General features: G+C 65.5%; 797 protein-coding genes, 11 tRNA genes, 2 other RNA genes, 2 pseudogenes, 4 riboswitches and 1 other annotated feature (1 of these 817 only partly in view). Of the genes and pseudogenes, 431 read left to right on the top strand and 381 right to left on the bottom strand.

Annotation, left to right across the window (positions count from 1 at the left end):
• Positions 1-285 carry the start of a GTP 3',8-cyclase MoaA gene (gene moaA / locus O6W96_RS00295; protein WP_353467729.1) on the bottom strand. The gene continues 729 nt to the left of window position 1, outside the view, so 285 of the gene's 1,014 nt are visible here — the first part of the coding sequence; the start codon lies at positions 283-285; the stop codon falls past the left edge of the window.
• A 124-nt stretch (positions 286-409) separates the two neighbouring features.
• On the opposite strand from moaA, the gene O6W96_RS00300 reads away from it, so the two are divergent.
• The 6 genes from O6W96_RS00300 to O6W96_RS00325 all read left to right on the top strand — a co-directional run bounded on the left by O6W96_RS00300 (position 410) and on the right by O6W96_RS00325 (position 8,805).
• Entirely contained in the window at positions 410-2,083 is a 1,674-nt protein-coding gene (locus tag O6W96_RS00300; RefSeq protein ID WP_353467730.1) for a putative bifunctional diguanylate cyclase/phosphodiesterase, read from the top strand.
• On the top strand, positions 2,083-2,538 hold the full coding sequence (locus O6W96_RS00305) for a YybH family protein (RefSeq protein WP_353467731.1): 456 nt from the start codon (positions 2,083-2,085) through the stop codon (positions 2,536-2,538). The genes O6W96_RS00300 and O6W96_RS00305 overlap by 1 nt, the downstream gene beginning before the upstream one ends.
• Before the next feature lie 44 nt (positions 2,539-2,582).
• On the top strand, positions 2,583-3,569 hold the full coding sequence (locus tag O6W96_RS00310) for a DUF2891 domain-containing protein (protein ID WP_353467732.1): 987 nt from the start codon (positions 2,583-2,585) through the stop codon (positions 3,567-3,569).
• Between the two features lie 71 nt (positions 3,570-3,640).
• Positions 3,641-5,752: a prolyl oligopeptidase family serine peptidase gene (locus O6W96_RS00315; RefSeq protein ID WP_353467733.1), complete on the top strand. Its 2,112-nt coding sequence runs from the start codon at positions 3,641-3,643 to the stop codon at positions 5,750-5,752.
• Between the two features lie 17 nt (positions 5,753-5,769).
• On the top strand, positions 5,770-7,548 hold the full coding sequence (locus O6W96_RS00320; RefSeq protein ID WP_353467734.1) for a DUF885 domain-containing protein: 1,779 nt from the start codon (positions 5,770-5,772) through the stop codon (positions 7,546-7,548).
• A gap of 111 nt (positions 7,549-7,659) precedes the next feature.
• Entirely contained in the window at positions 7,660-8,805 is a 1,146-nt protein-coding gene (locus O6W96_RS00325; protein WP_353467735.1) for a CaiB/BaiF CoA transferase family protein, read from the top strand.
• Between the two features lie 13 nt (positions 8,806-8,818).
• Here the strand turns inward: O6W96_RS00325 and O6W96_RS00330 are convergent.
• The 3 genes from O6W96_RS00330 to O6W96_RS00340 form a co-directional block, all read right to left on the bottom strand.
• A tRNA-Ile gene (locus O6W96_RS00330) sits at positions 8,819-8,894 on the bottom strand.
• A gap of 120 nt (positions 8,895-9,014) precedes the next feature.
• A complete protein-coding gene (locus tag O6W96_RS00335; protein ID WP_031393308.1) occupies positions 9,015-9,281 on the bottom strand; it encodes a hypothetical protein in 267 nt (88 codons plus the stop codon).
• Positions 9,282-9,435: 154 nt separating this feature from the next.
• Positions 9,436-10,839, bottom strand: coding sequence for a M20/M25/M40 family metallo-hydrolase (locus tag O6W96_RS00340; RefSeq protein ID WP_435372159.1), 1,404 nt, complete (start codon positions 10,837-10,839; stop codon positions 9,436-9,438).
• A 104-nt stretch (positions 10,840-10,943) separates the two neighbouring features.
• On the opposite strand from O6W96_RS00340, the gene ettA reads away from it, so the two are divergent.
• Entirely contained in the window at positions 10,944-12,623 is a 1,680-nt protein-coding gene (gene ettA / locus O6W96_RS00345) for an energy-dependent translational throttle protein EttA (protein ID WP_093399227.1), read from the top strand.
• 5 nt (positions 12,624-12,628) lie between these two features.
• Entirely contained in the window at positions 12,629-13,822 is a 1,194-nt protein-coding gene (locus tag O6W96_RS00350) for a sensor histidine kinase (protein ID WP_353467736.1), read from the top strand.
• A gap of 111 nt (positions 13,823-13,933) precedes the next feature.
• On the opposite strand, the gene O6W96_RS00355 is transcribed toward O6W96_RS00350, so the two are convergent.
• From O6W96_RS00355 to O6W96_RS00370, 4 genes are read right to left on the bottom strand one after another with little or no spacing between them, the layout of a single operon-like run.
• Positions 13,934-14,707 (bottom strand): NTP transferase domain-containing protein, encoded by a 774-nt coding sequence (locus O6W96_RS00355; protein ID WP_353467737.1) that lies wholly within the window; start codon positions 14,705-14,707, stop codon positions 13,934-13,936.
• 1 nt (position 14,708) lies between these two features.
• Positions 14,709-15,800 (bottom strand): inositol-3-phosphate synthase, encoded by a 1,092-nt coding sequence (locus O6W96_RS00360; RefSeq protein WP_056050788.1) that lies wholly within the window; start codon positions 15,798-15,800, stop codon positions 14,709-14,711.
• A 15-nt stretch (positions 15,801-15,815) separates the two neighbouring features.
• Positions 15,816-16,676 carry a CDP-alcohol phosphatidyltransferase family protein gene (locus O6W96_RS00365; protein ID WP_353467738.1) on the bottom strand — a complete coding sequence of 287 codons (861 nt, stop codon included), beginning with the start codon at positions 16,674-16,676 and terminating at the stop codon, positions 15,816-15,818.
• A gap of 54 nt (positions 16,677-16,730) precedes the next feature.
• Positions 16,731-18,776, bottom strand: a complete 2,046-nt coding sequence (locus tag O6W96_RS00370; RefSeq protein ID WP_353467739.1) for an NAD(+) synthase — start codon at positions 18,774-18,776, stop codon at positions 16,731-16,733.
• 76 nt (positions 18,777-18,852) lie between these two features.
• Between O6W96_RS00370 and O6W96_RS00375 the strand changes: the two genes are divergently transcribed.
• Genes O6W96_RS00375 through O6W96_RS00385 form a run of 3 tightly spaced genes read left to right on the top strand, consistent with a single transcriptional unit; the run spans position 18,853 to position 19,930 of the window.
• Entirely contained in the window at positions 18,853-19,233 is a 381-nt protein-coding gene (locus O6W96_RS00375) for a hypothetical protein (RefSeq protein ID WP_353467740.1), read from the top strand.
• A gap of 47 nt (positions 19,234-19,280) precedes the next feature.
• A complete protein-coding gene (locus O6W96_RS00380) occupies positions 19,281-19,637 on the top strand; it encodes an ArsC family reductase (protein WP_353467741.1) in 357 nt (118 codons plus the stop codon).
• Positions 19,638-19,648: 11 nt separating this feature from the next.
• Positions 19,649-19,930: a DUF427 domain-containing protein gene (locus tag O6W96_RS00385; RefSeq protein ID WP_353467742.1), complete on the top strand. Its 282-nt coding sequence runs from the start codon at positions 19,649-19,651 to the stop codon at positions 19,928-19,930.
• A 154-nt stretch (positions 19,931-20,084) separates the two neighbouring features.
• Here O6W96_RS00385 and ypfJ read toward each other — a convergent pair whose 3' ends face one another.
• Positions 20,085-21,002, bottom strand: a complete 918-nt coding sequence (gene ypfJ, locus O6W96_RS00390) for a KPN_02809 family neutral zinc metallopeptidase (protein WP_353467743.1) — start codon at positions 21,000-21,002, stop codon at positions 20,085-20,087.
• Between the two features lie 100 nt (positions 21,003-21,102).
• Here ypfJ and O6W96_RS00395 point away from each other — a divergent pair, with 100 nt between their 5' ends.
• Both O6W96_RS00395 and O6W96_RS00400 read left to right on the top strand, forming a co-directional pair.
• Positions 21,103-21,888 carry a 3-hydroxybutyrate dehydrogenase gene (locus O6W96_RS00395; protein ID WP_353467744.1) on the top strand — a complete coding sequence of 262 codons (786 nt, stop codon included), beginning with the start codon at positions 21,103-21,105 and terminating at the stop codon, positions 21,886-21,888.
• Positions 21,889-21,974: 86 nt separating this feature from the next.
• Positions 21,975-22,610 carry a DUF4893 domain-containing protein gene (locus tag O6W96_RS00400; RefSeq protein ID WP_353467745.1) on the top strand — a complete coding sequence of 212 codons (636 nt, stop codon included), beginning with the start codon at positions 21,975-21,977 and terminating at the stop codon, positions 22,608-22,610.
• On the opposite strand, the gene O6W96_RS00405 is transcribed toward O6W96_RS00400, so the two are convergent.
• The 3 genes from O6W96_RS00405 to O6W96_RS00415 all read right to left on the bottom strand — a co-directional run bounded on the left by O6W96_RS00405 (position 22,556) and on the right by O6W96_RS00415 (position 24,748).
• Positions 22,556-23,239 carry a hypothetical protein gene (locus O6W96_RS00405; protein WP_353467746.1) on the bottom strand — a complete coding sequence of 228 codons (684 nt, stop codon included), beginning with the start codon at positions 23,237-23,239 and terminating at the stop codon, positions 22,556-22,558. The two genes, O6W96_RS00400 and O6W96_RS00405, sit on opposite strands and share 55 nt — an antisense overlap.
• A gap of 56 nt (positions 23,240-23,295) precedes the next feature.
• Positions 23,296-24,282: a cation diffusion facilitator family transporter gene (locus O6W96_RS00410; protein WP_353467747.1), complete on the bottom strand. Its 987-nt coding sequence runs from the start codon at positions 24,280-24,282 to the stop codon at positions 23,296-23,298.
• Between the two features lie 301 nt (positions 24,283-24,583).
• Positions 24,584-24,748, bottom strand: coding sequence for a hypothetical protein (locus O6W96_RS00415; protein WP_164913371.1), 165 nt, complete (start codon positions 24,746-24,748; stop codon positions 24,584-24,586).
• Between the two features lie 191 nt (positions 24,749-24,939).
• Between O6W96_RS00415 and O6W96_RS00420 the strand changes: the two genes are divergently transcribed.
• Positions 24,940-26,322 carry a helix-turn-helix domain-containing protein gene (locus O6W96_RS00420; protein WP_353467748.1) on the top strand — a complete coding sequence of 461 codons (1,383 nt, stop codon included), beginning with the start codon at positions 24,940-24,942 and terminating at the stop codon, positions 26,320-26,322.
• Between the two features lie 149 nt (positions 26,323-26,471).
• Here O6W96_RS00420 and O6W96_RS00425 read toward each other — a convergent pair whose 3' ends face one another.
• The 3 genes from O6W96_RS00425 to O6W96_RS00435 all read right to left on the bottom strand — a co-directional run bounded on the left by O6W96_RS00425 (position 26,472) and on the right by O6W96_RS00435 (position 28,102).
• Positions 26,472-27,419, bottom strand: coding sequence for an aldo/keto reductase (locus O6W96_RS00425; RefSeq protein WP_353467749.1), 948 nt, complete (start codon positions 27,417-27,419; stop codon positions 26,472-26,474).
• A complete protein-coding gene (locus O6W96_RS00430; protein WP_353467750.1) occupies positions 27,416-27,640 on the bottom strand; it encodes a hypothetical protein in 225 nt (74 codons plus the stop codon). Before O6W96_RS00430 ends, O6W96_RS00425 begins: the two co-directional genes overlap by 4 nt.
• Positions 27,641-27,730: 90 nt before the next feature.
• The gene (locus tag O6W96_RS00435) at positions 27,731-28,102 is read right to left on the bottom strand and encodes a hypothetical protein (protein ID WP_353467751.1); all 372 of its coding nucleotides are present in this window, start codon (positions 28,100-28,102) and stop codon (positions 27,731-27,733) included.
• A gap of 192 nt (positions 28,103-28,294) precedes the next feature.
• Between O6W96_RS00435 and O6W96_RS00440 the strand changes: the two genes are divergently transcribed.
• The 4 genes from O6W96_RS00440 (at position 28,295) to metH (ending at position 34,186) form a co-directional block, all read left to right on the top strand.
• On the top strand, positions 28,295-29,248 hold the full coding sequence (locus O6W96_RS00440) for an ArsR/SmtB family transcription factor (RefSeq protein WP_353467752.1): 954 nt from the start codon (positions 28,295-28,297) through the stop codon (positions 29,246-29,248).
• Positions 29,245-30,189, top strand: a complete 945-nt coding sequence (gene metF / locus O6W96_RS00445) for a methylenetetrahydrofolate reductase (protein WP_353467753.1) — start codon at positions 29,245-29,247, stop codon at positions 30,187-30,189. Before O6W96_RS00440 ends, metF begins: the two co-directional genes overlap by 4 nt.
• 129 nt (positions 30,190-30,318) lie before the next feature.
• On the top strand, positions 30,319-31,377 hold the full coding sequence (locus O6W96_RS00450) for a homocysteine S-methyltransferase family protein (protein ID WP_353467754.1): 1,059 nt from the start codon (positions 30,319-30,321) through the stop codon (positions 31,375-31,377).
• A gap of 127 nt (positions 31,378-31,504) precedes the next feature.
• Entirely contained in the window at positions 31,505-34,186 is a 2,682-nt protein-coding gene (metH, locus tag O6W96_RS00455) for a methionine synthase (RefSeq protein ID WP_353467755.1), read from the top strand.
• Positions 34,187-34,336: 150 nt separating this feature from the next.
• On the opposite strand, the gene O6W96_RS00460 is transcribed toward metH, so the two are convergent.
• Positions 34,337-35,797, bottom strand: coding sequence for an aldehyde dehydrogenase family protein (locus O6W96_RS00460; protein ID WP_353467756.1), 1,461 nt, complete (start codon positions 35,795-35,797; stop codon positions 34,337-34,339).
• 106 nt (positions 35,798-35,903) lie between these two features.
• Between O6W96_RS00460 and O6W96_RS00465 the strand changes: the two genes are divergently transcribed.
• From O6W96_RS00465 to O6W96_RS00475, 3 genes are all read left to right on the top strand, one after another.
• Positions 35,904-36,878: a quinone oxidoreductase family protein gene (locus O6W96_RS00465; protein ID WP_353467757.1), complete on the top strand. Its 975-nt coding sequence runs from the start codon at positions 35,904-35,906 to the stop codon at positions 36,876-36,878.
• Positions 36,879-37,001: 123 nt separating this feature from the next.
• The gene (locus O6W96_RS00470; RefSeq protein ID WP_353467758.1) at positions 37,002-37,682 is read left to right on the top strand and encodes a response regulator transcription factor; all 681 of its coding nucleotides are present in this window, start codon (positions 37,002-37,004) and stop codon (positions 37,680-37,682) included.
• Entirely contained in the window at positions 37,679-39,019 is a 1,341-nt protein-coding gene (locus O6W96_RS00475; RefSeq protein WP_353467759.1) for a sensor histidine kinase, read from the top strand. Before O6W96_RS00470 ends, O6W96_RS00475 begins: the two co-directional genes overlap by 4 nt.
• A gap of 63 nt (positions 39,020-39,082) precedes the next feature.
• Here the strand turns inward: O6W96_RS00475 and O6W96_RS00480 are convergent, their stop codons facing one another.
• A complete protein-coding gene (locus tag O6W96_RS00480; RefSeq protein WP_353467760.1) occupies positions 39,083-41,671 on the bottom strand; it encodes a TonB-dependent receptor in 2,589 nt (862 codons plus the stop codon).
• A 260-nt stretch (positions 41,672-41,931) separates the two neighbouring features.
• On the opposite strand from O6W96_RS00480, the gene O6W96_RS00485 reads away from it, so the two are divergent.
• Positions 41,932-45,000, top strand: a complete 3,069-nt coding sequence (locus O6W96_RS00485) for a TonB-dependent receptor (protein ID WP_353467761.1) — start codon at positions 41,932-41,934, stop codon at positions 44,998-45,000.
• Positions 45,000-46,022 (top strand): phytase, encoded by a 1,023-nt coding sequence (locus O6W96_RS00490; RefSeq protein WP_353467762.1) that lies wholly within the window; start codon positions 45,000-45,002, stop codon positions 46,020-46,022. The genes O6W96_RS00485 and O6W96_RS00490 overlap by 1 nt, the downstream gene beginning before the upstream one ends.
• Positions 46,023-46,025: 3 nt before the next feature.
• On the opposite strand, the gene O6W96_RS00495 is transcribed toward O6W96_RS00490, so the two are convergent.
• From O6W96_RS00495 to aroQ, 7 genes are all read right to left on the bottom strand, one after another.
• Complete coding sequence (locus O6W96_RS00495) at positions 46,026-47,363, bottom strand: ABC1 kinase family protein (protein WP_353467763.1); 1,338 nt, start codon at positions 47,361-47,363, stop codon at positions 46,026-46,028.
• A 505-nt stretch (positions 47,364-47,868) separates the two neighbouring features.
• The gene (gene glnA, locus O6W96_RS00500; protein WP_056490605.1) at positions 47,869-49,281 is read right to left on the bottom strand and encodes a type I glutamate--ammonia ligase; all 1,413 of its coding nucleotides are present in this window, start codon (positions 49,279-49,281) and stop codon (positions 47,869-47,871) included.
• A gap of 143 nt (positions 49,282-49,424) precedes the next feature.
• The gene (locus tag O6W96_RS00505; RefSeq protein WP_055875939.1) at positions 49,425-49,763 is read right to left on the bottom strand and encodes a P-II family nitrogen regulator; all 339 of its coding nucleotides are present in this window, start codon (positions 49,761-49,763) and stop codon (positions 49,425-49,427) included.
• A gap of 184 nt (positions 49,764-49,947) precedes the next feature.
• A complete protein-coding gene (locus tag O6W96_RS00510) occupies positions 49,948-50,283 on the bottom strand; it encodes an arsenate reductase family protein (protein WP_353467764.1) in 336 nt (111 codons plus the stop codon).
• Positions 50,284-50,415: 132 nt separating this feature from the next.
• Positions 50,416-51,768, bottom strand: a complete 1,353-nt coding sequence (gene accC / locus O6W96_RS00515) for an acetyl-CoA carboxylase biotin carboxylase subunit (RefSeq protein ID WP_056050740.1) — start codon at positions 51,766-51,768, stop codon at positions 50,416-50,418.
• On the bottom strand, positions 51,768-52,256 hold the full coding sequence (accB, locus tag O6W96_RS00520) for an acetyl-CoA carboxylase biotin carboxyl carrier protein (RefSeq protein ID WP_056050738.1): 489 nt from the start codon (positions 52,254-52,256) through the stop codon (positions 51,768-51,770). Before accB ends, accC begins: the two co-directional genes overlap by 1 nt.
• Positions 52,257-52,270: 14 nt before the next feature.
• On the bottom strand, positions 52,271-52,705 hold the full coding sequence (gene aroQ, locus O6W96_RS00525; protein ID WP_353467765.1) for a type II 3-dehydroquinate dehydratase: 435 nt from the start codon (positions 52,703-52,705) through the stop codon (positions 52,271-52,273).
• Positions 52,706-52,875: 170 nt separating this feature from the next.
• Between aroQ and thiS the strand changes: the two genes are divergently transcribed.
• The 3 genes from thiS (at position 52,876) to O6W96_RS00540 (ending at position 55,081) form a co-directional block, all read left to right on the top strand.
• The gene (gene thiS, locus O6W96_RS00530; protein ID WP_353467766.1) at positions 52,876-53,868 is read left to right on the top strand and encodes a sulfur carrier protein ThiS; all 993 of its coding nucleotides are present in this window, start codon (positions 52,876-52,878) and stop codon (positions 53,866-53,868) included.
• A 123-nt stretch (positions 53,869-53,991) separates the two neighbouring features.
• Positions 53,992-54,174 (top strand): CsbD family protein, encoded by a 183-nt coding sequence (locus O6W96_RS00535; RefSeq protein WP_056050734.1) that lies wholly within the window; start codon positions 53,992-53,994, stop codon positions 54,172-54,174.
• A gap of 244 nt (positions 54,175-54,418) precedes the next feature.
• On the top strand, positions 54,419-55,081 hold the full coding sequence (locus O6W96_RS00540; protein WP_353467767.1) for an HAD-IA family hydrolase: 663 nt from the start codon (positions 54,419-54,421) through the stop codon (positions 55,079-55,081).
• Positions 55,082-55,099: 18 nt separating this feature from the next.
• On the opposite strand, the gene O6W96_RS00545 is transcribed toward O6W96_RS00540, so the two are convergent.
• From O6W96_RS00545 to O6W96_RS00565, 5 genes are all read right to left on the bottom strand, one after another.
• The gene (locus tag O6W96_RS00545; protein WP_353467768.1) at positions 55,100-55,339 is read right to left on the bottom strand and encodes a hypothetical protein; all 240 of its coding nucleotides are present in this window, start codon (positions 55,337-55,339) and stop codon (positions 55,100-55,102) included.
• A 16-nt stretch (positions 55,340-55,355) separates the two neighbouring features.
• Positions 55,356-56,360 (bottom strand): alpha/beta hydrolase, encoded by a 1,005-nt coding sequence (locus O6W96_RS00550; RefSeq protein WP_353467769.1) that lies wholly within the window; start codon positions 56,358-56,360, stop codon positions 55,356-55,358.
• A 78-nt stretch (positions 56,361-56,438) separates the two neighbouring features.
• Complete coding sequence (locus tag O6W96_RS00555) at positions 56,439-56,864, bottom strand: MAPEG family protein (RefSeq protein WP_353467770.1); 426 nt, start codon at positions 56,862-56,864, stop codon at positions 56,439-56,441.
• Between the two features lie 201 nt (positions 56,865-57,065).
• Positions 57,066-58,127 (bottom strand): 1,9-bis(guanidino)-5-aza-nonane synthase, encoded by a 1,062-nt coding sequence (locus tag O6W96_RS00560; RefSeq protein WP_353467771.1) that lies wholly within the window; start codon positions 58,125-58,127, stop codon positions 57,066-57,068.
• 148 nt (positions 58,128-58,275) lie between these two features.
• Entirely contained in the window at positions 58,276-59,511 is a 1,236-nt protein-coding gene (locus tag O6W96_RS00565) for a type III PLP-dependent enzyme (protein WP_353467772.1), read from the bottom strand.
• A 137-nt stretch (positions 59,512-59,648) separates the two neighbouring features.
• Between O6W96_RS00565 and O6W96_RS00570 the strand changes: the two genes are divergently transcribed.
• Positions 59,649-60,611, top strand: a complete 963-nt coding sequence (locus tag O6W96_RS00570) for a threonine ammonia-lyase (protein ID WP_353467774.1) — start codon at positions 59,649-59,651, stop codon at positions 60,609-60,611.
• Positions 60,608-60,787, top strand: coding sequence for a hypothetical protein (locus tag O6W96_RS00575; protein WP_353467775.1), 180 nt, complete (start codon positions 60,608-60,610; stop codon positions 60,785-60,787). Before O6W96_RS00570 ends, O6W96_RS00575 begins: the two co-directional genes overlap by 4 nt.
• 143 nt (positions 60,788-60,930) lie before the next feature.
• Here O6W96_RS00575 and O6W96_RS00580 read toward each other — a convergent pair whose 3' ends face one another.
• Positions 60,931-61,587, bottom strand: coding sequence for an alpha/beta hydrolase (locus tag O6W96_RS00580; protein ID WP_056048342.1), 657 nt, complete (start codon positions 61,585-61,587; stop codon positions 60,931-60,933).
• 81 nt (positions 61,588-61,668) lie between these two features.
• Here O6W96_RS00580 and O6W96_RS00585 point away from each other — a divergent pair, with 81 nt between their 5' ends.
• From O6W96_RS00585 to O6W96_RS00625, 9 genes are all read left to right on the top strand, one after another.
• Positions 61,669-62,700, top strand: coding sequence for a cysteine desulfurase family protein (locus tag O6W96_RS00585; protein WP_353467776.1), 1,032 nt, complete (start codon positions 61,669-61,671; stop codon positions 62,698-62,700).
• Positions 62,697-63,959: a cysteine desulfurase family protein gene (locus tag O6W96_RS00590; RefSeq protein ID WP_353467777.1), complete on the top strand. Its 1,263-nt coding sequence runs from the start codon at positions 62,697-62,699 to the stop codon at positions 63,957-63,959. Before O6W96_RS00585 ends, O6W96_RS00590 begins: the two co-directional genes overlap by 4 nt.
• Positions 63,956-64,261, top strand: coding sequence for a 2Fe-2S iron-sulfur cluster-binding protein (locus O6W96_RS00595; protein ID WP_353467778.1), 306 nt, complete (start codon positions 63,956-63,958; stop codon positions 64,259-64,261). The genes O6W96_RS00590 and O6W96_RS00595 overlap by 4 nt, the downstream gene beginning before the upstream one ends.
• 113 nt (positions 64,262-64,374) lie before the next feature.
• Positions 64,375-64,716: a hypothetical protein gene (locus O6W96_RS00600; RefSeq protein WP_353466644.1), complete on the top strand. Its 342-nt coding sequence runs from the start codon at positions 64,375-64,377 to the stop codon at positions 64,714-64,716.
• 81 nt (positions 64,717-64,797) lie between these two features.
• Entirely contained in the window at positions 64,798-65,037 is a 240-nt protein-coding gene (locus O6W96_RS00605) for a hypothetical protein (RefSeq protein ID WP_107963614.1), read from the top strand.
• Positions 65,038-65,098: 61 nt separating this feature from the next.
• Positions 65,099-65,192: signal recognition particle sRNA small type (gene ffs / locus O6W96_RS00610), an RNA gene on the top strand.
• Positions 65,193-65,530: 338 nt separating this feature from the next.
• Positions 65,531-67,225 carry a DNA polymerase III subunit gamma/tau gene (locus O6W96_RS00615; RefSeq protein ID WP_353467779.1) on the top strand — a complete coding sequence of 565 codons (1,695 nt, stop codon included), beginning with the start codon at positions 65,531-65,533 and terminating at the stop codon, positions 67,223-67,225.
• Positions 67,222-67,545 (top strand): YbaB/EbfC family nucleoid-associated protein, encoded by a 324-nt coding sequence (locus O6W96_RS00620; protein WP_353467780.1) that lies wholly within the window; start codon positions 67,222-67,224, stop codon positions 67,543-67,545. The genes O6W96_RS00615 and O6W96_RS00620 overlap by 4 nt, the downstream gene beginning before the upstream one ends.
• An 83-nt stretch (positions 67,546-67,628) precedes the next feature.
• The gene (locus O6W96_RS00625) at positions 67,629-67,871 is read left to right on the top strand and encodes a hypothetical protein (RefSeq protein WP_353467781.1); all 243 of its coding nucleotides are present in this window, start codon (positions 67,629-67,631) and stop codon (positions 67,869-67,871) included.
• A 216-nt stretch (positions 67,872-68,087) separates the two neighbouring features.
• Here the strand turns inward: O6W96_RS00625 and mtgA are convergent, their stop codons facing one another.
• The 4 genes from mtgA to O6W96_RS00645 form a co-directional block, all read right to left on the bottom strand.
• Positions 68,088-68,759: a monofunctional biosynthetic peptidoglycan transglycosylase gene (mtgA, locus tag O6W96_RS00630; RefSeq protein ID WP_353467782.1), complete on the bottom strand. Its 672-nt coding sequence runs from the start codon at positions 68,757-68,759 to the stop codon at positions 68,088-68,090.
• A gap of 9 nt (positions 68,760-68,768) precedes the next feature.
• On the bottom strand, positions 68,769-70,040 hold the full coding sequence (locus O6W96_RS00635) for a flavin monoamine oxidase family protein (RefSeq protein ID WP_353467783.1): 1,272 nt from the start codon (positions 70,038-70,040) through the stop codon (positions 68,769-68,771).
• Position 70,041: 1 nt separating this feature from the next.
• Entirely contained in the window at positions 70,042-70,944 is a 903-nt protein-coding gene (gene rpoH / locus O6W96_RS00640; protein WP_056048373.1) for an RNA polymerase sigma factor RpoH, read from the bottom strand.
• 78 nt (positions 70,945-71,022) lie between these two features.
• The gene (locus O6W96_RS00645; protein ID WP_353467784.1) at positions 71,023-71,970 is read right to left on the bottom strand and encodes an RluA family pseudouridine synthase; all 948 of its coding nucleotides are present in this window, start codon (positions 71,968-71,970) and stop codon (positions 71,023-71,025) included.
• 17 nt (positions 71,971-71,987) lie between these two features.
• Between O6W96_RS00645 and O6W96_RS00650 the strand changes: the two genes are divergently transcribed.
• The 7 genes from O6W96_RS00650 to O6W96_RS00680 all read left to right on the top strand — a co-directional run bounded on the left by O6W96_RS00650 (position 71,988) and on the right by O6W96_RS00680 (position 78,551).
• Positions 71,988-72,392 carry a M67 family metallopeptidase gene (locus O6W96_RS00650; RefSeq protein WP_353467785.1) on the top strand — a complete coding sequence of 135 codons (405 nt, stop codon included), beginning with the start codon at positions 71,988-71,990 and terminating at the stop codon, positions 72,390-72,392.
• Between the two features lie 101 nt (positions 72,393-72,493).
• The gene (locus tag O6W96_RS00655; RefSeq protein WP_353467786.1) at positions 72,494-73,138 is read left to right on the top strand and encodes a histidine phosphotransferase family protein; all 645 of its coding nucleotides are present in this window, start codon (positions 72,494-72,496) and stop codon (positions 73,136-73,138) included.
• 204 nt (positions 73,139-73,342) lie between these two features.
• Positions 73,343-75,658: a chemotaxis protein CheA gene (locus O6W96_RS00660; protein WP_353467787.1), complete on the top strand. Its 2,316-nt coding sequence runs from the start codon at positions 73,343-73,345 to the stop codon at positions 75,656-75,658.
• On the top strand, positions 75,655-76,083 hold the full coding sequence (locus O6W96_RS00665; RefSeq protein ID WP_353467788.1) for a chemotaxis protein CheW: 429 nt from the start codon (positions 75,655-75,657) through the stop codon (positions 76,081-76,083). The genes O6W96_RS00660 and O6W96_RS00665 overlap by 4 nt, the downstream gene beginning before the upstream one ends.
• 86 nt (positions 76,084-76,169) lie before the next feature.
• The gene (locus tag O6W96_RS00670) at positions 76,170-76,535 is read left to right on the top strand and encodes a response regulator (protein WP_353467789.1); all 366 of its coding nucleotides are present in this window, start codon (positions 76,170-76,172) and stop codon (positions 76,533-76,535) included.
• A gap of 13 nt (positions 76,536-76,548) precedes the next feature.
• Positions 76,549-77,697, top strand: coding sequence for a chemotaxis protein CheB (locus tag O6W96_RS00675; RefSeq protein WP_353467790.1), 1,149 nt, complete (start codon positions 76,549-76,551; stop codon positions 77,695-77,697).
• Positions 77,694-78,551, top strand: a complete 858-nt coding sequence (locus O6W96_RS00680; RefSeq protein WP_353467791.1) for a CheR family methyltransferase — start codon at positions 77,694-77,696, stop codon at positions 78,549-78,551. The genes O6W96_RS00675 and O6W96_RS00680 overlap by 4 nt, the downstream gene beginning before the upstream one ends.
• 130 nt (positions 78,552-78,681) lie before the next feature.
• Here O6W96_RS00680 and O6W96_RS00685 read toward each other — a convergent pair whose 3' ends face one another.
• Genes O6W96_RS00685 through O6W96_RS00695 form a run of 3 tightly spaced genes read right to left on the bottom strand, consistent with a single transcriptional unit; the run spans position 78,682 to position 80,295 of the window.
• Positions 78,682-79,131 (bottom strand): cytidine deaminase, encoded by a 450-nt coding sequence (locus O6W96_RS00685; protein ID WP_353467792.1) that lies wholly within the window; start codon positions 79,129-79,131, stop codon positions 78,682-78,684.
• The gene (locus O6W96_RS00690; protein ID WP_060527030.1) at positions 79,128-79,805 is read right to left on the bottom strand and encodes a glycoside hydrolase family 25 protein; all 678 of its coding nucleotides are present in this window, start codon (positions 79,803-79,805) and stop codon (positions 79,128-79,130) included. The genes O6W96_RS00685 and O6W96_RS00690 overlap by 4 nt, the downstream gene beginning before the upstream one ends.
• Positions 79,806-79,812: 7 nt before the next feature.
• Positions 79,813-80,295, bottom strand: a complete 483-nt coding sequence (locus tag O6W96_RS00695) for a UPF0262 family protein (protein WP_353467793.1) — start codon at positions 80,293-80,295, stop codon at positions 79,813-79,815.
• Positions 80,296-80,394: 99 nt separating this feature from the next.
• On the opposite strand from O6W96_RS00695, the gene O6W96_RS00700 reads away from it, so the two are divergent.
• Positions 80,395-81,885, top strand: a complete 1,491-nt coding sequence (locus O6W96_RS00700) for a replicative DNA helicase (RefSeq protein ID WP_353467794.1) — start codon at positions 80,395-80,397, stop codon at positions 81,883-81,885.
• A gap of 166 nt (positions 81,886-82,051) precedes the next feature.
• On the opposite strand, the gene O6W96_RS00705 is transcribed toward O6W96_RS00700, so the two are convergent.
• From O6W96_RS00705 to O6W96_RS00735, 7 genes are all read right to left on the bottom strand, one after another.
• Positions 82,052-82,804, bottom strand: coding sequence for a phosphoadenylyl-sulfate reductase (locus O6W96_RS00705; protein WP_060527031.1), 753 nt, complete (start codon positions 82,802-82,804; stop codon positions 82,052-82,054).
• A complete protein-coding gene (locus O6W96_RS00710; RefSeq protein ID WP_056050673.1) occupies positions 82,797-83,237 on the bottom strand; it encodes a DUF934 domain-containing protein in 441 nt (146 codons plus the stop codon). Before O6W96_RS00710 ends, O6W96_RS00705 begins: the two co-directional genes overlap by 8 nt.
• Positions 83,230-84,861, bottom strand: a complete 1,632-nt coding sequence (locus O6W96_RS00715) for a nitrite/sulfite reductase (protein ID WP_353467795.1) — start codon at positions 84,859-84,861, stop codon at positions 83,230-83,232. The genes O6W96_RS00710 and O6W96_RS00715 overlap by 8 nt, the downstream gene beginning before the upstream one ends.
• 1 nt (position 84,862) lies before the next feature.
• The gene (locus O6W96_RS00720) at positions 84,863-85,159 is read right to left on the bottom strand and encodes a DUF2849 domain-containing protein (RefSeq protein WP_107955139.1); all 297 of its coding nucleotides are present in this window, start codon (positions 85,157-85,159) and stop codon (positions 84,863-84,865) included.
• The gene (gene cobA, locus O6W96_RS00725; protein WP_353467796.1) at positions 85,156-85,947 is read right to left on the bottom strand and encodes a uroporphyrinogen-III C-methyltransferase; all 792 of its coding nucleotides are present in this window, start codon (positions 85,945-85,947) and stop codon (positions 85,156-85,158) included. Before cobA (O6W96_RS00725) ends, O6W96_RS00720 begins: the two co-directional genes overlap by 4 nt.
• 84 nt (positions 85,948-86,031) lie before the next feature.
• Positions 86,032-87,444 (bottom strand): succinylglutamate-semialdehyde dehydrogenase, encoded by a 1,413-nt coding sequence (gene astD, locus O6W96_RS00730; RefSeq protein WP_353467797.1) that lies wholly within the window; start codon positions 87,442-87,444, stop codon positions 86,032-86,034.
• Positions 87,445-87,480: 36 nt separating this feature from the next.
• Positions 87,481-88,842, bottom strand: a complete 1,362-nt coding sequence (locus O6W96_RS00735; RefSeq protein WP_353467798.1) for a protein adenylyltransferase SelO family protein — start codon at positions 88,840-88,842, stop codon at positions 87,481-87,483.
• Positions 88,843-88,879: 37 nt separating this feature from the next.
• Between O6W96_RS00735 and O6W96_RS00740 the strand changes: the two genes are divergently transcribed.
• The 3 genes from O6W96_RS00740 (at position 88,880) to O6W96_RS00750 (ending at position 91,802) form a co-directional block, all read left to right on the top strand.
• On the top strand, positions 88,880-89,761 hold the full coding sequence (locus O6W96_RS00740; RefSeq protein WP_353467799.1) for an alpha/beta fold hydrolase: 882 nt from the start codon (positions 88,880-88,882) through the stop codon (positions 89,759-89,761).
• A gap of 55 nt (positions 89,762-89,816) precedes the next feature.
• Positions 89,817-90,575 carry an SDR family oxidoreductase gene (locus tag O6W96_RS00745; protein WP_353467800.1) on the top strand — a complete coding sequence of 253 codons (759 nt, stop codon included), beginning with the start codon at positions 89,817-89,819 and terminating at the stop codon, positions 90,573-90,575.
• A gap of 117 nt (positions 90,576-90,692) precedes the next feature.
• Complete coding sequence (locus O6W96_RS00750) at positions 90,693-91,802, top strand: glycosidase (protein ID WP_353467801.1); 1,110 nt, start codon at positions 90,693-90,695, stop codon at positions 91,800-91,802.
• Here O6W96_RS00750 and O6W96_RS00755 read toward each other — a convergent pair.
• On the bottom strand, positions 91,792-92,670 hold the full coding sequence (locus O6W96_RS00755; RefSeq protein WP_353467802.1) for an exonuclease domain-containing protein: 879 nt from the start codon (positions 92,668-92,670) through the stop codon (positions 91,792-91,794). The two genes, O6W96_RS00750 and O6W96_RS00755, sit on opposite strands and share 11 nt — an antisense overlap.
• Before the next feature lie 974 nt (positions 92,671-93,644).
• Between O6W96_RS00755 and O6W96_RS00760 the strand changes: the two genes are divergently transcribed.
• Positions 93,645-93,893 carry a hypothetical protein gene (locus O6W96_RS00760; RefSeq protein WP_353467803.1) on the top strand — a complete coding sequence of 83 codons (249 nt, stop codon included), beginning with the start codon at positions 93,645-93,647 and terminating at the stop codon, positions 93,891-93,893.
• 205 nt (positions 93,894-94,098) lie between these two features.
• Entirely contained in the window at positions 94,099-94,863 is a 765-nt protein-coding gene (locus tag O6W96_RS00765) for a class I SAM-dependent methyltransferase (protein WP_353467804.1), read from the top strand.
• A 1,060-nt stretch (positions 94,864-95,923) separates the two neighbouring features.
• On the opposite strand, the gene O6W96_RS00770 is transcribed toward O6W96_RS00765, so the two are convergent.
• The 3 genes from O6W96_RS00770 to O6W96_RS00780 form a co-directional block, all read right to left on the bottom strand.
• A tRNA-Arg gene (locus tag O6W96_RS00770) sits at positions 95,924-96,000 on the bottom strand.
• 198 nt (positions 96,001-96,198) lie between these two features.
• Positions 96,199-96,459, bottom strand: a complete 261-nt coding sequence (locus tag O6W96_RS00775; RefSeq protein WP_031394799.1) for an SWIB/MDM2 domain-containing protein — start codon at positions 96,457-96,459, stop codon at positions 96,199-96,201.
• Between the two features lie 47 nt (positions 96,460-96,506).
• Positions 96,507-96,710, bottom strand: a complete 204-nt coding sequence (locus tag O6W96_RS00780; protein ID WP_353467805.1) for a DUF2945 domain-containing protein — start codon at positions 96,708-96,710, stop codon at positions 96,507-96,509.
• A 119-nt stretch (positions 96,711-96,829) separates the two neighbouring features.
• On the opposite strand from O6W96_RS00780, the gene O6W96_RS00785 reads away from it, so the two are divergent.
• From O6W96_RS00785 to fghA, 3 genes are read left to right on the top strand one after another with little or no spacing between them, the layout of a single operon-like run.
• Positions 96,830-97,936, top strand: a complete 1,107-nt coding sequence (locus tag O6W96_RS00785) for an S-(hydroxymethyl)glutathione dehydrogenase/class III alcohol dehydrogenase (protein WP_353467806.1) — start codon at positions 96,830-96,832, stop codon at positions 97,934-97,936.
• Positions 97,937-97,947: 11 nt separating this feature from the next.
• Positions 97,948-98,331, top strand: coding sequence for a VOC family protein (locus O6W96_RS00790; RefSeq protein WP_353467807.1), 384 nt, complete (start codon positions 97,948-97,950; stop codon positions 98,329-98,331).
• Entirely contained in the window at positions 98,331-99,167 is an 837-nt protein-coding gene (gene fghA, locus O6W96_RS00795) for an S-formylglutathione hydrolase (RefSeq protein ID WP_353467808.1), read from the top strand. Before O6W96_RS00790 ends, fghA begins: the two co-directional genes overlap by 1 nt.
• 436 nt (positions 99,168-99,603) lie before the next feature.
• Here the strand turns inward: fghA and O6W96_RS00800 are convergent, their stop codons facing one another.
• Positions 99,604-102,573, bottom strand: coding sequence for a TonB-dependent receptor (locus O6W96_RS00800; protein ID WP_353467809.1), 2,970 nt, complete (start codon positions 102,571-102,573; stop codon positions 99,604-99,606).
• A gap of 203 nt (positions 102,574-102,776) precedes the next feature.
• On the opposite strand from O6W96_RS00800, the gene folE reads away from it, so the two are divergent.
• The 4 genes from folE to O6W96_RS00820 all read left to right on the top strand — a co-directional run bounded on the left by folE (position 102,777) and on the right by O6W96_RS00820 (position 105,306).
• Entirely contained in the window at positions 102,777-103,415 is a 639-nt protein-coding gene (gene folE, locus O6W96_RS00805; protein WP_353467810.1) for a GTP cyclohydrolase I FolE, read from the top strand.
• A complete protein-coding gene (locus tag O6W96_RS00810) occupies positions 103,415-104,173 on the top strand; it encodes an SDR family NAD(P)-dependent oxidoreductase (RefSeq protein ID WP_353467811.1) in 759 nt (252 codons plus the stop codon). The genes folE and O6W96_RS00810 overlap by 1 nt, the downstream gene beginning before the upstream one ends.
• Positions 104,166-104,534, top strand: a complete 369-nt coding sequence (locus tag O6W96_RS00815; RefSeq protein WP_353467812.1) for a dihydroneopterin aldolase — start codon at positions 104,166-104,168, stop codon at positions 104,532-104,534. The genes O6W96_RS00810 and O6W96_RS00815 overlap by 8 nt, the downstream gene beginning before the upstream one ends.
• 94 nt (positions 104,535-104,628) lie before the next feature.
• Complete coding sequence (locus O6W96_RS00820) at positions 104,629-105,306, top strand: type 1 glutamine amidotransferase domain-containing protein (protein ID WP_353467813.1); 678 nt, start codon at positions 104,629-104,631, stop codon at positions 105,304-105,306.
• Between the two features lie 44 nt (positions 105,307-105,350).
• On the opposite strand, the gene leuA is transcribed toward O6W96_RS00820, so the two are convergent.
• From leuA to miaA, 6 genes are all read right to left on the bottom strand, one after another.
• Positions 105,351-107,009, bottom strand: coding sequence for a 2-isopropylmalate synthase (gene leuA, locus O6W96_RS00825; protein ID WP_353467814.1), 1,659 nt, complete (start codon positions 107,007-107,009; stop codon positions 105,351-105,353).
• A 194-nt stretch (positions 107,010-107,203) separates the two neighbouring features.
• A complete protein-coding gene (locus tag O6W96_RS00830) occupies positions 107,204-107,809 on the bottom strand; it encodes a YceI family protein (protein WP_353467815.1) in 606 nt (201 codons plus the stop codon).
• Between the two features lie 448 nt (positions 107,810-108,257).
• The gene (gene ilvC / locus O6W96_RS00835; RefSeq protein WP_120299962.1) at positions 108,258-109,277 is read right to left on the bottom strand and encodes a ketol-acid reductoisomerase; all 1,020 of its coding nucleotides are present in this window, start codon (positions 109,275-109,277) and stop codon (positions 108,258-108,260) included.
• A 106-nt stretch (positions 109,278-109,383) separates the two neighbouring features.
• A complete protein-coding gene (ilvN, locus tag O6W96_RS00840) occupies positions 109,384-109,899 on the bottom strand; it encodes an acetolactate synthase small subunit (protein ID WP_056048113.1) in 516 nt (171 codons plus the stop codon).
• Position 109,900: 1 nt separating this feature from the next.
• Positions 109,901-111,649: an acetolactate synthase 3 large subunit gene (locus O6W96_RS00845; RefSeq protein ID WP_056048115.1), complete on the bottom strand. Its 1,749-nt coding sequence runs from the start codon at positions 111,647-111,649 to the stop codon at positions 109,901-109,903.
• An 82-nt stretch (positions 111,650-111,731) separates the two neighbouring features.
• A complete protein-coding gene (gene miaA / locus O6W96_RS00850; RefSeq protein WP_353467816.1) occupies positions 111,732-112,661 on the bottom strand; it encodes a tRNA (adenosine(37)-N6)-dimethylallyltransferase MiaA in 930 nt (309 codons plus the stop codon).
• On the opposite strand from miaA, the gene serB reads away from it, so the two are divergent.
• Positions 112,654-113,535 carry a phosphoserine phosphatase SerB gene (gene serB / locus O6W96_RS00855; RefSeq protein ID WP_353467817.1) on the top strand — a complete coding sequence of 294 codons (882 nt, stop codon included), beginning with the start codon at positions 112,654-112,656 and terminating at the stop codon, positions 113,533-113,535. The two genes, miaA and serB, sit on opposite strands and share 8 nt — an antisense overlap.
• A 127-nt stretch (positions 113,536-113,662) precedes the next feature.
• Here serB and O6W96_RS00860 read toward each other — a convergent pair whose 3' ends face one another.
• The 3 genes from O6W96_RS00860 to O6W96_RS00870 all read right to left on the bottom strand — a co-directional run bounded on the left by O6W96_RS00860 (position 113,663) and on the right by O6W96_RS00870 (position 115,482).
• A complete protein-coding gene (locus O6W96_RS00860) occupies positions 113,663-114,145 on the bottom strand; it encodes a hypothetical protein (RefSeq protein ID WP_353467818.1) in 483 nt (160 codons plus the stop codon).
• A gap of 99 nt (positions 114,146-114,244) precedes the next feature.
• On the bottom strand, positions 114,245-114,454 hold the full coding sequence (locus tag O6W96_RS00865; protein WP_353467819.1) for a hypothetical protein: 210 nt from the start codon (positions 114,452-114,454) through the stop codon (positions 114,245-114,247).
• A 41-nt stretch (positions 114,455-114,495) separates the two neighbouring features.
• Complete coding sequence (locus O6W96_RS00870) at positions 114,496-115,482, bottom strand: SPOR domain-containing protein (RefSeq protein WP_353467820.1); 987 nt, start codon at positions 115,480-115,482, stop codon at positions 114,496-114,498.
• Positions 115,483-115,657: 175 nt separating this feature from the next.
• Between O6W96_RS00870 and O6W96_RS00875 the strand changes: the two genes are divergently transcribed.
• The 3 genes from O6W96_RS00875 to O6W96_RS00885 are packed head-to-tail and all read left to right on the top strand — an operon-like array spanning position 115,658 to position 118,155.
• Positions 115,658-116,362, top strand: coding sequence for a ParA family protein (locus O6W96_RS00875; protein ID WP_353467821.1), 705 nt, complete (start codon positions 115,658-115,660; stop codon positions 116,360-116,362).
• A 1-nt stretch (position 116,363) separates the two neighbouring features.
• Positions 116,364-116,819, top strand: coding sequence for a hypothetical protein (locus O6W96_RS00880; RefSeq protein ID WP_353467822.1), 456 nt, complete (start codon positions 116,364-116,366; stop codon positions 116,817-116,819).
• A 16-nt stretch (positions 116,820-116,835) separates the two neighbouring features.
• A complete protein-coding gene (locus O6W96_RS00885; protein WP_353467823.1) occupies positions 116,836-118,155 on the top strand; it encodes an SPOR domain-containing protein in 1,320 nt (439 codons plus the stop codon).
• A 180-nt stretch (positions 118,156-118,335) separates the two neighbouring features.
• On the opposite strand, the gene O6W96_RS00890 is transcribed toward O6W96_RS00885, so the two are convergent.
• The 4 genes from O6W96_RS00890 to O6W96_RS00905 form a co-directional block, all read right to left on the bottom strand.
• On the bottom strand, positions 118,336-119,556 hold the full coding sequence (locus O6W96_RS00890; protein WP_353467824.1) for a dihydroorotase: 1,221 nt from the start codon (positions 119,554-119,556) through the stop codon (positions 118,336-118,338).
• Positions 119,553-120,539 carry an aspartate carbamoyltransferase catalytic subunit gene (locus tag O6W96_RS00895; RefSeq protein WP_353467825.1) on the bottom strand — a complete coding sequence of 329 codons (987 nt, stop codon included), beginning with the start codon at positions 120,537-120,539 and terminating at the stop codon, positions 119,553-119,555. Before O6W96_RS00895 ends, O6W96_RS00890 begins: the two co-directional genes overlap by 4 nt.
• A 161-nt stretch (positions 120,540-120,700) precedes the next feature.
• Positions 120,701-121,168: a Holliday junction resolvase RuvX gene (gene ruvX / locus O6W96_RS00900; protein ID WP_060524389.1), complete on the bottom strand. Its 468-nt coding sequence runs from the start codon at positions 121,166-121,168 to the stop codon at positions 120,701-120,703.
• On the bottom strand, positions 121,165-122,271 hold the full coding sequence (locus O6W96_RS00905; protein WP_353467826.1) for a DUF3089 domain-containing protein: 1,107 nt from the start codon (positions 122,269-122,271) through the stop codon (positions 121,165-121,167). The genes ruvX and O6W96_RS00905 overlap by 4 nt, the downstream gene beginning before the upstream one ends.
• Positions 122,272-122,523: 252 nt before the next feature.
• Here O6W96_RS00905 and gatC point away from each other — a divergent pair, with 252 nt between their 5' ends.
• The 3 genes from gatC to gatB all read left to right on the top strand — a co-directional run bounded on the left by gatC (position 122,524) and on the right by gatB (position 125,975).
• On the top strand, positions 122,524-122,826 hold the full coding sequence (gene gatC, locus O6W96_RS00910; RefSeq protein ID WP_056048145.1) for an Asp-tRNA(Asn)/Glu-tRNA(Gln) amidotransferase subunit GatC: 303 nt from the start codon (positions 122,524-122,526) through the stop codon (positions 122,824-122,826).
• Positions 122,826-124,310 carry an Asp-tRNA(Asn)/Glu-tRNA(Gln) amidotransferase subunit GatA gene (gene gatA / locus O6W96_RS00915; protein WP_353467827.1) on the top strand — a complete coding sequence of 495 codons (1,485 nt, stop codon included), beginning with the start codon at positions 122,826-122,828 and terminating at the stop codon, positions 124,308-124,310. The genes gatC and gatA overlap by 1 nt, the downstream gene beginning before the upstream one ends.
• A gap of 177 nt (positions 124,311-124,487) precedes the next feature.
• Positions 124,488-125,975: an Asp-tRNA(Asn)/Glu-tRNA(Gln) amidotransferase subunit GatB gene (gene gatB, locus O6W96_RS00920; RefSeq protein ID WP_353467828.1), complete on the top strand. Its 1,488-nt coding sequence runs from the start codon at positions 124,488-124,490 to the stop codon at positions 125,973-125,975.
• 296 nt (positions 125,976-126,271) lie between these two features.
• Here the strand turns inward: gatB and O6W96_RS00925 are convergent, their stop codons facing one another.
• The 3 genes from O6W96_RS00925 to O6W96_RS00935 all read right to left on the bottom strand — a co-directional run bounded on the left by O6W96_RS00925 (position 126,272) and on the right by O6W96_RS00935 (position 127,347).
• Positions 126,272-126,835: a retropepsin-like aspartic protease family protein gene (locus tag O6W96_RS00925; protein ID WP_353467829.1), complete on the bottom strand. Its 564-nt coding sequence runs from the start codon at positions 126,833-126,835 to the stop codon at positions 126,272-126,274.
• Between the two features lie 135 nt (positions 126,836-126,970).
• Positions 126,971-127,189: a hypothetical protein gene (locus tag O6W96_RS00930; RefSeq protein ID WP_353467830.1), complete on the bottom strand. Its 219-nt coding sequence runs from the start codon at positions 127,187-127,189 to the stop codon at positions 126,971-126,973.
• Between the two features lie 2 nt (positions 127,190-127,191).
• Positions 127,192-127,347: a hypothetical protein gene (locus O6W96_RS00935; protein WP_168371595.1), complete on the bottom strand. Its 156-nt coding sequence runs from the start codon at positions 127,345-127,347 to the stop codon at positions 127,192-127,194.
• 109 nt (positions 127,348-127,456) lie between these two features.
• Here O6W96_RS00935 and O6W96_RS00940 point away from each other — a divergent pair.
• The 5 genes from O6W96_RS00940 to clpX all read left to right on the top strand — a co-directional run bounded on the left by O6W96_RS00940 (position 127,457) and on the right by clpX (position 132,763).
• Positions 127,457-127,541, top strand: a tRNA-Leu gene (locus O6W96_RS00940).
• 68 nt (positions 127,542-127,609) lie between these two features.
• The gene (tig, locus tag O6W96_RS00945) at positions 127,610-129,265 is read left to right on the top strand and encodes a trigger factor (protein WP_353467831.1); all 1,656 of its coding nucleotides are present in this window, start codon (positions 127,610-127,612) and stop codon (positions 129,263-129,265) included.
• Between the two features lie 236 nt (positions 129,266-129,501).
• Positions 129,502-130,428 (top strand): glycosyltransferase family 2 protein, encoded by a 927-nt coding sequence (locus tag O6W96_RS00950; protein WP_353467832.1) that lies wholly within the window; start codon positions 129,502-129,504, stop codon positions 130,426-130,428.
• A gap of 234 nt (positions 130,429-130,662) precedes the next feature.
• A complete protein-coding gene (locus O6W96_RS00955; protein WP_056057974.1) occupies positions 130,663-131,352 on the top strand; it encodes an ATP-dependent Clp protease proteolytic subunit in 690 nt (229 codons plus the stop codon).
• 145 nt (positions 131,353-131,497) lie between these two features.
• Positions 131,498-132,763, top strand: a complete 1,266-nt coding sequence (gene clpX / locus O6W96_RS00960; protein ID WP_056048170.1) for an ATP-dependent Clp protease ATP-binding subunit ClpX — start codon at positions 131,498-131,500, stop codon at positions 132,761-132,763.
• A 385-nt stretch (positions 132,764-133,148) separates the two neighbouring features.
• On the opposite strand, the gene O6W96_RS00965 is transcribed toward clpX, so the two are convergent.
• Positions 133,149-133,607, bottom strand: a complete 459-nt coding sequence (locus O6W96_RS00965; protein ID WP_353467833.1) for a hypothetical protein — start codon at positions 133,605-133,607, stop codon at positions 133,149-133,151.
• A gap of 100 nt (positions 133,608-133,707) precedes the next feature.
• Between O6W96_RS00965 and O6W96_RS00970 the strand changes: the two genes are divergently transcribed.
• Positions 133,708-134,832 (top strand): calcium:proton antiporter, encoded by a 1,125-nt coding sequence (locus tag O6W96_RS00970; RefSeq protein WP_353467834.1) that lies wholly within the window; start codon positions 133,708-133,710, stop codon positions 134,830-134,832.
• Positions 134,833-134,834: 2 nt separating this feature from the next.
• Here the strand turns inward: O6W96_RS00970 and O6W96_RS00975 are convergent, their stop codons facing one another.
• The 4 genes from O6W96_RS00975 to O6W96_RS00990 form a co-directional block, all read right to left on the bottom strand.
• Entirely contained in the window at positions 134,835-134,957 is a 123-nt protein-coding gene (locus O6W96_RS00975; protein ID WP_353467835.1) for a c-type cytochrome, read from the bottom strand.
• A gap of 12 nt (positions 134,958-134,969) precedes the next feature.
• On the bottom strand, positions 134,970-135,221 hold the full coding sequence (locus O6W96_RS00980; protein ID WP_353467836.1) for a c-type cytochrome: 252 nt from the start codon (positions 135,219-135,221) through the stop codon (positions 134,970-134,972).
• Positions 135,218-135,415 (bottom strand): hypothetical protein, encoded by a 198-nt coding sequence (locus O6W96_RS00985; RefSeq protein WP_353467837.1) that lies wholly within the window; start codon positions 135,413-135,415, stop codon positions 135,218-135,220. Before O6W96_RS00985 ends, O6W96_RS00980 begins: the two co-directional genes overlap by 4 nt.
• 113 nt (positions 135,416-135,528) lie before the next feature.
• Positions 135,529-137,259: a M1 family metallopeptidase gene (locus O6W96_RS00990; protein WP_353467838.1), complete on the bottom strand. Its 1,731-nt coding sequence runs from the start codon at positions 137,257-137,259 to the stop codon at positions 135,529-135,531.
• A 268-nt stretch (positions 137,260-137,527) separates the two neighbouring features.
• On the opposite strand from O6W96_RS00990, the gene lon reads away from it, so the two are divergent.
• The 7 genes from lon (at position 137,528) to O6W96_RS01025 (ending at position 145,658) form a co-directional block, all read left to right on the top strand.
• Complete coding sequence (lon, locus tag O6W96_RS00995; RefSeq protein WP_353467839.1) at positions 137,528-139,921, top strand: endopeptidase La; 2,394 nt, start codon at positions 137,528-137,530, stop codon at positions 139,919-139,921.
• Between the two features lie 103 nt (positions 139,922-140,024).
• Positions 140,025-140,321 (top strand): HU family DNA-binding protein, encoded by a 297-nt coding sequence (locus tag O6W96_RS01000; RefSeq protein WP_268795398.1) that lies wholly within the window; start codon positions 140,025-140,027, stop codon positions 140,319-140,321.
• A 67-nt stretch (positions 140,322-140,388) separates the two neighbouring features.
• A tRNA-Val gene (locus tag O6W96_RS01005) sits at positions 140,389-140,463 on the top strand.
• A gap of 282 nt (positions 140,464-140,745) precedes the next feature.
• A complete protein-coding gene (locus tag O6W96_RS01010; RefSeq protein WP_353467840.1) occupies positions 140,746-141,384 on the top strand; it encodes a CerR family C-terminal domain-containing protein in 639 nt (212 codons plus the stop codon).
• The gene (locus tag O6W96_RS01015) at positions 141,381-142,562 is read left to right on the top strand and encodes an HlyD family secretion protein (protein ID WP_353467841.1); all 1,182 of its coding nucleotides are present in this window, start codon (positions 141,381-141,383) and stop codon (positions 142,560-142,562) included. Before O6W96_RS01010 ends, O6W96_RS01015 begins: the two co-directional genes overlap by 4 nt.
• A 1-nt stretch (position 142,563) precedes the next feature.
• Entirely contained in the window at positions 142,564-144,195 is a 1,632-nt protein-coding gene (locus O6W96_RS01020; protein ID WP_353467842.1) for a DHA2 family efflux MFS transporter permease subunit, read from the top strand.
• Entirely contained in the window at positions 144,195-145,658 is a 1,464-nt protein-coding gene (locus tag O6W96_RS01025; RefSeq protein WP_353467843.1) for an efflux transporter outer membrane subunit, read from the top strand. The genes O6W96_RS01020 and O6W96_RS01025 overlap by 1 nt, the downstream gene beginning before the upstream one ends.
• 304 nt (positions 145,659-145,962) lie before the next feature.
• On the opposite strand, the gene O6W96_RS01030 is transcribed toward O6W96_RS01025, so the two are convergent.
• Positions 145,963-146,298: a DUF6481 family protein gene (locus O6W96_RS01030; RefSeq protein ID WP_353467844.1), complete on the bottom strand. Its 336-nt coding sequence runs from the start codon at positions 146,296-146,298 to the stop codon at positions 145,963-145,965.
• A gap of 298 nt (positions 146,299-146,596) precedes the next feature.
• On the opposite strand from O6W96_RS01030, the gene O6W96_RS01035 reads away from it, so the two are divergent.
• Both O6W96_RS01035 and O6W96_RS01040 read left to right on the top strand, forming a co-directional pair.
• Complete coding sequence (locus O6W96_RS01035) at positions 146,597-148,207, top strand: hypothetical protein (RefSeq protein ID WP_353467845.1); 1,611 nt, start codon at positions 146,597-146,599, stop codon at positions 148,205-148,207.
• An 88-nt stretch (positions 148,208-148,295) separates the two neighbouring features.
• Positions 148,296-151,016 (top strand): TonB-dependent receptor domain-containing protein, encoded by a 2,721-nt coding sequence (locus O6W96_RS01040; RefSeq protein WP_353467846.1) that lies wholly within the window; start codon positions 148,296-148,298, stop codon positions 151,014-151,016.
• A 169-nt stretch (positions 151,017-151,185) separates the two neighbouring features.
• Here O6W96_RS01040 and O6W96_RS01045 read toward each other — a convergent pair whose 3' ends face one another.
• Positions 151,186-151,842 (bottom strand): prolyl hydroxylase family protein, encoded by a 657-nt coding sequence (locus O6W96_RS01045; RefSeq protein ID WP_353467847.1) that lies wholly within the window; start codon positions 151,840-151,842, stop codon positions 151,186-151,188.
• A 179-nt stretch (positions 151,843-152,021) separates the two neighbouring features.
• On the opposite strand from O6W96_RS01045, the gene O6W96_RS01050 reads away from it, so the two are divergent.
• From O6W96_RS01050 to O6W96_RS01145, 20 genes are all read left to right on the top strand, one after another.
• Positions 152,022-152,795: a type II secretion system protein N gene (locus O6W96_RS01050; RefSeq protein ID WP_353467848.1), complete on the top strand. Its 774-nt coding sequence runs from the start codon at positions 152,022-152,024 to the stop codon at positions 152,793-152,795.
• On the top strand, positions 152,792-155,008 hold the full coding sequence (gspD, locus tag O6W96_RS01055; protein WP_353467849.1) for a type II secretion system secretin GspD: 2,217 nt from the start codon (positions 152,792-152,794) through the stop codon (positions 155,006-155,008). The genes O6W96_RS01050 and gspD overlap by 4 nt, the downstream gene beginning before the upstream one ends.
• Before the next feature lie 173 nt (positions 155,009-155,181).
• Positions 155,182-156,702 (top strand): GspE/PulE family protein, encoded by a 1,521-nt coding sequence (locus tag O6W96_RS01060; protein ID WP_435372160.1) that lies wholly within the window; start codon positions 155,182-155,184, stop codon positions 156,700-156,702.
• A 122-nt stretch (positions 156,703-156,824) separates the two neighbouring features.
• The gene (gene gspF, locus O6W96_RS01065) at positions 156,825-158,051 is read left to right on the top strand and encodes a type II secretion system inner membrane protein GspF (protein ID WP_353467850.1); all 1,227 of its coding nucleotides are present in this window, start codon (positions 156,825-156,827) and stop codon (positions 158,049-158,051) included.
• Positions 158,052-158,059: 8 nt separating this feature from the next.
• Complete coding sequence (gene gspG / locus O6W96_RS01070) at positions 158,060-158,500, top strand: type II secretion system major pseudopilin GspG (protein WP_435372161.1); 441 nt, start codon at positions 158,060-158,062, stop codon at positions 158,498-158,500.
• A gap of 4 nt (positions 158,501-158,504) precedes the next feature.
• Positions 158,505-158,990 (top strand): GspH/FimT family pseudopilin, encoded by a 486-nt coding sequence (locus O6W96_RS01075; protein WP_353467851.1) that lies wholly within the window; start codon positions 158,505-158,507, stop codon positions 158,988-158,990.
• Positions 158,980-159,384: a type II secretion system minor pseudopilin GspI gene (gene gspI, locus O6W96_RS01080; protein WP_353467852.1), complete on the top strand. Its 405-nt coding sequence runs from the start codon at positions 158,980-158,982 to the stop codon at positions 159,382-159,384. The genes O6W96_RS01075 and gspI overlap by 11 nt, the downstream gene beginning before the upstream one ends.
• Complete coding sequence (gene gspJ / locus O6W96_RS01085) at positions 159,381-160,067, top strand: type II secretion system minor pseudopilin GspJ (protein WP_353467853.1); 687 nt, start codon at positions 159,381-159,383, stop codon at positions 160,065-160,067. The genes gspI and gspJ overlap by 4 nt, the downstream gene beginning before the upstream one ends.
• Positions 160,054-161,052: a type II secretion system minor pseudopilin GspK gene (gspK, locus tag O6W96_RS01090; RefSeq protein WP_353467854.1), complete on the top strand. Its 999-nt coding sequence runs from the start codon at positions 160,054-160,056 to the stop codon at positions 161,050-161,052. Before gspJ ends, gspK begins: the two co-directional genes overlap by 14 nt.
• Positions 161,049-162,134 (top strand): type II secretion system protein GspL, encoded by a 1,086-nt coding sequence (gene gspL, locus O6W96_RS01095; protein ID WP_353467855.1) that lies wholly within the window; start codon positions 161,049-161,051, stop codon positions 162,132-162,134. Before gspK ends, gspL begins: the two co-directional genes overlap by 4 nt.
• Entirely contained in the window at positions 162,131-162,607 is a 477-nt protein-coding gene (gene gspM / locus O6W96_RS01100) for a type II secretion system protein GspM (protein WP_192977052.1), read from the top strand. The genes gspL and gspM overlap by 4 nt, the downstream gene beginning before the upstream one ends.
• Positions 162,604-163,329, top strand: coding sequence for a type II secretion system protein N (gene gspN, locus O6W96_RS01105; protein ID WP_353467856.1), 726 nt, complete (start codon positions 162,604-162,606; stop codon positions 163,327-163,329). The genes gspM and gspN overlap by 4 nt, the downstream gene beginning before the upstream one ends.
• A gap of 66 nt (positions 163,330-163,395) precedes the next feature.
• Positions 163,396-163,472 (top strand) — tRNA-His (locus O6W96_RS01110).
• Positions 163,473-163,583: 111 nt separating this feature from the next.
• The gene (locus O6W96_RS01115; protein ID WP_353467857.1) at positions 163,584-164,633 is read left to right on the top strand and encodes a Leu/Phe/Val dehydrogenase; all 1,050 of its coding nucleotides are present in this window, start codon (positions 163,584-163,586) and stop codon (positions 164,631-164,633) included.
• Positions 164,634-164,856: 223 nt separating this feature from the next.
• On the top strand, positions 164,857-165,582 hold the full coding sequence (gene ccmC, locus O6W96_RS01120; RefSeq protein WP_353467858.1) for a heme ABC transporter permease CcmC: 726 nt from the start codon (positions 164,857-164,859) through the stop codon (positions 165,580-165,582).
• A 97-nt stretch (positions 165,583-165,679) separates the two neighbouring features.
• Positions 165,680-166,126 (top strand): cytochrome c maturation protein CcmE, encoded by a 447-nt coding sequence (ccmE, locus tag O6W96_RS01125; protein WP_133019459.1) that lies wholly within the window; start codon positions 165,680-165,682, stop codon positions 166,124-166,126.
• Complete coding sequence (locus O6W96_RS01130) at positions 166,123-168,036, top strand: heme lyase CcmF/NrfE family subunit (RefSeq protein WP_353467859.1); 1,914 nt, start codon at positions 166,123-166,125, stop codon at positions 168,034-168,036. The genes ccmE and O6W96_RS01130 overlap by 4 nt, the downstream gene beginning before the upstream one ends.
• A complete protein-coding gene (locus O6W96_RS01135; protein ID WP_353467860.1) occupies positions 168,033-168,560 on the top strand; it encodes a DsbE family thiol:disulfide interchange protein in 528 nt (175 codons plus the stop codon). The genes O6W96_RS01130 and O6W96_RS01135 overlap by 4 nt, the downstream gene beginning before the upstream one ends.
• Before the next feature lie 2 nt (positions 168,561-168,562).
• Positions 168,563-168,997: a cytochrome c-type biogenesis protein gene (locus O6W96_RS01140; protein WP_353467861.1), complete on the top strand. Its 435-nt coding sequence runs from the start codon at positions 168,563-168,565 to the stop codon at positions 168,995-168,997.
• On the top strand, positions 168,913-169,641 hold the full coding sequence (locus O6W96_RS01145) for a tetratricopeptide repeat protein (protein WP_353467862.1): 729 nt from the start codon (positions 168,913-168,915) through the stop codon (positions 169,639-169,641). The genes O6W96_RS01140 and O6W96_RS01145 overlap by 85 nt, the downstream gene beginning before the upstream one ends.
• Positions 169,642-169,751: 110 nt before the next feature.
• On the opposite strand, the gene O6W96_RS01150 is transcribed toward O6W96_RS01145, so the two are convergent.
• Positions 169,752-169,970 (bottom strand): DUF3072 domain-containing protein, encoded by a 219-nt coding sequence (locus O6W96_RS01150; RefSeq protein WP_056058060.1) that lies wholly within the window; start codon positions 169,968-169,970, stop codon positions 169,752-169,754.
• 51 nt (positions 169,971-170,021) lie between these two features.
• The gene (gene ald / locus O6W96_RS01155; RefSeq protein WP_060524450.1) at positions 170,022-171,128 is read right to left on the bottom strand and encodes an alanine dehydrogenase; all 1,107 of its coding nucleotides are present in this window, start codon (positions 171,126-171,128) and stop codon (positions 170,022-170,024) included.
• Positions 171,129-171,255: 127 nt separating this feature from the next.
• Between ald and O6W96_RS01160 the strand changes: the two genes are divergently transcribed.
• The 6 genes from O6W96_RS01160 to O6W96_RS01185 all read left to right on the top strand — a co-directional run bounded on the left by O6W96_RS01160 (position 171,256) and on the right by O6W96_RS01185 (position 178,120).
• Positions 171,256-171,696, top strand: coding sequence for an Lrp/AsnC family transcriptional regulator (locus tag O6W96_RS01160; protein ID WP_056058065.1), 441 nt, complete (start codon positions 171,256-171,258; stop codon positions 171,694-171,696).
• Between the two features lie 356 nt (positions 171,697-172,052).
• Positions 172,053-173,951, top strand: a complete 1,899-nt coding sequence (locus tag O6W96_RS01165; RefSeq protein WP_404969329.1) for a potassium transporter Kup — start codon at positions 172,053-172,055, stop codon at positions 173,949-173,951.
• Between the two features lie 166 nt (positions 173,952-174,117).
• Entirely contained in the window at positions 174,118-174,639 is a 522-nt protein-coding gene (locus O6W96_RS01170) for a 2'-5' RNA ligase family protein (RefSeq protein WP_353467863.1), read from the top strand.
• 66 nt (positions 174,640-174,705) lie between these two features.
• Positions 174,706-174,782: transfer RNA gene (locus O6W96_RS01175), tRNA-Met, on the top strand.
• Between the two features lie 180 nt (positions 174,783-174,962).
• Positions 174,963-177,335 carry an FdhF/YdeP family oxidoreductase gene (locus tag O6W96_RS01180; RefSeq protein WP_353467864.1) on the top strand — a complete coding sequence of 791 codons (2,373 nt, stop codon included), beginning with the start codon at positions 174,963-174,965 and terminating at the stop codon, positions 177,333-177,335.
• On the top strand, positions 177,332-178,120 hold the full coding sequence (locus tag O6W96_RS01185; protein WP_353467865.1) for a formate/nitrite transporter family protein: 789 nt from the start codon (positions 177,332-177,334) through the stop codon (positions 178,118-178,120). The genes O6W96_RS01180 and O6W96_RS01185 overlap by 4 nt, the downstream gene beginning before the upstream one ends.
• 31 nt (positions 178,121-178,151) lie before the next feature.
• Here O6W96_RS01185 and fdhD read toward each other — a convergent pair whose 3' ends face one another.
• From fdhD to O6W96_RS01200, 3 genes are read right to left on the bottom strand one after another with little or no spacing between them, the layout of a single operon-like run.
• Entirely contained in the window at positions 178,152-178,943 is a 792-nt protein-coding gene (fdhD, locus tag O6W96_RS01190) for a formate dehydrogenase accessory sulfurtransferase FdhD (protein ID WP_353467866.1), read from the bottom strand.
• Entirely contained in the window at positions 178,940-179,485 is a 546-nt protein-coding gene (gene mobA, locus O6W96_RS01195) for a molybdenum cofactor guanylyltransferase (RefSeq protein ID WP_435372176.1), read from the bottom strand. The genes fdhD and mobA overlap by 4 nt, the downstream gene beginning before the upstream one ends.
• Complete coding sequence (locus O6W96_RS01200; protein ID WP_353467868.1) at positions 179,452-181,740, bottom strand: FdhF/YdeP family oxidoreductase; 2,289 nt, start codon at positions 181,738-181,740, stop codon at positions 179,452-179,454. Before O6W96_RS01200 ends, mobA begins: the two co-directional genes overlap by 34 nt.
• A 126-nt stretch (positions 181,741-181,866) precedes the next feature.
• On the opposite strand from O6W96_RS01200, the gene trxB reads away from it, so the two are divergent.
• Positions 181,867-182,835, top strand: a complete 969-nt coding sequence (trxB, locus tag O6W96_RS01205; protein WP_353467869.1) for a thioredoxin-disulfide reductase — start codon at positions 181,867-181,869, stop codon at positions 182,833-182,835.
• A 115-nt stretch (positions 182,836-182,950) separates the two neighbouring features.
• Here trxB and O6W96_RS01210 read toward each other — a convergent pair whose 3' ends face one another.
• From O6W96_RS01210 to O6W96_RS01220, 3 genes are read right to left on the bottom strand one after another with little or no spacing between them, the layout of a single operon-like run.
• Positions 182,951-183,727, bottom strand: a complete 777-nt coding sequence (locus tag O6W96_RS01210; RefSeq protein ID WP_353467870.1) for a hydrolase 1, exosortase A system-associated — start codon at positions 183,725-183,727, stop codon at positions 182,951-182,953.
• A complete protein-coding gene (locus tag O6W96_RS01215; RefSeq protein WP_353467871.1) occupies positions 183,715-184,392 on the bottom strand; it encodes a hypothetical protein in 678 nt (225 codons plus the stop codon). The genes O6W96_RS01210 and O6W96_RS01215 overlap by 13 nt, the downstream gene beginning before the upstream one ends.
• A 29-nt stretch (positions 184,393-184,421) precedes the next feature.
• Positions 184,422-184,700 carry an acyl carrier protein gene (locus O6W96_RS01220; protein WP_093397165.1) on the bottom strand — a complete coding sequence of 93 codons (279 nt, stop codon included), beginning with the start codon at positions 184,698-184,700 and terminating at the stop codon, positions 184,422-184,424.
• Between the two features lie 93 nt (positions 184,701-184,793).
• On the opposite strand from O6W96_RS01220, the gene O6W96_RS01225 reads away from it, so the two are divergent.
• The 12 genes from O6W96_RS01225 (at position 184,794) to O6W96_RS01280 (ending at position 200,407) form a co-directional block, all read left to right on the top strand.
• On the top strand, positions 184,794-186,431 hold the full coding sequence (locus O6W96_RS01225) for an acyl-CoA ligase (AMP-forming), exosortase A system-associated (RefSeq protein WP_353467872.1): 1,638 nt from the start codon (positions 184,794-184,796) through the stop codon (positions 186,429-186,431).
• Entirely contained in the window at positions 186,428-187,654 is a 1,227-nt protein-coding gene (locus O6W96_RS01230) for a pyridoxal-dependent decarboxylase, exosortase A system-associated (protein WP_353467873.1), read from the top strand. The genes O6W96_RS01225 and O6W96_RS01230 overlap by 4 nt, the downstream gene beginning before the upstream one ends.
• Positions 187,655-187,815: 161 nt before the next feature.
• A complete protein-coding gene (locus O6W96_RS01235; protein ID WP_353467874.1) occupies positions 187,816-188,460 on the top strand; it encodes an XrtA/PEP-CTERM system exopolysaccharide export protein in 645 nt (214 codons plus the stop codon).
• Positions 188,461-188,470: 10 nt separating this feature from the next.
• A complete protein-coding gene (locus tag O6W96_RS01240; RefSeq protein WP_353467875.1) occupies positions 188,471-189,994 on the top strand; it encodes an XrtA system polysaccharide chain length determinant in 1,524 nt (507 codons plus the stop codon).
• 6 nt (positions 189,995-190,000) lie between these two features.
• The gene (locus O6W96_RS01245; protein WP_353467876.1) at positions 190,001-191,053 is read left to right on the top strand and encodes an AAA family ATPase; all 1,053 of its coding nucleotides are present in this window, start codon (positions 190,001-190,003) and stop codon (positions 191,051-191,053) included.
• Positions 191,053-192,774, top strand: coding sequence for a hypothetical protein (locus O6W96_RS01250; RefSeq protein ID WP_353467878.1), 1,722 nt, complete (start codon positions 191,053-191,055; stop codon positions 192,772-192,774). The genes O6W96_RS01245 and O6W96_RS01250 overlap by 1 nt, the downstream gene beginning before the upstream one ends.
• Before the next feature lie 12 nt (positions 192,775-192,786).
• Positions 192,787-193,857 (top strand): ExeA family protein, encoded by a 1,071-nt coding sequence (locus O6W96_RS01255; protein WP_353467879.1) that lies wholly within the window; start codon positions 192,787-192,789, stop codon positions 193,855-193,857.
• Between the two features lie 19 nt (positions 193,858-193,876).
• Positions 193,877-194,704: an XrtA system polysaccharide deacetylase gene (locus tag O6W96_RS01260; protein WP_353467880.1), complete on the top strand. Its 828-nt coding sequence runs from the start codon at positions 193,877-193,879 to the stop codon at positions 194,702-194,704.
• An 8-nt stretch (positions 194,705-194,712) separates the two neighbouring features.
• The gene (locus O6W96_RS01265; RefSeq protein WP_435372177.1) at positions 194,713-195,741 is read left to right on the top strand and encodes a FemAB family XrtA/PEP-CTERM system-associated protein; all 1,029 of its coding nucleotides are present in this window, start codon (positions 194,713-194,715) and stop codon (positions 195,739-195,741) included.
• A complete protein-coding gene (locus O6W96_RS01270; protein ID WP_353467882.1) occupies positions 195,738-197,033 on the top strand; it encodes a glycosyltransferase in 1,296 nt (431 codons plus the stop codon). Before O6W96_RS01265 ends, O6W96_RS01270 begins: the two co-directional genes overlap by 4 nt.
• On the top strand, positions 197,030-198,520 hold the full coding sequence (xrtA, locus tag O6W96_RS01275) for an exosortase A (RefSeq protein WP_353467883.1): 1,491 nt from the start codon (positions 197,030-197,032) through the stop codon (positions 198,518-198,520). Before O6W96_RS01270 ends, xrtA begins: the two co-directional genes overlap by 4 nt.
• Entirely contained in the window at positions 198,521-200,407 is a 1,887-nt protein-coding gene (locus O6W96_RS01280) for an XrtA/PEP-CTERM system amidotransferase (RefSeq protein WP_353467884.1), read from the top strand. It begins immediately after the preceding gene.
• Between the two features lie 135 nt (positions 200,408-200,542).
• Here O6W96_RS01280 and O6W96_RS01285 read toward each other — a convergent pair whose 3' ends face one another.
• The 4 genes from O6W96_RS01285 to O6W96_RS01300 all read right to left on the bottom strand — a co-directional run bounded on the left by O6W96_RS01285 (position 200,543) and on the right by O6W96_RS01300 (position 209,427).
• Entirely contained in the window at positions 200,543-202,213 is a 1,671-nt protein-coding gene (locus tag O6W96_RS01285; RefSeq protein WP_353467885.1) for a formate--tetrahydrofolate ligase, read from the bottom strand.
• A 341-nt stretch (positions 202,214-202,554) separates the two neighbouring features.
• Positions 202,555-204,150, bottom strand: coding sequence for an isocitrate lyase (locus O6W96_RS01290; RefSeq protein WP_353467886.1), 1,596 nt, complete (start codon positions 204,148-204,150; stop codon positions 202,555-202,557).
• A gap of 246 nt (positions 204,151-204,396) precedes the next feature.
• Positions 204,397-207,528: a PAS domain-containing protein gene (locus O6W96_RS01295; protein WP_353467887.1), complete on the bottom strand. Its 3,132-nt coding sequence runs from the start codon at positions 207,526-207,528 to the stop codon at positions 204,397-204,399.
• 345 nt (positions 207,529-207,873) lie between these two features.
• On the bottom strand, positions 207,874-209,427 hold the full coding sequence (locus O6W96_RS01300) for an aldehyde dehydrogenase (NADP(+)) (protein WP_353467888.1): 1,554 nt from the start codon (positions 209,425-209,427) through the stop codon (positions 207,874-207,876).
• A 176-nt stretch (positions 209,428-209,603) separates the two neighbouring features.
• Here O6W96_RS01300 and O6W96_RS01305 point away from each other — a divergent pair, with 176 nt between their 5' ends.
• Positions 209,604-210,695, top strand: coding sequence for a LacI family DNA-binding transcriptional regulator (locus O6W96_RS01305; protein WP_353467889.1), 1,092 nt, complete (start codon positions 209,604-209,606; stop codon positions 210,693-210,695).
• A gap of 40 nt (positions 210,696-210,735) precedes the next feature.
• The gene (locus O6W96_RS01310) at positions 210,736-212,538 is read left to right on the top strand and encodes an IlvD/Edd family dehydratase (protein ID WP_353467890.1); all 1,803 of its coding nucleotides are present in this window, start codon (positions 210,736-210,738) and stop codon (positions 212,536-212,538) included.
• 470 nt (positions 212,539-213,008) lie between these two features.
• On the opposite strand, the gene O6W96_RS01315 is transcribed toward O6W96_RS01310, so the two are convergent.
• The 6 genes from O6W96_RS01315 to O6W96_RS01340 form a co-directional block, all read right to left on the bottom strand.
• Positions 213,009-213,851, bottom strand: a complete 843-nt coding sequence (locus O6W96_RS01315; protein ID WP_353467891.1) for an aldose 1-epimerase — start codon at positions 213,849-213,851, stop codon at positions 213,009-213,011.
• Positions 213,851-215,266 (bottom strand): sugar porter family MFS transporter, encoded by a 1,416-nt coding sequence (locus O6W96_RS01320; protein WP_435372162.1) that lies wholly within the window; start codon positions 215,264-215,266, stop codon positions 213,851-213,853. Before O6W96_RS01320 ends, O6W96_RS01315 begins: the two co-directional genes overlap by 1 nt.
• A 46-nt stretch (positions 215,267-215,312) precedes the next feature.
• Complete coding sequence (locus O6W96_RS01325) at positions 215,313-216,209, bottom strand: SMP-30/gluconolactonase/LRE family protein (protein ID WP_353467892.1); 897 nt, start codon at positions 216,207-216,209, stop codon at positions 215,313-215,315.
• Positions 216,193-216,984: an SDR family NAD(P)-dependent oxidoreductase gene (locus tag O6W96_RS01330; protein ID WP_353467893.1), complete on the bottom strand. Its 792-nt coding sequence runs from the start codon at positions 216,982-216,984 to the stop codon at positions 216,193-216,195. Before O6W96_RS01330 ends, O6W96_RS01325 begins: the two co-directional genes overlap by 17 nt.
• Entirely contained in the window at positions 216,984-218,150 is a 1,167-nt protein-coding gene (locus O6W96_RS01335; protein WP_353467894.1) for a fumarylacetoacetate hydrolase family protein, read from the bottom strand. Before O6W96_RS01335 ends, O6W96_RS01330 begins: the two co-directional genes overlap by 1 nt.
• Positions 218,151-218,503: 353 nt before the next feature.
• Positions 218,504-219,979: a helix-turn-helix transcriptional regulator gene (locus O6W96_RS01340; RefSeq protein WP_353467895.1), complete on the bottom strand. Its 1,476-nt coding sequence runs from the start codon at positions 219,977-219,979 to the stop codon at positions 218,504-218,506.
• 171 nt (positions 219,980-220,150) lie between these two features.
• On the opposite strand from O6W96_RS01340, the gene O6W96_RS01345 reads away from it, so the two are divergent.
• The 4 genes from O6W96_RS01345 to O6W96_RS01360 all read left to right on the top strand — a co-directional run bounded on the left by O6W96_RS01345 (position 220,151) and on the right by O6W96_RS01360 (position 222,758).
• Positions 220,151-220,420, top strand: a complete 270-nt coding sequence (locus tag O6W96_RS01345; protein WP_093400148.1) for a GlsB/YeaQ/YmgE family stress response membrane protein — start codon at positions 220,151-220,153, stop codon at positions 220,418-220,420.
• A gap of 74 nt (positions 220,421-220,494) precedes the next feature.
• A complete protein-coding gene (locus tag O6W96_RS01350) occupies positions 220,495-220,806 on the top strand; it encodes a hypothetical protein (protein ID WP_353467896.1) in 312 nt (103 codons plus the stop codon).
• Positions 220,807-220,847: 41 nt separating this feature from the next.
• A complete protein-coding gene (locus O6W96_RS01355) occupies positions 220,848-221,489 on the top strand; it encodes a hypothetical protein (protein WP_353467897.1) in 642 nt (213 codons plus the stop codon).
• Positions 221,490-221,822: 333 nt separating this feature from the next.
• Positions 221,823-222,758 (top strand): crotonase/enoyl-CoA hydratase family protein, encoded by a 936-nt coding sequence (locus tag O6W96_RS01360; RefSeq protein ID WP_353467898.1) that lies wholly within the window; start codon positions 221,823-221,825, stop codon positions 222,756-222,758.
• Here the strand turns inward: O6W96_RS01360 and O6W96_RS01365 are convergent, their stop codons facing one another.
• From O6W96_RS01365 to O6W96_RS01385, 5 genes are all read right to left on the bottom strand, one after another.
• Complete coding sequence (locus O6W96_RS01365; protein WP_353467899.1) at positions 222,759-224,720, bottom strand: putative bifunctional diguanylate cyclase/phosphodiesterase; 1,962 nt, start codon at positions 224,718-224,720, stop codon at positions 222,759-222,761.
• A 178-nt stretch (positions 224,721-224,898) separates the two neighbouring features.
• On the bottom strand, positions 224,899-225,552 hold the full coding sequence (locus O6W96_RS01370) for an alpha/beta fold hydrolase (protein ID WP_353467900.1): 654 nt from the start codon (positions 225,550-225,552) through the stop codon (positions 224,899-224,901).
• Between the two features lie 40 nt (positions 225,553-225,592).
• Positions 225,593-226,894 (bottom strand): CitMHS family transporter, encoded by a 1,302-nt coding sequence (locus O6W96_RS01375; protein ID WP_056064457.1) that lies wholly within the window; start codon positions 226,892-226,894, stop codon positions 225,593-225,595.
• 216 nt (positions 226,895-227,110) lie between these two features.
• Entirely contained in the window at positions 227,111-228,592 is a 1,482-nt protein-coding gene (locus tag O6W96_RS01380; RefSeq protein WP_353467901.1) for an OprO/OprP family phosphate-selective porin, read from the bottom strand.
• Positions 228,589-229,671, bottom strand: coding sequence for an ABC transporter substrate-binding protein (locus tag O6W96_RS01385; protein ID WP_353467902.1), 1,083 nt, complete (start codon positions 229,669-229,671; stop codon positions 228,589-228,591). The genes O6W96_RS01380 and O6W96_RS01385 overlap by 4 nt, the downstream gene beginning before the upstream one ends.
• A gap of 109 nt (positions 229,672-229,780) precedes the next feature.
• Here O6W96_RS01385 and O6W96_RS01390 point away from each other — a divergent pair, with 109 nt between their 5' ends.
• The 3 genes from O6W96_RS01390 (at position 229,781) to O6W96_RS01400 (ending at position 232,663) form a co-directional block, all read left to right on the top strand.
• The gene (locus tag O6W96_RS01390; protein WP_353467903.1) at positions 229,781-230,446 is read left to right on the top strand and encodes a response regulator transcription factor; all 666 of its coding nucleotides are present in this window, start codon (positions 229,781-229,783) and stop codon (positions 230,444-230,446) included.
• Positions 230,436-231,827 carry a sensor histidine kinase gene (locus O6W96_RS01395; RefSeq protein WP_353467904.1) on the top strand — a complete coding sequence of 464 codons (1,392 nt, stop codon included), beginning with the start codon at positions 230,436-230,438 and terminating at the stop codon, positions 231,825-231,827. Before O6W96_RS01390 ends, O6W96_RS01395 begins: the two co-directional genes overlap by 11 nt.
• Before the next feature lie 158 nt (positions 231,828-231,985).
• Complete coding sequence (locus O6W96_RS01400; RefSeq protein WP_353467905.1) at positions 231,986-232,663, top strand: spermidine synthase; 678 nt, start codon at positions 231,986-231,988, stop codon at positions 232,661-232,663.
• A gap of 48 nt (positions 232,664-232,711) precedes the next feature.
• Here the strand turns inward: O6W96_RS01400 and O6W96_RS01405 are convergent, their stop codons facing one another.
• The 4 genes from O6W96_RS01405 to O6W96_RS01420 are packed head-to-tail and all read right to left on the bottom strand — an operon-like array spanning position 232,712 to position 239,922.
• Positions 232,712-234,022, bottom strand: coding sequence for an MFS transporter (locus tag O6W96_RS01405; RefSeq protein ID WP_353467906.1), 1,311 nt, complete (start codon positions 234,020-234,022; stop codon positions 232,712-232,714).
• Positions 234,000-236,243: a glycoside hydrolase domain-containing protein gene (locus tag O6W96_RS01410; protein WP_353467907.1), complete on the bottom strand. Its 2,244-nt coding sequence runs from the start codon at positions 236,241-236,243 to the stop codon at positions 234,000-234,002. Before O6W96_RS01410 ends, O6W96_RS01405 begins: the two co-directional genes overlap by 23 nt.
• Positions 236,240-237,391, bottom strand: coding sequence for a YdcF family protein (locus O6W96_RS01415; protein WP_353467908.1), 1,152 nt, complete (start codon positions 237,389-237,391; stop codon positions 236,240-236,242). Before O6W96_RS01415 ends, O6W96_RS01410 begins: the two co-directional genes overlap by 4 nt.
• A complete protein-coding gene (locus tag O6W96_RS01420; protein ID WP_353467909.1) occupies positions 237,388-239,922 on the bottom strand; it encodes a TonB-dependent receptor in 2,535 nt (844 codons plus the stop codon). Before O6W96_RS01420 ends, O6W96_RS01415 begins: the two co-directional genes overlap by 4 nt.
• 116 nt (positions 239,923-240,038) lie before the next feature.
• On the opposite strand from O6W96_RS01420, the gene O6W96_RS01425 reads away from it, so the two are divergent.
• A complete protein-coding gene (locus tag O6W96_RS01425) occupies positions 240,039-241,157 on the top strand; it encodes an ROK family transcriptional regulator (RefSeq protein WP_353467910.1) in 1,119 nt (372 codons plus the stop codon).
• A 57-nt stretch (positions 241,158-241,214) separates the two neighbouring features.
• Here O6W96_RS01425 and O6W96_RS01430 read toward each other — a convergent pair whose 3' ends face one another.
• Positions 241,215-241,658: a hypothetical protein gene (locus tag O6W96_RS01430; RefSeq protein ID WP_353467911.1), complete on the bottom strand. Its 444-nt coding sequence runs from the start codon at positions 241,656-241,658 to the stop codon at positions 241,215-241,217.
• Between the two features lie 69 nt (positions 241,659-241,727).
• A complete protein-coding gene (locus O6W96_RS01435) occupies positions 241,728-241,883 on the bottom strand; it encodes a hypothetical protein (protein ID WP_353467912.1) in 156 nt (51 codons plus the stop codon).
• A gap of 412 nt (positions 241,884-242,295) precedes the next feature.
• Here O6W96_RS01435 and O6W96_RS01440 point away from each other — a divergent pair, with 412 nt between their 5' ends.
• Complete coding sequence (locus O6W96_RS01440) at positions 242,296-242,988, top strand: prolyl hydroxylase family protein (protein WP_353467913.1); 693 nt, start codon at positions 242,296-242,298, stop codon at positions 242,986-242,988.
• 26 nt (positions 242,989-243,014) lie between these two features.
• On the opposite strand, the gene O6W96_RS01445 is transcribed toward O6W96_RS01440, so the two are convergent.
• The 3 genes from O6W96_RS01445 to O6W96_RS01455 are packed head-to-tail and all read right to left on the bottom strand — an operon-like array spanning position 243,015 to position 248,236.
• Positions 243,015-243,749 carry a L,D-transpeptidase gene (locus tag O6W96_RS01445; protein WP_353467914.1) on the bottom strand — a complete coding sequence of 245 codons (735 nt, stop codon included), beginning with the start codon at positions 243,747-243,749 and terminating at the stop codon, positions 243,015-243,017.
• Position 243,750: 1 nt separating this feature from the next.
• Entirely contained in the window at positions 243,751-246,498 is a 2,748-nt protein-coding gene (locus tag O6W96_RS01450) for a filamentous hemagglutinin N-terminal domain-containing protein (protein WP_353467915.1), read from the bottom strand.
• A 55-nt stretch (positions 246,499-246,553) separates the two neighbouring features.
• The gene (locus tag O6W96_RS01455; RefSeq protein ID WP_353467916.1) at positions 246,554-248,236 is read right to left on the bottom strand and encodes a ShlB/FhaC/HecB family hemolysin secretion/activation protein; all 1,683 of its coding nucleotides are present in this window, start codon (positions 248,234-248,236) and stop codon (positions 246,554-246,556) included.
• 565 nt (positions 248,237-248,801) lie between these two features.
• Here O6W96_RS01455 and O6W96_RS01460 point away from each other — a divergent pair.
• Complete coding sequence (locus O6W96_RS01460) at positions 248,802-249,527, top strand: Crp/Fnr family transcriptional regulator (protein ID WP_353467917.1); 726 nt, start codon at positions 248,802-248,804, stop codon at positions 249,525-249,527.
• On the opposite strand, the gene O6W96_RS01465 is transcribed toward O6W96_RS01460, so the two are convergent.
• Complete coding sequence (locus O6W96_RS01465) at positions 249,524-250,210, bottom strand: Crp/Fnr family transcriptional regulator (protein ID WP_353467918.1); 687 nt, start codon at positions 250,208-250,210, stop codon at positions 249,524-249,526. The two genes, O6W96_RS01460 and O6W96_RS01465, sit on opposite strands and share 4 nt — an antisense overlap.
• Positions 250,211-250,460: 250 nt before the next feature.
• Positions 250,461-251,447 (bottom strand): amidohydrolase family protein, encoded by a 987-nt coding sequence (locus O6W96_RS01470; RefSeq protein WP_353467919.1) that lies wholly within the window; start codon positions 251,445-251,447, stop codon positions 250,461-250,463.
• A 176-nt stretch (positions 251,448-251,623) separates the two neighbouring features.
• Here O6W96_RS01470 and O6W96_RS01475 point away from each other — a divergent pair, with 176 nt between their 5' ends.
• On the top strand, positions 251,624-254,425 hold the full coding sequence (locus O6W96_RS01475) for a PAS domain S-box protein (RefSeq protein WP_353467920.1): 2,802 nt from the start codon (positions 251,624-251,626) through the stop codon (positions 254,423-254,425).
• A gap of 38 nt (positions 254,426-254,463) precedes the next feature.
• Positions 254,464-255,573: an ABC transporter ATP-binding protein gene (locus O6W96_RS01480; RefSeq protein WP_353467921.1), complete on the top strand. Its 1,110-nt coding sequence runs from the start codon at positions 254,464-254,466 to the stop codon at positions 255,571-255,573.
• On the opposite strand, the gene O6W96_RS01485 is transcribed toward O6W96_RS01480, so the two are convergent.
• The 3 genes from O6W96_RS01485 to O6W96_RS01495 are packed head-to-tail and all read right to left on the bottom strand — an operon-like array spanning position 255,534 to position 258,528.
• Complete coding sequence (locus O6W96_RS01485; RefSeq protein ID WP_353467922.1) at positions 255,534-256,382, bottom strand: carbohydrate ABC transporter permease; 849 nt, start codon at positions 256,380-256,382, stop codon at positions 255,534-255,536. The genes O6W96_RS01480 and O6W96_RS01485 overlap by 40 nt on opposite strands.
• A complete protein-coding gene (locus tag O6W96_RS01490; protein WP_353467923.1) occupies positions 256,373-257,254 on the bottom strand; it encodes a carbohydrate ABC transporter permease in 882 nt (293 codons plus the stop codon). The genes O6W96_RS01485 and O6W96_RS01490 overlap by 10 nt, the downstream gene beginning before the upstream one ends.
• Complete coding sequence (locus tag O6W96_RS01495; RefSeq protein ID WP_353467924.1) at positions 257,251-258,528, bottom strand: extracellular solute-binding protein; 1,278 nt, start codon at positions 258,526-258,528, stop codon at positions 257,251-257,253. Before O6W96_RS01495 ends, O6W96_RS01490 begins: the two co-directional genes overlap by 4 nt.
• 169 nt (positions 258,529-258,697) lie before the next feature.
• On the opposite strand from O6W96_RS01495, the gene O6W96_RS01500 reads away from it, so the two are divergent.
• Positions 258,698-261,589: a TonB-dependent receptor plug domain-containing protein gene (locus O6W96_RS01500; protein ID WP_353467925.1), complete on the top strand. Its 2,892-nt coding sequence runs from the start codon at positions 258,698-258,700 to the stop codon at positions 261,587-261,589.
• Positions 261,590-261,661: 72 nt separating this feature from the next.
• On the top strand, positions 261,662-262,096 hold the full coding sequence (locus tag O6W96_RS01505; RefSeq protein ID WP_353467926.1) for an acyltransferase: 435 nt from the start codon (positions 261,662-261,664) through the stop codon (positions 262,094-262,096).
• A gap of 164 nt (positions 262,097-262,260) precedes the next feature.
• Here O6W96_RS01505 and O6W96_RS01510 read toward each other — a convergent pair.
• Positions 262,261-262,337: transfer RNA gene (locus tag O6W96_RS01510), tRNA-Arg, on the bottom strand.
• Positions 262,338-262,397: 60 nt separating this feature from the next.
• Here O6W96_RS01510 and O6W96_RS01515 point away from each other — a divergent pair.
• Positions 262,398-263,153: a queuosine precursor transporter gene (locus O6W96_RS01515; protein WP_353467927.1), complete on the top strand. Its 756-nt coding sequence runs from the start codon at positions 262,398-262,400 to the stop codon at positions 263,151-263,153.
• 96 nt (positions 263,154-263,249) lie between these two features.
• Here the strand turns inward: O6W96_RS01515 and purQ are convergent, their stop codons facing one another.
• From purQ to O6W96_RS01545, 6 genes are all read right to left on the bottom strand, one after another.
• Complete coding sequence (gene purQ, locus O6W96_RS01520) at positions 263,250-263,918, bottom strand: phosphoribosylformylglycinamidine synthase subunit PurQ (RefSeq protein WP_353467928.1); 669 nt, start codon at positions 263,916-263,918, stop codon at positions 263,250-263,252.
• The gene (gene purS, locus O6W96_RS01525; protein WP_353467929.1) at positions 263,915-264,145 is read right to left on the bottom strand and encodes a phosphoribosylformylglycinamidine synthase subunit PurS; all 231 of its coding nucleotides are present in this window, start codon (positions 264,143-264,145) and stop codon (positions 263,915-263,917) included. The genes purQ and purS overlap by 4 nt, the downstream gene beginning before the upstream one ends.
• A complete protein-coding gene (gene purC, locus O6W96_RS01530) occupies positions 264,146-264,925 on the bottom strand; it encodes a phosphoribosylaminoimidazolesuccinocarboxamide synthase (RefSeq protein ID WP_056050712.1) in 780 nt (259 codons plus the stop codon). It lies immediately after the preceding gene.
• 155 nt (positions 264,926-265,080) lie between these two features.
• Complete coding sequence (locus O6W96_RS01535; protein WP_353467930.1) at positions 265,081-265,938, bottom strand: hypothetical protein; 858 nt, start codon at positions 265,936-265,938, stop codon at positions 265,081-265,083.
• A gap of 62 nt (positions 265,939-266,000) precedes the next feature.
• Positions 266,001-267,215 carry a kynureninase gene (kynU, locus tag O6W96_RS01540; protein ID WP_353467931.1) on the bottom strand — a complete coding sequence of 405 codons (1,215 nt, stop codon included), beginning with the start codon at positions 267,213-267,215 and terminating at the stop codon, positions 266,001-266,003.
• Positions 267,212-268,126: an alpha/beta hydrolase family protein gene (locus tag O6W96_RS01545; RefSeq protein ID WP_353467932.1), complete on the bottom strand. Its 915-nt coding sequence runs from the start codon at positions 268,124-268,126 to the stop codon at positions 267,212-267,214. The genes kynU and O6W96_RS01545 overlap by 4 nt, the downstream gene beginning before the upstream one ends.
• 123 nt (positions 268,127-268,249) lie before the next feature.
• On the opposite strand from O6W96_RS01545, the gene parC reads away from it, so the two are divergent.
• On the top strand, positions 268,250-270,502 hold the full coding sequence (parC, locus tag O6W96_RS01550) for a DNA topoisomerase IV subunit A (protein WP_353467933.1): 2,253 nt from the start codon (positions 268,250-268,252) through the stop codon (positions 270,500-270,502).
• A 107-nt stretch (positions 270,503-270,609) separates the two neighbouring features.
• Complete coding sequence (locus O6W96_RS01555) at positions 270,610-272,280, top strand: putative bifunctional diguanylate cyclase/phosphodiesterase (protein ID WP_353467934.1); 1,671 nt, start codon at positions 270,610-270,612, stop codon at positions 272,278-272,280.
• A gap of 40 nt (positions 272,281-272,320) precedes the next feature.
• Here O6W96_RS01555 and O6W96_RS01560 read toward each other — a convergent pair whose 3' ends face one another.
• Genes O6W96_RS01560 through O6W96_RS01575 form a run of 4 tightly spaced genes read right to left on the bottom strand, consistent with a single transcriptional unit; the run spans position 272,321 to position 275,211 of the window.
• Complete coding sequence (locus tag O6W96_RS01560) at positions 272,321-273,502, bottom strand: CCA tRNA nucleotidyltransferase (RefSeq protein WP_353467935.1); 1,182 nt, start codon at positions 273,500-273,502, stop codon at positions 272,321-272,323.
• On the bottom strand, positions 273,493-274,089 hold the full coding sequence (locus tag O6W96_RS01565; protein ID WP_353467936.1) for a CoA pyrophosphatase: 597 nt from the start codon (positions 274,087-274,089) through the stop codon (positions 273,493-273,495). The genes O6W96_RS01560 and O6W96_RS01565 overlap by 10 nt, the downstream gene beginning before the upstream one ends.
• A complete protein-coding gene (locus O6W96_RS01570; protein WP_353467937.1) occupies positions 274,086-274,652 on the bottom strand; it encodes a DUF1285 domain-containing protein in 567 nt (188 codons plus the stop codon). Before O6W96_RS01570 ends, O6W96_RS01565 begins: the two co-directional genes overlap by 4 nt.
• Before the next feature lie 43 nt (positions 274,653-274,695).
• Positions 274,696-275,211 carry a GNAT family N-acetyltransferase gene (locus O6W96_RS01575; protein ID WP_353467938.1) on the bottom strand — a complete coding sequence of 172 codons (516 nt, stop codon included), beginning with the start codon at positions 275,209-275,211 and terminating at the stop codon, positions 274,696-274,698.
• 224 nt (positions 275,212-275,435) lie between these two features.
• Here O6W96_RS01575 and O6W96_RS01580 point away from each other — a divergent pair, with 224 nt between their 5' ends.
• Together O6W96_RS01580 and O6W96_RS01585 are read left to right on the top strand one after the other, a co-directional pair.
• Positions 275,436-275,807: a dihydroneopterin aldolase gene (locus tag O6W96_RS01580; protein ID WP_353467939.1), complete on the top strand. Its 372-nt coding sequence runs from the start codon at positions 275,436-275,438 to the stop codon at positions 275,805-275,807.
• A 4-nt stretch (positions 275,808-275,811) separates the two neighbouring features.
• Positions 275,812-276,099, top strand: a complete 288-nt coding sequence (locus O6W96_RS01585) for a Rossmann fold domain-containing protein (RefSeq protein ID WP_353467940.1) — start codon at positions 275,812-275,814, stop codon at positions 276,097-276,099.
• 116 nt (positions 276,100-276,215) lie between these two features.
• Here O6W96_RS01585 and O6W96_RS01590 read toward each other — a convergent pair whose 3' ends face one another.
• Positions 276,216-277,112, bottom strand: coding sequence for a hypothetical protein (locus tag O6W96_RS01590; RefSeq protein WP_353467941.1), 897 nt, complete (start codon positions 277,110-277,112; stop codon positions 276,216-276,218).
• A 245-nt stretch (positions 277,113-277,357) separates the two neighbouring features.
• Between O6W96_RS01590 and O6W96_RS01595 the strand changes: the two genes are divergently transcribed.
• The 5 genes from O6W96_RS01595 to O6W96_RS01615 all read left to right on the top strand — a co-directional run bounded on the left by O6W96_RS01595 (position 277,358) and on the right by O6W96_RS01615 (position 280,497).
• Positions 277,358-278,017 carry an energy transducer TonB gene (locus O6W96_RS01595; protein WP_435372163.1) on the top strand — a complete coding sequence of 220 codons (660 nt, stop codon included), beginning with the start codon at positions 277,358-277,360 and terminating at the stop codon, positions 278,015-278,017.
• A gap of 66 nt (positions 278,018-278,083) precedes the next feature.
• Positions 278,084-278,875 (top strand): MotA/TolQ/ExbB proton channel family protein, encoded by a 792-nt coding sequence (locus O6W96_RS01600; RefSeq protein ID WP_353467943.1) that lies wholly within the window; start codon positions 278,084-278,086, stop codon positions 278,873-278,875.
• A 93-nt stretch (positions 278,876-278,968) separates the two neighbouring features.
• Positions 278,969-279,445 (top strand): ExbD/TolR family protein, encoded by a 477-nt coding sequence (locus O6W96_RS01605; protein ID WP_353467944.1) that lies wholly within the window; start codon positions 278,969-278,971, stop codon positions 279,443-279,445.
• Between the two features lie 46 nt (positions 279,446-279,491).
• Entirely contained in the window at positions 279,492-279,920 is a 429-nt protein-coding gene (locus tag O6W96_RS01610; protein ID WP_254784237.1) for an ExbD/TolR family protein, read from the top strand.
• Positions 279,921-280,137: 217 nt separating this feature from the next.
• A complete protein-coding gene (locus O6W96_RS01615; RefSeq protein WP_353467945.1) occupies positions 280,138-280,497 on the top strand; it encodes a tetratricopeptide repeat protein in 360 nt (119 codons plus the stop codon).
• A 375-nt stretch (positions 280,498-280,872) separates the two neighbouring features.
• Here O6W96_RS01615 and dcd read toward each other — a convergent pair whose 3' ends face one another.
• A complete protein-coding gene (gene dcd, locus O6W96_RS01620; protein WP_353467946.1) occupies positions 280,873-281,427 on the bottom strand; it encodes a dCTP deaminase in 555 nt (184 codons plus the stop codon).
• Positions 281,428-281,706: 279 nt separating this feature from the next.
• Here dcd and O6W96_RS01625 point away from each other — a divergent pair, with 279 nt between their 5' ends.
• The 3 genes from O6W96_RS01625 to O6W96_RS01635 all read left to right on the top strand — a co-directional run bounded on the left by O6W96_RS01625 (position 281,707) and on the right by O6W96_RS01635 (position 284,935).
• Positions 281,707-282,339 (top strand): N-acetylmuramoyl-L-alanine amidase, encoded by a 633-nt coding sequence (locus O6W96_RS01625; protein WP_435372178.1) that lies wholly within the window; start codon positions 281,707-281,709, stop codon positions 282,337-282,339.
• A 180-nt stretch (positions 282,340-282,519) separates the two neighbouring features.
• Positions 282,520-282,904, top strand: an RNA gene (gene rnpB / locus O6W96_RS01630) — RNase P RNA component class A.
• A gap of 48 nt (positions 282,905-282,952) precedes the next feature.
• Positions 282,953-284,935 carry a hypothetical protein gene (locus O6W96_RS01635; protein ID WP_353467948.1) on the top strand — a complete coding sequence of 661 codons (1,983 nt, stop codon included), beginning with the start codon at positions 282,953-282,955 and terminating at the stop codon, positions 284,933-284,935.
• Between the two features lie 62 nt (positions 284,936-284,997).
• On the opposite strand, the gene O6W96_RS01640 is transcribed toward O6W96_RS01635, so the two are convergent.
• Both O6W96_RS01640 and O6W96_RS01645 read right to left on the bottom strand, forming a co-directional pair.
• On the bottom strand, positions 284,998-285,636 hold the full coding sequence (locus tag O6W96_RS01640) for a carbonic anhydrase (RefSeq protein WP_353467949.1): 639 nt from the start codon (positions 285,634-285,636) through the stop codon (positions 284,998-285,000).
• The gene (locus tag O6W96_RS01645) at positions 285,633-287,213 is read right to left on the bottom strand and encodes a SulP family inorganic anion transporter (RefSeq protein WP_353467950.1); all 1,581 of its coding nucleotides are present in this window, start codon (positions 287,211-287,213) and stop codon (positions 285,633-285,635) included. Before O6W96_RS01645 ends, O6W96_RS01640 begins: the two co-directional genes overlap by 4 nt.
• A gap of 215 nt (positions 287,214-287,428) precedes the next feature.
• Between O6W96_RS01645 and O6W96_RS01650 the strand changes: the two genes are divergently transcribed.
• Both O6W96_RS01650 and O6W96_RS01655 read left to right on the top strand, forming a co-directional pair.
• Entirely contained in the window at positions 287,429-287,968 is a 540-nt protein-coding gene (locus tag O6W96_RS01650) for a J domain-containing protein (RefSeq protein WP_353467951.1), read from the top strand.
• Entirely contained in the window at positions 287,965-288,267 is a 303-nt protein-coding gene (locus tag O6W96_RS01655) for a (2Fe-2S) ferredoxin domain-containing protein (protein ID WP_353467952.1), read from the top strand. The genes O6W96_RS01650 and O6W96_RS01655 overlap by 4 nt, the downstream gene beginning before the upstream one ends.
• A 135-nt stretch (positions 288,268-288,402) precedes the next feature.
• Here O6W96_RS01655 and O6W96_RS01660 read toward each other — a convergent pair whose 3' ends face one another.
• From O6W96_RS01660 to O6W96_RS01705, 10 genes are all read right to left on the bottom strand, one after another.
• Positions 288,403-288,810 carry a SufE family protein gene (locus O6W96_RS01660; RefSeq protein WP_353467954.1) on the bottom strand — a complete coding sequence of 136 codons (408 nt, stop codon included), beginning with the start codon at positions 288,808-288,810 and terminating at the stop codon, positions 288,403-288,405.
• Positions 288,811-289,008: 198 nt separating this feature from the next.
• A complete protein-coding gene (locus O6W96_RS01665; RefSeq protein WP_353467955.1) occupies positions 289,009-289,251 on the bottom strand; it encodes a hypothetical protein in 243 nt (80 codons plus the stop codon).
• Between the two features lie 9 nt (positions 289,252-289,260).
• Positions 289,261-289,509 (bottom strand): hypothetical protein, encoded by a 249-nt coding sequence (locus tag O6W96_RS01670; RefSeq protein ID WP_353467956.1) that lies wholly within the window; start codon positions 289,507-289,509, stop codon positions 289,261-289,263.
• Positions 289,506-289,808, bottom strand: a complete 303-nt coding sequence (locus O6W96_RS01675) for a hypothetical protein (protein ID WP_353467957.1) — start codon at positions 289,806-289,808, stop codon at positions 289,506-289,508. The genes O6W96_RS01670 and O6W96_RS01675 overlap by 4 nt, the downstream gene beginning before the upstream one ends.
• An 11-nt stretch (positions 289,809-289,819) precedes the next feature.
• Complete coding sequence (locus O6W96_RS01680; protein WP_353467958.1) at positions 289,820-290,131, bottom strand: hypothetical protein; 312 nt, start codon at positions 290,129-290,131, stop codon at positions 289,820-289,822.
• 12 nt (positions 290,132-290,143) lie between these two features.
• The gene (locus O6W96_RS01685; protein ID WP_353467959.1) at positions 290,144-290,419 is read right to left on the bottom strand and encodes a hypothetical protein; all 276 of its coding nucleotides are present in this window, start codon (positions 290,417-290,419) and stop codon (positions 290,144-290,146) included.
• A 32-nt stretch (positions 290,420-290,451) separates the two neighbouring features.
• Entirely contained in the window at positions 290,452-290,832 is a 381-nt protein-coding gene (pspC, locus tag O6W96_RS01690; RefSeq protein WP_353467960.1) for an envelope stress response membrane protein PspC, read from the bottom strand.
• A 1-nt stretch (position 290,833) separates the two neighbouring features.
• Positions 290,834-291,130 carry an envelope stress response membrane protein PspB gene (pspB, locus tag O6W96_RS01695; protein WP_353467961.1) on the bottom strand — a complete coding sequence of 99 codons (297 nt, stop codon included), beginning with the start codon at positions 291,128-291,130 and terminating at the stop codon, positions 290,834-290,836.
• Position 291,131: 1 nt separating this feature from the next.
• On the bottom strand, positions 291,132-291,797 hold the full coding sequence (gene pspA, locus O6W96_RS01700; protein ID WP_132896789.1) for a phage shock protein PspA: 666 nt from the start codon (positions 291,795-291,797) through the stop codon (positions 291,132-291,134).
• Between the two features lie 48 nt (positions 291,798-291,845).
• Positions 291,846-291,989 carry a hypothetical protein gene (locus O6W96_RS01705; RefSeq protein ID WP_353467962.1) on the bottom strand — a complete coding sequence of 48 codons (144 nt, stop codon included), beginning with the start codon at positions 291,987-291,989 and terminating at the stop codon, positions 291,846-291,848.
• 172 nt (positions 291,990-292,161) lie between these two features.
• Between O6W96_RS01705 and pspF the strand changes: the two genes are divergently transcribed.
• Positions 292,162-293,199, top strand: coding sequence for a phage shock protein operon transcriptional activator (gene pspF / locus O6W96_RS01710; protein WP_353467963.1), 1,038 nt, complete (start codon positions 292,162-292,164; stop codon positions 293,197-293,199).
• A 106-nt stretch (positions 293,200-293,305) separates the two neighbouring features.
• Here pspF and O6W96_RS01715 read toward each other — a convergent pair whose 3' ends face one another.
• Positions 293,306-294,514, bottom strand: a complete 1,209-nt coding sequence (locus O6W96_RS01715) for a cation:proton antiporter (protein ID WP_353467964.1) — start codon at positions 294,512-294,514, stop codon at positions 293,306-293,308.
• A gap of 250 nt (positions 294,515-294,764) precedes the next feature.
• Here O6W96_RS01715 and O6W96_RS01720 point away from each other — a divergent pair, with 250 nt between their 5' ends.
• Positions 294,765-295,685, top strand: a complete 921-nt coding sequence (locus tag O6W96_RS01720; protein WP_353467965.1) for a right-handed parallel beta-helix repeat-containing protein — start codon at positions 294,765-294,767, stop codon at positions 295,683-295,685.
• An 81-nt stretch (positions 295,686-295,766) separates the two neighbouring features.
• Here O6W96_RS01720 and O6W96_RS01725 read toward each other — a convergent pair whose 3' ends face one another.
• Positions 295,767-297,395, bottom strand: coding sequence for an alkaline phosphatase family protein (locus O6W96_RS01725; protein ID WP_353467966.1), 1,629 nt, complete (start codon positions 297,393-297,395; stop codon positions 295,767-295,769).
• Between the two features lie 108 nt (positions 297,396-297,503).
• On the opposite strand from O6W96_RS01725, the gene O6W96_RS01730 reads away from it, so the two are divergent.
• From O6W96_RS01730 to O6W96_RS01745, 4 genes are all read left to right on the top strand, one after another.
• Positions 297,504-299,552 carry a protein-disulfide reductase DsbD family protein gene (locus O6W96_RS01730; RefSeq protein ID WP_435372164.1) on the top strand — a complete coding sequence of 683 codons (2,049 nt, stop codon included), beginning with the start codon at positions 297,504-297,506 and terminating at the stop codon, positions 299,550-299,552.
• A gap of 203 nt (positions 299,553-299,755) precedes the next feature.
• Positions 299,756-301,291, top strand: a complete 1,536-nt coding sequence (locus tag O6W96_RS01735; RefSeq protein ID WP_353467968.1) for a circularly permuted type 2 ATP-grasp protein — start codon at positions 299,756-299,758, stop codon at positions 301,289-301,291.
• Entirely contained in the window at positions 301,291-302,226 is a 936-nt protein-coding gene (locus tag O6W96_RS01740) for an alpha-E domain-containing protein (RefSeq protein ID WP_056048449.1), read from the top strand. Before O6W96_RS01735 ends, O6W96_RS01740 begins: the two co-directional genes overlap by 1 nt.
• Complete coding sequence (locus tag O6W96_RS01745) at positions 302,226-303,035, top strand: transglutaminase family protein (protein WP_353467969.1); 810 nt, start codon at positions 302,226-302,228, stop codon at positions 303,033-303,035. The genes O6W96_RS01740 and O6W96_RS01745 overlap by 1 nt, the downstream gene beginning before the upstream one ends.
• A 232-nt stretch (positions 303,036-303,267) precedes the next feature.
• On the opposite strand, the gene O6W96_RS01750 is transcribed toward O6W96_RS01745, so the two are convergent.
• Both O6W96_RS01750 and O6W96_RS01755 read right to left on the bottom strand, forming a co-directional pair.
• Positions 303,268-304,044 (bottom strand): arginyltransferase, encoded by a 777-nt coding sequence (locus tag O6W96_RS01750; RefSeq protein ID WP_353467970.1) that lies wholly within the window; start codon positions 304,042-304,044, stop codon positions 303,268-303,270.
• 127 nt (positions 304,045-304,171) lie between these two features.
• On the bottom strand, positions 304,172-305,431 hold the full coding sequence (locus O6W96_RS01755) for a threonine ammonia-lyase (RefSeq protein ID WP_353467971.1): 1,260 nt from the start codon (positions 305,429-305,431) through the stop codon (positions 304,172-304,174).
• Positions 305,432-305,488: 57 nt separating this feature from the next.
• On the opposite strand from O6W96_RS01755, the gene O6W96_RS01760 reads away from it, so the two are divergent.
• Both O6W96_RS01760 and O6W96_RS01765 read left to right on the top strand, forming a co-directional pair.
• On the top strand, positions 305,489-306,343 hold the full coding sequence (locus O6W96_RS01760; protein WP_353467972.1) for an NAD(P)-dependent oxidoreductase: 855 nt from the start codon (positions 305,489-305,491) through the stop codon (positions 306,341-306,343).
• A complete protein-coding gene (locus O6W96_RS01765) occupies positions 306,343-308,025 on the top strand; it encodes an amidohydrolase (RefSeq protein WP_435372179.1) in 1,683 nt (560 codons plus the stop codon). The genes O6W96_RS01760 and O6W96_RS01765 overlap by 1 nt, the downstream gene beginning before the upstream one ends.
• Before the next feature lie 9 nt (positions 308,026-308,034).
• On the opposite strand, the gene O6W96_RS01770 is transcribed toward O6W96_RS01765, so the two are convergent.
• From O6W96_RS01770 to O6W96_RS01795, 6 genes are all read right to left on the bottom strand, one after another.
• A complete protein-coding gene (locus O6W96_RS01770) occupies positions 308,035-308,922 on the bottom strand; it encodes an acyl-CoA thioesterase (protein WP_353467974.1) in 888 nt (295 codons plus the stop codon).
• A 73-nt stretch (positions 308,923-308,995) separates the two neighbouring features.
• Positions 308,996-310,123, bottom strand: a complete 1,128-nt coding sequence (locus tag O6W96_RS01775) for an acyl-CoA dehydrogenase family protein (RefSeq protein ID WP_353467975.1) — start codon at positions 310,121-310,123, stop codon at positions 308,996-308,998.
• Between the two features lie 138 nt (positions 310,124-310,261).
• A complete protein-coding gene (locus O6W96_RS01780) occupies positions 310,262-311,443 on the bottom strand; it encodes an acyl-CoA dehydrogenase family protein (protein WP_353467976.1) in 1,182 nt (393 codons plus the stop codon).
• 4 nt (positions 311,444-311,447) lie between these two features.
• Positions 311,448-312,752, bottom strand: coding sequence for an amidase family protein (locus O6W96_RS01785; protein ID WP_353467977.1), 1,305 nt, complete (start codon positions 312,750-312,752; stop codon positions 311,448-311,450).
• A gap of 37 nt (positions 312,753-312,789) precedes the next feature.
• Entirely contained in the window at positions 312,790-314,820 is a 2,031-nt protein-coding gene (locus O6W96_RS01790) for a 3-hydroxyacyl-CoA dehydrogenase NAD-binding domain-containing protein (protein WP_353467978.1), read from the bottom strand.
• 115 nt (positions 314,821-314,935) lie between these two features.
• Positions 314,936-316,156, bottom strand: a complete 1,221-nt coding sequence (locus tag O6W96_RS01795) for a serine hydrolase domain-containing protein (protein WP_353467979.1) — start codon at positions 316,154-316,156, stop codon at positions 314,936-314,938.
• 193 nt (positions 316,157-316,349) lie between these two features.
• On the opposite strand from O6W96_RS01795, the gene O6W96_RS01800 reads away from it, so the two are divergent.
• From O6W96_RS01800 to O6W96_RS01815, 4 genes are all read left to right on the top strand, one after another.
• Entirely contained in the window at positions 316,350-318,056 is a 1,707-nt protein-coding gene (locus tag O6W96_RS01800) for a class I adenylate-forming enzyme family protein (RefSeq protein WP_353468495.1), read from the top strand.
• Positions 318,057-318,416: 360 nt separating this feature from the next.
• Positions 318,417-319,565: an AI-2E family transporter gene (locus O6W96_RS01805; protein WP_353468496.1), complete on the top strand. Its 1,149-nt coding sequence runs from the start codon at positions 318,417-318,419 to the stop codon at positions 319,563-319,565.
• 54 nt (positions 319,566-319,619) lie between these two features.
• Positions 319,620-319,696: transfer RNA gene (locus tag O6W96_RS01810), tRNA-Asp, on the top strand.
• A gap of 97 nt (positions 319,697-319,793) precedes the next feature.
• Positions 319,794-319,870, top strand: a tRNA-Asp gene (locus O6W96_RS01815).
• Positions 319,871-320,174: 304 nt separating this feature from the next.
• On the opposite strand, the gene O6W96_RS01820 is transcribed toward O6W96_RS01815, so the two are convergent.
• From O6W96_RS01820 to O6W96_RS01835, 4 genes are all read right to left on the bottom strand, one after another.
• Entirely contained in the window at positions 320,175-320,375 is a 201-nt protein-coding gene (locus tag O6W96_RS01820; RefSeq protein WP_056048481.1) for a DUF2842 domain-containing protein, read from the bottom strand.
• Entirely contained in the window at positions 320,372-320,905 is a 534-nt protein-coding gene (locus O6W96_RS01825; protein WP_353467980.1) for a 5-formyltetrahydrofolate cyclo-ligase, read from the bottom strand. Before O6W96_RS01825 ends, O6W96_RS01820 begins: the two co-directional genes overlap by 4 nt.
• 204 nt (positions 320,906-321,109) lie before the next feature.
• Positions 321,110-321,433, bottom strand: a complete 324-nt coding sequence (locus tag O6W96_RS01830; RefSeq protein WP_353467981.1) for a cell division protein ZapA — start codon at positions 321,431-321,433, stop codon at positions 321,110-321,112.
• Positions 321,433-321,627 carry a hypothetical protein gene (locus O6W96_RS01835; protein ID WP_353467982.1) on the bottom strand — a complete coding sequence of 65 codons (195 nt, stop codon included), beginning with the start codon at positions 321,625-321,627 and terminating at the stop codon, positions 321,433-321,435. Before O6W96_RS01835 ends, O6W96_RS01830 begins: the two co-directional genes overlap by 1 nt.
• 145 nt (positions 321,628-321,772) lie before the next feature.
• Between O6W96_RS01835 and gap the strand changes: the two genes are divergently transcribed.
• The 3 genes from gap to O6W96_RS01850 all read left to right on the top strand — a co-directional run bounded on the left by gap (position 321,773) and on the right by O6W96_RS01850 (position 324,565).
• Positions 321,773-322,783, top strand: a complete 1,011-nt coding sequence (gene gap / locus O6W96_RS01840) for a type I glyceraldehyde-3-phosphate dehydrogenase (protein WP_353467983.1) — start codon at positions 321,773-321,775, stop codon at positions 322,781-322,783.
• 184 nt (positions 322,784-322,967) lie between these two features.
• Positions 322,968-323,378 carry an MOSC domain-containing protein gene (locus O6W96_RS01845; protein WP_353468497.1) on the top strand — a complete coding sequence of 137 codons (411 nt, stop codon included), beginning with the start codon at positions 322,968-322,970 and terminating at the stop codon, positions 323,376-323,378.
• On the top strand, positions 323,375-324,565 hold the full coding sequence (locus O6W96_RS01850; RefSeq protein WP_353467984.1) for a phosphoglycerate kinase: 1,191 nt from the start codon (positions 323,375-323,377) through the stop codon (positions 324,563-324,565). Before O6W96_RS01845 ends, O6W96_RS01850 begins: the two co-directional genes overlap by 4 nt.
• On the opposite strand, the gene O6W96_RS01855 is transcribed toward O6W96_RS01850, so the two are convergent.
• Entirely contained in the window at positions 324,562-325,044 is a 483-nt protein-coding gene (locus O6W96_RS01855) for a TlpA family protein disulfide reductase (RefSeq protein WP_353468498.1), read from the bottom strand. The genes O6W96_RS01850 and O6W96_RS01855 overlap by 4 nt on opposite strands.
• A 152-nt stretch (positions 325,045-325,196) precedes the next feature.
• On the opposite strand from O6W96_RS01855, the gene relB reads away from it, so the two are divergent.
• The 28 genes from relB to O6W96_RS01995 all read left to right on the top strand — a co-directional run bounded on the left by relB (position 325,197) and on the right by O6W96_RS01995 (position 350,272).
• Entirely contained in the window at positions 325,197-325,463 is a 267-nt protein-coding gene (gene relB, locus O6W96_RS01860) for a type II toxin-antitoxin system RelB family antitoxin (protein WP_353467985.1), read from the top strand.
• Positions 325,460-325,792, top strand: a complete 333-nt coding sequence (locus O6W96_RS01865) for a type II toxin-antitoxin system PemK/MazF family toxin (RefSeq protein WP_121885203.1) — start codon at positions 325,460-325,462, stop codon at positions 325,790-325,792. The genes relB and O6W96_RS01865 overlap by 4 nt, the downstream gene beginning before the upstream one ends.
• Before the next feature lie 22 nt (positions 325,793-325,814).
• Positions 325,815-326,735, top strand: a complete 921-nt coding sequence (locus O6W96_RS01870) for a class I fructose-bisphosphate aldolase (protein ID WP_056048504.1) — start codon at positions 325,815-325,817, stop codon at positions 326,733-326,735.
• A gap of 75 nt (positions 326,736-326,810) precedes the next feature.
• Positions 326,811-327,500, top strand: a complete 690-nt coding sequence (gene thiE, locus O6W96_RS01875; protein WP_353467986.1) for a thiamine phosphate synthase — start codon at positions 326,811-326,813, stop codon at positions 327,498-327,500.
• 188 nt (positions 327,501-327,688) lie between these two features.
• The gene (locus O6W96_RS01880) at positions 327,689-328,702 is read left to right on the top strand and encodes a L,D-transpeptidase family protein (protein WP_353467987.1); all 1,014 of its coding nucleotides are present in this window, start codon (positions 327,689-327,691) and stop codon (positions 328,700-328,702) included.
• 4 nt (positions 328,703-328,706) lie between these two features.
• Entirely contained in the window at positions 328,707-329,312 is a 606-nt protein-coding gene (locus O6W96_RS01885) for a M23 family metallopeptidase (RefSeq protein WP_353467989.1), read from the top strand.
• An 86-nt stretch (positions 329,313-329,398) separates the two neighbouring features.
• Positions 329,399-329,962, top strand: coding sequence for an elongation factor P (gene efp / locus O6W96_RS01890; protein ID WP_093397280.1), 564 nt, complete (start codon positions 329,399-329,401; stop codon positions 329,960-329,962).
• A 163-nt stretch (positions 329,963-330,125) separates the two neighbouring features.
• Complete coding sequence (locus tag O6W96_RS01895) at positions 330,126-330,938, top strand: inositol monophosphatase family protein (RefSeq protein ID WP_353467990.1); 813 nt, start codon at positions 330,126-330,128, stop codon at positions 330,936-330,938.
• Between the two features lie 623 nt (positions 330,939-331,561).
• Entirely contained in the window at positions 331,562-331,936 is a 375-nt protein-coding gene (locus O6W96_RS01900; RefSeq protein WP_056048518.1) for an NADH-quinone oxidoreductase subunit A, read from the top strand.
• Positions 331,927-332,475: a NuoB/complex I 20 kDa subunit family protein gene (locus tag O6W96_RS01905; RefSeq protein ID WP_056058310.1), complete on the top strand. Its 549-nt coding sequence runs from the start codon at positions 331,927-331,929 to the stop codon at positions 332,473-332,475. The genes O6W96_RS01900 and O6W96_RS01905 overlap by 10 nt, the downstream gene beginning before the upstream one ends.
• Positions 332,472-333,332, top strand: a complete 861-nt coding sequence (locus O6W96_RS01910; RefSeq protein WP_353467991.1) for an NADH-quinone oxidoreductase subunit C — start codon at positions 332,472-332,474, stop codon at positions 333,330-333,332. The genes O6W96_RS01905 and O6W96_RS01910 overlap by 4 nt, the downstream gene beginning before the upstream one ends.
• A gap of 20 nt (positions 333,333-333,352) precedes the next feature.
• Positions 333,353-334,564: an NADH-quinone oxidoreductase subunit D gene (locus O6W96_RS01915; RefSeq protein ID WP_435372180.1), complete on the top strand. Its 1,212-nt coding sequence runs from the start codon at positions 333,353-333,355 to the stop codon at positions 334,562-334,564.
• Positions 334,561-334,803, top strand: coding sequence for a hypothetical protein (locus O6W96_RS01920; RefSeq protein WP_056482261.1), 243 nt, complete (start codon positions 334,561-334,563; stop codon positions 334,801-334,803). The genes O6W96_RS01915 and O6W96_RS01920 overlap by 4 nt, the downstream gene beginning before the upstream one ends.
• Positions 334,803-335,471: a complex I 24 kDa subunit family protein gene (locus O6W96_RS01925; protein WP_353467993.1), complete on the top strand. Its 669-nt coding sequence runs from the start codon at positions 334,803-334,805 to the stop codon at positions 335,469-335,471. The genes O6W96_RS01920 and O6W96_RS01925 overlap by 1 nt, the downstream gene beginning before the upstream one ends.
• On the top strand, positions 335,471-336,772 hold the full coding sequence (gene nuoF / locus O6W96_RS01930) for an NADH-quinone oxidoreductase subunit NuoF (RefSeq protein ID WP_353467994.1): 1,302 nt from the start codon (positions 335,471-335,473) through the stop codon (positions 336,770-336,772). Before O6W96_RS01925 ends, nuoF begins: the two co-directional genes overlap by 1 nt.
• Positions 336,772-338,766, top strand: a complete 1,995-nt coding sequence (gene nuoG, locus O6W96_RS01935; RefSeq protein WP_353467995.1) for an NADH-quinone oxidoreductase subunit NuoG — start codon at positions 336,772-336,774, stop codon at positions 338,764-338,766. The genes nuoF and nuoG overlap by 1 nt, the downstream gene beginning before the upstream one ends.
• Positions 338,763-339,809, top strand: coding sequence for an NADH-quinone oxidoreductase subunit NuoH (gene nuoH, locus O6W96_RS01940; protein ID WP_353467996.1), 1,047 nt, complete (start codon positions 338,763-338,765; stop codon positions 339,807-339,809). The genes nuoG and nuoH overlap by 4 nt, the downstream gene beginning before the upstream one ends.
• A 17-nt stretch (positions 339,810-339,826) precedes the next feature.
• A complete protein-coding gene (locus tag O6W96_RS01945; protein WP_353467997.1) occupies positions 339,827-340,231 on the top strand; it encodes a hypothetical protein in 405 nt (134 codons plus the stop codon).
• Positions 340,228-340,713 carry an NADH-quinone oxidoreductase subunit NuoI gene (nuoI, locus tag O6W96_RS01950; RefSeq protein WP_055877898.1) on the top strand — a complete coding sequence of 162 codons (486 nt, stop codon included), beginning with the start codon at positions 340,228-340,230 and terminating at the stop codon, positions 340,711-340,713. Before O6W96_RS01945 ends, nuoI begins: the two co-directional genes overlap by 4 nt.
• 43 nt (positions 340,714-340,756) lie before the next feature.
• Positions 340,757-341,368: an NADH-quinone oxidoreductase subunit J gene (locus O6W96_RS01955; protein WP_056048540.1), complete on the top strand. Its 612-nt coding sequence runs from the start codon at positions 340,757-340,759 to the stop codon at positions 341,366-341,368.
• Positions 341,365-341,673: an NADH-quinone oxidoreductase subunit NuoK gene (nuoK, locus tag O6W96_RS01960; RefSeq protein WP_082441002.1), complete on the top strand. Its 309-nt coding sequence runs from the start codon at positions 341,365-341,367 to the stop codon at positions 341,671-341,673. Before O6W96_RS01955 ends, nuoK begins: the two co-directional genes overlap by 4 nt.
• A gap of 5 nt (positions 341,674-341,678) precedes the next feature.
• A complete protein-coding gene (gene nuoL / locus O6W96_RS01965; RefSeq protein WP_353467998.1) occupies positions 341,679-343,784 on the top strand; it encodes an NADH-quinone oxidoreductase subunit L in 2,106 nt (701 codons plus the stop codon).
• Positions 343,784-345,319, top strand: a complete 1,536-nt coding sequence (locus O6W96_RS01970) for an NADH-quinone oxidoreductase subunit M (protein WP_353467999.1) — start codon at positions 343,784-343,786, stop codon at positions 345,317-345,319. The genes nuoL and O6W96_RS01970 overlap by 1 nt, the downstream gene beginning before the upstream one ends.
• Positions 345,319-346,764, top strand: a complete 1,446-nt coding sequence (gene nuoN / locus O6W96_RS01975) for an NADH-quinone oxidoreductase subunit NuoN (protein ID WP_353468000.1) — start codon at positions 345,319-345,321, stop codon at positions 346,762-346,764. The genes O6W96_RS01970 and nuoN overlap by 1 nt, the downstream gene beginning before the upstream one ends.
• A gap of 2 nt (positions 346,765-346,766) precedes the next feature.
• Entirely contained in the window at positions 346,767-347,498 is a 732-nt protein-coding gene (locus O6W96_RS01980) for a biotin--[acetyl-CoA-carboxylase] ligase (protein WP_353468499.1), read from the top strand.
• Between the two features lie 10 nt (positions 347,499-347,508).
• Positions 347,509-348,285: a type III pantothenate kinase gene (locus O6W96_RS01985; protein WP_353468001.1), complete on the top strand. Its 777-nt coding sequence runs from the start codon at positions 347,509-347,511 to the stop codon at positions 348,283-348,285.
• Between the two features lie 63 nt (positions 348,286-348,348).
• Positions 348,349-349,986, top strand: coding sequence for a ribonuclease J (locus tag O6W96_RS01990; protein WP_353468002.1), 1,638 nt, complete (start codon positions 348,349-348,351; stop codon positions 349,984-349,986).
• A 4-nt stretch (positions 349,987-349,990) separates the two neighbouring features.
• Positions 349,991-350,272 carry a DUF1467 family protein gene (locus O6W96_RS01995; protein ID WP_353468003.1) on the top strand — a complete coding sequence of 94 codons (282 nt, stop codon included), beginning with the start codon at positions 349,991-349,993 and terminating at the stop codon, positions 350,270-350,272.
• 140 nt (positions 350,273-350,412) lie between these two features.
• On the opposite strand, the gene O6W96_RS02000 is transcribed toward O6W96_RS01995, so the two are convergent.
• On the bottom strand, positions 350,413-351,192 hold the full coding sequence (locus O6W96_RS02000; protein ID WP_353468004.1) for an SDR family oxidoreductase: 780 nt from the start codon (positions 351,190-351,192) through the stop codon (positions 350,413-350,415).
• 95 nt (positions 351,193-351,287) lie between these two features.
• Positions 351,288-353,573, bottom strand: coding sequence for a hypothetical protein (locus tag O6W96_RS02005; RefSeq protein WP_353468005.1), 2,286 nt, complete (start codon positions 353,571-353,573; stop codon positions 351,288-351,290).
• Between the two features lie 276 nt (positions 353,574-353,849).
• On the opposite strand from O6W96_RS02005, the gene O6W96_RS02010 reads away from it, so the two are divergent.
• The 3 genes from O6W96_RS02010 to O6W96_RS02020 are packed head-to-tail and all read left to right on the top strand — an operon-like array spanning position 353,850 to position 357,534.
• Positions 353,850-355,031, top strand: a complete 1,182-nt coding sequence (locus O6W96_RS02010; protein WP_353468006.1) for a hypothetical protein — start codon at positions 353,850-353,852, stop codon at positions 355,029-355,031.
• A 35-nt stretch (positions 355,032-355,066) separates the two neighbouring features.
• Positions 355,067-356,158 (top strand): DUF2336 domain-containing protein, encoded by a 1,092-nt coding sequence (locus O6W96_RS02015; protein ID WP_353468007.1) that lies wholly within the window; start codon positions 355,067-355,069, stop codon positions 356,156-356,158.
• Complete coding sequence (locus tag O6W96_RS02020) at positions 356,155-357,534, top strand: sensor histidine kinase (protein WP_353468008.1); 1,380 nt, start codon at positions 356,155-356,157, stop codon at positions 357,532-357,534. Before O6W96_RS02015 ends, O6W96_RS02020 begins: the two co-directional genes overlap by 4 nt.
• Here the strand turns inward: O6W96_RS02020 and O6W96_RS02025 are convergent.
• The 3 genes from O6W96_RS02025 to gltX are packed head-to-tail and all read right to left on the bottom strand — an operon-like array spanning position 357,508 to position 360,450.
• Positions 357,508-357,711 carry a hypothetical protein gene (locus tag O6W96_RS02025; protein WP_056058354.1) on the bottom strand — a complete coding sequence of 68 codons (204 nt, stop codon included), beginning with the start codon at positions 357,709-357,711 and terminating at the stop codon, positions 357,508-357,510. The genes O6W96_RS02020 and O6W96_RS02025 overlap by 27 nt on opposite strands.
• Entirely contained in the window at positions 357,711-358,994 is a 1,284-nt protein-coding gene (locus tag O6W96_RS02030; RefSeq protein WP_353468009.1) for a citrate synthase, read from the bottom strand. Before O6W96_RS02030 ends, O6W96_RS02025 begins: the two co-directional genes overlap by 1 nt.
• A gap of 25 nt (positions 358,995-359,019) precedes the next feature.
• Positions 359,020-360,450: a glutamate--tRNA ligase gene (gltX, locus tag O6W96_RS02035; protein WP_435372165.1), complete on the bottom strand. Its 1,431-nt coding sequence runs from the start codon at positions 360,448-360,450 to the stop codon at positions 359,020-359,022.
• Positions 360,451-360,540: 90 nt separating this feature from the next.
• Between gltX and O6W96_RS02040 the strand changes: the two genes are divergently transcribed.
• Entirely contained in the window at positions 360,541-362,751 is a 2,211-nt protein-coding gene (locus tag O6W96_RS02040; RefSeq protein WP_353468500.1) for a ComEC/Rec2 family competence protein, read from the top strand.
• Between the two features lie 668 nt (positions 362,752-363,419).
• On the opposite strand, the gene lexA is transcribed toward O6W96_RS02040, so the two are convergent.
• Together lexA and O6W96_RS02050 are read right to left on the bottom strand one after the other, a co-directional pair.
• Complete coding sequence (lexA, locus tag O6W96_RS02045; protein ID WP_056048586.1) at positions 363,420-364,094, bottom strand: transcriptional repressor LexA; 675 nt, start codon at positions 364,092-364,094, stop codon at positions 363,420-363,422.
• 68 nt (positions 364,095-364,162) lie between these two features.
• Positions 364,163-365,344, bottom strand: a complete 1,182-nt coding sequence (locus O6W96_RS02050; RefSeq protein WP_353468011.1) for a molybdopterin molybdotransferase MoeA — start codon at positions 365,342-365,344, stop codon at positions 364,163-364,165.
• Positions 365,345-365,892: 548 nt separating this feature from the next.
• Between O6W96_RS02050 and O6W96_RS02055 the strand changes: the two genes are divergently transcribed.
• Positions 365,893-366,576, top strand: coding sequence for an energy transducer TonB (locus O6W96_RS02055; RefSeq protein WP_353468012.1), 684 nt, complete (start codon positions 365,893-365,895; stop codon positions 366,574-366,576).
• A gap of 87 nt (positions 366,577-366,663) precedes the next feature.
• Here the strand turns inward: O6W96_RS02055 and moaC are convergent, their stop codons facing one another.
• Genes moaC through O6W96_RS02075 form a run of 4 tightly spaced genes read right to left on the bottom strand, consistent with a single transcriptional unit; the run spans position 366,664 to position 369,491 of the window.
• The gene (gene moaC / locus O6W96_RS02060; RefSeq protein ID WP_056048595.1) at positions 366,664-367,131 is read right to left on the bottom strand and encodes a cyclic pyranopterin monophosphate synthase MoaC; all 468 of its coding nucleotides are present in this window, start codon (positions 367,129-367,131) and stop codon (positions 366,664-366,666) included.
• Complete coding sequence (trpC, locus tag O6W96_RS02065; RefSeq protein WP_353468013.1) at positions 367,128-367,904, bottom strand: indole-3-glycerol phosphate synthase TrpC; 777 nt, start codon at positions 367,902-367,904, stop codon at positions 367,128-367,130. The genes moaC and trpC overlap by 4 nt, the downstream gene beginning before the upstream one ends.
• A 1-nt stretch (position 367,905) precedes the next feature.
• Complete coding sequence (gene trpD, locus O6W96_RS02070) at positions 367,906-368,898, bottom strand: anthranilate phosphoribosyltransferase (protein WP_353468014.1); 993 nt, start codon at positions 368,896-368,898, stop codon at positions 367,906-367,908.
• The gene (locus O6W96_RS02075; protein ID WP_353468015.1) at positions 368,895-369,491 is read right to left on the bottom strand and encodes an anthranilate synthase component II; all 597 of its coding nucleotides are present in this window, start codon (positions 369,489-369,491) and stop codon (positions 368,895-368,897) included. Before O6W96_RS02075 ends, trpD begins: the two co-directional genes overlap by 4 nt.
• 187 nt (positions 369,492-369,678) lie before the next feature.
• On the opposite strand from O6W96_RS02075, the gene O6W96_RS02080 reads away from it, so the two are divergent.
• A complete protein-coding gene (locus tag O6W96_RS02080) occupies positions 369,679-370,083 on the top strand; it encodes a hypothetical protein (protein ID WP_353468016.1) in 405 nt (134 codons plus the stop codon).
• Positions 370,084-370,135: 52 nt separating this feature from the next.
• On the opposite strand, the gene O6W96_RS02085 is transcribed toward O6W96_RS02080, so the two are convergent.
• Positions 370,136-371,551, bottom strand: coding sequence for a dihydrolipoyl dehydrogenase (locus O6W96_RS02085; RefSeq protein ID WP_353468017.1), 1,416 nt, complete (start codon positions 371,549-371,551; stop codon positions 370,136-370,138).
• 102 nt (positions 371,552-371,653) lie between these two features.
• Here O6W96_RS02085 and O6W96_RS02090 point away from each other — a divergent pair, with 102 nt between their 5' ends.
• On the top strand, positions 371,654-372,280 hold the full coding sequence (locus O6W96_RS02090) for a glutathione S-transferase family protein (protein WP_353468018.1): 627 nt from the start codon (positions 371,654-371,656) through the stop codon (positions 372,278-372,280).
• A 27-nt stretch (positions 372,281-372,307) separates the two neighbouring features.
• On the opposite strand, the gene O6W96_RS02095 is transcribed toward O6W96_RS02090, so the two are convergent.
• From O6W96_RS02095 to O6W96_RS02105, 3 genes are read right to left on the bottom strand one after another with little or no spacing between them, the layout of a single operon-like run.
• Positions 372,308-372,877 carry a DUF1190 domain-containing protein gene (locus O6W96_RS02095; RefSeq protein ID WP_353468019.1) on the bottom strand — a complete coding sequence of 190 codons (570 nt, stop codon included), beginning with the start codon at positions 372,875-372,877 and terminating at the stop codon, positions 372,308-372,310.
• 11 nt (positions 372,878-372,888) lie between these two features.
• Positions 372,889-373,302, bottom strand: a complete 414-nt coding sequence (locus O6W96_RS02100; RefSeq protein ID WP_353435682.1) for a DUF350 domain-containing protein — start codon at positions 373,300-373,302, stop codon at positions 372,889-372,891.
• Positions 373,303-373,334: 32 nt separating this feature from the next.
• Positions 373,335-373,976 carry a DUF2491 family protein gene (locus tag O6W96_RS02105; protein ID WP_353468020.1) on the bottom strand — a complete coding sequence of 214 codons (642 nt, stop codon included), beginning with the start codon at positions 373,974-373,976 and terminating at the stop codon, positions 373,335-373,337.
• Between the two features lie 267 nt (positions 373,977-374,243).
• Here O6W96_RS02105 and O6W96_RS02110 point away from each other — a divergent pair, with 267 nt between their 5' ends.
• From O6W96_RS02110 to O6W96_RS02125, 4 genes are read left to right on the top strand one after another with little or no spacing between them, the layout of a single operon-like run.
• Complete coding sequence (locus tag O6W96_RS02110) at positions 374,244-374,678, top strand: YjfI family protein (protein WP_056049210.1); 435 nt, start codon at positions 374,244-374,246, stop codon at positions 374,676-374,678.
• 38 nt (positions 374,679-374,716) lie between these two features.
• Positions 374,717-375,466, top strand: coding sequence for a PspA/IM30 family protein (locus O6W96_RS02115; RefSeq protein WP_353468021.1), 750 nt, complete (start codon positions 374,717-374,719; stop codon positions 375,464-375,466).
• Positions 375,466-376,635 carry a glutathionylspermidine synthase family protein gene (locus O6W96_RS02120; protein WP_353468022.1) on the top strand — a complete coding sequence of 390 codons (1,170 nt, stop codon included), beginning with the start codon at positions 375,466-375,468 and terminating at the stop codon, positions 376,633-376,635. Before O6W96_RS02115 ends, O6W96_RS02120 begins: the two co-directional genes overlap by 1 nt.
• Positions 376,628-377,143, top strand: coding sequence for an ankyrin repeat domain-containing protein (locus tag O6W96_RS02125; protein WP_353468023.1), 516 nt, complete (start codon positions 376,628-376,630; stop codon positions 377,141-377,143). The genes O6W96_RS02120 and O6W96_RS02125 overlap by 8 nt, the downstream gene beginning before the upstream one ends.
• A gap of 96 nt (positions 377,144-377,239) precedes the next feature.
• On the opposite strand, the gene O6W96_RS02130 is transcribed toward O6W96_RS02125, so the two are convergent.
• From O6W96_RS02130 to hppD, 5 genes are all read right to left on the bottom strand, one after another.
• Complete coding sequence (locus tag O6W96_RS02130) at positions 377,240-378,229, bottom strand: rhodanese-related sulfurtransferase (protein ID WP_353468024.1); 990 nt, start codon at positions 378,227-378,229, stop codon at positions 377,240-377,242.
• A 55-nt stretch (positions 378,230-378,284) separates the two neighbouring features.
• Positions 378,285-378,650, bottom strand: coding sequence for a Rieske (2Fe-2S) protein (locus O6W96_RS02135; protein ID WP_353468025.1), 366 nt, complete (start codon positions 378,648-378,650; stop codon positions 378,285-378,287).
• Complete coding sequence (gene maiA / locus O6W96_RS02140) at positions 378,647-379,291, bottom strand: maleylacetoacetate isomerase (RefSeq protein ID WP_353468026.1); 645 nt, start codon at positions 379,289-379,291, stop codon at positions 378,647-378,649. Before maiA ends, O6W96_RS02135 begins: the two co-directional genes overlap by 4 nt.
• Positions 379,288-380,622, bottom strand: a complete 1,335-nt coding sequence (gene hmgA / locus O6W96_RS02145) for a homogentisate 1,2-dioxygenase (RefSeq protein WP_353468027.1) — start codon at positions 380,620-380,622, stop codon at positions 379,288-379,290. The genes maiA and hmgA overlap by 4 nt, the downstream gene beginning before the upstream one ends.
• A gap of 203 nt (positions 380,623-380,825) precedes the next feature.
• A complete protein-coding gene (gene hppD, locus O6W96_RS02150; RefSeq protein WP_353468028.1) occupies positions 380,826-381,896 on the bottom strand; it encodes a 4-hydroxyphenylpyruvate dioxygenase in 1,071 nt (356 codons plus the stop codon).
• A 79-nt stretch (positions 381,897-381,975) separates the two neighbouring features.
• Here hppD and O6W96_RS02155 point away from each other — a divergent pair, with 79 nt between their 5' ends.
• Positions 381,976-382,476, top strand: coding sequence for a MarR family winged helix-turn-helix transcriptional regulator (locus O6W96_RS02155; RefSeq protein ID WP_353468029.1), 501 nt, complete (start codon positions 381,976-381,978; stop codon positions 382,474-382,476).
• Here O6W96_RS02155 and O6W96_RS02160 read toward each other — a convergent pair.
• The gene (locus O6W96_RS02160) at positions 382,431-383,306 is read right to left on the bottom strand and encodes a LysR family transcriptional regulator (RefSeq protein ID WP_353468030.1); all 876 of its coding nucleotides are present in this window, start codon (positions 383,304-383,306) and stop codon (positions 382,431-382,433) included. The genes O6W96_RS02155 and O6W96_RS02160 overlap by 46 nt on opposite strands.
• Positions 383,307-383,408: 102 nt before the next feature.
• Here O6W96_RS02160 and O6W96_RS02165 point away from each other — a divergent pair, with 102 nt between their 5' ends.
• Both O6W96_RS02165 and O6W96_RS02170 read left to right on the top strand, forming a co-directional pair.
• Positions 383,409-385,508: a malate synthase G gene (locus tag O6W96_RS02165; RefSeq protein ID WP_353468501.1), complete on the top strand. Its 2,100-nt coding sequence runs from the start codon at positions 383,409-383,411 to the stop codon at positions 385,506-385,508.
• Positions 385,508-386,035 (top strand): gamma carbonic anhydrase family protein, encoded by a 528-nt coding sequence (locus tag O6W96_RS02170; RefSeq protein ID WP_353468031.1) that lies wholly within the window; start codon positions 385,508-385,510, stop codon positions 386,033-386,035. Before O6W96_RS02165 ends, O6W96_RS02170 begins: the two co-directional genes overlap by 1 nt.
• A gap of 42 nt (positions 386,036-386,077) precedes the next feature.
• Here the strand turns inward: O6W96_RS02170 and O6W96_RS02175 are convergent, their stop codons facing one another.
• The 4 genes from O6W96_RS02175 to O6W96_RS02190 all read right to left on the bottom strand — a co-directional run bounded on the left by O6W96_RS02175 (position 386,078) and on the right by O6W96_RS02190 (position 391,607).
• Positions 386,078-387,382, bottom strand: coding sequence for an OmpP1/FadL family transporter (locus tag O6W96_RS02175; protein WP_353468032.1), 1,305 nt, complete (start codon positions 387,380-387,382; stop codon positions 386,078-386,080).
• Positions 387,383-387,443: 61 nt separating this feature from the next.
• On the bottom strand, positions 387,444-387,854 hold the full coding sequence (locus O6W96_RS02180) for a DUF2147 domain-containing protein (protein ID WP_133031110.1): 411 nt from the start codon (positions 387,852-387,854) through the stop codon (positions 387,444-387,446).
• A gap of 289 nt (positions 387,855-388,143) precedes the next feature.
• Positions 388,144-390,471 (bottom strand): 3-hydroxyacyl-CoA dehydrogenase/enoyl-CoA hydratase family protein, encoded by a 2,328-nt coding sequence (locus tag O6W96_RS02185; RefSeq protein ID WP_353468502.1) that lies wholly within the window; start codon positions 390,469-390,471, stop codon positions 388,144-388,146.
• Positions 390,471-391,607 (bottom strand): thiolase family protein, encoded by a 1,137-nt coding sequence (locus O6W96_RS02190; protein WP_353468033.1) that lies wholly within the window; start codon positions 391,605-391,607, stop codon positions 390,471-390,473. The genes O6W96_RS02185 and O6W96_RS02190 overlap by 1 nt, the downstream gene beginning before the upstream one ends.
• Before the next feature lie 131 nt (positions 391,608-391,738).
• On the opposite strand from O6W96_RS02190, the gene O6W96_RS02195 reads away from it, so the two are divergent.
• Positions 391,739-393,424: a long-chain-fatty-acid--CoA ligase gene (locus O6W96_RS02195; protein ID WP_353468034.1), complete on the top strand. Its 1,686-nt coding sequence runs from the start codon at positions 391,739-391,741 to the stop codon at positions 393,422-393,424.
• Positions 393,421-393,813, top strand: a complete 393-nt coding sequence (locus O6W96_RS02200; protein ID WP_120300301.1) for a MerR family transcriptional regulator — start codon at positions 393,421-393,423, stop codon at positions 393,811-393,813. Before O6W96_RS02195 ends, O6W96_RS02200 begins: the two co-directional genes overlap by 4 nt.
• Positions 393,814-394,062: 249 nt before the next feature.
• Here the strand turns inward: O6W96_RS02200 and O6W96_RS02205 are convergent, their stop codons facing one another.
• Together O6W96_RS02205 and O6W96_RS02210 are read right to left on the bottom strand one after the other, a co-directional pair.
• On the bottom strand, positions 394,063-396,534 hold the full coding sequence (locus O6W96_RS02205) for a PhoX family protein (RefSeq protein ID WP_353468035.1): 2,472 nt from the start codon (positions 396,532-396,534) through the stop codon (positions 394,063-394,065).
• Positions 396,535-396,584: 50 nt separating this feature from the next.
• Positions 396,585-398,972 (bottom strand): TonB-dependent receptor, encoded by a 2,388-nt coding sequence (locus tag O6W96_RS02210; RefSeq protein WP_353468036.1) that lies wholly within the window; start codon positions 398,970-398,972, stop codon positions 396,585-396,587.
• Positions 398,973-399,124: 152 nt separating this feature from the next.
• Here O6W96_RS02210 and O6W96_RS02215 point away from each other — a divergent pair, with 152 nt between their 5' ends.
• Positions 399,125-400,822 carry an alkaline phosphatase D family protein gene (locus O6W96_RS02215; RefSeq protein WP_353468037.1) on the top strand — a complete coding sequence of 566 codons (1,698 nt, stop codon included), beginning with the start codon at positions 399,125-399,127 and terminating at the stop codon, positions 400,820-400,822.
• Between the two features lie 3 nt (positions 400,823-400,825).
• On the opposite strand, the gene O6W96_RS02220 is transcribed toward O6W96_RS02215, so the two are convergent.
• Together O6W96_RS02220 and O6W96_RS02225 are read right to left on the bottom strand one after the other, a co-directional pair.
• A complete protein-coding gene (locus tag O6W96_RS02220) occupies positions 400,826-401,458 on the bottom strand; it encodes a DedA family protein (RefSeq protein ID WP_353468038.1) in 633 nt (210 codons plus the stop codon).
• Positions 401,459-401,538: 80 nt separating this feature from the next.
• The gene (locus tag O6W96_RS02225) at positions 401,539-402,096 is read right to left on the bottom strand and encodes a DNA-deoxyinosine glycosylase (protein WP_353468039.1); all 558 of its coding nucleotides are present in this window, start codon (positions 402,094-402,096) and stop codon (positions 401,539-401,541) included.
• A gap of 129 nt (positions 402,097-402,225) precedes the next feature.
• Between O6W96_RS02225 and O6W96_RS02230 the strand changes: the two genes are divergently transcribed.
• Positions 402,226-403,746, top strand: a complete 1,521-nt coding sequence (locus O6W96_RS02230) for an ATPase domain-containing protein (RefSeq protein WP_353468040.1) — start codon at positions 402,226-402,228, stop codon at positions 403,744-403,746.
• Position 403,747: 1 nt separating this feature from the next.
• Positions 403,748-405,730 carry a PAS domain-containing hybrid sensor histidine kinase/response regulator gene (locus O6W96_RS02235; RefSeq protein WP_353468041.1) on the top strand — a complete coding sequence of 661 codons (1,983 nt, stop codon included), beginning with the start codon at positions 403,748-403,750 and terminating at the stop codon, positions 405,728-405,730.
• 45 nt (positions 405,731-405,775) lie between these two features.
• Here the strand turns inward: O6W96_RS02235 and O6W96_RS02240 are convergent, their stop codons facing one another.
• The 7 genes from O6W96_RS02240 to O6W96_RS02270 form a co-directional block, all read right to left on the bottom strand.
• Positions 405,776-408,184, bottom strand: a complete 2,409-nt coding sequence (locus O6W96_RS02240) for a TonB-dependent receptor (RefSeq protein WP_353468042.1) — start codon at positions 408,182-408,184, stop codon at positions 405,776-405,778.
• Positions 408,185-408,389: 205 nt separating this feature from the next.
• On the bottom strand, positions 408,390-409,799 hold the full coding sequence (locus tag O6W96_RS02245; protein WP_435372181.1) for a coniferyl aldehyde dehydrogenase: 1,410 nt from the start codon (positions 409,797-409,799) through the stop codon (positions 408,390-408,392).
• 127 nt (positions 409,800-409,926) lie between these two features.
• Positions 409,927-410,835 carry a hypothetical protein gene (locus tag O6W96_RS02250; protein WP_353468044.1) on the bottom strand — a complete coding sequence of 303 codons (909 nt, stop codon included), beginning with the start codon at positions 410,833-410,835 and terminating at the stop codon, positions 409,927-409,929.
• A gap of 23 nt (positions 410,836-410,858) precedes the next feature.
• Complete coding sequence (locus O6W96_RS02255; protein WP_353468045.1) at positions 410,859-412,064, bottom strand: acyl-CoA dehydrogenase family protein; 1,206 nt, start codon at positions 412,062-412,064, stop codon at positions 410,859-410,861.
• Between the two features lie 12 nt (positions 412,065-412,076).
• Entirely contained in the window at positions 412,077-413,174 is a 1,098-nt protein-coding gene (locus tag O6W96_RS02260) for an acyl-CoA dehydrogenase family protein (RefSeq protein WP_353468046.1), read from the bottom strand.
• A complete protein-coding gene (locus O6W96_RS02265; RefSeq protein WP_353468047.1) occupies positions 413,171-414,709 on the bottom strand; it encodes an acyl-CoA synthetase in 1,539 nt (512 codons plus the stop codon). The genes O6W96_RS02260 and O6W96_RS02265 overlap by 4 nt, the downstream gene beginning before the upstream one ends.
• Positions 414,709-415,962, bottom strand: coding sequence for an acetyl-CoA C-acetyltransferase (locus O6W96_RS02270; RefSeq protein ID WP_353468048.1), 1,254 nt, complete (start codon positions 415,960-415,962; stop codon positions 414,709-414,711). The genes O6W96_RS02265 and O6W96_RS02270 overlap by 1 nt, the downstream gene beginning before the upstream one ends.
• Positions 415,963-416,081: 119 nt before the next feature.
• Between O6W96_RS02270 and O6W96_RS02275 the strand changes: the two genes are divergently transcribed.
• Together O6W96_RS02275 and O6W96_RS02280 are read left to right on the top strand one after the other, a co-directional pair.
• Complete coding sequence (locus O6W96_RS02275; protein ID WP_353468049.1) at positions 416,082-416,636, top strand: TetR/AcrR family transcriptional regulator; 555 nt, start codon at positions 416,082-416,084, stop codon at positions 416,634-416,636.
• A gap of 56 nt (positions 416,637-416,692) precedes the next feature.
• Positions 416,693-418,312 carry a choline dehydrogenase gene (locus tag O6W96_RS02280; RefSeq protein ID WP_353468050.1) on the top strand — a complete coding sequence of 540 codons (1,620 nt, stop codon included), beginning with the start codon at positions 416,693-416,695 and terminating at the stop codon, positions 418,310-418,312.
• 186 nt (positions 418,313-418,498) lie between these two features.
• Here the strand turns inward: O6W96_RS02280 and O6W96_RS02285 are convergent, their stop codons facing one another.
• Complete coding sequence (locus O6W96_RS02285) at positions 418,499-419,278, bottom strand: SDR family NAD(P)-dependent oxidoreductase (RefSeq protein WP_353468051.1); 780 nt, start codon at positions 419,276-419,278, stop codon at positions 418,499-418,501.
• Positions 419,279-419,382: 104 nt separating this feature from the next.
• On the opposite strand from O6W96_RS02285, the gene O6W96_RS02290 reads away from it, so the two are divergent.
• The 10 genes from O6W96_RS02290 to cobJ all read left to right on the top strand — a co-directional run bounded on the left by O6W96_RS02290 (position 419,383) and on the right by cobJ (position 434,553).
• The gene (locus O6W96_RS02290; RefSeq protein WP_353468052.1) at positions 419,383-420,753 is read left to right on the top strand and encodes a cytochrome P450; all 1,371 of its coding nucleotides are present in this window, start codon (positions 419,383-419,385) and stop codon (positions 420,751-420,753) included.
• 42 nt (positions 420,754-420,795) lie between these two features.
• A complete protein-coding gene (locus tag O6W96_RS02295; protein ID WP_353468053.1) occupies positions 420,796-422,859 on the top strand; it encodes a S9 family peptidase in 2,064 nt (687 codons plus the stop codon).
• A complete protein-coding gene (locus O6W96_RS02300; RefSeq protein ID WP_353468054.1) occupies positions 422,856-424,964 on the top strand; it encodes a S9 family peptidase in 2,109 nt (702 codons plus the stop codon). Before O6W96_RS02295 ends, O6W96_RS02300 begins: the two co-directional genes overlap by 4 nt.
• Positions 424,965-425,025: 61 nt before the next feature.
• Positions 425,026-425,242: riboswitch (cobalamin riboswitch) on the top strand.
• 182 nt (positions 425,243-425,424) lie between these two features.
• Positions 425,425-426,474, top strand: coding sequence for a HoxN/HupN/NixA family nickel/cobalt transporter (locus O6W96_RS02305; protein ID WP_353468055.1), 1,050 nt, complete (start codon positions 425,425-425,427; stop codon positions 426,472-426,474).
• 228 nt (positions 426,475-426,702) lie between these two features.
• A riboswitch (cobalamin riboswitch) is annotated at positions 426,703-426,912 on the top strand.
• A gap of 100 nt (positions 426,913-427,012) precedes the next feature.
• Entirely contained in the window at positions 427,013-428,050 is a 1,038-nt protein-coding gene (cobW, locus tag O6W96_RS02310; protein WP_353468056.1) for a cobalamin biosynthesis protein CobW, read from the top strand.
• Positions 428,051-428,058: 8 nt separating this feature from the next.
• Positions 428,059-431,292: a cobaltochelatase subunit CobN gene (gene cobN / locus O6W96_RS02315; RefSeq protein WP_353468057.1), complete on the top strand. Its 3,234-nt coding sequence runs from the start codon at positions 428,059-428,061 to the stop codon at positions 431,290-431,292.
• On the top strand, positions 431,289-432,443 hold the full coding sequence (locus O6W96_RS02320; protein WP_353468058.1) for a cobalamin biosynthesis protein CobG: 1,155 nt from the start codon (positions 431,289-431,291) through the stop codon (positions 432,441-432,443). Before cobN ends, O6W96_RS02320 begins: the two co-directional genes overlap by 4 nt.
• Positions 432,444-433,073, top strand: a complete 630-nt coding sequence (locus tag O6W96_RS02325; protein ID WP_353468059.1) for a precorrin-8X methylmutase — start codon at positions 432,444-432,446, stop codon at positions 433,071-433,073. It begins immediately after the preceding gene.
• Positions 433,070-433,807 (top strand): precorrin-2 C(20)-methyltransferase, encoded by a 738-nt coding sequence (cobI, locus tag O6W96_RS02330; protein WP_353468060.1) that lies wholly within the window; start codon positions 433,070-433,072, stop codon positions 433,805-433,807. The genes O6W96_RS02325 and cobI overlap by 4 nt, the downstream gene beginning before the upstream one ends.
• Positions 433,804-434,553 carry a precorrin-3B C(17)-methyltransferase gene (gene cobJ, locus O6W96_RS02335; RefSeq protein WP_353468061.1) on the top strand — a complete coding sequence of 250 codons (750 nt, stop codon included), beginning with the start codon at positions 433,804-433,806 and terminating at the stop codon, positions 434,551-434,553. The genes cobI and cobJ overlap by 4 nt, the downstream gene beginning before the upstream one ends.
• On the opposite strand, the gene O6W96_RS02340 is transcribed toward cobJ, so the two are convergent.
• Positions 434,529-435,278, bottom strand: a complete 750-nt coding sequence (locus O6W96_RS02340; RefSeq protein ID WP_353468062.1) for a cobalt-precorrin-6A reductase — start codon at positions 435,276-435,278, stop codon at positions 434,529-434,531. The two genes, cobJ and O6W96_RS02340, sit on opposite strands and share 25 nt — an antisense overlap.
• Between O6W96_RS02340 and cbiE the strand changes: the two genes are divergently transcribed.
• The 7 genes from cbiE (at position 435,277) to O6W96_RS02375 (ending at position 440,644) form a co-directional block, all read left to right on the top strand.
• Complete coding sequence (gene cbiE, locus O6W96_RS02345; protein WP_353468063.1) at positions 435,277-436,476, top strand: precorrin-6y C5,15-methyltransferase (decarboxylating) subunit CbiE; 1,200 nt, start codon at positions 435,277-435,279, stop codon at positions 436,474-436,476. The genes O6W96_RS02340 and cbiE overlap by 2 nt on opposite strands.
• On the top strand, positions 436,473-436,850 hold the full coding sequence (locus tag O6W96_RS02350; RefSeq protein WP_353468064.1) for a cobalamin biosynthesis protein: 378 nt from the start codon (positions 436,473-436,475) through the stop codon (positions 436,848-436,850). The genes cbiE and O6W96_RS02350 overlap by 4 nt, the downstream gene beginning before the upstream one ends.
• Complete coding sequence (gene cobM / locus O6W96_RS02355; protein ID WP_353468065.1) at positions 436,847-437,632, top strand: precorrin-4 C(11)-methyltransferase; 786 nt, start codon at positions 436,847-436,849, stop codon at positions 437,630-437,632. The genes O6W96_RS02350 and cobM overlap by 4 nt, the downstream gene beginning before the upstream one ends.
• Positions 437,629-438,936: a cobyrinate a,c-diamide synthase gene (locus O6W96_RS02360; RefSeq protein ID WP_353468066.1), complete on the top strand. Its 1,308-nt coding sequence runs from the start codon at positions 437,629-437,631 to the stop codon at positions 438,934-438,936. The genes cobM and O6W96_RS02360 overlap by 4 nt, the downstream gene beginning before the upstream one ends.
• Complete coding sequence (gene cobA / locus O6W96_RS02365) at positions 438,933-439,661, top strand: uroporphyrinogen-III C-methyltransferase (protein ID WP_353468067.1); 729 nt, start codon at positions 438,933-438,935, stop codon at positions 439,659-439,661. The genes O6W96_RS02360 and cobA (O6W96_RS02365) overlap by 4 nt, the downstream gene beginning before the upstream one ends.
• Positions 439,658-440,419 carry a precorrin-6A synthase (deacetylating) gene (gene cobF, locus O6W96_RS02370; RefSeq protein ID WP_353468068.1) on the top strand — a complete coding sequence of 254 codons (762 nt, stop codon included), beginning with the start codon at positions 439,658-439,660 and terminating at the stop codon, positions 440,417-440,419. The genes cobA (O6W96_RS02365) and cobF overlap by 4 nt, the downstream gene beginning before the upstream one ends.
• Positions 440,420-440,521: 102 nt before the next feature.
• Positions 440,522-440,644: a hypothetical protein gene (locus O6W96_RS02375; RefSeq protein ID WP_353468069.1), complete on the top strand. Its 123-nt coding sequence runs from the start codon at positions 440,522-440,524 to the stop codon at positions 440,642-440,644.
• 82 nt (positions 440,645-440,726) lie between these two features.
• On the opposite strand, the gene O6W96_RS02380 is transcribed toward O6W96_RS02375, so the two are convergent.
• Positions 440,727-440,996 (bottom strand): DUF1488 family protein, encoded by a 270-nt coding sequence (locus O6W96_RS02380; RefSeq protein WP_093397532.1) that lies wholly within the window; start codon positions 440,994-440,996, stop codon positions 440,727-440,729.
• Positions 440,997-441,140: 144 nt separating this feature from the next.
• On the opposite strand from O6W96_RS02380, the gene O6W96_RS02385 reads away from it, so the two are divergent.
• Together O6W96_RS02385 and O6W96_RS02390 are read left to right on the top strand one after the other, a co-directional pair.
• Positions 441,141-443,276 carry a M3 family metallopeptidase gene (locus O6W96_RS02385; RefSeq protein WP_353468070.1) on the top strand — a complete coding sequence of 712 codons (2,136 nt, stop codon included), beginning with the start codon at positions 441,141-441,143 and terminating at the stop codon, positions 443,274-443,276.
• A 145-nt stretch (positions 443,277-443,421) separates the two neighbouring features.
• Complete coding sequence (locus tag O6W96_RS02390) at positions 443,422-445,836, top strand: TonB-dependent receptor (RefSeq protein ID WP_353468071.1); 2,415 nt, start codon at positions 443,422-443,424, stop codon at positions 445,834-445,836.
• 34 nt (positions 445,837-445,870) lie between these two features.
• Here the strand turns inward: O6W96_RS02390 and O6W96_RS02395 are convergent, their stop codons facing one another.
• Together O6W96_RS02395 and O6W96_RS02400 are read right to left on the bottom strand one after the other, a co-directional pair.
• Positions 445,871-446,497, bottom strand: coding sequence for a glutathione S-transferase N-terminal domain-containing protein (locus O6W96_RS02395; RefSeq protein ID WP_353468072.1), 627 nt, complete (start codon positions 446,495-446,497; stop codon positions 445,871-445,873).
• A gap of 110 nt (positions 446,498-446,607) precedes the next feature.
• Positions 446,608-448,761, bottom strand: a complete 2,154-nt coding sequence (locus O6W96_RS02400) for a TonB-dependent siderophore receptor (protein ID WP_353468073.1) — start codon at positions 448,759-448,761, stop codon at positions 446,608-446,610.
• Positions 448,762-448,923: 162 nt separating this feature from the next.
• Here O6W96_RS02400 and O6W96_RS02405 point away from each other — a divergent pair, with 162 nt between their 5' ends.
• Both O6W96_RS02405 and O6W96_RS02410 read left to right on the top strand, forming a co-directional pair.
• Positions 448,924-449,262: a hypothetical protein gene (locus tag O6W96_RS02405; protein WP_353468074.1), complete on the top strand. Its 339-nt coding sequence runs from the start codon at positions 448,924-448,926 to the stop codon at positions 449,260-449,262.
• Between the two features lie 553 nt (positions 449,263-449,815).
• The gene (locus tag O6W96_RS02410; protein WP_353468075.1) at positions 449,816-450,823 is read left to right on the top strand and encodes a sugar kinase; all 1,008 of its coding nucleotides are present in this window, start codon (positions 449,816-449,818) and stop codon (positions 450,821-450,823) included.
• 102 nt (positions 450,824-450,925) lie between these two features.
• Here the strand turns inward: O6W96_RS02410 and O6W96_RS02415 are convergent, their stop codons facing one another.
• Together O6W96_RS02415 and O6W96_RS02420 are read right to left on the bottom strand one after the other, a co-directional pair.
• Positions 450,926-452,215 (bottom strand): N-succinylarginine dihydrolase, encoded by a 1,290-nt coding sequence (locus O6W96_RS02415; RefSeq protein ID WP_353468076.1) that lies wholly within the window; start codon positions 452,213-452,215, stop codon positions 450,926-450,928.
• Between the two features lie 114 nt (positions 452,216-452,329).
• Positions 452,330-452,406 (bottom strand) — tRNA-Pro (locus O6W96_RS02420).
• Positions 452,407-452,693: 287 nt separating this feature from the next.
• Here O6W96_RS02420 and O6W96_RS02425 point away from each other — a divergent pair.
• The 4 genes from O6W96_RS02425 to lepA are packed head-to-tail and all read left to right on the top strand — an operon-like array spanning position 452,694 to position 456,758.
• Positions 452,694-452,978: a hypothetical protein gene (locus O6W96_RS02425; protein WP_353468077.1), complete on the top strand. Its 285-nt coding sequence runs from the start codon at positions 452,694-452,696 to the stop codon at positions 452,976-452,978.
• Positions 452,979-452,982: 4 nt separating this feature from the next.
• The gene (locus O6W96_RS02430; protein ID WP_353468078.1) at positions 452,983-454,128 is read left to right on the top strand and encodes an aminopeptidase; all 1,146 of its coding nucleotides are present in this window, start codon (positions 452,983-452,985) and stop codon (positions 454,126-454,128) included.
• The gene (locus O6W96_RS02435) at positions 454,125-454,892 is read left to right on the top strand and encodes a methyltransferase (RefSeq protein WP_353468079.1); all 768 of its coding nucleotides are present in this window, start codon (positions 454,125-454,127) and stop codon (positions 454,890-454,892) included. Before O6W96_RS02430 ends, O6W96_RS02435 begins: the two co-directional genes overlap by 4 nt.
• Before the next feature lie 45 nt (positions 454,893-454,937).
• Positions 454,938-456,758 carry a translation elongation factor 4 gene (gene lepA / locus O6W96_RS02440; protein ID WP_056049136.1) on the top strand — a complete coding sequence of 607 codons (1,821 nt, stop codon included), beginning with the start codon at positions 454,938-454,940 and terminating at the stop codon, positions 456,756-456,758.
• 329 nt (positions 456,759-457,087) lie between these two features.
• On the opposite strand, the gene O6W96_RS02445 is transcribed toward lepA, so the two are convergent.
• Positions 457,088-457,318, bottom strand: coding sequence for a hypothetical protein (locus O6W96_RS02445; protein WP_353468080.1), 231 nt, complete (start codon positions 457,316-457,318; stop codon positions 457,088-457,090).
• A gap of 291 nt (positions 457,319-457,609) precedes the next feature.
• Here O6W96_RS02445 and O6W96_RS02450 point away from each other — a divergent pair, with 291 nt between their 5' ends.
• From O6W96_RS02450 to O6W96_RS02470, 5 genes are all read left to right on the top strand, one after another.
• Positions 457,610-459,907, top strand: coding sequence for a TonB-dependent receptor (locus O6W96_RS02450; RefSeq protein WP_353468503.1), 2,298 nt, complete (start codon positions 457,610-457,612; stop codon positions 459,905-459,907).
• 251 nt (positions 459,908-460,158) lie between these two features.
• A complete protein-coding gene (locus tag O6W96_RS02455) occupies positions 460,159-463,527 on the top strand; it encodes a polysaccharide deacetylase family protein (protein ID WP_353468081.1) in 3,369 nt (1,122 codons plus the stop codon).
• A 271-nt stretch (positions 463,528-463,798) separates the two neighbouring features.
• Entirely contained in the window at positions 463,799-464,554 is a 756-nt protein-coding gene (gene modA / locus O6W96_RS02460) for a molybdate ABC transporter substrate-binding protein (protein WP_353468082.1), read from the top strand.
• The gene (gene modB / locus O6W96_RS02465) at positions 464,555-465,244 is read left to right on the top strand and encodes a molybdate ABC transporter permease subunit (protein ID WP_121885046.1); all 690 of its coding nucleotides are present in this window, start codon (positions 464,555-464,557) and stop codon (positions 465,242-465,244) included. It abuts the gene before it with no gap.
• Entirely contained in the window at positions 465,234-465,833 is a 600-nt protein-coding gene (locus tag O6W96_RS02470; protein ID WP_353468083.1) for an ATP-binding cassette domain-containing protein, read from the top strand. Before modB ends, O6W96_RS02470 begins: the two co-directional genes overlap by 11 nt.
• A 30-nt stretch (positions 465,834-465,863) precedes the next feature.
• Here the strand turns inward: O6W96_RS02470 and O6W96_RS02475 are convergent, their stop codons facing one another.
• Entirely contained in the window at positions 465,864-468,095 is a 2,232-nt protein-coding gene (locus tag O6W96_RS02475) for a glycoside hydrolase family 3 N-terminal domain-containing protein (RefSeq protein WP_353468084.1), read from the bottom strand.
• A gap of 79 nt (positions 468,096-468,174) precedes the next feature.
• A complete protein-coding gene (gene htpG / locus O6W96_RS02480) occupies positions 468,175-470,094 on the bottom strand; it encodes a molecular chaperone HtpG (protein ID WP_353468085.1) in 1,920 nt (639 codons plus the stop codon).
• 268 nt (positions 470,095-470,362) lie between these two features.
• On the opposite strand from htpG, the gene O6W96_RS02485 reads away from it, so the two are divergent.
• The 5 genes from O6W96_RS02485 (at position 470,363) to O6W96_RS02505 (ending at position 475,110) form a co-directional block, all read left to right on the top strand.
• Positions 470,363-470,842: a DUF4126 domain-containing protein gene (locus O6W96_RS02485; RefSeq protein ID WP_353468086.1), complete on the top strand. Its 480-nt coding sequence runs from the start codon at positions 470,363-470,365 to the stop codon at positions 470,840-470,842.
• Positions 470,839-472,221 (top strand): FAD-containing oxidoreductase, encoded by a 1,383-nt coding sequence (locus O6W96_RS02490; RefSeq protein ID WP_353468087.1) that lies wholly within the window; start codon positions 470,839-470,841, stop codon positions 472,219-472,221. The genes O6W96_RS02485 and O6W96_RS02490 overlap by 4 nt, the downstream gene beginning before the upstream one ends.
• Positions 472,218-473,882, top strand: a complete 1,665-nt coding sequence (locus O6W96_RS02495; RefSeq protein ID WP_353468088.1) for an FAD-dependent oxidoreductase — start codon at positions 472,218-472,220, stop codon at positions 473,880-473,882. The genes O6W96_RS02490 and O6W96_RS02495 overlap by 4 nt, the downstream gene beginning before the upstream one ends.
• Positions 473,879-474,184, top strand: coding sequence for a UBP-type zinc finger domain-containing protein (locus O6W96_RS02500; protein ID WP_353468089.1), 306 nt, complete (start codon positions 473,879-473,881; stop codon positions 474,182-474,184). The genes O6W96_RS02495 and O6W96_RS02500 overlap by 4 nt, the downstream gene beginning before the upstream one ends.
• A gap of 254 nt (positions 474,185-474,438) precedes the next feature.
• Entirely contained in the window at positions 474,439-475,110 is a 672-nt protein-coding gene (locus O6W96_RS02505; protein WP_353468090.1) for a peptidylprolyl isomerase, read from the top strand.
• Positions 475,111-475,371: 261 nt separating this feature from the next.
• On the opposite strand, the gene O6W96_RS02510 is transcribed toward O6W96_RS02505, so the two are convergent.
• The gene (locus O6W96_RS02510; protein ID WP_353468091.1) at positions 475,372-476,988 is read right to left on the bottom strand and encodes an NAD(P)/FAD-dependent oxidoreductase; all 1,617 of its coding nucleotides are present in this window, start codon (positions 476,986-476,988) and stop codon (positions 475,372-475,374) included.
• Positions 476,989-477,042: 54 nt separating this feature from the next.
• On the opposite strand from O6W96_RS02510, the gene cobO reads away from it, so the two are divergent.
• The 5 genes from cobO to cobS all read left to right on the top strand — a co-directional run bounded on the left by cobO (position 477,043) and on the right by cobS (position 480,912).
• A complete protein-coding gene (gene cobO / locus O6W96_RS02515; protein WP_353468092.1) occupies positions 477,043-477,648 on the top strand; it encodes a cob(I)yrinic acid a,c-diamide adenosyltransferase in 606 nt (201 codons plus the stop codon).
• Between the two features lie 205 nt (positions 477,649-477,853).
• Positions 477,854-478,047, top strand: a riboswitch (cobalamin riboswitch).
• A 171-nt stretch (positions 478,048-478,218) separates the two neighbouring features.
• Positions 478,219-478,626, top strand: coding sequence for a DUF1636 domain-containing protein (locus O6W96_RS02520; RefSeq protein ID WP_353468093.1), 408 nt, complete (start codon positions 478,219-478,221; stop codon positions 478,624-478,626).
• Entirely contained in the window at positions 478,623-479,636 is a 1,014-nt protein-coding gene (gene cobT / locus O6W96_RS02525; protein ID WP_353468094.1) for a nicotinate-nucleotide--dimethylbenzimidazole phosphoribosyltransferase, read from the top strand. The genes O6W96_RS02520 and cobT overlap by 4 nt, the downstream gene beginning before the upstream one ends.
• The gene (locus O6W96_RS02530; protein ID WP_353468095.1) at positions 479,633-480,202 is read left to right on the top strand and encodes a histidine phosphatase family protein; all 570 of its coding nucleotides are present in this window, start codon (positions 479,633-479,635) and stop codon (positions 480,200-480,202) included. Before cobT ends, O6W96_RS02530 begins: the two co-directional genes overlap by 4 nt.
• Positions 480,199-480,912: an adenosylcobinamide-GDP ribazoletransferase gene (cobS, locus tag O6W96_RS02535; protein ID WP_353468096.1), complete on the top strand. Its 714-nt coding sequence runs from the start codon at positions 480,199-480,201 to the stop codon at positions 480,910-480,912. Before O6W96_RS02530 ends, cobS begins: the two co-directional genes overlap by 4 nt.
• Here cobS and O6W96_RS02540 read toward each other — a convergent pair.
• Genes O6W96_RS02540 through O6W96_RS02550 form a run of 3 tightly spaced genes read right to left on the bottom strand, consistent with a single transcriptional unit; the run spans position 480,877 to position 484,239 of the window.
• Positions 480,877-482,346: a cobyric acid synthase gene (locus O6W96_RS02540; protein ID WP_353468097.1), complete on the bottom strand. Its 1,470-nt coding sequence runs from the start codon at positions 482,344-482,346 to the stop codon at positions 480,877-480,879. The genes cobS and O6W96_RS02540 overlap by 36 nt on opposite strands.
• A complete protein-coding gene (gene cbiB, locus O6W96_RS02545; protein WP_353468098.1) occupies positions 482,334-483,272 on the bottom strand; it encodes an adenosylcobinamide-phosphate synthase CbiB in 939 nt (312 codons plus the stop codon). Before cbiB ends, O6W96_RS02540 begins: the two co-directional genes overlap by 13 nt.
• Positions 483,265-484,239: a threonine-phosphate decarboxylase gene (locus tag O6W96_RS02550; RefSeq protein WP_353468099.1), complete on the bottom strand. Its 975-nt coding sequence runs from the start codon at positions 484,237-484,239 to the stop codon at positions 483,265-483,267. The genes cbiB and O6W96_RS02550 overlap by 8 nt, the downstream gene beginning before the upstream one ends.
• 86 nt (positions 484,240-484,325) lie before the next feature.
• Between O6W96_RS02550 and cobU the strand changes: the two genes are divergently transcribed.
• The 3 genes from cobU to O6W96_RS02565 all read left to right on the top strand — a co-directional run bounded on the left by cobU (position 484,326) and on the right by O6W96_RS02565 (position 486,183).
• A complete protein-coding gene (gene cobU / locus O6W96_RS02555; protein ID WP_353468100.1) occupies positions 484,326-484,886 on the top strand; it encodes a bifunctional adenosylcobinamide kinase/adenosylcobinamide-phosphate guanylyltransferase in 561 nt (186 codons plus the stop codon).
• Between the two features lie 94 nt (positions 484,887-484,980).
• Complete coding sequence (locus tag O6W96_RS02560; RefSeq protein WP_353468101.1) at positions 484,981-485,208, top strand: hypothetical protein; 228 nt, start codon at positions 484,981-484,983, stop codon at positions 485,206-485,208.
• A 237-nt stretch (positions 485,209-485,445) separates the two neighbouring features.
• Positions 485,446-486,183: a Crp/Fnr family transcriptional regulator gene (locus O6W96_RS02565; RefSeq protein WP_353468102.1), complete on the top strand. Its 738-nt coding sequence runs from the start codon at positions 485,446-485,448 to the stop codon at positions 486,181-486,183.
• 9 nt (positions 486,184-486,192) lie between these two features.
• Here the strand turns inward: O6W96_RS02565 and O6W96_RS02570 are convergent, their stop codons facing one another.
• The 5 genes from O6W96_RS02570 to O6W96_RS02590 form a co-directional block, all read right to left on the bottom strand.
• On the bottom strand, positions 486,193-486,411 hold the full coding sequence (locus O6W96_RS02570; RefSeq protein ID WP_353468504.1) for a hypothetical protein: 219 nt from the start codon (positions 486,409-486,411) through the stop codon (positions 486,193-486,195).
• A 110-nt stretch (positions 486,412-486,521) separates the two neighbouring features.
• Positions 486,522-487,538, bottom strand: coding sequence for an arginine N-succinyltransferase (locus O6W96_RS02575; RefSeq protein ID WP_353468103.1), 1,017 nt, complete (start codon positions 487,536-487,538; stop codon positions 486,522-486,524).
• A complete protein-coding gene (locus tag O6W96_RS02580) occupies positions 487,535-488,740 on the bottom strand; it encodes a hydrolase (protein ID WP_353468104.1) in 1,206 nt (401 codons plus the stop codon). The genes O6W96_RS02575 and O6W96_RS02580 overlap by 4 nt, the downstream gene beginning before the upstream one ends.
• A 40-nt stretch (positions 488,741-488,780) precedes the next feature.
• Positions 488,781-489,683, bottom strand: a complete 903-nt coding sequence (locus O6W96_RS02585) for a DUF481 domain-containing protein (RefSeq protein ID WP_353468105.1) — start codon at positions 489,681-489,683, stop codon at positions 488,781-488,783.
• A gap of 39 nt (positions 489,684-489,722) precedes the next feature.
• Positions 489,723-490,217 carry an RNA pyrophosphohydrolase gene (locus tag O6W96_RS02590; protein WP_353468106.1) on the bottom strand — a complete coding sequence of 165 codons (495 nt, stop codon included), beginning with the start codon at positions 490,215-490,217 and terminating at the stop codon, positions 489,723-489,725.
• Between the two features lie 74 nt (positions 490,218-490,291).
• Here O6W96_RS02590 and O6W96_RS02595 point away from each other — a divergent pair, with 74 nt between their 5' ends.
• The 3 genes from O6W96_RS02595 (at position 490,292) to O6W96_RS02605 (ending at position 494,029) form a co-directional block, all read left to right on the top strand.
• On the top strand, positions 490,292-491,194 hold the full coding sequence (locus O6W96_RS02595; protein ID WP_353468107.1) for a histone deacetylase family protein: 903 nt from the start codon (positions 490,292-490,294) through the stop codon (positions 491,192-491,194).
• A 33-nt stretch (positions 491,195-491,227) separates the two neighbouring features.
• A complete protein-coding gene (locus O6W96_RS02600) occupies positions 491,228-492,589 on the top strand; it encodes a cryptochrome/photolyase family protein (RefSeq protein WP_353468108.1) in 1,362 nt (453 codons plus the stop codon).
• 195 nt (positions 492,590-492,784) lie between these two features.
• Positions 492,785-494,029 carry a cyclopropane-fatty-acyl-phospholipid synthase family protein gene (locus tag O6W96_RS02605; RefSeq protein ID WP_353468109.1) on the top strand — a complete coding sequence of 415 codons (1,245 nt, stop codon included), beginning with the start codon at positions 492,785-492,787 and terminating at the stop codon, positions 494,027-494,029.
• Positions 494,030-494,109: 80 nt separating this feature from the next.
• Here the strand turns inward: O6W96_RS02605 and O6W96_RS02610 are convergent, their stop codons facing one another.
• On the bottom strand, positions 494,110-494,820 hold the full coding sequence (locus O6W96_RS02610; RefSeq protein ID WP_353468110.1) for an SDR family NAD(P)-dependent oxidoreductase: 711 nt from the start codon (positions 494,818-494,820) through the stop codon (positions 494,110-494,112).
• A 16-nt stretch (positions 494,821-494,836) separates the two neighbouring features.
• Positions 494,837-496,294 (bottom strand): amidophosphoribosyltransferase, encoded by a 1,458-nt coding sequence (purF, locus tag O6W96_RS02615; RefSeq protein WP_056058607.1) that lies wholly within the window; start codon positions 496,292-496,294, stop codon positions 494,837-494,839.
• A gap of 120 nt (positions 496,295-496,414) precedes the next feature.
• Here purF and hisI point away from each other — a divergent pair, with 120 nt between their 5' ends.
• The 4 genes from hisI to O6W96_RS02635 are packed head-to-tail and all read left to right on the top strand — an operon-like array spanning position 496,415 to position 499,550.
• On the top strand, positions 496,415-496,777 hold the full coding sequence (gene hisI, locus O6W96_RS02620; RefSeq protein ID WP_133019667.1) for a phosphoribosyl-AMP cyclohydrolase: 363 nt from the start codon (positions 496,415-496,417) through the stop codon (positions 496,775-496,777).
• Positions 496,774-497,259, top strand: coding sequence for a hypothetical protein (locus O6W96_RS02625; RefSeq protein ID WP_353468111.1), 486 nt, complete (start codon positions 496,774-496,776; stop codon positions 497,257-497,259). Before hisI ends, O6W96_RS02625 begins: the two co-directional genes overlap by 4 nt.
• A 32-nt stretch (positions 497,260-497,291) precedes the next feature.
• A complete protein-coding gene (locus tag O6W96_RS02630; protein ID WP_056049049.1) occupies positions 497,292-497,744 on the top strand; it encodes a MerR family transcriptional regulator in 453 nt (150 codons plus the stop codon).
• A 3-nt stretch (positions 497,745-497,747) separates the two neighbouring features.
• On the top strand, positions 497,748-499,550 hold the full coding sequence (locus O6W96_RS02635) for an acyl-CoA dehydrogenase C-terminal domain-containing protein (protein WP_353468112.1): 1,803 nt from the start codon (positions 497,748-497,750) through the stop codon (positions 499,548-499,550).
• Positions 499,551-499,601: 51 nt separating this feature from the next.
• Here O6W96_RS02635 and O6W96_RS02640 read toward each other — a convergent pair whose 3' ends face one another.
• The 3 genes from O6W96_RS02640 to O6W96_RS02650 are packed head-to-tail and all read right to left on the bottom strand — an operon-like array spanning position 499,602 to position 503,184.
• On the bottom strand, positions 499,602-500,918 hold the full coding sequence (locus O6W96_RS02640) for a cell wall hydrolase (RefSeq protein WP_353468113.1): 1,317 nt from the start codon (positions 500,916-500,918) through the stop codon (positions 499,602-499,604).
• Positions 500,915-501,835: a cysteine synthase A gene (cysK, locus tag O6W96_RS02645; RefSeq protein ID WP_056048760.1), complete on the bottom strand. Its 921-nt coding sequence runs from the start codon at positions 501,833-501,835 to the stop codon at positions 500,915-500,917. The genes O6W96_RS02640 and cysK overlap by 4 nt, the downstream gene beginning before the upstream one ends.
• Entirely contained in the window at positions 501,832-503,184 is a 1,353-nt protein-coding gene (locus tag O6W96_RS02650; RefSeq protein ID WP_353468114.1) for an MFS transporter, read from the bottom strand. Before O6W96_RS02650 ends, cysK begins: the two co-directional genes overlap by 4 nt.
• Before the next feature lie 336 nt (positions 503,185-503,520).
• Here O6W96_RS02650 and pdhA point away from each other — a divergent pair, with 336 nt between their 5' ends.
• Together pdhA and O6W96_RS02660 are read left to right on the top strand one after the other, a co-directional pair.
• Positions 503,521-504,570: a pyruvate dehydrogenase (acetyl-transferring) E1 component subunit alpha gene (gene pdhA / locus O6W96_RS02655; RefSeq protein WP_353468115.1), complete on the top strand. Its 1,050-nt coding sequence runs from the start codon at positions 503,521-503,523 to the stop codon at positions 504,568-504,570.
• Positions 504,570-505,997 (top strand): pyruvate dehydrogenase complex E1 component subunit beta, encoded by a 1,428-nt coding sequence (locus tag O6W96_RS02660; RefSeq protein ID WP_353468116.1) that lies wholly within the window; start codon positions 504,570-504,572, stop codon positions 505,995-505,997. The genes pdhA and O6W96_RS02660 overlap by 1 nt, the downstream gene beginning before the upstream one ends.
• Before the next feature lie 22 nt (positions 505,998-506,019).
• Here O6W96_RS02660 and O6W96_RS02665 read toward each other — a convergent pair whose 3' ends face one another.
• The 3 genes from O6W96_RS02665 to O6W96_RS02675 form a co-directional block, all read right to left on the bottom strand.
• On the bottom strand, positions 506,020-506,571 hold the full coding sequence (locus O6W96_RS02665) for a pilus assembly protein (RefSeq protein ID WP_353468117.1): 552 nt from the start codon (positions 506,569-506,571) through the stop codon (positions 506,020-506,022).
• A 95-nt stretch (positions 506,572-506,666) separates the two neighbouring features.
• The gene (locus O6W96_RS02670; RefSeq protein ID WP_353468118.1) at positions 506,667-507,239 is read right to left on the bottom strand and encodes a TadE family protein; all 573 of its coding nucleotides are present in this window, start codon (positions 507,237-507,239) and stop codon (positions 506,667-506,669) included.
• A 74-nt stretch (positions 507,240-507,313) separates the two neighbouring features.
• Entirely contained in the window at positions 507,314-509,266 is a 1,953-nt protein-coding gene (locus O6W96_RS02675; RefSeq protein WP_353468119.1) for a Tad domain-containing protein, read from the bottom strand.
• Between the two features lie 237 nt (positions 509,267-509,503).
• Here O6W96_RS02675 and O6W96_RS02680 point away from each other — a divergent pair, with 237 nt between their 5' ends.
• The gene (locus O6W96_RS02680; protein WP_435372166.1) at positions 509,504-510,127 is read left to right on the top strand and encodes a squalene/phytoene synthase family protein; all 624 of its coding nucleotides are present in this window, start codon (positions 509,504-509,506) and stop codon (positions 510,125-510,127) included.
• Between the two features lie 65 nt (positions 510,128-510,192).
• A complete protein-coding gene (locus tag O6W96_RS02685) occupies positions 510,193-510,663 on the top strand; it encodes an EF-hand domain-containing protein (protein ID WP_353468121.1) in 471 nt (156 codons plus the stop codon).
• On the opposite strand, the gene trmFO is transcribed toward O6W96_RS02685, so the two are convergent.
• On the bottom strand, positions 510,599-511,966 hold the full coding sequence (gene trmFO / locus O6W96_RS02690; RefSeq protein WP_353468122.1) for a methylenetetrahydrofolate--tRNA-(uracil(54)-C(5))-methyltransferase (FADH(2)-oxidizing) TrmFO: 1,368 nt from the start codon (positions 511,964-511,966) through the stop codon (positions 510,599-510,601). The genes O6W96_RS02685 and trmFO overlap by 65 nt on opposite strands.
• Positions 511,967-512,039: 73 nt before the next feature.
• Here trmFO and O6W96_RS02695 point away from each other — a divergent pair, with 73 nt between their 5' ends.
• The 5 genes from O6W96_RS02695 (at position 512,040) to O6W96_RS02715 (ending at position 517,892) form a co-directional block, all read left to right on the top strand.
• The gene (locus O6W96_RS02695; protein WP_353468123.1) at positions 512,040-512,483 is read left to right on the top strand and encodes a DUF488 domain-containing protein; all 444 of its coding nucleotides are present in this window, start codon (positions 512,040-512,042) and stop codon (positions 512,481-512,483) included.
• Between the two features lie 162 nt (positions 512,484-512,645).
• Positions 512,646-512,701: a sequence feature (sul1 is cis-regulatory element that is thought to sense ions involved in sulfur or methionine metabolism; They are found in Alphaproteobacteria), on the top strand.
• A 68-nt stretch (positions 512,702-512,769) separates the two neighbouring features.
• Positions 512,770-514,248 carry a SulP family inorganic anion transporter gene (locus O6W96_RS02700; protein ID WP_353468124.1) on the top strand — a complete coding sequence of 493 codons (1,479 nt, stop codon included), beginning with the start codon at positions 512,770-512,772 and terminating at the stop codon, positions 514,246-514,248.
• Positions 514,249-514,318: 70 nt separating this feature from the next.
• Positions 514,319-515,245: a sulfate adenylyltransferase subunit CysD gene (gene cysD, locus O6W96_RS02705; protein ID WP_353468125.1), complete on the top strand. Its 927-nt coding sequence runs from the start codon at positions 514,319-514,321 to the stop codon at positions 515,243-515,245.
• Positions 515,245-517,158: a sulfate adenylyltransferase subunit CysN gene (cysN, locus tag O6W96_RS02710; protein WP_353468126.1), complete on the top strand. Its 1,914-nt coding sequence runs from the start codon at positions 515,245-515,247 to the stop codon at positions 517,156-517,158. The genes cysD and cysN overlap by 1 nt, the downstream gene beginning before the upstream one ends.
• Positions 517,155-517,892 (top strand): 3'(2'),5'-bisphosphate nucleotidase CysQ, encoded by a 738-nt coding sequence (locus O6W96_RS02715; protein ID WP_353468127.1) that lies wholly within the window; start codon positions 517,155-517,157, stop codon positions 517,890-517,892. The genes cysN and O6W96_RS02715 overlap by 4 nt, the downstream gene beginning before the upstream one ends.
• 148 nt (positions 517,893-518,040) lie before the next feature.
• Here O6W96_RS02715 and O6W96_RS02720 read toward each other — a convergent pair whose 3' ends face one another.
• The 9 genes from O6W96_RS02720 to O6W96_RS02760 form a co-directional block, all read right to left on the bottom strand.
• Positions 518,041-518,373, bottom strand: coding sequence for a hypothetical protein (locus O6W96_RS02720; protein ID WP_353468128.1), 333 nt, complete (start codon positions 518,371-518,373; stop codon positions 518,041-518,043).
• Positions 518,374-518,383: 10 nt separating this feature from the next.
• Complete coding sequence (locus tag O6W96_RS02725) at positions 518,384-519,841, bottom strand: L,D-transpeptidase family protein (protein WP_435372182.1); 1,458 nt, start codon at positions 519,839-519,841, stop codon at positions 518,384-518,386.
• 41 nt (positions 519,842-519,882) lie between these two features.
• The gene (locus O6W96_RS02730) at positions 519,883-520,797 is read right to left on the bottom strand and encodes a TrmH family RNA methyltransferase (RefSeq protein WP_353468130.1); all 915 of its coding nucleotides are present in this window, start codon (positions 520,795-520,797) and stop codon (positions 519,883-519,885) included.
• A gap of 124 nt (positions 520,798-520,921) precedes the next feature.
• Positions 520,922-521,197 (bottom strand): HPr family phosphocarrier protein, encoded by a 276-nt coding sequence (locus tag O6W96_RS02735; RefSeq protein WP_353468131.1) that lies wholly within the window; start codon positions 521,195-521,197, stop codon positions 520,922-520,924.
• Positions 521,194-521,601: a PTS sugar transporter subunit IIA gene (locus O6W96_RS02740; protein WP_056058662.1), complete on the bottom strand. Its 408-nt coding sequence runs from the start codon at positions 521,599-521,601 to the stop codon at positions 521,194-521,196. Before O6W96_RS02740 ends, O6W96_RS02735 begins: the two co-directional genes overlap by 4 nt.
• Before the next feature lie 15 nt (positions 521,602-521,616).
• A complete protein-coding gene (rapZ, locus tag O6W96_RS02745) occupies positions 521,617-522,531 on the bottom strand; it encodes an RNase adapter RapZ (RefSeq protein WP_353468132.1) in 915 nt (304 codons plus the stop codon).
• A gap of 10 nt (positions 522,532-522,541) precedes the next feature.
• Positions 522,542-522,973, bottom strand: a complete 432-nt coding sequence (locus O6W96_RS02750) for an HPr kinase/phosphorylase (RefSeq protein WP_353468133.1) — start codon at positions 522,971-522,973, stop codon at positions 522,542-522,544.
• Between the two features lie 9 nt (positions 522,974-522,982).
• Positions 522,983-524,566, bottom strand: coding sequence for a sensor histidine kinase (locus O6W96_RS02755; protein WP_353468134.1), 1,584 nt, complete (start codon positions 524,564-524,566; stop codon positions 522,983-522,985).
• Entirely contained in the window at positions 524,535-525,242 is a 708-nt protein-coding gene (locus O6W96_RS02760; RefSeq protein WP_353468135.1) for a response regulator transcription factor, read from the bottom strand. Before O6W96_RS02760 ends, O6W96_RS02755 begins: the two co-directional genes overlap by 32 nt.
• A gap of 177 nt (positions 525,243-525,419) precedes the next feature.
• Here O6W96_RS02760 and O6W96_RS02765 point away from each other — a divergent pair, with 177 nt between their 5' ends.
• Complete coding sequence (locus O6W96_RS02765; RefSeq protein WP_435372167.1) at positions 525,420-527,030, top strand: phosphoenolpyruvate carboxykinase; 1,611 nt, start codon at positions 525,420-525,422, stop codon at positions 527,028-527,030.
• Between the two features lie 163 nt (positions 527,031-527,193).
• Here the strand turns inward: O6W96_RS02765 and O6W96_RS02770 are convergent, their stop codons facing one another.
• Both O6W96_RS02770 and O6W96_RS02775 read right to left on the bottom strand, forming a co-directional pair.
• Positions 527,194-527,643, bottom strand: a complete 450-nt coding sequence (locus O6W96_RS02770) for an NfeD family protein (protein ID WP_353468137.1) — start codon at positions 527,641-527,643, stop codon at positions 527,194-527,196.
• On the bottom strand, positions 527,643-528,629 hold the full coding sequence (locus tag O6W96_RS02775; RefSeq protein WP_353468138.1) for an SPFH domain-containing protein: 987 nt from the start codon (positions 528,627-528,629) through the stop codon (positions 527,643-527,645). Before O6W96_RS02775 ends, O6W96_RS02770 begins: the two co-directional genes overlap by 1 nt.
• Positions 528,630-528,747: 118 nt before the next feature.
• Here O6W96_RS02775 and guaB point away from each other — a divergent pair, with 118 nt between their 5' ends.
• The 3 genes from guaB (at position 528,748) to O6W96_RS02790 (ending at position 532,536) form a co-directional block, all read left to right on the top strand.
• On the top strand, positions 528,748-530,205 hold the full coding sequence (gene guaB / locus O6W96_RS02780) for an IMP dehydrogenase (protein ID WP_121885107.1): 1,458 nt from the start codon (positions 528,748-528,750) through the stop codon (positions 530,203-530,205).
• 586 nt (positions 530,206-530,791) lie between these two features.
• Positions 530,792-531,979: an RsmB/NOP family class I SAM-dependent RNA methyltransferase gene (locus O6W96_RS02785; protein ID WP_353468139.1), complete on the top strand. Its 1,188-nt coding sequence runs from the start codon at positions 530,792-530,794 to the stop codon at positions 531,977-531,979.
• Positions 531,980-532,035: 56 nt separating this feature from the next.
• On the top strand, positions 532,036-532,536 hold the full coding sequence (locus tag O6W96_RS02790; RefSeq protein ID WP_353468140.1) for a tetratricopeptide repeat protein: 501 nt from the start codon (positions 532,036-532,038) through the stop codon (positions 532,534-532,536).
• A 115-nt stretch (positions 532,537-532,651) separates the two neighbouring features.
• Here the strand turns inward: O6W96_RS02790 and rsmA are convergent, their stop codons facing one another.
• From rsmA to O6W96_RS02810, 4 genes are all read right to left on the bottom strand, one after another.
• The gene (gene rsmA, locus O6W96_RS02795; RefSeq protein WP_353468141.1) at positions 532,652-533,467 is read right to left on the bottom strand and encodes a 16S rRNA (adenine(1518)-N(6)/adenine(1519)-N(6))-dimethyltransferase RsmA; all 816 of its coding nucleotides are present in this window, start codon (positions 533,465-533,467) and stop codon (positions 532,652-532,654) included.
• Between the two features lie 11 nt (positions 533,468-533,478).
• The gene (pdxA, locus tag O6W96_RS02800) at positions 533,479-534,486 is read right to left on the bottom strand and encodes a 4-hydroxythreonine-4-phosphate dehydrogenase PdxA (protein WP_353468142.1); all 1,008 of its coding nucleotides are present in this window, start codon (positions 534,484-534,486) and stop codon (positions 533,479-533,481) included.
• Between the two features lie 7 nt (positions 534,487-534,493).
• Positions 534,494-535,981, bottom strand: a complete 1,488-nt coding sequence (locus tag O6W96_RS02805; protein WP_353468143.1) for a peptidylprolyl isomerase — start codon at positions 535,979-535,981, stop codon at positions 534,494-534,496.
• Positions 535,982-536,078: 97 nt separating this feature from the next.
• Positions 536,079-538,343 (bottom strand): LPS-assembly protein LptD, encoded by a 2,265-nt coding sequence (locus O6W96_RS02810; protein WP_435372168.1) that lies wholly within the window; start codon positions 538,341-538,343, stop codon positions 536,079-536,081.
• A gap of 215 nt (positions 538,344-538,558) precedes the next feature.
• Between O6W96_RS02810 and O6W96_RS02815 the strand changes: the two genes are divergently transcribed.
• The 4 genes from O6W96_RS02815 (at position 538,559) to O6W96_RS02830 (ending at position 541,634) form a co-directional block, all read left to right on the top strand.
• The gene (locus O6W96_RS02815; protein ID WP_353468145.1) at positions 538,559-540,034 is read left to right on the top strand and encodes a leucyl aminopeptidase; all 1,476 of its coding nucleotides are present in this window, start codon (positions 538,559-538,561) and stop codon (positions 540,032-540,034) included.
• A 140-nt stretch (positions 540,035-540,174) separates the two neighbouring features.
• Positions 540,175-540,621 (top strand): DNA polymerase III subunit chi, encoded by a 447-nt coding sequence (locus tag O6W96_RS02820; protein ID WP_353468146.1) that lies wholly within the window; start codon positions 540,175-540,177, stop codon positions 540,619-540,621.
• 72 nt (positions 540,622-540,693) lie between these two features.
• A complete protein-coding gene (gene ndk / locus O6W96_RS02825; protein ID WP_056058698.1) occupies positions 540,694-541,116 on the top strand; it encodes a nucleoside-diphosphate kinase in 423 nt (140 codons plus the stop codon).
• Entirely contained in the window at positions 541,116-541,634 is a 519-nt protein-coding gene (locus O6W96_RS02830) for a GNAT family N-acetyltransferase (protein WP_353468147.1), read from the top strand. Before ndk ends, O6W96_RS02830 begins: the two co-directional genes overlap by 1 nt.
• Positions 541,635-541,742: 108 nt before the next feature.
• Here O6W96_RS02830 and O6W96_RS02835 read toward each other — a convergent pair whose 3' ends face one another.
• The 4 genes from O6W96_RS02835 to purM are packed head-to-tail and all read right to left on the bottom strand — an operon-like array spanning position 541,743 to position 544,387.
• Positions 541,743-542,348, bottom strand: coding sequence for a hypothetical protein (locus tag O6W96_RS02835; RefSeq protein ID WP_353468148.1), 606 nt, complete (start codon positions 542,346-542,348; stop codon positions 541,743-541,745).
• A complete protein-coding gene (locus O6W96_RS02840; protein WP_353468149.1) occupies positions 542,345-542,710 on the bottom strand; it encodes an MmcQ/YjbR family DNA-binding protein in 366 nt (121 codons plus the stop codon). Before O6W96_RS02840 ends, O6W96_RS02835 begins: the two co-directional genes overlap by 4 nt.
• The gene (gene purN, locus O6W96_RS02845; RefSeq protein ID WP_353468150.1) at positions 542,707-543,279 is read right to left on the bottom strand and encodes a phosphoribosylglycinamide formyltransferase; all 573 of its coding nucleotides are present in this window, start codon (positions 543,277-543,279) and stop codon (positions 542,707-542,709) included. Before purN ends, O6W96_RS02840 begins: the two co-directional genes overlap by 4 nt.
• Positions 543,272-544,387, bottom strand: coding sequence for a phosphoribosylformylglycinamidine cyclo-ligase (gene purM / locus O6W96_RS02850; protein WP_353468151.1), 1,116 nt, complete (start codon positions 544,385-544,387; stop codon positions 543,272-543,274). The genes purN and purM overlap by 8 nt, the downstream gene beginning before the upstream one ends.
• 64 nt (positions 544,388-544,451) lie before the next feature.
• Here purM and O6W96_RS02855 point away from each other — a divergent pair, with 64 nt between their 5' ends.
• From O6W96_RS02855 to O6W96_RS02870, 4 genes are read left to right on the top strand one after another with little or no spacing between them, the layout of a single operon-like run.
• Entirely contained in the window at positions 544,452-545,696 is a 1,245-nt protein-coding gene (locus O6W96_RS02855; protein WP_353468152.1) for a heavy-metal-associated domain-containing protein, read from the top strand.
• 11 nt (positions 545,697-545,707) lie between these two features.
• On the top strand, positions 545,708-546,352 hold the full coding sequence (locus O6W96_RS02860; protein WP_056050416.1) for an HdaA/DnaA family protein: 645 nt from the start codon (positions 545,708-545,710) through the stop codon (positions 546,350-546,352).
• Positions 546,353-546,368: 16 nt separating this feature from the next.
• Entirely contained in the window at positions 546,369-548,534 is a 2,166-nt protein-coding gene (locus O6W96_RS02865; protein WP_353468153.1) for an RNA degradosome polyphosphate kinase, read from the top strand.
• Positions 548,531-550,042: a Ppx/GppA family phosphatase gene (locus tag O6W96_RS02870; protein ID WP_353468154.1), complete on the top strand. Its 1,512-nt coding sequence runs from the start codon at positions 548,531-548,533 to the stop codon at positions 550,040-550,042. The genes O6W96_RS02865 and O6W96_RS02870 overlap by 4 nt, the downstream gene beginning before the upstream one ends.
• 57 nt (positions 550,043-550,099) lie before the next feature.
• Here O6W96_RS02870 and O6W96_RS02875 read toward each other — a convergent pair whose 3' ends face one another.
• Together O6W96_RS02875 and rnd are read right to left on the bottom strand one after the other, a co-directional pair.
• The gene (locus O6W96_RS02875) at positions 550,100-550,396 is read right to left on the bottom strand and encodes an I78 family peptidase inhibitor (protein WP_353468155.1); all 297 of its coding nucleotides are present in this window, start codon (positions 550,394-550,396) and stop codon (positions 550,100-550,102) included.
• Positions 550,393-551,568: a ribonuclease D gene (gene rnd / locus O6W96_RS02880; RefSeq protein ID WP_353468156.1), complete on the bottom strand. Its 1,176-nt coding sequence runs from the start codon at positions 551,566-551,568 to the stop codon at positions 550,393-550,395. The genes O6W96_RS02875 and rnd overlap by 4 nt, the downstream gene beginning before the upstream one ends.
• A 91-nt stretch (positions 551,569-551,659) precedes the next feature.
• On the opposite strand from rnd, the gene aspS reads away from it, so the two are divergent.
• The 3 genes from aspS (at position 551,660) to O6W96_RS02895 (ending at position 555,873) form a co-directional block, all read left to right on the top strand.
• Entirely contained in the window at positions 551,660-553,483 is a 1,824-nt protein-coding gene (gene aspS / locus O6W96_RS02885) for an aspartate--tRNA ligase (protein WP_353468157.1), read from the top strand.
• Positions 553,484-553,699: 216 nt separating this feature from the next.
• Complete coding sequence (locus tag O6W96_RS02890) at positions 553,700-555,100, top strand: APC family permease (protein WP_353468158.1); 1,401 nt, start codon at positions 553,700-553,702, stop codon at positions 555,098-555,100.
• Positions 555,097-555,873 carry a polyphosphate kinase 2 family protein gene (locus tag O6W96_RS02895; RefSeq protein WP_353468159.1) on the top strand — a complete coding sequence of 259 codons (777 nt, stop codon included), beginning with the start codon at positions 555,097-555,099 and terminating at the stop codon, positions 555,871-555,873. Before O6W96_RS02890 ends, O6W96_RS02895 begins: the two co-directional genes overlap by 4 nt.
• Before the next feature lie 4 nt (positions 555,874-555,877).
• On the opposite strand, the gene O6W96_RS02900 is transcribed toward O6W96_RS02895, so the two are convergent.
• Positions 555,878-556,519: a carbonic anhydrase gene (locus O6W96_RS02900; protein WP_056058731.1), complete on the bottom strand. Its 642-nt coding sequence runs from the start codon at positions 556,517-556,519 to the stop codon at positions 555,878-555,880.
• Between the two features lie 174 nt (positions 556,520-556,693).
• Here O6W96_RS02900 and lipA point away from each other — a divergent pair, with 174 nt between their 5' ends.
• Both lipA and O6W96_RS02910 read left to right on the top strand, forming a co-directional pair.
• Complete coding sequence (gene lipA, locus O6W96_RS02905) at positions 556,694-557,620, top strand: lipoyl synthase (RefSeq protein WP_060525484.1); 927 nt, start codon at positions 556,694-556,696, stop codon at positions 557,618-557,620.
• Positions 557,620-558,093, top strand: a complete 474-nt coding sequence (locus tag O6W96_RS02910) for a type II toxin-antitoxin system RatA family toxin (protein WP_056058737.1) — start codon at positions 557,620-557,622, stop codon at positions 558,091-558,093. Before lipA ends, O6W96_RS02910 begins: the two co-directional genes overlap by 1 nt.
• Here the strand turns inward: O6W96_RS02910 and O6W96_RS02915 are convergent.
• The 3 genes from O6W96_RS02915 to O6W96_RS02925 are packed head-to-tail and all read right to left on the bottom strand — an operon-like array spanning position 558,039 to position 560,223.
• Positions 558,039-558,554: a CinA family protein gene (locus O6W96_RS02915; RefSeq protein WP_056048893.1), complete on the bottom strand. Its 516-nt coding sequence runs from the start codon at positions 558,552-558,554 to the stop codon at positions 558,039-558,041. The genes O6W96_RS02910 and O6W96_RS02915 overlap by 55 nt on opposite strands.
• The gene (locus O6W96_RS02920) at positions 558,554-559,078 is read right to left on the bottom strand and encodes a hypothetical protein (RefSeq protein WP_353468160.1); all 525 of its coding nucleotides are present in this window, start codon (positions 559,076-559,078) and stop codon (positions 558,554-558,556) included. The genes O6W96_RS02915 and O6W96_RS02920 overlap by 1 nt, the downstream gene beginning before the upstream one ends.
• Positions 559,075-560,223, bottom strand: coding sequence for a bifunctional 2-C-methyl-D-erythritol 4-phosphate cytidylyltransferase/2-C-methyl-D-erythritol 2,4-cyclodiphosphate synthase (locus O6W96_RS02925; protein WP_353468161.1), 1,149 nt, complete (start codon positions 560,221-560,223; stop codon positions 559,075-559,077). The genes O6W96_RS02920 and O6W96_RS02925 overlap by 4 nt, the downstream gene beginning before the upstream one ends.
• 91 nt (positions 560,224-560,314) lie before the next feature.
• On the opposite strand from O6W96_RS02925, the gene dusB reads away from it, so the two are divergent.
• The 7 genes from dusB to hflX all read left to right on the top strand — a co-directional run bounded on the left by dusB (position 560,315) and on the right by hflX (position 569,451).
• Positions 560,315-561,313, top strand: a complete 999-nt coding sequence (dusB, locus tag O6W96_RS02930) for a tRNA dihydrouridine synthase DusB (protein ID WP_353468162.1) — start codon at positions 560,315-560,317, stop codon at positions 561,311-561,313.
• Complete coding sequence (locus tag O6W96_RS02935; protein WP_353468163.1) at positions 561,300-562,364, top strand: two-component system sensor histidine kinase NtrB; 1,065 nt, start codon at positions 561,300-561,302, stop codon at positions 562,362-562,364. Before dusB ends, O6W96_RS02935 begins: the two co-directional genes overlap by 14 nt.
• A complete protein-coding gene (gene ntrC, locus O6W96_RS02940) occupies positions 562,361-563,812 on the top strand; it encodes a nitrogen regulation protein NR(I) (protein WP_353468164.1) in 1,452 nt (483 codons plus the stop codon). The genes O6W96_RS02935 and ntrC overlap by 4 nt, the downstream gene beginning before the upstream one ends.
• 52 nt (positions 563,813-563,864) lie before the next feature.
• Complete coding sequence (locus O6W96_RS02945; RefSeq protein WP_353468165.1) at positions 563,865-566,135, top strand: sensor histidine kinase; 2,271 nt, start codon at positions 563,865-563,867, stop codon at positions 566,133-566,135.
• A gap of 4 nt (positions 566,136-566,139) precedes the next feature.
• On the top strand, positions 566,140-567,516 hold the full coding sequence (locus O6W96_RS02950; protein WP_353468166.1) for a sigma-54-dependent transcriptional regulator: 1,377 nt from the start codon (positions 566,140-566,142) through the stop codon (positions 567,514-567,516).
• 88 nt (positions 567,517-567,604) lie between these two features.
• On the top strand, positions 567,605-568,162 hold the full coding sequence (gene hfq / locus O6W96_RS02955) for an RNA chaperone Hfq (RefSeq protein WP_435372183.1): 558 nt from the start codon (positions 567,605-567,607) through the stop codon (positions 568,160-568,162).
• Positions 568,159-569,451, top strand: a complete 1,293-nt coding sequence (gene hflX / locus O6W96_RS02960) for a GTPase HflX (RefSeq protein WP_353468168.1) — start codon at positions 568,159-568,161, stop codon at positions 569,449-569,451. Before hfq ends, hflX begins: the two co-directional genes overlap by 4 nt.
• On the opposite strand, the gene mazG is transcribed toward hflX, so the two are convergent.
• The 8 genes from mazG to O6W96_RS03000 all read right to left on the bottom strand — a co-directional run bounded on the left by mazG (position 569,432) and on the right by O6W96_RS03000 (position 577,247).
• The gene (gene mazG / locus O6W96_RS02965; RefSeq protein WP_353468170.1) at positions 569,432-570,166 is read right to left on the bottom strand and encodes a nucleoside triphosphate pyrophosphohydrolase; all 735 of its coding nucleotides are present in this window, start codon (positions 570,164-570,166) and stop codon (positions 569,432-569,434) included. The two genes, hflX and mazG, sit on opposite strands and share 20 nt — an antisense overlap.
• A gap of 69 nt (positions 570,167-570,235) precedes the next feature.
• Positions 570,236-570,823 carry a retropepsin-like aspartic protease family protein gene (locus O6W96_RS02970; protein WP_353468171.1) on the bottom strand — a complete coding sequence of 196 codons (588 nt, stop codon included), beginning with the start codon at positions 570,821-570,823 and terminating at the stop codon, positions 570,236-570,238.
• Positions 570,820-571,584, bottom strand: coding sequence for an MBL fold metallo-hydrolase (locus O6W96_RS02975; protein WP_353468172.1), 765 nt, complete (start codon positions 571,582-571,584; stop codon positions 570,820-570,822). The genes O6W96_RS02970 and O6W96_RS02975 overlap by 4 nt, the downstream gene beginning before the upstream one ends.
• A complete protein-coding gene (locus O6W96_RS02980; protein WP_353468173.1) occupies positions 571,581-572,357 on the bottom strand; it encodes a TatD family hydrolase in 777 nt (258 codons plus the stop codon). The genes O6W96_RS02975 and O6W96_RS02980 overlap by 4 nt, the downstream gene beginning before the upstream one ends.
• The gene (metG, locus tag O6W96_RS02985; RefSeq protein ID WP_121885076.1) at positions 572,357-573,904 is read right to left on the bottom strand and encodes a methionine--tRNA ligase; all 1,548 of its coding nucleotides are present in this window, start codon (positions 573,902-573,904) and stop codon (positions 572,357-572,359) included. Before metG ends, O6W96_RS02980 begins: the two co-directional genes overlap by 1 nt.
• A gap of 50 nt (positions 573,905-573,954) precedes the next feature.
• On the bottom strand, positions 573,955-574,932 hold the full coding sequence (locus O6W96_RS02990; RefSeq protein ID WP_353468174.1) for an AAA family ATPase: 978 nt from the start codon (positions 574,930-574,932) through the stop codon (positions 573,955-573,957).
• A gap of 28 nt (positions 574,933-574,960) precedes the next feature.
• Positions 574,961-576,124, bottom strand: a complete 1,164-nt coding sequence (locus tag O6W96_RS02995) for a D-alanyl-D-alanine carboxypeptidase family protein (protein ID WP_353468175.1) — start codon at positions 576,122-576,124, stop codon at positions 574,961-574,963.
• Between the two features lie 100 nt (positions 576,125-576,224).
• Entirely contained in the window at positions 576,225-577,247 is a 1,023-nt protein-coding gene (locus O6W96_RS03000) for a lytic murein transglycosylase (RefSeq protein WP_353468176.1), read from the bottom strand.
• A gap of 186 nt (positions 577,248-577,433) precedes the next feature.
• On the opposite strand from O6W96_RS03000, the gene O6W96_RS03005 reads away from it, so the two are divergent.
• Positions 577,434-577,510: transfer RNA gene (locus O6W96_RS03005), tRNA-Pro, on the top strand.
• Positions 577,511-577,815: 305 nt separating this feature from the next.
• On the opposite strand, the gene O6W96_RS03010 is transcribed toward O6W96_RS03005, so the two are convergent.
• Positions 577,816-578,793 carry a bifunctional methionine sulfoxide reductase B/A protein gene (locus O6W96_RS03010; protein ID WP_353468177.1) on the bottom strand — a complete coding sequence of 326 codons (978 nt, stop codon included), beginning with the start codon at positions 578,791-578,793 and terminating at the stop codon, positions 577,816-577,818.
• Positions 578,794-579,061: 268 nt separating this feature from the next.
• Between O6W96_RS03010 and O6W96_RS03015 the strand changes: the two genes are divergently transcribed.
• The gene (locus O6W96_RS03015) at positions 579,062-579,283 is read left to right on the top strand and encodes a hypothetical protein (protein WP_353468178.1); all 222 of its coding nucleotides are present in this window, start codon (positions 579,062-579,064) and stop codon (positions 579,281-579,283) included.
• Between the two features lie 75 nt (positions 579,284-579,358).
• Here O6W96_RS03015 and O6W96_RS03020 read toward each other — a convergent pair whose 3' ends face one another.
• The 4 genes from O6W96_RS03020 to O6W96_RS03035 are packed head-to-tail and all read right to left on the bottom strand — an operon-like array spanning position 579,359 to position 585,845.
• Positions 579,359-579,988, bottom strand: coding sequence for a hypothetical protein (locus O6W96_RS03020; RefSeq protein WP_353468179.1), 630 nt, complete (start codon positions 579,986-579,988; stop codon positions 579,359-579,361).
• A 3-nt stretch (positions 579,989-579,991) separates the two neighbouring features.
• Complete coding sequence (locus O6W96_RS03025; protein WP_353468180.1) at positions 579,992-581,413, bottom strand: efflux transporter outer membrane subunit; 1,422 nt, start codon at positions 581,411-581,413, stop codon at positions 579,992-579,994.
• A complete protein-coding gene (locus O6W96_RS03030) occupies positions 581,410-584,586 on the bottom strand; it encodes an efflux RND transporter permease subunit (RefSeq protein ID WP_353468181.1) in 3,177 nt (1,058 codons plus the stop codon). The genes O6W96_RS03025 and O6W96_RS03030 overlap by 4 nt, the downstream gene beginning before the upstream one ends.
• Positions 584,583-585,845, bottom strand: coding sequence for an efflux RND transporter periplasmic adaptor subunit (locus tag O6W96_RS03035; protein WP_353468182.1), 1,263 nt, complete (start codon positions 585,843-585,845; stop codon positions 584,583-584,585). Before O6W96_RS03035 ends, O6W96_RS03030 begins: the two co-directional genes overlap by 4 nt.
• A gap of 107 nt (positions 585,846-585,952) precedes the next feature.
• Here O6W96_RS03035 and O6W96_RS03040 point away from each other — a divergent pair, with 107 nt between their 5' ends.
• From O6W96_RS03040 to O6W96_RS03060, 5 genes are read left to right on the top strand one after another with little or no spacing between them, the layout of a single operon-like run.
• On the top strand, positions 585,953-586,627 hold the full coding sequence (locus O6W96_RS03040; protein ID WP_353468183.1) for a response regulator: 675 nt from the start codon (positions 585,953-585,955) through the stop codon (positions 586,625-586,627).
• Positions 586,624-587,955, top strand: coding sequence for a sensor histidine kinase (locus O6W96_RS03045; RefSeq protein ID WP_353468184.1), 1,332 nt, complete (start codon positions 586,624-586,626; stop codon positions 587,953-587,955). Before O6W96_RS03040 ends, O6W96_RS03045 begins: the two co-directional genes overlap by 4 nt.
• Before the next feature lie 33 nt (positions 587,956-587,988).
• Positions 587,989-592,014, top strand: coding sequence for a Pls/PosA family non-ribosomal peptide synthetase (locus O6W96_RS03050; protein ID WP_353468185.1), 4,026 nt, complete (start codon positions 587,989-587,991; stop codon positions 592,012-592,014).
• The gene (locus O6W96_RS03055; protein ID WP_353468186.1) at positions 592,011-592,610 is read left to right on the top strand and encodes a 4'-phosphopantetheinyl transferase family protein; all 600 of its coding nucleotides are present in this window, start codon (positions 592,011-592,013) and stop codon (positions 592,608-592,610) included. Before O6W96_RS03050 ends, O6W96_RS03055 begins: the two co-directional genes overlap by 4 nt.
• Positions 592,607-593,122, top strand: a complete 516-nt coding sequence (locus tag O6W96_RS03060) for a GNAT family N-acetyltransferase (protein ID WP_353468187.1) — start codon at positions 592,607-592,609, stop codon at positions 593,120-593,122. Before O6W96_RS03055 ends, O6W96_RS03060 begins: the two co-directional genes overlap by 4 nt.
• 9 nt (positions 593,123-593,131) lie before the next feature.
• Here O6W96_RS03060 and O6W96_RS03065 read toward each other — a convergent pair whose 3' ends face one another.
• From O6W96_RS03065 to O6W96_RS03075, 3 genes are all read right to left on the bottom strand, one after another.
• Positions 593,132-594,154 (bottom strand): sphingomyelin phosphodiesterase, encoded by a 1,023-nt coding sequence (locus O6W96_RS03065; protein ID WP_353468188.1) that lies wholly within the window; start codon positions 594,152-594,154, stop codon positions 593,132-593,134.
• Positions 594,155-594,232: 78 nt separating this feature from the next.
• Positions 594,233-594,748, bottom strand: a complete 516-nt coding sequence (locus O6W96_RS03070; protein ID WP_353468189.1) for a DUF2141 domain-containing protein — start codon at positions 594,746-594,748, stop codon at positions 594,233-594,235.
• Positions 594,745-595,665: a hypothetical protein gene (locus O6W96_RS03075; protein ID WP_353468190.1), complete on the bottom strand. Its 921-nt coding sequence runs from the start codon at positions 595,663-595,665 to the stop codon at positions 594,745-594,747. The genes O6W96_RS03070 and O6W96_RS03075 overlap by 4 nt, the downstream gene beginning before the upstream one ends.
• 225 nt (positions 595,666-595,890) lie before the next feature.
• Between O6W96_RS03075 and O6W96_RS03080 the strand changes: the two genes are divergently transcribed.
• From O6W96_RS03080 to O6W96_RS03100, 5 genes are all read left to right on the top strand, one after another.
• Positions 595,891-596,673: a polysaccharide deacetylase family protein gene (locus O6W96_RS03080; RefSeq protein WP_353468191.1), complete on the top strand. Its 783-nt coding sequence runs from the start codon at positions 595,891-595,893 to the stop codon at positions 596,671-596,673.
• Positions 596,670-597,860, top strand: a complete 1,191-nt coding sequence (locus O6W96_RS03085) for a glycosyltransferase (protein WP_353468192.1) — start codon at positions 596,670-596,672, stop codon at positions 597,858-597,860. The genes O6W96_RS03080 and O6W96_RS03085 overlap by 4 nt, the downstream gene beginning before the upstream one ends.
• Positions 597,861-598,064: 204 nt before the next feature.
• On the top strand, positions 598,065-598,610 hold the full coding sequence (locus O6W96_RS03090) for an RNA polymerase sigma factor (RefSeq protein ID WP_353468193.1): 546 nt from the start codon (positions 598,065-598,067) through the stop codon (positions 598,608-598,610).
• 96 nt (positions 598,611-598,706) lie between these two features.
• A complete protein-coding gene (locus O6W96_RS03095; RefSeq protein ID WP_353468194.1) occupies positions 598,707-599,681 on the top strand; it encodes a FecR family protein in 975 nt (324 codons plus the stop codon).
• Positions 599,578-601,926, top strand: coding sequence for a TonB-dependent receptor (locus O6W96_RS03100; RefSeq protein ID WP_353468195.1), 2,349 nt, complete (start codon positions 599,578-599,580; stop codon positions 601,924-601,926). The genes O6W96_RS03095 and O6W96_RS03100 overlap by 104 nt, the downstream gene beginning before the upstream one ends.
• Positions 601,927-601,943: 17 nt before the next feature.
• On the opposite strand, the gene O6W96_RS03105 is transcribed toward O6W96_RS03100, so the two are convergent.
• Genes O6W96_RS03105 through O6W96_RS03120 form a run of 4 tightly spaced genes read right to left on the bottom strand, consistent with a single transcriptional unit; the run spans position 601,944 to position 605,819 of the window.
• Positions 601,944-602,249: a cytochrome o ubiquinol oxidase subunit IV gene (locus O6W96_RS03105; protein WP_353468196.1), complete on the bottom strand. Its 306-nt coding sequence runs from the start codon at positions 602,247-602,249 to the stop codon at positions 601,944-601,946.
• A complete protein-coding gene (locus tag O6W96_RS03110; protein ID WP_353468197.1) occupies positions 602,246-602,872 on the bottom strand; it encodes a cytochrome c oxidase subunit 3 in 627 nt (208 codons plus the stop codon). Before O6W96_RS03110 ends, O6W96_RS03105 begins: the two co-directional genes overlap by 4 nt.
• Positions 602,869-604,968, bottom strand: a complete 2,100-nt coding sequence (locus O6W96_RS03115) for a cbb3-type cytochrome c oxidase subunit I (RefSeq protein ID WP_353468198.1) — start codon at positions 604,966-604,968, stop codon at positions 602,869-602,871. Before O6W96_RS03115 ends, O6W96_RS03110 begins: the two co-directional genes overlap by 4 nt.
• Positions 604,965-605,819: a ubiquinol oxidase subunit II gene (locus O6W96_RS03120; RefSeq protein ID WP_353468199.1), complete on the bottom strand. Its 855-nt coding sequence runs from the start codon at positions 605,817-605,819 to the stop codon at positions 604,965-604,967. The genes O6W96_RS03115 and O6W96_RS03120 overlap by 4 nt, the downstream gene beginning before the upstream one ends.
• A 380-nt stretch (positions 605,820-606,199) precedes the next feature.
• Between O6W96_RS03120 and O6W96_RS03125 the strand changes: the two genes are divergently transcribed.
• Positions 606,200-606,469 (top strand): SDR family NAD(P)-dependent oxidoreductase, encoded by a 270-nt coding sequence (locus O6W96_RS03125; RefSeq protein WP_435372169.1) that lies wholly within the window; start codon positions 606,200-606,202, stop codon positions 606,467-606,469.
• On the top strand, positions 606,466-607,152 hold the full coding sequence (locus O6W96_RS03130) for an SDR family NAD(P)-dependent oxidoreductase (protein ID WP_353468505.1): 687 nt from the start codon (positions 606,466-606,468) through the stop codon (positions 607,150-607,152). The genes O6W96_RS03125 and O6W96_RS03130 overlap by 4 nt, the downstream gene beginning before the upstream one ends.
• Before the next feature lie 98 nt (positions 607,153-607,250).
• Here O6W96_RS03130 and O6W96_RS03135 read toward each other — a convergent pair whose 3' ends face one another.
• Positions 607,251-607,508 carry a hypothetical protein gene (locus O6W96_RS03135; RefSeq protein WP_353468201.1) on the bottom strand — a complete coding sequence of 86 codons (258 nt, stop codon included), beginning with the start codon at positions 607,506-607,508 and terminating at the stop codon, positions 607,251-607,253.
• 274 nt (positions 607,509-607,782) lie between these two features.
• Between O6W96_RS03135 and rpsU the strand changes: the two genes are divergently transcribed.
• From rpsU to O6W96_RS03165, 6 genes are all read left to right on the top strand, one after another.
• The gene (rpsU, locus tag O6W96_RS03140) at positions 607,783-607,983 is read left to right on the top strand and encodes a 30S ribosomal protein S21 (RefSeq protein ID WP_056052371.1); all 201 of its coding nucleotides are present in this window, start codon (positions 607,783-607,785) and stop codon (positions 607,981-607,983) included.
• 11 nt (positions 607,984-607,994) lie between these two features.
• Positions 607,995-608,198: a DUF5818 domain-containing protein gene (locus O6W96_RS03145; protein WP_353468202.1), complete on the top strand. Its 204-nt coding sequence runs from the start codon at positions 607,995-607,997 to the stop codon at positions 608,196-608,198.
• 119 nt (positions 608,199-608,317) lie between these two features.
• Positions 608,318-608,551: a hypothetical protein gene (locus O6W96_RS03150; protein ID WP_353468203.1), complete on the top strand. Its 234-nt coding sequence runs from the start codon at positions 608,318-608,320 to the stop codon at positions 608,549-608,551.
• 63 nt (positions 608,552-608,614) lie between these two features.
• Complete coding sequence (locus O6W96_RS03155) at positions 608,615-611,143, top strand: glycoside hydrolase family 3 protein (RefSeq protein ID WP_353468204.1); 2,529 nt, start codon at positions 608,615-608,617, stop codon at positions 611,141-611,143.
• Positions 611,144-611,222: 79 nt separating this feature from the next.
• Positions 611,223-612,947 (top strand): DUF885 domain-containing protein, encoded by a 1,725-nt coding sequence (locus tag O6W96_RS03160; RefSeq protein ID WP_435372170.1) that lies wholly within the window; start codon positions 611,223-611,225, stop codon positions 612,945-612,947.
• A 188-nt stretch (positions 612,948-613,135) separates the two neighbouring features.
• On the top strand, positions 613,136-614,962 hold the full coding sequence (locus O6W96_RS03165; protein WP_353468205.1) for a DUF885 domain-containing protein: 1,827 nt from the start codon (positions 613,136-613,138) through the stop codon (positions 614,960-614,962).
• Between the two features lie 189 nt (positions 614,963-615,151).
• Here the strand turns inward: O6W96_RS03165 and poxB are convergent, their stop codons facing one another.
• On the bottom strand, positions 615,152-616,900 hold the full coding sequence (gene poxB / locus O6W96_RS03170) for a ubiquinone-dependent pyruvate dehydrogenase (protein ID WP_353468206.1): 1,749 nt from the start codon (positions 616,898-616,900) through the stop codon (positions 615,152-615,154).
• Positions 616,901-617,142: 242 nt separating this feature from the next.
• Between poxB and O6W96_RS03175 the strand changes: the two genes are divergently transcribed.
• The gene (locus O6W96_RS03175; protein WP_353468207.1) at positions 617,143-618,102 is read left to right on the top strand and encodes an NAD(P)H-dependent flavin oxidoreductase; all 960 of its coding nucleotides are present in this window, start codon (positions 617,143-617,145) and stop codon (positions 618,100-618,102) included.
• 49 nt (positions 618,103-618,151) lie between these two features.
• On the opposite strand, the gene O6W96_RS03180 is transcribed toward O6W96_RS03175, so the two are convergent.
• Together O6W96_RS03180 and O6W96_RS03185 are read right to left on the bottom strand one after the other, a co-directional pair.
• Positions 618,152-618,613: a DUF1465 family protein gene (locus O6W96_RS03180; protein ID WP_353468507.1), complete on the bottom strand. Its 462-nt coding sequence runs from the start codon at positions 618,611-618,613 to the stop codon at positions 618,152-618,154.
• Between the two features lie 109 nt (positions 618,614-618,722).
• Positions 618,723-618,920 carry a YdcH family protein gene (locus O6W96_RS03185; protein WP_353468208.1) on the bottom strand — a complete coding sequence of 66 codons (198 nt, stop codon included), beginning with the start codon at positions 618,918-618,920 and terminating at the stop codon, positions 618,723-618,725.
• A gap of 225 nt (positions 618,921-619,145) precedes the next feature.
• Between O6W96_RS03185 and O6W96_RS03190 the strand changes: the two genes are divergently transcribed.
• Positions 619,146-619,301, top strand: a complete 156-nt coding sequence (locus O6W96_RS03190) for a YdcH family protein (protein WP_353468209.1) — start codon at positions 619,146-619,148, stop codon at positions 619,299-619,301.
• A gap of 102 nt (positions 619,302-619,403) precedes the next feature.
• Here the strand turns inward: O6W96_RS03190 and O6W96_RS03195 are convergent, their stop codons facing one another.
• The 5 genes from O6W96_RS03195 to O6W96_RS03215 form a co-directional block, all read right to left on the bottom strand.
• On the bottom strand, positions 619,404-619,745 hold the full coding sequence (locus O6W96_RS03195) for a PilZ domain-containing protein (RefSeq protein WP_353468210.1): 342 nt from the start codon (positions 619,743-619,745) through the stop codon (positions 619,404-619,406).
• A gap of 165 nt (positions 619,746-619,910) precedes the next feature.
• On the bottom strand, positions 619,911-620,381 hold the full coding sequence (gene dksA / locus O6W96_RS03200) for an RNA polymerase-binding protein DksA (protein WP_353468211.1): 471 nt from the start codon (positions 620,379-620,381) through the stop codon (positions 619,911-619,913).
• A gap of 562 nt (positions 620,382-620,943) precedes the next feature.
• Positions 620,944-621,339: a hypothetical protein gene (locus O6W96_RS03205; protein ID WP_353468212.1), complete on the bottom strand. Its 396-nt coding sequence runs from the start codon at positions 621,337-621,339 to the stop codon at positions 620,944-620,946.
• Between the two features lie 102 nt (positions 621,340-621,441).
• The gene (locus O6W96_RS03210; protein ID WP_353468213.1) at positions 621,442-621,630 is read right to left on the bottom strand and encodes a hypothetical protein; all 189 of its coding nucleotides are present in this window, start codon (positions 621,628-621,630) and stop codon (positions 621,442-621,444) included.
• 189 nt (positions 621,631-621,819) lie between these two features.
• Positions 621,820-622,260, bottom strand: a complete 441-nt coding sequence (locus tag O6W96_RS03215; protein ID WP_353468214.1) for a host attachment family protein — start codon at positions 622,258-622,260, stop codon at positions 621,820-621,822.
• A 103-nt stretch (positions 622,261-622,363) separates the two neighbouring features.
• Here O6W96_RS03215 and serS point away from each other — a divergent pair, with 103 nt between their 5' ends.
• The 5 genes from serS to O6W96_RS03240 all read left to right on the top strand — a co-directional run bounded on the left by serS (position 622,364) and on the right by O6W96_RS03240 (position 627,300).
• Positions 622,364-623,641 (top strand): serine--tRNA ligase, encoded by a 1,278-nt coding sequence (serS, locus tag O6W96_RS03220; protein WP_353468215.1) that lies wholly within the window; start codon positions 622,364-622,366, stop codon positions 623,639-623,641.
• Positions 623,641-624,405 (top strand): 5'/3'-nucleotidase SurE, encoded by a 765-nt coding sequence (surE, locus tag O6W96_RS03225; protein ID WP_353468216.1) that lies wholly within the window; start codon positions 623,641-623,643, stop codon positions 624,403-624,405. Before serS ends, surE begins: the two co-directional genes overlap by 1 nt.
• Positions 624,405-625,550 (top strand): M23 family metallopeptidase, encoded by a 1,146-nt coding sequence (locus O6W96_RS03230; protein ID WP_353468217.1) that lies wholly within the window; start codon positions 624,405-624,407, stop codon positions 625,548-625,550. The genes surE and O6W96_RS03230 overlap by 1 nt, the downstream gene beginning before the upstream one ends.
• A gap of 100 nt (positions 625,551-625,650) precedes the next feature.
• Entirely contained in the window at positions 625,651-626,874 is a 1,224-nt protein-coding gene (gene tyrS, locus O6W96_RS03235; RefSeq protein ID WP_353468218.1) for a tyrosine--tRNA ligase, read from the top strand.
• 165 nt (positions 626,875-627,039) lie between these two features.
• A complete protein-coding gene (locus tag O6W96_RS03240; protein WP_353468219.1) occupies positions 627,040-627,300 on the top strand; it encodes a PilZ domain-containing protein in 261 nt (86 codons plus the stop codon).
• 4 nt (positions 627,301-627,304) lie between these two features.
• Here O6W96_RS03240 and O6W96_RS03245 read toward each other — a convergent pair whose 3' ends face one another.
• Complete coding sequence (locus O6W96_RS03245) at positions 627,305-627,745, bottom strand: DMT family transporter (RefSeq protein WP_353468220.1); 441 nt, start codon at positions 627,743-627,745, stop codon at positions 627,305-627,307.
• 31 nt (positions 627,746-627,776) lie between these two features.
• Positions 627,777-629,828 carry an ATP-dependent DNA helicase RecG gene (gene recG, locus O6W96_RS03250; protein ID WP_353468221.1) on the bottom strand — a complete coding sequence of 684 codons (2,052 nt, stop codon included), beginning with the start codon at positions 629,826-629,828 and terminating at the stop codon, positions 627,777-627,779.
• Positions 629,829-629,936: 108 nt separating this feature from the next.
• Between recG and O6W96_RS03255 the strand changes: the two genes are divergently transcribed.
• Positions 629,937-630,203 carry a succinate dehydrogenase assembly factor 2 gene (locus O6W96_RS03255; protein WP_353468222.1) on the top strand — a complete coding sequence of 89 codons (267 nt, stop codon included), beginning with the start codon at positions 629,937-629,939 and terminating at the stop codon, positions 630,201-630,203.
• A 120-nt stretch (positions 630,204-630,323) separates the two neighbouring features.
• On the top strand, positions 630,324-633,794 hold the full coding sequence (gene mfd / locus O6W96_RS03260; RefSeq protein ID WP_353468223.1) for a transcription-repair coupling factor: 3,471 nt from the start codon (positions 630,324-630,326) through the stop codon (positions 633,792-633,794).
• A gap of 173 nt (positions 633,795-633,967) precedes the next feature.
• On the opposite strand, the gene O6W96_RS03265 is transcribed toward mfd, so the two are convergent.
• The 5 genes from O6W96_RS03265 to O6W96_RS03285 form a co-directional block, all read right to left on the bottom strand.
• Positions 633,968-634,594, bottom strand: a complete 627-nt coding sequence (locus O6W96_RS03265) for a CC0125/CC1285 family lipoprotein (protein WP_353468224.1) — start codon at positions 634,592-634,594, stop codon at positions 633,968-633,970.
• Positions 634,595-634,717: 123 nt separating this feature from the next.
• The gene (locus O6W96_RS03270) at positions 634,718-635,134 is read right to left on the bottom strand and encodes a secondary thiamine-phosphate synthase enzyme YjbQ (protein ID WP_353468225.1); all 417 of its coding nucleotides are present in this window, start codon (positions 635,132-635,134) and stop codon (positions 634,718-634,720) included.
• Positions 635,135-635,434: 300 nt separating this feature from the next.
• The gene (gene secA, locus O6W96_RS03275; RefSeq protein ID WP_353468226.1) at positions 635,435-638,173 is read right to left on the bottom strand and encodes a preprotein translocase subunit SecA; all 2,739 of its coding nucleotides are present in this window, start codon (positions 638,171-638,173) and stop codon (positions 635,435-635,437) included.
• Between the two features lie 99 nt (positions 638,174-638,272).
• Positions 638,273-638,524: a hypothetical protein gene (locus tag O6W96_RS03280; protein ID WP_353468227.1), complete on the bottom strand. Its 252-nt coding sequence runs from the start codon at positions 638,522-638,524 to the stop codon at positions 638,273-638,275.
• A 53-nt stretch (positions 638,525-638,577) separates the two neighbouring features.
• Positions 638,578-639,429 carry an energy transducer TonB gene (locus O6W96_RS03285; protein ID WP_353468228.1) on the bottom strand — a complete coding sequence of 284 codons (852 nt, stop codon included), beginning with the start codon at positions 639,427-639,429 and terminating at the stop codon, positions 638,578-638,580.
• Between the two features lie 77 nt (positions 639,430-639,506).
• Here O6W96_RS03285 and argJ point away from each other — a divergent pair, with 77 nt between their 5' ends.
• The gene (argJ, locus tag O6W96_RS03290; RefSeq protein ID WP_353468229.1) at positions 639,507-640,733 is read left to right on the top strand and encodes a bifunctional glutamate N-acetyltransferase/amino-acid acetyltransferase ArgJ; all 1,227 of its coding nucleotides are present in this window, start codon (positions 639,507-639,509) and stop codon (positions 640,731-640,733) included.
• Between the two features lie 53 nt (positions 640,734-640,786).
• On the opposite strand, the gene trxA is transcribed toward argJ, so the two are convergent.
• The 7 genes from trxA to O6W96_RS03325 all read right to left on the bottom strand — a co-directional run bounded on the left by trxA (position 640,787) and on the right by O6W96_RS03325 (position 652,191).
• A complete protein-coding gene (trxA, locus tag O6W96_RS03295) occupies positions 640,787-641,110 on the bottom strand; it encodes a thioredoxin TrxA (protein ID WP_055877560.1) in 324 nt (107 codons plus the stop codon).
• A gap of 64 nt (positions 641,111-641,174) precedes the next feature.
• Positions 641,175-644,606 (bottom strand): double-strand break repair helicase AddA, encoded by a 3,432-nt coding sequence (gene addA / locus O6W96_RS03300; protein WP_435372171.1) that lies wholly within the window; start codon positions 644,604-644,606, stop codon positions 641,175-641,177.
• Positions 644,590-647,550: a double-strand break repair protein AddB gene (gene addB, locus O6W96_RS03305; RefSeq protein ID WP_353468231.1), complete on the bottom strand. Its 2,961-nt coding sequence runs from the start codon at positions 647,548-647,550 to the stop codon at positions 644,590-644,592. Before addB ends, addA begins: the two co-directional genes overlap by 17 nt.
• Positions 647,543-648,241 carry a nucleotidyltransferase family protein gene (locus O6W96_RS03310; RefSeq protein WP_435372184.1) on the bottom strand — a complete coding sequence of 233 codons (699 nt, stop codon included), beginning with the start codon at positions 648,239-648,241 and terminating at the stop codon, positions 647,543-647,545. The genes addB and O6W96_RS03310 overlap by 8 nt, the downstream gene beginning before the upstream one ends.
• 53 nt (positions 648,242-648,294) lie before the next feature.
• Complete coding sequence (locus tag O6W96_RS03315) at positions 648,295-649,263, bottom strand: aminoglycoside phosphotransferase family protein (RefSeq protein ID WP_353468508.1); 969 nt, start codon at positions 649,261-649,263, stop codon at positions 648,295-648,297.
• Positions 649,260-649,709, bottom strand: coding sequence for a tRNA (adenosine(37)-N6)-threonylcarbamoyltransferase complex ATPase subunit type 1 TsaE (tsaE, locus tag O6W96_RS03320; RefSeq protein WP_353468233.1), 450 nt, complete (start codon positions 649,707-649,709; stop codon positions 649,260-649,262). The genes O6W96_RS03315 and tsaE overlap by 4 nt, the downstream gene beginning before the upstream one ends.
• Before the next feature lie 118 nt (positions 649,710-649,827).
• Positions 649,828-652,191 (bottom strand): sensor histidine kinase, encoded by a 2,364-nt coding sequence (locus O6W96_RS03325; RefSeq protein ID WP_353468234.1) that lies wholly within the window; start codon positions 652,189-652,191, stop codon positions 649,828-649,830.
• A 309-nt stretch (positions 652,192-652,500) separates the two neighbouring features.
• On the opposite strand from O6W96_RS03325, the gene O6W96_RS03330 reads away from it, so the two are divergent.
• Together O6W96_RS03330 and O6W96_RS03335 are read left to right on the top strand one after the other, a co-directional pair.
• Positions 652,501-655,587 carry a TonB-dependent receptor domain-containing protein gene (locus O6W96_RS03330; protein ID WP_353468235.1) on the top strand — a complete coding sequence of 1,029 codons (3,087 nt, stop codon included), beginning with the start codon at positions 652,501-652,503 and terminating at the stop codon, positions 655,585-655,587.
• A gap of 206 nt (positions 655,588-655,793) precedes the next feature.
• On the top strand, positions 655,794-656,105 hold the full coding sequence (locus O6W96_RS03335; RefSeq protein WP_353468236.1) for a hypothetical protein: 312 nt from the start codon (positions 655,794-655,796) through the stop codon (positions 656,103-656,105).
• Between the two features lie 77 nt (positions 656,106-656,182).
• Here the strand turns inward: O6W96_RS03335 and ahcY are convergent, their stop codons facing one another.
• Entirely contained in the window at positions 656,183-657,643 is a 1,461-nt protein-coding gene (gene ahcY, locus O6W96_RS03340; protein ID WP_197978384.1) for an adenosylhomocysteinase, read from the bottom strand.
• A gap of 225 nt (positions 657,644-657,868) precedes the next feature.
• Positions 657,869-658,429, bottom strand: coding sequence for a YqgE/AlgH family protein (locus tag O6W96_RS03345; protein ID WP_353468237.1), 561 nt, complete (start codon positions 658,427-658,429; stop codon positions 657,869-657,871).
• Between the two features lie 109 nt (positions 658,430-658,538).
• Between O6W96_RS03345 and O6W96_RS03350 the strand changes: the two genes are divergently transcribed.
• The 3 genes from O6W96_RS03350 (at position 658,539) to O6W96_RS03360 (ending at position 661,234) form a co-directional block, all read left to right on the top strand.
• A complete protein-coding gene (locus O6W96_RS03350; RefSeq protein ID WP_353468238.1) occupies positions 658,539-659,018 on the top strand; it encodes a peroxiredoxin in 480 nt (159 codons plus the stop codon).
• 208 nt (positions 659,019-659,226) lie between these two features.
• A complete protein-coding gene (locus O6W96_RS03355; protein ID WP_353468239.1) occupies positions 659,227-660,663 on the top strand; it encodes an AMP nucleosidase in 1,437 nt (478 codons plus the stop codon).
• 64 nt (positions 660,664-660,727) lie between these two features.
• Complete coding sequence (locus tag O6W96_RS03360; protein WP_353468240.1) at positions 660,728-661,234, top strand: hypothetical protein; 507 nt, start codon at positions 660,728-660,730, stop codon at positions 661,232-661,234.
• Between the two features lie 287 nt (positions 661,235-661,521).
• On the opposite strand, the gene O6W96_RS03365 is transcribed toward O6W96_RS03360, so the two are convergent.
• The 6 genes from O6W96_RS03365 to O6W96_RS03390 all read right to left on the bottom strand — a co-directional run bounded on the left by O6W96_RS03365 (position 661,522) and on the right by O6W96_RS03390 (position 674,115).
• Entirely contained in the window at positions 661,522-663,354 is a 1,833-nt protein-coding gene (locus O6W96_RS03365) for a M2 family metallopeptidase (RefSeq protein ID WP_353468241.1), read from the bottom strand.
• Positions 663,355-663,567: 213 nt separating this feature from the next.
• Positions 663,568-664,329: an alpha/beta fold hydrolase gene (locus tag O6W96_RS03370; RefSeq protein WP_353468242.1), complete on the bottom strand. Its 762-nt coding sequence runs from the start codon at positions 664,327-664,329 to the stop codon at positions 663,568-663,570.
• Positions 664,330-664,451: 122 nt separating this feature from the next.
• Positions 664,452-669,230, bottom strand: a complete 4,779-nt coding sequence (locus tag O6W96_RS03375; RefSeq protein WP_353468243.1) for a YadA-like family protein — start codon at positions 669,228-669,230, stop codon at positions 664,452-664,454.
• A 463-nt stretch (positions 669,231-669,693) separates the two neighbouring features.
• Complete coding sequence (locus tag O6W96_RS03380; RefSeq protein ID WP_353468244.1) at positions 669,694-670,719, bottom strand: aspartate-semialdehyde dehydrogenase; 1,026 nt, start codon at positions 670,717-670,719, stop codon at positions 669,694-669,696.
• A gap of 360 nt (positions 670,720-671,079) precedes the next feature.
• A complete protein-coding gene (locus tag O6W96_RS03385; protein WP_353468245.1) occupies positions 671,080-671,796 on the bottom strand; it encodes an MgtC/SapB family protein in 717 nt (238 codons plus the stop codon).
• Between the two features lie 6 nt (positions 671,797-671,802).
• The gene (locus O6W96_RS03390) at positions 671,803-674,115 is read right to left on the bottom strand and encodes a S9 family peptidase (protein WP_353468246.1); all 2,313 of its coding nucleotides are present in this window, start codon (positions 674,113-674,115) and stop codon (positions 671,803-671,805) included.
• 253 nt (positions 674,116-674,368) lie between these two features.
• Here O6W96_RS03390 and O6W96_RS03395 point away from each other — a divergent pair, with 253 nt between their 5' ends.
• From O6W96_RS03395 to O6W96_RS03425, 7 genes are all read left to right on the top strand, one after another.
• On the top strand, positions 674,369-675,043 hold the full coding sequence (locus O6W96_RS03395; protein ID WP_353468247.1) for a DUF6975 family protein: 675 nt from the start codon (positions 674,369-674,371) through the stop codon (positions 675,041-675,043).
• Between the two features lie 67 nt (positions 675,044-675,110).
• Positions 675,111-675,965: an AAA family ATPase gene (locus O6W96_RS03400; RefSeq protein ID WP_121885167.1), complete on the top strand. Its 855-nt coding sequence runs from the start codon at positions 675,111-675,113 to the stop codon at positions 675,963-675,965.
• 223 nt (positions 675,966-676,188) lie between these two features.
• Positions 676,189-677,646 (top strand): hypothetical protein, encoded by a 1,458-nt coding sequence (locus O6W96_RS03405; RefSeq protein ID WP_353468248.1) that lies wholly within the window; start codon positions 676,189-676,191, stop codon positions 677,644-677,646.
• A 49-nt stretch (positions 677,647-677,695) separates the two neighbouring features.
• The gene (locus O6W96_RS03410) at positions 677,696-678,262 is read left to right on the top strand and encodes a CHAP domain-containing protein (protein ID WP_353468249.1); all 567 of its coding nucleotides are present in this window, start codon (positions 677,696-677,698) and stop codon (positions 678,260-678,262) included.
• A gap of 185 nt (positions 678,263-678,447) precedes the next feature.
• Complete coding sequence (locus O6W96_RS03415; RefSeq protein WP_353468250.1) at positions 678,448-680,361, top strand: CocE/NonD family hydrolase; 1,914 nt, start codon at positions 678,448-678,450, stop codon at positions 680,359-680,361.
• A 12-nt stretch (positions 680,362-680,373) separates the two neighbouring features.
• The gene (locus O6W96_RS03420; RefSeq protein WP_060525609.1) at positions 680,374-681,552 is read left to right on the top strand and encodes a vWA domain-containing protein; all 1,179 of its coding nucleotides are present in this window, start codon (positions 680,374-680,376) and stop codon (positions 681,550-681,552) included.
• 89 nt (positions 681,553-681,641) lie between these two features.
• Positions 681,642-681,968: a hypothetical protein gene (locus O6W96_RS03425; protein WP_353468251.1), complete on the top strand. Its 327-nt coding sequence runs from the start codon at positions 681,642-681,644 to the stop codon at positions 681,966-681,968.
• Positions 681,969-682,249: 281 nt separating this feature from the next.
• Here the strand turns inward: O6W96_RS03425 and O6W96_RS03430 are convergent, their stop codons facing one another.
• On the bottom strand, positions 682,250-683,392 hold the full coding sequence (locus O6W96_RS03430; protein WP_353468252.1) for an anhydro-N-acetylmuramic acid kinase: 1,143 nt from the start codon (positions 683,390-683,392) through the stop codon (positions 682,250-682,252).
• Between the two features lie 94 nt (positions 683,393-683,486).
• Between O6W96_RS03430 and rimO the strand changes: the two genes are divergently transcribed.
• The gene (gene rimO / locus O6W96_RS03435; protein WP_132739871.1) at positions 683,487-684,839 is read left to right on the top strand and encodes a 30S ribosomal protein S12 methylthiotransferase RimO; all 1,353 of its coding nucleotides are present in this window, start codon (positions 683,487-683,489) and stop codon (positions 684,837-684,839) included.
• A gap of 104 nt (positions 684,840-684,943) precedes the next feature.
• Here the strand turns inward: rimO and O6W96_RS03440 are convergent, their stop codons facing one another.
• Positions 684,944-685,090, bottom strand: coding sequence for a lmo0937 family membrane protein (locus tag O6W96_RS03440; RefSeq protein WP_107954842.1), 147 nt, complete (start codon positions 685,088-685,090; stop codon positions 684,944-684,946).
• A 166-nt stretch (positions 685,091-685,256) separates the two neighbouring features.
• Between O6W96_RS03440 and O6W96_RS03445 the strand changes: the two genes are divergently transcribed.
• Together O6W96_RS03445 and O6W96_RS03450 are read left to right on the top strand one after the other, a co-directional pair.
• Entirely contained in the window at positions 685,257-686,648 is a 1,392-nt protein-coding gene (locus tag O6W96_RS03445; protein ID WP_353468253.1) for a serine hydrolase domain-containing protein, read from the top strand.
• Positions 686,645-688,030 (top strand): leucyl aminopeptidase family protein, encoded by a 1,386-nt coding sequence (locus O6W96_RS03450; RefSeq protein ID WP_353468254.1) that lies wholly within the window; start codon positions 686,645-686,647, stop codon positions 688,028-688,030. The genes O6W96_RS03445 and O6W96_RS03450 overlap by 4 nt, the downstream gene beginning before the upstream one ends.
• Positions 688,031-688,168: 138 nt before the next feature.
• On the opposite strand, the gene O6W96_RS03455 is transcribed toward O6W96_RS03450, so the two are convergent.
• Positions 688,169-688,831: a hypothetical protein gene (locus O6W96_RS03455; RefSeq protein ID WP_353468255.1), complete on the bottom strand. Its 663-nt coding sequence runs from the start codon at positions 688,829-688,831 to the stop codon at positions 688,169-688,171.
• A 141-nt stretch (positions 688,832-688,972) separates the two neighbouring features.
• On the bottom strand, positions 688,973-689,716 hold the full coding sequence (tpiA, locus tag O6W96_RS03460) for a triose-phosphate isomerase (protein ID WP_435372172.1): 744 nt from the start codon (positions 689,714-689,716) through the stop codon (positions 688,973-688,975).
• A gap of 161 nt (positions 689,717-689,877) precedes the next feature.
• Here tpiA and O6W96_RS03465 point away from each other — a divergent pair, with 161 nt between their 5' ends.
• Both O6W96_RS03465 and trpE read left to right on the top strand, forming a co-directional pair.
• Positions 689,878-691,833 (top strand): peptidylprolyl isomerase, encoded by a 1,956-nt coding sequence (locus O6W96_RS03465; RefSeq protein WP_353468256.1) that lies wholly within the window; start codon positions 689,878-689,880, stop codon positions 691,831-691,833.
• A gap of 4 nt (positions 691,834-691,837) precedes the next feature.
• Positions 691,838-693,331, top strand: a complete 1,494-nt coding sequence (trpE, locus tag O6W96_RS03470) for an anthranilate synthase component I (protein WP_353468257.1) — start codon at positions 691,838-691,840, stop codon at positions 693,329-693,331.
• Positions 693,332-693,601: 270 nt separating this feature from the next.
• On the opposite strand, the gene O6W96_RS03475 is transcribed toward trpE, so the two are convergent.
• Positions 693,602-693,802, bottom strand: a complete 201-nt coding sequence (locus O6W96_RS03475; RefSeq protein ID WP_056481627.1) for a hypothetical protein — start codon at positions 693,800-693,802, stop codon at positions 693,602-693,604.
• Between the two features lie 110 nt (positions 693,803-693,912).
• Between O6W96_RS03475 and paoA the strand changes: the two genes are divergently transcribed.
• From paoA to paoC, 3 genes are read left to right on the top strand one after another with little or no spacing between them, the layout of a single operon-like run.
• Complete coding sequence (gene paoA, locus O6W96_RS03480; RefSeq protein ID WP_353468258.1) at positions 693,913-694,557, top strand: aldehyde dehydrogenase iron-sulfur subunit PaoA; 645 nt, start codon at positions 693,913-693,915, stop codon at positions 694,555-694,557.
• On the top strand, positions 694,554-695,504 hold the full coding sequence (locus tag O6W96_RS03485) for an FAD binding domain-containing protein (RefSeq protein ID WP_353468259.1): 951 nt from the start codon (positions 694,554-694,556) through the stop codon (positions 695,502-695,504). Before paoA ends, O6W96_RS03485 begins: the two co-directional genes overlap by 4 nt.
• Before the next feature lie 5 nt (positions 695,505-695,509).
• Positions 695,510-697,702: an aldehyde oxidoreductase molybdenum-binding subunit PaoC gene (gene paoC / locus O6W96_RS03490; protein ID WP_353468260.1), complete on the top strand. Its 2,193-nt coding sequence runs from the start codon at positions 695,510-695,512 to the stop codon at positions 697,700-697,702.
• A 50-nt stretch (positions 697,703-697,752) separates the two neighbouring features.
• Here paoC and O6W96_RS03495 read toward each other — a convergent pair whose 3' ends face one another.
• On the bottom strand, positions 697,753-698,418 hold the full coding sequence (locus O6W96_RS03495; protein WP_353468261.1) for a Crp/Fnr family transcriptional regulator: 666 nt from the start codon (positions 698,416-698,418) through the stop codon (positions 697,753-697,755).
• A gap of 97 nt (positions 698,419-698,515) precedes the next feature.
• On the opposite strand from O6W96_RS03495, the gene O6W96_RS03500 reads away from it, so the two are divergent.
• Positions 698,516-699,295, top strand: a complete 780-nt coding sequence (locus tag O6W96_RS03500; RefSeq protein WP_353468262.1) for a class II aldolase/adducin family protein — start codon at positions 698,516-698,518, stop codon at positions 699,293-699,295.
• A gap of 138 nt (positions 699,296-699,433) precedes the next feature.
• Here the strand turns inward: O6W96_RS03500 and O6W96_RS03505 are convergent, their stop codons facing one another.
• Entirely contained in the window at positions 699,434-701,101 is a 1,668-nt protein-coding gene (locus tag O6W96_RS03505; protein ID WP_353468263.1) for an MFS transporter, read from the bottom strand.
• A gap of 310 nt (positions 701,102-701,411) precedes the next feature.
• On the bottom strand, positions 701,412-702,863 hold the full coding sequence (locus O6W96_RS03510) for a DcaP family trimeric outer membrane transporter (protein WP_353468264.1): 1,452 nt from the start codon (positions 702,861-702,863) through the stop codon (positions 701,412-701,414).
• A gap of 155 nt (positions 702,864-703,018) precedes the next feature.
• Between O6W96_RS03510 and acs the strand changes: the two genes are divergently transcribed.
• Positions 703,019-704,974, top strand: coding sequence for an acetate--CoA ligase (acs, locus tag O6W96_RS03515; protein WP_353468265.1), 1,956 nt, complete (start codon positions 703,019-703,021; stop codon positions 704,972-704,974).
• On the top strand, positions 704,971-705,594 hold the full coding sequence (locus tag O6W96_RS03520; protein WP_353468266.1) for a response regulator transcription factor: 624 nt from the start codon (positions 704,971-704,973) through the stop codon (positions 705,592-705,594). Before acs ends, O6W96_RS03520 begins: the two co-directional genes overlap by 4 nt.
• Before the next feature lie 149 nt (positions 705,595-705,743).
• Here the strand turns inward: O6W96_RS03520 and O6W96_RS03525 are convergent, their stop codons facing one another.
• The 4 genes from O6W96_RS03525 to O6W96_RS03540 form a co-directional block, all read right to left on the bottom strand.
• Positions 705,744-709,016 carry a PAS domain-containing hybrid sensor histidine kinase/response regulator gene (locus O6W96_RS03525; RefSeq protein WP_353468267.1) on the bottom strand — a complete coding sequence of 1,091 codons (3,273 nt, stop codon included), beginning with the start codon at positions 709,014-709,016 and terminating at the stop codon, positions 705,744-705,746.
• A 146-nt stretch (positions 709,017-709,162) separates the two neighbouring features.
• Positions 709,163-709,723, bottom strand: a complete 561-nt coding sequence (gene pnuC / locus O6W96_RS03530) for a nicotinamide riboside transporter PnuC (RefSeq protein WP_353468268.1) — start codon at positions 709,721-709,723, stop codon at positions 709,163-709,165.
• Complete coding sequence (locus O6W96_RS03535) at positions 709,720-710,862, bottom strand: phosphotransferase enzyme family protein (RefSeq protein ID WP_353468269.1); 1,143 nt, start codon at positions 710,860-710,862, stop codon at positions 709,720-709,722. The genes pnuC and O6W96_RS03535 overlap by 4 nt, the downstream gene beginning before the upstream one ends.
• 1 nt (position 710,863) lies before the next feature.
• On the bottom strand, positions 710,864-713,137 hold the full coding sequence (locus O6W96_RS03540; protein WP_435372185.1) for a TonB-dependent receptor: 2,274 nt from the start codon (positions 713,135-713,137) through the stop codon (positions 710,864-710,866).
• An 81-nt stretch (positions 713,138-713,218) separates the two neighbouring features.
• Positions 713,219-713,328, bottom strand: a riboswitch (TPP riboswitch).
• Between the two features lie 149 nt (positions 713,329-713,477).
• On the opposite strand from O6W96_RS03540, the gene O6W96_RS03545 reads away from it, so the two are divergent.
• On the top strand, positions 713,478-714,203 hold the full coding sequence (locus tag O6W96_RS03545) for a DUF6629 family protein (protein ID WP_353468270.1): 726 nt from the start codon (positions 713,478-713,480) through the stop codon (positions 714,201-714,203).
• A gap of 4 nt (positions 714,204-714,207) precedes the next feature.
• Positions 714,208-714,518: pseudogene (locus O6W96_RS03550) on the top strand (penicillin acylase family protein); the annotation flags it as partial.
• Between the two features lie 6 nt (positions 714,519-714,524).
• On the opposite strand, the gene O6W96_RS03555 reads toward O6W96_RS03550, so the two are convergent.
• Positions 714,525-714,860 carry a hypothetical protein gene (locus O6W96_RS03555; protein WP_353468272.1) on the bottom strand — a complete coding sequence of 112 codons (336 nt, stop codon included), beginning with the start codon at positions 714,858-714,860 and terminating at the stop codon, positions 714,525-714,527.
• Between the two features lie 225 nt (positions 714,861-715,085).
• Here O6W96_RS03555 and O6W96_RS03560 point away from each other — a divergent pair, with 225 nt between their 5' ends.
• A complete protein-coding gene (locus tag O6W96_RS03560) occupies positions 715,086-715,541 on the top strand; it encodes a DUF3617 domain-containing protein (protein ID WP_353468273.1) in 456 nt (151 codons plus the stop codon).
• 59 nt (positions 715,542-715,600) lie between these two features.
• Here O6W96_RS03560 and O6W96_RS03565 read toward each other — a convergent pair whose 3' ends face one another.
• The 5 genes from O6W96_RS03565 to O6W96_RS03585 all read right to left on the bottom strand — a co-directional run bounded on the left by O6W96_RS03565 (position 715,601) and on the right by O6W96_RS03585 (position 723,082).
• Complete coding sequence (locus O6W96_RS03565) at positions 715,601-717,883, bottom strand: TonB-dependent receptor (protein ID WP_353468274.1); 2,283 nt, start codon at positions 717,881-717,883, stop codon at positions 715,601-715,603.
• Between the two features lie 175 nt (positions 717,884-718,058).
• Positions 718,059-719,183, bottom strand: a complete 1,125-nt coding sequence (locus O6W96_RS03570) for a nucleoside hydrolase (protein WP_353468275.1) — start codon at positions 719,181-719,183, stop codon at positions 718,059-718,061.
• A 76-nt stretch (positions 719,184-719,259) separates the two neighbouring features.
• Positions 719,260-721,596 carry a xanthine dehydrogenase family protein molybdopterin-binding subunit gene (locus O6W96_RS03575; protein ID WP_353468276.1) on the bottom strand — a complete coding sequence of 779 codons (2,337 nt, stop codon included), beginning with the start codon at positions 721,594-721,596 and terminating at the stop codon, positions 719,260-719,262.
• On the bottom strand, positions 721,593-722,579 hold the full coding sequence (locus O6W96_RS03580) for an FAD binding domain-containing protein (RefSeq protein WP_353468277.1): 987 nt from the start codon (positions 722,577-722,579) through the stop codon (positions 721,593-721,595). The genes O6W96_RS03575 and O6W96_RS03580 overlap by 4 nt, the downstream gene beginning before the upstream one ends.
• Positions 722,576-723,082 carry a 2Fe-2S iron-sulfur cluster-binding protein gene (locus O6W96_RS03585; RefSeq protein ID WP_353468278.1) on the bottom strand — a complete coding sequence of 169 codons (507 nt, stop codon included), beginning with the start codon at positions 723,080-723,082 and terminating at the stop codon, positions 722,576-722,578. Before O6W96_RS03585 ends, O6W96_RS03580 begins: the two co-directional genes overlap by 4 nt.
• Before the next feature lie 300 nt (positions 723,083-723,382).
• Here O6W96_RS03585 and O6W96_RS03590 point away from each other — a divergent pair, with 300 nt between their 5' ends.
• Positions 723,383-724,645, top strand: a complete 1,263-nt coding sequence (locus O6W96_RS03590) for an NAD(P)/FAD-dependent oxidoreductase (protein WP_353468279.1) — start codon at positions 723,383-723,385, stop codon at positions 724,643-724,645.
• Positions 724,646-724,765: 120 nt separating this feature from the next.
• Here the strand turns inward: O6W96_RS03590 and O6W96_RS03595 are convergent, their stop codons facing one another.
• Complete coding sequence (locus O6W96_RS03595; RefSeq protein ID WP_353468280.1) at positions 724,766-725,962, bottom strand: acyl-CoA dehydrogenase family protein; 1,197 nt, start codon at positions 725,960-725,962, stop codon at positions 724,766-724,768.
• A 448-nt stretch (positions 725,963-726,410) separates the two neighbouring features.
• Between O6W96_RS03595 and O6W96_RS03600 the strand changes: the two genes are divergently transcribed.
• A complete protein-coding gene (locus O6W96_RS03600) occupies positions 726,411-728,363 on the top strand; it encodes a sialate O-acetylesterase (protein ID WP_353468282.1) in 1,953 nt (650 codons plus the stop codon).
• A 16-nt stretch (positions 728,364-728,379) separates the two neighbouring features.
• On the opposite strand, the gene O6W96_RS03605 is transcribed toward O6W96_RS03600, so the two are convergent.
• The 4 genes from O6W96_RS03605 to O6W96_RS03620 are packed head-to-tail and all read right to left on the bottom strand — an operon-like array spanning position 728,380 to position 732,788.
• Positions 728,380-729,951: a glycoside hydrolase family 43 protein gene (locus O6W96_RS03605; protein ID WP_353468283.1), complete on the bottom strand. Its 1,572-nt coding sequence runs from the start codon at positions 729,949-729,951 to the stop codon at positions 728,380-728,382.
• Positions 729,948-730,145: a hypothetical protein gene (locus O6W96_RS03610; RefSeq protein WP_353468284.1), complete on the bottom strand. Its 198-nt coding sequence runs from the start codon at positions 730,143-730,145 to the stop codon at positions 729,948-729,950. The genes O6W96_RS03605 and O6W96_RS03610 overlap by 4 nt, the downstream gene beginning before the upstream one ends.
• A gap of 34 nt (positions 730,146-730,179) precedes the next feature.
• Positions 730,180-731,136 (bottom strand): alpha/beta hydrolase, encoded by a 957-nt coding sequence (locus O6W96_RS03615; RefSeq protein ID WP_353468285.1) that lies wholly within the window; start codon positions 731,134-731,136, stop codon positions 730,180-730,182.
• Positions 731,133-732,788, bottom strand: a complete 1,656-nt coding sequence (locus tag O6W96_RS03620) for a carboxylesterase/lipase family protein (protein WP_353468286.1) — start codon at positions 732,786-732,788, stop codon at positions 731,133-731,135. Before O6W96_RS03620 ends, O6W96_RS03615 begins: the two co-directional genes overlap by 4 nt.
• A gap of 218 nt (positions 732,789-733,006) precedes the next feature.
• Between O6W96_RS03620 and O6W96_RS03625 the strand changes: the two genes are divergently transcribed.
• The 3 genes from O6W96_RS03625 (at position 733,007) to O6W96_RS03635 (ending at position 738,024) form a co-directional block, all read left to right on the top strand.
• Complete coding sequence (locus O6W96_RS03625; RefSeq protein WP_353468287.1) at positions 733,007-735,568, top strand: glycoside hydrolase family 9 protein; 2,562 nt, start codon at positions 733,007-733,009, stop codon at positions 735,566-735,568.
• A gap of 8 nt (positions 735,569-735,576) precedes the next feature.
• The gene (locus O6W96_RS03630; RefSeq protein ID WP_353468288.1) at positions 735,577-737,217 is read left to right on the top strand and encodes a glycoside hydrolase family 43 protein; all 1,641 of its coding nucleotides are present in this window, start codon (positions 735,577-735,579) and stop codon (positions 737,215-737,217) included.
• A 153-nt stretch (positions 737,218-737,370) separates the two neighbouring features.
• Positions 737,371-738,024, top strand: a complete 654-nt coding sequence (locus tag O6W96_RS03635; RefSeq protein ID WP_353468289.1) for an outer membrane protein — start codon at positions 737,371-737,373, stop codon at positions 738,022-738,024.
• An 84-nt stretch (positions 738,025-738,108) separates the two neighbouring features.
• Here the strand turns inward: O6W96_RS03635 and uxuA (O6W96_RS03640) are convergent, their stop codons facing one another.
• The 7 genes from uxuA (O6W96_RS03640) to O6W96_RS03670 form a co-directional block, all read right to left on the bottom strand.
• Positions 738,109-739,281 carry a mannonate dehydratase gene (gene uxuA / locus O6W96_RS03640; RefSeq protein ID WP_353468290.1) on the bottom strand — a complete coding sequence of 391 codons (1,173 nt, stop codon included), beginning with the start codon at positions 739,279-739,281 and terminating at the stop codon, positions 738,109-738,111.
• 112 nt (positions 739,282-739,393) lie between these two features.
• Positions 739,394-740,110 carry a FadR/GntR family transcriptional regulator gene (locus tag O6W96_RS03645; RefSeq protein ID WP_353468291.1) on the bottom strand — a complete coding sequence of 239 codons (717 nt, stop codon included), beginning with the start codon at positions 740,108-740,110 and terminating at the stop codon, positions 739,394-739,396.
• A gap of 450 nt (positions 740,111-740,560) precedes the next feature.
• Positions 740,561-743,824, bottom strand: a complete 3,264-nt coding sequence (locus tag O6W96_RS03650) for a TonB-dependent receptor (RefSeq protein WP_353468292.1) — start codon at positions 743,822-743,824, stop codon at positions 740,561-740,563.
• 616 nt (positions 743,825-744,440) lie between these two features.
• Complete coding sequence (locus O6W96_RS03655; protein ID WP_353468293.1) at positions 744,441-745,355, bottom strand: hypothetical protein; 915 nt, start codon at positions 745,353-745,355, stop codon at positions 744,441-744,443.
• Between the two features lie 61 nt (positions 745,356-745,416).
• The gene (locus tag O6W96_RS03660; protein ID WP_353468294.1) at positions 745,417-746,409 is read right to left on the bottom strand and encodes an LLM class oxidoreductase; all 993 of its coding nucleotides are present in this window, start codon (positions 746,407-746,409) and stop codon (positions 745,417-745,419) included.
• A complete protein-coding gene (locus O6W96_RS03665; protein WP_353468295.1) occupies positions 746,406-746,618 on the bottom strand; it encodes a hypothetical protein in 213 nt (70 codons plus the stop codon). The genes O6W96_RS03660 and O6W96_RS03665 overlap by 4 nt, the downstream gene beginning before the upstream one ends.
• Before the next feature lie 12 nt (positions 746,619-746,630).
• A complete protein-coding gene (locus O6W96_RS03670) occupies positions 746,631-747,614 on the bottom strand; it encodes an MFS transporter (protein ID WP_353468296.1) in 984 nt (327 codons plus the stop codon).
• A 106-nt stretch (positions 747,615-747,720) separates the two neighbouring features.
• Here O6W96_RS03670 and O6W96_RS03675 point away from each other — a divergent pair, with 106 nt between their 5' ends.
• The gene (locus tag O6W96_RS03675) at positions 747,721-748,629 is read left to right on the top strand and encodes a LysR family transcriptional regulator (RefSeq protein ID WP_353468297.1); all 909 of its coding nucleotides are present in this window, start codon (positions 747,721-747,723) and stop codon (positions 748,627-748,629) included.
• 40 nt (positions 748,630-748,669) lie between these two features.
• On the opposite strand, the gene O6W96_RS03680 is transcribed toward O6W96_RS03675, so the two are convergent.
• The 3 genes from O6W96_RS03680 to O6W96_RS03690 form a co-directional block, all read right to left on the bottom strand.
• Positions 748,670-749,605 carry an NAD(P)/FAD-dependent oxidoreductase gene (locus O6W96_RS03680; protein ID WP_353468298.1) on the bottom strand — a complete coding sequence of 312 codons (936 nt, stop codon included), beginning with the start codon at positions 749,603-749,605 and terminating at the stop codon, positions 748,670-748,672.
• Positions 749,606-749,768: 163 nt separating this feature from the next.
• Complete coding sequence (locus O6W96_RS03685) at positions 749,769-750,839, bottom strand: LLM class flavin-dependent oxidoreductase (protein ID WP_353468299.1); 1,071 nt, start codon at positions 750,837-750,839, stop codon at positions 749,769-749,771.
• Complete coding sequence (locus tag O6W96_RS03690) at positions 750,836-751,666, bottom strand: aldo/keto reductase (RefSeq protein WP_353468300.1); 831 nt, start codon at positions 751,664-751,666, stop codon at positions 750,836-750,838. Before O6W96_RS03690 ends, O6W96_RS03685 begins: the two co-directional genes overlap by 4 nt.
• A gap of 104 nt (positions 751,667-751,770) precedes the next feature.
• On the opposite strand from O6W96_RS03690, the gene O6W96_RS03695 reads away from it, so the two are divergent.
• From O6W96_RS03695 to O6W96_RS03705, 3 genes are all read left to right on the top strand, one after another.
• The gene (locus O6W96_RS03695) at positions 751,771-752,859 is read left to right on the top strand and encodes a Gfo/Idh/MocA family protein (protein ID WP_353468301.1); all 1,089 of its coding nucleotides are present in this window, start codon (positions 751,771-751,773) and stop codon (positions 752,857-752,859) included.
• Positions 752,860-752,958: 99 nt separating this feature from the next.
• A complete protein-coding gene (locus O6W96_RS03700; RefSeq protein WP_353468302.1) occupies positions 752,959-755,274 on the top strand; it encodes a TonB-dependent receptor in 2,316 nt (771 codons plus the stop codon).
• An 89-nt stretch (positions 755,275-755,363) separates the two neighbouring features.
• Complete coding sequence (locus O6W96_RS03705; RefSeq protein WP_435372186.1) at positions 755,364-756,509, top strand: MFS transporter; 1,146 nt, start codon at positions 755,364-755,366, stop codon at positions 756,507-756,509.
• On the opposite strand, the gene O6W96_RS03710 is transcribed toward O6W96_RS03705, so the two are convergent.
• A complete protein-coding gene (locus O6W96_RS03710; RefSeq protein WP_353468304.1) occupies positions 756,481-757,488 on the bottom strand; it encodes a LacI family DNA-binding transcriptional regulator in 1,008 nt (335 codons plus the stop codon). The two genes, O6W96_RS03705 and O6W96_RS03710, sit on opposite strands and share 29 nt — an antisense overlap.
• On the opposite strand from O6W96_RS03710, the gene O6W96_RS03715 reads away from it, so the two are divergent.
• The 3 genes from O6W96_RS03715 (at position 757,479) to O6W96_RS03725 (ending at position 762,014) form a co-directional block, all read left to right on the top strand.
• Positions 757,479-759,410, top strand: coding sequence for a sensor domain-containing phosphodiesterase (locus tag O6W96_RS03715; protein ID WP_353468305.1), 1,932 nt, complete (start codon positions 757,479-757,481; stop codon positions 759,408-759,410). The two genes, O6W96_RS03710 and O6W96_RS03715, sit on opposite strands and share 10 nt — an antisense overlap.
• Positions 759,411-759,634: 224 nt before the next feature.
• On the top strand, positions 759,635-760,918 hold the full coding sequence (locus O6W96_RS03720; RefSeq protein ID WP_353468306.1) for a DEAD/DEAH box helicase: 1,284 nt from the start codon (positions 759,635-759,637) through the stop codon (positions 760,916-760,918).
• A 214-nt stretch (positions 760,919-761,132) separates the two neighbouring features.
• Positions 761,133-762,014, top strand: a complete 882-nt coding sequence (locus O6W96_RS03725) for a polysaccharide deacetylase family protein (RefSeq protein WP_353468307.1) — start codon at positions 761,133-761,135, stop codon at positions 762,012-762,014.
• A gap of 14 nt (positions 762,015-762,028) precedes the next feature.
• On the opposite strand, the gene O6W96_RS03730 is transcribed toward O6W96_RS03725, so the two are convergent.
• Positions 762,029-762,496: a nucleoside deaminase gene (locus O6W96_RS03730; RefSeq protein WP_353468308.1), complete on the bottom strand. Its 468-nt coding sequence runs from the start codon at positions 762,494-762,496 to the stop codon at positions 762,029-762,031.
• Positions 762,497-762,699: 203 nt separating this feature from the next.
• On the opposite strand from O6W96_RS03730, the gene O6W96_RS03735 reads away from it, so the two are divergent.
• The 10 genes from O6W96_RS03735 to O6W96_RS03780 all read left to right on the top strand — a co-directional run bounded on the left by O6W96_RS03735 (position 762,700) and on the right by O6W96_RS03780 (position 773,868).
• Positions 762,700-763,770: an FUSC family protein gene (locus O6W96_RS03735; protein WP_353468309.1), complete on the top strand. Its 1,071-nt coding sequence runs from the start codon at positions 762,700-762,702 to the stop codon at positions 763,768-763,770.
• Between the two features lie 43 nt (positions 763,771-763,813).
• Complete coding sequence (locus O6W96_RS03740) at positions 763,814-764,725, top strand: acyl-CoA thioesterase (RefSeq protein ID WP_353468310.1); 912 nt, start codon at positions 763,814-763,816, stop codon at positions 764,723-764,725.
• A 131-nt stretch (positions 764,726-764,856) separates the two neighbouring features.
• The gene (locus O6W96_RS03745; RefSeq protein ID WP_353468311.1) at positions 764,857-766,374 is read left to right on the top strand and encodes an OprO/OprP family phosphate-selective porin; all 1,518 of its coding nucleotides are present in this window, start codon (positions 764,857-764,859) and stop codon (positions 766,372-766,374) included.
• A 78-nt stretch (positions 766,375-766,452) separates the two neighbouring features.
• The gene (locus O6W96_RS03750; protein WP_353468312.1) at positions 766,453-766,962 is read left to right on the top strand and encodes a MaoC family dehydratase; all 510 of its coding nucleotides are present in this window, start codon (positions 766,453-766,455) and stop codon (positions 766,960-766,962) included.
• Positions 766,963-767,079: 117 nt separating this feature from the next.
• Entirely contained in the window at positions 767,080-768,453 is a 1,374-nt protein-coding gene (locus tag O6W96_RS03755) for an MFS transporter (RefSeq protein ID WP_353468313.1), read from the top strand.
• Positions 768,450-769,844 carry an MmgE/PrpD family protein gene (locus O6W96_RS03760; protein ID WP_353468314.1) on the top strand — a complete coding sequence of 465 codons (1,395 nt, stop codon included), beginning with the start codon at positions 768,450-768,452 and terminating at the stop codon, positions 769,842-769,844. The genes O6W96_RS03755 and O6W96_RS03760 overlap by 4 nt, the downstream gene beginning before the upstream one ends.
• Positions 769,841-771,019 (top strand): acyl-CoA dehydrogenase family protein, encoded by a 1,179-nt coding sequence (locus O6W96_RS03765; protein ID WP_353468316.1) that lies wholly within the window; start codon positions 769,841-769,843, stop codon positions 771,017-771,019. Before O6W96_RS03760 ends, O6W96_RS03765 begins: the two co-directional genes overlap by 4 nt.
• Positions 771,016-772,209 (top strand): CaiB/BaiF CoA transferase family protein, encoded by a 1,194-nt coding sequence (locus O6W96_RS03770; protein ID WP_353468317.1) that lies wholly within the window; start codon positions 771,016-771,018, stop codon positions 772,207-772,209. The genes O6W96_RS03765 and O6W96_RS03770 overlap by 4 nt, the downstream gene beginning before the upstream one ends.
• A gap of 83 nt (positions 772,210-772,292) precedes the next feature.
• Complete coding sequence (locus O6W96_RS03775; protein WP_353468318.1) at positions 772,293-773,036, top strand: GntR family transcriptional regulator; 744 nt, start codon at positions 772,293-772,295, stop codon at positions 773,034-773,036.
• A 10-nt stretch (positions 773,037-773,046) separates the two neighbouring features.
• Positions 773,047-773,868 carry an HpcH/HpaI aldolase/citrate lyase family protein gene (locus tag O6W96_RS03780; RefSeq protein ID WP_353468319.1) on the top strand — a complete coding sequence of 274 codons (822 nt, stop codon included), beginning with the start codon at positions 773,047-773,049 and terminating at the stop codon, positions 773,866-773,868.
• Positions 773,869-773,966: 98 nt separating this feature from the next.
• On the opposite strand, the gene O6W96_RS03785 is transcribed toward O6W96_RS03780, so the two are convergent.
• The 13 genes from O6W96_RS03785 to O6W96_RS03845 all read right to left on the bottom strand — a co-directional run bounded on the left by O6W96_RS03785 (position 773,967) and on the right by O6W96_RS03845 (position 794,187).
• Positions 773,967-775,778 (bottom strand): DUF885 domain-containing protein, encoded by a 1,812-nt coding sequence (locus tag O6W96_RS03785; protein WP_353468320.1) that lies wholly within the window; start codon positions 775,776-775,778, stop codon positions 773,967-773,969.
• A gap of 116 nt (positions 775,779-775,894) precedes the next feature.
• Positions 775,895-776,638, bottom strand: coding sequence for a dienelactone hydrolase family protein (locus O6W96_RS03790; RefSeq protein ID WP_353468321.1), 744 nt, complete (start codon positions 776,636-776,638; stop codon positions 775,895-775,897).
• Positions 776,639-776,758: 120 nt separating this feature from the next.
• On the bottom strand, positions 776,759-778,570 hold the full coding sequence (locus O6W96_RS03795) for a M14 family metallopeptidase (protein WP_353468322.1): 1,812 nt from the start codon (positions 778,568-778,570) through the stop codon (positions 776,759-776,761).
• 9 nt (positions 778,571-778,579) lie between these two features.
• Positions 778,580-780,724, bottom strand: a complete 2,145-nt coding sequence (locus O6W96_RS03800) for a TonB-dependent siderophore receptor (RefSeq protein ID WP_353468511.1) — start codon at positions 780,722-780,724, stop codon at positions 778,580-778,582.
• Between the two features lie 145 nt (positions 780,725-780,869).
• A complete protein-coding gene (locus tag O6W96_RS03805) occupies positions 780,870-782,027 on the bottom strand; it encodes an endonuclease/exonuclease/phosphatase family protein (protein ID WP_353468323.1) in 1,158 nt (385 codons plus the stop codon).
• A gap of 189 nt (positions 782,028-782,216) precedes the next feature.
• Entirely contained in the window at positions 782,217-782,537 is a 321-nt protein-coding gene (locus O6W96_RS03810; protein ID WP_353468324.1) for a hypothetical protein, read from the bottom strand.
• A 319-nt stretch (positions 782,538-782,856) separates the two neighbouring features.
• On the bottom strand, positions 782,857-785,118 hold the full coding sequence (locus tag O6W96_RS03815) for a glycoside hydrolase family 3 N-terminal domain-containing protein (protein ID WP_353468325.1): 2,262 nt from the start codon (positions 785,116-785,118) through the stop codon (positions 782,857-782,859).
• Positions 785,115-787,199, bottom strand: coding sequence for a hypothetical protein (locus O6W96_RS03820; RefSeq protein ID WP_353468326.1), 2,085 nt, complete (start codon positions 787,197-787,199; stop codon positions 785,115-785,117). Before O6W96_RS03820 ends, O6W96_RS03815 begins: the two co-directional genes overlap by 4 nt.
• Before the next feature lie 55 nt (positions 787,200-787,254).
• Positions 787,255-790,098, bottom strand: coding sequence for a TonB-dependent siderophore receptor (locus O6W96_RS03825; protein ID WP_353468327.1), 2,844 nt, complete (start codon positions 790,096-790,098; stop codon positions 787,255-787,257).
• 94 nt (positions 790,099-790,192) lie between these two features.
• Complete coding sequence (locus O6W96_RS03830) at positions 790,193-791,140, bottom strand: FecR family protein (protein ID WP_353468328.1); 948 nt, start codon at positions 791,138-791,140, stop codon at positions 790,193-790,195.
• Positions 791,130-791,699 carry an RNA polymerase sigma factor gene (locus tag O6W96_RS03835; RefSeq protein ID WP_353468329.1) on the bottom strand — a complete coding sequence of 190 codons (570 nt, stop codon included), beginning with the start codon at positions 791,697-791,699 and terminating at the stop codon, positions 791,130-791,132. Before O6W96_RS03835 ends, O6W96_RS03830 begins: the two co-directional genes overlap by 11 nt.
• A gap of 194 nt (positions 791,700-791,893) precedes the next feature.
• Complete coding sequence (locus tag O6W96_RS03840) at positions 791,894-792,751, bottom strand: serine hydrolase (protein ID WP_353468330.1); 858 nt, start codon at positions 792,749-792,751, stop codon at positions 791,894-791,896.
• A gap of 194 nt (positions 792,752-792,945) precedes the next feature.
• Entirely contained in the window at positions 792,946-794,187 is a 1,242-nt protein-coding gene (locus O6W96_RS03845; RefSeq protein WP_353468512.1) for a glycoside hydrolase family 130 protein, read from the bottom strand.
• A 283-nt stretch (positions 794,188-794,470) separates the two neighbouring features.
• Here O6W96_RS03845 and katG point away from each other — a divergent pair, with 283 nt between their 5' ends.
• From katG to O6W96_RS03860, 3 genes and pseudogenes are all read left to right on the top strand, one after another.
• On the top strand, positions 794,471-796,696 hold the full coding sequence (gene katG, locus O6W96_RS03850; RefSeq protein ID WP_435372173.1) for a catalase/peroxidase HPI: 2,226 nt from the start codon (positions 794,471-794,473) through the stop codon (positions 796,694-796,696).
• A 95-nt stretch (positions 796,697-796,791) separates the two neighbouring features.
• Positions 796,792-796,992 (top strand): annotated as a pseudogene (locus O6W96_RS03855) (hypothetical protein); the annotation flags it as partial.
• Positions 796,962-797,876 carry a PAS domain-containing protein gene (locus O6W96_RS03860; protein WP_353468331.1) on the top strand — a complete coding sequence of 305 codons (915 nt, stop codon included), beginning with the start codon at positions 796,962-796,964 and terminating at the stop codon, positions 797,874-797,876. The pseudogene O6W96_RS03855 and the gene O6W96_RS03860, both read left to right, overlap by 31 nt.
• 159 nt (positions 797,877-798,035) lie before the next feature.
• Here the strand turns inward: O6W96_RS03860 and O6W96_RS03865 are convergent, their stop codons facing one another.
• Together O6W96_RS03865 and O6W96_RS03870 are read right to left on the bottom strand one after the other, a co-directional pair.
• Positions 798,036-798,818: a fatty acid desaturase gene (locus tag O6W96_RS03865; protein ID WP_353468332.1), complete on the bottom strand. Its 783-nt coding sequence runs from the start codon at positions 798,816-798,818 to the stop codon at positions 798,036-798,038.
• Positions 798,815-799,306 (bottom strand): sterol desaturase family protein, encoded by a 492-nt coding sequence (locus O6W96_RS03870; RefSeq protein WP_435372187.1) that lies wholly within the window; start codon positions 799,304-799,306, stop codon positions 798,815-798,817. The genes O6W96_RS03865 and O6W96_RS03870 overlap by 4 nt, the downstream gene beginning before the upstream one ends.
• A gap of 340 nt (positions 799,307-799,646) precedes the next feature.
• Here O6W96_RS03870 and O6W96_RS03875 point away from each other — a divergent pair, with 340 nt between their 5' ends.
• Complete coding sequence (locus tag O6W96_RS03875) at positions 799,647-800,561, top strand: phosphatase PAP2 family protein (RefSeq protein ID WP_353468333.1); 915 nt, start codon at positions 799,647-799,649, stop codon at positions 800,559-800,561.
• Here O6W96_RS03875 and O6W96_RS03880 read toward each other — a convergent pair.
• Both O6W96_RS03880 and yghU read right to left on the bottom strand, forming a co-directional pair.
• Positions 800,509-801,816 (bottom strand): glycosyltransferase, encoded by a 1,308-nt coding sequence (locus tag O6W96_RS03880; RefSeq protein WP_353468334.1) that lies wholly within the window; start codon positions 801,814-801,816, stop codon positions 800,509-800,511. The genes O6W96_RS03875 and O6W96_RS03880 overlap by 53 nt on opposite strands.
• A gap of 245 nt (positions 801,817-802,061) precedes the next feature.
• Positions 802,062-802,955, bottom strand: coding sequence for a glutathione-dependent disulfide-bond oxidoreductase (gene yghU, locus O6W96_RS03885; protein WP_353468335.1), 894 nt, complete (start codon positions 802,953-802,955; stop codon positions 802,062-802,064).
• A gap of 165 nt (positions 802,956-803,120) precedes the next feature.
• Between yghU and O6W96_RS03890 the strand changes: the two genes are divergently transcribed.
• Positions 803,121-804,026: a Gfo/Idh/MocA family protein gene (locus tag O6W96_RS03890; protein WP_353468336.1), complete on the top strand. Its 906-nt coding sequence runs from the start codon at positions 803,121-803,123 to the stop codon at positions 804,024-804,026.
• 248 nt (positions 804,027-804,274) lie between these two features.
• Here the strand turns inward: O6W96_RS03890 and O6W96_RS03895 are convergent, their stop codons facing one another.
• Positions 804,275-804,937, bottom strand: coding sequence for a winged helix-turn-helix transcriptional regulator (locus tag O6W96_RS03895; protein ID WP_353468337.1), 663 nt, complete (start codon positions 804,935-804,937; stop codon positions 804,275-804,277).
• Positions 804,938-805,017: 80 nt separating this feature from the next.
• Here O6W96_RS03895 and O6W96_RS03900 point away from each other — a divergent pair, with 80 nt between their 5' ends.
• The gene (locus tag O6W96_RS03900) at positions 805,018-805,446 is read left to right on the top strand and encodes a VOC family protein (protein WP_353468338.1); all 429 of its coding nucleotides are present in this window, start codon (positions 805,018-805,020) and stop codon (positions 805,444-805,446) included.
• A gap of 255 nt (positions 805,447-805,701) precedes the next feature.
• Here the strand turns inward: O6W96_RS03900 and O6W96_RS03905 are convergent, their stop codons facing one another.
• Both O6W96_RS03905 and O6W96_RS03910 read right to left on the bottom strand, forming a co-directional pair.
• Positions 805,702-806,655 carry a GGDEF domain-containing protein gene (locus O6W96_RS03905; RefSeq protein WP_353468339.1) on the bottom strand — a complete coding sequence of 318 codons (954 nt, stop codon included), beginning with the start codon at positions 806,653-806,655 and terminating at the stop codon, positions 805,702-805,704.
• A gap of 66 nt (positions 806,656-806,721) precedes the next feature.
• Positions 806,722-807,471: a Crp/Fnr family transcriptional regulator gene (locus O6W96_RS03910; protein WP_353468340.1), complete on the bottom strand. Its 750-nt coding sequence runs from the start codon at positions 807,469-807,471 to the stop codon at positions 806,722-806,724.
• Positions 807,472-808,150: 679 nt separating this feature from the next.
• Between O6W96_RS03910 and O6W96_RS03915 the strand changes: the two genes are divergently transcribed.
• Both O6W96_RS03915 and O6W96_RS03920 read left to right on the top strand, forming a co-directional pair.
• Entirely contained in the window at positions 808,151-809,233 is a 1,083-nt protein-coding gene (locus O6W96_RS03915) for a glycosyltransferase (protein WP_353468341.1), read from the top strand.
• Positions 809,230-810,333, top strand: a complete 1,104-nt coding sequence (locus O6W96_RS03920) for a glycosyltransferase family 4 protein (protein WP_353468342.1) — start codon at positions 809,230-809,232, stop codon at positions 810,331-810,333. Before O6W96_RS03915 ends, O6W96_RS03920 begins: the two co-directional genes overlap by 4 nt.
• On the opposite strand, the gene O6W96_RS03925 is transcribed toward O6W96_RS03920, so the two are convergent.
• The gene (locus O6W96_RS03925) at positions 810,284-811,210 is read right to left on the bottom strand and encodes a glucosamine inositolphosphorylceramide transferase family protein (RefSeq protein WP_353468343.1); all 927 of its coding nucleotides are present in this window, start codon (positions 811,208-811,210) and stop codon (positions 810,284-810,286) included. The genes O6W96_RS03920 and O6W96_RS03925 overlap by 50 nt on opposite strands.
• A 64-nt stretch (positions 811,211-811,274) precedes the next feature.
• On the bottom strand, positions 811,275-812,498 hold the full coding sequence (locus tag O6W96_RS03930; RefSeq protein WP_353468344.1) for a hypothetical protein: 1,224 nt from the start codon (positions 812,496-812,498) through the stop codon (positions 811,275-811,277).
• A gap of 156 nt (positions 812,499-812,654) precedes the next feature.
• Between O6W96_RS03930 and O6W96_RS03935 the strand changes: the two genes are divergently transcribed.
• Genes O6W96_RS03935 through O6W96_RS03950 form a run of 4 tightly spaced genes read left to right on the top strand, consistent with a single transcriptional unit; the run spans position 812,655 to position 817,896 of the window.
• Complete coding sequence (locus O6W96_RS03935) at positions 812,655-813,974, top strand: lipopolysaccharide biosynthesis protein (RefSeq protein WP_353468345.1); 1,320 nt, start codon at positions 812,655-812,657, stop codon at positions 813,972-813,974.
• Complete coding sequence (locus O6W96_RS03940) at positions 813,971-814,528, top strand: RNA polymerase sigma factor (protein WP_353468346.1); 558 nt, start codon at positions 813,971-813,973, stop codon at positions 814,526-814,528. Before O6W96_RS03935 ends, O6W96_RS03940 begins: the two co-directional genes overlap by 4 nt.
• On the top strand, positions 814,500-815,501 hold the full coding sequence (locus O6W96_RS03945; protein WP_353468347.1) for a FecR family protein: 1,002 nt from the start codon (positions 814,500-814,502) through the stop codon (positions 815,499-815,501). Before O6W96_RS03940 ends, O6W96_RS03945 begins: the two co-directional genes overlap by 29 nt.
• On the top strand, positions 815,488-817,896 hold the full coding sequence (locus O6W96_RS03950) for a TonB-dependent receptor (RefSeq protein ID WP_353468348.1): 2,409 nt from the start codon (positions 815,488-815,490) through the stop codon (positions 817,894-817,896). The genes O6W96_RS03945 and O6W96_RS03950 overlap by 14 nt, the downstream gene beginning before the upstream one ends.
• A 136-nt stretch (positions 817,897-818,032) precedes the next feature.
• Here O6W96_RS03950 and O6W96_RS03955 read toward each other — a convergent pair whose 3' ends face one another.
• Positions 818,033-818,863, bottom strand: a complete 831-nt coding sequence (locus O6W96_RS03955) for a 23S rRNA (adenine(2030)-N(6))-methyltransferase RlmJ (RefSeq protein ID WP_353468349.1) — start codon at positions 818,861-818,863, stop codon at positions 818,033-818,035.
• Between the two features lie 471 nt (positions 818,864-819,334).
• Positions 819,335-820,237: an SDR family oxidoreductase gene (locus O6W96_RS03960; RefSeq protein ID WP_353468350.1), complete on the bottom strand. Its 903-nt coding sequence runs from the start codon at positions 820,235-820,237 to the stop codon at positions 819,335-819,337.
• A gap of 96 nt (positions 820,238-820,333) precedes the next feature.
• On the opposite strand from O6W96_RS03960, the gene O6W96_RS03965 reads away from it, so the two are divergent.
• Complete coding sequence (locus O6W96_RS03965; protein ID WP_353468351.1) at positions 820,334-821,170, top strand: helix-turn-helix transcriptional regulator; 837 nt, start codon at positions 820,334-820,336, stop codon at positions 821,168-821,170.
• A 68-nt stretch (positions 821,171-821,238) separates the two neighbouring features.
• On the opposite strand, the gene O6W96_RS03970 is transcribed toward O6W96_RS03965, so the two are convergent.
• Together O6W96_RS03970 and O6W96_RS03975 are read right to left on the bottom strand one after the other, a co-directional pair.
• Entirely contained in the window at positions 821,239-821,667 is a 429-nt protein-coding gene (locus O6W96_RS03970; RefSeq protein ID WP_353468352.1) for a DUF3291 domain-containing protein, read from the bottom strand.
• Complete coding sequence (locus O6W96_RS03975; RefSeq protein WP_353468353.1) at positions 821,664-822,782, bottom strand: zinc-binding alcohol dehydrogenase family protein; 1,119 nt, start codon at positions 822,780-822,782, stop codon at positions 821,664-821,666. Before O6W96_RS03975 ends, O6W96_RS03970 begins: the two co-directional genes overlap by 4 nt.
• Before the next feature lie 121 nt (positions 822,783-822,903).
• On the opposite strand from O6W96_RS03975, the gene O6W96_RS03980 reads away from it, so the two are divergent.
• Complete coding sequence (locus O6W96_RS03980) at positions 822,904-823,815, top strand: AraC family transcriptional regulator (RefSeq protein ID WP_353468354.1); 912 nt, start codon at positions 822,904-822,906, stop codon at positions 823,813-823,815.
• 446 nt (positions 823,816-824,261) lie between these two features.
• Here O6W96_RS03980 and O6W96_RS03985 read toward each other — a convergent pair whose 3' ends face one another.
• Positions 824,262-825,038: an SDR family NAD(P)-dependent oxidoreductase gene (locus O6W96_RS03985; protein ID WP_353468355.1), complete on the bottom strand. Its 777-nt coding sequence runs from the start codon at positions 825,036-825,038 to the stop codon at positions 824,262-824,264.
• 114 nt (positions 825,039-825,152) lie between these two features.
• On the opposite strand from O6W96_RS03985, the gene O6W96_RS03990 reads away from it, so the two are divergent.
• Positions 825,153-826,064 carry a LysR family transcriptional regulator gene (locus O6W96_RS03990; protein ID WP_353468356.1) on the top strand — a complete coding sequence of 304 codons (912 nt, stop codon included), beginning with the start codon at positions 825,153-825,155 and terminating at the stop codon, positions 826,062-826,064.
• 9 nt (positions 826,065-826,073) lie between these two features.
• Here O6W96_RS03990 and O6W96_RS03995 read toward each other — a convergent pair whose 3' ends face one another.
• Positions 826,074-826,670 (bottom strand): TMEM175 family protein, encoded by a 597-nt coding sequence (locus O6W96_RS03995; RefSeq protein WP_353468357.1) that lies wholly within the window; start codon positions 826,668-826,670, stop codon positions 826,074-826,076.
• Between the two features lie 185 nt (positions 826,671-826,855).
• Between O6W96_RS03995 and O6W96_RS04000 the strand changes: the two genes are divergently transcribed.
• Together O6W96_RS04000 and O6W96_RS04005 are read left to right on the top strand one after the other, a co-directional pair.
• Positions 826,856-827,641, top strand: coding sequence for an alpha/beta fold hydrolase (locus O6W96_RS04000; RefSeq protein ID WP_353468358.1), 786 nt, complete (start codon positions 826,856-826,858; stop codon positions 827,639-827,641).
• 166 nt (positions 827,642-827,807) lie between these two features.
• On the top strand, positions 827,808-828,650 hold the full coding sequence (locus O6W96_RS04005) for an alpha/beta fold hydrolase (protein ID WP_353468359.1): 843 nt from the start codon (positions 827,808-827,810) through the stop codon (positions 828,648-828,650).
• Between the two features lie 45 nt (positions 828,651-828,695).
• On the opposite strand, the gene O6W96_RS04010 is transcribed toward O6W96_RS04005, so the two are convergent.
• Positions 828,696-831,626: a sensor histidine kinase gene (locus O6W96_RS04010; RefSeq protein ID WP_353468515.1), complete on the bottom strand. Its 2,931-nt coding sequence runs from the start codon at positions 831,624-831,626 to the stop codon at positions 828,696-828,698.
• A 306-nt stretch (positions 831,627-831,932) separates the two neighbouring features.
• Between O6W96_RS04010 and O6W96_RS04015 the strand changes: the two genes are divergently transcribed.
• The 10 genes from O6W96_RS04015 to O6W96_RS04060 all read left to right on the top strand — a co-directional run bounded on the left by O6W96_RS04015 (position 831,933) and on the right by O6W96_RS04060 (position 840,180).
• On the top strand, positions 831,933-832,526 hold the full coding sequence (locus O6W96_RS04015; protein WP_353468360.1) for a M17 family peptidase N-terminal domain-containing protein: 594 nt from the start codon (positions 831,933-831,935) through the stop codon (positions 832,524-832,526).
• Between the two features lie 104 nt (positions 832,527-832,630).
• Positions 832,631-833,233, top strand: a complete 603-nt coding sequence (locus O6W96_RS04020) for a response regulator (RefSeq protein ID WP_107955930.1) — start codon at positions 832,631-832,633, stop codon at positions 833,231-833,233.
• Between the two features lie 116 nt (positions 833,234-833,349).
• Complete coding sequence (locus tag O6W96_RS04025) at positions 833,350-833,880, top strand: AraC family transcriptional regulator (RefSeq protein WP_353468361.1); 531 nt, start codon at positions 833,350-833,352, stop codon at positions 833,878-833,880.
• Positions 833,881-833,906: 26 nt separating this feature from the next.
• Positions 833,907-834,566 carry a hydrolase gene (locus O6W96_RS04030; RefSeq protein WP_353468362.1) on the top strand — a complete coding sequence of 220 codons (660 nt, stop codon included), beginning with the start codon at positions 833,907-833,909 and terminating at the stop codon, positions 834,564-834,566.
• 4 nt (positions 834,567-834,570) lie between these two features.
• Positions 834,571-834,822 carry a XapX domain-containing protein gene (locus O6W96_RS04035; RefSeq protein WP_107955928.1) on the top strand — a complete coding sequence of 84 codons (252 nt, stop codon included), beginning with the start codon at positions 834,571-834,573 and terminating at the stop codon, positions 834,820-834,822.
• Positions 834,823-834,913: 91 nt separating this feature from the next.
• Positions 834,914-836,758 (top strand): amidohydrolase, encoded by a 1,845-nt coding sequence (locus O6W96_RS04040; protein ID WP_353468516.1) that lies wholly within the window; start codon positions 834,914-834,916, stop codon positions 836,756-836,758.
• Positions 836,759-836,778: 20 nt separating this feature from the next.
• The gene (locus O6W96_RS04045) at positions 836,779-837,678 is read left to right on the top strand and encodes a glyoxalase (RefSeq protein WP_353468363.1); all 900 of its coding nucleotides are present in this window, start codon (positions 836,779-836,781) and stop codon (positions 837,676-837,678) included.
• A complete protein-coding gene (locus O6W96_RS04050) occupies positions 837,675-838,103 on the top strand; it encodes a DoxX family protein (protein ID WP_353468364.1) in 429 nt (142 codons plus the stop codon). The genes O6W96_RS04045 and O6W96_RS04050 overlap by 4 nt, the downstream gene beginning before the upstream one ends.
• The gene (locus tag O6W96_RS04055) at positions 838,096-839,442 is read left to right on the top strand and encodes an alginate export family protein (protein ID WP_353468365.1); all 1,347 of its coding nucleotides are present in this window, start codon (positions 838,096-838,098) and stop codon (positions 839,440-839,442) included. Before O6W96_RS04050 ends, O6W96_RS04055 begins: the two co-directional genes overlap by 8 nt.
• 45 nt (positions 839,443-839,487) lie before the next feature.
• On the top strand, positions 839,488-840,180 hold the full coding sequence (locus O6W96_RS04060) for a YoaK family protein (protein ID WP_353468366.1): 693 nt from the start codon (positions 839,488-839,490) through the stop codon (positions 840,178-840,180).
• Between the two features lie 99 nt (positions 840,181-840,279).
• Here the strand turns inward: O6W96_RS04060 and O6W96_RS04065 are convergent, their stop codons facing one another.
• The 4 genes from O6W96_RS04065 to O6W96_RS04080 form a co-directional block, all read right to left on the bottom strand.
• The gene (locus O6W96_RS04065) at positions 840,280-840,939 is read right to left on the bottom strand and encodes a hypothetical protein (protein WP_353468367.1); all 660 of its coding nucleotides are present in this window, start codon (positions 840,937-840,939) and stop codon (positions 840,280-840,282) included.
• A gap of 320 nt (positions 840,940-841,259) precedes the next feature.
• Complete coding sequence (locus O6W96_RS04070) at positions 841,260-842,069, bottom strand: hypothetical protein (protein WP_353468368.1); 810 nt, start codon at positions 842,067-842,069, stop codon at positions 841,260-841,262.
• A gap of 208 nt (positions 842,070-842,277) precedes the next feature.
• Positions 842,278-842,700: a lysozyme inhibitor LprI family protein gene (locus O6W96_RS04075; protein ID WP_353468369.1), complete on the bottom strand. Its 423-nt coding sequence runs from the start codon at positions 842,698-842,700 to the stop codon at positions 842,278-842,280.
• Positions 842,701-842,781: 81 nt separating this feature from the next.
• Positions 842,782-843,831 (bottom strand): hypothetical protein, encoded by a 1,050-nt coding sequence (locus O6W96_RS04080; protein ID WP_353468371.1) that lies wholly within the window; start codon positions 843,829-843,831, stop codon positions 842,782-842,784.
• A 1,168-nt stretch (positions 843,832-844,999) separates the two neighbouring features.
• On the opposite strand from O6W96_RS04080, the gene O6W96_RS04085 reads away from it, so the two are divergent.
• Positions 845,000-847,372: a GH92 family glycosyl hydrolase gene (locus O6W96_RS04085; protein ID WP_435372188.1), complete on the top strand. Its 2,373-nt coding sequence runs from the start codon at positions 845,000-845,002 to the stop codon at positions 847,370-847,372.
• Between the two features lie 120 nt (positions 847,373-847,492).
• Here O6W96_RS04085 and O6W96_RS04090 read toward each other — a convergent pair whose 3' ends face one another.
• From O6W96_RS04090 to O6W96_RS04110, 5 genes are all read right to left on the bottom strand, one after another.
• A complete protein-coding gene (locus O6W96_RS04090) occupies positions 847,493-849,823 on the bottom strand; it encodes a GH92 family glycosyl hydrolase (RefSeq protein ID WP_353468373.1) in 2,331 nt (776 codons plus the stop codon).
• A 25-nt stretch (positions 849,824-849,848) separates the two neighbouring features.
• Positions 849,849-851,285 carry a glycoside hydrolase family 125 protein gene (locus tag O6W96_RS04095; protein WP_435372174.1) on the bottom strand — a complete coding sequence of 479 codons (1,437 nt, stop codon included), beginning with the start codon at positions 851,283-851,285 and terminating at the stop codon, positions 849,849-849,851.
• 23 nt (positions 851,286-851,308) lie between these two features.
• A complete protein-coding gene (locus tag O6W96_RS04100) occupies positions 851,309-853,675 on the bottom strand; it encodes a GH92 family glycosyl hydrolase (RefSeq protein WP_353468375.1) in 2,367 nt (788 codons plus the stop codon).
• A 78-nt stretch (positions 853,676-853,753) separates the two neighbouring features.
• Entirely contained in the window at positions 853,754-854,803 is a 1,050-nt protein-coding gene (locus O6W96_RS04105) for a glycoside hydrolase family 43 protein (RefSeq protein ID WP_353468376.1), read from the bottom strand.
• An 87-nt stretch (positions 854,804-854,890) separates the two neighbouring features.
• On the bottom strand, positions 854,891-857,863 hold the full coding sequence (locus O6W96_RS04110) for a TonB-dependent receptor (protein ID WP_353468377.1): 2,973 nt from the start codon (positions 857,861-857,863) through the stop codon (positions 854,891-854,893).
• Positions 857,864-858,406: 543 nt separating this feature from the next.
• Here O6W96_RS04110 and O6W96_RS04115 point away from each other — a divergent pair.
• Positions 858,407-859,318 (top strand): ROK family protein, encoded by a 912-nt coding sequence (locus tag O6W96_RS04115; RefSeq protein ID WP_353468378.1) that lies wholly within the window; start codon positions 858,407-858,409, stop codon positions 859,316-859,318.
• A gap of 245 nt (positions 859,319-859,563) precedes the next feature.
• Positions 859,564-860,427: an endonuclease/exonuclease/phosphatase family protein gene (locus tag O6W96_RS04120; RefSeq protein ID WP_353468379.1), complete on the top strand. Its 864-nt coding sequence runs from the start codon at positions 859,564-859,566 to the stop codon at positions 860,425-860,427.
• Between the two features lie 43 nt (positions 860,428-860,470).
• Here the strand turns inward: O6W96_RS04120 and O6W96_RS04125 are convergent, their stop codons facing one another.
• The 7 genes from O6W96_RS04125 to O6W96_RS04155 form a co-directional block, all read right to left on the bottom strand.
• The gene (locus O6W96_RS04125) at positions 860,471-862,582 is read right to left on the bottom strand and encodes a glutaminase family protein (RefSeq protein WP_353468380.1); all 2,112 of its coding nucleotides are present in this window, start codon (positions 862,580-862,582) and stop codon (positions 860,471-860,473) included.
• A gap of 48 nt (positions 862,583-862,630) precedes the next feature.
• Positions 862,631-865,000 (bottom strand): GH92 family glycosyl hydrolase, encoded by a 2,370-nt coding sequence (locus O6W96_RS04130; protein WP_353468381.1) that lies wholly within the window; start codon positions 864,998-865,000, stop codon positions 862,631-862,633.
• 178 nt (positions 865,001-865,178) lie between these two features.
• Entirely contained in the window at positions 865,179-866,336 is a 1,158-nt protein-coding gene (locus O6W96_RS04135; protein WP_353468382.1) for a Gfo/Idh/MocA family protein, read from the bottom strand.
• A gap of 15 nt (positions 866,337-866,351) precedes the next feature.
• Complete coding sequence (locus O6W96_RS04140; RefSeq protein ID WP_353468383.1) at positions 866,352-867,623, bottom strand: Gfo/Idh/MocA family protein; 1,272 nt, start codon at positions 867,621-867,623, stop codon at positions 866,352-866,354.
• Positions 867,620-868,474, bottom strand: coding sequence for an FAD:protein FMN transferase (locus O6W96_RS04145; RefSeq protein WP_353468384.1), 855 nt, complete (start codon positions 868,472-868,474; stop codon positions 867,620-867,622). Before O6W96_RS04145 ends, O6W96_RS04140 begins: the two co-directional genes overlap by 4 nt.
• Position 868,475: 1 nt before the next feature.
• A complete protein-coding gene (locus O6W96_RS04150; RefSeq protein WP_353468385.1) occupies positions 868,476-869,798 on the bottom strand; it encodes a Gfo/Idh/MocA family protein in 1,323 nt (440 codons plus the stop codon).
• A 13-nt stretch (positions 869,799-869,811) separates the two neighbouring features.
• On the bottom strand, positions 869,812-871,221 hold the full coding sequence (locus tag O6W96_RS04155) for a 3-keto-disaccharide hydrolase (protein ID WP_353468386.1): 1,410 nt from the start codon (positions 871,219-871,221) through the stop codon (positions 869,812-869,814).
• Between the two features lie 279 nt (positions 871,222-871,500).
• Between O6W96_RS04155 and O6W96_RS04160 the strand changes: the two genes are divergently transcribed.
• The 11 genes from O6W96_RS04160 to O6W96_RS04210 all read left to right on the top strand — a co-directional run bounded on the left by O6W96_RS04160 (position 871,501) and on the right by O6W96_RS04210 (position 887,654).
• Complete coding sequence (locus tag O6W96_RS04160) at positions 871,501-872,247, top strand: FadR/GntR family transcriptional regulator (RefSeq protein ID WP_353468387.1); 747 nt, start codon at positions 871,501-871,503, stop codon at positions 872,245-872,247.
• 238 nt (positions 872,248-872,485) lie between these two features.
• Positions 872,486-875,521 carry a TonB-dependent receptor gene (locus O6W96_RS04165; protein WP_353468388.1) on the top strand — a complete coding sequence of 1,012 codons (3,036 nt, stop codon included), beginning with the start codon at positions 872,486-872,488 and terminating at the stop codon, positions 875,519-875,521.
• A gap of 245 nt (positions 875,522-875,766) precedes the next feature.
• Positions 875,767-876,933, top strand: a complete 1,167-nt coding sequence (gene uxuA, locus O6W96_RS04170; protein ID WP_353468389.1) for a mannonate dehydratase — start codon at positions 875,767-875,769, stop codon at positions 876,931-876,933.
• Complete coding sequence (gene uxaC / locus O6W96_RS04175) at positions 876,930-878,342, top strand: glucuronate isomerase (protein ID WP_353468390.1); 1,413 nt, start codon at positions 876,930-876,932, stop codon at positions 878,340-878,342. The genes uxuA (O6W96_RS04170) and uxaC overlap by 4 nt, the downstream gene beginning before the upstream one ends.
• Before the next feature lie 89 nt (positions 878,343-878,431).
• A complete protein-coding gene (locus O6W96_RS04180) occupies positions 878,432-879,724 on the top strand; it encodes an MFS transporter (RefSeq protein WP_353468391.1) in 1,293 nt (430 codons plus the stop codon).
• 73 nt (positions 879,725-879,797) lie between these two features.
• On the top strand, positions 879,798-880,292 hold the full coding sequence (locus tag O6W96_RS04185) for a VOC family protein (protein WP_353468392.1): 495 nt from the start codon (positions 879,798-879,800) through the stop codon (positions 880,290-880,292).
• A 535-nt stretch (positions 880,293-880,827) separates the two neighbouring features.
• Entirely contained in the window at positions 880,828-881,127 is a 300-nt protein-coding gene (locus O6W96_RS04190; protein WP_353468393.1) for a hypothetical protein, read from the top strand.
• 55 nt (positions 881,128-881,182) lie between these two features.
• Positions 881,183-882,445: a TolC family protein gene (locus O6W96_RS04195; RefSeq protein ID WP_353468394.1), complete on the top strand. Its 1,263-nt coding sequence runs from the start codon at positions 881,183-881,185 to the stop codon at positions 882,443-882,445.
• On the top strand, positions 882,442-883,596 hold the full coding sequence (locus tag O6W96_RS04200; RefSeq protein ID WP_353468395.1) for an efflux RND transporter periplasmic adaptor subunit: 1,155 nt from the start codon (positions 882,442-882,444) through the stop codon (positions 883,594-883,596). The genes O6W96_RS04195 and O6W96_RS04200 overlap by 4 nt, the downstream gene beginning before the upstream one ends.
• Positions 883,597-883,599: 3 nt before the next feature.
• A complete protein-coding gene (locus tag O6W96_RS04205) occupies positions 883,600-886,821 on the top strand; it encodes an efflux RND transporter permease subunit (RefSeq protein WP_353468396.1) in 3,222 nt (1,073 codons plus the stop codon).
• A gap of 197 nt (positions 886,822-887,018) precedes the next feature.
• Positions 887,019-887,654, top strand: a complete 636-nt coding sequence (locus O6W96_RS04210) for a glutathione S-transferase family protein (RefSeq protein ID WP_353468397.1) — start codon at positions 887,019-887,021, stop codon at positions 887,652-887,654.
• Positions 887,655-887,833: 179 nt separating this feature from the next.
• Here the strand turns inward: O6W96_RS04210 and O6W96_RS04215 are convergent, their stop codons facing one another.
• A complete protein-coding gene (locus tag O6W96_RS04215) occupies positions 887,834-888,280 on the bottom strand; it encodes a hypothetical protein (RefSeq protein ID WP_353468518.1) in 447 nt (148 codons plus the stop codon).
• Here O6W96_RS04215 and O6W96_RS04220 point away from each other — a divergent pair.
• Entirely contained in the window at positions 888,209-888,493 is a 285-nt protein-coding gene (locus O6W96_RS04220; RefSeq protein WP_353468398.1) for an HAD family hydrolase, read from the top strand. The two genes, O6W96_RS04215 and O6W96_RS04220, sit on opposite strands and share 72 nt — an antisense overlap.
• A gap of 142 nt (positions 888,494-888,635) precedes the next feature.
• Complete coding sequence (locus O6W96_RS04225; protein WP_353468399.1) at positions 888,636-889,037, top strand: hypothetical protein; 402 nt, start codon at positions 888,636-888,638, stop codon at positions 889,035-889,037.
• 86 nt (positions 889,038-889,123) lie between these two features.
• Here O6W96_RS04225 and O6W96_RS04230 read toward each other — a convergent pair whose 3' ends face one another.
• Positions 889,124-892,033 (bottom strand): TonB-dependent receptor domain-containing protein, encoded by a 2,910-nt coding sequence (locus O6W96_RS04230; protein ID WP_353468400.1) that lies wholly within the window; start codon positions 892,031-892,033, stop codon positions 889,124-889,126.
• A 367-nt stretch (positions 892,034-892,400) separates the two neighbouring features.
• Complete coding sequence (locus tag O6W96_RS04235; RefSeq protein ID WP_353468401.1) at positions 892,401-892,610, bottom strand: recombinase family protein; 210 nt, start codon at positions 892,608-892,610, stop codon at positions 892,401-892,403.
• A 360-nt stretch (positions 892,611-892,970) separates the two neighbouring features.
• Between O6W96_RS04235 and O6W96_RS04240 the strand changes: the two genes are divergently transcribed.
• Positions 892,971-895,061: an epoxide hydrolase family protein gene (locus tag O6W96_RS04240; RefSeq protein WP_353468402.1), complete on the top strand. Its 2,091-nt coding sequence runs from the start codon at positions 892,971-892,973 to the stop codon at positions 895,059-895,061.
• A gap of 52 nt (positions 895,062-895,113) precedes the next feature.
• On the opposite strand, the gene O6W96_RS04245 is transcribed toward O6W96_RS04240, so the two are convergent.
• From O6W96_RS04245 to O6W96_RS04280, 8 genes are all read right to left on the bottom strand, one after another.
• Positions 895,114-895,824, bottom strand: a complete 711-nt coding sequence (locus O6W96_RS04245; protein WP_353468403.1) for an SDR family NAD(P)-dependent oxidoreductase — start codon at positions 895,822-895,824, stop codon at positions 895,114-895,116.
• A gap of 96 nt (positions 895,825-895,920) precedes the next feature.
• On the bottom strand, positions 895,921-896,682 hold the full coding sequence (locus O6W96_RS04250) for an SDR family NAD(P)-dependent oxidoreductase (RefSeq protein WP_353468404.1): 762 nt from the start codon (positions 896,680-896,682) through the stop codon (positions 895,921-895,923).
• Positions 896,682-897,251: a type 1 glutamine amidotransferase domain-containing protein gene (locus O6W96_RS04255; RefSeq protein WP_353468405.1), complete on the bottom strand. Its 570-nt coding sequence runs from the start codon at positions 897,249-897,251 to the stop codon at positions 896,682-896,684. Before O6W96_RS04255 ends, O6W96_RS04250 begins: the two co-directional genes overlap by 1 nt.
• 37 nt (positions 897,252-897,288) lie before the next feature.
• Positions 897,289-898,374, bottom strand: a complete 1,086-nt coding sequence (locus O6W96_RS04260) for a catalase family protein (protein ID WP_353468406.1) — start codon at positions 898,372-898,374, stop codon at positions 897,289-897,291.
• A gap of 76 nt (positions 898,375-898,450) precedes the next feature.
• The gene (locus O6W96_RS04265; RefSeq protein ID WP_353468407.1) at positions 898,451-899,542 is read right to left on the bottom strand and encodes a catalase family protein; all 1,092 of its coding nucleotides are present in this window, start codon (positions 899,540-899,542) and stop codon (positions 898,451-898,453) included.
• A gap of 69 nt (positions 899,543-899,611) precedes the next feature.
• A complete protein-coding gene (locus O6W96_RS04270; protein WP_353468408.1) occupies positions 899,612-900,073 on the bottom strand; it encodes a hypothetical protein in 462 nt (153 codons plus the stop codon).
• Entirely contained in the window at positions 900,070-900,678 is a 609-nt protein-coding gene (locus O6W96_RS04275) for a carboxymuconolactone decarboxylase family protein (RefSeq protein WP_353468409.1), read from the bottom strand. Before O6W96_RS04275 ends, O6W96_RS04270 begins: the two co-directional genes overlap by 4 nt.
• 87 nt (positions 900,679-900,765) lie before the next feature.
• Positions 900,766-901,887, bottom strand: coding sequence for an alpha/beta hydrolase (locus O6W96_RS04280; protein ID WP_353468410.1), 1,122 nt, complete (start codon positions 901,885-901,887; stop codon positions 900,766-900,768).
• Positions 901,888-901,981: 94 nt separating this feature from the next.
• Here O6W96_RS04280 and O6W96_RS04285 point away from each other — a divergent pair, with 94 nt between their 5' ends.
• Together O6W96_RS04285 and O6W96_RS04290 are read left to right on the top strand one after the other, a co-directional pair.
• Entirely contained in the window at positions 901,982-902,800 is an 819-nt protein-coding gene (locus O6W96_RS04285; RefSeq protein WP_353468411.1) for a Crp/Fnr family transcriptional regulator, read from the top strand.
• A gap of 227 nt (positions 902,801-903,027) precedes the next feature.
• Positions 903,028-905,754 carry a TonB-dependent receptor plug domain-containing protein gene (locus O6W96_RS04290; protein ID WP_353468412.1) on the top strand — a complete coding sequence of 909 codons (2,727 nt, stop codon included), beginning with the start codon at positions 903,028-903,030 and terminating at the stop codon, positions 905,752-905,754.
• Between the two features lie 397 nt (positions 905,755-906,151).
• Here O6W96_RS04290 and O6W96_RS04295 read toward each other — a convergent pair whose 3' ends face one another.
• Positions 906,152-907,081, bottom strand: coding sequence for a LysR family transcriptional regulator (locus O6W96_RS04295; protein WP_353468413.1), 930 nt, complete (start codon positions 907,079-907,081; stop codon positions 906,152-906,154).
• A gap of 222 nt (positions 907,082-907,303) precedes the next feature.
• On the opposite strand from O6W96_RS04295, the gene O6W96_RS04300 reads away from it, so the two are divergent.
• From O6W96_RS04300 to O6W96_RS04350, 11 genes are all read left to right on the top strand, one after another.
• On the top strand, positions 907,304-908,167 hold the full coding sequence (locus O6W96_RS04300; RefSeq protein ID WP_353468414.1) for an alpha/beta fold hydrolase: 864 nt from the start codon (positions 907,304-907,306) through the stop codon (positions 908,165-908,167).
• A 289-nt stretch (positions 908,168-908,456) separates the two neighbouring features.
• Positions 908,457-909,314: an oxygenase MpaB family protein gene (locus tag O6W96_RS04305; protein WP_353468415.1), complete on the top strand. Its 858-nt coding sequence runs from the start codon at positions 908,457-908,459 to the stop codon at positions 909,312-909,314.
• A 238-nt stretch (positions 909,315-909,552) separates the two neighbouring features.
• On the top strand, positions 909,553-910,038 hold the full coding sequence (locus O6W96_RS04310) for a DUF4142 domain-containing protein (protein WP_353468416.1): 486 nt from the start codon (positions 909,553-909,555) through the stop codon (positions 910,036-910,038).
• 94 nt (positions 910,039-910,132) lie between these two features.
• On the top strand, positions 910,133-910,711 hold the full coding sequence (locus O6W96_RS04315; RefSeq protein ID WP_353468417.1) for an SRPBCC family protein: 579 nt from the start codon (positions 910,133-910,135) through the stop codon (positions 910,709-910,711).
• Positions 910,711-911,889 carry a zinc-dependent alcohol dehydrogenase gene (locus tag O6W96_RS04320; RefSeq protein ID WP_353468418.1) on the top strand — a complete coding sequence of 393 codons (1,179 nt, stop codon included), beginning with the start codon at positions 910,711-910,713 and terminating at the stop codon, positions 911,887-911,889. The genes O6W96_RS04315 and O6W96_RS04320 overlap by 1 nt, the downstream gene beginning before the upstream one ends.
• A 14-nt stretch (positions 911,890-911,903) precedes the next feature.
• Positions 911,904-912,689 carry an SDR family NAD(P)-dependent oxidoreductase gene (locus O6W96_RS04325; protein ID WP_353468419.1) on the top strand — a complete coding sequence of 262 codons (786 nt, stop codon included), beginning with the start codon at positions 911,904-911,906 and terminating at the stop codon, positions 912,687-912,689.
• 89 nt (positions 912,690-912,778) lie between these two features.
• On the top strand, positions 912,779-913,960 hold the full coding sequence (locus O6W96_RS04330; protein WP_353468420.1) for a glycosyltransferase family 4 protein: 1,182 nt from the start codon (positions 912,779-912,781) through the stop codon (positions 913,958-913,960).
• 3 nt (positions 913,961-913,963) lie between these two features.
• Complete coding sequence (glf, locus tag O6W96_RS04335) at positions 913,964-916,342, top strand: UDP-galactopyranose mutase (protein ID WP_353468421.1); 2,379 nt, start codon at positions 913,964-913,966, stop codon at positions 916,340-916,342.
• Positions 916,339-918,411: a glycosyltransferase gene (locus tag O6W96_RS04340; RefSeq protein WP_353468422.1), complete on the top strand. Its 2,073-nt coding sequence runs from the start codon at positions 916,339-916,341 to the stop codon at positions 918,409-918,411. Before glf ends, O6W96_RS04340 begins: the two co-directional genes overlap by 4 nt.
• Positions 918,404-919,504 (top strand): zinc-dependent alcohol dehydrogenase, encoded by a 1,101-nt coding sequence (locus tag O6W96_RS04345; protein WP_353468423.1) that lies wholly within the window; start codon positions 918,404-918,406, stop codon positions 919,502-919,504. Before O6W96_RS04340 ends, O6W96_RS04345 begins: the two co-directional genes overlap by 8 nt.
• The gene (locus O6W96_RS04350; protein ID WP_353468424.1) at positions 919,501-921,879 is read left to right on the top strand and encodes a glycosyltransferase family 4 protein; all 2,379 of its coding nucleotides are present in this window, start codon (positions 919,501-919,503) and stop codon (positions 921,877-921,879) included. Before O6W96_RS04345 ends, O6W96_RS04350 begins: the two co-directional genes overlap by 4 nt.
• Positions 921,880-922,746: the final 867 nt, after the last annotated feature.

A 922,746-nucleotide genomic window follows, 5' to 3' on the forward strand; every position in this document is an offset into this window, starting at 1 on the left:
GTTGTGGCCGAGACGCTGGACCAGTTCGGCGACGTCGCGGCGCACCAGCGGTTCGCCACCCGAAAGGCGAATCTTCGTCACGCCGCGAGCGATGAAGCGTTCGGCGATGATCGCGATCTCTTCGAGGCTTAAGAGCTTGGCGCGCGGCAGGAACGTCATCTGCTCGGCCATGCAATAGCGGCAGCGCAGATCGCACCGGTCGGTCACCGAAATGCGCAGATACTTGATCGTGCGACCATGCGTGTCGCGCAACGGCTTCTGCATCGGGGTTGGCGCGAGCGTCATCGCTCCAGAGCTAGGACCTGGCTGTCCCGGTAACAAGGCCGGATCGGCTGGTAATAGATTGGCGCGCGTCGATACGGCGGCTAGGCTCGCACCGATGGAGCGGGGTGCGACGGATATGGAAGACATGCAGACCGCAACGACGCTGTTCGCGGTATCGTTCCGTCAACGTGGTGAAATTGCAGCGATCTTGGCCGGCGCCGGCGCTGGTGCCGACTGGCATGCGGCGGTGTCGAGCGATGCCGTCGCGATCGAAAGCCGCTTCCTCGCGAGCGGTGCCGCGGTCGCCGTGATCGATGCGCGCGGGGCGCTTGACGAAGGGCTTGCCGCGACGCTGGCGCTGGGCGGACTGGTCGCGACCAATGGCGCTGCGCTGCTGGTGCTGGTGTCGCGCGGCGACGTCGAGGCGATCGGCGAGTTCTTCGATGCCGGCGCGACACAGTTCCTCGCAAGCCCCGCCAGCGACAGCGAACTCGTTCAGGCGTTGCGGTTCGCTGGACGTCATGCAGTGCGCGCGGCGGGCAGCGCGACTGACCGGCGCAAGATTCCCGGTGCCTCGCTCTACGACCGCGAAACTGGCGATGTTCGCCGCTGGATCATCGAGCGGATCGCTGGTGATTGCCCAGTCGCTGTGGTGCTGGTGTCGCTGTCGCGGCTCGACATCGTCAACGCGGCGCACGGCCGTCCAGCGGTCGACGCACTCATCGAGGCGGCGGTACGAAGAACCGAGATGATCGCGCACGCGTCGATCGGCGTCGATTCGATGGTAGCCAGACTTGGCGGGTCGGAATTCGCGCTGGTGCTCGAGGCGTCCGGCGCGGCGGTGACGGCGGCGATCACCGCGCTCGATGCCGCCCTCGCGCGGCCGTTCCGGGTGGCGGATACGCGCGCGGTCCTGGGCTGCCGGTTCGGCGTGGCGCAGCGCCAGCCGGAAGACGACGCCGCAGCGCTGCTGCGCCGGGCCAGCGAGGCGCTGGCGGAGGCGAAGGCGAGCGACGGGTCGGTGCTGCACGTGGCGTTGCCGGACGGCGTCGCGCCGATCGATGCGCTGGCGATCGACCTGCATCATGCGATCGAACGCGACGAGATCGATCTGCGCTGGCAGCCCCAGGTCGAGATTGCGGGTGGTCGGATCGCCGGGGTCGAAGCGCTGGCCCGCTGGAACCACCGTACCCTCGGACCGCTGGGAGCCGATACGCTGTTCGACGCCGCCGACCGTGCGGACCTGGGCATCGCGCTGTCGGATCATATCCAGCGGCTGGTGCTGGCGCGCGCGGTGGCGTGGCCGGACGCGCTCGGCGCGCTGCGCGTGTCGCTGAACCTGACTGCGGCGGATATCACCAGGCCGGGTTTTGCTGCGCTGTTCCTGGCGCGGGTCGACGAGAGCGGGTTTCCGCGCGGCCGCCTGACCGTCGAGATCACTGAGACCGGACTGATCGAGGATTTGGCGGCGGCATCGGCCTTGCTCGCGGAATTGCGCGGGGCAGGTTGTCGCGTGGCGATCGACGATTTTGGGACAGGCTATTCGAGCCTCGCCTATCTCAAGTCGCTGCCGCTCGATTACGTCAAGATCGACAAGTCGCTGGTGCGCGACATCGACGGCTCGGCACGCGACCGGGTGGTCGTGGCCGGTGCCATCACGATGGCGCGGTCGCTCGGCTTGGCGGTGATCGCCGAGGGCGTGGAAACACCGTCGCAGCTGGAACTGCTCGCGGCGGGCGGCTGCGGCCTGTATCAGGGCTTTCTGTTCTCGGAGCCGGTCACCGAAGCGGCGCTACTCGATTTGATGGGGAAAGAATGATGCGGGCTATCATGGTGCCGATCGCGATGATCGCCGCGACAACCGTCGGCCTGCCTCTGGCCGCAACGCCCGCTTCCGCGGCACCGGCGCAGGTTTCGGCCGAAACCGCGATCCGACAGGCGATGGAGACGAGCGCGGCCGGCTGGAATGCGGGCGATCTCGTCCGGTTCATGGCAGTCTATGCCGACGATGCCGTGTTCGTGACGCCGAAAGGGCTGTTGCGCGGAAGGGACGCGATCGCCGCCAAATACCGGCCGAGTTTCCGTGGCACGGGCAATGCTCGCGGTACGTTGTCGTTCGCGTTCCTGGAGATGCGCGGGATCGATCCGCGGCACGCGCTGCTGTTCGCGCGCTGGACGTTGACCGGGCCGTCGACCGTGGAAAGTGGGATGACGACGTTGGTGTTCGAGCGACGCGGGACGGTATGGCAGATCGTCGCCGACCACAGCAGTTGACGGACACGGCGCTATCACGAGGACGCTATCACGAGGACGATGCGATGACGGACAGGCTAGACGGCACGACCGCTGCGCGATTCGCCGGGCTGACGCTGGGGCATCTCACCCGCGAATGGCCGTACAAGCTCGATCAGGTGCTCGATGGGCCAAGCGACCTTGCGCTGCCGAAGACGTTGCATCCCGTATTCCATGGAAGTTTCGACTGGCATAGCTGCGTGCATGGCTGGTGGCAGGTGATGCGGCTCGCGCGACTGTATCCGGACATGCCAGAGGTCGCGGCGGTTGAAGCGCTGGCGGACCGGATGCTCGTTCCCGCGCTCATAGCCGGCGAGGTGGCCTATCTCGGTCGGCCAGGTACCGGCGGGTTCGAGCGGCCTTATGGCTGGGGTTGGCTGCTCGCGCTCCATAACGAACTGGCACGACGACCCGACCGGCCCTGGGCGGCGGCGGTCGAGCCGTTGGCGCGTGCGTTCGCAGCCCGGTTTGCGGCGTATCTGCCGAAACTGATCTACCCGGTGCGGAGCGGGAAGCATGACTGCACGGCATTCGCGCTTGTTCACGCGCTACGCTGGGCGCGGACGCATGAAGCGCCGCTAGCGACGCTGATCGAGGCGCGCGCGCGGGACTGGTATGGCGATGATCGCGATTACCGGCCGTTTGAGCCGAGCGGGGAGGATTTCCTGTCGGCGACGTTGTGCGAGGCGGCGTTGATGAAGGACGTGCTCGGGGCCGAGTTCGCGCCGTGGCTGGCGGCGTTCCTGCCCGATCCGTTCGGTGCCGCGACGGCATGCCTGCGCTCTCCCGCGATCGTCAGCGACCGGTCGGACGGCCGGCTCGCGCATCTCGACGGCGTGAACCTGTCGCGCGCGTGGTGCTGGCGGACGATCGCCGACGCGCTGCCCGATCCTGCCGCCGCGCGCGCGATCGCCGACGCGCACTTGGCCGACGCGCTGCCGCATCTCGCGGACGATTACATGGGCGAGCATTGGCTGGCGACGTTCGCGCTGCTCGCGCTCGAGGCTGAATGATCTGAAGAGAAGGGGCTGGCGTAGCGGACCACGCTGCCTAAGGTCGCATCATCGAACGAAAGAGAGTGATGATGCAAAGACGCCTGCCGTTCCTGGCCTTGCTGGCCCTTTCCACGACCGCGCTGGCCCAGACGTCGGCTCCGCCGCCCGCCGCCGACCCGAACGCGTATCTCGAGGACATCCACGGCACGCGTGCGCTTGATACGGTGAAGCGGTGGAACACGCAGTCGCTCGCCGCACTCGAAGCTAAGCCCGGCTATGTGCGCTACCGCCAGCGCGCACTCGACCTGTTGCAGGCGGACCGCCAGATCGCGACGCCCGACCAGATCCTCGGCGATCAGGTGCTGAACCTGTGGCAGGACAAGACCAACGTGCGCGGCCTGTGGCGGGTTGCGTCGCTCGCCTCGTTCACCAGCGGCAAGCCGGTATGGCGGACGCTGATCGACGTCGATGCGCTCGGCAAGGCCGAGGGCAAGAGCTGGGTGTGGAAGGGCGCGACGTGCCGCTCGCCGTCGTACGATCGCTGCATGGTCGCGCTGTCGAACGGCGGCGGCGACGCGGTGGTCGAGCGCGAGTTCGACATTCCGACGGGCAAGTTCGTTGCTGACGGCTTCGTCGTGCCGAACTTCAAGACCGGGCTGAACTGGGCTGGACCCGATATGCTATATGTCGCGACCGATTTCGGCACGGAGAGCCTCACCACCTCGGGTCTGCCACGCACCGTCAAGCTGTGGCGGCGCGGTACGCCGCTGACCGCCGCCACCGAAATCACGAGCGCGGCGAAGAGCGACGTCGGGATCGACACCAGCGTCTTCGCCGAGGGCGATCGGCGCTATGCGCTCGTGTCGCGACTGGTCGATTTCTTCCATGCCAAGCGGAGCCATGTCGGCGCGGACGGCCGGCTGGTTGCGTCGCCGCTACCCGACGATGCGGTGGTCAATGCCGTGCTGGATGGCCGACTGATCGCGACGCTCGCCTCCGACTGGCGTGGCATGCCGGCGGGGGCCATCGTCGCCTACAGCGTCGCCGACGTGCTGGCAGGCCGCTCGCCGTCGATCGAGCGCGTGCTGGTGCCGACCGCGACGCAGGCGGTGGAACAGGTCGATTCGAGCAAGTCGGTGCTGTGGGTAAAGATGCTCGACGACGTCTCGGGCCGGCTCGTGTCGCTGACGCGCGGCGCGGACGGCGTCTGGACGCAAAGCGTCGCGGCGCTGCCGACCGCGTCGACGATCCACCTCGATGCGACCGCGGGCAAGGACGACGTCGCGTTCGCGGTGGTCGAGAGCTTTCTCAGCCCGCCCGCGCTTTATGCCGTCCGCCCGAATGCCAAGCCGGTGACAGTCGACACGCTGCCCGCGCGGTTCGATGCCTCGACGATGCAGGTCGAACAGCGGTTCGCAACCTCGAAGGACGGCACGAAGATCCCGTATTTCCTGGTGCGGAAGAAAGGCACGACTGGCCCAGTGCCTGCGCTGGTCCACGCCTATGGTGGGTTCCGCAACGCGCAGACGCCGACCTACCTCGTCGACCAGCCCTATCGTTCGGGTCCGGCCGGGCTGTTCTGGGTCGAGGAGGGCAACGCGTTCGTGCTCGCCAACATCCGCGGCGGCGGCGAATACGGGCCGCGCTGGCACCAGATGCCGCTGCGCGAGAACCGGCAAAAGGCGTATGACGATCTCCACGCGGTCGGCGACGATCTGGTGCGGACCGGCGTCAGCGCCAAGCGCAAGATCGCCGTCTCGGGACGCTCGAACGGCGGCCTCCTGGTCGGCGTCGCGATGGAGCAGCGTCCTGACCTTTACGGCGCGATCGTGATGGGGTCGCCGCTGCTCGACATGCAGCGCTATTCGCATCTGTCGGCAGGGGCGTCGTGGATCGGCGAATATGGCGACCCGGACAAGCCCGCGGATTGGGCGTTCATCTCGAAATATTCGCCGTACCAGAATTTGAAGCGTGGCGTGCAATACACGACGCCGTTCATCTACACCTCGACCGAGGACGACCGCGTCCACCCCGGCCACGCACGCAAATTCGCCGCGCGGCTGGAGGCCTATGGCGATCCGTTCTTTTACTATGAGAACCCCGAAGGCGGCCACGCGGCGGGCGCCGACAAGATCGAGGATGCCAAGCGCGCCGCGCTCGTCACCGTCTATCTGAACGCACAACTCGCGCCACAGCGCTGATCGTCAGGAATTCCATGATGCGTAATTTCCGTCTGTTGCTCGGCGCCGCGATGCTCGCGCTGCCCGTTTCGTCGATCCCTGCGCCCGTGCTGGCCGCGCAAGCCGAGACGAGCGCGTTCGCGTCGCTGTCGAAGCGCTATGTCGATGGCCTCGCCCGCCTCAATCCATCGTCGGCGACATCGCTCGGCGATCACCGCTTCGACACGCAGATCACCGACATGTCCGCCGCAGGACGCGCCAGGCGAGAGGCGTTCTCGAAGGCCATGCTCGCCGACCTCCAGCGGATCGACCGCAAAGCCCTGTCGCGCGAGGAGCAGGTCGACGCGGCACTGCTCGACAATGCGCTCCGCTACGACATCTGGGATACCGAGACGCTCGGCGGGTGGGCGTGGGATCCGCAGGTCTATAACGACATCGCCGGCAGCTCGCTCTATTCGCTCGCCGCGCGGGACTTTGCGCCGTGGCCGCACCGGCTAAATGCGGCGACCGCGCGGATGGCGGCGCTCCCTGCATTGCTGGCCCAGGCGCGCGCCAACATCGTGGTCGCCCGCGTGCCGTCGATCTACGCGACGACCGTGGCGAAGCAGAACAGCGGTATCGTCGACATCGCCGAGAGCATGCTCGCGCCGCACAAGAGCGAATTGTCCGCAGCGGACGCCAAGCGGTTCGACGCCGCGCTCGTCAAACTGAAGGCGGCGGTCGCCGAGCACCAGGTCTGGCTCGACAAGACGCTCGTTCCCGGTGCGAAGGGCGACTTCCGCCTCGGGGCGGCGCTCTATGACAAGAAGCTCGGCTTCGCGCTGCAATCCGACCTCACCCGGACCGAGATCAAGCGCCGCGCGCAGGCTGCGATCGTTGACACGCGCGCGCAGATGTACGCGATCGCGCGCCAGATCTTCGGCGCCAAGAAGGGCGCGCTGCTGCTTCCCGACAAGCCGTCCGAAGCGCAGCAACAGGCCGCGATCCAGCTCGCACTCGAACTCACCTACGCCAAGCGTCCGGCACGCGACGGCATGATCGACGCCTCGACCAAGGCACTGGCGCAGGCGACCGCATTCGTCCGCGAGAAGGGGCTGGTCGGGATGCCCGACAGCCCGGTGAAGATCATCACCATGCCCAAGTTCCAGCAGGGCGTCGCGGTAGCCTACTGCGATTCGCCCGGCCCGTTGGAGAAGAACCTCGGCACGTTCTTCGCCGTGTCGCCGATCCCCGACGACTGGACCGAGGCGCAGGCGACCTCGTTCCTCAGCGAATATAACGACTACATGATCCACGACCTCGCGGTGCACGAGGCGATGCCGGGGCATTACCTCCAGCTCGCGCACGCCAATGCGACGCAGTCGACGCTGCGCGCGGTGCTCGGGTCGGGACCGTTCGTCGAGGGCTGGGCGGTCTATGCGGAGGGCATGATGGCGGACGAGGGCTATCTGAACGGTGATCCGCTGTTCAAGCTCACCGTGCTCAAGATGCGGCTGCGCTCGATCTCGAACTCGCTGCTCGACATCGGCATCCACACCGAAGGCATGACGCGCGACGAGGCAATGCAGCTGATGACGCACACCGCGTTCCAGCAGGAGCGCGAGGCGGCGGGCAAATGGGTCCGCGCCTCGCTCGGCTCGACCCAGTTGCTGAGCTATTTCACCGGCTATTCGGAGCACATGGCACTGAGGGAGGAGGCGAAAAAGCGGCAGGGCGCGGCGTTCGATCTCAAGCGCTACAACGACGCGCTGCTCGCGCATGGTTCGCCGCCGGTGCGCTACGTCCGCGAGCTGCTGCTCGACCTGCCGATCGGGTAAGCGCCGGTCGCTTGACCGGGTCTGCGAATGCTGTGACGCTGCTCCGATAAGAAGCCATCGGAGAGGCGTCATGGCAGGATATCGTCTTCGGCGCGGTATGGGGTCGCTGCGATGACCGGCCCGCTTGCCGGAATCCGGATCGTCGAGCTTGCCGGGATCGGTCCCGCGCCGTTCGCCTGCATGATGCTCGCCGATCACGGCGCGGAGGTGATCCGGATCGAACGACCGGGCGCTAAGAAGAGCGGGCCGGGCGGCGATCCCGCCAAGGATATCCTGCTCCGATCCCGCAAGACGATCGCCGTTGACCTCAAATCCGCCGAAGGGATTGGCATCGTTCGTGATCTGGTCGCATCGGCAGATGGTTTTGTCGAAGGTTTTCGGCCGGGTGTGACTGAACGACTGGGGCTCGGGCCGGAAGTGCTGATCGAGACGACCCCGCGGCTTGTTTATGGCCGGATGACCGGTTGGGGGCAGGACGGGCCGTACGCGCAGGCCGCGGGCCACGACATCAACTATATCGCACTTGCCGGCGCGCTGCACGCGTTCGGCAGCGCAGGAGAAAAGCCGACGCCGCCGATCAACATGGTCGGTGATTTCGGCGGTGGTGCGATGATGCTGGCATTCGGCATGGTCAGCGCCTTGCTCCACGCGCGGACCACCGGGCAGGGGCAGGTGATCGACTGCGCGATGACCGATGGTGCCGCGCTGCTGATGAGCATGATCTGGAGCTTCCACGGCCAAGGCCTGTGGCGCGACGAGCGCGGCGTGAACCTGCTCGATGGCGGTGCGCATTTCTACGACACCTATGCCTGCGCCGACGGAAAATACGTGTCGATCGGCGCGATCGAGCCGCAATTCTATGCAGTGCTGCGTCAGAAGGCGGGCCTTGCCGAGGATCCCGAATTCGATCGGCAGATGGATTCGCGGTGCTGGCCGGCGCTGTCGGAAAAGCTCGCGGCGCTGTTTGCGACCCGGCCGCGTGACGCATGGTGCGCGATTCTCGAACACACCGATGCGTGTTTCGCGCCGGTGCTGTCGCTGGCCGAGGCACCCGCGCATCCGCACAATGTCGCGCGCGGCACGTTTACGGAGGCGGGGGGCGTGATCCAGCCGATGCCCGCGCCGCGTTACTCCGCCACGCCAACCGTCGCACCACACATGGCCGACGGGCATACCGATACCGATACGCTGCTCGACGGACTTGGCTACACGGCGGACAAGATCACCGCGCTCAGGGCTGACGGGACCGTCGCGTGATCATGGGAGTGGTTGGTGGGCCCGGCAGGAATCGAACCCGCAACCTAGCCGTTATGAGCGGCCAGCTCTAACCGTTGAGCTACAGGCCCCACCGGCGCCTGCGTTAGCGCAAGCATCTGCAAAGCAAAAGACACAAAGAAAAAGGGCGCTCCCGAAGGAGCGCCCTTTCCGACACTAATACTCTATCAAGCGCGAACGCCCGACAGGGTTTAGTTCATGTTGTCGGTCTTCTCGTCGGCAGCGTCACGGACGTTGTCGGCAGCTGCGTTCATGTTGTCAGCAGCGTTCTCGAGCACGTCGGTAGCGACTGCGTTCGAGGTATTGTCCGCCATGGCGTCCATGTTGTCAGCCTGCATTTCCATGTTGTCAGCCAGCATGTCCGCGTTGTTCTCAACTGCGGCGGCTTCTGGCGACTTGCTGCAGGCTGCGACGGACATCAGGCCGGCGGCAGCAGCGATCAGAACGATCTTCTTCATTCGAATGCTCCCAAGCATAGTTTCACTCGCGGCCGACCCGATTGCCGTCGCGAAGTCACGTCAAATAGCGGCCCCCGGCGGGCGGTCAATCCGCTAAATTCATCTGTCCGCAAGGTTTGCGGCAGAACGATGACAAATTGGTTCATGCAATTCGTCACTTCTGAGGCACAATTGGCCCGATTTCCTCGGGTGCATTGGCCACCGTCGCGATCACCGTGGTCCAGGCCGCAACGTTCTGGCGGAGCTGTTCGGGGTCGATCAGATCCAGCGTGTCCTCGGGCGTATGGTGGTAGTCGAAGTAGCGCAGACCCGACTGGTTGAGATCGATTCCGGCGACGCCCGTGGCAATCACCGGGCCGACATCGGTGCCGCCGTGGGGGGTGTCGGCACCGCGGATGATCCCGAGCGGGGCGAGCGCCACGGTCAGGCGATCCTCGATGGGCTTGGCACCGGCGGGTAGGCTGCTTTCGAACCGCCAGACACGATCGGCACCGAAATCCGATTCGGCAGCGGTCGCATGGCGTTCGCCGGCGTGCGCCTTGGCGTAGGCGGCTCCGCCAAAGCCGCCGCTCTCCTCGTCGCCGAACCAGACGACGCGGATCGTGCGGCGTGGGCGCTGGCCGCTGTCCATGACGAGCTTGGCGGCAGCCGCGGTAATCGCGATGCCCGCGCCATCGTCGATCGCACCGGTACCGAGATCCCAGCTGTCGAGATGGCCGCCGATCAGCACGATTCCCGCCTTGGGGTCGGTGCCCGGAACCTCGGCGACGACGTTACCCGATTCCCGTATCCCGACCTGCTTGTCTTCCAGGACCAGCTTCAGCGTCACGGGCTTGCCGAGCTTCACCAGTCGCTCGACGTGCTCGGCGTCCGCGACCGACAGCGCGGCTGCGGGGATCGGCGTCACGCCCGCGTCGAAATTGGTGTTGCCCGCGTGCGGCCCGCGGCCGTGATCGGTGCCGATCGACCGGATCACGATCGCCGCCGCGCCCTTCTTGGCGGCGACGTTCGGTCCGACGAAGCGCGCGGTGCCCTGCGATCCATAGCTCGATCCATCCTGCGTCGGCTGCATCGCGTTCGACACGAAGGCGATCTTACCCTTCAGGCTGCCGTCAGGAGCGAGCGCCAGGTCGTTGTACGTCGGAAAATACACGATCGGCAGGGTCAGCCCGCCCGGCAGCGTCGCGCCCGAATTGCCCAGACCGACCAGATGCAGCGTCTGCGCATAGGGGGCGACCAGCTCCCCGCTCTCCGTGCCGCGCGACCAGACCGGCAGCTGGTATGGCTCGATCCGCACGTTCTTGAACCCGAGCGCCTTCAGCTTGGCGACCGACCAGGCGCGCGCCCGCGGTGCTGCCTCGGTGCCGGTCATCCGCGGGCCGACCTCGGTCGTGATCCCTTCGACGATCTTGTACGCGGTGTCGTCGGTCAGCGCCTTATCACGCAGTGCTGCGACCTTGGTGTCGACCGCGGTTGCCGGGGCGGCGGTACGCTGCGCCGCGAGAGGTGAGGTGAGGGCGGAGGCGGCCAGCGCCGCGAGCAGGGTGCGTTTCATCATGGACCGCAGCGTATGTCGGCGCTCCCCGTTTGCCAACGGCCCGCCGCATCGCTATCTGCGCACGTCAAATCCCGCCTTTATTCAGAACGGAGCTCGGCACCCACATGGCCGTCCAGTATACCTACGTCATGAAGGGTCTGTCGAAGACCTTCCCCGGTGCCAACAAGCCCGTTCTCAACAACATCCACCTCCAGTTCATCCCGTCGGCCAAGATCGCGATCATCGGCCCCAACGGCTCGGGCAAGTCGACCTTGATGAAGATCATGGCCGGCATGGACCCCGATTTCACCGGCGAAGCCTGGGCCGCAGAAGGCGTCAACGTCGGCTATCTGGCGCAGGAGCCGCAGCTCGATCCGACCAAGGACGTCATGGGCAACGTCAAGGACGGCGTCCGTCCGGTCGCGGATCTGGTCGACCGGTTCAACGCGATCTCGGCCGAAATGGGCGATCCGCAGGACGACACCGACTTCGACGCGCTGATGGAGGAGATGGGCGAGCTTCAGGCCAAGATCGACGCGGTCGACGGCTGGGCGCTCGACAGCCAGCTCGAACAGGCGATGGAAGCACTGCGCTGCCCGCCGGGCGACGCCGACGTCACCAACCTGTCGGGCGGCGAGAAGCGCCGTGTCGCGCTCTGCAAGCTGCTGCTGGAGAAGCCGCAGATCCTGCTGCTCGATGAGCCTACCAACCATCTCGACGCCGAAAGCGTGTCGTGGCTGGAGAATTACCTGAAGGAATATACCGGCAACGTCATCCTCGTGACGCATGACCGCTACTTCCTCGACAACGTCGTCAACTGGGTGCTCGAGCTCGATCGCGGGCGCTACTACACCTACGAGAGCAACTATTCGGGCTATCTGGAGAAGAAGGCACAGCGCCTCAGCCAGGAAGAGCGCGAAGAGGCCGGCAAGCAGAAGGCGATCGCCGACGAGCTGGCGTGGATGCGCCAGACCCCGAAGGCGCGCCAGACAAAGTCAAAGGCGCGTATCCGCGCGTTCGACGAGCTGATGGAGAAGCAGGAGAACCGCGTCGCCGGCAAGGCCGCGATCCTGATCCAGCTGCCAGCCCGTCTCGGCGGCAAGGTAATCGAGGCGAAGGGCCTGACCAAGTCGTACGGCGACAAGCTGCTGTTCGACGGCCTCGACTTCACGCTGCCCCCGGGCGGCATCGTCGGCGTGATCGGCCCGAACGGCGCGGGCAAGTCGACCTTGTTCAAGCTCATCACCGGCCAGGAAACGCCCGACGAAGGCACAATCGAGGTCGGCTCGACCGTCAAGCTCGGTTACGTCGACCAGAGCCGCGACGATCTCGATCCGAACAAGAACGTCTGGCAGGAAATCTCCGACGAGCTGGAGATCTTCCGCTTCGGCAAGCAGGAGATGGGGACGCGCGCTTACGTCGGCGCGTTCAACTTCCGCGGGCCGGACCAGCAGAAGAAGGTCGGCCAGCTGTCGGGCGGTGAGCGCAACCGCGTCCACATGGCCAAGATGCTCAAGGAGGGTGGCAACGTCCTCCTGCTCGATGAGCCGACCAACGATCTCGACGTCGAGACGCTGCGTGCGCTCGAGGAGGCGCTGGAGACGTTCGCAGGTTGCGCGGTGGTCATCAGCCATGACCGCTTCTTCCTCGATCGCCTCGCGACGCACATCCTCGCGTTCGAGGGCGACAGCCATGTCGAGTGGTTCGAGGGCAACTACGCGTCGTACGAGGAGGACAAGCGCCGCCGGATGGGTGACGCCGCCGATCGACCGACCCGTCTGGCGTACAAGAAGCTGACTCGCTGAGGACGATGCCTGTCGTAGAACACTCTCCCGGCGGTGATGCCGCGCCTGCTGCTGGCGAACTCGAATATCGTCTTCGCCAGCAGTCGATCCTCGCCGATTTCGGGATCGAGGCTTTGCGGGCGCGGGATCTGCAGCCGATGTTGCAGCGTGCGACCGAATTGTGCGGCGAGGGGATGCGGTCGAAATACTGCAAGTTTCTCGAATATCGCCCAGAGCAGGATACGCTGCTGGTGCGTGCCGGCATCGGCTGGGAGCCGGGGGTGGTCGGGTCGACCGAGATGCGGACCGATCTCGGGTCGCCGGCGGGGTTTGCGCTGGAGACAGGGCAGCCGGTCATCTCGAACCATCTCGAGAACGAACAGCGGTTCCGAACGCCCGAGTTCATGGCGCGGCACAATATCCGGCGCGCGATCAACGTGCTGGTCGAGACGTCGGGCAAGCGTTTCGGTGTGCTTGAGGTGGACAGCCCCGACGAGGGCAAGTTCGAGCCGGCCGACTTCGCGTTCATGCAGGGGTTTGCCAATCTCATCGGCGTCGCGATTGAGCGACAGCAGGCCGAGCAGCGTCTGAGCGAAGCGATGGCGCATCAAGAGTTGCTCACGCGGGAGGCCAGCCATCGGGTGAAGAACAGCCTGGCTTTGGTCTCGGCGATGCTCAATCTCCAGATGCAGGAGGATGACGATCCGCGGATCCGGCGAATGCTGGGCGATGCGCAGGCGCGGATCACCGCGATCGCGCAGACGCATGACCAGCTATGGCGTGGCGATCAGGTCGGCATCGTCGCGCTGAACGATCTGGTCTGCGGGATCGCTACGGGACTGGGCGAACAATCGCTCAATCACCGGATCGACTGCGATATCGAGGCGATCCTGATCAGCGCAGACGTGGCGATCCCCATGGGGTTGCTGGTTACCGAGCTTGTCACCAACGCGATCAAATATGCGTATGGCGACGACGGCGGCGTGATCCTGGTTACGGTGCGGAGCGCGGAGGGGCGGATCGTGCTGACGGTGTCCGACGAGGGCGGCGGGTTGCCGGCGGACTTCGACCTGAAGACGGCGTCGCGCAGAAGCCTCGGGATGCGAATGATCGGCAGCCTCGCGCGGCAGTTGCGCGGGACGGTGACGATCGAGAACGCTGCGGTAGGCACGTGCGCCACGCTCGACGTTCCCGATCCGCGGGGCGAGGAAGCGGAATAGGTTTTCCGATAGTGGGAATGCGATCCTCCCCCGTCAGGGGGAGGTGGCGCCGAAGGTGACGGAGGGGGAGGACACGCAACGTCCGTTGCACGTTCCTCCCCCTCCGTCTCGCTACGCGGCCACCTCCCCCTGGCGGGGGAGGATCGCGAAAAAGCTAGGCCGCGACCGCGCCGCCTTGGTCGCCATCCACGCTTCGGCCTTCGCCAGCGCAGGGGCGTCGTCGACGTCGATCCAGTCAATGTCGCTGCAATCCACGATCCGGGCGAGACCTTGCGCAGCCAGCAGGCGGACGCCCTCGGTCAGCGAGGGGCTCGCCAGAGTTGCGAGTGCGTCCGACAGCGCAGGGCCGATCGCGAAGACGCCGGTGTCGTAGCAGTCGTGCGGCTCGAGGCCCTTGCCGATCGCGACGATGCGGTCGCCTTCGGTGGCGACGCAGGTCACGTCCTCCGGGTCGACCCAGTCGTGGCCGAGCCGCCGGTCAATGCCGAGGCGGAGGCCACCTCCCGCGCCGGCGCGAGCCATGCGGGCGTAGAGTTCAGGGCTGACGAGGTGGTCGCACATCGCCAGTACCGCCTCGCTACCCGCCAGCGCATCCCGCGCAGCCAGCACCGAAACGCCGTTCGGTTCGCGGTGATCGGCGAGCACCGTCTCGACCGCCAGCGGCCAGCGTCGACTTCCGAGATACGCCTCGATCGCCTCGCGTCCGTAACTCACCGTCACGATCGCGCGCACAAAGCTGGCTTCCGCCAGCCCTTCGAGCGCGTGGGCGATCAACGGCCGCCCCGCCACCGCGCAGAGCGGCTTGTACGGGGCGGAGGTGCGAAGGCGGCTGCCTTCCCCGGCAGCGAGGATGATCGCCGTTTGAATCCGGGGCGTCTCGATCACGTCAGGCGGCCTTGATGAACCGCTCGACTTCGATCTGCGCGAGATCGTCGGTCATCTGCGTGCGCGGGTGCTTGCAGAAATAGGCCGATGCAGGGTCGATCACGCCGGCGATGCCGCGATCCTTGGCGATCTTGGCGCAACGGATCATGTCGATCGCGACGCCCGCCGAGTTGGGGCTGTCCTCGACCGAGAGACGCAGCTCGATGTTCATAGGCACGCCGCCGAACAGCTGGCCTTCCATGCGCAGGAAGCAGACCTTGTTGTCGTTCTGCCAGGGCACATAGTCCGACGGACCGATATGGACGTTGTCGTCGTCCATCCGCTCGGCCGCAACCGACTGCACCGCTTCGGTCTTCGAGATCTTCTTCGACTCGAGACGACGATGGTTCGACATGTTGAGGAAGTCGGTGTTGCCACCGGTGTTGAGCTGGTAGGTGCGATCCAGCTTCACGCCGCGCTTGGCGAACAGGTCGGTCAGCACGCGGTGGACGATCGTCGCGCCGAGCTGTGCCTTGATGTCGTCGCCGATGATCGCGACGCCGGCGTCTTCGAACTTCTTCGCCCAAACCGGGTTCGAGGCGATGAAGACGGGGATGTTGTTGACGAACGCCACGCCCGCTTCGATCGCGCACTCGGCGTAGAATTCGGTCGCTTCCTGCGAACCCACCGGCAGGTAGTTCATCAGCACGTCGGCGCCCGATGCCTTCAGCTCGGCGATGACCTCTTCACGCGTCGGCTCGGCGGCGTCCGAGACGAGGAACGTACGGTCGTCCTTGAAGTCGGCCATGTGGTCGGCGACGCCGTCCAGCTTCTTGCCCATCTTCACGATCGTGCCGGTGTTGCCGACATTGGGTGCGAACACCGCGGTGCAGTTTGGCTTGGCGAAGATCGCCTCGGCGACGTCCTTGCCGACCTTGCGGCGATCAACGTCCCAGGCCGCGACGACCTTGATGTCGCTCGGCTTGTAGCCGCCCATGTCGAAATGCATCAGGCCAACCTGGTCGTTTGCCCCCTCGCGATAATGCTCGAGGCCCTGGACGAGCGAGCTCGCGCAGTTGCCGATGCCGACCACGGCGATCCGAATGCTATTCATTACTGACCCTGTTCCTTACGAAAGATGCATGCGCGACGCGGTTTTTGGTCGCGTTGCGGAAGTATTACGAACGAAAGCCCGCTCGACACGACGGTGCCAGACGAGCCCGACGATGGCCACGAGCGTCAAAGGGACGATCTCGAACCACCAGAAGATGCGTGGGTTGCCCGCGAAGCAGGCGACGAAGATCGCCCATACCCGGACGTTCGCGGTAAGCAAGGCCATGAAACGCAACGGTGCGACGGCGCGGGCACCATACAGCGCACCGAGTACGACCGGATCCGCCGACTGACCGAGCGTGCGTTCGAACGGCATGGCGATGCGGTCGATGCTGCTCGCGACGCCGTCGTAGAAGCGTACGAGCGCGTTGCCGGTCGGCACGGGGACCGCCTGCAGGGCGACGCCCTTGATCCGGCGATGGTAGCGCGAGCGCTCGCCTTCATACATGTTCGACTGAACGGCATGCGCGCCACCAGCCGTGACGGCGAGGATCCAGGCTTCGGGCGTATCGATCGTCAGCGCGAGCGAGACGTAGATCAGCGCGAACACGCCGTGATCGCATAGCCCGTCGAGCATGCGACCGAGCGGGCTCGCCGTCTTGGTCGCACGCGCCACCATGCCGTCGAGCCCGTCGGCGATCAGCCACCCCATCGACAGCACCAGACCGACCAGCGCGAGCGCCCAATTGCCCCATTGGGTATAGGCGAGCGCGGCGGCGCCACCGAGGCAAAGCCCCGCCACCGACACCGAATTCGCGGAAATTCCACGTGCCAACGCAAGCGGCAAAAGCGCGCGGCCTGCCGGATGAATCAGCCAAAGATTAGATGGGATCTCGATCCGGCGATCGCGCGATCCATCCGGTGGAGCCAGTGTCATAGGATTTTCATAATGCGCCCGGCTCGCGGTTTATGCAAGATGGCGCAGCGAACCCTAGGGAACGCTTGACCGCAATTCTTCGATCCAAGCGGTTGCGATTCCGTCTGAAGGCGCACGCCAATCGCCACGTGGCGACAGCGCGCCACCCGCCGAGACCTTGGGGCCATTGGGCATCGCCGACCGCTTGAACTGGCTGGTCGTGAAGAAGCGGTAGAGGAATTTCTCCAGCCAATACCGGATCGTCGGCAGGTCGTACGCGACGCGCGCGTCCGCCGGCAGGTCCTCCGGCCATGCGCCGACGTTCGCATCACGCCACGCATGCCAGGCAAGAAACGCGATCTTCGAGGGCGCTAGGCCGTGGCGGATCACGTAATGCGCAAAGAAATCGTTCAGCGCATACGGCCCGATCATCGACTCGGTGCTCTGCAACGCGCCGTCCGCCCCCGCCGGAACGAGCTCGGGCGAAATTTCCTGCGCAAGGATCGTCGACAGGATTGCGTCGGTCGCCGCGTCATACTGGTCGGTGCGGATACACCAGCGGATCAGGAACTGGATCAGCGTCTTGGGCACACCGCTGTTCACCGCGTAATGGCTCATCTGATCGCCGACGCCGTAGGTGCACCAGCCGAGCGCCATCTCGCTGAGATCGCCGGTGCCGAGCACGATCCCACGGCGCTGGTTGGCGAGGCGGAACAGGTAATCGGTGCGAAGCCCTGCCTGCACGTTCTCGAACGTGATGTCGTAGACGGGTTCGCCTTCGCTGAAGGGGTGGCCGATGTCTTCGAGCATCCGGGTGGCGGCGGGGCGGATGTCGATCTCCTCAGCGGTGATGCCGAGCGCGCGCATCAGCGCCCAAGCGTTCGCTTTGGTGCCTTCGCCGGTCGCGAAGCCGGGCATGGTGAAGCCGAGAATGTTAGTCCGCAGGCGTCCAAGCCGGTCCATCGCCTTGGCCGCAACGATCAGCGCGTGCGTCGAGTCGAGCCCGCCCGATACGCCGATCACGATCGTCTCGGCGTGCGCGGAGACGAGGCGCTTCGACAGCGCCTCCACTTGGATATTGAACGCCTCGTAGCAATCGTCGTCGCGCCGCGCCGGATCGTTCGGGACGAACGGGAAGCGACGGATAGCGCGTTCGAGGCCGCTGTCGGCGAGCACCGGCGCGTGATCGAATGCGATCCGTCGGAAGCGCGTCTCCGGGTTGCCGGCGAATATTGCCGCATCGTTGAACGTGCCGGTCCTCAGGCGTTCCTGCATGATCCGCTCGCAGTCGACGTCGGCGACGACGAGTTCTGGCTCGGTCGCGAACCGCTCCGACTCTGCGATCTGTTCGCCGAGTTCGTGGATCAGCCCTTGGCCGTCCCACGCGACTTCGGTGGTACTCTCGCCGGGCCCTGCCGCGGAATAGACGTAGGCACATACCGCGCGTGCCGATTGCGCCGCGGCCAGCATCGCCCGGTCGCGCGCCTTGCCGATGACGATGTTCGACGCGGACAGGTTGCAGCAGATCAGCGCCCCGGCGAGCGCACCCGCGGTCGAGGGCGGGGTAGGGGCCCAGTAATCCTCGCAGATCTCGGCATGGAACACGAAGCCGGGCAGGTCGCGCGCGGCGAAGATCAGGTCGGTCCCGAACGGCACGTCCTCGCCGTTTAGGTCGATCGTCAGTCCGGTCATTCCCGCGCCACTCGCGAACCAGCGCTTTTCGTAGAACTCGCGGTAATTAGGCAGGAACGTCTTCGGCACCACGCCGAGCACGCGCCCGCGTGCGAACGCCAGCGCGCAGTTATACAGCCGCCCGTTCCGCACCAGCGCCGCGCCGACCAGCAGCACCGGCCGTAAAGTCGCACTCGCCTCGACCACCGTCGCGATCGCGGCCAGCGTCGCGCGCTGTTGAGCGGTCTGAAGATGCAGATCGTCGATCGCGTAGGAGGTAAGGTTCAGCTCCGGGAAGACGACGAGGTCGACGCCCTTCGCATCCGCCTCGCGCGCCAAGGCGATCGTAGCCTCGGCATTGGCCCCGGTATCCCCCACCGAAGCCCGCGGCGTCGCAGCGGCAACCCGGATCAGCCCGTGACTATGGATCGCGTAGAATGGATGCGTCATGGTGCACCGATAAACGCCCTCGCTGCGTCACGCTACCGGCTTGATCTCACCGGCGATCCTGTGAGAGGCCGCGAGCATGAAACTCCGCATGGTCCAGGTGTTCGTTCTCGCGGTCGTCAGCGTGCTGTACTGGCTGCTCGTAAGCCGTGTCTCCGGCGCGAAGGAGCCTTGGGATGCGGCTGGCTACTGGTTGATCTGGTACCCCGGTTCGCTGCTTCTGTCGGCCTTCGGCGGCTTTGCGTTTGGCGGGCGAGGGTGGTCGGCCGGAGCGATCGTCACGGTCGCGCAGCTGCCCGTGATGTTGGTAAATACGGGATTTGGCGGGCTACTGATCGTCGGCGTCGTGTTTCTTGCCGTCCTGGCCGTTCCTGCGGTCATGCTGTCCGCACTCCTCGGTCGCCTTCGGGCGACTTCGCGCCGCAATGTCGGTGGAAGGAAACAGAACGGCCCGATATGAGATCGAGCCGCCAGCGCGACTAGCCATCCAGCGTCAAGGAGACGATTTTGACGATCACGATGTTCGGCATCAAGAATTGCGACACGATCAAGAAGGCGCGGAATTGGCTCGATGCGCACGACGTCGCGTACGCGTTCCACGACTACAAGGCCGCGGGTATCGACGCTACGCACCTCGAAGACTGGATCGGTCGGGTCGGGTGGGAAGTATTGCTCAACCGCGCAGGCACCACGTTTCGGAAGCTTCCCGAAGAGGATCGCGCGGACCTAGATGCAGCGAAGGCCACCGCGCTGATGCTGACGCAACTGTCGATGATCAAGCGCCCGGTGCTCGATACCGGCGAGACGCTTCTGGTCGGGTTCAAACCCGAAGCGTATGAGGCGGCGGGGCTGGGGCGCGCCTGAAGGAGATCAGCATGCCGGTTGCAAGTTGGAATGGTCACGAGATCGCTCGATCGGACGATACCGTCGTCGTCGAGCGCAATCATTATTTTCCCGCCGACAGCGTCGATCCGGCGTTGCTGGAGGATAGCGCCACGCACTCGAGCTGCCCGTGGAAGGGTGAGGCGAGTTACAAGACCCTCGTCGTCGACGGGAAGCGGAACGTCGATGCGGTCTGGTATTATCCCGATCCCAAGTCGGCGGCGGCCGAGATCAAGGATCGCTATGCGTTCTGGAAGGGCGTCGTCGTCGCGTAAGGACGCGCTATTTTTGAAATCCTCCCCCGCCAGGGGGAGGTGTCGCCGAAGGTGACGGAGGGGGAGGACACGGAGCAGGTGTGAACCTTTCCTCCCCCTCCGTCTGGCAAGCGCCAGCAACCTCCCCCTTGCGGGAGAGGATGGGAGGCTCAGCTCAGATCGCGCCCGAGAACGTATCGCACTGCTGCGGATCGCCGCTGTCCAGCCCGCGCTTCAGCCACGACTGGCGCTGAGCCGACGTCCCATGCGTGAAGCTGTCCGGTACCACGCGACCCTGCGTCTCCTTCTGCAACGTGTCGTCGCCGATCGCCTGGGCGGCGGTCATGCCCTCCTGGATATCCCCGGCCTCGAGGCGCGTCTTGTTCGCCGCCGCCCAGACGCCCGCGTAGCAATCCGCCTGCAATTCTAGCCGCACCGACAGCGCGTTGCCCTCGGTTTCGCTCGCCTGACGCTGCGCCTGCTGGACCTGTGCATTGGTGCCGAGCAGCTTCTGGATGTGATGGCCGAACTCATGCGCGATCACATAGTCCTGCGCGAAGTCGCCCTCGGCCTTGAACCGCGTCGACAGCTCGTTGAAGAAGCTGGTGTCGAGATAGATGCCCTGATCGGTCGGGCAATAGAATGGCCCCATCGCCGACTGCGCCGCGCCGCAACCCGAGCGGCCATTGCCGGAGTAGAAGACCAGCTTCGGCGCTTCGAACCGCTGGCCGTTCTTCTGGAAGATCGCTTCCCAGGTGTTGTCAGCAGAGCTGAACGCGTTGCAGGCAGCCTTGCTTTCCGGGGTCAGGTTGCAGCTCGACGTTGTGTCGGTGCCGGCACGCGGCGATCCGCTCTGCGTCGTCGGTGCCGACGACTGCCCGCCACCGAGCAGCCCGCCGAGCCCCCCCATGCCGCCGAACACCGCCATCAGGATCAGCACGACGACGATCCCGCCACAGCCGAAGCGGCTGCCGATCATCGGCAACAACCCCATCAACAGACCGCCACCGCCGCCGCCAAAGCCGCCGCCCCCGCCGCCCGACCCGCGCTGGTCCTCGACGTTGATGTTCGGATCGTAATCGTCGAGCCGCATGATAAACCCCTTTTCGTTTCTGGTTGGGAACGAAATGCGCAAGGTGGCGGTAGAGTTGCAAAGCCGCGCTGCTTGCGGCGCGATAGCGTGAGGAGTGTGCATGTTCCTGAAGGGCAAGACCGCGGTCATCACCGGATCCACGTCGGGAATCGGACTCGCCTACGCAAAGGCATTCGCCGCCGAGGGCGCCGCGGTAATACTCAATGGCTTCGGCGACGCTGACGCGATCGAACGCGAGCGGGCGGCGTTGGCGGCAATAAGCGGTACGGTCGCACTCCACGACGCCGCCGACATGACCAAGCCAGACCAGATCGCCGCAATGGTCGCCCGCGCCGCGGCCGAGACCGGCAGCGTCGACATCGTCGTCAACAACGCCGGCATCCAGCATGTCGCCGGGATCGCCGACTTCCCGATCGACAAGTTCGACGCGATCATCGCGATCAACCTGTCCTCGGCCTGGCACATGATGCGCGCCGCGGTGCCGCACATGCGCGCCAAGGGCTGGGGGCGGATCATCTCGACCGCGTCCGCGCACTCGCTGGTCGCAAGCCCGAACAAGTCCGCCTACGTCATGGCCAAGCACGCGATCGCCGGGCTCACCAAGACGATCGCGCTGGAGACCGCGACCGACGGCATCACCGTCAATTGCATCTCTCCCGGCTATGTCTGGACGCCGCTGGTCGAGAACCAGATTCCCGACACGATGGCGGCGCGGGGGCTGACGCGCGATCAGGTGATGAACGATGTCCTGCTGGCCGCTCAGCCGACCAAGGAATTCGTCACGCCCGAGCAGGTCGCCGCCTTTGCGCTGTTCCTCTGCCGCGACGAATCCAAGGCGATCACCGGCGCCAACCTGTCGATGGATGGCGGCTGGACGGCGGCGTGAGCCATCGGGTCGCCTTCAACCCGAAAACCATTGCAGTTCAAGATGATACGGACGTAGCTTTGCGGAAGCCAACGGGACACGAGACGATGCGAACCTGGGTCGGCGCTGCCGCGTGCGTGATAACCATGGCCTGTGCATCGACCTTCGCCTGTGCCGGAGGTGCAGAGGCCGAGAGCGCGCAGTCCAGTCTGGACTGGCGCCGGGTGGCCACGCCTGCGGATCGCACACGGCTTCGCAACTGGCGCGGTGCCTGGATCGATGCCCTCGCGCAAGTCGATCCAAACGAGGTTGCGAGCGATCCGGTGCTGTTCAACCCCGACCTTTCGCTGATCGACCCGCTGCCGCCCGCGGGGCCGTATCGGTGCCGCACGTACAAGCTCGGCGCTCGCGCGGGCATCGGCCCCACCTTCACGATCTCGGGCTGGTTCGCGTGCCGGATCGGCACCCGGGAGGACGATGGCGAACGCGTGGTCAGCCTCGTCAAGCTCGACGGATCGCAGCGGCCGGTCGGCTCGGTCTTCGCCGACACCAACGCGCGGGCGGTCTTTCTCGGGACGATGGAGCTTGGCGACGAGACGCGACCGATGCGCTACGGGCGCGACGCCAATCGCGACATGGCCGGCTTGATCGAACGGATCGGCACGCAGCGCTGGCGAGTCGTGCTGCCCTATCCGCGGTTCGAGTCGGTGCTGGACGTGGTGGAGCTTGTACCCGCACCGTGAACCGCGGATGGCGGCGCATCGGTGCCGACCACCGTCGTCGAATGCGTGTCGGTGGCTTGCGCCGATGAGATCGGCGGCAGGCTGGCGAGATACTCCTTCCCGTGCAGCCCTATCGTCGTGACACGACCAGGATTCTCAGCCTGGATCGCCTTCAGGTAGGATCGCGGCTTCTTCATCAGCTTTGGCTGATCCAGTCCGATCAGTCCGACGATCCGGGCTGCTTCCTTCACGAACGTTACGCAATTGTGATCCGACAGGCGGTAGACGCTGTCTGGCTTACCCTCGCTCCAGGCTTCGACCAGCCGGAGTACGGCAACATATTGTGCATCGCTCATCATCACCGAGAATTGCGCATCGCTGCCCGCAACATAGCCCGGCCTGGCGATGTCCAGCTTGCCGGCGACCGGCCCCATCAGCAGCGCTGGGGAGACCGATTTCGCGGTGAAGCCGGCGTTGGTATCGACCGGTGCGCCGCCCGCATCGGATATCCCGCGCAACGTGAAGAACGCGTGTGGGAAGCTGTTCCCGAGTTCGTGGCTCCAGAAGGTGATGGTGACGGCAGCCTGGGCAGGGAGTGCGTATCCCAGGCACAGGCAGAGCAGGGCGATCAGCCGAAGTAGCGGTCTCATCCCTCGATATTATTTTGAAATATCAAGCCTTACCAGATAGATGAGACTGATTTTAATCAGTGTGACGTAGTAGATACACCATCAACGACCGGCGTTGCAGGGGCTTGAGCGAGCGTCGCGTTCTCGCGCTTTTCAGGCCGGATGTAGATCGAGGAGAGCGTCGGCACCGCCGCACGCAGCTCGGTTTCGATCGCCTCGATCAGCGTCTCGCCGTCGCCCATCGTCACCGAATCGTCGAAGTCGGCGCTGATGGCCGCGAAGATGCTCTCGGGCGCGGTGTGGATCGTGCGGACGTGGTTGACCGAGACGATCGCGGGATGCGCGGACACGATCTTGCGGATCGTCGCGATCACCGCCGGATCGGCACGCTCGCCGATCAGCAAGCCCTTCGATTCGCGCGCGAGCAACACCGCGACCAGCGCGAGGATCACGCCGATCGCGATCGAGGCGGCGCCGTCGATTCGCGGATCGTTGAACGCATGGCTCGCCCAGATGCCGATCCCGGCAATGACGAGACCCGCCAGCGCCGCGGAATCCTCGAACAGCACGATGAAACCGGCGGGGTCCTTCGACCGGTGGATCGCCTGCCACCAGCCCATGTCGCCCTTCGACTTCGAGAACTCCCGCACCGCGATCGTCCAGCTGCTGCCCTCGAGCGCGAACGAGATCGCGAGCACGACGTAGTTGATGGTCGGGCTGGTAAGCGGCTCGGGCTGCCGGATATGCCGCCAGCCTTCGAAGATCGATACGCCCGCGCCGATTGCGAAGATCAGGATCGCGACCACGAACGCCCAGAAATACAGCTCGCGACCATAGCCGAACGGGTGCGCCTCGTCGGCGGGGCGCTTGGCCTTTTTCTGGCCGTAGAGCAGCAGCACCTGGTTGCCGCTGTCGACCACCGAGTGGAAACCCTCGGTCAGCATCGACGACGATCCGGTCATCCCGGCCGCGACGAATTTCGCCACGCCGATCCCGAGATTGGCGGCGAGTGCGCCGTAGAGGACGATGTCGTCCTTGATGCGAGCGGTCAGTGTCTTGGCCATCCCGCCGTCCTACACGAGGGGGCGAGGTTGGAAAGGGCGGCCTTCGCAACGGGTTGAGGATGCTTAGTCCGGCGTGAGGTCGACGGTGCCCTGGTAGGCGGACGTACCCGGCACCCCCGCTCCGTCATCCTGACGAAAGTCAGGATCCAGAGCCACAAGCTCCAGCGCCCGTTACCCTGGATCCTGACGTTTGTCAGGATGACGAGCTTCGGAAGCACACCGTCCTTTTAAATAGGAATACCCGCCGATGGACGAGCCACCGGCGGGATCCTTTCCTCCCCAGGAAACTGTGTGAAGCGGTTTAGCCGAGCCGACCGAGGCGGTGATACAGCGCACTCATCCGCGTCAGCCGTTCGTCGTCGATCGAGGTCTTGCTGATCATCTCGCCGAGCACTTCCTTCATCAGCGCGAAATCGTTGGTCGAGAAGACGGCGCGGGCGCGGGGTTGTTCGGTGGTCGTCTGCATGGCTTGCCTCCTTCGATGATCGTCTTGTCTCTCTCTTTACACCGATCATGCGCCGAGAGAGGCGATGCACAGGCAATAGCGGTAGAGGCCGGCTAGTTGGAAGACGGTCCCGCGCCGCGGCAACGTCGCGGTGTCCGCCAAGCTTGTGCAGCTCGTGTCGTTCTGTAAATATCGTGACAGGAGGGTTTGCGATGGCGGAACGGAAATTGCTGGCTGGGCACGCGATCCGTCGCTTGCGGCGCGGGGCGGGGCTGACGCAGGCGGCGATGGCCGACATGCTCGCGATCAGCCCGAGCTATCTCAATCTTGTCGAGCGCAACCAGCGGCCGATCTCCGCGACGTTGCTGATCAAGCTCGCCGAGAGCTTCGACTTCGATCCGCGCTCGCTGGCGGCGGGCGAACCGGGCGGCGGCGCGGATGCGATCCGGCGACGGCTGGCCGACCCGATGTTCGCCGACCTCGAGATCGACCGCAACGAAGTCGAGGAGTGGCTCGCTAGCGCCCCCGGCGGTGCGGCGGCATTCGCACGCGTGTTCGATCGGATCGGCGGCGGCGCGGTGGCCGAAGCAGGTGACGATCCGGTCACGCTCGTCCGTCGCGAGATCGAGCGTTGGCGGAATCATTTCGCCGATCTCGATGCCGCGGCGGAAGCGTTGGCCGACGAATTGCGGCTCGGCGCAGGCGATCTCTACGGCGCGATCGCCGAGCGGCTGCGCGCGAAGCACGGCCTGACCATCCGCGTACTGCCCGCCGACGTGCTCCCAGACACGCTGCGCCGCCTCGACCTGCACGCGCGCCAGTTGCAGTTAAGCGAGATGCTCGACCCTGCCTCGCGCACGTTCGCGGTCGCGTTCCAGCTCGGCCAGATCGAGGCGAAGGCCGAGATCGATGCGCTGGCGAAAGGCGCCGGGTTCACCGATCGCGCCGCGGAACGCCTCTATCGCCGCCACCTTCTCGGCTATTTCGCCGCAGCGCTGATGATGCCCTATGCGCGATTCCTCCGTGGATGCGAGACGACGGGGTACGACATCGAACTGCTGCAACGCCGGTTCGGCGCGGGCTTCGAACAGGTCGCGCACCGGCTGACGACGTTGCAGCGCGTCGGCGCACGCGGCCTGCCGTTCTTCATGATCCGTATCGATCGGGCGGGGCAGGCGTCGAAGCGCTATCCCGGCGCCAGCGGTGCGGCGCTGGTGGAGGCGGACGGGCGCTGTCCGCTGTGGCGGCTACATCATGCGTTCGACCGACCGGGCAGCCTGATGGTGCAGCTGGTCGAACTGGAGGACGGCGCACGCTGGCTTACGATGGCGCGCACCGTGACGCCGCAGGGCAGCCGCTTTGGCGCAGTGCATGCCGAGTTCGCCATCGGTCTCGGCGTCGCGGCGGCGCAGGCGGGTGTGCTGGCGGCGGCGAGCGGCTTCGATCTGGCGGGGAGGGCAATGCCGATCGGGCTCGGCTGCCGCGCCTGTTTCCGCAACGATTGCCCGCAGCGTTCGGTCGCGCCGGCCGGCCGGGCGCTGCTGATCAACGAGCGGGAGCGAAAGACGTCCGCGCTGACGTTTGCGGGGGATTAAGGGGGGATCACCCTTTCAATCCTCCCCCGCCAGGGGGAGGTGTCGCCGAAGGTGACGGAGGGGGAGGCCACGGAACAGAGGTTGGCGCGTGCCGCCCCCTCCGTCTGGCAAGTGCCAGCCACCTCCCCCTGGCGGGGGAGGATTAAGGTTTAAGCGCCAGCGACCATCAGCGCGTCCAACTGGTCCTTCGACAGTTCCAGCGTGATCGCCGGCAGCAGGTCTTCGACCTGCTTCACGCTCGTGGCGCTCGCGATCGGTGCCGTAACGCCCGGCTGTGCGATCAGCCACGCCAGCGCAACCTGCGCGTGGGTCGCGCCAGTAGCTTCAACGACCGAGTCCATCGCATCGAGGACAGCCTTGCCGGTACCTTCGAGCAATTCTCCCATCCGACCGCCACGAACGCTCTGGCCCAGATCGTCCTTCGTCCGGTACTTGCCGGTGAGGAAACCCGAGGCGAGCCCGTAATAGGGCAGCACGCCGATGTTCTCGGTGACGCAGTAATCCTGCAATTCGCCTTCGAACTTGGTGCGGCTGACGAGATTATATTCGGGCTGGAGCACGTGATAGCGCGGCAGGTCCGAAGCCTTGGCAGCCTCGACCGCGGACTTCAGGCGCGCGGCGTGGAAGTTCGATGCACCGATCACGCGGACTTTGCCCGCGTCGACCAGCTTGCCGAACGCTTCGAGGACGGCTTCCTGCGTCAGCGAGTCGTCGTCCTGATGCGCGTAATACAGATCGATGCGATCGGTGCCGAGGCGCTTTAGCGAGGCTTCTGCAGCGGCTGTGATACGCGCGGGGGCAAGCTTCTCGCCGCCTTCGCCGGGAAGCATGCCGACCTTCGTCGCGATCAGCACGTCGTTGCGCTTGCCGCTGGCCTTCAGCCATTCGCCGATCATGCTCTCGGATTCGCCGCCCTGATGGCCATCGACCCACGCCGAATAGACGTCCGCGGTGTCGATCATCGTGCCACCGCCCGCGACGAACGCATCGAGCACGGCGAAGCTGGCGGCGCGGTCGGCAGTCCAGCCGAACACGTTGCCGCCGAGGACGAGCGGGGCGATCTTAAGATCGGTCGAGCCGAGGCGGCGGAGGGTCATCGGGTCTGATCGCTTTGATTCGAGGATTGGTCAGGGTCGTCAGGAGCGGCGGCGACCGCATTCAGGTCGACGCTGTTCGCATCGAGCATCGCGGCGGCTTCGTTCAACTGGTGCGCTTCGTCGGCGGTGATCGCGCCGGGTTCGCTCGCGGGCGAACACGCAGCGAGTACTGAGATAGCAAGCAACGCCCCCACCATCATGCCATCGTGCCAGCGAAGCATGGTGTTCTCCCGGAACGGTCGTCGTGATCCGAACCGGGAGTCCCCAGCGTTAGCTGGGGTGACGGAGAAGTGGGGGCGCCTTGGCAAGGCTTAGTCCTTGATCGCGTTGCCGGCGCGGGTCAGCGCGTTGCCGGTGGCGTCGGCGGCGCGGTCTGCACCGTTGCTGATTGCAGCACCCGTACGGTCTGCACCGGCTTCGATCCGGTCACCGGCGCGATCGGCCTTGGCGTCGAGATGATCGGTCGAGTTGTCGATGCGGGCACCGGCGTTGTCGAGCGAACGCTCGGCCGAACCCAGTGCGCGATCGCTGGCGGCGCTGACGTCGTCGACGGCATTGGCGGTCGTCGCGCTCGCATCGGCGGCGATCGCGTTGGCGGCCTGTGCGGTCTGGTCCTGCGCGTTGTTGCTGCAGGCTGCGAGGCCGGCGGTCAGGGCGAGGGCGGGGATCAGGAACTTCTTCATAGGTATCTACTCCCGTGGATGTCGTCTTGTGGACCGGGGAATGCCCAGCCCATAGCGCAATCGAACGCGGCCGAAGCGTTTCCGATCCGTCACGATCTCGCGCGATGCGATAAGTCGCGGGCGGATATGGTAATGTCGAAGAGCCGCACGCCTGCGTTGACCTCATATAAAGAATTCTTTATATGTCCTCGCATGACGATGGCGCTCGAAATCTTCCGTGCTTTGGCGGACGCGACCCGGTTGCGGATCCTCGCGCTGTTGCGGCGGATGGAGCTGTCGGTCGGCGAGCTCGCGCAGGTGCTCGGGCAGAGCCAGCCGCGCGTCTCGCGCCATGTGAAGATCCTGTGCGATGCCGGCCTTGCCGAGCGGCGCAAGGAAGGCAGCTGGGTGTTCGTCGCGCTCGGGTCTGCGGACGTGGTCGAGCCGGTCGCGGGCGCACTCGATGTCTGGGCGAAGGCCGAGCCGGATCACTGGGCGGTCGCGGATGCGGCGCGGCTTGCGGCGGTGCGCGCGGATCGGGCGGCGTCGGCAGCGGCATGGTTCGAGGGGCATGCCGACGAATGGGACGCGATCCGGTCGCTGCACGTCGCCGACAGCGAGGTCGAGGCGGCGATGGCAACCGTGCTCGGCGATGCGCTGGTCGGCACGCTGATCGATATCGGTACGGGCACCGGGCGGATGCTCGAACTGTTCGGCGGACGCGCGACGGTCGCGCTCGGGATCGATCGCAGTTCGGAGATGCTGCGTCTGGCGCGTGCCAAGCTGCACGACATGACGCACGCCGAACTGCGCCAGGCCGATCTGTACGCGTTGCCGATGGCAGATGCCGCAGCGGATGTCGCGATCCTGCATCATGTCCTGCATTTCGCGCAGCAACCCGGCGCGGCGGTGAGCGAGGCGGCGCGGGTGCTCGCGCCGGGCGGACGGTTGCTGATCGCCGACTTTGCGAGTCACGACCGCGAGGAACTGCGGTTGCGCGATGCGCACACGCGTCTCGGGTTCGCGGACGAGCAGATGGCCGCGTGGTTCGAGGCGGCGGGCTTGCAGACGGCGCGCGTGGAAACGCTCGAGGGCGGCGAGTTGACGGTAAAATTATGGCTCGGCCGGAAGATTGGCGCGAGTTTGCGTGAGGTGAAGGCGGCATGACGAACATTTCGATCCCCCAACTGGCCGAAGCGCGCCGCGCGCTCGAAGAACCGCTGTTCGCCGATCTTGCGGGTGATGTCGGTCTGAGCTTCGAATTCTTTCCGCCCAAGAGCGAGAAGATGGAGACGCAGCTCTGGGAGGCGATCCGCACGCTGGAGCCGCTCGGTCCCGATTTCGTCTCGGTGACGTATGGCGCGGGTGGCTCGACGCGCGAGCGGACGCATGCGACGGTGGCGCGGATCCAGCGCGAGACGTCGATGAACGCCGCTGCGCATCTGACCTGCGTCGAGGCGACCAAGGCCGAGATCGATCAGGTCGCCGAGGAATATTGGGCAGCGGGCGTGCGCCACATCGTCGCGCTCCGTGGCGACATGCCGACGCTGGGTCAGCCCTATCAGGCGCATCCGGGCGGATATGAGAATGCAGCGGCTCTGGTCGCTGGCTTGCGGAAACTGCACCCGTTTGAGATCTCGGTCGCGGCGTATCCCGAATGCCATCCGGAATCGGGCGGGCATGATGCGGATATCGACAATCTGAAGCGGAAGATCGATGCCGGTGCGACCCGCGCGATCACGCAGTTCTTCTTCTCGCCCGAGGCGTATTTCCGGTTTCGTGATCGCGTCGCAGCAGCCGGGATCACCGCGCAGATCTTGCCGGGGATCCTGCCGGTGTCGAACGTCGCGCAGACGCGGAAATTCGCGGGGCTCTGCGGCGCGGAGATTCCGGCGTGGATGGACCGGCTGTTCGAGGGGCTCGACGATCATCCCTCGGCGCGGCAACTCGTCGCGGCGACGATCGCGGCGGAGATGTGCCGGCGGCTGTATGCGGGCGGGGTGAAGGATTTCCACTTCTACACGCTCAACCGTGCGGAACTGGGCTACGCGATCTGCCACATGCTCGGTGTTCGCGCGAAGCCGGTCGACAAGGTCGCCGCGGCGTAACTTCTGCTCCCCTCCCGCTGGCGGGAGGGGCCGGGGGTGGGCTCGCGCTTGCCTCCAACGATATCGCCCGAGGATAGCGGGCGCCCACCCCCGACCCCTCCCGCTTGCGGGAGGGGAGGAGTTCAGTTGATGACACCACGTGAACGTTTCAACGCGGAAGCCGCCAAGCGCATCCTGATCACCGACGGCGCGTTCGGCACCGAGATCCAGAACTGGAAGCTCGACGAGGCCGCCTATGCAGGGTCGCTCGGCCTGTCGCACGACCAGAAGGGCAACAACGACATCCTGGCGATCACCAAGCCGGACGTGCCCGAGACGATCACGCGCGAATATCTCGAGGCGGGGTCGGACATCGTCTCGACCAACACCTTCAGCGCGAACGTCATCTCGCAGGCAGACTATGGCGCCGAACATCTGGTGCGCGAGATCAACGTCGAGTCCGCGCGGATCGCCCGCGCGCTCGCGACCGAATACGAGGCGAAGGACGGCCGTCCGCGCTTCGTCGCCGGCGCGATCGGGCCGACCAACAAGACGCTGTCGCTGTCGCCCGACGTCAACGATCCCGGCTATCGCGAGATCGACTTCGACTATCTCAAGGGCGTGTACCGCGAGCAGATCGACGCGTTGCTCGAAGGCGGCGAGGGGGTCGGGGTCGACTTCATCCTGATCGAGACGGTCTTCGATACGCTCAACGCCAAGGCGGGCATCATGGCGGCGATCGAGGCGGGCGACGCGCTCGGGCGCGACGTGCCGATCATGATGTCGATGACGCTGACCGATCTTTCGGGGCGCAACCTGTCGGGGCATACGGTCGAGGCGTTCTGGCATGCGGTGCGGCACGCCAAGCCGATCACGATCGGGCTGAACTGCTCGTTCGGTGCGGAGCAGCTGCGGCCGCATGTTAAGACGCTGTCGGCGATCGCCGATACGCTGATCATGGTCTACCCGAACGCGGGGCTTCCGAACGAACTCGGCGAGTATGACGAGCAGCCGGAGACGACGGCCGGGCTGGTCGGCGAGTGGGCGGTGGCCAAGCAGGTCAACGTGCTCGGCGGCTGCTGCGGCTCGACGCCGGCGCATATCAAGGCGATGGCGGATGGGGTGTGCGGGCTTGAGCCGCGGGTCGTGGCTCGGCCGGAAGTGCGGACCAAGCTCGCCGGTCTCGAACCATTCACGATGGCGGCTTAGGCCACCGCTCCCTCTCCCCGTCGGGGAGAGGGCCGGGGTGAGGGGCGCCACGAGCGCTACCGCCCGGAACTACCCCTCACCCCAACCCTCTCCCCGGAGGGGAGAGGGGGCTAGAAGAAGCGAACCGATGACCACCTCCTCCTCCACCTCCTTCGTCAACATCGGCGAGCGCACCAACGTCACCGGCTCGGCGCGCTTCAAGAAGCTGATCATGGCCGGCGACTATCCCGCCGCGGTCGAGGTCGCGCGCCAGCAGGTCGAGAGCGGCGCGCAGGTGCTCGACGTCAACATGGACGAGGGGCTGCTCGACGCGCATCACGCGATGACGACGTTCCTGAAGCTGATCGCCGCCGAGCCCGACATCGCGCGCATCCCGTTCATGGTCGACAGCTCGAAATGGAGCGTGATCGAGGCCGGGCTGAAGTGCGTCTCGGGCAAGCCGATCGTCAACTCGATCAGCATGAAGGAGGGCGAGGAGCAGTTCCTCGCCCAGGCGCGCAAGTGCATGGCGTACGGCGCGGCGGTCGTCGTGATGGCGTTCGACGAGGTCGGGCAGGCGGACACCAAGGATCGGAAAGTCGAGATCTGCGAGCGCGCGTACAAGCTGCTCGTCGGGATCGGCTTCCCGCCCGAGGACATCATCTTCGATCCCAATGTGTTCGCGGTCGCGACCGGGATCGAGGAGCACGACAATTACGGCGTCGACTTCATCGAGGCGTGTCGTGAGATCAAGGCGCGCTGCCCACACGTCCATATCTCGGGCGGGCTGTCGAACTTCAGCTTCTCGTTCCGCGGCAACGAACCCGTGCGCCGCGCGATGCACAGCGTGTTCCTGTACTATGCGATCCCCGCAGGCATGGACATGGCGATCGTCAACGCGGGTCAGCTCGACATCTACGACGACATCGATCCCGAACTGCGCCAGGCGGTCGAGGACGTCGTGCTCAACAAGGATCCCGAGGCCGGCGATCGCCTCGTCGCGCTCGCCGAACGTTACCGCGGCACCGACGTGGTGGCCGAGAAGGCGGCCGCGGAATGGCGCTCGCTGAGCGTCAACAAGCGGCTCGAATATGCGCTGGTCAAGGGCATCGATCTCCACGTCGTCGAGGATACCGAGGAAGCGCGGCTGATCATCGACGGCAACAACGGTCGCCCGATCGAGGTCATCGAAGGCCCGCTGATGGATGGCATGAACGTGGTCGGCGACCTGTTCGGATCGGGCAAGATGTTCCTGCCGCAGGTGGTCAAATCGGCGCGCGTGATGAAGAAGGCGGTCGCGCATCTGCTGCCGTATATCGAGGCGATGAAGGAGCCCGGCGCGCGCGGCAAGGGCAAGATCATCATGGCGACCGTCAAGGGCGACGTGCACGATATCGGCAAGAACATCGTCGGTGTGGTGCTCCAGTGCAACGGCTTCGACGTGGTCGATCTCGGTGTCATGGTGCCGTGGTCGAAGATTCTCGAATCCGCGAACGAGAATGATGCGGACATGATCGGGCTCAGCGGGCTGATCACGCCGTCGCTCGACGAGATGGTGACGGTTGCCGAGGAGATGAAGCGCGCCGGCATGACGATGCCGCTGTTGATCGGCGGCGCGACGACCTCGAAGGTGCACACCGCGCTCCGGATCGCGCCGGCCTATGATGGCCCGGTGGTGCATGTGCTCGATGCGAGTCGCGCGGTGGGTGTCGCGTCGACCTTGGTGTCGGACACGATCCGCGACGAATTCGTGACGAAGACTGCGGACGAATATGAGGCTGTACGGATCTCGCGCGCGAACAAGGGGCAGAGCGAGCTTTTGCCGCTGGAAACCGCCCGCGCGCGCGGGTTCGTGGCGGACTTTGCGATGAAGCCGCCTGCGCCGGTGAAGCCGGGCGTGCATGTGTTCGCGGACTGGGATCTGTCGGATCTGCGCGACTATATCGACTGGACGCCGTTCTTCCGCGCGTGGGAACTGGCGGGGAATTTTCCCGCGATCCTGACCGACGAGGTGGTCGGCGAGAGCGCGAGTTCGCTGTATGCGGATGCACAGGCGATGCTCGATACGATCGTCGCGGAGAAGTGGCTGACCCCGCGCGGGGTCGTGGGGCTGTGGCGGGCGCGCCGCGAGGGTGATGACGTGGTCGTCACAAACGTCCGTCATCCTGACGAAAGTCAGGACCCAGAGTTACGGGACGCGGCGTTTGGGGCTCTGGGTCCTGACTTTCGTCAGGATGACGTGCGGCTCCCCATGCTCCGCCAGCAGATCGCCAAGCGCGAGGGCCGCGCGAACATGTGCCTCGCGGACTTCGTCGACACCCAAGACGACTGGTTCGGCGGCTTCGCTGTCGGCATCCACGGCATTGACGACCACATCGCCCGCTTCAAGGCGGACAACGACGATTACAACGACATCCTTTTGAAGGCGCTCGCCGACCGCTTCGCCGAAGCGTTCGCCGAACGCCTCCATAAGCACGTCCGCACTGACCTGTGGGGCTATGCGCCCGACGAACAGCTCACCAACGAAGCGATGATCAAGGAGCAGTATCGCGGCATCCGCCCGGCGCCGGGGTATCCCGCGTGCCCGGACCACAGCCTCAAGCCGATTCTGTTCGACCTGCTCGACGCGCCGACCGCGACCGGCCTCGAACTGACCGAGAGCTTCGCGATGTTCCCGACCGCCGCGGTGTCGGGCTTCTATTTCGGCCACCCGCAGGCCGAGTATTTCGGCGTCGCCCGCGTTGGCCGAGACCAGCTGGAGGATTACGCCACGCGACGCGGCGCCGACCTGAAGACCGCCGAACGCTGGCTTCGTCCAAACCTCGACTAGGTTGGCTCACCCGTCACCCCGTCCGTAATCCTGATGAACGTCAGGATCCAGGGTTACGACAGGCACCCGTAGTGGCTCTGGGTCCTGACCTCCTCAGGATGACGGGGGGCGCGTGCCTGCCGAGCCCCCCACCAGAAGCTGGCGTAATCCTTAAGCGCCCGCTTCAGCAGGCTTTCCTTGGCGGGTGTCACCCGGAAGGCCGGTGATCGTCTTCACCTCCATGAAGTCGGTCAGCCCGTACCGTCCGTTCTCACGACCATTGCCCGACTGCTTGTACCCGCCGAACGGCGCACCGATGTCCGGGCTCCATGAGTTGATCGTCACCAGCCCCGCGCGCAACTTCGGTGCGACCTTCGCCGCCGCCGCCGGATCGCCCGAGATCGTTGCCGACAGCCCGTATTCGGTCGCGTTGGCGATGCGGATGCCCTCATCCTGATCGGCATACGACGTGATCGTCGCGACCGGGCCGAACGTCTCCTCCTGCGCGATCCGCATGTCCGGCCGCACGTCGGCGAACAACGTCGGCTGAATGTAATACCCCGCATTACGCCCGTCCGGCCGACCCACGCCGCCGGTCACCAAGGTTGCGCCTTCGTCTATCGCCGACTGGATGAGCCCCTGGATCTTGTCGAACTGCGCCTTGTTGACGACCGGGCCGATGTGCTGGCCCATCTCGGCAGGATCGCCGACCTTGGTTTGCTCCATCATCGACTTCACGATCGCGGTCGCTTCCGCGACCTGGCTCGCATGCACTAGTAGTCGGGTCGGCGCGATGCAGCTCTGCCCCGAATTGGCGAGTACGCCCGCCACTGTCGGCGGCAGGACGGTCGCCAGGTCGGAGCCTTCGAGCACGAGGTTCGCCGCCTTGCCGCCAAGCTCCTGATGCACCCGCTTCACGGTCGGCGCGGCCGCCAAAGCGACCGCGATGCCCGCCCGCGTCGAGCCGGTGAAGCTCACCATGTCGACGTCGCGGTGCGCGCACAGCGCCGCGCCGACGCCCGGACCGTCGCCGTTGACGAGGTTGAACACACCTGCCGGCACGCCAGCCGCGTCCATGATCTCCGCAAGGATCACCGCACAGGACGGCGCTTCCTCGGACGGCTTCAGGATCATCGTGTCGCCCGCGGCGAGGGCAGGGGCAACCTTCGCGCAGATCTGGTTCAGCGGCCAGTTCCACGGCGTGATCATCGCGACGACGCCGAGCGGCTCGTGCACGACGGTCGCCTTGCCGATGGTCTCGGAGAATTCGAACGCCGCCAGCGCCTTCGCGGTCGCCGAGAAATGCGCCAGCCCGGTGGGGGCTTGCGCCATCGAAGCGAGCGCCATCGGTGCGCCCATTTCCTGCGACATCGCCTTCGCCAGATCGGGCATCCGCGCCTTGTACTCGGTCATGATCCGGCCAAGCACGTCGAGGCGCTCCTGCACGCTCGTCTGGCTCCAGCTCTCGAACGCGGAACGGGCGGCCGCGACCGCCTTGTCGACGTCGGCGGCGGTGCCTAGCGTGATCTCCGTGCACGGCTGCTCGGTCGACGGGTCGATCACCTGATAGACGGTGCCGCCCTCGCTCTCGACCCAAGCGCCGTCAATATACTGCTTCAAATAGCTTTTCATCGTGCCTCTCCGCATCTTGTCTTGGCAAGGAATGGGCTCGCCGGAGATCGGTTGCAACCCGAAACGCATGCCGTAGGTTGACGACAAAACGCATCAGGAGGCCGGCATGGCGAGAGTGGCATTCATCGAGAAGACCGGCGGCCCCGAGGTCATCCAGTGGCGCGACGTCGAACTGCCGCCGCCGGGCAAGGGCGAGGTGTGGATGCGCAACACCGCGGTCGGGCTGAACTACATCGACACGTACCACCGCAGCGGCGTGTACCCGATCGACCTGCCCTCGGGCCTCGGCAGCGAGGCGGCGGGTGTTGTCATGGCGGTCGGCGAGGGCGTGACCGATTTCGCGCCCGGCGACCGCGTCGGCACCTTCGGCCCGTCCCGCGGTGCCTATGCTACCGAGCGCAACCTGCCTGCGAACCAGCTGTTCAAGCTCCCCGACACGCTCGACGACCGCACCGCCGCGGCGATCCTGCTCAAGGGCACCACCGCCGAGTTCCTGGTCGAGCGCTGTGCCAGTGTGCAGGCGGGGCAGACCGTCCTCGTCCACGCGGCCGCCGGCGGAGTCGGCCACATCCTCGTCGGCTGGCTGAAGGCGATCGGCGCGACCGTTATCGCCAGCGTCGGCAGCGAGGACAAAGCGGCGCGGACGCGGAAAGCCGGCGCCGATCACGTCATCCTCCACAAGTCGGAAGATATCGCCGCACGAGTTCGCGAGATCACCGACGGCAAGGGCGTGCCGATCGTTCTCGACGGCGTCGGCGGCGCGACCTGGGCGGCGTCGCTCGACAGCGCGGCGCGTCGCGGCCTGATCGTCAGCTACGGCAATGCCGGCGGCGTGGTCGACGGGGTCAACATCGGCGTCCTCGCGCGCAAGGGATCCCTGTTCGTCACCCGCCCGACGCTGTTCGATTACTACGTCACACCGGAGGAGCGGCAGGCGGGCATTGCTCGGCTGTTCGCGATGCTCGACAGCGGGGCGGTCTCGCCTGAGATCGGAAGGACTTTCCCGCTGGAGGAGGCCGCCGACGCGCATCGCGCGATCGAGGCGGGTAAGACGTCGGGGAGCACGATCCTGCTGCCCTAACGAGAGACGCATGCGGCGCTGATTCCAGAAAACGACGTGCGTTGGCGCGGCTGCCTTGGCGGCAAGGCGCTTGTACGCGCGACGATCCGCGATAGGACTGGTTCGTGCCCGAGTGAGACCGTGATGAGCCTGAATATACTGCTGGTCGAGGATGACGTCGTGGTCGCGCAGGCGATGGCCGAGGAACTGCGCGGGTTCGACCACGTCGTGACGGTCGCACCCGATGGCCGCGACGCGCTGGCCGCGGTCGACAGCCAGGCGTTCGATGCAGTGATCTTGGACCGTATGCTGCCCAAGATCGACGGCATCTGCGTGTTGGAACGGCTCCGGAGCGCGAACATCACGATGCCGGTGATCATGCTCAGCGCGCTGGGGCGCTCGGTCGAGAAGGTCGAAGGGCTCGAGGCCGGCGCCGACGACTATGTGGTCAAGCCGATCGCGGCGGTCGAGTTGAACGCGCGGCTGCTTGCCCTGTTGCGGGGGCGCGGCTGGACCGGCGCCGCCGGCGACACGATCCACGCGGGCGATATCGTTGTCAGTCCGACCAAGTTCCGCGCTTGGCGGAACGGGACCGCGATCGAACTCGGCAAGCTCGAGTTCAAGCTGCTCAGCGAGTTCGTCGCCAACGCCGATGCGGTGCTGACCCGGGCGATGCTGGTCGAGCGGGTCTGGGGGTACGACTTCGCGCCGACCACCAATATCGTCGACGTCTATGTCCGCCACCTGCGCGTGAAACTGACCGCGGCCGGCGGCGACGATCCCATCCGCACGGTGCGCGGCGTCGGGTATATGCTGCGCGGATGACGCGGTTGCGGTCGCTGCGTGCGCTGACGCTGGCGTTCCTGATCGCGTTTCTCGTTGCGACGCTCGGTACTGGTTTCGCGATCTATTCGGTGACGCTCAGGACGATCGAGCGGCTGGTCGACCGCCGCATTCTCATGGTGAACGACGAAATCGGTGGCCTGTCCGGCGATCGGCGACCTGCCGATATCGTTCGTCGGATCGACGCGGCCATGCGGCAACGCGACACCGGCGATATCGGCTTCCTGCTGCTCGACGCGGACGGCCACAGCCTTGCCGGCAACATCAGGCTGCCCCGCCGGCTGCAAATGGGCTTTTCCACGCTGCACGGGCGCGATCGGATCATCGGCCTGTCCGCCGGGCGCGCGCTGGTTCGCGACGTCGGTGGCGGCATGACGCTGACGACGGTCGCCGAGACCGAACCGTTCGACGATTACGGTACCGCGCGGATCGGCATCTACCTGATCGGGTTCGGGTCGATCCTGCTGATCGTCGTCTGCGGACTGTCGGTCTTCGTCGTCACCATCAGCCGGCGGATCGGTGAGACGCGGCGGACCGTCGATGCGATCATCGACGGCGACATGACGCGCCGCGTGCCGGTCGACCGATCGGGCGGCGAGTTCGCGCAACAGGCGATCGCGTTCAACCGCATGCTCGATCGAATATCCGATCTGATGGCGAGCATTAGCAACGTATCCAACGACATAGCGCATGATCTTCGCACGCCGCTGGCACGTCTGCGAAGCCAGCTTGCCTTGTCCCGGCGACGGGCGGAGAGCGAGACGCAACGCGACGACCTCGACGCGGCGATCGCGATGAGCGACGAACTGCTCGCGATGTTCGCGGCGATGCTGCGGATCGCCGAGGTCGAGGGGGGCGACCGTCGCGCGGCGTTCGCGCCGCTTGATCTGGCGGCGCTGGCCGACGAGATCGCGACGATGATGCAGCCGGTGGTCGCCGATAGTGGCCGGACGCTGGTGTTCGACGCCGCCGTCCCAGCCGAGATCGTGGGCGATCGGCACCTGCTCGGCCAGATGCTCGTGAACCTGATCGAGAACGGGATCCGCCACACGCCGGTCGGCACGCAGATCGCGATACAGGTCGGCGCGACCGCCGCCGTGGTGACGCTGGTCGTGACCGATGCCGGCCCCGGCATTCCGGCGGATCAGCGTACGCTGGCGTTGCGGCGTTTCGGACGGCTCGACGCCAGCCGCCACGATGAAGGGCACGGCCTCGGCCTGCCCCTGATCCAGGCGATCGTCCGGCTTCACCGCGGCACGATTGCACTGGAAGATGCTGCACCCGGGCTGCGCGTCGTCATCACCCTGCCTGTGCGCTGAAACGAACAAACCCGAACAGGCGTGTCGCCTGCTCGGGTTCGTCGTTGCCGATGGTCGGATCGATCAGAACTTGACCGACACGTCCATTCCGTAGGTGCGCGGCGCGTTGAAGTTGCCGTAATCGCCCAGCACGTTGCCGATCGGGCCCGCGGTCAGGCTGCTGGTGGGTGCACCCGGCAGGCTGTTCGAGGGATCGCGACGGAAGACATACTGCTTGTCGAACACGTTGCGCGCCCACACCGAGAAGGTCACGTTGGAGGCCGATCCGACCTGTACGTCCGCCAGCGCGATCCGGCCGTTGACCAGGAACGACGCGTCCGCCTTGGTGGCGAACTGGTCGAACGCCTGTGTCGCCTGCGAATAGTTGCCGTCGAGGTGGAACTTCACCTTGGTGTCGCCGCCGCCGACGGGGATTGCATAGTCGATCGATCCGCTGGCCGCGTTGCGCGGTGTGAACGGAATATAGAACTGCTGCAGCACCGTCGAGGTGTTGGCGCCCACCGTGAAGCTGACCGGAACCGGCGGTATCTTGGTGTAGGTATAGGCATAGGACGCGTTGAGCGTCAGGCCTTCGACCGGCGCGACCGTCAGGTCCGCCTCGATGCCGCGGATCTTGGTGATGCCCGGTGCATTGACGACGCGCAGGACGTTGACGTTGGCGCTGTTCGCAAAGGTGATGAAGCTGACGTCTTCCTGGCTGTTCTTCCGGTCCATGATGTAGCCGGCAAGGTTCAAGCGCGCCCGATGCTGCCAGAAATCCGCCTTCAGGCCGACTTCGTACGACTTCAGATCCTCGGGCTCGAACGCGAGATAGTTCGGCGTCCGCGAGCTGGCGCCACCGGCGCGATAGCCGGTCGAGTATTTCGCATAGACATGCGTGTCGTCGTTCAGGTCATAGGCCAGCGTGACCATCGGATTGAACCGGTTCCAGGTCTTGTCCAGCGGGGTGTAGCCGTTGGCCGCAAGCTGTGCCGGGGTGGCGGTGTCGTAGTTCAGGTTGTTGAAATAGTGCAGGACGCCGCGCTTCTTGTCCTTGGTATAGCGACCGCCGACGGTCAGGTGCAGCACGTCGGTCGCGTTCCACGTCGCCTGGGCGTAGGCGGCATAGCTCTTCGACCAGACTTCCGAGGCGCGATCGATCGAGCAGCCGTTGACTGCGTTGCCGGCGAAGGCAGGCGTGTTGCCGGTGCAGAACGGGATCGACACGATGTTCGCGCCGGTCACGACGCCGTTGGCCGTCGTCGCCACCGCGCCGAGCGAACTCGGCGTCGCGGCATCATCGCTGACATGCTCGTTGAAGTAATAGAGACCCGCGACGTAGTCGACGGAGTCGATCGTGCCGACCGCCTGGAATTCCTGGCTGAACTGGCGCTGGCGCAGGTCGGCGAGGCTGTAGCGGCTGAACGCGCACGGTGCGGCTGCGGTGCAGTTGGCGGTCAGGTTGACCAGCGGCGGGCGATGCGCACCGCCGCTATTGTCATACTGCTCCACGTCGACGCCGCGCCATGCGGTGATCGAACGCAGCTCGAGCTCGGAGCCGAGGTTCCACTTCAGCGAATTGGTGAAGCCGTGCGTCTTGTCGACGCTGACCTGCTGCGGCACGCCGATATCGGCAGTCTTCATGCGGCTGTCGCCGTTGACGACCACGCCCGGCAGCAGCGCCTTGACCGGACCGCCGGTCAGAGAGGTGTAGTTGACGCTCGGCAGCACGCAGGTGGTGGACGCAGTGACCGCGCCGTTCGCGCAGCCATTGGGATTGTAGTTCAGCAGCTGGCTGTAGAACGGGGTGTTCTTGTCCTTGGCGACATCGTACGCGAAGTCGTTGGTGATGGTGCTGGTCGGCTGCCAGCGCACCGCGGCGCGGCCGCCCTTTCGATCGAAATAGTTGAAGCCGGCCGCATCCGCGAACGGGTTCTTCGTCGTCGCGTCCTGATGCTGCAGCACGCCGTCCAGCTTGACGCTGAAGCCGGCGAACTTGGGCAGGTCTAGGTGGAAGTCGCCGTTATAGCCGCCGTAATTGGCGATGCCGCCCTCGGCGCGGCCTTCGAGCTTGCCGCTGGGGGCGCGGCTGACGAGGCTGAGCGCGCCGCCTTCGGTGTTGCGGCCGAACAGCGTTCCCTGCGGACCCTTGAGGACTTCGACCCGCTCGATGTCGAACAGCGCGGCGTTCAGGCCGTGCTGGCGACCAAGATAGACGCCGTCGATATAGATACCGACGCCCTGCTCGCGCGCGGGCTGGTTGGCGTCGAGCGGCACGATCCCGCGGATGCCGATGGTGAGCGCGGACTGACGTGCTTCGAACGTGGCGATGCGCAGGCTGGGCACCGTACCGTCGGCGAGATCGTACAGGCTCTGGACGTGGCGGTCGGTCAGCGCGGCGGCGGTCAGCACGCTGATCGCGATCGGCGTCTTCTGCAGATTGGTCTCGCGCTTGGTCGCCGTGACGACGATCTCACCAAGGCCGGTCTGGTCTGCGGGTTCGGCAGCCGCGGGGGCCGGATCGATCGCGGGGTCTGCAGCAGCGGCAGCGGCAGCGGGCGCCGCATCCTTGACGGCGGTCGGCGCGGGGGCGGCGAGCACTGGCGACGCGATCGCGACCGTCAGGGCGGCGCCGGCCAGCAGCCGCAAGCGCAGGCTTGCTGAATTCAACATCGAGAGTTTCCCTTTTTCGGCAGTCTTTGCCTTGAAGGGCGCGATAGGCGGCGGTCGTGGCACGCCCGTTACGAATATAAGAATCGCATGTCCGGCTATTTTAATGTTGGTTTAATGTGCGGTCGCTCGCGCGCGCGTAAGGAACTTTGCCGATCGCGCTGTCACGCGCCTGTCATGCAAAAGTAACGTCGGTGCCATGCACGGCGGCTACCGCGCCTCCCAAGCCGGCTGAAGAAGTCGGGACCACCCGGGGGAATACCATGAAATCGAACCTGTCGACCCGCGTCCGCGGTCGCGTCCTTGCGCATGCGCTGCTCGCCGGCTGCGCGCTGACCTCGCTGACCGCCACCAGCGCCTATGCGCGGCCAGACGCCGCTGCTCCGATGGGCGCGCCGCGTGCGCCCGGCGCGATCACTGGCACCGTCTCTCAGGCAGGTAGCGGGGACTATCTCGATGGCGCGTCGGTCTCGATCCCGGCACTCGAACTGTCGACCGTGGTCGATCGTACCGGACGGTTCTCGCTGGTCGGCGTTCCCGCCGGCACGCACGAACTCGTGATCCGCTATGTCGGCTTCCCCGATGCACGCCGGACCGTGACTGTCGCCGATGCCGCCGTGACGCTCGACGTCGCGATGACCACCGAGGTCGGTTCGAACGCCGGCGAGGGCGACGAGATCGTCGTCTCCGGTTCGCGACCGATCGCGGAATCCGAAGCCGCCGCGCTCCAGATCCAGCGGACCAGCCCCTCGCTCGTCTCGGTCATCGCCTCGGACTCGATCGGTCGCTTGCCCGATCAGAACGTCGCACAGGCGGTCAGTCGTCTCCCCGGCGTCGGCGTCCAGCGCGATCAGGGCCAGGCGCGCTACATCACGCTGCGCGGCGCGCCGATCAACTGGACCACGCTCTCGATCGACGGCATCAACGTCGTCAGCCCCGAAGGCCGCGACGCCCGCTTCGATTCGATCCCGTCGGCGATCGCGTCGCAGATCATCGTGCGCAAGGCCGTCACCCCCGACATGACCGGCGAGACGATCGCGGGCAACGTCGACATCATCACGCGATCCGCGTTCGATTATCCGGGCATGAAGGTGCAGGCCAAGGGCGGCGTCGGTCATGTCGAACTCGGCAAGAAGACCGAATATGAGGGCTCGCTCGTCATCTCCGACCGGATCGATACCGGCATCGGCGAGTTCGGTATCGTCTCGTCCGCCAGCCTGTATCGTCGCGGCATGGTCACCGACAATTTCGAGACCGATTTCGAAGCGGTCAAGGAAGACAAGCGCCCCGGATACCAGACGCGCAACTGGGCGCGCGAAACGGAGAACAAGCTCTATCGGCTGACGCGGAAGAATTATTCGCTGTCGACCCGGCTCGACTGGCGGCCGGCGCCCGGTCACAAGCTGTTCGCGGAGACGATCTACTCGGCGTTCCAGGACGACGAACAGCGCAACAACTACATCTTCGATCTCGACGACCAGCAGACGCGGCTGCCCTCGAGTGCCGCTGGCTGTACCGTCAACGCACGGCCCGCGTCGGGCACGACGGGTTATGCCGACATCTGCACCGGCAATACGCCCTTGCTCGGCACCGTCTACGGCGTCGATCTCAACGCGAATTTCACCGTGCGCAAATACAAGCAGTCGGTGTTCACCAACACGGTCGGCGGCGATCACGAACTCGGCGCGTGGAACGTCAAATGGCGCGGTAACTTCACGCGCTCGATCGACGACCGAACGCAGCCGGCGCAGCTGAACTACGAAAGCCCCAGCTTCGCGAATGCCACAAGCCGGCTGACCGTTGGCTATGACCTGACGGACCCGCAGCTTGCCAAGGTCCAGCTGTTCCGCACGATTCGCAACGCAGACGGCACCTTCTCGCGCGGTGCGCAGGTGACCGCGATCGAGGATTTCCCGACGTCGCTGACCCGTCTCCGCTCGCTGAAGGCGCAGGACGTGACCGAGGCGTACACGGCCAAGCTCGATGTCAGCCGCGAGGCGTCGCTGTTCGGCGCGCAGACGGTGTTCACCGCCGGCGTCCGCTATGACGATCGCACCAAGACCGCGAACGAGGACCTGCTCGACATCAACAGTGCGGCGCAGTTTGCCGCCGCGGGGATCTCGACCAACTACTCGGCCATCGCCAAGCCCGGCGGGTTCCAGGGCGAGATCCCGCTTGGCTACACCTTCCAGTATTTCGACCGCGACACGGTGCTCGGGTTGGTCGACCAGGCGAAGACCGTCGGCAGTTATCTGCCGGTCGACGCGAACTATTATAGGGTCGGGGAGAGGGTCTATTCGGCCTACGCGATGGCCACGGTGACGACCAACTGGGGCAGCATCATCGGTGGCGCCCGCGTCGAGCATATCCGCAACGACGCGCATGCTTTCTCGATCAACGCCGCTGACAATAAGGCGACGCCGGTCGAAGCGAAATCGAGCCAGACGCTGGTGTATCCCAGCCTCCACCTCAACTGGGACGTCAACGATCGGATGAAGGCGAGGTTGTCGTTCAATACCGGCGCCGCCCGCCCCGATTACGATCAGCTGCGCCCGAACCTGACCTATAACGATGCCAACCTGACCGTGTCCGGCGGCAACCCCGACGCGAAGCCCGAAAAGGCCAAGGGCGTCGACGCCTATGTTGAATATTACACGATGCCGCGCGGCTTCCTGTCGATCGGTGCCTATTACAAGGACGTCACCAACGTCCTGTTCGACTCGGTGCAGACCTTTGGCAGCACGATCCTCAACAGCGGCAATACCGATCGCTCGCAATATCAGTTCTCGACCGTCCTGAACGGCGGCAAGGGCTACATCATGGGCATCGAGGGCGCGATCCAGCAGCAGCTCGATCCGTTCACCGCCGATCTCGGTCTGCCGGACTGGATGGGCGGCTTCGGCATCCAGCTCAACGCTACGATCAACAAGAGCCGCGCCGACACGCCAGGCACGGATAATATCCCGTCGCGGAAGGTACGGCTGCCTGGCGCGTCGGACGCGATCTACAACCTGATCGCCTATTACGAGAAATACGGCTTCTCCGCCCGCGTTTCGTACCAGAACCGCTCGGCATGGCTCGATGCGATCGGATCGGTCGCTAAGGTCGGCGACACCGTCCGAGGCGTCGATGGCGGCGATTTCTACTGGGCCAAGGACAACGAGCTCGACGCTTCCGTCCGCTATGCCATCAACGGCAACATCGAGATCTACGGCGATTTCGCCAACCTGCTGAACGGGCCGGGCCGTCGCTATGTCGGATCGTCGGCCTACACGATCGAGCATGAGACGTTCGGCCGCCGCTACACCGGCGGCGTGCGGGTGACGTTCTGATGCGCGCGCTTCCCTTTGCCGCGTTGCTGCTCGCGGGATGTGCAACGACCTCGACCCCGGTGGCGGTCGAGGCGCCGACAGTCGCGGCGACCGCTGAGACCGACCCGGTCGACACCGCCGCCGATGCCGCGGACGATCCCGCGATCTGGCGCAACGCTGCCGATCCGGCGAAGAGCCTCGTCATCGGCACCGACAAGAAGGCCGGCATCCACGTCTACAGCCTGACAGGCAAGCGCCTCAGCTTCACCCCGGCCGCGCGACTCAACAACGTTGACCTGCGCGATCTTGGGACGCGCGTGATCGCCGCTGCCAGCGACCGGGCCGACATCGCTACCGCACATATCTCGCTGTTCACGCTCGACACGGCGGCGGCAAAGCTCGTGCCCCTCGGCCGCTTCCCGGTCGGTCCGGGCGAGGCCTACGGCATGTGCCTCTGGACCCGCGCGCGCGATCACGCGCTGTTCGGCTTCATTGTGCTGAAGGACGGCCGCATCGACCAGGTCGCGATCGACCTGTCCGGCGCATCGCCCAAAGTCACGACGGTCCGCTCGATGAAGCTCGGCACCCAGTCCGAAGGCTGCGTCGTCGACGACCGCACCGGGCTGCTCTACGTCGCCGAGGAAGATGTCGGCCTCTGGCGCTTCGACGCAGACCCATCCGCGCCGGTCACGGCAACCCCCATCGCCAAGGTCGACGGCAAGACGCTGGTCGCCGACGCGGAGGGGCTCGCGCTCGCCCCGTCGGGGAGGAACGGCGGCTACCTCGTCGTGTCGAGCCAGGGCGACAACGCCTACACGCTCTACAGCCTGCCGGGCGTCACCTACGCCGGCCGCTTCCAGATCGGCGGCGGCGCGATCGACGGGACGAGCGATACCGACGGGATCGAACTCATGCTCGGCAACTCCGGCGCTGCCTACCCCCAGGGCCTGTTCGTCGCACAGGACGGCGACAACGCGCCAGCCACGCAGAACTTCAAATACGTCAGCTGGGCGGGCGTAAAGCGGGCGCTGAAACTACGCTGATCCCTACGATGGCGCGCCGTCGCAATAGGCGGCGACCATAGTGCGGATGTCGACCCGCGCCTTCAGCCGCGCTGCAAGTAGGGCGGTACCGCTGATCTTGCGCTGGACGAACAGCGTGTCGATCGGCGGCAGGTGCCAGGTGTCGCGGTCGCGCGCGATCTCGGTACCCTGTTCGCGAAGGACACCGACGAACGTCCGGTCGCCGAAGTCGAACGGGCGGGGCTTGGCGAGTTCGGCAAGGATGACGTCGATCATCCGGTCGACCAGTTCGCGGTGCTGGAGCACGGCCGCCTCGCCGAGGAAGCCGGCGGCGATCGCGGCGTCGCGCACCGCGTCGCGGTCGCCGGCGAATGCCGCGGTGAGCAGGCGGCGATAGCCTTCGCCAGTTTCGGCAGGGAGGGGACGGGCGGCGCCGAAATCGAGCAGGACGAGCTTTTCCGTCTCGGGCTGCCAGCGGTAGTTGGCGAAGTTCGGATCGGTCTGCATCAGCCGCCAGTCGAACAGCTCGCGCAGCACGAGCGAGATCAGGTCGTGCATCACCCGGTCGCGGACGTCCTGCGGCGCCGTTTCCAGTGTCTCGACGGGCACGCCGGTGACGAAGCTCATCGCGAGAACGCGGGGTGTGGTCAGCTCGGAATAAAGCGCGGGCACGACGAACTGCGACTGGTCGGCAAGCAACTCGCCGTAGCGCGCGAGCATCTGCGCTTCGCGGAGGTAATCGGCCTCCTCGTGCAGCTGCTTCTTCGCCTCGTCGAGCAACGGCGCGATGTCGAGCGCCTTGGGGAGCATGCCTGATACGCGCAGCAGCGTCGCGACGTTGTCGACGTCCGCGTCGATGCTCTCCTTCACGCCCGGATACTGGACCTTGACCGCCAGTTCGGTGCCGTCGGGCAGGCGCGCGCGGTGGACCTGGCCGATCGAGGCGGCGGCGACGGGATGTGCCTGGAAATGCGCGAACCGGCGGCGCCAGTCCTTGCCCCATTCGGCGGCGAGCACGCGGTCGAGCTGCTGCGGCGGCATGTGGTTCGCGTTGTTGCGGAGGCGTGCGAGGATGGTGGCGAGTTCGGGCGGAAGCATGTCGCCCGCGTCCATCGAGATCATCTGCCCCAGCTTCATCGCGGCGCCGCGCAGGTGGGAAAGCTGGTCGGCGACGCGGGTGGCGTTGGCGGGGGTGAGGAGGAGGTCGCCGATCTTGGGGCGTTCGCCGTTGGCGAGGCGGCGCGCGCCTTCTGCGACGACTCCGCCGGCGACGCCGCCAGCGAGTTTACCGAAGACGCCAAGACGGGCGAGACGGCCGCTCGGGATCGCGCGTCCGGCGCTGTTGCCGCTGTCTTCGGTCACGGGTGTTCCTTGAGTTTTGGGGGCGGTGCGTCGCGATTGGGATATGGGTCGCGGAAGCAGTCGATCAATCGGGCCCAACGTGCGAAGTTAACCGAGGCTACCCCCTCTTGTTCTCCCGCGAAGGCGGGAGCCCAGTCTGGATCCCCGCCTTCGCGGGGAAACAAGCTTGGCACCGATGCACTTCGGCCTACACCCCATGGTCATCCCCGCGCAGGCGGGGATCCATAAACTCGACTGCTCGCGCTTCGATCGCGCCGTCAGCCAGTATGGGTTCCCGCCTCCGCGGGAATGACGGAAGGGCGCCGGCCTGATTTCTCCTCCCATTGAACGCGCCGGGAAGAGGCTTCGTTAGGCCTCAAAGAAAAAGGGCGCCCGGATTGCTCCGCGCGCCCTCTTCCTATTCAGCGACGTGGCAAAGCCACGCCGTCGGTCGCCGCGGTTCGCGACGCCGGCCGGGCTTCGGCGTCTCGCGGTCAGCTTGCGCTGGCCGCGTGCGCCGTGCGCCTCACCCGCTGTAGTACATGTCATACTCGACCGGGCTGGGCGTCATCTCCCAACGCGCAACCTCGGCGTACTTGATCTCGACATAGCTCTCGATCTGGTCCTTCGAGAACACGTCGCCCTTCAGCAGGAAGTCGTGATCCGCGAGCAGGCATTCGAGCGCCTCGCGGAGCGAACCCGCGACCGTCGGGACCTGGGCGAGTTCTGCCGGCGGCAGGTCGTACAGGTTCTTGTCCATCGCTTCGCCCGGATGGATCTTGTTGAGGATGCCGTCCATGCCGGCCATCATCAGCGCCGCATACGCGAGATACGGGTTGGCCAGCGCGTCCGGGAAGCGCACTTCGACGCGCTTCGCCTTGGGGCCGGTGCCGTACGGGATGCGGCACGAGGCCGAGCGGTTGCGCGCCGAGTACGCGAGCAACACCGGTGCTTCGTAACCGGGGACGAGGCGCTTGTAGCTGTTGGTCGACGGGTTGGTGAACGCGTTGACCGCCTTGGCGTGCTTGATGATGCCGCCGATGAAATACAGGCACATGTCGCTGAGGCCCGCATAGCCGTTGCCGGCGAACAGCGGGGTCTTGCCTTCCCAGATCGAGAAATGCGTGTGCATCCCCGAGCCGTTGTCCTCCTTGATCGGCTTCGGCATGAACGTCGCGGTCTTGCCGTACGCATGCGCGACCTGGTGGACGACGTACTTGTAGATCTGCATGCGATCCGCGGTCTGCGTCAGCGTGCCGAAGGTCAGGCCCAGCTCATGCTGTGCGGCCGCGACTTCGTGGTGATGCTTGTCGCAGGGCAGGCCCATCTCGATCATCGTCGAGACCATCTCGCCGCGGATGTCGACGGCCGAGTCGACCGGTGCGACCGGGAAGTAACCGCCCTTGGCGCGCGGACGGTGGCCGAGGTTGCCGCCCTCATATTCGCGACCCGAATTGCCCGGCAGCTCGATGTCGTCGATCTTGTAATAGCTGGTCGAATAGCTGTTCTCGAAGCGGACGTCGTCGAACATGAAGAATTCGGCTTCGGGGCCGACATACACGGTGTCGCCGACGCCGGTGGTCAGCAGATACGCCTCGGCGCGCTTGGCGGTCGAGCGCGGATCGCGCGAATACAGTTCCCCGGTCGACGGATCGGCGATGTCGCAGATCAGGATCATCATCGGCGTCGCCGAGAACGGATCGACATAGACCGCGTCGAGATCGGGCTTGAGCGTCATGTCGCTCTCGTTGATCGCCTTCCAGCCCTCGATCGACGAGCCGTCGAACATCAGGCCGTCGGTCAGCTCGTCTTCGCCGATCAGGCTGGCGACCATCGTCAGATGCTGCCACTTGCCCTTGGGATCGGTGAACCGCAGATCGACCCACTCGATCTCCTGGTCCTTGATCATATTGAGAACGTCGGAGGCCGAATTCGCCATGATGCTTGCCCTTCGTTTTGAGATTTCCGCCGCGTCATGCGGGGAATCTAATTGCGGTATGGAACGGAATTTCCACACAATGTTGCGTCGCGTCAAATGACGATGTCGTCACTTGTCGTCAACGCAATATGCGTGGCTAGGAACTAGATTGCGTCGTCGTCGCGCTCGCCGGTGCGGATGCGAAGCGCGCTCTCGACCGGGATGACGAAGATCTTGCCGTCGCCGATCCGGCCGGTCTGCGCGGCTGCCGCGATCGCCTCGACGACGCGCTGCGCGAGCCCATCCTCGACGACGACCTCGAGCTTCACCTTGGGAAGGAAGTCGACGACATATTCCGCGCCACGGTACAGCTCGGTGTGGCCCTTCTGCCGGCCGAAGCCTTTGGCCTCGGTCACGGTGATGCCGCTCACGCCGATCTCGTGCAGCGCTTCCTTCACCTCATCCAGCTTGAACGGCTTGATGATGGCTTCGATCTTTTTCACAGGTACGCCCCCGATTGTCGTTGAAACCCCCGCCCTTGCGAGCGAGCCGTCCGCCCTGAAGGGCGCCTTGCACCAAGCGTGCCAGCCGGAGCGCCCTCGGGCAACCGTGGAATATCGTTGATTTCACTGCCCGAAATTGCGGCACCTGGGCGGTGCGTGCGCAACGTAAGGGCAGTGGAGTCGATCACAGGATTTCGTGCAGCCGCGCGATCGGGCGGCCGAGCCGAACGCCTTTGTCGGTCTCGACCAGCGGGCGCTCGATCAACAGCGGATCGATCATCATCGCATCGAGGATCGCCTCGGCGTCACCATGCTTGACCGCCTTGGCACCGTCCTCGGCCATCCGGAGGCCTTGTCGCGGCGTCATGCCGGCGCGGTTGTAGAGGCGGACGAGTTCCGCGCGGGAGGGCGGAATCTTGAGGTATTCGACGATCGTGACGTCCGCCCCGGCCTCTTGCAGCAGCGCGAGCGCCTCGCGGGACTTGGAGCAACGCGGGTTGTGGTAGATCGTCGCCTTCACGAATGCTCCGTCAAAACTCCCCTCCCTGGAAGGGAGGGGTAGGGGGTGGGTCGGTTTCGAGGGAACGTCCGGCCCGCCCCGAGCCGACCCACCCCCGGCCCCCCCCTTTCAGGGAGGGGGGAAGTTAGGCGCTTAAGCCCCCTGCTTGGCCAACCACTCTTCCAGCCACTTGATCGTGTACGCGCCTTCCTGGAACTCGGGATCGTCGAGCAACGCGCGGTGCAGCGGGATCGTCGTCGTCACCCCCTCGATCACCATCTCCTCGAGCGCACGCCGCAACCGGCGCAACGCACCCTGCCGCGTCGTCCCGTAAACGATCAGCTTGGCGATCATCGAGTCGTAGTAAGGCGGCACGCGATAGCCCGCATACAGTCCGCTATCGACGCGCACATGCATCCCGCCCGGCGCGTGATACACCTTCACCAGCCCCGGAGACGGCGCGAACGTGCGCGGGTCCTCGGCGTTGATGCGGCATTCGATCGCATGACCGCGGAACTGGACGTCCTCTTGGCGAAGCGTCAGCGGATGACCCTCGGCCACCCGGATCTGCTCGCGCACCAAATCCAGCCCGGTGATCATCTCGGTCACCGGATGCTCGACCTGAAGCCGGGTGTTCATCTCGATGAAGTAGAACTCGCCCGCTTCCCACAGGAACTCGATCGTCCCCGCGCCGCGATAGCCCATGTCGGCCATCGCCTTGGCGACGATCCCACCCATCCGCTCGCGCTCTTCCGCGGTGATGATCGGCGAGGGGGCTTCCTCGAGCACCTTCTGGTGGCGGCGCTGCAACGAGCAGTCGCGCTCGCCCAAGTGGATCGCGTTACCCTCACCGTCGCCGAAAATCTGGAATTCGATATGCCGCGGATTGCCGAGGTATTTTTCCATGTAGACGGTGGCGTCGCCGAACGCGGCTTTCGCCTCGCTGCCGGCCTGCTGCATCTGCGTTTCGAGATCGTCGGGATCGTTGACGACCTTCATCCCGCGACCACCGCCGCCCGATGCCGCCTTGATAATCACCGGATAGCCGATGTCCTCGGCGATCCGCTTGGCCTCGGCGATGTCGCTGATCGCACCGTCCGAACCGGGGACGAGCGGCAGCCCGAGCGCGCCAGCAGTGCGCTTGGCCTGGACCTTGTCGCCCATCGTGCGAATGTGCTCAGGCTTGGGCCCGACGAACAGGATGTTGTGCAACTCGACGATCTCGGCGAACTGCGCGTTCTCGCTGAGGAAGCCGTAGCCCGGATGGATCGCGTCCGCGCCCGAGATTTCGGCGGCCGAGATGATGTTCGGGATGTTCAGATAGCTGTCCGCGGCGGACGGCGGTCCGATGCAGATCGCCTCGTCCGCGAGCCGCACGTGCATCGCGTCGGCGTCCGCGGTCGAGTGCACCGCGACCGTCTTGATGCCCATCTCGTGGCAGGCACGGTGGATCCGCAGCGCGATCTCGCCGCGATTCGCAATGAGCAGCTTCTTGATTTGCGGCATTATTCCACCACGACCAGCGGCTGGTCGAACTCGACCGGCTGGCCGTTCTCGACCAGGATCGCGGTCACCGTGCCGGCCGATGGCGCGACGATCGTGTTCATCACCTTCATCGCCTCGATGATCAGCAGCGTGTCGCCAGCATTGACCTTCTGGCCGACCGTCGAGAACGGCTTCGCCTCGGGGTTGGCGGCGAGATAGACCGTGCCGACCATCGGCGACTTCACCGCGCTGGCGCTGATCGCCGGAGCGGACGCGCCGACTTCGGCCTGCGGGATCGACAGCGGTGCCGAGACGGGGGCCGGGGCGGGCGCCTGCGCGTAGTGTGCGACGGGTGCTGCCTGCGCAGCCTTTCGTGCAACGCGGATCCGGCGCGAGCCGTCCTCGACCTCGATCTCGGTCAGCTGCGTGGTGTCGAGCAGTTCGGCGAGCTGGCGCACCAGGGTCACATCGACCTGCATCGCACCGGTGTTTTCGGTTGTATCGTTCATGGCGGGGCCTCCTGTCAGAACCGTGCGACGGCTTCAAGCGCGAGCAGATACGAAAGCGCGCCGAAACCCGCGATCGTACCCTTCGCCGCCTGACCGACCAGGCTCACATGCCTGAACGATTCACGCATATGGGGATTGGAAAGATGCACTTCGATCACCGGCGTCTTCACGCCCTTGATCGCGTCGTGCACCGCGACCGAGGTATGCGTGAACGCACCCGCGTTGAGGATCACGGCTTTCGCGCCGCGCGCCTGCGCCTCCTGGATCCAGTCGACGAGGTGGCCCTCGTGATTCGACTGGCGCATGTCGATCTCCAGGTCGAGCTCGCGCGCGCGATCCTCCAGCATCCCGGCGATGTCGTCGAGCGTCTCGTCGCCATAGATTTCCGGCTCGCGCGTTCCCAGCAGGTTGAGGTTGGGGCCGTTCAGGACGAACACGGTATCTGGCAAGAGCTGCTCCTGGTTGCGAGGGCGGCAAACCACCCCCTATATGCGTCGTCCCACCCTTACCCGTTCGTGTCGAGCGAAGTCGAGACATGAGACAAGCAGCGGACGGGTGGTTTCTCGATCAGCCTGTCCCGAGCCATGTCGAGGGGCTCGAAACGAACGGAAAGTTTTGCATGCCCCACTCCGATGGCACCGTCTCGATCACCGTCAACGGCGAGCACAAGCGCGTCTCCGCCGGGCTCAGCCTTGCAGGACTCGCGACCGAACTCGGCCTCGTGCCGGAGAAGATCGCGGTCGAGCGCAACATGGAGGTGGTGCCGCGCTCGACCTTGGCGGACGTGATGGTCGAGGATGGCGACGATCTCGAGATCGTGCATTTCGTCGGTGGTGGCGATAACGAGGACAGCTGGACGGTCGCGGGCCAGACCTTCAAGTCGCGGCTGATCGTCGGCACCGGCAAGTACAAGGACTTCGCGCAGAATGCGGCGGCAGTCGAGGCTTCCGGCGCGGAGATCGTCACCGTCGCCGTCCGCCGCGTCAACGTGTCGGACCGCAACGCGCCGATGCTGACCGACTTCATCGATCCGAAGAAGATCACCTACCTCCCCAACACCGCGGGCTGCTTCGATGCCGAATCGGCGATTCGCACGCTGCGATTGGCGCGCGAGGCGGGCGGCTGGGAGCTGGTGAAGCTCGAAGTGCTCGGCGAGGCAAAGACGCTCTATCCCGACATGGTCGAGACGCTGCGCGCGACCGAGATCCTCGCGAACGAAGGCTTCAAGCCGATGGTCTATTGCGTCGACGATCCGATCGCCACCAAGCGCCTGGAGAACGCGGGCGCGGTCGCGATCATGCCGCTGGGCGCACCGATCGGCTCGGGCCTCGGCATCCAGAACCGCGTGACGATCCGACTGATCGTCGAGGGGGCAGGGGTGCCCGTGCTGGTCGACGCCGGCGTCGGCACTGCGTCGGATGCGGCGGTGGCGATGGAACTCGGCTGCGACGGCGTGCTGATGAACACTGCGATCGCAGAGGCGAAGGACCCGCTGATGATGGCCGCCGCAATGAAGGCTGCGGTCGAATCGGGGCGGCTTGCCTACCGCGCAGGGCGGATGGGTCAGCGCCGCTATGCCGATCCGTCGAGCCCATTGGCGGGGCTGATCTGACCCGCTTGATCGCAAAGCAGGTCATGACGCAAACGTCACGGAACCCACGCTAAACACGGCCGTTATACCTCTGCAAGTTCAAGCGGCCCGGCAGTCGGGTTTGCGTAAACAATGGAGGCCTTCATGGGCGAGTTCACCGATAAGGTTGCAGCAGCCGGCAACAAGGTCGCAGGCAACGTCAAAGAAGCCGTAGGCAAGGCGACCGACAACGAGAAGCTGGTAGCCGAAGGCGAAGCGCAGCAGGCCAAGGGCACGGCGCAGAACGTCAAGGGCAGCGTCAAGGGCGCACTCGGCGACGACATCTAAGCTTTAACTTAGTGTAGGAATACAGGCTGCTTCGGGAAACCGGAGCGGCCTTTTCTTTGTGTGATCGATACCGAGCGCTACCACCCCGGCGAAGACCGGAGCCCAATTGGCGAACGAAGCTGATTAGCGGTATCGCGTAGTTAGCTCGGACGTGCCAATTGGGCCCCGGCCTTCGCCGGGGTGGTGTAGCGGGCTTGGTCAAACTCACTTGCCCAACCTACCAAATCCCATCACGAGCACCGCCATGACTCTCCCGACCCGCAGCTACGCCGCATTTCTGTTCGACATGGACGGCACGATCCTCACATCGATCGCGTCCGCCGAGCGAACCTGGACCAAATGGGCGATCACACACGGCCTCGACGCAGCAACGTTCGTGCCGACTATCCACGGCGTGCAATCGGTCGAGACGGTTCGGCGCCTGAACCTCCCCAGTGTCGACCCGGTCGCCGAAGCCGCTGCGATCACCGCGGCCGAAATGCTCGACGTCGGCGACGTCGAACCGATCGCCGGCGCCGCCGCATTCCTCGCCAGCTTGCCCCCGGAGCGCTGGACGATCGTCACGTCTGCCCCTCGGGCGCTAGCCGAAGTCCGCCTCAAGGCCGCAGGCTTGCCGATTCCTCCGACGATGATCGCCGCGGACGACATCCCCAACGGCAAGCCCGCACCCGACTGTTTCCTGGTCGCAGCCGAACGACTCGGCGTCATCGCGAGCGATTGCCTGGTGTTCGAGGATGCCCCCGCCGGCATCACGGCAGGCGAGGCAGCGGGCGCGGATGTCCTGGTGATCACGGCAACGCATGGAACGAGCCACAATCTTGCTTCCCGTCATTTGCGGATCCGCGATTATCTGGATGTGACAGCGAGCGTCACGCCTGATGGTCGACTGATGATGGCGTCCAGCTGAGGTGAACGGGAGATCTGGTCAACCCGTGTTCCCGGATCGGTGAGCGGCCGCGATCAGTTCATCCAGCGCCGCTTCGTCGAGCCGACCGGCGGTGCGCAACGCAGCTTCGGGCGTCATCGCGATGACCGCGCCATCCGGCCCGTCGATCACGACCTCGCCATTTTCATGGAAAACGTCGCGGGGTTGGGCATGAGGACTAGTCATCGCGCTCTCCTGATCTTTCAGGATAAACGTCTGCGAGGACGGATAGGTCCGCAATACTGACCGACCATGGTCAGGCAGCGACCAGCTCGCCCATCCAGCGATCGAACAATTGGGGCCACAACGACCCAGGCGACCGAGACAATAGGCGCGTGCCGAAGCCGTGCCCGCCATGCTGGAGGAAATGCGCCTCGGCGGAGATGCCGCGGCGGCGGGCGGCGGCGAGCGTATCGACGCTGTTGGCGACCGGGACCGTGTTGTCGTCCTCGGCATGCACGAGGAACAGTGGCGGGTCGCCAGCCTTCAACTGGCGATCGATCGCGTAGCGTGCTTGGATCGCGGGCAGCGGATCGGGACCGAGCAAATTCGCGCGCGATCCGCCGTAACTACGGCCGGGATCCATATTCGAGACCGCGTACATGAGCCCGGCCCAGGCGGGGCGTGCCGAGTGCCGGTCGGTGGCATCGACCGGGCGATACGCCTTGAAGTCGTGCAGCACCGCCACGGACCCGGCAAGGTGCCCGCCGGCCGAGAAACCGAGAACGCCGAGCTTATCCGCCCTGATCCCGTAGTTACGGGCGTTGGCACGGATCAGCCGCATCGCGCGCTGCGCGTCGGCGAGCGGTACGTCGGCGCGGTCGGCCCAGCCTTCGCCCGGCAGCCGGTAGCTCAGCACGAACGCGGTGATGCCGAAACCGTTCAGGACGCGCGCGACGTCGATGCCCTCGTTGCGCAGCGACGTGATCGAATAGCCGCCGCCGGGCACGATCAGCACCGCGCGACCGTCGGGCCGCGCTGGACGGAACACGCCGACCTCGGGCCGCACCACGCCGCGCATCTGGAAATCGCGATAGCCGTCCGGGTAGCGCGGCATCCGCGGCTGCGGCACCGGCAGCGGGTTCGGCGCGCCTGGCGGAGTACCGGGCCACAGCGCAAACCGTTCTGCGGGCGGCCACATCGGCACGTCCGTAGCGCGAGGCTGAGCGGCGGTGAACTGCGCACCGCTCCGCGCGAATGCGGGAAGCGCCAGTCCCGCGGTAAGGGGAAGGCTGAGGAGCGAACGGCGATCGAAAGTCATCTGGCAATTCTAGACGATCCATGCACGCTCGGGGAGGGGACCATGACACGATCGGTAATTATTCCGCGCGAACGGCCATCAGAAGACCGCGAGCGCTGCGTAAAACGTGAGTGCCACGAGCATCACGCTCGACAGCATGAAGAACACGAACCGGTCGCGGACTCGGTTGCTGGTCGCCTGGATAAGGCTGTGTATGATCCGCAGACAAACATACGCCCAGGCGATCCAAGCGTTGATCCCGTTGCCCGTACCGCTCAGCGCCAGCACGGTGCATACCGCATAGAACAGCGTCGGCTGCTCCATCAGGTGATTGTAGTTGTGCACCTTCCACTGCGCCTGCGGGGGCAGCGAGCGATCGGCATCCGAGCCCTTGGTGCCGACGAGCTTGCCCATTTCGACGCCCGCTGCCTTCATTGCCGGCAACCGCGTGGCGAGCATCCAGCCCAGCATCACTAACGTCCACGCGATCAGCACGACCATCGGTCGCAGGATCTCGCTGTGCATGAAAAAGCCTCCCCGGTTATCCGAAGGAGGCTGCATCAATTGCCCGGAAGGAGCAACGTAGATCGGAACCCACAATCCTCCCCCGCTAGGGGGAGGTGTCGCGAAGCGACGGAGGGGGGGGCGGCGATAACGTTGGCGCCGTGTCCTCCCCCTCCGTCAGGCAAGCGCCTGCCCCCCCCTGGCGGGGGAGGATCGTAAAATTCAGGCCTTGTCGAAGCTCGCGCCCCACTTGCGGACCGGGCGGTCCTTCCAGAAGCCACGGTGATACGCATCCGACGCCAGCAAAGGCATTACCGAACCCGCTTCCGCGAACACCATCTGCTCGATCCCCGTGTTCACCTTGCCCCACGATGCCGCTTCCTGCAGCGTCGAGGACGAGCACGCACCGTCGCGCACGTCGGCAACCGTGATCTGCACCGCGTACTTGTGGACCTGGACGTCGTCGTGACCGAGGATTTCCGCACAAACCACGGTGTCCTGGATGAAGTTCTTCGGCACGCCGCCGCCGATCATGAGAAGCCCGGTGGTGCCGGCCTTGATCTTGATCTCCGTGAGTTCGCGGAAATCGGCGATCGCGTCGAGGACCATGTACGGCTTGCCTGCCTTCACCGCGTCGACCTGGTGCTTGACCAGACCGAAGCCCGCCGACGAGTCGACGAACGCCGGGCAGAAGATCGGCACGTCATGCTCATAGGCGAGCTTGACGAGGCTGTTCTCCTTCTTGCCGTGCTCGACGAGATACTTGCCCATCTCGCGGATGAACTCGCGGCTCGAATAGGCGCGCGGTTCGAGCGTCTCGGCGATCTCGAAGATCGTGTGGTCGACGTGCTGGAGCTCTTCCTCGTCGATATAGGTGTCGTAGATCCGGTCGATCATCAGCGAGCGCAGCACGTCGTCGTGCGGTACTTCGAGCGCCTGATAATGCTTGTGGCCAAGGCCCTCGAAGAAATCCATGTCGACGATCGTCGCGCCGGTCGCGACGATGCCGTCGATCATGTTGTTGCGCAGCAGCTCGGCATACAGGTCCATGCAGCCGCCGGCGCTCGTCGAGCCCGCGATCACGAGGAAGATCGTGCAGTCCTTGTCGGCCAGCATCTGGTTGTAGATGTCGGTCGCACGGCCGAGATCGCGGCTTGTGAACGACATCTTCTTCATCGCGTCGACGATCGGCCGCGCGTCGAAGCTGGTGATGTCGATATGCTCGACGGTGGTGGAAAGGAGTTCCGCCTTGCGCTGCGCGTCGATGCGGGTGTCTTCGGTCATAACATGCTCCATAAATCCCCCTTCCGCTTGCGGGAGGGGTTAGGGGAGGGACTGAAATATCCGCGAACGCCATGCTCGCGGACAAGCCCTCCCCCGACCCCTCCCGTAAACTGGAGGGGAGGAAGAAGGGCGCGGTACTAGAAGTTGGTTACAGCTTGACGACGTTCGACGCGAGGTCCTGGAACCGTTCGTCATACAGCGAGACCATCGGCTCGTCGGTGACGATCACCGTCTCGTCCGATCCGAACCCGTTGAACGCGGTCCGCATCGCCGAGCCATACGCGCCGAGCATGCCGATCTCGATGTAATCGCCGGCTTTCGTATCTGCGGGCAGCATGAAAGGGCCGACCATATAGTCCATGTCGTCGCACGTCGGACCATAGAAGCTGAACTCCATGTCCTTCGCACGGCTGTCCGGCTCGCGGAGCAGCTCGACCGGGAAACGCCAGCCGATATGCGCCGCATCGAACAGCGCGCCATACGCACCGTCGTTGATGTACAGCTCGGTCCCGCGACGCTTTTCGACGCGGACGATGATCGACGAATATTCCGCGCACAATGCCCGGCCCGGCTCGCACCACAGCTCGGACGAATAGCTGACGGGCAGCGACTCGAACGCACGGTGGATCGTCTCGAAGAAATGCTCGAGCGGCGGGGGTTCCATGCCGGGATACGACGACGGGAAGCCGCCGCCGACGTCGATGACGTCGACCGTGACCGCCGCGTCGACGATCGCCGCACGGACGCGCTCCATCGCGTTCGAATAGGCCTCCGGGGTCATCGCCTGCGAACCGACATGGAAGCAGATGCCGAGGGCGTCCGCTGCCTGGCGAGCCGCGAACAGCAGCTCCTTGGCTTCATGCGGGGCGGCACCGAACTTCGACGCGAGGCTCAGCTTTGAATGCTCCGACGACACACGCAACCGAACGCAGAGCGTCAGATCAGAAGCTTCGCGGGTCGCGCGAACGACCTTGTCGAGCTCTTCCAGGCTGTCGAGGCTGAAGGTTCGGACGCCGTGCGTGAAATACGCCTCGGCGATCGCTTCCTCGGCCTTGACCGGATGCATGAAGCACAGCGTAGCTTCGGGAAGCGTCCGTGCGACAAGGCGCACTTCGGCGATCGACGCCACGTCGTAATGCGTGATGCCATTATCCCACAGGATCTGCAGGAGTTCGGGAGACGGGTTCGCCTTCACCGCATACATCGAGCGACCCGGGAAGTTCTCGACGAAGAACCGAGCGGCGCGCGCAGCAGCGTGCGGACGAACGAGCGTGACCGGGTTGACCGGACGCCCTTTAGCGATGTCGATGCCGCTCCCGATGTGGGAGATGTCGGCGGTCGAATGGGCTTTCGCTAACCCCAGCGCGATATGATGCTTGACCAATTCAAGGGACCTCCAATGTCCTGAGACAAATTACGAAAACACTGCCTTGCGGTTGGAAGTCCCATGGGGCAGCGGAAGCGCGATCTAGGGTTACGCGCCCCCCATGTAAATAGCGTTTGGCGGATAGGAGACGGCGTGTGACGATTTTGCGACAACCGACGCGAGCAGGGGTACGGGACGCCGCGGAGAAGATCGCCCGGATACTCCCGCCGACGCCGCTGTTCATCAGTGAAATCAAGGGCGTACCGGTCGCTTTCAAGGCCGAGTCGTTGCAACCAATCGGTGCGTTCAAGATTCGCGGCGCATGGCATCGGCTCACCGCAATGGACGAGGCGACGCGACAAAAAGGCGTCGTCGCGTTCTCGTCGGGCAATCACGCGCAGGGGGTGGCGTGGGCGGCGAAACGGCTCGGCATCGCAGCGACGATCGTGATGCCGTCGGATGCACCGCGCCTGAAGCGCGAATCGACCCTGGCACTGGGCGCCGAGGTGGTGACGTACGACCGCGCCACCGAGAGCCGCGAGACGATTGCCGCAGGGCTGGCGGAAGCGCGCGGCGCGACGCTGGTGCCGAGCTTCGACGATCCGTGGATCATCGAGGGGCAGGGGAGTGCAGGCATTGAGGCAGCCGCACAGATGGGGGCGCTCGGCATGGGCGTGCCAAGCCGCGTCATCATCCCCTGCGGGGGCGGCGGCCTGTCGGCAGGGATCGCGCTGGCGCTGAAGGACAGCGCGATCACGGTGGTCGAACCCGAAGGCTGGGATGACATGCGTCGCTCCCTGGAGGCATCCTGGATCGAACCCGTCGGCCCCAACCCGCCGCCAACCGCCTGCGATTCGCTCCAGACCTTGCGCGTATCCCCGCTCACGTTCGACGTGCTCTCGCGGCGGGATGCAACCGGTGTTGCGGTCAGCGAATTCGAGATCGCGACGGCACAGCGCTGGGCCGCGGAGAAACTGCGGCTGGTGATTGAACCCGGCGGCGCAGTCGGGTTGGCAGCAGTCTTGTCGGGCAAAGTGAAGCTCGAACCCGGCCTGCTCGTCATTCTGTCCGGCGGCAACGTCGACCTCGCCGCTTATGCGAAGGCAATAGCTGCATGAACCCGGCACTGACATCCATCGCCGCCGCCGCGCCTGCAACAGCAATGCTGGGCATGTTCGCCTGCCTGATTGGCGGCATCGCGCTGATCGTGAAGAAGCGCGATACGAAGAAGGGCGTCCTGATGCTGATAATGGCCGCAGTCCTGCTAGCCAACGTAGCGATCTGGACGCTCTAACCTCCCTCGCCCCTGCGGGGAGAGGGAAGGGGCCCGCCGCACTTGCGGTGGGAGGGGAGAGGGGCGTTGGGGAGCGATAGCCTATCCCAACTCCCCCTCATCCGACGCTGCCGCGCCACCTTCTCCCCGAGGGGAGAAGGACCTCACCTAATCGGCGAGTTCGGGTCAAGGCGCATGTCGAGATACTTGTCCACGCTCCCCATCAACTCCGGCATCTCATGCTCGAAGAAGTGGTTCGCCTTCGGGATCGTGTCGTGATGGATGGTGATGTGCTTCTGCGTCCGCAGCTTATCCACCAGCTTCTGCGTGGCACCCGGCGTCGCGACCTCGTCGGCCTCGCCCTGGATGATGATCCCGCTCGACGGGCACGGCGCGAGGAACGTGAAGTCGTAAAGGTTCGCCGGCGGTGCCACCGAGATGAACCCGCGGATTTCCGGACGGCGCATCAGCAGCTGCATGCCGATCCACGCGCCGAAGCTCACGCCCGCGATCCAGGTCGTCTGCGCCTCGGGATGGAAGCTCTGCACCCAGTCGAGTGCGCTCGCCGCATCCGACAGCTCGCCGACGCCATTGTCGAACACGCCCTGGCTCTTCCCCACGCCGCGGAAATTGAACCGCAGCGTCGCGAAGCCACGCCGCTGGAAGGTCTTGTAGAGCTGCTGCACGATCGCGTTGTTCATCGTGCCGCCGGCCGACGGATGCGGGTGCAGGATCATCGCGACGGGTGCGCGCGGACGTGGCCCCGGCGCAAAACGACCTTCGAGACGGCCTTCGGGACCGGGAAAAATGACTTCTGGCATGGGCACTCGCGAGCTGGGATACGCACTCGGGTGGAGTGCCGGATTATCGACGCTATATAAGGTCCGCGCCCCTTTTCGCAATTGGAACCGACCCTGGCCCGTAACGACTCGCGTATCTACCTCGATCATGCCGCCACCACGCCGATGCGCCCCGAGGCTATCGCGGCGGTGATGGAAGGCATGGCGCGCTGGGCGAACCCGTCTTCGCCGCATGCCGAGGGCCGCGCGGCACGGGCTGCGCTAGAGGACGCCCGGAAGCGGATCGCGAGGGCACTGGACTGGCCGCATCACGTGATCCTCACGAGCGGCGCGAGCGAGTCCGCGGCGTTGGCTCTGCGAGGACGACCCGGCGTCGCTGTGGCAGCGGTCGAGCATGACGCAGTCCTGCGAGCAGCCGAACGGCCGGTGATGTTGAAGGTTGATGCCGGCGGTATCGTCGCGAACGGGGAGGGCGCCCAGACCATCGCGCTGCAATCCGCAAACAGCGAAACCGGCGTCCTCCAGGATCGACCCACCGGTCTCTGGATAGCCGATTGCTCGCAGACTGCGGGCAAGCTTCCGCTCCCCGAAGCGGACATGATCATCGTCTCCGCGCACAAGCTCGGCGGCCCTCCCGGCATCGGCGCGCTGCTGGTCCGCGATCTCGGCCTGCTCGACCCGACCGGCGGGCAGGAGCGGGGCTACCGTGGCGGCACCGAGAACCTCCCTGGCGCGCTGGGGTTCGCCGCCGCGCTCGAAGCACCCCGCGACTGGTTCGCCGACATGGCCGACCTCCGCGCCAAACTCGAAACCGCAATAGTCGCGGCCGGTGGCGAGATTGTCGCGCACCATTCTCCGCGCATCCCCACCATCGCCTCCTACCGCATGCCGGGCGTCAGCTCCGCCGCGCAATTGATCCGCCTCGACATGGCCGGCTTCGCCGTTTCCGCCGGCAGCGCCTGCTCGTCAGGCAGCATGCGCCCGAGCCACGTCCTTGCGGCAATGGGCTACTCCCCCGAAGCCGCCGCCGAAGTCGTCCGCGTCAGCTTCGGCTGGACCACCACGCCGGAAGACATCGCAAAGTTCGCCGAAGCCTGGACGCGCGTCGCCCAGGACATAAAGCGCGCCGCATGACCTACCTCGACTACCAGGCAACCACTCCGCTAGCGCCCGAAGCACTCGCCGCGATGCTTCCCTGGCTCGAATCGCAGCACGCCAACCCGCACTCCCCCCACCGCGAAGGCCGCCGCGCCAAGGCCGCCGTCGAAGTCGCCCGCGACCAAGTCGCAGCGCTGCTCCCCCCCGGCGGCCGCATCGCCTTCACCAGCGGCGCCACCGAAGCGCTGAACTGGGCGATCAAGGGCACGACCGGCGCCGTCACGACGCTCGCGACCGAACACGCCGCGGTACTCGACACTGCCGCAGCGGAAGGGGCGAGGGGGCGGGAGATAACGATCCTCCCAGTCGGCACCGACGGCATATGGCGGAGCGACAGTCGACGTGCCGGCAATCACCCCGGCTCTTCCCCCCTCCCTGGAAGGGAGGGGTCGGGGGTGGGTCGGCTTCCGTATCAGGCGACGTCGGCGACACAAGCGGGCCAACCCACCCCCAGCCCCTCCCTTCCAGGGAGGGGGGAAGTTGAATGTCGATCCACGCCCGTCAACCCCGACACGTCCCGCGCCGCAATCCACCCCGGTACCGGCCTCGTCGCCGCGATGCTCGTCAACAACGAGATCGGCGTCATCCAACCGATCGCCGCGCTTGCCGAGATCGCCCACGCAGCCGGCGCGCTGATGCTCTGCGACGCGGTGCAAGGCTATGGTCGCGTTCCGATCCCCGACACGGTCGATCTGATCGCGATCTCCGCGCACAAGATCCACGGCCCCAAAGGCATCGGCGCACTCTGGATCCGCGACGGCGTCGACATCGCCCCGCTCATGCACGGTGGCGGGCAGGAGGCCCCCGGCCGCTCCGGCACGCTGTCACCCGCACTCTGCGCAGGCTTCGGTGTCGCCGCGCAACTCATGGTCGACCGCAAGGAACAGGATGCCGCGCACATCCACCGCCTCTGGTCGCTCGCGCTCGACCGCCTCGGCCCCGGCTGGACGATCAACGGCTCGACCGAACATCGCTACCACGGCAACCTCAACCTCCGCCGCGCGAACCTCGACGTGAACCGGCTGATGTCCGACCTCCGCGACATCGCCTTCTCCGCCGGGTCCGCCTGCGCGAGCGGATCGGGCCGCTCGAGCCACGTCCTCCGCGCGATCGGCCTCACCGAAGCGCAGGCGCGGTCCAGCATCCGCCTCGGCTTCGGCCGCTACACCACCGAAACCGAACTCCGCGACGCGATCGATGCGATCGTCGTCGCAGCCGAGGCGCAATGGCCATGATCGTCCGCTTCATCGCCCGCGACGGCACCGTCAGCAGCGTTGCGGCCAACCCCGGCGACCTCCTGCTCGACGTCGCACAAGCCGACGACCAGCCGCTCGAAGGCACCTGCGAAGGCCAGCTCGCCTGCGCGACTTGCCACGTGATCGTCAACCCCGCCGACTTCGCCCGCCTTCCGCCAGCGCGCGAGGACGAGGAGGACATGCTCGATCTCGCGCACAATGCGACGCGCACCAGTCGTCTCGCCTGCCAGATCCGCCTGACCGAAGCGCTCGACGGCCTGACCGTCCGCATCCCGCAATAAAACGACAGCAAAGCTTACAGGAAGACAACGGCCGGTTCAGGGAACGTCCACGGCCGAAAGCGGATTATCCCCTCATCGCCTCAATGTACGAGGTCTTGAGAGGAGTACCGGACATGAAGATCATCGCAATGTTCGCCGCTGGCGCCTTGGCCGCGGGGACTCTGTTCGCCGCGGCACCCGCCGATGCGCAGCGCCACGGCTGGGACGGCCCCCGCCACGGCGGCGGCTGGCACGACGACCGCGGACGGCATGGCAATCGCGGCTGGCGCGGCGACCGTGGCTGGCGCGGTGGAGATCGTGGCTACCGTGGCTATGGCGGCGGGTATCGTGGCGACTACGGCTACCGCGGCGGCGGCTACGGCTATCGCGGACCTCGCGGATACGGCCGCTCGCGCGTCGTCTGCCGGATTGAGCGTGGCTATTACGGCCCGGTTCGTCGCTGCTTCCACCGCTGATCCGGAACCGTAACGACCATATTTAGTTTGGTAACATAGGTTGCCGGGCTCGGGAGGGCCCGCACCCAGTAGGAGATTATCATGAAGTTGTTCACCCTCGCTGCCGCCGGTCTCGTCGCCCTCACCGGTCTTGCCCCCGTCGGGATCGCCGCCGAAGCCTCGGCACAGCGCACCGTCGTTCACGAGCGGACCGTGGTTCGCCATGACGATCGCCGCCCCGGCTACCGTCGTCACGCTGTGCGCACGCGCCAGGTTTGCCGCAACGTCTATCGCAACCATCACCGCCAGCGCGTCTGCCGCACGGTCCGCGTTAGCCGCTAATCGAATAGCCGCTAACGTTAAAGCGGCTTGATCATCCCGCCCGACCCCGCCATATGCGCCGCGGGAGTCGGGCGGACGTGGTCGTCGCCAACTTGGTCAGATCCGGAAGGAAGCAGCCACAACGACTCAGCTACGGGTCGTCCCGGCTCCCACCGCGAATGCCAGAAGACTGGCATGAGCGCGGTCAGCGGCGCAAAGCGCCGACTGACGATGCGGCTTAGCCGCAGCGCACTCCTAAACTTCTCCTGAACTCGTCGACCCCGCAAAAATCTATTGCGGCCCTCGATGTTCCCGAAACGTTCCGAATCACTGTCCTACGGCGAAACGCTGTGCCAAGATCAGCCCATGCCCCGCACGCCCTCCGCAATCAGCCCCGCGCCAAGCCCCCCCCGGACCCTCTCTGCGAGCGAAGTGCAGACCTCTCCCAGCGTCTGCACTTCCTATACGTCACTCCCCTTCGACAGCACGCGCAGCACCCGCTATGACGACCGCAATGTCAGATTCCTTCGACCTGGGCGAACCCCCGCAGCCGGCTAAAACACCGGATGCCCCCGCCTACCGCGTGCTAGCGCGCAAATACCGACCGCAGACCTTTTCCGAGCTGATCGGGCAGGACGCGATGGTCCAGACGCTCGGCAACGCGATCAAGCGCGATCGGCTCGCGCACGCGTTCCTGATGACCGGCGTCCGCGGCGTGGGAAAAACCTCTACCGCACGCTTGATCGCCAAGGCACTCAACTGCATCGGCCCTGACGGCGACGGTGGCCCGACGATCGACCCCTGCGGGGTCTGCGAACCCTGCCGCGCGATCGCCGAGGGTCGCCACATCGACGTGATCGAGATGGACGCCGCGAGCCACACCGGCGTCGACGACGTCCGCGAGATCATCGACGCGTCGCGCTATTCGGCGGTCACTGCACGCTTCAAGATCTACATCATCGACGAAGTCCACATGCTGTCGAAGAACGCGTTCAACGCGTTGCTCAAGACGTTGGAGGAGCCACCTCCCCATGTGAAATTCCTGTTCGCGACCACCGAAGTGAACAAGGTCCCGGTGACGGTCCTGTCGCGCTGCCAGCGCTTCGATCTGCGCCGTATTTCCGCCGAACAGCTCGCCAAGCACTTCGCCTGGGTCTCGACCGAAGAGGGCGTTACCGCCGATCCCGAGGCGCTGATGCTGATCGCACGCGCCGCGGAAGGCTCCGCGCGCGACGGGCTGTCGATCCTCGACCAGGCGATCGCGCATGCCGGGCTCGAAGGCGGCGGCATCACGGCGGACGCGGTCCGCCAGATGCTCGGCCTGTCCGATCGCGGCGCAGTCCGCGACTTGTTGACGCTGATCCTCGCCGGTGACGGGGCAGGGGCGCTCGCCTCGATGCGCCGCCAATATGATTACGGCGTCGATCCACTGTCGGTGCTCCGCTCGCTGCTCGAAACCGTCCACGGCATCACGCTGACCAAGGTCGGCACGCCGGCGGACGCTGCGCAGCCGATGGAGGAACGTGCGGCACGCGAGGAATGGGCGGCATCGCTCGGCTACCCCGCGCTTCACCGTTTGTGGCAGTTGTTCCTCAAGGGCCATGATGAAGTCGCCAAGGCCGCGCTGCCGATCGAGGCTGCGGAGATGGCGCTGTTGCGCGCGATCTACGCCTCGACGCTGCCCGACCCCGGCGAGCTTGCCCGCCAGATCGCCAGCGGTACGACACCCGCGGCTGCACCAACGGCGCCGCTGCCACCTACACCTCCTTCCGGCGAAGCGCCGCCCTGGAACGCTGGATCCGCTGCGAAGGCGCCCGAACCCGTCGCGACCGGCCCGATCCTGCCGCCGACGTTCGAGGCGCTGGTCGATCTGCTCGACGAATCAGGCGGTCTCGCGATCGCCGCGCGCCTTCGTCACGGCGCACGGATCGTCAGTTACTCGCCGCCCGAATTCGTCCTCAGCGGCAGCCGCCCGGTCTCGGCAGACACGCTCGCCGAACTGAACACGCTATTAAAGAGCGTGACGCGGACCGCGTGGAAGGTGTCGATCGTCGACGCCCCCGGCGAGCCGACGCTGCGCGAGGCGCAGGACGCTGCCGATGCCGCGGTGCGCCAAGCCATTCTCGAATCCCCCATCATGAAGGCCGCGGTGGCAGCGTTTCCCGACGCCCAGCTAGAATCATGGCCCGGTCAAAGGAGCAACGCATGAAGAATATCGATGAAATCCTAGCGATGGCGCAGAACGTCCAGAGCGAGATGGAAAAGGCGCAGGCCAATCTCGACACGATCGAGGTCGAGGGCGCGTCGGGCGGCGGTCTCGTCAAGGTAAAGGCGTCCGCCAAGGGCCGCATCATTAACATCGCGATCGACGATTCGCTGATGCAGGTCAGCGAGAAGCAGATGCTCGAGGACCTTCTCACCGCCGCATTCAACGACGCGCGTGCCAAGGCAGATGCGGTGTCGGGAACCGAGATGTCGAAGATGACCAGCGGCCTGCAACTGCCGCCTGGGTTCAAGCTGCCCTTCTGAACCGTTTCGGTTGGGTCGTTTCGGCGCGGGAACAATCGTTATTCGGCCAGCGTTGCGCTTTCCAGTAAACAGGGAGAGTGAACATGGCCGAAGAGCGCATCGTCGAAACGCCGACCACCCACACCACGATCATCGAACGCCGCGGCGGCGGCAGCGGCATGCTGATCGGCATCGTCCTGCTGATCGCAGTCCTGATCGGCGGCTATTATCTGTTCAGCCGCCAAGGCGCACAGAACAGCAAGGACGCGGCCATCACCTCGGCGGCGAAGAGCGTCGGCGGTGCAGCCGACAAAGCCGGCGACGCGGTCGAAAAGTCGACGCAGTAAATTAGAGTATTTCCCGCGAAGTCGGAGACTCAGACTGGGGTTCCGCCTTCGCGGGAGAGCAAAGGGCCGTGCGGAATTTAGGCCACCACCCCGGCGAAGGCCGGGGCCCAGTTGGGAGACATAACTGATTGAGCATTGCGCTTCATCACAGCAAACTTTCCAACTGGGCCCCGGCCTTCGCCCGGGTGGTGTCCACAGTGGAGCGTTTTGGCGCCCTCACCGCAAACAGCTATCCAATCCATCGCTCCGAACCACCGAAACCCTCCGCGACAGCGTGTTCCCATGCTTGCGCACAAAACCATGAGGATCGATCGCAGCCCGCTTCTTAGGCAACGGTAGGACAGCCGCGATCCGCCCCGCCTCCGTCGGCGACAGCCGCGACGCATCGTGATTGAAATACCGGATTGCCCCGGCGTTCGCGCCGTACGTCCCGATCCCGGTCTCGGCGATGTTGAGATACACCTCCATGATCCGGCGCTTCGGCCACATGGCCTCGATCAGGACGGTGAAATACGCCTCGAACGCCTTCCGAACATAGCCGCCGCCCTGGAACAGGAACGCGTTCTTCGCGGTCTGTTGGCTGATTGTCGACCCACCCCGGAGCCGGCCGCCCTGCGCATTGCGCGCCGCCGCGCCTGCCATCGCCTTGAAATCGAAGCCGTGATGCGAACAAAACCGCGCATCCTCGCCGGCGATCGCCGCGCGCGCCATGTCCGGATCCATTTCCGAAAGCGGCATCCAGTCCTTGGTTACGCCGTGGCCGTTGAGGACGTCGCCCATCATCGTCCAAGTGAATGGCACCGGCACGAAACGGTAGATGCCGACCCACGCAACCGTGATCAGGACGAAGGCGAAGACGATCTTGGCGGCGATGCGGATAGGGCCCATCGCCGCTCCTTATGCGATCGCTGCGGCCTCGCCAATGACCGCGCGGGCCGCGGTCACGCCGGTTTCGTACGCGCCGTGCGCGGTAGAGAAGTCGATCGCGTGGCATGCTTCGCCGGCGAAGTGGATACGGCCGTCGACCGAGGCGGCGAGGACGGCGCGCTGACCGGCCCGGCCAATCCGCGCATGGCTATAGCTTCCGCCGATATAGGGTTCGTGGCGCCAGCGGGTTGCGACAAGCGGCGTGAAGCGATTGCGCCAGTCGCTGCCGAGCAATCCCACCAGTTCGTCGATGGCGAACTGTGCCGCATCGCCGTCCTCCAGCATCTCCGCGCAGTCACCGCCGAAGAAGCTCTCGACGATCGGCCAGCCGAATGGTGACAGGCGGTGGCTGGCCGTGCAGGCGCTGTACGGGTTGCCGATCAGGTGTGCGTTGGTCGGCCATTCGAAGCGGTCGGCGTGGAGGAACACCTTGTCCGCGAGCCCGAGCGGGAGGTCGGCGGCGGCGGCGTGCTTGTCGGGGAGCGGGGGGTCGAAGACGATCTGCGACCTGGCGAGGACAGTGGTGGGGATGCAGACGATGACGTGGTCCGCCTCGATCGTGCCTGCTGAGGTGTCGAGTTTGATGCGATGGCCGCCGTGATCAATGCGCGTTACCGGCGTCGAGAGGCGAACGTTCAGGCCCGCAGCGTGGCTGGCGACGAGCGTGCCGTAGCCTTCCTTCACCGTCCAGTTGTCGTCGGTGGCGGCTTCTTCGTAGGCGGCCCAGTCGTGGAGCGAGACTTGCGCGAGGTTTGCGCCATTGGCGTAGCCGGAGATCGCGTCGATCTTTGGGCGCCATTTGTCGTTGGTGGCGATGAAGTCGGAGAGGGGGCGGTCGGGGCCTTCGAGGGCGGCAAGGGCGCGTTCGTTCCAGCCTTGGTAAGCTGTTGCAGAGGCGGACTGGTCTTCCGGCGGAAAACCAAGATCGCGCCACTGGGTGCGCCAATTGGCGTCGGAACGGTCTACGGTAAAGCCCGATCTTTCCGCGATCTCGGTCCAAGGATTGCGCTGGGCGGAGTGTAGCCAGCCGCAACCAGCGTCGACATGTTCCCCTGCGAAGGCGGGGGTCCAGTCTGGGCTCCCGCCTTCCCGAGGGAACAACGCGGCGAGGGACAGGCTGTGGGCGCGGCCACCTAAGCAATTGCTGGCTTCGATCAGCAGGGCCTCATGCCCCGCATCGTGCAGCGTCCTTGCTGCAGCGATGCCGGCCGCACCGCCGCCAATGACGACGGTGCGCGCCATATTACGCCGCCAGCAGGCGCTTCTCGCCGGCGATACGCATCATCGCCTTTTGCAGCTTCTCGAACGCACGCACCTCGATCTGCCGCACACGCTCGCGCGACACGCCATAGACCTGCGACAGTTCCTCAAGCGTCTTGGGATCGTCGGTCAGGCGACGCTCCGTCAGGATATGCTGCTCGCGCTCGTTGAGGTCGTCCATCGCCGACACCAGCATCGAGTGGCGAACGTCAGCCTCCTGCGCGTCGGCGACGATCTTGTCCTGCAGCGGCGCGTCGTCCTGCAGCCAATCCTGCCACTGGCCTTCGCCGTCTTCGCGCATCGGCACGTTGAGCGACGTGTCGCCACCCATCGCCATGCGGCGGTTCATGCTGACGACGTCGGTCTCGGCGACACCCAGGTCGGTGGCGATCTTGGTGACGTGCTCAGGACGCAGATCGCCATCCTCGAACGCATCGAGACGGCTCTTCATCCGGCGCAGGTTGAAGAACAATTTCTTCTGCGCGGCGGTGGTGCCCATCTTCACGAGGCTCCACGAGCGCAGGATGTACTCCTGGATCGAGGCGCGAATCCACCACATCGCGTAGGTGGCGAGACGGAAGCCACGCTCGGGCTCGAACTTCTTCACGCCCTGCATGAGGCCAATATTGCCCTCGGAGATCAGTTCCGACGTTGGCAGGCCATAGCCGCGATAGCCCATCGCGATCTTCGCCACGAGGCGGAGATGCGAGGTTACCAACTGCGCTGCAGCCTCGGTATCGCCATGCTCCTGGAAGCGCTTGGCGAGCATATATTCCTGCTCGGGTTTCAGGAGCGGGAATTTCTTGATTTCAGCGAGATAGCGATTGAGACCCGCCTCGCTGCCGAGCGCAGGAATCGTCGCTGGAACGTTGGAGCGGGCTGCCATTGTCGTAATCCCTTTCTGCTGACCCCGATTGCCGCACCGCGGCCCCCGATTGCCGCGTTGCGGCATAGTGTCGATTATCTATACGTGAAGCTGGGTGAACAGTTCCTGCATGTCTGCGGGCATTTCGCTATCGAACGCCAAAGCGATGCTTTTCACCGGATGGATGAACCCCAAATGCGCCGCGTGCAAGGCCTGCCGGCGGAAACCGAGCGTTTCGAGCAGCGACTTCTGAGCTTGCTTTGTTCTACCATAGACCGGATCGCCCAGCAATGCGTGGCCGAGCGACGCCATATGCACGCGTACCTGGTGGGTGCGCCCGGTCTCTAGCCGGCACTCGATCAGCGCCGCATTGCGTAGCGTCGTGATCGTCGAGAAATGCGTCACCGCACGTTTGCCGCCCTCGACGATCGCGATCTTCTTGCGGTTCTGCGGACTCCGCGCGAGCGGTGCGTTGACCGTGCCGCTCGGGGGGCGGGGGATGCCGCCTACGATGGCCTTGTAGCGGCGGTCGATGCTGTGGTCGTGGAACTGCCTGGCTAGCCCTTCGTGAGCTCGATCGGTCTTGGCGGCGATCATCAGCCCCGACGTATCCTTGTCGATGCGGTGGACGATGCCGGGCCGCGCGACGCCGCCGATCCCCGAGAGGTTGCCGGCACAGTGGTGGAGCAGCGCGTTGACGAGCGTGCCGTCGAAATTGCCTGCGGCAGGGTGGACGACGAGCCCGGCAGGCTTGTCGATCACGATCAGGTCGTCGTCTTCGTAGGCGACGACGAGTGGAATATCCTGCGCTTCGTTGTGCAGCGGCGTCGGCGGAGGGATCGCGACCGAAAACACCTGGCCTGCCGCCGCCTTCTTCGCCGAATCGCGCCATTCGCGACCATTGAGCGTCACTTGCCCCGCGGCGATCAACGCCTTTAGCCGCTCGCGCGACATGTCGGGCAGCACTTCGGCGAGCGCACGATCCAACCTCCAACCATCAACGGCCGGCGTGATCGATGCTTCGACGATGGAAACCCCCCGGTCCATGTCGTAGCGATGTGGCGATGAGCGTGACGATTTCAAGCGAATTGCTGCGGCGGTTGGTCGCAGAGGCGGCTGCGTCGCCGAATGCGGAGGTCTGCGGGCTGTTGTTCGAGGCGACCGGGCGGATCGACGCGGCCGAGGCGTGCGCGAACGTGGCGGCGAACCCCGAACGGATGTTCGAGATCGATCCGGCTGCGTTGTTCGTCGCGCATCGGCGCGCGCGATCGGGCGGGATGGCGGTGATCGGGCATTATCACTCGCATCCATCCGGCTTGCCCGTTCCGTCTCCTCGCGACGCTGCTCAGGCGATGGGGGATGGGGCGGTCTGGGTCATCCTGGGTGCCGACGTCGCTCGGGCTTGGAGATCGGTCGAGGTGGGCGCGTTCGTCGAGGAGGCGATCGAGCAGATCACTCCCTCTGCGTAGATCAGGGAGGACCATCCGCAACCTGTAACACGCGGCTTCGAACCACACTTGCGCGTCGTTCGCGCCCTCGTCAGAAGACACACTGTATTTAGGGGATTTTCATGACGGTCAGCCCGGTCGATTTCGCGAGCCTGCTCTGTTCGCGCCTGTGTCACGACCTGCTGTCGCCGGTGGGTGCGCTCAACAACGGGCTTGAGCTGCTTGCAGACGAGACCGACCCCGCAATGCGCGAGCGGGTCATGGAACTGCTTGCAGACAGCGCGCGTGCGTCCGCCAGCAAGCTCAAATTCTTTCGCTTGGCATTCGGCGCGGCTGGCGGTTTCGGCGAGCTGGTCGACACGCAGGAGGCACGGAACGCGATCGAGGGACTGGTCGCGCAGAACAAGCGGATCGATTTTGTCTGGGCTGTCGAGACAACCGCAATGCCCAAATCGGCAGTCAAGGTCCTGCTGAACCTCGCACTGATCGCGACCGAATCGCTGGTTCGCGGCGGCACGATGGAGGTCGGCGGCGAGGACAATGACGGCCAACTCGAAATCGTCGTGAAGGTCGAGGGCGGACGCATCGTCCTGGATCCAGAGATCCGCCGGACGCTGGTCGAGGGCGCAGGCGAGCACGCTGTGACCCCACGCGCCGCGGCGGCGTATATGATCAACACGCTCGTGAGAGATGCCGGCGGTACGGTGATTGTGTCCGAACCTGCCGACGGGATCATGATCTTCGGCGCGGTATTCAAGGCCCTGTAGAGACGTCCAAATGCTCCCTCGCTAGGGGGCGCTCAAGGTGACGGAGGGGAAGCCAGGGAACGTCGGTTTCCGTATTTTTCTTCTGTTCGGCAAAGGCCCCGCCACCTGTCCTTCGTGGCTGAGGTTCGAAAAGACTCGCTCCCCCAGAGCTAACGGCCCCTTAACCTCCACCATGCATGACGGGATCTCGAAGGCGGGACCCGCATGGACGATCTGTTACAGGAATTCATTGCCGAGACGCGCGAAACGCTGGAGGCGATCTCCGGCGAGATCGTTGCATGGGAACTCGCCCCTGCCGATAGCGCCCGCCTCGATGCGATCTTCCGCTTCGTCCACACCGTCAAGGGAAGCTGCGGATTCCTCGATCTGCCTCGGCTCGCGCGGCTGAGCCATGCGGCAGAGGACGTGTTGGCCGCCGTACGCGACGGCAAGCGGACGCCGGATACCGCGCTCGTCGACGCGGTACTCGGCATCGTCGACCGGATCGCGCAAATCGTCGATGCGATCGATACGGGTACGGTACTGGACGGATCGGGCGAGGATCTGTTGATCGCTGCGCTCGCTCCCGTTTCGCAACCCATGGTTGGGCTCGCTCCCACTGCGCAACCCATGGCACCCGCTGCCGTTGTGCCCGTCGGGCGTAGCGCCAGTCGCAGTGTCCGGTTGAACGTCGACCTGCTCGATCACATGATGAGCGGCATGTCCGAGATGGTGCTCGCGCGTAACGAGCTTGCCCGGCGGCTGCGCGACAGCGATGTCGATCCCAAGGTCGAGGCGGCGCTGGAACGACTGTCGCTGACTGTCGCCGACATGCGCGACACGGTCACCCGGACCCGGATGCAGAAAGTCGACGCGCTGTTTTCGGCGCTACCGCGGATGGTGCGCGATACCAGTGCGGAGCTGTGCAAGGCGGTCAACCTCGTGATCGAGGGCGCCGACGTCGAGCTCGATCGCGAGATGATCGAGCTGATGCGCGACCCGCTCGTCCATATTATCCGCAATTCGATCGACCACGGGATCGAGACGCCGATGGCACGCCGCGCGGCGGGTAAGCCGGAGTCGGGTCGGTTGGTCGTCTCTGCGCGCCAGTCGGGCAACCAGATCCTGATCGAGGTGAGCGACGATGGGCAAGGCGTCGACGTCGCGCGGATCGTCGCCAAGGCCTCGGAGAAAAAGCTTCACACGCCGACCGAGCTTGCGGCGATGAGCGAGTCGTCGCGGCTCGACCTGATTTTCGCGCCGGGGCTGTCGAGCCGCGACACGGTGACCGCTATCTCTGGGCGGGGCGTCGGCATGGACGTGGTACGCGCCAATATCGAGCAGATCGGCGGGCGGATCATGCTCACGAACGATCCCGGGCGCGGTCTGCGGATCGTCATCCATGTGCCGCTGACGCTGTCGATCCTTTCCACGATCATCGTCGGTGTCGGTACGCAGCGGTTCGCATTGCCACGCCAGGCGATCGAGGAAATCGTGATGGTGCGGGGCGCTGCCGTACGGATCGACACGATCGGCGACGCAGCCGCCGTCACGGTCCGCGGCAGGCGCATGCCGCTGGTGTCGCTCGGGCGGCTCTTCAACCTGAATGAGAACCCGCCGCCCACACTCGTGATCGTGTCGACGCGCGAAGGCGATTACGCGCTTGGCGTCGACACCGTGCTCGATACCGAGGAGCTGGTGGTCAAGCCTGCTTCGCCCGCGGTGATGGCGACCGGCGTGTATGCGGGCAAGACCTTGCCTGATAACGGCCTGCCGATGCTGTTGCTCGACGCATCGGGTATCGCAGCGGTCGCCGGGCTGCGCTTCATGCCAGTGGTTGCCGAGTCGAACGATGTCGAGGAGGTCGTGCCGGGTGTCCCTGCGTTGCTGTTCGACGATCTCGACGGATGCCGTCGTGTGATCGCGCTGGCGGTAATCGACCGTGTCGAGCCGGTACCGATCGAGGCGATCCGCTGGTCGGGCGGGGCGATGCGCCTTTCGATCGGCAACTGCATCATCCCGCTCCACGCCGTCGCTGCGTTCGGCACACGTACCGAGGTCGCGGTCCTGCGGCTGACCGATGGTGAGAGCGAGATGGCCTATGCGATTGCCGAGGCAATCGAAATTGTTACTCTTCCTGTCGCAATGGCGCCCGCGCGGGGCACAGGGCCCATTGCTGGCGTGGTATCCATCGCGGGCGAGCAGATCGAGCTGGTCGATCCACATGCGCTGTTCGCCGGCCAGCCGGTAACGCTTGCTGCGTTGCCGGTATGCCTTTTGCAGGTCGACGGATCGGGGTGGATGGAAACGTTCCTGAAGCCTGCGCTGGAGGCGTCCGGCTATCGCTGCGTAACGGCGCTGGCGGCAGGCGAGACGGCCGTCGTGGCGCTGGCGATGGAGGATACGCCCGTCCGCGAGACGATGGCGCCGGTAGTGACATTGCGCCGGACGCGGACCGCGGAGGGGGACGATGATGCGACCATCTATCGCTACGATAGGCCCGCGTTGATTGCCGCACTAGCGGCACGGAGGGCGATGTGAGCGAACTGTTCCTCGTGGCGCATATCGCGGGACGCGGCGTCGCGATCGCCGCTGCCCAGGTCGATTCGGTCGTCGATATCGGCGAGATCGTCGCGGTGCCGCGGGCGGATGCGTTCGTCCGTGGCCTCGCGGCGCTGCGTAGTCGCGTGGTGACGGTAATCGATACCGGTACCGCGCTCGGCCTGGAACCCACGCCCGACGCCGTCCGTCGCGCGGTTATCACTGTCGTCGAGGGCCATCATTATGCGATCCTCGTCGACTCGGTCGAAGACGTCGCCCCGTTCGCGCGATTGCCTCTGTCGTCGGGGTTGGCGCTGCATCGTGGGTGGGCGACGGCGGGCACCGGCATCGTCGAGCGCGACGGTGAACCGTTGCTGATCCTGGATCTCGCTGCCGTCGTTCCTGCAACTACGCTGGCAGCCTGATACGCGAACTGAAATTTTACGCTGCTTAACCCGGCGCTTACGCTTTTCACTGTAAGCCAGCGCCACGAATTCCCGGAAGGCTTTCCATGAAGACCTGTCTCGTCGTCGATGATTCAAAGGTGATCCGCAAGGTCGCGCGCCACATCCTGGAAACGCTGGACTTCACCGTTTCCGAAGCCTGCGACGGTCGCGAGGCGCTGGCATCGTGCATGGCGTCGATCCCCGACGTAATCCTGCTCGACTGGAACATGCCGGTGATGAGCGGGATGGATTTCCTGCGCGCTTTGAGGGAGGCCGACGTGCCGCGCCGGCCCAAGGTCGTGTTCTGCACCACGGAAAACGGCATGGCGTATATCCGCGCGGCGATCGAGGCTGGCGCCGATGAGTACGTCATGAAGCCGTTCGATCGCGACACGCTCGAATCGAAGCTCCAGATCGTCGGCATGGCCTGATCCGGTCGAGACGATGGCGAATAGGCCCCTCTTCGTCCCGCAGCAGGCGGGACGCGACAGTGCGGATACGGCACGCGTGTTGCTTGTCGACGATTCGGTTGTCGCCCGCGCGGTGATTGCACGAACGATCGATGCGAGCGATCGGTTTTCGGTGGTCGGCGCGGTCGGCACTGCAGCAGCAGCGCTGGCGTTTCTAGATCGGACGACGGTTGAGTTCATCCTGCTCGACCTCGAGATGCCGGGAATGGATGGGCTGACCGCCTTGCCCGCGCTGATCGCCGCGGGGCGGGGGGCAAAGGTGCTGGTCGTCTCGTCGAGCGCAGACGAGGGCGGGCCCAAAGCCATGCAGGCGCTGGCGCTCGGCGCTGCGGAAACGCTGATCAAACCATCCGCCGGTGCACTGTCGGGGCGGTTCGGCGGTCTGCTGATGTCGAAACTCGATAAGCTCCATGAAGAACCGACGCAATCGCCGCCGGTCGCGCTCGTCCGATCCACGCCCAGGACCGGGTCGGTGGCAGATGCCCGTTCGCTCCCGGCGACTCTGGTTACCGACGACGCATCTATCCCTCGTGTCTCGCCAAGCGAAGATTACGACATCGTCGCGATCGGCGCCTCGACCGGCGGCATCCACGCAATCAGCCAGATGTTTCGTGCCGTGCCTGCTGGATTCCGTCTGCCGATCGTCATCACCCAACATCTGCCGACGTCGTTCATGCCGTATTTCGCTGCACAGATCGCGCTGCTGGCAGGCCGCCCCTGCGAGGTCGCCACCGACCGGTTGCGTATCCGTCCGGGCCGGATCATCGTCGCGCCGGGCGATGCGCATCTCAAATGCGTCAAGCTTCGCGACGGCGGCGCAGCGTTTCGGTTGACGCACGAATCCGTCGGAAGCGGCTGCATGCCGTCGGTCGATCCGATGCTTGCCACGATCGCGGACGTGTACGGCAAGCGCGTGTTGGCGATAGTTCTAAGCGGGATGGGTCGTGATGGCGCAGAGGGAGCACAGCGAATCCACGAGGCAGGTGGCTGCGTCGTCGCGCAGGACCGCGATAGTTCGGTAGTCTGGGGCATGCCTGGTGCGGTCGTCTCGTCGGGCGTCGCCGATGCGGTTCTGCCGCCCGCCGCGATCGGCACCCTGATCGCATCGCGACGCCGGCCATGACTCCTGCTCCAAAACAGTCCGCCCCGGTATCGCAGACCGCGATCAACGTGCTGACCGCACTGCTCGAAGCGCGAACCGGTCAACAGATAGCCGCCTATCGCTCCTGGCGGCTCGATACCGCCCTCAAGCCGTTGCTCCGTGACCGCAATCTCGACACGCTCGACCAGCTCGTGACGCAGTTGCTGGAGGGCAGCGATCGGCTGATCGGCGATCGGATTGTCGACGCACTGGTCAATCAGGAAACCTCGTTCTTTCGCGATACGCAGGTCTTCGAGATGCTGGCCGACGCGGTCGCGGCAGCAGAGGCCGGGGGTCGTCGGGCCCGTATCTGGTGCGCGGGCTGCTCGACCGGACAGGAGCCGTTATCGCTCGCCATGCTGTTCGTGGATCGTCACGAGGCGACCGGTGCGCCTGTCCCCGAGATCGTCGCCACCGACGTTTCTGAGGCTGCGATCGCCCGCGCACGGGTTGGTCGGTTCTCGCAATTCGAGATCCAGCGCGGCCTGCCGGTGCGGCGGATGGTCCGCTGGTTCGACACCGCCGGCAGCGACTGGATCGCCAAGCCCGACCTGCTCAAACGCGTCGTCTTCCGCCGCATGAACCTGATGGCGGACCCGGCGCCGGTCGGCCGGTTCGATATCGTGCTCTGCCGCAACGTGCTGCTTTACCTGTCCGCGACTACCAAGGACCAGGTGTTCCCCAAGATTGCCGCGGCGCTCAAGCCCGGCGGGGTGTTCGTCATGGGCGCGGGCGAGACCGTAATCGGTCAGACCCGCCTGTTCGAGCCGAGCAGACGCTTCCGCGGCTTCTACGAAACGCCGGGCCACAAGGCAGATGGCCAGGCCGCCGCCTGAGCGCGGCTACCACGGCGCAAGCCGGCTGGCGCGGATCGAGATCCAGCCTTTTGAGCAAGCGGCCTTTGGTAGACTTCCTCCGTCGTTCAGGATCGCGGGTCGTTTGCGTTAGATCTACCGCCGAGCCGGGTTAGTTGATCCCCAGGTCCGCCGGACCGAATGCGTCCGGCAACAGTTCGGATACCGCGTAGGTCCGGATCGCTTCGCCTTCCGCCGCGCCGCAATGCACCGGCAGGTCGCGGCCGCCCATCTGCGCGGCCTCGTTGATGACTTGGCGACAGCGCCCACAGGGGCTGACGGGGGAGGCGCCGGTGGCGCGGCCCCCCGCATCCATCGCGCCGCCGATTACGCCGATCGCGACGATATCGCGCAGCCGCCCTGCCGCGCTCGCGGTGGCGATCGCGACTGTTTCCGCACATAGCGACAGGCCGTAACTCGCATTCTCGAAGTTCGCGCCGGTGATCACTGTGCCGTCGTCGAGCAACACCGCGGCACCGACCGCGAACCGCGAATAGGGTGCGTGGGCGTTGCGCGCGGCGTTGCGCGCTGCCGCCACGAGTTGCGTTGCTTGTTCAGTCATGATGCCACCACGTCCCAGTTGACCGGTCCTTCGATCCCGTCGATGCGGCGGAAATCGCTCGCGCGCCACATCCGCCACGGTCGCGCGGTGTAGTCGGGCTTGAGGATATTCTCTACCGCCCATAGCGGCCGCGGGACGGCGTCGGACAGCGTGTATTTCGAATCCACCGCCTTGCTGATCCGCAGCATCACCGGCTGGCGGGTGTGCGTCTCGACCATCGTCACGAACTGCGCGATGTCGGCGATCAGCGTTGCTCGATCCGGCCGCGCGGTGCAATCGTCGTGGAACGCGATGTCGACCGCGGTCGGCAATGCGTCCGACGTCCGCGGCACGAAGGTGTTGAACGCGTTCGCCTGCTCGTCCGCGCGCTGGCACAACGAATAGACGTGCACCGCGCCGCGTCGCAGGCCCGCGTCGGGCAGTGCCGCCCAGTTCGCCTCGAACGCCGGATCGCGGCGGTCGGTCCCCGACGTCGCGACGATATAGGCGAAGTCGGCGCCGCTCGCGCGCACCGTGCCCCATTCGACCGGACCGGGGTTTTCGGCGAGGTCGATGCCCTGCAGCGGGTAGTGTTTGACGTCGGGGTGCCAGCCGGTCGCGGCGGTCCAGCCGCAGATACCGACGAAGCCGGTCGCGGCCAGCGCGGCCGCGAATTTCAAAAGTGCGTGAGCCATGGGTCTTCTAGTTGCGGATGTGGAGGACGCAGATCAGCGTGAACAGCCGTCGCGCGGTGTCGAAATCGACCTCTATCTTGCCGTCGAGACGCTCTTTCAGCAGCTCGGCGGCTTCGTTGTGGACGCCGCGGCGGGCCATGTCGACCGTCTCGATCTGGGCGGGGGAGGATTGCCGGATCGCCTGATAGTAACTGTCGCAGATCGCGAAATAATCGCGGATCGGCCGGCGGAACCGACCGAGCGCAAGCACCAGCGTCTCGAGATGCGTATCGTCCTCGCGGTGGATATGGATGCCGAGGCGCCCTTCCTCCGACTGGAGCTTGATCTTGTACGGCCCGGTATAGCCGTCGGCATAGGCACGCTGTGGGGCGAAGTGATTGCCCTCGATCAGGTCGAAGATCGCGATCCGCCGCTCCTGCTCGACGTCGGGCGAGCGCCAGCCGAGACTGGTCTCGTCGAGTTGCACGTCGATGATCCGCGGGTCGGCCATCACGGTTCGATAGCGGGGGACATTCGCCCTGTCACTTATCCCCAGCATTCCGGCGCGAGTAGCTTGGACGCGCGCGCCCGCATCGCGTAGGTGCGGGGGATGGCAACTCTCGCATTCCCCATCCCAGCCGTGGCCGAGCCGCAGCAGCTTCCCCGCAACGTCGAGGCCGAGGCCGCGATGCTCGGCGCGATGATGATCGACAACCGGCTCGCGGACGACCTTGTCGACAAGCTCGAACCTGGGCATTTCTTCGAGCCCGTCCATGGGCGGATCTTCGCGGCGATCAAAACGCTGCGCGGCAACGACATGCTGGTGACGCCGGTGACGCTGCGGCCGATGTTCGACGCGGACGAGGGTATGCGCGAGCTTGGCGGGCCGGCGTATCTGGCCGGGCTGACCGGCAGCGGCGCAGGACTGATCGGTGCGCGCCAGTTCGCGCAGCAGATCTACGACCTGGCGATGCTCCGCGCGCTCGTGTCGGTCGGGCGGACGCTGGTCGACCGCGCGATGGACACCTCGGAAGAGGTCAACCCGCGCGCACAGATCGAGCTCGCCGAGGAAGAGCTGTTCAAGGTTGCGGCCGACGGCGGCTCCGAGAATACGGTGAAGTCGTTCGCGCAAGCGACGACCGCGGCGGTCAAGATGGCCGAGCGCGCGCTGAATTCGGGCGGCAATCTGTCGGGCGTCACCACCGGCATCGATTCGATCAACGCGAAGATCGGCGGCATGCATCACAGCGATCTCATGATCCTCGCCGGGCGTCCGGGCATGGGCAAGACCTCGCTCGCCACTAACATCGCGTTCAACGCCGCGCGGCGCTGGATGCGCGACATGGCCGACGGGATCGCACCGAAGGATTCGGTCGGGGCGAAGGTCGCGTTCTTCTCGCTGGAAATGTCCGCCGATCAGCTCGCGACGCGTATTCTCGCCGAGCAGTCGCAGATCAGTTCCGAATCGCTCCGTATGGGCAAGATCAGCCGCACCGAGTTCGCGCAGTTGGCGGCGGCCGCTGCCGAGCTGGAGAATCTCCCGCTGTTCATCGACGATACCGGCGGTCTCTCGATCGGCGCACTGCATACGCGCGTGCGCCGGTTGCAGCGTCGGCATAACAACGAGATCGGGCTGGTGGTGGTCGATTACCTCCAGCTGCTGTCGGGGTCGGGCAAGAGCAAGGACGGCAACCGCGTCCAGGAAATCTCCGAGATTTCGCGTGGGCTGAAGACGCTGGCGAAGGACCTCAACGTCCCGGTGCTCGCGCTGTCGCAGCTGTCGCGTGCGGTGGAGTCGCGCGAGGACAAGACGCCGATGCTGTCGGATCTTCGTGAGTCCGGCTCGATCGAGCAGGACGCCGACATGGTCTGGTTCGTCTACCGCGAGGACTATTACGTCGCGTCGAAGGAGCCCAAGCGCCCGGCGGAAGGCGACAGCTCGAAGATCTTCGAGGACCATGCGTCGTGGGCGGCGGAGATGGAGCGTGTCTACGGCTTAGCGGAGCTGATCATCGCCAAGCAGCGCCATGGCGCGACCGGCAAGGTCCGGATGAAGTTCGACCCGACGATCACGAAGTTCTCAGATCTCGCCGAGTATTGATCCTACGAGGTCCCTCGCCCCTCCGGGGAGAGGGAAGGGGCCCGCGGCTCTTGCCGTGGGAAGGGAGAGGGGAGTGTGGCTCGGGACCTAGATCCCAACTCCCCTCTCCCTTCCGTCGCCTACGGCTCCTCCCTCCCTCTCCCCGGAGGGGCGAGGGACGGGCGCATCAGATCATCGGGTCGTAGTCGGTGGGGGCGTGGATGCCGCATTCGACCTTGTCGAAGCTGCGCCAGCGGCCTGCGCGCGGGTCTTCGCCGGGGGCGACTTTGGTCGTGCACGGCGCGCAGCCGATCGAGAGATAGCCTTGCGCCTCCAGCGGATGCCGCGGCAGTTCGTGCTCGGCGAAATAGGCGTCGAGCTTGGCCTTGTCCCAATCCGCCAGCGGGTTGATCTTCAATCGGCCCTCGTCCTCTTCGAAGCGGGGGAGAGCGGTACGCGTTCCCGACTGGAACCCCTTCCGCCCCGATATCCACGCATCGAACGGGGCGAGAGCCCGCCGCAACGGCTCGACTTTCCGCAAATCGCAGCATCCGTCGGGGTCGTACGACCACCGCAACCCCGTCTTGTCCTTGATCGCCAGCAACCGCGGATCGGGACGGAACACGCGCAGGTCCGTGAACCCCAGCTTCTCCGCCAGCTCATCACGATACGCCAAGGTCTCGCCAAACATCTTCTGTGTATTGGTGAACACGACCGGTACGTCGACATCGACCTGCGCGACCATGTGCAGCAGCACGGCCGACTCCGCCCCGAACGACGACACCGCCGCGATCCGACCGCGCAACTCGCCGACGAGCAGTTCGAACAGCATCTCCTGTGCGGAGACGCCTTCGAACCGCTCCTGCATCGCCATCGCATCGGCGCGCGTGAACGCCGGCGTGACGTCGATCATGTCGAGTTGGCGCGCGGGCTCACCCATGGCGCAGCTTCCACACCGGCACCGCGCCGTCCGCCGCCTTCTGGTAAGGCGTATCGTAGCGCTCGAGGCTCGCGCGCAGCACGTCGATGTCGATCGGCGCCTGGGGCGCGAAGCTGTCGAACCCGCAGCGCCGCATCAACGGAATCTGGTCGACCAGAACGTCGCCCTGCGCGCGCAGTTCGCCGGTATACCCCGCCTCGCGCAGGATCCGCGCGGACGAATAACCACGCCCGTCGCGGTAGCCGGGGAAGCTCACCTCGATCAGCGCGAGCTGGTCGATCTGCGGCAACAGCGCGCGGGCATCGTCGCCCGCTTCCAGGCGCACGGCCGCGGCGTTGCTCTGGCCGATGAACGAATCGAGCGTCACCGCGGGCTCGTCATGCGGCTCGTCGTCGCGGAAGCGGAGCAGCGTCTGGTCCGGATACTCAACCATAGATCGCCTCCTTGAACGTCTCGAAGCCGACGCGGCGGTAGGTGTCGAGAAAGCGCTCGCCGGGATCGCGGACCTGCAAATACCGATCGGTGACGCGCTCGATCGCGTCGACCACGCCGTCCTCCGAGAAACCAGGCCCGGTGATCTTCGCGAGGCTCACGTCCTCCGCGCCAGAGCCGCCGAGCGAGAGCTGATAATTCTCGGTGCCTTTCTTGTCGACGCCGAGGATGCCGATGTGGCCCGCGTGATGGTGCCCGCACGCATTGATGCAGCCGCTGATCTTGAGCTTCAGTTCGCCCAGATCGCGCTGGCGATCGAGGCTGCCGAACCGAGTCGCGATCTTCTGCGCGAGTGGGATCGAGCGCGCGTTGGCGAGGCTGCAATAATCGAGACCGGGGCAGGCGATGATGTCGCTGATCAGGTCGAGATTGGCCTCGGCCAGCCCCGCCTCGTTCAACGCCGACCACACCGCGTGCAGGTCGGCGATGCGGACGTGCGGCAGGACGATGTTCTGCGCATGCGTGACGCGCAGTTCGTCGAAGCTGTAACGCGTGCCGAGATCCGCCATCACGTCGATCTGGTCCGCCGACGCGTCGCCGGGGATACCGCCGATCGGCTTGAGGCTGATGTTGACGATTGCATAGCCCGGCTGCTTGTGCGCCTTCACGTTCTGGTCGAGCCAGACCGCGAAATCGGGGTCGCTGCGGTCGATATCGGTCGAGGCTTTAGCGTCGAAATCGGGCGCGCCGAAGTGGCTCGTGATGCGCTCCAGTTCCGCCCGCGGGGGATCGAGGCCGAGGCCGTTCACCGCGGCGAACTCTTCCTCGACCTGGCGGCGATATTCGTCGGGACCGATCTCGTGGAGCAGGATCTTGATCCGCGCCTTGTAGATGTTGTCGCGCCGGCCGTAACGATTGTAGACGCGCAGGCACGCCTCGAGATAGCTCATCAGGTCATCGGCGGGGACGAAGTCGCGGATCTCGTGGCTGATCATCGGTGTGCGGCCCATGCCGCCGCCGACGAAGATCTTTGCGCCGAGTTCACCGTCGCGGATGTGAAGACCGATGCCAATATCGTGGAGGCGCATCGCTGCGCGATCCTCGTCCGCTGCGATCACGCAGATCTTGAACTTCCGCGGGAGGTAGGTGAACTCCGGATGGAACGTAGACCATTGGCGGATCAGCTCGGCCCAGGGACGCGGATCGGCGACCTCGTCCGCGGCGGCGCCGGCGAACTGGTCGGAACTGATGTTGCGGATGCAGTTGCCGCTGGTCTGGATGGCGTGCATCTCGACCGTCGCCAGCTCCTGGAGGATGTCCGGGGTCTGGTCGAGCTGGATCCAGTTGAACTGGATGTTCTGGCGCGTGGTGAAGTGGCCATAGCCGCGATCGTACTTCCGCGCGATATGCCCGAGCATCCTCATCTGGCGGCCGTCGAGCGTCCCGTACGGCACCGCGACCCGCAGCATGTACGCGTGCAGCTGGAGGTACAGCCCGTTCATCAGCCGGAGCGGCTTGAACTGGTCCTCGGTCAGCTCACCCGAAAGGCGGCGGCGGACCTGATCGCGAAACTCGTCGACGCGCTGGTCGACGATCGCCTGGTCGTATTCGTCATATTTATACATGTCAGATTACCCAGCTGCCGGCGTTGGGGTCGGCGGGTTTGAGAGTAAGGTCGGGCCGCATCGTCGGGCCCAACGCGCGGATGCGGTCCTTGATGTGGGCGGGGCGGGGGCCTTCGTCGGTCTGCGTCGCCTCGATCAGATAGGGCACGTTGACGCGCCGCGCGCCTTCCTCCGCCTGAAGGATCGCTTCGCCCGCGACGCCGACGTCGGCCGCGTCCTCGATGTGGCGCGACCAGCCATTTCCGGTCCACCAGACGACGTCGCCAGTGGGAAGGTCGTTTCCGGTCAACAGCTTCATGCGGCGGCGTCCTCTGCTACGCGGGCCCAGCGGGCGAGTTTGTCTTCGGCGTCCGACAGTTCGACGACTTCGCCGACGACGATGATGGCGGGGCTCTGGACGGACTCGCGCGCTACCATCGGACCGAGATCGGCGAGCAACGTGCGGATCGCACGGCTACCCTGCAATGTGCCTCGCTCTAGCACCGCCACGGGCATGTCGGGTGCGACGCCGTCGGCCATCAGCTTGTCGGCAATGTCGCTCGCGGTCGCGATGCCCATGTAGATGACCAACGTGCGACCTTGCCCCGCGAGCCCGGACCAGTCCTGCTCGGTCAGACCCTTGCACTGGCCCGCGACGAAGCTGACCGCGCTCGAATGATCGCGGTGCGTGAGCGGCAGCATCGCCTCCGCTGCACAGCCAAGCGCAGCCGAGACGCCAGGGATTACCTCAACCGGCAGGCCGGCGGCGCGAACCGCCTCGACTTCCTCACCGCCGCGACCGAACACGAACGGGTCGCCACCCTTAAGCCGGATGACTATCGCGCCGGTCTTCACATGCGCGATGATCAGCGCGTTGATCGCCTCCTGCGGCAGCGTGTGGCGCGCGCGCTGCTTGGCGACCGAAATTCGTTGCGCCGACGGCGGCGCGATGTCGAGCACACGCGGATCGATTAGCCCGTCATGCACGACGACGTCGGCGGTCTTCAGCGCCTCGACCGCGCGGACGGTGAGGAGCCCAGGATCGCCCGGCCCCGCCCCGACGAGGATGACGCGCCCGCGGGCGGTTGGGTCTAGGAGACTTGCCATGTTGTCGGAGATGGGCGGATGGGCGCTGCGCTGCAACCGAATGATGCTTTGGCGGGAGGTAGGATTGCTTTCCGTGGCGGTCGGTTAACCGTCGGCCAAGCCGATGCCGATGCTGGCACGGGCGCTTTCGGATTCGCTGCTGACGACCGGGTAGGCGCAGTAATCCGCCGCGTAATAGGCGCTCGGGCGGTGGTTGCCCGACCAGCCGATGCCGCCGAACGGCGCACCCGACGAGGCACCATTGGTGGGTTTGTTCCAGTTGACGATGCCGGCGCGGATGTTCGCCCAGAACCGATCGTAGAGCGATGGCGTCTGGCTGATCAGCGAAGCGGACAGGCCGTAGCGCGTGTTGTTCGCCTCGGCGATCGCGGCGTCGAAATCGTCGACGCGGACGACCTGCAAGATCGGTCCGAACAGCTCGATATCCGGGCGGTCGGCGATGTCGGTGACGTCGATCAGCGCGGGCTTGAGGAACGGCAGGTCCGCGACCGGACGTTCGAGATGGCGGATCGGGCGGCCGCCGCGCGTGAGCAGCTCGAGGAAGCTCTCGGTCAGCTGCTCGGCGGCTTCGTTGTCGATCACCGGGCCCATGAACGGGGCGGGATTGGCGTGCGGTTCGCCGACGATGATCCGGCCGACCATCTTGTCGAGCGTTGCCATCAACGGCTCGTACAGCTTGCTATCGACAATCAGTCGGCGGGCTGCGGTGCAGCGCTGGCCAGCAGTGGTGAAGGCCGACTGGATGATCAGCACGGCCGCGGTGTGCAGGTCGGGCGTATCCCAGACGACGATCGGGTTGTTGCCGCCCATCTCTAGCGCGAGGATCTTCTCGGGCTTGTCGGCGAACGCGCGGTTGAGCGCCAGACCGGTGCGCGCCGAGCCGGTAAATAGCAGGCCGTCGATATCGGGATGCGCGGCCAGCGCCTTGCCTTCGTTCGGGCCGCCGATGACGAGACGAATGCACTCGGGCGGGACGCCGGCGGCGCGGAAGCATTCGACTAGGAAGGCGCCGACGGCGGGTGTCTTTTCCGACGGCTTGAAGACGACCGCGTTGCCCGCGATCAGCGCAGGAACGATATGGCCGTTGGGCAGATGCGCGGGGAAGTTGTACGGTCCGAGCACCGCCAACACGCCGTGCGGCTTGTGGCGGACCGCGATGCGTGACCCCATCGTCGCTTCGAGGCGGCGTTGCGCGGTGCGATCGGCATAGGCGCTGACCGAGATGTCGACCTTGGCGATCACTGTCTCGACTTCGCCGCGCGCTTCCCAGATCGGCTTGCCGGTTTCGCGGGAGATCAGGTCGGTGAACGCGTCGTTGCGCTGGCGGACGATGTTGGCAAAGCGGCGCATCGTTTCGATCCGGAAGGCGAGCGGCTTCGACGCCCAGCTCGACCAGCCGGCACGCGCGCAGGCGACTTCGGCATCGACGTCGCCGACCGGATGGCGCCAGAGGACCGCGCCGGTCGCGGGTTCGTGGGAGATGATCTCTTCGGACATGGCGCTGCTCTTGCCCCAAATCAGCAATGATTCCAATTATTCGGCGAGCGCCTCTCCCATGTTGCGGATCGCGGCGACTTTTGCATTCAGCAGCGTCCAGTCGTCATGATCGGCAATCGGGGCCCAGATCGCCTCCACTTCGTCGATCAGCATGCTGCAAGGCTCGCCCGACCAATAGGCGTGCGACCGGTCCTTGCGGGGTTCGTACGATGCGAGCGCGGCGCGGACTTCTGTCCAGGGTTCGGCGTAGGTGTCGGGCAGCTCTCCCCCGAACACGTCGAAGAAGAAGCGGTCGATCCCGACTTCCGAGGTGCGGAGCGAGCGTTCGGTGGCCTGGACAAGGTCGCGGTCCGCATCCGGATTGCGCGGACGGACGCCGAGGCGCCAAAGGATCGCCTGCGTGACTTCGGGTTGATAGCGCGGACCGAACTGGTCGAGTGCGGCTACCAGCGGGTCGCTCTCGGCGATCTGGCGAAGCGCGACGGCGAGTTGCATCACGTCCCAGTGGATCGCCTCGGGCTGGCGGCCGAACGCGTATAGCCCCTGATGGTCGAAATAGGCGGCGGTGAAGGCCGGGTCCCAGGTTGGGGCGAACCGCCAGGGGCCATAGTCGAAGCTCTCGCCGGTGACGTTGATGTTGTCCGAATTGAGCACGCCGTGGACGAAACCCGCCGCCATGTAGCGTGCCGCGAGACGCGCGGTACGGCCGACGACGAGGTCGAGCAGGCGGACGGGGTCGTCGCTGTCCTCGTCGTAGAGGTTGCGCAGCGTGTAGCCGACGAGTTTGCGTAAAGCCGCTTCGTCGCGGTGGTAGGCGAGGCGCTGGAAGCTGCCAATGCGGACGTGGCTGTGATTGAGGCGGACCAGCACCGCGGAGCGAGTCGGGCTGGGTTCGTCACCGCGCTGGAGTTCCTCGCCGGTCTCGATCAGCGACAGCGTCCGCGAAGTCGGCACGTTGAGCGCCTCCAGCATTTCGGTTGCGAGGATTTCGCGCATGCCGCCCTTGAGCGTGAGGCGGCCGTCACCGGCACGGCTCCACGGCGTCTGGCCGGAGCCCTTGGTGCCGAGGTCCATCAGGCGACCGCAATCGTCGCGCATTTGTGCAAAGGTGAAACCGCGGCCGTCGCCGAGATCCGGATTGTAGTTGCGGAACTGGTGGCCGTGGTAGCGGAGCGCGAACGGCTGGGGGAGCGTGCCGGGGAGCGGCTCGAACCGGCCGAAATGGCGCGTCCATTCGTCGTCAGTGAGCGTGTCGACTCCGATCTGCACGGCGGCGCGATCGTTGCGGAAGTGGAGCTTCGTCAAGGGGAAGTTCGCGGGCGCGACGGGGTCGAAGAAGCCATCGCCGAGGTCGAGGAGTTTTGCTTCGGGGCGATAGGCTTGCGGGGAGATAGGCATGCGGCGATATGGTGGCCACTACCCGAAGGACGCAACCATGGCCGCTTACGAAAACCTCTATTGGTGGTCCAACGACGGGCTGAGACTCCATGCGAGGGACTATCCGGGGGGCGCGAAAGGCCAGCCGCCGATCATTTGCATGCCCGGGCTGACACGCAATGCGCGCGATTTCGACGCGCTGGCGGCGCGGCTGGCGGGACGCTGGCGGCTGATCTCGGTGGATTTTCGCGGGCGGGGCGAGAGCGGCTATGCGAAGGACCCGATGTCGTACGTGCCCTTGACGTACGTGCAGGACGTTGAGGGGTTGCTGACCGAACTCGGCATCGATCGGTATATCGCGTTCGGCACGTCGCTCGGCGGAATTGTGACGATGCTGATGGCGGGGCCATCGCGGGGCCGGATGATGGCGGCGTTGCTCAACGATGTTGGCCCGGAAATCGACGCGCAGGGCCTGTCGCGAATTCGCGGCTATGTCGGCAAGGCGAGCGTCTTCCCGACCTGGATGCATGCAGCACGCTGCGTTTCGGAAAACAACGCAGACGTCTATCCCGACTGGCAGATCGAGGACTGGCTAGCGATGGCCAAGCGGCTGTACCGGCTCAACAGTTCGGGCCGGATCGTGCTCGATTACGATCTGAAGATCGCCGAACCGTTCCGCGTGCCGGGTAACGAGGCGGGGGCGGACATGTGGCAGGCGCTCGCCTCGCTCCGCGACGTGCCGACGCTGATCGTGCGTGGTGGACGATCGGACCTGTTGTCCGCAGCGACGGCGGAGCGGATGGCGGCATCGCTCGACCACGCCGAACTGGTGACGGTGCCGGGCGTCGGCCATGCGCCGACGTTGAGCGAGACGATGCTGCAGGATCCGATCGACCGGTTGCTGGCGCGCGCGCTTGAGGGGGCGGCGATCCGCGCTTAGGGGAGGGCGGCACGATGTTTTTCGCCGCCAATCTGCTGACAAGCCGGGATACTTGATGACCGAACTCTCCGACGCCCACACCACTGTCCGCCCGCTGAAGGGCCGCCGCGCGATCATTACCGGGGGGACGACCGGGATCGGCCGGGCGATCGCGGTGCTGCTCGCGGCTAAGGGCGCCAAGGTCTATATCTGCGGACGTGACGAACGGTATCTGCAGGACGCGCTCGCTCGGATTCGTGAAGTTGGCGAGGGCGACGGGATGGTCACCGAACTCGCCGATCCCGACAAGGTCCGCGCGTTCTTCGATGCGGGCGAGGCGTATCTGGGCGGGTTCGACATCACCGTCGTCAACGCGGCGGTCGCGGCCGGCGGTCTGACGCAGATGAGCGAGGACGAGCTTCGCTACGCGATCGCGGTCGATTTTACGGCGTACCTGCTCAGCGCACATCACGCTGCGCACCGGATGAAGCCGATCAGCGACATCGTCATCATCGGCTCGCTGAGCGCGCATATCCTCGGGCCGAGCTCGACGGTGTATGCCGGGGTGAAATCCGGAATCGCCGGCTTCTCGGAGGCGTTGCGGCGCGAGCTCGGGCCGAAGGGCATCAAGGTCTCGCTGGTCGAGCCCGGCAAGGTCGGGTCGAACATGCAGTATCCGGACGTCCCCGACGACAAGCAGCGCCAGATGATCGAGGCGGAGCAGATGCTGCGCGCGGAGGACATCGCGGTCGGGGTTGAGTTCGTGCTGACGCAGCCGACGCGGACCGTAATCCAGCAGATCGTGATCGTCCCGCGGGCGCTCGAGGGGGAATAGGCGCGCCGACGGCTAACCCACGCCCCCCGTTCGCGCGGCGCCCATCCCGTCATCCTGACTTTCGTCAGAATGACGGAGTTGGTGGAAGTCGCCCGACGTAAATCAAAGGAGAATAGCATGTTCGACCAGCTCGTCTTCACCCCCGCCGACATCGACCTGTCGCGCTCGCCGCTGGCGGGCAAGGTCGGCGCCGAGACCTATGTGCTCGGCGCGTTCAATCCGGGAATGACGCGGCTGGCGAACGGCAACCTGCTGCTGATGGTGCGCGTGGCGGAGGCGTTGAAAAAGCCGGTCAGGGACGGCAACGTCCATGCGATCCGCTGGGACGACGGCGCGTATGTGCTCGACGCTTGGCCGTTGCAGATGGTCGATACCAAGGACCCGCGGAAATTCCTGATCCCCGGCGGCGGGTGGAAGGTAATGGCGCTGACGTCGCTGTCGTGGCTGTTGCCGGTCGAACTCGATGCCGAGGGGCGCGCGGTGGTCGCTGTGCATTACGACAAGGCGATCGCGCCGCGCACCTCGTACCAATGCTACGGCGTCGAGGATGCGCGGATCTCCAAGGTCGGCGATCGCTATCTGATGACCACGTGTTCGGTCAGTCCCGAGCGGCATTCGACCACGCTGTATTCTTCTGCCGACGCGCTCGACTGGCAGTTGGAGGGGATTGTGCTCGATCACCAGAACAAGGACATGCTGATCTTCGAGGGGCTGATCGACGAGCAGTATTGGGCGCAGACGCGCCCGCTCGGCGACCTGTATTTCGCCTATCCGCCAGGGAGCGAGTGGCGCAGCGGCCCGTCGATCAACCTATCGCGCTCGCCCGACGCGCTGCATTGGAAGCCGCACGACAAGCCGGGCATCCGCCCGCATGCCGCCACCGTCGCGACGGCGCGGATGGGCGGCGGCGCCCCGCCGATCCTGACTGATCGCGGCTGGCTGACGCTGTGGCACGGGGTGGAGCCGTCGGGTGTGGTCGGGATCTACCGGACGTACTGGTCGATCCTCGACAAGGACGATCCGTCGATCACAGTCGCGACCGAGCATACCGCGTTGCTGGAGCCGAACCCGGTGCTGACCGAGCCGTTGAAGGAGCAGATGTACCTCGACAACGTCGTCTTCACGACGGGCATCGCCGACGCAGGCGAATTCTACGTGGTGGCGAGCGGGGAGGCTGATCTGGCGTGCCGGATCACGCATATCGGCAAATATATATTCAGCCGGTAACTCGACCTGTGATCATACTCTCCAGGTCCAGCTCGTGTTCGGACACGATCCTGATCGCACCGCCGAGGCGGCGATAGTGCTCGGCTCGGCGGAACGCACCGCTGTTGCGGATGGAATAGGCGAACGGCGCACGCCCCGCGATCACCAAGGCGGTCGTGGTGTTGCCGACCGCCGAGACGATCCGGCCACCGAGCGCCGCGATCCGGCACGCCAGCGCGCCATCGCGGGGTTCGCCGAGGATCGCGATCCGTTCGCCGGTGAGCGGTCCTGACGGTGCGGGGCGCGGGGCGGGACCGGGCTTGCTCGCCGGAGCAAGCCATTCGTCGAGCGCTATCCCGGTATGGTCGATCGCCTTGACGATCACCCAGCCCGCCGCGCGCGCATCGCTCAGCGCGTCGTGATGCTTGTGCTCGATCCCCAGATATCGAGCGAGCAGCCCGAGCCGATGGCTCTCCAGATCGGGCCAGGCGCGCTTGGCGACGCGTACGCTGTCGAGCCAGACCGTCTCGATCGCAGGGCGGTCATGGACCCGGCACGCAGCCGCCAGCGCGCCCTTGTCGAAATAGGAATGCGCTACCGTCGTGCGACCGGACAGATGGCCGTGGACGATGCCGTGGACGTCGGCGAAGCTCGGCTGGCCGACGACGTGATGCTCGGCGATGCCGTGGATGCGGGTGTTGAACAGGTGGAATTCATCGCGCGGATCGAGCAGCGTCTCATATTCAAAGATCTCGCGTCCGTCGCGAAACCCGACGATGCCGATCTGGCATATGCTGCTGACCCGCGAACAGGCGGTCTCGACGTCGATCACGACGAAATCGGGGGAAAGGGGAGTGGCGGGATCGGATCGCGTCGCAGTCGAGAGCATTTCGCCTCCATGCACGCATGCACGCGGCGGATAAACATCTTTGGCTAAAGGATAACCATCCCGCGTTCCCGCACGTCGCTCGGCATGGCGCGCCGCCGTTGAGTCTCAAACCGTCCGCTCGTTCCGAGCTCATCCGTCTCCTGGCAGACGAGCGCAATTATTCTCTGTTGCACCAAAACCGAACGGTCGACATTGGACTGACCTTGAGCAGATGTGTCTCTAGCAGTCGAAGCGTCATGGCGCAGTTCTTCTGATTGAAATCACCGGGCTTGATCGAATTGAAGCTGGCGAAATGGACCCGCTCGGTATTGCCTCCCGACGAACTATAAAGCCGATACGTCGCGCCGGCCATCGGCGTACAGCCCGCCGGAATAGTCAAGACGGCAAGCGCCCCCAATGAGCGAAATAGATGCATAGTTATGCTGTCCCCCAAGCCTGCTTTGAAGTCGTACAAGTATTTGAGCAAGCGGAAAGTTGTCGTTGTTATATGTTCGTGAGAGCATATTTCCTGGAGGCATAATAATTCTTTGAAAATACATGAGCTTGAAACATATGCTGACAATATAAATCTGAAATATTGACCAGTCGTTGCGTTGGGGCCGGATCGGTCAACTGCTTGGATGCGAAACCGGCATGTGCTTGGTTGATCTACGACCTGCAGCCAGCGGCTGAACACCAGTTTCCGCGAATATTCGATGCTCTCCCAAGCCTTAACGCGGCAGCGTCATCCGCTGCAGATGAAAAATCCCGCCCTTGCCGGTACGGATATAGTCTACTCGATGGAAAGCGACTTTAGAGGCAGATTCACTGCCCCGTGCGACTGAGAGCGGGGGCGACCGATGCTGAATAGCGCGGCCACGGCATTCTCGGGAATGCTGTTGTTGGGCAATGATCCTCGTTCCGGAACCAGGCGGCAAGCCGGTCGAGATGCTTCACCGAGAAGTATCATGTTCAAGTCGCCTAAAGAACCGCGGTTGACGACCAAGGTAGCAATGCGGGCGAGGGACATGCCCGGCGTCGGTGATGACGTCGCCGTCCAGTTGCGCGGGCCGACGTTCGATGGCGAGGCGGTTCGCCGTGTCCTGATCAAGCAACTTGTTCGGAGCCGGCAGGGGGCCGTTGTGCTTCGACAGTTCAACCCGGTCGGGGAATTCCCCGTGCTGACCGGGCAGGTGTCCGCCGTGTATCGAGCGATGGCGCGGGATGAGGCAATGGGTTGCTAAGAACTTGATCTGAGTTATACAAGGTCGCTGACGAGAAATCCCGTTTGTTGGCGTCATGTCTCAGTTGGACGCAGAATGCAGGTGAGTAGCAGGCGTGTAGGCGATTGTTCCTAGAAAACAACGATAAGGGCAGCCGATGACGAATATTGATACTGCGACCGTCGAGGGTTTCGGCGAAGAATGGGCAGCCTTCGATTAGACTGCGATGAAAGATGATGAGTGGCAGCATCACTTCGACGGGTATTTTTCCCTGTTGGATTTCAAAACTTTACGACCCGATGCGGTAGGCTTTGACCTGGGGTGTGGGTCTGGCCGTTGGGCGGCCGGCGTTGCCCCCAAGGTCGGTACTCTCCATTGCATAGATCCGGCCGAAGCTGCACTAGCCGTTGCGAAGCGGCGTTTGGCTGGAGAAGGGAACGTCCAGTTTCATTTGGCTGATGCCGGGGCGATACCGCTGGCCGACGATAGCCAAGATTTCGGCTATTCTCTCGGCGTGCTGCATCATATCCCAGACACGGCTAAAGCATTGAAAGACGCAGTCGCGAAACTCAAGCCCGGTGCTCCGTTTCTGGTCTATCTTTATTATGCCTTCGACCAGCGGCCTGCATGGTTCAGGGCGGCATGGAAAAGCTCCGACGTGCTCCGCCGCGGGATATCCAAGCTCCCCATCCGGCCGCGTAAGGCGATCACCTCTGTTATAGCAGCGACTGTCTACTGGCCGGCCGCTCAAGCTTCTCGGATTGTCGAGAGATTGGGAGGCAACGTTGATAGCTTGCCTCTTAGCTCTTACCGCAAGTATAGTTTCTATACGATGCGGACAGACGCTTTGGACCGGTTCGGGACTCGACTTGAGCAGCGTTTCACCAAGGCGCAAATCACCGGGATGATGCAGGCTGCTGGTTTGGAAAATGTTCGCTTCCGCGACGGCGTGCCGTACTGGGTTTCAATCGGTACTAAAGTATTTCAGTAAACGGATGCATCAATTATTCGGTTGCGTCGTATAAGGTCGTTGAGATTGCCAACATGGCGATCAATTTGAAGTTTTCACTTAGTCGCATATCCCCGGCCGCCGAGGATGTGCGACACCTCGCCGACGATCCACGCCACGGCATCAATCTCGGCCTTATAGCCGACGAAGGTCTTTTCTGTTCGGGCGAAATATCCGGTCGGCCGAGCGCGAGGCGGGGATCTAGTGAGGCCGGCTCGCGCTGGGCGCGGCTATGCGCTGTATTCGCCGCGGCGCTGGCGTCGGCCTTGGCGCCGTAGATCCGCGAGCGCTTTTTCGCGCCGTCGACCTTGCCTGCGGTAAAGGTCTTGCGCTTGCCCTCCGATGCGTTCGCCGCGATCGACGACGCCGAGTTGCATTGGGGCGTTGTCGCGTATGATCGATCGATCGCCGGACTATCTCTCCCGGTTCATCAACGCCGGTCGCCCGGCTGCGTTGACCGAACGGGATCATAAACTGCTCGGTGCCTACTGCCGCGCGGAGCCGCACGATTTAGGCATCCGCGATCTCTGGACGAGGGACTAGCAGCCGTCGGCCCAGCGCGTTGGCGAAAGGCGCGCGCGCCGTGCGATGGTTGATCGACCTCTCGAGGCCTGACCTCGCCGGACGGAGCCCCATCGCGCGGCGACCCCGTGAATGGCGCAAGAACCCCCGCCTTGCCTTCGAGCTTTTTAGGCGGCTTTTATGCAGTCTGCGGATCTGCCGCACGCCCTTAGCAAACCTAGTCTTTAGGGGCGGTTTCGAGCGGCATGGCTTGATGCAGTATGCTGCACGCCAATGCTTAAACCCGTGTGCCGTCGTAAGACCTGCGCTCTCTGTGCCGAATCTTGTGTCCGTGGCGGTCACGCGGGAATTGTGTCGCCGGAACGTCAGCGAAATGTACGGCATGAGTTGGGGCAGGGGGATGCTGCCCTAGATAAGGCAGATCGTTGCGGGAATATACTGTGTCCTCTTGTGCCCATGCGAACCGTAGCTATCCGCATGTTTAGATCGTGTTAGAAGCGGCAGAAAATGGCGGAAAAGCTGGTGCCCCCGGCGAGATTTGAACACGCGGCCTACGGTTTAGGAAACCGTCGCTCTATCCGGCTGAGCTACGGGGGCATCCGGATGCGCAGTACGACGGTCGGAAGGGACGATCAAGCGCCTGGTTCGTGATCGGTCGAGGCTCATTGCGGCACCATCAGGCGCCACGGCGACTCGGTAGTCGCCATAACGTAACAGTAATCGGGTAGAGACGATCAAGGGGCGACGGGGCCCTCAAAGGATCCGCCGTCGCCGCTTGCCGTGCAGTGCTGGCGGTTAGGCCTTGACGTGCTGCGAGATGTACTTGTTCATCTCGAACATCGTGCACTTGTCACGCCCGAAGACCTTCTTCAGCTTCTCGTCAGCCAGAATCTCGCGCTTGTTCTCGGGGTTCTGGAGGTTGTGTGCCTTGATGTAGACCCACACCTTGCTGATCACTTCGCTGCGCGGCAGCTTGTCGTTGCCGACGATCTCGCCGAGCTCGGGAGAGGGCTGGACGGGGGCGTGGATGCCGCCGGTCTTGGGAGCTGTAGCCATAAGCATTCCTTCCTGTTGCGCGCGTGCGTTAGGCACTGCGCGCGTGGTCACGCCTTGGTGAGCGCGTCCGCCTTGTGCGCTGCCTTGCCGCCCTTGTCACTCTTTACGATGAACTGCGGCTCCTCCTTGGAGGCCCTGACGGTGTGGCCCTTGATCTTCGTGTCGCTGGTCTGCTTCTTCTCGACCGTGCCGTGCGCCTCGCCGCCGTGCGATTTCCAGGTGACCTCGTCGCCCTTCTTCGGATCCTTCATCGCGCCATCTCCTTGATTTGAAAGGATCAAGCGCGGGAACGTGGCTTTGGTTGCATCGCCGACGGGTTGCGGAGCCGGGGCGCGAGGGGCATCAGGGCGGCAATCAAGGAGACCCACCCATGAAGACCCGCGCCGCCGTAGCCTTCGAGGCAAAAAAACCGCTCGAGATCGTCGAACTCGACCTCGAAGGGCCGAAATTCGGCGAAGTCCTCGTCGAAATCATGGCGACGGGCATCTGCCATACCGACGCGTACACGCTCGACGGGCTTGATTCGGAAGGGTTGTTTCCGAGCGTGCTGGGGCATGAAGGCGCAGGCATCGTCCGCGAAGTGGGCGCGGGCGTGACCAGCGTCGCAGTCGGCGATCACGTGATCCCGCTTTACACCCCCGAGTGCCGCCAGTGTAAGTCGTGTCTCAGCGGCAAGACCAACCTGTGCACCGCGATCCGCGCGACGCAGGGGAAGGGGCTGATGCCCGACGGCACGACGCGGTTCAGCTACAAGGGCCAGCCGATCTTCCATTACATGGGCTGTTCGACCTTCTCGAATTTTACGGTGTTGCCAGAGATCGCGGTCGCGAAGATCCGCGAGGACGCGCCGTTCGATACCTCGTGCTACGTCGGCTGCGGCGTGACGACCGGGGTCGGCGCAGTGGTGCACACGGCGAAGGTCCAGCCGGGCGATACCGTCGTCGTGTTCGGTCTCGGCGGGATTGGGCTGAACGTGATCCAGGGTGCACGGCTGGCCGGCGCGGGGATGATCGTCGGTGTCGACATCAATTCCGACCGCGAGGAATGGGGCCGTCGCTTCGGCATGACGCACTTTGCCAACTCGAAGGATGTCGGCGACATCGTCCAGCACATCGTCGCGCTGACCGATGGCGGCGCGGACTACACCTTCGACGCGACCGGCAACACGACGGTGATGCGGCAGGCGCTCGAGGCGTGCCATCGCGGCTGGGGCACCTCGATCGTGATCGGCGTGGCCGAGGCGGGCAAGGAGATCTCGACGCGACCGTTCCAGTTGGTCACCGGGCGCAACTGGCGCGGGACGGCGTTTGGCGGCGCGCGCGGGCGGACCGATACGCCGAAGATCGTCGACTGGTACATGAACGGGATGATCGAGATCGACCCGATGATCACGCACCGCCTGACGCTCGACGAGATCAACAAGGGCTTCGACCTGATGCACGCCGGCGAGAGCATCCGCTCCGTCGTGATCTACTGAGGGGCGGGGTCATGTTCACGCACATCATGCTCGGCGCCGACGATATCGCGGCGTCGAAGGCATTCTACGACGCGGCGCTGGGCGCGCTTGGCGTACCTGAAGGCGTCGTCGATGAATGGGGGCGGGTGGTCTACGCGCATGACGGCGGCCGCTTTCTGCTGACCAAGCCGATTGATGGGCAGCCGGCGAGCCATGGCAACGGCAGCACGCTGGGGTTCGCTGCGACCTCGACCGATGCAGCCGATGCTTGGCATGCTGCTGGGTTGGCGAATGGCGGAACGGCCTGCGAGGATCCACCGGGTGTGCGTGAGGCTACGGGTGGGCGGAAGCTGTACCTCGCGTATCTCCGCGATCCGTCGGGCAACAAGATCTGCGCGCTGCACCGGGTCGCGTGATGGAGACCGTCTCCACCAGCAAGGCTTACGGCGGTACGCAGGGCGTGTATCGGCACGCCTCGACCGCGACCGGTACCGACATGACGTTTGCGGTCTATGTGCCGCCACATGGCGAAGGCGCGCGGTTGCCCGTGTTGTGGTTCCTGTCGGGGCTGACGTGCACGCACGCGAACGTCATGGACAAGGGCGAGTATCGGCGGGCGTGTGCCGAACTGGGCGTGATCCTGGTGGCGCCGGATACCTCGCCGCGCGGGGCCGACGTGCCGGACGACGACGCGTACGACTTCGGCAAGGGCGCGGGCTTCTATGTCGATGCGACCGAGGAGCCCTGGGCGAAGACCTTCCGGATGCGGTCCTATGTCGAGGACGAACTGCCGGCGCTGATCGGCGCGGAATTTCCGATGGCGGATATGGCGCGGCAGGGGATCTTCGGACACTCGATGGGCGGCCATGGTGCGCTGACGATCGCGCTGCGCAATCCGGAGCGGTTCCGGAGCGTGTCGGCGTTCGCGCCGATCGTGGCGCCGTTGCAGTGTGCCTGGGGTGAGAAGGCGCTTGGCGGGTATCTCGGGGCGAACCGGACGGTGTGGCGCGCGTATGACGCGTGCGCGCTGATCGAGGATGGCGCGCGAGTGAAGGACATTCTGGTCGATCAGGGGGATGCGGATGGCTTCCTGGTCGAGCAGTTGAAGCCCGAGTTGCTGGTGGCGGCGTGCGAGGCGGCGGGGATCGACCTGACGCTGCGGATGCAGCCGGGGTATGATCACAGCTACAATTTCATCTCGACGTTTGTGAGCGATCATGTCGCGTGGCATGCGGAGCGGCTGACGCGCTAACCGAGGCTTTGATGGTTCGAGGCAGTCGGTCTGCAGGCCGTAGCCCTCACCCTCGCCGCCTCTGGCGTCTCTCCCTGTCCCGATGGGAAAGGGAAGGTTCCCTTGGCGTCTTCGCCGTGGGAAGGGTAAGGGCAAGGGAAAGCCCGCGGTCTGCGTTAGCCAGCACGCAGCCCCCCCACACGTCATCCTGACGAAAGTCAGGACCCAAGGCCACGAACGCCGCGATAATTGGCTCTGGATCCTGATCTTCGTGAGGATGACGGCGGCATCGTCGGATACTCCCCCGCCAGGGAGAGGTGGCTCGCTCTTGCCAGACGGAGGGGGAGTGAAGGCAACACATCTGTTCCGTGCCCGCCCCCTCCGTCACCTTCGGCGCGCCCCCCCCTGGCGGGGTAGGATCGTTAGAGCAGCCGAAGCATCCGAGCGCTTCGTCCCCCTAGAACTTGAACCCGGCCGCTACGCCGTACCGACGCGGTTCGATCGTGAAGATGTTGGTGAACAGCCCAGCCGACTGGTCGGTCACATACTGCCCGGTCGTCGCATCGTTGTTGGTCAGATTCTGGACATACGCCCGGACGTAGAACCGGTCTTCGCGGGCGTTGAGCTGGACCTGCATGTTGACCACCTCATACCCCTGGATCCGGTCGATCGGGGTGTTGAAGATGCTGCCCGAGAGCCCGCCGGTATAGTTGAGGTCGGCGCGCGGTACGAGGCTCATGCCGTTGGCGAAGTCGATCGTGTACTGCGCACCAACCGACCATTTGTACGTTGGTGCCTGCGGCAGGCGGTTGCCGCGGATGTTGGTGGTCACGCCGTCGAGCACCGATACGCCGCTCGCCGCCGCATTGGCGCCCAGCGCCGAACAGATCCCGAACGCGCCAGTCGCCGCGATCGTTGGGATCGCGGTCGGTGCGCGCAGGCCGATCGCCTGATTGACCAGCGCGACATAGCCGTTCGACAGCGCCGCATTGCCCGCGACGTTGGGCACGACGACACAGTTCGACGCGTTGGTGATATCCTTGATGATCACCGCGTCCGCGCGGCCGCCCGACACGTCGCGCGGGTTGACCAGGAACTTGTCGCTCGACACCTTCGAATGCAGGTAACTCGCGTTCATGTTGACCACGAACGCCGGCACCGGGCTCATGATCGCCTCCGCCTCGACGCCGTAGATATCGGCGTCGACATTGTCGTTGACCGAGGTGCGCGCGACGATCCGGCTCAGCTGGAGGTTCTTGTACTGATAGTAGAAGCCGGTGAGGTTCAGCCTGAGTTGGCCACCGCCGAAGGTGTTCTTTGAGCCGATCTCGTACGCGTTGACCTGCTCGGGCAGGAACGTGCTGCTGACGTTGAACATCGGCAGCAGCGGCGGATTGATCCCGCCCGATTTATAGCCGCGCGAGTATGATGCGTAGAGCAGGTTGTTCTCGGTGATCCGGTAATCGAGCACCGCGCGCCCGGTCAGTCGCGAGAAGCTGACCTGCGCATTGGCGAACTCCTGACGCCCCGGCAGGTTCGGGTCGAAATCGACCGTACCGTAGTTCAGCCCTTGCTCGATTCCCGTCGCACCGATCGGCGTCAGCACGTTGAGCGCGAGGTTGCGCGCCTGGTCGGTCTTCTTGTCGTGGTTGTAGCGCAAGCCGACGGTCAGCTTGAGCTTGTCGGTGAACTTGAAATACGTCTCGCCAAAGATGCCGTAGGATTTCAGGCGGAACTCGGTATCGCTGTTGCGATAAAAGGGCGTCGCCAGGAAATAGCCATTGCCCGCGGGCAGGCCTGCACCGGCCGCGTTCGCTGAGCCAAGGATGCCCGAGGCGTAGTCGAGCCCGAACGAATTGACGAAATAATCGGTGTTGGACGATTTATGGTCGACATAGATGCCGCCGAGCAGAAAGTTGAACATTCCGTCGAAATTGCTGTCGAGATGCGCTTCGGCGGAATATTGCCGGTTCACTTGGCGCGATCGATCGAAGTCGAGGCTTTGCGCGAAACACCCGATCGAGTTGCCGCCATAGACGCCGACGTTGCTCGGATCCGACGCCGATTGGCATGCGCCGCCGGCGGGACCGTTGGGAATCAGCGTCTGCCGCACGCCGTTCAGGAACGCGAACGGCGAACCGGGGCGGGCGATCGCGTTGAGCGTGGCGAGCCCGACGTTATTGGTCAGCGGGTTCTCGACCGCGAGATTATAGTCGGCGGTGCTGTCGACGACATTTCGTGTGTAGCCGCCCGTGAAGTTCAGGCTGACCGGGCCGAAATCGTGGAAGATCTTGGCGGTATATTGCTCTTCTTCGGCAAAATAGGTCGGGCTGTAGTCGAGCGACACGGTGCGTACGTCGGCCGGGTTGACCACGCCGGTATAGGTATCCTGACCGTAGAGGCTCTGCAGCCCGAAGCGCGCGAGCGCGGGATTGTTGACCGCGAAGAACTCGTTGGAACTGAGCACCGCGGATAGCGTAGAATTGCCGTTCGCGGTCTCGTTGGCGAGCCGATCGGGCAGACAGCCGAGGATGCCGGTAGGATCGCGGTGGCACAGCTGCTTCTGCAACCGCGAACGATCGTCCTTCTCGCGGAAATACGATCCGATCAGGTCGATACGCGTATCGCTGCTCGGCTCCCACGACAGCGTGCCGCGGACCGAATACAGATCGCGCCCGTCAATGTCGCGGCCGTCGTACAGGTTCTTGGTATAGCCATCGCGGTTGAGATAGGTGCCGGCCACGCGGATGCCGAGCGTGTCGGTGAAGGGCAGGTTGAACATCGCCTTCACGCGCTTCGAGTCGTAATTGCCGTATTCGAACTCGGCGGCGGAATGGATCGCGGACAGATCGGGTTTGGCCGAGATGAAGTTGACCACGCCCGAGGTCGCGTTGCGGCCGAACAACGTGCCTTGGGGACCGCGGAGGACCTCGATCCGCTCCAGGTCGAAAAACTCGCTCTCGAACAGGCGGGTCGTCACGAGCGGCATGTCGTTGACGTGGATCGCGGTCGCGGTATCGCAGGTCGCGCCGGTGCACAGGTCGCCGATCCCGCGGATCGTGAAGCTCGATGTCGTGAAGTTGGTCTTGGTGAAGGTGATGTTGGGCAGCGTCTGCTGAAGCGCGCTGGGGTTGACGATCTGTTGCTTGGCGAGGTTGTCAGCGGTGAAAGCGCTCACAGCGATCGGAACATCCTGTAGACGCTGCGATTGGCGTTGCGCGGTAATCACGATATCCTGTGACGCGTAGGGATCCGCGGGCGCGGCGGTGGACACGTCCCGTGTCGTCTGGGTCGACGGGGCTTCCTGCCCGGGCCCGTTGGTGGGTGCGGTGTTTTCAGCCGATGTTGTGGTGGCCGTCTGAGCCATTGCCGGCGCAATCGACAGGAGTATCATCGCCGAGGCGGCGAGCAATTCGAACTTGGCCATGTCAGTCCTCTCCCCGATCGCGCCGGTCTGTGCCGATTCACGATTTAGTTTTTCAGGTATGGCGAAGTAACGACAAAAAAATTCCACCGTCAACGCTTTTTGAAGCCCGGATTACTGGGATTTAGCGCGCGTTGCTGAAATGAAACAGTTGCAAAAGAGGACCCATGTTCCGATGTTTGGGTATGCTGACAAAGGGTGTTGCGATGCGGGATGAATTGAACGGGTCCGAGGGGCCGCCGGTTGGCGACGATGTGCTCGGTCCCGACGGCAAGGTGATTGTGCCCGAAGACGTAGCGTCGGCGATCCGTACGCTGATCCGCTGGGCGGGTGACGATCCCACGCGTGAAGGACTGCTCGATACGCCGCGTCGTGTTGCACGTGCGTGGAAGGAATATTGCGCGGGATACGGCGACGATCCGGCCAGGCATCTCGAGCGCGTGTTCGAGGAAGTCGGTGGCTATGACGAGATCGTCCTGCTGAAGGACATTCCGTTCCAGTCGCACTGCGAGCATCACATGGCGCCGATCATCGGCAAGGCGCACATCGCCTACCTGCCGCGCGACCACGTCGTCGGCATCTCGAAGCTCGCACGCGTGCTGCACGGCTTCGCGCGGCGGTTGCAGGTGCAGGAGCGGCTGACCGCGGAAGTGGCGGACTGCATCTGGGACAACCTCAAGCCGCAGGGCGTCGCGGTGGTGATCGAGGCTAGCCATGCGTGCATGACTGCGCGCGGTGTCCGCACGCCGGGGGTGACGATGGTCACCAGCCGGATGATGGGCGTTTTCCGCGACGACGAGCGCAGCCGCAAGGAAGTGCTCGCGTTGATGGGGCGCGGCGTTTGATGCGAACCGTGCTCGTCACGGGCGGGGCGAAGCGGCTGGGTGCGGCGATCGTCCGGCGGCTGGCTGCCGTCGGGCAAGCCGTGGTCGTGCATCAGGGACATTCCCCCGACGAGGCGGCCGCGCTGGTGGCAGAGATCGTCGATGGGGGAGGGCGTGCTGCTTCGATAGCGGGGGACCTGAGCGATCTGGGCGCGATCGGCGACCTGTTCGCGGCGGCACGGGCTGCGATCGGCGGGCCGATCGACGGACTGGTGAACTGCGCGTCGAAGTTCGAATTCGACCGACCGCCGACCGTCGATCCGGTACTGTTCGCCGAGCTTGGCGCGATCAATTGCGGGGCGCCGGTGCTGCTCGCGTCCGCGCTCGCGTCGCAGGACGACGTTGCGGACGGCGCGGTGGTCAATGTGCTCGACCAGAAGGTGGCCAACCTCAACCCGGACTTCTTCTCGTACAGTTGCGGCAAGATCGCGCTGGACGGGGCAACGATGATGCTGGCGCAGGCGCTCGGCCCGCGTATCTCGGTCAACGCGGTATCGCCTGGGCTGACGCTGCCGAGCGGAGACCAGAGCGAAGAAGAGTTCGCGGCCGTGGCGAGCGACAACCTGCTCCAGCGACCGGTCGGCGCCGAGGCGGTCGCGGATGCGGTTGCGTGGCTGCTGACCGCGAGGGGCGTGACGGGGCAGAATGTGTTCGTCGATTGCGGACAACGGTTTCTGGCGCGAGACGGCGACGTGATGTTTGAGGGGCAGAATGGCTGAGTTCACGACGATCCTGGACGGACTCGAGGTTATGATGCAGCTGGGCATCCACCCGCACGAGGTCGCGCCGCAACGTGTAGTCGTCTCGGTCGAGATGACGGTCGTGTATCCGGGGCCACTCGGCGAGGATGCGATCGGGGAAGTGCTCGATTACGACTTCGTCCGCGCAGGGATATTAGCAATGGTAGCGGAGCGCCCGTTCGCGCTCCAGGAGACGCTCTGCGAGGCGATCGCCGCACTGTGTCTGGCCGACGAGCGGGTGCGGCGGGTCGAGATCGAGACGATGAAGACCGACGTCTACCCGGACGCCGCGATCGGCTGCCGGATCGTGCGCGAGCGCCGCATCGACCGGGAGCAATAGTCCCTCGACCGGGCGCATTTGGGTTCACAGTCGCAAGGCGCCGATCCTAGATCCGGTTCGTTCTCTCCCAAGAACCATGATCCGGAGATCAATCTTGAAAATTCTCGTCGTCCTCACCTCGCACGCCGATCTCGGCGACACCGGCCGCAAGACCGGCTTCTGGCTCGAGGAACTCGCCGCGCCCTATTACGTGTTCAAGGACGCCGGCGTGGACATCACGCTCGCATCGCCGGCGGGTGGTCAGCCGCCGCTTGATCCAAGCAGCGCCAAGCCCGACGCGCAGACCGACGCGACGCGGCGCTTCGAGGCCGATGCGGAGGCTACCGCGGCGCTCGCCGATACGCGCGTGCTGTCCGACATGCGGATCGCCGATTATGACGCGGTGTTCTATCCGGGCGGGCACGGGCCGCTTTGGGATCTCGCCAACGATCCGGCCTCGATCGCCCTGATCCAGAACGCGATCGGCGCGGGCAAGCCGGTCGCGCTAGTCTGCCACGCACCCGGCGTGTTGCGCGACGTGAAGGCCGCCGATGGCACGCCTCTCGTCAAGGGCAAGACGGTCACCGGCTTCACTAATACCGAAGAGGCCGCGGTCGGGCTCAGCGACATCGTGCCGTTCCTGGTCGAGGACATGCTGCAACAGAAGGGCGGCAACTATTCGAAGACCGCCGATTGGGGCGTGCACGTCGTCGAGGACGGCCTGCTGATCACCGGCCAGAACCCCGCCTCGTCGGCAAAGGCGGCAGAGGCGTTGCTGGCGAAGCTGGCGTAAGAGGGAGCGGCCACCGGTTCAGCCGGTGGCCGTCCTTTGCTAGGTCAGGCGCGGTTGGCGGCGCTCAACACAGCGCGGACCGAGGCGGTGGCGATGTCGGTGTCCATGCCGACGCCGAACACCGTCTTGCCCTCGGCCGTCCGGCATTCGACATAGGCGGCGGCCTGCGCATCCGCGCCGTGCCCGATCGCGTGCTCGTTATAATCGACCACATCGAGCGTCGGCCCGGTCGACTCCGCAATTGCCGCGATCACACCCGAGATCAGCCCGTTGCCACGCCCGGATATCGACCGCTCCTCGCCATCGATCGCGACCCGGCCGATGAACACGCGCTGCCCCGAGGCACCACTTTCCTCGTAATCGCGCAGTTCGACGCGGTCGGCCGCTTGCGGCATGTACGTCCGCTCGAACAGGCTCCAAATGTCCGCCGCGTTCAACTCGCGGCTGGTCTCGTCGGCATAGGCCTGGACGTGGCGGCTGAAGTCCGCCTGCAACCGCTTGGGCAGCTTCAGACCCTTGTCCTGCTCGATCACCCAGGCGACGCCGCCCTTGCCGGATTGCGAATTGACGCGGATCACCGCCTCGTAGCTGCGGCCCAGATCGGCGGGGTCGATCGGGAGATACGGCACCTCCCACAGCGTGTCGTTCTTCGCCTCCTGCGCCGCGAAGCCCTTCTTGATCGCGTCCTGATGCGATCCCGAAAACGCGGTGAAGACTAGGTCGCCGGCATAGGGCGTGCGCGGGTGGACGGGGATGTTGGTGCAGTAATTGACCGTATTCACGACGCCGTCGATGTCCGACAGGTCGAGCTTCGGGTCGACGCCCTGCGTGTACATGTTGAGCGCGACGGTCACGAGATCGCAATTGCCGGTGCGCTCGCCATTGCCGAGCAGGCAGCCCTCGACCCGGTCCGCGCCCGCCATCATGCCGAGTTCAGCCGCCGCGACGCCGGTGCCGCGGTCGTTATGCGTGTGCAGCGAGATCGCCACCGCGTCACGGTTGCGGATGTTGCGGCCGAACCACTCGATCTGGTCCGCATAGATGTTCGGCGTCGCGCACTCGACGGTCGCGGGCAGGTTGAAGATGATCGGATTGTCCGGCGTTGGCATCAGGACGTCCATCACCGCTTCGCAAACTTCCAGCGAGAAATCGAGTTCGGCGGTCGAGAAGGTCTCGGGGCTGTATTCGAACTGCCAGCGGACGTTGGGCTGCCTGGCGGCTTCGTCGCGCAGTACCTTGGCGCCGTCGATGGCGATCTGTTTCACCTGCGCGCGGTCCATCCCGAACACGATCTTGCGCCATGCCGGGCTGACCGCATTGTAGAGATGCACGATTGCGGTCTTCGCGCCGACCAGGCTGGCAAAGCTCGTCTCGATCAGGTCGCGGCGCGACTGGGTCAGCACCTGGATCGATACGTCGTCGGGGATGCGGCCGGTCTTCACCAGCCCTGAGATGAAGTCGAATTCGGTCGCGCCGGCGCTCGGGAAGCCGACCTCGATCTCCTTCAGCCCGACCTTGCAGAGCAGGTCGAAGAAGCGCGTCTTCTTCTCAGCATCCATCGGGTCGATCAGCGCCTGATTACCGTCGCGCAGATCGGTCGACAGCCAGCGCGGCGGCTTGACGATCGTCTTCGACGGCCATTGGCGGTCGGGCAGGTCGACTTGGGGGAAGGGACGGTATTTGGTCGATGGGTCGCGCAGCATGGCTCGTGTCTCTCGTGTCTTCGGGAGCGTTCGGGTCAGCCCTTAGGCGCGAGGCACGGGGCAGGGCCACCGCGCAAACGATCGGCGCGCCTAAGGGCGCGTAAGTCGAAGCAGCAGGAGGCGGCCGTGCGTCATTGATAGCATCCTATCGCGCGGACACGGTCCGTGTCCAGCGCGATAGGGAAATTGGTATATTATTGCGCAGAGAAGGCGGCGTTGATCGTCAGGTCGACCTTGTCCGACACGACCGGGGCGTAGGCGCCGAGGTTGAAGTCGCTGCGCTTGATCGAGGTCGTCGCGCGGAAGCCGAAGTTGAGCTTCTTGTTCATCGGGTTCGCGCCGGCACCGATAAAGGTCGCCTGGAGCACGACCGGCTTGGTGACGCCCTTGAGCGTGAGGTCGCCGGTGATCGTCGCCTTGTCGCCGGTCGCGACGACCTTGGTCGAGACGAACTTGGCGGTCGGGTAGGTCGCGGCGTCGAAAAAGTCCTTCGACTTCAGATGGCCCGCGAACGGCGCTGCGGTGACCGAGAGCTGGTCGATCGCGAAGTTCACCTCGACCTTGGTCGCGTTCGGCTTGGCGGGATCGATCGTGATGCTGCCACCCGATGCGCCGAGCTGCCCTTCGAGCATCGAGAAGCCCATGTGGTTGACGGCCCACGTCACCTGCGTGTGGTTCGGATCGACCGCGTAGGTGCCGGCGGCGACGCGTGCCTCGACGGGGGCGCCGGGGATGGCGGCGGTCTGTGCGATGACTGGGGCGGCGGTGAGGGCGAGGATGGTGGCTAGGACTAGGCGCATGCGGGGTCTCCTGTTTGACGTGCGATGCTGGCCGAGCGGGGCGGGCGCGTCAAACGACGTTATGCCAACGCTGTGTTTCGGAATTGGGTCGGTGGGGTGGGGGGCAAGGGCCGCTCGCTCTTGTTCCCCCGCGGATGCGGGGGCCCAGCTAAACCACGATCACCGCCCGAGATCCTGGACCCCCGCGTTCGCGAGGGAGCAGGATAAGCAGCGATTGACGCTTCCCCAAAACGCCACCACCCCGGCGAAGGCCGGGGCCCAGTTGGGTGACGTGACTAACTGAAGACTGCGCTCCGTTACTCCGGCCTTCCCAATTGGGCCCGGCCTTCGCCGGGGTGATGTGGAGCGCGCGGGAACGCCCGCCCGTCGGACCCGGCGAAGCCGTGCCCTATGGGCAGGCTTCGTCGTGCCGGCCGCGCTCACGCGCTGTCGCGCGCTCGCGTTCGCGTCAGTTCTTGGCCTTATCAACGAGAGCATTCTTCCCGATCCACGGCATCATGCCGCGCAACTCCGACCCGATCTTCTCGATCGGATGCGCCAGCGCCTGCTTCCGCGCCGCCTTCAGCTCAGGCTGCCCCGCACGGTTGTCGAGGATGAAGTTCTTCACGAACCGGCCCGACTGGATGTCGGCCAGTACGCGCTTCATCTCGGCCTTGGTCTCCGATGTGATGATCCGCGGACCCGTCGTGATGTCGCCATACTCCGCGGTGTTCGAGATCGAATAGCGCATGTTGGCGATGCCGCCCTCATACAGCAGGTCGACGATCAGCTTGGTCTCGTGCAGGCATTCGAAATACGCCATCTCCGGCGCATAGCCGGCCTCGACCAGCGTCTCGAACCCGGCCTGGATCAGGTGGGTGATGCCGCCGCACAGCACGGCCTGCTCGCCGAACAGGTCGGTCTCGCATTCCTCGCGGAAGTTGGTCTCGATGATCCCCGAGCGACCGCCGCCGACGCCGCTGGCATAGGCGAGGGCGATGTCATGCGCGTTGCCCGATTTGTCCTGGTCGATTGCAATCAGGCAGGGGACGCCGCCGCCGCGGACATATTCGCTGCGCACGGTGTGGCCAGGGCCCTTGGGCGCGATCATGATGACGTCGAGATCGGCGCGCGGCTCGATCAGGCCGAAATGCACGTTGAGGCCGTGAGCAAAAGCAATCGTCGCGCCCTGCTTGAGGTTGTCGTGCAGATCGGCAGCGTAGATCGCCGCCTGATGCTCGTCGGGGGCGAGGATCATGACGATGTCGGCCCAGGCGGCAGCCTCCTTGTTCGACTTGACCGCAAAGCCCGCCTCGATCGCCTTCTTGGCGGTCGCCGAGCCTTCGCGCAGTGCGATGGCGACGTCCTTGACGCCCGAATCGCGGAGGTTCTGCGCGTGGGCGTGGCCCTGCGAACCATAGCCGACGATCGCGATCTTCTTGTCGGTGATGAGGTTCAGGTCGGCGTCGCGATCGTAATACACACGCATTGGATTCTTCCTTCTTTCGTCATTCCGGCGGACGCCGGAACCCAGGGTTCCAGGCGGCGCCATGTGTGGCTCTGGGTCCTGACTTTCGTCAGGATGACGCAGTAATTCAGGCTGGCTCTTTGCCGCGGGCGATCGCGACGATGCCGGTTCGGGCTACTTCGATCAGACCGACTTCGCCCATGAGTTCGACGAACTTGTCGATCTTGTCGATGCCGCCGGTGACCTCGAACACGAAGCTCGACGTCGTCGCATCGACCACGCGCGCGCGGTAGACGTCGGCGAGGCGCAGCGCCTCGATCCGGTGGTCGCCGGTGCCGCGGACCTTCACCAGCGCAAGCTCGCGTTCGACATGCGCGCCCTGTGCCGTGAGGTCGGTGACCTTGTGCACCGGCACCAGCCGGTCGAGCTGGGCGATGATCTGCTCCATCGTCGCCGGCGACGCGCTGGTGACGATGGTGATCCGGCTGACCGACTTGTCCGCGGTGATCTCCGACACCGTCAGGCTCTCGATATTATAGCCACGCGCGGTGAACAGGCCGGCGATCCGGGCGAGGATGCCCGGTTCGTTGTCGACGATGACGGCGAGCGTGTGCCGCTCGGCCTTTTCCTGGGAAATGTGCATCTTAAACCAGCGCCTTCGCTTCGTCGTCCATCGTGCCGGACACCTCGTTCGCCTGCAGGATCATGTCGGTATGCGCAGCCCCCGACGGGATCATCGGGAAGCAGTTGGTCAGCTGCGACACGCGGCAATCGACGATCACCGGGCCGTCATACGCCAGCATCTCGGCGATCCCGCTGTCGAGCTGGTCGCGCGTCTCGATCAGGATGCCCTTCCAGCCATACGCCTCGCCGAGCTTCACGAAATCGGGCAGCGAATCCGAATAGCTCTCGGCATAGCGGCTCTCATAGGTGAGCTCCTGCCACTGGCGGACCATGCCCATATACTGGTTGTTGAGAATGAAGATCTTCACCGGCAACCGGTATTGCGACGCCGTCGCCAGCTCCTGGATGTTCATCTGGATCGACGCCTCACCGGCGATGTCGATCACCAGCGCGTTCGGGTTGCCGAGCTGCGCGCCGATCGCCGCCGGCAGGCCGTAGCCCATCGTGCCGAGACCGCCGCTCGTCAGCCACTTGTTCGGCTTCTCGAACCCGAAATGCTGCGCGGCCCACATCTGGTGCTGGCCGACCTCGGTCGTGATGATCGGCGAACGCGCGTGCGTCGCGTCGAACAGCGCCCGGATCGCGCGTTGCGGCATGATCTCGTTCGGGTCGTTCTCGGGGAAATCGAGACACTTCACCGCGCGCCAGCCAGCGATCCGCCGCTGCCAGTCGGTCGTGTCGGGCTTGGGATGCTGGCGGCTCTTCCAGATCCGCACCATGTCCTCGAGCGCATGGCCGACATCCGCGATGATGCCGAGATCGACGCGCACCGTCTTGTTCACCGACGAGCGATCGATGTCGATATGCACTTTCCGCGAGTTCGGGCTGAACGCATCGAGTCGCCCGGTCACGCGGTCATCAAAGCGCGAGCCGAGCGCGACGACGAGGTCGGCCTGGTTCATCGCCATGTTCGCCTCGTACGTGCCGTGCATCCCGAGCATGCCGAGCCACTGCGGGCCGGACGCGGGATAGGCGCCGAGACCCATCAGCGTCGACGTCACCGGCGCGCCGGTGATGCGGACGAGTTCGCACAGCAACTGGCTCGCGGCCGGGCCCGAGTTGATGATGCCGCCGCCGGTATACAGGATCGGACGTTCGGCCGCGGCGAGCATGTCGACGAGCTGCTCGATCTGCGACTGATCGGCCTTCACCTGCGGGCGATAGGTCTTGTGCTGGATCGGCCCCGGCTTCTTGTACCGCGCGGTCGCGACCTGCACGTCCTTGGGAATGTCGACGACCACCGGCCCCGGACGACCCGAGGTGGCGATGTGGAACGCCTCGTGGATCACGTCGCCAAGCTTGGCGGGATCCTTCACGAGGTAGTTGTGCTTCGAGCAATGGCGCGTGATGCCGACGGTATCGGCTTCCTGGAACGCGTCGGTGCCGATCAGCGCGGTCGGCACCTGGCCGGTGATCACGACCATCGGGATCGAATCCATCAGCGCGTCGGTGATCCCGGTGACGGCATTGGTCGCGCCGGGGCCGGAGGTGACGAGCACCACGCCGGGCTTGCCGGTCGAGCGGGCATAGCCCTCGGCCGCATGCGTCGCAGCCTGTTCGTGGCGCACCAGAATGTGCTTGATCCGACCGCTGCGGAACAGCGCGTCGTAGATCGGCAGCACGGCGCCACCCGGATAGCCGAAGACGACCTCCACGCCGAGATCGCACAGCGCCTCGATCAGGATATCGGCTCCACTCTTCTCGGTCATTTCATATCATCCTTTGCGAGAACGCTGCCTTTAGCGTCTCGTGGTGGGGCCGGCTACCGATATAAAAGATGCGTGTCAAACATCATTTGAGCAATATAGTTTCAAATTGCTGCAAGCGCGTTGGTAGGTCGAGGGCTTCGGTGCGGGTCCAAGCGGGGGGCGGCTGGTGCCGGAGCCAGGTGTATTGGCGCTTGGCATAGCGCCGGGTGGCGAGCGATCCGGCGGCGATGGCGTCGGGTTGCGAGGTCTCTCCACGGACGAGCGCGGCGATCTCGGGCACACCAATCGCGCGGCGGATCGGCGCGTCCTGCGGGATGTCGGTGCGGGCGAGCAGCGCGGCGATCTCCTCGCGGCTGGTATCGGCCATCTTGGCGAAGCGCTGGTCGATGCGCGCGTTGAGCCAGTCGCGGTCGGGGATCAGGATCAGCGCGCGGACGTCGATCGTCTCGCCGATCCCGCCGACCTTCTCGGTCTGCCAGTCGGCGAGCGTGCGGCCGGTGCCGCGGACGACTTCTAGCGCTCGGGCGACGCGGGTGGTGTCGGCTGCGTTCAGTTTCCGGGCAGCGTGCTGGTCGAGTTGCGCGAGCGCGGCGTGCGCCTCCGCCACGGGGAGGGCGCGGACTTGCTCGCGAAGGGCTGGGTCGATCGTGGGGACAGGCGCGATGCCGTCGAGCAGCGTGCGGATATAGAGCCCCGTGCCACCCACCAGGATCGGCAGCTTGCCCTTGGCGAGCGTATCGCGGATCGCCTGCGTCGTCTCGGCAGCCCAGCGTGCGGCGGAGTAGGTCGCATCGGCGGCGTCGACATGGCCGAACAGGCGGTGCGGGGCGCTGGCCTCTTCTTCCGCCGACGGGCGCGCGGTGAGGATGCGGAGGTCGGCATAGACCTGCGCGGAGTCGGCGTTGATGACGACGCCGTCGTGGCGCGCCGCGATGGCGAGCGCGAGCGCGGACTTGCCGCTCGCGGTCGGCCCTGCGATGAGCGCGACCTTCGGGAGAGTTTCTATGTTCACGGCAACGCTTATAGCCTCGGGCACGCTGACCGCAGGCGATATTTCGACCGCGATGGACCGCCTGCGCGACGCGGGCTGCGCGCCGGGCGCGAGCGGCTGGATCGACGAAGGCGATGCAGCGGACCTGATCTTCGGGATGGCGCCGGACGCGGCGCGGGTCGCGCTCGAGGGGGCGTTCGCGGCAACTGACGTCGTCGTGCAATCGAGCCTGACGCGCACGAAGAGGCTGCTCGTCGCCGACATGGATTCGACGATGATCACCGTCGAATGCATCGACGAACTCGCCGACTATGCTGGTATCAAGCCGCAGATCGCCGAGATCACCGAGCGCGCGATGCGCGGTGAACTCGATTTCGAGGCGGCGCTGGATGCGCGGGTTGCCCTGCTGAAGGGGCTGGCGGAAAGCGACATCGAACGCTGCCTGGCCGAACGCGTGAAGATCATGCCGGGCGCGAAGACGCTGGTGCGGACGATGCGCGCAAGGGGCGCTCTGGCGGTGCTGGTGTCGGGCGGGTTCACGCGGTTTGCCGAGCCGGTGGCGAGGGAGATCGGCTTCGACCGTGCGATCGCCAACGTGCTGGAGATCGAGGGTGGCGTGCTGACGGGGACGGTGACCAAGCCTATCGTCGGGTCGAATACGAAGTTGACGACGTTACGGGCGGCGATCGCCGAACGGGGGATTACGGTGGAAGAGTCGCTCGCGGTCGGTGATGGCGCGAACGATCTGGCGATGATCGAGGCGGCTGGGCTGGGCGTGGCGTATCATGCCAAGCCGATCGTTGCGGCGGCTGCGGCGGCGCGGATCGATCATGGGGATTTGACGGCGCTTCTCTACGCGCAGGGTATCGCGAAGCAGCACTGGGTGCTGGACTGAAGTTTCACCCCTCCCTGGAAGGGAGGGGCAGGGGTGGGTCGGTTTCCGCATGGTCGGACCGTAGTGACCCAAGCCGGCCGACCCACCCCCAACCCCTCCCTTCCAGGGAGGGGCGCAGAAGTTAGGGTTAGGCCTTGGCCAGCGGCGTGCCGCTCGCTGCGCAGACATACGTCGCAAGCTCTTCTCGCAACGGCAGGCCCTTGATTGGGCGCAGCGGGCCGTCATGCGCTACGTTGGTCTCGACCAACGCCCGGTTCGGGCCGACGCCTAGGACATGGAACAGGCGATTGCCGCAATCGGTCTCGGTGCGCGCATAGGCGACCTTGCCGTCATGCTCCTGGCGCAGGATCGCGATGATCGTCCCGCCGACCGCCTTCCGCTCGCGCAACAGGAAGTGGCGCGACGTCGGATCGGACGGGGTAGGGATCAGCCGGCCCTTAACCGTCAGCTGCTCGGGCTTGGGCACCGCCACCTCGGTCTCTGCAAGGTTGCGCAACGACACGCCGTTATCCACCACCGCGTCGGTATTATTAGTAGCAAGCTGCTCGCCGGAACACGCGGCCAACAGCGTTGCGCCGGCAAGTGCCAGCGCCAAGGTCTTCGAAATCATGCATCTAGCTCCCGGTCGATGTCGAAACGAAACGACCGGTCCGGCTATTTGATCCCTGCCGCACCCGATCGCTCATCCGCCGGGCGAAGGCACGATCGCTCAGCGCGCCGTCTTGTCAGCCACCCGGTCCGCCCGCGCCACGGTCTTGGGAACGACGGCAGGTTCGCAGATGCGACGGGTCGGCTGGCAGGCGATGCCTACCGCCGAGCACCCCTTGATGATGTCCGCGGTAGGGCACGCGCGGCATTGCTGCTTTATCTCGGTACAGCTCACTGGCGCCGATAGCAGGGCTAAAGTCAGCACCAGCATCCGCGGGTCCTTTTCACTAGAGGTCAGCGCACCGGATCAGGTCAGGGCGCGACGATCACGCAAGGCACGCCGGCAGCGGAACACGCCCGCGCCGCATCCGCCTTCGATGCAAAGCCGCCGGCCTGGAGCCGCGTCACGCTGCCAGCCTTCGCATAGAAGGGCTGTGCTCCGCGCAGCTTGCCGCGAACCTTGTTCCAAAGCCCCTCGGCATTGCCCTGGTCGCGGAAGGCGCCAAGCTGGACGCGCCAATTGCCGGTCGCACGCGCTGTAGCGACGGGTGCCGGCTTGGCGGCGGCGGGCTTCGGTACGGGTTTCGCAACCGGCTCGCGGGTCGGGACGGGAACGCGGGCAGGCGGCGAACTCGGCGTCGGCTTCGTCACGCGCGGCTGCTCGGCGATACGTGACGGCGGGACGGGCGTTTGTCCGACGGTCGAACGCGACGGGGCGGCAGGCGTCGCCTGCAACGCATATTGCTGCGCCAGCGCAGTACCCTTTTCGCGATCGGCGGGCGATATATACTGGTCCATCTGCGCCAAGGTCTGCGAGGCCGATTGCAAGCCCGATGCCGAAGCGCGCGTCATGAGCGCATAGGCCCGCGGGAAATCGCGGGGTACGCCATCGCCGTTGAACAGCATCGTGCCGAGCACCAGTTGAGTCCGTGGCTCGCCGCGTGCGACCGACTTTTCGAGCCAGGGTAGCGCATCGGTCTTCTTCCCCGCCTGGAACAGCGCAAGACCGTAATTATCGCCGGCCTGGAGATGCCCCTGGAGCGCAGCCTTGCGGAACCAGCTTTCGGCAAGGCCGGGATCGAGCGGCACGCCGCGACCGAGCTTGTAGGCCTGGGCGAGGTTGAACTGCGCGTCGGCATCGCCGGCAATCGCAAGCGGTCGCCATTCCTGAACGGCTCGCGCGTAATCACCCTTGCCCCACGCTTCGACGCCGGCCTTCACATCGGCATAAGCGGGAACGGCAGCGCACAGGCCACCAAGTGCAATCGCACTTATCAGAAGCTTACGTCCAACCTGCATCGCTCTACCCCGTATCCACTCATCGTCACCATGCCGCCGTTCGCCGCGTTAGGCAAAGGGAACGCACCGGATTTCCGGCCTATTTCACGCGTTTCAAACCGATATGAAGTGTTGTTAACCGCTTCTTGACCCGCGCCTGCCATGCCGACTGCGACTACCGGGGATCAGGCAGATTATGCGCGTTCTAGCGTTCGCATCGCAGAAGGGAGGATCGGGGAAGACGACCTTGACGGGTCATCTTGCCGTTCAGGCCGAGCGTGCGGGTCATGGCCCGGTGGTGCTGATCGACATCGATCCACAAGGCTCGCTGTCCGACTGGTGGAACGAGCGCACCGCCGAGGAACCGGCGTTTGCGCAGACCACCGTGTCGCGGCTCGCCGCCGATCTCGAGATACTTCGCCAGCAGGGTTTCAAGCTGGCGATGATCGATACGCCGCCGGCGATCACGATGGCGATCCAGAGCGTGATCCAGGTCGCCGAACTGATCCTAGTACCAACGCGTCCGAGCCCGCACGATCTGCGCGCGGTCGGCGCCACGGTCGACATGTGCGCCCGTGCCGGCAAGCCGCTGATCTTCGTCGTCAACGCGGCCACGCCAAAAGCGCGGATCACCGCCGACGCGACGCTGGCGCTGTCGCAGCACGGCACGGTCGCGCCGGTCATCGTCCACCAGCGCACCGACTTCGCGGTCTCGATGATCGACGGGCGGACGGTGATGGAGCTCGACTCGAACACCCGCTCGACCGCCGAGATCGAGGCGCTGTGGATCTATGTCTGCGACCGGCTCGAGAAGAATTTCCGCCGCACCGTGTTCAGCGTGCCCGCCGCTGTCGGACGGCGTCCCGCCACAGGTGGCTTCGGCCGCCGGGTCGTCGGCTGAGATGGCCCAGCCCAAGCCACGCGCTGCGCTGTCGTCGTCGCTGTTGGCGCGCAAGGGCGACGCGCGTCCGGCGATGCGACCGCAGGATCTGAATGCGCCGGCTGATGAGGCAAGCGACGATCTCGGCTGGAACGACATGGGCGCGCAAATGCCGTCGGTGCTGATCGAGCGCGAGGCGTTCAAGGTCGAGATCGAGCGTCCGGTCGCGGTCGCGTCCGTCTCGAACGCCACCGCTGCACGGATCGGCCGCGAGGCTCTCGCCAAGACCAAAGGCGCGAAGGCCGCGTTCACGTTGCGGCTCGATACCGATCGGCACCTGAGGCTGCGATTGGCGAGTGCGGTTACCGGATCGTCGTCGCAACGTCTCGTCACGCTCGCCCTCGATGCCTTTCTCCAGACCTTGCCGGAAGTGGATGCGCTCGTCGCGCAGCTGCCGCCGGCCACGCCAAAACGTTGAAACAGGGATTATCCCGATGACCACGCGCGCACTTTTCCTCGGCAGCATCTCCGCCCTCATGCTCGGCGGCACCATGGTCGGCTGCGCAGCCAGTGGCGGCGGCGTAGCGTCGGCCAGCGATCGCAGCGCCGCGCTGGCGTCCAGGGGCGCAGCGACGGATGCGGGCAAGGCGCAGACCGCACTCGCCAAGCGTGATGGCCCGGCGGCAATCGGCTTTGCGGAAGGCGCGGTGGCGGTGATGCCGCAGTCGGCGGAGTACCGCATGCTGCTTGGCCAAAGCTATCTCCAGGGCGGGCGGTTCGCGTCAGCGTCGCAGGCGTTCGCGGATACGCTGCAGCTGTCGCCGACCAACGGCAAGGCGGCGCTGAACCTCGCGCTGGCGCAGGTCGCGACGGGGGACTGGCAGGCAGCGCGGCGGACGCTGGCGACGCACGCGGCGATCATCCCGGCGCTCGATCGCGGTCTGGCGCTGTCGCTCGCGGGCGATACCGCGGGGGGGATCGCGCTGCTCACCGAGACCGCGCGGTCGCCCGAGACGAGCGCCAAGGTCCGCCAGAATTTGGCGCTGAGTTTCGCGCTGGCAGGGCGCTGGCAGGAGGCGCGCGTGGTCGCGGCGGCGGACATGGCGCCAGCCGACGTCGATGCGCGGCTCGAGCAATGGGCGCAATTCGCACAGCCGGCCAACGCGTCGGATCAGGTGGCGAGCCTGCTCGGCGTGCACGCGGTGGCGGATGCGGGGCAGCCGGTTGCGCTGGCGTTGAACGCGCCTGCACCGATGATGCCGGGGGCGCCCGAACAGGCGCTGGCGGCGGCTGATCCTGTACGAGTGGAGGGCCCTGTCGAGGTTGCTGCTGCACCGACTGCCGCGCCGGTCGCGGGCTTTTCAAAGGTGTCGTTCGGTCCGCGGCAGGAGGTGGTCCAGGCTTTGCCGGCGATGATGCTCCGTCCGGCCGGCGGTCCGATCAAGGTCGCCTCGGCGTCCACGCCAACGGGCCGCGGGATTGCGAGCGCAGCATATCAGGTGAAGGCGCCGGTGACCGGCCATTGGTATGTACAGCTTGGCGCGTTCGACAGCGCCGGCGTCGCGCGCGATGCATGGGGGCGTGCCGCCAAGCGATTCGCCGTGCTCGCGGGCTACACGCCCAACGGCATGAATTTCAAAGCGGATGGCGAGGATTTCTATCGCCTGTCGATCGGCGGGTTCAGCCGGTCTGCAGCGGATTCGATGTGCCGCCAATACCGCGCCAAGGGCGGGGCGTGCTTCGTCCGGATGGGCGCGGGCGATGCGATGGCGCAGTGGTTGCGCAAGCCTGGGATGCAGTTGGCCTCGCGGTGAGGGGGCTCCCACCCACGCCATAAACGCCACCCCGGCGAAATAAGCGCCACCCCGGCGGAGGCCGGGGCCCAGTTGGGGACCGTCGCTAATCGAGGGCGGCGCTCCGTTACGCCGCCCTTTCCAACTGGACCCCGGCCTCCGCCGGGGTGGTGGTTCAGCAGCGATTGGGCGTCAGGCGCCTCACCGAACCTCGCGGCCACCCTTCCACAATCGCAGCACGCGGCCCTGCACCGGCAGCCCGTCGAACGGCGTATTCCCCGCCTCGGCCTTGAACGCCTCCCCGACGATCTGCCATGGCGCGAGTTGATCGAACAGCATCAGGTCGGCAGGCTTGCCCACCTCGAGCGTGCCCGTTTCCAGTCCCAGTACCCGCGCCGGATTACGCGCCAGCAACGCGAACAGGCGTTCCAGCGTAAGATGCTCGTCGCGGACCAGCATCAGGGAAAGCGGGAGCAACGTCTCGGCCCCCGCCATTCCACTGCTCGAATCGGTGAACGGCAGCCGCTTTTCTTCCGGCCCGCGGGGTTCGTGCCCCGAGCACAGCACGTCGATCGTCCCGTCGGCGATCGCTACCAGCGCCGCCCGCCGGTCGCTGTCCGCGCGAAGCGGTGGTGAGAGCAGGGCGAACGACCGGAAATCGCTGACCGCGATCTCCGACAGATGCAGATGCGCCGGCGTGATCCCGCACGTCACCGATACGCCGCGACGCTTGGCTGCGCGGATCAGGTCGAACCCGGCCGCCGTCGTCACCTGGCGGATGTGGAGACGCGCGTCGGTATCCTCGGCGAGCATCAGGTCGCGCGCGATCGCGAGCGCTTCGGCCACCGCCGGCGCGGCGGGGAGGCCGAGCCGGGTCGCCGTCTCGCCCTCGGTCGCAACCGCACCGGCGGCCAGCCCGCCATCCTCGGCGTGCGCGATCACCGTCACGTCGAGATCGCGCGCATAGGCGAGCACGCGCCGCATCACGCCGCTGTCGGCGATCCAGTGCTTACCCGTGCCGACCGCCTTTGCGCCCGCCGACAGGCAGATCGCCATCTCGGCGAGGTCGTGGCCTTCGAGTCCGCGTGTTGCGGCGGCGATCGGGTGGATCCACAGGTCGGGCTTGCCGATCAGCGCGGCGCGCTGGACGATGCCGGGATCGTCGAGCACCGGCGACTGGTCGGGCATGAGGCCGATCCGGACGATCCCGCCTGCGCGGAACGCCGCCCGGTCGACCTTCGCGACGCCAAGATCGACGATCCCGGGTGCCACGGTCTTGCCCGCGCAATCGACGATGTCCGCATCCGAAGGAATGTCGACGATCCCGGTTGCGACAATTACGCCGTCGCGGACCAGCACATTGCCCTTCGACACGCCCGCCACCGGGCAGACGAGGGTGGCGTTGGTAAGTGCGAGGATCATGCCCAACCCTCCACGCCGCGCGCTCGTCGGGTCAGCACGTCGAGGCAGGCCATGCGGACCGCGACCCCCATCTCGACCTGTTCGGTAATCGCCGACCGTGCGTGGTCAGCGACGGCGGAGTCGATCTCGACACCGCGGTTCATCGGGCCGGGATGCATCACCAGCGCATCGGGCGCCGCCTTTGCCAGCCGGTCCAGCGTCAGCCCGTAGCGCAGCCGGTATTCGCGCGTGGACGGCACGTAGGCGCCGTCCATCCGCTCGTTCTGGAGTCGGAGCATCATCACCACGTCCGCACCCTCCAACGCCTTGTCGAAATCGGTGAACGCGGTGGCGCCCATCCGCTCGATCATCGGCGGCATCAGCGTCGACGGCGCACAGACGCGGACCTCGGCGGCGAGCGCGGTTAGCGCCAGGATGTTCGAGCGCGCGACGCGGCTGTGCAGCAGATCGCCGCAGATCACGACACGCTGCCCCGCGATCGAGCCCTTCCGCCGCCGGATCGTCAGCGCATCGAGCAACGCTTGCGTTGGATGCTCGTGCCGCCCATCGCCCGCGTTGAGCACCGGGCAGTCGACCTTGTCCGCGATCAGCCGCACCGCGCCCGACGACATATGCCGGATCACGATCACGTCCGCGCGCATCGCGTTGAGCGTCATGGCGGTGTCGATCAGCGTCTCGCCCTTCTTCACGCTCGACTGCGCGGCGTGCATGTTGACGACGTCCGCGCCGAGCCGCTTGCCCGCGATCTCGAACGACAGGAGCGTGCGCGTGCTGTTCTCGAAGAACGCGTTGATCTGGGTAAGCCCGGCCAGCCGTTTGTCGGGCGTGGCGTGCGTGCGGTTCGCGCCGACCCACGTCTCCGCCTCGTCGAGGAGGAACGCGATCTCGTGTGGCTGGAGCCCGTCGATGCCGGTGAGATGCCGGTGCGGGAAGACGGCGCCGCCTTCGATGAGGGCGGCGGGGCGGTGATCTGAGGTTCGCATTAAAGCTGCGGGATAGTGGCCGCAGGGGCAGGGGGCAAGCGCGGCGATTACGAGCCGCGCCGCCAGCCTCCGTCATCCTGGGCTCGACCCAGGATCCAGAGCCGAGCAGCGCGCCGTTCTTGGTTCTGGATCCCGACTTTCGCCAGAATGACGGGTGAGTATCAGATCTGTGCGGTCACCAGCGCGTCGATCGCGCCTTGGAGGATGTAGGCGGCGGCCATCTTGTCGACCAACTCGGCGCGCTTGGCGCGGCTGGCGTCCTGTTCGATCAGCGTGCGGGTGACGGCGACGGTCGACCAGCGTTCGTCCTGGAGCAGGATCGGCAGACCCATGTCCTTGAGGTTCTGTGCGAACGCGCGGGTCGATTGCGAGCGTGGGCTTTCGCTGCCGTCGAGGTTGATCGGCAGCCCGATGACGAGGCCAACGACCGCCTGCGCCTTGATGATCTCGGCTAGTGCGGCCTTGTCCTTCTGGAACTTGGTGCGGCGAATCAGGAGCGCGGGGCTCGCGAAGCTCCAGCCGGCGTCGCAGAGCGCGGTGCCGATCGTCTTGGTGCCGACGTCGAGGCCGATCAGCCGGCCGCCGTTCGGGAGCGCGTCACGGAATTGCGCGGCGGAGAGCGTGATCATTGGAAAGCCTTCAGGCGGCGGTTGGCGTCGGCACGGATGTTCGCCCAGAACAGGCTGTAGTCGTAGACGTGGTAATTGTTGCCGGGCAGCACGTACGGCCCGAGGTTCGGGCCCTCGCCGATCAGCAGGAAGCCGCGGTCGGCGCATCGCGCGGGGACGCTGCCGGCGGCGATCGTCGCGGTCTTCAGGTCCGCGGACGGGACGAGCGTGCCGAGGTTGGTGGTGGCGGGCGCGGTCGCGTCGGCGGTGCCGGTCAGCGGATTGGTGCAGACCATCGGCGTACCCTTGCGCGGCTGGCCGTTGAAGCCGGTGGTCTGGTCATACGCGTCGACGATCAGTGATGGATCGGCGGGCTCGGCAAAGCTCTCCCACGACAGGATGCAGCCGGTCTGCTCGGCGGTGCGGCAGTCGGGGAGGCCCATCTTCGGAAGATCGGTCGCGCGCGAGACGGGCCAGCCGACGACATAGGCCGCGACGATCCGTGCCTTCAGCTTGGGATCAGTGGCGATGCGGTCGCGGAGTAGGCGGGTGAGATGGAGCGCGCCCTGGCTGTGGCCGGCGAGGATGATCGGGCGGGTCGGGCCGGCTTCCTTGAGGAATCGGTCGAACGCCGCAGACACATCGCCGTAAGCGAGCGCCAGTGCGCGTTCACTATCCGCAACGCTGGTCAGGAAGGCGCCGAACGTCGCCTGGCGATACCGCGGCGCCCAGATGTCGCCCGCTTCGTTGAACGCGCTCGCCTGGCCGCGCAGGAACAGTTCCGCTCGCGCATTGGTCTCGGGGTCGTCGATCGGCGCGTTCCAGTGGTCGCGGTTGATGTACGAGGTCGGGTGAATGAAGAAGATCGCCGCGCCCGTGCCGCGTTCACCGGGCGTGTAGCCGGGCGGCGTCCAGAGCGCGGGATTGCCGGGCGCATCGGGGCGGGCGAGCCACATGATCTTTCGCGCGTAGATGTTGCGCGGGGCTTCGCGTTGCGCCTGGAAAGTCTCGCTCGGCACCATAACCGCGCGCATCAACTGCGTGCCGAACAAGCGGTAGGCGAGCAGCGCGGCGATCGCGAGGACGATCATCGCGGCGACGAAATAGAGAAACTTGCGGGCCAAGCGGGACCTTCCGTGCAGGCGGTTTGGCTCCCGTGCCGGAAGCTGGGGAAGGTTGCAACGGGCGCCCTAACGATCCTCCCCCGCCAGGGGGAGTTGACTGGCACTTGCCAGACGGAGGGGGAGGACACGGAACAGGGGTTACCCTTATCTCCCCCTCCGTCGCTTCGCGCCACCTCCCCCTGGCGGGGGAGGATTGCATCTCGGACGGGAAACATATTGCGCCCCCGCCGCGCCGGGTGCTAGCCGCAGCCCATGTCCGTAGATACTGCAACCGTGAAGCGGATCGCGAGCCTTGCGCGCATCGCGATCACCGACGAGGACGCCGCCCGCATGGCGCCGGAACTCGGAAACATCCTTGGCTGGATCGAGATGCTCGAAGAGGTCGACACGACCGGTATCGAGCCGATGACCGCCGTCATCCCCAACACGCTGCGGCTGCGCGACGACGTCGTCAACGCCGACCCGCTGACCGGCGGCGGCATCCGCGAGCAGGTTTTGGCCAATGCCCCGGTGGCAGAGCATGGTTTCTTCGCCGTGCCGAAGGTGATCGAATAATGACCGACCTCACAGATCTCGGTATCGCAGGCATCCGCGACGGCGTCCGCGATGGTTCCTTCAAGGCGCGCGAAGTGGCAGATGCGTTCATCGTAAAGGTGAGCCAGGCCAAGGCCTTGAACGCGTTTCTTGTCGAGACGCCAGACCACGCGATCGCCGCCGCCACCGCCGCCGATACCGCGCGCGAAGCCGGCGAGACGCTCAAGCCGCTGGCCGGCGTGCCGATCGGCATGAAGGACCTGTTCTGCACGAACGGCGTCACGACGACCGCGGCGAGCCATATCCTCGAAGGCTTCACACCGACCTATGAGTCAACCGTCTCGCAGAATTTGTGGGACGCGGGCGCGGGGATGCTCGGCAAGCTGAACATGGACCAGTTCGCGATGGGCTCGTCGAACGAAACGTCCGCGTTCGGCAACGTGATCTCGCCGTGGAAGCGGAACGACGGCGGCAACGCCTCGCTCGCACCAGGCGGCTCGTCGGGTGGCTCGTCGTCGGCAGTCGCCGCACGGCTCTGCCCCGGCGCGACCGGCACCGACACCGGCGGTTCGATCCGCCAGCCCGCCGCCTTCACCGGCATCTCGGGGATCAAGCCGACCTATGGCCGCTGCTCGCGCTGGGGGACGATCGCGTTCGCGTCATCGCTCGACCAGGCCGGGCCGATGGCGCGCGACGTACGTGACTGCGCGATCCTGCTCGAGGCGATGGTCGGGTTCGACGCCAAGGACGGCACTTCGTTGCAGCTCGACGTGCCGAAATGGGAAGCGGGCTTGTCCGGCAATCTCAACGGCCTGCGCGTCGGCATTCCCAAGGAATATCGCGTCGACGGAATGCCCGAGGAGATCGAGGCGCTCTGGCAGCAGGGCATCGATTGGCTGAAGGATGCCGGCGCGACGATCGTCGAGGTCTCGCTCCCGCACACCAAATACGCACTGCCCGCCTATTACATCATCGCGCCCGCCGAAGCGTCGTCGAACCTCGCGCGCTATGACGGCGTCCGCTACGGGATCCGTGACCTGCCGACCGGCGCCGGCTTGCAGGACATGTACGCCGCGACGCGTGCGGATGGCTTCGGCCCCGAGGTGAAGCGCCGCATCATGATCGGCACCTACGTCCTCTCGGCCGGCTTCTACGACGCGTATTACACGCAGGCGCAGAAGGTCCGGACTCTGATCGCGCGCGATTTCGAGCGGGCTTGGGAGACGTGCGACGTCCTGCTGACGCCGACCGCACCCTCGGCGGCGTTCGCGCTCGGCGAGAAGTCGGCCGACCCGATCGCGATGTATTTGAACGACGTGTTCACCGTGCCGTCTTCGCTCGCCGGGCTTCCGGCGATGTCGGTGCCGGGGGGGCTCGACAAGCAGGGCCTGCCGCTAGGGTTGCAGATCATCGGCAAGCCGCTCGACGAGCAAGGCGTGCTGAACGCAGGGCTCGCGATCGAACAGCGAGCGGGGTTCGTCGCCAAGCCGGATGTTTGGTGGTAAATCTACTGGATTGGCTGGGCGCGATTGGGGACTTGTCCCGATTATTGCCCGGCTTTGTTCCGGGTCGAGAAGATGACCTGCCTGCCCGGCGAAGAGTAAAGATCGAGCGGCCGGTCAAGGCAGCAGCTGAGAAAAAGCTCAGCTTGTTCCGGCGCTCAAGCGGTAGGTTGAAAGACAATGACTGAATCGAACTATCGTATCCAGGGCGAAACGGGCGAGTGGGAGGTCGTGGTCGGCCTCGAAGTGCACGCGCAGGTGACGTCGAACGCCAAGCTCTTTTCGGGCGCGGCGACTGCGTTCGGCGCGGAGCCCAACACGCAGGTGTCGCTGGTCGACGCGGCGATGCCGGGCATGCTGCCGGTCCCGAACCGCGAGTGCATCCGCCAGGCGGTCCGCACCGGCATGGCGATCGAGGCGCAGATCAACAAATGGTCGCGGTTCGATCGGAAGAACTATTTCTACGCCGATCTGCCGCAGGGCTATCAGATCAGCCAGCTCTATCATCCGATCGTCGGTGAGGGCGCGATCGACATCAGCCTCGACGAGAAGAATCCTGATGCCGCGGGCAAGCGGATCGGCGTCGAGCGCATCCATGTCGAGCAGGATGCCGGCAAATTGATGCACGACCAGCATCCGACCCAGTCGTACGTCGATCTCAACCGGTCGGGCGTCGCGCTGATGGAGATCGTGTCGAAGCCCGATCTTGCTTCGCCAGCGGAAACAGGGGCTTACCTGCGGAAGCTGCGATCGATCCTGCGCTATGTCGGATCGTGCGACGGCAACATGGAAGAGGGCTCGATGCGCGCCGACGTCAACGTCAGCGTGCGCAAGCCTGGCGACGAGCTGGGCACGCGGACCGAGACGAAGAACGTCAATTCGGTGCGCTTCGTGATGGCGGTGGTCGAGCAGGAGGCCAAGCGTCAGGTCGAAGTGCTCGAGGCCGGTGGCAAGATCCAGCAGGAAACGCGGCTCTACGATCCCGATCGCAACGAGACGCGGTCGATGCGGTCGAAGGAAGACGCGCATGATTATCGCTACTTCCCCGATCCGGACCTGTTGCCGCTGGTGCTCGACGACGCGTTCCTGGCCGAGTGTCGTGCGTCGCTGCCCGAGCTGCCGGACGCGAAGCGCGCGCGGTATGAGGCGCTCGGGATCACCGCGTATCAGGCGACGGTGTTGACCGCCGAGGTCGAGGCGGCGCGGTGGTTCGATGCGTTGCTCGACGCGGGCGTGAAGCCGGCGGCGGCGGCGAACTGGACGACGTCGGAGCTGTTCGGGGCGCTCAACCGGACCGGCAAGGATATCGAGAACTCGCCCGTGTCTCCTGCTCAGGCGGCGGAACTGCTGGGGCTGATCGCGGACGGCACTTTGTCGGGGAGCCTCGCCAAGCAGGTGTTCGAGGTGATGCTCGAGACGGGCGACGGCGCGGCGAAGGTGGTCGAGGATCGTGGGTTGAAGCAGACCAGCGATACCGGCGCGATCGAGGCTGTGATCGCCGAGGTTATGGCGGCGAACGCAGACAAGGTTGCGGATTACCGCGGTGGCAAGGACAAGCTGTTCGGGTTCTTCGTGGGTCAGACGATGAAGGCGATGGGGGGGAAGGCTAACCCTGCTGTCGTGAATGAGGTTCTGAAGGGGATGCTTGGGGAGTCGGTGGCTTTGTAAGCTATCACTGAGCAACCTGACCGATCTCCCGCCCTGCCTGTTCTCCCGCGAAGGCGGGAGCCGAGGGTAACTGAGTGCAGCGCTGCTTGATTCCTGGGCCCCCGCGTTCGCGAGGGAACAGAAGGGGAGCCGTCTCCCAATCGCCGCCACCCCGGCGAAGGCCGGGGCCCAGTTGGGGGACGTTGCTGACTGAGGGCGGCGCTTCGTTACTGAGACCTTTCCAACTGGGCCCCGGCCTCCGCCGGGGTGGGGGTTGTTGGGTGGAGTCGGGGAGCAGCTGAGGGCGGGAGGCAGCCTTACCCGTCCACCTTCTGCGGATGATGCGGCACGAGGATTAGCATGTTTTCTTCCACGCGCCACGACGCGAGGCGCGACAGGAAGTTCATCCCCAGCACGTTGGTCTCGCCAAACGCCGGCGACACGACCACCTGCAAGTCCCGCGCGACGATCGCACCGAGACGCAGCGAGGCGATCCGCCCGGTCTTAGCCGCGATAGACCCGTTGGCAGTCTGCAACACGATCGGCACCACGCCGACCCGCGCCTCGACCCCAGCAGCCTCCGCCGTCTTCTCCGAAATCGCTGTAATCGTCGCGCCGCTGTCAATCAGCAACCGCTGGCTCACCCCGTCGATCGTCGCCCGTGCCCAGAAGTGCCCATCCGGCGACATGCGGATGCGGACCTCGCCGCCGACCACCTGCTGGTCCTCGATCTTAAGGAACCGTGCGATCTTGCCGACATAGGGATCGAACTGCCGCCGCTGGTCGATCGCAACGAACAGCAGTCCGACAAGGACAAGCGTCATCGCCAGATTGACGAGCGTTCGGATGATCGGGATGCGCTGCGCCAAGATCAGCAGCAATACGGCAAGCCCGAGCGCGATATAGAGGCTCTGGTGCTCGGCGAAGGTGGGGATCGTGGGGATTATCGGGTCCTGATTGGCGGAAGTGGCACCATATATAAGGCCACCCCCGCCTGTATGGTTGCTGACGCGAGCTTATTGCGCGTCGTTGTCCTGGTTCTTCACGACGCCACCGGTACCACCGACGCCATCGGGCATGCCGGTATCCGTGAACGTCTCGGGCTCGTCGCCGCCTTCGCCGCGCTCGACCGCGTCGGAGCGCGACTCCACCGCCTGTTCGATGTCGCTGCGGGTGTCCTCGTCACGATCCTCGGGGAACGTTTCGGGGTTCGTGCCGGAATGGGGATCGCTCACGCTCAAAACTCCGGCTGGACAGGTGCGGGATCGTTCGACGGCGTTCCGGGGGCAGGGACGTCGATATCCGGCGCGGGCGGATTGAACTCGGGCGGCGGCGCGGTCGGCTCGACCGGCGACGTCGGGGTCGGGAATTCTGCCGGGGGTTGGGTAGCCATGATGTCTCTCCTTCTAATTGTTCAACGCCTGTAATCAGCGGGAGTTGCCTATGTGCTTGCCCCCGCATGCATCGTTGGTATAGACGCGCCCGCTACGGCGATGTCCTGTGCGGGCGTGGCGGAACTGGTAGACGCGCTTGGTTTAGGTCCAAGTATCGCAAGATGTGGGGGTTCGAGTCCCTTCGCCCGCACCAGCCCGCCGCGCAGGCGAGGCGACCGCCCGAAGAATTATCCTGAATGCTCTTTTAGACAAAGGCCGGACATGCAGACTGTCGAGACGTTGAACGAGGGCCTCAAGCGCGCCTTTACGCTCACCATCACCGCGAAGGATATCGATGCCAAGGTCGATGTCGAGCTGAAGCGCCTCGCGCCGCAGATGAAGATGCCGGGCTTCCGTCCGGGCAAGGTGCCGGCGAACCTCATCCGCAAGATGCACGGCCCGGCGCTGACGCAGGACGCGCTGAACGCGGCGATCCAGGAGAGCGTCCAGACGCTCGTCGCCGAGAAGCAGCTTCGCCCCGCGATGCAGCCTTCGGTCGAGCTGGAAGACGGCTATGACCTCGGCAAGGACGCCGTGGTCAAGGTCGAGATGGAGGTCCTGCCGCAGGTCCCCGCACCCGCGATCGACGGCATCAAGCTCGAGCGTCTGACCGTGCCCGTCGCGGACGACGCGGTTACCGAGCAGCTCCAGAAGTTCGCCGACCAGCAGAAGAAGTGGGACGACGCGGCTGACGATTACGTCGCGGCGATGGGCGATCTCGTTACCGTCGATTTCGTCGGCAAGACCGCCGACGGCGTCGCGTTCGACGGCGGCACCGGCACCGACATGGGCGTCGAGCTCGGTTCGGGTCGTCTCATTCCCGGTTTCGAGGATCAGCTCGTCGGCGTGAAGACCGGCGACGACAAGGTTCTGAACGTGACCTTCCCCGAGGAGTATCAGGAGAAGTCGCTCGCGGGCCAGCCGGCGACGTTCGACATCACCGTCAAGTCGGTGAAGACCGCGGGCGAGAGCAAGATCGACGAGGATCTGGCGAAGTCGCTGGGTCTCGAGAGCCTCGAGCAGCTCACGGGGCTGTTGAAGGGTCAGATCGAGCAGGAGCATAACGGTCTCACGCGCACGCACATGAAGCGCAAGCTGCTCGACCAGCTCGCCGAGGGTCACGACTTCGAAGTGCCGCCGTCGATGGTCGAGGCCGAGTTCAACCAGATCTGGTCGCAGCTCCAGCACGAAGCCACGCATGAGGCCGACCCCGAGGCTGCGATGGCCGAGATGGAAGGCGAGCGCGACGATTACCGCAAGATCGCCGAGCGTCGCGTGCGCCTGGGCCTGCTCCTGTCCGAGATCGGCCAGGCGAACGGCGTCGAGGTTTCGAACCAGGAAATGCAGCGTCTGCTCGCCCAGGCCGCGCAGCAGTATCCGGCCGAGCAGCGCCAGCAGTTCATGCAGTACGTCCAGCAGGAGCCGATGGCGGCTGCCCAGCTGCGCGCGCCGCTGTACGAGGACAAGGTTGTCGACTTCCTGTTCGAGAAGGCCGAGATCACCGACCGCGAAGCCACGCGCGAAGAGCTTGAGGCCGCGATCGAGAGCGAGGACGGGTTCGCCAGCGGCACGCACACGCATGACCACGACAATCACAAGCCGAAGAAGAAGGCCGCAGCCAAGAAGGCCAAGCCAGCTTCGGACGAGGCTGCTTCGGATGACGCCGTGACGGACGAGGCACCGGCTTCGGACGCAGCGGACGAGGCCAAGCCTGCGAAGAAGGCGCCTGCCAAGAAGAAGGCGGCTCCTGTCGAAGCGGAGACCGCCGTGACGGAGTCGTCGCCGGTTGCTGCCGAGAACGCAGAGGGCGCCGAAGCTGCCGACGCACCGGTGAAGAAGCCGCGCGCGAAGAAGGCTCCGACGAAAACCGAGGCGTAATCGTCGTGCGAGCGCCTCAGGGTTGAGGCGCTCGACCGATAATCGGGTCACTTCCCCGGCGGAGGCCGGGGCCCAGTTGGAAAGGTAGCTGTAACGGCGCGCGAAGCTCCGTTATGGACCTTGCCCAACTGGGCCCCGGCCTCCGCCGGGGAAGTGCGTTTTGGGATGGTTCGGTGACTGACGTTTCGACTGCTGCTCGATCTCCGATCCCGTCTATCAACTTCGCAGGGCAGGCCATGACCGAACCAAGAATCGCCGTCCTGCTCCCCTGCTACAACGAGGAAGCCGCGATCGCCCAGACGATCGCCGGGTTCCGCGCCGCGCTGCCGAACGCCACCATCTACGTCTACGACAACAACAGCGCCGACCGCACGATCGAGGTCGCGCGCGCCGCCGGAGCCGTCGTCCGGACCGAGCGCATCCAGGGCAAGGGCGCAGTCGTCCGCCGCATGTTCGCCGACATCGACGCGGACATTTACGTCATGGCCGACGGCGACGCGACCTACGACGCCGCCTCCGCACCGAATTTGGTAAAGCGCGTATTCGACGAGCAACTCGACATGGTCGTCGGCTCACGCATCAGTCAGGTCCAGGAAAGCTACCGCCGCGGCCACCGCTTCGGCAACGCGCTGCTCACCGGCATGCTCGCCCGCCTGTTCGGCCGCAGCTTCACCGACATCCTCTCAGGCTACCGCGTTTTCTCGCGCCGGTTCGTGAAGAGCTTTCCGTCGCTGTCCGCCGGGTTCGAGATCGAGACCGAGATCAGCGTGCACGCGCTCGAACTCAAGATGCCGATCGGCGAGGTGGAGACACCCTATTACGCGCGCCCCGAAGGCTCCGAATCGAAGCTCAGCACGTATGGCGATGGCTGGCGCATCCTCCGCACGATCATGACGCTCTACCGGATCGAGCGTCCGCTCTGGTTCTTCGGCGCGATCGGCAGCGTCTTCGGCCTGCTCGCGCTGATCCTCGGCATACCGCTGGTGCTGACGTATATCGAGATCCACCAGGTGCCGCGCTTCCCGACCGCGATCCTGATCACCGGCCTCGGCATCTTCGCCGCGCTCAACGTCTTCACCGGCCTGATCCTCGACACGGTAGTCCGCGGCCGCCGCGAAGTCCGCCGCCTCGCATACCTGGCTTATCCCGCCCCAGGCATCTGATTCCCTCGCCCCTACGGGGAGAGGGAAGGAGGAGCTACTTGGCGACGGGAGGGTGAGGGGCGGTTGGTGTCCGCCAACTTCCCCTCACCCTCCCACCCGCAAAAGCGGGCGGGCCCCTCCCTCTCCCCGGAGGGGCGAGGGTAAGCAGTCCCCGCGCCGACGGGCAGGCAGGGCTTGAACTCCCCTCTCGGACCGCCGATGTTAGCGGTTCACTGGGGCATAAGAGAGATTTCCATGCACAATCCGTTCGAGACCGGCGATTTCGCGAGCCCGTTGGCCAGCGCCGGGCTCGGCCTGCAGCAGACGCACGCAGGCCTGGTTCCCATCGTCATCGAGCAGTCGAACCGCGGCGAGCGTTCGTTCGACATCTTCTCGCGCCTGCTCCGCGAGCGCATCATCTTCGTGACCGGTGGCGTCGAGGACGGCATGGCCTCGCTGATCACCGCACAGCTCCTCTTCCTCGAGTCCGAGAACCCGAAGAAGGACATCTTCATGTACATCAACTCGCCGGGCGGTGTCGTCACGGCGGGCATGGCGATCCACGACACGATGCGGTACATCCGTCCGCGCGTCGGCACCGTCTGCATCGGCCAGGCCGCGTCGATGGGCAGCTTCCTGCTCGCGAGCGGCGAGCCAGGCATGCGCGTCGCGATGACCAACGCGCGCATCATGATCCATCAGCCATCGGGTGGTGCACAGGGCATGGCCAGCGATATCGAGATCCAGGCGCGCGAGATCCTGCGCATCCGCAAGCGCATGAACGAACTGTATTCGCAGTATACCGGCCAGCCGATCGAGGAGATCGAGCGCCGGATGGACCGCGATACGTTCCTCGAGGCGAACGAAGCGAAGGATTTCGGGCTGATCGACGAGGTGTTCGACAAGCGTCCGGCGGTATCCGAGGATGCCCCGAAGCCTGCCTGATACTCGCTTGAACCCAGATCGACTGGGGCTGGCATGGGGTGAATCGTAAACCCCGCCGGTTTATTTGATTGTAGGAACTCCGGGGTGCGTTACGGTAGCGGCCCCGGAAACGGCACGTGCACCGACATGCGCGAGAGGTGATTGAATGACGAAGCTGAGCGGTGGCGACTCGAAGAGCACCCTCTATTGCTCGTTCTGCGGGAAGTCGCAGCACGAGGTCCGCAAGTTGATCGCCGGGCCGACGGTCTTCATCTGCGACGAGTGCGTCGAGCTATGCAACGACATCATCCGTGAGGAGACGAAGTCTGCGCTGGTGTCCAAGAAGGACGGCGGCGTGCCGACTCCGCAGGAGATCTGCGACGTCCTCGACGATTACGTGATCGGCCAGAAGCGCGCCAAGCGCGTGCTGTCGGTGGCAGTGCACAATCATTACAAGCGGCTCAACCACGGCGCCAAGGGTGCCGATGTCGAGCTGTCGAAGTCGAACATCCTGCTCGTCGGGCCGACCGGTTGCGGCAAGACGCTGCTCGCGCAGACGCTCGCGCGCATCCTCGACGTGCCGTTCACGATGGCCGATGCGACGACGCTGACCGAAGCCGGTTACGTCGGCGAGGATGTCGAGAACATCATTCTCAAGCTGCTCCAGGCGTCGGACTACAACGTCGAGCGCGCGCAGCGCGGCATCGTTTACATCGACGAGATCGACAAGATTTCGCGCAAGGCCGAGAACCCCTCGATCACACGCGATGTGTCGGGCGAGGGTGTGCAGCAGGCGTTGCTCAAGCTGATGGAAGGCACCACCGCGTCGGTGCCGCCGCAGGGTGGCCGGAAGCATCCGCAGCAGGAATTTCTGCAGGTGGATACGACCAACATCCTGTTCATCTGTGGCGGTGCGTTCTCGGGTCTCGAGAAGATCATCGGCGATCGTCTGCAGGGCAAGTCGATCGGTTTCGGCGCGTATGTCGCAGGTCCTGACGAGCGCAAGACCGGCGAGACGCTGAAGTCGGTCGAGCCCGAGGATCTGCTGAAGTTCGGGCTTATCCCCGAGTTCGTCGGCCGTTTGCCGGTGATCGCGACGCTCGAGGATCTTGACGTCGACGCGCTGGTGAAGATCCTCAAGGAGCCGAAGAACGCGCTGGTCAAGCAGTACCAGAAGTTGTTCGAGATGGAGGACGTCGCGCTCGGCTTCACGGACGACGCGCTCGTCTCGGTCGCCAAGAAGGGCATCGAACGCAAGACCGGTGCGCGCGGGCTTCGCTCGATCCTGGAGAGCATCCTGCTCGACACGATGTTCGACCTGCCCGGCATGGACGGCGTCGACGAGGTGATGATCGACAAGGACGTGATCGAAGGCCGCAAGGAACCGATCCGCGTCTATGCCGAGAAGAAGAAGACCGGCGACGCCGCGTAAAGCGGGACTGGTTTGAGATACGGGAAAGGGCGTCGAGCGATCGGCGCCCTTTTTCGTTTGGGGCATACGCGCCCGAAAACCCCCGTCCGTCATCCTGACGAAAGTCAGGATCCAGAGCCACGAAGGTCAGCCAGCCGTAACCCCGGATCCTAACTTTCGTCAGGATGACGGGTGGCATCGCCGGGCGGAGGTCACTTTGATCCTCCCCAGCAAGGGGAGGTGGCAGCGCAGGGCGCTGACGGAGGGGTGACCCGCTCTCGATAGGTCATCTCCCGTCCGTCGCTTCGCGCCACATCCCCTTACAAGGGGAGGTCAAAGGCTTCGAACCTGGTCGATCGCTCCGTCGCTACCCATCGTCTTAGGCAGAGCGACGGCGGCCCTTTAGCTACACCTGCGAAATCAAAAGCCGAACCCGCTCCAGATCCTTTGGACGTCCGAACAGCCTGAGCATCTCGGCCAATTCTGCACGGTCAGGCACATAAACAACGCGCTCATCCACAAAAATCGGCACGCGCGTACGGGGTAGGACGTTGGTCCAGCCCGAGCTTGTCGCAACATGAAACCCCGCCATGATCTCGACGACCAGGGGCGGCATCTCCCACCGCGCGAACAGCGTCGACCGGAAGAGCGCGCTTGCACCGTCTTCGATGGGCACGACCCCGAGCCGGTCCATCGCCCACTGGGCATCTGCCACGCTCATGAGCACATCGACATCGCCGACCTCGATCGGCGCTACCCCGTGAAGCGCTACCGCAGCGCTGGAAACGACCCACCATGGGTCCTGCGCTCCCGCCAACGCGTCGGCGGTCATGACGAGCGTCTGGCGAAGATCGGCGGACAGCATCGCCGCAACCTACCCGATCCTGACCGCCCCGCAATCGCCCCGAGTCGGACCCTTATCGGCCCTCACGCATTCGTTATCCAAGTGGAACGAGGGAGCATGCATGACGATCGAAGTGGCCGACCGACCGAACGAACACGTGGTGGAGACGATGCCGGACCGGCTGGCACTGCCGATCTGGACACTGATCGCGCCGGGCCTAGGGCTGCTCGCCGTCCTCGTCGGTCTCGCCAAGATGGGCACGCTCGGCACCGCCGCCGCCGTGATCGTCCTGATCGGCAGCGTGCTCGCCGCCGTCCACCACGCCGAAGTGATCGCGCATAAGGTCGGCGAGCCGTTCGGGACGCTCGTCCTCGCGATCGCGGTCACCGTGATCGAGGTTTCGCTGATCGTCTCGCTGATGCTTTCCAACGCCGGCGACGCGACCACGCTCGCGCGCGACACGGTGTTTGCGGCGATCATGATCATCCTCAACTTCATCATCGGCATCTGCCTGCTCGCGGGCGCGGTGCGGCATCATGAGCAGCGGTTCACGCTGAAGGGCATGACCGCGGCGCTGGGCGTGCTCGCGGCGATGGCGGTGCTGTCGCTGATCCTGCCGAACTACACCTCGTCGACACAGGGGCCGACCTACGCGTCGTCGCAGTTGATCTTCGTCGCGGTCGTATCGCTGATCCTCTACGGCACGTTCGTGCTGGTGCAGACGGTGCGTCACCGCGATTATTTCCTGCCGTCGACCGACGACAAGGACGACCACGCCGCGCCGCCGTCGGGTCGCGCGACGGGCATCGCCTTCGCCGCGTTGGTAGTGGCGCTGGTGTCGGTGGTGCTGCTCGCGAAGACACTGTCGCCGACGATCGAGGCGGCGGTACTTGGTGCCGGCCTGCCGCTGACCGTGGTCGGCGTGGTGATCGCCGCGCTGGTGCTCGCACCCGAGAGCCTGGCCGCGTACAAGTCGGCGCGGCGCAACCGGTTGCAGACCAGCCTCAACCTCGCACTCGGTTCCGCACTGGCGACGATCGGGCTGACGATCCCGAGCGTGGCGATCGTGTCGCTGGTGCTCGACCTGCCACTCGCGCTCGGCATCGACGCGAAGAGCATGACGCTGTTGGCTCTGTCGCTGTTCGTGGCGACGCTGTCGCTCGGCACTGGGCGGACCACGGTGTTGCAGGGCGTCGTCCACCTCGTGATCTTTGCGGCCTATCTGTTCACGACGGTGGTGCCTTAAGCTCAGGGGCCCGGCGTCGATAGGTAGGCGATGACGTCTGCGCGGTCCTTTGGGTCGGGCAGGCCCGCAAACGCCATCGTCGTGCCGGGCACCATCTTGCGCGGGTTGGTGAGCCAGGCGTCCATGCGCTTGGCATCTCAGTTGCCGCCAAGCGCCTTCAGTCCTGCGGTGTACGAGAAGCGCGGGCGGCGCTCGCCGATCGGGTTGCCCATGACCGCGTAAAGGTTCGGTCCATCGGTATCGCCCGCATATTGCCCGATCGTGTGGCAGGCGGTGCAGCGGCGGAAGATGCGTTCGCCGTTGGCGATCTGGCTGGTCGTGCCGGTGTCGGGGCTCGAACCGCAGCCGGCTAGCGCCAGTGCCAGTAGGGGCCACCGCGGCAGGGTCATTGCTTTTGGCGTGCAGCCAAGGCGAGGCCGGCAGCAATCTGCACGACGGCGTAGAGGCGACGGCGGCCGGGACGGTCGACGAACGGCTTCACCAGTTTCTCGGTGCCGAGCGCATCGTCTTTCCAGAGATCGACGTGGCGACGGGGTTGGAGGACGCCGATCAACCCGTCGCCGACCATGAAGATCGCTGCCATCTCCGCCGCGCGAGACGCCCAGATCTTATCCTGCGAACGCAGGAGCCCAGGGTCACGTAGGGCGACATCTGTGATTCCTGGGGCCCCGCCTTCACGTGGGAACGGTGGAGAGGTCATTGGGGCTTGGCCTTCGCCTTCGCAGCTTGCACGGCTTTCCAGGTGGCCACGTCTTCCAGTGCGATACTCCGACGCAAGACCAGCGCATCTGGGTCGATCACAACATGCGCGCCGGCCGCGACCGACAAACTCGCCTTCCCCCCAGTCATCGGCAAAGTCCGCGTCTTGCCGTCGATCTGCACCTGTACCGGCAGCGGGAAGGGGCCATTCCCTGGCACCTTCCAGGCCAAACCCAGCATATTCCCCGTCCGCGTCTCGACCAGTTCGGGCAGCGCCGCCTGCCTGAGATACACGTCGAAGAACCATGCATAGTCCTTCCCCGTGACCTTCCGGACGAGCGCCTCATATTCCTTCGTCGACCCGAACCGCGGCGCGAAATTGCCCGGCTTCGGATCCGCGCGCCCGTACACCGCCAGCCGCGTGACGTCGAAGAACGCCTTGTCGCCGATCAGGCTCCGCAGCGTGTAGAGCATCCAAGACCCCTTGTAGTAGATGTCCTGCCCTGCGCCGCCCTTGTCGAGTTCGTACACCTCCTCTTCGGTGGTGACGCGCTGCTGCGTGATCGGCTTGAGGTTCATGATCGAAGTGCGCTCGCCCTGCATCATCGCCGCATACCGCGCACGCCCCTCGCGCCACTGACCATAGAGCGGCTGCATGTACGTGCCATAGCCCTCGTGCAGCCAGTAATCGTCCCAATTGGCGGCGGTCAGCTGGTTGCCGAACCACTCATGCGCGAATTCGTGCTGGAACAGCCAGTCGAACCCCTCGGGCGCCTTCTCGTAGCCGTTGCCGTAGGCGTTGATCGTCTGGTGCTCCATGCCCTTGTGCGGCGTCTCGACAACGCCGAGCTTCTCGTCGCCAAACGGGTAGGGGCCGATCATGGTCTCGAAGAAATCGAGCGTCGGCGCGAACTCGGCGAACAGTTTCTCCGCCTGCACCTTCTCGCCCGGCAGATACCAGTAATACATCGGGATGCTGTTGCCGAAGCGGCTCTTATACGTGCCGCTGATCTCCTCGTACGGCCCGACGTTCAGCGCGATGCCGTAGGTGTTGGGATGCTTGGCACGCCAGTTCCAGGTCGTCCGCCCATCCGCCAGCGTATCGACGCCGAGCAGCACGCCGTTCGATGGCGCCTTCAGCCCCTTCGGCACGGTGATGTGCAGCGTCACCAGCGCGGGCTCGCCGGTCGGGAAGTCGAGGCACGGCCAGAACAGGTCGCAGCCATAGCCCTCCGCGGTCGTCGCGAACCACGTGCGGCCATCGCGTGTCTTCGACCAGACCATGCCGTCGTCCCACGGCGCCTTCACCGCGACGTGCGGCGTGCCGCCATAGATGATCTTTGCGGTGACCTTGCCGCCTGCCGCGACCGGCTTTGGCAGCGTGATCGTCAGTCGACCCTCGGGATTGCTCCACGCCGAGGGGGCGAGCGGCACGCCGTCGATCACGATCGCGCTGACCGGCAGGTTGCGGTCGAGGTCGATCGGCAGGCGGGTGAGGGGGGCCTTCGCCGTAAAGACCAGCGTAGCGACGCCGTTCAGGCTCTCCGTCTCGGGCAGCACGTCGAACGCGAGGTCCGCGCTGTCGAACCGAAGCGCGGTCTGCTCCGGCGTCAGCACCCCGCCGGACCGCTGCGTCTGCGCGGTAATGGCAGGCTCGCCCTTCTTGGGAAGAGGCGTGGCGGCGAGGAGCGCGATGGCACTGGCGGCGAGGAGGAGATGCGATATCATGCCGCGTTCTCGCGCGGAGCCCGGGACGACACAAGCCCCTCGGGCCTCCGTCATGCCGGGCTCGTTCCGGCATCCACGGTTCCGTACGACTGATAGCGGCAAGTTCGCGGTACGTGGAGCCCGGGGTAACGGGGTGTTCGCGGCATTGCTTTGGACCGGGCTTTGGACCGGATCGTACCGATCCCTCCGCCAACCAATTGATGGACGGTTCATCCTCACCATATAAGCTGTAGATTATGCCCCCATGCAGGCACCCACCGGAGCGTTCATGACCCAGTACCCCGTCCTTCCCCTTCGCGACATCGTCGTGTTCCCGCACATGATCGTGCCGCTGTTCGTCGGCCGCGATAAGTCCGTTGCCGCGCTCGAAGCGGCGATGGCGGCGGACAAGGAGATCTATCTCGTCGCGCAGGTCGACCCGGCGGAGGACGATCCCTCGCGCGACGATCTGTATTCGATGGGCGTCACCGCGACCGTGCTCCAGTTGTTGAAACTTCCCGACGGCACCGTCCGCGTATTGGTCGAGGGCAAGGGCCGCGCGACTTTGGAAACGCTGGATGAGAGCGGCGACTTCCTGACGGCGACGGTCGAGCCGGTCGCCGACACCGAAGTCGAAGGCAACGAAGTCACCGCGCTAATGCGCTCGGTCGTCGACCAGTTCGAGAACTACGCCAAGCTCAACCGAAAGCTCGCGTCCGAGACCGCGGTACAGATGTCGGAGATCGAGGACGCGTCGAAGCTTTCCGATGCGGTCGTCGCAAACATCGCAATCAAGGTTGCTGAGAAGCAGGCGATGCTGGTCGAAACGAACCCATCGAAGCGTCTCGAAATGGCGATGGTCGCCATGGAGGGCGAGCTGGGCGTCCTACAGGTCGAGAAGAAGATCAAGAGCCGCGTCAAGCGGCAGATGGAGAAGACGCAGCGCGAATATTACCTCAACGAGCAGTTGAAGGCGATTCAGCGCGAACTCGGCAACGAGGACGGCGAGGGTGAAGGCGACGAGATCGCCGAGCTGACGCAGAAGATCGCGACGCTCAAGATGAGCAAGGAAGCGCGCGGCAAGGCGACGTCGGAGCTGAAGAAGCTCAAGACGATGGCGCCGATGAGCGCGGAGGCGACCGTCGTACGCAATTATCTCGACGTGCTGCTCGGGCTCCCCTGGGGCAAGAAGTCGAAGATCAAGAAGGACATCGCCGCCGCGCAGGTGACGCTGGACGAGGATCATTACGCGCTCGAGAAGGTCAAGGACCGGATCGTCGAGTATCTCGCCGTGCAGGCGCGCACCAACAAGCTGAAGGGGCCGATCCTGTGCCTCGTCGGCCCTCCGGGTGTCGGCAAGACCTCGCTGGGCAAGTCGATCGCCAAGGCGACCGGGCGCGAGTTCATCCGCCAGTCGCTCGGCGGCGTGCGCGACGAAGCCGAGATCCGCGGGCATCGCCGCACCTATATCGGCTCGCTGCCGGGCAAGATCGTGACGAACCTCAAAAAGGCCGGCACGTCGAACCCGCTGTTCCTGCTCGACGAGATCGACAAGCTCGGCCAGGATTTCCGCGGCGATCCGGCCTCGGCGCTGCTCGAGGTTCTCGATCCGGAGCAGAACGGCAAGTTCCAGGATCATTATCTGGAGGTCGATATCGACCTGTCGGACGTGATGTTCGTGTGCACCGCGAACTCGCTGAACCTGCCCCAGGCGCTGCTCGATCGCATGGAGATCATCCGTCTGGAGGGCTATACCGAGGACGAGAAGGTCGAGATCGCCGAGCGTCATCTGGTTGAGAAGCAGATCGAGGCGCACGGCCTGAAGCCAGGCGAGTTCACGCTGACGCAGGAGGGGCTTCGTACGCTCATCCAGCAGTATACGCGTGAGGCCGGCGTGCGTACGCTGGAGCGCGAGATCGCCAAGCTGTGCCGCAAGGCGCTGCGTCAGATTCTCGAGAACAAGACGACCAGCGTCACGATCACGCCCGAGAACATCGGCGAATATGCCGGCGTGCAGAAGTACCGCCACGGTCTCGGCGAGACCGAGAACCAGATCGGTGCGGTCACCGGGCTCGCCTGGACCGAAGTCGGCGGCGAGCTGCTGACGATCGAGAGCGTGACGGTCGCGGGCAAGGGCCAGGCCAAGCTTACCGGCAAGCTCGGCGACGTGATGAAGGAGTCGATCGAGACGGCGTTCAGCTTCGTCAAAGCGAGGGCGCCGAGCTACGGGATCAAGCCGAGCCTGTTCGCGCGGAAGGACATCCACATCCATCTGCCCGAGGGCGCAGTGCCGAAGGATGGTCCGTCGGCAGGTATCGGCATGGTCACGTCGATCGTCTCGACGCTGACCGGCGTGCCGATCCGGCGCGAGGTGGCGATGACCGGCGAGGTCACGCTGCGTGGTCGCGTGCTGCCGATCGGTGGCCTCAAGGAGAAGCTGCTCGCGGCGTTGCGCGGGGGCATCGAGACGGTGCTGATTCCGGCGGAGAACGAGAAGGACCTCGCGGAGATCCCAGCGAACATCAAGGCGGGGCTCAAGATCATCCCCGTTTCGCATGTCGACGAGGTGCTTCGCCTGGCGCTGACCGAGCCGCTCGAAGCGATCGAGTGGACCGACGCGGACGAGCTGGCGGCTCTGCCGCCGGCGCCCATCGCACCGGTCGGGGGTGGCCTTCACCACTGATCCATGTTTGGATCGTAAGCGACAATACGGCGGTTTCGTTTGACAGCAGACGGGGCCGCCCCATTATTGCGCGCTGATTGCGGTCGCGAGTCCATCTCGGCCGATTCGAGTTTTTCCGGGGGATTATATGAACAAGCAGGAGCTGATCGCGACGGTCGCCGATACGTCCGGTCTGGTAAAAGCCGACGCGGTCAAGGCGGTCGAGGCGGTGTTCGACGCGATCGAGGCATCGTTGAAGAAGGGCGACGAGGTTCGCCTGGTCGGTTTCGGCACGTTCTCGATCTCGAAGCGCAAGGCGTCGACCGGCCGCAATCCCCGGACCGGCGAACCGATGACGATCAAGGCCTCGACCCAGCCGAAGTTCAAGGCCGGCAAGGGCCTGAAGGACGCGGTCAACTAGGACCGGTGTCGATAGGGCTGGACAGGTGGACGGGGTCTGCCTAAAGGCCCGCTTCCGAACGAGTTTCGGGCGCGTAGCTCAGTGGTAGAGCACACCCTTCACACGGGTGGGGTCGCTGGTTCAATCCCAGCCGCGCCCACCAGATTTACGCCGGTTCCTTCGCACGAAGGGGCCGGCGTTGCTGTTTCTGGCGTCCGTCGGGGTAGTGTAATCTCGCGGCGGGCTTCGTCCCCAAAGTTCCGTCATCCTGACGAAAGTCAGGACCCAGGGTAACGGGCGTCGTACTGCCTGGCTCTGGGTCCTGACTTTCGTCAGGATGACGGGGGGCGCGCGGAAAGTCGGCGCGAGACGAAGAACGTCCCCTCCGCGCAACATGACAGCTTCTTCATTAGGCTGGTTCGTTCGATCGAACTAAACGCCGCTCGTGGTCCAGTCCCGACTCCTAGACATCGCGATCAGCGAATTCGGCACCAAGGGGCTGGAGGGAGCGAGCACGCGCGGGATCGCCGCGGCGGCGGGCACCGCGATGTCCTCGATCACCTATCATTACGGCGGCAAGGAGGGTTTGTACCTCGCGGCAGCCGATCGGATCGCCGAACGTATGTCCGCCGTGATGGGCGACCCGTCCGAACTGTCGCACGAACTTGCGGCAGACGACGTCGGCGAAGCCCGCGCCCAGATCCACCGCATCTTCGGCCGGCTCGCGGACAAGATGGCGAGCAACGAGAGCGCCGACTGGACGCTGTTCGTGCTCCGCGAACAGATGAAGCCGGGCGAGGCGTTCGAGCGGATCTATGGCGGCGTGATGGGCCAGATGGTGCGCAGGCTCAGCGACCTGATTTGCATCGCCACCGGTTGCGCCGAGATCCGCACCGGCAGGATCGCGACGATCACCTTGATGGGACAGGTCATCACGCTGCGGGCGAACCGCGCGACCTGCCTCAAACTGCTCGAGCGCGATGTGCTCGAACCCAACGACATCCTCGATATCAAGGCGCGTATCGACGCCAATATCGACGCTATTCTCGATTCGATGCGCGCTGAAGAACAGGGCCAGGCATGACCGACCAGACGAACCACTCCGACGCCAACCACGAGGACGAGGATCGCAAGTCCGATCCGAACGGCGAGGACCAGCAGTCCGATACCGAACAGCAGGACGAGCCTGACGACGACAAGGCCGACGGCGACGACAAGAAGCCGTCGGTCTTCAAGAAACCGCTTTTCTGGATCATCCTCGTCATCGTCGTCGCCGGGCTGATTATCGGCGGCGTGCTCTACTGGCTCCACGCGCGGCAGTTCGAGTCGACCGACGACGCGTTCGTCGACACGCACATCGTCCGCCTCGCGCCACAGGTCGCCGGCACGCTGGTGCAGGTCGCCGACATCGACAACCGCCATGTCGAGGCGGGCCGCCTCCTCGCTGTCATCAAGGCATCCGGCCGCGACGCGCAGGTCGCCGAGGCGCAGGCCAACGAATCGCAGGCCCGCGCACAGTTCGCGCAGGCTCAGGCTCAGGTCACCGCCGCCGAGGCGCAACGCCAGCAGGCTGCTGCACAGGCGCGCGTCCCAATGGCCGCCGCAGTAAAGGCTCAGCAGGATCTCGCGCGCTACGAGGCGTTGCTGCGGCTCGATCCAAGCGCGGTCGCCGGGCAGCAGCTCGATCAGGCGCGCGCCACCGCTCGCCAGACCGTCGCTGACGCTGCCGCCGCGCGCGAGCAGATCGACACCGCCACCGCGCAGATCAGCGTCGCCAGGAAGCAGGTCGGCGCGGCCAAGTCGGTGATCGATGCCCGTCGCGCGCAGGTCGATCAGGCGAACGTCACGATCGGCGATCTCCGCCTGACCGCGCCAGTCGCGGGGCAAGTCGTCAACCGCTCGGTCAACGTCGGCTCCTATGTCGCGCCCGGCACGCAGCTGATGGCGATCGTCCCCGACACAATGTGGGTAACGGCCAACTTCAAGGAAACGCAACTCACCCTGATGAAGATCGGCCAGCCGGTCGACATCCATGTCGACGCGTATCCCGGCGTCGATTTCAAGGGTCATGTCGACTCGATCCAGCGCGGCGCCGGCCAGGCGTTCGCCTTGCTGCCCCCGCAGAACGCGACCGGCAACTATGTGAAGGTGGTCCAGCGCGTGCCGGTCCGTATCGTGTTCGACGCGAAGAATGGCCCCGACCCGAAGCGCTATCCGATCGGCCCCGGCATGTCGGTGGTGCCGACCGTCAAGGTCCGCTGAGGTGGCAAAGGCGCCCGCTCAAAAAACTGGGGCGAAAGCTGATGCGGGCGGCGGTCACACGTGGTCGCCGAGCCGGTCGGCAGCGGGCAAGTACAGCCCGTGGCTGATCGTCGCGATCATCTCGATCCCGACCTTCATGGAGGTGCTCGACACCTCAATCGCCAACGTCGCGCTCGATCACATCTCGGGCGGGCTGTCGATCACCACCGATCAGGCGACCTGGGTTCTGACCAGCTACCTCGTCGCCAATGCGATCGTCATTCCGATCTCGGGCTGGCTGTCGGACGCGATCGGTCGAAAGCGGTATTTCCTGCTGTCGATCGCGCTGTTCACGCTTGCCTCGCTGATGTGCGGCCTTGCGCCCAATATCGCTACGCTCGTCGTCGCCCGCGTGCTGCAAGGCATCGGCGGCGGCGGCCTGGCGCCGGTCGAGCAGTCGATCCTCGCGGACACCTTCCCGCCGAAACAACGCGGGATGGCGTTCGCCGCCTTCGCGATCGTTGTCGTCGTCGGCCCCGTGCTCGGGCCGACGCTCGGCGGCTACATCGTCGAATATTCGAGCTGGCACTGGGTGTTCCTGATCAACGTCCCCGTCGGCATCGCTGCGTGGTTCCTGGTTGAGACCTTCGTCGACGAGCCGGACCAGGTGAAGAAGGACCGTGACGAGCGCTTCAAGAACGGCCTGACGATCGACTATGTCGGCGTCGCGCTGGTCGCACTCGGGCTCGGCTTCCTCGAACTCACCTTCGATCGCGGCGAGCGCGAGGACTGGTTCGCGAGCGGGTTCATCGTCATGTCGGCGATCATCGCCGCGGTGTCACTGGTCACGCTCGTGATCTGGGAGCTGAATCACAAGGACCCGGTGATCGACCTCAAGCTGATGAAGAACCGCAACTTCGCGCTGACGATCGGCGTGATGGGCGTCACCGGCATGATCCTGTTCGGCACCACGCAGCTCATTCCGCAGATGCTGCAACAGGTGCTCGGCTACAGTTCGCTCGACGCCGGCCTCGCGCTGACAGCCGGTGGTCTCGCGACGCTCGTCATGGTGCCGTTCGCGGGCCGGTTGAGCGGGCTGGTCGACGTCCGTTTCCTGCTGTTCCCGGCGTTGCTGGTGCAGGCGTTCGCGCTGTGGAACATGAGCCACCTAACTGCGGACATCGCGTTCTCCGATGCGGCGTTTGCGCGGCTGTTCCAGGCGATGGCGCTGCCGTTCCTGTTCGTGCCGATCAATGCGATCGCCTATGTCGGGCTCAAGCAGACGCAGACCGCGCAGGCGTCGAGCCTCCTCAACGTCTCGCGCAACCTCGGCGGGACGATCGGCATCTGTTTCGCGCAGACCCAGCTTGCTGGAGGGTTGCAGCGGCACCAGTCGGAACTGACCCAGACGCTCAATCCGCTCGATCCGAATTATAACGACTGGATGCAGAAGGCGACGAGCGTGTTCGGCGGGCAGGGCGATGCGACGACGCCGTTGGCCGTTCTCTACAGCCAGATGCAGCGGCAGGCGACGATGCTTGCGTTCCTCGACGTGTTCCGCGCGATGATGGTGGTCGTGCTGTGCGTCGCGCCACTGGTTCTATTCATGCGCTCCGGCAAGACCGGCGGCGCCCCCTCGGGAGGGATGCATTGATGCGTGCGCGGTTCATGGTGGTTGCGGTTGCGGCCCTGCTCGCGGGGTGCACCGTCGGCCCGAACTACACCCCGCCGGAGATGGCGGTGCCGCCGGCGTTCGTCGGTCCGCAAGCGAGCGTTGGTACTTCGGTTGACCCAGCACGCTGGTGGTCCGCGTTCGGCGATCCGCAGCTGGACGGCCTCGTCGAGCGCGCGCTGAAGGGCAATCCCGACATCGCCATCGCCGCCTCGCGCGTACGCCAAGCACGGTTGCAGGAGATCGTCGCACGCTCGCAAGGGTTGCCGAGCGTCAACGCCAGCGCCAGCCCGAGCCATGTCGAGTTCAGCAAGAATGCCGGCCTCTCGTCGATCGCGCGTGCGTTCAGCGGCGGTACTGGGGCAGGCGGCACCGGCTCGACCGGCGGCATCGCTCTCCCTGGCAGCGGGATCACGACGTACTCGGTCGGGTTCGACGCGAGCTGGGAGCTCGACCTGTTCGGCGGCGTCCGGCGCAGCACCGAGGGTGCGCGGGCACGGACCGAAGCTGCGGTCTGGTCGAAACGCGACGCGGCGGTGACGCTCGCGGCGGAAGTCGCGCAGGCGTATTTCGCGCTGCGGCTCGACCAGGCGCAGATCGCGACGATCGAGGGCGAGATCGTCCGCCAGCGTCGTGCGCTCGAGATCGCGGGCAACACGGCCAAGGTGGGCCTCGTCCCGCCGATCGACGTTACCCGCCAGCGCGCCTCGATCACCTCGACCGAAGCGCGCGCCGAACCGGTCCGTGCCGATGTCGACGTCCGTATGCACGCGCTAGCGATCCTGCTCGGCGAGCCACCCGCGACGCTGATGGCCGAACTCGCAGTACCTTCGGTCGCACCGCTCGCCGTGCCGACCATCCCAGCCGGGTTGCCCTCGGAGCTGTTGCGCCGCCGCCCCGACATCCGCGCGGCCGAACGTGATCTTGCGGCGTCGACTGCGGATATCGGTGTGGCGGTGGCGGATATGTATCCGAAGTTCAGCCTGACCGGCATGAGCCAGCTGATCTCGACTGCACTCGGCAATCTGTTTTCGGGTGATAGCCTCCAGCTGACCGCCTCCGGTGCGGCGCAGTTCCCGTTGCTCGACTGGGGCCGGCGCAAGTCGACCGTGAAGTCGCGTGAGGAGGACCGCGAGCAGGCGTATCTGCGGTATCGGTCGACCGTGTTGCAGGCGTTGCGCGACGTCGAGGATCCGCTCGCACAGATCGCTGCCGAGCGGAGGCGGAACGCGGCTCTGCAGCGGGCGGTGGTCGATGCGCAGAGCAGCGCGAAGGCGGCGGAGTCGCAGTACCGGACCGGCTTCGTGGCGCAGACGACGCTGCTGAACGCGGAGACGGACGTGCTGACGGCGCGGGAACAGCTGGTGTCGAGCGATGCACAGTTGCGGCAGCTTACGGTAGCGTTGTTCAAGGCGCTGGGGGGGGGGTGGGAGCAAGCGGAGTAGGGGCCGCTTCAACCCTTCTGTTACGCACACTTAGTTGTTCTCCCGCGAAGGCGGGAGCCCAGTCTGGGCTCCCGCCTTCGCGGGAGAACAAGCTAGTTAGTGGGTTGCGCCCGTTCCAGAAGCACTACCCTGGCGAAGGCCGCGGCCCAATTGGGAAACGTCGGTAACGTAGGTGTGCGCTTCATCACTGCGACCTTGCCGACTGGGCCCCGGCCTTCGCCGGGTGGTAGTTTTTTTCGGCAGGTGCTTTCAGCGAGCAGTCGTTTAATCAGAAAACAAGGGCGGCCAAACGACCGCCCTAAGATCACTTCTTCTTGTTCTTCCGCGCCGCATACTTCGCGTCACGAATCGCCTTCTTCTCCGCATCGGTAAGCTCGACCTTAGCCTCGGCCTCGCGCTTCTTCGCAGCAGCGGCCTCGGCTTCGGCCTTCTTCACAGCCTTCGCCTCATCCTCTGCAGCACGCTTGGCGGCGCGCTTCTCGCGCTCGGCCAGTTCCTTGGCCTCACGCGCGGCAAGACGCTCGGCGGAAACCGCTTCGTCGATCGGCGGCTTGGCGCGCAGCGCTTCGAGCGCCTTCTGCTTGGCGGCGGCTGCGCTGCTCGTGCGGTCCTGGAAACTGGGGTCCTTGAAAGAGGCCATTGTCGTCGAATAATCCTGTAATGATGGTCTGGCCACGCAGTCGCAGGGATGCGCCGCGGGTGACTCTGGCAGCGCCTGTAAATCATCGCGCGCCGGATCGGAAGAGATGTGTTCGAAAGCGCCGGTTTCAACCCGTGCCGCTCCAGCGGTGTCATTGATCCGTCACATCATGGTCACGCAAGCGTCATCCAAATCGCATCGTAACGTCACGCGCTCCGCATAGTCGGCTAATCGAGGTCGGCAGGGGGGAGCCTGAGTCGATCCATCAGATCAACGATTTCGACCGGGAGTCTCTCGAATGACCATCTTCAAGCGCACGAGTCTTGTTCTGCTCGCCGGCACCGCCTGTCTCGCCTTGTCGGCCTGCGATGGCGCGGACAGCGTTGCCTCGCCGGGCGAGGGCGTCATCGTCGTTCCGGGTACGCCGACGCCGAGCCCGAGCCCGAGCCCGACCCCTTCGCCGACCCCGACGCCGGCCCCAGGCACGCCTGCAACGTCGTGCCCGAGCGGCACCACCGATGTCGGCATCCTCGGCAATTACCGCTCGTGCCGCCTGCCGTCGCTGATCACCTCTGCCTTGAGCCTGCCGAAGGTCGCGGGCGTCGCCTACGAGATCAACGGCCGCGTCGATGTCGGTGTCGACATCGGTGGCGCCGGCACCGCACCGGCGGGCATCGCCACCACGCTGACGATCGCTGCCGGTTCGCTGATCTATGCCAACACCACCAACGCGGATAACGACTATATGGTCGTCAACCGCGGTTCGAAGCTGATCGCCGAGGGCACCGAGACGCAGCCGATCATCTTCACCGCGCAGGCGAACCTGACCGGCGGCGTCACCGACGAGTCGCAGGGCCTGTGGGGCGGCATCATCCTGGCCGGTCGTGCGCCGATCTCGAACTGCAACAACACCGTCCCCGGCGGTAACGCAGCCTGCGAAAACGTCGTCGAGGGCACCAGCACCGCATTGTACGGCGGCGCGATCCCGACCGACAGCAGCGGTACCGTCCGCTACGTGCAGATCCGCTATTCGGGTACCGTCATCAGCCCGAACAACGAGCTTCAGGGCTTGACGCTTGGCGGCACTGGGTCCGGCACGGTTCTCGACCACATCCAGATCCACAACAGCTCGGACGATGGCATCGAGATCTTCGGGGGTCGCAGCAACCTGCGCTATCTGGCGATCACCGGCGCGGATGACGACGGCCTGGATACCGATGTCGGCTGGCAGGGTTTCGTGCAGTTCGTGCTCGCGATCCAGAAGCCGACCAACCCGCAGACCGACAACTACTCGACCGAGATCGACTCGAACGGCTCTGAAGATGCCTTGCCGCGCCAGGCCTACAACCTCGCCAACTTCACCTTCATCCAGACCTCGACCGCGACCAACGCGGCGATCCGTCTGCGTGGTGGTGCCGATGCGACCTTCGTCAACGGCATCGTCAGCAACCCGGGCAGCGCATGCCTGAACGTCATCGCCGGTGCCGATGCAGGCGGTAAGACGACCATCCGTCCGGCCAGCACGACGCTGGAAGACAAGGGCCCGCCGGTATTCAACTCGGTCGTGTTCAGCTGCCTGACGCCGTACGCGACGACCACCGTCAACGGCATCACCGTGACGACCGACGAGCAGCAGGCCCTCTTCCGCGCCGGCACCAACAACACCGAGAGCGCGGCCGTCGGTTCGGCCGTCACGGGTACGTTCCTGCCAGCCGGCGTGTCGACGACGACTACTGCGTTCAACGCGGCGACGCTCAACCCGTCGGGCACCTCGTTCCTCGTGAACACGAGCTATGTCGGTGCGGTCAACGGCACCACCGACACCTGGTATCGTGGTTGGACCTGCAACTCGAACCGCGCGAGCTTCGGTACGACCAGCAGCGCCTGCATCGCGCTGCCGACCAGCTGACACCGACGCAAGCCTGAGGCTGCGCGGAGGGCGGGGGCCCGCCGCGCAGCCTTTTACCTACCGAATTCCTCTTGTTGCCGGGGCAGCCATGAAGTCATCCGTTCTCGTCTCCGTCCTGCTCGCGACGACGACACTCGTCCCGGCGCAGTCGTTCGCGCAAAGCGCTCCGGCCGGCAGCGTCGTCTCGCCGCAGGCGGGCACGCCGGTCGAGGACCGTGCCAACCCGGCGGCAGAGGCCGCGCAAACGCAGGAGCAGGTCGAGATTTCAACTCCCGGCGGCAATTCGGGCGGTGAAGACATCGTCGTCATCGGCCGCAACGTGCCCAACGCGGTGCGCGCCACCGCCGAAGTCGTCAACGTGCTGTCGTCCGCCGATATCGCGCGGACCGGCGAAGGCGACATCGCCGGCGCACTTCAGCGCGTGACCGGGCTATCGGTGGTCGGCAACGGCCTGGTCTATGTGCGTGGTCTCGGCGATCGTTACTCGTCGTCGCTGCTCAACGGATCGCCGCTGCCATCGCCCGAGCCACTGCGCCGCGTCGTCCCGCTCGACATCTTCCCGACCAACGTGATCGCGTCGGCGGTCGTCCAGAAGAGCTATTCGGTCAATTACTCGGGTGAGTTCGGCGGCGGCGTCATCAACCTGACGACCAAGGCGGTTCCGGAAAAGACGTTCTTCCAGTTCGGCGGCTCGGTCGGCGCGGACACCGTCACGACCAGCGAACTCGGCTATGTCTATGATGGCGGCAAGCACGACTGGACCGGCTTCGACAGCGGCGAGCGCAAGGTGCCCGGCTTCATCAAGACGGCAGGCGCGGACGGCACGTCGCTGACCGGCGCGCAGATCACCGCGCTGTCGAACGCCAAGACGACCCTGCTGCAACAGAACAACCAGATCCCGGCCAATCTGTCGGGCGAGACCAGCTTCGGCACGTCGGTCGATATCGGCAGCACGCGCGTCGGCGTGATCGCCGCCGCCGGAATCAGCAACACGTGGCGGACGCGCGACACGCTCCAGCAGTCGACCGACGACGTCGGCGGCATCCTCACGCGCGACTTCCGCACCGTGCTGACCGACAACCGGTCGATCATCAACGGCCTGCTCGGCCTTGGCGCGGAATTCGGCGAGAACAAGATCCGCTGGACCAACCTCTACATCCACGACACGCTGAAACAGGGTCGTCTCAGCACCGGCTCGACCTCGAACATCGGCGACATCGCCGGCATCCAGCCGTTCATCGTCCAGAACACCAGCTGGTTCGAACGCCAGCTGATCGACACGCAGCTGGTCGGCGAGTTCAAGTTCGGCGACTTCGCACTCGATACCCGCGGCAGCTATGCCAAGACCGAGCGCAACTCGCCGTACGAGCGCCAGTTCACCTATCAGTACAATGCGAACGTCGGGGACTACACCAACAACCTCAGCGGCTTGCAGAGCGCAACGGTGGCGTTCAGCGAACTCGACGAGACGTTGTGGTCGGGTCAGGCCAACCTCACCTGGAACGTGCCGTTCGACCGGCCGTTCGCGCTGTCGGTCGGCTATGCGTACAGCGACACCGATCGCACTTCGAGCCGCTACACCTTCCGCTACCAGACCGCGGGCAACGTCGCGCTGAACGACGCGGTCGCGCAGCAGCGTCCCGATTTCCTGCTGTCGGACTTCAATCTCCAGACCTATGGCATCGGCCTCGCCAACACCTGCGTCGCACCAACCTGCGCACCGACTTATGACGCGTCGCTGCGGATCCATGGTGCCTATGCCCAAGTCGAGGGCGAGATCGTCGACGGCCTGCGCGCCAATGTCGGCATCCGCTACGAGGACGCCCTGGAGACTGTGCTGCCGGGCGGTGGCGCAGGCGTGTCGTTCGCCCAGACCAACCTCGCGCGGTCCTACTGGCTTCCCGCCGTCACGGTGACGTGGAACTTCGCGGCCGACATGCAGATCCGCGGGCATATGTCGAAGACGCTGGCCCGGCCGCAGTTCCGCGAGCTCGCCCCGCAGCTATACCAGGATTTCGAGAGCGATCGCCTGTTCTTCGGCAACCCGTTCCTCACCGATTCGCAGCTATATAACGGTGAACTGCGCTACGAATGGTATTTCGCGCGCGACCAGAAGTTCAATCTCGCGGGCTTCTACAAGCGCATCGACAACCCGATCGAGGCGGTCGCGTTCTTCCCGGCAGGCAGCGACACGCTCCAGACCGGCTTCGCCAACGCCCCGCGCGCGAACCTGTACGGTGGCGAGGTCGAGCTGCAGAAATACATCCCGCTCGACGGGCTGGGCGACGGTTTCTTCGCGACGCGCCGTCTCGTCGCGATCGCCAACTACACCTACACGCATTCCGAACTGAAAATCGGCGACCAGCTGATTGCCAGCCCGATCCAGGGCAACGGCACTACCGCCAGCCTGCGTCCCGCCAACGTGCTGTTCCAGGACGGTGCGGCACTGACCGGCCAGTCGGATCACCTCGTCAACCTGCAGCTCGGAATCGAGGACAAGGCGAGCCTGTCGCAGCTGACGTTGCTGTTCAATTACGCCAGCGACCGCGTAACCAACCGCGGTCCGGTCGGCGGTGGTGGTGGTATTCGTCTACCCGATCTGATCGAGAAACCCGGCATCCGCTTCGACGTCGTCGCACGCCAGGGCATCGCAGTGGCGGGCAAGCAGATCGAGATGAAGTTCGAGGCGCGCAACCTGACCGGCACGGGCTACCGCGAGTACCAGACGTTTTCTAACGGCGCCGAAGTCGACATCAACCGCTACAAGCTAGGCCGGGTGTTCACGCTGGGCGCGAGCGTGCAATTCTAAGGGCGTCCTGTTTTGAATCTGCAATCCTCCCCCGCCAGGGGGAGGTGGCACCGAAGGTGTCGGAGGGGGAGGACACGGAGTAGACGTAACCCTTTCCGCCCCCTCCGTCTGGCAACTGCCAGCCACCCCCCCCCTGGCGGGGGAGGATCAGTCGTGGACGTCGACCCTCCTACCCCCACGCCTTCTCCCGAAACCATTTGGTGATCACGTACTTGACCCCCGCGCGCACCTTCATCCCATGATGCAGCGTTGCCGCATTCAGGCTCCCGTCCGCGCGTCGGTTGTTCCACGCGAGCAGCTTGCCCGTCTCCGGCTGCACGATCTTGTCGATCGCCTTGAACCGCGTCGCGCCGCCGGCCTCGGGTTGATTGAGGTAGATCATGACGGTCCACGTTCGATTGCCCGCGACCCCGCAATAACGCTGATAATCAACGCCGTTCGGCTCAAAATAATCGGTGTGTCCCTTGAACTCCTGCCCGACTGCGTAGCGCTGCCCCTGGAGCGGTTCGCCGTACACCGGGTCGAGTCCGGTCAGTGCCGCGATCCTGCGCTCGACCTCCATCGCGGCCGGATCGAGCGGAGACAGATCGCCCGTCTCGCTGGTCCGATAGTTCGCATCTCCATTCGAATCGGAGATCGTCGACGGCCGTCGCACCGCGTCGATCTGTTCGATCAACGCCGCGCACAGATCCGGCGGCAGAAAGTCGCGCCGCACGAACAGATCGAGCTTGGGGCTCGGGACTCGCTGCACGCCGGGCACGGACAGCCGCGCTATGATCGCTTCGGGCGGCAGGCCAGAGCCACTGGACGGAATTTGTTCGGGCATGATCGTCTTCTGCCAACCCGCGACGCGCGGCGCTACCCCGCCCGACACACGGAATCGACGCGCAAGCCATTGACGCGGAATTGTAACATGGCATGCCTAGGCGACGAGATGCGGGAAATTGGGGTGGGTCGCGGATGCGATTGAAGCTGGACGCGCGGGCGCGCCGTATCTTGCGGCGTATGCCCGTCGTGAATGTCTATAGTGTCGTCGAACTCGCGCTGCTGGCCGGGCTGGCGGTGCAGTGCGCGCGGCTCGCCTGGACGATCGTGACGCCGATCACCCCGCTCGGCGACTGGCGCCCGGCCGCGCCGATGGTAGTCGGCTCGCCCGCCGACATCCTGCGCGGCTTCGATCCGTTCTTCCGTCTCGGCGGCGCTCCCGGCGCGCCTGCCACGGTAACGTCGCTCCAGCTCACTTTGTTCGGCACGCGTATGGACGAGGCGATGGGCCGCAGTTCGGCGATCATCGCCGGCCCCGACGGCGTGCAGCAGAGCGTGGCGATCGGCGACGAGATCCAGCCCGGCGTGCGGCTGAAAGCGGTCGCGTTCGACCATGTGACGATCGACCGCGGCGGCGCCGAAGAGGACCTGTTCCTCGATCAGTCCGGCGCGGTCACCCCGGTGGTTCCCGGCGCGGCACCCGCAGGCGCGCCAGCCCCGGCCGTCGGTATTCCCGTCGCCCAGCTTCGCAGCGAGATCGGCTTCATACCCCGCATCGACGGCGGTCGGATCAGCGGGCTTACCGTCCGCGCCCAAGGCACCGGCAACGCGTTCCGCTCGGCCGGGCTCAAGGACGGCGATGTCGTCACCTCGATCGGCGGGCGCCCGGTTTCCGGACCCGGCGATCTCGACCGCATCGCCAAGGATTTCGCGGGCGGCGGCAACGTCCCCATCACCGTAGAACGCGGCCAGGACACCCTGCCGCTCGCCATCACGATCGCGCCACCCCAATGAAAAAGCTTCTTCTCGGCCCCGTCGTGGCGCTCGCACTTGTGGCCAGCGCCCATGCGCAGACCACGCTCAACGTCCGCGACGCCGACATCCGCGCGTTCATCGCCGACGCCGCCAAGGTGACGGGCCGTACCTTCATCATCGACAACCGTGTCGCCGGCAAGGTGACCGTCGTCACCGATCGTCCGCTGTCGCGCTCCGAATATTTCGAGGTTTTCCTCTCGACGCTGCGTGCCAACGGCCTCGTCGCGGTGCCGACCTCGAACGGCGCGTTCCGCGTCCAGCCGCTCGACAACGCCGCCTCGCAACCGAGCCGGATCGGCGTCGCGGGCGCCGCGCGCAACAGCTACGTCACCGAGATCATCCGCCTCCGCGCGATCGACGCGCAATCCGCCGTCGAGACGGTTCGCCCGCTAGTCAGCGCGCAGGGTTCGGTCAGCGCGAACCGTGGCGGCAACAGCCTCGTCGTGGTCGATTTCGCCGACAACATCCGCCGCATCCGTGAAGTCCTCCGCCGGATCGACACAGATACGTCCTCCACCCGCGTCGTCGCGCTGAAGAACGCGAGTGCCAAGGAGATCGCGACTGCGCTCCAGGGGCTGATCGGCGCGGGCACCGGCGGTGGTCAAGGCGGGCAGGGCGGTGGCGCCGGTTCCGGTCCCAGCGCTTCGGTGGTCGCGGTCGAGGGCTCCAACGCGGTCGCCTTGCGCGGCGATCCGACCACCGTCGCCCGCCTCGCGCAGGTCGCCGCCGACCTCGACCAGAAGGCGCGTAACGGCACGGAGATCAAGGTCGTGTTCCTCGAGAACGCCGACGCCGAGCAATTGCTGCCGGTGCTCCAGGAACTCGTCGGCCAGACTCCGACGCAGCCCGTCCAGACGGCGTTGTCGCGCTCGAACTTCGGATCGAGCAGCACCAACGGCGCGTCCGGCGGCCAGTCGAACTTCTCGCAACCTCAGATTCCGCAATCCGGACCGTCGCCGAGCGGCGGCAGCGGTGGATCGGGTCAGGCCGCGATCACGTCTGCTGGCAGGTCGGCCGTGGTCGTCACACGCTTTGCCGGTGCCAACGCGATTGTCATCGCCGCGCCCGCCGAGATCCAGCGTCAGCTGAACGAGGTCGTCCGCCAACTCGACACTCGCCGCGAACAGGTACTCGTCGAGGCGATCGTCGCCGAGGTCTCCGATTCGACCGCACGCACGCTCGGCGCACAGTTCATCGTCGGCGACCCGAGCGGCGGCGCTTTCGGCGCGTCGACCTTTTCGAATTCCGCGCCCAACATCCTCCAGATCGCGGGCGCGATCGGCGCACGCTCGATCGGCGGCAACGGCACGACGGTCGTCGCGCCCGACGGCACGCGCACCGAAACGAACACGCCCAATGCTGCGGCGGACGCGCTGCAGCAGTCTGCGATCGCGTCGATCCTCGCGGCTACTGGCGGCTTTGGCGGGTTCGGCGGCAAGATCGGCAGCACGTTCTTCGGCGCGATCATCAACGCGGTGAAGAGCGATACGACGTCCAACCTGCTCCAGGTCCCGCACCTCGTCACGCTCGACAACCAGGAGGCGCACAGCCTCGTCGGGCAGGAGATTCCGATCACCACGGGGCAGGCGCTCAGTACCAATTTCGACAACGCCTTCCGCACCACGCAGCGCCAGAATGTCGGCATCGAGCTGACCGTACGGCCGCAGGTGAACTCAAGCGGGACGGTGAAGCTCAATCTCCGCCTCGAAGTCAGCTCGATCGCCGGCCCGGTGTCGAGCGACAATAGCGACCTGATCCTCAACAAGCGCGAGGTCGAGACTGTCCGCACCGTCGACGACGGCCAGATCGCGGTGATCAGCGGCCTGCTCGACGACAATGAACGCCGCACGATCGAGAAGATCCCGCTGCTCGGCGACCTCCCCGTGCTCGGGCATCTGTTCACCTCGAAGGCGAAGCAGCGGTCGAAGACCAACCTGATGATCTTCATCCGCCCGACGATCCTGCGCACCGCCGAGGACAGCCGGAAGCTGACCGAGCAGCGCTACGGCTATGTCCGCCTGCAACAGGGTCTGCAGGAGCCGGGCGCCGAGCCGTCGATCGACCAGCTCGTCCGCGATTACATGGGCGCCGCCCCGCCGATCCCGAGCGCGCCGATCCCCGGCAGCATCGAAGATCCGCGCATCGCGGTGCCGGTACGCACCTCGACGATGGTCGTGCGACCAAAGAAATGATCATCCGCGAAGGCCACGAGATCGACGCAACTTCTCCCCTCCCGCAAGCGGGAGGGGCCGGGGGTGGGCTCGCGCTTTCCTCGAATGACACGTTCGAAGAAGGCGGGAGACTTGCGCTAACCTCCAGCGACACGTTCGACGTAGAGCGCGAGCCCACCCCCAACCCCTCCCGCTTGCGGGAGGGGGGTGAGATAGACCTCCCCCAGATCACCATCCCCTACGCCTTCGCCCGGAAGTTCGGCGTCGTCGTCGACCACACCGACACCGACTCGCACCTCACGATCGCGATGCGCGCCGGTGCAGACCCGAAAGTTCTGCTCGAACTCCGCCGCTACCTCGCCCGCCCGTTCGACGTCACCTTCGTCGAACAGGTCGCGTTCGACCGCCTCCTGTCGAACGTCTACGCGATGGACGGCCAGGCCAACGCGCTCGCGGCGGTAGGCATGGGCGACGAACTCGACCTGCTCGCCGGCGACATGCCGACCGCGGAGGACCTGCTCGACACCGCCGACGACGCCCCCGCTATCCGTCTCATCAACGGCATCATCGCCGACGCCGCACGCAACGGCGTGTCGGACATCCACATCGAACCGTACGAGTCCGGCCTTGTCGTCCGCATGCGCATCGACGGCGTGCTCCGCGAAACGCTGCGCATGCCGCCCAACGTCGCCCCGGTGGTGGTCAGCCGTATCAAAGTGATGGCGCGCCTCGACATCGCCGAGCGCCGCGTCCCGCAGGATGGCCGCATGGGGCTGACGTTAGGGGGCAAGCTGCTCGACGTCCGTGTCTCGACGCTGCCGAGCCGCGCTGGCGAACGCGTGGTGCTGCGTATCCTCGACAAGGAAAACGCCGGCATCGATCTCGAAGCGCTCGGTTTGCCGCCCGCATTGTTCGCGCTGCTCAACGAAGCGCTGAGCGAGCCCAACGGCATCATCCTCGTCACCGGCCCGACCGGTTCGGGCAAGACCACCTCGCTCTACGCCGCGCTCCGCCTGCTTAACGACGGCAGCCGCAACATCCTCACCGTCGAGGACCCGGTCGAATATGCCGTCGACGGGGTTGGCCAGACCCAGGTCAACCCGAAGGTCGGCCTGACCTTCGCGGCGGGCCTGCGCGCGATCCTGCGCCAGGATCCCGACGTCGTCATGGTCGGCGAAATCCGCGATCGCGAGACCGCCGAGATTGCCGTGCAGGCATCGCTGACCGGCCATCTCGTGCTGTCGACGGTCCACACCAACGACGCGATCGGCGCGATCACGCGCATGCGCGACATGAAGGTCGAGAGCTTTCTGCTCGCCTCGACGCTGCGTGCGGTGATCGCGCAACGGCTCGTTCGCCGGCTCTGCCCGACGTGCCGCAAGGCCGTCCCCGCGTCGGACACGGTCGCGCCGCTGCTCGGCATCGCCTCCGATGCGATCGTCTACGTCGCGCAAGGCTGCGAAGACTGCAACCAGACCGGCTACAAGGGTCGCATCGGCGTCTTCGAAGCCGTCCGCATCGACGACACGATCCGCCGCCTGATCAACACTGACGGCCACGAATCGGAAATAACCGCGCACGCGTTCGCGAAGTCGCCGAACCTAGCCCAGTCGGCGCGCGACCTAGTCCTCTCAGGCCAAACCACCGCCGAAGAAGCCGTTCGCGTATCCCGCCGCGACACGACCGAAGTCGCGCCCGAGGTGGCAGATGCGTAACGCCTCTTCCCCCCTCCCTGAATGGGAGGGGCCGGGGGTGGGTAGGCCCGCTCGGGCCACCGCCGCCCGCCTAACAAGGCGACCCACCCCCAACCCCTCCCTTCCAGGGAGGGGAGCACGTCGTGGCTGATTTCGACTACATCGCGATCGACACCAAGGGCGCCGAACGCCGCGGCCACGTCGCCGCGCTCGACATAGACGTCGCGCGAGCCACCCTCGACGCGCGTAAATTCTACGTCGTGAAGATCACCGCAGGCGCACCGCCACAGGCAACCAAAGGCCGCCCGCTCTTCGGCCTCCAACTCGGCACGCCGAAGATGTCGGGCAAGAACCTCACGCTCTTCACCCGCCAGCTCGCCACGCTGAACCGCGTATCCCCGCTGGAGGAATCCCTCCGCACGATCACGCGCCAGACCGAACAGGACAGCGTCCGCACGATAGTCCAGCACGTCCACGCCGGCGTCGTCGAAGGCCGCCGCCTCGCCGACGCAATGGCGCGCGAGCCGAAAAGCTTCCCGCCGCTCTACCGCGCGATGGTGTCGGCCGGCGAAAGCTCGGGCTCGCTCCCGACCATCCTCGATCGCCTCGCCGCCCTGCTCGAACGCCAGGCCGAGATCCGCGGCAAGCTCATCACCGCGCTGGCCTATCCCTCGATCCTAGCGCTCGTCGCGTTCGGCGTCGTCACCGCGCTGATGATGTTCGTCGTGCCGCAGGTGGTCGAGCAATTCGACACGGTCGGCCAGCAACTGCCACTGCTCACGCGGATGGTAATGGCGTTCTCGGCGTTCCTCGTCGGATACTGGTGGGTGATGCTGCTGATCGTCGTCGGCGGCGGTCTCGTCGGGTGGCGGGCGCTCAAGGACCCGACGCTCCGGCTCGCGTTCGACGGGTGGCTGCTCCGCATCCCGCTACTCGGTCGCCTGATCCGCGACCTCCATGCCGCGCGCATGGCGCGCACGCTCGGCACGATGGTTGCGAGCCGCCTGCCGCTGCTCGATGGCCTCAACCTCACCGCCAGCACGATCCACAACCGCCGCCTCCGTCAGGCGTCGGACCAGATCGTCGACGCGATCCGCGGCGGTGGCTCGCTCTCCGCCGCGATGCGCCGCGCCGGCGTCTTCCCGCCGCTGTTGACCTATCTCGCAGCGAGCGGAGAAGCCGCCGGTCGTCTCGACGAGATGCTGGAGCGCGCCGCCGACTATCTCGAACGCGAGTTCGACCGTTTCACCGCCACCGCGTTGTCGCTGCTCGAACCGCTGATCATCGTCGTGATGGGCGGCATCGTCGCGACGATCGTGCTATCCATCCTGCTCCCGATCCTCCAGCTCAACACGCTGGCCGGACAATGAGGTTTCGTATGCGTCCCGAACTGAAGAAACGTCGCCGCGAGGCCGGCTTTACCCTCGTCGAGCTGATGGTCGTGATCGTCATCATCGGCCTGTTGGCAACGATCGTCGCGCTCAACGTGCTGCCCTCGGGCGACACCGCGCGGATCCAGAAGGCGAAGGCCGACATCGCCCAGATCGAGGGCGGGCTGGAACTCTACAAGCTCCAGAACATGACCTTCCCCAACACCACGCAGGGGCTGAACGCCCTCGTCACCGCGCCCGCGGGGCTGACCGATCCGTCGCGCTATCAGCGTGGCGGGTATCTGAAAAAGCTGCCGAACGATCCCTGGGGTCGCCCGTATCTCTATGCCTCGCCCGGCGCGCACGGCGAGGCCGACGTCTGGACCTTCGGTGCGGACGGCAAGGAAGGCGGCGAGGGGATCGATGCCGATATCGGCAGCTGGCAATAGGTCCTTGGACTGGGTCCCCGCCTGCGCGGGGACACTTTCGCGGAGACGCGAAAGTGGCTTCACGCTGGTCGAGCTGATGGTCGTCGTCACGATCATCGGGCTCGCATCGGCGGTGGCCGTTCTCGTCATGCCGGACCCGCGCGGTCGCGTGCTCGACGAGGCGACGCGCTTCGCCCTGCGCACCCGCGCGGCGCACGATTCGGCGATCGTCGAGGCGCGTCCGGTGAGCGTCTGGATCAGCGGCGGCGGCTACGGCTTCGACCGCCGCATGGCCGGCGGCTGGACGCCGATCGCGGAGAAACCGATGCGCGTCGAACGCTGGAACGAGGGGACCAGGGCCAGCATCGGGGACACCACCGGCCGGATGCGCGTGACGTTCGACCCGACCGGCCTCGTCGACCGCCCTGCGGAGATCCGCCTCGATCGCGGCGGTGTCGCGGCGACCGTGCATATCGACGCCGACGGCAGCGTGCGCGCCGATGCAGGCTGAGCGCGGCTTCACCCTTCGTCGACGTTACGCCGAAAACGGCTTCACGTTGATAGAAATCATGGTCGCGCTGGCAGTGTTCAGCCTCGCGGCGATGGCGCTCGTGCGTCTGGAAAGCGCGACGATCCGCGGCGCCTCCATCCTCGACGAAACGCTCGTCGCGCAGATGGTCGCGCGCAACGTCGCGATCGACGCGGTCACCAGCGCGCAGCCCCCGACCGCAGGCCGCGTCACCGGCGTCGAGACGAACGGCGGCCAGCCCTGGACGTGGACGCGGCAGGTCAGCGCGCTCGGCGGATCGAGCGTGTTGCGGATCGACGTGGCGGTCGCCGACCGGACCGGCACGCAACTCGGCCGCCTGACGATGGTGCGACCTGCACCGCGGATGGTGATGTGACGCCTCCGAAAACCGAGGCCGGCTTCACGCTTATCGAAGTCATGGTGTCGCTCATGATCTTCGGGATGATCGCCGCCGCCGGCGTGGCGATCCTGTCGTTCAGCGTGAAGGCGCAGAGCTCGACCGGCGCCAAGCTCGACGACATCAGCGCACTCACGCGGACGATGTCGATCCTGTCCGCCGATCTCGCCCAGGCCACCAATCGCGCTACCCGCGACGAGGCCGGCACCAGCGTTCCCGCATTCATCGGGGAGAGCGGGTCGGGTGTAACGCCGATGCTCCGCCTAGTCCGCGCCGGCTGGAGCAACATCGACGGTACGGCGCGCTCCAGCATGCAGAAGGTCGCCTACCGCGTAGATGGGGGCGTGTTCCAGCGGATCGCCTATCCGATGGTCGACGGCGCGCAGCCGCTGCCGCCTGCCGCGTTGCTTACCAAAGTCCGCCAGGTAGTACTCCGCTATCGCATCGCGGGTGCGTGGAGCGATCGATGGGACGGTGCGAGCGGCAGGCCGTTGCCAGATGCAATGGAGCTTACCGTCCAGCGCGACGACGGTACGCAGTTCCGCCAGATGTTCCTCGTCGGCACCAGTTACATCCCGGCGCCATCCGATGGAACGGGTCCCGCCGTCACACCACCTACGGGCACCCCTTCGGGACAGGAGACGCCCGGTGCGCGAACCTGATCTCGGCATTCGACGCGGTCAAGAGCGGGGTGCAGCGTTGCTCACCGTCCTGATGCTCGTCGCGATCATCGCGGTGATGGCCGGCGCGGCGCTGGAAAAACTCCGGCTGTCGACCCGCCTCGCGAGCAACGCCGCGACCGGCGAGCAGGCGCGCGCCTACGCGCTCGCGGCGGAGACGATGGCGTTGACCCGCGTCTCCAACCTGCTCGCGCCAAAGCCCACGCGGGTCACACTGGCCGGCGGCTGGAGCAACACCCCGTTCGGCCTGCCGGTACCCGGAGGCTTCGCAACCGCGCGGGTCCGCGACGGCGCGAACTGCTTCAACCTGAACTCTCTCGTCGGCATGACGACCCCCGGCGTGTACGTCGCGCGCGGCGATGTCCGGCCGCAGTTCGTCCGCCTGATGCGGCTGCTCGACGTACCCGTGCAGGTCGCCGAACAGGTCGCGGCGGGCACGACCGACTGGATCGACAGCGATCAGGACCAGTCACCGATGGGGGCCGAGGACGGCGCGTATCTCGGTCGCGTGCCGTCGTACCGCACCGCCGGCACGTTGATGAGCGACCCCAGCGAACTGCGCGCGATCGCCGGGATGACGCCCGAGATCTACACGAAGATCCGCCCGTGGATCTGCACATTGCCCTTCGCCAAGCCGTCGCCGATCAACGTCAATACTCTGCTGCCCGAACAGAGCGTGCTGCTGGCGATGATGTATCCCGATACGCTGTCGGTGGGCGCCGCCCAGCAACTGCTGCTGCGGCGACCGGTGCAGGGCTACGCCACGTTCGACGAAATGCAGAAGGGCGCGTCGTTGCTTGGCGCCGCCAATATCGCGCCCGGCGTGGACGCGCAGGTGCTGTCGAAATGGTTCACGCTCGATATCGACGTGACGCTCGGCACGACACAAATGCAGGAACGTGCGCTGATCGACGCGAACCGGCTTCCCGCGCAGCTCGTATCGCGGCAATGGGGCGAGCCATCATGACGACTTTGCTGTTCCTTCCCGCCGGCGAGACCGGATATCGCTGGATGCGTGTCGCGGACGCGCGCGTGGTTGGGGAGGGGGAGGGTATTCCCGATGCGATCGACGACGAGACGATCGCGGTGGCACCTGCCGACGCGGTGACGCTGCACTGGGCGGAACTGCCGTCGCGGTCTCCGGCGCAGGCGACGGCGGCCGCGCGGATACTGGCTAGCGAGGCAAGTGCATCGCCACTCGCCGAACTCCACGTCGCAGTCGGGGACGAAGGCGCGAGCGACCGACCGATCGGCGTCGTCGGTGCCGCGACGATGCGCGACTGGCTGCTGATGCTGGCGGAGGCAGGCGTCGATCCGGTCGCGGTCATCCCCGCGCCGATGCTGCTCCCGCGACCCGAAGAGGGATACGCGCGGGCGGAACTGGGCGGAAGCGGCGTGGTGCGCGGTACGTCGAGCGGGTTCGCTGACGAGGCGCGACTGACGGAGCTGGTAACCGGCGGCACCGCGCCCGCGACGATCGACCGCGATACGCTGGAGGCAGCGATCGTCGCCGCGGTCGCGTCGCCACCGCTCGACCTACGGCAGGGGCCGTTCGCGCGGCGGCGACGGTTCGCGATCGACTGGGGGCTTATCCGTCGGCTCGCGCTGTTGTCGCTGACGATCCTGGCCGTGACGCTCGCGATCTCGCTCGTCCGTATCGCGAAGTACAGCTTCGGCGCGGACGCTCTGGAGGCGGAGGCGAACACCGTGGCGGTCACCGGCTTGCCGCGCGGCGAGACGGTGGTCGACGCCAGCCGCCAGCTCGACGAGCGCCTGTCGCGCGTCCGCGGCCCGGGGCTCGGCTTCACCAGCACGACGGCGGCGGTCTTTGCGGCGGTGCGTGCGACGCCGGGCACCGAAGTCACCGCACTCGATTTCCAGGCGAACGGCGACCTGCGCCTGTCGGTGGCCGTCGAACGGGAAGCCTTGGCGACCGACCTGAAGCGCGCGCTCGAATCCGCCGGCTTCTCGGTTCGCGCGGGCGTGTTCCAGGCGGCAGCCGGCCGCGTGACGGGTGAACTCACGATCAGCCCGGAGAGCGGACGATGACCGGCTTGAAAACCTGGTTCGAAGGGCGTTCGCTCAGGGAGCGGCGACTGCTACTCGTGATGGCGGCGCTCGCGGTCCTCACGCTGCTGTGGGCGCTGATCATCCGCCCCGTCGGCGACGGCCTGTCGAGCGCGCGCGAGCGTCATGCCGACGCCGTCACCCGGCTCGGCGAGACGCGCGCGCAAGTCGCGACGTTGCGCGATATCCAGCGGACCCGCGCCACCCCGCTGACCGGCACGCTGGCCGACGCGGTGCGCGCCGAGGCGGATCAGGCCGGGTTCGCGCTCGCCTCGCTCGATCAGGACGGGGCGAGCCGGGTACGGGTCGGCATCCAGTCGGCGCGCCCCGCGGCGCTGGTCGCGTGGCTCGCGCGGCTCGAACGGCTCGGTATCCTCGTCGATTCGGTGGCGATGACCGACAAGGGCGACAAGACCGTCGGCGTCGCGCTCACGTTGAAGGCGCGCGCGGCATGAGGCGGATCCGTTTGCGTACCGGCCCCGCCGCGCTGTTCGGTGGGATGCTGCTGATCGCGCTGATCGTCTTCCTGCCGATGCGCGCGGTGCTCGGCTGGGTCGGCGTCGGCGACGAAGGGCTGGTCGCGCGGCGCGTGTCGGGGACGATCTGGGGCGCAACGCTGACCGAGGCGCGGTTCGGCGATCTCGCGCTCGGCGATCTGCACGCGCGGCTGTCGCCACTGCCACTGCTGGTCGGCCGCGCGACGATCGTCTTTGCCGGTCCCGAATCGGTGTCGGCCAAGCCGTTGCGCGGGTCGGCGAGCGTTAGCCGCCACGGCTTCGGCGTCGACCACATGACCGCCACGGTCGCGACCGGCCGGCTGTTCGCGCCGGTGCCCGTCGCCGCGCTCGACCTCGACGACGTCTCGGTTCGCTTCCGCGATGGCCAGTGCGAAGCCGCCGAGGGCCGCGTCCGCGCGACGCTGGCGGGCGACGTCGGCGGGATTACCTTGCCGCAGTCGGTGAGCGGCACTGCGCGCTGCGACGGCACGGCGCTGCTGTTGCCGCTGGCGAGCCAATCCGGGACCGAGAGCATCGCGCTCCGGATCGAGGGGGCAGGGACCTATCGCGCCGAGCTGTCGCTGCGTCCGTCCGATCCGCTGGCGGTCCAGAAGCTCGAACAGGCGGGCTTCGTGAGCGCCCCGAACGGGTACAAGCTCGCCATCGAAGGACGTTTTTGACGTCTTTTTGGCAAGTCGACGGTTGACGCCGCCCGGCGACCCCCGCTAGGGGGCGATGCCTACGCGGCGGTCGTAGTTCAATTGGTTAGAGCGTCGGCTTGTGATGCCGGATGTTGCGGGTTCAAGTCCCGTCGGTCGCCCCATTTTCCCTTATTTTCGTAAGACCCCGCAATGCGGGCGCTTTGGGCTGGTAAAACCGGTCGGAAAATAATATTTCGCGTCCCGGTAATTTTATTCCTCTTCAGGAGCCGGCGATGACAGCGGTTTGGGACCTTCCCGATTTCGACGACCACGAGGGCGTACACGCCTTCACCGATCCCGAATCGGGCCTGCGCGCGGTGATTGCGCTGCACTCGACCAAGCTCGGGCCGGCGGCTGGCGGCACGCGCTTCTGGCATTATGCGGATAATGGTCGTGCGGTGACCGACGCGCTGCGCCTGTCGCGCGGCATGAGCTTCAAGAATGCGATGGCGGGCCTGGAACTCGGCGGCGGCAAGGGCGTGGTCCTTGCGGCGAAGCCCGGCGACGTCATCACGACCGCACAGCTCGAGGCGTTCGGCCGCGCGGTCGATTCGCTCGGCGGCCGCTACGTGACGGCGGAAGACGTCGGCATGTCCGAAGAGCGGATGAAGGTGATCGCCACGCAGACGCGCTACGTCTCCGGCCTGCCGGTCGCGAGCGGCGCTGCGGGCGGCGATCCGGGGCCGTACACCGCGCTCGGCATCTATCTCGGCGTGAAGGCGGCGGCACAGCGTGGCCTCGGCGCGACCGACATGAAGGGCGTGCGCGTCGCGATCCAGGGCGTCGGTTCGGTCGGCGGCGGTCTCGCGCGGCTGCTGGCCAAGGACGGCGCGGTGCTGACTCTGGCGGACGTAGACGAGGGCCGGGCGCAGAAGCTGGCTGGCGAACTCGGCGCGACCGCGGTGGCGGCCGAGGCGATCCTGACGACCGAGGCGGACATCTTCAGCCCGAACGCACTGGGGGCGATCCTGACCGAGATGTCGATCGCGGCGCTGAAGGCGAAGGTCGTCGCCGGCGGTGCGAACAACCAGCTGAGCGTGCGCGAGGACGGTGCTCGGCTGCATGCACGCGGTATCCTGTATGCGCCGGACTACGTCATTAACGCAGGCGGGATCATCAACGTTGGGCTGGAGTATCTCGGCCAGGGCGATGAGGCCGAGGTGAAGGCGCGGATTTCTCGTATTCCGGAGCGGCTGATCCAGGTCTGGGACGAAAGCGACCGCTCGGGTGAGCCATCGTCGGATGTCGCGGACAGCATCGCGAAGAGTTTGATAGGCCGCTGAATTCAAGCGGCCTTCGCTCGTGCTGAGGGTGCGCGCTCCGATCACTCCTGTCATCCTGAGGAAAGTCAGGATCCAGAGTAACTAAGCGTCGCCCTCTGCGGCCTTGGATCCTGACTTTCGTCAGGATGACGGCGTACGGGGGAGGCGCCTCCCTCTCCCCGGAGGGAGGGGGCCATAAGTCCGAGGTGACAGCCTCGTATTGTTGCCATAATGGCTATCCCTAGTGGCCACCCTACACGCCTTCGCAAACCCCGCGCGCTTTCTTAAGATCGCTAAGCCGTTGACGCCGTTGCTCTTCTGGGCCGGCATCGCGCTGATTGCGATCGGCTGCTGGGCCGGCCTGACGCGGACACCGCCCGACTATCTCCAGGGCGAGACCGTCCGCATCCTTTACATCCACGTCCCCGCCGCCTGGCTCGGCATGGGCGGTTGGAGCGGGATCGCGATCTCCAGCATCATGTTCCTGGTCTGGCGCCACCCGCTTGCCAGCGTCGCCGCGCGCGCGATCGCGCTGCCGGGTGCGGTGTTTGCGGCGCTATGTCTCATGACCGGCTCGATCTGGGGACGACCGACCTGGGGGACCTGGTGGCAATGGGACGGTCGGCTGACCTCGATGCTGCTGCTGTTCTTCGTCTATCTCGGCTACATGGCGCTCGCGAAGGCGGATGCGGATCGTGGCGGCGACGGGCGCGTGCCGGCGCTCTACGGGATCGCCGGGTCGGTGCTGCTGCCCATCATCCGCTATTCGGTGGTGTGGTGGAACACGCTGCACCAGGGACCCAGCATCGGCCTCACGCAATCGACCATCGACGGCTCGATCCTGTGGCCGCTGCCGATCATGCTCGCCGGGTTCACCTTCGTGTTCGCCGGGATCGTGCTGATGCGGATGCGGACGATGCTAGCCGTCGCGAAGTCCGAAGCCCGCATGCGCCGGATGGCGAGAGTATGAACCCCTGGCCGTTCGTGACCGCCGCGTATGTCGTGACGCTCGGAGGCGGCGCGATCATCGCATTGCTGAGCTACTTGGCGATGCGCAGGGCTGAGAAATGAAGGCCAAGCATCAACGTCTGACGCTGGCATTGCTCGCGCTTGGCGCCGTCGTCGTCGCGGGATTGCTCGCGCTGTCGGCACTCAAGGACCAGGCCGCGTTCTTCTACGCACCCTCCGACGTGCGCCGCGACGGCCTCCCGCTCGGACGCGCGGTAAGGCTCGGGGGGATGGTCGAAGGCGGCTCGGTTAAGCGCGCCGCGGACGGCATCACCGTGCATTTCACCGTCACCGACGGCCAGGCAACTACCCCCGTTGTCTTCGCCGGCATCGTCCCAGACCTGTTCCGCGAGAAATCGGGCGTCGTCGCCGAAGGCCAGTTCCAGCCCAACGGCAGCTTCGTCGCGTCGAACCTGCTCGCCAAGCACGACGAGAAATACATGCCGCCCGAGATGGCCGGCAAGATGCACGAGACCAAGACGCTCGAACCGGACGCGAAGCAATGATCGCCGAAGCAGGCCTCGCCGCGCTCTGGTTCGCAGGCGCGCTCGCGGCGTTGCAGCTCGTGATGGCAGCGATCGGCATCGCACGCGGTCGTGAAGACGTTGCGGCGGCGGTCCGACCGGTGGCGATCGTCCAGGGCCTGCTCGCATTGCTCGCGATGGCGCTGCTGATCGAGCTATTCCTCGACTCCGACATGTCCGTAAAACTGGTCGTCGAGAACAGCCATTCCGCCAAGCCGTGGCTCTACAAGTTCGCCGGGGCATGGGGGAACCACGAGGGCTCGATGCTGCTCTGGGTGACGATCCTCGGGCTGGCCGGCGGCGCGGTGGCGATCTTCGAGCGCTCGCTGCCCGAACGCACGCTTACCGCCACGCTCGGCGCACAGGCGACGATCGCGCTCGGTTTCTACGCGTTCCTGCTGTTCTCCTCGAACCCGTTCGCGCGGTTGAACCCCGCAGCACCCGACGGCCTCGGGCTCAACCCGCTGTTGCAGGACCCCGGCTTGGCGTTTCATCCGCCGACGCTTTATACCGGCTATGTCGGCCTGTCGGTCGCGTTCTCTTTCGCGGTCGGTGCGCTCGTCACGCGTGACGTAGGGCCAGCGTTCGCGAAGGCGATGCGCCCCTGGGTGCTGATCGCCTGGATATTCCTCACCCTCGGCATCACCGCAGGATCGTACTGGGCGTATTACGAGCTTGGCTGGGGCGGCTGGTGGTTCTGGGATCCGGTCGAGAACGCCTCACTGATGCCGTGGCTCGCCGCCACCGCGCTGCTCCATTCGGTAACCGTGCTCGCGACCCGCGACGGCCTGCGAGCCTGGACGATCATGCTGGCGGTCGTCGCATTCTCGATGTCGATGATCGGCACCTTTTTGGTGCGCTCGGGCATCCTGACGAGCGTCCATGCCTTCGCAGTTGATCCGAAGCGCGGCGCCTTCATCCTCGCGTTGCTCGCGATTTACATCGGCGGTGCGCTCGCGCTGTTTGCCGCGCGGATCGGTACCGTCCGCGCGGGCACGACCTTCGATCCGGTCAGCCGCGAGGGCGGGTTGGTCGCGAACAACCTGTTGTTGTCGGTGATCCTCGGGATCGTCCTGATCGGTACGCTCTACCCGATCGTCGCGGCGAGCTTCGGCGTGCAGCTCTCGGTCGGCCCACCGTTCTTCAACAAGGCGGCGGGGCCGATCGCGCTGCTGCTGGTCGCGGTGATGGCAGTCGGGCCGCTGCTGCGCTGGCGCCGCGACGATGCGAAGGCGGTTCTGCGCCGCGTGATGCTGCCGATCGGTGCGACGCTCGTCGCGGCGATCGCACTCCTGTTCGTCCGGCCGGGCGTGCTCCCCTGGGCTGGGCTGTCGCTCGCCGCCGGGCTCGCCGTCGCCAGCGTCGCGCCCCTGTGGAAGCGCAACTTGAGGCGCACGCCGCTGTTCACCTACGGCATGGTCATCGCGCACCTCGGCATCGCGGTCAGCCTTGCCGGGATGGCGTCGGACAGCGCCTTCACCAAGGAAACGCTGGTCGCAGTGCGCGCTGGCGAGCCGGCGCGGGTAGGGCCGTACACCGTGACGCTCGACGGCATTTCGCCGGTAATCGGCGAGAACTGGTCGGCCCTCGAGGCACGCCTGACCACGACGCGGGGCGACAGCGAAAGCATCCTGCGCCCGCAACTCCGCTTCTTCGCCAATCCGCCGACGAGCACCAACGAGTCCGCCATCCTGACGGTACTAGATGGCCAGCTCTACACAGTTCTCGGCCAGCCGGACGGGCAGGGACGCTGGCAGCTTCGTCTCTGGTGGAAGCCGTTCGTGACGCTGATCTGGTTCGGCGGCGTGCTGATCGCGCTTGGCGGTATGCTGTCGCTGATCGGTCGGGTGCTCCGCGAGCGACGCGCCGCGATACAGGCCGAATGGGCATGAAGCGGTTCGCACTCTGGGCGCCGCTGGCGATCTTCGCGCTGCTGTTTGCGGTGGTGGCGAGCGGGCTGTTCCGGCCGGCCGAGAAGGTGGTGCGATCGGCGATGGTCGGCAAGCCGCTCCCCGATTTCGCGCTGCCGGCGATGGTCCCCGGCAAGCCGGGCCTGACCAGCGCGTCGTTCCAGCAGGGCAAGCCGCGGTTGCTCAACGTGTTCGCCAGCTGGTGCATCCCGTGCATCGCCGAGGCGCCGCAACTGATGCGTTTGAAGGCAATGGGCGTGCCGATCGACGCGATCGCGATCCGCGACACCGCGCCGGCGATTAGCGGGTTCCTGCGGCGCAACGGCGATCCGTACGAGCGGATCGGCAGCGATCGGGCGAGCCAGGTGCAGTTGGCGCTGGGCTCGTCGGGCGTGCCGGAGACGTTCGTGATCGACGGCCGCGGGATCGTCGTGAAGCAGATCATCGGCGATATCCGGCCGGAGAATGTGCCGGACATCGTGCAAGCCGTAAAGGACGCGCGGTGAGGGTGGCCAACCAAGTTCCCCTCCCGCGAGCGGGAGGGGCGGTCATTGCTGCGCTGTTGCTCTGTATCTCGCCGGCCTTAGCCCAGCCGGTCACGCCGCCAGCGCATTACGCCAACGTGCAACTCGCCGACCCCGCCAAGGAAGCCTCCGCCCGAGCGCTCATGGAAACGCTGCGCTGCCTCGTCTGCCAGGGCCAGTCGATCGCCGACAGCGACGCGGACATGGCCGCTGACATGCGTGCGCTGGTCCGCGAGCGGATCGAACGCGGCGAAAAGCCTGCGTCGATCCGAGACTGGCTGATCGCGCGCTACGGCGACTACGTGACCTATGATCCGCCCCTATCCGGCCTGACATGGCCGTTGTGGCTAGCGCCGATCCTGCTGCTCGGCATCGGCGGCTGGATCGGGCGGTCGAGCTTCCGGCGGAGGACACGCTGATGGGGTATTGCTGGCTGGCCGCGATCGGAGTCGGTGCGTTTGCGTTGCTCGCGGTATTGAAGGTGAACCGCGTTCTTTGGACAATGGTCGCGGCGGCGTTGATGCTCGGTGCGGCGGGGTATGCGTGGCAGGGGCAGCCAGGGCTTGCCGGCCATGAAGTGTCCACCGGACTTGCAGCAACGCCGGACGACAGCGCCATGCTCGAACTGCGCGACCAGATGCTCGAGCGGTATACGGGGGCGGCGGCTTACCTGGTTGCCGCAGACGCGATGACGCGGATCGGCGACCGTCGCGCGGCTGTGCAGGTGTTGCTCGGAGGGCTCAGGATAGCTCCGAAGAGCGTGGTGATGTGGACGGGGCTCGCCAACGCGTTGGCGGCGCATGATGCCAACCAAGTTTCGCCGCCCGCGCTGTTCGCGTTCCAACAGGCGATGCGACTGGCACCGAAGCATCCTGCTCCGCCATTCTTCCTAGGACTGGCGTATGTACGGGCAGGAGAGTTCGCGACCGCCCGACCGTATTGGGCAAAGGCGCTGGCGTTGACGCCGGCCAACATCTCGTACCGAGGTGAGATTGCCACGCGGCTGGCGTTGCTGGATCGCTTCCTAGCTCTGCAGGACACGCCAACCGCAGGCCAAAAATAGTCCGTCATCCTGGGCTCGACCCAGGATCCAGAGCCATGAACGCTCAGCTATTTTGCTCTGGATCCTGACTTTCGCCAGGATGACGGGAGAAGGGGGACGGGATTAAGGGCTTACTGCCCGCGGCCGGTCTTCGACTGCAACTCGTCGATCTTCTTCGATGCATCCGCCTTGGTCAGCGTCTCGTCGAATTCCTCATGCGCTTCCTCGGACAGCGTCTTGAGGTAGCTCGCCTGTGCACCGGTCATCTTCTCATCGCCGGTGGTCCAGTCGTCCGGGTCCTTCTCGGCGTTCGAGAATGGTTCGGACTTGGGGTTCGGGGTGTCGGACATTGGAAATTCCTTTCCCCTGTCCAACACCCTTGTTCCGTATCCGTTCCCGGATCAGCCGGCCCAAGCTTCGTAAGGTAAACCTAGATCATCGGCGACCGCCTTGTACGCGATCTTGCCCTTGTAGACGTTCAGCCCGTTGGCGAGGTGCGGGTCGGCCTTCATCGCAGCCTCGGCGCCAAGATTGGCGAGCTTCAGCGCGAACGGCAGCGTCGCATTGTTCAGCGCGAACGCCGAGGTGCGCGCGACCGCGCCGGGCATGTTGGCGACGCAGTAATGGATCACGCCATCGACCTCGAACACCGGATCCTCATGCGTCGTGGCGTGCGACGTCTCGAAGCACCCACCCTGGTCGATCGCGATATCGACCAGCACCGAGCCGCGCTTCATTGTCTTCAGCATCTCGCGCGTGACGAGCTTCGGCGCAGCGGCGCCCGGTACCAGCACCGCGCCGATCACCAGATGCGCGTTCTTCACCGCCGCGGCGATCGCGGCCTTCGAGGCATACGCCGTCTTGATCTGGCTGGAAAAGAACATGTCGAGTTCGGCCAAGCGATCGTTCGAGATATCGTAGATCGTCACGTCGGCGCGCATGCCGACCGCCATCTGCGCGGCGTTGACGCCCGAGACGCCGCCGCCGAGAATCGCGACCTTCGCTGGGGCAACGCCGGGGACGCCGCCGAGAAGGACGCCGCGCCCACCCTGCTCCTTCTCGAGGTAATGCGCGCCGACCTGCACGGACATGCGGCCCGCGACTTCCGACATCGGCTTGAGCAACGGCAGGCCGCGACGGTTGTCGGTGACGGTCTCGTACGCGATGCAGGTCGCGCCGGACTTCATCAGCCCCTCGGCCTGTGGCTTGTCCGCGGCGAGGTGGAGGTAGGTGAACAGCAGATGGCGCGGCTCGAGCATCGCGATCTCGCTCGGCTGCGGCTCCTTCACCTTCACGATCATGTCGGCGCCAGCGAACACGGCGGCGGCGGTCGGCAGGATCGTCGCGCCTGCGTCGATATAATCCTGGTCCTCGAAATCGATGCCCGAGCCGGCCTGCGTCTCGACGACGACCTCGTGACCGGCGGCGACCAGTTCGGCGACCGATGGCGGGGTCAGGCCGACGCGATATTCGTGGTTCTTGATTTCCTTGGGGACACCGACGCGCATTGATTCCACTCCATTATCGTTTGCGCCATACTAGCGCGCCTTGGACGGGAAGGGTTCGCAAACTGGTCTCGATGCGATACCACGTCTGCAAGATCATTGCATCCATTGTTGCCGAAACGGGATAATCTTGAGCATCACGATCGAACGCAGGATTTTGGACCTGCTCGCCGCCAATTCCGACCTCACCAGCGCGGAGCTTGGCGACGCGGTCGGCCTGTCGGCGAGCGCTGCGCATCGCCGGGTCGCGCAGTTGCGCGAGAGCGGGGCCATTACCGGCTATCGCGCGGTGCTGTCGCAGGCGGCGCGGGGCGATCCCAGTATCGTCCTCGTCAACGTCACGCTGCGGGACCAGCGCAAGGAGACGATGGCCGCGTTCGAGGCGGAGATCGTCGAGTGTCCGCAGGTCGTGCAATGCTTCCTGATGAGCGGCGAGGCGGACTACATGCTCCACGTCGAAATCCGCCACGGCGAGACGTTCGAGCGCATCCACCGCGAGACGCTGTCGCAACTGCCTGGCGTGACTCGGCTGGCGTCGCACTTCGTCATCCGCGAGGTCGTGAGGCGCTGAACGCCGGCGACTCTTCTCCCCTCCCTGGAAGGGAGGGGCGGGGGTGGGTCGGCTTCCGGATTATCGAACGCTGGCGACACAAACGGACCAACCCACCCCCCTTCTCCCTTCCAGGGGGGGGGGAGAGAATCGTCGGCATCTCTCTCTCTCTCTCTCTCTCTCTCTCTCTCTCTCCACGCCGCCGATCAGCCCCAGTTAATTTACGTTGCCCGCCCCGCCGTTGCCGCCCTTTCACCCGCATGCTAAATGCGCGGGCTTGGGGCACAGGGTGAAATCGGAAATTCGATGAGTATTGCTGCACTTCCGGGCCGATTCACCGTCCAGTGAGCGTCGACCAGACCGCCGCGGCCTCGACCGTGCCACCCGCCAATCTCGATCTCGAGACGGGGCATCACAACTCGGACGGCATGCTGAAGCTCGCCTTCGGTGCGATCGGCATCGTCTTCGGCGATATCGGCACCAGCCCGCTCTACGCCTTCCGCGAGACCTTCGCCGGCCACCACAAGCTCGCGCTCGACGCGGCGCACATCATGGGCGTCATCAGCCTGATGTTCTGGTCGATGATGATCGTCGTGACGGTCAAGTACGTCATCATCATCATGCGCGCGGACAACAAGGGCGAGGGCGGCAGCCTCGCGCTGCTCGCACTCGTCTCGGGCAAGACCAAGACGAAGCGCTGGAGCAAGGGCATCATCCTGCTCGGCGTCTTCGCGACGGCGCTGTTCTACGGCGACAGCATGATCACGCCCGCGGTCTCGGTATTGTCCGCGGTCGAGGGCCTCGCCGTCGCCGCGCCCGCTTTCGGCGGCCTGGTGCTGCCGATCGTGATCGTGATCCTGATCGGGCTGTTCTGGGTGCAGAAGAGCGGTACCGCGCGCATCGGCCTCGTCTTCGGACCGATCATGCTGGTGTATTTCAGCGTCATCGCGGTGCTCGGCATTCTCAGCATCGTCCAGACCCCCGAGGTGCTCTGGGCGCTGTCGCCGCACTACGCGGTCGAGTTCTTCATCATCGATCCCGAGCGCGCGTTCCTGGCGCTCGGCTCGGTCGTCCTTGCGGTCACCGGCGCGGAAGCGCTGTACGCGGACATGGGGCATTTCGGGCGCAAGCCGATCGGCCTGTCTTGGCTGTTCTTCGTGCTCCCCGCGCTGATCCTCAACTATATGGGGCAGGGCGCGCTGCTGTTCCGCGACGGCCGCGAGGCGCTGGTCAGCCCGTTCTACAACCTCGCTCCCGAAAGCCTCCAGCTCCCCCTCGTCATCCTCGCGACGATGGCCGCGGTGATCGCGTCGCAGGCGGTCATCTCCGGCGCGTTCTCGGTAACGCAGCAGGCGATCCAGCTGGGCTTTATCCCCCGCCTCCGGATCGAGCACACGAGCGCCTCGACCGCCGGCCAGATCTACATCCCGCTCGTCAACGGCGCGCTGATGGTGATGGTGATCCTGCTCGTGCTGTTCTTCCGCACCTCGTCGAACCTGACGAGCGCGTACGGAATCGCGGTGACCGGCGCGATGTTCATCGACACGTGCCTGCTTGGCGTCGTCCTGTTCCGCCTGTGGAACTGGCCGAAGATCGCCGCGATCCCGTTGCTGGCGATCTTCTTCACCGTCGACGGCGCGTACTTCGCGGCGAACCTCACCAAGGTACCCGCCGGCGGCTGGTTCCCGCTGCTGGTCGGGTTCATCATCTTCACCTTCCTGACGACGTGGTCGAAGGGGCGGCAGCTGATGATCGACCGGATGCACGAGGCGGCGATGCCGATAAAGGTGTTCATCGGCTCGGCCGCGAGTTCGGCATCGCGCGTGCCGGGCACCGCGGTGTTCATGACCTCGACCGCGGACGGCGTGCCGCACGCGCTGCTCCACAACCTGAAGCACAACAAGGTGCTGCACGAGCGCGTCATCCTGCTCACCGTGAAGATCGTCGGCCAGCCCTATTGGCCCGCCAACGACCGTGCAGTGCGCGAGGAGCTCGGCGACGGCTTCCACCGCCTCGTGCTGCGTTACGGCTTCATGGAGGACGCCGACGTGCCCGCAGCACTGCGCCAGGTCCATAATTGCGGCGCGGATTTCAAGATGATGGACACCAGCTTCTTCCTGTCGCGCCAGACGCTGCTCGCGTCGGACAAGCCCGGCATGATGATCTGGCGCGAAAAGCTGTTCGCGTGGATGCTGCGCAATGCGGAAAGCGCAATGGAGTTCTTCCGCCTGCCGACGAATCGCGTCGTCGAACTGGGTAGCCAGGTCGAGATTTGATGGGCCACGTCGTAAGCCTCAGCGTGACACGCACGTACCCTTTTGGGGCAATCGTACCCCCCCGGCGGAGGCCGGGGTCCAATTGGAGAGGTTGCAGTAACGGAGCGCAGCGACCGTCATCGACGTTCCCCAATTGGGCCCCGGCCTCCGCCGGGGGGGAGCCTTTATGACGGCTGTGCCAACGGAAGTAGCCCCGATCATCGTCACCGCGCTATTCGGCCGCAAGGACACGGCGTTCTTCGACTCCATGCGCCGCGAGCATTTCCCGCCCGAGCGCAACCAGCTCGACGCGCACCTGACGCTGTTCCACCACCTGCCGCCCTCGGGTCTCGACGAGCTCAAGCACCGCCTCAACCAGGAAACGCGCGGCATACGTGCCCCGCAGGCGCGCGTGGGCGGCCTGATCTCGCTGGGGCGGGGTGTCGCCTACCGGATCGAGTCCCCCGAGCTTGTCGGCATCCGTTCGCGGCTTGCCGACGCATTCACCGGCATGCTCACCCCGCAGGACGCCGGCGGCTGGCGTCCGCACGTCACGATCCAGAACAAGGTCAGCCCGCAAGTCGCCAAGCTTCTGCTCGCCAATCTGCAACGCGATTTCACCGCGAGGGACGTCGAAATAGCCGGTCTAGGCGCGTGGTGGTATCGCGGCGGGCCCTGGGAAGCGATTTCCCGGCACATGTTCGCTTGACCGCCTCGAAACCGCTTCCTATAGGCCGCGCCTCGCAGGGAAGAACGCTTCCCTGACGGACGGTACGGCGAAGTAGCTCAGTTGGTTAGAGCACGGGAATCATAATCCTGGGGTCGGGGGTTCAAGTCCCTCCTTCGCTACCATTTCGGACCTGGCGCACGACGCCGCCGGCACATCCCCGCAGACCGACGCAAGCGATCACCAACTGCGGGAAACTCGTCTTCGCAATCGCAAAATGCGCTTCTATTGCCTTGGGTTAATGGTCAGCCAGTGTGCCGCATCTCGGGCGCACGCGTCGGCCCGGCCGTTCGGGAGATACGAGTATGCGCGACAAACGCCCTGATGGGATCGCCGATTACACGGGTCCGGCTGGTGGCTGGGGCGCGCTGAAGGCGGTCGCCGTCTCGCTCAAGGCGCAGCAGATCGTCGTGCGCGGCGGTCAGACGCTGCTCAAATCGAACCAGCCCGACGGCTTCGATTGCCCGAGCTGCGCATGGCCCGACCCGAAACATACCTCCTCCTTCGAATTCTGCGAGAACGGCGCGAAGGCCGTCGCATGGGAATCCACCGCCAAGACGATCGGCGCCGACTTCTTCGCCGCGCACAGCGTGTCCGACATCTGGAAGCAGAGCGATCACTGGATCGAGGACCAGGGCCGCGTCACCGAGCCGCTACGCTACAACGCCGCCACCGATCACTATGAGGTCGTGAGCTGGGCGGATGCCATGCGCGAGATCGGCGCGGGCCTCGCCGCCGTCCCCGATCCCAACCAGGCCGAGTTCTACACGTCGGGCCGCTGCTCGAACGAGGCGGCGTTCCTGTTCCAGCTGTTCGTGCGGCTGTACGGCACCAACAACTTCCCCGACTGCTCGAACATGTGCCACGAGGCGACCTCGGTCGGCCTGCCGAAGTCGATCGGTATCGGCAAGGGCACCGTCAGCCTCGAGGATTTCGACCACGCCGACCTGATCCTGTCGATCGGCCACAACCCCGGCACCAATCATCCCCGCATGATGGCGACGTTGCGCGAAGTGTCGAAGCGCGGTGGCAAGATCATCGTCTTCAACCCGCTCAAGGAACGTTCGCTCGAACGCTTCGAATCGCCGCAGTCGGTGGTCGAGATGGCGACGATGTCGGCAACCCCGATCGCGAGCAGCTATTACCAGGTGAAGGTCGGCGGCGACGCGGCCGCGCTGAAGGGCATCGCCAAGGCGCTCGTCGCACTCGACGAGGCGGCCAAGGTGTCCGGTGGCGAGCGCGCGCTCGATCACGCGTTCATCGCCGAGCATACCGCGGGCCTCGACGAGTATATCGCCGATCTCGCGACGACCGAATGGGCGGATATCGAACGCTCCAGCGGCCTTTCGCGCAGCGATCTCGAGGAAGTCGCGCTCGCCTATTCGAAGTCGAAGTCGACGATCTGCTGCTACGGCATGGGCGTCACGCAGCACCGCACCGGCACGACCAACGTCCAGCAGATCGCGAACCTGCTCCTGCTCCGCGGCAACATGGGCCGGCCAGGCGCGGGCATCTGCCCGCTGCGGGGCCACAGCAACGTCCAGGGCGACCGAACCGTCGGCATCACCGAGCGCCCGATGCCCTTGCTGCTCGACAACATGCGCGACGTGTTCGGGTTCGAACCACCCCGGGAGCATGGTCATTCGGTGGTCGAGAGCATCGCGTCGATGCGCGACGGCCATGCGAAGGCGATCGTCTGCCTCGGCGGCAACCTCGCCATCGCCTCGTCCGATCCGCAGGCGTGCGCGGAGGGATTCCGCAACCTCGATCTCGCGGTCCACATCACCACCAAGCTCAATCGCACGCAGTTGCTGATGGCGAAGGCAACGTATGTATTGCCGTGTCTCGGCCGGACCGAACTCGACATGCAGGCGACCGGCCAGCAGTCGGTCACGGTCGAGGACTCGATGTCGATGGTCCACGCCTCGCGTGGCTTCCTGATGCCGCCGGGCGACAACGTGAAGTCGGAGATCTGGATCGTCGGCGAGATCGCCAAGTCGACCTTCGCCGCCAAGGGCCGCGCGCCGGTCGAGATCGACTGGGACGCCTATGTCGGCGACTACAGCCTGATCCGCGACAAGATCGAGGCGGTGTTCCCCGCGTTCGCTGACTACAATGCCCGTATCCGCAAGCCGGGCGGCTTTCACCTGCCGAACTCGGCGGCGATGCGCGAGTGGAAGACGGACAGCGGCAAGGCCAACTTCCTCGTCACCAAGGGCGTCGCAGAGGACGAAGGCGCCGGCGATCCGACCGTGCTACGCCTGACGACGCTGCGCGCGCACGATCAGTACAACACCACCGTCTACAGCCTCGACGACCGTTATCGCGGCGTGTTCGGCCGCCGCGACATCCTGTTCATGAACGAGCGCGACATGGCGCGGCTTGGGCACAAGGAAGGCGACGTCGTCGACATCGCCACCGCGCTGCAGTTCGCACGGCCCGACCGTGTCGTGCAGAAGCTGATGCTGGTCCGCTACGCGCTGCCAGATGGCTGCGTCGCCTCCTATTACCCCGAGACGCAGCCGTTGATCGCACTCGAGGATCACGATCCGCAGAGCTTCACCCCGTCCTACAAATCCATCCCGGTGACCGTCCGTCCCGCCGCCGCCGACATGGGTTCGGACCGCGGCGTGGTGCGCGCGGGGATCGTCGGCCAGCAGAGCAAAGTACACGCATGAGCACCGGTTATTCGTCGACGATCGACACCTATGCGACCCTCGCGGCGACCAAGGCGGAGGCACTGCGGCGTTCTCCCGCGGGGTTCTTTGCGGGCGCGATCCTTGCAGGCACGTACATCGGCATCGCGATGATCCTCGCGCTCAGTACGGGGTCGGGCCTCGAACCCGGCGTGCGACCCTTGGTGATGGGCGCGACCTTCGGGCTCGGGCTGATCCTGACTGTGTTCGCCGGCGCCGAGCTCTTCACGGGCTACGTGATGTATCTCGGCTTCGGCCTGGCAAAGCGGACGATCACGGCCGCAGAAGCCGTGAAGCTGACCATCGTTGTATGGGTCGGTAACCTGATCGGTGGATTAGTCCTGTCGGCAGTGTTCGCGGCTGGCGGCGGCGGCGCGGTGTTCGCCAACGCGGACACGATGTTCCACGTCTATGTCCAGCACAAGGTCGAGGCGAGTGCGGTCGCGCTGCTGGCGCGTGCGATCCTGTGCAACTGGCTCGTGTGCCTCGCGATCTGGACCGCGGCCCGGATGACGAGCGATGCGGCGAAGTGCATCGCGATGGCGTGGATACTGCTCGCCTTCGTCGCGGCCGGGTTCGAGCACTCGGTCGCCAACATGACGGCCCTGACGCTTGGTCTGATGGTGCCCAACCCGTCGATCGATATCGCCGGCATGGTCCGCAATCTTGCGATCGTTAGCGTCGGCAACATCATCGGCGGGCTGGTGTTCGTCGTCGGCGGCTACCTCGCCGCGGCAAAGACCGACGCGGTTCTCGTCGCGAAATAAGCGATCCTTCGCCTGGCTGTACCATCCGCAGCTAGGCGAAGACGTTCCACGGATCGTTGACCACCAGGATCGCGTCGCTGCGGGCAAGCGCCAGCAGCGTCAGGCCGTGCTCGCGAGCATGATCGATCGCAAGGCTGGTCGGGGCGGAGATCCCCACCAGCATCGGCGCACCGGCGATCAGCGCCTTGTCGACCATCTCGAAACTGATCCGCGACGTGACGAGGATGAAGCCGTCGATCGATTGCCCGCTGATCGCGATGCCGCCGACGAGCTTGTCGAGCGCATTGTGACGGCCGACGTCTTCATACGCCGCAACGATCCGACCCTCGCGGTCGCAGGCGGCGGCGGCATGGATCGCGCCTGTAGCCGCGTTGAGAGGCTGGTGAGCGCGCAGGCCACCCAGCGCGGCGAACAGGGCCTCGACAGGCGTGTCGGGCTTCGGCGGCGTCCGCGGGACCGGTTTGCGGAGCTGTTCGAGCCCGGAGATCCCGCACAGCCCGCAACTCGTGTCGCTGGTCCGGTGGCGGACGCGGTCGTGGATGCGGCCTTTGCAGCGATCGGAAAGCCCGACACGGACGATCCAGCCTGCCTCCGCCTCGAAGATATCGATGTCGCGCACGTCGTCGGCGCTGTCGGCGAGCCGCTCGGTCAACAGGAAGCCGGTCGTGAATTCGGTCAGGTCGGCGGGCGTCATCATCATCACCGCATAACCAAGCCCGTCGATCTCGATCGCGACGGGCACTTCGATCGCGATGGCGCGCTCGCCCACGGTAATCGAATCAGGCCGCAGGATCTTGATCGCCTCGTTGCGCGACGTGGTCATAAGGTATCAAGGTCCTGCGGCGTGTTGACGTTCGGGATAGGCGCGCCCGCCGGGATCGGGATAGCCCCGATCGCCTCCGCCCAACCGCGCACCGAGCGCCGCGGCACGGTCTCGATATGGGTCAGCAAATTGCCGAGCAGACCCGTCTCCCAATGCCCGAGCACCGGAGCGTCGGGGCAGTAGGTGGAGGCACGACGGGATAGCGCCGTAAGCAACCCGTCTGGCAACCATGGCATGTCGCACGCGATCGTCAGCACCGACGTGAAGCCCCGCGACGCTGCGTAATCGAGCGCGCCCGCGATGCCCCCCAATGGCCCAATCTCCGCCCTCGGCAAGTCAGGGACCGCCCCATCGCGCCCCGCAATCACCGCGGCCTCGACGTGAGGCGCAAGCAGGGCGCGCGCATGCTCTGCCAACGCACGCCCGTCCAACACCGCCATCGCCTTGTCGGACCCGAAGCGAGACGACCGTCCGCCCGCCAGTACGACGCCTAGAATGCGCTGCTCGGTCAGCGCGTCTTCTCGATCCGAACCGGCACCGATTTTGCTGCCGGAACATGGCTTTCGCGGGCATGGTGAGCAACCGGTATGAGCAAATTGCACTCGGGATAGTACGCGCCGAGGCAGCCCTGGGGGATCGCGTATTCGACCACGCGCAGCTTGTTCAGGCGACGGTCCGAATTGTCGCCTGCGTCACCGACCAGATCGACGTCGTCGCCATCGGTGATCCCCATCCGGATCATGTCGCTGCGGTTCATGAACACAATGTCGCGCGTACCCTTCACGCCGCGGAAACGGTCGTGATAGCCGTATACGGTCGTGTTGAACTGGTCGTTCGACCGCAGCGTCATCAGCCGGAAGCGGCCCTCCGCCTCCTCGAACCCGGTGACGTTCAGCGCCTGCGGCACGTTGATCTCCGCCTTGCCGCTCTTCGTCTTCCACTCGCGGTGCGCCGCGGGCACGCCCTTCCAGAAGCCACCGGGCGTGAACATCTGGTCGTTGAAGTTCTTGAACAGGTCCGGATACGTCACCTCGATCGCATCGCGAACGCGCGCATAATCGCGCACCCACGCATCCCAATCGAGCTTCGGATTGGGCGCCAGCGTCGCCTTCGCGATACCCGCGACGATCGCCGGTTCGGACAGCAGCGTCTCGGCGGCAGGCGTTGCCTTGCCCTTCGAGCCGTAGATCTGGCTGAACGAATCCTCGATCGACACGCTCTGCGGCCCGGTGCCCTGCATGTCGGTCTCGATCCGGCCCAGGCAGGGGAGCAGATACGACGTCTCGCCAGGCAGCAGGTGCGAGCGATTGAGCTTGGTGGCGATATGCACCGTCAGGTCCAGCGCGCGCCACTTCGGCTCCATCCGCGCATGATCGGGGATCGCGCGCACGAAATTGCCGCCCAGACCGACGAACGCCTGCGCGCTGCCATCGAGCACCGCTTCGCACGCCTCTACCGTATCCCAACCCTTCTCGCGCGGCGGCTCGAAGCCGTATTGCTCGGCAAGCTTGTCGAGCGGCGCGAGTTCGGGCTTCTCGGTGATGCCCACGGTCCGCTGGCCCTGTACGTTCGAGTGACCACGGACCGGCCCCATGCCCGCGCCGGGCTTGCCGATATTCCCACGCAGCAGCATCAGATTGACGAGCATGTGCACGTTGTCGATCCCGCCGACATGCTGGGTCAGCCCCATGCCGTACACAGCGATCACCGCCTTCGACTTCGCATAAACCTTCGCCGCCGCCTCGATCTCGGTACGGGGCAAGCCGCTCTCATGCTCGATCGTCGCCCACTCGGTCGCGCGCGCGACCTCAGCGAACGCCTCGAACCCGGTCGTGTGCTCGGCAAGGAACGCATGATCGAGCACGGGCAGGCCGTTGATCCGCTTGGCGTTGTCGTCAGCTTCGATCAGATATTTGCACATCCCCATGATCGCGCCGACGTCACCGCCGGTCTTCAACTGATGATATTGCGAGGCGATCGGCGTCGATTTGCCCGACACCATTTCGATCGGGTTCTGCGGATCCTGGAATTTTTCCAGCCCGCGCTCCTTGAGCGGATTGAACACCACGATCTCGACGCCGCGCTTCGCACAATCGCGCAAAGGATGCAGGAACCGCGGGCTGTTCGTTCCGGGATTTTGCCCGAAATAGAAGATCGCGTCGCACTTCTCATAGTCCGACAGGTGGATCGTGCCGACCGCCGAACCAATCGCCGACTTCAGCCCGACCGAGGTCGTCTCGTGGCACATGTTCGAGCTGTCGGGCAGGTTCTGGCTGCCATACATTCGCGCGAGCAGGCTATACATGTACGACGTCTCGAGGCTGGCGCGGCCCGACGCGTAGAAGATGACCTTGGTCGGATCATAGGTCTTCAGCTTGGCGCCAATGCCCGCGAACGCCTCGTCCCAGCTACAAGCCGCATACTTGTCGGTCGCGGCATCATATTTGAGCGGGTGCGTAAGCCGCCCGGCCTGTTCGAGATCGTAATCCTTCCAGCCGATCAGTTCGCTGACCGTATGCTCATCGAAGAACGCAGGCGTCACCCGGAACGAGGTCAGCTCCCACGCCGTCGCCTTCGCGCCATTCTCGCAGAACTCCGCGACATGCGGATGCGCGGGCTTGCCCCACGCGCAGCTCACGCACGCAAAGCCATCCGGCTTGTTCTGGCGGGCCAGTTCACGGATCACTTCCGGGCCGACCTTCTCGCGCGCGGAAATTTCGACGAGCGACTTCATCGAGCCCCAGCCGCCTGCTGGTGCGGTGTAATCCTCGATCTCTACGGTCCGGTCGTCGCTCATGCTCATCTCCGCTTTTATCGTCCAACGCAGTGGCAAAGCTTTCGATGCAGGCGACACAGATTTACCGGCGGTTCAAATCCGCCCGCGCATCCCCTAGATGCAGTCTCGAATCTCCAAGGAACTCCGATGACGACGCACACGACCCGCATGCTTATCCTCGGCTCGGGCCCCGCCGGGCTCTCCGCCGCGATCTATGGCGCGCGTGCCGGGATGGCGCCGATCGTCGTGCAGGGCATCCAGCCCGGTGGCCAGTTGACCACGACCACCGACGTCGAGAACTATCCCGGCTTCAAGGACGTGATCCAGGGTCCGTGGCTGATGGAGCAGATGCAGGCGCAGGCCGAGCATGTCGGCACGCGGATGATGTGGGACACCATCGTGCAGGTCGACCTGACCAGCCGCCCGTTCCGCCTGATCGGCGACAGCGGCGACGTGTATGAGGGCGATACGCTGGTGATCGCGACCGGTGCGCAGGCGAAGTGGCTTGGCATCGACAGTGAGGAGCCGATGAAGGGCAAGGGCGTCAGCGCCTGCGCGACGTGCGACGGGTTTTTCTACCGCGGCAAGAAGGTCGCCGTCATCGGCGGCGGCAACACGGCGGTCGAGGAGGCGCTGTACCTCACCAACCATTCGCCCGACGTGACGCTGATCCACCGCCGCGATTCGCTGCGTTCGGAGAAGATCCTCCAGGAACGCCTGTTCGCGCACAAGGGCGTGACGGTGCTCTGGAACAAGGAGGTTCGCGAGTTCGTCGACGGCGGCGGCAATGCGGGTCTGGTCGCGCTTGAGCTCGAGGACACGGTGACCGGCGAGCGCTCGCGGCTCGCGGTTGATGGCGGGTTCGTGGCGATCGGGCATCACCCGGCGACCGAGCTGTTCCGGGGCCATATCGACCTCGATCCGGACGGGTACATTTCGGTCGAGACCGGTTCGACGCGGACCAGCGTCGAGGGCGTGTTCGCGTGCGGGGACGTGGCGGACAAGGTGTATCGGCAGGCGGTGACGGCGGCGGGGACGGGCTGCATGGCGGCGCTGGATGCCGAGCGCTTCCTGGCGGCGGCCGAGTTTGCGGAGCTGGCCGAAGCCGCGGAATAACGCCCGCGTCCTTCGTCATCGTCATCGTCATCGTCATCCTGACGAAAATCAGGATCCAGGTTTCCAAACGATAGCGGTTATGGCTCTGGTCCTGCGTTCATCAGGACCAGAGCAGCTACTCCTGATCGATCACGTCGGCGATCGCGGCGTGGAGCGCTGCGGCGTTCTCCGCCCCGGCAAAACTATGTGACGCCGTGTCGAACCGCTTCACTTTCGCGCCACCGCGATACCGTGCGGCAAAGGCAATCGCGGTCGCGTCGCCAGTCGCAAGTACGATGGCGGCGGCGTCTTGCCAGCCGTCAAGTGCGGCCAAGACGTTGGTCGTTAGTGAAGTACGCTCTTCAGCCTTGGCGGTCACAACCCTTTTCAAGCCTCTGAGAAGCTTGGTAAAGCTGACCTTCCCTTTCAGCGCGCGTCCCCAGGTTGCGGGGTCGCGTAGCGCGCTGTGATAGCGGGCCCGGATTGCGGCGGCGGGGGGGAGGTCGTCGATCGGTTGCACGACCCAGGGGTTGGCCACGATGATCCGGTCGATTCCCGCCGATCGTCCGAACAGCGCGAGCGTGCTGGCCGCGTCGCAATTGCCGAAGCCGACCAATCGGGTGACCCTGGGTGCCGCGCGGCGGAACGCGGCGGCGGCTGCGATCAGGTCAGGTTCGGCGCTCAGGAAGCCCTTATTTTCGCCCGTCGAGTCTCCCACGCCGCGGCGGTCGTAACGGAACACGGGTATGCCAGCGGCGGCCAGTCGATGCGCCAGCATCGCCATCCCGCGATGTGCACCGCTACGGATTTCACTGCCGCCGGACACGATGAGCAATCCTGTAGACCCGTCTGCCTCGTCCAGCGTCGCGGCAAGGCTTTCGCCTTCGCAAGCGAACGCGATCAGCTTTCGCACGATGCAATCCAGTGTGATATGTCGTCGGCAAGTATCTGAGATAGTGCAGTATCATTGTTGGGCTCTGACCGGCGCCAAAGCGGCGATGCCGCATATTTTACGTCTGCATCGCGCGGGTCGGATTCGAGCCTGACAATGCGCAGGGGGCCCGCTCCAGCATAGGATTTGGCGGCGTGGAGGTCGGCCAGCATTTCGCGGGACAGCGTGTTGCCCGCATACTCGGTTTCGTTGGCGGGAGCGGACCGGGACGTCGCTCGCGTGCGATCCAACTCGCGCAACAGATCTTCGCCGGTTTGCGCGGATAGCTGCCATCGTCCGGCGAGGGCCGCGTCGGTATCGAAAAGCGCGCCGCTTCTTATCGAGATGCCGTAGGTGTTTCGGCCAAGTTCTTGAGTAAGCTCGGTATAGGCTGTCCGCTGGTCGCGGAGGCGGGCTTCGCCGGTGACGACGATGCTCTCGCCGGTGCCGGGGAGATCGGGGAGCACGCTGCCGATCCCATGATCCGCAAGTTCACGTAAAATCGTGACGAGGAACTGCCGGGTGCGGTTCGCCTCCTCGAACAGCGGAAGGGCGGCGATGACGATCGGGCCGGCGTTGGGGCCAAACCGCAGCATCGCTTCGCGGCCGCTGCTCCAGTCATAGGTATCGAAGCGCAGGGCGGTCATCCCGGGTGAGGCTAAACCCCCCGTTAAGGCTAGACCAGTGCCTTGCTGGCGGCAAACTGGACGAGCGCGCCGAACGTCTCGAGCATCTCGCCGTCGATCTCGTCGTCCTCGATCAGGATCCCGAGGCGGTCTTCGAGTTCGGTCAGCACACTCGCCACCGCCATCGAATCGAGTTCTGGCAGCGCGCCGAACAGCGGTGTGTCGGCGGTGAACGCGGCGACGCGGTCGGCGCTGAGACCGAGAATATCGGCGAGGACGGCGCGTACCGTCGTTTCGACTTGGGAAGTGCCTTCGAAGATCACGAGCATCGCCTGAACGGTTAGGAACCCGGTCCCGCTAGCGTGTGGGGGTGAATTCGGCAACGGGTTCGCGCTAACGGGGCTTGGCGCTATTAGGGGCGCATGATCGCGCTCGACCCCAAGCCGTACCCTATCGACCACATCGCCCTGCGTGGTGCGCCGGATGCCGTCGCGCTGGTCGACAAGGCGGGGGCGATGACGTTTGCCGAGCTTGAGGCGGGGGTCGGTGCATTGGCGGGGTGGCTGGCGAGTCAGGGGCTGTCAGCGGGGGACAGGGTAGCGACGTGGTTGCCAAAGACGCGCATCGCCTGCCTGATGCCGCTCGCGGCGGCGCGGGCAGGGCTGGTGCATGTGCCGGTCAACCCACTGCTCCGGCGAGCGCAAGTCGCGCATATCCTGGGGGATAGCGGCGCTCGCCTACTGGTGACCCAAAGCGTGCGGGCCGGGACGCTAAACGATGGCGACGTACCGGATGGCTGCGCGATCGTAGACGAGACGGAGCTACTCTCGTTCCCTCGCGAACACGGGGGCCCAGGATTGCAGAGCGCGACGCCCGTGATTCCTGGCCCTCCGCCTCCGCGGGGGAACGGAATGATGGGTCCCTCCGACGCCGACCCCGATACCCTGGCCGCGATCCTCTACACGTCCGGCTCCACCGGCCGGCCGAAAGGCGTGATGCTAAGCCACGCAAACCTGTGGCTCGGCGCGATCTCCGTCGCGCACTATCTAAAGCTGGAGCCGGAAGACCGCGTACTCGGCGTACTCCCCTTGTCGTTCGACTACGGTCAGAACCAGCTGTTCTCCACATGGGCGGCAGGCGCGTCGGTAGCGCCGCTCGACTACCTCGTCGCACGCGACGTGGTGAAGGCGGTCGAGCGGGTCGGGGCGACGACTTTGGCGGGCGTGCCGCCTCTGTGGGTCCAGTTGCTGGAAGCGGAGTGGCCGATGGAAACCGCCGCTCGGCTGCAGCGCCTGACCAACTCCGGTGGCGCACTGACGCCACGACTCGTGCGAGTCCTGCGCGAGCGGTTCCCGGCGGCGAAGGTGTACGCGATGTACGGACTGACCGAGGCGTTCCGGTCGACCTATCTCGACCCGGCGCTGATCGATACGCACCCCGACGCGATGGGGCGAGCGATCCCGTTCGCCGAGGTTTCGGTGGTAAAACCCGACGGCACGCGCGCCGCGCCGGGTGAGGCGGGAGAACTCGTGCATGCCGGGCCGCTGGTGGCGCAAGGCTATTGGCAGGACGCGGAGCGCACCGCGCAGCGCTTTCGGCCGGCGCCTGACGGCAATGGCATGGCGGTGTGGTCGGGGGATACCGTTGTCGAGGGCGAGGACGGTTTGCTGCGGTTCGTCGGGCGCGACGACGAGATGATCAAGAGCGCGGGGAACCGGATCAGTCCGCTCGAGGTCGAGGAAGCTGTGCTGGCGGGGGGCGAAGCGCGGGAGGCGGTCGCGGTCGGCGTGCCGGACGCGCGATTGGGGCAGGCGATCGTGGTGATGCTGGCTGGAGACGCGGGCGACGAAGCCGCATTGCGGGCCAGATTGCGGACAGCCTTGCCGAGCTTCATGCAGCCGGGTGAATATCTGTGGCGGGACGAATTGCCGCGGAATGCCAATGGGAAGCTGGACAGGTCTGCCATTGCTACCGAGATAAAGGGATCTTCCACCGCGAAGGCAGAGGAGCAGTCTGGGCCAACGCCTTCGCCGGGGAACACGGAAGGACGCGCGTCATGAAACCGATGGGTGCTCTGCCTCCCGAGTTTGCCGTGCAGTCTGGCGCGTTGCTCATTGCCGGCCGGTCCGCCGACGACTGGGCTGCGCAGGCCGGCGACACGCCGCTGTTCGTCTACGACCTGGCGATCGTCGCCGCGCGCATTGCACGCTTCAGGGCAGCGATGCCGGCGATCGATCTGCATTATGCGATCAAGGCCAATCCGCATGCCGACCTGCTGACCGCGATCGCGCCGCTGGTCGACGGGCTCGACGTCGCCTCGTCGGGCGAACTCGCCAAGGCGCTGATCGTCAAACCTGCCGCGTCGATCAGCTTTGCCGGGCCGGGCAAGCGTGATGACGAACTCACGGCCGCGATCACCGCTGGCGCCACGCTCAACGTCGAATCGGAAGGCGAAGCCGCGCGGGCGTTCGCGATCGGCGACCGGCTCGGTGTTGCGCCACGCATGGCGGTGCGGGTGAATCCCGATATCGAACTTCGCGGCTCGGGCATGCGCATGGGTGGACGGGCGTCGCCGTTCGGGGTCGATGCGGTACGCGCCGCGGCCCTAGTGAAGGCAATCGTCGATACCGGCGCCGACTGGCGCGGCTTTCACATCTACGCCGGCAGCCAAGCGCTCGATCCCGGTGCGATCATCGAGACGCAGGCTGCGACGATCGCGCTCGCCGCGCGGTTGGCGGACGAGACCGGCGCCGCGCCGCCGCTCGTCAACCTCGGCGGCGGGTTCGGCGTGCCGTATTTCGCTGGCGATGTGGCGCTGGATATCGAGGGTGTGGGCGCCGCACTGGCGGACGCGCTCGCGTCGCGTCCGGCGATCCTGACAGATACAAGGTTCGCAATCGAACTCGGGCGTTGGCTCGTCGCCGAAGCCGGCGTCTATCTCACCCGCGTCATCGACATAAAGCAAAGCCAGGGCGAAACCTTCGTCATCGTCGATGGCGGGCTCAACCACCAGCTCGCCGCCAGCGGCAATTTCGGTACCGTTGTCCGCCGCAACTACCCGATCGCGGTCGCTGCACGGATGGGCGGGAACGCGACGGACACCGTCTCCGTCGTCGGCCCGCTCTGCACCCCGCTCGACCGCCTCGGCGACAAGATCGCGCTGCCGACGGTAGAGGTCGGCGATCTGATCGCGATCTTCATGGCCGGTGCCTATGGCGCCAGCGCCAGCCCGAGTGCGTTTCTCGGGCATCCACCGGCGATCGAGATCGTTACTGCTCCATAGCCTGCCGGTCCTGCGTCCCGATCTGGGGCCATTGCCGGTCGGGAGCATGGTTACGGGGCGCTCCTAACGCTATCTTCACCTGTTCCTTGCATAGCCGAGGCTGAGTTTAGCCGACCGCCGGGCAACCGACGGCTGGTATGGCGCCAGGAGAATAAGTGCCCATGCGTTCCGGACCCGTATCGAAATCCCTGCTGACCCTCGGCCTGACCGGCGCGACGCTATCGGCGTGCGCGACCACCGGCAGCCGTCCCGAACTGCCGCCGGCCGCCTATGTCGCGAACCAGGAGCTGCCGGGCGAGGAATACGTCATCGGGCCGCTCGATCAGCTCAATATCTTCGTCTGGCGCAATCCTGAGCTGTCGTCGAAGGTGCAGGTGCGCCCCGACGGCCGGATCACCACGCCGTTGATCAACGACCTGCCTGCGGTCGGCAAGACCCCGGCGATGCTAAGCGACGACATCAAGAAGGCGCTCGCATCCTATATCAAGGATCCGATCGTCTCGGTGATCGTCGAGAATTTCAGCGGGACGTACAGCCAGCAGGTGCGCATCGTCGGCGCGACCGAGAAGCCCGCGTCGATCTCCTACCGCGCCAACATGACGCTGCTCGACGCGATGATCGCGGTCGGCGGGCTCAGCCAATACGCCGCCGGCAACAAGGCGCGGCTGGTCCGCTACGACCGGACCACCGGTAAGCAGACCGAATATGGCCTGCAGATCGGCAATCTCCTCAAGAAGGGCGATTCGTCGGCCAACGTTCGGCTCGAACCGGGCGATGTGATCATCATCCCCGAATCGATGTTCTGAGGCTCGCTGGATGAACGGGATCTACGACGAGGTGCGCATAGCACTGCATGCGATCTGGACGCGGCGCTGGCTGGCGCTGGCGGTGGCGTGGGGCGTGTGCGTGCTCGGCTGGCTGGTCGTCTCGCAGATTCCAAGCCGCTACGAATCGACTGCGCGCGTGTTCGTGCAGATGCAAACGGTGCTGCCCGCCGGGATGGACGGCGTGCCGCAGAGCGTACCGATGACCGTCGATACGATCCGCACGACGCTGATTTCCGCGGTGAACCTCGAAAAGGTTGTGCGCGGCACCGATCTGGCGAACACCGTATCGAGCGACCGCGACGTCGCCGACCGCGTCGCCGCGCTGGCACCGAACATCAAGATCGTGTCGCAGCAGGATAACCTGTTCCAGATCACGACCAGCGCGGCGAGCCCGAAGCTGGCGCGCCAGATCACGCAGAAGCTGATCGACCTGTTCGTCGAGCAGAACCTTGCGGGCGACCGTTCGAAGACGACGCAGAGCCTGACCTTCCTCGATCAGCAGCTCGCATCGCGGCAGAAACAGCTCGCGGATGCCGAGGCCAAGCGTGCCGATTTCCAGAACCGGTATCTCGGCGCGCTGCCGGGCACCGGATCGGTCAGCGACCGGATCGGCGCGGCGCGCTCGCAGATGGCGCAAGTCGATGGCGATCTTGCCGCCGCGCAGTCCAGCCTCGCCGCGGTACAGGGGCAGATGGCGGGAACGCCGGCCACCGTCGCCGGGTCCGCCGGTGTCGTGGGGGCTGCGGGACCGGCGCGTGCGCGGCTCCAGGCGATCCAGGGCCAGCTCGCCGATGCCCGTGCGCGCGGCTATACCGAGAACCATCCCGATGTGGTCGCGCTGAAGAGTCAGCTTGCGGCGGCGACGGCGGCGGCGCGTAGCGAACCGCTTGCCGGGGGCAGCGGCGCCGGTAGTGCGCAGAACCCGCTTTACGCATCGCTTCAGTCGATGGTCGCGGACCGTACCGCGACGGTGGCATCGCTGCGGATCCGGCGAAGCCAGTTGCAGGGCGATCTCGACCTGCTCAACTCGAAGCTGAGCGGCGATCCCGAGGTCGCTGCCGAGCAGGGCTCGATCGACCGCGATTATCAGGTGCTCAAGGACCAGTATGACACGTTGCTGCGGCAGCGCGAACAGACCGCGCTGGTCGGTCAGGCGCAGTCGCAGAGCGATCACGTCAAGTTCAGCGTGATCGATCCGCCGACGATGCCGAGTACGCCGAGCGCGCCTAACCGAATACTGCTACTGACCGGTGTGCTGATCGTCGGACTCGCCGGCGGGATCGGTGCGGCGTTCGCGATGGGGCAGCTGCGGACGACGTTCTCGACCAGCGCGCGGCTCGAAAAGGCGGCGGGGATGCCGGTGATCGGGTCGATCGGCGAAGTCGTGACGCGCGTCCAGTCGAACCAGCGGCGTCGCAAGTTCAAGCTGTTCCTGGGCGGCACTGCCGCGCTGGGCACCGCCTATGTCCTGTTGCTGGGGGTCGAGATCCTTCAGCGCGGGCTGGCGGCATAAGGGGGAATGGCCGTGACGAAACCTGATCGCGAACCCTCGCTGCTCGAGCGCGCAGCCAAGGTGTATGATTTCAGCGCGCATGCCAGGGCACGCGGCGGCGTGCTGCCCGAGGCTCCCGTTGATGAAGCGCCGGTTCGCGCGCCGCCGGTTGCCCTGGCTCGCGCCGTCGCGGTCGAGCCCGCTGCTGACACCGCGTTTGTCGCCCATGTGACGGCGCCTGCGCATGAGTTTACCGACGTGACGTTGCTTGCGATCCCGGAGGAACTGCGCGCGCCGGTCGGCGACGAATTCACCGACGAAGTTTATTACCCCGAGGATTCGGACGATACCGCGCGCATCGATCGCGGGATGCTCGCCGGCAATGGCATGATCGTGCCCGGCGCACCGGTCGGCCCGCTCGCCGAGGAGTTCCGCCTGATCAAGCGCCAGTTGCTGATCGCCAGCGCGCGCATCGCCGAGAGCGACAGCCCGGACAAGGCGCGGATGATCCTGGTCTGCTCGGCGCGTCCCGAGGACGGCAAGACGTTCTGCGCGATCAACCTGGCACTCTCGATCGCCGCCGAGCGCGATACCGAAGTCCTGCTCGTCGATGCCGACGTCGCAAAGCCCGATATCGTCAACCGGCTCGGTATGAGCGACGGCCCTGGGCTGCTGGATGCTCTGAGCGATTCGCGGATCGACGTCGAGGATCTGGTGATCCACACCGACGTGCCGCATCTGGCGATCCTTCCCGCCGGCACCAAGACCGCGATGGATACCGAACTGCTCGCCAGCGCGCGGACCAGGGCGGTGATCGCGCGGCTTCTCGCCGCCAACCCCCGTCGCATCATCATCATCGATTCCCCGCCCGCACTCGCCGCGTCGGCGGCGTCGGTGCTGGCGATGCGCGTCGGCCAGGTGATGCTCGTCGTCCGCGCCGATCGCACGCCGGAAAGCGAACTGCGCGCCGCGGTCAACATCCTCGACGGGTGCGAGCATATCCAGCTCGTCCTGAATGCCGTTTCGTTCGTCCAGGGCGGAGCGCGGTTCGGCAGCTATTATGGCCAGGAGAGCGCGTGATGACCGGGTCGATGAAAAGACTGACGGTGCGCGCAGGCGTGCTGGCCGGTGTGGCGGCCACGGTCGTGATGGCGGGCATGGGAGCCGGCGCTACGCCGGTGATCGCACAGGCGGACGCGCCGCCGCCGCCCACACTTCGGTCATCCGGGTCGGATACGGCGCGCCGCGTCACCATCAACCCGTATGTCGAGGCCAGCCAGACGCTCGCCGCCGACCTCAACGGCGGCGATGTGGTGACCTATACCAGCCTCGCCGCGGGCGTGGATGCCGCGATCCAGACGCAGCGCGTCACGGGGCAGTTGAGCTATCGGTATGAACGCCGGTTCGGCTGGGGCGACCGGCTCGGCGACGACGACGTCCACTCGGGGCTTGCCCGCGTCGACGCCCGCGTGACACGCAACCTGACTCTCGAAGCCGCTGGAATCGCAACGCGCGCCCGCTCGGACATCCGCGGTGCCGCGCCGGGCGTGCTGGTCGGCAACGTCGACAATGTCAGCCAGGTCTATGCGGTCTATGCCGGCCCCAGCTTCACCACCACCGCCGGTCCGGTCGTTTTCGACGCGAACTACCGCTTGGGCTATACCAAGGTTGAGACGCCCACCTTCGGCGACACGACCATCGGCGGGCGGCGGCTCGATTATTACGACGATTCGATCGGCAATACCGCGACCGCGCGCGCATCGGTCGCGCCAGGTCTGGTCGCGCCATTCGGCGTCACGCTCAGCGGCGCGTACGATCGCGAGACCGCCAGCCAACTCAAGCAGCGCTACGAGGGCTATTACGGCCGCGGTGACATCCTCCAGCCGGTGTCGCCCTATGTCGCGCTGACCGCCGGTGTCGGCTACGAGAAGATCGAGACCAGTCAGAAGGACGCGGTCGTCGATGCGACGGGGGTGCCGGTGCTCGATCGCGATGGCCGCTTCGTCACCAACGACGCGTCGCCGCGGCGTATCGCCTACCGGACCGACGGGCTGTATTACGATGCCGGCGTGATCTGGCGGCCCAATCGTCGCACCTCGGTCGAGGGCCATGTTGGCAAGCGCTATGGCTCGCTCAGCTACACCGGCACGGCGACCTACCAGGCCTCCCGGTCGGTCGGTCTCGCGGTCAACGTGTATGACGGCGTCCAGACCTTCGGTCGCCAGCTCCGTACCGGCATCGGTAATCTGCCGACCAGCTTCCTGACCGGCAACCAGCAAGGGTTCGGCCAGCAATTCAACGGCTGCGTGTTCGGCTCCAGCGGCGCGCAGCCCGGCGCCTGCCTCGACGACGTGTTCCAGTCGATCTCGACCGCTAGCTACCGCGCCCGCGGGATCGATGGCGTGATCGTCGCGACCCGCGGTCGATCGACCTGGGGAGCAGGGGCCGGCTATGCCAACCGCAAGCTGTATTCGCCGAACGTCGCACCGGGCCTGGTCGTCACCGGTCTCGAGGACCAGAGCTATTACGGCCAGCTGTTCTACGCGCGCACCCTGACGCAGGTCTCGGGCGTTAATGCAGATCTATTCGTCAACTACTACGATCCCGGCGTGCCCAACATCGCGGCAGCGGACGTATCGGGCGACGACGGCGTCTGGTCGTATGGTGCGACCGGAACGTATTACCACAATTTCGGACGGCTCGGTACGACCGCGTCGCTCGGACTTTACAGCTTCAAGGTCGGTGACCTCGACAGCGACTGGTCGGCGCAGGCGCTGATCGGCGCGCGATATCAGTTCTGAAGGCGAGAGCAGATGTACGACGAACATTATGGACTGACGGCGCGGCCGTTCCAGCTCACTCCGGACCCCAAATTCTGGTTCGAGACCGCGACGCATCGCAAGGCGATGGCGTATCTCGGCTACGGGCTGGCGCAGGGCGAGGGCTTTATCGTCATCACCGGCGATATCGGCGCGGGCAAGACGACGCTGATCGGTCACCTGATGGACACGATCGACCACCAGCGGCTTAACGCGATCAAGCTAGTGTCGACCGCGATCGAAGCGGACGACCTGCTGCGGATCGTCGCGACCGAATTGCACGTCGATCCGTCGGGGCTGACCAAGGCCGAACTGCTGACCGCCATCGAGCGCGGGCTGCACGCCGTGGCGCGGACCGGCAAGCGCACGCTGCTGATCGTCGACGAGGCGCAGGCGTTGCCCGTGTCCGCGCTCGAAGAACTGCGGATGCTGTCGAACTTCCAGGCGGGCGGCCATGCGCTGTTGCAGATCGTCCTGCTCGGCCAGCCCGAGTTCCGCGATCGCCTGCACGGCCTGGATCGGCTCGAACAGCTTCGCCAGCGCGTCATCGCGATCCACCATCTCGATCCGATGGAGGAGCATGAGGTCTCCGAGTATCTCGCGCACCGCCTGACGGTGGTTGGCTGGACCGGCAACCCGGATTTCGCAGACGATGCGTTCGCGGCCTTCTACGCCGGTTCGGCGGGCGTACCGCGTCGCCTTAACCTGCTCGCCGGGCGCGTGATGCTCCACGCCGCTATCGAGGATCTGCGGGTGATCGATGCCGCCGTCGTGCGGTCGGTGCAGCGCGACCTTGAGGGCGACCTGCCGACGCTGGCGACGGACACGGGAAAGGGCGCGACTGCTTCGGTCGAGACGCTCGCCCAGCCAGCCGCGGTCGTCGAGCCGCCGCGTACGAATTCCGCGACCGAAGAACGCATCGCCGCGCTGGAGGCGCGGGTGGAGTTGCAGGACGAGGCCTTGCGCCGCGTGCTGACGCTGCTGGTCGACTGGGTCGAGAGCGAGGATGCTAAGCCCGAATATGCACCGATCCGCGGTGTCTCCGCTTGGCACGATGCTGCCTGAAGTGCCTGTTCTCAATGGTATGTCCGTCGATGTTGAGGACTGGTTCCAGGTCGGCGCGTTCGAGAAGGTCATCGACAAGGCCGACTGGGACTCGCTCCAGCCGCGTGTGGAGGCGAACACCGACGCTGTCCTTGCGCTCTTCGCCGAGCGCGACACGAAGGCGACGTTCTTCACGCTTGGCTGGGTCGCGCATCGCTATCCCGCGCTGATCCGCCGGATCGTCGATGCCGGGCATGAGATCGCCAGCCACGGCTGGGATCACCAGCGTGTCTTCACGATGACGCCGGACGTGTTTCGCGCCGATCTGGTCCGTGCGCGCACCGCGATCGAGGACGCGGCGGGGGCCAAGGTCACGGGCTACCGTGCGCCGAGCTTCTCGATCGACCAGCGGACGCCTTGGGCGCATGTCGAGCTCGCGGAGGCGGGCTACACCTATTCCTCCAGCGTCGCGCCGGTGAAGCACGATCATTACGGCTGGCTCGATGCGCCTCGCTATGGCTTCAAGCCGCTCACCGACAGCGCGCTGATCGAAGTCCCCGTGACGGTCGCCAAGTTCGGCGAGCGCAAGCTTGCCACCGGCGGCGGGTTCTTCCGCCTGCTGCCCGCGGCGATCACCGACTTCGCGGTCCGTCAGGTCAACCGCGAGGATCGCCCGGCGATGTTCTACTTCCACCCGTGGGAGATCGATCCGGCGCAACCGCGGGTCGATGCGGCACCGATGCGCTCGAAGATCCGGCATTATTCGCGGCTCGGCGCGATGGCGGGCAAGTTGCGCGGGTTGCTCGGTCGCCACGAATGGGGCCGCGTCGATGCGGTCGTCGCGCGCGAAGCGGCCCGGCTGGCGTGACCGCGCCGATGCCCGTCGGCGTGCGCGAAGCGGACCTTCGCGATCCGGCCGAGTGCGCGCGGATCGCCGCCTTCGTTGCGGCGACCGAGGGGGCCACACCCTTTCACCTGCCCGAATGGAGCCGTGCCGTGCAGGACGGCTGCGGCCAGCGCGCGCGCTATCTGGTATCCGAAGATGCCGGCGGGGCGATCATCGGCGCGCTGCCGCTCACCGAGATGCGCTCCCCGCTGTTCGGACGTGCGCTGGTGTCGACCGGGTTCGGCGTCGATGGCGGCATTTTGGGAGCGTCGATCGAACCGCTGGCTGCGGGCGCATGGAACCTTGCGCTGCGGACCGGTTGCCCCTCCGTCGAGCTGCGCGGCGGCCCTGCACCGCAGGGTTGGGCAAGCGACGACACCAGCTATCTTGGCTTCGCGCGCGATCTGGCCGTGGACGACGAGGCCGAACTGCTTGCGATCCCGCGCAAACAGCGTGCGGAAGTCCGTCGGTCGCTCGGATTCGACTTCGAGATCGTCACCGGCAACGACCGGAAACTGCTCGCCGAGCATTACCGGGTCTATGCGGAGTCGGTCCGAAATCTCGGCACCCCGGTATTTCCGGCCAAGCTTTTCCGCAGCGTTGCCAGCATGATGGATGCGGATGTTCTTACCGTCCGGCATGAGGGCAGGGCAGTCGCCAGCGTTCTCAGCCTGTATTTCGATGGGACCGTCTACCCCTATTGGGGTGGCGGGACAGACGCGGCACGTGGGCTTCGCGCCAACGACCGGATGTATTTCGCCTTGATGGCGCATGCGCGGGCGAAGGGTTGCACGCGGTTCGACTTCGGGCGTTCGAAGACCGGCACCGGCGCAGCCGCGTTCAAGAAGAATTGGGGCTTCACGCCCGAACCGCGGCTCTACGCCAAGCGCAGCGACGGGCCGGCGCGCGAGGTCAATCCGCTGAACCCCAAATACGCCTTGATGGTGAAGACGTGGAAACGCCTCCCGCTCTGGGTCGCGACCGCCGCAGGACCGTGGATTTCCCGAGGGCTGGGGTGAGCCTGCTCTTCCTCGCGCACCGCGTTCCGTTCCCGCCTGACCGCGGCGACAAGATCCGCAGCTTCCACATTCTCCAGTATCTGGCGAAGCGTACGCCGGTCCATCTGGTGGCGTTCGCGGACGATGAGGCGGACTTCGATCCTCCCGCGGTGTTAACGGATATGCTCGCGACCTGCACGATCCTGCCCCGCAGCAAATCGCAAAAGCGCGCTGCGATCGAAGCGCTCGCCAGCGGCAAGCCCGTATCGCTGACCGCGTTCGCTAGCCCGGCGATGCAGGCCGCTGTCGATCGCATTCTGCCGCAGGTCGGCGGTGTCTATTGTTTCTCAGGGCAGATGGCGCAGTATCTGTCCGATGACGGCCCCCCGGTGGTCATGGATTTCGTCGACATGGACTCCGCCAAGTTCGCGGGTTTCGCGGAGGACATGCGCGGCCCGATGCGCTGGATGATGCGTCGCGAAGCTCGGTTGCTGGGGGATTTCGAGCGTGCCGTGGCCGCCCGCGTCTCGGCCTGCCTGTTCGTGAGTGAAGCCGAAGCGGCGCTGTTCGCTGGCGGCGGCGCGAAGGGGCGCGTGCTCGCGGTCGAGAACGGCATCGACTCCGTAAAGTTCGATCCTGCTGCGAACGACCTCAACCTCGCAATCGATCACCCTCCCGGCGAAGGCCGGGGCCCAATTGGAGAGGTCGCGGTAACGGCGCGCAGACCTCGACCATCGACGTCCCCCAATTGGACCCCGGCCTTCGCCGGGGGGGATGGAATGAGCGAGGCCAATGACTTTCCTCTCATCGTCTTCACCGGCCAGATGGACTATCGCCCCAATATCGACGCCGTCACCTGGTTCGCGCGCGACATCCTCCCCCTGATCCGTCGCCAGCGCCCCGCGCACTTTGCAATCGTCGGCCGCGCCCCCACGCCCGCGGTGCAGGCGCTCGCCGGCAACCACGTCACCGTCACCGGCGCGGTCGACGACGTCCGCGGCTGGCTCGCCGCCGCGGACGTGTGCGTCGCGCCGCTCAAGCTCGCGCGCGGCATCCAGAACAAGGTGCTCGAGGCGATGGCGATGGCGCGTCCCGTCGTCGCCTCTACGGCCGCGGCGGAAGGCATCGACCACGCCGACACCCTCCGGGTTGCCGGTACCGCGCGGCACTTCGCCGATCAGGTGATCGCACTGCTCGACGCGCCGGACAGCGCCGCCAAGCTCGGCGCCGATGCTCGCGCGCAGGTCCTCCGGCGTTACGGCTGGGACGCCCGTCTTGCGCCGCTCGACTCGCTGCTCGGCCTGATCGCATGACCGCCTGGCGGCGCCACGGCATCGCGCTGGCGGTCGCATTCGTCCTGATCCTGCTGACGTTCCGCAGCGACGTGCGCGATGTCGTGCAGATCTGGTGGAACAGCACGACCTTCGGGCATTGCCTGTTCATCGGCCCGGTGATCGCGTGGCTCGTCTGGCAACGCCGTGCGGAACTCGCGCAGCTCACGCCGACGGGGTGGTGGCCTGGCCTCGGGCTGATCACGATCGGCGGGTTCGGCTGGCTGATGGGCGACGCCGCCTCGGTCGGTTTCGCACGCCAGCTTGGGTTGGTCATGATGCTGCAAGGCGCGGTGGTCACGATCCTCGGGCCCAGTGTCACGCGTGGCCTGCTGTTTCCGCTCGCCTACGCCTTTTTCCTCGTCCCGTTCGGCGAAGGTCTCGAACCGCCGCTCCAGACCGTCACCGTCGCGATCGTCATGCCGCTGCTCCACCTCGTCGGGGTCCCAGCGGTGGTCGACGGCGTGCTGATCCATGCCGGCCGCTATTATTTCGAGGTCGCGGAGGCGTGTTCGGGCGCGAAATTCGTCATCGCGATGGTCGCGTTCGGCGTGCTGGTCGCCAATCTATGCTTCCTGTCGTGGAAACGCCGTGCGGTCTTCCTCGCGGTGTCGGTGGTCGTGCCGATCATCGCCAACGGCTTCCGCGCGTTCGGGACGATCTGGGCCGCCGACCTGACCTCGGTCGAAGCGGCCACCGGGTTCGATCATATCGTCTATGGCTGGGTGTTCTTCGCGCTCGTGATGGCGGGCGTGCTCGCGATCGGCTGGCGCTGGTTCGACCGTGCGCCCGACGATCCTGCGTTCGATCCGGCGATGCTCCAGGCGAGCCCCCGCCACCGCACCGAGCTACGGGTTGCAACCGCGCTCGTGCTTGCGACGGTCGCGATCTTCCCGAGCTGGAGCGCTGCCATTGCCGGTCGTGCGCAGCCGCTCCCCGCGCATATCGACCTGCCCGATATCCCCGGCTGGCACCGCGTTCCGGTCAGCACGCGCGCGCCCTGGACGCCCTATTACCCGGGCGCGGACCATTATCTGTTCGGCCGCTATGCCGACGTATCGAGCGCGACCGTCGACATGAGCATCGCCGTGTTCGGCAACCAGCATGAGGGCAAGGAACTGATCGCGTTCGGCACCGGCGTCCTGCGGCAGGAGGATCGCTGGGTCCGCGTCGCCAACTTGCCCGATATTTCTGATAGCGTGGGGGCACGCGGTTCGACGATGCGGATCACCGCGCCGGGCCCCGTAGAGCGGATCGTCGCGACGTGGTACCGGGTCGGCGACACGACCACGCAGGACGAGACGCTGGTGAAGATCGAGACGATGAAGACGCGGCTGCTCGGCGGTCCGCAACGCGCGGTGGCGATCCACCTGTCGGTCGAGGGCGCCGATCCGCGACCGATCGCGCGCTTCCTCACCGCGTTGGGTCCGATCGGTATCGTCGCCGATCGCGCCGCGGGGATGCGCTAGATGTGCGGCATCGCCGGGATCTTCCACCCGGGTACGCCCAAGCCGATCGACCCCAACCGCGTCCAGGCGATGATCGCCGCGCTGGCGCATCGCGGGCCCGACGGCGACGGCATCTGGACCGCACCCGGCGTCGGTCTCGGCCATCGCCGGCTGTCGATCATCGACCTCGAAGGGTCGCCGCAGCCGATGTCGGACGGCGCGCTGACAATCACCTATAACGGCGAAGTCTATAATTTCGCCGAACTGCGCGACGAGCTGATCGCCAAGGGCGCGATCTTCCGGACGGTCGGCGACACCGAAGTGTTGCTCCACGCCTGGCGCGCCTGGGGGCCGTCGATGCTCGACCGGCTGAACGGCATGTTCGCGTTCGGGATCCACGATTCCGCCGCGCACACGCTGTTCCTCGCGCGCGACCGGATGGGCGTGAAGCCGCTATATTATGTCGAGCTTGCCGACGGCTCGCTCGCCTTCGCCTCCGAGCTGAAGGGCCTGCTCGCGCACCCGCAGCTCCGGCGCGTACCCGATCTGAGCGCTGTCGAGGACTACCTGGCGCTGGGCTACGTCCCCGATGATTCCTGTATCGTCGCGGGCGTGAAGAAGCTGGCGGCGGGCCATTTCCTGCTGGTCGAGCGCGGCCGCGCAGTGCCGCAACCGCGCAAATGGTGGGACATCGATTTCTCCAACCGCGCGACCGGCTCCGCCAAGGCGCTCGGCGAGGAGCTGGTCGACCGGATGCGGGCGGGCGTGCGGTCGCGGATGGTCGCCGACGTGCCGCTCGGCGCGTTTCTCTCGGGCGGGGTAGACAGCTCGGCGGTGGTCGCGCTGATGGCTGAAGCGAGCCCCAAGGCGGTCCGCACCTGCACGATCGGGTTCGACGAAGCGGGCCATGACGAGCGCAGCTTCGCCACCACCGTCGCGCGTCGTTTCGCCACCGATCACCGCGAGCGCGTGGTCCAGTCGGGCGACGTCTCGCTGATCGACACGCTGGTCGCGAGCTTCGACGAACCCTTCGCCGACGCCTCCGCGCTGGCGACGTACCAGGTTTGTGCGCTGGCCCGCGAAAGCGTCACCGTCGCACTGTCGGGCGATGGCGCGGACGAGGCACTCGCCGGCTATCGTCGCTACAAGTTCCAGTCCGTCGAGGAGCGCGTCCGCGGCCTGCTCCCGGCGCATCTGCGCGCTGACGTGTTCGGGACGCTTGGCCGCTGGTATCCGAAGGCCGACTGGGCGCCGCGTCCGCTGCGCGCGAAATCGACGTTGCTCGCGCTCGCGCAGGGTGGCGGCGAGGCGTATGCGCGGTCGGTCGGCGTCACCACGCCCGAGTTGCGCGCGCACCTCTTCACAGCCGGTGCCCGTGCCACGCTTGGTGGGTACCGCGCCGAGGATCGCTACGTCGCGACGATGGCGAACGCGCCGGCGCGCGACGCGATCGACCGCGCGCAATATGCCGACATCAAGCATTGGCTGCCTGGCGACATCCTCACCAAGGTCGACCGGACCAGCATGGCGGTCGGGCTCGAAGCGCGCGAACCGTTGCTCGATCACCACCTGATCGAGTTCTGCGCGACGCTGCCGGCGGCCATGCGGTTGCGCCACGGTGAGGGCAAATGGCTGATGAAGAAGGCGATGGAGCCGTATCTGCCGCGTGAGATCCTCTATCGCCAGAAGATGGGCTTCGTGACGCCGATCAGCGCGTGGTTCCGCGAGGCGCTGGCGGGGGAGGCGTCGGCACTGGCGAAGTCGCGCACGCTTGGCGAAACGGGCTGGTTCGACATGGCGACGATCGCCCGGATCGCCGACGAACACCGCTTGGGCCGGGTCGAGCATGGCCGGACCCTGTGGCAGTTCGTGATGCTCGAACGGTCGATGAAGCGGATGTTCGGGTAGGCTCCTGATCCTCCCCCGCCAGGGGGAGGTGGCGCGAAGCGACGGAGGGGGAGGGCGGGGAACGTCGGTTACGCGTTCCTCCCCCTCCGTCTGGCAAGTGCCAGCCACCTCCCCCTGGCGGGGGAGGATTGGGTCCTAGAACAACCCTTCGATCAGGCCGTCCTCATTAAGGCGGATCGCCTCCGCCGCCGGTACGCGGGGGAGGCCAGGCATCGTCATGATCTCGCCGCAGATCGCCACCACGAACCCGGCCCCCGCAGCGAGGCGGACTTCGCGCACCGGCACGATATGCCCGGTCGGCGCACCGAGCAGCGCGGGGTCGGTCGAGAAGCTGTACTGCGTCTTGGCAAGGCAGACGGGCAGGTGACCGTAGCCCGCATCTTCCCAGCGCTTGAGTTGCGCCAGCACGCTCGGCTCGGCGACCGCGTGCTCCGCGCGATAAATCCGCCGGGCAACCGTGTCGATCTTGTCGAACAGCGAGAGTTCGTCGCCATAGATCGGCGCGAACCCGCCGCCATGTGTCGCGCAGATATCGGCGACCGCGTCGGCCAACTCGACCGCACCCGCGCCACCCTCGGCCCAATGGCGGCAGAGTATCGCGCGCGAACCGTGCTGGGCGGCCGCCTCGACGATCGCAGCGATCTCGGCGTCGCTGTCGGTATAGAAATGGTTGATCGCGACGATCGCGGGCACGCCGAACTGGCGGATGTTCTCGATGTGGCGGACGAGGTTGACCGCGCCCTTGCGGACCGCCTCGACATTCTCGTGCGCAAGATCGGCCTTGGCGACGCCGCCGTTCATCTTCAGCGCGCGCGCGGTCGCGACGATCACGACCGCGTCGGGGGCGAGGCCCGCCTGGCGGCACTTGATGTCGAAGAACTTTTCCGCGCCTAGGTCGGCGCCAAAGCCGGCTTCGGTGACGACGTAATCGCCGAGCGACAGCGCCGCCCGCGTCGCGATCACCGAGTTGCAACCATGCGCGATGTTGGCGAACGGGCCGCCGTGGAGGAACGCGGGCGTGCCTTCGAGCGACTGGACGAGGTTGGGCTTGATCGCCTCCGCCAGCAGCACCGCCATCGCGCCGTCCGCCTTCAGGTCACGCGCGGTGATCGGCTGGCGGTCGCGCGTGTAGGCGACGACGATATTGCCCAACCGGCGCTCCATGTCCGCGAGGTCATTGGCGAGGCACAGAATCGCCATCACCTCGGACGCAACGGTGATGTCGAAGCCCGATTCACGCGGGTAGCCATTGGCGACGCCGCCGATCGACTGGACGATGTCGCGCAACGCACGATCGTTCATGTCGAGCACGCGGCGCCATACCACGCGGCGGACGTCGATCTGGAGCGCGTTGCCCCAGTGGATATGGTTGTCGATCATCGCCGCGAGCAGATTGTGCGCGGCGGTGATGGCGTGGAAATCGCCGGTGAAGTGGAGGTTGATGTCCTCCATCGGCGCGACCTGCGCGCGGCCGCCCCCGGTGGCGCCGCCCTTGGTGCCGAAGCACGGCCCGAGCGAGGGTTCGCGGAGTGCGAGCACGGCGTTGCGCCCGGTGTGGCGCAGCGCGTCGGCGAGGCCGATCGAGGTGGTGGTCTTGCCTTCGCCCGCCGGGGTCGGGTTGATCGCTGTGACGAGGATCAACCGGCCTTTTGCGCCCGATTTGCGCGTTTCGAGCCAGTCGAGCGCGATCTTTGCCTTGTAGCGACCATAGGGCTCGATCGCTGCGTCGGGGATGCCGAGGCCGTCCGCAATCGTGGCGATGGGGCGCAGCGCGACGCTGCGGGCGATGGCGATATCGGTGTCCATGGGGGCGTGCGTAGCGGCGGATGTGGCGGGGTGCCAGACGCTTTTTGGGTCACGCTTGGCCCCTCATTGTGCATCGTCATCCCCGCGAAGGCGGGGACCCATATGCTCAATCGCCGGCGATATCGTCGTAAGGTTTGCCAGTATGGGTTCCCGCCTTCGCGGGAATGACGGATACATGTTTGCAAGGCATCAATGCCGAACCGATCCGGGTGGCAGGGGACTCTGCGATCTTAAATCCCGAGGCGCGCCGCGGCTAAGCCGCGTCGTCGGACGGGGCTGGTGCCCCCGCCGGCCGGGCGTGATGCCGGGTCCGCGCCGGAGCTTTCGCTCCGGCTTGGGCATCACGCCGCGAACTGGTTCATCGTATTATGCGCGCCTCCCGCCTTCAACGCAGCCTCGCCCGCAAAATACTCCTTGTGGTCGTCGCCGAGGTCCGAGCCGGACATGTTCTGGTGCTTCACGCAGGCGATGCCCTCGCGGATCTCCTTGCGCTGGACGCCTTTCACGTAGCCGAGCATCCCCGCGTCGCCGAAATACTCCTTGGCGAGGTTGTCGGTCGACAGCGCGGCCGTATGATACGTCGGCAGCGTGATCAAATGGTGGAAGATGCCCGCACGCTTGGCCGAGTCCGCCTGGAAGGTGCGGATGCGTTCGTCGGCTTCGTCGGCAAGCGCCGTGCCATCATAATCAACGCTCATCAGGCGTGCACGGTCGTAGGCGGAGACGTCTTCACCGGCAGCGGACCAGGCGTCGTACACCTGCTGGCGGAAATTCAGCGTCCAGTTGAAGCTCGGCGAGTTGTTGTAGACGAGCTTCGCGTTGGGCACGACCTCGCGGATGCGGTCGACCATGCCGGCGATCTGTTCGATATGCGGCTTCTCGGTCTCGATCCAGAGCAGGTCCGCGCCGTTCTGCAAGCTGGCGATGCAGTCCATCACGCAACGGTCCTCGCCCGTGCCGGCACGGAACTGGAACAGGTTGGAGGGCAGGCGCTTGGGGCGGAGCAGCTTGCCGTCGCGGTTGAGGATGACGTCGCCGTTCTGCGCGGTCGTGGGATCGATTTCCTCGCAGTCGAGGTACGAATTGTACTGGTCGCCGAGGTCGCCTGCTTCCTTGCTGACCGCGATCTGCTTGGTGAGGCCGGCGCCGAGCGAGTCGGTGCGCGTGACGATGATGCCGTCCTCGACGCCGAGTTCGAGGAACGCGTAGCGGCACGCACGGACCTTCGCGAGGAAGTCCTCATGCGGCACGGTGACCTTGCCGTCCTGATGGCCGCACTGCTTCTCGTCGCTGACCTGGTTCTCGATCTGGAGCGCGCAGGCGCCTGCCTCGATCATCTTCCGCGCGAGCAGATAGGTCGCTTCCGCATTGCCGAAGCCCGCGTCGATGTCGGCGATGATCGGCACGACGTGCGTCTGGTGGTTCTCGATCGCGTTGAGCAGGCGCTGTTCCTCGATCGCGTTGCCGGCGGCGCGAGCGGCATCGACGTCGCGGAACATCATGCCGAGTTCGCGCGCGTCGGCCTGGCGGAGGAAGGTGTAGAGTTCCTCGATCAGCGCGGGCACGCTGGTCTTCTCGTGCATCGACTGGTCGGGCAGCGGGCCGAACTCGCTCCGCATCGCCGCGACCATCCAGCCGGACAAATACAGATAGCGGCGGTCGGTGGTGCCGAAATGCTTCTTGATGCTGATCATCTTCTGCTGCGCGATGAACCCGTGCCAGCAGCCGAGCGACTGCGTGTAGTGCGCCGGGTCCGCGTCATAGGCGGCCATGTCCTTGCGCATGATCGCGGCGGTGTAGCGCGCGATGTCGAGCCCGGTGGCGAAACGGTTCTGGAGCCGCATCCGTGCGACCGATTCGGGCGAGATCGCGTCCCATGTGCCATTCTGGTCGGCGATCAGATTGGAGATCTGGGCGATGTGCGTCTGATAAGTCACGGGCGATCCTTCGCTGCTGCGTTGATCGTCGTGTAGAGTTGTTGACAGGGTTTCGGGCGGGAATGCGCTTGTGCAGCGGGTGTTGGTGTCGGTTGCACGAGCAAAGCGAGTGTCTGGTTGTGAAGAACATTACACCGGCTTGCGTCACGTCGGGCTCGTTCCGGCATCCACCGTTCCGCGCGCTTGCCGATGATAAGTACGCGGAACGGTGGACCCCGGACTAGGTCCGGGGTGACGAATGGGGTGTCAGTCCGTTTCGGTAACCCGGTCGGCTGAAGTGGGTGCCGTAAGCGGATCCGCCAACGCCGTTTCGCCGAGCGACGCCAATACCGCGGCCGCGAGCGCGTCGAGACCGTACGGCTTCTCCAGCATTATCGCATCGGTCTGGTCCGCAACCGATGCGGTATCGCCGGTCGCAAAGACAATACCGACGCCCGGCCGCACCGCGCGCGCAGTCCGCGCGAAGTCCGGTCCGGAGACACCAGGCAGGTTCACGTCGGTGACCAGGGCATCGATCGGCACGGTCTGGAGTGCGGTCATCGCGTCCTCCGCGCTCGCCGCGTCGACCACGACGAAGCCGCTGCCCTGCAACATCTCTGCGGTGTTGGCGCGGATCAGCGCGTCATCCTCGACCAGCAGCACGGTGCGGCGGGCGGAGGAGTCGAGGCGGCGGTCAGCGTCGATCCGGGCATCGCGCGCGACTTTTGCGGCGGGGTTGCCCGAGCGCTGGCGGTTGGCCAGCACCTGACGGAATTTCCGCGCCAAGGCTTCACGCGTGTACGGCTTCGACAGCAGGTCGAGACCGGCATCGAGCTTGCCCCCGTGGACGATCGAGTTCTCGGTATAGCCGGAGGTGAACAGCACCGCGAGATCGGGCAGGCGTTCCTTCGCCTTCCGCGCGAGTTCGGGGCTTTTCAGTGTGCCGGGCATCACGACATCGGTGAACAGGATATCGATCGGCACGCCGCTCTCGACCACGTTCAGTGCGCTAGCCGCGTCGACCGCCTTCAAGACGCTGTAGCCGAGATCGGTCAGCAACTCGACGACGGTGCCGCGGACCTCGTCATCGTCCTCGACCACCAGCACGGTCTCGGTGCCGCCGGAGATCGGGCTGGCATCGGCGACGACCTCGACGTCCTCGCTCTCCATCGCGCGTGGCAGATAGAGCTTGATCGTGGTCCCTTCGCCAACCTCGGAATAGATCTTCACATGGCCGCCGGACTGTTTGACGAAGCCGTAGACCATCGACAGGCCCAGACCCGAGCCCTTGCCCTCGCTCTTGGTCGAGAAGAACGGTTCGAACACCTTCTCGATGATTTCGGGGCTCATGCCGCTGCCCGTGTCGGACACGGCGAGCATCACATATTGCCCGGCGTCGACCTCGTCATGGCCCTGTGCGTAGGCGTCGTCGAGATGCGCGTTGCCAAGCTCGATGGTGAGCTTGCCCTGGCCTTCCATCGCGTCGCGCGCGTTGATCGCCAGGTTGAGCAGTGCGTTCTCGATCTGCGCGGGGTCGATGAAGGTGTTCCACAGGCCACCGCCGACCACCGTCTCGATCTCGATGCCTTCGCCGATCGCGCGACGCAGCATATCGTCCATCCCGCGCACGAACCGCGTGACGTTGACGACCTTGGGCTCGAGCGCCTGGCGGCGGCCGAAGGCGAGCAGTTGCGCGGCGAGCTTGGATCCGCGCGACACGCCGGCCATCGCATTCTCGACCCAGCGTTCGGCACGCGCGTTGCCGGCAAGGTTCTTGCCGAGCAGCTGGAGGTTGCCCGAGACGACCTGGAGCAGATTGTTGAAATCATGCGCGACGCCGCCGGTGAGCTTGCCGACGGTTTCCATCTTCTGCGACTGGGCAAGCTTGGCCTCGGCTTGGCGACGCTCGTCGATCTCGCGAATGACGCGCGCTTCGAGCGTCTCGTTGAGCTGGCGGAGCTGGTCCTCGGCACGTTCGCGGTGACGGACTTGCCGCGCGAGCGCCTCGGCCTGTTCGCGCAACGCGGCTTCGGCGGCGCGCTGGTGCGTGATGTCGGTATGAACGCCGACCCATTCGCGGACCTCGCCGGCATCATCAAAGATCGGCAGCCCGCGGACCGCGAACGTGCGCCATGTGCCGCAGTGGCGGCGGACGCGGTGTTCGAACACGAACATCGACTTGCTCAGCACAGCGGCGGTCCAGGCCTTGATCGTCGATGCGACGTCGTCGGGATGGATCGCATCAGCCCAGCCGAAATTCTGGTAGGCGTCGATCGACTGGCCGGTGAGAGTGGCCCAGCCGGGCTGTTCGCCGATCATCCGCCCGTCCGGACTGTTCGTCCAGAGCACGCCGTGGACCGCGTCCATCGCGGTGCGGAAGCGGCCGTTGCTGATGCCGACCGCCGCCTCGCGTTCGGCACGCTCCTCGACGTCGATGCCGAGGACATAGATGCCAGGGATAGAGCCATCCGCGGCAATGTGCGGCACATAGCGGAATTCGGAACGGCGGTGGCGCCCGTCGCGGTGCGGGAAGACGGTCTGCGCAACGAAGCTCTCACCGGCGAGCGCTCGGTCGAACGAAGGGCGGCGATCCTGATAGACCGCGTCGCCGAGAACCTCGCGGACGGACTTGCCGATCATCGCTTCGGGCGCGACGCCGAGCCATTCGTCGTACTGCGCGTTGGCGAGGCGGTAGACATGGTCGCGGTCGATGTACGAGATCAGCATCGGCACGGCGTCGGTGACGCGGCGGAGTTCGGCTTCGCTGGCGGCGAGGCGGTGCTCGGCTTCGACCCGGCCGCTATTGTCGACCATCGTGCAGAGCACGCCGCCGACCGTCCCGCCGGCGCAGTAGACGGGCGTATAGAACAGGTCGAGCGTCAGCGTCTCGGGACCGTCGGGGCGCTGGAACAGGATCGGCTGGTCACGGTAGGCGACGGTCTCGCCGCGGAGGCCTGCTTCGAGGACGGCGCGGTTCCAGTCCCACACTTCAGGGAAGGCGATCGCGACCGGGCTACCGAGCGCGGCGGGGTGGCGGTCGCCGGCGACGGCGCGATAACTGTCGTTGTAGAGCATGATGTGCTCGGGGCCCCACATCACGACCTTGGCGACGGGCGAGTTGAGGATGTTGGCGAGCGTGACGCGGAGTTCCGCGGGCCACGAATCGATCGGGCCGAGCGACGTCGCGCTCCAGTCGCGCTGGCGGACGAGCATCCCGCATTCACCGCCACCGATCACGATCTCGGCGGGCTTTTGCAGGGGGTCGCGGTCGCGCATCTGTTGGAGCGCGGTGCGGACAATGACGGCAGCGTCGCCGTGCCCTCCGTCGGTCAATTCGTCGATGTAGCTGCCGAGGTCTGCGGGCAGGGAAATGGTGCGCGACGAGTCAGGCGTTGTCATGCGGGACTAGTGGGTATCGCGCGCGCGCCTGTCAATGATTGGGGGGGCGGATTTCCCCTCCATCTCGTCATAGCCTACTAGCACCACCCCGGCGAAGGCCGGGGCCCAGTTGGGGGACGTTGCTAACGGAGCGTTGCCCTTCGCTATTGCCACCTCTCCAACTGGCTCCGGGCTTCGCCGGGGTGGTGGCCGGTAAGCCGGGATGGTGGTCAGTAAAAAGCGTTCGAACCTAAGCATGTTTCCCCGCGAAGGCGGGGACCCAGACTGGGCTCCCGCCTTCTCGGGAGAACAAGGAAGAGGGGGTCGCCCTGCGACGGCGCCACCTTCCTCGTACTATCGAGGCGATCAGCCCTCGGTCCGCGGCAGGCCCAATGGATTGTCGTGCTTGACTGCCTTCGGCAGCAGCATGTCCGGCAAATCCTGATAGCAGACCGGACGCAGGAAGCGCTCGATCGCCGCGGTGCCGACCGAGGTCGTGCGCGGATCCGACGTTGCCGGGAACGGCCCGCCGTGGACCATCGCCGGCGCGACCTCGACACCCGTCGGCCAGCCGTTCGCGAGAATCCGGCCCGCCTTGCGCTCCAGCACCGGCAGCAGTGCTGCGGCGTCGGCATAGTCACCCTCGTCGATCTGCAACGTGATCGTCAGCTGGCCCTCGATCTTTTCGAGCACGCTGTGGACCTCGGCGAGATCGGTGCAGCGGACGATGATCGACGCTGCCCCGAACACTTCGTGCGACAACGCCGGATCGGCGACGAACGCCTTGCCAGTGGTCGAGAACAGCGCCGCGCGACCGCGGTTCGCACCCTCGGCCTCGGTGCCGCGCGCGAGCGTCTCGACCGCATCGTGACCGGCAAGCGCGGCGACGCCCTTGTCGTAGCTGGCGTGGATGCCGGGGGTGAGCATGACCTGAGGCGCAGCTTCGCCCAGCGCAGCGGCGGCGGCGTCGACGAAGGTGTCGAGGTCGGGGCCATCGACCGCGACGACGATGCCGGGGTTGGTGCAGAACTGGCCCGAACCCATCGTCAGCGAACCGACATAGGCCTTGCCGAGCGCTTCCCCGCGCGCCGCGAGCGCGGCGGGGAACAGAATGACCGGGTTGATGCTGCTCATCTCGGCATAGACGGGGATCGGCTCGGGACGCGCCGCGGCGAGCGCCACCAGCGCGAGGCCACCGCCACGGGACCCGGTGAAGCCGACCGCCTTGATCCGCGCGTCCTTGACCAGCGCTGCGCCGAGTTCGTTCGCCGGACCCTGGACCAGCGAGAACACGCCTTCGGGCAAACCGCACTTGGCGACCGCGGCCTGGATCGCCTTGCCGACCATCACCGACGTGCCGGGATGCGCGGGGTGACCCTTGACCACGACCGGGCAGCCGGCTGCCAGCGCCGAGGCGGTGTCGCCACCTGCAACCGAGAAGGCGAGCGGGAAGTTCGACGCGCCGAAAACCGCGACCGGGCCGACCGCGATGCGACGCTGGCGCAGGTCGGGGCGTGGCATCGGCTTGCGGTCGGGCTGCGCCTCGTCGATCACGACCGAGGCCCAGGTGCCGGCGCGAAGATGCTTGGCGAACAGACGGAGCTGGCCGGTGGTACGACCACGTTCACCTTCGAGACGCGGCCGGGGCAGGCCGCTCTCCTGGATCGCGCGGGCGACGAGAGGCTCGTGGATCGCCTCGATCTCGTCGGCGATCGTCTCCAGGAATGCCGCGCGGGTCTCGGGGTCGATCTCGCGGAAAGTGTCGAACGCCGCTTCGGCGAGCTTGCAGGCCTCGGCGACGTCGGCTTCGCTCGATACCGCGAAGGCGGGTTCGATCTTCGCGTCGGTCGACGGGTCGATCGCGAGGAAGGTGACGTCGCTGTCAACGGCGCGCGCGCCGATCGGGAAGGTGCCGTCCATGTTACTCTCCAAGGTCGTTCGGGCAGGTCACGCTGATCGCGCCGCTGCCAAAGATGCCATCCAGGAAATAAGGGTGGGAGCGATAACACGCAAGCGCCGGGTTGCTGGGTTCGCGCCGTGGTTTCCGATATCGATTGCAGGCTGATTCTTTCATGCTCTCCTGCTAGACACCGGTAATGGCGACAAATCCGCGCAAGCCGCGCACCGCAACCGGACGCCGGAGCGGCGCACCGACGATATCCGATGTGGCGACGCTCGCCGGCGTATCGCCGATGACCGTATCGCGAGTCATCAACGGCGAGGCCAAGGTCCGCGATGCGACCCGCGAGACCGTCAACGCGGCGATCGCAACGCTACATTATGCACCGAACCGTGCCGCGCGCAGCCTGGCGGGCGGCGGCCAGATGCGGATCGGACTGCTCTACAGCAATCCGAGTTCCGCCTATCTCAGCGAGTTCCTGGTGGGCAGCCTCGAACAGGCGAGCCGCAGCGACGTTCAGCTGGTCGTCGAGAAATGCGACATCGGCGATCACGAGATAGAGGTAGCCGAACACATGATCCGCAGCGGCGTCGACGGCGTGATCCTGCCGCCGCCTTTGTGCGACTCGCGCGGCGTACTCGACGTGCTGAATGCCGCGGGCGTGCCAACGGTCGTCGTCGCGACCGGATCGCCGCCGGCGGATACCGCAGCCGTGACGATCGACGATTTCGAGGCGGCGCGGGCGATGACCCGGCACCTGATCGGGCTCGGCCATGCGCGCGTGGGCTTCATCATCGGCAACCCGAACCAGACTGCCAGCCAGCAGCGCTACGAGGGCTATCTCGCGGCGATCGCGGATGCGGGGGTGCCAGAGGATCCATCGCTGATCGTCAGCGGGCTGTTCACCTATCGGTCCGGGCTGGACGCCGCCGAGCAGTTGCTCGATGCGAAGGATCCACCCTCGGCGATCTTCGCGAGCAACGACGACATGGCGGCGGCGAGCGTCGCGGTCGCGCATCGCCGCGGGCTCGACGTGCCAGGCGACCTGACGGTGTGCGGGTTCGACGACAGCGCGCTTGCGACGACGATCTGGCCCGAGCTGACGACCATTCACCAGCCGATCGCCGATATGTCGCGCGCGGCGGTCGAACTGCTCGTGGCAGCGATCGTGCATCGGCGCGGCGGCGGCGAGGATGCCAACCGGCACGTCGTGCTCGACTATACGCTGGTACGACGACAGTCGGATGCGGCGCCACGGCGGCGCCCCCCGGCGCGGGTCCGCGCTTGACCGAGACCCGCCTCGCAAGGTAGCGCTCCCACCCGATAATATGTCGCGTTCAGGAGAGTTTGCAGTGGACCGTGTACCGGTGAAGCCGTTCCGATCGCGCGACTGGTTCGCCGATCCCGCTCGCTCGGACATGACTGCGCTCTATCTCGAACGCTTCATGAACTACGGGCTGACCCCGGCGGAATTGCGCTCGGGACGGCCGATCATCGGTATCGCGCAGTCGGGCAGCGACCTTTCGCCGTGCAACCGTATCCATCTCGAACTCGCCAAGCGCACGCGCGACGGCATCCGCGACGCAGGAGGCATCGCGATGGAGTTCCCGGTCCATCCGATCTTCGAGAATTGCCGGCGGCCGACCGCGGCGCTCGATCGCAACCTGGCGTATCTGGGGCTCGTGGAGACGCTGTACGGCTATCCGATCGATGCGGTCGTGCTCACCACCGGCTGCGACAAGACCACGCCGAGCGGCATCATGGCGGCGTCGACCGTCGATATTCCGGCGATCGTGCTGTCGGGCGGGCCGATGCTCGACGGCTGGCATGACGGCGAACTGGTCGGGTCGGGCACGGTGATCTGGCGCAGCCGGCGCAAGCTCGCGGCGGGCGAGATCGATGAGGAGGAGTTCCTCAACCGCGCTACCGACAGCGCGCCGTCGGCCGGTCATTGCAACACGATGGGCACGGCCTCGACGATGAATGCGGTGGCGGAGGCCTTGGGCCTGTCGCTGACCGGATGCGCGGCGATCCCGGCGCCCTACCGCGAGCGCGGGCAGATGGCGTACGAGACCGGACGGCGGATCGTCGAGATGGCGTATGAGGATCTGCGCCCGTCAAAGATCCTCACGCGCGACAGCTTCCTCAACGCGATCCGCGTGGTCAGCGCGATCGGTGGGTCGAGCAACGCGCAGCCGCACATCATGGCGATGGCGCAGCACGCCGGCGTGACGCTGTACCCGGAGGACTGGTCGGATCACGGCTATGACCTGCCGTTGCTGGTCAACATGCAGCCCGCGGGCAAGTATCTCGGCGAGCGTTTCCACCGGGCGGGCGGCGTGCCCGCGGTGCTGCACGAACTGATCGCCGGAGGGAAACTCGACACGTCCTGCCTGACCGTCACCGGGCGGTCGATCGGCGAGAACATCGCCGGGCGCGAGACGCGCGACCGCGAGATGATCAAGCCGTTCGACGCACCGATGATGGAGCGCGCCGGCTTCCTGGTGCTGAAGGGAAACCTGTTCGACTTCGGGATCATGAAGACGTCGGTGATCTCGCCGGCGTTCCGTGCGCGGTATCTTTCCACGCCGGGTGCGGAAGATCGTTTCGAGGCGCGAGCGATCGTGTTCGAGGGGTCGGATGATTATCACCACCGGATCAACGATCCCGCGCTCGACATCGACGAGGGCTGTATCCTGGTGATCCGCGGCGCGGGACCGATCGGCTGGCCGGGCTCGGCGGAAGTCGTCAACATGCAGCCCCCCGACGCACTGATCCAGCGCGGCGTGCTGGCGCTGCCGACATTGGGCGACGGACGGCAGTCGGGGACGTCGGACAGCCCGTCGATCCTGAACGTCTCGCCCGAAAGTGCGGTCGGCGGCGGGCTGTCGTGGATCCGCACCGGCGACGTGGTGCGGATCGATCTGGTTGCCGGCACCTGCGATGCGCTGGTGTCCGACGACGAGATCGCACGGCGACGGGGTGAGGGGCTCCCCCCGGTACCCGAAAGCAATACGCCGTGGGAGGAACTGTACCGCGAGAAGACCGGGCAGCTGGCCGAGGGCGGCGTCCTCGACTTCGCAGTAAAGTATCGCGGGATCTCGGCAAAGACGCCGCGGCATAATCATTGAGGTTTGGGGGAGGGCGCGCGCGTGAAAGACTCGCGGTAAACGGCGTCCTCTCCGTCATCCTGGACCCGATCCAGGATCCAGAGCCACGCGCGCTACGCCTAGTTACGCTGAATCCTGACCCTCGTCAGATGACGGAGTGGAGGATGGGGTCCTAAGATCACCCCGCCACCGCAATCACGCGCGCCCTCTGGCATCATCTCATGCCCCAACCGTCATCCCAGCGAACGCTGGGATCTCCCCGTCTGGCGAGCGTCTTCTGCCGCGCGGCATACCCCGGCTTTCGCTGGAGTGACGGACGTCGGGGCGGAGTCGCGGTAATGGACCTGATCAGTCCTCGTATCGCTTGCACGGCTTGTGCAACACGCACCACCCCGGCGAAGGCCGGGGCCCAATGGGAATGGTCGCAGTAACGACGCACAGCCCACGGTTAGCACCGTGCCCAACTCGGGACCAGCCTTCGCCGCAGGGTGTCAGCCCTGCGCCACCGTCAGCGACATCGCGATCGTCCGTGTTTCGCCCTGCGCCAGCATCGTCGCGCCCGATCGGTTGACGGCGTTGGTCATGTCGCTGACGGGTTCGGCGCAGTAGAAGTCGCGGCCCGGCGGCATGAACAGGTGGAAATACGGCGTGCCTTCACCCGCAAGCGCGACGACATCGTCGCGCGTTCCGATCGTCGCGGTCCCGGTCCAGCCCGCATACGCGTTGTCGATCAGCGTATCGCGCGACACCGCCGCGCCCGTCGACCAATCCGCGAAATGATCCGCCGCGGCTGGTTCGGTTGGCAGCAGGTCGGCGGTCGAGAGCCAGACCGATTGCGCGGCGAACGTCAGGCGCGTGGCGGTGTCGGCCGGGAAATAGGGGTGGAACCCGAGCCCGGCGGGCATCGGCCGGTCATCCAAATTCTCGACCGACAGCGACACGCGCAAGCCGTTCGGCTCGAGCGTGAAATGCTGTTCGGCGCGGTAGGTCCAGGGCCAGTGCGCGTCGCTTTCATGCGTATGGACCAGCACGGCAGACGCTGTATCGGCCGCGTCGACCGCCCAGCCGCGCAGCCATCCCACGCCGTGCAGCGGATGCACCTGGTCCGCCATGTTGAGCGGTACGTTGTAGTCGACGCCGTCGACCGTGAACCGGCCATCCGCGATACGGTTCGCATATGGAACCAGCGGAAAGCTCGCGGTCTCGAGCGGACTGGTCGCGCCTGCCGGGGTCGGACGGAGGATGTCGCGGCCCTGGAAAGTGAGGGCGGCGATCGTGCCGCCCAGCTCCGGCTGGAGCGCGACCTTCCAGTCGCCCGCTTCGAGATGCAGCATCAGCCCTCCATATCCTCGAGTTCGCGACCGCGCGTCTCGGAGACCATCTTCCACACGAAGAAGAACGAGACGAACGCGGACAAGGCATAGAAGCCATAGGTGAGCGACAGGCCGAGCGAAATCGCCATCGTCGGGAAGCTGACTGAGATCGCGAAGTTGGCGAACCACTGCGCGAAGCCCGCGACCGCCAGACCCGAACCGCGGATCTGGGTCGGGAACATCTCGCCGAGCATCACCCACATGATCGGGCCCCAGCTCAGGTTGAAGAACACGACATACGCATTGGCCGCGATCAGCGCGATCAGGCCGTTCTGGTCGGACAGCCGCAGCGAACCCTCGACGATCGCGCCGCTGGCAAAGCAGATGCCGACGATCGCAAGCGTGACGGTCATGCCCGCCGAGCCGATCAGCAGCAGCGGCTTGCGCCCGACCTTGTCGATCAGCGCGACGGTGAGCAAGCACGCGACGATCGACAGCGAGCCCGACAGGATGTTGATGAGCAGCGCATCGCTCTCGCTGAAGCCGACCGACTGCCACAGCACCGAGCCGTAATAGAACACGATGTTGATGCCGACGAACTGCTGGAAGATCGCGAGGCCGATGCCGGTCCAGACGATCGGGCGGATCTTGCCGCTCGCCTTGTCGATAAGGTCCGATAGCTTGGGACGATGTGCGTCGGCCGACAGCGAACCGCGGATCTCGGCGACTTTTCGCTTGGCTTCGGTGGCACCGAACAGGCGCGTTAGGACGGTCTCGGCTTCGTCGTAGCGCCCCTTGAGGACCAGGAAGCGCGGGCTTTCGGGGATCAGGAACAGCGTCACGAGATAGATTGCGGCGGGGATGACCTGCATCCAGAACATCCAGCGCCACGCCGGATAATCGAGCCAGAACAGCGCGGTCGACGAGCCGGCGATCCGCGCGAGATACCAGTTGGCGACGAATGCGCCGGTCAGGCCGGTGATGATCATGATCTGCTGCACGCTCGACAGCCGGCCGCGGACGTTCGCGGGCACGACTTCGGAGATATAGACCGGCGCGAGCACGCTGGCGGCACCGATGCCGAGGCCGCCGATGATCCGCGCGAGCACGAACATCGTCGCCGAAGTCGCTGCGCCCGCACCCAAAGCGCTGACGATGAAGAGGACCGCGGCGATCATCATCACGTTGCGGCGGCCGAGATTGTCGGCAAGCCTGCCCGCCATGAACGCACCGACCGACGAGCCGATCAGGATCGCGCCGACGGTGAAGCCGGTGCCGAGCGACGACAGCGCAAACGTGCTTTCGAGCCCGGCCTGCGTGCCGTTGATGACGCCCGAATCATAGCCGAACATGAACCCGCCGATCGTCGCGACGATGACGATCATCGCGATAAGCGCTCGGTTCACATGTTGGCCGGAATCTGCCGCAATGGTCATGTATATTTCCTCTCCGGTACGACGCTCTGACGGCATCGTTGGCAATTTACAGGGTAACGGGCTCGACGGGTACGCCGGGTACGGCGACGCGGAAGGTGAACAGGTTGCCGGCGAGCGGTTGGGCGGCGCGCGCGGCGTCGTCGAGGCCCTTGGCCGCGGTCGTCGCATAGGCGGTGCGACCGTCCGGACCACCGAGCGCGATCTTGGTGATGTTCGCGACCGGGAAGCGGACGACATCGGTCAGGCTACCGTCTGCAGCATAGCGGCGTGCCGCCCAGCCGCCGAAGAACCCGACCCAGACGCCGCCTTCGGAGTCGCAGATCGCGCCATCGGGATGGCCATCGTCGGGGCCGACCGTCAGGAATGCGCGTGGCGTGCCGAGCGTGCCGTCGGCGTCGATCGGATACGCACTGATTGTCTTGCCGAGCGTGTCGACCGCGTAGAGCGTGCGGCCGTCGGGCGAGATCGCCGGGCCGTTGGTAATCGCGACCGGCGGTATATCGGTCTTGGTCAGTTCGCCGCGATGCCAGTGATAGACATGGCCGGTCTCTTCGGATTCGGCGTTATCCATCGTCCCGAACCAGACGCGACCCGAAGGATCACGCGCGGCGTCGTTGAGGCGGTTGCCCGGAGTCTCGGCGTGGACGGCGGCGAGATGCGCGAACGCGCCGGTCGTCGGATCGAACCGGTGCAGGGCACCGCGTACGCCGGCCAGGAAGCCGCCATCATCGGCGGGGATCACCCAGCCGGTCTGGTCCGGCGCGTCCCAGCGATCAAGCGTGCCGCTGGTCGGCTCGAAGCGGTACACGCACGGCGCCTTGATATCGACGAACCAAAGCGCAGCGTCGCGCTCCACCCAGATCGGGCCTTCGCCGAGCGTCGCGCCGACCTGGCAGATGCTTTCGGCTTGCGTCTCGGTCACCATGTCAGCGCCACCCCGCATCGACGAAATAATCGTGACCGGTGCACATCCGTGCATCGTCCGACGCAAGGAACAGCACCAAGGCCGCGACATCGGCAGGCTGGACACGCGTCTTGAGGCACTGCGCCGCGATGATCTCGGCCTCGCCTTCGGGCGTGTACCATTTCAGCTGGCGCGGCGTCTCGACGTTGCCCGGGACGATCGTGTTGACGCGGATGCCGTCAGCGCCAAGGTCTCGGGCCATCGCGCGGGTCATCCCCTCGATGCCGGCCTTGGCGGTCTGGTAGATCAGCAGTTCGGGCAGCGCGAGATGCCACGAGATCGAACCGAAGTTCAGGATCACGCCGCCGCCAGCGCGCTTCATCGACGGCACCACGGCCTGCCCCGCAAAGAACAGATGGCGCAAATTGGTCGCCATCCGCTCGTCCCAGTAGGCGGGCGTGATCTCCTCGATCGTGTGGCGATCGTCGTTCGCGGCATTGTTGATCAGGATATCGATCCCGCCAAGCCGGTCCTCAATCGTCGCGACCGTGGACTTGAGCGCATCGATATCGCGCAGGTCGAGCGGCAGGAAGATCGGGGCTGTCGCGACGTCGGGCGTCAGTGTCTCGATCAGCGCGGTGGCGGCGTCCTCGGCCATGTCGACGAACGCGACGTGCGCGCCCTGGCGTGCGAATGCCTCGACCAAGCCAGCGCCGATCCCCGACGCGCCCCCGGTGATCAGCACGCGTTTGCCCTTGAGGCTCGGATATATCGCCGTCTGGTCGGCGGCTTGGGTCTTCTGCAGCACGGGCATTACGCTCCCTGGTTCTTGGTGGGCGCGAGCAGGCCACGACCCGCCAGATTGCGCATGAGATCGCCGATCCCGTAATTCCACGGTGCGGCATCCTTCGACGTCGTCACCGGATTGACCAGCGCGCCGAGCTTCGGGTTCGAGATCGTGACGACGTCGCCAACCGCGTGCGTGAAGCCGCGGCCGGGCTCGTCGCGGTCCTGCGTCGGTGCGAACAGCGTGCCTAGGAACAGCACGAAGCCGTCAGGATATTGATGCTCGCTCATTGCCTGGCGAACGAGTTCCTCGGGATCGCGGCTGATCTGGTCCATCGAGCTGCTGCCCTCCAGGCGATAGCCGTCGGCCCCCTCGATCGTCAGCGCGATCTGCGCGGCGCGTACGTCGTCCATGCCGAAACTGTCGTCGAACAGGCGGATGAAAGGCCCGATCGAGCAGGACGCGTTATTGTCCTTCGCCTTGCCGAGGAGGAGCGCCGAACGTCCCTCGAAATCACGCAGGTTGACGTCGTTGCCGAGCGCCGCGCCGACGGTCTTGCCGGTGCGGTCGACGATCAGCACGACTTCGGGCTCGGGGTTGTTCCAGGTCGAGTCGGATCGGATGCCGACCTCGCCACCCCAGCCGATCGTCGACAGCGTCGGGCTCTTCGTGAAGATCTCCGCATCGGGACCGATCGCAACTTCGAGATACTGCGACCACATGCCGTCTTCGATCAGCGCGGCTTTCAACGCATCGGCTTCGGGCGAACCTGGCACGACCGAACGGATGCTGCCGCCGACGCGCTCCTCGAGACGGGCGCGGACCGCGACCGCGGCGGACGCGTCGCCGCGCGCGCATTCCTCGATCACGCGTTCCAGCGCGGACACGGCGAAGGTCACGCCCGATGCCTTGACGCATTGCAGGTCGATCGGGCTCAGCAGGCGGATCTTGGCGTCTGGCTCGGGCGACAGCTGTAGGTCGTCGAGGTGACCCAGATCGGTACCGGAGGCCGTGTCGAATTCGCCCAACGCAACTAGCTCGGCGACCGTCGGTGCGACATGGGACATATCGTAGACGCGACCACCGCGAACGATCACCGGGGTTGGTCCGTCGCCGCTGTCGATCCTGCCCAGCAAAACGGCCTGGTCCCAGTCGGCCGGCAACGCCACCGCCGATGCGAATGCGATCTCCACGATATTCCCTCTCCACTCTTGTTAGCGGTACCCTATGCACGCCAGCCGGCTCGTCAAGCCCTGCTTTGCATCGAACGGCTACAGACGCGACCGCCGGTCCGGCGAGCTCTGCCGGCGAACGCGCGATATTCTATGATCAATTCAACCGCATATTGTTCGAGTTTCTAAAGGAGTTTTCCACTCGATCAACGCGGTCAATCGATGTGCTGGCACGTAGGACAGACGGGCAACGTCGTCGCAGTTTCGATGATACCGATATCATGGTCTTGGGCGGTCGAATTCCAAAGGGTAGGGCGTCGGCAGAGGACATGCCCCACACGAGGCGAACAGCGCGCGATGGTCCGCCGCCGGTTTCAGGCGCCCACCCCGCGTTCGTGCGCCCATACCACGGCAGCGCTACGCCGGTTGACGCCGATCTTGGCGTAAAGCCGCGCGACATGGTTGCGCACCGTGTTGCGCGACAGATTGAGCCGATCGGCGATCGCTGCATCGTCAAGATCCTGGCAGATCAGTTCGAGCACCTCGCGCTCGCGCTTGCTGAGGTCGATCACCGGCGCACTCGTGCCGGCGCTGGTCCGCGGATTCCGCAACGTCGCCAGCTTGTCCATAATCGATCGACTGAGCCAATTGGCGTCCTTCATGACCGCGTCGATCGCCTCGACCAGTTCGAGTTCGCCGCGCCTGCGGGCGGAGATGTCCTGGTACAACCACAGCACGCACGGATCGCCGTCGATGCTGATCCGCTCGGCGGAGACGAGGCAGTCGAGCGGTTCGCCATCTCGGTGGAGTAGCTGGACGTCGAGCCCGCGAAACCCGCCATGGCCGCGGATATCGTTCTCCAGCCCCTGTCGCTGCGCCGCATCGTTCCACAATTGCAGATCGTCCGCGACCCGGTCGATCACCGCCTCGTCCTCGTATCCCGTCAACGTCTTGAATGCCGCGTTGACCTGCACGATGCGGTTGTCGTCGCCCCGCGTCACGACCATCGCGACCGGCGCCATCTCGAACACCGAGGCGAAGTGTCGCTCGCTCGCCTTCAGCGCATGCTGGGCGCGGCGCCTGGGCTCGAGATCCGCGAAGGTGAACAACACGCAATCCTGGTTCGCGACCTCGATCGGCTGGCCGGCGAGGATGACCAGCGTCGTCTCGCCGTTCGCCAGCGGCAGTTCGGCTTCGAGTTGCGGCACCGTCTGGCCGTTGGCAACGCGGTCCTTCACGAATGCCTTGCGGTCGACCTGTGCGAGGACGTCGAGATCGAACAGCGTCTTGCCGATGATCTGCTCGCGGGCATAGCCGGACAGGTCGAGAAACCCCTGGTTGACGAGTACATAGCGCTGGTCGGCGACGCGGATGATCAACGCCGGCGCCGGGTTCGCATGGAACATCGCCTCGAACCGGTCCTCGGCATCGAACCGTTCGGATACATCGTTGATGACCAGTCCCAGGCAATCGGGTTCGCCGCCATCCTCGTCCATGACGATGTCGCGCACCTGATGCACCCAGCGCGGTTCGTCGGCGTCGACCGGCGCGACCTCGATGATCAAGTCCGGGAAGCTCTCGCCCGCCAGCAGCCGCATCAGCGGATATTCGCGTCGCGGCAGGGTTCGCCGATCACGGTAGCGCAGCCGGAACCGCGTGGCATAGTCGTCGGCGGTCTCGCCCAAATCCTCGACCGCGCGGACGCCGTGCATCGCGAGCGCGGCGGGATTTGCACTTAGAATGATCCCGGTCGGATCCATCAGGATCACGCCCTCCAGCAGCCCGGTCATGAGCTGTTCGAGATGGTGGAGGGTAGGCGCGTGCAGCGACTTGCCGGTGGTTTTCGTCATGCCCGTTCAGCGTCGGACACGGGTCCAGAGTTCCGCGCGCTTCCGCATAAAACACCAATGACCCCGGTACTTTTGCACCAATCCCGAAATCCTGGACGGACGCCGGAACTGAACGCAATGCGCACCACGTCGGTTGATGCTCCCGTACCACTATCCACCAGGAGCCACATCATGAACCTCATCATCCTTCTCGTCGTCGGCGGACTCATCGGCTGGGTCGCCAGCATGATCATGCGGACCGACGCGCAGCAGGGCGTCTTCCTCAACGTCGTCGTCGGCATCGTCGGCGCTTTGCTTGCCGGCTTCCTGATCACCCCGCTGATCGGTGGCGCATCGATCATGGACGGCGCGCTCAACATCCAGTCGATCCTGATCTCGCTGGTCGGTGCGGTGATCCTGCTTGCGATCGTCAACATGTTTCGCCGCGGTACGGTTCGCTGAGCGGACGGGGAGGCGGCACGGCGCTCGTGCCGCCGCCCGCACGATAACAAACACCAGAAACGCAGGAGAGTATCATGACCATTCGAACCCTTATGGCCTGTGGCGCAATGCTGATCGCCTCCAGCGCCGTCGCGCAGACCGCGACGCACACCGGCGCGCACAATCCCGCGGTGAAGACCACCGCCGCACGACCCGTCGCGGCGCCCGCCAGCGGTGCCAACTCGTTCACCCAGGATCAGGCGCGCGGCCGGCTGGCCAAGGCTGGCTATCGCAGCGTCTCGACCCTGACGAAGGACAAGGACGGCGTGTGGCGCGGCACGGGGATCCGCGCCGGCAAGACGGTCCATGTCGGGCTGGATTACAAGGGCAACGTCACGGCGCGTTGAACCCGACCAGAACGATCACCTCGACCATCAGGAGAGAGACGATGACCAAGACCCTTACCCGCCTGTTCGACGACTACGCCGATGCGACCGCGGCGCTGCAGGACCTGGAGCGCCTTGGCGTACCCCATGATTCAATCAGCATCGTCGCCAGCAATGCCGATGGGGCGCATGGCGACGGCACCACGACGCTTGGCGAGGTCGACGACCGCGGCGACGTCAGTCGTGGCGTATCGACCGGCGCGGCGGTCGGCGGCGTCGGTGGCCTGCTCGCCGGTCTCGGCCTGCTGGCGATCCCTGGTCTCGGCCCGATCGTTGCCGCAGGCTGGCTTGCCTCGACCGTCGTCGGCGCAGGCATCGGTGCCGCAGGCGGTGCCGCGACCGGCACCATTGTAGGCGCACTCAAGGACGCCGGCCACAGCGACGACGAAGCGCATGTCTATTCGGAAGGCGTCCGCCGCGGCGGCACGCTGCTCAGCGCGCGCGTCGACGATGCGCTGGCGGTCGATGCCGAAGCCGTGCTCGACCGCAACCGCTCGGTCGACGCGACGACCCGCGGCAATGCCTATCGTCAGCAGGGCTGGAGCCAGTTCGACGAAGCTGCGCCTGCTTATACGCGGGACGAGGTTGCCGACGAACGCAATCGCTACCGTCCGACGGCCACTCCGTCCTCGACCAACTACTGATCGGACGGAGCGATCGGGTTCGTGCTCGATCGCTCCTGAAGGATTGGGGCGCGGTTCGAAGCAGGTTTATTATTCTCAAGCCCGCGGTTGCTCATCGGCGCCGCGGGTTTGGTACGTCGGGCAACCCGAGATCAAGGCAAACTGCTGATTCAAAGGGATACCCTTCGACCGATCTGGTCGGTGTATTCCGGTGGGCCATAGCAGCACGCGATAACGACCCGGTGCGCACCTCTTTGGTCTTTGCCGAACACGTTTCCAGCGGGCGGTTTCAAGAGAAAATGCGACCTAGATGTTGCTCGCAGCAAAACGCTGCGGGTGAACAAGGACGTCGCAATGACTCTCGAATATCCGCCTATCCTGCCCGTCGATCGCACAAGACCGCGTCATCAACGGTCGGTCGATACACTGATGCCGCCGCCGCCGCGGCAGCCGTTCGCGTTCGCGGATCTGGAAACGCAGTTCGATGCCGGTCTCGACACGCTGTGGACGTATATGCGGCAACGCGTTCGACCGAGTTTCAATCCGGGGCTGCTCGCCGAGTTCGGCCAGTGGCAGAGCGACATCGCCCAGGCCTGTTCCTCCGGCGACATATCGATCCGTTACGTCGTGCTCGGATCGCGTTTTCCCGGCGTGTTCTCGCTCGGTGGCGATCTCGACCTGTTTTCAGCGCATATCCGCGACGGCAACCGCGATGCGCTGGTCGCCTATGGGCGCGCCTGCGTCCGGATCCTGCACCGCAACATGCTCAGCCTCGATCAACCGATCATCACGATTGGTCTGGTCGAAGGCGATGCGCTGGGTGGGGGGTTCGAGGCGCTTCTGTCGTTCAATGTCGTGATCGCCGAACGTGGGACGAGCTTCGGACTGCCAGAGACCAATTTCGGACTCTTCCCGGGGATGGGGGCGCACTGCTTCCTGTCGCGCAGGCTCGGCGCCGCACGGGCCGAGCAGATGATCCTCAGCGGCCGAAGCTATAGCGCCGAAGAACTGTACGATCTCGGAATCGTTCATGCGCTGGCGGACCCGGGCAAGGGGCGTGCCGAAGTCGAAGGCTATATTCGCCAGAATCGCCGACGCCATAGCGGCCACTGCGCGATCTACGAGGCCTCGCGATCGGTCAATCCGCTGGCGCTCGGCGAACTCGAGGCGGTCGTCGACCTGTGGGCGGACGCGGCTCTCAGGCTCAGCGATGCGGACCTTAAACTCATGCGGCGGCTGGTCGGTGCCCAGACACGTTTGCTCGACAAGGCACGCGTGGCGTCCTGCTGATCAGGACCGCTGCTGAGCCTTGATTCCACCGTCGGCAAGCATGGTCGCCACCATGCTTGCCGGCATCGGATGCGCCAACAGGAACCCCTGCACCGCATCGCATCGTGTCCGGCGCAGCTGGTCCAACTGGGCCTGCGTCTCGACGCCTTCTGCGACCGTCCGCATCCCGAGCTTTGCCGCCAAATCGATCACCGTCTGGACGATCGCCACCGAGGCGGGGCTCTGTTCGAGGTCGGTGATGAACGAGCGATCGATCTTGAGAGTCTGGAACGGGAATTTGGTGAGGTAGCTCAGCGACGAATAGCCGGTTCCGAAATCGTCGAGCGTGGTCCGGACGTGCAGCCGGTTGATCGCGTCGAGCGCGGCGAGCGACGCCTCGATGTCGTCGAGCAATACCGACTCGGTCACCTCGAGTTCGAGCCGGTCCGCGGCGAACCCGCTGCTTGCCAGCGCGCCCATGATCACCATCGGCAAGTTGGTGGATCGCAGCTGGATCGGCGAAAGGTTGACCGCGATCGTCACGTCCGCAGGCCAGTCGGCGGCGATCCGGCACGCCTCGCGTATAACCCAGCCGCCGATCGTGACGATCAGGCCGTTATCCTCGGCGATCGGAATGAATTCGGCGGGCGAAACCGGGCCAAGCCGGCGGTTGGTCCAGCGCAACAGCGTCTCGCAGGAGAGAACGCGCTCGCCGGAAAGGTCGAAGATCGGCTGGAACATCAGGTGGAACTCGCCACGTTCCAGCGCGCCCTGCATCTCCGCCGCCAGATCGCGCCCGCGCTCGATCTTCTCGTCCATCAGCGGCTCGTAGAAGCACATCTGCCCGCGCCCGCCATCCTTCGCCCGGTACAGTGCAAGGTCGGCGTTCTTCAGCAGCGTGTCGGCATCGGTGCCGTCGATGGGGGCGATGGCGATCCCCAGCGATGCGCCGACCCGCAGCATGCGGCCGTCATGGTGGACCGGGTGCTCGACCAGCGCAATGATCCTGCGCCCGATTTCGATCGCATCGTCCTGCCGGTCGATCGCGGAGACGACCGCGAATTCGTCGCCGCCCAATCGCGCGACGATCCCGCTGCTGCCGAACGCTTCGTCGAGGCGCTGGGCTATTCCCGCCAGCACCGCGTTGCCCGCAAGGTGCCCGAACGAGTCGTTGATCTCCTTGAACCGGTCGAGGTCGATCCAGTGGATCGAGAGGCCGTGATCGCGGCCGCCGACGGTCTGCAACTGCGCTTCGAACCGTTCCCGAAAGGCAGTACGGTTGGCCACACCAGTAAGGTCGTCGCGGCGCGCCACGGCGGCATGATGCTCCGCCAGCGCAGTCTTCTCGCGCGACGCGATCGTCGCCCGCAGGATCACGCCATAGGTCTGCAGCGTGATATCCATCATCGCCATGACGAACAGCAGGATGACCACGCCGAGCACGATCTTGAGCGGCTCGGCCGAAGCGAACAGTCCCACCGCCAGCGGGACCGACGCGAAACACAATTGCGCAAGGGCGATCCACGGCCGACCGGCGTTGCGACCGGCGATACCGGCCGCATATCCGACCGCCGTGGTCACCGCGAGCAGCTGCAATACGCCATCGGTCGTATGCAGCAGCGTAAGCAGGCCGAACGTACCAAGCAGGGCCGAGTAGCAGATCGCGCCAGCACGATAGAGGAATTCCTGACGGTTCGCCCAGCGTCCGGCCAGCGTGCTTCGGGTCGAGCCCGACCGACGCAATCGCAGAGCGTCGACGATCCTGATTGCAGCGACGACGACGATGGCGACGGCGCAGGCGACCATCCACCGGCTTCCACCGGCCACCGCTACGATTGCGGTGATCGTCCCGCTGGTCACGGCGCCGATCACCAGCGACTGTGGCGACGCATAAAGCGATTCGACAAGGGTTTGCCGGACATGCGCAGCGATCGCCTGGTCGGACTGTCGCAGCTGTCGCAGGCGGGAAATTAGACCGGTCATCAATCCGTACATGGCGGGTAGCGAAGTGAAAGAAACGTTAAAACCCGGGTCGCGGTTGCCTTAACTTCAGAAACATCGACGGCGGATCGCTTTCACGGTTGCGATCGGCGACCGCTGCAACCTTTCGGAGCGTGAGGGACCGCCACCTCTATTTGCGCCGGTGAAGCAATAATCCGTGCTACCTGAGCCATTGACGGAGTACCGCCGTCACCTCGCCGGGACGCTCGAGCGGGGAAAGATGGCCACATCCGCGTAGCAGGTGAAAGTGCGCACCGGGGATCCGCAAACTCAGCGACAGCGCGTCGTCGGGGGTGCAGATCCTGTCGCGATCGCCGACCGCTACCAGCGTGGGCACGTGGATCGCGGCGATCGCCTCGCTGATATCAGGCCGAGCGAGTAGCGCGCGCTGCTGGCGTTCGAACACGACCGGACCCACGCGGTCGGCCATCGCCTGCGCGGGGCCGCTGACGATTGCGGAGAGGCGTGGGTCGGCATGCGGCGCGGTGGCGAGCATGCCTTGTCCTGCGACGGTCCGGGGGCGAACGTCCATCGATCCGCGCGTGCCGAACAGTGCGATCCGTTCGATCCGGTCTGGCGCCTGGCGGACCATCTCCATCGCGACGTAGCCGCCGAGGCTGACGCCCGCGACCGCGAACCGCAGCGGTGCTGCGGCTAGCACCCGCGCAGCCATCTCGGATAGCGTATCGTCCTGCGACAGGTCGCCGAACTCGACCTGCGCGACGGCGGCGAGGTCGACGATCTGGCGGGCCCAGAGCTGGCCGTCGCAGCCCATCGCGGGGAGCAGCATCAACGGTGTACGCGGTCGGATCATGCGGAAGCTCCGGTAGCGGCGGGTTGCGGGGATGCTCACCTCAGGCGACGAACGGGAAGGCGAGCGCGATCATGCCGACGATCGTCATCACCACACAGACCGCGATCGCGGGTACGAGCGTGAAGCGCTGGTGATCGGCGAGATCGATCCCGACCAGACTGACCAGCAGGTAGGTCGACGGCACCAGTGGGCTGAGCAGGTGGACCGGCTGGCCCATCAGCGACGCGCGGGCGATCGCCTCGGGCGCAACGCCGTAATGCGCGCCGGCTTCTGCGAGGATCGGCAGCATCCCGAAATAGAACGCGTCGTTCGAGATGAAGAAGGTGAACGGCATGCTCAGCACCGCGGTGATCGGTGCCATGTACGGCCCGAGCGCGGGCGGGATCACGCCGACCACCGCCTTGCTCATCGCCTCGACCATGCCGGTGCCACCAAGGATCCCGGTGAAGATGCCCGCCGCGAAGATCAGCGAGACGACCGCGAGCACGTTGCCGGCATGCGCGGAGATGCGCTCCTTCTGGTCGGCGACGCCGGGATAGTTGACGATCATCGCGATCGCGAACGCCAGCATCATCAGCACGGACAAGGGAAGAATGCCCCACACCAGCAGAGTCAGCAGCGTGATGACGAGCGCGGCGTTGAACCAGATCAGCTTCGGACGGCGGGCTTCAGGGTATTGCGAGACGGCCATGCCGGTGAACTCGGTGTCCGCGGTGATCCCCGCTTCGCCCATCCGCACGCGCTCCTTGCGCCCGAAATACACGGCGAGCCCGATCAGGAAGGCGAGGCCTGCGATCATGCCGGGGATCAGCGGCAGGAACAGCGTCGCCGGATCGAGCTTCAGCGCACTTGCGGCGCGAGCCGTCGGCCCGCCCCACGGCGTCAGGTTCATGATCCCGCTCGTCGTCATCAACAGGCAGACGAGGTACAACCGGTTCATGTTGAAGCGCTTGTAGAGCGGCAGAAGTGCTGCGATCGTGATGATGTAGGTGGTCGACCCGTCGCCATCGAGGCTGACGAGCGCGCACAGCACGACCGTCCCGATCAGGATCCGCATCGGATCGCCGTGGACCATCCGGATCAGTCGTCCGACCAGTGGATCGAACAGGCCCGTATCGGTCATCGTTGAGAAGAACAGGATCGCGAACAGCAGCATGACGCCGGTCGGCGCGAGGTTCTTGATGCCGTCGATCATCATCGGGCCGAGACCCGCGGCCTCACCCGCGAACACGCCGAAGATCGACGGGATCACGATGAGCGCGACGAGCGGCGTCATCTTCTTGGTCATGATCAAGGTCATGAACGTGGCGACCATCAGGAAGCCGAGCAGGGCAAGGTTCATCGCATCGTCCTAGGAAAGGGCGTGAATAGGGGGGTGGGGGTGGACGTCGCCGCAGTTACCTTCGCGGGGGCCGTCACAAACACTCCGTCATCCTGACGAAGTCAGGACCCAGGGTTACAGGGCGCAGTGCTGCTTGGCTCTGGGTCCTGACTTTCGTCAGGATGACGGGGCGCGGGAGGCTGCTTGCAGCGCCCACGACAGGACCAACTGCCAGCATCAGAAAGTAACCCCGACGCGAGCGCTGAGCGTCTGCCCGCTATCGTCGCCGACATAGTCGCCGGCGCGGTTGTCCGTATTCCACTGGATCGCATTCACCTGGAAACGGGTGAAGCTGTTCAGGTACCAGTTGACCCCGACCGTCGCTGCCCAGCCGTCGCCGCCGGTCAGCAGATTGTCGAAATCGAGGCTTTCGTAGCGTGCGGTGAGTTCGATCGCGCCGACCCCGCCGTCGAACGTCGGCTTCAACACCTTGGGCTGGCCGAAGCTTCCGAGGCGCGGGTTATACGGCGGCAGGTCGCCGGTCAGGAACAGCCCGCCCGAGACGCTCCACGCCTTGCTGACGAAATCGGGACGCCCGCCGTCGAGCCGCGCGTTGCGGCGGCCCGCTTCGCCCATCACCCACAACGGCCCGCGATAGCCGCCGAGCTCGACGCCGTAGCCGGTCGTGCCGGTGCCGCCAATCAGCGGCCCGGTCGACACGCGCAGCGCACCGTTGAAGCGGCCGCCGATCACCGTGTTACGGGTCAGCGTGCCCGCCACCGACGACAGCGATTCGTCGAAGCCCCACGCGCCGATGTGCAGCACGCCGGAGTCGGACTTGATCGGGTTCCAGTGCGCGCGGCCGAGCACCGTGCGGCTGTCGCCGACGGTCTGCGTGCCGTCGATCCGGTCGCCGGTGATCGTCACCGATGCGTGGCCGGTCTTCCAGAAGATGCGCGGCATCACGCCGATCCCGTAGAAGCCACGCTGCGGGATGATCGCGGTCGAGACGGTGGAGCGTTCGAGGAACGGAGTCGAATCCGATCCCGTCGAGCCCTCGAAACTGCGATCGTTGAACAGGTGGCCGGCGCGGACGTCATAGTCGAGGCCCGGCTTGATCTTGTTGCGCCAGCCGACGAACGCGGTGACGACGTCGACTTCGTTCTCCGAGAAATCGCTCTCGAACTGGTAGAAGAAGTGCGTGCCGACGCCGCCTTCGAGGCCGAGGCGGAGTGCACGCATACCCGTCGTCGTGATGTTGCGGCCGTCGTATTTCGAGCCGAAGCTGGAGCTGACGTCGGTCAGGATGCGACCGCGCGGCTTGAACGTGTAGACTCCGTCCGCCGAGTGGAACACGGGCAGGCCGGCGCCCCATTCGGTGGTCACGCCCGACGGATTGTCGCGTGCGGCGACCGCTTGCGCGACGCTGCGATCGGCGGGGCCGGGAGGGGCGAGCTGCGGCGCGAACGGCAGGGTGCGGCGCGGCTCGTTGTTCTGCGCGACCGCCTGCGGTGCCGGCTGCAAGGGCGCGACCGGAGCGGACGCCTGCGCGACGGCGGCGTTGTTCTCCAGCCGGTCTAACCGCGATTTCAGCGCTGCAATCTCCGCCGCCTGCGCACGGACCAGCGCGGCAAGGTCGGCGTCGGTCGGAGCCTGGGCCAGCGCCGGAGTCGCGGCGATCAGCGCGAGTGCGGCGCACCCGGTACGGAAGAGAGTCATTGTTGGGCTCCGGTGGCGAGAATTGCGGTCCAGTCGCGCAGGAAACGCTGGCGCTTGACGCGGTCGAGGTTGACGAGAAGTTGCGGGCCCACGCGGATCGGTCGCGCCTGGCTCGAGGGAAGACGGCGCGCGGCAACGTCGGTGCGGACCGGCCACAGGCTGCGCTTGGCGAGCAGCGACTGCCCTTCGCGCGACAGCAGAAAATCGAGGAAGAGCTTCGCCGCCGCGGGGTGTGCGGCCTCGCGCGCGATGAACGCGATCCGCGAGGTGACGATCGTGTAGTCCTGGAGGAACGCGACGCCGATCCGAGGGTCGGTCCGCGCACGTTCCAGCGCGTACGAGCCGATGACGTTGTACGCGAGCGCCTGCCGCCCCTCGGCGACGCCGCGCAGCATCGGCTCGCTGGTCCGCGACAGCACGGGCCTGGTTGCCGCGATCGCCTCCAGCAGCGACCGCGTATCGCGCGTGATCGCGAGGTCCTCCGACAGGTACAGATAGCCGACATTCGAGCGCGCCGGATCGAACGTGGTCACCCGGCCTGTCAGGGCGCGCGCATTCTTCCGCAGCCAAGTCTCCAGCGCGGCGTGCGTGCGCGGCACCTGTGCGGCGGGCACGAGACGCTTGTTGTAGACGATCCCGATCGGCTCCGCGGTGACGCCGAAGCCCATGTTTTTCCAGACGGACACCGGCGGCAGCGCGGGCTTTTCGGGGCTCGCATAGCCTTGCGCGAAGCCGTCGTTGATCAGCTTCACCTGGAGGTCCATCGCCGACGACCAGACGAGATCGGCGGACATGCGGCGCGCGCGCGTCTCGGTGACGAAGCGGCGATACATCTCGGTCGAGCCGATGTCCGCGTAGAGTACGGTGATGCCCGGATAGCGCTTCCGGAATGCCGCAACGACCGGCAGCAGCTCGGCGCGATCGGCATTGCCGTAGATCCGCACCTGCCGCTCGGCGCGCGCGTCGGAGATCAGCTGGTCGTAGGAGCGCGGATAATTGGCAGGTCGCTGCGCCACGGCCGTCGCGGCAAGCGCCGAAAGCCCGGTCAGTATCGCGATCCTCACTAAAATGCGTGCCATCATCACTCTCCTCGCCTTCCGTCTCTGTGTTCGGATAGACTGCAACCGTGGAGTACGAAGCGAACCTGTCACCAACCTTTCACGCCGATCGGGCGCAGGACGAGCCGTTGTGCGCATCCTGCTGATCGAAGACGACGCCGCCCTCGCGCGCAGTATCGCGGCATTGTTGCGCGCCGGCGGCAACGCGGTCGATCACGTCGCGACCGGTGAGGAGGCGCTGTCGGTGGTCGCCGGCGAGCCCTATGCGCTCGTCATCCTCGACGTCGGGCTGCCCGGTATCGACGGCTTCTCGGTGCTCGAAACGCTGCGCCGTCGCGGCGAGCGGGTGCCGGTGCTGATGCTGACCGCACGCGATGCGCTCGACGACCGGGTGCGCGGGCTCGACCTCGGCGCCGACGATTACCTGCGCAAACCGTTCGAGCCCGAAGAGCTGGAGGCGCGGGTCCGGGCGCTGGGCCGACGGCGCGGCGGTGATCCGCTGCCGGTGCTCAGCGTCGGTACGCTGACGATCAACCGCTCGACCGGCGAGGCGGACATCGCCGGCCGTGCGCTCGACCTGCGTCGGCGCGAGCGCGCGGTACTGGAGGCACTGGCGACTCGTGCAGGCCGGGTCGTCCCCCGCGCGCTGCTGATCGGCGAGGTGTTCGGGTTCGACGAGCCGGTCGGCGACAATGCGATCGAGGTCCACGTCACCCGCCTGAGGACTAAGCTCGCGCGCGACGGCCCCGGTATCCGCACGGTCCGCGGCGTCGGCTACATGCTCGATGCCGGCTGAAACGCGGACTCCCGCGCTACGCACTCGCCTGCTGGTCGCGGTGCTTGGGCCCTTGCTGGCGGCGGCAGTCCTGATCGGCGTGGTCGGCGCGACGCTGATCGCCGACGTCGTCCGCCGCACCAACGATCGCGTGCTCGGCGGTGCGCTCGGCGCGATCGCCGAGACGGTGCAGGTCGAGCGCGGCGAGGTCACGCTCGACCTGCCGTCCGCCGCGTTCGGGATGCTGGAGAACACCGAGCGCGACAACGTTTATTACCGTGTCGCCGTGGGGGCGGACCTGCTCACCGGCTACGCGGATCTGCCAGCCCCCGATCCCGCCACGCTCTCCATCGACGTCCCGCGCTACCGCTTCGCCCGCTACCGCGGTCAGCAGATCCGCATCGCCGAAGTCCGCCGCTCGCTCCCCCGGATCGAGAAGCCCGTCATCGTCCAGATCGCCGAGACCCTCGACAACCGCGGCGCGCTCACCCGCCGGCTGATGCTCGCGCTGCTGATCGGCGAATGCGTCCTCGTCGGTGCGGCGGCCCTGTTGCTACGCCCGGCGCTAGGCTGGTCGTTACGCCCGCTCGCTCGTCTCCGCGGCGCGGTCGAAGCTAGAGACGAACGTGCGCGTCCCGATTTCTCGCCGCTCGACACCGGCCCGCTCCCCAGCGAACTCCGCCCGCTCGCCGGCGCGTTCGACCGCCTGCTGGCGCAGCTCGACACCGCCACCGTCGGCGTCCGCCGTTTCACCGCCGATGCGTCCCACCAGATGCGCACGCCCTTGTCCGTCCTGAAGGTCCAGGTCGCACTCGCCCGCCGCGGCTCCGACGCCGAGCGGCGCGAGGCGCTGGACGAGATCGCCGACGCGGTGATGCGGCTCGAACGGCTTGTGACGCAACTCCTCGCCCTCGCGCGTGCCGAGGAAGCCGGCGTGTCCGCACCGCTGGAGGCGGTCGACCTGCGCGAGGTGGCCGCCGCGGTCATCACCCGACAGATCAACCGGGCGATCGAGGCGGGGATCGACCTGACGCTCGATGGCGAGGGCAGCGTCGGCCCGATCGTACCCGGCCACCGGACCTTGATCTTCGAGATCCTGTCCAATCTCGTCGACAACGGCATTCGCTACAACCACCGCGGCGGAACCGTATCGATCACGCTCGACGCGACGCCGTCGGCAACCTGCGTCATCATCGCGGACGACGGTCCCGGCATTCCGCCAGAACATCGCGAACTGGTATTCGAACGGTTCGTCCGGCTGGGTGCCGGCGATAGTCCCGAAGGTAGCGGCTTGGGCCTCGCGATCGTTCGATCCGCCGCCGCGCGGCTCAACGCTACGGTCGCGTTTGCAGCGACCGACCACGGCACGACCGTCGTCCTGCGATTTCCGTCATCAATCTAAACCATTGCGCGGTCGCCTGTATCGACGCTCGGCAAGGTCGGAGTGCGCGGCATATCCGACTGTACGCGCTACGCCGCGCCGGGTAACGAAATGCCGGACGCTACCGGAGCCTCGGGGCATCGACGCGGCCCTTCAACGCTTTCGGACTCGAGAATCCTATGACCCCGCGAGAATTGATGGCGACGGCGATCGTGCCCGGAGGCGGCGAAGAGCTGCGCCTTTATCGGCGGGGGGCGGATTTCATGATCCTGCTCGATCGTGCCGAGTTGATGAGTACCCGGATGAGCGGTTCGGAAGAGGCTTTGGCCGCGCTGACCTGCGCGCGGTTGCGCGATCGACCCGAGCCGCATCTGCTGATCGGCGGGTACGGCATGGGGTTCACCTTGCGCGCTGCGCTGGCGGTGCTCGATCGGACGGCACGGATAACGGTGGTCGAGCTGGTGCCGGAGATCATTGCGTGGGCGCGGGGCCCGATGGCGTCCGTGATGGCCGGTTGCCTCGACGATCCACGCGTGCGGCTGGTTCAAGGCGATGTCGCGGCCGCCATCGCGGAAAGCCCATCTGCGTATGATGCGATCCTGCTCGATGTCGACAATGGTCCGGACGGCCTGACGCGTACGGAGAACGACAGGCTCTACTCGTCGCGCGGTCTGGCGTCGGCGAAGCGTGCCCTGACTCCCGAGGGCGTCCTTTCGATCTGGTCCGCGGCGCCCGACCCCGTTTTCACGCGTCGACTGTCGGCGGCGGGATTCCGCACCGAGGAGGTCGTCGTCCGCGCCCGCAGCAACGGCAAAGGGCCGCGCCACGTCATCTGGTTCGCCACCCCCGACGTATAAGCTGGCCGAGGATCGTTAAAACGGCGCCCCCGGCAACCAGCCCGCGTATCAACGATGTTGCGCGGCGGTCGTCACCGCCCTGCGACGGGCCAGCATGACGAGGCAGGCCAAGGCTCCGATCAACGGTACCGCCCAGGCCATGCCGAGCAAGCGCGTGCCGCTTTCGTGCGCGAGCGGCGTCGCAGTCGTCCAGCCGATCCGCGCCAGCCCCTGGCCGAGCAATGCCCCGCTCAGGCCCCCACCCAGCTTCAGGATGAGCAGCAGCAGCGCGACCGGCAGTCCTTCGAAACGGATGCCGGTGCGGCGCTCGCCGTGGTCGATCGCATTGGCGAGCAATACCCAGATCATCATCTGCAACCCCGCATTGCCGATCCCGAACAGCGCGATCCCCGCTATCGCAGCGGGCATGATTGCGAACAGCGTCAGGCCGGCCGCGATCGCCATCAGCGAGAACCGGACAACGTGAAGATGGCCGGTCCGCCGCGCGATCGTCATCCACACCGGCAGTGCGACCAGTTGCGCCAGCGCGAGCGTCGTCAGCGCGCGCCCGGTCCAGGCTGCGTCGTGGATCACGCCCTTGCCGATATATGCAAAGGAACGTGCGAAGAACGGGAGCGTCAGTGCCTGTACGAAACCGAGCGCCAGCAACAGCAGCAACGGCCGGTTGCCGAGGACCCAAGCGAGCGATGCGCGGGGGACCGGTACATACGGCTCTATCGCCGAGCGCGGTGCGGAAGCGGCCGACAGCCACAAGGTCGCGACATAGGCGAGTGCCGCGCCACCGGTGACGGTGAGCAGCCCATAACCGCCGTCGCCGGCCGGATCGACGAAAGCGCTGGCGAAATGGGCGACGGCCAGCGCGCCCAGGCAGCTGAACATATACCGCAGTCCCGACAGCGTCGTGGCCGCGCCCGGCGCGCGCGTCATCCGCATCATCAACGCATTGTGCGCGACGTCGCATACCGAATAGGCGGTACGGAACAGCAGTACGATCGTGACGGCCCAGGCGAGTATCGCCGACCCCCGCCAGCCCGGATCGACGAAGAAGAGCGCGAACAACACGCCGACGATGGGCGCGCCGACGAACAGCAGCCCGCGATACAGGCCGAGTCGATTTGTCGAGCGATCGAGCAACCGGCCGAGCAGCGGATCGCAGAGGCCGTCCCATACCAGCCCGATCATCACCACCAGCCCAGCGACCGCTGGCGACACGCCCCAGCGTTCGGTCAGGACGAACAGCAGGAAGAAATCCATCGTCGAGGCGAGGACGTTCTTGCCGAAATTGCCGCTGGCATAGCCGACCATCCGTGCCCGATGGACCGGGCGGTCGACGATTTCAGCGGCGGCGGCTTGCTCCATCGCGCGACGTCTTAGCCGTGGTGTCGTGCGATTGCGGGACATTTCTTGTGGTCGTGACTGTGAGCGTGCCACCGCGGAGCAGATCGGCGTGCTGGACACGGAAGTTCGGGAGAGGCCGTCCGTTCAGGCTGACCTTCGTGATCCTGCCATCCTCGGGCCCGGCGCGCTGGATCGTCAGCGTACGGCGATTGCCGAGATCGATACGGGACTGCGCGAACGCCGGGGTCGTCACGATGTACCACGGCTCGCCGGGCACCAGCGGATACAGGCCGAGCGACGCGAACACATACCATGCGGTCATCCCGCCGGCATCGTCGTCCATCCCGTCGGCAAACCCCTGCGGCGACAGCGCGAAGCTGCGACCGACGAACGGGACCGGCAGCTTGCCGCTGTTGGTATAGGGATGCGCGATCGGCTTGGTCAGGATCCTGTGGATCAGGTCGGCGGAGGCTTGCGGCTCGCCCAGCGCGGCGAACATCCACGGCACCTGGATGTCGGGCTCGTTGGTCATGTTGAACAACCCGGCATCGAAGAAATGATGCAGTTCGCCGAGCAGCCGCTCGCGTCCAACCGTCGCGGTCATCCACGGCAGGTCGAAGATCGGCGCCCAGCGATATTGCCACAACGTGCCCTGATACAGCCCGCGCGCCTTGACCACGTCGCCGTCCGCACCCGGCGTCTGGAACACCGATCGCCACATCGGCCGATAGCTCTGCGCCTTCGCGGTGAAGGTCCGCGCGACGTCGCGGCGACCGAGATCGCGCGCGAGTTCGGCGGTTGCCCAATCGTCATAGGCCGCCTCGATCTGTTCGTCGGGCGTGCCGCGCTTGAGCGTGTCGCTGTCCGCCGCCATCCCCGCCAACGCGGCATCGGCGTCGAACACGATGCCCTTGCGGTGCATGTCGAGCAACGCGATCCCGGCGTGCTCGGTGCGGACCGTCAGGAACGGCTCGTGCGGGGTCGACCATTGCGGCTTGCCGCCCGCGTACAGCGCGACCAGCGACTGCGCGATGTCGGCGCTACGCTCGGGCTGGAGCAATGCGAGCAACGGCATCTGCGTGCGGTAATTGTCCCATAGCGACCAGTTGGCGTAGCGCGTCTGCCCCTTCGGTGAGGTCTGCACAGTGCCGTCCTTGTCGCGGTGGCGCCCGTCGGCGTCGTCGATCGCGACCGGGGTTTCCATGACGCGGTAGAGCGAGGTGTAGAACAGCGCGCGCTGGTCTCGCGAGCCGCTCGGCACGACGCGGCCGAGGACGTGGTTCCAGGCGCTGCGCGTTTCGCCTGCGACGACGGCGAGGGACTTGCTGCCGAGTTCGGTATCGCGGACCGATGCCGCGCCGCGTCCGTCTACGGTCGACAGGCCGGTACGGATTTCGATCGCGTCGCCGGCTTTAGCGGCAATGTGCAGCGTCGCCAGATCGTTTGCGCCGGCGGTCAGCGTCTGGTGGATCGGCCGTCCGTTGACGAGGATCCGGCTGGCGGTGTGGAGATGATAGGCGCCCTGGTCGCAGACCGTGCCTGCGACCAGATCGGCGCGCAGGTCGTCGCTGGCGAGGCTGCCCCAGCTAGCCGCCAGACGTTTCGAATAGCTGTGTCGCGGGTCGATCCGTAGATCGACAACGCCGGCGCGGGGCAGGGTGAATCGCAGCACGCCGGCCCCCCGCGTTGCTGCCATCTCGGCTAGAATGCCGCGGTCATAGCGGACGCGGTACGCCCCAGCGCGCGCGGTCTCGCTCGCCTTGTCGATCAGCGCGGCGCCGGTGCTCCCGGCATAGCGCAGCGAGATCATAAGGTCGCCGCCTGCACCGCCGCAGCCGACCCCGACGCCGCGGGTGTGCGAAAAGCCGAGCAGCGTGGTCGCCGCGTGGTCGTAGCCCGCGTGATTGGCCGGGCTGGTGTCGGGGCCGAGCTGCATCATCCCGAACGGCGCGACTGCGGCGGGGGAGAGTTGGCCGAAGTCGGCGAGCGTGCCGACGAAGGGGTCGACTAGGTCTGCGGGGGTTTCTCGTGCGGTGAGGGCGGTGGCGGTCCCGAATATGGCCGCGAGCAGAAGAGCCGTCCTAAAACCGCGCCTCCCCGGCGAAGGCCGGGGCCCAGGTGGAAAGGCCGATGTAACCGAGCGCGGCCCTGCGTTGGCGACGTTTCCCAACTGGGCCCCGGCCTTCGCCGGGGTGAAGGCACGGGTATTTACTCGGGTCGGGTGCTTGAAATAATCGCTCATGGATCGAGAGGATCACGTGGATCGTGGCGCAACGATAGCCGCGACGGTCGGAATTCCAGGTCGTACACCGACAGCCGCCGACCTACCGCACCCGGCAGATAGCCAAGTTCCGCGCGGTTGCGGTCGGTGAATGTCGCGCTCTCGATATACTTGCTCTGCTCGGCGTCGGTCACGATCAGCGCTGGCCGATCTAGCGGGATGCCCAGCGCCACCATCCGCCGCGTCGCGTTGCGCAGATTGGTCGTCGTGTGCCGCGCATACGGCTCCAGGATCACGCGATCGGCTGGGATCCCATAGCGCTCGACCAGTGCGCGACGGATCTCGACCGCCTCGACGAACCGCGTTCCCCGCGGATGCACCGCGCTGCCCGACACCAGGATGAACGGTGCGAGACCTTGGCGATAGCGTTGCGCCGCGAGCAGCGCGTGGAGCTTGCTGCGCGGGCTGAGCGTGGTGCCCGTATCCTCGGGGCCGACGCCGGGGACGATCAGCAGCGAATAGCGGAACGCCGTCCAGTCGGTCCGTGCCGCCAGCGCTTTCGTGCCCGCATTCTCCCGCTGGTCGAGCGGTTCGAACCGCGTCGCGGCCACCGCATCGTTCGCATCGAGCAGCGCGACCGCGAGCCGCACGCTCGCTGCGATCGTCGCGGGCGGCGCATCGGAGGCGGCGCGCGCGGTATCGATCGCAACCTTGACGCTGTCCGCGAAGAACGGCGTGCCGGTTGCGAAAATCGGTCCGTCGATCTTGGGATAGCGTCCCGGCAAGCCAAGGCCGTAGACGCGCAGCACGACGTTCACCGCGTCCAGTTCCTGGTCGATTGCCGCCGCCAGCGGCAGATCGGCATTCGCCTTCACTGACCGCAAAGCGCCAGTCCTTGCTAACTGCGCGATCATCGCCCGATCCTGGTCGGTCCAGATCGTCGCCTCGATCACGCAGGCAGGTGCATCGCTGCACGCCGCAATCCGTCGCGCCCGCGCTTCGAGCGATCCCGGCGGCAGTCGGTTCAGCGCGCCGAGCAGCGGGAACAGCCGTTCCGACAACGTGTCGACGACACTGTCCGCCACCCTTACCGGTGCGGGCGTTTCCGCCCACGTTGGCGCCGCCGCGGTCATCGCCAGCGCCGCCAACACGTATCGCAAGCCCGTCACCAGGACTTGCTGACCACGAGACGGACGTTCCGACCGAAGATCGGGCGGCCGTAGATCGCATCCGCCGTGCCCTGGCCGCTCAACTGGTCGGTACGCGTGTTGCCTTCCGTCAGGCCTTTCGCATTGAACAGATTGTCGCCGACGACCTGCATCTGCCACGTATCGTGCGTCAGCGTTAGCCCAGCGCCGACCGTCTGATACGAAGGCAGGGCCGTGTTGTTGAAGAAGTCGACATAGCGTTTGCCGGTATATTCGTAGCGGCCATAAAGTTGCACCGAATTGCCCGCGACGTCGAAGTCGACCGAGGGGCGGATGTTGCCGTAAATTTTCGGCTCGCGGACGATCTGGTTACCCTCGACGTCGCCTGCACTCGCGCCGTTGGCGTTGACGAGGCTCTTATACTGCGGATCGCTGATCGTCAGCGCGCCGGTCACCGCGAAGCCGCGGGGCAACGCAAGGTTGCCGTCGATCTCGATGCCCTTGATCTCCGCCTTGCCGACGAACGGTACCGACTGATCGTTGCGGCCGGTGACGGGGTCGAGCGCGACGAACGACGCATTGAGCGGATTGTAGCGCGTGTAGAAGCCGATCAGGTACAGATAGGACCGGCCGAACGCGGCCTTCAGCCCGACTTCATACTGGTTCGCCTTCGACGTGATGATCGTCGGGTTGATCTGGTAGGTGACTTGCGTCGATGGTGGCGTTTCGAGATGCGAGGCGCGCGCATAGGCGCCGAGATGCTGCGTGACGTCGTAATTCACGCCGCCCGTCCAGTTGGTGATGTTCGGGCTGAGCTTGGCATTGATGATCTGGCCGGTGAACGCGCGGACGGCATTGTCGGCCAGCGTGGTGGGATCGCCAAGGTTGGCCGACGTCGTCGCGAACGCATAGCCGTCGAAGCTGTAGCGCTCATGGCGCACACCGCCGTCGAGCTTGAGGCCCTTGGTCAGCTCCCACGTGTCGTTGGCATAAAGCGCGTACATCTTCGCGTCGGTGTTGCCGCGGTTCAGCGTGGTCGTGTAGCGGAGCACGCCATTATCGGTAACCGAACCGACCGCCTGGCCCGCGGCGTTGTACGCGATTAGGTCGAGCGTCCGCGGCTTGCCCTTCACCTCGAGCAGATAATCCTGATACGCGACGTTGTTGGTCTCGCCGTACAGGCTGCCATAGACGCCGACGCGCAGGTCGTGCGTGCCGAACCCGGTCGCGATCGACCGCGTGACGCTGAGGTCGCCTTGCGTCGAATAATATTTCGAGACGACGTCACGGAACTGCGCGGGGACGACCAGGCCGGATGCGGTGTTGGGGTCGTAGACCTCAGCGCCGTTGGTACCGGCGATCGCATAGCCCAGTCGCGTGACGCCCGCGCCGAACGCGGTGCGCGCTGCGGTGAGGTTGCTGGCGGCAAAGGCGTTGGCATCCGACGGGTTGCTGGTCGAATAGAGCGCGTTGAAATGGAGCTTGCCGACGCTGACGCCGCCCTTCGCCGCAACCTGCCAGCCATCATAATCGGCGTCGTATTGTACGCCGACATTGCCGAACTGCGTGTGGCGACCATTGCCCAGATCGGCCGCGACGTTGCGCGTCGTGCCGTCCGCCTCGCGGAACCGGATGTTGGCGTTGCGCAGCGCGGGCGAGTTCATCGTGCCGCTGAAGAAATCGATATACTGGTTGAGCGACTTGCTCGGATCGCGCGGGTCGGCGGTCGGGATCGGCAGGTAGAAGACGTTGTGGTCGTTGAGATAATTGCCCGACACACGCAACGAACCATTGCTGAAGTCGTGCTTGATATTGGCGCGGATCTGGCCGCCGCGATCGTTCGGGAAGCCGTTGTCGCGGTAGCCGTCGTGGCGGCGCAGGAACCCGCCGATCGCATAATAGGTCGAGTCGTCGATCGGGCCCGCTTGGTACCCGTCGAGCCGGTAGAGCCCGGTGTCGCCGAGCGTAACCTGCGCCTTGCCGCGCGTCGTATCGGTGCCCGACACGGTGATGTTGTTGACGATCGCCGCGGCATAGCTCGCATAGACCGGGGCAGGGCCGCCACGCACGACCTCGACGCGCTGCGTCATCAGGTCGAACCGGTTGATGCTGTCACCGCGGAAGAAATTGCCGTCATTCTCGTGGAACAGCGGCAGGCCGTCCTGCTGGAAGGTGACGAGCCCGCCGTCGCTCGGCAGGCCGCGCAGGCGGATGATGTTCTGGACCTCGCCACCGGTGTTCTCGACAGCGAACCCAGGCAGCTTGCCGAGCAGATCGGCGAAGTTGATCGGCGCGAGCTTCTGGATGTCGGCGTTGCTCAGCGAATTGACGGCATAGGACACGTCGAAGCGGCGTTGCTGGCGGGCGGAGCCGGTGACGATGATGTCGCTGCCGCCGGTGTCGGGTGCGGCCGCGTCGGGCGCGGCGGCGTCCGGAGCCGCGTCGGTGGGTGGGGTGGGGGGCAAAGGCGTGGTCTGTGCCCAAGCTGTCGACTGTGCCGCGATGCTCAGCGCGATAAACGCGCAACTCGTGCGCAATCCGATTTTGGTCATCTGTTCGTCCCCCCAGATCTCTTGAATACCACATCGCTGGACGCGCAATATTACGATTTTAATTAATTTCGCGAAATAAACTAATTGAGTAACAGGTCCGGCGACGGAGTAGCTCGATGTCCTATGCAAAGCTGAGGCTGGACGATGACGAACGGCGGATCATCCAGGTCCTCCGTTCGGTCGGCGCACGTTCGCGCAAGCAACTTGCCGGCGATCTCGCGATGAGCGCGTCGAAGCTGACGCGGCTGTCGAGCAATCTGCTCGCGCACGGACTGATCGAGGAATGCCCCAGTTCGGAGCCGATGACACCCGGTCGTCCGGCGGTGCCGCTGCGGATCTCGCCCGACGCGGGCTATGCAGTCGGTGCGATGCTCCACCGCGGGCTGATGGAGGTTGCGCTGGTCGATTATGCGGGCGGGGTGATCGCGCACAGTTCGCAACCGTTCGACGATCCCGATCCGCGCGTCTTTGCGGCGCGCGTGACGGCGTCGATGCACGAGATGGCGATAGAGAAGCGGCTGCTCGGTCGGCGCCTGCTAGGGGTCGGGATCGGTGTTCCCGGGGCGTCGCTGTCGCCCGAGGGCAATCGGCGCTGGACGGTCGACAGCCTCGGCGGATGGCGCGGGATCGATCTGAAGACCTTGTTCGAAGACCATATCGGCCATCGCATCTGGATCGAGAACGATGCCAACGCCGCGGCGCTGGCGGAATATTACGTCGGGGGCCTGATGCGTCGCTGCTCGACGGCGGTGGTGATCCTGCTCGGCCACGGGATCGGCGCCGGGATCATCGTCGAAGGTCGCATCCTGCGCGGGGCGATGGCGAGCGCGGGCGAGATCGGCTGCCTGTATCCCAACGATCGGCCACGCCCATCGACACTCGACCTGCTGGTCACGCTCCGCGAGGCGGGGTGCGAGATCCACTCGCTGGTCGATTTCGAGTCGGTCGTGGCCGGCTATGAGGACGTGGTCGACGCCTGGGTCCGTCGCGCCGCCAGCCAGATCGCGCCGATCATCAACTGGGGTCTCGCTTGGATCGATCCGGGCGAGTTCGTGATTTCCAGCCCGCTGCCCAACCACATCCTGCGCGCGCTGGTCGCCAATATCGATTTCGGCGCGATGCACATCGGCGATCACGTCAGCGGCGTACCGACCATCTCGGTCTCGACGCTTCAGGGCGCCGCGGCCACGATCGGCGCGGCGCTTCTGCCGATTCACGCGACGGCCGTGGTCTAGGACAACGGACTACGCCTGCAAACACTACCCTTGTATTAGGCCGCCAAGGCTATCGGATCACTTCGCGAAGCATTGGGCCATATAGGCGATGCGTGCGCGACCATCGGCATGCGCGGCGTCGCCGGGGAACTGACGCATAGTTTCGTTCAACTTGCTCAGTTCGTCTCGCGACAGCCAGCCCTGGATCTTGCCTTGCTGGACCGCCCAGCAATCGGCCGCCGCCTCGCCCGGACCGAAGATCTGATGCGCGCATTCGTGCGTGTACCAGAAGAGCTGTTGTGCCCGAGGTAAGTTCAGCACTCGCGGATGGAGATAGATGCGACCCCGATACGCCGCGGCGATATCGTCGATCGGCTGGATCATCGTGTCGACGGGGCCGCAGGTCGCGCGGTAACCGGCCAGCAGCAGAGCGCCCGGAAGGATCAGCGTCTGTGCGGCGGCAGGGTGGGGGACGAGCGCCAGCATCGCGGCAGCGACGCACGCAACATATTTTTTGAGCATAGGTATCCTAGCCCCGCTGGGGGCGAGGATGAGCAAAATCAGGAATTGGCCAGTCGTGAGGTGGCGACGCTAACCCAACGAAAGGAACAGGATACCTGCCCACAACAGTAACGAGACCGGCAGGGCGAACAGGATGCCGCGGAGTACGGGAAAGCGCGGCTCGGGCGTTCTCACTGTGCGCGGGGCGGTGGCCTCGACGCGTTCGCCGGGTTGCATCGAGGTCATGGCTGCGACCTCGATTTGGGCACTATGGACAGCATGGGGTGTCGGCCCCGCGCCCGCGATCAATCCCGGTGGCATGATGGTTCTCCGCCGATGTCGGTCTGGGTACGTCATCGCCATCTCTCGCCGGCAGCGGAGCATGCGATGTTTCCAATATCTTGGTTTGGCGCGACTTGATCGCATCCCATTGGGCGGGGTGGCGGCGAAATGATCGCCCAACCGAGCCTAACCTGTGTTGGTCTTGCAATATAAACGTAAGGCAGAACATAAAGATGCATCAATAAAAAATATAAACATAGGATAAGGATGATGCTATTGGTCCAGTGACGGGACGTACGAATAGAGTAACGGAATCATGGCTGAATTCTTGAATACTGGCGCTTGGCCGACCGATAAATCCGAAAATACATCGCTGATGTCGGCTCCCTTGTCGGCGCTCGATCTGCGCGACGGCCACATGGAAGCCCTGGGCAGATCCGACTCTGCCGGGCACGTTCGAGAGCGTATCGCCCATTACGCCGGCGCCGTCCGCATCCCGGCAAACGACGTCGAACTCTACGTGGTCCGTAATTTCCTCACGCTCGAAGAATGCGCTGCTCTGATCGAACTGATCGACGCCAATCGCGTGCCGTCGCCGGTCGTCTCGGACGATCCGGTGCCGTCGTACCGGACGAGTGAAACCTGTTATCTCTACCCCGGACCCGACGCGGTGACCGCGGTCGAGAGCAAGCTCGACGACCTGACCGGGCTCGAACCGATCTTCGGCGAGGCCTTGCAGGGCCAGCGCTATGCGGTCGGGCAAGAGTTCAAGCCGCATCACGATTTCTTCGATACCAGGCAGCATTACTGGCGAGACCAGGTTCCAATGGGAGGGCAGCGGACATGGTCGGCGATGACCTTCCTGAACGAACCGACCTTGGGCGGACGGACGAACTTTCCAACCGCGGGCGTGATGATCGCACCGAAGGCGGGCAATCTGGTGATCTGGAACAACATGGATGCGCTGGGCCGTCCGAATCCGGGGTCGCTGCATCAGGGTATGCCGGTCGAGCAGGGCGTGAAGTACGTGCTGACCAAATGGTATCGCGAGCGACCCTGGTGCCAGTGAGGTGAGGGCCGGACGTTGCCATTGTGCTAACCCGGGACCCGGGCGGGGATGGGGGCGGCGCCGGGGATGGGGGCCGAGCCGGGGATGGGGACGGCGAAGACGCTCCTGAGCGGCTTGGTCTCCGGTAGGATGTAGACGATGCCGACGGTGCCGGTGAACAGCGGCCTGACCACGTCGTCGTAGAACTTGGCGGGCACGTTGACGCAGCCGTAGGAGATGCGGTTGTCGCTCGCTGTAGGCGATGCCAGCCGACCGGCGCGGTTGTCGACACGGCGGCCGACGATCACGCGGTGCATCGACAGTGCGGCTTCATAGTCGATCCACAGGATATCCTGCTCGAAATCACGACCGAGCGAGGCTTTGAACCGACCCGCGGGCGTGGTGCGTTCGGCCGGTGTGATCGTCGCGAGCTTGCGCTGGCCGATCCCGGGGACACTGGCATCGCCGCGCGCCATGCCGAGCAAGGCTGGTGCCGTACCGTGCAATCCACCGGCGCCGTCGAACGCCCAGACGATGGCGTTCACCTTGTCTATGACGATGAACGGCAGGCCCTGGTTGTCGTGTGACGCGTCGACCCAGTTCACCGTATCGCGCGCGTCCGTCGAGATCGTCTCGCCCTTGAACCGGGCGGTGTCGTCGGGGCCGGTCGGGTGTGCCGTTACCGGCGCCGCCGCGGCGATCCCGAGTGCCACCCAGCCGCGCCAGCGCATGCGCAGTGCGGCGATGCGCCATCGGGAACGCCGCGGTCGAGGGTCGGTCATCTCAATGACGTGCCTGCTTGCGCGGATAGACCGGCACGGCTGGCGAGGTCGGTGGGGTGGGTTGCACGAACGGTCGGTCGCCGACCGGCTGCCCGTTGGTAGGCGTATTCGGCTGGTTTGGTGAGGACGGCGTGTCAGGCGAGTACGGCGTGTTTGGCGAGTACGGTGTGTTAGGCGTGTACGGCGTGTTTGGTGAATTCGGTGTGTTCGGCGAATTCGGCGTGTTCGGCGAGTACGGCGTGTTTGGCGAATATGGTGTGTTCGGTGAGTTCGGCGTGCCTGGATTTTCGACGATCACGGTCCCCGGACGATCGGGTGTCGGCGGCGTCACGCCTTCTTCGACGATCTCGATCGGCGGCGGCGTCGGTACGCGGATGGGCACGATCGGCACTTCGATGATGGGTCGTGTCGCGTTCGGCAGATCGGGAACCGGGGTTGGCGTAGGCGCTGGTGCCGGACTTGGCGCTGGAGCAGGTGCAGGTGCAGGTGCAGGTGCAGGTGCAGGTGCAGGTGCAGGTGCAGGTGCAGGTGCAGGAGCAGGTGCCGGTGCGGGAGCCGGCGCCGGTGCAGGAGCCGGAGCTGGTGCCGGTGCGGGAGCGGGAGCGGGAGCGGGCGCTGGAGCTGGCGCCGGAGCCGGTGCGGGAGCTGGAGCTGGAGCCGGAGCCGGAGCTGGTGCCGGAGCTGGCGCTGGTGCCGGAGCTGGCGCTGGTGCCGGAGCTGGTGCCGGAGCCGGAGCCGGAGCCGGAGCCGGAGCCGGAGCAGTAATCGTCCCGGTCGTCCGGAACCCGGCGACGCAACACGAGCTTGCCAGCGCATATTGGTCCGCGTTGGCGCCGGCCAGCGTATAGCCCGTAAAGCTCACGCCGATCCCCGTACCCGTGCCGGTGCTGTCGAACGTCGCAGTCGCGTTCGGGCCGGCGACCAAGGATACGCCGGTCGGCGTCCCAGAGGTTCCGTTGGTATTGAACCCGCTCAACACCACCGCATTGGTACCGTCGGCGACCTTCTGCGCGGTCGGGAACAGCAGCATCCGCTGGGTGATCGCCGCACCCTCGGTCAGCACGAACTTGGTCGAGAAATCGGTCGGCGTGGTGTACGAGACCGGGTTGTAGTTGATCGACACCGGCGCTGCGGTGACCGTGGTCGGCGGGGACAGCGCGGAGAACACGATCGTGCCGCCGTTGACGCCCGGACCGGTGCCGTCCGACCCGGCGATCAGCGTCAGCCCGACAGGCAGGCCCAGGCTCTGCGCCGGGATCGTCGTGCCGCGCGTCAGCGTGACGGCCGCATCGATCATCACGTCATGACCGGCGCACAGCGCGATGTTGCCGTCGGTCGTGGTGATCGCGTGAAACACCTGCACGTTGCGCCCGGCGTTGAGCAGGATGCTGCCGTTGGTCGTGGTCAGCGCTGCGTTGACGTTCACGTCGCGGCCGCAGCACGCGACGATATTGCCCTTGGTAGCGGTGATTGGCGCGTTGATGTTGACGTCGCGAAACGCGTTCATCGTCAACGTCGTCGGTACGCCCGACGCAGTCCAAGCGACCGCATCGTTGACGAAGATGTCACCGTTGCCCGTCGTCGTATCGCCCGCCGCGGGAAGCGTGCTGATAGTGATGCTGGTCGTCACGAGCTGCGCCGACAGCGTTGCGCCCGAGATGTTGCCGCCCGCACCGATAACGTAATCCTGCGGGTCGATCAGCCACGTGCCGGTCATGCCGCCCGGCGCGAAGGTCGACACCATGGCGCTGTCCGCAACGTTGACGGTCGCCGCCGACGTCTCGATGAAGCCGCCATCGCCGCCGACCGGTGCGCTCGCGTCGAGTTCGCCGCTGACGGTGACCGTGCCGGTCTTCATGTCGCCGAGCAGCAGGATCGTGCCGCCGCGGTTCTGCAACGTCCGCGCCTCGACGATGCCGGTGTTGTTGACCGCAGTGTGGAGCAGGTCGCTGGCCCCTTGTGCGGTCATCACGACCTTGCCGCCGTCGGCGCGGATCAGACCTCCGTTGCGGACCAGCGCGCCGACCGCGCCCTTGTCGACCGCGACGTTGAGCAGCCCGTCACCTGCGACGTCGAGCGTGATCGCCTCGCCGCCCGCCAGCACGACCGTGCCGAAATTCGCCTTGATCGTGCCGCCGTTGCCGACGTTTGCCCCGAGCAGCGCGACATAGCCGTTCTTCGCGGTGATCTTGCCGTCGTTTTGAACCGAAGCGTTGCTGGTGCCGGCAAAACTGTTCTTGCCAGCGAGGAAGTCGGAGTCAGAAATGTTCAACGTCGAGGCCACCAGGCCGCCGACGTTCACGTTCGCCGTCTGGCCGAAAAGGATGCCGTTCGCGTTGACCAGGAACACCTTCCCGTTCGCCGACAGATTGCCGAGAATGACCGAAGGGTCCGAACCGAGCACGCGGTTGAGGGCGACCGAGCTACTGGTGGGCTGGTCGAAGACGACGCTCTTGCCCTTGCCGATCGAAAAGGACTGCCAGTTGATCGCCGCGCGGTCGCTGGTCTGCGTCACGGTCAGCGACTTGGTACCGGTCGCGATGCTGGCCTGGCCCGCGACGACCTCACCGCCGGTCGGGAGGGTCTGCGCCTCGACCGGACGCGCCACCACCGTGCCCGCGAGGCTGAATCCGATCAGCCACGCGAACCGCGCGAGGCCGGTCGTGCCGAACAAGCCGCCGCGCTTGATGCGCGTGACGGTGGGAGCGGGGCGACTGGTGTTTCTGATCGACGAAGGGATGGGGGTCATGTGCGGTATCCTCGGTGGCGGCGGATGGCCGCAAAATTTTGGGGTGCTGGCGCGCTCAGAAGGTCTTCGAGAGCTGGAACCAGGCGCGGCCGGACTTGTCGGGGGCGGACGTCGCGTCGGCATCGCCGAGTTTGCGCGCATAGGTCGCCTTGGCGGCGATCCCGTACGGTCCCGCCCAGCTCAGCCCGGCGCCGTACGCGCTGCGCTTCGCGTGGTTCGATCCGTTGAAATACGGGTGCTTGACGTAATCGACCTCGCCGACGTCGACGAACCCGAACAGCTGCAGCGCGCCCGGCACGACCTGCGGCAACGCCAGCCGCGCCTCGGCGGTGGCGACGTAACCCTGGTCGCCGTAAGCCTCGCCCTCGGGGTAGGCGCGGACGGCATAAGCGCCGCCCAGCTCCATCTTCTCCGAAATGTCGAGGTTGCTGAACGCGATCTGTCCGCGCGCGGAGGCGAACAGCGACAGCGGCCCGGCGACCGTCTGCAACCGCGCGACGCTGAACTGTACTTTCCCGTAGCTGCCGTCGGTGCGTGCGGTGAGCGCGTCGACCGAACGCTCATAGGCACCGCGGATGTCGAGATTGCCGACCGAATAGCTCAGCGAATAGGCGGTCCAGCCGCCGCCGAGCAGCGTGTCGTGCTCGTCGCCGCTCAGCCCGATGTTGACGACCTGCGCACGGCGATAGCTGACGGTATCGACGACACCGATCTTGTCCTCGAACCATTTCAGGTCGCCACCGACCGTCAGGTACAGGTTGTTGTCGCGCGATCGGATCAGCGGATAGCTGGCATAGACGCTGGCGACGTCGGCGTTGCCGCTGCCGTCGAGGCTGTCGAATTCCTTGCCGAGCGAATAGTCGAGATGCGCAAAGGCTACGCCCAGCGTGACCTGTCCAACCGGTGCCTGGTACGACGCGCGGCCGTAGGCGAGGCCGGAGAACGAGGTCAGTGCGCGCAGGCTCAGCACGTCGCCCGAGCCGGTCGGGTTGTTCCAGTTGACCACGCCGCCGACGCGGTAGGCGCCGGTGTAGCGGTTGCCGGCATTGTCGGCCTCGACGCTGCCGGTGATGCTCTGGCCGGGGGTGATCGCTACCAGCAGGTCCGACGTGCCGACCGCAATGCCGGGGCTGAGCGTCGAGGATACGCGGACGCCGGGCAGGTCCGACAGCATCAGCAGGCGGCGTTCGAGCGGCGCGACCGCGACCGGATCGCCGATGTCGAGCCCTGCGAGGATGCCGTTCGCGACGCTATCCGACAGACGTGACTCGTTCTTGACGCCGACCGCGCCGAAGCGCCCTTCGAGCACCGCGATCGTGACTGCGCCGCTCTGGACGTCCTGCTCGGGGAGGTAGGCGTTCGCCACGAAATAGCCGCGGCTGGTGTAATATGCGGTGATCCGCGCGCCGAGCGTCTTCAGGTCCGACAGGTCGAGCACGCTATTGGGCGTGAACCCCGACGCCGCGATCAGGTCGGCCTCCGGGAACAGCGTCGCCCCGGTTACGCGCAGCGACCGGACGAGCGTCTTCGGGCCGCCCGTGGCGGCAACGACGACTGGGGTCTTGCGCTCGAACCCGAAGTCTGGGGCGGGCGTCTCGTTCAACGGTACGGGCGGGATCTGCTGGAGCTGTCCACCGGCCCCCACGGGAACCTGCGCCTGCGCCGATTGCGTCGAAATCAGCAAGGCAGCCGGGCTCACAGCCGCAAGCGCGGCCGCCCAAAGGGTCGACTTGTACATGAACACCTCGAAAGTCACCGCGGATGGAAGGCACGGGTCTCCCATCCGCAGCAGCGGGAGCCGTTCGAGGAAGGGGTAGAGCGCCCGAAGCGAGGACGAAGCCTTGATCACGACAGCAAGCGCGTTGGAATCGAACCTGATGTGCGGCGTTCTCGAAGCGTCGTCGGTCGCGAGCGTCGCGAGGTATGGCTTACTCCAGAGCGTCCTTAACCTATGTATGTCAAAATACACTTTGGCAAACTAAATATATGATAAGACTGTCAGAAACTTACAATCATCTTTGCCAACTGATTTTCAAGAGGTTCTGGAAGAATTTGAAAGCCAGCGCGCGGAAGAGACGAGGTCATGACACACCGCGGACGCATCTGGATTCTTGTCGCCGTTAATCGACATTTGAAGCGCGGGGATGGTGTACTAGGCGTTCGACCGTCCACAAGGCCTCGAAGTTGCGTATCATTTGATACTATCTGTGAACTGAGCGGCAGGATGATCGACAGCGCGACTGTGACGCCGTGACAATTCGTGTTTGCCTTAATCCATGATAGCGCCTGGTCATGAGTAACGAATGACCGATATCCTCACCCGCAAATTGCGTCGCTGGGCGAAATTCGATGACCAGGACCGCGTTGCACTCGAGCGCCTGACCATGGTGACCCGCCCCGTCGTGCGCGGCCAGCATCTCATCCGCGAGGGTGACGACCCGACGCATGTCTTTCTGATCCTCGACGGCTGGGCGCAACGCTACAAGATCCTGCCCGACGGCAAGCGGCAGATCGTCGCGTTCCTGATGCCGGGGGATTTGTGCGACACGCACGTGTTCATTCTCGAGAAGATGGACCACAGCATTTCGATGATGTCAGAGGGAAAGGTCGTCTCAATCCCGGCGAACGACATGTTGGCGATCATCGAGGACCACCCCCGAATCGCGCAGGCGCTTTGGTGGTGTACGCTGGTCGACGAGGGCATCCTGCGCGAATGGCTGGTAAATATCGGCGCGCGCGAAGCGTATAGCCGTATCGCGCATCTGTTCTGCGAACTCTACATCCGCGCTGGAGCAGTCGCGCGGGAGGGGAATGGCGATTTCTTCATGCCGCTTACCCAGACCGATGTGGGCGAGGCGCTCGGCCTGACCTCCGTGCACGTCAACCGCACGCTCAAGGCGCTCAAGCGGAGCGGCCTGGTTGATGCCACAAGAAACCGATTGCTGATGCTCGACTTCGAGGGGTTGAAGACGGCGGCCCGGTTCGACAGTGCCTATCTGCACGCGCGGCTGGTACCGCTCGGCGGCTAGGCCAGCGCGGGACCACCGCCCATCGACGCGCTTGCGTGAAGATAGGCATCCGAAAAGTGCGCGATATCGCGCAACCCATCCCAACGCGGGAATCGGACGTGACGCCAACTCCGTTCGATCAAGCCAGCGTTATGAAGCGTCTTGAGCATCCGGTTGACGTGCACGGCAGTCAACCCCGTCGCCCGACCAATCTGTTGCTGAGACAAGGGCAATTCGTAACACTCGCCGGTCTTCAGTCCGCGGGCATCGATCCGGCATGCAAACTCGCACAGGAAATGCGTGACTCGGCGCAAACCATCGCGGCTGCCGAGGTTGCGCAGCCATTCCCGCGTGATCGCGGCATCGATCGCCTGGCTGACTGCAAAGGCCTGCGCGATCGCCGGCCGTCGCGATGCGAGATCCGTCAGGTCTCGCCGCGATGCCAGCGCAATCTCCGCTGGGCCGAGCACACGCGTGCCGTAATCGGCTTCGCTCAGGTAGAGATGCTCCAAACCCAACGCATCACCTGGGATGCCGAGTGACAGGATCTGGCCATTCCCGTCATTGTCCATGGTGTGGGCCGCCGCGTAGCCGCGCGTGAGGAACGCCACGACTTCGGGCCTGTCGCCTTGCCTGAAGACATCACCCGGCGCGTCGTATGTGCGCATCGACATCGGCACGGCAAGAAGGCTCGACCGGTCCACGGGATCCAGGATGGTGTGTGCGTCGAGCCTGGACAGCCAGGTTTCAAGGGGATGGCGTATTGTCTGTCTTCACGAAATGCCGGCGGGACGATCCCGTTCACGCCGGCTATTGTATAAAACCAACACGCTGTGCCTTGATGTAGATTGCACCACGAATGATAAACTTATGTCCATGTTTGACGTGCGATCCAGACGCGGGCGAAATCCCGCGTTGCCGCCCGGAGCGTCAACTCACCGAGGTCCTGTCGCCCTACCCGATAGCGGCCGTCAGGCGATCCCAGTTGCCATGCGCGAGCGCTTCCCGCTCAGCATTATCGAGCGACGCCTCGTCGAGAAAGCGGCGTGGAGCACCGCCAGGCTTATACTGGTAGGGGAAGTCGGTGGAGAAAAGCAGCCGCTCCGGACCGACGATCTCGAGACAGCGCTGGAGATAGGCTTGGCTCCACATGCCGCTACCGGTCACATACAGGTTGTTGCGGGCATAGTCGGACAATGATCGGGTTAGCTCGAGCGCGCGTTCGAATACGGCGGAGGTCCGTTCCAAGTAGAAAAGTACGACCTCGCCCCAATGTCCCAGGATGATCTGCAGGTCGGGGAGCTCATCGAATACGCCGGCTGCAGCCAAGCGCACCCATTGCAAGCCTGCCTCGTAGTGCCACCCCAGCCCGAAAGCCGCCAATGCGAGGTCCGCCTTTTCGCTGATCCCCGAATAGTTCGCATGACGGACTGCGGCGAGCGGCGTTTGCGGATGAATGAAAAGCGGAACACGCAGCTCAGCCGCCTTGGCGAGCAGGGGACGCAGCGCGGGATGATCGAGATGGCGTTCCCGCGTCCGACCGCAGAGCAACGCACCCTTCAACCCCAGGTCTCGGACGGCGCGTTCCAGTTCGATTGGTGCCGCGTCGGCCGAAGGGGTCGGTATGGCCGCGAACCCCTGGAACCGGTCCGGATGCCGGGCGCATGTCTCGGCGATCAGGTCGTTGACACGCTGCGCCACATCGACGGACTCCGACGGACCCAGATTGTGCAGCCCCGGCGTGGTGAGCGAGAGAACCTGGACGTCGACACCCTGTTCATCCATCAGCGCGATCCGGCCGTCGCCGAGATCGGCGAGCCGTTGCCCGTTTTCGCCAACATCGGCAAAGGCCGACACCGGATCATGCGGCGGCGGGGCGGCGTTCCAGGCATCGCGAACGATTGCTGGAAGGATGTGCTCTTCGATTGCGATCAGGCGCATGGGCATCTCACGGCAAGGTCTGTCTCGCTCAACACGCCGTCTCGGCGTTCGTTTCACGATCCGACAAACGCCAGTTGCAGATTGCCCGGCATTCACTAATCCATCGGACTAGAATGTGCATCGGTCCTAAAGGCATATCATTGGCAAGTCCGGAAAATTTACACGATCGGGAGGCGATGCGGCTTGCGGCACTGGAGCGCTACCAGGTGCTGGACACACCGCGCGAGGCGTCGTTCGACGATCTGGCGGCGCTGACTGCGAAGCTGCTCGACGCGCCGATCGCGGTGGTCAACCTGATCGGTGACGGCCGGCAATTCTTCAAGGCCGAGGTGGGGCTGGGGGTGCGCTCCACACCCCTGGAGAGTTCGTTCTGCGCGAAGGCGCTTCTCGAGGACGATTTCCTTCTTATCCCCGATCTGCCCTCGGATCAGCGGTTCGCGTGCAATCCGCTGGTGACCGGTGACCCGCATATCCGGTCTTATGCCGGTGCACTGTTGAAGACTGCGGACGGGCTGCCGATCGGGACGCTATGCGTGCTGGACCATCGCCCGCGGGCGTGGACCGCGCTGCATCAGGAAACGCTGTGTGTGCTGGCGCAGCAGGTGATGGCGCAACTAGATCTGCGGCGGACGGTCAAGGACCGCGACCGCCGATACGACGAGGTTCGCGAGAGCGAAGACCGGTTCCGCAATATGGCGGACCACGCTCCGGTGATGATGTGGGTCACCGACCCGCAGGGCAACTGCACCTATCTCAATCGGCAATGGTACGCATTCACCGGGCAAACGCGGGAAGAGGCGGAGGGATTGGGCTGGCTCGATGCGACCCACCCGGACGACATGGCCGAAGCGGGACGCATCTTTCTGAAGGCCAATGCCGCGGCGGTGCCGTTTCGTCTCGAATACCGGCTGCGGTGCGCCGATGGGTCATATCGTTGGGCGATCGACGCGGCGTCGCCACGGTTCGGTCACGACGGCGCGTTCCTGGGCTATATCGGCTCGGTCATCGATATCGACGAGCGCCGCACCGCAGAGGACTCGCTTCGCCACGCGAACGCGCTGCTGGCCGCCGTGATGGAGGCGGTGCCCGGCGTCGTCTACGCCAAGGATCGCGCCGGACGCATGCTCGCCGCCAATCGCGGAACGGCCGACTTGGTCGGCAAGCCATTGTTGGAGATTATCGGAAGAACCGACCGCGAGTTCCTCGATGACCCCGCACAGGCCGCCGCCGTCGAGGTCAACGACCGGCGGATCATGGCCAAGAACGACGTCGAGGTTCTGGAGGAGAAGGTCAGCCTGCCCGATGGGACGTGCGCGACCTGGCTGTCGACCAAGGCCCCGTTTCGCGACGCCGACGGCATGGTGGTCGGCCTGGTAGGATCGTCGATCGATATCAGCGAACGCAAACGCGCCGAAGAGGCGCTTTTGCATTTGAACGAGACGCTCGAAGACGTGGTCATTGAGCGTACGGCGGAACGTGACCGGATGTGGGAAACCTCACCCGATCTCATGCTGGTCACCGATTTGGCCGGCGTGTTTCGTCGCGTCAATCCGGCATGGACGACGATGCTCGGCTATGATGCCGCGGAGCTGGTCGGGCATCACGTCAACGAGTTCGTTCTGCCCGAAGACCATTATCATACCGAGGAAGCGTTGCCGCTTACCGCCGATGGCAAACGACCGAGTATCGAGGTGCGCTATCGTCACAAGGACGGATCGGTGCGCTGGATATCGTGGGTTGCGGCGCCGGCGGAGGACATGACCTATGCCACTGGCCGCGATGTCACTGCCGAGAAGGAGCAGGCCGAAGCGCTGGCGCAGACGGAAGAGCAACTTCGCCAGGCGCAGAAGATGGAAGCGGTCGGGCAGTTGACCGGCGGACTGGCGCACGACTTCAACAATCTGCTGACCGCCGTGACGGGCGGGCTCGAACTGCTTGCCGCCAAGCTGGCGAAAGGCGAGTATGACAAGGTCGATCGCTACATCACGATGGCGCAGACCGGCGCCAATCGTGCGGCCGCGTTGACCCAGCGCCTGCTCGCGTTTTCGCGTCGACAGACGCTCGCGCCCAAGCCGACCGATGTCGATCGGCTGATCGCCGAAATGGAAGAGATCATCGATCGTACGCTGGGGCCCACGATCGAGGTCAACGTCGTTTCCGCAAACGGTCTGTGGCCGATCCTGGTCGATGCGCCGCAGCTGGAAAACGCGTTGCTCAACCTCTGCATCAATGCGCGCGATGCGATGCCCGAAGGCGGTCGACTGACGATCGAAACCGGCAACAAGGCGCTCGATGCACGCGCTGCGGCGGCCCAGGACCTGCCTCCGGGCGACTATGTGTCGCTCTGTGTGACCGACACCGGCACCGGCATGGCGGCAGAAATCATCGAGCGCGTGTTCGACCCGTTCTTCACGACCAAGCCGATCGGCGAAGGCACGGGGCTCGGTTTGTCGATGATCTACGGTTTCGTCCGGCAGTCGGGGGGGCAGGTCCGGGTCTATTCGGAGGTCGGGCAGGGCACGACGATGTGCCTCTATCTGCCGCGGCTGCTCGGGTCGCACGATCCCGCTGATCCGACCCAGGTGCCGACAGTCCGGCACCGCGCCGAGCACGGGCAGACCGTGTTGCTGGTCGAGGACGAAATCTCGATCCGCGAACTCGTCAGCGAGATCCTGGGTGATGCCGGGTACCGCGTTCTGACGGCCAATAACGGGCCGATGGGCATCGCTCTCCTGCAGTCGAACGAGCGCATCGATCTGCTCGTCACCGATGTCGGGCTGCCCGGGGGGCTGAACGGCCGTCAGGTCGCCGATGCGGGCCGGATCGTCCGGCCTGCGCTGAAGGTGCTGTTCGTCACGGGGTATGCCGCCAACGCCGCGGTGGGTGCGGGCCATCTGGACAAGGGGATGGAGGTCCTGACCAAGCCCTTCAATATCCTTGAACTGGAGCGGCGCGTTGGGGAGATGATTGCCAACTGAGCGATCGTGGCGAGGACAAAATTGGAAAAGGACATGCGGTGGCGAGCGTCGAAATCAGCGGACTTTCCAAGCGCTTCGGCGACACGACGGTGCTCCAGCCGACCGACCTGACGATCGAGGAGGGCGAGTTCGTCGTGCTGGTCGGGCCATCGGGGTGCGGCAAGTCGACGCTGTTGCGGATGATCGCCGGGCTCGAGGTACCGAGCGCGGGGCGGGTGTCGATCGGCGGGCGCGACGTTACCGACGCGGCGCCGTCGGATCGTGGCCTGGCGATGGTGTTCCAGTCCTACGCGCTCTACCCGCATCTGACGGTCGCCGAGAATATCGCGTTTCCGCTGAAGGTCGCGAAGGTCGCCAAGCGCGAGATCGCCGAGCGGGTCGCTGAGGTCGCGGCGATGCTCGATCTGTCGGAATTGCTCGACCGGCGGCCGCGTGCCTTGTCGGGGGGGCAGCGCCAGCGGGTGTCGATCGCTCGCGCGGTGGTGCGGCGGCCGAAGGTGTTATTGCTCGACGAGCCGCTGTCGAACCTCGACGCCAATCTGCGCGCGCGTATGCGGCACGAGTTCGCGCGGCTGCATCAGCAGCTTGGCGCGACGATGATCTATGTCACGCACGACCAGCTCGAAGCGATGACGCTTGCCAACCGCATCGTCGTGATGAGCCATGGGCATGTCGAGCAGGTAGGACCGCCGATCGAGGTGTACCGGCGACCGGCGAGCTTGGCCGTTGCGGCGGCGATCGGGTCGCCAGGGATGAACCTGCTTGCGGCGACGATCGCGTCGGTCGGCGCTGACGGTACGACCGTAAGGTTGTCGGGAGGCGAGACGGTGAGGACCGGCGCGATCGTCCCCGCGGAAGCGGTTGGCGCGGCCGTCACGCTCGGGGTCCGGCCCGAACATCTGCACGTCGATGACGCGGGGCCTTTCGTCGGCGCGGTCGAGCTGTTTGAGCGGCTCGGGCCGCTGTCGTTCGCGCATCTCGGTGCACGCGGCGCTGCAGATACGATCATCGCGCAGTTGCCGGGGGATCGGTCGGTCACGTTCGGCGAAGTCCTCCGCGTAGGCGTTGCCCCCGGGGACGCGCATGTATTCGGTGCCGATGGCCGCGCCTATCCCTTCACGCTGCCGCCGAGCAGTCCGGTCAGATAGTAACGCTGCATCGCGAGGAATAGCAGCAGCACCGGCATCGTCGTGACGACTGCCGCCGCCATCATCAACTCACCGTCCGCCGAATGCTCGCGCGCGATCGCCGCGACCGCGACCGGCAGCGTATAGAGATGCTGGTCGGCGAGCACGATCAGCGGCCAGAGGAAGTCGTTCCACGAGCCGAGGAACATGAACAGCGCCAGCGTGACAACGATTGGCGTGAGCAACGGCAGGACGATCGTCACGAAGATCCGCGTCTCGCTTGCGCCGTCGATCCGCGCCGCGTCGATCATCTCGTCGGGAATCGCGAGCGTCGCCTGTCGCACGAAAAGGATCGCGAAGATGCCCGCAAGGCTCGGCAGGATTACGCCGGCATAGCTGTTGACGAGGCCGAGTTGCTTGAAGATCAGGAACAGCGGCAGCATCGCGACCTGCCCCGGCACCACCAGCGAGGCGATCAGGATCTTCAACAGCCGCTCGCGCCCGCGGAAGCGCAGCTTGGCGAACGCATAGCCGGCCGGCACCGTGAGTAGCAGGCCTAGCAACGTCGAGATCGTAGCGATGGCGACGCTGTTGAACAATGCGGGGACGATCCGGTAGTCGAACCACGCGCCGTCGATCAGCCGCCGGACGAGTAGTTCGTGGTAATTCTCCAGCGACCAGTGCGATGGCCAGAGCGGCGTGGGGAGATTGCTCGACTCGCCGCGCGGCATGAACGAGACGATCACCATGTAGAGCAACGGCGCGATCGTCAGCGCGGCCAGCGTCACGACCGCCGCGTTGGCGAGGATCGCGCGGGGTTTTAAAGCCATTCGTAGCGCCTCCCGATCCGCGTCTGGACCATCGTCAGCGCGAGGATCATCAGGAACAGGACGAACGCGACCGCACTCGCTTGCCCCAGATTCCACCATTTGAAGCCTTCGTCGAACATGAAATACAGGATCGTCGTGGTGCTTTGCGCCGGCCCGCCGAGCGTCATCACATAGGGCTCGGCGAAGATCTGGAGGAAGCCCGCGACGCTCATCACCGCGGCGAGCAGCAAAGTCGGGCCGATCGCGGGGAGGGTGACGTGGCGGAAGCGGCCCCAGCGACCGGCGCCATCGAGCCGCGCGGCCTCCATCAGGTCCTGCGGCACCGCGGAGAGTGCCGCGGTGAAGACGATCATGTTGTAGCCGAAAATCTTCCACGTGACGAAGATCAGGATCGCCGGAATCGATGTATGCGGGTTGCCGAGCCAGTCGACCGGCGCCAGGCCGACTAGCGCCAGTGCGCGGTTAATAAGGCCCGAGCGCTCGTTGAACAGGAACCGCCACACCACCGCGGTCGCGACGATGCTGGTGACGTAGGGCGCGAACAACAGCACGCGCCACAGCGGCTTCCACCGCACGGTCGCATCGTTCAGCAGCAGCGCGACCGCTAACGACGCACCGATCGCCATCGGTACGCCGAGCACCGCGAACAGCGCGGTGTTGCCGATCGCCCGCCAGAACAGCGGCGTCGAGAACAGGTCGATGAAATTGCCGAGCCCGACGAACCGCAAGTTCGCCCAGTCGGCGAGCGCGTAGATCGAGTAGTCGGTGACCGACAACGCCATGGCGAGCGCGGTCGGCAGGACGAAGACCAGCGCGATGATGGCGAGGACCGGCGCGGAGAATAGCCAGGCGGCGCGTTCCTGATGGGTCATGCCAGCGTCCCCGCCTCGACCAGCGCGCGGCGTTTCGCGAGTAACTGGTCGACACGCGTATCGAGACCCGCCAACGCTTCAGATATGGTCTGAACGTCGCGCACGACGCGCTCGGCGGCGAACTGGATCTCCAGCTTGATCCGCTCCCACTCGATCACCTTCGGTGCGGCGGCGGGGAAGCGCATCTGGTCCTTGAACGGCGCAAGTATCGGCGCGCGGAGTTGCGGTGAGGACCAGGCGCTCAGGCGAGCGGGGAGATTGCCGATCAGCCGCTGGTAGCGGAGTTCGCTCGCGGGTGAACTGAGGTGGCGGACCAGCGCCCAGGCTTCGGGCAGGCGCGGCGTCGACGCGGAGACGCACAGGCTGGTGCTCAGCCCCGACACCGCACCGACGCCGTGCGGACCGGCAAGCCGTGCCGTCCCCCAACGCTTGGCGGGGATCTCCGAGGCACGACGATGGAGGTCGAGCAACGTCGTCGGACCGGTCGGCCAGATCGCAAAATAGCCCTGTGCAAAGGCCGCGACCGGATCCTGGATTTCGGTCGAGAGTGCTTTCGGTGCGAGCCCTTCGGCGAAGATCTGCGCGTAATAGGTAAATGCCATTCGTGCCTCCGGCGTCTGGAAATTGCCGCGCGTATCGTGATCGCGCAGCATCGTCGCGCCGGTCTGGCCGAGCATCGTCATGAGCGTATCCGGCCAGTTGAGCAGCAGCATGAACACGAAATCGTCGGGCCGTTGTCGCTTGATCGCGCGACCCATGCGAAGCCAGCCGTCCCAGTCTTTCGCAGGCTCGGCATAGCCGGCCTTGGCGAGGATATCCCGGCGGTAGAACTGGACCGGAGGCGCTACCGACCACGGCACAGCAAAGTCGCGCCCGCCGACTCTCGTGGCATTGAGCACGCCGGGAAACATGTCGGCGACCAGCATGGCCGCCGGGACGGGGGCGATCGCGCCGATCGTCGCGAACTCCGGCACCCAGCCATTGTAGAGCATCAGCACGTCGGGCATCGCCCCGCCGGCCTGTGCGGTCAGCAGCTTCTCGTGGCTGGCGGTCGCCGGTAGGGATTGCACATCCACCGCGATTCCCGTGGCCGCGGTGAAGGCGGGCATCAGCATCGGCGAATAGTCGCCCTCGTAGCTCATCGCCCAGAACTTCAGTGGTTCGGCGCCGCGCGTGCCGGCACAGGCCGCCAGACCCAGCGTCGGCAAGAGCCGCAATGCGGCCCTCCGCGTCCAGTCCTGCGCCTGCTCCCCCATCGTGGGATCGTGGCGCATCGCGGCGTGCTACGCCACCCCCCGCGCGAGCCGATAATCGGGGAATTATTGCGCTAGGTTAATGCCTTGGCGGGGTTTGCACAGGCGATATGCTTGCTCGGTAGTCGGCGATGCGCCTAAGTCGGACGCAACGCTGGCGGGGCCAATGCCGGCGAACAGGGAGAGAGTCATGCGTATCCTTCGCCGCCGTCATCTGCTGTCAGGCGTCGCGCTGCTTGCCGCAACTTCGGTACAGGCACAGGTCGCCCCGCCGGCCACCGATACGCCGGCACCCGCTGCCGCCGATCCGGCCGCGGACCCTGCTACCGAGATCGTCGTCACCGGGTCACGCATCGCGCGCCCGGATTACGAAGCGCCCAACCCGATCGTCTCGTTCAGTGCCGCCGACCTCCAGAAGTCGGGCAACACCAACGTCACCACCTTCCTCCAGCGCGTGCCGGCGCTCACCAACTCGCGGGACAGCACGCGGACCGCGGGCAACGCGCAGGCGGACGGCAGCTTCGGGCAGGTCGGGCTCAACCTGCTCGACCTGCGCGGGCTTGGCCCCAACCGGACGTTGGTGCTCGTCAACGGCCGCCGCCACGTCGCCGGCCAGCCCGACACCGCGGCGGTCGACATCAACGCGATCCCGACCGATTTGATCGAGCGGGTCGACGTGCTCACCGGCGCCGCCTCCGCAGTGTACGGCGCGGACGGTGTATCGGGGGTCGTCAACTTCGTCCTGAAGCGCGATTTCGACGGTGTGGCAGCGCGCAGCCAGTTCGGCATCTCGGAACGGGGCGACGCCGCCAACCGCTTCGCCTCACTTATCGCGGGCCGCAACTTCGCCGATGGCCGCGGCAATCTGACGCTCGCCTACGAGTATAATGCCGATCAGCCGCTCGCGAACGACGACCGCCGGTATCTCGCTCAGGGCGACCGCCAGTATTTCGTCAACCTCGACAATTACGATCCGACGCGCGCCGGCAGCTACAAGATCGGACCGGTCGGCGACCTGCGCTATCCGTACAGCTCGAACCAAAGCATCGTGTATATCGGCGACCAGACTTTCCGCGGCGACGGCGCGCTCTACACGCCCGGCCGCTTCCTGCAGAACGACGGCTATTCGGTGGGCGGCGATGACACGCCGGTCGCCGGGTATATCGGCGACATCTTCCCGCGCACCCGCCGCCATGCGGTCAACGCGCTGACGCATTACGACGCCTCGGACGCGTTCAAGATCAGCCTGGAGGGCAAGTTCGTCCAGTCGACGGTGACCAGCTTCGGCGGTTATGGCGGCAATTATCCGGCGACCATCGCGCTCGACAATCCGTACATCCCGGCAAGCATCCTGGCCGCGGCGACCGCGGCCGGGCTGTCCTCGGTCGACGTCAATCGCAACAATTTCGACATCCCGCGCCGGGGCGAAGAAGACCGCCGCCGCACCTACCGCGGCGTCGTCGACGTCACCGGCCGCATCTCGGAGCATGCCAGCTACGACGTGTCCTACACCTATGGCCAGACCGACGTCCGTGCGACCAAGCTCAACGACCGCCTGAACGATCGATTCCTGAACGCGCTCGACGCGGTGCGCGGGCCGGGGGGAACGATCGTCTGCCGTTCGGCCGATGCCCGCGCCGCTGGCTGCGTTCCGGTCAACACGTTCGGCGGCAACACCGTGGACCCGGCCTCGTTCGGCTATTTCCTGAGCAACCCGGCGAGCAATGCGCGTCTTACCCAACACGTCGCCAACGCCTCGCTCAACGGCGACTTCGGGCAGTTCTTTACGTTGCCGGGCGGCCCGATCGCGTTCGCGGTCGGTGGCGAATATCGCCGCGAGTCGAGCAGCTTCCGCCCCGCGCAGGCGATCACCGACAATGCGTTCTACCAATATGACGAATACATCCTGCCGACCCCGTCGAGCGGCCATTTCGATGTCTGGGAAGCGTTCGGCGAGCTCAACGCGCCGATCCTGAAGGACGTGCCGTTCGCCAGCCTGCTCTCGATCGGGGCAGCAGGACGCTATTCCGATTACTCCACGGTTGGCTCGACTCGCGCGTACCAGTTCAACGGCATCTACGCGCCGATCCGCGAGATCAGCTTCCGCGGCTCGTACGGCCGCTCGGTCCGCGCGCCCAACATCGGCGAAATCTTCCGTCCGCAGACCGGCAGCAGTAACTTCTTCTCCGACCCGTGCTACCTCGGCAACCGCACGCTCGGGACGCAGTTCCGCGCCGCGAATTGCCAGACGCTGATCACCGGGGCAGGGGGCAATCCGGCCAATTTCACCGCGCAGAACAACCCGAACGCGACGATCTTCATTCCCGGCACGCAGCAGGGCAACTCGGACCTGCGCGCCGAAGTCGCCCGCACCTGGACCGCGGGCGTCGTGGTGCGACCGATCTCGGGCCTGTCGATCGGGCTCGACTGGTACGATATCCGGTTGCGCGATGCGATCAACACGCCCGATGCGAACACGATCGCGTCGCTCTGCGTCGACCAGCCGACGCTCGACAACGCCTATTGCAACGCGATCAGTCGCGAGCGCGGTACCGGGTTCATCAACGGCTATGTCGTCCAGCCGCAGAACGTCGCGGCGTTCCGCACCGCCGGCGCCGAACTCAACATCGCCTATCGCTTCCGGACGGCGCATGCCGGGGCATTCGATATCCGGCTGGTCGGCGGCTACCTCGACAAGCTCGAACAGGTCGCGACGCCGGGCGCGGTGACGGAGGACAATGTCGACCAACCGTTCCGTCCGAAATACACCTTTACCTTCTCGCCGAGCTGGACCGCGGGGGCACTGACACTGAGCTACAATCTGCGCTGGCAGGACGGCGTCCGCCGTTTCGCCAAGGTCGATACCGATGCGAACCCGAGTCTCGTCGATCCGCGCTATCTCCGGTACAAGGAACTGTGGCAGCACGACGTGCAGGCGGAGGTCGCGGTCGACACGCGGTTCTCGTTCTACGGCGGTGTCAACAACCTCGCCGATCAGAAGCCCGATATCGGTTTCGAGACCAACGTCCCGATCTCACCGGTCGGCCGGTACTTCTATGCTGGCGCGAAGGTTCGGTATTGAAGCGTTCGGGCGTTGACGTCGGGTGATGCCTCGACGACGGACGCCTGATTGCCGAAACGAGAAAACGACGCCGTGCTGACCAAAGACATGCTGAGCCTCATTACGATGGAAGAAGGGGCGTTTATCGATCCCAGCTGCACCGTCGTCGATCCACACCGCCTGACGCTGCGCAAAGGCGCGTTCGTCGGCCCGGAAGGACTGATCGATGCCGGCGGTGGTGTCGAGGTCGGCGAGGCGGTGCGAATCAGCTACCGGTGCACGATCATCTCGCTGACCCATCACATCACGCGCTCGGTCTGGCGGCGGGGCGTCGATGGCGACCGGCTTCGTCCTGTCTTGATAGAGCGCGGTTGCTGGGTAGGCGCCAACGTCACCATCTACCCAGGCGTCATCGTGCGCGAGGGGTGCGTCATTAACGCGGGATCGGTGGTTGCCAAATCTACCGAGGCACACGGGCTTTACTGTCCGCCCTACGCTGAACGGATCAAGGATCTTGCGTTCGAGTGATGGCTAGGCCCGATTGCGTTATCTGGGTCGCCGCCTGTTTCGCATCCGCTTGAATCTGTTGAGACAGGGCGGGCGAAAGAACGGCGGTCCAGCAGCGAATGTCGATCCTGTTTCCTACCGCCTATGTCACCTCGGTGCAGGCTGATCGCACAGGGAAGGGCAATTGGCGCGCCCGGAGGGGTTCGAACCCCCGACCGAGGAGGTAGAAGCTCCTTGCTCTATCCAGCTGAGCTACGGGCGCGCGCTGCGGCGACGACTAGCGCGGATTGTGCGGGCTTGGAACCTCGATCATAACGCGCTGATGGAAATTGGAACGGATGCGGTGCGGGGGCTCGAACCGGTCGACGCGAATGCGGTCGGCGGTGCGCAGTTTCGTTATTTCGACTTCGTGATGGCGGCGTTCGTCACGATCCTGCTGCTGTCGAACGTGATCGGCGCGGGCAAGCGCGCGGTGATCGACCTGCCGTTCATCGGCGCATGGCCGTTCGGCGCGGGCATCCTGTTCTTTCCGGTGAGCTATGTGATCGGCGACGTGCTGACCGAAGTCTATGGCTACGCGCGGGCGCGGCGCTGCATTTGGGCGGGGTTCGGCGCGATGCTGTTCATGGTGTTCATGTCGGCGGTCGTCGTTGCGCTGCCGCCCGACAAGGGGTGGACGGGGCAGGCGGCATACGAATCGGTGTTCGGGCAGGTGCCGCGGATCGTGTTCGCGTCGATCTGCGCGTTCTGGGTGGGCGAGTTCGCCAACAGCTTCGTGCTCGCGCGCATGAAGATCTGGACGCAAGGGCGGATGCTGTGGACGCGGACGATCGGCAGTACGATCGTGGGGCAGGCGTTCGACAGCCTGATCTTCTACCCGCTCGCCTTCTACGGCGCGCCGGACTGGCCGGTGGAGGCGATGCTGATGGTGATGGTCAGCCAGTTTTTGCTGAAGGTCTCGTGGGAGGTGCTGCTGACGCCGCTGACGTATGGCGCAGTGGGCTGGCTCAAGCGCCGCGAGGGTGTCGATGTGTATGATCGGGGGACGGACTTCTCGCCGTTCCGAACGCGGGTTTGAGGCCGTCCGTCATCCTAGCGAAAGCTGGGATCCAGAGCCAAAGGCGGATGCGCTCGTGGCTCTAGATCCTGGGTCGAGCCCAGGATGACGGAGGGGTTAGGCGCTGACGGCTTCGAGCAGGCCTTCGAACAGCCGACGGCCATCGGTGCCGCCATGTGCCGCTTCGAGACGACGTTCCGGGTGTGGCATCATGCCCAGCACGTTGCCCTTGTCGTTCAGCAACCCGGCGATGTTGCGCGCCGAACCGTTGACGCTCTCCGCATACCGGAACGCCACGCGGCCTTCGCCTTCGAGGCGGTCGAGCGTTTCGGTGTCGGCAAAGTAGTTGCCGTCGTGGTGCGCGACCGGAAAGGAGACGCGTTCACCGGCTGAGTAGCCCGAGGTGAACGTCGAGCTCGCCGTCTCGACCGTCAGCGCGACATCGCGGCAGACGAAGTTCAGCCCCTCGTTGCGCATCAGCGCACCGGGCAGGAGCCCCGCTTCGGTCAACACCTGGAAGCCGTTGCAGATACCGAGCACGGGCAAGCCCTTGCCTGCCTGCTCGACGACCGCGCGCATGATCGGCGAGCGTGCCGCGATCGCACCCGAGCGTAGGTAGTCGCCGTACGAGAACCCACCGGGCACCGCGACCAGGCCGACGTCCGCCGGCAAGTCCGCATCACCGTGCCAGACCATCAGCGGCTTGACGCCGGTCACCGCCTCCAGCGCGACGGCAATGTCGCGGTCGCAGTTGGAGCCGGGGAAGACGATGACCGCTGTTTTCATGCGCGCTCGACCCGGTAGTTTTCGATCACCGTGTTGGCGAGCAGCTTGCGGCACATGCCGTCGATCGTCGCGTCGTCGGTATCGTCGGTGACCTCCAGTTCGATCAGCTTGCCTTGGCGGACGTCCTGTACGCCGTCGAAGCCGAGGCTGCCGAGCGCGTGATGGATCGCCCGGCCCTGCGGATCGAGCACGCCGGGCTTCAATGTCACGAAAACCTTGAGTTTCATTTACTTGCCCCGGTTCTTGCGATGCTTTTCGAGGTCGAGGACGGCGTTGTCCGCACCCTCGGGCAACAGGCCGAGACGGCGTGCAACCTCTTGATAGGCCTCGACTTCACCACCGAGATCGCGACGGAAGCGATCCTTGTCCATCTTCTCGTTGGTTTCCATGTCCCACAGGCGGCAGCCATCGGGGCTGATCTCGTCGGCGAGAATGATCCGACCAAAGTCGTTGTCGAAGATGCGACCGAATTCGAGCTTGAAGTCGACCAGGCGGATGCCGACGCCGGCGAACAGCCCGCACAGGAAATCGTTCACGCGGATCGCGAGGTCGGCGATGTCGTGCATCTCCTCCTGGCTCGCCCAGCCGAACGCGGCGATGTGTTCGTCGGAGATCATCGGATCGCCGAGCGCATCGTCTTTGTAGTAATATTCGATGATCGTACGGGGCAGCTTGGTGCCCTCCTCGATTCCGAGACGCGTCGAGATCGAGCCCGCGGCGACGTTGCGCACGACGACTTCGATCGGGACGATCTCGACCTGGCGGATCAACTGCTCGCGCATGTTGAGGCGGCGGATGAAGTGCGTCGGCACGCCGATATGATCGAGCAGCGTGAAGATGTGCTCGGAAATCCGGTTGTTGAGCACGCCCTTGCCGTTGATCGTGCCCTTTTTCTGGGCATTGAACGCGGTCGCGTCGTCCTTGAAATACTGGATCAGCGTGCCTGGCTCGGGACCCTCGTAGAGGATCTTGGCCTTGCCTTCGTAGATCTGGCGGCGGCGAGCCATGCGCGGTCCCCTGGAAATTAGCGGCGAAAAATCGAGCGGCCCCAGCCTACGCGAAACGCTTCGCGAAGCCGAGGCCGGAATAGGCCGCGCCTATAGGCGAAGGGGGCAGGGGGTGCAATCGCGGCGCATGACTGCCCCGGGAAAACTGCCCGACGTCATCGCGAGGGCGGGGACGGCGTGTCGCGGGCAGTCGCGAGCGGTCGGCCGGTTCGACGATCGATGCGGGTCATCAACTCGGTCCACCAACGCTGGATCCAGCGTCGCCAAACCAGGAACGCCAGCAAGATCACCAGCAGCGGCGGGCCGAGAGCCGCCAATACCCATAGCAGCGCCGTGACGGTCAATCCGATCGAGCCGAGCGCGGTGTCACCAGCGTCCTGCAGGCGATCGACCAGGTCAGTCCCGCGGCCAGTCGCATAGTCGAACGACATTGGCGTATTGGCGAGACTTTCGCGCTGTTCTGATGCCGTTGCGGCCGCTGCGGTTGCCTGGCTTTGCGCGGCCGCCTGTTGTTGACGGAGTTCGGCACGTTCGCGCGGGGACAGATCGACACGGGCCAGTTCGCGGTCGATCCGGGCGCGTTCGGCGGCGACGTCGGTCCGTTCGGTCGCGATCGCCGCGGCGGCCGTGGCGACATCGGTTCCGCTGATATTGGCCCCCGTCAAGGTCGCGCCCGCGCGCTCCGCTTGCTTGACCCCGGCCCGGCCAAAGGCACGCGCAAGAGGGGCGGCGATCTTGACCGACAGGCTTGCGCTGACGTTGCCCTGCTGCCCGACCGTGTAGCGCAATCCCGTTATCCGGCAGCGTGTGGCGCCAAGCCGTTCGCAGGCACGCGCATGCTCCTCCTGAAGATCCGAGATCCGGGACGAAGGAAGTGCCAGGTCATAGCTATAGTCGAACGCCACTCCGGCGATGGAATTGCCAGCGATATCGGGTTCCCCGGCACTACTGTCGGGAGCCTTGCTGCACCCGGCCATGGATAATGCGGCCACGCCAATCACAACCCACTTCATGGACAGTCTCCCGCAACCGATTGAAACACTTTCGATTGACTGGGATATGGCGTCAAGCGTGCTCACGTCACGGCGAGCCGTTGGAAATACACGGGGTCGCGCCAGCTTTCGGTCTCGACGATTTCCCGCAAAATCTCTCCCGCGCGCCAGACGTGCTCGTAGCTGAGGTACAAGGGCGTCAGGCCAAGGCGAAGGATGTCGGGGTCTCGAAAATCGCCGATTACGCCGCGTGCTATGAGTGCCTGGGTCAGCTCATAGGCGTGCAGGTGGCGGAAGCTGATGTGGCTGCCGCGTTTGGCGGAGTCTCGGGGACTGACGCAGTCGAGGCCTAGCGCATCGCCAGCAGCGGCGAGGATGTCGAACAGTTGCGCGCTCTTGGTGGCGACGGCGTGCTGGTCGATGTCTGCCCAGAGGTCGAGCGCGGTTTCCAGTGCGGCGGTCGAGAGCATCGCGGGGGTGCCGGCAAGCCAGCGTTTCATGCCGGGGGCGGGGCGGTAGGCGTCCTCGAACGCGAACGGCGCGGCGTGGCCCATCCAGCCGGATAGCGGGCTGGCGAGCGTGTCCTGCCAGCGCTTGGCGACGTAGAGGAACGCAGGCGCGCCGGGACCGCCGTTGAGGTATTTGTACGTGCACCCGACAGCGAGGTCGGCGTTCGCGCCGTCGAGGTTGACCGGGACCGCGCCGACGCTGTGGCTGAGGTCCCAGAGCATGAGCGCGCCGGCGTCGTGCGCGCGCGCGGTCCAGGCGGTCATGTCGAAGCGGTCGCTCGTCTTGTAGTGCACGTGGGTGAGCAGCAGCACCGCGGTGTCGCCGTCGAGGGCCGCGGCGATATCTTCACGCGCGACGACCTTCAACCGCGCCCCGGGGACGCAGGCGACTGCACCCTCTGCGATATGCAGGTCGGTGGGGAAGTTGCCGGCTTCGCTTAAGACCGTGTGTCGGTCGGGGTTGCTGCGCAGAGCTGCGACCAACGCCTTGAAGAGGTGTGTTGACGTCGTGTCACCGACGATCACCTCGTCCGCGGCCGCGCCGATCAGCGGGGCGATCTTTGCGCCAATCCGCTGGGGGGCCTCAATCCACCCTTCGTTCCAGCTGCGGATCAGGCGGTCGCCCCATTGCCGGGTGGCGACGTCGGCGAGCGCGGCCGGCGTGGCCTTTGGCAATGCGCCGAGCGAGTTGCCGTCGAGATAGATCACGCCTTCAGGGAGAGCGAACTTGTCGCGGTACGCGGCGAGCGGGTCGGTCGCGTCAAGCGCTCGGGCGTCTTCGAGAGTCACTTCATCTTCCCAAAATAGGCTAGGATCAGGCGTCTGGCTTCGGCCCAGGCGGGTGTTTCCGGCGCGATTAGTTCGACATGACCGGTCGCTGGGATGGTGTGGAGCGTGGCGGTGTCGCCGGCAGCGTTTGCCTTAGCGATGTAGTCGGTAGCCATGACGAAGGGTATGATCCGGTCCTCGCGGCCGTTGATCAGGTCCTGCTTCACGCCGAGCGGGAGAACGCGCGGGACCGAGGTGTCGGCGTAGACGTCCGGGTGCTGCGCGGTGGGTGTGCCGACCAGTTTCGCAACGACCTCCGTGCCGCAACCATTGTCGGCGTTGGCCGCCGTTACTTCGAGATCGGGCAGACCTCCGAGGCTGATGACGTGGCGGATGTGGAGCGGGTTCGCGGTATGGAGCGGGCTCGTCGTTGGAAGCTTCGGGCGGGCGGCGAGCCAGAGCGCGAGGTGGCCACCAGCCGAGTGGCCGATCGCCAGCACACGCCGCATGTCGAGGTTATACTTCTTCGCATTGACTGTAAGTTGATCCGCCGCCGTCGCCGCATCCGCAAAGGTGCCGGGATAGCCGCCGCCGGTGCGGTCGACGCCGCGATAGTCGATGTTCCAGACCGCGACGCCGGTGTTGCGAAGATCGTCGGCGATCCAGTTCATGAGGCTGCGATCGGCGATGCTCGTGGTCCAGCAGCCGCCATGGACCATCACGACGACGGGGAACGGTCCCTTGCCGTGCGGGAGCCAGACGTCGACCTTCTGCATCTGGTCGGTGCCATAGGCGACCGTCGCATCCGGGGCGGGTTTCGGCCGCTTGGTCAGGTCGGGCCAGGTCAACAACTTCGTCGGTGGTGGAGCGGGCGTCTGCGCCAAGACGGACGTGGACATCGCGGCGAGCGCGAGAAAGGCAAAGCGGATCATGGCGTTGGTGTAGCGGGCTCGATCCGCCGCGTCATGCGGGGATCTAGCGTTCTGTACGCGGACGAAGCGTGGGGTACGTTCATGCTTTGATCGTTTCGATTTCAACTGCTACCGCTGTCGGCAATGGCCACCAGCGACTTCAAAGATCCCTTCGACAGCATCGTCGACGCCCCGTTCGATAGCGCGCTCTCCGAGCGGTATCTGGTCTATGCGTTGTCGACGATCACCGCCCGATCGCTGCCCGACGTCCGCGACGGAATGAAGCCGGTGCATCGGCGTCTCCTCTGGGCGATGCGGCTGCTGAAACTTGATCCGGCGCAAGGGTACAAGAAGTGCGCGCGGGTCGTCGGCGACGTGATCGGCAAATACCATCCGCACGGCGACCAGTCGGTCTACGACGCGATGGTCCGCTTGGCGCAGTCGTTCGCGATGCGCTACCCGCTGGTCGACGGGCAGGGCAATTTCGGCAACATCGACGGCGATAACGCTGCCGCCTACCGCTACACCGAGGCGCGGCTGACCCAAGTCGCGATCGACCTGATGGACGGGCTCGACGAGGACGCGGTCGCGTATCGCCCGACCTACAACGGCGAAGATCACGAGCCCGAGCTGTTCCCAGGACTGTTCCCGAACCTGCTGGCGAACGGCGCGAGCGGGATCGCGGTCGGCATGGCGACGAGCATTCCGCCGCACAACGCCGCCGAGTTGCTGGAGGCGGCGATTGTCCTGATCGATACGCCCGACGCGGACGATGCCGCGATCCTGGAACATGTGAAGGGGCCCGATTTCCCCACGGGTGGCTTGGTCGTCGATCCGCCTGCCGTGATCCGCGAATCCTATGCAACCGGGCGTGGCGGTTTCCGCGTCCGTGCGCGCTGGGAGACCGAGCGCGAGAAGGGCGGCGGCTGGCAGCTTATCGTCACCGAGATTCCGTACGGCGTGCAGAAGGGCAAGCTGATCGAGCAGATCGCCGATCTGATCAACGCCAAGCGGCTGCCGATCCTCGCCGACGTGCGCGACGAATCGGATACCGAGATTCGCATCGTGCTCGAACCGCGCAGCCGCACGGTCGATCCGCAAATCCTGATGGACGGGCTGTTCCGGCTGACCGATCTCGAGACGCGTATCAGTCTCAACCTCAACGTGCTCGACAAGGATCGCACGCCGCGCGTGATGAGCTTGCGCGAGGCGCTGGCGGCGTGGGTCGATCACCAGTTCGTCGTATTGCGCCGGCGGACCGAGCACCGGCTGAGCAAGATCGCCGACCGCGTCGAACTGCTCGACGGCTATCTGATCGCGTACCTCAACCTCGACCGCGTGATCGAGATCATCCGCACCGAGGACGAGCCGAAAAAGGTGATGATCGCCGAATTCGAGCTGACCGATCGTCAGGCCGAGGCGATCCTCAACATGCGGCTGCGTAGCTTGCGGCGCCTGGAAGAGTTCGAGATCAAGACCGAGCGCGACAAGCTCGACAAGGAGCAGGCGACGCTCGCCGCGTTGCTCGCCGATCCGAAGAAGCAGCGCGCGCGGATGAAGCGCGACATGGCGAAGATCCGCGACCGCTATGGCCTCGAGACTCCTCTCGGCAAACGCCGTACGACGATCGAGGAACATGCGCCGACTCGCGACATTCCGCTCGAGGCGATGATCGAGCGCGAGCCGATCACCGTGATCCTGTCGCAGCGTGGCTGGATCCGGGCGATGAAGGGCCACAATGATCTGGCGAGCCCGGAGGCGCTGAAGTTCAAGGAGGGCGACGGCCCGGCCTATGCGTTCCATGCGCAGACCACCGACAAGCTGTTGCTCGCCGCGGAGAACGGGCGGTTCTACACGCTGGCGGCGGACAAGCTGCCGGGCGGGCGCGGGTTCGGCGAGCCGGTGCGCGCGATGATCGACCTCGACGGCAGCGTCGGGATCGTCGCGTTGCTCCCCGCGAGCAAGCATCCCAAACTGCTTGTCGTTGCTACCGACGGCCGCGGCTTCTCGGTCAGTTCGGCGGAGGTCGTTGCCGAGACCCGCAAGGGCAAGACCGTGATGACGCCGAGGCCGGGTGCACAGTTGAAGATCGTCCGACCGATCGGCCCGAACGACGATTACGTCGCGGCGATCGGCGACAACCGCAAGATGCTGGTGTTTCCGCTCGCCGAACTGGTCGAGATGACCCGCGGGCAGGGGCTTCAGTTACAACGGTATCGTGATGGCGGACTGGCGGACGCGATCACGTTCGTGTTTGCCGATGGGCTGAGCTGGGCAATGGGCGGCGGCACTGGACGGACCCGAACCGAATCGGACCTCGGGCCATGGCGCGCGGCACGCGGAGCAGCAGGAAGAATGCCGCCAACGGGGTTCCCGCGCGACAATCGGTTTGCGTAGCTGCCCCCGTAGCAGCCTGTAAAACCAAAAGATTGGTAATAAACGACAGTTTTGAGCCGTTTCGGTTCCTTTAGGACGTCTTAAGGAAGCGTCGCTACAACAGGCGGATGGCATCGATAGCCCCGGATGCGATTACGCAATCGATCGTCGCGACGGAATTGGTCGCGCGGGCGTTGGAACTTGTCCCCATCCCGGCCGCGCATGTCGTCGTCAACGGGGGCGTGTTCGACCTGTTCGCGATGAACCGCGCGTATCGCCTGGCCGGCCTTGGTGTGGTTGCCGAGCGATCGCCGATGATCGCCGATCTTGGTCCGCGTATCCTGGCTTTTCTGGAGTCGGCTAGCCTTCGGCTGGATTTCGAATGGACCTTGGGCGATGTCATCGATTGCCGCTATTACCGAGTGACGATAGCCCGGACGTTCGCATCGTTGCGCGACCGCTGCACGATCAGCTTCATCGACCAGACGTCGCAGGTCCAGACCGAGCGCAGCCTGCGTCGGGAGATGACCACCGACAGCCTGACGGGTTTGCCCAACCGCGAAGGGTTCGAGGAATTGATCGAGGACGTCGAGGATCGCGGCGCCAGCGCGGTCCTCGCGGTCGATCTCGATCGGTTCGGGCGGTTGAATTCCTGCCTCGGCTCGCTTGCTGGCGACGAGCTGCTGATCACCGTGGCTCGACGCCTCAAGGGGGCGTTGCGCACGCGAGATACGCTCGCGCGGATCGGCGGCGACCAGTTCGGCATCTTGATGACGATCGAGACCGATCGGGAAGAAGCACATGCGCTGGCCGAGAGGATCCAGCGGACGCTGATGGCGCCGTTTCGACTGACCGATTACGAGATCAGCGTCGAATGCTCGGTCGGTATCGCTTATGGTGGTGACGAAGCGAGCAATGTCGCCGAGCTGATCCGTCACGCGCAGTTCGCGGTGAAGCGCGCAAAGGCGAGCGGCGTGGCCGAAAGCTATATGCCGCAGGATTTCGCGATTGCCCGTGCTCAGTTCGGTATGGAGACTGCGCTGCGTCGCGCGATTGAAAATCGCGAGTTGCGCCTGGCGTATCAGCCCATTTGCGACTTGGCCACGGGTCGGATCGTGTCGTTCGAGGCACTGGCGCGGTGGACCGACGATCAGGGGCGTCGGCATTGTCCGACCGAGTTCATTCCGGTCGCCGAGGAATCCGGGCTGATCGTGCCGTTGGGACGCTGGGCGATCGACGAAGCTGCGCGAACGCTTGCCGCATGGGATGCGCGGCAGGGTGCGCCTTGCGGGGTTAAATTCGCGGTCAATCTGTCCGCGATCCAGTTGCAGCGTGACGACATCGCTCCCGTGCTGGAGGCGGCTCTGGCGTCGACCGGGCTGACTGGTGACCGGTTCACGCTTGAGTTGACCGAGAGTGCGATCGTGACCGATCCCGACCGGATCGCTGGTACGATGCATGCGCTGAAGGCGCTGGGAACGACGCTGGCGATGGACGATTTCGGGACCGGCTATTCGAACCTTGCCTATCTCCAGAAATTGCCGATCGACGTGCTGAAGATCGACCGCAGTTTCGTGACCGAAATGCTGGCGGACCGCGACAAGGTGTCGATCGTCCGCGCGATCCTGAGCCTGGCGCAGGCCCTAGGCATGAAGACGACGGCCGAGGGTATCGAGACCAACGAACTGGCGCAGACGCTGGCGGCGCTCGGGTGTACGTTCGGGCAAGGGTATTATTATGCCAAGCCGCTGGAGGCGGATGCGGCGTACGCGATGATCGGCGCGGGAGCGAGCGTTTAGGTCGTCATGTTTCGGTGCTCGCTTGGCGATCATCGCGCGATCAAGAGTTCAGCGCGCCAGCCACCAATTCATCTGCGATTACTGCCACACGCGCCGCGGCCGGGAATCCCTCGGCGATCCACCGGGTCTCGACCTGTCGCAGCATCGCCGCGACATCGGGACCCTTGCGCAGACCGCGTTCGACCAGAGCACCACCGGAAAACGGGAAGGAGGGGGGCGTCCAGTCCTTAATCGGAGCAACCGTCTCGCCCGCTATCAGCAACCGGTCGGTCGCGACGGTAATGCCGACTCGGTAGGCGAGGGCTTGCGGCCCTTCGGTTCCGGGGCCGGCGGTGGCGGCCATCAGGCGTTTGCGGTCGGTATTGGAGAGCTTCAGGCGTGCGCCTACGGCTTCGGCCTCACCGGAGGCGATCGTCATGGCGAGGCGGCGGATCGGGTCGGGCGCAATGCCGGCCGCCCTCTCGCGCTCGGCGAGAAGCGCGAGACGCGCCGCACCGTCTGCATCGATCTCCGGCAGGACAGCCCGAAAAATCCCGCGCTCGACCATGAGTGTCACGACCGGTACCGCATTGGCGGCGATCAGCAGCTTCAGCACTTCGCTCGCCACGCGTTCGCGGGACAGTGCCATCAGGTCGTTCGCACGCGCGGTGCATGCGTCGAGCCCGGCGTCGTCGATCGCAGTGCCGAACCGCGCGTGGAAGCGGAAGAAGCGGAGGATACGCAAATGATCCTCGGCGATCCGCTTCAACGGGTCGCCGATGAAGCGTACGCGGCGTGCCGCGAGATCGTCGAGCCCGCCGAAGTAATCGAAGATCTTGCCCGTTGCCGGATCGGCGTAGAGCGCGTTGATCGTGAAGTCGCGCCGCGCCGCGTCCTCGCGCCAGTCGTCGGTATAGGCGATGATCGCGTGGCGGCCGTCGGTTGAGACGTCGCGGCGCAGCGTCGTCACTTCGATCGGACCGGCCGGGGTGACGGCGGTGATCGTGCCATGCGTGAGACCGGTCGGAACCGCCTTGATCCGCGCATCCTCGAGTCGCGCGATCACTTCCTGCGGCGGCAGGCGGGTGGCGATATCGACATCGGCGACGTCGATCCCGAGCAGTGTGTCACGCACGGCCCCGCCGACATAGCGGGAGTCCCCGTCTGCAGCACCGAGGACCCTCGCCAGGGTATCGAGACCGTCACGGTCGCGCCATGCCGCGGCAGGGAGTATCAAGACCACCTCAGGCGGCGCGCGAGGTTGACGATCATCGCTGCCGTCGCGCCCCAGATGCGGCGCTCGTTCCACAGGATCTCGTAATAATGGCGGTCACGCCCCTGCCATTCGAGCGTCGCCTCGACATGGTTCGCCTCGTCGAGCAGGAACGCGAGCGGCACTTCGAACACGCTGGCGACTTCCGCTTCGCTGGGCGTGAAAATCAGGTCGGGCGGAATGACGCCGATCACAGGCGTCACCTGGAACCCGGTGATCGTGCGGTAGCTGTCGGCCTCGCCGATCACGCGGACCTGGTTGCGGGGTAGAGCGATCTCTTCCTCGGCCTCACGCAGCGCGGCGGTGATGACGTCCTCGCCCGGATCGATCCGACCGCCAGGGAACGCGATCTGGCCGGGGTGGCGAGTCATCGTGTCGGTGCGCTGGGTCAGGATCACGCCGGGATCGGCGCGATCGGTCACCGCGATCAGCACCGCAGCGGGTAGCAATGTATCGGTGGCGGCGAGGTCGCCGTCATGCTGGTCGCCGGTGAGCAGGATCATGTGCGCCCCGGCGCCCTTCGCCAGCGCTGCGGTCAGCCGTTCCGCCAGGCTCATGCAGCCGGCTCCAGTGGGAAGAAGGCGCCATCGCTCCACAGCCCAGCGGGAGTCGCGTCGTCGGCGATCGCGCGCTCGGCGAGTTCGTAATAGACCGAGCGGACGACCAACGCCTCCATCCCGCCGCGCACCGCGAGGTAAGGGCGCGGGCCGTCGGTATCCTCGACGAAGCGCAACGGATGCTCGGGACCTGCGGTGACGAGATCGCCGGTGTTGAGCCTGAAGGCGAACTTCGAGTCGCGACCGCTGCCCTCGGCCTTCATCTCGACGGCGATAAACGGTGCGTCCTCGACTTCGATATCGAGCTTTTCGACCGGCGTGACGAGCACATGGCTGCCATCGGGTTCGCGGCGCAGAATCGTCGAGAACAGTCGGACCATCGCCGGGCGGCCGATTGGCGAGCCCTGATGATACCAGGTCCCGTCGCGCGCGATCCGCATCTCGCTGTCGCCGCAATGCGTCGGGTTCCATTTCTCGACTGGCGGCAGTTTGGCTTCCTCGACGAGCTTGGCAATCTCGGCGAGACTTAGAGAGGCGATATCGGGGATGGGATCCATGGGCATGGCGGCGGACTAGGCGGGCGGGGGGCGCAGGTAAAGCGGTGGCTTATGCGGATGCGGTGACCGGCGTGCGGGGACCGAGCATCCCGGACGTGTCGGGCACCGCGTCGCCGCGGGCGAGCAGGCGGTGGCGCTCGACCGCGCCGGGCGCGTTCCAGCGTGCGGTGCGGTCCGCAGTGAACCCGAAGAAGCGGCCATAATAGTCGGGGTCGCCGATCAGCATGAGCGCATCGTCGAGACCTTCGGTAGCGGCGGTGTCTAGCACGTGCGCGACGAGGCTGCGGCCGATGCCGTCGCCCTGCCGGGTGGGGGCGACGGCGACCGGACCGACCATCACCAGCGGACTCTCGCGGCCGTCGTCGATCAGCGCGATCGGCCAGCACTGGATCGAGCCGATCAAGGCGCCGTCCTCGACTGCAGCGAAGCTCAGCGCGGCGATAGGCGTGCCGGGGCCACGGATCTTGTAGGCCGTCCGCGTGAACCGATCGGGACCGAACGCGGCATCGAGCAACATCTCGACTGCGGTCGGATTGATCGTATCAAGGGGGACGAGCGTGATCACCGGCATCTCCTGCCCCGTAGGCGTTCGAGCATGAACGGCGAGGGCAGCGCGCTTTAGCGTTGGCGACGCTGAACGCAAGGCTAACCGAAGGGGGCGTGCTGCGGGGCGGGGCCGCCGGCGGTGATTGACTGCGTGCTTCTCTGCATCGGTAACTCGATCGATCCTCCCGAGACGCATCCGACGACCGACTTTCATCTCCGCGCACGTCTGCTAGAGGCGCGACGATGGAAGACAGTCTCCAACTCGAAGTCCACGATCTCGAAGTGCAGGTCCTGACCGGCATCTATTCGGAGGAGACGCATCTGCCGCAACCGCTGAGGATATCGCTGACCGTCGATATGGTCTGCCCCAGGCGGTTCGATCCCGACACGCCGTTGTCGGCCTCGAAGAACTACCTGGACCTGAAGAACGCGGCGACCACCGCGCTGCCGCCGGGCGTGCACTTCACGCTGATCGAGGGCGTCGCGGATCATATCTGCGAGACGCTGTTCCTGCAGGATGCTCGCGTCTTGCGCGTCAAAGTGAAGATCGTGAAGCTGGCGATTGCCGAGGCCGACGAGGCGATCGGTGTGACCCTCGTCCGCCATCGCCGCTGACGGCATGCGGCGCGATCTCGAACCGGATAATGATCTCGCCGCGTTGGTGCGCGGCGCGGTTGGCGAGTCGCTGGTGGTCGTGATCCCATTGACGCTGGATGCGCTCGCGATGGCGCAGGCGAGGGCGATAATCGGACCGCTCGCGGTGGAGTTGGCCCCGGCGACTCGAGTGAATGCAGTCGTTCCAGCAGAAGACTGCGATCCCGTTGACGTGGATGCGGCGGTCGCTTTCCTCGAAAACGCGCCATCGACCACGGGCCAGTTGCTTCAGATCCACAAGCGCGATCTTTAAGCGATCTCGATCTGCCAAGAGATTGCTGCCGTCAGCCTGACAGGGAAGTAGGGTTCGCCGCCTCCCTGGCTCTTAACGGCCCCGTCTTCGGCTGACGCAAGGAGTGGCCGCCCGACCTAGAGCGTTCGCGTCCGGCCACACGGCCCGAGGGCGGCTATCACATAGGCATAGTCCTCGCGTGCGATCGTCGCGTCGGCTGCTTCCAACGACGCGGTGCTGCGCTCGGGCAACGCCGGCGGCAATGCACAGGCCATCCGGTACCACAGCAACGTCTCGGGGGGCGGGGGCGCTGCCGATTCGTCGACGATCTCGCTCAACGCGACCGCCCAGCGAGGCTGTTCGCCCGGCCGTCGCAGGACCGACAGCGATACCGGGCGCTGATCCGCGGTGGTCAGAAAGACCTGCGTCTCGCCTTCGCCGGGCAGGGCACCCGCGACGTGGAACGCATTGCCGATCCCGGTGATGACGGGGGGCGCGTCACCCGACAGTGCGTCCTTGGCGATTTTTCGCGCCCGTGCGTCGGTGGTTGGCGTCCAGTCGATCTGAGCGTCCGGCGCGACCAACTGGACCTGGTTGACCGCCCCGGGCACCGGCCGCGCGAAGATCAGGACCCGCGCCTTTTTGAACTTCGGTACGCGACCCGCCGAATCGGGCGCGACGTCAAGGAGGTAGCCGATTCGCGGCGGCAACCCGTCGGCGCCCCGGATCAGCGCCGTGACATCGACCTCGACATATAGTCTGACAAACCCCGGCGCGAGATTTGGCGCCTCGGCCGCCTTGATCTTGGCGGTCGATCGTACCGTAGCGTCGGCGATCACCGGTGCCGACAGCACGAGGTCGGCGACGTCGGCATAGCTGATCCCACCAGCGACATTCTGTTGCGGCGTGCCTGCTGAAATGGGCGCTGTACCACGGGAAACCTGCGGTGCTGCTGGCGCTTGACCGGCGTAGGCGGGAAGCGCGACGAGCGCGATCGACAGGGCCGAAGCCGTAACGTGAGACAGTGGATTCATCCGCTCAAGCTACGCGACCCGACCTGAACGATACAGAAATAATTCTGCCATCTAGCGGTTGTAAGTTTGTTGCGTCTGACAAAGCGTTTGCGTGTCGCATTACGTGGCGATAGGACTTGGCGACTGCCCCGTGGTTATTCCGGCCAACGGCAGACGTATGTGCCGCGCACCCAGTGCGGGTACCTGCGTACGGAGCAGGCAGATTAAGGGAGTGTCGTTGCTGAATGGCCTATGTTGACCAGAAGATGTCCGGAGGCAAAATCGTCGCGATCGTTATCGTCGCGCTGATTCATGCGGCCTTGGGCTATGCTTTCGTCACCGGCCTCGCGTACCAGTACGTGAAAAAGGCCCAAGAAAAGCTTAATACGTTCGACGTGGAGCCGCCACCGCCGCCGCCTCCACCCGACGAGCCCCCGCCGCCGCCGCCTGACCAGCCAAACCTGCCGCCGCCACCGACCACGGTCGTGACGCCGCCGCCGGTGGTTGTGACCCCGCAGCCCGCCCCCGCGCTGACGACGTCGAGCATCATCCCACGGTTCCAGCCGACGGCGCCGCCGTCGCCGCCGGCCCCTGTGACTGCGCCGGCGCCACCGGCTCCCCCAGTCGTCTCGAAGGCGGCGGGTGCAAAGGGTGATCCCGCACAGTGGGTGTCGACGGACGATTATCCGCCGAGCTCGCTCCGCGCCGAGGAAGAAGGCACGGTCGGGATCGCGTGGGATATCAACGTGGCAGGCCGCGTCGAGAATTGCCGCGTCACGTCGTCGAGCGGATCGTCCGCGCTGGATCGGGCCGCTTGCGCCGCGATCACACGGCGTGGCCGGTATTCGCCCGCGGTGGACACGGCGGGCAACCCGATCCGGTCGAGCTCTTCGCGTCGCGTGACGTGGAAGATTCCGCCTCAGTAATCGGGTCAGTTCAAGCGCTGCACCTTTCGTTTCAGACATAGACTATAGTCAGAGGACTAACCGATCATGATCACCACCATTCTTGCGGCGGCCGGGACCGCTGCTGCTGACGCAAACCCGTACGGCCTGCAGGCCGCACTCCGTGAAGGCGGTCTGATCTCGCAGACCGTGTTCGGCATCCTCGTGCTGATGTCGGTCGTGTCGTTCTACATCCTGTTCTCGAAGCTGTTCGAGCAGCAGAAGATCATCGGCCAGGGCAAGCGCGTTCGTCAGGCCTTCTGGTCGTCGAACAGCCTTCGCGAAGGTTCGGCCAAGCTCGACAAGAACTCGGCGTACAAGCAGATCGTCGACGACGGTTTGGCCGCTCAGGAGCAGCATTCGAAGCTGACCGATCCGGTCGAGGCACATGACTGGCTGCACGGTTCGCTGGCGCGTTCGGAAGCCGCAATCAACTCGAAGCTGGGTGGCGGTCTCGCCTTCCTCGCGACCGTCGGTTCGGTTTCGCCGTTCATCGGTCTGTTCGGTACGGTTATCGGCATCTACCGCGCACTCGTGAAGATCGGCGCATCGGGTCAGGCGTCGATCGACAAGGTCGCAGGACCGGTCGGTGAAGCCCTGATCATGACCGCGCTTGGTCTGGTCGTCGCGGTTCCTGCCGTGCTGTCGTACAACTGGCTGCAGCGTCGCAACAAGTCGATCGCAGAGGACCTGTCGGCCTTCTCGAACGACGTGCTCGGCTTCCTGGCTTCGAACGGCGCGGTTCGCCCGTCGATCGCTGGTCCTGCCAAGCCGGTCACGAAGCCTGCCACGACGACCACGACCGCCGGTCAGACCGGTGGCGTACCGCGCGCCAACTAAGACGCGCAAAGGGCGGGGCTGCTGTTCGCAGCCGCCCCGCTTCATTGCCGCCGGCGGTTCCGGTGGCGATTATATGGATAGGATAGTTCGCACATGGCGATGAGTGTTGGTGGCGATTCCACCGAGAGTTCGATATCGGACATCAATACGACGCCGCTGGTCGACGTCATGCTCGTGCTCCTGATCATCTTCCTGGTGACGACCACCGTGGCGGTGCAGGCAGTGCAGCTGAAGCTGCCGGATGTTCGCTTCGATCCGACGATGACCAAGCCCGAAAACGTTTCTCTGTCGGTGACGTCGGCCAACAACCAGTGCCAGGTGTACTGGGGCCTTGCGCCGGTGACTCACGAAGAGTTGCTGCAGCGGGCCGTCGACAAGCTGAAAGCGGAGATCGCGCGTCAGGGCGGTGTCAATGCGGCCGGTCTCGAATTGCCCGAGGCGCACATCCGCGGCGACGTGAACGCACCGTATCGCTGCATCGGCGCCACGATCTACACGATGCAGCAGGCCGGCTTTGCCCGCGTCGGCTTCATCTCCGAACCGCCTCCCGGCGGCACCACCGAACGCTGATGCCGAACGCTGACGGTCGCTCGGACGTATTTAGGAGTAGCATAAAATGGCAATGAGCGGCGGCAAAGAAGACGGCGCGCCGATGATGGAAATGAACATGACGCCGTTGATCGACGTCCTGCTCGTTCTCCTCATCATGTTCATCATCACGATCCCCATCCAGACGCACGCGGTGAAGGTCGACCTTCCCGTCAACAGCAAGAACCAGCCGCAGAACCCGGTCGATCCCCAGAAGAACAAGATCTCGATCGACGCCGCTGGTGTTGTCGCGTGGAACGGTTCGCCGGTCGACGAAGTCACGCTGCGCCAGTATCTGGATCAGTCGGCTGGTATGACCCCGGAACCCGAACTGCACTTCCAGCCCGATCCGCAGTCGAAGTACGAAGTGGTCGATCGCACGCTGGCCGTCATCAAGCGGTCTGCGATCACGAAGCTCGGCTTCATCGGTAACGAGCAGTATCGCAACGACTTCTAAGTCCTCTGCGTACAGTATCGAACGTCCAAAGGGCGGTCCTCCGGGGCCGCCCTTTTTTTGTTGCGTGATCGGGAACGACGACTCGACCGGGGCGATAGAGCGCGTGGACATGTCTGAACGGCCTTGATCAATGTCCTTGTATGACAGTCATCGAAGTGACACACCGTTGTCACAAAAATGAAACCTTCCGATAGGCGAAGGGCATTGGAGATGGATGATGCGCAAGACCGTCCTGTTCGTTCTCGCAACCCTCGGCGCAGCGACGCCGGCGCTGGCGGTACCGTCCGCAACCGTCGATCGCACCGGCTACACGGCGATCGCGGCCGGCGATCTTTCGACCGCTGAACAGCGGATCGTCGCCGAGCGAAAGATCTTTCCGCAGCGTCCTGAACTGATGCTCAACCTGGCCTCGGTCTATCATCGGACCGGCCGTGAGTCGGAAGCACGGGCGCTGTATGCCGCGGTTCTGGAGCGACCTGTAGTCGCGATGGACCTGCCATCGGGCGCGGTAGTGTCGTCACATGATCTGGCAAGCCGTGCGTTAGCGAAGCAATCTCCGCAGATCGCTATTCGCTAGAGCGTGAGTTTGCAGTCGTGACCGGGGAGAGGGCGCACCCGCTTGCTCTCCGGCGAAGGCGGGAGTCCAGGCTGGGTCCGCGCCCTCGCGAGGAACGAAGGTGGCGTGCGGTGGGTTTGCGCGAATGGGCGGAGGATTTGCTGTCGTATCAATCGAGCGGCGGACGGCCATCGTTCGGTGAAGAACTAGGCCGTGTGGTTGTACCGCCAATGCCGCGAGATGGAACTGTCTGCGACTGGGTGGCACTCGAGAGCGCGGTAGATTCGATCCACGGGCGATCGTACCGTCCTCGGAATTCAGAAACTTCGTCTACTACGACAAGCTCCCCCGCCGGAGGTCCGGGCTCAATTGGGCACCTCAGTCTGCCCCGGACCTCTAAAGCCGCGGCAACGTCACTCCGCGTTGCCCCATGTATTTCCCGGCGCGGTCCGCGTAGCTCACCTCGCACGGCTCGTTTCCCTTGAGGAACAGGAACTGGCACGCGCCTTCGTTGGCATAGATCTTGGCGGGCAGCGGCGTGGTGTTCGAGAATTCCAGCGTCACATGCCCCTCCCATTCCGGCTCGAGCGGCGTCACGTTGACGATGATCCCGCAGCGCGCATAGGTTGACTTGCCGAGACAGATCACCAGCACGTCACGCGGTACGCGGAAATATTCGACCGTGCGGGCGAGCGCGAAGCTGTTCGGCGGGATGATGCAGACGTCGGTCTTGCGATCGACGAAGCTGTTCGCGGCGAAGTCCTTCGGATCGACGATCGCGCTATCGACGTTGGTGAAGATCTTGAATTCGTCGGCAACGCGTGCGTCGTAGCCGTAAGAAGACAGCCCATACGAGATGCAGCCGTCGCGGCGCTGCGCTTCGTGGAACGGTTCGATCATCGCATCGCTCAGCGCGCGCTCGCGGATCCAGCGGTCGGACATCACGGACATGGCAACTCCCTTTTCGGGAGCGGCTTTCGCCCGGATGCCGGCTCACGGCAAGAGGGACGCGCCGAATCACGTGTAGCCCGGTCCACGAGTCCGCATGACGGTTGTCCGCAAGTGCGTTGGCTATTGATGCGGTCGAGCGGTGACGTCACAATGCGATGTCACGATCGCCGCGATCGAGACTGCGCCGTCGGTGCTGGCCCGACGGCTAAAAGGGAAGCTGGCTTGAAGTTCATCGAGACCCCGTCACCCAATTTCGACGATCGTTCGCTGCCCATCACGATGATCGTGCTGCATTATACCGGGATGCAGGACGGTGCATCGGCGATCGCCCGGCTGCGAAGTCCCGAAGCGAAGGTGTCGTCGCATTATCTGGTCGAGGAAGACGGCACGGTCCTGCGGATGGTCGCGGAGGACAAGCGCGCCTGGCACGCGGGCAAGTCGCACTGGCGCGATGTCGACGACGTCAACTCGGCAAGCATCGGCATCGAGATCGTCAATCCTGGCCACGAGTTCGGCTATCGCCCGTTCCCGGCCGAGCAGGTCGCATCGGTCGTGCAGTTGGTCGCCGAGATCAAGGACCGTCACGAGATTACCCGCGGTAACATCGTCGGCCATTCGGACATCGCGCCGACACGCAAACGCGATCCGGGCGAGCTGTTTCCGTGGCACGAACTGGCGCGGCGACGGTTGGCGCTGCCGCGGCCGACCAAGAATCTGATGGACCCTGGCTGGACCGAAGGCGGCTTTTGCCTCGCGCTCGAACGCTTCGGCTACGACGTCGAGAACCGGATGGCAGCGACGATGGCATTCCAGCGGCGGTTCCGCCCGGAACTGGTCGATGGCGAGGTCGATGCCGAGTGCCGGTGTATCCTACTGGCGCTGTTGCTACCGAAGCCAATGGGTGACGACTAATCCTTCCCCGCCAGGGGGAGGTGGCTGGCACTTGCCAGACGGAGGGGGAGGTAAGGGCAACCTCTGCTCCGTGTCCTCCCCCCTCCGTCCCCTACGGCGCCACCTCCCCCTTGCGGGGGGGATTTAGCGATCTCTAAAAACGGTGGTGCATCGCGCCCACCCGCGCTAGGGCTCGCCTTGCCAGAGGGTCGGGCGGCCGCGGGTGTTTTCGGACACGCGAGGAAAGTCCGGGCTCCGCGAAACGACGGTGCCGGGTAACGCCCGGCGAGGGTGACCTCAGGGAAAGTGCCACAGAGAGCAGACGGCCAACCCTCGGCGCAAGCCGGGGCGGTCAGAGTGAAAGGGTGCGGTAAGAGCGCACCGCGCGCCTGGTAACAGGGGCGGCACGGCAAACCCCACCGGGAGCAAGATCGAATAGGGGTGGCACATGGGCTTCGTTTCAGCTCGTCACCCGGGTTGATTGCTTGAGGCGGCGGGCAACCGTCGTCCTAGAGGAATGGTCGCCTAACTTCCGTATCGAAGGATCGGAAATGGACAGAACCCGGCTTACAGACCCTCTGGCATCCTCTTCCGAACCATTGCAGACTGCGACGAAATAACGTCGGGGGAAGTAATGCGTATCGACAGGGTTGGCGTCTTCGGCGCGGGCATGATGGCGGTCGCCGCCGCGACGGTTCAGGTGGCGGCGCCGGTGACGGCGCAAACGCCCGCAACCACGCTGCAACAGGATTTCGACGCAGCCGCTGCACTTGATACGAAGGACGACAAGACCGCCGCGCTCGCCGCGTGGCAAAAGCTCGAGGGGCGCACCAAGCCCGGCTCACGCAGTCGCGGCGTCGCGCTGATTCGCAAGAGCGCCGCGCTGTTCAAGCTCGATCGCTCCGACGACGCCGTGGTGGCGGCGCGCGCCGGGCTAGCGCTGCTGCCTGCGAGCGACGCTACGCTCGCGGAGGATCGCTGGCGTGCCTATTACGATCTTGGCTCCATTGCAGAGAACGCGCTCGACTATGCCGGTGCGAGTGACTCCTATGCTAGCGCCGAGACGGCTGCGGATACGCCGGACTTGAAGGCGGCATCGATGCTGGCGTTGGCGAACACCAAGACCTTCACCGACCCCGCCGCGGCGGATGGCGCACTCGCGCGCGCCGATGCGCTGTTGAAGCCACTCAAGGCCGACGGCAAGCTGAAGGCGCTGGTCGCGCGTCGTCACGCCATTCTGCTACTCAACCGCGGTGCCTATGAACCAGCGCGCGTCTACGCGATCGATGCGGTCAAACAACTTGGCGGCCTGACCGAGAAGACCGACGTCAACGACGTGTCCGCGCGATCGGATGCGGCGATCGCTTCGCTGCTGGCGGGCAAGGCGGACGAGGCGCGGCGCTACATGGCGATGACCGGGGCGGGGCGGCTGACCAACGGCGAGTTCGACCCGGCGGTGCAGATGGACGTGCCGCCCTGTGGCGGTGAAGCCGATCTGCGTCCGGCGGACATGGCGGTGGTCGAATTCACGATCGGCGACGACGGTGTGGTGCGGAACGTCGCGCCGATCTACGCGGCCGGCGGCGGTGCGGTGGCGCTTGAGTTCGCGCGAGCGGTCCGCGACTGGTCGTGGACGCCCGAGCAGGTCAAGGCGTTGCCGGCGTTCTTCCGCTACAACGTCCGGATCGAGATGCGCTGTTCGACTGCATTCGAGCGGCCGTCGATCACGAAGTTCCTCGACGCCGACATGGCGACATGGCTCGAAACGAAGGGCCTCGCGCTGCCGACCGAGGAGCGCGGAGCAGACGCGGTCGCGGTCGTGCGCCAGCGCGCGGCGCTCACCGCGGCGGAAGCAAAGGCCGGCGCCAATTCGCTCGCCATGCTACCACCACTCTATCAGCTCGTGAACAATGCCGTCGTAGGACGCGAGGAAACCAACGTCCTTGCACGTCGTGCGCTCGCGATCGCCGAAGCCCAGGGCGCGCCATCGACCGCACGGCTGCCGCTCGACATCATCGTCCGGGAAACCGACAGCGCGGACAGCTGGAAGGATGGCGCCTACGCACGTGCCGTCACCCCCTTGCTGTCGATGCCCATCTACGCGAACGATCCCAAGGCGCGCTCGGCGATCCTGTTGCTGATCGCCGAGCGGACCGATTCGCGCAGCCGCCGCGCGGTGCTGTTGCAGCAGGTCGCCGACGACAAGGGGCTTGCCGTGAACGATCCGCTCCGCGTGGGCGCGCTGATTCGGCTTGCCTCGCTCCAGCAGCAGGCGGGCGAGACCGCCACCGCGCGCACGACGTTCGAGCGATCGGGGCTGGCGGCGAACCAGTGCGCGATCCTCGATGCGCCGCCGCGGTTCCTGTCGTCGGGCGGCGTTTTCCCGAACGAAGCATTGGCTTGGGGCTTCGAAGGCTGGACCAAGACGCAGTTCGACGTCGATGCCAACGGCAGGGTACTGAACCAGCGTGCGGTGCTCAGCTATCCGCCGTTCGTATTCACCCAAGCTGGTGTGCAGACTGTTGCCGGCGCGCGTTGGAGCAAGACCTTCCGCCCCGATGGCGGCGTCGGTTGCGGCGGCCTTTCGCATCAAGTGCGGTTCAAGATGGCGGGATGAGTGGGCGTCTTGCCGATCCTCTCCCGCAAAGGGGTATCGGCAAGACGCGTAATTCCGCTAGCCTACATCAGCACCTTGTCCGGCCGCCCGACCTCCTCGAGCACGGTCGTCGAATCGATCTCCATCATCGGTTTGATCAGCCCGTCGCGGATGTCGTAGACCCAGCCGTGGAGCAGCACTTCCTGGCCGCGCGCGAATGCGCCCTGGATCGTGGCGGTGCGGGCGAGCCTGATCAGCTGGTCGCGAACGTTGACCTCGACCAAGCGGTTGACCTTCTGTTCGCGGTCGGGCTGCGCGTCGATCTCGTCGGCATGGTCGTGCAGCACGCAGCGCGCGGTCTTCAGCCAGTAGTCGACCGGACCGGTGGTGCCGCCGTCGAGCGTCGCGCGGATCCCGCCGCATGCATAATGGCCGCAGATGATGATGTGCCGCACGCCGAGCACGTCGACCGCATATTGCAGCACCGACATCAGGTTCGTGTCGTCATCCTTGACCAGGTTGGCGATGTTGCGGTGGATGAACATGTTGCCGGGCGGCGTCATCGTCATCTGCTCGGGGCCGACGCGGCTGTCCGAACAACCGATCCACAGGAACTCCGGGTTCTGGCCGACCAGCTGGCGCTGGAAGAAGTCGGCGCTCTCCTCGATGATCTCGGCCGCCCACGCCTTGTTGGCGAGCAGGAGCTGCTTGTACTGCCTCATGCGAAACGGACCTCGGTCTGGGGGGCGTTGATCAGCTTGACCGTGCGCAGCGCGAGATCGCCGCGGATGAGTACGGTAATACCGCGATATTCCGCACCCTTGATGAACGCGTTGATGATGTCGACGTTGTCGAGATCGACATAGCTGGTCGACGACAAGTCGATCAGCAGGTTCGCGTTGTCGGGCACCTTGGCGAGCGACTTCTGCAGTTCGTACTTATGGATGAAGTACAGGTTACGGCGGGCGCGGACGAGGCAATCCTCGTCGTCGCAGGCAAAGGTGATCGCGGTGCGGAAGTTGCGCGCGACGACGAACACGAAGCCGACCGCCAAGCCGATGACGATGCCTTCGAGCAGGTCGGTGAACAGGATCGCAGCCACCGTGACGACGAACGGGATGAACTGCGTCCAGCCCTGCTTGAAGCGTTCGGTGTAGAGCTTGGGCTTGGTTAGCTTGTAGCCGGTGGCGATCAGCACTGCGGCGAGTGCGGACAGGGGGATCAGGTTCAGTATCGCGGGGATTAGCGCGACGCTGACCAGCAGCCAGAAGCCGTGCAGCATTGTCGACAGCTTGCTCTCGGCCTTGGCATCGACGTTGGCGGACGAGCGCACGATCACCGAGGTGACGGGCAAGCCGCCGATCAGGCCGGACAGGATGTTGCCGCCGCCCTGCGCCATCAATTCCCAGTTCTTGTCGGTCGAGCGACGGCGCGGATCGATCTCATCGACCGCCTTGACGCTCAGCAGCGATTCGAGGCTGGCGACGATCGCGAGCGTGACGGCGCTACTCCAGACGATGCCCATCGTGACCCCGGAGAAATCGGGAAAGGTGAACAGCGACGGGAACTGCGACAACGTCTGCGTGATCGGAACCTGCACGAGATGCGTCGCCTGGAGCTGCCAGTCGGGCTTCACCGCGCCGAGCAGCATGTTGCCGAAGATGCCGATCAGCACGACGACCAGCGGGCCGGGGACGAAGCGCAGCGGACCGTCCTTCGGCTTGGCGCCATCCCACCAGAACAGGAAGGCGAGGCTGACCGAGGCGATCAGGATCGCGCCGGGAGTCACGGCTGCACTGAGGCTGTCGAGGATCCGCGAGAACGTGTTGATGCCGTTCGCGGTGGTGAATTCGAAGATGCCCTCGGCCTCGCGGTCGAAACCGACCGCGTGGGGGATCTGCTTGAGGATCAGGATCAGGCCGATCGCCGCGAGCATGCCGGTGATCACGGACGACGGCACGAACTCGCTGAGGATGCCGGCGCGGGTCAGCGAGAAGCAGATCTGGAGAACGCCCGCGAGCACGACCGCCATCAGGAACATCTGGTAGCTCGGCATACTCTCGATCGCGGTCAGCACGATCACGGTTAGGCCGGCGGCGGGGCCGCTGACCGACAGCGGCGACTTTGAGAACAGGCCGACCGCGATGCCACCGACGATGCCGGAAATGATGCCGGCGAAAAGCGGCGCGCCGGAGGCGAGCGCTACGCCAAGACAGAGCGGCAGTGCGACGAGCGCGACGACGATGGAGGCGGGAAGATCCGCGCGCCATGTGGTAAGCTTTGGAATGAGAGTCGGCACCAGGGCTCCTGTCGCTACGGTGTCGGCTGGGAATACGTCCGCACCGGACGCGTCTATCCATGCCACATGACAAATAGTTCATGTTAAGTAGGCGATGAACGGTGGCTGACTCAAGGCGGAATGTTGCGGCGCGGAAGATTGTCGGTTCGGGGGAGTTTCGGTCGTGATCACTGCGCGCGGTTGCGTTGTCCGCAGGGACGCTTATCTCGGCCGCTATGGCTCGAAGCACGACACGATCTTCCGACTGGGGTTTCCCGCGCTGGCGCAAGTACGGCGCGAGCACCGAGGCGGTGACCGTCCGGCTGTGCGACCGGCATGGCTGCAACGAGCCCGGCAACTGCCCGGCGCCTAAATCGCCCAACAGCCCCGACCGCTGGTATTTCTGCATGAACCACGCGGGCGAATATAATCGCGGCTGGAATTACTTCGAAGGCTTGAGCGCGGAGGAGGCCGCGGAGCGCGAGGCGGCGGAAACGCGTACCGCGGACGGCTACACCGATCCGAAACATTATGCTTGGGCTGGCTCTGGCGACGGCAGTCGGTCGCGCGATGAGATGCGCGCGTTGGAGGTGCTCGACCTGGAGCCCGACGCGACGTTCGAGGATGTCCGCGCGGCGTGGCGGCGGATGGCCAAGGCCAACCATCCGGATGTGCGTCCTAACGACAAGGACGCGGCAAAGCGGTTCCAGGGCGTGCAGGCTGCGTACGAGGTTCTGAAGGTGGCTGAAGACCAGCGGACGTGGAAACCGGCGTGATCCGCGTTCTTGCCAGTCGCTGGCAGGGTAGCGTTCTGGTCTGCGGGAAATGTTCGAAGAAGCTCGATGGCGGGTTTGGTGAGAAGGGTCGGACGCCACTCGTGAAGCTGTTGCGTCAGTCGCTCGGCGTGAAGAAGGGCCGCAAGGCGGAGCGCGGCGTGGTCGAGGTCAAGTGCCTCGGCGTGTGTCCGAAGAACGCGGTCGTGATGGTGGACGGGGCCCGGCCGGATCGGTGGATGCTGGTCCCGGCGGGTGCCGATGCCGACGAAATTCTCGAAACACTGATCACATCGACCTGAACGATCCTCCCCCGCCAGGGGGAGGTGGCTGGCGCTTGCCAACCGGAGGGGGGGCAAGGGGTAACCCCTGTTCCGTGTCCTCCCCCTCCGTCACCTTCGGCGCCACCTCCCCCTTGCGGGGGAGGATCGAAAGGTTCAGCCCGCGTACCGCTCCGCCGTTTCCCGGATCAGTGCGATCATGTTCGGGATCCCCTGCGTCCGGTTCGAACTCAACTGCTTGCTCAGGTCGAACGACGCCAGTTCTGCTGTGATATCCGTCGCGACAATGTCGGCCGGCGCCTGATCCTGCACCGTCAGCAACACCAGCGCGATGATCCCCTTGGTGATCGCAGCATTCGAATCCGCCAGGAAATGTAACCGGCCATCCTCGGTTTTGGTCGGATAGACCCACACCGACGCCGAACACCCGCGCACCAGCGTCGCATCGGTCTTGAGCGCATCGGGCATCGGTTCGAGCTCTTTTCCGAGGTCGATCAGCAGGCGGTAGCGGTCGTCGGGTTCGAGGAAGTCGTATTCCTCGCGGATGTCGGTGAGGGTGGCCATAGACGGGTCGGTAGCGGGTCGAAGGTAGCGCATCAACTGCGTGGTACGACCAACCGCCAGCATTTGAAGTCCACCACCCCGGCGAAGGCCGGGGCCCAGTTGGGGGACGGCAATGGTGAGGTGCGGTCCTTCGTTATTGCGACGTCTCCAACTGGGCCCCGGCCTCCGCCGGGGTGGTCCGCCTCTAGTCAAGAGGGCCTAAAGATCCACGCCGGCCGCGATCGCCTCGAGCTTCTTGATGCGCTCCTTCAGATCGGCGATCTCGATCCGCGATCCGGTCGATACCGCGACCGGCAAGTGGCCACCGTCCTGCGCGTGATCCAGCTCCATCCGCCGCAGCGAGAGCCAGCCGCGCCATCCGGCCAACCCACCGGCGACGATCATCGCCAGCCCCGCAAGGCTCGCCAGCGCGAGGGTGATATAGACGTTCGGTTCGATCATGTCCGCCTCCTAGCGGTCGCGGAGCCGCTCGATCTCTCGGTCGAGATCGACGCTCTTGTGGTTGTCGGTGATCACGCGCTCCAGCACCTGGATGCGCGCCTTCATCTGTTGCACCTCGTCGCGCAGTCGCGCCGCTTCGGGGTCGTTCATCAGCGAGGTGCCTTCTGCGTGGCGCGCGCTCTTGTGCCGCGATTTGAAGATACCGGCGATCATCACGATCAGGACGATCATCACGACCATCACCTGTCCACCATTCATGATCTTGTCTCCTGCGGTGTAGTTAGATTGAGTAGGCGCTGGTCGCGGAGCAGGTCGATCTCGTTCGACAGTTCGATCCCGCGATCGGTGACGATCCGCTCCAGCACCCGTACCCGCTGTTCGAGGCGTTCGGAGTGCGCCGCATATTGCGCGGATTTCTCGGCGGTCTGCGCATTGAGCGCGGTTGCCATGCGCTCCTTGTGCTTGATCCAGTCCTTGAAGACGCTGCTGCCGATCCCGAGGATGACCGGCAGGCCGATCACGATGAAGACCAGCAGGAAGATCGTGAAGTTGTTCATGATCCTTGCTCTCAGCGATCGCGGAGCGCGTCGATCTCGCGAGCGGTGCGCTCGGCGGGATCGGTGGCGATGCGTTCGAGGACGGCGATCCGCTCTTCGAGACGGGAGACCTGCCCGGTCAGACGCTCGTTTTCGTTGCTGAGCAGTTCGACCTTGCGATCTCCGTCGGCGACCCGTTTGTTTGAACCGCCCCAGCTCATCGTGTTGCCCCAATCGTCGCTCGGCGGGTAGCCGTGCTTGGTACGGATCCAGTTGTTGATGATCCATCCACCGGTCGAGATGGCGATGATCGCGATCACGAACCCAGGTCCTGCCCAATTCATCTCGGTATCCCCTCAGTTCGCGTGGAGGCGAAGCGCCTCGATTTCGCGGGCGGTGCGCTCGGCGGGATCGGTGGTGATCCGTTCGAGCACTTGGATGCGCTCCTGCAGGCGATCGATCTGGCCGGTGCGGCGCTCGTTCTCGCTGTCGAGCAGCTTGATGCTGCGTTCCGCGTCCAGGTTGGCGGCCTTGACCGCGATCCGAGCCTTGCGGCGGCCGAACGCCTGGATCACCAACGTGGCGAACGTGCCGAACATTGTGCCGAGTATGAATCCAACTTCCGGTGGCATGGTATTTCCCCCTTTTTAATCAACGCCGCGTCTCAGCGCAGGCTATCGATCTCTGCCGCGAGGCTGGTGCTGTTGCGGCTGGTATAGTGCGTCTCGATGTCGGCGAGGCGGCGGTCGATGTCGCGGAACTTGCTGCGGACCTCGGCGGTCGAACGCTTCGGGTTGGAGCGGACACCCTGCCAGAACTTCGCGTCGTCGGGTGTCTCGTACAGGCCGGTTGGCTTCTTGGGCGCTAACCATGCGGTGGCGAAATAGCCGAGAATGACCCAGCCGCTGGTGGCGACCGCCAGCACGACCATGGCGACCCGGATGAGCGTGATGTCCACGCCCGTGTAATCGGCGATCCCTGAGCAGACGCCCTTGAACTTGGCATTCTGCTTGTCGAGGTAAAACTGGGTGCGGCTACCGGACATGTCAGTTTCTCCGTTCGAATGGGCGGTCGGCCTGGCGGTCGCTGTCGCGCTCGAGCCGATAGGGTGAGTCGGACTGGGTGGTGCCGAGGCCTGGCTTCCAGTCGGGGTTGTCGGCGGCGATGATCCGTTCGACGGTCATCACCCGGTCTTCGAGGCGACGCGCGAGCATCTGCATCTCATCGAGCAGCCGCTCGTCCTCGTCGGTGATCTTGGGCGCGGTCTTCCACTTGGTGACATAGTGGAGGATCACCCAGGGCAACCCGACGAAGAGCGTGGCGCATACGAGTACGGTGTCCATCTCAATCGTCCTTCTTCAAGCGCGCTTTCAGCGCGGCGAGCTGGGCGTTGACCTTGTCGTCGCTGCGCAGTTCGGCGATTTCCTCTTCGAGCGTCTTGACGACCCCGAGCCCCATCGCGTCCGCGCGGCCCTCGGCTTCGTCGACGCGGCGGTCGAGAATGTCGAAGCGGCTGAACGCCTCGTGCGTCTTCGGACCGTTATACATCTCGCGCAGCCGGGTGCGGTTGTTCGCACTCTCGAGCCGGGTCTGCACCGCGTTCTGCTTCGTGCGCGCCTCGCGGAGCTTGGTCTGGAGCTTGGCGATGTCCTCTTCGGACGCGCGCAGCGCATCGTCGAGCACGCCGACCTCGGCCTTCAACTGCTCGGCCATGTCGAACGCCTTCTGACGCTCGACCAGGGCTGCCTTGGCAAGGTCCTCGCGGTCCTTGCTCAGCGCCAGCTCGGCCTTCTCGGTCCAGTTGTCCTGGAGCTGCTCCAGCTTCGAGATATGGCGGCGCATCTCCTTCTGGTCGGCGATGGTGCGTGCGGCGGAGGCGCGAACCTCGACCAGCGTTTCCTCCATCTCGAGGATGATCATGCGGATCATCTTCGACGGATCTTCGGCCTTCTCGATGAGATCGGCGAAGTTGGCGGCGACGATGTCGCGGGTGCGGGAAAAGATGCCCATGTAAATCCTACTCCAGGGGTCGGCCCGAGGCTCTAAGCCTTCGGGGTCTTATGCCACGATTGCGGTGGTTGCCGCGAGGGGGGCTGCATTGGTTGCGATGGCGGGGCCGACCGCGCCGAGCACGCAGGTTGCGCTGACGACGATGGTGCAGAGCGTTGCGGCGACGGTGCGGGCGATGGTGGTGTTGAACATGGTGGGTCCCCTTTAAGGATGGTTGGTTCCGCTATTCGGCGGGTTGCCTGAAGCATTGCATCTGTCGTGCCAGTTTCGAAAATGGCGGAATTGCAGGGGTTTGCGCGATTTCGAAGGTGCGGCGGGCACCGCAAGCTTGCCAAGAGTTGGGAAATCGCGCCACATCTTCGTCATGGAGCGAACAACCCAGGTCATCGGTGAGTCCGGCACGTTCATGGCGGCACTCGAACGCGCGTCGCGTGCGGCGGCGTTGGATCGCCCGGTGCTGGTGATCGGCGAGCGGGGCACGGGTAAGGAACTGGTCGCCGAACGCCTCCACCGCCTGTCGCCGCGATGGGATCAGCCGCTGGTGATCATGAACTGCGCGGCGTTGCCCGAGACGCTGATCGAGGCGGAATTGTTCGGGCATGAGGCTGGCGCGTTCACCGGCGCGACCAAGGCGCGGGTAGGGCGGTTCGAGGAGGCCGATGGCGGGACGCTGTTCCTCGACGAACTCGGTACGCTGTCGATGGCGGCGCAGGACCGGCTGTTGCGCGCGGTCGAGTATGGCGAGATCACGCGGATAGGCTCGTCGCGACCGATGCGCGTCGACGTCCGCATCGTCGCGGCGACCAACGAGCATCTCCCCGACAAGGTCGACCGACACGAGTTTCGCGCAGATCTGCTCGACCGGTTGTCGTTCGAGGTGGTGACGTTGCCGCCTTTGCGCGCGCGCACCGGCGACGTGGTGGTCCTCGCCGAGCATTTCGGCCGGCGCATGGCGTCGGAACTGGGTCGCGAACGCTGGGAGGGATTCGGTCCGGCGGCAATGGATGCACTGATCGCCTACCGCTGGCCCGGCAACGTCCGCGAACTGCGCAACGTCGTCGAGCGCGCGGTGTATCGCTGGGAGCAGGCCGGGCCGATCGACGCGATCGAGATCGATCCGTTCCAGTCGCCGCATCGCCCCGGCGCGTCGACTGCTCCGAAGCCTATGGTTGTAACCCCACGCGAAACCGAACCGGACGAAGGCGAAGACCCGGTCGTCGCGTGCGAGGAAGGCCCGTCGGACTTCAAGTCCCGCGTATCCCGCTTCGAACGCGACTTGCTTTCGCGCGCGCTCTCGGAACACCGCTTCAACCAACGCGCCACCGCGGAGGCCTTAGGCCTGAGCTACGACCAACTCCGCCACGCCTTGAAACGCCACGACCTCCTCAACGCGGGGGGCTGAGCCGCCAACCACCCGTCATCCTGACGAAAGTCAGGACCCAGAGCCAGGCTGGACGGCGTTCGTAACCCTGGGTCCTGACTTTCGTCAGGAGGACGACATGGCGTTGCTAGACGCTCTTCCCCACCAGTCCCGCCAGCTTCTTCAACTTCGGCGCAACCACCGGCACGGTCAGCATCGTGCTCGCCAGCGCCATCAGCAGCAGTGCGGTGAAGGTCTCGTTGGTGATGATCTTCTTATCCAGCAGGATGTTGACGAAGATGATCATGATCAGCGCCTTGGTCTGCAGCAGCCAGCCGATCGCCGAAGCCTCGCCCGGCCGCCATTTCAGGATTCGCCCCGCTGCGTGAACGCCTGCCAGCTTGCCGCCGACCGACGCGACCAGCAGCAACGCCGCCGCGCCGAACACCGCATAGCCGCCGACCGCCCACTGCGTCTTCAGGCCCGTGGACAGAAAGAACACCGGCATCACCGCGAGCAGCACGAAATGGCGGAACTGGTCCATCTTCGCGGTCGTGAACCATTTCGAATCGAGCACCGCCCCCGACAGGAACGCGCCGACCATGAAGTGCAGCCCAGCCCAGTCCGCCGCGAATCCGCACCCGGCCAGCCAGATCAGGCTGACATACCAGCGATCGCGCTCCTCGATCCGCGCCATCAGTTTGCGCACGATCACCGTCGCCACGGCGAACCCGACCAGGAAGCCGCCCTGCCGCCCGACGCGCTCCCAATCGAGCAGGATCAGCGCGAGCACACCCCAGATCGCGATATCGTCGAGGCTCGCATAACGCAGGATCCGCTGGCCGATCGGCTCTCGCAGGATCTCAAGCTTTTCGAGGAAGAGGACGAGGATGGGGAGGGCGGTGACCGCGCAGGCCATGCCGATCCCGAGCACCACTTGCCATGTCGCGCCGTCCGGTCCGCGCCAGCCAGGGTAGCGCAGCATCAGCACCGCCGCGATGCTGCCGGTGACCAGCGGCACCGCAAGCGCGAGGCCTGCCGTCACGCCGGTCTCGCCGCGCCGTTTCCAGGCCTCGCCAAGGTCAAGTTCGATGCCGGCGACCCACACGAACATCATCACCGCCCACCACGCGATGCCGTTGAGCGAGCCCAGGGTCGCTGGCGTGAAGATCGTCGCGTAATAGTCGGGATACGCCGCGCCGAGTACGCCCGGCCCGAGCAGGATGCCGCCGAAGATCTGCACCACCACCAGCGGCGTCCAGTAGTCGGTCCGCCCGAGCCGCCACACCAGATACGGCACGGTAAAGATGATGAGTATCGCGAGGAGGAAGACCTCCGTCGGCGTCATGGCGTGCATGTGGATCCCCGGCGCCGATCGGTTCCCCCCGCCGGCTTTGTTACGGTAGCGGTATTATGCGGATCGGCCGGCAGCGGCAACACGCCGTTGCGACGGGATTGAACCGAACCTTGCGCGCCATTCCGGGGTGCGCCATTCCGGGACACGCAGCGCGCTGCCGGGTGTTGGGCCGATCGATCGCCGGTGATAGCCTAGAGCCGTATCGTACCGCCTCGGCTGGTATGCGCACCGTGACCGTGAAGGACGTCCTATGAAACGATCGTTGCTGGCGCTTGCGCTGCTTTCCGTTCCGGCGCTGGCGCAGACCAACGCGCCGTTCACCGTCAATGGCCGCGGGTTCACCTCGCTGCAGGACGCGGTCTCGTCGATCCAGCAGGGCACGGCGACGATCCTGATCGCGCCCGGCACGTACCGGCAGTGCGCGGTGCAGGCGGGCGGGCACATCACCTTCAAGGCCGTGCAGCCCGGGACCGCCATCTTCGACAGCGTCACATGCGAGGGCAAGGCAGCGTTCGTCCTCCGCGGGCTCGGGTCGGCGGTCGATGGCATCGTGTTTCGTGGCTACAGCGTCGGCGACGGCAATGGCGCGGGTATCCGGATCGAGATGGGCAATCTCGCGGTCACGAACTCGATGTTCCTCAACAGCCAGGAAGGCATATTGGGCGGCGGACCCACGACCAAGCGGATCACGGTCGATCGCTCCACCTTCTCCGGGCTCGGCCAGTGCGACGTGTCGCCGGGCTGTTCGCACGCGATCTACCTCGCCAACGACGGCAGCGTGACGGTGACCAACTCTCGGTTCGAACGCGGCACCGGCGGGCATTACGTCAAGTTGCGCAGCCCGACGGTGACGATCACCGACAACAGCTTCGACGATACCGGCGGGCGCAAGACCAACTACATGATCGACCTGTCCGATGGCGGCACCGGCCTGATTGCGCGCAACACGTTCGTGCAGGGGACGCACAAGGAGAATCATGGCGGGCTGATCGTCGTGTCAGCTGAAGCCAAAACGTACAGCGCGACCGGCTTGCGGATCGAGGGGAACGACGCGCGATTGTCGCCCGGCGACGCGACCAGCCCCGCATTCGTCGCGGATTACAGCCACGACAAGCTGGCGATCGGCGCGAACCGGCTAGGGGCCGGGTTGCGGGCGTTCGAGACGCGGTGACAAGCATTGCCTGACGTCGCCCCGCCATCCTGACGAAATCCAGGATGACGGGAGGACCATATCAGGCAAGCGAGCCCTGCTTCAGCTCGGACACGTGCTCGCAGCCCCTGGATCGAGATCGAGGCACCGCCCGTCCAATCCGCTCACCGGCAACCCGATCGTCGCCGCCAGCGTCGGCACGATATCCACCGTCTCGACCGACAGCGGCTGCTCGAACCCGGTCATCCTCTTGCGCCAGAACAGGATCGGCACGCGGCGGTCGTAATCCCACGGCGACCCATGCGTTTCGACATAGCCGCCCGCGGGCGAGACGATCGTCGTCACGCGCGGCTTGAGCAACGCGACCAATTGTCCCGACCGCTCCGGATAGAACGACGCACGCGCGCGCTCGATCAGCGTCCAGGTCTCGGGCGGGCTCTTCGCCATGGGTGTCGCCATGATCTCGGCGGCCGAGAACGCAGCCGCCACCTGCGGCAGCGCGCGGTAGCGACGCAGCGCCTCGGTCAGCACTTTCGCGCGCGTCTTCTCAGGCAAGGTGCCGTCGATATACACGTCGCCCTCGGTCCCTAGCAGCACGCTGCCCGGCAAGCCCATGTCCTTGGCGATCGCGGTACCGACCTGCTTGGCGAGGACGTTCTCGTCCATGTGCGCCTCCATCGGCATCGCCCGCTGCTGCTGGCGCTCGGTCGCGTCGTGTGCGCCGTGATCGGCGGTCAGCACGACTTCGTAGTCCACCCCGGTCTCGTCCATCACGGCGAAGAAATCGCCGAGCGTCTTGTCGAGCTGCGCCATCTGGATGCACATCTCAGACCCCTGCGTGCCGTAGGTATGCCCGATATAATCGGTCGCCGATGCGCCGATATCGATGATGTCGGTCTGCGGCCCCTTGCCTAGCTTCATGTCCTGCACCAGCGCCGCTGCCATCGCGAACACTGCGGCGTCGGAGGCCGGCGACACCCGGAAGCCCTTCGCGTCGCCCGCCTCGCGCTCGAAGCGACCCTGGCCGTACGTCTTGCCCGCTATCACGATCGGATGATTCACGCCCGCGCAATAGCCGGGCAGCGGCAGCGCCGCCTGCGGCTTGGCGATCAGCGCGGCGACCGCGTCGCGCGTCCGCTGCACCGCTGGCGGTACCGCGCGACCGGCGTAGGAAACGTACGTCTTGCCGTCCCACCACCAGAGCTCGTCGACCTTGTGGCCACCCATCATCACCGCCGCGCGATCCTTCCCCGCGACCGACACCGACCGCGTCCGCGGATCGCGTGCCTTCATCATTTCGCCGAGCGTCGGCACCTTCAGGTGCATGTCGGACACGGTGTAGCTGTCATGCGTGCTGCCCGTGACGCGCTCGTCCTCCGAACAATAGACGGTCTTGTCGGGCCGTCCGGCGCGCTGGTCGATCCAGTTATTGGCGATGATCCCAGTATGCGCGGGCCGCATGCCGGTCAGGATCGTCGAGTGGCCGGGGCACGTCTCGGTCGCCGCATGGCTCTGATACCCGCTCGGGAACACCGCGCCGTTCAGCAGTCGCGTGAAGCCGCCGGTGTAATGGTTGCGATATTGCTGGAACAGGTCGGCGGCGAACTGGTCGACCGAGATCGCGACGATCAACTTTGGCGGGGTCGTCGGAGTCGCCGACGGGGGCGGTGCCGTCTGGGCAGAGACCGATGCGGCCGAGGTCAGCAGGAGCGCGGCGATAAGTGCTTTCACGAACAGTCCTTTAGCCAGCGACGACCATCGAGCGAGGCCGTCGCTTTGAAGTGCAATACGACAAGGTCACCGCTATGGCTTTGTGCGATGAACGAAACAAGGATGGCCATGCGCGGAATACGTTGCGCCGTGATGACGGTCTTGCTGGCCGTGTGTGGGCTGGCAAGCACGCCCGCGCTTGCGGAATCGCTGAACGGCTCCAGCCAGCATCTCATGATGAAGCTGGTCGCTGAGAGCGATCACCCGAAAGCCGGCGCGCCGCTGACGATCGCGCTGGCGACGACGCCGGAAACCGGCTGGCATGGCTATTGGCGCAACCCAGGCGATGCTGGTTTTCCGGCGACCTTCGACTGGACGCTGCCGACGGGCGCGAAGGCAGGCGAACCCGAATGGCCGGTGCCGACGACGCTGCTGATCGCTGGCCTGATGAACTATGTCTACGAGGCGCCGTACGCGCCGCTCGTGACGATCCGGGTTCCGGCGGGACTGGCTGTAGGGACCAAATTCCCGATCCGCCTGAAGACGAGCTATCTCGTCTGCTCGGCGACGATCTGCGTACCCGAAGAGAAGGCGCTCTCGCTCGATCTCACGATCGGCGACGGCGCGCCATCGCAGGCCGCCGCGTTCGCGGGCTGGCGTCAGGCGATCCCCAAGCCGCTCGATGCCGGCGCGACCTACGCCGCGAGCAACGGGACGATGCGGATCGCGGTGCCGTTCCCCGCGGGCGCAAAGATCGACAAGGCGTATTTCTTCCCGGTCACCACCGGCGCGATCGAGAATGGCGCGGCGCAGACGGTCACGCGCGACGGCGACCGGCTGACGATCAGCACCAAGGTCGCGGCGAACGCCAAGGTTGGCGGACCGATCGAGGGCGTGCTCCGGATTGGCGACGGGCAGGGGCTCGGCGTCAAGGCGACCCCAGGTGCCGTCGGCGATGCGGCCGGCGATGGCTCGACGAGCGCGAGCGGCGAGAGCCTCTGGCTGACCGCGCTGATCGCGTTCGCCGGAGCCGTGCTCGGCGGCTTGATCCTAAACATCATGCCGTGCGTCTTCCCGATCCTCAGCCTCAAGGCGCTTAGCCTCGCCCGCGGTGGTGCGAGCGAGAAGGACGCGCGCGGCGAGGCGTTGGCCTACACCGCGGGCGTCGTGCTGGTCTGCCTCGGTCTCGGTGGCGCGATCCTGGCGTTGCGCGCAGGCGGGTCTGCGGTCGGCTGGGCGTTCCAGTTGCAGCATCCCGGCGCGATTGTCGCGCTGCTGCTGCTGAGCACCGCGATCGCGTTCAACCTTGCCGGGCTGTTCGAGGTCCCGACTCCGCGCTTTGCCGGCGAGAGTGGCGCAAGCGGTGCGTTCGCGACCGGCGCGCTGGCGGCGTTCATCGCGACGCCGTGCACCGGGCCGTTCATGGGCGCGGCGCTCGGCGCGGCGCTGGTGCTGCCATGGCCGGCGGCGCTCGCCGTGTTCGGCGGGCTCGGCATCGGCCTGTCGCTCCCGTTCCTCGCGATCGGCTTCATCCCGTCGTGGCGACGGTGGCTGCCGAGGCCCGGCGTCTGGATGGAGACGTTCCGCCACATCCTGTCGGTGCCGATGTTCCTGACCGCAATCGCGCTCGGCTGGGTGCTCGGCCGCCAGACTGGCGTCGAAGCGCTGACCCTCGCACTGACCGCGGTACTGGCCGTCGGCGTCGTCCTCTGGATCGGCGGCTCGCGCCAGCGCAAGGGTAAGTCGTTCGGCATCGTGGCGCAAATCCTGTTGCTGGCGGTGTTCGTAGGTAGCGCGGCGTTGATTGCGCAAACGCCGCCCGTTTCCGCAAAGACCGCGACCACCGGCGATGAGCCGTTCACCGAAACCAAGCTCGCCGCCTTGCGCGCGGAAAAGCGCCCGGTGTTCGTGTACTTCACCGCCGACTGGTGCCTGACATGCAAGGTCAACGAAAAGGCCGCGATCGACACCACCGGTGTCCGCGATGCCTTCGCGCAGCACAAGGTGGCCGCCTTGATCGGCGACTGGACCGACGGCGATCCGGTCATGGGCCGCTTCATCCAGGCCCACAACCGCGCCGGCGTGCCGCTATACCTATACTACGCTCCAGGTGCGGCCGAACCCACCGTGTTGCCGCAAGTCCTGACGCCGGGCTTGCTCGAAGGGCTGGGCGCCTGAGTCTCGCGGACGCCCTCTCGATGCCGTCATCCTGACGAAAGTCAGGATCCAGAGTACCAGGGAATACGCTCGATGACCTTGGACCCTGACTTTCGTCAGGATGACGGGCGCAAGCGGCGGTAGAGCCGTACTCCGCGCTTGTGCGTCGCAACAAAGCATTGCAGCATGGAACCGCAACGCTTGATGGGGAATTGACCGTTTCGATGGGGAAACAAGCGTTCGACGAGATCATGGGGACACCGGGCGATACGACCGCCCGGCCCGAACTGGCGGCTCTCGGCAAGTGGATCGAGGATACGCCTAACGCCGAGCTGCGACGCCGGCAGGAAGCCGCCGAGACGACGTTCCGGCAGCTCGGCATCACCTTCGCGGTCTACGGCGAGAATGAGGCGGCCGAGCGGATCATCCCGTTCGATATCGTTCCGCGCGTGTTCCTGCATGACGAGTGGACCCGGCTCTCCGAAGGTCTCGTCCAGCGCGTCGAGGCGATCAACGCGTTCCTCAACGATATCTACGGCGAGCGCCGCATCCTCAAGGAGGGCATCCTTCCCGAGGACCTGGTGCTCGGCAACGCACAGTTCCGGCCCGAGATTGCAGGCATCCGCCCCCCGCACGGCGTATGGGCGCATATCTGCGGTATCGATCTCGTCCGCACCGGCCCCGACGACTTCTTCGTCCTGGAGGATAATGCGCGCACGCCGTCCGGCGTCAGCTACATGCTGGAAAATCGCGAGGCGATGCTCCGCCTCTGCCCCGAACTGTTCCGCGAATTCCGCGTCGCGGCGGTCGACAGCTATCCCGACCTGCTGCTCGAGACGATGAAGTCGGTCGCGCCGCACGGCACGGGCTCCAACCCGACCTGCGTGCTGCTGACCCCGGGCCACTATAACTCGGCCTATTACGAACACAGCTTCCTCGCGGATTCGATGGGTATCGAACTCGTCGAGGCGGCCGATCTTGTCGTGGACGACGATGTGGTTTGGATGCGGACGATCGCGGGGCGGGTGAAGGTCGACGTGATCTACCGCCGGATCGACGATGATTATCTCGACCCGCTGGTGTTCCGTCCGGACTCCGCGCTTGGCGTGCCGGGTCTGATCGCAGCCTACGCCGCCGGCAACGTCGCGATCATGAATGCGCCGGGCAACGGCATCGCCGACGACAAGGCGATCTACAGCTACATGCCCGACATCGTGAAGTTCTACTCGGGCGGCGAGTGCAAGCTGCGCAACGTCGAAACCTGGCGCTGCCGCGAGCCGCAGGCGCTGAAGTACGTCCTCGACAACCTCGAAGATGTCGTCGTGAAGCTGGTCGACGGCTCGGGTGGTTACGGCATGCTCGTCGGCCCGACCGCCTCGAAACAGGAGATCGAGGATTTTCGCGCCGCGCTCATTGCCGAGCCACATCGCTACATCGCGCAACCGACGCTCGCTCTGTCGACCGTCCCGACAATGGCGAAAGGCGGCCTAAGTCCACGACACGTCGACTTCCGCCCCTTCGTCCTGAGCGGCGCGAAGGGCGTGCAGGTCGTCCCCGGCGGCCTCACCCGTGTCGCGCTCAAGGAAGGATCGCTGGTGGTCAATTCCAGCCAGGGCGGCGGCACCAAGGACAGCTTCGTCCTCATGGCCGACCAGTCGCAGCGGATGAACGCCGGCGGGATGACGCAGACGATGGGCGGCATGACGCAGACGCTGGCCTCTCAGTCATTGGGCGCCCAGACGTCCGGCGGGAATTCCTGATGCTGTCGCGCACCGCATCCTCGCTCTACTGGCTCGGCCGTTATTTCGAGCGCGCCGACTTCATCGCCCGGCTGGTCGAAGCCACCGTCCGCCTCGACGTGCTCTCGTCGCAACCCTCGGGCGATGCTGCCTGGGCATCCGCCCTGGCCGTGACAGAAACCGACGAGGCCTTCGCAGCGACCGGCGTCGAGATCGGTCAACGCGACGTCGTGCGGTTTCTGACGCTCGATTCGAGCCATCCGGGATCGATCGTCCGCTGTCTCGACATGGCGCGTAACAATGCCAAGGCGGTCCGCACCGCGCTGACCCGCGAGGCCTGGACCGCGATCAACCGCGCATGGCTGCTGTTCGAGAACCGTGCGACGCCCGGCAGCACGACCTCGCAGCTGAACCTCGTCGAGGCGGTCAAGAACGAGACCCGCGGCTTCGAAGGCGCGGTCCACCGCATGCTCCGCAACCAGACGACGTGGTTCATCCGGCTCGGCCAGGCGGTCGAGCGCGCGGACAACACCGCGCGTTTGCTCGACGTCAAATATCACATCCTGCTGCCCGAGGGCGAACGGCTCGGCGGCGCGATCGACCGTGACCAGTGGACGACGATCCTTCAGACGGTGTCCGCCGTCACCGCCTATCGCTGGCTCTACAATGACGGGCTTCGTCCCGCCGACGTGATCGACCTGCTCCTTGCCCGGTCCGAACTGCCGCGCAGTCTCGCTGCGTCGGTCGAGGAGACGGTCGACGTGCTCAACCTGCTTGCCAAGCGCACCGGCAACCACGGCGAGGCCGACCGCATGGCCCGAATGCGCGCGTCGCGGATGGCGAAGACGCGATCGGGCGAGGTCATCGCCTCCGGTCTGCACCAGTATCTCCAGGCGTTCATCGCTGAGAACGCGTTGCTGCACGGCGCGATCGGCCGTCAGTTCAAGTTCCTCTGATGCGGCTCTCGATCGATCATCACACGATATACCGCTTCGCGCAGCCGCAGGGCCGGCTGGTACAGATGCTCCGGCTGACACCCGAGAACACGCATGACCAGACGGTGGCGTCGTGGCGGATCGATGTCGATTGCGATGCGCGGCTGCGGCCCGGCCGCGATGGCTTCGGCAACGCGGTGACGATGTTGTATGCCGAAGGGCCGGTCGACGGGATTGAGATCACCGTCAAGGGCGAGGTGCTGACCAGCCATTCGGACGGCGTCCTGCACGGCGTGCACGAAACGCTTCCGCCCGCGCTGTTCCTCCGATCCACTGAGGCGACTGTCCTCGATCCGGCGATTGCGAAGTTCGCTGCAAATGCGGCCGAAGGCGCCCGTGACCGGATCGGCGCACTGCATCGGCTGAACCGGGCATTCCACAAGCGGTTCGCGTTCGACGCAGGACGTCCCGAACCCGGTCGGACGGCCGCCGCCGCGTTTCGCATGGACAGCGCCACGCCGCGCGACATGGCCCAGATGTTCGCCGTTGCCGCGCGGTCGCTCGGGGCGCCGGCGCGGTATGTGTCGGGGTATCATCACAACGATCACGAGGTCGTGCATCTGCCGACGCCACACGGTTGGGCCGAGGCGTTCGTCGACGGGCTCGGCTGGGTCGGGTTCGATCCGTGCACGGGGATGTCGCCCGAGGAGCATTACGTCCGCGTCGCGATGGCGCTTGATGCGGCGGGGGCAGCGCCGGTAGCGGGCTCCCGATTGGGTGAGGGTGGCGAGGAACTCGACGTCGACGTCGTGGTGCAGCGCGAGGACTAAGATTTGTTTCCTCGCGAAGACGGGGACCCAGACAAGCTCCCGTCGTCACGGGCGAACAAAGAGGCGGCGGATTTTTCGCCGATGCACCACCCCGGTGAAGGCCGGGGCCCAATTGGCAAAGTCGTCGTAACGGAGCGCTGCGCTCAATTAGCAACGTTTGCCAATTGGACCCCGGCCTCCGCCGGGGTGGTGGCGTTGGGGAACAGCGTACTTCTTCCATTGCGGACAAGTTCTAAACCAACGCAGCAACCCGCGCCGGCGGCGTCGCCACATACACATCCTCCAGCCGCCGCCACCCCGCCGGCCCCAGCACCTCAAGCGGTCGGTACCGCGTCTTGTATTCCATCCGCGGCGAGCCCTTCACCCAGTATCCGAGATACACGTAAGGCAGCCCGGCATCGCGGGCGCGCAGGATGTGATCCATGATGATGAAATTGCCGAGCCCCGGTCGCGCCGTGTCGTTGGCCGCGAAAAAGCTGTAGACCATCGACAACCCGTCAGCCTGCCGATCGGTCAGGCATGCACCGATCAGCGCGCCTTGCACGCCGTTAACCGACGGCTCGCGGTACTCGACGATCACCGAATTGACCGGCGAATGCTCGATCATGTCGGCGTAGTCGTCCTCGTCCATCCCCGCCATGCCGCCACCGGGATGGCGCGTCCCGAGGTAACGGCGCAGCAACTGGAACTGCTCGTCGGTCGCCCACGCCTTGCACGCGGTCACTTCGATATCGCCGAGCCGCCTGAGCAATTTGCGCTGCGTCGCGTTGGGCACGAACTCGTCGGTCACCACGCGGACCGAGACGCATGCCGTGCAGCCCGCGCACGACGGCCGATACGCCACGCCCTGACTGCGACGAAAGCCGATCCGCCCGAGCGCATCGTTCAGCTCGTTCGCATTCGGACCGGTCAGCTCGGTGAACACCTTGCGCTCCTGACGATCCGGCAGATACGGGCACGGCGCAGGGCTGGTGACGAAGAAGCGCGGGAAACGAAAGGGCGCGGTCACCGAGCGGAAAGTCCTTCAGGCAGGCGCGATCAGCCGCGTCGCCTCGTATATGGCCGCCCTGCGCCAACGTGCAATCGGTTTACCACGAATGTCGGTTAACGCGGTAAATCACCGTATCAGAATGGGATCACGCCAGTTCGACGGTCGACGTCTCGTACCCGCCAGCCCGCAGCGCACCCACCAGCCGATCCAGATGCGCACGGTCGCGCAGTTCGCATTCGATGTCGGTGATGAGCCCCTTCGCCGGCAACGTTGTGAAGACTCGCTGGTGATAGATCTCGATGATGTTGACGCGTTCCTGGTCGAAGATCCGCGCGACATGGAACAGCGCACCGGGCTTGTCCTGCAACCGGATGCGCAACCGCGCGAGCCGCCCCGACCGCGCCAGATCGCGCAACAGCACGTTGGCGAGCAGTCGCGTATCGATATTGCCGCCGCACAGCACGATGCCCACGGTCTTTCCCGCGAACCGCTTAGGATGCGACAGCAGCGCGGCGAGTCCGGCGGCGCCCGCACCTTCGACCACGGTCTTCTCGATCTGCAGCAAGAGGCTGACGGACTCTTCCAGGCTGCGTTCGCTGACCAATACGATGTCATCGACCAGTTCGGCGACGATCTTCGAGGTGATCGCGCCCGGCTCCTTGACCGCGATGCCCTCGGCCAGCGTATCGCCGGCGCACGCCATATCGGTGCCGTTGATGCGGTTGTACATCGACGGGAACAGCTCGGCCTGCACGCCGACGATCTCGATCGGGTGACCGCCGGCCTGCTGGCTGATCGCCCGTGCGACCGTCGACATGCCCGAGATAAGCCCGCCGCCGCCGATCGGAATGACCAAAGTGTCGATCTGCGGCACGTCCTCCAGCATCTCGACCGCCACCGTCCCCTGGCCCGCGATGACGCGCGGATCGTCGAACGGGTGGACGAAGGTGAAGCCGCACTCGCCCTCCAGGATGCGGGCGTGCGCATAGGCCGCGTCGAACGTCTCGCCGTGCAGCACGACGTTGGCGCCGTGGCCTTCGGTCTGCATGACCTTCACCGTCGGCGTGTTGGTCGGCATCACGATCGTCGTCGGGATGCCGAGCCGGTTGGCGTGATAGGCGAGGCCCTGCGCGTGATTGCCCGCCGACGCGGCGATGACGCCCTTGGCGCGCGCTTCGGCCGACAGCTGCAACAGCGTGTTGAGCGCTCCGCGCTCCTTGTACGCCGCGGTGAACTGCAGGTTCTCGAACTTCAGATACACCGTCGCGCCGGTCATCTTGCTCAGCGTCTTGCTGATCAGCGTCGGCGTGCGGACGATCGAGTCGCGGATTCGGTCATGCGCGACGCGGACGTCGTCGATCGAGACGGGGAGGGTGGGTGCCGCTACGGCAGCGTGGGTAGCCATGTCCGACCCGCTAGACCATCTGGCGCGCATGGGAAACACCGCTTATGCGCGGAGGCTATGGCAAAACTGGCATTCATCGGAACCGGCGTCATGGGCGCGCCGATGGCGGGGCATCTCGTCGCGGCAGGACACGACGTCACCGTCTATAATCGGACTCAGGCCAAGGCGTTGGCATGGGCTGATAAATATGGCGGCAAGGTTGCCGACACGCCGGCCGCGGCGGCGAAGGATGCCGACGCAGTGTTCACGTGCGTCGGCAACGATGATGATCTCGCCTCGGTCACTCTGGGCGACGATGGCGCGTTCGCCGCGATGCGCGACGATGCGGTCTTCGTCGATCACACGACGGTCTCCGCCTCCATCGCAAGGCGGCTCGCGGGCGAGCGTGCGCTGGGGGTCGACGCGCCCGTATCGGGCGGGCAGGCGGGCGCGGAGAACGGCAAGCTCTCGATCATGTGCGGCGGCTCGGCCGAAGCGATGGCGAAGGCCGAACCCTTCATGCAGGCCTATGCCGCACGCATCGTCCATGTCGGCGAAGCAGGCGCGGGCCAGACCACCAAGATGTGCAACCAGATCGCGATCGCCGGCGTGATCCAGGGTGTCGCCGAATCGCTGCGGTTCGCGCAAAATTCCGGGCTCGATCTCGACAAGGTGTTCGAGGCAATCTCGGGCGGCGCGGCGCAGAGCTGGCAGATGGTCAATCGCTGGCCGACGATGGCGAAAGACGAGTTCGACTTCGGCTTCGCGGTCGACTGGATGCGCAAGGATCTGGGTCTCGCGCTCGACGAAGCGCGGCGCAACGGCGCGGTGCTGCCGGTCGCGGCGTTGGTCGATCAATTCTACGCGGATGTTCAGGCGATGGGTGGGGCTCGTCAGGATACGAGCGCGCTGGTACGGAGACTGCCGAAGTGATGCGTCTGATGGTTTCCGCAGCCGCGATCGCGCTGCTCTCGACCCCCGCTGTTGCCGATGGGATCGTCGACAACGTCAACGGCATTACCGTCGCGGATGGCGGCCGCGTGATCCACTTCAAGGCGATCCTGATCGACAAGGATGGCAAGGTCACGCGGCTCGTCCCCCCCGGCGAGGAAGCGCCCAAGCTCAGCCGCAAGGAATTGAAGAAGAACGCCGGCAAGCCGCTATATGACTGGCGGATCGACATGGGCGGCAAGACCGTGCTGCCGGGCTTTATCGATGCGCATGGCCATGTGATCGAGATGGGTTTCGGCGCGCTGTCGCTCGACCTGTCGATGACCAAGTCGCTCGACGAGGCGAAATCGCGGATCGCCGCCTACATCGCCGGTAATCCAGACCGGAAGTGGGTGATCGGCCGCGGCTGGAACCAGGAGGCATGGGGGCTGGGTCGCTTCCCGACCGCCGCCGACCTCGAGTCGGTGTCGGGCGGCCACCCGATCTGGCTGTCGCGCGCCGATGGCCATGCCAGCTGGGCGAACCGCGAGGCAATGCGCGAGGCTGGAGTCACCGGCTCGACCGTATCGCCGCCGGGTGGCCGGATCGAGAAGATCGGTGGCGCGCCCGCGGGCGTGTTCGTCGATGGCGCGCAGGCGCTGGTTGAGAAGGTCGTCCCGCAGCCGCTGCCCAAGGAGCGCGACGCCGCGTTCCTGACCGCGCAACGCATCCTGCTTGGTTACGGCGTCACCGCGGTCGCTGACATGGGCACGACGCTCGACGACTGGCTGACCTATCGGCGGATGGCGGACATCGGCGGGCTTCGCGTCCGGATCATGAGCTATGCGATGGGTGTCGAGACCGCGAGCCGGATCGGCGGCAAGGGGCCGACGCCGTGGCTGTACAACGATCGCCTGCGGATGGGCGGCGTGAAGCTGTACGCCGATGGCGCGCTCGGCTCGCGCGGCGCGTGGTTGCTGAAGCCCTATGCCGACGCGCCCGGCCAGTCGGGGATTGGTTTCCTCACCGACGACCAGCTCCAGAACCAGATGAGCCGCGCGGCGATGGACGGCTACCAGGTCGCGGTCCACGCGATCGGCGACAAGGCCAACCAGATGGTGCTCGACGCGATCCAGGTCGAGAGCGAGACGTACACCGGCGATCGCCGCTGGCGGATCGAGCATGCGCAGGTCGTCGATCCAACCGACCTGCCACGGTTCGGCAAGTTCGGCACGATCGCCTCGATGCAACCGACGCACGAAACCAGCGACCGGACGATGGCCGAGGCACGGCTCGGGCCGAACCGTCTCGCGGGCGCCTATGCGTGGAAGTCGATGCTGACCAACGGCGCGAAGCTCGCGTTCGGGACCGACTTCCCGGTCGAGAAGCCCGATCCGTTCGCGACCTGGGCAGCAGCGTTCACGCGGCAGGATGCCGACGGGCAACCGCAGGGTGGTTGGCAGCCGCAGGAACTGGTCACCCGCGAACAGGCCTGGTGGGCGATGACGGGTGCGGCCGCCTATGCCGGGTTTGCCGAGAAGCAGTTCGGTGCGCTAGCGCCGGGCCAGCGCGCGGACTTCATCGTCGTCGACAAGGATCCGACGATCGCGTCGCCGACCGATCTGCGCGCGACCAAGGTCGGCGAGACGTGGATCGGTGGCGAGAAGGTGTGGACGCGCCAATAGCCTGCAGGGTTACTGGCGCATCCGGATCAGGCCCTCCTGCGCGACGCTGGCGACGAGGCGGCCGTCTCGCGCGAAGATCTTGCCGCGGTTGAAGCCGCGCGCGTGGCCCGACCACGGGCTGTCGCAGGCATAGAGCAGCCAGTCGTCGGCGCGGAAATCCTCGTGCAGCCACAGCGAATGGTCGAGGCTGGCGGTCTGCAGCCCCGGTGTGATCCAGTTGACGCCGTGCGGAAGAAGCGCGGTGCCGAGCAGCGCCATGTCCGACGCATAGGCCAGGATCGCGCGGTGCATCGCCGGGTCGTCGCCGATCGGTGCGACCAGGCGGAACCAGTTGGCATGGGCCGCGGGTTGCGGAACGGGCTCGATCCAACTGCGCGGGTTGACGGGACGGATCTCGATCGGCCGCTGGCGCAGCATGTGAGCGCGGAACTTCTCGGGGATGCCGTCGATGCTTTCCAGGCGCAGTTCGCGATCGGAGCGCAGGTCTTCGGGCGGCGCGACATCGGGCATCACGTCCTGATGATGGAGTCCATCCTCGGGCGTCTGGAAAGACGCCGCCATGTTGAGGATCGGTTGCCCCTTCTGCATCGCGATGACGCGCCGGGTAGCGAAACTCCGACCCTCGAAATCGCGGACGACGCGGTAGACGATCGGATAGTCCTCGTTGCCCGGCCGCATGAAATACGCGTGCAGCGAGTGCGCGGCCTTGGGGCCGTCGGTCGAGCGTTGTGCGGCCTGAAGCGCCTGCGCGATCACCTGCCCGCCGAACACGCGGCCGACCCCGCCGGGCTGGCGCTTCCCGACATAGAGATCGGTGTCGACTTCCTCGATTTCGAGCAGGTCGACGAGACCCTGGGCGAGAGCTTCGGGCGACGTATCGGCAGTATCCAAGCTCATCTGACCTCCGTGTTCACCCGCGAAGGCGGGTGCCCAGACTGGGCCCCCGCCTTCGCGGGGGTACAGGTTCGGGTCAATACCCCGCCGCTACCGCCAGCCGGTCCGCGTGGAAGTTCGCATCGCCGAACATCTCGGCCAGTACCCGCGCGCGCTTCATGTAGAAGCCGATATCGTATTCGTCGGTCATGCCGATCCCGCCATGCATCTGCACGCCCTCCTGCACGCTAAGCGTCGTCGCCAGCGCGGTCATCGCCTTCGCCACCGACACCGCCTCGTCCGCCCGGTCGCTGCCCTGATCAAGCAACTGCTGCGCCTTAAGCACGGCGGCCCGCGCCACCTCCATTTCCGAATACAGATGCGCGGCACGATGCTGGAGCGCCTGGAAGCTGCCGATCAGCGTTCCGAACTGCTTGCGCTCCTTCATATAGCCGATCGTCATGTCCATCGCCCCGCCGCCGACACCGAGCAGCTCCGCCGAAGCCCCGGTCCGCCCCGCGCGCAACAGGCGGTCGAGCGGCGTCCGCCCCGCATCGACCTCACCAATCACCGCATCCGCATCGACCTCGACGCCCTCGAACTCAAGCCGCGCGGCCAAGCTCGAATCCGCGAGGCGTTCAGCGTTCGCGGTCAGCCCGGCGGCGTCTTTCGGCACCGCGAACAACGTGATGCCGTCCGTGTCGTCGGCGCTACCGCCGGTCCGCGCCGCGACGATGATCAGGTCGGCGGTGTGGCCGTGCGTGACGAACCGCTTGGCGCCGGTCAGCTTGAAGCCGTTGCCCGAGCGTTCGGCGGTCATCGCCACCGTGTCGCGGTGCTTGGCGCCCTCGTCGATTGCCAGTGCAGCGACGGTCTCGCCGGCGATGATCCCGGGGAACCAGCGTTCGGCCTGCCCCGTGCCCTTCAAGGCCTCGACCGCCGCGACCGCAGTGGATAGGAACGGAGAGGGCGACAAATTGCGGCCGATTTCCTCCAGCACCACGCCCGCCTCGACATGGCCGAGCCCGAGCCCGCCCTGGTCCTCGCCGATCAGGATGCCGGTGAAGCCCATCTCCGCGAACTGCTTCCACAGGTCGCGCGAGAAGCCGGTCTTGTCGTCGGCATCGCGCAATGCGCGCATGTGGCTGACCGGCGCGTGTTCCGCGACGAAGTCGCGGATGGTGTCCTGAAGGACGGTCTGGTCGTCGTCTAGATACAATGGCATGTCTTCGTCCTTCTGCTCCCTCGCCCCTTCGGGGAGAGGGTCGGGGAGAGGGGCTGTTGGGTCGGATCGCCCGAGCCTCACTGCCCCTCTCCCGCCTTCGCTTCGCTGCGGCACCCTCTCCCCGAAGGGGCGAGGGAGTTACGCCGGCAATTCCAAAATCCGCTTGGCGACGATGTTGAGCTGGATCTCGCTCGTCCCGCCCTCGATCGAGTTGGCCTTGGTGCGCAGCCACGACCGCGGGATCGCCCCGCCGCGCGACCGCTCGCTGTCCCATTCGAGCGCATCCGATCCGCCCGCCGCCATCATCAATTCGTACCGACCCTTGTTCAGCTCGGTCCCGTAATATTTCATCATGCTCGGCTGGGCCGGGTGCGCCTTGCCCGCCTTCAACTCGTCGATGAACCGCTCGGACATTGCCCCGAACGCCTTCGCGCGCACCTCGAACAACGCGATCGACGCGCGCAGCAACGGATCCGCCAGCCGCCCGTCATGACCGAGCCCAACGGTCGCGATCGCCCCGTCGATCAACGGATTGCCGCCGCTGGAAGCGAGGCCCATGCCGGAAATCATCTCGCGCTCATGCCCGAGCAGGTATTTTGCGACGTCCCAGCCCTTGTTCTCCTTGTAGACGCGGTTGACCTTGGGCACCTCGACATTGTCGAAGAACGTCTCGCAGAACGGCGAATTGCCGCTGATCAGCAGGATCGGCTTGGTCGACACGCCCGGCGAGGCCATGTCGAACAGCACGAAGCTGATCCCGCCCTGCTTCGAGGTCTTGTCGGTCCGAACGAGGCAGAAAATCCAGTCGGCCTTGTCAGCGTAGGAGGTCCACACCTTCTGCCCGTTGACGAGGTAATGGTCGCCCTTGTCCTCCGCCGAGGTGGCGAGCCCGGCAAGGTCGGACCCCGCATTGGGCTCCGAATACCCCTGGCACCAACGGATTTCCCCCCGCGCGATCTTCGTCAGGTGATCGAGCTTCTGCTCCTCTGTCCCATATTTGAGCAATGCCGGCCCGAGCATCGATATCCCGAACGAGTTCAGCGGGTTGCGCGCCTTTATTGCCGCCATCTCTTCGCGCAGGATCTTGGTTTCGGCGGGTGAAAGGCCGCCACCGCCATAGGCCTTGGGCCAATCAGGCACGGTCCAGCCCTTGGCCGCCATCTTGTCGAGCCACTCCTTTTGCGCAGGGCTCGACGGCTTGAACTGACGTCCCCCCCAGCAGACGTCGTCCTCCGAGCGCACCGGCTTGCGCATCTCGGGCGGGCAATTCTCCGCGAGCCACGCACGCGTTTCGGACCGGAAAGTATCGAGGTCGGACATCGGATCAGCTCCTGCTTAGTCGATTGCACAGCGCGGCGACGGCGATCGCGTCGTGGTCGCGGTAACGGTTGGTGATGACCTGCACGCCGATCGGCAGGCCGCGCGGGTCGGTCCCGACGGGCACGCTGGTCGCGGGCAGATTGGGGAAGGTGGCGATGCCCGCCCAGGCGAACTGGACGCCGAACGGGGTGTCCTCGCCGTCTATCGACAGCGTCCGCCGCGCGACGTTGCGTTCGGCGATGTGCGCGAAGGCGTTCACGCCGCTGGCGGGCGCGATCACCGCGTCGAACTCTTCGAACAGCGCGCCCCATGCGCGTTGCAGCCGCGCCTGCGAGTCGAGCAGGTCGAACCAGTGCGACAGCGTCGCGACCTTGCCGTCGCGTGCAGGCCCGCCGCGGGTCATCGCGATGCCGAGCATCCGCATATAGTCGGCATGCTGAGCAGCGAGGTCGATCGGCGGGGGTGCGCTTGAAATGATGGCGCCGGCCGCAGCGAGGGCTTCACCGACGCGCCCGATCGCGCCGACGATCGACGAATCGACGCGTGCCGAGGGATGCGCGGTGAGCAGCAGGATGCGTGGTCGGGCTAAGTCGACGGTCGCGCGCGGCAAGGGGATGTCGGCGAGGATGTCCAGCGCAACGGCCAGATCCTCGGGATTGCGCGCGAGCGGTCCGATCACGCCGAGAGCCGCGCTTGCCCCGTCGGTGCCGGGCACGCGGTGGCCGAGATCGGACAAGGCGCCATAAGTCGGCTTATGCCCCCAAACGCCGCAGAACGCGGCTGGCACACGGATCGAGCCGCCGATATCGGAGCCGAGCTCGAGCGGTACCATCCCCGACGCGAGCGCCGCCGCGGCACCACCCGACGATCCGCCGGGTGTCAGCGTCGGGTCGAGCGGATGGTTCGTCCGGCCATGGATCGGATTGTCCGCCTGCCAGTCGCTCAACAGCACCGGCACGTTGGTCTTGCCGAGGATCACCGCGCCCGCTGCCTTCAGCCGGGTTACGGCCACGGCATCGCAGTCGACGATATTGTCGCGGTGGACCCCGACGCCCCAGCTGGTCGGCAGCCCGGCGACGTCGAACGATTCCTTCACCGTCATCGGCACGCCGAACAGCGGCCGATCGTCGGGACCCTCCGCATCGAGCGCCCGCGCCGCCTCTCGCGCCCGCACGAAATCGCGCACGACGACGGCGTTGATCGCACCGTCGCGCGCCTCGATCCGCGCGATCGCCGCATCGCACTCCGCGAGCGCGGTCGTCTCGCCTGCACGGATCGCCGCTGCCGTCTGGAGCGCGGACCGCTCCATCAGCGTGCGGTTGCCCGAAAGGAACGACCGCGACCGATCACTTCAGTCGACCACCCGATGCCGCGGCATCCTTCAGCGACTTCGCCACCGGGAACCCGTATTTCTCGAGCCCCGCGACGACCTTCGCCAACCCCTCCGACTGCGCCCAGAACATCGGCCCGCCACGGTACACCGGCCAGCCATATCCGTAGATCCAGACCACATCGACGTCCGACGCGCGCTGTGCCTTGCCCTCTTCGAGGATCAGCGCGCCTTCGTTGACCATCGTGTAGAGCGTCCGCACGACGATCTCCTCGTCGCTGATCTCGCGCGGCGTCACGCCCGACTTCTTGCGGAAATCGTCGATGATCTCGGTCACGCGCGGCGAGTTCGACGGCGTCCGCTTCTCGTCGTAATCGTAGAAGCCCGCCTTGGTCTTCTGGCCCCAGCGGTTCTCCGCCGCCAGCGCATCGCGGATGTTCTCGATCCGGCTCGGGTCGCGGTGCCAGCCGATGTCGACGCCCGCCAGGTCGCTCATCTGGAACGGCCCCATCGGCATCCCGAACGCGACATGGACCTTGTCGATCTGCTCCGGGCTCGCGCCTTCCAGCAGCAGCTTGGTCGCCTCGACCTGACGCGGCATCAGCATGCGGTTGCCGATGAACCCGTAGGTGACGCCCGCCACCACGGCGACCTTCTTGATCTTCTTCGCGAGCGCCATGACGGTCGCCAGCACGTCGTCCGCGGTCTTGTCGCCGCGCACGACCTCAAGCAATTTCATTACGTTGGCCGGCGAGAAGAAGTGCATCCCGACCACGTCCTCGGGCCGCTTGGTGCAGGCCGCGATCGCATCGATGTCGAGATACGAGGTGTTCGACGCCAGGATCGCGCCCGGCTTTGCGATCGCGTCGAGCTTGGTGAAGATCTCCTTCTTCACCTCCATCGTCTCGTACACCGCCTCGATGATCAGGTCGCATTCCGCCAGATCGGCGAAGTCGAGCGTCGGCTTCAGCGCACCCATCGCCTGTTCGACCTGTTCGGGCTTCATCCGGCCCTTCGCGGCGGTCGCCTCGTAATTCTTGCGCACGACGCCGGTGCCGCGGTTGAGCGCGTCCTGCTGCATCTCGACGATCGTCACGGGGATGCCCGCGGACAGGAAGTTCATCGAGATGCCGCCGCCCATCGTGCCCGCACCGATCACGCCGACGCGCTTGATCTTGCGCAGCTTGGTGTCGGCGGGGACGTCGTCGATCTTGGCCGCCTGACGCTCGGCAAAGAAGATGTGGCGCTGTGCGGCCGACTGCACGCCCATCATGAGCTTCATGAATTCCTGGCGTTCGAAGGCGATGCCCTCTTCGAAGCTGGAGCCATCGGTGGCCTTCTCGACGCAGGCGATGTTGGCGGCCGGCGCGTCGAAGTTACGGAAACGACGGGCGTTCTCCTTCTTGAACGCAGCCACGGCATCCGGATCGGCCTGCGCGGTCTTCTCGGACGCGCGGGGCAGGGGGCGCTTGGTCGCGATCTCGCGCGCAAACGCGACGGCATCGGCTTCGAGCGAGTCCTCGCCGACGATCTTGTCGATCAGGCCAGCATCGAGCGCCTTCTTCGCCGAGATCGGATCGCCCTTCGCGGTCATCTCCAGCGCGAGCTTCACGCCGGCGATCCGCGGGATACGCTGCGTGCCACCCGCGCCGGGGAGCAGACCGAGCTTCACCTCGGGCGTACCGATCTTCGCCGAGGGAACGGCGACGCGGTAATGGCAGCCGAGCGTCACTTCGCAGCCACCGCCGAGTGCGGTGCCGTGGATCGCCGCGACGACGGGCTTCGACGACGCCTCGATCATGTCGACGACGGTCGGCAGGCCGGGCTCGACCATTTCCTTGCCGAACTCGGTTATGTCCGCGCCTGCGAAGAACGTGCGGCCGTCGCAGCGGATCACCATCGCGGTGATGCTGTCGTCGTTCACGCCCTCCTTGATCGCGGCTTCGAGACCCTGCCGCACCGCGGCGCCGAGCGCGTTAACCGGCGGGTTGTTCGAGATGATGACGAGCACGTCGTCATGGCGTTCGGTGCGGATCGGGCTGGTCATTCTTGTCTCCTGGTGCCGGCCCCGTCATCCCGGCGAACGCCGGGACCCAGAGCCAAATTCGGTGTGCGTGCGGCCCTGGGTCCCGGCGTCCGCCGGGATGACGGCCGTTGGGGGATCAGGTCATCGCCGCGTAGATCATCGTCTTCAGTTCGCGGCGGATGGGATAGAAACTGCTCGGCGAAAGCTGCGTCATGAACACCATCGACAGGCGTTCGACGGGATCGACGAAGAACGCGGTCGAGAACATCCCGCCCCAGTAGAATTCGCCCTTCGACCCCGGCACCATCGTCTTCGCGACGTCGTCCGTGATCGCGAACCCGAGCCCGAAGCCGGTACCGGCGTTCGAGGCCTCGCTGAACAGCGACTTCGACATCGCCGCGAGATCGGATTTTCCGGGCAGGTGGTTCTGCGTTATCAGGTCGAGCGTCTTGCGTCCGAGGATGCGCGCGCCGTCGAGTTCGCCGCCGTTGAGCAGCATCGTGTTGAAGCGGTGGTAATCGAGCGCCGTCGAGACCAGCCCGCCGCCGCCGGAAACGAGCTTCGGCTGCCGGCTCCATGCGCTTTCCGCACCACGATCGTACATCACGCGACCCTTGCCCGGCGCGAGCGAGTAGCAATCGGTGAGACGATCGAGCTTCTCGGAGGGAACCTTGAAGAAGGTGTCGTCCATCTTCAGCGGCGCGAAGATGCGTTCTTTGAAGAACTGGTCGAGCGGCAGGCCCGACACGCGCTGCACTACCGCGCCCAGGACGTCGGTCGCGACCGAATAATTCCACGCGGTGCCGGGCGAGAATTCAAGCGGGATCTTCGCCAGCGCGCCGATGAACCCGTCGAGGTCATACCCGCCATGCCAACCTTCGATCTTGCCCTCGCGGTAAGCGGCGTCGACGTTCGAGCGGTTCTGGAAGCTATACGTCAGCCCCGAGGTGTGGCGGAGCAGGTCGATCATCCGCATCGGTTCGGCGGTCGGCCTGGTCATGAACGGCACGCCGCCGCCACCGCCGTCATAGACGCCGATATCTTTGAACTCGGGCAGCACGTGGTGGACCGGCGTATCGACCGCGACGAGGCCCTGCTCGACCAGCATCATGAACGCGACCGAGGTGATCGGCTTGGTCATCGACGCGATCCGGAACAGCGATCCTTCGTCGACGCTCTTGCCGCCCTCACGCGCCGCGCCCGCGTTCGAAAAATGGACGATCTCGCCGTCACGCGCGATCAGCAATTGCGCGTTCGGCAGCTTGCCCGAATCGATGTAGCGCGTCTGGAGCAGCGTATCGATCGCCGCCAATCGGCTCGCATCGAAGCCGTGCGCGGCAGGTTCAGCGATTTTCACGATTTGGCCGTCCGTGCCATGATCCGCTCCATACCCCTAGTTCGAACTTGGTGCCTCTATTGCCTTGAGTGCGGCAGGAATCAACTATAACCTGTCTTCGAACAGGCGATAAGCCAAACCCGAAATTCAACTCTGGAGTCAACCGGTCTTGGCAAGCGAACCGATCATCGCACTCGATCCCTCCTGGCCGGCGATGTCGCTCGCCGATGCCGAGCGACTGCTGACCGCCCCAGGCGCGAAGTTCGAAATGGAGATGCTGACGATCGGCGGCATCGAGACGCGCATCTGGAAGAACGCGCCGCCGTCGCTGCGCTGGCTGGCCGAGGCGGCGCGGGCGCATGGCGAACGGGTCTTCACGGCGTATGAGGACGAGCGCGTCACCTACGAGGCGAACTTTCGGGCGATCGCGGTGCTCGCGCACCGGTTGCGCGAAATGGGGATCGGTCCCGGCGACCGCGTCGCGCTGGCGATGCGCAATTTGCCCGAATGGCCGGTCGCGTTCTTCGCAGGCGCGAGCATCGGCGCGATCATGGTGCCGCTCAACGCGTGGTGGACCGGCGCGGAGATGGAATACGGCTTAGCCGATTCGGGCGCTCGCGTGCTGATCACCGACGACGAGCGGCATCACCGGCTGGAGGCGGCCTACGCGACGTTGCCGGCGCTGGAGCACGTGTTCGTCGCACGCGCCGCGGAGCCGCTGACCGGGATCGTGACGCGGCTGGAGGACGTGATCGGCATCCCACACGACTGGGCGGCATTGCCCGATATCGGCCTGCCCGAAGCGACTATCGCGCCCGACGACGACGCGACGATCTTCTACACCAGCGGCACCACCGGCGCGCCGAAGGGGGCGCTCGGCACGCACCGCAACATGATGTCGAACATCCTGTCGGGCGGCTATTCGTCGGCGCGCTCGTTCCTGCGCCGCGGCGAGGCGCCACCCGAGCCGACGCCGCGTGTGACATTGACGGTGATCCCGCTGTTTCACGTCACCGCCTGCTCGGCGGGGATGATGGGGGTCATCGCGACGGGCAGCACGATGATCTTCATGCGGAAATGGGACACGATCCGCGCGATGGAGATCATCGAGCGCGAGAAGGTCAACATCACCGGCGGCGTGCCGACGATCGCCTGGCAGCTGCTGGAGCACCCCGACCGTGGCCGCTACGATCTCTCGTCGCTCGAATCGATCGCTTATGGCGGCGCGCCCGCTGCGCCCGAACTGGTGAAGCGCATCTACGCCGAGTTCGGCGCGATGCCCGGCAATGGCTGGGGCATGACCGAGACGATGGCGACCGTCACGCATCACGGCGGCGAGGACTATCTCAACCGCCCGACCAGCGCGGGGCCTCCGGTCGCGGCGGCCGACCTGAAGATCATGGCGGACGACGGCGTGACGGAGATGCCTCCGGGCGAAGTCGGCGAGCTCTGGGCACGCGGCCCGATGATCGTGAAGGGATACTGGAACAAGCCCGCCGCGACCGCCGCGACCTTCGTCGACGGCTGGGTCCGAACCGGCGATCTCGCTCGCCTCGACGAAGAGGGGTTCTGCTACATCGTCGACCGGGCCAAGGACATGATCATCCGCGGCGGCGAGAACATCTACTCCAGCGAGGTCGAGAATGTCCTCTACGCGCACCCCGCGGTGACCGACGCGGCGCTGATCGGCATTCCGCACCGGATCCTCGGCGAGGAGCCGGCGGCGGTGGTCCATCTCGCACCGGGGGCGGTGACGACCGAGGCGGAGTTGCAGGGCTGGGTGCGGCAACATCTGGCGGCGTTCAAGACGCCGGTCGCGATACGCTTCGTCCACGAGACGTTGCCGCGGAATGCGAACGGGAAGATCTTGAAGAAAGATCTGCAGGTGCTGTTCGAGGACCGGGTGGGGGTGTCGGCGTAGGAGGCCATCCCTGATACTGCTCCGTCATCCTGACGAACGTCAGGACCCAGGGTAACGGAGGGCCGCACTTTTTGGCTCTAGGTCCTGACTTTCGTCAGGATGACGGAGATCGAGTGTCTCCGGAGCAAGGTATGATCGGACATAACACGGTCTTTTCGAGGAATTCCATCGCGCTGGCACCGCGCGCCGCTTGAATGCCGGCCGGGATTACGGAATGGGAGTGGCAAAGGAATTGCCATGACGGACGAGGGTCTTCGCCAGGAAACGCACCAGCCGGGGGGCGGGGACGGCGTCGTTGCGGAAGGTCCGCCGGCCGAGAGTGCGTTCGGGCTGCCGATCGCGGTCGGGGTCGAGGATGCGATGCGGATCGCGCAGCGGCGCGATCGATTGCTCGCGGCGTTGACGCTGACTGCCGGCGTCGGGCTGATCCTCGCTACACCGTTCGCGCTGAAAGCGGGCGCGGAGTTCTTTCTGCCACTGACCATCGCGCTGGTGATCTCCGTCGCGCTGGTGCCGGTGCTGGAATGGCTCGAGCGGCGTCACGTACCGTCGCCGCTGGCCGCGATATTGTGTCTGCTGGTGTTCCTGATTGCGGCGAACATCGCGATCGCCGCGATCCTTGTGCCCGCGACCGACTTCTTCCGCCTGCTGCCGACCCGGTTGGACCGGATCCAGAGCAACCTCGCACCGCTGCTCGACCTGTATTCGAGCCTCGAGAAATACGTGAACAAGACGCTGCGTCAGGTCGCGTCGACGCCGATCAAGCAGCCTGCGACCGCGGGGGTTGCGGCACCAGGGTCGATCCTCGAACTCGCCGCGACGTCGGCGCCGGCCGTCATCGTGCAATTCCTGTTCGGTGTCCTGATCGTGTTCTTCTTCCTCTCGGGATGGACGCGGATGCGGCGGCAGACGATCACCGGGCGGACCAGCTTCGACGGAGCGATGGCGACCGCTCGCGTAATCCAGGATATCGTCGACGACGTGTCCGCGTATCTAGGCACGATCACGCTGATCAACATCGTGCTCGGGATCGTCACGGGGACGGCGTTGTGGTTCATCGGCATGCCGTATCCGGCAATGTGGGGCGGGATCGTCGCGCTGCTCAATTACATCCCGTATTTCGGGCCGGTGATCGGTGCGTTCTTGCTCGCACTGGGCGGGCTGATGACGTTCTCTGACATCTGGATGGCGATGCTGCCGCCGGCGCTGATGTACGGACTGCATCTGGTAGAGGCGAACGCGATCACGCCGTTCGTGGTCGGGCACCGGCTGACGATCAGCCCGTTGCTGATCCTGATCTCGCTAAGCTTCTGGGGATGGGTGTGGGGCACGTCGGGGGCGTTGCTTGCGGTGCCGCTGCTGATCATCATCCAGACGATCGTGAAGGCCGCTGGGAAGCCCGATATCGCCGGTTTCCTGTTCGAGCACGGGACGCTGGTGCAGCCCAAGACCGGGCGAAACCGTCGTCGTGGCGATCCGCCCGAGGCACAACGTGAAACTGGCGGATAATTTGGGTTGACGGTGTCCGAACCCTCGCCTAGTTGCCGCCTCCACGCTGTTTCAGCGGGTGTAGCTCAGTTGGTTAGAGCGCCGGCCTGTCACGCCGGAGGTCGCGGGTTCGAGTCCCGTCACTCGCGCCATCGTTTGCCCTGACCGGGTAGATGGTTCGAGATTGTGTTGAGGTTTTGACGAGCCTTCCCGCGTGTCCTTGGGGCGCTAGGGTTCGTCATTGGGAATGCGGGTGTAGCTCAGTTGGTTAGAGCGCCGGCCTGTCACGCCGGAGGTCGCGGGTTCGAGTCCCGTCACTCGCGCCACCCTAATGGGTGGCCGAGACCCTTCAAAGTTTTGGATGCCGAGAGCATTCCGTCCTGCCGCCGAAGCCAGGATAACCCTACATACCGTTTGTACCGGGTAGAGACCCAGTAGCTTCGTAAGAAGCGCATCGAGGGCTCGTATCGAAGCATGTGCTCCGCGCCCCAACTGTCCTTCGATACGCCCTCTCGATACGCCGCCTACGGCGACTACTCGATGGCTACTCAGGACTAACGGTGGAGGGGCGTGTCTCGCGAGCCCCGCAGGGGACAGCAGCGTGTCGAGCAGAGCGGGAGCTGGCAGGCTCTACCGCCCGAGCTCCATCCAGCGCAGGACCGGCTTCAACGGAGCGATCCAGATCAGGCCGGTGAACAGGTAGAACACCAACTGCCCCAGCCAGTGCCAGCTGCCGACGATGTTCGACAAGCTGACGATGGCTACGCACCACACCAGGATCAGCAGCAGGATGCCAAGCATCCCGACGGGTTTGCGCCAGGTGGGCGTCATGGCGTGATCCATTCTAGTTCGGTGGCGATGGCGTGGAGCGGGACGTCCCACGGGTCTGGGGTGAGGCTATCGACCTGCTGCACCGATAGCGCAATGCCGACACGCCAGGCGTTCGGGTGCGCGAGGAAGGCGCGGTCGTAATAGCCGGCGCCCTGGCCGATCCGGTTGCCGCTGCGATCGAAGCCGACGAGCGGGGTCAGGATGATGTCGGGTTCGAGTTCGGCCGCATCTTCGGCGGGCTGGTGCAGCCCGAACGGTCCGGCGATCAGCGCTGCCTCGGTCGCCCAGGACAGGAAGCGCATCGGCAGCGAGCGGCGGACGATATGGGGCAGTGCGATGATGCATCCGGCATCGACCGCGGCGCGCGCGAAGGGAGAAGGATCGGCCTCGCCGCCGAACGGGACGTAGGAGGCGACCGTCAATCCGGGTTTCAGCCGTGCCAGAAACGCCGAGGGCACCGGAAGTTCGACCGACGGGTGCGCTTCCCGCGCGGCGCGGAGCGAGGCTCTCAGCGCGCTCTTGTCGGTCATGCGCTTGCGACCCTGAGATAGGGGGGAGATGGTGGTGTGGCGGGCCCACCATGGCCGTGTGCCGGGTTATCCACTGACGCACGGTACGTCAGGTGGGGACCATGTGCTTCGGACCAGGATCCTAACAGGGACAGCCCCCTATGGATGATGAATAGCCTCAGGGATAATAAAGGCTCGTACCGGGCAGAACCCGCCACAGCCAATCTAGGCGTTGGGCGGGCTAAGCTCAAGGGGCGTGTGTTCGAGAGCTTCGGCAAGCCCTTCGAGACGATCTGCGATCCGCGTCAGCGCGATCTCGCTGACCGCCGAGCCTTCGGGCGGGCGATGCGCGGCTTCGTCGAGGTCGTCGGCGAGCATCAGCGCGACGAACAGCATCGCGCGCTCGGCGCTAAGACCGCCCGCCGCCCGGTCCGCGGTGGCCCAGCGTTCGGCGACCATCGCACCCAGCAGGCGCACGCGCGACTCTTCGCCGTCACGGCAGGCGACGGCGTGCGGGCGGCCACCGATATCGAGCATGACCTGGGCCATCAGTTGGGGCTCCCGCGGGTGATGACGTCGTCGAGCGCGGCGACGGCTTCGGCCATCCGCGCCTTGAGGGCGGCGTGGCGCTTGGCGAGCGCGTCGCCGGCTTCGGTGCGGGCTACAATGGCGGATTCGATCCGTGCGATCGCGGCGTCGATCCGTTCGACGGCAGTTGGTCCGTCGGGAAGTGTTTCTGACATGCCATGCGAGATAGCATGGACGGGGGGTGCGACAAGTCGGTTTAGGCGAAACCCATCACCATCCACGGTGTTGACAGGGCGCCCCACCGCCCCGCAAAGGCTGCGCGCCCGGAACGGACTCGCGGGCGTTAGCGGAGATACGGCAATGACGGTCAAGGTTGCGATCAACGGTTTCGGGCGCATCGGCCGTCTCGTCGCCCGTGCGGTACTCGAACAGTCGAACGGCGCACTCGAACTCGTCGCGATCAACGATCTCGGCGATGCCAAGTCGAACGCCTGGCTGTTCAAGCGCGACAGCGTCCACGGCAAGTATCCGGGTGAGGTTTCGGCCGAAGGCAACGAACTGGTCGTCGACGGCAAGCGCATCCGCGTGACCGCCGAGCGCGACCCTGCCAACCTGCCGCATGCCGAACTGGGCGTCGATATCGTGCTGGAATGCACCGGCTTCTTCACCGACAAAGCGAGCTGCCAGAAGCATCTCGATGCCGGCGCGAAGAAGGTACTGATCTCGGCACCGGGCAAGAACGTCGACCTGACCGTGGTCTACGGCGTCAACCACGACAAGCTGACCGCCGAGCATACGATCGTCTCGAACGCGTCGTGCACGACCAACTGCCTCGCGCCCGTCGCCAAGGTGCTGAACGATGCGATCGGCATCGAGCGCGGCCTGATGACGACGATCCACGCCTATACCAACGACCAGAAGATCCTCGACCAGATCCACCCGGACCTGCGTCGCGCCCGTGCTGCGGCGATGTCGATGATCCCGACCACGACGGGGGCTGCGCGCGCCGTCGCTGAAGTGCTGCCGGAGTTGAAGGGCAAGCTCGACGGTTCGGCGATCCGCGTTCCGGTGCCGGATGTGTCGCTGATCGACCTGACCTTCACGCCATCGCGCGATACGACGCGTGAAGAGGTGAATGCGGTGCTGAAGGCGGCCTCCGAGAGCGGCCCGCTGGTCGGCGTACTCGACTGGTCGGACGAGCCACTCGTCTCGATCGATCTCCAGCATACTCCGGCATCGTCGACGATCGATAGCCTAGAGACCGCGGTGATCGACGGCAAGCTCGTCCGCGTCGTCAGCTGGTACGATAACGAGTGGGGCTTCTCGAACCGCATGGTCGATACGGCGACCGCGATGGCGAAGTTCATCTAAGCCCGCGATCTATGCGTCCCCTGTTCCGTTCGCTTCGAGCGCAGTCGAGAAGTCGTCTCCCGTGACATATGGTGTCCCGACTGCGCTCGACACGAACGGGGACGGGGCGGTGGCTCAGGCCCCGGCCTCAACGACGGTTGGCTCGATCGCCGGCATCGCGCGCCACGCCCGCGCCAAGAGCCCGATGGAGGTCATCGACCATGTCGAGATCACCGTCGAGGCTGGCCTGCACGGCGATTTCCGCGGCTATGTGAAACCCGGCGGCAAGGGCCGGCGTCAGGTCACGTTGCTGGAACGCAGCGACTGGGCGGCGGCGATGGCCGAGGTCGGCCGGGACATCCCGTGGTACGAACGCCGGGCGAACCTGCTGGTCGACGGCTTCGACCTACCCCAGATACCCGGCACCCGGCTCCGTATCGGCGCGGACGTCGTGCTGGAGGTGACGCGCCATACCGATCCGTGCGAACGCATGGAAGCGCTGGCGCCAGGATTGTTCGCCGCGCTGACGCCCGACTGGCGTGGCGGGGCGTGCGCCCGAGTTTTGATGGACGGCAAGATTGCCGTCGGTGATGAGATCAGGATCGAAGAACCATGACCAAGCCATTCAAGACGCTCGATGATATGGGCGACATCCAGGGCAAGCGCGTGCTCGTCCGCGAAGACCTCAACGTGCCGATGGCCGAGGGGCACGTCACCGACGACACCCGCCTGCGCGCCACCGTCGCGACGGTTGGCGAGCTTGCCGACAAGGGCGCGATCGTCCTCGTCCTCGCGCATTTCGGCCGTCCCAAGGGCGTACCGAGCCCCGAATTCTCGCTGTCGCAGGTCGTGAAGCCGTATAGCGAAGTGCTCGGCCGTGAAGTCCGCTACATCGACTGGGAAGGGGCGGATGACGCTGTCGCGACGCTGCAACCCGGCGACATCGCGGTGCTGGAGAACACGCGCTTCTTTGGCGGCGAGGAGACCAACGACGCGGCTGTCGTCCAGCGGTTTGCAAGCCTTGGCGATCTCTACGTCAACGATGCCTTCTCAGCAGCGCACCGCGCGCATGCCTCGACCGAGGGTCTCGCGCACGTCCTACCCGCCTTCGCCGGTCGCGCGATGGAAGCCGAACTCGATGCGCTCCAGAAGGCGCTCGGCGAGCCCGAGCATCCGGTCGCGGCGGTCGTCGGTGGCGCCAAGGTGTCGTCGAAGCTCGACGTGCTGCGGCATCTTGTCACCAAGGTAGATCACCTGATCATCGGCGGCGGCATGGCGAACACCTTCCTCGCGGCACGCGGTGTCGATGTCGGTAAAAGCCTTTGCGAGCACGAGCTTGCGAGCGTTTGCGAACAGATCATGGAAGCGGCGGACAAGGCGAACTGCACCGTCCACCTGCCGTACGACGTCGTGGTCGCGAAGGAGTTCAAGCCGAACCCCGCCACGCGCACCGTCAACGTCCATGAAGTCGCGGCTGACGAGATGATCCTCGATGTCGGGCCGGCCGCAGTCGAGTCGCTCGGCGACGTGCTGAAGAACTGCCGCACGCTGGTCTGGAACGGGCCGCTCGGCGCGTTGGAGACGTCGCCGTTCGACAAGGCGACCGTGGCGCTCGCGAAGACTGCAGCGGCATTGACCGAGGGCGGCTCGCTCGTCTCGGTAGCCGGAGGTGGCGATACGGTTGCCGCGCTCAACCACGCCGGCGTCGCGGACGCATTTACTTTCGTCTCGACCGCAGGCGGCGCGTTCCTCGAATGGATGGAAGGCAAGGACCTTCCCGGCGTTGCAGCGCTCACGCGTTAAGGCGCCGGCTCTTTCAGCAGGGGGATCAGCAGACCATTCAGGTCATCTAGGCTAAACGCGCCGGTTTTCGCATAGCGGACGATGCCGGCGCGATCGATGATGTAGTTGGTCGGCAGCGCGCCCATCACCCCGAACGGTCCTTTGATCCGCCGCGCGGAACTGATCGCCATGGCCGCGAACAGCGGTTTCAGCTTGAACGCGGGGAGCGAATCCTCCGTCGCCACCGCAAACACGCGCAGCCCATGATCCTTGCGAAGCCGATAGTAATTGTCGAGCAGCGGCAGTTCCGCCTTGCAAGGCCCACACCACGTCGCCCAGAAATTCAGAATGACGACCTGCCCGCGAAGGTCGGCGCTGCGGACCTTGCTGCCGTCGATCAGCGTCAGTTCGAAGTCGGGCGCACGCTCGCCGATCTTTACCGCAGCGGCAGTTGCTGGTTCCGATGCCGCGGATGCCGCCAGCAGCGCCGCACACGTCATGATCCCGCGGAAAATCGTCAACACCTGTGTCCCCCTTTTGGCCAGTGTCGACGGCGGACGACCTTTCGTCAATCACGCGACCAACCGAACGGGCGGGGGATTGATCCCAGCGATTCGCACGCCTATGTTTAACATGTTAAACGGAGACTCGGATGCTCGGCGTCAGGCTCGATAGCGAACTCGAAGAGCGACTCGCGGCAGTTGCGCGCACCCAAGGGCGCAGCAAGAGCGATATCGCACGCGAAGCCGTGCGACGCTATGTCGAGCGCCACGACGAGGCTTTCTTGGCGGAGGCGAAGCGGCAGTCGCTCGCGGCGGCGGCACTAGGCTGGACCGAAGAAGACGACGCGTGGGAGCGGTTGGGTGTTGCCTGGGATGATCCAGAGCTTGCCGGCAATCGCCGTGATGCCGCCGAATGAAACGCGGTGATATCGTTACTATTGCCGACGCTGACGCGGGGGATTTTGCCAGAAAGCCGCGCCCGGCGCTCGTCGTTCAGACTGACGCGTTCCTGCGGGACCACGATAGCGTTACGGTGTGTTTGATTACCAGCCAGCTTGCCGGCCTCGGCATGTTCCGCATTCCGATTGCGGCAAACCCCGACACGGGGCTCTTTAAGCCGAGCGAGGTCAGTATCGACAAGGTGCAGTCAGTCTGGCGGCATCGGATCGGTCGACGGGTCGGTGCTGCTTCCAACGAAACCATGTTTGCGGTCGATCAGGCACTGCGCCGATGGCTGGAACTTTAAAATACTGAAAGAGGATTTACCCATGACATCCACGATCACTCCGCAAGTCAAAACCATTCTCGACAAGTATGAAGCCACCAGTTCGGCGGTGAAGGCGAACCTCGCGCGCATCCTGATGCAGGGCAAGCTTGGCGGCACCGGCAAGCTCGTGATCCTGCCAGTCGACCAGGGCTTCGAGCATGGCCCGGCGCGCAGCTTCTCGGTCAATCCGGCGGCGTACGACCCGCATTACCATTACCAGCTGGCGATCGACGCCGGGCTCAGCGCCTATGCCGCGCCGCTCGGGATGCTCGAAGCGGGGGCGGATACGTTCGCCGGGCAGATCCCGACGATCCTGAAGTGCAACAGTTCGAACAGCTGGGCGACGACGATCGACCAGGCGGTAACGGCGACCGTTTCCGACGCGGTACGGCTCGGCTCGGCGGCGATCGGCTTCACGATCTATCCGGGCGCGGACCAGTTCTTCGACCTCGTCGAGGAAATCCGCGAGCTGAGCGAAGAGGCGAAGTCGGTCGGCATCGCGACGGTGATCTGGTCGTATCCGCGCGGCGGCGAGCTGACCAAGGACGGCGAACTCGCGCTCGACGTCGGTGCCTATGCCGCGCACATGGCGGCGCTGCTCGGCGCGCACATCATCAAGACCAAGTTGCCGACCGCGCATATCGAGCAGAAGGAAGCCAAGCCGCTCTACGCGAACACCGACTGGTCGAAGCAGTCGGACCGCGTGAAGCATGTCGTCCAGTCGAGCTTTGCCGGGCGTCGCATCAACGTCTTCTCGGGCGGCGCGTCGAAGGGCGAGGACGCGATCTTCCAGGATGCACGCGACATCCGCGACGGCGGCGGCAACGGCTCGATCATCGGCCGCAACACCTTCCAGCGCCCACGCGACGAAGCGCTGGCGATGCTCGACCGGATCATCCGGATCTACAAGAACGAGGAATAAGCCTCGGTTTGCCTTCACGTCGCCTCGGTCATGCGCCGGGGTGACGTGGCGGTTACGAGCGGCTAGGGGGCGGACATGACCGAATTCGAAGATCCGCTGGGCCCGCTCGATCCCAATTTCGCCGAGAATTTCCGCCGCGATATGCGTCGGCCGGCTTGCCAGCTTTACTTGGTGTCGCCGCTCGACTGTGGAGGCGACTTCCCCGAGCGTCTCGCGCGCGCTCTTGACGCCGGGCCGGTGGCGGCCTTCCAGTTCCGTGTGAAGGATATCGACCAGCACGCGGCTGCCGCACTGGGCGAGCCTTTGCGCGCGATCTGTGCGGAGCGCGATGTCGCGTTCATCGTCAACGACGATATCGGGCTGGCGAAGCGGCTCGATGCGGACGGCGTACACCTCGGGCAGGACGATGGCGACCCGCGTGAGGCGCGGGCGCAGCTCGGACCCAATGCGCAGATCGGCGTGAGCTGTCACGGCAGCCGTCATCTGGCGATGGAAGCTGGCGAAGCCGGGGCCGACTACGTTGCGTTCGGCGCGTTCTATCCGACCACGACGAAGGTCGCGACGCATACCGCCGAGCCGGTGATCCTCTCATGGTGGTCGACGCTGTTCGAGATGCCCTGCGTCGCGATCGGCGGCATTACGCCGGAAAACGCCGCGCCGCTGGTTGCTGCGGGGGCGGATTTCATTGCTGTGTCGGGCGCCGTCTGGGGTGGCGACGAGGTCGCGGCTATCAAGGCATTCGGCGAGGTGTTGAAGGCGCGTTGAGTCTCGCACCCATTCCGTCATCCTGACGCACGCCAGGACCCAGAGCAAAGCAGCGCGGCATTCGTGATCCTGGGTCCTGACTTTCGTCAGGATGACGGATGGCGAAGTCGGGGAACGCCATCATGCAACGGAAACAACCGTCGTCCTGACCGTTTGATGCTGAAGCGTAACGGTTTGGGATGATTGGCATGACGGCATTTGTGACGAAAGTTTCGGTTCTTGCGGCGTGCCTGTTCGGGGTCGCGTCGCCAGCTGTAGCGCAGACCGCGCCCGCCAAACCCGTACCGATCGATCGCAACATCCTGCACGTGCAGGTGATCCTCGACCATCTCGGCTTCGGGCCGGGCGTGCTCGACGGTCGCGGCGGGCAGTCGCTGGTCGCGGCGCTGAAGGGGTTCCAGGAGGCGAAGGGGCTGCCGATCACCGGCAAGCCCGATGCACGGACGTTGCAGGCGCTGTATCCGTACCGCGCTGCGCGGCCGACGGTAACGGTCGCGCTGACCCCCGAGATGCTGGCGGGACCGTTCGTCAATCCGTTCCCGACGGACCCGGCCAAGCAGGCCGAACTCCCATCGCTCGGCTACAAGAATGTCATGGAGAAGCTCGGCGAGATGTTCCACACGACGCCGGCGGTGATCGTTGCGCTGAATTTTCCGACCACGAAGCTGGCGCCGGGCACCAAGGTCGTGTTCCCCAACGCGCTGCCGACGTCGCGCGCGTATGATCCGAAGCTGAAGCCGGACTGGATCGCGACGCTCACGATGCTGAACGTCGACGCGAACCAGCCAAAGGCGGATCATGTCGTCGTCGACAAGTCGGATGGCGTGCTGCGTGTCCTCGATGCGAACGACAAGCTGATCGCGCAATTCTCCGCGACGATGGGATCGAGCCACGATCCGCTGCCGCTTGGCACGTGGACGATCAAGGGCTCCGATTACAATCCGAAGTTCCACTTCAATCCGGCACTGTTCTGGGATGCCAAGAAGGGCCAGCAGAAGGAGATGCTGCCGCCGGGGCCGAACGGTCCGGTCGGCGTCGTCTGGATGGACCTGTCGAAGGAGCATTACGGCATTCACGGCACGCCGAACCCCGAGACGATCGGGCGTGCCGAGAGTCATGGCTGCATCCGCCTGACCAACTGGGATGCGGCGCGATTGTCGATGATGATCAAGCCGGGGACCAAGGCCGTGTTCCAGGCCTGAGACGATGACGCGGACGTTCTGGATCATTCTTGGGTTGATCGTCATCGTGGTCGGTGGGTTCGCATCGATGATGTCGTTCGGCAGCAATGGCAGTGGCATCGAGCGGCGGGTGCCTTGGCGAAAGCAGGCGCCGCCCACCGAGGTCGCTGCCGTCGCCGTCACGCCCGGGGCATTGGCTGTCCCGGTAGCAGGCGTTCCGCGGAAAGCGATCGCGAATAGCTGGAACGATGCGCGGGGCGGCGGTCTGCGCGGCCATCATGGCACGGACATCATGGCGCCGGGTGGCACCGCCGTCGTTGCCGCCGCACCGGGACGAGTCGAGAAGCTGTTCCAGAGCGGGCTTGGCGGGATCACACTTTACGTCCGCTCGCCCGATCGACGCTGGACCTATTATTACGCGCACCTTGCCGGCTACGCCGCGGGGATACGTGAGGGCATGGCGGTCAAGGCGGGCGATACGCTCGGCTATGTCGGCGATACCGGCGACGCTGGGGCGGGCAATTACCACCTGCATTTCGGGCTGACGAAGATGCAGCCGGGGGAGCGTTGGTATCAGGGCGAGAACGTGAACCCGTACCCGATGCTTGCCGGAACCGGGTCGTCCCGCTAAAGCCCGCCGCTTCGGGTTTCCGCAGAGCCACGCCTTAGGGCCATGCTTCGCGGACGGCCCCTAGCTCTTTCCAGCAGGAATCGGTCATGAAGATCAACGCGGTCGAGATTCGTCCCGGCAACATTCTTGAATATGAGGGCGGCATCTGGCGCGCCGTCAAGATTCAGCACACCCAGCCCGGCAAGGGCGGTGCCTATATGCAGGTCGAGATGAAGAACCTCATCGACGGCCGCAAGAACAACATCCGCTTCCGCTCCGCCGAGAGCGTCGAGAAGGTGCGGCTCGAGACCGTCGACTTCCAGTTCCTGTTCCGCGAAGGTGACATGCTCACCTTCATGGACAAGATCAATTACGAGCAGATCTCGCTCGATGCCGACATTCTGGGCGACGCCGCGGCGTTCCTGCAGGACGGCATGGACGTGGTGATGGAGCTCTGGGAAGAGCGGCCGATCTCGGTCCAGCTGCCCGACACGATCGAGGCGCTGATCGTCGAGGCGGATGCCGTCGTGAAGGGGCAGACTGCCTCGTCGAGCTACAAGCCTGCGGTGCTCGAGAACGGCGTGCGCGTGATGGTGCCGCCGCATATCGGCGCGGGCACGCGGATCGTCGTCGACGTATACGAGCAGACCTACGTAAGGCGCGCGGACTAAAATCTGCTCCCCCTCCCGCAAGCGGGAGGGGGCCGGGGGGTGGGCACCCGCCCTCCATGTTACGCGACGATACTGGTGCGAACGATTTCGATGCCGCGCGACGCTGATAGCGCGAGCCCACCCCCGGCCCCTCCCGCTTGCGGGAGGGGGGAGATAGAATACCATGCCCAGCCATTCCGGCATCATGACCGTCATCGAGCGCGCCGCCCGCAAGGCCGCGCCGCGCCTGCGCCGCGACTTCAACGAGGTCCAGCAGCTCCAGGTGAGCCGCAAGGGTCCGGCCGACTTCGTCAGCCAGGCCGACCAGCGCGCCGAGCAGACGATCTTCGAAGAGCTCAGCCACGCCCGTCCCGACTGGGGCATGCTTATGGAAGAGCGCGGCGAGGTCGCCGGCGATCCCAATAAGCCGCGGTTCATCGTCGATCCCTTGGATGGCACGTCGAACTTCCTCCACGGCATCCCACATTTCTGCATCTCGATCGCGGTCGAGGAGCCGATGCCGAACGGCAAGCGCGAGGTTACCACCGCATTGGTGTATCAGCCGCTGACTGACGAGAGCTTCTGGGCCGAGAAGGGTCGGGGGGCTTGGCTCACGGACCAACGTTTGCGCGTGTCGTCGCGGCGCGATCTGTCCGAATCGCTGATTGCGACGGGGATTCCGTTCCTGGGGCATGGCGACTTCGCGCAGTGGAGCCGCATCTTCGGGGCGGTTGCGCCTGAGGTCGCGGGTATTCGTCGCCTTGGGGCAGCGGCGTTGGATCTGGCTTGGCTTGCGGCGGGGCGTTTCGATGGCTTCTGGGAATCGAACCTGAAGCCTTGGGATGTTGCTGCGGGCATGTTGCTGGTGAAGGAAGCCGGCGGCTTCGTCACCGACTTCCGCGGTGGCGACCGTGCGATGGAGCGCAACGAGTTTCTTGCGGCGAACGACGCGCTGCATTCGCGGCTGCATAAGCTGGTGGCCGGCGCGCTGCGCTAAGCCTTGCGAACGATCCTCCCCCGCGAGGGGGAGGTGGCAGGCGTTTGCCTGACGGAGGGGGAGGAAAGGGCGACGGTTGTTCCGTGTCCTCCCCCTCCGTCACCTTCGGCGACACCTCCCCCTGGCGGGGGAGGATCGTGAGGTCGGAGAGCAATCCGTTCACGCTGGTGAAGGTGATACTCACGTCCTATCCGTCACCCCAGCGAAAGCTGGGGTATCCCCGTGATAGCCGGCGCGCTCGCCAACCATGATACCCCAGCTTTCGCTGGGGTGACGGATGAAGGCGGTGGCCGCGAAAGTTCTAAGAGCCTAATCCAAAGGCGCGGACTCTACCCCAGCCCGTCATGCCGGGCTCGTTCCGGCATCCACCGTTCCGCATTCTCGCAGACCGTTGGTTTGCGGCGCCGTGGACCCCGGAACCCGTCCGGGGTGACGGAGTCGGTTTGGTGATGTTGCCGCTATTTCGCAGCACCCTCGTCTGGATCCCGGCACGCCAAGTAACGCATGTTTCCCGCCACCCACGCCCCTCCACTTGCGAGTGATTCTCACACCCCCCGAGCCTTGCCCCGAACCCCCCATCGGCCTAAAGCGGCCCCGTTCCGTTCGCACTTGCGAGAAGCAATTTGGTCGACCTGTCGCACTATCTTCCGATCCTCCTGTTCCTCGGGATCGCCATCGCATTGTCGAGCACGTTCGTGTTCCTGCCGATGGCTGTCTCGCGCCTCACGGGATCGCATAAGCCTACGCCCGAGAAGCTCAGCGAATACGAGTGCGGCTTCCCCGCATTCGAGGATCCGCGGAGCCAGTTCGACGTACGCTTCTACCTGATCGCCATCCTCTTCATCATCTTCGATCTCGAGGCCGCGTTCCTGTATCCCTGGGCCGTCTCGGTCTTCACGCTCGGCTGGACCGCGTGGATTTCGATGATGATCTTTATCGGCGAATTGGCCCTTGGCCTCGTCTACGCATGGAAGAAGGGAGCACTCGATTGGGAGTAGAGCTTCAGCCCGCACCCGGTTCGCCCAGTTCGCTGGTGCCACCCGATCAGGGCTTTTTCGACGGTTTGAACGGTGAGCTGACGGATAAGGGTTTCCTTGTCACGTCGACTGAGGAGCTGTTCCAGTGGGCGCGTACCGGCTCGCTGTGGTGGATGACGTTCGGGCTCGCGTGCTGCGCAGTCGAGATGATCCACGTCAACATGCCGCGCTACGATCTGGAGCGCTTCGGTGCCGCACCGCGCGCGTCGCCGCGTCAGTCGGACGTGATGATCGTTGCTGGTACGCTGTGCAACAAGATGGCCCCTGCGTTGCGCAAGGTCTACGATCAGATGTCCGAGCCTAAGTACGTGATCTCGATGGGATCGTGCGCGAACGGCGGCGGCTATTATCATTACAGCTACAGCGTCGTGCGTGGCTGCGATCGGATCGTGCCCGTGGACATCTACGTCCCCGGGTGCCCGCCGACGGCTGAGGCGCTGCTCTACGGCATCATGCAGTTGCAGCGGAAGATCCGGCGGTCCGGGAGCATCGAGCGTTGAGGGCTCCCGCACCAGCTTACGCGTCGAACGACGGCGTGATCGACAGCGCCCGCGCGGCGCTCGGCGGCATGCTGCTCGACGCGGTCGACCATGTCGGCGAAGTCGCGCTGCACGTTCGGCGCGAAGACCTGTATGGCGCGATGATCGCGTTGCGCGATACGCCGGGGCTTGCCTATCAGCAGCTCATGGAGATCGCCGGCGTCGACTATCCGGATCGGCCTGAGCGGTTCGAGGTCGTCTATTGCATGCTGTCGCTGACGCGGAATCACCGCCTGCGCGTGCATGTCGCGACCGACGAGGAAAAGCCGGTGCCATCGGTGACGGACATCTGGCCGGTCGCCGGCTGGCTCGAGCGCGAAGTGTACGACATGTACGGCGTGCTGTTCAGCGGCAATCCGGACCTGCGCCGCATCCTGACCGACTATGGTTTCCGCGGTCATCCGCAGCGCAAGGACTTCCCGCTGACCGGGTATGTCGAGTTGCGCTATTCGGAAGAGTCTAAGCGCGTCGTGTACGAGCCCGTTCAGCTGGCGCAGGATTTCCGCACGTTCGATTTCATGAGCCCGTGGGAGGGTGCGAACTACGTGCTCCCCGGTGACGAGAAGGGCGCATTGCCCGAGGCCAAGGGTGCGCCGACGCCGCTCAAGGCCGATACGATCGTCAAGGCGGATGCTGCGCAGTCGCCGACCCAGGCGCCTGCCGCGCCGAGCGAGCCCTACGGTAAGAAGGACGTCAAGCATTCCGGTCAGAGTGGTGCTGGCGAGCCTGATCCGGGCAACCAGAAGCAGGACAAGCCCGTGGAGTCGGATGTGATTCCGAGCAAGGGTGTCAACGGAACCGGGGGACAGAACCAGTGAGTCTGTATGTCGAAGAGCTTCTGGGTGAAGCCGACGCAGCCGATCCCACGACCGGCGACGTCACGATTCAGAACTACACGATCAACTTCGGTCCGCAGCATCCGGCTGCGCACGGCGTGCTCCGTCTTGTTATGGAGCTCGACGGCGAGATCGTCGAGCGCGTCGACCCGCATGTCGGTCTGCTTCACCGCGGCACCGAGAAGCTGATCGAGTACAAGACCTACACGCAGGCGCTGCCGTATTTCGATCGTCTCGATTATTGCTCGCCGCTGTGCATGGAGCATAGCTGGGTGCTGGCGGTCGAGAAGCTGCTCGACCTCGAAGTGCCGGAGCGTGCGCAGTATCTGCGCGTGTTTTTCGCCGAGCTGACGCGTATCTCGAACCACATGTTGAACCTCGGTAGCCACGTCATGGACGTCGGCGCGATGACGCCGAACCTCTGGCTGTTCGAGATTCGCGAAGACTGCATGAACTTCTTCGAGCGTGTTTCCGGCGCGCGCATGCATTCGAACTATTTCCGTCCCGGTGGCGTGCACCAGGACGCGCCGTTGAAGCTGCTCGCCGACATCGGCGACTGGCTCGACACGCGCCTGCCGCGACTGTTCGAGGATGCGATCTCGCTCGTCGCGGACAACCGCATCTTCAAGCAGCGCAACGTCGACATCGCCGTGGTCAGCCGCGACGACGCGATCAAGTGGGGCTTTTCGGGCCCGATGATCCGCGGCTCGGGGATCGCCTGGGATCTGCGCAAGTCGCAGCCTTACGACGCGTATGCCAAGATGGACTTCGAGGTGCCGGTCGGCACGCGTGGCGATTGCTATGACCGGTTCATGGTACGCGTCGAGGAAGTGCGTCAGTCCGCGCGGATCATGAAGCAGTGCCTGCGCGAAATGCCCGACGGGCCGATCGCGTCGCTCGACCGCAAGGTCGTGCCGCCGAAGCGGGCTGAGATGAAGCAGTCGATGGAAGCGCTGATCCATCACTTCAAGCTTTACACCGAGGGCTTCCACGTGCCCGCCGGCGACGTCTATGTCGCGACCGAAAGCCCTAAGGGCGAGTTCGGCGTGTATCTGGTCGCCGATGGCTCGAACAAGCCGTACCGCTGCAAGATCCGCCCGACCGCGTTCTCGCATCTGCAAGCCATGGACTTCATGGCGAAGGGCCACATGCTGGCGGATACGACCGCGATCCTCGGCGCGATGGATATCGTGTTCGGCGAGTGCGACCGATGACCCCTGCACAGAACGGCGCAGTGACCAACGAACTGATCTATTCGGTTCTGCAGAAGATGCAGGGCGACATGTCCGAGATGAAATTCGACGTCCGCGATCTCAAGACGCGGATGACGATGGTCGAGGAGCATCTCGGCAGTTCGATCATCGCGATTTCCGGCGTCAATTCGCGGCTCGATCGAATGTCCGACCGGGTCGAGCGGATCGAGCGTCGCCTAGAACTTACGGATCACGGCTGATGGCTGAAGCACCCAAAATTCCCGACGAGGCCGAGACCCGCGCTCGCTGGGGTTCGTTCGCTTGGACGGACGAGAACCAGGTGAAGGCGAACGAGATCCTCGGGCGCTATCCCAAGGGCCGCGAGCAGTCGGCGTCGATCCCGTTGCTCGATCTGGCGCAGCGCCAGGTCGGCGCGGAAACGCAGACGCAGGGCTGGTTGCCGGTGCCGGTGATCGAGTTCGTCGCGCGTCAGATCAGCGTGCCGTACATGCGCGTGTATGAGGTCGTAACCTTCTACACGATGTTCAACTTGGCGCCGGTCGGCCGCTTCCACGTCCAAGTGTGCGGTACGACGCCGTGCATGCTGCGCGGGTCGGACGACGTTCTGGCCGCGTGCAAGAACCGTGGCCTGGTCAAGGGCGGCACGACGCCGGACGGCATGTTCACGCTGACCGAGGTCGAGTGCCTGGGCACGTGCGCGAACGCGCCGATGGTGCAGATCAACGACGATAACTTCGAAGATCTCGATTACGACAAGACGACCGAGATCCTCGAGGCGCTGGCCAATGGCGGGCAGCCGACGCCGGGGCCGCAATTCGGTCGCCGCGCAAGCTGCCCCGAAGGCGGCCCGACCTCGCTGAAGGCGATGGTCGACGCGAACCACGATTACCGGGGGGAGTGGGCCTGATGCTCGCCGACAAGGACCGCATCTTCACCAACGTCTACGGCTTCCAGCCGTGGAACATCGACGCGGCGATCATGCGCGGCGATTGGGACAATACCAAGGACCTGATGGCGCTCGGCCAGGACGCGATCATCGACGTTATGAAGGCGTCTGGGCTGCGCGGCCGTGGCGGTGCGGGCTTCCCGACCGGCACTAAATGGTCGTTCATGCCGAAGGAGCCGAAGCCTGATCGGCCGAACTTCCTCGTCATCAACGCCGATGAGTCCGAGCCGGGCAGCTGCAAGGATCGCGAGATCATCCGCCACGATCCGCACAAGCTGATCGAAGGCGCGCTGATCGCCGGGTTCGCAATGCGCGCGCGCGCCGCGTACATCTACATCCGCGGCGAGTATATCCGCGAGGCCGAGACGCTTTTCGCGGCCGTCGCCGAGGCATATAACCGCGGCTTTATCGGCAAGAACGCGTGCGGGTCGGGTTACGATTTCGACGTGTTCGTGCATCGTGGCGCGGGCGCGTACATCTGCGGCGAAGAGACCGCGATGTTGGAGAGCCTCGAGGGGAAGAAGGGCCAGCCGCGGCTGAAGCCTCCATTCCCGGCGGGTGCCGGTCTTTATGGCTGCCCGACGACGGTGAACAACGTCGAATCGATCGCAGTAGCGCCGACCATCCTGCGACGTGGCGCTGCGTGGTTTTCCAGCTTCGGCGCAGAGAACAACCGCGGCACCAAGCTGTTCCAGATCAGCGGCCATGTGAACAAGCCGTGCGTGGTCGAGGAGGAGATGAGCATCTCGTTCCGCGACCTGATCGAGACGCATTGCGGTGGCATCCGTGGCGGCTGGGACAATCTGCTCGCCGTGATTCCGGGTGGCTCTTCGGTGCCGCTTGTGCCCGCCGCGCAGATCATGGACTGCGCGATGGACTTCGACGGCCTGAAGGCGGTCGGTTCGGGCCTCGGCACTGCGGCGATCATCGTCATGGACAAGTCGACCGACATCGTCCGCGCGATCAGCCGCATCTCGTATTTCTACAAGCACGAGAGCTGCGGCCAGTGCACGCCGTGCCGCGAGGGCACCGGTTGGATGTGGCGCGTGATGGAGCGGATGCGGACCGGCGACGCCGAGCTGTCCGAGATCGACATGCTCCAGCAGGTCACCAAGCAGGTCGAGGGTCACTCGATCTGCGCGCTCGGTGACGCAGCCGCATGGCCAATCCAGGGCCTGATCAAGCATTTCCGCCCCGAGATGGAACGCCGTATCCGCGAACGTGGTGGCGACACCGCGCCGATGATGGAAGCCGCAGAGTAATGCCCTTAGTCAAAGTCGATGGCGTAGAGATCGAGGTGCCGCAGGGCGCCACCGTGCTGCAGGCGTGCGAGCTTGCCGGCAAGGAGATCCCGCGTTTCTGTTATCATGAGCGGCTGAGCATCGCCGGCAATTGCCGGATGTGCCTGGTTGAGGTGAAGCCTGGTCCGCCCAAGCCGCAGGCGTCGTGCGCGCTGCCGGCGGCGGACAAGCAGGAGATCTTCACCAACTCGCCGATGGTCAAGAATGCCCGCGAGGGCATCATGGAATTCCTGCTGATCAACCATCCGCTCGACTGCCCGATCTGCGATCAGGGCGGCGAGTGCGATTTGCAGGACCAGTCGGTCGCCTATGGCCGTGGTCATTCGCGCTATGACGAGAACAAGCGCGCGGTCACCGAGAAGTATATGGGTCCGATCGTCAAGACGGTCATGACCCGCTGCATCCAGTGCACGCGCTGCATCCGGTTCGCCGAGGAAGTGTCCGGCGTCGAGGAGATCGGTGCGATCTTCCGCGGCGAGGACATGCAGATCACCTCGTATCTCGAGAATGCGGTCAAGAGCGAGCTCTCCGGCAACGTCGTCGATCTGTGCCCGGTCGGTGCGCTGACGTCGAAGCCGTATGCGTTCGAGGCGCGCCCTTGGGAATTGCGCAAGACACTGACGATCGACGTGATGGACGCGGTCGGCACCAACATCCGGCTCGACAGCCGTGGTCGCCAGGTGCTGCGCTGCGTGCCGCGGATCAACGAGGACGTGAACGAGGAGTGGGCGACCGACAAGACGCGCCACGCGATCGACGGCCTCGTGCGTCGTCGTCTTGATAAGCCCTATGTCCGGGTAAACGGTAAGCTCCAGCCCGCAACGTGGGACGAGGCATTCGCAGCGATCAAGGCGGTCAACGCCGGGTCGAGCGTTGCGGCCGTCGCTGGCGATCTGGTCGATTGCGAGACGATGTACGCCGCCAAGGCGCTGCTTGCGAAGATGGGTTCGAGCCTGCTCGAAGGCCGTCAGACCGGCATGGATTATGACGCGACGAGCATTGCCGCGGTCAATTTCAACACGACGATCGCCGGCACCGAGCGTGCCGACGCGATCCTGCTCGTGGGCACCAACCTGCGCTGGGAAGCCCCGCTGGTGAACACGCGGGTGCGCAAGGCGATCAAGAAGGGCGCGAAGGTCTTTGCGATCGGGCCGGAGACGGACCTGACGTACAAGGTCGAGTGGCTCGGCGACGATCTGGCGTTGCTCGGCAATCTGCCCTCCGCGGTGACTGAAGCTTTCGCTAAAGCAGAACGTTCGATGGTGATCGTCGGTGGCGGCGCGTTGAAGGGTGGCCATGCGGCTGCGCTGAAGCTCGTCGATACGCTGGGTCTCGTGAAGGCGGACTGGAACGGCTTCAACGTCGTCCACATGGCAGCCTCGCGGATGGGCGGGCTGATGCTCGGCTATGCGCAGAAGGGCGGTATCGCCGACGTGATGGGGGCGAAGCTCGGCTTCTTCCTCGGCGCCGACGAGGTCGATTACTCGCAGTTTGCCGGCTTCAAGGTGTTCGTCGGCCATCACGGCGACAAGGGTGCGGCGGCTGCCGACGTCATCCTGCCGGGCGTTACCTATGCCGAGAAGTCGGGGACGTGGGTCAATCTCGAGGGCCGCGTCCAGCGCGGCGAGCGGGCGGTGTTCGCACCGGGCGATGCGCGTGACGACTGGTCGATCTTCCGCGCGCTGTCCGACACGCTCGGCCACACGCTGCCGTTCGACAGTTTCGAGGGGCTGCGCGAGGAAATGTACGCGGACGTGCCTGCGTTGCGTCATCAGGCGCTCGCGACGTTCGAGTGGAACCCTCCTTCGCTTCAGGGTGAAGGGCAGGGCGTTCTCGCCGGCTATCCGATCAAGGATTTCTACCTGACCAACGCGATCTGCCGTGCGTCGCCGACGATGCAGCGCTGCTCGGCCGAACTTCTCCACGGAGAAGATTACGCGGAGGCAGCCGAATGATCTCCTGGTTCGAATCCTCGCTCGGTTACGACTGGGCGTTCTTCCTCGCGACGATCATCGATATCCTCGTGATCGCACTGCCGCTAATGCTGGCGGTGGCGATGATCATCTATGCCGACCGCAAGATTTGGGCGGCGATGGCGTTGCGGCGTGGTCCGAACGTCGTCGGGCCGTTCGGCTTGCTGCAGAGCTTTGCCGACGGCCTGAAGGTGTTCCTGCAGGAGACGATCGTCCCCGCAGCCGCCAACCGGACGCTGTTCCTGCTGGCCCCGATCATCACCTTCACGGTCGCGCTGATCGTCTGGGCGGTGGTACCGTTCGGGGTCGGCATCGTGCTCGCGGACATCAACGTCGGGCTGCTCTACGTGCTCGCGGCCTCGTCGCTCGGCGTGTACGGGATCATCCTGTCGGGGTGGGCGTCGAACTCGAAATACCCGTTCTACTCGGCGCTTCGAGCGGCCGCGCAGATGGTGTCGTACGAAGTAGCGATCGGCTTCATCCTGATTTCCGTCGTGCTGTGGACCGGCAGCTTCAACCTGTCGGCGATCGTGATGGCGCAAAAGTCGCACGTCTGGTTCTTCAACGGGTACATCCTGAACCCGCTGATGTTCCCGATGGCGGTGATGTTCTTCATCTCGTCGCTGGCGGAGACTCAGCGCGCGCCGTTCGATCTGACCGAGGCGGAGAGCGAGCTCGTTGCCGGGTACCAGACCGAATATTCGTCGATGTCGTTCGCGCTGTTCTGGCTCGGCGAGTACGCCAACGTGCTGCTGATGTGTGCGCTCAACGCGACGCTGTTCTGGGGCGGGTGGCTGCCACCGGTCGACTGGGCGCCGCTATATTACGTGCCGGGGATCATCTGGCTGTTCGCCAAGATCCTGTTCTTCTTCTTCCTGTTCAGCTGGGTGAAGGCGACCGTGCCGCGCTATCGCTACGATCAGCTGATGCGGCTTGGCTGGAAGGTCTTCCTCCCCGTCTCGCTGTTCTGGGTTTTTCTCGTGTCGGGCGTGTTGATGTTGATGCGGGTTGGCTTACCGGCATGATGGCTACATTGCTTTTGTTGGCCGAGGTTGCCGCGAGCTCGCAGGTCATGGATCCCAGTGATGCACGGCGTCAGCTTGAGTTTTCTCGGATGTGTAATGCATCTGGGCAAACAGTGTTTCTCGATTTGGCAGGTGGTGAAAATCTACCAAACATCGTACTCAAGCGCGCTGGCGAGAAGCCACTGTTCGACAGTGGAAAAATCGTGAAGGCCAACCTCGTACGGTCCGGTGATAGGCACCTGACCGTTGACGTGGCTGGCAAGGCTGAGGGTAAGCCTGCAGTCATGGCGCTGACGATTCTGCCGATCGAGAACAAAAAGCCTATGAAAGTAGGCTTCACACTGAAACGCGATGGCGCTGCTCCGCTGGCGTTCGATTGCATGCCAGTTTCTCCGCCGCCCCCCGCAGGATATAACAAATGAGCGTCGCGCAGATCATCAAGTCGTTTACCCTGTGGGAATTCGTGAAGGCGCACGCGTTGACGCTTCGCTATTTCTTCAAGGAAAAGGCGACGATCAACTATCCGTACGAGCGTAATCCGGTGTCGCCCCGGTTCCGTGGCGAGCATGCGCTGCGTCGTTATCCCAACGGCGAAGAGCGCTGCATCGCGTGCAAGCTGTGCGAGGCCGTGTGCCCTGCACAGGCGATCACGATCGAAGCCGAGCCGCGTGACGACGGTTCGCGCCGCACCACGCGTTACGACATCGACATGACCAAGTGCATTTACTGCGGCCTGTGCGCGGAGGCGTGCCCGGTCGATGCGATCGTCGAGGGGCCGAACTACGAGTTCGCCACCGAAACGCGCGAAGAGCTGATCTACGACAAGTCGAAGCTGCTCGATAACGGCGACCGTTGGGAAAGCGCGATCGCGGCGAACCTTGCCGCCGATGCGCCGTACCGTTAATGGCGCGCTCATTCTTCTCGTGGGCGTCTAAGGGGCCGCAATCGTGATTCAGGCCTTAGCCTTCTACCTCTTCGCCTTCGTCGTCGTCCTGTCGGGCGCGCTGACGATCGCGTCGCGCAACCCGGTCCACTCGGTAATGTGGCTGATCCTCGCGTTCTTCAACGCAGCCGGTCTCATGATCCTGGTCGGTGCCGAGTTCATCGCGATGCTGCTCGTCATCGTCTATGTGGGGGCGGTCGCGGTGCTGTTCCTGTTCGTGGTCATGATGCTCGACATCGACTTCACCGAGTTGCGCGCAGGCGTCGCCCGGTATTTCGGGATCGGTCTCGCGCTTGCCGTCGCACTCGCCGCCGAGGTGATGATCGCGATCGGCGCATGGAGCACCGGCCCGATCCAGCTTGCGCGGCGTGCCGCACCGATCGACGATACCGTGCCCAACATCCAGGCGATCGGTAACCTGCTCTACACGCGCTATCTGTTCGTGTTCGAGGGTGCCGGGCTGGTGCTGCTGGTCGCGATGATCGGGGCGATCGTGCTGACCCACCGCCAGCGTGGCGGCGTCAAGGCGCAGAATATCAGCCGCCAGAACGCGCGCCGTCCGCAGGACGCCACGCGCAACACGAGCCCGGTCGTCGGGCAGGGAGTCGAACTGTGACGATCGGTCTCGTCCATTATCTGGTCGTCGCGGCGATCCTGTTCACGATGGGGGTGCTCGGCATCTTCCTGAACCGCAAGAACCTCATCGTCATCCTGATGGCGATCGAGCTGATCCTGTTGGCGGTGAACATCAATCTGGTCGCGTTCTCGGCGTTCCTCCACGATCTCGTTGGACAGGTGTTCGCGATGTTCGTGCTGACGGTCGCCGCGGGTGAAGCCGCGATCGGCCTCGCCATTCTCGTGATCTATTTCCGCGGTCGCGGCACCATCGCGGTCGACGACGTCAACCGGATGAAGGGGTAATACGGTTGATCCAGCTTATCGTCTTCCTGCCGTTACTGGCCGCGATCGTTGCCGGGTTCGGCAATCGCGCGATCGGCAACGTGCCGGCGAAAATCGTCACCACGGCTGCGCTGTTCGCGTCATGCCTGTTATCCTGGCCGATCTTCATCGGCTTCCTGTCGGGCACCAGCACGGCCACCGTTGCGCCGCTGCTCGACTTCATCCACTCCGGCGACATGAACGTCGCGTGGTCGCTGCGCGTCGATGCGCTGACTGCGGTGATGCTCGTCGTCGTCACGTCGGTCTCGGCGCTCGTCCATCTGTATAGCTGGGGCTATATGGACGAGGATCCCGACCAGCCGCGCTTCTTCGCGTACCTGTCGCTGTTCACCTTCGCGATGCTGATGCTCGTGACGGCGAACAATCTCGTCCAGATGTTCTTCGGCTGGGAAGGCGTGGGTCTCGCATCCTACCTCCTGATCGGCTTCTGGTTCCGCAAGCCGTCGGCAAGTGCAGCCGCGATCAAGGCGTTCGTCGTCAACCGCGTCGGCGATCTCGGCTTCATGCTCGGTATCTTCGGCACGTTCCTAGTGTTCGGCACGGTCTCGATCCCCGAGATTCTCGCCGCGGCCCCCGGCATGGCGGGCTCGACGCTAGGCTTCCTCGGCTACCGCTTCGACACGATGACGGTGCTCTGCCTGCTGCTGTTCGTCGGCGCGATGGGCAAGTCGGCGCAGCTCGGCTTGCACACCTGGTTGCCGGACGCGATGGAAGGTCCGACCCCGGTGTCGGCGCTGATCCACGCAGCGACGATGGTCACCGCTGGCGTGTTCATGGTCTGCCGCCTGTCGCCGATGTTCGAGATGAGCCCGGTCGCGCTGACCGTGGTCACCTCGGTCGGTGCCGCGACCTGTCTGTTCGCGGCGACCTGCGGTCTCGTGCAGACCGACATCAAGCGCGTGATCGCGTATTCGACCTGTTCGCAGCTCGGCTACATGTTCTTCGCGGCCGGTGTCGGCGCGTACGGCGCGGCGATGTTCCACCTCTTCACGCACGCGTTCTTCAAGGCGCTGCTGTTCCTCGGCGCCGGTTCGGTCATCCATGCGATGCACCACGAGCAGGACATGCGCTATTATGGCGGCCTGCGTAAGAAGATCCCGGTGACGTTCTGGGCGATGATGGCGGGTACGCTCGCGATCACCGGCGTTGGTATCCCCGGCATCTTCGGCAACACCGCGATCGGTTTCGCAGGCTTCCATTCGAAGGATGCGATCATCGAGGCGAGTTGGGCTGCGGGTCAGCCGGGCGTATGGTTCGTCGGCGTGCTCGTCGCGTTGCTGACCAGCTTCTATTCGTGGCGCGTGATGTTTCTGACCTTCTGGGGCAAGCCGCGCTGGGCCGCATCTGAGCACATTCAGCATGCGCTCCACGACGCACACGGTCACGATGACCACGCGCATGACGCGCATCACGCGGATGACCATCACGCGAACCCGGCTCAGGCCGAGGACGCAGGTCATGCGCCGCACGGTCATCACGACGCAGTGCATGCGCCAGCCGAAGGCGATGGTGGCTATCACCCGCATGAGAGCCCGTTGCCGATGCTGATCCCGCTGATCGTCCTGTCGATCGGTGCGGTTCTCGCCGGCTTCGTGTTCCACGGCTTCTTCATCGAGCCGACCGCAGGCGAAGAGTTCTGGAAGGGCGCACTCGCGTTCCGCGAACATCTGATGCACGAGATGCACGGCGTGCCGTTGCTGATCAAACTGTCGGCAACGATCGCGATGCTGCTCGGCCTGCTGACCGCCTGGTATGCCTATATCAAGGCGCCCACGTTCCCGGCCAAGGTCGTCGAACAGTTCGGCGTGCTCTACGACTTCCTGCTGCATAAGTGGTATTTCGACGAGCTGTACGACCTGATCTTCGTCCGTCCGGCGTTCGCGATCGGCCGCTTCCTGTGGCACCGCGGTGACGAGAAGACGATCAACCGGTTCGGGCCAGACGGTTCGGCCTGGGTCGTCCAGATCGGCAGCCGCGTCGCCAACCGCTTCCAGACGGGATACCTCTACACCTATGCCTTCGTCATGCTGATCGGGCTGACCGCAGCCGTAACCTGGGCGATCGGACTGTAATGACCGGCTTTCCTATCCTCTCCGTCCTGATCGCGGTCCCGATGATCGCGGCTGTCGCGTGCCTGTTCGTCTCGGCGAACACGGCTCGGATGCTGGCGCTGGCGGCGACGCTCGTCGACTTCGTTCTCGGCATCATGCTGTGGATCAACTACGATATCGGCGGCGCGCAGTGGCAGTTCGTCGAGCATGCCCCTGGCATCTTCGGCCCGTTCGGCTGGTCGCTCGGCATCGACGGCTTCGCGCTGATGCTGATCATGCTCAGCGTGTTCCTGATGCCGATCTGCATTGGCGCCAGCTGGCGCTCGATCACGACGCGCGTGCCGGAATACATGGCGGCGTTCCTGTTCACCGAAGTGCTGATGATCGGCACGTTCGCGGCGCAGGATCTGTTCCTGTTCTACGTGTTCTTCGAAGCCGGCCTGATCCCGATGTACCTGATCATCGGCATCTGGGGCGGCGCGAACCGGATCTACGCGTCGTACAAGTTCTTCCTGTACACGCTGCTCGGCTCTGTCCTGATGTTCATCGCGATGCTCTACATGGCGAAGACCGGGGGCACGACCAGCATCCCGGCGCTGATGAACTACGACTTCCCGGTGCATGTGCAGATCTGGCTGTGGCTGGCATTCTTCGCGTCGTTCGCGGTCAAGATGCCGATGTGGCCGGTCCACACCTGGTTGCCCGACGCGCACGTCCAGGCGCCGACCGCAGGCTCGGTGATCCTGGCGGGCGTGCTGCTGAAGCTCGGCGGTTACGGCTTCCTGCGGTTCCTGCTGCCCATGTTCCCCGAAGCTTCGGGCCAGTTGACCTGGCTGATCTTCGGTCTGTCGGCGGTCGCGGTGATCTATACGTCGCTCGTCGCGCTCGTGCAGTCGGACATGAAGAAGCTGATCGCCTATTCGTCGGTCGCGCACATGGCGATCGTCACGATCGGCCTGTTCGCGTTCAACCGGCAGGGCATCGAAGGCGCGATGATCATGATGCTGAGCCACGGCCTGGTATCGGGCGCGTTGTTCCTGTGCGTCGGCGTGATCTACGACCAGCTCCATACCCGCGAGATCTCGCGCTATGGCGGCCTCGCGATCAACATGCCCAAATACGCGATCTTCTTCCTGTTCTTTACGATGGCATCGATCGGCCTGCCGGGCACCAGCGGCTTCGTCGCCGAGTTCCTGTCGCTGATGGGCACGTATCAGGTCTCGACCTGGACCGCGCTGCTCTGCACGACGAGCATCATCCTCGGCGCCGCATACATGCTGTTCCTGTACCGCCGCGTCGTGTTCGGCGAGATCAAGTCGGACGACGTCCGTGCGATGGTCGACCTGTCGGGCCGCGAGATGTGGCTGCTCGCACCGATCGCAGCCGTCGTGCTGTGGATGGGCGTGTATCCCGAGAGCTTCCTGGCACCGATGCGCAAGGACGTGAGCGTGCTTCTCGCTCGTGTCGATCGCGCCAAGCCAGCCAGCGATTCAAACCCAACCGCGGGGAAGCCCGCCGCAACCGTCCATAGTGCCGCGCACGGGGAGGCACACTGATGGATTACGCCGCTAACATCGCAATGACGCTGCCCGAACTGGTGCTAGCGTTGGGTGCGATCGCCCTGATGCTCGTCGCGGCCTGGGGCGGGGACAAGTCCACGCGAGCCGTGTCGATCGCGGCCGTGTTCGTGCTGGTCGGGGCAGGGATCGCGTTGGTCGGTCCGGCTTCGTCGGGCGGCTATGCGTTCGACGGCCTGTACCGCGCAGACGCGTTCGGCGCGTTCGCCAAGGTTCTGATCTACATCGCTTCGGCGGTCGCGATCGTCATGGCGCCGAGCTTCTTCGCACGCACGCACGGCGACGATCTGCGTCCGGAATATCCGGTGCTGATCCTGCTGTCGGCATGCGGCATGGGGATCATGGTCTCGGCCACCGACATGCTGACGCTGTATGTCGGTCTAGAACTCCAGAGCCTTGCGGCCTACGTCCTCGCCAGCTTCATGCGGCGTGACGGGCGTTCGGCGGAAGCGGGTCTCAAGTATTTCGTGCTCGGCGCGCTCGCCAGCGGCATCCTGCTGTACGGCATCTCGCTGGTCTACGGGTTCAGTGGCACGACGTTGTTCTCGGGCATCTCGGAAGCCTATGCGGGCACCAAGTCGCTCGGCCTGCTGTTCGGTCTGGTGTTCGTGTTCGCCGGCCTTGCGTTCAAGATCAGCGCTGTGCCGTTCCACATGTGGACGCCCGACGTGTACGAGGGCGCACCGACCCCGGTCACCGCGTTCTTCGCGTCCGCCCCCAAGGTCGCGGCGCTTGCGCTCAGCGTCCGCGTGGCGGTCGATGCGATGGGCCCGGCGACCGACCAGTGGCGCCAGATCGTGATCTTCGCGGCACTCGCCTCGATCATCCTCGGTGCGGTTGCGGCGATCGGCCAGACCAACATCAAGCGCCTGCTCGCCTACTCGTCGATCAATAACGTCGGCTTCGCGCTGATCGGTCTTGCGGCCGGAACGCCGGAAGGCGTGTCGGGCGTGCTGATGTATCTGACCATCTACGTCGCGATGACGCTGGGATCGTTCCTGATCGTGTTGCAGATGCGCGGCGACGACGGGCAGCCGGTCGAGACGATCGACAGCCTCGCCGGAATGTCGCGAACGCGGCCTGCGCTGGCAGCGGCGCTCGCGATCTTCATGTTCAGCCTCGCCGGCATCCCGCCGCTGTTCGGCTTCTACGCGAAGTTCGCGGTGTTCAGCGCGGCGGTCGACGCCGGGCTGTTCCCACTCGCGGTGGTCGGCATCGCCGCTTCGGTGATCGGCGCGTATTATTACCTGCGCGTCGTCAAGACGATGTACTTCGATGATCCGGCCCCCGCGTTCGCGCCGATGGAGAGCAAGGTCGAGGGTGGCCTGATCGCCATCGCCGCGGTGTTCGTGTCGCCAGCCGGCTACCTCCTCATCCCCGTGCTCGGCGCGTGGACGATGACGGCCGCACGGGCGTTGTTCTGAGCATCATCCGCACCGTCGCGAAAACAGGATCGACCAACGCCGACCTGCTGGAGCTTGCACGCGGTGGTGCCGAGGACGGTCTCTGGTTGCGCGCGATCCGGCAAACGGCGGGGCGGGGGCGGCTCGGGCGCGAATGGTCGTCGCCCGAGGGTAACCTCTACGCGAGCACGCTTGTCCGGTTGCGGCCGAACGATCCGCCGGCCGCCAGCCTCGCGCTGGTCGCCGCGGTCGCCTTGCAGGAGACCGTGTCGACGTTCCTCGTCGCTGGGATCTGCCAGGGCACGACCGATGCGAGCGAGACGCTGGTCCTGAAATGGCCCAACGACCTGCTGCTCGCGGATGCCAAGCTGTCGGGCATCCTGCTCGAACGCGCGGACAATGCGGTGATCGTCGGCTACGGCGTCAACATCGCGCATCATCCCGATCTGCCCGACCGTGCGACGACCGATCTCGCCGCGCACGGCGTGGTGGTCGAGCCGGCGATGTTTCTCGACATCCTCGCCGATAGTTTCGCACGTTGGATCGGTCGCTGGCGGACCGAGGGTATCGCACCGGTTCGCGAGCGTTGGGTCGATTGCGCCCATCCCGCCGGCACCGCTCTGACCGCTCGGCTTCCCGATGGCAGCGGCATCGACGGCCTGTTCGTCGGGCTCGACACCGACGGTGCGCTGATCCTCCGCTTGGCGTCTGGCGAACGGCGTGTCATTCACGCTGCCGACGTCTTCCTGCTTTGAGGCCCCGCTGATGCTGCTCGCGATCGATGCCGGCAATACCAATGTCGTGTTCGCGCTCGTCGAGAACGGGGAGATCGTCGCGCGCTGGCGGATCGCGACCGATCCGCGGCGGACGGCGGACGAGTATGCGGTGTGGCTGAGCCAGTTGATGCAGCTTGGCGGGCATGATCGTAACGCGGTCGAGGGCGTCATCGTCGCCACCGTCGTGCCGCGCGCGCTGCACAATCTCCAGGTGCTCGCGTCGAAATACTTCAATACCGACGCGCTGATCGCCGGCCATGCACCGGTCGAATGGGGCATCGCGATCGACGTCGACGAGCCTGCCTCGCTCGGCGCCGACCGTGCGGTCAACACGATCGCCGCGCATGCGCTGCATCCGGGCGACCTGATCGTGATCGATTTCGGCACCGCGACCACGTTCGACGTCGTCGACTATAGCGGCGCGTACAAGGGCGGGATCATTGCGCCGGGAATCAACCTGTCGCTCGACGCGCTGGTAACCGCCGCGGCGAAACTGCCGCGGATCGCGATCGAGGCACCGACGGATACCAGCGTCATCGGGCGCAACACCGTCTCGCAGATGCACATCGGCATCTATTGGGGCTATGTCGCGATGATCGAGGGGCTGGTCGCGCGGATGAAGCGCGAGATCGGCCGTCCCGTGAAGGTCGTCGCTACCGGCGGGCTTGCCACATTATTCGAGAAACAGACCGACGTGTTCGACGTCATCGAAGCCGACCTGACGATCCAGGGGCTGGCGATGATGTGGGATCGTCACCATATCTAGGGCCATTGGGCTCGCGCCGACCGGCCTGCGGGCCATATTCCTGTATAATCCTGAAAGTAATCAATGACTCCGAAGAACGAACTCCTTTTCTGTGGCCTTGGCGGCTCCGGCGAAATCGGCATGAACGTCAACCTGTACGGCTGCCAGGGCAAGTGGGTGATGGTCGATCTCGGCATCACCTTCGCCGATCCGCAATATCCCGGCGTCGACGTGATCCTGCCCGACCTGTCCTTCATCGAGGACCGGATCGACGACCTGCTCGGGATCGTGATCACGCACGGCCATGAGGATCACATCGGCTCGCTGCCGTACCTCGCCGAAGACCTCGGCGTGCCGATCTACGCGACCCCGTTCACGATGGGCTTGATCCGCGGCAAGCTCGAGGAAGAGGGCATCGCCAATCGCGTGAAGCTCAAGATGATCCCGATGGGCGGCAATTTCCAGCTCGGGCCGTTCGGCTTCACCTTCGTCGAGATGTCGCATTCGATTCCGGAAGCGAACGCGCTGCTGATCGACACGCCTTATGGTCGCGTGTTCCACACCGGCGACTGGAAGCTCGACAAGAACCCGGTGATCGGCAATCCGACCACGCCGGAGGGCTTCATGGCGATCGGCGACAAGGGCGTCGACGTCCTCGTCTGCGATTCGACTAACATCTTCAACACCACCGCGTCGGGTAGCGAGAGCACCGTCCGAAAGGGTCTGTTCGAGGAGGTCAGCAAGGCCAAGGGCCGCGTGATGATCACCAGCTTCGCGTCGAACGCGGCGCGGTTGCACACGTTCGGCGAAGTCGCGAAGGAAACCGGGCGCAAGCTGTGCGTGACCGGGCGTTCGCTCGACCGGATCATCAAGGTGGCGCGCGCGACGGGCTATCTGAAGGATTTCCCCGACACGATCAGCCCCGACGAGGCTATGCGCCTGCCCAAGAACAAGCTGCTGATCATCGCTACCGGCGGCCAGGGCGAGGAGCGCGCGGCGCTGGCGCGTGTCGCCAATGGCCAGCACACGATCACGCTTGAGGCCGACGACACCGTGATCTTCTCGTCGAAGCAGATCCCGGGCAACGAGGTCCAGATCGGTCGCATCCAGAACACGCTGGCGGCCAAGGGCATCCGCATGATCACCGAGCGTCAGGCGCACGTCCATGTGTCGGGTCACCCGGGTCAGCCCGAGCTCGCGCAGATGTACGACTGGCTGCGGCCCGACGTGCTTGTGCCGACGCACGGCGAGATGCGCCATATGATGGAGCATGCGCGCTTCGGTCTGGAGCAGGGCATTCCGCGCGCGATCGTGCAGAGCAACGGCGACATCATTCGTCTGGCGCCCAAGGGTCCGGCGAAGATCGGCAACGCGACGGTCGGGCGTCTCGTGCTCGACGGCGACGTGATCCTGCCGGCGGACGGCGCGACGCTGAGCGAGCGGCGGAAGCTGGCGATCAACGGCCAGATCTCGGTCGGTGTCGCGCTTGGCAAGGACGGCCGGATGGTCGGCCAGCCGCAGGTTCGCGTACAGGGCGTGCCGGTCGAGGAAGACCGCGCGGCATTCATCGCCGATGCGGTCCAGGCGGCTGCCGACACGGTTCGCGGCGGCAAGCGCGACAGTGAGAAGATGCGCGAGCAGATTCGGCTTGCGGTGCGCAAGGTCGCCAAGCGCTGGACCGGCAAGCAGCCGATCGTCGACGTCCTGCTGATCGAGGGCTGATCGGGTGCGCTGGACCTCGGCACTCGCGATCTACGTCCTGTTCTGGTCGTTCTCGGTGTTCCTGGTCCTGCCATTCGGCGTGAAGACGACGCGCGAGGTCGGGGGCGAACCCGTCCCCGGCCAAGCCGAAAGCGCGCCGCATGAGTTTCGCTCGGGGCGTACGGCGTGGCGCGTGACGGTCGTGGCGACGGTGCTGTTCGTACTGTTCCAGCTCAATTATTCATACGGGTGGATCACGCCGCAGACGGTCGACCTGTTCGACCGCGGGAACATGGTCACGCGCTAACGGGCGACCCCACGATCCTCCCCCGCGAGGGGGGGGGGCTGGCTCTTGCCAGACGGAGGGGGAGGGATGCGCAAACCTCTGCTCCGTATCCTCCCCCTCCGTCACCTTCGGCGACACCTCCCCCTTGCGGGGGAGGATCGTTACCCCGGCGACGCGGCAGAGCCTGCCAGCAAGCCGCCATCGATATTGATCTCCGTCCCGGTGATGTAGGTCGCCTCGTCCGACGCGAGCATCACCGCGACCGTGGCCACCTCGTCCGGCATCCCAAACCGCTTCAACGGCGTATCCGCCACCAGCGCCGCCATCCGCGCCTCCCGGTCCGCTCCATCCCCGAGCATCGGCTCCCAGATCGGCGTCAGGATCGCCGCGGGATGCACCGAGTTGCAGCGGATCTTCCACCCCTGCTGCGCGCAATACAGCGCCACCGTCTTGCTGTGATTGCGGATCGCTGCTTTAGACGACGCATACGCCGCAGCGAGCGGAATCCCGACTAGCCCCGATCGCGACGAGATGTTGATGATCGAGCCGGTTCCCGCGACCTTCATCGCGCCGATCGCATAACGGCAACCCAGGAACGTGCCGTCGAGGTTGACCGCATGGACTGCTCGCCAGTCCGCCAAACTCGCATGTTCGGGATCATGCGCGACCATGCCGTGTTCGAAGCCCGTCACGCCGGCATTGTTGACGACCACGTCGGCGACCGGGACGATCTCTGCCAGTCGCTGCCAATCCGCCTCTTCGCGGACGTCCAGCTTTTCGAACCGGCAGCCGATCGCCGCAGCAGTCTCCGCTCCGGCGGTTTCGTCGATATCGGTGACGATGACGATAGCGCCCTCGTCATGGAAGCGCTCGGCGATCGCGCGGCCGATGCCGCGTGCTGCGCCGGTGACGACGCAGATCTTGGTGTTCAGTCTGGGCATGTAAGCCTCGAATTTGAGTCCGGTCGGCGGATTGCTCCGCTGGCGAGGGCCGCGTTAGCGGTGACGCTGGATCATTTCGAAAACTCCCGTTCAGTTTAGCGCAGGCGCTCGATCGCCTGTGCCAGTGCCACGTACAGCTTGCCCATGTCGGACGACAGAAGCGTCACGCCGAGCGGCGAGCCGTCGCGTTGCGTCAGGATCGTGCGGAGCATTGCTTCGAAGTCGTGGATGTAGCGGTTGACCATCTCGCGGAAGGTCTCGTCATCGTCGTACAGACCCGCGATCTCGCGGACTTCGCTGGCGTCGAGGATGCGGACGGCGCGACGCGTGAAGACGCCGCGGTCGCCCTTGAGATAGGCGCCCCAGGCACTGTCGGAGATTTCCGGCGCGATCGCCTTGGTGATGTCGATCGACGCCGAGTTGAGCGATTCGATCAGCAGAGAGACACGGCGCGCGAAGGTGTCCTGGTCAGCGTCCTCGCGTTCGGTCCGCGCTTCCTGGATCCGCGTTTCGACGACGGCGGTCTGGTCGACGATCGCCTGAACTTCGCGCGCGAGACGTTCGGTCGCGCCAGTGGCGGCATCAACCGCAACGCCGGTCGCGTCGGCTAGTGCCCTGACCTGACGTTCCACCGTGTCGTTGGTCGCGCGGCGCATCGCGTCAGCACTGGCGGCTTCGAGCGCGGCTGCGGCTTCGGGTATGACCTTCGACAGCGTCTCGCGCGCCTTGTCGGCAGCGACCGCGGCGGTTTCGCGCACGCGGTGGAGCGCCTCGATCAACTGCGGGGCGGCATCTTCGGCGAAATGCTGCGTGCGGCCGATCGCTTCGTCGACCATCTGACCAAGCGCATCGGCCTTGGCGCGGCCGGTGTTGAGCGTGTTGAGCAGGTCGGTCGAGAGCGTGTCGAGCACCAAACGCTGTTCGCCGATCACGCCGGCGATTGCCTCGATCGCGTCATGCGTGCTCTCCGCAGCGGTGACGAGCGCGAGCAGTTCGGGGCGCGCTGAGACGACGATGCTCTTGCTCGCCAACACTTGCGAATCAAGCCGGGCGAGTGCTTCCGGCATGGTCTCGTCGATCTCGCGCGCCGCCGAGTCGAGCGCCACGAGCAAGGTTTCGGTGGTCGTGATCGTCCGGTGCGCCATATCGTCGCCAGCGCGCAGCGCTTCGGTCATCGCATCAGCCGAACCGCCAAGCGCGCTGATCGATGCGGCGAGGCCCTGGGTGCGTTCTGTGCCGTGGCGGTGCAGCAATTCGATCCGCGCTTCGACTTCGCCGAGCCCGGTGTGGAGGTCGTCGACGATCCGGTCGCCGGCGCTGCGTTGCAGGTCGAGGCGGATCGCGACGCGTTCGATCGCGTCCTCTACCGTGGCAATGCGCTTGGCGAGCGCGTCGGCGCTGTCGCGGGCGGCGCTGTCGAGCGCAGCCTGGTTCGCGCCGACCATCGCCAGCATCGCGTCGCCCTGCGCGGCAATGCCCTTGCGCGCGTCGTCGACCGCGTCAGCGGTGCGGTTAAGCAGCGCGTCGACGGCGGCGGACATGCCGTCGGTGACCGATTCGAGATGCGTGCCCGCTGTCTGGCTGGTCGCCTCCATACGGACGATATGCGCTGCGAGACGCTGTGCGGCACCGCTCGCCATGGTGTCCGCGTCACGACCGCGTTCGGCCAGCGCGACGACCTGTGCATCGAGGGCTGCCGCATGTTCGCTTGCCGACAAGCCGGTGCGTTCAAGCCGCTTGGCGACGTCATCGATGTCGGCTTGAGCGCGCGGGAGGGTTGCGATCAACACCCCGAGGCTGGTTTGCGCGCCCGCCGTCGAGGTGGCCAGGTTGCGTGCATGGGCCGCTGCCTGGTCGATTTCGGAAACCATGCCGCGGCCGATCGCTGCGAGCTGTTCGGTCGCGCCGGCGCCCAGCGTCGTGAGCGCGTGCAATTGCTCGGCAAGGTGCAGACGATTCGCGTCGATCGTGTTCGACAGTGCGGCAACGGTACGTTCGAGGCTTGCAGCCTCGTCGCGCATCGCCTGCGCGGTGATGCCGAAACGGTGCGCCTCGGTCCGGCTGGTCCGCATTGCCAGCAACCAGACGATGCCGACGAGCGCGGGGACGACGCAGAGCGCGGCGATGAATTGAACGAGCGCGACCGGCTCGATGGTCGCCAGCGACCCGCGCGCAAGCCACAGCATGGCAGCGAGCCAGACAACCACCGCCGCGACCGCGATACCTGCGTAGAGACGTCCGCGCTCGGTCGCAGGCTCTTGATAAACCTCGTCGAAGTCTGTCGTGGGCACGGTGTCGGACATGTCTTCTATCACCGGATCCATCACGATATCCGCGCGAATGGGATGGGCATTGCCTGCCGCCGCACGAAACCCGATCATTGACGAACCCCCGTTCATGAAGAGCGGAAGTATCACGAAACGCAGGCAGACAAAATGCATAGTGCACGCGTTGCACGAGTATCCATCCGGTAAGCAGGGCGGGATGGCGTATGATGCCCAAGCTATCGACCCGACGTTTGCGGCGGCGGCATGCGACCATCCTTCATCGATCGCCGCGCTGCGAATCGCGCTCGTGACGTGGTTCCGACCATAGCGCAGGGCGGTTCGGCCGAACGCGGGCTTTGCAGGACGGCGCGTACCGCCTAACAGCCGCGCATGCTTGCCGGCCTCTTATTTGCAATTCACGACGCCGACGATCGTCCCGATCGTCTGGCCGCGACGCTGCCGTTCAGCGGCGTCACGCTCATCGAATACCAGGCGCGGTTGCTGATCGCGGCTGGCGTGTCGCAGGTGATCGTCGTCGTCGCGCGCATGACACCCGAGCTTTTGGGATCGATCAACCGGATCGGGCGGCGCGGGGTTTCGGTCGATACGGTGCGCTCGGCGACCGAGGCGGTCGAGAAGCTTCATCCTCTCGCGCGCGTGCTGATGCTTGGCGACGGGCTGGTCACGACCGAGGCGATCGTCAAGGCGATGGCGGGCGAGGAGGGCGATTGCCTGCTCGTCGTGCCCGAAAGCGACGCGGGTCCGGGGTTCGAACGCGTCGGCGGGCAGATGGCATGGGCCGGCGTCGCGCGGCTGAGTTCGAGCCGGATCGCCGAGGTCGCGGCGTTGCCGCAGGATTACGATCTCCAGTCTTCTTTGCTCCGGCTGGCGGTGCAGTCGCGCGCGATCCACGTGCTGCTGCCGACCGATGCGGTGCGCGGCGGGCACGGGATCGAGCGTCAGGCGCGCACGCTGGAGGAGCGCGGTCGCGCGGTACTGATGACGATCGTGTCGGGCCGGCGAGGTTGGTTCGACCGGTTCGTGCTCGCGCCGATCGCGCGGCTAGCGCTCCCGTTGCTGGTCGATCGCGGTGCTGCCGGAACGACGGTCGGCGCGGCCGGGCTTGCGCTCGGTGCGGCTGGCCTCGTGACGATCGGCTTCGGGCTGTCGTCGGTCGGCCTCGTCATCGCGCTGATCGGATGTATCGCACTGGCGCTGGGCTCTGTCCTGAGCGGACTGCGCGACGAGGAGCCGATGGCGCATGGCCAGACGCTGGCGATCGCCGGTGTCGTCGCCGCTACCATCCTCGTCTTCGCATTTTTCGTCAGCGGCTATGCCGGCGATAACACGGCCCTGGCGATCGGCACTGCGCTGGTCGCGATCGGCGGGATTGCGGAGCGTGCCATCGTCGAACGCGAAAGGCAGCTCTGGTGGGGAAGTCCGACGGCCTATCTGCTGGTCGTCGCGCTGTTTGCGCTGATCGGTTTTCCGGTTGCCGGCCTGGGGCTGACGGCCGCTTACGCGACCGCTACGCTGGCGGCAGCAGTCGAGCGATTGCGTCGTACGCCTTAGGCGGACCTTAACGACCGGGGGCTAAGCACGGGATCATGTCGGTCGGCCCAACGATGCATGACGCTGTGCCGTCCTATGACCCCGTGACGCGGGCGGAAACTGCACGCCTGCGGGCGGAAACGCGGTTGGCGGGCACCATTGCCGACTTCTTCCTCGATGCGGATGCGCGGCTCGACGACCGGACGCGGCTGATGCTGGCGCATGTGCTCGGCGCGATCATCGGGGCGATCGAATGGGACATCCGTCGTCATGCCGCGCGGTTGCTGGCGGGTGACGGCGCGACCCGGGCGGGCGAGGCCATCCTCAAGGCGGGGGTAGGGAGCGTGGTCGAGCGGCTCACGCGCGCCGGTTTGCTCCGTGACGAAGAGCTGATGGAAGAACTTATCGCGCGCGTTCGCCATGACCTGATCGCGGCGTCGCTGCCCGTCGAGGTGGCCGAGCCCGACGAGGCGAGCCTGCTGGTGCGGCTGGCGGGCGTGCCGGACAGCATCGTGGCCGCCGCAGCTTCGGCGCTGTTGGCGGCAGAAAGCCGACGACGGGTCGCGAACGAACTGGGGTCGGCGGGCGGGAGCGAACTCCCCGCCGAACTGCATCACCGGCTGGTCTGGTGGGTGGCCGCAGCGATCCGCGATAGCCTCAAAACCACGCGCGAGAGCGACCGGGCGATCACCGATGCGGCCGAGCGTAGCCTGGCCGCGCATGACGAAGGCGAGCGACCCGACGCCGTCGCGATGCGGCTGGCCAAGGCGCTCGATGCGCGACCCAACGAACTCGCCGCGGTGTTGGTCGAATCGATCGGCGATCGACGGCTGTCGCTGTTCGTCGCGGTACTCGCGCATGCGCTCGGCATCGCGTTCGATCAGGCGCGGTCGATCACGCTCGAGCCGGATGGCGATCGACTGTGGCTGGCGCTGCGCGCGCTCGACATGGATCGGCCGACCATCGCCAGGGTCGGGCTCGCATTGTCGGAAGCCGATCCGCGACGCGATATCGAGGGATTTGCGGACGCGCTGGATGCGATCGTGTCGATCGGAGTCGAGGATGCGCGGGCATCGATCGCACCATTGGCACTGAACCGCGATTTTCGGATGGCGTTGCGTGCGCTGGCGCGTACGGATCGGCGATGAGCGTGTTCGACCCTTCGATCGAAAGCCCGATCGCCCACGCGATCGTCGCACCCGATGGCTCGCTGTCGTTCGCCGATCCTGCGTTGATCGCCCTCAACCAGCGCGCGGGCGGGATGCGCGGCGCGCCGCTGGCGGTGCCGCAACTCGCGACGATCGCGCGGCTGGCACGGCGGCTCGGGATCGTCGTGTCGCGCGGCGTGGTGGTCGCGGATGACGAGGCCGATGTCGATCTGTGGGTACGGGCTCAGCCGGACGGTGAGAATGTGCGGCTGACGGTCAGCGGCTGGCGTGAGATCGCGGCGTGGCGTCCGACCCGGCCAGCGCTCGACGCGGCGGATGATTTCCTCGGCAGCGATACCGACTGGCGATGGGAGACGGATTCCGCGCTGCGGCTGACGTTCGTGACGCTCGACGCGGGGCCGAAGCACGGCTTCGATGCGTTCGCGCTGCTCGGCCAGCCGCTGACCGCGATGTTTTCGCTCGATACCGGATCGGACGGGACGCTGCCGATCCTCGATGCGCTGGCACGGCGCCGTGCGATGACGGCGCAACCGGCGCGGCTGCGGAGTTCCGGGCGGGCGTTGACGCTTACCGCGAACGTCCGCCACGACGCCTCGGGAGATTTTGCAGGGTTCGTCGGCACGGCCCGGATGGTCGTCGAGGACGTCGCACCGCCTGCAGAAACCGCGACGCTGTCGCCGACATTCACGACCGGGCTCGACAAGGCATTGCGGATCCCGCTCGCGCGGATCGTCGCCAACGCCGACAGTATCAATGCACAGGCCGATGGTCCGGTGCAGCACGACTATGCCGATTATGCCGCGGATATCGCCAGTGCCGGGCGGCATCTGCTCGAACTGGTCGATGACCTCGTCGATCTGCAGGCGGTCGAACGTCCCGATTTCAAGCTATTGTCCGAGCCGATCGATCTTGCCGATGTCGCACGACGTGCGGCGGGGCTGTTGTCGGTGCGCGCCGCCAATGCCGATGTCACGATCACGCGACCGGCCGTCGACGTTCGCGTCGCGGCGCTGGGCGATTTCCGTCGCGTGCTGCAGATTCTCGTCAATCTGGTCGGCAATGCGGTGCGCTATTCGCCGCGTGGTGCGCAGGTGATCGTCACCGTAACGCGTACAGAAAGCCACGCCGTCGTCGTGGTCGCGGACAAGGGCAAGGGCGTTGCGCCCGAGGATCAGGTGCGGATTTTCGAGAAGTTCGAGCGGGTCGATCCGTCGGAGGCCGGCGGCAACGGGCTCGGCCTGTATATCGCACGGCGCTTGGCGCGGGCGATGCAGGGGGATCTGACGGTAGAAAGCGCGCCCGGTGAAGGTGCGCGGTTCGTGCTGACGTTACCGGCGGATCCGGCGCGCCACTAGGATCAGCGCGAGGCCGAACGCGGCGAGGAATGCGCCGCGATCCGCCCAAGGCCGCTGATCGAGCATGAAGCTCGACTGCGGCCAATGGACGTATCCGAGCCCCTGGCCGATCCAGAGCAGACCCATCAGCGCGCAGAGCACGCCGACGACCATCAGGATCGGCCGGAGCGTCTTCATCAGCGTGACGCCATCGGGACGTAGTCACGCGCAGTCGGGCCGCTGTAGAGCTGGCGCGGACGGCCGATCTTCTGGTCGGGATCGGTGATCATCTCGTTCCACTGCGCGACCCAGCCGACGGTGCGGGCGAGCGCGAAGAGGACGGTGAACATCGACGTCGGGAAACCGATCGCCGAGAGGATCACGCCCGAGTAGAAATCGACGTTCGGGAACAGCTTCTTTTCGATGAAGTACGGATCGTTGAGCGCCAGACGCTCGAGCTCGATAGCGACGTCGAACACGGGGTCGGAGACGCCCAGCTCGCCGAGCACTTCCTTGACGGTGGTCTGCATGACGGCCGCACGCGGATCGTAGTTTTTGTAGACGCGGTGGCCGAAGCCCATCAGGCGGAACGGATCGTTCTTGTCCTTGGCGCGGGCGATATATTCGGGGATGCGGTCGACCGTGCCGATCTCATGCAGCATGTTGAGCGCGGCTTCGTTCGCGCCGCCGTGCGCGGGGCCCCACAGGCAGGCGATGCCGGCCGCGATGCACGCGAACGGGTTGGCACCCGACGAGCCGGCGAGACGGACGGTCGAGGTCGACGCGTTCTGCTCATGATCGGCGTGGAGGATGAAGATGCGGTCCATCGCCTTTTCGACGATCGGGTTCACGACATACTTCTCCGCCGGGACGCCAAACGTCATGCGCAGGAAATTTCCGGTGTAGCTCAGCGTGTTGTCCGGATAGACGAACGGCTGGCCGACGCTGTACTTGTACGCCATCGCGGCGATCGTCGGCATCTTGGCGATCAGGCGGTGCGACGCGATGACGCGCTGTGCCGGATCGTGGATGTCGGTCGAATCGTGATAGAACGCCGAGAGCGCGCCGACGACGCCGCACAGGATCGCCATCGGATGCGCGTCGCGGCGAAAGCCACGGAAGAACTGCGCGAGCTGCTCATGCACCATCGTGTGGCGCGTGATCGTGTTGGAAAAGTTCGCCAGCTCGTCTTCGCTCGGCAGTTCGCCGTTGAGCAGGAGGTACGCGACCTCCATGAAGTTCGACTGTTCGGCCAGCTCGCCGATCGTGTAACCGCGGTGCAGCAGCGTGCCCGCGTCACCATCGATATAGGTCAGCTTCGACTGGCACGACGCCGTCGAGGTGAAGCCCGGATCATAGGTGAAATTGTCCGTCTGCGCGTACAGCTTGCGGATATCGATGACATCGGGTCCGACCGTACCGGACATCACCGGATACTCGAAATCCTTGCCGTCGACCTTGAGGGTTGCGGTCTCGCTCATGCTTGTATCCTTCCTCGAAATCTTATCAGCTAGCCATCCGGTCGGCGATCCGTCCCAGGCTCTCGTCGCGCCCGAGCAGGTCGAGCACATCGAAGATCCCCGGCGACGTCTTGCGTCCCGTCAGCGCGGCGCGAAGCGGCTGTGCGACCTGGCCGAGCTTGACGCCCCGCGCTTCGGCCACGCGCCGTACCGCGCCTTCGAGCGCTTCCGTATCCCACTCGGCGAGCGCGTCAAGTTCGGCATGGGCATTGACCAAAATTGCACTCGCTTCACCTTGTAAAAGGCTCGCTGCGGCGTCGTCCATCGCCAGAGGGCGCTGGCTGAACAGGAAGTTCGAGCCTTCGGCCAGTTCGTTCAGGTTTGCGGCACGCGGCTTCAGGACGGGCATCGCGCGAGTCAGAAGATCGAGTCCGCCGCTCGGCAGGTCGTGGCCGAGGCGATCAGCGGCAAGCTGTGCGAGGCGCGCGTCATCGGCTTCGCGGATGTAGTGGCCGTTGAGGTTCTCGAGCTTCTTCAGGTCGAAACGCGACGGCGACTTGCCGACGCCCGACAGGTCGAACCATTCGACCGCCTGTTCGCGGCTGATGATCTCGTCGTCGCCGTGACCCCAGCCGAGGCGGAGCAGGTAGTTGTCGAACGCTTCGGGCAGGATACCCATCTCGTCGCGGTACGCTTCGATACCGACCGCGCCGTGACGCTTCGACAGCTTGGCGCCATCGGGGCCGTGGATCAGCGGGATGTGCGCGTAGATCGGCTCGGGCCAGCCCATCGCGCGGTAGATCGGCAGTTGGCGGAATGCGTTATTGAGGTGATCGTCGCCGCGAATGACGTGCGTGACGCCCATGTCGTGATCGTCGACGACGACCGCGAGCATGTAGGTCGGCGTACCGTCCGAGCGGAGGAGCACGAGGTCGTCGATCTCTTCGTTCTTGACCGTGACGGCGCCCTGGACGCGGTCCTCGATCGTGACGGCGCCTTCCTGCGGCGCGCGCAGGCGGACGACATGGGGAAGGTTCGGCGCTTCGCTCTCGGGGCGATCACGCCACGGGCTGCGGATGCGAAGCGGCTTCTTCGCGGCCTGCGCCTCGGCGCGCATCGCTGCGATCTCGTCGTTGGTCATGTAGCAGCGATACGCGTGGCCCTTCGCGACCATTTCGTGCGCGACCTGCGCGTGGCGTTCGGCGCCGGCGAACTGCATGACGACGTCGCCGTCCCAGTCGAGCCCGAGCCAGCGCATCCCGTCGATGATCGCGTCGATCGCCGGCTGGGTCGAGCGGACCCGGTCGGTATCCTCGATCCGCAGCAGGAATTTGCCCCCGTTCGCCTTGGCGAACAGCCAGTTGAACAGCGCGGTGCGCGCGCCGCCCAGATGCAGGAACCCCGTCGGCGACGGAGCGAAACGGGTAACCACGGGTGCGGCCGAAGCGGCGGTGCCCGTATCAGATATTGCGCCCAACCGCGGGTGCTCCCAGACTGATGAAACGATGGAGAAACGATGGCCATGACAGCCGTCGCCGCCCCTAGCATGCGTCCTTGGCGGCGACAAATGGGCGTGCCGCGATGGGGGGCTGTCGTTGGGCTTGCCGTGGAGCGAGGGGGGCTAGCGGTCGAGCGCTGGCTGGAGGCGGAGCGCGACCAGCTGGTACTGTGGCTGCCGGTGATTCTGGGCGGCGGGATAGCTCTATGGTTCGCGTTGCCGGACCCGGCGGCATGGAGCGTGACGATCCTGTTGCTGGTGGCGAGTGGGCTCGCGTGTCTGGCGCTGGGGCAGGGTGGCCGTGCGGCGCGGTCTTTGGCGATCGGATTGCTGGCGACGGGACTAGGGCTTGGGTTGATCTGGGCGCGATCCGAGTCGGTGGCGCGGCCCGTGCTGGGCGGGCCGACGATCGCTAGCTTCTCGGGGAAGGTCGAGGCGATCGAGCCGCTGGTGGCGCGTAAGCTGGTCCGGCTGACGCTGCTGCCGGTCGGGAAGGGGGTTGAGACCGATGGGCAACCAGTCGCCTTGCCGTATCGAGTCCGCGTCAATCTGGCTGAGGCGGATGCGCCGAAGCTGCTCGGGACCGGGGCCCTCGTGCATTTGCGGGCCCGGCTGATGCCGCCGCCGCTGCCCGCGGTGCCGGGAGCGTACGACTTCGCACGCGTCGCTTGGTTCGGCGGTATCGGTGCGACCGGGCGAGGCTTTGCACCGGTAGTCGTGACGACAGCAAGCGACGCGGGCGCCGGCATCCGCGTCGCGCTGTCGCACCACATCGTATCGCGACTCGAGGGGAGTGCCGGCGGTATCGCCGCAGCGCTCGCAACCGGCGACGTCGGTGCGATCAGCGAGGAAGATTCGGAGGCGATGCGCCGCGCTGGGCTCGCACATCTGCTGTCGGTGAGCGGATTGCATATCACCGCAGCGGTGGCGGCAACGATGTTGATCGTGTTGCGTCTATTGGCGCTCAGTCCGTGGCTGGCATTGCACGCGCGCCTGCCGTTGATTGCCGCGCTGGCGGGTGCCGCGGCAGCGATCGGCTATACGTTGCTGACCGGGAGCCAGGTGCCGACGATCCGGTCGTGCGTCGCCGCGTTGCTGGTGCTCGCGGCGCTGGCGATGGGGCGCGAGGCGATGACCTTGCGCCTCGTCGCGGCGGGGGCGGCGTGTGTCATGCTCGTCCTCCCCGAATCGGCGGCGGGGCCGAGCTTTCAGCTCTCGTTTGCGGCAATCACCGCTATCATGGCGTTGCATGAGCATCCGGTAATCCACGCATTCTTCGGGCCGCATGAGGAGGGGCCGGGACGCAAGTTGGCGCGGAGTGTCGCGTCGCTGTTGCTGACCGGGCTGCTGGTCGAACTCGCGCTGATGCCGATCGCGGTGTATCATTTCCACAGGGCCGGGCTGTACGGCGCGTTCGCCAACATCATTGCGATACCTCTGACGACGTTCGTGGTGATGCCGCTGGAAGCGTTGGCGTTGCTGCTCGATGCCGGGGGCCTGGGTGCGCCGATCTGGTGGCTGGTCCAGCGCTCGCTCGATGCGCTACTGTGGCTGGCGCACATCGTTGCCAGCGCGCCTGGCTCGGTGCGGTCGTTGCCCGCGATGCCGACGGCAGCGTTCGCACTGATGATCGTCGGGGGAATCTGGATTGCGCTTTGGCGGACGCAGTGGCGACGCCTCGGGCTGGCGCCGCTGATGGTCGGAGCGATCTGGGCGCTAACCACGCCAGCGCCTGACGTTCTGGTGACGGGAGACGGTCGCCACGTCGCGGTGCGCACCTCGGCGGGGCTGGCGATGCTGCGCGATCGGGCGGGCGACTATACGCGCGACACGCTGGCCGAGAATGGCGGGGTTGATGGCGAGCCGCTGTTGCTGGCGGACCAACCCGATGCCCGGTGCAGCCGCGATCTGTGCGTCACCGACATCGCCGCACGGGGTCGAATGTGGCGCATCCTCGCGACCCGCAGCGCGTATATGGTGCCGATTACCGAGTTCATTGCCGCCTGCCGCAGCGCCGACGTCGTCGTCAGCGAACGCGGCCTGCCGAAACGCTGTGCGCCGCGGTGGCTGAAACTGGATCGTCGTGTACTCCGGCGAACTGGCGGTGTTGCCCTGACCTTAGGGAGTGGGACGATTGTGACGATCCTGAACGCAGGCGATCGCCACCCCTGGCGCGACCCTCCTCTCCTCGAACGTACCGCGCAATCGCTCGGGCCGCGACATGACCGGTTTCACGACGCCGCGTCGGCGTTTCGCGCCACCCGAGGTGGTCGAAAGTAGAAATGCTCACGCGAAGGCGCAAAGACGCGAAGGTGATGCGATTGGGGAGACCTTAACACCTTCATAAACGATAAGCCGACGTCGGTTTTTCGGTGGTCTGCCAAGGGAAATAGACGCCGATCTAAGCACTACATCTTCGCGCCTTCGCGTGAACAAAATCATCCGTCGTCGCAAGCGATCTCAGTGCGAAGAGTTGGTTCACGCGGAGCCGTGGAGAAGTTTTACGATAGGTGAACCGAACTGGCTATTGTTCGGTCTTACTGCCGAAGACATTGGAACAGCTTCATCCCTCCCCGAACGCAATACCTCCGCGCCTCCGCGCGATCCAATTCTTTGGCTGCGCGGGCGCTTGGCGGCGATATGTTCGCGCAGAGGCGCAGAGGCGCAGAGGCGCAGAGGCGCGGAGATTAGGCGTTCGAGTCGAGGTCGCGCTTATGCATCGGAGTGTGAGAAGGTCTTCCGGATGCTTGGCGGTGTTTTCTTGGGCGTGTCGAAGAACTGGCCGCTTTTTCGACAACTCCCAGCACAACGCTTAGTTTGTCGAAGAGGCCCGGCCGCTGTTGCCGGTAGGATAGAGCGACTTGGCTTATCGGCTTGACTGTCGCTTTTCCTTAGCAACCAAACTGAGACCGGCCTGCGTCGCGATGGGGCAGGTCGGCCTCGGCAATTCAGTCGTAGCGGCGGAGGATGCCGGAGAGTTTGCCCTGCACGCGGACTTGGGCGGGGGCGTAGCGTTGGGGGTCGTAGGCTCGGTTCGCCGGGTCGAGGCGGACCATCGCGCCTTCGCGGCGGAAGTATTTTAGGGTGGCTTCGCTGTCCTCGATCAGCGCGACTACGATCTCGCCGTCTCGTGCGGTTTCGGTGCGGCGGATCAGGGCGTAGTCGCCGTCTAGGATGCCGGCTTCGACCATCGAGTCGCCCGAGACTTCGAGTGCGTAGTGTTCGCCGGTGCCGAGGAGTGCGGCGGGGACGGCGAGCATCGTGCTGCCCTCGAACGCTTCGATCGGGACGCCAGCGGCGATGCGGCCGTGGAGGGGGATCTCGATGACGTCGTTGGCCGGTTGCGGCGTCGCGGCGGCGGGGGCGGCCTTGACGTTCGACGGCTTGGACGGCGTCTTCTTTTCCGGGCGCTCGGGCATACGCAGCACTTCGAGCGCGCGCGCGCGGTTCGGCAGGCGGCGGATGAAGTTGCGCTCCTCGAGCGCACTGATCAGACGGTGGACGCCCGACTTCGACTTGAGATCGAGTGCGTCCTTCATCTCCTCGAACGACGGCGAGACGCCGGTATCGTTGAGGCGATCGTTGATGAAGCAGACGAGTTCGTGCTGCTTGCGCGTGAGCATGGCGGTTCTCCGTCCGGAACAGACTGGGAACTTCTATGGAACATAATTAACGGCGTCAAGCGTCCGTATCACGCGATCACAAGGATTTCCGCCGATTCGCCTGTCTTTGCTACGGGCGCGTTGCCAGGGCGGACGATCAGGCAGGTCGAGCGGGCGAGCGTCAGCAGCATCGAGCTGTCCTGGATCGTCGAGGCATAGGCTTTTCCGTCGCGCAGTTCGGCGCGGAGGTAGTCGGTGCGGGCGTTGTTCGCAGGCAGGTCTTCGCCGAGCAGCGCGTGGGTCGACTGGGGGAGCGGGTCGCGCGCGCCGGCCATGTGCGCGACGACGGGTTTGACGAACAACGTCGCGGTGACGAACGCGGAGACCGGATTGCCGGGGAGGCCGAGCACCATCATCTCGCCGATCCGGCCGGCCATCATCGGCTTGCCGGGGCGCAGCGCAATCCGCCAGAAATCGATGGTGCCGCCGGCGGCTTCGATCGCCGGGCGGACGAGGTCGTGGTCGCCTACCGATGCGCCGCCGGTGGTGACGAGCAGGTCGGCCTGCACGCTGGCGAAGGCGTCGCGGAGTACGTCGAGATTGTCGGGCAGGATGCCGAGATCGATGATGTCGACGGGCATGTCGGCGAGCATCGCCGCGAGCATGATGCCGTTCGATTCGGGGAGCGCGACGCCGTCCGTGGTCGACCCCGGGGGGACGAGTTCGTCGCCGGTGGCGGCGACGGCGACGCGGACGCGGCGGTTGACGGTGAGGCTGCCGTGGCCGCCGGTCGCGGCGACGGCAATGCGGGCGGGGCTGAGGCGATCTCCGGCAGCGATCAGGCGGGTGCCGGTGGAGAAATCGAGGCCCTTGCGACGGGTGTTCCGGCCGAGCGTGGGCGGGCCTTCGCCGGCAAGGATCAGGGTTTCGCCGTCACGCTCGGCTTCTTCCTGGACCATGACCGTGTCGGCGCCGTCAGGCATGGCGGCGCCGGTAAAGATGCGAGTGGCTTCTCCGGGGGCGACCTGGCCTGCGAAGGGGCGGCCGGCGGCGCTTTCGCCGATGACTTTCCAGGGGCCCGGGAGGTCGGCGTAGCGGATCGCGTAGCCGTCCATCGCGGAGAGGTCTGCGGCGGGCTGCGTGCGGCGGGCGAGGATGTCCTCGGCGGCCCAGCGGCCGGCGGCTTCGCGCAACGTCACGGTCTCGTGGCCGACGCGGGGGGCCATGGTGAAGAGGCGGGACTGGGCTTCGGCGACGGGGACTAGGGTCATGCTAAGGCTCTGTTTTTGGGCGGTTTGGGAAAGTGAAGTATAGGAAGTGTAGACGCTGGGAGCGTTTTCGCGGTTGGCGCTTTTGGGGTGTTGTATGGGGAAGCGCGGGGCGTGGGGTAGGTTCCGTGTTTGGCATGGGTTTGGGGTGTAGGACAGGTGTTGTTGGCCGAGGTGCGACGGCTTTGTGACTGACTAGGCTGCGTAACATCGAACGTCGTTCCCACTTCCTTGTTCTCCCGCGAAGGCGGGAGCCCAGACTGGGTCCCCGCCTTCGCGGGAAAACACGGATTTGGCCGATGGCGTTCGTTATTACCTTGGCCTTCCCAACTGGGCCCCGGCCTTCGCCGGGGTGGTGTTTTGATTTGGTCGCGGGCTTCTCCGGCGGTGACTGCCGAGTGCGGATGGGTCCTCGATAGCGTTCCTCGACGCTCGGCCAGCGCGGGTTCATCGCTTGCGGGGCTTTGTTTGGGGGAAAGAGACACCAGATCAGCATGATGACACGCAATCAGCCTCGAGCGAGAGACAGGATCGGGGCGGCGGTGGGCGCTGTGCTGTTGCCAGGGGTGCTGGGTTATGCGCTGCTCAATGGGCTGGTGGTGCCGATGCCGGCGGCGGTGAGCGATGCGTTGAAGGTGTTCGATGCGGCGCCGCCTCCGCCACCGCCGCCCGAGGAGAAGGTGCGGCCTCGGCCTTCGCCTAGCCGGCAACCCGAGGGAGCAGCGTCGCCGCCTAATCTGAAATCGAAGGCTACCGAAGTGGTGGCGCCGCCGCCGGCAGTGCCGGTTGTGGTGCCGCCGCCTGTCGTAGTCGCGGAGAAGGCTGGAGTGGGTGCGCGGGCGACCGCCGGAGCGTCGGATGTGCGCGGGCCGGGGACGGGAAGTGGGGGGATTGGTAATGGCTCCGGCAGCGGCGGATATGGCGATGGTGACGGTGGCGGGGGCGAGGAGATGCCGCCGCGGTGGCGTAAGGGGCGGTTGAAGGACTCCGACTATCCGCGCGAGGCGGCGGAGACGGGTATCCGGGGTCGGGTTTCGGTGCGGTATCTGGTCCAGGCCGATGGACGGGTGTCGCGGTGCCGGGTGACCCGGTCTAGCGGGAGCCGGGAGCTGGATGCGCTGACGTGCCGGTTGATCGAGGAGCGGTTTCGGTATGATCCCTCGCTCGATGCGGCGGGGCGGCCGGTGGAGTCTACGATCGTGGAGGATCACGAGTGGGCTATGGGTGAGGATTGAGTTCAGCTGAGCGCGTTCTGCTTGGCGTGCCCTCACCCTCGCCGCCTTTAGCGTCTTTCTCTCTCCCCGTTGGGAAGAGGGTTTTGTTTACGCGGTCCAGTTGCCGGATTTGCCGCCGGACTTTGCGCGGACGCGGATGTCGGTGAGGACCATCGTCTTGTCGATCGCTTTGGCCATGTCGTAGATCGTCAGGAGCGTTACCGTGGCAGCCGTCAGGGCTTCCATTTCGACGCCGGTCTTGCCTTCGGTCGAGGCGGTGGCGGTGGCGGTTACGCCGGTTTCGTCGACGACGAGGTCGATTTCCACCTTGGTGAGCGGAAGCGGGTGGCAGAGGGGGATGAGGTCGCTGGTGCGCTTGGCGGCCATGATGCCGGCGACGCGGGCCACCGCGAGGACGTCGCCCTTTTTCGCGGTTCCGGCGCCGATCGCCGCGGCGGCTTCGGCGGACATGGTGATGCGGCCGGAGGCGACAGCTTCGCGGGCGGTGACCGCCTTGCCGCCGACGTCGACCATGCGGGCCGCGCCAGCTTCGTCGATGTGGGTGAGGCCGGTCATCCGACGAGCGCCCGGGTGGCGGCTTCGACGTCGTCCTGGCGCATGAGCGCTTCGCCGATCAGGAAGCAGTGGATGTCGTGCTCGGCCATCGCGTCGAGTTCGGCGCGAGTCGTCAGGCCGCTTTCGGCGACGAAGGTGCAGTCCTTGGGGGCTTTGCCGACGAGGTCGTAGGTGCGCTGGAAGTCGACCGAGAAGTCGTGCAGGTCGCGGTTGTTGACGCCGATCAGGCGCGACTTGAGCCGCAGCGCGCGCTCCATCTCGTGCGCGTCGTGGACCTCGACCAGCACGTCCATGCCGCATTCGAGCGCGGAAGCCTCGATCTCGGCCATCTGGATGTCGTCGAGCGCGGCGACGATGATCAGGATGCAGTCGGCGCCGATCGCGCGTGCTTCGGTCGACTGCCAGGGGTCGACCATGAAGTCCTTGCGCAGGACGGGGATCGAGACGGCATCGCGCGCCGCGGTCAGGTAGGCGTCGGAGCCCTGGAACCACTTTTCGTCGGTCAGCACCGAGAGGCACGCGGCGCCGCCGGCTTCGTAGGCGCGAGCGTGGGCTACGGGATCGAAATCGGCGCGGATGAGGCCTTTCGACGGACTGGCCTTCTTGACCTCGGCGACCAGCGCGTAGCCGGTCTTCGCGTCGAGCGCGGCGCGGAAGCCGCGGGGCTTCGACATGCGGGCGATGCCGGCGTCGATGTCGGCGAGCGAGGTCGTTGCCTTGCGCGCGGCAACTTCGGCGCGCTTGGTCTCGAGAATACGGTCGAGCATGGTCATGTCAGTAGGCGATCCAGCGGTCGAGCAGCGCGTCGGCGCTGCCGGTGTCGAGGGCGGCGGCGGCTTTGGCTGCGCCGTCGACGAGAGTGGGGACGGTGCCGGCGACCATCAAGGCGGCGGCGGCGTTGAGCAGGACGGCGTCGCGGTAGGCGCCGGCCTCGCCCTTGAGCAGGCGGCGGAGTGCGTCCGCGTTGTGGTGTGCGTCGCCGCCGCGGATGTCGGTGATGGCGTGGCGGGTAAGGCCTGCGTCTTCGGGGGCGACTTTGCGCGGCAGCGTGACGGTGCCGACCGAGGCGACGATGCTGGGGCCGGCACCCGACAGTTCGTCGAGGCCTTCTTCGCCGGAGACGACGAGCGCGGCTTCGGTGCCGAGCTGTTCGAGGGCTTCGGCGTAGAGCGTGACGTAGTCGGGGCGGGCGATGCCGATGAGCTGGCGGGTGGTGCCGGCCGGGTTGGCGAGCGGGCCCATCAGGTTGAAGATCGTCCGCCGGCCGATGCGTTGGCGGATCGGGGTGATGCGCTTCATCGCCGGGTGGTGGTTGGCGGCGAAGAGGAAGGCGATGCCGATCTCGTTGAGGCTCGCCTCGGCAGTGGCGCCGGCGCGGTCCATGTCGAGGCCGAGGACTTCCAGCGTGTCGGCGGCGCCGGCCTTGCTCGAGGCGGCGCGGTTGCCGTGTTTGGCGACGGGGACGCCGCATGCTGCGACGACCAGCGCGACGGCGGTCGAGACGTTCAGGGTGTGGTGGCCGTCGCCACCGGTGCCGCAGACGTCGATCGCGCCGGCGGGGGCGTCGATCGGGATCATCCGGTTGCGGAGTGCGCGCGCGGCTTCGGCGATCTCGATGCTGGTCTCGCCGCGGGTCGCCAGATCGGCGAGAAAGCTGGCGATCGCGTCGTCGCTAGCGCGGGCGTCGAGGATGTCGGCGAACGCCTCTCGGGCGGATTCGCGGGAGAGGGGGGAGCTGGGGTCTGGCAGGAGCGTGGTGGTGGTCACAGCTCCAGGCCTTCGCGCGGTATCACCGGGATCCCGGCCATTTTCAGGAAGTTGGCCAGCATCGCATGCCCGTGCTCCGTTGCGATGCTTTCCGGGTGGAACTGCACGCCGTGGATCGGCAGCGTGGCGTGGCGGAAGCCCATCACGGTGCCGTCCTGCGCGGTCGCGTTGACGACCAGCGTGTCGGGGACCGCGTTGACGATCAGCGAGTGATAGCGCGTGGCGATGAACGGCGAGGGCAACCCAGCGTACAGCCCGGTGTCGTCGTGGACGACGGGCGAGGTCTTGCCGTGCATCAGGCCGCCGCGCTCGACCTTGCCGCCGAAATGCTGGCCGATCGCCTGGTGGCCGAGGCACACGCCAAGCAGCGGCTTGCCGGCATCCGCGCAGGCGGCAACCAGGTCGAGGCTTACGCCCGCCTCGGTCGGCGTGCAGGGACCGGGGGAAATGAGGAACGCGTCCGCGCCCGACGACAGAGCCCGCCCGGCGGAGATCGCATCGTTGCGGACGACTTCGACCTCGACACCCAGTTCCATCAGGTAATGGACGAGGTTCCAGGTGAAGCTGTCGTAATTGTCGACGACGAGGATCATGGCGCCGCCATAGCTGATGCGTCACGCCGCGCAACGGTGTTGCCGCAAACCGAGGCGGTTGGGCGGGCCGTCGCATTTCTGTCGTGCTGCAGTCGCGAGAGCCGGGCACCGCTCCTATATGAACGCTATCATTCAGGGCGGAGCAATGCCGCGTGCTGGACGTTATCCTTTCAAAGGAGCTTAACCGATGTTTCGTACCGCCGTCCTCGCTGCACTGATCGCACTTCCCGGCATGGCGTATGCCCAGGACGCGCAAGTCGACACGCCGCCGCAGCGTATCCGCAGCGTGACGCTGACCGGCGACCAGAAATGTCCGAAGTCGAGCGGTGGCGAGATCGTCGTGTGCTCGACGCTCGACCAGCCTTATCGCATCCCGAAATCGCTGCGCGATGACAAGCCGATCGCCGCGCAGAACCAGAGCTGGGTCAACCGTGCGGCGGCGCTGGATCAGGTCGGGCGTGTCGCTGGCGGGTTACCGGATACGTGTTCGGCGGTCGGGACAGGTGGTCAGTCGGGCTGCTTCATGCAGCGCAACCAGGCGTATGCGGCGGAGCGTCGCGCGTCCGCTACCGAGTCGAACCCGCAGCCGTAAGCGTTTGTCGTTGAGGTTACTCCGTAACCTCGAATGACTTCCCGGCGAGGTATTACGTTCCCGGCGTGAACCCGTCATCCCGATCCGGCGGGGTAGGCGCATGCACCTCGCTGCAGATCGATCGGAGCGCGTCCTTCATCCCTTCCTCGAAGGTCGGATGATAGATCGGCAGATCGAGCACCTCGGTCGCGGTCCAGCCGCTCTGGATCGCCCACGCGATCAGATGCGCACTATGCTCGACGGCCGGCCCCGCCATCGTCGCGCCGGTCAGCCGACCATCGCGACGATCGGCATAGAACCGTACCAGCCCGGCATTGCACGCCTCGACCTTCGCACGTCCCTGATCGTCGTACGATGCCGTCCCGATCACGCTGTCCTTGTCGTCGTCCTTGGCGATCTTGCCGATCACCGCAACGTTGGGATGCGTGAAGGTGATCGCGAACGGCACGCTCCGTTTGCCCGGCGTCACCTCTGGATAACTCGCCGCGTTGCGCCCCGCGATCGTCCCCTCGGAAGACGCCTCGTGCAGCACCGCGCGATCGTGATCGGCATCGCCCGCGATGAAGATCGGTGCTGTGCCGCACTGCATCGTCTCGCAATCATAGTCCGGCATGCCATGCTCATCGAGCGTGAGGCCGGTCGTCTCGAGTCCGATGCCCTTGATCCGTGGCGGACGCCCGGTCGCGACGAGCAGATAGTCGAAGCGCTGCTCGCCCGATGCGGAACCACTCCAGGCCAGCTTGACGCCATCGGCGTCCGGTTCGACCGTCAACTCGACACCGAGCAGGATCGGCATCGCGCGCGAAAGGATCGCATGATACGCCTCGCCGACATGGCGGTCCTTCAGCCCGCCGATCGTCTCGCCCATGTCGAACACCATCGTCTCGACCCCAAGCCGTGCCATTGCCTGCGCCAGTTCCAGTCCTAGCGCGCCCGCGCCGATAACACCGAGCGACTTCGGAAGGTCTTTTAGGTCGAAGATGCTCTCGTTGGTCAGCACGCGGTCGCGCACCGCGTCGAACATCTCGGGGATCGCAGGGCTCGATCCGGTCGCGATCACCACGGACTTCGCATGGACCTCGCGGCCATCGCTCAGCGACAGGATCGTCGCACCCGCAAATTTCGCGCGTGCTTCGATCTTCACCTCCTCGGGCAGCTTGCCGATCGAATTCTCGACACCCGCGACGAACGCATCGCGCTCCTTACGGACCCGCGCCATCACCGCGACGCCGTCGACCTTGCCCGACGCCTCGATCCCAAAGACGGACGCGTGCTCGACAGCGTGCATCGCATTTCCCGCCGCGATCAACAGCTTCGAAGGCATGCATCCCACGCTCGCGCAGGTCGTGCCGCCGAAGCCTTCGTCGATCAGCAGCGTCTTGGCGCCGTTGCGTCGCGCGCTGCGCTCGGCGGCAAGGCCCGCGGTTCCGGCACCGATGATCGCCACGTCGCAGGTCAGCTTCGTCATAAGTCTCTCCGTTGCCGGAGAATTCCGGAGCCACGCTCGACGAAACCTTCGACGCCGCCCAGCCGTTCCGCAGTGCAGCACATTACCTGACGAAGGACGCTTATGTTAACCCTCCACCACCTGAACTACTCGCGCTCGATCCGCGTCATCTGGCTCCTCGAAGAGCTCGGCATCGAATACGATCTCGTCAAATACGAGCGTGACGAGAACTTCCGCGCACCGCCCGCGCTCAAGGCGATCCATCCGCTCGGCAAGGCGCCGGTGCTGGTCGACGACGCGCTGACGCTCGCCGAAAGCGCGCCGATCCTGTCGTATATCGACGAGCGTTACGGCGACCGTCGCTTTTCGCCACCGATCGACAGCGATGCGGCCGCCGTGCACGACGAGTGGCTGCAATATGTCGAAAGCTCGGCGTCGTTGCCGATCATGATGACGTCGCTCGGCAAGCGGATGGGTGGCCTGCCCGACGGCCTTGCCAAGTTCACCGGGCCCGAAGTGACCAAGACGCTCGACTATATCGGCGCGGGGGTTGGCGATGGCCCGTATCTGATGGGCGAGCAGCTGATGCTGGCCGATATCCAGATGTGCTACATCCTCGCGATCGCCGAGAGCGCCGGATTGCTCAAGGAGCATCCCGACGTCGCGGCGTATCTGGATCGCCTGCGCGCCCGTCCCGCGTTCATCGCCGCAACTGAAATCGGTGGCCCGCTGATGCCGGCCCGCCGCTAAACACGACGGAAGGGGGTAGCGGCTGCGTTACCCCCCGAAGCTGCGTCCACCGAAGCCGCCGCCGAAGCCGCCGCGCGAGATCACCGAACTGCGCGACTGGACGCGGGCAGGGGCTCTGGCGGTGGTTGGCGTGAAGGCGTCGGAGCCTACGCGGGTCCGGCCGGTCACATAGTCCCGGTTGATCCGGCCGCCGGCACCACCGTAATAATTGCCGTCGCGATCCCGGTACATCGGCGCGCCGCGGTTGCCGAAGCCGCCGTTGAGCGCCTGCCCGACGAGGAAGCCCGTCAACAGCGGCGTGAAGAAGCTCCCGCCGCTGCCGTTGTTGCGCGGCTCGCACTGCGCGGCGCCATATTGCTCTTCGCAGGTCTGCCGGTCCTGAAACCGTGGCGCGGTCTTGGCGGCATCGGCCTTCGCCTGCTCGAACGCGGTGTCGCACTGCACCGCCGACAGCGCACCCGCCGCGCGGCATTCCGCGACCGACGCATAGCTCTGCGCCTCGACGGGCTTGCCGCCGACATCGCCGTCGCACGCGGTCAGCGAGATGCCCGATCCTGCGATCAGGCTGGTGAGGACGATCGATCTGGAACGCTTCATCGCTATGCCCTTCAGTTCGTCATGCAGGCGGCGTTGAGGATGCCGACGCACAACGAGATGCTGCCCATATAGGTCGCCGCCGCGATTTCGCCGCGGACGATCCGGTCGTTGAAGTCGCGCATCACGAAATGCTGGACCACCAGGAACGTCACGATCTGGATCACGCCCGCCAGCAACGCCCACACCGCGAACTCGAGCAACGAGACGGTATGCGTCAGCGCGGACGCCAGTGGCAGGACATAGCCGAGCAGTGCCGCGCCAAGCGTGATCGCCGCGGCGGTGTTGCCTTCGCGGATCAGCGACTTCTCGTGATACGGCGTCGCGACCTGATAGACGATCTTGAAGACGATTGTGAACGCCCCCGCCGCGACGAACGCGATCAGGAAGGCGAGCGCGCTGGCGCCGAAGCTGTATTGGTCGATCATGGCATTTCCCCCGCAGCCGTCTGCGCGCGACGCTAGGCCCTGAACTCGCCGAGTTCCAGTGCCACGCCCAGCATGATCTCGAACGAGACGTCGCCGGACTCCGTCTCCATGTCGATCGCGAGCAGCAATTCGCGCCCGTCGTCGCCCGGCAGGTCGCGGCTGAACAGCATGCAGGTCTGGAAGATGCGGCGATCGACGATCCCGTCGCGGTCGTCGTGCAGTTCCTCCCAGAACGTCACCGGCTCCTGCTCTCTGGCTTCGGGGCCGAACCATGCGCGGCTGTATTCGGGCAGTCCTTCCGCGGTGAAGGTGCGTGCCTTGAGCCGGCTCTTCCACGCCGGGCGCTCGGCGGCCGATGACGGATAGCTGCTGTCCCATGGCGCGAACAGCGTGACATCCGTCACGTCCTGCCCATCGCGGTCGTTAGACACCGCCTGGAACATGATGTCGTCGTCGGTGTAGAACCGGTGGACGAACCCGCCTTCGTTGAGGTCGATCAGCCCCTGAGCGACGATCACCAGCGTATCGCGGTCGAACGGGAACAGGAGTTCGGACCCGAACCGGCGCCATGCGAGGGGATCGACCGTCACCGTGCGCCCCAGCGTGACGTTGCGGACGACGGGCAGGGCGTTGCCGTCAAGCGCTGGCTTGCGGCCGAACAGGCGATCGAACATGCAATCCTCGCGTCTCTGTGGTTGGCGTGCCTCTTAGGCCAAAGCGGGCGGGCTCGCAAAGCGCAACCCTGTCATCCTGACGAAACACTCTCGTCATCCTGACGAAAGTCAGGACCCAGAGCCGTAAACGCCGCGCTTGGTTACCCTGGGTCCTGACTTTCGTCAGGATGACGGAAGGAAGAGCAGAATGACGGAAGTGGGGAGGGTGGCAGGCGCTTGCGAAAAGCCTATGTGTGCGGTCGAGCGACAAGCACGGGAGTTCTTGCATTGACCGACATCTGGACCGTCCGCAGCCTGAAGGCCGCGCTCGACACGTCCGAGCCCGCGAAAGCCGGCGAGTTTTCCGCACGGATCCTGGAGGGCGCGGACCCGGTGCTGCTGGTGACGATGCACCATCACGGCGATCTCGAACTGTTCGTCAACGTCAGCGAGGCGCAGATCGCGTGCTCGACTTTGCTGTGGCCGTGCGACGAGCAGGAGGACCAACTGGCGTTCAATACCTTCCTGCTGAAGTCGCAGAAGCTGGTGCCGTTGTCGAACTTCGGGATCGGCACGGTCGATGGCCGCGATTATTACGAGTTGTTCGGCGAACTCGCGACGTCGAGCCGGCTCGATACCGTGATCATCGAACTGCGCACGCTTGCCGAGAATGCGATCGATGCGGCCACCGACCTGCGCCACGCGCAGATTCCCGCTGCCTGACATCATCGCCTGATTTAGATACAAACGGAGAGACTGGCATGGCCATCTGGAGCAAGCTTTTCACCCTCGGTCGCGCTGGCGCGCACGAAGCGGGCGCGGCGGTCGTCGACGCGAACGCGCTGCGTATCCTCGACCAGGAAATCCGCGATGCTGACAAGGCGCAGGGCAAGGCGCGCGACGATCTCGCGGGGCTGGTAGCGCGTCGCCGCATCCTCGAAACCGAGGTCGAGAGCTTCCGCGCCCAGGCGACCAAGTACGAGGCCTCCGCGCGGATCGCGGTCGAGAAGGGCAACATGGATCTCGCGCGCCAGGTGGCGCAGCGGATCGCCGATCTCGAACAGGACATCGCGCTGAAATCGCCGCAGGTAGAGGACATGCGCGCCGCCGAGGAGCAGATCCACACCGCCGTCGCGCAGACCGATCGGAAAATCGAGCAGCTCCGTCGCGAGGTCGAGGTCGTCAAGGTCAACGAGTCGGTGCAGAAGGCGCAGGCCTCGGTCGCGTCGGGCAGCATGGGTGCGGGCAACAAGCTCGGCTCGGCGGCGGACAGCCTCGCGCGTATTCGTGAACGCCAGGCGATCCGCGGCGAGCGGATCAAGGCTGCGGGTGAACTCGAGGACCGCCGCACCGGCGCCGATCTCGACGAGAAGCTCCGGCTGGCAGGCATCGGACCGGGGCAGTCGTCGGCGGACGACGTGCTCGCGCGCCTGACGGCACCGCAGACTCCGCAAGTCGGCCAGACGTTGCAGATCGGGCAGCGCGACGACTCCAAGACGTCGGACTCCTGATGCGCCGGATCGCGGTCGACCCGCGCGGCGACTGGCGCGAGCGGGCCGACGCGATCGGGTTCGTCTATCACGACACGGATGGCGAACCCTATTGGGACGAGGGCGCGGCCTACAGCTTCACGCTGGCAGAGATCGAGGACGACCTCGAACCCGCCGCGGAACAGTTGCACGCGATGTGTCTCGATCTGGTCGACGAGGTGGTCCGCGACCAGCAACTGATGGAACGCCTCGCGATCCCGCGCGAGCAGTGGAATTACGTTGCTGAGACATGGCGGACTCGTCAGCCGTCGCTCTACGGGCGGTTCGATTTCGCCTATGACGGCACCGGCCCCGCCAAGCTCTACGAGTATAACGCCGACACGCCGACGTCGGTGTTCGAATGCGCGACGTTCCAGTGGATGTGGCTGGAGGATCTGCTTGCGAGCGGCGCGTTGCCGGCTGGAACGGACCAGTTCAACAGCCTGTTCGACAAGCTGCGCGAGCGGTTTCGCGCGCTGTTCCCGAGCGGCGGCTTCGTCCATTTCGCCGCGGATGCGTCGGCGATCGAGGATCGCCAGACGGTGCGGTTCTTCGAGGATCTGGCGTCGCAGGTCGGGATCGAGCCGAAGTTCGTCGAGATGAAGGACATCGGTCTCGCCGCCGACGGGCGCTTCGTCGACACCGACGGCTTCGAGGTGCAAGCCGCGTTCAAGCTGTATCCGTGGGAGTTCATGCTCCGCGAACCCTATGCGCCCAACCTGTCGCGCGCCGACGTGCGCTGGATCGAGCCGGCGTGGAAGTCGATCCTGTCGAACAAGGGCATCCTGCCGCTGCTGTGGCAGCGGCATCCCGAGCATCCGAACCTGCTGCCCGCGTTCTTCGACAACGATCCCGCCGCGAAGATCCTCGGGCCCAAGTATGTCCGCAAGCCTTTGTTCTCGCGCGAGGGCGCGAACGTCGAGGTGATCGGCGAGAGCGGCCACACTGTGCTCGACCAGGGCTATGGTGCCGAGGGCGCGATCCGCCAGGCCTATGCACCACCGCCGACATTCGACGGCCGCCATCCGGTGATCGGCGCGTGGATGGTCGGCAACGAAGCCGCGGGGATCGGCGTTCGGGAAGATGAAACGGTCGTGACGCGCAATCTCGCGCGGTTCGTGCCGCATATCATCGAGGCGAATGATGACTGACGCGCGAGACCTGCCCCCGTTGCCGCCGATGGAGCGGTTGGTCGAACTGATGTTCGATGCGGCCCGGACGGGGCGGGACGAGATGATCCCGGCATTGTTGCAGGCGGGCGTCGATATCGAGGTAACCGACGCAAAGGGCTACACGCCGCTGGTGATCGCCAGCTACAACGGCCAAGCCGAAGCCACCGCGGCCCTCCTTGCGGCAGGCGCGAAGGTTGATGGCGCGGCGGACGCGCGCGGCAACACCGCGCTGATGGGCGTCTGCTTCAAAGGCTATACCGAGATCGCGCAGATCCTGCTCGATGCCGGGGCCGACGTGAACCGGCGTAACGGCGTCGGCCAGACCGCGCTGATGCTGGCGGCGCTGGTGAACAAGACCGCGATCATCGATCTGTTGCTGGAGCACGGCGCGGACCCGGCGATCGTCGATGCGGCGGGGAACAGCGTGCATTCGCTGGCGATATCGCAGGGGAACTCGGCGCTAGCGGCGCGGTTCGCTCGGGGTTGATACGACCCCGTGTCCACGGTCTAATCCGTCATCCTGACGAAAGTCAGGACCCAGGGTTACGGACGGCACCCTTGTGGCTCTGGGTCCTGACTTTCGTCAGGATGACGGATCATTGAAGGTGCTACGTCGTTCGTCCGCTTCATGCGTCGTCGGCAACACCGCCCCGACATGCGCCTCGCCCCGAGCCTCCGCCAGCCGCACCTGCCGCTCGCGCTCCGCATAGCCCGCCCGCTGCACCTCGTCCCGCGCGTCATGGCAAGCCGGGCAACTCACCCCCTCGACATAGAACGGCGACGAACGGTCCGCGACACTCACCGGCATCCGGCACGCATGGCACAGGACATGACTTCCCAACGCTAGTCCATGTCCGACCGCAACCCGCTGATCGAACACGAAACACTCCCCCTCCCAAAGGCTCTCCGCCTCGGGCACCGTCTCCAGATACTTCAGGATGCCGCCCTTGAGGTGATACACCTCGTCGAGCCCCTCGGCCTTCAGGAACGCGGTCGACTTCTCGCAGCGTATCCCGCCGGTGCAGAACATCGCGATTTTCGGCGGCGGGCCGTCGCCGACCAGTTCGTCGCGATGCTCGCGAAACCACGCGGGAAAGTCCCGGAACGTCCGCGTCTGCGGATCGACCGCACCCGCGAACGTTCCGACCGCGACCTCGTAATCGTTGCGCGTGTCGATCACGATCGTCCCCGGCTCGGCGATCAGCGCGTTCCAGTCCTCGGGCTCGACATAATGCCCGACGCCCTCCAGCGGATCGATCGCAGGCTCGCCCATCGTGACGATCTCGCGCTTCAGCCGCACCTTCATCCGGTGAAACGGCATCACCGCGGCGCGCGACTCCTTGACGTCGAGATCGGCACACCCAGGCAGCGCACGGATATGCGCGAGCACCGCATCGATGCCCTCCTCGGACCCGGCGATCGTCCCGTTGATGCCCTCCGCGGCGAGCAGCAAAGTCCCCTTCACCCCGTTCGAACAGCACACAAGCGCGAGCGGCGGCTGGATCGCGGCAATGTCGGCGAACGGCGTGAAGCGGTACAGCGCCACGACGCGGATGGGCAGGGTTTCGGTCATCGGTTCATCGTGCAGGGGAGGAGGTACGCCCCCTTAGCGCAAGTCGCCCGCTGCGTCAGCCTGCGGTGACGATCATCCCGTCGACCACCGCGACCGGCCAGGGCGTCAGTCGCGTGCCCCCGCACGGTCCGCCGACGCACGCGCCGCTGTCGATCTCGAACAGCGCGGAGTGCCAACTACACGCGATCAGATCGCCACGCGGCGTGAGATAGTCGTCGAGCACCTGCGCGAGCGGAAGTCCCATGTGGGGGCAGCGATCGACATAGCCGAACACCACGTCGCCCTTGCGCACGACAAATCCGTGGAAGCGGCCGGCGCGCATCTGGAGGACGAAGTTCCGTGCCTTGCCGTCGATGATCGCATCGAGCGGCGCGAGTTTGATCCCGCCCGGCGTCGCGGTCAGCCGTTCGCTGTCGCTCATGCGTGATCGGCGTCCGGTTGCCGGGCCGGATGGGCGGCGGCAAAGGCGGTGAGAGCGCGGGCCTTTTCGGCAGCGGCCATGAGGCGGGGGTAGGGCGAAAGATCGACCGCGAACCGCTCGGCCGAGTAGACCTGTGGCACCAGATGGCAGTCAGCGATCGTCGGCGTCGCGCCAAACGCAAAGCCGCCGTCGTGGTACCCGATCAGCGTTTCCAGCGCGGCGAAACCGTCGCCGATCCAGCGTGCGATCCAGCGGTTCACCGCAGCCTCGTCAGCCCCGAACTCCGTGCGCAAAGCGTTCAGGATACGAAGATTGTTTACCGGGTGGATGTCGCAGGCGATCGTTGCGGCCATCGCACGGACGATCGCCCGGTGGTTCGCGGCGGCAGGTAGCAGCGGCGGGTCGGGATAGGTCTCATCAATCCATTCGAGGATCGCGGGGCTTTGTGTCAGGATCGCGTCTTCGGTCTCCAGCGACGGCACGAGCCCCTGCGGATTGAGCGCGCGATACCCCGCTTCGCATTGCTCACCTTTGCGAAGGTCGTGCGTGACCTGTGCATACGCCACGCCTTTCAGGGCAAGTGCGATGCGGACGCGGTAGGCGGTGGTCGAGCGCCAATAGCCGTGCAGCGTCAGGCTCACTTCGGCAGCACCGCCTTGGGGAAATCCGACCAGACCGCATCATAATCGAGTTGCGAATGCTCGAGCGCATAGGCGGTCGGCTTGTACGGCCAACAGCTCTCCAGCATGAAGGCCATCGTCCCGTCGATCTTGTGCGGCTTCAGGTCGGCCGCGCTCGCACCCTGCCAGCTCGCCAGATCCGGCCCGTGGCCCGACATGAGGTTGTGCAGCGAGATACCGCCCGGCGCGAACCCCTCCGCCTTCGCGTCATACGCGCCGGTGATCAGCCCCATAGCCTCGGACATGACGTTGCGGTGGAACCAGGGCGGGCGGAACGTCCCCTCGGCGACCATCCAGCGCGGCGGGAAGATCACGAAATCGGCGTTCGCGCGGCCAGGCACGTCGCTGGGCGAGGTCAGCAGCGTGAAGATTGACGGATCGGGATGATCGAAGCTGACCGTGTTGATCGTGTTGAACCGCGACAGGTCGTACCGCCACGGCGCGAGATTGCCGTGCCACGCGACGACGTCGAGCGGCGAGTGATCGAGCGTCGTAGTCCAGAGCGATCCCATGAACTTCTGGACGACCTCGACCGGCTCGTCGCGGTCTTCGAACCACGCGACCGGCGTCTCGAAATCGCGCGGGTTGGCGAGCCCGTTGGCGCCGATCGGCCCGAGATCGGGCAGCCGGAACAGCGCGCCGTGGTTCTCCGCGACATAGCCGCGCGCTTCGCCATCGGGCAGTTCGGCGCGGAAGCGGACACCGCGTGGGATCAGCGCAATCTGGCCGGGGGCAACATTAATCCGACCGAGTTCGGTGAGCAACCGGATCCGTCCGGCCTGTGGCACGAACAGCAGCTCGCCGTCCGCATCCATGAAAACGCGGTCGGTCATGTCGGTATTGGCCGCGTAGACATGGAGCGCGACGCCTTCGAGATCGGCGGGATCGCGGTTGGCGAGCATCGTCGTCATGCCGTCGATCAGGTCGGTATTCGGAGCAGGCGCCTCGATCGGGTCCCAGCGCAGGCGGTTGGGCGCGAGCGGCGCATCGGTGGTGCCGGGCGCAAACCGCTTGGCGCCGGCGTAGCGCTCGAACGGTGGATGCTCTGCGGTCGGGCGCATCCGGTAGAGCCAACTGCGGCGGTTCTCGTGGCGCGGCGCGGTGAAGGCGGTACCGGAGAGCTGCTCGGTATAGAGGCCGAACGCAGGGCGCTGCGGCGAATTGCGGCCGATCGGGAGCGCGCCGGGGATCGCCTCGGTCGATACGTGGTTGCCGAAGCCTGGCTGATACGCCGTGTCTTCGGTCTGGCCGGCGGTCTCGCCTGCGGCATTGGTCGGCTGGTGGATTGTCATGGCTTCCTCTCCGTCACCTGTTCCGATCAACGCCCGAACCGCCGGCCGTTCAAACTCTTTTCTAATCCCTCTCCCCGACGGGGAGAGGGAGGGAGACGCGCGCTTGCGCGGCGGAAGGGTGAGGGCACGTGCTGGCGTCGCGCGTGCCCTCACCCTCGGCGCTGGCGCGCCTTTCCCTCTCCCCGAGGGAGAGGGCTTAGAACTTACGCGTCGACCGTTATGACCCCGCGGCGGATCTGGTCGAGCTCAATGCTCTCATACAACGCCTGGAAATTGCCGTTGCCAAAACCCTCGTTCCCCTTGCGCTGGATGATCTCGAAGAAGATCGGCCCGAACATGTTCTCGGTAAAGATCTGCAACAACAATCCCTCCTCGCCGACATTGCCGTCGATCAGGATGCGGTTGCGGCGCAGGCGTTCGAGGTCGTGGCCGTGGTTCGGCACGCGCTTGTCGACCAGTTCGTAATAGGTCTCGATCGTGTCCTGCAGCTTGACGCCGCGCGCGCGCAGCTTCTCGACCGTCTCGAAGATATCATCGGTGGTCAGCGCCAGATGCTGGATGCCCTCGCCGTTGTAATCCTTGATGAATTCCTCGATCTGGCTCTTGTCGTCCTGGCTCTCGTTGAGCGGGATGCGGATTGCGCGATCGGGCGCGATCATCGCCTGGCTGAACAGGCCGGTCGCCTTGCCCTTGATGTCGAAATACTTCTGCTCCTCGAAGCCGAAGATCTGGCCGTAGAACTCGGCCCAGGTCCGCATCTGGCCACGCTTCACATTGTGCGTGAGGTGATCGAGCAGGTCGAGCCCGACATTGTTCTCGGCTTCCGCTTCGGCCGCGCCCGGAACCGCGTTCCAGTCGTCGTACAAGCTGCCGGCGGCACCATGCTTTTCGACCAGATACAGCAGCGAACCGCCGATTCCTTCGAGCACATAGCTGCCCTCGCCGAGCGCGCCCGTGCTGGCATCGGCCGCCTTGGCGCCGCGTGCGAGCGCGGCGTCGAATGCTTCCTTGGCGTCATGAACGCGGAACGCCATGCCGCTCGCCGACGGGCCGTGATCCGCGCGGAACGCCGCCGCATGACCACCGTCCTCACGGTTGAGGAGCAGGTTGATGCGGCCCTGCTTGTAGCGGGTGACCGCCTTGGTCGGGTGGGTCGAGGCGGCGACGAAGCCGAACTGCTCGAACTGCGCGGCCATCCGGTCGGGATCGGGCGAGGTGAATTCGGCGAACTCGAACCCGTCGAGACCCATCGGGTTTACGTCCATATGGTCCATGATCACATCCTGACAGTTGGTATCCGTTGTTACCAATCTGGCGGGTTGAACAACTGGTGTCAATCGTTACGATTTTGATATGCCCAACCCTGATGCCACCCGCGCACTCGTCCTGGACGATTTCATCCCGTATCGCCTGTCGATCACGTCGAACCTCGTCAGCGAGGCGGTGGCGGACACGTATGAGGCGCTGTTCGGGCTGACCATCCCAGAGTGGCGGCTGGTCGCGGTGGTCGCCGAAGCCGACGGGATCACGCAGCAGCAGGTCGGCCAGCAGACCCGGATGGACAAGGTCACCGTCAGTCGCGCGGCGATCGCGCTAGTCGAGCGGGGGCTGATGCAGCGACATGCGAACCCGGAGGATCGGCGATCGCATCTGTTGAAGCTGACCGACGACGGCCGCACGCTCTATGCGTCAGTCGCACCGAAGGCGCTCGATCTGGAGCAGCGCATCTTCGCCGGGTTCTCAGGGGCAGAGGTCGAGCAGTTCGTCGCGATGCTGCGGCGGATCGATGCGGTGACGATCGACCTCGTTCAGGACTCCCACGGCGGCATCGGCGACCAGAGACCGCGCAGGTAATCGAGCAGCGCAGCGGTGCCCGACGACACGGGGCCGCGCGCATGGACTGCATAAATCCCGACGTCCGCCGAACCAGCCAGTTCCGGGAGCACACGCACGAGCCTGCCGCTCGCCAGATCCGCGCTGACATCCCATAGCGAGCGCAGCGCGATGCCGACGCCGGCCAGCGTGAGTTCGCGCACGACTTCGCTGGAGTTGGTCGCGACATAGCTCGGGCGGTCGATCGTGACGTCGCCATCGGGTCCGGCTAGGCGCCACGGCATCTGGCCTTTGGCGGCGAGAAGGCGGTGTTCCGTAAGATCGGCCGCGTCGCACGGCGCACTGTAGCTCGGTGCGGCGCAGAGGACGCGACGGCTGTTGGCGAGGCGATGGCCGGTCAGGCTTGGCGGTACGGTCGGGGCGATCCGGATCGCGAGGTCGAGCCGGTCGCCGATCACGTCCGAGAAGCCGTCCGATAGATCTAGATCGAGTTCGATCCCCGGATATGCGTCGAGGAACGGCTTGAGGTGCGGCGCGATGTGGAGGCGGCCGAACGACGTGGGTGCGCTGACCCGCAATGGTCCGGCCGGCGTATCCGTGCGGTCCGACACCCGAGCCTCGGCGTCGCGGATCGCTGCGAGGATCTCCACCATGTCGCTGTGATAGGCGGCGCCGCGCGCGGTGAGGTCGAGGTGGCGCGTCGTCCGGTTGAGCAACCGCACGCCGAGCCGGGCCTCCAGCCGCGCGATGCGCTTCGACACCATCGCCGGCGAGATACCCATCGAACGCCCCGCCGCGCTGAGGCTGGCGGTGCGGACGACCTCGGCGAAGAGGACGATGTCGGGATCCATTCGTTCTCCAGGCGATCAACAGCTTTCGGTTTATGATGTCTAGTGGCGAAGGTGGCGGGCGTCTATCGTCGCGGCAGAGCATAGGAGAGCAGCATGGCCGAGATGATCGAAAAGGCAGGTCTGAAGATCGCCGCATCGCTGGTGGACTTCATCGAAACGCAGGCGTTGCCGGGGACGGGGCTTGAAGCCGCAGCCTTCTGGCAGGGCGTGTCCGACATCTACGCCAAGTTTGCGCCAGAGAATGCCGCACTGTTGGCAGTGCGCGACGACCTTCAGATGAAGATCGATGCGTGGCACGAGGTCCACGCGGGCAAACCGATCGATCAGTCCGCGTACCAGGCGTTCCTGCGAGGGATCGGCTATCTTGTCGACGAGCCTGCGCCGTTCGCGGTCGCCCCGACCAACGTCGATGCGGAGGTTGCCTTGCTCGCCGGCGCGCAGTTGGTGGTGCCTATCCTCAACGCGCGCTTCCTACTGAACGCGGCGAACGCGCGGTGGGGGAGCCTGTACGATGCGCTCTACGGCACCGACGCGATCCCCGGCGCGGCGTCCGGCAAGGGCTATGACGCGGCACGTGGCGCGCAGGTGATCGCTTGGGCGAAGGCTTTTCTCGACGATGCGGTGCCGTTGGCGAACGGATCGTGGACCGGCTGGACCGGTGGCCCTCCTGAGCTCGCCGAGCCAAGCGAGCTCGTCGGGCATGCGGGCGACAATGTCCTGTTGCGTCACAACGGCCTGCACATCGAACTCGTGATCGACTCTGAGCATCCGATCGGTCGTGACGACCCCGCGAACCTCGCCGACGTCGTCCTTGAATCCGCACTCAGCACGATTGCCGATCTCGAGGATTCGATCGCCGCGGTCGATGCCGAGGACAAGGTCTCCGCCTACGCCAACTGGCTGGGGCTGATGAAGGGCGACCTGACGGCTAGCTTCGACAAGTACGGCCGCACGGTCACGCGCGCGCTCGAACCGGACCGGCAGTACACCGCCCCCAATGGCAGCGCGTTCACGCTCCCCGGCCGCAGCCTGATGTTCGTGCGCAATGTCGGCCACCTGATGACGACGCCAGCGATCCTGCTCGTTAACGGCAGCGAGGCTCCCGAAGGCATCCTGGACGGCATCGTCACGTCGCTGATCGGCCTGCACGACCTGAGGGGTACCGGCCCGATCCGCAACAGCCGCGCAGGCTCGATCTACATCGTCAAGCCGAAGATGCACGGCCCCGACGAAGCTGCGTTCACCAACCAGCTGTTCGATGCGATCGAAGACCTGCTCGGTCTCGCGCGCCACACGATCAAGGTCGGCGTAATGGACGAGGAGCGCCGCACCTCCGCCAACCTCGCCGCCTGCATCGCCGCGGTAAAGGACCGCGTCGTGTTCATCAACACCGGCTTCCTCGACCGCACCGGCGACGAGATGCACACCTCGATGCGCGCCGGCCCGATGATCCGCAAGGGCGAGATGAAGGCGTCGTCGTGGATCAAGGCGTATGAGGATCGCAACGTCCAGATCGGGCTTGCCTGCGGGCTCAGCGGCAAGGCGCAGATCGGCAAGGGCATGTGGGCCGCGCCCGACCGGATGGCGGACATGCTCGAGCAGAAGATCGCGCATCCGATGACCGGCGCGAACACTGCCTGGGTACCGTCGCCGACCGCCGCAACGCTGCACGCGACGCATTACCACCGCGTCGACGTCTTCGCGCGGCAGGCGGAACGCAAGGCCGAGCCGATCGCCTCGCTCGACGCACTGCTAACGATCCCGGTCGCGACTGGACATAACTGGCAGCCCGACGAAGTTCGCGAGGAACTGGAGAACAACGCGCAGGGTATCCTCGGCTATGTCGTGCGCTGGGTCGACCAGGGCGTCGGCTGCTCGAAGGTGCCCGACATCCACGACATCGGCCTGATGGAGGACCGCGCGACGCTGCGGATCAGTTCGCAGCACATGGCGAACTGGCTGCTCCACGGCATCGCCACCCCCGACGAGGCGGATGCAGCGCTGCGACGAATGGCGGCGAAAGTCGATGCGCAGAATGCGGGCGATCCGCTGTACCGGCCGATGGCAGGGCATGAGGGCGACAGCCTCGCGTTTCAGGCCGCCAGCGCGCTCGTGTTCGATGGTCTGACGCAGCCGAGTGGGTATACCGAACCGCTGCTCCACGCGTTCCGCGCGCGGGCAAAGGAAAGGGACGCTGCCTGATGCCACTCTACGCGATCGAGGGTAAACGCCCGACGCTGGCCGACGACGTGTGGGTCGCGCCGTCCGCCGACGTGATCGGCGACGCACGGCTGGGGGAGGGGGCGAGTGTCTGGTTCGGGGCGGTGATCCGCGCGGACAACACGCCGATCCTGGTCGGCGCCAGGACCAACATCCAGGAAGGCGCGATGCTGCACTCCGATCCCGGCGCGCCGCTGACCATCGGCGAAGGCTGCACGATCGGCCATCACGCGATCCTGCATGGCTGCACGGTCGGCGACAACGTGCTGGTCGGGATGGGCGCGACGATCCTCAACAACGCGGTGATCGGCGAGAATTGCCTGATCGGTGCGAACGCGCTGGTGACGGAGGGGAAGGTCTTCCCGGCCGGCAGCCTGATCGTCGGCGCGCCAGCCAAGGCGGTGCGGGAATTGTCACCTGAAGCGATTGCCGCGCTTAAGACGTCGGCTTCGGCGTACGCGGCCAAGCAGCGCATCTATGCCGAGGGCCTAAGACTGATCGAAGTATAAGATCCTCCCCCGCCAGGGGGAGGATCGTGAAGGCGGACGCTATCAGAAGGTGACCCGGCCACCCAGCGACAGCACGACCGCGTGCGCATTCTGGAGGAAGCCGTTGGTGATGATCGGCGTCTGGGCTGCGGTTCCCGCATAGGCTGCGGTTACCCGGTCGATCGTCGTATCCGAGAAGTCCACATAGCTCGCCGCCGCGTCGAGCGCGATGTGCGAGGTCAGCTGATACGAACCACCCGCGGCGTAGGTCCAGCGATTGGCGTCGGGTACGCGCGCGTCGCGCAGACCATTCTGCGTCGGCGTCTTGGTCCGCTGCACGCCAGCGCGAATCGTCGCCTTGGGGGTGACGTCATAATCGAAACCGCCCGCCAGGCTCCAGCTGTCGCGATAGTTCTCCGGGATCGCGGTGTTCAGCGGCGCGCCCAGATCGATCGTGTCGAACTTGCTCCAGTTGTACGCGACGACCTGGGCGTTCAGCGTCAGCGCGTTGGTGGCGCGAACGCGACCGGCGACGATGATCTGGCCCGGCGTGTTGAAGCTCGCTTTCGCGCCGTCGAGCGACACGTTCGAACCCGCCAGCGGACCGACCAGCCCGGAGATGTCGAGGCTCCCCTTCAAATTGTGGCGGATGCTCGACTTGTAGCTGATGCCGACGGTGGCGAAGTCGTTATGCAGCTGTACGCCGGCCGTCCAACCGAAATCCCAACCATCGCCCTTGAGCTGCTGGAAGCCGTCCGGCAGCGCCGCCGACACGTTGGGCAACGCATTGTTGAGGGTGGCGTCGGTATACTCGACGTTCAGTGCACCACCGACGCGCAGCCAGTCGGTCACCGCGACGCCGATCGACGGCTGGATGTCGATCGTGCGCAACCGGGTCTTGTCCGCGCTGTACCGCGCCCAGCTGTTCGCCTCGTAGTTCGTGGTGAAGCTGAAGGGCGACGTCACGGACACGCCGATCGCGATCCGGTCGGTCAGCGGATAGGCGACCGCGCCCGATGGCACGACACCGTTGTTGATCGGATCGCGCGATGTGCCGTTGCCGCCGACGGGTGCGAAGGCCTGCCCTGGACGGCGGATCAGCGTGCCGTTGTCGATCACGTCCCCCTTGGGAAGGATTGCGGTAGCGCTGATCGCCGCACTGCCATCGCGGATGCCGGCGATCGCGGCGGGGTTCCACCACAGCGACGAAGGGCCGGTATCGGCGCCCTCACCGGAAAAGGCGCGCCCTGCGCCACGCGCCGACTGCGCCTCTAGATAGAACGCATCGGCATACGCGGTGCTGGCAAACCCGAAGGCGGACACGAGCGCGGAAACCGCGAGAAGCGGGGCTTTGGTACGCAGAGTCATGGACGAGATCCTGAAAGCTATACTGATGAGACGGGAGGTATCGGAGGGGCAGCGCCGCGCGTCAGCGCACGCGCGTCCAGGTCTGCGTCTTGCAAAGCGGGAAGAACACGCAACCGCGGAGCTTCAGCTGGTTGGCGCCGAGCGGGGTGATCTTGCCGCTGTAGGTCTTGCCGTCTTCGGCATTGTAGACCTGACCACTGCTCCAGACACCGTCCGAGTCCGGCTTGAACCCGCTGAGCATCTGCATGCCCTGGATCGGGCGATTGCGGAGCGCGGTGTTCGAGTTGTTCGCGTCCTTCATCGAAGGGTTGGCGCGCAACGCGTCGGAGGTGAGGATCTTGCCGCAAATCGACGGGCCGCAGCGAGCGATCTCGACGATGGCGTTGTGCGTTTCGGTCTTCCAGCGGCCGATCACGGTCTCGGCGGTGGCAGGTGCGCCGGCGAGCATCGCGGCGATAAGAAACAGGGACATCTTCTATCCTCTCCTAGAATTGTGGGGACGCCGTATGTGTACGGTCGTTAAAAACTCGTCAGGTCGCCGACGTTATCGCGACCTTGTTGCCGTATACGGCATGCAAGGTCCCGCCCTAGTTTTGTACGAAGACAAGTCAAGTCTTCTTACTGATTCTGGCCAGTGAAAAAGTGTTCACGTGGCATGTGCCGTCATTCCCGCGGAGGCGGGAACGCATAGGGGCTAATCTCGCGATCATGCCGCAAAGTCAGCCGATATGGGCCCACGCCTGCGCGGGGATGACGACCGGTTAGTTCCGCAGCGGCTTGCCGGTTTGCAGCATATGCACGACTCGCGCCTGAGTCCGAGGATCCTTGACGCTCGCCATGAACGCCGCGCACTCCAGGTCGAGCAGTTGGTCCTCGGTCACCGTGTCGACCAGATCGGCGTCGCCACCGGTCAGCACCTCGGCCAGACGATCCGCGACGACGAGGTCGTAGTCGGTTGCCATCCCCTTCTTGTGGAAGTCCGCCACCGCCATGTTCAGCCCCGTCCGGCCGCTCGCCCCCGCCAGGCGGAAGGTCGGCTTCTCCGGCGCGACATAGCCGTCGACCAGCGACAGCGCCTTGGCCTTCGCATCCGCCAGCAACCGGTCGCGGTTCATCGTGATGCCGTCCGCCTTGCGCAGGATCATCATCTCCTTCGCCTCCGCCGCCGACTTGGCGACCTGAGCGGTGGAGACCGCCTGGAACACCTTGGTCAGCACCGGCATCGGCCCGTTCGGCAGCGTGCGCGACTTGGTCCAGCGGTCGAGCATCTCGCCATTGCCGCCCCAGCCGGGGACGAGCCCGACGCCGCATTCGACGAGGCCGGCATAGGTCTCCGCATGCGCCTGCACCGCGTCCGAGTGGAGCAGGATCTCGCACCCACCGCCGAGTGCGAGCCCGGCCGGTGCGCTGACGACCGGGAAGGGCGCATATTTGAGCGCCTTGTACGCCTGCTGCCCGCCGGAGACGCTTGCCTCGACCATGTCCCACATGCCCGCCCCGACCGCGAACATCGCCGCGCCGAGGTTTGCGCCCGCCGAGAAGTTCGACGCCTCGTTATACACCACCAGCGCCTTGAAGCGCTCGCGGACGACTGGGATCGCCTCGTTGATGAGCGCCACGACCTGATCGTCGAGCGCGTTCATCTTGGTGTGGAATTCAAGCGCCGCGACGCCGTCGCCGACATCCCAGAGCGACGCCGACAGGTTCGTGAGGATCGGCTGCGAGCGGAGCTTGATGTCCTCCAGCAGTTCGACACCGTCCGCGCGCGGTACGTCGGCATACTCACCGGTCGCGGTAAGATACTGGCGCTGGCCGTTCTCGACGCGGTAGAATGGACGATCGCCCGCGGTCGTCAGGATCGCAGGAACGTCGCGACCTTCTTCGGCAAGGCGCGAGGCAAGCACACCCGGCCCCATCCGGTCGATCAACTCGAATGGCCCGTATTTCCAGTTATAGCCGAGCTTCATCGCGTCATCGATCGCGACGACATCGTCCGCAGCCTCACCGACGAGCATCGCCGCGTAGGAGAGCACGCTGCCGAGAATGGTCCAGGCATAGGTGCCGATCTTACCCGGCTCGGCGATCAGCGCGGCAAGGTCCTTGCCGGTCTTGCCGGGCAAGTCCCCGGGCTTGGCTTCGGGACGATAGTCGCCGGTCGCGAGGTCGAGCGACAGCTTTGTCCGGGTCGCCTTGTCGAAGCGATAGAACCCACCCTTGCCCTTGCGGCCGGTGAACCCTTCGGCGATCATCTTGTCGACCAGCGGCAGTTCGCGCACCGTGTCGAAATACGGATCGCCAGCCGGCAGCGTGGACGACAGACTCTTCGACAACAGCGGCATCAGGTCGACACCGACGAGGTCGACTAGCCCGAAGATCCCGGTCTTCGGCACGCCCATAGGGCGGCCGCCGATTTGATCAGCTTCCTCGACGGTCAGCCCCTGATCCATCGCCGCGTTGATCGCGATCGCCAGCCAATAGGTGCCGATGCGGTTGGCGATGAAGCCCGGCGTATCCTTCGCGCGGACGATGCGCTTGCCCATGAAACGATCGACGAAATCCTCGACCTTCTCGGCGACCGCGACGTCGGTATGCTCACCACGGACGATTTCGACCAGGCGCATGTAACGCGGCGGGTTGAAGAAGTGCGTGATGAGGAAGTCGGCCTTGAACTGGTCCGAGCGTCCCTCGACGAGGTTGCCGAGCGGGATCGTCGAGGTGTTCGACGACACCGCGGTGCCGGGACGCTTTAAGGCTTCGAGCTTGGCGTAGAGCGCCTGCTTGATGTCGAGCCGCTCGACGATCGCCTCGACGATCCAGTCGCACTCCGCAACGCGGTCGAGATGATCGTCGATGTTGCCCGTCTCGACCAGCTTGGCCGCACGCTTCGACATGAAGGGGGCGGGGTCGGTCTTGAGCATCTTGGCGACCGCGCCCTTGGCCACCGCGTCACGGTCGCCACCCTGGGGCAGGTCGCGCGGCACGATGTCGAGCAACAGTACCGGGATGCCGGCATTGGCGACCTGCGCCGCGATGCCTGCGCCCATGACGCCTGCGCCAATGACGCAGACCTTCTTCACAGAGTCGACCATCATGCGCGCTCCAGCACCGTCGCGATGCCCTGACCACCGCCTATACACTGGGTAGCGAGCGCATAACGGCCACCTTCGCGCGACAAGAGCGACGCTGCTTTGCCGACGATCCGCGCACCGGTCGCGCCGAGCGGATGACCGATCGCGATCGCGCCGCCATCGAGGTTGATCGTCTCGTCCTTCAGGCCAAGGTCGCGGATGCAGGCGATCGCCTGGCTCGCAAACGCCTCGTTGATCTCGACCACGTCGAGGTCGGCGACGGTGATCCCGGCACGCTCCAGCGCCTTCTTCGACGCGCCGATCGGGCCAAGCCCCATCGTCTCGGGCGCGCAACCCGACACGCCGATCGACTTGATACGCGCGAGGATCGTCAGCCCGTGCTTCTTGGCGAACTCTTCCGAGGTCACCAGCACTGCCGACGCACCATCGGTCAGCGGCGACGACGTACCAGCGGTCACCGAGCCGTCCGCGCTGAACGCAGGCTTCAGGCCGGCAAGCGCTTCGGTAGTGGTGCCGGCGCGGATCGTGCCGTCCTGGCTGACCGGGCCCGCCTTGGTCTGGATCGTCACGATCTCGTCGGACAAGCGGCCATCGGCACGCGCCGCGGCAGCCTTGTCCTGGCTCTTCACCGCGAACGCATCCTGCTCGGCGCGCGTGATCTGGTAGTTGCGCGCGACGTTCTCGGCGGTCTCGCCCATGCCCATGTACGCGCCGGCGCTCTTCTTCGCGAGCTCGGGGTTGGGCAGGGGGTTGTAGCCGCCCATCGGCACGCGGCTCATCGATTCGAGGCCGGCGCAGATGAACGCCTCGCCCGCGCCGACCGCGATCTGGCCGTAAGCGATGTGGATCGCGCTCATCGACGAGCCGCAGAACCGGTTGACCGTCATACCGCCGACCGAAATCGGCAGGTCGGCGATCTGCGCGATCAGCTTGGCGACGTTGAGGCCCTGCTCGCCCTCGGGGAACGCGCAGCCGAGGATGATGTCCTCGATCTCGGCCGGATCGACGCCGGTCTTGTCGAGCAACCCGCGAATCGTCTGCGCGGCGAGATCGTCCGGACGGACGCGGGCGAGCTCGCCCTTGCCGGCGAGGTGGAACGGCGAACGGGCGTACCCGGCGATGACGACGTTGGTCACGATGATCCTCTCATATTGCGGTCGACCCGGTTAACGCTTGCGGGTTACCCTTAAGGTGCGATACCTCACCTTTACGTCAAGGTGAAGCGGCCGACAATATGGCTTACGCACACCATGTTATGGAGAGCGAGATGCAGGACACTTCCGGGGGCAAGGCGATCGGCGTACCGTTGCTGGGCGAGCCGCGGCTGCTGGGCGACATGCTCGACCTGTCGGTGCAGCGGTTCGGGTCGCGCAACGTGCTCGACTTCATGGGCCGGACGCTGACCTATGCCGCGCTCGGCGAGTCGGTCGATCGGGCGTCGCGGGGGCTCCAGGACATGGGCGTCGTGAAGGGCACGCGCGTCGCGCTCTGCCTGCCGAACACGCCCTATTATCCGATCCTGTTCTTCGCGATCCTCAAGGCCGGCGGCGTCGTCGTCAACGTCAACCCGCTCTATGTCGAGCGCGAGCTGGCGCATCTGCTCGAAGATTCCGGCGCGACGATCATCGCCACCTGCGACATTACCGAGATCCACGCGCGTGTTCTGAAGGTCGCGGGGCAGATGGGCGTGAAGCACGTCATCACCTGTCCGATCGCAGGCGCTCTGCCGACGCTGAAGTCGATCGCCTACCGCATCTTCAAGCGCGCCGAGATTGGCCATGCGCCCAGCGATGCGCGCCATTCGACGTTCGATGCGCTGCTCAAGGTGAAGGGCGCGCCGTCCCCGGTACCTGTGTCCCCTGACGAGGTCGCGGTGCTGCAATATACCGGCGGGACGACCGGCGAGCCCAAGGCGGCGATGCTGAGCCATGCGAACCTCGTCGCGAACGCCGATGCGATGGTCGTGTTCGTCGGTGGCGAGCAGCCGCACCAGGACCGCGTGCTTGGCGCACTCCCGCTGTTCCACGTCTTCGCGCTGACCACCGTGCTGACCTATTCCATCCGCACCGGCGCGGAGATGATCCTGCTGCCGCGCTTCGAGCTACAGCAACTGCTCAAGACGATCGAGCGGACCAAGCCGAGCTATTTCCCCGCGGTGCCAACGATCTATGCGGCGATCACCACGGCCGCCGAGACGCAAAAGATCGACCTGTCCTCGATCCACGCCTGCATCTCGGGCGGCGCGCCGCTGCCAGCGGAGGTGCGGATCGCGTTCGAGGCGGCGACGGGCGCGAAGCTGTGCGAGGGGTATGGTCTGTCGGAAGCCTCGCCGATCATCACCTGCAACCCGATCGATGGCCTCAACAAGCCAGGCTCGGCGGGCTTGCCGTTTCCCGGCACGACGATCGAGATCCGCGATCGCGAGGATCCGACCCGGCTGCTGCCGATCGGCGAGAATGGCGAGATCTGCGCCCGCGGTCCCCAGATCACGCAAGGCTATTGGCACAAGCCCGCCGCCACCGCAGACCTGTTCGCGGACGGCGCGCTGCGCACCGGCGATGTCGGGCATCTCGACGCGGACGGCTATTTGTTCATCGTCGACCGGATCAAGGACCTGATCCTCGCCGGCGGCTACAACGTTTACCCGCGCGTGATCGAGGAGGCGCTGTACGAACACCCCGCGGTGCTCGAAGCGGTGGTGATCGGCGTACCCGACAAGTATCGCGGCCAAGCGCCGAAAGCGTTCGTCGTGCTGGCCGAAGGTGCGGTCGCTACCCCGCTCGAACTGCGCGATTTTCTCCGTGACAAGATCAGCAAGATCGAGCTTCCCCGCGAGGTCGAAATCCGCGACAGTCTGCCCAAGACGCTGATCGGCAAGCTATCCAAAAAGGAACTTGTCGCTGAAGAGACCGCAAAGGCGGCGGCGTCGGAGGCGAGGGGAGTGGACGCGTGAACGACCGACAGGATGATTTGACCGGCATACAGGAAGTCTCGCGCATGCTCGGCGTGAGCGCGCGCACGTTGCGGTTCTACGAGGACAAGGGGCTGATCGAGCCCTGCCGGATCGGTACGACGCGTGTCTACACGCGGCGCGAAGTCGCCCGGATGCAGCTGATCCTGCGTGGCAAACGTCTCGGCTTCACGCTGCGCGATATCGAGGAGTTCCTCGACCTCTACGACGCCGACCCGCAGCATGTGGAGCAGATGCGCGCGCTCGCCGAACGCTGTCGCCAGCGGATCGACCTGCTCGATGCGCAACGCGAGGCGATCGTCCAGACCCGCGATGAGCTGGAGAAGATCGAGCAGGAGGCACTCGCGCGGATCCCGGCGGGAACGGTCTAAGTAAGACGGGAGGTCGTCCCCCCCCCCCCGAAACTGCACCACCCTCGAAACTGCCCTACCCCGGCCTCCGCCGGGGCAGGGCACACGGCGCAGATCGAGGAGCCCGTAAAATCCTCCCCCGCCAGGGGGAGGTGGCTGGCACTTGCCAGACGGAGGGGGAGGTAAGAGGAACAGCCGTTCCGCGTCCTCCCCCTTCGTCACCGGCGGCGCCCCCCCTTGCGGGGGAGGACCGCTAGTCCACCGCGAAGCTTAAAGCCCCACTACACCCCCATCGTTCTTCGTGATCACGATCGTCGCCGACCGCGGCCGTGACGGAGCCGTCACCGTCCCCGTCTGGTTGGCCGGCCAGCTGCTCGTAATGTTCGTCGGCCCACCATTCTCGCCCGGATGCTGGATGTTCACGAACAGCGACCGGCCGTCCGGCGTCGTATGGATGCCGGTGATCTCGCACTCCTTCGGCCCGACCAGGAAGCGACGCAGCGCCGCGCCCGGTGCCTTGCCGATCCGCGTCGTGACGGTGTTGCTCACGCCGCCCGCGGAACTGGTAACCGATCGCGTACCGCCGTCGCCGACGATTCCCGGCACCGAGGCGAGCAGCATGCAGTTGGTGACGTCGGTGTACGCGCCGTCGTCGGTCTCGATCCACATCACCGGTGCGATCGTCCCCGAGGCGTTGCTCGGCAACCCGAACCAGAGGCCGTCGGGCGACGAGAAGTCGTTGGTTGCGTCAAGGCCGGACAAATTGATGTTGGTCGGATCGAGATCGCTACCCGCACCGAAGGCGTAAATATCCCACCCGAAGGTCAGCGCCTCAGACGTATCGTCCTTTTCGCGAATGCGGATGATGTGGCCGTTGCGATTGCCGACCGCGGTCGACGGCGCATCGACATAGGCGCGTGGGTTGGGCGCATCGACCGTCGCGACGGTGCGCGACGCGTTATTGGTCAGCGTGCAGTACATCTCGCCGGTCGCAGGGTTGACCGCGGTCCACTCCGGCCGATCCATCCGCGTCGCGCCCAGCGCATCCGCGGCAAGGCGCGTATTGATCAACACATCGACCTGGCTCGAGAACGGATAGGCGGCATTGGCCGAGGTCAGCGGACCCACATTATAGGTCAGCGGCAGCCACTGGCCGGTGCCATCGGCCGCGAACTTCGCGACGTAAAGCGTTCCGGTATCGAGATACTTGTCGCCGATCGCCAGACGGTTCGCAGCCGTGGCATCGCTCGCCGACCACGGTGTGGCCGACACGAACTTGTAGATATATTCGTTCTGCGCATCGTCGCCCATGTAGAACGCCGGCTTCACGCCCGCGATCGTCCGGCCGATCTGGCAGCCCTCATGGTTCATGCGACCCAGCGCAGTCCGCTTGCGCGGCGTGGAGGTGGCGTCGAACGGATCGATCTCGACCACCCAGCCGTACTGGAAGATCTCGTTGCGGAAATCGCCCGTGCCATCGGCGGGCGCGTCAGCCTGCGCGGTGATGTTCCAGCGCGAATAGAGCGTGCTCGCCGTGTCCGTCGGCGTGACGGACCACCAGCCATAATTGCCAGCCGTGCTGCTGCTGCTCTCGGTCTTGCCATAGCGTGCGAGCGAGGTGTTGGCTTTGACGCCAGCGGGGCCGCTGGCCGCACGGCGTGCGCCGTCGCCGACTTCGCGGCGAAAATACCCGACCCAGTTCTCTTCGTTCGTGAGGTACGTGTTCCAAGGCATTGTGCCGTTTGCACAATTGTTGATCGTGCCGCGGCCCGTGGTGGCGTCGGGCGAATAGCGCGTCTTGAGGCTGTCGGCGCCACGCACAGGCCCCGAGAAGCTCATCGGCGTCAGCGGCGTGATCCGACGATTGAACGACGACGCGGTCGTATAGCTCCAGGCGGCAGCGCGGTTGATCTCGATCACCGAGACGCCGTGACATTCCATTTCCTTCAGCGCCTCGGCCTCAGGACGGACGCCACCGGTGTTGGTCGGGCCGTTCGGGTGCAGATACGCCTGCGTGATGTTTTCGTGATTGAGCACGAGCAGACCGCGCGTATTGCCGTTCGCATCCGGCGTCCCGGTAGCGGAGAGCCCGAAATAGCTCATGCCGTCATGGTGATCGCCGGCACGCTTCGAGAAAGTCGCGTCGGTGCCGTCATTGGCGTAGGCGCTAACGCCGTTGCCGATCGGATCGCCAAGCCGGTACAACACCGTCACCGCATAGCCCGATGGCACCGCAACGACATCCGCGAGACTCTTCGCAACCGCCGTGAAGCCGAGCGAGGCCGCGCCGACCGTTACGCTGGTGGTCGCCGTGACCGAGCCGCTTGCCGATACCGCGGTGAAGAGGAAGCTCAGCACCGTGCCAGCCACGGCGCCGGGAACGACGAACGTCGCGGTGGCGGTCATGGCGCCAGCGAGCGTGACGGCGGGGCCGGCGGTCTGCGTCCAGGTCACGCTGTCGACCTGCCCGATCGCTGCGCCGGTGAGCGTCGCGACGCGGCCGGCGGTCGAGCTGCCACCGGCGGTCGCGGTTACCGTGACCGGGCTAGACCCGTTGCCGTCATTGTCGTCATCGCACCCGGTCAGCAGCATGCCGCCGAACACTGCCGCGGCGGTCGCCGACATGCCGCCCATCAGGGTCTGGCGCCGCGAATAGCGCACCTCGATCAGGTCGTTCAGATGCGGATTGGCGGTCGGATTGGTGTCGATATCGCCGTCGGTATAGATGGTCTCGAACGTCATGCTTGGTCCCCCCGGGGATGGTTGCGTGGTGGTGTAACGATGCGTGAGGATTAGAATTTTGCGCCCAGCTCCACGCCGTAGAAGCGCGGCTCGCCAGCGATGTAGGTCGGGATCCCGAAGCCCCCGCCGGTGTTGCCCGCGTCGATCAGGTAGCGCTTGTTGGTCGCGTTCCGGACGAACCCGCCGACGCTGTAGCGGCCCTGCGCGAACTCGAGCCCGGCGCGCAAATTGACCAGCGTGTAGCCCTTCTGACTGATCGCCTCGGTGTTCGGCAGCTCGAAGAACACCTTCGACTTATAGGTGACGCTCGGCGTGGCGTAGAGCGTTGCCCCGCCGATCGGTGCGCGCAGGATCAGCCCGCCCGATGCGGTAGTCTTGGGCTGAAGACGGAACTGGTTGCCGGCGTAAGGGCCGTTCGCCACGTCGTCGCCGATACCGCCGTCGATATAGGCAAACGTCGCGAATGCAGACAGATACGACGCGAGCTTGAGATTGCCTTCGAGCTCGACGCCAACGCTGTTCGCCGAATCCGCGCTGCGCACCGTCGTCACGCCGTTGCTCGTCACCGAGAACTGGAAGCCGTCATACGTCTGGTAGAACACCGAGGCGGCGCCGCTGAACGGGCCGATGCTTCCCTTGATGCCGCCTTCGTAATTCCAGACCTTCTCTTCCGGAATGATCTGGAGATTGGGACCGACGCCGAACGCGGTGCGCTGTGCGGCAAGCTGGACCACCGGCGAGCGACGGCCCTTGCTGATCGTTCCGTAGACGTTGACCGCGTCGCTGAGCTTCAGCAGCGCATTGAAGCGCGGCAGGATCGCGGTGAAGCTCTTTTCGGCGACGAACTTGTTGCCGTTGGTGTTGGCCGTCCCGAGCAGGCTGGTCTGGATATTGAGGCTCGCGAGAATTACCGAGTTCGGCTGGATCGACGAATAGCCCGACTGGCGATCCTCGATCAGGATGCGCGCACCGGCGGTCAGTTCGAGCGCGGGGATCGGGATATAGGTCGCGTCGGCGAATACCGAGTAGGTGTTGTTCCTGCCGTAGTTCGTGAACTCTGCTGCGTAAGGTATTGCGGTCGCACGGCCGCCGGTCAGGATCGACGTCGCGCGGGTGGCCGGGATCGTGCCGTTGGCGGCGACGCAGCCCGTCTCGGTCGGAATGCCCGCGCGGTTCAGCGCGGTGCGGATCGGCTGGTACGCCGCCGCAACCGAACAGGCGAGATACGTGCCCTCTTCGGTCGCGAACGGAACGCGCTGGAAGCCGTTCTCGAAGAATGCGTTCCAGCCGACGGAGGCGCGATACTTCGGCCCTTCGAAGGCGAAGCGGCTCTCATGGCTCCACTGGTCGCCCTTCGCATCCTCGGCGAACTCCAGATACGCGGCGGGGCCGCCGTCCGCGTCGAAGACCTCCAGCGCGTCGAACCGGCGATAGCCGTTGACGGTCGTGAAGGTGATCCCCGGCGACAGATCCGCGGTGATCGTCAGATTGGCGTCGTAGACGTTGCGATCGAGCCCGAGTTTGCGTGCGCCGAGCACCGCCGCGCTGTACGGCGAGCCCGACAGTTCGGCATAGCCGTAATCGCCGGTCTGGCCGCCGGTTGGGGCGTGGGCGCGGCTCTTGAACGCGGTGCCGGGGTTGCGCTGGCCGTCATAGGTGAGGACGAGGTCGGCGGTGATGCTGTCGCTCGGGCGATAGCGCAGCGATCCGCGGATACCGCGCTGGTCCTGGCCGTTCAGATCGTCCTGGTCGACGCCGCCCTGATTCTGGTTGGGCACGTTCGCGTCGCCGGCGATGTTGCGGACATAGCCGTCGCGGTATTTGTAGGCGAACGCGATCCGCCCGGCGAGCACATCGTTGCCGGCATTGAGGAAGCCCGACACCTGCGTGCGGTTGAAATTGCCGTACGAGCCGTTGATCGCGCCCGATACGCCGGGCTGCGGCCTGGCCGAGATGACGCTGATCGCGCCGACTGCAGCGGCGGTGCCGAACAAGGTCGCCTGCGGGCCCTTCACGACCTCGATCCGCTCCAGATCGTACAGGTCCTGATACGCGCCGCGCGACCGGCTGATGTCGATGCCGTTATAATACAGCGTGACGCGCGCGCCCTGCTGCGACGAGCCATTGTCCGAGGTGATGCCGCGGATCACGAAGCCTGGGTTGTTCGCGCTCTGCTCCTGGATCTGCAGACCGGGGATGTAAGCTGCGACCTCGCTCAGCGAATTGACCCCGATCGACGCCATCTTCGCGCCGGTGATCGCGGTTACAGTGACGGGAACGTCGGCGATCCGCTGTTCGCGCTTCTGCGCGGTGACGACGATCTCGTCGGTTGGCGTGCCGTCCTGAACGTCGGCCTGGGTGGACGCCTGCGCAAGTGCGGCGGTCGAGCAGGTCGTGGCGAGCGTCGCAAGTGCGAGCCGCGTGAAGATGCGTGTCATGAAGTCCCCTGTGTCGTTGGGGACGCACTACGGGGGCTCCGTGACGTTTCGACGTCGCAATGATGAAACGAAGATGACGGTCGCGTAACGACGCTGTCACATCCCTTTCACTACGCTGTCTTGGAGAGCGGGTAGCAGGCGGCCGACACCCGATGCGAAAGCCCGAACCGATGACGATGAACCGCCGCGATGCTTTGAAGAACGCCCTGAAACTCGCCGGCTCCGGCGCGACGCTCGCGCTGCCCGCCGTCGCATCGCAGGCGGCGGGGGCGGCAAAGGCACGCTTCGATCACGGTGTCGCGAGCGGCGATCCGTCGGTCGACGGCGCGATCCTCTGGACGCGCGCGACCCCGGTCGAGGCAACCAACGCCGGCGATATCGCGCTGACATGGCACGTGGCCGAAACCGAGAACGGCAAGCCGCTCCGCTCGGGCAGCGTCAAGGCGCGTGCGGCGCGCGACTTCACCGCCAAGGTCGAGGCGACCGGGCTCCAGCCGGGCCGCGAGTATCGATACTGGTTCGACGCCGCGGACGGCACCCGCTCGCCGGTCGGTCGGTTCCGCACGCTGCCGAAAGGCAAGGTCGCCGACGTCGTGATGGCGGTCGTCTCATGCCAGCTCTACGCCGGCGGCCTGTTCAACGCCTATGACGCGATCGCCAAGCTCGACCGCGTCGATACGGTGCTCCACCTCGGCGACTATATCTACGAATACGGCGTCGACGGGTATGGCGCGGACATCGCCAGGAAGATCGGCCGGTTCGTCGAGCCACGCCACGAGATCGTCAGCCTCGCCGACTACCGCATGCGCCACGCGCAGGTGAAGCGCGACATCGACATGCAGGCCGCGCACGCCCGCACCGCGTTCATCTGCGTGTGGGACGATCACGAGGTCGCCAACGACGACTGGATGCACGGCGCCGAGAACCACGATCCCAAGACCGAGGGTGACTGGGACGCGCGGAAAGCCGCGGCGATGCAGGCCTATTTCGAGTGGATGCCGATCCGCGACCCCAGGCCCGGCCAGCCCTGGGCGGCGATCAACCGCAGCTTCGATTTCGGCGATCTCGCGACGCTGGTGATGGTCGAGACGCGACTGCTCGCGCGTAGCCATCAGGTGGTGTCGAAAGGCGAGGAGATCACGCAGGCCGAATACGCGCCGATGCTGGCCGAGCGCGCGCGGACCGATCGCGAACTGCTCGGGCCCGCGCAGTTGGCGTGGGTCGAGAAGACGATGGCGACCTCGGTCGCGGCGGGCAAGACATGGCAGGTGCTGGGCAACCAGGTGGTGATGGCCAAGGTCGCAGGCCCCGACATGGAGCGCCAGCTCGGTCCGGTGAAGTTCGCCGAGACGATGGCGAAGCTCCCGGCGATGTGGCGCGAGCGGCTGACCGCCAGCATCGCGTCGTACCGCGCTGGCCTACCGTTCGGGTTCGACAGCTGGGATGGCTATCCGGCGGCGCGCGAACGGCTGTATGCGGCGTTCCAGCGCGCGAAGTCACGCCCGATCGTGCTGTCGGGCGACAGTCACGCGGCATGGGCCAACGACCTGCACGACACGTCGGGCAAGCTGGTTGCCGCCGAGTTCGGCTGCACCGCGATCACCAGCCCGTCCTACGGCTCGCTGCTGCCCGATATCGGCACGTTGATCGCCAATGCCAACAAAGGCGAGGTGCGGTTCTGCGATCAGGTCGGCAAGGGCTTCACGCTGCTGACGCTGACGCCGGAGCACGCAACCGCGGACTCTATCACCGTCTCGACGGTGATGGCGAAGCCGTACACGCAGGCCACTGCCGCGCGGTTCCGCACGCATGCCGATCGTCCGGACCAGCCGCTCGAAAAAATCGGCTGAGCCTCAGGTTTGGTTCGAGGCGTCGGTCGACTCCACCGAACGCCGCTCGCCCGCCTCGGGTTGGCGGGCGGCGTTCGATCGACGCCGACGCCAATAGCGGATCGTGGTCATGACCAGGGCGACCAGCGCGATGATCGCGACGATGCCGAGCAGTTTGTGCTTCGGCATCACCGCATCGATCGCCTCGATCAGGCTATGCCCGAACAGATAGCCGATGCCGGTGAACAGCACGCCCCACAGCGCCGCCGAGATCGCGTTGAGCACGACGAAGGTCCGCGCGGGGACGTGCGACGTGCCGATCGCGATCGGGCTGATCGTGCGCAGTCCGTACAGAAAACGGAAGCTGAGGATGAAGACCGTCGGATGCCGGTCCAGCGTGTCGAGCGCCTTGGCGAAGGCAGGTTTCGCGGCGATCCTGCGGACCCGTGCGGTATCGCGGTAGCGCCGTCCCACGAAGAAGAAGAGCTGATCGGCGGCGAACGATCCGACCACGGCTGCCAGCGCGGTGCCGCTCAAGGATAGCAGGCCTTCATGCGCGAGCAGGCCCCCGGTGACGACCGAGGTCTCTCCCTCCAGACCTGCGCCGACGAAGATTGCGGCGAGGCCGTATTGCGCGATAAGCGTTTCGATCGACATCCGCCGCCCTTGCCGCAGCACGTCAAACTTCGCCAGCCTCGTATGCGAGCGTCCGTCGTTCTTCGACGCCCGTCAGCCTGTCAGCGGTGAAGATCGGTCAAGAACGCCGCGAGCTGGTTCCACGCCGGTTGTTTGGCCGCCAACCCGATCGTGTGAAGCGGGCTGCTCGACGGCAATGCGACGATCGCCGGACCATCGCTGTCCTCGCCCACGGCATCCCGCCCAAGTAGCCTGAGCCCCTGTTTCAGCGCAGTCCCGCCGTTGAAAGCGATCGCGCGCAACCGAGGCAGTCGTGCGGCCAGCGCGGCAATGTCGTTCCCGGCAATATCGACGATCGCGGCATCGCTGCTGCCGACGCGACGCGCTGAACCTACCACGTCCCACAATGCGACGCCACTCGACCGCAGTGCTGCGAGCCGAACGTCATAGTCGAGCGCGACCAAGTCATGGCCGACGACCGGCGACATCAGCTGCCAGAACTGGTTCTGCGGATGCGCATAATATCGCTGCGCCGCGAGTGATCGGTCGCCCGGCAGGCTCCCCAAGACCAGTATACGCGCATCGTCATCGACGACCGGCGGGAACGAATGCTTGATCGACATGGAATCCTCGATCGTGACGACGTCGCGCTGTGTCATGATTGACAGCGCCTCTGCAAGGTCGATGGCCTGCGGAGTGGTGCGAGGCTATGCGATCGAAGACTTCTCCCTTAAGACGCAGAGAACAGGTCGTATCCCGAGGGGGGTGCGCTCGGGGGGATGAGAAGGATGGCCGCGTTGGCAAAAGACGGACAATTGCCGGCGCTCGCTCGGACTGGAATTGCGGGTCTCGATGATATCCTAAACGGCGGATTGACGCCCGATCGGATGTATCTCGTCGAGGGCACCCCCGGCACAGGCAAGACTACGCTCGGACTCGGCTTCCTGCTGACCGGTGCGTCGGCGGGGGAACCAGGGCTCTATATCACGCTCGCGGAGACCGAAGTCGAACTTCGCGCGGTGGCGACGACGCATGGCTGGTCGCTGGACTCGCTCACGCTTTTCGAGATGGTGCCGGTCGATGGTTTTGGCGAGGATCACGAACAGACGTTGCTGCACCCGAGCGAAGTCGAACTCGGCGAAACCATTCGCGATGTGATGGCCAAGGTCGATGAGCTTCGTCCCAAGCGGGTCGTGATCGACAGCCTGTCCGAACTTCGCCTGCTCGCGCAGAGTCCGATCCGCTATCGTCGGCAGATCCTGGCGCTCAAGCACTTCTTCTCGACACGTGCCTGCACCGTTCTGTTCCTCGATGACAAAAGTGGTTCGGGCAGCGATCTGCAGTTGCACAGCATCGCGCACGGCGTCGTCTCGCTCGAACAGACGCTGTCGGGGTTCGGCGCGCAGCGTCGGCGTCTCCATGTCGTGAAGATGCGCGGCGTGCGGTATCGTGGTGGCTATCATGACTTCGAGATCGAACGCGGCGGGCTCCGCGTCTATCCGCGACTCATCGCATCCGAGCACGTGATGAAATATTCCGACGAGCCCGTTTCGACCGGCTCGGCCGAACTCGACACCTTGCTCGGTGGTGGCCTGATCCCCGGTACCGCCACGTTGCTGACGGGGCCAGCGGGCGTCGGCAAGACGACAGCATCGGTCCAATCGATGATCGCAGCGCTCAAGCGTGGCGAGCGGGCGGCGTATTTCCTGTTCGACGAGCGGTTGCCGACACTCCTGAAGCGGAGCGCGTCACTCGGCATGGACCTGCTGCCGTTCGTCGAGAACGGTCAACTCGAGTTGCGCGCGATCGATCCGGCCGAAATGTCACCGGGCGAGTTCTCCGGCGCGGTGCGTGCGGCGGTCGAACAGCACGGCGCGAAGATCGTCGTGATCGACAGCCTCAACGCCTACCTCCAGGCGATGCCCAACGAGCAGTTCCTGATCCTCCAAATGCACGAGATGCTGACGTATCTCGGCCAGAAGGGGATCGTCAGCCTGCTGATCCTCGGCCTGCACGGGATCACTGGCGACGTTCGTTCCGATGTCGACCTCAGCTATCTGTCCGATACCATCGTCCAGCTCCGCTATTTCGAGGCATATGGCGAGGTGCGGCAGGCGATTTCGGTCATCAAGACACGAACCGCACGGCACGAACGCACGATCCGGGAGTTCCAGATCGGTAGCAACGGATTGCTGGTCGGCGAGCCCCTTCGCGAATTCCAGGGCGTGCTGACCGGCGTTCCGACATTCTCCGGCGAAGGAAAGACGTTGATGGCCAGTCGCTTCGATATGCGGGACTCGCGCGACTGACATGGACGATCGTGTCCTGATTCTGGCGCCGCGCGGGCGTGATGCGGCGATTGCTGCGGATCTGCTGACCCGGAACGCCATCGTCGCGTTCGTGTGTCGCGATCAGGCCGGTCTGCTTCTGGAGTTGTCCAAGGGCGCCGCCGCAGTGATGCTGACCGAGGAAGCGTTGACCACCGCAGAGGTTACGCCGCTGGCGGAATGGGTCGCGGCTCAACCCAATTGGGCGGATATCCAGTTCGTGGTGCTCGCCAACGGGACCCGGACGCCGCGCACTGCGCTCGCGACCCAGCGGCTCGCCGATCTGGGGAACGTCCTGCTGTTGGAGAGGCCCCTGCATGCCGAGGCGATGCTGGGAGCGATCCGTTCGGCGATCACGGCACGACGTCGGCAATATGAGTTGCGCGATGTCGCGGTGACGCTCGAACGCGCCGTGCTCGACCGGACCAGCGAGTTGCGGACTGCGCGAGAGAGCTTGGAGATCGCGCTCGAGGCCGCCGGCATGGGCAGCTGGGACATCGATCTGACGACTGGGGAGTCACGTCGCACGCTGCGGCACGATACGATCTACGGATATCCCGAGGGCAGGCCCGACTGGAATCTGGAAACCTTCCTGAGCCACGTCGATATCAAGCAGCGCGGCACGGTCGCGCGGGCGATGACCGAGGCTACGCGGACCGGCGTGATCGACGTCGAATACCGTATCGATGCGGCCGATGGTGCCTCGCGGTGGCTCGTCGCCAAAGGGCGCGTTCAGTATGACGAGGCCGGCAAGGCGGCACGGATGACCGGCGTGGTGTCCGACGTCACCGATCGCAAGGAGGCCGACGCGCAACTCGCGCAGGCACAGAAGATGGACGCGATCGGCCAGCTGACCGGCGGCGTCGCGCATGATTTCAACAATCTCCTTACCCCGATCGTCGGCAGCCTCGATCTCCTGCGACGGCGGCACAAAGATGACGAACGTACGCAGCGGATGATCGGCGGCGCGTTGCAGGCAGCGGAACGGGCTGCGACGCTGACGCAGCGGTTGCTGGCGTTCGCGCGGCGGCAGGCCTTGCAACCGCGGGCCGTGGATATCGGTGCGCTGATCGACGGGCTGGTCGACCTGATGCGTCGGTCTCTTGGTCCTTCCATCGCCGTGACGACCGAGATTCCCCGGCATTTGTCGTCGGCGCGGGTCGATCCGAACCAGCTCGAACTCGCGCTGCTGAACCTGGCGATCAACGCGCGCGACGCCATGCCCGGTGGCGGCAAGCTGACGTTGACGGTCAGCGAAATCATCGTCGACGAGCGCAACACGGTCGGCTTGGTGGCAGATCGCTATGTCCGGATCGTTGCGATCGATACCGGCGTGGGCATGGACCGCGCGACGCTCGCGCGCGCGACCGAGCCGTTCTTTTCCACCAAGGGTGTCGGCAAGGGCACGGGGCTGGGGCTGTCGATGGTCCACGGCCTCGCCGCGCAATCGGGCGGTACGCTTCGCCTGACGAGCGAACCGGGATCGGGAACCACGGTCGAGTTGTGGCTGCCTGCGACGGATGAAGCGGCGATGGATACCGTCGAGAACACCGCTGAGCCCGTCATCGCGCGGCGCGCGGCCAAGGTATTGCTGGTCGACGACGAGGATCTGGTGCGCACGGCCACCGCCGACATGCTGCGCGACATCGGCTATGTCGTGGTCGAAGTGTCATCCGCCAGCCAGGCGCTGTCGGCGATCCGGTCTGGTGTCGATGCGGATGTGCTGGTCAGCGATTATCTGATGCCTGGCATGACCGGCGGCCAACTGATCACCGAATTGTGGGCGGCAGGCAACCGTATTCCGGCGCTTCTCGTGACTGGCTATGTCGCGGCGGGCGAGGACGTGCCCGAGGGAGTCATCCGCCTGACCAAGCCGTTCCGACAGACCGACCTGGCGGCCCGTGTCGACGAGCTGCTGCGGCAGTCGCCAGCGACGGGCCGCCCCAGGTTGCGCGTGGTGGAATGACGCCCGACCGGGCGAACCTCGCCAGGTCGGGCGTCATTCCGAAGGTCAGAAGCCTTTCTTCAGCGAAACGAAGAACTGGCGTGGCGCGCCGGCCAGCAACGTCTGGTTGTCGCCACTCGCGGTGAAGCCGTTCGAGCCGATCGTCGCGATATACTTCTTGTCGGTCAGGTTGGTGACGCTACCCTCGATCGCGACGCCGTGCAGCGCACCGTCACCTTCGAACCGGTAGCCGATGCTCGCATCGACCAGCACGCGGCTCGGCACCGACTGGTCGTTGAGATAGGTGAAGTAACGCTTGCTCATGTAATCCGCGCCGACCCGGCCGGTAAAGCCCGACTGTTCGAGCACGAGCTCGCCCTTGACCATGTGCTTGGGCGTGTCGACGACGGTGTCACCCTTGCGGACCTGGACCGAACCGGACGCGTCGGTGACCGTGTCCTGATATTCCGCGTTGGTGTACGAATAGCTCGCGAACAGCGAGAGCGGCCGGAAGATGCGGTAATTAGCCGAGACTTCGGCGCCATACGTACGCACGCTGCCCGCGTTGTTGAGCGTCGGGGCGTTGCCGAGGATGCCGACGCCGTTGGCAAAGGCGAGCAGGCGGTTCGAGAAGTCGACATAATAGCCGACCGCCGACGCCTGGAACGGTCCGCTATGCAAGCGGACGCCGCCTTCTGCGGTCTTCGAGCGCTCGGGCTTCAGGCGCCCGCGCACCGCGTTGAAGCCGGCCTGCGTCGCCGCGAACGGCCCGGTCGTCGCCGACGACACGAACGCGCGCATGTTCTCGGTATAATCCGCGAACACTTCCGCCGCCGGGGTCAGCTTGAACAGGATGCCGGCCTGCGGCTGGAACCAGTCCTTGGCCGAGATGCGACCGACCGAAAGCGGCGAGGTCGTGTCGGGCAGCATCGTCGCGCTGTTGACGACATAGGCGCCCTTCCACCCGGCGTTGACGATCAGCCGGTCGCCCGCCAGCTTCAACGTATCCTCGACGTGATACTGCATCGTATCGGTGCCGTATTTGCCGTCCCACTGCGTCGCGTACGCATTCTTCTGGAACTTCAGCACGTCGCGGTTGGGCGTCGCGCTGTCGGTCATGCCATAGAAGCGTCGCGCCTGCGTGAAGGTGTTGGTCTCCAGCCAGCCACCGACCTCGACAGTGTTCGCCCCCGTCTCATAGGCGATGTTGCTGAGCGCACCGCCGCGCTTGATGCTGTATTCGGTCGTGCGGAAGCCGAGCGGGCTTGGCGCGGTGATCGCGCTGCCGTCCTGGTTCAGCGCGCCGGCCAGGGTCGGGGAATAGGGCGTGATCCACGACCCTTGCCCCTTGTTATTGTGGTAATAGCCAGTCGTAGTCATCGTCAGTTCGGGCGTCAGGTTCGCGTCGAGCGTGACCCCGCCAAGATAATCCTGCCGCACGCCGCCGGCATCGAAATAGGCATCGTCGACCGTACCGAACCCGGTCGGGAAGATCGTGCCGACGCCGGCCCACGGCGCGACGAAGCCGACCGACGAGCCGTTGTTCGCCTTGGTGTACGTCGCGAGCGCCACCTGGTTCTGGTAGGTCTTGCCGATCTGCAGCGCGAGCGGATAGTTGTCGGCGATGTTGTCGTTGCGCAGGCCGCGACGGCGAATGATGTCGTAGCTGAGATCCTGATAATCCTGCTCGCGACGATCGGAGAAGTTCACGAACGCGGACAGGCTACCGAACGCGCCCAGGTCCTTGACGATCTTGCCGTTCGCCTGATGCTGGCGCTGGACGCCGTCGCCCTTCCACTTGTCGGTGGTGAGGTAGCCATAGCTGAGATAGCCCTTCAGCCCGCCGCCGAGATCGCCGCTGTCGATCCGCGCATAGCCTCGGTACGTGCTGTCCGAGCCATAGGTGCCTCCGCCAGTGACGTTGGCGGTGTCGCGGGGCTTGTCGCTGAAGAACTGGATCGTGCCGCCGAGATTGCTGGTCGAGGCGGTGCCGAGCGCGCCGGCGCCCTGCGCGACCTCCGTGCGGGCAACGTTCTCGGAGATGATCGCGCGGCTGATGTGCAGGCCGTTGACGTTGCCGTAGCTCATGTCGCCGAGCGGCACACCGTCGAGCGTGAAGCCGAGCTGGTTCTGGTTGAACCCGCGCAGCGAGATGCGGACCGCCCATTCATACGCGCCGAACGGATCGGATGCCTGGAAGTTGACGCCGGGGAGTTTCTCGATCGCCTTCAACGGGCTCGAACCGGGGGTGAGACGCGCGAGGTCGACGGCGCTGACGCTCTGGACCTGGCGGCTCTGGCCGAAACCGAGCACGACGATGTCGGACGAAGTCTCGGGTGCCGGATCGGCTTGAACCTTTGCCGGCGCGGCTACCGGGGTTTCCGGCGCGGACTCGGGTGCGGCTTGGGCGAAGGCGGCAGGCGTGGCGAGCGCCGCGAGTGCGACACCGGCGAAGAGCGACGATATGGTCTGCATGATGTCCCCTGAAGCGCGACGGCGCTCAGCGGCCCATTGCCGATCCGCGTGACGCGTCGGCGACAGATCGAAGACGATTTCGAGACGACGGCGAAATTGTTACGGTAGCGGCCCAAACGCCCTCTACTTCGGAAAGAGGGAAGGGGCCCGCGGCTACCCCGCGGAGGGAATGGGTGAGCGCACGCGTGAGCACTCACCCATTCCATCACCCCCGCATCATCCGCGCGATCGTCTTCGCGGCTGCTGCGCCATAAGGCGGCTTCAGCCCAGCGAGCTTCGCGACGTCGAGCTTGGACTGTTTGAAGACCGCGCGCGCATGACTGAACGTCCGGAAGCCATCGATCCCGTGATACGCGCCCATCCCCGACGGGCCGCTCCCGCCGAACGGGAGGTCCTCCATCGAGACATGGAAGATCACGTCGTCGAGCGTCACCCCGCCCGATATCGTCCGGTCCATCACGCGGCGACGCTCGGACTCGTCGTTGCCGAAATAATAGAGCCCGAGCGGCCGGTCGCGGCGGTTCACCTGCGCGATCGCGTCGTCGATGCCGTCGTAGCGGCGGATCGGCAGCACCGGGCCGAAGATCTCCCCTTGCATCACGATCATGTCGTCGGTCGCGTCGCGGACGATGTGCAGCGGCATCTTTCGTGAATTGGCGGCGCCGAAATCCTCGTTGGCGGGGTTCACGACCTCGACCGTCGCTCCCTTCGCGCGGGCGTCGGCGATCCAATCGGTAAGTCGCTGGTGATGGCGATCGTTGACCACCGACGTGTAGTCGGCGTTGGCGAGCAGCGTGGGATACATCGCGCTGGCGGCGGCCTTGATGCCGTCGACGACCTTGGCTTCGTCGGCCGAGGGAACGAGCATATAGTCTGGGGCGAGGCAGATCTGCCCGGCGTTCATCATCTTGCCAAGCGTGACGCGTTCGGTGGCCTTCGCGATATCCGCCGAGGCACCGAGGATGACGGGCGACTTGCCGCCGAGTTCGAGCGTGACCGGCGTCAGATTGTTGGCGGCGGCGTGGAGGATGTGCCGGCCGATCGCGGTCGCGCCGGTGAAGATGAGGTGGTCGAACGGGAGTGCGGAGAACGCCTTGCCGACCTCCGCATCGCCCGAGACGATCGCGAGTTCGTCCTGCGCGAAATACTTCGGCGCGATCTCCTCGAACAGCGCGGCGGTGGCGGGGGTGTATTCGCTCGTCTTCGCCATCGCCCGATTGCCTGCCGCGAACACGCCCGCGAGCGGCCCGACCAGCAGGTTCACGGGGAAATTCCACGGCGCGATGATGCCGATCACGCCCTTCGGCTGATATTCGACCCACGCCTTCGCACCGAGCAGCCCTAGCGGAAACTGCACCGGGCGGCGGTCACGCTTCATCCAGCGATCGAGATGCTTGGCGGCATGCGCGATCGGCGCGAGCGAGGCGCCGATATCGGTGATCATCGTCTGCTCGCGGCTGCGATGCCCGAAATCCTCCGACACCGCATCGCAAAACCGTGCCGCATTATCCCGCACCATCGCCGTCGCGCGCTTCAGCCGGTCGAGGCGGACGGCTTTGGTGACGGGAAGCTCCGCCATGAACGCTTCGCGCTGAGCCGTGAGGATGGTCTGCATATCGGTCATTAAAGGGCCTCGAAATGGGGGACGTAATACGCAAACCGAAAGCGCTTCTTGCGACACGCTGGACAACCAAGGAGCCTGAACCACAACAGGCTGTGAGTTGCCGTTTCACTTTATCCTATCATGGTTGCCGTGCTGTCATACGTGAGTCGTTCCGCACCTCGACAAGTCGTGCACTGCCGCCGGGCATCAAAGGTGACGCGATCCGCAGTGTAAAGCGACCTTTGCTGGCCGGATCGGGCTTGATGCCGACGACGCCGCCGCCAATCGAAAACAATCGCTCATCGGGCTGGCTGCCCCGTCCGATGTCGCCAAAGATATAGCCCCATTGGTTGACCATCTGATCCCCGACCCAGATCTGACCCTTGATACGCGCAATCTTGCCAAGATTCTGGACGTAATAGCGGACACGCACTGGTGCGCCGAGTTCGAACGGCGCGGGAGCGATCTCGCCGCCTCCATATTGATCCCGGTCGAGGAGATAATTGGCGGTGGTCATCAGGCTGTCATTGCCGCCAAAGCTCAGTCCCTCATTGAAAAGGCACACTGTTCCAACCTTTGCGGTTCCAGGCTTGTGCGTCACGGCGCACCAGACAAGTTCTGGCGGACCTGCCTCGGTTGCCCAAGACTTGCCACCGAACTGAGGTTGGTCGGTCATCTGTGCGAGGTTGTCGCGGTCACGTACCCGCATGGGTACGCCGTAAGCGGGGCTGCCTGCCGTGGCTACGATATCGCTTCCGCGCTGGATCGGCGTGATGACGCGGCCACTATAGCCATAGGCGATCTCGCCTTCGAGGAACGGTTCGTCGCGTCCGACATCGGTCTTGATCGTCGGTGGCTGCTCAAAGGCGAAGGGCCTGCGACCCGGGTCGATGACGGTCGGTTTCGGACCGGGCGTAAGTATGGTCTTCGCAAGCACCGGCGTCGCAGCCATCGACGCGATCACCAGGAGGCCCAGTACCCCGAATCTCATCTTGCTATCCCACCTTACCCGTTCGCCCCTGCCGGTGTTTCCGGTGTCGACGAACATTGCGCGCTTGGTGGCGCCCTTCCTCATGCCCCCACCGGCAGATCCCGGAACGCCTGGTCCTTGTCGACGCGGATTTCGCCGGGGAGGCCGAGGACGCGTTCGGCGATGATGTTCTTGAGGATCTCATCGGTACCCCCAGCGATGCGCAGGCCCGGCGCCCACATCGTCGCGGCGTGGAACGCGCCTTTGAGCGGGGTGAGCGCGGGGTCGGATATGATGCCGTATTGATCGCCCGCCTCGACCGCGGTGTTGCCGATCGCCTGCAACTGGTTGGCGGCGACGATCTTGCCGATCGAGCTTTCGGGGCCGGGGACCTGCCCCTTCGACAGCGCGGTAATCGTCCGCATCCGGGTGTTGCGCAGGCCTTCGGATTGTACCCACCAGTCGGCAAGCGTCTGGCGGAACGCGGCGTCCTTCAGCAGCGGGCCGTCCGCGCCGTTGGCCTGGGCTGCGAAGGCGAGGATGTCCTCCGGACCGACCCCGCCGCTCGTGCCGATCGCGAGGCGTTCGTTCATCAGCGTGAACAGCGCGACTTTCCAGCCGCCGTCTACGGGTCCGAGGCGTTGCGCGTCGGATATCCGGACGTTCTCGAACCAGACTTCGTTGAAGCTTGACCCGCCGGACATCTGGTGGATCGGGCGAATCTTGATCCCCGGCGCGTTGAGGTCGAGCCAGAACATCGTCAGGCCCTGGTGCTTGGGCACGCCGGGGTTGGTGCGGACCAGGACGATGCCATAGTCGCTGTAATGCGCGCCCGAGGTCCAGACCTTCTGGCCGTTGATGACCCAGTCGTCGCCGTCTCTCACCGCGCGCGTGCGGATCGCGGCGACGTCCGAGCCGCCGGCGGGTTCGGAGAACAGCTGCGACCAGATCTCGTCGCCGCGCACCGCGGGGCCGACGAAGCGGTGCTTGGTCGCGTCGTCGGCATAGGCCATCACGGTCGGCACGCACATGCCGAGCCCGATCGTGAAATAGCTGCCGTCGACCGCGTGTTTCCCCTCTTCCTGGCCGAAGATGACGCTTTCGATCGGCGTGCCACCGCCACCACCCCATTCCTGCGGCCAGGTGATGCACGCGTAGCCGCCCCCTGCTTTCCGCGCCTGCCACGCCTTTGCCTTGGCCATGTCATCGTCGTAATGGCCCGTATCGTGTTCGGCGATGTTCGCGTCGAGCCAGGCGCGCGCGCCGGCGCGGTAGGTGGCTTCGGCGTCGCTGTCCTTGAAGTCCATGTGCTGCTCCGATCAGGCGGCGTTGCGCATTTCGAGTTGGCCGACGAGGCGTTCGCGCCACGCGGCGGGGCTGCCGGCGACGAGCGCGAGCTGGCGCGAGCGGCGGTAATAGAGGTGGCAATCGGACTCCCAGGTGAAGCCCATCCCGCCATGCGTCTGGATGTTCTCCTTCGACGCGAACCAGTAGGCGTCGGAGGCGGCGACGCGCGCGGTAGCGGCGGCGAGCGGGAGTTCGGCGGCGCCTACGTTGAGCGCCCACGCGCCGTAATAGGCGTTCGAGCGCGCGAGTTCGTTCTTTACGTACATGTCGGCGAGCTTGTGCTTGATCGACTGGTAGCCGCCGATCTGCCGTCCGAAGGCGTAGCGATCGAGCGCGTAGCCCTTCGCCATCTCGAGACAGCGATCCGCGCCGCCAAGCTGCTCGAACGCGAGCAGGACGGCGGCACGGTCGAACACCGCCTGCATCGCCGCGATTCCGTCGTCGCTGCCAAGTTTCTCGCAAGACACGCCATTGAAGGTGAGCCGCGCCGCACTACGCGTCGGGTCCAGCGTTTCAAGGACTTCTGCGGTGATGGTCGCGCCCTTCTCGACGAGGTAGAGGCCGTCGCGGGCTAGGACGACGATCAGGTCGGCGACGTTGCCATCGGTGACCGGGATCTTTTCGCCCGTGAGTTTGCCACCGGAGACGGTGGTGCGGACCGATCGTGCAGTGACCGGGCCGGCGCCTTCCGAGGTGGCGAAAGCACCGATGACGTCGCCCGCCGCGATCCTCGGCAGCCATCGGACCTTCTGCGTGTCGCTGCCGTACAGCATCAGCGCTTCCGCAACGAAATAGACGGTCGAGGCGAACGGGATCGGCGCGCAGGCCCGGCCAAGTTCCTCAGCGATCGCGCAAAGTTCGATGTGGCCGAGGCCTAGTCCGCCAAATTCCTCGGGGATCGCCGCGCCGAGCCAGCCTTGTGCGCCGACTGCTTTCCACAGGTCCGCATCATACGCTTTGGCGGGATCGTCGAGCACTGCGCGGACACGGTCGATGCCGCAATGCGCCGCCAGGAACTTGCGCGCTTCGTCCTTCAGGAATTTCTGATCGTCGGAATAATCGAAGTTCATGCGGACTCCTTGGCTTGCGCCCAATATTCGTCGCGGAGCAGCCGCTTGTAGAGCTTCCCCGTCTCGTGCCGCGGCAATGTCTCGCGGAAGTCGATCCGGCGCGGCGCTTTCACATGGCTGAGGTTCGCGCGGGCGAAGGCGCTAAGTTCGGCTGCTAGTTGCGCGCGGTCTTCGGACGGGTTGGCGGGGCAGACGATCGCCACCACCTGTTCCCCCATCTCATCGTCGGGCGCGCCGATCACCGCGACGTCGGCGACCTTCGGGTGCGTGACGAGGAGATTCTCGATCTCGGCCGGATAGATGTTCACGCCGCCCGAGATGATCATGAAGCTCTTGCGGTCCGTGAGGTAGAGATAGCCCTCCTCGTCGAGCCAGCCGACATCGCCGAGCGTGGTCCAGCCGTGCGCGTTGGCGGCCTCCGCGGTCTTGGCGGGATCGTTGTGGTATTCGAACGCCCCGCCGCCCGCGAAATACACGTCACCTTCCGCGCGCGGCGGCAATACGTTGCCTTCGTCGTCGCAGATCATCGTCTGCGCGGTCAGGTTGCGGCCAACCGAGCCCCTGTGCGTCAGCCACTCCGCGCTGGAGATCGCGCAGAACCCGTTGCCTTCGGTACCCGCGTAATATTCGCCGACGATCGGGCCCCACCAGTCGATCATCGCCTGCTTGACCGGCAGCGGGCAGGGGGCGGCGGCGTGCCAGACTGCCTTCAGCGACGACACGTCGTAACGGGCGCGGACTTCGGGCGGGAGTTTCAGCAGGCGGATGAAGTGCGTCGGCACCCATTGCGCGTGCGTGACGTGGAACCTCTCGATCGCGGCGAGCGCGGCCTCGGGGTCGAAATGCTCCATCACGACGACGGTGCCGCCGACCTGGTGCACCGCCATCGACCAACGCAAGGGCGCGGCGTGATAGAGCGGCGCGGGCGAGAGATAGACCATCTCGGGCGTGAACCCGTACAGCCCCTTGCCGAGCATCACGAGCGGCGAGACGTTGGTCCCGAACGCCTCGTCCGATAGCGCGTGCTTGACGCCCTTAGGCTTGCCGGTGGTGCCCGACGAATAGAGCAGGATCCCGCCGGGCGACGGGTCGGCGATCGGCGTGGCGGGCTTCGCGTCGCGCGCGGCTTCGTAGGCCGCATACCCGTCGATCGCGCCGTCGATGACGTAACGGCGCACGTCATCGACCATCGACACTAGCGCGGCGGCCACTTCTGCGCATCCTTTGCTCACGATCAGCACCCGGCAGTCGCCATCGCGGATGATGTACGCCGCCTCACTCGCGGTCAGTTTCGACGACAAGCAGGTGCAATAGACGCCGGTGCGTTCGGCCGCCCACATCACCTCCAGATAGCGCGGAGAATTGTCCATCAGCACCGCGATACCGTCGCCACGGTTCAGCCCGAGCGAGCGGAGCAGATGCGCACCTTGGTTCGCCCGTTCGTCGAGATCGCGATACGTCACCGTCTCGCCCGTTGCCGCCATGATATAGGCGGGTTTGTCGGGCGCCGTCAGCGCGTGCGCGACGGGGTGCATCAGACGCGCTCGATGATGATCGCCGGGGCCATCCCGCCGCCCGCGCACATCGTCACGAGCCCGCGTTTCAAGTCGCGGCGTTCGAGTTCGTCCAATATCGTGCCGACCAGGATCGCCCCGGTCGCGCCGATCGGATGGCCGAGCGCGATCGAGCCACCGTTGACGTTCACCTTGTCGCGGTCGAGCTTCAGGTCGCGGATGAACTTCTCGGCGACCACGGCGAACGCCTCGTTGATCTCCCACAGATCGATATCGTCGACCGTCAGCCCGGCCTTTGCGAGCACTTTCCGCGCGGCGGGGACGGGGGCGTTGAGCATCAGCGTCGGGTCGTCGCCCATGTTCGCCATCGCGACGATCCGCGCGCGCGGTTTCAGCCCATGCTTGGCGGCGTAATCGGCGCTCGCGAGCAGCACCGCGGCGGCGCCATCGACCACGCCCGACGAATTGCCGGCGTGATGGACATGCGCGATCTCCAGGCCGGGATAGCGGCGGTTGATCTGCTTGCGATACGTCGTGCCCTTCTCGTCGAGCGGAATGTCGGCGATCCCGGCAAACGAAGGGCGCAACGCCGCGAGGCCCTCGGCGGTCGTATCGGGCCGCGGATATTCGTCCTTTTCGAGCACCAGCGCACCAGTATCGTCGGTGACAGGCACGAGGCTGCGATCGAACCGCCCTTCGGCGATCGCTACCGCGGCACGGCGCTGGCTTTCCAGCCCAAGCGCTTCGAGCGTTTCGCGGTCGATCCCTTCGATACTGGCGATCGCGTCGGCGCAGATGCCCTGGTTCGATTGCGGATGCGCCGCATCTAGCCTGGCGTTGCCCGAGCCGATCCCGAGCGGCCGCTTCCCCGCCGCCATGTCGTCCTGCATCATCGTCGTGGTCAGCGACATCATCTCGGTACCGCCGGCGATGACGAGGTCTTCCATCCCGCTCATGATCTGCGCCGCGGCGAAGTTTACCGCGGTGATCCCGCCGCCGCAGAACCGGTCGAGCGTCGTCCCGCTCGCCTTGACGTCATACCCCGCATCGAGCGCCGCCATCCGCCCGAGATCGCCGCTCTGCTCGCCGCGCTGCGTCGAGGTCGACCAGATGATGTCGTCGACATCGGCGGTATCCAGCTTGTTTCGCTCGGCAATCGCCTTCAGGACGGTCGCGGCGAGATGTTGGGGGTGCATGTGCGCAAGCGCGCCCTTGCCGGTCTTGCCGATCCCGCGTGGGGTACGGACGGCGTCGATGATCAGTGCCTCGGCCACATCGCTCTCCTGTTGCACCCGCCGGTTCGATCCGATCGTGGTGCCTGATGCCGGATTGCGTCCGGCTTCGGTACGACGTAACATTCGTTATGGGGAATGGCTTGTCAAGCAGGGTATTGGTGGAAGAGGCGACGGTACCGCGCGGCGATCTGGCCCCGCGTGATTGGCTGGAGATCGGGCTGCAGTTGTTGAAGGATGGCGGCCTGCGCGCGCTCAAGCTTCGCGGCCTGGCGCAGACTCTCGGCGCATCGACGGGAAGTTTCTACCATCATTTCAAGGACTTCGACGGGTATCACGCGGCGCTTGCCGGGTATTTCGTCGAAGCGCATATCGATCCGCTGATCACCACGCTCTCTGCGTCGGGACTTCCGCCAGTCGAGCGGATCCGTGCGTTCGCGGATCATGTTCGCGATCACGACATGGCACAGCTGGCCTTGGCGATGCGGGCTTGGGCGAAAAGCGACGCGCGGGTAGCGGCGGCGATCCGCGATCATGACGACAAGGTGATGGCCTTCCTCGTTGAGCAGCTCGGGGCGCATGGGTTCGAGCCTGCCGAGGCGGGGATCCGCAGCTATGCGCTGTTGGCGATCGGCCTCAGTCAGGTCCATGCTGCCGAAGGGATTGAGCGCAGCGTCGTTCGTGAGGGATTGCTGACCTTGCTGTGCGAGCGCTAGCGTGACGGACTGACGCGACTCCGTAAAAAGCGGAGCGCGAACAAGAGGATGCGGGCATGCAGACGTATGACTACGTGATTATCGGCGCGGGCTCGGCCGGCTGTGTGCTCGCCGCGCGACTGACCGAGGACCCCGACGTGAGCGTGCTGCTGCTCGAAGCGGGCGGGCGCAACGACGGCGTGCTGGTGCGGATGCCCGCAGGGGTCGGCGAACTCATCAAGAGCAAGAATGCGAGCAACTGGGGCTTCTCGACCGAGCCCGAGCCGCATCTCGACGACCGGCGTCTGTGGTGGCCGCGCGGCAAGGGGCTGGGCGGCAGCTCGTCGATTAATGGCATGGTCTATACGCGGGGACATCCACAGGATTATGACGAGTGGCGACAGATGGGCTTGCCCGGTTGGTCGTTCGACGACGTGCTGCCGTATTTCAAACGGCTTGAGGGGCATCATCGCGGCGAGTGCGCCCTGCACGGTGGTGGCGGTCCGCTGACGATCTCGGGCGGTGAGTCCGACAGCCCGTTTTATGAGGCGCTGATCGAAGCAGGGCGGCAGGCAGGCTATCCGGTGACCGAAGACTTCAACGGCGCGAGCCAGGAGGGGTTCGGCCGCTACGACCTGACGGTGGCGGACGGGAAACGCTGGAGCACCGCGGCGGCGTATCTTCGCCCGGTATTGTCGCGGCGTAACCTGACCTGCGTGACCGGCGCGCGGACGACGCGGATCCGGATCGACAAGGGGCACGCGGTCGGTGTCGACTACGTCCTCGACAAGGGGGCGCGGGCTGAAAGCGTGACGGCGACGCGCGAGGTCTTGCTGTGCGCGGGGGCGGTGCAGTCGCCGCATATTCTACAGCTTTCGGGGATCGGCGATCCGGATCGGCTGACCGCGGCGGGTATGGGCGTGGTGCATGCGCTGCCGGGTGTCGGGGAGAACCTTCAGGATCATCTCGACGTCGTGATGAACTGGAAATCGCGCGGGCTGCGAACCGGGTACGCGATGACCAAAGGCGTCGGGATGATCGGCGTCGGGCTCAATTACCTGTTGCGCGGCAAGGGCGCGGGGCGGCAGCAGTTCCTCGAAGCGGGTGCGTTCGTGTCGTCGCGCGAGGGTCTGTCGCGGCCCGACGTACAGATCCACGCGGTGCTCGCGATCATGCGGGATCACGGCAAGGTAAAGGCGACCGAGGACGGCTTCACGCTGCATCTCTGCCAATTGCGCCCCGAAAGCCGGGGGCGGATCGGGCTGCGCTCGGCCGATCCGTTCGCCGATCCGGTGATAGCTGCGAACTATCTGGCGACCGCAGAAGATCGTCGAGTGATGCGCGCGTGCGTCGGGATCGGGCGCGACGTGGCACGCCAAGCTGCGCTCGATCCGTACCGCGCTGGGGAACTGTCGCCGGGCGAGGATGTGCGGACCGACGACGAGATCGACGCCTGGGTAAGGCGGACGGCTGAGACGATCTACCACCCGGTGGGGACGTGCAAGATGGGGACCGCGGACGATAAGCTGGCGGTGGTCGATGCAACCTTGGCTGTCCGCGGTTTGCAGGGGCTCCGGGTGGTGGACGCCTCTGTGATGCCGACGCTGATCGGGTCCAACACCAACGCGCCGACGATCATGATCGCGGAAAAGGCGGCGGATATGATCAAGGGGCGGCAACTGGCGCGGGCAGCATAAGGGCCGCTACCAAGCACCACCTCGGCGACGAGGCACCACCTTGGCGACGAGGCACCATCCCGGCGGAGGCCGGGGCCCAGTTGGAAAGGTCGTAGTAACTGAGCGCAGTTCCTCGTTAGCAACGTTCCCCAACTGGGCCCCGGCTTCCGCCGGGGGGATGTTTTTTATGAGCCAACGTTCATCCCGTTACCGCGGTGCCATCCGGATCGCGCCATCCAGTCGCACATCCTCCCCATTGAAATACCCACATTCGATCATCGTCAGCGCCAGCGCCGCAAACTCCTCCGGCCGGCCGAGCCTCTTCGGAAACGGCACAGAAGCCGCCAGCGCATCACGCACCTGCTGCGGGGCGGCGGCCAGCAACGGCGTGTCGAAGATCCCCGGCAGGATCGTATTCACCCGGATCCCTTCGCTCATCAGGTCGCGCGCGATCGGCAAAGTCATCCCAACCACGCCTGCCTTCGACGCGGAATACGCGGCTTGCCCCATCTGGCCGTCCTCCGCAGCCGCACTCGCGGTATTAACGATCGCCCCACGCTCGCCGTCCTCGCCAGGCTCCAACGTCAGCATCCCCGCCGCCGACTTCGCGAGACAACGGAACGTGCCGACGAGGTTGATCTGGATGATCCGGTCGAACGCATCGAGCGGGAAATGCTTGATTGAGCCATCCTGCTTCGATCGCCCCGCCGTCTTCGCCGCATTCCCCGTGCCCGCGCAATTGACCAGGATTCGCTCCTGGCCGTGCGCGGCGCGCGCCGCTGCGAACCCCGCATCGACGCTGTCGTCGGACGTGACATCGACCTTGCAGAACACGCCGCCGATCTCGTCCGCGAGCGCTTCGCCCTTGTCCGCCTGGAGGTCGAAGATCGCCACCTTCACACCCTTGGCGGCCAGCGCGCGCGCGGTTGCCGCGCCCAATCCCGACGCGCCGCCGGTCACCACGGCGGCACTGTTTGCGAGGTCCATGCATCTCTCCTATCAAAGCCCCGGGATCCGCGCCCCGGTTGCAGAACAATAGTTATGCCGGTATCCGGGACTTGCCAAGCCGGCATGTCGCTGAGGATCCGTCGATGAGCCACGCCATGTTGCAGAACGCCAGTCCGCACTGGCTCCCGCGCCAGCCTAAAGGCGCGCTCGATCATATTCCGGGCAGCAACGGCCTGCCGTTCGTCGGCAACACCTTCAAATTGCTCGCCGATCCGATCGCGTTTTCGGAGGGCATGGCGGCGCGCTACGGCCCGATCTATCGCAACCGCGCGCTTGGCGGGACCGGCGTCAACCTGCTCGGTCCAGACGCGAACGAGCTAGTGCTATTCGACCGCGACAAGATCTTCTCGTCCGAACAGGGCTGGGGCCCGCTCCTCAACCTGCTGTTCCCGCGCGGCTTGATGCTGATGGATTTCGACAAGCACCGCGCCGACCGGAAGGCGCTGTCGATTGCCTTCAAGCCCGAGCCGATGCGGCATTATGCGACCGAGCTCGATGCGGGAATCGAGGCGGCAATCGGTGGCTGGGCCGGGCAGACCTTGCGCTTCTACGATGTGGTGAAAAAGCTCACGCTCGATCTCGCCGCGACCAGCTTTCTCGGCGTGCCGCTCGGCGCGGAGGCGGACCGGATCAACCAGGCGTTCGTCGACGAGGTCCAGGCGAGCGTCTCGCCGATCCGCAAACCCTGGCCCGGCACGCAGATGCGCAAGGGTGTGCGTGCCCGCGCGTATCTGGTCGACTTCTTCGAGCGCGAAATCCCCGCACGACGCACCGGAAACGGCCAGGATTTCTTCTCGCAATTCTGCCGCGCGACCGACGACGACGGCGCGCCGCTGACCGCGCTGGCGATCGCCGACCACATGAACTTCCTGATGATGGCCGCGCACGACACGATCACCTCGTCCGCGACGAGTCTCGTCATGCTGCTCGCGCGCAACCCGGACTGGCAGGAGCGGCTGCGCGAGGAGGTCGCCGCGCTGGATACGGCGCTGCCGCTGACCGAGCAGCTCGATCGTCTCGTACTCACCGAATATGCGTTCAAGGAATCGCTGCGGATGATGCCGCCCGTCCCGTCGATCCCGCGGCGCGCGCTCAAGGATTTCAGCTTCGGCGGGTATGACATTCCCGCCGGGACGAGCGTCGGCACGGGCATCACCTATACGCACCGCATGGCCGAGCATTGGCCTGATCCCGACAAGTTCGACCCGCTCCGCTTCACGCCCGAGGCATCGAAGGGTCGCCACCGGTTCGCCTGGGTGCCGTTCGGCGGCGGCGCCCACATGTGCATCGGGCTGCACTTCGCGACGATGCAGATGCGGCTGCTGATCGCGCATCTGCTCACGCGCTACCGGATCGAGGCGGCGGCGGGCAGCGGTGACGCGTGGCAGGTGTTTCCGATCCCGCGCCCGAAGGATGGTTTGCCGGTCACGTTCGTACCGCTTGCCTCCACGTAATAATGTGTCATCGTAACGCGGTTCAATCGAAGGAGCCGTTCGTTGCGCTTGACCCTTGCCCTCCTCCTGCTCGCGGCAACGCCGGCCTATGCCCAGCAACAACCGGCCGCACCGGTAGCGGACGGACCGACGCGCAGCTTCACCGGGAGCGACTTGTTCGGCCTGACGATCGCGGCCGATCCGCAGATCAGCCCGGACGGCAAGACGATCGTCTATGTCCGCCGCACCGGCGACGTGATGACCGACAAGATGCAATCGTCGCTCTGGCTGATCGACGTCGCGAGCGGTCGCCAGACGCCGTTCGCCACCGACGGCGGCAGCCCGCGCTGGTCGCCCGACGGGGCAAGAATCGCCTATGCCGCGCGCGACGGCGAGGGATCGCAGCTGTTCGTCCGCTGGATCGGCGGTGCGCAAAGCGCGCGCGTGACAAGCTTCCCCGGCGATCCACAGGCGCTCGCCTGGTCGCCGGACGGGACCAAGCTCGCCTACATCGCGACGGTGGCGGGCGAGGGAACCAAGCTCGGCACGCAGCCGCCCAAGCCGGAGGGCGCGAAATGGGCTGAGCCGTTGACCATCATCGACCGGGTCAATTACCGCAACGACGGGCCGGGCTATGTGAAGCCGGGCTACGACCATATGTTCGTGGTCGGCGCGGACGGCGGCGCCGCGCGACAACTGACCTACGGCAAGTTCGACGATGGCGGCCCGCTTTCGTGGACGCCAGACGGCCGCAGCATCGTCTTCGCCGCGATCCGCGGACCAGCCGCCGATCGCCAGGTGATGAACTCCGACGTGATCGCGGTCGATGCGGCGAGCGGCACGATGCGGACGCTGACCACGCGTGACGGTCCCGATGCGCAGCCACGCGTCTCCCCGGACGGCTCAAAGATCGCGTGGCTCGGCTTCGACGACAAGCGCCGCAGCTACGAGAACACGCAGCTCTATGTCGGCGACCGCGACGCCGCCTCGCCGCGCTCGCTCACCGCCACGCTCGACCGCGCGATCGAGGACGCGGTGTGGTCCGCCGATGGCCGCAGCCTGTATGCGAGCTATGACGACCACGGCCAGCGCCGCGTTGCACGTGTCAGTGTTGATGGCCGCGTCACGCCGCTGATCGACAACGTTGCGGGCGGCGGGCTAGACCGGCCCTATACCGGCGGCGAGTTCTCGGTCTCGAAGGGCGGCACGATCGCCTATACCGGCGGCGACGCGAGCGCCCCCGCCGACGTCTGGGTGCTGGCGGGCGGGAAGCCGCGCCGCCTGACGACGCTCAACGCGGTGCTGACCGGATCGAAGGCGCTCGCACCGGTCCGCAAGATCGCAGTGACCGCGCCCGACGGTCGCCCGATCGACGCATGGCTCGCGACCCCGCCGGGCCGTGCCGCAGGCCAGCGCGTGCCGCTGATCCTCGAAATCCACGGCGGGCCGAACGCCGCGTACGGCCCCGGTTTCGCCACCGACATGCAGCTCTACGCCGCTGCCGGTTACGCGGTGCTCTGGACCAACCCGCGCGGGTCGACCTCTTACGGGGCCGAGTTCGCAAACCTGATCGACAAGACCTATCCCGCCGCCGATTATGACGACCTGATCGCCTCGGTCGACGCGGCGATCAAGGAAGGGACCGCCGATCCGGACAATCTGTTCGTGACCGGCGGCTCGGGCGGCGGGCTGCTGACCGCGTGGATCGTCGGCAAGACCGACCGGTTCAAGGCCGCGGCGACGCAGAAGCCGGTGATCAACTGGATCAGCGAGGCGCTGACGATGGACAACACGCTGTTCACCTCGCGCTATTGGTTCACCAAGCTGCCGTGGGAGGATCCGATGAGCTATTGGAACCGCTCGCCGCTGAGCCTGGTCGGCAACGTCAAGACGCCGACCCTGGTCGTGGTCGGGGGCGACGATTACCGGACGCCGGTCAGCGAGTCCGAGCAATATTACGCGGCGCTCCAGATCCGCGGCGTACCGACCGCGCTGGTGAAGGTGCCGGGCGCAAGCCACGGTGGCCTCGCCGCTCGCCCGTCGCAATCGGCCGCAAAAGCGTCGGCGATCATCGCCTGGTTCGATCGCTATCGGAAGCCGGCAGTCGCGACCGGAGCAGCACAGTGACGGCGCGGTACATGATGCTGGCCGGCGTAGCGCTGGTCTCGACCGCGGCGGTTGCGCAGGTCCAGCCGCCGCGCGTCGCGAAGAAGCCGTTCCAGGTGACGTCGCCCAACGGCGCGCGCGAGGACGATTATTACTGGCTGCGCGACGACACGCGGAAGAACCCCGAGATGCTCACCTATCTCGCCGCGGAGAACGCCTATGCCGATGCGCAACTCGCGTCGCTGAAACCGCTCCAGGCCAAGCTCTACGAAGAGACCGTCTCACATATCAAGCAGGACGACAGCTCGGTCCCGTACGCGAAGAACGGCTATTATTACGGATCGCGGTTCCAGACCGGGGCGGATTATCCGATCCTCGAACGCCGCAAGGGCAGCCGCACCGCGCCTGCCGAAACGCTGTTCGACCAGCCGGCGATGGCGAAGGGCCACAGCTTCTTCGCGCTGAGCGACTGGGCAGTAAGCCCCGACAACCGCCGCGTCGCCTGGGCCGAAGACACCGTCGGCCGTCGCCAGTATGTCCTCAAGGTGAAGGACCTCGCGACCGGCGCAACGATCGCCGACACGCTCTCGAACATAGAGCCGAACGTCGTCTGGGCGGATGACAACAAGACGTTGCTCTACGTCGAGAAGGACCCGGTCACGCTGCGCGGCTACCGAGTGAAGGCGCACGTCCTCGGCACGCCGGTCGCCAGCGATCGGCTGTTGTACGAGGAAAAGGACGACACCTATTCGATGGGCGTCTCGCGCACCGCCGACGACAAGTTCGTCTGCATCGGCGTGAGCAGCACGGTCAGCGACGAGCAACGCTGCGCGCCGGCCGCGGCACCGACCAGTTTTACGATTGTCGCACCACGCGCGCGCGAGTTCCGCTACAGCGCGGATCACATCGGCAACCGCTGGATCATCCGCACCAACAAGGCCGCGAAGAACTACAAGCTCGTCACCGTCGTCGACACCGATCTGGCGAAAGGAACGACGGCATGGCGCGACCTGACGCCGGCCAGCGACACCGTCTTCATCGAAGGCTTCAGACCGTTCGACGGCTTCGTCGCGATCGACCAACGCGAGGGCGGCAACCGCATCATCCGCGTCCTGAACGATGCGGGCAAGTCGACCGCGGTGACCGCCGACGAGCCCGCCTATCGCATGTCGCTCGACGTCAACGAAGAGACCGCGACGCCGTGGGTGCGCTACACTTACGGCTCGCTCGTGACGCCGACCACGACCTACGAGGTCAACGCGAAAACCGGCGAGCGTCGCGTGCTGAAGGTCGCACCAATGCCGGGCTACGATCCCGCGAAATACGTCACCGAACGCGTCTGGGCACCCGCGCGTGACGGCACGCGCATCCCCGTGTCGCTGGTCTACGCCAAGGGCACCAAGCGCGACGGCACCGCGCCGCTCTTCCAATACGCCTATGGTAGCTACGGAATCTCGAGCGATCCGGGCGTCGACCCCGGTCGCATCGGCCTGCTCGATCGCGGCGTGATCTACGCGATCGCGCATATCCGCGGCGGGCAGGAGATGGGCCGCGGCTGGTATGACGACGGGCATCTGCTCAACAAGAAGAACAGTTTCACCGACTTCATCGACGTCACCCGCTATCTCGTCGCGCAAAAATACGCGGCCAAAGACCGTGTCGCAGCGATGGGCGGCAGCGCGGGCGGGCTGCTGATGGGCAGCGTCGCGAACATGGCGCCCGCGGACTACAAGCTGATCATCGCGCAGGTGCCGTTCGTCGACGTGGTGACGACGATGCTCGACGCGTCGATCCCGCTGACGACGTTCGAGTATGACGAGTGGGGCAACCCCGCGCAGAAAGCGTCGTACGACTATATGCTGAGCTATTCGCCGTACGACAACGTCAAGGCGAAGGCGTATCCCGCGCTGTATGTCGGCACCGGGCTATGGGACAGCCAGGTGCAATATTACGAGCCGACCAAGTGGGTAGCGAAACTCCGCGAACTCAAGACCGACAAGAACCCGCTGCTGTTCCGCGTCAATATGGAGGCCGGGCATGGCGGCAAGTCGGGCCGCTTCGAGCGCTATCGCCAGAATTCGGAATGGCAGGCGTTCATGCTGCAACAGCTTGGCCTCGCGAAATAGCGCGACCGTTGGCACGCGACCCAAAGCAGGGTACCGATCATGCGGGACGCGGCTTGCAGCCGTTTCCCGTGATCGCGTCGGTGCCCGGAAGGGCTTGATTGGGAATGCGGTGCGGACGGTTCGCCGTCCCATGCCGCGGCTGTCCCTGCAACTGTAAGCGGTGAGCGAGACGCACGAGCCCTTTTCGCGAGGGCAGCCACTGGGTCGACGACCTGGGAAGGCGTGGCGAGGAGCTTTGACCCGCGAGCCAGGAGACCTGCCGGCGTCTGGTCGCTCTTGTCCCGGTCCAGGGGGTGGCCGAGGCACGGTGAACGCCGCCTGCGTGACACTGGCTGAGCGACGACCATGTGGCGGGGGCCGCATCGGCGTCGTGCGTCGGTCGCTCATGGCGTCCGGTCGTCGCATGGCCCGGCCGTTCGCGGCAGGCCCCGGTCCTCGTCGGACGCTGCGGGGTTTGTGCATGACGACTTTGACGATGGAACGACCGACACGGGGTTCGACCCGAAAGCGCATCGGCTGGATGTTCGCAGGCCTGGTCGCGGCCAACATCGCCGCATGGTGCTGGGCGTTTTCGCTTTTCCACGCGCAACCGCTGATGCTCGGCACGGCTTTGCTGGCCTGGGGCCTCGGCCTGCGCCACGCGGTCGATGCGGATCATATCGCGGCGATCGACAACGTGACGCGCAAGCTGATGCAGGACGGCCAGCGCCCGATCGCGGTCGGCTTCTGGTTCGCGATCGGGCATTCCGGCATCGTGCTCATCGCGGCCGTCGCGATCGCACTGACCGCCAATGCGCTGTCGCAGTTCGAGGCGTTCAAGCAAGTCGGCGGGGTGGTCGCGACCGTCATCTCCGCTGTGTTCCTGTTCACGATCGCCGCGATGAACCTAATCATCCTCCGCTCGGTGTGGCGCACCTTCGGCCATGTCCGCGGCGGCGGCACCTATGTCGAGGAGGACCTCGACCTCCTCCTCGGCAACCGCGGCCTGCTCGCACGTCTGTTCCGCCCGATGTTCCGACTGGTCACGCGGAGCTGGCACATGGCGCCACTCGGCTTCCTGTTTGGCCTGGGCTTCGACACGGCGACGGAGGTCGCGATCCTTGGCCTCTCAGCAAGCCAGGCCGCCGACGGTCTCTCGATCGGTGTCGTCCTCGTCCTCCCGGTACTGTTCGCGACCGGCATGGCGCTCGTCGATACTGCGGACGGCGTCGTCATGCTCGGCGCCTATGAATGGGCGTTCGTGAAGCCGATCCGCAAGCTCTACTACAACATCACGATCACCTTGATCTCGGCGATCGTCGCGATCGCGATCGGTGGGATCGAGACGCTCGCCCTGCTCGGATCGAAGCTCGGCTTCACCGGCGGCATATGGGACATCGCAACGGCGCTCGGCGAGAACTTCAACGGCCTCGGCTTCGCGATCATCGGCCTGTTCGTGCTCTGCTGGGTGCTGAGCTTCGCGATCTACCGCTGGAAACGCTTCGACGAGATCGAAGTCGTGCACGGATAGCTGGCGTCATAACTGAGTTGGACGCGCTCTCGATCCTCCCCCGCCAGGGGGAGGTGGCTGGCACTAGCCAGACGGAGGGGGAGGACGACGATCACGTTTGTTCCGTATCCGCCCCCTCCGTCACCTCCGGTGCCACCCCCCCTGGCGGGGGAGGATCGAAAACTAGCGATATGCGAATTGGCACGCTCTCTGAATTACTCTAACCCACCCCGAGGCTCGGTTTCACCGAACCTCACAGATCGCGCCGGTGCCCTTCGGGGCTTGAATGGGAATGCGGTGCGGGAGTTTCTCCCAATGCCGCGGCTGTCCCTGCAACTGTAAGCGGTGAGCGAGACGCACACGCCCTTTATGCAAGGGCAGCCACTGGGGAAACCTGGGAAGGCGTACGTCGAGCCTCGACCCGCGAGCCAGGAGACCTGCCAGCGCAACGGTCGCTCTTGCTACGATCCAGGGGATGGTCGCGGCACGGTACTCCGTTTGAGCGACGAACGCGTGCGGCCCTATGGTCGTGCGTGCGTGTGCTCGCAGGAGAATACCAATGCCCGATCTTTCAAAGGTCCCCGTCACCATCGTCACCGGCTTTCTGGGCGCCGGCAAGACCACGCTCATCAGCCACCTGATCCGCAACGCGAACGGCCGCCGTCTCGCCGTCGTCGTCAACGAATTCGGCACGCTCGGCATCGACGGCGACATTCTGAAGGGCTGTGCGATCCCCGATTGCCCGGCGGAGAACGTGATCGAGCTGGCGAACGGCTGCATCTGCTGCACCGTCGCGGACGATTTCATCCCGACCGTCGAGACGCTGCTCGCGCTCGACCCGCGCCCCGATCACATCCTGATAGAGACGTCCGGCCTCGCGCTGCCCAAGCCGCTGCTGAAGGCGTTCGAGTGGCCGGCGATCCGGTCGCGTATCACTGTCGATGGCGTGCTCGCGCTCGCCGATGCCGAGGCGGTCGCCGCCGGGCGGTTCGCGCCGGACGTGGCTGCACTCGACGCACAACGCGCCGCCGACCCGAGCGTCGATCACGAGACGCCGTTGTCGGAGGTGTTCGAGGACCAGCTCGCCTGCGCCGATCTCGTTCTGCTGACCAAAGTCGATCTCGCCGGCCCCGAGGGCGTCGCCAAGGCACGCGCCGTCATCGCCGCGGAGTCCGCACGGCCGCTCCCGGTGATCGACCTGACCGACGGCATCATCGATCCGCGCCTGATCCTCGGCCTGAACGCCGCAGCCGAAGACGACATCGCCAGCCGCCCCTCGCATCACGACGGCGAGGACGACCACGAGCATGACGATTTCGACAGCGTCGTCGTCGAGCTTGGTGAGATCGCCGACCCCGCTGATCTCACCGCGAAGATCGAAGCGCTCGCCCGCAGCGCCGACATCCTCCGCGTGAAAGGCTACGCGGCTGTCACCGGCAAACCGATGCGTCTGCTCGTCCAAGCCGTCGGCGCCCGAGTCCGCACGCAATACGACCGTCCGTGGCGCGCAGGCGAACAGCGCCGCACGCAACTGGTGGTGATCGCCGAGCACGACCGGATCGACGAGGCCCGCATCAAGGCCGCGCTGGACGGCTGAGGCGCACGATGCACGTCGTCTTCCGCGAGACCCACGGGCTGGAGGAAAGCGCGGTCCCACAGGACCTCGCCCAATCGCCCGCGGACCTCGTCGTCCTGTCCTTCTCCGACGGCGACCTCGGCGCATTCGCCGCGGGCTGGAGACGTGCGGATGCGGCTGGAAGCCGATTGCCCTCGCTACGCCTCGCCAACCTGACCGCGCTCCAGCACCCGCTCTCGGTCGACACCTATGTCGAGCAGACGCTGGCGGGCGCGAAGGGCATCCTGATCCGGCTGATCGGCGGGCGGTCCTACTGGAGCTACGGCCTACAACAGGTCGAAAATCTCGCGCGTCAGAAGGGGATCGCGGTGGCCGTCCTTGCGGCGGACGGTCGCATCGACACGCGCCTCGATGCCGCGTCGACGATCCCGCTCTCGACGCTGCGCCGCCTGGCGCATCTCTGCGACACCGGCGGCGCGGTTGCGGCTCATGCGACACTGGCCCAGTTCGCGCTGGCTGCTGGCTGTTACGCTGGTCCCGTAACCGGCGTTCGCGCAATCGCCGATGTCGGCGGCTGGCAACCGCAGGACGGCGTGACGTGCCCCGCTGCGTTCGCGCTCAACGCGCACCGCCCTCGCATAGTGATCGTCTTCTACCGCTCCTACCTGACCGCCGCGGACGTCCACCCGATCGAAGCCCTGCACGCCGAACTGACCGCACGAGGCTTCGACGTCATCGGCCTGTTCGCGCCCTCGCTCAAAGCCCCCGACGCAGCCGGCTGGCTGACCCGCTGGGTCGAGGCGCTGAAGCCCGCCGCGATCGTCAACGCGACAGCCTTCTCCGCGCGCGGCGCAGCCGACACGACGCCGCTAGACGGCGCCAACGTCCCCGTCTTCCAGATCGCACTCGCCACCTCCGACCGTGCAGCGTGGGTGGGCGCAACTCGGGGCCTATCGCCCGCCGACCTCGCCATGCACGTCGTCCTCCCCGAAGTGGACGGTCGCCTCTTCGCCGGCGTCGCCAGCTTCAAGGACACCGCCGCCCGTGACAGCGACCTCGAATACACGCGCCTTGAACACCGCGCCGACCCCGCTCGCATCGCTGCCATCGCCGCACGGATCGAAGCCTGGACGACGCTCGCCAGCAAGCCCGTCGCCGAGCACCGCGTTGCGATCGTCCTCTCGACCTACCCGGGCAAGGCGTACCAGATGGCGCACGCAGTCGGTCTCGACGCGCTGGCTTCGACGGACGCCATCCTCGCCGACCTCACGGACGCTGGCTACGCGATTTTGCCTCAAGCGATCGACCTCGTCACGTCCCGGATGCACTGGCCGCTCGCCGACTATCTCAAGGCGCTGGAGCGTCTTCCCGAAATCCTCCGCAAGGACCTTCAGGATAGCTGGGGCGACCCGACCGAAGACTTCACCTTCACCGCGATCGATCACGGCGGCGCGCTCGTCGCGCTGCAACCCGAACGCGGCCGAAGCGAGGTCCGCGCAGAAGAATATCATGACCTCTCGCGCTGCCCCTGCCACGCCTATGTCGCGTTCTATCTGTGGCTCCGCGCGCGCGGCACCGCTGCGCTGGTCCATGTCGGCGCGCACGGTACGCTCGAATGGCTCCCCGGCAAGTCGGTCGCGCTGTCCGATGCCTGCTGGCCCGAAGCGCTCACCGGCGCGATGCCCGTCATCTACCCGTTCATCGTCAACGATCCCGGCGAAGCGGCGCAAGCCAAACGCCGCATCGGTGCGGTCACGCTCGGTCACGTCCCGCCGCCGCTGGAGCGCACGCGGACCGGCGCCGGCCTTGGCCGCCTCGAAGCGCTGCTCGACGAATTCTCCAACGCCGACGGCCTCGACCCGGCGCGCCGAAACCGGCTGCAACGCGACATCCGCGACGAAGCCACCGCCACCGGCTTGGCGGCCACGCTGGGCCTCGACGACGCACAATCCCAATCGGAAGCGATCACGCGCATCGACACGTTCGTCTGCGACGTGAAGGAAAGCCAATACGGTGATGGCCTTCACATCTACGGGCGCGGCGAGCACGGCGCCGCGGAGCGCGCAGGGCTCTTGTCCGCGCTTCGAGGCCAACGCGTCCCAGCCGGTCCGTCGGGATCGCCGTGGCGAGGGCGCGCCGACGTCCTCCCGACCGGCCGCAACCTCTACACCACCGATCCACGCGCGGTCCCGTCGCGCGCCGCCCACACCCAAGGCGTGAAGCTCGCCGACGAACTCGTCCGACGCCACCTACAGGATCATGGCGACTACCCCCGCAACCTAGTGGTCGATCTATGGGCGTCTGCGACGATGCGAACCGCCGGCGAGGAGTTCGCGATGGCGCTCCATCTGCTCGGCGCGGAACCCGTCTGGGACATGCAATCGGACCGCGTGACCGGCATCGAAATACTCCCGCTCGCCCATTTCGACCGTCCCCGCATCGACGTCACGCTGCGTGTCTCCGGCCTGTTTCGCGACGCCTTTCCAACGCTCTGCTCGATGTTCGGACAAGCCGTCCGCGCCCTGGCCTCGCGCGACGAACCGCAGGACTGGAACCCGTTCGTCGGCAAGCCTGTCACGGCGCGCGTCTACGGCCCCGAACCCGGCCGCTACGGCCTGAGCATCGGCGACGCCGCCGAAACCTACACGCTGGCGGCCCGGCTGAGCGCGGGGCAAGCTTGGTTGTCCGCCTCCAGCCATGCCCTTGACGACGGTAAAGACAGCTTCGACCCCAGCGGCATCCGCGACCGTGTCGCCGCCGCCGATGCCTTCGTCCATGTTCAGGACTTGCCCGAAACCGACCTGCTCCTCGCCGCAGATTATGCCGCGCACGAAGCGGGGTTCGCCGCCGCGCAGTCGGTCGCGGGGGGCAGCGCCACGCTCTACCATCTCGACGCGCGAGACCCGACGCGAGCCAAGGCCCGCTCGCTCGACGAGGAGATCGCCCGCGTCGTCCACGCCCGCGCCGCAAATCCGGCCTGGGTCGACGGCATGATGCGCCACGGCTTCCGCGGCGGTGCCGAGATCGCCTCCACGCTCGACCACCTCGGTGCCTTCGCGCATCTCGCCAGCGTGGTCCGCCCCGAGCTGATAGACCTTTATTACGACGCGACACTGGGCCGCGACGAGGTCCAGGCCTTCCTTGCCGAAGCCAACCCCGGCGCGCTCGCCGCAATGCGGGCGCGCTTCGCAGCGCTCCACGCCGCCGACCTCTGGCCGACCCGCCGCAACTCGATCCTAGCCGCTCTGGACCTGCCGGCATGAGCGCGCCTGTCACCAATGGCGTCGTCAAGGGCTGGTGTCCCGACGCGTGGCGCCCGATGATGGCCGGCGACGGCCTGCTGGTGCGCGTCCGCCCCCCGCTAGGCCGCCTGACACGGACCCATATCCTCGGTTTATGCGAGGCGTCGGCGCGGTTCGGTAATGGCCAGCTCGACACCACCACGCGCGCCAATCTGCAGATCCGCGGCGTCCGCGAGGACAGCTGGCGCCCGCTGATCGACGCGCTGCTCGACCTCGGCCTGATCGACCCCGACCCAACGCTAGAGGGGCGCGCCAACATCCTCGTTGCGCCGGAATGGCGGGCAGGGGATGCTACCCACCTGATCGCCGAAGAATTGCGCGCGCGCCTTTCCGAACTGCCAAGCCTTCCGGGCAAGGTCGGCTTCGCAATCGACGCTGGCGTCGCGCCGACACTTCGGGACGCTCCTGCCGATTTCCGCATCGAACGCGCCGCAACGGGTCAATTGATCCTCCGCGCAGACGGCCGACACCGCGGCACCCCGCTGGTGCGGGGCACCGAGACCGACCATGTGATCGCGCTCGCCCACTGGTTCGGCGAAAGCGGCGGTGCAGCGAGCGGCCGTATGGCACGTCACGACGCGTCGCTTCCCGAGTGGGCCGCCGCGACAACGCTTCCAGCGGTATCCGCGCAACGGCTTAAAGTCGGCGAACACCCATTCGGCATTGCGCTAGGCCTGCCATTCGGTCGCGTTGCAGCGACCGCGCTGATCCGCCTGGTCGATGGTGAAACTGCCGTCGAAGCGATCCGCCTGACTCCGTGGCATATCGTGATCTGCGAAGCGGACACGCCGCTCGCCAGTCTGCCCGAGGCCGACTTCATAGCCGACCCATCCTCGCCGTTGCTCCGCGCAGACGCCTGCGTCGGCGCACCGGCTTGCCCGCAAGCGACGATCGAAACGCGGACTCTTGCGCGTCGCCTCGCGCCATATGTCGCGGGCAGCCTGCATGTTTCGGGATGCGGCAAAGGATGCGCCCGAGCCGCGCCGGCCGCTGTCACGCTGACCGGTCGCGAAGGCCGCTACGACCTCGCCTTCGATGCGCGCGCCGGCGCATCGCCTTCCAGCGCCGGCCTCGACGCCGCGCAGATTCTTGCCCATTTTGGAGCAGCCTGAATGCCGTACGCCTATGAGACCGACGGTGCGGCGATCTACCGCCAATCCTTCGCGATGATCCGCGCCGAAGCCGATCTTGACCGCTTTTCGTCCGACCAAGAACCGGTCGCCGTCCGCATGATCCATGCCGCCGGACTGGTCGGCCTCGCGCAGCACATCCGTTTCTCGCCGACCTTCGCCGTCGAGGCGCGTCGCGCGCTGCGAGCCGGCGCTCCGATCCTTTGCGATGCACGCATGGTCACCGAAGGCATCACGCGTGCCAGGCTGCCTGCGGACAACCGCATCGTCTGCACGCTCCACGCGCCAGAGACGCCAGACCTGGCCCGTACGATGGGCAACACCCGATCCGCCGCCGCTCTCGAACTGTGGCGCCCGCATCTCGCTGGCGCCGTCGTCGCGATCGGCAACGCGCCGACCGCGCTGTTCCACCTGCTCAATATGCTCGAGGATCCCGATTGCCCGCGTCCCGCCGCGATCATCGGCTGCCCGGTCGGCTTCGTCGGCGCGGTCGAATCGAAGGCGGCGCTATGGGCCGACCAGCCGGTGCCCTGCGTCGTCGTCGAAGGCCGGATGGGCGGCAGCGCGATCACCGTCGCCGCGATCAACGCGCTCGCGAGCGGCACCGAATGACCTTCGCGCGAACTGGCGGAACGATCCACGGCGTCGGCCTCGGCCCTGGCGCGCAGGACCTGATGAGCGTTCGCTCCGATCGCCTCGTCCGCGGCGCGCGCCATGTCGCGTATTTCCGCAAGGCCGGCCGGCCGGGTCAGGCGCGGAAGATCGTCGAGGGCATGCTCCGGGCCGACGTGATCGAATTTCCGATGGAATATCCCGTCACCACCGAAATTTCCGTCTCCGACCCCCGTTACAACGACTGCCTGTCGATGTTCTATGAAGGCTGCATCGATCATTTGGCGGCGCTGGCCCGCGCGGGCGAAGACGTCGTGGTCCTCTGCGAAGGCGACCCGTTCTTCTACGGCTCGTTCATGCACCTCTATACCCGCCTCCAGACCATTGCCCCCGTGCAGGTCGTCCCGGGCATCACCGGCATGTCCGGCGCCTGGACCGCCAGCGGCGCGCCGATCACCTGGGGCGACGACGTGCTGACGGTCCTGATGGGTACGCTTCCCGAGGAGGACCTGGTTCGTCGTATCCGCGACACCGACGCGCTGGTCGTGATGAAGATCGGCCGCCACCTCGACAAGCTCCGCCGCGCGGTCGCCGCCGCCGGCCGCGAGAGCGAGGCGTGGCTCGTCGAATACGCCGCGATGGCCGACCAGCGCGTCACGCGGCTATCCGAAGCGAACGCCGTCACGCCCTATTTTGCGATCCTGCTGATCCACGGGCAAGGACGTCGCCCGTGACCGGGTGGCTCGCCATCGCCGGGCTTGGCCCCGGCAGCGAAGCGCTCGTGACGCCGGAAGTCACCGCCGCACTCGCCGACGCAACCGATGTGATCGGCTACATTCCCTACGTCGCGCGGGTTGCGCCGCGTGAAGGCCTGACGCTGCACCCGACCGACAACCGCGTCGAACTCGACCGCGCCACGCACGCACTCCAGCTGGCTGCGCAAGGCCACCGCGTCGTGGTAGTCTCGTCTGGCGATCCTGGCGTGTTCGCGATGGCGGCGGCCGTGTTCGAGGCGCTCGAAGCAGGCCCGCTCGAATGGCGCGATCTCGACATCCGCGTCCTGCCCGGCATCACCGCGATGCTCGCCGCGAGCGCGCGGGCCGGCGCGCCGCTGGGCCATGATTTCTGCGCGATCAACCTGTCGGACAATCTCAAACCCTGGCCGCTGATCGAACGCCGCGTACGCCTTGCCGCGGAGGCGGATTTCGCAATCGCCTTCTACAATCCCCGCTCGAAGGCGCGCCCCGACGCCCTGATCCGCATCTTCGAGATCCTCTGCGACACCTGCGGCGATGATCGCTCGGTGCTGTTCGCCCGCGCCGTCTCGACCCCCGAGGAAACCCTTCGCATCGTCCCGCTTTCCGAAGCCCGCGCGGACATGGCCGACATGCGGACGATGATCATCGTCGGTTCCAGCCTGACTCGGGTCATCGACCGCGCGGCCGGACCGATCCTCTACACACCCCGGTCGGCACGATGAGCGAGCCAGCCGAGCACGTCCTCCACCCTGTGCGCCTCCAGTCGCGCCGGGAGGACCGGCCGCTCGATCATGATCACGGGCAGCCTGAGTATGCGCGCGGCATGCAGCTTCGCCTGGGCGCCGGAGCCGCCGGCGTTCTTGCAGACCACCATTTCGATACGACGCGTATCCATCAACGCCAGGTCGCCCTCGACATCGAACGGCCCGCGATCGACCACCAGATGATGCCGCGGCAACCCCGGCACATGCTCGGGTGCATCGACGAACCGCAACAGATACTCATGCTGCGGCTGCGCTCCGAACGCATCGACATGCATCCGCCCCAGCGCCAGCATCACGCGCCGCGCAGGTCCGCTCAAGGCCGCGACAGCCGCCTCGATATCGGGCACGCGGGTCCAGCGGTCACCCTCGACTGCTACCCAGGCGGGACGCGTCAAGGCGATGTGCGCCACGCCCGCGCGCGCTGCGGCGACGACCGCGTTCGCGCTCATCCGCGAGGCGAACGGATGCGTCGCGTCGATCAGATGGGTTACGCCGTTATACCGCAGATATTCCGCCAGCCCGTCGATGCCGCCGAAGCCACCGATCCGCACCGGGATCGGCTGCGCTCTGGGGTTCGCCACGCGTCCGGCGTAACTCAACACGGCCGCTTCCTTGCGCTCGGCCAGCGATGCAGCCAGCGCGCTGGCCTCGGTCGTGCCGCCCAGCACCAGGATGTTCGACATGGCTGACATTCCCTGGCTGACGATCATCGGGTTGGGCGAAAACGGCGAAGCCGGCCTGTTCGCGTCCGCGACGGCAGCACTTGCCGAGGCGGACCTGGTGACCGGCGCAACCCGCCACCTTGCGCTCCTGCCGGACCTTAAGAGCGAGGTCATGCCCTGGCCAGTCCCGTTCGAGGCGGGCATTCCTCGCCTTCTGGACCAGCGCGGCCGCCGGGTAGCGATGCTCGTGTCCGGCGATCCGTTCTGGTTCGGCGCAGGCACCTCGATCACGCGCCACCTCGCATCGACCGAGTGGGTCGCCCACCCCGGGCCCTCAACGTTCGGTTTGGCCGCCGCGCGTCTTGGCTGGCCGCTTGAGGATACTGCCTGCCTCGGTCTGCACGCCGCGCCGCTGGCACGTCTCCGTCCGCACATCGCACCAGGCCGTCGTGCCCTCGTTCTGGTCCGTGATGGCGAAGCCGTGACGAAACTGGCCAGGTATCTGGAGGCACTGGGCTTCGGCTCGTCCCATATCCACATCCTCGAGGCACTGGGCGGTCCGCGCGAACGCGTTCGCGAAGCACGCGCGTCGGCGCTCGCCTTCGACGACATCGTTCACCCCGTCGCCATCGGCATCGCCTTTGCCGGAGATGGCATGGTGGTACCGCGTAGCTGCGGCTTGCCCGACGCGTGGTTCGAGCATGATGGGCAGATCACCAAACGCCCGGTCCGCGCACTGACCCTTTCCGCGCTCGCGCCGAAACCCGGCGAGACGCTGTGGGACGTCGGCGCGGGGTCGGGCTCGATCGGGATCGAGTGGCTGCTTACGCATCCCTCCAACACAGCGATCGCGTTCGAAGCCGATCCGGTCCGCGCCGACCGCATCCGCAGCAACGCCGCCGCCCTGGGTGTCGACCGCATGCAGGTCGTCGAAGGGCGCGCGCCCGCCGCGCTTGAACGCCAACCGGCGCCGGCCGCCGTGTTCATCGGCGGAGGACTGTCGCAAGTGATGCTGGACGCGCTTTGGCAAACACTACCGGCCGGCACCCGCCTCGTTGCCAACGCGGTGACGCTGGAATCCGAAGCGCTTCTGGCCAGCTGGCACGCATCGAAAGGCGGCGTGCTCATGAGGATAGACCTGTCCGACGCCGTCCCGCTCGGCACGCGTCGCGGCTGGCGAGCGAGCTATCCCGTCGTACAGTGGAGCGTAACGCTGTGATCGTCGCCGGCTTCGGATTCCGCACCGGCGCGGACATCGTTGCGCTAAGCACCGCGCTCGCCGGGGCGCAGCACGGACATCCCCCTGTAACGGCACTGGCAGCACCGCACGACAAGCTGGCCCTCGTATCGGACCTGGCAAAGACGCTGGGTTTGCGCGTGATCGCCGTATCGCCGGACGCGTTGCAGATTCCGCAAACGCCGACACAGTCGATCGCCAGTCTAGGATCGCGCCAAACCGGCAGCGTCGCCGAGGCCTCGGCTCTCGCGGCAGCCGGTTCCGGAGCAAAGCTTCTTACCACCCGCCACATCTCGCCCGACCGCATGGCCACCTGTGCCATTGCGCAATCGGACGCTCAAGGACCTGCCATATGACCGTCCACTTCATCGGCGCAGGACCCGGTGCGCCGGATCTGCTGACCTTGCGTGGCCGCGACCGGATCGCCGGGTCGCCGGTCTGCCTCTATGCGGGGTCGCTGATCCCCGCAGCGATGCTCGATCACTGTCCGCCCGGTGCGAGGATCGTCAACACCGCACCCTTGTCGCTCGATGCGATCATCGCCGAGATCCAGACCGCACACGATGCCGGGCAGGACGTCGCGCGCCTTCATTCCGGCGATCTGTCGATCTGGTCGGCGATGGGCGAGCAACTCCGCCGCCTGCGCGCGTGCGACATTCCGTTCACGATTACGCCAGGCGTACCCGCCTTCGCCGCCGCCGCCGCGGCGCTGGAGGTCGAACTGACGCTGCCCGAACTCGCGCAGTCGGTGATACTCACGCGTACGCCGGGTCGCGCAAGCACGATGCCGCCCGCCGAGACGCTGACCGCGTTCGCTGCGACCGGCGCGACGCTCGCGATCCATCTGTCGGTGCACAATCTCCCGCAGGTGATCGCGGACCTCACGCCGTTCTATGGTGCCGACTGCCCGGTTGCGATCGTCTGGCGCGCGAGCTGGCCCGACCAGCAGATCGTCTGCGCCACGCTCGCGACGATCGCCGATGCTGTAGCGGGCAAACCCGATCGCACCGCCTTGATCCTAGTCGGCCAGGCCCTTGCCGCGCAGGATTTCGCGGAAAGCAGCCTCTACGCGCAAGGCTATGACCGTCGCTTCCGCCCACAATCGGCGGACTCGAAGTACGCGGGAGACGTGGCATGACCCCCGGTCTTCTCGTGGCGGCTCCTGCGTCGGGTACCGGCAAGACCACTGTCATGCTCGGCCTGCTCCGCGCGCTTCGGGACGACGGCCTCGCGGTGCAACCGTTCAAGAGCGGCCCTGACTATATCGACCCCGCCTTCCACCGTGCCGCCAGCGGTCGCGCGTCGTTCAACCTCGACAGCTGGTCGATGCCCGCTGCGATTCTCGACACGTTGGCCGCCAAAGCCGACGATGCGGATTTCGCGCTCGCGGAAGGCTCGATGGGTCTGTTCGACGGCGTTGCGAAGCCGGGCGCGACCGGGAACGGCGCCAGCGCCGACATCGCTCGCCGGATGGGCTGGCCGGTCGTGCTGGTGATCGACGTGTCCGGGCAGGCCCAGTCCGCCGCCGCCACCGCACTCGGGTTCAGCCGCTACGACCCCAGCGTGCGGATCGCCGGCGTGATCCTGAACCGGGTCGCCAGCCCGCGCCACGAACGCCTCGCGCGGAGCGGCATGGACGCGGTCGGGATCCGTGTGTTTGGTGCGTTGCCCCGTCGCGGGGACCTGAAGCTGCCCGAACGTCATCTTGGCCTGGTACAGGCTGTCGAGCATCCCGATCTCGACGCGCGGATCGCCGAATATGCGGACTTCCTGCGCGCGCATGTCGATATCCCCGCGCTCCGCGACGCCGCGAGCGCCGTCGCCAGGTCCGCCAGCATGCCCAGCTGGATACGGCCCCCGGCACAGCGCATTGCGCTCGCGCAGGATGCCGCGTTCTCGTTCACCTATGCGCACGTCCTCGAAGGGTGGCGTCGGGCCGGTGCTGAAATCCTGCCCTTCTCTCCGCTTGCCGATCAGCCCCCGGCCGCCGATGCCGACCTCGTCTGGCTCCCCGGCGGTTATCCCGAGCTGCACGCAGGCAAGCTCGCCGGCGCGCGAAACTTCCAGGCGGGCTTGCGCGCTTTCGCGCAGAGCCGCCCGGTCCACGGCGAGTGCGGGGGCTATATGGCGTTGGGCGAGGCATTGATCGATGCGGACGGCGTTCGCCACCGGATGGCGGGGCTGCTCGGCCTCGTCACCAGCTATGCCCAGCGGAAGATGCATCTCGGCTATCGCCGTGCGACGTTGCTCGCCCCGATGGGCGGCGTCGTGGCCGGCGCTGCGCTTACCGGTCACGAGTTCCATTACTCGACGATCCTCGATCAACCCGACGCGTGTCTCGCCGACGTCACGGATGCCGAAGGCGCTGCCGTCCCGGAAACCGGCTCGTATCGCGGGCAAGTTTCCGGCAGTTTCTTCCACATGATCGCCGCCAACGCATGACCGGTTTCGTCTCGTTCGTCGGCTCCGGTCCCGGCGATCCCGAACTCCTGACGTTGAAGGCGGTGGCGCGGTTGCAGGCGGCAGACGCCGTGCTGTTCGACGACCTGTCGTCGGCGGTGCTCGGCCATGCAAGGGCCGGCGCGGACCTCGTCGCGGTCGGCAAGCGCGCCGGCCGTCCGTCGCCTAGCCAGGCCCACGTCTCGCAGTTGCTGGTAGACTACGCCCAAACCGGCAAACGCATCGTCCGCCTGAAGTCCGGCGATCCGGGCATGTTCGGCCGCCTCGAGGAGGAGGTCGTGGCGCTACGGGCAGCCGGCATCGCGTTCGAGATCATTCCCGGCATCAGCGCCGCCAGCGCTGCAGCCGCCGCCGCGCAGATCCCGCTCACCCGCCGGCTCAGCGCGCGCCGCGTCCAGTTCGTCACCGGTCACGACGTCACAGGCGACCTGCCCGAACAGCGCAACATGGCCGCGCTCGCCGATCCCGACGCGACGACGGTGGTGTTCATGCCCAAGCGCACGTTCCCGGCGCTGGTCCGGTCGCTGGTCGAGCACGGCCTTTCGCCGGATACGCCGGCGCTGATCGCCGAAAATGTCGGGCATCCCGATCAGTTGCTGACCCGCTCGACGATCGCAGACCTCGCGGTCCAACTGGAGGCAGGCTTTTCGAACAGACCCGCACTGATCCTCTACGGGCCGCTGATGGACCCCGAGGTCGAGGCATGATCGACCTTCACCTCATCGGCATCGGCACCGGCAATCCCGATCATCTCACCCGTGCCGCGATCGCCGCGATGAACGCGGCCGACCTGATCCTCCTGCCGCGCAAGGGCGATGCAAAGTCCGACCTGATCGACCTGCGTCGCACGATCTGCGCCGACGTCCTGACCGGTGGCACGCGCGTTGCCGAGTTCGATCTTCCCGTACGGGACACGACCGCGCCCTATCTGCGCGGGGTCGATCAATGGCATTACGCCATCGCAGCGGCCTGGAACGCCCAGATCACCGAGCATTTGCCGAACGGCGGCCGTCTCGCGCTGCTCGTATGGGGTGACCCGTCGCTGTACGACAGCACGCTCCGGATCGCCGATCGGCTCCGTGCGGACGGCATGACGATGACCGTCACCGTCGAACCCGGCATCACCAGCCTGCAGGTGCTGACCGCTGCGCACGCCATACCGCTGAACACCGTCGGCGCGCCGGTTCTCGTGACGACCGGCCGGAGACTGAGGGCAGGGGAGTGGCCGGCCGATATCGATACGGTCGCCGTGATGCTCGACGGCGATTGCGCGTTCCAGACGCTCGACACCGCCGGTGTTACGATCTGGTGGGGTGCGTATCTGGGCATGGATCATCAGGCGCTGATCGCCGGCCCTCTGGACGTGGTCGCGACCCAGATCGTCCGGACGCGCGCCGCTCTTCGTGAGCGGCATGGCTGGATCATGGATATCTATCTGCTGCGCCGCGATCCCCAGAGCGGGTAGAACAGTTCAGCTCAACCTGAACACAGGATTGCCGTCCCGTTCAGCCAATATCCGCATTGCACGGCCTAGTCGCCCCGATCGAAACAACGTCGGAGTCCGACCATGCTGAATATCGTCATCATCGCCTTTGCGGCGATATGGGGAGCATCGATGCTGTTCGGGGTAACGCTGCTCGTCGGCAGTCGCTACTCGACGCGCATACGCCGATTCGTGTCCGGAGACTGACGCGCGCGCCAGTTCGTCGCTGGCAAACCAGGGTGGATGACGACGCCGAAGCGCAGCCGCCATCCACGCCGGCGCTATCGCATTATTCGAGGTCGTCTTCGTCGACGATGATCGTCGTCGCGTTGGGCTTGCGCTCGATTGCGGCGAGGCATGCATCGACGATATCGTCGTTGAAGCGGTTGAACAGTTCGATGCCGTCGTCCTCGGGCTCGTCGCCGCTGAGCTCCTTCAGAACCGCGTACTTGACCGCGAACTCATACTCGTCGCCGTCGAACTCGCCGGAAAATTCGATCTGCTTCTGGATGTCGTTGTCGACGACGCTTGCCTGATCGATTTCGAGGGTATTTGCCATGTCGGAACTCCTGGGGTTTGACCGCCTACTGCCTGCGAGCGGGCGACAGCGCAAGCGCTCAACCCGGTGGTTTGCTAACCGATTGTAACAAGGGCTGAGGCAGGGCAAGGATAGGGGCATCACTCCTGCCATTGTGAGTCGCCAATGTCGCGTTCCAGCCTGCTTCGTTCCGCCGCCCTCCTGTGCTGCATCGCCAGCGCCGCCTCTGCGCAAACCCCCACTAAATCGTCACGCGTCAATCCGCTGACCGTTCCCAGCACGCTGCCGTTCCAAGCGCCGCGCTTCGACCAGATCAAGGACACCGATTACCAGCCCGCGCTTGAGCAGGGGATGGCCGAGCAGATCGCCGAGGTGAAGGCGATCGCCAACAACCCGGCAGCACCGACCTTCGCCAACACGATCGAGGCGATGGAGCGCTCGGGCCGCACGCTCGACCGCGCGAGCCAGGCGTTCTTCGGCGTGTCGCAGGCGAACACCAACGACGCGCTCGACGCGGTCCGTAGCGCGATGGCGCCAAAGATGGCGCAGCACGGCGACGCGATCTATCTCGACCCGAAACTCTTCGCCCGCGTTCAGGCGCTCTACGCAAAGAAGGACTCGCTCGGTCTCGATGCCGAGCAGAAGCAGGTCCTCGAAATTTATCACAGCGATTTCCTCCATGCCGGCGCGCAGCTGAACGATGCCGACAAGGCCAAGCTGCGGTTGCTCAACACGCAGATCTCGTCCGCGACGACCGATTTCCAGCAGAAGCTGCTCGCCGGCACCAAGGCGGGGGCCCTGGTGGTCGACGACAAGGCCAAGCTCGCCGGGTTGAGCGATGCGGAGATCGCAGCCGCTGGCGAGGGCGCGAAAGAGCGGGGGATACCCGGCAAATACGTCCTGTCGCTGCAGAACACGACGCAGCAGCCGGCGCTCGCCTCACTCTCCGATCGCGCAACGCGCGCCGCGCTGTTCGACAAAAGCTGGAACCGGTCGCAGCGTGGCGATGCCAACGATACGCGGGCGCTGATCCAGAAGATCGCGCAATTGCGCGCGCAGAAGGCGCAGTTGCTCGGCTATCCGAACTATGCCGCCTATTCGCTGTACGACCAGATGGCGAAGACCCCGGCGGCGGCAAAGGGCTTCATGACGCAGCTCGTCCCCGCGACCGCCGCGGAACAGCGTCGTGAGGCGGCCGAGTTGCAGAAGACCATAAACGCGACCGGCGCCTCGTTCCCGCTCGCGCCGTCCGACTGGGATTTCTATTCGGACAAGGTGCGCAAAGCCAAGTACGACCTCGACCAGAACGAGCTGAAGCCGTATTTCGAGATAAGCCGCGTGCTGACCGATGGCGTGTTCTTCGCCGCGAACCAGCTCTACGGCGTCACCTTCAAGGAACGCCGCGACATCCCGACCTACCAGCCGGATATTCGCGTCTTCACTGTCTATGACAAGGACGGCTCCGAACTCGGCCTGATGTATTTCGACTACTGGAAGCGCGACAACAAGGCTGGCGGCGCGTGGATGTCGAACTTCGTCGGCCAGTCGAAGCTGCTGAAGACCAAGCCGGTCGTCTACAACGTCGGCAACTTCACCAAGCCCGCGCCGGGCCAGCCTGCGCTGATCACGTTCGACGACGTGACGACGATGTTCCACGAGTTCGGCCATGCGCTGCACGGCCTGTTCGCGAACCAGACCTATCCTTTGGTCTCGGGCACCAACACCGCGCGCGACTGGGTCGAGTTCCCGTCGCAGTTCAACGAGCATTGGGCGCTCGATCCCAAGGTGTTCGCGAACTATGCCAAGGATTACCGCACCGGCGCGGTGATGCCGCAGGCGCTCGTCACCAAGATCAAGAGCGCGGCGAAGTTCAACCAGGGGTATGAGCTGGGCGAACTGGTGGCGGCGGCGACGCTCGACCAGGACTGGCATTCGCTGCCCGCGTCCGCCGGGCCGCAGGACGTCGACGCGTTCGAGACCAAGGCGCTCAATTCGATGGGCCTCGACACGAAGGACGTGCCGCCGCGCTATCGCACGAGCTATTTCGCGCACATCTGGGCGGGTGGCTATGCGGCCGGCTACTATGCATATCTGTGGACGCAGATGCTCGATAACGACGCGTATGCCTGGTTCATGGCGCATGGCGGGCTGACGCGCGCGAACGGCCAGCGCTTCCGCGACATGATCCTGTCGAAGGGCCATACCGAGGATTACGGTCCGATGTTCAAGGCGTTCTACGGCAAAGACCCCGATATCGGTCCGATGCTCGAAGACCGCGGCCTGGCGGCGGGCGCCAAGTAGGACGGCAGGCGGTGCGGCGGTCGTTTAGACCGCTGCACCGCACCATATTAAATCTGTAGCGGAACGGTCATCCGACTGTCTCGCCGTGCCAATAGGCGCAGCCCCGGGAGTGACGATCGATCGATCTCGCTAGGGGTTTTCAAGAATGACGATGTTTTCTCGTACGGCCGCGCGGCTGTTGTGCGGCGCTATCGGTTTTGTCGTGGTCGGCGTGCCAGTCACCGCAACGGCGCAGGCGCTGGTTGCCAAGGACGCGGAGCCGGGTTCGCCCGCTCCGGTCGCCGATCCAGCCGATCCAGCAACCCCGCCCGCCGGGCAGGATGAGACGATCGTCGTCACCGGCGCCAATACGCGATCGGTGACGCAGGTCACCGGCGTCGACATGCAGAAGATCCTGCCCGGCGTCAGCCCGTTAAAGGCGTTGCAGACGCTGCCGGGCGTCACCTTCCTGACCGCCGATCCGTGGGGCAACAACGAGCAGAACATCTCGCTATTCGTCCACGGCTTCAACGCGCAGCAGCTCGGCTACACGCTCGACGGCCTGCCGCTCGGCGACCAGAACTACGGCAATTACAATGGCCTCTCGCCACAGCGTGCGATCATCTCGGAGAACGTCTCGCGCGTAACCCTCGCCAGCGGCGCAGGCGATCTCGGTACTGCATCGACCAGCAATCTGGGCGGTACGATCGATACTTTCTCGAGCGATCCACGAAAAGACATGGGCGTCCAGGTCGACCAGACGCTCGGCAGCCACTCGACTTCGCGACTGTTCGCGCGGATCGACAGCGGCGATCTGGGCAACGGCAACGCGTTCTACATCTCGGGCTCGCGCCAAAAGGCGAAGGCGTGGGATTTCAACGGTATCCAGGGCGGATATCAGGCCAACGCAAAGTTCGTCCACGACGACTCCAACGGCAAGCTGACGCTCTACGGCGCGTTCTCGGACAAGACCGAGCCGAACGAGGATTCGACCGTCATCACGACCGCGACGCAGGCAACCGCGCCGTATGTCCGCCCGTTCGTCTACCCCAATTTTAACGAGATGCTGACCTATCTCAACTCCGGCGCGTACAAGGCGGATGGGTCGAACTACCGCAACTACTACGGCGTCGCCGCGCGCACCGACTATCTGGGCTACGTCAAATACGACTGGAACGTCAGCGACCGGGTGACTTTCTCGAACCAGGCCTATTATCATCACAATGACGGTGTCGGTGTCATCGGCGGGCCGATCGACGTCGCCGGCCTGCCCAAGCTGTTCTCGTTCTATTATCCCGGCCAGAACCTCACCCAGGTGTTCGGTGGCTCAGGCCTAGCCACGCGTACCACCGAATACCGGATCGACCGGGGCGGTCTCGTCTCAACCGTCGCGCTCGATCTCGGCGCGCATCATGTCGAGTTCGGCGCATGGTACGAGCATCAGAGCTCGTCCGCCTATCGTCGCTGGTATCCGTTCCCGGTCAACGATCCGAGCACGCCGTACCAGCGCCCGCGTGAGGAACTGACTCCGCTGATCACGCAATATCACAGCGAAGTCCGCGTCGACGAATATCAGGCGCATATCCAGGACAGCTGGAAGGTCTTGCCGACGCTCACGATCCAGGGCGGCGTCAAGAGCACGTTCCAGAACGCGTCGCAGCGCGTGCCGACGCAGCCGATCCCGGGCTCGTTCACCGGTTCGGTCGCGCTGCCGGTCGGCAAGATCGACACGCATAAATACTTCCTGCCGCAGCTTGGCGGGCTGTGGGACGCGACGGATAACGAGCAGGTGTTCGTCAACGTCCAGAAGAACATCCGCCAGTTCCAGACCAGCGCTGCGGCCGGCTTGTCGCCGTTCGCGCTCGGCAGCCAGGCGGCGTTCGACCTGTTCAAGCAGGACGTCGAGCCCGAGACCAGCTGGACCTACGAAGCCGGGCTCCGCTCGCATCACGCGCTCAACCTCGGGCCGCTCACCGGCTTCGAAGGCCAGATCAGCGTCTATCATGTCGACTTCAGCAACCGCCTGCTCGGGATCAGCCCGACCCCGGTGGTGACCGCGGTCGTCAGCGGCGCGGCGATCCTGCAGAATGTCGGTGCGGTGAAGACCGACGGGTTCGACATCGCCGGCACGTTCCGGTTCGGCTCGCACTTCTCGTTCTACGATGCGCTGTCGTACAACAACTCGCGCTATGAGGAGAACTACATCAGCGGGACGAGCACCGTCGCGACCGCCGGCAAGAAGGTGCCGGGCAGCCCCGACTGGCTCAACAAGTTCACCGCCTCGGCCAATTACGACATCTTCGACGCGCAACTCGTCGGCGACTATATCGGCAAGCGGTTCGCGACCTATACCAACGACCTGTCGGTGCCGTCCTACTTCACGCTGTCCGGTCGCATCGCCGCGCGCGTGCCGTTGTCGGAGGGGCAGGTCGTCAAGACGGCGACGGTCAGCCTCAACGTCACCAACATCACCAACAAGCGTGCGGCCTCGACGCTCAGCATCGGCGCGGCCAGCGGGACGTTCAACCAGTTCCCGGTCGCACCGCGCCAGGTGTTCGGGACGATCAGCGTCGGCTTCTGACGCGGGCAGGGGGCCTCGGTTTTGCCGGGGCCTCCTACTGGATCGGGAATAGCATCGGTGGATCGCCCGGTTGCCACGGCGCTGGGCGTATCATGACGCGAGCGAACAGCACCGATGCGAGGTACATCGCCAACCACGCCTGTAGCCGCTCGAACGGCAGACCGTCGAAATAGGAACGATCCGTCTGCGCGAACTGGCGGACGAACGGCATGATCGCGAGATCAGTCATCGCCTGTGGGCTGGTGCCGAGACTGCCGGCAGCACGGAGCTTCTCGTCCAGCGCGCCGAGCAAGACCGTCGCCGCATGACGGTGCGCGATCGGATCGACGTCGTAGCGGACGGCATATTTGTAGCGATCGAGGTGGTGTTTGAAATCGCCGTCGTTCGTCGCGATCAACGCAGCGTTGCTACCGGTTGGCCACTCGGCATCGTCCCTATCGGCGCAAGCCCAGCGCATGATGTCGAGGCTCTCGTCGATCACCGTCCCGTCCGCCAGCACGAGTACGGGCACGGTTGCCTTGAGCGAGGCCGCCAGCATCGCCGCCGGCTTGTCGCGCAACACGATCTCGCGAAGCTCGACACGCCGGTCGTTCGCCGCGATCGCGAGACGCGCGCGCATCGCATAGGGGCAGCGGCGGAAGCTGTAGAGGATCGGTATCATGGCAGGACGCATACCGCGGTCGTTCACGCAGGTCGCCAACTCCGTGGCGTACGTGCGCACCACCGCGATCGATACCGGTAAACGGCATCGATCGCGGCACGTGCAGTGGCTTAGAACCGATACCCGATCGTCGCCTGCACGGTCCGGCGGTTGCCGTACCAGCACCAGTTATAGTTGGCGAAGCACGACGTCAGATACTTCTTGTCGAAGATGTTGGCGCCGTTGACCGCAAGGCTCAGCCCGCGCAGCGACGGCGCGAACTTTTCCAGGTCATAACGGATCAGCGCGTCATACACCGTGTAGGACGGGCTGTTGCGGCCGACGGTTTCGAGCGGCGTGACGCCTGCATAGACCTCGTCGACATGACGCACCGAGCCGCCGATCGTCAGGCCTTCGAGACCACCGCTACGGGGTGTCCAGTCGAGATAGGCGGATGTTCCGCCCCGTCCGACGGTTTCGAGCCCGCGGCCGACGCGGTCGGGAGCATCGGCATCGCTGGTGACCTTGACGCGCTGCCGGCTGAACGCGACGCGGGCGTTGAAACCATAGGGTAGCGGCGCACTGCCCTCGAACTCGACGCCCTGCGAACGGACGCCGCCGGTCTGCCGCGACACGCTGAAATCAGGCGTGGACGTCAGGACGTTGGTCTGGTCGATACGGAACCACGCGCCGGACAGCAGGATCTGCGTTCCGGGAATGCTGAACTTCGCACCGGCCTCGATCTGCTTGCCGAGCGATGGGTCGGCGAGCCCCGGCAGGCCGTTGCTTCGCGTGATCAAGCTGGCCTGCTGTTCGAACGACGTCGAATAGCTGACGTACGGCGCGAGACCGAACGGAAGCGTGTAGAGCGCAGCGGCGCGATACGTGAACTTCTCGTCGTGCTTGACGTCACGCCCTTCCTGATGCGCACGCGCCCAATCCTGCCGCCCGCTCAGGACCACGCGAAGGTTGCCGAGCGCCATCTGGTCCTGTGCATAGACGCCCTGCTGACGCTGCTGGACGTTGGTCGGGAACGGTCGACCGACCTGTTCCGGCGTCGTTGGAACCGTCACCGTGCCGTAAACCGGGGCAAAGCCGTTCAGCGGCGCAACGACGCCGAATGCGGCAACTTCCCGCGAGTGCGCGACCTGGCGATCGACACCGAACAGCAGCGTATGCTTGATCGGGCCGGTCTGAACGGTGCCGGTCAGCTGGTTGTCGAACGTCCAGTTGTTGAGCTGCTCGCGGGTCGCATAGGACGCGCGGCTATAGGTCTGCTGCGTCGGGTCGCTCCCGTCGAGCCCACCTGCAGTATAGATCAGCCCCAGCGCCGATTTTACATATTGATAGCGGCCCGACGAGCGGAACGCCCAGCCGCCGCCGAAATCGTGTCGGAAGATATAGGTGAGGGCGGCCTGCTCGCGGCTGAAGCGGTTGCCCGCCTCACCTCCGTCGAAGCTGGTCGGCAGCTTGCCGTTCGGATTGGCGAGCAGCGTCCCGCTCGCGGGGAACACGCTATAGTCTCCGTTGTACGGATCATGCGAATAGGCACCGAGCAGTGTGAAGCTGGTCGAGCTGCCCGCACCGGCGGTCACTGCGCCCGAGATCGTCTGGCGTTCGCGCTTGCCGAACTTCTGCTGCGTGTCGGCACCGTTCGCGCTGCCGTTGATCCGCCAGAGCACGCCTTCGCCCGCTCGCCCACCGATGTCGGCATCGACGCGGTACAGATCGTAGTTGCCGTAGGTGCCGCTGATCGCGCCGTAGAGCGCCTGGTCGAGCGGAAGCTTGCTCGATTCCGCGACGAGGCCGCCGGGGCTCGACTGACCGTACAATACCGATGCTGGCCCCTTGATGACCTCGATCCGGTCGAGCCGCGAGACGTCGACCTGTGGCACGGCATAGCCCGACGGGCTGCCGAACTGCTTCAGGCCGTCGAGATAGACCGGCGCATCGAAACCGCGCAGCTTGAACTGGTCGTAGACTTCGCCGCTCGATCCGCGTGTTTCGGGTGTCACACCCGCGACGAAACGCAGCGCCTGGTTGAGGTTCTGCAGGCTGCGGCCAGCGATGTCGTCGGCGGTAATGACGGTGATCGACTGCGGCGTCTCGGCGAGTGGCGTGTCGGTCTTCGTACCCGACGACGCCTGGGTCCGTGCATGCTGACCGGTCACGACGATGATTCCGGAATCGGTGTCGGCATCCGTTTGCGCAGTCTGCGCATAGGCCGGCGATACGACGATGGCAGCCGAACCTAGCAGAACGGCGATGCCGAGGCGATATGTCATGCGATACCCTTTACGTTATGCGGACCCGCTAATGTTTATGATAACTATTATCAATAGTATCTTTGCAGTGCGGGATCGGAAGGCTTGCGTCTGCGGCAATCCGGCAACAGGTATCGCTTTTTGATAGGCGGGAGTGGAATGCGCGTGAAGAACCACAAGGCAATGGCCGTCGAGATCGCGACCACCGGGGACGCCGCCTGGTTCGAGACGCACCTGGACCGACGCTTGAGGATCCGAAACATGATCCCGAGTGAATTCGACGATGTCGACGGCCTGCCACCGGTCGGCATGGCATGGCGGACGATCGTGCTGGAAGCGCAGCCGGGGGCGAGGACCCGTCAGGCGATTGCATTGCCGATCGGCACGGACACTGACGTACTGACCGATCGGGACCTGTTCGAGCTGTTCCTGCAGGTCGCGCCGCCCGGAGCGCGCGCGATGATAGCCTCGCTGCGGAAGGTCAAACTGTCGACTGATCGAGCCATAACCCCGCCGCGCTGACAGGGCGCATCGGGGTTTCCGATCGATTGCCGTCGAATATCCGACCAACCGAGCCACAGGCGTGGTGGATCGCACTTTTCACAATGAAATCAGCTGCTAGCTTGGTGTCAGCGATGCGCGGCTCGACGGTCGCAGCGTCCTCGGCGCCCCGCCCGGATACGAGAGTGTCGCACGGACGGGCGGGGTGCCTCGTTAACCCCAAATTCACCCTGGTTCTGCATAGCGAGCGCAGAGGCATCGCCGTAGTATCGCGTACCTTGGTGCCCCGCCGGTTTCAGTCACACGGGCAGGCGGGGCGCTTTTCTATATTGGGCAGTTCGACCTCTAAGATGCATTGACGGCTTCGACGTCCATCGGTCGTGTCGCATTTGCGCCCGGCGGGATCGCCCTTTCGACCACGATGTTGCAACGCCTCGCGAGATCGAAGCTCGCATCGCGCGTCCTTTGATCTTCTCGCAAAGAACCGGCATGGGATTTCGCTCGCGTAACCGCGGGGCCGCTTCGAGTTGGCGCTCTGCCTCCCCGTGCCGGGAAGATCAGATGAAGGGACGATATGGCTAAGTTTCTGGCGTTCGGCGAAATCATGCTCCGGCTGTCTCCTCCGGGCCGCGAACTGCTGTTGCAGACGCCGAAGCTCGACGTGTGGGTCGCCGGTGCAGAGGCGAACGTCGTCACGCAGCTCGCACGACTGGGACACGATGTCGGCCTCGTGACGATGGTGCCGGACAACGATCTCGGTCGCGCGGCAATGACGACGTTGCGCGGACATGGCGTGGACATGGCGAAAACCTTGCTCGGTGGCGAGCGGATGGGGCTGTATTTCGTCACGTCGGGCGCCGGCCTGCGTGCAACCGAGGTGATCTACGATCGCTTCGGGTCGTCGTTCGCCGAGGCGCCGGTTGATGCGTGGGACTGGGACACGCTGCTCGTCGGTGTCGACCGCTTCCATCTCTCGGGCATCACGCCCGCGCTAGGTCCAGTCCCGGCCGAAAGCGCGCTCGCTGCAGTCCACGCAGCTACCCAGCGCGGCATCCCGGTCTCGTTCGACGGCAACTGGCGCGGCAAGCTGTGGGAACGCTGGGATTCGGATCCACGCGCGATCCTGACGCAGCTTGTTGCGCACGCCGACATGATGTTCGGCAACCACCGCGATATCGCGCTATTGCTCGACCGCGACTTTTCAGGGAACGCGGGGGATCGGCGGCGTGAGGCGGCTGAGGCGGCGTTCGAGGCGTTTCCGCGGTTGCAAACGATCGCCTCGACGGCGCGGCACGTCGAACACGTCGATCTCCATCGTCTGTCCGCGCGGATCGACACGAGAGCGACGCATGTCCAGACGGACGAGGTCGTGCTCGCAGGGATCGTCGATCGGATCGGCGGCGGTGACGCGTTCGCGGCGGGCGTACTTCACGGTATGCGCTCGGGCGAGGATCTTGCCGCCGTTGCCAAGATTGGTCTTGCGCTCGCTGCATTGAAGCACTCGCTGCCTGGCGATGCGAGCCTGTTCCGCCAAGCCGACATCGATGCGTATTTGGCGGGCGGGCTCGACGTCCGCCGCTGATGACTGGATGCGACGCGCAGCGATTGGCGGCGTAGCGGCACCCGCCTTTCGCGTGGTGCGTGATCGTCGATGGTCCGCGCCCAGGCTAGGCGCCGTCGTCTGTCAGATCTCGTCGGGGCCGAACCCCAGCGCGGCGACGAGCGCCTGACGTGCCGCCGTACAGCGTTCCCAAAGCCGTGGATCGCCGAGATCATCGGGCGCGATCGTCTCGGGCCATTCGCGTGCGATGACCCTCTCGATCCGCGCGCAGACGGTTTCGTCGAGGAGGAAGCGTGGATCGATCGCGGCCAGTGCGTCGGGGTCGACCTGTACGCGAAGCCGCAGGCAGGCCGGGCCACCACCGTTGCGCATCGATTCGCGAACGTCGGCGACCTCAAGCTGCCGGATTGGGCCGTTGCAGGCGACGAGTTCGCCCAGCCACATCCACACCGTCTCATCGTCACGGGCCTCAGCGGGCAGAATAAGGGCCATGCCGCCGTCGGGCAGCGTCACCAGCTGCGAGTTGAACAGGTAGGTTCGGATCGCCGTGTGCAGGCTGACGCGGTCCGCAGGCACCTCGATCATCACGGCGTCGGGGATGAGCGCCTGCACGGCCGAGCGGAGCGCGGCGGGGTTGGCAAACGCATGTTCGTGCGCGAACAGGACATGACCGTTGCTGACCGCGACTACGTCGTTGTGGAAGGCGCCGGCGGCGATGGCGGCGTCGCTCTGGCGGACCAGAAGCGTGCGGGCGGGATCGATACCGTGGCGTCGCGCGACTGCCTCGCTGGCAGTGCGGTGCTGGCGCGATGGGAAGCCGCCCGCATTGCCCTCGCCGTAGACGAACATCTCGACCGCGCCGTGTCCGGCCTGCGAGGTGAGCCGCATGAAATTCGCCGCGCCTTCGTCGCCAAAGGGGGCCGGGACGGGGGAATGGATACGGAAGAACCGCGGATCGGCAAAGGCGAGACGGAGTTGGCGCTCGGTCTGAGCGGCTTCGCTCGCGCGGTGCGGCATCGTCGACAGGTTTGCGACCGAGATATGGCACAGGCCGTCCGCGGTATCGCTGCTTGGCGACACCGTCCCGGCATTGGCGGTCCACATCGCCGAGGCAGACATGGCGTTGGCGATCAGCGCGCGGTCGGACGCCCATGCCGAGGCGAGGACTTCGGCATCGTCGCCGACGAACCCCAGCGTCCTGAGCCAATCGGTATTGGGGCGGACGTGCGGGAGGAAGATGCCCTGGCGCAAACCGAGCGCCATCGTCCGACGCATCTTGCCGATGCCCTGTAGCGCAGCGAGCCTTGGTGCGGAAACATCGCCGGCATTGGTCGCGGAGGCGATGTTGCCGATCGAGAGACCCGCATAATTATGCGTGGGTCCGATAATCCCGTCGAAATTGACCTCGATCACCGTATCGCTTCCTGTCCATCGTGCTTGCCAGTGGTCGGCCGCCGTCTCAGGCAGCCCCGGGCCGCTCGGGGTCGAAGATCGGGGATAGGGCATCCGCCCCAGGAAAGTCGGCAATGGTCGGGGCGATAGGATTCGAACCTACGACCCCTGGACCCCGAGACCAGTGCGCTACCAGACTGCGCCACGCCCCGACAACATTGCCGGTGAGCGCCCTAGCCGCGGGTCGCGGTTCGATCAAGACAAATATCCCGCCCGCGGCCGATCAATTGGCCGGCGTCGGGAAGTTGCACCGGGTTGGTGGTTCTTTAATCATGCCGCGCCAGCAACCTGGATCAAGACTGTGGTCGCATAACTCGTTTTGCCTCCGAAACGGATTGGGCAGCGATTGTTCGCGGTATCGCAGGGGCGCAGCGTCCGTGGAACGCAGGTTGCCACCACGAAAAGGCGCCGCGTTTCTCGAAACTTCAGGAGAGCAGACATGCCTAACGAACAGGAAATCAACGACATCGTCGCGCGCGTTTCGGCGCAGGTGTTGCGCGAAGCGAAAAGCAGCGAGCAGGTGTTCCGGATCGGCGACCTCAGCACCCACGTGATCGATCTCGGCAAGGGCGGCGAAGCGGCGTGGACCGTTACCTACAGCACCGCCGCGGCCCAGCTCGGCGATGCAAGCCGCATCCGCCCGCTCGATCAGCTGGCATGGACGATCAGCTACAGCACGTCGAAGGCGGCGCTCACCGAGCGCGGCATCGATGTGAAGAACTAGGGCGATGGACGGGAAGATCTGGCGCGGGGTTCAGTCCCTGCTGGACGCCTATGTCCGGATCGCCGGCGGCGACACTGCGGTTATCCTTTATACGAGCGATAGCCAGCGGTCCGCCGCCCTCGTCTGCGCCGCGCTCGAGATGCGTGCCATCCCCACGATACGCGTGTGGATGGCGCCACTCGTCGACGAGACGTTCGAGGAGAGGCTTGTTGCAGCCTTACCCGCTGCCGATGCATTCGAGGGGCGACTGGTCCTGTTGTCGTTCGAGCGCGACACCTTCTCGCATACCGGCGCGCTGACGCGCGCGCTGGCGATCTATCCCACCGAGCGCCTGCGGATATTCCGCTCGATCAGCGCCAGCGACAGCCTGTTTGCGGATGCGTTGCTCGCGACTCCCGACGAACTCTCCCGGCGCAACGTCGCGATTCTCGAACGGCTGACGCGGGCGTCGAAGCTGCGGATCACGACACGGGGCGGCACCGACCTGGACGTCACGCTCGATTCGAAGCATCGCTGGATCAGCAACCGCGGCCGCGCACGCAATGGCGGAACCGTGATCCTTCCCGCCGGCGAGGTCGCGACGTTCCCGGCCGATATCTCCGGCATCCACGTCGCGGACTTCGCGTACAACGTGAACGCGATCACCGACGACGACGTGCGGCTGGAGACGTTCCCGGTAACGATCGAGATCGAGGGCGGGCGGGTCGTCGCGCATCGCTGTGAAGATGCACGGACGCTGCGGTTCCTGGATTCCGCACTGACCACGCATTGCGCCTATAATGTCGGCGAACTCGGGTTTGGCACCAATTTTGGCATCGGCGAGCCGATCGCGATGAACTCGCACATCAACGAGCGTCGGCCAGGCGTGCATCTCGGGCTCGGCCAGCACAATCAGGATCCGGGCGTGGTCGGCTATCAATGCGCGATCCACCTCGACCTGATCGCACGCGGCGGGATCGTCGAGGTCGATGGCGGACTCGATGTCATCGACCTCGAACATCTGGCGCCGTCGGACGCGCCGCATCCCGAGAGCACGCGCGACGAGGACGTGTTTTCGCCAGACACGTTGCAGATCGAGGACGGCGACTGCTGCGGGCTGTTGTCGGACGGCGTGCTGACGCCGTGCCCGGCGCCGCTGGTCGCAGCATGAATTACTGGACCGCATCGCCCGACCTTGTCGACGCGTTCGTGCGACCGGGCGGGGATGAGGGCACCAGCATCCCGCTCGAACTGACGCTGCGTACGCTGACCGCGGTGGTGCCCGAGCAGCCGTTGCGCGTGGTCGATCTCGGCGGTGGCGATGCGGCGCTGGCGGTTCGACTGGCGATGGCGGGGCATGAGGTGGTGGTCCAGGATATCGACCCGCAGATGATCGCGCTCGGCGAGCAGCGGCTGGCGCGCTGCCCTGGCGCGATCCGAGACCGGGTCCGGTTGATCTGCGCGGATGGTGCGACGATGGCGGCTGACCAGGCTGAGGTGGCCGATCTCGTCTGCTGCCATAGCGTGCTGATGTACGAGGACGATCCCGCGCCGCTGGTCCGCACCGCGGTCACGCTGTGCAAGCCGGGCGGGCTCGTGTCGATCGTCGCGATCAACCCGGCAGCGGCGGCGATGCGATCCGGGCTGGCGGGGCGGTGGGCCGAGGCGCGCGTCGCGCTGGAGACGGGGAGCGACGCGCATGGTCCTTACGCTGCGAGCCGCAATCACGCGCGCGAAACGGTCGAGGCGATGCTGACCAAGGCGGGCGCCGGGATCGTCGAATGGTCGGGTATCGGCATCTTTACCGATCACCATACTGGCCCGATCTTGGCGGACGATTCCGAGGACGTGTTGCGCGCCGAATGGCTGGCGGGCCGGCTGGACCCGTATCGGCAGGTCGCGCGCTGCTATCATCTGATCGCGCGCAAGCTTTAGGTCGGCCGTCTATCCCCCGCGCGGCGTCGCTGCTAGGAGCGCGCCATGACTCCGCTCGATCGCATCCGCAATTTCTCCATCATCGCCCATATCGACCATGGCAAGTCGACGCTCGCCGATCGGCTGATCCAGGAAACTGGTGGCCTGACCGCGCGCGAAATGTCCGAGCAGGTGCTCGACAATATGGACATCGAGAAGGAACGCGGGATCACGATCAAGGCGCAGACCGTGCGACTTGCGTATCACGCGAAGGACGGCCTCGATTACGTCCTCAACCTGATGGACACGCCGGGCCATGTCGACTTCGCCTATGAAGTGAGCCGCAGCCTGGCCGCGTGCGAAGGCGCGCTGCTGGTGGTCGATGCCGCGCAGGGCGTCGAGGCGCAGACGCTCGCCAACGTCTACCAGTCGATTGAGCACGACCACGAGATCGTGCCGGTGATCAACAAGATCGACCTTCCAGCCGCCGAGCCCGAGAAGGTCCGCAAGGAAATCGAGGACGTGATCGGCATCGATGCATCCGAGGCGGTACTCGCGTCCGCGAAGTCCGGGATCGGCATCGTCGAGATCCTCGAGGCGATCGTCACCAAGATCCCGCCGCCCAGCGGCGACCCGGAGGCGCCGCTGAAGGCGATGCTGGTCGACAGCTGGTACGATCCGTATCTCGGCGTCGTCATCCTGGTGCGCGTGATCGACGGCGTCCTGAAAAAGGGCCAGCAGATCAAGTTCATGCAGACCGGCACGATGCATCTGGTCGACCGGGTCGGCTGTTTCCGCCCGAAGATCGAGCAGCTGACCGAACTCGGCACGGGTGAGATGGGCTTCATCACCGCGCAGATCAAAGAGGTCGCGCAGACGCGCGTCGGCGACACGATCACCGATGCAAAGCGGCCTGCGCTCGAAGCGCTCGCGGGCTTCAAGGAAGTCCAGCCGGTTGTGTTCTGCGGGATGTTCCCGGTCGATGCCGCCGAGTTCGAGAAGCTGCGCGAGAGCATCTCGAAGCTGCGACTGAACGATGCGAGCTTCTCGTTCGAGATGGAGACGTCGGCGGCATTGGGCTTCGGCTTCCGCTGCGGGTTCCTCGGGCTACTGCATCTGGAAATCATCCAGGAGCGGCTGACGCGCGAATATGATCTGGACCTGATCACCACCGCGCCGTCCGTCGTGTATGAGATCGAGCTGACCCACCCCGATCCGTCCGGCACGACGCATATCGAGCTGCACAATCCCGCCGACATGCCCGAGCCCAACAAGATCGCGACGATCAGCGAGCCGTGGATCGAGGCGACGATCTACGTCCCCGACGAGTATCTCGGTAGCGTCCTGAAGCTGTGCCAGGACCGCCGCGGCATCCAGAAGAACCTCACCTATGTCGGCGGTCGCGCGCAGGCGACCTACGAGCTGCCGCTGAACGAGGTCGTGTTCGATTTCTATGATCGGCTCAAGTCGATGTCGAAGGGCTATGCCAGCTTCGATTACCACCAGATCGGCTACCGCGAAGGCGACCTCGTCAAGATGGGCATCCTCGTCAACGAGGAACCGGTCGACGCGCTCAGCATGATCGTCCACCGCGGCACCGCCGAAGTGCGCGGCCGTGGCATGGTCGAGCGCCTGAAGGAGCTGATCCCGCGCCACCTGTTCAAGATCCCGATCCAGGCGGCGATCGGCGGCAAGGTGATCGCGCGCGAGACGATCAGCGCGATGCGCAAGGACGTCACCGCCAAATGCTATGGCGGCGATGCGAGCCGCAAGAAGAAGCTTCTGGAGAAGCAGAAGAAGGGCAAGCTGAAGATGCGCGAATACGGCTCGGTCAGCATCCCGCAGGAGGCGTTTATCGCCGCGCTTAGGATGGGCGACGACGCGTAGGCGCCCAAGGCTAAGCGGCGTAGCGGCTTAGCCGAGGCTAGCGCCAAGCCGGACGGCGACCGACCGAGCTCGTCCTCGGTCGTGTCGTCCGACGACGCGGCTTTGCCGCGGCGCGGCTGAGCCCGCGTTCAAACGACCATCCGCCCTTCCTTGTTCTCCCGCGAAGGCGGGAGCCCAGTTTGGATCCCCGCCTTCGCGGGGAAACACGCTAATCTTGTCTTCACGGAATAAGCGTCAAACCAGTCCGCGGTGGTCGGGCTTTGCAACTGTCGCGAGCCAAACCCTGAACGCCTGCCCATGCTTGAATGGCGCATCTCTCTATCGCGCCGTCACTCGTATGTTGCCATCCCAAACCCGATGTAGCCGACGCACAGGATAATTCGCGTTAGCCACGCCGCTTCGCCGTGCAGCACGACGCTCGCCGCGATCGCGATAATGAACGCTGCGAAGATCGCCCATGCCTGCCAGGCGAAGGGGAACGGAAACAGGCTGCCGGGCGCGCCTGGGGTGAACCAGCCCGAGCGACGGATGGTAAGCCAAAATCTCGTCAGCCGTTCCATGCGCGCCGTTTATCATGGCGACCCGATCAATAGCCAATGACAAGCGTGACATGGGACGCGGATGCTGGAGCTTTCCCTATCGCTGTCGCCAACTGTCATCATCCTAACACAATCCCCGCCTAACCGCCGGCTCGGGGAGTGAGCGTCGCGCGGCGTCGTCGAGCCGTCCGGATAGGGCGGTCGAGGATGATCAACGACGTTGTATTGTGGGATGTGCGGCGGGTCTTCGGGGACGGCGGCGCACGATTGGGGAATATCATCGTGAAGATTTCGGTCGTTAAGTCGGCGCTGATGCTTGGCGTCGCGTTTGGGTCGGTTGTAGGTGGCTCGGCCGCGTTCGCGCAGGCAGCGCCGGTCCAGGAGCAGGCCGCTCCCGAGGAAGGGCTCGGCGATATCGTCGTTACCGCTGAGCGCCGTTCGGAAAACCTCCAGAAGGTGCCGCTGTCGGTCGGCGTCGCGTCGGGCGATGCACTGCGCGCCTACACCGCCGGCGGCGACGACACGCTGCTCGCGCTGTCGGGTCGCGTTCCCGGCCTGTACGTCGAATCGACGACCGGCCGCATCTTCCCGCGCTTCTATATCCGTGGCCTCGGCAACATCGATTTCTACCTCGGCGCCTCGCAGCCGGTCACGATCATCCAGGACGACGTGATCCTCGAGCATGTCGTGCTGAAGTCGAACCCGGTCTACGACGTCCGCCAGGTCGAAGTGCTGCGCGGTCCGCAGGGCTCGCTGTTCGGACGCAACACCACCGCCGGCATCATCAAGTTCGACACCAACAAGCCGACCAACGACTTCGAGAGCCGCGCCTCGGCGTCAGTCGGTTCGTACAACAGCGTCAGCCTCGACGCCGGTGTCGGTGGCCCGCTGATCAAGGACCTGCTGTCGATCCGCCTGTCGACGCTGATCCAGCACCGCGAAAACTATGTCGACAACATCTTTGCGGGCAGGAGCCTCGACAACACCGCGACGCCGCGCAAGGACGCAATGGGTGGTTTCGACGACCGCAACGTCCGTGTGCAGCTTGCGCTGACCCCGGGCGAACGCTTCACGCTCGACCTGTCGGGCCATGCGCGCTGGTATGACGGCACCTCGACGCTGTTCCACCGCGGTGCGCTGAAGAAGGGTTCGAACGACGTCTCGGCTGAGCCGCGCAACGTGGTCTCGTACGACGAAGCGAACGACAACCCGCAGAGCTACAACACCTATGGCGGCTCGGTCCGCGCGGCTTACGACTTCGGTCCGGCCACGCTGACGTCGATCACCGCGTACGAGACGACGTCCGGCTTCAGCCGCGGCGACACCGACGGCGGTGCTGCGGTCAATTACACCGGGCGTTTGCAATATGGTCAGAGCCAGGGACAGATCCGCGACCTCGACCAATGGTCGCAGGAAGTGCGATTGGCCGGCACGCCGGGTGGCAAGTTCAACTGGCAGATCGGCGGACTGTATTTCGACAGCCGCGACATCACCGACTTCTACCAGCGCGCCTTCTTCCTCACGGCGAACGATCCAAATGGCGTCGCCCCTAATCCGAACAACTGGGTCCGGCTGCATGATGTGAACACCTCATGGGCGGGCTTTGGTCAGGTCAGCTACGAGCTGATGGACAAGCTGACCGTAACGCTTGGCGGCCGGATCACCGAAGACAAGAAGCGGACCGAGTTGCTGAAGACGGCGGATATGGTAAATGGTCGTGTAACCTATACCGGGCGCCGCGATGTCACGCTCAAATCGACCAAGCCAAGCTGGGATGCGAGCATCCTGTACCAGGCTAACCCCGACATCAGCCTGTATTCGCGCGTAGCCCAGGGCTTCCGCGGACCGACGATCCAGGGTCGTTCGGCGGTGTTCAACAGCGACTTCTCGACCGCGAACTCGGAGACGATCCTGTCGTGGGAGACGGGGATCAAGACGCGCCTGCTCGACAACACGCTGACCCTGAACGCCACGGTGTTCGGCTACCGAGTCAACGACATCCAGCTGAACGGCAACGACCTCAACGGCAACGGAATCCTGTTCAACGGGAACAAGGCCGAGGCCTACGGTATGGAAGCCGAAGCCAATTGGAAGCCGGTGCCGAACCTGACGCTCGGGGCAGGGCTCAGCCTGCTGCACAGCGCGATCCGCGACAAGACGACGGAGGTACAGATCTGCGCGCTCAACAACATCGTAGTCTGCACGCCATCGAGAACGCCCCGCGCGGTCGTCGGTCCGTTCGGAACTACGTATCTGGTCAAGATCGACGGCGAGCCGCTGCCGAACGCGCCCGAGTATAACGTCGACCTTACCGCGCGGTACGACCAGCCGCTCGGTAATGGCGGTCGCGCGTTCATCGCGGGCGACTTCAACATCCAGGGCTACACGCAGTTCGTACTCTATAAGACCAAGGAGTTCACCGCGAACGGCAACTTCGAAGGTGGCCTGAAGATCGGCTATGCCGCGCCCGACGATGCGTACGAACTGGCGGTATTCGCGCGCAACATCACCGGCGAGAAGAACCTCAAGGGTGTGATCGAGAACTACATGGCGGCCGTCTTCAACGAACCGCGGATCATCGGCGTGTCGCTCAGCGGCAAGTTCCGCTGATCTGACCTTTCCCCCCTCCCGCGAGCGGGAGGGGCCGGGGGTGGGCTCGCGCTATCGTTGAGCGCAGCATGTGTTCGGGCCGGGCGCCCACCCCTCGGTCCCCTCCCGCACGCGGGAGGGGATGCAGGAGATTTATCGGCCCATCCCTAAACCACGCGTGAAGCATTTTTCAGCAGCGCCCGCGCGAACGACATAGTAGCGAAACACTGCGGCGAGTTGCCGTTTTCCTTCGGCCGGTTGATACTCGCTCCATGTCGCTCAATCCCGTATTCTATGATGCAAGCGGCCGACGTCGTCGGCGGTTCACCTTTGGCGTCGCCGCGTTCATCGTCCTGCTGCTGCTGTCGATCGCGATGTTCGCCGTGTCGATCGGCGCGGTGCCGACCGCGCCGCTGCTGCCGATCGAGCCCGAGCACCCTGCGCTCCACAAGCTGCCCGCACCACGCGGCGGCATCCTCCGCGAAACCCGACGCGACCTGAATTACTACGCCAGGCAGCTGTTCGGGACGAGCGCGGCCAAGCCGGGTGTCGGCAATGGCGCCAACCCGCCGCTCGCGATCGCCTTCCACGCGCCATGGGACGAGTCGAGCGTCGCCAGCCTGGGGCGGCACGTCGAGCAGCTCGACTGGCTGATCCCCGGCTGGGTCTCGATCACTGGCAAGGATCACCACATCACCGTGTTCCGCGACCAGGCCGGGCGCGATATCCTCAACAAGGCGGTCCACCGGCCGATGATCCTGCCGATGGTGCAGAACGCGGTCGAGGGGAACTGGGACGGCGCGGGCAGCGCCGCGCTGTTCGCCGATCCGAAGGCACGCGGGGCGTTCCTCGACAAGCTCGTACCGTTCCTCAGCGCGAACCATGCCGGCGGCGTGTTCTATGATTTCGAGGACCTGCCCGCATCCGCGCAGCCGAATTACCGCGCGTTCCTCGCCGAGACGCGCGCGCGGTTCGCCCCCCGCGGCTGGGTCGTCGCCATCGCGGCGCCGGTCGCCAACCCCGACTGGGACCTGCCGGCCTACGCCAAGGTGACCGACAAGGTCTTCCTGATGGCCTATGACGAGCATGAGACGAGCGGCGCACCGGGACCGATCGCCTCGCAACGCTGGTTCGCGCGGATGGTCGCCGACGCCGCGCGCGGTATCCCCCCCGCCAAGCTGGTCGTCGCGATCGGCTCCTATGCCTATGACTGGCACGCCGGCGCGGACAGCGGCAACGGCGATGCGCTCGACGTCGAAGAAGCATGGCAGAACGCCGCGGACTCGGGCACGATGCCGACCTTCGACAAGACCAGCGGCAATAGCAGCTTCGCCTATTCGGAGGGCGGGGTGCAGCATCAGGTCTGGCTGCTCGACGCGGCGTCCGCCTATAATCAGATCGCGTTCCTGCAAAAGGCTGGCCTCGGCAGCGTGGCGCTCTGGCGTCTCGGCTCCGAGGACCCCGGGCTCTGGTCGATCTGGGGTCGCGATCATCGCAAACTGCCGATCCCCGATGCCATCGACAACATGCCCGCCGGCACCAATGTCGATATCGAGGGCAGCGGCGAGATCCTCAAGATCGCCGCCGAGCCCGTCACAGGCATCCGCGACGCAGTGCCGGCGAAGGACGGCACGCTTGCCGACGTCGTCTTCAAGCGGATGCCGTCGCCCTATGTCGTGGTGCGGACCGGGTATCGCCCGAAGCAGCTCGCGCTGACGTTCGACGATGGCCCCGATCCCGAATGGACGCCGCAGATCCTTGACGTGCTCAAGCGCGAGCACGCGCCCGCGACGTTCTTCGTGATCGGCGAGAATGCGCTGACCGAGCGGCCGCTTCTCCAGCGAATGGTCGACGAAGGCCACGAGATCGGCAGCCACACCTATACGCATCCGAACCTCGCCAATGTCTCGCAGCGGCAGGTAAAATACGAGCTGAACACCACGCAGCGGCTGTTCCAGGCGTTCACCGGGCGCTCGCTCCGGCTGTTCCGCGCACCCTATTTCGGCGATGCCGAGCCGAGCACCGCGGACGAGATCCTGCCCGCTCTCGAGGCGCAGCAGCGCGGCTATATCTCGGTCGGTCTCCACGTCGATCCCGACGACTGGAAGCGGCCGGGCGTCCAGGCGATCATCGACCGCACGATCGCCGGCGTCGAGGCGGGCAATCCCGAGCGCAGCGGCAACGTCATTCTGCTGCACGACGCTGGCGGCAACCGCGCCGAAACCGTCGCCGCGCTGCCGATCATCATCGAGCGGCTGCGGGCGATGGGCTACAGCTTCGTCCCCGTGTCGACGCTCGCCGGGCTGTCGCGCAATCAGTCGATGCCGGTGATCTCGTCGAGCGACCGCGTCGCGGCGGTCGCGGATCTCGCGCTGTTCAGCACGCTCGGCGGCATCGTCGTCGCGCTCCGCTGGATCTTCGGCATCGCGATCACGATCGGCATCATCCGCGCGCTGGCACTGTCGGCGCTCGCACTGATCCAGGCGCGGCGCGAGTTGAAGACAGTATTCCCGGCGATCGATCCGTCGCGGTTCGTCACGGTGATGATCCCCGCCTTCAACGAAGAGCGCGTGATCGTCCGCGCTGTCGAAGGCGTGCTGGCGTCGAACGATGTCGTGATCGAGGTCATCGTGATCGACGACGGATCGAGCGACGGCACCAGCCGCGTCGTCGCTGAGGCGTTCGCCGGCGACGACCGCGTCCGCCTTCTGACGCTGGAGAACGGCGGCAAGGCGCGCGCGCTCAACCGCGGTCTCGAACTCGCGCGTGGAGAGATCGTGATCGCGCTCGACGCCGATACGCAGTTCGAACCGATGACGATCGCACGTCTGGCGCGCTGGTTCGACGATCCGAAGCTCGGCGCGGTCGCGGGCAACGCGAAGGTCGGCAACCGCGTCAATCTGATCACCAAATGGCAGGCGCTCGAATACATCACCGCGCAGAATCTCGAACGGCGTGCGCTCGCGCGGCTGAACGCGATGACCGTCGTGCCAGGCGCGGTCGGCGCGTGGCGGCTTGAGGCGATTCGCAGCGTCGGCGGCTATCCCGACGATACGCTCGCCGAGGACCAGGATCTAACGATCGCGATCCAGCGGCATGGCTGGACCGTCCAGTACGACCAGTTCGCGATCGCCTGGACCGAGGCGCCCGAGACGATGCGCGCGCTCGCTAAGCAGCGGTTCCGCTGGGCGTTCGGGACGTTACAGTGCCTCTACAAGCACCGCTCGGCGATCGGTCGGTCGCATCCGCGCGGGCTCGGCTGGGTCGGGTTGCCGCAGGCGATCGTGTTCCAGATCATCCTCGCGTCAATCTCGCCGATCATCGATCTCGCGCTGCTAGTGAGCTTCGCCTCGACCTATGTCGCGGTGCAGGCGCATGGTTGGGAGCAGACCAGCCACGACGTCTATACGATGCTCGCATACTGGCTGATCTTCACCGCGATCGACCTGCTCGCCGCGACGATCGCGTTCGCGCTGGAGCGCCAGGAACGCTGGCGGTTGCTCTGGCTGCTGATCCCGCAGCGGATCGGGTATCGCCAGGTAATGTATTACGTCGTGCTGAAGGCGATCGCACAAGCACTGCGCGGGCCCTTGGTCGGCTGGGGCAAGCTGGCGCGGACGGGACGCGTGACCGCGAACTGACGGGTGACGCCGGTCAACGATCCTTCCCCGCCAGGGGGAGGTGGCGCCGAAGGCGACGGAGGGGGAGGATGCGCAACCGGCGTTTCGTCTGCCTCCCCCTCCGTCAGGCTGATGCCTGCCACCTCCCCCTGGCGGGGGAGGATCGAATTAACGCTAGACCTATCCGTGCGTCTTTCGAACCGGGCCTCGCGCAACATATCGGTGCCGGTGGCGTTATGATCGAGCTCTGTATATCGGCGTATATCATTGGGCGTCTAATCGAGGAAAGCGTATGCGGTATCTGATCGTCTTCACGGCACTATCGGCAAGCCTTGTCGCGAGTGGCGCGCAGGCGCAGCGTCCGCCGTTGGTGCTCGCTGCCGCGTCGTTGCAGGAATCTCTGACCGCCGCCGCCGATGCCTGGGCCGAGAAAGGCCATATCAAGCCGACCATCTCGTTCGCCGCATCGTCGGCTTTGGCCCGGCAAGTCGAATCCGGTGCGCCCGCCGATCTGTTCGTCTCCGCCGATGAGGACTGGATGAACGAGCTTGCGACGAAAAACCTGATCGTCGCATCGACGCGCGTGACGTTTCTCGGCAATCGCCTCGTCGTCGCCGCCCCCGCCGGCAGCAAGGTGCGGATCCCGGTGCGCCCTCCTGCGGCACTTGCGCGCGTGCTGACTGCTGGCCCTCTGGCGATGGCGGATACAGCGGTGCCCGCGGGTAAATATGGGCAGGCGTCGCTGGAGAAGCTCGGCGTTTGGGCGCAGGTCTCGCCGAAGGTGGTGCGCGCTGAGAATGTTCGGGCGACGCTGGCACTGGTCGAGCGCGGCGCGGCGCCGCTCGGGATCGTCTATGCGACCGATGCTAAGGCGTCCGCCAAGGTCCGCATCGCGGGCGTCTTCCCCGAAAACACGCATCCCGCGATCACCTACCCGGTCGCGCGATTGAAGGCATCGACCAATCCCGATGCTGAGGCCTTCCGGCGATTCCTCGTTTCGCGCGAGGGCAAGGCGATCTTCGTGCGCTACGGATTCTCCGCGCGCTAAATGCTTGACGCGGCCGAATGGGGAATCGTCGCGCTGTCGCTTAAGGTTGGCGGCGTGGCGATGCTGGTGACCCTGCCGGTCGCTTTCGCGTTGGCCTGGCTGCTCGCGCGCGTCCGCTTCCCGGGCAAGGTTGTCGTCGATGCGGCGATCCATCTGCCGCTGGTGGTGCCGCCGGTGGTGACTGGATGGTTGTTGCTGCTCGCGTTCGGACCCAATGGCCCGATCGGCGCGTGGCTTCAGGACTGGTTCGGGATCACCGTGCTGTTCCGCTGGACCGGCGCGGCGATCGCGGCGGGAGTGATGGCGTTGCCGCTGATGGTACGCGCGATGCGGATCTCGATCGAGGCGGTCGACCGGCGGCTGGAGAATGCCGCGCGAACGCTGGGCGCGGGGCCCTGGCGCGTGTTCTGGACGCTGACGCTGCCGCTCAGCATCCCCGGCGTGCTGGCCGGCGCGGTGCTTGGCTTCGCGCGATCGATCGGCGAGTTCGGCGCGACGATTACGTTCGTGTCCAACGTCCCGGGCGAAACGCAGACCTTGCCGCTGGCGATCTACTCCGCGTTGCAACAGCCGGGGGCGGACGCGATGGTATGGCGATTATCATGCGTGTCCGTGGGCTTGTCGCTCGTTGCTCTGATCGCCTCGGAACTGCTGACGCGGCGCGCGGGACGGGGGCTCCATGTCCTTTGAGATCGACGTCGAGAAGCGGCTCGGCGATACGCGGGTATCGCTGACGCTCGACGCAGGCGAGGGCGCGACCGTGCTGTTCGGTCCCTCGGGCGTCGGCAAGTCGAGTGTCCTGAACATGGTCGCCGGACTGCTCCGGCCCGATCGCGGGCGGATCGCGATCGACGGCGAGACGCTGTTCGGCGACGGCACCGACGTGCCCCCCGAACGCCGCCGCGCCGGCTATGTCTTCCAGGAAGCGCGGCTGTTCCCGCACATGCGCGTCCGCGCGAACCTGCTCTATGGCGTACGCGGCGAGGCCGAGCGGTTCGAGGACATCATCGGCTTTCTCGGCATCGGCCATCTGCTCGACCGCTGGCCGCGCACCTTGTCAGGCGGCGAGGCGCAGCGGGTAGCTATCGGCCGGGCGCTGCTCAGCCAGCCGCGCTTCCTGCTGCTCGACGAGCCGCTGTCGTCGCTCGATCGCGCGCGGCGGGAAGAGATCATGCTAGCGATCGAGCATGTCCGCGACGTGCTCAAGCTGCCGATCCTGATGGTCACGCACGACCCCGAGGAAGCGGAGCGGATCGGAAACCGGGTCGTGCGGATGTAGCATGGCCCCCGCCGAGGCGGGGGAACATGGCTACACGAGCTCGAAGCTTTGTTTCTCGCCGTCGATCGAGCTTGTCGCGACCCAGAGATCGAAAGTACCCGGCTCGATCACCCAGTCGCCATCGCCCCAGAAGCGGAGGTCTTCGCGCTTCAAGGTCAACGTCACGCGTTTCGATGCGCCCGGTGCCAGCGAGACGCGCGCGAATCCCTTGAGTTCGCGGACCGGCCGCGTGCGGCTGGCGACGCGGTCGTGGATGTAGAGCTGCACGACCTCGTCGCCGGCCAGCGCGCCGGTGTTGGTGACGGTGGCGGTGACCGCGAGCGTATCGGTCATTTGCGCCGGCACGACGACGTTCGAGACCGAGAAGCTGGTGTAGCTCAGGCCGTGCCCGAACGGGTAGAGCGCTTCGTTCTTCGTCTCGCGGTAGCGCGATTTGTATTCCTGGCTGCCCGTATCCGGGGCCGGGCGACCGGTGTTCTTGTGGTTGTAGAAATAGGGTTCCTGGCCGCTCTCGTTGGGGAAGCTTGCGGACAGCTTTGCGGACGGGTTGACGTCGCCGAACAGCACGTCGGCGATCGCGTTGCCGCTTTCGGACCCGAGAAACCACGTCGATAGGATGGCGGGCGCGTTCTTGACGGCTCCGTGCAAGGCAAGTGCGCGGCCGTGGCGGAGCAGGACGATGACCGGCTTGCCCGTCGCCGCGATGGCTTCGGCGAGCGCCATCTGCGGGGCTGGGATCGTGATTTCGGTGCGCGATTGCGCTTCGCCCGACATGAGCTGCGATTCGCCGACCGCGAGCAGGACGATATCCGCAGCGTTCGCGACGGCGACCGCTGTGGCGATTCCGCCGGGCAGGGGGGCTTCGATCTCGGAACCCTGCGCCGTCGTCACGGTTAGCCCGCGTGCGCGAAGCCCTTGCGCGATCGAGACGTTGAGCTTTTCGTCGGCCATGAACGCCCAGGTGCCGACGACGTTCTTGCGGTCCTCTGCGAACGGGCCAATCAGGGCGATCCGACCCGGGTTCTTCTTCAACGGCAACAGGTCGCCGTCGTTCTTCAGCAGCACGATCGACCGCGCGCCGGCCTCCCGGCTGAGCTTGAGCATGGCGGGCGTCGAGACGCTGGTACGTTCGGCCTTCCGGCTTACCGAGCGATAGGGGTTGTCGAACAACCCGATCGCATTCTTCAGGTGGAGCACGCGACGAACGCCTTCGTCGAGCCGCGCGAGCGGGACTTCGCCCTTCTTGACGAGGTCGGGTAGCCACAGATTGAACAGGTTCGACTGCATGGCCATGTCCATGCCCGCCATGAACGCCTTCTTCGCGGCGTCGCGGCCGTCCTTGGCATAGCCGTGCGCGATCAGTTCCTCGTCCGCGGTATAGTCGCCGACGACCATGCCGCGGAACCGCCACTCGCCGCGCAGGAGGTCGGTCATCAGCCAGTGATTGCCGCTGCAAGGAACGCCGTCGATATCGTTGAAGGCGCTCATCAACGTCGCGACGCCTGCATCGACCGCCGCCTTGAACGGCGCGAGATGGACCTCGTGCAGCGTGGCGGGCGAGATCTCGGTGAAGTTGTAATCCTGGCCGCCCGAGACAGCACCGTATGCGGCGAAATGCTTGGCGCAGGCCGCAACGCGGGTCGGATCGCGCAGGTCGTCCCCCTGAAAACCGCGTATGCGCGCCTTGGCCAGCTGGATGCCCAGATACGGGTCTTCGCCGGATCCTTCCGCGACGCGGCCCCAACGCTGGTCGCGCGCGACATCGACCATCGGCGCGAAGGTCCAGTGGATGCCGAGCGCGGTGGTTTCCAGTGCCGCAGCGCGCGCGGTTCGCTCGGCGAGGTCGGGATCGAACGCGCACGCCTCTGCGATCGGTAGCGGGTAGGCGGTGCGCAGGCCGTGGATCACGTCGCCGGCGAAGATCAGCGGGATCTTGAGCCGTGTGGCCATCGCCGCATCCTGTGCGGCCTTGGCGCCCGCGTAGCCGACGCCGTTGAACAACATGCCGATCTGGCCGGTCTTGATCCGGGCAAGCTGTTCGGCCGCACCGCCGGTGGCCAGGCCCGGATTGAACGGCACGCCGATCGGGCGGATCTGATCGGAGAAGCAGCTGAGTTGGCCAGCCTTTTCGGCCGGGGTCATCTTCGCGATCAGGCTCTCGATCCGGTCGTTCTGCGCGAATGCGGCGGTCGAGCCGAGCGAGAGGCCAGCGATGGCCGCGCCGCCGATCAGTATCTGGCGGCGATCTAGAATGGGCGACATGTCCTGCTCCTTCGTCTCGGAAGCGGGGTAGTCGGTGGACCACGGTTCCGCAAATCTGCGGAACCGTGGTCAAGGTCGCTCAGCCCAACGCGCGCGTGAACAGCCGCGACAGGCGGGCGGAGAAAGCGCGGGCATCGAGCGGGCGCTCGCCATCGGCGATCTGCGCTTCGTCGAACAGCAGGTGCGCGGCATCCTCTCGCAGCGCCGTCTCGTCCTCGCCGAGCGCGGCCAGCTTGGCGATCAGCGCGGAGCGTGGGTTGATCTCCAGCACCGGCTTGGCGGCTGGCATCGCCTGACCGCTTGCGGCCAGGATCCGCTCGAGCTGGCGGTCCATGCCGCTATCGGCCGCGACGAGGCAGACCGCGCTGTCGGTCAGACGCTCCGACGCGCGGACCTCCGAGACCGCATCGCCGAGCGTCGTCTTCACGAACGCGATGAAGTCCGCGACTTGCGGCGTGGTGTCGGCCGTCGGTGCTTCGGCGCCGTCGACCAGCGGGATCAGGCCGAGATCGGCAGCGCCCTGCGTCACTGACTTGAACGGCTTGCCGTCGTGATCGATACCCGCCGTCACCCAGAAGCCGTCGACCGAGTCCGGCAGCAACAGCACTTCGATCCCGCGCGCGCGGAACCCTTCGAGCTGTGGCGAGGCTTCGAGCCGGTCGAGATCGGTACCGACTGCGTAGTAGATCGCGGTCTGGTTGTCCTTCATGGCGGCGACATAGTCGGCAACCGAGCGCCATGCGCCGGCCGACGTCGTGGTCTTGAAGCGCGCGAGCTTGAGCAGCGCCTCGCGCCGTTCGAAATCCTCGTACAGCCCTTCCTTCAGGACCGCGCCGAAATTCTCCCAGATCTTCGCATAGGCATCGGCATCGCGGGTCGCGAGCTTGTCGAGTTCGCCGAGGACGCGCCCGGTGACGCCCTTGCGGATCGCGGCGAGCATCGGGCTCTCTTGGATCATCTCGCGCGAGACGTTCAGCGGCAGGTCCGACGAATCCACCAGCCCGCGCGTGAAGCGGAGGTAGCGCGGCAAAACCTCGGCGTCGTCGGTGATGAAGACGCGCTTCACGTACAGCTTCATGCGGCCGTTGCGGTCGGGATCGAACAGGTCGAACGGCTTTGCGCCGGGGACATACGCCAGCACCGAATATTCGTGCAGCCCCTCCGCGCGGTAATGCAGCGTCAGCGCGGGTTCGTCGAACTGGCCGGAGACGCTGCGATAGAAATCGGCGTAATCCTCCGTGCTGATCTCGGACTTCGGCTTGGTCCAGAGCGCGGCGCCGTCGGCGATCTCGACCGGCTCGGCGTCGGGCGCTTCGCGGAGCGTGATGGGCACGGGGACGTGGCCCGACTGGTCCTTGATCAGCCGTTCAACGGTATAGCGCTCGGTGAAGGACGTCGCATCTTCGAGAAGATGCAACACGACGCGTGTCCCGCGCGCGGGCGCTTCGGCGGTGTCGATGGGCGCGATCGTGTAGGTGCCAAGGCCGTCCGACGACCAGACCGACGCGGTGTCGGCGCCAGCGCGGTGCGATATCACGTCGACCTTCGATGCGACCATGAACGCGGAGTAGAAGCCGACGCCGAACTGGCCGATCAACTGCGCACCGTCCGAGCCGGTCGAGGCGGCGATACGGTCCATGAACGCCTTGGTGCCCGAACGGGCGATCGTGCCGAGCGCCTCGCCCATGTCCTCGGCAGTCATGCCGATGCCGTTGTCTTCGATCGTCAGCGTCTTGGCATCGGGATCGAGCGTGATGGCGATCTGCGTGCGAGCTTCGTCGCCGAGCAATTCGGGTGCGCTCAGCGCTTCGTAGCGCAGCTTCTCGCAGGCATCGGCCGCATTCGAGATCAGCTCGCGCAGAAACACGGTCTTATCCGAATAGACCGAGTGTACCATCATGTGCAGCAGGCGGGCGACGTCCGCCTCGAACGCGTGGGTCGCAGGAGCGGGTGTATCCGTGGCGGAAGTTTCGACGTCGGGCGTGGTTTCGGTAGTCATAAGATGCGGCAGGTCTCTTGCTGAAACGATTGGTGCGAGAGTTGGCCGGAGGCGCATTGAAATTCAAGGGCCGAGCTTTGACGCAGCCGCGATCCCCAGCAAGCGGGTCGAGATCGAGGCCACCACTGCGAAATGGCTCCTTGGAACGGAGCGAGCGTTGCAAAGCCGGCAGAGCGCGGCGATTTCATACCCATATCGGGCGCGTAACGATTTGACCTCTCTGGCGGCGCGTGGGACGCTATGTGTCCACATCGGATCGGAGATCGCCATGCTCGTTCCATCACTCGTCCACGGACTCTTCCTCGCCTTGGTCATCGGTATCGTCGCAGGGTTGCGCGCGATGATGGCGCCGGCCGCAATCGCGTGGGCCGCAAGCCGCGGTGCGCTGCCATTGCAGGGAACGTGGTTGGCGTTCCTTGGATGGCGGTTCACGCCGTGGGTCTTCACCTTGCTTGCGGCCGCCGAACTCGTCACCGATCAACTGCCATCGACGCCCAGCCGCAAGGTCCCGCCCCAGGTTGCCGCACGCATCGTGACCGGCGGACTGTCGGGTGCTGCGGTCGGCTACGCGGTCGCCGCGCCGCTGCTCGGGCTGCTACTGGGCGTGGTCGGCGCGGTGATCGGGACCTATGGCGGCGCGGCGGTGCGTGCGCGACTGGCCGCCGCGTTCGGTAACGACCGTCCGGCGGCACTGATCGAGGATGCGGTGGCGATCCTCGGGGCGGTACTGGTGGTGTTGTCGCTTTGATGCGTCGGTTCGATGCGATCATCGTCGGCGCAGGGCAAGCCGGACCACCGCTCGCCGGGCGGCTGACCGCAGCGGGGATGACCGTCGCGTTGATCGAGCGCAAGCTCGTCGGCGGCACCTGCGTCAATACCGGCTGCATGCCGACCAAGACGCTCGTCGCCAGCGCGTACGCCGCGCATCTTGCCCGGCGCGCCGCCGAGTTCGGCGTGCGGACCGGTGACGTCGTGATCGACATGCCAGCGGTAGCGGCGCGTGCGCGAAGCGTCGTGTTGGACGCGCGGACCGGGGACGAAACATGGCTCGAAGGAATGGCGGGGCTGACGCTGCTGCGTGGCCATGCGCGCTTTACCGGGCCGGGAACGATCGCGGTCGGCGGCGAGGAACTGTCTGCGCCGCGCATCTTCCTCAACGTCGGCGGACGGGCGAGCGTCCCCGACATGCCCGGCGTCGATGATGTCCCGCATCTCGACAACACCGACATGGTCGCGCTGGACGTGGTGCCCGAGCATCTGGTCATCGTCGGCGGGAGCTATGTCGGGCTGGAGTTCGCGCAAATGTATCGCCGATTTGGCGCTGCGGTGACGGTGGTCGAACGCAGCGAGCGGCTGATCGCGCATGAGGATGCCGACGTGTCCGAAGCGGTGCGCGCGATCTTGGAGGACGAAGGCATCACAGTGCGGACCGGCGCGACCTGCATAGCCTTCGCGCCGCAGGAAACCGGCGTCGCGGTTTCGGTCGATTGCTCGGCGGGGGAACCAGTCGTGGTCGGCAGTCACGTGCTGCTCGCGGTCGGTCGGCGACCGAATACCGACGATCTCGGGCTCGACCTCGCCGGAATCGCGAACGATGCGAAGGGCTACGTTATCGTCGACGACCTGCTCCAGACCAATGTGCCGGGCATTTGGGCGCTGGGCGACTGCAATGGGCGCGGCGCGTTCACGCACACCGCGTATAACGACTTCGAGATCGTCGCGGCCAACCTGCTCGACGGCGACGATCGAACGCTGAGCCAGAGGCTGCTCGGCTATGCGCTCTACATCGATCCGCCGCTTGGGAGGGTCGGCATCACGCAGGCGGAAGCGGAGAAGACAGGGCGCCCCATCCTCGTCTCGAAACGGCCGATGACACGGGTCGGTCGCGCGATCGAGAAGGGCGAGACCAAGGGTTTCATGAAGATCGTCGCGGACGCGGCAACGCAGCGGATCCTCGGTGCGGCGATCCTCGGAACGGGCGGCGACGAAGCGATCCACGGGATCCTCGACATGATGAACGTGGACCAGCCGGTGTCGGCGCTGCGTTGGGCGGTGCCGATCCATCCGACCGTGTCCGAGTTGATCCCGACGGTGTTGCTGGGCCTCGAACCGGTGGCAGCGCAATGAACCCGGGCGACGGTGTCGGATCGCGCGAGCATCAGATGTTTCCCGTGCTCGACGCCGGGCAAATCGAGACGGCCAAGCGGTTCGCCAGTGGTCCGGCCAGGACCTTTGCCGCCGGAGAACAGGTTTATGCGATCGGTCAACTGGGGGCGCCGGCATGGCTGGTGCTTGCAGGCGCGATCGAGGTGGTTCGCCGCGACGGATTGACTCACGAGGCACCGATAACCGCGCACGGCGTCGGTCAGATTACCGGCGAGGTGAACCAGCTCGCCGGTCGTCCGTCGATCGCCGGGGGGCGAGCGGGTCCCGATGGGTGCACCGCGCTGCCGTTCGATCCGGCGCATCTCCGCGCGCTGATGGTCGGTTCGGCAGACGTCGGCGAGATCGTGATGCGCGCGCTGATCCTCCGCCGCGTCGGGCTGATCGAGCAGGGGAGTGGCGGTACGGTCATCGTCGGCGTGCCGGGCAGCCCCGACATCGTCCGGTTACAGGGTTTTCTTACGCGATCGGGCTATCCCAACATCGTCCTCGATGCGGCCTCCGACGACGAAGGACGGGCGCTGGTCGAGCGCATCGGCGTGCTGCGTGGCGATCTGCCGCTGGTGGTCTGCCCGAACGGCACGATCCTGAAGCGGCCGACGGATGTCGAGGTTGCCGCGTGCCTGGGGATCACGCCCGATCTCGATCCGGATACGGTGTATGACGTCGCGATCGTCGGCGCAGGGCCGGCGGGCCTGGCCGCGGCCGTCTATGCAGCGTCCGAAGGGTTGTCGGTGGTCGTACTCGACGAACGGGCGATCGGCGGACAGGCGGGAGCGTCGGCGCGGATCGAGAATTATCTGGGTTTCCCGACGGGGATCTCCGGGCAGGCGTTGGCGGGCCGTGCGTTCAACCAGGCGTTGAAGTTCGGGGCAGAGATCGCCGTGCCGCTGGAAGTCGCGCGGCTCGCGTGCGACGATGCATGGCCCGCGGACGATCCGCTGATGCTCGTGTTGCCCGGTGACGCGCGTGTCCGGTCGCGGACCGTGATCGTCGCGTCGGGGGCACGCTATCGTCGACCCGAAATCCCCGATCTGGCGATGTTCGAGGGGGCAGGCGTGTCCTATTGGGCATCACCGATCGAAGCGCGGTTGTGCGAGGGCGAAGACGTCGCGCTGGTTGGCGGCGGCAATTCGGCGGGGCAGGCGGTGGTCTTCCTCGCGCCGCGCGTGAACCATCTGCACCTGATCGTACGACGACCGCTGGCCGCGACGATGTCGAAATACCTGATCGACTGGATCGCGGCGCTACCCAACGTCACGATGCATATCGGGACGGAAATCGTCGGTTTGGACGGCGACCGCGCGACGGGTTTGACGGGAGCGACGTTTCGCCAGGCCGATGACTCGATGAAGCAGTGCGCGATGCGTCACCTGTTCCTGTTCATCGGCGCCGATCCCAACGCCGGCTGGTTGCAAGGCTGTGTCGATACCGACGACAAGGGGTTCATCGTGACCGGCAACGCGACGCTTTCGTTACAGACGAGCCGCCCGCGCGTCTTCGCGATCGGCGACGTGCGGGCGGGCTCGACCAAGCGCGTCGCGGCGGCGGTCGGCGAGGGAGCGGCGGTGGTCGCGCAGGTCCATGTCGCGCTTGCCGACCTGGCCGAACGGGAAGTGTCATGAGTTACGGTTGCACGCATATGGATACGATCCGGGAGGTCACGCCGAGCGCGAAGGGGTGCGAGGAGTGCCTGCGGATCGGCAGCGAGTGGGTGCATCTGCGACTGTGCCGGGCCTGCGGGCATGTCGGCTGCTGCGATGATTCGCCGCACCGCCACGCGACCGCGCATCATCAGGCGACGCGGCATCCGATCATCGAAGGCTATGATCCGCCAGAGGGCTGGGGTTGGTGTTTCGTCGACGAGACGATGGTCGACCTGCCGGACCAGACACCGCAATCGGGGCCGATCCCGCGCTATGTCTGAGGGGGGACTTGCCAGTGTCGCTCCGCTTCCTTCCACCCCGGCGAAGGCCGGGGCCCAATTGGAAAGGTCGGAGTAACGGCAGGCGGTCCTTCGTTATTGCCGGTACCCAATTCGGCCCCGGCCTCCGCCGGGGTGGTATCGCGCGGTGGAAACAGGGTGCAGCCCGCATTTGGTCCTCGCTTGAGACGCCCGCTTGCGTCGTTGCAAACCGACCGCTAGCCGGCCTGCATCGATAAAGGCGTGAGTAACCAAAGATGCGGCATTGGACGATCGGGCTGCTGGCCCTGGCTACGCTTGCCACGGCAGGGTCGGCGCAGCGGACGACTCAAACGGGTCCCAGGCCAGGAATCGTCCGCGTCCGTCTCGTGACCTCCGAGGGCCCGATCCTGCTCGCGCTCGACACGCGCCATGCACCGCAGACGACCGCGAATTTCCTGGCGTATGTCGATGATGGGCGCTTTGACGGGACCGACTTCTACCGCGCGAGCCGGCAGAAATCGTCGCCGAAACTGGGCTTTATCCAGGCCGGGATCCGCACCGACGCGCGTCGCATCCTGCCGCCGTTTCCGCTCGAGACGACCGCGAAGACCGGGATCAAGCATCTCGACGCGACGATCTCGATGGCACGGGGCATGAACCCTGCGTCGGCGGGCGGCAATTTCTTCATCACGGTCGGCCCCGCGCCGGCGATGGACGCGCGCGCCGGCTATCCGGGGTATGCAGCGTTCGGGCACGTCGTCGGGGGCATGGACGTGGTGAAGCGGATCCTCGCCAAGCCGACCGGCGGCGGGATGGATGCGTTCAAGGACCAGATGATCCTGAAGCGAGTCGCGTTGGTGAGTGCGCGACGGTTGGACGGGGTGGCGAAGCCGACGGGGTTGCCGCGAGCCTGGCTGATCAGGACGCGGCCCGATCGGGGGAAGTAAGCGAGCCGTAACCTTGGCCTTGCCTGGTACCTGTCTCCTTCGACCACGTACGAGTCCGCAGTTATGTGTCACTACGGCCTTCCTTGTTCTCCCGCGAAGGCGGGAGCCCAGTCTGGATCCCCGCCTTTGCGGGGAAGCACGTCTTGCTTGATCGACAGGCACAGATGCGAACTGGTCCGGGAACCACGGTCCCGCGAATTCGATCGCGGTCGATAATGGAGAGCCGTGGATGCCGGAATCAGTCCGGCATGGCGGAGGCGATCAGGCAGTCAGGCTGAGCGCGACAGCCTCCGCAACCTTGATCCCATCGACCGCCGCGGACAGGATGCCCCCTGCATAGCCCGCGCCCTCGCCCGCCGGGAACAGCCCGGCCGTGTTGAGGCTCACGAAATCATCGCCCCGCGTAATCCTCACCGGCGAGGACGTGCGCGTCTCGACACCTGTGAGCACTGCATCCGGGTGGTCATAGCCGGGAATCTCGCGGCCAAACGCGGGCAATGCTTCCCGCAACGCAGTGATAGCGAAGTCGGGCAGGCATTCGGACAGGTCGGTCATGTGGACGCCGGGCTTGTACGACGGGATCACCGAGCCGAGCGCGGTCGACGCGCGGCCGGCGAGCAGGTCGCCGATGCGCTGCGCGGGTGCCTTGTAGTTCGATCCGCCCGCGACATAGGCGCGCGATTCCCAGTGGCGCTGCAGTTCGATCCCGGCGAGCGGGTGGCCGGGATAGTCGCGCTCCGGGTCGATGCCGATGACGATGCCCGAGTTCGCGTTGCGTTCGTTGCGCGAATATTGGCTCATGCCGTTGGTCGCGACGCGGCCTTCCTCGGACGTCGCGGCGACGACGGTGCCGCCTGGGCACATGCAGAAGCTGTAAACGGTCCGCCCGTTCTTGCAGTGGTGCGACAGGCTGTACGCGGCCGCGCCGAGATCGGGATGGCCTGCGCAGGGTCCGAACCGGGCTTCGTCGATCCACGACTGCGGATGCTCGATGCGGACGCCTATCGAGAACGGCTTGGCTTCGACGTATACGCCCTTCGCATGCAGCATCTCGAACGTGTCGCGCGCGCTGTGGCCGACCGCGAAGACGACGTGGTTGGCTTCGAGATAGTCGCCGGTGCTGAGATGGAGACCGCGCAGTTGGCGCGTACCAGCCTCCTCGACGATGTCGAGACCGTCGACGCGGGTCGAAAAGCGGTACTCGCCACCAAGTGCCTTGATCGTCTCGCGCATGCTCTCGACCATCGTGACGAGGCGGAAGGTGCCGATATGCGGGTGCGCTTCGGTAAGGATTTCAGGCGGTGCGCCAGCTTTCACGAATTCGGTCAGGACTTTGCGCCCAAGATGACGCGGATCCTTGATCTGGCTCCACAGCTTGCCGTCGGAGAAGGTGCCGGCGCCGCCCTCGCCGAACTGGACGTTCGATTCGGGGTTGAGTACGCTTTTCCGCCAAAGACCCCAGGTGTCCTTGGTGCGCTCGCGGACGACTTTGCCGCGGTCTAGGATGATCGGGCGGAACCCCATCTGCGCGAGGATGAGCCCGGCAAACAACCCGCACGGTCCTGCGCCGACGACCACTGGACGTGGGCCGGTGTAGCTTGGGCCGCCCTTGGTGACGAAGCGGTAGCCGGTGTCGGGGGTACGCTGGACGTGGCGATCCTTGCGGAAACGCGCGAGGACGGTGTCCTCGTTCTTCAGCGTGACGTCGACCGAATAGACGAGCTGGATGTCCATCTTGTCGCGGGCATCGTGCGCGCGCCTGGCGATGGTGTAGCGGATCAGGTCGCGCGGGGTGACGCGAAGACGATCGCGGATCGCGGCGGGGAGCGCTTCGTCGGCGTGGTTGAGCGGCAGCTTGAGGTCGGTGATGCGGAGCATGTCGGTCGCTCTAGCGCCGCGCGGCGCGATCCGCCATCGGGTGCAGGAGAGGACATGATCATGCGGACCGACGACGAGCAGAATGCCAAGAGCGCCAAGCGCAAGGAGGTCCACGACAAGATCGTCGCGAGCAAGACGATCGAGAAGGGGCTGGTCATCGTCCACACCGGCAAGGGCAAGGGCAAGTCGACCGCCGCGTTCGGGATGGCGGTGCGGATGATCGGGCATGGGCGGAAGGTCGGCGTGGTGCAGTTCGTCAAGGGCGCGATGGCGACCGGCGAGAAGGCGGTGTTCGATGCGTTCCCGGAGCTGTGCGAGTTCAAGCCGATGGGGGAGGGGTTCACCTGGGACACGCAGGATCGCGCACGCGACATCGCAGTCGCGCGCGAGGCGTGGGACGAGGTCAAGCGGATGATCGCCGATCCCTCCTACGCGATGGTCGTGGCGGACGAACTGAACATCGTGTTGCGGTACGAGTATTTGCCGGTCGACGAGGTCTTGGCGGTGCTCGCGGCGAAACCCGAGATGACGCATGTCGTGGTGACCGGGCGGAACGCACCGGATGCGTTGATCGAGGTGGCGGACTTGGTGACGGAGATGACGCAGGTGAAGCATCCGTTCCGGTCGGGCGTGAAGGCGCAGGCGGGCGTGGAGTTCTAGGCGCGTTTCAGACGGCGGTTGGGTCGGTCGCGCTGCTGACTTAAAGTTCCGTCATCCTGACGAAAGTCAGGACTCAGAGCCACGAAGGCTGCCGCCCGATACCCTGGGTCCTGACTTTCGTCAGGATGACGGGCGGGCGGTTGAACTTCTGGCAACGCCGCCCAGCAGCGGCATCGCCGTCTTGCGTCCCCCAAGCCTCCCGCCTATCGCTCCCTCCGCGACAGGTTCCCCCGACGCTCACGCCGAGGGGGATGAAAATGGGAACGGGAAACACCCGGCTGCCCCTGCAACTGTACGCGGCGAGCCATCGTGCCTCATGCCATTGGGATGGTCCCGAGAAGGCGGCGCGGGCGGCGTTGACCCGCGAGCCAGGAGACCTGCCCGTCGCGGTCGTCTTTCGTCCGGCCAGGGTGCGCCGAACGGACGGGTAACACCCCGAGCGACGACATCGCTTCGCGTCGCGCGGAGGCTGGAGGCGTGCGCCTTCGTCCTGTGTGCGGTGCGGGTCCGACTGTCCGAAGGGGTAATGATGCCAAGTTCCTACTATGTTCCAGGCCGCCGAGATTCGGCATGCTGAAGCCGGCCGAAGACGGCGTTGCCGTGATCGCGTGCAACACATGTCGTCATTCCACCGATGCCCGCGATGACAGCGAAGGCGTTCGCGGCGGCGCGCGTCTCGTGCAGGCATTGAAGGCGGTGCAGACGAGCGATCCGGCCTATGCCGAGGTCGCGGTACAGGAGATGCCGTGCCTGTTCGCATGTCAGGATTTCTGCACGATCCATCTTCGCGCACCGGCCAAGGTCGGCTATGTACTCGGGCGGTTCGAACCCACGGAGGACGCCGCGCGCGCAATCCTTGATTACGCGCGGCTCTATGGCGAGAGCGCGTTCGGGCAGGTGCCATTCAAGCAATGGCCGCAGGGCGTGAAGGGGCATTTCATCACCCGCACGCCGCCCGCCGGGTTCCTCGTCGAATGACCGCCTTCGCAACGCCTGCCGCATTTCTCGCGGCCTTGCGCGGTCTACCCCAGGCGGACGCTGCGGCGCGGTCCGCTGCGGTTGCGCGACAGGGGGATCTGACCAAGCCGCTGGGATCGCTCGGTCGCCTGGAGGATATCGCGGTCTTCATGGCCGGCTGGCAGGGCAACCCGCTGCCCCGGCTCGATCGCGGCAGCGCGGTCGTGTTCGCGGGCAACCACGGCATCGTCGCGCGCGGAGTCAGCGCGTTTCCGGCCTCGGTCACCTCGCAGATGGTCGCCAATTTCGAGCATGGCGGCGCGGCGATCAACGCACTTTCGCGAGCCGCCGGTCTCGATCTGAATATCGTGTCGCTCAACCTCGACCGGCCGACGGCGGATTTCACGCAAGCCCCGGCGATGTCCGAGGACGAGTGCCTTGCCGCGATCAACACGGGCGCGGCGGCGGTCGCGGATGCGCCTGATCTCATCGTACTCGGCGAGATGGGGATCGGTAACTCCACCACCGCTGCGGCGCTGTGTCTGGCGAGCTTCGGCGGGTCGGCGAGCGACTGGGTCGGGCCGGGCACCGGGGTCGACGATCAAGGCATCGCCCGGAAGATCGCCGTCGTCGAGGCAGGAATCGCGCTGCACCGGGAAGCTTTCAGAACGCCGTTCGAGATCTTGCGCAGGCTCGGCGGGCGTGAACTGGCAGCGATTGCGGGCGCGGTAGTAGCGGCGCGACTGGCGGGTGTACCGGTGATGCTCGATGGGTTCATCTGCTGCGCCGCCGTCGCGCCATTGGCAGCGGCCTGTCCCGACATCCTTGCGCATTGCCTGGCCGGGCATGTCTCCGCCGAACCGGGGCATCGGCGCCTGCTTGATCTTATGAGGCTCGATCCGCTGCTTTCGCTCGGGATGCGGCTGGGGGAGGGCAGCGGTGCGGCGACTGCGACCTTGATCGTCCGGGCGGCATTGGCCGCACATGCCGAGATGGCGACATTCGCCGAGGCGGGCGTATCGGTGGCGTGACCGCGCGCATGCTGTATCTGATGCGGCATGGTGCGCCCGACGTGACGGGACGAATGCTGGGGCGGACCGACGACCCGGCGACCCAAGCGGGGATCGCCGCCTGTCTGGCACGGGCAGAGGGACTTGCGATCGACCGGATCGAGGCCTCCGATCTGATCCGCGCGCGTGCCTGCGCCGCGGCGATCGGTGAACCGCGAGGCGTTGCGGTCGAGATCGACCCACGCTGGCGGGAGCTCGATTTCGGGACATGGGACGGGTTAGCGCCGGCGGCGATCGACTGTGCCGAACTCGCCGCCTTCTACGACGATCCCGATGCGTCACCACCGCCGAATGGCGAACGCTGGTCGGCGTTGCAGGACCGGGTTGCGCAGGCATTGGCCGCAATGCCGCCGGTCTCGACATTAATCGTAACGCATGGCGGCGCGATCCGCGCGGCGCTCGCGGAACTGTGCGGATTCGATCGGCGGCAGATCTGGGCGTTCGATCTGCCCTATGCCGCGCTGGTATCTCTGCGGATCTGGCCGGGCCCGACGCGGACCGTGCAGATCGTCGGACTGGCGACGTGAAGCGGCTGATCGTCGCGTTCGGGTTCCTGACCCGCCTGCCGATGCCGCGCGTCGAAGTCGGGTCTGAGGATTTTGCCGCCGCGATCCGGTTCTACCCTGTCGTTGGTCTCGTGATCGGCCTGATCGTCGTAGCGACCGGATGGCTGGGCACACTGGTCGATCCTTGGACGGGAGCGTGTGCCGCGCTGCTAGCCTGGATCGCGGTGACGGGGGCTCTGCATCTCGACGGGATTGCCGACCTCGCGGATGGGCTGGGCGCGGCGCATGGCGATCGGACGCGGTTGCTCGCAGTGATGGCCGATCCGCATATCGGCAGCTTCGGTGTCGTCGCGATTGCCTGTCAGATGCTCGCCAAGCTCGTATTGCTTCACGCCGTCGGCGTCGGCTGCTGGCTTGTCCTCGTGCCGTTCGCGGCGAGGATGGGGCCGCTCGTCTGGGCGAAACTGTTGCCGCCGCTGCGACCTGGCGGGCTTGGCGCGGCCGTTGCCGGTGCAGTCCGAACGCGCGACCTGCTGGGGTGGGGGCTTTTGCTCGCGCTGGCAGCCGTCGCGGTGCCTGCGCTTGTCGCCCTCCCGTTGCTTGTACTAGGCGTCGCGGCATGGTTGCGGCGGACACTCGGCGGGGTGACCGGCGACGCGCATGGCGCCGGGATCGAGATCGTCGAGACCGGGCTGCTACTCGCGCTCGCGGTGGCCGGCGCGCTCGCTTAGCGCGAGCAGGGCGTCGAGATCGACATGGCGTTCTAGCGTCGCGGCGATGGCGTCGAGCGCGGCATCGATCGAGGCGACGTGATCGGGTCCGCTCGCCGCGACGCCGAGCCGCGCAAGCCACGCCGCACGCTGCTCCGAGCGCGCGAGCAGGCCGTGGACATAGCTGCCGGACACCAATCCGTCCGCACTCGTCGCCCCTTCGGGACTACCATCGGCGCGGTGGCCGACAGGGCGCGCGGTGGCTGGTCCGGTGGTTGCGCCCATGTGCATCTCATACCCCTCGAACGCCGCGCCCTGCGCCAGTCCGTGCACTCGGTCGAGTGTCTTGCTGCCGGTGAGAACCGTGTCGACGTCGAGCAGTCCGAGCCCCTCGACGCGCCCCGCCGGCCCTTCGATCCCGTCCGGATCGGCGATGCTGCGACCGAGCATCTGGTAGCCTCCGCAGAGCCCGAGCACCGGTTTGCCGCGACGATAATGCGCACGGATGTCGATGTCCCACCCTTGGGCGCGGAGGAAGGCGAGATCGGGGATCGTCGCCTTCGATCCGGCGAGTACGATCATGTCCACGTCAGGAATCGGGGTACCCGGCGGCACCATGACCAAAGCGACGCCGGGTTCCAGTCGCAGCGGATCGAGGTCGTCGAAATTGGCGATCCGCGGTGTGATCGGGCAGGCGATCGTCACGCGACGCTGCAAACTGGCGACCGGGCGTTCGAGAATCACCGCGTCCTCGCTCGGCAACCGTACCGCGTTGGCCAGCCACGGCACGACACCGTACCCGCGCCATCCGCTCCGCGCTTCGATCGCACGATAGCCGTCATCGAACAGCGCAGGGTCACCGCGGAACTTGTTGATTAGGAAGCCGTGGATCATCGCCGCGTCGGCCGGATCGATCACCGCGCGCGTGCCGACGATCGCCGCTATCACGCCGCCGCGGTCGATGTCGCCGACAAGTACAACGGGCACGTCGGCGGCGCGTGCGAACCCCATGTTGGCGATGTCGCCGGCGCGCAGGTTGATCTCCGCCGGGCTGCCCGCACCTTCGACGACGACGAGATCGCAGCCGGCCGACAGTCGTTCGAAGCTGTCGAGCACGTCGACCAGCAATCCTTCGCGCCCCTCGCGCCAGCGTGCTGCGGCGAGTGTGCCGCGGACCTGCCCGCGGACGATCAACTGCGAGGTGCGGTCGCCCTGCGGCTTCAGCAGCACCGGGTTCATGTCGACGCTCGGCTCGACCCGACAGGCGATCGCCTGGGTAGCCTGCGCGCGGCCGATCTCGCCACCTTCGGCAGTGACGGCGGCGTTGTTGGACATGTTCTGCGGCTTGAACGGCCGCACCGACAACCCACGATTGGCGAAGGCGCGACACAGTCCGGCGACTAGCACCGACTTGCCGACGTCGGAGCCGGTACCCTGGAGCATCAGTGCGCCCATGCAATTCCTCCAGCGATGAGTAACAGCAGCACGCACGCCCGGCGGTAGATTCGGAGCGCGGCATATAGGTCAGCTGCGGTGGCGTCCGCGCGGCCGTCGCCAATGTACGGCTTGGCGACGCGCACTCCGTCATACGCGATCGGGCCCGCAAGCTTCATACCCAGCGCGCCGGCCATGGCGGCTTCCGGCCAGCCGGCGTTCGGCGAGGCATGGTTCGCTGCGTCGCGGAGCATCGTCCGCCATCCGCCGGCGCCCGCGATGCATAGCAGCACGCCGCTCATCCGCGCGGGGATCAGGTTCGCTACATCGTCGGTCCGCGCTGCGGCCCAGCCGAACGCGCGCCAACGGTCCTCACGGTGCCCGATCAAGCTGTCGGCCGTGTTGATCGCCTTGTATGCCCATAGTCCCGGCAGCCCTGCGACGAGCAACCAGAACAGCGGTGCGACAACGCCGTCGCAGACGCTTTCGGCAAGGCTCTCGATGGCGGCGCGGGCGACGCCGGCTTCGTCGAGCGACGCCACGTCACGTCCGACGATCATCGCGACTTGGCTGCGGGCGGCTTCGATATCATTCTCACGCAGCGCACGCGCCACGGGAACGACATGATCGTACAGGCTTCGAACCGCGACCCCCGGTGCCGCCATCAGGCCGATCGCGATCCACGCTGCCGAGCCAAGTGTTTGACGAGCGACCAGCGTAGCCGTTCCCGCGATTCCGGCCGCGATCGCAACGACCAGGGCCAGTGTCACTACGCCGGCGAAGCGGCGCGCTGCGCTCGATCTAGCGGGCGTGTTCCAGCGCACCTCCACCCAGCCGATGACGCGCGCGAAGCCGCCGACCGGATGACCGATCCGCGCATAGAGCGATGGCGGCCAGCCGACTACCGCGTCTACCAGGATCGCCAGCGCTGCGATCGGCTCAGCCATCGCCAAGCGCTCGGTCGAGGCGCTCGAACGCGCTATCCTCGCCTGGCACGCCGAAGCGAAGCCAGCGCGGCGCGTGATCGAACTGCCGCGTGAGGATACCCGCGCGCGCGAGGCGTTCGAATATCGCTGGCGCATCGTCGCTCTCCACGAGCCGGAACAATGCGCACGCGCCACGTCCCTGCAGCCCGTGACGTTCGAGCAAGGCGTCGAGCCGATCGGCACGCGCGATAATCGACCGACGCGCGTGTGCGATCCACGCGGTGTCCCGGTAGGCCGCAGTGCCATAGGCGACCGCAAGCGCAGAGACGGGCCAACTGCCAAGCCGGCGACGCAACGCTTCGGCTTGTGCCAAGGGCGCGATCATGAAGCCTAGTCGTACGCCCGCCAGCCCGAAGAATTTACCGAAAGATCGGAAAACGATCGCTCGGTCGTCCCCGGCGAGATGGGGGACCAGGCTAAACTCCGGGGCGATATCGGCAAAGGCTTCGTCGACGACGAGCCACGTGCCGCGACGCACGATCCGCAACAGCCGTTCGGGAGCGTCGAGGTCGCCGTCGGGATTGTTCGGGTTGGCCAGCAGAAGTGTGCCATCGCGGATCGTATCGATCGCATCGCGCGGGATCGGCACTGCTCCCGCGATCGCGTCCGCGTGCGTGGAATAGCTGGGCGTGACGAACCGGACCGGTGAGGGGAGGTCTAGAATATCGAGTGCACGGAGGCCGATCTCGCTACCGGGCAACGCGACGACCCGATCCGCGTCGGCGCCGAACATGGCCGCGGCCGCTGCTTCCAGATCGCGAATGGCGTCCGGGGACGGCAGTCTTTGCAGATCGACCGTGGGTACGGGATGGGTGGACCACGGGCATGGGTTGATACCCGTCGAGAGATCGAGCCACGGCGGCGGCGCATCCGGATAGCAGGTGGCGGCGAGATCGATCCGTCCACCGTGGATGCGCAGCGCCTTCATTCCGTCGGTCAGTCCTATGGCTTTTACTTGATCTTCGCCGCGTCATCGTCATTCCGCGTATCGGCCGCAAGCACGAAGGACGCGACATGATGCAATCATTTGGGGCTTCGTTCGGCAAGAGTCTGTTCGTGCTCGGTGGAGCGCGCTCGGGCAAGAGCCGTCATGCACAAGAGACGGCCGAGACGATCGCCGCAACCGAGCGGAGCACGCTGGTCTATGTTGCGACGGCGCAGGCGTTCGACGGGGAGATGACGGACCGGATTGCTCGTCATCGCGCCGACCGCGACGATCGGTGGCGGACCGTCGAGGCACCGCTCGCGCTACCCGAAGCCCTCCTCGCCGCCGACGCGGCCAATACCGTCCTGCTCGTCGATTGTCTGACTTTGTGGGTATCCAACCTCCTTCTCGACGACGCGCTGATCGCAGCGCGAACCGACGCGCTGGTGGGAGCAATTGGTCGGCTCGAAGCGCGGATCATCATCGTATCGAACGAGGTCGGGCTCGGGATCGTGCCGGACAACGCACTCGCCCGCCGCTTCCGGGACGCGGCAGGGTCCTTGCACCAGCGCATCGCCGCCGAGGTCGATTCTGTCGATATGGTGATGGCCGGATTGATCCAGCGCTGGAAATCGCCGCCGCGACCATAGCGACTATACGCGAAGCATCCGCCTGTGGTCGATTGCAATTGGCTTTCGCGATAAACGCGAGCATATACACCGCACGACAATATTGGGGAGCGTTATGCAAAGCAAGGTGCAAACGATCGCGCGATTGAAATCAATGGTTTTTCTTCTCGAAGAAGCGTTGCGGATCGCGGATGAGGGCGATAACGCGTTACTGGGCGCAAAGCTCAGTGACTGCATCGACTGTCTTGAAGGTTCGTTGGCGAAGATCGGGTCACAGGTTGATCTGGGGCACCGCGCCATCAAGGTGCCTTTACCCTTGGTATCAACGTCACTCGTTATATAACGGCCAAGTCTTTAGCGAGACGTCGTTTACGTGGCTAAACTGCCGATATTATCGCTGTAGGCATGACCAATGTGTCGGTTACACTTTTATACTAATTTACGTTTACGTCTGCGTACTGATGCATGTTTAGATAGACTCGTTCGGACTATGTTATTGCACCTCATCGTCAGCCGTTTTTTGGGCCCTGACGACCGAGAGATGCATGTGCTCCCGCCCCGATAATTGCGGGAATACGCTATGATCTCGACGTCCAGTCCCCTGGCCCTGATGGTGCGCAAGCTCGAGACGCATGCAACGCTGAATGCGGACGACCGTGCGGCACTCCTCGCGCTACCCTATACGCTGCGAACCTATGAGCCGTCGTCCTACCTGGTCCGCGAAGGCGACGCGCCGGAGCAATGCGCGGTGTTACTGTCCGGTTTCGCCTATCGCCAAAAGCTGACAGGCTCGGGAATGCGGCAGATCGTCTCGCTGCATATCCCCGGCGAAGCGCTCGATTTTCAGCATCTGTTCCTCGATGTCGCAGACCACAACGTCCAGACATTGACCCGCGCGGAGGTCGCGACGATCCCTCGGACGGCGTTGCGCGAACTGGCACGCAAGCGGGCCTCGATCGGCAACGCGATCTTCGTCAATACTTTGGTCGAGGGGTCGATCTTCCGCGAATGGATCCTGAACATCGGGCGCCGGGATGCCCGGTCTCGACTCGCACATTTCCTGTGCGAATTTGCCATCCGCCTCGACATGCAGGGGCTGACCGGGGCGGATGATTACGAACTGCCGATGAGCCAGGAACAACTCGGCGATGCGCTCGGGCTGACCGCGGTACACGTGAACAGAACGATCAAGTCGCTTGAAGCCGATGGTCTCATTAGTCGAAACCGCCGCAGGATCAGCTTCCCTCGATGGGACGCGCTACGCGAGTTGGCCGATTTTTCGAGCCGGTATCTGCATCTATCTCAACAGAAGACGTAACGGCCGAACTTAGCCGTCGCGTGCATGCGAAACCGAATCGATGATCCGCCCGCCCGCCATGAAAACGGCGATCGGGCAGGCCGCGAACAGGAGCCAGCCGCCGTATCCGGGGTATTGCTGAAGATAGTGCATCCCGCGCTCCACCGCGCCGAGCCCGAGGCCGTAGATCACGAGGAAGGCCTCGAACTTGGTCTTGATGACGAACAGGCGAGTAAAGCGGGTCCACATGGTTGGCATGTGAGCAAGATACGTACCAGTGGCCGTTATCCGCGGTTTCGCCCCACGCCGAAGTGGTTAACTGTAAATTAACCCGACGGATGCGCGTTGATGTACCGGGATCAAAAGCGCGGCACGTGGGTGACACGGCCGGCTTCGCGTATGTCCAAAACACGTGCGCAGTCATCGGATAGAACGACACCATCGGCCGTTTCGCGGAGCTTTCCGAAGGCCGCACGGAAATCGGCGAGCTGACCGGTCGCGACAAGCGCGTCCTGGCCCCCGTCACCGTCGATCTTCACGACCGTGCCTTCACGCGCATCGGCGATCGAGCGGACCTGATCGGTACGGGCGGTCATCGTTGGACCGCCGTCGAAGATGTCGACGTAATTCTCGAACGCGAAGCCCTCGTTCTCGAGCATCCGCATCGCCGCACGGCCCGAGGGATGCGGCAGGCCGATCGCCGCGCGCGCGCTCTCGGTCAGCATCGCGGTATAAATCGGGTGCTTGGGCATCAGATCGGCGATGAACTGGTGACCGTTGATCGCGTTGAACTGATCCGCGTCCTGAAAATTCATCCCAAAGAAGCGGCCCGCGAGACCATCCCAGAACGGCGAGCCGCCGGCTTCGTCGATAACGCCGCGCAGTTCGGCAAGGATGCGGTCGGCGAACCGGGCGCGGTGCATCTTGATGAACAGGTAGCGACTGCGGGCGAGCAGCAGGCCAAGGCCGCCAGCGCGTTCGCCGGGGTGGAGGAAGAGCCCGCCGACTTCGCTCGCGCCCTCGAGATCGGTGGCGAGCGAGAGCATGTCGGCGCGGAACGTACGGTTCAACTCGCGGCTGTGCTGAGTGAGCTGGCCGATCCGGTAGCTGTAGAACGGGTAGCTCTGCCCGACCTGCGTGAAGATTTGGCAGGTGCCGCGGACTTCGCCGGTCTCGGTATTCTCGAGGATCAGCACGAACAGTTCGTCGCGGACCGGACCGTCGGTGCGCGCGAAGGCGGCGTGGCTGCGTTCGAGCTTGGCGGTGAGCGCGCGGCGGTCGGGCGGCAGGTTGGTGAAGCCGCCGCCGGTGAGCTTGGCCATCTCGTAGAGGTGCTGGAGGTCGTCGTCGACCGCGGCCCGGATCCTGAAGCTCACAAGCGGCCCTCCGCGATACGCAATATGGTGACCGTCGACAGCGCTGCACGCTCGGCAAGGCTGTCGGGAATCATGAACTCGTCCGCCGAATGGATCGCGCCGCCGCGGACCCCCATCGTATCGACGACCGGCACGCCGGCGGCCGCGATGTTGTTGCCATCGCAGACGCCGCCGGTGGCTTGCCAGGCGATATTCAGACCTAGATCTGCGCCGGATGCCTTGACCAGATCGAACAGGCGCGCGGCGCCCGCATCGATCGGCTTGGGGGGGCGGTTGAAGCTGCCATGGACTTCGATGCGGACGTCGTGTTCGGCAGCGACCATCGCGACCGCCGAATCGATGTGCGATTGCGCGCGCGTGATTTCATCGAGCGTCGCCGGGCGAAAGTTGATGCGGAGGATCGCGAGGTCGGGGACGACGTTGTTGGGACCACCGCCCTCGATCCGTGCCGGGTTGACCGCCAGGCGTGGACCGCGGACCTTTGACAGTCGCACTGCGATGTCGGCCGCCGCGACGAGCGCGTTGCGGCCGTCTTCGGGATTGCGGCCAGCATGCGCGCTGCGGCCGTGGACGATGATCGAGAAGTTTCCCGTGCCACCGCGTGCGCCGGCAAGCGTACCGTCGGCGAGCGCGGGTTCGTAGGTCAGCGCAGCGACCTTGCCCTGCGCAGTGCTATTGAGCAGCGCGGCCGACGAGAAGGAGCCGGTTTCCTCGTCCGAGTTGATGACGACGTCATAGCCGATCCGCGCGGCGAGGGGGCTGGCCTCGACCGCCTGAAGTGCGGCGAGCATCACCGCCAGCCCGCCCTTCATGTCCGCGACGCCGGGGCCGTTCAGCCGGCCATCGTCGAGCCATTGCAGTGACTGGAACGCGTGATCGACCGGGTAGACCGTGTCCATATGGCCCGTGAACAGCATGCGAACCGGCGCATCGGGACGCACGACGAGGTGCAGGTGCTTGCCGTGCTCGATCGCCGCGACCACGCCGTCCGCGCTGACGCTGTCGACCGGGGTCGGCTCGACCAGCGTGATCCGGCCCGGCAGGGTAGCGAACGCATCGCCGAGCAGTCCGGCCATCGTCGCAAGCCCGGTCAGGTTGCGTGTCCCGCTGTTTACGGCGGCCCAGGCTTCGACCTGTGTCAGCATCGGTGCGGCGCCTGCCGTGTCCACGGCATGGCGCTCTGCAGTTGAAAGTCCCCTCATCGGGCAACCCTAGCGTGGCCGGACGCGCTAGGGAACAGCGTCAGAAGCTGTAGACCAGCGACGCGCGACTGGTCGTATCGGTCGAGACCGAGCCAATCGGAGGTTCGCTTTCGTACTGGACACTGTACGACAGCGCAGCGGAGAGCGGCCCGATCAGCTTTGCGTTGAGCGACGTCGTGCCGCTCAACGTACTGTTGTATCGCTGAATATAGGCCGATGCGACCTGGCTGACGGACAATCCGCTGAGGATGCGGATGCTGAAGTTCGCGGTGCCACGCGCGGCGATGCTGCTTTGCTCGGTATCGTCGGTGAATTCGGTATGACGATACGCTGGCCCGAGTTCGAGATCTAGCTTGGCACCCGCGGTCTTGATCACGCTGTACCCCGCACCGACGGATGTCGAATAGCGGTTGTAATAGCCCAGGAACCGGTCGCCTTCATACTGTCCGACGCCGTAGATATAGGCGCGATCGTCGACCTTGTAGTTGGGTTCGTACGACGCGAGGTAATGTTCGCGCGTCGTGATGTTGAGGTTCGACTGATAGTCGGCCTGTGCGTGGAACTTGTGGCGCCAGCGAAGACCTTCGCGGTTCAGATCGAGCACCGCGGTGCCTCCCGCGGTATCGGAATTCCCCGTCGTCAGGTACCCGCCGATCTCGGCCTTGCCGCTCCACAGGTCGAGGAAGCTGGCCTGGCGGATGACCTGCGTACGTTGTTCGGCGCGGTCGGCCTTCCACTTCTCGGCGATCGCCAGCACCGCATCGCCGCTGAGCGGATCGGCGGCGCGCGCATACTTGGCGATCGTGTTGACGTCCGCCTCGTTGCCCGCCTCCAGCGCCGCGTCGAGCATTGCGCGGATCGTCTCGGGGATCATCACCGATTGCGGATCGGGCGCGTTCGCCAGCAGCAGCGGGGCGAGGAGGAGAGGGGCTAAGCGGCGCACAGCCGTTCCGTAACGGCAGCGTAGCGAATTGGGAACCGTTCAGCGTGGCTCGGTTGCGCCGAGATGTGGCGCGAAGGCGGCGAGTACCTGTTCGTAGAGCGCCTTCTTGAACGGGACGATCAGCCGCGGAAGGTCGGCGGGATCGCTCCAGCGCCATGCGCGGAATTCCTCGTGGTCGGTGGCGATGTTCACGTCGGCGTCGGTGCCGAGGAAGCGGTACAGGAACCAGCGCTGCGTCTGGCCGCGCCATTTGCCCTTCCACACTTTCCCCAGCAACTCAGGGGGGAGGTCGTAGACGAATTCGCCGGGCGCTTCGGCGATCAGTTCGACCTTCTCGGGCATGACGCCGGTTTCCTCGCCAAGCTCGCGCAGTGCGGCGGCTTCGGCGTCCTCGCCGGGGTCGATCCCACCCTGCGGCATCTGCCACGCCTCCAGCGGCGAATCGTTGCGCTGGCCGACGAAGATCTTCCCCTCGGCGTTCATGAGCATGATGCCGGCGCAGGGACGGTAGGGCAGGGTCGAAACGTCAATCAAAATAATCTCCGCAACGCAGGGGCTTGGGGCTCGGGCAGCTTGGGGGTCGGCAGGCGCGCTCCTACCTACGGAGCATGATCCATGTCGTCCACCATCCTGACTATGTCACCCCGGCGCCGGCGCGCTCGACCTATCGCTGGAACAAGAACGGGCTGATCCGCGACCTGCTGCTCGAAAAGGGCGACGCGGTGGCGTGGCACCGCGCCGAGACTACGCCGACTGCTTGGCTGGAGGCGGTGCATGACGAGGACTACGTCGCCGAGGTGCTCCAAGCGGACGTGCCGAAGGAGAAGGAGCGGCGGATCGGCTTCCCGGTGACCGCGGCGGTGGCATCGCGTGCGGCGATCGTGCCGCACGGGACGTGGCTCGCGGCGTGCCTCGCGTTAGAACACGGGTTTGCGGCGAATACCGCGGGTGGTAGTCATCATGCGCTGGCCAATACCGGCGCGGGGTTCTGCGTGTTCAACGACCTCGCAGTGGCAGCGGCGCGGCTGATCGACGAAAGGCGGGTGGCGCGCGTCCTCGTCGTCGATTGCGATGTGCATCAGGGCGACGGGACCGCGGCGCTGCTGGCTGGGCGGCCGGAAATCGCGACCTACTCGATCCATGCGGAGAAGAATTTTCCGGTGCGGAAGGCGCGCTCGACGCTCGACGTGCCATTGCCGGACAAGGTCGGCGACGATGCGTATCTGGAGACGTTGGAGTCGACCCTTGTGCCGTTGCTCGACGAGTTCCGGCCGGAGTTGATCCTGTATCAGGCTGGGGTGGATCCGTTCGAGGGCGATCGGCTCGGGCGGTTGGCGCTGACCTTGGATGGCTTGGCCCGACGAGAACGGCTTGTCGCTAGCCTTGCGATTGCACGCGGCGTGCCGCTCGCGAGCACCGTGGGTGGTGGTTACGGCGAGGATGCACTCGCGATCGCCGAGCGGCACGTGGCGGCGATCATGACGCTGGGGGAAACTTTCGCAGCGGCGTGATGCTGGATCGCGGCTTGCTGCGTTGGGGATGCGATGACGACTCCCACGCTTCTCTGGCTGCGCCAGGACCTCCGCCTTCACGATCACCCCGCGCTGATCGCCGCCGCGCATGCTGGGCCGGTGATCCCGGTATACGTGCTCGACGACGACGCGCCGGGAAAGTGGAAGATGGGCGGCGCTCAGCGCTGGTGGCTGCACCACACGCTCAACTCGTTTGGCAAGTCGCTGGCGGACAGGGGCTCTAAGCTGGTCCTGCGACGCGGGGATGCGGTCGAGGTACTGATGGCGCTGATGGAAGAAACCGATGCCGAGCAGGTACACGCGATCCGGCATTACGAGCCGTGGTGGCGCAAGGCCGAGGCAGCGCTCGGTGATCGTTTGTGCCTGCATGACGGCAACCACCTTGCGCGTGTCGAGGATGTGAAGACGGGATCGGGCGGTCAGTTCAAGGTATATTCGTCGTTCTGGAAGGCGCTGAACCAGATGATGCCGCCGGGCGACCCCGAGCCTGCGCCGCGGACGATCCCGGCACCGTCTAAATGGCCGAAGAGCGAGACGCTCGCGGAGTGGGATCTGCTGCCGACCAAGCCGGACTGGTCGATCGGGTTCGGCGACTGGACGCCGGGCGAGGCGCAGGCGTTGAAGAACGCGAAGGCGATGGCGCCGATCGTCGAGGCGTATGACGTCGACCGCAACATGCCGTCGATCGAGGGCACCTCGCGCCTGTCCCCGCATCTGCATTTCGGCGAAATTTCGCCGCGTGCGGTGTGGCATGCGGTCGATGGTCACGGCGACGCGACTACGTTCCGCAAGGAACTCGCGTGGCGCGACTTCACCGATGGTGTCGTGCTGACGATGCCGGATTACGGCGATACGAACGGTCGGCCCAAATTCGACAAGCTCCTCTGGCGGGCGGGCGAGGACGCCGAGGCGGACCTGAAGGCGTGGCAGGAGGGGAAGACTGGCTATCCGATCGTCGATGCCGGGATGCGCCAGCTCTGGGCGACCGGGTGGATGCACAACCGCGTCCGGATGATCACGGCGAGCTTCCTGGTGAAGCATCTGCTGATCGACTGGCGCGAGGGCGAGCGCTGGTTCTGGGACTGTCTCGTCGATGCGGATTACGGGAATAATTCGGTGAACTGGCAGTGGGTTGCCGGGACCGGCGTGGATTCGAACATGTTCGGGCGGATCATGGCGCCGCTGACGCAGTCGGAAAAGTTCGATGCAGGCGACTATATTCGCGAGTGGGTGCCGGAACTGGCGAAGGTGACCGGCGAAGCGATCCATGATCCGGACGAGTCCGGCTGCCGGCCGAAGGCGTATCCGGCAAAGATCGTCGGCCACCGCGAAGGGCGGGAGCGGGCGCTCGAAGCGGGGCGGGACGCGCGGTAAGCCGTTGCCGCCGTCACAACCCCCGTCATCCTGACGAAAGTCAGGACCCAGGGTAACCTAGGGTGACGTTTGTGGCGCTGGGTCCTGACTTTCGTCAGGATGACGGTTTGGTAGGGGGGAGCGGCTAGCCCCATATCCGGGTGTTTGACGCCAGCCTCTTTCCTAGCCGCCGCCCGTGTTGCATGGAGCGCCGCGATGACTGCCGTTCCCGCATTCGATGATGTGCCCACCGCGCAAGGTTCCACGGTCGCGCGCCTCGTCGCGCCGGTGTTTCACCGTTTGCTCGACCGGATAGATGCAGGGCTGGAGAGCGGCGGCATAGACGCGCACTTGCCCGACGGTACGCGGCGGCTGATCGGCGGACGGGCTCCGGGACCTTTGCCCATCGTGACCGTGCACCGCTGGCGCGCGTTGGTGCGGCTCGCAACGGCGGGATCGGTCGGCTGGTACGAGGGCTGGGCGGCAGGCGACTGGTCGAGCCCCGATCCCGTCCCGCTATTCGACCTGTTCATGCGCAACCGCCGCTCGCTCGGGAGTTCGGCACGGTCAGGCGGTGTAGTGCGGCTGGCGGCGCGCACGTGGCACCGGATGCGGCGTAACAATCCGACCGGCTCGCGCAAGAACATTGCCGCGCATTACGACCTCGGCAACGACTTCTACGACAAGTGGCTCGATCCTAGCCTGACCTATTCGAGCGCGATTTTCGCCGAGCCGGTGGACGATGCCGAACCCCATGAGGCGGCGCAGGCGACCAAGCTGCGGGCGATTCTCGACCGGACTGGGGCGGGGGCGGGCGATACGATCCTGGAGATCGGATGCGGCTGGGGTTCGTTCGCCGAGATGGCGGCGCGCGCGGGGGTAGGCGTGCATGCGCTGACGCTGTCGGTCGAGCAGAAGCGCCAGGTCGACGAGCGGATCGCGGCGGCGGGGCTCGACGGGGTGCAGGTGGCGCTGACCGATTACCGCGACGTCACCGGTACCTATGATGCGGTCGCGAGCATCGAGATGGTGGAGGCGGTCGGCGAGGAATATTGGCCGGTTTATCTCGACGCGATCGCGCGTGCGTTGAAGCCGGGCGGGCGGGCTGCGTTGCAGTATATCTCGATCGACGATGCGATCTTCGACTCCTATTCGCGGAGTGTCGACTTCATCCAGCGCTACGTGTTTCCGGGCGGGATGCTCTTGTCCGAACCACGGTTTCGCGCGTTGGCCGAGACGCGCGGTTTGGCGTGGGAGGACAGGCACGGGTTCGGACTGCACTATGCCGAGACGTTGCGGCGGTGGCGGGTCGCGTTCGATGCGGCGGTCGCGGAGGGGCGGTTGCCGGCGCGGTTCGACGCGCGGTTCGTGGCGTTGTGGCGTTATTATCTGATGTATTGCGAGGGCGGGTTTCTTGGTGGTGGAATCGACGTCGCGCAGGTTACGCTGGTTAAGCGCTGACGTTTTCCTACGCACGTAGAAATTCAGGGTAACAAGGGTCGAGCTTGGTATCCTGGGCTCCTGCTTGCGCAGGAGAACGGTTAGCCGACTCGCTCGAAGTGACCGGCTTCAAAGCCTTCGATCGCCAGCGCGACGATGCGATCGGCCACGACTGTGGGGTCCTTGACCGAGTTTGGATCTTCGCCCGGATAGGCGCGTGCACGCATCTTGGTCCGCGTCGCGCCAGGATCGACGATCGCGGTGCGGATTGCGCTGATCTCGGCCATCTCGTCGCCATACGCACCGAGTAGCGTCTCGAATGCAGCCTTCGAAGCGCCGTAGAGGCCCCAATACGCGCGGGGCTTGCGGCCGACGCTGGAGGTCACGCCGATCACTCTGGCCGATTTGGCCTTCTTCAGCATCGTGTCGAACGCAGCGATCATGGCCGCCTGTGCGCTGACGTTGAGCGTGAGGACCTGCGCCATTTCCTTCGGATCGATTGCCGGGACCGACGACAGCGAGCCGAGCATGCCGGCGTTGAGCACCAGGATGTCGAGCGCGTCCCAGCGGTCGCCGATCGCGGTCGCCAAGCGCGCGATGGCTTCGCTCTCGGCAAGATCGAGGGGGGCGATCGTCGCCGAGCCACCAGCCGCGTGGATCGTCGCCTCGACCTCTTCGAGACCGCCGGGCGTTCGCGCCGTCAGGACGACGTGCGCGCCCTTCGCCGCCAGTGCGATCGCGGTTGCAGCGCCGATGCCGCGGCTGGCACCGGTGACCAGCGCCAGCCGGCCTTCGAGAGGCTTGTCCGTCATATCAGCTCCGCGAGTATCAGATGACGCGTTCGGCGAGCATCGCGAACTGGTCGACTTCCGAGCCTTCGTCATGGTCGGTCAGCGTCGTCGGATAGTCGCCGGTGAAGCACGCGTCGCAATATTTTGGGCGGACATCCGCGCGCTTCGCCTCGCCGAGTGCCTTGTAGAGCCCGTCGATCGAGATGAAGTTGAGGCTGTCGGCGTGAATGAAGCCGGTCATGCCGCCCAGATCGAGCTTGGCCGCGAGCAGCTTCTCGCGCTCGGGCGTGTCGACGCCGTAGAAGCACGAGTGCCGCGTCGGTGGGCTGGCGATCCGCATGTGCACTTCGGCAGCGCCTGCCTCGCGCATCATCTCGACGATCTTGAGCGAGGTGGTGCCGCGGACGATCGAATCGTCGACGAGGATGACCCGCTTGCCCTTGATCAGCGCGCGGTTGGCGTTGTGCTTCAGCTTCACGCCGAGGTGGCGGACCTTGTCGCCCGGCGAGATGAATGTACGGCCGACATAGTGCGAGCGGATGATGCCAAGCTCGAACGGGATGCCCGACTGCTGCGCATAGCCGATCGCCGCGGGCGTGCCCGAATCGGGAACCGGGATGACGAGGTCGGCATCGACCGGCGATTCGATCGCGAGCTGCGCGCCGATCGCCTTCCGCACCGAATAGATCGAGTGATCGTCGACGATCGAATCGGGGCGCGAGAAATACACCCATTCGAAGATGCACGGCCGCGCCGCCATCGGTGCGAACGGGCGAATCGAGCGGATCTCGGAGCCCTGGACGATGACCAGCTCGCCCGGCTCGATCGCGCGGACGAAGGTGGCACCGACGACGTCGAGCGCGACCGTCTCGGACGCGAAGATCACCGCGTCGCCGAGCTTGCCCATGACGAGCGGCCGGATGCCGAGCGGATCGCGGCAGGCGATCATGCCCTCTGGCGTCATCACGATCAGCGAATACGCGCCCTCGATCTGCTTCAGCGCATCGATGAAGCGATCGAGCAGCGTGCGGTAGTTCGACGTCGCGACGAGGTGAATGATCGTCTCGGTATCGCTGGTCGACTGGAAGATCGACCCGCGCCGGACGAGCTCGCGACGCAAGCGCATGGCGTTCGAGATGTTGCCGTTATGCGCGATCGCGAAGCCGCCGGTCGACAGCTCGGCATAGAGCGGCTGGACGTTGCGCAGCGCGGTCTCGCCGGTCGTCGAATAGCGGACATGGCCGCAGGCGACGGTGCCCGGCAGCGAGCGGATAACGTCGTCGCGGTCGAAGTTCCCGGCGACATGGCCCATCGCGCGATGCGTGTGGAAATGCGCGCCGTCGAAGGTCGTGATGCCGGCGGCTTCCTGGCCGCGGTGCTGCAACGCGTGCAGCCCAAGGGCTACGAGCGCGGCTGCGCCATCGGTGGCCGAAACGCCAAACACCCCGCATTCTTCGCGGAGTTTGTCGTCATCATAAGGGTTTGTCGTCAGCATGCCGGTTCTCACGTCGTGCGGAAGCTGCCCTATACGAGCGGATCGCCGGCTTGTCGCCTGTTTGTAATAACATTGCGCGCTGCTGGTCGCATCGGGCCGGCTTTTGGGTATATCCAGGCCATGACACACAGCCGCGACACGGGCCTGACGCTCGATCCGAAATTCGATTCCGCCGGGCTCCTGACCGCGGTCGTCACCGATCGCGTATCGGGCGACGTGCTGATGGTCGCGCACATGAACGCCGAGGCGCTGGCGGAAACTCAGGCGACCGGCGAGGCGCATTTCTGGTCGCGCAGTCGAGAGAAGCTCTGGAAGAAGGGCGAGACGTCGGGGAACGTCCTGCGCGTCGCCGAGCTTCGGATCGATTGCGATCAGGATGCGGTGTGGGTGATCGCGGACCCGGCGGGGCCAGCGTGCCATACCGGCGAGCGTACCTGCTTCTTCCGGCGGATCGAAGGGGGCAAGTTGGTGCCGGCCGAATGAAGCGGGTGCTGTTGCTCGCGCTCATGCTCGGCGGGTGTGGGCGGGAGCCGACGACTGCGGTGGCGGACAGCGCGGGAGCTCGGCTCGAGTCTGCGGCGGAGACGGCGGGGATCGTGCCCGACCCGAATGCGCCGCTAGAAGGATCATGGGCGCGCGATACAGACCGGGTCTGCGTTGTCGGCACTGAGAAGACCGCACTGATCGGCGTCAGCGTCGACTATGGCGAGGATCAGGCGTGCGCCGGATCGGGGACCGTGGAGCGCTCGGGCGATGCGCTGAAACTCGCGTTCGGCGCCTGCAAGTTCGACGCGCGCTTCGACGGCGATCGGATCGTGTTTCCCGCCGAAGTCCCGGAAGCCTGCGAGACGCTCTGCACAGGTCGCGCCTCGCTCGCGGCACTGACCGTCGACCGCTTGAGCGAATCGCGATCGGAGGCGGCGACGCTACGGTCGACGAAGGGAAAGTTGCTTTGCGGCAATTGACGTTGACGTAAACGAGAGTTATTTCTCCGGGGATGGCGACACAAGCATCCCCTCGATTGCAGGCGACCCCGCAATCCTACGCGGTGATCGAGCCGCGGCATGATCGCGAGAGCTTCACGATCTCCGACCTCTCCGCCGAGTTCGACGTCACCGCGCGAGCGCTCCGTTTCTACGAGGACGAGGGCCTGATCGCGCCCGAGCGTCGCGGCACGCAGCGCATCTATTCGCACCGCGACCGCGCGCGTCTCGCCTGGATCCTGCGCGGCAAGCGCGTCGGGTTCAGCCTAGGCGAGATCCGCGAAATGATCGACCTCTACGATCTCGGCGATGGCCGCCGCGCGCAGCGCCAGGTCGTGATCGAGCGCAGCCAGGCCCGGATCGCACTGCTGACCGCGCAGAAGCGCGACATCGATCTCGCTATCGACGAACTCACCAGTTTCGTGGCCCTCCTCGAAGTGAGCCGCGCCCAGGACAACCAAGGATAAACCATGCCCCAGTATACGCCCCCCGTCCGCGACACGCGTTTCGTCCTCGAGCATGTCGTCGGTCTCGATCGCTACAATAACCTCCCCGGCTTCGATGCGGCCTCGCCCGACGTCGTCGACGCAGTGCTTGAGGAAGGCGGAAAGTTCGTCGCCGAAGTGCTGTTCCCGCTCAACCTGTCGGGCGACCAGCAGGGCTGCACGCGGCACGAGGACGGCTCGGTGACGACGCCGGACGGCTTCAAGGAAGCGTATAAGCAGTATGTCGAGAGCGGCTGGGCGACGCTCGGCAACCAGCCTGAATATGGCGGGCAGGGGATGCCGCACGTCGTGTCGACTGCGTTTCAGGAATACATGATCTCGTCGAACATGGCGTTCGCAATGTATCCCGGCCTGACGCACGGCGCGATCGCCGCGCTGATCGCCAAGGGCTCCGACGCGCAGAAGGCGATGTACGTGCCGAAGATGGTGTCGGGCGAATGGGGCGGGACGATGAACCTGACCGAGCCGCAGTGCGGCACCGATCTGGGTCTGATCCGCACCAAGGCCGAGCCGCAGGCGGACGGTTCGTACGCGATCACCGGTACGAAGATCTTCATCTCCTCGGGCGAGCATGACCTGACCGAGAACATCATTCACCTCGTGCTGGCCAAGACGCCGGGCGCGCCGGACAGCTCGAAGGGCATATCGCTGTTCGTCGTGCCGAAGTTCCTCGTCGAGGAAGACGGTTCGCTGGGCGCGCGCAACGGCGTCACCTGTGGCTCGATCGAGCACAAGATGGGCATCCACGCGAACTCGACCTGCGTGATGAACTATGATTCGGCGACCGGCTGGCTCGTCGGCGAGGAGATGAAGGGCCTCGCGGCGATGTTCATCATGATGAACGCCGCGCGTCTCGGCGTCGGCCTCCAGGGGCTTGGCGTGGCGGAAGTCGCCTACCAGAACGCCGTCCAGTACGCGCAGGACCGTCGCCAGGGTCGCGCGCTGACCGGGCCGAAGGAGCCGCAGGAGAAGGCGGACACGCTGTTCGTCCATCCCGACATCCGCCGCATGCTGATGGAGGGCAAGTCGCTGACCGAGGGCCTGCGCGCGCTGATCCTCTGGACTGCGCTCCAGGCCGATCTCGAGCATCATGCCGAGACCGAGGAAGAGCGCCAGCTCGCAGGCGACATCATCAGCCTGCTGACCCCGGTCATCAAGGGCTATGGCACCGACATGGGCTATGCGATCGCGACCAACGCGCAGCAGGTCTATGGCGGCCACGGCTACATCGCCGAATGGGGCATGGAGCAGTATGTCCGCGATGCCCGGATCGCGATGATCTACGAGGGCACCAACGGCGTGCAGGCGATGGATCTGGTCGGGCGCAAGCTCGCGCAGAATGGCGGGCGCGGCATCCAGGCATTCTTCAAGCTGGTGGCGGACGACGTCGCTGCGGCTAAGGGCGATCCGGCAACCGCGACGTTTGCCGAGGCGCTTGAGAAGGCCAACGGCCAGCTTCAGGCGGCGACGATGTGGTTCATGGCGAACGGCATGAAGAACCCCGAGAACGTCGGCGCGGGCGCGGTCAGCTACATGCACCTGATGGGCATCGTCGCGGTCGGTACGATGTGGCTGCGGATGGCGGTCGCTGCGACGAAGTTGAAGGCGGCGGGCGAGGGCGAGGCTGCGTTCCTCGACGCCAAGCTGGTGACCGCGCGCTTCTATGCCGAGCGGATCCTGCCGGATGCGGGCGCGCTGCGTCGCAAGATCGAGGGTGGGGCAGAGTCGCTGATGGCGCTGCCGCCCGAGATGTTCATGGCCGCCTGATTGGCGTTGGACTCCATCTCTTCCCCTCTGTGGAGGAGGGGAAGAGATGCGCTACTTCGTGATCGGTGCGGCCGACGCGGGGGTTGCCGTCACGGGCGGCGGAGCGGGGATCGGTTTCCGCCGAACACCGTTTAGTTCAACCGCCGCGGCAGGCGCGTTCGGCGCGACAGCGGCTGGCGGCGGCACGGCGGTCATCGTCGCTCGCGCTACCATGCACTGGGTCGGATCGGCGCGCTTGAACTGGCGGCAGTTCCACAGCGACCGTTCGTAGTTGCTCGATCGATCGCGCAGGTAACTAAAGCTCAGCGCGGCGGTCTGGGCCGGTTCCAGCGGGATCGCGGTCGCCATCTTCGTGCCGTCGGTCCACGCCATGTAGCGGCAGAAGGGCTTGTCGCCGCACGCCTGTGCCGCGAGCGTCGTCAGGCCGTCGGCGCTCTGGTTGCGCGGCAACGTCACGAAGATGGTATCGCCATCGATCGGCGTTGCCGGCGCTGATGTAGCTTCAGTCGCCATTCCGAACCCGAGGGCGATCGATGCCTCCGCCAATGCCGCGTCCGCCTCTTCCATCGCCGCGCCCGTCTTGTGCGCGTCGGACAGGTCCGCAAGTTGCGCGACCACCGGTTCGACGGTTTCGGGATGACGCCCGAACGCGGGAGGCGTGCCCCACCAACCGGACCACCGGAAGAATAGATGCGTGTTGACCGCGGTGATCTTGTCCAGGCTCGACTGCCAATAGGGCACGACCCAGTCGGTATGGTAATGCGTGGCATAGCCGACCTGCGCGAACACCGCCCCGGATAGCGACGCGGCGGCGACTTCGCGTGCGCGGCGCCAGGCGTCGTCGGTCGGATGCCAGCGCGTGAGCGCGCCGTCGCAGCTGAAGCTGAACTGGCAGCCAGTCGAACGGTCCTGCCCTTCGAACACGACTCCGCACACCGTCTTCGGGAAGGCCGGGTGGCGCAGGCGGTTGAGCACGACCTGCGCAACTGCGCGCTCGCCGAGCGTGTCGTCGCCGGCCTCGTAGAGGATACCCGCCGCCATGCAGTCGGTCGCGCGCGCCAGATCGTCCGGGCCGCCAGCAAAGCGAAACGGCCGCGCCGCCGGGTTGGGATCGGTCGAGAACGGCACGGTCGCGTTGAACGCGCGGGCGTCTTCGGGGCTGAGATCGACGAACTTGACCGGCTCGACCTCGGGCACTTCGGCTTGCGGCACGACCCGACCGGGCGGGAGCTTCACCCGCTTCGATACGTGGACAATCGTCGGCGCGTTGGCGACGACCAGCGCAGGCCCGACGATCGCCAGCGCGGAAATGCCGACGAGGGTGGCGCGCAGCACGTTGGTGCCGCGCGCGGAGAGATCGGTCTTCACTGTTCGGGCAGGAAGTCCGGGACCGACAGATAGCGCTCGCCGGTGTCGTAGTTGAACCCGAGAACCCGAACGTTGTCAGGCAGATCGGGAAGCTTCTGAAGGATCGCTGCAAGCGTCGCGCCCGAGCTGATGCCGACCAGCATGCCCTCTTCGGTCGCCGATCGACGCGCCATGTCCTTCGCTACCGCGGCGTCGACCTCGATCACGCCGTCGAGCGCCTGGGTGTGCAGGTTGACCGGGATGAAGCCGGCGCCGATGCCCTGGATCGGGTGCGGGCCGGGCTGGCCGCCGGCGATGACCGGAGAGGCGGCGGGCTCAACCGCGTAGACCTTGAGCGACGGCCATTCCTTCTTCAGCGCCTCGGCGACGCCGGTAATGTGGCCGCCGGTGCCGACGCCGGTGATGATCACGTCGATCGGCGTGTCACGGAAGTCGGCGAGGATTTCCTGCGCGGTCGTAGCGACATGCACGGCGATGTTCGCAGGGTTTTCGAACTGCTGCGGCATCCACGAGCCGGGCGTCTGCTCGACCAGTTCCTTCGCACGCTCGATCGCGCCCTTCATGCCCTTCTCGCGCGGAGTCAGGTCGAACGTCGCCCCGTATGCGAGCATCAGGCGGCGGCGTTCGATCGACATGCTCTCGGGCATGACGAGGACGATCTTGTACCCCTTCACCGCGGCGACCAGCGCGAGGCCGATGCCGGTGTTGCCGCTGGTCGGCTCGATGATCGTGCCGCCGGGCTGGAGATGGCCGTCCTTCTCGGCCGCCTCGATCATCGCAAGCGCGATGCGGTCCTTGATCGAGCCGCCTGGGTTCGAGCGCTCGGACTTCACCCAGACTTCGGATTCGGGGAACAGCTTCGACAGGCGGACGTGCGGCGTGTTGCCGATCGTATCGAGGATCGAGTTGGCCTTCATGGCTTGGCTTCTCCGTGCTGAGGTTCGGTCTCGAGAATTTCTGGGGGATCAAAGGTTTTCGCGCGCCCAAGTTCCGGGAACAGCCGCGCCCAGCCGATCGTGATCGCAATAGCACCGACGCCGCCGAACACCACTGCGCCGACGGGACCGAGGAGTGAGGCCATCACGCCGCTCTCGAATTCACCGAGTTCGTTCGAGGCCGAGATGGTGAGCTGCGACACCGCACTGACGCGGCCGCGCATCGCGTCAGGGGTGTGCAGCTGGATCAGCGACTGGCGGACATAGACCGAGATCATGTCCGCGCCACCCGCGACGATTAGCGCGACGAGGCTGAGGACGAAGGCGGGCTGGACGGGGATGCCGGCGATGGTGCCGGGCGCGATGCCGAGCAGGGTCACGATCGGCGTGGCGACGCCGAAGGTGAGAATCGCGAGGCCGAACACGACGACGGCGATCAGCATCTTCACGCCGACATTGGTGCTCATCGGGCGGAACGAGAACCAGATCGCGGTCACGGCCGCGCCGATGCCCATGCCCGCGGCGAGCACGCCGAGCCCTTGCGAGCCGACGTGTAGAATGTCGCGCGAATAGACCGGGAGCAGCGATGTCGCGCCGGCCAACAGCACCGCGAACAGGTCGAGCGTGATGGTCGCGAGGACGAGCCGGTTGCGCCGGACATAGGTGAAACCCTCGATGATCCGGGCGAGGGGGCGGTGATCGGTCTGCGCGGCGGGCTGCGGCACCGGGCCGATCAGGAACATGAAGAAGAGCGCGACGACGAAGAGGATCGTCGCGACTCCGTAGGCGACCTCCGGATGGATCGCGTAGAGAAGGCCACCGACGCTGGGGCCCGCGATCGTGCCGACCTGCCAGGCGATCGAACTGATCGCGATCGCGGTCGGGAGGACGGCGCGGGGGACGAGGTTGGGGGCGAGCGCGGAATAGGCTGGGCCGGAGAAGGCTCGGGCGACGCCGAACGCCACTGCGGCCACGAATAGCACGCCGAGCGTGAGGTGGCCGGTCCAGGTCAGCAGCCACAGGGTCGCGGCGGTGAGTACCAGCAGAGCCGTCGTACCGCGGACGATCCAGCGGCGGTCGAAGCTGTCTGCGACGAGGCCGGTAATAGGGGTGAGCAGGAACAACGGCACGAACTGCGCGAACCCGATCATCCCGAGCATGAAGGCGGCCTGGCGGATGTCCATCGTCTCGCGGGCGATGTTGTAGACCTGCCACCCGATCACGATCGACATCGCGCTGACGGCGATCGTGCCGGTGAAGCGGGACAGCCAATAGGCGCGGAAATTGGCGATCCGTAAGGGATGCTGGTGGGGGTCTGTGATGGGAGCCATTGCGGTTGGCTTTAGGCTTGGGTGAACGGGCAGGGCAACCGGAGCTTTGCTTGGGGTGAGGATAGAGGACTGGCGGAACCGTCCCCACCTTCACGCCGTCATCCTGACGAAAGTCAGGACCCAGGGTAACGAAACGCTGCCCTTAGTAATCCTGGGTCCTGACTTTCGTCAGGATGACGGAAGGGGAGTGATAACGAACGGGGAGCGAAACTCAGACCCTCCGACCCCATCCCACACCTCCCAAACCGACATACCCCAGACGGGAATTGATGTTCCGCCCCGTCCGCGCCTATAGGCTGCCTCAACTCCCCTACGGAAAACGAGGTTTCCCACATCGTGGCCAAAGCCCCCCCAGCACGCGCAATCGCCGAACCGCCGGTTACGAATCGCGAACGACCGGCAGAACCAAAGCCGTACGAAGCCAACAAGGACGAACTGCTCGAAATGTATCGGCAGATGCTGCTGATCCGCCGTTTCGAGGAAAAAGCGGGCCAGCTCTATGGCTTGGGCCTGATCGGTGGCTTTTGCCATCTCTATATCGGCCAGGAAGCGGTCGCTGTCGGCCTTCAGTCCGCGCTGAACGGCGAGACCGATTCGGTGATCACCGGCTACCGCGATCACGGCCACATGCTCGCCTACGGTATCGATCCGAAGGTGATCATGGCCGAGCTGACCGGCCGCAATTCGGGGATCTCGAAGGGCAAGGGCGGGTCGATGCACATGTTCTCGACCGAGCATAAATTCTACGGCGGCCACGGCATCGTCGGTGCGCAGGTGTCGCTTGGCACCGGCCTCGCGTTCAAGCATAAATACTCGAACGACGGCGGCATCTGCATGGCCTATTTCGGCGATGGCGCCGCGAACCAGGGCCAGGTGTACGAGAGCTTCAACATGGCCGAGCTGTGGAAGCTCCCGATCATCTTCGTGATCGAGAACAACCAGTATGCGATGGGCACGAGCGTCAATCGCGCCTCCGCCGAGGACCAGCTGTATCGCCGCGGCGAGAGCTTCCGCATCCCCGGCATCCAGGTCGACGGCATGGACGTGCTCGCCTGTCGCGGTGCCGCCGAGGAAGCGCTGGCGTGGGTCCGCGCGGGCAAGGGTCCGGTCATCCTCGAAATGAAGACGTACCGTTACCGCGGCCACTCGATGTCCGATCCGGCCAAGTACCGCACGCGTGACGAGGTCCAGGCGGTCCGCGACAAGTCCGATCCGATCGATCACATGAAGAAGCTGCTCGACGCGCAGGGCGTGACCGAGGCGGACCTCAAGTCCCTTGAACAGGAAATCAGGAAAATCGTGAACGAAGCCGCCGATTTCGCCGAGCAGACTCCGGAGCCGGATGCTGCCGAGCTCTACACCGACGTTCTGGTGGAGAAGTACTGATGGCGATCGAGATCAAGATGCCCGCGCTCTCCCCGACGATGGAAGAGGGCACGCTGGCCAAGTGGCTCGTCAAGGAAGGCGACAGCGTCAAGTCGGGCGACATCCTCGCCGAGATCGAGACCGACAAGGCGACGATGGAGTTCGAGGCGATCGACGAAGGCACGATCGGCTCGATCAGCGTGCCTGAGGGCACCGACAATGTGAAGGTCGGCACCGTCATCGCAACGATCCTCGAAGAGGGCGAGAGCGCGAGCGACGCCAAGCCGGCCGAGACGCGCGCCGGCGATGCGGCCAACGCCGCGCCGAAGGAAACGCCGTCGGACGACAAGGCACCGCCGGTTCCCGAAGGTGCGTCGCCCGCCAAGGCCGAGAGCGGCACGCAGCAGCTCGTCGCGTCGGCGGAGAAGGTCGGCATCTCCGACCCGGCGATCCCCGAGGGCACCGAGATGGTCAAGACGACCGTTCGCGAAGCCCTGCGCGACGCGATGGCCGAGGAAATGCGCGAGGACGACCGCGTCTTCGTGATGGGCGAGGAAGTCGCGCAGTATCAGGGTGCGTACAAGGTCACGCAGGGGCTGCTCGACGAGTTCGGCGATCGTCGCGTGATCGACACGCCGATCACCGAATACGGCTTTGCCGGCATCGGTGCAGGTGCGGCGATGGGTGGTCTTCGCCCGATCGTCGAGTTCATGACCTTCAACTTCGCGTTGCAGGCGATCGACCACATCATCAACTCGGCCGCCAAGACCAACTACATGTCGGGTGGGCAGATGCGCTGCCCGATCGTGTTCCGTGGTCCCAACGGCGCGGCGTCGCGCGTGGGTGCGCAGCATTCGCATAACTTCGCGGCGTGGTATGCGAGCGTCCCCGGCCTGATCGTGATCGCGCCGTATGACGCGGCGGACGCGAAGGGCCTGCTCAAGGCCGCGATCCGCACCGAGGATCCCGTCGTGTTCCTTGAGAACGAACTGATGTACGGCCGCAGCTTCGACGTCCCCAAGCTCGACAACCACGTCCTGCCGATCGGCAAGGCGCGGATCGTCCGCGAGGGCAAGGACGTGACGATCGTCAGCTACTCGATCGGCGTCGGCATTTCGCTCGAAGCCGCCGAGAAGCTTGCCGAAGAGGGCATCGACGCGGAGGTCATCGACCTGCGCACGCTGCGCCCGCTCGACACCGAGACGGTGCTGAAGAGCCTCGCCAAGACCAACCGCATGATCATCGTCGAGGAAAATTGGGCAACCTGCTCGATCGCCTCGGAGATCGTGTCGGTGGTGATGGAGCACGGCTTCGACGACCTCGACGCGCCGGTGCTGCGCGTGACGAACGAAGACGTGCCGATGCCCTACGCGGCAAACCTCGAAAAGCTGATGCTGGTCGATGTCGCGAAGGTCGTGAAGGCCGTGAAGAAGGTTACCTACAAGTAATCGGCTGGTTGCGGTATCGACCTCAGCAGGTCGATACCGCCGCCCCTTCGAGGTTGTAGATCTGGGTCAGATCGCGTCGATCGCGCACCGCCATCGATGCGATTTCGGTGATCGTAGTCGATGGCGCCAGCGAGGCGAGCACCAGCGGTGTGTAGGTGAACGTCACCTCGACGAACATCGTCGCATTGAAATCCTGTGCCTTGACCTGCGTATCCGCGGGCCCGATCCCCACCATGTTCGTCTGCCCGACGCGCGCGTACGGCGAGGTGTAGCTCTTGGCTCCCCGGCACCGTATCCAGCCAACTTTGTATTTGTCGGTCGTATTAGGGTTGGCGACCGGCTCGAGGTCGGTCAACACGACCCGGCCATTGGCATAGAGATTGAGGTCCCCTGCCTGCAGGCCGCCACCGGTGAGGACGTCGTTGATATCCGTTTCCGATACGGATTTGGCGGTGATGGCGGGGCCGGTCCCCATCCGCGCCGCGTTGTCGGCGATATGAAGCGCAAGCTGGCTGATCCGCATCCGCGTGGTGATGTAGTTGACGATCTCCGCGCCGGTCAGACACAATAGCATAAGTATAGGGAGGGCGAAGGCGAACTCGACCAGCGCCAGACCGCGACGATCCTGGCGAACCGTGCGAAGCGATGTGCGTAAGGACGGGCGCGACGTCATGGATTGCAATGCCCGACCGTCGAACCGGTATAGGTCGCCTGGTTCGCATAGGGCTGGTTTTCCAGCACGGTGGTCGCAGTGACCACAGTCGTCCCGGACCCGCCGATCATCTTCATGACCGGAAACATGCGCGGATAGGTCGCCGTCACGGTGTAGACGGTACGGTCGACGGCCGCGCCTTGTCCGCCGTCTCCGCCGTCGAGGTCGCGGATGCCGTTGCGGTTCAGATCCTCGAATATCTCGTTGTTATCGCATTTACCGTTGTGATTGGTGTCGTTGCCACCGGGAAACGGCTCGGCCTTCGCTGCCGCCGCCTGCGCGAAGGTCCGATAGAAGCGGCGCGTGATCTTGATGTCCGCATTGTTCGCCAGCGCGAGGACCGAGGCCCGGACACGATCGTCGATCGCCGTTTGATTGGCGCTGCTCAGCCCCGATTCAAGCGCGGAGTCGCGTGCGCTCTTCTGGACCGCGCCCTGCAACACGCCGCGCATATAGAGCGTGTGCGCCGTATCGAAGCCGCCCAGCAGCAGCAGCAGCAGTACCGGCGCGACGAACGCGAATTCGACCACGGTTACGGCTCGCTGTTCACGCAGGCATGATCGAACACCCGTTGTGACGAGGCGTTCTCTCGCCGGGCGCAGCGTCATGAGGTCAGTCGCAACTGCGAGATCTGATCGGCAATCGCTTTGAACGTCGCCTGGAGCGTCGCCGAGTTGCGCGCGGTGAAGAAGCGACCGTTGCTCGCGCAGGCACGAAGACGGTCCTCGGTAGCAGCGTTGGAGCCATCACCGAACGAAATCACCCACAAGGTTATCTCCTTGTTCTTGACCGCCGTGCAAAGCCCGTCCAGCCGCGCGTTTACTTGCGCGTTCAGCGAGGCCAAGCCGTTGTTCACGCCGTTGCAATTGGACTGCGTGCCGACATCGTCGGTGGTGCGACGATCCCACCATGCCACGCCATAAGCGGTGTAATCACAGGGTTGCGCGACCGCATCGCCGTCGGTCATGTAGATCATGTTGCGCTGGATTTCGCCACCGCGCGGGGTCGTGGCGTTCTCCGATGCGAAGATACCGGTCGGCGACATGAACCGCGCGCCCCAGATCATGCCGATATCGTGATAGGTATTGCCGGACGGCACCAGGCCGTCGACATAGTTCTGGAAGGCAACCGCGTCCGGCCATTGCTGCAGCTTCTTTGCCTCTGTCGGGCAGAAATACGATACGCCGTTCCAATAGTCGTTGGTCGTCAACTCTTCGTCGCGGCTACCCTGGTTCATATTTCGACCGGATGCTTGCGCGATCTTGCGAAGGTAGGTCGCGTTCGGCAACGCCTGGCCCCACAGGGAGTCCGGATCCGACGCCGTCGGTACCAGATCGATGTCCATGTCCTTGGCGTCGGACGGGATGGTGGCATAGCTGGATTGTTTCACGGTCTTTCGTTCTTCGATGCAACCGTCCCAACCGACCGACTTGTCCGTACCGTTCGCACCGATCGGCAACGTCATGCTGTCGTTCCATGCCGTGCCGTTTTTGAGCAAAGCGGTAGGGGCGGACAACTGCCCGTAGCGCCATTGCAAGAACGTCTTCGTCGTCGTCGGTGTACCGATCGAGGTGCGGGTAACCACCGTCGTTACCGTATCGACTTTGGTCCGCGTCCGGACGTTACATCCGAGAAACGCGGCCGTGACGTCGGTCTGTGTTGTCGTCGTGGTGACGGTCGTCGTAGACGTCGACGTTCTGACCAGGCCCACGGTCTGCTCGGCAGTGTTGACCGTCGACGTCGATATCGCTGTCGAGTCTCCCGAGTTTCTACCGCAGAACAGTATGTACGTCGTAGGGCTCCACGCGGAATATGAGCCGTTAACCGAGACCGGCGGAGCGGTGGTCTCCACGATAGGACTCCACGTCGTGGTCGTCGTCGTCGTCCATACCGGCGTGCGCGTCTGATATTTCCAGCTATCGGCGAAATAGGCGGTCGGCAGCAATTTGCCGACGTTCACGTTCGTCGAATACGGCATGAACCCGAACCGGATCTGCACCTGATCGCCCGTGCCGCCACTCGGTACGCCGGTCGTGCAGACGGCGTTCGTATCGAGGCGGGCGACGATTTCGTAGAAGCATTTGACGGCGGTCTTCAGCGCCTGGATCTTGGTATCCGTGTCGGTCGACACGGCTGGATTCGCCATCGACCCCGTCGTATCGAGCACGAACATCACATCGGTATTCGGCAGGCGCATTTCGGCGTCGCAGGTCACGGTCAGCGTCTGGGTGGTGTAGCCGAAGATCTTCATCAGCGTCATGGACATGTCGACCGATGCAGTGCCGGAGACCTTGCCGGCGTTTTCCGTGAAGGACTGCGTCGCACCGGTGCTGCCATATTGGCCCGGCGTGAAATTGCCCTTGAAGAACTGGAGCGCAGCCGCGTTGGCAGCACCGTTGTTCTGCGCCCACGTGCCCGCCCCCATCGACTTGCGTCCGGCCAGCGCACCGGCGTCGCATGCGTGCTGCAGTCTCGTCTTGGCGATGTACAATCTTGCCATGTCGAGGCCGCCGCCGACCATGCCGGCGAGAGGGATCAAAGCGGCGGCGGTGATCATCAGCGCGTTGCCGCCGGTATGCCGCAGGAACCGGCAAAGAAAGGCAAGCCACGTCGGATTTGGCTTGCCGTTGCTCCTTTGCCGTTTCGCTCTACTGGACACCGCGGACCCCACCGATACTCGCTAATGGCCCTACCTGCGCCCGCGACCGATAAAGGCAGTACAAGCGATATGGTTAAGACGGATGAAACGGTTCCGGGCTCGGGTGAGCACGCGCGATCAGCGGAACGGCGGCTCGTGATCCTTTACGCGTCGCCAGCCACGCGCCTTGCTCTGCAATCGCTGTTCGCGCTCGACGATACCTTGGCCGCGATCCTGCGGACGACGCGCGAGCCTTTGGTCGGACAGATGCGCCTGACGTGGTGGTATGAGGCGCTGGGACGGCTCGATAGCGCAACGGCGCCGGCCGAACCGGTACTGACGGCGCTTCAGTCGCACGTGTTGCCGGCGGGTGTGTCGGGGGCGATGCTGGCAGGCATGACCGATGGTTGGGAGGTTCTGCTGGAGCCGGTGCTCGACGCTGCAGCCCTCGAACGGTTCGCGCGCGATCGGGGGCGGCGATTGTTCGAGATGGCCGGCACGATGCTGTCGGTGAGCGACGCCCGGATCGGGCTGGCGGGCGAAGGCTGGGCGCTGGCCGACCTGTTGCAGAGATTGACCGACGCGCCCAGTCGCACGTTGGCGCACACCCGGGCCGTGGAGGCGCTCGATGCCGCGTTGCGCGGGCGTTGGCCGGGCAGGGCTCGCGCGCTCGGGGCAATGGCGCTGTCGGCGCGGTTCAATGTTTCCGCTTCGCCACTGGCGCCGGGTAGTCCGAAGCGGGTAGGGCGGTTGGCCTGGCATAGATTGACCGGATACTGATCAATCGCACGGGGATCGTCGCTCACTAGGCCTAGCGTACTGTCAGGGCAGCGGAGGCGACGGCGATGTGGCGGTATGTAGCAGGGGGCACGGCGGTGATCGCATTGATCGTTGCGGGGTTCATGTTTTTCAGCGGGAACGCGCGGCCTGGTCCATTTCTGCCAGCGCAACCGGTCTTGCAAGTCGGCGCGGCGCCCGTCGGAACCGATCCGCTACCCGACGTCGCCCCCGAAGCTACCGAAAAGACGCGCGAGCAGAAGCGCTTCGATCGCTACGACAAGGATCGCGATGCGAAGATCACGCGCGAGGAATATCTCGTCCAGCGGCGCAAGGCTTACGCCCGGCTTGACGTCGATGGCGACGGCAAGCTGTCGTTCGACGAGTGGGCGGTGAAGGCGACGACCAAGTTCGCCGAAGCCGACCATGACAAATCGGGCGCGATGACCGCACCCGAATTTGCCACGACTGCGGTCAAGCGGAAGGGGCCAGCTCGGGTGAACTGTCCACCGGCTCAGGCTGCTGCGGAGGAGAGTTGAGCCACTCCGCGAGCGCCGCGCGACCGCGATCGGTGTACATCCGCTTGCGATCGGTCTTCTTGGTCCGGCCGGGGATCGGCGGGAACAGCCCAAAGTTCACGTTCATCGGCTGATACGTCTCGACCTCGGCCCCTCCAGTGATGTGGCCGAGCAGCGCGCCGAGCGCGGTCGCATACGGCGGCGGCGTCAGAGTCTTGCCCCTGAGTTCGGCCGCGGCGAACAGCCCCGCGAGCATGCCGATCCCGCAACTCTCGATATAGCCTTCGCAACCGGTGATCTGGCCGGCGAAGCGGATGTTCGGGCGCGATTTGAGCCGCAGCGTTTCGTCGAGCAGTTCCGGCGAGCGAATGAACGTGTTGCGGTGCAGTCCGCCCAGCCGCGCGAACTCGGCGTTCTCCAGGCCGGGGATCGTCCGGAACAGGCGGACCTGGTCGGCGTGCTTCATCTTGGTCTGGAAGCCGACGATGTTCCACAGCGTGCCCTGCGCATTGTCCTGCCGAAGCTGGACGACGGCGTGCGGCCAGCGCCCGGTCTTTGGATTGTCGAGCCCGACCGGCTTCATCGGGCCATAGCGCAGCGTATCGACGCCGCGCTCCGCCATCACCTCGATCGGCATGCAGCCGTCGAAATACGGCGTGTCCTTCTCCCAGTCCTTGAACGGCGTCTTCTCGCCATCGATCAGGCCCTGGTGGAAGGCGAGATACTGGTCCTTGTCCATCGGGCAGTTGATGTAGTCCTTGCCCTCACCCTTGTCCCAGCGCGACGCGAACCAGGCGGTGTCCATGTCGATCGAATCGCGGTGAACGATCGGCGCGAGCGCGTCGAAAAAGGCGAGCGCCTCGCGGCCAGTCTCGGCACCGATCCCGGCCGCGAGCGACGCGGCGGTGAGCGGGCCGGTGGCGATGATCGTCGGACCGTCGGGCAGTGCGTCGATGCGTTCGCGCACCAGCGTGATGTTCGGATGCTGGTCGATCGCCTCCGTTACGCTGGCCGAGAAATTGTCTCGGTCGACCGCGAGCGCGGAGCCCGCGGGAACGCGGTGGATGTCCGCCTGCCGCATGATCAGCGAACCGAGCGTGCGGAGTTCCTGATGCAGCAGGCCGACTGCGTTGCTCTCCGCATCGTCCGAGCGGAAGCTGTTCGAGCAGACGAGTTCGGCAAGGCCGTCGGTCTGGTGCGCAGGCGTTTCCTCGCCGCTGCCGCGCATTTCGGAGAGGCGGACCTTTAGGCCGGCTTCGGCGAGTTGCCAGGCGGCTTCGGAACCGGCGAGGCCGCCGCCGATGACGTGAATATCGTGGGTCATCCTGGCCAGATAGCGCGGGACGCCCGTCGTGTCAGCGGTTGTCGTGCCAGCGGTGCAATCCCACTTCGCCTGGATGACCCACCCCACGAAGATCTTCACGATCGGCTACGAAGCCACGACGATGGCCGATTTCCTCAACGCGCTGAAGGCGGCGGGGGTGGAGCGCGTGATCGACGTCCGGGCACTCCCGCTATCGCGGCGGCCGGGGTTCTCGAAGACCTCGCTTGCCGCGGCGTTGCGTGAGGTCGAGATCGATTACGTGCATCTGAAGGCGCTCGGAACGCCGAAGCGCGGGCGGGATGCGGCGAAGAAGGGCGACGTCGCAACACTGACCGCGGTGTATGACGAGCAACTCGAATTGCCCGAGGCTCAGGCCGCGGCAGCGATCATGCTCGGTCTGGCGGCGGAAAAGCCTAGCGCGCTGCTCTGCTACGAGCGGGACCCGTGTCATTGCCACCGTACGCTGTTGTTGCAGGCGGTGGGCGAGGGGGCTGAGGTGGTGGATTTGTTTACCTGATCCGCACCTGTTTTCTCCGTCATCCTGACGAAAGTCAGGACCCAGAGCCACACAAGGCACGCTTCATAACTCTGGATCCTGACTTTCGTCAGGATGACGGGCAGGGTTTATAGGCCGAATGTTGCATTGAGGCTCGCGCGCCGCTAACGACCCCCAATTCGCCCTGGACCCGGTGCAATTCCGGGTGGCTATTCCGGCCGCCGATCCGCCGGACAACGCACCGACGCCTTTGCAATGAACCGCCCGCGCAATCGCCGCGGTTCTCGCGTCCTTTGCGGATACACACATGACATCACTCTCTCGTTACCGGGCCGAATGGTTCAGCGGCCCGACGACTGCGCGCCGCGACGTTCTCGCCGGCATGGTCGGCACCTTCGCGCTGATCCCCGAGGTCATCGCTTTCTCGTTCGTCGCCGGCATCGATCCCGAAGTCGGCCTGTTCGCCTCGTTCGTCATCGGCATCGTCATCGCGTTCGCCGGCGGACGCCCCGCGATGATCTCCGGCGCGGCGGGCTCGGTCGCGCTGGTCGCCGCCGCACTGGTCCACGCATACGGCCTGCAGTATCTGCTCGTCGCGACGATGCTGGCCGGCGCACTCCAGATCGCGTTCGGGCTCGCCAAGCTCGACATCCTGATGCGGTTCGTCTCGAAATCGGTCCATGCCGGTTTCGTCAACGCGCTCGCGATCTTGATCTTTTCCGCGCAGGCCCCGCAGATGGTCGGCGTCAGCTGGCAGGCCTATGCGATGATCGCCGGCGGCCTCGCGATCATCTACCTGGTGCCGCGGATATCCAGCGCGATCCCGTCGCCGCTGATCTGCATCGTCGTGCTGACCGCGATTGCGATGTGGTTCCCGATGCCGCTCAAGACAGTCGGCGATCTCGGTCGCCTGCCGGAATCGCTGCCGTCGTTCGGCCTTCCCCACGTGCCGCTCACCTGGGACACGCTGCGGATCGTCGCCCCCTATGCGTTCGCGATGGCCGCGGTCGGCCTGCTCGAATCGATGATGACCGCCAGCGTGGTCGACGAGCTGACCGAGACGACTAGCTCGAAGGCGCGCGAGTGCACCGGGCTCGGCCTCGCCAACATCGCCGCGGGCGCGTTCGGTGGCATCGCCGGGTGCGGGATGATCGGCCAGACCGTCGGCAACGTCCGCTACGGCGGCACCGGGCGACTCTCGACGATGGTCGCGGGCGTGTTCCTGCTGATCGTCATGGTCCCGCTGCGGCCGTGGGTCGCGCAGGTGCCGGTCGCGGCGCTGGTCGCGATCATGATCATGGTGTCGATCAGCACCTTCTCCTGGGGCTCGCTCCGCGACCTCGCGCGGCATCCCAAGATGTCGAGCGTAGTGATGGTCGCGACCGTCGTCGTCACCGTCGCGACGCACGACCTGTCGCTCGGCGTCGGGGTCGGCGTGCTGCTCAGCGGCGTGTTTTTCGCATGGAAAGTCACGCGGCTGATGGACGTCGCGATCGATCACGACGTCGCAACCGACACGCGTATCTACCGGGTAAGCGGGCAGATCTTCTTCGCCAGCGCCGATATCTTCGCCGACCGCTTCGACCTCCGCGAAACGGCCCAGGCCGTCCGCATCGACCTGACCAACGCGCATCTCTGGGACGTCACCGCAGTCGCGGCGCTCGAAGATGTCGTCGGCAAACTGCGCCGCCACGGCCGCCAGGTCGAGGTGATCGGGCTCAACACTGCAAGCGCCACGCTGGTCGATCGCCATGCGCCGCTGATGCTGGATCCGGCCGAGGGGTAATGCTCGATCTTTGGGGCGGGCGAGAAATACGATGCTGTACGCGCCGCCCCGACGCCCTACGTCTGAGGAGATGACTGAAACTTCAGATACCGGCCCCGTGTCGCTCACGCATCTCCAGCGGCTCGAGGCGGAGAGCATCCATATTTTGCGCGAGGTGGTGGCCGAGTGCGAGCGTCCGGTGATGCTCTACAGCGTCGGTAAGGATTCCGCGGTGATGCTGCACCTCGCGCGGAAGGCCTTTTATCCGTCGCCACCGCCATTCCCGCTGCTGCACGTCGATACGACGTGGAAGTTCAAGGCGATGTACGATCTGCGCGACCGGATGGCGGCCGAGAGCGGCATGGACCTGCTCGTCTACAAGAACCCGGAGGCCGCGGCGCGCGGGATCAACCCGTTTGATCACGGCGCGCTCCACACCGACATGTGGAAGACCGAGGGGCTGAAGCAGGCGCTCGATCTCCACGGCTTCGATGCGGCGTTCGGCGGCGCCCGGCGAGACGAGGAGAAAAGCCGCGCTAAGGAGCGTGTCTTCTCGTTCCGTGCGGCGCATCATCGCTGGGATCCCAAGCAGCAGCGCCCCGAACTGTGGAACCTCTACAATGCGCGGAAGGCGAAGGGCGAGAGCATCCGCGTCTTCCCGATCTCGAACTGGACCGAGCTCGACGTCTGGCAGTACATCCAGCTCGAAAACATCCCGATCGTCCCGCTCTATTTCGCCGCCCCGCGCCCGACCGTCGAGCGCGACGGGATGCTGCTGATGGTCGACGACGATCGCTTTCGGCTAGAGCCAGGCGAAGTGCCGGTCGAGCGCTCGATCCGCTTCCGCACGCTCGGCTGCTACCCGCTGACGGGCGCGGTCGAGAGCGAGGCGGCGAGCCTGTCCGCGGTCATCCAGGAGATGCTGCTGACCACCACCAGCGAACGCCAGGGCCGCGCGATCGACCGCGACGCAGGCTCGGCGAGCATGGAGAAGAAGAAGCAGGAGGGCTATTTCTGATGGCTACGCGCACGCAGGAGTCCGCCTATCAGGTGCAGGACATCATCGCCGAGGATATCGACGCCTATCTGCTCCAGCACCAGCACAAGAGCCTGCTCCGCTTCATCACCTGCGGGTCGGTCGACGACGGAAAGTCGACGCTTATCGGGCGGTTGCTGTACGATTCTAAGATGATCTTCGAGGATCAGCTCGCCGCGTTGGAGAGCGATTCGAAGAAGGTCGGCACGCAGGGTGGCGAGATCGACTTCGCGCTGCTAGTCGATGGGCTTGCCGCCGAGCGCGAGCAGGGCATCACGATCGACGTCGCCTATCGCTATTTCTCGACCGAGAAGCGCAAGTTCATCGTCGCGGATACGCCGGGGCATGAGCAATATACGCGCAACATGATCACCGGCGCGTCGACCGCCGATCTCGCGGTGATCCTGGTCGATGCGCGCAAGGGTATCCTCACGCAGACCAAGCGCCACAGCTATCTGGCGCACCTGATAGGCATTCGTCACCTCGTGCTCGCGGTCAACAAGATGGACCTCGTCAGCTACGATCAGGCGACCTACGACCGGATCGTCGCGGACTATGCGGCGTTCGCGGAGTCGATCGGGATTGCCGGCTTCACGCCGATGCCGATTTCGGGCTTCAAGGGCGACAACATCACTGCCCCGAGTGCGAACACGCCCTGGTATGACGGACCGACACTGATCGACCATCTCGACACGGTGACGCTCGATGTCAGCGAGGATCAGGCCGGCGCATTCCGGATGCCAGTGCAGTGGGTCAACCGGCCAAATCTCGATTTCCGCGGGTTTTCCGGGCTGGTCGCAAGCGGATCGATCGCGCCGGGCGACGCCGTGCGCGTGCTGCCGAGCGGGCGGACCTCGACGATCGCTCGCGTAGTCGCGTTCGGCGGGGACTTGCCGAGGGCGGTCGCCGGTCAGTCGGTGACGCTGACCTTGGCGGACGAGATCGATTGTTCGCGCGGGGACGTGATCGTCGCAGCGGACTCTCCCCCCGAGGCATCCGATCAGTTCGAGGCGACTGTCGTGTGGATGGCCGACGAGGAAATGCTGCCGGGGCGTTCCTATTGGCTGAAGCTCGCAACGCAGACCGTGACGGCGACGATCCAGCAACCGAAATACGCGATCAATGTCAACACGATGGAACGGCTTGCTGCGAAGACGCTGGAACTGAACGCGATCGGCGTCGCGAACCTGTCGACCGACCGACCGCTGGTGTTCGAGCCCTATGCCGACAATCGTCAGCTCGGCGGGTTCATCCTGGTCGACAAGATCACCAACGCGACGGTCGCGGCGGGGATGCTGCACTTCTCGCTGCGGCGCGCGCAGAACGTGCACTGGCAGGCGACGGACATTGGCCGTGAGGCGCATGCTAGCCTGAAGAACCAGAAGGCGGCGGTGCTGTGGTTCACCGGGCTGTCGGGCGCGGGTAAGTCCACGATCGCCAATCTGGTCGAGATGAAGCTCGCCCGGATGAACCGCCACACCTTCCTGCTGGATGGCGACAATGTCCGCCACGGGCTGAACCGCGATCTTGGCTTCACCGATGCCGACCGCGTGGAGAATATCCGGCGCGTCGGCGAGGTCGCCAAGCTGATGACCGACGCCGGGCTGATCGTGATCACCGCGTTCATCTCGCCGTTCCGCGCCGAGCGCGAGATGGTGCGGCAGATGATCGCGCCGGGCGAGTTCATCGAAGTGCATATCGATACGCCGCTCGCGGAGGCCGAGCGCCGCGATGTGAAGGGGCTCTATGCGAAGGCGCGCGCGGGCAAGCTGGCCAACTTCACGGGGATCGACTCGCCCTACGAAGCGCCGGCGAACCCTGAAATCCGGATCGATACGACGGGGATGACGCCTGACGAGGCGGCCGATGCGATCGTCGCGATGCTGATCCCATGAGCGACGCGATGACCGACGGTGAACTTGCTGCGCATCTAGCGGAGACGGCGGGGCGCCTGCTTCTCGAAGTACGGCGGTCCGGCGTGTTCTCGCCTGGCGCACTCGGCAAGGCGGGGGACGAGACGGCCAACGCGTTCCTCGTCCATGCGTTGCAGGATGCGCGACCGCACGACGGCCTGTTGTCGGAGGAACGCCGCTGCGACGGCACGCGGACGGCAATGTCGCGCGTGTGGATCGTAGATCCGGTCGACGGCACGCGCGAATATGGCGAGGCGCGCGACGACTGGGCGGTGCACGTCGCGCTCGCGATCGATGGCGTCGCGACGGTCGGTGCTGTCGCGTTGCCGGGGTTGGGGCTGGTGCTGCGCTCCGACCAGCCTGAGCCGGTGCCAGCGCCGAGCGATCCGCTACGGATGGTCGTCAGTCGGACCCGGCCTGCGCCCGAGGCGGTGAAGGTCGCCGAGGTGCTGGGGGCAACGCTGATCCCGATGGGCTCGGCGGGCGCAAAGGCGATGGCGGTGGTCCGCGGCGAGGCGGACATCTACCTCCACTCGGGCGGGCAGTATGAGTGGGATTCAGCCGCACCGGTCGCAGTGGCGGCAGCGTTCGGTCTGCATTGCAGCCGAATCGACGGCTCTCAACTCGTGTATAATTGTCGGGATGTCTACATGCCCGACCTGCTGATCTGTCCCGTCGCGCTACGGGACCGGGTGATGGCGGCGATGAAGGCGTAGCTCGATTCCCGATCCTCCCCCGCAAGGGGGAGGTGTCGTGAAGCGACGGAGGGGGAGGTCAGGGAAACCGCCGTTGCGTGTCCTCCCCCTCCGTCAGGCTGCGCCTGCCACCCCCCCCCCTGGCGGGGGAGGATCATAAGGGTGCCCGTTACTGTTGCGGTTCGGCTTCGTTGGTTGCGGGCGCCTCATCGCGGTTTACGCGTGCGGTCATCCCAGTGGCATCCGCGTCGTCCTGCATCTGCTCGTCGGGGGTGATCGGCTTTTCGCGTGGCGGTTCAACCACCGCCGGCGCCGGCGGAGCCGCTTCGACCGGCGTGGCCTCGACCGGGGCGGGTGCCGCCTCGGTCTCGGTCACGCCGGTGTCCTCGACCATGTTGGTATCCGTCGGCGGCTGCTCGGGCTCGGAGCGCGAGCAGCCGGCCATCGCCATCGCGGCGAGCAGGCCACCGGCGATGGCGGTACGGGTGCGGGATATCGTCATGGCGTGTCTCTCAGCGAGCGGCGATCGTCTGGCGTGCGGTGCGCGCCTCGATCTTGGAAGCGAGGATGCCGTCCCAGTCATAGGGATCGGCGCGGAAGTTCATCTGGCCGTTGCCGCTGGCGAACGCGGTCCAGTAGAGGAGATAGACCGAGACCGGCTTGAGCAGCGGCGCGCGGACGGTATCGCCCTTCGCGACCGTGGCATCGACCTTCTCGGGCGTCCAGGTCGGGTCGCCCTTCAGCAACAGGTCGGCAAGTTCGGCAGGCTTTTCAAGGCGTACGCAGCCATGGCTCGAAAGCCGACTGAAGCTGGCGAACTTGGCGCGGCTCGGCGTATCGTGGAGATAGACCGAATAGTCGTTGGGGAAGTCGAACTTGAACCGGCCGAGCGCGCTCTGGTCGCCGGCCTGCTGCTGAAGCCGCGTCCCGCCGATCACCTTGAAGCCGTTGCGCTTGAAATAGCCGGGGTTTGCCTTCTCCTTCGGCCATAGCTCCTTGGTCGCGATCGAGGTCGGTACGTTCCAGGGCGGGTTGATGACGATGCTGTGGATCGTCGATGACAGCATTGGCGTCTCGTCGCCCGGACGACCGGTCACCGCGCGCATCGACTGCACCGGGACATCGCCGTCGAACACCGTCAGCACGGCGGCGGCGATGTTCACCTGGATCCGGTCGCGCGGCAGGTTCTGTGGCAGCCAGCGCCAGCGCTCCATGTTCGCCATGATCTGATGGACGCGATCGCCCGCCGACACGTTCAGCGCGGCGAGCGTCTGGGTCGAGACGATCCCGCTCGGGTTCAGGCCGTAGCGACGCTGCGCGCGACGCACCGCCTCGAGCAGCGACGCATCGAACTTGTCGCCGTTGGCATCGACGTCCTTGTCCTCCACTGCGAGCCGCTTGCGCAGCGCGATCACACGCGGCCCGCTCGCACCAATCGTAAAGTCGGGACCGGAGGCCAGCGTCTGCCAGCCACCCGCCGAGGCGATCGACCGGTAATTCTGAAGTCCCTTTCGCAGGCCGTCATAGCCGGCATAGGGCGGCGGCAGCGAGGCGAACCACGCGCCGATCCGGTCCTGCCGCACCGCGTCGGCGAACGCTGGCGTCGGATCATAGGCCGGCGGGCGCAGGCCCCAATCCCTTTGGAAATCGGCTTCGCTTAGCCGGCCGGCATGGACCGCGCGCGCATGATCGAGCGCGGCGCGCACCAGTTCGTCCTTGCTCGGCGCGATCGTCGTCGCGGTGGCGGCGGACTTCAGTCCCTGCGCGACGATGTCACCGTTGAGCAGCTTGTCGAGTTGCGCTGCCTGCGTGTCGCTCAGCGTCGGCACGGTGATCACCGGCGGCGCGAGCATCGGCGCGGTCATCGGCACTGTCGGGGCCACCGACGGGGGCGTAACCTGTTGAGCGAACAGCGGAGTTGCCATAAGCAGCGGCGTCGCGGCAGCAACCGCGATCACCGACCGGATCATGCCGGTGTTCACTCGTCCATCATCCAAACCGCGCGCCATACTCATCCTGTCTTGTATCTGGTCGATGCTTTCGCACGACGTAGTTCTCCCTTAGCTGAACCGGACTCGCTAAGCATCGCCAATCGGGCTGATTTCGTCGGTTCAGGCGAACGGGGCGATTTTTCCTGTCGGGCGAGCACTTCATACGCCATCACCGCAGTCGCGACGGCTGCGTTGAGGCTGTCCGCCTTGCCCAGCATCGGGATCTTGACGAGCACGTCGCACGCCTCGGCCATTTCAGGCGGCATGCCCTGCGCCTCGTTGCCGGTCAGCAGGAACGTCGGACCTGTGTATGGCGCGGACCGATAATCGGTGTCGGTATCGAGGCTGAGCCCGACCAGCTGGCCTGGGCCCGCCCGAAGCCAAGTGTGGAAATGCTCCCACTCTGTTTTCACGACCGGGATCGTGAACAGCGCCCCCATGCTCGCGCGGACCGCCTCGACCGAGAACGGATCGACCGACTCGCCGATCAGGATCAGCCCGCCTGCGCCGACCGCATCGCCGGTGCGCAGGATCGTGCCGAGATTGCCGGGATCACGGAGACGTTCCGCGACCAGCCAGATGCCCGACGTCGTGCGATCGAGGTCTTCGAGCGTCGCGTCGAACTCGTCGAACACGCCGACCACGGCCTGCGGGTTATCCTTGCCCGACAGCTTCGAGAGAATGTCGGGCGTGGTCTGGATCGAATCGCCGCCGGCATCCTCGACGTCCATCGACAGCGCGTGGACCAGCGGATGGTTCGCGCTAGCTGCCGCGTAGAACAGCGTGCGGGGCAGGCGACCGGTTTCTCGCGCTTCGGTGAGGATGCGGAGGCCCTCGGCGAGGAACTGCTTGGCCGCACGCCGATGCCGTTTGTCGCGCAGGTCGCGGACGTACTTGATCAGCGGGTTCGAAAAGGCGGTTATCTCGCGGGGCATTGTTGTCCTCCCTTCCCGTAAGCGGGAGGGGCCGGGGGTGGGCTCCCGGCCTCAGCATGTGTTTCGATTATGGTGAGCGAGCGCCCAACCCCATCCCCCCGCCTGCGGGAGGGAAGAAAGACGGTCAATCCTCGCCGAATTTCGCCTCGACCAGTTCGGCGAGCGCCGTGACCGTATGCTCCGCGCCGTCGCCGCTCGCGCTGATCGTGATCGCGTCGCCCATTGCCGCGCCGAGCATCATCAGCCCCATGATCGAGGTGCCGGTGACGTGATCCGAGCCGTCCTTGGTCACGCTGACCTCGACCGGATGCGAGGAGGCGAGCGTGACGAACTTGGCGCTCGCCCGCGCATGCAGCCCGCGGCGGTTGGTGATCTGGACGGTGCGAGAGACCGCGCTCACGCCGCCGCCTCGCCGAGAACCTCGGAGGCTACCGAGATATATTTGCGCCCGGCTTCACGCGCCGCCGCGACCGCAGCCACGACGGTCATCGACTTGCGCGCAGACCCCAGCCGGATCAGCATCGGCAGGTTCATTCCCGCGATCACTTCGATCCGCCCGCGCTCCATGAGCGAAATGGCGAGATTGGAGGGTGTGCCGCCGAACAGGTCGGTCAGCACTATGACGCCCCGCCCGACATCGACCGCCTGGATCGCGGCGGCAATGTCCGCGCGGCGCTCCTCCATGTCGTCATCGGGACCGATCGCGATCGGCGCGACGCGTTCCTGCGGGCCGACGACGTGGATCATCGCGCGAACGAATTCCTCGGCCAATCGACCGTGCGTTACTAGAACAAGGCCGATCATGTCAGCGTTTCATACTCATAAGACGACCGGTGATCCTTCGAGCGCATCTTGTGGAGCGGCCCCCAGGTCGCGGTGTGCGATACTGGGCGAAAATCCCGCGTCGCGCAACCGTCGCGCCACCCGTTCAGCGACGTGGACCGACCGGTGTCTCCCTCCGGTACACCCGAACGCGACCGTGACGTACGACTTGCCTTCCGCCCGGTAGCGCGGAAGCAACAGCATCAGCAGGTCCTCGATCCGACTCACTGCGGCTTCATACGCGGGGTCGTCCATGATGTACGCGGACACGTCTGCGTCTAGCCCGGTGCCGGGGCGCAAGAGCGCATCCCAGTGCGGGTTGCGCAGGAACCGCATGTCGAACACGAGGTCGGCGTTGCGCGGCAGGCCGCGTGCGAACCCGAACGAGCGGATCGACAAGGTCGGTTCGCCGAGTTGCCCGCCCGCAAAGCTCGCGCGGATCTGCTGCGAAAGCTCATTGGCGGCCATGTCGGTCGTATCGATCAACCGGTTCGCCCAATCGCGCAGCGGTGCGAGCAATTCACGCTCGCGGCTGATCCCGTCGTTGGCCGGACGATCGAGCGCCAGCGGATGACGCCGGCGGGTCTCGGAATACCGCCGTTCGAGTTCCGCCCCCGAGCAGTCGAGGAACAACATGCCGATCTCGAGCCCGTGCCGATCGCGCAGGTCCCGGATGCGGCTGACGATGCGTTCGGGATCGAAGTCGCGCGTCCGGGCACCGATACCGATCGCGAGCGGCTGCGAATCGTTAGTCGACCCTTCCGGCAGCGGCGCGTCGAGCAAGCGGTCGAGCAGAAGCAGCGGAAGGTTGTCGACGACCTCCCAGCCGAGATCCTCCAACGTCTTGAGCACAGTCGACTTGCCGGCACCCGACATGCCGGTGACGAGCAGGATGTCCTTCGGCCGGGTCATACTGAACGCGTCATTCTAAGGGCTCCGGATTGCGTAATGCGAGTTCGACCTTGATCGGGGCAGAGGCTTCGAAGGGATCGACTGCGAACTGGCGAACGTCGATCCCGGCGATTTTCCGCGCGCGGCGTTCGGGCATGCGTTCAATTGCGCCATCGACGCGGACGAGCAGCCCAACGGGAACGTCCTCGAGATACGGCATGGCGACGATGCCGATTCCGCGAACCTCGATTCGTCCAGCGATGGTCGACGGCGTCCGTGCGCGAAGGATCTTGCCGGCGCGTACCACGAGCGTCTGATCGTCACTGACGAGGATCGCGCCGCGATCGATCAGGCGCAGCGCGAGGTCGGACTTCCCCGATCCCGACGCGCCCTCGATCAGCACGGCAAGGCCGTCGATCGCGACCGTGGTGGCGTGGAGCCGATCGGAGGAGGGGACAACCACGTGCGGTCCTTACAACGGCAATTCGGCGAGCGGTAGCCTTACGACGAAGCGCGCGCCATCGAGCCGGTCTTCACGCGGTTCGACAAAGATCGCTCCCTGATGGCCATCGACGATCGTTCGCGCGATCGCGAGGCCCAATCCGGAATGCTGGCCGAACGTCTCGCTGTCGGGGCGGACGGAGTGAAAGCGTTTGAAGACGTCCTCGCGCGCGTCCTCGGGAACGCCGGGGCCCTCGTCCTCGACGCGGACGACCAGATCCTCGCCTTGCCCGATGGCGGAGATCGCGATCAAGCCGGCATCAGGCGAGAAGGACAGCGCGTTGTCGATCAGGTTCTCGAACACGCGTTCCAGCCTTGCGCCTTCGCCAAGTACGATCGTGCGCTCGTCGGCGTTGCGATCGAACCTGAGCCGTATGCCGCGCTCGATCCCGCGGGCCTCACGTTGGACGACCAGTCCGTCGATCATGGCGGCTATGTCGATCGGCTCGAACTTCGCCCGGCTGAGTTGCGCATCGAGGCGCGACGCCTCGGAAATGTCCGAGAGCAACCGGTCGAGCCGGTGGACGTCGTCGCGGACGATCGCCAGCAGTTGTGCCTGCAACGCCGGGTCCTTGACGCGCGACAGCCCCTCCACTGCCGATCGAAGCGAGGCGAGCGGGTTCTTCATCTCGTGCGTGACGTCGGCGGCGAACGCTTCGGTCGCGTCGATCCGCGCCCTAAGCGCCAGGCTCATGTCGGACAGCGCGCGCGCGAGCATGCCGAGTTCGTCGCGACGCGAGGGCAGCCGCGGTACGACCACTTCGCGTGCTCTACCCAACCTGACGCGGACCGCTGCCCGGGCAAGGCGGCGAAGGGGCCGGACGATCGTGCGCGCGAGAAAGAGCGACAGCAGGATCGAGACGATCGACACGCCGAGCAGTACCATGCTGAGCCGAAACCGCTCGATCCGCACGGTCTTCGTGATGTCACGCGCGTTCACCGTCGTCATCACGACCCCGCCGACCGGCAGCGACGCGGCGGCGGTCAGTACCGGCGTGCGATCGGGTGCGCGCCAGACCGTCGTCGAAACGGCACTGCGCCCGCGCACTGCCGCCACGTCGGGCCATTGCTGGGCGCCACTACGCTCGCGGTAGAGCGGAGGGCGAGGGGCCATCACCACGACATCGATCGCCGCGTCGAGAAAGCGGGCGATCGTCTGGTCCCAGTCTTCCTTGTCGGGATCCATCAGCACGAAGTTGCGCAGGCCCAGTGCGCGACTGTCGACGATCGCCCGCCCTGCCGCATCGAACAACCGGATCCGCGCGCCCGTATCGCGCGCGAGCCGCAGCACCAGTGGATCGCGCAACGCCGGATCGACCGCAGCGATCGCTTCGCCGATCAGTCGTGCTTCACGCGCCGTCTGCGCAACGCGGTTGTCGACGACCCGGGTGCGGTACGAGTCGAGATAGAAGAATCCACCGGCGAGCAGCAGCAGCGCGAAGATGTTGACCGCCAGGATGCGCCTGGTGAGCGAGATCTGTCCCGACCAGCGCAGCGTGAGATCGCGCCCGTCGACGCCCAGCTCATTCCTCAGAAAATCGATACCCGGCACCATATAATGTCTCGATAGCGTCGAAGGCGGGGTCGACCTGCCTGAATTTGCGGCGGAGTCGCTTTATGTGGCTGTCGATGGTCCGGTCGTCGACATAGATATCGTCCTGATACGCCGCATCCATTAACTGGTTGCGCGTCTTCACGATGCCGGGGCGCTGCGCGAGCGTCTCGAGGATCATGAACTCGGTAACGGTGAGCGTCACCGGTTCGCCACCCCATAGGGTGCGATGTCGCGCCGGATCCATGCTCAGCCGCCCGCGATCGAGCGGCCCGGCGGCTTCCGCCTCGGTTTCGGTACCCGGCGATTGCGTCAGCTCGGTACGCCGCAGGATCGCGCGGATACGGGCGATCAACAGCCGCTGCGAGAACGGCTTGGCGATATAGTCGTCCGCGCCCATCGCGAGGCCGAGGGCTTCGTCGAGCTCGTCGTCCTTGCTGGTGAGGAAGATCACCGGGACCTGGCTCTTCTCGCGGAACCGGCGGAGCAGTTCGAGGCCGTCCATCCGCGGCATCTTGATGTCGAACACCGCAAGATCGGGCGGGTTGTCGGTCAGCGCCTTCAACGCCGTCTCGCCGTCCGAATAGACGCGCGTGACGAAGCCTTCGGTTTGCAGTGCGATCGACACGGAGGTCAGGATGTTGCGGTCGTCGTCGACCAGCGCGATCGTTGCCGTCATCTTGGGGTCGTCTGCCTTGGTCGTTGGCGTGTCGGCGTAGGCTAATCCGCGCCGTCACTCAACCGTGGCCGTATCGGGACGAGCGTGCCGGATAGCGTATTTGACCGGTGCAGGGGCGCCGCCTACATGCCGGCGCAACGACATACATACGTATGCGAAACCATCTGGAGAGATGCCTTGTCCAACGAACGTATTCCGGCCGGCGGCCTAGCCGCGCAGGGGATAGAGACCCGCGCCACACTGCATTGGAACCTCGTCACAGCCCAACTCGTCGAGGCGGCGCTGGCGCGCGGCGAGGGGACGCTGTCTGCCGACGGCCCGCTGGTCGTCGAAACCGGCGCGCATACCGGCCGCTCGGCGCAGGACAAGTTCATCGTCCGCGATGCCGAGACCGAGTCGACGGTCTGGTGGGGCAAGAGCAACAAGGCAATGGAGCCCGCGCATTTCGCTGCGCTGAAGGAAGATTTCTTCGCCGCGCTGGCTGCCAAGGACGAGCTGTTCGTCCAGGATCTGCACGGCGGATCGCAGGCCGACCACCGCGTCAACGTCCGCGTCGCCACCGAACTCGCGTGGCATAACCTCTTTATCCGCACGATGCTGGTTCGGCCCGAGCAGGCGGCGCTGAAGAACTTCATCGCCGACTACACGATCGTCGACCTGCCGAGCTTCCGCGCCGATCCCGCGCGCCATGGCTGCCGCAGCGAAACGGTGATCGCGGTGAACTTCACCGACAAGCTGATCCTGATCGGCGGCACCAAATACGCCGGCGAGATGAAGAAGTCGGTGTTCGGCCTCCTCAATTACCTCCTCCCGCCGACCGGGGTAATGCCGATGCATTGCTCCGCCAACATGGGTGCGAACGGCGACACCGCGGTGTTCTTCGGGCTGTCGGGCACCGGCAAGACGACGCTGTCGGCCGATGCGAGCCGGACGCTGATCGGCGACGACGAGCATGGCTGGTCCGACACCGCCGTCTTCAACTTCGAAGGCGGGTGCTATGCCAAGATGATCCGCCTTTCCGCCGACGCCGAACCGGAGATCTTCGCGACCACCAAGCGGTTCGGCACGGTGCTGGAGAACGTCGTGATGGACCCGGCGACGCGGTTGCTCGATCTCGACGACCACACGCTCGCCGAGAACAGCCGCGGCGCGTACCCGATCGACTTCATCCCGAATGCGTCGGCCGAGAACATGGGGCCGGTGCCGCGCAACATCGTGATGCTGACCGCGGACGCGTACGGCGTGCTGCCGCCGATCGCCAAGCTCACGCCCGACCAGGCGATGTACCACTTCCTCTCGGGCTACACCGCGCGCGTGGCCGGGACCGAGATCGGCGTGACCGAGCCCGACGCGACCTTCTCGACCTGCTTCGGCGCACCGTTCATGCCGCGGCATCCGTCGGTGTACGGTAACCTGCTGAAGGAACGGATCGCGAAGGGCGGCGTCGATTGCTGGCTGGTCAACACCGGCTGGACCGGCGGCAAATACGGCGTCGGCAACCGCATGCCGATCAAGGCGACGCGGGCGTTGCTGAACGCGGCGCTAGACGGCAGCCTCAACGATGCCGAGTTCCGGACGGATCCGAACTTCGGGTTCCAGGTGCCGGTGAGCGTGCCGGGCGTCGACAGCGCGATCCTCGACCCGCGCACGACCTGGGCAGACAAGGACGCGTACGACGCAACGGCGGCCAAGCTGGTCGACCTGTTCGTTGAGAACTTCGCCCAGTTCGCCGAGCATGTCGACGAAGGTGTCCGTCAGGCGGCGCCAAAGGTGCGGGAGGCGGCCTAAAACTCCTCTCCCCTCGGGGAGAGGAAGGGGCCCGCATGACGAAGTCGGGTGGGAAGGTGAGGGCACGTGATATGGCGTCCCGTGTCCCCACCCGTCATCCTGACGAAAGTCAGGACCCAGAGTACCAGGCGTCGCGTGTCATGGCTCTGGGTCCTGACTTTCGTCAGGATGACGAGTCGAGGGGCTCCACCACGACTTCGCCATCGACAACCGCAGTGATGCGGACGCGCGCTCCAACCGCGGCATCCTCACCACGAGCCGGCCAACTCCCATCGCCGACCAGCACCCGACCGCGTCCGCCAATCAGCGCCGTCTCCACCATAACAACCTGGCCTACCAGCCGAGCAGACCGATCGTTCAACATCGGATCCCCGCCCTCGACCGGATAATCCCGGTACCAGCGCTTCCCGATCAACACGGTAACCGCGCTCCAAACGCCGAATGCAGCCAGTTGCGCCGCCAGCGGCAAGTCCGGCAACACAAATACCGCCGCACCTGTCGCCGCCGCAGCGATCGCGAGGAACACCAGGAACACGCCCGGCACCGCCAGTTCGGCGATCCCCAGAACCAGTGCCGCGATCAACCAAGCGCCAGCCGCCCCGATCGCGTCCATCAGCTTTTCGGAACCTCGGTCGACTTCGACAACTCGAACGGCCCGCGTGGCGTTGGCTTAGCCGGCGGCGAAGCAGTCGCATCGCGCAGCGCATCCTTCGCCAGTTCTCCGATCCCCCCAAGCGTCCCCATCAACTGCGTAGCCTCGACCGGGAACAGGATCGTCTTCGCATTGGGTGAGGTCGCGAACTTTCCGATCGCCTCGACGTATTTCTGCGCGATGAAGTAATTGATCGCCTGCGCGCCACCTTCCTCGATCGCCTGGGACACCGCACGCGTTGCCGACGCCTCCGCCACCGCCGCCCGCTCGCGCGCCTCGGCATCGCGGAACGCCGACTCCTTGCGCCCTTCGGACTCGAGGATCCGCGCCTGCTTCTGCCCCTCGGCGCGCAGGATTTCCGAAGCCCGCGAACCCTCCGCATCCAGGATGTTAGCCCGCTTCTCGCGCTCGGCCTTCATCTGCCGCCCCATCGCGTTGACGATGTCGGCCGGCGGACGGATGTCCTTGATCTCGACCCGCGTGATCTTCACGCCCCACGGCGTCGTCGCATGATCGACCACGTTGAGCAGCCGCGCATTGATCTCGTCGCGTTTCGACAGCGTCTCGTCGAGGTCCATCGACCCCATCACCGTGCGCAGGTTCGTCGTCGTGAGCTGCAACAACGCCTGGTACAGGTCCGACACCTCGTACGCCGCCTTGGCCGAGTCGAGCACCTGGAAGAACACGACCCCGTCGGTCGAGATCATCGCATTGTCCTTGGTGATGATCTCCTGCCCGGGGATGTCGATCACCTGCTCCATCATGTTCACCTTCCGCCCGACGCGGTAGAAGAACGCGGGATAGAAATTGAAACCGGGCCGCGCGACCGTGGTGAAGCGGCCGAAATGCTCGATCGTGTATTGATAGCCTTGGTGGACGATCTTGATGCTGGTGAAGAGGTACAGCAGCACCAGCGCCAATAAGAGTGCGGCAACGGTCAAGCCCATCGAACATCCCCATCCGTGTATCGCCCCGCTATAGCACGTCGCGAACGAGAGGGCCTAGCCGGATGCGCCCGCTTTGGTTACATGGCGCGCCACCCCACCCCCAGGAACGGCAGCTCTCATGGATATCCGCCTCGGCCTCACTTTCGACGACGTCCTCCTGTATCCGGGGGAATCGGACGTGCTGCCAAGCCAGGCCGATACCCGCACGCAGCTGACGCGCGGCATCGCGCTCAACATTCCGATTCTCTCGTCCGCGATGGACACCGTGACCGAAGCCGACATGGCCATTGTGATGGCGCAGCTCGGCGGCATCGGCGTGCTCCACCGCAACCTGACGGTCGAGGAGCAGGTGGTCGCGGTACGTCAGGTGAAGCGGTTCGAATCGGGCATGGTGGTCAACCCGATCACGATCAGGCCGACCGCGACTCTCGGCGAGGCGCAGGCGCTCATGTCGGGCCACCGCATCAGCGGCATCCCGGTGGTCGAGGCGGACGGCAAGCTCGTCGGCATCCTCACCAACCGCGACGTGCGGTTCGCGGGCGATCCAAAACAGCCCGTCAGCGAACTGATGACGCACGAGAACCTCGCCACCGTCTCGACCGAGGTCGGCAAGGAAGAGGCGCGCCGCCTGCTCCACGCCCGCCGCATCGAGAAGCTGCTGGTGGTCGATGCGCAGTACCGTTGCGTCGGGCTGATCACCGTCAAGGACATCGAGAAGGCGGTGATGTTCCCGGATGCGACCAAGGACGAGGCGGGCCGCCTGCGCGTGGCGGCGGCGACGACGGTCGGCGACAAGGGCTTCGACCGGACCGAACAGCTGGTCGACGCTGGCTGCGACCTGATCGTGATCGACACCGCGCACGGCCACAACCGCGATGTCGGCCGCGCGGTCGAGCGCGTAAAGAAGCTGTCGAACTCGGTCCAGGTGGTGGCGGGCAACGTCGCGACCGGCGAAGCGACGCGCGCGCTGATCGGCGCGGGCGCGGACGGGATCAAGGTCGGCATCGGTCCCGGTTCGATCTGCACCACCCGCGTCGTCGCCGGCGTCGGCGTGCCGCAGCTGACTGCGGTCATGGATTGCGCGGAGGCAGGCCACAAGGCCGGCGTGCCGGTGATCGCCGATGGCGGCATTCGCACCTCGGGCGACATGGCCAAGGCGCTCGCCGCCGGTGCCTCGACCGTAATGATCGGCTCGCTGCTCGCGGGCACCGACGAAGCACCGGGCGAGACGTTCCTGTACCAGGGGCGCGCGTACAAGTCGTATCGCGGCATGGGTTCGGTCGGGGCGATGGGCCGCGGCTCGGCGGATCGCTATTTCCAAGGCGACATCAAGGACCAGCTGAAGCTCGTCCCCGAAGGTATCGAGGGCCAGGTCGCGTATAAGGGCCCGGCAAGGGATGTCGTTCACCAGCTCGTCGGCGGTATCAAGGCGGCGATGGGCTATACCGGCTCGGCGACGATCCCGGACCTCCAAGCGCGGGCTGAGTTCGTGCAGATTACTGGCGCCGGGCTAATGGAGAGCCATGTCCACGACGTGACGATTACGCGGGAAGCGCCAAACTACCCAACGCGGTAAGTGGCACTTCCCCCCTCCCTGAAAGGGAGGGGCAGGGGGTGGGTCGGTTTCCGCAAGCTCGCCCGCCGGTGACTAAAACGAGCCGACCCGCCCCCAACCCCTCCCTTCCAGGGAGGGGAGCAGGTAGATGCTCGCTCCCACGCTCCCGTCATTCCCGCGAAGGCGGGAACCCATACTGGCTAACGGCGCAGTAAGATCGTAACCGTTCGAGAATATGGATCCCCGCCTGCGCGGGAATGACGAACTATATTTGCCTGGGCAGTGCTCCACAGGCCGCAGGCTAACTCACAGACCGCCGCCCCCTCCGTCGTCCCACCGCCCCCATCCGTCATCCCGGCGAACGCCGGGACCCATGGTTGCGCGCCGGGTGGTGGTTGCACGCTATCGCCGGGTCCACCGTGTCCATGGGTCCCGGCGTTTGCCGGGATGACGGGGGGAAGGGCCGAGCCCCCGCTCGCGACTGGGCTGGAGGCGGGGTTCCGAAATTATTCCCCTCCCGCGCGCGGGAGGGGCTAGGGGAGGGGATGATGACGAACACTCCGTACCAAGCCTCCCCCCGAACCCACGCGAAGTCGGGAGCCCAGAAGTGACTCCCCCAGCACGCACGCAGGCCGCGATCGAACTCCTCGACCAGATCATCGCCGCCGCCCGCGAGTCCGGCGCCGCCGCAGACACGCTGATCGCCCGCTATTTCGCCACCCGCCGTTACGCCGGCTCCAAGGACCGCCGCGCGGTCCGCGAGCTCGTCTACGCCGCGATCCGCAAGGCCGGAGACCGCCCCGAAAACGGTCGCACCGCGATGCTCCTCGTCGCCGACGCAGACCCCGAAGTCGCCACAACCTTCGACGGCTCCACCCACGCCCCGGTCCCGATCGCCAAGGACGAACCCCGCGCCCGCGCCGGTGTTGCCCCTCAGTGGCTAAGCAAGGCTCTCCGCGCATCGGGCCTAGATGGCGCCGCACTGACCGACCTAGCCGGCCGCGCCACGCTCGATCTCCGCGTCAACACGCTGATCGCCGACCGCGCGACCGTTCTCGCCGCGCTTCCCGACGCCGAAGCCACCCCCCACGCCCCGGACGGCATCCGCCTCCCGACCGGCACCAACGTCGAAGCACTCCCGCTCTTCAACGAAGGCGCGCTCGAAGTGCAGGACGAAGGTAGCCAGCTCGTCGGCCTCGCGATGCAGGCGAAACCTGGCGAGCGGATCGTCGATCTCTGCGCCGGCGCCGGCGGCAAGACGCTCGCGTTGGCCGCTACAATGAAGAACGAAGGCGTGATCCTCGCCTGCGACACCGACCGCAACCGCCTCGCACGCCTCGCCCCGCGCGCAACTAGAGCCGGCGCGACGATCGTCGAGAGCCGCCTGCTCAACCCGACGCGCGAGATCGAAGCGCTGAGCGAGTGGGCCGGTCGCGCCGACGGCGTGCTGGTCGACGCCCCCTGTTCGGGCACCGGCACATGGCGGCGCAATCCCGAGGCGCGCTGGCGGCTCACCCCCGACCGCGTCTCGCGGTTGCAATCGACGCAGCAGCAGGTGCTCTCCGTGGCCGCTACGCTGGTCAAGCCCGGCGGCGCGCTCGTCTACATCGTCTGCTCGCTGCTCGACGCCGAGGGAACGGATCAGGTCACCTGGTTCCTGAACGCGCATCCCGGCTGGACGACCGAGCCCCTGACTCTCCCCGCCGGCGCGAAGCACGGCCACGGCGTCCGCCTCGAACCCGGCCGCGACGGCACCGACGGCTTTTTTGTCGCGCGCCTCCGGGCTGCGTGCTAGCCAGCCGATCTATGGCTCAACTCACGGCCAAACCTGTATCCCGCCTGGAGACGATGATGCGTTTTTCGTCCGCTGCCCTTGCCGCCGCGCTGACCGTCGTATGTGTGTCGACTTCGCTCAGCGGGCAACGCCCCGATGCTCAGATCGACGCGCGCTCGATGCAGTTGTTGGCGCAGGGGCGTTCGCTGATGACGGCCGGCAACCTCGACGGCGCGACGGATGTGCTCGAAACGTCGGTCGCGGTCGATCCGCGCAATCGTGCGGCGTTCCTCCTGCTGGCGCGCGTCGCCGAAACGCGTGACCTGCCAGGCAAGGCAATCCGCCTGTACCGCGAGGCCTTGCTGCTGGAACCGAACGACGTCGCGGCGCTCAAGGGGCAGGGCGAGGCGCTAGTCGCAAAGGGCGCCGTGGTCCGCGCGAAGGACAACCTCGTGAAAATCCGCACGCTCTGCAAGAGTGTCTGCCCAGAAGCAACGCAACTCGCGGCGGTGATCGCAAAGGGCCCACCGATCGCGACGGCGCAGGTCGAGAAGACCCCAGTAGCGGCCAAGGACTGATCATCCATTTTCGTCATTCTGGACTTGATCCAGGATCCAGAGCGACGATCGTCGTATTCAGTAACTCTGGATCCTGACTTTCGTCAGGATGACGAAATTGTCTTGGCAGACGATGTCAGCTGACGGCTTTCGCCAATGCCACAAAGTCGGCAACCGACAGCGTCTCAGCCCGGCGTGTCGCCTCTACCCCGATCAGCTCCAGCGCATCGAGCGCGCCCGGCACACCCTTCAAACTCTGCCGGAGCATCTTGCGCCGCTGCCCGAACGCAGCGCCCGTCAGTCGCTCCAGAACAGCAAAGTTCACCCCCTCCGGCGCCTCGACCGGCACCAGATGTACGACCGCGGACATGACCTTGGGCGGCGGTGTGAACGCCGACCTGTGCACCGGCATCGCGATGCGCGCCGTCGAGCGCCACTGCGCCAGCACCGCGAGACGCCCGTAATGATCGTCATTGGTCTTCGCGACGATCCGCTCGGCAACTTCCTTCTGGAACATCAGCGTGCACGACTGCCACCACGGCAACCACGACGTCGACAGCCACCCGACCAGCAACGCCGTGCCGATGTTGTACGGCAGGTTCGACACGATATGCGGCTTGCCCTCGAACAGCGCCGGCGCGTCGACTTCCATCGCGTCGCCCTCGATCACCCGCAACCGCCCCGGATACGCCTCGCCCAGCTCTGCCAGCGCCGGGATGCACCGCCGGTCACGCTCGATCGCCGTCACCCGAGCACCCGCCGCGAGCAATGCGCGCGTCAGGCCACCAGGACCGGGGCCAACTTCGAGCACCTCGGCATTCTGAAGATCGCCCGGCACTGCTGCGATCCGCTTGAGCAACTGCCCGTCGAACAGGAAGTTCTGCCCAAGCGCCTTGCTTGCGTTCAGCCCATAACGCGCGATCACCTCGCGCAGCGGGGGAAGCTCCGTCAATGCAGCCTCGCTCACGACTGGGCAGCGGTCTGCGCGCGTAGGTCCGCCGCTTCACCCGCCATCGCGATCGCCGCGATCATCGCGCCAGGCTCGGCAAGGTTCTTGCCGGCGATCGCGAACGCGGTGCCATGATCGGGTGAGGTCCGCACGATCGGCAGGCCCAGCGTCATGTTCACGCCCTCGTCGAAATGGATCGTCTTCAACGGCACCAGCGCTTGGTCATGGTAGCAACACATCACGACATCGTACGTCTCGCGCGCCCGCGGGTGGAACATCGTGTCAGCCGCGAACGGCCCGGTCGCATCGATCCCCTCCTCACGAAGGATCGCGATCGCCGGCGCGATGATCTCGATCTCTTCGCGCCCTAACGCACCCTGTTCGCCGGCATGCGGGTTGAAGCCGGCAAAGGCGAGCCGCGGGTTCTCGATCCCGAAGTTCCGCAATAGGCCGCGGGCGGTCGCGCGAGCCTTGGCAACGATCAGATCCACAGTCAGCAGCGCGGATACGTCCTTCAACGGTACGTGAGTTGTGATCGGCACCACCTTCAGCGACGGGCTGGCGAGCATCATCACCGCATTATCGCCCGCCACACCGTAGCGTTCGGCGACGAATTCGGTCTGCCCCGGATGACTGAAACCGATCGCGTAGAGCTGCGACTTCGACACAGGGCCAGTGACCAGCGCGCGCGCCGCGCCCGTGCGGACGAGGCCGACGGCGAGTTCGAGCGAATGCAGTGCGCACCGTGCCCCGTCCGCGTCTGGCTCTCCCGGCACGATCGCGCCCGCATCGCCGACGGTGAGCACGGGCAAGGCAGTGGCGAACGCATCGGCTGCGGCCGTCATGTCGGCAACGCGGGCGATCGGCCCCGTCCAGACACGTTCGATCGCACGCGCGTCACCCACCGCGACGAACGGCGGCAAGCGATACGTATCGCGCGCATCCCAGGCCTTGGCGATGATCTCGGGCCCGATCCCGGCAGGATCGCCCATCGACACCGCCAGCGGCGAGACGCGGCTCACGATCCGATCACCGATATTCGACCACGGCGTCGCGCCGCAGATCGCGCAGCTTCTGCTGGGCGCGCAGATTGACGCGCTGCTGTTCGAGCTGCCCTTGGATCTGCTGCGAATTCGGCACCGAACCGCCAGCCGCTTCGTCTCGCCCGCACAATACCAGCGCGCGCACGCCCTGCTCGGCGGATCCGAAGGGCGGGCTCGATTCGCCGACCTGAAGCTTCAGCATCACTTCCTGAAGCTGCGGTGGCAGGTCGCGGATCCGGACCGTATCGTTGTCGACGACGTCCGCACCGATCCCGGCTGCGACCTTCTCGACCGTACCACAGCCACGCAGCTCCTGGGTCGCCTTGGCGAATGCCTGCGCTCGCGCCGTCGCCTGCGCCTGATCGGTGTTCGGCGGGAAGCGCAGCGTCAGCTGCTTCAGGCTAAGCTTGGCATCGCGCGGATCGGCGGTCAGCACCTGGCGCTTGTCGGTCAGATACAGGATCGAATACCCGCCCGAGACCTCGATCGGACCGGCAACCTGGCCGACCTGCATCGAAGTCGCGGCTTCGGCCAGCTGCGACGGCAGCGTCGCGGTCCGGATCCAGCCAAGATCGCCACCGACCGCGCGCGTCGACGCTTCCGAGAATTGACGCGCGTAATAATCGAACGGCTGCGCGCCCTTCTGAATTTCCTGCAGGATCTGCTTGGCGTTGGCATAGACCTGCTGGCTGTTCGCCGGCGTCGCCGCGAGATAGATTTCCTTGAGGTTGAACTCGTCGGTGCCCTTCGCCGCCTGGAGACGATCGATGATCGACTTCACTTCCTCATCGCCGACGTTGACGAACGGTTCGACACGCTTGCGCAGATAGCGCTGCCAGGCGAGCTCGCCCTCGATCTGGCGCTTGAGCGATCGCTCCGACGATCCAGATTCGCGCAGATACGTCCGCATCGCCGCCGGCGTACGGTTGAAGCGCTTCGACACCGCGTCGTAGCTCTGTGTCAGTTCGGCGGGCGTGATCACGACGTCGGCGGTCTTCGCCTCCTGGATCTGCAGCGTCTCGTCGATCAACTGGCGCAGGACCTGGAGCTTCAGCCGCTCGCGGTCTTCCGACGACAGCTTGGCTTCGTTCGCCATCGCCACCAGCGAAACCCGCTGGTCGACGTCGGTGCCGGTGATGACCGTGTCGTTGACGATCGCGGTCGGCTTGCGGACGTTGGGATCGACCTTGCCGAAGATCTGGAGGTTGGTCGGGATATCGAGACCGGTATTGTCCGGCACGCTCTGATCCTGCACCGTCTGCCCCGGAGCCGATTGCGCCCCCGGAGCCGATTGCGCCGACGCCTGCGGAGCCGGCGCGGACGTCGGCTGGGTCGGCGCGGGTCGCGATCCGCGTCGGCCCTGCGCGCTCTTGGGTGGCACAGCCTGCGCGATCGCGCCCGCTGCCAGTGCGGCCAGAACCACCGAACCGATCACACGGCCGCCACGCGCCGCCAGTCGAACATCATGCTTCAAGTGTCGGTATCCCATCATCGCACGCCGTAATCCGCACCGTCACTGCCATGACGACGCATATCCGGCGCGGCTTGCCCCAAAGTAGCTGAACGCGGGCTTAGCGGCCGAGGTTGGTGAAGGCCAGCGTCAACAGGAAGCTGTTGCCCTTACGCGCGTCGCCGGTGTCGTTGTACGTCCGCCGCCAAGTCCCGCCGAGACGCAGGCAGTCGTCCTCATATTGTATGCCGAGGCGGTGGCGGATCGGCGTAAAGCCATCGCTGCGCGACAACGGATCCTCCGACGCGTTGGTCAGGTCGACCACGCCGGAGCCGAATGCCGACCAGAACCGCGCGAACTGAACCCGGCCCGCGACACGGACTTCCTCGCGATCGCGCAGATCCTCGATCGACGCATCGATGTTGCGGTTGAGCTTGAGGTAGCCGACCAGGACGTAGGTCGCGCGCGAGCCGATTGTCGCGTCCACCTCGTTGCGGCGGATCGCGAAGCCGTCCTTGTCGAGCCGGTAGCGATGGACGATCGAGACGAAGTCGCGGAACCGGAGTTCGCTACGCCCGACGATGTCGGAGAAGCGGTCGCTGAGCCCGGTGCCGTCGGGGAGGATCGTCGGCCGCGTATCCACGCGGTAGCTCTGTCCGACGTTGGTGGTGAACGCGATACCCGGCAGGTCGAGCGCCCATTCGCCACCATAGGTGACACGCGACGAATCCTCGAACCGGTCGTAGCCGGCGAAACGGTTGAGCGAGAACAGGTTGGTGTCGTCGAGATCGACAGCGCGTGAATCCTCGTTCGGCAACGAGATATTGGCGACCTTTGGCGCCGCGACGAACTGGACGCGCGGCGTAAGGCGCTGCGTGCCGCCCAGGAATGTGCCGATGAATGGCCATTTCACGTCCACCGCAGCCGCCCCGATGACGCGCTGGTGAAAGCCTTCGAGTCCGCGATAGGTGGGAATCGTCAGTTCGTTGTCGCTGGTATTGTAGAGATCGCCGCGTGCGAACGCGGTGAACGTGACCTCCTGGCCCCAGTTCGTGAAGCGGCGCAGGTCCCATTGCAGGCTGGCAAACGCGCGCTGCGTGTCCTGGCCATCGGTGCGGGTCAGCGCCAGCGTGTTGAGCTGAAGCTGGAAACGGCCGCCGACCAGACCGTCGTCGAACCGCTTGCGATAATCGATCTCGGGCAGCGCGATCGGCTGCTGTCCCTGGCTGTCGGCGACGCGCAACGTCTGCGCGTACCAGCCGCTCAGCGAGAAATAGCTGCTGTCGTCGATCCGCTCCAGGCTCGCCGTGGTGCGCAACCGGTCGTCGCGCGAGATGTCGTAGCGGCGCAGGAACGTCCGGTCGGTCGTCAGGCGCAGCGAACCGCTCGCGGTCCAGTTCGGCGTCAACTGATAGCGCGCCATCCCGTCGATATAGCCACGGAACGCCATGCTGGTATCGGTCGTGTTCGCGGTCGCCAGATCATCGCTGCGCCGGCTTTCGGTCGCATAGGCGCGTATCTTGAACGCACCCTTCGAATTAAGCGCGGAATAATCGACCTGCGCCATCGGCAGCACGCTACTGTAGATGTGCGGCGTGACGACCAGCCCCTGGTTCGGGGCGAGCTTCCAGTAATAGGGGACGCTGACTTCGACGCCGTTGACGCGGCTATAGCCGCCGTTGGGCGAGAGCAGGCCGCTGTCGCTGCCGCCGCCGACCGGGTTCGAGAATTCGGGCAGCGGCAGGCTCGGCAGCCCGAACAGATGCAACCGTGCGCCCTTGTAGAAGATGCGCTTTCGCTCGGGGCGATAGGTAACGCGGACCGCGGTGATCTTCCACGTCGGTTCCTTGGGGCAACCGGCGGTGTTGGTGACGCTGCATGGCGTGTAGGCCGCCGTCTTCAAATTGACCGTGCCGTCGGCGTCGCGCGTGCCTTGCTGCGCGGCAAGGCGCCCGCCTTGTTCGAGCACGACGAGCATGTTGTCGACCACGCCGTCTTTCAGCGAATCGGTCAGGTTGATCTCGTCGCCGTACGCGATGTCGCCTTCGGGGTTGGTGACCGCGATGTTGCCGGTCGCGACGACCTTGCCGGTCTTGCGGTTCCACACGACCTTGTCGGCGCGCAACCGGCTGCCCTGGCGGAACATCCGGACTTCACCGGTCGCGGTGACGATATCGGTGTTGGTGTTGTATTCCAGCGCGGTCGAGCTGAACTGTACTTGATCGTCGCCCGGCGCCGCCGTCGCCGCGTTGGCGACTGGCGGGTCCTGCACCGGCGGCGCGACCGAGCGGTTCTGGAAGTCCTGGGCTTGAGCTGAAGTCGCAGCCTGTCCGGTCGCCAGCGCGAGCGAAAGGGCGCAACCCGCCAAAAGGTCGATACGCAACACGATCCGAACCAACCCCTTTGGCACTGAGCAGCCGTTTGCCGCCATATCGCCCGCCTATCGCACCACCGGCGCTTCGCTGCAATCGCATCCCGCAATCGCACTCCAGCGTATCGCTGCAATCATCGTGCGTTAGGGGGACCACCTTGCTTTGCCGTACCCGCGGCATCAACTTATGGCGTACGCACATCCGTTCAAACGCTTCCCGAGGTTTCTTCATGCAGATCGTCTTCGCCCCGACCGTTCCCGCCAACGCTCCAATCCTTGCTGTCCCCGTTGCAAAGGACGGCGTCGCGCAGATCACGTGGAGCGCGATCGGCGGCGATGTCGAGGCAGTGGCGACCAGCGCGGCGACTGCGGCACGCTTTGCGGGCGAGGCAGGCTCGGTGGTCGAGCTGTTCGTGCCGGTCGACGGCGCGGTTCGCCAGGTTCTGCTTGTCGGAGTCGGGGCCGGCGAAACTGCCGATTGGGAGAAGGCCGGCGGTGCGATCACCGCACGCCTGCTGACTTCGGGCGCAACCTCGGTCGTCGCCGACCTCTCGGCCGGCGCCACGCCGACGCCTAAGGCCGCCGCACACTTCGCCGCCGCAGCCGCCCAGCGCGCATGGCGCTACGACACGTACCGCACGAAGCTGGCCGAGAAGTCGAAGCCGACGCTGACCGAGATCACCATCGCGGGCGCGCCCGAAGGTACCGATTCAGCCTGGGCCGAGCAGCTGGCGGTTACCGGTGGGCTCGACCTTACACGCTGGCTCGTCACCTCGCCGCCGAACGTCGTCTATCCCGAGAGCTTCGTCGAGAAGGTGACGAAGGACGTCGAGGGTCTCGGGCTCGAGATCACGGTGCTCGACGAAGCGCAGATGACCGAGCTCGGCATGGGTTCGCTGCTCGGCGTCAGCCAGGGCTCGCGCCGTGAAGCACGCATCCTCGCGCTCAAGTGGAACGGGGCAGGGGCCGACGCACCCACCCTCGCGTTCGTCGGCAAGGGCGTGACGTTCGATTCGGGCGGCATCTCGATCAAGCCCGGCGCGGGCATGGAAGACATGAAGTGGGACATGGGTGGCGCGGGTGCGGTCGCCGGGGCGATGAAGGCGCTGGCCAGCCGCAAGGCGAAGGCGAACGTCGTCGGCGTGATGGGGCTGGTCGAGAACATGCCCGATGGTGCGGCGCTGCGTCCGAGCGACGTCATCACCTCGATGTCGGGCCAGACGATCGAAGTGCTCAACACCGACGCCGAGGGTCGTCTCGTGCTCTGCGATTGCGTCACCTGGGTGCAGCAGGCGCACAAGCCGACGACGATCGTCGATCTCGCCACGCTGACCGGCGCCATGATCGTCGCGCTCGGCACCGAGAATGGCGGCATCTTCGCGAACGACGACGCACTCGCCGACCAGCTGATCGCGGCGGGCAAGACCACCGGCGACACGCTCTGGCGCTTTCCGCTGTCGCCCGCGTACGACAAGCTGATCGACTCGCCGATCGCCGACATGAAGAACGTGGGGCCGCGCGGTGCCGGCTCGATCACAGCGGCGCAGTTCATCAAGCGGTTCGTCGACGAAGGCGTGAAGTGGGCACATCTGGATATCGCCGGCATGGTCTGGTCGGACAAGCCGGGCACGAACCACGACAAGGGCGCGACCGGCTACGGCGTGCGCCTGCTCGACCAGTTCGTCGCCGACAATTTCGAGGGCTAATTACGGATGACGGGGGACTCGCACTCCCCCCGTCATCCTGACGAAAGTCAGGACCCAGGATACCACGCGATGCGCTCAATAACTCTGGGTCCTGACTTTCGTCAGGATGACGGCGTGGTTTGAGCAGGGGGACGGAAACTATGCAGGTCGATTTCTACCACCTAACCAGCCCCCTCGACCGCGTCCTTCCGCGCATCGCTCAGCGAGTAGTCCAGACCGGCGGCCGCCTCCTCATCGTCGCCGAACCCGAAGAGCAACGCGTCGCGCTGGACCGCCTGCTATGGTCCTACGCCCCCGAGAGCTTCCTCCCCCACGCCCAGGCCGGCAGCAACGACGATACCGCCCAACCCATTCTAATCGCTCAAGACATCCAGGAAACCGCGCCCGCCAACGCCGCCCGCAACGTCGCAGTGGTAGACGGACGTTGGCGTGACCTTATCCTAACCTTTGACCGAGCCTTCCACATCTTCGACGACGAAGCGATCCGCGAAGCCCGCCTCGCCTGGAAAGGACTCGCCGACCGCGACGACGTCGAGCGTCGGTACTGGAAGCAGAATGAGTCGGGCCGCTGGGAACAGGCCGCATAGGTTGCTTTACGGCCGTCCCCCGCCTAAGCGCCGCGCATCCGATTACCGTCAACACAGGAGCCCGTGACCATCATGGCCGCGAACCGTACCTTTTCGATCATCAAGCCCGACGCAACCCGCCGCAACCTGACTGGTGCGGTCACCAAGATGCTCGAGGAAGCTGGCCTGCGCGTCGTCGCCTCGAAGCGCATCCAGATGACCCGCGAGCAGGCCGAGGGCTTCTACGCGGTCCACAAGGAGCGTCCGTTCTTCGGTGAGCTCGTCTCGTTCATGATCTCGGGCCCGGTCGTCGTCCAGGTTCTCGAAGGCGAGAACGCGATGCAGCGCAACCGCGACATCATGGGCGCCACCAACCCCGCCAACGCCGATGCCGGCACGATCCGCAAGGAACTCGCCGAGTCGATCGAAGCCAACTCGGTGCACGGTTCGGATTCGGACGAGAACGCCGAGATCGAGATCGCGTACTTCTTCAAGCCCGAAGAGATCGTCGGCTGATGACCTGGCGGCTGCGACGGGCTGAGCCGGGCGATGCGCCCGCGCTATCGCTCGTCGCATCCGCCACGTTCCTCGATACTTATGCGACCGTGCTGTCGGGGGCGGACATCGTCGCCCACTGCACGATGAAGAACAGCATCGCCACGTTCGAGACCTGGCTGTCCGATCCCGCGACGATCGTGACGCTGGCCGAGTACGAGCCCGGCCACGCGCCGATCGGCTACACGGTGTTGACCGCGCCGGACTTCCCGATCGAGCCCGGCCCCGTCGATATCGAACTCCGCCGCATCTATCTCATGAAGCAGGCTCAGGGCTCTGGGCTGGGTGCCGCGCTAATGGCCCGCGCACTCGAAGACGCCGCGGCGGCAGGCCGAACCCGCGTCCTGTTAGGCGTATGGGACCAGAACACCCGCGCCCGGGCCTTCTACGAACGCCAGGGTTTCGAGGTAATCGGCGCGCGCCAGTTCATGGTCGGTACCACGCTCCACGACGACCCGGTCTACGCGCGAGCAGTCTGAGCTGGGCGAAGGCAACTACCGCCTCCTTGTTCTCCCGCGAAGGCGGGAGCCCAGTCTGGACCCCCGCCTTCGCGGGGGAACAAGCTGTACTTTTTCTGGGGGCGCGACTTACGCCGCCGGCTTCTCTTTCGCCCAGATCGCATCGAGCTTCGCCTGATCGCCGCCACGCTGACGGACCCGCAGACCCTCCAGCTTCAGCGCGCGACCGCGCAACACCCGCCCCTCGGTCTTCCAGATCACGTCGTAGATTCCGCTGGCAGACCGCGTCGCGTCGCCATCGAAATACTGCACGCTGACCAGCACCGGCAGCCGTCCAGCCCGATCGTCCGGCCCACCATCGGTAAGCTTCAGCAACGGCGCCGAGAACCACGACCCGTCGATCACCGGCTCGGCCGGCGGCCGCTGCGCTGAAACCCCGAGCGCCCGCGGAAACGTGATCGTCACGTCCTGCAGGTCATGCCGCGCATCCTTCAGCAACAGCGTGTTGCCGCCATCCTGCACGATCGCCGAGAGATCGATCTTCGTCCGCTCGCGCGCCGCACTCGACTGCGCCGCGATCTTGTCGGCCTCGTTAGCGCGGTGATCCGACCAGTTGGTCCACAGCGTCAGCGCGGCAATGAGCACGCCCGCAACGGCCACGACCTCGGCCAACGTCACCCAACGCCGCCGCGTCGCCGCGGCCTCGCGGCGTTCGGTCGGTGTCTCGATGCTCATCGTCCGCCAGCCTCCAGCAGGCGGGCGGGGGCCGCCAGTTCCCAGCTCCGCGCGATCCGGTCCTCGACCAGCGCCCAGTCGGGATCGCCCGCGACATTCATGCCGACCCAACCCGTCGCGCCGAGATACGCAGGGCGAGAATACACGGCCGGATTCGCCTCGATCAGCATCGCCTGCTCGTCGCTCCCGCCGGTCTTCACGCACACCGTGGTCAGTCCATCGCCGTGATGATCCGCCCGGAACTGTGCGAACTGCTTGTCGGCGACAAAGAACGTCGGCTGACCATGCGACACGGTCTCTTCGGTTTCGGGCAACGCCAGCGCCGCCGCGCGAACGCGGTCGAGGGGGGACAGATCGGTCATCGCGTCACGAACTCCGCCAAGGTCTTCGGGTACAAGACATGCTCCGCCGCCAGCACGCGATCCGCAAGCGCCTTGGCATCGTCGCCGGCAAGGATCGGCACCTCGGCCTGCCCCAGCACCACGCCCCCATCGAGCTCCTCGGTCACGACATGCACCGAGCACCCGCCGGCGGCATCGCCCGCCGCGATCGCCCGCGCGTGCGTGTCCAGTCCCTTGTACTTGGGCAGCAGCGACGGATGGATATTGACAATCCGGTCCCGCCACGTCGCGACGAACCCGTCCGACAGCAGTCGCATATAGCCCGCCAGTGCAACGACCTCGACACCAGCCTCGTGCAACGCCGCATCGATCGCCGCCTCATAGGCCGGTTTCCCCAAACCTTTCGGCGAGAGCGCGAACGTCGCCAAGCCCTCCGACCGAGCCCATTCGAGCCCCGCCGCGTCCGGCTTGTCCGAAGCGACCAGAGCGATCTCATACGGACACTCGGGCGCACGCGACGCGCCGACCAGCGCCATCATATTCGATCCGCGCCCCGAGATCAGCACGCCGACGCGCGTCTTGTCAGCCATGCGTCGCGGTCCAGTCCTCGCGCGCGCTCCAGGTGCCCGCCGATCCGCGCACCGTGCAGCCATGCGACCCGGCGTCGATCCGCCCGATCGTGAACACGGTCTCGTGCGCTGCTTCGAGCGCCGCGGTCACCGCGTCGGCCTCGTCGGCACTCACGATCACGACCATGCCGATCCCGCAGTTGAACGTCCGCGCCATCTCCTCCGGCTCGATCGCGCCCTGCGCCTGCAGGAACGCCATCAACCGCGACTGCTCCCATGCATCCGCATCGACCACCGCATGCACGCCGTCGGGCAGCACGCGCGGGATGTTCTCGAGCAGGCCACCACCGGTGATATGCGCCAGTCCCTTGATCCGCCGCTCGCGCAGCAGCGGCAGCAGGCTGGCGACGTAGATGCGAGTCGGCGCCATCAGGTGATCGATCAGCAACTTGTCCTGATCGAACAACGCAGGGCGATCGAGCTTCCACCCGCGATCGGCGGCAAGGCGGCGAACCAGCGAGAACCCGTTCGAATGCACGCCCGACGACGCCAGCCCCAGCATTACGTCGCCCGCGGCGATCTCGCGTCCCGTCAGCATGTTGGTCCGCTCGACCGCACCGACGCAGAAACCCGCGAGGTCGTAATCGCCGTCCGCATACATGCCCGGCATCTCGGCGGTCTCGCCCCCGATCAGCGCGCAGCCGGCCGTCTTGCACCCTTCCGCGATCGAGGCGACGACGCGCTCTGCAACCGCCGCATCGAGCTTCCCGCTCGCATAATAATCGAGGAAGAACAGCGGCTCGGCACCCTGCACGATCAGGTCGTTGACGCACATCGCGACGAGATCGACGCCAACGCCTTCATGCCGGTCCCATTCGATCGCCAGCTTCAGCTTGGTGCCGACGCCATCGTTCGCCGCGACCAGCAGAGGATCGACGAACCCCGCTGCCTTTAGGTCGAACATCCCCCCGAACCCACCAAGATCGGCATCCGCGCCCGGCCGCCGCGTCGAGCGCGCGAGCGGAGCGATCGCCCGCACCAGCGCATTGCCCGCGGCGATCGAAACGCCCGCCTGAGCGTAGGTGTAAGGGCCCGAAGCGGGAGTGGCGGAGTCTGGCGTATCGGTCATGATCGGTGCTGCTAGCCACATCGCGCTTGGATTTCCACGTCTGCTTCGCCAAAAGGCCCGCTTAATGCGTATCCGTACCCTTCCCGCCGCCCTGGCCGGCGCCGCCCTATTGTTGAGCGGCGGAGCCGTGCTCGCGCAGATCGAGGGCGGCAGCCGAGGCGCCGCCCCGGTCGACAGCGGCAGCGCTTACGAGGTGAGCGGCGTCACGGTCGACGTTGCGGGCAAGACCGCCGACGCTGCGCGCTATAGCGGCTGGCGGCTCGCTCAGCGCAAGGCGTGGGTGCAATTGTCGAACCGGCTCGGCGGTGGTGGCGGCCTCGTCTCCGATGGCACGCTCGATTCGCTGGTTTCCGGGATCGTCGTCGAGAACGAACAGATCGGCCCGCAGCGCTACATCGCCAAGCTCGGCGTGCTGTTCGATCGCGGTCGCGCCGGATCGATCCTCGGCATCTCGACCTATGCCGATCGCTCGCAACCGATGCTGACCATCCCGATCCAATATTCGGGCGGCGTCGGCCAGGCGTTCGAGCAGAGCACGCAGTGGCAACAGGCCTGGGCACGCTATCGCACCGGCAACAGCAGCATCGATTACGTTCGGCCCTCCGGTTCCGGCCCCGACGCGCTCCTGCTCAACGTCGGCCAGACGCAGCGTCCTGGCCGCGGCTGGTGGCGGACGATCCTCGACCAATATGGCGCGAGCGACGTGCTCACCCCAGTCGTGAAGCTCTATCGCCAATGGCCCGGTGGCCCGGTGATCGGCGTGTTCGAAGCGCGCCACGGCCCCGACAACGACCTGATCGGCAGCTTCACGTTGCGAGTCGGGACGCCCGACGGCATCGCGCAATTGCTCGATACCGGCGTGAAGCGGATCGACGACCTGTATCAGCAGGCACGTCGCAACGGCTCACTCCGCGTCGACTACAGCCTATCGCCACCGCCGCCGCCCGAAGCCGCGGTGATTGACGACCTGCCCACCGACGAGACCGCGGACGCCAACACCGCCGTCCTGACAGGTGGCGCGGGCATCTCGGTCATCGTCCAGTTCGACACGCCTGCCGCCACGGCCGTATCCTCGACCGAAGCCGCACTCCGCGCGATCCCCGGCGTTCGCTCGGCGGCAACGACCAGCCTCGCGCTCGGCGGCGTCTCGCTGATGCGCGTCGCCTATGACGGAGACCCGGCCGCCCTCAAGACCGCGCTCGAAGCCCGCGGCTACCAGGTATTCGGCTCCGGCCAGACGATCCGCATTCGCCGGGTCGCCCAACTTCTTCCGCCGGATCTGCCCGCGGACAATGCGACGACAGGGTGAGCGCGACCAAGATGACTCAAATTGCGCTGCCACTCGGGTGGCCGGCGGACCCTCGCGACGACGCCTTCCTCGTTACCCCCTCCAACTCGCGGGCCGTCCATACGCTGGAGCATACGGCCACCTGGCCGGTCATGACTGCCATCCTCACCGGCCCACGCAAATCGGGCCGCAGCCTGCTCGCACGCATCTTCGCGGCGAAGAGCGGTGGCACGATCATCGACGATGCCGAGCGCGTGCCCGAAGCACAGCTGTTCCACGCCTGGAACCGCGCGCAGGAGGAGCACAGGCCGCTGCTGATCGTCGCCGACGCCGCGCCGCCCGAATGGAAGGTGAAGCTCCCCGACCTGCGCTCGCGCCTCGCCGCAAGCCCGATCGCCGCGATCGGCGCGCCCGACGACGAGCTCATGCGGCTATTGCTGGCGCACCTGTTCGAGCGTCGCAGCCTCGATGCACGGCCCGATCTGATCGACTGGCTCGCGACCAGAATCGAGCGCAGTCATATTACCGTAACGCGAACCGTCGATGCGCTCGATCAGGAGGCGATGGAACGTCGCAAGCGCTTGTCCATTCCTCTTGCACGAACCACACTCACCGAGGCCGGGCTGATCCTCCGGCCGCAACTCGCTCTCGACCTCCCGCTCTTCACGCCACCATAAGCCCCCAAGAGGCCCGATGAACCGTCCAGCGCATATCGTCCGCCAATCGGAAGACGACGACGATCCCATCGGCGCAGAGCCGAACGACCGGTTTTTCAACCGCGAGCTCTCTTGGCTGGCGTTCAATCGCCGCGTGCTGGAGGAGGCATGCAACCCCGCGCATCCGCTGCTCGAGCGGCTCCGCTTCCTGTCGATCTCGGGGTCGAACCTCGACGAGTTCTTCATGGTCCGTGTCGCCGGCCTGAAGGGCCAGCAGACGCAGGACGTCGACCGGCGCTCGGCGGACGGTCTTACCGCGGGGCAACAGCTTACCGCGATCATCCGTGAGGCCGATGCGCTGATGGCGAGTCAGCAGGCGGTCTGGGGCGACCTCCGCGTGCTGCTCGACGAGGCGGGGCTGTTCGCGCTTCGCCGCGAGGCGATCGACGGCGAGGCGGACGAGTGGCTCGAAACGCATTTCCGCGACCAGATCTTCCCGATCCTGACCCCGCAGGCGCTCGACCCCGCGCATCCGTTCCCGTTCATCCCGAACCGTGGCTTGTCGGTGATCTTCGACCTTGTACGCCGCTCGGATAACGAGCCGGTGCGCGAACTGGTCATGCTTCCGCACACGATGACGCGCTTCATCCGTCTCCCCGGCGAGCCAGCGCGCTACATCGCGATTGAGACGCTCCTCAAGCGCTTCGCCCCCGTTCTGTTCCCAGGCTACGAAGTGCTGGCCGCCGCCAGCTTCCGGGTCTTGCGCGACAGCGACATGGAAATCGAGGAAGAGGCCGAGGATCTCGTCCGCTACTTCGCCAACGCGATCAAACGCCGCCGCCGTGGCCGCGTCATTCGCCTGGAACTCGAAACTGGCATCCCGGACGTGCTGGCGGCCGTGCTCAAGGACGAACTCGGTGGCGCCGACGCGATCATCACCGAGAGCGGCAATCTGCTCGGCATCGTCGACCTCGACGGGCTGGTCGACGAGGATCGCCCGGACCTAAAGTTCCCGCCCTTCACGCCGCGCTTTCCCGAGCGGATCCGCGAATTCGGCGGCGATTGCTTCGCGGCGATCAAGGCCAAGGACATCGTCGTCCACCACCCGTACGAGACGTTCGAAGTGGTACTCGCCTTCCTGAAACAGGCGGCGAACGACCCGGATGTGGTGGCGATCAAGCAAACGCTTTACCGCGCCGGCAAGCAGCCCGCGGTCATCAACGCGCTGATCACCGCGGCCGAGGCGGGCAAGTCCGTCACCGCGGTCGTCGAGCTGAAGGCGCGGTTCGACGAGGAGCAGAACATGGTATGGGCCTCCGCGCTGGAGCGCGCGGGCGTCCAAGTCGTCTACGGCTTCATCGACTGGAAGACGCACGCGAAGGTCTCGCTGGTCGTCCGCCGCGAAGGCCAGGCATTCCGCACCTACTGCCATTTCGGCACCGGTAATTATCACCCGGTCACTGCGAAGATCTATACCGACATCAGCTTCTTCACCGCCGACGCCGCCGTCGGGCGCGATGCAGCGCAGATGTTCAACTACATCACCGGCTATGTCGAACCGACCGACATGGCGCGCGTCAGCCTGAGCCCGCGTGACCTCCGCCAGAATTTGATGAACCTGATCGACGTCGAGATCGCCAACGCGCGTGCCGGCAAACCTGCCGGCGTCTGGGCGAAGATGAACTCGCTGGTCGACCCTGCGGTGATCGAGAAGCTGTACGAGGCGAGCGGTGCGGGGGTCGAAATCGACCTCATTATCCGCGGCATCTGCTGCCTTCGTCCCGGCGTACCTGGGTTGTCCGAGACGATCCGCGTGAAGTCGGTGATCGGGCGGTTCCTGGAGCACAGCCGGATCTGGGCGTTCGGCAACGGCAAGGCGCTGCCCAACGACGGTGCCAAGCTGTTCATCTCGTCGGCCGACTGGATGCCGCGCAACTTCGACCGCCGCGTCGAGTACATGCTGCCGATCTTGAACCCGACCGTCCACGACCAGATCCTCGATCAGGTGATGGTCGCGAACCTGATCGACAACGAGCAGAGTTGGGAGCTAGGCCCCGACGGCGAATACAGCCGCGTCGATCCCGGCGACCGCCCGTTCAACCTGCATCGGTATTTCATGACGAATCCTTCGCTCTCCGGCCGCGGCGCTTCGCTCGCGACCAGCAATGCCGTGCCAACGCTGTCGCTCCGTCGAAAACGATGAGCGTCACGAATATCCTGTTCGGCAATTCCCCGCCCAAGGCCGAGACCGACGACCACCCACGCACCGGGATCATCGATATCGGCTCGAACTCGATCCGGCTGGTGGTGTATCAGGGGCCACCGCGGCTGCCCGCGATCCGGTTCAACGAGAAGGTGTTGGCCGGGCTCGGTCGTGGCCTCGCCGCGACTGGCGCGATCGAGAAGTCCGCGCTGAAGACGGCACGCGTCGCGCTGGCGCGGTTCGCGGCGGTGGCGAAGGAAATGGAATGCTCGACGCTCCGCACGGTCGCGACGGCGGCTGTACGCGATGCGAAGAACGGCGGCGAACTCATTACCGCGGCTGAACAACTCGGCCTTACCGTCGAGACGCTGTCGGGCGAACAGGAGGCCAGCGCGGCCGGCTACGGTGTCCTCTCCGCAATCCCCGAAGCGGATGGCATCGTCGGCGATCTCGGCGGCGGCAGTCTCGAACTCGTCCGCGTTCGCCGCGGCAAGATCGAGGACCGCGTCTCGTTCCCGCTCGGCGTCCTGCGCATCGGCCCGATCCGGGCCAAGCGCGGCAAGGTCCTCGAACGCCATGTCGCCCGCCTGGTCCGCGAAGCCGGCTGGACCGCGCGCGGGCAGGGCCTTCCCCTGTACCTCGTCGGTGGTTCGTGGCGGGCGCTCGCGCGGCTCGACATGGAGCTGTCGGATTACCCGCTGCCGATCATTCACCAATATTCGATGACCGCCGCAACGATCACACGGCTCAGCCGAACGATCCCGCAGCTCTCCAAGCCGCGTCTGAAAGCTATCCCCGGTCTCTCCTCTGGCCGCACGGCGACGCTGGCGGATGCGGCGGCGTTGCTGGGGCTGCTGATGCGGCAACTCGGCAGCCGAACCACCGTGGTGTCCGCATACGGCCTGCGCGAAGGTCTTCTCTATGAGGACCTGAAGCCCGCAGACCGCGCGCTCGATCCGCTGATCGTTGCCGCCCGCGAGGAAGGGCGTTTGCTAGGACGCTTCCCCGAACACGGTGACCTGCTCGATCGCTGGATCGCACCGCTGTTCACCACCGAGCCGCCGGCTACGGCCCGCATTCGCCACACGGCGTGCCTGCTCGCCGACGTAGGCTGGCGCGCCAACCCCGAATTCCGCGCCGAACGCGGCGTAGAGGTCGCGCTGCACGGCAACTGGGTGGCGATCGACGCGCCGGGCAGGGGGATGCTGGCGCAGGCGCTCTACACGAGCTTGGGCGGCGATCTGTCCGCCGGCGATACCGTCGGACGATTGGCGTCTCCAGCGGCAGTGAAGAGTGCGACCGCCTGGGGCCTGGCCATGCGCTTGGGCCAGCGGATGAGTGGCGGGCTTGCCGGACCGTTGAAACGCTCGCGCCTTGCCGACGATGGCGTTTCCCTCACGCTGACGCTGCGCCCGGATGATCGCGGGCTATACGGTGAAGCGGTAGAACGTCGCCACAACGCACTTGCCGCCGCGCTGGGACGAAAACCCCAGTTGGCGTTGAGCTGATCCCGTCCTCACTCGTCCCGCTCTCGATCGGGAGCGAGACGAAGGAAGACGAGCGTGTCAGGCGCAGGTAAAGCGTTCGATCCTGCCCTTGGCGTCGACGTACACATTCAGCCGATCGGGCCGAAAATCCATCGTCACCCCGGTATTCGGTGCGATCCAGCGGAGCGTGCGCGCGCCCGACCGGGTCTGCATCACGTCAGCCCGAGCGTCGCTAGCCCGCTTGCCGACCAGATCGCCGAGCGAGTCGGCATTGCACGCCGCAGCGACTGGCGAAGCGGCAGGAGCCTCGCCGCGCATCTCGACCGGCGTACATGCCGCCGACCCGAGCAAGGCTGCAACCAAGACGATCCTCATGCGGCATCCTCCGTACGCGTCATCTTCAGCTTTCCGCCGAACACCGCAAACGCCAGCCGCCCCTCGACCAGATCGAGCGCGTCGCGGCCGAACTGATCGAACCGCCAGCCTTCGAGCATCGGCAGTCCGGTTCGCACACCCGCCGCCAGCGCTTCGAGTTCATCGGTGCGCGCCAGCAATTTCGAAGCGACATCAATGTCTCGCGAGCGGATCTTCAGAAGCAGCTTGAGGAGGTCAGCCACCAGCGAACCCTCCTTGCCAAGCCCCGGCTTGCGATCGTCCCGCGGTGGCAGTTCGTCGTCGCCAAGCGGTTGCGCCCCCTCGATCGCCGCCATCAAGCGGCCGCCGATGTCATTCCCAGCCCAGGTCGCCGAAAGCCCACGCACGCGCGCCAAGTCCGCCTGCTTCTTCGGTGGGTGTCCCGCCATATCACCCAGCGTCTCGTCCTTGACGATCCGCCCGCGCGGCAAATCCTTCGCCTGCGCTTCCAGTTCACGCCACCGCGCGAGCGCCTTCAGTCGCCCCAACACGTCAGGCTTGCGCCCCGAAATCCGCACGCGCTTCCACGCCAGATCGGGATCGTTCGCGTAATTGGCGGTATCGCCGAGTCGCTCCATCTCCTGGTCGAGCCAAACGCCGCGCCCGGTTTTCCGCAACCGCTCCAGCATCTTCGGGAAGATCTTCGACAGATGCGTCACGTCGCCGATCGCGTATTCGATCTGCCGCGCGTCCAGCGGCCGGCGCGCCCAGTCGGTAAACCTAGCACCCTTGTCGACCGCGATGCCGAGCCAGCTGTCGACCAAGTTCGAATAGCCGATCTGCTCGCCCTGACCGAGCGCCATCGCCGCGACCTGCGTGTCGAACAGCGGGAAGGGGGTCTTGCCGGTCAGGTTGTAGACGATCTCGATGTCCTGCCCGCCGGCGTGGACGACCTTCAGCACGTCGTGATTCTCGACGAGCAGGTCGAGCAGCGGCTTGAGGTCGATCCCCGGCGCCATCGGGTCGATCGCCGCGGCTTCCTTGTCGTCGGCGATCTGGATCAGGCAGAGTTCCGGGTAATAGGTGCTCTCGCGCATGAATTCGGTGTCGACGCACACATAGTCGGCGTCGGCCATGCGCGCACACAGATTGGCGAGCGTGGCACTGTCGGAGATAAGCGGGTGGATATGCATCGCCCGTCCATAGCGAGCCTCGTTCGGGTTGACAAAGCCCGGAAGGGAAGGGAAGCGCGGACCACCTGTTTATCGTCCGAGAAGACCCATCATGCACGCCTATCGCACCCACAACTGCGCCGCCCTCCGCCCCGAACAGGTCGGCGAAGAGGTTCGCGTCTCCGGCTGGGTCCACAAGAAGCGCGATCACGGCGACCTCGTCTTCATCGATCTGCGCGATCACTACGGCATCACGCAGATCGTCACCGACGTCAGCGGCCCGGTGTTCAAGGTCATCGAAGGCCTGAAGAGCGAGAGCGTGGTGACGATCACCGGCAAGGTGACCGCACGTGCGCCCGAAGCCGTGAACCCGAACCTGCCGACCGGCGGGATCGAGATCCGTGCGACCGCCGCCACCGTCCAGTCGATGGCAGGCGAGCTGCCTATGCCGGTCGCGGGTGAGGCCGAGTATCCCGAGGATATCCGGCTTCGGTACCGCTATCTCGATCTGCGTCGCGAGCGGCTCCACGCGAACATCATGCTCCGCAGCCAGGTGATCACGTCGCTGCGCAACCGCATGAATTCGCAGGGCTTCACCGAATTCCAGACGCCGATCCTCACCGCGTCGTCACCCGAGGGCGCGCGCGATTATCTGGTCCCGAGCCGCGTCCATCCGGGCAAGTTCTACGCGCTCCCGCAGGCACCGCAGATGTTCAAGCAGCTGCTGATGGTCGCCGGCTTTGACCGCTATTTCCAGATCGCGCCGTGCTTCCGCGACGAGGACGCACGCGCCGATCGCTCGCCGGGCGAATTCTACCAGCTCGATTTCGAGATGAGCTTCGTCACGCAGGACGACGTGTTCAATGCGATCGAGCCCGTCCTGCACGGCGTGTTCGAGGAGTTCGCCGACTGGCAGGGTAAGGGTCGCCAGGTATCGGCGCTTCCGTTCAAGCGCATTCCCTACCGCGAATCGATGCTTAAGTACGGCAGCGACAAGCCCGACCTGCGCAACCCGATCCTGATCCACGACGTCGGCCATCACTTCGTCGACTCGGGCTTCGGCCTGTTCGCCGGCATCGTCGCCGGGGGTGACGTGGTCCGTGCGATCCCCGCGCCGAACACCGCCGACAAGAGCCGCAAGTTCTTCACCGACATGAACGACTGGGCGCGCGCCGAGGGTCATGCCGGGCTCGGCTACATCACGCAGAAGAACGGCGAACTCGGCGGCCCGATCGCCAAGAACCACGGCGAGGAGGCGACCCGGAAGCTGATCGCCGAGATGGGCCTCGGCCCGAACGACGGCATCTTCTTCGCCGCCGGTAAGGAACTGCCCGCCTCGAAGCTGGCGGGCGCCGCGCGGGCGCGGATCGGCGCCGACCTCGGCCTGATCGACGACAACCGGTTCGAGTTCTGCTGGATCGTCGACTTCCCGATGTTCGAATATGACGAGGACGCGAAGAAGGTCGATTTCAGCCACAACCCATTCTCGATGCCGCAGGGCGAGATGGATGCGCTGGAAAACAAGGACCCGCTCGATATCCTCGCCTATCAGTATGATATCGTCTGCAACGGCGTCGAGCTGTCGTCGGGCGCGATCCGGAACCATCGTCCGGAGATCATGTACAAGGCGTTCGAGATCGCCGGCTACACGCAGGCCGACGTCGACACGAACTTCGCAGGCATGATCAACGCGTTCAAGGTCGGCGCACCGCCGCATGGTGGCTCGGCACCGGGGATCGACCGGATGGTGATGCTGCTCGCGGGCGAACCGAACATCCGCGAGGTCGTGCTGTTCCCGATGAACCAGAAGGCTGAGGATCTGATGATGGGCGCACCGAGCCCGGTCAGCGCCAAGCAGTTGAGGGAACTCAACATCCGCCTGACGGTCGATGGTCCTAAGGACGCGACGAAAATGGTCGCGCCGAGCGCTGGATGACTTCTCTCTGTCCCTCGCCCCTACGGGGAGAGGGAAGGAGGAGCCGCTTGGCGACGGGAGGGTGAGGGGAGGTTGGTTTGCGCCAACGTCCCCTCACCATCCCGCCCGCAAGCGCGAACGGGCCCCTCCCTCTCCCCGAAGGGGCGAGGGAAAGACGTCCCACGCTTCCTCAACCCCCTCAACCATGTAAATACCTCTGCACGATAAGGGGTTGGCATGCGCGACGATCAGATGACACCGGCGCCAAGCCTCGTCCGCAGCCTCGGCGTAATGGGCGTCCTGTTCCTCACCCTCTCCGTCGCTACCCCGGCATCGTCGGTGTTCGTCATCGTTCCCGGCATGCTCCAGGTCGCCGGTACCGGTGCGGTGTGGGCAACGCTGCTCGCCGGACTCGTGTGCGTCGCCACCGCATTCGTCTATGCCGAGCTCTCCTCCGCATGGCCGGTCGCGGGCGGCGAGTATGTCGCGGTCGCACACACGCTCGGGCCGATGGCGGGATTCGTCATGCTCGGCGTCAACGTCTTCAACAACCTGCTCTTCCCGCCGGTCGCAGGTCTCGGCGTCAGCGCAGTGCTCGGCACTTTGGTCCCTGGCCTGCCGCAAATCCCCGTCGCGATCGCCGTGGTCGCAGCGTCGACGCTCGTCGCGATCCTCCAGATCAAGGTGAACGCCTGGCTCACCGGCCTCTTCCTGCTGGTCGAGATGCTGGCGATCGTCGCGGTCGTCTGGCTCGGGTTCGCCGATACCGTCCGCCCGATCGGCGACCTGCTCCTCCACCCGGTAATGCCGCAAGCCGCCAATCTCGTCCCCGCGTCCGCCGCCTCGATCGGCCTCGCCACCTCGATCGCGATCTTCGCGCTCAACGGCTACGGCGCCGCTGTCTATTTCGGTGAGGAGATGCTCGACGCCCCCCGGCTGATCGCGCGCGCGATCATGGCGTCGCTCGCGCTGACGTTGCTGTTCGAGGGTATTCCGATCGTCGCGGTTCTGGTCGGCGCGCCGGATCTCCACGCCACGCTTACCGCCGACGATCCGTTCGGCCTCCTCGTCACCCTCCGCAGCGGCACCACGATGGCAAACTGGATCTCGATCGGCGTCGTCGTCGCGATCGTCAACGCGGTGATCGCCTGCATTCTCGCCTGCGCGCGCTTCTTCTACGGCACCGCGCGCGACGGAAGCTGGGGCCGCCCGCTCGACCGATGGATGATGCAGGTCCACCCGAAGTTCGGCTCGCCCTGGGTCGGCACGCTGCTGGTCGGCGGGTTCGGCATCATCGCGTGCTTCCTGCCGCTCCAGTTACTGCTCGTGCTCAGCGGCACGGGACTCGTCGCGATCTATGCGGGCATCTGCGTCGCGGCGATGGTCGGCAGACGTACCGGCAAGACCGCCCACGCACCCTACCAGATGCCGCTCTACCCCCTCGCCCCCATCGTAACGTTGCTCGCGCTCGGCTATGTCTGCTGGACGAGTTGGCTCGATCTCGAGGAGGGCCGCCCCGGTTTGATCATGACGGCTGCGCAGATCCTGCTGTCGATCGCCTATTATTGGTTCATCCTGCGCCGACGGGGCGCCTGGAACGTTCAGATCCCGACCCTTGCGACGGAGCGCGATGCATGACGATACACCTGGCCGACTACGAAGACGGCGACGAATACGACGGCAAGTACAAGCACGACCTCGCCGCGCTGCAAAAGCGCCTCGAGCATATCCAGGTCGCGCACATCGTCGGCGGTACGCGCGCGATCGTGATGTTCGAAGGCTGGGACGCAGCGGGGAAGGGCGGCATCATTCAGCGCCTGTCGGCCGAATGGGACCCGCGCAACTACAAGGTCTGGCCGATCTCGGCGCCGACCGCGGACGAGAAGGCGCATCATTTCCTCTGGCGCTTCTGGAACCGTCTGCCCGCGAACGGCAACATCGCGGTGTTCGACCGCAGCTGGTACGGTCGTGTCCTGGTCGAGCGCGTCGAGGGGTTCGCCAGTGAGACCGAATGGCGTCACGGTTACGACGAGATCAACGCGTTCGAGGCGCAGCAGGTCGAGAGCGGCACGACGCTGATCAAGCTGTTCATCCACACCACGCAGAAGGAGCAGGACCGGCGATTGAAGGCGCGGCTGGACGATCCGTGGAAGCACTGGAAGACCGGGCTCGACGATTTCCACAACCGGTCGCGGCGCGAGGAGTATCTGGAGGCGATGGCCGAGATGTTCGCGCGCACCGACACCGCGACTGCACCTTGGACCGTGATCGACGGCAACGACAAGAAGGCGGCCCGGATCGCAGCGCTGACTCTGATCGCGGACCGCCTCGAATCCGGCGTATCGATGGTGCCGCCACCGCTCGACCCGAAGGTCAAGCGCGTGGCGGAGAAGGCGTTAGGCCTTCGCTGACCCGTTAGGCCTTCGCGGATTTGGCTTCTGCTGCCTCGGCCTGGATGAACTCGTCATCCTCGTTGAGCAGCAGCATCTGGCCCTTGTCGATGCCGAAATAGGCACCGCGCAGCGCCAGCGTACCGGCGGCCTCGGCCCTTCTGACGAACGGGAAGGTGCGCAGATTGGCGATCGAGGTGCGGACGGACTCGAGCTCCATCTCGCGACCAGCCTCTTCGCTGTCGCCGTATTTCGCAACGACCTTCTCGCGCGCGCCGTCGAGCAGGCTGACCCAGTCGGACACGAACCCACCTGCGCCATGGTCTGCGTCGGCAAAGGCCTGGGTCAGCGCGGCCTTGCAGCCGCCGCACTTCTCATGGCCCATCACGACGATCTCTTCGACCTTCAGCTGCGTGACGGCGAACTCGATCGCCGCCGACACGCCGTGATGGCCGCCACCGGTCTCGTAGGGCGGCACTAGGTTGGCGACGTTGCGGACGACGAACACTTCGCCCGGCAGCGTGTCGAAAATCTGCGCGGGTTCGACGCGGCTGTCCGAACAGGCGATGATCATCACTTTCGGGCTCTGGCCATCCTGCAATTCCTTCCAGCGCTCGCGCTGCTCCTCCCAGGGACCGTCCTTGAAGCGGTAATAGCCTTCGATCATTTCCGGAAAGTGAGTTGGCACGGTTAGCCTTCCATATCAGTTTGCGATGCAACATGACAAACTTGTCATGTTTAAACTGGTTCCATGATTTTATCCGGTTCTTCCGGCTGTTCCAACCCGCAGATGGCATGCGCCGCCATTGTCTCAACCGCAGGGCGGGGCTATCTGGCGTGCATGAACGACATGACCCCGATGGCTGCGCCGGTCCGTGCGCGCAAGCCCGACTGGATCCGCGTCAAGGCGCCGACCTCCGCTGGCTTCGCGAAAACGCGGGAACTGATGCGCTCGAAAAGCCTCACCACCGTCTGCGAAGAGGCGGCATGCCCCAACATCGGCGAATGCTGGTCGAAGAAGCACGCGACGGTCATGATCCTCGGCGACACCTGCACGCGGGCGTGCGCGTTCTGCAACGTCAAGACCGGCATGCCACGCGCGGTCGATCGGATGGAGCCGCAGAACGTGGCCGATGCGGCCGCGCAGATGGGCCTCAACCACATCGTCATCACCTCGGTCGATCGCGACGATCTCCCCGATGGCGGCGCGTCGCAATTCGTAAAGGTCATCCAGGCGATCCGCGCGTCGAACCCGACGACGACGATCGAGATCCTCACGCCCGACTTCCGCAACAAGGCGCAGGCTGCGATCGAGTCGATCGTCGAGGCGCGTCCCGACGTCTACAATCACAATCTCGAGACGGTGCCGCGGCTGTATCCGACGATCCGCCCAGGTGCGCGCTACTACGCGTCGCTGCGATTGCTGGAGAGCGTCAAGCGCCACGATCCGTCGATCTTCACCAAGTCGGGCGTTATGCTCGGGCTCGGCGAGGAGCGTCTCGAGATCCATCAGGTGATGGACGACATGCGCTGCGCCGACATCGATTTCCTGACGATGGGCCAGTATCTGCAGCCGACGCCGCGCCATGCCAAGGTTGCCGAGTTCGTGCCGCCCAAGGCGTTCGATGCCTATGCCTCGATCGCGCGCGCGAAGGGGTTCCTGCTGGTCGCATCGTCGCCGCTGACGCGGTCGAGTTATCATGCTGGGGATGACTTCGAGCGGTTGCGCGAAAACCGCGATGCCAAGCTGGGCGTCGCGCGCATCTGATGCCGAAGCATTCGGAAACGCGCCATTTGCCCTACACGCCTGAGCAGATGTTCGACCTGGTCGCCGATGTCGGTCGCTACGCCGAGTTCCTGCCCTGGGTCAGTGCGATGCGCGTGCGCTCGAACAGCGAGACGGAGACGCTCGCCGACATGATCGTCGGCTTCAAGGGCCTGCGCGAGACGTTCACGTCGCGGGTTGAGAAGGTGCGCCCGAGCGAACTCACCGTCGATTACGTCGATGGTCCGCTCAAGTATCTGCGCAACGAATGGCACTTCCGCCCAGAGCCGCAGGGCTGCGCGGTCGACTTCACCGTCGATTTCGCGTTCAAGAACCGGATGTTCGAGATGATCGCCGGGCAGGTATTCGGCGCTGCACTGCGGAAGATGATCGGTGCGTTCGAGACCCGTGCCGCCGAGCTTTACGGGGCCGAAGCGTCCGGCAACAAGAGTTCGAGCGCGCATAACGCGGCCTGAAGCCGTATCCCGCCGCGGCCGAGATCGCCGAAATCCTTGCGATCAGCGTGGACGTCAGAAGGGTCGCGACCCTTCTCAGCGCGACCGAACACCACGGTGCCGACCGGCTTCTTGAGCGAACCGCCTCCCGGCCCGGCGACGCCAGTGATTGCAACCGCGATATCCGCACCCGACTGCTTCAGCGCGGCCTGCGCCATGCTCCAGGCGACCGCGATCGAGACTGCGCCGAACGTCTCCAGCACATCCGAACTGATCTTTAGCACGCCGAGCTTGGCGGCGTTCGAGTAGGTGACGAAACCAACCTCGAACACGTCCGACGAACCGGGAATCTCGGTCAATGCGGCAGCGACAAGTCCGCCGGTGCAGCTCTCGGCGACCGCGACACGGCGGCCGATCGCCCGGTTCTGCTCGACCACTTTGCGTGCGGCGTCGACCAGTTCGGCGGGAAGGATCGTATCCATCAGCGAGTCTCCACCGGGCAGAGCAGCATCGGCACCGCGGCGATATCACCGCTGCGCGACTTCTGGGATTTCAGGTACCGCAACGTCTCGACGACGATGCCCGCCGTGTTGCGCGGTGGCAAGGGCTGGAGCAGCGTCACCATCCGGTCGATCGTCCCGCAATCGCGCGTGGCGATCCGCCCGACGATCTGCGGCACGAGCAGCGTCGTCAGCAACGGTCGCGCAAACTCCGAATCGAGCAGCGCGTCCACGGCGGGATCGCTGAGCTTGACGATCGCCGCGCGCGCCGCCGGCCAGGCCCGGTCGGACTCGACCTGATACCGGTCGATCAGCGCACTCGACTGGCGCCGGATCAGGCTGGCAGCGGGAAGCTGCGCCGCACAGACGCGCCCGGTTTCGCGCAGGATGTCGGGCATCGCGACGAGCGTCAGCGATTCGGCCTCGGGCCCGGTGATGCAGCGCGGTTGCGCCACTGCCGGGCTGGCGAGGAGGGCGATCCCGGCAAGCGCTGCCGCGATCTTCAAAGCGGCGATCCGGGCAGCCGAATAGTCGCGACCGCCTGCGCAGCAATGCCTTCGCCGCGGCCGGTGAAGCCGAGACGCTCGGTCGTCGTCGCCTTGACGCTGACCCGGTCGAGCGTGAGCCCGAGCAGGTCGGCGATCCGCGCGGTCATCGCCGCGCGATGCGGGCCGATCTTCGGCACCTCGCACATGATCGTCAGGTCGACAAAATCGATCCGGCCGCGCTTGTCGGCGATCAGCTTGGCGGCATGCTGGAGGAACTGCGCGGAGTCGGCGCCCTTCCACTGCGGGTCGCTCGGCGGGAAATGCGTGCCGATATCGCCCGCTGCGATCGTCCCGAGCAACGCGTCGGTCAGCGCGTGGAGCGCGACGTCGGCGTCGCTATGCCCCGACAACCCCTTGTCGTGCGGGATCAGCACGCCGCCCAGCCAGAGCTCCTCGCCGACTTCGAGGCGGTGGACGTCGAAGCCCATCGCGGTGCGGGTTTCGTACGCGACACGCGCTTCGGCGGCCGCGAAATCTTCTGGGTGCGTGACTTTCTCGAGCATCGCCGAGCCCTGCACCAACGCGACGCCGACGCCAAGCCGTCGCACCATCTGCGCATCGTCAGTCGCCTCTTCATCGGCAGGCCAGACCGCATGCGCGGCGCGCAGGGCCTCCACCGCAAATGCCTGGGGGGTCTGCACCCGGTTGAGGTCCGCGCGAGGCACGATGTCGCCGAGCAGGACGCTGCCCCGCGCCAACGTATCGATCACCGGCAGCACCGGAATGGCCGCGTCCCTGGTCTTCAAGGCGGCGACGAGCGAATCGATGACGGCATGCGACAGGAAGGGGCGGGCGGCGTCGTGGATCAGCACATGCGTCGCATCACCGACCGCCGCGAGGCCGTTGGTAACCGACTCGCGGCGCGTCGCACCGCCAACCACGATCGCCGCGTGCCCCAATGCTGCGGTCGCCAAACCCTGCTGGCCCTCGGCGACGACAACGATCGTTTCGGCGATCGCCGGATGCGTCACGAACGCGTCGTGCGAATAGGCGATCATCGGCTGACCAGCGATCCGCGCGAACTGCTTCGGAACCGATCCACCCGCGCGCGCGCCAGTTCCGGCGGCGACGATGATCGCGACGATGCGCTGTGCTGATGCCATGCCTGCCACCTAGCGCGTCGCCCGTGCGCTCGCCAGCCTTGCCTGAATCGGCGGGGCAGGGTAGGAGGATGCCTCTTTTTCAGGCACATTCATGCGTAATCTATCCCCCATCCAGATCGGTCCCGTCCGGATCGAAAGCCCCGTCGTGCTCGCGCCGATGACCGGCGTCACCGACATGCCGTTCCGCACGCTCGTGCGACGCTATGGCTCGGGCCTCAACGTCACCGAGATGGTGGCGAGCCAGGCCGCAATCCGCGAGACGCGCCAGTCGTTGCAGAAGGCGGCATGGGACCGGCTCGAGGAGCCGGTGTCGATGCAGCTGATCGGCTGCACGCCGTACGAGATGGGCGAAGCCGCCAAGCTCAGCCAGGATCGCGGCGCGGCGATCATCGACATCAACATGGGCTGTCCGGTACGCAAAGTCGTCAACGGCGATGCGGGCTCGGCGCTGATGCGCGACACCAAGCTCGCCAGCGCGATCATCGAGGCGACGGTCAAGGCGGTCGACGTGCCGGTGACGCTCAAGATGCGGATGGGCTGGTGCCACGACAGCCTCAACGCCCCCGACCTCGCGCGCATCGCCGAAGACCTCGGCATCAAGCTGATCACCGTCCACGGCCGCACGCGCAACCAGATGTACAAGGGCAGCGCCGACTGGGGCTTCGTCCGGAAGGTCAAGGACGCGGTGGGCGTGCCGGTGATCGTCAACGGCGACATCTGCACGATCGAGGACGCCGAAGCGGCGATGGACCAGTCCGGCGCCGATGGCCTGATGATCGGTCGCGGTAGCTATGGCCGCCCGTGGGTGCTTGGCCAAGTGATGGAATGGTTCGCCACCGGCCGTCGCATCGAAGACCCGTCGATCACCGAGCAATATGACGCGATCGCAGGGCATTACGAGGCTATGCTCGAACATTACGGGATCGAGACCGGCGTCAACATGGCGCGAAAGCACATCGGCTGGTACACCAAGGGCCTCCCCGGCTCGGCCGAGTTCCGCAACAAGGTCAACCAGGTCCCCGATCCCAAGCAGGTCAAGGCGATGCTGGCCGAGTTCTACGCTCCCTGGCGCGAACTTGCAGCGGCCTGATACGCAATCCCGGGGGCGGCCAGGCTTTGCGGAGCTGTTCGCCGCACTCCCGGTCGCGGTCGTCGTCGTCGATCCAGGCCACCGCGTCGCGCATGCCAACGCGCTCGCCGAGCAATTGCTGAACCTCTCCGAGCGGTTGATGATCGGCCAACCGCTCGATGCGATCATCCCGCCGCCCGACGATCCGCGTAACCGCGACGGTCACGGTCTGGCGGTCTACGACACCGAGATATCGACTGCACGCGGCGTGAAGTTCCGCGTCGATTTCGCCGAGACGCAGATCGCCGACTATCCCGGCTGGCGAGCTATCACGCTCCACGCCGCGGCGACGTCTCGGCGACTGGGGCATTCAGCAGATCGTGCTGCCGGGGCGAGAGCGGCGGTTGGTGCGGCCGCGATGCTCGCCCACGAGATCAAGAACCCGCTATCCGGCATCCGCGGTGCCGCGCAGTTGCTCGGCGCGGGCGAACTGACGACGCTGATCGTCACGGAGGTCGACCGCATTGCCGCGCTGATCGACCGCATGCAGGACTTCAGCGACACCCGGCCCCTGCCGCTCGCCAGCGAGAACATCTATCCGCTCCTGGGTCATGCCCGCCGTCTCGCGCTTGCCGGGTTCGCACGCGGCATCGCGATCGAGGAACGCTTCGATCCTTCACTCCCGCCGGCGCAGATCAACCGCGATGCGCTGCTTCAGATCGTCATAAACCTGCTCAAGAACGCGCGCGAAGCCGTTAGAAACGAACGCGAACCGCGGCTCGTGATGACGACCGCTTACCGTCACGGCATCACCGTCAGCGCCGCACCGGGCAAGCCCCGCGTACCGCTGCCGATCGAGATCTGCATCTTCGACAACGGCCCCGGCGCGCCTGCCGACATCGCCGATCACCTGTTCGATCCGTTCGTGTCGGGTCGTCGCGAAGGGCAGGGGCTTGGTCTCGCGCTCGTCGACAAGCTCACCCGAGACATGGGCGGCATCGTCCAATACGCCCGGGAAGGTACGCCGGAAATGACCGTCCTCCGCCTGTTACTTCCGAGAGCGGCATCATGAGCACCGTCCTGGTCGTCGATGACGATGCCGCGATCCGCACCGTCGTCGCGCAGGCGCTTCGCCGGGCGGGGCATGATGTTACCGTCGCCGACAGTCTCGCCCAGCTCGAACGCGCGCTCGCCTTGTCGGTCCCCGACGTGCTGATCACCGACGTGATACTTCCCGACGGCGACGGCATCGATCATGTCCGCAGCGTCGCCTCGCGCTTCCCCCTGCTGCCGATCATCGTCCTATCGGCGCAGAATACGCTGACTACCGCGGTCCGCGCGGCGGAAGTCGGCGCGTACGAATATCTGCCGAAGCCGTTCGATCTCGACGTGCTGACCAGCGCGGTGACCGGCGCCCTCGCGCGCGGCGGCATGGTGTCGGACGAGGCGCTCCACGACGAGGACCGCGCGCTCCCGCTGATCGGTCGCTCGGCGGCGATGCAGGACGTGTACCGGATCATCGCGCGCGTCGTCTCGAACGACCTGACCGTACTGATCTCGGGCGAATCGGGCACCGGTAAGGAACTGGTCGCGCGCGCTATCCACGATCTGGGCCCGCGTAGCGCAGCCCCGTTCGTCGCGATCAACATGGCGGCGATCCCGCGTGATTTGATCGAGGCCGAGCTGTTCGGGCACGAACGCGGTGCCTTCACCGGCGCCGCGACGCGCAATGCGGGCCGGTTCGAGCAGGCGTCGGGTGGCACGCTGTTCCTCGACGAGATCGGCGACATGCCGATGGAGGCGCAGACCCGCCTGCTCCGCGTGCTCCAGTCGGGCGAGTTCACCAGCGTCGGTGGCGCCCGGACGATCCGCGTCGACGTCCGCATCGTTGCCGCCACCAATCGCGACCTGTCCGCGCAGGTCGCCACCGGCCAGTTTCGCGAAGACCTGTTCTACCGCCTGAACGTCGTGCCGATTGCGCTGCCCGTGCTGCGCGAACGCCGCCAGGATATTGCCTTGCTCGCGCGCCACTTCCTCGATCACGCCGCGATCCAGGGCTTGCCGCGCCGCCAGCTTGCCACCGATGCGATCACAGCACTCGGCGCACACGCATGGCCCGGCAACGTTCGCGAGCTCGAGAACCTCATGCGCCGGCTCGCGGTTCTTGCACGCGACGAGGTGATCGACGCCGAGGCGATCCGGACGATGCTCGGCACGCAGGTCGATGCGAGCGAGGCGCCCGATATCGACATCGCGCAGGCGGTCCGCGCGATGATCGAGCGGATCGCGCGCCAGGACCCCGCTGCGCTCGATGATGGCACCTTGTACGATCGGGTCATCGGCGAGGTCGAACGGCCGCTGATCGAGGTGATGCTCGCGCGCCACGGCCAGAATCAGCTCCGCGCGGCCCGCGCGCTAGGCATCAACCGCAATACGCTACGCAAACGGCTCGACACGCTGGGGATCGACATCGACAACGGTGTAGATACGCAGCGCGGCGACGAGGCGGAACGTCGCTGACTTTATCATTATGTGGTTTCCCGGCAACGGTTGACGTTGTATTGGGGCAACGATGATCGCTTCCGCGACGCTACCGATGGATGATGACGGGCCCGCACGCCGGTTCGCGGTGACGCCTGTGGTCGAGGCGCTCGTTCTCGCCGTTGCCATAGCGATCGGTGTTGCAAGCTACTTCGTGATTACCGGGACCGACGCCCCGCAGCGCCTAATCCCTCCGCCGCTGGTCGCTCTGCTGTTGGTTGCCAACCTCGTTCCGGGGATCGCGCTGCTGATGCTGCTCGGGCGTCGCGTTGCGATGCGGCGTGCGGCGCGCTCGCCGGTCGGCGGCGGCGGGCGGCTGCACGTTCGCCTCGTCGCGTTGTTCTCGGTGGTTGCCGCGGTGCCGATGCTGTTGGTGACGATCTTCGCGTCGTTGCTTTTCCAGTACGGCGTCCAGTTCTGGTACTCGGACCAGGCGCGCGGAATGCTCGAGAACGCGACTGCGCTCGCACAATCCTCCTACGCGCGTCAGCTGAGCCGCTGGGAAGAGGCCACCGTGACGATGGCGGCCGACATGTCCGGGTATCTTGATGCGAAGTCGCTGCAGAGCCCCGATTTCTCGGGATATTTTTTGCAGCAGGTCTATTATCGCAGCCTGTCCGAAGCAGCCTTGTTCAAGGTCACCCCGCAGAACGAGATTCAGACCTTCGCGGTGGTCGATCCGTACAAGATAGACTTTGCGCGCCAGGTGACTCCCCAGGCGCTCGCCCAGTTGCGCGCCGGCAAGTCGGCGGTCGTCGCGGTCACCGGTGACCGGATCCAGACGATTACGCTATTACCCGGCTCCGACGAGCTGTTTCTGTATGCCGGACGCGTCGAAGACACGAAGCTTCTCTCCGGCCAGACGATCCGCGCGAACGAGGTGCTGACCAGCTATCGCTCGCTGCTGGCGCGATCGCGGAGCCTTCAGTTGCGCTTCAACGCCGCTCTGCTGGTTATCTCGCTGCTGATCGTCGGCATCGCGGTCTGGATCGCGCTCGCGGTGGCCGATCGCCTTGTCCGCCCGGTCGGCGAACTGGTCGATGCCGCGCGACGTGTCGCTGGGGGCGACCTCACTGCCCGCGTACCGGACTCGCGCAGTCGCGATGAGGTCGGCACGCTCGCTAACGCGTTCAACCAGATGACGGGGCAACTCGAAGAGCAGAATACCGCACTCGTCACCGCCAACGGCCAACTTGAAAACCGCCGCGCGCTGATCGAAGCGGTGATGGCCGGCGTGTCGGCAGGCGTCGTTGCAACCGGGCGCGAACGCACGATCACGATCGCCAATGATTCCGCGGTCACATTGCTCGGCGCGGATGCCGGCGGTCTCGTTGGACGCAAGCTGGTCGATGTCGCCCCCGAGCTCGACGCCATGCTCGACGGTGGCGACCGCGAAGCGATTGTCGAGGTCGGGCAGGGTGGCGATGTCCGCACGCTGGCGGTCCGCATCGCGCGCCCGGCGACCGGTCCGATCCTTACGTTCGACGATATCACCCAGCAACTGCTCGACCAGCGCCGCGCCGCATGGTCCGACGTCGCTCGGCGGATCGCTCACGAGATCAAGAACCCGCTGACGCCGATCCAGCTTGCCGCAGAACGCCTGCAACGGCGCTACGGCGCAAAGACAGAGATGCAGGACGGCACGTTTTCACGGCTGACCGACACGATCATTCGCCAGGTCGGTGACCTGCGCCGGATGGTCGACGAATTTTCGTCGTTCGCGCGCATGCCCAAGCCCGTCTTCCGGGAGGAATCCTTGGTCGACGCCGCCCGCCAGGCGCTGTTCCTTCATGAGGTGGCGCATCCGGCGATCGGTTTCCACCTCGTCAACGACGACCCCGGGCTCGCACTCTTCTGCGATCGTCGCCAGATCGGCCAGGCGCTCACGAACATTGTCAAGAACGCGGTCGAAGCTGTTGAATCGCGTGGCGAACCCAACGGATCGGTGACGATGACGCTCAGCCAGGAACCAGGTCGGAGCGTGACCATAGCCGTCGCGGATACCGGGATCGGTCTGCCCGCCGATCGTGATCGGATCATGGAGCCTTATGTGACGACGCGCGCGCGCGGCACCGGCCTCGGGCTTGCCATCGTCAAGAAGATCATCGAGGAACATTGTGGCACGATCGGCTTCTCCGATCGGCCGGGTGGCGGTACGCTCGTCACCATGATCTTCGACACCAGGGCCTTGGCCGTACTCGGCCAGGGAGACCTGGACCAAGGGGGGCTCGACGCAAGAGGGCCGATACCCCAAGGGGTAGGGGACGGCCAACTCGCCACCATGACTCGCAACCGGACATGATTTGATGGCGCTCGATATTCTCGTCGTGGACGACGAACGTGACATTCGCGAACTGGTTGCCGGCGTCCTGGAGGACGAAGGGTATGACACGCGCGACGCTGGCGACAGTGATTCCGCGCTGGAGGCGATCGCTGCGCGGCGTCCGTCGCTCGTGCTGCTCGACGTCTGGCTGCAAGGCTCGCGGCTCGACGGGCTCGAACTGCTCGATGAAATCAAGCGCCGCGATCCGTCGATCCCGGTGCTGGTCATCTCCGGCCACGGCAACCTCGACACCGCAGTTGCTGCGATCCGGCGTGGCGCGTCCGACTTCATCGAAAAGCCGTTCGAGGCCGAGCGCCTGCTACTCATGGTGGCACGCGCGACCGAAACGGAACGGCTTCGGCGCGAAGTGGCGACGTTGCGCGCTACAGTTGGTCGAGAGACTGATCTCACCGGCAGTTCGGGTGCGATCAACGGCGTTCGCGCGACGCTGAAGCGGGTTGCGGCGACGGGTAGTCGCGTCCTCGTCATGGGCGGCGCGGGCGTCGGCAAGGAAGTGGCTGCGCGATTGCTGCACGGCTGGAGCCAGCGCACCGATGCGCCGTTCATCGTCGTCAGCGCCGCGCGGATGACACCCGAGCGGGTCGACGAGGAATTGTTCGGTGTCGAGGAGGCAGGCGATCTGGTCCGGCCCGGCCTGTTCGAGCAGGCGCATGGCGGCACATTGTTCCTCGACGAGATCGCCGACATGCCGATCACGACGCAGGCGCGGATTCTCCGCGCGCTGACCGACCAGAGCTTCACGCGGGTTGGTGGCACGCGGGTGGTGAAGGTCGACGTTCGCGTCGTCTCGGCGACGGCGCGCGACCTGGTGTTCGAAATCGCCGAGGGCCGGTTCCGCGAGGACCTGTATTATCGTCTCAATGTCGTGCCCGTGACGATCCCGCCGCTGTCCGATCGCCGCGAGGACATTCCCGCGCTCGTCCAGCACTTCATCGCGCATTACGCCTCGGAGCGCCGCGTGCCGACGCCGGAAATCGCACCCGATGCGATGGTCGCGCTGCAATCCTACGACTGGCCTGGCAATGTCCGTCAGTTGCGGAACGTCGTCGAGCGGACGATCATCCTCGCGCCTGGCGATCGCATCGGCCGGATCGACATCGACCTGCTGCCTGCCGAAGTGCTCGGCGAGCAGGGCGACATGGGCGCGGCGGGCGGCACGGCCATAATGGGATCGCCGCTGAGAGAGGCTCGCGAGACGTTCGAACGCGAATATCTGCGGGTCCAGATCCGGCGCTTTTCGGGCAACATCTCCCGCACTGCCAGCTTTATCGGCATGGAGCGGTCGGCGCTCCATCGCAAACTCAAGCTGCTCGGGATCACGGAAACGCGCGACGAATAACGGCCCGCAATCCCTGCGCCCTCTGGAACTACGGGCGCATCGATCATAGATCACACATGGCGCACGGTAACCGTGTGCATCTCCGACGCTGGGAAACAGCGCCTTGCGGGCAAAGTCCCGCCAAAAACAAAGGGTTATCCCATTGGCCGATAAACCAGGCTCGCTTCAGGACCTCTTCCTGAACGCACTCCGGCGCTCCAAGACGCCAGTCACGATGTTCCTCGTCAAAGGCGTGAAGCTTCAGGGCATCGTCACGTGGTTCGATAATTTCTCCGTGCTGCTCCGTCGCGATGGTCAGTCGCAGCTGATCTACAAGCATGCGATCTCGACGATCATGCCCGCCGGGCCGATGGACGTGTCGACGATCGTCGACGCGGTCGGAGAGAACCAGAAGAAGCACCCGTTGTTGCAGGATATCTTCCTCAACGCAGTGCGGAAGTCCGAAGACAGCGTGACGATGTTCCTGATCAACGGCGTCATGCTGCAGGGCCAGATCGCCGGTTTCGACCTGTTCTGCATGTTGCTTCAGCGCGAGGACATGGCGCAACTCGTCTACAAGCACGCCGTCTCGACGATCCAGCCGGCGCGCCCGCTGAACCTTGCCGAAGAGCCCACCGACACGGATGACGCGGACGATGACGATTGAGTAGCGGTTTCGAACGCGATCGGGATGAGTTCACCCGTGGTACGCGCGCGATCGTCGTATTGCCCGATCATGGCAATGCGTCGCGCGACGTCGATGCACGCCTGGAGGAAACCGCAGGTCTCGCCGCCGCCATCGGCGTCGAGGTCGTCGAGCGGATAGCCTACCGCGTACGACAGCCCAAACCGGCAACGCTGATCGGCAGCGGTCAGGTCGAGCTGCTGGCGACGCAGGTGCGGATGGAGGAGGCGGGGCTCGTCGTATTCGATGCCAGCCTTACCCCGATCCAGCAGCGTAACCTTGAGAAAGCGCTGGAAACCAAGGTCATCGATCGTACTGGCCTGATCCTCGAGATTTTCGGCGAGCGCGCGGCGACCGCCGAAGGTCGGTTGCAGGTCGAACTGGCGCATCTCGATTATCAGGCGGGCCGGCTGGTCCGGAGCTGGACCCATCTCGAACGTCAGCGTGGCGGCTTCGGCTTCCTCGGCGGTCCGGGTGAAACGCAGATCGAGGCCGATCGCCGCCTGATCCGCGACCGGATGGCGCGACTGAAGCGTGAACTCGAGCAGGTCAGTCGCACCCGCGGCCTTCATCGCGAACGCCGTCAACGCGCACCGTGGCCGGTGATTGCACTTGTCGGCTACACCAACGCCGGAAAGTCCACGCTCTTCAACAGACTGACCGGTGCCGACGTCATGGCAGAGGATCTGCTGTTTGCGACGCTCGATCCCACGTTGCGGCAGATCCAGCTGCCGGGGATCGACAAGGCGATCCTGTCCGACACGGTCGGCTTCGTGTCCGACCTGCCGACCCAATTGGTTGCGGCGTTCAAGGCAACGCTGGAAGAGGTCGTATCGGCGGATCTTCTCATACACATCCGCGACATCGCGCACCCGGACACGGAGGCACAGCGCACCGATGTCGAGGCGGTGCTCGCTGAAATCGGCGTCGATGACAACACGCCGCGGTTTGAGGTCTGGAACAAGCTCGATCTGCTCGATGCCGATACGCATGACGAGGTTGCCGCGCAGGCGGCGCACCGGACCGACGTCGTTGCGATCTCAGCGCTGAGCGGGGAAGGGGTGCAGCATCTCGTCGAACAGGTGGCGGCCAATCTGACCGGTGCCCACCGACGCTACAGCATCACGATCGAGGCCAGCGATGGCGCCGGCGCGGCGTGGCTGCACGCGCATGGTGAGGTCCTGGGCAGCGTGAACGACGACCTCGACACGACCTACGATGTCAGGTTGTCGGAAACCGACTATGACCGGTTTATCCGCCGCGACGTTTGACCGCCTGCCACAGGGCCTCTTTCTGATCGAGCGTCATGGCGGCGAAGGCGTCGCCGCCATCGGCCTCGATCGCCCTGAAGCGTGCCTCGAACTTGGCATTGCCGGCGCGCAGGGCAGCCTCCGGATCTACGCCGAGATGGCGCGCCCAGTTCGTCACCGCGAATAGGAGGTCACCGATTTCTTCTGCCACGGTGTCTGAGCTCGCCTCACGAACCTCTTCGGTTTCCTCGATAACTTTACTAAGGGGCCCTGCGGCATCGGGCCAATCGAACCCGACGCGTGCGGCACGTTTTTGGAGTTTTTCGGCGCGGGACAGGGCGGGCAGATTGATCGCGACCCCGGCCAGTGCGCTCGGGTCGGACTTCTCCGCGCGCTCGGCTGCCTTGATCGTTTCCCAACCCGTCGCGCGCGCGGCGTCGCCGAAGATGTGCGGATGGCGGCGTTCCATCTTGTCGCTGATCGCGGTGACGACGTCCGCAAGCGTGAACGCGCCGGACTCCTCGGCGATACGACTGTGGAACACGACCTGAAGCAACAGGTCGCCAAGCTCGTCCTTGAGATCGGTGGGATCGTTGCGCGTGATCGCGTCCGCAACTTCGTACGCTTCCTCGATCGTGTACGGCGCGATCGTCGACCAGGTCTGAACGCGGTCCCATTCGCATCCGTCGACTGGATCACGCAACCGCGCCATGATTGAAGTTAGCCGTTCGATCATAAGGGGCACCCATAACTACCGTTCGATCCAACCCCATTGTTCAGATCGATAATATACATTATGTTAAATCTACGTTGATATCGGCGTGAGAATGAGGGTCATATTCTCCACCCGCCACGAACCCAGCTTCGACAGGAAGTTCATGCCGATCACGTCCGTGTCTCCGAACGACGGTGACGTAACGATCCCGAGATCGGTCGCGGTGATCGTGCCGACCGTCACGCGCCTGGCGGTTGCGGTCCGGGCCGATACATCGCCATTGGCGGTCGAGATCATAACCGGGAACGGACTTTCATTGCTATCGAGTCCCGCAGCCTTCGCGGTGGACGCCGACAGCGCGGTCGTCGTCGCGCCGCTATCGATCAGCATCCGACGCCGCACGCCATCGATATCGACATTGGCCCAGAAATGGCCGTCCTCCGCCATCCGGATCCGCGTTTCCGTGCCGCTGACCTGCTGGTCCGCAAACATGGTCTTCAGCCCGGAAAATCGGTCCCGCTGGCTTGCGATGAGCAAACCGACGATAAAGATCGCGACCCACGCCAATGTCATCTTCAGCACGGGTTTAAGCGGCAACCGGCGTGCTACCAGCGCAGACAGCGGCAGGATCAGCATTACCGCGTACAGCGCGAACTGGGCGGCGCGGTCACCGGTCATGCGGTCAGCACGAGCCCGTCATAGCCCGGTTCGACCCCAGCCGGCAGTTCTCGAAGCAATGTCGCGTAATCCATCGAATTGTCCATATGGATCAACGCGGTCCGCTTCGGTCCCAGTCGTTCGACCCAGTTGAGTACGGCTGGCAATTCCATATGCGTTGGATGCGGGCGCCGGCGCAAAGCATCGACGACCCATATGTCCAGATCCCGGTAGATGCTGGCCATGTCGTCGGTCATCACGTGGAAATCCGTCGCATATCCCACAGCAACGCCGTCCGCTTCGAACCGGAGGCCCGCGGCGTGAATGTTGCCATGCGGTTGGTCGGTCACATGAATGTCGATTCCGCCGATCGTCAGCCGATCCGGCAGCACCTCGGCCGCGATCGTCGGCGGATAGCCAGTTCGGCCGTGGAAGGCATAGGTGAACCGTGCATCCAACGCTGCCAGCGTGAACGGTCGCGCATACCCTCGCACGGGCGCGCCAGTCGCATGGAAGAGCTGCCGCAGATCGTCGATGCCGTGGCAGTGGTCGGCGTGATCATGCGTCCAGATCACCGCGTCGACCCGGTCGACGTCGACCGCCAGCAACTGCTCACGCATGTCGGGGCTGGTATCGATCAGGATCCGCGTGCCGTCATGTTCGACGATTGCGGAGGCACGGGTGCGGCGGTTGCGTGGTTCGGTCGGGTCGCATTCGCCCCAGTCGTTGCCGATCCTCGGCACGCCGGAGGATGTGCCGGAGCCGAGAATCGTGATCTTCATGCCCGCGTTTTGCCGAACAGCGTGTGGAAGTTTTCGGCCGTACGACGCGATAACTCTTCGACATTTTCTCCGCGCAGGTCGGCCAAGAACTGCGCCGTGTCGGCGACGAAGCCGGGCTCCCCGGTCTTGCCCCGATGCGGCACCGGCGCGAGGAATGGCGCATCGGTCTCGATCAGCAAGCGCTCGATCGGCAGCCGTGCGGCAGTTTCCTGCAGATCACGCGCGTTCTTGAACGTCACGATCCCCGAAATGGAGATATAAAGCCCCATATTCAACGCCTTGTCGGCGAAAGCTCCGCTCGCCGTGAAGCAGTGGATGACCCCGGGATAGGCCCCCTTCCCCATCTCCTCGGCCATGATCGCCGCGGTATCGTCCTCGGCATCGCGGGTATGGACGACGATCGGCAGGCCGGTCTCGCGCGACGCGACGATGTGCGCGCGGAAGCTCGCCTGCTGGCGGGCGCGGTCCGAGGTGTCGCGGAAATAGTCGAGGCCGCTTTCGCCGAGCCCTACCACGCGTGGATGCCGTGCGCGCTCGATCAGCTTGGCGGCGTCCACGTCGGGATACACGTCAGCCTCGTTCGGATGGATGCCGATCGTCGCCCACACGTCAGGCTCGCGCTCGGCGGTGGCGACGATATCGTCCCATTCGCTTTCGCGCGTCGAGATGTTCAGCATCGCCGTGACGCCGCGCGCCCTAGCCCGTGCGAGCACCGCCTGCTGGTCCTCGACGAGGCCCTTGTAGTTCAGGTGGCAATGGCTGTCGGCGAGCATCAGGCCTCCGCAGGCAGTTCGAGACGCGGGAATACGGGCGCCGGCGGTGCGATCCGGAAGTCGGAAGCGGCCACACGATCATACCAGCCGTCGTCGTCTATCGCGGCATGGTCGCGCTCGGTCGCGCCGATCTGCTCGAGCACCTTCCCAGCGGAGTCCGGTACTACCGGCAGGATCGCGATCGCGAGCATGCGGATCGCGCGGACCAGCGTACGGAGAACCGCGTTCATCCGCTCGGGATCGGTCTTGCGCAGCGCCCAGGGTGCCTGCGCGTCGATATACTGGTTGCACGCGAACACGCCGCGCATCCACGCCTCGATGCCTTGCGACAGCGCGAGATCGGTGAAGGCGGACTTGAACCCTGCACAGGCGACAACGACCTCTTCGATCAGTATCCCGTCGGCATCCTGGACCGTACCAGCCGTGGGAAACTCGCCGCCCAAGTTCTTGGCGATGAACGACAATGTCCGCTGCGCAAGGTTGCCGAAGCTGTTCGCCAGCTCGGCGTTGACGCGGGTCACGATCGCCTCGGGCGAGTAGCTGCCATCCTGGCCGAAGCTTACGTCGCGAAGGAAGAAATAGCGCAACGCATCGACGCCGAAGGCATCCGCGAGCGCCATCGGATCGACGACGTTGCCGACCGACTTCGACATCTTCTCGCCGCGGGTCAGCAGGAAGCCATGGCCGAACACGCTCTTGGGCAGCGGGATACCCGCCGAGAGCAGGAACGCGGGCCAATAGACCGCGTGGAAGCGGACGATGTCCTTGCCGATCAGATGGATATCCGCCGGCCAGTATTTCGCCTTGTCGCCGGTCATGTCGGGATAGCCGATCCCGGTCAGGTAATTGGTGAGCGCATCGACCCACACGTACATGACGTGGCCGGGGCTGCCCGGCACCGGCACGCCCCAGTCGAAGCTGGTACGCGAGACGGACAGATCCTTCAGGCCACCCTCGACGAAGCGCATCACCTCGTTGCGACGGCTTTCGGGACGGATAAAATCGGGATTGGCGGCGAAGAGATCGAGCAAGGGCTGCTGATATTTCGACAGGCGGAAGAACCAGGTCTCCTCCGCGGTCCATTCGACCGGCGTGCCTTGCGGCGAGCGGCGATCATCGCCCTCCCCGGTCAGCTCTGACTCGTCGTAGAACGCTTCGTCGCGGACCGAATACCAGCCTTCATAGCGGTCGAGATACAGATCGCCTGCGTCCGCCATCGCCTGCCAGATCGCGGCGCTCGCGGCGTAGTGATCCTCGTCGACGGTGCGGATAAAACGGTCATACGAGATGCCAAGACGGTCGGCCATCTCGTGGAAATACGACGACATTTCGTTGGCAAGTTCGCGCACGGGCATATCGCGGTCACGCGCGGCCTGGACCATCTTCAGACCGTGTTCGTCGGTGCCGGTCTGGAACAGGACGTCACGCCCCGCCTGACGCTGGAAGCGCGCGATCGCGTCGGCGGCAATCATCTCGTACGCATGGCCGATATGCGGACGGCCATTGGGATAGTGGATCGCGGTGGTGATATAGAAAGGGTCGGCCATGCCGCGCTCCTAGAGCATCGCTCCGAGCAGGTGAAGCCTGCGCGGGCGGATCAATGGCGCAATGTCGCGACGATCCCCGCCATCTCGAACACGGTGGCCTGCGCATCGAGCGACAGGCCAATCGCAGCGCCGGCGAGTTCGCGCGCCGCGGCGTGCGCGTCGAGTGCGGATCGCAGTGCTGGCCCCGACCGGGTCCGGGCGGCGTCGGCGATAAATGCGGGCGCCCGGTCGAGGAACGCCTCGTAGCGGGGTTGCGCGGCCTTGAGCCCCAGAGCCTTGGCGAGCTTCAGCCGGCGTCCATTGTCGCGGTCGCCGTCCTGCGCGATCGCGGCGATGGCATCGTCGATCGCGGCGATGTCGAGCCCGGCATAGCGGAGCGCGCGACCGGGTGCGCCGTCGCTGGCATGAACCAGCGCCGCGACCTCGCTCTCGTCCGCATCGGGCTGCAACGTCCGGATCGCGGTCGCGACCTCGCCGTCCGAGAGCGCCTCGAACCGCAGCAGACGACAGCGCGAGCGGATCGTGGGGAGCAACCGGCCCGGCGCATGGCTGACGAGCAAGAAGATCGTTCCCGCCGGTGGTTCCTCGAGGTTCTTGAGCAACGCATTCGCCCCGCCCCGCTCCAGATCGTCGATCGCATCGATTACGACCACGCGACGGGGGCTCATCGACGGCGTGGTCGCGAACAACGGTTGCAGCGTGCGGACCTGCGCGATCGTGATGCTACGGGCGAGATCCTGGTCGGGCTTCTCGGGATCCTTCGGCAGGCGCGCCAGCACACGGAAGTCGGGATGCGACCCGGCCTCCATGAGCGACCGCGTCCTGTTTCCCTCGGGAACCGCAAGGTCGGTCAAGCCGCCATGCGGGTCGGCCGCAGCCGCCAGCATGCGCATAGCGGCGGCGCGTGCGAAACTCGCCTTGCCGACGCCCTGCGGTCCGGCGATCAGCCAGGCATGATGCAGCGAACCGCCGCGCATCGCCGCCATGAAGGCAGCCTGCGCGGCGGTGTTGCCGATGATGGGCGTCATGCCGGCAACGCCGTCGGCGCCGGGATCATCAGCCGAAGAAGCCGGTCAGCCCTGCCCATGCGCGACCGAAGAAACCCGCAACCGCGACATCCTTCTCGGCGACCAGCGGCATCGTCTGCTGGAGACCGTCGGACGTCGTCACGACGAGGTCGGCGATGTGCTGGCCGGCCTTAATTGGCGCCTTGATCGGACCTTCATAGACCACTTTGGCGGTCATCGTCGGCGAGGTGCCGGCGGGCAGCGTTACGGTCAGCGCCTTGGGAGCGACGAGGCCAACCGACGATGCGTCGCCGAGCTGAACCGCGGCGGTCTCGATCTTCTTGCCCTTCGCGACGATCGGCTTCGACTGCCATGCGCGAAAGCCCCATTCCATGAAGCGAACGGACTCTTCCGCGCGCTGGCCGGCGCTGGTCAGGCCGGCGACGACCATTACGAGGCGGCGGCCGTTCTGGATCGCGGACCCGGTGAAGCCGTAACCGGCTTCCTCGGTGTGGCCGGTCTTCAGGCCATCGGCACCAGCGACGCGACCGAGGATCGGATCGCGGTTCGCCTGGGTGATGGCGCTGCCGCCCATCGTCTTGCCCCAGGTGAAATCGCGCTTCGAATAGAATTGCTTGTAGAGATCGGGATAGTTGGTGATCGTCGCCGCGGCGAGCTGCGCCAGATCATGCGCGGTGACATAGGTGACGCCGTTGTCGGGCCAGCCATTCGCGGTGCCGAAATGGCTATCCTTGAGCCCCAGTTCGGCGGCCTTGCGGTTCATCCGCTCGGTGAACGCCTGCTCCGCCCCGGAGATGCCCTCGGCGAGCACGATGCACGCATCGTTGCCCGACAGCGTGACGATCCCGTACAGCAGATTGGCGACGCTGACGTTCTCGCCCGATGACAGGAACATCGTCGAACCCGCTGACGGACCATGCCATTTCGCCCAGGTCTCGGGGCGCACCGGCATCATCTGGTCGAGCTTCAACTCACCCTTCTTGACCATATCGAACGCGACATACACGGTCATCATCTTCGCAAGCGAGGCTGGCGGCATGCGGCGGTTCGCATCGCGCTCGAACAGCACCGCGCCCGACGACAGGTCCTCCATATAGGCGATCGGCGCGGCGGTCTGGAACTGCGGCGCGGCGGCGATGGACGGGTGCGCGAGCGCAATGGCAACGAGCGGTGCGACGATCAGCTTCTTCATGGGGTATTCCGTGAGCAAAAGGGGCGGTCCGTGGGCAGGATGTGATGCAGGTCATAGCCGCGCCCGGCGACCGCGTCACGTATCCGTTGCGCGCAAATTCCTAGCGTTCGACCGCGTCGGCGAGCAGCCCGACCGACAGCGCGTAGAAATTCGAGCAGTTGTAATCGAGGATCACGCGGTAGTTGCTGGTCAGCAGATACGCGGTCGCCCCCTGCCCGTCCGGCTCGAGCAAGGTCGCCATAACGCTGTCGGCGGGCAGGCTGCGACCCTGCGGCGAAATCCCGAGCGCGCGCCATTCGGCGATCGTCCGCCAGCCGCTATGCCGCTCGAACACGCGCGGGCAGCGCGGCGAGACCAGCCGGTTGCGGACCTGCGACCGGTCGAACCCGGCAGGCACGTTGACCGCGACACCCCAGGGCTGACCCGCACGCCAGCCCGCATCGACGAAGTAATTGCCGATCGACGCCAGCGTATCCGCCGGGCTGTTCCAGATATCCGCACGGCCATCGCCATCGCCGTCGCGCGCCAGACGCAGATAGATCGACGGCAGGAATTGCGGGTTGCCGGTGGCCCCTGCCCAGCTCCCCTTCAACTGGTCGCGCGTGACGCCGCGATCGAGCATCTTCAGCCCGGCGATGAACTCGCCCGCGAACAGCGACCTCCGTCGGCCCTCATAGGCAAGGCTGGCAAGCGAACGGAGCAGATCGAAATTGCCGGTGTAGCTGCCGTAATTCGTCTCGTGCCCCCAGATCGCGACCATGATCGATTCGGGCACACCCGTCGTCTGCTCGATCCGCTGCAGGCGATAGCGTTGCGCCTGATAGGTCTGGCGGCCGCGCGCGATCCGCGCCGTGTCGACATGCTGCGTCCGATAGGGCGCAAACGCCGGCACCGCGCTGGGGTTGGAAGCCCCTGGCTGCTGGCGATCGAGATCGATCACTCGCTGGTTAAGCGTCAGGCCGGGAAACACCGCATCCGCGGTCCGCGTGCTGACCCCCTCGGCAAGCGCCTGCTGCCGGAGCGCGACCATATACGCCTGAAACCCCGCATCGTCCTGCGCCAGCGCCGGGCTGGTTCCAGCCAGCATGGCGACGACGCCGATCACGAGATTGCGCAGCCGCACGGTTTTCGATGTCCCACCCATCCGAAGGCTCTGCCACAGACGTGCCGCGATCGGAACCTCGCATCGTCGTACCGGACGCACGCATGACCGTACCGTACTTCCCCGCCCTCCTTTACGGTCTTTCGCCCCCGCCAGCACGAAGCCGCTTGCCATCCGGCGAAAGCAGCGGCTAAGGGCCGTCGCAGTCGGGGAGTGGCGCAGGCTGGTAGCGCACCTGGTTTGGGACCAGGGGGTCGCAGGTTCGAATCCTGTCTCCCCGACCATCACTAGCTGAGGGATCGATGTCTCATCGCCAACATGGCGATCGGGAATGGTCGCATCGACGATACTACCCGTCGCCGTACCCTTTGGGGGGGCGACGAATTCGGATTGTCGCACCTCAAGCGGCGCAGTGGCAGCTATCACCGGCTAGGCAGAAAGATCATGGCGACCGGCGTTGCTGTGCCGCTATCCCTTCGCTCTGCGCTGGCAGTTAACGCATCGGGCAAGATCAGATCGGTAGGCCATCGATCAGGAGATCACGCCGAACGGCTGCCCATGAGTCGATAGGAAGTACCGAGTATCGGGATCAGGCCGCCACACTCTCGCTGCCGGGCACCGGCACCCGCCTCGGCAGCTTCCAGTTCGGCCTCGCGAAGTGACAGGTGTAGCCCTTGGGCCGGCGCTCCAGATAGTCCTGATGCTCAGGCTCGGCTTCCCAGAACGCGCCTACCGGAGCTAGTTCGGTAACGACCTTCCCGGGCCAGAGCCCGGACGTCTCGACGTCAGCAATGGTATCCTCGGCGACCGCCTTCTGCGTGTCGTCGGTATAGAAGATGGCAGACCGGTAACTTGCGCCGCGATCGTTTCCCTGGCGGTTGACCGTGGTCGGATCGTGGATTTGAAAGAAGAACTCGAGCAGCGTTCGAAAATCCGTGCGGGTGGGGTCGAAGACGATCTCGATCGCCTCGGCATGGCTGCCGTGTCTGCGGTACGTGGCGTTCGCGACGTCGCCGCCCGAATAGCCGACCCGCGTTGAGACGATTCCGGGCAGCTTCCGGATGAGGTCCTGCATGCCCCAGAAGCAGCCGCCGGCCAGGACCGCACGCTGCGTGGCCGTGGGCGGCGCCGCGATCTGGTCCAGATAGTCGCCATAGCCCTGCTCGGCCATCTCCGCGCGCGGCACGAAGCGCAGCGCCGCCGAGTTGATGCAGTAGCGCAAGCCGCCCCGGTCACGCGGTCCATCCTTGAAGACGTGGCCGAGATGGCTATCGCCCTGCGCCGAGCGCACCTCGGTACGGGGGATCAGCATCGACCAGTCCCGTGTCGATTTCACGTGTCCTGCGTCGATCGGCCTGGTGAAGCTGGGCCATCCGCAGCCGGACTCGTACTTGTCGGCGCTGGCGAACAGCGGCTCGCCCGAGACGATGTCGACATAGATACCCGCGTCTCTGTTCTTCAGCAATGGGCCAGTGCCGGGACGCTCCGTTCCGTTCTGCTGGGTGACCCGGAACTGCTCGGGCGTCAGGGCGGCGACGGCTTCGTCGGTCTTGGCATAGCTGTTCATGCGATCAATGTGGTGCGCGGCCAGGCAGCTGTCGAGGGCGGCTCCCTGCCGCAACGGTGAAGGTCCAACAATTCCGGCGGCGCCGCGTGTCCACTGCAGCCTGGCGTGTTTCGCCGCGGAGATGGCTCTGACCGGTCGCACGCTGCAGGATCAGGAACGCCCGGCAGCACCAGCCGAACTGGCCGGAAACATGAACGATTTCTCACGGAACACCGCGCGCGTGTCGTCGGTATCTTGCAGGTCTGAACCCCTGATCGAGGAAGTCGCTATGCGCTTTGTGCCCCTTTTCGCGCTGCCCCTGTTGATGATGTCGGTATCGCCCGCGCTGGCCAAGGGTTGCATCCGCGGTGCTGCGGCTGGTGGCGTCGGAGGACATTTCGTTGGCAAGGGACATGCCGTGATGGGCGCTGCGGCAGGCTGCATCGTCGCGCACCATCACTACGCCAAACAGGCACGCGCGCAGAAAGCCGCAGCGCGCGCGCATGGTTGACCTGTTGGCGAACCGTCATGCGTCAACGATGCATGAGTGTTCGCCGATCCGGCCCTTTCCGAAAAGCTGATACGATTACGTCGCGACCCAGATACGATCGTGGCCAAAATCGAAGATCACGCGGGTCTTTGCGAATGTGCCGAGACCTACCAATGGCGCCGTCCCGCCCGAAACGTCCGCGGTCTTGAGCGCAACAGACCCCAACGCGACTGTCTTGGCACTCGCGTTGGCCGCCACAATACCAGTCGCACTCGCGAGATTGAGCACGGCGACAATCGGCGCAGCATCATCGAGCTTGAGTGGGACCGTCATCGTACCATCGGGTTGTCGCGAAACGGAAATCGCGGTCATGCCATGTTCGGCCCGCTTCGCATCTCCGGCCAGCAACAGTCGCAATTGATGATGCGCGAAGTCGATCTCGATCGGATTGGCATCGAGGATGTCCTGTCCGATCCGGACGTCTGCGCCTTGTCCCGGATCGTGCTCGACCCCCGCGATCGACGCGCGGAGATATTCCCCGCGAATACCGATCTTGACCGGCGCGCCCTGCCTCACTCGTTTGGCGAGCGTTTCGCTGATCGCCGAATGCGGTGCGCCGGGCACGATCGCGATCGTGGAGCGCGCATTGTCGACCCGGCCGTGGAACAGCAGGGTTGCCGCCATCAGAATGAACTTGCCGCTCGTTGCGCCTGTGATTCCGTCCATCAGTCATCCTCCTGAAACGCCGCCGCCAGCGGCCTGGAACAATGCGACCGTGTCCGACAGCCGTGCCGCGCGAGCCTGCACCGCCTGCCCCCGTGCCTGTGCGTCGGTCGCGGTGGCGTTGAGCAGCGCGGGCGTGCCCACGTCGCCGAGCGCAAGCTGGCGACGGACGAAGGTGAGCGCGCGGCCGGACGCGTCGGTCGCGCGCGTCGCGGAGTCGAGCGCGTCGGCATCGGTCCGCAGCCCGGTCAGCGCCTCCGATACGTCGCCGAACGCAGCGAGCACGGCGGCGCGATACTGCGCCTTCGCCCCCTCCAGCGCCGCTTCGGCAGCACGCTGTTGATGACGAAGCGCGCCCGCATGAAAGATCGGCTGCGTGATCCCGCCGATCAGCGTCCAGAACGGGTTCCCGCTCTTGAACATGTCGCCGAACCGTTCGGACATCCCGCCCGCCGATCCGCTGAGCGAGATCGCGGGGAGCCGCGCGGCGATCGCGGTGCCGACGTCGGCCCCTGCGCCCTCGAGTTGCGCTTGCGCGGCCAGCACGTCGGGGCGTCTTGCGACCAGATTCGAGGGGACTATCAGCGGCAGATCGCGTGGAAGGGTCAGCGACGCGAGCGTCGGCAGCGGCGGCATTTCCGAGCCCGCCGAGCGTCCGATCAACGTTCCGATGACCACGCGCTCATGGGCTTCGGCGCGGACCAGCGGGGGGAGTGCGCCTTCCGCTGTCGCGAGTGCCGCCTGCTGCGTCGACACATCGGCAGCGCCGACTGCGCCGAGTTGCTGGCGCTTGACCAATGTCTGCAGGATGTCGCGGTTGACCGCGATCGCGGTCTTCGCCGCGACGATCTGCTCGGCGAGCGAGGCGCGCTGGATCACCGCCTCGACCAGATTGGCGATCACCGTCGTCTTCGCCGCCGCGAGACGCTGGCGCTGCGTCTCGGTCGCGGCGCGGGCAGAGCGGATCTTCGAGCGGGTGCCGCCGAACAGGTCGGGCGCATAGCTGACCGTCACCTGCGCGGTGTGGAGCGTGTAGAGCTGCTGGTTCTGGTCCGCGACCGCGGGCGACAGCGCGTTCGAGATTCGCGTGCGCTCCGCGTGATAGTTCACGTCGGCCTGCGGCAGCGCCGAGCCGGCCGTGGCGGAACCCTGCTCGAGATATTGCCGCAGCGTTGCCTCGGCGACGGCGATATCGGTCGCGTGCGCCTGCGCCTCGCTCACCAGCGTATCGAGCTGTGTGCTGCCGAAAGTCCGCCACCACTCCGCCGGTACTGCCGGAAGCGTGGTGGATCGGGCGACGGCGCTCGCAGGCGCAAACGTCTGCACCGCGGGCGCGGGCGGCAGGCTGGCGTGTGCGTCCAGATTGTGAGAGCCCATCGTGCAGGCGCTCGTAACGCCGGCGAGCAGGAGGATGGCGAGACGCTTCATGCTTGAGCCTCCGGATGCGGATGATGGCCGACGTCGCGTCCGTGTGCGCCGCGGTCCTCGGGCGGTACGCGCTTCGAGAAGCGGTCGATCAGCACGGGCAGGACCAGCAGGATCAGGATCGGCGCGAGCGTCATCCCGCCGACCACGACCAGCGCGAGTGGCTTCTGCACCTGGCTGCCGATCCCGCTCGACAGCGCGGCAGGCAGCAGGCCGATCGCCGCGACGAGGCAGGTCATCACGACCGGCCTGAGGCTATGGCGGACTGTAGTCGCGAGCGCATTCTCCCGCCGCGCACCTTCGTCGACCGCGTGGTTGTAGGTCGTGACCACGAGGATACCGTCCATCACCGCGATCCCGAACAGCGCGACGAAGCCGATCGCCGACGAGATGCTGAACGCGGTCCCGGTCAGCGCGAGTGCGAGCACACCGCCGATGATCGCCATCGGGATCGCCGAGAAGGCGAGCAGGCTGTCGCGGATCGAGCCGAAGTTCGCGTAGAGGAGCAGCAGGATCACCAGCAGGCTGATCGGTACCACCACTTCAAGGCGCGCGACGGCGTTGTTGAGGTTGTCGAGCTCGCCCGCCCATTCGAGGTGATAGCCGGGTGGCAGATGCACGGTCCGCTCGATCCGCGCATGCGCTTCGTCGACCGCCCCGCCAAGATCGCGGCCGCGGACCGAGAACTTGATCGGGATATAGCGCTCCTGATGCTCGCGGTAGATGAACGATGCGCCGCTGGTGAGCTTGACGTCGGCGACCTCCGACAGCGGCACCTGGATCGGGCCCGCGCCATCGGGCGACGGTGCACCGATCGTGATGCGGCGGATCGCATCGATCGTGTCGCGCTGTTCGGGTTTCAGCCGGACGACGATCGGGAAGTGGCGATCGGTGCCCTTCTCGTACAGGTCGACGTTCGATTGCCCGCCGATCGCCGCGGCGACGGTCGCGTTGATGTCGTCGGGGGTCAGGCCGTAGCGTGAGGCCCGCGCGCGATCGACGTCGATCCGCACCGTCGGCTGACCGAGCGACTGGAACACGCCCAGATCCTCGATCCCGCGGACCTCGCCCATCTGCGCCTTGATCTGGTCGGCGTATTTCTCGAGCGTCGCGAGATCGGGGCCGAACAGCTTGATCGAGTTCGCGCCCTTCACGCCCGAGGCGGCCTCCTCGACGTTATCCTCGATGATCTGAGAGAACGAGAAGTCGACGCCGGGATATTTCGCGGACAGCCGCTTCGACAGTTCCTCGGTCAGCGTCTCCTTGGTGACGCCGCTCGGCCAGGTGTCGAACGGCTTCAGCGGCACGAAATATTCGGCGTTGAAGAAGCCCGTCGAGTCGGTCCCGTCGTCGGGACGGCCGTGTGCCGACAACACCGCCTGCACTTCGGGATATTGCATCAGGATGCGGCGGACGCCGTTGACCACCGGCTGCCCCGCCTCGAGGCTGACCGACGCGGGCAGCGTCGCGCGGATATACATGTTGCCCTCTTCGAGATGCGGCAGGAACTCGATCCCGAGCGAGCGCACGCCGACCAGAGCGACCGCCATCAGCAGAAGCGCGCCACCGATCGCGACGACCCGGTTGCCGAGCGCGAACGCCGCCGCCGGCTCGTAGACCCGGCGCAGCTTGCCGACGATCCACGTCTCCACTTCCGACAATTTGTCGGGCAGCAGCATCGTCGCCAGCACCGGCGCGACCGTGAAGGTCGCGATCAGCCCACCGGTGATCGCATAGGCATAGGTCTTCGCCATCGGCCCGAAGATGTGGCCCTCGACACCGGTGAGCGTGAACAGCGGCAGGAAGCTCGCGATGATGATCGCGGCGGCGAAGAAGATGCCGCGGCTGACCTCCGAACTCGCGCCGAGCACCGCCGAGAAGCGGTTGGCGAGCGTATAGTGCCCCTTCCCGCTTTCGACATGCGCGGACCGCTCGACCATGTGGCGGAAGATGTTCTCGACCATGATCACGCAGGCATCGACCACGAGCCCGAAATCGAGCGCGCCGACCGACAGCAGGTTCGCGCTTTCCCCCTGCAAGACGAGGATCAGGATCGCGAAGGCGAGCGCGAACGGGATCGTCGCCGAGACGATGATCGCGCTGCGCAGATTGCCGAGGAAAATCCACTGAAGCGCGAAGATCAGCAGGATGCCGACCACCATGTTCTCCAGCACGGTGTGGATCGTCAGGTGGATCAGGTCGGAGCGATCGTAGATCCGGTCGAGATGCACGCCCGGCGGCAGGATGCCCGACGCGTTGATGTCGGCAACTTCTTTCTGCACCGCGAGGATCGTAGGCATCGACTGAGCGCCGCGCTGCATCAGGACGATACCCTGGACGATGTCGTCCTGGTCATTGTAGCCGGCGATGCCGAGCCGTGGCGCGTTGCCGATGCGGACGTGCGCGACGTCCTTCAGCAGGACTGGCTGACCACCGCCGGTGCCGACCAGCACGTTCTCGATGCCGCCGACCGACTGGATCAGGCCGATGCCGCGGACGATCGCCGCCTGCGCGCCGAAATTGATCGTCTGGCCGCCGACATTGCCGTCGCTCTTGGCGAGCGCCGCCAGCACCTGCGACACGGTCACGTTGTGCGCGGCGAGGCGGTCGTTGTCGATCACCACGTCGTAGGTGCGCAGCTTGCCGCCCCAGCCGGTGACGTCGATCACGCCCGGGATCCGCTTGAACCGGCGCTGGAGGACCCAGTCCTGCAACGTCTTGAGGTCCATCACCGAATAGCCCTTCGGCGCAGTGATCTTGTAGCGGAAAATCTCGCCGACCGGGCTGGTCGGAGACAATGTCGGCTGTGCGCCACCCTGGAGTGGGGGGAGCTGCGACAAGCGGTTGATGACCTGTTGCTTGGCCTGATCGTTGGTCAGGTCGTAGCTGAACTGGATCTTGATGTCCGACAGCCCGAACAGCGAGATCGCGCGGATCGCGGTCAGGTGCGGGATGCCCGCCATGCCGACTTCGATCGGGATGGTGACGTTGCGTTCCATCTCCTCGGCCGACAGACCCTGGGTCTGGGTGATGATCTCGACCATCGGCGGGACCGGGTCGGGATACGCCTCGATGTTGAGATTGTAGAAGCCGACGCCCCCCGCCACCAGCATGGCGACGAAGATGCCGACGATCAGCAGCCGCTGCCGCAGCGCGAATTCGACGATGCGGTTCATTCGCCGAGACCGGCTTCGTTGACGAACAGCGCGCCCGTGGTGACGATCCGCTCGCCCGGTTGGAGCCCGGCGGTGATCGCGACCTTCCCGTCCTGCTCCTCGCCCGCGGTGACTTTCCGCGCGACCAGCAGGCCATCGGGGCGCACCACCCACACGCGCGCGTCGTCCCCCTCGTGGATGACGGCGGCAGCCGGCACGCTCAGCGCGTCGCCGCTGTGCGGGCGCTGGATCGAGAAGCTCGCGAACATCTGCGGCTTCAGCGCGCCGTCGGGGTTGGCGATGGTCGCGCGGACCGGCAGGCGACGGCTCTGCGGATCAAGCGCGGCGCCGACCAGGTCGATCGTCGCGTGGAAACTGCGGCCCGGCAGCGCGGGCGTGGTCACCGTGACGCTGTCGCCGCGATGCACTGCGCTCGCGTCGTTCTCGGCGAGCTGCGCGATCAACCAGACGCGCGACGGATCGGTGATCGTCATCACCGGCTTGTCACCGCCCTGCGAAAGATACTGCCCCGCCGACACGTCGCGCGTCGCGATCAGCCCCGAAATCGGCGCGTGCAGCGTCGTCACGTCGTGGATGCCCGACACCTCGCCGACGCTTTCGAGCCGTGAAATCTCACCCTGCGACTTGCCGAGGATTGCCATCTTGTCGCGAGACGCACCGAGCGAAGCCGCCGCGGTCCGCGCCGTCGCCTGTGCCGCGGCCAGATCGGTCTTGGCCTGCTGATAATCCTTCAGCGCGCCGCCGGCCGTTTCGTAGATCAACCGCTGGCGTTCCGCGGTCCGCTCCGCGGTAGCGAGCTGCGCCTGTGCGTTCTGCAGACCCGCGCGTGCCGCGAACAGGCCGCTGCGCGCATCGACGAAATCGCTCGTCTTCACCAGCATCAGCGGCTGGCCCTCGGTCACGCGCTGCCCCGCATCCGCGAGCACGCGCACGACTTGCCCCGAATAGGGCATCAATACCGGCGTGCTGCGGTCGCCATCGACCGTGATCGCGCCGCTCGCCAGCGTCCGCGCATCGGACGCACCATAGCCGACGCGCATCGTCGTCAGCCCGGCCATCTGGTCCTTGGTCGGCCGGAACGTACCCGGCGGCGTCACCGGCACAGGCGCGGGCTCATGATGCGTGAGCTTGCCGATCATCACGACGATCAGCACCAGCCCGACGATCACGGCCGCCGCGATCCCGAGCCAGCGCATCTGCGCGGATCGCGAGAGCGTGGCGGCAGGAGGGAGCGTTTCGAGTGTCGTCGATGCGTGCATAATCAGCCCCTTGGGGATTAGACTGGAGCCGGTAGCGCCGCTGGCTTACAGCGCGCTTACGGATGCTGCGCCGCGGCAATATGGCGGCAATAGGGGATCGATGTCGGATGCGGGTGCTGTTGATCGAGGACGACCGCGATCTGGCACAGGCGCTGACCGCAGCGCTGGCCCCGCGCGGGTTCGCGGCCGATCTCGCGCGCACCGGCGACGAGGCCGAGGCGTATCTGAAGGACGGCGATTACGCCGCGATCCTGCTCGATCTCGGGTTGCCGGACGAGGACGGACTGGCACTGCTCCACCGTATGCGCGGTCGCGGCGACACCCGCCCAGTACTGATCCTCACCGCGCGCGGCACGATCGACGCTCGCATTCGCGGCCTCAACGAAGGCGCCGATGATTATCTCGTGAAGCCTTTCGATGTCGACGAATTGCACGCACGCCTGCTCGCGGTGCTGCGTCGCCAAGGGGGATATCTCGGACGCTCGCTGACCTGTGGTCGCCTCACGTTCGACCTTGAAATCCGCGTCGCGCATGTCGAGGGTACGACGATCGCGCTGTCGGTCCGCGAGACCGAACTGCTCGAATTGCTGCTGCGGCGCGCGGGCAACGTCGTGCCGAAGCGGATTGCGGAGGATCACCTGTTCGGACTTGGCGGCGAGCTCGGCTCGAACGCGGTCGAGGTCTATGTCCACCGCCTGCGCAAGAAACTCGACGACGCATCGAGCAGCGCGCGGATCGAGACGGTGCGCGGCGTCGGCTACATCATCGTCCCCAAGCCATGAGGCTGCGTCTGCCGCGTTCGCTTTTGGGGCAGTTCGTTGCGCTCCACATCGTGATGGCGCTGATCGCCACGATCGCGCTGTCGCTCGGCGTCGCTGCGCTGCTCCACAGCACCGCGGATCACTACCAGCGCCGCCTGCTCCGCCAGCAGGCCGCCATCGTCGCGAATGCCCTGCCGCTGATCACGCTACCCAGCGACGTGCTGACCGACGGCATGGCGGTCGCGATCATCGACCGCCGCCGCGCCGTCCTGATGACGAAGGGCCCCGCCCGGCCGCGGATCATCGCAGCCGTACCTATGGACCACGGCGCGCACTTTTTCCGCCGCGGCGTGATCGAGGCGTACAGCGTGCCGATATCCGGCGGCCGCTGGATCGTCGCGTCGCAGGACAGCGCCGCCCCCGAAGTCATCACCGACGACATCGTCAGCGCCTTCCTCAAACGCTTTGCACTGCTCGTGCTGCCGATCGCCGCGCTGGTGCCGCTGATCGGCGCTCTGCTCACCCGGCGCCTGACGCGGCGGATGCAGGCGGTGTCGGCGACCGCCGCCGCGATCGGCCCGCGCACGCTCGACACGCGGTTGCCGCGTGGCACGCTGCCGTCCGAAGTCGAGCCGCTCGCTGCCGCGACCAACGAAGCGCTGGATCGGCTCGAGGACGGCTTCCGAACACAGGCCGCATTCGCTGCCGACATCGCGCACGAACTCCGCACCCCGCTCGCGGTGATCCGCCTGCGCGCCGACGCGGTCGACGATGCAGCGGTGAAGGACGCACTGCTCGCATCGGTGGACCGCGCCGCGCGCGTCGTCGCGCAACTCCTCGCGCTCGCCGATCTCGAACGCCCGGTCGAGGATTCCAGCGAACCACTCGACCTTGCCGTTTTGGCGGAAGCAGTTGTCGCCAATCGCGCACCCGGCATCCTCGCAGGCGGCCGAACGATCGCCCTAGAGAACCTGTCGACAGACGTCGCGAGCATTGGATATCCTGGCGCAATCCTCCTTGCGCTGGAGAATCTCGTCGACAATGCGGTTCGCCACACGCCGCCCGGCGCCGCGATCGTCGTGAGGGTCGGCCCCGGCGCGCGGCTCCGCGTCGTCGACGACGGCGACGGCGTGGCGCCCGAGCATCTCGCCCGGCTCAAGCACCGTTTCTGGCGCGGCGACGGAACTCGGTCGGAAGGCTCGGGGATCGGCCTGTCGATCGTCGATCGCGTGGCGCGGGCGCATCACGGCGTCCTCGACGTTGCATCTGGCCCCGGCGGCAAGGGACTGTGCTTCGAGATCGCGTTAGACGAGATCGCGTTAGAATCGATTACGCCGCGACGCAGGTAGCAAACCACGCGACAGTTCGGCTAAGCACGCCGGATGCAGCACGACACTTCGGTAACCCCCTCGGATCATGCTATTTTGCCGCGGCGAGGCGTCGCATCGATCGCCCCCGCGCCGGCGCTGCAGGCGGCCGAGCCGTATGCGCGTGACGAACTGTTGCACGAGTTGTTCGACGCAACGCGCGCGGCGCATCCCGACGCGACCGCGCTGCGGCTGATCGGCGCGGACGAGGAATACGACCGCAGGACCGCCTGGACCTATACCGACCTCGCCACGCGCAGCCTCGCGCTCGCGCACCGCCTGCGCGCGATGGGGATCGGCCGCGGCGACCGCGTCGTGCTGTGCCTGCCGCGCGGGCTCGACCAGTATATGGCGATCCTCGGCGTGCTGCGCGCAGGTGCCGCCTATGTGCCGGTCGACTGGGGCTATCCGCAGGACCGCATCGACTTCATCGTCGAGGACAGCGAAGCCGCGCTGACGATCACCGTCGCCAGCCGCGTCGCCAACCTCAAGGGGAAAACGCTCGCGCTAGACTCCGCGTTGGGCGATCTCGCGGCTGAGCCATCCGAACCGATCGGTCGCGACGTGACGCTCAGCGATCCGCAGGACCTCGCCTACATCATCTACACCTCGGGCACGACCGGCCGGCCCAAGGGCGTGATGATCTCGCACGGCAACGCCTGCCACCTGGTCCGCTCCGAAAGCGCGATCCTCGACCTCACCCCTGCCGACGTGGTGTTCGGCGGGTTCAGCCTCGCGTTCGACATGTCTGTCGAGACGATGTGGAGCGCATTCTTCGTCGGTGCGGTCGTGCTCGTCGCGACCGAGGCGCTGGCGACCAGCGGCCCTGACGTGGCGATCGCGCTGGCCGAGGCGAACACGACGATCTGGCACGTCGTCCCCTCGCTGATCGCGCTGGTCGAGCATCCGGTGCCGACGCTGCGCCTGCTCAACATGGGCGGCGAAGCGTGCCCCGCCGATCTGCCGCGCCGGCTCGCGCGACCGGGCCTCCGCCTGCTCAACACCTATGGCCCGACCGAGACATCGGTGACCGCGACCTGGACCGAGGTGTTCCCCGGCCAGCGCATCACGATCGGCAAACCCCTTCCCGGCTACACCGCCTGGGTGGTCGACGAGCATATGCAGCCGGTCCCCGACGGCCAGGAGGGCGAACTCGTGATCGGCGGTCCTGGCGTCGGCGTCGGCTACGTTAACCGCCCCGACCTGACCGCCGAAAAGTTCATCATGACGCCGTTCGACGGGCCGTCGGGAACGCCGGAGCGGATCTACCGGTCGGGCGACCTCGTGAAGCTCGACGCGGCGGGTGACATCGATTTCGTCGGACGCATCGATACGCAGGTGAAGATCCGCGGCTTCCGCGTCGAACTCGCCGAGATCGAGGCGGTGATCGGCGAATGGCCCGGCGTCGCGCAGACCGTCGTCCAGCTCTTCACCGACGGCGATGGCTCCGAGTTCCTCGCGGCGTTCCTGATCGCGCGTCCGGCAGAGGAGATCGACATGGTCGGACTCAAGGCCCGCGTCGCCGAGCGGCTCCCCAATTACATGCGCCCCGCGGGCTACCAGTTGCTGTCGCACATGCCGACGCTCCCCGCCTCGGGGAAGGTCGACCGCAAGGCGCTGGTCAAGCCCGAGATCACCGTGACGTCGGACCGCGAGATGGTCGCGCCCGCCACGCCGCTGGAGGAAAGCCTGCACCGCGTCTGGGCCGACGCGTTCGCGCCACAGCCGGTATCGGTGCTCGACGACCTGTTCGAGGATCTCGGCGGCCATTCGCTGAAGGCCGCACGGCTCGTTTCGGCGGCGCGAAAGGTGCGCGGGCTCGAAGGGCTGTCGCTCGAGGACGTCTACGCCGCGCCGACGATCCGCGCACTCGCGCTACGGATCGGTGGCACCACGCCTGTCGCGATCCTCGACGAGACCAGCTTCCACCACATTGCGCCGTGGAAGCGTCGGCTGTGCGTCGCCGCGCAGACGCTCGCTTTGCTGCCGATCTACACGCTGGCGGGCCTCCAGTGGTTCTCACCCTATCTCGCCTACACGCATCTCGCCGGCGACATGTCGCGGGTCGATGCGCTGATCCTCAGCGGGCTGTTCTTCACGGTCGTGCCGATCGCGTCGATGTTCCTGTCGATCGCGCTGAAATGGCTGATCGTCGGGCGCTTCAAGGCGGGCGATTACCCGCTCTGGGGCAGCTATTATTTCCGCTGGTGGCTGGTCCGCCGGATCATCGGCGTCACCGCGACGCCGTATCTCGCGGGCACGCCGATGATCCGCGGTTATTACCGGATGATGGGCGCGACAATCGGCGAGCGAGTCCATATCGGCACCGGGATCATCGACACCGCCGACCTGCTCCACGCCGACGACGATGCGATCATCAGCGATCAGTCGGTGCTGTCGACCAGTTCGGTCGAGCGGGGACTGCTCCGACTGGGGACGGTAAAGCTCGGCAAGGGCGCGTTCGTCGGATCGATGGCGGTGGTCGGCCGCAACGCTGCGCTCGGAGACGATGCGATGCTCGACGACCTGTCCGCGCTGCCCGCCGATACGACGATCCCCGCCGGCCAGCGCTGGGCGGGTTCGCCCGCCGCGCATGATGGCGATGCGCCCCGCCGCCCGGCCACCGCAGCGCCGCGCAGCGCCGGCCCGGCGATCGGCCTGTTCCTGTGCGCGCTGATCCTGCCGCTGGTCGCGATCCTGCCGATCGCGCCTGGGCTGATCGCGTTGATCGAGCTCGACTGGGCGACCAGCGGCTATGCCTATGTCGCGGTCGCGCCGCTGCTCGCGGTCACCTATGTCGTGATGATGTGCGTGCTGACGGTGGCGGCCAAGCGCCTGATCCTCGGCCGCGTCGCGCCCGCGGTCTATGCACTCAACAGCGGATTCTACGTCCGCTACTGGTTCGTTCAGCAGATCAACGACCTCGCGCTGCGCCTGCTCCACCCGATCTTCGCGACGCTGTACGTGGTGCCGTGGTACCGTGCGCTCGGCGTGAAGGTCGGCCGTCGCGCGGAAATCTCGACCGCCAGCGCGATCGTGCCGGACCTCGTCGAGATCGGCGAGGAGAGTTTCATCGCCGATTCGGTGATCTTCGGCGCCGCGCGGATCGGCCACGGCACGATCGAACTCGCGCATACCAAGATCGGCCGGCGCAGCTTCATTGGCAACTCCGCGCTGCTGCCGAGCGGCACGCAGATCGGCGACGAGGTGCTCGTCGGCGTGCTCTCGAAGCCGCCGAGCGACCCCGCACTCGCCACCGAGGCGGGCAGCACGTGGTTCGGCTCGCCCGCGATCAAGCTGCCTGTGCGACAGGTCAACACGATGTTCGACGAAGGCGCGCGGTTCAACCCGTCGCGCGCGCTGATCTTCACGCGGCTGTCGATCGAGGCGGTTCGCACCACCTTGTCGCTGACCGCGTTCCTGGTGTTCTTCAGCCTGCTGCTTTCGGTGGTCGGCGACCTCGACGATCTCGATAACGGTGCGCTGGTCGTCGCGGCGACCTTCCCGTTCCTGTACGTCGGCTTCTGCCTGGCCTGCGGGATCTTCGTCCTCGCGCTCAAATGGCTCGTCGTCGGCCGCTACAAGATCACGACCGCGCCGCTCTGGAGCACGTTCGTCTGGCGCACCGAACTCGTCACCGCGACCTACGAGAACCTCGCGGTCGCCAATTTGCTCGAACCACTCCGCGGCACGCCGTGGATCGGCGTGTACCTCCGCTTGATGGGCGCGCGGATCGGCAAGCGCTGCTACATCGACACCACCGACCTGACCGAGCACGACCTCGTCGATATCGGTGACGACGTCGCGCTCAACGACTTCGCCGGCTTGCAGACGCACCTGTTCGAGGACCGCGTGATGAAAGTCGGCGCGATCCGCGTCGGCGACCGCGCGACGATCGGCTCGCTCGCGATCGTCCTGTACGACGCCGAGATCGGTGCCGACGCGCAGCTCGGCGACCTGTCGGTGGTGATGAAGGGCGAGACCTTGCCCGACGGCACGAGCTGGGACGGGAGCCCGGCGCGGATCGCCGTCGCGACGTGACGCCGGTCTGGCACGACGGTCCGCTCGACGCGCTCGTCTGGGACGGTCAGTCGCCAGTCGCATGGAGTGTTGCCGAGACCGGACCGTGCGCCGCTGGCCTGCAAGGCGATGCGCGCGCGATCCGGCAGGGTCTGTCCGCCGCCTTGATCCGCAAACTCGCCCGCGACTCAGACGATGTTCGACTGACACGCAGCCCGGCTGGCGCGCCGATCGTTTCCGCTCCCGGCGGCTGGCATCTCAGCCTCTCCAGTCGCGGTGCACGCGCCCTGATCGGCGTTGCGCGCGCACCGATCGCGGTCGACCGCGAGGTCATCGACGACCACCCGCCCCTCTGGGACATGCTCACCGAGACCGAAGCCGACGCGCTCCGTCACCTGCCCGCCCTCGCCCAGCCCCAAGCATGGCTCCGACGCTGGACGATCAAGGAAGCGCACGCGAAACTCATCGGCGAACCCCGCCGCATCCGCTCCGAATCGATCGAAACCGTCGTGACCGACCCAACCCAGGCGACCGCAACCTTCGAAGGCACTTCGCGCTGCTGGAGCCGTTCCACCCCCGACGCGATCGAAACCGTCGCGCAGTGGAGCCAGCCATGACCAGAATCCTGACCCGCCGCTACGAAGACAAGGACCGTGCCGCCGTCCTCGCGATCTTCGATTCGAACCTCCCCGAGTATTTCGGTGACGGCGACCGCGAATGGCTGGAGGAGACGCTCGACCAGCCCGACGGCCCGGCGTTCGTGGTCGACGTCGACGGCGTCCCCGGCGCATTCGGCGGCTACGAGATCTGGGAGCATTACAACAAGGCGCTGCTCTTCTGGGGCATGGCCGCGCGCGCCTATCACGGCACCGGCCTCGGCAAGCTGCTGCTGTTCGAACGCCTGCTCCACGTCGCCACCTCAGCCGAACCGCCCACCCGCTACGTCACCGTCGACACCTCGCCGCAGGTTTCGCCGTTCTTCCAGCATTGCGGCTTCGAACTGATCAGCGTCTGGCCCAGCGGCTACCGCTCGGGCATGGATATGCACGAACTCCGCTTCGATATGTCCGCGGTGACGCTGCCCGACCTCGTCCAACGGCGCGACAAGACGCTGGCGAAGTGCCTGTGATAAGCGCTCTTATCGACTAGCTATCATGGTCGTCGGCGAAACAGGCGTCGCGAGCGTGTCGATCCGGTAACGCACCGAGATACCGACATGATCCGACAGCATCGCGCCGTTCGCAGCATGGCCGAACGGCGCGGCCAGCGCGACCGGGCGAATCGCGACCGTCGAGGACGGACGGTACATCATCCAGTCCTTCGCGCGACCGATCGAGAATGCCATGTCGGACGGCTCGGCGATCGCGCATCTGGCCGTCCGGCAAGATACGATGGCGGCTTGCAGACCTGCTCCGCCACCCAGCATGCGGACATCGAAATGCGTCCGGCGCCGCAAATCCTGACCGACGTTGAAATCCCCTGCGACCAGGATCGGTCGGTCCCCGGCTTCAAGCGATGCGACGAAATTGGCGAGCAGATCGAGCTGCCGGCGATAGGCGTAACTCGCGCGCGGCGATCCCGCCCCCGATGCGCCGTTGCTGTTCAGATGCGTGTCGACCACAACGATTGGCGTGGCGATGCCCGGCACCGCGATCAACGCGGCGACCGCACCCTTGTTGGCAAGGCAATCATAGCCTGCGCATACCGGATACGCCATCCGCCGCACCGCCAAGATCGGATAGTCGGAGAAGATCGCAAGGCCGCTGTCGACATGCTTGCCGAGCCGTTCGCCGACCATACGACTCCCGTCCGATACGAAATCGTCGTCGGCGCGTGGCACCGGGGCTGCGTCCTCGCCGGGACCGAACGCCGAATAGCGATAGCCTGCGGTCTGGCCGATCGCCTTGGCGTTGGCGATGAACGCTTCCTGTAGGACGACGATACCCGGTTGGGCGCCGATTGCCCGCATCGCCTTCAGCCGCGTACCGATCGCCGCCAGGTCGGCGGAGCGATCCTCCGCGATCGGCCAAGGCAAGCCGTGCACGTTATAGGTCATCAGCGACACGTCGCGCGCTGCCGGACGGGCTGACGAGTCGGCCAGTGCAGGCGTGTTGAGCAAGGCAACGGAGGCCAGCGCCACGCCGATGTGTCGTATCATCATGCTGATATTCCTGTGTTCTTACAGCGCAGACGCCGCGAAAAGCTAAAAGCCGCAGTCTTTTTATCGAACGCGGAACTTTTATGGCTTGAGCGGTGCGAACGAGAAAAGCCCGCTGCGATAGTTCATTACGACGTGCGTGGTGGTAAGGCCTGCCCCCACCGCCACCATCGCCTGCGCCGCGCGCGGTTTGGAGTGGCCGAGCCTGGGATTGCTCGCAAAGCCGATGCCGTCGTGGAGCAGGCTGAATCCGTGCCCGCCGTCCCGCGCATGAACGACGCTGAGCGCGTAAATGCCGGGTCCCGGAACGCGCAGGCACAGCAAAACCGCGCCGGTCGCGGGTACCGTGACGACGCTGCGCCGGAACGTCTTGCCCTGGCCGATCAGGACGTTGTCGTCGGCAAGGAAATCACCGTCTCGCGCGGGATAGAGTTCGGCGCGCAGCACGCCGGCGCGGTCCTTCAGCCCGTCGACATCGACGATCAGCGCCGGCCCCGGTTCGTTCGGACGGCAGCGGGCTTCGACCGTTCCCAACCGCGGGGTCGAGGGCGGCATGACGGATGGGGTGGTGGCAAGGGCTAAGGCCAGCAGAATCATTTGGTACGCTCCATGGTAGCGAGTTCGACGGCGGTCAGCGCGGCGCCGAGCAGCAGATGCATGACCAGCCAAAGTCCGGCGATCATCGTCAGCACCGCGGTCACCTCGGACGTCCGGCCGACGGTGAACGCGACCAGCCCCGCGAACACGATGTCCTTGTTGGGGAGCAGCGGCAGCCGCGACACGAGCAGCCGCAGCGTCGCCAGCGCCAGCCACCACGCGAGCGGCGCGGCCGGCATAACCGCCGCCCACAATAGCGCGGCAAACAGCGTGGTGGCGACGATCCGGAGGAAATGGATGACCGCGATCCGGCTCAGCTCGGGCCGCGGCAACGTCAGCAGCGTCTTGCGCATGACCAACGCGACGATCGAGGGGATCGCCATGCTGGCGGCCGACACGGTCATCACCTTGGCGTCGGTGCCGAGGTGCAGCGCGCCGAGCGCCCGCCTGCTGACAAGCGCAAGCGCGAGCGTGCAGACGTTGGCGACCACCGCGGACAGGATCGAGACGTCCTTGATCGCGCCGAACGGCGTGCCCACCATCGTCGCGTGTTTCCGTGCCCAGCCGTAGAAATACAGCTCGCCCGAATAGCCGAGCACGATCTCGTTGCTGATCCGCTTACGCAGCAGTGCGAGGATGCCGCTCGCGGGAAGCTGCCATAGCCGCCGGTAGATTACCCATTCGCTGAACGGCGTCACCAGATAGCCCGCCGCAAAGATCGTCCAGAACAAAGGCGAACGCGGCACGAGGTGCAGCGTGGCGGCCACGTCGAGGCTGCGGAGTTGCCACAGGGCCGCGATCAGGATCGCCGCGGACAGCACAGGTGCCATCCAGCGCGCGAGGAAGGTCTTGCGGACGACCGTCGGGGTCAATGGCGGGAATATCTCGGCACGCGTCAGCGCCAACGGCTGGGTCATGCGATGATCCTCTCGGTACTGCTGGAACTGGGCCGGACGGGTTGGCTGGAGGTCGTCATGTCGAGAGGACGCCGCCCCCCGCAGCGAACCGCAGCCCCCTGCCGACGCGGTCCTGAAATAATTTTGATCCAGTAACCGGGGCGGACTGCGGCGCGGCCAATACGGCGCCGTCCCATCATCAGCGAGCCCATGACGAGAGCGAAACGAATGGTGAGATCCGACCCCATGCGAGCCAGTGTTGCACCCGAGAAGCGGCTGATCGTCTCTATCCACGACGTCTCGCCGGCCTTTGCCATGCCGATCGCAATGTTGACCGAACGGCTCGAGGCGATCCTCGGCGGTCCGCGATTCGCGATGCTGGTCGTCCCCGATCACTGGGGCGCGGCGCGGGTCGATCACCATCCCGCCTTCATCCGCCGTCTGCGCGAATGGGCCGATGCCGGGGTCGAGATGTTCCTGCACGGCTGGTTTCACCGCGATGCAAGCGACCATCGCGGCGCTGCGAATGCTTTGAAAGCCAAATACATGACCGCCGGCGAAGGCGAGTTCCTCGGGCTCGACGCGGACGAGGCGGAGCACCGCATGCGCGCCGGCCGCGACATGGTCGAGCAGGCGATCGGGCGTGAGGTCGCGGGGTTCATCGCCCCTGCCTGGCTCTATGGTCCTGGCGCGCATACCGCGCTGAAAGCCTGCGACTTCGCGCTTGCCGAAGATCATTTTCGCGTCTGGCAGCCCCGCACCGGCGCGATCGTCGCGCGCGGCCCAGTCGTCACCTGGGCGAGCCGCTCACCTGCGCGCACCGCAAGTTCGCTGGCAGTCGCCGCGGTGGCGCGCACGCTGCCCGACTGGATGCCGACGATGCGCGTCGCGGTCCATCCGGGCGACGTCACCAAGGATTCGCTGCTGACCAGCATCGATCGCACGCTGCGGACGCTGGCCGAACGCCGCACCGTCTCGCGCTATGACGACCTGGTAGGCGACCGGGTGACCGAGCAGGTGGCCGCATGAAGATCGTCGACGTCTGCGCGTTCTACACACCGACCGGTGGCGGTGTACGCACCTATATTGACCGCAAGCTGGTCGCGCTCGCCGGACGCGGCCACGAGATCGTCGTCATCGCGCCGGGCGATGAGGATTGGGAGGAACAGCGCGGTCCCAACGCCCGTGTGCGCTGGCTACGCTCGCCACGCTTCCCGCTAGACCGGTCCTACCGCTATTTCGCCGACCGCGAGGCGCTTCACACGATGCTCGACCAAGAGGACGCCGACGTCGTCGAGGTCTCCTCGCCGTGGCGCAGCGCCTCGATGGTCGCGGACTGGCGGACGCGCTCGGGATCGCGCGCGCGGCTCTCGCTGATCGCGCATGCCGATCCCCTCTCCGCCTATGCCTATCGCTGGTTCGGCAATGTCGCCTCGACGCAGGTTATCGACCGCGCGTTCGATTGGTATTGGCGTCACCTCCGCCGGCTCGACGCACAGTTCGATCATATCGTCAGCGCGAGCGACAGCCTGACGCAGCGGTTGCGCGAGGGCGGTCTGCGGAAAGTGATGACCGATCCGATGGGGGTCGAACCCGGCCAGTTCTCGCGGCATCTGCGCGATGCCGACCTGCGGCGCGAGATGCTGGCGCTATGCGGCCTCGGCGAGGATGCGTTGCTGCTGATCGGCGTTGGCCGCCATGCGCCCGAGAAGCGCTGGGACATGGTCGCGCAGGCCGCGGCGATCGCGGGTACGCAGGCGCCGGTCGGGTTGCTGATCATCGGCGGCGGCGGACGCCAGCGTCGGGTGATCGATGCGATCGGCGACAACCCGCACGTCCGCCTGCTCGATCCGATCCGGGAGCGAGGCGCCCTCGCGCGGCTGATGGCGAGCGCCGATGCGCTCATCCATGGCTGCGAGGCGGAAACGTTCTGCTTCGTCGCTGCCGAGGCGATCGCATCCGGGCTGACGCTGATCGCACCGGATCGCGGTGGTGCGGCCGACCTAGCCCGCGCGAACGACGGTGCTCTGTACGCGTCGGGCGATGCGCAAGCCGCTGCCGACGCGATCCTCGGCGTCGCTAGGGCGGTCGACGTGCAGCGTGGCGACCGACCGGACCGACCGGTCCGAACGATGGATGATCATTTCGACGCATTGCTGGCGCTCTACCAAGGCGGCCTGCCGACGCCGATGCGTCGAGTGGGGACCGGCCGATGATTGCGATTGCACACGTCATCGAGACGCCCCGATCCGAGACCGCCCAATCTCCGTGGAGCGAACCTTTATTCTATCTGTCATTCATGGCTGGCGCGCTCCTGCTCATCGCCATCGGCGTGATCCTCGGTTGGCGCCTCCTGCACCGAGGTTGGGATTTGATAACGACAAGGACGGCTTGACCCGGTATCTGCTGCGGCCCCTGCGTTGTGGAGCCTCGCCGTAGCCGACATCGACAGTCCTCCGCCTGCCGGGCTCTCGGCAGTGCTCGCGGCGAACCGCCCGCAACTCGTCCGGTTTTTCGCCGGACGAACCGGCAGCGTGGCGGAAGCCGAAGATGTCGTACAGGAGATCTGGCTGCATATCGCTGATCCTGTCGCAGCACCGATCGCCAACCCCCTCGCCTATCTGCACCGGATCGGCATGAACATCGTGCTCGACCGAGTCCGCGCAAACGGCCGCCGCGTCCGTCGCGACACGGGCTATGTCGACGCGACGATATCGGTCGCAGGGTCCGAGGCGGTCGACGATGCGCCCTCGGCTTTCGAAACGGTCGACGGCCGGCAACGCGTCGCGCAACTCGCAGCAGCCCTTGCCGGACCGCCGGAGGGCGCGATGCGCGTGTTCCGCCGCCACAAGATCGACGGCCTGTCGCATGCCGAGGTCGCCGCCGAATTCGCCATCAGCCGGAGCGCGGTCGAAAAGCACATCGCGGTCGCGCTGCGCCATCTGCGAAAGGCGCTCGATGACTGAATGTTACGGAACGAAACATGTAGGGGAACTGCGGTACCGCGTGGTCGGTGGCGTCTATGACATGAGCGGGGGGCATTCGCTCGGAACGAGGGCGCGATGATGGACGCAACGACGCAGGACGCGATCGACGCCGCGGCCGCCTGGCATGCCCGGATCGATGCGTCCGACATGGACTGGGCGGGCTTTGGCGACTGGCTGGCAGCCGATCCGTCGCACCGCACCGCCTATGATTCGGTTGCGCTGCTCGACGCCGAGATCGGCGCTGCGGCGCCTGCGATTGCAGCACTTCTGCCCGCCAACGACGATTACTCGACCGACGCTCCACCCGTGGCTCGCCCGACCCGCTGGCGCTGGGCCGCGGCGGGGACCGGCGGTGCCCTCGCCGCGGGTCTCGCCTTGCTGCTCGTCGCACCGACCGTCACCGACACGGCGCAGACCTACGCGACCAGCGCCGGCGATACGCGTGCGGTGACGCTCGCGGACGGCAGCGCGATGCAGCTCGATCGTGGATCTCGCGTATTGGTGTCCGGCGGCAAGACCCCGTTGATCGAACTTACGGACGGCGCGGCAAGCTTCTCGGTCCGCCACGATCCGTCGCGCATTTTGATCGTCCGCGCCGGCGGCTACGACATCCGCGACGTCGGCACGCGTTTCGCGGTGACCAACGCGCGGGGACAGATATCGGTCGCCGTGGCGGAGGGCAGCGTCAGTGTTGCGCCACATGATCCCGATGGCAGCGTGCCGACCACGCTGGTCGCGGGCCAGCGCCTCGACATCGACCCTTCCGCCGGGATCGCGCAACGCCGTATCGTCGCCCCCGCCGCCGTCGCCGACTGGAGCGATGGACGGCTGAGCTACGACGGCGCGCCGTTGCCGCTGGTCGTTGCCGACATATCGCGGTATGCGAATGCCCCGCTGGTGGTCGATCCGTCCGCCGCCGGCCTGCGTTTCTCCGGGGTTTTGACGATTGGCGACGGCTCGCGGCTCCTCGATCAGCTTCGCGCGGTATTGCCGCTACGCCTGCGTCGCGCTGATGGCGTCGTGCATCTGGAGCGCTCCGGGCAGCGCTAAGCCCGCCGACATCGTCATCGCCGCGGGATCGCTCCGCACCGCGCTCGATGCGCTCGCGCAACAGACCGGCATCTCGATTGGCATGGCCGGCATTCTGCCCGCTACGCAGACACGGAAGATCGCCGCATCCGATGTCGGGCAGGCGCTGAAACGCCTGTTGTCCGGAACCCGTCTCCGCGCGGTCCGCGTCGATGCGACGACCTGGCGGATCGAACCCGAGCCGCGTCGCGCCGCTCGATCGCCGGCCGCCGGTTCACGCACCACACCGCCGCCGACCGTGGAAGGCGCCGACATCATCGTCACCGCCAGCAAACGCGACGAACGCCTGTCCGACCTACCGGTGTCGATCACGGTCGTGGGTGCCCCGGCGCTCGACCGCCTCGCCGGCAAGCGCGGTCTCGTCGACCTGCTCGCGACCACCGATGGCGCGTTCTCGACCAATCTGGGGCCCGGCCGCGACCGCGTGTTCTTGCGCGGCGTCGCCGACAGCGCCTTCAACGGCACCAGCCAGTCTCTCGTCAGCCTGTATATCGACGATGCGCGGATCGGCTATTCGTCACCCGATCCCGATCTCCGCATGGTCGACATCGATCGCATCGAGATCCTGCGCGGGCCGCAGGGCACGCTGTACGGCACCGGCGCGCTCGGCGGCGTCATCCGGATCGTTACCACCGCGCCCGACCTCGATCGTGTCTCGGGCAATGTCGCAAGCGAGGCGACCGAGATCAACAACGGTGCGCTCGGCGGTGCGCTCGACGGCACCGTCAACGTGCCGATCGTCGCCGGACGGCTCGCGCTCAGGGCATCCGCCTGGACCGAGACGATGCCCGGCTGGATCGACGACACCGGACGCGGCAAGCGCGACGTCAACCGTACCGCGCGCAGTGGCGGCCGAGCCGCACTGCGCTGGGCGATCGGCAATGGCTGGACCGCGACCGCCAGCGGCATCGGCCAGTGGATCGACGCGCGCGATAGCCAATATGCGACGAAGGGCCTGTCGCGAGCGACTTCAATTCCCGAACCGCAGGACAATGATTTCGTATCGGGCACGCTCGACATCCACGGCTCGATTGGCAGCCTCGACGCGCAATCGACCACCGCGATCGTCTCGCATGATTTCGGGAGCACCTACGACGCCAGCAGCATGGCGGCATCGCTCGGCACTACCGCCCCGATTGCCTATGTCGAGGACCGTTCGATCCGACTGGTCACGCAGGAAATTCGCTTCAGCGATCCGACCGCACGCCATCCCTGGATCGTCGGCGTATCCATGCTCGATGCGACTACTCGTCTCAAGGGACGCTTCGATTCCGACGGCACGGACATCCTCGCACGCGACGACAAGGAGGCGGTATTCGAAGCCGCGGTCTTCGCAGAGGGCACGCAACGCCTGTCCTCCACGCTCGATTTCAAGCTCGGCCTGCGCGGCTTCGTCACGGTCAGCGACATCGAGCAACAGGGCCCGGACGAGCAAAGCACCACTAAGCTGGGCGTTACCCCGAGCGCCACGCTTAGCTGGCACCGCGACGATACCGGGCTGCTCTGGCTGCGTTATGCCAGCGCGATTCGGCCAGCCGGCGTCACGCGGGCCATTGCCGCCACCGAGCGACGTATTCCTGGCGACGAATTGCAGAGCCTCGAACTGGGCTGGCGTGTCCGCGGCCTCAACGATCGTCTCAGTCTCAGCGGTGCGATCTTCGGGTCGTACTGGGAGCATCTGCGCAGCGACGTGGTCGGGTCGGACGGGCTGTTCGGGACAGTCGATGCCGGCAACGCGACCAATTACGGGGTCGAGTTTGGCGGGCGCTACGAGGCCGGGCGCGCGACGATCGACTTCGGCACCACGATTCAGCGCGCGCGGCTCACCTCACCCGCCGACGACCGGGCCGACCCGGACGATCGTCGCCTGCCGGTCGTCCCCGACTATTCCGCGCGGCTCGGGCTGACCCGACGCTTCGCGCTGATCGGACGGCCTGCAAGCGGCTATGTGACCGCGCGCTATATCGGCCAGACCCGCCTGAGCTTCGACCCGGGGCTCGACCGCCCCGCCGGCGGTTACGCGACGATCGGCGCCGGCGCGACGGTCGACGACGGATTGCGCCACTGGTCGATCGATATCGATAATCTGCTCGACGGGCGCGGCAACAGCTTTGGTTTTGGCAATCCGTTCACGCTGGCCACGACCACGCAGGCCGTCCCGATCCGCCCGCGCGCGATCACGCTGAGGCTAGCGATCGGTTTGTAACGGACCGCAAGCGCGGCTCAGCCCATCATCCGTCCGCGCAGGTTGAACAGGATCACCAGCGTCCCCGACACCATCAGTGCGATGATCAGCGTGGAGAAGAGGATCAGCTGCAGGTCGTGGCGCGAGGATCGCTTCAGGCTGATGTGGAGGAAACAGCGGAACTGCACCGCCATCTGGACGAGCCCTAGCGCCAGCACGGTGCCGAAGATCGCGCGCGCACCGAACGACGGCCAGCGGACCATCGCGAAGGCCGCCGCCGTCAGCGCGAGCGACAGGCCGTAGCCGATCGCAGAGGTTCTGAGTTCGCGGGTCCGGTCGCTCATCCGATGTTCCCTTGCAGATAGACGACCGAGAAAATTGCGATCCAGACGATGTCGAGCAGGTGCCAGAACAGCCCTAGCCGCAACAGGTTGATCCTCACCCGCGCATCGAGGCCGTACGCACAGACCTGGGCGACCATCACGACCAGCCAGAAGCACGCGACCGCGACGTGGAGTCCGTGCAGCCCGACCAGCGCGAAGAACGATGACAGGAAGCCGCTGCGCATCGGATAGGCGCCGTGCGCAAACATAGTCGCGAAGTCGTTCGCTTCGAGCGCGAGGAAGACGAGGCCGAGGCCGAGCGTCGCGCTGAGCCAGCCGAACAGCACGCTGCGCGGTTCGTCGTACTTCATGGCGATCGTCGCGCGGCCGAACGTCGCGCTGCTCGTCAGCAACAACAGCGTCTCGACGAACGCGGGCAGCAGCTTGAACTCGGAGGCAGGCGTCGGGCCGCCGACGGTGCTGGCGATCATCGTGCCGTAGGTCGCGAACAGCAGCGCGAAGATCACCGCGTCGCTCATCAGGAATATCCAGAAGCCGAAGATCGCGTTCTCAGCCTGATCCTGCGTCAGCGCGCCGGTGTCGCCGAGGTTGAGGCCGGCATGCGCCAGTTCGGGTTCGCTCACGCCACGATCTCCGCAAGGCCGCGATTGACTGCCGCAGTCTCCAGCTGGCGCGGAATTGCGGGCGTCGCCCGGACGCGCGTGAGCCAGGCCCCATGCTCGCGAGCGACCTCCGCGGCGGGAATGATCCGGTGCTGGTCGCGACCAAAGCTGCGCAGCACGACCGCCGCGACGATCACCTGGAGCGCGACGATGGTCAGCCCCCAGATCTCCCAGATCAGGCCGAACGCCGCGACCGCCGCGGTGAGCCCGATCACGACGCTGGTCGCACTGCCCCGCGGCACGACGATGTCCTCGTAAGCGGCCGGTGAGCCGTACGGGTCGGGTTGCCCCTCGTCATGCTTGTGATCGTAGAACGGGTTGCGCCCGTCGATCAGCGGCAGGACTGCGAAGTTATATTCGGGCGGCGGTGCGCTGACCGACCATTCGAGCCCGCGGCCATCCCAGGGGTCGCCCGCTTCGACCCGCGTCGTGGCACGATCGCGGATGCTCACCCACAGCTGGATGCCAAGCGACGTCAGCGCCGCCAGCAGGACGAACGCGCCGACGCCGGCGACGTACAGCCACGGCCGGAACGACGGTTCGAAGATCGCCTGCGTCCGCCGCGCCATCCCGCTCGCGCCGAGGACGTAGAGCGGGAAGAAGGCGAGGTAGAAGCCGATCACCCAGCAGGTGAACGCGATCCGCCCCCAGCGCTCGTCGAGGCGGAACCCGAACGCCTTGGGGAACCAGTAATGATAGCCCGCGAGCATCCCGTAGAGCAGCCCCGGGATCAGCATGTTGTGGAAATGCGCGACCAGGAACAGCGTGTTGTGGACGAGGTAATCGAGCGGCGGCATCGCCAGGATGATCCCGGTGAAGCCGCCCAGCACGAATGTCATCATGAACGCGATCGCGTAGAGCATCGGCACGGTAAACCGCACCTCGCCGCGAAACATCGTCCAGATCCAGTCGTAGATCTTCACCCCCGTGGGCACGCCGATCGTCATCGTCGCGATCCCGAACGCCGCATTGACGTTGGCCGACTGCCCCATCGTGAAGAAATGATGGACCCACACGGTGAAGCTCAGCACCGCGATCGCCATCGTCGCGATCACCAGCGAGGTATAGCCGTACAGGTCCTTGGTCGAGAAGGTCGACACGACCTCCGAATACACGCCGAACGCGGGCAGGATCAGGATGTAGACCTCGGGATGACCGAACAGCCAGAACATGTTGGCATAGTTCATCATGTTGCCGCCGAGGTCGTTGGTGAAGAAATGGAACCCCAGATAGCGATCGAGCGCAAGCAGCAGCGTCGCGACGGTCAGCGGCGGCATCGCGAAGATCATCAGGATCGACGTGCACAGGCTGGTCCATGCGAACATCTGCATCCGCATGAAGCGCATTCCCGGCGCGCGCAGCTTGTAGACGGTGCAGGCGATGTTGATCCCCGCCATCGTCGAGCCGATCGACCCCAGCGTCACCGCCCAGATCCAGTAATCGACACCCACGCCGGGACTGAACGCGCGCTCGGTATAGGGCGGATAGCCGCTCCATCCACCGGTCGAGAACTCACCGACGACGAGGCTCGCCATCATCAGGCCGGCAGCGCCGATGGTGAGCCACAGCGCGATCGAATTGGCCCAGGGAAACGCCATGTCGCGCGCGCCGATCTGGAGCGGCAGGACGTAGTTGATCATCCCCGTCAGGAACGGCATCGCCATGAAGAAGATCATGATCGAGCCATGCGTCGAGAACAGCTGGCCGAAATGATCGGGCGACAGGAAGCCAGGATTCTCGATCGCGACCGCCTGTTGCATTCGCATCAGCACCGCCTCGACCAGCGCGCGTGACAGCATCACGAACGCGACGACGATATACATGATGCCGATCTTCTTGTGGTCGAGGCTGGTGAGCCACTCGGTCCACAGATACCGCCACTTGCCATAACGCGTCAGCAGCGCGGCGACGACGACCGCGCCGACCACCACCAGCGCACCGGCGAACGCGCCGATGATCTCGCTGATCGTCGGGTTCTCCCACGCGCGCACGAACGGCAGGTCCTGCCAGCCGAACCGGCCGAGCACGGCGGGCCAGAGGGGAACGGAAACGGTCATCGAACGGCTTTCTGGGGAGAATGGGTCATACCGCCGGTCGCGGCGACAACGTGGTCGAACAGGTTCGGCGTGACATGCGCGAACTCGACGGGGTGCGTGATGATCGACCGCGCGGACAGCCGCCGCCACGTCTGCGCATCGAGCGTGCGTTTGCCGCTTCGTGCAGCCGCCGCCCAGCGATTGTATTCCGCCGGCGACACCGCAACGACCTCGAACTTCTGCTGCTGGAAGCCGGCACCGTTATACTGCGTGTTCTCGCCGCGGAACCGTCCCGGCCGGTGCGCCTGTATGTTCAGCTCGGTCGTCATCCCGCCCATCGCATAGATCTGCCCGGCGAGCTGCGGGATCAGCATCGACTGCATCACGGTGCCGCTGGTGAGCCGGATATGCACCGGCCGCCCGGCGGGGATGGTTAGCCGATCGACCGACGCGACGCCGAGGTCGGGATAGACGAACACCCATTTCCAATCGAGCGCGATCGCCTGCACCTCGACCGGCGCGGCGCCCGGCAGCCGCCGATACGGATCGTCGATCTGCGTCCAGTGCCACAGCAGCACGGCGAGTCCGATGACGATCCCGGCGGGCGGGATCCAGATCAGCCCTTCCACCCACCACGAGAAGTTCCACTTAGGCCGGTACGCGTCGCCGCGGTTGGACAGCCTGTAATGCCACGCGAACAGCGGTGTCAGCAGCAGCACCGGCCCCGCAACGAACAACAGCACGATCGACACGGTGACAAACAGGTCACGCTCATGTCCGGCAACCGGCCCCTGCGGATTGAGGAACCCGTGCGACAGCGCCGTGCATCCACCCAGACCAATGCAGATCGGCAGTAGCGATAGACGCGTCATCCCTCGCCTGAACCGCATGGTTACCCGTCCCCTCTTCTCGCCCCGCCCACCATAAGCAGGGGCGGCGCCCGCGTCATTAACTTGCAGCCCGCCTGTCACCGCCGGTCGGCAGTAACTTGCCGAGCAACATCCTAAAATAGCCGAGCGCGGCAGCGCCAAGGGCTGACCGACGCATTTCCACACTGGCATGAGCAGAACGTGTCCCCATCTTTCAGCTGGGCGGGTTTCGTATGGACTGATGCGATACCTGCTTGTGCGACCCGCTTTAGTCCATGCATTCCGAATAGGCATTTGCGATACGTATGAAATTGAAACCTGTTGCCGATCAGGTAATCGTGATCACTGGTGCGTCGAGCGGTATCGGGCGAGCCACTGCCATTATGGCAGCGTCCCGTGGCGCGACGGTCGTCGTTGCCGCGCGGGGTGAAGCCGCACTGAATGCACTTGCAGACGAAATCGCCACGTCAGGCGGACGGGCAATCGTGATCTCTTGCGATGTCTCGGATCCAGCGTCGATCCGGCATCTGGCGGACACGGTCATTTCGCGCTGCGGACGGATCGACACTTGGATTAACAACGCGGGGGTGGCCATCGCCACCCCCGCGTTGAAGACCTGCCGCTCGACGATGCGCGCCGGTTGTTCGACGTGAACTTCTGGGGTGTCGTGAACGGTAGCCTGGCCGCGCTGCCCCATCTCGATAAGCAAGGCGGTGCCCTCATCAATCTTGGTAGTTTCACCTCGGATGTCGCTGCGCCCTACATGGGCATGTACTCCGCCTCCAAGCAGGCGATCAAAGGCTACACCGACGCGTTGCGTATCGAGGTGGGGATGGATCGTCGTCCTGTCTCGATCACGCTCATCAAGCCAGCACCGATCGCGACCCCGGTTCTTCAGCATCAGCGCAACCTGCTCGATCGGCAGGCGACGATGCCGCCGCCCTTCTATCGGCCGGAGGATGTCGCGCGAACCATCCTCTACGCTGCCGAGCATCCCGTCAGAGACCTTTTCGTCGGTGGAACCGCGCGGATTGGCAGTATTTTTGGCCAGATTCTGCCTTCAATTGCCGATGCAGGTGCCGTTTCGTTTGCGCAACGTATCTTCAAGACGGCTCAGCCGCCAACCAGACGACCCGACAATCTGTACGAGCCGAGTATGCCGGCAGCGACACACGGCGACACGCATGGTCATCATCCGCGACCAAGCACCGATACCGCACTCCGAACGCGCCCAAAACTTGTAGCCGCGGCCGTAGCTGCAGTCAGCGGCCTATGGATTTTAGCGAGATTGTCGAGAGCAACCGATGCCGAACGGGACTATTCCCACGAAGATTAAGGTATGTTTCGGCTCATGAATGCGGCTGGTAGCTGCGCGTAATGGGCATCTCCCATTGAGCGTAAGCCGCAACGACCGAGCTTGCCTAGATGCCTCAGCTACAGTCCGGCTCGATCGATCATCGACGCGATCTCTGCTGGCAATGCGGACGCCGACTTAGGCAGGAACCGGTTAAGCGCAGTCTGTATTCGCTTGCGCGCCACCTGATAGGCCTTGTGGCGGATCGCACGTGTCGCATTGGTCCGCCAAGACGGACTCTCGCCGAGCAACGCTTCCCACTTGGCCTCCTCTGCCTCCAGGATCGACAGCGCCAAGCGCAGGCCGTCCCGTCGACCGCGAGCGTATTCATCGGACATCGCCGGCTTCTCCGTCATATCCAACCCGTTGGCCTGGCGAGCGAGTTTTGACAAGTCGCGCCCACGGGAGCCCTGGTCCACCTAATACTATGCGTAATTCGTCTCCATCGGCGATATTTTGAAGTGGCGCTTCTGGTTTCGCGCCGCGCGTTTCATTCAGATCGCCGCCGCCGCGACATTTTTTACCCTTTACATGCCGCGTCACTCTTGGCAGCCGCCGCGCTCGCCGGTAACGACCGCCTGAAGATCACCGACACACCTGGGATACGCACGCATGCTGATTACCGTTCGCGACAATAATGTCGATCAGGCGTTGCGCGCGCTGAAGAAGAAGCTTCAGCGAGAGGGCGTTTATCGCGAGATGAAGCTGCGACGCCATTATGAAAAGCCGTCTGAGAAGCGCGCCCGCGAGCACGCAGCCGCAGTCAGCCGCGCGCGCAAAGCCGATCGCAAGCGCGAGGAACGCGACCGCTGATCGAAAAGCTCTTGACCGAAGTCGGAACCCCAATCGACGAGACAGGCACGTTGTCGCGAGATGGTGGTGCCTTCTACTTGTACCGGGACTCGGGCGGACGCTATCAGCTTCAGCTACAGCGCACGCCCGTGGACCTGGTCGAGAAGCGAGTAAGGTTGATCGGCACACTCGTCGGCGTCGAACTGGTCAGCGCCGACGGTGTCGCACGAGCCTAAAGCGAGCACGCTCGATCTGGTGCGACATTGTGACTAGTGCTTGACGATCAGTTAAGGTTGCCAGCCGCCTTAGCCTGGCCGGAAGCTGACCATTACGCAGATTTTTAGTCGGAGGGCGCTTGCCCGAACCGCTAATCGATGCCTTGGTCGTGCCGTTGACGAACGCACGCGCCGAGCATGCCGCGGACATGCAGTCGGTTGCCGATCAGGCCTTTTACCATGGCCGCCAACGCACTAGCGTTAGGGCAACACTGTTACCGTTCAGCGAGTTGATGCTGTCCTCGGACCCTATTGTTATGAACGTCGGTCGCAATTGGCTGTATCTTGTGAAAATCAAAATCAATATTGATTGACGACGCCTCCCGGGTGGTTTGAAACGCTGCCAATCCCGCAACACGGGAAACGGGGAGAGAATGATGAAGACGAAGCTTTCGGTCGCCAGCGTCTTGGCGTTGCTGGGTGGCGCCACGGCGATGGCGCAGACCGCGCCGACCTCGCTCTTCCCCGTCGCGCATCCCGAGATATGGCCGAAGGTGGCGGCGAAGCCGGCGCTGGATTCGACGCTGGAAGCCAGAATTGGCAAGATCCTTGCTGCCATGTCGGTCGAGGACAAGGTCGGGCAAATCATCCAGGCCGATATCGCGACCGTGAAGCCCGAAGACCTCAAGACATACAAGCTTGGCTCGGTTCTAAACGGCGGAAATTCGGCGCCTAACAACGATGAATTGGCACCGCCGGCGGAATGGCTGAAGCTGGCCGACGCGTTCTACGACGCCTCGATGCAGCGCAATGATGGTCGGCCGAAGATCCCGACGATCTGGGGCACCGACGCGGTCCACGGCAACAACAACATCGTCGGGGCGACCCTGTTTCCACACAATATCGGGCTAGGTGCGGCACGTGACCCCGCGCTGATGGAGAAGATCGGCCGCATTACGGCACGCGAGACCGCCGCCGCCGGTCTCGACTGGAGCTTCGCACCGACGCTGGCGGTCGTGCAGGACGATCGGTGGGGACGCACGTACGAAAGCTATTCCGAAGAGCCCTCCGTGGTGGCCAGTTATGCGGGCCCAGTCGTTACCGGCATCCAGGGCAAGGTGGGTTCGCGCGATTTCATGACGCCCGGCCATGTCATCGCTACCACCAAGCATTTCGTCGGGGACGGCGGCACGGGCGGACGGGATCAGGGCGACACCAAAGTGTCGGAGGTCGTGCTGCGCGACGTTCATGCGGCGGGATATCCGCCCGCGATCGAAGCTGGCACCTTGACCGTGATGGCCAGCTTTTCGAGCTGGAACGGCGAGAAGATGCACGGCAACAAGACATTGCTGACGGACGTGCTGAAGGGCCGGATGGGCTTTAACGGGTTCGTGGTCGGCGATTGGAACGCACATGGCCAGATCGCCGGATGTACCAACGAAAGCTGCGCCGCGGCGATCAACGCCGGCCTCGACATGTTCATGATGTCGGGCGATTGGAAGGCGCTGTACCGCAACACGCTGGCACAGGCCAAGTCGGGCGAAATCGTGCCTGGGCGTCTCGACGACGCTGTTCGTCGTATCCTGCGCGTGAAGATCCTCGCCGGTACCTTCACCGCCGGCAAGCCCTCGACGCGACGCTATGCCGGACAGTTCGGCCTGATCGGATCCCCTGAAGGCCTTGCCATCGGCCGTCAGGCAGTTCAGGAATCGCTGGTGCTGCTCAAGAATAACGGGGGTGTTCTGCCGCTCAAGCTCAAGGCGAATATCCTTGTCGCGGGTATCGCTGCCGACGATGTCGCGCAGCAGGCCGGCGGCTGGTCGATCACCTGGCAGGGGACGGACGTGCCGAAGCGCGGCTTCCCCAATGCGACGTCGATCTGGAGCGGCATCGACCAAGCCGTGCGCGCCGGCGGCGGTACCGCCACCTACTCGCAGACGGGCGCGTATTCCGCGAAACCCGACGCTGCGATCGTCGTGTTCGGCGAACCCCCCTATGCCGAATTCATTGGCGACCGACCGACCCTGGAATACGCGCCGGGCGACAAGAGCGATGTCGCGCTGCTCCGCAAACTGAAAGCGGCGGGCATCCCCGTCGTCGCGGTTTTCCTGTCGGGCCGCCCGATGTGGGTGAATGCCGAACTTAACGCTTCGGATGCCTTCGTCGCGGCGTTTTTGCCGGGTAGCGAAGGCGCAGGCGTTGCCGACGTGCTGTTTGCCGGTAAGGACGGCAAACCCGTTCATGACTTCCGCGGCAAGCTGTCCTTTTCGTGGCCGAAGCGTCCCGACCAGTATGTCTTGAATGCCCGCGATCCGAATTACGACCCGCTGTTCAAGTTCGGCTACGGTCTCACCTACGCGGATCGCGCCGTGGTCGGCACGCTGGACGAGACCCGTCCCGCGGGCATGGCGATCGACACAGGCGGCGTCTTCTTCACGAAGGGGCGCGTACCCGAAGCGTGGAGCCTGTCACTCGGCGAAGGAAACGGGGGATCGACCCGCATAGTCGGCAACAGCGGCCGAAGCCCAGGCGGCGAGCTGACGATCGCCGGTATCGATCGCAACGCGCAAGAGGACGCCCGACGCTTTACCTGGACGGGCACGCGCGACGCGGACGTGAGGATTGAAGCCAACGCGCCGCTCGACATCGCCCGCGAGGCCAATGGCGAGCTGAGCATGATCGTCCAGTTCCGGCTGGACGCAAAGCCCGTGGCCGCCGTTTCCCTTTCGATGGGAAGTTCCGACAAGACCGCTGCGATCCCGATCACCGGCATCTTGCAAGCGGCACCGATCGGCGAGTGGAAGTCGATAGCGATTCCGCTCAAGTGCTTCATCGCCGCCGGAGTCGATCCGCACAAAATCACCGAGCCGTTCGTTATATCGACCGCTGGGAAACTGACGCTCTCGATCTCAGACGTTCGTCTGGCACATGCCGATGGACCGGTCTCGGCGTGCCCAACCCGCTGAGGTGACGATCGCGGCGGTTCTTCTTGTCCTGCCTGTGCAGACCGATACGACTGGCGCAACAAAAGGGAAAAGGGGCGAGATGCGGTTCGGATACATGACAGCGGTGCTGCTCGCACTGACTCCAGCAACGGCATGGGCACGGCCAAGCACCGCAGATGCACAGCTTCAGGCAATCTACAATACGGAATGGGCATGGCGACAGACGGAGTTCGCGCGGATCTCGGACGGCTTGCGCAGCGCGTCCGACGATCATTTCCCGGCCGTCACGCCCGCGGACTGGGCACGCCGGCGCGCCTACTGGACCATCGTTCTGAACCGCATCGCGCGTATTCCTGCGGCGCAACTTTCGTCTGAGGAACGACTGAACGCCGCAGTCCTAACGGAATCGCTCCGCGCCGAGCTCGCGAATATCGACTTCCGTACCTACGAGGCGCCACTCAGCAGCGACTCCTATTTCTGGGGCGAGGTTAAGCCCTATGCCCCGCTCGAGACCGCCGACGACTATCGCCGCTACATCGGTCGGCTGAAGGACGTGCCGCGTTGGTTCGACCAGAACATCGCCAACATGCGCGCCGGACTGCAGCGCGGTTTCACGCCCCCGCGCGTGTCGCTCGCCGGACGCGACGCGACCATCGCCGCCTTCACCAAACCAAGCGGCGACAATCCGCTCGCCGAACCGTTCAAGACGATGCCGGCTTCGATCCCGACGAGCCAGCAGGTCGCGCTACGCACCGAGGGACTGGCCGCAATCGATGCCGCTGCGGCGCCTGCCTATGCGAAGCTCCTGGTCTTTTACCGCGACACCTACCTGCCCGGCACGCGCACCGCGATCAGTGCCGCCGCACTGCCCGACGGCGCCGCGTTCTATAAAAGCCAGGTCCGCGAATACACGACCCTCGAACTCACGCCTGCGGCGATCCATCAGATCGGCCTGAAGGAAGTGGCGCGGATCGACGCCGACATGAAGGCGACGATCGCCGCCACCGGCTTCAAGGGCAGCTTCGCCGACTTTCTCGCCTTCCTCCGCAGCGACCCGCAATTCTACGCTCGAACGCCCGACGAACTGCTGGGCTTCTCGGCCTATGTGGCGAAGCGGATGGACGGACGGCTGAAGGACGTCTTCACCACCCTGCCCCGCTACCGCTTCACCATACAGCCGGTCCCCGACGCGATCGCGCCCGTCTACACCTCAGGCCGCGGCGGACTCAGCGCGTGCCTCATGAACACCTATGATCTCAAATCGCGCCCGCTTTACAACATCGTCGCGTTGACCCTGCACGAATGCGTCCCCGGTCACAGCCACCAAGCCGCGATGGCACTGGAGGCGCCCGACCGGCCCGCGTTCCGCCGCGAGACGTATTTCTCGGGCTATGGTGAAGGTTGGGGGCTCTATTCGGAGTGGCTCGGCACCAAGCTCGGCATGTACCGCACGCCCTATGAGGAATTCGGCCGCGAGACCTTCGAGATGTGGCGCGCCGCCCGCCTCGTCATCGATACCGGTATCCACGCGATGGGATGGAGCCGGCAGCAGGCGATCGACTATCTTGCCGGTCACACGGCTCTCGCCAAACTGGACATCGAGATCGAGGTCGATCGATATATCAGCTGGCCCGGTCAGGCGCTTGCGTACAAGCTGGGTGAGATGAAGATTCGCGCGCTGCGCTCAAAGGCGGAGGCGGAACTTGGCGACCGCTTCGACCAGCGTCGCTTTCACGACACCTTGCTCAACATGGGCTCGGTCCCGTTACCGGTAATGGACGCCGAGATGACGACGTGGATCGCGGCAGAGAAAGCGCGTTCATAGTCCTCCAGTCCGCCCTCCTTCTGCCACGCCAGAGCCGGAGAGCAACGCCGCACCCCGGAGCGGACGTTGCTTCGCTGCGCCTTCGCTCAACTACATAGGATGTCGGCTGCACCGACCGGGCGACCTTGCGTAGTTACCCTACTGTCGCCTAGCGTGACGCAAATAGCCTCATAGTCAGGAACATCGGCATGGATCGTCGCGCTTTCATTATGTCCAGTGCCGCTACCGCCGGGCTGAATGTCCTACCCGTACGGTCCGCGTTTGCGCAGACGCCAGCAGCCAAAGCAGCGGCACCATCGCCGGGCGACGCACGGCTGAACGCCGCGTTCGATCAGGTCATGCACGACACCGTGCGTCAATCGCCGGAATTCGCCACTTCGCTCGGACTCGATACGGGCAAGGATGCCGATCTGCGTCATATGCTGGGTGACAACAGCTACGCCGCCATCGCAAAGGATCTCGCCCGGAACCGCAAGGCGCGAGCGCTCGTCACCGCCGTGAACCCCGCCTCGCTGTCGCCACAGGCGCGCATCGACCGCGAAGTCGTCCTCTACAATATCGAATCGAACATGGTCGGGCCGGAGCGGTTCGGCCTGTCTTCGCCGCAGGGACCCTATCCGATCTCGCAGCAGGACGGCGTCTACTTCTCGCTGCCGGACTTCCTCGCTTCGACCCACCCGGTCAAGACCGCGGACGACGCCAGTGCCTATCTGGATCGACTGGCGATGATGGGGCGCCAGCTCGATAACGAAACCGAGGTTCAACGTCGCGAAGCCGCCAAGGGCCGGCTGGCGCCCGACTTTTCGCTCGATCTGGCGCTCGGCCAGATCGCAAAGTTGCGGTCACCTAGCCCCGCCGATAGCCAGCTCGTACAGGCGCTGACCAGCCGCACCGGCGCGGCGAACATCGCAGGGGATTGGCAGGTGCGCGCCACCCGTATCGTCGCGACGCAGGTCTATCCCGCGCTTGACCGCCAGATCGCGTTGCTGCGCTCGTTGCGGCCCTCGGCGCGCAGCGCCGCCGGCATCTGGGCGATCCCGAACGGAGAGGCGATCTACGCTGCCGCGTTGGCGCAGGCGACCACCACCAACCTGTCGCCCGATGAGGTCCATCGCATGGGGCTGCAACAGGTCGCCGAACTCACCGCGCAGCTCGATCCGATCCTGCGGGGCCAAGGTTTGACGCAAGGCAGCGTCGGGGCCCGGCTCGACCAGCTCAACCGCCTGCCCACGCAATTGTTCGCGAATACCGATGCTGGTCGTGCCGAACTTCTCGCCAGCCTCAACGCCGGCGTCCAGGCGATGCAGGCGCGGTTGCCGAAGGCGTTCAGCAACCCGCCCAACGCGGCGCTCGAAATCCGTCGCGTCGCGCCCGAGATCCAGGACGGCGCACCCAACGGCTATTACTTCCGCGCGCCGCTCGATGGCTCGCGCGCCGCGATCTACTGGATCAACCTCAAGAACGTGCACGACTGGCCGAAATACACGCTGCCGAGCCTTACCTATCACGAAGGCGTGCCCGGGCATCATCTGCAGATATCGACCGCGCAACGCGCGCCCACCCATCCGTTGCGCAAGATCGCCTTCTTCAACGCCTATCTGGAGGGCTGGGCGCTCTATGCGGAACAACTCGCCGACGAACTCGGGGGCTATGCCTCGCCCGTCGAACGCGCCGGCTATCTGCAATCGTTCTTGTTCCGCGCCGCACGACTGGTCGTCGACACCGGTATCCATACCAAGCAGTGGACGCATGATCAGGCGACCAAGTACCTCGTCGATACGGTCGGGTTCGCTCCAGGCCGCTCGCAGCGCGAGGTCGAACGCTATTGCGTGTCGCCGGGGCAGGCGTGCAGCTACAAGATCGGCCACGCGGCCTGGCTGCGCGCGCGGGAGAAGGCCAAGGCAATCGCCGGTGATCGCTTCGACCTGAAACACTTCCACGATGTACTGGAGGCCGGTGCGATGCCGCTGTCGATGCTCGAGCGGATCGTCGAGGAGCGCGCCCGCGCTGTCTGACGGCTCATTGTCGGGCAGGTTTTCGACGTTCGATTTGTCTCGCTGTACCCAGCGCATCATTCGACCCGCCAGTCGGTACGCGCGATCGCACAGGGCAACGTGAACGCAAATGCGATTCGTGGGTCGGACGTCCGCTCGAGTGCGTCGCGTCCGGCCCCGCCTGCCGATATTGGTTTAAGTACCCGCTCCTCAGAACAAGCGCTTGAGCAGCCCGACATTCGTTTGGCCGAGCTCGACCACCTCATCGCCGCGACCGCTGATGATCGCCTTTGCCATGTAAAGCGTGAAGCCCTTCATCTGCTCCAGCGTGATCTTGGGTGGCATCGAGAGCTCGGTTCGAGCGGTGACCGCGTCGAGCAGTGCCGGACCAGGATGCGCCAACACATCGCGAATGCCAGTCTCAACCTGGCCCGGATCGGTCACCCGGACGCCATGCAACCCGATCGCGCGTGCCATTGCGGCGAAATCCGGATTGTCGAGTGCGACGCCCGTCTCGACCAATCCTTCAGCCTTCATCTCCATTTCGACGAAGCCCAGCGTACCGTTGTTGAAGACGATGATCTTCACCGGCAGTCCGAGCTGGCGGACGGTCAGCAATTCACCCATCAGCATCGCAAGGCCGCCGTCACCCGACAGCGTCACGACCTGCCGCGTCGGGTACGCCGCCTGTACGCCGATCACCTGAGGCAGGGCGTTTGCCATCGAGCCGTGATTGAACGATCCGATCAAGCGGCGACGTCCGTTCATCTTCAGATAGCGCGCCGCCCATACTGTCGGCGTGCCGACGTCGCAGGCAAAGACCGCATCGTCCGCCGCCTGTTCGCTCAGGACGCGGGCGACATGCTGCGGATGAATGATGCCGCTGCCGGGAGTCCCATCGGCCAGCTCGTCGAGACCTTTGCGCGCGTCCGCGTAATTCTCGCGTGCCGAATGCAAGAAGGTCCCGTCGCGCGCGCCGGTCAGCTTTGGCAGGAGCGCGACGATCGTCGCACCGACATCGCCGACCAGACCGATATCGATCGCCGTGCGTCGACCGAGGTTCTCCGGTAGCAAGTCGATCTGCGCGACCTTCGCTTTTTCGGGGTAAAACTGGCGATACGGAAAGTCGGTGCCCAGCATCAGCAGCATGTCGCAGGCCATCATCGCGTCGTAGCCGCTCGAAAAGCCGATCAGCCCGGTCATGCCGACGTCATAGGGATTGTCGTACTCTACGAACTCCTTGCCACCTAGCGCGTGTACGACCGGCGCCTGCAAGACTTCGGCGAGTTTCACGACTTCGGCATGCGCGGTGCGGCATCCGCGCCCCGCCAAAATCGTCACTTTCGGTGCACCGTTGAGCAACGTCGCGAGTTCGGCGATCTGCATCTCTTCGGGGACCGTCACCGACCTCGGTGGCAGCAGCGCCCCAACCGAACGGGCGAGCGTGCCGGTGGTCGATCGAAGCGCGACATCGCCCGGCATCGCTACGACCGACACGCCGCGGTGACCGACCGCGGCGCGGATCGCCGTTTCCAGCGTCCGCGGCATCTGAGCGGCGTCGGAGATCGTCTCGCAATACACGCTGCACTCTCGAAACAATGCCTCGGGCCGCGTTTCTTGGAAATAGTTCGACCCCACCTCTCCGCTCGGTACCTGCGCGGCGATCGCCAAAACCGGTACGCGCGTGCGGTGGCAATCGTACAGGCCGTTGATCAGATGCATGTTGCCGGGTCCGCACGAACCGGCACAGACCGCGAGCTTACCGGTTAGTTGCGCCTCGGCGCCCGCGGCGAACGCGGCGGCTTCCTCGTTGCGGACGTGGATCCATTCGATCTTGCCTTGCCGCCGCAAGCTGTCCGTCAGCCCGTTGAGACTGTCGCCGACGACGCCGTAGATCCGCTCGACACCTGCGAAGTGCAGCGTTTCGGCGAACAGGTCGGCGATCAGAGTTTTGGGCATGGAATGGCTCCGCACGTGAGGAATGGTCCGCTCGACCAGCGAGGGGGACGTAGGGCAAACGCATTTCGGTGCGATCGGGATGCACGGGATGCAATTTGGGAACGGCGGCAGACCAGCTTCGACGCAAGACAGAACGACCCTAGAAAGCGACATCCTCGCATGCGGGACATCGCTCAACTCTGGTCACGTGGTCTACGACGATACATCTAGCTCGCGTCGCGGAGTTGCGCTAGCAAACGTGCATGACCGTACCCGCTATTCTAAAAAACCTGCGCCTGCCTGTAATCGGGTCGCCGCTTTTCATCATCTCGGGTCCCGAACTGGTGATCGCCCAGTGCAAGGCGGGGATTGTCGGGTCGTTCCCGGCGCTGAACGCGCGGCCCCAGGCAAAGCTCGACGAATGGCTACACCAGATCACCGAAGAGTTGAGCGCATTCAACCGCGCGAACCCTGATCGCCCGGCCGCGCCGTTCGCCGTGAACCAGATCGTGCACAAGTCGAACGACCGGCTCAATAGCGATCTGGAAACCTGCGCAAAATGGCAGGTGCCGATCGTCATTACATCGCTCGGCGCGCGCGAAGACCTCAACACCGCCGTACACGGCTGGGGCGGCATCACGCTGCACGACGTCATCGACGATCGCTTCGCGCGGAAGGCGATTGAAAAAGGCGCCGATGGACTGATCGCGGTTGCGGCCGGCGCCGGTGGGCATGCCGGTCGCCTGTCGCCATTCGCGATCGTCCAGGAAATTCGCCAGTGGTTCGACGGTCCGCTCGCTCTGTCGGGCTCGATCGCGACCGGCGATGCAGTGCTCGCGGCACAGGCGATGGGCGCCGATTTCGGCTATATCGGATCGCCGTTCATCGCGACCACCGAAGCGAACGCGGACCAGGCATACAAGGACGGCATCGTCGCGGGCCGCGCATCGGACATCGTTTATTCGAACCTGTTCACCGGCGTGCACGGCAATTACCTGCGGGCCTCGATCGTCGCCGCCGGGATGGACCCGGACGCGCTGCCCGAGGGCGATCTGAAGACGATGGACTTCGGGGGTGGCAACGGATCCAAGGCCAAGGCGTGGCGCGATATCTGGGGTTCAGGCCAGGGAATCGGCGCAGTCACCGAGATCGAAACCGTAGCCCTGCGCGTTGACCGCCTCGAACGCGAATATAGCGCAGCGAGAGCGCGACTGGCGCTGTAGGGCCGAAAGGGCATGCCTTCGCGCCGTCCATGATCGGCGTCGCCTACACCTAGAATGCGGTGGCGAGACGGGTCTGCATCGATAGCGCGGGGCTGACGATCGGCCCTGGCGTATCCTGTGCCAGATCCAGCCGTGCCACACGCCGATGCAGGTCGATGCTCGCCTCGACCAAGCGGCGAGCTTGGTCCGGCAGGCTGTCGGTTATCGTCTGATCCGTTGGCGGCGCATCGCCCAATCGCCGTCGCGGATCGAGGGCATCGCTTGCATGTAGTTCCCCTGACCGCACGGCACGCTGCGTCAGGAACCAGGCGATCACGTGCATGAGCCGAGTCGTGACTTTGAGCGACTCGCAACTAAAACTCACACGGACCGGCGGATCCAGCGCATCGCGATCCGCCCTCCCTGCCTCGTCGAAATAATCCCGCGCCTCGTCTGCCAGCAGCATAGCCTCGTTATATAGCGCATCGATCAGACGGTGCTGCAAAAGCAGTTCATGGCTGGTCCGGGTCATCGTCATCAGCGATGCCACACGGACTCCATGTCCAACAGCGAGGTTAGTGGCGCGATAACTGCGCAGTGTCCCGGAATGCGTCAGTTTTGCCGATTGCCGACGGCATTCGTCAGGCGATGATGTCGGGAATCATTTGATCCTCGATCATGGCGATCTCATCGCGCAGACGCAGCTTGCGCTTTTTCAAGCGCGCCATCTGCAGTTGATCGGGGACGGCGGTCATCGCCAGTGCGGCGATCGCATCGTCCAGATCGCGGTGCTCGGTCCGCAGTCCGTCAAGTCGTACCCTGGCCTTTGCGTCGTCCACCTTGTCCCCCGGTTGATGCCGCTAACCTGAAGTCGTCCTTAACGAATGCAGCGCCTCGTGCGAGTGCTAAACGTCGCAGGCGCGTCTGAATCGTCGCGGTAGGGAGCAAAACGAGTCGTCGCTGGAAAAGGCGTAGTCGTCGATATGATCCATTTCCGATGAAGACATTTTCGTGACTCGGTGGTTTACTCGTTGTCCCAACCCGAATGCAGGAGGTATCCCACCGTGCAGACGACGCATCAGACAGCTTTGGAGAACAAGCACGCCGTGCTGGATCGGCGCATTGCCGAGGAAATTCATCGCCCCATGCCTGACACAGCATTGGTTGCAGGTCTCAAGAAACAGAAACTGCGTCTGAAGGAAGAGATCGTCAGTCTGTAAGCGAGGATAGGCAACGCCCCCCGGCTATCTGCCGAGGGGCGATTTCCGTAGAATATCGCGAACAATTCGGTTTAGCGTTCACGCGTTTCGAACGATCTGTCGCTAAGCGGTCGGCGGAATTTCCGACACCCGCGGCTTAGTCACTTTTTCAGGATCGATCAGCGGATCTAGCGCGATCCCGATACGACCTTCGGTGCACCACGCTACCTTGCCCTGGACGTCTCCAATGCCGCGCAGGGTGATCGTGACCGGCGTTCCGACATCGGCGACTTGGTCCAGTTCAATCATCAGGCCGCCAGCCGACAGATTGCGGACTCGCACTTCCCGAAGAACGGTTTCGTTATCGAGACGGATTTGCGCCGTCAGGACCAAACTGTCGCGTGGACGCCGCCGCTTGCCACCCTCGAAATCGGCACCGTTGGAAACATCGTCCGGTCGCATCATACCCTGCCGTGCCCCGTGGTGTCTGACGACCGATCACGAACGTTCGCACATTGGTCGATGCTGGCCATTCCGCTACTTTGTCCGTTCGTCATCATGGCAAGCCGTATAGGTTGGCCGGCGACATACAAGTCCACAACAGCAAACAGTGCAAGGCAGTCGCAGTTATCAGTCTTCGCGCGAGACCTTCTCGTTGCGTTCGTGACGTTCCTGCGCTTCCACCGTCATCGTCGCAATTGGCCTGGCTTCGAGCCGGGCAAGGCTGATCGGCTCGCCGGTTACTTCGCAATACCCGTACTCGCCTTCATCGATTCGACGGATGGCTGCCTCGATCTTGGAAACAAGCTTTCGTTGCCGATCACGCGTACGCAGTTCGATAGACCAGTCGGTCTCACTTGAGGCGCGGTCGGTAAGATCGGCTTCGCGCAGCGAGTCGACCTGAAGTTGCGACAGCGTTTCCTGCGATTCGCGTAAGATCGCATCCTTCCAGACCTGCAGCTTGCGGCGGAAATAGGCCTGCTGCCTCAGGCTCATGAACGGTTCGTCGGGTTCGGGCCGATACCCGTCAAGCCCGCCGTCGTTCGCCGGGTCGCGATTGAAATTGCCGATATCGTCCATACGATTCATCACGGTCGCCATACCACTCTCCCTCTGGCTCCGTCGGATCGACCTCGCCGATCTCCAGAAGCCGCCCCCAAATGGTGAAAGCGCCTATAGTCGTACGTTACCGGGACCACAAGCGACCGGACTTGCGCATCGATCATCGATTACGACATTTTATAATATGATCGCGGCTGATGGTTTCACGGAGTTGCAGCATACCGCATTCGGGCGATAGCCGGCCTTATGGTCCATATCCGACCCACTTATGTCCCAGCCCGGCACGTTAATCTTGGTTCGGGTATCGACCAACACGTAAAAGGTTCATTTACCGTTTTGGATATGGTTAATCGACTTGCGCTTAACGGTTTGTTTTGCAGTTAGTCGGATAGCGGTAAACGAAAGCCGTGGGCGGGGATCCGGCAACACGAGAGTGCCGGCAACGAAAGAATGACGATATGTCAGTGCGGATGGCTTTGGCCAAATTATGCGCGTGTGCGTGTGGAGGTGCCCTGATCGGTGGTGGTGCTGTGCACGTCGCCGAACGCCCGACGCGAACTGCCAACGCCAAGCGCGTGCTGGTCAAGCGAGTCGCTCGCCCTCAGGTTGCTGCGGTGCGCGCCCGTGTTCGCCGCGTTACCACCACGACGCGTACCACCTGCGCGCCCACGGTCGTGACGGTGGCAGGTGCAACGCCTGTCCCTGCCCCCGTCGGCGAAGGGTTCATTGGCGGCGGCGGTGCCGGTAGCGCGCCGATCCTGGTTGGCGGCAGCGGCGGGTTTTTCGGTGGGGGACTCGGTGGCGGGTTCGGCGGCGGCTTCGGCGGGAGCGGCGGATCGAGTGGGAGTATCGTCATCTCATCCACGTCGAGCGGGGGATCGACCTCGACAGGCGGATCATCGAGCAGCACCGGTGGCGCCGAAGTTTCAAGTACCTCATCGACCGGAGGATCGAGCGGGAACATCTCTTCCGCTTCCGGTGGATCGAGCGGCAACATTTCGTCGGCTTCCGGCGGCTCGAGCGGCGACGTCTCGTCGTCGTCGAGCAGCGCATCATCCGCATCCTCTGCCTCATCGGCGAGCAGCGCCAGTTCGTCGGGCTATGGCTCCAGCAGCAAGGGTTGGGGGTCTAGCGGGGGGTGGAATTCGACCGGCGGCTGGAGTTCGAACGGCTCGTCGGGCAGTTCCGCGTCGGGTAGCAGTGGATCGTCGGCAAGTTCGAGTGGATCGAGTGCCAGCAGTGCGAGTAGTGCCAGCAGCGCGAGCAGCGCCAGTTCGAGTGGTAGCACTGGATCGAGCGGAGGCCCTCCGGCGCCAGTTCCCGCGCCGCCGATGGTATTGCTGTTCGGTGCTGCAGCGGCAGCGCTGGTAGCGCGGAAGCGTTTCGCTCAACCGAAGGCTATTGCCGTTTAGGCGTCCGACATTACCAAAAGGCCCCGCCGGATATACTCCGACGGGGCCTTTTTTTGTATCTGCAATCAGGCGCTCTGTAGCGCCTTTTCGATGTCCTCGATCGGATGCCCGGTCAGGTCCTTGGCGAGTTCGCCCTTGAGGCGGCTACTGACTTCCTTGTGATAATGCTTGCGGAGCTCGCCGAGCGTCTTCGGCGGTGCGACCACGATCAGCGAGTCATACTTGTTCTTTAGAGCGCCGGTCTTGAGGAAGTCGGCAGCGTCAGCCGCGAAGCGATCTTCCTCGATCTGGTGGAAATCGGTCGGCTCAACCGAACTCTGCACACCGCCCTGCGGCGACGAGGCGCGGCCTGCTGAATCGGTCGCCTGGTCGCGCGTCGCCGGATTGTCCTGCTCCTGCGCCTTTTCGACGACGAGACTGGAAAACTCGGCGTCGCCCTCGTTGCGCAGGAACAGCATTTTCCGGCCGTCCGCGACGAGCACGACGGAGTTGTGGGGAAGATGCATGCGTGTCTCTCCTTTTCGCTATGCGTATGCGGGGTGAACGCGCCGCCTACCGGGGAGGTTGCGCCGCCTTGCGTACGCCCCCGCTGGTCGGCATAGCCCGGCCATGCACGACATACGCCTGATCCGCGACGATCCCGCCGCCTTCGACGCCGCCCTTGCCAAGCGGGGTGTTGCACCGCAGTCCGCGTCGCTGGTGGCGCTCGACGAACAGCGCCGCGCGACGATCGCGGACTCGCAGACCGCGCAGACCCGCCGCAACGAACTGTCGAAGGCGATCGGCCAGGCCAAGGCCCAAAAGGACGAGGCCAAAGCGCAGGCGCTGATGGCCGAGGTCGCGAGCCTCAAGGAGGCGCTGCCCGCTCTGGAAGCCGATGAGGCGCGGCTTGGTGGCGAACTCCAGGCAATGCTTACTGCGATCCCGAACCTTCCCGCGGCTGACGTGCCCGAGGGCGGTAGCGAGGACGACAACGCGCTCGTTCACACGCGGGGCACGCCGACGACGTTCGCCTTCGCGGCGCGCGAGCATGACGCGATCGGTCCTGCGATCGGCCTCGATTTCGAGACCGGTGCGGCGATGTCGGGCGCGCGCTTCACGCTGGTCCGCGGTCCCGCCGCCAAGCTGCAACGCGCGCTTGGCCAGTTCATGCTCGATCACGTCGCCGACGCTGGCTTTGAGCAGGTCTCGCCGCCGCTTCTCGTCCGTGACGAGGCCGTATTCGGCACCGGCCAGCTCCCGAAATTCTCCGAAGACTTGTTCCGGACCACCGACGGCCGCTGGCTGATTCCTACCGCGGAGGTGAGCCTTACCAACATCATCCGCGAACAGATCCTCGCCGAGACCGAACTGCCGCTGCGCTTCACCGCGCTGACGCCGTGCTTCCGCTCCGAGGCGGGCGCTGCGGGTCGCGATACGCGCGGCTACATCCGCCAGCATCAGTTCGACAAGGTAGAGATGGTCTCGATCGTCACCCCTGACATGTCCGAGGCCGAGCATGAGCGCATGACGGCGTGCGCTGAGGGCGTGCTCGATGCGTTGCAGCTACCGTTCAGGCGGATGCTGCTATGCACCGGCGATATGGGTTTCACCGCGGCACGCACCTACGATCTCGAAGTCTGGCTGCCAGGCCAGGCGCGCTACCGCGAGATCAGCAGCGTCTCGACCTGCACCGATTTCCAGGCGCGGCGGATGAACGCACGCTATCGGCCCGAGGGCGAGAAGGGCACGAGGTTCGTCCATACGCTCAACGGTTCGGCGCTCGCGGTCGGGCGGACGCTCGTTGCGGTGCTGGAAAACTACCAGCAGGAGGACGGCTCGGTCGCGGTACCGGCGGTCCTTCAGCCGTATCTTGGCGGGCTGACGCTGTTGGAGCCTAAGCGCTGATGCGGATCCTACTGACAAACGACGATGGCTATCACGCGCCTGGGCTCAAGGTGCTGGAGACGATCGCACGTACGCTGTCCGACGACGTCTGGATCGTCGCGCCCGCCGAGGAACAGTCGGGCGCTGGGCATTCGCTCACGCTCTCGCGGCCGATCCGGGTGCGGAAGCACGGCGAGAAGCGGTATGCCGTCGCGGGCACGCCGACCGACGCGGTGATGATGGCGCTCGCCAAGATCATGAAGGATTGCCCGCCCGACCTGATCCTGTCCGGCGTCAACCGGGGCGCGAACCTCGCCGAGGACGTGACCTATTCGGGCACCGTCTCGGCGGCGATGGAGGGCGCGCTGGGCGGCATCCGGTCGATCGCGCTGAGCCAGATCTACAGCCGCGAGGGCATGGGCGACAGCGTCCCGTTCGAGGCCGCCGCGGCGTGGGGCGAGCGCGTCCTGCGGCCGCTGGTCGACGCACCATTAGCCCCGCGCACGCTGGTCAACGTCAACTTTCCCGCTGTCCCCGCCGATGCGGTGAAGGGGGTTCGCGTCGTCGGCCAGGGTTTCCGCGACTATGGCCGGTTGCAGATCGTCAGCAACACCGATCCGCGTGGCTACGAGTATCACTGGTTCGCGCTAGGCCGGACCGTCGAAACGCCGGCGCACGGGACCGACCTCGAAGCTACGGCAGCGGGGTACGTTTCGGTCACGCCGCTGCATCTCGACCTGACGCATTTCGAGTCGATGGACATGCTGACGCAGGCCTATCGTTGATGCGGCGTGCGGGCGTCCTGGTTCCACTGGCGACGTTCGCGCTGACCGCGTGCATTCCGCACGTCGATCGCCCCGCCGGCTACGGTAACCCGCTACAGCGTCCGTACCGGTCCCCGCCCCGCCGCGACGATCCGCCCCGCCCGCGTGAGAATATGCCGCGAGAGGATACGCCGCGGGACGACAGGCCGCCGCAGGACATTCCCGGACGCGACACCGGCGAGGTCACCACCCTGCCCGCCCCGCGCCCCGCCTGGGAGGCGCGGCCGGTCAGCGCCGATGCGAAGACGATTCCCGACGCGACCTACGTCGTCCGGCCCGGCGATACGTTGAGCCGCGTGGTCGATCGCAGCGGTGCGAGCCTCGAAGCGATTGCGCGCGCGAACGACCTCGAATCGCCCTATTCGATCCAAGCCGGCCAGCGATTGCAGATCCCTGGCGGCCGCTATCATCAGGTTCGCCGCGGCGAGACCGGGATCGCGATCGCGCGTGCGTACGGCGTCGAATGGTCGCGGATCGTAGCCGCCAACGCGCTCGTCGAGCCCTACGTGCTACGTGCCGACCAGCGTATCCAGATCCCTGGCGAGCCGAGCGGCGGCACTGCGAGCGCGTCGGAACGCGCGCGCGCTTTCACGCTCGACATCGACGACATCCTGACCGGGGGCGAACCCGCGCTGGCCAGCAACCAGGCGCCTGCACGACCGATCGCGACCCCGCGGCGCGTGCTGCCGTCGAACGCCGTCGTCACCGCGCCGGCGCGTCTCGCGAGCGGCGGGTTCCTCTGGCCGGTAGACGGCAAGGTCGTGAAGCGCTTCGGCCACGGTGCCAGCGGCGAACGCAACGACGGCATCAAGATCGCCGTACCGGTCTCGACCCCGATCCATGCGGCCGCGGACGGCGTCGTCGCGTATGTCGGCGACGGCATCGCTGCGCTCGGCGGACTAGTCATCATCAAGCACGGCGGCGGCTGGACGAGCGTTTACGGCCACGCGTCGAAGCTGCTCGTGCAACGCGGGCAGAGCGTCAAGCGGGGCCAGACGATCGCGCTGTCGGGCGACACTGGGTTTGCGGATCGCCCCGAACTGCACTTTGAACTGCGCAAGGGGCGCACCCCGGTGGATCCAACGTCGCAGTTGCCACGAACGTGATTCTCCCCTCCCGCTTGCGGGAGGGGTCGGGGGAGGGCATGGGGGCTGGCAAGCCCCTCCCCTAACCCCTCCCGCACGCGGAAGGGGAACGAGACGCACCATGACCTACCAGTCCGACCTGCTCACCACGCTGACCTCGCGCGGCTATGTCCACCAGATGACCGATGCCGCCGCGCTCGATGCGCTCGCCGGCAAACAAGTGGTACCCGGCTATATCGGCTTCGATCCGACCGCGCCGTCGCTCCACGTCGGCAGCCTCGTCCAGATCATGCTGCTCCGTCGGCTCCAGCAGACCGGCCACAAGCCGATCGTCCTGATGGGCGGCGGCACCGGCAAGATCGGCGACCCCAGCTTCAAGGACGAAGCGCGCAAGCTGCTCGGCGAGGACGGGATCAAGGCCAACGTCGCCTCGATCCGGCGCATCTTCGAACGCTTCCTGACCTTCGGCGACGGGCCCACCGACGCGGTGATGCTCGACAATGCCGAGTGGCTCGACGCGCTCGAATATATCCCGTTCCTGCGCGATGTCGGCCAGCACTTCTCGGTCAACCGGATGCTCGCCTTCGATTCGGTCAAGCTCCGCCTCGACCGCGAACAGTCGCTGAGCTTCCTCGAATTCAACTACATGATCCTCCAGGCGTACGACTTCCTCGAACTGTCGCGCCGCGCCGACTGCCGGTTGCAGATGGGCGGCTCGGATCAGTGGGGCAACATCGTCAACGGCATTGAACTCGCACGCCGGATGGACTCGACCGAGGTCTACGGTGTCACCACCCCGCTGATCACGACCGCGGATGGCGGCAAGATGGGCAAGACGATGTCGGGTGCGGTCTGGCTGCACGAGGACCAGTTGCCGAATTTCGATTACTGGCAGTTCTGGCGCAACACCGACGACCGCGACGTCGGCCGCTTCCTGAAGCTGTTCACCGACCTCCCGCTCGACGAGATCGCGCGTCTCGAGGCGCTCGAAGGCGCGGAGATCAACGCCGCCAAGATCGTCCTCGCCAACGAAGCGACTGCCATGTGCCGTGGTCGGGACGCCGCCGAACAGGCCGCGGAGACAGCGCGTAAGACGTTCGAGGAAGGCGCGTCGGGCGACTCGCTCCCGAGCTTTGCGGTGAGCGGCGGCACGATCGGCATCGTCGAGGCGCTCGTCGGATTGGGCTTCGTAGCGTCGAACGGTGAGGCCCGCAGAAAGATCGCGGAGGGCGCGGTTCGCGTCGATGGAGAGGCCGTCCGCGAAACGACGGCAACCATCGACGTCAGCTCGCCCGTTCGCCTCAGCCTCGGCAAAAAACGGCACGGGATGCTAACCCCTTCGTAATAGACGCATTCTCATTTCGAAGAACGCCGCGTTAAGCATGACCGTTCGCACCCGGTTCACGCCATCCGGCATAAGTTAACGTTGATGGTCACAACCGGGGAACGATCGATGCCAGGCTCTGCAACGGCCGTTCGAGACGCACGGGGCGCGCCCCGCGACGAGGTAATGCATCGCACGCGAGCGATCGACGCGGCGAGGAACAGCATCAAGCTGGTGCTGGTGAACATGTCGGCGAACGGCCTGATGGCGCGCTGCGAAGGCAATGCCGTTGCGGGCGATGTCTTGCAAATCCATCTGCCGATCCTCGGTAGCGTCGACGCGGTGGTACGCTGGTCGCTTGGCGGCCGAATCGGCTGCGAACTGGACCGGACGATCCCGCTTTCCGAGTATTACGGCATGCTGGCGGTGATGACCCGCAACAGCTGACGGATCAGCCGGCGCGGACCAGCACCACGCCACCTATCACCAGCGCAACCCCCGCCAACCGCGCCACGCTGATCGGCTGCTGGCTGAGCCCGAGCAGCCCGAACCGGTCCAGGATCAGCGCTGTGACGAGTTGGCTCGCGACCGCCAGCGTCAGAGCCGATGCGAGGCCCAACCGAGGCGTCGCATAGGCGAGCGCGGCGACGAAACACGCACCGTACAGACCGCCCAGCCATGCCCAGCCCGGCGCGCCCTTCAATGCCGCCGGCATCGTCCGATCGGTTGCCGCCCAGACGCCCAACAGCGCGATCGTCCCGACCGCGAACGACACCAGCGACCCGAGCCACAGCGAGCCGGACGCTTTGACCAGTGCGGCGTTGGTCGGTGGCTGGATCGCAAGCCCGATACCCGCGAGAAGAACGACGAAAATTGGGAGCAGGGCAACCATGGCGGGTCCGTGAGCGCTTGCCCCGTACAGGTCAACCCGAGCGCAGCAGCGCCACGCCCGCGTCTCGATCGAACAGGTACAGCGCGGTGCGCGCCGCCTGCCCCCTTGGCCCCTCCAAGCCACCGTCGCGATCGATCAGCAGGCGCGCGTCGTCGTGCGCGCCTTGTAGGAGGTCGGCCATCATGTCGGGGGTCGCGAGCCGGAACGCCATCTCGCCCGATTGCTTGGTGCCGAGCAGTTCGCCGGCACCGCGGAGGCGGAGATCCTCCTCGGCGATGCGGAAACCATCGTTGGTCTCGCGCATCAGCGCGAGACGCGCGCGGGATGTTTCGCTCAGCGACGACCCGCGCATCAGCAGGCAGATCGATCGCCCGGTGCCGCGCCCTACCCGCCCGCGGAGCTGGTGGAGCTGTGCGAGGCCGAAGCGGTCGGCGTGCTCGATCACGATCAGCGTCGCGTTGGGCACGTCGACGCCGACCTCGATCACGGTGGTCGCGACGAGGACGGACGTGCGGGCGGCGGAGAACTCGGCCATCACCGCGTCTTTCTCCGCCGGCTTCATGCGACCGTGGACAAGTGCCACCTTGTCGCCGAACCGGGCGCGCAGCGTTTCCGCGCGCATCTCGGCGGCGGCGAGGTCGCTCTTCTCGCTCTCCTCGACCAACGGGCAGACCCAATACGCCTGCCCACCGTCCGCCAGATGCCGACCGAGCGCATTGACCACGTCGTCGAGCCGGTCTTCGGAGATCACGCGCGTCTCGATCGGCTGGCGGCCCGGTGGCATCTCGTCGAGGCGGCTGACGTCCATCTCGCCATACTGCGCGAGCGTCAACGTCCGGGGAATTGGCGTCGCAGTCATCGCCAGCAGATGCGGCGGCGCGACACCCTTGGCCTGCAACGTCATCCTTTGCGCGACGCCGAAACGGTGCTGCTCGTCGACCACGACGAGGCCGAGGTCCTTGTAGCCGACCGCGTCCTGGAAGATCGCGTGCGTGCCGACGAGGATGTCGATCTCCCCGCTCGCCAGCGCCATCAGCGTCGCCTCGCGCACACGGCCCTTGTCGCGACCGGTGAGCACGCCGATCTCGATCGGCAGGCCGGCGAGCGTCTTTCGCAGCGTCTCGTAATGCTGGCGGGCGAGAATTTCGGTCGGCGCGAGCATCGCCGCCTGCGCGCCCGCCTCGACCGCGATCAGCATCGCCATCGCCGAGACGAGTGTTTTGCCCGAACCGACATCGCCTTGCAGCAGCCGCAGCATTGGCGCGGTCTGCGCGAGATCGCCCTCGATCTCGCCGACCGTCCGTGATTGCGCGCCGGTCAGCGTGTAGGGCAGTTTCAGCATGTCGCGCAGCCGCCCGTCGCCTTGCAACGCCCGCCCCCGCCGTTTCCGCGTGTCGGCACGGACCAATGTCATCGCCAACTGATTCGCGAACACCTCGTCATACGCCAGCCGCTCGCGTGCCTTCGCGTCCGAGGGGTCGGCGTGGATGCGCTCCAGCGACTCGTGCCAGCCGGGCCATTCGCGTTTCGCCTTCAAACCGGGTTCGATCCACTCGGGCAGGTCCGGCGCGCGCGCGACCGCTTGTGTTGTCAGCGCTGCCAGCCGCCGCGACGTGAGGCCTTCCGACAGCGGATAGATCGGCTCGCGCTCGCGCAACTCCTCGTCCGGCTCGACGATGTCGGGATGGACGATCTGCAATTCCTGCCCGTATTCGTCCAGCCGCCCGGAGACGCGCTTGGCCTCGCCGATCGGGAGGAGCTTCTTCGCCCAGCCAGAGCTGCCGCCGAAGAAGACGAGGCTGACGTCATTGCCGTGCCCGTCGGTCGCCTGCACCCGAGTCGGGCCGCGGCCCGCGCTGATCCTGTAGTCGCGCGGCGTCAGCGTGATCGTGATGATCCGCCCGGCATCGCTCGACATCAGCTCGGTGCGTGGCAAACGATCGACGTACCCCGTCGGCAGATGGAAGGCGACGTCGACGACGCGCGCGAGCCCGAGCCGGTCGAGCGGCTTGGCGAGCGCGGGCCCGACCCCCTTCAAGACGAGGGTTTCGGCGAACAGCGGATTGAGGATTTCGGGTCGCATGACTATCTGGCCTCTATAGCCTAGCCGACGGCCGCTGCTACGGGTCCCTGCAAGTGTTTTGCCGGGGTCCCGCCAGCGGTCGCCGGCTGTTCGTGTTTGGAGTTCGAAATGGACCACGAGACCCGCCTCAAGCGCCTGGGCTTTCGCAGCTCGCACCGCGGCACGCGCGAGGCCGACATGATGATCGGCGGCTTCTTCGAAACCTATGGCCGGACGTGGACGCCGGAAGAGCTCGACTGGTTCGAAACGCTGCTGGAGGAACAGGACGTCGACATCATGGGCTGGGCGATCGGCTCGATCGTCTGCCCGCCCGAGTGGGACGGCCCGATGATGCAGGCGATGCGTGACATTAATTACGTGACCGTCGTGAAGTAATCTTCTGCGCCCCTCCCTGGAAGGGAGGGGTCGGGGGTGGGTCGGCCGCTTGGCGGTCGTGACACGCGCCTCATACCAACCCACCCCCAGCCCCTCCCTTCCAGGGAGGGGGGAGTTCGAATGCCAGACCTCAAGACGATCCTTTCCGCGACGAGCCCGCTGATCCTCTCGGGCGTGCCCTCCGGCTTCCAGCCTTCGCTGCTCGCCGATCTCGCGCGCGCCGCGAAAACTCGCGCGGTGTTCATCGCGCCGGACGATGCGGCGATGCGTGCGGTCGCCTCGACCGCGGCGTATTTCGCGCCCGATCTCGAAGTGCTGAGCTTCCCCGCCTGGGACTGCCTCCCTTACGACCGCGCCTCACCCACGCTCCGCATCATGGCCGAGCGTGTCGCCGCGCTCCAACGCCTGCAAGGCAAACCCAAGGGGCCGCAGCTTCTACTCACCACCGCCAACGCCGCGACCCAACGCGTCCTCACCCCGTTCCGCATCCGCCAACTCGTCGCGAGGCTCGCCCCCGGCGAACGGATTGGTCGCGACAAGCTCGCGATGCTGCTCCAGGCGAACGGCTATGTCCGCACCGACACCGTCCACGATCAGGGTGAGTACGCGGTGCGCGGCGGGATCGTCGATCTCTACCCGTCGGGCGAAGACCACGCGCTCCGCCTCGATTTCTTCGGCGATGAGATCGAGAGCGTCCGCACGTTCGACGCGGCGGACCAACGCACCACCGGCCGGATCGACGGCTTCGTCCTGCTCCCCGCCTCCGAGGCGCTGCTCGACGAGGACTCGATCAAGCGTTTCCGCACGCGCTACCGCGACGCGTTCGGTGCGACCGCGACCGGCGATCCGATGTACCAGGCGATTTCCGAAGGCCGGCGGATCGCGGGCATGGAGCATTGGCTGCCGCTGTTCGAGGAGAAGATGGCGACGCTGTTCGACCATCTCGGCGCCGACGACGTGGTGGTCCGCGATAACGGCGTCGCGGCGGCGGTCGAAAGCCGGCTCGAATCGATCGCCGACTATTACGAGAACCGCAAGCGCGCCGAGGCCGCGCAGCCCGGCAGCTACCGCCCGATGCCCGCCAAGGCGCTCTATCTCGACGCGCAGGAATGGTCCGGCGGGGTCGAGGCGTTCGCGGCGCACATCACCTCGCCGTTCCACGAACCGCCGAGCGACACCGTGCTCGACTTCGATGTCGACGGCCCACGCGACTTCGGACCCGAGCGCGCGGCGCAAGCGAACATCTACGAAGCCGTCGCCGACCACGTCGAGAAGCTCAGGAAACAAGGCCGCAAGCCGATCCTCGCCAGCTACTCGATCGGTGCACGCGAACGCCTGGGGAGCCTGCTTGCCGATCACGGGATGAAAGGCGGCAAGCACGCCGAGACCTGGCAGGAGGCGCTCGGCATCGCCGATACCGCCAAGAGCTTCGGCGTCGCGCTGATCGTCCTGCCGCTCGATCACGGCTTCACCGCGCCGGGGATCGCGGTGCTCACCGAGCAGGACATGCTCGGCGACCGTCTCGTGCACCGCAAGAAGCGCAAGAAATCCGCCGACGCGTTCCTCGCCGAACTCGCGACGCTGACGCCGGGCGATCTGGTCGTCCACACCGAGCACGGCATCGGGCGGTACGAGGGACTGACCTCGATCCCGGTCGGCCAGAGCCCGCACGACTGTGTCGCGCTCAGCTATGCCGGCGGCGACAAGCTGTACGTGCCGGTCGAGAATATCGACGTCCTCTCGCGCTACGGTTCGTCCGAAGAAGGCGCGACGCTCGACCGTCTCGGCGGCGAAGGCTGGCAGCGCCGCAAGTCGAAGATGAAGGAGCGGATCCGCGAGATCGCCGGCGAACTCATCGCGACCGCCGCCGAGCGGGCGCTGCATCCGGGCGACGTGCTCGAACCCGATGCGAGCGGCTATCCGAGCTTCGTCGACCGCTTCCCGTACGAGGAAACCGAGGATCAGGACCGCGCGATCGAGGACGTGCTCGGCGATCTCGCCGCGGGCAAACCGATGGACCGACTGGTGGTCGGCGACGTCGGCTTCGGCAAGACCGAGGTCGCGCTCCGCGCCGCATTCGTCGCAGCGATGGGTGGCAAGCAGGTCGCGATCGTCTGCCCGACGACGCTGCTTGCGCGCCAGCATTACAACAATTTCGTCGCCCGCTTCGAAGGCTTCCCGATGAACATGGGCCGGCTGTCGCGCCTCGTCACCGCGAGCGAGGCGAAGGCGACCAAGGAGGGGCTCGCAAACGGCACGATCGACGTCGTCATCGGCACGCATGCGCTGCTCGCGAAGAATATCGACTTCAAGCGGCTCGGGCTGGTGGTGGTCGACGAAGAGCAGCGCTTCGGCGTGACGCACAAGGAGCGGCTGAAGGCGCTGCGGGCGGACGTCCACATGCTGACGCTGACCGCGACGCCGATCCCGCGCACGCTGCAGATGGCGATGTCGGGGATCCGCGAGCTGTCGGTGATCCAGACCCCGCCGGTCGATCGCCTCGCCGTGCGGACGTACATCATGCCGTTCGACCCGGTCGTGCTGCGCGAGGCATTACTCCGCGAGCATTACCGCGGCGGGCAGAGCTTCGTCGTCACGCCGCGCGTCGCGGACCTGCCCGAGATCGAGGATTTCCTGCGCGAACAGGTGCCCGAGATCCGCTTCGTCGTCGCGCACGGCCAAATGTCGCCGACCGAGGTCGAGGAACGCATGTCGGCGTTCTACGACAAGAAGTTCGAGGTGCTCGTCTCGACCACGATCATCGAGAGCGGGATCGACATCGCCTCCGCCAACACGATGATCGTCCACCGTGCCGACCGCTTCGGCCTCGCGCAGCTGTACCAGTTGCGCGGACGCGTCGGACGGTCGAAGACGCGCGCGTATGCGTATCTCGTGACGCCGCCCGAGCGGCAGATGACGGTGACGGCGGAGAAGCGCCTCAAGGTGCTGTCCGACCTCGATTCGCTGGGGGCGGGCTTCCAGCTGGCGAGCCACGATCTGGATATCCGCGGCGCGGGCAACATGCTCGGCGACGAACAGACCGGGCACATCAAGGAGGTCGGGTTCGAACTCTACCAGGCGATGCTCGAGGAGGCTATCATGGACGCCAAGGCCGGCGGCATGACCTCATCGCGGCCGCGCGATTTCTCGCCGCAGATCACGGTGGATGCGCCGATCCTCATACCCGAGGATTATGTGCCCGATCTCGACCTGCGGATGGGGCTGTATCGCCGCCTCAACGATCTCGACGAGGGCCAGGAGATCGAGGCGTTCGCCGCCGAGATGATCGATCGCTTCGGCCCGCTGCCGGATGCCACCGAGAATCTGATCAAGGTCATCGAGATCAAGCTGAACGCGAAACGCGCGTGCGTGTCAAAGATCGACGTCGGGCCGAAGGGCGTGCTGGTCTCGTTCCACGACGACAAGCCGCCGAACATCGACAAGCTGCTCGCGTATGTCGAGCGGCTGAACGGGGTCGCGCGGTTGCGGCCGGACAGCAAGCTGGTGCTGCAACGGGCGTGGGGCGATCCGAAAGCGCGGCTGCACGGGGCGCTACAGCTGTCGAAGGGGCTGGCGAAGGCTGCGGGATGAGTTCTTAGCCCTCTCCCCTTCGGGGAGAGGGTTGGGTGAGGGGCGCCGCGCGCGATGCCCTCTATAACAGCCCCTCACCCCACCCTCTCCCCGAAGGGGAGAGGGAGCAGCGCTACGAAAAAGGCCGGACTACCCTGGGTAGCCCGGCCGTTTTGACATCTCGAAGGTACCGCTTACTTCGGCAACACGACGCTCGGTCCGATGCTGTCGACAACCTTCCGCGCATCGAACGCGCGGATGTTGTCGCGCGGGATCGGGCCCTTGCGCATCACGATCTCGGCGGTCGCTTCATACCGATCGATCGTGCGGACATCGAAGTCGTTGCCCCACGGGCCGCCACCGAAACCGCCATAGCCACCGCCGAAACCACCACCGAAGCCGCCGTACGGGCTCCAGTTGCGCCATCCGAAGCCGCGGCCGTAATAGCGCCACGATGGACCCCAATAGCCGCCGAAACCGCCATAGCCGAACCCGCCGCCGATTCCCGGTGTCGAGTAGGTCCGCGACTGGAGGTTGGTGTCGCGGTCGGCCATCAGGTAATAGTCGTAGCCGTTCTGCAACGTCAGCTCGGCCGCGCGGAAGAAGAGGTAGCGCTCGACGGTATCGCGCGACGTGACGCTGTTGCCGGCGAAGCTGACGAGGAAGCGGCCGGGCTCGACCTGGCGGTCGCTATAGCCGGTGCGGTTGAACCCCTGCCCCGTCGCGGGGCGATAAGCGGTCTCGGTCGCGCATCCGGCCAGCAGCAGCGCGCCCGTTGCGAGCGCTGCGAATGCGACCTTGCGACCCGGTGTCTTGAACATGGTGTCGTCTCCGTTCGCGGCGAATGCGGCGAAACGCCGCTTATTAGCCGTCAATGGTGGAACGGTTGATGAACGGGATCGCTCCAATGCGCCACCTTGCTGACTCATTTTTCATGATCTGGGTCAGTCGCCGATGACGTGAAGCGCGAGCGTGCGGCGATGTGGGCGACGGCGGTGCTCGAACAGGTAGATGCCCTGCCACGTCCCGAGCGCGAGTCGCGCGTCGATCAGCGGGATCGAGAGCTGGACCTGGGTGAGCGCGGTGCGGAGGTGGGCAGGCATGTCGTCGGGGCCTTCGTCGTCGTGTTCATAGTCACGCGATTCGGGGGCGATGCGGGCGAAATAGGCTTCGAGGTCGGTGCGGACCTCGGGGGCGGCATTTTCCTGGATCAGGAGGGAGGCGGAGGTGTGGCGACAGAAGATCGTGAGGAGGCCTTCGACGAGGCGTTGTTCGCGGGTCCAGCGGACGATCTTGTCGGTGACGTCGACGAGGCCTTGGCGGGTGGTGTCGATGGTTAGGGTCGTGGTGGCTTGGCGCATGGGTGGGTAACGATCGGTAGGAAGAGTTGCTCCGTGTCCCTTTCCCCGGGGGTTGCCGTTCCCCCGCGAAGGCGGGGGTCCAGGAGTTCCATAGGCCATCGCCGGTAGGCTGGACTCCCGCCTTCGCGGGAGAACCGGAGGGGGCAGTATATGTCTTAACCACCCCGGCGGAGGCCGGGGCCCAGTTAAGGGACGTCGCTAACTACGGGGACGCCCCGTTACTGCGACCTTTCCAACTAAGTCCCGGCCTCCGCCGGGGTGGTACAAGTCAGGAGGTCGCAGCGTCAGTCTGTCAGCCCCTCAAACAGCCCCGTGGCACTGCTTGTACTTACGCCCCGACCCGCACGGGCACGGCGCATTACGGCTGACCACGCCCTCCCAGTTGGCGGGATCCTCGCCGATATCGGCCTCCTGCGGCTGCGGGATCTGCAACGGCGGCATCGTCGACGTGATGTGGCCACGCGTACCCGCATCGAAATCGTTCGTATCATCCTCGCCCGTGAACGGGTCGAAATGCGTCGTGATGAAGTCCGGCAACTCAGGCAGCCCGACCGGCGCCTGCATCTGGAACTGGGCATGCGCGATCGTCTTGGTCACGTCCTCGCGGATCGTCTCGAGCATCCGCTGGAACAGCGAGAACGCCTCCTGCTTATACTCGTTGATCGGCGTCTTCTGCGCGTACGCGCGCAGATGGACGACCTGGCGCAGCGCATCGAGCGTCGCGAGATGCTCCTTCCAGTGATGGTCAAGATTCTGCAACAGGATCGACTTCTCGACCGACGTCCACGTCTCCGCATCGAGATCCGCCGACTTCTGCGCGATCGCCTCGTCCGCCATCGCGCGGACGCGCTCCTCGATCACCTCGGGGTCGACCGACTCCTCCAGTAGCCACGCCTCGATCTGCGGCTCGAGGTTCATCACCTCGGCGAGCCGAGTCTTCATCCCCGCGACATCCCACTGCTCGGGATACGAATTGGGCGGGCACGCATCGCCGACGATCACGTTGACCGTCTCCGCGCGCATATCGGTCACCACATCGCCGACCGTATCCGCATCCATGATGTCCGCACGCTGCTCGTAGATCACCTTGCGCTGCTCGTTCATGACGTCGTCATATTCGACGACCTGCTTGCGGATGTCGTAGTTGCGCGCCTCGACCTTCTTCTGCGCAGTCTCGATCGCCTTGCTCAGCCACTTGCTGCCGATCGCCTCGCCGTCCTCGATATTGTTGCGCATCATCTTGGCGAACAGCGTGTCCGGCCCGAAGATGCGCAGCAGATCGTCGTCGAGGCTGAGATAGAAACGCGACAGGCCCGGATCGCCCTGACGCCCCGAGCGCCCGCGCAGCTGGTTGTCGATGCGCCGGCTCTCGTGCCGCTCGGTGCCGAGCACGAACAGGCCGCCCGCGGCGAGCACCGCCTGCTTCTCGGCCTCGATCTCGATCGTGATCCGCGCCGCCGCCTCGTCATATTCGGGCGTGCCCTCGACCAGCTCCGGATGCTCGTCGAGCATGCGGAATTCGAGGTTGCCGCCGAGTTTGATGTCGGTGCCGCGGCCCGCCATGTTGGTCGCGATCGTCACCGCGGACTTGCGCCCGGCCTGCGCGACGATGTGCGCCTCCATCTCGTGGAAGCGCGCGTTGAGGACCTTGTGATCGACGTTCTCGCCGACCAGGAACTCGCTCAGCATCTCGGACTTCTCGATCGACACCGTGCCGACCAGCACCGGCTGGCCGAGCTCGGCGTGATGCTTGATCTTCTTGGCGATCGCCGCGAACTTGTCCTTGGTGTCCTTGTAGAACTCGTCTTCCTCGTCGACACGCTTCACCTCGACATTGGTCGGGATGCTGACGACGTTGATCTTGTAGATGTCGTAGAATTCGGCCGCCTCGGTCGCCGCGGTGCCGGTCATGCCGCCGATCTTGGGGTACATGCGGAAATAGTTCTGGAACGTGATCGAGGCCATCGTCTGGTTCTCGGGCTCGATCTGGACGCCCTCCTTCGCCTCGACCGCCTGATGCAGGCCGTCCGACCAGCGCCGGCCGTCCATCATGCGACCGGTGAACTCGTCGATGATGATGACCTTGCCGTCCTTGACGATGTAGTCGATGTCCGACTTGAACATCACGATCGCGCGCAGCGCCTGGTTGAGGTGATGCACGACCTGCGTGTTCTCGAAGTCGTACAGGTTCTGCCCCTCGAGCAGCCCCGCCGCCTCGAGCATCCGCTCGACCTTCTCGGTGCCGTCCTCGGTCAGGATGATCGTCTTCTGCTTCTCGTCCTTGTCGTAGTCGATCGGATCGAGCTGCTTCACGACCGCATCGACCTGCATGTACAGTTCGGACTTGTCGTCGGTCGGACCCGAGATGATCAGCGGCGTGCGGGCTTCGTCGATCAGCACCGAATCGACCTCGTCGACCACCGCGAAGTTGAACGCGCGCTGCGTCATCGCGCTGCGTTCGTACTTCATGTTGTCGCGGAGATAGTCGAACCCGAACTCGTTGTTGGTGCCGTAGGTGATGTCGGCGGCGTAGGCGGCACGGCGCTCCTCGTCGGACAGGTTCGGGATGATGACGCCGATCGTCATGCCGAGGAAGGTGTAGACCTGCCCCATCCACTCCGCGTCGCGCGCCGCGAGGTAATCGTTGACGGTGACGACGTGGACGCCATCGCCGGGCAGCGCGTTCAGATAGGTGGCGAGCGTGGCGACGAGCGTCTTGCCCTCGCCCGTGCGCATCTCGGCGATCTCGCCACAGTGAAGGACGATGCCGCCGACCATCTGGACGTCGTAATGGCGCTGGCCGAGCACGCGGTGGGCCGCTTCACGGACGGTCGCGAACGCCTCGGGAAGGAGGTCGTCGAGCTTTTCGCCCTCTGCAAGGCGCGCGCGGAACTTGACGGTCTGCGCCGAGAGTTCCTCGTCGGACATCGCCTGGAGCGACGGCTCGAACGAGGCGATCTTGGCGAGGATCGGGTTGAGCGACTTAACGTAGCGGTCGTTGGACGAACCGAACAAGGATTTGGCGAGGCCACCGAACATGGGCTGATTTCCTGAAGTTGAGACGCGGCGGCACACGGTGGGCGCACGCGGAAGCGGATCGCTCGGATCCAAAGGTTACGATAAGGTCACACCAAGACGCTATTCGCGGCGGCGCTCTGCCCATAGCGGAAGCGAGACGACGGCAATGGTGCGCAGCGTGGTAGCGACCGCAACTTGAAGAAGGGCAGGAAGGCCAGATACGGGCCTTATTAAGACCTTGGCAGGCGTTGCTGCTATCGACTGCGAGCAAACGTTGCCCTGCACCACTGCCTGGGCGGACTGCCCACGCATACCCGGCACCGCACCGGTCAGCGCGGAGAGCAGGGCAGAGAGGAGTAGCAGCAGGTTCATGCGGAACCGACTTTATGCGAACACGTCGTCAAGGTCCATCCGTCGTCCGGCGATCATTTCCCGAGGAGCCGATAGGCGATGCGCAGCCGATCCTGCACCTTGATGGGCGCGCCCTGATGCTTGACGAACCGCTCGGCGCCGTCGCAGAGATCCGCGGCTTTGGCATCGTCGTCCTCTGTCGTCGCGGCGACCAGCGTCGAGACCGGCGTGCAATTTGTACGCAGGCCATCGGGCTGGACGACGAACTCGCTGCCGACGTCCTGGACCGATGTCATTCCGGTCGGCATCGGTCCTGTCAGGGGGGCGCTCTGCCCGACGATCCGATCGATCAGCACCAGGGCCTCGACGTCGCCCGGAGGCGAAATCTCGGGATTGCCGCCGAACATCGATGCGAACAGCTCCCGAAACCCCGCGCACATCGTCGTGGCTTCGATCCCAACGTTACCGGGCACCGTGCGAAGTTCGCAGCGTTTGATCATGGCCTTGTTGGAAATCAGCAGCGTCAACCGCTGCCCGGCACTCTCCAGCGGGCTGGGCGGCGGCTCCGGCAGGATCCAGCGAACCTTGAGCTCATACGTCCCGGCAACCGGCTTGCCCGCCGCATCGCGTGCCGGTGCGAACGACGTCCTGCGACCCATGATGATCCGACACGTCCCCGTATCGAGCGAGGTCGAATTCGAGGACGTCACGATCCGGCATCCAGTCACTGCACCCAGCGGATCGATCGCCAACTCGGCGATCACCGTCCCGTCTTCCCGCGCGGTGGCGGCTAGCGGCGGATACGAGTCGGACCCGAACAGCGTCGCCAGTTCGGCAGGTGGCTTCGGCGCGACCGGATCGCCAGCCGCGCCAGCCGGTCCATGCGCGAGCAACGCCAGGCCCGCGACAACTCCGTACAGCCTCACAGACAAATTCCCCCAGAAATGATCCGGTCCGCAACCAAGCCGTTGCGGCCGCCCGACACAAGCGGCAAATGGCAGGCATGACCGAGTCCACATCCCCCCTCGCCCTACCCTTCCCCGCCGCGCCCGCGATCGACGGCGTCGCGCTGCATATCGCGCGGGCGCGATACAAGACCTGGGATCGTTGCGACCTGACGTTCGTGACGCTGGAGCCCGGCACGGTGGTTGCGGGTGTGCTGACGACGAGCAAGTGTCCGTCGCCCGAGGTGGAGTGGTGCCGTGCGGCGCTGACGCTTGGCCAAGCGCGCGCGCTTGTCGTGAACGCAGGAAACTCGAACGCGTTTACAGGCTCGCGCGGCCGGGCAGCGGTCGAGGCGATCGCGGCGCGGACGGCGGCGCATCTCGGGTGCCAGCCTTCGGACGTGTTCGTGTCGTCGACCGGGGTGATCGGGGTGCCGTTGCCGATCGACAAGGCCGAAGCCGGGTTGGACGCCGCGTTCGCCGCCGCGCCGTGCGGCTGGGAAGACGCCGCCGCGACGATCATGACCACCGACACCTTCACCAAGGGCGCGGTGACGACCGCGGTGATCGGCGATCGCACGGTCACGCTGGTCGGGATTATCAAGGGTTCGGGGATGATCGCGCCGGACATGGCCACGATGCTGGGGTTCATCTTCACCGACGCCGCGGTCGAGCCGGAATTCCTGCAAGCCGCGTTGTCGAAGGCGAACGCGCCGAGCTTCTCGTGCATCACCGTCGACAGCGATACATCGACCAGCGACACCGTGCTGGCGTTCGCGACAGGCAAGGCCGGTAACGTCGCGCTGGCGGACGATGACAGCGTGGGAGCGGATGCATTTTGCGCGGCGTTGGCGGACCTGTGCCATCAACTCGCCCTGCTCGTGGTTCGTGACGGCGAAGGTGCCCAGAAGCTGATCGAGATCCAGGTAACTGGCGCGGACAGCGACCGCAGCGCGCACCGCATTGCGATGAGCATCGCCAACTCGCCGCTGGTCAAGACCGCGATCGCGGGTGAGGATGCAAACTGGGGGCGCGTGGTCATGGCGGTCGGCAAGGCCGGCGAACCAGCCGATCGCGACACGCTGTCGATCCGGTTCGGGAATACGCAGGTTGCCGAAGGTGGCTTAGCGCTGAGCGGCTACGACGAGGCGCCGGTCGCCGAGCACCTCAAGGGCCACGAAATCGAAATCGGCGTCGATCTTTCGCTAGGCGAAGGCCGGGCCACCGTTTGGACCTGCGACCTGACACACGGTTATATCTCGATCAACGCCGACTATAGGAGCTGAAACACCTTACGCCGCCACCCCAGCTTTCGCGGGGATGACAGCGGGAGTTTAGCTTAGGCCAGTTCGCCTTCAAGCCACGCCTTCAATCGACCCTTGGGCTCCGCGCCGACCTTGGTCGCCGCCGGTGCACCGCCCTTGAACAGGATCATCGTCGGGATGCCTCGGACACCGTACTTGCCGGGCGCGTCGGGGTTCTCGTCGATGTTGAGCTTGGCGATCGTCACCTTCTCGCCGAGTTCCTCCGAGATTTCCTCGAGCGACGGCCCGATCATCTTGCACGGGCCGCACCATTCCGCCCAGAAATCGACGAGCACGGGGCCGTCGGCGTTCAGTACGTCCGCATCGAAGCTGGCATCGGTGATCTGCTTGGTCGCCATCGTGAATTCTCCTTGGTTGAGACGTATCTAAGGTCGCTCGCGTGTGCGCTCAACCACCGGGGGGCTAGCTTTGCTCCGTTGGCCGATAGTGCGGCTTGTTCGCGGCCAGCGTCTCGTCGTCCAGCACGATCAACCGCGGTCCGGCCGTGTACAGCAAGGCCGCCTCGACCGATCGGCCGGGGAAGATCACGCTCAAGGCTTCGGCATAGGCCGCCATCTGCCTCAGATGGTATTCCGGGACGTCGTCGAGGCCGCGCGGTGCGCGGCGGCCGGTCTTGAAGTCGACGACACGGATGCGGTCTGCCTCGATCAGCAGCCGATCGACCGTCCCCGATACGACCATGCCGTTCGCGAGGGTCGCGGCGATCGGCGCTTCGGCCAACGTATCCGCGCTGAAAAGCCCGGCAAAGCGCGGGTCGTCGAGCACGGCGACCACGCTCTGCACGATTTCGGACCGTGCGGCGGGATCGTCGACGCCGCCTGCTTTCGCCAGCCAGCGATCGGCTGCCGTCTCGCGCTCAGCGGCAGCAACCGCCGGCAGGCGCTCGAACAGCGCATGGATCAACCGGCCGCGCTCCGCCGCGACGCGCATCGCTGGCGTCGGCGGTGGATCGGACACCGCGTCGTCACCCAGCGCAGACGGTGACAGCGGACGAGGCGGACGTGCTTCTTGCGGTGCGGGTTCGTGCGCCCAAGCCGGCAAATGCGCATTAGCGGCAATCTCGACCGAAGCCGAAGCCTTGGCGATCACCGCGGGCTGAGGCTCGACCCCGGCGAACGTCCGCGCGCCCTCGCCCATCGGCACTTCGAGTGCCGTCAGTGCCCGATCGGACGCAGCGTACCAGCTGTTCTCCGGCGGCACCCCCTTCGCGCGAGGCCCGAGCGCACCGGCGATCACCAGCCGCTCCTCGGCGCGCGTGGCGGCGACGTAGAACAGCCGCCAATGCTCCTCCAGTTCGCGCTGCTCGGCGGCCGACACGACGGCATCCAGCGGCCCGCCCCGCTCGCTCGACCGCGGCCGGAACACCGGGATCGGCGCGGCCCCCGGCTCGGGCGCCCATTTCAGGATCGAGCGTGGCGCCGCCGACGGATCCGCCGTCGCATCCGCGAGGATCACCAGCGGCGCCTGCAACCCCTTGGCGCCATGTGCGGTCATCACCCGGACCGCGTCGAGCGGGGCCGACGGATCGCGGACGATCTCGACATCGCCGCGGTCGAACCAGTCGAGGAAGCGCTGCAATGACGGCGTCGTCGTGCTCTCGAACGTCAGGGCGGCGTTGAGCAGTTCCTCGATCGGATCGCGCGCCTCGGTCCCGAGCCGGCGGATGAGTTTTCGGCGACCGTCGAGCGGGCCGGAGAGCAACTCCTCCAGGAACTGGTACGGCGTGGCGATGTCGGCTCGCGCAAGCATCGCCAGCAACGGGGCGAGCCGCGTGGCGGGTTGCGTGCGTTGCAGGTGGCGCCATAGCGGCCCGGCCTCGCGCGGAGCCGCCGCCATCAATTCGTCCTGCGTCCAGCCGATCAGCGGCGACACGAGCAGCGCGGCGACGCTGAGGTCGTCCTCGGGCTGCAACACGAAGCGGATCGTCGCGAGCAGATCCTGCACCGCGAGCGGCGCGTTCAGCCTCAAGCGATCGACGCCCGCCACCGGCACGCCCTCGGCATAGAGCCGCGCGACGATCAGCGAGGCGAGGTCGCCGCGTCGCTTCACCAGGATCATGACGTCCTCGGGCCGCAGCCGCCGCCCCTTGCTCTCCAGCATCAGCCCGGTCTCGGGCGCGAGCCAGCCCTTTACCGCGCGCGCGATATCGCTCGCGAGTTTGCGCACCGCGTCGTCGACCCAGCCTTCTTCGTCGTCATCGCTACCGCCAGCCGAGACCGGCGGCCACAAGGTCACGGTGCCAGGCCCGGCGACCTCGCTGGCGTGCTGTTCGACCTCGCCTGCGATCCCGAGCCCCGGCTCGCCGATCGCATCGATCGCCGCATCGACGAACTCCAGCACGGTTCGCGTCGACCGGAACGAGTGGCGGAGCGACAGTCGTGCCAAGGGGAGCCCGCGCTCCTCCTCGGGCCAGTCGTCGTCGCCCTCGGCCTCGCTCGCACGGCGGCCGAAATACTGTTCGGCCGCCTGGAAGTTGAGCGGATCGGTGCCCTGGAACCCGAAGATCGCCTGCTTGTAATCACCGACCGTGAACAGCGTCCGCGTCGACGGCGCATAGATGCCGCGGCCGACGAAGAACTCGTCCGCCAGCGCGCGGACGATCCGCCACTGATGCCCGTTGGTGTCCTGCGCCTCGTCGATAAGCAGGTGTTCGGTCGCCTGGTCCAGCTTGTAGCGGACCCACTCGCCGATCCCGGGCTGGTCGAGCAGCGCCACCGTCGTCGCGATCAGGTCGTCGAAATCGACCGCTCCTGCGCGGCGCTTGGCCAGCGCATAGCCGCGAGCGTAATCGCGCCCGACCTCCAGCCCGTCGGCGAGCAGGTCGCAGTACGTCGCGCGCTGGACCATCGACAGTACGTCGGTGCACGCCTCACCCAGGTCACGCGCAAGGACTTCATAGTCGGGCTCGGCATCGATCAGTTTCTTCGAGGCTTTGCGCTGCGTGCCCGTGCCGGTCAGCACGACGCTGGCGAGCTCGTCCAGGGTCGCCGCGCGATCCTCGGAGTCGAGCCAGCGCTGCACGGTTGCCGCCGCGGCCTGGCCGGTAGCGGTCCCCCAGGCGCGATTGGCCGCCGCGATCCGCGCAATCGCATCCAGATCGAGCGCGTCGCACCATTCCGCGATCGCCTCGTCGATATCTCCTGACGGAAGCCCGAGTTCACGTCGCAGCCGGGGCTGGATGCCGACTGGGAGGGCCTCCAGCGCGGGCAGCGCGCGCGCGCAGGCGAGCAGGAACGCCTCCGCGCCGCCCTCGCCCATTCGCAGCGACAGCCGCCCGACGATCTCGACCGGGCGCTCGCGTCCTTCGCGCTCGGCGTCCGACAGCATCGACGCCAGAGCTTCACGCGCGAGCCCCGCCTCTTCGCGCGCTTCCAGCGGTCGGAAACCCGGCGTCAGCCCGGCCTCTACCGGGAACGCGGCAAGCAACCCCTGGCAAAACCCGTGGATCGTCTGGATACGCAAGCCCCCGCCCGGCGCGTCGAGCACCTTGGCAAACAGGGTGCGGGCACGGTCCTGCAATGCCTGCACCGGGCTCTCGCCTAGCGCGATCAGGTCCGCCGCCAGCGCCGGCGCGGGCATGCGCACCCATGCGGCGAGCCGCCCGTTGATGCGCTGCGCCATCTCCGCCGCGCCCGCTTTGGTGAAGGTGAGGCAAAGGATCGCGCCGGGATCTACGCCGCGCAATAGCAGTCGGAACACGCGGGCGGCCAGCACCTGCGTCTTGCCGGTGCCGGCTGACGCCGACAGCCAGACGTGCGAGGCGGGGTTGCTCGCATCGGCCTGCGCGCCCCTCAGCCGGGGGAGCGTGGCGAGCGCGTCACCGCTCACGGCCATACCATTCGTCGCGTCGCATCAGCTGGTCGTACTCGGCATAGGGGGCGTATTCGGGCACGAGTTTCGCGGTGAACGCGGCGCTGCCGGTCAGCCATTCGCGGACGACTTCGGTGAAGTTGTGCGCGGCGATCGCGGTGAATTCGGTGGTCGGGATCTTGTCGCGCTTGCCATCGGGATCGACAGGGCTCTCGATATAGCCGAACGCGTCGCGCTTCTTGCCGAGCGACCAGTATTCGAACGCGCCCGCGGTGCCGCGGACATCCTTGAACCCGCCGCGTTCGGCGATCAGGCCGAGCAGCCCGAGTTGGAGGCTGTAGCCTGCGCGAACAGCGGTGGGCGAAGGGGGTTTGCCGGTCTTGTAGTCGATCACCGCGAGGCGCCCGTCGGGCAGCTTGTCGATGCGGTCGTAGCGACCTGACAAGGTCACGCCGGCGATCTCGATCTTGCCCTTGCCCTCGGCGCTGGCAACCGTCCGGCCGTCCTCACCCTGCGCGACTATGGCGCCGGCAATCCAGTCGATCGCCTCGAGCAGGCGCGGCTGCCACAGCGCGCGCATCATCGGATGCGTCCGCTCGTCGTCGAGCATCGCTTTCGCGCGCAGCCGCAGCGTATCGACGGTGCAGTTGTCCTGCTTCCACCATTGCTCGAGAATGTCGTGCACCGCCGTCCCGCGCCACGCGGCGCTGGGGTCTGCGTCGACCGGATCGAGCGGCATCAGCCCCAGCACACGGCGCGCATAGAAGGCGTAGGGATCGGCCTTCAGGCGATCCACCTCGGTGACGGAAATGGCTTTCGGGCGGAGCAGCGCTGGCGGCGACGGCGCGGGGCGGTCGGCGGGCAGATGCTCGCCCGGATCGTCGAGCGCGCGCGTCCAGCCTTCCAGCGCCGACGCGCGTTCGAACCGATCGCCTGCGAGCGCCTGCAACCGCAACCAGAGACGCGAGGCCAAAGCGGGTGACTTCGCATCCCTGCGTGTCCGCGTGACTACCGCGCGCGGTGCGCCTAACGCCTGCGCAAAATCATGCGCAGCTGTACCGACACGCCGTTCCAACCCCGGCAGCCCTAGCTCCATCCGGATACGCGGCGCCAGCCAAGGATCTGGCGCAGGCCTCCCCGGCCACACGCCTTCGTTCAGCCCGCCTAGCACCATGACGTCGGCGGTCTGCAACCGCGCCTCGATCAGGCCGTAGATCGCGAGCCGTGGGTGGCCTCCCGGCGCCGGCCGCACCGCGACCTCGTCGAGCAGCGTTCGCAACAACTGCGGCAGTTCCCGCGGATCGATCTGCGGCGGTCCGGCTGGGGCTTCGGCTTCAAGATCGGCAAGGAACTCCGCCGCCGCACGCCCTGCAAGCCCCGACCAGAGATTGTCGCCGCACAAGGTCTGCGCCGTCTCTCGCAGGCAGGCGAGCACCGACGCCAAGGGCTGCGGCCCCTGATCGAACGCGTTCGCCAGCGGCGTCAGCAGAGGCTGGACGTCGGTCCACCATGTCGCCGCCGTGCCTTTACGCTCCTCCAGATGTCCGGCAATCCCGTCGAGCCCTGCCGCTGGCCGTGGTCCTCGCAGCCGTCTGTCGAGCGCTCGCGCACCATCGAGCCACAGCAGGCGGTCCTCGCCCGCGCGAACGAGCGGATGCTTCAGCAATGCCAGCAGAGCGAGCGGGGAAAAGCGTTGCGCTGCCGCCTCAGCCAGCGCCAGCAGCAACGTCCCCGGCGGCAGAATCGACAAAGGCCTTCCCGCGCTGTCGTCGATGCCGATGTTCCAGCGCCCGAGATGCGCGGCTACTCGTCGCGCCAAGGCTCGATCCGGCGTGACGAGCGCGGCGGTCCGCTCGCGCACTTCCAACGCCTCGCGTAGGACGAGCGCGATCGCTTGCGCTTCCTCGGCGGGCGTTGCGAGTTCGGCGGCGGTCACGCCCTTCAAGCGGCGATCCTCCGCGGCGATCTGCGTCCATTTGCCGGTGAAGTCCGCGGGCGCCAGCGCGTTGGCGATCGCGCGGCCACGCGCGGGGTCGGCGTCATGCCCGCCGCCCTCGCGCCAAGTCTGCACCTCGCCTCGGGCGACGCCCATGCGCAGGAGCATCAGCTTGGCATCGAACTGCGGATGCGTCTCGATCGAACGACGCGTGAGGCCGGTGACCGGATGCGGATCATGCGGGCCGAGCGCGTCCCATTCCTCGTCCGGCAGCGCGAGGTCGAGGCCGGCGAACACTACCATGCCCTGCGGCATGTCGGCGATGCAGCGGAGCAGGCGCGCGACCGCGGGCGCGGAATCGGTCACGCCTGCCGCGCAGACGATCCCAGCCGGAGGCGCATTCCGCCAGCGCTGGGCAAGCCGGTCGAGCAACGCCGAACGCCTTGTCGCCGCATCGATCCGATCAAGCCGTGCGAGTTCACCCGGCCAGCGTTGCAGGACGATCTCGAACGTCGCCAGGGCGCGACGCCAGTGTTCGGTCAGTTCGGGCCCAAGCTCGATATCGCGCAGCTTGATCGGCGGCACTTCCTCGACCAGCAACTGATCGAGCGTCCGTGCGAGTTCGCCCGCGAGGCGCACCGCTTCGGCGGCATCGACCGGATGACCTTCGCGGGCGCGCTGTTCCGACACCAGTCGGGCGAGGATCATGCGTCGCTGATAGGGCGGTACCGCGGGCAGCGGCGGATCGATGTCGTCCGCCGGATCGAGCGCGGCGCCAACCGCTTCGCCCATCTCCGGATCGCCCAACGCCACAAGCCGCGGGAGGACGAGCCCGCCGCCGCTCGCGCGTACGAACGCCTCGGTGACAGCCTTTACCGCGCGGTTGTTCGGAAGTACGACCAGCGCGCGGGCGAGCGCCAGCGGATCGCGCCCCGCCCGCCGGGTCAGTCCGGCGACCAGCGCGTCCGCAAACGCGCGGTGCGCGGGGATCGTGTAGAGCGTCGAGCGATCCGCCGTGGCGACGTCAGCCATCCGCGAGGATCGCCTCGGTCTTCGGGATCGCGGCGGGCGTCCCGACGTCGAACCACAAGCCCTGGTGGACCTGACCATAGGCGCGCCCGGCGGCGATCGCGCGGTCCCAGAAGATGTTGGTCGAGAACGGTCCCTCGGGCCAGTCGGCGATCAATCGCGGATGGATCATCTGGATGCCGGTATAGGCGAAAGGCGCGAGCCGACCGGACTTGCGACGTCCGCTGATCTGGCCATCGGCGGCGAGATAGAAATCGCCCGGCCCGCGGTGGTTGTTGGCACGCGCGAGCGGCACCATCAGCAGCAGCGCGTCCATCTTGGCGTCGTCCCAACGCGACGCAAGCAGCCTGATCGCGTCGACCGGGCCGTCGATCCAGAGGTTGTCGCTGTTGACCACCAGCACCGGCGCGTCGCCGAGCAGATGCCGCGCCTGAACGAGCCCGCCGCCCGTCTCCATCAGCATTTTCCGCTCGTCGGAGATCACCACGTTGATCCCCGCGAACCGGTCGGTGACGTGCGCCTCCAGCGTGTCCGCGAGGTAATGCACGTTGACGACCGCGCGCTTGATCCCTGCCGCCTGCAAGCGTTCGAAGACGTGATCGATCAGTGGTTTCCCTGCGACCTGCACCAGTGGCTTGGGTCGCGTCGCGGTCAGCGGGCGCATCCGCTTGCCCAGTCCGGCCGCCATCACCATCGCCGTTTCGGGCACGATTCCACGAGGGACAGGGCGGATCGTCTGCTGGCGGCTCACGCGCTCAAGGCCAGCGGATCGCCGCGCAACTCTGACGGCACATTCGCCGCGAACCATGCCGCGACCGGTGCCATTACCGGCTGTGCCAGATCGCGCTCCAGATAGGCCCAGACACGCGGGCACATCGTCGCGTAATGCGGCTTGCCGTCGCGCTTCCAGAGGCGCGTGAAGATGCCGAGGATCTTCGCATTCCGCTGCGCGCCGAGCACGTGATACGCGTTCATGAAACCTTCTCCCGCATCGGTAGCCGCGCGATAGCGCGCGAGCATCGCCGCCTCGACGGTAGAATCGACCGTCCGCCGCGCGTCCTGCAACAACGACACGAGATCATAGGCCGGATGCCCCGCGAGCGCGTCCTGGAAATCGAGCAGGCCAAGCGATCGCTCCGGCCCGACGAGCATCAGGTTTTCGGCATGATAATCGCGCAAAACCGTGACCGGCGTCTCGGCGATGGCGTGGTCGAATACCGACTCCCAAGCCGCGTCCCACCCAGCAAGATCTGCCTCGATTCCAACCGCCGGGCAGTACCATTCGACGAATAGCCCTGCCTCGCGCTTCAGCACGGCGCGATCATAGGGGGGGACCGGTCCAGCGGGTTCGGCGCGCAGCCGCACCAACAAGTCGATCGCGGGCGCATACAGCGACAGTTCTTCGTCCGGTGAAGCATCGACCGCCTCGCGCAGCCGATCGTCGCCGAAATCCTCGATCAGCACGAGCCCCTGGTCGAGGTCGCATGCCAGAATAGCTGGTGCCGCGAAGTCGCGTTCGACGAGCCACTCGGCGACCGTGATGAACGGACGGGGATCTTCGTGCGGCGGTGGCGCGTCCATGAGGATCGCTTGCCGCCCTGCTTCGATCGCGCGGAAATAGCGGCGGAACGAGGCGTCGCCGGCGACCGGGAGGATCTGCGCCCCACCCCAGCCATGAGCGTCGAGAAAAGCGGCGGCGCCGGGCGGCGGGGTCATGTCGGCCATCGCGACCTCCAAGCTTCCGGGACTCCCACTGTCAAGCTGCGCGTGCCATCTGGCTCGATCGTCAGGCTGAGCCGAAGCGCATCCGGCCAGTAGTCGGGGCCTGCGCGCTCGGGCCATTCGACGAGCAGCAGCGAATCGTAGCGCGCATCGTCGAGCGCTAGTTCCTCGATTTCGGCGGGGTCGTCGATGCGGTAGAGGTCGACGTGGAGGACGGGGAAGCGCACTTCGGGCGGCTCGTAGGGCTGGACGATCGCGAAGCTGGGCGATGGCGCTTCGCCGGCGAGGCCGAGTGCGGCGAGGACTCCGCGGGCGACGCTGGTCTTGCCCGCGCCTAGCGTGCCTTCGAGGGTGATGACGTCGCCCGGGCGGACGCGGTCGGCCAATAGCGCCCCGAACGCTTCGGTCGCTTGCGGATCGGATAAGTGGATAGTGTGCATTAGCCCTCTCCCCCTCGGGGAGTGGGTTGGGTGAGGGGCTGTTCCGGGCGATGCGCTGCTTGGCTGCCCCTGACCCCGACCCTCCCCCCGGAGGGGAGAGGGAGCAGAAGATTGGCGCTCATCGACGCGGCAATTCTACGGTAATCAGCGTGCCGGCGCCGGGTTCGGACACAAGTTCGATCGTGCCGCCATGCGCTTCCACGAACTGCTTCGCCAATGGCAAACCCAAACCAAGCGCGCGATCCCCCATCGGCTTCGACTCCGCAAACCGGTCGAACGCATGCGCGACCGCGTCCGCGTCCATTCCGATGCCGTCATCCGATACCACGATCCGCGCGGTCGTAGCGTTGCCGTCGGTATGCAGCAGCACGCGCCCGCCATCGGGCGTAGCCGCGACCGCATGCCGCAGCAGATGCTCGACGACCTCCTTCAGCCGTTTCGGATTGCCGTTCACGCGCCCGGTCGAGCGCGCCACCTCGATCGCGAAATCGAGTTTGCGTCGCTTGGCTGATGGCAGGATCGTCTCCGCCGCCGCGCGCACGGTGGTCGCCAGATCGACGTCGCTGCGATCGGTTTCCGCACGATCGCTCTCCGCGCGCGTCAGGTCGAGCACGTCGTCGACCAGCAACCCCAGCCGCTCGACGGACTCGAGGATCGCCCCGACATAGCCCTCGGCCTGCGGCGTCAGCGCGCCGGCGTATCCGCCATGCAGCATTTCCGCGAACCCGCTGATTGAGGTCAGCGGCGTGCGCAGTTCGTAGCTCATGTTCGCGACGAACGCGGTCTTCACCTTGTCGGTAGCCTCGAGTGCGTCTGCCCGGTCGCGCAACGCCTGCTCTGCCCGACGGCTGTCCGTTATGTCGAGCATCGTGAACAGTGCATTGCCGTCAGGCAACGGCACGCCAGCGAACTCGAAATGCCGTCCATCGGCAAACGCCACGCGCCCGCCGCGCTGCTGGCGCCCGACCGTCGCCGACCGCACGAGGTCCGGGATCAACGCGGAACGGCCGGGCGTTGCGAGCTTGGCCCCGGCGGCCTCGGCAAAGGCGTCGACGCGGGGGTGCGAGGCCAGGAACTCCTCCTCCAGGCCCCACAGCGCGCGGAATCGGTTGTTCCAGAGTTGCAGCCGGCCATCCGCCGCGAACACACCAAGCGCTTCGAAGAGATTGTCGAACGTTGCGGTCCTCACCCTCAACAGCGTGTCGCGCGCGCTGGCGAGCTGGACCTGTTCGGTGCGATCCTCGAAGATCAGCAACAGGCCGCCATCGGGCAGCGGCTGCGCGACGACACGGAGATGCGTGCCACCGCGCAGATGCCAGTTTTCCTCCATCGCGCCGCCGCCGGGGGAGCTGTTCGTCTGCATGAACCAGTCGCGCCGCTCCGCCTTCCAGCTCGGGAAATCCCGCACCTCGGGCAACCGGTTCGCCTCGCGCATCCGCTCGAGCACGCGGTCGAATTCGGGGCGATCGGCGAGCCATTCGCTGCGCATCGCGAACATTCGCCGGAACGGCTGGTTGCAGAAGACGAGCGAGCGATCGCCGCCAAACTGCGCGACGCCCGCCGACAACCGGTCGAGCATCGCGCGCTGGGCTTCGGCAAAGCGTTTCGCACCGGACCGCGCCTGTTCCAGCTCCTCGATATCGATCGCGAACCCGGCGACACCGCCGCTCGGCAACGGCACGTCGTAGATCTGCAACGACCGCCGCGCGCCGTCGATCGTCGCGGGCAGGACCTGGCGGTGCGGCCGCCCCTGCTCGCGTGCGACCGCGGCCCCGGCGAGCGGCCCGCCGCGCCCCGACCCCTCGACCAGCTCGAGCCCGCGCGCGACGACGTCGGCGGCATCGCGCCCTTCGACCGCATCGACATAGGCCGTGTTCACCATCGCCAGCCGCAGATCGGTCGCGCGGTACCACATCGGCATCGGCGCGGCTTCGATCAGCCCGGTCAGCGACTCATACGCCTCGCCGAGCCGCGCGGTCTCCGCCCCGAGCCGGGCGATCTCCGCCTCGCTGTCGGTCGCATCGAACGCCCAGAGCAGGACGGCCCCGCTTACCCCCATCTCGCCCGGCGCACGGCCGCCGCGGAACGTGATCGCGCGCGCCGATCCCTGCAGCCGCACCGACCGTACGAAGGCCCGCCCGGACCGCTGCGCGGCGGTAACGTCCGCAATCAGCCGCGCCGCGTCGTCGGCGGACAGCCCGGTTCCTCCGGTCGCGAGTTCGGCGATCGAGCGCGGCGGCGCCTCCAGCCCCAGCCAGTCCGCCATGCGCTGCGTCATCTCGATCCGCCCACCCGAACGGACCACCGTCACGATCGCCGGCGACCCATCGAGCACGGTGCGCAACTGCCCATTCGCCTCGATTGTCTCGGTCGCCGCATTGCGGGCACGGATCCCGAGGAACAGCAGCACGCTGCCCGATACGACCAGCACGAGCAGAAGCGCACCTGCCAGCACCGCCATCCCAAGGCCGAGCGTGATCATCGTGAAGCGGACGGGAGATGGGACGAAATCATCGAGACCCGTTTAAGCGCCCCGATGCCAATGGGGAAGACGGACGCGAAAAACCGCTGCCGGTTGTCTCCCGAACCGTTCCCGCCGACGACTGTCCGTTACGACCAGATATGTCTGCAACGTTGTCAGAGTGTTGCAAGGAAGAAACACTGCGCAATAATCGGTCGCGGTTCGCCGCAAGATAATGGCAGACCTTGTGTCCCAGCTTTAGGCAGCGCCGCATTGACGAACGACAGACTCCTTGTCGTTTCGCCCGAACGCTATGCCAGGACCTACAGAATGCAGACCTATCGCCGCCGTTTGCTCGCCACGACGTTGTTCGTGGGTGCCGTTGCCCTAGCCGTTCCTGCAGCCGCGCAGGTTGCCCCTGCCGAGGCACCTGCCACCGACCCGACTGCGTCGCAGCCTCCCGTAGATCAAGCCACCGTCGCACCGCAAGCTGCACCGCAAGCCGAGGCGCCCGCCGACGATATCGTCGTCACCGGTTCGCGCATCTCTTCGCCGTCGGCCACTGCCGCGTCGCCGTTGCAGAGCGTTGGCATCACGCAGATCCAGCAGGCCGGCGCGATCAACGTCCAGGACGTTCTGCTGCAGAACCCGGTGTTCGGTTCGCCGGGCGTAAGCCGCACCAATTCGAGCTTCGCCACGCAGGGTGCTGGCGTCGCCACCGTCAACCTTCGCAATCTTGGCGACGATCGCACGCTGGTCCTGGTCAACGGCCGCCGTTTCGTCGCCGGCTTGCCCGGTAGCAGCGCGGTCGATCTCAACGTCATCCCGACCCAGTTCCTCGAGCGCGTCGACGTGCTGACCGGCGGCGCATCGGCAGTCTATGGCTCGGACGCGGTCGCGGGCGTCGTCAACATGATCTACAAGACCAAGTTCGACGGCGTTCAGCTCGATGGCCAGGTCGGCATCTCGCCCTATGGTGACGGCTTCGATCGCCAGGCCAATGCGCTGGTCGGCAAGAACTTCGCCGACGGTCGCGGCAATATCATGCTGTTCGGCGGCTATTCGAAGCAGGGCACCGTCCTGAAGCGCGATCGCTACACCGAAGCCGGGTCGAGCGCGGTCGATTCGACCAGCCTTGGCGGCAGCGTGACCGGCGAAGACGCCGATCTCTTTACGCCGGCTCGTCCGTTCCTCTCGGGCTTCGCACCGCAGGGCCGCTATTATACCGGCATTGCAGGCGTCGGCGCGGGACGTCAGACCTTTACCTATGGCCAGGATGGCGCGTTGCGTAACTGCGCATCCGCCAATGGCACGGGCGGCTGCATCAACGCCGATGGCTCGGTCGCAGGCCCCGACGGCTTCAATCGTTCCGACTTCCGGTATCTCGCTGTTCCGGTCGAGCGCTATGTCGCCGCCGGTCGCGCCAATTTCGAAGTTTCGAACGCGTTCAACCTGTTCCTCGAAGGCAATTACGCCAAGACCAAGGTCAACACGGTCATCGAGCCGTTCCCGCTCGATTCGAAGTTCGGCAACCCGGTCCTGTATTCGGGCAATATCCCGATCGAGACGATCGTCGGCGGCGTACGCTATCGCAACCCGTTCGTGCCGGACGCGATCTACAACAGTGCCGTCGATACGCCGATCGGCAACACCGGTGTCGGTGACGGGCTGAAGGACATCGCGTTCGATCGCCGTCTCAGCGATTTCGGGACCCGCACCAGCCAGGCCAGCCGCGACATGTTCCGCATCGCGGGCGGTGCGAACGGCAAGTTCCTCGAGGATCGGTTCAACTACGAAGTCTACGGCGTGTACGGCCAGACCGTCGAGAAGCAGTCCGGCACGGGGCAGTTCAACACCGCCAACTTCATTCAGGCGCTGAACTCGTACCGTGATCCGGCTACCGGCCAGATCGTCTGTGCCGATCCGGCTGCGCGGGCGGCAGGCTGCATCCCGGCCAACATCTACGGCGCAGGCACGCTCGCTCCGGCGGCGGCGTATCTCGCGGTGCCGACGACGCTGGCAACGAAGGTCACGCAGACGGTGGCCGGCGCCAACGTCTCGGGCAAGCTGTTCTCGCTGTTCGGCGCCGACCCGATCGGCGTCAGCATCGGCACCGAATATCGTCGCGAGACGAGCAGCAACGTGTTCGATCTGCTCACCCAGCAGGGCCTGAACGGCAACAATGCGCTACCGATCACGCGCGGCAGCTTCGACCTGATCGAAGGGTTCGGCGAAGCCATCGTCCCGCTGATCCAGGACAAGCCGTTCATCCGCTCGCTCAGCGTCCGCGGTGCGGTTCGCGTATCGAACTATTCGACCGTCGGCACGACCTTCAGCTACAATTACGGCGGCGAATGGGCGCCCTCCGAGGACATTCGTTTCCGCGTGATGAAGGCGCGTTCGGTCCGCGCACCGAACATCAACGAACTGTTCGCACCCAATCTGCAGAACTTCCCAAGCGGCCTCCAGGATCCTTGTAACGGCGTAACGGCCGCTCAGGCCGGTGCACTGGCCGTGAATTGCCGGGCTGCTACGGGTGTCGGGGCCAACATCGCGGCGAACGGCGGGACGTTCACGCTCAACCAGGCGGATGTCCAGGGAATCACCAGCTTCGAGCCGGGCAACCCGAACCTTCAGGAAGAGAAGGGCGATTCGTTCACCGCGGGTGTCGTCATCAATCCGCGTTCGGTCCGCGCACTGCGCAACCTGACGGTCACGGTCGATTACTTCAACATCCGGATCAAGGACGCGATCGTCCAGACGCCGCTGCAGTACATCCTCAACCAGTGCTACGAGCAGAGCAACCAGGACTATTGCAGCCAGATCATCCGCCGCGCTGGCGTCTCCGGTGCCAACAGCGCCGGCTCGATCGATCGTCTGACGACGACGTTCCTCAACAGCGGCGGGACGAAGACGTCGGGCATCGATACGACGATCACCTATCGCCAGGATCTCGCCAATTGGGGCCTGGACGGCATGCTCGGCCTGACCGGATCGTACACGCACCTGATCTCGGGCTACACCATCCCGCTGCCAGATGCGGACCGCGACTATTTCGCAGGCGAGATCGGCGCGTCGCGTGATCGGTTCACGACCAACGCGTCGTACGACATCGACGGCGTTGGCCTGACGATGACCGGCACGTGGATCAGCCAGGCCAGCCTGGACGATCAGCTGACGGGTGCGCGCCCTGGCACGAACCCGGCGTATCGTGTGCGTCCGCAATTCTACCTGGACTCACAGATCCGCTTCAAGACGACCGACGGCTTCGAATTCTACGTCGGCGGTTCGAACCTTCTGAACAACAAGCCGCCGTATCTCGCCGACATCGGCGCATCGGCTGGCCAGGATACGGATTCGGGCACCTACGACGCGCTCGGCCGTCGCTACTATGCAGGTGTCCGGGTCAACTTCTGATCCGATCACGCACTATTTTCGAAGGGGAGCCGGCAACGGCTCCCCTTTTTTGTCTGGCGCGTTGATACCGGTATTGTTCGATGGAATCGAAACAGCGGTAAGGAACAGTGCGGATGACCTGGATCGTGGGATTTGCAACGATAGCGCTAGCGGCTTCAAGTGCGATTGCCGCCCAACCAGCCCCAGATACTAACCAGACCTTGGGCGTGAGCGATGTCGGGCGGTTGATTGCGGTCAAACCCGGCGAAGAGATCAGGATCGCACTCCCGAACCCGATCGGGTCGAACTATACGTGGCAGATACTGTTGCAGAAGCACGTTGCCCTAGTCGCGCCGATCAAGACCAGGGATAACCCCCTGACACCCTGGGGAGCAGCGGACACGCGTCAGGTCGCGGTCATCCGCCTGCGTGCGCCACGCACCGGGTCGGCAAGCGTCCTGCTGGGTCAGGTCCGCGATGGCGGTGGCGGCGGCAATGCCTCCAATTCGTACCGTTTCCGCTTTCGCGTCGTTCCCTAACCGCCGCCGCCCGACAGCAAAAGGCCGCGCCCACCTTATGGTGGACGCGGCCCTTTACGCAGCGATCGTCAGAACGATCAGTAGCGGTAGTGATCCGGCTTGAACGGGCCTTCGACCGGCACGCCGATGTAACCGGCCTGCTTGTCCGACAGCTTCGACAGCTTCACGCCGAGCTTCTCGAGATGGAGCATCGCGACCTTCTCGTCGAGGTGCTTCGGCAGGACGTAGACTTCGTTCTTGTAGTTCTCGCCCTTGGTCCAGAGCTCGATCTGCGCGAGCGTCTGGTTGGTGAAGCTGGCCGACATCACGAACGACGGGTGGCCGGTGGCGCAACCCAGGTTCACCAGGCGACCCTTCGCCAGGATGATGATCTGCTTGCCGTCCGGGAACTTCACCAGGTCGGTGCCGGGCTTCACTTCGGTCCAGTCGTAGTTCGACAGCGCGGCGATCTGGATCTCCGAGTCGAAGTGACCGATGTTGCAGACGATCGACATCGGCTTCATCGCCTTCATGTGATCGGCGGTGATGACGTCGGCGTTGCCGGTCGCGGTGCAGAAGATGTCGGCGCGCGACACGGCCTCTTCCATCGTGACGACCTCGAAGCCTTCCATCGCCGCCTGCAGCGCGCAGATCGGATCGACTTCGGTGACCATCACGCGCGCGCCGCCGTTGCGGAGCGACTGGGCCGAACCCTTGCCGACGTCACCGAAGCCGGCGACGCAGGCGACCTTGCCGGCGAGCATGACGTCGGTCGCGCGACGGATCGCGTCGACCAGCGATTCCTTGCAGCCGTAGAGATTGTCGAACTTCGACTTGGTGACCGAGTCGTTGACGTTGATCGCGGGGAACGGCAGCTCGCCCTTCTTGGCGATTTCGTACAGGCGGTGAACACCCGTGGTGGTCTCTTCCGAGACGCCCTTCAGGTTCTTGACGGTTTCGGTCAGATAGCCGGGGTTCTTCGCGACATACGCCTTGAGCGCACGCTGCATCTCGACCTCTTCCTCGTTCTCGGGCTCTGGCATCGTGTGACCGGCTTCGAGCTTGGCGCCCCAGAGCGCGAACATCGTCGCGTCGCCGCCATCGTCGAGGATGATGTTGGCGGTCTGGCCCTCTACGTCGCGATCCCACGAGAAGATGTCGCCGACATAGTTCCAGTAATCCGCGAGGCTCTCGCCCTTGATTGCGAACACGGGAACGCCGGTCGCGGCGATCGCGGCGGCGGCATGGTCCTGCGTCGAGAAGATGTTGCACGTCGCCCAGCGGACGTCGGCGCCGAGCGCGGTCAGCGTCTCGATCAGCACCGCGGTCTGGATCGTCATGTGCAGCGAGCCGGTGATGCGCGCGCCCTTGAGCGGCTGTGCTGCGCCGAATTCGGTGCGCAGCGACATCAGGCCGGGCATTTCGGTCTCGGCGATGTTGATCTCGGCGCGGCCGAAATCGGCGAGGCTGATGTCGGCGACGACGTAATCGGTCTTCGCGGGGGCGAGGGTGGTGGCCACGATGGGTCTCCTGGAAATTCTGTGATCGGCGAGCCTCATGCCCGTGCCGGATGCCGTGCCACTTAGGGGATCGGGAGCTCCAAATCAAATATAAAGATATCTTTATATGACGCTCGGGGATGCACACTGTGTAAGCCGCGTTGCCCTTCTTCGGCTCCCCTCCCTGGAAGTGAGGGGTTGGGGGTGGGTCGGTTCGAGGCGGGCGCACGGCTAGCCAACCGGCCGACCCACCCCCGGCCCCTCCCTTCCAGGGATGGGGGAAGATTAGGCCCGCCCCGTCTCAGCGACGAGCAACCGCGGATCCACGCCGGCCTGCGCGAACGCCAGCGTCCAGCGATCCTCCGCCACGGTCTCGAACAGCAGTTCGGCATCCCCGGCCACGTTGAACCACCCCGGCCGCGACAGCTCGCCCTCGAGCTGTCCGCCATCCCAACCGGCATAGCCGAGCGCCACCACCCACTCCGACGGGCCCTTCCCCTCGGCAATCGCGCGGAGCACGTCGACCGTGCTCGACAGCTTCCACCGCCCGGCGACATCGACCGAGTCCTGACCGCCCCAGTCGGACGAATGCACCACGAACCCGCGCCGCGGCTCGACAGGCCCGCCGAAATGCACCGGCGCGTTCGGCGCGTCGCCCGGCTCGATCCCGAACTGTTCGAGCAGATCGTGGAAGCCCAGACCGTCGATCGTCGCGCCGATACCGATGCCGATCGCGCCATTCTCGTCATGGCTGCACATCGCGATCACCGCGCGCGCGAACCGCGGGTCGCTCATCCCCGGCATCGCGAGGAGGAATTGTCCGGAAAGAAAGGGCGTCTTGTCCATGCGTTGGACCATAGCGACGCGGATGATCGCCCGCCACGCTTGAAATAACCGCGCCCGCGTCCAAGGTACGCCTCGCCCGCGACCAACGCGCGGCGACAGGAGATTTCAGATGACGATCAGCGTCGGCGACCGGCTTCCCACCACCAATCTCGTCAAGGCAACCGCAGACGGCCCCGATCAGGTCGATACCGACAGCTTCTTCAAAGGGCGGAAAGTCGCGCTGTTCGCCGTTCCCGGCGCGTTCACGCCGACCTGCTCGGCAAAGCACCTGCCCGGTTTCGTCGAGAAGGAAGCCGAGCTTAAGGCCAAGGGTATCGATGAGATCGCGTGCGTGTCGGTTAACGACGCGTTCGTGATGGGCGCGTGGGGCAAGTCGGCGGGTGCCGGCGACGTCACTTTGCTCGCGGACGGCAATGGTGATTTCGCGAAGGCTATCGGGCTGACGATGGACGGCTCGGGTTTCGGCATGGGCATCCGCAGCCAGCGTTACTCGATGCTGGTCAACGACGGCGTGGTCGAGCAGCTGAACGTCGAGGCCCCCGGCGAGTTCAAGGTGAGCTCGGCCGAGCACCTCCTCAGCGAGATCTGATCCTCCCCGGCAGGGCACGCTATCTGCCCCCCTCCCTGGAAGGGAGGGGCCGGGGGTGGGTCGGCCTGGGGCGCGTGCCAGCGTTCCCTCGAGAGCGACCCACCCCTAACCCCTCCCTTCCAGGGAGGGGAATGGCTTTATCGGCGAGGTTTCACCCAACCCCTTAGGTGGTCTTGCCACCGTAACGTCCGCCACCTAACACTGCCCGATGACAATCGCATCCGACCTCGTCGCCGACCTCGACCGCCTCTACCGCGCTTCCGTCGAGCGCCTCCAAGCCGCCATGAGCGCCTATATCGCCGACGGCACGACGCCGGATCCGGCCAGCCGCACCGACGGTTCGTTCGCCTATCCCGAGATCCGGCTGACCTATAAGGGCGGCGTCGATCGCCCTACCCCGCTGCGGTCGTTCGGTCGTCTGGTCAACGCGGGCGAATACCGCATCAGCGTCACCAAGCCCGCGATCTTCGCCGAATACCTGACCGAACAGCTTACGCTGCTGATCGAGGATTACGACGTCACCGTCGAAGCCGTCGAAGGTCGCCAGGAAATCCCATTTCCGTACGTCATTGAGCCTGGCCACGCGTTGAGCCTCGACGAGGTGTCGGCGACCGAATTGTCGCGCCATTTCCCCGCGACCGAGCTCGCGCATATCGGCGACGAAATCGCCGACGGCCTCTGGGTCGCCAACGACGAGACGCGTCCGCTCGCGCTGTTCGACGGCCTGCGCACCGATTTCAGCCTCGCCCGCCTGCGCCATTACATGGGCACGCCGGCGGAACACGCGCAGCGGTTCGTGTTGTTCACGAACTATCACCGTTACGTCGACGAGTTCGTTCGCTGGGCCGGCACGCAATTGGGCGAAGGCTCGCGCTTCACAAGCCTCTCCGGCGCGGGCGGGATCACGATCTCGTCGGGCGACGACATCGACAAGATCATCTCCGACAGCGCCTGGCGGCGCCACCAGATGCCCGCCTATCACTTGATGGCGGACGACCGCACCGGCATCACGCTCGTCAACATCGGCGTCGGCCCGTCGAACGCCAAGACGATCTGCGACCATCTAGCGGTGTTGCGCCCCGAGGCGTGGCTGATGATCGGCCATTGTGGCGGGCTGCGCCCCAGCCAGCGAATCGGCGACTATGTCCTGGCGCATGCGTATCTGCGCGACGATCATGTCCTCGACGACGTCCTGCCCCCTGAAATCCCGATCCCCGCGATCGCGGAAGTCCAGCTCGCAATGGCCAAGGCGGCCGAGATCGTCTCGGGCCAGTCGGGCGAGGAGCTCAAGCGCCGCCTCCGCACCGGCACGATCGTCACCACCGACGACCGTAACTGGGAGCTTCGTTACTCGAAGTCCGCGCTCCGCTTCTCGCTCAGCCGCGCGGTTGGCATCGACATGGAATCCGCGACGATCGCCGCGCAGGGCTATCGGTTCCGCGTTCCCTACGGCACGTTGCTCTGCGTTTCTGACAAGCCGCTCCACGGCGAGCTGAAGCTGCCGGGCCAGGCCAACCGCTTCTACGAACGTGCGATCAGCGAGCATCTGCGGATCGGGATCGAGACGTGCGAACAACTCCGCTTGGAGGGCGCCAAGCTCCACAGCCGCAAGCTCCGCGCGTTCGACGAGCCGCCTTTCCGGTAAAAATCGGAGCGGATCGCGCGAGAATGGGTTACGCATCCGGAATCATTGCTGAGGGAATATAACCGTGGCCGACACCGACACGCCCGATACGGAAGCAAAGAAGCCCGTCACCCGCCGCCGCGCGCCGCGTAGGGCGAGCGCGCCCAAGGCGGCTCCGGCGGCTACGTCCTCCGCCAAGCCGGTCGCGTCCAAGCCGGTACCGGTCGCGAAGCCGGTTGCGGACAAGCCTGTGGCTGCCGTGCCTTCGAAGCCTGCAGCCAAGCCTGCGCCGAAGCCACGCTCGACCAAGCGCAGCACGCCGCGCTCGGTCCCCGCGCGCAACGCAGTAGCGCCGGTGCCGGTCGCCAAGCCCGCGGAAAAGACCCGCGGCAAATGGGGTGCGGCTGCCATCTTCAGTGGCGTTGCGGTTGCTGGAGCGGCGGTTGGCGCGTTGCTGACCTTGCGTGGGAGCACGCCCAAGGCTCAGCCAGCGCCCAAGCCGAAGGGCACGCACGCGCATCAGGCTGACGGGGAGGACTCGTCGAAGTCGTTCGACGCCGGCATCGCCGATCCGGGGACGGTTCCGGAGTAAGATAACGCACCGCATTCCCCATATGGAAACACCACCCCGGCGAAGGCCGGGGCCCAGTTAGAACGTCTTAAGCAACTAAGCTCATCGCTCCGTTAGCGACGTTTCCCAACTGGACCCCGGCCTTCGCCGGGGTGGTGCGTTATAGGTGTCGCCCCACGCCGCCTTGGTTCCCCCGCGGAGGCGGGGGCCCCAAAACCACGGTAGCGTTCGTAACCCTGGGCCCCCGCCTCCGCGGGGGAACCAGGAATTAGCGGGCGAAGGTCAGCTGGCGATAAGCCAACGCCCCCTCACCACCCAGTCGGCTTCCCCTTGTTCTGCACGTCCAGCCAGGCCTTCAACGGCGCGAAATACTCCACCAGCGCCGCGCCCGACATCTCGCGGCTGCCGGTGAACACCTGCAACGCATCCGGCCAAGGCTTCGACTGCCCCATGCTGAGCATCGCGTTCAGCTTCGTGCCCACCGCCTTGTCGCCATAGAACGAGCAGCGATGCAGCGGTCCCTTCCAGCCGGACTGGTCGCACGCCGCCTTGTAGAACTGGAACTGCAACACCCGCGCCAGGAAATACCGCGTGTACGGCACCGCCGCCGGGATGTGGTATTTGGCGCCCGCATCGAACTTGGTCTCGTCGCGCGCGACCGGTGGCTTGATGCCCTGATACTGGAGCCGCAACTGGTCCCACGCCGCCTGATAGCCGGTCGCCGGGATCTGTCCCGAGAACACGCCCCAGCGCCACTTGTCGATCAGCAGCCCGAACGGCAGGAATGCGACCTTGTCCATTGCCTGGCGCAGCAACAGCCCGATGTCCTTGTCCGCGCTCGGCACCTTCGCCTGGTCGAGCAGGCCGATCTTGACCAGGTAATCCGGCGTGATCGACAGCGCGACGGTATCACCGATCGCCTCGTGAAAGCCGTCGTTCGCGCCGTTCTTGTAGAGCATCGGCTGCGCCTTGTACGCACGCTGATAGTAGTTGTGGCCAAGCTCGTGGTGGATCGTGACGAAGTCGTCCGCATTCACCTTCGTGCACATCTTGATCCGGATATCGTCCTGGTTGTCGAGGTCCCATGCCGACGCATGACAGATCACGTCGCGGTCCGCGGGCTTGGTGATCTGCGAGCGCTTCCAGAACGTGTCCGGCAGCGGCGCGAAGCCGAGCGACGAATAGAAGCCCTCGCCCTGCTTCACCATCTTGAGCGGATCATAGCCCTTGGCCTTGAGCAGCTCGCCGGTGTCGTACCCGACATCCCCCGCCCCCTTCGGCGCGACGATGTCGTAGATGTTACCCCATTCCTGCGCCCACATGTTGCCGAGCAGGTCGCTGCGGATCGGCCCGGTCTTCGCCTGCACCACGTCGCCGTATTTCTCGTTGAGCTTCCACCGGGTGTAGGTGTGGAGCGCCATGTAAAGCGGCTCGACCTGCTTCCAGATCGTGTCGGTGAGCGCCGCGAACTGCTCGGGCGTCATGTCATAGCCCGAGCGCCACAGCGCGCCGACGTCCTTGTAGCCGAGCTCGCGTGCGCCTTCGTTCGAGATCGCGGTCATCTTCGCATAGTCGCCACGCATCGGCGCACCGACTTTGTCGTTCCAGCTCGTCCACATCTCGGTCAGCTTGGCAGGATCGCGCGTCGAGCCCATCGCCGCCTCGATATCCGAGCCGTTGATCGGCTTACCGTCGAGCGTCCCCATGCCCTTGCCGTAGGACGACGACATCTTCGTGGTCAGCGTCGACAGTTCTTCGGAAGCCCCTGCCCGCGTCGGTGCCGGCAGCGTGAGGCCACCGCGGAGCAGGTCGAGCTTACGCTTCGTGTCGAACGACAGCCCTGGCAGCGACGCATAACGCGCAGCACCGAGCGCATACTTCACCCCGAGATCTGTCATCTCCGCGCCCGACTTCGCCGCCAGCGCATCGGTATCGTCGGTGATGTAGGTGGCGTTGACCCACGCCACGCGCGACGCATCGACTGATTTCGCGGCGAACACCTGCTCCGCCTCGGCAACGAAGGCGTCCGCCTGCGCGACGGTCGCCTTGCCGGTCGCGACGGGTACGGTGGTTTGCGCCTGCGCCACGACGGGCGTGGCGATCGCGCACGCCAGCGCGATCAGAGAAACGGTACGGATCATGGATTCCCCCTAGATTATGCCCCCAGAGTGATGGTCAGCCGCCGCCCGGTCAACTGTCTCTGGCCGACCTTGCGATCCTCCCCCGCCAGGGGGGCGTGGCGCCGAAGGCGGCGGAGGGGGAGGAACGCGAAACGGAGGTGGTCTCTTACCTCCCCCTCCGTCTGGCATGAGCCAGCCACCTCCCCCTTGCGGGGGAGGATCGAGGACAGGGCGTCAGCGCGCGAGGAAGTCGGCGATCGCCTGACCGAGTTCGGGTTTCACGACAGCGCTCATGTGGCCGCCGGGGGTCTCGACATACTCGCCATCCGGCAGCACCGCGGCCAGATCGGGTGCCGAACCATTGTCCTGATCCTCCCCACCGCAGACGACCAAAGTCGGCTGCTGAATCGCCTTCACGGACTCGAGCGGCGTATCGACGAACGTCTCGAGGATGCCAAGCAACGCGACCGGATCGCCGCCGGTGGTCTTCAGGAACGCCTCGGCCAGCCACTCGGGCGTACCCTGTACATGCTGGCCGAGCTTGGTCAGGATATTGCGGAAATGTCCGGCGCGACGCGACGTCTGCGTCAGTCCTTCGAGACCCATCCCGGAGAAGATCACGCGCCGCGGCGTCGCACCGGTGGCGAGCATCCGGGACGTCGTCCGCGCACCCAAAGAATAGCCGCCGAGATCATATTGAGTCAGTCCGAGATGCGCGATCAGGGCATGGCCATCTTGCGTCAACGCGTCCGCGGGATACGCTTCAAGCCCATGCGGCTTGTCGCTATCGCCGTGCGCGCGCAGGTCCGGCATGATTACGCGGAACCCCTTCGCGGCGATCTTCGCGGCATGGCCGTAGCGGATCCAGTTGGTCTTCGCGTCGGAGAAATAGCCGTGGATCAGGACTACCGGCCGTCCCTCGCCGACCTCCCGCCACGCGATCCGCGTGCCGTCGAAGCTCTCGAAAAACCGGGTCTCGCTGGGGGTGCTGGCCACAATCTCATCCTGTAAACTATGCGGCTGCCAGTTCGTGGCCTCGACCCGCACTGTCAACCGTCGAGCCCAAACGAAAACGGGCGACCCGAAGGCCGCCCGTTCCGCTCATCAGTTTTTACAGATCAGAACTGGTAGCCGATCCCGCCCGAGCCACCGGCCCGGCCCTGCGAGTCGTACGTGCCGCTGAGCTTGACCACGGTGTGGCCGTCGTTGAACGCCTTCGACATGCCGACCGCGACGGCCGACTGCCCGGCATACGTGCCACCGCCAATTGCGAGCATGCCCTTGCCGGCTTCGTAGGCCTGCGGCAGCCCGGCGGCGGCGAGTGCGCTCGACGTGCCCGCATAGCTGTCGCGACGGACCGAGCGGATGTCGAAGTCGAGCGCCGCGATCCGCCCGTCGGTGTAGCTGTTCGCCTGCGTCACTGCAGAATTGATGCCCGAGTTCAGCTGCCCGACATTGACCGCGTCAGTGGTCGAGACGCCGGCTGCGACGTTGCTGAGCACGGTTGCCGCTCCGCCTGCGTTGAACGTCACGTTTGTCCGTCCGGCACCATACTGGACCGAGTTGCCACCCAGCGCCAAGGCACTGTCCGCCGTACCCTGCGCCGTCGCGACGGCCTGGTTCGTGGTGTAGAGCTGGCCACCATTCACCGCGTCGGTCGATCCCGCCGCGAGTGTTGCAGCGGCGACGTTGGCCACCTTTACCGGTGCCGCAGCATTGCCGCCCGCCAGCGTCACGGTGTTGGTTCGTGCGCCGTTGGCATCGGTCGTGTACGATACCGCGTTCACGGTGGTCAGGGCCAGCGCGTACACCTGTCCGCCGTTGACCGCGTCGGTCGAGCCCGCGGCGATCGAACCACCCGCGACGTTGTGCAGACCGACCGGCCCCGCCGCCGCACCGACCAGGGTCAGATCGTTGGTCCTGGTGCCGCCGTTCGGCGTCGTGGCACTTCCCGGGTTCGAATATTGTACGGGACCGGTGCCGCCATTCGAGACCTGATTGCCGAGATTGGTGATCGCGGTGGTGTTATTGGCGACCTGGACGTTGGTTGCGTTCAGCTGCGAACCGTTGACCGCGTCGGTCGATCCGGCCGCGACACTGCCTGCCGCGACGTTGGTGATCTTCGTTCCGCCGGCACCGCCGAGCGTCAGCGTGGTCTTGGTGGCGTTGTCATACTGCACCGTGCTGTTGCCGAGCGCGGCGACCTGCGCTGCGACCCCGGCGACCTGGCCGACATTGGCGGCATCGGTCGCCGCGGTGCCTGCCGCGACATTGGTGATCTGTCGCTCGGCACCGACCGAGCCGACCGACACCTCGCCGACCGAGGTCTGCAACCCGGCAAGGCCGAGCGCGGCATAGCCGAGCGTGCCACCCCGCACGGCTACGGCGCCGGTGCCGATCGCGACACTGTTGTTCGCCGAGACCAATGCTTCCGGCCCGATCGCGAGGCTGTCGGTGCCCGTCACGCTGCTGTCGCCGCGGGTGGAGAGGACCCGGAAATACCGGATTCCCGCACCGCCGTTGATCGCGCCGTCGACCGCGTCGAACACCGACTGGACGTTGCCATATTGGGTGCCGCCGAAGGCGATCGAGGCGAGTACGCTGTTGGTAGCCGCGTCGTAGCGCGACAGCCCACCCAGACCGGCCGCGACCGAGGTGCCGAGCCCGACGAGTTGTCCGCCGTTCACCGCATCGGTCGAGCCCGCTGCCAGCGTTCCCGCGGCAACGTTGCCGAGGACCACCGGCGCGCTGCCGGCCCCACCGAAGGTGACGCGTGATCGGCTCGGATCGTCATATTGCACGGATAGCGCAGCGAGATTGCCGACCTGTCCGGACACCGTGGCCAGCTGGCCGCCATTGACCGCATCGGTCGATCCCGCCGCGACCACGCCGTCGCCGACATTGTGCAACGCGACCGCACCGGCAGCACCGCCGACCAGCGTGACGTGGTTGGAGGGTACGCCACCGTTAGGAGTCGTCGGTGCGCCTGCGTTCGAATACTGCAGCGCACCGATCGCGCCGTTCGCGATGCTCGTCGTCAGGTTCGAGACGTTGGTGTTGGTCGCGAACAGCTGGCTGCCGTTGACCGCCTCGGTCGAGGTCGCGCCGAGCGTGCCTGCCGCGACGTTGCCGAGCACGACGGGAGCTCCACCCGTGCCGACGCCGCCCAGCGTGATCCGCGACCGGCCGACATCGTCATACTGCACTGCCAGTGCCGAGAGGCCGCTGACCTGCCCGGAGACGCTGGCGAGCTGTCCACCGTTGACCGCGTCGGTGGATCCCGCCGCGACATTGCCATCCGCGACGTTATGCAGCCCGACCGGGCCGGCAGCCGCACCGACGAGCGCGACGTCGTTGCTCGGCACGCCGCCATTGGGCGTGGTCGGCGTCGCGGCGTTCGAATATTGCACCGCGCCGATCCCGCCATTGGCGATATTGGTTGTCAGGTTGGTCAGCGCCGTGTTCGTGTTGGTCACATTGGCGTTGGTCGTGAACAGCTGGCTACCGTTGACCGCCTCGGTCGAGGTCGCACCGAGCGTGCCTGCGGCGACGTTGCCCAGCACCACCGGTGCGGTTCCGACCCCGCCGAAGCTGACCCGGCTGCGCGTTGCATCGTCATATTGCACCGCCAATCCGTTCAGCGTGCCCAACTGGCCCGACACCGAAGCAAGCTGATCACCGTTGACCGCATCGGTCGAGCCCGCGGCGACGACACCGTTACCTACATTGTGCAGCGCAACCGCGCCCGCCGCACCGCCGACCAGGGTCACGTCGTTCGACGGCACGCCACCATTGGGCGTGGTCGGTGCACCTACGCTCGAATATTGCAGCGCGCCGATCGCACCGTTGGCGATGTTCGTCGTCAGGTTCGTGACGTTGGTGTTGGTCGTGAACAACTGGCTGCCATTGACCGCGTCGGTCGAGGTTGCCCCCAGCGTACCGGCTGCGACGTTGCCGATCGCGACGGGCGCCGCGCCGGTGCCGACACCGCCAAGCGTCACGCGGGTCCGGGCGAGATCGTCATACTGCACGGCAAGGGCCGACAGTCCGCTGACCTGCCCGGAGACGGTCGCAAGCTGTCCGCCATTGATTGCGTCGGTCGAGCCCGTCGCGACCACGCCGGCGGCGACGTTGTGCAGTCCGACCGGGCCGGCAGCCGCACCGACAAGCGCGACGTCGTTGCTCGGCACGCCACCATTGGGCGTGGTCGGCGTCGCGGCGTTCGAATATCGCACCGCGCCGATCCCGCCATTGGCGATATTGGTCGTCAGGTTGGTCAGCGCTGTATTCGTGTTGGTCACATTGGCGTTGGTCGTGAACAGCTGGCTACCGTTGACCGCGTCGGTCGAGGTCGCGCCGAGCGTACCCGCCGCGACGTTGCCCAGTGCCACCGGTGCCGCGCCGCTGCCGGCCCCGCCCAGTGTCGCGCGGACCCGCGTCGCATCGTCATACTGCACCGTAAGCCCGGCCAGCGTTCCAAGCTGTCCGCTCACACCCGCGAGCTGCTCGCCGTTCACCGCGTCGGTCGAGCCAACCGCGACGACACCGGCGGCGACATTGTGCAGGCCGACCGGCCCGGCGGCGGCGCCGACCAGCGCGAGATCGTTCGAGCGTACGCCGCCATTCGGGGCGGCGGGGGTCGTCGCGTTCGAATATTGGACCGTGCCGATCGCGCCATTGCCGATGTTGGTGGTCAGCGTCGAGACATTGCCGTTGGTCGTGAACAGTTGGCCACCGTTGACCGCTTCGGTCGATCCGGCGGCGACCGTTCCCGCCGCGACGCCGGCGATGGTCGTGCCCGCCGGGCCGGCGAGCGTCACCCGGTCCTGCGCCGCCGTGTCATACTGGACCGCGTCGGTCTGCAGCGCGCCAACCTGTGCCGCCACACCGGCAAGCTGGCCGACATTGACCGCATCGGTCGTAGCGAAGCCGGCGGCGACATTGGTGATCTGACGTTCGGCACCGACAGATCCGACCGAAACCTCGCCTGCCGCGGACTGCGGCACGGCGAGCCCGATTGCTGTGTAAGGCCCGGTCGGTCCGCGTGCGGCGACGCTGTTCGCGCCAAGCGCGACACCGTTCGCCGCGCTTGCTGTGGCGCCCGTGCCCAGCGCGACCGCGCCGGTAGCATTGGCTCCCACCGCCGATTCATTACCGAGCGCAATCGCGCCCGCAGCGTTGGCACCGACCAGCGATGCGTTACCAAACGCGATCGCGCCGACGGCGCCCGCTTCGGTCGTGGCGCCATTGCCGAACGCGACCGCATTCAAATCGGCTGCGGAGGCTTCCTGTCCGTTCAGGCCCAGCCCCGTGATACGGTTGCCGCCGATCGCGATGCCCGCCTGATTACGCAAGGTGAAGCCGTCCGCCTGGGTTACACAGGCGTCGTTTGCCCCCACGATATTACCGTTGGCGTTGAGCACCGACAGGGTGATCGGCTTGCTGCCTATCGCGTCGGACAGGATCCCTGCAAGGTCGATGGTGGGCGCCGGCGTCGGCACCGTCTGCAGATTGGTGACGAGCTGTATTCCTCCAATCCTGATCGACGTCAGTGACGAGCCGAGATTGCCCACGTTACTGATGAGTGGATTGATCGTGCTCTGAAGCGGGACTGCGATACCGGTAACGACCGGGGTCAGTAATTGCGTGATGACCGACGGCGGCAGGCTAACGCCGGAGCAAGCGCCGACGACGTCCGATGGAGCCCCGGTTTGCGCCGTCGCCGACTGCGCTACGAACAGCGAGGCCGCGGCAAGACCCAGAAGCGAGGCGCCGGTGCGCAACTGGCGCAGGATTTTCGTACCGTGATCACGTCGACCTGAACTGGCGATGATCGCCTTCGCGGCCTGCGGATCAAGCGTTTTTAAAGCATTGCGGTGAGCCGACGCGGTAGACATGCCAATAACCTCCACTAACGACCGCAACAGCAGTCTGAACGTCACCGGCAAAGGGTCGAATACCGACCTCTATCCCGGAACGTCCTAGTTTTCGGGGCTGTTTCGCTAACAGTAAGTTACTTGAGGGTGCTGTATTAGAACAGGATTAGGCTGCACTATTGTGTACCAACGCTCCTCCTATTAGCCGATATAGTTTGTTATTTGCCCCAAAGTGGAAGGTAAATGGAATTCGAGCAGTGCCTACCCCAGACATCCACAGGACCCCGCTCCACGAAAAACACGCCGAAGCGATGTAAGTTACCAAACCGGACCTATTGTCGAAATGGGCGGATCGGCGGCATTTCGCGCCGGCAAATATTCTTGATAACCACGACGCACGAGAAAAACCGCGCCGCCTTTCTCGCTGGCGACGCGGTCTTCAGGACAGGAGGTCTTCGAAACCGGGCGAATCACCCCGGGCGGTTTATGCTTTTTGCAGGTGCCGCCGCCCGAGCAGTTCCGCGATCTGCACCGCGTTGAGCGCAGCACCCTTGCGGAGGTTGTCGCTGACGCACCACAGGTTGAGGCCGTTCTCCACGGTCGGATCCTCGCGCACGCGGCTGATGTACGTCGCGAAGTCGCCGACGCACTCGATCGGCGTGATGTAGCCGCCGTCCTCGCGCTTATCGACCAGCATGATCCCGGGCGCCTCGCGGAGGATGTTCTGCGCCTCTTCAGCCGTGATCTCGTTCTCGAACTCGATGTTGATCGCTTCCGAATGGCCGACGAACACCGGTACGCGGACGCAGGTCGCGGTGACCTTGATCTTCTTGTCGAGGATCTTCTTGGTCTCGACGACCATCTTCCACTCTTCCTTGGTCGAGCCGTCGTCAAGGAAGCTGTCGATGTGCGGGATCACGTTGAACGCGATCTGCTTGGTGAACAGCTTGGGCTCGGCGGGATCGCCGACGAAGATGTTGCGGCTCTGCTCGAACAGCTCGTCCATGCCCGCCTTGCCCGCGCCGGAGACCGACTGATAGGTCGAGACGACCACGCGGAGAATCTTCGCCGCATCGTGCAGCGGCTTCAGCGCGACGACCATCTGCGCGGTCGAGCAGTTCGGGTTGGCGATGATGTTGCGGACCTTGTAGCCGTCGATCGCCTCGGGGTTCACCTCGGGCACTATCAGCGGCACGTCGGGGTCCATGCGGTAGAGCGACGAATTGTCGATCACGACGCAGCCCGCAGCCGCGGCGATCGGTGCGTAGATCGACGAGCCCTCGGAGCCGATCGCGAACAGCGCCATGTCCCAGCCGTTCCAGTCGAAATGCTCGATGTTCGTGCATTTGATCTGCTTGCCGGTGTCGCCGTAATCGACCATCAACCCCTGGCTGCGCGACGACGCGACGCAGGCGATCTCGTCCGCCGGAAACTCGCGTTCCGCCAGAATGTTGAGGATCTCACGCCCGACATTGCCGGTCGCCCCTGCGACCACCACCCGATAACCCATGTTGTCACTCCGATTGGACTTGGGCGCGCAGTACCGACGTTGCGCGGCGAGGTCCAACGGCTTTCGACTTGTTGCGCGGATAGGGGGAGTTTGGGCGCTCCTGGGTATACGCCACCGTACCGCCCGCACCCTTGTTCCCCCGCGAAGGCGGGGGCCCAGACTGGGCCCCCGCCTTCGCGGGGGAACAAGCTAGCGCTCAGTGATATGGATCAGCACCTGCCCCAGCAGTAGCACCACCCCGGCGGAGGCCGGGGCCCAGTTGGGAGACGTTGCTAATTAAGCGCTGCGGTCCATTACTGCGAGCTTTCCACCTGGGCCCCGGCCTTCGCCGGGGTGGTGTGTTGGCGGAAAGTGCGACCCTCAGTCGTGCGTCCGCGCCTGCCAGGTCGCATGCTCGATCCCGTGCACCTTCGCGAGGTGATCGGTAATCGCATCCAGCTCCTCCGACGGCACATTCGTCGCCACCAAGGTCGCCGCGATCTCCACCCGATCCTCGCCCCGCTCGGTCACGTCCAGCTCCGCCACCTGCAACTGTGCCGCCTCGAGATGCTCGACTACCAAGTCGCCGATCGGCCCCGCACCCCCCGCCGCAACCGTCACCATCACGCTATAGGTGGCCTCGATCGTCCGCCCCTCGGTCGGGATCCGGTTGATCCCGTCGACCAGCGGCCGCAGCGCGGTGTTCGCCAGCAGCACGACGAACGTCAACAACCCCGCCTCCGCGATCATGTCGCTGCCCGCGCACGACCCGACCGCCGCCGAGCACCAGAGCGTCGCCGCGGTGTTGAGGCCGCGGACGTTCATGCCCTCCTTCATGATCACGCCCGCGCCGAGGAAGCCGATCCCCGACACGACGTACGCGATGATCCGGATCGACTCGACGTCGCCGCCCAGCCGCTGCCCGAGATCGACGAACGCCGCCGACCCCAGTGCGACCAGAGTGTTGGTGCGCAACCCCGCGGTCCGCTGGCGATATTGCCGCTCCGCCCCGATCAGCGTCCCGAACACGAACGCGGCGATATAGCTCACCAGCGTGTCGAGGAACGGCCACAGGTGAAACGTCTCGACGAACCGCATCGGAAATTACTTCACCGGGACCGCAGCCGCCTCGGGCACCGGCTTGTCCTTCACCGTCCGGTCGAGGAAATTCAGGATCGTCCCCCAGACATGCTCGCTGATCCCCGGCCCCGACACGCGGTGCGTGTAGCCCGGGTAGAACATCATCTCGAACGGCGTCGCGGTCGCCTGCATACGCGCGGCCACCTTGGTTGAATTGTCGAGGAACACATTGTCGTCCGCCATGCCGTGGATCAGCAGCAACGGATCGACGATGCGGTTCGCCTCCTCTACCGCCGCCGACGTCGCATAGCTCGCCGGGTCCTTCGCCGGATCGCCCAGATAGCGCTCGGTATAATGCGTGTCGTACAGCTGCCAGTCGGTGACCGGCGCGCCGGAAACAGCGGCCGCATACACGCCCGGCGTCTTTTCCAGCATCTTCAGCGACATATAGCCGCCGTACGACCAGCCATAGGTCGCGATCTTGCTCGGCTCGACGAACGGCAGCGACTTCAGGTAGTTCGCACCCGACAGCTGGTCCTCGACCTCGACCGTGCCCATCGCGTGATAGATCTGATCCTCGAACGCCTTGCCGCGGTTATACGAGCCGCGATTGTCGATCTTGAAATAGATCCAGCCGCGATCGACCAGATACTGCGGCAATCCGCCCTGCCATCCGCGCGTGACCTGCTGGCCGGTGCCGGGGCCGCCGTAATGTTCGAAGAACACCGGGTATTTCTTGCCGGGCTCCAGCGGCGGCGTGATCATCTCGTAATAGAGAGTCATGCCGTTCTTGGCCTTCAGCGTCCCGAACTTGGTTTCCCGGTGGCTCGACAGATAGGGGTAGTAAGGATGCCCTTCGACCACCGCATTCTCGTTGATCCACGAGAGCCGCTTGCCCGTCGCGTCCGCCAGGTACACCTGCGTCGGCTGCTTCGGGTTCGAGCGCGAGATGATGAAGCGGCTCGCGGCGGCATCCATCGTCGCGCTGTTCCACCAGCCCGCTTCGGTCAGTTTGGTGATGACGTTCGGCTTGGCGACGTCAACCGAATAGAGCTGCTGCTCGAGCACATCGTCCTTGTTGCCGAGGAAGAACAGACGCCCCTTGGCTTCATCCACCCCAACTAGATCGGTGACGACCCAATCGCCCTTGGTCAGCTGCGTCCACTTGCCCGACGCGAACCGGTAGAGCTGGCCGTAACCGCTCCGCTCCGACCGCCAGATCAGGCTCCCGTCCTTGAGCACGCGATACGCATCGGACAGGTTGAGCCAGCTCTTCACGCCCGACTTCTCGGTGAACAGCACGGTGGACTTGCCCGTCGCCGGATCGACGCGGAGCATCTCCAGCAGCTTCTGGTCGCGGCTCTGGCGCTGGACCAGCAGCATCCGGCCATCCGGCGTCCAGTCGACGCGGGCGAGATAGATGTCGGGGTTGGTGCCGAGATCGACCTTCACCTGCCCCGAGCCATCGGGCTTCATGATATAGAGGTCGACCAGCACGTTCGGCGTGCCGGCAGCCGGATAGCGCTGCTCGTAGACCTTGGTCCCGGTCGCGCCGATCGACGCGCGCGTCGCGGTATGGACCGGCGCCTCGTCGAACCGCTCGACGGCGACATGTTGCTCGTCGGGTGACCACCAATAGCCGGTGCGACGATCCATTTCCTCCTGCGCGACGAACTCCGCCTCGCCGAAATGGACCGTGCCGCCGCCGCCGGTCGTCACCGCGCGCGCGCTGCCGCCGGCGAGCGGTTGGACGAACACGTTCTGGTCGCGGACGAACGAGACGAAGCTGCCTTTGGGACTGACCACCGGGTTCAGTTCGCCGCCGGGGGTATTGGTCAGCCGCTTAACCTTGCCGTCGAGCCCGGCGAGATACAGGTCGCCGTCGAGCGGGACGAGGATCGACTTGCCGTCGGGGGCCCAGTCATACGCGACGATCCCCTTCTGGCCACCGATCCGCGCTCGCTCGCGTTGCATCTTCTCGGCCTCGGTCAGTTCGGCGCCGCTGCCCACGGTCTTCGAATCGACTAGCATCCGCGCTTGGCCCGACGCGGTATCGACCGCCCAGAGATCGAACCGCTCCTTCTCGTCGTCGCGGTTGCGCAAGCTCGTCAGAAGCGTGCCGTCCGGCGACAGTCGCACTGCGCGCGGCTGCGATCCCGACAGGTCCGGATTGCCGAACACGCGCGCCATCGTCAGATCGCCCGGCTTGGCGGCTTCGACTGGCCGAGCCGGCGCGGGTGCCGGCGCGGCAGGCGATGCCGGCGGCGTCACCTGATCAGCGGCCATCGCGGCGGTTCCGACCGAAGCAAGTGCAAGCCCGAGCAACCATGTGCGCATCCTGTAGTCTCCGTGGGATCATCCCGCCGGATACCGCCCGGCAGACCCGAAAATGTTCGGTCGCGCGTTATCGCGGCGGCACGCGACGACGTAAAGGGCGCATCGTTGCGCCGATTTCGTGCGGCTGGTCGGCGGCCGACGACCACAAGATAATGACTGTGTCGTAAACCGCGTCTTTACGCGCGTCGTTTATACGAACCGACGAGACCCTTGCCGTGGACCCTCGTCCATAGCGCAGCACGACCGGAGTATGATGGTTTCGACCACGGTACCGCAGGACACCGAGGCTGGCGAACGCAGCGCATGGCAGGCGCTCGTCCGGCTCGGGGAGGCCGATGCCAGCGCCGCGCACCCGCATTGCCGTCGTCTGCTCACCGGTAGCCTGGCGCCGCGCAACCTGTCGGACGCGGTTCACGCGCTGTGCTCGGTCCATGGCCACCATCCGGGCATGATCGCCGAAGTCCTCGCGCACGCCGTCCAGCCCGAAGCCCGGGATTGGCTGGCATCCGCTACCGAGGGATTCAGTGCCGAGCGTACCTATCTCGCCCAGCTTACTGCGGCGGTCGGCCCGTTGCCCTCGACGCCCGGCCAGGCGGAAACCGAATCCGCGCTCGTCGGCGAACGCCACGCGCTCGAAATGCTTGCGAGGTCCGAACGCCGCGGATGCGCGACCGGCGCCGTTGCGGCGCTGTTGCAAGACTGGGGCACGATCCGCCTGGTACTCGACACTGCCGCAGGCCGGTTTGGCGTAACGATACCCGTGCCAACTTTTCCGTCGGACACCGATACCGCCGCGATCGTCAACCGCCTCGGCACATCGCCCGGCGTCCAGCGCGCGATCCTGTTCGGCGCGCAGCAACTGTTCGCGCAGCATCGCGGCCTGTGGTCGCTGCTCGAAGCCCGATCGAGTGCGCGCGGCGACCTGTAACCGGCTTGCATCAGCGCGCGGAAACCCTCTATCCATACCCGGTATTCAGAACCGGACGGGACATCGCATGAAGCGCTTCGAGGGCACCCAGAGCTACGTAGCGACCGACGATTTGAAGGTCGCGGTCAACGCCGCCGTGACGCTGCGCCGCCCGCTGCTGATCAAGGGCGAACCCGGCACCGGCAAGACCGTGCTCGCCTACGAGATCGCCAAGGCGCTCGGCGCGCCGCTGATCGAGTGGAACATCAAGTCGACCACCAAGGCGCAGCAAGGGCTCTACGAATATGACGCGGTCGCCCGCCTGCGCGATGGCCAGCTCGGCGATGCGCGCGTTCACGACATCGGCAACTATATCCGCAAGGGCAAATTATGGGAGGCGTTCACGCAACCCGCCCCGCCGGTCCTGTTGATCGACGAGATCGACAAGGCGGATATCGAGTTTCCCAACGACCTGTTGCAGGAACTCGATCGGATGGAGTTCCACGTCTACGAGACCAAGGAAACGGTGCGCGCGGTCGAGCGCCCGATCGTGATCATCACCAGCAACAACGAGAAGGAACTGCCCGACGCGTTCCTGCGCCGGTGTTTCTTCCACTACATCAAGTTTCCCGATCGCGGCACGATGCAGGCGATCGTCGACGTTCACTTCCCCGGCATCCAGAAGATTCTCGTGTCGAAGGCGATGGACCTGTTCTACGATGTCCGCGACGTGCCGGGCTTGAAGAAGAAGCCGAGCACCAGCGAACTCCTCGACTGGCTGAAGCTGCTGCTCCACGAGGACATGCCGCTCGACATCCTCCAGAACCGCGACCCGACCAAGGCGATCCCGCCGCTGCACGGCGCGCTGCTCAAGAACGAGCAGGACGTCATGCTGTTCGAACGCCTGGCGTTCATGGCGAAGCGGCAGAAGAACCAGGGGTAAGGACGCCCTTAACCACCTCGCCCCATAGCCTGCGCGCGACGTGACGCGCATTTTTGCTCCTCCCCCGCAAGGGGGAGGTGGCGCCGCAGGTGACCGAGGGGGAGGACACGGAACTGATGGTATCCCTTACCGCCCTCTCCGTCAGGCTACGCCTGCCACCGCCCCCTGGCGGGGGAGGATCGCTCGGTCCCGACGCATCTGCACGTATCGCCGCGACATCACGATGCTGACACCGCAAAAGCCCTCGACCCGATCGCGGCAAGAGACGGCCGCACTCGCGACAATCATCCTGCTCGGCTTCGCGCTGCGCCTGTGGAGCGCCCGCGGCGGCCTATGGGTCGACGAGGCCTGGTCCGCGCAGTTTGTCGCACAGTCCGGCTCGGCCTGGGGAATCTTCTGGCGGATCAACCACGACAACAACCACTATCTCAACAGCCTGTGGATCCTGCTAGTCGGCCCCTACGCGCCGCCGCTGCTGATCCGCGCGTTCTCGATTGTGACTGGTACGCTCGCGATCGCGGTCGCCGGCGCGATCGGCTGGCGGCGCGACGCAGCGACCGGATTGATCGCCGCACTTCTGTTCGCGGTCTCACCGATTCTCGTCGCCTATGGGGCTGAAGCGCGCGGCTATGGTCCGATGCTGCTCGCTATGCTCGGATCGGTGCTGCTGATCGACCGCTGGCTCGACCGCGCCTCCAACCGCAACGACGCTCCGCCCGCCTGGACTCTCGCCGCGCTGACGCTGGCAGGACTGCTCGCGCAACTCACCTACCTGTTCGCACTCGCCGCATTCGCGGGCTGGATCGTCACGGCGCGCGGCCGACGCGGTTCGATCGATTCCGCCGTCGCCACGACCGCGCGCGCGCTCGGTCCTTCGGTTGCCGTGCTCGCTCTTGTCGTCGCCTTCGTCGTTGCAGCCGCCTCGGCCAGCACGACCGGATTTCAGGCGGGTGGCTATCCCGGTTTCACGCGAGCCGCATTCGTGGACGTGCTGGCGGAGACGATCGCCTACACCACCGGGTTCGCGCTACTCGCCTCGAGCGCGACGATCGGCGTGGCGCTGCTCGCGATCGCCGCGCTGCTGGTGCGCGCGCATCCCGATCGCCGCCGGTTCTACCTCTTCGCGACGATCGCCTTCCCCTTGGTCCTCGGTGTCGCGCTCTGGCGGATCGGCAACGCGGGCTTCGCACGCTATTATCTGGTCGCGGTCGTCGGGTTGCTCTTGTTGCTGGCCGACTCCGCGAGTGTCGCGATCCATCGCGGTGGCTGGCGCAAGGGCGTCGCGATCGTCCTGACGGTGCTGCTGGTATGGGCGTGCCTGCATCGCGACTATGCGCTCGCCGCTGCAGCGCGCGGCGATCCGGCGCGGGCAATCGCGACGATGCGCACCCGCTTGCCGCGCGGCGCGACAGTCCTGGTCGATACGATCCGCCCGATCTCGGTGCTCGACGTCGCCGCGCGCAGCAACGGGTATCCGCTCGCGATCCGTCAGAGTTGCCCCGCGGCCGGCTTCGTGTTCATCGATCTGGATCCGCCAACGGCCCCCGCCAGCATGATTGCTCGCTGCAATGATCGGTACCGGCTCTTGCAGACCGGCCGCCATCTTGCGCTTTCCGGTCTAGACTGGGCGCTGTACGCACGCGCCGATCTGCCCGAAAAACGCGCCGAAACCCTGCGTTAACCAGAACGCGAAACCGACCGGTCACCGACCGCAGTCTATCCTCCATGGCATGAAGCGAATCCCCCGAACGCTCCTCAGCCTCGCCCTTGCCTCTACCGCGGCAGCCAGCGCCAATGCCAGTTCGCTGCTCAATTATGTCGGCGAATGCGTGCCGTTCGCGCGCGCCGCGTCGGGCATCCAGATCTACGGCAATGCCTGGACCTGGTGGAGCCAGGCCGACGGCAAGTACGAACGCACGCACAAGCCCAAGGAAGGTGCGGTCATCGTCTTCGCCAAGACCGCGCGCCTGCCGATGGGTCATGTCGCGGTCGTCAGCCGCGTCGTCGAGAAGCGCGTCGTCATGCTCACCCACGCCAACTGGTCGCGCCAGAACGGCGAGCGCGGCCATGCCGAGCAGGACGTCACGCTGTTCGACGTGTCGCGCAACAACGACTGGAGCGACGTCAAGGTCTGGTACAAGGACGTCGATGGCCTCGGCGGCGGGATCTACCCGGTGTACGGCTTCATCTACGGCCACGCGCACGCCGCCGCCGAACTGACGAGCCGCAACCCCGATTATGTCGGTGCGCTGATTGATGCGTATGTGCCGGTCAGCGGCGAACCGATCGCGCGCTGAACACCGTCCCGGTATCGCGACGCCCCTACTTTCCGTCATCCTGACGAAAATCAGTACCCAGGGTTACGAACGCTGCCTTGCGTGGCTCTGGGTCCTGACTTTCGTCAGGCTTGCGCAGGAGAGAGGGATTGCCGCCACCCTTAGAACCATGCCACCACCATTGCGCAAAGACGGTGAGGATGACGATGCGGCTCAAGACCTTGACGACGATCACGCTCGTGCTGCTCACCACGTCCGCGCCCTCGGTCGTCGGCGCGCAGAAGGAAAAGTCTCCGCCCCCCGGTGGCGACATTCCCACCAAGTTCGTCCCCGCCAATGCCAGCTTCGATTTCGACCGCCGCGAGGTCGACATCCCGATGCGCGACGGCGTCACGCTCCACGCGGTCATCGTCCAGCGCAAGGGCGTCACCGACGCGCCGATCCTGCTCCAGCGCACCCCATATAACGCCGAGAGCGCTGCCAGCCGCTCCTCCAGTTCCAGCGGCGCGATGAATCTGCGCGCCGCCGACGCGATGTTCTTCGACGCCGGCTACATCCGCGTGTTCGAGGACGTCCGCGGCAAGAACGGCTCGAACGGCGCGTACATCAACGAACGCCCGTTGATCGGTCCGCTCAACAAGACCAAGGTCGATCACTCCACCGACGCCTACGACACGATCGACTGGCTCGTTAAGAACCTGAAGAACAGCAACGGCCGGGTCGGCATCATCGGCGGCAGCTATGACGGCATGATGGCCGCGATGGCGCTGGTGAACCCGCACCCCGCGCTGAAGGCCGCCGTCCCGATGAACCCGGTGATCAACACCTGGAAGGGCGACGATGACTTCCACGGCGGCGCGTTCCGGCAGATCGGTTACGACTATTACTACACGCAGGACGCCGCGAAGGGCGAAGCGGGCGACCTCTGGCGCGACGCGTACGACGATTACGACACGTTCCTCCGCGCCGGATCCGCCAGCGCGTTCGTGAAGAGCCGAGGGCTCGAACAGTTGCCCTTCGTCAACCGCCTCCACGATCACCCGACCTACGACGCATTCTGGCAGGGCCAGGCGCTCGAGACGATCCTGCCCAAGCAGCCGCAGACGGTGCAAACGCTCTGGGTCGCCAGCCAATGGGATCAGGAGGATATCTACGGCGCGGTCGCGGCGTATGAAGCCGTGTCGAAGGTCGATCCGAACCACGTCAACCACCTCGCGCTTGGCCCCTGGGCGCATGGCGGCGCGAACGGTGACGGCTCGACGCTCGGCGCGATCCGTTTCGATGCCGACACCGCACTCTGGTTCCGCAAGAACGTGCTTCTCCCATTCCTGAACGGCGCGCTGAAGACCGGCGCGACACCGCCCGCGCTCGCTCCCGTCACCGCGTTCCAGACTGGCACCAACCAGTGGCAAACGCTCGCGGGATGGCCGAACTCGAGCGCCACGCAGAAACTCTATTTCCAGCCCGCCAACGGCCTCGGCGCCACCGCCCCCGCACAGGACGGCCACGACGACTATATCTCCGATCCCGCCAAGCCGATCCCCTACCGCCTCCGCCCGATCCGCCCGACCTACGCGACCGGCTCGACGTGGCGGCAATGGCTCGTCGACGACCAGCGCCCGTTCTCCGATCGCACCGACGTCCTAACCTACCAGACGCCGCCACTCACCAGTCCGGTCGCGATCGCCGGCGCGCCCGTTGCGGACCTGATCGCCAGCACCACCGGCACCGACGGCGATTTCGTGGTGAAGCTGATCGACGTCTACCCGGCGGAATATTCGGACAAGCCCGAGATGGGCGGCTATCAGCTCGCCGTCTCGATGGACATTCTCCGCGGCCGCTACCGAGATAGCTTCGAGAAGCCGACCCCCATCGTCGCCGGCCAGCCCACGCATTTCCGCGTCGTGCTACCCAACGCCAGTCACGTCTTCCTCCCCGGCCACCGCATCATGGTCCAGGTCCAGTCGAGCTGGTTCCCGCTCTACGACCGCAACCCGCAGACCTACGTCGCCAACATCTTCGACGCGAAGCCCGCCGACTACCGGAAGGCGACGATCAGCGTCTTCCACTCGGCCTCGCAGCCCAGCGCCATCGAACTGCCGATCGCGGCTACAAAGTGAGGACGTGAGCCCATGTTCCTGAACTTCCTCGACGAACTCCGCAGCGCCGGTATCCCCGCCAGCCTGAAGGAGCACCTCATCCTGCTCGAGGCGCTCGACGCCGAGGTGATCGAGCGGACGCCCGAGGATTTCTACTACCTCTCCCGCGCGGTGTACGTGAAGGACGAGGGGCTGCTCGACAAGTTTGATCAGGTCTTCGCCAAGGTCTTCCGCGGCCTCGCCACCAGCTACGGCACGCCCGCTGGCGAAGTGCCCGAGGACTGGCTGAAGGCGGTCGCCGAGAAATTCCTGACCCCCGAGGAGATGGCGGCGATCAAATCGCTCGGCTCGTGGGACGAGATCATGGAGACGCTCAAGAAGCGCCTCGAAGAGCAGAAGGAACGCCACCAGGGCGGCAACAAATGGGTCGGCACCGGCGGCACGAGCCCGTATGGCAACGGCGGCTACAACCCCGAAGGCGTCCGCATCGGCGGCGAGAGCACGCACAAGCGCGCGCTGAAAGTCTGGGACCAACGCGAGTTCCGCAACCTCGACAACACCAAGGAACTCGGCACCCGCAACATCAAGGTCGCACTGCGCCGCCTGCGCCGCTTCGCGCGCGACGGTGCCGCTGACGAACTCGACATCGACGGCACGATCGCCGGTACCGCGCGGCAGGGCTATCTCGACATCGTCATGCGCGCCGAACGCCGCAATGCGGTCAAACTGCTGCTGTTCCTCGACGTCGGCGGCTCGATGGACCCGTTCGTCAAGCTCTGCGAGGAGCTGTTCTCGGCGGCGACGACCGAGTTCAAGAACCTCGAATTCTTCTACTTCCACAATTGCCCGTACGAAGGCGTGTGGAAGGACAACACGCGGCGCTTCGCGGAGCGTACGCCGATGTGGGACCTGCTCCACAAATACGGTCACGACTACAAGCTGATCTTCGTCGGCGACGCGTCGATGAGCCCGTACGAAATCACCCACCCCGGCGGCTCGGTCGAGCATTTCAACGAGGAGCCCGGCGCGGTGTGGATGCAGCGGCTGACCAACACCTATCCGGCGGCGGCGTGGCTGAACCCGGTGCCCGAGGCGCAATGGGGCTATTCGCAGTCGGTGCGGATCATCCGCGAGCTGATGACCGACCGGATGTACCCGCTGAGCCTCGCCGGGCTCGACGACGCGATGCGCGAGTTGACCCGAAAACGGTGAGGTCGGCGCGGTAAGCAGCGAACCGTAACGGAACCGTCACGGTGGCGATCGGTTTATCGGACATCATCCCTTACCGAAGGACAAGCCCTATGTCGTCGATCCCCAACTCCGCCATGCCGCACGCCAAGGTCCATCACGACGACGACCACAAGCCGAAGCCCGACGCGAAGAAGACCGCGGCGACCAGCGACTGGGTTGAGGACGCGACCGATGCGGCAAAGGCTGGCCTCGCAACGGCTACGGATGCGGTGAAGTCGCATCCGAAAACCGCGATCGCGGTCGGCGCGACGGTAATCGCCGGGATCGCAGCGGCGATCGCGGCGCCTGCGTTGCGCGCGAAGGATGCGGCGGAGAAGAAGGCACCGCCGAAGAAGCTCGAGCCGAAGAAGCCAGCAAAGGCGAAGAAGCCCCACTGATACAAGCCCGCCCGGTCACCCCACTGAGCACCACCCCGGCGAAGGCCGGAGCCCATTTGGGAGACGCGGCTAACTGAGCGCGCGCTTCGTTACCGCAACCTTTCCAATTTGGCCCCGGCCTCCGCCGGGGTGGAAACTTGGGACGGACCAGCGCGCAGGCGATCAATAAACCGAGCAATGCCTCTCCTTGTTCTCCCGCGAAGGCGGGAGCCCAGTCTGGGCTCCCGCCTTCGCGGGAGAACAAACTTACTGGTCACGCGGGACAAGCGTGAGCGCACCCCTCAAACCCGATTCACAACCCCACCAACCATCGCCACCGGAACCCCAGTCGTCCCCGGAAAACTGATCGCCAGCCCCTTCAGCGTCCGCACCGCCATATACGCAAACCCCTCGGCCTCCAGCGCATCGCCGTTCCACCCGAGCACATCGGTAGGCTCCACAACCAGCCCGGTCCGCGCGGCGATCATCGCCAGCATCGTCGGATTATGCCGACCACCCCCCGCAACCAGCAACCGAACCGGCCGAGCCGGCAAATGCCGCAAAGCCTCAGCCACGGTAGCGGCCGTAAACGCCGTCAAAGTCGCCGCCCCATCAGCAGCGGACAACCCCCGCGCCGGCTGGATCGTGAAATCATTCCGGTCCAACGACTTCGGCGGAGGCGCATCGAAAAACGGATGATCGAGCATCGCCGTCAGCACCGTCTCGTCCACCCGTCCAGAGGCCGCCAACGCCCCCCCGGCATCATACCGCGCACCCGTCTCCGCCTCGACCCAGCTATCGATCAACCCGTTCGCCGGCCCGGTATCGAACGCCACCAGCCCATCGCGGTCCGTCATCTGCGCCCGCTCCGGCGACATCTCGCGCGAATCATGCATGTCGCGCCCGCCAGGAATAAAGGTGATGTTCCCCACCCCGCCAAGGTTCAGCACCGCGACCGGTCCCTCGAGCCCCGCCGCCAACGCCGCATGATACACCGGCAACAACGGCGCCCCCTGCCCGCCCGCCGCCACATCCGCCGAGCGGAAATCCGACACCGTCGTGATCCCGGTAGCGCGCGCGACCGCCGCCCCGTCGCCGATCTGCCACGTCCAGCGCCGATCCGGCCGATGCGCGATCGTCTGGCCGTGAAAGCCGATCACATCGACCTCCGCCGCCGCAACCCCCGCATCCGCCAGCAGCTTGTGCACCGCAAACACGTGCGCGCGCGTGATCAGCTCCCCCGCCGCGACCACCGGCGGACTGGCGCGCGGCTTGTCGAACGTCAGCGCCATCCGCGTCGCCTCCGCCAGCTGCGCCCGAGCGGCATCCGAATAGGGCTCGCCGCGAAACGCGATCGGCCGCACGAACGCTTCGCCGTCGGTCTCGATCAATGCGGCGTCGATCCCGTCGAGCGACGTCCCCGACATCAGTCCAATCGCCAGCATATCGGTTCCTTCCCGCGCAATCCGCCCACCCATGCAGGATGCATTTTCCCCCGCCTAGAAAAAACCGAACTTTGCGCCTATGTGCGCGGGCTTCATGGCAACAACACTCCCCTCCCCGCCGAAGATCGGCATGGTCTCGCTCGGCTGTCCGAAAAACCTCGTCGATAGCGAGCGGATCCTCACGCAGCTCCGCGGCGACGGCTACCAGATGTCTCCGGACTATGCCGGCGCCGACATCGTCCTCGTCAACACCTGCGGCTTCCTCGATTCCGCCAAGGAGGAGAGCCTCGAGGCGATCGGCGAGGCCATCGCCGAGAACGGCCGCGTCATCGTCACCGGCTGCATGGGCAAGGAAGCCGACGCGATCCGCGCACGCTTCCCGCAGGTCCTCGCGATCACCGGTGCGCACGAATACGAGCAGGTCGTTGGCGCGGTCCACGAGGCCGCGCCGATGCCGCCGTCGGCGTTCCTCAACCTGATCCCCGACGCCGGCCTGAAGCTGACCCCGCGCCACTACAGCTATCTGAAGATCTCGGAAGGCTGCAACCACCGCTGCTCGTTCTGCATCATCCCGTCGTTGCGCGGCGACCTCGTCAGCCGCCGCCCCGACGCGATCCTGCGCGAGGCGGAAAAACTCGTCGAAGCCGGCACCAAGGAACTGCTGGTCATCAGCCAGGACACCTCGGCGTACGGCGTCGACCTGCGCCACGCCAGCTGGCCGGTGAAAACCGGTGGCCCGATGTCCCGCAACGAAGCCCGAGACGTCCGCGCACACATGACCGACCTCTCGCGCGAACTCGGCAAGATCGCGCCCTGGGTCCGACTCCACTACGTCTACCCATACCCCCACGTCGACCACGTCATCCCGCTGATGGCGGAGGGCCTCGTGCTGCCGTATCTCGACATCCCATTCCAGCACGCCGCGCCGTCGGTGCTGCGCCGCATGAAGCGTCCCGGCAACGACGCGAAAGTGCTCCAGCGCATCCACAACTGGCGGACGATCGCGCCCGACATCACGATCCGCTCGACCTTCGTCGTCGGCTTCCCCGGCGAGACCGAGGAGGATTTCCAGTATCTGCTCGACTGGCTCGACGAGGCGCAGCTCGACCGCGTCGGCGCATTCCGCTTCGAGCCGGTCGAAGGGGCGGCGGCGAACCTGCTCCCCGACCACGTGCCAGAAGAGCTCAAGGAAGAGCGCTACGCCCGCATCATGGAAAAGACCGCGGCAATCTCCGCGGCGAAGTTGCAGGCCAAGATCGGCCGCACTCTCGACGTGATCATCGATGCGGTCGACGAGGAAGGCGCAACCGGCCGTTCACAGGCGGATGCACCCGAGATCGACGGCGAAGTCTTCCTCCGCGATGCCGGCCACCTGACGGTAGGCGACATCGTCCCGGTCACGATCGAAGACGCCGACGATCACGACCTCTACGGCGTGCCCGTCTAATTAGCTGGTCCCCCGCGAAAGCGGGGGTCCAGGAATCTCGAACGATACCGTTGGTGATCCTAGACTCCCGCGTCCGCGGGAGAACGGCTAAGTTCGCGAGTCCGTCAGACGACGTTGCGGCCGGTGAACAGCTTCACCAGAACGACGATGACCGCGATCACGAGCAGAATGTGGATCAGTCCGCCTGCGACATGGAAGGCGAAGCCCGCCAGCCAGAGGATTAGCAGGATGACGGCGATGGTATACAGCATGGTTGTGTCCCCTAAGACGTGAAAAGGCTCCCGGTCGGACGATGAAACGTGCGTGTAACACGGCGTGTTCCGTCAACATTTCTGCCCTAGGCTAACCCCCTCAACCGGCGCGGAATTAAAATTGCGAGCGTTGCGCACGCCGGCCGGTTCTGCTTCGTTGCGCGTCATGATCCTCCGCCTCCTCGCCGTCGCCGCGCTGCTCCCGGCCCCCGCCATCGCGCAGTCGCTCACCCCCGCCGAGACCGCGCAGATCGACACGCTGGTCACCGGTGCGCTCGGCGATACCGGCGTGCCGTCCGCCTCGATCGCGGTGGTTCGCGGCGGGCGGATAGTGTTCGCCAAGGCGTACGGCAAACCGTCCGAGGCGATCGCCGTGGCCGACCCGAAACTCCCCTACCAGATCGCGTCCATCTCGAAGCAATTTACGGCCGCCGCGATCCTGCTGCTCGAGGACGAGGGCAAGCTCAGCCTCGACGACACCGTCGCGAAATACATCCCCGGCATCACCGGCGGCGACCGCATCACCATCCGTCAGCTGCTCAGCCATACCTCGGGCCTTCAGGATTACTGGCCGCAGGACTACAGCTTCGCGGCGATGGCCAAGCCCGTCACGCCGCAGCAGATCCTCGATCGCTGGGCCAAGAAGCCGCTCGATTTCCAGCCCGGCACGCAGTGGCAATATTCCAACACCGGCTATGTCGTCGCCGGTATGATCGTGGAGAAGGTCGCACACCAGCCGCTGTTGAGCTTCCTCCAGCAGCGCATCTTCAAACCACTCGACATTCGCGCGCTCGACCAGGACAAGGCGATCGGCAAGGCCTATCCGCAAGGCTATGGCCGATTCGCGCTAGGCCCCGTCCGCCCCGAGACGCCCAGCGCAGACGGCTGGCTCTACGCCGCCGGCGAACTGTCGATGAGCGCCGAAGACCTCGCCAAATGGGACGTCGCGCGGCTGAACCGCACCACGCTCCCCGCCGACGACTGGGCCGCACAGGAAACCCCGGTCAAGCTCGCCGACGGATCGAGCAACGGTTACGGCCTCGGCGTCTTCACCGGCAGCGCGAACGGTCGCCGCTACGTCGAGCATAGCGGCGAAGCGGTCGGCTTCCTGTCCGAGAACACCGTCTATCCCGACGACAAGGCGGCCATTGTCGTCCTCACCAACAGCTGGTTCAGCGACGCAACGGGTCGCATCGCCGCGGGCGTCGCCAAAATCGTTCTGCCGCCCGCACCTGCCAATGCCGAAGACACCGCCGCACTCGCCCGAGCCCGCGCGGTCTACGATCAGCTCCGCACCGGCACGCTCGACCGCAAGGGGCTCACGGAAGACGCCAACTATTACTTCAAGCCGGTCGCGCTCGCCGACTACAAGACGAGTCTAAGCGCACTCGGCGAGCCCACCGCATTCGCACAAACCGGCAAGACCCGCTTGCGCGGCGGCTTCGTCAACCGCACCTACCGCATCACCTATCCCGACCGCACGCTGTCGCTCAGCACCTATGCCGAGCCCGGCGCGAACGGTCGATACGAACAACTCCTGGTGGCGCCGGCACAATGACCGACCTCGCTTCGATGCTCCAACCCGACCGCGGCCAGCCCGCACGGACGATCCACGTCGTACACCCCGATACGTATGAAGGCTGGCTCACCAAGCAGTCGCAGCGCATCCGCACGACGATCGCCGCGCACCGCCTGACCGGCAAGCCCGGCGACCGCGCGGTGCTGCCAAGCGATACCGCGGACGACTGGTCGATGCTGCTGGTCTGCAACGAAGCGGTAACGTCCCCTTGGCGGATCGCCTCGCTCGGCGCGTCGCTACCCGAGGGCACCTACCGTCTCGCGGAAGGTCCGGTCGGCGCGGCCGGGCTCGGCTGGATGCTCGCCCAGCACCAGTTCACGCGGTACGTGAAGCCCGACGCGATCGGTCCCCGCGTCCTCCTGACCGCCGACGCCGCGCATATCGACGAGACGGTTCGCCTCGCCGAAGCCACCGCGCTCGTCCGCGATCTCGTCAACACCGGCGCCTCCGACATGGGCCCCGCCGACCTGGAGGCCGCTGCCGAGACGCTCGCCAAACGCCACGGCGCGACCGTCACGACCACGCGCGGCGATGCGCTCGCGACCGGCTACCCGATGATCCACGCGGTCGGCCAAGCCGCGAGCAAGGACCGCGCACCGCGCCTGATCGAACTCGAATGGGGCGACCCGTCGCATCCCCGGATCGCTCTGGTCGGCAAGGGCGTCACCTTCGATACCGGCGGGCTCGACATCAAGCCGTCCGCGGGCATGCGACTGATGAAGAAGGACATGGGCGGCGCGGCGCATGCGCTGGCGCTGGCGGGCTTGGTGATGGCGGCCAAACTCCCGGTCCGTCTCCACCTCCTGATCCCTGCGGTCGAGAACTCGATCGCCGGCAACGCCTTCCGTCCAGGCGACGTGCTCGCCACGCGCAAGGGGTTGACGGTCGAGAACACCAACACCGACGCCGAAGGGCGTCTCGTGCTCGGCGACGCGCTGACCAAGGCGGGAGAGAGCAATCCCGAACTGATCCTCGACTTCGCCACGTTGACGGGAGCGGCGCGCGTCGCGCTCGGTCCGGACCTGCCGCCGATGTTCACCGACGATGAGTCGCTCGCGGCGGACCTGCTCGCGTCGGGCTTGGAACAGAACGACCAGATGTGGCGGCTGCCGCTGTGGAACGGCTATGACGAGATGCTCAAGTCGGACATCGCCGACATGGTCAACGCGCCCGATGGCGGGTTCGCCGGCGCGATCACGGCCGCGCTGTTCCTACGCCGGTTCGTGCCGAAGTCCGCGGCGTGGGCGCATCTCGACGTGTTCGCATGGCGCCCGTCCGCCAAGCCGGGGCGACCGAAGGGCGGCGAAGCCTATGCCCTGCGCGCCGCCTTCGCGATGTTGGCGAAGCGGTACTCGCGCTAAATAAAGGGAACGCCAAACACCCCGTCATCCCCGCGCAGGCGGGGATCCATAATCTCAGGTGTCAGTGATCACGCCGATACGATAGCCAGTATGGGTTCCCGCCTCCGCGGGAATGACGGCTGTGATGGCGTAACTGGATCACCCCGTCGCGAACTGCCCGAACGGCAGCAACTTGTCCGCCAGTGCCTTCGTCGCATTCGCATCGCCAGCCCGCAACGGCACCAGCACCGCCACCGCAGCCTTGCGCACATACCCGTCGATCGCAGTCGGCGTCGGTGCCCTGCTCGCGGTCTCGACCAGCGCGCGTCCCCGCGCATCGTTCGGATCCAGCTCCAACCGCAACAACCCGGCCAGCCCGGCAAACATCGCGCGGTTACCACCCAACGCCACCGACTTGTCCAAAGCCTCGAACCCAACCGCTTTCTGCGCGCCCGCCACCGCGCGCCCGACGAACCGCCCGAGCTTCGCGATAACCCCGACATGCCAGGCCCCCAACGCCGCCTGCGCCTCGGCATTGCGCGGATAACGGACAACCAGCGCCTCATATTGTTTCCGCGCGGCGATCGCCTGACCCCGGTTACCGAGCAGCTTGGCGCGATACCCGTTCGCCATCGCCTGCATGATCGCGGCCTCGGCATCGTTCGGCGAGCGGCTCAGCGCCTGCCCGGCCGCCGCCGCCGCCCGGTCGATCCGCGCCAGCGCGACGCTGCGATCGCGGTCGACGAATCCAGCCTGCGTCAGCAACTCGCGTGGCGTTTCCGCCTGGACCGGCGTCGCGCACAGGACGGCACAGATCGCCAACGAGGCTCCTACGCAACCGGAATACCATCTGGTCATACAACCTCGCACGAAAGCAACGTCACGCCAATTCGACCACCGAATCGTCCGTTAATCATAAGTCGATAACGTTTATCGGGACTTAACGGACGTTTGCGCAAGCCCTCAGAGTGTTGCCGCGGCCTCGATGATGGGCACGAACTTATCCGCGGTCAGGCTCGCACCACCGACCAGTGCACCATCGACGTTCGGCGTATCGAGAATCGACGCCGCGTTAGACCCCGTCACCGATCCACCATACAAGATCCGCACACCCGCCGCCGCATCGCCGATCAGCATCCGCAACTTGGAGCGCGCGATCGCATGGATCGCCGCGATCTCGTCGAGCGTCGGCGTGCGGCCCGTGCCGATCGCCCAGCGCGGCTCGTAGGCGAGCGTGAACCAGCTCCCGTCCGCGTTGTCGGGCACCGACTTCTCGATCTGCGCTTGCACCACCCGCTCGGCGCGATCCGCATCACGCTCCGCCTCAGTCTCGCCGCAGCACAGGATCACGTGAAGCCCCTGTCGCCGCGCCGCCGCCGCCTTCGCCCACGCGTCGTGGCTCGTCTCGTGCTGATCAGCGCGTCGCTCCGAATGACCGACGATCGTGAACGATGCGCCGACTTCCTTGACCATCGCCGCCGAGACGCAGCCGGTATGCGCGCCCGAATCCGCCTCGTGCACGTCCTCCGCACCGATCGCCAACCCCGGCACACGCTGCGACGCCGCATCGATCAGCGTGAATGGCACCGCGACCGACACGTCGATCCCCGGCGCCGCCTGCGCCGCCGCCGCGATCGTCTCGAGTTCGACAAGCATCGCCCGCGACCCGTTCATCTTCCAGTTTCCGGCTACAAGCTTCCGCCGCATCACGATCTCCCGCATGTTTTGCCCAGCGATAGCGACGCGACCGCCCTGCACAACCCCGCACGGGACGACACGCCCCCAACGCCTGTGCAACCGCCCGACTTGAAGAGCCGCCCTTGGCCCCGTAAAGCAACCGCGTTCCCATCCCTGTCGATCGGCTGTCCATGCTCGCTTTCTTTCGTCGCCTTACCCATTCGAAGGTCGGCGTGGTCATCACCTTCATCGTGCTCGGCGTCATCGCGCTCGCGTTCGCGGCAGGCGACATCACGGGGCTCAGCTCGATGACCGGCGGCGCAGGGATCACCGGTGGCGACGTCGCCAAGGTCGGCAAGGCCGAGGTCACCGTCAACGAACTCAAGACGCAGGCGCAGACACAGCTCGAAGGCTTCCGCCAGGAACAGCCGACGCTCGACATGGCGACCTTCGTCAACCAGGGCGGGCTCGAAGGCACGCTCGACCGGATCGTCTCCAGCATGGCGCTCGAGCAGTTCGGCCGTGCGCAGGGCATGGTCGTCAGCAAGCGCGCGGTCGACGGCCAGATCGCCAGCATCCCCGCGTTGCAGGGGCCGACCGGCAAGTTCGACGAGAATTTGTATCGCCAGGTGCTCGCCCAGCGGAAGCTGACCGACGCGCAGATCCGCAGCGACATCGTCCGCGACACGTTCGCACAGCAGCTCACTATTCCGAGCACCGGCGCGACTCAGGTCGCCAGTGCACTCGCGCTCCCCTACGCCTCGCTTCTGCTCGAGAAGCGCACCGGCACGATCGGCTTCATCCCCGCCGCAGTCGTCCCCGCTGGCCCGGCGCCGAGCGACGCCGACCTGAACACTTTCTACAAGCGCAACATCGCGCGCTACACCGTGCCCGAGCGCCGCATCGTCCGCTACGCGATCGTCTCGCCCGACCGGGTCAAGGCACAGGCCGTCCCGACCGACGCCGAGATCGCCAAGACCTATCAGCAGGACCGCGCCCGCTACGCCGCGACCGAGAAGCGCACGATCACGCAGGTCGTCGTCGCCGATCAGGCCGGCGCCATCGCGCTCGCCGCCAAGGTGAAGGCCGGTACCAGCCTCGCCGACGCAGCCCGCGCTGCCGGCCTCGAAGCCTCGACCCAGGCCGGCGTCGAGAAGGCTGCCTATGCCGGCACCGCCTCCGCGCAGGTCGCCGATGCCGTGTTCGCCGCCGCCAATGGCGCGGTGATCGGCCCGGTCCGCACGCAGCTTGGCTGGACGGTCGCCAAGGTCGACAAGATCGAGAACGTCGCCGGTCGCTCGCTTGACCAGGTCCGCGGCGAGATCGCCGCTGCACTCGGCATCCAGAAGGCCGCAGCTGCGCTGTCCGACGTTCACGACAAGATCGACGACTCGCTCTCGAAGAACGCGACGTTCGACGAAGTGATCGCCGACCAGAAGCTCGCTGCCGTCACCACGCCGGCGCTGATCGCCAACGGCGTCAACCCCGACGATGCCGCCAGCAAGCCCGATCCCGCGATCGCGCCGCTTGTCGCCGCCGCGTTCCAGGCCGCCGATGGCGACGGGCCGCAGCTCGTCCAGCTCGGCACCGATGGCGGCTTCGCGGTCGTCGCGCTCGGCCGCGTCGTTCCCGCCACCCCGCGGCCGCTGGCACAGGTTCGCGCCGACGTGCTCCGTGACGTGACCGCGGATCGTTCGCGCCAGGCTGCGCGGAAGGTCGCCGCCGACGTGCTCGCGCGCATCAACAAGGGCATGCCGATCCAGCAGTCGCTGGCGCAGACCAAGCTGCCACTTCCTGCCGCGCGTCCGCTGACCGCATCGCGTGCGCAGATCGCCGCCGATCCGCGCGGTGCACCACCAGCGCTCGCGCTGATGTTCAGCATGGCGCCGAACACCGCCAAGACGCTGGCGGCGCCAGACGACAGCGGCTGGTTCATCATCAAGCTCGACAGCATCGCCAGCGGCAATGCGGCCGGCAACCAGGCTGCGATCAAGGCCGCGCGCGGCAACATCGCCCGCTCGGTCGGTCGCGAATATGTCGAGCAGTTCGCCAAAGCGGTCCGCGCCGACGTCGGCGTGAAGACCAACGCAACCTCGATCGCCCGCGTCCGTGCCGACCTGCTCGGCCAGGGCCCCGCCGGGAACTGATCGTATGACGAGCGCGCGCGAAGCTCTGGCCGAAGGGCGTCCCGCGCTCGTCTGGCGTCGTCAGGTCGCCGATACCGAGACACCGGTCGCCGCCGCGCTGAAGCTGATCGAGCCGGGGCGTGGCGACTTCCTCCTCGAATCGGTCGAGGGCGGCGCGATCCGCGGTCGCCACAGCCTGATCGGCCTAGCCCCCGACCTGCTGTTCCGCGCGCATGGGCATAGCGCCGAGATCAACCGTCACTGGGCCACCGATCGCGAGACGTTCGCGCCGTGCCAGGTGCCTACGCTCGATGCGTTGCGCGCACTGGTCGCCGAATGCCGCGCGGAGGTTCCGCCCGAACTGCCCCGCGCGCTCGCCTGTCTGGTCGGCTATTTCGGCTATGAGACGATCGGCCTGGTCGAGACCCTGCCGCAGCCGCCGGTCGATCCGCTCGGCCTGCCCGACATGATCTTCGTGCGGCCGACCGTCATCCTCGTGTTCGATCGCCTGACCGACGCGCTCTACTTGGTCGCGCCGGCTTGGCCCGATCCGGCCCGCGATGCCGACTCGATCGTGACCGAAGCCGAAGAGCGTCTCGACGCGGTCGCCGCCAAGCTCGCGAGTACGCCCGTCCCCGCACCGATCCACGCCGACGTCGCCGAACCGACCTACACGCCAGCGCTCCCCGAAGGCCGCTACGGCGAGATGGTCGCCGCGGCAAAGGACTACATCCTCGCCGGCGACATCTTCCAGGTTGTGCTCGCGCAGCGCTTCAGCACGCCGTTCGCGCTGCCGCCGTTCGAACTCTACCGCTCGCTACGCCGCATCAATCCATCGCCGTTCCTGTACCACCTAGACCTCCCCGGCTTCGCGCTGATCGGCTCCAGCCCCGAAATCCTCGTTCGCGTCCGCGACGACGAAGTAACGATCCGCCCGATCGCCGGCACGAGGCCACGCGGCAAGACCGCCGCCGAGGACGAGGCGAACCGCGTCAGCCTGCTCGCCGACCCCAAGGAGCGCGCGGAACATCTGATGCTGCTCGATCTCGGCCGCAACGACGTCGGCCGTGCCGCGGCACCGGGATCCGTGAAGGTAACGGCCAGCTACGGCGTGGAATTCTACAGCCACGTCATGCACATCGTCTCGAACGTCGTCGGCACGCTCTCCCCCGACAAGGACGCGCTCGACGCGCTGTTCGCGGGCTTCCCCGCCGGCACGGTCAGCGGCGCACCGAAAGTCCGCGCCTGCCAGATCATCGCCGAACTCGAACCCGAACGCCGCGGTGCGTATGCGGGCGGGGTCGGATATTTCTCCCCCGACGGCTCGATGGACTCGTGCATCGTACTGCGGACGGCGGTGGTGAAAGACGGCACGATCCACGTTCAGGCTGGCGCGGGCATCGTCGCCGACAGCATCCCCGAATACGAACAACGCGAATGCGAAGCCAAGGCCGGCGCGATCCTCGCCGCCGCGCGCGAGGCTGTCAGCCGAGCGAAGGCTTCGGGTTTCGGTCAGTAGAGTCGATCACCCAGGACCGACCTGCGCCTTAACATTACACCGCCCCGGAGACGGCCAGGATCCAGTTGCAAAGGTCGCGGTAACGATGCGCGACCTGCTTTACGAATGTTCCCCAACTGGACCCCGGCCTCGATCCTCCCCCGCCAAAGGGAGGTGGCGCCGAAGGTGACGGAGGGGGAGGACACAGAGCAGAGGTTGTCCCTTACCTCCCCCTCCGTCTGGCAAGCGCCAGCCAACTCCCCCTGAAGGGGGAGGATCGCAGGGTGAGCGCTACTCCTCCAGATCCAGATACGCGACGACGTCGTTCTCCGTGGCAAGATACAACCCCGCCTGCACATCCTCTTCCTGCTGCGCTGCGATCGCCAGCGCCTCCCCGAGTGGACCATAGAACAGCGTCGTCGCAGCCCCGCCCTCGCCGCTGTCATCGAGGTGATACAGTCGCACCGACACGCTGGAAGAAACTGTCCGCATTTCAATACCCTATCGCAGATCTTTATGACGCAAAATTCACGGAACCAATTGCGAAGCAGCGCAACTTTGCCCGCTCTCGCCCGTTACGCTAGCAGATACAGGGATTTGATATGCATCAGGATGAAGGTTTTCCGGTGTCGCGCCGTGGCGTGATCGCCGGCGGTGTCGCATCGGCTACGTTGGCAGCGGCACCCGTTGCGCAGGCTCAGACGCAGGGCACCCAGCAATCGGCACCGCCGACCATGCCAGTGACGCTAAAGGTCAACGGCCGCACCACCAAGCTCAACGTCGACACGCGCACTACGTTGCTCGACGCGCTGCGTGAGAATTTGAAGCTTACCGGCACGAAGAAGGGCTGCGATCACGGCCAGTGCGGCGCGTGCACGGTGATCGTCGAGGGTCGGCGCATCAACAGCTGCCTGACGCTCGCAGTCATGCACGAAGGCGAGGAGATCACGACGATCGAAGGTCTTGGCACGCCCGAGAAGCTGCACGCGATGCAGGCGGCCTTCGTGAAGCATGACGGGTACCAGTGCGGCTATTGCACGCCCGGCCAGATCTGCTCGGCGGTTGCGACGCTCGGCGAGATCAAGGCGGGCATCCCCAGCCATGTCACTGGCGACATCTCGGCACAGCCAACCGTGACCACCGACGAACTGCGCGAGCGGATGAGCGGCAACATCTGCCGCTGCGGTGCCTATGCGAACATCATCGACGCGATCCACGATGTCGCCGGTACGGAGCGCAGCGCATGAAGGCCTTTACCTACGAGCGCGCCACCTCGGCCAAGGAAGCCGCCAGCGCTGCGGTTCGCACGCCGGGCGCCAAGTTCATCGCGGGCGGTACCAACCTGCTCGACCTGATGAAGCTGCAGATCGAGACGCCGCAGCATCTGATCGACGTCAACGGCCTCGGTCTCGACAAGATCACGCCGACGTCTGAGGGCGGGCTCCGCGTCGGCGCGCTCGTCCGTAATACCGATCTCGCCGCCGATGCGCGCGTGCGCAAGGATTACGGAGTACTGAGCCGTGCGCTGGTATCTGGCGCTTCGGGCCAGCTCCGCAACAAGGCGACCACCGCAGGCAATCTGCTCCAACGGACGCGCTGTCCGTATTTCTACGACACGACCAAGCCCTGCAACAAGCGTCAGCCCGGCAGCGGCTGCGCGGCAATCGGCGGATTCAATCGCAATCTCGCGGTGATGGGTACGAGCGAGGCGTGCATCGCGACGCACCCGAGCGACATGGCGGTTGCGATGCGCGTTCTGGATGCGACGGTCGAGACGGTGAACGCCGCTGGCCAGACGCGTGCGATCTCGATTGCGGACTTCCACCGGCTCCCCGGTGCTACACCGAACATCGAGAACTCGCTCGCACCCGGCGAACTCATCACGGCCGTCACGTTGCCGAAGCCGATTGGCGGAACGCACATCTACCAGAAGGTGCGTGACCGTGCGTCCTACGCCTTCGCGCTGATCTCGGTAGCGGCCGTGATCCAGCCCGGTGGCCGTGGGCGTCTCGCTTTCGGTGGTCTCGCGCACAAGCCGTGGCGTGTCGAAGCCGCCGAGGCTCAGATGCCCAACGGCGCCAAGGCGACCGCGTCGGCTGTCCTCGCCGGCGCCCGCACCACATCACAGAACGCGTTCAAGCTGCCGTTGGTCGAACGCACCATCGGCGCCGTGTTCGAAGAAGCGAAGGCCTGATCGCCATGAAGTTCGATACCCCCGCTACGGCGAACCCGACCGACCGCATGAAGGTGCTCGGCCAGCCGCTCGATCGCATCGACGGCAAGCTGAAGACCACCGGCACCGCGCATTACGCCTATGAACGCAACGACGCCGCGCCCAACGCCGCCTATGGGTATATTCTCGGTGCGGCGATCGCCAAGGGCCGCATCGAGAGCATCGACACGGCTGATGCGAAGGCAGCGCCGGGCGTGCTCGCCGTCGTCACGTATGAGAACGCCGGCAAGCTCGGCAAGGCGAAGAACCACACCGCGCGGATGCTCGCCGGCCCGGAAGTTCAGCACTACGACCAGGCCGTGGCTGTCGTCGTCGCGGAGACGTTCGAACAGGCGCGCGCCGCCACCAAGCTACTCCGCGTCAACTATGCGCGCACGGCCGGCCGGTTCGATCTTGCCGCATCGAAGGGGTCGGCGACCAAGCCGAAGAGCGGCACGCCCGACACCGCGATCGGCGACTTCGCCGGTGCGTTCGCCAAGGCAGCGGTGAAGGTCGACGAGCGCTACACGACGCCCGACCAGAGCCACATGATGATGGAGCCACACTCCACCACTGCGGCGTGGAAAGACGGCAAGCTGACTCTCTGGACGTCGAACCAGATGATCAACTGGGCGGTTGGCGACATGAGCGAGACGCTGCTGCTGCCGAAGGAAAGCATCCACGTGATGTCACCCTATGTCGGCGGCGGTTTTGGCTCGAAGCTGTGGGTCCGCAGCGACGCGGTGATGGCCGCGCTCGGCTCGCGCGCGATCGGCGGACGTCCGGTGAAGCTCGCGCTCGCCCGCCCGCAGGTGATGAACAATACGACGCATCGCCCCGCGACGATCCAGCGCCTTCGTATCGGTGCGCAGAAGGACGGCAAGATCACAGCGATCGCGCATGAGAGCTGGTCGGGCGATCTCCCCGGCGGTGGTCCCGAGACCGCGCCTAATGCGACCCGCCTGCTCTACGCCGGCGCCAACCGGATGACAGCGACGCGTCTCGCCGTGCTCGACCTCCCCGAGGGCAACGCGATGCGCGCGCCGGGCGAGGCGGTCGGCCTGCTCGCGCTCGAAGCCGCGATGGACGAGCTGGCCGAGAAGCTGAAGATGGATCCGGTCCAGCTGCGCATTATCAACGACACGCAGGTCGATCCGGAAAAGCCAACGCGCCAGTTCTCGCAGCGTGATCTGATCGGCTGCCTGAAGACCGGCGCCGAACGCTTTGGCTGGAACAAGCGCAACCCCGTCCCGGGCCAAGTCCGCGATGGGCGCTGGCTGGTCGGCATGGGGATGGCGTCAGCGTTCCGCGACAACGTCACGATGAAGTCGGGTGCGCGCGTCGGGATCGACAAGAAGGGCGTCGTCACCGTCGCCACCGACATGACCGATATCGGCACCGGCAGCTACACGATCATCGGCCAGACGGTCGCCGAAATGATGGGCGTGCCGATGGAGAAGGTCATCGTCCTGCTCGGCGACAGCAGCTTCCCGGCCTCGTCGGGTTCGGGCGGCCAATGGGGCGGCAACAGCTCGACCGCGGGCGTCTACGCGGCGTGCATGGCGTTGCGCGAGCGAGTCGCGCAGAAGCTCGGGTTCAACTCGACCGACGTCGTGTTCGAGGACGGCAAGGTAAAGTCGGGCAACCGCAGCGTCTCGCTGTCGGAAGCCGCAGGCGATGCCGGCATCTCCGCCGAGGATTCGATCGAGTTCGGCGACCTGACCAAGACGTATGCGCAGGCCACGTTCGGCGCGCATTTCGTCGAGGTCGGCGTCGACTCGGCGACCGGTGAGATCCGCGTCCGCCGGATGAGTGGTGCGTTCGCCGCCGGTCGTATCCTCAACCCGAAATCGGCCCGCAGCCAGGTGATCGGCGCGATGACGATGGGCGTCGGCGCGGCGCTGATGGAAGACGCGATCGTCGACACGCGGTTCGGCTATTTCGTCAACCACGATCTCGCCGAATATCACGTGCCCGCGCACGCCGACATTCCGATGCAGGACGTGTTCTTCATGGACGAACTCGACGAGAAGTCCTCGCCGATGAAGGCCAAGGGTATCGGCGAACTCGGCCTGTGCGGCGTCGGCGCGGCCATCGCCAACGCGGTCTACAACGCGTGCGGCGTCCGCGTCCGCGAATACCCGCTGACGCTCGACAAGGTGATCGGCAAGATGGTCTGATTACCCCTCCCCCGCGTCGTGACATATGACGCGGGGGGAGTTCGGCATCGTTATTCCGTGGCGACGGCCTGCAACCCTGCTAGATCAAGTATCCGTATCCTCCCATAGGCGACCTCGACGATACCCTCGCGCTCCAGCGTCTTCAGGTGGCGGTTCAGGGTCTGGCGAGCGATACCGACGATTGCCGCAAGTTCGTCCTGCCGGATGGTGACGCTGCCATCGCCGGCGACCGAGGCGCGCAGAAGTGCAACGGCCAGTCGCACGCGGATACTCTGGCCGATGCTGTTGGCGATGAACCGCAGTGCGGTGCGTTGATGCGCGCAGACCAGCAGCCCGAGATCGCGGTACAGTTCCGGTTGAAGAGCGGCAGCGCGGGCAAAGGCGGGCATCGGCACGTGGAGCAGGCGGGCGGGCCCGAACGACGTCGCCTCGTGAGGACGTGGCAGCCCGTCGAGCGTCGACAGCTCGCCGAACCATGTGCCTGGCCGGACGATCAGCGCGAGCAACTCCGCGCCGTTCACGGAAAGGCCCTTCAGCCGAACCTGGCCCTCTACCACCGCCCAAAGACCGTTCGGGGGATCGCCCAGACCATAAATCCGTGCGCCAGCTGCCAGCACCTCGGTCCGCGCCTCGCGCAGAAGTCCGTCGCGACGCCCGATCGCCATCGCCGCGAACCACGGATCGGCCATTAGCGTATCGATGTCCGCTTGGTGCATCCGACCATTTTTACGCGGTTCGGCGAGATTGTCACCATCGCGACATTTTTATCGTGGCGACTGCCGTATTGTCGGGGAAACGATAAGGAGGCGGATGATGGCTACGGCATTGAAGGCGATGACGACGGTACGCGATCAGGTGTCCGCCGAGGAATGGGCGCTGCGCGTCGACCTCGCGGCGGCGTATCGGCTGGTCGCGCTCTACGGCTGGGACGATCTGATCTTCACGCATCTTTCGGCGCGCGTGCCCGGGCCCGATCATCATTTCCTGATCAACCCGTACACGCACATGTTCGAGGAGATCACCGCGTCGTCGCTGGTCAAGATCGACGTCGACGGCAACAAGGTCATGGACACGCCAGCGCCGGTCAACCGCGCAGGGTTCGTGATCCACTCCGCGATTCACGCCGGGCGCGACGATGCGGTCGCGGTGCTGCATCTCCACACCCCCCACGGCCAGGCGGTGTCGGCAATGGCGGAGGGCCTGCTTCCGCATACCCAGACCGCGATGATCGCCGGGCATGACGTCGCGTATCACGACTTCGAGGGCATCGCGACCGAGCTCGAGGAGCGCGAGCGGCTCGTCGAGGACCTCGGCACGAAGAATTCGATGATCCTGCGCAATCACGGGACGCTGACCGTCGGCGAGTCCGTGCCGCAGGCCTTTCTGCGCATGTATTTCCTGGAGCGCGCGTGCGAGGCGCAGGTGCTGATGCTGAGTGCCGGCCGGGACAATCTGAACAGCCCGAACCAGGGCGTTGCCGAAAAGGTCGAAGGCCAGTCGGGCGGTCCCGGCATGCGCATGCTTGCCGACGGCCTTGCGTGGCCTGCGCTGCTGCGCAAGCTCGATCGCGTCAATCCCGGCTATCGGGACTGACGTCACACGGCGATCGATCTGCAGGGCATGGGCCAGCGGTCACGCTCACGGGCGCGACGCTGAGCCAGAACATCGCAATCGGCGCCGCTCCGGACGTATCCGGAGCGGCGCCGTCGTTCGTTTCAGTGCGCCGTTTGCTTAGCCGTGCAGCGACCGGCGGAACGTCTCCGGCAGGAACACGAGACCGACAACCGCCGTCACCGCGCAGGCGAGGATCGGGTACCAGAGCCCGTAATAGATGTCCCCGGTCGCCGCGACCATCGCGAACGCCGCGGTCGGCAGGAACCCGCCGAACCAGCCATTGCCGATATGATAGGGCAGCGACATCGAGGTGTAGCGGATCCGCGTCGGGAACAGCTCGACCAGCAGCGCGGCGATCGGGCCGTAGACCATCGTCACGTACAGCACGAGCAGGACGAGGATGGCGACGACCATCGGCTTGTTGATCTGCGCCGGGTCCGCCTTTTCAGGGTAGCCGACCGCAGTCAGTGCGCTCTTCACCTCGGCACCGAACGCCTTGATCGCCGCGGCCTTTTCAGGCCCGGAGACTACAGCCGGATTGACGACCGGGATGGTCGTGCCGCCGATCTTGATCTGCGCGACCGTGCCGGCGGGGGCTATCACGTTGGCGTAGGAGATACCCGCCTTCGCCAGATACGCCTTGGCAATGTCGCACGAGCTGCTGTCGAACTTGTTCTTGCCGACCGGATCGAACTGCACCGAGCACTCGTCGGGGTTGGCTACCACCGTCACCGGCGAATTGGCCTGTGCCGCATAAAGCGCGGGGTTGGCGGCCTTCGACAGCGCATGGAACAGCGGCATGTAAGTGAGGGCCGCAAGCGCGCACCCGGTCAGGATGATGTATTTCCGCCCGATCTTGTCCGACAGCCAGCCGAAGAAGATGAACGCCGGCGTCGCGATCAACAGCGCGATCGCGATCAGGATGTTGGTGGTCGGCCCGTCGACGCGCAGGTTCTTCTCGAGGAAGAACAACGCGTAGAACTGGCTGGTGTAAAACACGACGCCCTGCCCGACGACTGCACCGAACAGCGCGATCAGCACGACCTTGAGGTTGCTCCACTGCCCGAACGCTTCGGTCAGCGGCGCCTTCGAGGTCTTGCCCTCGTCCTTCATCTTCTGGAACACCGGGCTCTCTTCGAGCTGCATGCGGATCCAGAGTGATACCGCGAGCAACGCGATCGAGACGATGAACGGGATACGCCAGCCCCATGCCGCGAACGCCTCTTCGCCGACGAGCGTGCGGACACCGATGACGATCAGCAGCGCCGCGAACAGCCCGAGCGAAGCGGTGGTCTGGATGAAGCTGGTGAACAGCCCACGCTTCTTGTCGGGCGCATGCTCGGCAACATAGGTCGCAGCGCCGCCATATTCGCCGCCTAGCGCGAGCCCTTGCAACAGGCGCAGCACGACCAGCGCGATCGGCGCGGCGACGCCGACCGAGGCATAGCTCGGGAGCAGGCCGACCAGGAACGTCGACAGGCCCATGATCGCCATCGTGACGAGGAACGTGTTCTTGCGGCCGACGACATCGCCGATCCGTCCGAACACCAGCGCACCGAACGGCCGCACCGCGAACCCCGCCGCGAACGCCGCGAGCGCGAAGATGAACCCGGTGGTCTCGTTGACGCCCGAGAAGAACTGCGCGGTGATGATCGTCGCCAGCAGGCCGTAGAGGTAGAAATCATACCATTCGAATACCGCACCCAGCGAGGATGCGATGATGATCAGCGGCTGGCTCTGCTTCACGTGCCCAAGGGGCGATGCGTCCCCTGTTGTCGTCGCCATGGCGGTATCCTCTCAGATGGGTTGGGGGGAACAGCCGATCTCCGCCGGCTTTTTGAAAAAACTTGCCGTCTGCGTCATCCTGGGCTCGACTCAGGATCCAGAACCACGAGTATCGTCGTCCTTGGCTCTGGGTCCCGGCGTTCGCGGGGATGACGATGGTGGCGCCCGCGCGATCCTCCCCCGCAAGGGGGAGGTGGCTGGCACTTGCCAGACGGAAGGGGCGGTAAGGAAAACATTGGTTCCGCATCCTCCCCCTCCGTCACCTTCGGCGACACCTCCCCCTTGCGGGGGAGGATCGTGAAATCATGCTCTAGAACGAGTACCGTGCCGCAAGCTCGCCGCGGTCCATCTTGCCAACCTGGCCGTCGACCAGCGCGCGCTCCGCGTGACGGAATTCGACACCGAGATCGATCGCCTTGACCGGCGAGTAGAACAGGTTGGCGGACGCACTCCAGGCCGACTCGCTCGCGCCGATCGGTTCGCCACCGCGCGGATAGTCGATCGACTGGACGCTGCCGATGAAGGTCGAGCGCAGCTTGTCGGTCCAGCCGAGCTTCAACGCCGCAAAGCCGGCGGTCAGCGTCGGCGTATACAGCCGCGCACCGACCACCGGCATGAATACCGCATCGGGGGCGAGATCGAGACCGACATAGCGGCCGATCCCGTCGCCATGCGTGACCATGAAGCGGATATCCGAGCGGCCCTTGGCATCGAGCGGCACCTTGCCCGCGAACGACACGCCCCACGCATCGGCGCTGTCCTTCAGCGTGCCCGTGTCGATCGTCAGCTTGCGTGCGAGCCCCGCCAGCGAGAACTCGCCGAACGCGGTCTTGTAGTTCAACCGTGCGGTGACGTCGGGCAGCCGATCGTCGGCATTCTCCACGATCGTTGCGGACGCCAGGCTGGTCGACGCGGTCTCCGGATTTTCGGCCGCGACCGAGAGCGTCAGCGTATCGTTCAGCTTGCGCGTATAGCGGATCTGCGCCTGGCGGACGAACACGGTGCCTTCCGACGGGCCGATGAAGTCGGTCGTCTCGGGCAGCGCCGCGGTATACTGGAAGTTGGTCCATTCCTGCCCGAACAGCCAGTTGTCGAACGTGAAGAATGCCCGACGCAGACCGGGGTTGTAGCCGTTGACGACACGCTGGTTGCCTTGAGTCCCCGGCACGACCTGGAAATCGACTTCGAGCAGGCCCTTCAGCGTATGCCCGGCGATCGGCGTTTCCGTGCCCAGCACGATCCGCGTCTGCTTGGCATGCGCCTCGACGCTATTGCCTTCGTTGCGGCCGCCGACCGGAGTCATGCTCGGGAAATAAAAGTCACGACCGACCGATTCCGGCGCGATGTTGCCGCCGCTGTAGCGGCTGACCGACGCCCAGGTCTTGATGAAGCCGTTCAACTTGACCGTCGTCCCGGCGACCTTGAACCCATCGGTCGATGGCGCTGCGCCCGGTGCCTTCGCTTCGGCAAGCGCGGTCGGCGCGGTCGGACCCATCGGCGCGGTCGGATGAAGCTCGTTCGGCGTGGACGCGACCGCGGTAGGCGGAGCGGCCGATGTCGCAGGGCCAGCCGGCTGAGGAGCGGTCGCCGCCGTCGCTCGCGCAGCGTTCAGCTCGCCGCGCAGATCCTGCACTGCCGCTTCGAGCGCCTTCAACCGCATCTCGAGCTCGACTTCACGCGCGGTCTGCGCCTGTGCCAAGCCCGGCACCAGCGCAGTGCCCGCGAGCAACGCCGTCAAGACCAGCCGTTTCGTAAACGCCATACGTGTCATCCCCGTCTCTGTCCTCTTCCACTGATCTGACGCGTGGATAGCAGCGACCTCATCATGCCGCATTGCGAACCTGCGTCCATCCCTTACTTTGGTGCGGGATGATCGCCCGCAAGCGACCGCGTACAGCGCGGCAAAAGGAGAGCCAGATGACCGAGGCCAGCTATCCCGTCCCCGCGGAATGGGCGAAGGACGCCCTGATCGACGCCGCCGCCTATGACCGGATGTATGCCGAGGCCGCGACCGATCCCGACGCGTTCTGGGCGAAGGAGGCCAAGCGCCTCGACTGGATCGTCGCCCCGACCAAGATCAAGGACACCTCGTTCGACGAGAGCGATTTCCGCATCCGCTGGTTCGAGGACGGCCAGCTCAACGTCGCCGCCAACTGCGTCGATCGCCACGCCGACGCGCGCCCCGACGCGACCGCGATCCTGTGGGAAGGCGATGACCCTGCCGACGACCGCAAGATCAGCTACGCCGAACTGCGCGACGAGGTGTCGAAGCTCGGCAACGCGCTGAAGGCGAAGGGCGTCAGGAAGGGCGACCGCGTCACGATCTACCTGCCGATGATCCCCGAGGCGGCGTTCGCGATGCTCGCCTGCGCGCGGATCGGCGCGATCCATTCGGTGGTGTTCGGCGGCTTCTCGCCCGAGAGCCTGTGCAACCGCATCCACGACTGCGACAGCCGTATCGTCATCACCGCCGACGAGGGTCTGCGTGGCGGCAAGACCGTCCCGTTGAAGGCCAATGTCGATGCCGCGCTCGACCACGGCGATCTCGCGGTCGAGACCGTCATCGTCGTCCGCCGCACCGGCGGCAAGGTGACGATGACCGAAGGCCGCGACTGCTGGTATGCGGAGTGCGTCGAGGGCCAGTCGACCGACTGCGCGCCCGAGCCGATGAACGCCGAGGATCCGCTGTTCATCCTCTACACCAGCGGATCGACCGGCCAGCCCAAGGGCGTGCTCCACTCGACTGGCGGCTATCTGGTGTGGGCGTCGATGACTCACGAATACGTCTTCAACTACCGCCCCGGCGAGATCTTCTGGTGCGCCGCCGATGTCGGCTGGGTCACCGGTCACACCTATTCGCTGTACGGCGCGCTCGCCAACGGCGCGACCACCGTGATGTTCGAGGGCGTGCCGAACTATCCCGATCACAGTCGTTTCTGGCAGATCGTCGATAAGTATCAGGTCAACATCCTCTACACCGCACCGACCGCCCTGCGCTCGCTGATGCGCGAGGGCGACGACTGGGTCACGCGCACCAGCCGCAAGTCGCTCCGCCTGCTCGGCTCGGTCGGCGAACCGATCAATCCCGAGGCGTGGAACTGGTATCATAACGTCGTCGGTGACGGCCGCTGCCCGATCGTCGACACCTGGTGGCAGACCGAAACGGGGGGTCATATGATCTCACCTTTGCCCGGCGCAACCGCACTCAAGCCCGGCAGCGCGACCAAACCCCTGTTCGGCGTGATACCCGAACTTGTCGACGCGGACGGCAAGGTGCTGGAGGGCGCGGTCGAGGGCAACCTCGTCATCGCCGACAGCTGGCCCGGCCAAATGCGCACCGTGTGGAACGATCACGAACGCTTCTTCCAGACGTACTTCTCGACCTATCCCGGCAAGTATTTCACCGGCGACGGCTGCCGCCGCGACGAGGACGGCTATTACTGGATCACCGGCCGCGTCGACGACGTTATCAATGTCAGCGGCCACCGCATGGGCACCGCCGAAGTCGAGAGCGCGCTCGTCGCGCATTCGAAGGTCGCCGAAGCGGCGGTCGTCGGCATGCCGCACGACGTGAAGGGCCAGGGCATCTACGCCTACGTCACGCTCAACGCGAACGCCGAGCCGAGCGAGGATCTGCGCAAGGAACTCGTCCAGTGGGTCCGCCGCGAGATCGGGCCGATCGCGACCCCCGACATCCTCCAGTTCGCACCGGCCCTGCCCAAGACGCGCTCGGGGAAAATCATGCGCCGCATCCTGCGCAAGATCGCCGAGAACCAGCTCGACCAGCTCGGCGACACGTCGACGCTCGCCGATCCCGCGGTGGTCGACGCGCTGATCGCCGGCCGCGAGGAGGCTATCCCCGTACCGGCATGACGCGCACGATCCTCATCGCCGACGACCACCCGCTGTTCCGCCAGGCGCTCAAACTGGCGGTCAGCCGCGCCGCGCCCGACGCGGTGGTGATCGAGGCGGGGCAGCTCTGCGAGGCGGTCGATGCGGCTCGGGGGGCAGAGCGGCTCGACCTGATCCTGCTGGACCTGCGCATGCCGGGCTCGGAAGGGTTCGCGGGCGTCGCGCTGCTCCACGCCGAGCGCCCCGACACGCCGATCATGGTGATATCGTCGGCGGACGAAGCCGAGGCCGCCCCCCGCGCGCGGGCGTATGGCGCGATCGGCTTCGTCTCCAAAACCGCCGACCTCGCGACGTTGGAAAACGCCGTAGCCCGAGCCCTCGTCGGCGAACGCGACGCGCCGATCGAGTGCGTTCCCGTCGACGCCATGGCCACGCGCGTCGCAAGCCTGACGCCGACCGAACTCAAAGTCCTGCTCGGTGTCCTAGCCGGTCGCCTCAACAAGCAAGTCGCCTTCGACCTCGGCATCTCCGAAGGCACGGTGAAAGGCCACATGACCGCCATCCTTCGCAAACTCGGCGTCCAGAACCGCACGCAAGCCGTCCTTGCGGCACGGGCAATGGACATCCACTTCGCCGATTAGCCGCGCACGGCCTGCCCCTCCCCCACCGTCATCCTGACGAAAGTCAGGACCCAGGATACCACCCACCCCGATTTTGGCTCTGGATCCTGACTTTCGTCAGGATGACGAAGTGTGCCCGTGCCCCCAATCCTCCCCCGCCAGGGGGAGGATCAAGCAGGCTCAACCCCCAGCGCCGCAGCCGCAGACGCATCCTCGATAAACCGCCACAAATCCGCCGGCACCACCGGCTTCGTCAGCACCACGAGCCCCACACACCGCACATCGTCAGCAACCGCGCGATCCGCCGTCACTAGTGCAATCGCCGGCGCCGGCACCATCGCCCGCAACCGCGCAACCACATCCAGTCCGTCCGCCACCTCGTCCAGATGGAAGTCGACCAGCGCCACGTCCGGCTCCTCGTCCGCCGCCAGCTCCATCGCCTCGGCGATCGTCGCAGCCAGCAACGGCACGCACCGCCGCGCGCGCAACGCCGCATCGAGCGCCGCGAGGATCGTCGCGTCGTTGTCGAGACACAGCACCCGCAACCCCGGCACCAGCGCACGGCTCGCCAGAGGCGTTGGCAACACAACATCCAGCCCGGCCGGCGCAAGCGGCACGCGCACCGCAAACGTCGTCCCCCGCCCCAATTCCGACCGCAACTCCACTGCCACCCCAAGCAACCGCGCAATCCGGCGGACGATCGCCAAGCCCAGCCCGACGCCGCCGCCCGCGCTCCCCTTGCTCTCCAGCCGCTCGAATTCCTCGAAGATCCGCTCGCGGTCACCCGCAGCAATGCCCGGCCCGTTGTCGCGCACCTCGATCAGCACATCGTCGCCCCTCCGCCGCGCCCCAATCCAGATCCGCCCATCCGCCGAATAGCGCACCGCATTCGACAGGAAATTCTGCAGGATCGACCGCAGCAACGACCGGTCCGTCGCCACGCTGAACGCGCCGGGATGCGCCGCCAGCACCAGCCCGCGCTCGCCCGCCAACGGCGCGAACTGCACCGTCAACTCGTCGATCAACGCCCCCAGCGCAAACCGCTCGACCTTCGGCACCACACCCCCCGCATCGAGTCGCGACACGTCGAGCAGCGCCCGCAGCAACGTGTCCGCCGAGCCGATTGCGCCATCGATCGCGCGTACCAGCTCGCCCTGATGCGGTGCCTTCCCCTCGTCGAGCGCCGCGCAGAACAACCGCGCCGCATGCAACGGCTGAAGCAAATCATGGCTCGCCGCCGCCAGAAACCGCGTCTTGTCGCGCGTCGCGGTCTCCGCCGCTGCGCGCGCCTCGTCCAGCATGTGGTTCGACTGCGCGAGATCCTGCGTCCGCGCGACGACCCGCGCCTCGAGATCGGCCTGCGCCTCCTTCTCCGCGGTGATGTCGGTGAAGCTCTGGACGTACCCGCCGCCCGGCATCGGCCGCCCGACCATCTTGATCCACCGCCCCGACGGCCGCTGCCGCTCGAAACTATGCGGCGTGCCGCGCGCGAGATGCGCCACCCGCCGACCGACATGCGCCGCGATATCGCCCGCGATACCTTCGCGCTCGGCATTGTAGCGGATCAGGTCGGCGATCGAGCGCCCGACCACGACATAGCCCTCTGGATAGTCGAACATCTCGACATAGCGCGGATTCCACGCGACCAGCCGCAGGTCCGCGTCGATCACGCTGACGCCCGGGTCGATCGTCTCAAGCGTCGCGGACAAGAGCGTGCGCGAGAACCGCAGCGATCGCCCGCGCTGGTCGAGCAGCCGGACCACGTCGCTGACGTCGATCGCCGAACCGGCGATGCTCGACGCGACGATCTTGCGCGCCGATGGAGCGCCGATCACGCCTGCGATCAGCCGCTCGGCGGTGCGCGCGGCGGGGCCGTCGATCGGCGCGCGGAGATCCACCGACGCCACGCCGATCGCCTCCGCCTCGCCATCGCCAACGAACCGCGCGACCAGCATCCGCAACTCGCCCAACGTCGTGACGTGATCGAGCGCGGCATTCCCACGATGCCGCTCGCGCATGTGCAGCCCGGTCATCAACGCGACGTTGACGCCGAGGCTCCACACCGTGCCATTGACCAGCGGCGAACCGATCCGCCAGCCGAGCAACGCGTCCGGATCGAGCCAACCCCGCGTGAACTGTGCCAAGGCTGGCCCAACACCCTCGCCGATCGACGGCAGCAACAGGCAGTAGATCCAGACGATCACGCCGCCGACCAGTCCCGCGCGCGCGGCGGTGTGGTTGGCGAAGTTCCACCCGACCGTCGCGATCAGCGCAGGCGCGAACTGCGCGACGCCGGCGAACGCGATCAGCCCGATCGACGCGAGCGGCAGGTCCGCGCCGAGGCTCCGTCCATAGACCAGCGCGACCGCGACGATCGCGGCGATGATGAGGCGCCGAACGCGCAGCATCCGCCGGCCCAGCTCGCCCTCGCCCGCCTCACCGTGGCGACGGAGCAGCAACGGCGCGAGCAGGTCGTTGGTCGCCATCGTCGACAGCGCGATCGTCTCGACCACCACCATCGCCGTCGCCGCTGAGAAGCCACCGAGAAACGCAATCAGCGCGACGAGATGCTGCCCCTGCTGCAACGGCACCGCGAGCACGTACAGGTCGGGCTCGGCATCGCCTGGCAACAGCGTCATCCCCGCGAGCGCCAGCGGCAGGACGAGGAGCGAGATCACCACCATGTAGGCAATGAAAGGGCCACGCGCCCGGGCGATCACGTCAGGTCCCCGCGCCTCGATCACGCCGACGTAGAATTGCCGCGGCAGGCACAGGATCGCCGACGCCGACAGCAACGTCCGCACGCAGAAATCCGACGACAGCGCCCCCCAGGTGAAGCCCGACCGAAGCCGGGCCATCGGTGCCGCCAGCGTTTCCGCCGGTACGTCGGCGAGCAACGCGACCGTCACCACCCCGAGCACGACGAAACACAAGAGCTTGATCAGCGACTCCGCTGCGATCGCCGCCACCACGCCGGGGTTGCGCCCCGCGACCTCATACCGCCGCGCGCCGAAAACGATCGCGAACACCGCCAGCAGCAGCGCGACGAGCGTGCCGACCTCCGCAGAACTCCTTACGCCGGCGATCGCGCCGAAGCTGAGCGTGACCGATCGCAGCTGGAGCGCGATGTACGGTACCGACGCGAGCAACGCCGTCCCCGCGACGATTGCCGCCGTGCCTCGACTTCGCCCGTAACGCGCGGAAATGAAGTCCGAGATCGAACTCGATCCCTCCTCGCGCGCCAGCCGCACCAGCCGCGCGAGAAATTTCGGTGCGAGCAGGAACACCAGCGCGGGGCCGAGATAGATGGCGAGGTAATCCCATCCCCGCGTCGCTGCGGTGCCGACGCCGCCAAAGAATGTCCAGCTGCTGCAATACACCGCCAGCGACAGCGGATACGCGATCCGTCCGAGCCGTTGCGACAGGCCCCGCCGGTCCACCACCCAGGCAATCCCGAACAGCAGGATGCCATAGGCAAGGATCGCGAAGATGACACTTGGCCCGACGATGATGGCGCTCCGTTGTTCGCTGTCCGAGGATGCTCCCTAGCACAGGATCGGCGGTGCGCTCGGGTCCACCGGTCCGGTCGTCAGGCTGTCGCCTCGGCCTTGCGCCACTGCCGGTAGCCGATCGCCGCGAGCACGATCATCGCGGCGTAGAGCCCTGCCGTCAGCGTCAGGCCTTTGACGAGGAACATGCCGACATAGAGGGTGTCGACGACGATCCAGAGCAGCCAGTTGGCGGTATGGCGGCGAGCGGTCCAATATTGCGCGACGAGGCTGAAACTGCTGAGCGCGGCGTCCATCCAAGGCAGCGCAGCGTTGGTGAAGCGGCTCATGAACCAGCCGATCGCGACCGCGCCCGCTGCGCCCGCGGCGAGACTTGCGAGGGCGTGCGCGGGGCGGAGCGGCATCACGACGACGTCGCCGGTCGCGTCCTTGCCACGGGTCCAGGCAACCCAGCCGTAGAGGATCGCGAGCCCGAACAGCGCTTGGAGTATCATGTCGGCGTAGAGCCGGACGTCCAGGAACAGCTTGAAATAGAGCGCGCAGGCGAGGAGGTTGACCGGCCAGCACAGCATGCGGCGCGTTGCGGTCAGCCAGATGCCCGTGACGCTCACCGCGACCGCGACGATCTCGAACGCTGTCATCGCGGGCCAGCCCCCGCTTCGATCGCACGGAGAAAACCTAGACCCGGATCGGACAAGAACCATTCGGCATGGCCGATCAGATAGCCATCCCAGGCCAGCTCGGCCGATGCCGGATCTTCGACCACCGCGGTGAAATAGTCGATCTCCGACAGCGCGAACTCGAGGTGGACCAGCGGAAGCAAGTGCACGACCGCCGCAACATCCGCGTGGCCGAGCGGCGTGACCGTGGCATAGCCCGCGAGCAGCGCCAGTGCCGCCTTTGGATCGGCGATGTCGTCCGTCCCCTGCCCCAGGTCGAGCCAGCGGACCGCCGTGCGCTCGATCGCAGTGGCGATGTCGTGGACGGCGCAGGTGCGGTCGGCGAGCCCGAAGTCGAACACGGTTCGAACACTGCCGTCGCTCGCCCAGAGCAGGTTGGAGGGATGCCAGTCGTTGTGCGTCCACAATGTAGGTTGCTCGGCAAGCAAAGGCGCGAGTCCCTGCCCTAATGCTTCGAACAGATGGCCGAGTTCGTGGCGCCAAGGCCGGGATGCCAGGAACGCGGCCAGCGCGGGACGGGCCGTGACATAGGCCTCGGCAGCGACGAGCGGATCGGCGGCGGGGAGGATGGTGAAGCTGGCGACCAGCGGTTGCGGTCGGCGCGCCGGGGCGGTGAAACTGCGCGTGGCCTCGTGCAACTTCTCAAGCGCCACACCGGCGGCATGGGCATGCGCGTACGAGGCGAACGGCGTCCACGACAGGCTGTCGCGGTACAGGTCCGCACCCGGCGCCTCGCGGTGCAGTTCGTATGACCAGGCACCGCTTTCCACCGCCGTCGCGCCGTCCGACGTCGTCATGACCTCGGGTACCGACACGCCCTTGCCGGCAAGGTGAGCGATGAACGCGTGTTCCTCGACCAGTCCTTCGAGCGAGCGGACGCTGCGATGATGGCGCTTCACTAGGAACGTGCCCCCGGTCGTATGTGCCAACGTCGCGGCGGAAAAGGGACGCGGGGAATGCCAGTGCAGCCCGGTCATCCGTCCTGCCGCCGGGAAGCGGGCGAGCACCGCCTCGGCCTCGTCCGCAGTTATCGCGGGCCAAGTCGGCGACTCCATCGCGGTGCCCATGCCGTGGACCAGGTGCGCGGGCTGCGTCGCCATCTCAGAACGCCCGCGAGATCGTCGCCATGACCGCCGCACCGCTGCCGATGTAATAGGCGGGCGGCGCGCCGGCGATGACCGTGCCGTTGCGGCCGATCGTGTCCTGCGCATTGGTGCTGACCGACTGCACGCCGGCAAGGACATGCGGATCGGTGACGTTGATCGCGTTGACGCGCAGGTCGGTGCGCTTGCCGTCAAGCCAGTCTGCGAGGTGCATGCCGACAGACAGATCGAGCGTCGCATAGCCCTTGATGCGCTCGTCGTTCATGAAGCTCGCATATTGCCGGCCGATATATTTCGACGCGACGCTGCCGAAGAAACGCCCGTCGTCATAGATCCCGCCGGCGCCGAACTGGACGGTCGGGCTGGACACCGCGTGCTTGCCCCTGGTCGGCAGGAAGTCCGTGCCGACCGGGAGGTCGTCGTCGATCCGGGCGCGTAGATACTCGCCGGAAAGATACAGGCTGACCCCGGCGACCGGGCGATAATCGATCTCCGCATCGACGCCGTACGAGGTCTGGCCGCCCGCGTTGAGCGTCGCGTTGACCTGCGCGCCGCCCTGATCGAGCACGGTCGCGAGTTGGCGGTTGCGGAACTTGTAGTGGAAGCCGGTCACAGAGGCGGAGACCTGTTCGCCGATGAAGCGATAGCCCACTTCCTGCGAGACCGAATATTCGTTCTTGAGCGCGTTGGTGCCCTGCACGACGACCGCGCCACCCGCATAGCTGTTGTAGAGCGTGAACTCGTTGGGCGTGCGGAAATTGGTGGTGATGTTGGCGAACAGCTGTTGGCGATCGTCGAGCCGGTAATGGATCGCGGCGCGCGGCAACGCCGCGAAGCTGTCGTTGCGGACCTTGTCCTGCGGGCCGGGGAGGTAATTGCGGCCGTTGCGCAGGACGTTGACGCCCTTGAACCCGGCATCGATCGTCAGCCGCGAGTTCAGTGCTATGCTGTCGGCGAGGAAGAAGCCCTTCGTCACAGTGACGGTGCGCTGGTTCTCATAGGCGAGCAGGCGGCCGTCGGCGGTGCGGATGGCCTTTGAACGATAGCCCCAGCGGTCGAACGGCTGCCCAGCGGCGTCGATCGAGGTGTACGACTGCGTGACGCGGTCGGTGCCGTAGTCGAACCAGAGCCCGGCGGTGAGCATGTGCGCGCCGGTCCTGAAGGTGAGCTTGCTGACGTTCCCGGTTCGCATCTGGTCGCCGGTATAATTGCCGAGCACGGTCGCGACGCCGTCGACTGCACCGGGCAGCGCGATCGGCTGTGCCAGTTCCTCGGTGCCAAGGAAATTGCCTTCGGTGGTCAGCTGCGTGCCGTAAGGCGAGTTGCCGTAGCCGAACTGGAGGTAGGTGGTGCTGTCGAGCGCCAGCCGATCGGTCAGCACAAGATGCACCGGCGCGGAGGCGTAGAGGTTGCGGAACGGCGCGCGGTACAGGCGCCAGTAATTCGTATTCCCCTGCGTGTAGCGCTTGTCGTAGTTGAAGCCGCGACCTTGCGCGTTCCATTCGGCGAGCGTCGGGCTCGGATAGCTCGACGAGTTCGCGTCGTTGTACGACAGCGCGAGGCTGGCGCGGTTGCCGGCGCCCCATTCGCCCAGGATCTTCGCGTCGATATGCTGGCGCGTGTCGAAACCGGCACCCCGCCAATTGTCGGCGCGGGTGTTCGAATAGGACAGGAACGCCTTCAGCCCAGTGTTGCCGATCGTCCCGCTATCGACGCGGAAGAACCCACGCCGCGCCGCGTAGCTGCCGAGCGACAGGTCGACGAGTGCACCGGGCCGCGCCTTCGGATCGTCGAGCGACAGCGACAGCAGCCCGCCCGCGCCGCCGAGCGTCGGCGAATCGATATCGACCGAGCCTTGCGCGAGCGAGATACGCTTCAAATTCTCGGGGTCCGCGAACTGCGACGGGTAGGCGTAATAATAGCCGATGTCGTTCTGCGGTGCGCCCTCCATAAGCACGCCGATTTCGTCCTGGCCGAGGCCGCGCAACGTCAGGCTCGAACTGGTCGACAGGCCGTAGGGATCGCTCGACGCGACGTTGGCGCCGGGCAGCAGCGTCACCAACTGAAACGCGTTGAGCGTCGGCGCCTGCTTGACGATGAAGTCGGCGGAGATCGCACTCTGCGCGCGCGGCACCTTCTGGTCGGGCAGCAGACCGGCTGGATCCTGCTTGCCGACCACCCGGATCTCGGCGGGTTCGACCGGATCGGACGCTTGCGCCCCGGCCGATGATGCGGCGAGGCTCGCGGAAAGGGTCAGGGCGACCTGGCCCAAGAGCCTGCGCTTGCGCTCGGCGGGTAATACACGGAAACCAGCACTGAAAAACGTCACGTCCACTCCAATCGGAGGGACGACGGGCCAGCCGCAGACCCTCCCTACGCCGGTATAAGCCGGATCAGGTTCAGCGGGTCATGGGCTGCTGCCCACCTCTCAGCCGCGCATCAGCGGCCCCCCGGGGATTTCCGTCGCTTAGGCGCTCGACCGGCGGTTGGAAAGCGTCATCGCCTGCGTCTCGCGTCGCGATAGCTAAGGACGATACGCACGAGCGCCGCTGGCTATGTGGCGGGAAACACGCCACGCCCTGCCGGACCGCCAACAGCCTGGACGACCGCGCATGTGCTTTTCGGCGACTGCAAGCTTCGCTGCCTCCGGCGTGCTAGCCACGATCGGTGTGGCCACGTTGCGCCATGTCCGCGAACCCCGCGCGCTGCTCTTCGCATCCGTGCCCCTGTTGTTCGCGGTCCATCAATTCAGCGAGGGACTGGTGTGGCTGGCGCTGCACGGCGAACTGGGCACGGTCGCGCTCGATCATGCCGTGCTGCTGTTCACGGTCTACGCGCTCGGTATCCTGCCTGTGCTGATGCCGGCCGCGGTGGCCTTGATGGAGCCGCCCGGCTGGCGCCGTACCGCGATCGTCGGTCTGACGATCACCGGCGCGCTCGTCTGCCTGTGGGACATCGCCGGGCTCGTGCTGTTTCCGACCCAGGCCTTCATCGAACAGCATTCGATCGCGTATCGGAACGCGATGACCAGCAACCTCGTGATGTCGGTCTTCTACATCCTGGCGACCTGTGGCGCGCTGCTGCTGTCGAGCCACCGCGTCGTCAGGACTTACGGCGTCGTCAACGTGATCGGGCTGACGATCGTCTATCTGGTCAAGGGCTATGCGTTCGCCTCGGTCTGGTGCTTCTACGCGGCGATCCTCAGCGTGATGCTCTATTGGCAGTTCCACCGGCGGAAGATCGATATCCGGACGCCCAACGGCGTCTCGGTGGCGGAGCGGCCGTTCCTGCTCATCTGGCTAAGGCGGGCACGATCGCGGGCTCCGTCGGATACCTGAGATAGATACGCGACCATCGATCTTGGTGCCGTTCACATCGGCCCAATGGGATAGCCTGGCGTCGTTCGGCGCCAAGCCATGCCCGGGAACGAAGCGCTATTATGGCGCCAGCGGGAACAGCTTCGTCGCGGTCGTCGAGTTCGGCCCGCGGGTGAAGGCGTCCGCGATCATGGCCGGCGGACAGAGTGGGGGTATCGCCTCACCCCATTTCGCCGACCAGATCACGCGGTACGCTCGCGGCGAGCAACGCCCGGTCTATTTCCATCCCGACGAATTGAAGGGTCATGTGGAACGCGTTTCCGCCCTGGCCGATGACTGAAATCAGATACTCAGGTTGCGACGCTTGATCTCGCCAAGCAATGCCTCGGCAACTGGGTTGCCGACCTCACCGCCAGATTGCCGATAGGCAGACGACAGCTCCTCGTCCGATGCGGCATTGAGCAACCCGCTGACTTCCGCGCTGAAGCCGTCGACTTCCTCGGCCGCTGCCTCTGCCGCGTCTTCGCTCGTCACGGCTGGTTCGTGTCCGGCTTCCGGTGCATGCGCCATCACGGCATCCTGCTTGAAGATATCGAACGCCTCGGCGGCCTCGTTGCGCTCCTCCAGCGCGATTTCGAGACGGGTGAACAGGTCGAGCGACGGTGTGGTGTTTTCCATGGCTCTTCCTAAGCGACGGCGGACGTTTCACGCAAATCATTGCGGGTCGGGGCGCGACGATCTTGCCGTTGCCGGACCCTTCGACGCCGACCGTCGACAGATGGCCGAACGACGACATGCGCAGCGTAAATGCCGTAAGTACCGATGATTGGGCGCTTTCTTCCTTGGCTGCAAGGACAAGTGAAGCCGGTTGCACCCCGTCCGATCCTGCGTCACTGTGGCGACATGCGCAAATATCTCGGTCTTATTCTACTCGTCACACCGGCTGCAGCCTCGGCTCAGAGCATCGCACCGGGCCGTTGGGACATCGTCTCCACCGCGGTCGATCTCGTCATACCCGGTGCACCGGGCTTCCTGTTGAAGATGATGAAGGGCCGCTCCAAGACGGAACACAAGTGCGTGACGCCCGTATCGGCCGAAACCGGCGTCGCCGCGCTGCTGGTGCCCGATCCAAAAGCGCAATGCCGGGTCGACACCGTGCAGATCGCCGGGGGTCGTTACGCGCAGACGCTCACCTGCCCACAGAAAAAGGGCGGTCCGATGCAGATCACGCGCGCCGGCACCTATGCCGCCAACGGATTTACCGGACGACTGAAGATGACCGGGCAAGCCCCAAAGGGTCCGCTAGCGATCACGATCAATCAGACCGCGACGCACGTAGCGGGCGCCTGCCGCAAATAACCGTCTCGCTGCGCCGCTCGCCTCGACCAGCGGCGCCGCGATCGATCAGCCGCGACCGGTCAGAACGCGACCTTGAACTGGCCGCCGATGATCCGTGGTTCGTTGATCATGCCGGTCAGGTTGTTGAAGTCGATCGCGCTGATGCTGCGATACTGGTTGGTGATGTTGCGGACGAATGCACCGACCTCATACCCCTGCGGCGACTTGTAGCCGACCTTGAGACCGCCTTCGAGCGACGACTTGCCGGTGAATTCGACGGCTTCGTACAGGAAGAAGTTGATGCGGCTGCGGTAGACCCAGTCGGTATAGGCATAGACTTCCCCGCCGTTACCGAGCGGGATCCCGTAGCGCGCGGTCCAGTTGGCGATCCAGCGCGGCGCCTGGGGAAGATCGTTGCCGTCGATCACCGCGAACCCGTTGACGATCGGATCGAGCACGGTGCAGGTCGCGCACACGCCGACGCCGATGCCACGATCGCGGATTTCGGTGAAGTTGTAGCTGCCGCTCGCGGTTAGCGTCAGTTCGGGCAATGGCCGCGCCTCGAACTCGCCCTCGACCCCGTAACCGATCGCCTTGTTCGCGCTGATCAGCCGTGCCGAATTGCTGCTGCCGCCGACCGCGGTGATCTGCAGGTCCTTGGTGCTGTACCAATAGGCATCGAGCGAGAAGTTCACCTTCCGGTCGAGCAGCGTCCCCTTGAAGCCGCTTTCGCCCGAGAACGTGGTCTGCTTCGGCGCGGTGCTCTGGACGCTGCCGAACGTCACGCGGTCCTGGATCGCCGGGCCCTGATAGCCGGTCGCGAGCCGCGAATAGACGTTGATCGCGGGCGTCAGTTCATAGGTCGCGCTCGCGTCCCAGGTCACGTTCGAGCCACGGACGACCGCACGGGCCGGCAGCGTATCGCTGATCCCGGTGCCGGGGATCGGCGCAGTGACGAGGTCGTTGCGATAGTCGTGGGAGTAGCGGACGCCGGCGCGCAGCGTCAGCAGGTCGGTCGGCTTCGCCTCGATCGATGCGAACGCGCCGTAATTCTCGTTGCGGTTGTCGTGAGCGATGTCCAGCGTCAGATCGGTCGCGCGCGATCCGGTGCCGCCGAACGCATAGTCGTACTGATTGTAGCGCAGCGTCTGGTGGAAATAATACAGTCCGCCCTGGAGGCGGATGCCGTTCATGTCCTCGCTGGCGTAGCGGAACTCCTGGCTGAATTCCTTGGGCTTGGTCAGGCCGCCGGTGTTCGACGGGAACAGCCCGACGCCAATCGCGCCGATCGTGCCGCCGAGGAACGTGTAGTTGTTGCCGCCATCGACATCGCCGGTGCTCTCGACCTTGGCCTGCTCGTATCCGGTGACCGAGTAGAAGGTGCCGATGCCGTCGAGATGGTAGTCGAGCCGCAGGTTGGTCCCCCACTGCGTCAGGCTCTGGCTGGTATAGCCGTCGAGTGCGACGTGCTTGGGGTCGAAGCCGGTGTTGAAGTCGTTGGTACCCGGCTTGAACAGTCCGGCGCGGAAGATGCGCGGCGAGCCCGTCAGGTCGCGGACATGGACGTTCAGCAACGCGTTGAAGTCGCTGCCGGTATAGCCGAGCTGGAAGCGGCCGGCGACGTCGCGATAGCCTTCGAGTTTGCGGTCGGCGTTGCCCGTCGTGGAATCGTTGGTCACCCAATCGTCGCGCGACTGAATCAAGCCCGATGCGCGGAATGCGAAGCCGTTGCCGATCGGCAGGTTGAGCGCCGCCTCGCCGTTGATCGTGTTGTAGGTTGCCCAGGATCCGGTCGCATAGCCCGAGACCTTGTCGGGGTTCGGCTTGGCGGAATCGATCTTCACGACGCCCGCCGGCGTGTTGCGCCCGAACAGCGTGCCCTGCGGACCACGCAGCACTTCGACGCTTTGCAGATCGAAGACCGGGAACGACTTCAACATCGGGTTCTCGAGCGCGACGTCGTCATAGACTACCGACACCGGCTGTGCGGCGTTGGGATCGAAATCGGTGTTGCCGAGACCGCGAATGTAGAAGCGGGGGAAGGTCCGACCGAACGACGATTCGACCTGGAGGCTCGGGGTACGACCGGCAAGGAAGCGGATGTCGAGGCCGCTCGAATTGAGCACGTCGAGCTTCTCGCCGCTGATCGCGGTGACTGCAAGCGGCACGTCCTTCGACGATTCCTGGCGGCGGGTCGCCGTAACGACGATCTCGCCCAGCCCCTGATCGCCAGCGGAATCGTTGGCAGTCTGGCCAACTGTCGCTTGCTCCTGCGCGACGGCGGGTGCAGCGAAAACGAGCAGCGGCACGCTGGTGGCGAGCAAGCGGGCGAGGGCAGATGTACGAACGGGCAAGCGAATCATGGATGGTCCCCCCTTGGGTTTCGCGCATCCTCCTGGGTCGATCCGTGTGCCCCGGATCCGTCACCGATCGGTAACACCGCTGTAACGCGCGGCAATAGGCGGGATTAAGCCCGGTGCATTTTTGCCGGGCACCGCGACATCTTTGCCCCAGTCGGCGCGGGCGCCGCGACGACGATCAGCGCTTCGGCGGTCGTCTGTAGAGCGCACGCATCGCCGTCTCCATCTTCGCGCGGTCGACGCGAAGCACGACGGTCTGCGCGCGTTCGCCGAGATGCGGCCGGTACGCATCGTGCCACGACAGCGTATCGCCGTATCCCGCGGTCTGGCTCGTGTCGAAATCGATGTAGAGCGTCTCGGCGCGCGTGATGATCGACGGCTCCAGCCAGACCATCGCGGCGATCTCGTCCCACATCGGAAACCCCGGTTCGAGCCCGGTCTGGAGCGCGTCAGTGAGCGCGGTATGGGCGGACCGCAAGCTGTCGAGGAAATCGCGCGTCCACTGCGTGCCCGTCGACGGGTCGATCGGCACCATCGTCACCCCCGGCCACGCGCCGTGCGCCATGATCCGCGCCGCTTCGGGATCCCAGCGGATGTTGAACTCGCGGCGCGGCGTAGCGACGAACTCGCGCGCAAACGCAGCAGCGGCCGGCGTGTCGATCGCCTGCTGCGGATTGAGACTGCCGCCCATGTAGACCAGCTCCTTCACATTCGCGGCGAAGCTCGGGTCGAGGCTCTGGGCTATCGCGATGTTGGTCATCGGGCCGGTGGCGAACAGCGTGATCTGATGCGGGTGCGCGCGGACCATCCGGACGAGGAACGCCGCGGCGATCTCGCCGGACGGTTTGGTAACCGGATCGCCGATCGGCAGGCTGGGCACGACCGAAGGCGACGGCGTACCGGGCGTACCGGGCGAACCACCGGCCACGGGCTCGGTCCACGGTCCCTTGAACTCGAGCCGTCCGTACAGCCCTTCCCACCGCCTGGTCGACTCCTCTGTGTTGAGTAGCGAATAGGTCGCGCCCGGCACCACCGGCACGTCGGTCCGCCCGAGGATCTCGACGGTCCGCAGCGCATAGGCCGTGGCGGTATCGCGCCATACCGAACCACTGGTCGTGGTGATGCCCAGCACCTCGACATCCTGTGCCTGAAGCAGCAGTGCAGGCGCGCCGTTCAGTCCGACGACATCGTCATCGATCAGGACCAGGCGCTTAGCAGGCGCGTCCCGCGCCGAGATCGCAACGGGCGTTGCCAAGGAAAGCAGCGCGACGAGACTGCCCACCGAGACGAAACGAAAGGCCATCGCGCAACTTTTCCCTGCCAGATCGGTGGGCCCGTAACGCCGAGGCGATACCGGGCGAAGCCGCGACGCTGTCCGATCAGATCAGTATCTTGTCCAGCGTGATCGGCAGATCGCGTACGCGCTTGCCGGTGGCGTTATAGATCGCGTTCGCCACCGCCGCCGCGACGCCGGTGATGCCGATCTCGCCTACGCCGTGCGCCCCCATCGGGGTGTGCGGATCGGCGATGTCGGTCCAGATCACGTCGATCTCGGGCACGTCGAGGTGCACGGGGACGTGATATTCGGCGAGGCTCGGGTTCATGATGCGCCCGTTGCGCTCGTCGAACTGCGTCTCCTCCATCAGCGCCATGCCGAGGCCCATGATGATCCCGCCACGGAACTGGCTGCGCGCGGTCTTTGGGTTGAGAATCCGCCCGCAATCGAACGCACCCAGGAAGCGGCTGACACGCGTCTCGCCGGTGACCGCGTTGACGCGCACCTCGCAGAACAGCGCGCTGTGCGAATGCATCGACCAGTGCATCAGTTCGAGCGGCTGCGACGCCTCTTCGCTGACGACGACACTCTCGCGCTGTGCCCGTTCGAGGATCGAGACATAGCTCTCGCGTCGGGTCGGGTCGTCGAGCTTGGTGAGCCCGCTATCCTCGCTGCCGACCTCGTCCGGCGAAAGACCCGCGAGCGGCGAGTCATTGCCTGCGAGTTTCAGCAGTTCGGCGACCAGCGCATGGTGCGCGGCGATCACCGCAGCGCCGATCGCGGCGGTCTGCTGCGATCCGCCGGCCAGGATCGCGCCGGGGATGATCGAATCGCCATAACCGACCGACACATGGTCGAGCGGCAGTCCCAACCGATCGGCGGCGACCATCGCGGTCGTCGTCGCGGTGCCCATCCCCATCTCCTGCGCGGCAACCTCGACCAGCGCATGTCCGTCGCGGCCAAGCGTGATCCGCGCGGCGGCGCCGGGCATCCGGTAATAGGGATAGGTTCCGGTCGCGCATCCCGTGCCGATCAGCCACTCGCCTTCGCGACGCGTTCCCGGCGTCGTGCTGCGCTCGCTCCAGCCGAACCGTTCCGCGCCGCTGCGCCATGCCTCGACAATATGCCGCGACGAGAACGGCAAGCCGGAGGTCGGATCCTTGTCCGGCTCGTTACGGATACGCAGCGCGATCGGGTCCATTTCCAGTTCGATGGCGAGTTCATCGATGGCCGATTCGAGCGCGAAGGTGCCGACGGATTCCCCCGGCGCACGCATGAAGGTGTTGGCGAGCATGTTCATCGTCACGGTTTCGACCGACAGCTTGAAGCTGTCCGCGGCATAGCCACCGCGCGTGCCGAGGATAAACGGCTCGGGCATGTTGTTGTGCGGCGTCATCGCAGCGATGCCGGTGTGGACCAGTGCCCTGAAGCGACCATCGGCGTCGGCGCCGATCGCCACGCGCTGCTCGGTCAGCGTCCGCCCGCCGACAAGCCGGTAGACGCCCTCACGCGACAGCGTGATGCGTACCGGGCGCTCAGCCAGTTTGGCCGCGGCGGCCCCGAGTATCTGATGATCCCACAGGCATTTGCCGCCGAACCCGCCCCCGACGAACGGCGAGGTGAGACGCACCTGCCCCGCCTTCAGGTCGAACACGTCGGCGATCGTCTGGGCGGCAGCGGTGACGAGCTGGCTGGCGTCGTGGACGACCAGGTCGTCGCCGACCCACGCGATCGTCGCGGCATGCGGTTCGATCGCGTTATGCGTATGCGGGGGCGTGCGATAGACGTTATCGACCTTGTGCGGTGCCGCCGCCAGCATCGCGTCCGCGTCACCGATCTCGTTCAGCAGCGGCTGGCCCATGAACAGCCCCGGCTGCGGACCGGCGGCCTTCGCCTCGGCGAACGACGTCGTCGACGGTTCGGCGGCAAAGGTCGCGACGATCAGCGATTTCGCGTGATCCGCCTGCTCCTGCGTTTCCGCGAGCACCACGGCGATCGGCTGGCCGTTCCAGTGGATGCGGTCGTCCTGCATCACCGGCAAGTCCGCCGGGCCCGCCGCGGTCGGCGACGAGCCGAACACAGCCGGCTTGTTCATCCGCGGCGCGTTCCGATGCGTCATTACCAACACCACGCCCGGCGCAGACTCGGCGGCCGCGGTATCGATCGCCGCGATCCGCCCGCGCGGAATCGTCGCATAGGCGAGCGCGGCATAGACCATGCCCTCCAGCGGGAACTCGGCCGCGAACGGCGCCGCGCCGCGCACCTTGAGCGGACCATCGAGCCGCGACACCGACGTGCCGATCAATCCGTGCTGCTGCCGGATCAGCGGATCGGGCACCCCGCCCGGAATCCAGCTGTCGGGGGCGAGCGGCACGAGCTTGCTCATCGCGCCCTGCACCAGGCCCTGCGCGGTTTCCTTGACCGTATCGACGATGCTCATGCTGCTGCTCCGGCGAGGTCGCCAAGAACGGCGACGAGGGTGCGCTTGGTCAGTTCGATCTTGAAGCCGTTGTCGCGGAGCGGCACGGCGTCCGCCATCTCCGCGACGGCAGCGGCGCGGAAGGCCTCCTCGGTCGCGGGACCGCCTCGCAATGCCGCCTCCGCCTTCGACGCGCGCCACGGCTTGTGCGCGACCCCGCCGAGCGCGATCCGCACGTCCTTGACGATACCGCCCTCGATCTCCAGCGCGGCTGCGATCGAGACCAGTGCGAACGCGTAACTCGCCCGGTCGCGCACCTTGCGATAGGTCGAGTTGGCCGCGAAACGCAGCGGCGGCAGTTCGATCGCCGTGATCAACTCGCCGGGCTCCAACACGGTATCGAACTCGGGATGATCGCCCGGCAGGCGGTGAAGATCGACGAACGGCAGTTTCCGCTCTCCGTCCCGCCCTTGCAGATGCACCGTCGCATCGAGGGCGGCGAGCGCTACGCACATGTCCGAGGGATGCGTCGCGACGCACGCCGACGATGCGCCGAGAATGGCATGTCCCCGCGTGAACCCCTCGATCGCGTCGCAGCCCGATCCCGGCGTGCGCTTGTTGCAGCGCGAACCGTCGGTGTCGTAGAAATAGGTACACCGAGTTCGCTGGAGTAGGTTGCCGCCGACCGTCGCCATGTTACGGATCTGCGCCGACGCGCCCGCGAGAATCGCGCGCGACAACACCGGGTAGCGCGTCCGCACCGACAGATGCTCGGCAAGCGCGGTGTTGCGGACCGCCGCACCGATCATCAGCCCGCCGTCCTCGGTCTCCTCGATTGTGTTCGACAGCCCTGTCACGTCGACCAAGGACGCCGGTCGTGCGACCGTCTCGCGGATCAGGTCCACTAGATTGGTGCCCCCGCCAAGATATGCAGTTGCATTCGACTGTCCGAGCCGGAGAGCGTCGGCCGCGTCCTCCGCCCGCGCGTAGGTGAAGGGGGTCATACCGCCATCTCCGCTGCAACGGTTTCGCGGATCGCGTCGATGATCCCGTTATGCGCGCCGCAACGGCACAGATTGCCGCTCATCCGCTCCTGCAGTTCCTCGCGGGTCAGCGTCACGTCGGCGGTGAGATCGGCGCTGACATGGCTCGGCACGCCGCGCTTCGCCTCTGCTGCCATCCCGATCGCCGAGCAGATCTGGCCTGGGGTGCAATAGCCGCACTGGAACCCGTCATGATCGATGAACGCCTGTTGCAACGGATGCAGCGCATCGCCGTCGCTCAACCCTTCGATCGTCGTGACCTGGCGCCCGTCATACTGCACCGCGAGCGCGAGGCAGGACACGATCCGCTCGCCATCGACGAGCACCGTGCACGCGCCGCACGCGCCTTGATTACACCCCTTCTTCGTGCCGGCGAGATGAAGGCCCTCGCGCAGCAGGTCGAGTAGCGAGACACGGGGATCGTCAGGCAGCGCGACCGCTGACCCATTGATAGATATCGACATCGCTACTCTCCTGCTGCCCTCGCGATACCGTTTTGACCGCTATCGAGTTTAGTACCGATCGGTATAGTCGCAGGCTGCGCGTTCCGCCAGAGCTGCTGAAGTTTTCTAGCGCTCGCCCGCGTCGCCAGTTGCCGGGACGGCATTGAGCATGTGACGTCGGCGCCAGCGCGCTGGCTCGGCGCGCGTGATCGACATCTTCTGGCTCACGCGGGGTGCTTCACCTTCCGGATAGCGGGAACGTGACGTACGCGGACGCTACGGATATCATCGGCGACAAAACCGCGTAGCGACGAGGTACGGATGACGCAGACTAATTCTCATGACGTTCTGATCATCGGTGCAGGCCATGCCGGCGCACAGGCCGCTATCGCGCTACGCCAACGCAAATATGACGGGACCGTAGCGCTGGTCGGCGACGAACCCGACTATCCTTACGAACGGCCACCGCTGTCCAAGGACTATCTGTCGGGTGACAAGTCGTTCGATCGCATGCTGATTCGTCCGCCGGCTTTTTGGGAAGAGCGCGGGATCACGGTGTTGCGCGGGCTCCACGCCACGTACGTCGATCCGGTTACGAAGACCGTGACGTTCGGCGACGGCGCGACGATCGGCTACGGAACGTTGATCTGGGCGACAGGCGGATCGCCGCGGCGGCTGTCCTGCACGGGACATTCGCTGCGCGGCGTCCACGCGGTCCGCAACCGAGCGGACGTCGACCGCATGATCGCCGAACTGCCAGGCGTTTCACGCGTCGTCGTGGTCGGCGGCGGATATATCGGACTTGAAGCCGCAGCCATCCTCAGAACGCTCGGCAAGCACGTCACCGTTGTCGAAGCGCTCGATCGGGTCTTGGCGCGGGTGGCGGGCGAGCACCTATCGCGATTTATGGAAGCCGAGCATCGAGCGCACGGCGTGGATATCCGGCTCGGGGCCAAGGTCGCCTGCGTTGAGGAACGCGACGGCGCAGCAAGTGGCGTACGCCTGGTCGGCGGCGAAACACTGGCGTGCGAGATGGTGATCGTCGGCATCGGTATCGACCCGGCAGTCGAGCCGCTTCTGGCGGCAGGCGCCGACGGCGGCAACGGCGTGCTGGTCGACGCGGTGTGCCGCACCAGCCTGCCCGACGTCTTTGCGATCGGCGACTGTGCTGCCCATGCCAACGCTTTTGCCCGCGGCGCCGTCATCCGTCTCGAATCGGTTCAGAACGCCTCCGATCAGGCCGGCGTAGTGGCGCGGACGATCACCGGCGATCCCCAACCCTACCACGCGGTGCCCTGGTTCTGGTCGAACCAGTATGACGTGAAACTGCAGACCGTCGGGCTCTCGGCCGGCCACGACGCCGTGATCGTGCGCGGCGATCCCGCAACGCGTTCGTTTTCGCTGATCTACAGCCAGGACGGTCGCATCGTCGCGCTCGACTGCGTCAACGCGACCCGCGACTATGTGCAGGGTCGTGCACTGATCGGCGCCGCGCTGCCGGCGGACCCTACCGATCTGGCCTCGCCTGCGATACCGCTAAAGGAGGTTGCGGCGGCCTGGTCTGCGCAGGTGTCGTCTGTCTAGCTGACCTTACTATGTATTAACCAGCGGGATGCCGACGGCGATGTTGTGCAGCAGTGGATGAATCATCGGTCAGGATGGCCGCGTTGATATCGGCATATCCTGCCCGCCGACGCTTCTATCTTAACTCTCGCAGGCCTGTGCCGCCTTCCAGTCGCGCTTGATCTTCTTGGCCAGGCTCCATTTATGCACTTCGGTCGGCCCGTCGTAGATGCGGAAAGCGCGTACTTCGCGGAATATCTGCTCGACGATCGTATCGCCGGTCACGCCCGTGCCACCCATCATCTGGATGCAGCGATCGGCGATCCGCATGAGCGCTTCGGACACGGCGACCTTCGCCATCGAACTTTCCGCGGTACCCAGCGATCCGGTATCGAGCACCTTGGCGCACCAGTCGATCATCAGCTCGGCCTGACGGAGGTCGATCATATTCTCGGCCAGCATGAAACCGACACCCTCGTGGTCGACGAGCGGCTTGCCGAACGCATGACGACGGCAGGCGTAATCGGTGGCGATCTCGTTGGCTCGGATGCATCCGCCGAGCCAACGCATGCAGTGCGACAATCGCGCCGGGGATAGCCGGACCTGGGCATACCGAAACCCCTCATGCGGCGCGCCGAGGATCGCGTCCGCCGCGACGCGCAGACCGTCGATCGCGATGACCGCATGTCCGCCCGGCATCGAACTGTCGATCGTATCCAATATGCGTTCGATGCGTATCGCCGGATCAGGCAGGTCGACGAGAAACATCGTCGCCGCGTGCTTGCCGTCGCCCGCATCGGTCCGCGCCATGACGATGCCGATCTGCGCGCCATCTGCCCCCGTGATGAACGCCTTGCGCCCATCGATCACCCAGTGGTTACCATCGAGCCGTGCGGTCGTCTGCATCATCGAGGGATCCGAGCCCGCGCCGCCGTCCGCTGCCGGCTCGGTCATGAAGAAGGCCGACCGCGCACGCCCCGCGATCATCGGCGCCAGATACCGCTCTTTCTGCGCCGCCGTCCCCGCCTTGCCGATCAGGTACATATTGCCTTCGTCGGGCGCCATCGTGTTGCACGCCAGCGGTCCGAGCGGCGACAGACCCGAGCGGATCAGCACATGCGCGGTCTCGGCCTGGGTGAGGTGCTCGTCATTCTCCAGAATGTGCGGCGTCAGCACGCCGGCTTCCCGTGCCAGTACCCGCATGTCGTGAACTAGATCGTCTGATGGACCGTGAGGACCGCGTCGCGGGTCTCGTTCGAAGGGTATGACGATCTCGCGCACGAACCGTTCGACCCGTTCGCCGATCGCTACCGCCCGTGCGGTCGGGGCATCACTCATAAGGGCAATCCACAATCGACCGTGAAGCGCGAACGGGCAACGCCCTCGCGCGGTGCAAGCAGCAAGTCAGTCGGCATGGTCCAGCAAATCCTTTCCCGGCAATCAGCGCCGCCATCGGTGTGCGCTCTCATCATCTTCGCTATCGCACCAGACACTGGCAAGTTCCGATCTGGCCCGGACGCGAAGGCTCGTCGTGCCGGATCGACATCGTTCCCGACCGTCTGACGAGCTCGCGTGAGCGGTGCACTTCCAGTCGCCGGGTTGATGACGAAGTCGTTCGTGCCGAGCAGGTTTCCCGTTGGCCAGCTATCGGCAGGTGCTGTACGGTGTGAGCGCACGTACTACGGCGACCAGCTGGCGATCCGTAGGCAGGCGAGCAGCTTGTCCAGCTTCGACCGTATCAGCCGCCAGGGCTTTCGACCGATCCAGCCGTCAGGAGAACAGGTACATGCGGAGCGTCACAGCGCGGCTTGTTTTCGGAGCGATCCTGGCCACCGGCACGACCGCCGCGTTGGCGGCCCCGCGCCTCGACGGCGTCGTCGGCGACCACGCGGTGATCCAGCGCGGCCAGCCCATCATCCTGACCGGACAGGCTTCGCCCGGCGAAACCGTGATGATGACGATGGCGGGTCGCAGCGTTACCGCCAAGGTCGCGCGCGACGGCAGCTTTTCAGCGAGCCTGCCGCCCCTCCCGGCCGGCGGTCCGTACGATCTGACGATCGCGGCCCCCAGCGGTGCGGCGGTCCTGCGCGATATCCTGGTCGGTGACGTGTTCCTGTGTTCCGGCCAGAGCAACATGGAACTCCGCGTCGAACAGGGGCAAGGCCTGTTTCCCGACGCGCATCCGGAGGTCGACGACAAGCTCCGGCTGCTGACGATCGCCAAGGTGTCCGCCGCCGCGCCGGTCGCGCGATTTGCCGAACAACCCCGCTGGGCGGTCTCTGGTCCGACGACGGCACCCGGCTTTTCGGCGGCGTGCTTCTACATGGTCCAGGCGTTGCGCCGGACGTCGGGCGTACCGATCGGTGCGGTGCATTCGAGCTGGGGCGGGTCACGGATCAGCGCGTGGATGAGCGACGCTGCGTTGCGCCAAGCCGGGCTAGGCGACCCTGCGGACCTGCTCGCGCTGTATGCCCGCGACCCCGCCGCGGCCAATCGTCGCGCATCGACGATCTGGGAAAATTGGTGGCGGACAGGCTCGGCTGACTCCGTCGGCCGCGAGCCGTGGCAGCCGGATGCCGCGCTCGACTGGCGTCCCGTGCCCGCTATGACCAATTTCGAGACTTGGGGCGTACCCGAGCTCGCCGCGTATAACGGCATGATCTGGTACCAGCACGAGGTGCAGCTCACCGCCGAACAGGCGCGCGGTGCGGCGACGCTGGTGCTGGGCATGGTCGACGATGCCGATCGCACCTGGGTCAACGGCGTTGGCATCGGCGGCAGCAGCCTCGCATCGCAGTCGCGCGTCTACGCGCTGCCCGCCGGCAGCCTGAAGGCCGGGCGCAACGTGATCACGGTCAACGACGACGACGTCTATGCCTATGGCGGGATGACCGGGCCCGCAGATGCAATGCGGCTGTCGTTCGCCGACGGGACCAGCGTGCCGCTCGGCACTGGATGGCGCTATGCAATCGCCAAGCGGCTTGCCGGCGCCGCGCCGCGCGTGCCGTGGGACGACATCAACGGTGCGGGTACGCTCTACAACGCGATGATCGCGCCGCTCGGTGCCACGAAATTCGCCGGGATGGCCTGGTATCAGGGCGAGTCCGACACCGGCATTCCCGGTTACGATCGGCGGATGACGGCATTGATCGCCGACTGGCGCCACCGCTTCGGTAAACCCGAAACCGGCTTCGCCATCGTCCAGCTCGCCAATTACGGCAGCCCAGCGATCGCGCCGAGCGAGAGCGGCTGGGGCGACGTCCGCGATGCGCAGCGGCGCGTGGCAGCGGCGGACCCGCATGCCGGCATCGCCGTCGCGCTCGACCTCGGCGATGCGCTCGACATCCATCCCGGCGAGAAGCACGAGGTCGGACAACGCCTCGCACGCGTCATGCGCGCCGCGGTGTACGGCGAAGCAATCGCGCCATCCGGCCCAGCCGTCGCCGAGGCGCGGCGCACGGTGGACGGCGGCGTCATGGTTAGATTCAGCGGTGTGACGGGGGCGCTGCATGCCCGCAGTTCCGCGCAGGCGATCGGTTTCGAACTGTGCGGTGCCGCCGCCGGCACCTGCCGCTACACGCCCGGCAAGGTCGCGGGGGCCGAGGTGATGCTGCCGGGCGACGGCCAACCCGTCACACGCGTCCGCTACGCCTGGGCCGACGCTCCGGCGACCAACCTCGCCGACGACGCGCCGCTGCCCGTAGGCACGTTCGAAGTGCCAGTCTTGCCGACGCGATAAGTCCCACTGGTATCGTTTAGTCGTCGCGAATCCGCTGCGGCGCCCTCGGATGCAGTGCAGACATCGTGAACTGGTCGATATCCAGCCATCCCTGGCTCGCCGCCGACGCGTAGCAGAACAGTGCGAGCTGCTCGCCCTGGAACGTCCCGGTCCGCCACGCGAACGCAAGCGGAACGTCGTCGCCTAGCCTAGTCCAGCGCCGCCCATCCAGACTGTACGCCATACTGGCACGATCGGTCGTAAAGTCCATGTCGGTCCGCAACCACAGCGCCTCGGTCCGCGGTAACGGCGCGGTGGCGCGAACCTCGGTCCGCGCGCCGGCGACCGTGTCTTCGGTGACCTCCATCGCGAGCGTCGCCTTGCCCCCTGCCATGCCCTGGACCGTTAAGTTCCCGCTGAACTGCCCGAACGTCCCGAACCCGCAGCGATCCCCCGGCGCGAGGTGGCGAATATCGAGCTTCACCTCGCTCCGGCTCGCAGGCCCCTGCCCCTTCTGCACCAGCGTATTGCGCGCGCTCCAGAACCCGGTCGCGATCGTCGGCTTCAGCCGTAACCAACCCGGACGCTCGCTCAGCGACCAGCGCGAAGGCTCGGGATTGTGATTCCACTGCCACTGCAACCCGAGTTTCGGTTTGCCGAAATCGTCCGAGGTCGCTGGCTCTGCGAACGGCGCACCCAGGATCGGTTTCGCAGCCCGCCGCGGCACGCGACCGGGCGCCTCGCGCGTGCCCCATACCGGCCAGTCGTCCTGCCAGAATACCGGGCTGAGGTTCGTCACCCGCCCGATCGCGCCGCTATCCTCCATCACGAAGCCGAACCAGCGTCCATCGGGCAGATCGACCAGCGCGCCCTGATGCCCACCGGTCTTGTCGTCGATCTGGTCGCGTGTTTCCCACGGCCCGAACAGGCTGCGCGACCGCGACACGCTGAGCGCGAGCCGCGGCGGCAGCGCGTTGAAGAGGTAGTAATACGCACCACGCCGAATGATCTTCGACCCTTCCGCGCCCTTGATGTAATGCACCTTCTGCGCCGCGACGACGTGCGCCAGCTGCTTGTCGAGCGTCAGCAGCGTGATCGTGCCGTCCGCGGTGCTCGCGCTCGCCAGATACGCGCGACCGTCCGGCTCGATGAACAGCCCCGGATCGAATGCCTCGCGCTGCAGTTCGTGATAGCGCCACGGCCCGCGCACGTCCTTCGCGTACCAGATCCGCGTCTTCTGCCCGACCGGCGTGTTGGCGAGATAATAATTGCCGGCGTGATAGCGCAAGGACGAGGCATAGAGCCCGTGCCGGTACGCGTTGCCGCCCTTCAAATCGTATTCGGGCTTGCCCTCCAGCCGATCGACAAGGTGCGAGGCAAGCGTCCAGTTGACCAGATCGCGACTGTGCAGGATCGTGATGCCGGGCGTGTTCGCGAATGTCGTCGTCGCGAAATAATAGTCGCTGCCGACGCGAATGATGTCGGGATCGGGATAATCCGCGAACAAGACCGGATTGCGGAAGCTCCCGTTGCCCTGGTCCGATCGCCACACCTGCGCCGACGCGGCGGTCGCCAGCAGCCCCAGCGCGACCGCCACCGCAATCCTCACTGACCGAGCGCCTTGACGATGTCGAACAGTTCAACGTCGAGCATAAGCAGGCGTCTCGGCATCGCGACCTCGGCCTTTTGCCCTTCAAGCGGCACCGCGCCGAACCGGCTGGATAGCTGCTCCATTCGCATAGGCAGCGCAGGCAACGGCGTGGGCCGATGTGCGACGCGGAATCTTCCTGCGACGCTCGTCATACCGATTTTCTCCTACCCATCGCCACGCGCGCGATCATCGACGGGCCAGCATTTTATTGGCGTCGAGCCAGTGCATGAAATCCTCGAACCAGCCGGTACTGGTCGTGCCCGTCTTGCCGAGGCCGAAGCCGTGACCGCCCGCCTGATACAGGTGGAACTCGACTGGCTTCCCCGCCTTCTGCCAGGATTCGATCAGGCCGAATCCCTTGTTGGCGAACAGCGGGTCGTTGGCGGCGAGCACCGCGAACAACGGCGGCGCGTCGGCCGGCACCTTCACCGCCTCCATCGATCCATAGATCGGCGCGATGAAGGCCAGATGCGTGTCGGGCGCGGCCAGTGCGGTCGCCATCGTCGTCATCGCCCCCGCCGAGAAGCCGACCATGCCGACGCGGGCAGGGTCGACCTTCCACTCGGTCGCGCGCGTCCTCACCAAAGCAACCGCAGCGCGTGCATCGGCGATCTGGTCGGCGAGCCCGGCGATCGCCTTGTCCGGGCTCATCCGCCGCTGCGGTTGCGCGGCGCCCGCGAACATGGCCGTGACCGACTGCTCGAACCCGCCCATGTCCGCCGGCGTCGGCTTCAGCCGGTATTTCAGCACGAACGCCGCGATGCCCCGGTCGGCGAGCGCCTTCGCCACGCGCCAGCCCTCATTCTCCATCGACAGCATCAGGAAACCGCCGCTCGGCGCGACGATCACCGCCGCTCCGGTCGCCTTGGCCGGATCGGGCAGGAACGGCCTCAGCGTCGCGGACGTGACGTTGCGCGTCATCGCCACGCCGTACTGCTGGAACCAGGCTTCGGGCGCGGCCTGCCCTTTCACGCCGCCGGTGTTGAGCGGGATCGCAGTCGGCTCGGCCGGAGCCGCCGTCGCGGTCATCCGCGCGTCCTGCGCCAGCACCGGCGTCGCCAGTGCCAGCGCGCTCGCCAACAACCCAAATCCGATCGACCAACGCATCGCCTTCTCCCCCAGATTGCCCGTCACCACGCTCATGACAGCAGGATACGCCGTGCGACCCCCTCGGGATCGTCGACCATGCGGCTCGTCGTATCGAACACCATCGTCTGGCAACGCTGCGGATCGGTCGGCGTCCAGGCCAGGCCTGGCTGGCTCGGATTGCCGGTCCGCGCGAAGCTCGCCCACGCCGTCGACATGGTCCGCGCGACGCGCTGTGCTTCGGGCGTATTGCCGGTCCCCTGGTCGCAGAGCGCGGTGTTGTCGAAGCAGAAGGCGAGGTCGGCGGTATGCCATGCGCCCGCGACGCCACCGAACTGCGGCGACTGCCACTGGAACAGATATTGGTACACGGGCGCGCCGCGCTGCGTGTGTTTCAGGCGCACCATGTCCTGCACGCGGTTGCGGTTCTGAAGGCCCTGCACGCCGTATGCGAGGGTCCGCACCGCCTTTTCCGGGTGCGCCTGCTTCATCGCCGCGATCAGCCGGCCCGCCTTGTCGGCGCCCATCTGCGTGGTGAGATCGGTCCGCCACTGCGCCTCGCTCGGATTATAGCCCCAGCGCATCCCCTCCTCGCTGACGTTGCCGATCATCACTGGCACGTCGCGCGACACCTCGGGCCCGATGTCCGAATATGAGCGGACGTCGATCACCTTGCCATCGAGCGTCGGGTTCCAGCCTACGCGCGGCGTCAGCGAAGGCCCCATCGGTCCACGCGGACCGTTGATCTCCGTCGCGACCTTGTTGCCCGCGTCGAACAACGGCTTCCACGCGATCCGCTGGAGCGCGCCCAAATCCTTCGGCCCGACGTTCAGTTCACGCAGCACGCGCCGCGAGAAATCGCGCGACTGTTCGGCGGTCGGCAGCGACCCGCCGCCGCCCGACTGCACCGCGGCACGGTGGATCAGGCCTTTGCCGGTCGCCATGCCGAGCAACGTCGTCACCTTGGATCCGCCGCCAGACTGGCCGTAGATCATCACCGTGTCGGGATCGCCGCCGAACCGCGCGATGTTCTCCCGCACCCAGCGCAGCGCCGCGACGCAATCGGTCATGCTGACGTTGACCGACTCGTCATACGCCGCGCCGCCGACTTCGGTCAGATCGAGGAACCCGAGCACGTTGAGTCGGTGATTGATCGACACCTGCACGACGTCGTGATGCCGCGCCATCTGCGCGCCGTCGTGCGAGGCGAGTTCGTACGACGATCCGAACGCGAACCCGCCGCCGTGGAAATACACCATCACCGGTCGCTTGCCCGACAGCGACGGCGTCCAGACGTTCAGCTTCAGCATATCCTCGCCGACGAACCCATCGGTCCATTGCTGAAGGAAGGTGTGCTCGACCGCGCTGAAATCGTGCAACGTCTGCGGGCAGTTCGCGCCGTAGGACAGCGTGTCGCGCATCTCGGTCCAGCGCCGCGGCGGCTTGGCGGGCAGCCAGCGGTTTTCGCCGCCGGTATCCGCGCCGTCAGGCACGCCCTTGAAGGTGTAGACGCCGTCCGAGACATAGCCGCGGATCGGACCGTATTGCGTCCGCGCGATCGCCGATTGCGGCGTCGAGCAGGAGCCGGTGCGCGATGCGGAGGGTCCGGGCGCAGCACGCGCGCGACCGATCGCTGGCAGCATCAGCCCTGCCCCTGTGGCGATCGATGCAAGCATCGCACGACGACGATCGACGGTTGGCCCGGTCATCCTCTTCTCCCTATCGGGTGCGTGCAGGCTGTTCTCCGACGTCCCGAAACCGGAACCGTCGCGTGCCCTTTGCAACCTTGTATGAGTATTAAGGTGATACCGCTACCCTGTCCATACGCGAACGACGAGAGCGGCTGGCGTATGCGATTGTTAGCGCTATAGTCGTGGGAATAGCAGGCGAATCCAACGCCGCATGACGATACCGGAGAGGAAAACACATGGCGGCCAAATCCGCATTCTGCCTGATCGCGACCCTGCTCGCGAGCGCCACACCCGCGATCGCTCAGACAAGCCCGCGCGCCACGCCGACCGACCTGACGCTCAACGCTGCCGGCTATTACGAAGCGCCGGCCGCCAACGTGCTCGTCTTCTCCAACTGGTATGACGGCCTGTTCGCGGACTCGAAGATCAGCGGCGTCGAGATCATCCAGCAGGGCGAACGAATCGCCACCAACGGCGACGTCCGCCTGTCCTCCACGCCCGGCCAGTGGGACGCGATCGGACGTCTGGTCGACCGCAAGATCGACGCCGCGACCGGCGCGATCACCGTCACGCTCGAATATCCCGACTATAAATGGCGCTACCGCGTGCGCTCGGAAAAGCGCGGCAGCGCGGTCGCCGTGTCGGTGATCCTCGACCAGCCGGTGCCGGCCGCGCTCGCGGGCAAGGCCGGTTTCAACCTCGAATTCCTCCCCGCCGCCTATTTCCACCACAGCTACATGGCCGACGGGGTGAGCGGCGCGTTCCCGGTCTATCCGGCCGACGCGATGATCCAGACGCCGCAGCGCAACGCGGCGAGCGGTCGCGCGGAAGGTCCCGGCGCCGAACCGACCGCGATCGCCAGGGGCAACCGCTTCGTGCTGGCGCCCGAGGATCCGGCACGCCGCGTGACGATCCGCTCGACCGCCGAAGTGCAGTTGTTCGACGGTCGCAACCAGGCGCAGAATGGCTGGTTCGTACTCCGCTCGCTGCTACCGGTCGGGCGCACCGGCACCGTCCTCGAATGGACGATCCAGCCGAACAGCGTACCGGGCTGGCTCCGCGCGCCGGTGATCGCGCATTCGCAGCTCGGCTATACGCCCTACGCGCGGAAGGTCGCAACGATCGAGCTTGACCGCAACGATCGCCGCACGCTGCCCGCACGCCTGCTCCGCGTGGGCGAGGACGGCAGCATGACGCCAATGCCGACCGCGCCCGCCAAGCGCTGGGGCGACTATCTCCGCTACAGCTATCTGCAACTCGATTTCAGCGCAGTCCGACAGCCCGGCACCTATGTGCTCGACTACGGCTCCACGCGCACCGCGCCGTTCCGGATCGCCGCCGACGCCTATGCCAGCGCGTGGCACCCGACGCTCGATGTCTATTTCCCGGTCGCGATGGACCATATGTTCGTCAACGAAGGCTACCGCGTCTGGCACGGCGACGCGCACCGCGACGATGCGCGCCAGGCGCCGACCGGCCACGAGCATATCGACCTCTACGCGCAGGGGCCGACCACCGACACCAAGTTCAAGTCGGGCGAACACATCCCCGGCCTCGCGGTCGGAGGATGGTTCGACGCGGGCGACTACGACATCCGTACCCAGTCGCAATATCAGGTGATCCGCTCGCTGGTCGACAGCTGGGAGCGCTGGCATCCGATGCGCGACACGACCGCGATCGACTGGACGCGGCGCAAGACCGAGATCCACGTTCCCGACGGCACGCCCGATCTCGTCCAGCAGATCCGCCACGGCACGCTGCAACTCGTCGCGCAGTTCGACGCGGTCGGCCATGCGATCCACGGCATCGTCGAGCCTGACGTCGCACAATACACGCACCTCGGCGACGCCTCGACCAAGACCGACGGGCTGGTCTACGATCCGGCGCTGAAACTCGGCGAGGAAAAGAACGGCCGCAGCGGGACGCCCGACGATCGCTGGGCGTTCACGACCAAGGCTTCCGCGCTGAACTACGGCTCGATCGCAGGCCTCGCCGCCGCATCGCGCGCACTTGCCGAGGTCGATCCGGCGCTGTCGAAAAAGGCGCTGGGGATCGCGACGCGGACCTGGGCGGAGGAGCAGTCGCACGCGCCCGATCTGTACCAGCACGGCAACACCACCGGCGGGCCGCTCGATGCGGAACGCTTCTCCGCCGCGGTCGAGCTGCTCCGTACGACCCGCGATCCGCGCTATGCCGCCGCAGTCCAGTCGCTGTGGCCGGCGATGGAAAAGACGTTCGCCTTCACCCTGCGCGATGCGGTGGCGGCGATCCCGTTCATGCCGCCAGCTTACCGCGCGGCGATGATCCCGGCGGTGCGCGCCTATGCCGCCGCCGCCGAGACCGCGGCCAAGGCCAACCCGTTCGGCGTGCCGATCACCACCGGCGGCTGGGCGGGCAGCGGCACCGTGCTCGGCTATGCGATGAACGCGTACACGCTGCACAAGGCGTTCCCGGAGATCATGCCCGCCGACGCCGTGTTCCGCGGGCTCGAGTTCCTCGTCGGCAACCACCCCGCGTCCGACGTGTCGTTCGTCTCCGCGGTCGGCACCGTCTCGAAGGAGGTCGCCTACGGCAACAACCGCGCCGACTTCTCGTTCATCGCCGGCGGCGTCGTGCCGGGCGTGCTGATCATCAAGCCGGACTTCCCCGAGAACCATGAGGACTGGCCGTTCTTCTGGGGCGAGAACGAATACGTCATCCCCGAAGGCGCGATGTGGATCGAACTCGCCCAAGCCGCGCAGGAACTGGCCGCGAGGACTGCATCCAAGCCAGCCCAGACAGCCAGCGCAACCAAGTGAGAACCGCCATGAAAATCCAGAAATTCGCACTGCTCGCCGGTCTCGCGCTCGGAACGCCCGCCTTCGCCAGCGACGCGCCGCGGTTCAACAGCTTCAGCTATGACGGCCACACGCAGGAGAAGGTCAGCGTCGGCCCCGGCCAATATCGCAACCCGATCCTGTCGGGCTATTATCCCGATCCGTCGGTGACGCGCGTCGGCGACGACTATTACCTCGTCCTATCCTCGTTCGCGCATTACCCCGGCCTGCCGATCTTCAAGTCGAAGGACTTGGTGAACTGGACCCAGATCGGCAACGCGATCGACCGGCCGGAGCAGCTCGACTTCACCGGCATGCGCACGTCGCAGGCGGTGTTCGCACCCGACATCTCGTACCACGACGGCGTCTTCTACATCGTCAACACGTGCGTCGAGTGCAAAGGCAATTTCGTCATCACCGCGAAGGACCCCGCAGGGCCTTGGTCGAACCCGACATGGCTGCCGTTCGAAGGTATCGACCCGTCGATCTACTGGGAAGGCGAGAAGGCGTATATCGTCAACAACCGCGCGCCCGCCGAGCCGCCGCGTTACGACGGCCACCGCGCGATCTGGATCCAGGAATATGACTGGCGCGCGGGGAAAATGGTCGGCGACAGCACGCAGCTGATCAACGGCGGCGTCGACATCTCCAAGAAGCCGGTGTGGATCGAAGGCCCGCACATCTTCCGCAAGGACGGCTATTATTACCTGACCGCAGCCGAGGGCGGTACCAGCGTCAACCATTCGCAGGTAGTGCTGCGATCGAAGTCTTTGCAGGGGCCATTCGTGCCGTTCGCAGGCAATCCGATCCTCACGCAGCGCGATCTCGACCCCGCTCGTCCCAATCCGATTACCTCGGCGGGCCACGCCACGCTCGTGCAGACACAGCATGGCGACTGGTATGCCACCTTCCTTGGGGTACGTCCGTACGACGGCGACTATTACAATATCGGCCGCGAGACGTTCCTCCTGCCCGTCACGTGGAAGGACGGTTGGCCGATCATCCTGCCCAAGGGTCAGGCGATCCCGTTCGTCGGGACGAAGCCACAGCTCCCCGCCGGAACGCCCGGCCCGCTGCCGACCAGCGGCGACTTTGGCTATGTCGACGACTTCGACGGCAGCACGCTGGCGATGCAATGGGTCGGCGTACGCACGCCCAAGACGCCCTTCTACAGCGTCGAGCGCGGTGACCTCGTGCTCGGTCACGGCACGCCGATCGGCGACCTGAACGGCGTCCCTGCGTTCGTTGGCCGGCGCCAGCAGCATCCTGTCGCGACCATGTCGACGACGCTGCGATTCTCGCCCGAGACCGACGGCGACCGCGCCGGTCTCGTCGCGATGCAGAGCGACCGCAACTACCTCTTCTTCGGCCTCACACGGATCGCGGGCAAGCCGGTGCTGGCGCTCTACACGAGCGACAAGGGGGTGGAGCGGATGATCGCATCTGCGCCTGCAACCAAAGGCCCCGTTACGCTGACGATCCGTGCCGACAAGGACCGCATGGCGTTCGACTACCAGACTGCCGCAGGAAAGAGCACGCTGATCGAGAACGTCGACGTTCGGTTCCTGAGTACGAAGTCGGCAGGCGGGTTCGTCGGCACGGTCGTCGGCCCTTACGCCTGGTATCGCTAGGGACGATCACCTGGATGAAGCTGCATCGTCCAGGCTTCCGATACCCCTCGCACCCGGGAAATAGATCGAGTTTGGAGATACTATAAAGGCTTCTTAACGAAATTCCGCTCTTTGGTGACGAGCCGGCGATCGCGCCGGCTGCGGGAGGAATTCATGAAGATCGTTGCGTTCGCAGCTGCCGCCGTGGTGGCTTGTATTTCTACGTCTGCCTTTGCTCAGGACATCGTACCATCGTTCGACGGTCCCCGGATCGAACTGCGGGCCGGCTGGGATCACCCGGACGTTCGCGTAACGCTGTCCGATGGCGTCGACAGCATCAGCCGGAGCGCGGGCAAGAGCGGCGTGACCTATGGCGGCGAAGTCGGCTACGACGTCCGCACGAACGGCAATCTGGTGATCGGCGCCTATGCCGGCATCGACGGCTCGACAACCAAGGCCTGCGGCGAACTGTACGGCGAAGACCGCCTGTGCGTGCGTGCGGGTCGCAATATCACGGCGGGCGCGCGCATCGGCGCCGTCTTCGGCCAATCGTTTCTGCTGTACGGCAAGGGTGGCTATTCGAACGGTCGCGTATCGGTCGACTATCAGGACTATGAACTGATCCTCGCCGACGAGAACGAACATCGCAACTTCGACGGTTTCCACGTCGGCGGCGGTGTCGAGGCCGCCATCTCGGGCGGTATCTATGGACGCCTGGAATATATCTACACCAAGTATGGCCGGATATCCGCCGATCTGGGCGGCGCTACCGCCAGCCTGAAGCCAACGCGGCATCAGGTAGCCTATGCCATGGGTGTTCGCTTCTGATCTAAACGTCGGCGCCCACTCCGCCTGAATGATCCAGGTGGAGCAGGCGCCGACCTCGCGACTATAGCCGGCTCGCCCGGTCGGTCAGTCGGGGTTCCGTCCATACGCCAGCCCCAGTTCCAATCCGCGCAATTCGGCGAGCCCGCGCAGACGCCCGATCAGCGAATAGCCTGGGTTGGTCCGCTTCGTCAGATCGTCCGCCATCTGGTGACCGTGATCCGGCCGCATCGGCAGCGAACGACCGGAGCGCGCCTGCACGGTTGCAAGTTCGGTCAGGATTGCCGGCATGTTCGCATCACCCTGCAGATGCGCAGCCTCGTGAAACGCGCCGTCGGGCTCGCGTTCCACCGATCGAAGATGCACGAAGCCGATCCTGTCGCCAAGCCGCCGAACCATGCCGGGCAGGTCATTGTCGGCGCGCGCACCGAACGAGCCGCTGCAAAAGCACAGGCCGTTTGCCGCCGAGGGTACCACCTCGAACAGCGCGCGCACATCAGCCTCCGTGCTGACCACGCGCGGCAGGCCGAAGATCGCGAACGGTGGATCGTCGGGATGCACGACCAGCCGGATGCCCTCGGCCTCGGCAACGGGACACACGGCCTCGAGGAAGGCCACGTGGTTGGCGCGTAACTGCGCGGCGTCGATAGCGGCGTAGGTTTCGATCCGTCCGAGCAATTGCGGCGAACTGAAACTCTCTTCGCTGCCTGGCAGGCCTGCGATGATCGTCCGCTCCAACGTCGTGCGCGCCGCATCGTCCATCGCCGCAAACCGTTCAGCCGCGATCGCAACGACCTTCGGCGTGTAATCGCGTTCGGCGCGGGGACGGCGCAGAATATGAATGTCGTACGTGGCGAGCGCATGCCGCTCGAACCGAAGCGCCCGCGCGCCGTCCGGCAACGCCCAGGCCAGGTCGGTTCGCGTCCAGTCGAGTAGCGGCATGAAATTATACGTGACCACCTCGATACCTTGCGCGGCCAGGTTTCGCAGGCTCGCGATATAGGCCTCGATCAGCCGCCCCCAGTCGCCCGAGCGCGTCTTCACCGCTTCCGCAACGGGAAGGCTCTCGACCACCTTCCATTCCAGGCCTGCGTCTTCGATGACAGCCCTGCGTGCGGCTATACGATCCGCGGCCCATACGTCGCCGTTAGCGACCTCGTGCAGTGCGGTGACGATGCCGGTCGCGCCGGCTTGGCGGATGGCATGAAGCGGCACCGGATCGTTTGGGCCAAACCACCGCATGGTCTGGGTCATCTTCATCTGCTCGGTATCCTCGTTCGGGTCGGCGTCACGTCTCGACGTGGCGCCGAGACCTTCGATAGCAGCGCCAAAATTGGTCTGACAACTTAATGATCGATGTCGCTTAGCCTCTTCAGGCGTTTGCGACACCGCCATATCGCAGCCGCGTGGTTGCGAGCGCCCGCCGCGCCTCTTCCATCGCCATCTCCTCGGTCCGGAAAAGGAGATGATCCATGACAGACGTCAGATGCGCCCGCATCGCGGTGCGTGCTCCGGCGGCGTCCCGCGCGCGCAGAGCGTCGACGATCGCCGCGTGTTCGGCAACAACCGGTCGGACCTTGGCGTTGCGCGCCTTCGAATGAAGCAGCGCGCATTCCGGCGATGTCGAACGCAGGTGCCACAGGTCCTCGATCGTCCTGACGACCCCCGCGTTCCGGGTCGCCTTTGCGATCGCGATGTGGAAATCACGGTCGGCGATTTCGGTGACCTCGTCGAGCAGGTTTTCCGTGGTCATCGCTTCGACCAGCGCGTCGAGCCGATCCACCTCGGCATCGGTGATCTGGACCGCCGCCAGCGCCGCGGCTTCGCCCTCGAACATGATCCGCGCTTCGGTGAGTTCGAACGCGGTGATGGCGAAACCAGGCTCCTCCCCCTGCCCTGGCAATCGACACACATACGCGCCGGAGCCGACCCGGACCTCGATGAACCCCTGTACCTCCAAGGCAATCAGCGCCTCGCGCACCGCGGGACGACTGGCGCCGTAGTCGATCGCAAGTTCGCGCTCCGCAGGAAGCCGATCGCCGATCGCATAGGTGCCCCCGGCCAGTTGCTCGAACAGCCGACGCGCCAACCGCTGATACAGGCGATCGTTGGCGGGAGCGTCGTACTTTCCAACGCCGAATAACGCGTTCTGAAACCCGGGCTTTACCACTGAATTACCAATCTGATGCTGGGTGCGCACGCTACAACGACGCTTTATCGAGTGGAACGGGTCCATTCGAATATTTCATGGGCCGTCGTATCCCCTCGATGCTTGCCGCCGCAGTCGATCCCACAGGTGTCGACGACGATGCGCCTGTTTCGCCATGCCCGGAGAACGACATCGGCACGAACGCTGCCACGCTTCCCGACTATCGCTTTCGCAGTATCGTCGGACACACGGTGGGTCCCGCCTCGCTTGTCGTTGCCGGCGGCGGACTTCGACGTGTGCCAGCTATCAAGGTAGGACCTGCCGGTAGCGACCGAAGCTCCCCCAAAGCCCTGACGGGGCGGCCGGATCACGACCACCCCGTTGGCCTGGCTAGAAGGTGCCGCGCAAACCAACCAGGAACTGACGTCCCGGTTTGTACTGCGTGAAGGTCGCGTTCTCGAACTGGAAGTACGAGCGCAGCGTCGCATTGGTGAAGTTCGCCACGTTGACGGTCAGCTGCGGTGCGTTCTTCAAGCCGAAGATCTTGTCGAGATCGAACGACGACGAGAAGTCATACGTCGTATAGTCGGTGCCGAACAACGCCGCCGCCGCGATACCGTTCTGCGCTGCACCGCTGTTCTGCGATCCCTCGCGCGAAGTCGTCGAGACCCGCAGCATCACGCCGTGCTTCTCGTAATAGCCGGTGATGTTGTAGGTGAACGGCGCCACGCCGAACGCCTGCGCCGGCCCATCGCTGCGCTGGTCGACCACGGTCGCATTGGCGTTGAAACCGAACCCGGTGACGCCAATGTGCTTGGTCAGGAAGTCGAGCGGCTGGACCCACTGGAATTCGAGACCGTTGATCGTCAGCTTGTTGGGCACGTTGACCTGCGACGTAACCTGCACCTGCGCGGCGCTCGGTCCGCCGCGCGAATTCAGGGCGATCTGCTGCGTCGGGTTCAGCGTGTCGTATGTGATCCCGTACTGCGCGAGGTTCGAGAACGGCACCGTGCTGACGAACGTGTTGGTGAAGCCCTCGATCGACTTGCGGAAGGCGTTGAAGCTAATGACACCCTCGCGGCCGGTATAATATTCGAACCCGAGATCGAGATTGGTCGAGAGATACGGCTTCAGCGCGGGATTGCCGATCGTTGCCTGATCCGCCGACGGTGCACCGAAGTTGACGCCCGGCAGCTGCGCGGACGGATCGGGGCGGGTCATCGTCCGCGAGCCGGCGACGCGAACGACGGCATGCTCGCTGACGTCGTAGGCGAACGTCGCCGCGGGCAGCCACTTCGCGTAGACGTTGCGCGTCGACACATTGCTGACGAGGTTCGGGTAGCGGCTGCCATCTGGCAGCGCGGCGCCGGTCGATGTCGTGTTGCGCGGATCGGGCAGCGACACGCGGCCAGTAATCGTCTGGATCGTGTTGACGTAGCGTACGCCGACGTTGAACCGCAGCATGTTGCCGCCAAGTTCCTGTTCGCCGTTCACGGTCGCGAACGCCGATTTGACGACTTCGCGGATCGCGCCGCCGCTGGCGCCGGTGTTGGCAGCACCCGTCTCCGGCGCGGTGTCGTGATACTGGTCATAATTGCTGGCGGCCGCGAACTTTGGCCAGTCGACCGTTACGAACCCTGCGGGACCCGGCTTCAGGTAGGTCGGCACGGTCGAATTGGGGATCAACGAGCCGCCATAAGTCACCGGTCCCGCCATGCCGGTCGTCGATCCGGTGCCGTAGCCGGGATAGGTCGGATAGCCCGCCGGCGCCGCACCGGGCGCGTTCCGGCCTTCGCACGGCGGCTGTGAGTTGGGCGAGCCGACGAATACGCTCGGGTTGTTGCCGCAGACCGCGTTCTGCCATGCCTGACTGTTGTCGTACCCGCGGATCCGACGAAACACGTCGTCGAACGCGCCGCCGACCTTTAGATTAAGAGCCTTACTGCCCCAGGTGAGATCGCCGCGCCCACCCTTGCTGGTGTTCAGCCGCCGCTCGTCCTGAATGTTCACGCGGCTGCCCGCATTCCAGCCGAAGTTGGCGGGATCGTCGAGATCGAGCCCGCTCTGGATCGTCGGGATGCCGCCGGTATTCGTATAGGTGACCGTGTTGCCGACCCCCAGCGGCGTCGTCAGACCCACCGACGGGCTTTCACGATGGAACGTCGACCGCGCGTAATTGCCCTGAAGGTTGAGCTTCAGCCTGTCCGAAATCTCCCATTCGCCACCCGGATTGACGCTGAAGAGCTTGGTAGTCTCGGTATAGGGGCGGAATTCGTTGAAGAACTGCGCATTGGCGAACGTGCCACCGGTGACGACGCAGCCAATCGTGCAATCCGCTTTGTCGAACGTCAGGTTGGTCGGGATGACTGCGCCATTGCGGACGATCCACGCGACATTCTCGCGGATCAGCTCGTTCTTCTTATACCCGTACAGCCCATCGACGTAAAAATGCAGCGTATCGGTCGGCTGCCACTCGGCACTGACGATCGCGTTGAGCCGGTCGCGCGGTCCGCGGATGCTGGTCGAACGTCCGAGCCGCGGCAACAGCGCATTGTCGATCTGCTGGATCGTCGCACCGGGATTGTTCGCGAGCAGGAAGTCCTGGTTGATCACCGTGCCGGCGACCAACCCGGCGCCAGCGCCGGCCGGCACCAGTCCGGGGATGGTCCAGTTGCCGCCGCCGGTGCTATTGCAGCTCGAATTGTTGGCACGACACTGGGCGGCAAGCGTTTGTGCAGCGGTTGGTGTGTTTTGGACGCCGTTGGTAGTACCGGCGATGCCGTTGGGCGTCGACAGCGCCGGATTGGTATAGCCAATCGTCTCGAACCCGCGCGTGTCGGTGAACAGGCGCTGTGCGGAAACACCCGCAAGGATCCCGAACTTGTCGTTCCGCCAGCTGCCGATCAGCGAGCCACGCGCGCCGATCCTGTCTTCGGGCGATTGCTTGGTACCCTGGACGTTATAGGCGAGAAACGAGGTCGCACGGTCGAACGGCCGTGCCGAGCGGAGATCGATATTACCCGCCGCACCGCCTTCGAGGAGGTCGGCGGTATAGCTCTTGTTGACCGTAAGCTTGGTGAACAGGTCGGTCGGGAAGAAGCTCAGATCGACAGAACGATCGGTACCCTGCGCATCGGTCCCGCCCGACGACGCCACCGCGATCGTCGCACCGTTGAGCGTCACGTTGGTAAAGTTCGAACCAAGCCCGCGGATCGCGACGTTCGTGCCCTCGCCGGTCACGTCGCGCGTGATCGTGATGCCGGGAATGCGGTTGAAGGATTCGGCGATATTCGTGTCGGGAAACTTGCCGATGTCCTCGGCGAAGATTGAATCCGTAAACCCCGTTGCGGCACGCTTCGCATTGGTCGACTTGGCAAGACTAGAGCGATACCCGGTAACGACGATGTCGCCGCTATCCGTCGCGTCGACCGTGCCTGGAACCTGATCAGAGCTGGACAGGCTCGCGGCTGGCGACGCGGCGGGCGCGGCAGGCGCTACCGTGCCCGGCACGGCCTCCTGCGTCACCGGCGGCGAAGGATCCTGCGTCGGCGGTATCGTCTGGGCCGTCGCGATGGTCGCACATAGCGCCGCCAACGTCGTGGCGCACAGCAGCGCGGCGCGCGTCAAACGAGGTACCGTTTTATAGGGTGTCATGAGTTCAGGATCCTCTCTGGAACCTCACCGGCGTTGCGGCGAGGCACGATAGTCTTTTTGGTTATCGAATGGCTCGGGACGTGACGGCGCGCGGCCAATGCGGCGCATGATCCGATATCTGAGCTGAAGATTTGCAGTACCCGATCACCCTACTCCCGATCACGTCTGTCTAAAGCAGCTCGTTGATAGCGCTACCTTACGATGGCTGGTCAGCGAGTCAAGACGGTTCGGTTAGGCCAATGTAGCGTGGGATCGCGCCTTGAGGGCAGAAACGTGGATATCGGTACCGGTATCTTGGAAGAATCGATATGACCAATATTCGTCAAGTTTCGACGGACTGCGGCTTCGCTTAGAAGCGTCTGACTGACGGGCGCGACGAGGGCAGTTTTGGCACTGTCATTGAGTAGCTACAGAAGACGAAGCGCCGTTGAGCGCGTGCGCATATAGTTGACGGGACGGGATATCCGACTTGCCGCACCGAGCAGTGGGAGTGTCCCCGTCGCTCGTATGCCGCGATCGTTCGGTCGAGGATCAAAGCTGGTTCGACTACGGAAACTAAAGGGTCGGGACTGACGCAGCGCACCTTGGGCCGGTGCGCCGCGTTCAGCTGCCCCGCTTAGAGAGCGCCTGTGAACAACAGGGTTTTCACGTCGTCTGCGACCTGATTAGCGGCGCCAAGACGTTCGATCAGCTGCGCGGGGCGGCTGCCGCGCAAACCGGCGGTGGTGAGCGTCTTGTCGCGGACATAGGTATAGACACCGCTGACCGCGAACGCCGCGACGTGACCGATATGCGCCTTCTGATCCTCGATCGTGTTCTGGAACAGCGCCGACGCGAAGAACTGCCGGCGCGTCATCGGCGTTTCGAACGCGAGTTCGAGGATAGCGACCTGCGCGCGTTCGGGCGGCACGTCGTGGCCGACATTGGGCGCGGGCGGCGCTGGGTTGGCGTTGTCGTAGCGATCGGGCTGGTGGAGCCGGACCTTGAGCACTGCCGGATCGCCCGCTAGCGTCTCGGCGAACCCGCGCATGAACGTCGCGAACTCTGCGGGGTCGCCGTTGCCCGCGCCGAAATGGACATGGATGCGGTCGAGTCCGTCATCCTCGTTCGGGATCGGGTCCGCGACGCGGTCGACGAGCGTGGCCGAGCCCTTGGGCAGGGCATAGGCGATGGTCGCCGCAAACATGTTCTGTTCGTCGGCGAACAGGATCGGGCATGCGTCGTTGAACGCATCCTGATCGGCCGCCGATGCGAAACCGATCTCCACGCCGCCATCGAGGATATAGTCGTCGAACGGCGCGATGCCGTCGATCATGGGCCAGAGATGCGCGTCCTGCGCGCGGTCGAAATGATTCTGGACGTACCAGCCGAGCCCCGGAATGCGCGAGCAGAGCGGGCCATGGACGTCGCGCCAATAGGTCGCGAACACCTCATGTGGCACGCTCGGACGGCGCAGGACGGTGGTGTAGGAATTGATCGCGATGCTGGCGTCGCGCTCGGCATAATCGTCGGTCGTGGAGATCTTGGGCATGGGATAATCCTTGGAGGCGTATCGGTAACGGCCGAAGCCGGGGCGATGTTCACGAAGCGGGTCAGGGTGTCGCCCTCGGCGGCGCGATCGTGGGAAAATGCGGCAGAACATGGGTCGCGAGCTCATCGGCGACCTCCGCGAACGGCCGCTGCAACGGCTTGGGATTGAGCGCGACATGGTTCACGCCCTCGTCGCGCTGGCGTTTCCACATCTCGATCAGCGCGTTGCGGCCGCTGCGGATGCCGCCGCGCGCGAACTGCAACGGCGCGGTCGGGTCCGCCAGCAGATCGAACATCGCGCCATAGCCGTACGGCTTGAACGCCGGCGTCGCGCTCGCCAGCCGCCACCGTGCCAGCACGTCGGGCAGCCGCGCGGGATCGCTCAAATGCCAGACCCAGCCGTCGGTATTCTCCCCGATCCAGTCGAGCGCCTGCCCGGCCCGGCCGATCGCAAGGATCGGCAGCCGCGGGCCGACCGGCTTGGGTACGAGATCGAGCGAGCCGTCGAGTTCGCCGTGCTGCGTCGCGCGATGCGTCGCGAAGGAGCGTTCGGTCGACGCCCTGATGATCGCCAGCGCATCGCGGTAACGCTCGGCGCGGGTATCAATATCGCGACCGAAGGCCTTGAACTCGGACGGACGATCGCCGGTCGACAGGCCGAGCAGAAAGCGCCCGCCGGACAGCTGGTCGATGCTCGTCGCCTGCTTGGCGACTGCCAGCGGATCGCGCAGCGGCAGGACGATGCCCGCGGTGCCGATCGCGACGTTGCGCGTCTTGCCGGCGAGCCAGCCCGCATACACCATCGGATCGATGATCTGGCCGACATCGCCGAAACCGGGATCGTAGAACGGTACGTCGCGCAACCAGATCGCGGCGAACCCGGCCGTATCGACCCGCGCGACCATCTCTTCATGCCCCGCCAGCGTCGGCCAGGGTGCGGTCGGATACCCCTCCAGCGGGGCGATGAAGCCGATCGTCAGCTGCCCCGGCTGGAACACCCGCGCATAGGCGGGATGCCCGGCCAGATCCGCGGCGATCGCTGTAAGCGCGGTCATGCGTTCGCCCCCTTCGCCTTGAGGCGCGCGACGAACGGGATCATCGCCGCGCCGACCAGCGCGATGGCGGCGGCAACATAGCCGATCGTGGCGAGCCCCCAATGCTGGATCACCGCGCCGCCGATCACCGCGCCAAGGCCGATCCCCGCATTCGCCATCGAGACGTTGAGCGTGCCCGCGAGCGCCCGCGCGTGCGTCGCCGACTGCATCACGCGCACCTGTCAGATCGGATACAGGGCGGTATTCGCCAAGCCCCAGACCGCCAGCGCGACTACCAGCCAGCCGTGATGCAGCGCCAGCGGCGTGGTCGCGGCGATGCCGAGTGCGAGCACCAGCAGCGCGATCAGCGTCACGTTCAGCGGGTTGCGCGCGACGAAATATCCGCCCAGCCAGTTACCCGCGAGACCGACGATCCCGAAGCCCATCAGCCACCAGCCGACCTGCCCTACCGGAATCAGCGCGATATGCTCGAGCGTATCGGCGAGATAGGTGTAGGCGGTGAACATCGCGGTGAACACGACCACCGACAGCACGACGTTGCCGAGGAAGAACGGATCCTTGAGAATCCGCGCCTGGTCCGCGAGGCGGACGCGCTTGGGCCGTGCGAGCGTCGGCATGACTGCAAGCAGCAGCACCGCCATCACCAGCGACAGGCCGGACAGTCCCCAGAACGTCCCGCGCCAGCCGAACGCGTTCGATGCGAGCGTGCCGAGCGGAATGCCGAACACCATTGCGCCGGAAATCCCGAGATAGACGTTGGCGACCGCCTTGCCGGCCTTCTCGGGTCCGGCCAGCTCGTCTGCAGTCTCGCTCGCGGTGCCCCAGAACACCGGCAGCGCAAGCGCGGGCAGGAAACGCCCGAGCCCCAGCACCCAGATATCAGGCGCGGCGGCGGCGAGCGCATTGGACGCGGCGAAGATCAGCAGGATGACGACGAACAACCGCTTACGTTCGAAATGCGAGAGCATCGCGGTCAGCACCGGGCCGAACAGCATCACCGTGAAGGCAAACAGCGTCACCAGCTGTCCGGCGGCGGATATCGAAATACCCAGATCGCGTGACAGGCTCGGCAACAGTCCGACGATGATGAACTCGGTCGTGACTATCACGAACGCGGAGACCGCCAGCAACAGGACGGCCAGGCCATTGCCCGACGCCGTAACCCCGCTCGGTCGGCTCGGCGGATTCTGGACGGAAACTGGCATTGGCGAAACTCCTGCTGAAGCTCGCCTACATAAGAGCGATGCAAATTCTCGCCCGCGGCATTAATTCCGCACTGGCGCGACGGAAATTCCGCAATACGACGAACTCATGATTCCATCCGAACGATTTAAAGGCATCGAGGCGTTCGTCGTCTCTGCCGATGCGGGCAGCTTCGCCGCCGCCGCGGAACGCCTGAACCTGACCGGCTCGGCGGTCAGCAAAGGAGTCGCCCGGCTCGAGGCCCGGCTTGGCAGCCGCCTGTTCGAACGCACCACGCGCCGTCTTTCGCTGACCGACCAAGGCGCCGCCTTCTATGCCACCTGCGTACGCGTGCTGGCCGAACTGGGCGATGCGGAGGCAGTGCTCGCCGCGCACAAGACGGAGCCGGTCGGCCGGTTGAAGATCAACGTGCCGGTTGCATTCGGGCGGATCCAGGTGATGCCGGTGCTGCTCGATTTCTGCCGTCGCCATCCGAACCTGCGCCCCGAGATCAGCTTCACCGACCGGTTCGTCGACGTGATCGAGGAGGGCGTCGACGTCGCCGTCCGGATCAGCGCGTCGGATGTCGGCGGCAACGGCCTGGGACGCCGCGCGCTTGGTCACGAGCATCTCGTGTTCTGCGCCGCGCCGGACTATCTTGCACGCTGCGGTACGCCGGCCTCGGCCGATGCGCTAGCCGACCATGATTGCATCCTGTACGGGCGCGGCGACGGTAGCACGATCGACTGGCGCTTCGGTTACGAGGGCGGGACCGTCGAGCAGCGGAGGATGGCGGGTCGCATGACGCTCGGCAGCGCCGAGGCACAGGTCGGCGCGGTGCGGGCCGGTTTCGGCATCGCCCAACTCGCGACATGGTTGATCCGCGACGAACTCCGCCGTGGCGAACTGGTCGAAATCCTTCCCGACCGTGCGACCGCCGGCCTGCCGTTGCATCTGGTCTGGCCGCGAAGTCGTCAACTCAACCCGAAGGTCGATGCGTTCGTCGAGGCCCTGGCGGAAGGCCTGCGCATCGACTGACACGGCGAGCCGCTTGCGGCTGATGCTTGGCGAAACCGGGTCAGATGCCTGCCAGCATCTGCTCGGCCAAATGACGGCCCGACAGCCATGCACTCTCGATCCGCGGTGCCAGCAGCCAGTCTCCGGCCGCCCCGATCCGCTCCTCCGCATTCCAGAGCGACCCGATCTTCGCCCCCGTCGTCCGCGCATAACGCCAGCGATGGCCGGCCCGCACGATCGGCGTCGGCAGATCTTCCGAACTCTGCGCTGCCAACGCGGCCTGCAACCGATCGACGACCGTGTCGACCGACTCTTCCAGATGCTCGATCGACCAATCCGGCGTCGCCTGGACAACCCATGATTCCGGGCCATGCCGTCCCGGCTTCGCACTGTTGCGCGCAGCCCAGCCGATGATTCCGGCATTCTTGATCACGTCTGGCCGGATCGCCAATGGCGTGTCGAACGCGAACATCGCCGTCCAGCACGGTGCCGACCGACAGGCCAGCGCCTCGCTCGCCATGGCCTGATCGTGCGGCGCCAGTAACGGCGACGCTTGTTCGGCGGGCGTCGCGATGACGACGGCATCGAACCGATCGCCCGTCGCATCCGGATCGATCGTCCATCCCGCAGCCGTCTTGCAAACCTGGACCACAAGGGAATTCCAGCGCACCTCGGCGCTGGCGGCGAGGTGCTTCACGATCGCGTTCATTCCCGGTGTGCCGACCCAAGCATCGGCACCCACAGCGGCCCAAGGTGCGACGACACCGGCCGCTTCCCACGCCTGCATTGCCGCAGCGAAGGCCGGATCGCGCATCGTCAGATATTGCGCGCCGTGATCGAAGGCGGCTTCGCCCGCGGGCGTTTCGATCCGTCGCGTCGCCATGCGACCACCCGCACCACGCCCCTTGTCGAACAGCGTCACGCTACATCCGTCCTGCTGAAGGCGCAGCGCACACGACAGTCCCGCGATACCCGCGCCCACGATCGCAACCTTCATCCACGTCTCCGATCGATCACATCCGGACAGTCATGTCCCGGCGCCTGATATACCAGATCGCTCAATAGGTTGGCAGCTCTGGCGACGGATCTCGTGAACGGCTCCGTGCGAAATGCGGTTGGCCGGACACGAATTCGTCGACCCGCCGCAGACCGCTGAGCTGTCAGTCGCGATCGTAGAGCGGCGCGTGCGTCATCCGTGGCAATACATGCCGCGCGAACAGGTCGGCTTCCGCGGCGTGGGGATAGCCCGAAAGGATGAACGCCTCGATCCCCATCTCCTGGTACATGCCGAGCTTGGCGAGCACCTGATCGGGATCGCCGACGATCGCCGCGCCGCAGCCCGAGCGCGCGCGGCCGATGCCGGTCCACAGATTGGCTTCGGCATAGCCGTCGGCCGATGCGCCTTCACGCAGGGCCGCTTGCGCCGCAACGCCGGCAGACCCCGAATCGAGCGACTTGGCGCGGATCGCCGCACCCTGTTCGGCATCCAGCTTCGAGAGCAAGCGATCGGCGTACACCCGCGCCTCGTCCTCGGTCTCGCGGACGATGACGTGCGCGCGGTAGCCGAACCGCAGCGTGCGACCGTGGCGGGCGGCGCGTGCGGTCATGTCGGCGATGATGTCGGCGACCTTCTCGCGCGTGTCCGGCCACATCAGGTAGACGTCGCATTCCTTCGCCGCCGCCTCGCGCGCGTCCGGCGACAGCCCGCCGAAATACAGCAACGGCGCCTTGCCCGACACGGTGCCGATCCGCGGCGGATCGAGCTTCAGCTTCCAGAACTCGCCGTCGTGATCGAGCGGCTCGCCGTTCAGCAGCGTCTTGATAATCCGCATCAGTTCGACCGTGCGGGCGTAGCGCGGGCCGGACGCAAGCGTCTCGCCGGGCATATCCGACGAGATAATGTTGATATTGAGCCGCCCGCCGAGCATCCGGTCGATCGTCGCGATCTGGCGCGCGAGTTGCGGCGGCCAGCTTTCGCCGACGCGTACCGCCATCAACAGCGCCAGCCGCCGCAGCATCGGCGCGATCGCCGCGGCGAAGGCGGTGGTGTCGAGGCCTAGCGCATAGCCCGAGGGGAGCAGGATGTTGTCGTAGCCGCCGGTCTCGGCCTGGAGGCCGATGTCGCGGCAATGCTCCCAGGTTGACTGCAGCCGGGGATCGGGCACGCCGAGAAACTCGTAGTCGTCGTCGCACAGCGCCGAGAACCAGCTGACTTCGCAGGATTTGGTCATGGTAGTGCCTCGCCACGCGCCGCGATCAGCACATCGTACCAGTCCTGCCGGGTCCAGGTGATTGCAAACGCCTGCGCGAGTTCGGCGATGCGCGCGGGGTTCTGCGTGCCGACGATCGGGATCGCGCGCACCGGATGCGCCATGATCCAGCTATAGGCGGTCGCCGCCCGGCTCGCGCCCGTCTCGGCCGCCTTGCGATCGAGCGCCGCTGCTATCGCTGCGCTATGTGCGTCGGCGGGCACACCGAGCCGGCCACCGCCGAGCGGCGACCAGGCGAGCACCGCCATTCCGTGCTCCATCGCCTGATCGAACAGCCCGTTTTCGAGCGGTTCGAGGTGGAGTGGCGAGAACTCCGGCTGATGGCTGACGAGCGGGATGGTCAGGAACGACGCCAGTGCTTGCGCCTGCGCGGGCGTGTAGTTCGACACGCCGACCGCGCGCACCTTCCCCGCCGTGACCATATCCTCGAGCGCGCGCGCCGCTTCCTGCGGGTGCGTGAGGATGTCGGGGCGATGGATCTGGTAGAGATCGACCTGGTCGACGCCGAGCCGGGTCAGCGAGGCATCGAGCGCCTTCGCGAGATAGGCCGGACTGGAATCATACGGCAGCGGCGGGAGGATGCCCCCCTTGGTGGACAGCACCATCCGCTCGCGCAGGCCGGGCGAGTCTGCGAAGATGCGGCCGAGCAGCACTTCCGCATCGCCGAACCCGCCAGCGCCGTCGAAACCATAGATGTCGGCGGTGTCGAACAGGGTGACGCCCGCCTCGAACGCCGCCTCGATCAGCGCGCGTCCTTCGGCGACGCCGACTCCGGCGAACCGCCACATGCCCCAGGCTATCGGGCTGACAAGGATTCCGCTCTTGCCGAGGGGAATGGCTTTGGGTGTAGGATCAAGCTGCGACATCGCTGTCACGGATAGGGGTAATAGGCTTGGTCGAGCAAGTACGTTATGGTTTGGTCGGAACCGGCATGATGGGGGTCGAGCATCTCCAGAACCTGGCGGTCACCCCCGGCGCGGTGGTGACGGCGATCGCAGATCCGGTGAGCACGTCGCTTGGTTGGGCACGCGATGCGCTGGGTACCCGCGGCGACGGCGTGCAGGAATTTGCCGATGCGGCGGCGCTCGCGCGCAGCGGCTTGGTCGATGCGGTGATCGTCGCCAGCCCGAACTACACGCACCGCGACGTGCTCGAGCCGCTGTTCGATGCGGACGTGGCGATCCTGTGCGAAAAGCCGTTGGCGACGACGCTGGAGGACGCGCGCTGGGTCGTCGATCGCGCCGCGCAGATGACACGGCCGTTCTGGACCGCGATGGAATATCGCTACATGCCGCCCGCCGCAGCGTTCATCGAACAGGTGCACGACGGGCAGATCGGGCGCTTGCGGATGCTGTCGATCCGCGAACACCGCTTCCCGTTCCTGCCCAAGGTCGGCGACTGGAACCGCTTAAGCCGCAACACCGGCGGGACGATGGTCGAGAAATGCTGTCATTTCTTCGACCTGATGCGGCTGATCATCCGGTCGGAACCGGTCCGCGTCTATTGTTCGGGCGCGATGGATGTGAACCATGTCGACGAGCGCTATGATGGCGAACGCCCCGACATCATCGATAACAGCTACACGACGGTGGATTTCGCCAACGGCGTCCGCGCGATGCTCGACCTGTCAATGTTCGCGGACGGCGCCGAGAACCAGGAGGAGATCACCGCGGTCGGCGACGCCGCTCGGCTCGACGTGCTGATCCCCGAAGGCGCGTTGGTGTTCAGCCCGCGCACCGGCTTCCTCAATCCCAAACAGGTCGAGCGTCGGGTGATCGCGGTGGACCAGACCGCGCTCGACGTCGGTAGCCATCACGGCTCGACCTTCTATCAGCACCAGAAATTCATCGCTGCGGTTCGCGGCGAGATCGGTGTGGAAGTCACCGCGTGTGACGGGCTCATGGCAGTGGCGATCGGTACCGCCGCCGAGATCAGCGCGCGGACGAAGCGCGTGGTGGAGATGGCCGAACTGGGGTTTTGAATGAAGCGGTACTTTGCACCCTCCAAGTCGAATTGGTGTATGACAGCGCAGGACACTGTATAACCTACTCGTGAAGTAGGGATTGTGGAGGGGACGCGCATGAAAACGCATTGGTTGCTGACGGGGGTGGCCTTGGCCGCAGGGCTGAGCGCACCGGCTTGGGCGCAGGATGCGCAAGCGATCCAGGCCGCATCGGACGCACCGAACGACCAAGCCGCCGCCAGCTCGCCCGATGCGTCCGTGCCGGGCGAGATCGTCGTGACCGCGCAGAAGCGCTCGGAGCGTCTGCAGGATGTTCCGGTTGCGGTGTCGGTGATCTCGGGCGCGCAGATCGCTGCACAAGGTGCGGTGAACCTCGAAGGTGCGCAGTACCTCGTACCGACGCTGAACTTCCGCAAATCGGGCACGACGATCAACCAGTCGCTGTTCCTGCGCGGGGTCGGCACCTCGACCTTCTCGGTCGCAGGCGAGCCATCGATCTCCACGGTCGTCGACGGCGTCGTCTACAGCCGCGCGGGCGAAGCGTTCAGCGACCTGATCGACATCGACCGGATCGAAGTCTTGCGCGGTCCGCAGGGCACATTGTTCGGCAAGAACACGAGCGCGGGCGTGATCAACATCGTCACCCAGCGTCCCGGCAACGTGCTCGCCGGGTCGGTCGAAGGGTCGTTCTTTACCGGCAACGGCAACGAATATCGCACGCGCGCCGCGCTCGATATTCCGGTGAACGAGACGATCAAGAGCCGATTCACCGGATTCTACGGCAATTACGCAGGTAACATCCGCAACGTCGCGCACGATAACCGGCGCGTGAACGGGTACGAGCATTACGGTTTCCGGGGCATGGTGGTCGCCGACGCCACGCCCGACCTGACTTTCACGCTGATCGGCGACTATCGCCGGAGCAACGACGATTGCTGCGCCGAGGTCATCGGCACCACGCCGACCACCGGGCTCACCGCGAGCGTCCTGCCCGACCGCAACGGCAACAAGTCGCGCACCGTCAACCAGGACCTGATCACGCATACCGACGAGAAGAGCTGGGGCGTCTCGCTGCAAGCCGACGCGACGCTCGGTACGCAGACGGTGACGTACATCGGCTCATACCGCGAATACGACAATACCGAGATCCGCGACGGCGACTGGCTGCCGACCGCCTATGTCGGCGCCAACCAGCTCCACGATTTCGGGCCGCAGACGAGCAACACGTTCACGCAGGAAGTCCGGATCGCGTCACCGTCGAACCAGTTCTTCAGCTATGTCGTCGGCGCATTCTACTCGCGCGCGGAAACCGAGCGGACGTTCCGCCGCGACGATGTCGTCTGCACCGCCACGCCGACGCCGACCGTGCTCACCCCCTGCTCGACCGCGGGCATGACGGTCACCCGGCCGACCGGCACCGCGGTGTTCGGCTCGACCTTCAAGAACCTCGCATTCTTCGGCCAAGGCGTCTTCAATCTCACCGACCGGTTCCGTGCGATCGCCGGCGTCCGCTATACCAGCGACCAGCTCGACGTGTTCCACAGCCGCGTCACCACGCTGGCGGGGCCGGGCATCAACCCGAGCTTCGGCCCGTTCGCCGGCAAGACGACCAACACCAACTGGTCGGGCAAGGGCGGGCTGCAGTTTGACGTCACGCCGCACTCGACGAGCTACGCGACCTATTCGCGCGGCTATAAGGGGCCAGCGTTCAACATCTTCTACAATCTCGGCGCGACCGGCACCAACGTGATCGATCCGGAAACCGCGGACAGCTACGAGGTCGGTCTGAAGAACACGCTGTTCGGCGGCAAGCTGGTGATCAACGTCGCCGCCTATTACGCCAAATATCACAATTTCCAGGCCAACAACCCCGACGTGGTCGCCGGCGTACTCGTCACTCGCTTCACCAATGCGGGCGACATCTCGACCCGCGGCGGCGAACTCGACCTCCTCTACCGCCCCGTCCGCGATCTCAACATCTCGGGCGGGCTCGCCTATACCGACGCGCATGTTGACCAGTTCAAGATCCCGACCAACGGCTCGACCACGGGCGTCGTGCCGGCGGGTACGCAACTCGGCTACGCACCGCGGTGGAAGGGCTCGCTCGGCGGCGACTACCGGATCCGCACCGGCAGCAGCATCGATTTCACACTGGGTGCGCAAGGCTCCTACCAGTCCAGCCAGATCTCACAGTTCGACGCGAGCGCCGCGATCCGCAACGCGACCACGATCAAGGCGTACGGCCTGCTCGATCTATCGGCCGGTATCGTCGACGCGAAGGACGCTTTCCGGATCATACTCCAGGTGAAGAACGTGCTCGACACCAGCTTCGCCTCGTCGATCGTCAGTGGCGGGCCCGGTGGCGCCTATCGCTACATTATTCCGCGCGAGGCGGATCGCTACGCCGGCATCACCGCAAGGCTGAACTTTTGACGGAAACGATACAGACCCCCTCTCCGGCCCCCTCGCCCGCCCAGTCAAAGGCGCGCTGGGTGGTCGTGGCGCTCGTGTTCTTCGCGATCATGCTGAACTACGTCGACCGGCAGATCCTGGCGTTGCTGAAACCGACGCTCGAGCAGGAGTTCGCGTGGTCCGATCAGGATTACGGCAACATGGCGTCGGCGTTCCAGTTCGCTGCCGCGGTCGCGTTTCTCGGAACCGGCTGGTTCATCGATCGGGTCGGCCTGAGGATCGGCTTCGCGGCGGGAGTCTTCGTCTGGAGCCTTGCCGGGATGGCACACGCGTTCGTGTCGGGCGTGACGGGGTTTATCGGCGCGCGCGTCGTGCTCGGCGCGGCGGAGTCGATCGGCACCCCCGCCGCGGTCAAGTCCGCCGCGACCTATTTCGGGCCCAAGGACCGATCGATCGCGCTGGGCATCGGCAACACCGCGCCCAATGTTGGTGCGGTCATCACACCGCTCGTCATCCCGGCGCTAGCGATCGCGTTCGGCTGGCGCGCGGCGTTCCTCGTCGCGGGCGGCCTGGGACTGGTCTGGGTGGTCGCCTGGTTCGCGTTCAAGATGCCCGCCGCGATCGCCGAGACCGGCGGCCCCGCGCCGATCCGCTGGATCGATCTGTTCAAGGATCGCCGGACGCTTGCCATCGCGGTCGCCAAAGTGCTGTCGGATCAGGTCTGGTTCTTCATGCTGTCATGGCTGCCCGATCTGTTCCACCGCCTGTTCGGACTGCCGCAGGGTCAGGTCGGACTCCCCGTCGCGCTCGTCTACGCGCTCGCGGCCTGCGGCGCGCTCACCGGCGGCTGGCTACCGACCCGGCTGATGGCACGCGGCTGGAGCCTCGACCGTGCGCGGAAATCGACGCTGCTGCTGTACGCGCTGCTGATCCTGCCGGTGCCGATCGTGCTGTCGCTGCAAAGCCCGTGGACCGCCGCGTTGGTGCTCGGGCTCGGGCTGTTCGCGCATCAGGGGTTTTCGACCAACGTCTTCGCGTTGACGACCGACGTCATGCCGGCGCGGTCGGTCGGGTCGACGATCGGGATCGCCGCGTTCTGTGGCAACATGGGATCGATCGGCATGATCCAGCTATCCGCCTGGTCGCTCGGCCACGGCTTTGGCTATGCGCCGATGCTGGCGATCTGTGCGGTCAGCTATCTGCTGGCGCTGGGGTTCATCCAGTTGCTCATCCCGCGGATCGAACCGGCCCGGTAGAGTCGCGGCGGATCAGTTCGAACGGGACTTCGATCCGCTTCACCGCGAACTCGGCGGCGAGAAGCAGGTCGGCCGCCGTGTAGCCGAGCGTCCGCGTCGGCTGGCGGATCGTCGTCAGCGCGGGCCAGACGAACCGCGAGATCGCATCGTCGCCAAAGCCCGCGATCGACAGGTCGGCGGGCACCGACAGCCCGCGGCGATGCGCGACGCTGAGCACGCCTGCCGCCATGTCGTCGTTTGAGGCGAAGACCGCGGTGGGCGGCAGGCGGAGCGCCAGCAGCGCCTCGGCCGCGTCGGCGCCCGATGCGAAGTCATAGTCGCCGGGGCGGACCAGGACGGGATCGAACGCGATCTCGGCTTCGTCGAGCGCGGCGCGATAGCCCGCAAGTCGCTGCACGCTGGTCGCATAGCTCGCATGCCCCGAGACGAAGCCGATGCGGCGATGACTCAGCGCCAGCAGATGCCGCGTCATCACGGTCGCCGCGCCGATATTATCGATGAACACCGATGCGGTGAGATCGAGATCGGTGCCCGGCGAAACCCGGACGAACCGGACGTTGCGACGCGCCATCAGCGCCAGCACTTCGGGATAGTCGGTCGCGGGCGGCGTCAGGATCAGTCCGTCGACACCCGATCCGTCGATCAGGCTCTCGATATCGTCGATCAGCCGGTCGGAATCGTGGTCATAGGGCTGCGCGATCATCCGCACGCCGTCGAGCAGGCAGCGATCGCGGATGCCGGACTGCATCTCGTAAACGTAATACGGGCTGGGGTTGTCGCAGGCGAGCGCGATCTGGAAGCTGCGATGCCCGGCCAAGGTCCTGGCGGCCATGTTGGGCCGATATTTCAGCGTCGCAAATGCCGCGGTCACGCGTGCGCGCGTAGCGTCGGAAACCCGCGGCTCGTTGTTCAGGACGCGCGAGACCGTCTTGATGGAAACCCCGGCAAGCCGCGACACGTCATTGATCGTTGGCCGCACGCCGCTCTCCTCGAAGCGCCCAGGATGGGGACGTTTCTCTACGGCGTCAAAGCAAAGTGGTCCCGGCGGGCTTTGATCCGTCGAACCAGGCCTGTCGAAGCGACACGGTGCCCAGCAAGACTCTATTATGGCGACGGAATAAAACCGTTAAGGTTTTAATTCTATCATGGTGCCGCAAGGAGTACCGCGTGCCCGACTATCCGGAAGAAGCAAGGCTTGACGCTCTGTACCAGCTCAAGCTGCTCGACACCTCACCGTTGGAGAGCTTCGACCGGATCACCCGGATGGCAAGCCAGATCTTCGGCCTGCCGGTTGCCGCGGTGTCCCTTACCGACCGGGACCGGCAATGGTTCAAATCCCGCGTCGGCGTGGACCATACCAGCATTCCCCGGGATCGGGCACCCTGTGCCCAGGTCGCCGAATCGAGCACGCTTCTGGTGATCGAAGACCTGCACGCCGATCCCTATTACGCCGACAGCGTCCTGGGTCGGGCAGGAACCCGATTTTATGCCGGGGCGCCGTTGATTACCAGCAACGGTTACGGCTTGGGCGCACTGTGCGTCCTGGGGACCGAACCGCGACATGCGACTCCGGCCGAGTTAGCCGCCCTTGTCGACCTGGCTGCGATGGTCATGGCGCAAATTGAGCTGCAGCATGCATTCGGACATGTGAATCCGATCAGCGGGCTACCCACGCGCAGTCAGTTCCGCGACGATCTCGTCGACCTTGCCCGAGACCATCCGGGCGAACAGCGACTTGCCGTCGTCGTGGATCTCGCGCGCGACGACCAGATCAGCAGGATCACGCGGGTCCTGGGCGGCGCCCGGGTCGACGAAATGATCCGCGAAGCCACCCGGTCGCTGCTCGACGTGCTCAAACCGACGCGGTCGGCCTATCATGTCGGTCCGGCGCAGTTGGCGTTCCTGTCGCCACCCGGGATCGAACAGACCGCCTATCTGAAGTCGCTTCAATCCGAATTCGAAGTCATCAGGGCATCGTCGTCGGTCCGGTTCGTGACCAACGTCGCGATCGGCGTCCGCCCGTTCATTCTTGGCGAAATGCCGGCAGACGACGTGCTGCGGGGTGCCGCGAGCGCGGCGCAGGACGCCCGCGGTGCGGACGGGGCGATCGCGCTGTACTCGTCGTCGAGCGATACCGCGCATCAGCGCCAATACAGCCTTCTGCGCGACTTCGGCATGGCGCTTGAGGCAAGCGACCAGTTGCGACTGGTATATCAGCCGCGCATCGACCTGGAGACCGGCCAGTGCGTCGGGGCCGAAGCGCTCCTGCGTTGGCGACATCCCCGGCTTGGAGACGTATCCCCGGCCGAGTTCATCCCGATCATCGAACAGACTTCGCTGGCGCGGCAGACGACCCAGTGGGTCATCGATGAAGCGATGGACCAGCTCGCCAGCGGGGAGAAAACCGGCGACGCGGTGACGCTGTCGGTCAATATTTCCGCCGCCAATCTTGGCGAGGCCGATCTTGTCGAGCGCCTTCAGCTGGGGCTGTTGAAACGCGGTTTGCGCCCCGATCAATTGGAGATCGAGCTGACGGAAAGCGCGATCATGGACCAGCCGGACAAGGCGATGGCAGTCCTACACGCGCTGGACGCCGCAGGGATCCGCCTTGCGATCGACGACTTCGGGACAGGTCATAGCAGCCTGGCGTATCTCCAGCAGCTACCGGCGCGGGTCCTCAAGATCGATCAGGCGTTCATCCGCAACCTCATCGAACCGAGCGGCCCCGATTTCGTGCTTGTCGAGACGATGATCGGCCTCGCACATCGTCTTGGCTATCTGGTGGTCGCGGAAGGGGTGGAGACGGCCGAAGCGGCGGCAATCCTGACGGAACTCGCGTGCGAGGAGGCGCAGGGCTTCTTGTTCGCACGCCCGATGGAAACCGAAAACTTTATCGCCTAGCTGAAGATGCAGCCGGCGCCTGCAACGCTGTTGGTCGCTTGATATACGGATCGTACCCGAGGCGATCCACAACGCGCGACTGAACACAGGCACAATACCGTCAAATAGCCCCGCAGGGGGTTTCCGCATTGACGCAGTGCAGCATAAAATCTAACTGCCCGCGCTCAAGACGCTAAGCCCGACCAGGCGCAGCTTTAGCTCAGCGCTGGAGGCGCCGCGTGACAATGACCATGACTTTCGCCGATCTCTCGCTCGCGCCCGTTCTGCTGCAGGCGCTCGCCGAGGAAGGCTATACCAACCCGACACCGATCCAGGCGCAGTCGATCCCGATGCTGCTGGAAGGCCGTGACATGCTCGGCATGGCGCAGACCGGTACTGGCAAGACCGCAGCCTTCGCGCTGCCGCTGCTCCATCGTCTCGCCGCCGATCCGCGTCCAGCGCCCAAGGGCGGCGCGCGCGTGCTCGTGCTGGCGCCGACGCGCGAACTGGTGTCGCAGATCGCCGCGGGTTTCGAAAGTTTCGGCCGGCACATCAAGCCGAGCGTGATGACGATCTTCGGGGGGGTCAGCCAGTTCCATCAGGTCAAGGCACTCGAGGGCGGCGTCGATATCATCGTCGCCGCGCCGGGCCGCCTGCTCGATCTCGTAGAACAGGGCGTCTGTGACCTGTCGCACCTCGAAGCGCTGGTGCTCGACGAGGCCGACCAGATGCTCGATATGGGATTCGCCAAGCCGATCGAGCGGATCGTCGCGACGCTGCCCAAGGATCGCCACACACTGCTGTTCTCGGCGACGATGCCAAAGTCGATCGCGGCACTGGCCGAGAGCCTGTTGCGCGATCCGGCTAAGGTCGAGATCGCGCCGCCGTCGACGACGGTCGACCGGATCGACCAGTCGGTGATGTTCCTCGACGCGGCCGACAAGAAGGCGGCGTTGCTCGCGCTGTTGCAAACGCCGAACATGGGCCAGGCAGTCGTCTTCACGCTGCAGAAGAACATCGCCAACGACGTCTGCGCGTTCATCGGCGAAGCGGGTATCACCGCCGAGGCGCTGCACGGCAACAAGTCGCAGGGCCAGCGCGAGCGTGCGCTCGACGCGTTCCGCGCCGGTACCGTGCAGGTCCTCGTCGCGACCGATATCGCCGCACGCGGAATCGATGTCGACACGGTGACGCACGTCTTCAACCACGACCTGCCGAGCCTGCCGGAAAGCTATGTCCACCGGATCGGCCGGACCGGTCGGGCCGGGCGCAGCGGTTTCGCCGTCACGCTGTGCGACGCCGAGCAACGCGCCTGGCTGCATGATGTGGAGCGGGAGATCGGCCGCACGCTGACCGTGCAGGACGATCACGAATGGCACTGCGAAGTGGCGCGCCATTCGACCAAGCGCGCGCCCGTGCTGGGCGGCGGGCCGGTCAAGCAGATCAAGCCAGCCAAGGCACCACGCGAGCGGAAAATCTGGACCGAGGAAGAGAAGCTGGCCGCGCGCATGGCCGCCAAGGCTGCCTGACGGACCGTTACGGGCCGTTTAAGCTCACGGGGATTAGGACAGCATCGAGAGCCGGGTTTGATCGCTACCGATCAAACCAAATGAGTATGCATGCTTTGCCCATGGCAACGGTCGCACGCGACCGTCGCCGGATCGCCATCCCGCGGGCTTTCGCGACGCCGAACCTGTGTCCATCCACGACGCAACGCTTTGGTACGAAGTCCGTTCAGGTGCGATGAGCACGCAACACCACGGCCGTTACGCCTATTCCGCCATCAACGATCGGCCTGATTACGACTGGCCGGGCGGCAGGCGCTTGGCGATCTACTTCGGCGTGAACTACGAGGTGTTCGACTTCAAGGGCGGTCTTGGGGCCGAGCTTGCGCCGTCGCAGACCCAGCCCGACGTGATGAACTATGCTTGGCGCGACTACGGCAATCGGGTCGGCGCTTGGCGGCTGTTCGATCTATTCGACCGCCTCCAGTTACGTACCACGGCGCTGCTGAACGGCGACGTTATCGATCGCTGTCCGGGATTGGCGGAAGCCTGCCGCGACCGGGGCGACGAGATCGCCGCGCACGGCGGCACCAACGCTGCGGCGCAGGGCGATCTGTCCGCCCACCGCGAACGTGCGATGATTGCCGACGTCACCGAGCGACTGGCGACGCTTGGGACCCGGCCGACGGGATGGCTCGGGCCGTGGATTTCGGAAAGCGAGAACACGCCCGACCTGCTCGCGGCGGAGGGCTATCGCTATGTCCTGGATTGGGCGCATGACGATCAGCCGACGCGGCTGCGGACCAAGACCGGCAGCCTGCTGTCCGTACCGTACTCCCAGGAGATCAACGATATCCCCGCGATCATCGCGCGACGGCAGGAAGCGGAAACGTTCGCGGCGATGATCCGTGCAGCCGTTACCCAGTTGCTGTCCGAATGCGACCGGCGTCCGGTCGTCCTCGGCATCGCGCTCCATCCCTATATCATGGGGCAGGCACACCGCGTCCCTGCCCTCGCAAGCGTTCTGACGGCGTTGCGCAAAGCGGACGATTCCCGCATCTGGTGGACGACCGCCGGGGACATCGCAGCGCATGTCGAGACAAACGGGCTCGCCATCTGACCGGCCCTTGCGTGTCAATCGCGAGCACGCGCTTGGAGCGCGCGGACTTCGTCGGCGAACGTCACGACTGGGCCCTCGACGATCGCTCCGGGCACCACGTCGGTGATCCGCAACGGCGCGATGCCGAGTTGCGGCTTGCCCAGGTCGCGCAACCACTCGCCGAGCTGAATCGACGAGGTCGCGTAGACGATCCGTCCCAGGCCTGCCAGACCATGCGCCGCCGCGCACATCGCGCAATGTTCGCCCGAGGTATAGACGACCGCCGACCGCCGTTCTTGCGCGGTCAGGTTTTCGGCGGCCCAGCGGGCGATCGCGAATTCGGGATGTCTGGTCGGATCGCCGCCGCCGGTCCGGTTGCGATCCTCGAACACGATCGTGCCGTCGGACACCAGGACCGAGCCGAACGGCTGGTCGCCCGCCTCAACGGCCTCACTCGCCAGATCCACGCACCGGCGCAGGTACCGAAGGTCGTTGTCGTTCATCGCGCTCATCCTCGTTTGCGGAACCAGAGCGGTCTCGCGCGGGAATGGATCCGACCGCCCGTCAGATCGTCGCCGGGCGCAGAAGATCGGATCCCGTACCTGCGCACGAATTTACGGTCAGTCTCGCAGGCGCTACCGGGACTCGGACTAGTCGCCCACGACCGAAGGAACGCGCGCTGACATTCGAGTTCCGGCCCGATGCCTTGATCAAGGCCAATGCGGACAGCCTGCGCCAGACGGTCCGCGTGATCGTCGCGACCGCGGTGGCGTTCGCGGCGTACAAGTCGCTCGGCCTGCACGAAGGCTATTGGGCAGTATTCACCGTGTTGATCGTCATGCAGGCATCGATCGGGGGAACGCTCGGCGCGGCGACCGATCGGTTGCTGGGGACGTTGTTGGGCGCAGTGCTCGGCGGGATCGGCGCGGCGCTCGGGCGGACCGATACGCTCGGACTCGGGCTGGTGCTCGTTACCGTCACCGGGATCGCCGCGCTCGTCGCGTCGGTCCGGCCGCGGTTGCGGATCGCGCCGGTCACCGCCGCGATCATGCTGCTCAGCGCGCCGCCCGGATCTTCGGTAGGGATCTTCGTCCGCGACCGCATCATCGAGATCGGGCTTGGCGGCCTGATCGGCGTGCTGGCGGCGATGCTGATTTTGCCGGCACGCTCGCACGGCGTGGTGATTGCGCGAACCTTAGCGGTGCTGAGCCATATCGAACGGATGCTGCGCGCGCAGGCCGACGCGCTGACCGCCGGGCTCGCGCTGCCCTCGTCCCCCGAACACGCCGCGCTGCGTCATGCGCTGGCCGCGGTCGAGCTGGCGATGAAGGATGCCGACCGTGAGCGGGCGTCGCGGCTCGCCGATCACGGTATCCCCGCCGCGGTCCCGCGCACGCTCTGGCGGATCCGCAACGACCTGGTGCTGAGCGGTCGCGCACTCGACGAACCGCTGCCCCCGGCGGCAATGGCAGCGCTCGCCACGCCATCGGCGGCGATGCTGACCGCGCATGCCGCGCTAACAACCCGGTGTTCGGAGGCGCTCCGCACGCGCGGAAAAGTAGATCGCGGCGACGTTGAAGCCTGTTATCGCATGTTCGGTACCGCGCTCGATCTGTTCCGCCGGAGCGATGCCGCAGCGACGCTGGATTTCGACGCATCGGGGCGCGTGTTCGGGCTCGCCTTTGCCGCGGGCCGGCTGCACCGCGACCTGCTCGACCTCGCCGGTCGCGTCGACGAGATTGCGCCGACCAAAATGCTGGCCGCCGACCAAAGCTGACCGCGCGGCTTTGACGCTGAATGCGCGCGCGGTACGGGCGGCAATGACAGACCCCCTATCGACGCCCGACCTCGCCGCCGAACTCGTCGCGCTGCTCGACATCGAACAGCTCGATACCGATCTCTTCCGCGGACTGCAGAGGCCCGGCGCGACCGCGCGCGTCTTTGGGGGCCAGGTCGTCGCGCAGGCGCTGATGGCGGCGCAGCGGTCGGTCGACGGCCCCGCAATGGCGCACAGCATGCACGCCTATTTCCTGCGCGCCGGCACCGAGACGCAACCGATCATCTTGCGGGTCGAACGCGACTTCGACGGCAAATCGTTCGCGAACCGCCGCGTCACCGCAAGCCAGAACGGCGCTACGATCCTGACGCTGGCTGCATCGTTCCAGCGGCCGGAAGCCGGGCTGGAGCATGCGATCGCGATGCCCGATCTTCCGCCGCCGGAGGCGCTGCGCTCGCTCGACGTCCTCGCCGGCGACTATGCGGATATCTCCGCGCAAGCCGTAGCGTTCCTCGGCCAGCCGTCCGCGTTCGATATCCGGCCCTGCGGCGTGCCGGCGTTCTTCCAGACCGAACCCGGCACACCCATATCCCATGTCTGGATCCGGTTCAGGGGCAGCGCACCGACCGATCCCGCGATGCGCCGGAGCGTGCTCGCCTATCTGTCGGATTATGCGCTGCTCAGTGCGTCGTTGATCCCGCACGGCGTCAATATGTTCGCGCACAGCATGCAGACCGCGAGCCTCGATCACGCGATGTGGTTCCACGAGGACGTGCCGCTCGACGACTGGCTGCTGTATAGCAGCGAGAGCCCGTGGTCGGGGCATGGTCGTGGTATCGCGCGCGGCGTGTTCCATAGCCGCGACGGGCGGGCGATCGCGCATGTGACGCAGGAAGGACTGATCCGGATGCGACCGGATCTCGCACCCCGCACGACGATCCCGCATATGCCGTGACGTGTTCGACGCACGAAACGGTCTTGACAGCGCATTTGTACGGACATTAAGATTATGTGGTACTAGCGAAGCTGGTCCCGGGATATCGCGCTGCTGGAGACGGACGATCCCGATCACAAGAGGATGTCTGTATGCGTCATTCGTACGCCGTATCGCTGTGCGCATTGCTTGCGGTGCTTCCTTCGGTAGCCGAGGCGCAAACGCCGTCGGCGTTGGATACCGATCCGTCGTACCAGACCATGCTGGCGCTGATCGACGAGATGGTCGAGAACAAGCTGGTCAGCCGCGAACGCGCCGATACGCTGATCGCAAACGCCAAGGCCAAGGCGAGCCGTGCCCTAGCGGCGAATGCTGCACCCCCGCCCGCCCCGGTACCGCCGCCCACGCGCGTGCAGGTCGCCACGCAAGCGGCCGACGCCGGCGCCAAGATCGCTCCCGTCCCGGTCGGCAATCCGCAGACCACGAGCGCCGGAGGGGTAGCGCTGCCCGCCGATCTCGCGGTCGACTGGAGCCGCGGTGCGCCGGTGTTCAGCAGTCGCAATGGCAAGTTCACCTTCAAGCCGCGCGGTCGCATCCTAGCCGATCTGTCATCGACCGGCGGGTCGGACTTCGATCGTCGGAACATCACCGTCTCGACACTGCGCCAGTTCCGCTTCGGCGGGGTCGGCACGATCGGCGATCACCTGTTCTACCAGTTCGAGGCCGATTTTCGCCGCAATGCGACGGAGGTCGTCCAGACCTTCGTCGGATACCGTCAGAAATTCGGGAAGACCGACACCGACATCCGTTTCGGCAATCTGATCACCGATCGCGGTATCGATATCGGCACCGCGGCAACCGCCAACCCGTTCATCACCACCAACATCAACACCACCGCACTGGCGACGCAGGGCGGGCGCGTTTACCTGCTCGGTGTGGTCGGTCGTGCCGGTGGCGAGAACTGGCACGCCAGCCTCGGCGTTCACGGCGACGCGATCGACAATGACTTTACCCGCAGCGACAACCGGATGGTGCTGGGCCGCGCGCACTGGAACCCGATCCTCACCAAGCATGGCCTGATCCATGTCGGCGGCTGGGCGTATAGCGAGAACATTCCCGACACGACCCTGCCGACGACCTTTGCGCAGAACATGTCGGGGGCGATCAACAACAGCGTTCGAGTCGAATCTGCGGCGCTGACGGGCGCGGATGGATCGAAGGCGTTCGGTCTGGAACTGGGCGGCACGCTCGGACCGTTCTACGCGTTCAGCGAATATGGCCAGCGCACCGTCCATGGAGGGCCGACCTCGACCTTCCGCAGCGCCAAGATCAAGGCGCTGTCGATCAACGGTGGCTTCTGGATCACCGGCGAGACCCCGACCTATGCCTCGCGCAGCGGCACGTACGTGGCACCGAACGTGCTCCACTCTGTGCTCGACGGCGGCTGGGGTGCGTTGGAGGCGGTCGCCCGGTACGAGGATCTCGACAGCTCGGATCTTCCGCTGGGCGGGACCGGCACCGCGGGAACGCTGGGACTGAACTGGTCGCTGACCAACAATTTCCGGTTCATGGCCGACTATATCCATTTCCGTACCGACAACCGCACGGGCAGTTTCACCGGACGGGATACCGGCGACACGTTTGCCGCAAGAGCCGAAGTGGCGTTCTAAAGACGGTGTGTCGAAAGCTTCCACTTGCGGCCAAACCATAAGTTCGATAATGTCCGTACAAAGCGATAAGGAGGATGTATGAGCCTTTCGGCTATCAAGGTTGGCGAGCAGCGCTACCGCGCGAGCTATGGCCGCTATCTCGAGGATTTTGTCGTCGGCGACATCTATGAGCATCGTCCCGGGCGGACGATCACCGATGCGGACAATATCCAGTTCTCGCTGATGACGATGAACGCGCACCCGATGCACTGCGACGCGCAATATGCCGCCAAGAGCGAGTTCGGGCGGCTGCTGGTCAATAGCGGACTGACGCTGGCGATCGTGCTCGGCATGACCGTCAACGACGTGAGCGGCAAGTCGCCCGCCAATCTGGGCTGGACCGAGATCAAGCTGACGCATCCGGTATTCGGCGGCGACACGCTGACCGCGGAAACCGAGGTGCTCGAGATCCGCGAGTCCAAGTCGCGACCGACGCAGGGGATCGTCACGACCCGCACGCGCGCGTTCAACCAGAACGCCAAGCAGATCATGGAGTTCACGCGCAACTCGCTGGTCTACAAGCGCGGTGAATCTCCGGACGACAAATAGCCCGACCGATCGACCAACCGGCCGCCCCTGATGGTGGCCGGACGTCCCCCAAGCGGCCTGCGAGAGCTTCGACCAAAGAAGACCCGGCCCGTCGTTATTCCGAAGAGAGGTAGCCCCATGGCCGATACCATCGCCGTCAACGCAGGAGCCAGGCTGGACCGTCTGCCCATCTCCCGATTCCACTGGCGTATCCTGGGGCTGATCAGCGCGGGCGCATTCCTCGACGCGTTCGACGTCTATCTTGCGGGTGGCGTCATCGCCGCGCTGAAGGCGGAGGGCTTCTCGACGCTGGCGCAGGCTGCGGTGTTCATGTCGATGACGTTCCTCGGGATGATGATCGGCGCAGGCATGGCCGGCTATGTCGGCGATCGCTTCGGGCGTCGCGCATCCTATCAGTTCAACCTTGCGCTGTTCGGGGTCGCATCGATCGCGGCGATCTTCTCGCCGAACATGACGTTCCTGATCGTCTGCCGATTCATCATGGGCATCGGCCTTGGTGCCGAGCTGGTGGTCGCGGCGGGTACGCTCGGCGAGTTCATCCCGCCCGCCTATCGCGGTCGCTGGGTGTCGATCATGGGGATGGTCGTCAACTCGGGCCTGCTGGTCGCGACCTCGGTCGGCTACATCGTCATCCCGACGCTCGGCTGGCGCTACATGTTCGCGATCGGCGGCATCCTTGCGCTCATCGTCTGGGTGATGCGCAAGAAGATGCCGGAGTCACCGCGCTGGCTGGAATCGGTCGGTCGCAACGACGAGGCCGAAGCCACGCTGCGCGAAATCGAAGCCGAAGTCGTCGCGCACAAGGGCCCGCTTGCCCCCGTTCCAGCCGTTCGCGTGGTGCCGAAGGTCCACGCGCCGCTCAGCGCGCTGTTCGGGTCGACGCTGCGCCGCCGCCTGATTGCCGCGACGCTCGCCGCGATCGCGGTCAATGTCTCGGTCTATGGCTTCGTCGCGTGGTTGCCGACCTTCCTGGTCAGCCACGGCACGGGCATCGTCACCTCGCTCTGGTACACGACATTGATGTCGTTCGGCAGCGTGTTCGGTGCGATCGTCGCGATCGGCATCGCCGACCGCATTTCGCGCCGCGCCTCGCTGATCGCGACTGCCGTCGCGATCATGATCTTCGGTTTCCTGTATCCGAATGCGCACGGCGACCTGATGGTGCCGCTGACGGGCTTCCTGCTGGTGTCGAGCATCTACACGCTCGTGACACTCGCGCTGTTCGCCTACATCCCCGAGCTGTTCCCGACCGCCTATCGGCTGCGCGGCACCGGTTTTGCGGGCATGTGCGGGCGCGCCGCGTCGATGGTCACGCCCTATGCCACCGTCGCGCTGTTCGAGCGCTTCGCACTGGAAGGCGTGCTCGGCATGGTCGGCGTGGTGCTCGCCTGCATGATCGCCGCGGTCGGTCTGCTGAACATTGAGACCACCGGCCAGTCGCTCGACGACGTCGCCGACGACTCGCTCGTCACCGGGGGGGCTGCCAAGTGACGCTCTCGCAAACCTTCGCCGATTTCGCGACTGGCCTGACGATCGATGCGATTCCCGAGCGGGTCAAGGAGCGTGCGCGCCACCTGATCCTGGATTCGGTCGGGACGGGGCTCGCAGCGGTCGGTGCACCTTGGGCCGAGGCGAGCTTCGCCGCAGCGGGGGATCTCGGTAGCGGGACGGCGCCGGTGCTCGGCTATGGCCGCACGTTGGCGATGCGCGACGCGGCGCTGATGAACGGGCTCGTCACGCACGGCCTCGACTATGACGACACGCATTCGCGTGGGATCATCCACGCGACCGTCAGTGCCTTCCCGACAGCACTCGTTGCAGCAGACAAGGCGGGCGCCTCAGGCGTCGACCTGCTCGTCGCCTATATTGCGGCGATGGAGGTTTCGACGCGGGTCGCAGCCGTCGGTGCGGGCGGGTTCCACGGCTTCGGTTTCCACCCGACCGGGTTGATCGGCGCATTCGGATCGACGCTCGCCGCCGGCAGGTTGCTCGGGCTGGACGCACAGCAGATCGCGATGGCGCAGGGGATCGTGCTGTCGATGGCCGGCGGGAGTCTGGAGTTTCTGGCCGACGGTGCGTGGACCAAGCGCCTGCATCCCGGCTGGGCGGCAAGCTCGGCATTGACCGCCGCCACGCTCGCCAAGCACGGCTTCGTCGGACCGCCTGCTGCGTATGAAGGGCGGTTCGGTCTATATGCGCTGTATCTGCGCGACGCTGCCCCTGCCCTGCTTGCGCAGGCGACCGCAGCGCTCGGCGAGATCTGGGAAATTGAGGCGGTATCGGTAAAGCCGCTGCCCGCGTGCCACATGACGCATGCCGCGATCGATGCGGCGATCACGTTGCGCACGGAATACGACTTGACCGCCGCCGACATCGCCAAGGTCATCGTGCTGGTGCCCGAGGCGGTCATCCCGATCGTCTGCGAGCCAGTCGCCCCCAAGCGTACGCCCCGCACCGGCTACGACGCGCAATTCTCGATTCCCTATACGGTCGCGACTGCGCTGCTGACGGGCAAGTTCACGCTCGACGCGCTCGATCCGGCGGCACTGAACGATCCGGCGGTGCTCGATCTGGCGACGCGCGTCGAGTACGCGATCGACCCGGACAGCGATTATCCCAAGCACTTCACCGGCGAAGTCATCGTTGAAACCCACGATGGCCGCATGCTGCGCCACCGCGAGGCGATCAACCGCGGTGCGGCCGACCGGCCGCTCAGCAACGCCGACATCGACACCAAATATTTCGAGAACGCCGCGCGCACGGTCGACGCGACCCGCGCCGCGCACATCCGCGCCGCCGTGCTCGACATGGACCGGCACCCCGCTTCCGCGCTCGGCGACATCCTCGCCAGCGCCACTGACCCTCAAGGAGTATCCGTATGACCCTGGCAAACGCGATCGCCGCCGATGGCGCCATGACCGACGAAGAGATCATGATCCTCGATTCGATCGACAAGTTCCTCGAAACCGATGTGCGGCCGTTCGTCCACCAGCTTGAGCATGACGACGAATACCCGCAGAAGATCGTCGACACGATGAAGGAGATGGGCCTGTTCGGCCTGATGATCGCGCCCGAATTCGGCGGGTTCGGCATCTCGACGCTGACCTATGCGCGGATCATCGAGAAGATCTCGACCGTGTGGATGTCGGTCGCGGGGATCATCAACAGCCACATGATCATGGCGATGACGGTGCAGCGTTGCGGCACCGAGGCGCAGAAGGATCATTACCTGCCGAAGTTCGCGACCGGCGAACTGCGCGGCGGCATCGGCCTGACCGAGCCCGACGCGGGCACCGACCTCCAGGCGATCCGCACCACCGCAGCGCGCGACGGCGACGACTATGTCGTCAACGGCAGCAAGATGTGGATCACCAATTCGGGCTCGGGCAACACCATCCTGTTGCTCGTCAAGACCGACACGGCCGCCGAACCACGCCACAAGGGCATGAGCCTGCTGATCGCCGAAAAGGGCGACGGCTTCATCGTGTCGAAGAAGCTGGAGAAGCTCGGCTACAAGGGCATCGACAGCAACGCGCTGACGTTCGACGGGTACCGCGTGCCGGTCGATCGGCTGATCGGCGGGATCGAAGGCGTCGGCCTGAAGCAGGTGCTGGGTGGGCTCGAACTCGGCCGGATCAACGTCGCGGCGCGCGGCGTCGGCATCGCACAGGCGGCGCTGGATGAAGCGGTCGCCTATTCGCAAACACGAAAGACCTTTGGCAAGCCGATCTGCGAGCATCAGGCGATCCAGCTGAAACTGGGCGAGATGACGACGCGCACCTATGCCGCCCGCCTGCTCACCGAAGCCGCCGCCAAGGCGTATGACCGCGGCGAGCGTTGCGACATGGAAGCCGGCATGGCCAAGTATTTCGCGACCGAAGCGGGGCTGGAAAATGCGATCGAGGCGATGCGGATCTTCGGCGGCTACGGCTATTCGAAGGAATACAACGTCGAGCGGCTCTACCGCGACGCACCTTTGCTGACGATCGGCGAAGGCACCAACGAACTGCAGCGGATCATCATCGCCAAGCAGATCATCGCGCGGAACCCGGCATGAGCCAGCCACTCGCAGGCCTGCGCATCGTCGCGGTCGAACAATATGGCGCCGGGCCGTTCGGCACGCAGCAGCTTGCCGATCTCGGCGCCGAGGTCATCAAGATCGAGAACCACAAGGACGGCGGCGATATCGGCCGCCATGTCGGCCCGTATTTCTTCGGGCCAGGTGACAGCCATTTCTACGAATCGCTTAACCGCAACAAGCGCAGCATCGGTCTCGACCTGAAGAGCGCCGACGGGCGCGCGGTGCTGGAAAAGCTCGTCGCGGAATCCGACGTGGTGTTCAACAACCTGCGCGGCGACCTGCCGGCAAAGCTTGGCCTCGATTACGCCGCGCTGTCGCGGTTCAACCCGGCGATCGCCTGCGTCCACCTCTCCGCCTATGGCCGCACCGGCAGCCGCGCGGCGTGGCCCGGCTATGACTATCTGATGCAGGCCGAGGCTGGTTATCTGTCGCTGACCGGCGAGCCGGGGACGCCCCCCGCGCGCTTCGGTCTGTCGATCGTCGACTTCATGACCGGCACCACGGCCGCGCTCGCGATCCTGGCCGGCGTGGTTTCGGCGCGCGCTAGCGGTATCGGGCGCGATCTCGACGTCAGCCTGTTCGACGTCGCGCTCGGCAATCTCAACTATGTCGCCGAATGGTATCTCAACGGCGGCGTGACCGTCGAACGCACGTCGCGATCGAGCCATCCCTCGCTCACCCCCAGCCAGCTCTACACGACCAGCGACGGCTGGATCTTCGTGATGTGCAACAAGGAGAAGTTCTTCGAGGTCCTGTGCGGGCTGATCGAGCGTCCCGAATGGGCGACCGATCCGCGCTATGCGACCTTTGCCGCACGGCTGGAAAACCGGCCGGTGTTCAACGCCGATCTCGATGCGGTGCTGTCGACCCGCACCACGGCGGACTGGATGCAGCTGTTCGAAGGACGCGTACCGGCCGCGCCCGTGCTCGACGTCCAAAAGGCGCTCGACAATCCGTTTCTCGCGGAATCGAAGCGGATCATCGATTTCCAGCATCCCGAACACGGCCCCCTGCCCGGCATCGCCTCGTCGATCCGCGCGGGCGGCGTCGAGCATCCGGACAAGGCTGCCCCAGCACTCGGTGCGGATACCGGCGCGATCCTCGCGACGCTCGGTTACAGCGACGACGACGTCGCGGCTCTGCGGACCCGCGGCGCGGTACGGTGACACCCGCGCTTGCATCGAACGCCAAGGCATCGGACGGTACGCTATTGTCCGGATCACCCGACAAAGCGACCGATGGATATCCGATGCCCCAGCTTCGTCAGCAACCGCGTTACCTGCAACTCGCGCAGACATTGATCAACGAGATCGAGGATGGGCGCTATCCGATCGGCACGCTGCTGCCGACCGAATTCGAGCTCTGCGATCAGTTCGGCGCGAGCCGCTTCACCGTGCGCGAGGCGATCAAGCGGCTCGTGCAATCGGGCATGGTCTCGCGTCAGGCCGGGGTCGGCACGCGCGTCCTCGGGCTATCGCGACCGGCCGCGTACCGCCAGGTGATGGAGGGGCTGTCCGACCTCCAGCAATATACCAACGAGACCAGCCTCACGATCATCGCGCGTGAGACGATCGCGCTGGACGGACCGCTCGCCGAACAGGTCGGCGCGACATCGGGCCAGACCTGGCTGCATCTCATGGCACTGCGCCGCGCGGCCGGGACCAGCCCGATCTCCTATTCGGACATCTATCTCCACCCCGCGTTCCGGAGCCTGAAGCTGGACGACGATGTCGGCGACGTGCCGATCTTCAGCCGGATCGAGGAACAGTTCGGCGAGCGCGTCGCCGAGGTCCGCCAGCATATCGAAGCGGTGGCGATCCCCGCGCCGATCGCCGGGTTGCTCGAAACCAAGACCGGCGCGCCGGGCCTCCGGCTGACGCGGCACTATCTCAACGCGCGCGGCGAGATCGTCGAGATGGCGATCAATACCCATCCCGCCGACCGCTATTCCTATTCCCAGACCTTCCGCCGCGATCCCGTATCCGGCCTGTAGAGGATTTCCCATGACCATTGCCGCCCGCAGCATCCTGTTCGTTCCCGGTGACCGCGCCGAGCGTTTCGAAAAGGCGCGCGCGAGCGGCGCGGACATGGTGGTGATCGATCTCGAAGACGCGGTCCTCCCCGATCGCAAAGTCGCGGCGCGGGATACGATCCACGATGCGCTCGCGACCCTGACGGAACCGCGCTTCTTCGTGCGGGTAAACAGTCTGGATACCGCGTGGCATGCCGACGACGTCCGCGCGCTTGCGTGCTTGCCGGGCGTCGCGGGGCTCATGCTGCCCAAGGCCGAGCGCGCATCGGATTTCGTCGCGATGCATGAGGTCGCGGCCGCCAAGCCGCTCCATGCGCTGGTCGAGACCGTCTCGGCGATCCTAAACCTCGCCGACCTCGTCACGGCGCCGGGCCTCGCACGGCTGTCGTTCGGCACGGTGGATTTTCAGGCCGACGCCGGGATCGACGGCGATGGCGCGGAGATCGACCATGTCCGCACGCAGATCGTTCTTCACTCGCGCAGCGCGGGGCTTGCCGCACCGGTGGACGGCGTCTCGACCGACCTCACCGACGACGTGGCGCTGGCGCGCGATACCGACCACGCGCGGCGCTTCGGGTTCGGCGGAAAACTTTGTGTCCACCCGCGGCAGGTTGGTATCGTCAACGCGGCCTTCCTCCCCTCGGACGCCGATATCGACTGGGCGACCCGCGTCATCGCCGCGATCGATGGCGCGTTCGGGGCTGTCGCGGTCGACGGCAAACTGATCGACAAACCCGTCGTCGACCGCGCTCGCCGCCTGCTCGAAACGCACAAGGCGTTCCAAGCCGGCTGATCACCTCCAGGAGGCGAGCTTCAGATCAGCCGTTCCTCCAGATCGGTATCTCGCCGACCTAGGCCCGGTCCAAAACGCGACGCCGATCACGCATGAGCTTATCGGCGGTGCGAGGCGATGTACCGGCCGACCTGCTCGTCGAGCACGTCCAACGGCAGAGCGCCCTGATCCAACACTGCTTCGTGGAAGTCGCGAATGTCGAAACGTGGCCCGAGTTCGCGCTCCGCCCGGGCACGCAGTTCGGCGATCTTCAACTCTCCGACCATGTAGCTCGTCGCCTGCCCCGGCCAGTTGAAATACCGGTCGACTTCGCGCGCGATGTCGGTGTCCGATACAGAACTGTTCGCCTTGAAATAGGCGATCGCCTGTTCGCGCGTCCACCGCTTGGAATGGATGCCGGTATCGAGCACCAGCCGGATCGCGCGCCAGACCTGCAACGACAGCATCCCGAATCGGCTATACGGGTCCTTATAGACCCCCATCTCGTTCGCCAGCCGCTCCGAATATAGCCCCCAGCCCTCGACATAGGCGCCGTAACCACCGAACTTGCGGAACTTCGGAAGGCCGGTCAGTTCCTGCTGGCGCGCGATCTGGAAATGGTGGCCGGGCGCGCCTTCATGCGCGGCGATGCCGGCGACCTGAACCTTCTGCGTCTGGTTCATGTCGACCAGGTTGACGTAGTAGATCCCGGGTCGCGATCCGTCCGCCGATGGTGGGTTGTAGAACGCGGTCGACGCGGTGCCCTCGCGCCATTTCTCGACCGCGCGGACCTCCAGCGGTGCCTTGGGCAACGTCCGGAAATACTTGGGCGCGACCGCCATGACCGACGCGATCACGCCGCGGGCGTCGCCGAGATACTGTTCGCGGCCAGCCGCCGTATTGGGATATTTGAACTGCGGATCGGTACGGATCTTGGCGAAGAACTGCTCGAGTGTCCCCTGGAACCCGACCTCGCGCTTGATCGCCTCCATCTCCTGCCGGATCGCGGCGACCTGCTTCAGCCCGAGATCATGAATCTGATCGGCGGTCAGTTCGGTCGTCGTCGAGATCTTCAGCCGGTCGGCATAATAGGCCGCCCCGTTCGGCAGGCTCCACGCACCGAAATTGCCCTTCGATAGCGGTTCGATCGCGTCGAGTGTCGCAAACAGCATGTCGTAGCCGCGGCGGAACGGCCCGGTCAGCGCCGTGCTCGCATCGCGCAACAGCGCCGTCTTCGTCGCGGCAGGCACGTCCAGTGCGCCGACCTTCTTGCGGAAGTCCGCCATGAGCGTCGAGTCTGCACCACCGTCGAACGGCGCACCGACCAGGACGGCGCGGGCATCGGCACGGGCGGGGGCAAAATTCACCTTGTTCGGAATAATCCCCGCCGCAGCCTGTGCGCGCATCGTCGCGGAGACCTCGCGCATGACCCGCTCGGTAGCGCGCAGACGGGCGATATAGGCCTGGGCATCCGCGAGCGTATCGACCTTGTGCGTGTTGATCAGCAGCACCGGGATGTCGCCCGCCGGGCTGCCATTGGTCGACACCGGAAAGCGCAGCTTGCGGAACTGAAGCGACTGGCGGCCGCGTTCGACCTCGTATTCGAACAACCGGTAACTGACCCGCGCGCTTTCGCCGAGCTGGTCGGGACGAAAGCGCGACCGCATCGCCTTCAGCTGCCGCTCCGACAACGCCTGCGCGCGAAGGGCCGCAGCGTCGGTGTAATCGTCGAGCCGGTCGTAATGCGTCTTCAGCCCGAGTTGGGTGAGAGACTCAGGGCTAAGATCGAGTTGCTCATCATACGCGGCGTCGAGAAATTTGAGCAGCGCTGCGTCCTGCGCCGCCATACCCTGGTCCTGTACCGGGACCGGCGTGGCGGCTTGGACGATCGGCAGCGCCGGCAGCAGCAATAGGGCAAAGGCGAGGCGCATGGGATTCTCCTGTCGAATGCCCGCTTGTCGCGCGCTACTCCATTCAACGCAATCGCCCGTAGCCGACGAAGATCAGATCGGCAGATCGGGGCAGGCGAAGCCGTGCCGTTACCGCCTCACGCCAGGGTCCGGCGGTAGAACGCCAGCGTCAGGTCCATCCCCTGCAGGAACAGCGCAGGGTCGTAGCGCGGTCCTTCGTCCCGCAGGAACGCATGCTGTGCGTTCAGTTCGTGCCACTCATACGCCGCGCCAACCTGTTCGAGCCGCGCGCGGATCGTTTCTCGCCCCGCATAGGGGACGTGTGGATCCTGCCGTCCCCAGACGAACATGATGGCCGCCTGCAATTCGGTCATGCGCGCCAGGCTATCGTCCGACCGCCCCTCACCCAGCGTCCCCGAATGGATGTCGGTGGGGTAGAAGCAGGCGGAAGCGTAGACGCGCGGATCGAGGGCTGCGCGATAGGCGAGGTGGCCGCCGAGACATACGCCGAACGTGCCAAGCCGACCGTTGCAGGCCGGGTGCGCCAGAAGACCGGTCAGGCCAGCCTTGGCGTCCGCGTCGAAGGCCGCGACAGATTTCGTGATCTTGAGTGCGTTGCCCCGATCCGTGCCGATCGGATCGTAATTCAGGGCCGTGCCGGCCGGTTCATACTCGTGATAGACGTCCGGGACGGCAACGACATAGCCGTTCCCGGCGAGCATTGCCGCCAGCCGACGGATCGGCGCGGTTACCTGATAGATCTCGGAGAAAAGCAGCAGGCCGGGGAAACGCCCCTCGATCGCCGGCCGGAACAGTTGCATGCGCATCGGGCCGCTATCGGGCACGGCGACATCCTGGGTTTCATCGCTACGCAAGATCATCCGCAAATCCTCATGCCGGTGCCGTCCATACTATTATCTTGCCATACAGCGTCTCGCTCGATCTTGGACAGCGACCGCACCAGCCATGTCGTCATCGAGGCCCCCCATTCCGTTTTATCGTCAACGTTCCCGTCGGATCGGGTAGATCAGATATGCAGATTTTCGATCGGGTAGCCGCTCCAAGAGCCAGTCGAGCCGTGCATCCGGGTCTTTCGCGAACGCGGTGTCGCTGGCCAGTTTCGCGGTGAACGCATCCCTGACTGTCCGGTCCTCCGCAAGCAACGCTTCGGCCAGCGGCGCCCGGACAAAGTCCTCTGCGCTCGGCGGGGACGAGAGCATTTCCGGAAAAAAGCCCCAGGCGAGCAAGGAGTCCGGGGCTTCCGGCTCGAGCAACGCCGCAGCGAGCAGGCCGAGCGGCTGGTCGGACGGGACGCGGATCGTTCCGGCGGGTAGCGTCTCGGTCAGCGGGACGTGTTCGAACGATGCCTTTAGCGGCAACCGTCCGTCCTGCGCGCGTTGCACCACCGCATCGCGCAACCGGACGCGGTCGAGCGTCAGCGTTCGCGGCGTCGTGATCGCGTCGAATCGGATGCCGTGAAGCCGCAGCCGGTCGAGCACCTCGGTTTGTTCAGACGGCACCCACCATGCGGTCGGCAGCGTCACGGTCTCGACCGGATCCTGTCCGATTATCGGCATGCGGAACGTGATCGGCTTACCCGTCCAGCGCTGTTCGATCCGTCCGCTCGCCGGCGACCGGTAGGTCTCGAAGCCGATACCCTTGAACCGCTCGATCCAGCCGATCGGGGTCGCAGCGGGTCGCCAGCGCGTGAGCATCGTTGCGGGCCGGATCGCGCGATCCGCCGCTTTCGCTGCGACGATCCGATCGCGGTCGGCCGCCGCCAGTGTCAGTGCTGCTTCGAGCAGGACATAGGTGCCGAGCACGCGCTGCCGATAAGGCTTCAGCATATGATTCTCGACCAGCACGGTCGGCACGCCGATAAAGTCGCCATAGCCTGTCGAATAGCGCGGGCCCTCGGGCGCCTGGCGGATGCCCTTGGCAGGTTCGCGCGTGTCGATTGGGCTCGGATAGAGTGTCGGAACATGACCGGCGCGTTTCAATGCGGCAGTCACCGTCGGGCCAAATCGCGCCGTCAGCCAGTCGGCGGTGGCGCGATGATAGGCGTAACGCCCCCAGCCGGCATAAGTGAAGGTGATGTCGTACTGCATGTCGAAGCCGTCGCTGACATGGCAATCGACATACAGGATCGGATCGAGCCGCCGCAGCAATCCGATCATCGCGCGTGTTTCCGGCGCATCGGCCTTGGCATAGTCGCGGTTCAGGTTGATGCCCCGCGCGTTGGCAACATACCCCTTTTCCGACGGTCCGCGCAGAGCTGGGAAGTTCCAGCGGCTCATCGCCTCGTGCCCATCGATATTGTAGATCGGCACGAACACCAGATCGACCGAATCGAGCAGTCTGTCCTTTCCGCGGAGCGCAATGTCGCGCAGCAGCATCAGGCCTGCGTCCTTCCCGTCGATCTCACCCGCGTGGATCCCCGCCTGGATCAGGACGACGGGCTTGTTCCCCCCCTTGCTGGCGCGGACCATCAGCATGTCGCGCCCCTGCGCGGTGCGACCGAACGTCTCGATCCGGATCAACGGCGATGCGGCGGCGAGCCGTTCGAGCCAGGCGCGTGTTTCGGCATAGCGCGGCGTCGTCGCGAAGTCGGCGCGTTCGGCCGGGGTGATCCACGGATCGTTCGCCGCCACGATCAGGCGCTCGCTGGCGCCGGACCAAGGCTGCACCGGTGGCAGGACCGCGCCAGGCAACCCCGGCAATTGCGGCTGGGGCGGAGGATCCGGTCGGCCGGATTGTCCCGGGGATGCCGACGCAGAAAACAGGGCGATGATCGCCAGAAGCTTTAGATGCATCGTTATCACTCAAAAGCTGGCACGCAGGCCAATCGTGGCGGTGCGCGGCGTACCAGGCTGTACCCAGACCGGCGAATAGCTGTTCGCGTACCAATGGTCGTCGAACAGGTTGGCGACCGAGCCGAACAGCTGCACGCCGTCGATCAGATCTGCCTGCCCGAACACGCGGAACAGCGAATGCGACGGCAGCGTGAAGTCGGTCCCGGTCTCACCGTTGCGCGCGCCGACATGCTGGACACCGGCGCCGACCAGCGCGTTACGCCCGCCCGCCTTGAAGCGCTTGGCGGCCTGCATGTTGAGATTGTGCTTCGGGATGTTGATCAGGGGATCGCCCGGCTCGATCTGGAACGAGAAGTTCGGGTCCAGCACGCGCGACCGCGCCTCCGCATCGGTATAGGCATAGCTCAACAACAGCTCGATCCCACCCGGCAGCCGGCCGTTCAGGTCGGCCTCGATCCCACGGCTACGCGCCTTGCCGATCGCGATCGAGAACCCGGGATTGGCCGTGTCGGTGGCCAGGACGTTGGATTTCTCGAGCTGGTAGGCCGCCAGCGTGCCGGTCAGTCGGCCGCCCATCGCAGTCAGCTTCACGCCGGCCTCGATCGACTTGCTCGTCTCGGGTTCGAAGACGTTGCCGGTGGCATCCGCTCCGATGTTGGCGCGGTAGCCCTCGCCATACGCCGCGTACACCGACAGCGGCGTGCTGAGTTCATAGACGATCCCGGCTTGCGGGCTGAAGCGGCTGCGCTTGCGGCGACCCAGTACGCTGGTCAGCCGATTATCGACGCGGAGCAGGAAGTCGTCGTAGCGACCGCCGACGCGTACCTGCAGCCGATCGGTCAGACTGATCTGATCCTGCACATAGGCACCCATCGTACGCTGCACATCGTGCCGGTTGGTGATCGGGGCGGTGGCAGGCACCGGATAACGGCCGTAGACCGGGTTCTGCAGATCGAGCACATACCCCGCCCGGTCGGTCGTGGTCGCCGTCACTACAGGTCCGCGAAAGCGCGTGAACAGCTGGTCGGTATCGAAATAGTCGAAATCCCCGCCGAGCAGGACGCGGTGACGCAGTGACCCCATAGTGAATTCCCCCGACAGCTCGGCGCGCAGCACGCTGTGCTCGGAATTGTATTGGCGGGTGCGCCGCTGCCGCGACAGCGATCGCCCATCGACATACAGCTTCTGTCGCGATCGCAGCGTCTCGGCGTCCGACGACGCGCCGGTCAGCCGCGTGTCACGGCGGCTGGCGCCCACCGACAGCGACCATCTGTCACTGAAATCGTGCTGGAGACGCAACTGGTGCCCGGTCGCCCGAGCGACGGTGTCGCCATCGCTCGGTTCGCCCAGGAAACGCGAGCGCGGCACCGTATCGAAATTCCCGTTCAGCACGACGATGCCGCGATCGAACGGTACCTCGACCCGGGTCCATTCAAAATCGTAGGTGACACGCGTCGCGTCGCCCAGCTTGAGGCCGATCGAGGGCAGGAAGCCCCAGCGCTTCTGCTCCACCGTATCGCGGAACGTATCACCGCGTTCGGCATAGCCGATCAGCCGCGCCGACAGCGTGTCGGTCAGCGCCAGGTTCGCATCGCCCTCGGCCCGGACGGTGTCGAAGCTGCGATATTGCAACGATGCAGTGCCAAACGTCCGGCCCAGTTCCGCCTGCTTGGTAACCAGGTTTATCGAACCACCGGGTTCGCCACGACCCAGCACCGCGGCGGCCGGTCCCTTCAGCACCTCGACCCGCTCTATCCCTGCGACGTCGCGCTGCCCGCTGAACCCGCGTCCAGCGTTGAACCCGTTGACCAGATAGCCGCTGGGCAGGTTCTCGTCGCCCGCAAAGCCACGCACCGCGAAACTGTCCCACAGTCCGCCGAGCGTGTTCTGCCGCACCACAGACGCGTTCAGATCGAGCGCGTCGGTCAGGCGCGTGATGGCGTTCTCGGCGATCACCGTATCGTCGATCGTCGCGATCGCCTGCGGAATCTCACGCAACGTGAAGTTGCCACGGTACGGCTGTCGCACACCGGTGACCGTGATTTCCTCGCGTTCGCGCTCGGGCCGGCCTTCCTCGTCGGACTGGGCAACGGCGGGTGCGTAGGACAGCGCGACGGCAAGCGGAATGGCGCCGGCCATCGAGGCGGCACGCATGGACAGACGCAAAACAATATCCCCTTCGGCAGTTCGGTTCGCGGGCGTTGCCACACCGCTAGTTCGGTCGCCTATGAAAGATATGATGTAACATCGTCAATGATATCTTGTTACACGACCTTGGAGCGGAAGTCAGGATCATCGATCAGGCGCCCCGGCCAGCCCGCCGCACGCCGTGCGCAGTTTCGTCCAGACCGCTGTCTTCGCGGTTGGTCCCGCCTTCTCGGCCACAGCGTGGCAAGGCACCCGCCCGCTCCGTCCGCGATGAGACAGTCACATGCCAACTCACCCTGTAAGTGACTCGAAACCCGTCATGATCCGACAACCTTGGGCTGCCAGCCGAGCCATCGAACACCGCCTGGACACGGATGGGAGTCACGGTAACGCTGGAACCGCTTTCGAACAGTTGAAGGTCCTGCGTATCCATCCATGGCTCATCGCCATCCCAGGATATGCGCGTATCGCACGGCAGCGGGTTGGCCGTGCACCATTCCTGGACGATCTCGAAAGGCTCGGTCACGTTCCGGAACCGTTCGAACCGGATCGCCGAATTCTTCATGTTGAAGTCACCGCCGAGGATCGTCGGAACATCCTGATCGCCCACCGCCGCGATGAAGGCGCCGAGTTCGTCGACCTGAAGACGGTGCGCGCGTGCGTGACGTCGCGGTGATACGCGCGACGAACGCTGGGAGTTGAGATGGGTATTGAAAAGGTTGATAGCACCGGGAACGCCCGGAATCGCTAGGTGCGCGTACAATACACCCTTGTTGCCGAGGCAGTCGAGGCCTGCGCAACGGCGACGTCCAAACGGTTCGGAGCGAGTCTCGACGATCGGATACCGGCTCAGGATCGCGAGGCCCGACCCGACCATATGCAGGCCCAGTTCGCCCTTCTTCCACCGATACGGCCCCGGCATGCGATCGGCGCCTGGCAAGCTCTTGCGCTGGGTGCGTGACGGTCCGAAAACCATGTTGGGATACCCGATGCCGGTGACCGCCCGAACCGCCGCCTTGCTGAACATCTCCTGCACCATGACGACGTCAGGGGCGTTGCCGTGTCTTTCCATCTGTCTGAGCGCAGCCGAAATACGTGCCAAGGCCGGTCCACGATTGGCCCGAGCGGGCCATCCCAGACCTTCGATATTGAATGTCAGGACATCGAATGTCCTGCTGGCCCGCGCACCATCTGCCGAGAACGATACATCCCCTGCCGACGTCGGCAGGCATGTCTCCAGGAGCGGTGGCGGTAACCGTGTGCATGCTGACGAAGACGCCAACAGCAGGATCGCGCCGACGTACCGCATCCGGACAGCGGATCGGGACCGCTCCGACCCAACTGTACGAGTAACTGGCACCGCGTTCCGTTTATCCGCGAGTGCCTCGAACGCACGGATCGACGTCGCATCCGACGCATGTGCTCCGACGCGTTCGCAGTTCGAGCGTCCGGCCAAACGATGTCCATTCCGGTCACCACGAGTAATTGGCGATTCTCCTCACTGCCGTGCCAGCTTTAGCACGCCGCCGTCATACCACGGCAAGGCTAGCGTTCCACCGGCACCGCGAAAGACGACAGCAGTGCCGCTCGGGCCCCAGCTGCCCGATTGGCAGTGGATGGCAAACGCCGTCGGTCGCGGCAGACCAAGCTTGCGAAGCTGCGGGCGGAGGTCAGCCGGGGCTGGCGTTCCCAGCCGTGTAAAGCGGGGATTGATGCAGCTGTCATGCGTCGCAGTCGGCTGATTCCAGGCCAGGCGCGTGCGCGAGAAGGTCAGGCGCTTTCCCATAAGGCTCGGATCATTGTCGCTCAGAGCCTGCACGCCGCTATCCGCAACCGCAACGCCCGTCACGCGCCACTGACCGGCAAAGGCAGCTGCTCCGCCCCCGGATTGTGCGGTGACGCTTGTCGCTGCAAGGCTCACAGTCAAACATGCGATTGCCCAGACCCGTGCTCTCATCGTTCGCTCCTACTGCTGCCAACCGGGATTCGTTCCGCCCGGCAGAAGCCACGCGCGCATCCATGTTAATGGTTCAAAACGGTTTTATCATGAATGAAGTTCCTGCCGATCGCAGTTGGCGAGGATGCTTTGTGGGGCACCAGCATGGAGCCTGTGCGGTTTCTTCAGTCGCCGGGCGCATTCAAGACAGGTCCCGGACCAGGCTAAAGGACAGGGGCAGTCCTTCATCGGGTCCGTTCAGTGAAATTCTAACGTCGAAATCCCCGGCTTCGGCGCGCGTCGTGCCGTCCTGCATGACGAAGGCCAGATCGGTGCGGGTCAGCGACAGGGTGAACCGCTGCCGATCGCCGGCGCGCACGGCGACATGCACGAACCGCTTGAGCTGCTGCACAGGCCGTGTGCGGCTGGCAACGCGGTCGTGAATATACAGCTGGACGAGCGCAAGGGCGTCGTGATCGCCCGAATTACGGACAGTTCCGCCAATCGTAAACACACCGTCCCAAGGCATCGTCGGGCTCGCGACGAGGTCTTCGAGTTCCAGGCGCCCGTACGTCAGCCCATGACCGAAGGCGTAGAGCGCGCGGTCCGGGGCGTCGCGCCAGCGCGCGCGGCCCCCTTCCAGCGGATCCGCGTCGGTCGCGGGGCGGCCGGTCGAGCGGTGATCGTAGGACCAGGGCTGTTGCCCGCTCGCCAGTGGAAAGCTGACCGGCAAATGTCCTGACGGAACTTCGATCCCGAAGAGTATGTCGGCGACCGCATCGCCGGTTGCTTCACCGAGAAACCACGTCGCGAGTATGGCGGTCGCGTCCCGTATCGCGCCCTCCAGCGCCAGCGCGCGGCCGTGGCGCAACACCACGACGACCGGCGTACCGGTCGCCGCGACCGCCTCGGCAAGCTCGCGTTGCACGGCGGGGACGTGGATCTCGACGCGGCTATTGCCTTCGCCCGACATTTCGCCAGCTTCCCCCACCGCCAGCAACACGACGTCCGCCGCCCTCGCCGCAGCGACGGCGCGCACAATGCCGTTCGGCAGCGCCTCGTGAATACCGGAGCCTGGTTCGACAACCAACGCCGTCGGGTCGGCAACGCGTGCTCGGATCCCGGTCGCAAGGTCGATGCCCGCACCCTGTTCTCCCGCAAACGACCACGGTCCGTAGAGATTGGCACGATCGGTCGCGAACGGCCCGATCAACGCGATCCGCTTGCCGACCCGCGGCAGTGGCAGGATGTTGCGCTCGTTCTTCAGCAGCACGATCGACCGTGTTGCCACCTCGCGCGCCAGTCTGCGGATCGCCGGGCTGCGCGTTTCGCGGCGTTCGGCCCGCGCGTCCATCGACCGATACGGATCGTCGAACAGCCCGAGTGCTTCCTTGAGCGCGAGCACCCGGCGCACGGCCCGATCGACTGCCGCCATCGGCACCGCTTCACTCGCAACCAACGCGGGCAGATGCCGATTGTAGAGCCCGCTCTGCATCGACACGTCGATCCCGGCGAGGATCGCCAGCCGCGCGGCATCGGCTTCATCCGTGGCAATGCCGTGCGCGATCAGTTCGCGGTCGGCGTCATAGTCCGACACGCAGACGCCGGTGAAGCCGAGTTCGCCGCGCAGGATGTCCGTCAGCAGATGACGGTTCGCGGTCACGGGTATGCCGCCGAAATCCGTGAACGAGGCCATCGTTGCGCCGGCGCCTGCCGCGAACGCATCGGCGAACGGCGGCAGATAGGTCTCGCGCAGTTCCGCCTCGCTCATGTCGACTGCGGCATATTCCATGCCGCCGCGCACCGCCGAATAGCCCGCGAAATGTTTGGGCGTGGCGAGCATCGCGTCGGCGCGTTTGAGGTCGGGGCCTTGAAACCCACGCACCCGTGCGACGGCGAGCAGGCGGTTGAGATACACATCCTCGCCCGCACCCTCCGCAACCCGTCCCCAGCGCTGGTCGCGCGCGACGTCGACCACGGGTGCGAAGGTCCAGTGGAGCCCGCCCGCCGTCGCCTCGCGCGCGACCGCTCGTGCGGCCCGTTCGGACAGATCGGGATTAAAGGCAGCGGCCTCGGCCAGTGGGATCGGGAAGATCGTGCGACAGCCGTGGATCACGTCGGCCGCCAGCACGAGCGGGATCTTCAGCCGGCTCTGCAACGCCGCCGCCTGCAACCGTCGCGCGCCGGCGACGCCGTAGCCGTTGAACAGCATCCCGACGCGCCCGGCCCGGACCCGCGTCAGCATCGCGTCCGCGCTGCTCGCATTGACGACCGGATTGAACACCGCGCCGACCGGGCGGACCTCGTCGTTGAAGCAACTGAGCTGGCCGGCCTTCTCCTCGATCGTCATCGCCGCGATCAGATCGTCGATCCGCCGCGCGGCCGCACCGACCGGTGCCGGCACCGCAGCCGCAGCGGCTAGCAGCCCACCCCGCACCAGCAGCACACGACGGTCGATCGTCACTTTTGTGATCGGGGCGCGGGGGGCGGACGTAGCGCGAGAAACACCGTGCTCCACAACTGCGCCGCGTTGGACTCGTCGACGTCCGCGCTCGACGCACCGAACGGGGCGACGGTGTAGCGCCCGTTCGCATACGCCCAGGACCAGAGTTCGGACGTCCGCACCTCGCCCGCCGCGTCGATCGCCCGCCACAATCGCGCTCGCGCCGATACCAGCCGGGCTCGCGTTGCCGACGGCAGATCGCGGCGCGCCAACTGCCTGTCGAGTCCTGCCGCTAGGATCGCCTGCTGCCACGACCACACGACCGTACCGTGATAGGCGGTCGCGCCGAACCGTCCCTGCACGTCCGCGGGCGCGAAGGCGGGGTTGGCCACAAGCAGTCCGATATCGGTCATGAGCCCCGCCGGGAACGGCCGCATCATCGCGTCGACCGACCGATCCAGATCGGCAACCGACGGCGTACCGAACAGCAACGCGAACCCATCGTCGGAATGCACCACCGGAACCGGCTTTCCCGCATCGTCGAGCGACAATGCATTGAACGCAAGCGGTGCGGTCCCGAGCGATGCCAAAGCAGGCGCGGACGGTACGCCGACTTTACGCGCATAGGCGGCAATGTCGGCAGCTGCTTCGGCATTCGGTACGGTCATCGCGAACAACCTTGGCGCGGTGCGCTGCCAGACTTGCGCCTGCGTCGCGGCCTTTGCCATCGCCGCGCGGTCTTCAGGCGTGCCGTAGCGGTCGAGCAGGCCACTGGCGGCAAACCGCTCGATCGCGGCCAGCGCGGCGGGCACCCACACCGCGTTCACGTCATACGCGTACCGGCCCCGCCCCAACCCTTCCTCGCTGTCACGCCACTGCCCGGTCAGCCGCCCCGCCTTGATCGCGACCAGCGCCTTGTATTCCGGCTGGCTGGCGAACGCGGCGGTGCGGTCGACGACCCAGGCGAAGTTCCGCGCGATCAGATCGCCCTGCCGTAACCCCTTCCCCGCCGGTGCTGCCAGAAACGCGGCGGCACGCGCGCGACCCCGCGGTGCGTCCAGCAGCCACGCCCGCGCCACCGGTGCCAGCATGAAGTCGTCGTCGACCATCGCGTAATCATAGATCGGCGTCGCGATCCGCCCGCGGCCTTCCTTCGCGTTACGCAGGACCGCGAACTCGCCGATGTCCTCCTCATGCGCGACCTCGCCATTGCCAGCGAGCCGCGCCAGCACCGCGCCGATACCGTCCTCCACCGCGGCCGGTTGTAGAACGGGCATTAGCAACCGAAGCGACATCAGCGTATCGCGGCCGAAATACGTGTCGAACCGCCACGACCCCGCGAGGAACTTCTCCTTGTACGACAGGTACGACAACGCATTGCGCGCACGCCGATCGGCCCGCGCGTCGGCCGTTAGCAACGCATCGCCACCAAGCGGGGTCAGCGGCGTATCGCCACTACCCGCGACGATCGCGATCCGGATACGTCCGCCCTTCCCTGCGCGGATACCGTCCTTATCGACCACCGTGCCGTCGAGCCCGCGAACCGACAGCACATAGCCAGGCGCCCCGTCGAGCCGGTCGCGCGCCCAGACCATCCCGGGTCCGCCGCGAAGATCCGGATCGTACCGCCCCTTGACCAGGATTTCGGCAGGCGCCTTCCCAAGCGCCTCATAGTCCCGCAGCACGCGAATCGACGACAGCACCGCCTGCCGGAAACGCAGCACCGGCGCATCGATGCTGGCGATCGCCTGCACCGCATGCAACGGCCGCCCCTTCGCATCCGTCATCGGCGAGGGTGTCGGCGGCGTATCGAGCGTCCAGGTTGCGGGTCGGCCGATCTTGTCGAACCACAGTCCCACTGCGCTGTTGCCCGCCGGGAACGCCGACAGGATGCGCGGCACGTCGCCCGACCGCAGCAGCAGATGGGCGGCGGTCTGGCCATCGCGCACGAACGCGTTGATGTTGCGCCCTTCGTCGATCCGGAACGCGAGCGGCGCCGTGTCGTGCTCGGCCCGGCTGTCGATCGGCGGGCGCTGGGCGGACCCGGCGACACCGCCGGCGAGCGCGACGACGAGCGCCAGCGCGGAGGTGAAGCGGATCATGGTGTCTCCGAAGAAAAAGGAGCGCGGCTCGGGTGAACCGCGCCCAAGGGAGGAGTTAGAAATCGAAACGCACGCTCGCCACCGCATTACGACCATTGATCGGGCGCGCGAAATACGTGTTCTGGCCGGTATTCTCGACGAAACCGCCGCGGGGGTTGCCTTCGGTCAGCCCGATCACGTTGCCGATATTCTCGACGCTAGCCGACAACGACACCGCCTCGTCGAGCCGGAACAGCACGCCGGCCGAGAATACCGAATAGGCCGGCAATTCGAGCGAGTTCGACACGTCGGCATAGATCTTCCCGATCCGCTTCCAGCTGCCATAGATCTCACCCAGATTGTTCGGCAGCACGATCGCCGGGGTGACGTTGATGTTGAGCGCCGGCGTCCGCTCCGGCCGGTTGCCGCCAAAGCCCTGCACGGTCGCCCGCAGCGCCGGGTCGATCGTGTTGAGATCGACCACCACGCCGTTGCGTCGCGCGATGAGCTCGCCGATGCTGATGCTCGAATCCTGGATCACGCCGCTTGCCTGGAGTCGGAACCACGTCGCCGGGCGCAACGTGATGTCGAACTCGCCGCCATATACCTTGATCCCCGAATTGGCAGTCAGCTGCTGCGTGATCGCCACGCCGCCGACGGTCGAGGTGATGTCGCGCGACTGCGGGTAATCGAGGAACTTGGTGTAGAAGCCGGTGACCGACGCCTGCAGGAAGCCGCTCGAATAGCGCACGCCGCCTTCAGCGAACCGGAGGTTGGTCGGCGTGTTCTGCTCCTGCGCCTGGAACCCGGTAGCATAGCGGCCATAGACCGCGAGGCGCGGGGTGATGAGATAATTCGCACCGAGCGTCCACGCGACCTTGTTGAACTCGCGGCGCTGCGCCGTGTAGGTGCCGGCAAAGCTGTTGTTAATATAGTTGTTGGCGATGATGTTGTCATTGTCGACCAGCAGATTGCCGTTGGCATCATAGGTGCCCGATCCGGCGATGGGCGCGCGGTTGAGCGTGTCGCCCGCGAGCCGGTTGAATACGAAATGCTCGAAACGAGCACCGCCATCGATCCGCAGCTTGTCCCAGAGCGTCAGCTGGTCGGTGGCATAGGCCGAGATCGAGCTAAACTTGGCACGGCTCGGGCCTTCGCCGAACGTGCCGTAGGTCAGGAAGCCGTTCTCGGTCAGCGATCCGACGACGTTATTAGCGGCGTTCAGCGCGACTACGTCGACCCGGCGCGCGCGATCCTGTACGTCGGTCAGGAAGGTCGCGGTGCCGATCGCGTCGTTGTAACGGCTCGACCTTGTGAACAATCCGCCCAGCGTCAGCGAGTTGGTCGGCGTCTGCCACGTGATCCCGGTATCGCTTGTGAACTCCTTCACCGACGCGCGGTTGCGGCCGATCACGCTCTCGGCGAGTAGCCCGTTGCCGTTGATCGCGTTGAGTGCCGCGGTGCCGGTGATGACCTGGCCGGTATCGACATAGCGGATACCCAGTTTGTTGGCGCCCTGCGGCGCGAACCGCGCGAGCGTCTGCGCGCTGGTCGGGTTGTTCGCCAGCCGGTCAGAGGCGAGCCCCAACCCGGAATTGTCGTACGAGAAGATCGAATTGAAGTCGGTGCCGAAGTTCGTGTAGCGACCGCGCGCAAAGAAATTGAAGTCGGTACCGATATCCTGCGTCAGGTCATAACCGTAGGATTGCGACTTGGTGTGCACGCCGTCCTCGAGGTCGATCGGCTGGAACGATCGCCCGGTGGTCGGCGAGGTGCGCGTGCGGACGAGCGAGAAATCGCGGCTTTGCAACAGGCCGTGGGTGGCGGACAAGCCGGGGATCGACTTCGGATCGCCGACGCCGGTCAGCGGGATGCCGACATAGAAGATGTTGCTGTCGTCGACGACCTTTGCCGACAGCGTCAGCTTGCCGCCGGTCCAGCGCTGCGCGATCGCACCGCGAAAGAGAAAACCATGGTTCGCGTCGTAACCTGGATCGCGAATGCCGTCGTCCTTGCGGTAGAACCCGCCGATCGAGATCGCGGTGTTCTCGGCGATCGGCTTGGTCATGAACGCATCGACGCGCGCCGTGCCGAAGCTCGACGTGGTCAGCTGGAACGTGCCGCCGGACTTGTCGAAATCGGGTTTGCGCGTGATAAAGTTGACCGTCGCGCCGGCGCCGTTGACGGTCAGGATGCCCGACGAGCCCGAGCGCACCGCTTCGAGCCGGTCGATCGACACTTCCTGCTTCAGGATCGTGTCGCTGAGCGCGTTGATATAAAAGACGGGCAGCCCGTCCTCCTGCAACTGCACGAATTGCTGGCCACCGCCGGCGAGGCCGCGGACCGAGAAATTGTTCGAGACTTCGCCGCCCGATCCTTCGACGAACACGCCCGGGATCAGTTCGAGCGCCTGCGCGGTCGAGCGCGGCGCCTTGCGGTCCAGGTCCTCGCGGGTCGCGACGGTGACCGCCGACGACGAGGTCAAAACGGTCTGGCCGCGTGCGCGCGTGCCCGTGACGACGATCTCGTCGAGTTCGTTGCTGGCCTGCTGCGTCTCTGGCTGGACGCCGACGGGCGTCGTGGGATCGGTCTGCGACACCTGCGGCGCGGCGATGGCGCCGGTCGCGAGGACGGCGGTGCGGCCATCGAACGACACCAGCCTCAGGCCGGATGCGGTGGCAATGCGACGAAGCCCGTCGGTGACCGCGAGATTACCCCGGATCGCGACGATCCGCCGACCGCGCGTAGCGTCCTCAGGTGCGATGATCTGGATACCGGCCTGGCGCGCGAAGGCGACGATGCCGGTCGATGCAGGCTGCGCCGCAACGTCGAAGCTGCGGGTCTGCCCAAAGGCTGCGGCGGGCGACGCGACGACAAGGGCGCTGGCCAACACCAGACCCGTATACAGCTGTGAACGCATGATATTCCTCCCCTGCGATTATCCCGAACGCGTCTTCAGCGCGTCTGGGGATAGAGATGCGTCGCCGAGGGGTTTCCGTCAGCACATCGCGGAATTATTCGACGACGCGCAAGTCGCTGCCATCGCGCTCGATCCGCGCGCCCGTCATCGCCGCCGCCGAGCGCGCGAACCCATCCATATCGTCGGTTCGGAACCAGCCGACGATCCGGCGGTCCGCGAGCGGCGCCTCGACCGACAATTGCCGCGTGTTGTACCGGTTGAACTCGGCCGCGGCATCGCCCAGCGTCATGCCGTCGAGCACGATCTCGCCCTTTCGCCAGGCCAGCGTCTCCGCAGGCCTGGCCGCCGATACGACCGTCTCGGCAGTGCCGGATGCATCCGCTACCACCGCATGCTTGCCCGCATCGAGCGTGACGAACCGTTCGGGCGCGGCGACCGACCAGACCCTGACGCGCCCTTCGGTCACCGTCACTTCGGCGCGGCCGAAATGGCGCCGCACCGCAAACGCCGTACCGACCGCCCGCACGCGGACATCGCCTGCCGAGACGATGAAGGGTCGCGCATGGTCCTTCGCGACCGCGAACCAGGCCTCGCCGTCGTCGAGCGCGACTGACCGCTGCTCGGGCGTCATCCGCACATGCGTCCGGCTCGCGGTGTTCAGAACAACCGTCGAGCCATCGTCGAGCCTGGCGATCCGCCGTTCGCCGACTTTGGTGGCCAGCGCCGTATCGCCTCGCGTCCCAAGCCACACCGCACCGACCGCAGCCGCCGCAACTGCCAGCCCCCCGCCGGCCGCCAGCACGCGACGGCGCGGCCACGAGGGGCCAGTCTCGAACGCACCGTCGATCGATCCGTCATCCACGTCATCCGCGTCGATCCCGCTCCATACCGCGCGCGCGCGCAACAACGCACCCGCATGACGCGGATGTTCCGCGCACCAGCCTTCGATCTCGCGCGCGAGTACCGGATCGTCCGGTGTCCGGTCCATGCGAGCGACCCACCGCGCCGCAGCCGTTTCGATCGCGTCAGGCTCATCGTGCATGACGGCTCCTCTTGGTGCGGGCAGGCAGGTCGGCGCGGTCCTCCACCGAAAGGCCGTTCAAGATAGTCTTCAATCCTCGTGCCAAATCATTCTCGACGATGGTTTCGGTGATCCCAAGCCTGCTTGCGATGTCCCGTTGCGACAGTCCCTCGACCTTGCGCATGCGGAATATCGTGCGGCTGCGTTCGGGAAGATCGGCAAGCAGATGCTCGACCCGTGCCAGCAACCCGCGCCCGGCGACGATCCGCTCAGGCGACAGATAGTCGGCCGCCAACGCCATTTCGAGATCGGCGCTGGTCCCGACGGCATCGATCCGTACAATCCGCGCACGACGCAATTCGGCGAGCACGACGTTGCGCGCAGTCTGGAACAGGTACCGCCGAGGATCCTCCACCCGCCCGAAATCGGCCAACCCCGCCAATCGACAATAGGACTCCTGCACGACATCATCGACGTCGACGCCGGGAAAGCCGGTACGGAGCCACCGCCGCAACGCAGGTTCGTGCGGCAGGATCTGCCGCGCGACCCATGTCACAAGCTCGGTACTCAAACGCGTCATGTCACCCCTTGGCCAGAGCATGGATGCACGGCACGGCCACTTCCGTCACGGCTGGTCGCCCAAAGGCCGAAAATTTGCCAATATCTTGCGTCTGGGCGCGAGGCCTTCAACGGCCAATATCTCAACTAGGCAATCCGCGCGCCGACTATTGCGCGGTTGACCCGCAATCTGGAATCCGCCGCCGCCCAGTCCGGTCACCGCATTTGCATGAACAACGCAAGTGCGTTGCGCACCGTATCTGCAAACCGGTCATAGATCACGCGAGCGACCTCGGCGATGACGGGCTGGCGATCGCGTCCACCGCGCGCGAAGACGGCGACTGCCACCCGGCGGCCATCGGGCATGGTGATGAACCCCACGTCGTTGGTGATGCCATCCAGCGTGCCGGTCTTGTCCTCTACCCGAGTCCCCGCAGGGAGCAGAGCGCGGATCCGGCGGGTGCCCGTCGCGCATCGGCTCATCAGTCCGAGCAAAAAGGCGCGGCTTTGCGCCGTCAAGACGGTACCGTCGTCGAGCTTGTTCAGCAGCGTGACCATCGCAACCGGCGTGGCAACATCCTTGCTGTCCGCAAGGTGGCCCCGTTCTCGCAGCAACTGGGCAATCGTCCGGTCCATTCGGATGCCGGGTATCTTCTGCGACCACAACCACTGCTGGATCGCGACAGGGCCGCCCAGCGCGGCAAGCAACTGGTCGGTTGCCTGGTTGTCGCTGCGGATGATCATCAACTCCATGACTTTCGCCGCGGGTCGGCCACTGATCATGTCGCCGAGGCTGCGTCGCCCTTGGTCGACTTCGGCGAGGTAGGCGGCCGCGATGGCCAGCTTTACCGTGCTGGCCATCGGGAACGGGGTATCTCCGTTGATCGACACCATCGAACCATCGCGCAGGTCGAGCGCCGCAATGCCGTAATCGCCGGACCGTTCGGCGACCAGCTTGCTCAGTGCACGCTCGAGCCCGATGAGTTCGGGGGAACTTGCAGCCGCCGGTGCCGGGACGAGGATGCTTGCGGCGATACTGGAAAGAAGCAGGCGAGAAAGAAAGGTCGCGCGCATTGATCGTCCTCGAATATTGCCCTTCGGTGGTGTGGTTATCATACGCTGAAAGCCTGAACAGTTCGTGAGGCATTCCTGTGAATTTGCGGACAACGGCGGGTCGGTACGCCGGTAAATCGCCCCTACGGCTCGGTAGCGCTGTAGGCAAGCTGCGCGGGGTGGGTCATGTCCGAGTTCACACCCGTTTGACACTGTCACCCCCGATGCCGCGCTGCGGCGATCGCATAGGGCAGCAAAATGCGGCGATCCCGGAGCAACGCGCCACAACTGTAGGTCACGTTCGGAACATAGCCTCCGCGTTGCTCCGCGCTGGGAAACAACAGTGGCGAAGCGGTCCGCGACAGCACCTTCGACGGATCGTCCTTGTCGAGCAGGCAGGCACCGATGCAATACCCGCGAACCATACCCACGCCGTGCGTGAAGACCAGCCAGCCCTCGTCGATCTCGATCGGCGAACCGCAATTGCCCAACTGCACGAACTCCCACGGATATTTCGGCGCCATGATCCGCTCGCCTGCCTCCCATGTGTAGAGGTCGTCCGACCGCAGCAGCCAGATGTTTTCGTTGTCCTGGCGACCCAGCATCACGAACCGATTGTCGATACGCCGGGGAAACAGCGCCATCCCCTTATACCCGGTCATGGCACCCGTCAGCGGTCTCATCTCGACCCTGCGCAGGTCGACACCACGCAAGATCTCCTGTCGTGCGTCCTTGCCATCGAACGCGGTGTACGTGCCGATGATGCTGCGGACCCCGTCATGATCGGTGAAGTTGACGAGGCGGAGATCTTCGATGCCTTGCCGCTGCGAGGGCAGTACCGGAAAAATTACGGTTTCGGACGCATCCTGACTGTCCTCGCATACCAGGCGGACCCAACCGTCTTGATGACGTTCGACACAAGGGGGCACGCCGTGCGCGCTCGGCGGATCGATCACCAGCCGATCGCCTGGGCCCCATTCGCCGGTGCGAAACGTGATCGACGAAATGTGCCCCTCGCCGATACCGCGCAGCGACATGACGAAGCGGACCGCGCCGGGCATCGTAGGCTCTTCATCCGTCAGCGAAACCATACTGGGATTGAACAACGCAGCGGATTCAAACGCATATTCCTGACTGAAATAGGCGCCGATCAGGAGCCGTTCGTCATCACTGAAATTGCCATCGCCTATGTCCGGCCGCACCTCTTCGAAGCGACGGAGCAGGACTTGCTCGGCGTTGCGATGACGGTCCCGCATCGGAGTCAGCAACAGCTCGAGCATCCTCGCTCGCATCGCATCGTCCAAGCCTTGAATGCGGTCGACGACGACCTGCATGCGCGGAGGGTGATCCGTCTCGAAGGCGGGTGGATAGCCGAAGCTGAATGGCCTGATGACGGTGCGCGACGGATCGGGCTTCAGTTCGACGTCGAGCGTCGTGAAAACATCGGCAGCGTTCATCAGCGTCGAGCCTCTCTGCATGGCGCCACACGACGCTCGGAACGATGTGTGTAACGATGCCGCACCGGCCATGATCCCAGGTTGGCCATAAAACTTGCGCGACTTTTCGCATTGGGCCGCGAAGGCCACCGCGCGTTGAACACCCTGAGTTCCACGCACGGTTGACGGTCGACGTTGATCGACTCCAGTGATCGATCGGCGCCGAATAATCGATTGGACAAATGTCTGCCCGATGCTGCACTTTAGGGCAACACGGTTACACCTATCGAGAGAGGACGCCGACATGGCCGATTACGAACAGCCCAAGAGCAGCGGTTGCCCCATGGGCCCCAACGGTGGCGGCGAGGTCAAGGCCCGCTCGCTGCTCGGTCGCACGAACAAGGATTGGTGGCCCGATGCGCTGCCGATCGACATGCTGCATCAGCACGGCGTCTCCCCCGACCCGATGGGTGAAGAGTTCGACTATGCCGAGTCGTTCCAGCAGCTCGACTATACCGCATTGAAGGCGGACCTGACTGCGCTGATGACCGACAGCAAGTCCTGGTGGCCGGCTGATTACGGTCACTACGGCCCGTTCATGATCCGCATGGCGTGGCACGCCGCCGGCACCTACCGCGTGACCGATGGTCGCGGCGGGTCGTCGTCGGGTCAGCAGCGCTTCGAGCCGCTCAACTCGTGGCCGGACAACGGCAACCTCGACAAGGCACGCCGCCTGTTGTGGCCGCTGAAGCAGAAGTACGGCAAGAACATCAGCTGGGCCGATCTGTTCATCCTCGCCGGCAACGTCGCGATCGAGAGCATGGGTGGGCCGATCTTCGGCTTCGCAGGCGGCCGCAAGGACGTCTTCGCTTCCGAGGGCGACACATTCTGGGGCGCCGAGGAGCTGTGGGTCAACGAGGGCGCGCAGACGCGCATCAGCGAGGATCTGCCCGAGCTCGAAGGACCGCTTGCCGCGATCCAGATGGGGCTCATCTACGTCAATCCGGAAGGTCCGGGCGGTGACCCGAACCCGCTGCTGTCGGCGCGCGACATGAAGGCGACGTTCCAGCGGATGGCGATGAACTCCGAGGAAACCGTTGCGCTGACCGCGGGCGGCCATGCGTTCGGCAAGGCTCACGGCGCCAAGCCAGCCCCGCACTTCAAGGCGCCTTCTTCCGAGTCCGTGCATATGCAGGGCCTCGGCTGGCTGACCGACAGCGAGGAGATCGGCCAGGGCCATATCACGACCTCGGGCGTCGAGGGCGCGTGGTCGAACAACCCGACCAAGTGGACCGGCGACTATCTGCGCCTGCTGTTCAAGTACGACTATGAGCTGACCGAGAGCCCGGCCGGCGCGAAGCAGTGGCAGCCGGTCAACCCGGCACCCGAGGACATGGCACCCGACGCACGCGATCCCAACAAGCGCGTGCCGACGATGATGACCACCGCCGACATGGCGCTGAAGATGGACCCCGAGTTCCGCGAGATCGCACTTCGCTTCCGCGATGATCAGTCGGCACTCGACGACGCGTTCGCACGCGCCTGGTTCAAGCTGACGCACCGCGACATGGGTCCCCGCGTCCGCTACCTCGGGCCTGAGGTTCCGGAAGAGACGCTGATCTGGCAGGATCCGGTTCCCGAGGGCACCGCGCCGTCTGACGCCGACGCCGCTGCGTTCAAGGACGCCGTGCTGTCGAGCGGGCTGACGATCGGCCAGCTGGTCAAGACCGCCTGGGCATCGGCATCGAGCTATCGCCGGTCGGACCACCGCGGTGGTGCGAACGGTGCGCGCATCGCGCTCGCCCCGCAGAAGGACTGGCCGGTCAACGAGCCAGAGCAGCTGAGCAAGGTCCTGGCCAAGCTCAACGAACTGCGCGGCGACATGTCGCTGGCCGATGCGATCGTGCTGGCCGGTTCGGCTGCGGTCGAGAAGGCGGCGCGCGATGCCGGTCACGACGTGTCGGTGCCGTTCCTCGGTGGACGTGGCGATGCGACGCAGGAGTGGACCGATGTCGAGAGCTTCGTGTGGATGGAGCCGCAGGCCGATGGCTTCCGCAACTACCTGAAGACGCGTCACCCGGTGAAGACCGAGGAGCTGCTGCTGGACAAGGCTTCGCTGCTCGGCCTGTCCGCGCCGGAGATGACCGTGCTGGTCGGTGGCCTGCGCGTACTGGGTGCGAACTTCGGCGATGCGCCAGAGGGCGTGCTCACCGAGCGTAAGGGCCAGCTGACTAACGACTTCTTCGTCAACCTGCTCGATAACGACACCTTCTGGGATCTGGTCGACACGTCGAGCGACGAGAAGTTCATCGGCTACGATCGTGGTGGTCGCGAGAAGAAGTGGCAGGCGACCCGCACCGACCTGATCTTCGGCTCGAACTCGCAGCTGCGCGCGACGGCCGAAGTCTATGCCGAGAACGGCCACGAGCAGAAGTTCGTTCGCGACTTCGTCAAAGCGTGGGTCAAGGTCATGAACGCCGATCGTTTCGACGTCACAGCCAAGCCTGTATCGTCCAACCAGGCGACCTAAGCGGGTTACCGGCGGATAGTCCGTGCTGGTCTGGGAGCGAGCTTCCAAATCAGCACGGACTATTCGCTACGGGCCTGATATCCTAAGATTGAACCCTGGGTTTCAGCGTCAGCGCTTTGCGGCTGCCGGAAACTCATCTCGCCTCGGCCGACCAAATCGACCTGATGGCCGACCTCGCCGAGCGCTACAGCTTCGACGAACTGCGCGTCACGCACGCCCAGAACATCGTCCTGCCACACGTTCATAGGCGTAACCTTCATAACCTTTGGACTGCTTTGAACGCAGCCGGTCTCGCCGAAGGCGCAGGGAATTTTGGACCGCCCTACCCGCACCAACCTCTTCGCGCAGTTCGATATCACCATACCATCGCTGCCTTCGCCAGCGCCGACGGTCCCGCTGCTCCCGTGATCACCTGCACCTGAACAAGACCGCTGAGCACGCTCCAGCTAGCCCCGGCGCTGGACGGTTCACCGATAATCGCCTACAAAAGAGGTTCACGACCTACGGAATCTCCATGCCTTCGGCCCATTGCGTATCGACTGTCGACGGGGTTATCGTCTCCGTCGACCAGAACTTTCTTCTGCTGATGGGGCGGTCCGAACTAGACGTTGTTGGGAAGTCCTACCGAGAATTGACGGATCTTCGGGATTTGGACCGAAGCGCCGCAATGCTACGGGCGCTCATCGCCAAGGCCCCACCCGTTCGACTTCAAAAACGCTACGTCCGCCCTGATGGCACCATCGTACATGCCAATGTCCTTACGACACGGTTCACTAACCCTGATCGGTTGATCAGTACGCTATACTGGTCGGACGTAGGCAGGGAATTACCGCCGATCGCCCTCTGGGAGACGGCACTCGGTATCCGGCACGTGCAGCAGGTTCGTCGCGTCGAGTTCGGCGCCAGCCTGTTCAACGACGGCGTCGATGCCATCATTCTCGAACTCTATCTGGCCGAAGCGGAAGGGCGTATCATCACGGTGACGGAGTTGATGGATAGAGGGCCGGTGTCGGGTTCGATAACCCTGCGCTGGATAACGCATTTGTGCAGCATAGGCATCCTGGAGAGCAACTGCGATCCCGACGCAGACGTAAGCTTCACGAATGACGGAATGGCAAAAATGGAGCGCATGCTGGGTTCGATAGCGCGTTTACCCGACACGGTATCCAAACTGAATTGAGTGGCCCCGATCGCATGAGCCGACCGAACCGTTCGCGGCGCTGATCAATGTCGAGACGGCCCTGCATACCCAGGCAGAGATACAGCCCTGGATGCTTGCATATCGAAACCTAGGCGAACGCGCCTGTCATTGCGACAGCGGAAAGGACGATCGCTAGCGTCAGGCTCGATCCCCGACGACTCCATGATCGGCAGTTCGCACGGAAAGAGCACGTCGTCGCGATGGAAGCCCCCACCACGGTGTTCCTGGCGACACATGATGCTCGTGATGATAGCCACCGAAGTGGAAGCAGGTCAGCAGCGACAATACCGGCCCAACGTCGATGCTATGCGCGCGATGGGCATCCGCGAAGGGCGCCTCACGTTCTCGATGAGGCAACCACGTCCCGAACACGAACAACTGCGCCACCGCGCCCAAGGCCGGCAATGCCCAGAAAATGACGATGTTGCCGAGTGGCGCTCCAAGCAGCAACGTGTAGATCAGCGCTACTACGGTTATCCGGATGATTTGCCCGTGAGAATAGTAGGTCTTGAAAAACTGCAGGAACCAACCGAACAGACTTGGATCGCCACCATGAAAATCGGGATCGCCCGGTCTTCCGGTTTCCTTGTGATGCAGATGATGCTGCGGCAGCAATGTCGCATAGGACAGGCAGGCGTACAGCGAAAGACAGGTCGCACCGATTGCACGGTTTAGCCGTGGTCGATCAGGTGCCAACGCACTGTGCATCGAATCATGCGCGACGATGAACAGTCCGGTACTCAGCCACGTTTGGATGACGACCATCACGATCGCCACCGGCAGCGTATCCAAGCTCCACCGCCAGAAAAAGATGCCGGTCACGTGGATCGCAAGCCACGCCGTGACGATCGCGGCGGCCAACGACACGCCGATCCGCGTCTGGCGCTTCAGGGCCTCGGGTCGGGGAAGCGCGACGCTCATTTCTCGCCTTCTGCCGCCATCCGTTCCGCCGCGGTTTCGGGACGCACCGCACGCCGCTGCGGGTCGGCGTTGGCGCGCAATTGCGCCTTCAGCACCGCTGGCGCGCGCGCGAACAGGAAGCCGTGGCTGACGGTACCGTCCTTGCCTTCGACAGCGTGATGTAGGCGATGGGCTTGCAACAGCCGTTTGAAATAGCCCTGCTTGGGCACCCATCGAAAGCCGCCGCGCTGATGCACGAGCATGTCATGTACGAAGGCGTAGATTCCGCCGTACACGGTGATGCCGAGCGCTGCCCACCATAGCGGTTCCCACCAGAGCCCGACGATGAACAGAACGATCGGCACGATCGCGAAGACGACCGCATACAGGTCGTTCTTCTCGAACCAGCCGTCATGATCCTCGTGATGCGACTTGTGCCAGCCCCAGCCCCATCCATGCATGACGTATCGATGCGCCGCCCAAGCGAAGCACTCCATGAACAGGACCATGAAGACGACGATCGCGAGTTTCTCGAACCAAGTCACGTAGCGTGATCGCACGGATTGACGATGAACGGGCGCTGCGAATTGAACATGATACACACATAACCTCTACCAGAGGCCGTTGCGAGGGCGCTTAGCGACAAAATCTTGGGTCGGAGACGGCTGCGGCCGTCCTCATCCGGGGCCTGTACCGCCACCCGGACCACGCAGTAACTAAAACGCCTCGTCGCGTACTGTCGAGCAATAAGCCGGTCATCTGTGATGGATTTCCAGGTAAAATGCACGGAAGCGATCGATCGCGGCACCGCACGGTGCCAAGCTGCGTTCGACCGCAATGATCGCTCCCGTGCTCCGCGCCGACCATAGAGACACGCCCTCATGGCTGTTGATCGCAGCCATGCTGATGAGTTTTCTCGCCGCCCAATATCATCACCGCTTCACGGTGGATCCGATCCGCGCGGCCCCCGTGATCGTGTCGCTAATGGCGCTCGGTATCGCGCTTGCGATCGGCAAATACACGGCGCGACCGCGCCTTATGGCTGGCGCGACCGCCTTCCTCCAGATGACGCTCTTTACGGTGTTCGGCGTCATTCTGGCATATGCACTGGCGGCGAACTCGGGTCCTTTGTGGGACACACGTCTCGCCGCCGCCGATCGCGCTATCGGCTTCGAGTGGCCGGTGATGCTTGCCCTGCTCGACAAATTTCCGCCCGCGATCTGGCTATTCGGCGTGGCCTATCACAGCCTTACCTTGCAGATGATCGTCGTCATCGTGGCGCTGAGCGGCATGGGGAAGTTCGAGACGCTGAGAACCATGGTCTGCGCCGCGATCCTGTCCGGTTTCGTCACGATACTCATTTCGGGCCTCACCCCGGCGATGGGCAATCTGTTCGACCCATCCCACTACACGCATCTCTGGCCATCCGTGGCGTGGCAGGAACAGGGGCTGATATCCGGACTACGCGATGGGTCGCTGCGGGTCCTGGATCTCACCATGCTCATGGGAATCGTGAGCTTTCCCAGTTTCCATGCAACGCTCGCGGCCATATTTATCTGGGCGCTCGGCGCGGTGCCGCGTCTTGCCTTGCCCGGCAGGGCGTGGGCGATACTGACGATCGGGGCAACGCCGATCTTCGGTGGCCACTACGGGGTCGACGTCGTCATGGGACTAATCCTTGCGCCACCTGCTATTCTTGCAGCGCACCACCTCACGCGGCGCAGGCTGCCTGCTCGTCTGGTAGACCAAGCCCTGCAGGCATAGCGCCACCGCCATCACACAGCACCGCAGAGACGATCGCCGCCGCTTCGACCGCACCCCCTGCCCCCGCGAGATCTGTCGCCAGTCGCCGTGCAGCACAACTGTAGGCTGGGTCCGTCAGGACACGCCGCAACGCGCGTTCGAGCCCGCCTTTGCCTGCTTCATCCGCCGATACGATGGCTCCAGCGCCAATCCTCATCAATCGCGCCGCCGTTGCGGGTTGTTCGAAGGCCAACGGCACAGCGACGATGGGAACGCCAACAGCCAGCGCATCCAGCACTGTGTTGAAACCACAATGCAGGATCGCCGCGGAACACTGCGACAGGATACGAGCCTGAGGCCAGAACGCCCGCACCAGCGGGTTTCCGGGGAGCGAGTTGGCTTCGCGGTCGCTCAGCCCCCCACCATGCGCCACCACCGCACGCGCACCGACCGCGGCGCACGCAGCCGTCATCGCGGCAAACAGAGATCGACGCGCACCCTGTAACGAACCCAGCGAACAGAATATGAAGGGTCGGCCGTCGTTTTCCGGCAGTCTCTCCTCAGGTTCGTCCAGTCGCCAAGGCGCGCCGTATTGGAAACTCGGCGGCAATGCTTTGCGCGGAAAATCCAGACCTGCCGGGCATTGCGCGATCTGTAGCCGGTCCGACCATTGATGCCGGGGGGCAGGATCGAGCCCCCAACGACGCGCATAGGTCGAGACTATCTTCGTGATCGGGCGCATCAGCATATCACTGACCACGTACCCGCCAGTATTCCGGTTTCGTCCTATCGCATCCGGACGATACGCCCACCCCAGAAAGGGCGGCGGTATCATCGGCTCCCTGAGCAACGGCAATCCCGTTATCGCCGTCACGAACGGCAGGCGGAGATGGCGTGCGACGAGCGCACCGGCGGGCTCGACGGAGTCCGCCAGTACCGCATCGACCCCGAGCCTGGAGAATGCCGCCGGAAGAGCCTTCAAAAGCAGTTCCGTCAACGATCCGGTGCTGCGGATCATCCTGGGGAGCCCGACGGGGCCCGATGGCTGCGCCAGCTTACGGAAATGCTCCGCCAGCAATCCCTGGCGGTCCGCCGGGTGATCGAGCGCCGCAAAACCCACGCTGCAATCAGGTACCAGCGAGGCAGCGTCGGCCATGTGGATGATCGTGACCCTGTGGCCCGCTTCGACGAGCGACGTGCCGAGTGCTGCCAGCGGATTGATGTGGCCCGCCGTCGGCGGCGCGATGATGGCGATATGCCGCCTTGTGACCGTCAATTCCCTGGAGCTTTCCGTCGCCGTCCTGTGAAGGTTACTATCAGCATCGAGGTGACGAGCGATAGCTGTATTCAGCGGGACGATGGCGCCAGATTCCCGCCGTCCGCCCGAACCGCTACCGTTGCCCCAGACCGCCGAACGGGTGAGCCACGAAGCACTGGACGCAAGAATCGGGCAATCGATCTAGGCGTCTGCGCACCTCGGCTCACCCGGCAAAAGGAATACTCAACCGCTTTGGCGAAACGTCACTCCGCGGCGCTGCCGGACGCCGCAGCGTCGAGCTTGTCCTGCGTCCGCGTATCGAAGTCGCCCGCGTCGTGGCGCTCTGGGAGCTGACTGGACGGGTCGCCCATTATGCGGTTGACCATCCGTCCACGCGCTACCGCGGGCCGCGCGGCGATCAGGTCCGTCCAGCGCCGGACGTTCTTGTAGTCGTCCACCTGAAGGAACTCGGCGGCATCATAGACCAGCCCGTGCACCAGGGCGCCGTACCAGGGCCACACCGCCATGTCGGCGATCGAATAGTCGTCGCCGCCGAGATACTCGCTTTCACCCAGTCGCCGGTCGAGAACGTCGAGCTGTCGTTTCACCTCCATCGCGAAGCGGTCGATCGCATATTCGATCTTGACGGGCGCATAGGCGTAGAAATGCCCGAACCCGCCGCCGAGCATCGGCCCCGCCCCCATCTGCCAGAACAACCACGACAGCACCTCCGCACGCTTGGCGGCATCGGTCGGCAGGAACGCCCCGAATTTCTCGGCGAGATAGACCAGGATCGAGCCGGATTCAAAAACCCGGATCGGGCTTGCACCGCTGCGATCGACCAGTGCCGGGATTTTCGAGTTGGGATTGGCGTCGACGAAGCCGATGCCGAACTGGTCGCCGTCCATGATCTTGATGAGCCAGGCGTCGTATTCGGCACCGGTGTGCCCCGCCGCGAGTAGCTCCTCGAGCATCACCGTCACCTTCACCCCGTTTGGCGTCGCCAGCGAATAGAGCTGGAGCGGATGCTTGCCGACCGGTAGATCCTTGTCGTGGGTGGCGCCGGCGATCGGCCGGTTGATGCTCGCGAACCGGCCTCCACTCTCCTTGTTCCAGGTCCAGACCTTGGGTGGCGTGTAATCGGCGGTCTCGGTCATCGGGTTTCTCCCCTGGAGTTAGTCCTCGCCGAGGAATTGAGCCGTTGCGGAATTCGGCGCAAGTGCGGAGTACGTCGGGCGAAGGCGTAGCGGCTGTCGGTCGAACGCGTGACGGTGCAATCCGATGCGCGATATGAGTTTTGTAGACGGTATTGGGACATTGCAATGCGCGTGCTTGTGACGGGATTGGGTGACATCGCGCGCAAGGCGTATCTGCCGGTACTATCGACGGTGCCGGACTTGGAGCTTCATCTGGCGACCCGCGATCAAGACGTGCTGCGCGAAGCCGGACGCGCTTTCCGCGTGCCTAATCTGCATGCCGGTATCGAGCAGGCATTGGCTGCCGTGACGTTCGACGCAGCGTTCGTGCATGCGTCGACCGATGCTCATCCGTCGCTGGTCGGGACATTGCTCGAACATCGTGTCCCTACCTTCGTCGACAAGCCTCTTGCCGATACCCTCGATCGGGTCCGACAACTCGTCTCGCTTGCCGAGCGTCGGGACACGCTGTTGAAAGTCGGGTTCAATCGTCGATTTGCCCCGGATTATGCTGGCCTTCGCGAGGTCGGTGCGGATTTGATCGTCATGGAAAAGCATCGTCATCGGCAACCCGACACGCCGCGACGAGTGGTATTCGACGACTTCATCCATGTCGTCGATACGCTGCTATTCCTTGCGCCTGCCCCCATTCAGCGCCGCACGATCGAAACGCACGTCGAGCAGGGCCTGTTGAAGGCGGTGACGCTGGTGCTCGCGGGGGATGGCTATACCGCCATCGGTACCATGCACCGGGATAGCGGGCTCGACGAGGAACGGCTGGACGTGATCGGTAACGGCGTGCGGCACTCGGTGCGAAACATCGCCGAGACGGTCCGCTCGGCGGGTACGGAATGTCGGCATCGACGGGGAGACTGGATTTCGGTCGGCCATCAACGCGGCTTCGAGGCGATGTGTGCAGATTTCCTGCTGGCCGTGCGTGAGAGACGATCCACCGTCGAGGCGGACATCCTGCCGACACATGAAATCTGCGAGGCAATCGTCGCCCGAGCGGATGCGCAATCGCAGGACTGAAAACGGACAGCACGTGGCGTATGGGCTGGAACGATCACCGAAGCTCAGCGCCCCCCCCCCCCCCGACCGAGCGGTCGTCGCATCCAACCCGTCATGGTCAGCCCTTTATCTATTCCCGGTACCGGAGGAATCGGCCTTGCGAACCCGCCACTTCCGGCGACGCTGAACATTCTCCTGGGCCTCCGCAGCGGACTCGGCAGCGGTAGTCTCACTCGTCCGCACGACAGTATCGTTGGCCGCCTAGTTGATCATTCGTCCGACGCCTTGGGGGGCAGTTCGAAGAGATCGGCGAAGCGAATCGCGACGGCGGGGTCACCCGTGACGGTGATCGGCAGCCGATCGAATGGCACCTTACCGTACACGAAGGCGGCGATCATCGGCGGGTCGGTCGCAAGTATAACGTCGGCGGTCGGGGTATCCTCGCGTGTGACGTTCAGCGTCTCGCCTACGTACACGACGAACGATTCGACACCGAAGCGAAATCCGATCGTCGCCCGCCAACCGCCGCTACCGCGGAACATCGTCCGGAACGACAGCATCAGCGATGCGGGCGAAATGGGCAGCGTCGGATCATGCTCCGGCGAGCGCGCCGCCCACCGGCCAAGCGCCTGGATCGCCTCCTCCGCCTCATATCCCCAGGGTGTCAGGCCATAGACGTGAACGCTGGCGGGCGGCGGCAGTTTCTCGCGACGCGCGATGCCGGCAGCCGCCAACCCGTCGAGCCGCTGGGTCAGGACGTTCGCGCTGATTCCTGGCAACGCCGCGCGCAGTTCGCCGAAACGGCGCGGGCCGAACATCAGTTCGCGCACGATCAACAGCGACCACCGCTCACCGATTAGTTCCAGCGCATGAGCCGTACCACAGGCATCATTATACCATCGCTTCGACACGACCTCGGTCACGTCAGTCATCTTTTCTAACTTCATAGTTGCTTTTAATAACCATCCTGGCCATGCCATGCAAACAGCGAGTCGAACAGGAGTGTTTGGACATGGCCAAGAGGATCTTCGTGAACCTGCCGGTTGCAGACGTCGCCAGGGCGGCGGCATTCTACGAGGCGATCGGCTTTACGCGCAACGCGATGTTCTCGACGCCGCAGGCCGCTGCGATGGAATGGTCCGCGGCGATCTCGGTCATGCTGCTCGACCATGGCTTCTACGCCACCTTTACCGACAAGCGGATCATCGACGCGCACACGACGAGCGGCGCGCTGTTCGCGCTGTCCCTAGACAGCCGCGCGGACGTCGACTCGATCACCGAAGCGGCACTCGCCGCGGGCGGGCGCGAGTTGCACGGACCCGAGGATCTGGGCTTCATGTACAGCCGCGCGTTCGAAGATCCCGACGGTCATGGCTGGGGACCGATGTTCATGGACATGGAGGCTGCTGCCACGGGGATGGGCCAGCCAGAACCGCAATAAGACAGCCGAGCTTTCAAAGGGTCGGCCGACCCTTTGACGTGACGTACCTGAGCCAATGCGGGGAGAAGCAGGCGCCACGCCGAGGCCGCCGCCTGCGCGCGCGGTCGAATGAATGTACTGCGTCGGGTATGTCGTGGTGGCACCATCCAAGTTGGGTACGGGGAAGTCTACGCTCCCGCCCGTCAAACCCCGATGATCGGTACCGGCGGGGAGTTTATTTGCGGGCCGTTGCGGTGTGGGCGCGATCTGGTGGCGCTACGGCTGTCGGGGTTCGCCGTCCCGCGCGGGCTCATTGTCAAAGGCCCATGCGCTTTTTCCGGCGTCCTTGGCCCGGTACAAGGCTTGATCGGCAACGCGCAACGTCTGCGCCATGTCGGACCCTGTTGCCGCCCCCAGGCTGCAGGTCGCTCCGTAGTTCGTATGATTGAGCGCCGTCATGACGGCATCGTGAATTTCACCGCACTTCCTTTCGGCGGACCCTCTATCGCGAACGGCGAGACAGAATGCGAACTCGTCGCCGCCGACACGGGCCGTCACATCATAGGGCCGCACGGCCGATAGAATGGCATCTGCCACGATCCGTAGAACGTCGTCTCCTGCGGCATGGCCATGGCGATCGTTGACCGACTTGAAGTCGTCGACGTCGATCAGCCCGCACAAAAGGATCCGATCATTCCGCGCACTGGCCAACTCCAGTCGGCTACACTCGGCCTTGAACGCGCGACGATTGCCTAGCCCGGTCAGGGGATCGATCCGAGCGTTTGCCCGCTCCTGATCGAAGGTTCGGCGAAAGGCTCCAACAAACAGGATTATAAACACCACGCCGAAGACTCGCGCAGCTGCATTCCAGGCCGCTGTCGACACAGGGACGGACGACGCCTGCACCGAAAGGCCATCGCCGAAGCCGTTGAGATACAGGGTTACTGCGATCGCCATGATGCCCGATACGAGACCGGCGATCCTGCCGAGGCACCATACGGTAAAACACAGGGGCGTCAGATACAGAGGGTTCAGAGAGATATGCGGTCCGGTCGCACCGTCGATGACGAGCACCGCACTCCACAGCACGCTCAGCAAGACCGCGGCTGCCGCCGTCTCGAGATCCGCTGATCTGCGCAGCGCCATCTCGAGTGGTGACCACCTGCCTCTCGCATGACGGTGCTCAGGGGATAACGGAGCGCTCAGGTCCAGCGCGCTCTTCAACGGCACTGCAAACTCCCCGAAGATCCGTCCTTAACTGCTACGAGCAGCCCCTGATATCCACCCCTGAAGCACCTATGCATGGCGGGCACTCTGCGTCGCCGTCTCAGGCGGGCTTATGTGCAAATATCGGCTATTGAAGCCTGCTTCTGCCACCAGCATTTCCCAGTCCGGAATAGTCACACCACGTTTGCTATGGGTGATCAGGCCGTCGCTGATGAGACCTTTCAAGGTCCTGTTGATATGAACGGCCGTAAGGCCAAGCGCATCTGCCAGTTGCTCCTGCGTCATCGGCAGTTCGTACGCCTGCCCGGGTGGTAGGCTATGGTTGTTCAACCTGAAGGCAAACTCGCACAGCAGATGAGCGATGCGGGTGCGCGCATCGCGACGGCCGATATTGAGCATCCATTCCCGCGCCATCGATAGCTCGACGATCGTCGCGACGAAAAGCGCGTACGCCGCGGACGGGCACTTCGCGGCCAACTCGTGGAGTGCCGCATGGGATATCGTCACCACCTCGCACCGCGTCAGGGTCTGCACATTATTGTCTGCAGTGGCGAGATGCAGCTGCTGCAGATTATAGATTTCGCCGGGAATATGGATCGCAACGATCTGGCGCAGCCCTTCCACGCTGGTTTTATGCCGGTAGGCGACGCCGGAAACCAACATGCCGCAGTGATCGGGCATATCCCCGTCACGCAGCAAATAGCTGCCGGTTTCGAAGAAACGCGTCGTGTATGGCAGTTCGAGTAGTCCAACCCGATCTTGCGCCGAGATCGTCGCATGGAGAGCGAGTTTATCGACCATGCGAACGAGCGGGCTCATGCTGGACATATTCAATATCAAATCCCTGCAAATGCAGGGCTAAATCGCATGCACTCTTGGTTCAGCATTAATGCGGTATGATTTATTCAACTTAACTTATCATAACCCAAGTCAAATTACTAATACTTAAAATGATCTAGTACAAAACAACAATTGTTTGTTATCAACAGCTTATGTAGAATTATGTAAGTTCTCACATATGTTTGCATATCATAACTAATCTATGTTGCGTTAAGTGGTTGACGAAGACTAAGCTGAACTTACTACTCTATAGTCCGCGGGCGTACGTGGTCGCGGAGCATCCAGCAATTTACTGACAGACACGATACCCGTCAGCTGCAAACGCTGAATGTGCGGCTCTACGCCTCGACAATCGTGGCGCTTCTGATGGCAAGCTCATTATTGGGCCTCGATAATTCTTACATCTCATCAGTAACCGCCAGCTGCTTCGCGGACCGTGGAAATTACCAGGTTCGGTTAAGCGGCATTAAGCATTCGACAAAGCCAACCTTGAAAGCGCGAGTACCATTCCGGATCGAGGTCGATATCCGTCGATGCAACGTTGACGGTCCAGTCTCCGCATTCGGCGGACACGTGCATGGTCGATATAACGCTCGGCCGGATCCACCGAGGGAACAAAGCTTGCCGTCGACGCGATCTCGGCGCTACCCGCCGTGCCATGGCTACCCTGTCGATCCTCATCGTCCTCCATGATTTCGCACTCGGCGGCACCGAGCGCATTGCCGTGCGCCTTGCCGAAGCGTGGGCTCGGCGCGGCGTCGCAGTCACTATCTTCGCCGGTTCCGACGCGGGGCCACTGCAGACTTTGGCCGGCGACGCGGTCGAAATCGTTCTCGCATCTCCGCCTATCCCACGCGTGCGTGGCTCGCGCATTCAACTGGCGCGAGCCGTTCGCCGGTTCGTCGAATTGCCTAAGTTCGACGTCGTATTCATTCCCGGAAATTTCCACTGGCCCGTAGCCGCAGCATTGGCCGGTACGGACATTCCGGTCGTCGCGCAGGTCAGCGCCGCACTCGACAAGCCGCAACGCGGTCGGCTGCGGCAATGGGCGTTCGAGCGCCGGATGCGATACCTGTTGCGACGGGTACAAGCGGTAGTCGCGCTTTCGGACATAGCACGTGATCAGGCCGACCGGATACTGCGACGCCGCGTGACGACGACGATCGCGTTGCCTGCCCTCGGCGACGATGCACCGCCGCCGATGCCGATCCCCGACACGCTGATGCCGATCGTGCTCGCCGCGGGACGACTGGTGCCCGAAAAGGGGTTCGCACGATTGATCGATGCGTTTGCCCGATTGCCGCAAGACACGGCGCGGCTCGTCATCGTTGGCGAAGGCCCGGAAGCGGAGGCGTTGGCTCGGCAAAGCGAGTCGCTCGGCATCGCCGATCGGGTAGAGCTCGCCGGGTATGTCACCGATATTCGACCTCGGCTTGATGCCGCGCGGCTGGTCGTGCTGGCATCGGAATTCGAGGGGTATCCGGCAGTACTGGTCGAGGCGCTGGCGGCAGGCAGGCCGGTGGTTGCGACCGATTGCACCCCGGCGACGCGGCTGCTCGACACCCCTAGCGCGGGCCTGGTTGTGCCGCTGAACGATAGCGAGTCCCTCGCACGCGCGATCGCGACGATGCTTGCGCAAGCTCCGCCCGACCCTGAGGCTCTGGCGGCACTGGTCGACCACCACCGGATCGGTTCGGTCGCGCGTGCGTATCTCGATGTTTTCGAGCGCGTCCGCTCGTGACCTTACAGCCGATGCGGATCGCCTATGTCATCAATTCGGTCGAGGGCGGCGGCGCCGCGTCGCCGGTCCCGGCCGTACTCGGCGTGCTCCGCGACGGCGGCGCGCAAGTCGCGGTGTTCGCCCTTACCGCTCGCGATCGGCGCGGCGAGGCGGCGATGCGCGCCGCCGAGTTCGAGGTGCATGTACGCGACGGCGGCGAGACCGATCACGTAGCAGCGCTGCGGTGGCTCGATGCGACGCTGAAAGACTGGGAACCGACGCATCTCTGGACCTCGTTGACCCGCGCAACGCTGTTAGGCCAGATTGTCGGCCTGCGGCGTGGCTGGCCCGTCGTCAGCTGGCAACATGCCGCATTTCTCAAGCCGGCCAACCAAGTCCTGCTCCGCGCGATGCAGCGCTTGTCGCGGCTTTGGGTGGGCGACTCTACCGCGGTGACCCGGCTGACCGCGGAACGTCTTCACGTCCTCCCTGAGCGCTTGGTCCAATGGTCGATCTTCCGTGCCGATCCTGACGCGCGTCAGGCGACACCGCTACGCGAGGGGCAGCCGGTCCGGATAGGCAGTCTCGGGCGCCTCCATCGCGTCAAGGGCTACGACGTCCTGATCGAGGCGCTCGCTCGTATCGAAACAAGCACGCCCTACGAAGTCGTGATCGCCGGCGATGGATCGGAACGCGACACGCTCGTCGCCCGTGCCCGGACGCTCGGGCTTGAGACGCTGCGGTTCGCCGGTTACGTCGCAGACCCGGCAGCGTTTCTCACGGATTGCCACGTCTACGTACAGCCGTCGCGATCCGAGGGGCTATGCGTTGCGGCGCATGAGGCGATGCAGGCCGGATTGCCGGTGGTCGCTTCGGCAGTCGGCGAACTCCCGTCCAGTATAGTCGAGGGCGAAACCGGCTTCACGGTCCCACCCGGCGATCCCGCTGCGCTCGCCGCGGCGCTATCGATCATCCTGGCCAATCCCGCGAAATTGTCCGCGATGGGCCAAGCGGGTCGGGCTCGCGTTCTCGCGAATTTCGGACCGGAGCGGTTTGCCGCCACCGGCCTAACTATCCTCGATCGAATGCGCGCTTTCGGACTGCCCGGCCGAACTTCCTGACCTCGCGTACGGCTTCGATCGAAAGCCCGTGCAACGACAATTCGGTCCGCTTCATATCGACCAACGTTACCGGCCCTGCTGCTGACAACGTATGGAAACCCTCGACGTACGGCGCACACGAGTCCGGCGGCATCAGCGAGGGCCCGACCTCGGCCTCAAACCGCTCGCTGTTCAAAACGGTCATCGTCAGGGGCCGGATCCCTCCCCCGTAGGTCCGACTACAGTCCTGCACGGGCAGCACGATCCGACCGTCAATCGCCACCGGCATCCCACCCGGCCGTGCACTTCCGACATCGACGCGGACCGGGTTGGCGGGATGCGGCACCCATGGGCCTGCCAACCGCTTGGCATAGGCGACGTGCAATGCCCGCATCTTGTCCGGTTCGCGGTCGGCCGAGGTGTAGAACAGCCACCATAGCCCGTCATGGAACACCGGCGTCGCATCCACCGCGACGTGATCGAGTTCGATCACGTGCGCCGGCTCCCACCGGGTCGGAAAGTCGACCGCGCGGTACAGGGTCAGCCGGTTGGACCGATGCGCTTCGGGGAGCATCCAGGTCTCGCCCTCCCCCTCGAACACCAGCGGGTAGGACAGATGCCAAGGCTCGTTGAGGACCGGCTGGCGATCCACCAGACGAAAGTCGGCGTCGTAGACCAGCACGTCGATCGAACCGATCCGGACGCGGTAGTCGTACGTCTCGACGAACACGTATAGCCGTCCGTCGCGCCATAGCCCGAACGGGTCCGCCAAGAACTGGAAGCTACCCATCGGCGGCAACCACATCATCGGAAAGCCGGCGATCGATCCGCGCGCCAGAATGGCCTCGGCTGTCGCCATTACGATGGCGGGGCGCCAGATGTCCTTGCGTAGAGCCACGGTGGTCGATCGATCCCAAACGCCGCGCCAGGCATTGGCACTGCGCCGGCCTTCTCGCGGCGGTTCAGGCTACGCGCAACCCCTGCGTTCCCGTGATCGTCTCCTGTTCGCGCTCGGGGAAGACGCTCGGGGTCGTATTGCCGAGGACGCTCATCACTGCGCGCGCAGCACGAACGGCGGAGCGTTCGGTTGTCAACTCGAAGCTGCGCTCGAACAGCGCGCGCTGGACCGGCCGATATCGATCATGTCGCGCGACTGCACGATCGAGTGCGTCGCCCAGTCCTTCGGTGCCGGTAACGACTTCACCCGCCTGCCAGTGCGCATAGTTCGGATCGCCTTCCCACTTTGTCGCGTGCGCGTCGAGAAACAGGCAGGGCCGCGGCGTGTGGAGGAACTCGTACACCTGGCTGCTGACATCGCCCAGATAGATGTCGGCAGCGGCGGTATAGGTCATGTCGGTCGACGCCGCGCTGCCCAGATCGACATGGATGTTCGGTGCATCGAGAAAGCGCTGGTCGATCCGGCCGGCACGATCGACCCGAAACTTGTCGATCGTCAGCACGAACTTGCGGTGGAACAGCATGACGTGAGGCGCAAAGATGAGGTTGTACCGGTCATCTCGCAGGAAATGCTCCAGCACCGCACGGCCTTGTTCATACCAGGACGACAGGTGCGGCGACGGATGGGGATTGTAAAGCACGGTTGGCTTGCCGTTCGCCTGGAACGGCAGGCGCGGCGCTGGTTCGGGCATCAGGTCGAACTTGGGATAGCCGATCAGGCTCATTCGGTTCAACGGTACGCCAGCATCGCGGTGCAGGCGCTGGCGGATCTTGCTGCCCGACACCAGCACGTGATCGAACGTCGCGCTTTGCTTGTTAAAGCCAATTGCCCGGTCGCCGGCGCCGTGGCGCGTATGGATGATCTTGAGATCGTCGAGGCCGTAGCGGGTCTTGAGCAATAGCGAGGTCTTCTCGGCGACGACCAGCGCGTCGAGCGACCGGAAGAAATCGAGGTTGTCGCGGTAGATGCCGATCTTGGTCACCGGCAGCGCCCACTCGAACGTGCTCGCCAGCGCGCGCGTCGACGCGCGGCGCAGGCTGAGTTCGATGAGCGAAACGGTGACGCCCAGTCGCGCGCACAGCCGACGCACTTCGTCGGTGAGCCGGGCGTTGGTGGTGGCGACGACGATCTCCGCATTCGGATAGCCCTGCGCCATTGCCAACGCCGTCGGGAGGGCATGCGCGACCTGGTGAACCTGGTCGTGGTTGAATAGAAAGCCGATCTTCATGCCCGGTAGACGTTCCCGACGGGGGCGACCCTCACTAAATATTTCGTCATTTTTGCAGAAACGCGGAACTTTCCGTTCGCCGACGCAACCAGGGAAGTCTAAGCGCTCGCGATGCGTTCGTTTCTAACCCGTATGACGTTTCGACCGGCGCATTGCGTGAAAGCCGAACCGTCCGGCGATGCGCAGTCGGGCCTGTGGCTCGTCTTGGCCAACCTCGGACATTTGCTCGGCGGCAAGGCCGCGGCGGGGGTGATGAGCCTCGTATATCTCGTGCTCGTGACCCACCGGCTGGGCGCGGCCGACTACGGCGTTCTGGTGCTGGTCAACGCTTATGCCGTACTCATCGGCAGCGTCCTGGCATTCTCGGGCTTTCACGGCGTGGTGCGCTATGGCGGGCTTGCGCTTGAAGCAGGTGATCGTGCGGGGTTCGCGCGGATCGTCCGGTTCATGGCGGTGATAGAAGTGGCGTGCGGTGTCGCGGCGGTCATCGTCGCCGCCTTGCTCGCTCCGCTGATCGCGCCACGGCTCGGCTGGTCGCAAGACACGATCCGGATCGCCATTCCGTATTCGCTCGCCGTGATCGCCACCATCCGCGCGACGCCACAAGGGCTTCTCCAGATCGCCGGACGGTTCGACCTGATCGGTATCCACCAGGCCGTGTCCCCTTCGATCCGCCTCATCGGTGCGCTCGGGGTGTGGTTCGCGGGCGGTGGACTGACGGAATTCATCGCAGTCTGGCTGGTCGCCGCCATTGCGGAGGGGCTGGCGATGTGGGGCTTCGGCTGGGTGGCGTGGCGCAAGCTCGCGGCTGGCGAAACCGTACGGGGTCCATGGCGTAGCGCCGCCCGTGATACCGAAGGTCTGAAGCGGTTCATCCTCATCACCAACTTCGACATCACCGTACGCGAACTCGCGCCCAACCTCGCGCCGCTGACGGTCGGCTGGCTGCTCGGGCCGGCGGCGGCGGGTTTGCTCGCGCTGACCCAACGCGCGACGTCGCTGCTCGCGCAGCCGACGGTGTTGCTCAGCCAGGCAAGCTATGCGGTACTCGCCTCCCAGGCGGCGCGCAACGATATCGCCGCGCTGAGGCATACCGTCTGGCGCAGCGCCGGACTGGCACTCGCGATAGCACTGCCGATCGTCCTCATCCTCGCGGTCGCCGGCGATCGGCTGCTCACGACGCTCGGCGGCGCGAGCTTCGGTGGCGGCACCATGCTCCTGATCCTCATCGCCACCGCCCGCGCCGCCGGGCTCGCCAGCGCACCCCTCGCATCGGGATTGACCGCTCTTGGCTTGCCGGGCCGTTCGATGACCGTCGGGCTCGTCACCAGTCTCGCGCTCTACCCGCTCCTGCCCGCTATGTTGTGGGCGTTCGGCGCCAACGGAGCGGGCTGGCACGCGCTGCTCCAGAACGGCATCGCGATCGTTGCACTGGCGCTGATGTTTCGCAGCGACGCGAAGGCCAAGCCGGCATGACGATTGGCGGTCTCCGCGCAGTCTTCCTGTCGGAGCGGGCGATGCTCCTGCGTCTGCTCGTCGCTCGCCTTGGCAGCGTCGAGGAGGCCGAAGATGCGTTGCAGGACCTCTGGCTGAGGCTGGACACTGTCACCGGCGGTCCGATCGCCGAACCCGTCGGCTATATCTGCCGGATGGCGAACAATATCGCGGTCGACCGCCGCCGCCGCGCCGCACGGCGTTCGGATCGCGATACGGAATGGCTGGAAACGCAGGCGAAGGCAGACGAGCACCCCGATGCCGAACGCGCGCTGCTCGCTCGCGAACGGCTCGCGCGGGTCGAAGCGACGCTAGCCGGCCTGCCCGACCGGGTCGCCACCGCGTTTCGCCTCTACAGGTTCGAGGATCTCGGGCAGAAGGCGATCGCCGCGCAGATGGGCATCACCGTCAGCGGGGTCGAGAAGCTCCTGCACCGCGCGTATCTGCGAATTCACATGCAACGGAGCAATTCCGGTGCGGAAGAACCGAAAGCAGGACGTCTCACTCATGAGGGGGACCAGCGCGATGGTCGATGAGTGGAGCAAGGACGGTAGTTACGGATCGCATGCCGCGGCGCAGGCGGTTGCGTGGCATCTCCGCTTGCCCGGTGCCGATGTCGGCGCATGGCTCGCGTTCACCGACTGGCTCGAGGCTGATCCCGAGCACGCGCGCGCCTATGAAGCATTGGCCATCGCCGATGCCGAGCTGACCGATTCGCTCTCGCCGCCCGATTGGTCGCGTGCCACGCCGCCTGTTGCCGCCAACGACGATCCCCCGAAGCCGGGGCGGCGCTGGATGCTCGGCGGCCTCGCCGGACTGGCGGTGGCCGGGATCGCCGGCGTCCTGCTGCCGCTTGAGACCCCGACGATTACCGCGGCACGGGTCATCGAGACACCGGCCGGAGTCCGCAGGAGCGTGACACTGGCGGATGGCAGCCGCATCGACCTCAACGGTGGCACGCGGCTGGCACTCGTCGACGGCGCCTCTCGACTCGTGACGTTGGAAGGCGGCGAAGCCACGTTCCGCATCACCCACGATGCGGCGCATCCGTTCGTCGTCCAATCGGGTACGATGCGGTTGCAGGACGTCGGAACGGTCTTCAACGTGACGCGCGTCGGGCCGCATCTGGGTGTTCAGGTGGCCGAGGGCGCGGTCATGTTCCAGCCCGAACGGGAGCGGATCATGCTGACCGCAGGCGCAGCGCTTTCCCATGTCGACGGTGAGGCACCGCGGCTGTCGGGGATCGCGGTCGACGACGTCGGCAGCTGGCGCAAAGGACGGCTGGTGTTCCAACATACTTCGGTGCGCCTCGTTGCCGCCGCCCTGGAACGCAGCACCGGGACCGTCATCAGCGTTGCTCCTGGCCTGGCGGAAACACCGTTCACCGGCTCGATCCGCTTGTCGGGCGGACCGAACCGTATGATCCCCCGCGCCGCCGCACTGATCGGGGTCCGTGCGAAGCAGGTCGACGGCCACTGGCAGTTGGTCGGAGGCGATGCCGGTCCGTAAATTCCGCATCGCCGTTTCGCTGCTCTTCGCACCGTTGCTTGCACACTCGCTCGTTGCGCCCGCCCATGCCGCGGACCGGCGCGCGATCGCCGTGGCGGCGGGGCCGCTTGACCGTGCGATCGCCGTCCTCGCGCAACAGGCGGGAATCGACATCGGCAGCGCGGAATCGGGTTTATCGCATGCCACGACCCGCGGAGTGCAGGGCACGTTGACCGCCGCAGCAGCGCTGAACCGAATGCTCGCTGGGACGCCCTATGTCGCGCAGCGTCTGGGGCCCGACAGCTTCAGGGTCGTTCGTCGGCATGTGGTTTCCGAGCGTGTCACGCCGGTTGGTCTCACGAAACCGTCACACGACCCGATATCGCCCCCCGTCGAGATACCGTCCGAAATCATCGTCACCGCGACCAAACGCGCGACGACGCGACTACGCTTTCCCGGCGCGCTTACGATTTTGCGTCCGGCGAGCCGGTCGAGCATGCAGAACGATGCGGCGAATGGCATGGACGAAGCGATCGCGGCGTCACCGATCCTCCAGAGCACGGCGCTGGGCGCCGGGCGCAACAAGCTGTTCATACGGGGGATCGCTGACAGCAGCTTTACCGGCCCCACCCAATCGACCGCTAACGTCTATTTCAGTGAAGTACCGGTTGCCTATAACGGGGCGGATCCCGGACTGAACCTATACGACGTCGATCAGGTTGAGGTGCTGGAGGGGCCGCAGGGTACGTTGTACGGTGCGGGCGCGATCGGCGGCATCGTCAGGTTGGTGCCGCACCCGGTGGACGTGTCGCGGGCGGCCGCGAACATCTCGGGCGGGGTCAGCGCTACCAGATCGGGCAATTCGGGCAGCGATCTAGCGGGAATGGTCAACATCCCGATCGAGAGCGGTACCGCCGGGCTGCGCGCCGTTGGCTACCGCGTCGTCGATGGTGGCTATATCGACGATGTGCGTCGCGGCCTTCACGACGTCAATCGCGTGAGCACGACCGGGGGGCGGCTCGACGTCCGCGTCCTCCCTGCGAGCGGCTGGACCATCGACGCGGGAATCGTCGTCCACAATGTCGTCGCGCCCGACTTACAATATGCAGAACGCGGCATGGGCTCCTTGTCACGCGCATCCTTTCTCGCCCAACCGTTCGAACAGAAGTATCTTCTCGGGCGTGTTGTCGTCGATCGGCACTGGGACGGCGGTCTGCACCTCGTGTCCGCGACCGGCTTGGTCCACCGCGATGCCCAAAGCCGGTTCGACGCTACCCGACCGAGCCGACCGGGCCGACCTGCCCTGCCGTTGGCTTACGACACGGATGAGCGCAGCCGACTGTTCTCGCACGAAACGCGGCTGTCTCGCGCCAAGCCGAACGGCGCCGGCTGGCTGGTCGGCGTTGCGGTGATCCAGGCACGCGACGCCTATGCTCGTCGATACGGCGTACCGGATCAGTTGCACGACATCGTCGGCGTCACCAATCGGACGCTCGATGCAGCCGTATTTGGCGAGGCCGGCATCGCGATCAGCCCGGCGTTGACGATCACCGGCGGCGGCCGGCTCACGCATCAACGGACCGATGGCGATCCCATCGCAAGCCTCCGCACGACGACCTTTATCCGCGGGCGTAGTTCGACCCGGTTCGATCCGACATTGGGTGCGTCCTGGCTGCTGACGCCGAGCCTCGCTGCGTATGGCCGCTTTCAGTCCGGCTTCCGAACCGGCGGCATCACCGTGGCGCCAGGCGTCGGTCGCGTCGTCGATCTTCTCTCCGATACCGTTCATGTCGCGGAGGTCGGCCTACGCAAGGAACGCCGCGGGTCGCTCGGGCTCGCGGGTTCGGTCGGCCTTTCACTGACCGATTGGCAGCATATCCAGGCGGATCTCGTCGATCGCTCCGGATTTCCGTTCACGACCAATATTGGCAACAGTCGGATCCGGGGGCTCGAAATGAGCGCCGACTGGGTGCCGGTGCCGGGATTGCAGATCGCCATGGCGATGTTCCTCAACGATACCCGCGTCACCGAGCCCGATCCCGATCCGGCGTTGCGTCGCCAGGTTGGCGCTCGACTGCCGAATACGCCGCCGTTCGCAGCGTCGGGCAGCGTCGGCTATGAATGGGCGATCGACGCCAATACACGCGCGAGCGTCGATGCGGGATGGCGGTATGTTGGCCGCTCGACCGTCGGTACGCAGTCGCCGCTCGACATTTCGCAGGGCGAATATGGCAGCGCGCATCTGGCCGGCACGTGGACGAACAGGAATCTACGACTGACGGCGACTATCGAGAATGCCTTCGACGTGAAAGGCGATCGTTTTGCCGGCGGTAACCCATTCGCCTTGGCGGCGCGTAACGAATATACGCCACTGCGTCCCCGAACGTTCAGATTGGGCGGTTCGGTCGCCTGGTAGTCGGCGAACGGATAGGCAATCATAGCGATGGTCACCAGCTACCTATGACAACAGGCAAATCTCGCGGATCGCTTTTGTTTAAGCCTGCAACGCGGCGATTTCCTGATCTGCGCGAAGGAACATATGAGGGTTTACGTTAGCCGGCCAACCAATCGGTTGTGATCGCGCCCCTATGCCCTTCCGGCGCCAACACGGCGCGCAGTGCCTCCAGCATAGGCGGCAGCGTCTGCGTGAAGGCGTAGGGCGGATTGACGATGTAAAGACCTGCGCCATTATAGATGCCGGGCTGATCTTGATCGTACAGCCAATGCTCCACCGCGAGAAATTTCGGGATGCCGAGCTTCCGTAACTGCTCCTTCCACCGCCAATGCGTGGTGCGGTCTTTCAGCGGATACCAGATCACCGTCACGCCATGCGCCCATTTACGGTGAGCGGCGGCGAGCGTGGCTGTGATACGTTCGCGCTCATCGGTCTGCTCGTACGGCGGGTCGACAACCACCACGCCGCGCGCGGTTCGGGGCGGGAGCACCGCCAGCCAAAGCTCATACGCGTCGCGCTCATGTACCGCAGCGGACGTGTCGCGCATCGCGCCGCGCAGGGTATAGGCGTCCGCGGGATGTTTTTCGTTCAGGATCAGGAAATCCTGCGGGCGCAGAAGCTGCGCAAGGATCCGCGGCGAGCCGGGGTAAAAGTGCGGCTCGGCGCCGACATTCACCGCCCGCACGGCGGCACGATAGTCGTTCAGCAATGGGTTCGTATCGGCAAAAGCCCGCAGCACGCCCTGCCCGGACTCGCCCGTGCGTTGGGCGTCCCCGCCGCCAAGATCGTACAGGCCGCAGCCGGCATGGGTGTCGATCAGCGTCAGTGCGCCGGGTTTTTGCTGCAAGGCCCGCACGAGGGCGATCAGTAAGCTGTGCTTGACGACATCGGCGCTGTTGCTGGCATGGAAGGAATGACGATAATTCATTGCAATTAAAAATCCTGACAATCTACCTTCGTCGTGCTGCCGGGGGCGGTTGCCGAGCGCGAGGCGATTGAAGTAACCAATCCGGTGCTGGTATAAAGTCGGGCGGAAACCTTCAACGGACTTCTGCGCGGGACCTCAAGCCCGTTAGCGAACCAGGTTGCCGGCGCAACGCTCGTGCAGGTTCTTGATCAGTCGTGGGTTGATCCGTTGGGCCGACCGATGAGCGCCTGACGTTCCACACCGCGCCCCCTAGCGCGGTGACGTGAAAGTGGGCCTGAAGGCTCACGCCGCCCGCCGCGCTGTGCTGGAAGAGCTCGCCGCGCTCGGGAATAGATGCTGGTTCGCCCAGGGGAATGATAAGGTGCGCGCACGGGTAGTTATTCCGAGCACCATCAAAACGGGAAGACGTGCGAGGCAAGCCCGTTGCACGGTAGCGGACGATCCCGTTCACCACCGTGCAACGGTAATCGATCACCCGGCTACCGTGACGGAATAGTCCATTGCGGCGAGATCGCTACGCAGATCGGGACCAGTGGGCTTCCACCCCAGCCGCGCCTGCGTCCAAGTGCTCGATGCGATCATATCGAGTGCAGCAAAGGGCGCCATCCAGCCGAAGTAATGCTCGACCTCGTCGTCTCCGACTGAGCGGACCGGCAGTCCGGTACCTTTACCGATTGCTTCGGCAATGGTGCGCGCATCGACGCCCTCTTCTGCCGAAGCGTGGTATCTCGCGCCTGGCTCGCCGCGTTCGAGCGCCAGAACATATAGCTTGGCGACGTCGCTGACGTGCGCGGCCGCCCAGCGCGTCGTGCCCTCGCCTAGATACGCCATCGCTCCCGCACGACGCGCCTCGGCGATCAGCGGCGTTATCAACCCGGCCCTGGTGGTGTCGTGCACCTGTGGCAGCCGAATGGTGCGCACGTCGATGCGTCGGGCGATCAGCGCTGCGGCGGCGAGCTCGGTGACGATGCGCGGATTGGCGTGGAGCGGGTTGAGTACATCCTCGGTCGCAGGACCGCCGTTCCGCGGCGTGCCGATGCCGATCCCCGAGGTGATCAGGATCGGCTTGTCGGTGCCCGCGAGCGCATCACCCATCGCCATGATGTTGCGTTCGTCCTTTGCCGTATTCGCGAGGAAGGCTTCGAAATTGTGGTCGAACGCGCAGTGGATGACCGCGTCGGCCGCGGCCACGCCGCTGGCGAGCGTCTCCGGATGTTCCAGGTCGCCACGATGAACTTCGACCCCGGCCCGCTCGAGCTGCTGGGCGCCGACATCGGACCGCGTGAGCCCGAGCACGTGATGGCCGCGGCCGAGCAGCTCGGGGATGACGTGAGAGCCGATAAAGCCGGTCGCACCGGTCACAAAAACACGCATGGGAAATTTCCTTGTTGCCTGGCGACCATATTCAACGCCTCGGCAACGTGTTAAAGTAGTGAACTTATCGTGGTATAAGCTTCAACAGGATCGATCATGGCCAGCGACGTGTCCAATCCGCTCGGGACCTATCTGCGGGATCGCCGTACCCGGCTCGACCCCGCGGCGTTCGGGTTTGCGGGCGGACGGCGCCGCACGCCCGGTTTGCGCCGCGAGGAGGTGGCGAGCCGCGCGAATATCAGCCCGACCTGGTACACCTGGCTCGAGCAGGGCCGCGGCGGCGCGCCATCGGCCGACGTCCTCGATCGCATCGCGAAAGGGTTGATGCTCACCGAACCGGAGCGCGAGCACATCTACATGCTCGGTCTCGGACGTCCGCCGGAGGCACGCTACCAGCCTGTCGACGGGATCTCCCCGCGGCTCCAGCGCGTGCTCGACGGGATGATGCTGAGCCCCGCGATCATCAAGACGGCGATGTGGGACGTGGTGGGCTGGAACCGAGCGGCCGCGGTGCTGCTGACCGATTATGCCAAGCTGCCGCGGGAGGGACGCAACATCCTGCGGCTGATGTTCGGCAGCGACCATGTCCGTGCCCGCAACGCCGATTTCGACAGCATCGCCCGCTTCGTGGTGGGCGCCTTTCGCGCCGATGTGGCGCGCGCGGGCGCCAGCACCAGCGTCGAGGTCACGAAGCTGGTCACCGAACTGTCCCGGCTCAGCCCGGAATTCGCGGCGATGTGGGAGGACAACGACGTGGTCGCCCATGCCGACGGGGTGAAGCGCATCCATCATCCCGATGCGGGGCTGCTCGCGATGGAGTTCTCGTCGTTCGCTGTCGAGGGACGCCCCGAACTCGGCATGATCATCTACAACCCGGCGTCATCAGACGATGCTGAACGCCTCCGCGTGCTGCTGGACGGAAATAAAGGCTGACAGGTCCCTGCACTCCTACCGCCGCAAGCGAACAGGCTGTTGACGCAGCCTCTCACAGTTGCGTGCCTTCAGATCCGCACCATCTGCGCAGGGTCGCTAGCCGCGAAGCCAAGACCGGCATGCCCCGGCCCCGGGTGGCGGAGCGGAACGGGACGTCCCTCGCGGCGCATTCGCGCGATCGCCTCAGGCCAGGACGGGAGGTCGGCGCCGTCCTGAACCCAGCGAACGGTGCTAGCCTCGTCGCCCCACTCGCTCATCTCGGGCATCGCGGTGCGGTGGGCGCCACCGGTGACATAGGCCAGCAGTGCGGCCTCGTTTCGCCACACGCTCATCGTCCAATAGGCGCGATCGCGGTCATGGCGTAGCGCGCCGGCGATATAGCCATCGCTTCTCCTGATCTGCGCCAAGCAGCGTTGCGCGTGGATCAGGAAGACAGGCAGGAACCGCAGGCTGCGAACGCGGAAGCGGGTGACGCTGACGATGAAGCGGTCGCTCACACCGTCACCACCAGCTTGGTCGCCGACACGCCGCGACGTTGGCGCTCGAGTGCTCCTGGGATCGCCGCCAGCCCGTGCCCTACGATTTCGACTGCCGGCGCCGCCACGTAGCGGCCATCGGCCAGCGCTTCGGGCAGGAACGTCTCGAAGATCATCGGTCCCACTTCGTTGTTGATCAGCGTGCTGCCCCAGATCATTTTCAAGGTCACCTTCTTGCGGCGTGCGCTCAGCGCGAGCGCGATATTGCCCGCGACCGTGCCGGCCATCGCAGCCATCAACTTTCGCCAGTGACCGCGCCCTGCCGGTACTGCGTCGAACGACGCGGGCGGCGTCGCCATCGCGATGAAGCGATTGCCTTGGCACGGTCCCAGAATATCGATGCACGGCTGCACGGACCCCGCGCCGATCGCGACCGCGCCTGCGACCGTTTTCCCGCGCAACGCCGCGGCAATGTCGGCAACGACGGTCGGGCTGCGATAGTCGAACGCGGCGATCGCGCCGAGCCGCTCGAGCAGGTCGAAGTTGCGCGGCGAGGCGGTGGCGATCACTTCGTAGCCAGCGGCGACAGCCAGTTGCACCGCATTAACGCCGACGCTGGTCGACCCTCCCCACACCAGGACGGTCTGACCGGCTGCCGGCGCTCCCTTGCAGGGCGCATTCAGAGCGAGGAAATCGCGCTGGAAGAGCGCGCAAGCTGCCGTCGAGATGCCGAGCGGCAGCGCGCTCGCATTTTCGAACGCGAGCATATCCGGAATTGCCGCCGCCATATGCTCGAGCAAGACGACATAGGTCTGGAATGCGCCCTCCGCAGCCCGGTTACGCGTCTGGTCGGTGCTGGCGGCAAAGCCGACGACCCGGTCACCAACCTTGAACCGTGTCACGTCCGCTCCGACGGCAACAATATCGCCCGCAACGTCGGAACCGACGATGGCCGGGTAGTACAGATAGGGGGTCATCAAGTCGCCCGAGGTCTGCACCAGCCGGTCCATCGGGTTCACTGCAATCGCACGGGTACGGATGACGACCTCGCCCGACTGCGCACTCGGAAACGGCGCCGCCGCTAGGGTGAAGGCGGCACGCTTGGAGGAAAGCCAGAGGGCGGTGTTGTCGGTCATGATCTATCTCCCGCGGTGCCAGGTGACGATGCATCGCTGGGATTCGGGATAGGCCCGTGACACCGGACGGCCCATGCTGCAAAGTCCGCCAGTTCATCGCCAGCGTCCAGGAATTGCCGCTATGGATCCCTTGTCGGACGTACTCGCCCTGCTGAAGCCGAGCAGCTACGGCTTTCGAGGTCTCGACGCGGGCGGAGACTGGGCGCTTGCCTATCCCCCGGCCGAGGGCGTCAAATGCTTCGCCATTCATACCGGGAACTGTTGGATCGCGCTTGAAGGCGGGGACGCGCCGATTATCCTTGAAGCGGGCGACTTCATCCTGCTGCCGGGCCGGTCCGCGTTCAGCCTCTATAGCGCGATCAGCGCGCCGGTGACCGACGCTTTTGCCTTCTTCCCGTCGTTCCCGGCCGGCGAGACTGGCGTCCTGGGCGGCGGCGGCAGTTGCTCGGGCGTAGGCGGCTTCTTCGACTTCACCGGGCTCCACACCGACCTGCTGCTCGGCGTCCTGCCCCCGATCGTTCACATCCGAGCAGAGGCAACCAAGGCGGCACTCGGCTGGTTGATCGAGCGGCTGATGCGCGAGCTGCGTGATCCGCAACCGGGCGGGACGCTTATGGCCAGGCATCTGGCGCAGGCGCTGCTGATCGAGGCGCTGCGGTTACATCTTGCCGAGCGCTCGCCGCACAGCGCAGGCTGGCTGTTCGCGCTGGCCGACACGCAGATGCGTGCAGTCATCTCGGCTATGCACGCCGCCCCTGCCCGGCGCTGGACGCTCGCCGACCTCGCCCGGACAGGCGGCATGTCGCGCTCGAGCTTTGCCGTGCGGTTCAAGCAAACGGTAGGCCAGTCGGCGATGGACTATCTTACACGCTGGCGGATGATGGTGGCGGCCGATCGGCTGGCGAGCGGGCGTGTCTCGATCGCATCCGTAGCACCAGCGGTCGGCTACGAGTCCGAAAGCGCGTTCAATGCGGCGTTCAAGCGAACGTTCGGCCACTCACCCAGGGAATTCGCCAAGGCGGTGGCCGCGTAGCCGACCTTCCGGACGCAGACCGTGCAGGGTTGTAGCAGGAAACGGTCATAGCAGTCCCGATATCAGGACATCGATAATCGCACCCGCGCGCGCACGGCCGGTCGCTTCGTCCATTCCAGCGACTAAGACGGTGTCGAGGCGGAGGCTGAAGTAGCCGTGAACCATGGACCACGCAGCGATAACCGCCGTGTCGTTGCTCGTATGCTTCGAGGGCGCGCTGTCCGCCAGCCCGCTGCGCAGGCCGGCTTCAGGCCGCCGGTATCGAGATTACCAAGTCTTGCGGCGACACCCATACTCGGTCGTTCGTTACCATGTCCCAGCAGCCCAACTTCCGCCATTCGTTCAGCTTCCATATTTAGACTGAACTGTTTGACGGAAGGCCAAACGATTGCTTCACGCGTTTTCCAAAGGCCTGTGCTTACCACGCTTGGCGATACCCTAAGCAACTAGACGATTGTTGGCGTTATCCCGCCATCGACGCGCAACGCGGCGCCGTTCGTCGCCGCAGCCAGCGGGCTCGCGACATAGGCGACCATGGTGGCAACCTCTTCCGGCTCGATCATCCGCTGGATCAGCGAGGTCGGGCGGTCCCGACTGAAGAATTCGCGTTCGATCTCGGCGTCCGATTGCGAGGCATCGCTTGCCACGCTCTTGAGGAAGTTCACGATACCCTCGGACCGCGTCGTGCCCGGCATCACCGTATTGACCGTGACGTTGGTGCCCTTGGTCAGTGCTGCGAGACCGCGCGAGATGGCAAGCTGCGCAGTCTTGGTCGTGCCGTAGTGGATCATGTCGGACGGGATCAGCACGGCGGATTCGCTCGAGATGAAGATGATCCGCCCCCAGTCGCGCGCGAGCATGCCGGGGAAATACGCCCGTGCCAGCCGCGCGCCGGACAACACGTTGACCTCGAAGAAGCGGCGCCAGTCGTCGTCGGTGATGTCGGCGAATGGCTTGGATTCGTAGATGCCGAGGTTGTTCACGAGGATGTCGACCGCGGGCACCGCCGCGACGAGCACCGCTGCGCCCTCGGCTGTTGCTGCATCGGCGAGAATGGCGCGGGCTGCACCGATATCGGCGACGGCAGAATCTAGCTTGGCCTGGTCACGACCGCAGATGATGACGTCGGCACCCTCGGCGGCGAGCTGGCGGGCGATCTCAAGTCCGATGCCGGCGGTCGATCCGGTGACGAGCGCGCTTTTGCCGCGAAGTTTCAGGTCCATGCGAATGTCCTAGGTTGGTGAAGGGTCGGTCGAAACTTAAGGTAGGGCCACCCCAGTCGCTTGATAATCGCGCGCTTTGGCGCTTTACCCATGAAGCAATTTCACAGGTGACCAATGGACAACCGCGCGGGCGAGATGCAGGTCTTCCTGCGAGTGGTCGATACCGGCAGCTTTTCCGAGGCTGCGCGGGCGTTGCTGATGACGCCGTCGACAGTCAGCAAGCTGATCGCGCGGATCGAGGCGCGGATCGGGGTGCGGCTGATCGAGCGATCGACGCGGCGACTGTCGCTGACCGCCGAGGGGCAGCTTTACTACGAGCGCAGCCAGATGCTGCTGGCGGACCTGGACGACCTCGACAGCCAGTTGATGCAAGGGGCCGCAAGCCCCGGCGGCACGGTGCGGATCACGGCATCGGTCGGGTTCGGTACGCTTGCGATCGAGCCGTTGCTGCCTGCGTTCTGGCGGCTCTACCCCAATATCGTCGTCGATCTCTCATTGTCGGACGATATCGTCGACCTCTATCTCGACCGGACCGACATCGCCTTCCGGATCGGCATCCTGCCCGACTCGTCGCTGACGGCGCACAAGCTCGGGACCGCACGCCGCGTCATAGTCGCATCGCCGGACTATCTCGCACGCCGCGGTGTTCCTGGCAATTTCGCGGATCTCGCCGACCACGACTGTTTGGGCTTCAACTTCCGCCGGACGATCACGTCGTGGCCGATCGCGGAGGGGGGACGGATCGTCGAGCGCGCCGTCCGGGGATCGCTGATCGCCAACAACGGCGAGACGGTCCGGCGCATGGCCATCGCCGGCGTTGGGCTCGCACGGCTCGCCGACTTCCATGTCCGCGCCGACCTGGCCGAGGGTCGCCTGATAGAAGTCCTTCCCGGGCCTTCTGCCGGCGACAGCGAAAGCGTCCACGCGCTGTCGGTCGGCGCGCGCGAACTGCCGCGCCGGGTGCGCGCCTTCCTCGATTTCGCGGTCCCGCGCCTGCGGGCATCCTTACAGTCAGCGAACGAATGAGCCGGCACGTCAGTCGGTCGCGTCGAGCACCCGGCTGATCCGCCGGTCGGGGATCAGCCAGAGGCCGATGACCGCGACGTACAGTGCGATCGCGATCCAGCGACTGACGAATGCGAGCGGCACCGCCAGCGTATAGAGCGCAATGCTCCCCCAACCCTTCCAGTCCGAACCGATCGCGCGGGCGACCGCGGAGGTCTTTCCGTTGCAGGCGATGATCGCGCGTTCGGTCAGCGTATAGCCGATCGCGGCGAGCCCGAGGACGATCCCGTAGGCAGCAGTCGCACCCGCCGCGAACTGGCTTTCATCGAGCCAGCGGATCACGAAAGGCACCAGGCTGAGCCAGAACAGCAGGAACAGGTTGGCCCACAACACCCGCCCGTCGATCCGATCGACCGCGTGGAACATGTGGTGGTGATTGTTCCAGTAGAGCCCGACGTTCACGAAGCTCAGGAGATAGGCGAGCAGGACGGGGGCGCTTCCGGCCAAGCCGTGGAGATCCCCGGTCTCCGGCACCTTCAGTTCCAACACCATGATGGTGATGATGATCGCAACGACCCCGTCGGTGAAAGCCGCGACCCGTTCCGAGCCCATTCGACGTCCGCTCATGCTCGCTCCGTGCCACTGGTGATTGTCGGTGGAAGCGTAGCCGCGCAATCCTCGGAAGTCCCGGCGGCGGTGGTCGGCCGCAGCGGAATATGTCGGTTATCGGCAAATTTCGTTTCGGTTCGACAATAATGGTGCACGATGGGCGCGCATTGACGAGCGAACGCCTGCTTCAGGAAGCTACGCACATGAAAATCTGGATAGCCTGCCTTGCGACCGTGACGATGATGCTCACGCCGCTGGCCAGCGCCGACGCCCAGCAGCAAACGCCGCGGCCGACGATCGTGCTCGTCCACGGCGCGTTTGCGGAGTCCGGGTCGTGGAACGGGGTGATCGAGCGGCTACGCGCGGACGGCTATACCGTGATCGCCGCGTCGAACCCGTTGCGCGGCGTGGCAAGCGATGCCGCGTCGGTCGCGGGCGTAGTCAATGCGGTGGCGACGCCGGTGGTGCTGGTCGGGCATTCCTATGGCGGGCCCGTTATTACCGAGGCGGCAGCGCACTCGGGCAACGTCAAGGCGCTGGTCTATGTCGCGGCGTTCGCGCCGGATGCCGGCGAAAGCGCGATCGAACTGACCGGCAAGTTTCCCGGCGCCACCTTGGGCGCCGCGCTGGCGCCGCCTGTGGTGCTGCCCGACGGGACCAGGGATCTCTACATCCAGCGCGACAAGTTCGCGCACCAGTTCGCCGCTGACGTGCCCGCTGCGCAGGCCGCGCTGATGGCCGCGACGCAGCGCCCGGTCGCCGAGGCGGCGCTGAACGAGAAGGCGGTGACGCCGTCCTGGAAGACGATCCCGTCCTGGTTCATCTACGGCAGCGCCGACCTGAACATTCCGCCAGCCGTGCAGGCCTTCATGGCGAAGCGCGCGGGGTCGAGGAAGACCGTCGTCGTCGCCGGCGCCTCGCATGTCGTGATGACGTCCAATCCGAAGGCTGTCGCCGCGCTCATCGAAGAGGCCGCCGCCACGCAATAGCGTCGGTGCCGTACCCGGAAACAATCAGGACATTCCCATGCCAGACACGACGCGCGAGATCTCCCGGCGAGCCGTCGTCATCGCCTCCGTAACCGCGGCGGCGGCGAGCTTGCTGCCGACCACTGCGTTCGCGTCCCCCCTTCCCCACCCAGACGGAGTACCGAGAATGAGCAGCGGATTCATCAATACCAAGGACGGCGTCGACATCTTCTACAAGGACTGGGGTCCGAAGGCCGCGCAGCCGATCGTGTTCCACCATGGCTGGCCGCTGTCGTCGGACGACTGGGACACGCAGATGCTGTACTTCCTCGCCGAGGGCTACCGCGTCGTCGCGCATGATCGCCGCGGGCATGGCCGCTCGTCGCAGGCCGATACCGGCAACGACATGGACCATTATGCCGCCGATGCCTCTGCGGTCGCCGAGCATCTCGACCTGCGAAATGCAGTGCATATCGGTCACTCGACCGGCGGTGGCGAAGTCGCGCGTTACGTCGCGAAATTCGGCCAGCCACAGGGTCGCGTCGCCAAGATGGTGCTGGTCAGCGCGGTACCACCGATGATGCTCAAGACCGCGAGCAATCCGGGCGGCCTGCCGATGTCGGTGTTCGATGGCTTGCGCAAGGCGCTCGCCGACAACCGCGCGCAATTCTACCTCGATCTCGCCTCGGGGCCATTCTACGGCTTCAACCGCCCGACCGAAAAGCTGTCGCAGGGGGTCGTCGACAATTGGTGCCGCCAGGGCATGATGGGCGGCGCGCTCGCGCATTACGACGGGATCAAGGCGTTCTCCGAGACCGACCAGACTGCAGACCTGAATGCGATCACCGTGCCGACCCTCGTCCTGCAGGGCGGCGACGACCAGATCGTGCCGTACGAAAACGCCGCGGTGCTGCAGGCCAAGCTGCTGAAGAACGCCACGCTGAAGATCTACAAGGGCTATCCGCACGGCATGCTGACGACGCACGCCGACGTCATCAATCCGGACCTGCTCGCGTTCGTGAAGAGCTGATCGCAGGATGACTCTGGGGGAGGGTGGCGGTCGTCGCTCTCCCGCTCAGCGATAGGCGATGCGCGCCGGGATAGTCACTTTTATTTCGGTACCGGTTTCGGCATGCATCGCCAGCGTCCCGCCTAGCGCGACGGCGCGTTCGCGCATGCCGATCAAGCCATAATGGCCAGGTCGATGCCCCGCCTCGCGAACGTCGGGCGGGAGACCGATACCGTCGTCCGACACGCTGACGACGAGCTTGTCGGAGGTCGATCGGATCGCGACGATCAGCCGGCTCGCGCGTGCATGACGCACTGCGTTGGCGAGCGCTTCGCGGACGATCTGCGCGACCTCGTCGGCGACCGGTGCGCAGACCGGTTGCTGGGTGCCGTCCACCTCCACATTCCACGTCAGCGGCGGCGGGACGATGTCCTCGGCGATCGCGGTGAGCAAAGCGGGCAACGCCACCGGCTCCATGGTTTCGCGCAGGGAGCGGACCCGGTCGCGGCCGTCGAGCAGCACGTCGTCGGCACGCTCCAGCACGGTCTCGAGACTCGTGCGAGCACGGTCGCCACGCGGCAGCAGTTCGACGACCGACTGGAACCGCAGCATCAGCCCCTGAAACCCTTGCAGCAACGTATCGTGAAGTTCGCGCGCGATCCGCTCGCGCTCCGCCAGTTGGACCTCGAACCGCCCGCGCGTGCGATCGGCGATCGCGCGGACACGGCGGCGATACAGCAGCCAGATCAGGATCAGTGCACCCACGATGCACACCGCCATGAACGCATAGGTCTGGTAGAACCGCGGCGCGATCGTGAACGTCAGCGCGGCGCCCTCGCGGTTCCAGACGCCGTCGTTGTTGGCGGCGATGACCTGGAACCGGTATGTGCCGGGGCCGAGGTGGGTATACAGCGCCTCGCGCGCGGTGCCGGCATCGATCCAGTCGCGGTCGATCCCCTCGATCCGGTAGCGGAACCGGTTCGCGGTCGCGTTGGTGAGGCTGAGCGCGGTGTAGGCGATCCGGACATGATCGGTGCCGGCCGGAAACGCGATCGGCCGATCACCGGGGGTCTGCGCCGCGCTACCGGCATCGAGCGATCGGATCTGCACGTTCGGCGGCAACCGGTTTCGCGACAGATGCCGCGGGTCGATCATCGCCAGCCCCTTGTTGGTCGCGAACCACAGCCGCCCTGCGGCATCCTGCGCGATGTCGTTCGCCTCGACCATGTTCGAGCGCGCGCGGAAGTCTTCCTGATACCCGAACCGCTCGCACGGGATCGGAATTCCGGGATGCGCGAACGCGACCTCCACGGACGACGTCGGCATCCGGACGATGCCGTCTGCGCCGATCGTCCAAGTCGATCCGTCCGCCGTCTGGAGCAACCCGGTCAGTCCAGCGAGAAACGGATAGCTCCGGTCGCGCAGCGACTGAAGACGTTTTCCGTCATATCGTGCCAGACCCTGATCACCGACGATGAGCAGTCCGTGATCGGTCGGCACCCAGGTCGCGGTCCTGCCGGTCACCTGATCCTTGCTGCGCCACAGCAGCGTTTCGACACCATCGCGCAGGCGCGACACGCCTTGCCCGATCCGGCCGAACAGGACGCCCCCCGCCCCGTCCGAGCGTACGCGGTGGATCGATCCGGCGGGCGTCCCGCTCGGCTTGGCGACCGGCTGCAACCGGCGCCCGACCAGACGGTAGATCTGTTCGAAACCGGTCCAGAAGACACGCGCGGTATCCATCGTGCAGGTAATCGACATCGGCCCGAGGACCGGCGTCACCTTGGCGAGATTACCCGCGGGATCCAGATCGAGGAGATATTTCCCCTGCGTGCCGACGACCAGCAGCCGCCGATCGTCGCCACACAACACGCCGATGTCGGGTTGCAGAAAGACGAGCACGGGTCCCCCGGATCGGCCGATCCGGTATATGCCGGAAAGCCCTGCAACAAACAGATTGCGCGAGGACGCGCTGCCTACGAAGCCGGACACGATCGCCTCGGTCTGCGCAGGCTGGGCGATGTTGCTCGGCGCGAACCGGTCGAGCCCGGATTCCGTCCCGACCCAGATATTGCCCTCGCGATCCTCCAGAAGCGCCGTCGTCAAGGCGGCGGTCAGGCCCTGCTTTTCGGTGAACAACTCGACCCGGCCGGTTGCCGAAGCGGGTTGAAACGCGGCCGCGGACAGTCGACCGAGCCCCGAATCCTGACCTGCGATCCAAAGATTGCCGTCATGGTCGAAGATCATGCGCTCGACGACATAGGGCGTGGTGGCCGTGCCGATCCGATACGCGCGAGCGGTGCGACCGAGCGGCAGAATCCGCGTACCGCTTCGCTGCCAAACGACGCCGTGACGGTCCTGCGCGAGAGAAGTCGTGCCCGTGATCGCTGTCCCGGTATCCTCGAAGCGACTGCCACCCGGTTTGAGGCGAAGCATCCGCGGCATGAGCGACAGGTAGATGCCTCCGGGCGTACTTAGAATGTCGCCCGTCTCGCTGGCGGGAACGCCCTGTCCGGCGCCGAACGCGGTCCATTTCCCTCTCAGCAGCCGACTGAGAACCAGCTTTCCCCTCGAATCGCCCGCGACCCAGACCGCGCCGTCCTGCCCCTCGACGATAGTGTTGACGCCGCCGGTCGGCGCCCAAGGGTTCGCATTCTTCAACACGCCGCCGCGAACGACGGAGATACCGCCAAAATCGTATCCTACCCAGATGTCGCCGTTGCGCGCGGCAAGCAGTGCGGTGACCTGCGGCGAACGATAGCGATCCTGGTCGACGGGCACGATCCGCTCGAAAACGATGCCATCGAACCGGTACAGACCCGTCGCGGTCCCGAGCCACAGATAACCGTCGCGTCCCTGCACGATCGCACGAATGTTGCCGGGGGCACCGTCGCCCAGCGTCCAGCGCGAATGGCGCATCTGCGCGATGTTCCGCGGCGGCTCGAGTGCGGCGGCGCTGCCTGCCACCATGACGCAGCACAGGATGCCGAACAACATGGGCAACAGGTCACGGGCGATCGTTCTGCCGCGCTCGAGGCGTAGAAGACTGGTTTGCGCGATCAAGCGGACGATACCCAAGCAGAACTGATGATGACCGACGTTGCGCTCGCGGAACGAACAAATGCAAGGCTCGATCGCATTGCGTCAGGTCATGCGATATTGGTCGCGCTGCTGGCTGAATCGCGTGCACGCAAATATCACGATTGTCCAAATTGGGTCATCCCCGTCCACGATCCTGCGCCAGGCTCGTGATATCAATGACATAGTTCCGCACCGGATCGACGGGAGAACAGGATGCCGCCGATGGACGGTCGGACCGACGACGCGGCGACGATCGGCGTGTGGCGCGGTGTCCGCATCGACGTAGCGCCGCGCGATGCGGTGAGCGTCGAGGTGATGGTCGCCAGCGCGGGCGTCTTCACGCATGAGATCGGCCGGACGCGCCCCGCCGGCGGACTGGGCAATCTCGATGCAGCCCTCGGCGGCGCCATAACCCGCTTGCGCGCCGACGGCATTTTTCGCGCGGAAACAGGCGACGTGCTGACCTTGTCGGCCCCCGCACGACCGATCCACGCGACCATCGTGCTGGCAGTCGGACTCGGCGATCCTGCGGCATGGACGCCCGCAACGATGCGGCAGGCGGTGGCGACCGCGGCGCGCGAAACGATCCGCATCGAGGCGACTTCGGCGGCGTTCGCGCCGAGCCTGCTCGATAGCGGCCTCGATCCGGACGGCTTGGCAGGCACGCCCGATGCGATGCTCGCCGGGCTGTTCGACGCACTGTCCGACGCCCCCGCCCGGACGCTGTCGCGTTGGGTGTTCTGCGTCGGCGCGGGGCGGTTCGAGACGGTGGTCGAGGTCTTCCGTACCGGCTTCGACCGGCTCGCCGCGCCTTGACGCAGCGGCCGCTTGCCATGCCCGCCAGTCACGGCGCAGGGTCGCCGCTCTCCTTCCCGCCAGCCCGAAAGCCCGAATTGTTGCCCTCCCCCCGGATCCGGATCATGATCGTCGACGATCATCCCTTCCTTCGCGAAGGGGTAAAGGCGGTGATCGAAACGCAGGAGGATCTGGCGGTGGTCGCGGAGGCCGAGTCCGGCGAACAGGCGCTCGCGCTCTACCCGACGCATCTCCCCGATATCGTGCTCATGGATTTGCAGATGCCGGGGATCGGCGGCGTCGACACGATCGCGGCGATGCGGAGCAACTGGCCGCACGCGCGGATCGTCGTGCTGACCACCTATTCGGGCGATGCGCAGGCGTTGCGCGCGTTGCGCGCGGGGGCGGCCGGCTATCTGCTGAAGAACACACTGCGCAAGGAGTTGCTCGACACGATCCGCTCGGTCCACGCAGGCGGCAAGCACCTGAATGCTCAGGTGGCGTCGAGCATCGCCTTCCACGTGATCGAGGATGCGCTGACCGAGCGCGAGATCGGCGTGCTATCGCTGGCCGCGTCGGGCAATTCGAACAAGCAGATCGCCGCAAAGCTCGCCGTCTCCGAGGAAACCGTGAAGGGCCATATGAAGCTGATCTTCGCGAAACTCGGCGCGTCGGATCGCACGCACGCGGTGACGATCGCCGCCAAACGCGGGATCATCGAACTCTGATCCAGGGCTGTACCGCGCCCCACTAAAGAGGGGGCGATAGCCACCCCGGCCGGGGCGCAGCCGATCGATACACGTCCGTTATGGTCCTCCGCACAGGTTGCGAGGGAGAACAGACGATGCTGCACACTGCCCCAACGGCGATGGCCCTGCCCCACGCGTTCGCACCGTCCGTTGCCGCCAGCCTGGTCGCGAATGCGGTCAGCACACTCGATCACGATCCGCAGGTCGCGCGGCATTATCTGGAGCGGCTCGCGGCGATGTTCGCCGACGATGGCACCAGCGGCCCGCCGCCGAAGGCCAAGCCGGTCAAGGGCGGGCTTGCCGCATGGCAATTGCGCAACGTCGTCCAGCATATCGATGCGTATCTGGGCGCGACGATCGGGGTCGACGCGCTCGCCGAGGTTGCGCGGCTCAGCACCGGGCATTTCTGTCGCGCGTTCAAGGTGACGACGGGCGAGACGCCTCACGCCTTCCTGATCCGGCAGCGCGTCCGCCGCGCGCAGACGCTGATGCTGCAGACCGACGATACGCTCAGCCACATCGCCTACGCCTGCGGGCTGACCGACCAAGCGCATCTGACCCGGCTGTTCCGCCGCGTGGTCGGTGCGACCCCGCTGATCTGGCGCCGCACCTGGCAGGCACGCTGACCGACCTTTTCCAACGGGAGACTATCATGACCATCACTGCCACCGCCACGCCCGGCGCATCGCTGATCTCGCCGACCGATCACACGCTGGTACTGATCGATTTCCAGTCGCAGATGGCGTTCGCGACCAAGTCGATCTCGACCGAATTGCTGCGCAACAATGCAGCCCTGATCAGCCATGCCGCAGCGGTGTTCGACGTGCCGACGATCCTGACGACGGTCGCGGTCGACAGCTTTTCAGGGCCGATGTTCAGCGAGATCACCGATGCGTTCCCCGGCGAGCCGCTGCTCGACCGCACCTCGATGAACACCTGGGAAGACGCCGCAGTGATCGACGAGGTCAACCGCATCGGCAAGACCCGGATCGTGTTCGCCGGATTGTGGACGGGCGTCTGCATCGTCGGCCCGGTGGCGTCGGCGGTCGACCAGGGCTTCGAGGCGTATTTCATCAGCGACGCGTGCGGCGACGTCTCGGTCGAGGCGCATGAGCGCGCGGTGCAGCGGATGATCCAGTTGGGCGCGGTGCCGATGACCTCGGTTCAGTATCTGCTCGAGTTGCAGCGTGACTGGGCGCGGACCGGAACCTACGACGCGGTCACCGGCGTCGCGCGGAAATTCGCCGGTGCCTACGGGCTCGGCATCACCTACGCGAAGACGATGTTCGGCGCGTCCGAAGGCGGGCATTGATCCGGTGCGGCCGTACCTGATCTCGCTCGCCGCCGGCCTGTTCGTCGGCGTGATCTATGCGCTGCTGAAGGTCCGGTCGCCAGCCCCGCCGACGATCGCGCTGATCGGGCTCGCGGGCATATTGCTCGGCGAGCAGGCGGTGCCGCTCGCGAAGAGCCTGTGGGCGAGCCGCGAGAAGGCCGCCGCGATCCGGGCGGCCTGTACCGACCATGTGTTTGGGATGCTGCCCGGCCACCACCACGACGACGCGGCATGATCGCCCCGTGATCCTTGATCGCCGCACGACCATCCTCGGCGGGGCAGCGGCGACGCTGGCTCCGCTGCTTGCCGGAAACCGGAGACCGACCATGTCCGACCTGATCCTCGTCAACGCGAAAGTGACGACGCTCGACCGCGAGAACCCCGAAGCGCAGGCGATCGCGATCCGCGACGGCACCTTCCTCGCGGTAGGCTCCGAACTGGAGGTGCGCGCCGCCGCGCCGCAAGCGACCGTCATCGACGCGGGCGGACGGCGGGTCATTCCCGGCCTGATCGACAGCCACATGCACATCATCCGCGGCGGGCTGAACTATAACCTCGAACTCCGCTGGGACGGCGTGCCGAGCCTTGCCGACGCGATGGCGATGCTCAAGCGGCAGGTCGACAACACCCCCGCCCCGCAATGGGTGCGCGTCGTCGGCGGCTTCACCGAGCACCAGTTCGCCGAAAAGCGCCTGCCGACGATCGCCGAACTCAACGCGGTGGCACCCGACACGCCAGTGTTCATCCTCCATCTTTACGATCGCGCACTGCTGAACGCCGCGGCGCTGCGCGTCGTCGGTTACGGCAAGGACACGCCCAACCCGCCCGGCGGCGAGATCGTCCGCGATGCGGCGGGCAACCCGACCGGGCTGCTGCTTGCGCATCCCAACGCGACGATCCTCTATTCGACGCTCGCCAAGGGACCGAAGTTGCCGCCCGAATACCAGCTGAACTCCACCCGCCACTTTATGCGCGAGATGAACTCGCTCGGCGTCACCGGCGTGATCGATGCAGGCGGCGGCTTCCAGAACTATCCCGACGACTATGCGATCATCGAGAAGCTGCACGCCGACGACCAGTTGACGCTGCGCATCAGCTACAACCTGTTCACGCAGAAGCCGAAGGAGGAGCTCGCCGACTTCCAAGGGTGGGTAAAGCAGGTCACACCGGGCCAGGGCGACGACACGTACCGCCACAACGGTGCAGGCGAGATGCTGGTCTACTCCGCTGCCGATTTCGAGGATTTCCGCGTCGAGCGCCCCGACATGCCGCCGAGCATGGAGGGCGACCTCGAGCCTGTCATCCGGCTGCTTGCCGAACATAAATGGCCGTGGCGCCTGCACGCGACCTACGATCAGACGATCGGCCGCGCACTCGACGTGTACGAGAAGGTCGCGAAGGACATTCCGTTCGACGGGATCAACTGGTTCTTCGACCACGCCGAAACGATCACCGACCGCAACATCGATCGGATCGCCGCGCTCGGCGGTGGCATCGCGATCCAGCACCGCATGGCGTATCAGGGCGAGTATTTCGTCGAACGCTACGGCACCAAGGCCGCCGAACGGACGCCGCCGATCGCCAAGATGCTCGCCGCCGGGATCCATGTCGGCGCCGGCACCGACGCCACGCGCGTCGCGAGCTACAATCCATGGGTGTCGCTCAACTGGCTGGTGACCGGCAGGACCGTCGGCGGCCTCGGCCTCTACCCGGGCGCGAACCGCGTCAGCCGTGAGAAGGCGCTGGCGATGTGGACGCACGAAAACACCTGGTTCTCGAACGAAGTTGGCAAGAAAGGGCGCATCAAGGTGGGCCAACTCGCCGATCTCGCGGTCCTGTCGGGCGATTACCTGACCGTCCCGGAGAGCGACATCCCGCACTTGCGCTCCGTCCTGACTCTGCTCGGCGGCAAAGTGGTGTTCGGAGAGGGCGACTATGCCGCGCTCGCGCCGTCGCTGCCCAAACCGATGCCCGACTGGTCGCCGGTCGCGACGTTCGGCGGCTACCACCGCACGCCCGAAGCCTCGGCGAAACTTGCCGCCGCGTGCGGATGCGCGAGCGGATGCTCGGTCCACGGCCACGACCATGCCGCCGCCCTCGGCCGCGACGTACCCGTCACCGACGTCCAGAGCTTCTGGGGTTCGTTCGGCTGCGGCTGCTGGGCAGTGTGATCATGATGGGGAAACTGAGAATGAAACGAACGAACCTGCTTATCGCCGTAGCCCTGATCGGCCTGTCGCCTTCCGCGCCCGGCTTTGCCCGCGACGCTCCGGCGACCGCCGACTATTCGGTGGGGCCGCAATACGACACGACCCATGTCTACGTTGCGCCGGAGGACTTCGACCGCTTCGTCGCCAGCCTGACCGCCACGTTCGGCGGGACAGCCACGAAGAAAGGCGCGTTCCAGGTCACTCCGACGACCAGCAAGACCTTCTCGCAACTCGTGCTTACGCCCGCCGGATCGATCTCGGTATTCGGCTTCACCACGCCGATCCCGTTCCCGTTCGGCAGCGAGCGCAACGGCTATCTCGTCACCGACATCGACGCGGCCGTCGCGTCGGCGGTCAGCCACGGCGCGACCCGCACCATAACGACCTTCCCCGATCCGATCGGCCGCGATGCGGTCGTCCAGTGGCCGGGCGGAGTCGGCATGCAGATCTACTGGCACACCGCCAAGCCGAACTACCCTGCGCTGGCGACCATCCCCGAGAACCGTGTCTACCTCACGCCCGACGCCGCTAACGCCTTCGTGAAGAGCTGGACCGGCTTCGCGCACGGCAAGATCGTGTCCGATGACACGGCGGCGGATGGCAGCGACATCGGCAGGCCCGGCACGCGCTATCACCGTATCCGCGTCGCATCTGGCTACGGCAAGATGACCGTGATGGTGTCCGACAACCAGCTTCCCTGGCCCTATGGCCGCGACGTGACCGGCTATGAGGTGGGCAGCCTTCAAGCCACGCTAGCCAAGGCGAAAGCAGTCGGCGTCGAAACGCTGGTCGAGCCGCATGCCGAAAGCGACCGGCAGTCGGCGATCGTTCGCTTCCCCGGCGGCTACATCGCCGAGATCCATTCGCCGATCGCACGATGACCGCGGCGCGCACGCCGCGTTTCGTCGGAGCCATTCTCGACTGGCGTTGGACCGGCTTCCTTGCCCGCCTCGCGCTCGTCGGCGCCTATCTCCTCGGCGGGATTGTAAAGGCGAGCGACTGGACCGCGGCGATCGCCGAGCAGGCGCATTTCGGCATGTCTCCGCCCGCCCTGTGGGCGGCGCTGACGATCGTGGTCGAGATCGTCGGCCCGCTGCTGATCCTGTCCGGTCGGCTCGTCTGGCTCGGCGCCGGCATGCTCGGCGTCTTCACGCTGTTCGCCGCCATCACGGCCAATGCGCTCTGGGCGATGCCCGCCGGTCAGGAGCGTTTCATGGCCACCAACGCTTTCTTCGAGCATCTCGGCCTCATCGGCGGGTTCGTCCTCGCGGCCATGGTCGCGGAGATGGAAGCGAGACGTGCGTAGGCTCCTGCTGCTGGGGTTGGCGTGGCCTGCCCCGGCGGCAGCGCAGACCGAGGCGTGGCAGCCGCCGACGTTGACCATTACGCGCTACGACGAGGATTGGACGACGCTCGGGGATCCAGCTGAACGGACGGAGCATTGGACGGGCCCGTTCAAATTCATTCCGATTACGGCGGACGCCTATCTCTCCACCGGAGTCGAGCTCCGCCTGCGCAACGAGAAGTACCACGATAACTTGTGGGGCGATGCGGATGCGCCCGATGACGGATATCTCTGGGCGCGCGTCGTCCCCTACGCCGACCTGCATGTCGGAAAAGCACGCGCGTTCGTCCAGCCGATCGTCGCCTATGCGGCAGGCGTCGCGCCCTCCGCCAGCCCGGTCGATCAGACGCGTGTGGACCTGCTCCAGGGCTTTGCGGATATCGAAATTGGTCCGGTGACGTTACGCGCCGGCCGGCAGATGCTTTCGCTCGGGACCGAACGCCTTGTCGGCACCCGCTACGGCCCGAACGTACCATTGGCCTTCGACGGCGCGCGGGGCATCGTCCGGATCGGGGCGGCAACCGTCAGCTTGCTGGCGGTACGTCCGGTACAGCCGGGTCCGAAGTCGTTCGACGACGCACGCTCCCGCAACAAGTCGCTCTGGAGCGCCTACGCCGCGCTCCCCGGCCTCGACATTTATTACCTCGGTTACCGCAATGCGCGCGCCGCGTTCGGCGGACGCACTGGGCGCGAACTGCGTCACGGCATCGGCGCGCGATCGTTCGGAACCGCCGGCGACTGGCACTGGAACGTCGAGGGCGTCGCGCAGTTCGGGCGCTTCGCCGGCAGTCGGATCGGCGCATGGACGCTCGGCACCGAAGTCGGTCGGACCTTCTCCAACGCCCCATTTGTGCCGGATGCCGTCCTGCGGTTCAATATCGTCAGCGGTGATCGCCGGCGCGGCGACCACGCGCTCGGCACGTTCAATGCCCTGTTTCCAAAAGGCAAATATTTCGGCGAGCTGTCGCCGGTAGGCCCGTCGAACATCGTCAGCGTTAACCCGCGCGTGGCGATGACCGTAACGCCGGGCGTTTCCGCCAGCATCAGCGGCATGGCCTACTGGCGATACGCGCGTGTCGATGGCGTCTACGACGTTCCCGGCAATCTCCTGCGCGCGCCGGGCACGTCCAGGGCACGCTTCATCGGCAAGGAGATCGAGGCGACGCTGGCCTGGCAGGCAACGCCGGAACTCGAACTTTCGACGTCGCTGTCAGCCTTCGACGCCGGAAGCTTCCTCGAGGAGACGGGCTCCGGCCGGACGATCGGCATGTTCGGCCTCGAGAGCAATTTCCGATTCTGACCACACCGCCTCTTCCTCGCACGAACACGGATCCTGGAGATCGTCATGGACACCACTACACCCACCGACCCCCACGTGCCGCTGCTACTCCTGCTTTCCGTCACGACGGGCCTCGTCGACGCGGCCAGCGTGCTCGGTCTTGGCAAGGTCTTCACGGCCAACATGACCGGGAACGTCGTGTTCCTCGGCTTCGCGGCATCGGGCGCGCCGGGGTTCAAGATCCTGCCCTTCGTGGCCGCGCTGGCGAGCTTCATGATCGGCGCGCTCGTCGGGGGACGAACCGGCAAGACCCATGCAGGAGGATCGGAACGACGTTGGCTTCTGACATCGGCCGTCGTGGAAACCGCGCTGCTCTGGGCGGCCGCGATAGTGGCGCTTGGGTTCGACGTAGCCACCCAATCGCCCGAGGCACGGCTCTACCTGATCATCGGCCTCACCGGCGTCGCGATGGGGTATCGCAACGCCACCATCCGGCAACTCAAGGTGGCGGACCTCACGACGACCGTTCTAACCCTGACGCTGACGGGGCTCAGCGCAGACTCACGCGCCGCCGGTGGAACGGGCACGAACTGGAGGCGACGCGTCGGCGCCGTCATCGCGATCTTCGCAGGCGCAGCGCTGGGCGCGGGACTGCTAGTGCATATCGGCCTCTACGCGCCGCTCGCCCTGGCGGGGACGATCGTGCTGTTCGGCACGCTGGCTTTCGCCTACCGACTAAAGGCAGCCCCTTCGATCTGATTTTCGACCTGAAGAACCACCATAAAACTGGCGTGTCGGACTATTTTGAACAACGTTCAACAATTGCACGCCGCTGGCGCAAGCCAGCGGTGTCGGCGCCTAGGCCGCTCTCCCGACCACCGTGAGCAGGGCGGTGCCGAGCGGTGAAAACGCGATGGGCCCGACCATCATCATGCTCAGCAGGATCGTCGAGACGCCCCAATAATACGCTGGGTGAACACGTCGCCTGACGATCACGTCGACCACTGGGCCGGCAAAAGCGAACAGCGCGATGGCGCCGAACATCACCAGCGGCGCCGCCGCGCCGAACGATCCCATCGGCAGCAATCGCCCGAGACCCGGGCCGAGGATCGAAATCGTCGCGCAGAGCATCAGCCGTTTATGCCACTCGGCACGCTTGCGCAGCGCAATGCCCGCCCCGACGAGCCCCGCAAAGACAGAAATCCCGATCAGGTTCATGACGAGGAAGATCGGTCGCGGAAAGAAGCCAGGAACGAAATTGTAGCGGATCGCGAACAGCGTCGCGGCCACGCCCATGACCAGCATGGCGGTGGCCAGCACCGCCCCCGCCCACCCTACCCGGCGATGCAGCGCGATCGAACCCCGCGCGATGAACGTCGGCTGCGCAACAAAAAGCAAGACCCACAGTGTAAACACCGTACCATGGACAGATAGTAGAATCGGCATTCCGGGCTCTCGGGTGAAGTCGCCAGGCACCGTCTGCGAGAATCCACCGATGATAACAGCGGCCGTCACCAATGACATCGTCATGTAGAATGGGCGACCAACCGCCTTTCGCCGCACATTAGGTAAGGTTAGACTCGTCATAGCCTTGGTGCCCCCAGTCTCGACTATGACGAAGCGTAGCTCGATTTGCACATACCCGCCAGCAGGACTGCACCTCGGCAAACGACGGGTGATGAGCCTACGCTTCAGGTGTCTTACCGGCATGCTGGTCGCCTGACGTGGCGCGACTAGCCTCACGCCGCTCGGGATGACGCATTGCGTGGGGTGAGAGCCCGAACGCGCGCCGCATCGGTTCCTCATCGCCAAAGCTTTATTTTACGACGGTACCAACCTCACCGGCACCAGAGCGCGCCGCTGATTAGATGCGGCTTGAGGCAGGGTGTAGCAGGAAGCGGGATCGGCGACCCGGGATGCCAGAGCCCCAGCCGTCGCAGGAGGTTCGGCATCTCGGAATCGATCACCGCCAGGGTGTTGCCGTCACCATAGCGCGTCGCGCTTCGATAGCGCAGCACCTCGGCAAAGCGCTTGTCCGGGCTGACGCGGTTCACCGTCATCCAGAAGCCGAATGGCGCATCCTCGGTCGGTTCCGCCGACACGATGGCACCGCGTAACGGGCCTTGGGCGATGTAGCGTACTTCCTGATTATTGTTGTGCCCGGTACGCCGCTGGTACGCGACGAAGAACGTATCCTTGGTGCGATCATAGGCGAGCGCCACCGTCGCGATCCGCTGGTCGCCGTTCACGCTCTGGAGGCTGCCCGCCTGAAGCAACAGGATGGGGGTGCTGGCGGCGGGGAAAACGATCCGCGCGTCGTTCAGATAATGCGCTTCGGAGAAAGTGTCCGGCTGGCCCCTCACCGTCAGCGCGTCGTCCAGCACGGTCGAACAGGTCCTGCCATGATCCTTGCTGATGCACAGGCGGAGCTCGCCCGGGACCTTTGCGTCCGGCTCATCCATAATGGGATCGATGATGTCCGGTCCCTGGGGCGTCGTGAACGTCCAGGGAGAGCGGGTGCCGAAGCCCCGTGCCAGGTCGATAGTGCGGGCTGCCACCGGTGCCTCGGCTGGTGCAGCCGGCGCGGCCTGTCCTCCCGATCCTGCGAGCACCAGGACGGCTGCCATCAGCGATTTTCCCATGGTCATCGAAAGTCTCCGTCCTGTGCCACAGCAGTCTAGAAGCGCCAGCACCGCCTAGTCACCCGGACCGCCATCCAGGTCGCCGACACATTGCATCTCGGGATCGTCTGCCGCCATCTGTTTTAGCTTCTCCGCCTGAGCCGCGACCCCAGGGAGAACGATCCGGATATCCAAATCTTCTGTAAGTTTAATTTCAGCCGGTCCTGCCACCAACTCAGCGGACCGAGAGGACGCTTTCGACATCAGGCCGCGGCAATAGCGGCGGCGTGCTGTCCATATAGGTCAACCAGTGTCGCCAGATGGTGTATGTCCGCATGCGCGTAAGCCGGATCTGGCAATTCAGTGCCATGCTTCCTCGAATGCTGCCGCCGATCCAGTTTTCATACACGGCGCCGCATTCGGAGGTTCGATAGGCCACCCAGGACCGCTCGGCTTGGACAAGCGTCTGTTCCGTTTTGATTTCGCGCTCTTGTCGAAGGCGCTTTATCGCAGCTTTGTAATAGCGGTTCAGTTCGGCATCGGCCTTGTCAAAACGACCTGCGAGGCAAGCGTCGATTTCTTGCGTCGACGATCCAGGGCATTGGCCAGCATCGGGCACTGCAAGGGCTAACGCCAAAGCAAAGATCGCTAACATCATGGGCCTCCGGTCTTGGATATCTGAGCGCCGATCCGCTGCCCGAAGGGGTCGGGCTTTGCAACGCGCATCCGTAGGATACCGCTACGGTCGAGTAGCGCGCGGGAGACGCAGCGACGACCACGGGATGACCGCCCAATCCGGCGCGTCGCACGGGCGCTGCGCTCTGGGGAAATAGGCGCCCAGCCAAAGGCCCTTTTCGGAAAGCGCCCATGCCGGAAAATCCCAGACTTCGGGATCGGAATAGTCGCATGCGTCATCGTCGCCCTTGCTCGGGGGCGCCATCTCCTCGGGATGAAAGCGCTTCAGCAACGCGACGACGCCCGGCGCGAAGCGGTTGCTGCGGTATGTGTACCAAGCGTCGCTATCCTCCGCCGGAACCGGTTCCGATCCGAAGGGGAGCGCCGCATCCAGCATTAATTCCCCGCCGGTAGCCATGTCATAGCTATGGCCCTCGGTACCGAAGTCCGGGTGTGCGGTACCCGCGCAGCTCCAGCTACCCGTCCAGAGATAGCTCATATGGTTCACCCCGAGCCAGGGCTTGTCCGCCGCTGCAACATCGGTGCCGGGCTGTCCGTCCGATCCGGTGCATGCGAACCACGCGGAAACATTCTGCCATTGGTTGCGGGCCAGAGCGTGATTAACCGCCGCCGCCACCGCCGTGGAATAGCCGCTTTCGATCCGGAACAGCCGGATGCCGGAAAGCGGTTCCCGATACCACCGGATCGTCTTGCCGTTGATCGTCTCGGCTTGCTGCGGCGTGAGGTGGAGACCAGCGAGACGCCAACGCTCATAAACGCTGAGTTTGGGCGGCAGGTCGGCCGGAAGCCCTGCCGGCCCGGCGGCTGGATGCAGGCTTACGGCGAGGCGTCTGGCCTTGGCAGTCGTCAGCGTGCCGACAAGCTTCGGTCCAATTCTCTTCAGAAGCAGATGATCGCCGGTCGTTCGCGACTCCAGCGTCAGCGTTGTCCCCGTCGCCGTGCCGGACAGATCGATGTCGAGCCGCGACGTCCGGTAGAAATAGTGACCGTCGACCTCGCCCCTGTCCTCCGTCATCGCGACGACGATGCGCGCGGTACCGGCCACGCCTTCGAACACCGTCTCCGGCGCAGCCGAAGCGCTTGCGGACAGCATCACAACACAGAACGCAGCGGCTAAAGCATGAAGTCGATGCATGGGAAGACCGAACCATAAGATGGGCGTGAAGCCCCGCGTAAGGCATCTCCAAGCCGCCGACGACCGCAAATCGCCATGACGAGTGCGCAGCAATCAGGGCCCCGCGCCGACTAATGGTCTGCTCTGCAGCCAGCGACATCGGATGCAGGGTCTTTCCAGTGTCCCGTATCAATCTGCCTCGCGCGGCAAATCGCGATCGGCGATCTATTTCAGCAATCTGCGCGACACGTGTCGACCGTCACACAGGCTGGGATCGGACGATGGGCAAGAGAAGAAGGCCGACAGCGTATGCCGCCTGTGCGCGATCATTCGATCCCCGGCAGCTATGGTTTTCGCGGATATAGGGGCGTCAGAAAAGCGGTCGGCCAAGGTCGGCTCGTGTTCCAAGATATCTCGCGCCGCTCTGTCGATACGCCTGTCTTTCAGCGTTTCGCTGAAAGCGCACTCGTCGGCAAGTTCCCTCGGTCATGTTCACTAGATAGCCAGACCGAGGGCATCGAGAACCGCTCTCGAGATCAGTCCGTGGGGGCTGGCGCCTTCGCAACCTCGACACGATACTCGCTGCGTCGCCTGGGTTCCAACAGGGTGTTCGCTCGGCGACAGGGAGAGACCTTGGTACTGCGACCCCATCACTAGACATATATCTGCAGCTTTTCCGCACGTTCCGCGAGCGCCCAACCAATCTGTCCAAGCCCGGTCTGCTCCCGTTCGCTCGGGGGAGAAGGTCCTCCGAACGGTGACATTGCGCAGATCGCTCCATTTGACCCTGTCCGATCAGGCATCGGAGCTGCGCGGGACCATCCCAAACGGCGCACTGCCGCCTGGGAAGGTACGCCCCTCGCCGCCCGTACCGATGAACGGATCGACCGCGTCGTACGGCGTTGTCGTAGTTCGGCCGGTCGCTACGGCTGGAGGCGGCGTGACAAAAGGGATTTTCGCATTCCACGATCCAGACATTCTCCGAAGAGACGCTTAATTGACAAACAAACTTTTTTATTAAAGAAAAGGTCAGATCGGCTGCCGCTTCGTTAGAGAGCAGGTAATCAGCAGCCGTCGGGATGGATGGCGGATGACGCATTTTGCAGACAGCGATCGTTATCGGACAGATTTTTTAGCGAAATCTCGCCTGTCTCCAAGATCACGTCTTTCCCGACATTGCTGCATTGCAGCAATAGCAGTCTTGGCGGTGTCATCCTGGGCGGATGCGCAAACGGGTTCATCTGTCGCCAGAAGTCCAGTTGACGAGGCCAATCCTCTGGTCGGCACCGCCCCGCTCGACATCCCTGAGCTGATCGGTAACGCGCCTCCACCCGGCGAACCGGTGTATTCCGGCATTACTTCGGCTGGAGCACGCTTGCCGCACAGCGCCACGGAGGCTGCGCCGGTCAACGTCAACCTGGAGTTAAGCTACCCGAACGGCGTCCCTGCTCCCTATATTTACCCCAACCCGAGCATGATCGGGTTCACGGGTGGAGGAGGACCGTCCTATGGCGGCCGTGCTCAGCCCATGATCATGCCGGTCGTAGGGGACTGGACCGTGCCGCCCGCGTACAGTCAGTCCTATTACGACAAGGCTCGTGAGATCGCGTCGCCCGGCTATTACTCGGTTTACCTCAATACCTTCCATACCGAGGTGGAGCTGACGGCGACGGCGTCGGCGAGCCTGATGCAGTTCACGTTTCCCGCCAGCCAGCGGTCAAATCTGATCGTCAACCTGCGCCGATCGGGCGGCGAGGTCGAAATCGTCGGCAACAACATGGTCCGCGGGATCGCGGCCGAAGACGGCGATCGCGAGCATGACCGCGGCAAATATTTCGTTGCCGAATTTTCAAAACCGTTCGCGCGCTTTGGCACGTTCCAGGGGCTTACCGACCGCAAGGGTTGGGGCATCGGGGATGCAGACGTCGAAGCAGGCCGCCGTATCATCAAGGGCGCATTCGCCGGCGGATACCTCACTTTCACGACGAAGGCGGGGGACCGCGTCCTGATGCGGATCGCGCACGGCACGAGTTATGCCGACGCAGCGGCGCGGCTGCACAAGGAATTGCCGGACTGGAATTTCGCCCGCGTGCATGCGGACGCAAAGGCGGCGTGGGCGATGCTGCTCGACAAGGCAAGGGTGACCGGGGGCACCGCCAAACAACGGATGCTCTTCTACTCGACGCTCTTCCAGTCGTTCGCCAGCCCAAGGCTGATCGCGGCGAAGGGGGAAACGTTCACGGATACGAAGGGTCGCGTTCAAACTGCGACCTACGATCGTTATGGGCCGGTGCCGTTCTGGGATACCGGTCGCAACCAGATCGTGCTGATGGAACTCATGGAGCCAGCCGTGATCCAGAACGTGATGCGTTCCGAACTCGATATGGCGCGTGAGCGCGGCTACATGAACACCTCGTTCCACGGGGACAACGCGGTGTTCATGTACCTCGGCGCATGGAAGCGAGGCATTCCGTTCGACTATGCGTCGGTGTACGAATACCTCCGCCGGAATGCGACCGATCCGAAGGGCCCGCGGGGCTACCTCGCCGAGTATCAGCGGCAGGGATGGATCGCGGACGAGATCCCGACCGGCAACCCGAGTCCGCCTTATGCGGGCGGCAAGGCAGGCGCTGCGACGACGCTGGAATATGCCTGGGACGACGCGGCGATGGCGGAATATGCCGACAAGCTGGGCAAACGCGACGATGCCCGCATGTTTCGGCAGCGCAGCCTGAATTACCGCAATGTGTTCGATCCCTCGACCGGCTTCGTCCGGGGACGTACCGCCGACGGCAAGTGGATCGCGCCGTTTGATCCACAGGAGCCCTATTATAACTTCATGATGAAGGAGGCCTCGGGCTGGTCGACCCTCTGGCTGGTACCGCACGATGTCGCGGGACTTGAACAGGCTCTGGGAGGGCGGGACAAGTTCAACGTGAAGCTCGATCGGTTCTTCGCGACGCCGTATACCCCAAAGGGTATCTGCCGCGACTGTACGGGCATGATCGGACAATACGTCCAGGGCAACCAGCCCGATCAGCACGCGCCCTATCTTTACGCGTGGAGCGGGCAGCCCTGGAAGACGCAGGCGATCACACGCCGGATTCTGGATACGCTGTATGGCAGCGATGCGTCCGGCTATGGCTATCCCGGGATGGACGATCAGGGCGCGACGTCGTCCTGGTATGCGATGAGCGCGATGGGCTTCTATCCGGTCGATCCGTCGAGCGACGTGTATGTGCTCGGCAGCCCGGTATTCGACGACGTGAAGCTGCGGCTTGGCAACGGCCGTACGTTGGAGATCCAGGCACGCGGGAACTCGCCGACGAACGTCTATATTCAGTCGGCGACGATGAACGGACGCGTCTGGACCAAGCCGTGGTTCAGCCATGCCGATATCAAGGACGGCGCCACTCTGGTGCTGCAGATGGGTCCCAAGCCCAATCACGCCTGGGGCAGCGCGATCACCGATGCGCCCCCTTCGCTTTCGACGACGTCCCCCACTCTGCCCGCTCCCTGACGGGCCGAGCGCCGTGAGGTTCGCCTCCCCCTTGTGGGCCGCACGGTCTTACGCTCCGGGACACCGTGTCCCGGAGCGTCTATTTAGACTCTGCCAGCGATACCGTACGTGCGCCGCGCGTCAGACCGCGCCGTGGCCGTAGGATGGCGGCCGATCCTGCTTGGCGGTCCCGAACCGCGACGGCCTGTCACCCATCGTGAAGACGAGCTCGCCGCCGCGAACGAGATCTGCGTGCGCGATCCAGTTCTTGGTCCACGGCTTGCCATTCCAACGCACCGACTGGACATAAGGCCGATCCGGCGCATTGCCGATCGCGCGAACGCGGAGTGTTCTGTTCTTGCCTAGCTGGACCTCGGCCGCATCGAACAGCGGCGAGCCGAATACATAGACGCCACTGACGGGATCGACCGGATAGAAGCCCAGCGACGACAGCACGAACCATGCGCTCATCTGCCCACAGTCGTCGTTGCCAATCACGCCGTCGGGTGCGGCCTTGTACATCTCCATGAGCAACCGCCGGACCATCGCCTGCGTCTTCCACGGTGCGCCGGCAAAGGCGTAAAGATACGCCGCATGCTGATCGGGTTCGTTGCCATGCGCATATTGGCCGACGAGTCCCGAAATGTCGGGCGGAGCGTTCCGCGGCATCGTCGATGGCGCGGTGAACAGCGCATCGAGCTTACGCTCGAACGCCTGATCGCCACCGAACATCGCGATCAGCCCGTAGGTGTCGTGCTGGTTGAGGAACGTCGCCTGCCAGCCGTTCGCCTCGGTATAATCGCGCTGCTTGTCCGGCTGATGGCCGAGCTGGATTGGATCATAATCCTTCCACCAACTCCCATCGGCGAAGCGAGGACACGCGAAGCCGATCGTCGGGTCTATGACGTTGCGATAGTTGAGGCTGCGCTTGCGCAGCGCCGTGGCATCGTCATGCGCGCCTGCCGCGTCGGCGAGCACCGCCATTGCCCAGTCGTCATAGGCATATTCCTGCGTGCGGCTGACCGACTCCCAGGTCTTGTCGGCTGGGACAAAGCCGAGGTCGTAATAGAAGCCGCGGCCCAGCGTGCTGTCGATATCCTTGAAGGTGCGATCGAACGCCCGCCGCCGGATCTGCGGCCAGGCGGAGGCGTAATCCGCCTTGATGCCCTTGGCGCACGCCTCAGCCATCACCGACACGCCGTGCCAGCCGATCATGCACGCGGTCTCGACACCCTGCAGCGGCCATACCGGCGGCCCTGCCGGACTCTGGATCGTCTGGCGGACCAGATCGCGGACGAGCAGCCCTGCGTGATCGGGGCGAACCAGCGTCAGCAGCGGATGGAGCGCACGATACGTGTCCCATAGCGAATAGGCACTGAATGCCGCCTCGCCAGCGGGCACGGTATGGACCTGCCGGTCGAGCCCGACATAGCGTCCGTCTCGATCGGTAAAGAGCGTTGGCGACAGGAACGCATGATACAGCGCGCTCGCCATGATCGTCCGCTGTTCGGACGTTCCCCCCTCCACGCGAACCGCGTCAAGTTCTCCCGCCCATCGACGTGCCGCAGCCGCGCGCGTGGCATCGAATGCCCAACCGGGCGCTTCTGCCGCCAGCGCCGCTTTTGCGCCCGCAACGTCGACGGCCGAGATCCCGGTCTTGATTTCGATGGGTGCGCTTCCCGCGTCGTCGAAGAAGAGTGCCACCTTCAGGCGGGCGCCGTTGATCCCGGTCGTGCCCTTGGCAGCCGGAACATCGCCGTCACCAAAGAACTGCACGCGATCCGGGCGGCGCGACAATCGCATCGCGAAGTGGATACGTCGTCCCTTGGCCCAACGGTGCACTCGGCGGCTGCCCGTGAGAAGACCGTCCGGATCGATGCGAAGGGACGCTTCGTCGATGAGAGTACCCTTGTCCCAGACGTCCTGGATCATGTGGGCGAAATCTATGAGGATGTGCCCCTCCCCAGCGGGGAAATGGTAGCGGTGCTGGCCGGTGCGTTCGGTCACGGTGAGTTCGGCAAGCACGCCGGACTCCAGCCGGACGCGGTAATAGCCGGGCTCGGCGCGCTCGTCCGAAAAGCGCTGTCGGTACCCCTCGTCCGGCTTGTCGAGCGCGCCGGGAACCAGCTTCAGGGGCCCGCGCGATGGCACCACCAGCACGTCGAGCATGTCGCCGATGCCTGTGCCGGACAGATGCGTGTGCGAGAAGCCCATGATCGAGCCGTCATCGCGGTGATAACCCGAGCAGGCGTCCCAACGCGCATTGTCGGTATCAGGCCCGAGCTGGACCATGCCGAACGGCAGCGACGGCCCCGGATACGTGTGGCCATGTCCGCCGGTACCGACGAAAAGGTCGGGGTTGCTTGCTTCAAGCCGCGTGCCAGAGGCAGCCCAGCCTGCTCCGGGCAAAGCTCCGACGAGCGAGGCAAGTCCGGTACCGACCAGCAGCTGCCGGCGATTGGCGATTGTCATGGAGCGGATATCCTCAAGGTAGATGTCAGTAGCGCTCGGCGAGCAACGCCGGCTTGCGGCGTTCCAGATCGAGCATCAATTCACCGAACAGTCCGTTGGCCCAGGCAAACCAGGTACGGGTGAACGTCATCGGGTCGTTCTTGTCGAAGGACTCGTGCATGAAGCCGGTGTTCGCGTGCGTCGTCTTCAACCAGCGCAGGCATTGGCGGATCACGGCGTCGTCATCGCTGTTCATGGCGTGCGTCAGGATCGACATCGGCCAGATCTGGTCGAGGCCGATATGCGGCCCCCCGATCCCGTGGGCTGCGGTCCCCTCGAAGTAATAAGGATTGCGATTGCTCCAGGCGAGCGCAGCAGTCCGCCGGAACAGCGGATCGGCACGGTCTGCGGCGCCGATCAGCGGCAGTCCCGAGAGGCTCGGCACGTTCGCATCGTCCATGAAGATGGCGTTGCCGAAACCGTCGACCTCGAACGCCCAGACCTCACCGCCGTTGCCGTCCGCCATCTTGCCATGCGCATCGAGTGCGGCCTGCACCTCGGCGGCGAGCGCAAGGCAATCCTTCGCCGCAGCAGCGTCGCCGCGCGCCTCGCGGTGGACCTGCGCGAGCATCTTCAGCGCGGATACGGCGAACAGGTTCGACGGGATCAGGAAGGGCAGCACGCAGGCATCGTCCGAGGGTCGGAAGCCAGAATGGATCAGCCCGACCTTGCGCGTCGGCGCACCATAGCCCTTGAGCATCAGCGTCTCGGTCGGCGACGGATCGACACGCTGGAAATGATACGGTCCAGGCCCGTCCTTGCGCTGCTGCTCGCGGAAGGTCGCGACGGCGCGAGCCGCCCCCTGCGCCCAGAGCGCATCGAACGGTGCCTTGTCGTGGGTCGCAGTCCAGTATCCGTGCGCGAGGCGCATCGTGTAGCACAGCGAGTCGATTTCCCATTTCCGTTCCGCGACGCCCGGCTTCATGTCGGTCTTGTCGTTGATCGCCGACAGGTTCGACTTCGCGGTAGGATCCTCCATGTACGCATTGGCGTAGGAATCGAGCAGGATGCACCGCGCCTGACGCTGGATCAGCCCGTGGAACACGCGCCGCAGCCCGGCATCCTTCGACGCCAGGTGGACATAGGTCTGCATCTGCGCCGAACTGTCGCGCAGCCACAGCGCGTTGATGTCGCCGGTGATCACGAAGGCGTCCGGCTTGCCGTCGATTTCGCCGAGCTTCACCGTCGTGTCGAGCGTGCAGGGGTAGCAATTCTCGAACAGCCAGGCGAGTTCGGGATCCGCGATCTTGGCTTTCACGCGCTTGATCTCGGCTTCCACTGCCGGGCTCGTAAACCGCCGTTGCGCCTTTGGCGGCCGCTTGCTGGGGAATACGGCTGCGGCCGTTGCGCCCGATGGGAGCAGCGCAGTCAGCCCGGCGGCCGCGGTTCCGGCCATCATGCCGCGTCGATCTATCATGGTCATAATCCGTGTTTTCCTACCGCTGCTCAGGGCCGGGCGAGCGGTGCGCTCATCGAGAACGGCGCATTCGCCTTGGCCGTCGCCCAGCTCTTGTTAGGAGTCGGCCCCATCACGAAGCGCAACGTGCCGCCGCCCTGGAGCATCTCGCGGGACAGCCATGGCTTGTCATGGGCCTTGCCGTTGAAGCTCACCGACTGGATGTAGACGTTCTTCGGCCCGTTGTTCGGCGCCTCGATCGTCAACACCTTGCCGCCCGGCATCGTGACGCGGACCGAGCGGAACAGCGGGCTGCCGATCGCGTACTGGCCGACGCTCGGCGTCACCGGATAGAAGCCGAGTGCCGAGAACACGTACCAGGCCGAGGTCTGTCCATTGTCCTCGTCGCCGGGATAGCCATCGGGCGTCGGCGAATACAGCCGTGCCATCACGTCGCGCGAATGCGCCTGCGTCTTCCACGGCTGGCCCGCCCAGTCGTAGAGATAGATCATGTGCTGGATCGGCTGGTTGCCATGCGCATACTGGCCCATGTTGACGATCTGCATCTCGCGCGTCTCGTGGATCACCGAACCGTAATAGCTGTCGTCGAACAGCGGCGGGCGGGTGAAGACGGAGTCGAGCTTGTCGGTGAACGCCTTGTCGCCGCCACTCAGGTCGATCAGGCCCTGCACGTCCTGCATCGCTGAGAAGCTGTAGTGGATCGCATTGCCCTCGGTGAACGCATCGCCCCAGGCATAGGGATTGAACGGCGTCATCCAGCTGCCGTCCTTGTTGCGGCCGCGCATCCAGCCCGACTGCGCGTCGTAGAGCTTGCGATAATTCTGCGCCTGCGCGGCATATTTGGCGGCGTCCGCGGTCTTGCCGAGCGCAGCAGCGAGGCGGGACAGCGAGAAATCCGCGGTGGCGTATTCAAGCGTACGTGCCGCACTCTCATTGATGCCGACGTCGTAAGGCACATAGCCGTATTTGTTATAATATTCGACGCCCTCGCGCCCGACCGCGCTGATCACGTTGCCCTTCACGTCGCGGGGCCGCCCTTCGGAGGTCGTCGCGTTCTTGACCATCGCTTCGTAGAGCTTCTCGACGTCGAAGCCGCGCACGCCGTTCAGATAGGCGTCGGCAATGATGTTGCCCGAATTGGACCCGATCATCACGTCGCGCTGCCCCGGGCTCATCCATTCGGGCAGCCAGCCGCCCTCCTGATAGGCATTGGCTAAGCCTTGCATGATCTGTCCGTCGAGGTCTGGCCGGACGAGTGCGAAATACGGGAACACCGCGCGCCACGTATCCCAGAACCCATTATCGGTGAACAGCGGGCCGTCGTGCACCTTGCCGTCATAGGGGCTGTAATGCACCGTCTTGCCGGTCGCATTCACTTCGTGGAACATGCGCGGGAACAGCAGCATGCGGTACATCGCCGAATAGAAGGTCCGGCGGTTGTCGAGGTTCGGGTCGCTGACCTGGATGTGGCCCAGTTCCTTCTCCCACGCCGCTTTCGCCTTCGCCTGGGTCTGCGCGTAGCTGTCGCTGCCGATCTCGCTGTCGAGATTGCGCACGGCCTGTTCGGGGCTGATGAACGATGAGGCGACCTTCACACCGACCTGTTCGCCGTCGCGCGTCTTGAAGCTGACGACCGCGCCGACATGCCCGCCTTCGCGGGTCGTCTCGGCGGTCATCTGCCAATTGTCGTCCCAGGTCCGGCTGACGGTGAAATCATGGTCGAACTGCGCGACGAAGTAATTGTGGAAGTTGCTCGGGACGCCGCCATGGTTGTTGCGGACGTATCCCGTGATCCGGCGATTGGCGGCGTCGATCTTGACCATCGATCCACCGGCGAGGCCATCGAGCAGGATGTGTGCGTCGTCGCTCTTGGGAAAGGTGAAGCGGAACTGCGCTGCGCGATTGGTCGGCGTGACTTCGGCGGTCACGTCATAGTCGGCCAGATAGACCTTGTAGTCGTACGGGTGGCTTTCCTCGGCCTTGTGGCTGTACCAGCTCGCGCGCTCGTCTTCCTTAAGCTTCAGTTCGCCGGTCTCCGCGAACAACGAGAACGCGGCGTAGTCGTTCATCCAGGGACTGGGCTGGTGGGTCTGCTTGATGCCGTTGATCTTGGGGTCATGGTACATGTAGCCCCACCCGCTGCCGGGCTTGCCGGTTACCGGCGTCCAGAAGTTCATGCCCCAAGGTACCGCGACGGCGGGATATGTGTTCCCGTACGACAGCTCGTGGTTTGAATCCGTACCCATCAGCGGGTTGACCAGATCGACGAGCGGCACGTCATCCTTGACCGGGGCAGTCTCACGCGCGAGCGCTGCCGAGCCGATCGGCGGTGCCACCAGAGCGGTGCTGGCAAACAGCGCGACGACGCCGCGCAGTGCGGGAACGAGGGTCTTCAAAGCAGTTCTCCCCTGGAGACGGAATGACGTTTTCAGTTTCGCGGCGGAACGGCAAGGCGCGACAGTCGCGCTCGTCGTCTAACCCCCGCGGTTCGGTACAGGCAGCACGCCTTGCCGGGTCATGACGACTGAGCGGATCGTGCCATCCGGCGCAAAGCGCATCCGATCGATCGCGACCTGGCGGTGCTCGCCCACGGTGTCGGTCAGCGGGCGCCGATGGTAGACGATGTACCAATCATCGGTCCCCGGCACGTTGACCACGGAATGGTGCCCGGCGCCGCGCGCAATGTGCTCGTCCTGCGCAAGCACCGTGCCCATCGGTTTGAACGGCCCCAACGGGGTTTTGCCCGTGGCGTAGGCGACACGGTAGTCCGCATCGGTCCAACCGCCTTCCGACCACATCAGATAATAGACGCCGTTGCGCTTGATGACGAACGAGCCCTCGACATAACCGGGGGGCGTGATCTCCTTGTAGGTCGTGCCGTCGGCGAACGGCACGACGGACCGCAGGTCGGCACTGAGGCGAACGACGTTGCAGTGCTTCCAGCCACCGTAATAGAGATACACCTGTCCGTCGTCGTCGCGGTAGACGAACGGATCGATCGGCTGGGCGCCATTGTGGAACGCGCCGATCAGCGGCTTGCCGAGCGCGTCCTTGAACGGGCCGCCCGGCGTGTCGCTCACGGCGAGACCGATCCCGCCGGTCTCTGCATCGCTCTGGATGTCGTTGGCAGCGAAGAACATGTAGTACCGCCCCTTCGCCTCGATCACCGACGGAGCCCAGACGGCATAGCCGGCCCAGGCAACGTTGGCGACGTCGAGCACATGCTCGTGGCGGGTCCAGTGGACCAGATCGGGGGACGAGAAGGCGTTGAAGAAGGTCTGTTTCGTGTACGACGGCCGTACCGTATGCCGTTTGCGCAACTCTGCCTGTGTCGGCGAAAAGCGCAGTGAGACATCGGGCTTCCCGGCGTCGTCGGAATAGGTCGGGTAGATCCAGTAGCGGTTGCCGAACATCCGGATCTCGGGATCGGCGTACCAGCCTGGAAAAGCCGGGTTGACGGCATAGGCGGCGCCCGCCGCGAGCAGTGCGAAGCCTGCAAAGAAGGCTGCCCGGGTTCTGTTCAACACGATCTCATGAGCTTTCCCGTTCCGGATCCAACGACAAGCCTGAGGAGGTAACTCCGATGAGCTACCTCCTCAGGCAGACGAACGTCAGAAGTTGTACTGAAGACCGGCATAGAAGCGGCGACCGGTGTACTGGCTGGAATAGTAGCGAAGGTCGGTATCGTTACCCAGATGCGCGGTCTGCTCGGACTTCGTGAGGTTGATGACCGACGCCGTAAGCGAGAACTGCGGCGTGATGTTGACCTGACCGTTTAGATCAACCTGCTCGTACGGTGCCGAATAGACGTTAAGGCCCGACACGATGCCACCGACCTGCTCGCCCTTGCGGTTGTACGACGCACGCAGCAGTACGCCATGCTTCTCGTAGAACACGGAGGCGTTCCACTGGGTCTTCGCGCTGCCGACCAGCGGCGACGTGCCGATATTCTCGCCGTTCAGCGTCACGTCAGCCGTCGACGTGTGGTTGTAGGTGAAGTTCACCTGTGCGCCCAAGCCGAAGTCCAGCGTATGCTGGGCGTAAAGTTCGATGCCCTCGGACACGGCGCTGCCGCCATTGGCCTGTGTCGAATATTGCTGGACCACCACTTCCTGGCCCTGAACCGTCTGGCTCAGATCGAGCACGAGCGGCACCACGAAGTTCTTCACGTCCTTGCGGAACAACGCTGCGCCGAGCACCGAGCCGCGATGGAAATACCATTCCGCACCCAGGTCGTACGCCCAGGCGGAGAAGGGCTTGAGATCGAAATTGCCGCCATTGCCGAACCAGCCCACGCGCTCGCCGAACTGCGCACGATCGAACGTATATTCCGGCGAATGGTAGGTCAGCGACCGGGATGAGGCGAGATCATTGAACGCGGGGCGCGCGACAACCTTCGATACCGCACCGCGAACCAGGATATTGCTCGTGACGTCCCAGGCGACGTTAAAGCTCGGCAGGAAATCAGTGTACGATTTGGTCTCGAGAACCGGCGCGAAGACGCGCGTTTCGCGCTGGCTTTGCGGAATGACCTGACAGTTTCCGTCGGAGCCGAGCGGCACGGCCGGATCGAACGCTCCGCCGGGCCCGTTCACGCAGTAATCGTTCTCGAAATAGAGCGTGTCGGTCGATCGGCCGGACTGTTTGGTGCTCGCCACGCGAAGACCGACGTTGCCGCGGATCGGCCCGGTCTTGTAGTTGACCTGAGCGTACCCTGCCCAGATCTTCTCGTTGATATCGTATCGGTTCTGCGGCTGCGGCACCGTTACCGCATCGCCGTACGTGGCGTTCAGATAGCCCAGATATTTATCGAGGTTGATCCCAGGAAACGACGTTGCACTGAAGCCACCGGGGATGTTGCCGATCCCATCGCTATAGAAGAAGCTTGGCTGAGCGACCGCGCCGCCGGGCGTGTCCTGAAACCGCAGTTTCGTAGCGGCATCGACATACCAGTTGAGTTCGCCGGTTTCACGGTGGATCTTTCCGTCCCGCCACTTGCCGCCGATCTGGACCGAATCGATGAAGCTATCGAAATGCCGGGTTACATCGATCTGAGCGTAACGCTGCTCGATCGAGCTGTTCGTGAAGCCGGAACCGGTCGAACCGGTATCGATCTGCGCAATGCCGTTGTTGAGGTTCGCCTGCAACTCCGGCGAGAACGCCATGGCGAGCCCACCGTTGCTGAAATCCCAGCTGCTGAGATTATTGCCGTTCGCCGTTACCGCGCCCGTCAGGCGTGGTTTGGCGGCGACGCTGAACTGCTGGGACGGGCCGCCGGTCGCACGGGTCTTGCCGAGCACGAATGATACGTCGAGCCGATCCTTGGTCCAATCGCCATGGACGTCGAACGTATTCGAAATGTCCTTCTCCCGCGCATAACTGCCGGAAATCTGCGGCGTTTCCATCGTGCAGATCGGCGTGCGCGTAAGGCATCCGGTACCGGGCGCTGGCACCTGGAACGTTGCCGACTGCATGATCGTGCCGCTCTTGTCGAACTGCGCACCGGTGTAGAAATTGCCGTAGCCCCACTCAGGAATCTTGAGCGAGTTCGTCTGACGGTCGTTGTTGAGCTGGAACCGGAAATAGTTTGCGGTGATGTGCAAATTGTCGGTCGGCTTCAGTTCGAGCGTCGCCTGGAGGCCGATACGTTCGCGCTTCTCCGTGACGATCGTCTCGTTGACCGATTGAGGAGCCCAATAGCCATTATAATGCTGGCCCGACTGGGTCGTGGGCGCCCTGTCCTCCGACCAGTAGGATACCGAATCATCGTTGGCGAAGGGCTTGCCGTTGACATCCGTTGCAGGCTTCGGCCCGCCCCGGCCGCCATCGGCCCACCATTGCCAGCTCTCGGTCGAGCCATCCATCTCGCGATTGGTACGCTTTTGATACGTGCCGCCGACCAGCAGGCCGATGGTCTTGTCCTCATTGTGCCAGGAAAGCTGGCCGGACGCCTGCGGCTCGACCTTCTTGGTGACGTCGGAATCGGTGCCCTCGATCGAGACGAAGCCGGACCACGGCTTGAGATCCAGCGGTCGACGGGTGTGGAGGATGACGGTGCCGCCGACGCCGCCCTCGTCGAGCCTTGCTTCCGGCGATTTGAACACCTCGACGCTGCCGATCATGTTCGAGGGCAGCAGCACGTAGTTGAACGATCGCGAGGGATCGCCGCTGTCGGCACCCGCAATGAAGTTGCCGTTGAGTTCGGTCAGCGTCAGGTCGGACTGGAGACCGCGGATGCTGACCCGGCTACCTTCGCCACCGCTGCGCTCGATGACGACGCCTGGAACGCGCTGCAGCGAGTCGGCGATGTTCTTGTCGGGGAACTTACCCACATCCTCGGCGGTGATCACGTCGACGAAGGCATTGGCTTCGCGCTTGCGGCTGAGGCTTTTCTCGATCGACTGACGGTAGCCGGTCACAACGATATCGTCGGCGCCGCCCGTATCCTGCGCTGCGGTGGTGGTAGAACCGTCTGCGGCGGGAGCAGGTACGTTTTCGATACCCGTCGGCTGCGTGGGAACGTTCTGAACGTTACCAGCGGGCGCGGCTTCCTGAGCATGGGCGATGCTGACTGTACCCGCCAACAGGCTGACTGAAACGAAAAGTCGAGCGAATGTACGACTGCGCAAAGATGCGGCTGTTCGATTTACGAGGCATGTAGCCATCCTGAATTCCTCCTCCTTACGGGACAAGATGCCGGACGGCCCTTTCCCCTTATGCCCTTCGTCAGCATGCACCCAGCAACCTCGAATGGGCAGCAATCAGCGCAGCAACATTAACCTTTTGCCAATACACAAAGCAAATTGTCAATTAAATTGTCTGCTATATCTCGATGGTCGCAGCGACGCGTCGAACGCGCGACAGACTAATCGCCTGATGCAGAAGGGGCGCCCGATGCAGAGAGGCGTTCCCGCTGGAAAACTCTCCACCAGTTTGCTCGATGCCACGAACATGCGACGGCAGGGGTGCGCCAAGATCTCCGTAAAATCGCACATGATTGGCCGAGCCCGGAGAGACCGGCCGCGCAGAAGCCGATTGAATTAAGAAAATTGATGTAATAATCGCGTACCCGAAATCGCGAACGAGCAGCCGAGAAGAGGCGAGCCGGAGGGGAGAAGGCGAAAACCGTGAAAGTTTCGGCAGTCACATCGGCAGATATACCGTTCGTTGGGGTCGAGCTCGGAGGAACGAAATGCGTCTGCACGCTCGCCTACGGGCCGGACGCGATAGTGCAGCAGCGCGTCATTCCCACGACCTTACCCGAGGTCACCCTGCCCGCAATCGTTGCGACGCTGCGCGAGTGGGACAAAGAATATGGCTTCGCCGCGATAGGCATCGCGTCCTTCGGTCCCATCTGCCTCGATCCCGCGGATGACCGGTACGGATCGATCCTGGCAACGAACAAGTCGGGCTGGCGTGACTGCGATATCGTTTCAGCGATCGCGAGGCCCTTCGAGCGACCATTCACGTTCGACACGGACGTCAACGGCGCAGCTCTTGCCGAAATGCGCTGGGGGTGCGCCCAGGGGTTGCAGGACTTCGCGTACGTTACGGTGGGAACGGGCATCGGCGTGGGGCTGATCGTTCATGGGCTGCCTACCCGCGGGATCGGACACAGCGAGATCGGCCACATTCGTGTCCCGCGCACGTCAGGCGACACGGTCCCCAGTTCCTGTCGCTACCACGACGATTGCGTCGAGGGGCTGGCATCCGGGTCGGCGCTGGTCCTGCGGCTGGACGGACGGGAGGTTGACGGCCTGACAGCCGATGATCCCGTCTGGAAGCCGATGATCTCGGCTCTCGCGGTGATGGCACATACACTCGTTGCAACGACAGGGCCGTTTCGCATCGCGATCGGCGGCGGCGTCGTAACGCGGCAGCCACATCTGCTGGCACAGATCGAAGCCGAGCTGGAGACCAGTTTGGCGGGATACATGGCATTGCCCCCCGTCCGACCCTTCATCGTCGCCCCTGCATTGGGCGATCTCGCAGGCCCGCTTGGATCGATCGCCCTTGCGATGGCGGCAAGCCCACGATGACACCAGGCTTCGACCGGTCACCGTCGCGGTCGACATTTGCACGCGAGGCGAAAGTCGATCTTGGACGCTCGAAGTTCTCTACGCCTGCGGAAACAGATACTGGGGCAACGCCCGAAAGTCTTTCCGGCCCCCCTTACGCCACCTGGATCAACAAGAGCCGGTAACAACTATGCGCCGGACCTAGTAGCAACGCGCCAACGCCGACGGGTGACGATCAAATGAAACATTCGTTCGAGGAGAAGGTCATGACGAGCACATTCTGGCGACATGCCGTCCTGCCGCTGGCGGCACTCCTCGCGGGATGTACGCCTTCTCTGCGCGTCATGACGTTCAACGTCCGCTACGCCTCCGACGTAGCACCGAACCAGTGGGCGGAACGCCGGCCCGTTATGATCGGCCTAATCAAGCACGTGCACCCAGACCTGATCGGCACACAGGAGTTGCTGCAACGCCAAGGTGACGATCTCGTCGCCGGACTGCCGCAATACCGCTGGTTCGGGCGTGACCGCCATGGCGGCCATACCGACGAGCATATGGGCATATTCTATCGGCCCGATCGCCTCCGCATCGTCGAGCAGGGAGACTTCTGGCTGTCGGACACGCCCGAGGTCGTCGGTAGCATGAGTTGGGGGACCGATCTGGCGCGGATGGCGAACTGGGCGGTCTTCGAAACGCGCGCCCGATCACCGCGTCGCTTCCTGTTCGTCGATACGCATCTACCGCACCGCGACCAGGACGAGGACGCTCGCCGGCGGGCGGCGGAGCTTATCCTCACTCGCTTGCAACATATTGCGAAAGGCCTCCCGGTGATACTTGCCGGGGACATGAACGCAGGGCCGTCCAGCAGCACCTACGCGACGCTTTCGGCCGCGCTCACGGATGCCCGCCAGCAGGCTGGCAGGCGGCGAGGTCCCGACAACACCTTCCACGATTTCACGGGCGTGCCCGACCGCAGGATCGACTATCTCTTCCTGCGCGGTATGCATGCCACGGAGATCGAGACGAGCACAATCCACAAAAACGCGACCTACCCGTCGGACCATTTCCCCGTTTGGGCCAAGCTCGCATTCGACCGTCGAACTACCGAACCGCCGACCAATGGAAAATGACCCTCGGTCGCGGAACGGCAGGACGTGCTTCTCGTTGCCAAGCCTATTTCGTCTTGACTGAAGCGCCGGCCCATTTGGTCCAGATGCCAGGTGTCGCGAGCATCTTCATATACACGCCTCCGACCACGGATCGCGCCTGGAAACCGACCTGCTTTCCGTCCGTGGTTTCGTACCAGTCGCTCAAAGGCACCCGGCTGGGCGATTCCTGCATGTAGCGGTGAACGGGGGCGATCAGGTCCTCGAACGCTGCCTTGTCCTCGGCGAGCGTCGCGCTCCAGATGATCCAGTCGAGCTTGGTGTAGGTCTTGCGGCTGTCGAGCGGGAGACCGTATGTCTGCTGATGCTTGAGGTAAAAGCGGACCTCGTCGCGAAGCAGCGTCTTGGGGAACAGGTCGTGGCCGAGCACCTTGTCCCAGGCGAGGTTGTACTTCTGGCTCCATGTGCCGGGAGCATCGAAGGCGAGCTTGGTATGGTCGCCGTCCTTTGCCATCGCCAGCCATTTGCCGACCATCTGATGCGCCGTGGCTCGGTAGCGCGTCGCCTCGTCCTTCTTGCCCAGCATCCGAGCGAGATCGGCATAGCCGTCCAGAGCGCTGATGGCCTTGATCGAAAGGTTGGCATTGTGCGCGAGATGCCCCGCAAAATCATCGGTGCTCAGCTGGTTCTCGGGGTTCAGCCCGTTCTCGCGGAGATAGCTCGCCCAACGCTGCAGCTGCGGCCAATACCGACCGGCGAAATCCGCGTTGCCCCTTATCTTGGCAAGCGCGTCGAGCATGAGGATCATGTTGCCGCTCTCTTCGACCGGCATCTGGTCGTCCTCGGACGTCTCGCCGCCGCCATAGACCTGGCCGTTCGCCTGTGGATAGGTCCCGAGATCGTGAGGGGCGAACGGAAAGCGCCAGCGCGGCATCGCCGCATAGTCGAGGATCGGGCGCAGTTGAGCCTCGAGCAGGTCGGGGTTTAACAGCAGGAAGAACGGCGACGAGGGATAGGTGATGTCGACCGTCCCTATGCACCCGTTGCTGAAGTTCTCCTTCGAGAAGTACAGCGGTCGACCGTCGATATCGGCCACCAGCTTGTTCGCCGCCAAGGTCTGACGAAAGGCGAGCACGGCCAATTCGGCATATTTTCGCCCGCCAGCCTTTTCCAGATCCCCGATCAGCTCCCGGTCGAACGCTTCGCCCCGCCGACGCAGCGCACTCTCCTCGTTCTCCGCCGTCTGCAACAGCGTTGCCATCGTCATGCCGTTGCGGCGCCAATACGCCGGTAGGCGGCGCTTGAAATACTCGATCGAGTCGATGTCGTCGTACGCCAGCAACGCTCGCCGCGTATCGGCACGTGCACCGACGTCACCGAAGTCGACCTGCAGGGTCATCAGCGGGCGGTTCTGGTGTGCGAGACGCGGCATGGCCAGATCGTCCGCCTGGGGCACGACGCCCTTGTCGAGCATGATGCCACGTTCGCGCTCGCCGATGATCGCCGTGGTCGTACCGGCCTGACGCGGCACGGCGAGCTGCGCCCATCCCCAGTCGATGCGCAGATTGTCCCCGACCTTCTGCAACACCTGCTGCGTGTCGGTGCCGACCCGCATCACCGCCATGTCGCCGACCCGGCTGGTTCCCCACACGATGCTCTGCTGATCGTTGTCCACGGCGAGCTGCGCGCTGGCGTCGAACAGAAGCTGAACCTTGTGGCGGCCACCGTCCGTCGCCTGCACAGTCCAACTGAGATAGGTTACGGGCCGTGACAGCACGTCCAAATCCTGCGGCAACGCCGGCGTGAAGAAGGTGGCCGTAAGCCTGATGCCCCCCGCTTCGAAATCATAAATGGTACGTGTCGGCGTCAGCGCGCGCGAAACCTGCCGCATCGCTTCCCCTCGCCCCGTTCCCAGGAATCGCATCAGCTTGCCGTCGACGCGGATCCAGCCGCTCATCTGCTGCTCGGATCCCGTCCAGTGGCGGGTGGGCTGATCGTTCAGCGCATCGCTGAAACTCCAGATGCTGAAATACGGATCCTGCGCGACCAATGGGGTCGCCGGCGTACGGGTCAGGACCGGCTCCTGTGCGTGCACGCCCGTCATGCACGCCCCCGTCGACAGCACCGCGATGGCAAGACGGCGGAGCGGTGCGAACGTCATGGTCGAGCGGATCTGCATTGCGTTTCCTTTGTACCGAGTCCGCACCGTGAAGGTGCTGCTTGCCGATCAGTGGAAGGAGGGCGGCGGGGATTTTATCGCCCAGGTCCGTTCTGGGTCCTTCGCCAGCGTAAAGTCGAGCGTGCCGCCATGAGCGACGAAGTCCGCGGGGAGCCAGGCTTGGTCGAGCGCTCGTCCATTCAACCGCAGCGAGCGGACATACGGCGCGTCCGGTTCAGCACCGGTTGCACGGATCGAGATGCGACCGCCGGGCCGGTCTATGGTCGCACGCGGAAACAGCGGACTGCCGATCACCAGCTCGCTCCGCCCGGGGTAGAGCGGATACAAGCCCAACGCCGACCAGACGTACCAGGACGACATTTCGCCGAGATCGTCATTGCCCGAGATGCCTTCGGGGGTGTTCGTCCAGATCTGGCGCATCGAGGCGCGCACCGTCGCTTGCGTCTTCCAGGGCTGGTTGACGAACAGATAGAGCCACGGCGAGGCGATCGAGGGTTCGTTGTCCAGCTCTGCGTGCAGCGGGCCGGCCTTCGTCACGGCCCATTCCCCCGTCGATGTACGGAAGAACGCATCGAGACGACGAGCAAACGCGTCGCGACCGCCGAGAACATCGATCAGGCCGGCTGGATCGAACGGCACCATCCACAGATATTGAGCGCCGCTCCCCTCGACGAACTCGTCGTCTGCAGCGGGGTCGAAGGGTGGCCAGCTGCCATCCGCCTTGCGAGGTTGAATATATCCGCCCTGCGCAGTCGCGTTCGGGTTGAACAGGTTGCGCCACCATCCGGACCGATCCAGGAAGCGTCGTTCACCCACGCGATCGCCAGCCATGCGCGCGAGTTGCGCCAGGCCGAAATCCGCTGACGCCATTTCCAGCGTGTCGGACGCACTCCCCCACCCCCGACTGCCCACCGGCATGTAATGCAACCGCAGCCACTGATCGAGGCCCGGGCGCTGACCTACGCACATCACCGGACACCCTTTGCCGCTGAGGTCCTTCGCGGTCGGAACGGTCGCGGCCTGCTTGAGTGACGCGTAGGCGCGCTTGAGGTCGAACGAACGGCCGCCAAACGCGTAAATCGCGGCAAGCGACGGCGGAGAAGGATCGCCGTTCATCACGCTGGTCGCGCCCGTCAAATGTGTCCAGCGGTCCCACACCCCGCCATTCTGGTCGGCCTGGTTGAGCAGCGACTGCGCGATATCGGACCCGCGTTGCGGATCGAGCAAGGTCACGAGTTGCAACTGGGAACGATAAACGTCCCACCCGGAATAATTCGCGTATTGCGCGGCTTGCCCTCGGAAGAGGCGATGGTCCTTGCCGTCGAACCCGCGGTAGCGACCGTCGGCGTCGCTGGTCAGGTTCGGCGTCAGGAGAGAATGGTAGAGCGCGGAATAGAAGACGGATCGATCATCTCGAGCACCGCCCTCTATTTTAATTGTGCCGAGCGCACGGTTCCACTCGGCCCGCCCGGCCGCCTGCACGGCGTCCAGACTCGTTCCCGCTGGACTTTCGCGTTGAAGGTTCGCGCGCGCACCGGCCTGATCCACATAGGAGATTCCGATCCGGACCGTGACGGTAGCGCCGTGGTCGCTATCGAAACTGATCCAGCCGCCACTCCCCTTCCCTGCGGGCGGGTGGCCTTGGGTGCCATAGCCGGTACCGCCCGCCCCCGTCACAGCGCGCTTGTTTACGGTTTCGTCGCGCCATGTTCCACCGACCTCGAACTGCTGGTCGAACACGGCAACGAAGTGCAGCGTGTAATAGCTTTCACGGCGATCCTCGGCGAGGTAGCCGCAGAAATTGCCGCTGGTCACCGTTCCGCTCACGGTCCGGGTCGAAGGGTCGATCGTGATCGTCGACGCGGTGCTGCCCACCTCGCTGTCCGAGGTTCTGAACAACACATTGGCGGGCTTGCCGGCGGGAAATGCAAAGCGACCGACGGCGGTCCGGTCGGTCGCGCCCAGGTCGACTTTGACGCCATTGTCCAGCTTTACGGAATAGGCACCGGGACTGGCAGATTCAGCTTTGTGATCCAGCAGGCTGGCGTAACTTAGTCCCGCTTCGACCGATGAGGGCGACCGCTCGATGGGGACTGTTACCGGCATGATCGGAACGTCGCCGCTGGCCCCTGCGCAACCGGTCCCGGAGACATGGGTAAGGCTGAATCCGCGTACGCCGTTGGCGCGCCACTCATATCCGCCAGGCGCTGCGATCGGCAGACGCTTCCCGGCAAGCGGCGTCTGTTCCGGGCTGAAAGCGACCATTCCAAATGGCCTTGTGGCCCCCGGAAAGGTGTTGCCGCCATTCGTCGTACCAACGAAGGGATTCACGCTTCCCGCCACATCCGCATCGTGTGCCTGATCGACGTCTTGCGCCGCCGCCGTCGCTGCCGTCAAAGCAACCATACTTAACAGCATGGAGCGGATATGACCCACTGCCCTCTCCTTAAGACAATTTTCTTTGTTAAAACAGGTGGCGGTGCGTCAGGTCAATGCGGTTGTTCAGAAGCCTCCGATACCGAAGCTGGGATTAGTAGCGATTGTAGTTCCGTTTGGCGGCTGCGCGGTGCGCCCGCCAATCCGGAATACAATCAAATCAACGTCTAGCCGGGGTCGCGCGTGCCTCCGCGGTCAGCACCAGTTCGGCCGCGAGCAGCGCGCCCTCCTGATCCTGCGCGACCGACGTGTGTTCGACGATATCCGTCACGAACTGCGGCCCGAACGGCAGCGGCACCTTCGAGCAATCGAGATAACGCGTCCCCTTCTTGTCGGCGATCAACAGGTGGTTGCCGCCCGGCCGCCCTGCAATGTCCACATATTTGCGGAGCTCGATATAGCCCTCCGTGCCGAGGATGAAGAGCCGGCCGTCGCCCCAGGTCGGCAGGCCGGCAGGCGTGAACCAGTCCACCCGGACATAGCCGGCGCCGCCATCGCCGCTCAGCATCATGTCGCCGAAATCCTCGAACTTGGGATGCGCGGGATTGCCGAAATTGCCGGTCTGCGACGCGAGCACCTGGGCGCGCTTGGTGCCGGTCAGGTAGACGAACTGGTCGGCCTGATGACTGCCGACATCGGTCAGGATACCGCCGTTCTGCGCCGGGTCCCAGAACCAGTCGGGACGGCTCGCGGCGGACAGCCGGTGCGGCGCGAGGTTCACCGTCTGGATCACGCGCCCGATCGCGCCGTCATGGACGAGCTGGCCCGCCATCACCGCTGCCGGCACCTCGAGCCGTTCGGAATACATGATCCCGTATTTCCGCCCGGTTTCCTTGATGGCACGGCGGACGTCGGCGAGTTGCTTGAGCGTCGTCACCGCCGCCTTGTCGCTGAGGTAATCCTTGCCCGCGCGCATCACCCGGATGCCCAGCGGGGCGCGCAGGCTCGGGATCGCCGCGCTGCACACCAGCTTGATCGCGCGGTCGTCGAGGATCTCCTGTTCGGACCGGGCGAGCTTCACGTCGCCGTAGCGCTTCTTGAACATCGCGATCTGTTTCGGATCGGTCGCGTAAAAGGTGGTGAGCACGCCGCCGCCGCGGATGATCGCGTCTGTGATGCCGTAGATGTGGTTGTGGTCCATCCCGATCACCGCGAACGGCACGCGGTATTTCGCCTCGGGGACCGGACGCGCGACAGCGCTCTCCGTCGGTGCGTCGCCACGCGTGGAGGATTGCGCGAACGCGTCGGCGGCAAACCCGGCGGCTAGGCCAGCGGTCAGGCCCAGTCCCAGGATCCCGCGTCGGTTGGTATCGGTCACAGCGTATTCCCCTTGTCAGATCGCAACCAGATTCGTCGGCCAGGTCATCGCCTCGCCGCGGTCCATCGCCTGCTCGCCGAGCAGCGAGGCGACGCTTGCCTGATAGGCCTGGCGTAGCAGGCCGGGCAGCGGCTTGCCCGCACGCACCGCGGCACCGAACCCCTCGAACTGGAGCATCGTCTCGTCATATTCGCCCCAGCCGAGCGACTCGCCCGGTGTCGTCACGGGCAATTCGGGGAACCAGGTGGCTCCGCCGATCGGCACGGTGCGCTTGTGCCCCCGCGCGACGTCCTTCTGCATCCGCTGCAGCGCCAGCACCTTGGCCGGCACCTCCTGATAGATGCGGCCGAGTTCGGGCTCGATCGTGCCCTTGCTACCCTGGATCTGCTCCTCGCAGCCATAGCGCGCGTTGTTCAGCAGCGAGGTGTAGATGAGCTTCCGCCCGCCGGCATATTCGTAGATCAGCGCGACATGGTCGTAGACCTCGCGACCGTCCTTCCAGAAGCAGATGCTCCCAGAGCCGATCACCCGCGTCGGCGCCGCGTCGAAGAACCAGTTGCCAACCTGAAGCTGGTGCGTCGCGAGTTCGGTCATCAACCCCGCCGAGCTGTCGCGGTACAGGCGCCAGTTGATCTGGCGATCGGTCGCGTCGGCAGGGACCGCGCGACGCCAGGCATTGTTGCGGTGCCAGCTTGCCCGGATCTGGGTCAGCGACCCGATCTCGCCGGCCTTGGCGCGCATCAGGGCGTTGAGATAGGTCGGGTGGAACATCCGCTGGTGGCCGATCTGCAGCACCCTGTTCGCGGTCTTCGAGCGGGCCACCATCGCGCCGCAATCCGCGATCGTCCGCGCCATCGCCTTCTCGCACCATACGTGCAGTCCCGCGTCGAACGCGTCGAAGGTGTGGCGCGCGTGCATGTTGAGCGGCGTCGCGATCACCACCGCATCGATCCCACCTGCGTCGAGCATCGCGCGGTGATCGCTGAAACTGCGCGTCGTCGGGCCGACCCATTGCCGCGCCTTGGCGAGGTTCGGCGCATAGGTATCGCAGATCGACACGACCGTGCAGTTGCGCGTCTTGGCGATGTTCTGGATCAGCGTACGGCCGCGATCCCCCGTGCCGATCACGCCGAGCCGAACCGGGTTCGTCTTTACCGGATCGGCCCCCGCCGCCGACGCTGCTGACACGGCCCAGGGCGCCGCCGCTGCCATCCCAGCACCCGCGGTTGCCATCATCACGCGGTCGATGAACGATCGCCGCGTGAGGTCGAAATCCTTGTCGGTCATGCCGCGTGCATCCTCGCTACGTCGACGGTCGGCGCCGCCTCTTGGGAAAGATCATACAGGAAACGCCGCGCCGGCCCACCGCCGAGCAGCCGTCGTGCGCAGTCGTCATCGGCGACGAGCAGCGCCGTGCTCAGCGCCTCCGCCCTGCCACCGCTGCGATCGATCGCCACCGCACAGCGTGCCGCGGTGACGATCGCGCCGTCGCTCGGCCGGATCATCGCCGCACGTTCGGGCGCGTGCGTACCCGCGCCCACCGTCGTCGAGATCGACAGCGCCTCGTCGACAAGTTCGAGCTCGACCAGCACCGCGTCGCCGACCAACGGATGCGGTATCGCGAACGGCCAGCCGCCCCCGAGCGGATGCTCGCCGATCACCGCCAGCGAGCTCTCGCCGGCCGAAAGACACGCGCAGACGATGCCCGCGTCGCGCAACACCGCGCAGGCCCGGTCGAGCGCGAACCCTTTGCCGAAGCCGCCGAAATCCAGCGCGAGTGGTCGCGTCGCCGCGATCCGTGCCGTGCGCGGATCGAACACCACGTCGGCCCATCCTGCGCCGCCAAACCGGTTATCGACGGCAGGATCGAACAGCCCATCGGTCAGCGCGTGCACCGCCTCGATCGCGATCAGCGCCTCGATCAGCACCGGATCGTCGATCGCGACCTCCCGGCCGGCAAGCATGCCTTCGTTGACCGCAGTCGTCGGCGACGGTCGATGGATGGTCAACGCATCGTCGACGTCCTCGATCGCGCGCCGCGCCGCGACCAGCGCATCGGCAAACCCGCCGCCGAACACGTGCAGCTCGACTCGCGTTCCCATCGCAACGAAGCGCTCGACCTGCGCGGCGATGCTCACGTCAGGCCTTGACCTCCCAGCCCGGTTGATACGCGACCGACCACAGCTTCATCGCCTCGGCGCTGCTCGGCTTGCCGGTCGTCGTATCGACGGTCAGCACGCTGTCGGTGCGATAGGCCATGTTGCCCAGATGGCAGAGCGTTGTGCTGATATGCCCCTCGGCGATCGGTGAATTGAGCGCGGACGCGCGGCCACGGATCACGTCGACGAAATTGCCGGCGTGATAGACGTCGAGGATACCTTCGCCGACCGTGCCGGTCGTCTCCGATGTCGCCTTGGCCATCACCTGCCGGATCGACTTGCCTGCGAGATCGTACAGCTCGAAGCCGTTGCGATCGACCACTGCCGACCCCTTGCTGCCGAGCAGCAGGACGCCGCGTCCGCGCCCATAGGTCAGCATCGCGTTGCAGCTCTGGCCGTTCCAGCGGATCACCCGGTCGTTGTCGTAGTTCAGGTCCAGCGCGAGCGAATCGTACATCTCCCAGTCGTCGCCGGCGTGGAAGCGCTTTGCCCCCTGCGCGGAAACGGTCTTCGGATAGGTCAGCCCCATCAGCCAGCGCGCGACGTCGAGTTCGTGCATCGCGTTGTTGCAGAGTTCGCCGGTCCCGTATTGCCAGAACCAGTGCCAGTTATAGGGGACCAGGTTCGACCGGTACGGCGCGCGCGGCCGGGGCCCCTGCCACATGTCCCAGTTGAGATTGGCGGGCGGCGTCGTCACCTGCCCCTTGCCGATCGTCTTGCGATTGTTCGCGTACCAGGTCTGCGCCTCGTAGACGTCGCCCAGCTCGCCGGCCTGGACAAGCGCGAGCAGCTGCCGCGTCTCAGGGCTCGATCGCTGCTGGTTGCCGACCTGCAAGACGCGCCCGGTGCTTTTCTGCGCGGCGATCATCGCCTCGCCCTCGGCGGGCGCGATGCCGATAGGCTTTTCGCAATAGACGTGATGCCCCGATTTCATCCCGTCGACCGCGAGCTTGGCGTGCCAATGGTCCGGCGTCGCGATCGTGATGACGTCCAGCGCCTTGTTGTCGAACAGGCGGCGGTAATCGCCTTCGGTCTTCGGCGCCGGATTCCCGCGCGACGCAAACTCACCCGCGCGCTTGGCCAGCACGGTCGAGTCGACGTCGCAGAAATGCGTGATCTCGACGTTCGGCACCTTGGTAAACGCGCCCATATGCGCCTGCCCGCGCCCGTTCACGCCGACTATCCCGACGCTGAGCCGGTCGTTCGCGCCCTTGATCCGCGCATAGCTGCGCGCGCTCATCGCCATGCCGAGCCCCAGCCCTACCGTGGCGCTCGCACCCTTGATCATCGTCCGACGGTCCATCGATCCATCCCCCTCAGAGTTCGCGCAGCTTGATCGACCGGAATTCGACCCGGTCGCCGTGATCCTGCAGCAGGATCGGTCCCTGCTTGCCTTCGCCGAAGCCGGGCACGCCGGCGTATTTGCTCTGCGCCACCAGCGCACGGAACGCCGGGGAGCCGCGGTCATACTCGACCATCTTGAAGCCGTTCAGCCAATGCTCGACATGCGTGCCCCGCACGACGATCACCGCGCGGTTCCACGCGCCCGGCGGATTGATCCGCTTGCCCGGGCTATCGGGATCGGAGAGGTTCTTCGCGGCGATCAGGTCGTAGAGCGACCCGAGCGTCCGGTTGCCATCGCGTCCCATCTTCGCGTCGGGATGCCGCTCATCGTCGAGCAACTGGTATTCGAGCCCGATCGACTCGCCCTTTTTGAGCAGGCCAGCATCGACGAAATACTTGATCCCGCTATTGGCGCCGGGCGTCAGCTTGAAATCGATCGACAGTTCGAAATCGCGGTAGTCGCGGGTCGTCGCGATATCGCCGCCACCACCCTCGACGCGTAACGCACCGTCGGCCATCGACCAGCCCGATGCCGGAAATTTCTGGCCCTTGACGCTACGCCAGCCGGCGCCGGTCTTGCCGTCCCACAGCAGCTTCCAACCGGCGCGCTGCTCACCCGCGGACAGTCGATTGGTGAGCCACCCCTGCTCCGGGAGAGCCGTCGCGGGCATCGCGAACCGAGCCGGCGAATCCGTGATCATCCGGACGTTGCGGAACCGCACTTCAGGATGCCGAGCAGCCTCTGCATCGGGGATTGCATGGACCTGAAAGGCTATGAAGCCGCGTGCGTCGAGGTCGTCGACCACATCGGCGGCAGGCACGCCGTTGATCCACGTCCGGAGCCGGGTGCCGATCGCCTCGACACGGTAGTGGTTCCAGTCGCCCGAGCGGAAGGTCTGGCGCGCGGCCTCGTTACGCCCCAGCGTATAGAGCCATTGCCGCCGCTGCTCGTCGTACAGCCCGGCGCTCCAGCGGCGCGACGACGGATCGATCTCCGCCTGATACCCGTACACCACGCCGTCACGATAGTCGGGTCGGCTCTGACCGCGGATCATCATGCCCGAATTGAGCGCTGGATCGGTCTTCGCATCGAATTCGATGATGAAGTCGCCATACTGCGCTTCGGATACCAGCCAGCTATTGGTCTTGCCCGGCTCGGCGCGTCCGATCACTTCGCCATTCTCGAACGCGTAGCTCGCCTTGCCGCCGGTCGCACGCCAGCCGGCCAACCCTTCGCGCGGAGTAACATCACGCCACGGCGCCTTTACCTGATGAGCGGGGGCCCGATGGGTGGAGGATTGCTGCGTCGGTGCAGCATTGACCGATGACTGTGCCATCAACGGCACGGCCGCCAAGGTCAGAATTGCGAGCGCTCGAGCCATTCGCCTCCCCTTTTCTCTTTTCTGCGAGCGCGGGTCGGGCAACCCTATCCGGACGGGTCCGGTCGTCTCGCATCATTTACCGCCGACATGTCGCTGTCGTACGGACTCTCCTGAGCCACGTCTTAAATTGTGGTCGGGCCACATGCAACAGGATTGTAAGGCATTTTAATCAGGCCATCGCACGCTTTTGCGCTGCACTGGGCTTGACGATGCTTTACGCAACGCGATGTACAAGGCGACGCCAACGCTCGGGCGGGCGCGCATCGAACGAGGAATGCAATGCTAGGTACTGAAGGCGGCGGTAAGCTCTATCGCAAGATCGTGCAGGCGATCATCGCGGACATCGCGGCCGGCGTATACCAGGTCGGCGCGCGCCTGCCCGCCGAACGCGACCTGACCGAGCGGTTCCAGGTCAGCCGCCCGACCATCCGGGAGGCGATGATCGCGCTCGAGATGAAGGGCATGGTCGAGGCTCGCAAGGGATCGGGCGTGTTCGTGCTCGCCTCCTCTTCGAACGACTCGGAAAAAGAGCTCGACATCGGTGCGTTCGAGATCACCGAAGCGCGCCGCATGCTCGAAGGCGAGGTTGCCGCCGTCGCCGCGACAGAGATAACCGAGCAGCAGCTGGTCGAACTGCGCGGTCTGCTGGGGCAGATGGATCAGGACGACACCCTGGCGGCGGAGGACGCGGATCGTCGCTTTCACATCGCGATCGCGGAGGCGACGGGGAATGCCGTCATCATCTCCGCCGTCACCGACTTCTGGGACATGCGGTTCCGCTCACCGCTGGCGCGCGAAGTGCTGGCGAAGGCGGGAAGCCTCGGCACCGAGAACCGCATGATCGAACATGGCCGGATCCTGAGTGCGCTGGAGGCCCGCTCGCCGATCGACGCACGCAACGCGATGCGCGATCATCTTGCACGTGTCATCGATCATCTGCTCGACGTTACCGAGACCGAAGCGGTCGAGCGCGCGCGGGCTGCTACCGACCAGCGCCGCCGCGCCCTCGCCCGGCGCTCCGTCTGACCTGACGACAACCGCGCCACCACCAAAAGCCGTCTGCCACCGGTGTATTTAGCCTATCACAGCACGATAGCAGTAGCGCTCGGACATACTGGCCAAACAATCTGCCTGACCAAATGATTCAGCATTGTCATATCAAAATTGCGATGATACCTGACGAACTACGCCGACCTTAGAAACTAGGGCGGCACAATGTCGGGAAGCGTCAACTCAGCGCGCCCGGCCCATCGGGAGAGGGTCTTTGAGCCGTAAGAGCTTCGATAAGCGGAAACTGCTTATCTCGACGAGCATCGTCAGCCTATTCATCGCCGCGCCTGTCATGGCCCAGCAGACTGCTGGCAGCCAGATGCCGCAGCCTGCGGACAGTCAGACGAGCCCGCCCGATCCCGCTACCTCGTCCCAGGCCGCACCGGATGCCGAAAACGCAGATATCGTCGTCACCGGGTTTCGTGCGGCGTTAAACAACGCGCTGAACCAGAAGCGCAACGAAACCGCCGCGATCGACAGCATCGTCGCGGAGGATATCGGCAAGTTCCCCGATTCCAACCTTGCGGAATCGATGCAGCGTATTCCCGGCGTAGCGCTCTCGCGCGGCGATGGCGGCGAGGGTCGGAACATCTCGGTCCGCGGCCTAGGCTCGCAATTCACGCGTGTCCGCATCAACGGCATGGAAGGCGTGTCGCAGGTCAGCGGCAGCGACATCCGCGGCGGCGTCGCGACCGGTCGCTCGTTCGATTTCGTGACCTTCCCGACCGAGATCTTCTCGGCGCTTTCGGTCCGCAAGACGCTGTCGGCGGACGTCGAGGAAGGCTCGCTGGGCGCGACGGTCGATCTTCGCGCGCCGAAGCCGTTCGACCAGAAAAAGGATTTCGTCCTTACCGGTACCGCGCGCGGTATCTACAACGACATCAGCAAGAAGGCCGATCCGCGCCTGTCCGCGCTCGTCTCCAAGAAGTTCGGCGACACGTTCGGCATCCTCGGCAGCATCGCCTATTCGAAGCGCCATATCGACGAATATGCCTATTCGGCAGTCGATGTCGTGCCGACCACGGTTTACGGCCAGGCGCAGCCTGGCGGCACCGCGAACGCCGGCGTGATCTTCCCGTTCTGCACGCCCGTCGGCTACACGTATCGCGGCGCCGCGACGAACAGCCCGGTCGGCGGCTATACGCAGCCCAACGGCACGCCGATCGGCGCCGACGCCAACAATTGCAGCACCGGCAATCCGCGTACCGGCAACGCCGCGGCCTATGACTATATCATGAGCCGTACCGGGGTGAACGGTCGCCCGGGGGGCGGCGTCTATCTGCCGCGCCTGCCGCGCCCCGTGAAGAGCAGCCAGGATCAGGAACGTCTCGCCGGTACCTTGACGCTGCAATGGAAGCCCAGCGCCAATACCGACATATCGCTCGACGGCCTGTATTCGCGCTTCAAGGTCGACCGGCTCGACCAGATGTTCGACGCACGGTCGTTCGGGCGCGCAATCTCGAACAACGGCCAGCCTCTGACGTCGGTCCGCGAGATCGAGGTCGACGACAACGGGTCGCTGGTCCACGGCCTTTTCGACGGCGTCGACGTGCGATCGGAGATGCAGCAGGAGAAGTTCACGTCGACCTATCGCCAGGTCAATCTGAACTTCGACCAGCGCTTCTCGGACACGGTGCGGGTCTACGGCTTGGCGGGCATCAACCAGTCGCGGCTCGACGTCGACCGCCTGCAGGTGGCGATCGATTCGAACGATACCCGGAACTTCTCAATCGACTTTCGCGACAACCCGAACATTCCGAAGATCGGCTACGGGATCGACACGATCAATCCCGCGCTGTTCCAGTACGGGCCGCCGCTTGCGAACGGCGACCAGCGCGGACAGCTGTCGAACTTCATCCGCCGCAACACGATCACCAGCAAGACGTTCGAACTCAACGGCGAATGGGAGGCGGCGCCGGGCTTCACGCTCCAGGTCGGCGGCCAGTATCGGACGAACAAATACACCGCGCGGGAGCGGCAGCTTGCCACCAACACGCCGCTCGCCCTGCCGGCCGGCGTGACGCTTGCGAGCCTCACCACCGTGACGAAGGGCGTCGGCAGCAACCTGGACGGCTTGTTGCAGGATTTCGTCTCGATAGATCCCGACAAGTTCCGCGATGCGGTCGGTCTCGACAGCTACGTCTATTGCAGCATCGAATGCGCAAAGGGCACGTTTGGCGGCGTCTCCGAGAAATACGGCTCGGGCTATGGGATGGTGAAGTTCAACACCGCCGACTCCCTGCCCTTCGCGCTCCGCGGCGATGCCGGCGTCCGCTACGTCCACACCAGCATGGACACCTATGGTCCGATCACCTCGGCGGCACCCGCCGGGTCGCTCTATCCGTCGCGTTTCGTGATATCGCAAGTCGGGCGCAGCTATGACGACTGGCTGCCATCGGCGAACCTCGCGCTGGACATCACGCCGGATCTGATCGCGCGCGCCTCGGTCGCGCGTGTCATGTCGCGCCCAGCTTACGGCCAGCTGATTCCCGCGGGCTCGGCGAACCTCGTCATCCAGACCGCATCGTTCAGCAATCCCTTCCTCGAACCGATCCGCGCCAATACGTTCGATGCGGCGCTCGAATGGTATTTCGCCAAGGGCTCGCTGATTTCGGTCGCCTATTTCTACAAGAATATCGAAAGCTACATCCAGACGACGAGCCAGGCGGTTGCGTTCCAGGACATCGGGCTACCGCTGACGCTGCTCAACGGTACGCAGCTTCGCCCGACCGACGTGTTCACGGTCCAGCGTAGCAACAATACCGAGGGCGGGCCGCTGCGTGGGTTCGAGGTGAACGTCCAGCTGCCTTTCACCTTCCTGCCCGGCGTGCTGCGCAACTTCGGCGCACTCGGCAACTTCACGCGCGTCCGCTCGAACATCAACTACGTCATATCGCCGACGCTTTCCCGCACGGCGCCGCTGGTCGGTCTGTCGCCGGAAACGGCAAGCGGGACGCTCTATTACGAGGACGACAAGTTCAGCATTCGCTCGACGGTGAACTACCGCGCGGCGTTCCTGACGGCGGTTCCGAGCGGCTCGGTCGACGCAGATTCGACATCGAACGCCAGTTCGATCTTCGTCGACGCATCGGCCTCGTACAATCTCAACGAGCATATCAAGCTGATTGCCGAAGTATCGAACGTCACCAACGAGACCAATCGCCTAACCGTCGACACGGTTCGGAAGGATCCGCTCTACACCTCCTATTTCGGTCGCACCTACGCGTTGGCGGTCAATTTCCAGTTCTGAATGTCTTCTTCCCCCGTCGACATCGGCGCTCCCCATTGCCGATGTCGACCAAACTAAGGGTGCGCCGCGCTATCGTGGCGCATCCATTTTTTAGTCGAGCGCGAGCCATCATCTCCCAGTCCCCGTCCTACAAAATGGCCTGACCACTTGATTGCATCTGACCTAATAGATTTGCGATCGCTAAACAGTCATGAAACGCAGCGAGGCCAAAGGTCCGCGCAATCGAGAGAGGATTCTAGGTGCCAATGATCGAGACGATGCGCTGGTTCGGGCCCTCCGACCCGGTAACGTTGCGCGATATTCGCCAAGCCGGTGCAACCGGCATCGTCACGGCGCTGCACGAGATCGCGAACGGCGACGTCTGGCCGCACGACGCGATCGCCGCGCGCCTAGCCGAGATCGAGGCGGCCGGGCTCGTCTGGTCGGTGGTCGAGAGCCTGCCGGTGCACGAAGCGATCAAGACGCGCGGTGCCGACCGGGACATGCTGATCGACAATTATCGACAGAGCCTGACCAACCTCGCCGCATGCGGTATCCGCACGGTCACCTATAACTTCATGCCGGTCATCGACTGGACCCGCACCGACCTAGCCTGGACGATGCCAGACGGCGCGCGGGCGCTTCGCTTCGAACTCGAAGCGGCTGCGGTCTTCGATATCCATATTTTGCGACGCTCGGGCGCCGAACAGGACTATTCCCCGGCGCTGGTCGAAAGCGCCGGCCGCCGGTTCGCTGCCATGGATACGGACGCGCGCCGCCTGCTCGAGAAAACCATCATCGCAGGGCTCCCCGGCAGCGAGGAGACGTTTACCGCCGATCGCTTCCGCGACGCCTTGGCGCAGTATGACGCTATCGATGCCGAGGGACTTCGCGCCAATCACATCGCGTTCCTTCAGGCGGTCTGCCCGCTGGCCGACGCACTCGACATGCGGCTGGTGGTGCATCCCGACGACCCACCGTTCGCATTGTTCGGCCTGCCCCGCGTGGTCAGCACCGAGGCCGACGTCACGACGCTGTTCGCAAAAGTGCCCAACCCCTCCAACGGGTTGTGCTTCTGCGCCGGCTCGTTCGGCGCCCGTGCCGACAACGACCTGCCTGGGATGATCGAGCGGCTGGGCGACCGGATCGGCTTTCTTCATCTGCGATCGGTCCAGCGCGAGCCGAATGGCGCCTTCCACGAGGCCGCGCATCTTGCCGGTGATGCCGACATGGTCGCGCTGGTCGCTGCCATTCATGCCTTGCAGATGCGCGAGGGCCGCTCGATCCCGATGCGTCCCGATCATGGCCATCAGATGCTCGACGACCTCTCTAAACAAACGCTGCCCGGCTATTCGCTGCTCGGCAGGATGCGTGGCCTTGCCGAACTGCGCGGTCTCGAGCGCGGGATCGCTTATATGACGGCAAAAGCGTGAGCCGCCCGCTTCGCCTCTCACCCGATCGACTATTCTCCAGCGATCCGGACCAGCGGTCGATCGCGCGTGCGCTGTATGCCGAGATCGCCACGCTGCCGATCGTCTCGCCGCACGGGCATACCGATCCGCGCTGGTTCGCGACCAACGAACCGTGGCGCGACGCGACCAGCCTGTTGCTGGCGCCCGACCATTATCTGTTCCGGATGCTCTACAGTCAGGGCATCGCGCTCGGTCGTCTCGGCGTACCGTCGCGGGAGGGCGTGCCCGATACCGAGCCGCGCGAAGCCTGGCGCGCGCTCGCCAGCCATTACCATCTGTTCCGCGGGACACCGTCGCAGGCGTGGCTCGATCACGTCTTTGCCGAGGTGCTCGGGTTCGAGGTGGCGCTGGATGCCTCGACGAGCGACCTGTATTTCGACGGCATCGCCGAGCGGCTCGCGACCGATGCGTTTCGCCCGCGTGCGCTGTTCGAGCGGTTCGGGATCGAATTCCTCGCGACCACCGAGGGCGCCGACGACCCGCTCGACGCGCATCGTGCGATCCGCGACTCCGGCTGGGCGGGCCGCGTCGTGACGACCTATCGTCCCGACGGCGTCATCGACGTCGAGCACGAGGCGTTCCGGCCGACGATGGAGCGGTTCGCCGCGTTGACCGGGGAGGATGTCTGGACCTGGCCCGGCTATCTCGCCGCGCACCGCAAGCGCCGCGCCGACTTCCGCGCCGCGGGGGCGACCGCGACCGATCACGGCCACCCGACCGCGCAGACCGCAAACCTCGATCCGGGCGCCGCCGCGGCGTTGTTCGCCCGCGTGATCGGTCCCGACCCGACACCGGCCGATGCCGAGCTGTTCCGTGCGCAGATGCTGACCGAGATGGCGCGCATGTCGATCGAGGACGGGATGGTCATGCAGATCCATCCCGGCAGCGTGCGCAATCACAACGCCCGTCTGTTCGCCAGCCACGGACGCGACCGCGGCGCCGACATCCCCGCGCGCGCCGATTTCGTGAACGGCCTGCGCCCGATGCTCGACGAGGTCGGCAACGATCCGTGCCTGACGATCATCCTCTTCACGCTCGACGAGTCGACCTATGCGCGCGAACTGGCGCCACTCGCCGGCCACTATTCCTGCCTGCGTCTCGGCCCCGCCTGGTGGTTTCATGATTCCCCCGAAGGCATGCGCCGCTTCCGCGAAATGACGACCGAGACCGCCGGCTTCTACAATACGGTCGGGTTCAACGACGACACGCGCGCGTTCCTGTCGATCCCCGCGCGCCACGACGTCGCACGTCGCGTCGATTGCGCATTTCTCGCGCGCCTCGTCGCCGAGCACCGGTTGGCGGATTGGGAAGCGGCCGACCTCGCGCATGAGCTGACCGTCGGGCTCGCGCGCCGAGCTTACCGCGTGTGAGACCGTCCGCCGCAACGCGCGATACTAACCGAAAACTGGCGGCATTCGACAGACGATAAAAGCGGACAAACCGCCAAGGGAGAGCGAGCGTGGACGGTTCAACACAGGCTACGGATCCCCGCTCGCAAAAGGCCGGCGGCAATGTCCGCTGGGTCATCTGCGCGCTGCTGTTCTTCGCGACGACCATCAATTACATCGATCGTCAGGTCATCGGTATCCTCAAGCCCACGCTGCAGGGCGAACTGGGCTGGTCCGAAGTCGACTACGGCATGATCGTGTTCTGGTTCCAGGCGGCCTATGCGATCGGCCTGCTCGCCTGCGGGCCGATCATCGACAAGATCGGGTCGAAGATGGGCTATGCCGCGGCGATCACGGTATGGAGCCTCGCCGCGCTGTTCCATGCCTTCGTCCGCAGCCCCGGAGGTTTCTCGGTCGCCCGCTTCGCATTAGGGCTCGGCGAGTCCGCGAACTTCCCCGCCGCGATCAAGTCGGTCGCCGAATGGTTTCCGAAGAAGGAACGCGCGCTCGCTGCGGGCATCCTGAACGCCGGCGCCAATGTCGGCGCGATCGCCACGCCGATCGTCGTACCGATCATCACGCTCGCTTATGGCTGGCGCGCGGCGTTCATCGTGACGGGGATGCTAGGGTTCGTCTGGCTCGCGGCGTGGCTGATCTTCTACCGAGCACCCGAACATCACCCCCGGGTCTCGGCGCAGGAGCTTGCCTATATCCGCGCCGATCAGGACAATGACGCGGGCACCGCGCCGATCCCGTGGCGCCGCCTGTTCCGCTATCGCGGGACCTGGGCCTTCGTCGTCGCGAAATTCCTGACCGATCCGGTCTGGTACCTCTTCCTGTTCTGGCTGCCGGATTTCTTCGCCAAGCGCCACGGCCTCGACCTCAAGACCTTCGGACCGCCGCTGATCGCGGTCTACCTGCTCGCGGACGTCGGCAGCATTGGCGGCGGCTGGTTGTCGTCGGCGCTGATCAAGCGCGGGTACAGCGTCAACGCCGGCCGCAAGCTCGCGCTGCTCGCCTCTGCGATACTAGTACTGCCGATCATGCTCGCCAGCACCGTCTCCAGCCTGTTCGCCGCTGTCGCGATCATCGGCGTCGCTGCCGCCGCGCACCAGGGCTGGTCGTCGAACCTGTACACGATGGTTTCCGATACGTTTCCCAAGAGTTCGGTCGCGTCCGTCATGGGGATCGGCGGCGCCGCAGGGGCGGTCGGCGGGATGATCATGGCGCGCTATGTCGGGCACGTGCTCGAAACCGTCGGCAGCTACGTCCCGGTGTTCATCTGGGCCGGCATCGCCTATTTCGTCGCGCTCGCCATCGTCCACCTTCTGCTGCCAAACCTGGAAGACGCGAAGCCAGGCTGACGTCGTGCAGCACCGTTGACGCGCCCCGGACATCAGATCGTACCACTCCTACTTGTTTCGAGGATCACCGCCCATGATCGTTCAGTCCGTTCTGCTCATACTGGCGGCACCGCAGGTGGCGGTAGCACCTCCTGCGAAAGCCGAGCACGTCGCGATCCAGGCGGCGGACATCGATCGCAGCGCAGCCTTCTACCACGAGGCGTTCGGTTTGCGGATCATCCCGACGCCGCTCAAGAACCGCCGCTGGCTCGACCTCGGCAACGGTCTGGCGCTCCACATCCTCGACGGCCGCACCGCGCCGAAGCCGTCGAACCGGAACGAGCATCTGGCGCTGCACGTCGACGATCTCGCCACCGTCACTCGCTGGTTGGACCGACACGGTCTCGTCTGGACCGACCTTGCGGGCAAGCCGCACACGATGCAGATCCGGTTCGACGGCGTCCGCCAGATCTATGCGCAGGATCCCGATGGCTATTGGCTGGAAATCGGGGATTCCCGGGGTTCTCGACCCGCTGAGTTGAACGCTGATCCGACCTCCGGCTCGCTCCCTCCACGATCCGGAAAATAGAACAAGACAGTTGCAATTTGCGCGCGACATCGCCCGGAGTCATGTTGGCAAGCACACCCGCATCGACACGGAGATGACGTGATGAAAGTTGCGCTCTACGCTCGCTATTCGCCGACACGCACCATCCCGTTCACCGATATGCTACCCAATATTGATCCCCCAACGCCGATCTCGTTTTGGTGATCAGCAAGGCGGCAGGCGTGAAAAGACGGTATGAAGTCGGATTGGCGTTGCGCAATCCGTCGGCGAATTTCAGCCACCCCCCGAGTCCGGCAAAAGGGCACACTGGTATCGTCAGCGAGCTTGAGAGACCAACGCCGATCATCGCGTTGGGCGCTGACCACGGCCCTGTAGCTACCTAGGCGCTACGACGAACCTGCATACCGTGAAGATCCCCTCCGCTACTCCCGAACTCTACTTGTCCATCACGAAATTGGCGATGATCCGGTTGTTCCGCGTGGTCCGGTTACAGCGATGCTTATATCTGCTAACTGCCCGATCGATGCGTAGGCTCTTGCCCTTCCTTGCCTGTCTGATGCTCATACTGACCGCCTGGGTCGGGGTGGCGCATGCGGCTGAAGTCGGCGGGTGCATCGAGACCAGCCAGTACGAAACCGCGTCGCACGTCGATGGCGACGGCGATCAGGTCGCGGCCGACGCCGACAAGGGCTATCCGCATCATCATGGCAGCTGCCATGCGCACCACATGAGCGCGCCGGATGCCGACACGCTTGCCGGTACGGCCGGTCCGGCCGGCTCGATGCTCGCGCCCGTTGCGGGCGCGACGCTCGTCGGCCGCGATGCCGATGCCGCCCTGAGACCGCCGCAGACCTGACACGTCGATCGGGTGCGCCGTGCGCGCCCGCCTCCCCGTCGTCAGGAGCATTCCAATGCATCGCATCATCGCGGCCGTCATCGCCGCAGGGGTCTGCGCATCGTCGCTGCAGGCCCAGACCCGTCCGCCGACCTTGGCGGAACCGGTCCTCACGCTCGCCAAGGCGCTGGCCCGCGCCGGCGCATCCTCGGCCTTCCAGGATGCGACATCCGCCGGGGTCCGCGCCGCCGAGGCGCAGCGCCGCGTCGCCGCGTTGCGTCCGAATCCGTCGATCATCGCCGAGGCCGAGAACGTCGCCGGAACCGGCATCTATCAGGGACTGCGCTCGTCCGAGACGACCGTTGGCCTCGCCCTGCCGCTCGAACGCGGGGGCAAGCGCGGCGCCCGGATCGCGCTCGCCGACGCGCAGATCGGCCGCGCCGGCCTCCAGGCCGACATCGCGCGCGCCGACCTGCGCCTGCGCGTCACGCAGACCTATATCGTTGCCGTCGCCGCGCAGCACCGCATCGGGGTCGCCCGCGATCAGCTGGGCATCGCCACCGAGGTCCTGCGTGCCGCCAGCGTGCGAGTGCGGGCCGGTCGGGCGTCGCCGCTTGAGGAACAGCGCGCCGACGTTGCGCGCGTAGCCGCCGATGGCGCCGTGGAGCGTGCGGAGCGTTCGGCCGCGGTCGCATCGGCGAACCTCGCCCGGCTTCTCGGCATACCCGTCGGAATGCTCGACGAGGCATGGTTCCAGCGCGTCGATGCGATCCGCGAGGCGCCTGCTCCCGGCACCGCGAGCACGCTGACCGCCGCCGCCGCCCGCGCCGATCTGGATACCGCCACGGCGCAGGTCCGTCTCGCGCGGAGCCAGCGCGTGCCGGACCTCACGCTCAGTGCCAGCGCGCGCAGGCTCGAACAGACCAACGACGTAGCCGCGGTCTTCGGCGTTTCGATCCCGCTCGCCGTCTTCAACGGCGGCCGTTCTTCCGTCGCCGTCGCGGACGCCCAGCGCGACCAATCGGCGGCGCTGCGCCGCGTGGCGCTGCTTGACGCCGAACAGGGCATCGCCGACGCGCAGGCCGATGCGGCGAACGCCGCCACGACGGCGCGCAATGCCGCCGGCCCTGCCCTCGCAGCCGCACAGGAAGCTGCCCGGATCGCACGCATCGGCTACCGCGAAGGCAAGTTCGGCCAGCTCGATCTGCTCGACGCCGAACGGACGCTTCTCGAAACCCGGACGGCGGCGATCGACGCGCTGGCCGCCTATCATGACGCACAGGCGCGTCTCGAGCGGCTCACCGCCGCCGCACCTTCGCCCAAGGACACCGACCGATGAACAGCCGCATCATACGGGCGATCGCGCCCGTCGCCATCGTCCTGGCTGTCGCCGGCTGCGGACGCTCGCCCGAACAGATAACCAATGCCAGCGCCGAAGCAGGTGCCGAAAAAGACGATAGTGCGGGCGATCCTGCCGTCGCCACTCTGTCGGGACAGCAGATCGCGGACGCCGGCATTGAGGTGACCCGCCCGACCGTGGGTGGCGTGGCTGGCGCGATCGAGCTTCCGGCGACGATCGAAGGCGACCCGCAGGGTGTGCAGGTCGTGTCTGCCCCGATCGGCGGCAGGCTGGTTTCGCTCACCAGAAATTTCGGTCAGTCGATCGGCCGCGGCGAGACGCTGGCGATCATCGAAAGCCGCGAGGCGGCATCGCTGAATGCCGAGGTGGAGGCTGCGGCTGCACGGTCCGCGCTCGCCCAGTCGAACCTCCGTCGCGAACAGCGGCTCTTCGCCGAGCGCGTGTCGCCCGAGCAGGACCTTATCGCTGCTCGAACGTCCGCGATCGAGGCCAGCATTGCGCTGCGTCTCGCTCGGCAGCAGGTGTCGGCCACCGGCGGCGGCGGCGGTGCGCTCAATCGCATCGCAGTGCGCTCGCCCATTGCCGGTCAGGTGATCGCCCGCTCCGCTACGTTGGGTCAGCAGATCGCCGCCGATGCCGAGCTTTTCCGCGTCGCCAACCTCGCCAAGGTATCGGTGACGATGTCGCTCGTGCCCGCCGACGCCGGACGCGTAAAGCCTGGCGCACGCGTCGAGGTGACCTCCGCCGGTCGCCGTCAGGACGGACGCGTCACCTTCGTCTCGCCGATCCTCGACGAGACGACGCGCCTGGTTCCCGTCATCGCCGCGATCGACAATGCGGGCGGCACGTGGCGTGTCGGCGAGAATGTCGGCGTCTCGGTCCTGCTACCGGCCAGCGGTGACCGCAGCGTCGCGGTGCCTTCGGCCGCCGTGCAGATGATCGGCGACAAGCCACACGTGTTCGTCCGCACCGCGACCGGCTTTCGGGCGACGCCGGTAACGCTCGGCCGCACCAATGGCGGTGCGGTCACCGTGACCGCCGGCCTGACCGGCGAAGAGCGCATCGCCTCCACCAACTCGTTCACGCTCAAGGCCGAACTCGGCAAAAGCGCTGCGAAGGACGAGGACTAGGCCATGCTTTCCCGCATCGTAACCTTTGCCGTCGAAAAGCGCTGGCTCGTCCTGCTGCTCACGCTCGCGGCGGCACTCGCCGGCGTTTTCGCCATCCAGCGGCTGCCGATCGACGCCGTTCCCGACATCACCAACAACCAGGTCCAGATCAACGTCGTCGCGCCCGCACTCTCTCCCGACCAGATCGAGAAGCAGGTCGCCTTTACCGTCGAGACCGCGCTCGCCGGCATTCCCGGCCTCGAATACAGCCGGTCGCTCAGCCGCAACGGGTTCGCGCAGATCACTGCCGTCTTCGACGAGAAGACCGACATCTATTTCGCACGGGTCCAGGTGGCGGAACGGCTGCGGACCGCCGAGGCCGACCTGCCCGACGGCGTGACGCCCGAGATGGGCCCGATCGCCACCGGCCTGGGCGACATCTTCATGTGGACGGTCGAGTATCGCGAGCTCGACCAGGTGAACCACCGCAACGGCGAGCCCGGCCTCCAGAAGGACGGCAGCTACATCACGCCCGAGGGCGACCACCTCGTCAGCGAACCCGACAAGGCGACCTACCTGCGCACCGTGCAGGACTGGATCGTCACGCCGCAGCTAAAAAGCACGGCAGGGCTCGCCGGCGTCGACAGCCTCGGCGGCTACACCAAGCAATATCTCGTCGTCCCCGACATCCAGCGGATGGCGGCGATGAAGATCACGCTGAACGACCTCGCCAACGCGCTCGAACGCAACAACACGAGCGCAGGTGCGGGGATTGTCGATCGCAACGGCGAGGGTCTTGCCGTCCGCGCCGACGGCCGCGTGCGCAACGCCGACGACCTCGCGCGCACCGTCGTCGCGACGCGCGAAAGCGTGCCGATCCTGCTCAGCCAGATCGCCACGGTCCGCACCGGCCAGGCACTGCGGATGGGGTCCGCATCCGAGAACGGCCACGAAGTCGTCGTCGGCACCGCGGTCATGCGGATCGGCGAGAACAGCCGTACCGTCTCGACGGGCGTGGGCAAGCGGCTGGACGAGATCGGCCGCGCCCTCCCCGTCGATGTCGTGGTGAAGCCGGTTCTTAACCGCACCGAGCTCGTCAATTCGACGATCGCGACGGTCGCCCGCAATCTGGCGGAAGGCGCGGTGCTGGTCATCGTCGTGTTGTTCGTGCTGCTCGGCAATTTCCGCGCAGCGCTGATCGCCGCGCTGGTGATCCCGATCACGATGCTGCTGACGAGCATCGGCATGTTGAAGGCCAGCGTGTCCGCCAACCTGATGAGTCTCGGCGCGCTCGATTTCGGGCTGATCGTCGACGGCGCCGTCATCATCGTCGAGAACGCGCTCCGCCGCCTGGGCGACGCGCAGCATGGCCGCAGCGAACCATTGCCTTTGCGGCAAAGGCTCGACCTGGTCGCCGCATCGGCGCGTGAGATGATCCGACCGTCGGTCTACGGCCAGGCGATCATCATCCTCGTCTACGCGCCGCTGCTGACCTTCACTGGCGTCGAGGGCAAGATGTTCGAACCGATGGCGCTGGCCGTCATCATCGCGCTCGTCTTCGCCTTCATCCTGTCGATGACGTTCGTCCCCGCGGCGATCGCGATCGGGCTGAGCAGGCCGGTCGACGAGACGGAAAGCCGCATCATCGGCTGGCTGCGTCGCCGCTACGAGCCTGGGCTAGGCAAGGCGATGGGCCGCCCGAGCATCACGCTCGGGATCGCGGTCAGCGCGCTCGCGATCGCAGGCCTCGCCTTCACCACGCTCGGGCAGGAGTTCCTGCCGCAGCTCGACGAGGGCAACATCCTCGTCCAGGCGGTCCGCATCCCCGGCACCTCGGTCGACCAGAGCCAAGCGATGCAGTTCCAGGTCGAGAAGGTGCTCGCGCGCCAGCCCGAGGTCCGCTTCGCCTTCTCGCGCACCGGCACCTCCGAAATCGCCAGCGATCCGATGCCATCTAACGCGACCGACACCTTCGTCATCCTAAAGCCCAGGGCCGAATGGCCCGACCCTAGCCTCGCCAAGGCAGCGCTGGTCGAACGGATCGAAAACCGGCTCTCGACGCTGCCCGGCAACGCGTACGAGATCACCCAGCCGATCCAGATGCGCTTCAACGAGCTGATCGCGGGCGTGCGCGGCGACATCGCCGTCAAGGTCTTCGGCGACGACTTCGGCGGCATGAACGCCGCGGCCGACAGCATCGCCGTGATTCTGCGCAAGACTAAGGGCGCCGTCGACGTTCGCGTCGAACAGACGGAGGGCCTGCCGATGCTCGACATCCGTCCGAACCGCATGGCGATGTCGCAAATCGGCGTCACGGCCGGCGACGTGCAGGATACGGTGGCAACGGCGATCGGCGGGCGCGAGGCGGGCCTGATCTTCGAGGGCGACCGCCGCTTCCCGGTCGTGATCCGCCTGTCCGACGCGTCGCGCTCAAACCTGACCCAAGTGGCGCAGGTGCCCGTGCCGACGTCCGCCGGCGGTTTCGTACCGCTATCGACCGTCGCCGATATCGCGGTCGTCGACGGCCCTAACCAGATCAGCCGCGAGAACGGCAAGCGGCGTGTCGTCGTCCAGGCGAACGTCCGCGACCGCGACGTCGCCAGCGTCGTCGCCGACGCGCGCGCCGCGATCGATGCGCAGGTGAAGATGCCGCCCGGCACCTATATCGAATGGGGCGGGCAGTTCGAGAACCTCGCCTCCGCGCGCGATCGGCTGCTTCTGGTCGTGCCGGTCTGCTTCGCGGTCATCATGCTGCTGCTGTACGGCGCGCTCGGCTCGGTCCGCGATGCGGTGATCGTGTTCACCGGCGTGCCGCTCGCGCTGGTCGGCGGCGTGCTCGCGCTCGTGCTGCGCGGCATGCCGTTCTCGGTCTCGGCCGCGGTCGGCTTCATCGCGCTATCGGGGATCGCCGTACTCAACGGTCTGGTCATGGTGTCGTCGATCCACGACCTGATGGCCCAAGGTATGGAGCGCGTCCGGGCGGCACATGACGGTGCCCTCGCACGATTGCGGCCCGTCACGATGACCGCACTCGTCGCCAGCCTCGGCTTCGTGCCGATGGCGCTCGGCCACGGCGCCGGTGCCGAAGTGCAAAAGCCGCTGGCTACCGTCGTCATCGGCGGCTTGATCTCGGCAACGCTCTTAACGCTCTTCGTCCTGCCGACGCTCTACGCAAGGTTCGGCGGATGGAGAGAGTCGGAAAATATGAACTCCGGCGACGCGCTCGATCGGGGACATGCTAGTTAAGCGAAGACCACGACAACCCAAGTCCGTACTTCGCCGACCAACCTCTCTCCTGTAAAAATATGCCGATCGTTCACCGATATCTGCGCCAAAATCGGTAAACCAGATCCTTCGCTATCACCGTAGGTCGCCTTGGGCATCGGTCGACGTTGCCCGAAAGAGGGCATTGCTTTGCACGGGCATGGTGATAATCAATGTTGATGCGACTGTTCATCGTACCATTTGCGCCGAACGTACTCCGCGTTCAGATATTTGCCGCCGAGCAGGGTGTTGTACTTGAGTTCATCGATATATCGACGGACCACACCGCCTACCATACCATAAACCCATTGCGCCAAGTGCCTTCTCTAGAGTTAGATGACAAACGTATCCTCACGGAGTCTCTGACGATTTGCCAATATCTTGATGAGGCTTCAGGAGCGCCGTCTCTTTTCGGCAATAACGCCGACGAGCGCCTTCAGATTGCCATGTGGGAACGCAGAGGAGAGGCCGGCCTGTTTAACCCGGGCGTTGAATACGGCCACCAGGTTCACCCAATGTTCGCTGGACGCATGAAACAGTTTCCCGATTTTGCAGCGACCTTATTACCCAAGGCGGAACAAACACTAACTGTTTTTGCAGACCAACTTGATCATATGCCTTATGTAACAGGCGACCGGCTTACTGTCGCCGACATAACCTCCTTTCTCGGATATGTTTGGTTTGTGGCTTATGGTGGGATGGTGCCGAGCACTCGTTTATCGATACGCAGCTGGAGCGAGCGAATGATCGCGCGCGATAGCATGACCAACCTGCGCCAATTGATGGCGTATTTCAAAATGCCTCCGCTGAACTGAGCATAAGCTCGACGAGCAGCGACCTCAAGATCTGCCGTTCCGTTTTTACCAAGTCCGGTCGTTGCCGATCGCGTCTCATTCACTGCGCGAACGACGAGTTTTGGCAGGCCGTTCGCAGTCTCGCCCGAGCATCCTTTTCGGGAAAGGCCGCAGCGTCAGGCAAGATCCGCTAGCGCCCCTTAGCGGACCTTGCCGATGATCGCTCGGCGTGGTGTGATCACGGCATGCGGCGCAAGGCAATCATGGTCGATGTGGATGGCGTTCTCATCGCGCACCCGGATGAGCGAGGGTGGAGCGCTAATTTGGAGCGCGACCTGGGTATCCCGGTCCCGGCCCTGCAACGGGTTTTCTTTGAACAGCACTGGGATGACGTGGTGCATGGACGCGCCGCACTGCGGGACCGTCTTGCGCCGGCGCTCGCGGGAATATCGCCTTCGGTTTCTTGCGCCGCCTTCATTGACTACTAGTTTAGCAACGACGCGCACATCGATCACCGCTTGCTTGCTGAACTCCAGGCACTGCGTTGCGAAGGCATCGAGGTCCATCTCGCAACAGTGCAGGAACATGAGCGGGCGGCTTATCTGTGGGACCGGCTTGACCTCCGCAGCAAATTCGATGGCCTGCATTACGCCGCTGCGCTGGGTTGTTCCAAACCAGACCGGGCCTTTTACCGATCCGTGGAAGCAGCCGTCGACCTCGAACTAGAGGCGATCTTCTTTATCGACGACAAGGTCCTCAACGTCGCTGGTGCGCGCGATTGTGGGTGGACGGCGGCGTTGTGGACCGGCCAACGCACGCTGCGAGAGCTGATGGATCAGCAGCGTTGGACCGGCAGCTGACAGCCAGAAATTGTCGTTCGCGAACGACTAAGGCTTGTTCTCATATAGTCATGTATGACGAGTTTTGAGAATACGCTGGCGTGCTCACTAACCGATCGAGTCCCGGAAATGGCCGCTTTTTTTATGAAAGCAGACGCGCTTGGTGGCTGAGCCTGACGCGCAGAAGATTGGCTGCGACAATGGCACCGAACGTTACCAGAAGACTTGCGAAAAGAACGTATCGACTGGAGCCGACGGGAAGAAGGCTAGCGCCGTTCACCGCTCGCAGGGTCATGAAGCCGAGCAGGCTCAGGACGAATGTCAAAACCGGCAAGAGGGCGACCTTGACGCACAAGCGATCTGCTTTCGTCATTCCGCCCTCCCAGATATCGTTGCCGCGGTACCATTTGCCATCTGTGTCCGCTACTTCGTGCATCCGTTCTTTGCCGACTTTCCCACAAAAGAACCCGTAGAGCGACGGTCGCGCCGAGAGCCGTCCGGGGCACCCGGTTTCCCGAAACTGTTCCCGATGTTCATTCCCGAAATTGTCAGCGCGAATAGGTAACCGACGCGAGAAGCGGCTCGCTTTTGCGGGCGGAGTTGCCAAGCATGGGGCGTAACCGGGCCGGCGCTTGGCCGGCCCGTTGCGTGTCATAGCCCGACGGTGAGCTTCAGATAGCCGAACTGTCCAGGGACATCGTAGGTCGTCGGATCGAAGTTGTTGAGGCTGCAGGTGATGCAGGCCGGCGGATCGGAATTGAACACATTGTTGACACCGGCGGAGATGCCGAAGCGCTTGCCCATGAACAACGGCGTCAGGCGGAGCTGGACATCGCCGTAGAAGCGGCTGTTTAGCCGGTTGTCGGCCCCGCTTTCGACGACGCCGTCGATGTAGCGGCCAGTGAACGAGGCACCGAGCCAGCCGGACTGCCAGTCGATCGTCGCGTTGCCCTTGTACTTCGGGAACGCCTGGTCGGGGCTGCCCCGTTCGGTGCCCTTGCGGTCTAGGACGACGAAGCCGTTCGACGCCGATAGCACGTACTTCAGCAGCCGCGTCGCGTTGAGCGACACGCCGAAGCTGCCGATGCCCGTCTCGGGCGTACGGAAGTTCGCGGTAAGATCGATGCCGCGGGTGTGAATGCTGTCGAGGTTCTGCAGCGTACCGGTGATCTGGTTGATGAAGCCGTTCGCGGTCCGCACTACCAGTGCGCAGCTTGCCGCATCACCGCGCAACGCGCAGTTGTTGAGCGTCACATTGGGGTCGAATGCGGCGATCGCGTGGCGGACGCGGATGTCGTAGTAATTGGCCTCGACGTTGAACAGGCTCGCGAAGCCGCCGTTGCGGGCCCATTGCGGCGAATAGACGATCCCCGCGGTGATATTACGCGACTTTTCGGGATTGAGATTGCGGTTGCCCTGCGTCAGCACAGGCAGCTGCCCCGGGTCCTCGGCATAGCTGCCATTGGCGGGTACGCCGTCCGCGATGCAGTTGGCGCGGACCGTCGCGTTGGTCTGGAACTGGCCGGTCGATGCGCTCGAGCACGGATCGGTGACTGGAAGATCGAAACGCGACCGGCCGCCGAACAGTTCGCCCAGGCTCGGTGCGCGGAAGCCGGTGGTGTACGACCCGCGGAGCAAGAGGTCGTCGACCGGCTTCCACAGGCCGGTGCCCGTATAGGTCGTGCTGCTGCCGCTCAGCGAATAGTTCGCATGCCGCACCGCGCCATCGACCTCGAGCGAGGCGAAGAACGGAACGTCCTTCAGCAACGGGACGCGGAGTTCGGCATAGACTTCGTCCGAGTTGTAGCGACCACGGGCTGGCTGCGCGGGGATGTCCGCGCCAAGACCAGCGGCAACGATCGGATCGGGCGTGAAGCTCGCGCTCTGGATGCGATGTTCGTAACCGACAGCGACCGCGACCGCGCCACCCGGCAAGTCGAACAGCTCCCCGCTGACGTTCAGCGTATAGTCCCAGAGATGCTGGTCGCTCTTGTCGCGTTCGGTGAAGCCGATGTAGTTCAGCATTGCGGGCGTGATCGAACCGGCCCCGCCGAACAGGTTCAACGGCACGCACCCGCCGGTGCAATTGGCTACCGGCCCGATCGCCAGCGCGACCAGATCGGCCCGCACGTTGCCGGTGAAGCTCTGGTGCGCATCGTTGACGCCCAGCGATGCATTGGCATCCCAGTAGAATTTGCGGGCGCCGACGTTGAACGAACCGTCGAGCGTGGCCGTGCCCGCGAAGGTATCGACCTGCTGGTTGAAGGTCCGCTGCCCCGCCTCGACCAGACGGCGGGCGATGAACGAATAGTTGGCGGTGCGGCCATTGGGGGTGCCGTCCGAATTGACCCCGGACTCCAGCGTCACGCCGTAGGGGTTGAACGGATTGGTCCGGTCGATGCTGAGCGTGTCGAACAGGCTGCCCGCGCCGTTCCCTGCATCGGGGCCGATGAACAACGGTTCGAAGGCGGCCTGGTTCTGCGAATTGCGTCGGTTGTACGAGGTCTTCACGCGCAGGTTGGTGCCGCCGCCAAGCTCCTGTCGGAAGCTCATCCAAGCGCCGTAACGCTCGGACGGCGTAAGCAGGTAATTGAACGGCGCGAAGTTGAACCGGTCCGCGGCAGTGAACGGCCGCAGCTCGGCAAGCGTCGGGGTCGCATCGGGCGGCCCACTGATCGTCTGGTTGCCGAAGCTCGTCAGGAAGCGGCCATTGACCGCGGCGCTGCTGCACCCGCCGACCGGGTCGGTACAGGCGGTCTGCCCCGGGTTGGGGAATTGCGAGATCCGGCGATCGCCCGAGCGCACCGCCTTCTGGGTTACATAGCTCGCGCCGAACACCACGCTGGTGCCGCTGCCCCGGCTCTGGATGCCGTAACTCGCATCGAGGTTGTAGGTATGGCCATCGCCCGCGCGGAACGTGCCGAACTGGCCTGACAGTCGGAGTCCCTCCTGCCGCTGCTTGGTGATGACGTTGACCACGCCCGCGATGGCGTCCGACCCGTACAGCGGCGACGCGCCGGCCTGGAGTACCTCGATCCGGTCGATCATGCTGGCGGGGATGGTGTTAAGATCGACCGTCGAAGGGATGCCGCTGCCGCTCGTGCCGTTGACGTAGCGCAGGCCGTCGACCAGCACGAGCGTCCGCTTGGCGCTCAGGTAGCGCAGGTCGATCTCTGCCGCACCCGCGCCGACGCCACCGCCGTCGGGCGGGTTGCCGAGATTGCCCGAGTTGTTGACTTTGGTGTTGAGCCCGCCCGATGCGCTCGGCAGGCGCTGCAGGACATCAGCGATCGAAGTCAGGCCGGTCCGCTGGATCGCTGCGTCGTCGAGGGTGATAACCGGCGACGTCTGTTCGAGCGGGTCGCGACGGATGCGCGATCCGGTGACCACGATCTCCTCGCCCGGCTCTCCGGGCTGGGTCGCCTGCGTCAACACCGCGCCGGTATCCTGAATGCCACTGCCCTGCCCGTTCGCGTCCTGCGCAAAGGCGGGCGCGCTCGCCAAGGCGATGCTCATCGCCGCAACGGCGATCCCCGAATAAAGAAGCTTGGTCTCGCGCATCATATGTCCCCCTGAACATTTGGCCGCAGATCTGCGGCACGCATCACAACGTGAAACAATCAGTCAATTGGACCACAAACAAGCCGTTCCAGAGTTGCACCCCGGTTATGGGTCTATTTTCGTGTCACACTGTTGCAACACAGCGACAGTTGCCCGTGCGACAGGAGCGGCTATTAAGGCTCCGATACCCTGCGACTGACGTCCGGTAGATCGTATCTCAAGAGAAAGCCCTAGACGGTTCAGTGAAGCTTGCCGATGCCGCTGTGGGGAAGCTACTCTCCTGGAATGCTTCGCGTAAGACGACCACTAACGGTTAAATTACCACTTCCCGAAACCGAACGTCCGTTCATCATCTGGACGGCCGGGTTCACATGATTGCGCAGCGGCCATTCATCGAGCGCAGCAGCCGATCACGAGCGCCGAAGTGGTGCAGAATGTGAATGACAAGCTTGCCAGCAGTACCGACCGTATCGATTCCCACCATAAACGAGCGAAGTCCAAGACCACGATCGGTCAAACTGACGGCAAATTCGACCAGCCCCGTCATCGTTCGACCGAGGCGATCAAGCTTCCACACGATCAACAGGTCGCCAGCGCGCGCGAGACAGAGCTTTCTCCCAAATCGGCACGGTTCTCCTTCGCTCTGCTTGTTTTGTCTGAAAGAGTTGGCTCGCCGCCGGCGTATGCAACGTTTCGAGCTGGAGTGTGAGGTCCTGTTCCGGGGGGCGAGACCCGCGCATGGCATTTTCGACTTTATGTCACGAGTGCGCCCCTGTTCTGCACAACCCACTTCCACACGTTCAAACCGCCGTACCTGTTTCCCAAAAGCCGCCGTTCGTTCATCTCGCTTCGAAGCGCCTTTCGGCGACGTTCGCGCGTTCGACGTTATGCTTTCAATCGGGGACGTAAGATTGCCCCCCTTCGGCAGGATCGACACATGGCAGAACCCTTTATCATAGCGGTACCCGACGACCGGCTCGCCGCCATCCGCGCCAAGGTCGAGGCGTTCGACTGGAGCATTATGCCCGACGCGGGGGGGTGGCAGTCAGGCGTCGGCCTCGCCGATCTCAAGCGGCTCGTCGACTATTGGCTCATGCGCTTCGATTGGCGCGCGCAGGAGCGTCGGCTCAATATGCTGCCGCAGTTTACGACCAACGTGCAGGGGCAGCGCCTCCATTTCATTCATGCGCGCGGCGATGGCTCACGTCCCCCGCTGCTTCTGCTGCACGGCTGGCCAGGGTCGTTCATCGAATTCGAGGCGCTGGTCGCGCCGCTCGTCGCCGACGGTCACGACGTCATCGTTCCGTCGCTGCCCGGCTACGCATTTTCGGGCCGCCCCGTGTCTCCGATCGGACCGAAGCAGACCGCAGAACTCATGCACGGCCTGATGGTCGAGCTGTTCGGCACGCGACGCTATCTCGTGCAGGGCGGCGACTGGGGTGCCGCAATCGGTGGTTGGATGGCGCACGCGCATCCCGATGCGATCGCCGGACTCCATCTGAACATGGTGTTGCTCCAGGCCAAGGATGCGGTGCCGAAAAAGCCCGACGAGGTTGCTTGGGCCGCGAAACGCGCCAAGCTCGCCAAGGAAGAAACCGGCTATTCGCAGGAACAGGGCACGCGCCCACAGACGCTCGGCGTAGCGATGTCGGACAGCCCGGTCGGCGTCGCGGCGTGGATCCTGGAGAAGTTCGGCGCATGGGCCGACGTGCCGCGCGACGCGCACGGCCGCCCCGACCTGTGGCAGGCGTTCGACGAAGACCTGCTCCTCACCAACATCATGCTGTATCTGGTCGAGGGATCGTTCGTGACGTCGACCTGGATGTACCGTGGCCGAGTGCTGGAGGAGTCGGGCACTTTCGCCGCGGGAGCGCGGATTACCGTACCGACCGGGGTCGCGGTATTCCCCGACCCGGTCTTCCCGCCGCCGCCGCGCTCGCAGGCGCAGAAGACCTACGACATCGTCCAGTGGACCGAGATGCCAGCGGGCGGCCACTTCGCCGCGCTGGAGCAACCCGAGTTGCTGCTCGCGGACATGCGCCGCTTTTTCGCGTCCAGATCGGTTTTCGATGACGCCCCAAAACGCTCGATCGCACTTCGCTCGGCTGGGATCATCGCTGCGACGCTGGCAGCGGCTGCGGTCTATACTCGGGTGGCGATCAAGCGCATCGAGCAGGACGTCCCCGCGGACGGCCGTTTCATCGACGTCGCGGGTGCACGGATCCACTATGTCGATCGCGGTGAAGGACCGCCGATCGTCCTGATCCACGGGCTGGGCGCGCAACTGCGCAACTTCTCCTACGGCGTCGCCGATGCGCTGGCCGACAAGTACCATGTCATCCTGGTTGACCGGCCCGGCTCGGGCTATTCGGTGCCGACCGGTGAACAGCCCGGTATCCTGGGCCAGTCGGCGATCATCGCAGGGTTCATCGACAAGCTCGCGCTCGACCGCCCGCCGCTGCTCGTCGGTCATTCGCTGGCGGGTGCGGTCGCCCTCGGCGTGGCCACGCACCACCCTGATTCGGTCGCCGGCCTCGCGCTGCTGGCGCCGATGACGCAGCCGCCTGGATCGATGCCCGCCTCGGTGGCAAACGCGATCGAAGGCAGCCCGCGCGCGCGCTCGATATTCGCCAATCTGCTCGGCACGCCGATCAGCCGTGCGGCGTATGGCCTGCGCTGGGGCAAGATCTTCGCGCCCGATGCTGTCCCGACCGATTTCGCCACGCGCGGCGGCGGTGGGCTCGGCGATCGCCCGGTTTCGGTTAACGCCGCGCTGGTCGAACTGGCCAGCGCAGACGTCGACCTTGCCGCGATCGTCAGCCGCTATCCTGAACTGACGATTCCGGTCGCGCTGCTATACGGCCGTGACGACCAGGTGATCGCCCTCTCAATCGATGGCGACCGGGCAGTAGCCGCAATTCCAGGCGCGACGCTGGAGATGACCGACGGAGGCCATATGCTCCCGGTCGCACACCCCCAGGCCAGCGCTGCGTTCGTCGGCAAGTGCGCCGAACACGTCTTGCGGTAGCATCAAGGGTGCAGGGACGGCGGACAGGTAGAGTGGGCGCGTGCCCTACCCTTCAGTGTCCGGCGACCTGCCCACCGTCGACGTGGAGTATTTCGCCGGTCACGAAACTGGCATCCTCGAGATACAGCACCGCGCCGACCACGTCCGCGACCGTGCCCATCCGACCGAGCGGGTGAAACGCTCCGAGCCCGGCGCGCGTCTCGGGGGGATGCATCGGCGTTTCGGTGATGCCGGGCGACACCGCGTTGGCGCGGACGCCGCGGGCGGCATATTCGATCGCCAAGCTGCGCGTCGCCGCAGCGAGCCCGCCCTTCGTCAGCGAAGCCAGCACCGACGGAAATTCGACATTGGCGTGATCCGCCAACGTCGTGACGATCTGCAGGATATGGCCACTGCCCTGCTCGACCATCAGCGGCAGCGCCGCCTGCGTCATGTGGAAGAAGCCATCGAGGTTCGTCTGCGTGATCTGGCGGTACTGCTCAGGCGAGTAATCGGTAAAGCGCTCACCGATGAAGACGCCGGCATTGTTGACGAGCGTGTCGACACGCCCGAACCGGTCGCGCGCGGCCATGACGGCGCGCCTCGCGGTCTCGGGATCTGCGACGTCCCCCGCAACGCTGATCCAATCGTCAGCCTGCGAAGGTACGATCGATCGCGACACGCCGACGACGCGCCAGCCGCGTGCGCGATACGCGTCTGCGATCCCCTCACCCAAGCCTTGCGAAGCACCGGTGACGATAGCGACCTTGGGCGCGTCAGACATCGACGGCGCCGATCTGCGCGCGGAGGGTCACGGGGGTCGTCATTGCCGAATGCACTCCGAAAAGGACCGAAAGCGCGTTCCTGCGCTCTCGCGATGTCAGGACAGCGGGGGTTGGCCGTTGGACGCGGTCAGTCCGCCGTCGACGGGCAGGTTGACGCCCGTCACGAAGCGCGCGTCATCGCTTGCCAGGAACGCGATCGCACCGGCGATGTCGGCGGGTTCGGCGCCCCGTCCGATCGGGATCCGCTCCTCGAACTTGGCGATCAGGTCGGGCTGTTCCTTCATCCCCGCAGTCAGCGCGGTATAGGTCAGCGACGGGTTGACCGCGTTGACGCGTACACCGTTCCTAGCCTCGTCCATCGCCAGCGCGCGCGTGAAATTGCTCACCGCACCCTTGGCCGCGCAATAGAAGCTGTGGTTCCAGTCGCCGCCGAGCCCCGACACCGACGACACGTTGATGATGCAGCCCTTCGACGCGCGCAGATGTGCGATCGCCGCGCGGCTCATATGGACGACGCCGTACAGGTCCGTCTCGATCACCTTGGTGAAGGCGGAGAAATCGCCCTCGTCCAGCTTGCCGAGATGGTCGACGCCAGCGTCGTTGACGAGCACGTCGATCCGACCGAAGCGATCGATCGCCGCCTCGACCAGCGCCTCGCACGCGGCACGGTCGGTGACGTCGGTTTCCCGCGTCTCGACGGTGCCGCCCAGTTCGCTCGCCAACTTGTCAAGCGCGCCGGTGTCGATGTCACCCAGCACCAGCGTCGCGCCTTCCTCGGCGAAACGCCGCGCGGCGCCTTCACCGATGCCCGAGGCGGCACCGGTGATCACGACGACCTTGTCAGCAAAGCGCGCCATCATGCGTTCTCCGCCTGCGCCTCGTGCTTGCCCTCGCAGAATTCCTCGACGAGCTTCGCGCAGAATGCGGGTAGATCGTTTGGGTCGCGGCTGGTGACGAGGCCCTGGTCGACGACCACTTCCTGATCGACCCAGGTCCCGCCCGCGTTTCGGATGTCCGTGGCGAGCGTCGGGTACGAGGTGAGCGTACGACCGCGTACCTGATCGGCCTCGATCAAGGTCCATGGCGCATGGCAGATCGCCGCGACCGGCTTCCCGGCGGCGAAGAAATCGCGGACGAACGCCACGACCTCGTCCGACGACCGCAGCGTATCCGCGCCGACGCACCCGCCCGGGATCACCAGGCCATCGAAGTCGGACGCCGACACGTCGCCGATCGCCTTGTCGACGGCGAACGTCTTGCCGGGGTCGAGGTCGTTGTTGACCGTCTGCGCGTCGCCCGTCTTCAGGCTGATGACGGTTACTGCACCGCCCGCCTGTTCGACGGCGGACTTGGGCTGCGCGAACTCGGGCTCCTCGGTGCCGCGCGGTGAGAGGAGAATTGCGATTTTCTTGCCTTGGAGCTTCATGATCGTCCTTTCGAGATCTGACTAGGTGTGAGCGGCCTCAGGCCGGGATATCGGCGATGGCCGCGGTGTTGGCGGCAGCGATGCCGGTCTCGCGGTGGCGGAAATCGCTGAGCGCGCGGTACACCTGCATGCGCGCGCGCATCACGCCGCCCAGCGGCCGATGCGCCTCCAGGGCGTGCGCCGGCCGGAACGTCATGACCTCGTCGAAATAGCGGACGCGATCCGGGCCATAGGCGGCTTGCCGCGGCAGGCGGATCGTCGCGATCGTGCGGTATTCGCTGACCCGCGTCGGCCAGTCGACCGACGTATCTTCGATCGGCTGCGTCTCGGCATCGGCCCAGAGTTGCGCGCGCAGTTCGAACACCGCGTCGTTGCCGTCGAAATACGCGATCGCGGCGTGACGGAAGCCATCCTCATCCTGATGCGGATCGAGCCGCCAATCGTCGAGCGCGCGTTGCTCAGGCGCGACCGGAAACACGCCGAGTTTCGCGACATGATCGCCGTAGCGGATCGGGCACTGGCTGAAATAGGTCTCGACGAGCGGATGGCTGAACGGGTGGCCGTAAAAGTCCAGCGTCGGGCTCGGTTCGGCACCCACTGCGTTGAGGACCTTGTTAATGTTGCGCGCCATCGATGCGGCAGCGCTTTTGACGCCTTCGGGCATCGGCACGGTCATGCCGATCTTCTTCGCCTGGGCGAGAAACCCCGCAGCGGTGCCGGCCGGGAACGTCGTGCCGCTCGCCAGTACGAAGTCCTGCGTCGGTGCATCATGACCGGGCAGCTTGGCGCCTTCGACACCAAAGACCTTGATCGCCATGCCACGGTGCGTCGACACCCTGTCTCCGAGCTTCTCGCCCGGCCCCTGTGCAAAGCGAACCGCGACGTCGAACGCCCCCGGGTTCGCGAACAGTCCTTGCGCCAGTTCGGGCGGTAAATCTGCGGTGACGACCATCGTGCCGATGACGCAAGCCGTACTCTTGGCATGACTGGCGCGCACCGCATGGCCGTCGCGCTTTTCGACCGTCTGGCTCTCCTGCGTCATCCCCTTGATGATGCCGTCGATACTCTCCTGCTCGCCGGGCTCAGGTGTCTCGATGTCGTCGCGATAGGGTAGATAGGGCATGGGAAGCTCCTGTTGGATCAGGATGTTAACACCCGAATGCCCTGCGGCGTTTCGGTACGGTTCCGTGCAGACCCGATCAGTCGAGCGGGGGAAGCGACCGCGGCTCGTGCATCGGGCAGCCGTTCAACTGGCTGCGCAATTCCTGAATGACCGGGTAGACCGCGCGGCGTGCGCGCATGACCGACCCGAGCGGGCGGTGTGCCTCGACGCCATGCCACGGGCGAAATGCGGTCTGTTCGTTGAGCACGGTCACGCGCTCCTCGGACCAGCTCTCCTGCGGCTTTACCGTGATGGTCGCGACCGGGATGTAGGGATTGCCCTGCTCCGGCCACGGCGTCGCGGCATCCTCGATCGGGTTCTCCTCGAGGTCACGGCAGAGCTGCGCGCGGAGAGTCCAGGCACCGCCCTCGTTCGCAAAGATCGCCATGAGTTCCTCGCGGATCGAGTCGGGGCTCTTGCTCTCGTCGAGCTTCTGGTCGGTCAGCGCGCGAAAGTTGGGCGATTCCGGCACGACGTCGAACTTGGCGATATAGTCGCCGAAGCGGAGTGGCGCCTGCGTGCCATAGCGATCGCCGATCGGATTGGTGTCCGGATAACCGCCAAAGCCCTTCAGCAGCGCGCTCTCGCCGCCGACCGCTTCGAGCGCCTGCTCGATCGGTCGAAGCACCTTCGACAGCGCCGCCTTCGCCCACTCCGCGCGATTGGTGGTCGCAGCGAGCAGCTTGGTGTTGCGCAGGAACCCGACCGGCGTCGGGTTCGAGAAGGCGACCCCGGACGCCATCAGGAAGTCTTGCGTCACCTCGTCCTCGGCACCCGGCAGCCGATCGCCATCGACGCCGATGATCTTGATCGAGAAGCCGCGCGGCAGCGACACGCTGTCGCGGATCGGATCGCCGGGGATCGCCGACATCCGGATGATGACCGGGTAGCGACGCCCGCGCTCGAAAATGCCCTGCGCCTGCTCGTCTGCAAGGTCGTCGTGGACCACCATCTCGCCTTCGAGCAACGCATGGCTCTTGGCATGGACGCCGCGCTGCGCGTGGCCGAGGTCCTCGTGCGTCTTCTCGACAATGTAGCTGAACGTCTTGTTGAGACCGTCGATCGTTTCCTGCTCGTCGGGACCGATCGTCTCGACGTCGGGGCTGTAGCGGATCGGGGTCTTCAACATGGGAAATCCTTGTGGTTCAGCGCAGTAACGCGCGGTTCGCGCTTTGGGGGCGTCGGTATTCCGGAACGGTCAGGCGTTGGCCGCTGCCTTCGCGCCGGCCGCAGTCGCGACGCCGAAAACGAGGTGGACCATCGTGTGCGTCCCGATCGTTGCCGCGTCCGCCTGCCATTCGGGCTTCTTGAGCCCCAGCAATGGCCCGGTGATCCAGTGCATCGCCGCATAGAACGCCAGGCCGAACACGATCCCCGACGGCAGCACGCCCGCATCTTCGTCGACGGTCGCCGCATAGACTGCGCCGGCCGCCGCGGAGAGCAGGAGGTGGCTGCCCTGCACGACGACCTGTTCGGTCGCATCCGGCAGGTCGCTTAACGGTACGGAGCGGACGCCGAGTTGCCGCGCACCGGCCCGTTCTAGATCGGTGAGCTCGGACGGCGTCCCGCTCTTCTTCTCGCCCGCCATCATCATCGCGGTGATGCCAAGCCCGGCCACCAACCCGCCAGCGATCGCGCCGGCCATCCGCTTGCCGTTCATGCGCGCGCTCCCTCTTCCTTTGGATCGTCGGGCAAGCCCTCCTCGCGGCCCGGGACCGACATGTCGTAGGCATTGAGCAGCAGCGACACGAGGCAATAGCCGCCGACCAGATAGACCAGCTCCGCGGTCCGATCCTCGCCGAACGCGCGCACGGCACGGTTATAGGTCGAGGCCGGCAGCTGCCGTCCTCCCGCCAACGTGACCGCGACGTCGTAGGCAGCCTGTTCCTCTTCGGTCAGGTCGGCGGGACGCTGGCCGGCGGCGATCGTCGCGACCTTCTCGGGGGAAAGACCCGCCGCCTCGCCGACCCGCTCGTGCGCGTAAAGTTCGTAGCGCGAGTTGAAGACCGCGCCGGTCGCGAGGATCGCGACCTCGTGCGCCGCTTTGGGCAGCGTCGCGTTGTCGATCAACGCCTTGGTATACGTCCAGGCGGCGCGACCGAACGCGGGAAAGCGTAGCATCGGCGCGAACGGCCCGACCAACGCACCATCCGCCCGATGCGAGACGAAGCCCTTGAGATGCTCGGTGATGTAAGCGTCCATCTCGTCGTGGAGCGGACGCAGATCCGCTGGCATGTCCGCGGGCGGATAAGGTGGGGTACGCATCGCTTGCTCTCCATTGTCAGGCCGCGCCGGCCGGATGCCGGTCACGCGTTGATCGACGGGGCGGCACCGGCCACCCCGTCGAACCGATCAGCGGCGGGGCGCCCCAGCGAACGCTGCCTTCAGGCGTGCGACCGCCAGCTCGTTGGCGTCCTTCGCACCGCGAACGACCTTCGCCATGCCGAAGAACTCATGCGTCACGCCCGGAAACGTCTTCTGCTCGACCTTCACGCCGGCGGTCCGCATCGCGGCGGCCAGAGTCTCGCCGTCCGAGCGCAGCGGATCGATCTGCGCGTTGATGATCGTCGTGGGCGGCAGGCCGCGCAGATTGGCGGCGACCAGGTTCAGACGCGGGTCCTGCGCATCGGCGGCGCTGGTCTGGTAATAATAGCCGAACCACTTCAGCATCGCTGCATTCAGCGGCTTTGCATTCGCTGAATCCTTGCGCGACGGCAGCGTCATGCTGCTGTTGGCGATCGGATAGACCGAGACGATGTAGCGCGGCACGGTCAGGCGATTGTCGCGTGCATAGATCGCGGTCGCGACTGCAAGGTTCCCGCCCGCGCTTTCACCGGCGACTGCGATCTTTGCAGGATCGCCGCCCCAGCTGGCCGCGTTCTGCAACGTCCAGCGATACGCCGATGCGGCGTCGTCATGCTGCGCCGGGAACTTGAACTCGGGCGCGTGGCGGTATTCGACCGACACGACGATCGCGTTCAGCGCCTTGGCCATCGCACGCGGTGCCGAATCATACGTGTTTACGTCCGCGATCACCCAGCCACCGCCGTGATAATAGACGACGACCGGCATCGGTTTGCCATTCGCGGGCGCTGCGGCGGGCTTGTAGATGCGCGCGAACTGCTGGGCGTCCGAGCCATAGGGCACGTCCTGCGTCGTTACCGAAGCGTCGGGCGCGGTCGACATGCCCTGCTGGGCAATCGCTGCCTTGGCGCCGTCGGCGGCCGAAGGCTGCATCCGCGCCTCGGCCGGGGTCAGCGTCTCGATCGGCTTGCCACCGAGACCCGCCAGCGCGTCGAGCACCTTCTGCATGTCGGGCGCCGCCTTGGGGGGCTGCGTCGCGCTTGCCGGCGGGGCGGCGGGTGGCGGGGCGCTTGGCGAACGCGCCGATTGCGCGAGTACGCCTGCCGATGCGGTCAGCAGCGCCGCCGCGAAAAGGCTGCGCGCGACCGGGCGCTTCGAGATGGAAACCATATTGTCCTCCTGTTTGATCGCTCATGAACAAAGCAGGATGGCCAACGTTGCTGTACGGAACCGTGCAAAGTCCTGAGGTTAGAAGGAGAATTGGGTGTCGACGATCGTTTCCATTACCGGCGCAACGCCGTGCGCCGCGGTCGATCGCGATGACGCCCCTGTCGAAAGAATGGTCGGCAATAGGCTGCTCGCCAGCCTCTCCCCGGAAGATTTCGGCTTGCTGGCGCCGCATCTCGAGCCGGTATCGTTCGCGGTCGGGGATTTTATCACGCGAGCCGGCGATCCGATCGAAAGCATCTGTTTTCTGGAACAGGGTATTGCCGGAGTGCTGGATTCGCTCGACGATGATCGTCGCTACGCGGTCGGTCTGGTCGGCGCCGAGGGGTTCATCGGCTGGCCGCTGGTGATGGGCGACGATCGCTCGCCCTATGACGTCACCATGCGCGCCGAGCGCGGCGAGGCGCTGCGCATGCCCGCCAAGGCGTTGCTGGCAGCGGTGGACCAAAGCCCTACGCTGCACCTGACACTGCTCCGCTTCGCCCACGTATTCATGCTGCAGATGGGCCGGACCGTCGTGTCATCCCTCGCGCATTCGATCGAGCGCCGCATGGCCCGGTGGATCCTGCTGTACCACGACCGTGTCCAGGCCGACGAGATCTGCATGACGCACGAAGAGTTTCGCTTGATGCTCGGCGTTCGCCGCAGCAGCGTTACGGACGCACTCCACCGGCTGGAGGAGGAGCACGCGATCCGGGCCGTCCGGGCAAAGGTTCTGGTCCACGATCGGACGAAGCTCATGGCCTTGGCGGGCGATACATATGGCCAACCAGAGCAGGATTATGTCCGCCTACTGGAGATGGACCGAAACGCTGACGATCCGAGCAACCCGGCTGAATTCACCAAAGTGCGCTAAAATTGCAACATTGTTGCATATGCGTGAATGTCGAGGAATTTTCTGATTGCTAGAACGCGTCCATTGTGGCCGTTTGTTGCACGATGACGATGCAGTGAAATGACACCGTCACGATATTCGCAGGGCTGATCAAAAAGCGTTTCGATACGTCGAACACAATCGACGATCGAAAACGGGAACATCTGGAGAAGACTTCTGAAGAGCTAGGTTTTTCAAGGGGCTTTAGGATGATCAGATATACCACCTCGACCGTTGCATTGGCGGTTGCGTTACTATCGTGCCCCGCCGCGTTCGCAGCCGAACGGGATACCATACAGGACACCACTACAGATTCTGCTCAGGATACGACGCCACAAGCTATTGCACCCGCAGAGGCCGAACCAACGAGCGAAATCCTTGTACTCGGCACGCGCCGTACCGATCGTACGCTCGCCAACTCTCCCTCGCCCGTCGACATCATCAGTTCGGCCGATCTGACGACGCAACCTGCTGCCAACATGATCGATGCGCTCAAGAACATCGTTCCGTCCTTCTACGCGGGTCAAAACTCGATTTCGGATGCGTCGACCTTCGTGCGCTCGCCCTCGCTTCGCGGCTTGTCCGGCGATCAGGTCCTCGTGATGTTAAACGGCAAGCGCTACAACCGGTCGGCACTGGTGCAGGTCTATGGCGGTAGTGATACCGGTCTCGGCCGCGGTGCGCAGGGCCCCGACATCTCCGCAATCCCGTCGCTCGCAATCGGCAACCTGCAGGTGCTGCGCGAAGGCGCAACCGCCCAGTACGGCTCCGACGCGATCGCCGGCGTGCTCAACTACGGTCTTCGCGAGGATCAGGGTATCGAACTGGTCGGTCGTGCCGGCCAATATTATGCCGGGGACGGGGAAAGCTATCAGATCGCCGGGAATGCCGGCCTAAAGGGCGATTGGGGCTTCATCAACGCCACCGGCGAATATGTCGACGAAGGACAGACCAGCCGCGGTCGCACCCGCCCATCGGCTGCGAACTTCGCGCAGAACTTTCCGGCGCTCGCATCGCAGCTACCCAACTATCCCGGTCCGGTGCAGATCTGGGGCAACTCCCCCTCGCACGGCTTCAAGTCGGTGCTGAATGCCGCGATCAACGTCACCGCCGACAGCAAGCTCTATTTCTTCGGCAACTTCGCGCAGAGCAAGGGCAACCAGAGCTTCAACTACCGCGCCCCGGTCAGCAGCACTGCGGTCGATTCGAACGGCGTAGTCCGTAATCAGGGCGCCAACGGCGCGTTCAACAACACGTTCTTCCTTACCCCCTGCCCTGCCGGTAGCGTGACCTGCAAGGCTGGTGGCTTCGTGCGGGACGGGAACACCTTCAAGTTCGGCACGCTCTATCCTGCCGGCTTCACGCCGCGCTTCGTCGGCAAGTCGCAGGAACTGTACGGCGTACTCGGCTACAAGGGCACTAGTGGCGATTTCAGCTATGACCTGTCGGGCACGCTGGCGCGCAACAAGCTGTCGTTGTCGATGTATGACTCGGCCAACTTCTCCTACGGACCGGCGACACAGACGAGCTTCGATTTCGGCGACCTGATCCAGAAGGAAGTGAACTTCAACGCCGACTTCACCTATGCCGCCGATCTCGGCCTCGCCGCGCCGCTCACCATCTCGGCCGGTGGCGAATTCCGCAAGGAAACCTACGAACAGACCGCGGGTGATCTGCAATCCTATGCCGCCGGTCCCTACGCCGTCGCACAGCGGCTCTACGACCAGACCGCACCGGGCGTGTATACGCTCTTCACGCCCCCCAGCCCCAATACCACGCTGGGTGCGCCGCAGGGCGTCGGCGCCAGCGGCTATGCCGGCACCAGCCCGGCCACCGCAGGCAAGTTCGACCAGAAGGCCTATGCCGTCTATGCCGGACTCGAAACCGATCTTACCGACGCGTTGACGGTCGGCGCCGCGGGACGATACGAGCATTACAACACGTTCGGCAGCGCCTGGGTCGGCAAGGTCAACGCGCTCTACAAGCTCGTCGAGGGGCTCTCGGTCCGCGGAAGCTTCGGCACCGGCTTTCATGCGCCGTCACCGGGCCAGTCGAACGTCTCGATCGTCACGACCTCGTTCAACAACGGCAACGCGTTCCAGGCCGGCACCTATCCGGTCAACAGCGCGCCGGCGCAATATTATGGCGCCGAACCTCTGACGCCCGAAAAGTCGACCAACTACGGTCTGGGCGTCATTCTCGAACCAGTTCGCGGCATGACGGTCACGGTCGACGGCTATCAGATCGATCTGCGCAATCGCATCGGCCTGACATCGCCGTTCATCGTCAACGCAGCAGCGATCGCGGCGCAACCTGCGCTGCAAGCCGTTGGGGTCGACGGCCAGGTGCAGTATTTCACCAACGGCTTCAAAACACGCACCCGTGGCATCGACGTGGTCGGCACGTATCGCGCGAAGGTCAGCGAGGCACTGCTCAACTTCTCGTTGGCGTATAATTACAACGACACCAAACTGCGCTCCTTCGACCAGCGGGTCATCGGGCTGGCGCAACGGATCGATGCCGAGAATTTGGCACCGAAACATCGCATCGTTGCGAACGCGAATTGGTCGCTGGACAATCTAAGCTTCAACGTCCGTGAAAACTACTACAGTTCGTGGACCAGCGCACAGGATTACGGCGTAACCGAAACCAAGGCGGCAACCCCTACGACCCCGGCCGAGGGCTACGCCAATCAACGCTTCGGCGGAAAGTTTACCACCGATATCGAGCTGAGCTACACCTTCAGGTACTTCACCCTGTCCGTTGGTGCTCAGAACTTTACCGACGAGCACCCGGATAGGCTGTCGCCCACTTCGACGGTGCAAATCTATCCGCTCACCGGTGGCACGTCGGATGGCCAGGTCTATGCGCGTAACGGCGGTCCGTTTGGCTTCAACGGAGGCTTCTACTACACCCGTCTCTGCGTGAAAATCTAAAGAGGTGGTGGGGGCGCGTCTGCGCTCCCACACATCGTACTGCGCGATGTCGCATTCGGACTGGATCCACTGCTCAGGCCTTCAGTACAAATGTTCATCGGCGCGGCGAGGAACTTACGGCTAAGGTACCGACCTAGCTATTTAATTGTTGCTACTGCGACACCGGCCGCCTGACGACAGAGGCTTGGCGCCTATTCAGCGGAACCGCGTCTCGCGCGCCGCGTGTCTACGCGATAGTCGACTTCGTCCAACGACATATTGCCTACGGGTACTGCTACGCTCGCGCTACACGGACCTCTTGCGAGGCTTATGAGGAACTGGTTGGCGCCTGTCGCGGCTTCGCCCATCTCGCAGCCGCCTTGTGCGACGCCAGATGGCTCGCCGCGTGAGCGTGACGCTATTGGGATAATTCCTCCAGCAGCGACGCGATCCGGCTTAGCTCCCCCCGCAATGCGGGCACGGCATGATCGATAAAGGCGCGAACCGGCGCGCGCATGCCACGGTCGGGATGAAAGACGAGATGCGCTGGCGCCGGCGGCGGTTCGAACGATGCGAGAACCTGTACGAGGCGACCAGCTGCCAGGTCGTCCGCGACCTGATACGCCCGCGTTCGCACAAGCCCGCCCCCACGCCGGGCGGCGTCGATAGCGGCGCCCACGTCGTTTAGGCTGAGCCGCGTCGGTACGCGCACGGATCGTACCCGCGCGCCCGTATCCCTTGCGCCGAACCGCCAGAGTTCACCGTCGCCCTCTGCGTTCAGCCCGATACAGTCGTGACGTCCGAGGTCCTGCGGATCGGCAGGCGCGCCGGCGCGCGTGAGATAGTCGGGCGAAGCGCAGACGAGGATCCGTACCTCTCCCAACCGGATCGCCGTCAGCGTCGAATCCGTCAGCGGTGCCAGCCGAACGGCCACGTCCACGCCCTCGCCGACCATATCAACCAGCCGGTTGACCAGTAGCACGCGCGCCGACACCAACGGATAGGCGCGAAGAAAGGGTTCGAGGACGGGCATCAGCTTCAGTCGGCCGAAGAGTTCGGGTGCGGTCACCACGATGCTACCGCGAAGCTGGCCGGCCGATCCTGAGGGCGCGATCGCACCAAGTTGCGTCAGCACGTCGCGCCAGGTTGCCAGGTGCCGTTCCCCGGCGGGCGTCAGGCTCAACCGGCGCGTCGATCGCAGCAACAGCGTTTCGCCGGCGTTGCCTTCGAGCAGGGCCACAGCGCGCGTGATGGTGGCGGGAGATCGGCCATGATGCCGGGCCGCAGCCGCAAGCGATCCTTCGTCTACCGCCGTTACGAACAGCGCCATCGCCTCCAACCGATCCATCGTTTCTCTTTCTGCAATCCAGCCAACCGAAATGCGACTATTCTACCCGGTATTGGCAAGGCTTATCTCCCGGCTTCCGAGAAGGAAGACATCATGCACGCCGGATTATCCCTTTCATCGCGCCGCGGCGTTCTAACCGGCTTGGCAGCTGGATCCGCCGCGTTAGCCATGCCGGGTATGGCCAAGGCGAACCGCACGCAAACTCCATTGAAGGACAAGGCAATGACAGTTCGATACCGCACGCAACGCATAGGCGGAGTCGACATCTTCTACCGCGAGGCCGGGCAGGTTGACGCGCCCGTCCTCCTGCTGCTCCACGGCTTCCCGACGTCGAGCCACATGTTTCGCGATCTGCTCCCCGAACTGGCAAACAGCTACCGCGTTATCGCGCCCGACTTGCCCGGTTTCGGCCAGACGAAGGCTCCGCCGCGCGGCCACTTCGATTACACCTTCGATGCGCTCGCCGAGGTCATCGGTGGTTTTGTCGACGCGCTCGGCCTGAGCCGTTACGCGCTCTACATCTTCGACTATGGGGCACCGGTCGGCTTGCGCCTGGCGATGCGCCACCCCGAGCGCGTATCCGCGATCGTCTCACAGAACGGCAACGCCTATGTCGAAGGCTTCAGCGACCAATGGGGTCCGTGGGAAGCCTATTGGCGAGAGCCAAGTGCCAGGAACCGCAACGCCTGCCGTCCTTCGCTTGCGCCGGACACGATCAAGACTTGGCAATATGGCACCGGCGCGGACCCGAGCCTCCTGTCGCCCGACGGCTACGAGCTCGACATCGCCTATATGGCACGGCCCGGCGCCGAGGACATCCAGCTCGACCTGATCCTCGACTATCGCAGTAACGTCGCGCTCTACCCGGCCTTCCAAGCGTATTTCCGCGAGTACCGCCCGCCGCTGCTTGCCGTTTGGGGGCGCCACGATCCGGCGTTCGTACCTGCGGGCGCACTGGCCTATCGGCGGGATCTTCCCGATGCCGAGGTCCACCTGCTCGACGCTGGGCATTTTGCGCTGGAGACGCACCACGCTGAAATCGCGACGCTGATGCACGACTTTCTCGGACGACGCATGTCGGCCTGAGGTGCGAGAGTGGCGATGTCAGTCAACGATACGCCACTCCCGCCTATGATCGAAGAGCGCACGCAGCTTGGACGACCGACCGACGAGGAGAAAACACCGTGGGTTGAGGTCACTGCGACGAAGGATCGAGCCCGCGGATCCAATCCGTCGATCTCGGCTCTCGAGTCCAGCAGCGAGGGATCGACTGGGACCTTGGCGTCGACGATGACGGATGGTCGTTCGCCCACACCCGGGCATATCGGTGACCTATCCGCCGTTGCTAAATACGGGCTCGGGCGTTCGTGACGGCATGAACGACAAGCTGCTCTCGATCCGCGACCAGACCAAAATCGGCATCGTTCGACAGGTTCGGGCGCTGTTCAATGATCAGGCACGCGGCGAGGAGCCAGTACAGCGAAGTGAAGATGCACTTTTTCCGCCCGATTCGATGATCTGGCGGGTGCATGGCGACGTCGTCAGTATGATGGTGGGCGGCGTGTCCGCGCTGCTGCTCCAGATGCTGCATCCTGCAGTCCTAGCGGGGGTTTGGGACCATTCGAACTTCCGAACCGATATGCTCGGCAGGCTACGGCGCACTGCCCGATTCATTGCCGCCACCACGTATGGAGAGCGCACCGAGGCCGAGACAGCGATAAGGCGGGTCCGCGCGGTCCATGCGCATATCGGCGGCGCGCTTCCCGACGGTACGCCCTACCGGGCCGACGACCCAGCTTTATTGGCATGGGTTCACGTATCCGAGGCATGGTCCTTTCTGGCTGCCTGGCAGCAATATGGGGACCGGTCACTCACGCTTGCGCAGGAGGATCGTTACTATGCCGAGTTTGCGAACATAGGCTCGGCATTAGGTGCCGACGCGCTCCCGCGGAACCGCGCGGACACAAATCAGGCGCTCCGTACGATGCAGCCGGCGCTAATGGCGGACGGTCGCACGCACGAGGTCGCGCGGCTGGTGCTCGATCAGACACCGAGCAATCCCTTGGCAATACCGCTTCAACGGATCGCTATGCAGGCGGCGGTGGACCTTCTTCCGGACTGGGCACGTCGGATGCATGGTCTGAATGCTTCGCCATTACTCATGAAACCCGCCGTCCGGTCCGGCACGCGACAAATGGCGAAAACGTTGCGCTGGGCCTTCGACAGTAACTGAACCAGACGATTCACGCGGCAAAGTCCCGAGGAGTCTAGCAGATTCGCGCGGACAGTCGGTCCCACACCTCGACGCGGCCCGGATGATCGGATCACGATATTCGCACGGTGTATCTGTCGAGTGATCAAATGAATTGATCCAGATTGAGATAATCCAGATGGCTGGAACATTGCTCGCTCATGCCTGTTCGACGTGTAGCTGTGGGTCGTATGCGCCGCAGCATTCCTAGGAGAATGTCATGACGAAGCTTCTTACGCTCGCATCGATGATCGCACTGCCCGCCGTCGCGGCCGTAGCGCAGGCACCGATGGGCGCAGCGACCTATGTAATGAAGGCGGGTGCCGGCGATCAGTATGAAATCCAGTCCAGCCGTTTGCTGCTCACATCGACCAAGAACGCCAAACTGCGGTCGTTCGCAACGATGATGGTGTCCGATCACACCAAATCGACCGCGGATGTGAAGGCTGCGGCGATGCGCGCTGGGCTGCACCCGGCGCCGCCAAAGCTCGACGCTATGGGTACGAAGAATGTCGCGGCCTTGCGCGCGACCACCGGGACCGCACGCGACCATTTGTACGTCGAACAGCAGAAGGCCGCGCATCAGCGCGCGCTGACGCTTCACCACAGCTACGCGCAGTCCGGAACAGCGGCGCCGCTCAAAACGGTCGCGGCCTCGATTGCGCCGGTCGTGCAGAGCCACATCAGCGAACTTTCCGCGATGTGAACACTGCGTAATGGCCGGCGCCTGCACTCGCACGCCGGCCAGCGTCGCGACGGGACGAGACGCGGCGCTGCTCGCAAACGACAGGAGGTCCGATATGCATGATACAAAGCCACACAGCGACGATGCGCCGCCATCGACGTGGAAAAAGGGCGATGCCCTTGCAGAGTCGGGTATCCCCGACGGCAAGGGTGGCTCGATCGTCGCGCGGGCCGTCACGATCAACCGGCCGGTCGGTGAAGTATTCGCGTATTTCCGCGACTTCGCCAACTTGCCAACTTTTATGGAAAATCTCGAACGGATCGACATTCTGGACGACACGCGGTCGCACTGGGTCGTGAAGGCGCCCGCCGGCAAGACGGTCGAGTGGGACGCGGTCGTCACCGAAGAGACATCCGACCGCCTCATCGCCTGGGCATCCGAGCCCGGCGCGGACGTCGCGAATAGCGGCCGGGTCGAGTTTCGCGATGCCGGCGCGCGCGGCACGGTCGTCACCGCAACGATCACCTATGATCCACCCGCGGGCATCGTCGGCAAGCTGATCGCCAAGATGTTCCAGCGCGAGCCCGCGATCCAGGCACGGCGCGACCTGCGCCGTTTCAAGCAACTAATGGAAACCGGCGAGATCGCGACCGCGGCGATGAACCGCAAGCAACGCGAAGAGGAGATGGCCTGATGCGCGCTCTGGCATGGCACGGTAAGCACGACGTCCGCGTCGACACCGTCGACGACCCCGAAATCCTCAATCCACGCGATTGCATCATCAAGGTAACCGCGACCGCGATCTGTGGCTCCGACCTGCATTTGTACGACGGCTATATCCCGACGATGCAGGCCGGCGACATCCTCGGCCACGAGTTCATGGGCGAAGTCGTCGAGGTCGGCGCGAAGTCGACGCTGAAGAAAGGGCAGAAGGTCGTCGTCCCGTTCACGATCGCGTGCGGCAGCTGCTACCACTGCGGCAAGCACCAGTATTCGGCGTGCGACAACGGCCTTCCCGCCGACAACCAGGACATCGCGCAGGAACTCTACGGCCAGCCGATGTCGGGCCTGTTCGGCTATAGCCACATGACTGGCGGTTATGCGGGCGGCCAAGCGGAATATGTCCGCGTGCCGTTCAGCGACGTCGGTCCGATCGTCATTCCCGACGGCGTTGAGGACGAAAAGGTCCTGTTCCTCTCCGACATCCTGCCGACCGGCTGGATGGCGGCGGAGAACGCGCAGATCGAACCGGGCGATACGGTCGCGGTGTGGGGCTGCGGTCCGGTGGGCTTGTTCGCGGTGCAGTCGGCATTCCTGATGGGTGCCGAACGCGTCATCGCGATCGACCATTTTCCGCACCGCCTCGAACTCGCCAAGAAGTTCGGCGCGGAGACGATCAACTTCGAGCAGTCGGCGGTCTACGAGGCGCTGATGGTGATGACCGGCGGGATCGGTCCCGATGCGGTGATCGACAGCGTCGGGCTGGAGGCACACGGCTTCTTCGTCGACAACGTGCTCGACCAGATCAAGGCGTCGACCTTCCTCGGCACCGACCGAGCGCATTCGATCCGCCAGGCGATCATCGCCTGCCGCAAGGGCGGACGCGTGTCGATGCCGGCGGTCTATGGCGGGTTCATCGACAAGTTCCCGCTCGGCGCCTTCATGGAGAAGGGGCTGACGCTCAAGACCGGCCAGACGCATGTCCAGCATTACATGCCCGCGCTGCTCAACGCGATTATGGAGGGCAAGATCGACACGACCTTCCTGATCTCGCACCGGATGGACCTGGAGGACGCCCCCAAGGGCTACGACATGTTCAAGAACAACCAGAACGAAGTGACCAAGGTCGTGCTCAAGCCCGGCCTCAATTGAGAGGATCTGACAACATGGCCGATAAATTCGCAATCATCACCGGCGCCTCGACGGGCATCGGTTTCGAACTCGCCACGCTCGCGGCAAAGGACGGCTACGACATCCTCGTCGTCGCCAACGAAGCGCTGATCCAGTCCGCCGCCGCCGACTTCAAGCAGTTCGGCACCGACGTCGCCGCGGTCGAGGCGGACCTTTCGACGATCGAGGGCGTGGATGCGTTGCTCGCTGCCACCAACGGGCGGAAAGTCGACGTTCTCTGCGCCAATGCCGGTCACGGTCTCGGCCACGGCTTCCTCGACCAGAAGGTCGACGACTGGCGGTTGGTGGTCGACACGAACATCACCGGCACGCTGTACCTGATCCAGAAGGTGTTGCCGGCGATGGTCGCGCGCAACGACGGCAAGGTGCTCGTGACCGGGTCTGTCGCGGGTTACATCCCCGGCGCGTTCCAGGCGGTCTACAACGGCTCGAAGGCGTTTATCGACAGCTTTACCGAGGCACTGCGCAACGAGATCAAGGACGCGGACGGCGTGACGCTGACCACGCTGATGCCTGGGCCGGTCGATACCGAATTCTTCGACCGTGCCGACATGAACGACACGTCGGTCGGCACCGACCCGAACAAGCGGGACCCCGCTGACGTCGCCAAGGACGGCTGGGATGCGCTGATGAGCGGCAAGGCATCGGTCTTTTCGGGCTTCATGACGAAGGTCCAGGGCGTGCTCGCCAACGTCATCCCGGGGTCGGTACTCGCCGAACAGCACCGGAAGATGGCTGAACCCGGCAGCGCGAAGGACTGATCGGCGGCTCGTCAGACGGTCTTGCAATGCGCGGTGGTGCCCAGCCCTCGATAGGACTGGGCACCACGTCGATGAGGGGGAAATTACAGATGGCGGCAGCGTTGACGGCTCGGCGATCGGTCGTCGTCATCAGCGACTGGGTCGATGGTCGGCATCCCGAGCAAGACCGCCCGTCATCCTCCCTGCTGCCAGCACACGCAATCGATCCGGCCAGCCAGCCATGGACCGGCGATCTTGCACCCGCGGACGTGGCGGGCGGATATCTCGAGCGGCTACCCCTCGCGTTGATCGCCGACGGCATCGTCGATCAGGCCGAGATCTGGCATCATTGGCGCGGCGAGGACGAGCCCCCATTTCGTAGGGACAACGCGGTTCTGGCGCGCCGCGCATTCCGGATCGACGACGAGCATGCCCCCTTTGCCTCATCGCAGATGAATGCGTTTGTCGAAACGTTCGGCGCGCCGCATATCCTCGTCGTGTTCGGCTTGGGTGTCGCGCCCGAATTGCTGGCGCTATGTGCGAACAGCATTATCCTCTACAATTCGATCGACGCGCCCTCTTTGCGCGTGCCGCCCGAAGTCAGCGAGCAATTCGATCTCGTCATCACCGGCGCGCAGTGGCAGTCGGACGAAGTCGAGGCGCGCCACCCCGGTATGCGCACCGCGATCATGCCGGTCGGTCCCGAGTTCGCGGCGGTCGACCAGTTCCGTGCGCTCGGCACGCCCAAGGACGTCGACCTGATCTACGTCGCCGCCGCGCAGCCGTACAAGCGCCACGACATCCTGTTCGATGCTCTCGCGCAACTCCCGCGCGACGTCCGCGCGCTCTGCGTGTTCGGCTATGGCGAGGATGCCGACGCACTCCGCCAACGCGCGCAAGAGCAGAACCTCTCGATCGAGTTCGTCGGGCCACCAGGCGTACCGATCGAAGAGGTCAACCGCCTGATGAACCGCGCCAGGTTCGGCGTCGTCTGCGGTATCGACGACGGCGCGCCCGCGATCCTGACCGAATACATGCTCGCCGGCCTGCCCGTACTCGCCAACGCGGCACTACGCTGCGGATTGCAGTTCATCCTGCCCGAGACCGGCATGACGGCTTCGACGAACGGGTTTGCCGATGCAATTCTTACAATGCGCGAAACCTACGCCGAATTCCGACCCCGCGACGCCGTATTGGCGCGTTGGAATTGGCAGCATAGCGTTGTGCGTTTGGGTGCGATTATCCAGCAAATACATGATGCAAAGCAATTACATTTGCATAGTCAGGTCTGAGGCGTGGGCTTAGGTTCGATCAACAACGCGGATGACCGCGGATTCGCGGATTGGAAGAGCGTGCACGGTATCGGACCTACTCCCACCCTCGCCACGACCGACGATACGAGCCCGCCGCCGCCGCTGATCTGCTTCTCGCATCTCCGCTGGGATTTCGTCACGCAGCGCCCGCAGCATCTGATGAAGCGGTTCGCGCAAACGCAGAGCGTATTCGTCTGGGAAGAACACATCCCCTGCGACCACCCACTGCCGTTCCTCGAACACCACCCGTTTCCCGCCGACAACGTGATCGCGCTGCGCCCGCGCCTCCCGCATTGGTGGAACGCCGATCAAGTCGAGGCAGGCTTGCGGCAACTCCTCGACATGCTGGTCGCGACGAGCATTCGCGCCAAGCCCGTCCTCTGGTTCTACACCCCAATGATGCTCCCGTTCGCCGAGCATCTCGAAGCCGCCGCGGTTGTCTACGACTGCATGGACGAACTGTCCGCGTTCCGCTTTGCCGACCCCGCCCTGCTCGACCGCGAAGCGCGACTGCTCGCGCGCGCCGACCTCGTCTTCACCGGCGGCTACAGCCTCTACGAAGCCAAGCGCGGCCGTCACCGCGACGTCCACGCCTTCCCCTCGGCAGTCGACGTCGCGCACTTCGCACAAGCGCGGACCGGCAACATCGAACCCGAAGACCAGCGCCACATCCCCGGCCCGAAGCTCGGCTTCTTCGGCGTCATCGACGAGCGCATCGACCTAGCGCTGCTCGACGCGGTCGCCGCTCAGCGACCCGACTGGTCATTCATCATGATCGGCCCGGTCGTGAAGATCGACCCCGCGCACCTGCCGCGCCGCGCCAACATCCACTGGCTCGGCGGACGCGGTTACAACGAACTCCCGGCATACCTTTCCGGCTGGAACGTCGCGCTGATGCCGTTCGCGATCAACGCCGCGACGCGCTTCATCAGCCCGACCAAGACCCCCGAATATCTCGCTGGCGGCCTGCCCGTCGTCTCGACGCCGATCGTCGACGTGATCCGCCACTACGGCGACGCAGCAGCCGTCGCGATCGCCGCCGACGCGCCCGCGTTCGTCTCAGCGTGCAAGGCCGCGCTCGCCCTCCCCCGCGAAGGCGCATGGCGCGACGAAGCCGACCGCCTGCTCGCAACGCAATCCTGGGACCGCACGCAAACCGCCATGGCCACCGAGATCGATCGCGTTCTCCACGCGAAACGCACCTTCCGCCCCGCGCCAAAACGCGAACGTTACCACACGCTGATCGTCGGCGCGGGATTCGCCGGCGCGGTCCTAGCCGAACGGCTCGCGGCAGACAGCGGCCAGCGCGTCCTTGTCGTCGACCGCCGCCCGCACATCGGCGGCAACGCGTATGACGAACACGACGCGGCTGGCGTGCTGATCCACCGCTACGGCCCGCACATCTTCCACACCAATTCCGCCGACGTGTTCGACTATCTCTCGCGCTTCACCGACTGGCGCCCCTACGAACACCGCGTCCTCGCCAGCGTCGACGACAAGCTCGTGCCGATGCCGATCAATCGCACCACGATCAACAAACTCTACGGCCTGTCGCTCAAGGACGACGCGGAAGCCGCCGCCTTCCTCGCCAGCCGCGCGGAATCGGTCGAGGACATCAGCACATCGGAAGACGTCGTCGTCGCGGCAGTCGGGCGCGATCTCTACGAGACGTTCTTCCGCGGCTACACGCGGAAGCAATGGGGCCTCGACCCGTCCGAACTCGACCGCGCCGTCACCGCGCGCGTGCCGACCCGCACCTCGACCGACGACCGCTATTTCACCGATAAATTCCAGGCGATGCCGGCGAACGGCTATACCCGGATGTTCGAGGCGATGCTCGATCACCCCGGCATCACGCTCGATCTTGGCGTGGAATATCGCGACGTGATCGACCGCGTCGACGTCGACCACGTCGTCTTCACCGGCCCGATCGACGAGTATTTCGACTTCCGCTTCGGCAAGCTGCCCTATCGCAGCCTCCAGTTCCGCCACGAGACCCACGACGTCGCGCAGTTCCAGCCGGTCGCGGTCGTCAACTATCCCGACGAAGCCGTGCCGCAGACGCGCATCACCGAGTACAAGCACCTGACCGGCCAGCTCCACGCGAGGACCAGCATCAGCTACGAATTCCCGAGCGCGGAGGGTGACCCGTATTACCCGATCCCCCGCCCCGAAAACCAGGCGCTGTTCAAACGTTACGAGGCGCTCGCCGATACAGAAGAAGGCGTGACCTTCGTCGGCCGCCTCGCGACGTATCGCTACTACAATATGGACCAGGTCGTCGGCCAGGCGCTCGCCACCTATCGCCGCATGGTCGCCAAGTCCGCCGTCCTCGAAACGCCCGTGATGGCCGCCGAATGACCCGTATCTGCCTGCTGACCGACAGCCTCGCCCCGTCCGGCGTCGGCGCGCACATGATGACGCTGGCGGAGGGCCTTGCCGGCGACGAGATCGTCTTCGCCGGACGTCCGGCCACCGGACTGCTCGAACGCGCCGCCGCCAGGGGCTTTGCCGTGAAGATGCTCGACGACGATGCAGCGTTGACGCGCTGGATGCAGCGGTCGGCACCGGATATCGTCCATGTCCATGCCGGGATCGGCTGGGAAGGCCATGCCGCGATCCGGGCCGCGCATGCCGCCGGCGTACCCGTCGTCCGTACCGAGCATTTGCCCTATCTGTTGACCGACGCGGCGCAGTGCGACGAGCACCGCGATACGGCAACGGCGCTGGCACGGCTGATCTGCGTCTCGGATGCGGTCGGTGACAGCTACCGCGCGGCCGGCGTCGATCCCGCGCTGGTCGAGACGATCCACAACGGTGTCGGCCCGCACCGGCCGTCACGGTCGCGCGCGGCGTTGCGCGGCGAATGGGGTATCGGCGACGCGCCGGTATTGCTGATGGTCGCGCGCCTTGCCGAGCAGAAGGGCCACGCGCTCCTGCTCGACGCGCTGCCCGCGATCCGCGCCGCGCACCCGGATATGATCGTACTACTCGCCGGCGAAGGCCCCCTGCTGACGCAGACCGCGCGCGCGGTAGCCGCCAAGGGGCTGGCCGGTACCGTCCGCATGCTCGGCACCCGCAGCGATGTCGCCGACCTGATGACGCTCGCCGACCTGCTCGTCCTCCCGTCAGCATTCGAAGGCCTGCCGCTGGTCGCGCTCGAAGCGATGGCCGCCGGCCTCCCCGTCGTCGCCACCGTCGCACCCGGCAATGCCGAAGCGATCGAGGACGGCGTCACCGGTCGCCTGACCGCCGCAGACCCGGCCAGTTTCGCCGATGCGATCGTCACACTGCTAGCCGACCGCGACCGCCTGAAAACGATGGCCAGTGCCGCGATCGAACGCCAGCAAGACCTATTCTCGGCCGATCGCATGATCGCCGACACGCGCGCGGTCTACGCCGCCGTGCACGACGAGACAGACACCAAACATAAGGGAGACCGCGTGGAGCGCACACGGATCGGGTTCATCGGCGCAGGCGGCATCGCCAACCGCCATTTCGGCGTGCTGGAGCAGTTCGACGACGTCGCGATCGTCGCGGTCGCCGACGTCGACATGGCGCGCGCGACCGAAGCCGCCGGCCGCTTCGGCGCGCGCGCGTTCGACGATGCCGCGGCGATGCTGGCCGCGGTCGACCTCGACGCGCTCTACATCTGCGTGCCCCCCTTCGCGCACGGCGAACCCGAACGCCTCGCAATCGAGCACACGCTCCCGTTCTTCGTCGAGAAGCCTGTCGCGCTCGACCTCGGCACCGCAGAGGACATCGCAGCCGCAGTAGACCGGCTCGGTCTCGTCACCGCGGTCGGCTATCACTGGCGCTATCTCGACACCGTGGACGAGGTGAAGGCGCTGCTTTCGGCGACCCCCGCCCGCCTCCTCTCCGGCTATTGGCTCGACTCAACCCCGCCGCCGCGCTGGTGGTGGAAGAAGGACGCATCGGGTGGCCAGATGCTCGAACAGACGACGCATCTCGTCGATCTCGCACGCTATCTCGTCGGCGACGTCGTCCGCGTCTACGGCCAGTCGGGCCATATCGACCGCGCCGCCTTCCCCGGCCTCGACGTCGCCACCACCAGCACCGCGATGCTCACCTTCGCCAGCGGTGCGATCGCCAACCTCGCCTCGACCTGCCTGCTCAACTGGAACCACCGCGTCGGCCTCCACCTCTTCGGCGAGGGCCTCGCGATCGAGCTGACCGACCGCGACGTGATGATCGACATCGGCCGCGGTCGCCCGGTCCGCGGCACCGGCAGCGATCCGGTCGTGCTGGAGGATCGCGACTTCATCGACGCGGTCCGTGGGGGCGAGAACCGTATCCGCTGCCCCTACCCCGCCGCGCTCGAAACGCTCCGCCTCGCGCTGGCGATCGAACGCTCCGCCGTCGAAGGCCGCGCGATCGACGTCCGCGAGCGCGAGGTGGCGCATGTCTGAGTGGCGCCACGTCCGCTCGCTCGGCGTCGAACGTCCCGGCCAAGCCTATTTCTTCGGCTATGACGAGGCACCTCCGGGCGATGGTCAGGTCCGCCTCGACCTGCTCTACACCGGGTTTTCCGCCGGGACCGAACTCACCTTCGTCAAGAACAGCAACCCGTATCTCCACTCCCGCTGGGACGCAGGCCGCGGCGTCTTCGTCCCCGGCGAACCGAGCGCGCACTATCCGGTGCCGTTCCTTGGCTACATGGAATGCGCCCGTGTCAGCGACAGCCGGGTCGACGATTTCGCCAACGGCGACGTCGTCGGCACGGTCTTCGGCCACAAGACCGGCCACACCGCAGACCCGTTCAACGACCTGCTGACCAAGCTCCCGCCCGAGCTCGATCCGATCCTCGGCATCTATATCGGCCAGATGGGTCCGATCGCCGCCAACGGCATTCTCCACGCGGACGCCGAACTGCTCGGCCCCAACGTCGTCAACCTCGGTGACGGCATCCTCGGCCGCCCCGCGCTGGTGATCGGCGCAGGCATCGTCGGGATGCTGACGGCCCTGTTCGCGCAGGCTGCGGGCGCGAGCGAAGTCGTGATCGCCGACCCCTCCCCCTTCCGCCGCCTGCGCGCCGAATGCCTCGGCATCACGGCGATGACTGAGGACCAGGCTTGGGCGTACGCCAAGGCACGCTGGCTCCACGGCGGTGACGATCGCGGCGCCGACGTCGTGTTCCAGACTCGCGCCGACGCCGCCAGCCTGCACGCCGCGATGCGCGCGCTGAGACCACAGGGCACGGTGATCGACCTCGCCTTCTACCAGGGCGGCGCGGACCGGTTGCGGCTCGGCGAGGAGTTCCATCACAACGGCCTCTCCTTACGCTGCGCGCAGATCAACCGCGTCCCGCGCGGGCTCGGCTTCCAATGGGACCGCCGCCGCCTCGCCAACGAGACGGTCAAGCTCCTTCTCGCGCGTGGCCCGGAGATCCGGGCGCAGCTGATCACGCATGTCGTGCCCTATGACGACGCCCCCGCCTTCATCGCAAAGCTGGTCGGCGAGCGGCCCGAATTCCTCCAGATCGTCTTCAAGGTCGGCGATTGAGCACCGCACTCGCTGCCGACGCCCGCCCGATCCGCATCCTGTTCGTCTTCGCCTGGCTCGTCGTCGGCGGCGAGGAGACGGAAGTGCGCCTGCTCGCCCAGGCGCTCGACCCGACGCGCTACCGGATCGAGGTCGTCGCCTGCTTCCGGAAAGACGGCATGCCCGAGCAGACGCACGCGCAATTGGAAGCGATCGGCGTCTCCGTCGACCGCACGCCCTACGCGCTCGGCTTCGACGAGACCGTCGCCTACCTCGCGAGCAAGCTGCCCGCGTACGACGTCGTCGTCTCGTGCCAGAACGTCGCGGACATCTATCCCGCGCTTGAGCGCATGCACCTCCGCCCGCCGTTGATCGAGCATGGCGGCCTCGTCTCCGAAGCGCTCGCCGGCCCCAAGCATTTCACCGCGCGCTATGTCGGCGTCTGCGCCTCGATCCGCGACGCCGCCGCCGGCCGCATGCCCGGCCGCGAACACCACGCGATCGAGATCCCGTCGATGGTCGACACGCGCGCCTTCGACCCCGCCCGCCGCGCGCCGGTCCGTGCGACGCTAGGGATCGCCGACGACGTACCGCTGATCGGCTGGCTGGGCCGGCTCGACCCGAAGAAGCGCGTCGAGGACTTCATCGAAGCCGCCGCGCTCGTCCACGCCCGCCACCCCCGTGCGCGCTTCGTGGTCATCGGCGGACCGGACGCCTTCATCCCCGAATACGCCGCCGCGCTCCGCAACCGCGCGCACGCGCTTGGCCTCGACACCGCCCTGGCCTTCCTCGGCGACCGCGACGACGTGCCCGACCTGCTCGCCGCACTCGACATGTTCGTCTGGCTATCCCGCGGCGAAGGCATGCCGCACGTCATTGCCGAAGCCGGCGCCGCACGCCTCCCCGTCATAGCAACCCGAGACAACGGCTCCGAACAACAGATCGTCGACGGGATCAGCGGCCTGTTCGTCCCCCACGAAGACCCGCCCTCAGTTGCCGCCGCGATCACCAAACTGCTCGAAGACTCGACACTCCGGACCCACTTCGGCACCGCCCTTCGCGCCAAGGTAGACAGCGAGTACGCCGTCGCCGCCGTCGTCCCCCGCTGGGAAGCCCTGTTCGCCGAAGTCCTGTCCGATCGGCCGCCACTACCCCGCCCGCCCCACCTCTTCCGGAGCTTCCTGCAAGGCGGCTTCGAATCCTCCACCCACCGCCGCGCCCACGACCGCAAGCGCGTCGACGTCATCGCCGCCAGCCATCACGATACCCTCGCCGCGCATGATTACAATGAGCTCGCCAAGCTCGGGATCCTCACCGTCCGCGACGGGCTGCGCTGGCATCTGATCGAACGCGAACTCGGCCGCTACGACTGGTCCAGCCTCGACCGCCAGCTGGAAGCCGCCAAGGCGATCGGCACCGAAGTCATCTGGGACCTGCTCCATTACGGCTGGCCCGACGATATCGACATCTGGACGCCTGCCTTCGTCACGCGCTTTGCGGCATTCGCCGCCGCCGCCGCCCGCCACATCGGCCCCGCCGCCCTCGGCGAGACCCGCTTCTACGCCCCCGTCAACGAGATCTCGTTTTTCGCCTGGGGCGGCGGCGATGCAGCCTATCTCAACCCGTTCGCCCGAGGCCGCGGCTACGAACTCAAGGTGCAACTCGCCCGCGCCTCGATCGCCGCGATGGAAGCGATCCTCGCGGTCGACCCCGCCGCAAGGTTCGTCCACGCCGACCCGGTCATCAACGTCATCACCGACCCCGCCCGCCCCAACGACGCCCCCGCCGCCGAAGGTCACCGCCTCGCGCAATACCAGGCATGGGACATGATCGCGGGAAAGGCATGGCCCCAGACCGGCGGCCGCGCGGCATTGCTGGATATCGTTGGCGTCAATTTCTACCACAACAACCAGTGGATCCACGGCGGCCCACCGCTAGCCTACGACCACCCCCTCAGCCGCCCGCTCCACGCGATCCTCGCCGACGCCTACGCGCGCTACGGTCGCCCGATCTTCATCGCCGAAACCGGCATCGAAGGCAGCGCCCGCCCCGCCTGGCTCCGCATGATCCTGCGCGAGGTGAAGATCGCCCAGTCGCTCGGCGTACCCATCGAGGGAGTCTGCCTCTACCCCATCCTCGATCATCCCGGCTGGGACGACGATCGCTACTGCCCCAACGGCCTCCTCGCCTGCTCGCCGCTCGTGAGCGAACGTACCCCACATGGCGCCGTCGCAGACGTCATTCGGACTTGGTCCCTGGAAGTACAGTCGAGGGAGTGTCAAATAATTAGCACGCCCATACCGGCCAATCAGACCGCAAACATAGAACCTTTTAAGGATCGGCAGCAAAGGTCGGACCCCGGTGTGGCGGACATACCGTCGGCTCTCCACGAATAATATCGGATTCTCTTCGTCAAACCTGTTAGCGGAAGCCTTCTCTCGCTTACCGCCGCTCCAAATTGGCCGCCTCTCAATTTAGCGCTGACGATGCGTTCAAGGACCCGCCTGCCTCATTAACAAACATTTATTTAACGCTTACTCAGGGTGTAACCGGGTGGACGATACCGGATCGTTATCGCCAAACTAGCAAGGCTATCGACAAAACGGCTTTGTCACGATCAAGCTAAGGATGCGCGCAAGTCTTTCGAACGGCGTGCGTTTGACGGACCGCGAGCGTGTCCAATGCATATGTCTTATGCGTGCGGCTAGCCGGTGGATCGGCGTGGAAACGCCTCTGCGGCGGCGATATTGCGCTAAGCATGTCTGAATTTATTCGAGCTGAGATCGGTTGGGAGGGAGCGATTGCCTCCCGAACAGTCATAATCCGATGCATTAGGGGCTGTTCCCGCGAGAGACCTCGACACGCTAATCAAGGCCGCGGCCGCCCCCCCGGTGTCGATCTCGTCCTGCTCACCGATAGGCATCGGATCGATCGCTGAGCGACCTCGTGCTTGCCGGCAACACACTGCAAAGGATCTGCCGTTGTCGTTGCGGCATTCGGTGGATGCAGTGATCGTACCAGGTGGGTTGGAGAATGCGTGCGCCGAGTTCAGCCCGACCGCGCTTGCCCATACTCTTGGGCAAGCCATCATCGTCATCGGTACCCCAGGCATGATTTGGGCGGTGAGGGCCTAATCGGCGCCGCCAACTGCGTCGGCGCAGTGACCGAGATGCTCCCATCGAGCCATTCCAGCGCCGGTACCACATCAAACCCTGATTTCAGCGCACTCCGATCCGCTTCCACGAACCAGAACGTCAGGGGCA

The sequence above is a fragment of the Sphingomonas faeni genome (assembly GCF_040407495.1).
Lineage (GTDB): Bacteria > Pseudomonadota > Alphaproteobacteria > Sphingomonadales > Sphingomonadaceae > Sphingomonas > Sphingomonas faeni_D.

Coding starts and splice junctions, on each gene's coding strand:
- O6W96_RS00300 (WP_353467730.1), top strand. CDS start 410: ATGCAGACCGCAACGACGCTGTTCGCGGTATCGTTCCGTCAACGTGGT.
- O6W96_RS00305 (WP_353467731.1), top strand. CDS start 2,083: ATGCGGGCTATCATGGTGCCGATCGCGATGATCGCCGCGACAACCGTC.
- O6W96_RS00310 (WP_353467732.1), top strand. CDS start 2,583: ATGACGGACAGGCTAGACGGCACGACCGCTGCGCGATTCGCCGGGCTG.
- O6W96_RS00315 (WP_353467733.1), top strand. CDS start 3,641: ATGCAAAGACGCCTGCCGTTCCTGGCCTTGCTGGCCCTTTCCACGACC.
- O6W96_RS00320 (WP_353467734.1), top strand. CDS start 5,770: ATGCGTAATTTCCGTCTGTTGCTCGGCGCCGCGATGCTCGCGCTGCCC.
- O6W96_RS00325 (WP_353467735.1), top strand. CDS start 7,660: ATGACCGGCCCGCTTGCCGGAATCCGGATCGTCGAGCTTGCCGGGATC.
- O6W96_RS00335 (WP_031393308.1), bottom strand. CDS start 9,281: ATGAAGAAGATCGTTCTGATCGCTGCTGCCGCCGGCCTGATGTCCGTC.
- O6W96_RS00340 (WP_435372159.1), bottom strand. CDS start 10,839: ATGATGAAACGCACCCTGCTCGCGGCGCTGGCCGCCTCCGCCCTCACC.
- ettA (WP_093399227.1), top strand. CDS start 10,944: ATGGCCGTCCAGTATACCTACGTCATGAAGGGTCTGTCGAAGACCTTC.
- O6W96_RS00350 (WP_353467736.1), top strand. CDS start 12,629: ATGCCTGTCGTAGAACACTCTCCCGGCGGTGATGCCGCGCCTGCTGCT.
- O6W96_RS00360 (WP_056050788.1), bottom strand. CDS start 15,800: ATGAATAGCATTCGGATCGCCGTGGTCGGCATCGGCAACTGCGCGAGC.
- O6W96_RS00365 (WP_353467738.1), bottom strand. CDS start 16,676: ATGACACTGGCTCCACCGGATGGATCGCGCGATCGCCGGATCGAGATC.
- O6W96_RS00370 (WP_353467739.1), bottom strand. CDS start 18,776: ATGACGCATCCATTCTACGCGATCCATAGTCACGGGCTGATCCGGGTT.
- O6W96_RS00375 (WP_353467740.1), top strand. CDS start 18,853: ATGAAACTCCGCATGGTCCAGGTGTTCGTTCTCGCGGTCGTCAGCGTG.
- O6W96_RS00385 (WP_353467742.1), top strand. CDS start 19,649: ATGCCGGTTGCAAGTTGGAATGGTCACGAGATCGCTCGATCGGACGAT.
- ypfJ (WP_353467743.1), bottom strand. CDS start 21,002: ATGCGGCTCGACGATTACGATCCGAACATCAACGTCGAGGACCAGCGC.
- O6W96_RS00395 (WP_353467744.1), top strand. CDS start 21,103: ATGTTCCTGAAGGGCAAGACCGCGGTCATCACCGGATCCACGTCGGGA.
- O6W96_RS00400 (WP_353467745.1), top strand. CDS start 21,975: ATGCGAACCTGGGTCGGCGCTGCCGCGTGCGTGATAACCATGGCCTGT.
- O6W96_RS00405 (WP_353467746.1), bottom strand. CDS start 23,239: ATGAGACCGCTACTTCGGCTGATCGCCCTGCTCTGCCTGTGCCTGGGA.
- O6W96_RS00410 (WP_353467747.1), bottom strand. CDS start 24,282: ATGGCCAAGACACTGACCGCTCGCATCAAGGACGACATCGTCCTCTAC.
- O6W96_RS00415 (WP_164913371.1), bottom strand. CDS start 24,748: ATGCAGACGACCACCGAACAACCCCGCGCCCGCGCCGTCTTCTCGACC.
- O6W96_RS00420 (WP_353467748.1), top strand. CDS start 24,940: ATGGCGGAACGGAAATTGCTGGCTGGGCACGCGATCCGTCGCTTGCGG.
- O6W96_RS00425 (WP_353467749.1), bottom strand. CDS start 27,419: ATGACCCTCCGCCGCCTCGGCTCGACCGATCTTAAGATCGCCCCGCTC.
- O6W96_RS00430 (WP_353467750.1), bottom strand. CDS start 27,640: ATGCTTCGCTGGCACGATGGCATGATGGTGGGGGCGTTGCTTGCTATC.
- O6W96_RS00435 (WP_353467751.1), bottom strand. CDS start 28,102: ATGAAGAAGTTCCTGATCCCCGCCCTCGCCCTGACCGCCGGCCTCGCA.
- O6W96_RS00440 (WP_353467752.1), top strand. CDS start 28,295: ATGACGATGGCGCTCGAAATCTTCCGTGCTTTGGCGGACGCGACCCGG.
- metF (WP_353467753.1), top strand. CDS start 29,245: ATGACGAACATTTCGATCCCCCAACTGGCCGAAGCGCGCCGCGCGCTC.
- O6W96_RS00450 (WP_353467754.1), top strand. CDS start 30,319: ATGACACCACGTGAACGTTTCAACGCGGAAGCCGCCAAGCGCATCCTG.
- metH (WP_353467755.1), top strand. CDS start 31,505: ATGACCACCTCCTCCTCCACCTCCTTCGTCAACATCGGCGAGCGCACC.
- O6W96_RS00460 (WP_353467756.1), bottom strand. CDS start 35,797: ATGAAAAGCTATTTGAAGCAGTATATTGACGGCGCTTGGGTCGAGAGC.
- O6W96_RS00465 (WP_353467757.1), top strand. CDS start 35,904: ATGGCGAGAGTGGCATTCATCGAGAAGACCGGCGGCCCCGAGGTCATC.
- O6W96_RS00470 (WP_353467758.1), top strand. CDS start 37,002: ATGAGCCTGAATATACTGCTGGTCGAGGATGACGTCGTGGTCGCGCAG.
- O6W96_RS00475 (WP_353467759.1), top strand. CDS start 37,679: ATGACGCGGTTGCGGTCGCTGCGTGCGCTGACGCTGGCGTTCCTGATC.
- O6W96_RS00480 (WP_353467760.1), bottom strand. CDS start 41,671: ATGTTGAATTCAGCAAGCCTGCGCTTGCGGCTGCTGGCCGGCGCCGCC.
- O6W96_RS00485 (WP_353467761.1), top strand. CDS start 41,932: ATGAAATCGAACCTGTCGACCCGCGTCCGCGGTCGCGTCCTTGCGCAT.
- O6W96_RS00490 (WP_353467762.1), top strand. CDS start 45,000: ATGCGCGCGCTTCCCTTTGCCGCGTTGCTGCTCGCGGGATGTGCAACG.
- glnA (WP_056490605.1), bottom strand. CDS start 49,281: ATGGCGAATTCGGCCTCCGACGTTCTCAATATGATCAAGGACCAGGAG.
- accC (WP_056050740.1), bottom strand. CDS start 51,768: ATGCCGCAAATCAAGAAGCTGCTCATTGCGAATCGCGGCGAGATCGCG.
- accB (WP_056050738.1), bottom strand. CDS start 52,256: ATGAACGATACAACCGAAAACACCGGTGCGATGCAGGTCGATGTGACC.
- thiS (WP_353467766.1), top strand. CDS start 52,876: ATGCCCCACTCCGATGGCACCGTCTCGATCACCGTCAACGGCGAGCAC.
- O6W96_RS00535 (WP_056050734.1), top strand. CDS start 53,992: ATGGGCGAGTTCACCGATAAGGTTGCAGCAGCCGGCAACAAGGTCGCA.
- O6W96_RS00540 (WP_353467767.1), top strand. CDS start 54,419: ATGACTCTCCCGACCCGCAGCTACGCCGCATTTCTGTTCGACATGGAC.
- O6W96_RS00550 (WP_353467769.1), bottom strand. CDS start 56,360: ATGACTTTCGATCGCCGTTCGCTCCTCAGCCTTCCCCTTACCGCGGGA.
- O6W96_RS00555 (WP_353467770.1), bottom strand. CDS start 56,864: ATGCACAGCGAGATCCTGCGACCGATGGTCGTGCTGATCGCGTGGACG.
- O6W96_RS00560 (WP_353467771.1), bottom strand. CDS start 58,127: ATGACCGAAGACACCCGCATCGACGCGCAGCGCAAGGCGGAACTCCTT.
- O6W96_RS00575 (WP_353467775.1), top strand. CDS start 60,608: ATGAACCCGGCACTGACATCCATCGCCGCCGCCGCGCCTGCAACAGCA.
- O6W96_RS00580 (WP_056048342.1), bottom strand. CDS start 61,587: ATGCCAGAAGTCATTTTTCCCGGTCCCGAAGGCCGTCTCGAAGGTCGT.
- O6W96_RS00590 (WP_353467777.1), top strand. CDS start 62,697: ATGACCTACCTCGACTACCAGGCAACCACTCCGCTAGCGCCCGAAGCA.
- O6W96_RS00595 (WP_353467778.1), top strand. CDS start 63,956: ATGATCGTCCGCTTCATCGCCCGCGACGGCACCGTCAGCAGCGTTGCG.
- O6W96_RS00600 (WP_353466644.1), top strand. CDS start 64,375: ATGAAGATCATCGCAATGTTCGCCGCTGGCGCCTTGGCCGCGGGGACT.
- O6W96_RS00605 (WP_107963614.1), top strand. CDS start 64,798: ATGAAGTTGTTCACCCTCGCTGCCGCCGGTCTCGTCGCCCTCACCGGT.
- O6W96_RS00615 (WP_353467779.1), top strand. CDS start 65,531: ATGTCAGATTCCTTCGACCTGGGCGAACCCCCGCAGCCGGCTAAAACA.
- O6W96_RS00620 (WP_353467780.1), top strand. CDS start 67,222: ATGAAGAATATCGATGAAATCCTAGCGATGGCGCAGAACGTCCAGAGC.
- O6W96_RS00625 (WP_353467781.1), top strand. CDS start 67,629: ATGGCCGAAGAGCGCATCGTCGAAACGCCGACCACCCACACCACGATC.
- mtgA (WP_353467782.1), bottom strand. CDS start 68,759: ATGGGCCCTATCCGCATCGCCGCCAAGATCGTCTTCGCCTTCGTCCTG.
- O6W96_RS00635 (WP_353467783.1), bottom strand. CDS start 70,040: ATGGCGCGCACCGTCGTCATTGGCGGCGGTGCGGCCGGCATCGCTGCA.
- rpoH (WP_056048373.1), bottom strand. CDS start 70,944: ATGGCAGCCCGCTCCAACGTTCCAGCGACGATTCCTGCGCTCGGCAGC.
- O6W96_RS00645 (WP_353467784.1), bottom strand. CDS start 71,970: ATGGACCGGGGGGTTTCCATCGTCGAAGCATCGATCACGCCGGCCGTT.
- O6W96_RS00650 (WP_353467785.1), top strand. CDS start 71,988: ATGAGCGTGACGATTTCAAGCGAATTGCTGCGGCGGTTGGTCGCAGAG.
- O6W96_RS00655 (WP_353467786.1), top strand. CDS start 72,494: ATGACGGTCAGCCCGGTCGATTTCGCGAGCCTGCTCTGTTCGCGCCTG.
- O6W96_RS00660 (WP_353467787.1), top strand. CDS start 73,343: ATGGACGATCTGTTACAGGAATTCATTGCCGAGACGCGCGAAACGCTG.
- O6W96_RS00670 (WP_353467789.1), top strand. CDS start 76,170: ATGAAGACCTGTCTCGTCGTCGATGATTCAAAGGTGATCCGCAAGGTC.
- O6W96_RS00675 (WP_353467790.1), top strand. CDS start 76,549: ATGGCGAATAGGCCCCTCTTCGTCCCGCAGCAGGCGGGACGCGACAGT.
- O6W96_RS00680 (WP_353467791.1), top strand. CDS start 77,694: ATGACTCCTGCTCCAAAACAGTCCGCCCCGGTATCGCAGACCGCGATC.
- O6W96_RS00685 (WP_353467792.1), bottom strand. CDS start 79,131: ATGACTGAACAAGCAACGCAACTCGTGGCGGCAGCGCGCAACGCCGCG.
- O6W96_RS00690 (WP_060527030.1), bottom strand. CDS start 79,805: ATGGCTCACGCACTTTTGAAATTCGCGGCCGCGCTGGCCGCGACCGGC.
- O6W96_RS00695 (WP_353467793.1), bottom strand. CDS start 80,295: ATGGCCGACCCGCGGATCATCGACGTGCAACTCGACGAGACCAGTCTC.
- O6W96_RS00700 (WP_353467794.1), top strand. CDS start 80,395: ATGGCAACTCTCGCATTCCCCATCCCAGCCGTGGCCGAGCCGCAGCAG.
- O6W96_RS00705 (WP_060527031.1), bottom strand. CDS start 82,804: ATGGGTGAGCCCGCGCGCCAACTCGACATGATCGACGTCACGCCGGCG.
- O6W96_RS00710 (WP_056050673.1), bottom strand. CDS start 83,237: ATGGTTGAGTATCCGGACCAGACGCTGCTCCGCTTCCGCGACGACGAG.
- O6W96_RS00715 (WP_353467795.1), bottom strand. CDS start 84,861: ATGTATAAATATGACGAATACGACCAGGCGATCGTCGACCAGCGCGTC.
- O6W96_RS00720 (WP_107955139.1), bottom strand. CDS start 85,159: ATGAAGCTGTTGACCGGAAACGACCTTCCCACTGGCGACGTCGTCTGG.
- cobA (WP_353467796.1), bottom strand. CDS start 85,947: ATGGCAAGTCTCCTAGACCCAACCGCCCGCGGGCGCGTCATCCTCGTC.
- astD (WP_353467797.1), bottom strand. CDS start 87,444: ATGTCCGAAGAGATCATCTCCCACGAACCCGCGACCGGCGCGGTCCTC.
- O6W96_RS00735 (WP_353467798.1), bottom strand. CDS start 88,842: ATGCCTATCTCCCCGCAAGCCTATCGCCCCGAAGCAAAACTCCTCGAC.
- O6W96_RS00740 (WP_353467799.1), top strand. CDS start 88,880: ATGGCCGCTTACGAAAACCTCTATTGGTGGTCCAACGACGGGCTGAGA.
- O6W96_RS00745 (WP_353467800.1), top strand. CDS start 89,817: ATGACCGAACTCTCCGACGCCCACACCACTGTCCGCCCGCTGAAGGGC.
- O6W96_RS00750 (WP_353467801.1), top strand. CDS start 90,693: ATGTTCGACCAGCTCGTCTTCACCCCCGCCGACATCGACCTGTCGCGC.
- O6W96_RS00755 (WP_353467802.1), bottom strand. CDS start 92,670: ATGCTCTCGACTGCGACGCGATCCGATCCCGCCACTCCCCTTTCCCCC.
- O6W96_RS00765 (WP_353467804.1), top strand. CDS start 94,099: ATGAAAGATGATGAGTGGCAGCATCACTTCGACGGGTATTTTTCCCTG.
- O6W96_RS00775 (WP_031394799.1), bottom strand. CDS start 96,459: ATGGCTACAGCTCCCAAGACCGGCGGCATCCACGCCCCCGTCCAGCCC.
- O6W96_RS00780 (WP_353467805.1), bottom strand. CDS start 96,710: ATGAAGGATCCGAAGAAGGGCGACGAGGTCACCTGGAAATCGCACGGC.
- O6W96_RS00785 (WP_353467806.1), top strand. CDS start 96,830: ATGAAGACCCGCGCCGCCGTAGCCTTCGAGGCAAAAAAACCGCTCGAG.
- O6W96_RS00790 (WP_353467807.1), top strand. CDS start 97,948: ATGTTCACGCACATCATGCTCGGCGCCGACGATATCGCGGCGTCGAAG.
- fghA (WP_353467808.1), top strand. CDS start 98,331: ATGGAGACCGTCTCCACCAGCAAGGCTTACGGCGGTACGCAGGGCGTG.
- O6W96_RS00800 (WP_353467809.1), bottom strand. CDS start 102,573: ATGGCCAAGTTCGAATTGCTCGCCGCCTCGGCGATGATACTCCTGTCG.
- folE (WP_353467810.1), top strand. CDS start 102,777: ATGCGGGATGAATTGAACGGGTCCGAGGGGCCGCCGGTTGGCGACGAT.
- O6W96_RS00810 (WP_353467811.1), top strand. CDS start 103,415: ATGCGAACCGTGCTCGTCACGGGCGGGGCGAAGCGGCTGGGTGCGGCG.
- O6W96_RS00815 (WP_353467812.1), top strand. CDS start 104,166: ATGGCTGAGTTCACGACGATCCTGGACGGACTCGAGGTTATGATGCAG.
- leuA (WP_353467814.1), bottom strand. CDS start 107,009: ATGCTGCGCGACCCATCGACCAAATACCGTCCCTTCCCCCAAGTCGAC.
- O6W96_RS00830 (WP_353467815.1), bottom strand. CDS start 107,809: ATGCGCCTAGTCCTAGCCACCATCCTCGCCCTCACCGCCGCCCCAGTC.
- ilvC (WP_120299962.1), bottom strand. CDS start 109,277: ATGCGTGTGTATTACGATCGCGACGCCGACCTGAACCTCATCACCGAC.
- ilvN (WP_056048113.1), bottom strand. CDS start 109,899: ATGCACATTTCCCAGGAAAAGGCCGAGCGGCACACGCTCGCCGTCATC.
- O6W96_RS00845 (WP_056048115.1), bottom strand. CDS start 111,649: ATGACCGAGAAGAGTGGAGCCGATATCCTGATCGAGGCGCTGTGCGAT.
- serB (WP_353467817.1), top strand. CDS start 112,654: ATGTTCACGGCAACGCTTATAGCCTCGGGCACGCTGACCGCAGGCGAT.
- O6W96_RS00860 (WP_353467818.1), bottom strand. CDS start 114,145: ATGATTTCGAAGACCTTGGCGCTGGCACTTGCCGGCGCAACGCTGTTG.
- O6W96_RS00865 (WP_353467819.1), bottom strand. CDS start 114,454: ATGCTGGTGCTGACTTTAGCCCTGCTATCGGCGCCAGTGAGCTGTACC.
- O6W96_RS00870 (WP_353467820.1), bottom strand. CDS start 115,482: ATGCAGGTTGGACGTAAGCTTCTGATAAGTGCGATTGCACTTGGTGGC.
- O6W96_RS00875 (WP_353467821.1), top strand. CDS start 115,658: ATGCGCGTTCTAGCGTTCGCATCGCAGAAGGGAGGATCGGGGAAGACG.
- O6W96_RS00880 (WP_353467822.1), top strand. CDS start 116,364: ATGGCCCAGCCCAAGCCACGCGCTGCGCTGTCGTCGTCGCTGTTGGCG.
- O6W96_RS00885 (WP_353467823.1), top strand. CDS start 116,836: ATGACCACGCGCGCACTTTTCCTCGGCAGCATCTCCGCCCTCATGCTC.
- O6W96_RS00890 (WP_353467824.1), bottom strand. CDS start 119,556: ATGATCCTCGCACTTACCAACGCCACCCTCGTCTGCCCGGTGGCGGGC.
- O6W96_RS00895 (WP_353467825.1), bottom strand. CDS start 120,539: ATGCGAACCTCAGATCACCGCCCCGCCGCCCTCATCGAAGGCGGCGCC.
- ruvX (WP_060524389.1), bottom strand. CDS start 121,168: ATGATCACGCTCTCCGCCGCGCAATTCCGTGACGCGCTCCCGAACGGC.
- gatC (WP_056048145.1), top strand. CDS start 122,524: ATGTCCGTAGATACTGCAACCGTGAAGCGGATCGCGAGCCTTGCGCGC.
- gatA (WP_353467827.1), top strand. CDS start 122,826: ATGACCGACCTCACAGATCTCGGTATCGCAGGCATCCGCGACGGCGTC.
- gatB (WP_353467828.1), top strand. CDS start 124,488: ATGACTGAATCGAACTATCGTATCCAGGGCGAAACGGGCGAGTGGGAG.
- O6W96_RS00935 (WP_168371595.1), bottom strand. CDS start 127,347: ATGGCTACCCAACCCCCGGCAGAATTCCCGACCCCGACGTCGCCGGTC.
- tig (WP_353467831.1), top strand. CDS start 127,610: ATGCAGACTGTCGAGACGTTGAACGAGGGCCTCAAGCGCGCCTTTACG.
- O6W96_RS00950 (WP_353467832.1), top strand. CDS start 129,502: ATGACCGAACCAAGAATCGCCGTCCTGCTCCCCTGCTACAACGAGGAA.
- O6W96_RS00955 (WP_056057974.1), top strand. CDS start 130,663: ATGCACAATCCGTTCGAGACCGGCGATTTCGCGAGCCCGTTGGCCAGC.
- clpX (WP_056048170.1), top strand. CDS start 131,498: ATGACGAAGCTGAGCGGTGGCGACTCGAAGAGCACCCTCTATTGCTCG.
- O6W96_RS00965 (WP_353467833.1), bottom strand. CDS start 133,607: ATGCTGTCCGCCGATCTTCGCCAGACGCTCGTCATGACCGCCGACGCG.
- O6W96_RS00970 (WP_353467834.1), top strand. CDS start 133,708: ATGACGATCGAAGTGGCCGACCGACCGAACGAACACGTGGTGGAGACG.
- O6W96_RS00975 (WP_353467835.1), bottom strand. CDS start 134,957: ATGGACGCCTGGCTCACCAACCCGCGCAAGATGGTGCCCGGCACGACG.
- O6W96_RS00980 (WP_353467836.1), bottom strand. CDS start 135,221: ATGACCCTGCCGCGGTGGCCCCTACTGGCACTGGCGCTAGCCGGCTGC.
- O6W96_RS00985 (WP_353467837.1), bottom strand. CDS start 135,415: ATGGCAGCGATCTTCATGGTCGGCGACGGGTTGATCGGCGTCCTCCAA.
- O6W96_RS00990 (WP_353467838.1), bottom strand. CDS start 137,259: ATGATATCGCATCTCCTCCTCGCCGCCAGTGCCATCGCGCTCCTCGCC.
- lon (WP_353467839.1), top strand. CDS start 137,528: ATGACCCAGTACCCCGTCCTTCCCCTTCGCGACATCGTCGTGTTCCCG.
- O6W96_RS01015 (WP_353467841.1), top strand. CDS start 141,381: ATGACCGACCAGACGAACCACTCCGACGCCAACCACGAGGACGAGGAT.
- O6W96_RS01025 (WP_353467843.1), top strand. CDS start 144,195: ATGCGTGCGCGGTTCATGGTGGTTGCGGTTGCGGCCCTGCTCGCGGGG.
- O6W96_RS01030 (WP_353467844.1), bottom strand. CDS start 146,298: ATGGCCTCTTTCAAGGACCCCAGTTTCCAGGACCGCACGAGCAGCGCA.
- O6W96_RS01035 (WP_353467845.1), top strand. CDS start 146,597: ATGACCATCTTCAAGCGCACGAGTCTTGTTCTGCTCGCCGGCACCGCC.
- O6W96_RS01040 (WP_353467846.1), top strand. CDS start 148,296: ATGAAGTCATCCGTTCTCGTCTCCGTCCTGCTCGCGACGACGACACTC.
- O6W96_RS01045 (WP_353467847.1), bottom strand. CDS start 151,842: ATGCCCGAACAAATTCCGTCCAGTGGCTCTGGCCTGCCGCCCGAAGCG.
- O6W96_RS01050 (WP_353467848.1), top strand. CDS start 152,022: ATGCCCGTCGTGAATGTCTATAGTGTCGTCGAACTCGCGCTGCTGGCC.
- gspD (WP_353467849.1), top strand. CDS start 152,792: ATGAAAAAGCTTCTTCTCGGCCCCGTCGTGGCGCTCGCACTTGTGGCC.
- gspG (WP_435372161.1), top strand. CDS start 158,060: ATGCGTCCCGAACTGAAGAAACGTCGCCGCGAGGCCGGCTTTACCCTC.
- gspI (WP_353467852.1), top strand. CDS start 158,980: ATGCAGGCTGAGCGCGGCTTCACCCTTCGTCGACGTTACGCCGAAAAC.
- gspL (WP_353467855.1), top strand. CDS start 161,049: ATGACGACTTTGCTGTTCCTTCCCGCCGGCGAGACCGGATATCGCTGG.
- gspM (WP_192977052.1), top strand. CDS start 162,131: ATGACCGGCTTGAAAACCTGGTTCGAAGGGCGTTCGCTCAGGGAGCGG.
- gspN (WP_353467856.1), top strand. CDS start 162,604: ATGAGGCGGATCCGTTTGCGTACCGGCCCCGCCGCGCTGTTCGGTGGG.
- O6W96_RS01115 (WP_353467857.1), top strand. CDS start 163,584: ATGACAGCGGTTTGGGACCTTCCCGATTTCGACGACCACGAGGGCGTA.
- ccmE (WP_133019459.1), top strand. CDS start 165,680: ATGAAGGCCAAGCATCAACGTCTGACGCTGGCATTGCTCGCGCTTGGC.
- O6W96_RS01130 (WP_353467859.1), top strand. CDS start 166,123: ATGATCGCCGAAGCAGGCCTCGCCGCGCTCTGGTTCGCAGGCGCGCTC.
- O6W96_RS01135 (WP_353467860.1), top strand. CDS start 168,033: ATGAAGCGGTTCGCACTCTGGGCGCCGCTGGCGATCTTCGCGCTGCTG.
- O6W96_RS01145 (WP_353467862.1), top strand. CDS start 168,913: ATGGCCGTTGTGGCTAGCGCCGATCCTGCTGCTCGGCATCGGCGGCTG.
- O6W96_RS01150 (WP_056058060.1), bottom strand. CDS start 169,970: ATGTCCGACACCCCGAACCCCAAGTCCGAACCATTCTCGAACGCCGAG.
- ald (WP_060524450.1), bottom strand. CDS start 171,128: ATGCGCGTCGGTGTCCCCAAGGAAATCAAGAACCACGAATATCGCGTC.
- O6W96_RS01170 (WP_353467863.1), top strand. CDS start 174,118: ATGACGGCTGTGCCAACGGAAGTAGCCCCGATCATCGTCACCGCGCTA.
- O6W96_RS01180 (WP_353467864.1), top strand. CDS start 174,963: ATGCGCGACAAACGCCCTGATGGGATCGCCGATTACACGGGTCCGGCT.
- O6W96_RS01185 (WP_353467865.1), top strand. CDS start 177,332: ATGAGCACCGGTTATTCGTCGACGATCGACACCTATGCGACCCTCGCG.
- fdhD (WP_353467866.1), bottom strand. CDS start 178,943: ATGACCACGTCGCGCAACGAGGCGATCAAGATCCTGCGGCCTGATTCG.
- O6W96_RS01200 (WP_353467868.1), bottom strand. CDS start 181,740: ATGAGCGACGACCGGACCGTAGAGATCGAGGATTACACCGCACCAGCA.
- trxB (WP_353467869.1), top strand. CDS start 181,867: ATGACGACGCACACGACCCGCATGCTTATCCTCGGCTCGGGCCCCGCC.
- O6W96_RS01215 (WP_353467871.1), bottom strand. CDS start 184,392: ATGACCGCCCTGCGCTTCGATACCTATGACTGGAGCAGCGGCCGCGAA.
- O6W96_RS01220 (WP_093397165.1), bottom strand. CDS start 184,700: ATGCTCGTGATCTTCGAAGGCACTTCCCAAGTCGAAACGACGGTACGC.
- O6W96_RS01225 (WP_353467872.1), top strand. CDS start 184,794: ATGATCGCGCTCGACCCCAAGCCGTACCCTATCGACCACATCGCCCTG.
- O6W96_RS01230 (WP_353467873.1), top strand. CDS start 186,428: ATGAAACCGATGGGTGCTCTGCCTCCCGAGTTTGCCGTGCAGTCTGGC.
- O6W96_RS01235 (WP_353467874.1), top strand. CDS start 187,816: ATGCGTTCCGGACCCGTATCGAAATCCCTGCTGACCCTCGGCCTGACC.
- O6W96_RS01240 (WP_353467875.1), top strand. CDS start 188,471: ATGAACGGGATCTACGACGAGGTGCGCATAGCACTGCATGCGATCTGG.
- O6W96_RS01245 (WP_353467876.1), top strand. CDS start 190,001: ATGGCCGTGACGAAACCTGATCGCGAACCCTCGCTGCTCGAGCGCGCA.
- O6W96_RS01250 (WP_353467878.1), top strand. CDS start 191,053: ATGACCGGGTCGATGAAAAGACTGACGGTGCGCGCAGGCGTGCTGGCC.
- O6W96_RS01255 (WP_353467879.1), top strand. CDS start 192,787: ATGTACGACGAACATTATGGACTGACGGCGCGGCCGTTCCAGCTCACT.
- O6W96_RS01260 (WP_353467880.1), top strand. CDS start 193,877: ATGTCCGTCGATGTTGAGGACTGGTTCCAGGTCGGCGCGTTCGAGAAG.
- O6W96_RS01265 (WP_435372177.1), top strand. CDS start 194,713: ATGCCCGTCGGCGTGCGCGAAGCGGACCTTCGCGATCCGGCCGAGTGC.
- xrtA (WP_353467883.1), top strand. CDS start 197,030: ATGACCGCCTGGCGGCGCCACGGCATCGCGCTGGCGGTCGCATTCGTC.
- O6W96_RS01280 (WP_353467884.1), top strand. CDS start 198,521: ATGTGCGGCATCGCCGGGATCTTCCACCCGGGTACGCCCAAGCCGATC.
- O6W96_RS01285 (WP_353467885.1), bottom strand. CDS start 202,213: ATGGACACCGATATCGCCATCGCCCGCAGCGTCGCGCTGCGCCCCATC.
- O6W96_RS01295 (WP_353467887.1), bottom strand. CDS start 207,528: ATGACAACGCCTGACTCGTCGCGCACCATTTCCCTGCCCGCAGACCTC.
- O6W96_RS01300 (WP_353467888.1), bottom strand. CDS start 209,427: ATGGACGGCACCTTCCCGATCGGCGCGCGCGCCGTTGACAGCGACGTC.
- O6W96_RS01305 (WP_353467889.1), top strand. CDS start 209,604: ATGGCGACAAATCCGCGCAAGCCGCGCACCGCAACCGGACGCCGGAGC.
- O6W96_RS01310 (WP_353467890.1), top strand. CDS start 210,736: ATGTCGCGTTCAGGAGAGTTTGCAGTGGACCGTGTACCGGTGAAGCCG.
- O6W96_RS01315 (WP_353467891.1), bottom strand. CDS start 213,851: ATGCTGCATCTCGAAGCGGGCGACTGGAAGGTCGCGCTCCAGCCGGAG.
- O6W96_RS01320 (WP_435372162.1), bottom strand. CDS start 215,266: ATGACCATTGCGGCAGATTCCGGCCAACATGTGAACCGAGCGCTTATC.
- O6W96_RS01325 (WP_353467892.1), bottom strand. CDS start 216,209: ATGCGGGGTGGCGCTGACATGGTGACCGAGACGCAAGCCGAAAGCATC.
- O6W96_RS01330 (WP_353467893.1), bottom strand. CDS start 216,984: ATGCCCGTGCTGCAGAAGACCCAAGCCGCCGACCAGACGGCGATATAT.
- O6W96_RS01340 (WP_353467895.1), bottom strand. CDS start 219,979: ATGACGAAAACCACCGGCAAGTCGCTGCACGCGCCTACCCTCCACCAT.
- O6W96_RS01345 (WP_093400148.1), top strand. CDS start 220,151: ATGAACCTCATCATCCTTCTCGTCGTCGGCGGACTCATCGGCTGGGTC.
- O6W96_RS01350 (WP_353467896.1), top strand. CDS start 220,495: ATGACCATTCGAACCCTTATGGCCTGTGGCGCAATGCTGATCGCCTCC.
- O6W96_RS01355 (WP_353467897.1), top strand. CDS start 220,848: ATGACCAAGACCCTTACCCGCCTGTTCGACGACTACGCCGATGCGACC.
- O6W96_RS01360 (WP_353467898.1), top strand. CDS start 221,823: ATGACTCTCGAATATCCGCCTATCCTGCCCGTCGATCGCACAAGACCG.
- O6W96_RS01365 (WP_353467899.1), bottom strand. CDS start 224,720: ATGACCGGTCTAATTTCCCGCCTGCGACAGCTGCGACAGTCCGACCAG.
- O6W96_RS01370 (WP_353467900.1), bottom strand. CDS start 225,552: ATGATCCGACCGCGTACACCGTTGATGCTGCTCCCCGCGATGGGCTGC.
- O6W96_RS01375 (WP_056064457.1), bottom strand. CDS start 226,894: ATGAACCTTGCCCTGCTCGGCTTCCTGATGGTCGCCACGTTCATGACC.
- O6W96_RS01380 (WP_353467901.1), bottom strand. CDS start 228,592: ATGACTCTCTTCCGTACCGGGTGCGCCGCACTCGCGCTGATCGCCGCG.
- O6W96_RS01385 (WP_353467902.1), bottom strand. CDS start 229,671: ATGGCACGCATTTTAGTGAGGATCGCGATACTGACCGGGCTTTCGGCG.
- O6W96_RS01395 (WP_353467904.1), top strand. CDS start 230,436: ATGCCGGCTGAAACGCGGACTCCCGCGCTACGCACTCGCCTGCTGGTC.
- O6W96_RS01400 (WP_353467905.1), top strand. CDS start 231,986: ATGACCCCGCGAGAATTGATGGCGACGGCGATCGTGCCCGGAGGCGGC.
- O6W96_RS01405 (WP_353467906.1), bottom strand. CDS start 234,022: ATGGAGCAAGCCGCCGCCGCTGAAATCGTCGACCGCCCGGTCCATCGG.
- O6W96_RS01410 (WP_353467907.1), bottom strand. CDS start 236,243: ATGAGCGATTATTTCAAGCACCCGACCCGAGTAAATACCCGTGCCTTC.
- O6W96_RS01420 (WP_353467909.1), bottom strand. CDS start 239,922: ATGACCAAAATCGGATTGCGCACGAGTTGCGCGTTTATCGCGCTGAGC.
- O6W96_RS01425 (WP_353467910.1), top strand. CDS start 240,039: ATGTCCTATGCAAAGCTGAGGCTGGACGATGACGAACGGCGGATCATC.
- O6W96_RS01430 (WP_353467911.1), bottom strand. CDS start 241,658: ATGCTCAAAAAATATGTTGCGTGCGTCGCTGCCGCGATGCTGGCGCTC.
- O6W96_RS01435 (WP_353467912.1), bottom strand. CDS start 241,883: ATGACCTCGATGCAACCCGGCGAACGCGTCGAGGCCACCGCCCCGCGC.
- O6W96_RS01440 (WP_353467913.1), top strand. CDS start 242,296: ATGTCGGCTCCCTTGTCGGCGCTCGATCTGCGCGACGGCCACATGGAA.
- O6W96_RS01445 (WP_353467914.1), bottom strand. CDS start 243,749: ATGACCGACCCTCGACCGCGGCGTTCCCGATGGCGCATCGCCGCACTG.
- O6W96_RS01450 (WP_353467915.1), bottom strand. CDS start 246,498: ATGACCCCCATCCCTTCGTCGATCAGAAACACCAGTCGCCCCGCTCCC.
- O6W96_RS01455 (WP_353467916.1), bottom strand. CDS start 248,236: ATGTACAAGTCGACCCTTTGGGCGGCCGCGCTTGCGGCTGTGAGCCCG.
- O6W96_RS01460 (WP_353467917.1), top strand. CDS start 248,802: ATGACCGATATCCTCACCCGCAAATTGCGTCGCTGGGCGAAATTCGAT.
- O6W96_RS01470 (WP_353467919.1), bottom strand. CDS start 251,447: ATGCGCCTGATCGCAATCGAAGAGCACATCCTTCCAGCAATCGTTCGC.
- O6W96_RS01475 (WP_353467920.1), top strand. CDS start 251,624: ATGCGGCTTGCGGCACTGGAGCGCTACCAGGTGCTGGACACACCGCGC.
- O6W96_RS01485 (WP_353467922.1), bottom strand. CDS start 256,382: ATGGCTTTAAAACCCCGCGCGATCCTCGCCAACGCGGCGGTCGTGACG.
- O6W96_RS01490 (WP_353467923.1), bottom strand. CDS start 257,254: ATGACCCATCAGGAACGCGCCGCCTGGCTATTCTCCGCGCCGGTCCTC.
- O6W96_RS01495 (WP_353467924.1), bottom strand. CDS start 258,528: ATGCGCCACGATCCCACGATGGGGGAGCAGGCGCAGGACTGGACGCGG.
- O6W96_RS01500 (WP_353467925.1), top strand. CDS start 258,698: ATGCGTATCCTTCGCCGCCGTCATCTGCTGTCAGGCGTCGCGCTGCTT.
- O6W96_RS01515 (WP_353467927.1), top strand. CDS start 262,398: ATGGAAATTGGAACGGATGCGGTGCGGGGGCTCGAACCGGTCGACGCG.
- purQ (WP_353467928.1), bottom strand. CDS start 263,918: ATGAAAACAGCGGTCATCGTCTTCCCCGGCTCCAACTGCGACCGCGAC.
- purS (WP_353467929.1), bottom strand. CDS start 264,145: ATGAAACTCAAGGTTTTCGTGACATTGAAGCCCGGCGTGCTCGATCCG.
- purC (WP_056050712.1), bottom strand. CDS start 264,925: ATGGCTCGCCGCCGCCAGATCTACGAAGGCAAGGCCAAGATCCTCTAC.
- O6W96_RS01535 (WP_353467930.1), bottom strand. CDS start 265,938: ATGAAGTGGGTTGTGATTGGCGTGGCCGCATTATCCATGGCCGGGTGC.
- O6W96_RS01545 (WP_353467932.1), bottom strand. CDS start 268,126: ATGATCCGCTTTGCCTTTCTCGCGCTCGCCGCGATGTCCACGTCCGTC.
- parC (WP_353467933.1), top strand. CDS start 268,250: ATGGCCACCAGCGACTTCAAAGATCCCTTCGACAGCATCGTCGACGCC.
- O6W96_RS01555 (WP_353467934.1), top strand. CDS start 270,610: ATGGCATCGATAGCCCCGGATGCGATTACGCAATCGATCGTCGCGACG.
- O6W96_RS01565 (WP_353467936.1), bottom strand. CDS start 274,089: ATGAGCCTGGCGGAACGGCTGACCGCAGCGCTGGCGAAGGGCGCCGGG.
- O6W96_RS01570 (WP_353467937.1), bottom strand. CDS start 274,652: ATGCCCATGGATCCCATCCCCGATATCGCCTCTCTAAGTCTCGCCGAG.
- O6W96_RS01580 (WP_353467939.1), top strand. CDS start 275,436: ATGGAAGACAGTCTCCAACTCGAAGTCCACGATCTCGAAGTGCAGGTC.
- O6W96_RS01585 (WP_353467940.1), top strand. CDS start 275,812: ATGCGGCGCGATCTCGAACCGGATAATGATCTCGCCGCGTTGGTGCGC.
- O6W96_RS01590 (WP_353467941.1), bottom strand. CDS start 277,112: ATGAATCCACTGTCTCACGTTACGGCTTCGGCCCTGTCGATCGCGCTC.
- O6W96_RS01595 (WP_435372163.1), top strand. CDS start 277,358: ATGTCCGGAGGCAAAATCGTCGCGATCGTTATCGTCGCGCTGATTCAT.
- O6W96_RS01600 (WP_353467943.1), top strand. CDS start 278,084: ATGATCACCACCATTCTTGCGGCGGCCGGGACCGCTGCTGCTGACGCA.
- O6W96_RS01605 (WP_353467944.1), top strand. CDS start 278,969: ATGGCGATGAGTGTTGGTGGCGATTCCACCGAGAGTTCGATATCGGAC.
- O6W96_RS01610 (WP_254784237.1), top strand. CDS start 279,492: ATGGCAATGAGCGGCGGCAAAGAAGACGGCGCGCCGATGATGGAAATG.
- O6W96_RS01615 (WP_353467945.1), top strand. CDS start 280,138: ATGCGCAAGACCGTCCTGTTCGTTCTCGCAACCCTCGGCGCAGCGACG.
- dcd (WP_353467946.1), bottom strand. CDS start 281,427: ATGTCCGTGATGTCCGACCGCTGGATCCGCGAGCGCGCGCTGAGCGAT.
- O6W96_RS01625 (WP_435372178.1), top strand. CDS start 281,707: ATGATCGTGCTGCATTATACCGGGATGCAGGACGGTGCATCGGCGATC.
- O6W96_RS01635 (WP_353467948.1), top strand. CDS start 282,953: ATGCGTATCGACAGGGTTGGCGTCTTCGGCGCGGGCATGATGGCGGTC.
- O6W96_RS01640 (WP_353467949.1), bottom strand. CDS start 285,636: ATGAGGCAGTACAAGCAGCTCCTGCTCGCCAACAAGGCGTGGGCGGCC.
- O6W96_RS01650 (WP_353467951.1), top strand. CDS start 287,429: ATGGCTCGAAGCACGACACGATCTTCCGACTGGGGTTTCCCGCGCTGG.
- O6W96_RS01660 (WP_353467954.1), bottom strand. CDS start 288,810: ATGGCCACCCTCACCGACATCCGCGAGGAATACGACTTCCTCGAACCC.
- O6W96_RS01665 (WP_353467955.1), bottom strand. CDS start 289,251: ATGATCGAACCGAACGTCTATATCACCCTCGCGCTGGCGAGCCTTGCG.
- O6W96_RS01670 (WP_353467956.1), bottom strand. CDS start 289,509: ATGAATGGTGGACAGGTGATGGTCGTGATGATCGTCCTGATCGTGATG.
- O6W96_RS01675 (WP_353467957.1), bottom strand. CDS start 289,808: ATGAACAACTTCACGATCTTCCTGCTGGTCTTCATCGTGATCGGCCTG.
- O6W96_RS01680 (WP_353467958.1), bottom strand. CDS start 290,131: ATGAATTGGGCAGGACCTGGGTTCGTGATCGCGATCATCGCCATCTCG.
- O6W96_RS01685 (WP_353467959.1), bottom strand. CDS start 290,419: ATGCCACCGGAAGTTGGATTCATACTCGGCACAATGTTCGGCACGTTC.
- pspC (WP_353467960.1), bottom strand. CDS start 290,832: ATGTCCGGTAGCCGCACCCAGTTTTACCTCGACAAGCAGAATGCCAAG.
- pspB (WP_353467961.1), bottom strand. CDS start 291,130: ATGGACACCGTACTCGTATGCGCCACGCTCTTCGTCGGGTTGCCCTGG.
- pspA (WP_132896789.1), bottom strand. CDS start 291,797: ATGGGCATCTTTTCCCGCACCCGCGACATCGTCGCCGCCAACTTCGCC.
- O6W96_RS01705 (WP_353467962.1), bottom strand. CDS start 291,989: ATGTTCAACACCACCATCGCCCGCACCGTCGCCGCAACGCTCTGCACC.
- pspF (WP_353467963.1), top strand. CDS start 292,162: ATGGAGCGAACAACCCAGGTCATCGGTGAGTCCGGCACGTTCATGGCG.
- O6W96_RS01715 (WP_353467964.1), bottom strand. CDS start 294,514: ATGCACGCCATGACGCCGACGGAGGTCTTCCTCCTCGCGATACTCATC.
- O6W96_RS01720 (WP_353467965.1), top strand. CDS start 294,765: ATGAAACGATCGTTGCTGGCGCTTGCGCTGCTTTCCGTTCCGGCGCTG.
- O6W96_RS01730 (WP_435372164.1), top strand. CDS start 297,504: ATGCGCGGAATACGTTGCGCCGTGATGACGGTCTTGCTGGCCGTGTGT.
- O6W96_RS01735 (WP_353467968.1), top strand. CDS start 299,756: ATGGGGAAACAAGCGTTCGACGAGATCATGGGGACACCGGGCGATACG.
- O6W96_RS01740 (WP_056048449.1), top strand. CDS start 301,291: ATGCTGTCGCGCACCGCATCCTCGCTCTACTGGCTCGGCCGTTATTTC.
- O6W96_RS01745 (WP_353467969.1), top strand. CDS start 302,226: ATGCGGCTCTCGATCGATCATCACACGATATACCGCTTCGCGCAGCCG.
- O6W96_RS01755 (WP_353467971.1), bottom strand. CDS start 305,431: ATGGCTACCCACGCTGCCGTAGCGGCACCCACCCTCCCCGTCTCGATC.
- O6W96_RS01760 (WP_353467972.1), top strand. CDS start 305,489: ATGGCAAAACTGGCATTCATCGGAACCGGCGTCATGGGCGCGCCGATG.
- O6W96_RS01765 (WP_435372179.1), top strand. CDS start 306,343: ATGCGTCTGATGGTTTCCGCAGCCGCGATCGCGCTGCTCTCGACCCCC.
- O6W96_RS01770 (WP_353467974.1), bottom strand. CDS start 308,922: ATGAGCTTGGATACTGCCGATACGTCGCCCGAAGCTCTCGCCCAGGGT.
- O6W96_RS01775 (WP_353467975.1), bottom strand. CDS start 310,123: ATGCCATTGTATCTAGACGACGACCAGACCGTCCTTCAGGACACCATC.
- O6W96_RS01780 (WP_353467976.1), bottom strand. CDS start 311,443: ATGTCCGACCTCGATACTTTCCGGTCCGAAACGCGTGCGTGGCTCGCG.
- O6W96_RS01785 (WP_353467977.1), bottom strand. CDS start 312,752: ATGGAGCGGTCCGCGCTCCAGACGGCAGCGGCGATCCGTGCAGGCGAG.
- O6W96_RS01790 (WP_353467978.1), bottom strand. CDS start 314,820: ATGACCAGCCCGATCCGCACCGAACGCCATGACGACGTGCTCGTCATC.
- O6W96_RS01800 (WP_353468495.1), top strand. CDS start 316,350: ATGTCGCTCGCCGATGCCGAGCGACTGCTGACCGCCCCAGGCGCGAAG.
- O6W96_RS01805 (WP_353468496.1), top strand. CDS start 318,417: ATGCGGATCGCGCAGCGGCGCGATCGATTGCTCGCGGCGTTGACGCTG.
- O6W96_RS01820 (WP_056048481.1), bottom strand. CDS start 320,375: ATGACGCCCACCTGGCGCAAACCCGTCGGGATGCTTGGCATCCTGCTG.
- O6W96_RS01825 (WP_353467980.1), bottom strand. CDS start 320,905: ATGACCGACAAGAGCGCGCTGAGAGCCTCGCTCCGCGCCGCGCGGGAA.
- O6W96_RS01830 (WP_353467981.1), bottom strand. CDS start 321,433: ATGGCCCAGGTCATGCTCGATATCGGTGGCCGCCCGCACGCCGTCGCC.
- O6W96_RS01835 (WP_353467982.1), bottom strand. CDS start 321,627: ATGTCAGAAACACTTCCCGACGGACCAACTGCCGTCGAACGGATCGAC.
- gap (WP_353467983.1), top strand. CDS start 321,773: ATGACGGTCAAGGTTGCGATCAACGGTTTCGGGCGCATCGGCCGTCTC.
- O6W96_RS01845 (WP_353468497.1), top strand. CDS start 322,968: ATGGAGGTCATCGACCATGTCGAGATCACCGTCGAGGCTGGCCTGCAC.
- O6W96_RS01850 (WP_353467984.1), top strand. CDS start 323,375: ATGACCAAGCCATTCAAGACGCTCGATGATATGGGCGACATCCAGGGC.
- O6W96_RS01855 (WP_353468498.1), bottom strand. CDS start 325,044: ATGACGTGTGCGGCGCTGCTGGCGGCATCCGCGGCATCGGAACCAGCA.
- relB (WP_353467985.1), top strand. CDS start 325,197: ATGCTCGGCGTCAGGCTCGATAGCGAACTCGAAGAGCGACTCGCGGCA.
- O6W96_RS01865 (WP_121885203.1), top strand. CDS start 325,460: ATGAAACGCGGTGATATCGTTACTATTGCCGACGCTGACGCGGGGGAT.
- O6W96_RS01870 (WP_056048504.1), top strand. CDS start 325,815: ATGACATCCACGATCACTCCGCAAGTCAAAACCATTCTCGACAAGTAT.
- thiE (WP_353467986.1), top strand. CDS start 326,811: ATGACCGAATTCGAAGATCCGCTGGGCCCGCTCGATCCCAATTTCGCC.
- O6W96_RS01880 (WP_353467987.1), top strand. CDS start 327,689: ATGACGGCATTTGTGACGAAAGTTTCGGTTCTTGCGGCGTGCCTGTTC.
- O6W96_RS01885 (WP_353467989.1), top strand. CDS start 328,707: ATGACGCGGACGTTCTGGATCATTCTTGGGTTGATCGTCATCGTGGTC.
- efp (WP_093397280.1), top strand. CDS start 329,399: ATGAAGATCAACGCGGTCGAGATTCGTCCCGGCAACATTCTTGAATAT.
- O6W96_RS01895 (WP_353467990.1), top strand. CDS start 330,126: ATGCCCAGCCATTCCGGCATCATGACCGTCATCGAGCGCGCCGCCCGC.
- O6W96_RS01920 (WP_056482261.1), top strand. CDS start 334,561: ATGACCCCTGCACAGAACGGCGCAGTGACCAACGAACTGATCTATTCG.
- O6W96_RS01925 (WP_353467993.1), top strand. CDS start 334,803: ATGGCTGAAGCACCCAAAATTCCCGACGAGGCCGAGACCCGCGCTCGC.
- nuoF (WP_353467994.1), top strand. CDS start 335,471: ATGCTCGCCGACAAGGACCGCATCTTCACCAACGTCTACGGCTTCCAG.
- nuoG (WP_353467995.1), top strand. CDS start 336,772: ATGCCCTTAGTCAAAGTCGATGGCGTAGAGATCGAGGTGCCGCAGGGC.
- nuoH (WP_353467996.1), top strand. CDS start 338,763: ATGATCTCCTGGTTCGAATCCTCGCTCGGTTACGACTGGGCGTTCTTC.
- nuoI (WP_055877898.1), top strand. CDS start 340,228: ATGAGCGTCGCGCAGATCATCAAGTCGTTTACCCTGTGGGAATTCGTG.
- O6W96_RS01970 (WP_353467999.1), top strand. CDS start 343,784: ATGACCGGCTTTCCTATCCTCTCCGTCCTGATCGCGGTCCCGATGATC.
- nuoN (WP_353468000.1), top strand. CDS start 345,319: ATGGATTACGCCGCTAACATCGCAATGACGCTGCCCGAACTGGTGCTA.
- O6W96_RS01985 (WP_353468001.1), top strand. CDS start 347,509: ATGCTGCTCGCGATCGATGCCGGCAATACCAATGTCGTGTTCGCGCTC.
- O6W96_RS01990 (WP_353468002.1), top strand. CDS start 348,349: ATGACTCCGAAGAACGAACTCCTTTTCTGTGGCCTTGGCGGCTCCGGC.
- O6W96_RS02000 (WP_353468004.1), bottom strand. CDS start 351,192: ATGCCCAGACTGAACACCAAGATCTGCGTCGTCACCGGCGCAGCACGC.
- O6W96_RS02005 (WP_353468005.1), bottom strand. CDS start 353,573: ATGATCGGGTTTCGTGCGGCGGCAGGCAATGCCCATCCCATTCGCGCG.
- O6W96_RS02010 (WP_353468006.1), top strand. CDS start 353,850: ATGCTTGCCGGCCTCTTATTTGCAATTCACGACGCCGACGATCGTCCC.
- O6W96_RS02015 (WP_353468007.1), top strand. CDS start 355,067: ATGTCGGTCGGCCCAACGATGCATGACGCTGTGCCGTCCTATGACCCC.
- O6W96_RS02020 (WP_353468008.1), top strand. CDS start 356,155: ATGAGCGTGTTCGACCCTTCGATCGAAAGCCCGATCGCCCACGCGATC.
- O6W96_RS02025 (WP_056058354.1), bottom strand. CDS start 357,711: ATGAAGACGCTCCGGCCGATCCTGATGGTCGTCGGCGTGCTCTGCGCG.
- O6W96_RS02030 (WP_353468009.1), bottom strand. CDS start 358,994: ATGAGCGAGACCGCAACCCTCAAGGTCGACGGCAAGGATTTCGAGTAT.
- O6W96_RS02040 (WP_353468500.1), top strand. CDS start 360,541: ATGGGCGTGCCGCGATGGGGGGCTGTCGTTGGGCTTGCCGTGGAGCGA.
- lexA (WP_056048586.1), bottom strand. CDS start 364,094: ATGCTCACGCGCAAGCAGCACGAACTCGTCTGCTTCATCAACGATCGC.
- O6W96_RS02050 (WP_353468011.1), bottom strand. CDS start 365,344: ATGACCCTAGTCCCCGTCGCCGAAGCCCAGTCCCGCCTCTTCACCATG.
- moaC (WP_056048595.1), bottom strand. CDS start 367,131: ATGACCGGCCTCACCCACATCGACGAAGCTGGCGCGGCCCGCATGGTC.
- trpC (WP_353468013.1), bottom strand. CDS start 367,904: ATGACCATGCTCGACCGTATTCTCGAGACCAAGCGCGCCGAAGTTGCC.
- O6W96_RS02075 (WP_353468015.1), bottom strand. CDS start 369,491: ATGATCCTCGTCGTCGACAATTACGACAGCTTCACCTGGAACCTCGTC.
- O6W96_RS02080 (WP_353468016.1), top strand. CDS start 369,679: ATGTTTCGTACCGCCGTCCTCGCTGCACTGATCGCACTTCCCGGCATG.
- O6W96_RS02085 (WP_353468017.1), bottom strand. CDS start 371,551: ATGACGAAGCTGACCTGCGACGTGGCGATCATCGGTGCCGGAACCGCG.
- O6W96_RS02090 (WP_353468018.1), top strand. CDS start 371,654: ATGTTAACCCTCCACCACCTGAACTACTCGCGCTCGATCCGCGTCATC.
- O6W96_RS02095 (WP_353468019.1), bottom strand. CDS start 372,877: ATGAAGCGTTCCAGATCGATCGTCCTCACCAGCCTGATCGCAGGATCG.
- O6W96_RS02100 (WP_353435682.1), bottom strand. CDS start 373,302: ATGATCGACCAATACAGCTTCGGCGCCAGCGCGCTCGCCTTCCTGATC.
- O6W96_RS02105 (WP_353468020.1), bottom strand. CDS start 373,976: ATGTTCGATCGCCTGTTCGGCCGCAAGCCAGCGCTTGACGGCAACGCC.
- O6W96_RS02115 (WP_353468021.1), top strand. CDS start 374,717: ATGGCCATCTGGAGCAAGCTTTTCACCCTCGGTCGCGCTGGCGCGCAC.
- O6W96_RS02120 (WP_353468022.1), top strand. CDS start 375,466: ATGCGCCGGATCGCGGTCGACCCGCGCGGCGACTGGCGCGAGCGGGCC.
- O6W96_RS02125 (WP_353468023.1), top strand. CDS start 376,628: ATGACTGACGCGCGAGACCTGCCCCCGTTGCCGCCGATGGAGCGGTTG.
- O6W96_RS02130 (WP_353468024.1), bottom strand. CDS start 378,229: ATGACCGAAACCCTGCCCATCCGCGTCGTGGCGCTGTACCGCTTCACG.
- O6W96_RS02135 (WP_353468025.1), bottom strand. CDS start 378,650: ATGAGCGACAGCGAACGGCTGACCGCGACGCCGGGCGGGATCAAACTC.
- hmgA (WP_353468027.1), bottom strand. CDS start 380,622: ATGACAATCCACCAGCCGACCAATGCCGCAGGCGAGACCGCCGGCCAG.
- hppD (WP_353468028.1), bottom strand. CDS start 381,896: ATGGACCATATGGACGTAAACCCGATGGGTCTCGACGGGTTCGAGTTC.
- O6W96_RS02155 (WP_353468029.1), top strand. CDS start 381,976: ATGCCCAACCCTGATGCCACCCGCGCACTCGTCCTGGACGATTTCATC.
- O6W96_RS02160 (WP_353468030.1), bottom strand. CDS start 383,306: ATGGATCCCGACATCGTCCTCTTCGCCGAGGTCGTCCGCACCGCCAGC.
- O6W96_RS02165 (WP_353468501.1), top strand. CDS start 383,409: ATGATCGAAAAGGCAGGTCTGAAGATCGCCGCATCGCTGGTGGACTTC.
- O6W96_RS02170 (WP_353468031.1), top strand. CDS start 385,508: ATGCCACTCTACGCGATCGAGGGTAAACGCCCGACGCTGGCCGACGAC.
- O6W96_RS02175 (WP_353468032.1), bottom strand. CDS start 387,382: ATGACTCTGCGTACCAAAGCCCCGCTTCTCGCGGTTTCCGCGCTCGTG.
- O6W96_RS02180 (WP_133031110.1), bottom strand. CDS start 387,854: ATGTCCCTGTTTCTTATCGCCGCGATGCTCGCCGGCGCACCTGCCACC.
- O6W96_RS02185 (WP_353468502.1), bottom strand. CDS start 390,471: ATGGTCGACTCTGTGAAGAAGGTCTGCGTCATTGGCGCAGGCGTCATG.
- O6W96_RS02195 (WP_353468034.1), top strand. CDS start 391,739: ATGCAGGACACTTCCGGGGGCAAGGCGATCGGCGTACCGTTGCTGGGC.
- O6W96_RS02205 (WP_353468035.1), bottom strand. CDS start 396,534: ATGACGTTCGAGACCATCTATACCGACGGCGATATCGACACCAATCCG.
- O6W96_RS02210 (WP_353468036.1), bottom strand. CDS start 398,972: ATGACACGCATCTTCACGCGGCTCGCACTTGCGACGCTCGCCACGACC.
- O6W96_RS02215 (WP_353468037.1), top strand. CDS start 399,125: ATGCGAAAGCCCGAACCGATGACGATGAACCGCCGCGATGCTTTGAAG.
- O6W96_RS02220 (WP_353468038.1), bottom strand. CDS start 401,458: ATGTCGATCGAAACGCTTATCGCGCAATACGGCCTCGCCGCAATCTTC.
- O6W96_RS02225 (WP_353468039.1), bottom strand. CDS start 402,096: ATGACACAGCGCGACGTCGTCACGATCGAGGATTCCATGTCGATCAAG.
- O6W96_RS02230 (WP_353468040.1), top strand. CDS start 402,226: ATGGCCGCGTTGGCAAAAGACGGACAATTGCCGGCGCTCGCTCGGACT.
- O6W96_RS02235 (WP_353468041.1), top strand. CDS start 403,748: ATGGACGATCGTGTCCTGATTCTGGCGCCGCGCGGGCGTGATGCGGCG.
- O6W96_RS02240 (WP_353468042.1), bottom strand. CDS start 408,184: ATGCAGACCATATCGTCGCTCTTCGCCGGTGTCGCACTCGCGGCGCTC.
- O6W96_RS02245 (WP_435372181.1), bottom strand. CDS start 409,799: ATGCAGACCATCCTCACGGCTCAGCGCGAAGCGTTCATGGCGGAGCTT.
- O6W96_RS02250 (WP_353468044.1), bottom strand. CDS start 410,835: ATGTTCGTCGACACCGGAAACACCGGCAGGGGCGAACGGGTAAGGTGG.
- O6W96_RS02255 (WP_353468045.1), bottom strand. CDS start 412,064: ATGGACTTCAAGGACAGCGACGCCGAAGCCACCTACCGCGCCGGCGCG.
- O6W96_RS02260 (WP_353468046.1), bottom strand. CDS start 413,174: ATGAACTTCGATTATTCCGACGATCAGAAATTCCTGAAGGACGAAGCG.
- O6W96_RS02265 (WP_353468047.1), bottom strand. CDS start 414,709: ATGCACCCCGTCGCGCACGCGCTGACGGCGCCCGACAAACCCGCCTAT.
- O6W96_RS02280 (WP_353468050.1), top strand. CDS start 416,693: ATGCAGACGTATGACTACGTGATTATCGGCGCGGGCTCGGCCGGCTGT.
- O6W96_RS02285 (WP_353468051.1), bottom strand. CDS start 419,278: ATGGACCTCGCAAACAGTGCCGCCGTGGTGACCGGCGGCGCGTCGGGA.
- O6W96_RS02290 (WP_353468052.1), top strand. CDS start 419,383: ATGAGCCACGCCATGTTGCAGAACGCCAGTCCGCACTGGCTCCCGCGC.
- O6W96_RS02305 (WP_353468055.1), top strand. CDS start 425,425: ATGACGACTTTGACGATGGAACGACCGACACGGGGTTCGACCCGAAAG.
- cobW (WP_353468056.1), top strand. CDS start 427,013: ATGCCCGATCTTTCAAAGGTCCCCGTCACCATCGTCACCGGCTTTCTG.
- cobN (WP_353468057.1), top strand. CDS start 428,059: ATGCACGTCGTCTTCCGCGAGACCCACGGGCTGGAGGAAAGCGCGGTC.
- O6W96_RS02320 (WP_353468058.1), top strand. CDS start 431,289: ATGAGCGCGCCTGTCACCAATGGCGTCGTCAAGGGCTGGTGTCCCGAC.
- O6W96_RS02325 (WP_353468059.1), top strand. CDS start 432,444: ATGCCGTACGCCTATGAGACCGACGGTGCGGCGATCTACCGCCAATCC.
- cobI (WP_353468060.1), top strand. CDS start 433,070: ATGACCTTCGCGCGAACTGGCGGAACGATCCACGGCGTCGGCCTCGGC.
- cbiE (WP_353468063.1), top strand. CDS start 435,277: ATGGCTGACATTCCCTGGCTGACGATCATCGGGTTGGGCGAAAACGGC.
- O6W96_RS02340 (WP_353468062.1), bottom strand. CDS start 435,278: ATGTCGAACATCCTGGTGCTGGGCGGCACGACCGAGGCCAGCGCGCTG.
- cobM (WP_353468065.1), top strand. CDS start 436,847: ATGACCGTCCACTTCATCGGCGCAGGACCCGGTGCGCCGGATCTGCTG.
- O6W96_RS02360 (WP_353468066.1), top strand. CDS start 437,629: ATGACCCCCGGTCTTCTCGTGGCGGCTCCTGCGTCGGGTACCGGCAAG.
- cobA (WP_353468067.1), top strand. CDS start 438,933: ATGACCGGTTTCGTCTCGTTCGTCGGCTCCGGTCCCGGCGATCCCGAA.
- cobF (WP_353468068.1), top strand. CDS start 439,658: ATGATCGACCTTCACCTCATCGGCATCGGCACCGGCAATCCCGATCAT.
- O6W96_RS02375 (WP_353468069.1), top strand. CDS start 440,522: ATGCTGAATATCGTCATCATCGCCTTTGCGGCGATATGGGGAGCATCG.
- O6W96_RS02380 (WP_093397532.1), bottom strand. CDS start 440,996: ATGGCAAATACCCTCGAAATCGATCAGGCAAGCGTCGTCGACAACGAC.
- O6W96_RS02385 (WP_353468070.1), top strand. CDS start 441,141: ATGTCGCGTTCCAGCCTGCTTCGTTCCGCCGCCCTCCTGTGCTGCATC.
- O6W96_RS02390 (WP_353468071.1), top strand. CDS start 443,422: ATGACGATGTTTTCTCGTACGGCCGCGCGGCTGTTGTGCGGCGCTATC.
- O6W96_RS02395 (WP_353468072.1), bottom strand. CDS start 446,497: ATGATACCGATCCTCTACAGCTTCCGCCGCTGCCCCTATGCGATGCGC.
- O6W96_RS02400 (WP_353468073.1), bottom strand. CDS start 448,761: ATGACATATCGCCTCGGCATCGCCGTTCTGCTAGGTTCGGCTGCCATC.
- O6W96_RS02405 (WP_353468074.1), top strand. CDS start 448,924: ATGGCCGTCGAGATCGCGACCACCGGGGACGCCGCCTGGTTCGAGACG.
- O6W96_RS02410 (WP_353468075.1), top strand. CDS start 449,816: ATGGCTAAGTTTCTGGCGTTCGGCGAAATCATGCTCCGGCTGTCTCCT.
- O6W96_RS02425 (WP_353468077.1), top strand. CDS start 452,694: ATGCCTAACGAACAGGAAATCAACGACATCGTCGCGCGCGTTTCGGCG.
- O6W96_RS02430 (WP_353468078.1), top strand. CDS start 452,983: ATGGACGGGAAGATCTGGCGCGGGGTTCAGTCCCTGCTGGACGCCTAT.
- O6W96_RS02435 (WP_353468079.1), top strand. CDS start 454,125: ATGAATTACTGGACCGCATCGCCCGACCTTGTCGACGCGTTCGTGCGA.
- lepA (WP_056049136.1), top strand. CDS start 454,938: ATGACTCCGCTCGATCGCATCCGCAATTTCTCCATCATCGCCCATATC.
- O6W96_RS02445 (WP_353468080.1), bottom strand. CDS start 457,318: ATGGAACGGCTGACGAGATTTTGGCTTACCATCCGTCGCTCGGGCTGG.
- O6W96_RS02450 (WP_353468503.1), top strand. CDS start 457,610: ATGCTTGGCGTCGCGTTTGGGTCGGTTGTAGGTGGCTCGGCCGCGTTC.
- O6W96_RS02455 (WP_353468081.1), top strand. CDS start 460,159: ATGTCGCTCAATCCCGTATTCTATGATGCAAGCGGCCGACGTCGTCGG.
- modA (WP_353468082.1), top strand. CDS start 463,799: ATGCGGTATCTGATCGTCTTCACGGCACTATCGGCAAGCCTTGTCGCG.
- modB (WP_121885046.1), top strand. CDS start 464,555: ATGCTTGACGCGGCCGAATGGGGAATCGTCGCGCTGTCGCTTAAGGTT.
- O6W96_RS02470 (WP_353468083.1), top strand. CDS start 465,234: ATGTCCTTTGAGATCGACGTCGAGAAGCGGCTCGGCGATACGCGGGTA.
- O6W96_RS02475 (WP_353468084.1), bottom strand. CDS start 468,095: ATGTCGCCCATTCTAGATCGCCGCCAGATACTGATCGGCGGCGCGGCC.
- htpG (WP_353468085.1), bottom strand. CDS start 470,094: ATGACTACCGAAACCACGCCCGACGTCGAAACTTCCGCCACGGATACA.
- O6W96_RS02485 (WP_353468086.1), top strand. CDS start 470,363: ATGCTCGTTCCATCACTCGTCCACGGACTCTTCCTCGCCTTGGTCATC.
- O6W96_RS02495 (WP_353468088.1), top strand. CDS start 472,218: ATGAACCCGGGCGACGGTGTCGGATCGCGCGAGCATCAGATGTTTCCC.
- O6W96_RS02500 (WP_353468089.1), top strand. CDS start 473,879: ATGAGTTACGGTTGCACGCATATGGATACGATCCGGGAGGTCACGCCG.
- O6W96_RS02505 (WP_353468090.1), top strand. CDS start 474,439: ATGCGGCATTGGACGATCGGGCTGCTGGCCCTGGCTACGCTTGCCACG.
- O6W96_RS02510 (WP_353468091.1), bottom strand. CDS start 476,988: ATGCTCCGCATCACCGACCTCAAGCTGCCGCTCAACCACGCCGACGAA.
- cobO (WP_353468092.1), top strand. CDS start 477,043: ATGATCATGCGGACCGACGACGAGCAGAATGCCAAGAGCGCCAAGCGC.
- O6W96_RS02520 (WP_353468093.1), top strand. CDS start 478,219: ATGCTGAAGCCGGCCGAAGACGGCGTTGCCGTGATCGCGTGCAACACA.
- cobT (WP_353468094.1), top strand. CDS start 478,623: ATGACCGCCTTCGCAACGCCTGCCGCATTTCTCGCGGCCTTGCGCGGT.
- O6W96_RS02540 (WP_353468097.1), bottom strand. CDS start 482,346: ATGGGCGCACTGATGCTCCAGGGTACCGGCTCCGACGTCGGCAAGTCG.
- cbiB (WP_353468098.1), bottom strand. CDS start 483,272: ATGGCTGAGCCGATCGCAGCGCTGGCGATCCTGGTAGACGCGGTAGTC.
- O6W96_RS02550 (WP_353468099.1), bottom strand. CDS start 484,239: ATGAAGGCGCTGCGCATCCACGGTGGACGGATCGATCTCGCCGCCACC.
- cobU (WP_353468100.1), top strand. CDS start 484,326: ATGATGCAATCATTTGGGGCTTCGTTCGGCAAGAGTCTGTTCGTGCTC.
- O6W96_RS02560 (WP_353468101.1), top strand. CDS start 484,981: ATGCAAAGCAAGGTGCAAACGATCGCGCGATTGAAATCAATGGTTTTT.
- O6W96_RS02565 (WP_353468102.1), top strand. CDS start 485,446: ATGATCTCGACGTCCAGTCCCCTGGCCCTGATGGTGCGCAAGCTCGAG.
- O6W96_RS02570 (WP_353468504.1), bottom strand. CDS start 486,411: ATGTGGACCCGCTTTACTCGCCTGTTCGTCATCAAGACCAAGTTCGAG.
- O6W96_RS02580 (WP_353468104.1), bottom strand. CDS start 488,740: ATGAGGGGACTTTCAACTGCAGAGCGCCATGCCGTGGACACGGCAGGC.
- O6W96_RS02595 (WP_353468107.1), top strand. CDS start 490,292: ATGATCCATGTCGTCCACCATCCTGACTATGTCACCCCGGCGCCGGCG.
- O6W96_RS02600 (WP_353468108.1), top strand. CDS start 491,228: ATGACGACTCCCACGCTTCTCTGGCTGCGCCAGGACCTCCGCCTTCAC.
- O6W96_RS02605 (WP_353468109.1), top strand. CDS start 492,785: ATGACTGCCGTTCCCGCATTCGATGATGTGCCCACCGCGCAAGGTTCC.
- O6W96_RS02610 (WP_353468110.1), bottom strand. CDS start 494,820: ATGACGGACAAGCCTCTCGAAGGCCGGCTGGCGCTGGTCACCGGTGCC.
- purF (WP_056058607.1), bottom strand. CDS start 496,294: ATGCTGACGACAAACCCTTATGATGACGACAAACTCCGCGAAGAATGC.
- hisI (WP_133019667.1), top strand. CDS start 496,415: ATGACACACAGCCGCGACACGGGCCTGACGCTCGATCCGAAATTCGAT.
- O6W96_RS02625 (WP_353468111.1), top strand. CDS start 496,774: ATGAAGCGGGTGCTGTTGCTCGCGCTCATGCTCGGCGGGTGTGGGCGG.
- O6W96_RS02630 (WP_056049049.1), top strand. CDS start 497,292: ATGGCGACACAAGCATCCCCTCGATTGCAGGCGACCCCGCAATCCTAC.
- O6W96_RS02635 (WP_353468112.1), top strand. CDS start 497,748: ATGCCCCAGTATACGCCCCCCGTCCGCGACACGCGTTTCGTCCTCGAG.
- cysK (WP_056048760.1), bottom strand. CDS start 501,835: ATGAAGGCCAACTCGATCCTCGATACGATCGGCAACACGCCGCACGTC.
- O6W96_RS02650 (WP_353468114.1), bottom strand. CDS start 503,184: ATGGCTCCCATCACAGACCCCCACCAGCATCCCTTACGGATCGCCAAT.
- O6W96_RS02660 (WP_353468116.1), top strand. CDS start 504,570: ATGGCGATCGAGATCAAGATGCCCGCGCTCTCCCCGACGATGGAAGAG.
- O6W96_RS02665 (WP_353468117.1), bottom strand. CDS start 506,571: ATGCTATTGTGTCTGACCGGCGCGGAGATCGTCAACTACATCACCACG.
- O6W96_RS02675 (WP_353468119.1), bottom strand. CDS start 509,266: ATGATCACCGCCGCCGCTTTGATCCCTCTCGCCGGCATGGTCGGCGGC.
- O6W96_RS02685 (WP_353468121.1), top strand. CDS start 510,193: ATGTGGCGGTATGTAGCAGGGGGCACGGCGGTGATCGCATTGATCGTT.
- trmFO (WP_353468122.1), bottom strand. CDS start 511,966: ATGACCCACGATATTCACGTCATCGGCGGCGGCCTCGCCGGTTCCGAA.
- O6W96_RS02695 (WP_353468123.1), top strand. CDS start 512,040: ATGACCCACCCCACGAAGATCTTCACGATCGGCTACGAAGCCACGACG.
- O6W96_RS02700 (WP_353468124.1), top strand. CDS start 512,770: ATGACATCACTCTCTCGTTACCGGGCCGAATGGTTCAGCGGCCCGACG.
- cysD (WP_353468125.1), top strand. CDS start 514,319: ATGACTGAAACTTCAGATACCGGCCCCGTGTCGCTCACGCATCTCCAG.
- cysN (WP_353468126.1), top strand. CDS start 515,245: ATGGCTACGCGCACGCAGGAGTCCGCCTATCAGGTGCAGGACATCATC.
- O6W96_RS02715 (WP_353468127.1), top strand. CDS start 517,155: ATGAGCGACGCGATGACCGACGGTGAACTTGCTGCGCATCTAGCGGAG.
- O6W96_RS02720 (WP_353468128.1), bottom strand. CDS start 518,373: ATGACGATATCCCGCACCCGTACCGCCATCGCCGGTGGCCTGCTCGCC.
- O6W96_RS02725 (WP_435372182.1), bottom strand. CDS start 519,841: ATGATCCGGTCGGTGATCGCGGTTGCTGCCGCGACGCCGCTGCTTATG.
- O6W96_RS02730 (WP_353468130.1), bottom strand. CDS start 520,797: ATGCCCCGCGAGATAACCGCCTTTTCGAACCCGCTGATCAAGTACGTC.
- O6W96_RS02740 (WP_056058662.1), bottom strand. CDS start 521,601: ATGATCGGCCTTGTTCTAGTAACGCACGGTCGATTGGCCGAGGAATTC.
- rapZ (WP_353468132.1), bottom strand. CDS start 522,531: ATGACCCGGCCGAAGGACATCCTGCTCGTCACCGGCATGTCGGGTGCC.
- O6W96_RS02755 (WP_353468134.1), bottom strand. CDS start 524,566: ATGGTGCCGGGTATCGATTTTCTGAGGAATGAGCTGGGCGTCGACGGG.
- O6W96_RS02760 (WP_353468135.1), bottom strand. CDS start 525,242: ATGACGGCAACGATCGCGCTGGTCGACGACGACCGCAACATCCTGACC.
- O6W96_RS02770 (WP_353468137.1), bottom strand. CDS start 527,643: ATGGACGCGATCGGGGCGGCTGGCGCTTGGTTGATCGCGGCACTGGTT.
- O6W96_RS02775 (WP_353468138.1), bottom strand. CDS start 528,629: ATGGGCTTGACCGTTGCCGCACTCTTATTGGCGCTGGTGCTGCTGTAC.
- guaB (WP_121885107.1), top strand. CDS start 528,748: ATGGATATCCGCCTCGGCCTCACTTTCGACGACGTCCTCCTGTATCCG.
- O6W96_RS02790 (WP_353468140.1), top strand. CDS start 532,036: ATGCGTTTTTCGTCCGCTGCCCTTGCCGCCGCGCTGACCGTCGTATGT.
- O6W96_RS02815 (WP_353468145.1), top strand. CDS start 538,559: ATGCAGATCGTCTTCGCCCCGACCGTTCCCGCCAACGCTCCAATCCTT.
- O6W96_RS02820 (WP_353468146.1), top strand. CDS start 540,175: ATGCAGGTCGATTTCTACCACCTAACCAGCCCCCTCGACCGCGTCCTT.
- ndk (WP_056058698.1), top strand. CDS start 540,694: ATGGCCGCGAACCGTACCTTTTCGATCATCAAGCCCGACGCAACCCGC.
- O6W96_RS02830 (WP_353468147.1), top strand. CDS start 541,116: ATGACCTGGCGGCTGCGACGGGCTGAGCCGGGCGATGCGCCCGCGCTA.
- O6W96_RS02835 (WP_353468148.1), bottom strand. CDS start 542,348: ATGAGCATCGAGACACCGACCGAACGCCGCGAGGCCGCGGCGACGCGG.
- O6W96_RS02840 (WP_353468149.1), bottom strand. CDS start 542,710: ATGACCGATCTGTCCCCCCTCGACCGCGTTCGCGCGGCGGCGCTGGCG.
- purN (WP_353468150.1), bottom strand. CDS start 543,279: ATGGCTGACAAGACGCGCGTCGGCGTGCTGATCTCGGGGCGCGGATCG.
- purM (WP_353468151.1), bottom strand. CDS start 544,387: ATGACCGATACGCCAGACTCCGCCACTCCCGCTTCGGGCCCTTACACC.
- O6W96_RS02855 (WP_353468152.1), top strand. CDS start 544,452: ATGCGTATCCGTACCCTTCCCGCCGCCCTGGCCGGCGCCGCCCTATTG.
- O6W96_RS02860 (WP_056050416.1), top strand. CDS start 545,708: ATGACTCAAATTGCGCTGCCACTCGGGTGGCCGGCGGACCCTCGCGAC.
- O6W96_RS02865 (WP_353468153.1), top strand. CDS start 546,369: ATGAACCGTCCAGCGCATATCGTCCGCCAATCGGAAGACGACGACGAT.
- O6W96_RS02870 (WP_353468154.1), top strand. CDS start 548,531: ATGAGCGTCACGAATATCCTGTTCGGCAATTCCCCGCCCAAGGCCGAG.
- O6W96_RS02875 (WP_353468155.1), bottom strand. CDS start 550,396: ATGAGGATCGTCTTGGTTGCAGCCTTGCTCGGGTCGGCGGCATGTACG.
- rnd (WP_353468156.1), bottom strand. CDS start 551,568: ATGCATATCCACCCGCTTATCTCCGACAGTGCCACGCTCGCCAATCTG.
- aspS (WP_353468157.1), top strand. CDS start 551,660: ATGCACGCCTATCGCACCCACAACTGCGCCGCCCTCCGCCCCGAACAG.
- O6W96_RS02890 (WP_353468158.1), top strand. CDS start 553,700: ATGCGCGACGATCAGATGACACCGGCGCCAAGCCTCGTCCGCAGCCTC.
- O6W96_RS02895 (WP_353468159.1), top strand. CDS start 555,097: ATGACGATACACCTGGCCGACTACGAAGACGGCGACGAATACGACGGC.
- O6W96_RS02900 (WP_056058731.1), bottom strand. CDS start 556,519: ATGATCGAAGGCTATTACCGCTTCAAGGACGGTCCCTGGGAGGAGCAG.
- lipA (WP_060525484.1), top strand. CDS start 556,694: ATGAACGACATGACCCCGATGGCTGCGCCGGTCCGTGCGCGCAAGCCC.
- O6W96_RS02910 (WP_056058737.1), top strand. CDS start 557,620: ATGCCGAAGCATTCGGAAACGCGCCATTTGCCCTACACGCCTGAGCAG.
- O6W96_RS02915 (WP_056048893.1), bottom strand. CDS start 558,554: ATGGATACGATCCTTCCCGCCGAACTGGTCGACGCCGCACGCAAAGTG.
- O6W96_RS02925 (WP_353468161.1), bottom strand. CDS start 560,223: ATGGCATCAGCACAGCGCATCGTCGCGATCATCGTCGCCGCCGGAACT.
- dusB (WP_353468162.1), top strand. CDS start 560,315: ATGCGTAATCTATCCCCCATCCAGATCGGTCCCGTCCGGATCGAAAGC.
- ntrC (WP_353468164.1), top strand. CDS start 562,361: ATGAGCACCGTCCTGGTCGTCGATGACGATGCCGCGATCCGCACCGTC.
- O6W96_RS02945 (WP_353468165.1), top strand. CDS start 563,865: ATGATCGCTTCCGCGACGCTACCGATGGATGATGACGGGCCCGCACGC.
- O6W96_RS02950 (WP_353468166.1), top strand. CDS start 566,140: ATGGCGCTCGATATTCTCGTCGTGGACGACGAACGTGACATTCGCGAA.
- mazG (WP_353468170.1), bottom strand. CDS start 570,166: ATGATCGAACGGCTAACTTCAATCATGGCGCGGTTGCGTGATCCAGTC.
- O6W96_RS02970 (WP_353468171.1), bottom strand. CDS start 570,823: ATGACCGGTGACCGCGCCGCCCAGTTCGCGCTGTACGCGGTAATGCTG.
- O6W96_RS02975 (WP_353468172.1), bottom strand. CDS start 571,584: ATGAAGATCACGATTCTCGGCTCCGGCACATCCTCCGGCGTGCCGAGG.
- O6W96_RS02980 (WP_353468173.1), bottom strand. CDS start 572,357: ATGCTCGCCGACAGCCATTGCCACCTGAACTACAAGGGCCTCGTCGAG.
- metG (WP_121885076.1), bottom strand. CDS start 573,904: ATGGCCGACCCTTTCTATATCACCACCGCGATCCACTATCCCAATGGC.
- O6W96_RS02990 (WP_353468174.1), bottom strand. CDS start 574,932: ATGACGCCCATCATCGGCAACACCGCCGCGCAGGCTGCCTTCATGGCG.
- O6W96_RS02995 (WP_353468175.1), bottom strand. CDS start 576,124: ATGAAGAAGCTGATCGTCGCACCGCTCGTTGCCATTGCGCTCGCGCAC.
- O6W96_RS03010 (WP_353468177.1), bottom strand. CDS start 578,793: ATGAACAGCTATGCCAAGACCGACGAAGCCGTCGCCGCCCTGACGCCC.
- O6W96_RS03015 (WP_353468178.1), top strand. CDS start 579,062: ATGCGCTTTGTGCCCCTTTTCGCGCTGCCCCTGTTGATGATGTCGGTA.
- O6W96_RS03020 (WP_353468179.1), bottom strand. CDS start 579,988: ATGGACGGAATCACAGGCGCAACGAGCGGCAAGTTCATTCTGATGGCG.
- O6W96_RS03025 (WP_353468180.1), bottom strand. CDS start 581,413: ATGAAGCGTCTCGCCATCCTCCTGCTCGCCGGCGTTACGAGCGCCTGC.
- O6W96_RS03030 (WP_353468181.1), bottom strand. CDS start 584,586: ATGAACCGCATCGTCGAATTCGCGCTGCGGCAGCGGCTGCTGATCGTC.
- O6W96_RS03035 (WP_353468182.1), bottom strand. CDS start 585,845: ATGCACGCATCGACGACACTCGAAACGCTCCCTCCTGCCGCCACGCTC.
- O6W96_RS03040 (WP_353468183.1), top strand. CDS start 585,953: ATGCGGGTGCTGTTGATCGAGGACGACCGCGATCTGGCACAGGCGCTG.
- O6W96_RS03045 (WP_353468184.1), top strand. CDS start 586,624: ATGAGGCTGCGTCTGCCGCGTTCGCTTTTGGGGCAGTTCGTTGCGCTC.
- O6W96_RS03050 (WP_353468185.1), top strand. CDS start 587,989: ATGCAGCACGACACTTCGGTAACCCCCTCGGATCATGCTATTTTGCCG.
- O6W96_RS03060 (WP_353468187.1), top strand. CDS start 592,607: ATGACCAGAATCCTGACCCGCCGCTACGAAGACAAGGACCGTGCCGCC.
- O6W96_RS03065 (WP_353468188.1), bottom strand. CDS start 594,154: ATGATGATACGACACATCGGCGTGGCGCTGGCCTCCGTTGCCTTGCTC.
- O6W96_RS03070 (WP_353468189.1), bottom strand. CDS start 594,748: ATGATTCTGCTGGCCTTAGCCCTTGCCACCACCCCATCCGTCATGCCG.
- O6W96_RS03075 (WP_353468190.1), bottom strand. CDS start 595,665: ATGACCCAGCCGTTGGCGCTGACGCGTGCCGAGATATTCCCGCCATTG.
- O6W96_RS03080 (WP_353468191.1), top strand. CDS start 595,891: ATGCGAGCCAGTGTTGCACCCGAGAAGCGGCTGATCGTCTCTATCCAC.
- O6W96_RS03085 (WP_353468192.1), top strand. CDS start 596,670: ATGAAGATCGTCGACGTCTGCGCGTTCTACACACCGACCGGTGGCGGT.
- O6W96_RS03095 (WP_353468194.1), top strand. CDS start 598,707: ATGATGGACGCAACGACGCAGGACGCGATCGACGCCGCGGCCGCCTGG.
- O6W96_RS03105 (WP_353468196.1), bottom strand. CDS start 602,249: ATGAGCGACCGGACCCGCGAACTCAGAACCTCTGCGATCGGCTACGGC.
- O6W96_RS03115 (WP_353468198.1), bottom strand. CDS start 604,968: ATGACCGTTTCCGTTCCCCTCTGGCCCGCCGTGCTCGGCCGGTTCGGC.
- O6W96_RS03120 (WP_353468199.1), bottom strand. CDS start 605,819: ATGACGCGTCTATCGCTACTGCCGATCTGCATTGGTCTGGGTGGATGC.
- O6W96_RS03125 (WP_435372169.1), top strand. CDS start 606,200: ATGGCAGCGTCCCGTGGCGCGACGGTCGTCGTTGCCGCGCGGGGTGAA.
- O6W96_RS03135 (WP_353468201.1), bottom strand. CDS start 607,508: ATGTCCGATGAATACGCTCGCGGTCGACGGGACGGCCTGCGCTTGGCG.
- rpsU (WP_056052371.1), top strand. CDS start 607,783: ATGCTGATTACCGTTCGCGACAATAATGTCGATCAGGCGTTGCGCGCG.
- O6W96_RS03155 (WP_353468204.1), top strand. CDS start 608,615: ATGAAGACGAAGCTTTCGGTCGCCAGCGTCTTGGCGTTGCTGGGTGGC.
- O6W96_RS03160 (WP_435372170.1), top strand. CDS start 611,223: ATGCGGTTCGGATACATGACAGCGGTGCTGCTCGCACTGACTCCAGCA.
- O6W96_RS03165 (WP_353468205.1), top strand. CDS start 613,136: ATGGATCGTCGCGCTTTCATTATGTCCAGTGCCGCTACCGCCGGGCTG.
- poxB (WP_353468206.1), bottom strand. CDS start 616,900: ATGCCCAAAACTCTGATCGCCGACCTGTTCGCCGAAACGCTGCACTTC.
- O6W96_RS03175 (WP_353468207.1), top strand. CDS start 617,143: ATGACCGTACCCGCTATTCTAAAAAACCTGCGCCTGCCTGTAATCGGG.
- O6W96_RS03180 (WP_353468507.1), bottom strand. CDS start 618,613: ATGACCCGGACCAGCCATGAACTGCTTTTGCAGCACCGTCTGATCGAT.
- O6W96_RS03195 (WP_353468210.1), bottom strand. CDS start 619,745: ATGATGCGACCGGACGATGTTTCCAACGGTGCCGATTTCGAGGGTGGC.
- dksA (WP_353468211.1), bottom strand. CDS start 620,381: ATGGCGACCGTGATGAATCGTATGGACGATATCGGCAATTTCAATCGC.
- O6W96_RS03205 (WP_353468212.1), bottom strand. CDS start 621,339: ATGTTGCCGCTCGATCCACCGGAAGCGGAAGAGATGTTCCCGCTCGAT.
- O6W96_RS03215 (WP_353468214.1), bottom strand. CDS start 622,260: ATGCATCTTCCCCACAACTCCGTCGTGCTCGTCGCGGACGGCCGGAAA.
- serS (WP_353468215.1), top strand. CDS start 622,364: ATGCACGACATACGCCTGATCCGCGACGATCCCGCCGCCTTCGACGCC.
- surE (WP_353468216.1), top strand. CDS start 623,641: ATGCGGATCCTACTGACAAACGACGATGGCTATCACGCGCCTGGGCTC.
- O6W96_RS03230 (WP_353468217.1), top strand. CDS start 624,405: ATGCGGCGTGCGGGCGTCCTGGTTCCACTGGCGACGTTCGCGCTGACC.
- tyrS (WP_353468218.1), top strand. CDS start 625,651: ATGACCTACCAGTCCGACCTGCTCACCACGCTGACCTCGCGCGGCTAT.
- O6W96_RS03240 (WP_353468219.1), top strand. CDS start 627,040: ATGCATCGCACGCGAGCGATCGACGCGGCGAGGAACAGCATCAAGCTG.
- O6W96_RS03245 (WP_353468220.1), bottom strand. CDS start 627,745: ATGGTTGCCCTGCTCCCAATTTTCGTCGTTCTTCTCGCGGGTATCGGG.
- recG (WP_353468221.1), bottom strand. CDS start 629,828: ATGCGACCCGAAATCCTCAATCCGCTGTTCGCCGAAACCCTCGTCTTG.
- O6W96_RS03255 (WP_353468222.1), top strand. CDS start 629,937: ATGGACCACGAGACCCGCCTCAAGCGCCTGGGCTTTCGCAGCTCGCAC.
- mfd (WP_353468223.1), top strand. CDS start 630,324: ATGCCAGACCTCAAGACGATCCTTTCCGCGACGAGCCCGCTGATCCTC.
- O6W96_RS03265 (WP_353468224.1), bottom strand. CDS start 634,594: ATGTTCAAGACACCGGGTCGCAAGGTCGCATTCGCAGCGCTCGCAACG.
- O6W96_RS03270 (WP_353468225.1), bottom strand. CDS start 635,134: ATGCGCCAAGCCACCACGACCCTAACCATCGACACCACCCGCCAAGGC.
- secA (WP_353468226.1), bottom strand. CDS start 638,173: ATGTTCGGTGGCCTCGCCAAATCCTTGTTCGGTTCGTCCAACGACCGC.
- O6W96_RS03280 (WP_353468227.1), bottom strand. CDS start 638,524: ATGAACCTGCTGCTACTCCTCTCTGCCCTGCTCTCCGCGCTGACCGGT.
- argJ (WP_353468229.1), top strand. CDS start 639,507: ATGACCGAGTCCACATCCCCCCTCGCCCTACCCTTCCCCGCCGCGCCC.
- trxA (WP_055877560.1), bottom strand. CDS start 641,110: ATGGCGACCAAGCAGATCACCGATGCCAGCTTCGATGCGGACGTACTG.
- addA (WP_435372171.1), bottom strand. CDS start 644,606: ATGGCCGTGAGCGGTGACGCGCTCGCCACGCTCCCCCGGCTGAGGGGC.
- addB (WP_353468231.1), bottom strand. CDS start 647,550: ATGGCTGACGTCGCCACGGCGGATCGCTCGACGCTCTACACGATCCCC.
- O6W96_RS03310 (WP_435372184.1), bottom strand. CDS start 648,241: ATGGTGATGGCGGCCGGACTGGGCAAGCGGATGCGCCCGCTGACCGCG.
- O6W96_RS03315 (WP_353468508.1), bottom strand. CDS start 649,263: ATGACCCCGCCGCCCGGCGCCGCCGCTTTTCTCGACGCTCATGGCTGG.
- tsaE (WP_353468233.1), bottom strand. CDS start 649,709: ATGCACACTATCCACTTATCCGATCCGCAAGCGACCGAAGCGTTCGGG.
- O6W96_RS03325 (WP_353468234.1), bottom strand. CDS start 652,191: ATGATCACGCTCGGCCTTGGGATGGCGGTGCTGGCAGGTGCGCTTCTG.
- O6W96_RS03330 (WP_353468235.1), top strand. CDS start 652,501: ATGCAGACCTATCGCCGCCGTTTGCTCGCCACGACGTTGTTCGTGGGT.
- ahcY (WP_197978384.1), bottom strand. CDS start 657,643: ATGAGGCTCGCCGATCACAGAATTTCCAGGAGACCCATCGTGGCCACC.
- O6W96_RS03345 (WP_353468237.1), bottom strand. CDS start 658,429: ATGGACAAGACGCCCTTTCTTTCCGGACAATTCCTCCTCGCGATGCCG.
- O6W96_RS03350 (WP_353468238.1), top strand. CDS start 658,539: ATGACGATCAGCGTCGGCGACCGGCTTCCCACCACCAATCTCGTCAAG.
- O6W96_RS03355 (WP_353468239.1), top strand. CDS start 659,227: ATGACAATCGCATCCGACCTCGTCGCCGACCTCGACCGCCTCTACCGC.
- O6W96_RS03365 (WP_353468241.1), bottom strand. CDS start 663,354: ATGATCCGTACCGTTTCTCTGATCGCGCTGGCGTGCGCGATCGCCACG.
- O6W96_RS03375 (WP_353468243.1), bottom strand. CDS start 669,230: ATGTCTACCGCGTCGGCTCACCGCAATGCTTTAAAAACGCTTGATCCG.
- O6W96_RS03380 (WP_353468244.1), bottom strand. CDS start 670,719: ATGGGTTATCGGGTGGTGGTCGCAGGGGCGACCGGCAATGTCGGGCGT.
- O6W96_RS03385 (WP_353468245.1), bottom strand. CDS start 671,796: ATGCGGTTCGTCGAGACGTTTCACCTGTGGCCGTTCCTCGACACGCTG.
- O6W96_RS03390 (WP_353468246.1), bottom strand. CDS start 674,115: ATGCGCACATGGTTGCTCGGGCTTGCACTTGCTTCGGTCGGAACCGCC.
- O6W96_RS03395 (WP_353468247.1), top strand. CDS start 674,369: ATGGTTTCGACCACGGTACCGCAGGACACCGAGGCTGGCGAACGCAGC.
- O6W96_RS03400 (WP_121885167.1), top strand. CDS start 675,111: ATGAAGCGCTTCGAGGGCACCCAGAGCTACGTAGCGACCGACGATTTG.
- O6W96_RS03405 (WP_353468248.1), top strand. CDS start 676,189: ATGCTGACACCGCAAAAGCCCTCGACCCGATCGCGGCAAGAGACGGCC.
- O6W96_RS03410 (WP_353468249.1), top strand. CDS start 677,696: ATGAAGCGAATCCCCCGAACGCTCCTCAGCCTCGCCCTTGCCTCTACC.
- O6W96_RS03415 (WP_353468250.1), top strand. CDS start 678,448: ATGCGGCTCAAGACCTTGACGACGATCACGCTCGTGCTGCTCACCACG.
- O6W96_RS03420 (WP_060525609.1), top strand. CDS start 680,374: ATGTTCCTGAACTTCCTCGACGAACTCCGCAGCGCCGGTATCCCCGCC.
- O6W96_RS03425 (WP_353468251.1), top strand. CDS start 681,642: ATGTCGTCGATCCCCAACTCCGCCATGCCGCACGCCAAGGTCCATCAC.
- O6W96_RS03430 (WP_353468252.1), bottom strand. CDS start 683,392: ATGCTGGCGATTGGACTGATGTCGGGGACGTCGCTCGACGGGATCGAC.
- rimO (WP_132739871.1), top strand. CDS start 683,487: ATGGCAACAACACTCCCCTCCCCGCCGAAGATCGGCATGGTCTCGCTC.
- O6W96_RS03440 (WP_107954842.1), bottom strand. CDS start 685,090: ATGCTGTATACCATCGCCGTCATCCTGCTAATCCTCTGGCTGGCGGGC.
- O6W96_RS03445 (WP_353468253.1), top strand. CDS start 685,257: ATGATCCTCCGCCTCCTCGCCGTCGCCGCGCTGCTCCCGGCCCCCGCC.
- O6W96_RS03450 (WP_353468254.1), top strand. CDS start 686,645: ATGACCGACCTCGCTTCGATGCTCCAACCCGACCGCGGCCAGCCCGCA.
- tpiA (WP_435372172.1), bottom strand. CDS start 689,716: ATGCGGCGGAAGCTTGTAGCCGGAAACTGGAAGATGAACGGGTCGCGG.
- O6W96_RS03465 (WP_353468256.1), top strand. CDS start 689,878: ATGCTCGCTTTCTTTCGTCGCCTTACCCATTCGAAGGTCGGCGTGGTC.
- trpE (WP_353468257.1), top strand. CDS start 691,838: ATGACGAGCGCGCGCGAAGCTCTGGCCGAAGGGCGTCCCGCGCTCGTC.
- O6W96_RS03475 (WP_056481627.1), bottom strand. CDS start 693,802: ATGCGGACAGTTTCTTCCAGCGTGTCGGTGCGACTGTATCACCTCGAT.
- paoA (WP_353468258.1), top strand. CDS start 693,913: ATGCATCAGGATGAAGGTTTTCCGGTGTCGCGCCGTGGCGTGATCGCC.
- O6W96_RS03485 (WP_353468259.1), top strand. CDS start 694,554: ATGAAGGCCTTTACCTACGAGCGCGCCACCTCGGCCAAGGAAGCCGCC.
- paoC (WP_353468260.1), top strand. CDS start 695,510: ATGAAGTTCGATACCCCCGCTACGGCGAACCCGACCGACCGCATGAAG.
- O6W96_RS03495 (WP_353468261.1), bottom strand. CDS start 698,418: ATGCACCAAGCGGACATCGATACGCTAATGGCCGATCCGTGGTTCGCG.
- O6W96_RS03500 (WP_353468262.1), top strand. CDS start 698,516: ATGGCTACGGCATTGAAGGCGATGACGACGGTACGCGATCAGGTGTCC.
- O6W96_RS03505 (WP_353468263.1), bottom strand. CDS start 701,101: ATGGCGACGACAACAGGGGACGCATCGCCCCTTGGGCACGTGAAGCAG.
- O6W96_RS03510 (WP_353468264.1), bottom strand. CDS start 702,863: ATGGCGTTTACGAAACGGCTGGTCTTGACGGCGTTGCTCGCGGGCACT.
- acs (WP_353468265.1), top strand. CDS start 703,019: ATGACCGAGGCCAGCTATCCCGTCCCCGCGGAATGGGCGAAGGACGCC.
- O6W96_RS03520 (WP_353468266.1), top strand. CDS start 704,971: ATGACGCGCACGATCCTCATCGCCGACGACCACCCGCTGTTCCGCCAG.
- pnuC (WP_353468268.1), bottom strand. CDS start 709,723: ATGACAGCGTTCGAGATCGTCGCGGTCGCGGTGAGCGTCACGGGCATC.
- O6W96_RS03535 (WP_353468269.1), bottom strand. CDS start 710,862: ATGGCGACGCAGCCCGCGCACCTGGTCCACGGCATGGGCACCGCGATG.
- O6W96_RS03545 (WP_353468270.1), top strand. CDS start 713,478: ATGTGCTTTTCGGCGACTGCAAGCTTCGCTGCCTCCGGCGTGCTAGCC.
- O6W96_RS03555 (WP_353468272.1), bottom strand. CDS start 714,860: ATGGAAAACACCACACCGTCGCTCGACCTGTTCACCCGTCTCGAAATC.
- O6W96_RS03560 (WP_353468273.1), top strand. CDS start 715,086: ATGCGCAAATATCTCGGTCTTATTCTACTCGTCACACCGGCTGCAGCC.
- O6W96_RS03565 (WP_353468274.1), bottom strand. CDS start 717,883: ATGATTCGCTTGCCCGTTCGTACATCTGCCCTCGCCCGCTTGCTCGCC.
- O6W96_RS03570 (WP_353468275.1), bottom strand. CDS start 719,183: ATGGCCTTTCGTTTCGTCTCGGTGGGCAGTCTCGTCGCGCTGCTTTCC.
- O6W96_RS03575 (WP_353468276.1), bottom strand. CDS start 721,596: ATGAGCATCGTCGATACGGTCAAGGAAACCGCGCAGGGCCTGGTGCAG.
- O6W96_RS03580 (WP_353468277.1), bottom strand. CDS start 722,579: ATGACCCCCTTCACCTACGCGCGGGCGGAGGACGCGGCCGACGCTCTC.
- O6W96_RS03585 (WP_353468278.1), bottom strand. CDS start 723,082: ATGTCGATATCTATCAATGGGTCAGCGGTCGCGCTGCCTGACGATCCC.
- O6W96_RS03590 (WP_353468279.1), top strand. CDS start 723,383: ATGACGCAGACTAATTCTCATGACGTTCTGATCATCGGTGCAGGCCAT.
- O6W96_RS03595 (WP_353468280.1), bottom strand. CDS start 725,962: ATGAGTGATGCCCCGACCGCACGGGCGGTAGCGATCGGCGAACGGGTC.
- O6W96_RS03600 (WP_353468282.1), top strand. CDS start 726,411: ATGCGGAGCGTCACAGCGCGGCTTGTTTTCGGAGCGATCCTGGCCACC.
- O6W96_RS03610 (WP_353468284.1), bottom strand. CDS start 730,145: ATGACGAGCGTCGCAGGAAGATTCCGCGTCGCACATCGGCCCACGCCG.
- O6W96_RS03615 (WP_353468285.1), bottom strand. CDS start 731,136: ATGAGCGTGGTGACGGGCAATCTGGGGGAGAAGGCGATGCGTTGGTCG.
- O6W96_RS03620 (WP_353468286.1), bottom strand. CDS start 732,788: ATGACCGGGCCAACCGTCGATCGTCGTCGTGCGATGCTTGCATCGATC.
- O6W96_RS03625 (WP_353468287.1), top strand. CDS start 733,007: ATGGCGGCCAAATCCGCATTCTGCCTGATCGCGACCCTGCTCGCGAGC.
- O6W96_RS03630 (WP_353468288.1), top strand. CDS start 735,577: ATGAAAATCCAGAAATTCGCACTGCTCGCCGGTCTCGCGCTCGGAACG.
- O6W96_RS03635 (WP_353468289.1), top strand. CDS start 737,371: ATGAAGATCGTTGCGTTCGCAGCTGCCGCCGTGGTGGCTTGTATTTCT.
- uxuA (WP_353468290.1), bottom strand. CDS start 739,281: ATGAAGATGACCCAGACCATGCGGTGGTTTGGCCCAAACGATCCGGTG.
- O6W96_RS03650 (WP_353468292.1), bottom strand. CDS start 743,824: ATGACACCCTATAAAACGGTACCTCGTTTGACGCGCGCCGCGCTGCTG.
- O6W96_RS03655 (WP_353468293.1), bottom strand. CDS start 745,355: ATGCCCAAGATCTCCACGACCGACGATTATGCCGAGCGCGACGCCAGC.
- O6W96_RS03660 (WP_353468294.1), bottom strand. CDS start 746,409: ATGACCGCGCTTACAGCGATCGCCGCGGATCTGGCCGGGCATCCCGCC.
- O6W96_RS03665 (WP_353468295.1), bottom strand. CDS start 746,618: ATGCAGTCGGCGACGCACGCGCGGGCGCTCGCGGGCACGCTCAACGTC.
- O6W96_RS03670 (WP_353468296.1), bottom strand. CDS start 747,614: ATGCCAGTTTCCGTCCAGAATCCGCCGAGCCGACCGAGCGGGGTTACG.
- O6W96_RS03675 (WP_353468297.1), top strand. CDS start 747,721: ATGATTCCATCCGAACGATTTAAAGGCATCGAGGCGTTCGTCGTCTCT.
- O6W96_RS03680 (WP_353468298.1), bottom strand. CDS start 749,605: ATGAAGGTTGCGATCGTGGGCGCGGGTATCGCGGGACTGTCGTGTGCG.
- O6W96_RS03685 (WP_353468299.1), bottom strand. CDS start 750,839: ATGACCAAATCCTGCGAAGTCAGCTGGTTCTCGGCGCTGTGCGACGAC.
- O6W96_RS03690 (WP_353468300.1), bottom strand. CDS start 751,666: ATGTGGCGGTTCGCCGGAGTCGGCGTCGCCGAAGGACGCGCGCTGATC.
- O6W96_RS03700 (WP_353468302.1), top strand. CDS start 752,959: ATGAAAACGCATTGGTTGCTGACGGGGGTGGCCTTGGCCGCAGGGCTG.
- O6W96_RS03705 (WP_435372186.1), top strand. CDS start 755,364: ATGCTGAACTACGTCGACCGGCAGATCCTGGCGTTGCTGAAACCGACG.
- O6W96_RS03720 (WP_353468306.1), top strand. CDS start 759,635: ATGACCATGACTTTCGCCGATCTCTCGCTCGCGCCCGTTCTGCTGCAG.
- O6W96_RS03725 (WP_353468307.1), top strand. CDS start 761,133: ATGAGCACGCAACACCACGGCCGTTACGCCTATTCCGCCATCAACGAT.
- O6W96_RS03730 (WP_353468308.1), bottom strand. CDS start 762,496: ATGAACGACAACGACCTTCGGTACCTGCGCCGGTGCGTGGATCTGGCG.
- O6W96_RS03740 (WP_353468310.1), top strand. CDS start 763,814: ATGACAGACCCCCTATCGACGCCCGACCTCGCCGCCGAACTCGTCGCG.
- O6W96_RS03745 (WP_353468311.1), top strand. CDS start 764,857: ATGCGTCATTCGTACGCCGTATCGCTGTGCGCATTGCTTGCGGTGCTT.
- O6W96_RS03750 (WP_353468312.1), top strand. CDS start 766,453: ATGAGCCTTTCGGCTATCAAGGTTGGCGAGCAGCGCTACCGCGCGAGC.
- O6W96_RS03755 (WP_353468313.1), top strand. CDS start 767,080: ATGGCCGATACCATCGCCGTCAACGCAGGAGCCAGGCTGGACCGTCTG.
- O6W96_RS03765 (WP_353468316.1), top strand. CDS start 769,841: ATGACCCTGGCAAACGCGATCGCCGCCGATGGCGCCATGACCGACGAA.
- O6W96_RS03770 (WP_353468317.1), top strand. CDS start 771,016: ATGAGCCAGCCACTCGCAGGCCTGCGCATCGTCGCGGTCGAACAATAT.
- O6W96_RS03775 (WP_353468318.1), top strand. CDS start 772,293: ATGCCCCAGCTTCGTCAGCAACCGCGTTACCTGCAACTCGCGCAGACA.
- O6W96_RS03780 (WP_353468319.1), top strand. CDS start 773,047: ATGACCATTGCCGCCCGCAGCATCCTGTTCGTTCCCGGTGACCGCGCC.
- O6W96_RS03785 (WP_353468320.1), bottom strand. CDS start 775,778: ATGCGCCTCGCCTTTGCCCTATTGCTGCTGCCGGCGCTGCCGATCGTC.
- O6W96_RS03790 (WP_353468321.1), bottom strand. CDS start 776,638: ATGATCTTGCGTAGCGATGAAACCCAGGATGTCGCCGTGCCCGATAGC.
- O6W96_RS03795 (WP_353468322.1), bottom strand. CDS start 778,570: ATGCATCTAAAGCTTCTGGCGATCATCGCCCTGTTTTCTGCGTCGGCA.
- O6W96_RS03800 (WP_353468511.1), bottom strand. CDS start 780,724: ATGCGTGCCGCCTCGATGGCCGGCGCCATTCCGCTTGCCGTCGCGCTG.
- O6W96_RS03805 (WP_353468323.1), bottom strand. CDS start 782,027: ATGCGGTACGTCGGCGCGATCCTGCTGTTGGCGTCTTCGTCAGCATGC.
- O6W96_RS03820 (WP_353468326.1), bottom strand. CDS start 787,199: ATGATCCGCTTCACCTCCGCGCTGGCGCTCGTCGTCGCGCTCGCCGGC.
- O6W96_RS03825 (WP_353468327.1), bottom strand. CDS start 790,098: ATGCGTTCACAGCTGTATACGGGTCTGGTGTTGGCCAGCGCCCTTGTC.
- O6W96_RS03830 (WP_353468328.1), bottom strand. CDS start 791,140: ATGCACGATGAGCCTGACGCGATCGAAACGGCTGCGGCGCGGTGGGTC.
- O6W96_RS03835 (WP_353468329.1), bottom strand. CDS start 791,699: ATGACGCGTTTGAGTACCGAGCTTGTGACATGGGTCGCGCGGCAGATC.
- O6W96_RS03840 (WP_353468330.1), bottom strand. CDS start 792,751: ATGCGCGCGACCTTTCTTTCTCGCCTGCTTCTTTCCAGTATCGCCGCA.
- O6W96_RS03845 (WP_353468512.1), bottom strand. CDS start 794,187: ATGAACGCTGCCGATGTTTTCACGACGCTCGACGTCGAACTGAAGCCC.
- katG (WP_435372173.1), top strand. CDS start 794,471: ATGGCCGATTACGAACAGCCCAAGAGCAGCGGTTGCCCCATGGGCCCC.
- O6W96_RS03865 (WP_353468332.1), bottom strand. CDS start 798,818: ATGAGCGTCGCGCTTCCCCGACCCGAGGCCCTGAAGCGCCAGACGCGG.
- O6W96_RS03870 (WP_435372187.1), bottom strand. CDS start 799,306: ATGGTCCTGTTCATGGAGTGCTTCGCTTGGGCGGCGCATCGATACGTC.
- yghU (WP_353468335.1), bottom strand. CDS start 802,955: ATGACCGAGACCGCCGATTACACGCCACCCAAGGTCTGGACCTGGAAC.
- O6W96_RS03890 (WP_353468336.1), top strand. CDS start 803,121: ATGCGCGTGCTTGTGACGGGATTGGGTGACATCGCGCGCAAGGCGTAT.
- O6W96_RS03895 (WP_353468337.1), bottom strand. CDS start 804,937: ATGACTGACGTGACCGAGGTCGTGTCGAAGCGATGGTATAATGATGCC.
- O6W96_RS03900 (WP_353468338.1), top strand. CDS start 805,018: ATGGCCAAGAGGATCTTCGTGAACCTGCCGGTTGCAGACGTCGCCAGG.
- O6W96_RS03910 (WP_353468340.1), bottom strand. CDS start 807,471: ATGAGCCCGCTCGTTCGCATGGTCGATAAACTCGCTCTCCATGCGACG.
- O6W96_RS03915 (WP_353468341.1), top strand. CDS start 808,151: ATGGCTACCCTGTCGATCCTCATCGTCCTCCATGATTTCGCACTCGGC.
- O6W96_RS03930 (WP_353468344.1), bottom strand. CDS start 812,498: ATGAAGATCGGCTTTCTATTCAACCACGACCAGGTTCACCAGGTCGCG.
- O6W96_RS03940 (WP_353468346.1), top strand. CDS start 813,971: ATGACGATTGGCGGTCTCCGCGCAGTCTTCCTGTCGGAGCGGGCGATG.
- O6W96_RS03945 (WP_353468347.1), top strand. CDS start 814,500: ATGAGGGGGACCAGCGCGATGGTCGATGAGTGGAGCAAGGACGGTAGT.
- O6W96_RS03950 (WP_353468348.1), top strand. CDS start 815,488: ATGCCGGTCCGTAAATTCCGCATCGCCGTTTCGCTGCTCTTCGCACCG.
- O6W96_RS03955 (WP_353468349.1), bottom strand. CDS start 818,863: ATGAATTATCGTCATTCCTTCCATGCCAGCAACAGCGCCGATGTCGTC.
- O6W96_RS03960 (WP_353468350.1), bottom strand. CDS start 820,237: ATGCGTGTTTTTGTGACCGGTGCGACCGGCTTTATCGGCTCTCACGTC.
- O6W96_RS03965 (WP_353468351.1), top strand. CDS start 820,334: ATGGCCAGCGACGTGTCCAATCCGCTCGGGACCTATCTGCGGGATCGC.
- O6W96_RS03975 (WP_353468353.1), bottom strand. CDS start 822,782: ATGACCGACAACACCGCCCTCTGGCTTTCCTCCAAGCGTGCCGCCTTC.
- O6W96_RS03980 (WP_353468354.1), top strand. CDS start 822,904: ATGGATCCCTTGTCGGACGTACTCGCCCTGCTGAAGCCGAGCAGCTAC.
- O6W96_RS03985 (WP_353468355.1), bottom strand. CDS start 825,038: ATGGACCTGAAACTTCGCGGCAAAAGCGCGCTCGTCACCGGATCGACC.
- O6W96_RS03990 (WP_353468356.1), top strand. CDS start 825,153: ATGGACAACCGCGCGGGCGAGATGCAGGTCTTCCTGCGAGTGGTCGAT.
- O6W96_RS03995 (WP_353468357.1), bottom strand. CDS start 826,670: ATGAGCGGACGTCGAATGGGCTCGGAACGGGTCGCGGCTTTCACCGAC.
- O6W96_RS04000 (WP_353468358.1), top strand. CDS start 826,856: ATGAAAATCTGGATAGCCTGCCTTGCGACCGTGACGATGATGCTCACG.
- O6W96_RS04005 (WP_353468359.1), top strand. CDS start 827,808: ATGAGCAGCGGATTCATCAATACCAAGGACGGCGTCGACATCTTCTAC.
- O6W96_RS04010 (WP_353468515.1), bottom strand. CDS start 831,626: ATGTTGTTCGGCATCCTGTGCTGCGTCATGGTGGCAGGCAGCGCCGCC.
- O6W96_RS04015 (WP_353468360.1), top strand. CDS start 831,933: ATGGACGGTCGGACCGACGACGCGGCGACGATCGGCGTGTGGCGCGGT.
- O6W96_RS04020 (WP_107955930.1), top strand. CDS start 832,631: ATGATCGTCGACGATCATCCCTTCCTTCGCGAAGGGGTAAAGGCGGTG.
- O6W96_RS04025 (WP_353468361.1), top strand. CDS start 833,350: ATGCTGCACACTGCCCCAACGGCGATGGCCCTGCCCCACGCGTTCGCA.
- O6W96_RS04030 (WP_353468362.1), top strand. CDS start 833,907: ATGACCATCACTGCCACCGCCACGCCCGGCGCATCGCTGATCTCGCCG.
- O6W96_RS04040 (WP_353468516.1), top strand. CDS start 834,914: ATGTCCGACCTGATCCTCGTCAACGCGAAAGTGACGACGCTCGACCGC.
- O6W96_RS04045 (WP_353468363.1), top strand. CDS start 836,779: ATGAAACGAACGAACCTGCTTATCGCCGTAGCCCTGATCGGCCTGTCG.
- O6W96_RS04050 (WP_353468364.1), top strand. CDS start 837,675: ATGACCGCGGCGCGCACGCCGCGTTTCGTCGGAGCCATTCTCGACTGG.
- O6W96_RS04060 (WP_353468366.1), top strand. CDS start 839,488: ATGGACACCACTACACCCACCGACCCCCACGTGCCGCTGCTACTCCTG.
- O6W96_RS04070 (WP_353468368.1), bottom strand. CDS start 842,069: ATGACCATGGGAAAATCGCTGATGGCAGCCGTCCTGGTGCTCGCAGGA.
- O6W96_RS04075 (WP_353468369.1), bottom strand. CDS start 842,700: ATGATGTTAGCGATCTTTGCTTTGGCGTTAGCCCTTGCAGTGCCCGAT.
- O6W96_RS04080 (WP_353468371.1), bottom strand. CDS start 843,831: ATGCTGTCCGCAAGCGCTTCGGCTGCGCCGGAGACGGTGTTCGAAGGC.
- O6W96_RS04090 (WP_353468373.1), bottom strand. CDS start 849,823: ATGACAATCGCCAATCGCCGGCAGCTGCTGGTCGGTACCGGACTTGCC.
- O6W96_RS04095 (WP_435372174.1), bottom strand. CDS start 851,285: ATGACCATGATAGATCGACGCGGCATGATGGCCGGAACCGCGGCCGCC.
- O6W96_RS04120 (WP_353468379.1), top strand. CDS start 859,564: ATGACGAGCACATTCTGGCGACATGCCGTCCTGCCGCTGGCGGCACTC.
- O6W96_RS04125 (WP_353468380.1), bottom strand. CDS start 862,582: ATGCAGATCCGCTCGACCATGACGTTCGCACCGCTCCGCCGTCTTGCC.
- O6W96_RS04130 (WP_353468381.1), bottom strand. CDS start 865,000: ATGCTGTTAAGTATGGTTGCTTTGACGGCAGCGACGGCGGCGGCGCAA.
- O6W96_RS04140 (WP_353468383.1), bottom strand. CDS start 867,623: ATGACCGACAAGGATTTCGACCTCACGCGGCGATCGTTCATCGACCGC.
- O6W96_RS04150 (WP_353468385.1), bottom strand. CDS start 869,798: ATGGACCGTCGGACGATGATCAAGGGTGCGAGCGCCACGGTAGGGCTG.
- O6W96_RS04155 (WP_353468386.1), bottom strand. CDS start 871,221: ATGGCTCGAGCGCTCGCAATTCTGACCTTGGCGGCCGTGCCGTTGATG.
- O6W96_RS04160 (WP_353468387.1), top strand. CDS start 871,501: ATGCTAGGTACTGAAGGCGGCGGTAAGCTCTATCGCAAGATCGTGCAG.
- uxuA (WP_353468389.1), top strand. CDS start 875,767: ATGATCGAGACGATGCGCTGGTTCGGGCCCTCCGACCCGGTAACGTTG.
- O6W96_RS04185 (WP_353468392.1), top strand. CDS start 879,798: ATGATCGTTCAGTCCGTTCTGCTCATACTGGCGGCACCGCAGGTGGCG.
- O6W96_RS04190 (WP_353468393.1), top strand. CDS start 880,828: ATGCTCATACTGACCGCCTGGGTCGGGGTGGCGCATGCGGCTGAAGTC.
- O6W96_RS04195 (WP_353468394.1), top strand. CDS start 881,183: ATGCATCGCATCATCGCGGCCGTCATCGCCGCAGGGGTCTGCGCATCG.
- O6W96_RS04200 (WP_353468395.1), top strand. CDS start 882,442: ATGAACAGCCGCATCATACGGGCGATCGCGCCCGTCGCCATCGTCCTG.
- O6W96_RS04205 (WP_353468396.1), top strand. CDS start 883,600: ATGCTTTCCCGCATCGTAACCTTTGCCGTCGAAAAGCGCTGGCTCGTC.
- O6W96_RS04210 (WP_353468397.1), top strand. CDS start 887,019: ATGCGACTGTTCATCGTACCATTTGCGCCGAACGTACTCCGCGTTCAG.
- O6W96_RS04215 (WP_353468518.1), bottom strand. CDS start 888,280: ATGCAGGCCATCGAATTTGCTGCGGAGGTCAAGCCGGTCCCACAGATA.
- O6W96_RS04230 (WP_353468400.1), bottom strand. CDS start 892,033: ATGCGCGAGACCAAGCTTCTTTATTCGGGGATCGCCGTTGCGGCGATG.
- O6W96_RS04240 (WP_353468402.1), top strand. CDS start 892,971: ATGGCAGAACCCTTTATCATAGCGGTACCCGACGACCGGCTCGCCGCC.
- O6W96_RS04245 (WP_353468403.1), bottom strand. CDS start 895,824: ATGTCTGACGCGCCCAAGGTCGCTATCGTCACCGGTGCTTCGCAAGGC.
- O6W96_RS04250 (WP_353468404.1), bottom strand. CDS start 896,682: ATGGCGCGCTTTGCTGACAAGGTCGTCGTGATCACCGGTGCCGCCTCG.
- O6W96_RS04255 (WP_353468405.1), bottom strand. CDS start 897,251: ATGAAGCTCCAAGGCAAGAAAATCGCAATTCTCCTCTCACCGCGCGGC.
- O6W96_RS04260 (WP_353468406.1), bottom strand. CDS start 898,374: ATGCCCTATCTACCCTATCGCGACGACATCGAGACACCTGAGCCCGGC.
- O6W96_RS04265 (WP_353468407.1), bottom strand. CDS start 899,542: ATGTTGAAGACCCCGATCCGCTACAGCCCCGACGTCGAGACGATCGGT.
- O6W96_RS04270 (WP_353468408.1), bottom strand. CDS start 900,073: ATGAACGGCAAGCGGATGGCCGGCGCGATCGCTGGCGGGTTGGTGGCC.
- O6W96_RS04275 (WP_353468409.1), bottom strand. CDS start 900,678: ATGCGTACCCCACCTTATCCGCCCGCGGACATGCCAGCGGATCTGCGT.
- O6W96_RS04280 (WP_353468410.1), bottom strand. CDS start 901,887: ATGGTTTCCATCTCGAAGCGCCCGGTCGCGCGCAGCCTTTTCGCGGCG.
- O6W96_RS04290 (WP_353468412.1), top strand. CDS start 903,028: ATGATCAGATATACCACCTCGACCGTTGCATTGGCGGTTGCGTTACTA.
- O6W96_RS04295 (WP_353468413.1), bottom strand. CDS start 907,081: ATGGATCGGTTGGAGGCGATGGCGCTGTTCGTAACGGCGGTAGACGAA.
- O6W96_RS04300 (WP_353468414.1), top strand. CDS start 907,304: ATGACAGTTCGATACCGCACGCAACGCATAGGCGGAGTCGACATCTTC.
- O6W96_RS04305 (WP_353468415.1), top strand. CDS start 908,457: ATGAACGACAAGCTGCTCTCGATCCGCGACCAGACCAAAATCGGCATC.
- O6W96_RS04310 (WP_353468416.1), top strand. CDS start 909,553: ATGACGAAGCTTCTTACGCTCGCATCGATGATCGCACTGCCCGCCGTC.
- O6W96_RS04315 (WP_353468417.1), top strand. CDS start 910,133: ATGCATGATACAAAGCCACACAGCGACGATGCGCCGCCATCGACGTGG.
- O6W96_RS04320 (WP_353468418.1), top strand. CDS start 910,711: ATGCGCGCTCTGGCATGGCACGGTAAGCACGACGTCCGCGTCGACACC.
- O6W96_RS04325 (WP_353468419.1), top strand. CDS start 911,904: ATGGCCGATAAATTCGCAATCATCACCGGCGCCTCGACGGGCATCGGT.
- O6W96_RS04330 (WP_353468420.1), top strand. CDS start 912,779: ATGGCGGCAGCGTTGACGGCTCGGCGATCGGTCGTCGTCATCAGCGAC.
- O6W96_RS04340 (WP_353468422.1), top strand. CDS start 916,339: ATGACCCGTATCTGCCTGCTGACCGACAGCCTCGCCCCGTCCGGCGTC.
- O6W96_RS04345 (WP_353468423.1), top strand. CDS start 918,404: ATGTCTGAGTGGCGCCACGTCCGCTCGCTCGGCGTCGAACGTCCCGGC.